Source organism: Actinokineospora baliensis, assembly GCF_016907695.1.
GTDB classification, from domain to species: Bacteria; Actinomycetota; Actinomycetes; order Mycobacteriales; family Pseudonocardiaceae; genus Actinokineospora; species Actinokineospora baliensis.
On sequence record NZ_JAFBCK010000001.1, the window covers coordinates 5,116,396 to 6,039,141 of the forward strand.

Annotated in this window: 719 protein-coding genes, 2 tRNA genes and 11 pseudogenes (2 of these 732 cut by a window edge); 382 read left to right on the forward strand and 350 right to left on the reverse strand. The window is 71.0% G+C overall.

The genetic code is table 11. From position 1 onward, the window contains the following. Window positions 1-204 carry the 3' portion of a VOC family protein gene (locus JOD54_RS23255; protein WP_204453103.1) on the forward strand. 177 nt of this gene lie to the left of the window's left edge, so 204 of the gene's 381 nt are visible here — the last part of the coding sequence; its start codon lies beyond the left edge, outside the window; it ends in the stop codon at window positions 202-204. A gap of 5 nt (window positions 205-209) precedes the next feature. On the opposite strand, the gene JOD54_RS23260 is transcribed toward JOD54_RS23255, so the two are convergent. Further along, the gene (locus JOD54_RS23260; protein WP_204453104.1) at window positions 210-2,234 is read right to left on the reverse strand and encodes a tetratricopeptide repeat protein; all 2,025 of its coding nucleotides are present in this window, start codon (window positions 2,232-2,234) and stop codon (window positions 210-212) included. A 75-nt stretch (window positions 2,235-2,309) separates the two neighbouring features. Continuing rightward, complete coding sequence (locus JOD54_RS23265; RefSeq protein WP_204453107.1) at window positions 2,310-3,638, reverse strand: hypothetical protein; 1,329 nt, start codon at window positions 3,636-3,638, stop codon at window positions 2,310-2,312. A 49-nt stretch (window positions 3,639-3,687) separates the two neighbouring features. On the opposite strand from JOD54_RS23265, the gene JOD54_RS23270 reads away from it, so the two are divergent. Further along, window positions 3,688-4,176: a MaoC family dehydratase gene (locus JOD54_RS23270; protein WP_204453109.1), complete on the forward strand. Its 489-nt coding sequence runs from the start codon at window positions 3,688-3,690 to the stop codon at window positions 4,174-4,176. Window position 4,177: 1 nt separating this feature from the next. On the opposite strand, the gene JOD54_RS23275 is transcribed toward JOD54_RS23270, so the two are convergent. The 7 genes from JOD54_RS23275 to JOD54_RS23305 are packed head-to-tail and all read right to left on the reverse strand — an operon-like array spanning window position 4,178 to window position 11,236. Continuing rightward, window positions 4,178-5,107, reverse strand: coding sequence for an ornithine cyclodeaminase family protein (locus JOD54_RS23275; RefSeq protein ID WP_204453111.1), 930 nt, complete (start codon window positions 5,105-5,107; stop codon window positions 4,178-4,180). Then, window positions 5,104-6,150, reverse strand: a complete 1,047-nt coding sequence (gene dmpG, locus JOD54_RS23280) for a 4-hydroxy-2-oxovalerate aldolase (protein WP_204453113.1) — start codon at window positions 6,148-6,150, stop codon at window positions 5,104-5,106. The genes JOD54_RS23275 and dmpG overlap by 4 nt, the downstream gene beginning before the upstream one ends. Then, window positions 6,147-7,058, reverse strand: a complete 912-nt coding sequence (locus JOD54_RS23285) for an acetaldehyde dehydrogenase (acetylating) (protein ID WP_204453115.1) — start codon at window positions 7,056-7,058, stop codon at window positions 6,147-6,149. Before JOD54_RS23285 ends, dmpG begins: the two co-directional genes overlap by 4 nt. Next, on the reverse strand, window positions 7,055-7,924 hold the full coding sequence (locus JOD54_RS23290; protein WP_204453117.1) for an HpcH/HpaI aldolase/citrate lyase family protein: 870 nt from the start codon (window positions 7,922-7,924) through the stop codon (window positions 7,055-7,057). The genes JOD54_RS23285 and JOD54_RS23290 overlap by 4 nt, the downstream gene beginning before the upstream one ends. Further along, on the reverse strand, window positions 7,921-9,171 hold the full coding sequence (locus tag JOD54_RS23295) for an 8-amino-7-oxononanoate synthase family protein (protein ID WP_204453119.1): 1,251 nt from the start codon (window positions 9,169-9,171) through the stop codon (window positions 7,921-7,923). Before JOD54_RS23295 ends, JOD54_RS23290 begins: the two co-directional genes overlap by 4 nt. Continuing rightward, window positions 9,168-10,022 carry a cupin-like domain-containing protein gene (locus JOD54_RS23300; protein ID WP_204453121.1) on the reverse strand — a complete coding sequence of 285 codons (855 nt, stop codon included), beginning with the start codon at window positions 10,020-10,022 and terminating at the stop codon, window positions 9,168-9,170. Before JOD54_RS23300 ends, JOD54_RS23295 begins: the two co-directional genes overlap by 4 nt. Window positions 10,023-10,030: 8 nt before the next feature. Further along, the gene (locus JOD54_RS23305) at window positions 10,031-11,236 is read right to left on the reverse strand and encodes an MFS transporter (protein WP_204453123.1); all 1,206 of its coding nucleotides are present in this window, start codon (window positions 11,234-11,236) and stop codon (window positions 10,031-10,033) included. A 712-nt stretch (window positions 11,237-11,948) separates the two neighbouring features. Between JOD54_RS23305 and JOD54_RS23310 the strand changes: the two genes are divergently transcribed. Together JOD54_RS23310 and JOD54_RS23315 are read left to right on the forward strand one after the other, a co-directional pair. Next, a tRNA-Arg gene (locus JOD54_RS23310) sits at window positions 11,949-12,021 on the forward strand. A 27-nt stretch (window positions 12,022-12,048) separates the two neighbouring features. Beyond that, window positions 12,049-14,181 (forward strand): TerD family protein, encoded by a 2,133-nt coding sequence (locus JOD54_RS23315; protein ID WP_204453125.1) that lies wholly within the window; start codon window positions 12,049-12,051, stop codon window positions 14,179-14,181. Window positions 14,182-14,351: 170 nt separating this feature from the next. On the opposite strand, the gene JOD54_RS23320 is transcribed toward JOD54_RS23315, so the two are convergent. Beyond that, complete coding sequence (locus tag JOD54_RS23320; RefSeq protein WP_204453127.1) at window positions 14,352-15,326, reverse strand: ketopantoate reductase family protein; 975 nt, start codon at window positions 15,324-15,326, stop codon at window positions 14,352-14,354. Between the two features lie 169 nt (window positions 15,327-15,495). Between JOD54_RS23320 and JOD54_RS23325 the strand changes: the two genes are divergently transcribed. Beyond that, window positions 15,496-16,293: an arylamine N-acetyltransferase family protein gene (locus JOD54_RS23325; protein ID WP_307860227.1), complete on the forward strand. Its 798-nt coding sequence runs from the start codon at window positions 15,496-15,498 to the stop codon at window positions 16,291-16,293. Window positions 16,294-16,374: 81 nt separating this feature from the next. Then, window positions 16,375-16,854 carry a hypothetical protein gene (locus JOD54_RS23330; protein WP_204453131.1) on the forward strand — a complete coding sequence of 160 codons (480 nt, stop codon included), beginning with the start codon at window positions 16,375-16,377 and terminating at the stop codon, window positions 16,852-16,854. 119 nt (window positions 16,855-16,973) lie between these two features. Here JOD54_RS23330 and JOD54_RS23335 read toward each other — a convergent pair whose 3' ends face one another. Continuing rightward, window positions 16,974-18,608, reverse strand: a complete 1,635-nt coding sequence (locus tag JOD54_RS23335; RefSeq protein ID WP_204453133.1) for an amidohydrolase — start codon at window positions 18,606-18,608, stop codon at window positions 16,974-16,976. A gap of 200 nt (window positions 18,609-18,808) precedes the next feature. Between JOD54_RS23335 and JOD54_RS23340 the strand changes: the two genes are divergently transcribed. Continuing rightward, window positions 18,809-20,296: a flavin-containing monooxygenase gene (locus JOD54_RS23340; protein WP_307860228.1), complete on the forward strand. Its 1,488-nt coding sequence runs from the start codon at window positions 18,809-18,811 to the stop codon at window positions 20,294-20,296. Here the strand turns inward: JOD54_RS23340 and JOD54_RS23345 are convergent. Together JOD54_RS23345 and JOD54_RS23350 are read right to left on the reverse strand one after the other, a co-directional pair. Continuing rightward, window positions 20,220-20,594 (reverse strand): MmcQ/YjbR family DNA-binding protein, encoded by a 375-nt coding sequence (locus JOD54_RS23345; protein WP_204453137.1) that lies wholly within the window; start codon window positions 20,592-20,594, stop codon window positions 20,220-20,222. The genes JOD54_RS23340 and JOD54_RS23345 overlap by 77 nt on opposite strands. Before the next feature lie 3 nt (window positions 20,595-20,597). Then, window positions 20,598-21,284, reverse strand: coding sequence for a TetR/AcrR family transcriptional regulator C-terminal domain-containing protein (locus JOD54_RS23350; RefSeq protein ID WP_307860229.1), 687 nt, complete (start codon window positions 21,282-21,284; stop codon window positions 20,598-20,600). A 66-nt stretch (window positions 21,285-21,350) separates the two neighbouring features. On the opposite strand from JOD54_RS23350, the gene JOD54_RS23355 reads away from it, so the two are divergent. From JOD54_RS23355 to JOD54_RS23375, 5 genes are all read left to right on the forward strand, one after another. Continuing rightward, window positions 21,351-22,313 carry an NAD(P)-dependent alcohol dehydrogenase gene (locus JOD54_RS23355; protein ID WP_204453139.1) on the forward strand — a complete coding sequence of 321 codons (963 nt, stop codon included), beginning with the start codon at window positions 21,351-21,353 and terminating at the stop codon, window positions 22,311-22,313. A gap of 56 nt (window positions 22,314-22,369) precedes the next feature. Next, on the forward strand, window positions 22,370-22,735 hold the full coding sequence (locus tag JOD54_RS23360; protein WP_204453142.1) for an ATP-binding protein: 366 nt from the start codon (window positions 22,370-22,372) through the stop codon (window positions 22,733-22,735). A gap of 519 nt (window positions 22,736-23,254) precedes the next feature. Continuing rightward, window positions 23,255-24,001, forward strand: a complete 747-nt coding sequence (locus JOD54_RS23365) for a tetratricopeptide repeat protein (RefSeq protein WP_204453144.1) — start codon at window positions 23,255-23,257, stop codon at window positions 23,999-24,001. Window positions 24,002-24,123: 122 nt separating this feature from the next. Further along, window positions 24,124-24,468 (forward strand): YciI family protein, encoded by a 345-nt coding sequence (locus JOD54_RS23370; RefSeq protein ID WP_204453146.1) that lies wholly within the window; start codon window positions 24,124-24,126, stop codon window positions 24,466-24,468. A 1-nt stretch (window position 24,469) separates the two neighbouring features. Then, window positions 24,470-25,696, forward strand: a complete 1,227-nt coding sequence (locus JOD54_RS23375) for an RNA polymerase sigma factor (protein WP_307860230.1) — start codon at window positions 24,470-24,472, stop codon at window positions 25,694-25,696. On the opposite strand, the gene JOD54_RS23380 is transcribed toward JOD54_RS23375, so the two are convergent. Next, a complete protein-coding gene (locus tag JOD54_RS23380) occupies window positions 25,686-29,960 on the reverse strand; it encodes a P-loop NTPase family protein (protein WP_204453150.1) in 4,275 nt (1,424 codons plus the stop codon). The genes JOD54_RS23375 and JOD54_RS23380 overlap by 11 nt on opposite strands. A 121-nt stretch (window positions 29,961-30,081) precedes the next feature. After that, window positions 30,082-32,295, reverse strand: coding sequence for an FG-GAP-like repeat-containing protein (locus JOD54_RS23385; RefSeq protein WP_204453152.1), 2,214 nt, complete (start codon window positions 32,293-32,295; stop codon window positions 30,082-30,084). Between the two features lie 222 nt (window positions 32,296-32,517). Here JOD54_RS23385 and JOD54_RS23390 point away from each other — a divergent pair, with 222 nt between their 5' ends. Both JOD54_RS23390 and JOD54_RS23395 read left to right on the forward strand, forming a co-directional pair. Continuing rightward, window positions 32,518-33,378, forward strand: coding sequence for a phosphotransferase (locus JOD54_RS23390; RefSeq protein ID WP_239575023.1), 861 nt, complete (start codon window positions 32,518-32,520; stop codon window positions 33,376-33,378). 52 nt (window positions 33,379-33,430) lie between these two features. After that, window positions 33,431-34,702, forward strand: coding sequence for a hypothetical protein (locus JOD54_RS23395; RefSeq protein WP_204453157.1), 1,272 nt, complete (start codon window positions 33,431-33,433; stop codon window positions 34,700-34,702). A gap of 3 nt (window positions 34,703-34,705) precedes the next feature. Here the strand turns inward: JOD54_RS23395 and JOD54_RS23400 are convergent, their stop codons facing one another. Continuing rightward, a complete protein-coding gene (locus tag JOD54_RS23400) occupies window positions 34,706-35,005 on the reverse strand; it encodes a hypothetical protein (RefSeq protein ID WP_204453159.1) in 300 nt (99 codons plus the stop codon). A gap of 224 nt (window positions 35,006-35,229) precedes the next feature. On the opposite strand from JOD54_RS23400, the gene JOD54_RS23405 reads away from it, so the two are divergent. Continuing rightward, window positions 35,230-38,136 carry an ATP-binding protein gene (locus tag JOD54_RS23405; RefSeq protein WP_239573482.1) on the forward strand — a complete coding sequence of 969 codons (2,907 nt, stop codon included), beginning with the start codon at window positions 35,230-35,232 and terminating at the stop codon, window positions 38,134-38,136. Window positions 38,137-38,294: 158 nt separating this feature from the next. Here JOD54_RS23405 and JOD54_RS23410 read toward each other — a convergent pair whose 3' ends face one another. Continuing rightward, complete coding sequence (locus JOD54_RS23410; RefSeq protein WP_204453162.1) at window positions 38,295-39,182, reverse strand: DNA-3-methyladenine glycosylase family protein; 888 nt, start codon at window positions 39,180-39,182, stop codon at window positions 38,295-38,297. A 59-nt stretch (window positions 39,183-39,241) separates the two neighbouring features. Beyond that, a complete protein-coding gene (locus JOD54_RS23415; protein ID WP_204453164.1) occupies window positions 39,242-40,528 on the reverse strand; it encodes a DUF11 domain-containing protein in 1,287 nt (428 codons plus the stop codon). A gap of 408 nt (window positions 40,529-40,936) precedes the next feature. Here JOD54_RS23415 and JOD54_RS23420 point away from each other — a divergent pair, with 408 nt between their 5' ends. Both JOD54_RS23420 and JOD54_RS23425 read left to right on the forward strand, forming a co-directional pair. Continuing rightward, the gene (locus tag JOD54_RS23420) at window positions 40,937-41,311 is read left to right on the forward strand and encodes a hypothetical protein (protein ID WP_204453166.1); all 375 of its coding nucleotides are present in this window, start codon (window positions 40,937-40,939) and stop codon (window positions 41,309-41,311) included. 210 nt (window positions 41,312-41,521) lie between these two features. Next, window positions 41,522-42,520 carry an SGNH/GDSL hydrolase family protein gene (locus tag JOD54_RS23425; protein WP_204453168.1) on the forward strand — a complete coding sequence of 333 codons (999 nt, stop codon included), beginning with the start codon at window positions 41,522-41,524 and terminating at the stop codon, window positions 42,518-42,520. 18 nt (window positions 42,521-42,538) lie between these two features. Here JOD54_RS23425 and JOD54_RS23430 read toward each other — a convergent pair whose 3' ends face one another. Then, complete coding sequence (locus JOD54_RS23430) at window positions 42,539-43,648, reverse strand: FAD-dependent oxidoreductase (RefSeq protein WP_204453170.1); 1,110 nt, start codon at window positions 43,646-43,648, stop codon at window positions 42,539-42,541. A 66-nt stretch (window positions 43,649-43,714) separates the two neighbouring features. On the opposite strand from JOD54_RS23430, the gene JOD54_RS23435 reads away from it, so the two are divergent. The 3 genes from JOD54_RS23435 to JOD54_RS23445 all read left to right on the forward strand — a co-directional run bounded on the left by JOD54_RS23435 (window position 43,715) and on the right by JOD54_RS23445 (window position 47,024). Next, window positions 43,715-44,404: a TetR/AcrR family transcriptional regulator gene (locus JOD54_RS23435; protein ID WP_204453172.1), complete on the forward strand. Its 690-nt coding sequence runs from the start codon at window positions 43,715-43,717 to the stop codon at window positions 44,402-44,404. A gap of 10 nt (window positions 44,405-44,414) precedes the next feature. Continuing rightward, complete coding sequence (locus tag JOD54_RS23440) at window positions 44,415-45,443, forward strand: glutathione S-transferase family protein (RefSeq protein ID WP_372440334.1); 1,029 nt, start codon at window positions 44,415-44,417, stop codon at window positions 45,441-45,443. Between the two features lie 105 nt (window positions 45,444-45,548). Beyond that, window positions 45,549-47,024: an amidase gene (locus tag JOD54_RS23445; protein WP_204453174.1), complete on the forward strand. Its 1,476-nt coding sequence runs from the start codon at window positions 45,549-45,551 to the stop codon at window positions 47,022-47,024. Here JOD54_RS23445 and JOD54_RS23450 read toward each other — a convergent pair. From JOD54_RS23450 to JOD54_RS23460, 3 genes are read right to left on the reverse strand one after another with little or no spacing between them, the layout of a single operon-like run. Next, entirely contained in the window at window positions 46,996-48,228 is a 1,233-nt protein-coding gene (locus JOD54_RS23450; protein WP_204453176.1) for an RNA polymerase sigma factor, read from the reverse strand. The genes JOD54_RS23445 and JOD54_RS23450 overlap by 29 nt on opposite strands. Next, window positions 48,225-48,548 (reverse strand): YciI family protein, encoded by a 324-nt coding sequence (locus tag JOD54_RS23455; RefSeq protein WP_204453178.1) that lies wholly within the window; start codon window positions 48,546-48,548, stop codon window positions 48,225-48,227. Before JOD54_RS23455 ends, JOD54_RS23450 begins: the two co-directional genes overlap by 4 nt. A gap of 35 nt (window positions 48,549-48,583) precedes the next feature. Further along, window positions 48,584-49,189: a dihydrofolate reductase family protein gene (locus tag JOD54_RS23460; RefSeq protein ID WP_204453180.1), complete on the reverse strand. Its 606-nt coding sequence runs from the start codon at window positions 49,187-49,189 to the stop codon at window positions 48,584-48,586. A gap of 292 nt (window positions 49,190-49,481) precedes the next feature. On the opposite strand from JOD54_RS23460, the gene JOD54_RS23465 reads away from it, so the two are divergent. Beyond that, window positions 49,482-50,306 carry a DUF4253 domain-containing protein gene (locus JOD54_RS23465; protein WP_307860231.1) on the forward strand — a complete coding sequence of 275 codons (825 nt, stop codon included), beginning with the start codon at window positions 49,482-49,484 and terminating at the stop codon, window positions 50,304-50,306. A 138-nt stretch (window positions 50,307-50,444) separates the two neighbouring features. On the opposite strand, the gene JOD54_RS23470 is transcribed toward JOD54_RS23465, so the two are convergent. Together JOD54_RS23470 and JOD54_RS23475 are read right to left on the reverse strand one after the other, a co-directional pair. Continuing rightward, window positions 50,445-50,879 (reverse strand): response regulator, encoded by a 435-nt coding sequence (locus tag JOD54_RS23470; protein WP_204453183.1) that lies wholly within the window; start codon window positions 50,877-50,879, stop codon window positions 50,445-50,447. Then, window positions 50,858-52,792, reverse strand: a complete 1,935-nt coding sequence (locus tag JOD54_RS23475) for a PP2C family protein-serine/threonine phosphatase (RefSeq protein WP_204453185.1) — start codon at window positions 52,790-52,792, stop codon at window positions 50,858-50,860. Before JOD54_RS23475 ends, JOD54_RS23470 begins: the two co-directional genes overlap by 22 nt. Before the next feature lie 81 nt (window positions 52,793-52,873). Here JOD54_RS23475 and JOD54_RS23480 point away from each other — a divergent pair, with 81 nt between their 5' ends. Next, the gene (locus tag JOD54_RS23480) at window positions 52,874-55,117 is read left to right on the forward strand and encodes an ATP-binding protein (protein ID WP_204453188.1); all 2,244 of its coding nucleotides are present in this window, start codon (window positions 52,874-52,876) and stop codon (window positions 55,115-55,117) included. Here the strand turns inward: JOD54_RS23480 and JOD54_RS23485 are convergent. Then, window positions 55,101-56,027, reverse strand: a complete 927-nt coding sequence (locus JOD54_RS23485; protein ID WP_204453190.1) for a LysR substrate-binding domain-containing protein — start codon at window positions 56,025-56,027, stop codon at window positions 55,101-55,103. The genes JOD54_RS23480 and JOD54_RS23485 overlap by 17 nt on opposite strands. 112 nt (window positions 56,028-56,139) lie before the next feature. On the opposite strand from JOD54_RS23485, the gene JOD54_RS23490 reads away from it, so the two are divergent. After that, entirely contained in the window at window positions 56,140-57,015 is an 876-nt protein-coding gene (locus JOD54_RS23490) for an NAD(P)H-binding protein (RefSeq protein ID WP_204453192.1), read from the forward strand. Window positions 57,016-57,020: 5 nt separating this feature from the next. On the opposite strand, the gene JOD54_RS23495 is transcribed toward JOD54_RS23490, so the two are convergent. Further along, window positions 57,021-58,004 (reverse strand): NAD-dependent epimerase/dehydratase family protein, encoded by a 984-nt coding sequence (locus JOD54_RS23495; protein ID WP_204453194.1) that lies wholly within the window; start codon window positions 58,002-58,004, stop codon window positions 57,021-57,023. A 172-nt stretch (window positions 58,005-58,176) separates the two neighbouring features. Between JOD54_RS23495 and JOD54_RS23500 the strand changes: the two genes are divergently transcribed. Continuing rightward, window positions 58,177-58,398, forward strand: coding sequence for a hypothetical protein (locus JOD54_RS23500; RefSeq protein ID WP_204453196.1), 222 nt, complete (start codon window positions 58,177-58,179; stop codon window positions 58,396-58,398). Window positions 58,399-58,507: 109 nt separating this feature from the next. Here JOD54_RS23500 and JOD54_RS35230 read toward each other — a convergent pair whose 3' ends face one another. Together JOD54_RS35230 and JOD54_RS23510 are read right to left on the reverse strand one after the other, a co-directional pair. Further along, window positions 58,508-59,824 carry a hypothetical protein gene (locus JOD54_RS35230; protein WP_204453199.1) on the reverse strand — a complete coding sequence of 439 codons (1,317 nt, stop codon included), beginning with the start codon at window positions 59,822-59,824 and terminating at the stop codon, window positions 58,508-58,510. A gap of 1,298 nt (window positions 59,825-61,122) precedes the next feature. Next, window positions 61,123-62,157, reverse strand: a complete 1,035-nt coding sequence (locus tag JOD54_RS23510; RefSeq protein ID WP_204453201.1) for a hypothetical protein — start codon at window positions 62,155-62,157, stop codon at window positions 61,123-61,125. Between the two features lie 104 nt (window positions 62,158-62,261). Here JOD54_RS23510 and JOD54_RS23515 point away from each other — a divergent pair, with 104 nt between their 5' ends. Together JOD54_RS23515 and rox are read left to right on the forward strand one after the other, a co-directional pair. Continuing rightward, complete coding sequence (locus JOD54_RS23515) at window positions 62,262-63,461, forward strand: tyrosine-type recombinase/integrase (protein ID WP_204453203.1); 1,200 nt, start codon at window positions 62,262-62,264, stop codon at window positions 63,459-63,461. A gap of 137 nt (window positions 63,462-63,598) precedes the next feature. Then, a complete protein-coding gene (rox, locus tag JOD54_RS23520) occupies window positions 63,599-65,020 on the forward strand; it encodes a rifampin monooxygenase (protein ID WP_204453205.1) in 1,422 nt (473 codons plus the stop codon). A gap of 899 nt (window positions 65,021-65,919) precedes the next feature. Here the strand turns inward: rox and JOD54_RS23525 are convergent. After that, on the reverse strand, window positions 65,920-66,627 hold the full coding sequence (locus JOD54_RS23525) for a class I SAM-dependent DNA methyltransferase (protein WP_204453207.1): 708 nt from the start codon (window positions 66,625-66,627) through the stop codon (window positions 65,920-65,922). Then, the gene (locus tag JOD54_RS23530) at window positions 66,627-67,190 is read right to left on the reverse strand and encodes a TetR/AcrR family transcriptional regulator (RefSeq protein WP_204453210.1); all 564 of its coding nucleotides are present in this window, start codon (window positions 67,188-67,190) and stop codon (window positions 66,627-66,629) included. The genes JOD54_RS23525 and JOD54_RS23530 overlap by 1 nt, the downstream gene beginning before the upstream one ends. Before the next feature lie 78 nt (window positions 67,191-67,268). Between JOD54_RS23530 and JOD54_RS23535 the strand changes: the two genes are divergently transcribed. The 4 genes from JOD54_RS23535 (at window position 67,269) to JOD54_RS23550 (ending at window position 71,702) form a co-directional block, all read left to right on the forward strand. Further along, on the forward strand, window positions 67,269-69,002 hold the full coding sequence (locus JOD54_RS23535) for an ABC transporter ATP-binding protein (protein ID WP_204453212.1): 1,734 nt from the start codon (window positions 67,269-67,271) through the stop codon (window positions 69,000-69,002). Between the two features lie 90 nt (window positions 69,003-69,092). Continuing rightward, window positions 69,093-69,986: an aminoglycoside phosphotransferase family protein gene (locus JOD54_RS23540; RefSeq protein WP_204453215.1), complete on the forward strand. Its 894-nt coding sequence runs from the start codon at window positions 69,093-69,095 to the stop codon at window positions 69,984-69,986. Next, the gene (locus JOD54_RS23545) at window positions 69,983-70,558 is read left to right on the forward strand and encodes a cadmium resistance transporter (RefSeq protein WP_204453217.1); all 576 of its coding nucleotides are present in this window, start codon (window positions 69,983-69,985) and stop codon (window positions 70,556-70,558) included. The genes JOD54_RS23540 and JOD54_RS23545 overlap by 4 nt, the downstream gene beginning before the upstream one ends. 709 nt (window positions 70,559-71,267) lie before the next feature. Further along, a complete protein-coding gene (locus JOD54_RS23550) occupies window positions 71,268-71,702 on the forward strand; it encodes an SRPBCC family protein (protein ID WP_204453219.1) in 435 nt (144 codons plus the stop codon). Here JOD54_RS23550 and JOD54_RS23555 read toward each other — a convergent pair. Next, window positions 71,699-72,337, reverse strand: a complete 639-nt coding sequence (locus tag JOD54_RS23555; protein WP_204453220.1) for a hypothetical protein — start codon at window positions 72,335-72,337, stop codon at window positions 71,699-71,701. The two genes, JOD54_RS23550 and JOD54_RS23555, sit on opposite strands and share 4 nt — an antisense overlap. 84 nt (window positions 72,338-72,421) lie before the next feature. On the opposite strand from JOD54_RS23555, the gene JOD54_RS23560 reads away from it, so the two are divergent. The 7 genes from JOD54_RS23560 to JOD54_RS34490 all read left to right on the forward strand — a co-directional run bounded on the left by JOD54_RS23560 (window position 72,422) and on the right by JOD54_RS34490 (window position 77,659). Beyond that, a complete protein-coding gene (locus JOD54_RS23560; protein ID WP_204453222.1) occupies window positions 72,422-73,354 on the forward strand; it encodes an anti-sigma factor RsbA family regulatory protein in 933 nt (310 codons plus the stop codon). 145 nt (window positions 73,355-73,499) lie between these two features. Continuing rightward, on the forward strand, window positions 73,500-74,273 hold the full coding sequence (locus tag JOD54_RS23565) for an amino acid ABC transporter permease (RefSeq protein WP_307860232.1): 774 nt from the start codon (window positions 73,500-73,502) through the stop codon (window positions 74,271-74,273). Then, window positions 74,255-75,061 (forward strand): amino acid ABC transporter ATP-binding protein, encoded by an 807-nt coding sequence (locus tag JOD54_RS23570; protein WP_275592681.1) that lies wholly within the window; start codon window positions 74,255-74,257, stop codon window positions 75,059-75,061. Before JOD54_RS23565 ends, JOD54_RS23570 begins: the two co-directional genes overlap by 19 nt. After that, the gene (locus JOD54_RS23575) at window positions 75,054-75,950 is read left to right on the forward strand and encodes a transporter substrate-binding domain-containing protein (protein ID WP_204453225.1); all 897 of its coding nucleotides are present in this window, start codon (window positions 75,054-75,056) and stop codon (window positions 75,948-75,950) included. The genes JOD54_RS23570 and JOD54_RS23575 overlap by 8 nt, the downstream gene beginning before the upstream one ends. Before the next feature lie 15 nt (window positions 75,951-75,965). Beyond that, window positions 75,966-76,835 (forward strand): helix-turn-helix domain-containing protein, encoded by an 870-nt coding sequence (locus JOD54_RS23580; RefSeq protein WP_204453226.1) that lies wholly within the window; start codon window positions 75,966-75,968, stop codon window positions 76,833-76,835. A gap of 63 nt (window positions 76,836-76,898) precedes the next feature. Beyond that, window positions 76,899-77,336, forward strand: a complete 438-nt coding sequence (locus JOD54_RS34485) for a cupin domain-containing protein (RefSeq protein ID WP_239573483.1) — start codon at window positions 76,899-76,901, stop codon at window positions 77,334-77,336. Further along, window positions 77,333-77,659 carry a helix-turn-helix domain-containing protein gene (locus JOD54_RS34490; RefSeq protein WP_307860233.1) on the forward strand — a complete coding sequence of 109 codons (327 nt, stop codon included), beginning with the start codon at window positions 77,333-77,335 and terminating at the stop codon, window positions 77,657-77,659. The genes JOD54_RS34485 and JOD54_RS34490 overlap by 4 nt, the downstream gene beginning before the upstream one ends. A gap of 71 nt (window positions 77,660-77,730) precedes the next feature. Here the strand turns inward: JOD54_RS34490 and JOD54_RS23590 are convergent, their stop codons facing one another. Both JOD54_RS23590 and JOD54_RS23595 read right to left on the reverse strand, forming a co-directional pair. After that, window positions 77,731-78,612, reverse strand: coding sequence for a dioxygenase family protein (locus JOD54_RS23590; RefSeq protein WP_204453227.1), 882 nt, complete (start codon window positions 78,610-78,612; stop codon window positions 77,731-77,733). Window positions 78,613-78,727: 115 nt separating this feature from the next. Beyond that, window positions 78,728-79,369: an AAA family ATPase gene (locus tag JOD54_RS23595; protein WP_204453229.1), complete on the reverse strand. Its 642-nt coding sequence runs from the start codon at window positions 79,367-79,369 to the stop codon at window positions 78,728-78,730. A 583-nt stretch (window positions 79,370-79,952) separates the two neighbouring features. On the opposite strand from JOD54_RS23595, the gene JOD54_RS23600 reads away from it, so the two are divergent. Next, complete coding sequence (locus JOD54_RS23600) at window positions 79,953-80,951, forward strand: tyrosine-type recombinase/integrase (RefSeq protein WP_239575033.1); 999 nt, start codon at window positions 79,953-79,955, stop codon at window positions 80,949-80,951. Window positions 80,952-81,004: 53 nt separating this feature from the next. After that, window positions 81,005-82,585 carry a methyl-accepting chemotaxis protein gene (locus JOD54_RS35235; protein WP_204453231.1) on the forward strand — a complete coding sequence of 527 codons (1,581 nt, stop codon included), beginning with the start codon at window positions 81,005-81,007 and terminating at the stop codon, window positions 82,583-82,585. A gap of 22 nt (window positions 82,586-82,607) precedes the next feature. Here the strand turns inward: JOD54_RS35235 and JOD54_RS23610 are convergent, their stop codons facing one another. Then, window positions 82,608-83,087 (reverse strand): hypothetical protein, encoded by a 480-nt coding sequence (locus JOD54_RS23610; RefSeq protein ID WP_204453233.1) that lies wholly within the window; start codon window positions 83,085-83,087, stop codon window positions 82,608-82,610. Window positions 83,088-83,389: 302 nt separating this feature from the next. Between JOD54_RS23610 and JOD54_RS23615 the strand changes: the two genes are divergently transcribed. Then, window positions 83,390-84,310: a pseudouridine synthase gene (locus JOD54_RS23615; protein ID WP_204453234.1), complete on the forward strand. Its 921-nt coding sequence runs from the start codon at window positions 83,390-83,392 to the stop codon at window positions 84,308-84,310. 725 nt (window positions 84,311-85,035) lie between these two features. On the opposite strand, the pseudogene JOD54_RS34505 reads toward JOD54_RS23615, so the two are convergent. Further along, window positions 85,036-85,152 (reverse strand): annotated as a pseudogene (locus JOD54_RS34505) (GtrA family protein); the annotation flags it as partial. A gap of 671 nt (window positions 85,153-85,823) precedes the next feature. Between JOD54_RS34505 and JOD54_RS23620 the strand changes: the two are divergent. Both JOD54_RS23620 and JOD54_RS23625 read left to right on the forward strand, forming a co-directional pair. Next, window positions 85,824-86,387: a GrpB family protein gene (locus JOD54_RS23620; protein WP_204453235.1), complete on the forward strand. Its 564-nt coding sequence runs from the start codon at window positions 85,824-85,826 to the stop codon at window positions 86,385-86,387. A 382-nt stretch (window positions 86,388-86,769) separates the two neighbouring features. Further along, window positions 86,770-86,961, forward strand: coding sequence for a hypothetical protein (locus tag JOD54_RS23625; protein WP_204453237.1), 192 nt, complete (start codon window positions 86,770-86,772; stop codon window positions 86,959-86,961). 66 nt (window positions 86,962-87,027) lie between these two features. Here the strand turns inward: JOD54_RS23625 and JOD54_RS35240 are convergent, their stop codons facing one another. The 7 genes from JOD54_RS35240 to JOD54_RS23660 form a co-directional block, all read right to left on the reverse strand. Further along, on the reverse strand, window positions 87,028-87,615 hold the full coding sequence (locus tag JOD54_RS35240; protein WP_275592682.1) for a MerR family transcriptional regulator: 588 nt from the start codon (window positions 87,613-87,615) through the stop codon (window positions 87,028-87,030). A 13-nt stretch (window positions 87,616-87,628) separates the two neighbouring features. Next, complete coding sequence (locus JOD54_RS23635; protein ID WP_307860234.1) at window positions 87,629-88,300, reverse strand: maleylpyruvate isomerase N-terminal domain-containing protein; 672 nt, start codon at window positions 88,298-88,300, stop codon at window positions 87,629-87,631. Window positions 88,301-88,394: 94 nt separating this feature from the next. Continuing rightward, on the reverse strand, window positions 88,395-89,930 hold the full coding sequence (locus JOD54_RS23640) for an acyl-CoA carboxylase subunit beta (protein ID WP_204456511.1): 1,536 nt from the start codon (window positions 89,928-89,930) through the stop codon (window positions 88,395-88,397). An 83-nt stretch (window positions 89,931-90,013) separates the two neighbouring features. Next, on the reverse strand, window positions 90,014-91,075 hold the full coding sequence (locus JOD54_RS23645) for an NAD-dependent epimerase/dehydratase family protein (RefSeq protein ID WP_204453238.1): 1,062 nt from the start codon (window positions 91,073-91,075) through the stop codon (window positions 90,014-90,016). Window positions 91,076-91,108: 33 nt separating this feature from the next. Continuing rightward, on the reverse strand, window positions 91,109-91,651 hold the full coding sequence (locus tag JOD54_RS23650) for a flavin reductase family protein (RefSeq protein ID WP_204453239.1): 543 nt from the start codon (window positions 91,649-91,651) through the stop codon (window positions 91,109-91,111). Window position 91,652: 1 nt separating this feature from the next. Beyond that, window positions 91,653-92,111 carry an acyl-CoA thioesterase gene (locus JOD54_RS23655; RefSeq protein WP_204453240.1) on the reverse strand — a complete coding sequence of 153 codons (459 nt, stop codon included), beginning with the start codon at window positions 92,109-92,111 and terminating at the stop codon, window positions 91,653-91,655. A gap of 1 nt (window position 92,112) precedes the next feature. Continuing rightward, on the reverse strand, window positions 92,113-97,947 hold the full coding sequence (locus JOD54_RS23660; protein ID WP_204453241.1) for a type I polyketide synthase: 5,835 nt from the start codon (window positions 97,945-97,947) through the stop codon (window positions 92,113-92,115). A 440-nt stretch (window positions 97,948-98,387) separates the two neighbouring features. Here JOD54_RS23660 and JOD54_RS23665 point away from each other — a divergent pair, with 440 nt between their 5' ends. Beyond that, window positions 98,388-99,320, forward strand: a complete 933-nt coding sequence (locus JOD54_RS23665) for a hypothetical protein (RefSeq protein ID WP_239573484.1) — start codon at window positions 98,388-98,390, stop codon at window positions 99,318-99,320. 88 nt (window positions 99,321-99,408) lie between these two features. Here the strand turns inward: JOD54_RS23665 and JOD54_RS23670 are convergent, their stop codons facing one another. Then, window positions 99,409-100,173 (reverse strand): helix-turn-helix domain-containing protein, encoded by a 765-nt coding sequence (locus tag JOD54_RS23670; RefSeq protein WP_239573485.1) that lies wholly within the window; start codon window positions 100,171-100,173, stop codon window positions 99,409-99,411. Between the two features lie 674 nt (window positions 100,174-100,847). Between JOD54_RS23670 and JOD54_RS23675 the strand changes: the two genes are divergently transcribed. The 12 genes from JOD54_RS23675 to JOD54_RS23730 all read left to right on the forward strand — a co-directional run bounded on the left by JOD54_RS23675 (window position 100,848) and on the right by JOD54_RS23730 (window position 114,244). Beyond that, the gene (locus JOD54_RS23675; RefSeq protein ID WP_204456513.1) at window positions 100,848-101,372 is read left to right on the forward strand and encodes a DUF5987 family protein; all 525 of its coding nucleotides are present in this window, start codon (window positions 100,848-100,850) and stop codon (window positions 101,370-101,372) included. Further along, complete coding sequence (locus tag JOD54_RS23680; RefSeq protein WP_204453243.1) at window positions 101,369-102,997, forward strand: FAD-dependent oxidoreductase; 1,629 nt, start codon at window positions 101,369-101,371, stop codon at window positions 102,995-102,997. The genes JOD54_RS23675 and JOD54_RS23680 overlap by 4 nt, the downstream gene beginning before the upstream one ends. An 18-nt stretch (window positions 102,998-103,015) precedes the next feature. After that, window positions 103,016-104,047 carry a carboxymuconolactone decarboxylase family protein gene (locus tag JOD54_RS23685; protein ID WP_204453244.1) on the forward strand — a complete coding sequence of 344 codons (1,032 nt, stop codon included), beginning with the start codon at window positions 103,016-103,018 and terminating at the stop codon, window positions 104,045-104,047. A 31-nt stretch (window positions 104,048-104,078) separates the two neighbouring features. Next, window positions 104,079-104,882 carry a TIGR03084 family metal-binding protein gene (locus tag JOD54_RS23690; RefSeq protein ID WP_204453246.1) on the forward strand — a complete coding sequence of 268 codons (804 nt, stop codon included), beginning with the start codon at window positions 104,079-104,081 and terminating at the stop codon, window positions 104,880-104,882. 150 nt (window positions 104,883-105,032) lie between these two features. Further along, on the forward strand, window positions 105,033-106,052 hold the full coding sequence (locus JOD54_RS23695; RefSeq protein WP_204453248.1) for a DUF1702 family protein: 1,020 nt from the start codon (window positions 105,033-105,035) through the stop codon (window positions 106,050-106,052). 116 nt (window positions 106,053-106,168) lie between these two features. Next, window positions 106,169-107,143, forward strand: coding sequence for a DUF1702 family protein (locus JOD54_RS23700; RefSeq protein WP_239573486.1), 975 nt, complete (start codon window positions 106,169-106,171; stop codon window positions 107,141-107,143). A gap of 3 nt (window positions 107,144-107,146) precedes the next feature. Then, window positions 107,147-109,111 carry a CRTAC1 family protein gene (locus tag JOD54_RS23705; RefSeq protein WP_204453251.1) on the forward strand — a complete coding sequence of 655 codons (1,965 nt, stop codon included), beginning with the start codon at window positions 107,147-107,149 and terminating at the stop codon, window positions 109,109-109,111. Window positions 109,112-109,113: 2 nt separating this feature from the next. After that, window positions 109,114-110,166, forward strand: a complete 1,053-nt coding sequence (locus tag JOD54_RS23710) for an enediyne biosynthesis protein (RefSeq protein WP_239573487.1) — start codon at window positions 109,114-109,116, stop codon at window positions 110,164-110,166. After that, window positions 110,163-111,536, forward strand: a complete 1,374-nt coding sequence (locus JOD54_RS23715) for a cytochrome P450 (protein WP_204453252.1) — start codon at window positions 110,163-110,165, stop codon at window positions 111,534-111,536. Before JOD54_RS23710 ends, JOD54_RS23715 begins: the two co-directional genes overlap by 4 nt. 157 nt (window positions 111,537-111,693) lie before the next feature. After that, window positions 111,694-112,566 carry a maleylpyruvate isomerase N-terminal domain-containing protein gene (locus JOD54_RS23720; RefSeq protein ID WP_204453253.1) on the forward strand — a complete coding sequence of 291 codons (873 nt, stop codon included), beginning with the start codon at window positions 111,694-111,696 and terminating at the stop codon, window positions 112,564-112,566. A 94-nt stretch (window positions 112,567-112,660) separates the two neighbouring features. Then, the gene (locus JOD54_RS23725; protein WP_204453254.1) at window positions 112,661-113,335 is read left to right on the forward strand and encodes a TetR/AcrR family transcriptional regulator; all 675 of its coding nucleotides are present in this window, start codon (window positions 112,661-112,663) and stop codon (window positions 113,333-113,335) included. 198 nt (window positions 113,336-113,533) lie between these two features. Beyond that, window positions 113,534-114,244, forward strand: a complete 711-nt coding sequence (locus tag JOD54_RS23730; protein ID WP_204453255.1) for a winged helix-turn-helix transcriptional regulator — start codon at window positions 113,534-113,536, stop codon at window positions 114,242-114,244. A gap of 1 nt (window position 114,245) precedes the next feature. On the opposite strand, the gene JOD54_RS23735 is transcribed toward JOD54_RS23730, so the two are convergent. The 4 genes from JOD54_RS23735 to JOD54_RS23750 form a co-directional block, all read right to left on the reverse strand. Then, window positions 114,246-115,820, reverse strand: coding sequence for a benzoate-CoA ligase family protein (locus JOD54_RS23735; protein ID WP_204453257.1), 1,575 nt, complete (start codon window positions 115,818-115,820; stop codon window positions 114,246-114,248). Between the two features lie 17 nt (window positions 115,821-115,837). Continuing rightward, window positions 115,838-116,980, reverse strand: a complete 1,143-nt coding sequence (locus JOD54_RS23740) for an acyl-CoA dehydrogenase family protein (protein WP_204453259.1) — start codon at window positions 116,978-116,980, stop codon at window positions 115,838-115,840. Between the two features lie 79 nt (window positions 116,981-117,059). Next, window positions 117,060-117,812 (reverse strand): SDR family NAD(P)-dependent oxidoreductase, encoded by a 753-nt coding sequence (locus tag JOD54_RS23745; protein ID WP_204453261.1) that lies wholly within the window; start codon window positions 117,810-117,812, stop codon window positions 117,060-117,062. 26 nt (window positions 117,813-117,838) lie between these two features. Next, on the reverse strand, window positions 117,839-119,377 hold the full coding sequence (locus tag JOD54_RS23750; protein WP_239573488.1) for a benzoate-CoA ligase family protein: 1,539 nt from the start codon (window positions 119,375-119,377) through the stop codon (window positions 117,839-117,841). 132 nt (window positions 119,378-119,509) lie between these two features. On the opposite strand from JOD54_RS23750, the gene JOD54_RS23755 reads away from it, so the two are divergent. The 9 genes from JOD54_RS23755 to JOD54_RS23795 all read left to right on the forward strand — a co-directional run bounded on the left by JOD54_RS23755 (window position 119,510) and on the right by JOD54_RS23795 (window position 127,702). After that, complete coding sequence (locus JOD54_RS23755) at window positions 119,510-120,304, forward strand: tryptophan 2,3-dioxygenase (RefSeq protein WP_372440415.1); 795 nt, start codon at window positions 119,510-119,512, stop codon at window positions 120,302-120,304. A gap of 227 nt (window positions 120,305-120,531) precedes the next feature. Further along, window positions 120,532-121,467, forward strand: a complete 936-nt coding sequence (gene paaA / locus JOD54_RS23760) for a 1,2-phenylacetyl-CoA epoxidase subunit PaaA (protein ID WP_204456516.1) — start codon at window positions 120,532-120,534, stop codon at window positions 121,465-121,467. Further along, entirely contained in the window at window positions 121,464-121,757 is a 294-nt protein-coding gene (gene paaB / locus JOD54_RS23765) for a 1,2-phenylacetyl-CoA epoxidase subunit PaaB (RefSeq protein WP_204453263.1), read from the forward strand. The genes paaA and paaB overlap by 4 nt, the downstream gene beginning before the upstream one ends. Continuing rightward, entirely contained in the window at window positions 121,754-122,476 is a 723-nt protein-coding gene (paaC, locus tag JOD54_RS23770) for a 1,2-phenylacetyl-CoA epoxidase subunit PaaC (RefSeq protein WP_204453266.1), read from the forward strand. The genes paaB and paaC overlap by 4 nt, the downstream gene beginning before the upstream one ends. Further along, a complete protein-coding gene (gene paaD, locus JOD54_RS23775) occupies window positions 122,473-122,976 on the forward strand; it encodes a 1,2-phenylacetyl-CoA epoxidase subunit PaaD (protein ID WP_307860236.1) in 504 nt (167 codons plus the stop codon). Before paaC ends, paaD begins: the two co-directional genes overlap by 4 nt. Before the next feature lie 28 nt (window positions 122,977-123,004). Further along, window positions 123,005-123,793 carry an arylamine N-acetyltransferase family protein gene (locus JOD54_RS23780; RefSeq protein WP_204453269.1) on the forward strand — a complete coding sequence of 263 codons (789 nt, stop codon included), beginning with the start codon at window positions 123,005-123,007 and terminating at the stop codon, window positions 123,791-123,793. Continuing rightward, complete coding sequence (locus tag JOD54_RS23785) at window positions 123,790-124,893, forward strand: 2Fe-2S iron-sulfur cluster-binding protein (protein WP_307860237.1); 1,104 nt, start codon at window positions 123,790-123,792, stop codon at window positions 124,891-124,893. The genes JOD54_RS23780 and JOD54_RS23785 overlap by 4 nt, the downstream gene beginning before the upstream one ends. Window positions 124,894-125,060: 167 nt before the next feature. Further along, the gene (locus tag JOD54_RS23790; RefSeq protein WP_204453271.1) at window positions 125,061-126,071 is read left to right on the forward strand and encodes a class I SAM-dependent methyltransferase; all 1,011 of its coding nucleotides are present in this window, start codon (window positions 125,061-125,063) and stop codon (window positions 126,069-126,071) included. Next, window positions 126,068-127,702 (forward strand): thiamine pyrophosphate-binding protein, encoded by a 1,635-nt coding sequence (locus JOD54_RS23795; protein WP_204453273.1) that lies wholly within the window; start codon window positions 126,068-126,070, stop codon window positions 127,700-127,702. The genes JOD54_RS23790 and JOD54_RS23795 overlap by 4 nt, the downstream gene beginning before the upstream one ends. A gap of 334 nt (window positions 127,703-128,036) precedes the next feature. Here JOD54_RS23795 and JOD54_RS23800 read toward each other — a convergent pair whose 3' ends face one another. After that, the gene (locus JOD54_RS23800; protein WP_204453274.1) at window positions 128,037-129,593 is read right to left on the reverse strand and encodes a 4-hydroxyphenylacetate 3-hydroxylase family protein; all 1,557 of its coding nucleotides are present in this window, start codon (window positions 129,591-129,593) and stop codon (window positions 128,037-128,039) included. A 268-nt stretch (window positions 129,594-129,861) separates the two neighbouring features. On the opposite strand from JOD54_RS23800, the gene JOD54_RS23805 reads away from it, so the two are divergent. The 5 genes from JOD54_RS23805 to JOD54_RS23825 all read left to right on the forward strand — a co-directional run bounded on the left by JOD54_RS23805 (window position 129,862) and on the right by JOD54_RS23825 (window position 134,940). Next, on the forward strand, window positions 129,862-131,043 hold the full coding sequence (locus JOD54_RS23805; protein ID WP_307860554.1) for an acyl-CoA dehydrogenase family protein: 1,182 nt from the start codon (window positions 129,862-129,864) through the stop codon (window positions 131,041-131,043). 10 nt (window positions 131,044-131,053) lie between these two features. Beyond that, window positions 131,054-131,473 carry an SgcJ/EcaC family oxidoreductase gene (locus JOD54_RS23810; RefSeq protein ID WP_204453276.1) on the forward strand — a complete coding sequence of 140 codons (420 nt, stop codon included), beginning with the start codon at window positions 131,054-131,056 and terminating at the stop codon, window positions 131,471-131,473. 21 nt (window positions 131,474-131,494) lie between these two features. Next, window positions 131,495-132,826 carry an FAD-dependent oxidoreductase gene (locus tag JOD54_RS23815; RefSeq protein WP_204453279.1) on the forward strand — a complete coding sequence of 444 codons (1,332 nt, stop codon included), beginning with the start codon at window positions 131,495-131,497 and terminating at the stop codon, window positions 132,824-132,826. Window positions 132,827-132,921: 95 nt separating this feature from the next. Continuing rightward, a complete protein-coding gene (locus JOD54_RS23820; protein ID WP_204453281.1) occupies window positions 132,922-133,425 on the forward strand; it encodes a carboxymuconolactone decarboxylase family protein in 504 nt (167 codons plus the stop codon). 180 nt (window positions 133,426-133,605) lie between these two features. Next, the gene (locus JOD54_RS23825) at window positions 133,606-134,940 is read left to right on the forward strand and encodes an FAD-dependent oxidoreductase (RefSeq protein ID WP_307860238.1); all 1,335 of its coding nucleotides are present in this window, start codon (window positions 133,606-133,608) and stop codon (window positions 134,938-134,940) included. 56 nt (window positions 134,941-134,996) lie between these two features. On the opposite strand, the gene JOD54_RS23830 is transcribed toward JOD54_RS23825, so the two are convergent. Both JOD54_RS23830 and JOD54_RS23835 read right to left on the reverse strand, forming a co-directional pair. Next, on the reverse strand, window positions 134,997-135,368 hold the full coding sequence (locus tag JOD54_RS23830; RefSeq protein WP_204456521.1) for a VOC family protein: 372 nt from the start codon (window positions 135,366-135,368) through the stop codon (window positions 134,997-134,999). Between the two features lie 13 nt (window positions 135,369-135,381). Next, window positions 135,382-135,750, reverse strand: a complete 369-nt coding sequence (locus JOD54_RS23835) for a VOC family protein (protein WP_204453283.1) — start codon at window positions 135,748-135,750, stop codon at window positions 135,382-135,384. 162 nt (window positions 135,751-135,912) lie between these two features. Here JOD54_RS23835 and JOD54_RS23840 point away from each other — a divergent pair, with 162 nt between their 5' ends. The 5 genes from JOD54_RS23840 to JOD54_RS23860 all read left to right on the forward strand — a co-directional run bounded on the left by JOD54_RS23840 (window position 135,913) and on the right by JOD54_RS23860 (window position 142,153). After that, complete coding sequence (locus tag JOD54_RS23840; protein WP_204453285.1) at window positions 135,913-137,709, forward strand: non-ribosomal peptide synthetase; 1,797 nt, start codon at window positions 135,913-135,915, stop codon at window positions 137,707-137,709. Further along, window positions 137,706-138,965: an acyl-CoA dehydrogenase family protein gene (locus tag JOD54_RS23845; RefSeq protein ID WP_204453287.1), complete on the forward strand. Its 1,260-nt coding sequence runs from the start codon at window positions 137,706-137,708 to the stop codon at window positions 138,963-138,965. The genes JOD54_RS23840 and JOD54_RS23845 overlap by 4 nt, the downstream gene beginning before the upstream one ends. A 25-nt stretch (window positions 138,966-138,990) precedes the next feature. Continuing rightward, complete coding sequence (locus JOD54_RS23850) at window positions 138,991-140,013, forward strand: alcohol dehydrogenase catalytic domain-containing protein (RefSeq protein WP_204453289.1); 1,023 nt, start codon at window positions 138,991-138,993, stop codon at window positions 140,011-140,013. A gap of 12 nt (window positions 140,014-140,025) precedes the next feature. After that, window positions 140,026-141,375 (forward strand): condensation domain-containing protein, encoded by a 1,350-nt coding sequence (locus tag JOD54_RS23855; protein WP_204453291.1) that lies wholly within the window; start codon window positions 140,026-140,028, stop codon window positions 141,373-141,375. Between the two features lie 61 nt (window positions 141,376-141,436). Further along, window positions 141,437-142,153 (forward strand): dienelactone hydrolase family protein, encoded by a 717-nt coding sequence (locus tag JOD54_RS23860; protein WP_204453293.1) that lies wholly within the window; start codon window positions 141,437-141,439, stop codon window positions 142,151-142,153. 48 nt (window positions 142,154-142,201) lie between these two features. Here JOD54_RS23860 and JOD54_RS23865 read toward each other — a convergent pair whose 3' ends face one another. The 4 genes from JOD54_RS23865 to JOD54_RS23880 form a co-directional block, all read right to left on the reverse strand. Beyond that, window positions 142,202-143,746 carry a GMC family oxidoreductase gene (locus tag JOD54_RS23865; RefSeq protein ID WP_239573489.1) on the reverse strand — a complete coding sequence of 515 codons (1,545 nt, stop codon included), beginning with the start codon at window positions 143,744-143,746 and terminating at the stop codon, window positions 142,202-142,204. Beyond that, window positions 143,743-145,116, reverse strand: a complete 1,374-nt coding sequence (locus JOD54_RS23870) for an aminotransferase family protein (RefSeq protein WP_307860239.1) — start codon at window positions 145,114-145,116, stop codon at window positions 143,743-143,745. The genes JOD54_RS23865 and JOD54_RS23870 overlap by 4 nt, the downstream gene beginning before the upstream one ends. 109 nt (window positions 145,117-145,225) lie before the next feature. Beyond that, window positions 145,226-146,863, reverse strand: a complete 1,638-nt coding sequence (locus JOD54_RS23875; protein ID WP_204453297.1) for a carboxylesterase/lipase family protein — start codon at window positions 146,861-146,863, stop codon at window positions 145,226-145,228. A gap of 22 nt (window positions 146,864-146,885) precedes the next feature. Further along, window positions 146,886-148,295 carry an extracellular solute-binding protein gene (locus JOD54_RS23880; RefSeq protein ID WP_204453299.1) on the reverse strand — a complete coding sequence of 470 codons (1,410 nt, stop codon included), beginning with the start codon at window positions 148,293-148,295 and terminating at the stop codon, window positions 146,886-146,888. A gap of 200 nt (window positions 148,296-148,495) precedes the next feature. Here JOD54_RS23880 and JOD54_RS23885 point away from each other — a divergent pair, with 200 nt between their 5' ends. After that, window positions 148,496-150,040 carry a class I SAM-dependent methyltransferase gene (locus JOD54_RS23885; protein ID WP_204453302.1) on the forward strand — a complete coding sequence of 515 codons (1,545 nt, stop codon included), beginning with the start codon at window positions 148,496-148,498 and terminating at the stop codon, window positions 150,038-150,040. 54 nt (window positions 150,041-150,094) lie between these two features. Here the strand turns inward: JOD54_RS23885 and JOD54_RS23890 are convergent, their stop codons facing one another. From JOD54_RS23890 to JOD54_RS23900, 3 genes are all read right to left on the reverse strand, one after another. Then, on the reverse strand, window positions 150,095-150,697 hold the full coding sequence (locus JOD54_RS23890) for a dihydrofolate reductase family protein (RefSeq protein WP_204453303.1): 603 nt from the start codon (window positions 150,695-150,697) through the stop codon (window positions 150,095-150,097). A gap of 79 nt (window positions 150,698-150,776) precedes the next feature. Further along, on the reverse strand, window positions 150,777-151,673 hold the full coding sequence (locus JOD54_RS23895) for an SRPBCC family protein (RefSeq protein WP_204453305.1): 897 nt from the start codon (window positions 151,671-151,673) through the stop codon (window positions 150,777-150,779). After that, a complete protein-coding gene (locus JOD54_RS23900; protein WP_204453307.1) occupies window positions 151,670-152,245 on the reverse strand; it encodes a winged helix-turn-helix domain-containing protein in 576 nt (191 codons plus the stop codon). The genes JOD54_RS23895 and JOD54_RS23900 overlap by 4 nt, the downstream gene beginning before the upstream one ends. Before the next feature lie 180 nt (window positions 152,246-152,425). On the opposite strand from JOD54_RS23900, the gene JOD54_RS23905 reads away from it, so the two are divergent. The 10 genes from JOD54_RS23905 (at window position 152,426) to JOD54_RS23950 (ending at window position 165,198) form a co-directional block, all read left to right on the forward strand. Next, on the forward strand, window positions 152,426-153,910 hold the full coding sequence (locus JOD54_RS23905; RefSeq protein ID WP_204453309.1) for an alpha/beta hydrolase: 1,485 nt from the start codon (window positions 152,426-152,428) through the stop codon (window positions 153,908-153,910). A 28-nt stretch (window positions 153,911-153,938) separates the two neighbouring features. After that, window positions 153,939-155,297 (forward strand): FAD-binding oxidoreductase, encoded by a 1,359-nt coding sequence (locus JOD54_RS23910; protein WP_204453311.1) that lies wholly within the window; start codon window positions 153,939-153,941, stop codon window positions 155,295-155,297. Window positions 155,298-155,441: 144 nt separating this feature from the next. Further along, window positions 155,442-156,599, forward strand: a complete 1,158-nt coding sequence (locus JOD54_RS23915; RefSeq protein WP_204453313.1) for an epoxide hydrolase family protein — start codon at window positions 155,442-155,444, stop codon at window positions 156,597-156,599. Between the two features lie 228 nt (window positions 156,600-156,827). Then, a complete protein-coding gene (locus JOD54_RS23920) occupies window positions 156,828-158,396 on the forward strand; it encodes an MFS transporter (protein ID WP_204453315.1) in 1,569 nt (522 codons plus the stop codon). 128 nt (window positions 158,397-158,524) lie between these two features. Beyond that, a complete protein-coding gene (locus JOD54_RS23925; protein WP_307860240.1) occupies window positions 158,525-159,181 on the forward strand; it encodes a helix-turn-helix transcriptional regulator in 657 nt (218 codons plus the stop codon). A gap of 137 nt (window positions 159,182-159,318) precedes the next feature. Further along, entirely contained in the window at window positions 159,319-160,125 is an 807-nt protein-coding gene (locus JOD54_RS34515; protein WP_204453317.1) for a DUF2306 domain-containing protein, read from the forward strand. A gap of 85 nt (window positions 160,126-160,210) precedes the next feature. Continuing rightward, window positions 160,211-161,737 carry an FAD-binding oxidoreductase gene (locus tag JOD54_RS23935; protein ID WP_204453319.1) on the forward strand — a complete coding sequence of 509 codons (1,527 nt, stop codon included), beginning with the start codon at window positions 160,211-160,213 and terminating at the stop codon, window positions 161,735-161,737. A 249-nt stretch (window positions 161,738-161,986) separates the two neighbouring features. Continuing rightward, the gene (locus JOD54_RS23940) at window positions 161,987-162,586 is read left to right on the forward strand and encodes a dihydrofolate reductase family protein (protein WP_204453321.1); all 600 of its coding nucleotides are present in this window, start codon (window positions 161,987-161,989) and stop codon (window positions 162,584-162,586) included. Window positions 162,587-162,778: 192 nt separating this feature from the next. Then, window positions 162,779-164,140, forward strand: a complete 1,362-nt coding sequence (locus JOD54_RS23945) for an acyltransferase family protein (protein WP_275592683.1) — start codon at window positions 162,779-162,781, stop codon at window positions 164,138-164,140. 227 nt (window positions 164,141-164,367) lie between these two features. Next, a complete protein-coding gene (locus JOD54_RS23950; RefSeq protein WP_204453325.1) occupies window positions 164,368-165,198 on the forward strand; it encodes an alpha/beta fold hydrolase in 831 nt (276 codons plus the stop codon). Window positions 165,199-165,325: 127 nt separating this feature from the next. On the opposite strand, the gene JOD54_RS23955 is transcribed toward JOD54_RS23950, so the two are convergent. Further along, window positions 165,326-166,030 (reverse strand): class I SAM-dependent methyltransferase, encoded by a 705-nt coding sequence (locus JOD54_RS23955; protein WP_204453327.1) that lies wholly within the window; start codon window positions 166,028-166,030, stop codon window positions 165,326-165,328. Between the two features lie 64 nt (window positions 166,031-166,094). Further along, on the reverse strand, window positions 166,095-166,493 hold the full coding sequence (locus JOD54_RS23960) for an STAS domain-containing protein (protein ID WP_204453329.1): 399 nt from the start codon (window positions 166,491-166,493) through the stop codon (window positions 166,095-166,097). Window positions 166,494-166,623: 130 nt separating this feature from the next. Between JOD54_RS23960 and add the strand changes: the two genes are divergently transcribed. Both add and JOD54_RS23970 read left to right on the forward strand, forming a co-directional pair. Further along, window positions 166,624-167,589 carry an adenosine deaminase gene (gene add / locus JOD54_RS23965; protein ID WP_204453331.1) on the forward strand — a complete coding sequence of 322 codons (966 nt, stop codon included), beginning with the start codon at window positions 166,624-166,626 and terminating at the stop codon, window positions 167,587-167,589. Between the two features lie 92 nt (window positions 167,590-167,681). Beyond that, the gene (locus tag JOD54_RS23970) at window positions 167,682-167,957 is read left to right on the forward strand and encodes a hypothetical protein (protein WP_204453333.1); all 276 of its coding nucleotides are present in this window, start codon (window positions 167,682-167,684) and stop codon (window positions 167,955-167,957) included. Here the strand turns inward: JOD54_RS23970 and JOD54_RS23975 are convergent. From JOD54_RS23975 to JOD54_RS23990, 4 genes are all read right to left on the reverse strand, one after another. Continuing rightward, complete coding sequence (locus JOD54_RS23975) at window positions 167,929-168,135, reverse strand: hypothetical protein (RefSeq protein WP_204453335.1); 207 nt, start codon at window positions 168,133-168,135, stop codon at window positions 167,929-167,931. The two genes, JOD54_RS23970 and JOD54_RS23975, sit on opposite strands and share 29 nt — an antisense overlap. 126 nt (window positions 168,136-168,261) lie before the next feature. Then, window positions 168,262-168,771, reverse strand: a complete 510-nt coding sequence (locus JOD54_RS23980; RefSeq protein WP_204453337.1) for a DinB family protein — start codon at window positions 168,769-168,771, stop codon at window positions 168,262-168,264. A gap of 10 nt (window positions 168,772-168,781) precedes the next feature. Then, the gene (locus JOD54_RS23985) at window positions 168,782-169,603 is read right to left on the reverse strand and encodes an SRPBCC domain-containing protein (RefSeq protein WP_204453340.1); all 822 of its coding nucleotides are present in this window, start codon (window positions 169,601-169,603) and stop codon (window positions 168,782-168,784) included. 32 nt (window positions 169,604-169,635) lie between these two features. After that, entirely contained in the window at window positions 169,636-170,736 is a 1,101-nt protein-coding gene (locus JOD54_RS23990) for a winged helix DNA-binding domain-containing protein (protein ID WP_204453343.1), read from the reverse strand. 225 nt (window positions 170,737-170,961) lie between these two features. Here JOD54_RS23990 and JOD54_RS23995 point away from each other — a divergent pair, with 225 nt between their 5' ends. The 3 genes from JOD54_RS23995 to JOD54_RS24005 all read left to right on the forward strand — a co-directional run bounded on the left by JOD54_RS23995 (window position 170,962) and on the right by JOD54_RS24005 (window position 173,984). Then, window positions 170,962-171,930, forward strand: coding sequence for a helix-turn-helix transcriptional regulator (locus JOD54_RS23995; protein ID WP_204453345.1), 969 nt, complete (start codon window positions 170,962-170,964; stop codon window positions 171,928-171,930). A 70-nt stretch (window positions 171,931-172,000) separates the two neighbouring features. Continuing rightward, window positions 172,001-172,915 carry a ferredoxin family protein gene (locus tag JOD54_RS35245; RefSeq protein WP_275592684.1) on the forward strand — a complete coding sequence of 305 codons (915 nt, stop codon included), beginning with the start codon at window positions 172,001-172,003 and terminating at the stop codon, window positions 172,913-172,915. Between the two features lies 1 nt (window position 172,916). Continuing rightward, window positions 172,917-173,984 (forward strand): DNA glycosylase AlkZ-like family protein, encoded by a 1,068-nt coding sequence (locus JOD54_RS24005; protein ID WP_204453349.1) that lies wholly within the window; start codon window positions 172,917-172,919, stop codon window positions 173,982-173,984. A 173-nt stretch (window positions 173,985-174,157) separates the two neighbouring features. Here the strand turns inward: JOD54_RS24005 and JOD54_RS24010 are convergent, their stop codons facing one another. Next, complete coding sequence (locus JOD54_RS24010; protein WP_204453351.1) at window positions 174,158-174,484, reverse strand: hypothetical protein; 327 nt, start codon at window positions 174,482-174,484, stop codon at window positions 174,158-174,160. A 53-nt stretch (window positions 174,485-174,537) separates the two neighbouring features. On the opposite strand from JOD54_RS24010, the gene JOD54_RS24015 reads away from it, so the two are divergent. Next, window positions 174,538-175,245, forward strand: a complete 708-nt coding sequence (locus JOD54_RS24015; protein ID WP_307860241.1) for a methyltransferase — start codon at window positions 174,538-174,540, stop codon at window positions 175,243-175,245. On the opposite strand, the gene JOD54_RS24020 is transcribed toward JOD54_RS24015, so the two are convergent. From JOD54_RS24020 to JOD54_RS24040, 5 genes and pseudogenes are all read right to left on the reverse strand, one after another. After that, window positions 175,227-175,664: a hypothetical protein gene (locus JOD54_RS24020; protein ID WP_204453352.1), complete on the reverse strand. Its 438-nt coding sequence runs from the start codon at window positions 175,662-175,664 to the stop codon at window positions 175,227-175,229. The two genes, JOD54_RS24015 and JOD54_RS24020, sit on opposite strands and share 19 nt — an antisense overlap. Continuing rightward, a complete protein-coding gene (locus JOD54_RS24025; RefSeq protein ID WP_204453354.1) occupies window positions 175,664-176,125 on the reverse strand; it encodes a hypothetical protein in 462 nt (153 codons plus the stop codon). Before JOD54_RS24025 ends, JOD54_RS24020 begins: the two co-directional genes overlap by 1 nt. A gap of 64 nt (window positions 176,126-176,189) precedes the next feature. Next, window positions 176,190-177,305 (reverse strand): annotated as a pseudogene (locus JOD54_RS24030) (SPFH domain-containing protein); the annotation flags it as partial. Between the two features lie 24 nt (window positions 177,306-177,329). Beyond that, window positions 177,330-177,755 carry an NfeD family protein gene (locus tag JOD54_RS24035; RefSeq protein WP_204453356.1) on the reverse strand — a complete coding sequence of 142 codons (426 nt, stop codon included), beginning with the start codon at window positions 177,753-177,755 and terminating at the stop codon, window positions 177,330-177,332. A 40-nt stretch (window positions 177,756-177,795) separates the two neighbouring features. Further along, window positions 177,796-178,614, reverse strand: coding sequence for a DUF3097 domain-containing protein (locus JOD54_RS24040; RefSeq protein WP_204453358.1), 819 nt, complete (start codon window positions 178,612-178,614; stop codon window positions 177,796-177,798). Between the two features lie 449 nt (window positions 178,615-179,063). On the opposite strand from JOD54_RS24040, the gene JOD54_RS24045 reads away from it, so the two are divergent. Next, a complete protein-coding gene (locus JOD54_RS24045; protein ID WP_204453360.1) occupies window positions 179,064-179,759 on the forward strand; it encodes a class I SAM-dependent methyltransferase in 696 nt (231 codons plus the stop codon). Window positions 179,760-179,904: 145 nt separating this feature from the next. Here JOD54_RS24045 and JOD54_RS24050 read toward each other — a convergent pair whose 3' ends face one another. After that, a complete protein-coding gene (locus tag JOD54_RS24050) occupies window positions 179,905-180,699 on the reverse strand; it encodes an SCO1664 family protein (RefSeq protein WP_204453362.1) in 795 nt (264 codons plus the stop codon). Window positions 180,700-180,706: 7 nt separating this feature from the next. Next, window positions 180,707-181,273, reverse strand: coding sequence for a DUF3090 domain-containing protein (locus JOD54_RS24055; RefSeq protein ID WP_204453364.1), 567 nt, complete (start codon window positions 181,271-181,273; stop codon window positions 180,707-180,709). A 112-nt stretch (window positions 181,274-181,385) separates the two neighbouring features. On the opposite strand from JOD54_RS24055, the gene JOD54_RS24060 reads away from it, so the two are divergent. Continuing rightward, window positions 181,386-183,296: a S9 family peptidase gene (locus JOD54_RS24060; protein WP_204453366.1), complete on the forward strand. Its 1,911-nt coding sequence runs from the start codon at window positions 181,386-181,388 to the stop codon at window positions 183,294-183,296. After that, window positions 183,293-184,210, forward strand: coding sequence for a S66 peptidase family protein (locus JOD54_RS24065; protein WP_307860243.1), 918 nt, complete (start codon window positions 183,293-183,295; stop codon window positions 184,208-184,210). The genes JOD54_RS24060 and JOD54_RS24065 overlap by 4 nt, the downstream gene beginning before the upstream one ends. A gap of 15 nt (window positions 184,211-184,225) precedes the next feature. On the opposite strand, the pseudogene JOD54_RS24070 reads toward JOD54_RS24065, so the two are convergent. The 4 genes and pseudogenes from JOD54_RS24070 to mptB form a co-directional block, all read right to left on the reverse strand. Then, window positions 184,226-185,494 (reverse strand): annotated as a pseudogene (locus JOD54_RS24070) (sugar efflux transporter); the annotation flags it as partial. Further along, entirely contained in the window at window positions 185,451-186,137 is a 687-nt protein-coding gene (locus tag JOD54_RS24075) for an MBL fold metallo-hydrolase (protein WP_204453370.1), read from the reverse strand. The gene JOD54_RS24075 and the pseudogene JOD54_RS24070, both read right to left, overlap by 44 nt. A 103-nt stretch (window positions 186,138-186,240) precedes the next feature. Beyond that, window positions 186,241-187,311 carry a glycosyltransferase family 9 protein gene (locus JOD54_RS24080; RefSeq protein WP_204453372.1) on the reverse strand — a complete coding sequence of 357 codons (1,071 nt, stop codon included), beginning with the start codon at window positions 187,309-187,311 and terminating at the stop codon, window positions 186,241-186,243. A 41-nt stretch (window positions 187,312-187,352) separates the two neighbouring features. Then, on the reverse strand, window positions 187,353-188,954 hold the full coding sequence (gene mptB / locus JOD54_RS24085; RefSeq protein ID WP_204453375.1) for a polyprenol phosphomannose-dependent alpha 1,6 mannosyltransferase MptB: 1,602 nt from the start codon (window positions 188,952-188,954) through the stop codon (window positions 187,353-187,355). Window positions 188,955-189,145: 191 nt separating this feature from the next. Between mptB and JOD54_RS24090 the strand changes: the two genes are divergently transcribed. Next, entirely contained in the window at window positions 189,146-190,447 is a 1,302-nt protein-coding gene (locus JOD54_RS24090) for a M20/M25/M40 family metallo-hydrolase (RefSeq protein ID WP_204453377.1), read from the forward strand. On the opposite strand, the gene JOD54_RS24095 is transcribed toward JOD54_RS24090, so the two are convergent. Both JOD54_RS24095 and JOD54_RS24100 read right to left on the reverse strand, forming a co-directional pair. Then, the gene (locus JOD54_RS24095; RefSeq protein ID WP_204453379.1) at window positions 190,444-190,869 is read right to left on the reverse strand and encodes a S8/S53 family peptidase; all 426 of its coding nucleotides are present in this window, start codon (window positions 190,867-190,869) and stop codon (window positions 190,444-190,446) included. The genes JOD54_RS24090 and JOD54_RS24095 overlap by 4 nt on opposite strands. Window positions 190,870-192,398: 1,529 nt before the next feature. Beyond that, complete coding sequence (locus tag JOD54_RS24100) at window positions 192,399-192,908, reverse strand: hypothetical protein (protein ID WP_204453381.1); 510 nt, start codon at window positions 192,906-192,908, stop codon at window positions 192,399-192,401. Between the two features lie 137 nt (window positions 192,909-193,045). Here JOD54_RS24100 and JOD54_RS24105 point away from each other — a divergent pair, with 137 nt between their 5' ends. From JOD54_RS24105 to JOD54_RS24115, 3 genes are read left to right on the forward strand one after another with little or no spacing between them, the layout of a single operon-like run. Further along, window positions 193,046-196,144, forward strand: coding sequence for a GH92 family glycosyl hydrolase (locus JOD54_RS24105; RefSeq protein WP_204453383.1), 3,099 nt, complete (start codon window positions 193,046-193,048; stop codon window positions 196,142-196,144). A 9-nt stretch (window positions 196,145-196,153) separates the two neighbouring features. After that, window positions 196,154-196,984 carry an ATP-binding cassette domain-containing protein gene (locus JOD54_RS24110; protein WP_204453385.1) on the forward strand — a complete coding sequence of 277 codons (831 nt, stop codon included), beginning with the start codon at window positions 196,154-196,156 and terminating at the stop codon, window positions 196,982-196,984. After that, window positions 196,981-197,634, forward strand: a complete 654-nt coding sequence (locus tag JOD54_RS24115) for a hypothetical protein (RefSeq protein ID WP_204453387.1) — start codon at window positions 196,981-196,983, stop codon at window positions 197,632-197,634. The genes JOD54_RS24110 and JOD54_RS24115 overlap by 4 nt, the downstream gene beginning before the upstream one ends. 3 nt (window positions 197,635-197,637) lie before the next feature. Here JOD54_RS24115 and JOD54_RS24120 read toward each other — a convergent pair whose 3' ends face one another. Next, on the reverse strand, window positions 197,638-198,264 hold the full coding sequence (locus JOD54_RS24120) for a LysR substrate-binding domain-containing protein (RefSeq protein ID WP_204453389.1): 627 nt from the start codon (window positions 198,262-198,264) through the stop codon (window positions 197,638-197,640). A 121-nt stretch (window positions 198,265-198,385) separates the two neighbouring features. Between JOD54_RS24120 and JOD54_RS24125 the strand changes: the two genes are divergently transcribed. Beyond that, window positions 198,386-198,802, forward strand: coding sequence for an SSI family serine proteinase inhibitor (locus tag JOD54_RS24125; RefSeq protein ID WP_204453391.1), 417 nt, complete (start codon window positions 198,386-198,388; stop codon window positions 198,800-198,802). Here JOD54_RS24125 and JOD54_RS24130 read toward each other — a convergent pair. The 3 genes from JOD54_RS24130 to JOD54_RS24140 are packed head-to-tail and all read right to left on the reverse strand — an operon-like array spanning window position 198,799 to window position 201,393. Then, entirely contained in the window at window positions 198,799-199,494 is a 696-nt protein-coding gene (locus tag JOD54_RS24130; protein WP_204453393.1) for a histidine phosphatase family protein, read from the reverse strand. The two genes, JOD54_RS24125 and JOD54_RS24130, sit on opposite strands and share 4 nt — an antisense overlap. Before the next feature lie 25 nt (window positions 199,495-199,519). Beyond that, entirely contained in the window at window positions 199,520-200,347 is an 828-nt protein-coding gene (locus JOD54_RS24135) for an undecaprenyl-diphosphate phosphatase (RefSeq protein WP_204453395.1), read from the reverse strand. Continuing rightward, window positions 200,344-201,393, reverse strand: coding sequence for an LLM class F420-dependent oxidoreductase (locus JOD54_RS24140; RefSeq protein WP_204453398.1), 1,050 nt, complete (start codon window positions 201,391-201,393; stop codon window positions 200,344-200,346). Before JOD54_RS24140 ends, JOD54_RS24135 begins: the two co-directional genes overlap by 4 nt. An 85-nt stretch (window positions 201,394-201,478) precedes the next feature. On the opposite strand from JOD54_RS24140, the gene JOD54_RS24145 reads away from it, so the two are divergent. Beyond that, the gene (locus JOD54_RS24145; protein ID WP_204453400.1) at window positions 201,479-202,450 is read left to right on the forward strand and encodes an aldo/keto reductase; all 972 of its coding nucleotides are present in this window, start codon (window positions 201,479-201,481) and stop codon (window positions 202,448-202,450) included. Here JOD54_RS24145 and JOD54_RS24150 read toward each other — a convergent pair. Beyond that, window positions 202,407-202,868 (reverse strand): hypothetical protein, encoded by a 462-nt coding sequence (locus JOD54_RS24150; protein ID WP_204453401.1) that lies wholly within the window; start codon window positions 202,866-202,868, stop codon window positions 202,407-202,409. The genes JOD54_RS24145 and JOD54_RS24150 overlap by 44 nt on opposite strands. A gap of 177 nt (window positions 202,869-203,045) precedes the next feature. Between JOD54_RS24150 and JOD54_RS24155 the strand changes: the two genes are divergently transcribed. The 6 genes from JOD54_RS24155 (at window position 203,046) to JOD54_RS24180 (ending at window position 208,478) form a co-directional block, all read left to right on the forward strand. Then, window positions 203,046-203,486, forward strand: a complete 441-nt coding sequence (locus JOD54_RS24155; protein WP_204453403.1) for a MarR family winged helix-turn-helix transcriptional regulator — start codon at window positions 203,046-203,048, stop codon at window positions 203,484-203,486. Then, on the forward strand, window positions 203,483-203,893 hold the full coding sequence (locus JOD54_RS24160) for a winged helix DNA-binding protein (RefSeq protein WP_204453405.1): 411 nt from the start codon (window positions 203,483-203,485) through the stop codon (window positions 203,891-203,893). Before JOD54_RS24155 ends, JOD54_RS24160 begins: the two co-directional genes overlap by 4 nt. A gap of 97 nt (window positions 203,894-203,990) precedes the next feature. Then, a complete protein-coding gene (locus tag JOD54_RS24165) occupies window positions 203,991-204,992 on the forward strand; it encodes a YncE family protein (protein ID WP_204453407.1) in 1,002 nt (333 codons plus the stop codon). Then, entirely contained in the window at window positions 204,989-205,189 is a 201-nt protein-coding gene (locus tag JOD54_RS24170) for a DUF5703 family protein (protein WP_204453409.1), read from the forward strand. Before JOD54_RS24165 ends, JOD54_RS24170 begins: the two co-directional genes overlap by 4 nt. A gap of 167 nt (window positions 205,190-205,356) precedes the next feature. Beyond that, a complete protein-coding gene (locus tag JOD54_RS24175; protein WP_204453411.1) occupies window positions 205,357-205,830 on the forward strand; it encodes a hypothetical protein in 474 nt (157 codons plus the stop codon). Then, window positions 205,827-208,478: a M48 family metalloprotease gene (locus JOD54_RS24180; protein ID WP_204453413.1), complete on the forward strand. Its 2,652-nt coding sequence runs from the start codon at window positions 205,827-205,829 to the stop codon at window positions 208,476-208,478. The genes JOD54_RS24175 and JOD54_RS24180 overlap by 4 nt, the downstream gene beginning before the upstream one ends. Before the next feature lie 27 nt (window positions 208,479-208,505). Here JOD54_RS24180 and JOD54_RS24185 read toward each other — a convergent pair whose 3' ends face one another. Next, entirely contained in the window at window positions 208,506-208,976 is a 471-nt protein-coding gene (locus JOD54_RS24185; protein WP_204453415.1) for a DUF2231 domain-containing protein, read from the reverse strand. 92 nt (window positions 208,977-209,068) lie between these two features. Between JOD54_RS24185 and JOD54_RS24190 the strand changes: the two genes are divergently transcribed. The 3 genes from JOD54_RS24190 to JOD54_RS24200 all read left to right on the forward strand — a co-directional run bounded on the left by JOD54_RS24190 (window position 209,069) and on the right by JOD54_RS24200 (window position 211,521). After that, entirely contained in the window at window positions 209,069-209,926 is an 858-nt protein-coding gene (locus tag JOD54_RS24190) for a nucleoside-diphosphate kinase (protein WP_204453417.1), read from the forward strand. Between the two features lie 272 nt (window positions 209,927-210,198). After that, on the forward strand, window positions 210,199-210,852 hold the full coding sequence (locus tag JOD54_RS24195) for a class I SAM-dependent methyltransferase (RefSeq protein WP_239573490.1): 654 nt from the start codon (window positions 210,199-210,201) through the stop codon (window positions 210,850-210,852). Window positions 210,853-211,023: 171 nt separating this feature from the next. Beyond that, window positions 211,024-211,521: an RICIN domain-containing protein gene (locus JOD54_RS24200; protein WP_204453420.1), complete on the forward strand. Its 498-nt coding sequence runs from the start codon at window positions 211,024-211,026 to the stop codon at window positions 211,519-211,521. Between the two features lie 60 nt (window positions 211,522-211,581). Here the strand turns inward: JOD54_RS24200 and JOD54_RS24205 are convergent, their stop codons facing one another. Further along, complete coding sequence (locus JOD54_RS24205; RefSeq protein ID WP_307860244.1) at window positions 211,582-212,928, reverse strand: M20/M25/M40 family metallo-hydrolase; 1,347 nt, start codon at window positions 212,926-212,928, stop codon at window positions 211,582-211,584. 104 nt (window positions 212,929-213,032) lie between these two features. Here JOD54_RS24205 and JOD54_RS24210 point away from each other — a divergent pair. Further along, window positions 213,033-213,116 (forward strand) — tRNA-Leu (locus JOD54_RS24210). Here the strand turns inward: JOD54_RS24210 and JOD54_RS24215 are convergent. Next, window positions 213,098-213,910, reverse strand: coding sequence for a recombinase zinc ribbon domain-containing protein (locus tag JOD54_RS24215; RefSeq protein ID WP_275592685.1), 813 nt, complete (start codon window positions 213,908-213,910; stop codon window positions 213,098-213,100). The genes JOD54_RS24210 and JOD54_RS24215 overlap by 19 nt on opposite strands. On the opposite strand from JOD54_RS24215, the gene JOD54_RS24220 reads away from it, so the two are divergent. Continuing rightward, on the forward strand, window positions 213,864-214,442 hold the full coding sequence (locus JOD54_RS24220) for a hypothetical protein (RefSeq protein ID WP_204453424.1): 579 nt from the start codon (window positions 213,864-213,866) through the stop codon (window positions 214,440-214,442). The genes JOD54_RS24215 and JOD54_RS24220 overlap by 47 nt on opposite strands. Window positions 214,443-214,578: 136 nt before the next feature. Here JOD54_RS24220 and JOD54_RS24225 read toward each other — a convergent pair whose 3' ends face one another. Then, window positions 214,579-215,244: a response regulator gene (locus JOD54_RS24225; RefSeq protein ID WP_204453426.1), complete on the reverse strand. Its 666-nt coding sequence runs from the start codon at window positions 215,242-215,244 to the stop codon at window positions 214,579-214,581. Further along, a complete protein-coding gene (locus tag JOD54_RS35740) occupies window positions 215,241-216,368 on the reverse strand; it encodes a sensor histidine kinase (RefSeq protein ID WP_204453428.1) in 1,128 nt (375 codons plus the stop codon). The genes JOD54_RS24225 and JOD54_RS35740 overlap by 4 nt, the downstream gene beginning before the upstream one ends. A gap of 228 nt (window positions 216,369-216,596) precedes the next feature. Between JOD54_RS35740 and JOD54_RS24235 the strand changes: the two genes are divergently transcribed. The 6 genes from JOD54_RS24235 to JOD54_RS24260 all read left to right on the forward strand — a co-directional run bounded on the left by JOD54_RS24235 (window position 216,597) and on the right by JOD54_RS24260 (window position 221,447). Beyond that, a complete protein-coding gene (locus JOD54_RS24235) occupies window positions 216,597-217,511 on the forward strand; it encodes an ABC transporter ATP-binding protein (protein WP_204453430.1) in 915 nt (304 codons plus the stop codon). Further along, window positions 217,508-218,269 (forward strand): ABC transporter permease, encoded by a 762-nt coding sequence (locus JOD54_RS24240; protein ID WP_204453432.1) that lies wholly within the window; start codon window positions 217,508-217,510, stop codon window positions 218,267-218,269. Before JOD54_RS24235 ends, JOD54_RS24240 begins: the two co-directional genes overlap by 4 nt. A gap of 77 nt (window positions 218,270-218,346) precedes the next feature. After that, window positions 218,347-218,739, forward strand: a complete 393-nt coding sequence (locus JOD54_RS24245) for a GntR family transcriptional regulator (RefSeq protein WP_307860245.1) — start codon at window positions 218,347-218,349, stop codon at window positions 218,737-218,739. Next, window positions 218,736-219,584, forward strand: coding sequence for an ABC transporter ATP-binding protein (locus JOD54_RS24250; protein WP_204453434.1), 849 nt, complete (start codon window positions 218,736-218,738; stop codon window positions 219,582-219,584). Before JOD54_RS24245 ends, JOD54_RS24250 begins: the two co-directional genes overlap by 4 nt. Window positions 219,585-219,587: 3 nt before the next feature. Next, complete coding sequence (locus JOD54_RS24255) at window positions 219,588-220,565, forward strand: ABC-2 membrane transporter-related protein (protein ID WP_204453436.1); 978 nt, start codon at window positions 219,588-219,590, stop codon at window positions 220,563-220,565. Between the two features lie 447 nt (window positions 220,566-221,012). Further along, window positions 221,013-221,447 (forward strand): RICIN domain-containing protein, encoded by a 435-nt coding sequence (locus JOD54_RS24260; protein WP_204453438.1) that lies wholly within the window; start codon window positions 221,013-221,015, stop codon window positions 221,445-221,447. 227 nt (window positions 221,448-221,674) lie between these two features. Here JOD54_RS24260 and JOD54_RS24265 read toward each other — a convergent pair whose 3' ends face one another. Then, window positions 221,675-222,088, reverse strand: coding sequence for a protein NO VEIN domain-containing protein (locus JOD54_RS24265; RefSeq protein ID WP_204453440.1), 414 nt, complete (start codon window positions 222,086-222,088; stop codon window positions 221,675-221,677). 172 nt (window positions 222,089-222,260) lie between these two features. Between JOD54_RS24265 and JOD54_RS24270 the strand changes: the two genes are divergently transcribed. After that, a complete protein-coding gene (locus tag JOD54_RS24270) occupies window positions 222,261-224,288 on the forward strand; it encodes a HelD family protein (RefSeq protein WP_204453442.1) in 2,028 nt (675 codons plus the stop codon). A 113-nt stretch (window positions 224,289-224,401) separates the two neighbouring features. Here JOD54_RS24270 and JOD54_RS24275 read toward each other — a convergent pair whose 3' ends face one another. The 4 genes from JOD54_RS24275 to JOD54_RS24290 all read right to left on the reverse strand — a co-directional run bounded on the left by JOD54_RS24275 (window position 224,402) and on the right by JOD54_RS24290 (window position 226,281). Beyond that, window positions 224,402-225,067 carry a DUF4386 domain-containing protein gene (locus JOD54_RS24275; RefSeq protein WP_239573493.1) on the reverse strand — a complete coding sequence of 222 codons (666 nt, stop codon included), beginning with the start codon at window positions 225,065-225,067 and terminating at the stop codon, window positions 224,402-224,404. A 75-nt stretch (window positions 225,068-225,142) separates the two neighbouring features. Continuing rightward, window positions 225,143-225,361: a helix-turn-helix transcriptional regulator gene (locus tag JOD54_RS24280; RefSeq protein ID WP_204453444.1), complete on the reverse strand. Its 219-nt coding sequence runs from the start codon at window positions 225,359-225,361 to the stop codon at window positions 225,143-225,145. After that, a complete protein-coding gene (locus JOD54_RS24285) occupies window positions 225,362-225,781 on the reverse strand; it encodes a hypothetical protein (RefSeq protein WP_204453446.1) in 420 nt (139 codons plus the stop codon). A gap of 86 nt (window positions 225,782-225,867) precedes the next feature. Beyond that, on the reverse strand, window positions 225,868-226,281 hold the full coding sequence (locus JOD54_RS24290) for a DUF3995 domain-containing protein (protein WP_204453448.1): 414 nt from the start codon (window positions 226,279-226,281) through the stop codon (window positions 225,868-225,870). Between the two features lie 194 nt (window positions 226,282-226,475). Here JOD54_RS24290 and JOD54_RS24295 point away from each other — a divergent pair, with 194 nt between their 5' ends. Continuing rightward, the gene (locus JOD54_RS24295; RefSeq protein ID WP_204453451.1) at window positions 226,476-226,835 is read left to right on the forward strand and encodes a YciI family protein; all 360 of its coding nucleotides are present in this window, start codon (window positions 226,476-226,478) and stop codon (window positions 226,833-226,835) included. Between the two features lie 4 nt (window positions 226,836-226,839). Here JOD54_RS24295 and JOD54_RS24300 read toward each other — a convergent pair whose 3' ends face one another. The 19 genes from JOD54_RS24300 to JOD54_RS24390 all read right to left on the reverse strand — a co-directional run bounded on the left by JOD54_RS24300 (window position 226,840) and on the right by JOD54_RS24390 (window position 247,556). After that, window positions 226,840-228,048 carry an RNA polymerase sigma factor gene (locus JOD54_RS24300; protein WP_204453453.1) on the reverse strand — a complete coding sequence of 403 codons (1,209 nt, stop codon included), beginning with the start codon at window positions 228,046-228,048 and terminating at the stop codon, window positions 226,840-226,842. A 673-nt stretch (window positions 228,049-228,721) separates the two neighbouring features. Further along, window positions 228,722-229,276, reverse strand: coding sequence for a GNAT family N-acetyltransferase (locus JOD54_RS24305; protein WP_239573494.1), 555 nt, complete (start codon window positions 229,274-229,276; stop codon window positions 228,722-228,724). Further along, on the reverse strand, window positions 229,273-230,874 hold the full coding sequence (locus JOD54_RS24310) for a S8 family serine peptidase (RefSeq protein WP_307860247.1): 1,602 nt from the start codon (window positions 230,872-230,874) through the stop codon (window positions 229,273-229,275). The genes JOD54_RS24305 and JOD54_RS24310 overlap by 4 nt, the downstream gene beginning before the upstream one ends. A 109-nt stretch (window positions 230,875-230,983) precedes the next feature. Then, entirely contained in the window at window positions 230,984-232,282 is a 1,299-nt protein-coding gene (locus tag JOD54_RS24315; RefSeq protein ID WP_204453457.1) for an MFS transporter, read from the reverse strand. Next, window positions 232,279-233,103, reverse strand: a complete 825-nt coding sequence (locus JOD54_RS24320) for a thioesterase domain-containing protein (RefSeq protein ID WP_204453459.1) — start codon at window positions 233,101-233,103, stop codon at window positions 232,279-232,281. Before JOD54_RS24320 ends, JOD54_RS24315 begins: the two co-directional genes overlap by 4 nt. After that, a complete protein-coding gene (locus tag JOD54_RS24325; RefSeq protein WP_204453461.1) occupies window positions 233,096-236,281 on the reverse strand; it encodes a non-ribosomal peptide synthetase in 3,186 nt (1,061 codons plus the stop codon). Before JOD54_RS24325 ends, JOD54_RS24320 begins: the two co-directional genes overlap by 8 nt. Next, window positions 236,278-237,408 carry a pyridoxal phosphate-dependent aminotransferase gene (locus JOD54_RS24330; protein ID WP_204453464.1) on the reverse strand — a complete coding sequence of 377 codons (1,131 nt, stop codon included), beginning with the start codon at window positions 237,406-237,408 and terminating at the stop codon, window positions 236,278-236,280. The genes JOD54_RS24325 and JOD54_RS24330 overlap by 4 nt, the downstream gene beginning before the upstream one ends. Continuing rightward, entirely contained in the window at window positions 237,405-238,292 is an 888-nt protein-coding gene (gene dapF, locus JOD54_RS24335; protein ID WP_204453466.1) for a diaminopimelate epimerase, read from the reverse strand. Before dapF ends, JOD54_RS24330 begins: the two co-directional genes overlap by 4 nt. A gap of 81 nt (window positions 238,293-238,373) precedes the next feature. Then, window positions 238,374-239,075 (reverse strand): 2OG-Fe dioxygenase family protein, encoded by a 702-nt coding sequence (locus tag JOD54_RS24340; RefSeq protein ID WP_204453469.1) that lies wholly within the window; start codon window positions 239,073-239,075, stop codon window positions 238,374-238,376. A 48-nt stretch (window positions 239,076-239,123) separates the two neighbouring features. Further along, window positions 239,124-240,116: an iron-containing redox enzyme family protein gene (locus JOD54_RS24345; RefSeq protein ID WP_204453471.1), complete on the reverse strand. Its 993-nt coding sequence runs from the start codon at window positions 240,114-240,116 to the stop codon at window positions 239,124-239,126. A 456-nt stretch (window positions 240,117-240,572) separates the two neighbouring features. Then, a complete protein-coding gene (locus JOD54_RS24350) occupies window positions 240,573-240,782 on the reverse strand; it encodes a tautomerase family protein (RefSeq protein WP_204453474.1) in 210 nt (69 codons plus the stop codon). Then, window positions 240,782-241,600, reverse strand: a complete 819-nt coding sequence (locus JOD54_RS24355) for a hypothetical protein (protein WP_204453476.1) — start codon at window positions 241,598-241,600, stop codon at window positions 240,782-240,784. The genes JOD54_RS24350 and JOD54_RS24355 overlap by 1 nt, the downstream gene beginning before the upstream one ends. Continuing rightward, window positions 241,600-242,205 carry a hypothetical protein gene (locus JOD54_RS24360; RefSeq protein ID WP_204453477.1) on the reverse strand — a complete coding sequence of 202 codons (606 nt, stop codon included), beginning with the start codon at window positions 242,203-242,205 and terminating at the stop codon, window positions 241,600-241,602. Before JOD54_RS24360 ends, JOD54_RS24355 begins: the two co-directional genes overlap by 1 nt. 26 nt (window positions 242,206-242,231) lie before the next feature. Next, on the reverse strand, window positions 242,232-243,278 hold the full coding sequence (locus JOD54_RS24365; protein WP_307860248.1) for a 3-oxoacyl-ACP synthase III family protein: 1,047 nt from the start codon (window positions 243,276-243,278) through the stop codon (window positions 242,232-242,234). Next, a complete protein-coding gene (locus JOD54_RS24370; protein ID WP_204453479.1) occupies window positions 243,275-243,943 on the reverse strand; it encodes an HAD family hydrolase in 669 nt (222 codons plus the stop codon). The genes JOD54_RS24365 and JOD54_RS24370 overlap by 4 nt, the downstream gene beginning before the upstream one ends. Window positions 243,944-243,946: 3 nt before the next feature. Then, the gene (locus JOD54_RS24375) at window positions 243,947-244,741 is read right to left on the reverse strand and encodes an AfsA-related hotdog domain-containing protein (RefSeq protein WP_204453480.1); all 795 of its coding nucleotides are present in this window, start codon (window positions 244,739-244,741) and stop codon (window positions 243,947-243,949) included. A 192-nt stretch (window positions 244,742-244,933) separates the two neighbouring features. Continuing rightward, window positions 244,934-246,151 (reverse strand): MFS transporter, encoded by a 1,218-nt coding sequence (locus tag JOD54_RS24380; RefSeq protein WP_204453482.1) that lies wholly within the window; start codon window positions 246,149-246,151, stop codon window positions 244,934-244,936. Continuing rightward, window positions 246,148-246,534 carry a carboxymuconolactone decarboxylase family protein gene (locus tag JOD54_RS24385; protein WP_204453483.1) on the reverse strand — a complete coding sequence of 129 codons (387 nt, stop codon included), beginning with the start codon at window positions 246,532-246,534 and terminating at the stop codon, window positions 246,148-246,150. Before JOD54_RS24385 ends, JOD54_RS24380 begins: the two co-directional genes overlap by 4 nt. Beyond that, a complete protein-coding gene (locus JOD54_RS24390) occupies window positions 246,531-247,556 on the reverse strand; it encodes an aldo/keto reductase (RefSeq protein WP_204453484.1) in 1,026 nt (341 codons plus the stop codon). Before JOD54_RS24390 ends, JOD54_RS24385 begins: the two co-directional genes overlap by 4 nt. Window positions 247,557-247,704: 148 nt before the next feature. On the opposite strand from JOD54_RS24390, the gene JOD54_RS24395 reads away from it, so the two are divergent. Continuing rightward, window positions 247,705-248,586: a helix-turn-helix transcriptional regulator gene (locus JOD54_RS24395; protein ID WP_204453485.1), complete on the forward strand. Its 882-nt coding sequence runs from the start codon at window positions 247,705-247,707 to the stop codon at window positions 248,584-248,586. 15 nt (window positions 248,587-248,601) lie between these two features. Here the strand turns inward: JOD54_RS24395 and JOD54_RS24400 are convergent, their stop codons facing one another. The 17 genes from JOD54_RS24400 to JOD54_RS24480 form a co-directional block, all read right to left on the reverse strand. Further along, entirely contained in the window at window positions 248,602-248,949 is a 348-nt protein-coding gene (locus JOD54_RS24400; protein ID WP_204453487.1) for a hypothetical protein, read from the reverse strand. A 73-nt stretch (window positions 248,950-249,022) separates the two neighbouring features. Next, window positions 249,023-250,075 (reverse strand): MupA/Atu3671 family FMN-dependent luciferase-like monooxygenase, encoded by a 1,053-nt coding sequence (locus tag JOD54_RS24405; protein ID WP_204453488.1) that lies wholly within the window; start codon window positions 250,073-250,075, stop codon window positions 249,023-249,025. A gap of 4 nt (window positions 250,076-250,079) precedes the next feature. Further along, window positions 250,080-250,895 (reverse strand): class I SAM-dependent methyltransferase, encoded by an 816-nt coding sequence (locus JOD54_RS24410; protein WP_204453489.1) that lies wholly within the window; start codon window positions 250,893-250,895, stop codon window positions 250,080-250,082. Continuing rightward, window positions 250,892-251,308, reverse strand: coding sequence for a PNPOx family protein (locus JOD54_RS24415; protein WP_204453490.1), 417 nt, complete (start codon window positions 251,306-251,308; stop codon window positions 250,892-250,894). Before JOD54_RS24415 ends, JOD54_RS24410 begins: the two co-directional genes overlap by 4 nt. Then, window positions 251,301-252,605, reverse strand: a complete 1,305-nt coding sequence (locus tag JOD54_RS24420) for an MFS transporter (protein ID WP_204453491.1) — start codon at window positions 252,603-252,605, stop codon at window positions 251,301-251,303. The genes JOD54_RS24415 and JOD54_RS24420 overlap by 8 nt, the downstream gene beginning before the upstream one ends. Further along, complete coding sequence (locus JOD54_RS24425) at window positions 252,599-255,901, reverse strand: beta-ketoacyl synthase N-terminal-like domain-containing protein (RefSeq protein WP_204453492.1); 3,303 nt, start codon at window positions 255,899-255,901, stop codon at window positions 252,599-252,601. The genes JOD54_RS24420 and JOD54_RS24425 overlap by 7 nt, the downstream gene beginning before the upstream one ends. Beyond that, a complete protein-coding gene (locus JOD54_RS24430; RefSeq protein WP_204453493.1) occupies window positions 255,891-257,636 on the reverse strand; it encodes a condensation domain-containing protein in 1,746 nt (581 codons plus the stop codon). The genes JOD54_RS24425 and JOD54_RS24430 overlap by 11 nt, the downstream gene beginning before the upstream one ends. After that, the gene (locus JOD54_RS35745; protein WP_204453494.1) at window positions 257,633-260,539 is read right to left on the reverse strand and encodes a type I polyketide synthase; all 2,907 of its coding nucleotides are present in this window, start codon (window positions 260,537-260,539) and stop codon (window positions 257,633-257,635) included. Before JOD54_RS35745 ends, JOD54_RS24430 begins: the two co-directional genes overlap by 4 nt. Continuing rightward, window positions 260,532-265,448: a non-ribosomal peptide synthetase gene (locus tag JOD54_RS24440; protein WP_204453495.1), complete on the reverse strand. Its 4,917-nt coding sequence runs from the start codon at window positions 265,446-265,448 to the stop codon at window positions 260,532-260,534. The genes JOD54_RS35745 and JOD54_RS24440 overlap by 8 nt, the downstream gene beginning before the upstream one ends. A gap of 381 nt (window positions 265,449-265,829) precedes the next feature. Further along, window positions 265,830-266,933: a glycosyltransferase 87 family protein gene (locus JOD54_RS24445; RefSeq protein WP_204453496.1), complete on the reverse strand. Its 1,104-nt coding sequence runs from the start codon at window positions 266,931-266,933 to the stop codon at window positions 265,830-265,832. Between the two features lie 83 nt (window positions 266,934-267,016). Beyond that, window positions 267,017-267,895: an SAM-dependent methyltransferase gene (locus tag JOD54_RS24450; protein ID WP_307860249.1), complete on the reverse strand. Its 879-nt coding sequence runs from the start codon at window positions 267,893-267,895 to the stop codon at window positions 267,017-267,019. After that, the gene (locus JOD54_RS24455; protein WP_204453498.1) at window positions 267,865-268,446 is read right to left on the reverse strand and encodes a cysteine hydrolase family protein; all 582 of its coding nucleotides are present in this window, start codon (window positions 268,444-268,446) and stop codon (window positions 267,865-267,867) included. The genes JOD54_RS24450 and JOD54_RS24455 overlap by 31 nt, the downstream gene beginning before the upstream one ends. Before the next feature lie 11 nt (window positions 268,447-268,457). Continuing rightward, window positions 268,458-269,444 carry an isocitrate/isopropylmalate family dehydrogenase gene (locus JOD54_RS24460; protein ID WP_307860250.1) on the reverse strand — a complete coding sequence of 329 codons (987 nt, stop codon included), beginning with the start codon at window positions 269,442-269,444 and terminating at the stop codon, window positions 268,458-268,460. Between the two features lie 88 nt (window positions 269,445-269,532). After that, entirely contained in the window at window positions 269,533-270,063 is a 531-nt protein-coding gene (locus JOD54_RS24465) for an EF-hand domain-containing protein (protein WP_204453499.1), read from the reverse strand. Window positions 270,064-270,205: 142 nt separating this feature from the next. Continuing rightward, window positions 270,206-270,964 carry an RCC1 domain-containing protein gene (locus JOD54_RS24470; protein ID WP_307860251.1) on the reverse strand — a complete coding sequence of 253 codons (759 nt, stop codon included), beginning with the start codon at window positions 270,962-270,964 and terminating at the stop codon, window positions 270,206-270,208. 68 nt (window positions 270,965-271,032) lie between these two features. Further along, window positions 271,033-271,509, reverse strand: coding sequence for a DinB family protein (locus tag JOD54_RS24475; RefSeq protein WP_204453504.1), 477 nt, complete (start codon window positions 271,507-271,509; stop codon window positions 271,033-271,035). 39 nt (window positions 271,510-271,548) lie between these two features. Beyond that, window positions 271,549-271,998 (reverse strand): winged helix-turn-helix transcriptional regulator, encoded by a 450-nt coding sequence (locus JOD54_RS24480; RefSeq protein WP_204453506.1) that lies wholly within the window; start codon window positions 271,996-271,998, stop codon window positions 271,549-271,551. A 90-nt stretch (window positions 271,999-272,088) separates the two neighbouring features. Here JOD54_RS24480 and JOD54_RS24485 point away from each other — a divergent pair, with 90 nt between their 5' ends. The 7 genes from JOD54_RS24485 to JOD54_RS24515 all read left to right on the forward strand — a co-directional run bounded on the left by JOD54_RS24485 (window position 272,089) and on the right by JOD54_RS24515 (window position 290,883). Beyond that, a complete protein-coding gene (locus JOD54_RS24485) occupies window positions 272,089-272,676 on the forward strand; it encodes a dihydrofolate reductase family protein (RefSeq protein ID WP_204453508.1) in 588 nt (195 codons plus the stop codon). A gap of 21 nt (window positions 272,677-272,697) precedes the next feature. Further along, window positions 272,698-273,081, forward strand: coding sequence for a PPOX class F420-dependent oxidoreductase (locus JOD54_RS24490; RefSeq protein ID WP_204453510.1), 384 nt, complete (start codon window positions 272,698-272,700; stop codon window positions 273,079-273,081). Window positions 273,082-273,229: 148 nt separating this feature from the next. Further along, a complete protein-coding gene (locus tag JOD54_RS24495; protein ID WP_204453512.1) occupies window positions 273,230-273,385 on the forward strand; it encodes a hypothetical protein in 156 nt (51 codons plus the stop codon). A 94-nt stretch (window positions 273,386-273,479) separates the two neighbouring features. After that, entirely contained in the window at window positions 273,480-285,785 is a 12,306-nt protein-coding gene (locus JOD54_RS24500; RefSeq protein WP_204453514.1) for a DNRLRE domain-containing protein, read from the forward strand. 12 nt (window positions 285,786-285,797) lie between these two features. After that, window positions 285,798-286,100 carry a hypothetical protein gene (locus JOD54_RS24505; protein WP_204453516.1) on the forward strand — a complete coding sequence of 101 codons (303 nt, stop codon included), beginning with the start codon at window positions 285,798-285,800 and terminating at the stop codon, window positions 286,098-286,100. 77 nt (window positions 286,101-286,177) lie between these two features. After that, window positions 286,178-289,906: a S8 family peptidase gene (locus tag JOD54_RS24510; RefSeq protein ID WP_204453518.1), complete on the forward strand. Its 3,729-nt coding sequence runs from the start codon at window positions 286,178-286,180 to the stop codon at window positions 289,904-289,906. Between the two features lie 95 nt (window positions 289,907-290,001). Continuing rightward, window positions 290,002-290,883, forward strand: a complete 882-nt coding sequence (locus JOD54_RS24515; protein WP_204453520.1) for a Dyp-type peroxidase — start codon at window positions 290,002-290,004, stop codon at window positions 290,881-290,883. A gap of 9 nt (window positions 290,884-290,892) precedes the next feature. Here JOD54_RS24515 and JOD54_RS24520 read toward each other — a convergent pair whose 3' ends face one another. Next, entirely contained in the window at window positions 290,893-291,837 is a 945-nt protein-coding gene (locus tag JOD54_RS24520; protein ID WP_204453521.1) for an XRE family transcriptional regulator, read from the reverse strand. Between the two features lie 186 nt (window positions 291,838-292,023). Here JOD54_RS24520 and JOD54_RS24525 point away from each other — a divergent pair, with 186 nt between their 5' ends. From JOD54_RS24525 to JOD54_RS24555, 7 genes are all read left to right on the forward strand, one after another. Next, entirely contained in the window at window positions 292,024-293,001 is a 978-nt protein-coding gene (locus JOD54_RS24525; protein ID WP_204453522.1) for a helix-turn-helix domain-containing protein, read from the forward strand. Further along, on the forward strand, window positions 292,995-293,363 hold the full coding sequence (locus tag JOD54_RS24530; protein ID WP_204453523.1) for a hypothetical protein: 369 nt from the start codon (window positions 292,995-292,997) through the stop codon (window positions 293,361-293,363). The genes JOD54_RS24525 and JOD54_RS24530 overlap by 7 nt, the downstream gene beginning before the upstream one ends. Before the next feature lie 207 nt (window positions 293,364-293,570). Further along, window positions 293,571-293,825: a ricin-type beta-trefoil lectin domain protein gene (locus JOD54_RS24535; RefSeq protein WP_204453525.1), complete on the forward strand. Its 255-nt coding sequence runs from the start codon at window positions 293,571-293,573 to the stop codon at window positions 293,823-293,825. Window positions 293,826-293,976: 151 nt separating this feature from the next. Further along, entirely contained in the window at window positions 293,977-294,435 is a 459-nt protein-coding gene (locus JOD54_RS24540; RefSeq protein WP_204453527.1) for a YbaB/EbfC family nucleoid-associated protein, read from the forward strand. 12 nt (window positions 294,436-294,447) lie between these two features. Then, on the forward strand, window positions 294,448-294,753 hold the full coding sequence (locus tag JOD54_RS24545; RefSeq protein WP_204453529.1) for a type VII secretion target: 306 nt from the start codon (window positions 294,448-294,450) through the stop codon (window positions 294,751-294,753). Continuing rightward, the gene (locus JOD54_RS24550; RefSeq protein WP_204453531.1) at window positions 294,750-296,555 is read left to right on the forward strand and encodes a YwqJ-related putative deaminase; all 1,806 of its coding nucleotides are present in this window, start codon (window positions 294,750-294,752) and stop codon (window positions 296,553-296,555) included. The genes JOD54_RS24545 and JOD54_RS24550 overlap by 4 nt, the downstream gene beginning before the upstream one ends. Next, entirely contained in the window at window positions 296,552-296,911 is a 360-nt protein-coding gene (locus tag JOD54_RS24555; RefSeq protein WP_204453533.1) for a toxin-antitoxin system YwqK family antitoxin, read from the forward strand. The genes JOD54_RS24550 and JOD54_RS24555 overlap by 4 nt, the downstream gene beginning before the upstream one ends. 5 nt (window positions 296,912-296,916) lie before the next feature. On the opposite strand, the gene JOD54_RS24560 is transcribed toward JOD54_RS24555, so the two are convergent. The 6 genes from JOD54_RS24560 to JOD54_RS24585 form a co-directional block, all read right to left on the reverse strand. After that, window positions 296,917-297,561 (reverse strand): MBL fold metallo-hydrolase, encoded by a 645-nt coding sequence (locus tag JOD54_RS24560; protein WP_204453535.1) that lies wholly within the window; start codon window positions 297,559-297,561, stop codon window positions 296,917-296,919. Between the two features lie 50 nt (window positions 297,562-297,611). Then, complete coding sequence (locus JOD54_RS24565; RefSeq protein WP_204453538.1) at window positions 297,612-298,082, reverse strand: hypothetical protein; 471 nt, start codon at window positions 298,080-298,082, stop codon at window positions 297,612-297,614. After that, window positions 298,079-304,954 (reverse strand): RHS repeat-associated core domain-containing protein, encoded by a 6,876-nt coding sequence (locus tag JOD54_RS24570; RefSeq protein WP_204453540.1) that lies wholly within the window; start codon window positions 304,952-304,954, stop codon window positions 298,079-298,081. Before JOD54_RS24570 ends, JOD54_RS24565 begins: the two co-directional genes overlap by 4 nt. 215 nt (window positions 304,955-305,169) lie before the next feature. Continuing rightward, window positions 305,170-307,194: a hypothetical protein gene (locus JOD54_RS24575; RefSeq protein WP_204453542.1), complete on the reverse strand. Its 2,025-nt coding sequence runs from the start codon at window positions 307,192-307,194 to the stop codon at window positions 305,170-305,172. After that, window positions 307,191-308,315, reverse strand: a complete 1,125-nt coding sequence (locus JOD54_RS24580; protein WP_204453544.1) for a 5'-methylthioadenosine/S-adenosylhomocysteine nucleosidase family protein — start codon at window positions 308,313-308,315, stop codon at window positions 307,191-307,193. The genes JOD54_RS24575 and JOD54_RS24580 overlap by 4 nt, the downstream gene beginning before the upstream one ends. Beyond that, entirely contained in the window at window positions 308,308-309,039 is a 732-nt protein-coding gene (locus tag JOD54_RS24585; protein ID WP_204453546.1) for an NUDIX hydrolase, read from the reverse strand. Before JOD54_RS24585 ends, JOD54_RS24580 begins: the two co-directional genes overlap by 8 nt. A gap of 317 nt (window positions 309,040-309,356) precedes the next feature. Here JOD54_RS24585 and JOD54_RS24590 point away from each other — a divergent pair, with 317 nt between their 5' ends. From JOD54_RS24590 to JOD54_RS24600, 3 genes are all read left to right on the forward strand, one after another. Further along, window positions 309,357-310,472, forward strand: a complete 1,116-nt coding sequence (locus tag JOD54_RS24590) for a right-handed parallel beta-helix repeat-containing protein (protein ID WP_204453548.1) — start codon at window positions 309,357-309,359, stop codon at window positions 310,470-310,472. A 194-nt stretch (window positions 310,473-310,666) separates the two neighbouring features. Then, window positions 310,667-311,284, forward strand: coding sequence for a DUF47 domain-containing protein (locus JOD54_RS24595; RefSeq protein WP_204453549.1), 618 nt, complete (start codon window positions 310,667-310,669; stop codon window positions 311,282-311,284). Window position 311,285: 1 nt separating this feature from the next. Continuing rightward, window positions 311,286-312,281: an inorganic phosphate transporter gene (locus JOD54_RS24600; protein ID WP_204453550.1), complete on the forward strand. Its 996-nt coding sequence runs from the start codon at window positions 311,286-311,288 to the stop codon at window positions 312,279-312,281. A 405-nt stretch (window positions 312,282-312,686) separates the two neighbouring features. Here JOD54_RS24600 and JOD54_RS24605 read toward each other — a convergent pair whose 3' ends face one another. Further along, complete coding sequence (locus tag JOD54_RS24605) at window positions 312,687-314,540, reverse strand: S8 family serine peptidase (RefSeq protein WP_204453551.1); 1,854 nt, start codon at window positions 314,538-314,540, stop codon at window positions 312,687-312,689. Between the two features lie 125 nt (window positions 314,541-314,665). Between JOD54_RS24605 and JOD54_RS24610 the strand changes: the two genes are divergently transcribed. After that, entirely contained in the window at window positions 314,666-315,034 is a 369-nt protein-coding gene (locus JOD54_RS24610; protein WP_204453552.1) for a nucleoside triphosphate pyrophosphohydrolase family protein, read from the forward strand. Here the strand turns inward: JOD54_RS24610 and JOD54_RS24615 are convergent. Further along, window positions 315,022-315,651: a C39 family peptidase gene (locus tag JOD54_RS24615; protein ID WP_204453553.1), complete on the reverse strand. Its 630-nt coding sequence runs from the start codon at window positions 315,649-315,651 to the stop codon at window positions 315,022-315,024. The genes JOD54_RS24610 and JOD54_RS24615 overlap by 13 nt on opposite strands. 130 nt (window positions 315,652-315,781) lie before the next feature. Here JOD54_RS24615 and JOD54_RS35750 point away from each other — a divergent pair, with 130 nt between their 5' ends. Next, on the forward strand, window positions 315,782-316,741 hold the full coding sequence (locus tag JOD54_RS35750; RefSeq protein ID WP_204453554.1) for an ArsR/SmtB family transcription factor: 960 nt from the start codon (window positions 315,782-315,784) through the stop codon (window positions 316,739-316,741). A gap of 721 nt (window positions 316,742-317,462) precedes the next feature. On the opposite strand, the gene JOD54_RS24625 is transcribed toward JOD54_RS35750, so the two are convergent. The 3 genes from JOD54_RS24625 to JOD54_RS24635 are packed head-to-tail and all read right to left on the reverse strand — an operon-like array spanning window position 317,463 to window position 321,473. Next, complete coding sequence (locus tag JOD54_RS24625; protein WP_307860252.1) at window positions 317,463-318,575, reverse strand: S-methyl thiohydantoin desulfurase family protein; 1,113 nt, start codon at window positions 318,573-318,575, stop codon at window positions 317,463-317,465. Then, complete coding sequence (locus JOD54_RS24630; RefSeq protein WP_204453557.1) at window positions 318,565-320,127, reverse strand: hydantoinase/oxoprolinase N-terminal domain-containing protein; 1,563 nt, start codon at window positions 320,125-320,127, stop codon at window positions 318,565-318,567. Before JOD54_RS24630 ends, JOD54_RS24625 begins: the two co-directional genes overlap by 11 nt. A 14-nt stretch (window positions 320,128-320,141) precedes the next feature. Continuing rightward, window positions 320,142-321,473, reverse strand: a complete 1,332-nt coding sequence (locus JOD54_RS24635; RefSeq protein WP_204453558.1) for a purine-cytosine permease family protein — start codon at window positions 321,471-321,473, stop codon at window positions 320,142-320,144. A gap of 155 nt (window positions 321,474-321,628) precedes the next feature. Between JOD54_RS24635 and JOD54_RS24640 the strand changes: the two genes are divergently transcribed. The 3 genes from JOD54_RS24640 (at window position 321,629) to JOD54_RS24650 (ending at window position 325,309) form a co-directional block, all read left to right on the forward strand. Continuing rightward, entirely contained in the window at window positions 321,629-322,657 is a 1,029-nt protein-coding gene (locus JOD54_RS24640; protein ID WP_204453559.1) for an S-methyl thiohydantoin desulfurase family protein, read from the forward strand. After that, on the forward strand, window positions 322,658-324,157 hold the full coding sequence (locus tag JOD54_RS24645) for a PucR family transcriptional regulator (protein ID WP_204453560.1): 1,500 nt from the start codon (window positions 322,658-322,660) through the stop codon (window positions 324,155-324,157). A 564-nt stretch (window positions 324,158-324,721) separates the two neighbouring features. Further along, complete coding sequence (locus tag JOD54_RS24650) at window positions 324,722-325,309, forward strand: helix-turn-helix domain-containing protein (RefSeq protein ID WP_204453562.1); 588 nt, start codon at window positions 324,722-324,724, stop codon at window positions 325,307-325,309. 7 nt (window positions 325,310-325,316) lie between these two features. Here JOD54_RS24650 and JOD54_RS24655 read toward each other — a convergent pair whose 3' ends face one another. Next, window positions 325,317-328,853 (reverse strand): AAA family ATPase, encoded by a 3,537-nt coding sequence (locus JOD54_RS24655; RefSeq protein ID WP_204453565.1) that lies wholly within the window; start codon window positions 328,851-328,853, stop codon window positions 325,317-325,319. 97 nt (window positions 328,854-328,950) lie between these two features. On the opposite strand from JOD54_RS24655, the gene JOD54_RS24660 reads away from it, so the two are divergent. Continuing rightward, a complete protein-coding gene (locus JOD54_RS24660) occupies window positions 328,951-329,442 on the forward strand; it encodes a hypothetical protein (RefSeq protein WP_204453567.1) in 492 nt (163 codons plus the stop codon). A gap of 24 nt (window positions 329,443-329,466) precedes the next feature. On the opposite strand, the pseudogene JOD54_RS34550 reads toward JOD54_RS24660, so the two are convergent. Then, window positions 329,467-329,680: pseudogene (locus JOD54_RS34550) on the reverse strand (TauD/TfdA family dioxygenase); the annotation flags it as partial. A 131-nt stretch (window positions 329,681-329,811) separates the two neighbouring features. On the opposite strand from JOD54_RS34550, the gene JOD54_RS36070 reads away from it, so the two are divergent. Together JOD54_RS36070 and JOD54_RS24675 are read left to right on the forward strand one after the other, a co-directional pair. Beyond that, window positions 329,812-329,919: a flavin reductase family protein gene (locus JOD54_RS36070; RefSeq protein WP_372440416.1), complete on the forward strand. Its 108-nt coding sequence runs from the start codon at window positions 329,812-329,814 to the stop codon at window positions 329,917-329,919. Between the two features lie 111 nt (window positions 329,920-330,030). Next, window positions 330,031-330,795 carry a serine protease gene (locus JOD54_RS24675; protein ID WP_204453571.1) on the forward strand — a complete coding sequence of 255 codons (765 nt, stop codon included), beginning with the start codon at window positions 330,031-330,033 and terminating at the stop codon, window positions 330,793-330,795. A 5-nt stretch (window positions 330,796-330,800) separates the two neighbouring features. On the opposite strand, the gene JOD54_RS24680 is transcribed toward JOD54_RS24675, so the two are convergent. The 7 genes from JOD54_RS24680 to JOD54_RS24710 all read right to left on the reverse strand — a co-directional run bounded on the left by JOD54_RS24680 (window position 330,801) and on the right by JOD54_RS24710 (window position 338,190). Beyond that, on the reverse strand, window positions 330,801-331,997 hold the full coding sequence (locus JOD54_RS24680; protein ID WP_239573496.1) for a vWA domain-containing protein: 1,197 nt from the start codon (window positions 331,995-331,997) through the stop codon (window positions 330,801-330,803). After that, window positions 331,994-333,208, reverse strand: a complete 1,215-nt coding sequence (locus JOD54_RS24685; protein WP_204453574.1) for an AAA family ATPase — start codon at window positions 333,206-333,208, stop codon at window positions 331,994-331,996. The genes JOD54_RS24680 and JOD54_RS24685 overlap by 4 nt, the downstream gene beginning before the upstream one ends. 761 nt (window positions 333,209-333,969) lie before the next feature. Beyond that, the gene (locus tag JOD54_RS24690; RefSeq protein WP_204453576.1) at window positions 333,970-335,259 is read right to left on the reverse strand and encodes a serine/threonine-protein kinase; all 1,290 of its coding nucleotides are present in this window, start codon (window positions 335,257-335,259) and stop codon (window positions 333,970-333,972) included. Between the two features lie 98 nt (window positions 335,260-335,357). Beyond that, window positions 335,358-335,885, reverse strand: a complete 528-nt coding sequence (locus JOD54_RS24695) for a hypothetical protein (protein WP_204453578.1) — start codon at window positions 335,883-335,885, stop codon at window positions 335,358-335,360. 5 nt (window positions 335,886-335,890) lie between these two features. Beyond that, on the reverse strand, window positions 335,891-336,133 hold the full coding sequence (locus JOD54_RS24700) for a hypothetical protein (RefSeq protein ID WP_204453580.1): 243 nt from the start codon (window positions 336,131-336,133) through the stop codon (window positions 335,891-335,893). A gap of 48 nt (window positions 336,134-336,181) precedes the next feature. Then, window positions 336,182-337,045 carry a carbohydrate-binding protein gene (locus JOD54_RS24705; protein WP_204453583.1) on the reverse strand — a complete coding sequence of 288 codons (864 nt, stop codon included), beginning with the start codon at window positions 337,043-337,045 and terminating at the stop codon, window positions 336,182-336,184. Window positions 337,046-337,251: 206 nt separating this feature from the next. Then, window positions 337,252-338,190 carry a helix-turn-helix domain-containing protein gene (locus JOD54_RS24710; protein WP_204453586.1) on the reverse strand — a complete coding sequence of 313 codons (939 nt, stop codon included), beginning with the start codon at window positions 338,188-338,190 and terminating at the stop codon, window positions 337,252-337,254. A 102-nt stretch (window positions 338,191-338,292) separates the two neighbouring features. Here JOD54_RS24710 and JOD54_RS35755 point away from each other — a divergent pair, with 102 nt between their 5' ends. The 4 genes from JOD54_RS35755 to JOD54_RS24730 all read left to right on the forward strand — a co-directional run bounded on the left by JOD54_RS35755 (window position 338,293) and on the right by JOD54_RS24730 (window position 342,726). Next, the gene (locus JOD54_RS35755; protein WP_204453588.1) at window positions 338,293-340,692 is read left to right on the forward strand and encodes a LuxR C-terminal-related transcriptional regulator; all 2,400 of its coding nucleotides are present in this window, start codon (window positions 338,293-338,295) and stop codon (window positions 340,690-340,692) included. An 84-nt stretch (window positions 340,693-340,776) separates the two neighbouring features. Next, window positions 340,777-341,604, forward strand: a complete 828-nt coding sequence (locus JOD54_RS24720; RefSeq protein ID WP_204453590.1) for an alpha/beta fold hydrolase — start codon at window positions 340,777-340,779, stop codon at window positions 341,602-341,604. Continuing rightward, entirely contained in the window at window positions 341,604-342,401 is a 798-nt protein-coding gene (locus tag JOD54_RS24725) for an alpha/beta hydrolase (protein WP_204453592.1), read from the forward strand. Before JOD54_RS24720 ends, JOD54_RS24725 begins: the two co-directional genes overlap by 1 nt. 22 nt (window positions 342,402-342,423) lie before the next feature. Further along, window positions 342,424-342,726 carry a DUF4286 family protein gene (locus tag JOD54_RS24730; protein WP_204453594.1) on the forward strand — a complete coding sequence of 101 codons (303 nt, stop codon included), beginning with the start codon at window positions 342,424-342,426 and terminating at the stop codon, window positions 342,724-342,726. Between the two features lie 29 nt (window positions 342,727-342,755). Here the strand turns inward: JOD54_RS24730 and JOD54_RS24735 are convergent, their stop codons facing one another. Together JOD54_RS24735 and JOD54_RS24740 are read right to left on the reverse strand one after the other, a co-directional pair. Then, window positions 342,756-346,499 (reverse strand): AAA family ATPase, encoded by a 3,744-nt coding sequence (locus tag JOD54_RS24735; RefSeq protein ID WP_204453596.1) that lies wholly within the window; start codon window positions 346,497-346,499, stop codon window positions 342,756-342,758. A 31-nt stretch (window positions 346,500-346,530) separates the two neighbouring features. Next, window positions 346,531-348,414 carry a thiamine pyrophosphate-binding protein gene (locus JOD54_RS24740; RefSeq protein ID WP_204453598.1) on the reverse strand — a complete coding sequence of 628 codons (1,884 nt, stop codon included), beginning with the start codon at window positions 348,412-348,414 and terminating at the stop codon, window positions 346,531-346,533. 79 nt (window positions 348,415-348,493) lie between these two features. On the opposite strand from JOD54_RS24740, the gene JOD54_RS24745 reads away from it, so the two are divergent. The 3 genes from JOD54_RS24745 (at window position 348,494) to JOD54_RS24755 (ending at window position 351,885) form a co-directional block, all read left to right on the forward strand. Further along, on the forward strand, window positions 348,494-349,288 hold the full coding sequence (locus JOD54_RS24745; protein WP_204453600.1) for a Crp/Fnr family transcriptional regulator: 795 nt from the start codon (window positions 348,494-348,496) through the stop codon (window positions 349,286-349,288). 167 nt (window positions 349,289-349,455) lie between these two features. Then, window positions 349,456-351,105, forward strand: a complete 1,650-nt coding sequence (locus tag JOD54_RS24750; protein WP_204453603.1) for a flavin monoamine oxidase family protein — start codon at window positions 349,456-349,458, stop codon at window positions 351,103-351,105. A gap of 9 nt (window positions 351,106-351,114) precedes the next feature. Continuing rightward, entirely contained in the window at window positions 351,115-351,885 is a 771-nt protein-coding gene (locus JOD54_RS24755; RefSeq protein WP_204453605.1) for an AfsR/SARP family transcriptional regulator, read from the forward strand. Window positions 351,886-352,115: 230 nt separating this feature from the next. Here the strand turns inward: JOD54_RS24755 and lanKC are convergent, their stop codons facing one another. The 3 genes from lanKC to JOD54_RS24770 form a co-directional block, all read right to left on the reverse strand. After that, a complete protein-coding gene (gene lanKC, locus JOD54_RS24760) occupies window positions 352,116-354,704 on the reverse strand; it encodes a class III lanthionine synthetase LanKC (protein WP_204453607.1) in 2,589 nt (862 codons plus the stop codon). A gap of 365 nt (window positions 354,705-355,069) precedes the next feature. Beyond that, a complete protein-coding gene (locus JOD54_RS24765; RefSeq protein WP_204453609.1) occupies window positions 355,070-355,615 on the reverse strand; it encodes a DUF6939 family protein in 546 nt (181 codons plus the stop codon). 83 nt (window positions 355,616-355,698) lie between these two features. Next, complete coding sequence (locus JOD54_RS24770) at window positions 355,699-357,369, reverse strand: hypothetical protein (protein WP_204453611.1); 1,671 nt, start codon at window positions 357,367-357,369, stop codon at window positions 355,699-355,701. A gap of 140 nt (window positions 357,370-357,509) precedes the next feature. Here JOD54_RS24770 and JOD54_RS24775 point away from each other — a divergent pair, with 140 nt between their 5' ends. Next, window positions 357,510-357,737, forward strand: coding sequence for a hypothetical protein (locus JOD54_RS24775; RefSeq protein WP_204453613.1), 228 nt, complete (start codon window positions 357,510-357,512; stop codon window positions 357,735-357,737). A gap of 37 nt (window positions 357,738-357,774) precedes the next feature. On the opposite strand, the gene JOD54_RS24780 is transcribed toward JOD54_RS24775, so the two are convergent. Continuing rightward, a complete protein-coding gene (locus JOD54_RS24780; protein ID WP_204453615.1) occupies window positions 357,775-358,929 on the reverse strand; it encodes an MFS transporter in 1,155 nt (384 codons plus the stop codon). 12 nt (window positions 358,930-358,941) lie between these two features. Further along, window positions 358,942-359,817, reverse strand: a complete 876-nt coding sequence (locus JOD54_RS24785) for a sigma-70 family RNA polymerase sigma factor (protein WP_204453618.1) — start codon at window positions 359,815-359,817, stop codon at window positions 358,942-358,944. A 129-nt stretch (window positions 359,818-359,946) separates the two neighbouring features. Between JOD54_RS24785 and JOD54_RS24790 the strand changes: the two genes are divergently transcribed. From JOD54_RS24790 to JOD54_RS35270, 4 genes are all read left to right on the forward strand, one after another. Further along, the gene (locus JOD54_RS24790) at window positions 359,947-361,080 is read left to right on the forward strand and encodes a serine hydrolase domain-containing protein (protein ID WP_204453620.1); all 1,134 of its coding nucleotides are present in this window, start codon (window positions 359,947-359,949) and stop codon (window positions 361,078-361,080) included. A 20-nt stretch (window positions 361,081-361,100) separates the two neighbouring features. Further along, entirely contained in the window at window positions 361,101-361,565 is a 465-nt protein-coding gene (locus JOD54_RS35265) for a carboxymuconolactone decarboxylase family protein (protein WP_204453622.1), read from the forward strand. Window positions 361,566-361,582: 17 nt separating this feature from the next. Then, window positions 361,583-362,032, forward strand: a complete 450-nt coding sequence (locus JOD54_RS24800) for a carboxymuconolactone decarboxylase family protein (RefSeq protein ID WP_239573497.1) — start codon at window positions 361,583-361,585, stop codon at window positions 362,030-362,032. A gap of 177 nt (window positions 362,033-362,209) precedes the next feature. Then, complete coding sequence (locus tag JOD54_RS35270) at window positions 362,210-364,204, forward strand: tetratricopeptide repeat protein (RefSeq protein ID WP_204453625.1); 1,995 nt, start codon at window positions 362,210-362,212, stop codon at window positions 364,202-364,204. Window positions 364,205-364,709: 505 nt separating this feature from the next. Here the strand turns inward: JOD54_RS35270 and JOD54_RS24810 are convergent. From JOD54_RS24810 to JOD54_RS24820, 3 genes are read right to left on the reverse strand one after another with little or no spacing between them, the layout of a single operon-like run. Further along, complete coding sequence (locus tag JOD54_RS24810) at window positions 364,710-370,946, reverse strand: FG-GAP-like repeat-containing protein (protein WP_204453627.1); 6,237 nt, start codon at window positions 370,944-370,946, stop codon at window positions 364,710-364,712. Beyond that, the gene (locus tag JOD54_RS24815; RefSeq protein ID WP_204453630.1) at window positions 370,943-371,545 is read right to left on the reverse strand and encodes a Vps62-related protein; all 603 of its coding nucleotides are present in this window, start codon (window positions 371,543-371,545) and stop codon (window positions 370,943-370,945) included. Before JOD54_RS24815 ends, JOD54_RS24810 begins: the two co-directional genes overlap by 4 nt. After that, complete coding sequence (locus JOD54_RS24820) at window positions 371,542-372,543, reverse strand: hypothetical protein (RefSeq protein ID WP_204453632.1); 1,002 nt, start codon at window positions 372,541-372,543, stop codon at window positions 371,542-371,544. The genes JOD54_RS24815 and JOD54_RS24820 overlap by 4 nt, the downstream gene beginning before the upstream one ends. Window positions 372,544-372,657: 114 nt before the next feature. Here JOD54_RS24820 and JOD54_RS24825 point away from each other — a divergent pair, with 114 nt between their 5' ends. Beyond that, complete coding sequence (locus JOD54_RS24825) at window positions 372,658-373,098, forward strand: hypothetical protein (protein ID WP_204453634.1); 441 nt, start codon at window positions 372,658-372,660, stop codon at window positions 373,096-373,098. A 50-nt stretch (window positions 373,099-373,148) separates the two neighbouring features. Here the strand turns inward: JOD54_RS24825 and JOD54_RS24830 are convergent, their stop codons facing one another. After that, on the reverse strand, window positions 373,149-373,601 hold the full coding sequence (locus tag JOD54_RS24830) for a hypothetical protein (protein WP_204453637.1): 453 nt from the start codon (window positions 373,599-373,601) through the stop codon (window positions 373,149-373,151). Between the two features lie 5 nt (window positions 373,602-373,606). Beyond that, entirely contained in the window at window positions 373,607-379,915 is a 6,309-nt protein-coding gene (locus tag JOD54_RS24835) for an RHS repeat-associated core domain-containing protein (RefSeq protein ID WP_204453639.1), read from the reverse strand. A 270-nt stretch (window positions 379,916-380,185) separates the two neighbouring features. Between JOD54_RS24835 and JOD54_RS24840 the strand changes: the two genes are divergently transcribed. Both JOD54_RS24840 and JOD54_RS24845 read left to right on the forward strand, forming a co-directional pair. Further along, a complete protein-coding gene (locus JOD54_RS24840) occupies window positions 380,186-380,710 on the forward strand; it encodes a GNAT family N-acetyltransferase (RefSeq protein WP_204453641.1) in 525 nt (174 codons plus the stop codon). Between the two features lie 71 nt (window positions 380,711-380,781). Further along, window positions 380,782-382,122 carry a caspase family protein gene (locus JOD54_RS24845; protein ID WP_204453643.1) on the forward strand — a complete coding sequence of 447 codons (1,341 nt, stop codon included), beginning with the start codon at window positions 380,782-380,784 and terminating at the stop codon, window positions 382,120-382,122. On the opposite strand, the gene JOD54_RS24850 is transcribed toward JOD54_RS24845, so the two are convergent. Further along, entirely contained in the window at window positions 382,079-383,236 is a 1,158-nt protein-coding gene (locus JOD54_RS24850; RefSeq protein ID WP_307860256.1) for an MFS transporter, read from the reverse strand. The two genes, JOD54_RS24845 and JOD54_RS24850, sit on opposite strands and share 44 nt — an antisense overlap. A 110-nt stretch (window positions 383,237-383,346) precedes the next feature. Between JOD54_RS24850 and JOD54_RS24855 the strand changes: the two genes are divergently transcribed. Next, the gene (locus JOD54_RS24855) at window positions 383,347-384,069 is read left to right on the forward strand and encodes an MFS transporter (protein ID WP_239573498.1); all 723 of its coding nucleotides are present in this window, start codon (window positions 383,347-383,349) and stop codon (window positions 384,067-384,069) included. A 277-nt stretch (window positions 384,070-384,346) separates the two neighbouring features. Here JOD54_RS24855 and JOD54_RS24860 read toward each other — a convergent pair whose 3' ends face one another. Beyond that, window positions 384,347-384,955: a class I SAM-dependent methyltransferase gene (locus JOD54_RS24860; RefSeq protein WP_204453645.1), complete on the reverse strand. Its 609-nt coding sequence runs from the start codon at window positions 384,953-384,955 to the stop codon at window positions 384,347-384,349. Window positions 384,956-385,041: 86 nt separating this feature from the next. Between JOD54_RS24860 and JOD54_RS24865 the strand changes: the two genes are divergently transcribed. Next, complete coding sequence (locus tag JOD54_RS24865) at window positions 385,042-385,647, forward strand: TetR/AcrR family transcriptional regulator (protein ID WP_307860257.1); 606 nt, start codon at window positions 385,042-385,044, stop codon at window positions 385,645-385,647. Window position 385,648: 1 nt separating this feature from the next. Here the strand turns inward: JOD54_RS24865 and JOD54_RS24870 are convergent, their stop codons facing one another. Further along, window positions 385,649-386,776, reverse strand: coding sequence for a Dyp-type peroxidase (locus tag JOD54_RS24870; RefSeq protein WP_307860258.1), 1,128 nt, complete (start codon window positions 386,774-386,776; stop codon window positions 385,649-385,651). 63 nt (window positions 386,777-386,839) lie between these two features. On the opposite strand from JOD54_RS24870, the gene JOD54_RS24875 reads away from it, so the two are divergent. After that, entirely contained in the window at window positions 386,840-388,159 is a 1,320-nt protein-coding gene (locus tag JOD54_RS24875; protein ID WP_204453649.1) for a right-handed parallel beta-helix repeat-containing protein, read from the forward strand. A gap of 62 nt (window positions 388,160-388,221) precedes the next feature. Here JOD54_RS24875 and JOD54_RS24880 read toward each other — a convergent pair whose 3' ends face one another. Next, window positions 388,222-388,776: a hypothetical protein gene (locus tag JOD54_RS24880; protein ID WP_307860259.1), complete on the reverse strand. Its 555-nt coding sequence runs from the start codon at window positions 388,774-388,776 to the stop codon at window positions 388,222-388,224. Window positions 388,777-389,121: 345 nt separating this feature from the next. Here JOD54_RS24880 and JOD54_RS24885 point away from each other — a divergent pair, with 345 nt between their 5' ends. Both JOD54_RS24885 and JOD54_RS24890 read left to right on the forward strand, forming a co-directional pair. After that, the gene (locus JOD54_RS24885; RefSeq protein ID WP_239573499.1) at window positions 389,122-391,611 is read left to right on the forward strand and encodes an SdrD B-like domain-containing protein; all 2,490 of its coding nucleotides are present in this window, start codon (window positions 389,122-389,124) and stop codon (window positions 391,609-391,611) included. A 293-nt stretch (window positions 391,612-391,904) separates the two neighbouring features. Next, complete coding sequence (locus JOD54_RS24890) at window positions 391,905-392,363, forward strand: hypothetical protein (protein WP_204453651.1); 459 nt, start codon at window positions 391,905-391,907, stop codon at window positions 392,361-392,363. Here the strand turns inward: JOD54_RS24890 and JOD54_RS24895 are convergent. Further along, on the reverse strand, window positions 392,360-392,908 hold the full coding sequence (locus tag JOD54_RS24895) for a GNAT family N-acetyltransferase (protein ID WP_204453654.1): 549 nt from the start codon (window positions 392,906-392,908) through the stop codon (window positions 392,360-392,362). The two genes, JOD54_RS24890 and JOD54_RS24895, sit on opposite strands and share 4 nt — an antisense overlap. A 362-nt stretch (window positions 392,909-393,270) precedes the next feature. Between JOD54_RS24895 and JOD54_RS24900 the strand changes: the two genes are divergently transcribed. Beyond that, window positions 393,271-394,449, forward strand: a complete 1,179-nt coding sequence (locus JOD54_RS24900; RefSeq protein ID WP_204453656.1) for a chymotrypsin family serine protease — start codon at window positions 393,271-393,273, stop codon at window positions 394,447-394,449. Window positions 394,450-394,536: 87 nt separating this feature from the next. Continuing rightward, a pseudogene (locus JOD54_RS24905) lies at window positions 394,537-395,110 on the forward strand (IS110 family transposase); the annotation flags it as partial. 312 nt (window positions 395,111-395,422) lie between these two features. Here JOD54_RS24905 and JOD54_RS24910 read toward each other — a convergent pair. Continuing rightward, window positions 395,423-396,220, reverse strand: a complete 798-nt coding sequence (locus JOD54_RS24910) for a TIGR02569 family protein (protein WP_307860260.1) — start codon at window positions 396,218-396,220, stop codon at window positions 395,423-395,425. Between the two features lie 317 nt (window positions 396,221-396,537). Here JOD54_RS24910 and JOD54_RS24915 point away from each other — a divergent pair, with 317 nt between their 5' ends. The 3 genes from JOD54_RS24915 to JOD54_RS24925 are packed head-to-tail and all read left to right on the forward strand — an operon-like array spanning window position 396,538 to window position 404,408. Continuing rightward, on the forward strand, window positions 396,538-402,927 hold the full coding sequence (locus tag JOD54_RS24915) for a golvesin C-terminal-like domain-containing protein (RefSeq protein WP_204453660.1): 6,390 nt from the start codon (window positions 396,538-396,540) through the stop codon (window positions 402,925-402,927). A gap of 7 nt (window positions 402,928-402,934) precedes the next feature. Further along, window positions 402,935-403,327 (forward strand): Imm1 family immunity protein, encoded by a 393-nt coding sequence (locus JOD54_RS24920; protein WP_204453662.1) that lies wholly within the window; start codon window positions 402,935-402,937, stop codon window positions 403,325-403,327. Between the two features lie 31 nt (window positions 403,328-403,358). Beyond that, window positions 403,359-404,408, forward strand: coding sequence for a YncE family protein (locus JOD54_RS24925; RefSeq protein WP_204453665.1), 1,050 nt, complete (start codon window positions 403,359-403,361; stop codon window positions 404,406-404,408). Window positions 404,409-404,481: 73 nt separating this feature from the next. Here JOD54_RS24925 and JOD54_RS24930 read toward each other — a convergent pair whose 3' ends face one another. Then, window positions 404,482-405,780, reverse strand: a complete 1,299-nt coding sequence (locus JOD54_RS24930; RefSeq protein WP_204453667.1) for a glycoside hydrolase family 18 protein — start codon at window positions 405,778-405,780, stop codon at window positions 404,482-404,484. A 179-nt stretch (window positions 405,781-405,959) separates the two neighbouring features. Between JOD54_RS24930 and JOD54_RS24935 the strand changes: the two genes are divergently transcribed. The 13 genes from JOD54_RS24935 (at window position 405,960) to JOD54_RS24995 (ending at window position 420,706) form a co-directional block, all read left to right on the forward strand. Next, window positions 405,960-406,679, forward strand: coding sequence for a VanZ family protein (locus JOD54_RS24935; protein WP_204453669.1), 720 nt, complete (start codon window positions 405,960-405,962; stop codon window positions 406,677-406,679). Then, window positions 406,666-407,439 (forward strand): class I SAM-dependent DNA methyltransferase, encoded by a 774-nt coding sequence (locus JOD54_RS24940; protein ID WP_372440417.1) that lies wholly within the window; start codon window positions 406,666-406,668, stop codon window positions 407,437-407,439. The genes JOD54_RS24935 and JOD54_RS24940 overlap by 14 nt, the downstream gene beginning before the upstream one ends. A 147-nt stretch (window positions 407,440-407,586) precedes the next feature. Next, window positions 407,587-408,945, forward strand: coding sequence for a KamA family radical SAM protein (locus JOD54_RS24945; RefSeq protein WP_204453674.1), 1,359 nt, complete (start codon window positions 407,587-407,589; stop codon window positions 408,943-408,945). Continuing rightward, window positions 408,945-410,258: a phenylacetate--CoA ligase family protein gene (locus JOD54_RS24950; protein WP_204453676.1), complete on the forward strand. Its 1,314-nt coding sequence runs from the start codon at window positions 408,945-408,947 to the stop codon at window positions 410,256-410,258. The genes JOD54_RS24945 and JOD54_RS24950 overlap by 1 nt, the downstream gene beginning before the upstream one ends. Further along, on the forward strand, window positions 410,255-411,961 hold the full coding sequence (locus JOD54_RS24955) for a prenyltransferase/squalene oxidase repeat-containing protein (protein ID WP_204453679.1): 1,707 nt from the start codon (window positions 410,255-410,257) through the stop codon (window positions 411,959-411,961). The genes JOD54_RS24950 and JOD54_RS24955 overlap by 4 nt, the downstream gene beginning before the upstream one ends. A gap of 8 nt (window positions 411,962-411,969) precedes the next feature. After that, window positions 411,970-412,404 (forward strand): hypothetical protein, encoded by a 435-nt coding sequence (locus tag JOD54_RS24960; RefSeq protein ID WP_204453681.1) that lies wholly within the window; start codon window positions 411,970-411,972, stop codon window positions 412,402-412,404. Further along, window positions 412,401-412,694 carry a hypothetical protein gene (locus JOD54_RS24965; protein WP_204453684.1) on the forward strand — a complete coding sequence of 98 codons (294 nt, stop codon included), beginning with the start codon at window positions 412,401-412,403 and terminating at the stop codon, window positions 412,692-412,694. The genes JOD54_RS24960 and JOD54_RS24965 overlap by 4 nt, the downstream gene beginning before the upstream one ends. After that, complete coding sequence (locus tag JOD54_RS24970; RefSeq protein WP_204453686.1) at window positions 412,691-414,052, forward strand: ATP-grasp domain-containing protein; 1,362 nt, start codon at window positions 412,691-412,693, stop codon at window positions 414,050-414,052. The genes JOD54_RS24965 and JOD54_RS24970 overlap by 4 nt, the downstream gene beginning before the upstream one ends. Beyond that, window positions 414,049-415,326 (forward strand): MFS transporter, encoded by a 1,278-nt coding sequence (locus JOD54_RS24975; protein ID WP_204453689.1) that lies wholly within the window; start codon window positions 414,049-414,051, stop codon window positions 415,324-415,326. Before JOD54_RS24970 ends, JOD54_RS24975 begins: the two co-directional genes overlap by 4 nt. Window position 415,327: 1 nt before the next feature. After that, the gene (locus JOD54_RS24980) at window positions 415,328-416,632 is read left to right on the forward strand and encodes an ATP-grasp domain-containing protein (protein ID WP_204453692.1); all 1,305 of its coding nucleotides are present in this window, start codon (window positions 415,328-415,330) and stop codon (window positions 416,630-416,632) included. Continuing rightward, window positions 416,629-417,816, forward strand: a complete 1,188-nt coding sequence (locus JOD54_RS35760) for a 3-deoxy-7-phosphoheptulonate synthase (protein ID WP_204453694.1) — start codon at window positions 416,629-416,631, stop codon at window positions 417,814-417,816. Before JOD54_RS24980 ends, JOD54_RS35760 begins: the two co-directional genes overlap by 4 nt. After that, window positions 417,813-419,399, forward strand: a complete 1,587-nt coding sequence (locus tag JOD54_RS24990; RefSeq protein ID WP_307860261.1) for an HAL/PAL/TAL family ammonia-lyase — start codon at window positions 417,813-417,815, stop codon at window positions 419,397-419,399. The genes JOD54_RS35760 and JOD54_RS24990 overlap by 4 nt, the downstream gene beginning before the upstream one ends. Then, window positions 419,396-420,706 (forward strand): amidase family protein, encoded by a 1,311-nt coding sequence (locus JOD54_RS24995; RefSeq protein ID WP_204453696.1) that lies wholly within the window; start codon window positions 419,396-419,398, stop codon window positions 420,704-420,706. The genes JOD54_RS24990 and JOD54_RS24995 overlap by 4 nt, the downstream gene beginning before the upstream one ends. Before the next feature lie 13 nt (window positions 420,707-420,719). On the opposite strand, the gene JOD54_RS35765 is transcribed toward JOD54_RS24995, so the two are convergent. From JOD54_RS35765 to JOD54_RS25015, 4 genes are all read right to left on the reverse strand, one after another. Further along, a complete protein-coding gene (locus tag JOD54_RS35765) occupies window positions 420,720-421,151 on the reverse strand; it encodes a LuxR C-terminal-related transcriptional regulator (protein ID WP_204453697.1) in 432 nt (143 codons plus the stop codon). Window positions 421,152-421,201: 50 nt separating this feature from the next. Beyond that, window positions 421,202-421,948, reverse strand: coding sequence for an SDR family NAD(P)-dependent oxidoreductase (locus JOD54_RS25005; RefSeq protein ID WP_307860262.1), 747 nt, complete (start codon window positions 421,946-421,948; stop codon window positions 421,202-421,204). 86 nt (window positions 421,949-422,034) lie between these two features. Then, on the reverse strand, window positions 422,035-423,219 hold the full coding sequence (locus JOD54_RS25010) for an AMP-binding protein (protein ID WP_204453699.1): 1,185 nt from the start codon (window positions 423,217-423,219) through the stop codon (window positions 422,035-422,037). Further along, window positions 423,216-424,160, reverse strand: coding sequence for an acyl-CoA synthetase family protein (locus JOD54_RS25015; protein WP_204453700.1), 945 nt, complete (start codon window positions 424,158-424,160; stop codon window positions 423,216-423,218). The genes JOD54_RS25010 and JOD54_RS25015 overlap by 4 nt, the downstream gene beginning before the upstream one ends. Window positions 424,161-424,379: 219 nt before the next feature. Between JOD54_RS25015 and JOD54_RS25020 the strand changes: the two genes are divergently transcribed. From JOD54_RS25020 to JOD54_RS25030, 3 genes are all read left to right on the forward strand, one after another. Beyond that, window positions 424,380-427,406, forward strand: a complete 3,027-nt coding sequence (locus JOD54_RS25020; protein WP_204453701.1) for a type 2 lanthipeptide synthetase LanM family protein — start codon at window positions 424,380-424,382, stop codon at window positions 427,404-427,406. A 68-nt stretch (window positions 427,407-427,474) separates the two neighbouring features. Then, window positions 427,475-427,681 (forward strand): hypothetical protein, encoded by a 207-nt coding sequence (locus JOD54_RS25025; RefSeq protein WP_204453702.1) that lies wholly within the window; start codon window positions 427,475-427,477, stop codon window positions 427,679-427,681. A gap of 37 nt (window positions 427,682-427,718) precedes the next feature. After that, the gene (locus JOD54_RS25030) at window positions 427,719-430,637 is read left to right on the forward strand and encodes a helix-turn-helix transcriptional regulator (protein ID WP_204453703.1); all 2,919 of its coding nucleotides are present in this window, start codon (window positions 427,719-427,721) and stop codon (window positions 430,635-430,637) included. On the opposite strand, the gene JOD54_RS25035 is transcribed toward JOD54_RS25030, so the two are convergent. Further along, a complete protein-coding gene (locus JOD54_RS25035) occupies window positions 430,634-431,830 on the reverse strand; it encodes an MFS transporter (RefSeq protein WP_204453705.1) in 1,197 nt (398 codons plus the stop codon). The genes JOD54_RS25030 and JOD54_RS25035 overlap by 4 nt on opposite strands. 798 nt (window positions 431,831-432,628) lie before the next feature. Between JOD54_RS25035 and JOD54_RS35290 the strand changes: the two genes are divergently transcribed. Together JOD54_RS35290 and JOD54_RS25045 are read left to right on the forward strand one after the other, a co-directional pair. Then, window positions 432,629-433,279 (forward strand): helix-turn-helix domain-containing protein, encoded by a 651-nt coding sequence (locus tag JOD54_RS35290; RefSeq protein WP_204453707.1) that lies wholly within the window; start codon window positions 432,629-432,631, stop codon window positions 433,277-433,279. Window positions 433,280-433,383: 104 nt separating this feature from the next. Continuing rightward, window positions 433,384-433,938, forward strand: coding sequence for a hypothetical protein (locus JOD54_RS25045; RefSeq protein ID WP_204453709.1), 555 nt, complete (start codon window positions 433,384-433,386; stop codon window positions 433,936-433,938). 352 nt (window positions 433,939-434,290) lie between these two features. On the opposite strand, the gene JOD54_RS35295 is transcribed toward JOD54_RS25045, so the two are convergent. Then, complete coding sequence (locus tag JOD54_RS35295; RefSeq protein ID WP_204453711.1) at window positions 434,291-434,896, reverse strand: TetR/AcrR family transcriptional regulator; 606 nt, start codon at window positions 434,894-434,896, stop codon at window positions 434,291-434,293. Window positions 434,897-434,987: 91 nt separating this feature from the next. Here JOD54_RS35295 and JOD54_RS25055 point away from each other — a divergent pair, with 91 nt between their 5' ends. Beyond that, the gene (locus JOD54_RS25055) at window positions 434,988-435,515 is read left to right on the forward strand and encodes an anthrone oxygenase family protein (protein WP_307860263.1); all 528 of its coding nucleotides are present in this window, start codon (window positions 434,988-434,990) and stop codon (window positions 435,513-435,515) included. A gap of 3 nt (window positions 435,516-435,518) precedes the next feature. Here the strand turns inward: JOD54_RS25055 and JOD54_RS25060 are convergent, their stop codons facing one another. Further along, a complete protein-coding gene (locus JOD54_RS25060; protein ID WP_204453713.1) occupies window positions 435,519-436,724 on the reverse strand; it encodes a M23 family metallopeptidase in 1,206 nt (401 codons plus the stop codon). A 323-nt stretch (window positions 436,725-437,047) separates the two neighbouring features. Between JOD54_RS25060 and JOD54_RS25065 the strand changes: the two genes are divergently transcribed. From JOD54_RS25065 to JOD54_RS25120, 12 genes are all read left to right on the forward strand, one after another. Then, window positions 437,048-437,719, forward strand: coding sequence for a DedA family protein (locus JOD54_RS25065; protein ID WP_204453716.1), 672 nt, complete (start codon window positions 437,048-437,050; stop codon window positions 437,717-437,719). A 588-nt stretch (window positions 437,720-438,307) separates the two neighbouring features. Beyond that, on the forward strand, window positions 438,308-439,564 hold the full coding sequence (locus JOD54_RS25070) for an NAD(P)/FAD-dependent oxidoreductase (protein WP_307860264.1): 1,257 nt from the start codon (window positions 438,308-438,310) through the stop codon (window positions 439,562-439,564). Between the two features lie 68 nt (window positions 439,565-439,632). Then, the gene (locus tag JOD54_RS25075; RefSeq protein ID WP_204453718.1) at window positions 439,633-440,826 is read left to right on the forward strand and encodes an aromatic ring-hydroxylating oxygenase subunit alpha; all 1,194 of its coding nucleotides are present in this window, start codon (window positions 439,633-439,635) and stop codon (window positions 440,824-440,826) included. Beyond that, a complete protein-coding gene (locus tag JOD54_RS25080; protein ID WP_204453720.1) occupies window positions 440,823-449,807 on the forward strand; it encodes a polyketide synthase in 8,985 nt (2,994 codons plus the stop codon). The genes JOD54_RS25075 and JOD54_RS25080 overlap by 4 nt, the downstream gene beginning before the upstream one ends. After that, complete coding sequence (locus JOD54_RS25085) at window positions 449,804-458,014, forward strand: SDR family NAD(P)-dependent oxidoreductase (protein WP_204453722.1); 8,211 nt, start codon at window positions 449,804-449,806, stop codon at window positions 458,012-458,014. The genes JOD54_RS25080 and JOD54_RS25085 overlap by 4 nt, the downstream gene beginning before the upstream one ends. After that, the gene (locus JOD54_RS25090) at window positions 458,011-463,875 is read left to right on the forward strand and encodes a type I polyketide synthase (protein WP_204453724.1); all 5,865 of its coding nucleotides are present in this window, start codon (window positions 458,011-458,013) and stop codon (window positions 463,873-463,875) included. The genes JOD54_RS25085 and JOD54_RS25090 overlap by 4 nt, the downstream gene beginning before the upstream one ends. After that, window positions 463,868-464,992 (forward strand): DNA alkylation repair protein, encoded by a 1,125-nt coding sequence (locus JOD54_RS25095; RefSeq protein WP_204453727.1) that lies wholly within the window; start codon window positions 463,868-463,870, stop codon window positions 464,990-464,992. Before JOD54_RS25090 ends, JOD54_RS25095 begins: the two co-directional genes overlap by 8 nt. Further along, window positions 464,989-468,813, forward strand: a complete 3,825-nt coding sequence (locus JOD54_RS35770) for a bifunctional SDR family oxidoreductase/pyridoxal phosphate-dependent aminotransferase family protein (RefSeq protein ID WP_204453729.1) — start codon at window positions 464,989-464,991, stop codon at window positions 468,811-468,813. Before JOD54_RS25095 ends, JOD54_RS35770 begins: the two co-directional genes overlap by 4 nt. Before the next feature lie 534 nt (window positions 468,814-469,347). Next, complete coding sequence (locus JOD54_RS25105) at window positions 469,348-469,647, forward strand: hypothetical protein (RefSeq protein ID WP_204453731.1); 300 nt, start codon at window positions 469,348-469,350, stop codon at window positions 469,645-469,647. Continuing rightward, window positions 469,640-470,743, forward strand: a complete 1,104-nt coding sequence (locus JOD54_RS25110) for an arginase family protein (RefSeq protein ID WP_204453734.1) — start codon at window positions 469,640-469,642, stop codon at window positions 470,741-470,743. The genes JOD54_RS25105 and JOD54_RS25110 overlap by 8 nt, the downstream gene beginning before the upstream one ends. Continuing rightward, window positions 470,740-471,585, forward strand: a complete 846-nt coding sequence (locus tag JOD54_RS25115) for a thioesterase II family protein (protein ID WP_204453736.1) — start codon at window positions 470,740-470,742, stop codon at window positions 471,583-471,585. Before JOD54_RS25110 ends, JOD54_RS25115 begins: the two co-directional genes overlap by 4 nt. After that, window positions 471,582-473,126, forward strand: a complete 1,545-nt coding sequence (locus tag JOD54_RS25120; RefSeq protein ID WP_307860265.1) for an MFS transporter — start codon at window positions 471,582-471,584, stop codon at window positions 473,124-473,126. The genes JOD54_RS25115 and JOD54_RS25120 overlap by 4 nt, the downstream gene beginning before the upstream one ends. Window positions 473,127-473,457: 331 nt before the next feature. Here JOD54_RS25120 and JOD54_RS25125 read toward each other — a convergent pair whose 3' ends face one another. The 3 genes from JOD54_RS25125 to JOD54_RS25135 form a co-directional block, all read right to left on the reverse strand. After that, complete coding sequence (locus JOD54_RS25125) at window positions 473,458-474,561, reverse strand: serine hydrolase domain-containing protein (RefSeq protein ID WP_204453738.1); 1,104 nt, start codon at window positions 474,559-474,561, stop codon at window positions 473,458-473,460. A 112-nt stretch (window positions 474,562-474,673) separates the two neighbouring features. Further along, a complete protein-coding gene (locus tag JOD54_RS25130) occupies window positions 474,674-475,342 on the reverse strand; it encodes a hypothetical protein (RefSeq protein WP_204453740.1) in 669 nt (222 codons plus the stop codon). After that, the gene (locus JOD54_RS25135) at window positions 475,339-475,845 is read right to left on the reverse strand and encodes a SigE family RNA polymerase sigma factor (protein ID WP_204453742.1); all 507 of its coding nucleotides are present in this window, start codon (window positions 475,843-475,845) and stop codon (window positions 475,339-475,341) included. The genes JOD54_RS25130 and JOD54_RS25135 overlap by 4 nt, the downstream gene beginning before the upstream one ends. Before the next feature lie 131 nt (window positions 475,846-475,976). Between JOD54_RS25135 and JOD54_RS25140 the strand changes: the two genes are divergently transcribed. Beyond that, the gene (locus tag JOD54_RS25140; protein ID WP_204453744.1) at window positions 475,977-476,399 is read left to right on the forward strand and encodes a hypothetical protein; all 423 of its coding nucleotides are present in this window, start codon (window positions 475,977-475,979) and stop codon (window positions 476,397-476,399) included. A 244-nt stretch (window positions 476,400-476,643) separates the two neighbouring features. Here JOD54_RS25140 and JOD54_RS25145 read toward each other — a convergent pair whose 3' ends face one another. After that, the gene (locus JOD54_RS25145; RefSeq protein ID WP_204453747.1) at window positions 476,644-478,731 is read right to left on the reverse strand and encodes an ATP-binding protein; all 2,088 of its coding nucleotides are present in this window, start codon (window positions 478,729-478,731) and stop codon (window positions 476,644-476,646) included. Between the two features lie 136 nt (window positions 478,732-478,867). Here JOD54_RS25145 and JOD54_RS25150 point away from each other — a divergent pair, with 136 nt between their 5' ends. Then, a complete protein-coding gene (locus JOD54_RS25150; protein WP_239573500.1) occupies window positions 478,868-479,323 on the forward strand; it encodes a VOC family protein in 456 nt (151 codons plus the stop codon). Window positions 479,324-479,343: 20 nt separating this feature from the next. Next, window positions 479,344-479,898 (forward strand): GNAT family N-acetyltransferase, encoded by a 555-nt coding sequence (locus tag JOD54_RS25155; RefSeq protein WP_204453751.1) that lies wholly within the window; start codon window positions 479,344-479,346, stop codon window positions 479,896-479,898. Window positions 479,899-480,212: 314 nt separating this feature from the next. On the opposite strand, the gene JOD54_RS25160 is transcribed toward JOD54_RS25155, so the two are convergent. Then, a complete protein-coding gene (locus JOD54_RS25160) occupies window positions 480,213-481,760 on the reverse strand; it encodes a M4 family metallopeptidase (protein ID WP_204453753.1) in 1,548 nt (515 codons plus the stop codon). 376 nt (window positions 481,761-482,136) lie between these two features. Beyond that, the gene (locus tag JOD54_RS25165) at window positions 482,137-482,829 is read right to left on the reverse strand and encodes a hypothetical protein (protein WP_204453755.1); all 693 of its coding nucleotides are present in this window, start codon (window positions 482,827-482,829) and stop codon (window positions 482,137-482,139) included. A 68-nt stretch (window positions 482,830-482,897) separates the two neighbouring features. On the opposite strand from JOD54_RS25165, the gene JOD54_RS25170 reads away from it, so the two are divergent. Continuing rightward, window positions 482,898-483,296 (forward strand): RidA family protein, encoded by a 399-nt coding sequence (locus JOD54_RS25170; RefSeq protein WP_307860266.1) that lies wholly within the window; start codon window positions 482,898-482,900, stop codon window positions 483,294-483,296. A gap of 40 nt (window positions 483,297-483,336) precedes the next feature. On the opposite strand, the gene JOD54_RS25175 is transcribed toward JOD54_RS25170, so the two are convergent. Together JOD54_RS25175 and JOD54_RS25180 are read right to left on the reverse strand one after the other, a co-directional pair. Then, the gene (locus JOD54_RS25175) at window positions 483,337-484,254 is read right to left on the reverse strand and encodes a CU044_5270 family protein (RefSeq protein WP_204453758.1); all 918 of its coding nucleotides are present in this window, start codon (window positions 484,252-484,254) and stop codon (window positions 483,337-483,339) included. Further along, window positions 484,251-484,778: an RNA polymerase sigma factor gene (locus JOD54_RS25180; RefSeq protein ID WP_204453760.1), complete on the reverse strand. Its 528-nt coding sequence runs from the start codon at window positions 484,776-484,778 to the stop codon at window positions 484,251-484,253. The genes JOD54_RS25175 and JOD54_RS25180 overlap by 4 nt, the downstream gene beginning before the upstream one ends. Window positions 484,779-484,921: 143 nt before the next feature. Between JOD54_RS25180 and JOD54_RS25185 the strand changes: the two genes are divergently transcribed. After that, entirely contained in the window at window positions 484,922-485,380 is a 459-nt protein-coding gene (locus JOD54_RS25185; protein ID WP_204453762.1) for a hypothetical protein, read from the forward strand. A gap of 8 nt (window positions 485,381-485,388) precedes the next feature. On the opposite strand, the gene JOD54_RS25190 is transcribed toward JOD54_RS25185, so the two are convergent. Then, window positions 485,389-486,702: an MATE family efflux transporter gene (locus JOD54_RS25190; RefSeq protein WP_204453764.1), complete on the reverse strand. Its 1,314-nt coding sequence runs from the start codon at window positions 486,700-486,702 to the stop codon at window positions 485,389-485,391. Further along, entirely contained in the window at window positions 486,699-492,761 is a 6,063-nt protein-coding gene (locus JOD54_RS25195) for a non-ribosomal peptide synthetase (protein ID WP_204453766.1), read from the reverse strand. Before JOD54_RS25195 ends, JOD54_RS25190 begins: the two co-directional genes overlap by 4 nt. A gap of 487 nt (window positions 492,762-493,248) precedes the next feature. Between JOD54_RS25195 and JOD54_RS25200 the strand changes: the two genes are divergently transcribed. The 9 genes from JOD54_RS25200 to JOD54_RS25240 all read left to right on the forward strand — a co-directional run bounded on the left by JOD54_RS25200 (window position 493,249) and on the right by JOD54_RS25240 (window position 515,732). Then, window positions 493,249-494,262: a quinone oxidoreductase family protein gene (locus JOD54_RS25200; protein ID WP_204453768.1), complete on the forward strand. Its 1,014-nt coding sequence runs from the start codon at window positions 493,249-493,251 to the stop codon at window positions 494,260-494,262. A gap of 27 nt (window positions 494,263-494,289) precedes the next feature. Further along, a complete protein-coding gene (locus tag JOD54_RS25205; protein ID WP_204453770.1) occupies window positions 494,290-495,189 on the forward strand; it encodes an HpcH/HpaI aldolase/citrate lyase family protein in 900 nt (299 codons plus the stop codon). Beyond that, on the forward strand, window positions 495,186-496,412 hold the full coding sequence (locus JOD54_RS25210; protein ID WP_204453772.1) for an aminotransferase class I/II-fold pyridoxal phosphate-dependent enzyme: 1,227 nt from the start codon (window positions 495,186-495,188) through the stop codon (window positions 496,410-496,412). Before JOD54_RS25205 ends, JOD54_RS25210 begins: the two co-directional genes overlap by 4 nt. 34 nt (window positions 496,413-496,446) lie before the next feature. Further along, window positions 496,447-496,977, forward strand: a complete 531-nt coding sequence (locus tag JOD54_RS25215) for a MaoC family dehydratase (RefSeq protein ID WP_204453774.1) — start codon at window positions 496,447-496,449, stop codon at window positions 496,975-496,977. A gap of 8 nt (window positions 496,978-496,985) precedes the next feature. After that, window positions 496,986-498,251: an MFS transporter gene (locus tag JOD54_RS25220; RefSeq protein WP_204453777.1), complete on the forward strand. Its 1,266-nt coding sequence runs from the start codon at window positions 496,986-496,988 to the stop codon at window positions 498,249-498,251. A gap of 1 nt (window position 498,252) precedes the next feature. Beyond that, window positions 498,253-511,539 (forward strand): non-ribosomal peptide synthetase/type I polyketide synthase, encoded by a 13,287-nt coding sequence (locus tag JOD54_RS25225; RefSeq protein ID WP_204453779.1) that lies wholly within the window; start codon window positions 498,253-498,255, stop codon window positions 511,537-511,539. Window positions 511,540-511,712: 173 nt separating this feature from the next. Next, the gene (locus JOD54_RS25230) at window positions 511,713-512,438 is read left to right on the forward strand and encodes a discoidin/SUN/FTP domain-containing protein (RefSeq protein WP_204453781.1); all 726 of its coding nucleotides are present in this window, start codon (window positions 511,713-511,715) and stop codon (window positions 512,436-512,438) included. Between the two features lie 195 nt (window positions 512,439-512,633). Then, entirely contained in the window at window positions 512,634-514,739 is a 2,106-nt protein-coding gene (locus JOD54_RS25235; protein WP_239573502.1) for a M6 family metalloprotease domain-containing protein, read from the forward strand. 90 nt (window positions 514,740-514,829) lie between these two features. Continuing rightward, window positions 514,830-515,732 carry a tetratricopeptide repeat protein gene (locus JOD54_RS25240; protein ID WP_204453783.1) on the forward strand — a complete coding sequence of 301 codons (903 nt, stop codon included), beginning with the start codon at window positions 514,830-514,832 and terminating at the stop codon, window positions 515,730-515,732. A 54-nt stretch (window positions 515,733-515,786) separates the two neighbouring features. Here the strand turns inward: JOD54_RS25240 and JOD54_RS25245 are convergent, their stop codons facing one another. Together JOD54_RS25245 and JOD54_RS25250 are read right to left on the reverse strand one after the other, a co-directional pair. Next, complete coding sequence (locus tag JOD54_RS25245) at window positions 515,787-519,374, reverse strand: BTAD domain-containing putative transcriptional regulator (RefSeq protein ID WP_204453785.1); 3,588 nt, start codon at window positions 519,372-519,374, stop codon at window positions 515,787-515,789. 93 nt (window positions 519,375-519,467) lie between these two features. Next, entirely contained in the window at window positions 519,468-521,192 is a 1,725-nt protein-coding gene (locus tag JOD54_RS25250) for an AfsR/SARP family transcriptional regulator (RefSeq protein WP_204453787.1), read from the reverse strand. A 190-nt stretch (window positions 521,193-521,382) separates the two neighbouring features. Here JOD54_RS25250 and JOD54_RS25255 point away from each other — a divergent pair, with 190 nt between their 5' ends. The 6 genes from JOD54_RS25255 to JOD54_RS25280 all read left to right on the forward strand — a co-directional run bounded on the left by JOD54_RS25255 (window position 521,383) and on the right by JOD54_RS25280 (window position 527,671). Next, on the forward strand, window positions 521,383-521,766 hold the full coding sequence (locus tag JOD54_RS25255; protein ID WP_204453789.1) for a hypothetical protein: 384 nt from the start codon (window positions 521,383-521,385) through the stop codon (window positions 521,764-521,766). Between the two features lie 81 nt (window positions 521,767-521,847). Further along, window positions 521,848-522,471, forward strand: coding sequence for a helix-turn-helix transcriptional regulator (locus JOD54_RS25260; protein WP_204453806.1), 624 nt, complete (start codon window positions 521,848-521,850; stop codon window positions 522,469-522,471). Between the two features lie 151 nt (window positions 522,472-522,622). Further along, window positions 522,623-523,885 (forward strand): ABC transporter substrate-binding protein, encoded by a 1,263-nt coding sequence (locus JOD54_RS25265; protein ID WP_204453808.1) that lies wholly within the window; start codon window positions 522,623-522,625, stop codon window positions 523,883-523,885. Window positions 523,886-524,585: 700 nt separating this feature from the next. Then, window positions 524,586-525,485: a carbohydrate ABC transporter permease gene (locus JOD54_RS25270; RefSeq protein ID WP_204453809.1), complete on the forward strand. Its 900-nt coding sequence runs from the start codon at window positions 524,586-524,588 to the stop codon at window positions 525,483-525,485. Continuing rightward, window positions 525,482-526,303, forward strand: coding sequence for a carbohydrate ABC transporter permease (locus JOD54_RS25275; RefSeq protein ID WP_204453810.1), 822 nt, complete (start codon window positions 525,482-525,484; stop codon window positions 526,301-526,303). Before JOD54_RS25270 ends, JOD54_RS25275 begins: the two co-directional genes overlap by 4 nt. 6 nt (window positions 526,304-526,309) lie before the next feature. Continuing rightward, a complete protein-coding gene (locus JOD54_RS25280) occupies window positions 526,310-527,671 on the forward strand; it encodes a GH1 family beta-glucosidase (RefSeq protein ID WP_204453811.1) in 1,362 nt (453 codons plus the stop codon). Between the two features lie 2 nt (window positions 527,672-527,673). Here the strand turns inward: JOD54_RS25280 and JOD54_RS25285 are convergent, their stop codons facing one another. After that, complete coding sequence (locus JOD54_RS25285; RefSeq protein WP_204453812.1) at window positions 527,674-528,942, reverse strand: COG1470 family protein; 1,269 nt, start codon at window positions 528,940-528,942, stop codon at window positions 527,674-527,676. 151 nt (window positions 528,943-529,093) lie between these two features. On the opposite strand from JOD54_RS25285, the gene JOD54_RS34615 reads away from it, so the two are divergent. The 27 genes from JOD54_RS34615 to JOD54_RS25420 all read left to right on the forward strand — a co-directional run bounded on the left by JOD54_RS34615 (window position 529,094) and on the right by JOD54_RS25420 (window position 571,853). Next, on the forward strand, window positions 529,094-529,717 hold the full coding sequence (locus JOD54_RS34615; protein WP_307860267.1) for a response regulator transcription factor: 624 nt from the start codon (window positions 529,094-529,096) through the stop codon (window positions 529,715-529,717). A gap of 137 nt (window positions 529,718-529,854) precedes the next feature. Then, window positions 529,855-532,848 (forward strand): DUF11 domain-containing protein, encoded by a 2,994-nt coding sequence (locus tag JOD54_RS25295; protein ID WP_204453815.1) that lies wholly within the window; start codon window positions 529,855-529,857, stop codon window positions 532,846-532,848. After that, on the forward strand, window positions 532,845-533,516 hold the full coding sequence (locus JOD54_RS25300) for a Pvc16 family protein (protein WP_204453817.1): 672 nt from the start codon (window positions 532,845-532,847) through the stop codon (window positions 533,514-533,516). The genes JOD54_RS25295 and JOD54_RS25300 overlap by 4 nt, the downstream gene beginning before the upstream one ends. A gap of 643 nt (window positions 533,517-534,159) precedes the next feature. Next, complete coding sequence (locus JOD54_RS25305) at window positions 534,160-536,142, forward strand: ATP-binding protein (RefSeq protein WP_239573503.1); 1,983 nt, start codon at window positions 534,160-534,162, stop codon at window positions 536,140-536,142. 17 nt (window positions 536,143-536,159) lie between these two features. Beyond that, window positions 536,160-537,755: an eCIS core domain-containing protein gene (locus JOD54_RS25310; protein WP_204453820.1), complete on the forward strand. Its 1,596-nt coding sequence runs from the start codon at window positions 536,160-536,162 to the stop codon at window positions 537,753-537,755. 110 nt (window positions 537,756-537,865) lie between these two features. Then, window positions 537,866-539,380: a phage tail sheath family protein gene (locus JOD54_RS25315; RefSeq protein ID WP_204453822.1), complete on the forward strand. Its 1,515-nt coding sequence runs from the start codon at window positions 537,866-537,868 to the stop codon at window positions 539,378-539,380. Window positions 539,381-539,393: 13 nt separating this feature from the next. Next, window positions 539,394-539,834 (forward strand): phage tail protein, encoded by a 441-nt coding sequence (locus JOD54_RS25320; protein ID WP_204453824.1) that lies wholly within the window; start codon window positions 539,394-539,396, stop codon window positions 539,832-539,834. Then, window positions 539,831-540,289: a phage tail assembly protein gene (locus tag JOD54_RS25325; protein WP_204453827.1), complete on the forward strand. Its 459-nt coding sequence runs from the start codon at window positions 539,831-539,833 to the stop codon at window positions 540,287-540,289. Before JOD54_RS25320 ends, JOD54_RS25325 begins: the two co-directional genes overlap by 4 nt. Then, window positions 540,286-540,444 carry a DUF6760 family protein gene (locus tag JOD54_RS25330; protein WP_204453829.1) on the forward strand — a complete coding sequence of 53 codons (159 nt, stop codon included), beginning with the start codon at window positions 540,286-540,288 and terminating at the stop codon, window positions 540,442-540,444. Before JOD54_RS25325 ends, JOD54_RS25330 begins: the two co-directional genes overlap by 4 nt. 2,309 nt (window positions 540,445-542,753) lie before the next feature. Beyond that, entirely contained in the window at window positions 542,754-543,233 is a 480-nt protein-coding gene (locus JOD54_RS25335; protein ID WP_204453831.1) for a hypothetical protein, read from the forward strand. A gap of 11 nt (window positions 543,234-543,244) precedes the next feature. After that, complete coding sequence (locus JOD54_RS25340) at window positions 543,245-543,670, forward strand: phage tail protein (RefSeq protein ID WP_204453833.1); 426 nt, start codon at window positions 543,245-543,247, stop codon at window positions 543,668-543,670. Window positions 543,671-543,694: 24 nt separating this feature from the next. After that, window positions 543,695-544,414: a CIS tube protein gene (locus JOD54_RS25345; RefSeq protein WP_204453835.1), complete on the forward strand. Its 720-nt coding sequence runs from the start codon at window positions 543,695-543,697 to the stop codon at window positions 544,412-544,414. Beyond that, a complete protein-coding gene (locus JOD54_RS25350; protein ID WP_204453837.1) occupies window positions 544,411-546,180 on the forward strand; it encodes a VgrG-related protein in 1,770 nt (589 codons plus the stop codon). The genes JOD54_RS25345 and JOD54_RS25350 overlap by 4 nt, the downstream gene beginning before the upstream one ends. 50 nt (window positions 546,181-546,230) lie before the next feature. Next, the gene (locus JOD54_RS25355; protein WP_204453839.1) at window positions 546,231-546,530 is read left to right on the forward strand and encodes a PAAR domain-containing protein; all 300 of its coding nucleotides are present in this window, start codon (window positions 546,231-546,233) and stop codon (window positions 546,528-546,530) included. Window positions 546,531-546,532: 2 nt separating this feature from the next. Next, complete coding sequence (locus tag JOD54_RS25360; protein WP_204456582.1) at window positions 546,533-546,952, forward strand: GPW/gp25 family protein; 420 nt, start codon at window positions 546,533-546,535, stop codon at window positions 546,950-546,952. Next, window positions 546,952-548,895: a putative baseplate assembly protein gene (locus tag JOD54_RS25365; RefSeq protein ID WP_204453841.1), complete on the forward strand. Its 1,944-nt coding sequence runs from the start codon at window positions 546,952-546,954 to the stop codon at window positions 548,893-548,895. Before JOD54_RS25360 ends, JOD54_RS25365 begins: the two co-directional genes overlap by 1 nt. 184 nt (window positions 548,896-549,079) lie before the next feature. Further along, on the forward strand, window positions 549,080-549,631 hold the full coding sequence (locus tag JOD54_RS35310; RefSeq protein WP_204453844.1) for a phage tail protein: 552 nt from the start codon (window positions 549,080-549,082) through the stop codon (window positions 549,629-549,631). After that, window positions 549,628-550,572, forward strand: a complete 945-nt coding sequence (locus JOD54_RS25375) for an NADase-type glycan-binding domain-containing protein (protein WP_204453846.1) — start codon at window positions 549,628-549,630, stop codon at window positions 550,570-550,572. The genes JOD54_RS35310 and JOD54_RS25375 overlap by 4 nt, the downstream gene beginning before the upstream one ends. A 150-nt stretch (window positions 550,573-550,722) precedes the next feature. Continuing rightward, window positions 550,723-551,442 (forward strand): alpha/beta hydrolase, encoded by a 720-nt coding sequence (locus tag JOD54_RS25380; RefSeq protein ID WP_204453848.1) that lies wholly within the window; start codon window positions 550,723-550,725, stop codon window positions 551,440-551,442. A gap of 258 nt (window positions 551,443-551,700) precedes the next feature. Further along, window positions 551,701-559,782 (forward strand): non-ribosomal peptide synthetase, encoded by an 8,082-nt coding sequence (locus JOD54_RS25385; protein ID WP_204453850.1) that lies wholly within the window; start codon window positions 551,701-551,703, stop codon window positions 559,780-559,782. Beyond that, window positions 559,779-561,479, forward strand: a complete 1,701-nt coding sequence (locus JOD54_RS25390) for a thioester reductase domain-containing protein (protein WP_204453852.1) — start codon at window positions 559,779-559,781, stop codon at window positions 561,477-561,479. Before JOD54_RS25385 ends, JOD54_RS25390 begins: the two co-directional genes overlap by 4 nt. Further along, window positions 561,476-562,663: a cytochrome P450 gene (locus JOD54_RS25395; protein ID WP_204453855.1), complete on the forward strand. Its 1,188-nt coding sequence runs from the start codon at window positions 561,476-561,478 to the stop codon at window positions 562,661-562,663. Before JOD54_RS25390 ends, JOD54_RS25395 begins: the two co-directional genes overlap by 4 nt. Then, the gene (locus JOD54_RS25400) at window positions 562,660-563,400 is read left to right on the forward strand and encodes a thioesterase II family protein (protein ID WP_204453857.1); all 741 of its coding nucleotides are present in this window, start codon (window positions 562,660-562,662) and stop codon (window positions 563,398-563,400) included. Before JOD54_RS25395 ends, JOD54_RS25400 begins: the two co-directional genes overlap by 4 nt. Window position 563,401: 1 nt before the next feature. Beyond that, on the forward strand, window positions 563,402-564,631 hold the full coding sequence (locus JOD54_RS25405; protein ID WP_204453859.1) for an acyltransferase domain-containing protein: 1,230 nt from the start codon (window positions 563,402-563,404) through the stop codon (window positions 564,629-564,631). Next, entirely contained in the window at window positions 564,628-569,679 is a 5,052-nt protein-coding gene (locus JOD54_RS25410; RefSeq protein ID WP_204453861.1) for an SDR family oxidoreductase, read from the forward strand. The genes JOD54_RS25405 and JOD54_RS25410 overlap by 4 nt, the downstream gene beginning before the upstream one ends. A gap of 78 nt (window positions 569,680-569,757) precedes the next feature. Beyond that, window positions 569,758-571,302 carry an MFS transporter gene (locus JOD54_RS25415; RefSeq protein ID WP_204453864.1) on the forward strand — a complete coding sequence of 515 codons (1,545 nt, stop codon included), beginning with the start codon at window positions 569,758-569,760 and terminating at the stop codon, window positions 571,300-571,302. Between the two features lie 5 nt (window positions 571,303-571,307). After that, window positions 571,308-571,853, forward strand: a complete 546-nt coding sequence (locus JOD54_RS25420) for an NADPH-dependent FMN reductase (protein WP_204453866.1) — start codon at window positions 571,308-571,310, stop codon at window positions 571,851-571,853. On the opposite strand, the gene JOD54_RS25425 is transcribed toward JOD54_RS25420, so the two are convergent. The 3 genes from JOD54_RS25425 to JOD54_RS25435 are packed head-to-tail and all read right to left on the reverse strand — an operon-like array spanning window position 571,815 to window position 574,314. Then, entirely contained in the window at window positions 571,815-573,452 is a 1,638-nt protein-coding gene (locus JOD54_RS25425; protein WP_204453869.1) for an AMP-binding protein, read from the reverse strand. The two genes, JOD54_RS25420 and JOD54_RS25425, sit on opposite strands and share 39 nt — an antisense overlap. A gap of 50 nt (window positions 573,453-573,502) precedes the next feature. Beyond that, window positions 573,503-573,862, reverse strand: a complete 360-nt coding sequence (locus tag JOD54_RS25430; RefSeq protein ID WP_204453871.1) for an MmcQ/YjbR family DNA-binding protein — start codon at window positions 573,860-573,862, stop codon at window positions 573,503-573,505. Between the two features lie 53 nt (window positions 573,863-573,915). Next, on the reverse strand, window positions 573,916-574,314 hold the full coding sequence (locus JOD54_RS25435; protein ID WP_307860269.1) for a VOC family protein: 399 nt from the start codon (window positions 574,312-574,314) through the stop codon (window positions 573,916-573,918). A gap of 648 nt (window positions 574,315-574,962) precedes the next feature. Here JOD54_RS25435 and JOD54_RS25440 point away from each other — a divergent pair. From JOD54_RS25440 to JOD54_RS25460, 5 genes are all read left to right on the forward strand, one after another. Beyond that, a complete protein-coding gene (locus JOD54_RS25440) occupies window positions 574,963-576,129 on the forward strand; it encodes a hypothetical protein (protein WP_204453874.1) in 1,167 nt (388 codons plus the stop codon). A gap of 16 nt (window positions 576,130-576,145) precedes the next feature. After that, window positions 576,146-578,212, forward strand: a complete 2,067-nt coding sequence (locus JOD54_RS25445) for a tetratricopeptide repeat protein (RefSeq protein WP_204453876.1) — start codon at window positions 576,146-576,148, stop codon at window positions 578,210-578,212. A 134-nt stretch (window positions 578,213-578,346) separates the two neighbouring features. Then, the gene (locus JOD54_RS25450) at window positions 578,347-579,024 is read left to right on the forward strand and encodes an arsenate reductase/protein-tyrosine-phosphatase family protein (RefSeq protein WP_204453878.1); all 678 of its coding nucleotides are present in this window, start codon (window positions 578,347-578,349) and stop codon (window positions 579,022-579,024) included. Further along, entirely contained in the window at window positions 579,021-579,689 is a 669-nt protein-coding gene (locus tag JOD54_RS25455; RefSeq protein WP_204453881.1) for an aquaporin, read from the forward strand. The genes JOD54_RS25450 and JOD54_RS25455 overlap by 4 nt, the downstream gene beginning before the upstream one ends. Before the next feature lie 7 nt (window positions 579,690-579,696). After that, window positions 579,697-580,125 (forward strand): arsenate reductase ArsC, encoded by a 429-nt coding sequence (locus JOD54_RS25460; RefSeq protein ID WP_204453883.1) that lies wholly within the window; start codon window positions 579,697-579,699, stop codon window positions 580,123-580,125. On the opposite strand, the gene JOD54_RS25465 is transcribed toward JOD54_RS25460, so the two are convergent. From JOD54_RS25465 to JOD54_RS25475, 3 genes are read right to left on the reverse strand one after another with little or no spacing between them, the layout of a single operon-like run. Further along, on the reverse strand, window positions 580,082-580,741 hold the full coding sequence (locus tag JOD54_RS25465; RefSeq protein WP_204453885.1) for a cation efflux transmembrane domain-containing protein: 660 nt from the start codon (window positions 580,739-580,741) through the stop codon (window positions 580,082-580,084). The two genes, JOD54_RS25460 and JOD54_RS25465, sit on opposite strands and share 44 nt — an antisense overlap. Then, window positions 580,738-581,067: a Cd(II)/Pb(II)-sensing metalloregulatory transcriptional regulator CmtR gene (gene cmtR / locus JOD54_RS25470; RefSeq protein WP_204453887.1), complete on the reverse strand. Its 330-nt coding sequence runs from the start codon at window positions 581,065-581,067 to the stop codon at window positions 580,738-580,740. Before cmtR ends, JOD54_RS25465 begins: the two co-directional genes overlap by 4 nt. Window positions 581,068-581,075: 8 nt before the next feature. Continuing rightward, window positions 581,076-582,380: an FAD-dependent oxidoreductase gene (locus JOD54_RS25475; protein WP_204453889.1), complete on the reverse strand. Its 1,305-nt coding sequence runs from the start codon at window positions 582,378-582,380 to the stop codon at window positions 581,076-581,078. Between the two features lie 62 nt (window positions 582,381-582,442). Between JOD54_RS25475 and JOD54_RS25480 the strand changes: the two genes are divergently transcribed. Then, a complete protein-coding gene (locus JOD54_RS25480) occupies window positions 582,443-583,321 on the forward strand; it encodes a helix-turn-helix domain-containing GNAT family N-acetyltransferase (protein WP_204453892.1) in 879 nt (292 codons plus the stop codon). 195 nt (window positions 583,322-583,516) lie between these two features. On the opposite strand, the gene JOD54_RS25485 is transcribed toward JOD54_RS25480, so the two are convergent. The 9 genes and pseudogenes from JOD54_RS25485 to JOD54_RS25525 form a co-directional block, all read right to left on the reverse strand. After that, on the reverse strand, window positions 583,517-584,806 hold the full coding sequence (locus JOD54_RS25485) for a leucyl aminopeptidase (protein WP_204453894.1): 1,290 nt from the start codon (window positions 584,804-584,806) through the stop codon (window positions 583,517-583,519). A gap of 62 nt (window positions 584,807-584,868) precedes the next feature. Continuing rightward, window positions 584,869-587,343: a tetratricopeptide repeat protein gene (locus tag JOD54_RS35315; protein ID WP_204453896.1), complete on the reverse strand. Its 2,475-nt coding sequence runs from the start codon at window positions 587,341-587,343 to the stop codon at window positions 584,869-584,871. Window positions 587,344-587,620: 277 nt separating this feature from the next. Beyond that, window positions 587,621-588,718, reverse strand: a complete 1,098-nt coding sequence (locus tag JOD54_RS25495; protein WP_204453898.1) for an aminotransferase class V-fold PLP-dependent enzyme — start codon at window positions 588,716-588,718, stop codon at window positions 587,621-587,623. Then, window positions 588,715-589,890 (reverse strand): MFS transporter, encoded by a 1,176-nt coding sequence (locus JOD54_RS25500; protein ID WP_204453900.1) that lies wholly within the window; start codon window positions 589,888-589,890, stop codon window positions 588,715-588,717. Before JOD54_RS25500 ends, JOD54_RS25495 begins: the two co-directional genes overlap by 4 nt. Before the next feature lie 168 nt (window positions 589,891-590,058). Then, the gene (locus JOD54_RS25505; protein WP_204453903.1) at window positions 590,059-593,196 is read right to left on the reverse strand and encodes a S8 family serine peptidase; all 3,138 of its coding nucleotides are present in this window, start codon (window positions 593,194-593,196) and stop codon (window positions 590,059-590,061) included. A 20-nt stretch (window positions 593,197-593,216) separates the two neighbouring features. Further along, a pseudogene (locus tag JOD54_RS35775) lies at window positions 593,217-597,053 on the reverse strand (type I polyketide synthase); the annotation flags it as partial. A 13-nt stretch (window positions 597,054-597,066) separates the two neighbouring features. Continuing rightward, window positions 597,067-597,702, reverse strand: coding sequence for a sulfotransferase family protein (locus tag JOD54_RS25515; protein WP_204453907.1), 636 nt, complete (start codon window positions 597,700-597,702; stop codon window positions 597,067-597,069). Further along, entirely contained in the window at window positions 597,699-598,967 is a 1,269-nt protein-coding gene (gene cysC, locus JOD54_RS35780; RefSeq protein ID WP_204453909.1) for an adenylyl-sulfate kinase, read from the reverse strand. The genes JOD54_RS25515 and cysC overlap by 4 nt, the downstream gene beginning before the upstream one ends. Then, the gene (locus JOD54_RS25525; RefSeq protein ID WP_204453912.1) at window positions 598,964-600,352 is read right to left on the reverse strand and encodes an arylsulfotransferase family protein; all 1,389 of its coding nucleotides are present in this window, start codon (window positions 600,350-600,352) and stop codon (window positions 598,964-598,966) included. Before JOD54_RS25525 ends, cysC begins: the two co-directional genes overlap by 4 nt. Before the next feature lie 301 nt (window positions 600,353-600,653). On the opposite strand from JOD54_RS25525, the gene JOD54_RS25530 reads away from it, so the two are divergent. Genes JOD54_RS25530 through JOD54_RS25545 form a run of 4 tightly spaced genes read left to right on the forward strand, consistent with a single transcriptional unit; the run spans window position 600,654 to window position 608,790 of the window. After that, on the forward strand, window positions 600,654-605,171 hold the full coding sequence (locus tag JOD54_RS25530; RefSeq protein ID WP_204453914.1) for an SDR family NAD(P)-dependent oxidoreductase: 4,518 nt from the start codon (window positions 600,654-600,656) through the stop codon (window positions 605,169-605,171). Further along, window positions 605,168-606,169, forward strand: coding sequence for an ATP-binding cassette domain-containing protein (locus JOD54_RS25535; protein WP_307860270.1), 1,002 nt, complete (start codon window positions 605,168-605,170; stop codon window positions 606,167-606,169). The genes JOD54_RS25530 and JOD54_RS25535 overlap by 4 nt, the downstream gene beginning before the upstream one ends. Further along, entirely contained in the window at window positions 606,145-606,981 is an 837-nt protein-coding gene (locus tag JOD54_RS25540; protein ID WP_372440340.1) for an ABC transporter permease, read from the forward strand. The genes JOD54_RS25535 and JOD54_RS25540 overlap by 25 nt, the downstream gene beginning before the upstream one ends. Window positions 606,982-606,993: 12 nt before the next feature. Beyond that, a complete protein-coding gene (locus JOD54_RS25545) occupies window positions 606,994-608,790 on the forward strand; it encodes an AfsR/SARP family transcriptional regulator (protein WP_204453921.1) in 1,797 nt (598 codons plus the stop codon). Between the two features lie 127 nt (window positions 608,791-608,917). On the opposite strand, the gene JOD54_RS25550 is transcribed toward JOD54_RS25545, so the two are convergent. From JOD54_RS25550 to JOD54_RS25570, 5 genes are all read right to left on the reverse strand, one after another. Next, entirely contained in the window at window positions 608,918-610,093 is a 1,176-nt protein-coding gene (locus JOD54_RS25550) for a glycosyltransferase (RefSeq protein WP_204453923.1), read from the reverse strand. Between the two features lie 354 nt (window positions 610,094-610,447). Further along, entirely contained in the window at window positions 610,448-611,254 is an 807-nt protein-coding gene (locus tag JOD54_RS25555) for an alpha/beta fold hydrolase (protein WP_204453925.1), read from the reverse strand. Between the two features lies 1 nt (window position 611,255). Further along, window positions 611,256-611,567, reverse strand: coding sequence for a phosphopantetheine-binding protein (locus tag JOD54_RS25560; protein ID WP_204453927.1), 312 nt, complete (start codon window positions 611,565-611,567; stop codon window positions 611,256-611,258). Continuing rightward, complete coding sequence (locus JOD54_RS25565; protein WP_204453930.1) at window positions 611,560-615,585, reverse strand: beta-ketoacyl synthase N-terminal-like domain-containing protein; 4,026 nt, start codon at window positions 615,583-615,585, stop codon at window positions 611,560-611,562. Before JOD54_RS25565 ends, JOD54_RS25560 begins: the two co-directional genes overlap by 8 nt. A gap of 5 nt (window positions 615,586-615,590) precedes the next feature. Next, window positions 615,591-622,085 (reverse strand): type I polyketide synthase, encoded by a 6,495-nt coding sequence (locus JOD54_RS25570; RefSeq protein ID WP_204453932.1) that lies wholly within the window; start codon window positions 622,083-622,085, stop codon window positions 615,591-615,593. Between the two features lie 266 nt (window positions 622,086-622,351). Here JOD54_RS25570 and JOD54_RS25575 point away from each other — a divergent pair, with 266 nt between their 5' ends. From JOD54_RS25575 to JOD54_RS25585, 3 genes are all read left to right on the forward strand, one after another. Next, complete coding sequence (locus JOD54_RS25575; RefSeq protein WP_204453934.1) at window positions 622,352-623,176, forward strand: SDR family oxidoreductase; 825 nt, start codon at window positions 622,352-622,354, stop codon at window positions 623,174-623,176. 2 nt (window positions 623,177-623,178) lie between these two features. Continuing rightward, window positions 623,179-624,180 (forward strand): aldo/keto reductase, encoded by a 1,002-nt coding sequence (locus JOD54_RS25580; protein ID WP_204456587.1) that lies wholly within the window; start codon window positions 623,179-623,181, stop codon window positions 624,178-624,180. Between the two features lie 191 nt (window positions 624,181-624,371). Next, on the forward strand, window positions 624,372-625,343 hold the full coding sequence (locus tag JOD54_RS25585) for a LysR family transcriptional regulator (RefSeq protein WP_204453936.1): 972 nt from the start codon (window positions 624,372-624,374) through the stop codon (window positions 625,341-625,343). A gap of 78 nt (window positions 625,344-625,421) precedes the next feature. Here JOD54_RS25585 and JOD54_RS25590 read toward each other — a convergent pair whose 3' ends face one another. The 3 genes and pseudogenes from JOD54_RS25590 to JOD54_RS36075 all read right to left on the reverse strand — a co-directional run. Then, entirely contained in the window at window positions 625,422-627,239 is a 1,818-nt protein-coding gene (locus JOD54_RS25590) for an FAD/NAD(P)-binding protein (protein ID WP_239573507.1), read from the reverse strand. Between the two features lie 311 nt (window positions 627,240-627,550). After that, window positions 627,551-628,510 (reverse strand): annotated as a pseudogene (locus tag JOD54_RS25595) (chitinase); the annotation flags it as partial. Window positions 628,511-628,690: 180 nt separating this feature from the next. After that, window positions 628,691-628,963: pseudogene (locus JOD54_RS36075) on the reverse strand (carbohydrate-binding protein); the annotation flags it as partial. A gap of 291 nt (window positions 628,964-629,254) precedes the next feature. On the opposite strand from JOD54_RS36075, the gene JOD54_RS25600 reads away from it, so the two are divergent. The 3 genes from JOD54_RS25600 to JOD54_RS25610 all read left to right on the forward strand — a co-directional run bounded on the left by JOD54_RS25600 (window position 629,255) and on the right by JOD54_RS25610 (window position 631,316). Beyond that, window positions 629,255-629,587 carry a PadR family transcriptional regulator gene (locus JOD54_RS25600; protein WP_239573508.1) on the forward strand — a complete coding sequence of 111 codons (333 nt, stop codon included), beginning with the start codon at window positions 629,255-629,257 and terminating at the stop codon, window positions 629,585-629,587. After that, window positions 629,584-630,267, forward strand: a complete 684-nt coding sequence (locus JOD54_RS25605) for a hypothetical protein (protein WP_204453938.1) — start codon at window positions 629,584-629,586, stop codon at window positions 630,265-630,267. Before JOD54_RS25600 ends, JOD54_RS25605 begins: the two co-directional genes overlap by 4 nt. Before the next feature lie 242 nt (window positions 630,268-630,509). Continuing rightward, window positions 630,510-631,316 (forward strand): hypothetical protein, encoded by an 807-nt coding sequence (locus tag JOD54_RS25610; protein ID WP_372440341.1) that lies wholly within the window; start codon window positions 630,510-630,512, stop codon window positions 631,314-631,316. A 15-nt stretch (window positions 631,317-631,331) separates the two neighbouring features. Here JOD54_RS25610 and JOD54_RS25615 read toward each other — a convergent pair whose 3' ends face one another. Further along, window positions 631,332-632,246: a phosphotransferase enzyme family protein gene (locus JOD54_RS25615; RefSeq protein WP_204453940.1), complete on the reverse strand. Its 915-nt coding sequence runs from the start codon at window positions 632,244-632,246 to the stop codon at window positions 631,332-631,334. A 230-nt stretch (window positions 632,247-632,476) separates the two neighbouring features. Next, a complete protein-coding gene (locus JOD54_RS25620) occupies window positions 632,477-633,442 on the reverse strand; it encodes a helix-turn-helix domain-containing protein (protein ID WP_204453942.1) in 966 nt (321 codons plus the stop codon). Window positions 633,443-633,564: 122 nt separating this feature from the next. Here JOD54_RS25620 and JOD54_RS25625 point away from each other — a divergent pair, with 122 nt between their 5' ends. Next, window positions 633,565-634,464 (forward strand): XRE family transcriptional regulator, encoded by a 900-nt coding sequence (locus JOD54_RS25625; protein ID WP_204453944.1) that lies wholly within the window; start codon window positions 633,565-633,567, stop codon window positions 634,462-634,464. Between the two features lie 189 nt (window positions 634,465-634,653). Here the strand turns inward: JOD54_RS25625 and JOD54_RS25630 are convergent, their stop codons facing one another. Then, on the reverse strand, window positions 634,654-637,530 hold the full coding sequence (locus tag JOD54_RS25630) for a S8 family serine peptidase (protein WP_204453946.1): 2,877 nt from the start codon (window positions 637,528-637,530) through the stop codon (window positions 634,654-634,656). 316 nt (window positions 637,531-637,846) lie between these two features. Between JOD54_RS25630 and JOD54_RS35785 the strand changes: the two genes are divergently transcribed. Continuing rightward, window positions 637,847-639,946, forward strand: coding sequence for an ATP-binding protein (locus tag JOD54_RS35785; protein ID WP_204453948.1), 2,100 nt, complete (start codon window positions 637,847-637,849; stop codon window positions 639,944-639,946). On the opposite strand, the gene JOD54_RS25640 is transcribed toward JOD54_RS35785, so the two are convergent. Next, window positions 639,856-640,920, reverse strand: a complete 1,065-nt coding sequence (locus tag JOD54_RS25640) for a HesA/MoeB/ThiF family protein (protein WP_204453950.1) — start codon at window positions 640,918-640,920, stop codon at window positions 639,856-639,858. The genes JOD54_RS35785 and JOD54_RS25640 overlap by 91 nt on opposite strands. Window positions 640,921-641,188: 268 nt before the next feature. Between JOD54_RS25640 and JOD54_RS25645 the strand changes: the two genes are divergently transcribed. From JOD54_RS25645 to JOD54_RS25655, 3 genes are all read left to right on the forward strand, one after another. Continuing rightward, the gene (locus JOD54_RS25645; protein ID WP_204453952.1) at window positions 641,189-645,436 is read left to right on the forward strand and encodes an nSTAND1 domain-containing NTPase; all 4,248 of its coding nucleotides are present in this window, start codon (window positions 641,189-641,191) and stop codon (window positions 645,434-645,436) included. Window positions 645,437-645,499: 63 nt separating this feature from the next. Continuing rightward, complete coding sequence (locus JOD54_RS25650; RefSeq protein ID WP_204453955.1) at window positions 645,500-646,126, forward strand: DUF998 domain-containing protein; 627 nt, start codon at window positions 645,500-645,502, stop codon at window positions 646,124-646,126. Window positions 646,127-646,150: 24 nt separating this feature from the next. Next, entirely contained in the window at window positions 646,151-646,501 is a 351-nt protein-coding gene (locus JOD54_RS25655; RefSeq protein ID WP_204453957.1) for a DUF1801 domain-containing protein, read from the forward strand. A gap of 54 nt (window positions 646,502-646,555) precedes the next feature. Here JOD54_RS25655 and JOD54_RS25660 read toward each other — a convergent pair whose 3' ends face one another. Continuing rightward, window positions 646,556-647,185, reverse strand: a complete 630-nt coding sequence (locus tag JOD54_RS25660) for a hypothetical protein (RefSeq protein ID WP_204453959.1) — start codon at window positions 647,183-647,185, stop codon at window positions 646,556-646,558. Window positions 647,186-647,415: 230 nt separating this feature from the next. Between JOD54_RS25660 and JOD54_RS25665 the strand changes: the two genes are divergently transcribed. Then, entirely contained in the window at window positions 647,416-648,108 is a 693-nt protein-coding gene (locus JOD54_RS25665) for a hypothetical protein (protein ID WP_204453961.1), read from the forward strand. 52 nt (window positions 648,109-648,160) lie between these two features. Here JOD54_RS25665 and JOD54_RS25670 read toward each other — a convergent pair whose 3' ends face one another. Further along, on the reverse strand, window positions 648,161-648,853 hold the full coding sequence (locus JOD54_RS25670; RefSeq protein WP_204453962.1) for a type 1 glutamine amidotransferase domain-containing protein: 693 nt from the start codon (window positions 648,851-648,853) through the stop codon (window positions 648,161-648,163). 114 nt (window positions 648,854-648,967) lie between these two features. Here JOD54_RS25670 and JOD54_RS25675 point away from each other — a divergent pair, with 114 nt between their 5' ends. From JOD54_RS25675 to JOD54_RS25700, 6 genes are all read left to right on the forward strand, one after another. Next, complete coding sequence (locus JOD54_RS25675) at window positions 648,968-649,549, forward strand: TetR/AcrR family transcriptional regulator (RefSeq protein WP_204453963.1); 582 nt, start codon at window positions 648,968-648,970, stop codon at window positions 649,547-649,549. A gap of 90 nt (window positions 649,550-649,639) precedes the next feature. Further along, entirely contained in the window at window positions 649,640-650,584 is a 945-nt protein-coding gene (locus JOD54_RS25680; protein WP_204453964.1) for an NAD-dependent epimerase/dehydratase family protein, read from the forward strand. A gap of 31 nt (window positions 650,585-650,615) precedes the next feature. Further along, a complete protein-coding gene (locus JOD54_RS25685; protein ID WP_204453965.1) occupies window positions 650,616-651,179 on the forward strand; it encodes a TetR/AcrR family transcriptional regulator in 564 nt (187 codons plus the stop codon). Between the two features lie 69 nt (window positions 651,180-651,248). Further along, window positions 651,249-651,869, forward strand: coding sequence for a VOC family protein (locus JOD54_RS25690; RefSeq protein WP_204453967.1), 621 nt, complete (start codon window positions 651,249-651,251; stop codon window positions 651,867-651,869). 220 nt (window positions 651,870-652,089) lie between these two features. Further along, window positions 652,090-653,052, forward strand: a complete 963-nt coding sequence (locus JOD54_RS25695; protein WP_204453969.1) for a GNAT family N-acetyltransferase — start codon at window positions 652,090-652,092, stop codon at window positions 653,050-653,052. Between the two features lie 257 nt (window positions 653,053-653,309). After that, complete coding sequence (locus tag JOD54_RS25700; RefSeq protein WP_204453971.1) at window positions 653,310-654,350, forward strand: hypothetical protein; 1,041 nt, start codon at window positions 653,310-653,312, stop codon at window positions 654,348-654,350. 82 nt (window positions 654,351-654,432) lie between these two features. Here JOD54_RS25700 and JOD54_RS25705 read toward each other — a convergent pair whose 3' ends face one another. Next, window positions 654,433-655,299: a LysR substrate-binding domain-containing protein gene (locus tag JOD54_RS25705; RefSeq protein ID WP_204453973.1), complete on the reverse strand. Its 867-nt coding sequence runs from the start codon at window positions 655,297-655,299 to the stop codon at window positions 654,433-654,435. Between the two features lie 320 nt (window positions 655,300-655,619). Between JOD54_RS25705 and JOD54_RS25710 the strand changes: the two genes are divergently transcribed. From JOD54_RS25710 to JOD54_RS25765, 12 genes are all read left to right on the forward strand, one after another. Next, entirely contained in the window at window positions 655,620-656,990 is a 1,371-nt protein-coding gene (locus JOD54_RS25710) for an LLM class flavin-dependent oxidoreductase (protein ID WP_204453975.1), read from the forward strand. A 41-nt stretch (window positions 656,991-657,031) separates the two neighbouring features. Continuing rightward, a complete protein-coding gene (locus JOD54_RS25715) occupies window positions 657,032-658,570 on the forward strand; it encodes an ABC transporter substrate-binding protein (protein WP_204453977.1) in 1,539 nt (512 codons plus the stop codon). Continuing rightward, window positions 658,560-659,588, forward strand: a complete 1,029-nt coding sequence (locus tag JOD54_RS25720) for an ABC transporter permease (protein ID WP_204453978.1) — start codon at window positions 658,560-658,562, stop codon at window positions 659,586-659,588. Before JOD54_RS25715 ends, JOD54_RS25720 begins: the two co-directional genes overlap by 11 nt. A gap of 3 nt (window positions 659,589-659,591) precedes the next feature. After that, window positions 659,592-660,464, forward strand: a complete 873-nt coding sequence (locus JOD54_RS25725) for an ABC transporter permease (RefSeq protein WP_204453980.1) — start codon at window positions 659,592-659,594, stop codon at window positions 660,462-660,464. After that, the gene (locus JOD54_RS25730) at window positions 660,461-661,312 is read left to right on the forward strand and encodes an ABC transporter ATP-binding protein (protein WP_204453982.1); all 852 of its coding nucleotides are present in this window, start codon (window positions 660,461-660,463) and stop codon (window positions 661,310-661,312) included. Before JOD54_RS25725 ends, JOD54_RS25730 begins: the two co-directional genes overlap by 4 nt. Then, the gene (locus JOD54_RS25735; RefSeq protein ID WP_204453984.1) at window positions 661,309-662,127 is read left to right on the forward strand and encodes an ABC transporter ATP-binding protein; all 819 of its coding nucleotides are present in this window, start codon (window positions 661,309-661,311) and stop codon (window positions 662,125-662,127) included. Before JOD54_RS25730 ends, JOD54_RS25735 begins: the two co-directional genes overlap by 4 nt. Window positions 662,128-662,141: 14 nt before the next feature. After that, entirely contained in the window at window positions 662,142-663,476 is a 1,335-nt protein-coding gene (locus JOD54_RS25740) for an NtaA/DmoA family FMN-dependent monooxygenase (protein WP_204453986.1), read from the forward strand. Next, window positions 663,476-665,167 (forward strand): FAD-dependent monooxygenase, encoded by a 1,692-nt coding sequence (locus JOD54_RS25745; RefSeq protein ID WP_204453988.1) that lies wholly within the window; start codon window positions 663,476-663,478, stop codon window positions 665,165-665,167. Before JOD54_RS25740 ends, JOD54_RS25745 begins: the two co-directional genes overlap by 1 nt. Then, complete coding sequence (locus JOD54_RS25750) at window positions 665,164-665,364, forward strand: hypothetical protein (RefSeq protein WP_204453991.1); 201 nt, start codon at window positions 665,164-665,166, stop codon at window positions 665,362-665,364. The genes JOD54_RS25745 and JOD54_RS25750 overlap by 4 nt, the downstream gene beginning before the upstream one ends. Then, window positions 665,361-666,374, forward strand: coding sequence for an LLM class flavin-dependent oxidoreductase (locus JOD54_RS25755; RefSeq protein ID WP_204453993.1), 1,014 nt, complete (start codon window positions 665,361-665,363; stop codon window positions 666,372-666,374). The genes JOD54_RS25750 and JOD54_RS25755 overlap by 4 nt, the downstream gene beginning before the upstream one ends. A gap of 1 nt (window position 666,375) precedes the next feature. Further along, window positions 666,376-667,125, forward strand: a complete 750-nt coding sequence (locus JOD54_RS25760) for an alpha/beta hydrolase (protein WP_204453995.1) — start codon at window positions 666,376-666,378, stop codon at window positions 667,123-667,125. 221 nt (window positions 667,126-667,346) lie between these two features. Further along, entirely contained in the window at window positions 667,347-667,994 is a 648-nt protein-coding gene (locus JOD54_RS25765; protein WP_204453998.1) for a S1 family peptidase, read from the forward strand. A gap of 39 nt (window positions 667,995-668,033) precedes the next feature. Here JOD54_RS25765 and JOD54_RS25770 read toward each other — a convergent pair whose 3' ends face one another. After that, the gene (locus JOD54_RS25770; protein WP_204454000.1) at window positions 668,034-668,912 is read right to left on the reverse strand and encodes an XRE family transcriptional regulator; all 879 of its coding nucleotides are present in this window, start codon (window positions 668,910-668,912) and stop codon (window positions 668,034-668,036) included. Between the two features lie 131 nt (window positions 668,913-669,043). Here JOD54_RS25770 and JOD54_RS25775 point away from each other — a divergent pair, with 131 nt between their 5' ends. Both JOD54_RS25775 and JOD54_RS25780 read left to right on the forward strand, forming a co-directional pair. After that, the gene (locus JOD54_RS25775) at window positions 669,044-670,663 is read left to right on the forward strand and encodes a hypothetical protein (protein ID WP_204454002.1); all 1,620 of its coding nucleotides are present in this window, start codon (window positions 669,044-669,046) and stop codon (window positions 670,661-670,663) included. Then, window positions 670,644-671,270: a hypothetical protein gene (locus JOD54_RS25780; RefSeq protein WP_204454004.1), complete on the forward strand. Its 627-nt coding sequence runs from the start codon at window positions 670,644-670,646 to the stop codon at window positions 671,268-671,270. The genes JOD54_RS25775 and JOD54_RS25780 overlap by 20 nt, the downstream gene beginning before the upstream one ends. Window positions 671,271-671,273: 3 nt before the next feature. On the opposite strand, the gene JOD54_RS25785 is transcribed toward JOD54_RS25780, so the two are convergent. The 6 genes from JOD54_RS25785 to JOD54_RS25810 are packed head-to-tail and all read right to left on the reverse strand — an operon-like array spanning window position 671,274 to window position 677,698. Further along, on the reverse strand, window positions 671,274-671,981 hold the full coding sequence (locus tag JOD54_RS25785; RefSeq protein WP_204454007.1) for an ABC transporter ATP-binding protein: 708 nt from the start codon (window positions 671,979-671,981) through the stop codon (window positions 671,274-671,276). Next, a complete protein-coding gene (locus JOD54_RS25790; protein ID WP_204454009.1) occupies window positions 671,978-672,820 on the reverse strand; it encodes an ABC transporter ATP-binding protein in 843 nt (280 codons plus the stop codon). The genes JOD54_RS25785 and JOD54_RS25790 overlap by 4 nt, the downstream gene beginning before the upstream one ends. Beyond that, window positions 672,817-674,637, reverse strand: coding sequence for an ABC transporter permease (locus JOD54_RS25795; RefSeq protein ID WP_204454011.1), 1,821 nt, complete (start codon window positions 674,635-674,637; stop codon window positions 672,817-672,819). The genes JOD54_RS25790 and JOD54_RS25795 overlap by 4 nt, the downstream gene beginning before the upstream one ends. Further along, window positions 674,638-675,798 (reverse strand): ABC transporter substrate-binding protein, encoded by a 1,161-nt coding sequence (locus tag JOD54_RS25800; RefSeq protein ID WP_204454013.1) that lies wholly within the window; start codon window positions 675,796-675,798, stop codon window positions 674,638-674,640. It lies immediately after the preceding gene. Beyond that, the gene (locus JOD54_RS25805) at window positions 675,795-676,334 is read right to left on the reverse strand and encodes an OsmC family protein (protein WP_204454016.1); all 540 of its coding nucleotides are present in this window, start codon (window positions 676,332-676,334) and stop codon (window positions 675,795-675,797) included. The genes JOD54_RS25800 and JOD54_RS25805 overlap by 4 nt, the downstream gene beginning before the upstream one ends. A gap of 14 nt (window positions 676,335-676,348) precedes the next feature. Then, a complete protein-coding gene (locus JOD54_RS25810) occupies window positions 676,349-677,698 on the reverse strand; it encodes an aminotransferase class I/II-fold pyridoxal phosphate-dependent enzyme (protein WP_204454018.1) in 1,350 nt (449 codons plus the stop codon). Window positions 677,699-677,881: 183 nt separating this feature from the next. Between JOD54_RS25810 and JOD54_RS25815 the strand changes: the two genes are divergently transcribed. Then, complete coding sequence (locus JOD54_RS25815; protein WP_307860274.1) at window positions 677,882-679,135, forward strand: MFS transporter; 1,254 nt, start codon at window positions 677,882-677,884, stop codon at window positions 679,133-679,135. Here JOD54_RS25815 and JOD54_RS35790 read toward each other — a convergent pair. Both JOD54_RS35790 and JOD54_RS25825 read right to left on the reverse strand, forming a co-directional pair. Then, window positions 679,095-679,889, reverse strand: a complete 795-nt coding sequence (locus JOD54_RS35790; RefSeq protein WP_204454020.1) for a protein NO VEIN domain-containing protein — start codon at window positions 679,887-679,889, stop codon at window positions 679,095-679,097. The genes JOD54_RS25815 and JOD54_RS35790 overlap by 41 nt on opposite strands. A gap of 19 nt (window positions 679,890-679,908) precedes the next feature. Next, window positions 679,909-680,487, reverse strand: coding sequence for a CGNR zinc finger domain-containing protein (locus JOD54_RS25825; protein ID WP_204454022.1), 579 nt, complete (start codon window positions 680,485-680,487; stop codon window positions 679,909-679,911). Between the two features lie 71 nt (window positions 680,488-680,558). On the opposite strand from JOD54_RS25825, the gene JOD54_RS25830 reads away from it, so the two are divergent. Continuing rightward, window positions 680,559-681,284 carry a class I SAM-dependent methyltransferase gene (locus tag JOD54_RS25830; protein ID WP_204454025.1) on the forward strand — a complete coding sequence of 242 codons (726 nt, stop codon included), beginning with the start codon at window positions 680,559-680,561 and terminating at the stop codon, window positions 681,282-681,284. Window positions 681,285-681,299: 15 nt separating this feature from the next. Here the strand turns inward: JOD54_RS25830 and JOD54_RS25835 are convergent, their stop codons facing one another. From JOD54_RS25835 to JOD54_RS35800, 7 genes are all read right to left on the reverse strand, one after another. After that, the gene (locus tag JOD54_RS25835; RefSeq protein WP_204454027.1) at window positions 681,300-682,271 is read right to left on the reverse strand and encodes an NAD(P)-dependent alcohol dehydrogenase; all 972 of its coding nucleotides are present in this window, start codon (window positions 682,269-682,271) and stop codon (window positions 681,300-681,302) included. A gap of 131 nt (window positions 682,272-682,402) precedes the next feature. Continuing rightward, complete coding sequence (locus JOD54_RS25840; RefSeq protein WP_204454029.1) at window positions 682,403-682,861, reverse strand: hypothetical protein; 459 nt, start codon at window positions 682,859-682,861, stop codon at window positions 682,403-682,405. A gap of 105 nt (window positions 682,862-682,966) precedes the next feature. Beyond that, complete coding sequence (locus JOD54_RS25845; RefSeq protein ID WP_204454031.1) at window positions 682,967-683,614, reverse strand: maleylpyruvate isomerase N-terminal domain-containing protein; 648 nt, start codon at window positions 683,612-683,614, stop codon at window positions 682,967-682,969. A gap of 9 nt (window positions 683,615-683,623) precedes the next feature. Next, window positions 683,624-684,247, reverse strand: a complete 624-nt coding sequence (locus JOD54_RS25850) for a response regulator (protein WP_204454033.1) — start codon at window positions 684,245-684,247, stop codon at window positions 683,624-683,626. After that, entirely contained in the window at window positions 684,244-685,437 is a 1,194-nt protein-coding gene (locus JOD54_RS35795) for a sensor histidine kinase (protein ID WP_204454035.1), read from the reverse strand. The genes JOD54_RS25850 and JOD54_RS35795 overlap by 4 nt, the downstream gene beginning before the upstream one ends. Further along, window positions 685,434-686,615 (reverse strand): DUF418 domain-containing protein, encoded by a 1,182-nt coding sequence (locus tag JOD54_RS25860; RefSeq protein ID WP_204454038.1) that lies wholly within the window; start codon window positions 686,613-686,615, stop codon window positions 685,434-685,436. The genes JOD54_RS35795 and JOD54_RS25860 overlap by 4 nt, the downstream gene beginning before the upstream one ends. 169 nt (window positions 686,616-686,784) lie before the next feature. Then, window positions 686,785-688,122 carry a fibronectin type III domain-containing protein gene (locus tag JOD54_RS35800; RefSeq protein ID WP_204454040.1) on the reverse strand — a complete coding sequence of 446 codons (1,338 nt, stop codon included), beginning with the start codon at window positions 688,120-688,122 and terminating at the stop codon, window positions 686,785-686,787. A gap of 408 nt (window positions 688,123-688,530) precedes the next feature. Between JOD54_RS35800 and JOD54_RS25870 the strand changes: the two genes are divergently transcribed. The 4 genes from JOD54_RS25870 (at window position 688,531) to JOD54_RS25885 (ending at window position 693,015) form a co-directional block, all read left to right on the forward strand. Next, entirely contained in the window at window positions 688,531-689,790 is a 1,260-nt protein-coding gene (locus tag JOD54_RS25870) for a hypothetical protein (protein WP_204454042.1), read from the forward strand. Window positions 689,791-689,867: 77 nt separating this feature from the next. After that, the gene (locus JOD54_RS25875) at window positions 689,868-690,020 is read left to right on the forward strand and encodes a hypothetical protein (RefSeq protein ID WP_204454044.1); all 153 of its coding nucleotides are present in this window, start codon (window positions 689,868-689,870) and stop codon (window positions 690,018-690,020) included. A 734-nt stretch (window positions 690,021-690,754) separates the two neighbouring features. Further along, entirely contained in the window at window positions 690,755-691,966 is a 1,212-nt protein-coding gene (locus JOD54_RS25880) for a S1 family peptidase (RefSeq protein ID WP_204454046.1), read from the forward strand. Between the two features lie 110 nt (window positions 691,967-692,076). After that, window positions 692,077-693,015, forward strand: coding sequence for a helix-turn-helix domain-containing protein (locus tag JOD54_RS25885; protein ID WP_204454048.1), 939 nt, complete (start codon window positions 692,077-692,079; stop codon window positions 693,013-693,015). Between the two features lie 4 nt (window positions 693,016-693,019). Here JOD54_RS25885 and JOD54_RS25890 read toward each other — a convergent pair whose 3' ends face one another. Then, window positions 693,020-693,355 carry a hypothetical protein gene (locus JOD54_RS25890; protein WP_204454051.1) on the reverse strand — a complete coding sequence of 112 codons (336 nt, stop codon included), beginning with the start codon at window positions 693,353-693,355 and terminating at the stop codon, window positions 693,020-693,022. A gap of 309 nt (window positions 693,356-693,664) precedes the next feature. Here JOD54_RS25890 and JOD54_RS25895 point away from each other — a divergent pair, with 309 nt between their 5' ends. Then, the gene (locus JOD54_RS25895) at window positions 693,665-694,831 is read left to right on the forward strand and encodes a S8 family peptidase (RefSeq protein ID WP_204454053.1); all 1,167 of its coding nucleotides are present in this window, start codon (window positions 693,665-693,667) and stop codon (window positions 694,829-694,831) included. A gap of 407 nt (window positions 694,832-695,238) precedes the next feature. Further along, a complete protein-coding gene (locus tag JOD54_RS25900) occupies window positions 695,239-696,174 on the forward strand; it encodes a WD40 repeat domain-containing protein (protein WP_204454055.1) in 936 nt (311 codons plus the stop codon). Window positions 696,175-696,182: 8 nt separating this feature from the next. On the opposite strand, the gene JOD54_RS25905 is transcribed toward JOD54_RS25900, so the two are convergent. Further along, on the reverse strand, window positions 696,183-696,401 hold the full coding sequence (locus JOD54_RS25905) for a DUF397 domain-containing protein (protein WP_307860276.1): 219 nt from the start codon (window positions 696,399-696,401) through the stop codon (window positions 696,183-696,185). A 267-nt stretch (window positions 696,402-696,668) separates the two neighbouring features. Between JOD54_RS25905 and JOD54_RS25910 the strand changes: the two genes are divergently transcribed. Together JOD54_RS25910 and JOD54_RS25915 are read left to right on the forward strand one after the other, a co-directional pair. After that, complete coding sequence (locus JOD54_RS25910) at window positions 696,669-697,556, forward strand: helix-turn-helix domain-containing protein (protein WP_204454058.1); 888 nt, start codon at window positions 696,669-696,671, stop codon at window positions 697,554-697,556. A 39-nt stretch (window positions 697,557-697,595) separates the two neighbouring features. After that, window positions 697,596-698,045 carry a hypothetical protein gene (locus JOD54_RS25915; RefSeq protein ID WP_204454060.1) on the forward strand — a complete coding sequence of 150 codons (450 nt, stop codon included), beginning with the start codon at window positions 697,596-697,598 and terminating at the stop codon, window positions 698,043-698,045. Window positions 698,046-698,275: 230 nt separating this feature from the next. Here the strand turns inward: JOD54_RS25915 and JOD54_RS25920 are convergent, their stop codons facing one another. After that, the gene (locus JOD54_RS25920) at window positions 698,276-698,536 is read right to left on the reverse strand and encodes a YceI family protein (protein ID WP_204454063.1); all 261 of its coding nucleotides are present in this window, start codon (window positions 698,534-698,536) and stop codon (window positions 698,276-698,278) included. 200 nt (window positions 698,537-698,736) lie between these two features. On the opposite strand from JOD54_RS25920, the gene JOD54_RS25925 reads away from it, so the two are divergent. After that, a complete protein-coding gene (locus tag JOD54_RS25925; protein ID WP_204454066.1) occupies window positions 698,737-699,462 on the forward strand; it encodes a galactose-binding domain-containing protein in 726 nt (241 codons plus the stop codon). On the opposite strand, the gene JOD54_RS34680 is transcribed toward JOD54_RS25925, so the two are convergent. Continuing rightward, the gene (locus JOD54_RS34680; RefSeq protein ID WP_239573509.1) at window positions 699,456-702,935 is read right to left on the reverse strand and encodes an NACHT domain-containing protein; all 3,480 of its coding nucleotides are present in this window, start codon (window positions 702,933-702,935) and stop codon (window positions 699,456-699,458) included. The genes JOD54_RS25925 and JOD54_RS34680 overlap by 7 nt on opposite strands. A 123-nt stretch (window positions 702,936-703,058) precedes the next feature. On the opposite strand from JOD54_RS34680, the gene JOD54_RS25935 reads away from it, so the two are divergent. Beyond that, window positions 703,059-704,408, forward strand: coding sequence for an FAD-dependent oxidoreductase (locus JOD54_RS25935; protein WP_204454068.1), 1,350 nt, complete (start codon window positions 703,059-703,061; stop codon window positions 704,406-704,408). 4 nt (window positions 704,409-704,412) lie between these two features. On the opposite strand, the gene JOD54_RS25940 is transcribed toward JOD54_RS25935, so the two are convergent. The 6 genes from JOD54_RS25940 to JOD54_RS25965 all read right to left on the reverse strand — a co-directional run bounded on the left by JOD54_RS25940 (window position 704,413) and on the right by JOD54_RS25965 (window position 708,977). After that, entirely contained in the window at window positions 704,413-705,171 is a 759-nt protein-coding gene (locus tag JOD54_RS25940; protein WP_204454071.1) for a carbohydrate ABC transporter permease, read from the reverse strand. Then, window positions 705,171-706,064: a carbohydrate ABC transporter permease gene (locus JOD54_RS25945; protein WP_204454073.1), complete on the reverse strand. Its 894-nt coding sequence runs from the start codon at window positions 706,062-706,064 to the stop codon at window positions 705,171-705,173. The genes JOD54_RS25940 and JOD54_RS25945 overlap by 1 nt, the downstream gene beginning before the upstream one ends. Beyond that, entirely contained in the window at window positions 706,061-707,299 is a 1,239-nt protein-coding gene (locus JOD54_RS25950; protein WP_204454075.1) for an ABC transporter substrate-binding protein, read from the reverse strand. Before JOD54_RS25950 ends, JOD54_RS25945 begins: the two co-directional genes overlap by 4 nt. 110 nt (window positions 707,300-707,409) lie before the next feature. Further along, window positions 707,410-707,547, reverse strand: coding sequence for a hypothetical protein (locus tag JOD54_RS25955; protein WP_204454077.1), 138 nt, complete (start codon window positions 707,545-707,547; stop codon window positions 707,410-707,412). 47 nt (window positions 707,548-707,594) lie between these two features. Continuing rightward, complete coding sequence (locus tag JOD54_RS25960) at window positions 707,595-707,852, reverse strand: DUF3040 domain-containing protein (RefSeq protein WP_204454079.1); 258 nt, start codon at window positions 707,850-707,852, stop codon at window positions 707,595-707,597. 90 nt (window positions 707,853-707,942) lie between these two features. Then, on the reverse strand, window positions 707,943-708,977 hold the full coding sequence (locus tag JOD54_RS25965; protein WP_204454081.1) for a DUF6081 family protein: 1,035 nt from the start codon (window positions 708,975-708,977) through the stop codon (window positions 707,943-707,945). 259 nt (window positions 708,978-709,236) lie between these two features. On the opposite strand from JOD54_RS25965, the gene JOD54_RS25970 reads away from it, so the two are divergent. Then, window positions 709,237-710,121, forward strand: coding sequence for a sugar ABC transporter substrate-binding protein (locus JOD54_RS25970; protein WP_204454083.1), 885 nt, complete (start codon window positions 709,237-709,239; stop codon window positions 710,119-710,121). A 1-nt stretch (window position 710,122) separates the two neighbouring features. Here JOD54_RS25970 and JOD54_RS25975 read toward each other — a convergent pair whose 3' ends face one another. After that, the gene (locus JOD54_RS25975) at window positions 710,123-710,989 is read right to left on the reverse strand and encodes a LysR family transcriptional regulator (protein WP_204454086.1); all 867 of its coding nucleotides are present in this window, start codon (window positions 710,987-710,989) and stop codon (window positions 710,123-710,125) included. An 89-nt stretch (window positions 710,990-711,078) separates the two neighbouring features. Here JOD54_RS25975 and JOD54_RS25980 point away from each other — a divergent pair, with 89 nt between their 5' ends. The 3 genes from JOD54_RS25980 to JOD54_RS25990 are packed head-to-tail and all read left to right on the forward strand — an operon-like array spanning window position 711,079 to window position 714,446. Continuing rightward, window positions 711,079-712,062, forward strand: a complete 984-nt coding sequence (locus tag JOD54_RS25980) for a pyridoxal-phosphate dependent enzyme (RefSeq protein ID WP_204454088.1) — start codon at window positions 711,079-711,081, stop codon at window positions 712,060-712,062. Beyond that, window positions 712,062-713,339, forward strand: a complete 1,278-nt coding sequence (locus JOD54_RS25985) for a M20 family metallo-hydrolase (RefSeq protein WP_204454090.1) — start codon at window positions 712,062-712,064, stop codon at window positions 713,337-713,339. The genes JOD54_RS25980 and JOD54_RS25985 overlap by 1 nt, the downstream gene beginning before the upstream one ends. Before the next feature lie 24 nt (window positions 713,340-713,363). Next, window positions 713,364-714,446, forward strand: a complete 1,083-nt coding sequence (locus tag JOD54_RS25990) for a hypothetical protein (protein WP_204454094.1) — start codon at window positions 713,364-713,366, stop codon at window positions 714,444-714,446. Window positions 714,447-714,449: 3 nt separating this feature from the next. Here the strand turns inward: JOD54_RS25990 and JOD54_RS25995 are convergent, their stop codons facing one another. Both JOD54_RS25995 and JOD54_RS26000 read right to left on the reverse strand, forming a co-directional pair. Further along, window positions 714,450-714,818 (reverse strand): tetratricopeptide repeat protein, encoded by a 369-nt coding sequence (locus JOD54_RS25995; RefSeq protein WP_204454098.1) that lies wholly within the window; start codon window positions 714,816-714,818, stop codon window positions 714,450-714,452. A gap of 76 nt (window positions 714,819-714,894) precedes the next feature. Beyond that, window positions 714,895-716,589 (reverse strand): choice-of-anchor P family protein, encoded by a 1,695-nt coding sequence (locus JOD54_RS26000; protein ID WP_204454104.1) that lies wholly within the window; start codon window positions 716,587-716,589, stop codon window positions 714,895-714,897. A 337-nt stretch (window positions 716,590-716,926) separates the two neighbouring features. Here JOD54_RS26000 and JOD54_RS26005 point away from each other — a divergent pair, with 337 nt between their 5' ends. Then, a complete protein-coding gene (locus JOD54_RS26005; RefSeq protein ID WP_204454114.1) occupies window positions 716,927-718,315 on the forward strand; it encodes a lamin tail domain-containing protein in 1,389 nt (462 codons plus the stop codon). Between the two features lie 144 nt (window positions 718,316-718,459). After that, window positions 718,460-718,843, forward strand: coding sequence for a nuclear transport factor 2 family protein (locus JOD54_RS26010; protein WP_307860277.1), 384 nt, complete (start codon window positions 718,460-718,462; stop codon window positions 718,841-718,843). Window positions 718,844-718,860: 17 nt separating this feature from the next. Here the strand turns inward: JOD54_RS26010 and JOD54_RS26015 are convergent, their stop codons facing one another. Then, complete coding sequence (locus JOD54_RS26015; protein ID WP_204454120.1) at window positions 718,861-719,658, reverse strand: helix-turn-helix domain-containing protein; 798 nt, start codon at window positions 719,656-719,658, stop codon at window positions 718,861-718,863. Between the two features lie 251 nt (window positions 719,659-719,909). On the opposite strand from JOD54_RS26015, the gene JOD54_RS26020 reads away from it, so the two are divergent. After that, window positions 719,910-720,407 carry a hypothetical protein gene (locus JOD54_RS26020; protein WP_204454123.1) on the forward strand — a complete coding sequence of 166 codons (498 nt, stop codon included), beginning with the start codon at window positions 719,910-719,912 and terminating at the stop codon, window positions 720,405-720,407. Window positions 720,408-720,931: 524 nt separating this feature from the next. Here the strand turns inward: JOD54_RS26020 and JOD54_RS26025 are convergent. Beyond that, entirely contained in the window at window positions 720,932-721,081 is a 150-nt protein-coding gene (locus JOD54_RS26025) for a hypothetical protein (protein WP_204454125.1), read from the reverse strand. A gap of 408 nt (window positions 721,082-721,489) precedes the next feature. Between JOD54_RS26025 and JOD54_RS26030 the strand changes: the two genes are divergently transcribed. After that, a complete protein-coding gene (locus JOD54_RS26030) occupies window positions 721,490-722,053 on the forward strand; it encodes a hypothetical protein (RefSeq protein WP_204454127.1) in 564 nt (187 codons plus the stop codon). Here JOD54_RS26030 and JOD54_RS26035 read toward each other — a convergent pair. From JOD54_RS26035 to JOD54_RS26060, 6 genes are all read right to left on the reverse strand, one after another. Then, window positions 722,010-725,372: a signal peptidase I gene (locus JOD54_RS26035; protein ID WP_204454130.1), complete on the reverse strand. Its 3,363-nt coding sequence runs from the start codon at window positions 725,370-725,372 to the stop codon at window positions 722,010-722,012. The genes JOD54_RS26030 and JOD54_RS26035 overlap by 44 nt on opposite strands. Before the next feature lie 39 nt (window positions 725,373-725,411). Further along, the gene (locus JOD54_RS26040) at window positions 725,412-725,576 is read right to left on the reverse strand and encodes a hypothetical protein (protein WP_204454132.1); all 165 of its coding nucleotides are present in this window, start codon (window positions 725,574-725,576) and stop codon (window positions 725,412-725,414) included. A gap of 122 nt (window positions 725,577-725,698) precedes the next feature. Beyond that, window positions 725,699-726,859 (reverse strand): actin cross-linking domain-containing toxin, encoded by a 1,161-nt coding sequence (locus JOD54_RS26045; RefSeq protein ID WP_204454134.1) that lies wholly within the window; start codon window positions 726,857-726,859, stop codon window positions 725,699-725,701. Window positions 726,860-727,087: 228 nt separating this feature from the next. After that, window positions 727,088-727,804, reverse strand: a complete 717-nt coding sequence (locus JOD54_RS35805; protein WP_204454137.1) for an aminoglycoside phosphotransferase family protein — start codon at window positions 727,802-727,804, stop codon at window positions 727,088-727,090. Continuing rightward, the gene (locus JOD54_RS35330) at window positions 727,801-729,810 is read right to left on the reverse strand and encodes a N,N-dimethylformamidase beta subunit family domain-containing protein (RefSeq protein WP_204454139.1); all 2,010 of its coding nucleotides are present in this window, start codon (window positions 729,808-729,810) and stop codon (window positions 727,801-727,803) included. Before JOD54_RS35330 ends, JOD54_RS35805 begins: the two co-directional genes overlap by 4 nt. Before the next feature lie 157 nt (window positions 729,811-729,967). Next, complete coding sequence (locus JOD54_RS26060) at window positions 729,968-730,756, reverse strand: CmcJ/NvfI family oxidoreductase (protein ID WP_204454141.1); 789 nt, start codon at window positions 730,754-730,756, stop codon at window positions 729,968-729,970. Between the two features lie 79 nt (window positions 730,757-730,835). Here JOD54_RS26060 and JOD54_RS26065 point away from each other — a divergent pair, with 79 nt between their 5' ends. Further along, window positions 730,836-732,002, forward strand: a complete 1,167-nt coding sequence (locus JOD54_RS26065) for a winged helix DNA-binding domain-containing protein (RefSeq protein WP_204454143.1) — start codon at window positions 730,836-730,838, stop codon at window positions 732,000-732,002. Here JOD54_RS26065 and JOD54_RS26070 read toward each other — a convergent pair. Next, window positions 731,999-733,381 carry a cytochrome P450 gene (locus JOD54_RS26070; protein ID WP_204454146.1) on the reverse strand — a complete coding sequence of 461 codons (1,383 nt, stop codon included), beginning with the start codon at window positions 733,379-733,381 and terminating at the stop codon, window positions 731,999-732,001. The two genes, JOD54_RS26065 and JOD54_RS26070, sit on opposite strands and share 4 nt — an antisense overlap. A 142-nt stretch (window positions 733,382-733,523) precedes the next feature. Beyond that, window positions 733,524-734,864, reverse strand: a complete 1,341-nt coding sequence (locus JOD54_RS26075) for an MFS transporter (RefSeq protein WP_204456607.1) — start codon at window positions 734,862-734,864, stop codon at window positions 733,524-733,526. Window positions 734,865-735,037: 173 nt separating this feature from the next. Here JOD54_RS26075 and JOD54_RS26080 point away from each other — a divergent pair, with 173 nt between their 5' ends. From JOD54_RS26080 to JOD54_RS26090, 3 genes are read left to right on the forward strand one after another with little or no spacing between them, the layout of a single operon-like run. Beyond that, window positions 735,038-735,418: a MarR family winged helix-turn-helix transcriptional regulator gene (locus JOD54_RS26080; protein ID WP_204454148.1), complete on the forward strand. Its 381-nt coding sequence runs from the start codon at window positions 735,038-735,040 to the stop codon at window positions 735,416-735,418. Between the two features lie 36 nt (window positions 735,419-735,454). Continuing rightward, window positions 735,455-736,885 carry a DUF7779 domain-containing protein gene (locus JOD54_RS26085; RefSeq protein ID WP_204454151.1) on the forward strand — a complete coding sequence of 477 codons (1,431 nt, stop codon included), beginning with the start codon at window positions 735,455-735,457 and terminating at the stop codon, window positions 736,883-736,885. After that, window positions 736,861-737,499, forward strand: coding sequence for a tetratricopeptide repeat protein (locus JOD54_RS26090; protein ID WP_204454153.1), 639 nt, complete (start codon window positions 736,861-736,863; stop codon window positions 737,497-737,499). Before JOD54_RS26085 ends, JOD54_RS26090 begins: the two co-directional genes overlap by 25 nt. Window positions 737,500-737,553: 54 nt before the next feature. Here JOD54_RS26090 and JOD54_RS26095 read toward each other — a convergent pair whose 3' ends face one another. Then, complete coding sequence (locus JOD54_RS26095; protein WP_372440342.1) at window positions 737,554-739,173, reverse strand: fibronectin type III domain-containing protein; 1,620 nt, start codon at window positions 739,171-739,173, stop codon at window positions 737,554-737,556. Between the two features lie 262 nt (window positions 739,174-739,435). Between JOD54_RS26095 and JOD54_RS26100 the strand changes: the two genes are divergently transcribed. From JOD54_RS26100 to JOD54_RS26115, 4 genes are all read left to right on the forward strand, one after another. Next, window positions 739,436-740,173, forward strand: coding sequence for a GON domain-containing protein (locus JOD54_RS26100; protein WP_204454158.1), 738 nt, complete (start codon window positions 739,436-739,438; stop codon window positions 740,171-740,173). Window positions 740,174-740,375: 202 nt separating this feature from the next. Further along, a complete protein-coding gene (locus JOD54_RS26105) occupies window positions 740,376-741,155 on the forward strand; it encodes a peptidase M10A (protein WP_204454161.1) in 780 nt (259 codons plus the stop codon). Between the two features lie 80 nt (window positions 741,156-741,235). Beyond that, window positions 741,236-741,583: a metalloregulator ArsR/SmtB family transcription factor gene (locus tag JOD54_RS26110; protein WP_307860282.1), complete on the forward strand. Its 348-nt coding sequence runs from the start codon at window positions 741,236-741,238 to the stop codon at window positions 741,581-741,583. Beyond that, the gene (locus JOD54_RS26115; protein WP_204454163.1) at window positions 741,580-742,068 is read left to right on the forward strand and encodes an SRPBCC family protein; all 489 of its coding nucleotides are present in this window, start codon (window positions 741,580-741,582) and stop codon (window positions 742,066-742,068) included. The genes JOD54_RS26110 and JOD54_RS26115 overlap by 4 nt, the downstream gene beginning before the upstream one ends. Window positions 742,069-743,152: 1,084 nt before the next feature. Here the strand turns inward: JOD54_RS26115 and JOD54_RS26120 are convergent. Then, window positions 743,153-744,070, reverse strand: coding sequence for a helix-turn-helix domain-containing protein (locus JOD54_RS26120; protein ID WP_204454165.1), 918 nt, complete (start codon window positions 744,068-744,070; stop codon window positions 743,153-743,155). 44 nt (window positions 744,071-744,114) lie between these two features. Here JOD54_RS26120 and JOD54_RS26125 point away from each other — a divergent pair, with 44 nt between their 5' ends. After that, a complete protein-coding gene (locus JOD54_RS26125; RefSeq protein ID WP_307860283.1) occupies window positions 744,115-744,876 on the forward strand; it encodes a maleylpyruvate isomerase family mycothiol-dependent enzyme in 762 nt (253 codons plus the stop codon). 458 nt (window positions 744,877-745,334) lie between these two features. On the opposite strand, the gene JOD54_RS26130 is transcribed toward JOD54_RS26125, so the two are convergent. The 5 genes from JOD54_RS26130 to JOD54_RS26150 all read right to left on the reverse strand — a co-directional run bounded on the left by JOD54_RS26130 (window position 745,335) and on the right by JOD54_RS26150 (window position 753,274). Continuing rightward, window positions 745,335-746,534 carry an MFS transporter gene (locus JOD54_RS26130; protein WP_204454167.1) on the reverse strand — a complete coding sequence of 400 codons (1,200 nt, stop codon included), beginning with the start codon at window positions 746,532-746,534 and terminating at the stop codon, window positions 745,335-745,337. Between the two features lie 60 nt (window positions 746,535-746,594). Beyond that, complete coding sequence (locus JOD54_RS26135; RefSeq protein ID WP_204454169.1) at window positions 746,595-750,683, reverse strand: amino acid adenylation domain-containing protein; 4,089 nt, start codon at window positions 750,681-750,683, stop codon at window positions 746,595-746,597. Window positions 750,684-750,705: 22 nt separating this feature from the next. Continuing rightward, entirely contained in the window at window positions 750,706-751,497 is a 792-nt protein-coding gene (locus tag JOD54_RS26140; protein WP_204454171.1) for a maleate cis-trans isomerase family protein, read from the reverse strand. Between the two features lie 306 nt (window positions 751,498-751,803). Further along, window positions 751,804-752,670, reverse strand: a complete 867-nt coding sequence (locus tag JOD54_RS26145; RefSeq protein ID WP_204454173.1) for an NAD(P)-dependent oxidoreductase — start codon at window positions 752,668-752,670, stop codon at window positions 751,804-751,806. Between the two features lie 28 nt (window positions 752,671-752,698). After that, the gene (locus JOD54_RS26150; RefSeq protein ID WP_204454176.1) at window positions 752,699-753,274 is read right to left on the reverse strand and encodes a TetR/AcrR family transcriptional regulator; all 576 of its coding nucleotides are present in this window, start codon (window positions 753,272-753,274) and stop codon (window positions 752,699-752,701) included. An 82-nt stretch (window positions 753,275-753,356) separates the two neighbouring features. Between JOD54_RS26150 and JOD54_RS26155 the strand changes: the two genes are divergently transcribed. The 4 genes from JOD54_RS26155 to JOD54_RS26170 all read left to right on the forward strand — a co-directional run bounded on the left by JOD54_RS26155 (window position 753,357) and on the right by JOD54_RS26170 (window position 758,008). Beyond that, the gene (locus tag JOD54_RS26155; protein WP_204454178.1) at window positions 753,357-754,832 is read left to right on the forward strand and encodes an FAD-dependent monooxygenase; all 1,476 of its coding nucleotides are present in this window, start codon (window positions 753,357-753,359) and stop codon (window positions 754,830-754,832) included. Beyond that, window positions 754,820-755,467, forward strand: a complete 648-nt coding sequence (locus JOD54_RS26160; protein WP_204454180.1) for a response regulator — start codon at window positions 754,820-754,822, stop codon at window positions 755,465-755,467. The genes JOD54_RS26155 and JOD54_RS26160 overlap by 13 nt, the downstream gene beginning before the upstream one ends. Before the next feature lie 170 nt (window positions 755,468-755,637). After that, window positions 755,638-757,143: an alpha/beta fold hydrolase gene (locus JOD54_RS26165; protein ID WP_307860284.1), complete on the forward strand. Its 1,506-nt coding sequence runs from the start codon at window positions 755,638-755,640 to the stop codon at window positions 757,141-757,143. A 61-nt stretch (window positions 757,144-757,204) separates the two neighbouring features. Next, on the forward strand, window positions 757,205-758,008 hold the full coding sequence (locus JOD54_RS26170) for a hypothetical protein (RefSeq protein WP_204454184.1): 804 nt from the start codon (window positions 757,205-757,207) through the stop codon (window positions 758,006-758,008). A 265-nt stretch (window positions 758,009-758,273) separates the two neighbouring features. Here JOD54_RS26170 and JOD54_RS26175 read toward each other — a convergent pair whose 3' ends face one another. Next, the gene (locus tag JOD54_RS26175; protein ID WP_204456614.1) at window positions 758,274-758,624 is read right to left on the reverse strand and encodes a DUF5997 family protein; all 351 of its coding nucleotides are present in this window, start codon (window positions 758,622-758,624) and stop codon (window positions 758,274-758,276) included. 75 nt (window positions 758,625-758,699) lie between these two features. On the opposite strand from JOD54_RS26175, the gene JOD54_RS26180 reads away from it, so the two are divergent. From JOD54_RS26180 to JOD54_RS26195, 4 genes are all read left to right on the forward strand, one after another. Beyond that, window positions 758,700-759,386: a LysR family substrate-binding domain-containing protein gene (locus tag JOD54_RS26180; RefSeq protein ID WP_307860285.1), complete on the forward strand. Its 687-nt coding sequence runs from the start codon at window positions 758,700-758,702 to the stop codon at window positions 759,384-759,386. A 1,056-nt stretch (window positions 759,387-760,442) separates the two neighbouring features. After that, entirely contained in the window at window positions 760,443-761,120 is a 678-nt protein-coding gene (locus tag JOD54_RS26185) for a vWA domain-containing protein (protein ID WP_204454186.1), read from the forward strand. 17 nt (window positions 761,121-761,137) lie between these two features. Further along, on the forward strand, window positions 761,138-761,983 hold the full coding sequence (locus JOD54_RS26190; protein WP_204454189.1) for a protein phosphatase 2C domain-containing protein: 846 nt from the start codon (window positions 761,138-761,140) through the stop codon (window positions 761,981-761,983). Then, window positions 761,980-763,515 carry a protein kinase family protein gene (locus tag JOD54_RS26195; protein ID WP_204454191.1) on the forward strand — a complete coding sequence of 512 codons (1,536 nt, stop codon included), beginning with the start codon at window positions 761,980-761,982 and terminating at the stop codon, window positions 763,513-763,515. Before JOD54_RS26190 ends, JOD54_RS26195 begins: the two co-directional genes overlap by 4 nt. On the opposite strand, the gene JOD54_RS26200 is transcribed toward JOD54_RS26195, so the two are convergent. Together JOD54_RS26200 and JOD54_RS26205 are read right to left on the reverse strand one after the other, a co-directional pair. Further along, a complete protein-coding gene (locus JOD54_RS26200) occupies window positions 763,476-764,372 on the reverse strand; it encodes a hypothetical protein (RefSeq protein ID WP_204454194.1) in 897 nt (298 codons plus the stop codon). The genes JOD54_RS26195 and JOD54_RS26200 overlap by 40 nt on opposite strands. Then, window positions 764,369-764,740 (reverse strand): hypothetical protein, encoded by a 372-nt coding sequence (locus JOD54_RS26205; protein WP_204454196.1) that lies wholly within the window; start codon window positions 764,738-764,740, stop codon window positions 764,369-764,371. Before JOD54_RS26205 ends, JOD54_RS26200 begins: the two co-directional genes overlap by 4 nt. A gap of 77 nt (window positions 764,741-764,817) precedes the next feature. Here JOD54_RS26205 and JOD54_RS26210 point away from each other — a divergent pair, with 77 nt between their 5' ends. Continuing rightward, complete coding sequence (locus tag JOD54_RS26210; RefSeq protein ID WP_204454198.1) at window positions 764,818-767,835, forward strand: CHAT domain-containing protein; 3,018 nt, start codon at window positions 764,818-764,820, stop codon at window positions 767,833-767,835. Between the two features lie 217 nt (window positions 767,836-768,052). Here JOD54_RS26210 and JOD54_RS26215 read toward each other — a convergent pair whose 3' ends face one another. Both JOD54_RS26215 and JOD54_RS26220 read right to left on the reverse strand, forming a co-directional pair. After that, window positions 768,053-768,532, reverse strand: coding sequence for a DoxX family membrane protein (locus tag JOD54_RS26215; protein ID WP_204454200.1), 480 nt, complete (start codon window positions 768,530-768,532; stop codon window positions 768,053-768,055). 127 nt (window positions 768,533-768,659) lie between these two features. Beyond that, the gene (locus tag JOD54_RS26220; RefSeq protein ID WP_204454202.1) at window positions 768,660-769,934 is read right to left on the reverse strand and encodes an amidase family protein; all 1,275 of its coding nucleotides are present in this window, start codon (window positions 769,932-769,934) and stop codon (window positions 768,660-768,662) included. A gap of 186 nt (window positions 769,935-770,120) precedes the next feature. Between JOD54_RS26220 and nagB the strand changes: the two genes are divergently transcribed. Further along, window positions 770,121-770,903 (forward strand): glucosamine-6-phosphate deaminase, encoded by a 783-nt coding sequence (gene nagB / locus JOD54_RS26225; RefSeq protein ID WP_204454204.1) that lies wholly within the window; start codon window positions 770,121-770,123, stop codon window positions 770,901-770,903. Between the two features lie 749 nt (window positions 770,904-771,652). On the opposite strand, the gene JOD54_RS26230 is transcribed toward nagB, so the two are convergent. The 9 genes from JOD54_RS26230 to JOD54_RS26270 form a co-directional block, all read right to left on the reverse strand. Continuing rightward, on the reverse strand, window positions 771,653-773,356 hold the full coding sequence (locus tag JOD54_RS26230; RefSeq protein ID WP_204454207.1) for an NlpC/P60 family protein: 1,704 nt from the start codon (window positions 773,354-773,356) through the stop codon (window positions 771,653-771,655). A gap of 23 nt (window positions 773,357-773,379) precedes the next feature. Next, complete coding sequence (locus JOD54_RS26235) at window positions 773,380-783,567, reverse strand: non-ribosomal peptide synthetase/type I polyketide synthase (RefSeq protein WP_204454209.1); 10,188 nt, start codon at window positions 783,565-783,567, stop codon at window positions 773,380-773,382. A gap of 36 nt (window positions 783,568-783,603) precedes the next feature. After that, a complete protein-coding gene (locus tag JOD54_RS26240; protein ID WP_204454211.1) occupies window positions 783,604-784,755 on the reverse strand; it encodes an MFS transporter in 1,152 nt (383 codons plus the stop codon). 512 nt (window positions 784,756-785,267) lie between these two features. Beyond that, window positions 785,268-786,953, reverse strand: a complete 1,686-nt coding sequence (locus JOD54_RS26245) for a hypothetical protein (RefSeq protein WP_204454213.1) — start codon at window positions 786,951-786,953, stop codon at window positions 785,268-785,270. Window positions 786,954-787,122: 169 nt separating this feature from the next. Next, window positions 787,123-787,878 carry a putative protein N(5)-glutamine methyltransferase gene (locus JOD54_RS26250; RefSeq protein WP_204454216.1) on the reverse strand — a complete coding sequence of 252 codons (756 nt, stop codon included), beginning with the start codon at window positions 787,876-787,878 and terminating at the stop codon, window positions 787,123-787,125. Window positions 787,879-787,890: 12 nt separating this feature from the next. Then, the gene (locus JOD54_RS26255) at window positions 787,891-789,093 is read right to left on the reverse strand and encodes an RNA polymerase sigma factor (protein WP_204454218.1); all 1,203 of its coding nucleotides are present in this window, start codon (window positions 789,091-789,093) and stop codon (window positions 787,891-787,893) included. A gap of 7 nt (window positions 789,094-789,100) precedes the next feature. After that, on the reverse strand, window positions 789,101-789,469 hold the full coding sequence (locus JOD54_RS26260; protein ID WP_204454220.1) for a YciI family protein: 369 nt from the start codon (window positions 789,467-789,469) through the stop codon (window positions 789,101-789,103). Between the two features lie 97 nt (window positions 789,470-789,566). Continuing rightward, complete coding sequence (locus JOD54_RS26265) at window positions 789,567-790,160, reverse strand: NIPSNAP family protein (protein ID WP_204454222.1); 594 nt, start codon at window positions 790,158-790,160, stop codon at window positions 789,567-789,569. Between the two features lie 164 nt (window positions 790,161-790,324). Continuing rightward, on the reverse strand, window positions 790,325-790,669 hold the full coding sequence (locus JOD54_RS26270; RefSeq protein ID WP_204454225.1) for an RNA polymerase-binding protein RbpA: 345 nt from the start codon (window positions 790,667-790,669) through the stop codon (window positions 790,325-790,327). A 495-nt stretch (window positions 790,670-791,164) separates the two neighbouring features. Here JOD54_RS26270 and JOD54_RS26275 point away from each other — a divergent pair, with 495 nt between their 5' ends. Genes JOD54_RS26275 through JOD54_RS34700 form a run of 3 tightly spaced genes read left to right on the forward strand, consistent with a single transcriptional unit; the run spans window position 791,165 to window position 792,264 of the window. Continuing rightward, a complete protein-coding gene (locus tag JOD54_RS26275; protein ID WP_204454227.1) occupies window positions 791,165-791,779 on the forward strand; it encodes a thymidine kinase in 615 nt (204 codons plus the stop codon). Between the two features lie 57 nt (window positions 791,780-791,836). Next, a complete protein-coding gene (locus JOD54_RS34695; protein WP_239573512.1) occupies window positions 791,837-792,064 on the forward strand; it encodes a TetR family transcriptional regulator in 228 nt (75 codons plus the stop codon). Continuing rightward, a complete protein-coding gene (locus JOD54_RS34700) occupies window positions 792,046-792,264 on the forward strand; it encodes a hypothetical protein (RefSeq protein ID WP_239573513.1) in 219 nt (72 codons plus the stop codon). Before JOD54_RS34695 ends, JOD54_RS34700 begins: the two co-directional genes overlap by 19 nt. Window positions 792,265-792,271: 7 nt before the next feature. Here the strand turns inward: JOD54_RS34700 and JOD54_RS26285 are convergent, their stop codons facing one another. From JOD54_RS26285 to JOD54_RS26295, 3 genes are all read right to left on the reverse strand, one after another. Further along, window positions 792,272-793,678: an MFS transporter gene (locus JOD54_RS26285; protein WP_204456617.1), complete on the reverse strand. Its 1,407-nt coding sequence runs from the start codon at window positions 793,676-793,678 to the stop codon at window positions 792,272-792,274. A 99-nt stretch (window positions 793,679-793,777) separates the two neighbouring features. Next, window positions 793,778-794,518 carry a methyltransferase domain-containing protein gene (locus JOD54_RS26290; RefSeq protein WP_204454230.1) on the reverse strand — a complete coding sequence of 247 codons (741 nt, stop codon included), beginning with the start codon at window positions 794,516-794,518 and terminating at the stop codon, window positions 793,778-793,780. A gap of 97 nt (window positions 794,519-794,615) precedes the next feature. Then, the gene (locus tag JOD54_RS26295; protein ID WP_307860286.1) at window positions 794,616-795,407 is read right to left on the reverse strand and encodes a glycerophosphodiester phosphodiesterase family protein; all 792 of its coding nucleotides are present in this window, start codon (window positions 795,405-795,407) and stop codon (window positions 794,616-794,618) included. 67 nt (window positions 795,408-795,474) lie between these two features. Here JOD54_RS26295 and JOD54_RS26300 point away from each other — a divergent pair, with 67 nt between their 5' ends. Both JOD54_RS26300 and JOD54_RS26305 read left to right on the forward strand, forming a co-directional pair. Then, a complete protein-coding gene (locus JOD54_RS26300) occupies window positions 795,475-795,849 on the forward strand; it encodes a hypothetical protein (RefSeq protein ID WP_204454234.1) in 375 nt (124 codons plus the stop codon). A 63-nt stretch (window positions 795,850-795,912) separates the two neighbouring features. Continuing rightward, window positions 795,913-797,805, forward strand: coding sequence for a putative bifunctional diguanylate cyclase/phosphodiesterase (locus tag JOD54_RS26305; protein WP_239573514.1), 1,893 nt, complete (start codon window positions 795,913-795,915; stop codon window positions 797,803-797,805). Window positions 797,806-797,851: 46 nt separating this feature from the next. Here JOD54_RS26305 and JOD54_RS26310 read toward each other — a convergent pair whose 3' ends face one another. Both JOD54_RS26310 and lnt read right to left on the reverse strand, forming a co-directional pair. Next, window positions 797,852-798,619: a polyprenol monophosphomannose synthase gene (locus JOD54_RS26310; RefSeq protein ID WP_204454236.1), complete on the reverse strand. Its 768-nt coding sequence runs from the start codon at window positions 798,617-798,619 to the stop codon at window positions 797,852-797,854. Between the two features lie 20 nt (window positions 798,620-798,639). Further along, window positions 798,640-800,202 (reverse strand): apolipoprotein N-acyltransferase, encoded by a 1,563-nt coding sequence (lnt, locus tag JOD54_RS26315; RefSeq protein WP_204454238.1) that lies wholly within the window; start codon window positions 800,200-800,202, stop codon window positions 798,640-798,642. Window positions 800,203-800,345: 143 nt separating this feature from the next. Between lnt and JOD54_RS26320 the strand changes: the two genes are divergently transcribed. Next, on the forward strand, window positions 800,346-801,239 hold the full coding sequence (locus JOD54_RS26320) for a cyclase family protein (RefSeq protein WP_204454240.1): 894 nt from the start codon (window positions 800,346-800,348) through the stop codon (window positions 801,237-801,239). Here the strand turns inward: JOD54_RS26320 and JOD54_RS26325 are convergent. Continuing rightward, window positions 801,224-801,607 carry a hypothetical protein gene (locus JOD54_RS26325; protein WP_204454242.1) on the reverse strand — a complete coding sequence of 128 codons (384 nt, stop codon included), beginning with the start codon at window positions 801,605-801,607 and terminating at the stop codon, window positions 801,224-801,226. The genes JOD54_RS26320 and JOD54_RS26325 overlap by 16 nt on opposite strands. Then, window positions 801,604-802,122 carry a PadR family transcriptional regulator gene (locus JOD54_RS26330; RefSeq protein ID WP_204454244.1) on the reverse strand — a complete coding sequence of 173 codons (519 nt, stop codon included), beginning with the start codon at window positions 802,120-802,122 and terminating at the stop codon, window positions 801,604-801,606. The genes JOD54_RS26325 and JOD54_RS26330 overlap by 4 nt, the downstream gene beginning before the upstream one ends. A 508-nt stretch (window positions 802,123-802,630) precedes the next feature. On the opposite strand from JOD54_RS26330, the gene JOD54_RS26335 reads away from it, so the two are divergent. Next, window positions 802,631-804,751: a tetratricopeptide repeat protein gene (locus JOD54_RS26335; RefSeq protein ID WP_204454246.1), complete on the forward strand. Its 2,121-nt coding sequence runs from the start codon at window positions 802,631-802,633 to the stop codon at window positions 804,749-804,751. On the opposite strand, the gene JOD54_RS26340 is transcribed toward JOD54_RS26335, so the two are convergent. Beyond that, a complete protein-coding gene (locus JOD54_RS26340) occupies window positions 804,711-806,306 on the reverse strand; it encodes a hypothetical protein (RefSeq protein ID WP_204454249.1) in 1,596 nt (531 codons plus the stop codon). The two genes, JOD54_RS26335 and JOD54_RS26340, sit on opposite strands and share 41 nt — an antisense overlap. Before the next feature lie 275 nt (window positions 806,307-806,581). On the opposite strand from JOD54_RS26340, the gene JOD54_RS26345 reads away from it, so the two are divergent. Beyond that, window positions 806,582-807,433, forward strand: a complete 852-nt coding sequence (locus JOD54_RS26345; RefSeq protein ID WP_204454251.1) for a helix-turn-helix domain-containing protein — start codon at window positions 806,582-806,584, stop codon at window positions 807,431-807,433. Window positions 807,434-807,604: 171 nt separating this feature from the next. Further along, the gene (locus JOD54_RS36080) at window positions 807,605-807,847 is read left to right on the forward strand and encodes a DUF397 domain-containing protein (RefSeq protein ID WP_204454253.1); all 243 of its coding nucleotides are present in this window, start codon (window positions 807,605-807,607) and stop codon (window positions 807,845-807,847) included. Here the strand turns inward: JOD54_RS36080 and JOD54_RS26355 are convergent. From JOD54_RS26355 to kdd, 6 genes are all read right to left on the reverse strand, one after another. Continuing rightward, a complete protein-coding gene (locus JOD54_RS26355; protein ID WP_204454255.1) occupies window positions 807,838-809,892 on the reverse strand; it encodes an AMP-binding protein in 2,055 nt (684 codons plus the stop codon). The genes JOD54_RS36080 and JOD54_RS26355 overlap by 10 nt on opposite strands. Window positions 809,893-810,056: 164 nt before the next feature. Continuing rightward, on the reverse strand, window positions 810,057-810,452 hold the full coding sequence (gene kal / locus JOD54_RS26360; protein WP_204454257.1) for a 3-aminobutyryl-CoA ammonia lyase: 396 nt from the start codon (window positions 810,450-810,452) through the stop codon (window positions 810,057-810,059). Continuing rightward, entirely contained in the window at window positions 810,449-811,189 is a 741-nt protein-coding gene (gene kamE / locus JOD54_RS26365; RefSeq protein ID WP_204454260.1) for a lysine 5,6-aminomutase subunit beta, read from the reverse strand. Before kamE ends, kal begins: the two co-directional genes overlap by 4 nt. Then, entirely contained in the window at window positions 811,186-812,778 is a 1,593-nt protein-coding gene (gene kamD, locus JOD54_RS26370; protein ID WP_204454262.1) for a lysine 5,6-aminomutase subunit alpha, read from the reverse strand. The genes kamE and kamD overlap by 4 nt, the downstream gene beginning before the upstream one ends. Before the next feature lie 119 nt (window positions 812,779-812,897). Then, a complete protein-coding gene (locus JOD54_RS26375; RefSeq protein WP_204454264.1) occupies window positions 812,898-814,556 on the reverse strand; it encodes an amidohydrolase in 1,659 nt (552 codons plus the stop codon). A 2-nt stretch (window positions 814,557-814,558) separates the two neighbouring features. Beyond that, window positions 814,559-815,596 carry an L-erythro-3,5-diaminohexanoate dehydrogenase gene (gene kdd / locus JOD54_RS26380; protein ID WP_204454266.1) on the reverse strand — a complete coding sequence of 346 codons (1,038 nt, stop codon included), beginning with the start codon at window positions 815,594-815,596 and terminating at the stop codon, window positions 814,559-814,561. A 104-nt stretch (window positions 815,597-815,700) separates the two neighbouring features. Between kdd and JOD54_RS26385 the strand changes: the two genes are divergently transcribed. Both JOD54_RS26385 and JOD54_RS26390 read left to right on the forward strand, forming a co-directional pair. Then, window positions 815,701-817,128 carry a KamA family radical SAM protein gene (locus JOD54_RS26385; protein ID WP_239573515.1) on the forward strand — a complete coding sequence of 476 codons (1,428 nt, stop codon included), beginning with the start codon at window positions 815,701-815,703 and terminating at the stop codon, window positions 817,126-817,128. Between the two features lie 207 nt (window positions 817,129-817,335). After that, the gene (locus JOD54_RS26390) at window positions 817,336-818,769 is read left to right on the forward strand and encodes a S28 family serine protease (RefSeq protein WP_307860289.1); all 1,434 of its coding nucleotides are present in this window, start codon (window positions 817,336-817,338) and stop codon (window positions 818,767-818,769) included. A gap of 80 nt (window positions 818,770-818,849) precedes the next feature. Here JOD54_RS26390 and JOD54_RS26395 read toward each other — a convergent pair whose 3' ends face one another. Then, entirely contained in the window at window positions 818,850-819,158 is a 309-nt protein-coding gene (locus tag JOD54_RS26395) for a hypothetical protein (RefSeq protein ID WP_307860290.1), read from the reverse strand. A gap of 614 nt (window positions 819,159-819,772) precedes the next feature. Between JOD54_RS26395 and JOD54_RS26400 the strand changes: the two genes are divergently transcribed. The 6 genes from JOD54_RS26400 to JOD54_RS26425 are packed head-to-tail and all read left to right on the forward strand — an operon-like array spanning window position 819,773 to window position 825,915. Continuing rightward, a complete protein-coding gene (locus tag JOD54_RS26400; RefSeq protein ID WP_204454271.1) occupies window positions 819,773-822,304 on the forward strand; it encodes an ABC transporter permease in 2,532 nt (843 codons plus the stop codon). Between the two features lie 4 nt (window positions 822,305-822,308). Beyond that, a complete protein-coding gene (locus JOD54_RS26405; RefSeq protein ID WP_204456623.1) occupies window positions 822,309-822,989 on the forward strand; it encodes an ABC transporter ATP-binding protein in 681 nt (226 codons plus the stop codon). Further along, on the forward strand, window positions 822,986-823,633 hold the full coding sequence (locus JOD54_RS26410) for an ABC transporter ATP-binding protein (protein ID WP_204454273.1): 648 nt from the start codon (window positions 822,986-822,988) through the stop codon (window positions 823,631-823,633). The genes JOD54_RS26405 and JOD54_RS26410 overlap by 4 nt, the downstream gene beginning before the upstream one ends. 60 nt (window positions 823,634-823,693) lie before the next feature. Continuing rightward, on the forward strand, window positions 823,694-824,527 hold the full coding sequence (locus JOD54_RS26415; RefSeq protein ID WP_239575281.1) for a DUF4429 domain-containing protein: 834 nt from the start codon (window positions 823,694-823,696) through the stop codon (window positions 824,525-824,527). A 24-nt stretch (window positions 824,528-824,551) separates the two neighbouring features. After that, window positions 824,552-825,607: a GDSL-type esterase/lipase family protein gene (locus tag JOD54_RS26420; RefSeq protein ID WP_204454277.1), complete on the forward strand. Its 1,056-nt coding sequence runs from the start codon at window positions 824,552-824,554 to the stop codon at window positions 825,605-825,607. A gap of 20 nt (window positions 825,608-825,627) precedes the next feature. Continuing rightward, window positions 825,628-825,915, forward strand: a complete 288-nt coding sequence (locus JOD54_RS26425) for a YkvA family protein (RefSeq protein WP_204454279.1) — start codon at window positions 825,628-825,630, stop codon at window positions 825,913-825,915. Here the strand turns inward: JOD54_RS26425 and JOD54_RS26430 are convergent. The 4 genes from JOD54_RS26430 to JOD54_RS26445 form a co-directional block, all read right to left on the reverse strand. Further along, window positions 825,888-826,337: an Lrp/AsnC family transcriptional regulator gene (locus tag JOD54_RS26430; protein WP_204454281.1), complete on the reverse strand. Its 450-nt coding sequence runs from the start codon at window positions 826,335-826,337 to the stop codon at window positions 825,888-825,890. The genes JOD54_RS26425 and JOD54_RS26430 overlap by 28 nt on opposite strands. Then, window positions 826,334-827,470: a M24 family metallopeptidase gene (locus JOD54_RS26435; protein WP_204454284.1), complete on the reverse strand. Its 1,137-nt coding sequence runs from the start codon at window positions 827,468-827,470 to the stop codon at window positions 826,334-826,336. The genes JOD54_RS26430 and JOD54_RS26435 overlap by 4 nt, the downstream gene beginning before the upstream one ends. A gap of 883 nt (window positions 827,471-828,353) precedes the next feature. After that, entirely contained in the window at window positions 828,354-829,619 is a 1,266-nt protein-coding gene (locus JOD54_RS26440) for an MFS transporter (protein ID WP_204454287.1), read from the reverse strand. Then, window positions 829,616-830,182 (reverse strand): ArsR/SmtB family transcription factor, encoded by a 567-nt coding sequence (locus JOD54_RS26445; protein ID WP_204454290.1) that lies wholly within the window; start codon window positions 830,180-830,182, stop codon window positions 829,616-829,618. Before JOD54_RS26445 ends, JOD54_RS26440 begins: the two co-directional genes overlap by 4 nt. Window positions 830,183-830,255: 73 nt before the next feature. Between JOD54_RS26445 and JOD54_RS26450 the strand changes: the two genes are divergently transcribed. After that, a complete protein-coding gene (locus JOD54_RS26450; RefSeq protein WP_204454292.1) occupies window positions 830,256-831,179 on the forward strand; it encodes a 5'-3' exonuclease in 924 nt (307 codons plus the stop codon). A gap of 94 nt (window positions 831,180-831,273) precedes the next feature. On the opposite strand, the pseudogene JOD54_RS26455 reads toward JOD54_RS26450, so the two are convergent. The 12 genes and pseudogenes from JOD54_RS26455 to pafA form a co-directional block, all read right to left on the reverse strand. Further along, window positions 831,274-831,876 (reverse strand): annotated as a pseudogene (locus JOD54_RS26455) (transposase); the annotation flags it as partial. A gap of 286 nt (window positions 831,877-832,162) precedes the next feature. Further along, entirely contained in the window at window positions 832,163-833,368 is a 1,206-nt protein-coding gene (locus JOD54_RS26460) for a GNAT family N-acetyltransferase (RefSeq protein ID WP_204454295.1), read from the reverse strand. Window positions 833,369-833,409: 41 nt separating this feature from the next. Then, complete coding sequence (locus JOD54_RS26465) at window positions 833,410-834,045, reverse strand: DUF4333 domain-containing protein (RefSeq protein ID WP_204454297.1); 636 nt, start codon at window positions 834,043-834,045, stop codon at window positions 833,410-833,412. Window positions 834,046-834,217: 172 nt separating this feature from the next. Continuing rightward, window positions 834,218-836,980, reverse strand: coding sequence for a DEAD/DEAH box helicase (locus JOD54_RS26470; RefSeq protein ID WP_204454299.1), 2,763 nt, complete (start codon window positions 836,978-836,980; stop codon window positions 834,218-834,220). Window positions 836,981-837,031: 51 nt separating this feature from the next. Continuing rightward, window positions 837,032-837,913, reverse strand: a complete 882-nt coding sequence (locus tag JOD54_RS26475; RefSeq protein WP_204454302.1) for a diacylglycerol/lipid kinase family protein — start codon at window positions 837,911-837,913, stop codon at window positions 837,032-837,034. 76 nt (window positions 837,914-837,989) lie between these two features. Further along, window positions 837,990-838,913, reverse strand: coding sequence for a twin-arginine translocase subunit TatC (gene tatC, locus JOD54_RS26480; RefSeq protein WP_204454304.1), 924 nt, complete (start codon window positions 838,911-838,913; stop codon window positions 837,990-837,992). Between the two features lie 104 nt (window positions 838,914-839,017). Then, complete coding sequence (gene tatA / locus JOD54_RS26485; protein WP_307860291.1) at window positions 839,018-839,320, reverse strand: Sec-independent protein translocase subunit TatA; 303 nt, start codon at window positions 839,318-839,320, stop codon at window positions 839,018-839,020. Next, the gene (locus JOD54_RS26490) at window positions 839,317-839,562 is read right to left on the reverse strand and encodes a bacteriophage holin (protein ID WP_204454309.1); all 246 of its coding nucleotides are present in this window, start codon (window positions 839,560-839,562) and stop codon (window positions 839,317-839,319) included. The genes tatA and JOD54_RS26490 overlap by 4 nt, the downstream gene beginning before the upstream one ends. Window positions 839,563-839,626: 64 nt before the next feature. Further along, on the reverse strand, window positions 839,627-840,601 hold the full coding sequence (locus tag JOD54_RS26495) for a helix-turn-helix transcriptional regulator (RefSeq protein ID WP_204454311.1): 975 nt from the start codon (window positions 840,599-840,601) through the stop codon (window positions 839,627-839,629). Then, window positions 840,598-841,575, reverse strand: coding sequence for a helix-turn-helix transcriptional regulator (locus JOD54_RS26500; protein ID WP_204454314.1), 978 nt, complete (start codon window positions 841,573-841,575; stop codon window positions 840,598-840,600). The genes JOD54_RS26495 and JOD54_RS26500 overlap by 4 nt, the downstream gene beginning before the upstream one ends. Window positions 841,576-841,748: 173 nt before the next feature. Then, on the reverse strand, window positions 841,749-842,315 hold the full coding sequence (locus tag JOD54_RS26505; RefSeq protein ID WP_204454317.1) for a GNAT family N-acetyltransferase: 567 nt from the start codon (window positions 842,313-842,315) through the stop codon (window positions 841,749-841,751). Between the two features lie 43 nt (window positions 842,316-842,358). Next, the gene (pafA, locus tag JOD54_RS26510; RefSeq protein WP_204454319.1) at window positions 842,359-843,717 is read right to left on the reverse strand and encodes a Pup--protein ligase; all 1,359 of its coding nucleotides are present in this window, start codon (window positions 843,715-843,717) and stop codon (window positions 842,359-842,361) included. Between the two features lie 145 nt (window positions 843,718-843,862). On the opposite strand from pafA, the gene JOD54_RS26515 reads away from it, so the two are divergent. After that, entirely contained in the window at window positions 843,863-845,371 is a 1,509-nt protein-coding gene (locus JOD54_RS26515) for a bifunctional phosphatase PAP2/diacylglycerol kinase family protein (RefSeq protein WP_204454322.1), read from the forward strand. On the opposite strand, the gene JOD54_RS26520 is transcribed toward JOD54_RS26515, so the two are convergent. The 5 genes from JOD54_RS26520 to dop form a co-directional block, all read right to left on the reverse strand. Further along, window positions 845,352-846,311 (reverse strand): LysR family transcriptional regulator, encoded by a 960-nt coding sequence (locus JOD54_RS26520; protein WP_204454325.1) that lies wholly within the window; start codon window positions 846,309-846,311, stop codon window positions 845,352-845,354. The two genes, JOD54_RS26515 and JOD54_RS26520, sit on opposite strands and share 20 nt — an antisense overlap. Before the next feature lie 277 nt (window positions 846,312-846,588). After that, window positions 846,589-847,371 (reverse strand): proteasome subunit alpha, encoded by a 783-nt coding sequence (prcA, locus tag JOD54_RS26525; protein WP_204454328.1) that lies wholly within the window; start codon window positions 847,369-847,371, stop codon window positions 846,589-846,591. A gap of 57 nt (window positions 847,372-847,428) precedes the next feature. Beyond that, entirely contained in the window at window positions 847,429-848,286 is an 858-nt protein-coding gene (gene prcB, locus JOD54_RS26530; protein WP_204454330.1) for a proteasome subunit beta, read from the reverse strand. A gap of 61 nt (window positions 848,287-848,347) precedes the next feature. Beyond that, window positions 848,348-848,542 carry a ubiquitin-like protein Pup gene (locus JOD54_RS26535; protein WP_092775401.1) on the reverse strand — a complete coding sequence of 65 codons (195 nt, stop codon included), beginning with the start codon at window positions 848,540-848,542 and terminating at the stop codon, window positions 848,348-848,350. 95 nt (window positions 848,543-848,637) lie between these two features. Further along, window positions 848,638-850,146 (reverse strand): depupylase/deamidase Dop, encoded by a 1,509-nt coding sequence (gene dop, locus JOD54_RS26540; protein ID WP_204454332.1) that lies wholly within the window; start codon window positions 850,144-850,146, stop codon window positions 848,638-848,640. Window positions 850,147-850,220: 74 nt separating this feature from the next. Between dop and JOD54_RS26545 the strand changes: the two genes are divergently transcribed. After that, a complete protein-coding gene (locus JOD54_RS26545; RefSeq protein ID WP_239575327.1) occupies window positions 850,221-850,721 on the forward strand; it encodes an NUDIX hydrolase in 501 nt (166 codons plus the stop codon). A 228-nt stretch (window positions 850,722-850,949) separates the two neighbouring features. Here the strand turns inward: JOD54_RS26545 and JOD54_RS26550 are convergent, their stop codons facing one another. Then, a complete protein-coding gene (locus JOD54_RS26550; RefSeq protein ID WP_204454335.1) occupies window positions 850,950-851,618 on the reverse strand; it encodes a hypothetical protein in 669 nt (222 codons plus the stop codon). 222 nt (window positions 851,619-851,840) lie between these two features. Then, window positions 851,841-853,661 (reverse strand): proteasome ATPase, encoded by a 1,821-nt coding sequence (gene arc / locus JOD54_RS26555; protein WP_204454337.1) that lies wholly within the window; start codon window positions 853,659-853,661, stop codon window positions 851,841-851,843. A 372-nt stretch (window positions 853,662-854,033) separates the two neighbouring features. Between arc and JOD54_RS26560 the strand changes: the two genes are divergently transcribed. From JOD54_RS26560 to JOD54_RS26570, 3 genes are all read left to right on the forward strand, one after another. Then, the gene (locus JOD54_RS26560) at window positions 854,034-854,843 is read left to right on the forward strand and encodes an Rv0361 family membrane protein (protein WP_204454339.1); all 810 of its coding nucleotides are present in this window, start codon (window positions 854,034-854,036) and stop codon (window positions 854,841-854,843) included. 211 nt (window positions 854,844-855,054) lie between these two features. Next, window positions 855,055-855,747: a hypothetical protein gene (locus tag JOD54_RS26565; protein ID WP_204454342.1), complete on the forward strand. Its 693-nt coding sequence runs from the start codon at window positions 855,055-855,057 to the stop codon at window positions 855,745-855,747. A gap of 64 nt (window positions 855,748-855,811) precedes the next feature. Next, window positions 855,812-856,567: a flagellar basal body-associated FliL family protein gene (locus JOD54_RS26570; RefSeq protein ID WP_204454344.1), complete on the forward strand. Its 756-nt coding sequence runs from the start codon at window positions 855,812-855,814 to the stop codon at window positions 856,565-856,567. Window positions 856,568-857,064: 497 nt separating this feature from the next. Here the strand turns inward: JOD54_RS26570 and JOD54_RS26575 are convergent, their stop codons facing one another. Both JOD54_RS26575 and JOD54_RS26580 read right to left on the reverse strand, forming a co-directional pair. Beyond that, window positions 857,065-857,898, reverse strand: a complete 834-nt coding sequence (locus tag JOD54_RS26575) for a tRNA (adenine-N1)-methyltransferase (RefSeq protein WP_204454347.1) — start codon at window positions 857,896-857,898, stop codon at window positions 857,065-857,067. 66 nt (window positions 857,899-857,964) lie between these two features. Beyond that, a complete protein-coding gene (locus tag JOD54_RS26580) occupies window positions 857,965-859,095 on the reverse strand; it encodes a site-2 protease family protein (RefSeq protein ID WP_204454349.1) in 1,131 nt (376 codons plus the stop codon). Between the two features lie 110 nt (window positions 859,096-859,205). On the opposite strand from JOD54_RS26580, the gene JOD54_RS26585 reads away from it, so the two are divergent. After that, on the forward strand, window positions 859,206-860,090 hold the full coding sequence (locus JOD54_RS26585; RefSeq protein WP_204454352.1) for a RecB family exonuclease: 885 nt from the start codon (window positions 859,206-859,208) through the stop codon (window positions 860,088-860,090). Between the two features lie 794 nt (window positions 860,091-860,884). On the opposite strand, the gene JOD54_RS26590 is transcribed toward JOD54_RS26585, so the two are convergent. Together JOD54_RS26590 and JOD54_RS26595 are read right to left on the reverse strand one after the other, a co-directional pair. Beyond that, window positions 860,885-861,148: a phosphoribosyl-ATP diphosphatase gene (locus JOD54_RS26590; RefSeq protein ID WP_204454354.1), complete on the reverse strand. Its 264-nt coding sequence runs from the start codon at window positions 861,146-861,148 to the stop codon at window positions 860,885-860,887. Then, window positions 861,145-861,852 (reverse strand): HAD family hydrolase, encoded by a 708-nt coding sequence (locus tag JOD54_RS26595; protein ID WP_307860293.1) that lies wholly within the window; start codon window positions 861,850-861,852, stop codon window positions 861,145-861,147. The genes JOD54_RS26590 and JOD54_RS26595 overlap by 4 nt, the downstream gene beginning before the upstream one ends. A gap of 148 nt (window positions 861,853-862,000) precedes the next feature. On the opposite strand from JOD54_RS26595, the gene JOD54_RS26600 reads away from it, so the two are divergent. Together JOD54_RS26600 and JOD54_RS26605 are read left to right on the forward strand one after the other, a co-directional pair. Beyond that, a complete protein-coding gene (locus JOD54_RS26600; RefSeq protein ID WP_204456630.1) occupies window positions 862,001-862,891 on the forward strand; it encodes a PAC2 family protein in 891 nt (296 codons plus the stop codon). Continuing rightward, window positions 862,888-864,009 carry an MFS transporter gene (locus tag JOD54_RS26605; protein ID WP_204454357.1) on the forward strand — a complete coding sequence of 374 codons (1,122 nt, stop codon included), beginning with the start codon at window positions 862,888-862,890 and terminating at the stop codon, window positions 864,007-864,009. Before JOD54_RS26600 ends, JOD54_RS26605 begins: the two co-directional genes overlap by 4 nt. Before the next feature lie 31 nt (window positions 864,010-864,040). On the opposite strand, the gene mshC is transcribed toward JOD54_RS26605, so the two are convergent. Then, a complete protein-coding gene (gene mshC / locus JOD54_RS26610) occupies window positions 864,041-865,267 on the reverse strand; it encodes a cysteine--1-D-myo-inosityl 2-amino-2-deoxy-alpha-D-glucopyranoside ligase (RefSeq protein WP_204454360.1) in 1,227 nt (408 codons plus the stop codon). A gap of 157 nt (window positions 865,268-865,424) precedes the next feature. Here mshC and JOD54_RS26615 point away from each other — a divergent pair, with 157 nt between their 5' ends. Together JOD54_RS26615 and JOD54_RS26620 are read left to right on the forward strand one after the other, a co-directional pair. Further along, window positions 865,425-866,612, forward strand: a complete 1,188-nt coding sequence (locus JOD54_RS26615; protein WP_204454362.1) for a S8 family serine peptidase — start codon at window positions 865,425-865,427, stop codon at window positions 866,610-866,612. Beyond that, a complete protein-coding gene (locus JOD54_RS26620; RefSeq protein WP_204454365.1) occupies window positions 866,609-866,848 on the forward strand; it encodes a hypothetical protein in 240 nt (79 codons plus the stop codon). The genes JOD54_RS26615 and JOD54_RS26620 overlap by 4 nt, the downstream gene beginning before the upstream one ends. A 6-nt stretch (window positions 866,849-866,854) precedes the next feature. Here the strand turns inward: JOD54_RS26620 and JOD54_RS26625 are convergent, their stop codons facing one another. Further along, on the reverse strand, window positions 866,855-867,961 hold the full coding sequence (locus JOD54_RS26625) for an aminotransferase class V-fold PLP-dependent enzyme (RefSeq protein WP_204454368.1): 1,107 nt from the start codon (window positions 867,959-867,961) through the stop codon (window positions 866,855-866,857). 19 nt (window positions 867,962-867,980) lie between these two features. Further along, window positions 867,981-868,751, reverse strand: a complete 771-nt coding sequence (locus tag JOD54_RS26630) for an ion transporter (RefSeq protein ID WP_204454370.1) — start codon at window positions 868,749-868,751, stop codon at window positions 867,981-867,983. A gap of 243 nt (window positions 868,752-868,994) precedes the next feature. On the opposite strand from JOD54_RS26630, the gene JOD54_RS26635 reads away from it, so the two are divergent. After that, the gene (locus JOD54_RS26635; RefSeq protein WP_204454372.1) at window positions 868,995-869,906 is read left to right on the forward strand and encodes an anti-sigma factor RsbA family regulatory protein; all 912 of its coding nucleotides are present in this window, start codon (window positions 868,995-868,997) and stop codon (window positions 869,904-869,906) included. A gap of 236 nt (window positions 869,907-870,142) precedes the next feature. Here the strand turns inward: JOD54_RS26635 and JOD54_RS26640 are convergent, their stop codons facing one another. The 5 genes and pseudogenes from JOD54_RS26640 to hrpA form a co-directional block, all read right to left on the reverse strand. Further along, on the reverse strand, window positions 870,143-870,676 hold the full coding sequence (locus JOD54_RS26640) for a flavoprotein (RefSeq protein ID WP_239573517.1): 534 nt from the start codon (window positions 870,674-870,676) through the stop codon (window positions 870,143-870,145). Then, window positions 870,669-871,343: a hypothetical protein gene (locus tag JOD54_RS34705; RefSeq protein ID WP_239573518.1), complete on the reverse strand. Its 675-nt coding sequence runs from the start codon at window positions 871,341-871,343 to the stop codon at window positions 870,669-870,671. The genes JOD54_RS26640 and JOD54_RS34705 overlap by 8 nt, the downstream gene beginning before the upstream one ends. Before the next feature lie 336 nt (window positions 871,344-871,679). Beyond that, window positions 871,680-871,862 (reverse strand): annotated as a pseudogene (locus JOD54_RS36085) (helix-turn-helix transcriptional regulator); the annotation flags it as partial. Window positions 871,863-872,745: 883 nt separating this feature from the next. After that, window positions 872,746-872,901, reverse strand: coding sequence for a hypothetical protein (locus tag JOD54_RS26650; RefSeq protein WP_204454376.1), 156 nt, complete (start codon window positions 872,899-872,901; stop codon window positions 872,746-872,748). Between the two features lie 72 nt (window positions 872,902-872,973). Further along, window positions 872,974-876,879, reverse strand: coding sequence for an ATP-dependent RNA helicase HrpA (gene hrpA / locus JOD54_RS26655; RefSeq protein ID WP_204454378.1), 3,906 nt, complete (start codon window positions 876,877-876,879; stop codon window positions 872,974-872,976). A 163-nt stretch (window positions 876,880-877,042) separates the two neighbouring features. Here hrpA and JOD54_RS26660 point away from each other — a divergent pair, with 163 nt between their 5' ends. The 4 genes and pseudogenes from JOD54_RS26660 to JOD54_RS26675 all read left to right on the forward strand — a co-directional run bounded on the left by JOD54_RS26660 (window position 877,043) and on the right by JOD54_RS26675 (window position 880,472). Next, window positions 877,043-877,729 (forward strand): response regulator transcription factor, encoded by a 687-nt coding sequence (locus JOD54_RS26660; protein WP_204454380.1) that lies wholly within the window; start codon window positions 877,043-877,045, stop codon window positions 877,727-877,729. Further along, window positions 877,726-878,757 carry a sensor histidine kinase gene (locus JOD54_RS26665; RefSeq protein ID WP_443601694.1) on the forward strand — a complete coding sequence of 344 codons (1,032 nt, stop codon included), beginning with the start codon at window positions 877,726-877,728 and terminating at the stop codon, window positions 878,755-878,757. Before JOD54_RS26660 ends, JOD54_RS26665 begins: the two co-directional genes overlap by 4 nt. A 30-nt stretch (window positions 878,758-878,787) precedes the next feature. Further along, window positions 878,788-880,032 (forward strand): annotated as a pseudogene (locus tag JOD54_RS26670) (FAD-dependent oxidoreductase); the annotation flags it as partial. A 53-nt stretch (window positions 880,033-880,085) separates the two neighbouring features. Continuing rightward, a complete protein-coding gene (locus tag JOD54_RS26675; RefSeq protein ID WP_204454385.1) occupies window positions 880,086-880,472 on the forward strand; it encodes a response regulator in 387 nt (128 codons plus the stop codon). Here the strand turns inward: JOD54_RS26675 and JOD54_RS26680 are convergent, their stop codons facing one another. After that, window positions 880,473-881,711, reverse strand: coding sequence for a GAF domain-containing sensor histidine kinase (locus JOD54_RS26680; protein WP_307860295.1), 1,239 nt, complete (start codon window positions 881,709-881,711; stop codon window positions 880,473-880,475). A gap of 165 nt (window positions 881,712-881,876) precedes the next feature. On the opposite strand from JOD54_RS26680, the gene JOD54_RS26685 reads away from it, so the two are divergent. After that, window positions 881,877-882,296: a DUF6319 family protein gene (locus tag JOD54_RS26685; protein ID WP_204454387.1), complete on the forward strand. Its 420-nt coding sequence runs from the start codon at window positions 881,877-881,879 to the stop codon at window positions 882,294-882,296. A gap of 52 nt (window positions 882,297-882,348) precedes the next feature. Here JOD54_RS26685 and JOD54_RS26690 read toward each other — a convergent pair whose 3' ends face one another. Further along, window positions 882,349-883,122 carry an enoyl-CoA hydratase/isomerase family protein gene (locus tag JOD54_RS26690; protein WP_204454389.1) on the reverse strand — a complete coding sequence of 258 codons (774 nt, stop codon included), beginning with the start codon at window positions 883,120-883,122 and terminating at the stop codon, window positions 882,349-882,351. A 139-nt stretch (window positions 883,123-883,261) separates the two neighbouring features. Between JOD54_RS26690 and JOD54_RS26695 the strand changes: the two genes are divergently transcribed. The 3 genes from JOD54_RS26695 to JOD54_RS26705 all read left to right on the forward strand — a co-directional run bounded on the left by JOD54_RS26695 (window position 883,262) and on the right by JOD54_RS26705 (window position 885,805). Further along, window positions 883,262-884,722 (forward strand): SDR family NAD(P)-dependent oxidoreductase, encoded by a 1,461-nt coding sequence (locus JOD54_RS26695; protein ID WP_204454391.1) that lies wholly within the window; start codon window positions 883,262-883,264, stop codon window positions 884,720-884,722. 136 nt (window positions 884,723-884,858) lie between these two features. Next, window positions 884,859-885,440, forward strand: a complete 582-nt coding sequence (locus JOD54_RS26700; protein ID WP_204454393.1) for a hypothetical protein — start codon at window positions 884,859-884,861, stop codon at window positions 885,438-885,440. A gap of 83 nt (window positions 885,441-885,523) precedes the next feature. Continuing rightward, window positions 885,524-885,805, forward strand: a complete 282-nt coding sequence (locus JOD54_RS26705; RefSeq protein WP_204454396.1) for a hypothetical protein — start codon at window positions 885,524-885,526, stop codon at window positions 885,803-885,805. 855 nt (window positions 885,806-886,660) lie between these two features. Here JOD54_RS26705 and JOD54_RS26710 read toward each other — a convergent pair. The 8 genes from JOD54_RS26710 to JOD54_RS26745 all read right to left on the reverse strand — a co-directional run bounded on the left by JOD54_RS26710 (window position 886,661) and on the right by JOD54_RS26745 (window position 892,838). Then, a complete protein-coding gene (locus JOD54_RS26710) occupies window positions 886,661-887,104 on the reverse strand; it encodes a response regulator (RefSeq protein ID WP_204454398.1) in 444 nt (147 codons plus the stop codon). Beyond that, on the reverse strand, window positions 887,101-888,738 hold the full coding sequence (locus JOD54_RS26715) for a sensor histidine kinase (protein WP_307860297.1): 1,638 nt from the start codon (window positions 888,736-888,738) through the stop codon (window positions 887,101-887,103). The genes JOD54_RS26710 and JOD54_RS26715 overlap by 4 nt, the downstream gene beginning before the upstream one ends. Then, window positions 888,735-889,904 (reverse strand): PP2C family protein-serine/threonine phosphatase, encoded by a 1,170-nt coding sequence (locus tag JOD54_RS26720; RefSeq protein WP_307860298.1) that lies wholly within the window; start codon window positions 889,902-889,904, stop codon window positions 888,735-888,737. The genes JOD54_RS26715 and JOD54_RS26720 overlap by 4 nt, the downstream gene beginning before the upstream one ends. 119 nt (window positions 889,905-890,023) lie before the next feature. After that, a complete protein-coding gene (locus JOD54_RS26725) occupies window positions 890,024-891,019 on the reverse strand; it encodes a 1-aminocyclopropane-1-carboxylate deaminase (RefSeq protein WP_204454403.1) in 996 nt (331 codons plus the stop codon). 36 nt (window positions 891,020-891,055) lie between these two features. Next, complete coding sequence (locus tag JOD54_RS26730) at window positions 891,056-891,358, reverse strand: hypothetical protein (protein ID WP_204454405.1); 303 nt, start codon at window positions 891,356-891,358, stop codon at window positions 891,056-891,058. Window positions 891,359-891,574: 216 nt separating this feature from the next. Continuing rightward, window positions 891,575-892,003, reverse strand: coding sequence for a hypothetical protein (locus JOD54_RS26735; RefSeq protein ID WP_204454406.1), 429 nt, complete (start codon window positions 892,001-892,003; stop codon window positions 891,575-891,577). Window positions 892,004-892,048: 45 nt separating this feature from the next. Further along, on the reverse strand, window positions 892,049-892,348 hold the full coding sequence (locus JOD54_RS26740) for a hypothetical protein (RefSeq protein WP_204454407.1): 300 nt from the start codon (window positions 892,346-892,348) through the stop codon (window positions 892,049-892,051). A 112-nt stretch (window positions 892,349-892,460) separates the two neighbouring features. Beyond that, window positions 892,461-892,838, reverse strand: a complete 378-nt coding sequence (locus JOD54_RS26745) for a hypothetical protein (RefSeq protein ID WP_204454408.1) — start codon at window positions 892,836-892,838, stop codon at window positions 892,461-892,463. A gap of 170 nt (window positions 892,839-893,008) precedes the next feature. Here JOD54_RS26745 and JOD54_RS26750 point away from each other — a divergent pair, with 170 nt between their 5' ends. Continuing rightward, a complete protein-coding gene (locus tag JOD54_RS26750) occupies window positions 893,009-893,608 on the forward strand; it encodes an alpha-ketoglutarate-dependent dioxygenase AlkB (protein WP_204454409.1) in 600 nt (199 codons plus the stop codon). Between the two features lie 512 nt (window positions 893,609-894,120). Then, window positions 894,121-894,408, forward strand: a complete 288-nt coding sequence (locus JOD54_RS26755) for a hypothetical protein (protein WP_204454415.1) — start codon at window positions 894,121-894,123, stop codon at window positions 894,406-894,408. A 22-nt stretch (window positions 894,409-894,430) separates the two neighbouring features. On the opposite strand, the gene JOD54_RS26760 is transcribed toward JOD54_RS26755, so the two are convergent. Beyond that, window positions 894,431-895,051, reverse strand: a complete 621-nt coding sequence (locus tag JOD54_RS26760) for a hypothetical protein (RefSeq protein WP_204454419.1) — start codon at window positions 895,049-895,051, stop codon at window positions 894,431-894,433. A 191-nt stretch (window positions 895,052-895,242) separates the two neighbouring features. On the opposite strand from JOD54_RS26760, the gene JOD54_RS26765 reads away from it, so the two are divergent. From JOD54_RS26765 to JOD54_RS26795, 7 genes are all read left to right on the forward strand, one after another. Then, window positions 895,243-895,977, forward strand: coding sequence for a response regulator transcription factor (locus JOD54_RS26765; protein WP_275592688.1), 735 nt, complete (start codon window positions 895,243-895,245; stop codon window positions 895,975-895,977). Further along, window positions 895,955-897,445, forward strand: coding sequence for a sensor histidine kinase (locus JOD54_RS26770; RefSeq protein ID WP_204454421.1), 1,491 nt, complete (start codon window positions 895,955-895,957; stop codon window positions 897,443-897,445). Before JOD54_RS26765 ends, JOD54_RS26770 begins: the two co-directional genes overlap by 23 nt. A 471-nt stretch (window positions 897,446-897,916) precedes the next feature. Further along, window positions 897,917-898,282, forward strand: coding sequence for a hypothetical protein (locus JOD54_RS26775; RefSeq protein WP_204454423.1), 366 nt, complete (start codon window positions 897,917-897,919; stop codon window positions 898,280-898,282). A gap of 81 nt (window positions 898,283-898,363) precedes the next feature. After that, window positions 898,364-900,205, forward strand: coding sequence for an ArnT family glycosyltransferase (locus JOD54_RS26780; RefSeq protein WP_204454426.1), 1,842 nt, complete (start codon window positions 898,364-898,366; stop codon window positions 900,203-900,205). Window positions 900,206-900,305: 100 nt separating this feature from the next. Beyond that, window positions 900,306-901,580, forward strand: coding sequence for a bifunctional glycosyltransferase family 2/GtrA family protein (locus JOD54_RS26785; RefSeq protein ID WP_204456643.1), 1,275 nt, complete (start codon window positions 900,306-900,308; stop codon window positions 901,578-901,580). Then, window positions 901,577-903,430: an ArnT family glycosyltransferase gene (locus tag JOD54_RS26790; RefSeq protein ID WP_372440344.1), complete on the forward strand. Its 1,854-nt coding sequence runs from the start codon at window positions 901,577-901,579 to the stop codon at window positions 903,428-903,430. Before JOD54_RS26785 ends, JOD54_RS26790 begins: the two co-directional genes overlap by 4 nt. A 133-nt stretch (window positions 903,431-903,563) precedes the next feature. Beyond that, a complete protein-coding gene (locus tag JOD54_RS26795; protein WP_204454428.1) occupies window positions 903,564-903,950 on the forward strand; it encodes an STAS domain-containing protein in 387 nt (128 codons plus the stop codon). A 7-nt stretch (window positions 903,951-903,957) separates the two neighbouring features. Here the strand turns inward: JOD54_RS26795 and JOD54_RS26800 are convergent, their stop codons facing one another. Then, on the reverse strand, window positions 903,958-904,602 hold the full coding sequence (locus JOD54_RS26800) for a phosphoribosyltransferase (RefSeq protein WP_204454431.1): 645 nt from the start codon (window positions 904,600-904,602) through the stop codon (window positions 903,958-903,960). Window positions 904,603-904,727: 125 nt separating this feature from the next. On the opposite strand from JOD54_RS26800, the gene JOD54_RS26805 reads away from it, so the two are divergent. Further along, window positions 904,728-905,003, forward strand: coding sequence for a GlsB/YeaQ/YmgE family stress response membrane protein (locus JOD54_RS26805; RefSeq protein WP_204454433.1), 276 nt, complete (start codon window positions 904,728-904,730; stop codon window positions 905,001-905,003). An 84-nt stretch (window positions 905,004-905,087) separates the two neighbouring features. Here JOD54_RS26805 and JOD54_RS26810 read toward each other — a convergent pair whose 3' ends face one another. Together JOD54_RS26810 and nudC are read right to left on the reverse strand one after the other, a co-directional pair. Then, on the reverse strand, window positions 905,088-907,304 hold the full coding sequence (locus JOD54_RS26810; protein WP_239573520.1) for an MMPL family transporter: 2,217 nt from the start codon (window positions 907,302-907,304) through the stop codon (window positions 905,088-905,090). Between the two features lie 154 nt (window positions 907,305-907,458). After that, complete coding sequence (nudC, locus tag JOD54_RS26815; protein WP_204454435.1) at window positions 907,459-908,301, reverse strand: NAD(+) diphosphatase; 843 nt, start codon at window positions 908,299-908,301, stop codon at window positions 907,459-907,461. Window positions 908,302-908,436: 135 nt separating this feature from the next. Between nudC and fabG the strand changes: the two genes are divergently transcribed. From fabG to JOD54_RS26835, 4 genes are read left to right on the forward strand one after another with little or no spacing between them, the layout of a single operon-like run. Beyond that, entirely contained in the window at window positions 908,437-909,189 is a 753-nt protein-coding gene (gene fabG, locus JOD54_RS26820) for a 3-oxoacyl-ACP reductase FabG (protein WP_307860301.1), read from the forward strand. 2 nt (window positions 909,190-909,191) lie between these two features. Next, a complete protein-coding gene (locus JOD54_RS26825) occupies window positions 909,192-910,361 on the forward strand; it encodes an acyl-CoA dehydrogenase family protein (protein WP_204454437.1) in 1,170 nt (389 codons plus the stop codon). Next, complete coding sequence (locus tag JOD54_RS26830) at window positions 910,358-911,362, forward strand: acyl-CoA dehydrogenase family protein (RefSeq protein WP_204454438.1); 1,005 nt, start codon at window positions 910,358-910,360, stop codon at window positions 911,360-911,362. The genes JOD54_RS26825 and JOD54_RS26830 overlap by 4 nt, the downstream gene beginning before the upstream one ends. Then, window positions 911,359-911,544 (forward strand): hypothetical protein, encoded by a 186-nt coding sequence (locus JOD54_RS26835; protein ID WP_204454439.1) that lies wholly within the window; start codon window positions 911,359-911,361, stop codon window positions 911,542-911,544. The genes JOD54_RS26830 and JOD54_RS26835 overlap by 4 nt, the downstream gene beginning before the upstream one ends. Window positions 911,545-911,796: 252 nt before the next feature. On the opposite strand, the gene JOD54_RS26840 is transcribed toward JOD54_RS26835, so the two are convergent. From JOD54_RS26840 to wrbA, 3 genes are read right to left on the reverse strand one after another with little or no spacing between them, the layout of a single operon-like run. Next, window positions 911,797-912,552, reverse strand: a complete 756-nt coding sequence (locus JOD54_RS26840) for a pirin family protein (protein ID WP_204454440.1) — start codon at window positions 912,550-912,552, stop codon at window positions 911,797-911,799. Beyond that, complete coding sequence (locus JOD54_RS26845; RefSeq protein WP_204454442.1) at window positions 912,549-913,052, reverse strand: VOC family protein; 504 nt, start codon at window positions 913,050-913,052, stop codon at window positions 912,549-912,551. The genes JOD54_RS26840 and JOD54_RS26845 overlap by 4 nt, the downstream gene beginning before the upstream one ends. 14 nt (window positions 913,053-913,066) lie before the next feature. After that, entirely contained in the window at window positions 913,067-913,678 is a 612-nt protein-coding gene (gene wrbA / locus JOD54_RS26850) for an NAD(P)H:quinone oxidoreductase (protein ID WP_307860302.1), read from the reverse strand. 95 nt (window positions 913,679-913,773) lie between these two features. On the opposite strand from wrbA, the gene JOD54_RS34710 reads away from it, so the two are divergent. Beyond that, window positions 913,774-914,217 (forward strand): MarR family winged helix-turn-helix transcriptional regulator, encoded by a 444-nt coding sequence (locus JOD54_RS34710; protein WP_204454449.1) that lies wholly within the window; start codon window positions 913,774-913,776, stop codon window positions 914,215-914,217. Between the two features lie 106 nt (window positions 914,218-914,323). Here the strand turns inward: JOD54_RS34710 and JOD54_RS26860 are convergent, their stop codons facing one another. Further along, window positions 914,324-915,106, reverse strand: coding sequence for a DeoR/GlpR family DNA-binding transcription regulator (locus JOD54_RS26860; protein WP_204454452.1), 783 nt, complete (start codon window positions 915,104-915,106; stop codon window positions 914,324-914,326). A gap of 181 nt (window positions 915,107-915,287) precedes the next feature. On the opposite strand from JOD54_RS26860, the gene JOD54_RS26865 reads away from it, so the two are divergent. Next, a complete protein-coding gene (locus tag JOD54_RS26865) occupies window positions 915,288-916,187 on the forward strand; it encodes an ROK family protein (RefSeq protein ID WP_204454455.1) in 900 nt (299 codons plus the stop codon). Between the two features lie 35 nt (window positions 916,188-916,222). On the opposite strand, the gene JOD54_RS26870 is transcribed toward JOD54_RS26865, so the two are convergent. The 4 genes from JOD54_RS26870 to JOD54_RS26885 all read right to left on the reverse strand — a co-directional run. Further along, entirely contained in the window at window positions 916,223-919,141 is a 2,919-nt protein-coding gene (locus JOD54_RS26870; RefSeq protein WP_204454457.1) for an NACHT domain-containing protein, read from the reverse strand. Window positions 919,142-919,216: 75 nt separating this feature from the next. Further along, the gene (locus JOD54_RS26875) at window positions 919,217-921,820 is read right to left on the reverse strand and encodes a bifunctional FO biosynthesis protein CofGH (RefSeq protein WP_239573521.1); all 2,604 of its coding nucleotides are present in this window, start codon (window positions 921,818-921,820) and stop codon (window positions 919,217-919,219) included. A 46-nt stretch (window positions 921,821-921,866) separates the two neighbouring features. Continuing rightward, the gene (locus tag JOD54_RS26880; protein WP_204454459.1) at window positions 921,867-922,400 is read right to left on the reverse strand and encodes a DoxX family protein; all 534 of its coding nucleotides are present in this window, start codon (window positions 922,398-922,400) and stop codon (window positions 921,867-921,869) included. 9 nt (window positions 922,401-922,409) lie between these two features. Next, on the reverse strand, window positions 922,410-922,746 hold the 3' portion of the coding sequence (locus JOD54_RS26885; protein WP_204454461.1) for a hemerythrin domain-containing protein. It continues 167 nt past the right edge of the window; the window shows 337 of its 504 coding nt (coding positions 168-504); the start codon falls outside the window, past its right edge; its stop codon occupies window positions 922,410-922,412.

Genomic DNA, 922,746 nt, shown 5'->3' on the forward strand with positions numbered 1-922,746 from the left:
CCCGAACCCAGGTCCGGCAAGTACCGCCTGCACCTCGACGTCAACCCCACCGACCGCGACCAGGACGCCGAACTCGCCCGATTGCTGCAGGTGGGCGCGACCCCCGCCGATGTCGGCCAAACGGGGGAGGAGGGCTGGCACGTGCTGGCCGACCCCGAGGGCAACGAGTTCTGCCTGCTGCGCAAACGGATTCCTGAGCTATAGGAGGCTCAGGGGGCGAGTAGGTGTCGGAGGCGGGCAGCGTCCGTGTCGCGACCTTGCTCTTCGAACATCTCAAGAGCTTCACGCCAGCTCGCACGAGCTCGATCCTGTTGGCCTAGAGCGGCATGGGGATGACCAAGGTTGCCTAGGGTGAAAGCGACAAAGTAGGTGTTGCCAGTGGCGCGGTACCGATCAAGGGCCCGGTTGTAGTAGGAGAGGGCTTGCCGGTGGTCGCCGGTAAGGTGGGCGATGAAGCCAAGGCTGTCCAGGATGGATGCCTCGCCATCGGGATCGTGCTGGTCTCGCTGCAGGGCGAGAGCGGCGCGGCAAAGGTCGAGCGCCGCGTCGAACTCGCCGAGGTGTGCGCTGTACCACCCTGCGGAGTTGAGAGCGTCGGCCTCCCACACCGGCCGGTTGAGGGTGCGGTAGAGGTCGAGGGAACGGTGGGCGTGGGCAAGGGCTTGCCGGTGGTCACCGAGGCGTCCCCAGAGGAAGGCGATCACCCGGTGGGTGTGGGCCTGCTCGGTGCGGTCGTGATGGCGCACGGCGAGGTCGAGGGCCTGGTTGAGGTGTTCGAGAGCGTGGGTGTGCCTGCTCAGGCGCGAGTACGCGCGGCCAAGGCACCGGTGGCTGCGGCTCAGCACAGCCGGTTCGCCCAGATGCGCGGCCGCGCCGAGGGCGGCTTGCCAGGACGTGAGGCTGTCGTAGAGGTGCCCGCACCGGAGGTGGAAGTTGTTCAGTGTCCACGCCAGGTCCCAGACGGCTTGGTGGCGGCCGAGTCGGGCGGCGGTGCGCTGGCAGGCGAGCAGCGTGGGGTGCTCCACCGCGAACCAGGTCGCGGCCGCCGCGGAGTCGGGTAATCGGAGTGGGGTGACGCCGGGTAGGGCCGGATCGGCGTGGAGGACGGGGCCGTGGGGGTTGAGGAGGCGGTCGGCTGTGTGGGCGCCGCGCACGTAGAAGTCGATCAACCTGCTCAGGGCCGCCCCTCGGCGCCCGGCGGTGACGGTCGTGGCGGCGTAGGAACGGACGAGGTCGTGCATCGAGTACCTGCCGTGATGCCGCTCGACCAGCGACGCCTCCTCCAGCGCCGCTAGGGCCCCGTGTACCCGAGCTGCGGGCAGGGCAACGAGGGAGATCACGGCGGTCGCGGTCGTGTCGGGTCCGGGGGCGACGCCCAGTAGGCCGAAGACGGTGCGCTGTTCGTCGGTGAGGCGGTGCAGGGACCACGACAGGACGGTCGGCAGACTGGCGGCGGGGTCGTCGTCGGCGAGGGCGTCCAGACCACGCGCGGTCAAGTCGTCGGCGAGGTCGGTTCGGTCAGCGCTGGTGCGGACGCGCGCGGCGATCAAGCCCAGCACCAGGGGAAACCCGCGGCACAGTCCGGTGAGGTCGGCGATGGCCTCGGGGGCGACCTGTGCCGAGGTGAGCAGTGTGCGGGCTTCGGCGTTGGTGAGCATGCCGACGCGCAGGGAGTGCGCGCCGTGGCGGGCGAGGAGGCCGGTGAGCCTGCCACGGCTGGTGATCACAACCGTGCAGGTGTCGCCCCCGGGCAGCAGGGGCGCGACTTGTCCTGCGGAGAAGGCGTTGTCCAGCAGGACGAGCATCGTCTTGCCCGCTGTGTGGGTGCGGTAGAGCGCGCCCCTGGCGTCGAGGTCGAGGGGGTTCGGGTCTATCCCGAGGGCGACCAGGAAGCAGCCAAGCACGTCGAAAGGGGCCTGGGGCTCGTCGGGGCTGAAGCCACGCAGGTCCACGGCGAGCTGGCCATCGGGGAACCGGTCGAGGTTGCGGTGCGCCCAGGTGACCGCGAGCCACGTCTTGCCTGCACCGCCCGCCGCGGAGATCACCACTATCCCGGTTCGCGCGTCGAGCTCGGCCAAGTGCTCGGCGCGGCCTATGAATCCCCGTGGCGCCATGGGCAACTGCCGTGGGATCGCGACTGGCGTGTGCTGGTGCAGGTGCACGGTGCCGATCGTGTGGGCTTGCACGGAGTTCGCCACCGTTGCCGCGTGCAGTTCGTTGCGCGCCTCGACCATCGCCCACCCCCACGCCGTACTTGATCGGCGAATGTAGCCCCGGGAACCGGACGACCGATCCGCGCCGGTGCGGGGTTAGACCCAGACCACGCAGTTGTCGGCGGCGTTGTTGCCCATGACGCTGACGATGCCCGCCTTCCCGTCGGCGAAGAAGCGGGCGAAGATGCCCGCTGGGCGGCCGCCGAAGAGGAGGGGGCCCAGGACGGGGGAGACGGGGACGTCGTGGGGGGTGGTGGCGTCTTCGGTGGTCATGGGGAGGTGGCAGGTGGCGGGGGAGACGAACTCCTGGACGATGCTGGTGCCGGTGTGGGCGGCCGCGTCCACTGCGGTGGACCACTCGGCGGCGGTGGTTTGTTCGCCGATGAGCACCTGCTTGCCGCTCATGCCGAGGCCTTCCTTCAGCACCAAGCGCTCCCGGTTGTCCACAGTGTACTGAAGTAGGTCCACGCCTTCACCGTTGACGGTGGTCTTGCGGGCGGACAGAACACGGGTCCAGGGCAGGTAGCGGTCGACGAGCGCCCGTTCGGCGGTGCTCATCCACGGGCGGCCCTCCGACAGCAGGCCCATGGTCAGCTTGCTCGCCAGGAACGTCGAGGTCTGGGTGCCCACCAGCAGCACCCCGTTGTCGAGGGCCTCCTGGACCGGCGCTGTGTCGATCCCCAGCTCGTCCCAGTCCGGAATGGTGAAGTTCCGCAGCCCCAACGGGTAGTGCACCGGGCCGTTCCAGGCCTCCGACAGGTCCTCGGGTTCGAAGAACCGCGCGTGCAACCCCCGCGCCGCATAATACTCGGCCTCGATGTCGAAGTACCGGGTCGACGCCACGCCCTGGTCGCGAGCGCTGCCGACCAAGGCCACCCGTGGCGCCACGCCGAGTTCGGCCGCGAGGTCGCGGAACATGCGCTCCCGCACGGCGAACGGCTCGTGGAACCCGAACGGCACCTTGCCGTCGGCGTCGCCGTGCAGCGCCCGCCACACCAGCAGCCTGCAGTGCGTCTCGACCGGGCCGCCCAGTGCGCCGCTGACGTTGAACTCCAGGAACCTCGGCCCGTCCGGCCCGATCACCACGTCCGGGCGCACCACGCAGTCGGCGTACCGCTCCTCGAGGAACTGGTCGGCCACGAACAGCTGGTTCTCGCTCTCGGGCATCCCGTACGCGGCCAACCGGCCCTCGGTCGTCGTCGCGGTCTCCAACGCGACGCGGCGCACCAGGTCCAGCAGCGCGATCGTGGCCCGGTAGAGCTCGGCGTACGAGGCGCGCGGGATGGCGATGGGGGCGGCGGGAAGCATGGGCTGGTGGGGCCAGCCGGTGTCGCGGATCTCGTGCCGCAGCATGTCGCGGATGGTGGCGGGCGCGGCGGCCGGGGCGATGACGTGCTCGCCGAACCAGGGGTGGTTACCGGACATCGAGGGTTCCTTCTACTGTGGACCAGGCAAACCAGGGAAGGGGACGCGGATGACGCTGCGGCAGGTCGGGGACAACGAGTTCGTCGAGGAGCACGGCGGGGACTACGAGGACTTCACCCCGGGCATGGTGATCCGGCACTGGCCGGGCCGCACCCTGTCCGAGGCCGACAACACCTGGCTGACCCTGCTCACCATGAACCAGCACCCGTTGCACTTCGACACCGCTTACGGCGCGGGCGCCGAGTACGGCCGGGTGCTGGTCAACAGCGGCATCACCCTGTGCCTGGTCGGCGGCATGACCGTGCAGGCGCTGTCGGCGCGCGCGGTGGCCAACCTGGGCTGGGACAAGGTGCGCCTCAAGGACCCGGTGTTCGTCGGCGACACGCTTTACGCCACGAGCCGGATCTTGGACAAGCGGCTGTCGAAGTCGCGGCCGGGCACCGGGATCGTGACCGTGGAGACGGTCGGCACCAAGTCCACCGGCGAGACCGTGATCACCTTCGAGCGGTCGTTCATGGTCCGCTGCCGCGACAGCTGACCTACACAAAGGCGGCCGCCGCGGCGGTGTCCTCGATCGCCATGCCGACGCCCCGGAATACCGTGGTGCGACCGTCGGGTGTGTACCCGGCGGTCACCACCGCGCCGAGTTCACGCAGGTCCTCGGCGGTGATTGATCCGGAAGCGATGGCCGCCCGGACCTCCGCGGCGTCTTCGACCGCCGCCGCGCGTTCCTCGACCAGGACGAAAGCCGAACCCAGCAACTCGGGCCCGACCTCGACGGCCTCCTCGTCGGTGCCGCCGATGATGTTGACGTGCGCGCCAGGAGCGATCCACTCCGCCGCCACCACCGGTTCGGGGCCGCTCGTCGATGTCGCCGTGCAGACCACCTGGGCGTCGGCCACGGCGTCCCGCGCGGTCCCGCACACCCGGACCTCGTGGCCGAACTCGGCGCGCACCCACTCGGCGAACCGCTCGGTGCGGTCACGGGTCCGGGAGAACACCCGCACGCTCCGGATCGGGCGTACCGCCGACACCGCCCGCACCAACGCCCGACCCTGCACACCCGCGCCGACGATCGCGAGATCGCTGACGTCTTCAGGCGCGCACAGCCGCGTGGCCAGGCCCGCGACCGCGCCCGTGCGCACCGCGGTCAGCTCGGCGCCGTCGAGCAGTGCCGTGATCTCCCCGGTCTCCAGGGAGGTCACCACGACGACGCCGTGGATCAGCGGCAGCCCGCGCTCCGGGTTGTCCGGGGTGAGCGTGGTGATCTTGACGCTGCCGACACCGCGCCGTTCCCAGGTCGCGGTCCCGGCGAGCAGTTGGCGCTGGGGGCCGTGTTCGACGATCGTGCGCGACGGCGACCGGGTCTTCCCTGCGGCCAGGTCCGCGAACACCTCGGCGAGCGCGTCGACCACCCGGACCACGGCCTCGGTCCCGGCCATCTGGTCGGCGCCGATGAAGCGGGTCAACTGGCCACCTGCCCCAGCTCCGCGACGACGTCCACGATCAGGTCTTCTTGGCCCGCGATCGCCTGGCGCCTGCCCAGCTCGAAGAACACGTCGCGCGGGTCGACCCCGCTGCGGCGGGAGGCGTCGAGGACCTGGTGCTTGAAGCCGGAGAACACGCCCGCGAGTCCGCTGACGATGCTGACCGTGTCGGTGACGGGGGGTGCGGGCATCAGTTCCCGCTCGGCGAAGTCGGCGGCGTCGAGGAGGCCGTAGAGGTCGATGCCGGTGCGGAAGCCGGTGCGCTCGAGCACCGGGACCAGCACCTCGAGTTGCGTGTTGCCCGCCCCGGCGCCGAACCCGCGCGCGCAACCGTCGATGATCGTCGCGCCCGCCTGGGCCGCGGCCACCGAGTTCGCCACCGCCATGCCGAGGTTGTTGTGCCCGTGGAAGATCACCGGGACGTCGACGGCCGCCGCGATCGCACCGATGCGATCCGAGACGTCCTGTGGCAGGAAGTTCCCCGCCGAGTCCATCAGCCCGACCGCCCGCGCACCGTAGCCAACGGCGGTCGCCGCGTGCTCGGCCAGCTGGGCGGCGGTGGCCATGTGGCTCATCATCAGCACGCAGTGCCCGTCCGCGCCCTGCTCGGCGAGGAAACCCAGGTGCCGCTCGGCCAGCGAAGGCTCGGTGCAGTGCACGCCGATGCGGATCACGTCCGCGCCGTGCGCGATCGCCTTGCGCAGATCGGCCGATGTACCCCAGCCGGGCAACATGAACACGCCCATCTTGCTGCGCCGCAACGCTTCCCGGACCGTCGCGAGCATGAGGTCGTCGCTGACCGCCGCCCGCCCGACCTGCATCGACGACGCGCCGAGCCCGTTGCCGTGGCCGACCTCGACCACCGGCACCCCCGCGGCGTCCGCGGCCTCGGCGTACCCGCGCAGCGCGGCCACCCCGAGCTGGTGCCGGACGGCGTGCTGACCATCGCGCAGGGTCGGGTCGTGCACTACGACGTCACGGGCCACCGCGTCATGCGCCACCGCGTCATGTGCCACCCCGGTCATGACCGGACCCCCGTCCCCGCGGCGCTGAGCCGGGCCGCGTGCTGCTCGGCGACCAGGATGGCCGCCGAGTTGATGATGTCGAGGTTGCCCGCGTAGTGCGGTAGCACGTCGCTGTCGGCGATGACCTCCACCGACACCACCACCCGCTCCCCGGTCACCGCGCAGGCGATCACCCGGTACCCGGGCGCGAACTCCCGCACCCGCGCGGCCACCGAGTCCACCACCGACCGGATGGCGTCCGGGTCGGCCCCCGGGATCACCGCGTGCACCGCGGTGCGGAACGTCGCGGGCGGCACGGCCGGGCTGATGTTGAGGATCGCCTTGGTCTCGGCGACGTCGGTGAACGTGGTCAGCGCGTGCTGGGTCGTGGCCACGTACTCGTCGAGGTTGAGCCGGGTCGCCCGGCCCGCGATGGTGCTGGCCACCGTGGACACGACCTCCAGGTACCGCACCGCGAACCGCTCGGCCAGCGCGTGCGCCACCGGGATCGACGCCTGCCCGCCGCAGCTGATCAGGCTCACGTCGCGCCCGGTCGAGCGGGCCGTGCCGGTCACCGTCGGCACCACCATCTGCCCGATCTTGCTCGGCGTCAGGTCCACCAGCAGCGTCGGCGTGTCCGCCAGCAGCCGCCAGTGCTCGACGTGCGCCGCGGCGCTGGTGGCGTCGAGCAGCACGTCGAACGGCTGGTCGGCGGCCAGCACCGCGTCGATGCCCCCGGCGCTGGTCGGGTAGCCGAGCCGGGCGGCGTGCGCGAGCCCGGCCGAGTCGGGGTTGCGGCCCACCACCAGGGCGCAGTCCAGCACGGGGGAGCGGTGGACCTTGCTGACCAGGTCCTGCCCGATCGCCCCGGTGCCGATCACCGCGACCCGGTTGCGGAGCCCGGTGGGCGTTGACTGGGTGACGGTCATGCTCTGCCCCCGTTGCCGAAGTTGCCGAACCGCTCGGTCCAGGCGTCGCCCTGGGCGACGGTCGCGCGGGCCAGGCGGGCGAACGGCGGACCCACCATGTTCCCGTCGAGCACCGCGATGCCCCCGCCCGCCGCGCCCACCGCCTCGGTGACCCGGCGGGCCTGCCGCACCCGCTCCTGGTCCGGCCGCAGCGCCGCGTTGATCGTGGCCAGCTCGCCGGGGTGCACCGTGGCCTTGCCGTGGAACCCCAGCTCCCGCACCCGCTCGATCTCCTCGACCAGCACCTCGGGTGCGCCGAGCCGGAAGTTCGCCGTGTCCACGCAGCCGCTGCCGTGCCGCGCGCAGGCCAGCGCCATCGCCTGGCGGGCGGCGAGCATCCCGGCCCAGGTGATCTCCACCCCCAGCGTCGCCGCCAGGTCGGCCGAGCCGAGCACCAGCCCGTCGGCCGCCGCCGCGATCGCGTCCATCTCTCGGATCGCCGCGACGGTCTCCACGGTGACGTAGACCTGCGGGTGCGCGCCCGCCTCCGCCAGCGTGGCCCGCAGCAGGTCCACCTCCACCGGCGACTCGACCATGGTCATCACCACGAACCCCGGCTTGACCGGCGACTCCGCCAGCGCGACCAGGTCGTGCACCGCGGCGAGGGTGCCCAGTTGGTTGACCCGCACCGCGACGTTGTCCGGGCAGGGCGCCTGCTCCAACGCCGCACGGCAGATCACCCGCGCCGCCGCCTTCTCCCGCGGCGGGACGGCGTCCTCCAGGTCGATCAGGTGCACGTCCGCGTCGTAGGACCAGGCCTTCACGACCCGCTCCAGCGACAGCGCGGGCGTGTAGAGGATGCTGCGGGGGATCGCGCGCGCACTCACGGCAAGGCCTTCGCCGGGGGCGCGCCGACCTCCGCCAACACCGAAGCCAGCGCCTTGATCTGCTCCACCGCCTGCCCCGCCCGCAGCATGACCCGCAGACCCGCGGTGCCGCGCGCGACGATCGGGAAGAACACCGGCGAGACGTAGAACCCGGCCTGGTAGACCCGCCGACCGGCGTCGATCACGCTCTCGTCGTCCATCGGCACCACCCGGATCGGGTAGCTGGACCCCGTCTGCTCGGTGTGGATCAGCGAGTCGAACAGCGCGATGTTGTCGTTGAGCCGACCCTGCAACGAGACCAGCTCCGGCCCGCGGTGGATCTCCGCCGACGCCAGCGACGCCCCGACCGCGGCGGTGTTCATCGGCTGCGAGTACGACAGCGCGCCCGCGAACCGCTCGATCACCCGCTGCGAGTGCTTGCCGTACCCGTCGAGCACGATCGCCGCGCCGCTGGTGCCGAACGCCTTGTTCAGGGTCGCGATGGTGATGGTCCGCTCGTCGCGGATCGGGTTGTTCGCCCGGATGTAGCCCATCCCGCGCTCACCGAAGGCCGACACCGAGTGCGAGTCGTCGTAGTAGACCAGCAGCCCGTACTTCTCCTGCAGCTGTGCCAACTGCTCGACCGGGGCGTACCCGCCGAGGCTGTCGGCGCCGTCGACGACGTAGCAGACCCGCTGGTACTGGCGGCAGAAGTCCTCCAGCTGGTCCATGTCGTGGTGCCCGGAGGTGACCACCTCGGTCTCGTCGGCGCACGCGGGCTTGGCACCGGCCATGGACACGTGGCAGTTCTTGTCGAAGACCATCAGCGGGCGGGTCCCGTTGCCCAGGTGCCCGGAGGCGATCAGCGGCAGCAGCCCGGCGCTGGCGACCCCGGCGGAGATCGCGGTGATCACGTCGGCGCCCCACAGCTCGCCGAGCGAGGACTCCAGCTCCAGCAGCGCGGGCAGCTGCACCCGGCTGCGCGGGATGCAGTGGTCGAGCACCCCGAACCGGCGCAGCGCGGTGATCGCGCCCTCGATGACCGCGGGGTGCGAGTCCAGGTCCAGGTAGGAGCAGCAGGTGAAGTTGACGAACTCGTGCCCGTCGGCGGTGCGCAGGACCCCGTTGTCGAGCTCCGCGACGATCCCGGCGACGCCCTCCTGCTCGGAGCGGTCCCAGAACGCGTTGCCGACGCCGACCGCCTTGTCGTTGTTGCGGTAGCGGTGCGGCGGGGTGATCACCTTGCGCTCGGTCAGCTCGGCGGTCATGACGCGCTCCCGGCGGCGGGCTGGTAGTTGTAGACACCCTTGAGCTTGCGGAACAGCATCGTGTACAGCGCGACGCCGAGCACGTACGGGCGGCGCAGGATCTTGGTGTCCTTGAGCCAGAAGTTCATGTTGATGTTCATGTCCTCCAGCGACTCCGCCTGGTGCCACCAGCCCAGCGGCAGGTACAGCATCTGCCCCGGCTCCAGGATCAGCTCCCGGCGCTCGGCGAGCTTGCCGACCAGCCGCGGGAACCGCGCGGCGTCGAAGTTGTCGAAGTCGAAGGCCTGCGACTTGTCGCCGAAGCCCTGGCGCACCGACCGCGGGTAGTACTCCCAGAACCCGGGCGGGGCCAACACGAACCGCTTGCGGCCCTGCAGGGCGATGTTGAAGTTCTCCAGCTCGTCGAAGTGGCTCTGGGTGAACACGCCCTTGTGGCTGATCCACAGGTTGGCCGCGTTGAGCGAGCGCCGGTAGTCGAACAGCTCCTCGGCGTCGAAGCCCAGGATGGCGTTGACGTCGGCCGGGCTGTCGCGGATGTTGGACACGATCCGGTTCCAGGTGCCCGGGTCGGTGAGGTAGCGCTCGTCGGCGAAGAACTCGCTGAGCTGGATCTCCTTGGTGGTCCAGCGCTGCGAGTTCTGCTTGTTGCTCGGCTCGGTGAACAGCGTCACCCGCATCTGGCCCAGCCGCTCGGCGACCCCGTCGCGGCCCAGGCCCCGGATCTCCTCCGGCAGGTTGATGATCACGGGGACGTCGGCGCGGATCAGCGCCTCCCGCCCGAAGGCCAGGAACTCGTCGAAGTCCATCCGGGGTACCGGCAGGCCCCCGAGCTCGACCGGGTGTGTGCTCACTGCATCCCTCACTGTTCTCGTGCCGCTCTGTCCAGCTCGACCGCTTCGACCACCTCGGGCTCACGCGCCCGCAGCGCGGGTTGCCCGAGGACGCTCAGCGCCACCGCGACCACCCCGCCACCCACCGCGGCCCACGCCGCCGCCGCGAACCCACCGGAGTCCGCCAGCCGTCCCCCCACCGCGGTGCCCAGAGCGATCCCCGACGCGCCCGCGCTGGAGAGCCAGGAGAACCCCTCCGACAGCGAGCCCTTGGGTGCCAGCGCCTCCAGCACCGTGCTGCCCGCGATCAGACCCGGCGCGATCGCCACCCCCGCCAGCACCGCGAACACCGCCATGACCAGCCCGGACCCGGCGAACGCCAACGGCACCGCGCCCAGGCACAGCAGCCCCGTCGTGGCCATCAGCAGCCGCTCCTGCGACTGCCGCCAGGCCACCGCCCCGTACACCGCGCCCGCGGCGAGGCTGCCGACCGCGGTCAGCGACAACAGCACCCCACCGAACCCCGGGCTGCCCTGCTCGCGGGCGAAGGCGACCATCGTGACGTCGACCGCGCCGAGCAAGAACCCCATGCCCGCGTACGCGACCATCAGCACCCGCACCCCGGGCACCGAGATCGCGCGCTTGCCGCCCCCGGCGTCGGCCGCCACCACGACCGGCTCCGACCGCTGGTGCAGCGCCACCGCGATCGACCCGACCGTGGTGAACGCGACGCACGCGATGAGCCCCGCCGCCGGGTGCACCGACGCGGCCAGCACGGTGACCAGCAGCGGCCCGAGCAGGAAGATCGTCTCGTCGAGCACCGACTCCAGCGCGTAGGCGGTGCGCAGCGACCCCTTGTCGACCAGCGCCGCCCACCTGGCCCGCATGAACGAGGTGAACGACACCGAAGCGCAGCCGGTGGCCACCGCGGCCACCAGCAGCAGCGGCAGCGGGGCGCCGAGTTGGATCGCGGCGATCAGGCTGGTCAGCGCGACCGCGTGCACCGCGCAGGTGACCAGCAGGACCCGCCGCTGCCCGACCCGGTCGGCCAACCGGCCCAGCACCGGGCTGGCCAGTCCCTGCGCGATCAGCATCGCCGCCGCCACGACCCCGGCGCCGCCCAGCGAGCCGCTCACCGCGGCCACCAGCATCAGGCAGCCCAGCGACCGCATGGCGATCGGGAACCGGCCGAGCACCCCGGACAGGCCCAGGGTGAGCGCGCCCGGCTGCCGCAACAGCCTCGGATACGCGCCGAACCCGGATTTAGCGCCCCCTGACACAATGCTCCCGTCGGTGTGAAAAGTGACCGTTGGCGGAATGACGCGGGTCCGGGAAATCGACCGATACATCGGTTCTGGCCGAATTACCCGCCGCTGTCGGTGTCACGATCCAGCCTTGGTCCGAGCGGCGATTGGCCATGTTAGGTGGGCCATCACCGGGTGTCAATTCCGCCGAACGCGACGACAAGCACGGCTGAATGGCCCAAGCCGACTCGCCCGAAGTAGGGATTTCGATACGTAGTGCGAATCGGATTTCCCCGGGAAATACACGTGGTGTCCATGCTCATTCCCTTTCCCAGTCGGCAGGCGCCCGCGCTCAGGGCGCCTGGGTGTCATCGCACCCACCGTGACGACCGTTAGGGGTGCGACCCCGGTCACAACCCGCTGGTGTGAGGTCCGCGCCACCACGTCCGATATCGGTTGACCGCCGGGCGGGCGCCGGGTGAGCATGTCCCCCGCACACCGCGAGCACGACAGGGGAGAGGAGCCGACCATGGGACGCAGTGGGTACCGCCACCACGGCATTCGGCCCCTGCCCGCGTACACGCGGCGACCCGGGTCGAGGTCGCGTGGACTCCCGGTGCTCGTGCCGCTCGCGTTGATCTAGCGCGGCGCGCCGCACAGGGAGCCACCCGTCGGGACACCGACCGGTGGCTTTTTCTTTTCCGCTCCCATGGCTCAACGGACAGAGCGCCGCGCTACGAACGCGGAGGTTCCAGGTTCGAATCCTGGTGGGAGCACTCTCCAACGATCAAGAGGACCCCCCGATGCTCATCAAGACCATCCAGCGCACGCTGCGCGTGCCGCGCTCCGACGGCCCGGCGGGCGACGGTTCCGCCGTCGCCCGCCAGCTCGACGCCGCCCTGGTCAGCGTCGGGTTCAAGGCGAGCCGGGACCTGTTCGAGCACCTCGGCGGCCTCACCACCGGCGCCGCGCTCGACCTGGCCGTCGACGTCGTCACCGCGGTGCGCGGCCTGGTCGGCGACCACGTCGAGCACAACCCGTACTTCCAGGACTTCCCTGCGGGCGTGCCCGACACCGTCGAGTTCTGGATAGGCATCCTGCGCGCGGCCGAGGCCAAGGACACCACCCTCGGCAGGCAGCGGGGCCCCATCAACCTGCTGAGCTCCCTGCGCTACGGCCGCGTCCAGCACAGCTACGCCGAGATGCTCGACCGCCACGACGCGCTGATCGACTCCATCAAGGACCGCGTCACCGTCGTGTACCTCGGCGGTACGGCGCACGAGGAGGTGAGCGCGCTCTACCGCTCGCTGGCGGGCGCGACGACGCCGTTGACGGGCGCCGATCTCACCCTCCTGGGCGAGCTCGCGGGGGAGTGCCTCGACCTCGAGCCCGGTCCCATGCCGGTGCGGGAGAACCGCGCCACGGTCAACGCCGCTCGGCTGCTCGCCGGTCGCCCGCTGCTGGCCGTGGACTCCGTCGTCGACGTGCTGCGGATCGCGTGCCAGCTCAGCGGCGGTGACGTGACCCTGGTCGAGTCGACCCGCTTCCGCCGCTTCCGCCGTGCGCACCGCCGGGCCCTGATGGCCGCGTTGGACGCCGCGGTCGCGGCCGAGGGCGGCAAGCTCGGCGACGTCAACCGCTACGCCGGTCGCTTCAAGCGCCTCGGCGAGTACCTGCACCCGCACGAGTACCCGGCGTTCCCGCACGCACAGGACGTGTTCGCCGTCGCCCGCGGCGACCTTGTCGTCCGGTCGCTGGCAGGCCGGGCCGAGGCGGCGTTCGCTCGTGGCGCGATCGGCGAAGCGGCGCGACTGCTCACGGAGTCGCCGGGCATGTTGCTGCGATCGCTCGACCGGTTGTTGCGCACCGCGGGCCCGGAGACCGAGGACGTGCTGGACGCGGTCGGTTCGGTGCTGGATCGGGTGTCGGGCCGCGTGTTGTGTTCGGTGCGCGAACACCTGGCGAACCGAACCGAGGCTGATCCGGCGCGGGTGTTCGTCAACCGCGCTGGTCGCCCCTGGGTCACCCGGGACGACCGCCCGCCGCTGTCGGCGGAGGTCGTGCACCGGGTGTGCGCGATGGTCGACGTGGAGCTGATGTCCCGCATGCCGGTCCACGAGCGACTCGTGATCGACCCGGACGTGCTGGCGGTGGCGTTGCCGCTGTCCGGCAAGGCGGTCGAGGACGGTTTCGCGGTGCTCCCGCGCGGCACCCGCACGCCGGTGGACGGTCGCATCCTGCGGTTCTTCACCTACTGGAAGCAGAAGAAGCAGCGCACGGACTACGACTTGTCCGCACTGCTGCTGGACGAGGACTTCCAGTACATCGGACACGTGTCGTGGACCGACTACCGCAACGACGGCGCCGTGTACTCCGGTGATCTCACCGAGGCGCCGCGCGGTGCCACCGAGTTCATCGACATCCAGTTGGGCCGGACCAGCGCCGCGCACGTGGTGCCGCAGGTCAGCATCTACACGGGCGAGGACTTCGACGTGGTCGACGAATCGATGTTCGGCTGGATGGTGCGCGAGTCCTCGCTCGACGGTGCCCCGTTCGAGGCGCGAACCGTCCGCACCCGCTCGGACCTGCGCGGTTCCGGTCGCGTCGCGCTGCCGATGATGTTCAGCCGCGACGGGGACGGCTGGACGGCGACGTGGTTGCACCTGTACCTGAAGGGAGCGCCCGGGTTCAACCGCGTGGAGGGCCACCACCTCAGCACGGCGATGATCACCAGGGCGATCGCCTCGCGTGCGCACCTGACCGTGGGGCACTTGCTGCGCTTGGTGGAGGCGCGAGCGGGCTCGACGGTCATGTGGGAGCCCGGCCTGCGGTTGACCGAGCCGGTGACCTTCGTCGGGGTGCACCGACCGGACGGCCTGCCGGAGGGCTCCACGGTGATCACGCTCGACCGGTTGTCCGAGCTCATCCCCCGGTAAACCGGTACTGGGCGGGTCGCTGCTTCAGGTAGACTGAGGACCAACGAGGCCACGCGCGGACTTCCTTCACCTGTCCCCTTTAGTCCGTGCACTTTCCTCAACCGCCAGGCCATCTCAGGGCTTCCTTCACTTCCTGATATGAAACTAGCCCCGAGTCTCTCCTGGCGGCCTCATTCCAGCAGTGCCAGCAGGTCCTCGGCCGTGACCTCACCAGGGGCGCGGCCGAGCCTCGCCGACTCCCGTGCCGCGTCCAGCAGGACCTCGTTCACCGGCGTCGGCACACCGTGCAGCCGCCCGAGCCGCACGATCTCGCCGTTGAGGTAGTCGACCTCCGTGGACCCGGTGCCGCGCACGATGCTCTGCCACGTCGAACTACCGCCCCGGCCGAGGTCGGGACTCGGGGTGACGCGGTTGGCCCGCAGGTCGTCGAACTCGGCATCCGAAGCGCTGTCGATGCCCGCCGCCGCCAGCGCGATCGACGCCTCGGTCACCGCTCGTAGCCGCAGGTCGTCCGAGCGCTCGCCGCAGACCGCGTCGATCGCGTTGGCCAGGTTCTGCCGCAGCTTCGCGTACTTCCACCGCATCACATCGGTCATCACCGGGGCGAGGAACCCGGCGTCCCTCAGGTCTATCGAGACCTGCTCGGCCGTGCTGTCGGTGCCGTGCGGGTAGCGGCCGATCGCCAGCAGCCCGGTGTACGGGGTGCCCGCGGCGGTGACCTCACCCGGTGTCAAGAAGGTCGACGGCAGGAGAACGCAGACGCCGTAGACGTTCCGGAACCGCCGCAGCGCCATCGGCTCACCCGCGACGCCGTTCTGCGCGCACAGCAACGGCAACCGGGCTCCCGCTGTCGCGCCGCCCGCGACCGGCCGGTCGCGCCAGGCTTCGAGCGCGGCCACGGCGTCCTGGGTCTTGACGGTCAGCACCAGCACGTCGTCACCGCGCAGGTCGACCTCGTCCGGTCCGCCGACCGCCGGGACCGGCAGCAGCCGCCGCTCACGCGGGGTGATCAACGTCAGGCCGCGCTCGCGCAGCACGGCCCCGTGCGCACCCCTGGCCACCAGCACGACCTCGTGCCCCGCCGCGTGCAGCGTGCCGCCGATCGCGCAGCCGACCGCGCCCGCGCCGATGATCACATACCGCACCGCTGGTCCTCCCGGGTCCGTTGCGCTGTGGTCCACCCTAGTCGGAATCCACTGTGGACGACGCGGAACTTCCGGTGTCGAACCGGGTTCACCTGGTGGGCGCCGTGCTAGCCTGGCTGGTCGCACGCCGCACACCTGGGGGACGGGTATGGGATCCAAGGATTCTACTGTGGACGAACTGCTGGACGCCGACACCGTCGCGGCCTACCTGCGGCGGATCGGGGTGGGCGCCCAGCGCGCCCCCGACGCGGCGTTCCTGCACGAACTGCAGGAGCAGCACCTGCTGAGCGTGCCGTTCGAGAACATCGACGTGCACCTGGGCGTGCCGATCGGGGTCGGCGCGGCCGCGGTGGCCAAGGTCGTGCACGGCAACCGGGGCGGCACCTGCCGCGAGCTCAACGGCTCGGCCATGCCCGCGCTGCTGGCCGCCCTCGGCTACCACGTCACCCTGCTCGGCAGCCAGGTGTTCGTCGACGGCGCGGTCAACTTCCCGCTGGCGCACACCGTGATCAGGGTGCACTGCCCCGACCCGTGGCTCGTCGACGTCGGCTTCGGCCGCGACGCGCCCCGCTTCCCGCTGCGGCTGGACCTGCGCGGCCCCCAAGCCGACCCCAACGGCGTCTACGAGTTCGTCGACGCCCCCCACGGCGACACCGACCTGCTGCGCGACGGGCAACCGCTGCTGCGCATCGACCCCCGCCCCCGCACCCTCGCCGACTTCCGCCCCGCCCTGTGGTGGTTCGAAACCTCCCCCGACTCCCCGTTCCGGCAGAACCTCTTCTGCACCCGCCTCACCGACGACGGCCGCGTAACCCTCCGCGGCAACCGCCTGACCTGGACCGACGGCGAACACCGCGAAGCCGTCGCCTTCGACACCGAAGCCCAGATCACCGCCGCCTACGCCGAACACTTCGGCATCACCCTCGACCGCCTCCCCGCCATCCCCAGCGGCACAGGGAACGCATAGCCAACGCCCAGGTCCCTCTTCTGTTTCGCCCCCGGTCCGCCGCCGAAGGTCGGGGTGACACCGAGACGGAAGGACCACCCCATGCAGACCCCCTCGCCGCAGCCCGAGCCGATCACGCCGACCGTTGAGACCCCTCAGTACGTGGCGCCCCCGGCGCCAGCCGTCACCCCGTGGTGGCGGGCCCGCCGGGTCGTGGTCGGCGCGGTGGCGGCCGGGATGCTGGTGGTCGGCGGCGCCGCCGGGTTCGCCATCGGCCACGGCGCCGCCGGGGACGGCCCCCGTGCCGCCATCGTCCAGCACGACCAACAGGGCCGCGGCGACGACATGCCCGAGCAGGGCCTCCGCGAGGGCACCCCGCCCCAGGGCGGCCAGCAGGGCAGGCGCGGCCAACGCGACAACAGCGGCTCGTCCCAGCAGGGCACCGGCAGGCAGGACGGACCACCGCAGGACAGCACTGACAAGGACAGCACTCAGCAGGACAGCACTCGGCAGGGCGACAACCAGCAGGGCGGCGCCCGGAAGGACAACACCCAGCGGGAGGCCAACCAGGGCGGCAACTGACCACGAGACCGGCTCTGCTCGCGAGCAGTGGGGATGGTCTTGGTCGTGGGCGAACCCGAGACCCACACATTCCTTGGCCACCCCACGTCATGGGGTGGCCAAGGTCGTTGCCCGCGCCGCTATCTGGCGAACACCTGCCGTCCGGCGAACCAGGTTTCGGTGACCGTGGTGGCGGCGAGGTCGGTGGTGGGGGACTGGAACGGGTCGCGGTCGAGGATGATGAAGTCGGCGGACTTGCCCGGTGTGAGGGAACCCGTGACGTCGTCGAGGCCCGTGGCTCGGGCGCTGGAGAGGGTGAAGGCCTCGATGGACTCGGTGAGGGTGATGGCCTGCTCCGGCCACAGCTCACCGGGGAACGCGCCGGTCGGGTCCTGCCGGGTGATCAGGCCCTGGATGCCCTCCCACGCGTTCGGCGACTCGCTGACCGGCCAGTCCGACCCGCCCGCGACCAGGGCGCCGCTGTCGAGCAGGGCCCGGTTGGGCTGCATCTTGGCGGCGCGCTCGGCGGGCAGGACGTTGGCGATGGCGGTCGGGATTACGCCAGGCACCCACAGGAACGGCGAGATGTCCGCCGCGACGCCGAGCGCGGCGAAGCGGGCCAGGTCGTCGGGGTGCACGAACTGGCCGTGCGCGACCTGGAACTTGGTGTCGGCGAAACCGTCAGCGCGTAGCTTGGCCACGGCGTCGAGGGTGGCGCGCACCGCGGCGTCCCCGGTGCAGTGGATCTTGGCGGACAGACCCGCCTCGGCCGCCGTGCGCAACCAGCCCTCGAGCTCGGCGGGCGGCATGGTCGTCGTGCCGTGGAAGCAGGCGCCGTGCGCCTCGTCGGGCAGGTAGGGCTCGATGAACGCCGCCGTCCGCGTGGGCGGCACCCCGTCGAGGAAGATCTTCACGAAGTCCGGCCGGTGGTGCTCGGTGCGGTAGCGCTCACCGACCTCGATCAGCTCCCGCCCGACCGGGTCGAACCCGAAGATGGTGTCGTTGATCAGCAGCGACGACACCACCCAGGCGTCGAGCTGGCCGGCGTCGTCGAGGGACTTGAGCGCGTCGAGGATGTCCACCGACACCCCGGCGTCCTGGAACGCGGTGACGCCGTAGCTGTGCAGGATGCCGATCCCGTGCCGCGACGCGCGCGCGTGCTGCTCGGCGGTCAGCGTGCGGCTGCTCTGCACCGCACGCTCGACCAGCACCCCCGCCGCCTCCAGCAGGACGCCGGTCAGCGCGCCGGTCGCCTGGTCGCGCACGATGACGCCGCCGTCGGGATCCGGGGTGTTCTCGGTGATCCCGGCGAGCTCCAGCGCGCGGGAGTTCACCCACTTGTTGTGCCTGCTGTCGTCCGACAGCGAGACCGGTCGCCCACCGGCGGCCTCGTCCAAGGCGTGCCTGGCCGACTCGCGCGACAGCGCGTCCACGAGCGTGGACGCCCACGCCCCGCCGACCACCCACTCGTCGGGACCCAGCCCCCGCGACCACCGGCGCACCGCGTCGAGGATGCCGTCGAACCCGATCTCGCCGCCGAAGGTCAGCTCGAACAGCTCCGCGCGGCCCGCCATCGCGTGGTGGTTGTGCACGTCGATCAGCCCGGGCATGACGAACGCGCCGCCCAGGTCGCGCACCTCGGTGTCCGGCCCGACCTGGCCCTGGGCGTCGTACCCGGTGACCTTTCCGCCCTCGACCACCAGCGAGGTGGCCCGGGGCACCGCCGAGTCGACCGTGTGGACCGTGGCGTTGGTGAGGATCAGATCAGCAGCCAAGGTGCGCTCACTCCCGGTGACCTCGCGGACGGCGACCCCTGCGGCGCCAACTCCCGGTCAGTTTCGGCGCGACCGCGCGCGCGGTGAACGGTCCCGCCCGCGTCGTGCCGCGCCGAACAAGAAGGGTGCGCTGGTGAGCAACTCCCCGCCAGCTGATCTCGACTGGCCCCGATCGGGCGCTGCGGGCAAGCTTGTCCGCCGTGGAGCAGCTGGATGTGGTGGTCGTCGGCGCGGGTCTGTCGGGGATCGGGATGGCCTGTCACCTGGAGCGGGAGCGGCCGGGGACCCGGTACGCGGTGCTGGAGGCGCGCGCGGAGATCGGCGGCACGTGGAGCCTGTTCCGCTATCCGGGGGTGCGGTCGGACTCGGACATGCACACCCTCGGCTACCGGTTCCGGCCGTGGACCAGGGCCGAGACCATGCCCGGTGGCGCGGCGATCCTGGACTACGTGCGGTCCACCGCCGTCGAGTACGGGGTGCTCGACCACGTGCGGCTGGGGCACCGGCTGATCGCGGCCGACTGGGACAGCGAGCGGGCGCGGTGGGTGCTGCGGGTCGCGCACGGCGGCGCCGAGGTCGAGATGGCGTGTTCCTTCCTGCTGATGTGCGGCGGGTACTACCGCTACGACGGCGGTCACCGGCCGGAGCTGCCGGGGCTGGCGGGGTTCAGCGGGCGGGTCGTGCACCCGCAGGACTGGCCAGACGACCTCGACCACGCGGGCAAGCGGGTCGCGGTGCTCGGCAGCGGCGCGACCGCGGTGACGCTGGTGCCCGCGCTGGCCCGCGACGCCGAGCACGTGACGATGGTGCAGCGCTCGCCGAGCTACGTGGTCTCGCTGCCGTCGGCGGACCGCCTCGCGCCCCGGTTGGCGCGGGTGCTGCCCGGCGACCTGGGGCACCGGCTGGTGCGGTGGCGCAACATCGCGCTGGCCATGGCGTTGTTCCAGCTCAGCCAGCGCAGGCCCCGGCTGATGCGTCGGTTCCTGCGGAAGGCGACCGCGGCCGCGTTGCCGCCGGGCTATCCGGTCGACACGCACTTCAACCCGACCTACGGGCCGTGGGACCAGCGGATGTGCATGGTGCCCGACGGCGACTTCTTCGCCGCGCTGCGCTCCGGCGCGGCCGAGGTGGTGACCGACACGATCGCCGGGTTCGACGGTGACGTGATCCACCTGGCCTCCGGTGGCACCGTCCGCGCCGACATCCTCGTCACCGCCACCGGGTTCAACCTGGGGCTCTTCGGCGGGGCGGAGATCTCCGTCGACGGCAGGCCGGTCCGCACGACGGAGACGATGACCTACCTGGGCATGATGCTGGCCGGGGTGCCGAACATGGTCTACGTCCTCGGCTACACCAACGCCACCTGGACGTTGAAGCTCGACCTCGTCGCGAGCTACCTGACCCGGCTGCTGCGGCACATGTCCGACCACGGGTACGACACCGCGACCCCGTCCGCGCCGCCGCCCGGGGTCACCGAGGAGCCGTTCACCAACCTGACCGCGGGCTACATCCGCCGCGGTCTCGACGAGCTGCCCAGGCAGTGCTCCCGGCTGCCGTGGCGGCCGACGATGAACTACGCGCTGGACACGATGACGCTGCGCCGCACGCCGATCACCCGCGAGATGGCGTTCGGCCGCGCCGGGTCGCCGGATCGGGCGCGGCCGCGACCAGTTCCTCCGGGGCGGTGAGCCGCCACGCCTCGAACACCAGCTCCCGCAGCTCCACCAGGTCGATGCCTGCCAGGTCGACCACCACCCAGCCGAACCCTCCTGCGGTGAACTGGACCTCGAACACCTCCGGCCGCTCGGCGACCAGCGCCAGCTGCTCGGACAGGGTCTGCTTGAGGCCGACCGTCTGGGTCTGCGGCCAGTGGTAGCCGAACTTGCGCCCGGCCACGCTGAACGAGCTGTAGGTCGGCCCCTCGCCCCTGATCACCTCGGGCAGCCCGCCCACGAACGTGAAGAAGTCCTTGCTGTGCACCGCCATGCCCTACTCCCTTGCCTCGCCGCCGGGAGTATAGGTAGGCCCACCGACAGCCAGGGCCCGCTCGAGCCCGTCGAGGATGAGGTCGAGTCCGTAGTCGAACTCCTGGGCGTAGGTGTAGTCGGTGTCCTGGACGTAGCGGGCGGTCATCTCGGCCAGGTACGGGAACTGGTCGGTGGGGAAGTGGGCGAGGATCTCCTGCGCCAGCTCCGTGGGCGACTCGCCGGAGTCGAAGGGCAGGCTCTGCTCCTGCGTGGCGAACCCGTAGATGTAGGCGTCGAGCAGGGAGAACGCGTGGGCGGCGAGCGCGAGGGAGAACCCGGCCCGGCGCAGGACGCCCAGGACGGCGTCGTGGTGGTGCATGGTGGCCAGGCCGGGGGCGGGGCGCGACCCCACGAGCCGCAGCGCCCACGGGTGGCGGGCCATGGCGGCGCGCACGGCGAACGCCCTGGTCCGCATCGCGTCGCGCCAGCCGGTGTCGGCGGGCGGGCCGATCTCGGCGTAGACCAGGTCGGTGATGCCGTCGAGCAGTTGGTCCTTGTTGGCGACGTGGTGGTAGAGCGACATCGCCTCGACGCCGAGCGCGCGGCCGAGCTTGCGCATCGTGAGGCCCTCGATGCCGTCGGCGTCGGCCAGGCGCACGGCGGCGGCGAGTACCTGGTCACGGGTGAGCCTGATGCGCTTCTCAGCCACGACTTGACATCCTTACGTTGTAAGTAACACTCTTACCGCGTAAGTTTACAACGTAAGGGAGCAGTTATGCGCGCGGTCGTCCAGGACGAGTACGGCGAGGCCCACGACGTCCTGCGGGTCGCCGAGATCGACCAGCCCGTCATCGCCGCCGACGAGGTGCTGGTGCGGGTGCACGCCGCGGGCGTCGACCGCGGCGCCTGGCACCTCATGGCGGGTATGCCGTACCCGGTCCGCATGGCGACCGGCCTCGGCAAGCCCAAGACCCCCGTCCGCGGCCGCGACCTCGCGGGCCGGGTCGAGGCCGTCGGCGCGGCGGTGACCACCCTGAGCCCGGGCGACGAGGTCTTCGGCATCGGCGAGGGCTCCTTCGCCGAGTTCGCCCGCGCCAAGGCGGCCAAGCTCGTCGCCCGCCCCGAGAACCTGACCCCGGTCCAGGCCGCCGCGCTCCCCATCTCGGGCCTGACCGCGCTGCAGTCGGTCCGCGACCGCGCGAAGGTCCAAGCGGGGCAGAAGGTCCTGGTCATCGGCGCCTCCGGCGGAGTAGGCGCCTTCGCCGTGCAGGTCGCCAAAGCCCGGGGCGCCCACGTCACCGGCCTGTGCTCCACGGCCAAGGTCGACCTGGTCCGATCCCTGGGCGCCGACGAGGTCCTCGACTACACCAAAGACCCCATCGGCGGCCCCTACGACGTCATCATCGACACCGGCGGCCACCGCACCCTCCGCACCCTCCGCCGAGCCCTCACCCCCCGCGGTCACGCCGTCATCGTCGGCAGCGAAACCGGCGGCCGCATCCTCGGCGGCTTCCAGCGAGCCCTCTGGGCACCCCTGATGTCCCTGTTCATCTCCCAGAAGCTCCTCGGCCAGGTCAGCGCGGAACGCCAGGAGGACCTCCAGGAACTCGCCACCCTGGCCGCCACGGGCACCATCTTCGCGCCGATCGACCGGACGTACCCACTGGAGGAAACAGCCGCGGCGATCCAGCAGATGCAGGACGGCAAGGTCCGCGGCAAGGTCGTGGTCGTGATCTAGGCGGGCAGGCGCGGTGGCTTGATCCTCTTCCCGAGAAGGGAGGAGATCATGGTCCGGTGACCGACTTCGTAGCCAACACCGCACGCGGACAGGTCAGCGGCGTGGTGGTCCAGGCGGCGACGATCACCGGAGGGGTGCACCACCACGGGTTGCGCTCCGGCGGCGTCGCGATCGTCACCGCGGTCCGCCCCGCCGAGGCCGCCGCCGGACTGGTCGGCCGCGACGAGGAGATCCGCCGTCTGCTCGACCTCCTCGATCCGGCCACACCCCCGGGCCCGGTGTTGCTGTCGGCTGTGGCCGGGATGGGTGGCATCGGCAAGGAGGTCCTGCACGAGTTGGACACCAGGGGCCAGGCGGTATGCCCCGGGTGGCGATCCCGCCCGGGACACCTTGAACCCCGCCCGGAGCCCACTCGATGTTAAAGACCCTGACGCCTCCGCTGTCCTGTTCAACCGGCCATCGCACGGGCCTGGTAGCGACGCTGGTCTGAATGAGCTGGGGTGGCCTACGGCTGGCGTACAGATCGCCGCCAGGCTCCTCACCCCGCCCGGGACCTGGCCGCCGAACTCGCTGGGCCGACAGCTCGGCATTCGCACACGGTGAAACCGCTCTGGCCACGGTGTTCGGCGCCTCGATCGACCGGCTGGTGGGCCGAAACTCGGATGCGGCATGGCTGTTGCACCTGCTCACCCGGGTCAACCGCCGCTGGCGTGCCCATGACCTGATCCGCAAGCACCTGCGCGCCTGGGACGGCGGCTACGTCCCCGCGTGGTTCGCGAACCGCGCGGAGGCACTGGCCTGGTTCGATGCCGAGCACGCGAACCTGGTTGCAGCAGTGGGGTGGGGCATCGGTGCTGGCCACACCGCGTTGGGTGTTCGCCTCGCCCAAGCTTTGACCACTTTCCTGTCGTGGCGTCGACACGTCGTCGATTGGGGTGCGGGTGGCCACCGTCGCGGCGCACGCCGCGGCGGACGTGCATCTCGGGCACCAGGCCCACTTGAACGCGGTGGCGGTGTACCGGGACATGGGGGAGTCCTCGCGGGAGAGCATGGTGTGGAGCAGCCTCGGGGTCACCCTGGCTCGTCTGCACGAGCTCGCCGAGGCGATCGCCACCCATGAACGTGCCCGTGCTTTGGCCCAACGCGCACGCGATCCGCACAGCGAGGCGATCGCGTGCAACAACCTCGGCCTCGCCCTGCGCGAGGGAGGTCGACCCTGCGACGCTGTCACCGCGCATCGACGGGCGGTCGTGCTGATGACCAGGCTGCGCGACCGCCGTGGCCTGGCCACCGCGTGCGACAACCTCGGCCTGGCCCTGCGTGCGGTGGGCGAGTTCGACCAGGCGGAGGTCGCCCACCGCACAGCCATCCGCCGCTACCGGGAGGTGGCCGACCCCCACGGCGAGGCGACCGCCACCAACAACCTGGGAACCGCGCTGCGCCGGGCCGGGAAGCTCAACGCGGCCATCACCGCTCACCGCCACGCCGTCGCCCAACGGCGGTGGTTGCGGGACCGAGCCCGCGAGGGCGTCGCCTGGGTGAACCTCGGTCTCGACCTCTGGCAGAGCCGCCGGGCCGACGATGCCCGCCGTTGCTGGGCGGAAGCGGCCGCTGCCTTCCGGGATGCCGACAACAGCGCCCTCCTGGTCCACCTCGAACGCCTGTCAGACCACGCGGATGGCACCTGAGCTGCACCGGGAAGACCCGAGAAGAAAGTTTCGGCCGGGTGTCCATCTGGCGGGGTCCCGCTCGTAGTGGTGTCGTCCGGTGATACTCACCGGGTGGGAGATGACGGTGGAGGAGTGCTCTGGTGAAGTACATGCTGCTGATCAACGCGGGTTCGGTCGACGCCAGTGGTGGGGCCGCGGAGTGCACTGTCGAGGACTGGATGGTCTACGACAAACAGGTCAAGGACGCGGGGATCTTCGTGTCGGGGGAGTCGTTGGCTGATCTGGTGACGGCCACGGCGGTGCGGGTCGGCGCGGACGGGACGAGGGTGGTGACGGACGGGCCGTTCGCGGAGACGCGGGAGGTGTTGGGCGGGTTCTACGTCATCGACGTGCCCGATCTGGATGTGGCGTTGGACTGGGCCGCGCGGTGCCCCGGGGCGCTCGGCAGCGGGTCGGTGGTGGTCCGGCCGATCGCCGAGTTCTGAGGTGGTCGACGAACGAGCGGCGGTGGCGGCCGTGTTCCGCGAGGAGCACGGCCGCTTGCTCGCCGCCCTCGCCCGCCGGTTCGGCGACTTGGACCTGGCCGAGGAGGCCGCCTCCGAGGCGGTCGAGGCGGCGCTGGCGCACTGGCCCGAGCACGGGGTGCCGCCGAACCCGGGCGCGTGGTTGATGACCACGGCCAGGCGCAAAGCGGTCGACCGCCTTCGCCGCGACCGGACCTACACCGCACGGCTGGCGGAGCTGAAGGTCGAGGCCGAGCGTGCCGAACCGCCAGCGCCCGCCCAGGGGATGCCCGACGACCGCCTCCAGCTCTTCTTCACCTGCGCGCACCCGGCGTTGGCCGAAGAGGACAGGGGTGCGTTGACGCTGCGCTGCCTGGCCGGGTTGACCACGCCCGAGGTGGCGCGGGCGTACCTGGTGCCGGTGGAGACGATGGCGAAGCGGATCACCCGGGCCAAGCGCAAGATCCGCGATGCCCGGATCCCCTTCCGGGTGCCCGACGCCGATGAACTCCCGGCTCGGCTGCCCGGGGTCCTGCAGGTGCTGTACTCGATCTTCACCGAGGGCTACGCGGCCAGCTCCGGCCCGCACCTGCAGCGCCTCGACCTGGCCGAAGAGGCCATCCGGCTGACCACGGTCCTGGCCCGCCTGCTCCCCGACCGGGAGGTCATCGGCCTGCGGGCGCTGATGCTGCTGGTGCACGCCAGGCGAGCCGCGCGGACCACACCAGAGGGCATGCCGGTCCTGCTCGAACACCAGGACCGGGGTGCCTGGGACCGCACCATGATCGAAGAGGGCCTCGCCCTGTTGCCCCAAGCTCTGTCAGGCCCGCCCGGCCGCTACGGCGTGCAAGCGGCCATCGCCGCCCTGCACGACGAAGCCGCCGACATCACCACCACCGACTGGCCCCAGATCGTCGCCCTCTACGACGTCCTCCACGTCCTGGTCCCGTCGCCGATCATCGCCATGAACCGCGCCGCCGCCATCGCCATGCGCGACGGTCCTGCGGAGGGCCTGTCCCTCCTCGACGACCTCGCGGGCGAGCCCCGCCTGCGTCACCACCACCCGTACCTGGCCGCCCGGGCCGACCTCCTGGCCCGCCTCGGCCGTCGCCACGAAGCCATCGCCGCCTATGAGCTCGCCCTCAACCACGCGGCGACCGAACCCGACCGCGCCCTCCTTCAGTCCCGTTTGGACGCCCTTAAGGACTGACCAGCGCCGCGCGACTGGTGTTGAGGTGTTCCAGCGCGAGGGCGGGGTCTGTCGAGAGGTGTGTCCGGCAGTCCGCCAGGTCGGCGATCGCGGCGGCGTCGGTGTCGCGGAGGGCAGCGGTGACCGAAGGCAGGTCCTCGGTGAACGCGCGCAGCAGGGTCGCGGTGTAGTGGAGGTACACCGAGGTCTGCTGGGCGAGGTGGAGCAGGTCGTCGTGGTGCGGGTTCGCCGGGTCGGGCAAGGGGACCGCGTTGGCGTGTGCGGTGAGCGCGGCCGAGGTCCGCTCGACCGAGAGACCGCGGGAGAGCCACTGCACCAGGGCGCCCGTGCCGGGGTCGACCCGGCCGCTGACCCGGGTGAGCTGGCCGCGCACGACGGTCCGCAGGTCGAGGTCGACCAAGGCGGTGGCCAGGTCCGGCAGCTGGTCCCCGGTCCCGGTGGACCGCAGGTCGTAGAGCTGGCGGACGGTGCGGTTGAGGTCGCGCGGAAGGCCACCGGAGAGGGCGTGGCACAACCAGACGTACGGTTCGGGCAGCCGCAGCACGCGCTGCACGAGCAGGCGCCTGGTGAAGTCCAGGCTGAACCGGTCGACGCGGATCACGGTCTCGAACGCCGAGTCGAAGGTCGTGCGCACAGCCAAGGCCCGCCGGTCGAACGAGGCCAGCGCGTCCTCGGAGACCGCGACGAGGAAGAAGCAGCCCTCCACCCCGAACACGGTCTTCAGGTCGTTGATGAACCGCTCTGCGTCGACGGCGGTGGCGATCTTGTCCAGTTCGTCCACGCAGATCACGATCCGGCTGTCGGCGCCATCGGGACCACCACGCAGCCGGAGCCCGACGTGACCGAGGAACGACCGGAACTCCGCGACCAGCTCCGGGTACGTCTTGGCCTGCGCGGCGCGCTGGCGGGTGTTCGCTCTGCTCAGCTCGACCCACGCAGGCGGCTTGACCGCGGCCGTGCGGGCGGTCGAGGTGGTTTCCAGGTAGCGCAGGCCCTCCAGGTGCACCCGCGCCCGCTGGACCACATCGGGCGGCCGCTTCGCGCGAGTCCACCGGACGCGCACCACCGCGAGGAACACCAGCGGCGCCACCACGATGAGACCGCCGACGATGATCACCGGCAGGCGCAGGTCGCCCACGAACCAGGTGACCCACTCCACCGGCTTGGGCCACAACAACGCCCCCGCGACTACCGCACCACCCAGCAGCAGGACGGCCAGCGACCACCACACCTGCCGCCGAGAGGGCCGCGACCGGCCGGTGTCGCGGTCAGGCCCGATCACCTCCTCGCATACCCGCGTGAACAGGTGCACCAGGAAGTCACGACTCTGGTAGTTGGTCGGGGCGTCCACCCGCAGCGACAGGGCGCGCGGGCCGGTCAGACTGCGCTCGCCGAGCATCCGCAACAGCGTGCTCTTCCCGACACCGCGACCCCCGCTGATGCCGATAGCCCCACTGGACATCGACGCCAGCATCCGCTCCAACCGCGCACTGGTCTCGGTCGGCACGAACTGCGCCCGTTCGGTGAGATCGCCGAGGTTGGCCACCGAAGCCGGTGGGAGCGCGGTGTCGTAGGACGGTTCGGACAACTGCGACAGCCGAGTCCGCACCAGCGGCAACACGCCTTGGTCGACCAGGGCCAGCTGCCACTCCTCGTACGCCACCACAGCGTCCCGCCGCGCACTGTCCCCAACCGCGGGCCAGTCAGCGGGCGAGTCCGAGCGCAGCGCGAACGACCGGTCTCGTTGCGACTTGGTTCCCCACCAGGCCAACCCGGCCACCAGCGCGACACCGCAAGCCACCAGCGCCGTCTGCCACCACGCCGTGGCGATCCCGGGCCAGATCGCTCGTACGGCGCTGAACGCCAGCACCACCAGGCTGGCCAGGAGCACCGACACCGCAGCCCACCCGACAGGGCTCAGCCGAGGGTAGTGCGGCAACCTCCGCAGCCCGCGCACCGATGCGGCGATCTGTCGGGGTACCGGTGCTCGGTCGAGTACGGAGAAGAGTCTGTTCGCGCCGGACGAGTGCTTCCCCAACGTGGTGATTCGGGCGAACCGCTCACCGAAGAGCGTCACAGCCCCGAGCGCGAGTCCCAACGCGCCCGCCTTCGCCAGCGGGTAGTCGACGCCGAGAACGGGGATCAGAAGCGCCACCGTGGCGACCGCCACGCTGATCGGCACCAGGATCGAGGTGACGCCGGAGAAGGCCACCACCGCAGGGAACACAACCCGCTTCCGGTAGCGGCCCTTCGCCTCGGTGAACCTCGAGCGCGATGCGGCAGTCGCGGTCGCGATGGCCTCGCGCTCGTTCGCGACGAGCGCGACTACCTCCTCCTCCAAGGCGGCGATGCCGGTGGAGTCGACGATAGCCCGCACATCCGCGCGTTCGAAGGCGCGCGCGGTCAACTGCTCGGCCTGGTCGGCGATGGCGTCTGTGGCCGCTGTGTCGGAGCGCTCGGTTGGCAGTGGATCACTGGCGCCGTGCGCGGCTGCCCGCTCCTGGAGCTCGGGGAAGCGGAACCGGCAGTTCGCACCTTTGTCGACCAAGAGCCCCTGGCGGACGAGCTTGTCCAGGAAATCGAATGGGTGCCACGGCATCCTGCTTCGTGCGCCGAGCGCGAATACGGCCAACACGTAGCGGAACACCAACGTTCGGGCGGTGGCCGCGACCGCGAAGGGGCACAGCAGCATCAACCACAACAAGTAGCTCTCGGCCCCGCCCCATAGGACGAACGTGACCAGCGATGCGGCGATGAGTCCGATCGCGGCGTTCGCTCCAGCCTCGAACACAGGGTTGCCCCTCTGGCGGGGCCAGAACAGAGTGATGCCCCACAGGAGCACCAGTGGCAGAAGACCTGTGACCGGGATGGTGTAGAGCAGGAACGAGGGGAACCTGCCTGGGCCTGCGAGGCCCAGCAGCGCTGTGGAAGCCAACTGCGTCCAGCCCAGGAGCAACAGGGCAGACGCTCCGGGTTCGCTGTTTTCGTCAGAGATCAGTCGAGGGCGCGTTCGCGCCGCGGCGGCGATAGTGCCTCCGACGACAACCACAGCGACGGTCACCAGCGAAAACCGGTAGGCACCTTCTGCCGCTGTGGTCGAGAGGGCGACTCCTAGGCCCGCGACAGCCGCCATGACCAGACCGATGAGGGCGTATGCCCAGCCGGATGCCGCGTTGAGGATGCGCCACGTCAAGTCGCGATGTCCCCGTGCCGCCGCCAGCCAGCTGATCCACTGCAACGCCAGCTCGTCGGGCACCGAGGGGCTGTCCGGCTGCCGGGGGACAGCGGCGAGGATGGTCTGGTCGAGCAGGTGCCGCAGTACCGCGGTCTCCGTGGGGAACCGCGTGGTGTCCAGCAACTCCGCAGGCACCGTGCCCGCCGCCGAATAGCGGGTCAAAGCGAGGTCCATGCCTGTCGGTGTGCGCAACACCTGGCCTGCTGGAGTGGACTCCAGAGCCGCGCGTACCTCGTCCCACCGCGGGTCGTCTTCTGTGTGCTCGCCGATGTGCCGGTCCGCGGTAGCGGCGGGCGCGGGAGCCACCTGCAGCCGGTGCGACTGCGACCTGTCCACAGTGGTCGGGTACAGGACCGCCGGGGTGGTCACGATCACCCGCAGTGGACCGCGGATCAGCGCGAGAGCCAGCGCGGCGTGGTGTTCAACGGGCAGGTCGTACAGGATCGGGATGACTCGGTTCTCGACGACCAACCGCTGTGCCATCGCTGCCGACAGCCGGGGCGTCGCTTCCACGAGTCGTTTGTGGAGCCACTCCGACAAGCCGGTCCGCGTGGGGTTCCACTCGGCCGCGGACACCGCGAAGGGGACCGGACCGGTGTCATCGCGCCCCTGTTCCAACGCTTCGGCGATGCGGTCTGCCGCCGAGACTGCTCCCACGCGGGAGGAGGTGGACACGACGACCAAGCGGTAAGTCTTGGTTGTCAGCACTTCGTCGAGCAGATCCGGGCTCGGGGTGTCGGTCGTCTGGTCGATGTAGTGCTGGGGGAGGGTGTCGCGCGCGGGCGGTGCGACCAAGTCCATGGCGGCCTCGAGGGTGAGGTCGTCAGAACTGGTCAACCAGGTGCGGAGGCGGCGCAGGAGGACGGCCACCGCGATGACCGCGAGCACGGCGAACACCGGGCCGGGCACGGGGGAGTCGGCGCGCATGAGCTCCGGCATGCTCAGGGTGCCGTTCTGGGCGACTCCCAGCAGGAACAGGCCGCCGGTCAGTACGACCGTCACTGTCGCGGCGAACAGCCAAGCTCGCATCGTGCCGGGTGTTCCTCTCGCCCGCTGGTCCCCGGTGTCGTATCCGATCTTGCCGTCCGGACGTTTCACCTAGTGCGGGCGGTGGGGCTGGGACCGGCGTGCGGTCCCAGCCCCTCAAGCACTACGCCACTTGCCCCTTCTTCCAGTCCCAGCCGCCCGCGCCGCTGAGCCACACGCGGTACGGCGAGCTCGCCGAGTCGCCCGTCGCGGTCGTGCCGGGAGCGATGAACAGGCCCGCGGTGGAGGCGCCGTAGTCGTAGAGCACGGCCACGTCGGCCTTGCGGTCGCCGGTGAAGTCACCTGAGGTGATCTTGGCGTTCGACCAGGTGAAGCCACCCGCGCCGCTGAGCCACACCCGGTACCCCGAGCTCGCGCTGCCACCGGTGCCGGGGAAGACGAACAGGCCCGACGTGGAGGCGCCGTAGTCGTAGAGCACCGTCACGTCCGACTTGCCGTCGCCGGTGAAGTCACCTGCGGCGATCTTCGAGTTCGACCAGGTGAAACCTCCCGTGCCGCTGAGCCACACGCGGTAGGGCTGCGACGCCGAGTCGCCGGTGGCCGCGGTGCCGGGGGCGATGAACAGACCCGTGGTGGAGGCGCCGTAGTCGTACAGGGCGGCCACGTCGGCCTTGCCGTCGCCGGTGAAGTCGCCGGTCGCGATCTTGGTGTTGGACCAGGTGAAGCCGCCTGCGCCGCTGAGCCACGCGCGGTACGGGCCGGTCGTGGAGCCGCTGGTGCCCGGGAAGATGAACAGACCGGTGGTGGAGGCGCCGTAGTCGTAGATCGCGGTCACGTCGGCCTTGCCGTCGCCGGTGAAGTCACCCGCCGAGATCTTGGTGTTCGCCCAGGTGAACGCGCCCGCGCCGCTGAGCCAGACCTGGTAGGGCGAGGTCGGGTTCTGCGCGGTCGCGCCGGGGAAGACCCAGAGGCCGGTGACGGAGTTGCCGTAGTCGTAGAGGGCGAGCAGATCGGTCTTGCCGTCACCGGTGAAGTCGCCCGTGGTGATCTTGCCGCGCGACGCCGTCCACCCGCCCGGGCCGCTGAGCCACGCGCGGTAGGGCGAGGCGGCCGTGTCGCCGCTGCCCGAGGTGCCCGGGAAGACCCACAGGCCGGTGGTCGAGTCGCCGTAGTCGTAGAGGGAGAGCACGTCGGCCTTGCCGTCACCGGTGAAGTCGCCGGTGACGCTGCCGCTGTCGGCGGGGGTGACGGGCGGCTGGGGCGGGCTGTCGACGGTGAGGGTCAGCCCGTAGCGCTGCAGGATCTCGTTGACCGGCTGGAAGTAGGTGGTGCCGCCGGACGAGCAGTTGCCCGACCCGCCGGAGGTGACCCCCTGGGCCTGGTCGCCGGTCAACCACGAGCCGCCGGAGTCGCCCGGCTCGGCGCAGGCGTTGGTCCTGGTGAGGCCCTGGACCGTGCCCTGCGGGTAGTTGACGGTCTCGTTCTTGGCCTGGATGGTGCCGCAGCGCCACCCAGTGGTCGAGCCGGAGCGGCACACCGACGCGCCGATGGCCGCCTCGGTGGAGCCGCGCACCGTGACCGTGCTGGATCCGCTCACGACCACCGGCCGCGGCGTCCAGTTCGCGTTGGTGCGCACCCAGCCCATGTCATCGCCGGGGAAGTTCGACCGCTCGACGGCGCCCTGCGCGACCTGGTTGAACCCGTTGGTCGCGGTTCCGGCCGTTCCGCAGTGGCCCGCGGTGACGTAGCCGCCCTGCACCGAGAACCCGATGGAGCAGCGGGACCCGCCGTTGAAGTAGTAGGGGTCGCCGCCGCGCACGTCGTGCAGGACCTGGGCGCGTTCCGCCGCGCGCACCACCCTGACCTGCGGCGCGGTCCCGGCGAACGCCCGCACGTCCGCGGCGCCCGGGGCGAGCGCGGTCACGACCACGCTGTTGCTCGACACGTCTACGTACCAGCCGGTCACCGCGTCCGGCACCGAGCGCTTCGCGTCCAACGCCCGTTTGACCGCCGCCAACTGGTCGGCACCCCAGCGCACGACCGTCGTCTTCGCACCGGCCAGTCGCGCGGTCCTCGCCGCGGCCTCGTCGGTCACCGCCACCACCAGCTCGGTGCTGGAGTCGAGCCAAGCACCCGCGAACGCGGCCCCGACCTCCTGGCGCACGCGCTGCTCGAGCCTGCCCCCGGCGGCCTCCTTGGCCAGCCGCGGCGCGACCCGCTCCGGGGTGACGCCCAGGTCTCGGCCCATCGCCGCGACCACCGGGTCGGACACCACCGGCTGGTCCCGGTGCACCGGGGCCGCCGAGGTCACGGCGGGCGCGCCGACCGTGATCGCGGCCGAGGCGACCAGCACCGGTAAGATTCTTCGCAGTCTCACAGAGGATTCCCTTCTCAGGATTCACCATGCGACGAGAAATGGATCGGCTGCGCGCGGTGGGAATGGCGAACAGCTACTCGATTATCAGGACCGGGCCCTCGCGGTAATAGCGCTGATCGGCCCGCAATGGCTGCGTCGGGCTACCTGGCCCACGTCGTCCCGCCGCCGCTGATCGGGTAGACTTCTCCGGTGGATCCCCTGCTCCTGGCTGATGTTCGGGCAATGGTCGGTGAGGTGATCGGACGTGACCCCGGTCCGTTGTCAACCGCCGCGAGTGGCTCGCACCTCGTATTCATCGGCGCGGATGTCGTAACGAAGGTAATCGACACCGGAAGACATTCTCGACTGGTGAGAGAAATCGCACTGGCCCCGCACCTGCCCGCTGGGCTGACGGCGCCTTTGCTGGCAAGTGGGATCCAGGAATTGGCGACGCGCGAAGTCCGGTTCGCGTGCTATGACCGGGTTCCCGGCACCCCGCCTGGCATGGGCCTACCCGACGTCGACGAGCCGACCGCACGCCGCCTGGTCCAACAGGCCGTCGACCGCCTGCTCACACTGCACGGGTGGGAGCCTGCCGACGCGGCGCGGGCGGTCCTGCTGGACGTGGACGACGACGGCGGCTTCACCGGCCGCGACACGCTCGTGGCCCGGATCGAGAAGCTGAAGGCCCACGAGCTCCCCCGCCCGGTACTGGACGGCCTGGCCGCGATCGCTGAGCGGGCCCCGGAGCACTCACCGAGGACAACGCCCCTGCACGCCGACTGCCACTGGTCCAACTGGCTCGCCCACAACGGCGACATCACCGCCCTGCTGGACTTCGAATGGGCCCGCCTCGGCGACCCCCTCGACGACTGGTTCTTCCTCATCCGCTTCAGCGGCCCCCACCTGACCCTCGCCCTGACCACCGTCAGCCAAGCCACCGGCATCCCCGCGGACGACCTCCGCACCCACTGCGAAACCCGCGAAGCCGCCTACCTCACCGCCGACGTCCTGACCGCACTCGAGAACTCAGGCCCCCAAGCGGCGGCAGGCCGCATCCAAGACCTCGAAACCCTGACGGTGCAACGCTTGTGGCACACCTGATCACCTGTAGGCCACTATGATCGATCCTCTGGGACGGGGTGGTGATCCGACGATGGTCGAGCCGGGACCCGAGGCCGTGCGGAACGTGGTGAACGCGGCGATGGCGACCGGTGTCGTGCAGGCCCACACCATCGTCGTCCACCAGCACCCCGCCCAGCGGCCCCCGGTGCCCCGGCAGCTGCCCGCGTTGCCGCCCGGTTTCACCGGGCGGGCCGACCAGCTCGCCGAACTCGACCACCGGGCGCCCGAAGGAGGGCAGGCGGTGATGATCACCGCGGTCGGGGGGATCGGGGGTATCGGCAAGACCTGGCTCGCCCTGCAATGGGCGCACCGCAACGTGGACCGGTTCCCCGACGGCCAACTCTTCGCCGACCTGCGCGGCTTCGGCCCGACCGGCGAAGCGGAGTCCGCCTTCGAGGTACTCGGGGACCTGCTCCAGGTGCTGGTCGACGCCTCACTGATCCGCCGTGACCCCGGGAACCGCTACCGGATGCACGACCTGGTGCGGAAGTACGCCGTCGAGGTGCTCAGCCCCGAGTTGGCTCCGGGCGTGGCGGACGCGGCCCTGCGGCGGGTGATTGGGTTCTACCTCGACACGGCTCGCCGCGCTGACCACCTCTTGAACGCCCACCGCGAGCCCCCGCGTCCGGCGAAGCCCGAGGGCGTTCGCGGCCGTGAGCTGCCGGACAGCACGGCTGCTCTGGAGTGGTTCGACGCGGAGCACAGGAACTTCCTGGCGGCGCAGGACATCGCCGCCGATCGCGACTGGCGGGTGCTGGTCGGCTACTACGACCGCAAGGGCCATCTCCACGTGCGCATCAAGGTGTGGCGGGCGGCCTTGGTCGCCGCCGACCATGTCGGGATTCGGGCCAAAGTCCGGGCGCATCGGCATCTCGCGCGTGCCAAGGTGGAGATCGGACTCGCGGTCGCCGGACTTGAGCACCTGCGGCAGGGGTTCGGGCTAGCCGAGGACTGCGGCGATGTCACGCGGCAGGTCCCCTCCTGTCGAGGACTCGCCTGGGCCTGCGGGCAAGGTGGGGATGACCAGCGGGTGTTCGAGAAGCGCCTCAACCGGGCCGGGTGGTGCGCCCTGCCGGGGTGGGATTCTCAATGTCGGTCGCCGCATTGTGGGGAGGCCCTCGCCCTGCGCCGCCAACGCGATGACACCTACCGCTGCGCCGACACCCTCGCTCGCCTCGGTGACGTGCTCGCCGACCTCAACGACGACCGGGCTCGCCCGGTCCGGCTGGAAGCCCTGCGGCTCTACGAAGAACAGGGCCGCGGCGAGGCCACCGAGCTTCGGCGGCGACTCGCACCGCTATAGGGCTCAGGCCGCGAGGGGCTCGTCGAAGGTTTCTTCGAGGAGGGCGCCGCCTTGGGCGGTGAGGGTGAGGAGGGCGTAGCCGTGCTGGTTGGTCGGCTCGATCGTGGCCACGTCGCGGCGGAGGAAAGCTTGGACGATCTCGGCCTGCCACCACGCGAGGTCGCCGCCGATTGTGCCCTTGGTCTCGACCCAGCAGAAGCCCAGCCGGTCGTGGAACGCGATCGCGCCGTCGGCGATGTCGATGATGGTCGCCACCAGCTCGTCGACCGTCGAATCCTGGCCCCGCACAATGCTCATCGTCATGGACCCATCCTGGGACCGGGCGCGGCCGCGCCGCTGGCCCAGCACCCACTCAGCTCCTGTCTCACACCCGACCCGCAACCGCCGCCGCGCTCAGCCTCGGTGGTGCGCCTGTGGGTGACCCGAGCGGGCGAGTACCCGCCTACTGACGTGCCCGCACCGGGCGCGGCCCCCTAGGCTCGGAGATCCCCGGCGGGCGGGGGCGGGTCGAGTGCGGGAGTGGGCGGATGACACGGGCGCAGAAGCCGAACGGGCGGCGGTCCGGCGGGTCGGCCCTGATGCGGACCAGTTCGCCGGTGCTGGTCGGCAGGCACGAGCAGCTCGCCGCCCTGCGCGCGGCTGTTCCGGCGCGGCCCGCGGTGGTGATGGTCGAGGGGGAGGCCGGGGTCGGCAAGAGCAGGCTGGTCCGCGAGCTGCTGACCACCGACCTGGGGACGACCCTGGTGCTCATCGGCAACTGCCAGCCGGTCGGTGAGCCGTTCCCGTACGGCGCGGTGCTCGAAGCGCTGCGCGCGGCCTCGGGTCCGCTCGCGGGCAGGCGCCCGAAGCTGAGTCCCGTCGTCGGGGTGGTGGGGCCGTTGCTCCCGGAGATCGCCGAGTACCTGCCCAGCCCGCCCGCCCCGACGGGTGATCCGCGCACCGAGCGCCACCGCCTGTTCCGCGGCCTGCGGGAGCTGCTCGGCGCGCTGGGTCCGGTGTTGCTGGTCGTGGAGGACCTGCACTGGGCCGACAGCGGTTCCCGGCAACTGCTGCGCTTCCTGATGGGCGACCCGCCGCCGAACCTGTCCATCGTGGTCACCTACCGCCGCGAGGACGTGCCGGGTGGGATGCCGCTGGGCACCGCCTACCGCCCGCCGACCGGCATCACCAGCGTGGTGCTGCGGCTCGCCCCGCTCGACGTCGGCGAGGTCCGGGCGTTGACCGCGGCCATCCTCGGTGAGGACGTGGTGTCCGCCGAGTTCGCCGCCAAGCTGCGTGAGCGGACCGCGGGTATCCCGTTCGTCGTCGAGGAGACACTGCGCGCGCTGCGCAACCCGGCGGGCGCCGTGCACGCGGACAGCACGACGGCGCGCAGGCTCCTGGAAGCCGTCGAGGTCCCGGTCCTGCTGCGCGACGCCATGGCCGAGCGCCTGGCCGCGCTACCGGTCACCGCGACCCGGCTCGCCCAGGCGGCGGCCGTGCTCGGCGCACCCGCACCGGCGGACCTGCTAGGCGAGGTCGCGGCGATCGGGGAGCAGCGGGTGCACGCCGCGCTCACGCACGCGCTCGAGGGCCAGGTCCTGCACGAAGTGGACACCGGCCGCTACGGGTTCCGGCACGCGCTCGCCCAACAGGCCGTGTACGACACGCTCAGCGGCCCGGACCGCCAGCAGTTGCACGACCGGGCGATCGAGGCCCTGCGGTCGGTCGAGCCGCGCCCGCTCATGCAGTTGGCCGAACACAGCCACCGCGCGGGCCGCACAGCGGCGTGGCTGGCCTATGGCGAGGCCGCGGCTGACCACGCCACGGAGATCGGCGACGCGGGCGCGGCCACGGCACTGCTGCGGCGGCTGTTGGCCGAGCCCACGGTGCCCGCGGGCGACGTCGACCGGCTCGCGGTCAAGCTCGGCCAGGTCGCCCACCTGGGCATCGACCAGATCGACCCGACCACCACCCTGGAGCGGCTGCTGGTCGACCGGCGGTTGTCCACCTCGGCGCGCGGCGAGGTGCGGCTCTACCGCGGTCTGCTGCTGATCCGGCAGGCCAGCGGCGCCGAGGAGGGGCGCTCGGAGATCGAGATGGCCATCGCCGACCTCGCCGAACGCCCCGACCTGGCCGCCAAAGGCACCTCGGTGCTGGGGCAGCCGTTCACCGGCATGACCCCGTTGGCCGACTTCGGCCTGTGGCTCGACCGCACCACGCACTACCGGGAGACCACCGAGGACCCGGAGCTGCGGCTGTCCCTGCTGGCCAACGAACTCGGGTCCAGGCTGCACACCGGCGACCCGAAGGTGCTCGGCATGCTCGACGACCTGCCGACCACCGCGGGCACGCCGGGGGAGCTGCGCCAGCTCGCCCGAGTCCACTGCAACCTGGCCGACGCGGGCACCTCCAGCGGCCACTTCCAACTCGCGGACGAGATGCTGCGCAGCGGGCTGCGCTACGCCGCCGAGAGCGGCGCGCCGTTCGTGGCCAGCACCGGCCAGGTCACCCGGACCCGCCTGGACTGGCTCACCGGCCGGTGGGACGGCCTCGCCGAGCGCGCGGTGCGGCTGCTCGACGAGTACCGGGACCTGTTCCCCAACTCCAGCGAGCTGAGCCTGATCCTGGGTTCCCTGGCGATGGCGCGCGGCGAGTGGGGCGAGGCGATCAGCTACCTCACCGAGACCGGCGCGTTCACCCCGGAGGAGGCGATCACGCCGGTGGCCATCGCCGGGTGCGCGGCGCTGGCCATGACCGCCCTCGCGCAGGACGACATCGTGCGGGCCTGTGTGGACGCCGACCGCGGTGTGCTGATCCTGCGGTCCAAGGGCGTGTGGGCGTGGTCGCCTGAGCTGGGTCCCGCCGCGGTCGCGACCTTCCTGGCCGCGGGCCGGGAACTGGACGCGGAGTCGTTCGTGGACGCCATGGCCGACGGGATCGCCGACCTCGACGTGCCGATGAGCGTGGCCGCCCTGGCCCGGTGCCGGGGCCTCTTGGCCGAAGCTCGCGGTGACCTCGACACCGCCGTCGCGCACTACCGGGACTCGATCGACCGCTACGAGCGGCTGCCTGCGCCGTACTACGCCGCACTGGTCGCCGAACGCGAGGCGATGTGCCTACTCGAGAGCGACGGCGAGAAGGCGGCGGACGCACTGTCCACTCTGATCGACACCTTCGACACGCTCGGCGCCACCCGCGACGCGGCCCGGTGCAGGCACCTGCTGCGCGGTGCTGGCGGCGCGAAACCCTCCCGTCGCGGCAGGCGCGGCTACGGCAACGAGCTGTCTCCCCGGGAACAGGAGGTGGCGCGGCTGTTGGCCGCGGGCCAGACCAACCGGGAGATCGCCGACGTCCTGTTCCTGTCCTCGCGGACGGTCGAGCAGCACGCGGCACGCGTCCTGCGCAAACTCGGCGTCTCCTCCCGCGCGGAGCTGCAAGGCGAAGACCTCTAGTGGCTCGACCCAGAAGGTTGGTGGGGTATCGGCCTGTCCACGGCGTTCCTGGCAAGGCGCCGGAACGGCCTCGTACTGGGTGTACTTGGTCGTTTCGGCAACGCAGCCAGGGACGTCGTGGGCGGGTCGAGACCCTGTCAACCTTCAGGGTCGGGCCACTAGCTGCCCACCCGGAGGTAGTGCCCCCAGTAGCCCTGGTGGGGGCCGTAGTGGTCGGCGAGTGCGGTGAACTCGGACTCGCTGATCGGCCGCCCGTACACCTTCGCGGCGGCGTGCAGGCCCTCCTTGTCCGGGGACATGCGCTCCATCCGGCCCAGGCCCCGGATCAGGATGAACGTGGCCGACCACGGGCCGACGCCGGGGAGGGCGAGGAGGCGTTCGCGGACCTCGTCGTAGTCGCCGGTGCGCAGGTCGTTCTCGTCGATCTCGGCCCAGGCGCGCAGGCCCCGGTAGAGGTAGCCCGCCTTGCGGGCGTTGCCGATGAGGCCGTGCAGGGTGGGTTCGTCGAGCGAGAGCAGTTGGTCCAGGTCGGGGAAGGCGGACAGGACCGCGCCGTCGAGGGTGACCGTGTTGGGGAAGTGGTCGACGATGGCGAGCTTCATCGCGCGGGCGACCGGCATCGGGACCCGCTGGCACAGCACGGCCCAGCAGAGCATCTCCAGCGGTGACGGGAACTTGACCTGGTGGTACCCGCGCAGCCGGTCGACGACCCGGGCGAACGGCGGGTCCTGCTCGGCCAGCGCGTAGAACGGCACCAGGTCGTCGTCGAGTCCTAGGTGGAACCCGAGCCGAGCCGCCACCGCCGTCACGGTCTCCTCGGTGATGGGCCCCGCCGACTCCAGCTCACACGCGAGTCCCCCGTCCGCCGCCGCCAGCCGAGCCCCGACGACCACCCCGTTCTCCCGCACCGCCTTGGTCAGCACGTCGGAACCCGCGCCCTGCTCGCCGACCATCGCCGGGAAGCCGCGGATGAAGCGCAGGCTCGCGCCGAAGTCGAACGGTGCGGTGGCGGGCAGCGTGGTGCGCACCAGGGTGTGCTGGGTCATGGTTCCTCCGCGGCAGTGGTGCCCACAGGATGACGGGGGACACCGACAGTCCAGGACCGTCAGCAGGTGATGATCAGCGCGGTCAGGGACGCGCAGGTCGCGGCTGCGGTGTCGTTGGCCGGGTTGGGGTCCTGGGGTGTTCCGGCCACTCGGGTGGCGCGGGCGTTGAGCTGACCGAGGACGAGGAGTCCGGCGTTCGCGCGGATGGCGCGTTGGGTGGACTTGCCCGGGTCCAGCGGGCCGATCACGCAGGTGACCTGGGCGCCGGCGGGGGTGCAGCCAGTGGGTGCCTGCGCGGGGATCGAGCCCGCAGGGAGCGTCAGCACGACCGTGGCCGAGGTCAGCGGCGCGGGGCCGTTGTTGGTGACGGTGAGCGTGTAGTCGATGCGGGCGCCGATCGGGGGCGCGGCGGCGGTGAGGGTGATCGCAGCGTCGGCGGTGGTGGCGACGGCCCAGTCGCCCGCCATGATCGTGGCGGTCGGGCCGCCGGGGGAGGCGGCGAGGCGGGTGCGGCCGGTGCCGTCGGGTTTGACCACGTCGAAGGCGCGGCCGAGCGCGGCGGTGACCAAGACCCGCGTACCGTCCGGCGACCACTGCGGCCCGTACTCGGTGGGCCCGCCGGTCAGCGTGGTCAGGCCGGTGCCGTCGGCGTTGACCACCGCGGTGCCCGAGGTGACCCGGCTGAACAGGGTGAAGGCGATGCGGGTGCCGTCGGGCGACCAGTCCGGGTGCCAGGCGCTGGTGTAGTCGGGGTTGTCGGTCAACCGGACGGGGTTGCCGCCGCCGGGATCCGACACCCACAGGTCGCCGCCGCCAATGGCCGACGACGGACGCACGTAGGCGATCCGGTCGCCCTTCGGGGACACGACCGGGTCCGCCCCTCGCACGCCGGTCGAGGCGTGGCCGGTGCCGTCGGCGTTCACCGAGACGATGACCTCGTCGCGGTTGGCGTAGAAGACCCGGCCGTCCGGCGACCAGGACAGCACCCACACCACGAATCCCCGGCCGACGACCCCGTCGCCGCTGACCCGGGTCTGGCCGCTGCCGTCGGCGTTCATCACCCAGACCTGCTCGTCGCCGGAGCGGGTGCTGATGAACGCGACTTTCCTGCCGTCCGGCGAGACGACCGGGGAGGTGTCCACCCCGGGGTCGGTGGTGAGCCTGCCGCGCTCGGTGCCGTCCGGGTTGACGGAGTACACGTCGACGTTGTCCCCGGTCCCGTCGTGGTAGTAGATCTTGCCGTTGAGCCCGGGGAACACCGCCGACGCCGGTACCGCCGCCGTGGTGAGGGTGAGCAGGGCGGCGGTGGCGACCGCGGCGCAGCGGGCGGTTGTGGCGCGTGGCATGGGATCCAGGGCTCCTCGCACGGCGGGCAGATATGTCCAAACTAGACACCGCGCTCGCGTCGGGGACATAACCCGATCGGTGCCGACGCGGGCGGGAACGGGCGAAACCAGCCTGATCGGGTGAGACCTCGGGTGTTCCTGGCCTGTTGTCGGCGCATCCGGTGAATGAGGCGCGCTAACGGCGGGTGTTGTCGGGGGTCTCTATCGTGGTGGAACCTGTTTGGTCCGTGTCACTCGCTTGGAGTCGTGCGCGGTGATCGCTCCGCGTCCTGGTCGTTATCCAGATCGGCGCCGTGCGCTGATCTGGTGGTGTCCGGCATTCACCGTCGCCAAATAGCGATCTGTGCTGTTGTATTTGCGACGTCGGAAAGCGTCCGGCGGAATCGAATGACAAGCAGGGGAGTGTTCGTGAAGAAGTTCGCTACGGCCGTTTGTGTGGCAGCTGCCTTTGTTTTCCTGGGTGCGGGCACGGCGCAGGCGACGAATCCGCCGCCGTCGGGCGGCGGGGTGGAGTGCACCAACAGCGGGGTGATCAACGCACCGGTCCTGTCCTGCAACAACGCCAGTGTCACCACGCCGCTGCACGTGGACTTCACCGTGGACCGGGTGCTCAGCGACAACGAGGTCGGCTCGGTCGAAACCGCACTCAAGAACATCACCTTCAACGCCGGGAACATCAAGAACGTCACCAAGACCGTCGTCGACGCGTGCGGCGCTTTCAGCCCCGCCGTCACCGTCGGAAAGGTCCTGTTCTGGGTCACCGGCGTGCCGATCACCGTCTAGCCCCGGCCGAACGGGGTCGACCCCGAATCGGGCATCGTCGAATACCACCCGGCCCGGTGGCGTGCTGACGGACGTGTGTTCGTCCGGAAACGGTTTCGCCGGGTCGGGTGGTTTGCCGCAGGAATGGGTGACCTGGCCGCGCGGATCGGCTGGCGCGGGGTGCCGCGGGGTACTTGTGGGCGACTGGGCCGACGAGCGAAGGAGTGTGCGATGGGTATCCGTGCGGTGGCGCTGGGATCCGCGGTGGCGGCGGCGATGGTGGTGGTGGCCCCGGTGGCCGCCGCGCAGCAGGCGGTACCGCTGCGCTGGGTGGCGATGGGTGACGCGTTCACCGCGGGCGGCATCGACGCGGCCGGGCAGGAGTTGCTCGTCGGCGGGAGACGGGACGGCTGCGGCAGAACCAGCGGCGCCTACCCGAAGCTGCTCGCCGACCGGCTGGTCGGCACGTACCAGGTGGTCGACGTCAGCTGCGCCGGTGCCTCGATCGCCAACGTCGTGCTCGACGCGCAGCGCCCGGTGGGTAGGCACGTGCCGTTCTTCGAGGTCTACGACCCGGACTTCCCGTTCCCCCTGGTACCGCGCCAGATCGACGCGGTCACCGCAAATACCGCTGTCGTCAGCGTCGGGGTCGGCGGCAACACGCTGGGATTCGTCGAGCTGGTGCAGACGTGCCTGCAGCTGGGGGAGTGGGCCGATCCCGACACCGACAGCCCGTGTGCCGACTTCTTCACCTACGGCGGCGACGGCGTGGTCACCATCGCCGAGCGGCTCGACGCCGTCGCCGACCAGTACGGCGCGATGCTCGACCAGATCCGCGCCGCGGCCCCGCGCGCCACCATCCTGGCCGTCGGCTACCCCACGATCTTCCCGACCGACCCCGCCACCTGCGCCTACGGGTACACCGCCGCGGGCATGCGCGCCTTCGCCGTCACCAGCAGGCCGGACATCGCGTGGTTGCGCACCCAGGTGGTGGAGCGGCTGAACCTGGTCATCTCCCAGCAGGCGCTGCTCCACGGCGCCCGCTACGTCGACGTCTACACCCCCACCGCCCGCCACGACGTGTGCAGGCCCGATGGCCTGAACTGGGTGGAGGGCATGGTCGACCGGCAGGGCAGGTGGGCTGTGGTCCGCCCCAACACCGCTGGTCACCTGGCCACGGCGAACGCGGTCCAGGCCGCCCTGCCCACCTCTCGGTCCGCGAAGGCATGAAGCGGCGCCGCGGTCCGGTCAGTCGCGTTGGAAGAACCTGAGCATCTGCTGGTCGGCGTCCGGCGCCATCAGCATCGCCTGGATCTTCGCCGACATCCGGGCCGCGGCGCTGGTGCGGGCGAACATCTCCTGCTCGTACTCGGCGATGGCGGTCGGGACGTCGTTCGGGTGGGCGACGAGGGCGAGGGCGAGGTTGGCCCCGTCGACCAGGGCCATGTTGGCGCCCTCGCCCACCGGGGGCATGAGGTGCGCGGCGTCGCCGACGAGGGTCGTGTTGGGGGAGGAGGGCCAGGTCAAGCCGACGGGGAGGGTGGTCATGGTCCACTGGCGGATGCTGTCGTCGCAGGCCGCGATGAGGGCCGTGATGCGCGGGTCCCAGCCCTCGAGTTCCTGGACGAGGCGGGCCTTGGTGGCGGCGGGGTCGTCGAGGGGGAACCCGGTGGTGGTGAGCCAGTCGTCCGGCGTGTTGTAAAAGCTGAGGCCGATGCGCACCCGACCGTCACCGTTGCGTTGCGCGGCCAGGGACTTGCCGTCGCCGAGGACCCAGTAGTTGCCGCGGCCGACCATGGTTGCCAGGTCGGGGTGCGTGCGGTCGATGTCGGGGATGCCGAGTTCGATGGCGCTTTGGCCGAGGTGGGTGGGGCGGGCGTCGGTGAGCAGCGGGCGAACCCGGGACTGGGCACCGTCGGCGCCGACCAGCAGGTCATAGGTCGCCGTAGTGCCGTCGGTGAAGCGCACTACGCCATCGGCGGCGGACTCGAAGGCGTGACCCCAGCGCACTGCGTGATCCGGGACGGAGTCCAGCAGAAGGGCGCGTAAGTCGGCGCGGTCGACTTCGGGGCGTGCGAGCGGGGCGTCGTCAGGCGTGTCGTGCTGCACGAGCAGCGTTCCGTCGGGTTTGAGCAGCTTCATGTCCTGGCCTTCGCGGCGGGCGATCGCTTCGAACCCCTTGGTCAGCCCCGCCTCGCGCAGCGCCTGCTGGCCAGAGTGGATGTCGAGCATGCCGCCCTGGTTCCTGGCGTCCCGGGCGGACTCCCGCTCGTACACGACGGACTCGATCCCGTGCACGTGCAGAACCCGGGCCAACGCCAGACCGCCCAGCCCGGCTCCCACGATGGCGATGCGCATGACTCCCCCTCGATTCGCCGCATCTCTCAATACACCGTATCACGAAGGTCGGTGTATCGTCGGCGCATGCTCGTGTGGGAGCGGCCGGAGCCGCCAGACCGTCCGACGCCCGCCCCGCTGAGCCGGGAACTGATCGTCGGCGCGGCGATCCGGTTGGCTGACGCGGACGGTTTGGACGCGGTGTCGCTGCGCAAGGTGGCCGCGGTGCTCGATGTCGGCCCGATGCGCCTCTACGGCTACCTCGCCACCAAAGAAGAACTGCTCGACCTGATGGTCGACGCCGTCCACGCCGAGGTCCGCCCGACCGGGCACGACTGGCGGACAGTCCTGCTGTCCCTCGCCCACGCCACCCGGCAGGCCGTCCACCGGCACGAATGGCTCGCCGACCTCCTCGGCGGCCGCCCCCAACTCGGCCCCAACACCCTGGCCTGCGGCGACGCCGTCCTAGCCGGGATGGCGGGCGTTGACCTCGACACCGTCGTCCCCGCCGTCGCCGCGGTCAACGCCTACGTGATCGGCGCGGTCCGCCGCGAGATCACCGAACGCCGCGCCGAACGGGCCTCCGGACTGGACAAGGACGAGTGGCAGACCACCCACGGCCCCTACCTGAAGCGGATCTTCGCCGATGGCCACTACCCCGCCCTGGCCAACCTCGTCCACAACGGACCACACCTCAACGCCGACCACACCTTCGAGGCGGGCCTCGCCCTTGTCCTCGACGGCATCGCGACGCGCGTGCGGGGCCGATCCGCGTAGGCTCGTCCACGTGACGAACCCCGAGCACAGCCAGGGTGGCAAGTACTCCGTCAAGGGCAAGGAGTTCACCCGCGACACCCGCTACATCACCACCCGGGTCACGCTCGACGGCGAGGACGGCTACCCCGTCGAGCCGGGCCGGTACCGGCTGGTCGCCGCGCGGGCCTGCCCGTGGGCGAACCGGGCGATCATCGTGCGGCGGCTGCTGGGGTTGGAGGACGCGCTCTCGCTCGGACTGCCCGGACCCACGCACGACGCGCGGTCGTGGACGTTCGACCTGGACCCCGACGGCCGCGACCCGGTCCTGGGCATCGAACGGCTGCAGGAGGCCTACTTCAAGCGGGACCCCGAGTACCCGCGCGGCATCACCGTCCCCGCGATCGTCGACACGACCACGGGTGCGGTGGCCACCAACGACTTCACGCAGATCACCCTCGACCTGTCGACGCAGTGGCGCGCCCACCACCGCGAGGGAGCGCCGGACCTGCTGCCCGAGGCGCACCTCGAGGAGATGGACGAGGTGAACCAGCGCGTGTTCACCGACATCAACAACGGCGTCTACCGCTGCGGGTTCGCGGGCAGCCAGCAGGCCTACGACGCCGCGTACGGCCGGTTGTGGGCGGCGATGGACTGGCTGGAGGAGCGGCTCACGACCCGCCGGTTCCTGGTCGGCGACACGATCACCGAAGCCGACGTGCGGCTGTTCACCACCCTGGTCCGCTGGGACCCGGTCTACCACGGCCACTTCAAGTGCAACCGCTCCCGGCTGACCGAGATGCCCGCGCTCTGGGCCTACGCGCGGGACCTGTTCCAGACCCCTGGCTTCGGCGACACGGTGGACTTCGCCCAGATCAAGGAGCACTACTACGTGGTGCACAAGGACATCAACCCCACCGGCATCATCCCCAAGGGCCCAGACCTCACCACCTGGCTGACCCCCCACGGCCGAGAATCCCTCGGCGGCCGCCCCTTCGGCGACGGCACCCCACCCGGCCCCGACCGTGAGCCCGTGGACCCGGCCCACACCCCGCTGTCCTGACGGCACTCAGCACGGTGGGCGCGAATCCCGAGCGGGAGTAGCCAAACCACCGTTGCGCGGTTCGGCGTTTTATGGCCTGCTCACAGGGTCGATACGGTCCGATCCATGGAGTGGAACCTGCTGTCGGCCGAGGAAATCCTTGCCGCACTGCGCGCCGGTGACGTGACGTCCGTGGAACTGACCGAGGCGGCGATCGCCTGTATCGAGCGGGATGACAAGGCGATCAACTCGATCTGCGTGCCGGACTTCGACCGCGCGCGGGCAGCCGCGCACACCGCCGACCAGGCGCGTGCCAGCGGCGAGGACCGACCGCTGCTCGGGGTGCCGGTAACGGTCAAGGAGTCCTACAACATGGTCGGGCTGCCCACGACCTGGGGCATGCCGCACCACCGGAACTACCTGCCCGCCGAAGACGCGGTGCAGGTGTCGCGGCTCAAAGACGCGGGCGCGGTGATCCTCGGCAAGACCAATGTCCCGCTCGGATTGCAGGACATGCAGAGCTTCAACGGGATCTACGGGACCACCAACAACCCGTGGGACCACGAGCGCACCGCGGGTGGATCCTCCGGCGGATCAGCCGCGGCTCTGGCGGCGGGGTTCGGCGCGTTGTCCATCGGCTCGGACCTCGCGAGTTCGCTGCGCACCCCAGCGCACTTCTGCGGCGTCTACGCGCACAAGCCGACACTCGGGCTGGCCGCTACCCGGGGCATGGTGGCGCCTCCCGCACCGCCGTTGCCGGTCGAGTTCAACCTCGCCGTCGTGGGTCCGATGGCGCGTACCGCCCGCGACCTCACGCTCCTGCTCGACGTCATGGCCGGGCCGGACCCGTTGACGCACGGGGTGGCGTACCAGGTGACCCTGCCGCCCGCGCGACACCAGCGGCTGAGCGACTTCCGGGTCCTGGTCATCGAGGAACACCCGCTCATCCCGACCGGGTCCGCTGTGCGGGCAGGCGTGAACCGCGTGGTCGACGCACTTGTGGACGGCGGCGCCCAGGTGGCGCGACACAGCGACCTGCTGCCCGACCTGGCCGAATCCGCGACGCTCTACATGCAACTGCTGGTCTCCGGCTCCACCGCGCGCTTCCCCACCGAATCACCAGAGCAGGTGCGAGCCCGCTTGGCCGGTGAGAGCGCGGACGACCACAGCCTCGACGCCGCGCGGTCGCGTGCCATGGTGTTCAGCCACCACGAATGGCTTGAGGTGAGCAACCGCCGCGAACTCCACCGCCACCAGTGGCGGCAGTTGTTCGCCGGGTTCGACGCCGTGGTGTGCCCGGTCACGCCGACGCCCGCTTTCCCGCACGACCACCACCCCGACCTGCTGGAACGCCGGATCGACATCGACGGGGTCGAGTACCCGTACTTCGACCAGTTCGTCTGGGCCGGGCTGGCCACCGCGTCAGGCCTGCCCGCCACGGCCATCCCCACGGGCCTGTCGCCGGAGGGCCTGCCGGTGGGGGTGCAGCTGATCGGTCCGATGTTCGAGGACCGCACCCCACTGCGGCTGGCCGAGCTGCTCGAGCAGAGGTTCGGCGGCTTCCAGGCGCCGGTCAACCGAGCTGGGACCTCCGGCGGATGAGGTGGGTGGACTCGGCTGTGTTGGCCGCCAGGTCGATAGCTCTGTCGTAGGCCTCGCGGGCGGCGTCGGTCTGGCCCAAGCGACGGAGCAGGTCGGCTCGGGCGGCGTGGAACGGGTGGTAGTTGGTCAACCGGGGCGCCAGTGAGTCGATAGCTGCGAGCGCCACGGCGGGGCCGTCGAGCTCGGCCAGGGCGATGGCCCGGTTGAGGGCGACGACGGGGGAGGGGTCGAGGTGGGTGAGCTGGGTGTAGAGCGCGAGGATCTGCGACCAGTCGGTGTCGCGGATGTCCGGGGCGCTGGTGTGGACGGCGTTGATGGCGGCGAGGACCTGGTAGCGGCCAGGTGCCTCGCCGGTGGCCAGGCGTTGGCGGATCAACCTGTGGCCTTCGGCGATGAGCGCCCGGTCCCAGGCGCCGCGGTTCTGCTCGTCCAGCGGGACCAGGTCGCCGGTGGCGGAGGTGCGGGCGGCGCGTCGGGCCTCGATGAGCAGCATCAGGGCCAGCAGACCGGTGACCTCGCCGTCGTCGGGCACGAGGGTGTGCAGTAGCCGGGCCAGCCGGATGGCCTCGGTGGTGAGGCCAGGGCGGATCGGGTCCGTGCTCGGCCCGGTCGCGAGGTAGCCCTCGTTGAACACCAGGTAGAGCACGGCGAGCACACCCGTGACCCGCGCGGGCAGGTCCTCGGCGGACGGGACCCGGTACGGGATGCGAGCCGCCTTGATCTTCGCCTTGGCGCGGGTGATGCGCTGGCCCATGGCGGTTTCCTGGACCAGGAAGGCGCGGGCGATCTCCGCGACGGTCAGGCCGCCGACCATGCGCAGCGTCAGCGCGACCCGGGTCTCCACGGCCAGCGCCGGGTGGCAACAGGTGAAGATGAGCCGCAGCCGGTCGTCGTCGATGGCGCCGAGGGGCTCGGGTGGGTCGTCGTCGTGCACCAGCCGAGCCTCCTTGTGCTTGTCGTCGCGTTTGGACTCGCGGCGGATCCGGTCGATGGCCTTGCGGCCCGCGGTGGTGGTCAACCACGCGCCGGGGTTGGGCGGTACGCCGTCGACCGGCCAGCGCTCGACGGCCGTCGCGAACGCCTCGGCGGCGGCCTCCTCGGCGATGTCGAGGTCGCCGAACTTGCGGGCCAGCGCGGCGACCACCCGCCCCCACTCGTGCCGGTGGGCTTGGGTGATCGCCACCCGCGCATCGCTGGGGGTCACAGGAACGGACGAACCTCGACCTTGCGGTTGCACGCCTTGGACCCCGCCGCGGCCAGCCGCAGCGCCACATCCAGGTCCGGCGCCTCCATCACCCAGAAGCCGATGATGTACTCCCGCGTCTCCACGAACGGCCCGTCGGTCACCACGCCCGCGTCCGCCCGGTTGTCCAGCACGGTCGCCGTGGCCGGGCCACCGAGCCCACCGGCGAACACCCAGTGCCCGTCGGCGACCAACTGCTCGTTGAACACGTCGATCGCGGCCTGCTCCTCGTCACTGGCCAGCAGGCTGTCGTCGTGGATGACCGAAACCAGGTACTGCATGTCGAAAGGTCCTCTCGTGTCGTCTGTGGTGCGGGTCAGCTGGTCGCGTACCGCGGCTTGCCGTTGGGCCGGAAGACCTGGACCATCGTGCCCCCGGGGAAGGTCCGCGCCTCGACCAGGTCCAGCCCGATGTCGCGGCCGTTCTCGGGGAACAGCCGGGTGCCCGCGCCGATGACCGCGGGCACGACGAACAGCGTGATCTCGTCGACCAGGTCGTTCTCGATCAGCCACCGGGCCAGCGCGCCGCTGCCGTGCACCTGCAGCTCACCCTCGCCGTGGGTCCTCAGGTCGCGGATGGCCGTCGCGAGGTCGCCCGACAGGACCATGGTGTCCGCCCACTCCGGCTCGGTGATCGTGTTGGACGCGACGAACTTGGGCCGCGAGTTCATGGCGTCGGAGAAGGGGCTGGCGCCGGGGGCCAGGGTGCCCCAGTAGCCCGCGAACAGCTCGTAGGTGCGGCGGCCGAACAGGAACGCGTCGGCCCGCTGGTAGACGCCGATGATCGTCGCCAGCGCCTCCTCGCTGAACGCCTGCCTGGCCCACCCGCCGCGGTCGAACCCGGGGTCGAGCTCCTCGTTGTTGCCGCCGTTGGCCTGCATGACACCGTCAACCGACACCTGGGTCACGATCGTCAGCTTCATCTTCTCGGGTCCTTCGCTTCCTCGGCGCGCCCCTCGTGGGCGGCTCTCACCCCACCCACGAACGCACCCACGCCAATCCGACAACCCCCGGCCAACTTCTTCTCGGAAGTGTCGACCCGCCTCCCCTACGGCTTGCGTTCTATTATCAGCTATTCACTATCAAGATAACGGACTATGGGTTGGGTAGTGGAATCCGGTCGAGCTGCGGGGTGAAGAGCTTTGAAAGCAGCACAGAGGAGAGGATCTCGGGTTTGGCGGACCTGTGTCGGGGTGTCGATCTAGGATCCGGCGCGTGACTTCTGACATGGGGTTAGGTGCCGACCTGCGGGGTTTGTTCGCTGATGGCGGGGTGGGGCGGACGCTGGGGGTGCCGTTGCCGTCGGGGCGGTGTGTGACGGGGGAGGGCGGGGTCGGTCCGGTGTTGTGGCTCAGCGACCAGGCCGCGCCGGAGGGGCTGTGGGCACGGCTGCGGGAGGAGCACGCGCGGTCGGGGTTGTGGCCGTTGCTGCTGGACTCCGCGGACGACGAGGCTGAGGACTACCCGCCGTGGGGGAGTGGGGAGCTGATGCCCGAGCCGCCGGGTGGGTACGACGCGGCCGTGCTGCTGGCCCAGTGGTGGGCCGAGTACACCGAACACAGCTCCGACGACAACCTGTCCCCGGCTGAGCGGGCAGCCGTCACCAGCCCCTACGCCCAGTGGCCCGGCCGCGCGGCGACGCCCACCATCACCGCAGACCCCGGCACCATCGCCGACGGACTGGCCTCGCACGCCCTCGCGGGCCACCCGTCGACCCGCATCGGCCTTGTCCCGGCCGCGCGGGGATCCGATGCCCTCGCCATCGCAGGGTGGCTGGGCGCGACCAACTACCAGAGCACCGGCGAGCTGGCCTCAGTACTGCGCGACTGGGAAGACCGCTTCGGCGCCCGAGTCGTAGCAGCCGGCTACGACACCCTCCTCCTCAGCGTCGCCGCACCCCCCACCACCCACGCCGACGCCCTGGCGGTCGCCGCAGAGCACTTCGCGTTCTGCCCGGACAACATCTGGCAGGGCAGCACCCTGTTCGCCTACGCCGAGCAGTTGGTCGGCGACCACTCGTGGACCTTCTGGTGGGACTGACCCTGAACTGCTGGACCATCAGCAGATGGGGGTGGGTTGACGGTGCGCCAGATCGCGGACCTCGTCTACCTGAGAACGGTCAGGTTCATCACCGGCATCGCAGGCGGCAGCCCGACCACCGGCTCCGCCGCAGTCGCGTCACCGGGGGCGGTCGGGGAGGTTGTGCCAGTAGTCGACGGCGCCTTGGAGGACGGTGCGGAAGAGGGCGAAGTTGACGGGTTTGTAGATGTAGCTGTCGGCGCCTGCGGCGTAGCAGCGTTCGATGTCGGCGGAGGTGGTGGAGGAGGTGAGGACGATGATGGTGAGGGTGGCGAAGTCGGGGTCGGCGCGGACGGCGGATAGGACGCCGTAGCCGTCTACGCCGGGCATGGACAGGTCGAGGAACATCAGGGCTGGGCGGGGGCGCGCGGTGTCGCGGAGGCGTTCTAGGACGGCGTCGCCGTTGGGGAGGAACTCCAGGCGCAGTTCGGGGTGGGAGCGGGAGAGGGCGCGGTCGATGGCTTCGCGGTCGACTTCGCTGTCTTCGACGACGAGGACGAGGTTGGCGTCGGTCAGGTGGTCAGTTCGGTCCACGTGGTTCCTCCGTTGGGTTCCACGGCGGTGAGTTCGACCCGCGCCCAGGTCGCGTCGCCTGCCACTGTGGCCTTGGTGCGGGTGGTGTGGTCCGTGGTGTGGCGGGCCAGGTGCTCGGGTAGCCGGTGGTGGGGTGAGAGCGCCTGGAGGGCTCGCTCGACGGCGCTGGTGAGGTCGGTGGGTGGGAGGACCTGGTCGAGGGTGGTGGTGCCGAGGTTGCGCACGGCGAGGACAGCGACGTCGTCGTTGACGTGGTAGCGGCCCGCTCCGGCGAGGAGGGCGTCGACGAGGGCGGTGAGGGGGAGGTCGCGGGTTCGGGTGAGGGTGTGGGCGAGTTCGGTGTCGCCGTAGAAGCCGCCGTCGGTGTCGCGGGCTTCGATGAGGCCGTCGGAGAACAGGATGAGCAGGTCGCCTGGCCGGAGGTCGTCGGTGGCGGGGTGCAGGTCGAGGTCGGGCAGGACGCCGACGAGGCGGCCCCGGCAGGCGGTGGGGTCGACGGTGCCGTCGCGGCGGACGATCAGGGGTGCCGGGTGTCCGGCGGAGTGGGTCTCGACCCGCTGTTGGCCGTGGGGTCCGGGGTGCAGGGTGACGGTGGCGATGGTGAGGAACCGGGTGATCCGGTCGCGCAGCATCTTGCGGTTGAGGATGTCGAGGGCGTGGGCGGCGGGGCCGCCTTCGGCGAGGACGGTTTCGAGGGTGTGCCTGGCGAGTCCGGTGAGGGCGGTGGCGGGGGCGCCGCGGCCGCAGACGTCGCCGACGAGGGCGACGACGGTGCCGTCGGGTTGGTCGACGACGCCGTAGAAGTCGCCGCCGACGTCGAGGGTGTGGTCGGCGGCGTTGTAGCCGGCGGCGATCTCGAGTCCGGGGACGGTGGGCAGCACCGCGGGCAGGAGGTGTTGTTGCAGTGAGCGGACGTCGTGGCGGCGTTGTTCGTAGAGGGTGGCGTTGTCGATGGCGAGCGCGGCGCGGCTGGCGAGGTCGTGCAGGAAGCGGGTGGTGACCCGCTTGTTGGGGGTGCCGCGGTGGAAGAAGGTGAGGAGGCCGACGTCGCGGCCGCGGGCGCGCAGGACGCCGAGGGTCATGGTGTCGAGGCCGACCTCGGTGGGCAGGCCCGCGGGCTGTGGTCCGTCGGTGGCGTGGCCGGTGTCGGTGATGACGGGTTCGCCTGCCCAGTGCCCGGCGCGGAGGTGGTCGGTGAGCAGGGTTTCGCGTCGGGCGTCGACGTGGGCGGCGGCGATGTGGACCATGCGGTCGTCGCGGCGGATGTGGACGGCGGCGCCGTCGGCGAGGGCGGGGACGACCATGCGCAGGACGGCGCGCAGGGTGTCGGTGATGTCGAGTGAGGCGTCCATCCGCAGGGACGCTTCGGCCAGTAGTGCGTCGATGGCTTGGTGGTCTTCGAGGGTGCGTTGTTCGCTGATGCGGTGGTCGGCGGCGACGACGACTTCGATGACCTGGGTGAGGGCGGTGGTCAGTTGGTGGGGGTCGCCTGCGGCGGTGGTGGTGGCCAGGCCGAACAGGCCGCGGCCGTGGTCGGCGATGTCGAAGGCGGTGAGCAGCATGGTGTCGGCGCCGGTTCGCGCGGCGCGGGCGGCGAGGCCGGGGGCGTGGTGGGCGAGTTCGGGCAGTGCGGTCGCGGTGGTGTCGCCGGGGAGGGGTGCGGCGATGAGGTCGGTGATGTCGTCGGCGAGTCCGTCGGGTGAGCTGTGCAGGCCGGTGGCGTCGGCCCAGCGGGTGACGGTGACGGTGGTGTCCGCGGCGAGGCGGGCGCCGAGGACGGCGTGGACGCCGGGGAGTTCGAGCAGTCCGGTGTAGAGCTCGTGGGCGAATTGTCGGGTGTTGACCGACACGAACGCCGACCGCCACAACCGGTGCAGTCGGTCCGGCCAGTGGTCTTGTCGGTTGGGGTGCACGCTTCCACTTCGCTCGGTCGGGGTCGCCGCCCCAACTGTAGGGTCCCCGGGGCGGGGTGACTGGACGAACGGGGTTCGGGCGTGGATGACGTGTGGCAGCCCGATGATCGGGCGCGGGCGGCTGAGGTGGAGTCGGGGACGCCGTTCGACCTGTCGGTGTGTTTGAACGAGCCGATCCACCGGTTGGGTGGGATCCAGTCGTACGGGGCTCTGGTGGCTTTCGGCGCGGATGGTGTGGTGGAGGTCGCGAGTTCGAATTGCGCCGCGTTGCTGGGGGTGGGCGCGGAGGTCGTGGTGGGGATGTCGGCTGAGGCGTTGTTGGGGGCCGAGTCGTTGGCGGCGGTGCGCGGCACGCTGGAGGCGCCGACGGGGGATCGCGGTGTGGTGGCGGTGACCGTGGGTGGGCGCGGGTTCGACGCGACGGTGTACCGGGCCGATGGGCGGGTGGTGGTCGAGTTGGAGCCCGCGGCGGGGGAGCGGCCGTTTGTGTTCTCGCAGTTCTTCCCGGCGGTGCGGGCGGCGTTGGTGAAGTTGCAGCACGGTCGGACGGTGGTGGACGTCTGTGCCGCGGCGGTGGCGGAGATCCGGGCGTTGACCGGGTACGACCGGGTGGTGGCGTACCGGTTCGAGGGTCCTGCGGGGCCGGGTGAGGTGATCGCGGAGTCGGTGGCGGTGGAGTTGGAGCCGTGGTTGGGGTTGTGGTTCCCGGCGACCGACATCCCGCCGCAGGCGCGCAGGTTGTACGAGCGCAACTGGATCCGGGTGATCCACGACGTCGATGACGACACGGCGGTGTTGTTGCCGCGGGTGTTGCCGGGGTCGGGTGATCCGTTGGACCTGTCGGACTCGACGTTGCGGACGGTGTCGGGGTTTCACCTGGAGTACCTGCGCAACATCGGTGTGCGGTCGTCGATGTCGGTGTCGTTGCTCGATGGTGGCCGGTTGTGGGGGTTGATCGCCTGTCACGGGTTGGCGCCTCGGCGGTTGGGTGCGGAGGTCAGGGCGGCGTGTGAGTTCTTCGGTGTGACGTTGTCGTTGCAGTTGGCGGCGGTGCAGGAGGCGGAGGCGAGCGCGGGCAGGCAGCGGGCCCGTGCGGCGTTGTTCGGGTTGGTGACCGATCCGCGGTCGGATGTGCCGGGGTCGTTGTTGGCTGATAGTGGCGTGTTGGGTGAGGTGATCGCGGCGGACGCGGTGGTGGTGCGGTTCGACGGGCGGACCACCGGTGGGCCGTTGGCGGAGGGTGTGCTCGCCGCGTTGTGGGGGCACCTGCCCGCGTTGGGGGCGGGTCAGGTGTGGAGTTGCGAGAGCCTCGCGGAGCTCGACCCGGTGTTCGCGCCGTACGCGGAGCAGGTGAGCGGGGTGTTGGTGCTGGCCTTGGACGGGGCCGGTGATGTGGTGGTGTGGGCGCGGCGGGAGCGGCGGGCGGCGCGGACGTGGGCGGCGGACCCGGATGAGCCGGTGCGGGTCGGTCCGCGCGGTCAGCGGTTGACCCCGCGCGGGTCGTCGGCGGTGTACCAGGCGGTGGTGCGGGGTCGGTGTGTGCCGTGGACGGCGGCGGACGAGGCGGTGGCGGAGGAGTTCGGGCACGCGGTGCGGGCGTCGGCGGTGCGGCGGGCGGTGCAGTTGGCGGCGGTGAACGACGAGCTGCGGCAGGCCAATGACGACCTGGACACCTTCACCCACGTCGCGGCGCACGAGATGAAGGAGCCGTTGCGGGGGATCGCGACCACGGCGGCGTTCATCACCGAGGACGCGCCGGAGTTGGACGAGACGACCGCGCGCAGGTTGGGCACCATCCAGAAGCTGGCCCAGCGGATGGACGAGCTGATCAACAGCCTGCTGCACTTCGCGCAGCTGGGTCAGGGCGCGTTGCACCGGGTGCCGGTGGACCTGCGGGAGGCGGCGGAGCGGGCGTTGGAGGTCGCGGGGATCCGGCTGGCCGAGCACGACGTGGCGGTGACGTTGCCCGAGCCCGGGGTGTTGGTCACCGCAGATGCGGAGCGGCTGCAGGAGATCTTGGTGAACCTGCTGGTCAACGCCGCGAAGTACGCGAACCCGGTGCCGCCGCGCACGGTGGCCGTCGGTGCGGTGCCGGGGGAGCCGCCGACGGTGTTCGTGCGCGACAACGGGATCGGTATCCCGCAGGCGCACCAGGAGGACGTGTTCCGGTTGTTCCGCCGCCTGCACCCGCGGGATTCGCACGGTGGCGGCCACGGGGCGGGGTTGGCGATCGTCGACCGGATCGTGCAGCGCCACGGCGGCCAGTTGCGGTTGGAGTCGACCCCGGCGGAGGGAACGACGGTCTGGTTCACCCTGGAGGGCTGAGGACGTGGCGGACGGCGTCGCGCAGCCACTGGTGGGCGCCGTCGGCGGCGTGGCGGGGGTGCCAGGCCATGCCGATGGTCAGTGGCGGCAGGGGTAGTGGGATGTCGAGCAGGCGCAGGCCCAGGGTGTGGGCCGCGGTGCTCAGCGGCGACGGCGGCTGGCCGGGTGGTGCGGTCGGCACGAGGCAGACCAGGTCGGTGGCGGCGGCCAGCGTCATGGCGGCGAGGTGTCCGGGCAGGACGGCGGTGACGCGTCGGGTGAGGCCGTGGTCGGCGAGGGCGGTGTCGAGGGGTCCGGTGAAGCGGCCTCGGCGGCTGACGGCGACGTGGTCGGCGGCGGCGAGTCGGGCGGGGGTCAGGGGCGCTTCGGTGAGCGGGTGCCCGGTGCGGACGGCGGCGGCCATGCGCAGGGTGGTGAGTTCGTCGACGCGGGTCTCGGGGTCGGTGTGGTCGATGGCCCCGATTTCGAGGTCGACGCGGCCTTCGCGCAGCGCGGGTCCGGCTTCCCACTCCTCGGCCAGCACCCGCAGCGACACACCGGGGGCGTGACGTCGGGCCAGGTCGAGCAGGCCGGGCGCGAGTGCGGCGCCGACGAGGTCGGCTGCTTGGACGGTGAAGGTGCGCCGCAGTGTCGCCGGGTCGATGCCGCCGCTGGGGGTGAGCAGGGCGGTCAGGTGGCGCACGACGGCGGCGGCTTCGGCGCGCAGGGCCTGGGCGCGGGGTGTGGGGACCATGGTTTGGCCTGCTCGGACGAGGAGCGGGTCGTGCAGTACCCGGCGTAGTCGGGCCAGGGTGCGGCTCATGGCGGCGGGGGAGGTGCGCAGGCGTTGCGCGGCGCGGGTGACGCTCTGCTCGGTGAGCAGGGCGTCGAGTGCGATGGCGAGGTTGGCGTCGAGGTTGGGGCTGCTCACCTGGGTTGTTCCGTTTCCGGCAAAGTGTGGGTGCTGGGATTCCCATTGTGGCAACGCGCGGCGGGTCCGCACGATGGCGGTACACCGATCCGCTCACCACCCGAGGATGTTCATGATCGTCATCACCGCCCCCACCGGGAACATCGGCAGGTCGCTGCTGCCCCTGCTCCTCGACGCCGGAGCGCCTGTCCGCGTCGTGGCCCGTGACCCCGCCCGGCTCCCGGAGGCCGTGCGCGACCGGGTCGAGGTGGTCACCGGCTCCCACGGCGACCCCGCGACCGTCGACCGGGCCTTCGCCGGGGCGCGGGCCGTGTTCTGGCTGGTGCCGCCGGACGCTTCCCGCACGCCCGAGCAGGCCTACCTCGACTTCACGCGCCCGGCCGCGCGGGCGTTCACCACCCACGGCGTCACCCACGTGGTCGGTGTCTCGGCCCTCGGGCGCGGCACCCCGCTGGCGGCCCGCGCTGGCCTGGTCACCACGTCCCTGGCCGTGGACGACCTCATCGCCGCCACCGGCGTCGCCTACCGCGCCCTGGCCAACCCGTCGTTCTTCGAGAACCTGCTCGACGACCTCGACTCGATCCGAGACCACGGTGTCCTCACCGACACCGCCCCCGCCGACCACCCCGTCCCCCTGGTCGCCACCGCCGACATCGCCACCGCGGCCGCCCACCTGCTGCTCACCCCCACCTGGACCGGCGTCGACACCGTCCCCGTGCCGGGCCCGGAGCTCCTCTCACCCCACGACCTGGCCCACCAGATGACCACCACCCTCGGCCGCCCGGTCCGCTACCACCGCGACTCCCTCGACGACCTGCGCACCACCCTGCTCACCCACGGCCTCAACCCGGCCTTCGTCGACGCCATGGTCGAGATGAAAGCCGCCAAATCCCACGGCCTCGACGCGGGCACCACCCCGTCGCCTTCGGGCACCACCTTCGCCCAGTGGTGCGCCGAGGTCCTCAAACCCGCCGTCGACGCCCGCTGACCAGGTCACTGGAGGAGCACGCGCTCGTCCTCGGCGGTCAGACCCGCGGCCAAAGGGTGGGTGGGGGCGTCGGCGAGGGCGGAGTGGAGGGTGTCGGTCAGGGTGCGGTGGGGGAGACCGGCGGCCAGGGCCGGGGCGGGGTCGTGGGTGACGAGGCCGTACATGGTGGTGGGGAGCCAGAACGGGAGTGAGCGGGGGCCTCCCCAGGGGGTGATGCCCGCCGCGAGGAGGGCGCTGGGGGCGACGGGGACCAGGCGCAGGTCGGGGGCGCCGACCAGGGCGGCGGCGTCGCGCAGGACGGTGGTGAAGTCGAGGACGGGGCCCACGGCATCGAAGGTGCCGGTGCGGTGGCGTTCGGCGGCGGTGACGATCCAGGCGGCCAGGTCGCGGACGTCGACGTGCTGGAGGGGGTGGTCGGTGACATCGGGGACGACGACGGGCCCGCCGCGGGCGAAGCGGGAGGCCCAGTAGCCGAAGCGGTGCATCTGGTCGCCGGGGCCGCTGATCACGCCGGGGCGGACGATGAACGCGCGGTCTTGGCCCACCCGCTCGCGCACGGCGTTCTCGCTGGCGACCTTGGTGCCGCCGTAGCGTTCGACGGTCAACTCGGCGAGCTCGAAGTGGCGGCGGTCGAGGACCGGCGCGCACAGCGGCGCGTCCGTGCCCTGCCCGACGGTCGCGGTGTCGGCATAGGCGTTGACGCTGGACACGAACGTCCAATGCCGCACCCGATCACCCAACACCTCGAGTGCGTCCAGAACCCACCCCAACGCCCCCGTCGCCACATCCACGACCGCGTCGAACCCGTACCCAGCCAGGACATCGACCGCCCCTGGCCGATCCCGGTCGACCACGACGAGCCTGGCCCCCTCCGGCACCGAACCGGACCGACCACGGGCCGCGCACACCACCTCGTGCCCACGCCCCACCGCGACACGGGCGATCCGCCAGGACAGGAACGAGGTGCCGCCGAGCACGAGGAGCCGCATACCCCCATGCTCGCGCCGCACCCCCACCCGGTCGAGCGCGGTTCACCACCAGCGATCACGCAGGCAGCGAACCGCCGCCCACAGGTGCTAGGCGCAGACCCGCGCCCCGTTGGAACTCGGCGATCTGCATGCCGCGAGCCTGCCGCGGGATCCGTACACGGCGGTGGCCACGGTGATCGGGCTCGCGCACCCGGCGGAGTCACCGTCGCCACCCCAGTCCGACGCGTGTGCCGGTGACGCACTGAAGACACTGACCGCGCTGGCGACCGAGATCGCGGTGCAGGACGCGACCAACGCCTTGGTGCGGTCGATGGAGAACTGGATCCCCGCAGGTGGACGGCGGGTGCCCGGGGTCAGCGGGTGGCCGACCAGTGGGTCTGGTCCGGGCCGGTGATGTGTTGGATGGACAGGGGGTGGCAGGAGGGGGCTGTGGCCAGGGTGTGGGCGAGGTTGTCCTTGCGGTGGCCGAGGGCTTGGAGGATCTCCTGCGGTGGGGTCGGTTCCTAGCCGCGGGTGTGTTGGGTGGTGTGCCAGCGGCCCAGGACTTCGAGGAGGAGGTCGACGACGGCTTGGGCGGCGTGGGTGGTGGCCAGGTCGAGGGGGCCTGCGAAACGGCCGTGGTGGAAGGCGGTGTTGCGGGTGGTGTAGAGCCAGTCGAGCAGGGCGTGGCAGGTGTCTTGCTTGTCCTGCAACCACTTGGCCAGCTGGGACGGGCGGGCGAGGCGGGCGCGCCACAGGGTGATGGTGTCCTCGGTGAGGCCCCCGGCGAAGGCGCTCAGTGCGGTGACGGCGTCGTGGGCGGCGGTCAGGGCGGGGCTGTCGGTGTCGCGGGCGGGCAGGAGCAGGTCGAGCCAGCGGTCGGGTTCGGTGAGCAGGGGCTTGTCGGTCGTCCGGGGGACGTGGGCGTCGACCAGGGCCATCAGCGCCGTGGTGTCGCCGAGGGCGCTCTGGTGCGCGGCGTCGTGGTCCAGCCAGGACTGGCGGGCCTGGGTGACGGCGTCGGCCCGCCGCAGCGTGTCCTGTGATTTCCGTGCCCGCAGTCCCAGGCGCCGTAGACGGTCGGTGACCATCAGCCGCAGCTGGGCGTGGGCGTCGACGATGTGCTGGCGCAGGGTCTGCAGCGCGAACGCGCGGGCCAGGCGGGCGGGCTTCTCGTCGACGCCGATCGACTCGAGGGCGCTCCAGCACAGGGCCGCGCTGGTCATCGGCGCCTCGACCCGCCGCGCGATGTGAGCGACGCGCAACGCGGGCCGCAGCCCATCCGACCACCACGACGACAACGGTGCCGCGCGCCGCACACCCGCCCGGGCGAGTTCACCCAGCACCCACCGGCCATCAGGCCCGGCAACCACCCACGCGTCGGCCAGGGTCAGATCGGCGATCCGGTTGCCCGCCACGTACTGGTCCAACGCCTCACTGACCACGCGCCTACCCCGCGCCCGGATCGGCCCCACCTTCGCCACCAACGCCGCGAGCTCAGCAGCCTTCGGCGGGTTCTGGCGCACCGTGACCGACAACTGCCGAGCCCCAGGCAACAGCACGTCAAGGTGATCCAACGACCGCGCGCCACTGACCATCACCGTGACGTGGTGCCGACGCGGCGGCGGCCACAACAGCGCCACGATGTCGTCGGCGGTGGGCCGCCCCCGGCTGAGCAACGTCGTCATGTCGCGTTTGAGCGCCTGGTGGTCACGCCCCCCGAGATAGACCGACACAGCGATCTCCCCAGCGGCCTTGGCGTCCCGGCCAGGGTTGCCAGCCGAGGCGTCCCACAGAGCTCGCATCTGCGCGGTGATCGCGTCGGCGACGGAAGTGATCATCGACCCCAGAGCACTCGCCCGAACCCTCTGGGCCTCCAGCTCCTGAAGGACGGGCCGAAGGACACCCTCAGGAAAGACCGGCAGAGCGTTGCGCACACACGCCGCGCTGGTGCGCAAAACCCGCACCAGCGTCCGCCCCTGCGGCTGCCCGTACTCATCATGATTCCTGACGGCATCGTGCGCCCTGATCAACGCGACCAACGCACTGTCACTGGTCGCCGCATGCACACCAGGCCCAGACCCGTCATCCAACGCCCGCAGGACGGTGTGCAACAACGCGCGCTGCCCCCGAGTCAGCCCCGCCGCCGCAAACGCATCCTGCACCCCGGCATCGCTGCTCGACCTCGCCACCGAAGCACCGTACCGGGACGGTCCCCACCACCGACGACGCGAGACGAGTGCGCCAGCGCCTCCTCTAGAGGCGGCGGAGTCCTGCGGGGGCGAATGCACGACGCGGCTGACCAGAACCCCAGGAACACGGTGACTCACGACGGTGCCCAGACCAGCCACCACGGCGACAGGCCACCGAGTCAGCCCTGCCAGCCCACCACCACTACCCGCCCACCAAAGCCGGCCATCGCTGGCAAAGCCATTGGCGCCACCCTGGCCACCCGACCCAGCCATTGCTCCCAGAAGCCGCGCGCGACCCCAGCCCGACCACCGCTCCCGGAAGCCGCTGGTGCCAGCCCAGCCGCCCGCCCCCCATTCGACTGATCTCCCCACCCCCACCCCTCCTCGGCGTGCCACTTCCTTCATCCACAACCCCCGCAACCATCCCCAACTTTTCGCCACCCCCCATCCCGCCCCCACCCCCGGATAGACTGGCCTCGGGGACGCCCCCCCAGAGGTGCGGTGGGGGATGTGGACTCGCGGGGAGGGTCTCCGAAAGGCGGCGGGGAGTGCGGGCGTGGGTGGGACCCCGGGGTGGGCCTACCTCCGAGTCGGCCCCGCCAGCCCAACCACCCGACTCCGACGGCATTGCCAGCCACTGGACACTCGGAGCAGGCGGCGCCATCCCAGCCGCCCTACCCCGACGCCTCAAGCGACCACTGGACACTCGGAGTCGCTGGTGCCAACTGCTCGATGGGGTGGACCTGTTTTGTGTGGGGGGACGATAGTCGTAGCGTCGCCTCGCTGCAGGGCCATGCTTTTCGGCCCCGGCTTTTGCGGTCCTGCCACGGCTGTCGTAGGGGCCCCGCACAAAACAGGTCCACCACATCGAGCCCGCACTCAAATCGCGGATCGACGGGCAACGTCGCCGCCAGGCGACGAGCCGCCCGATCCATCACCGTGACGGATCAGTGCGGCTGCGCAAGGAGATGGCGCAGTTGGTCAACCACCGCAGCCGGATCAGCATGCGCCAGGAGACGCACGAGATCGCCCCGCAGAGCCTCATGCGCCGCAGTAGCGGTGATCGCCGAAGTGATGTGGCGCTCCAACGCAACCGCATGGTCCCGATGCAGAACCTGACTCCGCGCCTCCGCGTGCCGTTGCGCTTCGGCCACCGCAGCATGGGTCTGAGCCTGAACCGCCGCAGCTTCGGCGCGTACGGCAGCCAGTTCCGCGCGGACCGCGTCGAGATGGGTTCGGGCCTGATCCAGATCGTCGCGGGACTGGCCGCGGACCCGGGCGGTGTCGCGTTCGGCGACCTCGGCGCGGGTGGTTTCGGTGGTGAGGCGGTACCAGAGGTCCCGGCGTTCGGCGGTGAGAGAGCGGACCCGCGCGGTCAAGCGGGTGGCGCGTTGATCTGCGGCCTCGGCGCGGGCTCGGTCCGCGGCCGCAGCGGTGTCCGCGCGGTCGGCTCGGGCTGACTCCAGACCGCGGGCTTCGGCGGCGGCGGCGAGGTCTCTGCGGGCTGCCGCGGCGTCGGTTTCGGCGGTGCGGCGGGCGGTGTGGGCTTCGGCGGCGGCCTGGTTGGCGGCGGTGGCCCTGGTGAGGGCGGTGTCGCGTTCGGCGGCCATGCGGGTGGCGTGGTCCCGGGCTTCGGCGGCGTCGGTTTCGGCTTGGTGGGCGCGGGCTTCGGCGTCGGCGATGCGGGCGGTGGCGGCGGTGTCGAGGTCGGCGAACCCGGCGACGACGGTGGACAGGGTCGCGGTGAGTTCGGTGGCGGCGGTGGTGATCTCGGTGGCGCGGGGGCGCAGCGCGGTGAGGGTGTCGTGGCCGAGTTGGCGCAGCGCGCCCAGGTAGTCCTCGACCCCCAGGTCTTCGACGGCGCGACGGCGGGTTCGGGCCTCGGTGGCGTGGTCGGGGGAGCAGAACCGCTGTCGGTTGCTGCGCGGGGTGAACCGGTTCTCGCAGCCCGTCAGGGCACACACCCGCTCGTCGACGTCCATTTCAACCCTTCTCTAAGTTAACCCGTTCAATATAGCAGCTAACTTGAACATGCCTAAGTTAGAGGTTGCCGACAGAACACTCCTTTTGTCGGTAACCTAGGCGCATGGAGATCGCAGGCCTCCCGGCACCCACCGACACCCCCAGCCCGTGGCCAGGAGTGGGGGACCCGGTGCGGCTGTTGGCCGAGGTCACCGGCTGGTTGCGGTCCTACGGCGCCGCCTCCACCCGCCGCACCTACGCCGGGGGACTGGGCCTGCCCACGAGCGTCCCCGAACTGCGGGACTGGCTCAGCCGCGCCGACCACACGTGGGTCACCGCACTGCGCGGCTACGCCGACACCCTCGACCTCACCGCCGCCCTGCACGCCGAGATCACCACGCCCCGCCTGAACCGCCCGCCGACCCGCGAGGGCCGCTTCCGGGCGCTGCACTGGTTCCGCTGGTGCGCCACCACCGGCACCGACCCCCTCGCCGCCCACACCACCGATGTCCTGACCTGGCACGACGCGCTTCGCGCCGCCGGGGCGGCACCCGCGACCCGGACCCGGATGCTCGCGACCGTCCGCACCCTCTACCAACACCTGGCCGCCGCTGGCCTGGTCGCGGGCAACCCCGCCGACCTCGACCGCCGCCGCCTCGGCCTGCGCGACCCCCAACCCGCCAAAGCGGTCCTGACCCTGACCACCGGCCAGGTCGCCGCCCTGCTCACCGCCGCCACCACGCGCCGCCCCGGCGCCTCACCCCGCGACCGTCTGCGCGCGCGGGCCGTGGTCGCCCTGTTCACCCTGGGCCTGCGGGTCTCGGAGCTGTGCGACCTGGACCACCCGGACCTGCACACCACCCGCGGTCGGCGGGCGCTGCGGGTCACCGGCAAGGGCGGCAAGGTCCGCACCGTGTACCTGTCCGACCTCGCCGAGGCCGCCTTGGCCGACTACCTCAACGCCGTGCCCGCCTCGCCGCACACCGCGGTCACCATCGGGTCACCCATCCCGGAGGCGCCGTTGCTGCTCAGCCGCGCCGGGACCCGGTGTGATCGCCGGGACGTGTGGAGCCTGCTGCGGCGGCTGGCGGTCGCTGCGGAGCTGCCGGAGTTGGCGGGGGCGATGCACCCGCACGCGCTGCGGCACTTCTACGTGACCACCGCGATGGAGCAGGGCGCGCGGGTCACCGATGTGCAGACCGATGTGGGGCACGCCCGGGTCGACACGACGCAGCGGGTCTACAACCACGCGGCTCCGCACCCGGATCGAAGCGCGGCGGCGGGGGTGGGTGCTGCGATCGCTCGGCACCTGCGGGAGGGATGAGTTCCTCTTCCCACTTCAACGTATAGCGCACTGGGGGGCTTGCGGCAAGACCCCGGTGACACCCCAGAATCTCCCGCCGTGGCCGGTCTCGGGCGTGAAGTGCGCGAGGCGAGCGGCTGACGTTGAATGGGGGATTCATGGGTGACGTGATCGTGGTCGGCGCCGGTCCGACCGGGTTGATGCTGGCCGCGGAGCTGCGGCTGCAGGGCGTGGACGTGCTCGTGCTGGAGCGCGAGCAGCGGCCGACCGACCACGTGCGGGCGTTGGGCCTGCACGCGCGCAGCATCGAGGTGATGGCCCAGCGGGGCCTGTTGCCGCGTTTCCTCGAGGAGGGCACCGAGTACCCGCTGCGGGGGTTCTTCGCGGGGATCACCGCGCCCGCGCCGCAGCGGCTGGACACCGCGCACGGCTACGTCCTGGGCATCCACCAGCCCGTGGTGGAGCGCCTGCTGACCGAGCACGCGCTCGAGGTCGGCGTGCGGATCCGCCGCGGTGTGGAGCTGGTCGGGGTGAGCCAGGACGACGACGGGGTGAGCGCGGAGCTGGCCGACGGCGCGCGGGAGCGGGCCCGGTACCTGGTGGGCTGCGACGGCGGGCGCAGCACGGTGCGCAAACTGCTCGGGGTGGGGTTCCCGGGTGAGCCCAGCCGGGTGGACACGCTGCTGGGGGAGATGCAGATCGGGGTCGCGCCCGAGGAGCTGACCGAGGTGATGACGCGGGTCCGCGAGACCGAGAAGCGCTTCGGCATCGGCCAGTTCGGCGAGTCCTACCGGGTGGTGGTGCCCGCCGCGGGCGTGGCGCCGGACCGTTCGGTGCCGCCGACGCTCGACGAGTTCAAGACACAGTTGCGGGCGTTGACCGGCACCGATTTCGGTGTGCACACCCCGCGCTGGCTGTCGCGCTTCGGCGACGCGACCCGACTGGCCGAGCGCTACCGCGTCGGCCGCGTCCTGCTGGCGGGCGACGCCGCGCACATCCACCCCCCGGTCGGCGGCCAGGGCCTGAACCTGGGCATCCAGGACGCCTTCAACCTGGGCTGGAAACTCGCCGCCGACCTCAACGGGTGGGCCCCCACGGACCTGCTCGACACCTACCACGCCGAACGGCACCCGGTGGCGGCGGCGGTGCTGGAGAACACGCGCGCGCAGATGATGTTGCTGTCCAACGAGCCGGGGCCGCGGGCGGTGCGGGGGCTACTGGCGGAACTGGTCGAGTTCGAGGAGGTCAACCGCCACCTGATCGAGAAGATCACCGCCATCGGCATCCGCTACGACCTCGGCGAGGGCCACGACCTGCTCGGCAAGCGCCTCCGCGACCTGCCCCTCAAACACGGCAGCCTCTACGACCTCACCCACACCGGCCGCGGCCTGCTCCTCGACCAAACCGGCGGCCTGTCGGTGGCGGGCTGGTCGGACCGCGTCGACCACGTGTCCGAGGTGAGCGAAGAACTGGACGTACCCGCGGTGCTGCTGCGCCCAGACGGCCACGTGGCCTGGGTCGGCGAGAACCAGGACGACCTCCGCGCCCACCTACCCCGCTGGTTCGGTGCGGCGAGCTGACCCAGGCGTTGACCGGGCTCGGCCAGCGCGACACCGCAGGCGCGAGGCCGGGCGCAAGGTGAGTAGCCGCGAGGAGCCACCCCAGGCGCCTGCTGGACGACCGCGCCCCAACCCGCTGCCACTGCGGCTGATGCGGGCCGTCGAGGCGAGTTGCGCTCGCTGCGGCGGTCCTCACGGGAGTGGACGGCGCTGCCCCCGCCAGCGCGGCGAGTGGCTGGGGGTGCGCCCGCTGCCACCCTCGACAGGATGGCAGCGGGCTGGCGGCGGTGGACGCCTGGTGCGCGATGGTTCCCGGCTGCTGTCTGCGGCCAGGGCAACGAGACCACCGGCCATCGCCGCGAGTTCGCCGAGGCCCAGCGCGTTGGCCAGGCTTGCGGCAGTTCCGGGAGGCGATCGGCTCGGTCGCGGTGTGCTCACCGCGCCGCTCTCGCGCAGGGCGGTGGCGCGGAGGACGCCGTGGCTGGGCGGCGTCGACCTCGGCGAGGACCGGAGCCGGCAACAGCCGCGAGGGGACTCGCCGGGTGTTGCCGGGCACCTGGTGCCGTTGGCCTGGGTGTGCGGCGGCTCAACTTGCCGATCATCGAGGCGCCGTTGCGGCCGCGCGGCGAGCTGACCCCAGCCACAGGAGAAGCTCCGGGCGGATCTTGGCGCGCACGGTGAGGAGATGGTGCCAGCGCGGCCGCCGGGACACCCATCGAACTGGGCAACGACCTGGTGGGGATCGCCGAGACCGACAACGTCGGTCAGGTGCTGGCCATCTGCCGGGGCTTCCGCGGCTGGGGAGGCGCCTGCGGGGGTTCTCGCGATGCCGCCCGCTGTCCTCCCGGTGGGGAGGACAGCGGGCGGGCGTGGCCAGCAGGGCGGTAGTCCCCCCGGACATCCATCTGGGTGCGGCGGGACTACCGGGCTTGGGCGATGACGACGAACTCCTTGTTGGGGCGGTCGGGGGCTTGGCGGATGTCGAGGACGTGGTAGCCGTGGGTGGTCAGGTCGTGTTGGAGGGTGGGGCGGTCTCGGTAGCGCAGGGTTGAGGTGGAGGTCAGGGTGGTGCCGTCGGGGAAGTGGTAGGTGCTGGTGAAGGTCACCAGGGGGAGGTGGACTTCGGTGACGGCTCGGTGGTGGTGGACGGGGCCGATGCCGGGGACGTCGCGGGTGGTGTGGGTGTTCCACTCCAGCCAGGCGCGGCGTTCGGGGCGGCGGGTTTCGAAGACGAGGTGGCCGCCGGGGCGCAAAGCCATCCGGGCGGCGGTCAGGGTGGCCGACCAGTCGGTGTCGGTGAGGAAGACCTGGGCGACGTTGCCGGTCATGATCACCAGGTCGGCGTCCAGGCCCGCCGCGGCCGTGGCGTCGCCGTGCAGCCACCGGGCGCCCGGGGTCCTGGCCTTGGCGACGTCCAGTGAGGCCGCGGCCGGGTCGACGCCGGTGACCTCGAGGCCGCGGGCGACGAGCAGGGCGCCGAGGTTGCCGGTGCCGCAGCCCAGGTCCAGGACGTGGCGGGCGCCCAGGTCGGCGATGATCGCCAGGTAGGCGTCGAGGTCGTCGCGGGGGCCGTCGAAGGTGTCGTAGACGGCGACGAGGCGGGGGTCGGCGAAGATCGGGTCGGGCATCAGGGGGTGATGAGCTTCCGCAGGGCGCGCAGGCACGCGTCGAGGGCGTCGTGGCGCGACACCTGGTCGGTGGTGGACTGCTGCCAGGCGGTGTAGAGCAGGGCCCAGAGCAGGTCGCGGACCCAGGCGGGGCTGAAGCCGGGGTCGATGGTGCCGTCGCTGTGGCCGCGGCCGATCAGGTCGAGGACGGCGAGGTCGGTGGGGCTGCACTCGTCCCAGACCTCGCTCTGGGCGGGGTCGTTGAACACCAGGGTGAGCACGGCGCCGAGGTCGAAGTACTCCTGGCACAGCCGCGCCAGGGCCTGGGCGGCGGTGTTCTCGCCGAGGCGGGCGCGGTAGGTGGCCTCGACGACCTGGTCCTGGACGTGGCGGCTGAGCGCGGTGAGCAGTTCGGCGCGTTCGGGGAAGTAGCGGTGCACGGTGGTGCGGCCGACCCCGGCGGCGGTGGCGACGTCGGCCAGCGGGGCGGTCGGGTCGGCGGTGAGCACGGTGACGGCGGCGTCGAGGATCGCCCGGCGGGTGCGGGCCCTGGTGCCGGTCTCGGCTGCGGTGTGCACGTCCACCGGTCCAGCCTAGGACCTGCGGGCCCGTTGCGGTATTCGGCTTGACCGGAGTGGAACATCGGTGTTCCACTAGCGGGCATGAGCGTTCCGAAAGGGGGGAGGCTTCGCCTCCTCTGGTCCTTCGCCCGTCCGCACCGCGCCCGACTCGCCCTCGGGCTGCTGCTCGCCCTCGCCGGGTCCGGCGTCGGCCTGGTCACCCCGCTGGCCACCAAGTGGGTCCTCGACTCGCTGAGCACCGACGCGGGCCTGCGCGGCCCGATCACGCTGATGCTGGTGCTGCTCGTGGTCGGCGCCTGCATGTGGGTGGCCCAGTGGATCCTGCTGGGCACCCTGGGCGAACGCGTCGTCCTCGACGCCCGCGAGTCCATGGTCGCCCGGTTCTTCCGCGCGACCGTCCCGGCCATCACCACCCGCCCGGTCGGCGAGCTGGTCACCCGGGTCACCTCCGACACCCTGCTGCTGCGCGAGGCGGCCACCTCCAGCGTCATCGGCCTGATCAACGGCGTGGTCATGCTGGTCGGCACCCTGGTGTTCATGGCGGCCCTGGACGTGGCGCTGTTCCTGACCACCATCGCCGCCGTGGTGGTGATCGCGGTCCTGTTCGGGCTGCTCATGCCCGCCATCGCCGTCGCCAAGGAGAAGGCCCAGGCGCACATCGGGGCGTTGGGCGGCACCCTGGAGGGCGCGTTGCACGCGGTGCGCACGGTCAAGGCCAGCCGCGCCGAGCAGCGCCAGAGCGGCCGGATCGTCACCGACGCCCGCGACGCGGCCCACCACGGGATCCGGGCGGTGCGGCGGGAGGCCACGGCGTGGGGGATCGCCTGGTCGGGCATCAACCTGGCGATCATCCTGATCCTGGGGCTCGGCGCGTGGCGGGTCGCCGAGGGCGAGTTGGCGGTGTCGACGCTGATCGCGTTCCTGCTCTACGCGTTCGGGCTGATGGACCCGGTGACGTCGCTGAGCCAGCACGTCACCGCCCTGCAGAACGGCATCGCCGCCGCCGGACGCATCCGCGACGTCGACGCCCTGCCTATAGAAGCGGGCGGAACCGCGGGGAACACCGTGGTGCCCACGGCGGGGCCGGTGCTGGAGCTGCGGGGGATCACCGCGGCCTACGGGCCCGACACCGCACCCGCAGTCCGGGGCATCGACCTCACCATCCCGCGCGTGGGGCACACCGCGATCGTCGGGCCCTCCGGGGCGGGCAAGACCACCCTGTTCTCGCTGATCCTGCGGTTCCTGGAGCCCCAAGAGGGCACGATGCGGGTCAACGGGATCCCCTACGCCGAGCTCACCCACGCCGACATCCGCGCGCACCTGGCCTACGTCGAGCAGGAAACCCCGGTCGTGCCGGGAACGATCCGCGACAACCTGCTGTTCTCCCACCCCGGCGCCAGCGACGAGCAGCTGCACCGGGCCCTGGCCGCGGTCCGGCTCGACACCCTCGCCGACGCGCTGCCCGACGGGCTCGACACCCCGCTGTCGGGCACCTCGGTCTCCGGCGGGCAACGCCAGCGGATCGCCCTGGCCCGCGCCATCCTGGCCGACCCCGACGTGCTGCTGCTCGACGAGGCCACCGCCCAGGTCGACGGCCTCACCGAAGCCGCCCTGCACGACGTCATCCGCGACCACGCCTCCCGCGCCGCCGTGGTCACCATCGCCCACCGGCTGTCCACCGTGGTCGACGCCGACACGATCATCGTCATGACCGACGGCCACATCCGCGCCCAAGGAACCCACCTGGAGCTGCTGGCCACCGACAGCCTCTATCGCGAATTGGTCGAATCGCTGCGCATCCCCGAACCCGTGTAGGCGGATAGGGTGGGGCCCATGCGACGTTGACCTCGGGCCCCACCCACCACTCCTTCGCACACCACGCCACTACGCGAAGGAGAACCAGCAGTGCCCATCACCGTGCCCGACGCGCTCGCCGCCTACTACGCCGTTCAAAGCCCCGAACACCTGCCGTGGCTATCCACGCTGCCGACTCTCGCGGCCGCGATGCTCGACCACTGGGACCTACGCCCCGACGGACCCGCCCGCCACGGAATGGTCGCCCTCGTCATCCCCGTCGTCCGCGTCGACGGAACCCCCGCGGCGCTCAAACTGCAGCCCAGCGACGACGAGAACGACGGCGAGCCCGTCGCACTACGCCACTGGTCCGGCCACGCCGCGGTACGGCTGCTCGAGCACCACGCACCCACCGGCGCCATGCTCCTCGAACGCCTCGATGCGACGCGCCCACTCAGCGCCCTACCCGCCGACACCGCGGTCACCGTCATCGCGGACCTCCTGTCGCGCCTGCACGTCCCCGCCCCACCCGGCATCCGCACCCTGACCGGCATCGGCGCCGCCATGCTCGCCGAACGCCCACTCCTGGACCGGCTCACCGCCCCCGACGACCGCGCCCTGGCCCACGCCTGCGCCCACGCCCTCGCCGCGGTCATCACCGAACCCGGCGACACCCTGCTGCACTGGGACCTGCACTACGACAACGTCCTCGCGGGGGAGCGCGCACCCTGGCTGGCGATCGACCCCAAACCCATCACCGGCCACCCCGGCTTCGACCTCATGCCCGCCCTCGACAACGCCTTCACCGACGTCACCGCACTGCGCTACCGCTTCGACCTGCTCACCGAAGCCCTCACCCTCGACCGCCCCACCGCCGCCGCCTGGACCCTGGCCCGAGCCCTGCAGAACACCCTGTGGTCCCTGCACGACGGCGACCGGGCCCTCGACTCCATCCAGGCGCTGATCGCCCACACCCTGCTGCCACTCTCGGGAGTCCTGCCGTGAACGTGGGCGTCATCGGCCAGGCTGTAGTCCTGTTCGCCGTCACCAACATCGACGACATCCTCATCCTGGCGCTGTTCTTCGCCCACGGCACCGGACGCCGCGCCACCCGCGACATCGCCCTCGGCCAATACCTCGGTTTCGCCGGGATCCTCGCCCTCGCCATCGCGGCCGCCCTGGGCGCCACCTTCCTGCCCGACGCGGCAATCCCCTACCTCGGCCTCCTACCCCTCGCCCTCGGTGTCAAAGCCGCCATCCAGTTGTGGCGGCACCGCGACGACACCCCCGCCGCCACCAGCCCGACCATCCTCGCCGTCGCCACAGTCACCTTCGCCAACGGCGGCGACAACATCGGCGTCTACGTCCCCGTCTTCGCCACCGCAGGCATGAGCACAGCCATCTACGTCGCCGTGTTCCTCGCCCTGGTCGCGGTGTGGGTAGCCGCGGGCCGCTACCTCGCGACCCGCCCGACGATCGCGAAGGGGTTGTCGCGGTGGGGACACATCCTGCTGCCGATCGTCCTGATCGCCCTCGGCCTGCTGATCCTCATCGAAGGCGGCGCCTTCGGCCTATAGGCGACACAGGGGAGTGGCGGCGTGGGGCGTGCGCGCCACCCGACATCGTCGGCCGCCTGGAGACGTGGGGCGTGGCGATGGTGGCCTCGCGGTCCACCGGCGGTTGCGCAGGCGCCGGACCACCCGGCTGACCACCGCCGCCGCCGCCGTGGTCGCCGTCGCCCTGGTCGGCGGGGTGATCGCCTTGCGGGACACCGCAGGCACCACGTCCACCCCGGCCGCGGGCGGTGCGCCGGTGTCCGCGGTCGGGGTGACCGGCACCTGGGAGCCGCTGTTCGTGGTCGGCGACTCCCAGGCGCTCCGCCGTGTGGGTGTCGGCCGGGCCGAGGCAGCATGCGGTGCCTATGTGGTCGTGGCGGCCGGGCGCCGAGAACATCAACGCCCCGCTCTGCGTGACCACGTCATCAGCGACCGGCCGTGGCGGCCTCGGAACCGGTGTTCGCCGGATTCGGCGGCATGCCCCTGCACCACCGAGCCGATGTCGCCCAGGTGCCCCTCGGCGACAGCACGGCCACCGCGCCGTCCTCGCCCACGGCTGGACCGACCTGGCCGCCACCGACGGCCCCGTTGTCGACGGCATCAACCACCGAGCGCTGCCCCCGCCGTCATCCACCACGGCGGCGCGGGAACCACCACTGCCGTCGATCTGCTGGTTTGGCCAGGCCACCTGTGAGGCATCCCGGGGCAACACAACCCCGACGGAGGCGACATGGTGGATGTCAAGCGCACCTTCACGGTCCGCGCGAGCCCGGACGCGGTGCTGGACTACCTGCGGGACTTCAGCCGCGCCGAGGAGTGGGACCCCGGCACCGTCTCCTGCAGGCGCCTCGATGACGGGCCCGTGCGGGTGGGCTCCACGTGGCACAACGTGTCGAAGTTCCTCGGGTCGGAGACCGAGCTCCGGTATGAGCTGACCGTCTCCGAGCCGGGCAGGCTCCAGTTCATCGGCCGCAACAACACCGCCACCTCCACCGACGACATCCGGGTCGGGCCTGGCGAACGGCCGGGGGAGAGCGCGCTGACCTACCACGCGCACGTCGAGTTCCACGGCGCCGCGAAGCTCGCGGCGCCCGTCGCCAAGGTCGCGTTGGAGAAGTTGGGCACCGAGACCGAGCAGAGCCTGACCCGGGTCTTCGGCGGCTAGCGCAGCAGGGGCAGACCCGCGAGCAGGCGCTCGTGCAGGGCGTCGCTGTCGACCTCGCCGTCCGGGGTGAGGACCTCGTCGACCAGCAGGTCGGTGATCGGGATGCCGGTGTTGTCGACCACGGCGGCCTCGAGGTCGCTGTAGCGGCCGTACGTCGGGTGCACCAGGGCGCCGGACGCGGTGCCGCCGATCTGGTCGGGGGCGCTCTCGGACAGCCACACCTGCACCGCGGCCCGCAGGTCGCCCTGGAACACCAGGTACTTGTCGGAGTACTCGCCGAAGATCACCTCGGCCGTGGTGTCGCCGGTGACGACGATCTTCGGGTCGCAGGTGGTGTGCAGCCCGGCCACCGTCAGGTTCCCCAGCACCACCAGCGCCGCGGCGCCGTCGTCCACGTCGTACAGGCCACCGGTCACGGTCAGGTCGCCGTCGACGATGTACCCGGTGTCCCAGTCGGCGACCTCGGCCCACGGGGCGTCGTCGCCGCTGTTGAGGGAGAAGTTCCCCTCGACCACGGCCGCGCCGCTGTGCAGGGCGTACTCGCCCTCGTACAAGTTCTGCCAGATCGACCGAGGGAGACCACGCTGCTCGAACAACGCGGTGGCCTCGGCCCAGGTGATGTGCCGGGTACTCACGGCGGCACCCTATCGGGCCCCACGGCGCGGCTGCGGGGCTGGTCAGGCGGCGCGTACAGTGCTGACCGTGCTGGAGCAGGTGGCATGAGCGGACGCGGCTACGACCACGTCGCGTTGTGCTACGCCGACGACCGCGAACTCCTCGCCTCCGCCGTGCCATTCCTCGCCGGGGGAGTGGACCGCGGCGACGCCGTCATGATCGCCCTGGACCCCGCCCGCACCGACCTGCTGCTCGACGCGCTGCCCCACCCCGACGCGGTCACCGTGCTGCAGATCGGCGCCCAGTACGCCCGACCCGCGGGCGCCATCAAGTCCTACAGCGACCTGTTCACCGCCCTCCTCGCCGACGGCGCCCCCGCGATCCGCGTCATCGGTGAACTCCCCGCGCCCGTCCTGACCACCGCGTGGGACGTGTGGTCGCGCTACGAAGCCGCCGTCAACCACGCCTTCGACCGGTTCCCCGTCAGCACCCTGTGCGCTTACGACACCCGCACCACCCCCGCCGCGGTCCTCGACGACGTCGCCCGCACCCACTCGCTGATCGCCCACCCCGACGGCACCCACACGGCCAACCCCGACTACGTCGACCCACCGACCTTCCTCACCCACACCGCGGCGCCCACACCGCACCCCACCCAGCTCCACCCGCCCGCGCTCGAGCTGCTCAACCCGTCACCCACCGACGCCCGCCACGCCGTCGCCGCCGCCAACGCCGACACCCTGCCCCCCGACACCCTCCACGACCTGCTCGTGTCGGTCAGCGAAGCCGTCACCAACGCCCTGAGCCACGGCACCGCCCCCACCCGCCTGCGGCTGTGGGTCGGCCACGACCACCTCGTCGTCACCGTCCACGACACCGGCCCCGGCCCCACGGACCCGTTCGCCGGTCTGCTCCCCGCCACCGGCACCACCAGCGGCGGGTACGGACTGTGGATCGCCCACCAGCTCTGCGACCACGTCACCCTCACCCGCGACACCACGGGTTTCACCGTCCGCCTCACCATGACCCACCCCTGACGGACCCTCACCCAGCGTGACCGCCCGCTGGCGCGGTGAGCTTGGCAGGCAGAGTCAAGAATCCACAGCCCCCTCGGCCTAGCGTCCTTCGCACCCGAACCGAGGGGGACGACGGATGCTCGACTCACTGCACACACTGGAAGTGGTGCGCCGCAAGACATGGCTGTCCCGGTGGGCCACCGGCGCCATCCTGCTCGCCGCCACCGGGTGGCTCGCGGTCACCGTCATCACCAGCCCCAACCTCGACTGGGTCGTGGTCGGCCAGTACTTCCTGTCCACCCCCATCATCGAAGGCGTCGGCACCACCCTGCTGCTCACCTTCGCCACGCTGGGTATCGGACTCGTCCTCGGCGCCGCCCTCGCCATGATGCGCCACGCGCACAACCCCGTCGCCCACGCCGCCGCCTCGGCCTACATCTGGTTCTTCCGCGGCGTCCCCCTGGTCGTCCAGATCGTCTTCTGGTTCAACCTCGCCCTGTTGTTCCCCACCCTCGGCTTCGCCGACACCAACACCGTCATCACCCCACTGCTGGCCGCCATGCTCGGCCTCGGCCTGCACGAAGCCGCCTACCTCGCCGAGATCATCCGCGGCGGCATCCTCGCCGTACCCCGAGGCCAAGTCGACGCCGCCCTCACCATCGGCATGACCCGCGCCCAAGCAACCAGGACCATCGTCCTGCCCCAATCCGTGCGGGTCATCCTCCCCGCCCTGGGCAACCAGTTCATCCTCATCCTCAAAGGCACCTCACTGGTCTCCGTCATCGGCGGCGGCGACCTCATGACCCGCGCCCAACAGGTCTACGGGCAGAACTACCAGGTCATCGCCCTGCTGCTGGTCGCGACCGGCTGGTACCTCATCCTCGTCACCGCCGCGGGCCTCGGACAACGCCACCTCGAACGATGGGCAGCGACCTCATGAGCGGCGGACTACGCCTGCGCGGACTGCGCAAATCCTACGGCGACCTGCACGTCCTGCGCGGCGTCGACCTCGACGTCGACCCCGGCGAAGTCGTCTGCGTCCTGGGCCCCTCCGGCAGCGGCAAGAGCACCCTGCTGCGCTGCGCCAACCACCTCGAACCCCTCGACGCCGGGTTCGTCCAGGTCGACGGCGTCCTCGTCGGCTACGAACCCCGCGACGGGCGCCTGCACGAGAGCAGCGAACGCGCCATCGCCGCCGCCCGCCTGCGCATGGGCATGGTCTTCCAGCAGTTCAACCTCTTCAGCCACCTCACCGCGCTGCGCAACATCACCCTCGGCCCCACCAAGGTCCTGAGCCGCGACCCCACCCAGGTCGACCGCGAAGCCCGCGACCTGCTCGCCCGCGTCGGCCTCGCCGACCACGCCGACAAACTCCCCGCCCAACTCTCCGGCGGCCAACAACAACGCGTCGCCATCGCCCGCGCACTGGCCATGAACCCCGCCGTCCTGCTCTTCGACGAACCCACCAGCGCACTCGACCCCGAACTCGTCGGCGAAGTCCTCACCGTCATGCGCGACCTCGCCGACCGCGGCATGACCATGGTCGTGGTCACCCACGAGATCGGCTTCGCCGCCGAGGTCGCCGACACCGTCGTCTTCATGGACAACGGCGTCGTCGTCGAAACCGGCCCCGCCCACCGCGTCCTGCGCCACCCCGAATCCGACCGCACCGCGACCTTCCTCGCCCACGTCCGCCGACACCCCGCCCAGGAGACCGACCATGCGTAGACCCCTCACCGTCCTGGCCGCCGCGGCCCTCGCCCTCGCAGGCTGCGGCGACCCCGGCGCCACCACCGCACCCAGCGCCGCCCCCACCGACACCGCCACCCCCACCAAAGACCAAGCCCTGCACGACATGCTCCCGCAACGCATCAAAGACGCGGGCAAACTCCACGTCGGCACCACCCTGCCCAACCTGCCCTACCTGCTCACCGACGCGAACAACACCATCACCGGCGGCATCACCCCCGACGTCGGCCGCGCCGTCGCCGCCAAACTCGGCCTCGGCTACGAGATCGAGAACATCGCCTGGGAAGCCCTCCTGCCCGGCCTCACCGCGGGCCGCTTCGACATGGCCGACGACGGCCTGTCCGACACCGCGGAACGCCAACGCGTCGGCGTCTTCGTCGACTACATGCAATCCGCCAGCGTCCTGGTCACCGCCAAAGCCAACGAGGGCAAATACAAGGGCGTCGACGACGCCTGCGGCAAACGCATCGCCACCATCCGCGGCACCACCGACGTCCAACACGCCGAAGAGATCTCCCAAGCCTGCGTCACCAAGGGCAAACCCGCCGCAGAAGCCCGCCAATACCCCACCGCCCAAGACGCCGACCTCGCCCTGCGCTCCGGCCAAGCCGACTTCCAGGTCGCCGTCACCGAACAGGCCAAATACGCCATCAGCACCCAGAACGCCCCCATCGTGATCGTCTCCGACGACTTCGCCCCCACCTACGTCGGCATGTACCTGCGCAAAGACGACACCCAACTCGCCCAAGCCCTGCTCGCCGCCCTCAAAGCCCTCAAAGCCGACGGCACGCTCGACCGCATCATCGGCCACTATGGACTCAAGGCGCTGCCCGAACCCGGCCTCAACCTGGCCACCGCGGGCGGCTGAACCCCGGGAGGTGGCATGGCCCGCGCGACCCCGCCGCTACCGCTGCACGAAATCGAAGTCCCGGTGCCGACCGGCCTCTCGCCCTTCGCCATCGGGACCTTCGACGAGATCGGCTCCTTCACCCGCGCCCGCTTCCCCCACCGCCACGACTTCTACGAGATCCTGCACCTCACCGGCGGCGGGGGAGTCCACGTCGTCGACTTCGAGCCCTACCCGATCGAACCGAACTCCCTCTACGTCCTGGCCCCCGGACAAGTCCACTTCTGGCAGGACACCGAACTCATCCGCGGCCGCGTCCTCGTCTTCGCCGAAGAGTTCCTCCTCGCCCACCCCGGCGGCCTGCTCCCCGCCCCCGGCGGCAGCCCCCTGCTGCGGCTCACCGGCGACCAGATCCCCCTCGTCGACGGCATCCTCGACGACATCGCCCACGAGTACCGCACCCGCGAACCCGGCTACGCCACCATGCTCCAAGCCCACCTGCACATCCTGCTCGTCCAGGTCCAACGCCTGCGCCGCACCCACCCCGACACCCCCACCACCTCAACACTGGTCTGGCGCTTCACCCGCCTGGCCACCAAACACGCCCTCACCGAACGCTCCGTCACCGCCTACGCCGACCGCCTCGGCATCACCGCCGGACACCTCACCGACCTCGTCCGCGCCGCCATGGGCACCACCCCCGGCGCCGTCATCCGCGCCGCCCTCGCCCTCGAAGCCAAACGCCTCCTCGCCCAAACCGACCTCAGCGTCGCCCAGATCGCCCACCGCCTCACCTTCGACGACCCCTCCTACTTCGGCCGCTTCTTCAAACGCGAAACCGGCGAGAGCCCCGGCGACTTCCGCCGCGAAATCCGCGAAAAGTACCAGATCACCCGAGACCGCTGACTGTCTCCCAGCACGACCGGTTCGTACCTTCGAAACACACCGGATCGAAGGGAAACCGTTGCCATGACAGGGAAGTACGAGAAGAACATCGTCCGCGCGATGGTCCGCGAGGAACTGCCGAACGAAGGCGTCCTCGCCTACGGCGAAACCGAGGGCGGCACCAGCGGCGCCCACGCCCTCATCAGCGGCTGGCAGGTCCCCGGCTGCCAGGTCCACATCGCCTACAGCTGGATCTACCAGGTCCCCACCCCCAACCCCTACGTCCTCGAACACACCCACGAGTACGACGAGGTCCTGCTCTGGATGGGCTCCAACCCCGACGACATCAACGACCTCGGCGCCGTCGCCGAACTCACCATCGACGGCGAGGTCTACGAGATCTCCACCAGCGCCTCGGTCTACATCCCCGCGGGCGTCCCCCACTGCCCGCTGGGCTACAAGAGCGTCGACCGCCCCTTCCAGTTCATCGCCCTGTCCCTGCACCCCGAATACAAGTCGTGACCCCGCTCCTACGCGACATCCACGACCTCATCGACGCCCGCCTCGCCGACCCAGACCTCACCCCAGCGGGCATCGCCGCCGCGGTCCACATCTCCACCAGGCAGCTCTACCGCCTCTTCGAATCCGAAGGCACCACCGTCGCCAAATGGATCCGCGACCGCCGCCTCGAACGCTGCCGAGCCGACCTCCTCACCGAACCAGCAGGCGTCAGCGCCGTAGGAGCCCGCTGGGGCATCCCCGACTCCTCCTACTTCAGCCGAGCCTTCCGCCAACGCTACGGCTGCGCCCCCCGCGACTACCGCCGCACCAGCGCAGCCGCCTGACCAGCAACACCGCTGTGGTGGGGTACCTGCCAAGCCCTCGCGGGCAGGTACCCCACCACCACTGGCTCGGACTACGTGGTCGTCGGTGGCGTGCTGGTGGGGGATGGGGGAGAGGTCGGGGGGATCGGGGGTTGGCCGGTCGGGCCCGGACCAGGGCCTGGTCCAGGGCCCGGACCGGGGCCCGGGCCTTGGCTGTCGTCGTCGCCGACGGTGGGGTCGGAGAGGTCTAGGGCGATGGCGAAGTTGGCGGTGAAGGCGTGGGGGGAGTGGCGGCGGGGGTGGAGCAGGAGCTGGTCGCCGCCTTGGCGGTAGATGAAATCGGTGGCGTTGGTGGTGTCGGGCTTGCCCTTCGCGTTGTACGGGGGCCGCGCCAGGTAAGCCGCGGTGAACTCGTCGGTGAAGTACAGCTGCGAGGTGAACTCGTACGGCTTCCCGTCGGTCCCGGTCGTGCGGACCTTGATGTGGATGTGCACCGTCCGCCCCCGGTACCAGCCGGGCAACACCGTCGTGAACCGCACCCGGCCACCCCGATCGGTGACCTGCAGACCCCGCAGGAACTTCTTGCCCGACGACCCCTCACTCGCGATGTCGGAGTACACCCCCGCCGCGTCGCAGTGCCAGACGTCGACCACCGCGTCCTTCAGCGGCACACACCGGCGGTCCCGGATCTGCAGCACCGACAGGCCCAACAGCAGCGGAACACCGGGGGAGAAGACCCCGGTCGCCGGATCTGACCTGATGTCGGACCGGTTCAACTCCTCGTCCACGAAGTACGGGCCCTCGACCTGCTCAGGCCGGGCCACGCAGTCCACGCAGTCGCCCCCGGCGGGCTCCGGAGCCGCCGTCGCGACCCCCGTCCCGACCACCGTCAACGCCGCGCCCGCGAACCCCAACAACGCCAACGCGTGGCGCCTGCCCAGGACGCGGCCGACCGGCTCATCGTCATCGTGCATGGTGACAACACCTCACTCACTGTGCCAGTTCGGATACCAGCGGTGAGCAAAGCTAGGGTCGAACCCTGGGCGCCCGGTGTGCGCGAGCTGTGAGGTCCCTATGTGAACGCCATCCTCACTTGCCAGTCAGAACCCGGATGTGCCGCACCCCGACCGCCGCCCGCCGCACCCGGGCCCGCAGCGGCGAATCCGTGTCCGGCGACAACTCCACCCCGATCGACGCCGCGATCAACTCCACCACCTCCCGCAGCGGCAGCTCATCGGTCCACACGTGCTGCCTGAAACCCGGCTCCCGCAACCGTTCCAGGCAAAGGTCCAGTTTGGACAACGCGAAAGTCTCCCGCCGTAGCGCCACGGACCGGCCAGCCACCCTGGCGAACGCGTGCCCCAACCCGCGCTCGGCCAACCGCCCCACGATCGTCTCCCGCTGCGCCAGCAACGCGAAGTGCCGCACATCGTGGCCCAGCGCCCGCAAACCGCCGACAATCTCCTCGAAGTACGCGGGCTCCACCAACGTCATCGGCGCAACGACCAGACCCTCATGCCGCCGCAACACCAGGTCCAACACCTCGACAACCCCGGACCGCCACGACCGCAGGTCCTGGAAGTCCTCCCGCAGCCACGGCGGCATCGCCCGGTGCAACCCGAACCCCACCAACTCCGGATCGCACAACACACTGCCCGCGACCCGCCGCCGCAACTCCCACGCCGTCTGCGTCTTGCCCACCCCGAACGGCCCGTTCACCCACACCAGCATGCCGCCGTTCTACCAGCTTTCACTTGATCAACATCTGGAGGAGTGGGCAAGAGGGGCAGCGCGTCAGGACTGGACCAATCACCGTCAGGGCGTCGCACACGACAAGGGGCCGCCGCGTCGGCGCCCCGGCAGCCCCGTAGCACCCCGGGTTGCCGTGTTCGGCGAGGCGCGGCGACGAGCCAGCCAGGGGGCAAGCGGCTCGGCGGGCGACATGTGAGAGGTGGGAGCCGCCCAGATCGGCACTACTTGACATAATGTAGATTATCAACCAAACGGCGACCTGGGCGAACGCGCGTCGAGAGGCCTGTCAGACAGCCCATATACGTCACTGTGACGTTTCGTGGGTGGTGCGCCCGGACGCCTGGCTTTGCCCTCTGCGGGCCGCCTCTTCGATGGATCACCGGCCACCGGGTGGCTTGAGCGGCGACGGCGGTGCGGCGGCGCGTGTTGGGCGCGGTTCAGCGCGATTCCCCCGGCGGTCGGGATCCGCTTCCCCGGGCTCTCGAACACCTGTTTGATGGATAACCGCGATTATGCATGCCGTGGCGAGACTGTCGGGGTGATCGGGTATCTACAGGGGGTGATGTTGATCGAGGCGCAGGACGCCTTCTTCCTCGCCAGGCGGTCCAGGAAGGACTCGCCGCACACGACGGCGGCCTACCGGCGGGATCTGGCCGGGGTGACGGCGCTGGTGGCCGAGGCGGTGGGCAAGGACACCGACCTGGTCGAGTTGGACGAGGTGAACGCGCGGGTGTTGCGGGAGGCGTTCGGGCGGTTCGCCGACACGCACGCGAAGAGTTCGGTGGCCAGGGCCTGGTCGACGTGGAACCAGTTCTTCCAGTTCTGCGTGGCCGACGAGGTGGTGTTCGGCAACCCGATGGGGGCGATCGGGCGGCCACGACCCGCTCCCCTGTCCCCCAAGCCGCTGCGCGGTGAGGGCACGCCGGAGGAGCTGCTGCGGGCGGTGGCCGGTGGGGCGCGGCGGGCGCGGGCGCCGTGGCCGGAGCGTGACCTGTTGGTGTTGGCGTTGGGGCTGGTGGCGGGGCTGCGGGCCTCGGAGATGCGGGCGCTCAAGCGGTCCTCGGTGGTGGGCCGCAGCGGTGAGCGCAGGCTGTTCGTGCACGGCAAGGCGAACCGGGAGCGGTCGATCCCGATCGAGGTGCCGTTGGAGCGGGTGATCGAGTCGTACTTGGCGTCGTGCGCGGTGCGGTTCCCGGTGGCGCGCTTCGCCGACGATTCGCCGCTGGTGTTGGGCAACGACGGCGCGGGTATCGGGCGGGGTGCGCTGGATTACCTGGTGAAGGCGTGTTTCCGGGCAGCGGGGATGCACGACCGGGTGCCTGCGGGGGCGAACCTGCACGCGTTGCGGCACACGTTCGCGACCCGGTTGGCCGAGGACGGGGCGAACGCGGTGGAGATCATGGTGCTGCTGGGGCACGCGAGCTTGAACACCAGCCAGAACTACATCGAGGCGACCGGGTCGCAGCGGCGGGCGGCGGCGGCGAGCAACCGCACGTACCGGGCGTTGGCCGGGCTGACCGATACCGGGGATGGCTCAGCTCCCCCGGTCCCCGGCCGATGAGGTGATCACTTGCCCACGTGGGTCGGTGGGACTTCTGATGGGCGGCGGCGGACATGCGGGTTCTGGAGAACCGATCGGTGCGGGCGAAGATCATGGCCGTGCTGGGGGTGGCCGCCGCGGGGATCGTGGCGGCCGCGGTCAGCTCACACGCGGCGCTGGCGACCATGGACGACCGGTCCGGCGCGCTGTACTCCGAGGGTGTGGCTGCTGGGCAGCACGAGTCGCTGGTGCACCAGCAGGAGATCAAGGTCCGGATGGACCTGATGGCGCACGTGGCCGCTCCCCCGGCCGAGCGGGCGCGGTGGGAGCAGGCGATCACCGAGGACGAGGCCGAGTTGGACGCCGCGGTGGCCGGCTACGCCGAGCTGGCGGGGTCGTCGGCGGATCTGCAGCCGTTCGTGGCGGCGTGGGCGCGGGTGCGCAGCCAGTACCAGCAGGTGTTGCTCCCGGCGGCGCGGGCGGGTGATGTGGCGGCGTGGTGGTCGGCGTATTCGGCCGATGTGGCGCCGACGATCAAGCAGGCGGCGTCGGCGTTGGACGAGTTGGAGGCGCGGCGGACCCAGCAGGGTGCGGCGTGGCGGGCTGAGGCCGAGTCGGCGTACGACACCGGTGGTTTGGTGATGTGGCTGGTGTTGGCGGCGTCGTTGCTGGCCGCTGGTGTGCTGGGGTTGGTGGTGACGCGGCGGATCGTGGGGCCGTTGGTGGCGATGGCGGGGGCGCTGCGGGGGTTCGCGCGCGGTGATCTGACGGCGCGGGTGTCGGTGTCGGGGCGCGATGAGCTGGGTCAGATGGCGGAGACGTTGAACGAGGCGGTGTCGACCGTCGGGGAGACGTTGGGTGAGATCGAGCGGTCGGCCGGTGAGTTGCGGGGTGCGTCTGGTCGGGTGGCGGCGGCGAGCGGTCGGATGGCGAAGGACGCGGAGACGGGTCGGGCGCGGTCGGGTGAGGTGACGGGGTCGGCGGCGTTGGTGACGGGGAACGTGGAGTCGGTGGCGGCGGGGTCGGAGCAGATGAGCATCGCGGTGGGGGCGATCGCGGAGAGCGCCGGGCACGCGGTGCGGGTGGTGGAGCGTGCTGTGGTGGCCGCGGCGGGGACGCGGGAGACGATCGACCGGTTGGGTGCGTCGAGCGTGGAGATCGGTGCGGTGGTGAAGGCGATCACGGCGATCGCGGGTCAGACGAACCTGTTGGCGTTGAACGCGACGATCGAGGCGGCGCGGGCGGGTGCGGCTGGTCGTGGGTTCGCGGTGGTGGCCGGTGAGGTGAAGGAGCTGGCGCAGGAGACGGCGCGGGCGACCGAGGACATCGCGCGGCGGGTGGAGACGATCCAGGCGGACACGGGTGCGGCTGTGGCGGCGATCGCGGAGATCAGCGAGATCATCGGCGAGGTGAACAGCCACCAGTTGACGATCGCGGCCGCGGTGGAGGAGCAGGAGGCGACGACCGGCGAGATGAACCGCAGCCTGGCCGCGGCGGCGTCGGGGTCGTCGGCGATCTCGGCGCATATCGGGGAGGTGGCGGCGGTGGCGGAGTCTGTTGCGGCGGGTGCCGGTGAGACGAAGTCGGCGGCGCGGGAGTTGTCGTTGTTGTCGGCGCGGTTGAACGGTTTGGTGTCGCGCTTCCGGGTGGAGTGATCGTCCTTCGACTGGACCGCGGTCAGTCTGTGGCCGCGATCCAGTCGTTGGTGTCGCGGTGGCGGCCGAGCCCGACTGCGTCGAACTCGTCGAAGTGCTCGCCCTTGACGGCTCCGAGTCGTCGGAGCGCTTGGGAGATCGGGCTGCCGGTGGCCGGGAATGGTTGGTCCTCAGGCAGGTGCAGAGGTCCGAGGATGACCTTCCCGTCGTTGTATACCTGTGCGGTCTGTGTGCCCTGTCCACCGAAGAGCTCGGCCTCGACGTAGGCCGTGGGGCCCTTCGATGAACACGCTGCCAGTGCGCTGCCGAAGCCGGGAGGGGCTTTCTGGAATCCGTCGAGCTCAGGAGCCCCGGGAACGGCGACCGCGTCGAAGAACGCGTCGGTCATGGGAAGCAGAGACAGGTGTTGTCCGAGGGGAACGATGCGCGCCTGCTCGATGGTGCCTGCCAGATCGCGTAGTACGGGTTCGCTGGCGATGACCGCCTGCAGGCTGTATCCCATGTCCACAGTGTCGTGTGGCCGGACGCGCGCGAGCAGGTGGGGTGCCGAGGGCGCCCAGCGCCCTGTGGATGGGTACCGCGCTCCCCCACGCCGCCGCGGCGCAGCCAGTCCCGCACACTCGCATCCCCCACCACACCTCTGGGGGGCGTCCCCGAGGCCAGTCTAGTCGGGGTGGGGGGTGGCGAGGGGGGTGGCGGGGATCTGTGGATGGTTGTGGGGGTTGTGGATGGGGAGAAACAGCAGGTGGGGGGTGGGGGGTGCGGGAAGTTCAGCCGGATGGGGGGCGCATCTAGGCTGCTGGGGTGCGGCGCAAACTGAGGTCACCTCTCCCCCAGCGGCATGGGCTTGACGCGGCGCGGTTGCGGTTTCCGGTGGTGGGGGCGTGGGCTACGGCGTTGGAGCACCTGGTGGAGCGGTTGCCTCGGGTGGAGCCGGGGCGGATCGAGGCGATGTTGCGGGAGGGGCGGATCGTCGGGGTTGATGGGCCGGTGGGGGTGGACGCGCCGTTCGTGCCGGGGGCGGTGGTGTGGTTCCACCGGGACCTGCCGGTGGAGGTGCCGGTGCCGTTCGAGTTGTCGGTGGTGTACCGCGACGAGGCGATCGTGGTGGTGGACAAGCCGCACTTCTTGGCGTCGATCCCGCGGGGCAAGCACGTGGTGGAGACGGCGTTGGTACGGCTGCGGCGGGAGTTGGGGATCCCGACACTGGCTCCGGCGCACCGGTTGGACCGGGTGACGGCGGGGTTGTTGATGTTCGTGGTGCGGCAGGAGGACCGGGGGCGGTACCAGACGTTGTTCCGGGACCGGTTGGTGGTCAAGGAGTACGAGGCGGTGGCGCCGGTGGGGGCCGGGGAGTTCCCGGTGGAGGTGCGGTCGCGGATCGTGAAGGAGCGGGGGGTGATCCGGGCGTTCGAGGTGGCTGGTGAGCCGAACGCGCAGACGCGGGTGGAGTTGGTGCAGACGCGGGGTGGGCTGGGGCGGTACCGGTTGGTGCCGTTGACGGGGCGGACGCACCAGCTGCGGCTGCACATGGCGGGGTTGGGGGTGCCGATCCTGGGGGACGACTTCTACCCGGAGTTGCGGGAGAAGGCGTTGGACGACTTCACGCGGCCGTTGCAGTTGTTGGCGCGGGTGTTGGAGTTCCCGGACCCGGTGTCGGGGGTGCGGCGGCGGTTCGAGAGCGGGTTGCGGTTGGCGGCGTGGGAGTCACCGGAGTCGTGGTAGGGCTGGTGGGTGGACATCCGGGTGGTGGGCGGGCTCGGCAACAACACAGCGGTGGGTGGGCTCGCCAACGACACAGTGGTGGGTGGGCTTGGCAAAGGCCCGGTGGTGGGCGGGGCTGGTGATCGCATAGCGGTGGTGCGAGCGCGACAGCGGTGTGGCAGTGGGCGAGCCCGGCGCAGGCAGGGTGGCGGGCTTGGCAACGGACACAGCGGTTGAAGGGCCCGGGAACGGCGCGGTACGACAGCCGAACGGCTGGGGGCGACCCCGGCGCGGGCAGAGTGGCGGGTGGGCGCGGCGCTGGCGGCGACGCGATAGTGGGCGGGTCCGGTAGGCGACTGGGTGCTGAGCAGGCGGGCGACACGGTGGTGGGCGGGCGCGGCGATGACGGCGGGCTTGCTGGCGAACAGCGGTGGCTGTGTGGCAGGCGGGCACGGCAACAGCGCGGTGGTGGGCAGGTGTTGGGCGCGCCTGGTGGGGAGCGGGTCGTGATCGGGCTTGGCCACTGACCGTGCTGTGCTCGACCAGCACGGCTGCCCACGGGCGGGCACGTCCACTTGGGCCTGGTGATGGGGGTGCGTGAGGGCATGCCGGGCGACGGTGGGTGGCAACCGCAACGCGGCTATGGCGGACGAGGCGCTGACACAGTGGCGGCGCTGGCAGCGGCCCAGAGGTGGTGAGCAGGCTCGGCGGTGCTGGACGGGCGGGGCACAGCGTGGGCGGGCGGAGGCGATCCCGCTGATCAGGAAGAACAGCGCGGCCTCGTGCGGGCGCTCGCGGCCACCGCGGTGCCGGAAGGACCACTCCCGGTTGAGGATGTACGACACGATCGTCGCGATGATGACAGGGCTCGTCAGCGGCGCGGGAGCGGGCGGGTGTGGCGTCACCGAAGCCGGTGATCCTGGTGCCGTCCTCGGTCGCGCCCCTGGTCAGCGCTTCGGCCAGCGCGGCGGCCGGGTCGTCGGTGGACAGGGCGACCGTGGCCAGGCCGCCGCCGGGTGGGTGTCGGCGCGCGCTGGTGACCGACGGGCCTGGCCACGGTGGAATGGTGGACGGGCCTTGTGGGTGCCCGAGTGGTGGGCCGACGCGGCCGCAGCACAGGAGGTGTTGGGCTTGGCCACGAGTGGTGGGTTTCGTGGCGATGGGCCGCAACACGGCGAGGGGCTGCTGCATGTCCGGGCAGGCCGCCTGCGGGAGCAGATGGGCTGGCGGGGATGCAGGGGTGCTCAGGCTTGGCGCAGGGAGAAAGGGGGCGGGCGCGGTGGGCGATCGGTTGGTGGTCGGTGTCGCTGATGCGGGCTGGGTGGCGGATCGGTTGGGGGTGCTTGATCGGGATCGGGTGACGCGGTTGGGGGATCCGCGGGGTGCGGCGTTCGTGGTTGCGGCGTCGGCGGTGCGTGAGGCGGATGTGGTGGTGGGGTCCGTCGTTGCGTTGGATGGGGTGTGGGTGCGTCGGGTGGAGCCGTTTGCGCGGAATGTGGCGGCGGGGCGGTTCGCGGGGGCGGTGGGGCCACCGATGTTGCGGGAGTGGTCACCGGGGTGGGTGGTGGCGGCGGAGCGGTTGTTGGGGAGGTTGCGGTTTGTGACCCGTGGGTTGGGTGAGGGGTTCACGTGGGATCACATCGGGTCGACGTCGGTGCCGGGGTTGGCGGCGAAGGATGTGGTGGACCTGCAGGTGGGGGTGCCGTCGCTCGATGATGTTGGGGGGTTGGCGGAGGCGGTGCTCGCGGCGGGGTTCGTGGATGTGGCATTGACGGTGCCGGGGTCGCCTGGGGTGGTGCGGGACGCGGTGCGTGGTCGGCGGCGTCGGGGGGTGCGGTGGGACAAGCGGTTGTTCGCGTCGGGGGATCCGGGGTGTCGGGCGATCTTGCACGTGCGGGAGATCGGGTCGCCGTGGTGGGGGTTCACGCGGGCGTTCCGGGATCTGTTGCGGGCGGACGCGGGTGTGCGGGGTGAGTACGAGCAGGTCAAGCGCGACTTGACCGGTGTTCACGCGGGCGATGTGGACAACGACCGGTACACGGTGGCGAAGTCGGTGTTCTTCGACCGGGTGCAGCACGTGCTCGACGAGGGGGCATGACGCGAGTTGGTGGCCGGGATGGGGTGTGCACCGTTGCCGGGGCGGCGGGTGGCACGGTGACCGGTTCCCAGGGGGGGCCCATGTGGTGGTAGGCGGTGTGCGGCCAGTGGTGTCGGTGGGGAGTAGTGCTCGGGGTGGGTGCGGAGGAGGTGGAGGGCTGTAGCGGCCGTTGTCGGTCGCAGGCCAGGTGAGTTCGGTGAGGCGGCGGCGGAGAGGGTGAGAGCGGGGCCGAGAGCGACGGCCGGTGGGAAGCAGCGCGGGCGGGGCAAGGCGAGTGGGAGGACACGGCGCGGGTCCCCTCCCCCGTGTCCGAGGAGGCGACCCGGCCGGTTTGGGCTTGTAGGTGGGTGACCAGGGTGGGTGTGCGCGGTCGCAGAGGTCGATGGGTGTGTTCGGAGAGGAACATGGCGCGGGCGGTGGCGGCCTGCTCACGCCAGGCGTCGGTGTCGACGAAGTGGTAGCCCTCGCGCGCGGAGACCTCGTCGACCCGGGTCTGGTAGGCCTTGATGACCTCGTCGGACGGCGGGTTGCGCGGGAGGTCGACCACGGGCCAGAGCGGGTGACGGCGGTCTAGCCGGGCGCGGATAGGCGCGGCGCGCGGGTCACGGGTGTGCAGGCCGTGGTCGCCTGCGCGGTGGCTTCACTGGGGTGTCGGTAGGCGACCGGGTTGGCGGTGGCGTAGGGCCACGGCTCGGAGGAGGGCCACGAGGGGGTCGCCGAGGGTGGTGATGAGGGCGGGGGCCCAGTGGGGGGTGTTGGGGTGGTGGAGGAGGTCGTGGTCGAGGGCGGCGAGGGCGTCGGCGAGGGTGGCGTAGGCGTCGACGGCGGTGGGGAGGCCAGTGTCGCGTAGTGCGCGCAGCAGGGTGACCAGTGCGGCGGTGTCGTCGGGGTCGAGGTGCCAGCCTCGGGTGTGGGCGAGGTGGTGGACTTGGGCGTGTGCCCAGGTGTCGTCGGGGGCGGGGGTGTGTGGGAAGCGGCGGTGGGTGGCGGTGAGGAGTCCGGGGAGGTCTTCTCGGCTGTCGACGGCGGTGAGGATGGTGCGGGTGTCGTCGATGGACAGGCCGCCGAGGTCGAGCATGGCGCGGACGAGGCGGAGCCGGTGCAGGTGGGTGGTGTCGTAGGTGGCTTGGTTGGGGGCGGTGCGGTGGCCGGGGGTGAGCAGGCCTTCGCGCAGGTAGTACTTGATGGTGGCGACGGGGACGCCGGATTGGTCGCTCAGTTCGCGCATCCGCACGGCGGGGTCACGACTCGGGGGCCGCGGTGGCGGGGTGGAACGGGCCCCAGGTGAACGCGGGGATCCAGCGGTGCGGGTCGCCGGTCCAGTCGAGGCGGGCCATCTGGGTGGGGGCGCGGCGGCCCGCGAGGGTGCGGTAGAGGGTGAGGCGGTCGGCGGTGAGGGTGGCGTCGGGGTCGCCCTCCCCCGCGATCCAGGTGTCGGTGGGGGTGACCAGGCGCAGCGCGGGCAGGTCGTGGGTGGTGATGGAGGCGGCGAGGCCGCTGATCACGACGTCGAAGGCGCGGGGGACGGCGGGGTGGGTGTCGATGGGCAGCGGCAGGCCCAGGGCGTAGCGCAGGTCGAGTTCGTGGGTGAAGGCGTCCATGACGCCGACGCGGCCGAGTCGGCCGCCGCCGTCGGCGAGGAGCCGGTCGGCTTGGTCGGCGCGGGCGTCCCAGGCGTCGGCGATCTGGTGGATGTCGAGGCCGCGGGCGGAGAACGGTTGGGGGATGCCGGTCATCTGGCCCATGGCGTGGGCGCAGACCTCGACGAGGTGTCCGAACAGGTCGCGGGCGGTCCAGCCGGGGCAGGCGGGGATGGGGGTGTCGGCGAGGTCGGGTTTGCCGGTGAGCAGGTCGGTCACGGTCTCGCGGACGTGGGCGTAGGCGATGTTGTTCGGCACCAGTTGCTGGGTCACCCGGGACACTCCCCTGCCGTGTGGTCGGACGCGACCCGACGGTAGTGGCGGGTCGGGTGCGTGGTCTTCTCCGAGGATGCGCAGCGCCGCGGGTTCACAGCGGGACGTTGCCGTGCTTGCGTTGGGGGGTGGTGCCGCGTTTGTCGCGGAGCATGGCGAGGGCTTTGGCGACGGCGGCGCGGGTGGCGGTGGGGTCGATGACGTCGTCGACGAGGCCGCGTTCGGGGGCGTAGTAGGGGTGTAGGAGGTCGGCGGTGTAGTCGGCGATGCGGGTGGCGCGGGCGGCGGTGGAGTCGGGGGCGGTGGCGAGTTCTTTGCCGAAGAGGACGTCGACGGCTCCTTCGGCGCCCATGACGGCGATCTCGTTGGTGGGCCAGGCCAGGGACAGGTCGGTGCCGATGGAGCGGGAGTCCATGACGATGTAGGCGCCGCCGTAGGCCTTGCGGAGGATCACTTGGACGCGGGGGACGGTGGCTTCGCAGTAGGCGTAGAGGAGTTTGGCGCCGTGGCGGATGACGCCGCCGTGTTCTTGGGTGGTGCCGGGGAGGAAGCCGGGGACGTCGACGAGGGTGAGCAGGGGGATGCCGAAGGCGTCGCAGAAGCGGACGAAGCGGGCGGCCTTTTGGGCGGCGGCGGCGTCGAGGACCCCGGCCAGGACCATCGGTTGGTTGCCGACGATGCCGACGACGGCGCCGTCGATGCGGCCGAGGGCGCAGACGACGTTGGCGGCCCAGCCCTGGTGGATCTCGAGGAAGTCCTCGTCGTCGAGGAGTTCGGCGAGGACGTCGCGGATGTCGTAGGGGCGGTTGGGTTCGGGTGGGACGATCTCGGCGAGGCGGGGTCGTTGCTGTTGGGTGGCGCCGGTGGGTGGGCCCGCGGGCGGTGGTTCGAGGTTGTTGGCGGGCAGTAGCGACAGCAGGTACCTGACGTCGTCCAGGCAGGACTGTTCGTCGTCGTGGACGAAGGTGGCGACCCCGGAGTGGGTGCCGTGGACGTCGGCGCCGCCGAGGTCGTCGTGGCCGACGCGTTCGCCGGTGACGGCGTGCACGACGTCGGGGCCGGTGAGGTAGAGCTGCGCGGTGTCGCGGACCATGAAGGTGAAGTCGGCGAGGGCGGGTGAGTAGGCCGCTCCCCCGGCGCAGGGTCCGAGCACGACGCTGATCTGGGGGATGATGCCGGAGGCGGCGACCTGCCTGCGGAAGATGCCGCCGTAGCCGTCGAGGGCGGGGACGCCTTCCTGGATGCGGGCGCCGCCGCTGTCGTTGAGGCCGATGACCGGGGAGCCGGTGGCCAGGGCGAGGTCGAGCACTTTGTGGATCTTGGCGGCGTGGGCGGCGCCGAGGGAGCCGCCGAGGATGGTGAAGTCCTGGGCGTAGGCGAACACGCGGCGGCCGTCGACGGTGCCGGATCCGGCGACGACGCCGTCGGTGTGCGGGCCGGGGCCGGGGGTTTTGAGGTTGCCGACGACGGTGCGGCGGAACGGTTCGACCTCGAGGAAGCTGCCGTCGTCGAGTAGCAGGTCGAGTCGTTCGCGGGCGGTGAGTTTGCCCAGGGCGCGTTGTCTGCGGGGGTCGCCGCCCGCGGTGGCCTCGGCGTGCAGGCGGTCGCGTTCGGCGCGCAGCCGGGACATGGTGCGCGCGGGGGTGCGGGGGGTGCCGCGTGGTATCGGCACCGGGGTGAAGTCGAGGTCGGTGCGGCTGATCGATTCGGTGCTCATCGCGGGGTCGCCTCCGTCTTCTCGCGGCTCACCGCGCCCGCTTGGCGGTCGGTGAGCAGGCCGTCGCGGTGCAGCCACCGGACCGTGTCGCGGAAGGTGTCGGTGACCGGTCGCGGGTGGACACCGGCGGTGTCGGCGGTGTCGGACACCGCCGTGGCGCACGCGCAGGTGTAGATGGCGCCGTATTCGGCCGGGATGTGCCAGGGCCACACGCGTTGGATGAGTCCGGTGAGGGCGCCCAGGGGCAGCATGGCCCGGGCGGGTAGCCGCACCGCGGGCAACGCGCGCCCGGTGATGTCCCGCAGGTGCGCCATGAAGTCGCGGGTGGACACGTAGTGGCCTGGTCCGAAGTAGCCGCGGCCTGGGGTGGGCAGCGACAGCAGGGTGGCGTGCAGGGCGGCGGTGTCGCGGACGTCGCCGATCGGGATGCCGCCGGTCGGCCAGATCGGCATCAGCCCGCGCAGCGCGTTGCGCAGCCGAGCGGTCTGGTCACCGACCCGCGGGTCGTGCGGGCCGAGCAGGGCCGACGGGTAGCTGATCACCACCGGCGCGCCGGTGGCCTGGTGCTCGCGGGCGATCGACTCGGCGGCCGCTTTGCTCGCCAGGTACCGCTCGCGGGGTGCGCCCACCGGTGAGTGCTGGTCGAGCACCCGCCCCGGCGCCGGGAGCAGTGCCCCGACGCTGGAGACGTGGATGGTCCGGCCGACACCGGCGGCCCGGGCGGCGGCCAGGACCACCTCGGTGCCGCGCACGTTGGTGCGCCGCACAGCAGCGTGGTCGCGGCTGTCGAAGGAGTACACCGACGCCGCGTGCAGGACGGCGTCGGCGCCGCGCACCAGCCCGGCCACCCGGCCCGGGTCGGTGACGTCCCCGGCGACGATCGACACCGCGCTCGGGTCGACCCCGAGCGGGTCCAACGCGGCGGCGACCCGCGCGTCCACCGCCGGGTGCCGGGCGCTCTCGCGCACCAGCACCCGGACCCGGTGGCCCGCCCCGACGATCGCCGCCACGGTGTGGGCGCCGACGAACCCGGTCGCCCCGGTCACGCTCACCAGCACCGCCGACTCCCCCCGCTCACCAGACAACACCCATCAGAGAACAGCGCCGACCTGGTGGAAGCCGCCGCCGAAGAACACCAGCGCCTGCCCGGCCTGCCCGCACCGCAGGTCCAGCACCCGGCCGAGGAACACGGTGTGGTCGCCGCCGTCGTGCGACTCGGTCAGTTCGCACTCCAGCCACGCCAGCGCCCCCGACAGCAGCGGCGCCCCGGTGTGCGGTCCCGGGACCCAGTCGACGGCGTCGAACTGGGCCATCCCGGCGGGGCGGCGGCGGTCGGCGAAGTAGGTGGCGATCTCGCGTTGGTCGGCGGCCAGCACCGACACCGCGAACCGCCCGGCGCCGACGATCGCGTCGTGCATGCGCGCGGTCTTGGTCACGCAGCACAGCACCAGCGGCGGGTCCAGCGACACCGAGGTGAACGCGTTGGCGGTCATGCCGTGGCCGTCGTCGCCGCCCGCGGTGAGCACGGTGACGCCGGTGGCGAAGCGCGACATCACCTCACGCAGCGACACCGGCGCCACGTCGGCGGCCAAGCCCACAGCGGACGGGGTGCGCGGTGCTCCGTTGGCGCTCATCTCAGCTCCCCGCCGTCGTGGCCACCCGGGCCCGGGACACCGCGTAAGGCGCCAGCGCCGCCCGCAGCTGCTCGGGCACGCGTGTAGGCACTGTGTCGGTGTTCGGGCCGCGCATGCACGCCACTCGCTGCCTGCCGCGCGCCACCAGCACCTCGACCCCTTCGCGCAGGTGCACGTAGTCGAAGGCGAACTGCACCTGTGTCTGCGTCAGCTCCTCCAGGCGCATCCGCACCGACAGTTCGTCGAAGGCGGTGATCTCGGCGAAGAACTCGCACTCCACGCGCAGGGTGAACAGCTTCAGGTCGGCGCGCAACTCCTCGAGGACCCCGGGGGCGTGCTCGCGCAGGAACAGCTCCCGGCAGCGGCCCTGCCAGCGCAGGTAGTTGACGTAGTAGACGTTGCCGACCAGGTTGGTCTCCTCGAAGCCGACGGTGTGGCGGATCTCGTAGAAGTCCGGCATGTCAGTGCTCCTTCCCGACCAGGACCGCGAAGACGACCGGGTCCGGTCCGCCCCGCACGGTCGTCACCCACGTTGCGATCAGCGCGTCGCCCGCCGAGAGCACCACCCACCCGGCGCCGTGGACGCGGTCCACGGTCAGTGCCTGCGTCGTGGCGCCGGACTTGCGCAGGCACTCCAGCGCGCACCACACCCGGGTGCTCGCCGTGGCGGTGTCTTCGCCCGCCTCGGCGGCGAGCAGGTCACGCACCGGTAGTTGCGCCGCACCCAGCAGGTCGGACCACGGTCGCTCGTGGACCGCCTCGACGTCGCAGGCGAGCCTGCCCGCGCCGACCACCGCGACGGTGAGGCCAGCGCCGTGGGAGGCCGACACGGTGAGGTCGCTGCGCTCGGCCAGTTCCGGTCGGCCGTCGGGCCGGTGCCGCACGGTCACCGGCTCCCCCAGCGCCCGACTCACCGCGAGCTGGGTCTTCTCCCGCCGGGCGCCGTCGGTGCCGTCGGGTTCCACCACGACCGCTCGGCTGCCGCCGATCACCCGCTCCAGCGCGCGCTCCACGATCGAGCCCAGCAGGAACGGCACCCATGGCCCGGCCGGGTCCCGGTGGCGCACCGCGCGCAGCACCAGCCCCTCCCAGCGCTCCACGAGCGTCCCGTCCGGGGCGCACAGGTCCAGGTCGTAGGTGTAGCTGTCGCCGTCCTGGGCGCGCTCCACCGCGTCGAGGACCACGTAGTCGACGTCCTGGGTGTCGCGGTGGGCCAGGTACAGGCGGTCCACGCGCTGCGGGAGCAGGGTCGCGTCGGGCACGCAGGCCTGGATGGCGTGCATGGCGGTGTCGCGGGTGCCCGGGTCGGCCAGGACCTGGGTCTGCGGCAGGAACGGGGCGAACCAGGACGGCTGGGTGCCCGCGGCGATCTCGGCGACCGCGCGGCGCGCCCCCGCCAGCCGGTAGGCCTGCAGCCGTTGGAACCGCTTGCCCTGGAACAGCAGCCCGCCGTAGAGCTCGGTGATCGGGTCGACCGGTATCACCGGCAACCCCGGCGCGCGCCTGTCGTCGATGATGTCGGGCTCTGGGCGGGGGTAGTGGAGGGTGGCGCGGAAGTGGTCGGCGCCGTAGCCGGTCTCCGCGCAGCGGATCACCACCTCCACCGTGCCCGGCCCGGTCACCAGGGCCGCGATCCGGATGGTGGTCGAGGACCCCGGGCGCACGGCGATCGGGCGGGCGAAGACCACGTCCCGCAGCAGCGGCGCGGTGTCGTGGCCGGTGAGGACCCCGGCGATCTGCGCCATGGCCTCCATGCCGAGCACCGCGGGCATCAGCAGGTCACCGTCGAGCAGGTGGTCGTCGAGGTAGGGGTCGCTGCCGGAGGCCAGGTCGGCCTCGGTGACCAGTTCGACGCCGGGGTAGTGGGCCAGGACCCGTTCGGCGAAGCGGCGCAGCGGCAGCTCCGGGCGCGGCAGCCGCAGGGTCGGCAGGCCCGCCATGCGCCCGCTGATCACCAGCACCGGGCCCGCGGCCGGGTCGGCGAGCACCCGGCGCAGCACGGCGATGCCGTTGTCCACCGAGATCGGGGTGATGCCCTCGCGCAGCAGCGCCTCCACCACCCCGAGCCGCTCCCCCATGCCCGCGCCCGACCACACCGACCACTCCAGGGCCAGGACCCTGGCGGCGGGGTGGGTGCGGCCGAACTCGACGGTGAGTTCGGTGAGCCAGTCGTTGGCGGTGGCGTAGTGAGCCTCCCCGCGCAGACCGGCGCGGCCGATGATGCTGCCGAAGGTCACCAGCAGCCGGATCCGGTCGGTGTCGAGGGCGTCCAGGACCGCGCGCAGCCCGTCGACCTTCGGCGCCAGGGCCCGCGCGAACGCGTCGTCGGTCAGGGACGCCAGCGCGGCGGGGTCGTTGCCGCCCGCGCCGTGCAGGACCGCGGTGACCGGGCCCAGGTCGGCGACCAGGGTGTCGACCGCGGCCGCGACCAGCGCCGGGTCGGTGACGTCGGCGCGGGCGTAGCGGACCTCGATGCCCGCCGCGGTCATCCGCGCCAGGTTCGCCGCGAGTTCGGTGTCGGTGGCCGGGTCGGCGCGGCCCAGCAGCGCCAGCCGCGCGCCGGAGTCGGCGGCCATGGCCAGGGCGCACTCGGCGGTGATGCCCTTGCCGCCGCCGGTCACCAGCACCACGTCGTCGGCGGTCAACGCGGGAACGCCGTCGGTGTGGGTGGTGGGCAGGGGTGCCATGGCCGGGACGGTGCGGGTGCCGTCGGTGGCGTAGTGGGCCTCGGTGTACCCGGTGGTGAGCGCGGTTTCCTCGACGACCCGGGTCACCGCGTCCCGCACCCCGGCCGCGGTGGCGGGTTCGGGGTCGGCCAGCTCGACGACGGTCACCGCGACCGCGGGTGCCTCCAGGTGCAGGGTCCTGGCCAGCCCGGCCGCGCCGTAGCGGCCGTGCGCGACCACCAGCCGGGCGCCCGCGAGCGCGGCCCGACCGGCGGCCAGGATCAGCTCCGGGTGCCGCTCTCCGCTGGCTGGCAGGCACAGCAGCACGCCGTCGCCCAGGTCCGACTCGGCGAGCGCTGCCCGCAGCGGCTCGGCCAGCGGGTGCCCGTCGGGCGCGAACACCGTCCACTGTGTACTTCCGGCGGTGACGACGACCTCGGGTCGCGGCTGCGGCTGCCGTGTCACGGCGAACGGGTGCACCCACGGCGCCACCCCCGGCACCTCGCCCGCCGGTTCCTGCTCGTGCGCGGTCTCGGCGAGCTCGTCGATCAGCTCCGCCAGCTCGCCCAGGCTGACCGTGGCGAAGTTCGGGGTGGCCACCAGCGGCGGCCTGCCCAGTTCCCGGGTCACCTCGTTGACGATCTGGCCCACCGTGATCGAGCTCAGGTGCAGGTCGTCGAGCGGGTGGGTCTGCGCGCGGACCGTGTCCAACGGCAGCTCCACCCGTTCGGCAGCCAGCCTGCGCAGCAGCTCCAACGTCGACTCCGCCGCCACCCCGGTGCGCTCGGCCACCGGCTCGGCGGTGACCGGTTCCTCGATGTACTCGAGTTCGGGCGCGGTCTCGCAGGGGTTGGCCAGGAACGTGAACCCGCCGTCGAGCGGCAGCGGCCGCAGCGCGCGACCAGCGAACAGCAGCGTCGTGTCCACCGGGGAGCCCACCGCGTAGGCGGCGGCGACCACCGACAGCAGCGGCACCAGGGAGGCGCTGTCGGTGTCGGTCGAGAGCACCGGCACCCCCGGCGCGATCTGCTCGACCAACCCCGCCAGCACCCGGCCGGGCCCCACCTCTACCGCCAGGTCCGCGCCGGTCACCGCGACCTGCGCCGCCTCGTGGAACCGGACCGGCCGCAGCACCTGCTCGCACAGCAACGCCCGCACATCGGTGTCCACGTCCAGCACGCCCGCGGTCACCGAGGACACCACGTCCCTGGTCAACGGCCGCGTCACCAACCCGGCCAGCTCCCGCTCCATCGCTTCGGCCGCGGGCCGCACCAGCGGCGAGTGGAAGGCGTGCGAGACGTTGATCCGCGTCGCGGTCACCCCGTCGGCGGCCGCCGCCGCGCACACCCGCTCCACCGCGTCGGCCAACCCGGCCACCACGGTCTGGGTCGGGCCGTTGAACCCGGCGATCACCACGTCCTCGCCGCCCACCAGGCGCCTGGTCCGCTCCGGGTCCGCGGCCAACCCGGCCATCGCGCCGCCGCCGCGGCTGGCCTCGGCCATGATCCGGCCCCGGGTCGCCGCCAACCGCAGCAACTCCCCGCCGTCCACCGCCCCCGCCCAGCCCAGCGCGGTCACCTCGCCGAGGCTGTGGCCGACGGCGACCGCCGCGTCCACCCCCAGCGCGCCCAGCACCCGCACCGCAGCCAGCGACCCGGCCACGATCCTGGGCTGCGCCACCTCCGTGGCCACCTGGTCACCGCCCAACGGCACCGGCACCGCCCCGAACACGTCCTCGGCCACGGTGAACCGGCGGCGCATCGCGCCCACCCCGCCGCGCCCGGACCCCTGACCGGGGAACAGGAACGCGATCCGCGGCGCCGCCTGCGCCACCCCCAGGAACACCCCGTCCTGCGGGACGAACAGCGACTCCTCGCCCGCGTCGAGCGCCTCCAGCAGGCGCAGCAGCTTGCGGTGCGCGTCCAGCGGCCCGGTCGCCACCACCGCCGCCCGATACCCGCGCCCGGACGCCTCGACCGCCAGTTCAGCGGCCAGGTCGGCCACCTCCGCCTGCGACAACCGCGGCGCCAACTCCGCCGCCCGCGCCACCGCGGCCCGAAGCCGCGCCGGGTCGTCACCGTCGAACAGCAGCAGCTCCGCGTCCTGGCGGCCGGTCACCAACGCCGTCGTCCGCCGCCCCACCGCGCTGCGCCGCTGCACCCCCGGCGCCTGCTCCACCGCCACGTGCGTGTTGATCCCGCCGAACCCCATCGCCGACACCCCCGCCCGCACCGGCTGGTCCGCGGGCCACAACTGCGCCACAGAAGGCACGTACAACGCCGCCGACTCCCCCAGCAGCCGCGGGTGCGGGTCGTGGTGCCCGGTACCCGGCGGGATCACCTGGTGGTGCACCGCCAACACCGCCTTGACCAACCCGGCCACCCCCGCCGCGGCCTTCGTGTGCCCGAAGTTGCCCTTCACCGTGCCCAACGCCGCCGGTCGCGCCCCCGGGTCGGCCGCCAGCCGCGCCGAGGACAACGCGTCGATCTCCGTCGCGTCCCCCAACGCCGTGCCCGTCCCGTGCCCCTCGAAGTAGGACACCGACTCCACCCCGTACCCCGCCCGCCGGTACGCCCGCTGCAACGCCAACCGGTGCCCACCGGCCTCCGGGCGGGTGATCCCGCCACGACCGTCCGACGACACCCCCCACCCGGTCACCGTCGCGTAGATCCGCCCACCCCTGGCCACCGCGTCCGCCTCGCGCATCAGCACGAGCACCCCGCAGCCCTCACCCGGCCAGAACCCGTTCGAATCGCGGTCGTAGACCTTCATCTCCCCGGTCGCCAACGCCCCCGTCTTGGCGAACCCGATCACCTCGAACGGGTCGATCGACAGGTCCACGCCACCGGCCACCGCCACGTCCAACTCGCCGTCCACCAGCGCCTTGGCCGCGGTGGCCACCGACAACAACGACGACGAACACGCCCCGTCCACCGTGTAGCCGCCGCCGCGCAGGTCGAAGTGGTTGCAGATCCGGCCCGCGATCGTGTTGGCCAACCCCCCGGCCAGCGAGTCCTCGTCGATCGGCGGGAACGGCGCCTTGTAGCGGCCCTCCACCTCCCGCAACAACGCCGCGGTGTCCTCCGCCGCCCAACCCCGCTCCGCCAACGCCGCCGCCACCGTGCGCCGCACGTACGGCCACCGCAGCCGCAGCACGTTCGCCCGGGAGAACTCCCCGGTCAGGCTGTTGCCGATCACCACACCCGTCGACGCCCTGGGCAGGCCCTCCCCGTCCGGGAACCCCGCGTCGGCCAACGCCCGCGCCGCGGTGTCCAACGCCAACCAGTGCGTCAGGTCCGTCGACCGGTACGTCGACCCCGCCACCTGGTAGCGCACCCGGTCGAACTCGAAGTCCCGCAGCACCGCCGCCGTCGCCGCGTAGAACCGGTCCGGCGCCGCCGGGTCCGGCGAGAAGTAGTCCGCGTGGCTCATCCGCTCCTCGGGCAGCCGCCGGAACGCCCGCCGCCCGGCCAACACCGTCTCCCACAACTGCGCCGGCGAGTCCGCGTCCGGATAACGCACACCGATGCCGACGACCGCGATCCGCGAGTCACGCCCGCCGGAGCACTCGACCTGTTCCACGGCCACTTTCCCCCGCTTCCACTCGTCCACACCAATTCCAACCCACATCGCCCAACGATAGGCAATCGTGCCGGAAACCCCTTTCGAACTCTTCTCGGATTGTGCCGTGCACCCGCCCCGACCAGCGGTGGTGCATAACAGCGTGATTTCACAACTCGGCGGCAATTCGATAGTGCCGTTATGGAAACAATCGCGAAATGCGCGGACGAGACGCCGTACGGTCGCGCGGGCCGTCCGGACGCCTGCGGAGAATGTCATCTCCGAGCGTGCTCTCCTTGCCCGTGACACGCCCGGGAGTCCACCCCCGACGCTTGTTAGCATCGGCTTACCGGGCCACCACGCCGAATGTTCGAACCACCCAGGGCCACCACCGCCGAAACGGTCACCGCGCGAATTACCGCCGACACCGTTTCACCCGGACGTCGCACTCCGGCCACCCATTCGCCCGGCCTTTCGCGCACCGGGCGCCACCACCGCACAGGAGTCCGATGGCGACCCAGAGGCAGACCGACGAGCCCACCACCACCGCGCCACGCCGCCGCGGCCTGGTCATCGCCCTGAGCGCGCTGGCCGGGTTCCTGCTCACCGTCGTCTGGTCCGCCGAGTTCGTCGACGCCACCATCGGCGACTCCGTGGCCAACACCCTGCTCGGCCACGACGCCAAGCAGACCCCCATCGCCGGGATCGCCGCGGGCATCGCCTTCGCGTTCGCCTCCGGCGTCGCGGGCACCTTCACCGCCTGCAACATCGCCGCCCTCGGCGCCGTCGCGCCCCTGCTCGGCACCCCGGGCAACCGCTGGTCGCGGCTGGGCCACGCGCTGCGGCCCCTGGGCTGGATGGCCGTCGGGATGACCGCGGTCTCCGCCGCCTACGGCGCGCTCGTGGGCATCGTCGGCACCGCCATGCCCCAGTTCGCCACCGCCACCGGCCCCGGCCTCGCACCGCGCGCCATCCAGTCGATGGTGGTCTTCGGCGTCATCGGCCTGGCCATGGTCTACCTCGGCCTCGCCGCCCTCGCCGTCGTGCCCGACCCGTTCGCCCGGATCAGCAGCCGCTTCCCGCACGCCCGCATGGTGTTCCTCGGCGCGCTCATCGGCGGGTTCCTCATCGGCCGCCCGTTCGCGCTGTTCCGGCAGATGTTCCGGCACGCCGCCGAGAGCCACGACCCGCTCTACGGCGCCGCCGCGTTCACCCTGCAGTCACTGGGCAACACCGTGGTCATGGCGGTGCTGTTCCTGCTGCTCGCGTTGGCAGGCGGCGGCCGCGTCGGCCGCTGGCTGGCCGCCGACCCCCGGCGCGCCGCGGTGCTCACCGCCGCCGCCCTGATCGCCGCGGGCGTGTTCACCGTCCTGTACTGGGACGTGCGGCTGCTGGCCCGCCGCGACATCCTGCCCTGGTACCCCACCGCGCCGTGGGCCTGACCCCGCGGACGCCGCGAACCGGCCGGTGGCCAGGTGGGGCATTCCCTGGCCACCGGCCGGTTCGCGTCACACGAGCGCCCCGGGGCGCTCAGCCCAGTTGGGCGTCCGCGGTCACCGGCTGCTGGTCGAGCACCGCCAGCAGCACCGGCGGGTCCAGCGCGTTGGCCGGGCGCAGCCGCAGGTCAACCGGCCTGGCGGGCATCTCCGCGCGCACCACCAGCGGCCCGTGCACCCCGACGAACCCGTCGTAGTCCTGCTCCGACTGGGCCGGGGCCGCCTCGAACCCGGCGTCGCCGTCGACCCCGCCGTACTCGTCGGCCTCCGACATCGCCGGGGAGTAGGCGAGCACGTGCCAGGTCCCCTGCGGCACCATCTCCAGCACGTAGGGCCCGGGGCCAGCCAGCACCGAGCAGCGCACCGGGTTGCCCTGCGGCAGCCGGTCGGGGAACAGGCCGATGAACACCAGCCCGGCCCGGCCCGCCAGCGGCGGCCGCACGTGGCCGCGGATGTCGACCTGCCGCGCCGCGCCAGCCGGTCTGCGGCCGTCCACGCAGATCCGCGAGGTGAACCCGCCCAGCCGCCGGTACATCGTCGGCGAGACGCCGACGCTCGCGCGGAAGCGGGAGCTGAAGGTGCCCACGCTGGAATACCCGACGCGGTGGCTGATGTCGGTCACGCTCAACGAGGTCGCCACCAGCAGCCGCTTCGCCTCCTGCAGCCGCATCGCGGACAGGAATCGACCGGGCGACACCCCGGTGACCCGCAGGAAGACCCGGGAGAAGTGGAACTTGCTGAACATCGCGGTGCGGGCCATGTCATCAATCGTGATGTGCTCGCCTAAATTCTCGCGCATGCACTCGATGACACGGCCTACAGCTTTCTCGATAAACTCCTCCATTTGCGCGTCCCATCATCACTCTCGACAGAGGGAAAGCCCGGTGCAACGACATTCCGACATTCGTCGGTGACTATTCGAGAATCGAAATAGTTCACCGTGGTGGCATGTCAGTGGAATGTGACGAAGCGCTGATGAGAGGATGTCCGCCGCAATGCCGCACCCCCAGTCACAGACCATGACTACGGTCTCAAGCTAGCAGTCCTTCACCAGGTGCGCAAGCAATCGGAAAACCACCCATACGGCGGTTAAGTCCACAGTGGACGATCGGCGACGGGGCGTCGACACGGGCATTGAATGCCCCGATAGGGGTGTCCGCGCTATCGCCGGGCGCACCCGTCGGGGGGCGGCGCGGCCCGTCGGGGAATTCGTTCGAGGAGACCGGTCGTGCTGCCTTGACGCCCAATCCGGAATACGACGGGCGGCCCAGTGCCACGCCGCCTTTCGGGCGAGACCCGCGCCGGGCGGGGACGGCAACCTTGAAGATGCGCCCGGGTGGGCGCCGACTCGACCATGGATTCCGCCTTGCGAACAGGAGGATCCCCGTGCCAGCGGACACGCCAGACCACGAACCGGCCCACCCCCGGGTCGAGCCGCAACCACCACCGGCCGACCCGCGCGAGACCAGCACGCTGGAGGCGTTCGCCGACACGATCATACCGGGGCAGAAGCGGTCACCGGACGATCGCGCGATCGCGGGCGCCGCCGAGGGCGGTGGTGCCGTCGCCGCGGGCGCGCTGGAGCTGCTGCGCACCCCCGCGACCGGCATCACCGCAGGTCTGGGACCGCTGGCCGCCGCGCTCAACGCCCACGCCGAGACCTACGCCGCCGAGCGCGGCCTCGACCTCGACACCGACGTCCCGGCGTTCGTCGCGCTGCCCTTCGAGCACCGCAGCGCGCTGGTCGCGGCGCTGACCACCCCGGGGCACCCGGAGAAGGACGGCTGGGTGCTGCTGGCGCTGTTCAGCAACATGGCCTACGACTCCGCGGCACACATGAGCACCGCCGACGCCCTCGACCAGGGGCACCCCGGGCTGCTGAGCATGGGGTTCGCCAAGCCCGACGGCGACGGGCTGTGGCGCTTCCCCCGGTACTCCTACGGCCGGGTACTGGCCCGCCCGCACCCGTCCACCACAGCATCGGGGAGCCCACGATGACGAGTTCACCCCGCACGGACGTCGTCGTCGTCGGCAGCGGCTTCGGCGGCGCGATCGCGGCCTACCACCTGGCCGCGGGCGGCGCGAAGGTCGAGGTCCTCGAGCGCGGCCCGTGGCTGCGCGGCACCGACTTCGACCACGACTACCTGCTCGGCAAGTCCTACACCCGGGTGTTCGACTTCGTCGCCGGTGACGGCATGAGCCTGCTCGGCGGCAACTGCGTCGGCGGCGGCAGCGTCGTCTACTTCGCCGCGCTGCCGCGCGCCCCGCGCTTCGCCTTCGAGCGCCACGGCAGCATCGGCAGGCGCATGTGGCCCGCGGCAATCAGCCGCGACACCCTCGACCCCTGGTACGACCGGGTCTCGCGGGTCATCCCGGTGCGCACCCAGGACTGGTCGGAGGTCACCTACTCCGGCGGGCTGTGGGCCGCGGCGTGCGACCACGCCGGGCGCACCGCCAACCCGGTCCCGGTGGGCATCGACGCCGCCAAGTGCACCAACTGCAACTGGATGATGGCGGGCTGCCGGTTCGACGCCAAGCGGTCGCTGCTGATGAACTACCTGCCGGGGGCGTTGGCGCACGGCGCCACCATCCGGCCGCTGCACGAGGTCCAGAAGATCACCCGCACCGACGACGGCGGCTACCGGGTGCACTACAACGAGGTCGACGAGGTCGACTACCGGGTGCACACCGGCGGCGGGACCATCGACGCCAAGATCGTGGTGCTCGCCGCGGGCGCCGGGGCGACCCCGATCATCCTGCGCCGCTCGGAGCCCGAGCTCGGCGCGATGCCCGAGGCGGTCGGCCGCTACTTCTCCGGCAACGGCGAGCGGCTCAACACCGCGGTGATCAACGAGGACCGGGTCCGCGAGGTGCTGGGCCTCGACCGCGGCGACGGCATCGCCTACGCGGCCAACCAGATCGGCAAGGGCCCGGTGGTGGCCAGCTGGGACCGCCTCGACGAGAACCTGCCCGAGTACTCGCGGTTCTCCCTCGAGCAGCTGTACTTCCCGCCCGGGCTGGGCACGATCCTGGCCCAGGCGGCCACCGCAGGCGGCCCGGCGTGGTTCGGGGTGGAGAAGAAGGAGATGCTCAGCCGCTGGCGGTCGTGGCTGACGATCTTCCAGATGACCGAGGACGACAACGAGGGCGTCTTCGGGCCGCCGCCGCCCACCGGCAACGCCTACCGCATCTCCCAGCAGATGCTCGGCCGCGGCCCGCTGCGCTACGACCCGACGCCCAACACGCTGCGCGGGTGGGCCGCCGCCGACGCCGAGGTACGCGACATCCTCGAACGCGACGGACTCGCGACCGTGCTGCCCTGGACCAACGACGTGGTCGGCGCCTACACGGTGCACCCGCTCTCGTCGTGCCGCATCGGTGACGACCCGGCCACCTCCGCCCTCGACGACCGGCACGAGCTGCGCGGACACCCGGGGATCTTCGTCACCGACGGCGCCGCCGTGCCCGGCGCGCTCACCGTCAACCCCGCGCTCACCATCGCCGCGCTGGCCGAACGGGCCATGCCCGGCATCGTCGCCGCCGCCCGCGCCCGCGGTGTCGACGTCCGCTACGGCGCCCCGCTGCCCGACGACGCGGCCAGCAGCCCGGTCACCGCCCGCTGAACCGAGGTGGTCAACGCCATGAGCGGTGGACTGGTGCGCAAAGCCCTGCGCAGATCCCTCAACCAGGTCCGGTACGTCACCCCGGTGCCGCCCGCGCGGGCACGGGGGGTGGTCGCCGAGGTCTACGCGGGTCTCGAACGGGACTTCGGGATGCTCGCGCCGCCGATCGCCCTGCACTCGCCCGCGCCCGAGGCGATGGCGGCGGGGTGGGCGATGCTGCGCGAGACGCTGGTGGCCCCGGGCAGGGTCGACCGGGCGGTCAAAGAGGCCGTCGCGATGGCGGTGTCGCAGGCCAACACCTGCCCGTACTGCGTCGACGTGCACGTCTCCTCGCTCGGCGCGCACTCCTCGCTGAACCCGACTGCCGAGGAACACGCCGCGCTGCGCACCGCGGTCGACTGGGCGCGCTCGACCGGGCGCGCCGACCCGCCGCCGCAGGGCTGGGCGCCGGAGATGGTCGGCACAGCGGTCACCTTCCACTACCTCAACCGGATGGTGAACCTGTTCCTGCCGGAGTCCCCCGTGCCCACCGGGTTGCCGCCCTCGGCGCGCACGACCGCGCTGCGGCTGCTCGGGCTGTTCACCCTCTCCGGTGGGCGGGCCGGGCCCGCACCCGCCGACCTGCTGCCCGCGGCGGACCTGCCGTCGGACCTGGCGTGGGCGCGGGGCAACACCGCCGTGGCGACGGCGTTCGCCCGCGCGGCCGCGGCCATCGACGCGGCGGGGCAGCGGTCGGTGCCTGCGTCGGCGCGCGAACTGGTGTGCGCGCGACTGTCCGACTGGCGCGGTGAACCACCAGGGCTCAGCCGGGCCTGGGCGCACGACGCGGTGGCCTCCCTGCCCGAGGAGGACCGGGCCGCCGGGCGGTTGGCGCTGCTGACGGCACTGGCGTCCTACCAGGTCGCCGACGCCGACATCGAGCAGTTGCGCGCCACCGGGGCCGACGACCGCGCGCTGGTCGAGCTCGCCGCGTGGGCGAGCCTGAGCGCTGCCCGCCGCGCCGGGCAGCGGTTGGTCGAGGGCTCGCACCCGACCGAAGTTCCCTTGTAGACAGTCGATCGCTGCAGAGAGGACCTTTCCCATGGCCGGACCGCCGTCTGTACTCGCCGCGCTGGAGCAGGAGGCCGACCAGGTCGACCGGCTGCTCGCCGGGCTGGAGGCGCCCAGGTGGGCGCTGCCGACCCCGGCGCCGGGGTGGACGATCAGCCACCAGGTCGCGCACCTGGCCGCCACCTTCCGGCTGGCGGGCCTGGCCGCGGCCGATCCCGCGGCCTTCACCGCGCTGGCCGCCACCCTGAGCCCCGACTTCGACGCCAACGTCGCCCACGCGATGCGGCCGTTCCTGGCCGACCCGCCGGAGGTGCTGCTGCAGCGTTGGCGCGAGGAGCGCGCCAACGCCGTCGTCGCGCTCGCCGCGGTGCCCGCCGACCAGGTCGTGCCGTGGCTGGTGCGGCCGCTGCCGCCGGGGGTGCTGGCCGCCGCCGGGATGATGGAGCTGTTCGGGCACGGGCAGGACATCGCCGACGCGCTCGGTGCCCGCCGCGAGGTCACCGACCGGCTCGGGCACCTGGTCGGGTTCGCCGTGCGCACCTGGGACTTCGGCTACCTCGCCCGCGGCGCCACCGCGCCGGACGAGCCGTTCCGCTTCGAGATCACCGGACCGTCAGGGGTCGTCTGGGACTTCGGCCCCGCCGACGCCGCCAACCGGATCACCGGCCCGGCCGAAGACTTCTGCCTGCTGGTCACCCGCCGCCGCCACCACAGCGACCTCGCCGTGCGCGCCGAGGGCGAGGCGGCCGTGCGGTGGCTGGAGATCGCGCAGGCCTACCGGGGGCCCGCGGGTCAGGGTCGCGCGCCCGGCCAGTTCACCCCGGCCCGCGCCTGACCGACCTTCCGGTTCGACAAAAGAAGTCCCTTATATAAAGACATAGCTCGGCAATGCGGGAGATGCCCACCACGGGCCCGCCGATAATCATGGGTACGCGCGTCCGGTCCGGGCGCGCGTACCCATTCGCGCACCCGGTGGGAGAAATAGATGCCGACCACCCTCGGTTCCCTTCGCCGACTTCTGCTCACCCCGTCACTGGCCGAGGTGACGTTCGCCGAACGCGGATTCCCGGCCACCCCGTCACCGGCCACCCGGCGGTTGGAGGCCATTCCGCAGGCGGTCATCTGCGGGTTCGAATGGGGAATCGACACCCGCGACCAGTGGGAGCTCGAGCGCAGGCTGGAGCTGGTCGAGCCCGAGCAGGTGGGGTTCGCGTTCGAGGGCGCCACCATGGCGTTCACCGTGCTCGACGCGATGTGCGGCGGCCGGGGGACGCGCACCAGGGACCTGCTCAACGGGCCCGGCCGCCCGCACGTGCCGCTGGCCTACATCGGGATCGGGTTCGCGATGGCCCGGCTGCCGCGCAAGCTGTGGCGGCGGGTGCTGCCCGAGATCACGGGCTCGCCGTTCCACCCCACGATGAGCTGGCTGGCCGTCGACGGCTACGGCTTCGACCGCGCCTACTTCGACACCAAGCGCTGGGTGCACCAGCAGCGCGAGACCAAGCCCTACCCGTGGCAGGACTGCCCGGCGTATTTCCCGCGCGCCTTCGACCAGGGTGTCGGGCGGGCGCTGTGGTTCATCCACGGCGCCCGCCCGCTCGAGGTGGCCGCGGCGGTGGACCGGTTCGAGCCGCGGCGGCGGGCTGACCTGTGGAGCGGGGTGGGGCTGGCGTCGACATTCGCGGGCGGCTGTCCCGCCGACGAGCTCGCGACCCTGCCCGACCTGGCCGGGCAACACCGGGCGCAGTTGGCGCTGGGCATGGTGTTCGCGGTCAAGGCCCGCGACTACGCCGGTTTCGTCCCCGCGCACACCGAGGCGGCGGCGTCGGCGCTGGGCGGGGTGGGCGTGGCCGAGGCGGTGGTCGTCGCCGACGAGACGGCCGTGCACGACGGTGGTTCGGACACCGAACCGCCCTACGAGCGGTGGCGGGCCCGGATCGCGTCCCGCTTCCAGGCAGGCGTCCCCCGGCTGCCCGCCGGAGCATTCGAAAAACGTAGTCGGTAATACCAAACGACAAGTTTTGAATGGTCACACAAGGCACACCAGGAGTAGCCGCCCATTACGGGTTCGAGGCAGATTTGATGCGTTGTCAAAGCCGGGCGCTAACGGAGGAGAACACCTTGGCGAATGTTTGGCGCGCGTTGAGACGTCGCGTCCTCACCCCGAATGTCTCGGCCACGCTGCTCGACACGCGTGGTTTCCACAAAAAGAGCCCGGCGGCGCAGCAGTTGCTCGAAAAGGTCGGCGAAATGTTCCTGACCGGGTACGCCCACGCCGCCGAGGCGCGCACCCCGGCCGAGGCCGAGGACCGGTTGGAGGCGCTGCCGACCCGGTTCCGCGGTTTCGCCTACGAAGGCGCGGCGATGGCGTTCACCATGCGCGACCGCCTCCCGCTCAGCGGCGGCGGGCACCTCGCCGGGTTCCTGGCCGGGCGCGGCGGCGCGCACAACTACATGGCCTACGTGGGGGTGGGTTGGGCGATGGCCCGGCTCCCCCGCTTCCGCTGGCCCGCCGCCGCGGGCACCGACCCGCTGCTGCGGTGGCTGGTGCTCGACGGCTACGGCTTCCACCAGGCCTACTTCCGCACCCAGCGCTACGTGCACGAGCAGTACCGGCAGGAGCACTTCCCCTGGCCGGGCCAGGACCCGAGCGGCTACGCCACCCGGGCCATCGACCAGGGCATCGGCCGCGCCATGTGGTTCGTGGCGGGCACCGACGTCCCCCTGGTCGTCTCGATGATCGAGAAGTTCGCCGAGTCCCGGCGCGCGGACCTCTACGCCGGGACCGGGTTGGCCGCCACCTACGCGGGCGGCGCCGACGAGGCGGAGCTGCGGCAGCTGTGGGAGCTCGCGGGTGAGCACCGCGCGCAGCTCGCGCAGGGCTCGGCGTTCGCCGCCGAGGCCAGGATCCGCGCCGACCTGCTCGTGCCGCACACCGGGCTGGCGACCAGGGTCTTCTGCTCGATGGACCCGCACGACGCCGCCAAGCTCACCCAGGACGTCCGGCCCGCGCGGCCGGTCGACGGGCAGGTCCCCGCCTACGAGAGCTGGCGGCAGCGCATCACCGGTGAGTTCGTGTCCCTTGGGAGGTGTTGATCGATGACCACGACGGTTGGTTGGTTGCGCAGGCAGCTGCCCGGCGTCATCGCGGTGGTGCTGGTGGTGGCCGCGTTCACCGTGGCCAGGCTGCCGACGTCCTCGGCGGCGGAGGTGGACCGGCTGGCGCAGGGCTACCGGTTCGCCCCGATGTCGGTGGCGATGCCCAGCGGGTTCCCGCAGCAGGAGATCCGCAAGGTCAACCGGGAGTACAAGGACATCGACGCGTGGATCTCGTCGGTGGGGGCCGCGGTCGCGCTCAACGACGTCGACGGCGACGGCCTGCCCAACGACCTGTGCGTCACCGACCCGCGCATCGACAAGGTGGTGGTGACCCCGGCGCCCGGCGCGGGCAGCGGCCGCTACGCCGCGTTCGCGCTGGACCCGGCGCCGCTGCCGATGAACCCCTACATCGCGCCGATGGGGTGCCTGCCCGGCGACTTCAACGAGGACGGCCGCATCGACCTGATGGTCTACTACTGGGGCCGCACCCCGATCCTGTTCCTCACCAAGGCCGACGCGACCGGGCTGGCCGAGGACACCTTCAAGCCGGTCGAGCTGGTCCCCGGCGGCGCGCCGGGCACCGCCTACCGCGGTCCGCAGTGGAACACCAACGCCGTGGCCTACGCCGACTTCGACGGTGACGGCCACGACGACATCCTCATCACCAACTACTTCCCGCACAGCCCGGTCCTCAACGACCAGCTCGACGGCGGCGTGGAGATGAACCGGTCGATGTCGGCGGCCACCAACGGCGGCGAGGACTACTTCTTCCTCTGCGAGGGCGCCACCTCCGGCAGCAACCCGACGGCGAAGTTCCGGATGGTGGAGGACGCGCTGCCGGTGGAGGTCTCGCGCGGCTGGGAGCTGTCCGCGGCGGCCAACGACCTCGACGGCGACGGCCTGCCCGAGCTGTACCTGGGCAACGACTTCGGCCCGGACCGGATGCTCTACAACCAGTCCATCCCCGGCAGGCTGCAGTTCAAGCTGGTCGAGGACAGCCGCTCGCCGGTGGTGCCCAAGTCCAAGCAGGTCGGCCTCGACTCGTTCAAGGGCATGGGCGTGGACTTCGGCGACCTCGACGGCGACGGCATGTACGACATGTTCGTCAGCAACATCACCACCTCGTGGGGCATCGAGGAGAGCAACTTCCACTACCTGTCCGCCGCGGCCGACCGGGCGCAGCTGCGCGACCGCTTCGCCGAGGGCGACGCGCCCTTCGACGAGCAGAGCGGGGTGCTGGGCACCGCGTGGTCGGGGTGGGGCTGGGACGTGAAGCTGGCCGACTTCAACAACAGCGGCCAGTTGGCCATCACCCAGGCCAACGGGTTCGTCAAGGGCGAGGTGAACCGGTGGCCGCAGCTGCAGGAACTGGCCACCGCCAACGACACCCTGCTCGACAGCCCGTACTTCTGGCCGAACGTGACCAAGGGCGACGACCTGGCTGGCAACCAGCGGCTGCACATGTTCGTCAAGACCGGGGACGGCCGCTACGCCGACATCGCCGGGAAGCTCGGCCTGGACGTGCCGGTGCCCACCAGGGGCATCGCCACCGGTGACGTCGACGGCGACGGCAAGCTCGACCTGGCCGTGGCCAGGCAGTGGGACCAGCCGGTCTTCTACTGCAACCTCACCGAGGACGCAGGCGCCTACCTCGCGCTGAAACTCACCCACGACACCCCGGCCGGGGCGGGCGCGTTCCCGGCGCCGGGTTCCCCGGTGGTCGGCGCCCAGGTCACCGTGACCACCCCCGACGGCCGCACCCTGCTGGGTCGGGTCGACGGCGGCGGCGGGCACTCGGGCAAGCGCAGCCAGGACGTCCACATCGGACTCGGCAAGGGCGTCACCGGCCCGCTGCAGGTGCACCTGCAGTGGCGCGACCGCTCCGGCGAACTCAGGGAACAGAACCTGCGGATGGAGCCGGGCAAGCACGAGCTGCGGCTCGGCACCCAGGCGAAGGAGAAGTGACCATGGCCGACACCCCCACCCCGACCGCGGCGAAGACCCCACCCAGGCACGACCCCAAGGTCACCATCGCGCTGCGCAACTTCGCCATCTCGATCACGGTGTTCAACATCGTCGGCTACACCGTGCTCGGCTTCGAGCAGCCGTGGCTGTGGCCGTTCGTGGCCGTCCTCACCGGCTACGCCGTCGAACTCGGCCTGGAGTGGGTCTCGGCCCGCTCCGAGCGCCGGACCCCGCGCTACGCCGGTGGCGGCGCCAAGGGCCTGCGGGAGTTCCTCTACCCCGCGCACATCACCAGCCTCGCGATGAACATGCTGATCTACGTCAACGACCGGATCTGGGTGCTGATCTTCGGGGTGATCGTCGCCGTCGGCGCCAAGTGGGTGCTGCGCGCCCCGGTGCGCGGGCGGCTGCGGCACTACATGAACCCGTCCAACTTCGGCATCACCGTGATCCTGCTGCTGTTCCCGTGGGCCAGCATCGCCCCGCCGTACCACTTCACCGAGCACATCAGCGGCTGGGTGGACTGGCTGATCCCGGCGATCATCGTGCTCGGCGGCACCATGATCAACGGCAAGCTGACCGGCCGGATGCCGCTGATCCTGGGCTGGGTCGGGGTGTTCGCGCTGCAGGCGATCGTGCGCGGCTGGCTGTTCGGCACCTCCATCCCGGCCGCGCTGGGCATGATGACCGGGGTCGCGTTCATCCTGTTCACCAACTACATGATCACCGACCCCGGCACCTCGCCGTCGAAACCGGCGGCGCAGTTCGCCTTCGGCGGCGGCGTGGCGCTGGTCTACGGCGTGCTGATGGTCGCCCACATCCCGTACGGGATCTTCCTGGCCACCGCGCTGGTCTGCCTCATCCGCGGCATGTTCCTGTGGGGCCTGCACTTCAGCGCCAAGGCCAAGGAGCGGTTCGAGGCCCAGCAGCGCACCGCGGCCCTGCTCAACGGCAACGGCCACGGCGGTGGCGACGGGGACGGCGACAACAACAACACCCCGGTGTCGCGGGTGCTCGAGCGCGCCGCCGAGGACAAGAAGGCCGTCCGGACATGAGCGAGAACGGCTGCGCACCCCGGACCCCGCCCGGCCCCCCGCGCCGGGCGACCCCCGGGCTGCTCCGCAAGCTCACCGGCGACCGGCTCGGGCTGATGGAGGCCGCGGCGCGCGACTACGGCGACGCGGTGCGGATGGCGATCGGCCCGAAGAAGCTGTACTTCTTCAACCACCCCGAGCACGCCAAGCACGTGCTGGCCGACAACGCGGCCAACTACCACAAGGGGATCGGCTACATCCAGGCGCGGCGGGCACTGGGCGACGGGCTGCTCACCAGCGAGGGCGAGCTGTGGCGCAAGCAGCGGCGCACGATCCAGCCGGTGTTCCAGCACAAGCGGATCGCCGCGCAGGCCGGGGTGGTCGCCGAGGAGGTGGGCGAGCTCGTCGGCCGGATCCGGGCGCACGAGGGCGGTGACCCGGTGGACGTGCTGCACGAGCTCACCGGGTTCACCCTCGGCGTGCTCGGCCGCACCCTGCTCGACGCCGACCTCGGCGCGTTCGACTCCATCGGGCACTCGTTCGAGGCCGTGCAGGACCAGGCCATGTTCGAGATGGAGACCATGAGCATGGTGCCGACCTGGCTGCCGCTGCCCAACCAGTTGCGGTTCCGCCGGGCCAGGCGCGACCTGGCCGGGATCGTCGACCGGCTGGTCGCCGGGCGGGTGGCCGACCCGAGGCCCGACGGCGACGACGTGCTCACCCGGCTGATCGACTCCACCAGCCGGGAGAGCGACCCCGAGGTGGCCACCCGGCGGATGCGCGACGAGCTGGTGACCCTGCTGCTGGCCGGGCACGAGACGACGGCCAGCACGCTGGGGTGGGCGCTGCGGCTGCTCGACGACGCCCCCGAGGTGCGGCGGCGGCTGCACGAGGAGGCGGTGCGGGTGCTCGGCGACCGGCCCCCGGTCTACGAGGACCTGCACGAGCTCACCTACACGAACATGGTGCTGCAGGAGGTGATGCGGCTCTACCCGCCGGTGTGGATCCTGCCGCGGCAGGCCCAGGCCGACGACGAGGTCGGCGGCTACCACGTGCCCGCCGGGTCCGACGTGCTGATCTGCCCGTACACGCTGCACCGGCACCCGGGGTTCTGGGACGACCCGACCCGGTTCGACCCGGAGCGCTTCGCCGAGGACCAGCTCGGCGGCAGGCCCAGGTACGCCTACATCCCGTTCGGCGCCGGGCCCAGGTTCTGCGTCGGCAGCCACCTCGGGATGCTGGAGGCCACGTTCGTGCTGGCGATGTTCGCCCGCGATCTCCGGCTGGAGATCGTCCCGGGCTACGAGGTGGTGGCCGAGCCGATGCTGTCGCTGCGGATCCGCGGTGGACTGCCGATGCGCGTGCGCTCCACCTCGCGGCAAACGGCCTGAGGTCGGGTGCGTCCGTTCCGCCTACCGTGGTGTGCCCCGGTTGCCCCCGGGGCGCACCACGGATCTTCTCGATTGCGGTCCTTAGCCTCTTTTCCCGGTGCGGCCAGGTGGCGCTGCTATAACGACGGCCACTGGGGCAGCGGTGAAGGGGTGTCGCGTGGTCGTCAGCGAGCAGCAGTGGACATCGGTGCGGAAGTCGTTGCGGGAGGCCGCGGCGCGCTTCGGCGAACTGGTGCGCGCCGCACCGGATCCGGCGGCGATGGCCACACCGGACTGGACGGTGGCCGACACCGCGGCGCACGTGGCGATGGTGGCGTGGCTCTACACGACACTGTTCGACACCGGCGGGGACCCGCTGCCGGTGCCCGACCTGCCCGCGCGGGTGCGGGCGATCACCGTCGACACCGTCGGCGAGTTCAACGAGGTCGCGTTGGCCACCGTGGCCGAACGCGACCCGGTGGCGCTGGCGGAGCTGCTGCGCACCGGTGTCGAGGAGATCTTGCGGGTCACCGAGGACCGCGACCCGGACAAGCCGATCGACTGGCTCGGCGAGGCGCGGTTGCCGCTGGCGGGGGCGTTGGCGCACCTGCTCAACGAGATCGTCGTGCACGGACACGACATCGCCAAGGTGACCGGCGCGCCGTGGGTGGTGCGCGACGAGGACGCTGCCCTGTTCTTCGAGCTGTTCTTCCTCGGCATGGTCGGCAACGGCGTCGGCCGCCTGCTCGACATCGACAAACCCGTGCTGCGGCGCCGGATCGTGGTGGAGTTCCGCTCCGCGCACACCGCGCCCGCCACGGTGCTGCTGCACCGCGGGCAGATCTCGATGGCCCCGCCCGGCACCACCGGTGTCGACGTCCGGGTGCGGTTCGAGCCGTCCACGATGGTCCTGGTGCTGTTCCACCGGGTCGGGCGGGTGCGGGCCGGGCTCACCGGGAAGCTGCGCGTGGGTGGGCCGCGGCCGTGGCTGCTGCTGCCGTTCCTGCGGTCGGTGCGCCTGCCCGACCGCTACATCGCGGGCCCCGGCTGAGTACCACCAGGGCACGGCCGGAGATGCGTCGGGAATCGGCCGAATGGGACCGTGCACGGATGGAAAAGCCCTTTCCTCGGGACCGGGAACCGGCATGAGCCCTCGGCGTTCCGATCCGAACACCCGAGCCGCCCTGGTCGAGATCACCGCCCGGCTGCTCGCCGAGAACGGGCCGCGCGCGCTGTCGGCGCGGCGCATCGCGGCCGAGGCGGGAACGTCCACAATGGCCGTCTACACGCATTTCGGCGGAATGCGCGGGCTGATCAGGGAAATAGTCCACGAGGGGTTCTCCCGGCTGCAGGACCACCTGCGGCAGATCGCCACCACCGACGACCCGGTGGTCGACATGGCCGCGCTCGGCCGCGCCTACCGGCACAACGCGGTGGCCAACCCGCACCTGTACGCGATCATGTTCGGGGCCGCCTCGCACGCCGGGTTCTCCCTGTCGCGCCAGGACCGCCAACACGGCCGCTACACCCTGGCCAACGTCGTGGCCTGCGCCGGGCGGTGCATCGCGGTCGGCCGCTTCCGCGAGGGCGACGCCGAGTTGGTGGCCCACCAGATGTGGATCGCCACGCACGGCCTGGTCACCCTGGAGCTGGGCGGCTACCTCGTCGAGCCGCACGACGCCGACCGGTGCTTCGAGGCGCAGCTGGTGGCGCTGATGGTCAGCGCGGGTGACGGGGTGGACACCGCGGCCGCGTCGGTGGCCCGCTCGGCCGGTCGGTTCCCGATCGCGGTCCCGCCGGGTGATGGCGCGCGACCATAAGTCCGTACGGTGTGCAGGCGCAAGTCCCCGCGCGAGATCCCGCGCGCGTGTTCGGCAGTCGCCCGTGCGCATTCACGGTCTCTTTTCCTACAAAGGACTTTGTAAATAGTCGTGCGGTTATCGCGGGGTTGTCCCGCCGTGCCCGGAAAGGCAGATCAGAAGAAGGTTCACCGGAATTCTGCGGTTACGCTCGCTGGCATGGCACCGAAACGCTCCTATGCCGACGGCTGCGCCACCGCGCACGCCCTCGACCTCGTCGGTGAGCGGTGGGCGCTGCTCGTGGTGCGCGAGCTGCTGCTGGGCCCCAAGCGGTTCACCGACCTGCGCGCGGGCCTGCCCGGCATCGGGCCCAACGTGCTCGCCCAACGGTTGCGCGAGCTCAACCAGGCGGGCGTGCTGCACCGCCGCGAACTGTCCTGGCCATCGGGTGTGCACATCTACGAGCTCACCGACTGGGGCCACGGCCTCGACGGGGTGATCTTCGCGCTCGGCAGGTGGGGCCTGCGCTCGCCCACCCTGCCACCGGAGGCCCCCGTCAGCACCGACGGTCACGTGCTGTCGCTGCGGCTGCTGTTCGACCGCAGCGCGGCCGCGGGCCTGGTGCTCACCCTGGGCCTGCACCTGGACCAGGACCCGTTCCGGGTGGAGATCGCCGACGGCACGCTCGCCCTGGCCAGGGGCGACACCGACAACCCGGACGCGGCGATCCACACCACCGTGACCACCTTCGACGCGCTGCTGCGCGACGGCGGCCACTTCGCCGAAGCGCTGCGCCGGGGCTGGCTCACCGTGCGAGGGGACCTGCGCACCGCCGCGCTGTTCCCGATCCTGTTCTCGGGCAAGGACGTCCGCCACGACGGCCTGCCACCCCCGCTGCCGCGGCTGCCGTCCCCGCGCCATGCCGGCTGAGTCAGGCACCCGCGCGCAGCGCCGCCCGGTCCACCTTGCCCGACGCGGTCTGCGGCAGCGACGCCACGAACCGCACCTCGTGCGGGCGCTTGTGCGGCGCCAACCGGGACCGGATGAACTCGCGCAGGTCGGCGACCTCCACGGGTCTGCGCAGCACCACGAACGCCAACGCGGCCACCAGCCCGTCGACCCGGTGCCCGACCACCGCGCAGCCGCTGACCGCCGGGTGCTCGGCGATGGAGTTCTCGATCTCGGTCGGGGCCACCCACACGCCGCGCACCTTGAGCATGTCGTCGGCGCGGCCCAGGTAGTAGAAGTAGCCGTCGGCGTCGCGGCGCACCAGGTCCCCCGAGCGCACGGTGTGCGCGGCGGGGAACACCGCCGCCGACTCCTCGGGGTGGCGCCAGTAGCCCAGCGCCGCGGTCTCCCCCACCACCTCCAGCCGACCGGGTCTGCCGTCCGGCACGTCCTGCCCCGCATCGTCGACCACCCGCACCCGGTACCCGGGCACCGCCTGGCCGAGGCTGCCGATGCGCACCCGACCCGGCCGGTTGGCCAGGAACCCGTGGTAGACCTCCGCCGAGCCGAACAGGTCCACCACCTCGACGCCGAAGGTGTCCAGCCAGCGCCGGTGCAGTTCCGGCGGCAGCGCCTCCCCCGCCGAGGTGCACATCCGCAGGCAGCTCAGGTCCCGCCCGGCGGCACCGGGGTGGGTGAGCATCGCGCGCATCATCGTCGGCACGTTCACCAGGATCGTCGGCTGGTAGCGCTCGATCAGCTCGAAGATCCGCTCCGGGGTGGTCCGCTCGCCGAACAGGATGCTGGCCGCGCCGACGCCGAACGGGTAGAGCGCCACCATGTCCCTGGCGTAGCCGAAGAACAGCTTGGGCACCGCCAGCACCACGTCGTCCGGTCTCAGGTCCAGCACGCCCCGGCCGACCCACTCGAAGCTCAGCGACGGTGCCCTGGCGGGCACCAGGCACGCCTTGGGTCTGCCGGTGCTGCCGGTGGTCAGCTTCCACATCACCTGCTCGTGCTCGGCCATCGGCACCGGCGGCAGCGTCGTGGGCTGGGCGGCGAGCAACGTGGCCAGGTGGTGCTCGCCCTCGACCAGCTCGCTGGGGTGCACCCCGGTGACCAGCAACCCCGTCACCCGGGCGGCGCGCAGCGCGTCGAGGGTCGCCGCGTCACCGACGACGATCTTCGGGTCGATGTAGTCGGCGTGGTAGCGGTAGTCGGCGGGCTTGAGGTGGCTGTAGAGCTCCACCACGATCGCGCCGATCTTCTGCGCCCCGTACCAGAGCGCGACGTACTCGACGCTGTCGCGCAGCGCGATCAGCACCCGGTCGCCCTTGCCGACACCGAGCGCGCGCAGGGCGTGCCCGACCCGCGAGGCCATGGCGGCGAGCTCGCCGTAGCTGGTGGTGCCGGTGGTGGTGACCAGCGCGGTCCGCTCCGGGGGCGCGGCGTCGAGGAAGCGGGCGGCGACGTTGAAGTCGGTGCCGCGCCACACCGCGGGTCGCGCGTCGGGCCCGGTGTCCCAGTCGTCGAACCCGGTGCGATCCCCGTCGTCCATGGCCCATCCCCTCCCGCTCACCGGTCGCGCTCCACCAGTGTGACCCCCAATGCGTCGTAGCTGACGTCGGCGACGAACTTGTGCTGCCCGGCGACCAGCAGGTCGCGGGTGATCCGCTGCAGCGGGTCGGCCAGCCGCACCGCCGGGGCCCCCGCGTACCGGTAGGCGGTGGTGGCCGCGTGCACCGCGGTGTCGGTGGCGTGGGTCTGGGCGGCGATGAGCTGCTGGATGAACTGCCGGTCCAGCCGCGTGGCCGAGCGCAGCCGGTCGCCGAGTTCGGTGACCAGCCGCGCGGCGTGGTCGCGGGCGGCGCTCAGTGCGGTGAACACCTGGCCGAGGTCGCGTTGGAACGCGCCGCGCTCGGCCAGGGCGGGGGTGGCGGCGGCGCGGCGGATGATCTCGTCGAGGGCGCGTTGCCCGGCGCCGAGGGCGACGCCGCAGTGCGCGGCGGCCACCTGGACCACGATCGGGACACCGAAGCGGGGACCGCCGCGCAGCGGGACGGGTTTGGCGGTGTTGAAGAAGTGGCCGTCGGGGACGAACAGGTCGGTGACGGCGAAGTCGACGCTGTTGGACCCGGCGATGCCCACCGCGTGCCAGTTGTCGAGCACCTCCACCTGGTCCTTGGGCACGATGAACGCCCACGTGCCCTCGGTGCCCGCGAGGGTGAACCCGCCCAGCACCCAGCTGGCGTGGCTCATGCCGCTGCCGAAGGTGTAGCGGCCGCTGACCCGCAGCCCGCCGGGCACCGCGGTGGCCCGGCCCTTGGGCGGGGCCTGCCCGGCGACCACGGCGGGCGCGCCGGAGTCGAACACGGCGGCGACCGCGTCGTCGGACAGGTAGGCCGCCGCCCACGAGGTGTAGACGCTGCCGGTGGTGACCACCCAGGCGGCGCTGGTGTTGATCCGGGCCAGCGCCTCGTACACCTGCAGCTCGGCGAGCGGGTCGGCGTCCCAGCCGCCCGCTTCCTTGGGGGTGGCCACGCCGAACAGGCCCGCCGAGTGCAGCGCAGCCACCGCCCGCTGCGGCAGCCTGCGCAGCCGCTCGGCCTCGAGTTCGGTCTCGGTGAGGACCGCGCGCACGGACTCCACGGCGGCGGCGTGCTCGGCGTCGACGCGGTAGGGCGGCCACCGCGTGGCGGCCGTGGCAGGTGACCCCATGTCCACTCCCCTCTTCCCACTGGCTGTGCTGTGTGTCCACCCGGCTCGAACATCCTTTATGGACGTCCCTAGTGGACGGTTATCCGACGCTGAGCATGCCGCCGTCGACGGTGACCGTGGAGCCGGTGAGGTACCCGGCGTCCTCGCCGACGAGGAACCGGACCGCGGCGGCGACGTCGGCCGGTTCGGCCAGCCGCCTGGCCGGGACCCGCCTGGCCAGCCGCTCGCGCACCGCGGCGACGTCGGCCGCCGCGGCCCGGTCGGCGACGATCTTGGCGAGCATCCGCGACCGCACCGGACCGGCGACGACCTCGTTGGCGGTGACCCCGGACCCCGGGTAGTCGGCGACCACGCTGCGGCACAACCCGTGCGTGGCGGCCTTGGCGATGTTGTAGGAGCTGTTGAGCGGCCCGGCGACCGTGCCGAACACGGAGTTGAGGTACACGATGCGGCCCCAGCCCGCCGCCAGCATCGTGGGCAGGCAGCGCTGGGTGAGCCGGAAGGCGCTCATCAGGTTCACGTTCAACGCGTGCCGCAGCACCGAGGGCGAGGTCTCGTGCACGGTCGCCGCGCTCGGGTTCATGCCCGCGCAGCACACCAGGATGTCGACCTCCAGCCCCGGCGGCAGCAGATTGGCCCCGACCAGGTCGTCCTCGCCGTAGTCGCCGTGCACCGGTGTCGCCCCGCTGCGCGCGGCCAGGTCGGCCGCGCGCTGCTCGGACGAGCCGTACTGGAACCAGACCTGGTGGCCCGCGGCGGCGAGGTCGGTGACCACGGCGGCGCCGAGGTCACCCGATCCGCCCGAGACGAACACCCGGCGCGCGGTTGCCATGGCTTCTCCGTTCGGGGTCCACGCGCTCACAACGCGCGCAGGGCTTGCCGGTCGACCTTGCCGGACGGGGTCAGCGGCAGCCGGGCCACGAACCGGACGTCGCGGGGGTACTTGTGCGGGGCGAGGGTGGAGCGGACGAAGTCCTTGAGCGCTTGGGCGGTCGTGGGGTCCGCGGTGACCGCGCTGTCGACGACGACGAACGCGCGGGTCTTGGTCAGCCCGTCGACCTCGTAGCCGACCACCGCGCACTGGCTCACGGCCGGGTGCCGCAGCAGGCACTCCTCGATCTCCGCCGGGGCCACCCACATGCCGCCGACCTTGAGCAGGTCGTCGGCGCGCCCGTGGTAGGTGAAGAACCCGTCGGGGGACCGGACCACGAGATCGCTGGAGCGCACGGTGTGCGGGTGCGGGAAGGTCTCGGCGGACTTCTCGGGCGCCTGCCAGTACTCCAGCGCCGCGGTCTCCCCGGTGATCTCCAGCCGCCCGACCTCGCCGTCGGGCACCGGGGTGCCGTCGTGGTCGACGACCCGTAATCGGTAGCCGGGCACCGCTTCGCCGAGGCTGCCCGGCTTCACCCGGCCCGGCCGGTTGCAGATGTAGCCGTGGAACGCCTCGGAGGAGCCGATGCCGTCGAGGACCTCCACGCCGAAGCGGTCCATCCACTCGGCACGCAGCGCCGCGGGCAGCACCTCGCCGCCGGAGACGCACACCCGCAGCGAGCTCAGGTCCTGGGCGGCGGCGTCGGGGTGGCGCACCATCGCGCTGATCATCGTGGGCACGTTCACCAGGATCGTGGGCCGGTGCCGCCGGACCAGGTCGAAGATCAGCTCCGGGGTGGCCCGCTCGGCGGAGATGATCCCCGTTCCGCCCGCGCCGAAGGGGAACAGCACCGTCATGTTGTTGGCGTAGCCGAAGAACAGCTTGGGCACCGAGAGGACCACGTCGTCGGGGCGCAGCCCGAGCGAGCCGAACGCGTACCACTCGGTGGCGAGCAGGGCGCTGCGCGCGGGCAGCACGCAGGCCTTGGGCGCGCCGGTGCTGCCGGTGGTGAACCGCCACATCGCCGGGTCGTCGCTGCGCGTGGGCGCCGCCTCCAGTGTGTCGGGTTGGGCGGCGACCGCGGTGTCGAAGTGGGACTCCCCGTCGAGCAGGTCGGCCTGGGGCACACCGACCACCAGCATCCGCGCCACCCCGGCCGCGCGCAGCCGCGGCAGGGTCGTGGCGTCGGCGACCACCACCGCGGGGGTGGCGTAGTCCACGAAGTACTTGTAGTCCTCGGCCTGCAGGAACGTGTAGACCTCCGCGGTGACCGCGCCGATCTTCTGCGCACCGAACCAGACCGCGACGAACTCCACGCTGTCGGCCAGCGCGAGCAGCACCCGGTCGCCGCGGCCGACACCCAGTGCGCGCAGCGCGCCGCCGACCCGGTTGACGAGGGCCTTGAGCTCGCCGTAGCCGACCGGGCCGCGTTCGGTGATCAGCGCGGTCCGCTCGTCGGCGTTGCGGTCGACGAAATGGCTGGCGATGTTGAACTCAGTGGGCACATCCTCGAACTTCATCGGCATCCGGACATTCTCGTGGGGGTCATGGGGGCCTGCTTCTCCAGGAATGCGGTCTTGCCGCGCTTTCGGCCGTCTGCTGCCAGACTAGCCTTTGCGGGCGTGGCTCGTTATCGTCATCACCCGGAGGGGATCGCCGTGACTGTCGATTACACAACCGTGTTGACGTATTCCTCGTATCTCGCCCTCGACGACATCCTGGCGGCGCAGCGGCCGACAACCGACGAACACGACGAGTTGCTGTTCATCATCGTGCACCAGGTCCACGAACTCTGGTTCAAGGAGTTGCTGCACGAGTTCACCAGATTGCAGCGGGAACTCGCCGCCGGGCAGACCACGCACGCCCTGCACGCGCTGCACCGCAGCCACGCCATCGTGCGCGCGGTGGTCGCGCAGATCGACGTCATCGAGACCATGACCCCGCGCCAGTTCCTCAGCTTCCGGGCCGGGCTGCGCTCGGGCAGCGGGTTCCAGTCGGCGCAGTTCCGCGAGGTGGAGGCGGCGCTGGGCGGCCGCGACGCCAGGGTGCTCGAGCGCTACCCGGCCGACGGCGCCGAGCACGGCCGCCTGCTGGCGGCGATGAACCGGCCGTGCATCTACGATTCATTCCTGCACTATCTGAGCGCCCGCGGATACGACATTCCCCAAGAGGGGTTGGACCGCGATGTCACCCAACCGCTCGAGCCGTCCCCGGAAATACAGAAGGTGCTGGCCCTGGTGTACGCCGATGACGGCGGCGCCGCGCAGGTGTGCGAACGGCTCGTGGACCTCGACCACGGAATTCAGGAATGGCGTTACCGGCACGTGAAGATGGTCGAACGCATGATAGGCGACAAACCGGGAACCGGGGGTTCCACCGGAGTGGCGTACCTGCGGGCGACGCTGTTCAAGCCGCTGTTCCCGGATCTGGCCGCCGTGCGGAGCACAATGTAGCCCGGCATTCGGCCCAACAATAGCGAAGTGCGCAATCGGGGAGAAGCGGCCACCGGAGGTCGCCACCATGCTGATCGGGGCCGCCGCCCCGGTCAGCGCAGCGAGGAGGGCACGTGGAGCACACCGACCTGGCCGCGCAGCGACCACCCGGCGGCGACTCGATCGCCGAGCAGATCGACGCCGCCGAGCGCGACCTGCTCGCCGCCGCCCGCCCGCAGCGGCGCGCGGTGGGCCCGCTGTCGTTCGACGCGCTGATCGCGGGCGAGCACAAGGTGGAGCCGACCGACTGGATGCCGGAGGGCTACCGCGCCAACCTGGTCCGCCAGATCGCCCAGCACGCGCACTCCGAGGTGGTCGGGATGCAGCCGGAGCGCAACTGGATCAGCCGGGCGCCGAGCCTGCGGCGCAAGGCGATCCTGCTGGCGAAGGTGCAGGACGAGGCCGGGCACGGGCTCTACCTCTACGCCGCGGCCGAGACGCTCGGGGTCAGTCGGGAGTGGATGCTCGACGCGCTGCACGAGGGCCGCCAGCGGTACCTGTCGTTCATCAACTACCCGACGCTCACCTGGGCCGACGTCGGCGCGCTGGCGTGGCTGACCGACGGTGCCGCGGTGGTCAACCAGGTCACGTTGTGCCGCTCGTCCTACGGCCCCTACGCCAGGGCGATGGTCCGGGTGTGCCGCGAGGAGTCCTTCCACCACCGGCAGGGTTTCGACGCGCTGCACGTGCTGGCGCGCGGGACCAGCGCGCAGCGGGACATGGCGCAGGACGCGGTGGACCGGTGGTGGTACCCGGCGCTGGCGATGTTCGGGCCGCCGCACACCCGCTCGACGCACTCGGACCGGTCGCTGGCGTGGAAGATCAAGCGGTTCACCAACGACGAACTGAGGCAGCGGTTCGTCGACATCTGCGTGCCACAGGCCAAGGTGCTCGGGCTGCAACTACCCGACCCGGACCTCAAGTGGAACGCCGAGCGCGGCCACCACGACTTCACCGAACCCGACTACGACGAACTCAAGCACGTGGTCGCCGGGTACGGGCCGTGCAACCGGCAGCGGGTGGAGCACCGCAGGCGGGTGCACGAGGACGGCGCGTGGGTCCGCGCGGCCGCCACCGCCTATGCCGCCAAGCACCAGGCAGCCGGGCAGGGGTTGCCCGCGTGAGCGCGGCACCGGCGGACTGGCCGCTGTGGGAGGTGTTCGTCCGGGCCCGGCGCGGTCTGACCCACCTGCACGTGGGCAGCGTGCACGCCCCGGACGCGGAACTGGCCCTGCACAACGCGCGTGACCTGCACACCCGCCGCGGCGAGGGCGCCTCGATCTGGGTCGTGCCCGCCGCGCACATCACCGCATCCGACCCCGACGACAAGGACGCCTACTTCGACCCCGCGCTGGACAAGGACTTCCGGCACCCCGCGCACTTCGAGCTGCCCGAGGGGGTCGAGCACCTGTGACCCGGTTCGAGTCGGTGCTGCGCCTGGGTGACGACGCCTTGGTCGCCGCGCAGCGGATGGCGCAGTGGTGCGCGTGCGCGCCGCAGTTGGAAGAGGACGTCGCGCTGGCCAACATCGCCTTGGACCTGTTGGGACAGGCGCGGGCGCTGCTGACCTACGCGGGTGAGCTCGAGGGGTTGGGCCGCGACGAGGACCAGTTGGCCTACCTGCGCGACGAACGCGAGTTCACCAACGCGGTGCTGGTCGAGCTGCCCGACGCCGATTTCGCCGTGGCCATCGTCAAGTCGTTGTTCTTCGCGACCTACCAGAACCTGCTGTACCGGCGGTTGACCGACGGTCCGGACGCCACACTGGCCGCGATCGCGGCCAAGGCGGTGAAGGAGACCAGGTACCACGTCGAGCACGCGACCCTGTGGACACTGCGCCTCGGGGACGGCACCTCGGAGTCGCGGCTGCGCGCCCAAGACGCTGTGGACCGGCTCTGGCCGTTCACCCACGAACTGTTCGAGGTGGACCCGGCAGCCCCGGTCGACCCGGCCGAGTTGCGCGGACCGTGGGCGGCTCAGGTGGAGCCGGTGCTGTCGCGGGCGACCCTGCTGGTGCCCGAGGACGACTGGCGTCCCGGCGGTGGCCGGGTGGGTTTGCACACCGAGGGCTTCGGCTACCTGCTGGCGGAGATGCAGAGCGTCCACCGGGCCCATCCGGGAGCGCGGTGGTGAGCGTCGATCTCGTCGAGTCGGTGCGGGCCGCGGTGGCCGAGGTGCCGGACCCGGAACTGCGGGTGTTGTCGTTGGCGGACCTGGGGATCGTGCGCGAGGTCCGCGCCCGCGACGACGGCACCGTGGTCGTCACGATCACCCCCACCTACCTGGGGTGCCCGGCGCTGGAGGTGATCCGCGCGGACGTGCTCGCCGCTGCCCGCGCGGCAGGCGCCCGGGATGTCGAGGTGGTGACGTCGTTGTCGCCGCCGTGGAGCACCGACTGGCTCAGCGACGCCGCCCGCGACAAGCTCGCAGCGGTCGGCATCGCCCCGCCACCGGCTCGGTCGCTCCCGCTGGTCTTCCTGCCGATGCCCGGTGTCGGTCCGCACCGGCCCGCATGCCCGCGGTGCCGGTCGGCCGACACGGAGGAGTTGGCGCGGTTCGGGTCGACCGCGTGCACCGCGCTGTGGCGTTGCACCGCGTGCCGGGAGCCGTTCGAGCACGTCAAAGCGCACTAGCCGGGGAGTCTTGAGCCAAGGAGCACTGATGAGCCTGTCCCACGCGGCGGTGGACGCCTACCTGGAGCGCATCGGCACCAAACGGCCCGCGCGGCCCACCAGCGCGGCGCTGCGGCACCTGCACGAGCGGCACGTGCTGACCGTGCCGTTCGAGAACATCGACTACATCCTGCGCAAGCCGGTCGAGATCGGCGCGGACGCCTACGCCAAGATCGTGGAGCGCCGTCGCGGCGGTGGCTGCTACGAACTCAACGGCGCCTTCGCCGCGCTGCTGGAGGCTCTGGGCTACGACGTGACCGTCTACGGTGGTCGCGCGGTCCTGGACGGCGTGCCCGGTCCGCTGATGGGGCACCTGGTGCTGCGGGTGCTCGCCGAGGACTCCCCCGACCCGTGGTTGGCCGATGTGGGGTTCGGCCGGGCCACCCGGTTCCCGATGGTGCTGGACTCCCGCGAGCCGCAGCCGGACCCGATGGGCACCTACCAGATCTCCGACGCGGGCGACGGCGACCTCGACGTGCACCGCAACGGCACCCACCAGTACCGGTTCGAGACCCACCCGCGCAGCACCGAGGACTTCCTGCCGATGGTGTGGTGGTTCCGGCACGCCGAGGACTCGCCGTTCCTCACCGACCTGTTCTGCTCCCGGCACACCCCGACCGGCAAGGTCACCCTGACCGGCACCACGCTGACCAGGCTGGAGGACGGGCAGCGGGTCAAGGAGACCCTCGTGGGCGACGACGCGGTGCGCGCCGCCTACCTGACCCACTTCGACCTCGACCTCGACGAACTGCCGGTCCCGCCGGGTGGTCGGGGGTGAGCCTGCGATTCCACCCTCTGGTCGTCGGCGCTCTCGACCAGGCGGCCGCCGACGGCAGCGCGGTGGCCCTCACCTGCCTCGTCCCCGCCGAGCTGCGCGGGGTGTTCGCGTTCAGCGCCGGTCAGCACATCACCCTGCGCGCCGTCGTGGACGGTGTCGAGCTGCGCCGCTCGTACTCGCTGTGCTCCACCCCGCAGGAGCTGGACCGGGCCGGGGTGCTGCGGATCGGGGTGCGGGCAGTGCCGGGTGGCCGGTTCTCCCGCCACCTCTCCGAGGTGCTGCGGCCGGGCGACCGGGTCGACGTGCTGCCCCCGGTCGGTAACTTCACCACCGCGTTCGACCCGGATCGCCGGGGGCATTACGCGGCGATCGCGGCTGGGTCGGGCATCACCCCGGTGTTGTCGCTGGCGGCGACGGCGTTGGCGGTGGAGCCGCGCAGCACCGTCACCCTGGTGCACGGCAGCCGCACCGTGGACTCGGCGATGTTCGTCGAGGAGCTCGCGGACCTGAAGAACCGGTACCCGGCGCGGCTGCGGCTGGTACCGGTGTTCTCCCGCGAGTCCGCCCGCTCCGGCCTGTCGCACGGGCGGCTCGACCACGCCACCCTCAGCCGCCACCTCGCCACCGCCCTGGCGCCGGGACGGGTCGGCGAGTGGTTCCTGTGCGGGCCGCCCGGGGTGGTGCTGGCCGTGCGGGAGACCCTGGCCGAGCACGGGGTGGACAGCGCCGACGACTCGATCGTGCACACCGAACTGTTCCAAGGCGACACCGAACCGCCCGTCCCTGGTTCATCCGTCGAACCGGCCCGGTCGCCGGGGCAGGACCACGAACTCGTGGTGGTGCTCGACGGCCGTACTTCCATCGTGCGGCACGCGCGCGGGCAGCGGCTGCTCGACGCGGCGATGACCGTGCGCCCGGAGTTGCCGTACTCCTGCCGGACGGGGGTGTGCGTCACCTGCCGCGCGAAGGTGGTCGAGGGCGAGGTGCGGATGGCCAGCACCGCGGCGCTGACCGAGCAGGAACTCGCGGCGGGCTACGTGCTGCCCTGCCAGGCGACCCCGGTCAGCGACCGGGTCACCCTCGACTTCGACGTGGTGTGACCGCCGCGATGGCCCGGCAGACCACAGTGGACACCGCCCAGTTTCGGCGTTTCTCCGGCCGTGCTCGATGCGCTGACCAGTGCGCAATCACGGAGATGTCGCCCAGGTTCCTCAGGCGAACCATGGAACAGGAGATCGGAACTCCTGTCGAAACGAGGTGCCCGCACATGACCGGCAACAGCACCGACCACCACCCGGCCGAGGACGTGGCCGAGATGTTCAACTCGGCGGTGGCCGCGTTCGCTCTGTCCGCCGCCTGGGAGCTGGGCGCGCTCGACGAGCTGCGCGCCACCGGCGACCTCGACGCCGCCGAGTTCGCCGCCGGTCGTGGCCTCGACACCGCGGGCACCCTGGGCATGTTCCGCGCGCTGGCCGCCGTGCGGGTGGTCGAGCGCGAGGGCACCACGGTCACCCCGGGTGCGCGCTTCGCCGAGGCGGTGCGCAACCGCTCGTTCTTCCACTGGCTGGCCCGCGGCAGCGCCGAGCTGTTCCGGCGGATGCCCTCGGTGCTGGTCACCGAGAACCGGGTCGGCGAGTTCTACCGGCGCGACCCGGCCGCGATCGCCCTGGCCTGCCGGGAGATCGACGAGCTCTGCTACTCGCCGACCTTCTGGGCCGCGGTGGACCGGATCGACTTCCCGTTCACCAGGGTGGTCGACCTCGGCTGCGGCAGCGGCGGTCGGCTGATCGACATCCTGCGCAGACACCCCGGCACCAGCGCGATCGGCATCGACATCGCGCGGCCGTCGCTGGAGGTCGCCCGCAAGGAGGTCGCCGACGCGGGCCTGGGCGACCGGGCGAGCTTCACCGAGGCCGACGTGCTCGCGCTGACCCCGAACCCGGACTACGCGGACGTGGAGCTGCTGGTGTGCTTCATGATGGGCCACGACTTCTGGCCCAGGGACAACTGCGTGGCGACGCTGCGCAGGCTGCGCGAGGTGTTCCCCGCCGCCCGCCGGTTCCTGCTCGGCGACGCCACCAGGACCGTCGGGATCGCCGACACCCGGCTGCCGGTGTTCACCCTGGGCTTCGAACTCGGCCACGACCTGATGGGCACCTTCATCCCGACCGTCGCCGACTGGGAGTCGGTGTTCGCCGAGGGCGGCTGGGACCTGCTGCGCACCAACCGCATCGATGTCGCCGTCGGCGAGGTCGTGTTCGAACTGGCGCCGCGGTGAGCACCCTCGCGGCCGCGGTCGCGGCGACCCTGGCCGAGCACGGGATCCGGCACGCGTTCGGGGTGGTGGGCGGCGGCAACATCATGACCGTCGCCGGGCTGACCGCCGCGGGCGTGCACTACGTCGCGGCCAGGCACGAGGGCGGCGCGGTGGCCATGGCCGACGCCTACCACCGCGCCACCGGCGAGGTCGCGGTGTGCACGACCAGCCACGGGCCCGGGGTCACCAACATCGCCACCGGGCTGGCCGAGGCGGTCAAGCACCGCAGCGGTCTGCTGGTGGTGTGCGGGGACGCGCCCACCGACCGGATGCGCCGCATCGACGTCGACCAGACCATGCTGGCCCGGTCGCTGGGCGCCGAGGTGGTCCGGCTCGACACGCCGGAGACCGCGCGTGCCGACACCGCTCGGGCGCTGCGGATCGCGCGGGAGCGGCACTGCCCGGTCGTGCTGTGCCTGCCCGGGGACCTGCTCACCGCCGAGATCCCCGACGTTGTGCAGACCGACCTCGACCAGCGGGTGCCTGTCGCGCCCGCCGAGCTGGTCGGGCTCGACGCGGCGTTGCGGGCGCTGGCGGGGGCTCGCAGGCCGCTGCTGCTCGCCGGGCTGGGCGCGTGGCGGTCCGGGGCGGCGAAACCGATCGCCGACCTCGGTGACCGGGTCGGCGCCCTGCTGGCCACCACGGCCATGGCGACCGGCCTGTTCGACGGCACCGACTGGTCGGTGGGCATCTGCGGCGGGTTCTCCTCCCCCGCCGCCGCCGACCTGATCCGCCAAGCCGACGTCGTGGTGGCCTTCGGCGCGAGCCTGGACCTGTTCACCCTGCACGGCGGCCGCCTGATCAGTCCACACGCGACGGTCATCCAGGTCGACCCGGCGGGGTCGACCGCCGACCGGGTCGACCTGCCGGTCACCGGCGACGCCTCCACCGCGGCATCAGCCCTGCTCGACGGCCTCGACAACCTCGGCGCCCCCGCCTCGACCTGGCGCGACGAGGTGGGCGACCTGAGCCGGGTCGGCTGGGCGCACCACGAGTTCGAGGACCGGGGCAGCACCGAGCGGATCGACCCGCGCACCCTGACCCGCGCCTTGGCCGACCTGCTGCCCGAGGACCGCACCCTGGTGCTCGACGGCGGGCACTTCATCACCTGGCCGATGATGTACTGGCCGGTGACCGACCCGTCAGCACTGGTGTTCATCGGCTCGGCGTTCCAGGTCATCGGCCTCGGCTTCGCAGGTGCCGTGGGGGCAGCCTGCGGCCGCGCCGACCGGACCACCGTCGTCGCGCTGGGCGACGGCGGGGCGCTGATGGGGATCTCGGAACTGGAAACCCTGATCCGCACAGCGCACTCCGCGATAGTGGTCGTCTACGACGACGCCGCCTACGGCTTCGAGGCCCACCTCTACGGCCCCAAAGGCGCCGACCTGACGACCGCGGTGTTCGACCAGACCGACTTCGCCGGGGTCGCCAGGGCCCTGGGCGCCCAGGCAGAGACTGTCCGCACGGTCGCCGACCTGGCCGCCCTGCGTACCTGGCTCGACGACGGTGCGGTGGGCACGATCGTCCTCGACTGCAAGGTCAACCCCGACGTGATCGCGGGCTTCCTCACTGACATGACCTCCGGACACTGACCCAAAGGAAGCGGCCTGGACAGTCCACTGGGGACTGGCCAGGCCGCTTCGCGTGCGAGCCAGCTGCTGGCCATCGACGAGACGGTGCCCGGAGCAACGGGCGGCGCTCGGCGAGTCGCCGAGCGGATGACGACTCATGGGCGCCGCGAGGCGTTCGTGCTGTGGCGTGCAAGGGCGTGCCCGGATGGCCGACCTGCTCGAACAAGACCGCGCGCTGCTGGTCAAGACCTAGCGCCACGCGGAACCGTGGCCGCCCGCTCGGCAGGCGCCCTGCCGCACGAACTCCACCGGTGCCGCGCAGGCACGTCGGGCACCGCCAGGCCACTTGGTCGTGTCAGCCCTGGAACAGGCCGTTGCGCAGGCCGCGCAGCTCAGGGAAGGACGACAGGTCCGGCACGGTCCAGCCGTCGAGGTCGTATTCGGCGAGGCATTCGTCCACGAACGCCTTGTGCCGGTCCAGGGTGCCGTCCGCCAGCTGGGCGTACATCAGCTCGACGCGGGTGTTCTCGTGGTTGCCCGCGTAGTTGCGCTCGTAGAGCTCGTGCCTGCCACCGAACTCCGAACCCACCGCGTCCCACAGCAGTTTCATCACCTTGACCCGCTCCACCGCGTCCGCCCCGCCCGACCCGCGCAGGTACTTGTCCAGATAGGGCCGGATGTCCGGGTTGTGGAAGTCCGCGGCGCCGGAGTTGACGTAGATCAGGCCGCTGGCGACGTCCTGCAGGATCACTTCACGCACGCGCGGGTAGCCGACCTGCATGAACCACCGGTAGGCCAGGCCGTAGGCCGGGTTGGGCAGCACGGCCCCGTTGCGCCAGGGCACCGGGTTGCGGGCGGCGGCGTCCGACAGGGACAGGAACAGGTTGCGCCAGGCCAGCACCTCCCCCAGCCTGGCCTGCACGCCGCGGAAGTTCGCCGTCCCCGTCAGTTCCAGCGCTTTGGCCAGCAGGCCCGCGATGAACTCCAGCTTCACCGTCAGCCGCACGCAGCCGTGGAAGGTGAACCGCTCGATGAACCCGGACTGGCCGGTGAACAGGCCCACCTTGGCCACATCCCCGTAGACGAACACGTTCTCCCACGGGATGAGGACCTTGTCGAGCACCAGGATCGTGTCGTTCTCGTCCAACCGCGACGACAGCGGGTAGTCGAACGGGCTGCCCATCGCCGCGGCGGTGGCCGAGTAGGACGGTCGGCAGATCAGCTTCATCCCCGGCGCGTTCATCGGCACAGTGGCCACCAGCGCGAACTCGCGTTTTTTGATCGGCAAGCCGTAGTGGGCGATGAAGTTGTAGTGCGTCAGCGCCGACCCGGTCGCCACGACCTTCGCGCCGCTGACCACCAGGCCGGAGTCGGTTTCCTTCTCCACGTGCACGAACACGTCGGCGACCTCGTCGGCCGGGCGGTCGCGGTCCACCGGCGGGTGCACGATGGCGTGGTTCCAGAACAGGACCTTCTCCTGCGATTCCCGGTACCAGCGTCGGGCGTTGTCGGCGAAGGGCTCGTAGAAGTCGGCGTTGGCGCCGAGGGTGCCCAGGAACGACGCCTTGTAGTCGGGGCTGCGGCCCATCCAGCCGTAGGTCATCCGCGCCCACGCGGCGATGGCGTCGCGGTCAGCGACCAGGTCCTCGGCCGAGCGCGGGGTGCGGAAGAAGCGGTGGGTGAAGCCGTCACCGCCGGTGTCGGTCGGCGCAGTCAGCACCGGCTGGTGGGCGGGGTCGTGCAGCGCGTCGTAGAGCCGCGCGGTCATCCGCACCGGGTTGTGGAACGCCGGGTGCGCGGTCACATCCTTGATCCGGTCGCCGTAGAGGTAGATCTCCCGGCCGTCGCGCAGGCTCTCGATGTACTCGGCACTCGTCAGCGGCCGCGTGGTGCGGCCAGTGTCCTCGCGCAACGGTGTCCTCCCGGAACTCGGTTGGCTTCGGCGGCGGGCAACCAAGGGTGTCAGCGGGGCGCGCGCGGGAGCTTCTCGGATCGTGCTGACGTCGGGGTTCGCGGTGATACCGGACGGGTCGGCGGCGACACAATTCCCCGATGTGGCAATGCGGGAGATGCCCGGGGCGCGCGGCGCGTGCGACGGTCGTGTCGCGGGCCTCGACCTGCGATCCCGGGGCACGGCCGGTCCTGGTTCCCCCGTCAGCCAACTGGTCCAGGAGGAAATGGTGCTGACCACCGAAGTCCCCACCCGCGCCCAGCTCGTCGCCGGGGTGGCGGAGCTGGCGCCGCTGCTGCGCGCGCACGCGCCGTGGTCGGAGGACAACCGGCGCGTGCACGACGAGGTCATCGCGGGCCTCGCCGACGCGGGCGTGTTCCGGCTGCGTGCCCCCCGCCACCACGGCGGCTACGAGAGCGACACCGCCACCCTGGTCGACGTGGCCGCCGAACTCGGCCGGGTCGACGGGTCGGCGGCGTGGACCGCGTCGGTGTACTGGATCCCGACCTGGATGGCGGGCATGTTCCCCGACGCCGTGCAGGACGAGGTGTTCGCCACCGACGACGTGCGGATCTGCGGCACGCTGAGCCCCGGCGGCATGGCCACCCCCACCCAGGGCGGTGTGGTCGTCAACGGCAAGTGGGGGTTCATCACCGGCGCGCACCACGCGCACTGGCAGGAGATCATCGCGATCCTGGCCGCCCCCGACGCCGAGCCGATGCCGATCCTCGCGCTGGTCCCGATGTCGGATCTGCAGGTCGTGGACGACTGGCACACCAGCGGTCTGCGCGGCACCGGCAGCGTCACCACCGTCGCCCAAGACCTGTTCATCCCGGCGGAGCGGGTGCTGCCGCTGCCGGTGGTGCTCGGCGGGCACACGGTGTCCGAACGGGCCAAGGGCGTGGCCATGTACCGGGCGCCGCTGCTGCCGGTCGCCTCGGCGTCCTCCGTCGGCACGACCCTCGGGCTGGCCAAGGGCGCCCAGGAGGCGTTCCTGGAGCGGCTGCCCTCCCGCAAGATCACCTACACCGGCTACGCCAGGCAGGCCGACGCGCCGCTGACCCACCAGCAGGTCGCCTCGGCCGCGCTCAAGATCGACCAGGCCGGGTTCCACGCGCGCAGGCTGGCGTCGCTGGTGGACAGCAAGTCCGCCGAGGGCGCCGAGTGGACCGTGCTGGAGCGGGCCGCCGCCCGCGCCGACATGGGCGCGGTGTGCGCGCTGGCCAAGGAGTCCGTCGACATCCACGCCACCGCCAGCGGTGGGTCCTCGATCTACACCGACGTGCCGGTCCAGCGGTTCCAGCGGGATGTGCACGCGGTCAACCTGCACGCGTTGATGCACCCGGACACCAACACCGAGCTCTACGGCCGGGTGCTCTGCGGCCTCGAACCCGACACCCTCTACCTGTAAAGGAACGCCGATGTCCACCAGCACAGCAGCGGGTCCCTCCGCCGGTGACCAGGCCGCGGTCGCGGCGATCCCCCAGCGCGTCGTGGCGGCCTGGGCGGCCCACGACGCCGAGGCGTTCGCGTCGGTGTTCACCGACGAGGGCACGATGATCCTGCCCGGCCTGCACCGCAAGGGCCGCTCGGTGATCGCCGAGCACATGGCCGCGGCGTTCCAGGCCGAGTACCGCGGCACCCGGGTGACCGGCAAACCGATCGGCGTGACCTTCCTCGGCCGCGACGCCGGGGTGTTGATCACCGAGGGCGGGGTGCTGCTCGAGGGCGAGACCGAGGTGCACCCCGACCGGGCCATCCGCGCGTCGTGGGTGGTGGTGCGCGAGCAGGACCAGTGGCGCCTGGCGGTGTACCAGAACAGCCCGCGTGACGCGGCCTGAGCGGCGGGGTCGGTGAGCGGGATGGGACACGACACGCGCGCCGTGGTGCTCGGCGCGGGCATGGCCGGCTTACTCGCGGCGCGGGTCCTCGCCGAGGTCCACGCGCAGGTCTTGATCGTCGACCGCGACCGGCTCACCGGGGTGGGCACCGCCCGCCGCGGTGTCCCGCAGGGGCGGCACGTGCACGGGCTGCTCGCCCGCGGCCAGCAGATCCTCGACGAGCTGTTCCCCGGGTTCACCGAGGCCATGGTCGCCGACGGGGTGCCAACAGCCGACCTCGGGGAGCTGCGCTGGTTCTTCAACGGCCGCAAGCTGGAGCCCGGCACGACCGGGTTGACCGCGGTCGCTGCCAGCAGGCCGACCCTGGAGCGGTACGTGCGCACCCGCGTCGCGGCGCTGCCCCAGGTGCGGTTCGTGGAGGAGACCGACATCGTCGGCCTCGTCACCACCGACGACCGGACCCGGGTGACCGGGGTGCGGGTGCAGGCCAAGGGCGGGCAGCCGGAGGTGCTCGACGCCGACCTGGTGGTCGACACCACCGGCCGCGGTTCGCGGACCCCGCTGTGGCTGGCCGAACTCGGTTACGAGCGGCCGGACGAGGAGCGGGTCAAGATCGACCTGACCTACACCACCCGCACCTACCGGCTGGCCGACCCGGCGCCGCTGCGCGCGGTCCAGTCGATCAACCCGGTGTCGGGTCCGGTGACCCCGCGCGGGGCGTTCCTCACCATCATCGAGAACGACCTGTGCGCGTTGTCGCTCACCGGTGTGCTCGGTGACGCCGCCCCGACCGACCCGGACGGGTTCCTGGAGTTCGCCAGGTCGCTGCCGGTGCCCGACGTCTACGACACGGTCAAGGACGCCGAGCCGCTCGACGACCCGGTCAGCCACCGCTACGTGGCCAGCCAGCGCCGCCGCTACGAGCGGCTCGACCGGTTCCCCGACCGGCTGCTGGTCCTCGGCGACGCGGCGTGCAGCTTCAACCCGGTCTACGGGCAGGGCATGACGGTGGCCGCGCAGCAGGCGTTGGTGCTGCGCGAGCACCTGGCGGGCGGGGTGGTCGACCCGCTGGCGTTCCTGCGGGACATCGCCGAGGTCGTCGAGGTGCCGTGGGGGATCTCCGCGGCGGGTGACCTCGCGTTCCCGGAGGTCGAGGGGCCGCGCCCGCAGGAGGTGCTGGAGATGAACGCCTTCATGGCGAAGCTGCAGTTGGCGGCGACCGTGGACGGCGCGGTCACCAGGTCGTTCATGCGGGTCGCCGGTCTCGTCGACCCGGTGAGCGAGCTGACCAGCCCGGAGATGGTGACCAGGGTGCTCGACGGCGCGGGGCGGGTGGCGGCCGTGCCCGCGTGAGAGCGGTCGAGCCCGAGCGGGGCGGTGGGTGGTCGTTGGCGGCCACCCACCGCCCCTTCAGCAGTTCCAGTCCGGAAACAGTGAAGGAGACACGGGTGGCACACATCGAGCTCGGCAACGACGACCCCGGCATCCGGGGCCTGATGCGGTACCGGCCGTTGACCGCGGGTCCGCTCTCGGACCTGGCCGAGACGCTGCTGCGCGCGGACAACTCGCTGACCAGGGGTGAGCGCGAGCTGATCGCGGCCACCGTCTCGCGCGGCAACGAGTGCACCTTCTGCGGGAACTTCCACGCCACGATCGCCGCGGTCGAGTTGGGTGTCGACGACCTGGCCGAGGCGCCGCGCTCGGCGAAGATGACCGCGCTGCTGGTGATCGCGGACAAGGTGCGGGTGAGCGGCCAGTCGGTGCTGGACGAGGACGTGGCGGCGGCGCGGGCGGCGGGCGCGACCGACGAGGAGATCCACGACACCGTGCTGATCGCCGCGGCGTTCTGCATGTACAACCGCTACGTCGACGGCCTGGGCACGTGGGCGAGCACCGATGTGGGCGACTACCTGCCCTCGGCCAAGCACATCAGCGTGGTCGGCTACCGCTGAGCACACCCCCGGCACCCGGCAGTCCACTGTGGATCGCCGGGTGCCGCCGGTTCCAGGATGGGCTCGGCGCGGGCCCGGTGGCCAGGGCAATCCGGAAGATGCGCGTGCACGGCCGCCGGTGCGACGGTGCCTGTGCGCGTTGGACGCCTCAGCGCGGTGGTGGAAGGAAGGGAGCGGCACGTGAGCGACGCGATCACGGGCAGGGCCATCGTGCTCGGGGCCAGCATGGCGGGACTGCTCGCCGCGCGGGCGTTGGCGGAGGTGTACCCGCAGGTGCTGGTGCTCGACCGGGACCGGGTGCTCGGCGTGCGCGAGTCGCGCGGCGGCGCACCGCACACCCGGCACGCGCACGGGCTGCACGGGCGCGGGCACCTGATCTTCGAGGAGTTCTTCCCCGGTCTCACCCAGGAACTCGTCGACGACGGCGTGCCGGTGGGCGACCTCGGCGAGATGCGGTGGTTCTTCAACGGCCGCAAGATCCTGCCCGCGCACACCGGGCTGCTGTCGGTCACCGCGCCGCGGCCGGTGCTCGAGCACCACGTGCGGACCAGGGTGGCCGCGCTGCCGAACGTGACCATCCAGGAGTGCTGCGCGGTCGCGACCCTGGTCGCCACCCCGGACCGCTCGCGCATCGTCGGGGTGCGGGCGCGCCTGGACGGGGCCGACGCCGATGAGGTGCTGGAGGCGAGCCTGGTGGTCGACACCACCGGCCGCGGCTCGCGGACCCCGGTGTGGCTCGAGGAACTCGGCTACGAGCGGCCCCCGGTGGAGCGGGTGAAGGTCGGGCTTGCCTACACGACGCGCTACTACCGGTCCAAGCCGGAGATGTTCGAGGGCGTCCAGTCGATCAACCCGGTCGCCTCGCCCGCGCACCCGCGCGGCGCGTTCCTCGGGCAGGTCGGCCCGGACATCTGCGTGCTGTCGCTGACCGGCATCCTGGGTGATCACCCGCCGACCGGGCCAGAGGCCTTCATGGACTTCGTGAAGTCCTTACCCGTGCCCGACGTCTACGACGCGGTGCGCGACGCCGAGCCGCTCGACGACGCCGTGTCGTTCGGGTTCCCGGCCAGCGTGCGCAGGCACTACGAGCGGCTGACCCGGTTCCCGATGGGCCTGCTGGTCCTGGGGGACGCGGTGTGCAGCTTCAACCCGGTGTACGGCCAGGGCATGAGCGTGGCCGCGATCGAGGCGAAGGCGCTGCGCGACCGGCTGCTGCGCGAGGGGACCGAACCGGACCCGAGGCGGTTCTTCGCCGAACTGTCCAAGGTGATCGACGTGCCGTGGGAGATCTCCGCGGGCGGCGACCTGGACTTCCCCGAGGTGCAGGGCAAGCGCACGCTCAAGGTGCGGATGGGCAACGCCTACATGGCCCGGTTGCAGTACGCCGCGACCCAGGACAGCGAGGTCACCAAGGGGTTCATGCGGGTCGCCGGGCTGATGGACCCGCCGCAGGCGCTGATGCGACCCTCGATGGTGCGCCGGGTCCTGCGCCACGCCACCCGCCGACCCTCCTGACGCGACGCGCCCCCACGCCGGGCAGGGCGTGGGGGCGCGTCGGCGTTTTCAGTGGATCAGCGTTCCTGCAGCACCGACAGGATGTTGCCCGCCGGGTCGGTGAACCAGGCGATGTAGGGGCCCTCCTCGCGGAAGATCCCCCGGTCGTCGCTGGGCATGCCCTCGTAGCGCTCGAACCGGACACCGCGCCCGACCAGGTCGTCGACCGCCGCGTCGATGTCCTCGACCTGGAAGTTGAGGATCGTGTACGAGGCGGGGACGTGGCCGGGTTTGGGGTAGACCAGCACCTCGGTGTCGTCGGACAGGTGCAGGTGCAGCATGCCGTGCTCCTCGGTGACCCGCAGGCCGAGGGCGTTCTCGTAGAACTCCCGCGCCGCGGGCACGTCGTCCACCGCGAAACCGCTGAACGCCCTGGTGTGTCGCACCATCTCCACTTGCCTCCTACCGGCGGGACGCGAGGTACGCCGCGCTCAGCTCGATGATCTGCAGGTAGTTGCCGTCCGGGTCGACCAGGGTCCCGAAGATACCGTCGGGGCGGCTCTGCGGCCGCACGAGCCAGGTGACGCCGAGGGTGTCGAGGTGCGCGGCGGTGGCCGCGGCGTCGTCGACGTGGAAGTTGAGGACGTAGCGGCCCGGTTGCGGGTTGGCCGCGGTGACGTCGTCGCGCGGGTCGATCAGGATCGCGGTCTCGCCGAAGTCGAGGAACCCGTGCTCGTCCTCGGCGGGGGCGAACGCGTCGCGGTACCACTGCCGCAGCCGGTCGGGGTCGGCGCTGCCGAGCAGGATGCTGCCGAGCCGCGGTGCTCCCATGGGGTTCTCCTCTCGACCGACCCGGCCACACTATCGCGCGCCCTCCCGCCACCGGCTACTCCGCACGTGCCCGGCCAGCGGGCGCGATCTGTCCTTTGTGGAGTGGATACCTCGCATTCCGGAAGATGCGCCCCGGGATCGGCGGCTGCGACGCTGCTGGTCATGGCTGCATGGCTGAACTCGCGGCGGGACGACTACACCGGCGTGCACGAGTGCTTCGCGGCGCAGGTCGCGCGGGTGCCCGACGAGGTCGCGGTCGCGCACGGCGCGGTCCGGCTGACCTACCGGGAGCTCGACGAGCGGGCCAACCGGCTCGCCCACCGGCTGCTCGAGCTCGGGGTCGGCCCGCAGGACCCGGTCGCGGTGCTGCTGAGCTGGTCACCCGAGGTGGTGGTGGCGTTCCTGGCGGTGCTCAAGGCGGGCGGGTGCTACCTGCCGCTGCACGAGGCGTACCCGCTGGAGCGCAAGCGGTGGATCGTCGACAACGTCACCACCGGGGACGGCGGACGCGGGGTGGGGGTGCTGCTGGCCGACCGCGCCACCGCCGACCGCGGCCTGCCCGACGCCCCGCACGTGCTGCTGCTCGACGACGACACGGCGCTGGGTTCAGCACCGGCCACCGACCCCGGCATCGCGGTCGACGGCGACCGACTGGCCTACGTCATGTACACCTCCGGGTCGACCGGTCACCCCAAAGGCGTGGAGGTCACCCACCGCGGCGTCCTGTGCCTGGCGCTGGACTCCTGCTGGGACAGCGGCAACCACGAGCGGACCGCGATGGTCGCCCCGTACGCGTTCGGCGTGTCCACCTACGAGGTGTGGGTACCGCTGCTGCACGGCGGCCGGATCGTGCTCAAACCCGCCGGTGACCTCGACGTGCGCTCGCTGGTCGCCGACGGCGCGGTCACCGGTCTGCACCTGACCGCGGGGCTGTTCCGGGTGCTGGCCGACGAGGACCCCGGCTGCCTGGCCGGGGTGCGCGAGGTGATGACCGGCGGCGACGTGATCTCCCCGACCGCGGTGCGCCGCGTCCTCGACGCCTGCCCCGGCCTGGTGGTGCGCGCCCTCTACGGCGGCACCGAGATGTCGTCGTTCGCGATCCACTCGCCGATGACCGCGCCCTACACGCCGGGCCGCTCGGTCCCGGTGGGCAGGCCGATGGACGAGGTGCGGCTCTACGTGCTCGACCCCGATTCCCAGCCGGTGCCCGACGGGGAAGTCGGCGAGCTGCACGTCGCCGGGCCTCGGCTGGCGCGCGGCTACGCGGGCCGCCCCGACCTGACCGCCGAGCGGTTCGTGCCCGACCCGTTCACCGGGGCTGAGGAACGCATGTACCGCACCGGCGACCTGGTCCGCCGCACCCCTGAGGGGTTGATCGAGTTCGTGGCGCGGGTGGGCGACCAGGTGAAGATCCGCGGTTACCTGGTGGAGTTGGGCGAGGTGGAGGCGGTGTTGGGCGCCATCCCCGGTCTGGCCAACGCCACGGTGATCGCGGGCGACACCGAGCTCGGTGACCAGCGCCTGATCGCCTACCTCGTACCGGAGACCGGCGGCGGGGTGGAGGTCGACCAGGTCCGGGAGCACGCCTTGTCGCTGTTGCCGGAGTACATGGTCCCCACCGCCTACGTCGTGCTCGACGCGCTCCCGTTGACCCCGAACGGCAAGCTCGACCGCAAGGCGCTGCCCGCCCCCGCGGTCACCGGCACCGCCACCTACCGCGCCCCCACCACCGACCGGCAGCGGACCCTGTGCCGGTTGTTCGGGGAGGTGCTGGAGGTCCCCGCGGTGGGGCTCGACGACAGCTTCTTCGACCTGGACGGCCAATCGCTGCTGGCGATGCGGCTGGTCGGCCGGATCCGGGCGGCCCTGGGCGGCGACCTGTCGATCAGCGACCTGTTCGACGCGCCCACACCCGCCGAGCTGGACAAGCGGTTCGACCAGGCCGAGGTGACCCGATGACCGCCAACGGCACACGGGCCCAAACCGCGCAGCTGCCCCCGGTGCCCGAGCCGGACCTGACCCCCGACCAGGTGATCGCCCGCGCCGAGGCATTGGCACTGACCTTGGTCGAGCGGCAGGCCGAGACCGAACAGGCCACCGGCTACGCCCAGGACACCCACGAGGCGTTCGCTCGGGCCGGTTTCTACCGGATCCTGGTGCCGCGCCGCTACGGCGGCTACGAGTTCGGCGCGGAGACCTTCATGCGGGTGTGCCTGGCGTTGGCCCGCGGCTGCCCGTCGACCGGGTGGATGTTCCTGTTCGGCGCCGCGCACGCGCTGCCGGTGGCGACGCTGTTCAGCGAGGACGCGCAGCGGGAGCTGTTCAGCGGCGGCGACTTCATCTGCCCTGCCACCGTCGCGCCCAACGGCACCGCCGAGCGCACCCCCGACGGCGACTGGATCCTCGACGGCACCTGGACCTACTGCTCCGGCGCGCCGTACGCCACCCACTTCCTCGGCCACTGCCTGGTCCAGCCCGACCCCGACGGCGAGCCGGAGCCGATGATGTTCATCGTGCCCCGGGCGCAGTGGCAGCGCCTCGACGACTGGGGCGACCAGCTGGGGCTCAAAGGCAGCGGATCACACGCCATCCAGATCCGGCGGCAGCTGATCCCGGCCAAGTACACCCTGCCCGCGCACCTGAGCAAGCTCAGCGTCACCGACGGCGCCCCCGGGCGGCTGCTGCACGGCCCCGAGTACGGCGGCGGCCCGCTCAGCTTCATGCTGCTGGAACTGGGCGTACTCGCCGCGGGCATGGCCCAGGGCGCGCTCGACGCCTACGAGGAGCTGATGCTCGCGAGGAACACGCTGTTCCCGCCGATCGTGCGGCGCGTGGAGGACCCCGACTACCAGTTCCGCTACGGCGAGGCCACCGGCATGATCAGCGCCGCGCGGGCCGCCGCGCTCGACGCGGTCCGCCAGTGGAGCCTGCTGTGCGAGCGGGGGCCTGCGGCGTTCACCCGCGAGGAGGAGCTGCGGTTGGCGCTGATCAGCCGCGAGGCGGTCCGGCTGAGCTGGCGGGCGGTGGAGACCCACCTGTTCCCGACCGCCGGGTCCAGCGCGGTCCGCCACGGCGAGCGCATCGAACGCGTCTGGCGGGACATGTCCACCCTGCACAGCCACGCGGGCCTCGGGGTGTTCCTGTCCACCCTGGCCAACCGCGAGCTGACCAGGGCCCGCTTCGACATCCCGGACGAGCGGCCAGCCGACCGGTGAACCCCGACCACAGAGGAGATCGCCCATGAAGGCCGCCGTCATCCCCGGGATCAACGCCGCGTGGGAGCTGCGCGAGGTGCCCACCCCGGTGCCCGGCCCCGGCGAGGTGCTGGTCCGGGTCGCCGCGTGCGGCATGTGCGTCAACGACGTCGACGCCACCCGCGGCTACATCCCGTTCCCCAGCTTCGAACCGGCCATCACCGGCCACGAGCCGGTCGGCACCGTCGTGGAACTGGGGCCGGGGGTCACCAGCAGGCAGGTCGGCGACGTCGTGGGCACCACCTGGATCCGCGGCACCTGCGGGCGCTGCGACTACTGCCGGTTGGAGCTGCCGCTGTCGGGGCAGGCCGCGTTCAACTGCGCCGCACCGACCTCCACCGGCTTCACCGTCCAAGGTGGACACGCCGAGTACCTCGCCGTCGCCGCCCGCGAAACCGTGCTGATCCCCGACGGCCTCGCCCCCGAACTGGCCGCGCCGGTGCTGTGCGCCGGGTACACCGCGCTCAGCGCGCTGCGCGCGGGTGAACCGGCACCGGGCGAGCGGGTCGCGGTGCTCGGCATCGGCGCGCTCGGCCACCTGGCGGTCCAGTTCGCCCGCGCCGCCGGGTTCGAGACCATCGCGATCACCAGCTCACCGGACAAACGCGACCTCGCGGTCGATCTGGGCGCCGCCCACGTCGTCGGCTCCGGCGCCGAACTGCGCGAGATCGGCGGCGCCGACGTCGTCCTGGTGACCGCGCCGTCCTACGCGGCGGCCAGCGAGTCCCTGCAGGGGCTGCGGGTCAACGGCAGGCTCGTGCTGGCCGGGATCGACGGAGCCGAGCCGTTCACCATCCCGCCCGCGGTCCAGTACCCGTTCTTCGCCCAGCGCAACCGGATCATCGGCGCCACCCACGACGACCCCCGGTACCTGCGCGAAGCGCTGGACCTGGTGGCGGCGGGCGCGGTCACCCCGATGGTCGAGGTGTTCCCCGCCGAGCAGGTCCAGGACGCCGTGGAGAAGGTCGGCAAGCGCGAGGTCCGCTTCCGCGCCGTCATCACCTACTAGAACGGGCGGGACATGACCGTTTCGGACGCGACGCGCACGCCGCTGTCGCTGCAGCAGGACTTCCTGTGCACCCTGGACAAAGGTGATGTGACCGGCGCGCTGGGCGCCAAGCACATCGTGTTGTCCGCGTGGCGGGTGCGCGGGCCGGTGGACGTGGACACGCTGCGGGCGGCGCTGCTGGACCTGGTGGAACGGCACGAGATGCTGCGCACGGAGATCGTGCGCGGTGACGAGCCGTTCCAGGTCGTCCACCCGGCAGGCCCGCCGCGGTTGGTGGTCGAGGACCTGTCCGGCGTCGGGGAGTCTGATCGCGATGCGCGGGCGGAGCTGTTCTACAGCGAGGTCGAGACGGCCGACTACCCGGTGCGCGAGTTGCCGCACCTGCGCGCCGCGCTGGGGCGTTTCGCCGCCGACGACTGGGTGTTGGCGCTGGTGGTGCACCACATCGCCGCGGACGGCTGGTCGATGCGGGTGCTCATCCGCGACCTGGCCAACCGGTACGCGGCCCGGCGCGGCCACCCGGTCGAGGACCTCCCACCGGTGCGGCAGTACCGGGAGTTCGTCGCCGAACAGCCCGCCACCCTCACCGGCCCCGAAGTGGACCGCGCCGCCGACTACTGGCGCGACAAGCTCGCGGGCGCCGAGATCACCACCGTGGCCACCGACCGTCCGCTGCGCGAAGACGTCCCCGCCATCTACGCCGACCACCGCTCCCTCATCTCCGCGGAGACGACCGCGGCGACCCTGCGGCTGGCCAAGGCGACGCACTGCTCGCCGTTCATGCTGTACCTCGGCGTGTTCTCCGTGCTGCTGGCCACCAAGTCCCACTCCCGAGACGTGGTGGTCGGCACCTTCAGCTCCGGCCGCGGCATCGGCCCGTATCAGGACACCATCGGCGCGTTCCTCAACTTCCTGCCGCTGCGCACCGACCTCACCGGCGCGGGCACCTTCCGCGACGTGCTCGAGCGGGTGCGCTCCACGTGCCTACAGGCCTACGTGCACGACATCCCGTTCCCCCTGATCGACCAGCAAGCCCCCGACCTGATCGTCCCGTCGGCGGACCGCGACATCATCGCCTTCGAGGTCCTGCAGTTCCCCGACGGCATCGACGGCACCCCCATCGGCGACCTGACCTACCTCGAACTCCGAGACCGCCGCGTCCCCCGCCCCGTGAGCTGCGACATCCCCGACGGCGCATTGTGGGCATTGGACGTGCTGCCGGGGGTGGGGACGGTCAGCAGCCTGAAGTTCAACACCCACCTGTACGACCCCGACACCATGTGGACCCTCGTCCAGGACTACGTCAACACCCTGACCCGCTGCGTCTCCTCCCCCGACACCCCTCTCTGGGGCGACGCCTAGCCGTTCTGCCAGCGGTGAACCCGGGCGCCATGGGACCCGACGGTCACTACCGTCGAGTCCCATGGCGACACGTGTAGTCGAATACCCGGCCGACGGCCTGACGATGGTCGGATATCTCGCGCTCCCGGCCGGTAGCGGCCGTGGGCCCGCGGTACTGCTCGGCCCCGAAGGCGTGGGCCTCAGCGACGTCGAACGCCGCCGCGCCGATGCATTGGCCGAACTGGGGTACGTGGCACTGGCCTTCGACCTGCACGGCGGGCGCTACCTGAGCGACCCCGAGGAGATGCTGGCCCGGTGCCTGCCGCTGCTCGCCGACCCCGACCGGATGCGGGCCATCGGCCACGCCGCACTGGACGTCCTGCGCGCCGAACCACGAACCGACCCCGACCACATAGCCGCCATCGGCTACGGCACCGGCGGCGCCATCTGCCTAGAACTAGGCCGCGACGGCGTAGACCTCCGCGCGATCGGCACGGTCAACGGACTCACCACAGGCCGACCAGGCGAAGCAACCAACATCCACTGCCCAGTCTGGGCAGCCGTCGGCTCAGAAGACCCCATCATGCCCCCCACCCAACGCGACGCCTTCACCACCGAAATGCAGTCCGCCAACACCGACTGGCGCCTAGTCACCTACGGCGGTGCCCTCCACGCCTTCCACCACCCGCCAGTCGACCACCCCACCGTTCCTGGAGTGGGCTACCACCCACAACACGCCCACCGAGCCTGGCAAGACATCCTCGCCCTACTCGCCGAGTGCCTCCCCGTGACGGAGTGACCTGGTGTGGAGTTCCCGGCCCGTGGTGGGCCGGGAACCCGCATCTCATCAGGCGGTGATCAGATCCACGGCTTTCTCCGCCATGGCGATGATCGGGGCGTTGGTGTTGCCCCGCACCAGGGTCGGCATAGCCGAGGCGTCCACCACACGCAGCCCCTCCACTCCCTGGACCCGAAGCTCCGCGTCCAGCACCGTCCCCATCGCGCAGGTGCCCGCCGGGTGGAACAGGGTCTGGGTGTTGCGCCGGGCGTACTCGCGCAGGTCCGCGTCAGAGTCCGACTCCGGCGGCTGGTGCAGTTTGCCCGTGTACGGCGACAAGGCTCGTTGCCGGGCGATCTCCAGCCCCACCCGCAAACCGGCGACCATCGTGCGCAGGTCGGCGTCGTCGGCGTAGTAGTTGTGGCGGATTCGGGGTTTCACGGTGGGGTCGGCCGAGGACAGCGTCACCGTGCCGCGGCTGCGGGTGGAGAGCACGCAGGGGCCGAACGAGATGGCGTGGTCGGTGGGGGCTTCCAGGCCGACCGCCAGGAGCATCAGCGGGGAGGCGTGGAACTGCACGTCCGGCACGGGTGATCCGTCGGTGGAGACGAAGCCGCCCGCTTCGGGGACGTTGGACGACAGGGGTCCGGTGCCGTGTTCGGCGTATTCGCGCTGGTACTTGGGGTCACCGGCGATGAGCAGGCTGATCGGGTGCGAGTGCGGGTACACCAGGTTCGCCGACGGGTGGTCTTGCAGGCCTCGGCCGACGGGGAGGTCGGCCACGACCGGGATGCCCAGGGCGGCCAGTTCGTCGGCCGGGCCGATGCCGGACAGCAGCAGCAGTTGCGGTGAGTTGTAGGCGCCCGCGCACACGATGACCTCGCGCTCGGCCCGGATCTCGATCTCCTCGTCGAGCCTGGCCCCGACGACCCCCACCGCGCGACCGCCTTCGACCAGGATCCGGTGGACCTGCACGTTGGTCTCGACGGTCAGGTTGGGCCGCCCGGCAGCGGGCGTCAGGTACGCGGTGGCGCTGCTGCACCGGCGGCCGTCGCGCTGGGTCAGTTGGTAGCGGCCGAATCCGTGCTGCTCGGCGCCGTTGAAGTCATCGTTGGCGGCGTAGCCCGCTTCGACCGCGGCCTCGACGAACGCGGTGGACATGGGGTTGTTCGACCGGCCCTCCGACACCGCCAGCGGGCCACCGGCGCCGTGGTAGCGCGAGGCGCCGCGTTCGTTGTCCTCGGACTTGATGAAGTACGGCAGCAGGTCCGCGAAGGTCCACCCGGGCAGGCCCCAGCCGTCGTAGTCGGCGGGGTTGCCGCGCATGTAGACCATGCCGTTCATCGAGCTGGTGCCGCCCAGCACCCGCCCGCGGGGCAGGTAGAGCCTGCGGCCGCCGAGGAACGGCTCGTCGTGGGTGTCGTAGTCCCAGTCCAGTGTGGACCGGAACAGGGCGCCCGCGCCGAGCGGCACGTGGATGTTCTCGTTGGTGTCGACCGGGCCCGCTTCGACCAGGGTCACCCGCACGTCGGGGTCCTGCGACAGCCGGCCCGCCAGCACGCAGCCCGCGGACCCGGCCCCGATGACCAGGTAGTCCGTCACCCGCGCGGTCATGCCCCGGTGACCTTTCCGTCGGTGCCCAGCCGCCCGAGGACCTCGGCGATGGCCGACACGGCGCGTTCGGCCTCGTCGCGGCGCAGCACCAGCGGCGGCGACAACACCAGCGTGGGCCCGTAGTCGCGCAGGATCACCCCGTGGGCCTCGCGCAGTTCGGTGGTGACCGCGCCCGCCATGATCGGCTCACGGGTCGCCTTGTCGGCCACCAGCTCGATGCCCGCGGTGGCGCCCTCGACCCGGATGTCGCCGACCACCGGCAGCTCCGCCAGCGGCGCCAGCAGCTCGGCGAACCACTCGCCGATCTCCTTGGCCCGCCCCAGCAGGCCGTCCTGTTCGATCAGGTCCAGGTTGGCCAGGGCGACCGCGCACGCGGTGGGGTGCGCGGAGTAGGTGTGGCCGTGGAAGAAGTACGCGCCCTCCCCCGCGACCGCCTCGCCGATGTCGTCGCGGATGAGCACCGCGCCGAGCGGGGCGTAGCCGCTGGTGAGGCCCTTGGCGGTGACGATCATGTCCGGGCGCATGCCGCGCGCGGCCGAGTCGAACCAGGTGCCGGTGCGGCCGAACGCGGTGACGACCTCGTCGGCGATCAGCAGGATGCCGTGCGCGCTGAGCAGTTCGCGCACCCGGGGCCAGTAGTCCGGCGGCGGGGTGAGGATGCCGCCGCCGCCCATGACCGGTTCGCCGATCATCGCGGCGATGTTGTCGGCGCCGAGCCGCTCGATGGTCTCGGCGAGCTCGGTGAGCAGGAACTCGGTGGTGTCCTGCCCGCCGTAGAAGTCGTCGGCGCGGTAGGGGTAGGGCGCGGACACCTTCTCCACGTGCGGCAGGTTCGGGCCGATGCCCACGTGCATGGGCGCGAACCCGGTCGCGGTGCCGCTGCCGTAGGTGGCGCCGTGGTAGGCCAGCTGCCGGGAGATGATCCACGTGCGGTCGGTGTCGCCGCGGCTGTGGTGGTAGAGCCGGGCGACCTTGATGGCGGTCTCGACGCCCTCGGAGCCGCCGCAGGTGAAGAACACCCGGGACAGGCCCTCGGGGGCGAGTTCGCTGAGCCGCACCGCCAGCCGGACCGCTTTGTCGTTGGTGAACCCGAAGAACCCGGAGAAGTACGCCAGTTGGCTGGCCTGCTCGGCCAGGGCGGTCACCAGTTCCTCGCGGCCGTGCCCGACCTGCGCGGCCCAGTTGCCGCCGCCGGAGACGTCGAGCAGTTCGGCGCCGCCCGCGTCCCACACGGTGCTGCCCGCGCCGCGCACGACCACCGTGCGCTGCGGGCTGGCGCCGCTCTGGTGGGGGTGGATGACGTGCCGCCGGTCGAGGTCCTCCCATTCCGCCACGGACACACCCGTGCTGTCGATCCCTGTCGTGGTCACGTTCCCACCCCTGCCCTCCGTCGGCTGCCGGGTCCCATCACGTGCTCTGAAGTGCTGTTGTCGAGAATCACCGCGCGGCGGCGCCCGCCGCATCTCCGGGAATGCGCGGTCAGTAGTCGATGGAGCGCCAGAAGTCGTAGCTGTGCCCGACGCGGAAGTTCCCCGGTCGCACCGCGCCCGGCTGCAGCACCTGGGCGAGGGCGGCGTCGCGGTTGGCGCTGGGCCAGTGCGGCAGGCCGCGGCCGTTGGGGTCGCCGGTGCGGGCGAAGCGGCTCCAGTAGTCGATCATCGTGTTCGACAGCGCCCGCTGCGCCGGGGTGAAGGTGCGGCCCGCGAAGTAGACGGTGGTGAACAGGTACTGCAGTTCGGCGTCCTGGTAGGCGCCGGTCGGGAACGACGGCAACGCCAGGTCCCCGTACCAGGGCGCGTCGCGGTCGGCGAACTCGTAGGCGTAGGTCGGCACGTGGCGGGCGAACAGGGCCGCGGTGTCGCTCTGCGGCCGCGACAGCAGCGCGTCAGTCGCCAACGCCGACCAGGCCAGGCTCGGGATGTTCTGGTAGGCCGACAACGGGTACCGGGCGAGCACCCGCTCGGCGTTCGCGGCGCCGACGAAGTTGCGCACCCGCAGCACGTAGCCTTCCGGTGTCAGCTTCGGGTAGCCCCACAGCTCCAGGTAGGCGTCGGAGGTGCGGTAGGCGTCGCGGTTGGACCCGAGCAGCACCGGCACCTTGTGGAAGCGGCCCGTGTCGAACGCGACCAGCGGGTCGAGCGGCAGCACACCCCCACCGCCGTAGACCGGGGTGAACATCAGGAACGGGGCCTTCTTCAGCAGGTCCATCGCCGGGACCGCGCGCAGGCACGCGGCCGCGGTGGCCGGGTCGGCGCACCCGACGTCCTTGGCCAGCGCGAGACCGTGCTTCTCGGCCGCGGCGCGCGAGCGGGGCAGCCCCAGCGGTTCGGGGTCCGGTGACCCGTCGCCCCTGGGCACGGTGTGCAGGGTGCACGGGTTGCTCATCGTGATGACCTTGTGGAACAGCCCGGCCGCCGACGGCGAGGTCATCTGCACGCACACGGCCTTGCCACCCGACCACTGGCCGGAGATGGTGACGTTGCCGGGGTCGCCGCCGAACGCGGCCGCGTTGCGCCGGATCCAGCGCAGCGCCTCCTGCTGGTCCTCCAGCCCGAAGTTGCCCGAGCGCTGCTTGGCCTCACCGCCGTCGAGCGCGGGGTGCGCCATGAACCCCAACGCCCCCAGGCGGTAGTTGACCGTCACCGCGACGACGTCACCGCGTGCGGCCAGTGTCGTGGGCAGCGTCTCGTGACTGGATCCGGCGCTGAACCCGCCGCCGTGGAAGAACACCAGCACGGGCAGCCGCCGATGGTCGGTGCGCCGCGGGGTCGTTACGTTGAGGTAGAGGCAGTCTTCGCTTTCGCTGTGCAGGTACGGGTGTAACTCCACTTGGGCGCAGCCGTTACCCGGTTTCGTCGCGGCCCGGGTTCCGTGCCAGGACTGTGCGGGTCGTGGTGAAGCCCACCGCAGCGGCCCGACCGGGGGCGCCGCGTACGGGATCCCTTGGAACTCGCGGTATTCCTGGGTCACGGTGCCGCGCACGGCGCCTTTGTCGGTGCGCACCAGGGCCGGGTTCCCGGTGGACTCGGTGGACTCGGTGGCTGAGGCGGGGGTGGCGAGGCCGAGCCCGAGGGCGGCCACCGCCACCAACGCGCGGGCGATCGGGGTGGGTCGCATGGCGATGTCTCCTCGGGGTGGGTCAGCGCTGGGTCCGCACGACCTCGTCGAGGTCGGCGCCGGAGTAGGTTCGTGCGTCGGTGAAGTACTCGACCCGCAGGGTTTCCGGGGCGCTGCCGGGTACCGGCGAGCGGCAGGTGGCGTTGTAGGCGTCGAGCAGCGCCTGCGCGTCCGCGCTGGCCTGGGCGAACCGCTCCACCGGGTCGGCGCCGTGGGCGAGGACGTCGCCCATCGCGTGGGTCATGATGTCCTGAGCGCGGGCGAACTCGCCGAACAGCGCGCCTTCCGAGGGCGGCCACACCCCTTTGGACCCGGCCCGGTCGGGGTAGGTGGCGAGTTGGTCGCTGGGCACCCGGTGGTAGGGGTGCGCGGCGAACCAGCCTTCCTCGTCGAGCAGGTCGTAGGCGGCGTGGGTCAGCGGCAGGAAGCTGTTGTCCTTGTGCCGGTCGGCGGCTTTGCGCGGGCTGTGGGTGAACTGCAGGAACGCCAACGCCCCGTCGCGGGTGGCCTCGTCCAGGCCGTCGGCCAACCACAGGGAGCTGCCCGCGATGGCGTTGCCCGCGTACGGGACCGCGCTGTTGTACGGCCAGGCCCCGACTTCGAGCCCGAACCCGGCGCCCGCGGCGGCCTGCACCATGTAGTTGACGTCGTTGGAGGAGCTGATCCGCAACCCCACCCGCTGCTCGGCGAAGGACTGGAAGGTGCCCTGCCAGTCGGGGATCGTGCCGGTGTACTCGTAGTGCCCCGCGGTGTGCAGGTCCCGCCACCACCGCACCCAGGCGAGCATCTGCGGGGAGGCGAGGTCGACCTTGGTGGCCCGCCCGGCGCGGCCGTTGCCGTTGTCGGCGAGCAGCCCGCCCTGGGAGGCGAGCGCCTGCTGGAAGAACATGCCGTGGTTGGCCCAGCCGATGGTGGGCCCGGGGCGGGTGTCGGCGAGCGCGGCGCAGGCGCGGTCGACCTCGGCCCAGGTGGCGGGCAGACCGTTGAGCCCGGCGGCGGCCATCTGCTCGGTGTTGGCGTAGAGGACGCTGGTCGTGCCGACCGACGGCATCGACATCAGGTCGCCGCCGACGGTGTAGTAGTCGCGCATCGCCGGGATGATGTCGTCGATCACGACCGGTTCGCCCAGGATCTCGGTGCGGTCGCCGATGGCCCGGCGCACCGAGGTGTAGCGCGGTCGCCCGTCGGGATCGGTGGTGTCCCTGGCGATCTGGCTCATGTAGAAGTAGTACTCGGCGACCGCGGGCCCCTTGCCCTCGGCGACGGCGGCCGAGATCTCCTGCGGCGCGGTGAAGAACCCCAGCGCCCGCAGTTCGACCCGGTACTCGGGGTGCGCGGCCTCGAACTCCGCCGCCTGCCGGTGCCACCAGTCCATGTAGCCGGGGAAGGTCAGGTCGGCCACCCAGATGTGCAGCGCGGTCGTGGTCGTCATGCGGTCTCCTGCCTGCTGTCGGGCGAACGCCCCGGGCGCAACCGCGACAGATGCTTCCCGCCCCGGCTCGGCGGGCGCATCTCCCGGATTGCTGTGGTTGCCGGGCGGGAGCGCATGGCCGAAGGTGCGGCGCCGGTGGCGCGGCGCCGATAGTGGGGGCCGGATCCGCCGCCTGATCACCGAGGGACACGCCCATGGTCATGCCCGAGAGCCCATCCACCGCGACCGAGCCCACCGGGCCGGTGACGGTCGCCGAGTTCGCCTCGGCGCCGCGCGAGCACCTCGACGCCGTCCACCGGTCGCTGATCGACGCCGTGTGGACCGACGGCCGGGCACGCGGTGCCGCGCTCGGCGTCGCCCGCGACCTGGTCGCCGTGTTCGCCGACCTCGACGCCGACCGGCAGGGGCGGGCCGCGGTCGTGCTCGGCCTGCTCGTCGACACCGAGTACCCGAGGTCCGAGAGGGAGCTGACCGCCGCGGTCCGCGCCGGGGTCGACACCTACTTGGCGGTGTGGCGGGCGACCACGAAGGACCAGCCGCTGTCGTTGGCGCTGCTGTACCTGCTCGGTCACTTCCCGGAGGCCCGTGACCGGATCCTGGACGTGGCCATCGACCTGGGTGTCGACGACGACGACCTGTCCAGGTTGGAGCGCGCGGTGTCGCGGCTGGACCCGGCCAACCCCGACCTGGGCCGCGCTTTCCCGTACCCGGCCGCGTGGGAGCTCGACGACACCGAACGCGACTTCGACCGGGCGTGGATCGCCGCGCTCACCCCGGAGCAGGTCCAGGCCCATTGGGACAACGACACCGAGACCGTGCTCGGCCACGCGGGCGCCAAGGCCTACTGGGCGGTGCGCAACGGGACCCCCACCCCCGTCGTGGTCGACTCGGTGCCCCCTCGCGCGCCCGGGCCGTTGCCGAACGACATCGCCGGTTTCCTGCGGCACGGCGCGGCGTTCCACTGCCCGAGCTGCGGTCGCGGTTTGGCGTTCGACGAGACGGCGGCCCGCTGCACGGGGTGCGCCAACGCCTACGCCATCGACGGCGGCATCGTCGACTTCACCACGACCATCGGCGACGGCCACGACCGCGGTTCGGACTTCCTGTTCAAGCTCGCCGAGATGCCGAGCATGGGCTTCTTCTACGAGGCCTACGCGCGGCCGAACTTCCTGCGGTTGTGCGGGTCCAATTGGGCCGCGCAGGTGCTGCCCTCGGATGAGGACGGCTACATCGCCGAGCACGTGCAACCAGTGGAGGGGCCGGTGCTCGACCTGGCGGCGGGGGCGGGTCGGTGGACCGCGGCGTTGGCCAAGGCGGTCGGTGTGCAGCGGGTGGTGGCCCTCGATCTGGGGTTGCCGATGCTGAGCACCCTGCGGTCGCGGCTGCCGGAGATCCCGGCCGTGCTCTCCAGCGGACGGTCACTGCCCTTCGCCGACGGGTCGTTGGGCGCGGTGCTGTGCTGGAACGCGCTGCAGGCCTTCCCCGACGACGCGCCCGCGGTGATCGCCGAGGTGGGCCGCTGCCTGCGGCCCGGCGGCACGTTCACGCTGCTGACGTTCCGGCAGGCACCGGACCCGGTGTACCGGCACTTCGTGTGGCGCCACCACTTCCCGCAGCACGCCGACGGGTTGCGGCTGTTCGACTACGCCGACCTGCGGGCGTGGTTGCGGGCGGCGGGCCTGCGGGTGCGGCACGAGTGGCGGCCCGGCACGTTCGTGGTGATCACCGCGGAGCGGGAGGCGTAGCAGACCCCCGGCCGTGCGGGTGTCGCTCCCCGCACGGCCGTGTCCCGCTCGGTGTCAGCCCTGCTCGAGGGCGAAGGAGCCGATCTTGACGTCGCCGTCGCGGACGTAGGTCGCGGCGATCACCCCGGTTTTGGTGATCATCGTGTTGACGAGCTTGAGACCGGCCGGGTGGGTGCCGTCGGCGAAGAGCTTCTTGCCGCTGCCGAGCAGCACCGGGAAGTGGGTGAGCCGGAACTCGTCGACGAGGTCGTTGGCCAGCAGCGTCTGGATCAGGTTGCCGCTGCCGGGGACGTGGATCTCGCCCTCGCGCTGCTTGAGGTCGGTGATCTCGGCGACCACGTCCCCGCTGAGCACGGTGGTGTTCTGCCAGTGCGGGTCGCGCAGGGTGGTGGACACGACGTACTTCTGCGTGTTGTTCATGATCTTGCCGATGGGGTCGTCGTCGGGGACCTTCGGCCAGAAGGCGGCGAAGATGTCGTAGGTCCGGCGACCGATCAGCAGCGCGCCGCTCTGCTCGAGGGCGGCCAGGCTCTCGTCGAAGTGCGGGACGAGCCAGCCGCCGAGTTCGAACCCGCCGCTGGTGTCCTCGTCCGGGATCCCGGGGGACTGCATGACGCCGTCGAGTGACAGCGAGGTGGTGACCACGAGCCTGCCCAACGCAGTGCCCTTTCTCGTCGGTGGATGTGTCGCGGTGGGGGTGGGGAGGTTCTCGGGGTGGGGTGGAGCGGGGTGCCGGTCAGCGGGCGCTGGCGGCCAGGACGTGCTGGGGGGTGCCGGGGATGCGGTGCTCGAACCAGATCGGGCGCCAGTCCGCCAGTTCGTGGAAGCGGCGCAGTTCGCTGACCCCGCCCAGCCAGCCCAGCCAGCCCGCGTGCGGCGGGTTGCGCTCGTCGAATCCGCTGTGGACGAAGGTGAGCCTGGTGCCGCCGTCGCTGTCGGCCAGCTCCCAGGTGCTGGTCATGTTGCCCCAGTCGAGGCCGACCCTGCGGTCGGGCACCAGATCGATGATGGTGGCCACGGAGTTGTCGACGTCCTTGTCCACGCCGAAGCCGCCCATCGCCCACCGGCCGCCCACGTGCGGTTCGACCTCCACGGTGGCGCCGAACCACTGGCCGAAGCGCTCGGGTTCCATCAGCGAGCGGAACACCGCCTCGGGGGCGGCGTCGATGACCACCGTGCCGCTGAGGCCCTCCGCGGCGAAGTCGCACTTGGGGGTGAGCTCGCGGCCCTCGACGTAGTCGACCAGGTTCGCGATCGACAGCGTCCAGAAGGTGGCCAGCACCGAGCGCGGGCCCTCCTCGGCGACCACCTGCGCCCAGTCCGGCACGTGGGTCTGGGTGACCGACACGATCGTGCTGCCGGGGCCCTCCTCGGCCAGCGACAGCTCCACGGTGGTGTCCTCGCCGCCCAGCGGCCACACGAACCGCAGCGTGTGCTCGTCGACGTAGACCGGGCGCTGGGTCGGTGTCGTGCCCTCGGGGGTGTAGCGGCCCCAGAAGGCGTACCGGCCGGGCAGGTCGACCTCGGCGTGCTCGGCCAACCAGGTGCGCAGCGCCTGCGCGTCGGTCAACGCGCGCCGCACCTGGGCGATCGGCGCGCCCGCGCGGGCGCGCAGGACCATCGGAGCGCTCACGGCGCCTCCTTCGGCAGCTGTGGGTAACAGGCCACGGCGAGCTTGAAGGCATCACCCTGCGCGCCGCCGTAGCGGGCGAACAGGTCTTGCAGGGTAGCGCGCAGTTCGGCCAGGAAGTCCTGCCGCCGCTCGGGCGGCACCCTGATCTGGCCGGACACCCCGAGCGAGGGCAGCTCGGGCAGCACCCCGGTGCCCGAGGTCTGCTCGAGCACCGCGATGTCGGTGAGCACCTCCTCCATCAGGTCGAGCACGAAGCCCAGGCTCAGCTCGTCCTGCTTGGCGCGCAGCCCGATCGGGCCGACCAGCTTGGGGGACAACCGGAACGAGCGGGCGCTGGCCTGGTAGACGCCTTCCTTGATGCCGCGCACGCTGCGCTCGGACACCCTGGCCACCAGACCGGCGTCGACCAGCCGCTGCACGTGGTAGTACACCCACTGCGGCGTCTGCCCGAGCCGGGCGCCGACCTCGGTGCACGAGCGCGGCGCGTCGAGCTGGCGGAGCACCTCCACGCGCTGCGGCTTGAGCAGCACCTCGGCCTGCTCGAACTGGTCCAGGTACAGCACGTCCCTCATGGGCACAGTCTTCTCCGTAAAAGGATCCCTTGTCAATCGAGCCGATCGCACCCCACCCGAACCGGGTGAGCGGCGCGCGCTTTTCTCCGATAATGCGGACCCGCCCGGGAAATGGTCCCCCGGCCGGTTCCGTGCAATAGCGTGGTCGCCAGTCGCCAGCGCGCACGAAAGAGTGGTCACATGCTGCCCGATCGCATTGTCTCGCGCTCGTCCCGCCGTCGCCCAGCGCTCACCCGCGCGTTGATCCCCGTCCTCGCCGCCGCCGCGCTGAGCGCCCCGACCGCCCAGGTCGCGCTGGCCTCCCCCGCTGTGACCGGCGGGAATCCCGCGTTGGTCTGGGGTCCGTGCCCCGATGTCACGCAGCCGTCGCTGGGTCTGGAATGCGCGGCGCTGCCGGTTCCGCTTGACTACTCGCGGCCGCACGCGGAGAAAATCTCGGTGGCCGTGTCCCGACTGCCGAGCACACGTCCGGAGAAGCGCCGCGGTGTGCTCGTGCTCAACCCGGGCGGCCAATTCGACTCCGAACTCGACCAGGCGCTGCGACTGGTGTCACTCGGTCTCCCGGCCGCGGTGCGCGAGTCCTACGACCTGGTCGCCTTCGACCCCAGGGGAATCGGCCGCAGCACCCCGGTGACCTGCGACCTGCGCCCCGGCCAGGACCTCAACGTGCCCGCCTCGCCCTACGCGGCGACCACGGCCGACCTGCTGCGCCAGTGGTCGCGGTTGCGGATCATCGCCGGGCAGTGCGCGCACTCGGCCACCGCGGGCCTGTTGCCGCACATGTCGACCGCGAACGTCGCCAGGGACCTCGACCGGATCCGGGCCGCGCTGGGCGAGCGGCGCGTCTCCTACCTGGGCTATTCCTACGGCACCTACCTGGGCGCGGTGTACGCGACGTTGTTCCCCGACCGCACCGACCGGGTCGTGCTCGACAGCGTCGTCGGCTCCGGCGGCATCGACTACACCTGGTCGCGCAGGCTCGGCGAAGGCGTGCAGGACACCTTCCCCGACTTCGCCGCCTGGGCCGCCGCCCGCGACGACACCTACCACCTGGGCGCCACCCCCGACCTGGTCCAGGCCAAGTACCACGCCCTGGCGCAGCGGCTCGACCGGCGACCGCTCGGGCACGTGACCGGCGCCGAGTTCCGGTACAGCACCTTCGGTTCGCTGTTCGCCGCCGCGGCCTACCCGTCGTTGGCCGAGTCCTGGCACCAGATCGACCAGGGGATCGTCCCGGGCGCGCCGCGACCGCAGGCCGACTTCTCCGGGTTCATGCACCTGGCCTGCAACAGCGGCCAGTGGCCGAAGGACTTCGACACCTACCGGCGCACCCTGGAGCGCGACCGGGCCCGGTTCCCGATGTTCGGCGGTTCCGGCGCGGGCCCGTGGTTGTGCCCGTTCCGGCCCCGGCCGGTGGAGGCCCCGGTGCGGATCTCCGACCGCGGCCCGTCGACCGTGCTCATGGTGTCGAACCTGCGCGACCCGGGGACCCCGTACGTCGGCGCCGTGGAGACCCGTCGGGCGTTGGGGCAGCGGGCGCGGCTGGTGTCGGTGGACGACAGCGGGCACCTCGTCTACCTGTACCACGGCAACCGGTGCGCCAACGACCTCGTGACCCGGTTCCTGGTGACCGGCGAGCGCCCCGCGACCGACCAGCGCTGCTGACCACCGACCCGAGTCCCGGGGGACCGCGATGACCAAGATCGGGCTGCCCGGCGAGGCGGCTTTCACCGAGGCCACCGAGGTGTTCAACCTCGCCGCTCCGGCCCGGCCCGCGGCGGCGATCACCGCCCGCACCGTCGACGACGTCCGCGCCGCCGTGCGCCACGCGGCCGCCGAGCGGCTTCCGGTGCGGGTGCACACCACCGGGCACGCCGCCGGTGGCGTCCGCCCGGTGGCGGGTGGCCTGTTGATCCGCACCCAGTTGGCGGGCGGCGTCGAGGTCGACGCGGCGCGGCGGATCGCGCGGATCCCGGCGGGCACCCGCTGGGGCGCGGTCGTCGAGGCGACCGCGCCGCACGGGCTGACCGCGGCGCACGGCTCGTCGGCCACCGTCGGCGTCGTCGGGTACCTGCTCGGCGGCGGGATGAGCTTCTACGGCAGGCGCCACGGGCTGGCCGTCAACACGGTGGTGGCGCTGGAGGTGGTCACCGCCGACGGTGAGCTGCGCCGGGTCGACGCGGCGTCGGACCCGGAGTTGTTCTGGGCGATGCGCGGCGGGGGCGGCGGTTTCGGGGTCGTCTCCGCCGTCGAGATCGCCCTGTTCCCGGTGACCTCGGTGATCACCGGCGCCGCCTACTGGCCGGCCGCACACGCCCGGCGGCTGTTTGAGACCTGGCGCGAGTGGACGGCCACCGCGCCGTGGGAGGTGACCACGACGGTGCGGGTGATGAACCTGCCACCCGTGCCCGACGTGCCACCGGAGCTCGCGACCGGTCCGATGCTGTGCGTCGACGGCGCCGTCCTGTCCGACACCGACGACCTGGCCACCGCGCTGCGCCATGCCGGCGACCTGCTCGGCCCGCTGCGCGAGATCGCCGCCCCGGTGCTCGACACCTGGCGGCCCGGCCCGGCCGCCGCGGTGCTCGACGCGCACATGGACCCGGCCCAGCCGATGCCGGTCATCGGTGATCACCTGCTGCTTGGCGAGCTCGACACCGACGGCGTCGACACGCTGCTGCGCGTGCTGGGCGACGGGTCACCGCTGATCGCCGCCGGTCTGCGCCAACTCGGTGGCGCCTACGCCGTGCCCGCCCCGGACGGCGGCGTCCTCACCCGGCTCGACGCCGCGTACTCCTACGCGGGATCCGGCGTACCGATGGGCCCGGTGTCCCCGGAGGCCCTGCGTGAGCACTGCACGCTGGTCCGAGAAGCGTTGGCGCCGTGGGACACTGGCAGCACCGTGCCCTGTTTCGTCGAGGACTCCACGCGCCCGCAGCGGCACCTGGACGCCGAGCAGGTCGACGCGGTCGACGCCGTGCGGGCCCGGGTCGACCCGACCGGCCTCTTCCACGGCGACACAGCCCCGCACGCGACTACCCGCCGAACCTGACCCGGGGATACGCGAACGTGCTCACCTGCGCGGTGAGCACTCCGGAAGATGTGGGCGCCGCGGCCGAGAACCCAGCATGTGCACTGCGGCGGCACCGGGACCCCGACACCGGTGCGCCGATCGCCCACAGGGATCGGAGCCAGGATGCAGCCCTTCCACATCGAGATTCCCCAGGCCGACCTCGACGACCTGCGCCACAGGCTGGCCACGACCCGCTGGCCCGCCGAGGCACCGGAGCCGGGCTGGCGCCGCGGCGTCCCGGTCGGCTACCTCAAGGAACTCGCCGAGCACTGGCGCGACGAGTTCGACTGGCGCGCCGCGGAGGCCCGGCTCAACCGCTACCCGCAGTTCCGCACCGAGATCGACGGCACCACCGTGCACCTGCTGCACGTGCGCTCACCGGAACCGAACGCGTTACCGCTGGTGCTCACGCACGGCTGGCCCGGCTCGATCGCGGAGTTCCTCGAGGTGATCGACCCGCTGACCAACCCGCGCGCGCACGGCGGTGACCCCGCTGACGCCTTCCACCTGGTCATCCCGTCGATCCCGGGGTTCGGGTTCTCCCCGCCGCCCACCGAGCCCGGCTGGAACGCCGCCCGCGTCGCCCGCGCGTGGGCGACGCTGATGCAGCGGCTGGGCTACGACCGCTACGCCGCCCAGGGCGGCGACGCCGGGTCGGTGATCACCCTGGAGCTGGCCAGGCACGCCCCGGAGCGGGTCGTGGGCGCGCACGTGAACATGCTGCTGACCTTCCCCTCCGGTGACCCGGCCGAGCTGGCCGACCTGAGCGAGGCCGACCAGGCCCGCCTGGGGCGCCTGGCGCACTTCGACACCGACCTGTCCGGGTACATGAAGCTGCAGTCGACCCGGCCGCAGACCCTGGCCTACGCCCTCACCGACTCCCCCGTCGGGCAGCTCGCCTGGGTCGTGGAGAAGTTCCACGACTGGACCGACTCGGCGAAGGCCCCCGAGGACGCGGTCGACCGCGACCACATGCTCACCAACGTGTCGCTGTACTGGTTCACCGCGACCGCGGGGTCCTCGGCGCAGCACTACTACGAGGGCGCCGACGCGCTGCGCCCGGCCGCGGCGGGCAGCGAGCCGCCGCCCCCGATCACCGTCCCGGTCGGGGTGACCGTGTTCCCCCACGACATCCTCGTCCCGCTGCGCCGCCTGGCCGACCGGGACCTGCCGACCATCACGCATTGGACCGAACAGGACCGCGGTGGCCACTTCGCCGCCATGGAACAGCCCGGTCTGCTCGTCGACGACATCCGCGCCTTCTTCGCCGCCCACCGCTAGCCCACGTCCCCCCGATCGTGTGACGCGTTCACACGGTCGGGTCGTGCCGCCGCCGTCGTGCGCACCGGCTCCGGGCGACCCGGGGCCGGTGTCGACTCCGGACGGCGGACACCGGGCCCGACCTGCGCACACACCCCCTCGCCCGTCCCGTGCGGGACCCGCCGCGCGGCATTGACAAAGATGTCCCTTTACGTACAAGATCCCTTGCATGACGAAGGAGTGCTGCCCATGAACGTCAGTGGTGGGACCGAGACCGACGTCCGGGCCGGGCGGCGGGAATGGATCGGCTTGGCCGTGCTCGGGTTGCCGACGATCCTCATCGCGCTCGACATGAGCGTGCTGTACCTGGCGCTGCCGCACGTCGCCAGCGACCTCGGCGCCAGCAGCGTCCAACAGCTGTGGATCACCGACATCTACGGGTTCCTGCTCGCGGGCCTGCTGGTGACCATGGGCACCGTCGGCGACCGCATCGGCCGCCGCAAGCTGCTGCTCATCGGCGGCGCCTGCTTCGCCGCGGCGTCCGTGCTGGCCGCCTACTCCCAGTCGCCGGAGATGCTGATCGCGACCCGGGCCCTGCTGGGCATCGCCGGGTCGACCGTGATGCCCTCCACGATGTCGCTGATCAGCAGCATGTTCACCAACCCCAAGCAGCACGCCACGGCGCTGTCGGTGTGGATGGTGTGCTTCATGGGCGGCGTCGCCCTCGGCCCGATCATCGGCGGCGCGCTGCTGGAGGCGTTCTGGTGGGGCGCGGCGTTCCTGCTCGGTGTCCCGGTGATGCTGGTGCTGCTGGTGCTGGCGCCCCGGTTCCTGCCCGAGTACCGCAACCCCGGCGCCGGGCGCATCGACCTGTTCAGCGTCGCCCTGTCACTGCTGGCGATCCTGCCGCTGGTCTACGGCCTCAAGCAGCTCACCCGCGGCGGCGGCACCGTCGTGGCCATCCTCGCGATCGCCGTCGGCCTCGCCGCGGGCATCACCTTCGTGCGCAGGCAGAACCGCCTCGAAAGCCCCCTGCTCGACCTCAAGCTGTTCCGCAACGGCACCTTCACCACCGCGCTGCTGCTGACCACCTTCGCCGGGCTGATCTCGGCCAACCAGCTGTTCGTCTCGCTCTACCTGCAGACCGTGCAGCAGCTGACCCCGGTGCAGACCGCGCTGTGGTTGCTGCCCGGCGCGATCAGCATGATCCTGCTCATCCAACTCGCCCCGGTGCTCATCCAGCGCATCAAACCCGCCTACGTCATCGCGGGCGGCTTGATCGTCGCCGCGGTCGGCTACCTGATGCTCACCCAGGTCGGCTCCAGCACCGACGACCTCGGCCTCACCATCACCGCGCTCGTGGTGGCCAATCTCGGCATCGGCCCCATGGCGGGCCTGTGCGCGGTGCTGGCCATGCAGTCCGCGCCACCGGAGCACATCGGCGCCGCCGCCTCGCTCACCGAGACCTCCGGCGAGTTCGGCCTGGCGATGGGCGTGGCCACGGTCGGCGTGGTCGGGTTCAGCCTCTACCGCTCCGCCGTCGAGATCCCCGCGTCCACCCCGGACACCGTGGCCGACGCCGCCCGCGAAAGCGCCGCGGGCGCCATCTCGGTGGCCGACCAACTGCCCCCAGCCGACGCGGCCAGCCTGCTCACCAGCGCCTACCAGGCGACCACCAGCAGCCTGCACATCAGCGCCGCGATCTGCGCGGGCCTGGTGGTGGTGTGCGCGGTCATGGTCAGCGTCGGCCTGCGCCGCATCCCGGCCGCCAACGCCGCCGCCACCCCCCAGGAGGCGAGCGAACCGGCGAGTTCCTGACACACCGGGTGGTGGTGCCCGCGCCCGCCGCGGACGAGCGCGGGCACCACCACCCAACCCCTCGCGCTTCACCAGTTCCAAACCGCGGCGACCAGCACACCGCCGCCAGCGACACCATGGGGGTAGGGGTGGACGACGTCTTCGGCAGCGCGGTCGACCGGGTCATCCGGCAGATGTACGACAACCTCGGCGCGCAGATCACGGTGGACGACCTCGCCAGGACCGCGCTCTACAGCAAGTTCCACTTCTCCCGCGCCTTCCAGCGGGTCACCGGCGTCCCACCCGGCCGGTTCCTCTCGGCCATGCGGCTGCTGGAGGCCAAACGGCTGCTGCTGTCGACCACGATCAGCGTCACCGAGATCGGCCAGCAGGTCGGCTACGCCAGCATCGGCACCTTCAGCTCCCGCTTCAGCGACAACGTCGGCGCACCACCCTCCCTCTACCGCGAACTCGGCCGCATCGGCACCGGCACCACCGCCCTGCTCGACGACGCCCCCGTCGCCCCGGCCCCGCTGTTCCGCTACACCGTCCTGGGCCGCCCCGCGCCCAGCGCGCTGCGCCGCCGCTGGCACCTGCTGGCCTACTCCGTCGCCGAAGGCGAAACCGACGGCCCGGTCGCCGCGCACGGCACCGTCACCGGCTCGATCGGACAGATCCCGATCCGACCCGACACCGTCACCAGCTTCACCGGCCTGTGCCTGCGCCCCAAACGCGGCCTGGACCCGCCCGTGTCGCTGGCGCTGCTGGAGCTGCGCCCGGAGGCCTGCGGCACCCATGCGCACTGACCAGCGCACCCGCGCGCGTGCCAAGTCCCGCATTCTCGGAGAAGCGGGCGGCATACCCGTGCACGAGCCTGTTAGCCACGACCGGCCGCCCCGGGCGTGCCTGCCGCGCAGGCTATCGCGGGAGAGGAACGACCACCGTGACCCAGCACCTCGACGATCCCGAGCAGGCCGACAACCCCGGTACGACCAGCCGGCGAGCGCCCGCCCCAGCCCGACCCGGCCGAGCGGGAGGGCGGGCCAGAGGCACCCGAAGCCGGTTATCGCTGCTGCTGTTATCGGCCACCGGCATCGCCTTCGTCGTCTACGTGATCCGGCCCTACCTGACCCTCGACCCCGCCCAGGCCCGGATCCCACCGCAGCACTGGCTGCACTACGCCTTCCTCGCCGGGCACGTCATCACCGGCTCGGTCGCCGTCCTCACCACACTGCTGCAGCTGTGGCCGTGGCTGCGCCGCGAACACCCCGCCGTGCACCGCGCGTCCGGCCGCGTGTACCTCCTCGCGGGCGCCATCCCCAGCGCCCTGCTCGCCCTGGCCATGTACCCGGTCGCGTTCACCCCCGGCAGCGTCGCCGTCCTCCTCGCCGCTCCACTGTGGACCATCTCGGCCGTGCTCGGCTGGGTCCGCGCCCGACAGCACCGCTACGCCGAACACCGCCGCTGGATGGTCTACAGCTTCGCCATCATGTGGGGCTTCGGCGTCTGGGGCTTCGTCATCGGCAACGTCGGCATGCACTGGCTGGGCATCAACCCGTTCATCGCCGTCGAAGCCGCGCGCTGGGTCGGCTGGGTCGGCACCCTGCTGATCGCGCACTGGTGGCTCGAGCGCCGCGCGGGCCGCAACCTCGGCGGGGTCAGCACCCGCGCCAAGAGGAACACCACCACCGCCGTGCACCCGCACGGCGGCTCCACACCCACCGTGCAGCTCACCGTCCCGGAGCTGTGAACACCGGATCGCCGCGCGCGGTCCGGGCCAACCACGACAGCGCGCGGCGACGCCGCGCACCGCGACCGAACTAAGGGGATCAACCATGCCCAGTCGCCGGGACTTCCTGCGCCTCGGGGTCGGGACCGGAGCCATCGCCGCGGTGGGGACCCTCGGGACCCTGCCCTCCTCCGCCGCCCCCGGCGGCGGCCGCACCAACTGGGACTCGCTGCGGCGCGCCCTGTCCGGCTCGCTCGTGCTGCCCACCGACACCGGCTACGACTTCGCCAGGCAGCTCGCCGTCCAGGAGTACGACGCGGTCCGCCCCAGGGCCGTCGCCTACTGCGCCTCCGCCCGCGACGTGCAGACCGTGATCAAGTTCGCCCAGGACAACCGGCTGCCCGCGGTCCCGCGCAGCGGCGGCCACAGCTTCGGCGGCTACTCCACCTCCCCCGGCATCGTCCTCGACGTCTCGCGCCTCAACCGGGTCGAGGTCACCGGCGCCACCGTCCGCATCGGACCGGGCAGCCAGCAGGTCGACGTGCTCAACACCCTGGCACCGCGCGGGCTGTCCATGGTCGGCGGCACCTGCGCCACCGTCTGCGCGGGCGGGTTCATCCAGGGCGGCGGCATCGGCTTCCAGACCCGCAAGTTCGGCCTGGCCGTCGACCGGCTGGTGTCGGCGACGGTGGTCCTCGCCGACGGCCGCCACGTCCGCGCCTCCGCCGCGGAGAACACCGACCTGTTCTGGGCGCTGCGCGGCAACGGCGGCGGCAACTACGGCGTGGTCACCGGCTACGAGGTCGCCCCGACCGACGTCCGCCGCATGGTCAACTTCAACATCGTGTTCGAGTGGGAGCACGCCAAGCGGGTCATCGCGGCGTTCCAGCCCTGGGCCTACGAGTCCTCCAACGACCTCGCCGCATCGGCGACGATCATCAACGAGGACGCGGGCTCCGGGAACCCGCCGATCGTGGCCATCGGCGGCGCCTGGCACGGCACGGTCGCCGAACTCGACGTGCTGCTCGACCAGCTCGTCGCCGACGCCGGGGTCCAGCCGGTGTTCCGCGCCGCGACCGACAAATCCTACTTCGACGCCATGATGGAGTGGTACGGCTGCGGCGAGTTCACCGTCGACCAGTGCCACCGCATCGGCTACTCCCCCGAGGCGCAGCTGTCGCGGATGCCCTACAACCGGATGCGCAACCGCATGTTCGCCGGGTACGTGCCCGAGGCCAACATCGACCGCATGCTCGCCGCCCTCGTCGCCGACGGCCGCGCGGGCCAGACCAGGCTGATCTACCTGGACACCTTCGGCGGCAAGGCCAACGAACCCGCCCGCACCGCCACCGCGTTCGTGCACCGCACCTCGAAGATGCTCGCCGGGTTCGTCTGCGGCCTCAACGACCCCGCCGCCACCACCGAGGACACCCAGGCCGCCACCGCCTGGCTCGCCTCCGCGTTCCCGACCCTGGAGCCGGGCTCGCAGGGCGAGAGCTACCAGAACTTCTTCGACCCGGCGCTGCCGGACTGGCGGCGCTCCTACTACGCGGAGAACTACGACCGGCTCGCCAGGATCAAGCGCAAGTACGACCCGCACCAGTTCTTCCGCTTCGCCCGCGCCATCGGCTGAGCGGACGCGCGTCGACCGGGTCGGGTGATTTCCCCGACCCGGTCTTCGGCGACTCCGCCGCCCATTCCGGCGAATGCCACCGGCGGCACCCCTGTCATTCTCCTCAGGCCCCTGGCCGGTAATGTCCCCGTCACACGACCGAGATGGTCGTTCCCCACCGGCGATGTCACCAGCAACGGCGCACGCACTCCGGCCACCCATCCCCGGAAAACGTGCACAGCCGCGAAGAACGCCTAGATCGGAGCAGGCATGGGAATAGTCAAGTTCTCGTTGTCGATGTCCCTCGACGGGTTCATCGCCGGTGTCGACGACCGGCCCGGCCAGGACATGGGTGAGGGCGGCGAGGCACTGCACCACTGGGTGCACGGCGGCGTGCCCGGCAGCTTCGGCTGCACCGGCGTCGACCGCGAGGTCCTCGAGGAACTGCACGAGGCCAACGGCGCGATGATCGTCGGCAGGCGCATGTTCGACATCGACGAGGCCTGGGGCGGCAACACCCCCGGCGGCGTCCCCTGCTTCGTCCTCACCCACAACCCGCCCGCCGAGTGGGTGCGCCCGGACTCCCCGTTCACCTTCGTCACCGACGGCATCCACAGCGCCCTGGCCAAGGCCAGGGCCGCCGCGGGCGACAAGGACGTCGAGGTCGCCAGCGCCAAGGTCGTGCAGCAGTTCCTGCGCGCCGACCTCATCGACGAGTTCACCCTGCACCTGGCGCCGATCCTGCTCGGCCGCGGCATCCGGCTGTTCGAACACCTCGACGACCTCAAGGTCACCACCGAGCGCACCCGGGTCCGCGAGTCGAACCACGCCACCCACATCACTTTCCGCGTGCTCAAAGAGAACGCCTAGCGAAATCGCCCTTATCGACCACGAAATCGCGGCCGATACGCCACCGGGGCCCGTGCTCCACTCGCCACTGCGCCGAGCGGAGCACGGGCCCTGACCTTTGCGTCACCACCGGTCACCGCATTCCAGAAGAAGCCAGACATCGCCGGTTCGAGAAAAATAGGCGATCGTCTCGACGGCGATCTGGAGGATCACATGGTGGCACCAGCGGCTGGCACCAGCGCCGCACCAAGCACCGAAAAACAACGGGTTCCCCGACTCGAGGGTATCCGCGGGATCTGCGCGTTGGGCGTGGTCATCACGCACACCGCGTTCATCTCCGGCCTCGTCGGCTCCTACGACTCCCCACCGACCAACATGTTCGCCGCGGCGCTGATGTCCGGCTTCACCGTCAGCCTCTCCCCCTTCTTCGTGCTCTCCGGGCTGCTGCTGTACCGGCCGTTCGCCAGGGCGTCGCTGTCGGACAAACCCGGCCCACCACTGGGCAAGTTCTTCACCCGCCGGGTGTTCCGGCTCTTACCCGCCTACTACGCCCTCACCCTGGTCTGCCTCTTCGCGCTCAACCTCGGCGCCGTCGACAGCGTCTGGTACGTGCTGCGCCCGCTGGTGCTGATGCAGAACTACGACGCGGTGTGGATGGCGGGCATGGACCCGACCTGGTCGGTGCCCACGGAGATGCAGTTCTACCTGGTGCTGCCGCTGCTGGCCTGGGTCATGGGCAAGCTCGGCCGCACCGGCAAGACCATGGACCAGCGGGTCCGCCGCATGATGATCGTCCCGGCGATCATGCTGGTGCTCAACTTCCCGTGGATCATCTACCTGCACTGGGGCCACCTCGGGCCCTACCCCAAGGAGTACTTCTGGCCGTTCGCGCAGCTGGGCGTGTTCGCCATCGGCATGGCGATGGCCGTCATCTCCGCCCGCGCGCAACTCGAACCCGACCGCGTCCCCGCCCTGCACCGCGTCGTCGCCGCCCACCCCAACGCCTTCTGGCTGGTCGCGCTCGCGCTGTTCGTGGTCAACTGCTTCTCCCCGTTCGCCAGGATCGGCTACTTCGACTTCCCCTACGCCGCCGCCGCGGTCGTGCAGCTGACCACCTTCCTGCTGTGGGGACCCGCGGTGGTGCTGCCGCTGTCGGTGCCCGGCGCCGCCTCGAAGTTCCAGGACGCGGTGCTGACCAACCCGCCGGTGCGCTACCTCGGCCGGGTGTCCTACGGCATCTACCTGTGGCACTTCGCGGTCATCTACTTCTGGTTCCAGAACGGCAGCATGTTCGGCAACGACCCGGTGGGTGTCACCGAGTTCCGCGGCCGCAACAGCTTCCTGGAACTGATCACCGTCGTCGTGCTCGCCTGCGTGATCATGGCGACCATCAGCTACTTCCTGGTGGAACGCCCGCTGCAGAACCTGTCGGACCGGTTCACCCGCCCCGCGCCCCCCGCACCGAAACCACCCGCGTCGGAACCCGCGGCAGGGGCCAAGACGGTCGGTTCCGTCGTCGTCCCCGGGTCGGTGCCGGGGCCGGTGTCGGCCACCCCCGGCAGCCAGCGCGAATGATCACCCGAACGGGGTGAAACGCCTGCCGCGCCTGGAATCCACGCCGCGCTGGTGCGCACGATGGAAGAACAGGCCGGTGGGCGCCGCTCCTACAATGACCACGCGGTGGACCGGCGCCGGGCGGCACGCACCCGCCCGGCGCGCGTCCCCCGCCCGCCGCGACCCGTCGTCCCGGCCACCGCCGACCACCGGCGGGGGTGTCGCACCTCCTCGACCGAAAGTGTGAGATGTCAGAATCAACTCGCGAAGCCAAACTCGACGTCCCCGGGGCGACGCTGCACTACGAGGTCGCCGGGTCCGGCCCGGTGCTGCTGCTGATCACCGGCGCGCCAGCCGACGCGACCTCCTTCGCGGGCATGGTGCCCGTCCTGGCGCGCAACTACACCGTCGTCACCTTCGACCCCCGCGGCTACACCCGCAGCAGCCTGCAGGGTGAGCCGGTCGAGCAGCACCTGGAAGACCACGCCGACGACGCGCACCGGCTGCTGGCCGAGGTCACCGACGAACCCGCCTACGTGCTGGGCACCAGCGGCGGCGCGCTCGTAGGCATCGAGCTCGCGATCCGCCACCCCGAGCAGGTCAAGGTCCTCGTCGCGCACGAGCCCGCGGCCATCGACGTGCTGCCCGACGGCGAGCAGTGGCGGGAGTACTTCGACGAGGTCGTCGACACCTTCCACAAGGAGGGTGCCTTCCCCGCGGTCGGCAAGTTCATCAAGATCGTCGGGGTCAACCCCGAGGACATGCCCGCCCAGCCCGAGCCCACCCCCGAGATGCTCGCGGGCATGGAGCAGATGCGGAAGAACTTCGAGCTGTTCTTCCCCTACCAGCTCCAGCAGTTCACCAAGGGCACCCCGGACATCGCCGCCCTCAAGGAGGCCTCGCCCCGCGTGGTGTGGGCCGGGGGCACCGGCTCCCGCGGCCTGCCCTGCTACGTCGCCACCGAGAAGCTCGCCGAGCTCTACGGCGAGGACCTCGTCGAGTTCCCCGGCGACCACCAGGGCCTCATGACCCACCCCCAGGAGTTCTCCGAGGCGCTGGAAACCGCGCTGCGCGACTGAGACCCACCCCGCCGCCGGGCAGGCAGTGGCCCACACACCCCCCGGCGGCACCGCAAGACGCGGGCGGGCGAAGGCGATCAACCCCCAGGATCCCTTCGCCCGCTTCCGCGCGTCCAGGGGCCTTCGCTCAGCCGCGGCGCAGGTGGTGGAAGTCCTGGGTGCAGGAGAATAGGTAGCCCCCGGCCGCCCGGAACCGCTGCTCCAGGTAGTCCTCGACGAGGTCGCGGGTCACCGGCAGCGGCGCGAGCCCGAGGATGAACGCCGCGACCTCCACCGCCGTCTCCAGGTCCGGGGCCTGCACGAACGAGGGAACCGTGTGCGTCTCGGCGTCGGCCACCCGCGACAGGTCGAACCTCGGGCCGCCGAACTCGCGCAGCATCACCATGCAGTCGCTGTTGGGGTTCTGCATCGCCACGACGCACTCCCCCTCCGGCGCGGTCCACGACGCGAGCGCCTCCAGGTGCGCTGGCCACAGGTCCTGGTCGACGTAGTAGAGGACGTGGCCGCAGAACACCAGGTCGGCCTCGGTGTCGGGCTCGGCGGCCAGGATGGGGACGTCGATGATCTCCGCGCCGGGCACCTTGCCCGCCAGTTGCGCCCGCAACCCCGCGTTGGGCTCGATCGCGATCACCCGCTCGAACCGGTCGGCCAGGTGCGCGGTGGTGTCCCCCGTGCCCGCCCCGGCGTCGAGCAGCACCGCGCGGCGCGGCAACCCCTCGGCGACCCGCTCGAGGTAGCGGGCCGCCTGCCGCTTCTGGTCCGTGTGCGCCAGGAACGTCGCGAACGGGCTCTCGTACTGGGCGCTGAGGGCGTCCAACCGGGGGAAGTCCACCGGCCCACAGTGCTGCGCCGCGCCCGGTCCTGCCACCCGGTGTTCACCGGATCGAGTGAAGCGGCTACGCGATCAGCCAACCGGTGGCGGCGCGCGGGCGGCTGACCCCGACCGGGCGCGGGCCGGGGGTGATGGTGATGTCCTCGTGCAGCCGGGTGAGATGCAGTCCGGTCAGGACCGGGCCGCTGGCGAGCACCCGCAGGGTCCGGCCGCGGCGCTGGCAGGCGCGGTGGGCGCGCACCAGCACGGCGGTGCTGGCCCAACTCAAGAACGTGACCCCGGTGAGGTCGACGGTGACCCGGGTGGTGTCGTCGGCGGCGGTGCAGGCCCGCATGACCTGCTCGTGCCACGGCGTCTCGGTGGCCAAGTCGATGCGCCCGGTGGCGGCGATGGTGACGTGGCGGCCGGTGCGCTCGACGGTGAGGGTGAGTCGGCGGTCGGGCTGGGCGACGGTCAGTGCCACGGTGGATCCGGCCCCTTTCGCTCGGATGTGCCTGTTCCACCCCCTTAGAGCGCCCGCCGCACCGGAAAGGTTGCCCCGGGACCGGGAAAACAGGCGGCGATCTCCCCCACCACCCTCCTAGCCTGGTGGGGTGCGGGACCTGATCACGTTGCCGAAAGCGCATTTGCACGTCCACCTGGAGAGCACCGCCCGGGCGGCGACGGTGGCGCACTGGGCCGCCCGCGACGGTGTCCCCGTTCCGCCGGGCGGCCCGTTCCCGGGGTTCCGCGCGTTCGCCGACCGCAACGCCCTCGTCCGCGGCCTGCTGCGGTCCCCGGAGGACTTCCACCGCCTGGCCGTGGAGTTCTGCGCCGACGAGGCGGCACAAGGCACCCGCTACGCGGAAGTCACCTTCACCGCCGCCTCCCACGGCGAACGCCTCAACGACCTCGACATGCCCTTGGCCGCGGTCGTCGAGGGCCTGCGCGAAGGCGCCCACGCCAACGACATCACCGTGCGGCTGCTACTGGACCACTCGCGACGGCAGTCGGTCGCCCGCCTGGAACGCACGGTCGAACTGGCGACCCGCTATCCCGAAGTGGTGGGAATCGGCCTGGCCGGGGACGAGGCGTACCCGCTGGCCCCCTTCGCCGAGGTCCTTCGCGCAGCAGGCGAAGCCGGACTCCACTTGGTCCACCACGCGGGCGAGTCAGCGGGCCCCGAGAGCGTGCGGGAGGCGGTGGAGATCGGCCGCGCCCAACGCATCGGCCACGGCTTCCAGGCACTCGCGGACCCGTCGGTGGTGGCCCTGCTGCGCGAACGCGGCGTGGCGGTGGAGATCTGCGTGTCGTCGAACGTGGTACTGGGCCTGGTGCCCACCGCCGCCGCACACCCGGTGCGCGCGCTGATCGAGGCGGGTGTGCCGGTCACGATCAACACCGACATCCCCGACGTGACCGGCCGCGCCTTGGCCGACGAGTACGCCCTCTGGCGCACGGCGTTGGGATTCACGGACGAGGAACTCGCCGAGGTCGCGATCGCGGCGGCGGAAGCGTCGTTCGCAACGGCACAGGTGCGGGACGGGTTGATAACGGGTGCCGTTCGGTGGCTGGGGTGAGGTAGGGGTGGTGCCCGCTTTCCTGGCGCGAGAACCTGCCGATAAGGCCTGTGATCGGTGCCACGACAAGTGGGGACCTGGGGAGGGCTGTGATGACGGAGAACGAGACACGAGCACTTCGGCACGCCGCTGACGGGTCGGTGCTGTTCCACTCGGGCCTGTGGGGCGCACCGATGAGCTTCCTGTGGGCCGGAGCCGATGGCGGCCCCGCCGGTCACGTGCCGCAGTGGGTGGCGGAGGCGTTGACGATGCTGGAACGGCGCGGGTTGGTGGTGTTCCGGGTCGTGCTGGGGACACGGGACGTGGCGGTGCGGGTGACCGAAGCGGGCCTGCGGCGGCTCACCCGAGCTCCCGGTCAAGTCGACTAGGCCAGTCCTCGTCCGCCAAGCTCGCTCCGACGAGCACATCACGCCAGTCCACAACGCTCAACGCGAGGGCGTCGCGCAACCGCGCCATGTCCCCGTCGGCGAGCAGAACGATCGCCGCCTGCACGCGTTCGGTGCCGAGGGTGTCGTCGCCGGTGCGGTGGGGAAGTTCCGCGAGCAACCGCAGAACCTCCGCGGCAGAACCGGGTTCGGGAAAGTCCCGTCGAACCCGCCGTCGCAGTCGTGTGTCGTCTGTGGCCACCGGGCGATCGTGCCATGGGGGCTCCGCACCGCCCGGCCTCCGGGCCTATTCGCCCGTGGTGCCGTCGAGGTGTTCTCGGAGGATGTCGAGGTGGCCCACGTGGCGGGCTGTTTCCTGGATGACGTGGGTGAGGACCCAGCGAACCGTGCGGTCGGGGTCGCGGCGGGTGTGGTCGCCCGGGGTGAGGCCCTCGATGGCCCGTTCCGCGATGGCCCACTCGGCGCGGTAAGCCGTGATCACCGCCGAAGGGGTATCTTCCGGGCGCAGCCGCCATTCGGCGTTGACGTCGTCGGGGGACCAGAGGGTGGGGGCGTCGGAGCCGCCCGCGGTGCGGGTGATCCAGTAGCGCTCGACGGCGGTGAGGTGTTTGAGCACGCCCAGCACGCTCATCACCGGGGACGTGGGCCACGGGGTCGCACTGGCCTGTGCCGGGGTGAGGCCGGTGGCCTTGATCAGCGCGGTGGCGCGCAGGAAGGTGAGGAACTCCCACTGCAGCCGGAGTTCGTCGTCGGCGTCGGTGCGGGGCCAGGTGCGGTCCGGCCCGGTGATCGACATGGGGTCGAGTCTAGGGGAGTTGGCCGCCGGTCGCGGTGCGGTAGCGGGATCCCAGGTCGGTCTCCGGGGTGGGGGTGGTGCCCATCAGGTCGGCGGCGAGGCCGTGGATCGCGGTGTGCCAGTGCACCAGGGTGGCGACGAGGTCCGGCTCGGCCAGGCCCGCGTGGGTCAGCCGCAGACGCGCGCCGCCGGGGCCCGGGGACAGGTCTATGTGGACGGTCTGGCCGTCGTGCTCGGCGCGCAGACCGGTGTCCGAGGTCGTGGCGGGCAACGGGGTGATGGCGGCCAACCGGGGAGCGACGGCCGCGGCCGGGGCGGTCAGTTGGCGTTCGAAGTGGACTCGCCAGGTGCCGTCGGGGTCGGGTTCGGCGGTGCCGCGCAGCAGGTCGAACCGAGCGGCGTAGCGCTCGTGGGCGGCGGCCCAGTCATGCACAGGAAGCGGAGAGCCGTCGAGGGTGTGGACGAGGGCGGCCAGGCAGCCGTCCCACCCGGCGGCGAAGGACGCGGCACCGGCGCGGTCGGCGAAGTGGTGGGTGAACACCAGCAGGGTGCCGGCGTCGGTGGGGGTAACCGTGAAGTCGAGGGTTTCCCCCTCCCAGACGAAGGTGAACCTCTGGTTGAGGGTGAGGGTTGTGACGGTGCCCGAGCTGGTGCTGCCATCGGGGAAGGTGAACGTCAACTCGACCCCGTCGACCGCCACGGCGGCCGGGAACCACGCCGACAGGCCCTCGGGCTCGGTGATCGCGCGCCACACCTTGTCGACCGGGTGGCTCAGGTGCCGCTCGAAGCGCAGCCTCGGGTGGCTGCCGTCGGTGCTCAGCGTGGCGTCCATACCGCGAACATATCCAGACCGGAATATGCCCGTCAAGGCATGTACTGCACCTCGACCGCGTCGGCGTCCGGGTCGGTGACCGCCAGCAGCCGCCGCGCCTCCGCCTCCACCGCCCGCCGGTCCTTCGCCGAGATCTTCACGAACGGCGTCACCGTCAGCACCACCGTCCGCTTCACCCGCTGCGTGCCCCACATACCGACCACCACCCCGTCGACGAGCACCGTCGGCCGCACATTGCCGTTACCGGTCCCCATCACCACCGTCTTGCGGTGGTCATCGGCGATCACCCGCGTCCGGTCCGCGTGCGAGAGGACCAGGTTGTCGAACGCGGCCACCAACCGCACCGGCGCGGGCGTGTCGGCCTCGGGGCGCGGCGCCTCCGGCAGGTCGTAGAGCACCCGATCGGCCTCGTCGCGGAACCGCACCAGGTCCGGCTGCCGCTCGAACACCTCCCGCAACCCGGTCAACCCCGACCACACCTGCGCGTCCGCGGGCGACGCGGGCCCGAACGCCGCCAGATACCGCCGGACCAGAACATCCACCGACATCGCCGCCGAGGAACCCTCCCCCAGCCACGCCCCCAGCGTCGTGTGCCGCGCCTGCCCCGACGACCCCCACAACCCCCGCGGCGGCACCTGCACCAACCCCACCCGCGTCCGCACCAACGCCGCCAACCGGTCCGGCTCGTGCCCCGGCCACCGCACCGCCAACCGCCGCCCCAACTCCGCCGCGGTCAACGGCTCCTCCGCCACGATCCGCGCCCCCACCTCGGCGATCTCCACGTGGTCCACGTCGTCGAACGCGCGACCCACCGTCGCCCGGAACCCGCGCTCGAGCACCGGCAGCAACAACCCCCGCAGCGGCTCCGCGTCCCCCGCGTCCACCAGGTGGATCGTCGACCGCAGCAACGCCACCCGCACCACCCGCCGCGACGACACCAACTCCGACAGATCCGCGAACTCGAACCCCGCCAACCGCGACCACAACCCGATGTACGGCGGGTTCGGCGCCTGCGCCTGCAACCCCACCAAGTGCCGCACCGCCTCCAACGGCGACACCGCCACCCGCTCCAGCAGGAACTGGCGGGCCAGCAGCGCACGGTTGAGGGCACGACGAGTCAACACCGGGGTCACCCGCGCAACGCTAGTGGTGCGACCCAGAACCTTGACCATGTCTCGGCCCGCCCACGACGCGCCTGGCTGCGTTGCCGAAACGACCGAGTACGCCCAGTACGAGGCCGTTCCGGCGCCTTGCCAGCCACGCCGTGGACGGGCCGATACACGGCCAACATCCTGGGTCGCACCACTGGGCCCCATTGCGGACCGCTGTGGTCCGCAATGGCTGCCACACTGGCCGACATGTTGGAGACCTCGGCGCGCCTGCTGCGACTGCTCTCGCTGCTGCAGACCCGCCGCGACTGGTCAGGCGCCGACCTGGCCGACCGCCTCGGCGTCACCGACCGCACCGTCCGCCGCGACGTCGACAAACTCCGCTCCCTCGGCTACCCCGTGCACGCCACCACCGGCACCACCGGCGGCTACCGACTCGGCGCCGGAGCCGCCCTCCCACCCCTGCTGCTCGACGACGAGGAAGCCGTCGCGGTCGCCATCGGCCTGCGCAGCGCCTCCGGCGGCACCGTCACCGGCATCGAGGAGACCTCCGTGCGGGCACTGGCTAAACTCGAACAGGTCCTGCCCGCCCGCCTGCGCAACCGGGTCAACGCCCTGCACTCCGCCATGGTCGCCCTCCCCGGTCGCGGCCCCACCGTCGACCCCGACACCCTCGCCACCATCGCCTCCGCCTGCCGAGACCACCAACGCCTGCGCTTCGACTACCAGCACCGCGACGGCGACCACAGCCTCCGCCAGGTCGAACCCCTGCGCCTCGTGCACACCGGCCGCCGCTGGTACCTCGTCGGCTTCGACCTCGACCGCGACGACTGGCGCACCTTCCGCGTCGACCGCCTCACCCCCCGCACCCCCACCGGCCCCCGCTTCACCCCCCGCGAACCACCCGCCGACGACATGGCCGCCTACACCGCCTACGGCCTGTCCAACGCCGCCTACCGCTACCAGGCCGTCATCACCCTGCACATGCCCATGGCCCAAGCCGCCGAACACATCACCGCCACCGCGGGCGTCCTCGAACCCCTCGACGACACCAGCTGCACCCTGCGCGCGGGCAGCAACTCCCTCGACGGCATCGCCATCTGGATCTCCCTCATCGGCTGCGACTTCCAAGTCCACTCCCCACCCGAACTCGTCGACCGCATCACCGGCGTCGCCGACCGCCTCAGCCGCGCCGCCCACCGCTCCACCGGCAGCTGACCCGCGAGTCACCCGGCAGGCACCCCGGGTGCACTCGAACGGCGGTATGTTCCGTGAGAGCCTTGTGCCGATGGCGACCACTCCCCCGGCGCTGCCCGCCACCGCGTGCTCCGCGGTGTCCCGCGCGCTCGACGAACCCTTCGCAGGCAGCGCCGCGACCGCCACCACCTGGCTGTGCGTCGAACAACCCGGCCCCTGGGGCCGCGACGCCCTCACCCAGAGCCACCTCGACCCCGGCGTCGCCACCGAACTCACCGCCCGCGCCAAAGGCACCGGCGTCCGCGTCGTCCTCATCCGCCGCCCAGGCCCCCACCCCGACCGCCACCGCCCCGCCCCCCGCCAGGTCTACCTCGCCCACACCACCCCCGGCCGCGCCTTCCTCCGCCGCGACACCTTCACCGACCCCAAACTCCTGCTCGACCTCGACTTCCCCGCCGTGGGCGCGGGCGACGTCGGCGACTTCGGCGAACCCGTCACCTGGCCAGTCCTGCTCGTGTGCACCAACGGCCGCCGCGACCTGTGCTGCGCCGTCGCGGGCCGCCCCATCGTCGCCGACCTCGCCACCACCCACGGCGAAGCCGTCTGGGAATGCACCCACATCGGCGGCCACCGCTTCGCCCCCACCGGACTCCTGCTGCCCACCGGCTACACCTACGGCGACCTCAACGCCGACCGCGCCCGCGCACTGCTCACCAGCACTACCGTCCGCACCGACCGCTGCCGAGGCCGCTCCACCTGGCACCCCGCGGGCCAAGCCGCCGAACTCGCCGTCCGCGACCTCACCAACACCACCCACCCCGACGTCCTGCGCGTGCGCGACCCCGAACCCGACGACAACGGCCACTGGCGCGTCGGCGTCACCCACGTCGACGGCCGGGGCTGGCGCGTCACCGTCGCCGAACACGCCACCGGCCCCGACCGCCCCGCCAGCTGCGGCGCCACCCCCGGCCCCGTCACCGCCCACCACGTGATCCGGATCGACTGACATGACCCCCACCCGCGACCAGATCCTCGCCTACCGCGTCGCCCGCCACGGCCTGCACCGCGACACCACCGACCCGGCCGCCCTCACCGTCTTCGACCTCGGCATCCAAGACGCGGGCAGCCGCTCACCCCACGTCGCCCTCGCAGCGCGCCTACCCGCACAAACCCAACTGGACGGGTTCACCACCACCTGGGCCCACCGCGGCGCCCCACACCTGCTCCGCACCACCGACATCCCCGCACTCGCCACCGCCCTGTGGCCCCGCACCGACGCCGACGCCGCGGCCCGCCTCAACGCCTGCGGAACCGCCCTCCGCCGCGCGGGCATCCCCGGACTCACCGCCTACACCACCGCCGCCACCGCCATGCGCGAAGTCGTCGACACCGAGAAACCCCGCGGCCAGGTCAGCACCGAGATCACCGCCAAGCTGCCAGCGCCCTACGCCTACGCCTGCCGGGTGTGCGCCGCCACCCACATCTGGGGCAGCCTCTTCCAGGTCATCGGCCTAGCCGCCGGTGTCACCGTGCACGCCGACACCCGCCCCACAGTCCTGCGGCCACTACCCGACCAGCACCCCATCCCCGAGGAATCCACCGGCGCGGGCCCGATCATCGACGCCTACCTGCGCCTGCACGGCCCCGCCACCCCCGCCGACCTCGCGAGCTTCCTCGACACCACCCAGGCCCAAGTCAAACCCGCGTGGCCCGACGGCCTGGTCGACCTCGGCGACGGCCGCTGGTTCCCCGAAACCGACCTCGACGACCTCCACAACCCCCCAGGCCCCGACGTGCTGCGCCTCCTGCCGCCACTGGACCCCTGGCTGCAAACCCGCGACCGCGCCCTCATCGTCCCCGACGAAGCCCACCGCAAACAGATCTGGCGCATGATCGGCAACCCCGGCGTCATCCTCGACCGCGGCGAGATCACCGGCACCTGGCGCACCAAGACCTCCGGCAAAACCCTCACCATCACCATCGACCCGTTCACCAAAACCCGCGACCTCACCACCGAAGCCGAACGAGTAGCCACCGCCCGAGGCTTCAACAACGTCCGCCTCACCACCGCCTGATCACAGCAGCGGCTCACCCTGCTCGCCACCGGCTCTCACGGACGCACCCGCCGCTCGCGCGGCGAACACCAGCCAACAACGCCGGTCCGTGGCAGCGACAACCGATCTGCCAGCGGCCGAACGCCTAGAACTCACCCGGCGTCTCCCCGACCTCCCCCCTCACCACCGCCTGATCACAGCAGCAGCTCGCTGTGGTGGTCCGGATCCCGCGGACACACCCACCGCACCCCGCACCCGACCACCCGCGGCGACAACGGGTGCTGGTGCCCGGGGCACAACGGCAGCGGCCGACCCCAGAACGCCTCCACCGCGTGGTCCTGCACCTGGTCGGCCATCGCCGCCACCGCCTGCGCCAGCGGCACGGTCAACGCCAGGTACACCCCCACCGACACCCGGTCGTCCCCCACGGTCACCAGCACCTCACCAGGCCCCGGCTCGACCGACAGCACCCGCCACCCGATGTCCAAGCGCGCCAACACCCGCGTGACGTACTCGATCACCCCACACAAATAGCACGCCGAAACCCGGGTGCGCGGCCGAATACGGTCAACACGTGGACCAAAGCCCGCAGCACGAACCCACCCTGTCCGACGACCACATCGCCCGCGTCCGCCGCTGGCACGACGAGGCCTACCGCGAATCCAGCGCCCGCCCCGACCTCACCACCGACCACCTCGGCCGCACCTTCCACATCCCCGCAGGCATCCACCCCATCACCCGCGTGTCCCACCTGCTCGGCCAAGCCGTCCTCGACGAAGTCCGCCCCACCGACCGCGTCCTGGACATGGGCACCGGCTGCGGCGTCAACGCCGTCCTCGCCGCCGCCACCGCCCGCGAAGTCCTGGCCGTCGACATCAACCCCGCCGCCATCACCGCCACCGAAGCCAACGCCGCCCGCAACGGCGTCACCCTCACCGCCCGGCACAGCGACGTCTTCAGCACCGTCGACGGCCGCTTCGACCTGATCGTCTTCGACCCGCCGTTCCGCTGGTTCGCCCCCCGCGACACCCTCGAAATGGCCAGCACCGACCACCACTACCGCGCCATGAACAGCTTCTTCGCCCACGTCGGCGCCCACATGACCGACACAGCCCGACTGCTGATCTTCTTCGGCACCTCGGGCGACCTCGACCACCTGCACACCCGAGCCGCGGCGGCGGGCCTCACCACCGAAACCCTCGCCACCGCACACCACACCCGCGACAACTGGACCGCCGACTACTTCACCTACCGCATGACCCGTCACCCGGCCATCGAGTAGAACAACACCTCATCGGCATCCCGAGCCGCCCTGGCCACCCGCACCAGCGCACCCACCCAGGCGACCACCGCGTCGACCTCGTCCAACTCCTCCTCGCGCGCCCACCGCCGCGCCACACCATCCACATCGGACAATAACGCCAGCGCGTCACGAGTCCCGGCATCCCACTCGTAGACGAATGGCCCCGTCAACCACGGATCACCCGCCGCCACCGGCCCATCCGGCTCCGGACCCGCAGGCCACACCCGCCGCTCCACGACCTCGTGCCCGGCCAACCCCACCAACCGGTCCACGGCACCATCCAACGCGAACCACTTCGCCGACACCCCGTCAAAAGCCGGGAACGCCGCACGATCCGACACCCCACGCAGCACCACCGCCACGTCAGGAGCCCGGAAGTAGTCGAAGTACACGCCCACTACAGCGACACCCAACAGAACAACGACTCACCGGCATCACGAGCCCGACGCGCCAACGCCACCAACTCCGCCACGAACGGCTCCCAGTCGGCGGCGTCGCCGTAAACCTCCTCGGCCTCCACCCACACCGCCGTCACCGCGGCCACATCGGACACCCCAGCCAACGCATCCCGCGCCGAAGCACCCACCTCAGACACCCACGGACCCTCAGCCCACGGATCGCCCTCCTCGGGAACATCCGTGGGCGCAGGCGTCGTCGGCCACACCGCCCGCGAATCCAAGTCCACGAACGACCCACCCGACGCCGCCGCCACCAACCGCCCCAACACGACGTCCGGATCCACCGACTTCGCCTGAACACCATCGAGCTCCCCGACCGGCGACGCCGCATCGGAGAGCTCGAGGTACTTCACGACAACACCGGCATCGGCGGCACGGAAATAGTCCGTCAGCACTCCCATACCCACAGTGAACCAGCGACCACCGACAATCCCGGGCACCACGCCGATCACACCGTCACAGCGACGGCGGCACCAACCCCGCCGCAGGCGGGTCGACCTCCTTGCGCGCGACCTCCTCAGCCGCCCGCACCGCCCGCGCGACCTCCGGATCGGTCGAGGTGTCGAACCACTCCGCCACCTCGTCCTCATCGGACTCCGGCCGCGACGACACCGGCTCCTCAGACGGCTCGTACCGGAACACCCCGTCGTCGGACTTGAGCCCGAACTGCCGCGCGAACCCCTCCAGCGCCTTCCCGAAGTCCGTCGGGATCATCCACACCTTGTTCGCGTCACCCTTGGCCATCTCCGGCAACGTCTGCAGGTACTGGTAAGTCAACACCTCCGGCGTCGGCCGCCCCGCCTTGATCGCCGCGAACACCTTCTCGATCGCCTTCGCCTGCCCCTGCGCCTGCAGGTACCGCGCCGCCCGCTCACCCTGCGCCCGCAGGATCCGCGACTGCCGCTCCGCCTCCGCCGCCATGATCGTCGCCTGCTTCGCGCCCTCGGCCGCCAGGATCTGGCTCTGCTTCTGGCCCTCCGCCGTCTTGATCGCCGCCTCCCGCTGCCCCTCCGCGGTCAAGATGATCGCGCGCTTCTCCCGGTCCGCGCGCATCTGCTTCTCCATCGAGTCCTGGATGGACGGCGGCGGGTCGATCGCCTTCAACTCCACCCGCGCCACCCGGATCCCCCACCGCCCGGTCTCCTCGTCGAGCACCCCGCGCAACTGCCCGTTGATGTGGTCGCGCGACGTCAGCGTCTCCTCCAGGCTCATCCCACCGACCACGTTGCGCAGCGTCGTCGTGGTCAACTGCTCCACCGCGATGATGTAGTTGGCGATCTCGTACACCGCCGCCCGCGAATCCGTCACCTGGAAGTACACCACCGTGTCGATCGACACCGTCAGGTTGTCCTGGGTGATCACCGGCTGCGGCGGGAACGACACCACCTGCTCCCGCAGGTCGATCCGCGCCCGGATCCGGTCCAGGAACGGCACCAGCACGTTGAGCCCCGGCTCGGCGACCGTGCGGAACCGCCCCAGCCGCTCGATCACCGCCGACTGCGCCTGCGGGATCACCTTGATCGACTTGATCAACGTCACCAGCACGAAGAGCACCACGACGGCACCCACGATCAGCGGCAGTTCCACAACACCCTCCAACCCGACCTACTGGTCAGCCCACACCACCGCGGTGGCCCCGGCGATCTCCATGACCGTCACCGGGGTTCCCGGCTCCAACACCTGCGTGGCGTCCAGGGAGCGCGCCGACCACTCCTGGCCGCGCAGCTTCACCCGCCCACCGTGCTCATCAACCCGCGCCACCACCACAGCGCGCTCACCCACCAACGCCGCCACGTTGTCCCGCACGTGCGCCCCACCGAGCCGCCGCCGCAACACCGGCCGCGCCAGCGTCGTCAACGCCAACGACGCGGCGGCGAACACCGCCACGCTCACCAGCGGCACCCCGAACAACGCCTCAGCACCCGCACCCGCCAACCCGGCCACGCCGAGCATCACCAGCACGAAGTCCCCGGAGAGGACCTCGGCCGCGATCAGCAGCACGCCAACCACGAGCCAGATCAGTGCCGCCATGCGGTCATCCTCGCAGATCGGACCCGACCCCGGGTCCGGATCACGCCGAACCGCTGTCCGGGTCGGTCACGAAGTCGATCAACCGCTCGACCGCGCCGACCAGCGGCGGCTCCAGGTCCCGGAACCCCGACACCGCCGCGCGCACCCGCCGCCACCCGTCCGCCGGGTCACCCCAGCCGAGCGCCGCGCACACGCCGTCCTTCCACGCTACGCCCCTGGGCACCACCGGCCAGGCCGCGATCCCCAACACCGACGGCTTCACCGCCTGCCAAATGTCCACATAGGGATGACCGGTCACCAGCACGTGCTCATCGCGCACCTCGGCGACGATCCGCGACTCCTTGCTCCCGGTCACCAGGTGGTCGACCAGCACACCCAACCGCCGCCCCGGCCCGGTCCCGAACTCCGTCACCCGCGCGGCGAGGTCGTCCACGCCGTCGAGTGGTTCGACCACCACACCCTCGACCCGCAGGTCGTGCCCCCACACCAACTCCACCAACTCGGCGTCGTGGATCCCCTCCACCCAGATCCGACTCGCCCTGGCCGTCTTCGCCCGCAACCCCTCAACCCGCGTCGACCCCGACGCCGACCGCTTCAGCGCGACAGGGGCCTTGGCAGGCATGGGCCGCACCAACGTCACCGGCCGACCGTCCACGAGAAACCCAGCGGGCGTCAACGGGAACAGCCGGTGCCGCCCGTTCCGGTCCTCCAACACGACGTTGCCGTACTCCCACCGAACGACCGCGCCGCAGAACCCACTGGCCGGGTCCTCCACGACAAGCCCGTCCTCGGCGACCACCTCCGGCACCTGCCGCCGCGGCCTGCCCGAAGTGATGTCCCCGTATCCCTGAGAGCGCACAGCCGCCACCGTAACGACCGCCTACCCCTCATCCACCAAGCCACGCCGAGGCCACTCCAACACCGCGAACACCCCGCAGACGCCCCTAGCCACCCCCACCGACATCCACGCCGCCCCGGTCACCGCCGCTGTGTGTACCCACTCGCCGCCCGAGCCAACAGCGCCGCGAACAGGAAACACCCCACTCCCCCAGCCACCCACCACCACGACGCGAGCACCCCAGCCACCACGTCCTACACCGAGTCCGCCAACAACACCCCACGCCCGGCCATACCCCCAGAGTGCCGCCTACTCCCAGGCCCCGCCCCAGAGCGAGCCCCTCCGTCGCGGCCGTCTTTGAAAACTCGCGCTTTCCGGCTTGCCCGGCTGCCCACCTGCCTTGCCCAATGTCCATTATCTTGATAGTTAATAGCTGATAAAATGTGGTGGGACCCAGTAAGATCGACACCATGCTGCTCAACGACTACGACGATTTCGCCGAGGCCTACACGGCCGACAACGAGGCGAACCTCATCAACGGCTACTACGCGCGGCCCGCGATCTTGAACCTCGCGGGTGAGGTCACCGGCAGGCGGATCCTCGACGTGGGCTGCGGTTCCGGCCCGATCTTCGCCGCACTACGCGACCGGGGCGCCACCGTCGTCGGCTTCGACCGCAGCGCCAAGATGGTGGAGTTGGCCCGCCAACGACTCGGCACCGACGCGGACCTCCGGGTCGGCGACATCGGGCACCCCCTGCCGTTCCCCGACGGCGAGTTCGACGACGTCATCGTCGCCCTGGTGCTGCACTACCTCGAGGACTGGACCGCGCCACTCGCCGAACTGCGGCGCGTCCTGCGCCCCGGCGGCAGGCTGATCCTGTCGGTCAACCACCCGTTCATCTACAAGCTGATCAACCCCGACTCCGACTACTTCGCGACCACCCAGTGGTCCGACGAGTTCACCCTCGGCGAGCAGAAAGTCGTGCTCACCTATTGGCACCGCCCCCTGCACGCCATGACGGACGCCTTCACCGCCGCGGGCTTCCGCACGGCCGTCATCAGCGAGCCCCACCCGGCCCCTGGCGCCCGCGAACTGTTCCCCGACGACCTCGCCGACCGCCAGGCCTTCATCTCCTTCCTGTTCTTCGTCCTCGAAGCCGCCTAACCCCTCCCCCGCGCTCTTCTCCTTCGAAACGCGCCCACCCACCGCAGCCACCCTCACGACCCACTATCGGTTACCTTGATAGTTAATAGCTGATAATTTGTACATGGGGGATAGGTGCAGCTGGAGCGGAACTAGACCGAATGGGCTAGAAGGCGGGCCAAGGGATGGGGCGGCCGTCCTCATCGGGGACCGGGTACACCGGCGCCGCCAGCAGCGCCTTGACCCGGGCGCTCAGGGCAGCGATCTCCGCCCTGGTGATGTGCTCGGACAGCTCGTCCGGCAGCGGGCCGCGCAGGGCGGCGTTGAGCGTGTGCAGCGCGTCGACCGCCTCGTCCGGCAGGGCCTCCCCCGACCAGCCCCACAGCACCGTCCGGAGCTTGTCCTCCCGGTGCAGGCAGATGCCGTGGTCGACCCCGTACACGCCGCCGTCGGTGCCGTGCAGGACGTGGCCGCCCTTGCGGTCGGCGTTGTTGAGCACGATGTCCAGCGCGGACAGCAGCGCCACCGGTAACGCGTCCGAGTGCGCCAGCACCGCCGGATCGCCGTGCCGGTCCTGGGCGTGCAGGATCGCCCGCCAGCCCTGGGGCACCTGGTCCGGCGGGAGGATGTCGACCAGGTCGTCACCCTCCTTGGTGTCGACCCACAGCTGCGCCATCCCCGGCCCGAACGGCCCGTCGCGCAGCACCGTGGGCGGGATCAGGGGCAGGCCCGCGGCGTGCGACACCAGGTACGCGGCCACCTCGCGGCCCGCGAGGGTCCCGTCCGGGAAGTCCCAGAGCGGGCGTTCACCGCGGATCGGCTTGTACACGCACTGCGCGGTGACGCCGTCGGCCTCGATGCCGCAGAACAGGGTCGCGTTGGACGCGTCGACCAGCCTGCCCTCGATCTCCAGGGAACCGCGCAGGAGGAACTCGCCGACGCCGGGGTCGGTGGGCAGCACGGGCGCCTCAGTCCTCGTCGCTGCGGCGGTACCCGTTCTGCCGGGGGCACACGTGACCGAGGGGGTCCAGCGGCTCCCCGCACAGCGGGCACGGCTTGCGCCCGGCGTTGACCACCCGGTCGGCCCGGTCGGCGAAGGCGCGGGCCTCGGTCGGGCTGAGGAACACCCGCACCGCGTCCGGCCCCTCCTCGGTGTCGTCGAGCACCACCGACTCGTCGACCTCGCCCTCGGTCGCGGCCAGCAGCTCGATCACCACCGCGCGGGTCTCGGCGTCCCAGCCCAGGCCCATGGTGCCGACCCGGAACTCCTCCTCGACCGGAACCTGCAGCGGCTCGGAGTCCAGGTCGGTGTCGGGGACCCCGTCGGGGACCTCGGCGCCGAAGCGGCGGTGGACCTCTTCGAGCAGCGAGCCGATGCGCTCGGCGAGCACCGCGACCTGCTGCTTCTCGATGGTCACGCTCACGGTGCGGGCGCTCTCGACGGCCTGCAGGTAGAACGTGCGGTCGCCGGGTTGCCCGACGGTACCCGCTACGAAGCGGTCGGGCTGACGGAAGACGTGGATGACACGGGCCATGGCACCTCCGACCTTATGGGACAACACGGCGGCGAGCAGGCCGTACCCGCCGCTGTCCCCGCACCGGTCCACCGTATCGGGCCACCACAGCGGGGTCTGTAGGGTCCTGCCTGTGGTGAAGATCGCTCCATACGGTACGTGGGTGTCCCCGCTCGGCGCGGCCGACGTGGCCAGGGCGGGCAGTGCGCCGTCCTGGGTGCGCCGGGTCGGCGACGAGGTGTTCTGGACGGAGGGCCAGCCGCTGGAAGGCGGCAGGTCAGCGCTGTTCCGGCACGACGGCGAGCGGGTCAGCAGGGTGTTGGCGGCGCCGTGGAACGTGCGCAACCGGGTGCACGAGTACGGCGGCACGCCCTACCTCGTGCTGGGCGCGCACGTCGTGTTCACCAACTGGGACGACCAGCGGGTGTACCTGACCGACCGCGAGGGCACCGACCCGAGGCCGATCTCGGCCGAGCCGCCGACGCCGCAGGGTTGGCGGTACACCGACCTGGTCGCCGGGCCGGACGGCACCGAGGTGTGGTGCGTGCGCGAGGACGCCTCGGACCACCGCGAGCTGGTGGCCCTGCCGTTGGACGGCGGCGAGGCGCGGGTGCTGGGACGCACCCACCACTTCATGTCGTCGCCGCGGCCGAGCCCGGACGGGCGCCACGCCGCGTGGTTGGGCTGGGAACACCCGAACATGCCGTGGGACGGCACCGAGCTGTGCGTCGCCGCGATCACCGCTGACGGCGTGCTGGGGCCGCACCGGGTCGTGGCGGGTGGGCCGCGGGAGGCGGTCTGCCAGGTCGAGTGGGAGGCGCCGGACTCGCTGCTGGCGATGACCGACCCCGACGGCTGGTGGAACCTGCACCGGATCGGCCTGGACGGCTCGGTGGTGAACCTGGCGGCGGGCGAGCACGAGCTGGGTGGGCCGCTGTGGCAGCTCGGCTACCGGTGGTTCGCGCAGCTGGGCCAGGGCCGGTTCGCGGTGCTGCGGACCAACCGCCTGGCCGTCCTCGACGAGCGCTCCGGCACCGTGACCGAGGTCGAGTCGGACCTGTCGGCCTGGTCGAACCTGGACGCGGGCACCGACGGGGTCGTGGTCGCTTCGGCGGCGGGTCCCCGGGCCGACTGGACCCCGGTGCGGCTGGACCTGTCGACCGGTGAGCTGACCGAGCTCGACTCCCCCGCGCCGCTGCCCGCGCTGGAGTACCTGCCGGTGCCGCAGGCCCGGGTGTTCGACTCGCCGGACGGGTACCGCGTCCCGGCGTACCTCTACCCGCCGACCAACCCGGACTTCGCCGGTCCGCCCGGGGAGACGCCGCCGCTGCTGGTGTACCCGCACAGCGGCCCGACGGCGCATTGCGTGCCCGCGCTCGAGGTGGACATCGCGTACTTCACGAGCCGGGGTTTCGCCGTGGTCACGGTCGACTACGCGGGCTCGACCGGGCACGGCAGGCACTTCCGGGAGCTGCTCAACGGGCAGTGGGGCGTGGCGGACGTGCGCGACTGCGCGACGGTGGCCACCGCGTTGATCAAGGAGGGCCTGGTCGACCCCGACCGGGTGGGTATCCGGGGCGGTAGTGCCGGTGGGTGGACCGCGGCGGCGGCGATGACGACTCTCGACCTGTTCCGGTGCGCGACCTTGAGCTACCCGATGTTGGACCTCTCGCCGTGGGCCGACGGCGGCGCCGAGAGCCACGACTTCGAGTCGCACTACCTGGAGAGCCTGGTCGGGCCGCTGCCCGAGCACCGAGACCTCTACGCGGAGCGCTCCCCCATCAACCACATCGACCGGTTGTCGGGTCCGGTGCTGCTGCTGCAGGGACTCGGGGACCGGGTGTGCCCGCCGGAGCAGGCGAACCGGTTCGTGGCGGCGCTGGACGGGACCGGGATCCCGCACGCGTACCTGACCTTCGAGGGCGAGCAGCACGGGTTCCGGGCCGCGGCGACCATCATCGCCGCGCACGAGGCGGAGCTGTCGTTCTACGGCCAGGTGTTCGGGTTCGAGACCGACGCGCCACCGGTGGAGCTGCACCGGTGAGGCGCGCTCGACCACCCAGGCTGCGGCGCGGGTCCACCGTGGCCGTGGTCGCCCCGTCCGGTCCGGTGGACGCGGCGCTGCTGGCCGAGGGCATCGCGGTGCTCGAGTCGTGGGACCTGACGGTGAAGGTCGGCGAGCACGTGCTGGACCGGCACCCGAAGCTGCCCTACCTGGCGGGCAGCGACTCGTGCCGGGCCGCCGACTTCGAGCGGGCCTGGTGCGACCCGGAGGTCGAGGCGGTCATCTGCGCGCGCGGCGGCTACGGCGGTCAGCGGGTGCTCGACCTGCTCGACTGGTCGGAGCTGGCCAAGGCGGGTCCGAAGATCTTCGCCGGGTCCAGCGACGCGACCTGCCTGCACGACGCGATCGGGACCCGGCTGGGCCTGGCCACCCTGTTCACGCCGATGATCGCGGGCACCCTGTTCGACACCGACGCGCGTCGGCACCTGCAGGACACGCTGTTCTACCCGGAGAGCGTGAAGCGGCTCATCGGCCCGTCGACGGCGACCGCCGGGCACGGGGTGGCGCGCGGGATCACCGTGGGCGGGAACCTGTCGCTGATCACCGCCGGGTTGGGGGTGGCCGACCACCACCCGCCGCCGGACGGCGCGATCCTGCTGCTGGAGGACGTCAACGAGGCGCCGTACCGGATCGACCGGATGCTGACCCAGCTGCTGCGCGCCGGGTGGTTCACCGGGGTGTCCGGGATCGCGTTGGGGTCGTGGGTCGGGTGCGGGTCGCTCGAAGAGATCTACACCGTCACCGAGGACCTACTCGGTGGCCTCGGGTTGCCGATGGTGTGGGAGTTGGGGTTCGGGCATTGCCCCGGTCAGCTCACCATCCCCCTCGGGGTCGAGGCGATTCTCGACGCCGACGACGGGACGCTCACCATCTGCGAGTCCGCTCTGAGCTGAGCGCTTCGGGGGCTTGGCCAGTGCGAGGAGCAGTAGGCCCAGTCCGGCCATAGAGAGGCACATCAGGTAGGCGTTGCGGTAGCCCAACTGCTGCGCGAGGCCTAAGAGGGGGCCTGCGATCATCGTGCCCGCGACGGTGGTGTTGCCGAAGAGGGCGGTGACGGCACCGGGTCTGCTCGGGTCGAGGGACTGGAAGTACGAGATCCCCACACCCATGACGGCCGCGATCACTACGGCGTTGAGGACCTGCGCGGCCGCGACCTGCCAGATCTGGGTCGTGGCCGCGACAACGGCGTGGTAGGCGACCGCGAAGGCCATGCCGATCAGCACAAGCCGGTGTTGGCTCATGCGCACCGCCAGCGCGCCGAACCCGAGCATCAGCGGGATCTCCAGGGCTGCGCACAACCCCATCACCAGCCCCGCGTCGGCCGCCCCTCCCCCTAGGTCCGCGGCGACGAACAGCGGCAACGTCATGATCCCCAGCGCACCGGCGGCCTGGATCAGCACGAACGCGGGCACGGCGAACAGCAGTCGGCGCTTGGTGCTCGGTGCGGCGCGTTCGGCGTGGCCCACGCGGTGGTCAGCCCCGGGTTCTGGCAGGCGGGTGGTGACGATGGCGACCACGGCGTAGCAGATGGCGACCACAGCGAACAGGCCGGTGAAGCCGGTGGTTGAGACCAGCAGGGCGGCCAGTGGTGGGCCCGCGACCCAGGACACCGACACGAGCATGCGCAGGGTGCTGATGATCAGAGGCGCCCTGGTGGAGCCGGACCGCTCGAGGACGAGTCCTGCGTAGGCGAACACCTGGGACATCAGCGACGCGCTCGCCGCGACGACGGTGACCGACAGGACGAGCAAGACCCAGTAGTCGTGGGTGACGGTATAGAGGCCATAGCCGAGCGCACCGGCCAAGCCCGCGCCGACCATAAGAGGTCTTCGGATCGCACGGGCGTCGGAGAGCCGCCCCAGCAAGCTGCTCACTAAGACGCTGGCTATCGGGCCTGCCAGCAGGAATCCGCCCAACGCGAACGGGTCGGCGGTGATCTCTTCGGTGAGGAACAGCGGTAGGAACGGCACAGCCAACGCGGAAGCGACCCCGACCGAGGCCGTAGTGGTCGCGAGGGGCAGCAGCGAAGGGGTTCGGACAGGGGCGGAGGGTGAAGCCACACCAGTCACCACCTCATCTTGACCAGCGGGTGGGGCCGGACGCGACCCCTTTTGGGAGCGTTCTCCGCCACAGTCACTCCAAACGGGACACCGCCGCCCGCAGAGCGGACGCCCCACCGGTCACCACCGGCGCGCCGTGTCCGAAGCACACCGTGTCGGCACCGAGGTCCGCCTGAACCCGCATCGACGCCGCCGCCAGCGCCGGATCGGTGTTGAACACACCGAGGATGACCTGGTCGTTGGCGTAGGCGATGGTGTCGCCGGTGAACAGGACACCGTGGGCGGGCAGGAACACCGCGACGCTGCCGTCGGTGTGGCCGGGCACCGGCACGATGTGCGCCCCGCCGCCGAAGTCGAGCACCTCTCCCCCAAGCAGCTCAACGTCCACTGGGCAGGGTGGAGCCGCGGGCACGGTCGGCACCACTTCCTCGAAGATCTCGCGTTCCCAGCCGGCCAACACCGGAATCCCGGGCATGGCCGAGCCGCGCACGATGTCGGCGTCGGCGCGGTGCGCCAACACCGGGGCGCCATGCCATCCCCGAACTTCCGCGGCGGCACCGAAGTGGTCGTTGTGCCCGTGGGTGATGACGATTCGCTCGACCGCCGCGGGATCGAGCCCCAGCTCGGCGATGGACGCGGCGATCTGCGCGCCAGACCCGGCTGTGCCCGTGTCGATGAGAGTCAGCGACTCACCGTCGCGCCACAGGTAGCCCTGTCCAACCGGGAAGGACAACATCGTCAACCGCTCGGAGATCCGCATGTGATCGACGCTAGGGCCGTTCCCGGTCCTATAGGCACCTAGTTCGCTTAGAGCAGGCGGGTTTCGCCGAGCGCGAATGCACTCTGCACCTTGCAGACGAAGATCACCGCAGGTGCACGCTGTCGATCGACCACGACACACCACCCACAACGGACATCCTCTTGAGATGGTCGGCGAAGGCCTGTGGGTACGGCAGTCGCCGCTCGACGAGCAAGCCCGCTGCTTCCACGATCTCGGGGAGGTCCTCGGTGATCCGCTGGTAGCTCATGCTGGGTGAGCGGGGTCCGTCGTCGTCCACCGGCTCGGGGTCCGGGCCCATCATCGTGTAGCAGGGGAACCGGGTGACGTCGGGCAGCACGGAGTAGAACGGGACGCCGTTGAAGAAGTACTCGGGCCACTTGTTGCCCGCGATCGTCAGCCAGGGCGTCCCCGCCGCGAGAGCCGCCATGCCGAACCCGGAGTGCGGCGAGATCAGCACATCGCAGGCGGCGACGGCGCGGAGTTGGTCGATGATCGGCGCGTCGACGACCGAGGTGACCCGGGGCAACGCGTCCTGGATGCGTTGGAGCTCGTCAGCGCTATAGGTCGTGGCTGTGCGTCCGTCCGCGGCGAGTTTGCCGACCACGAGGAACTCGGCGTCCGGGAACCGGTCTACGAGCGCGCCGGCTATGGCCTCCCACGACCGCACCGACGGGTAGAGCGAGCGGTCGGCACTACCTCCGGGGAGGATGGCGATCCGTGGTGCGCTGCCGCGTGGCAGTGGGCTGAGCGAGAGCCTTAGGTGCTCGTCGGGCGCGTAAGAGGGGCCTTTGTGGCCCGCGATCCCGAACTCGCCGGTGAAGTGGAGCTTCGAGGCGTCGTAGTACGCCGCCAAGCCCGGAAAGACCTCGCGTTGGTCGGGCAAGAAGCCGCGCACGTCGTTGAGGTAGTAGTCGAAGTCCGCGGGGATCGCTGAGAAGTCGAAGGTGGCGTCCCCGTCGAACACGTCCACCGGCACCGGGTAGACCTCGTCCACGAACGGGCACAGCGAGGCGAGCTCCACCGGGGAGGCCGCGTTCAACGCCACCGAGATCCGCGCGTCGGGGTTCGCGACGTGGTAGCCGTGCGCGTAGTGCAGCGCCTCCACGACGTGGCCGACCGGGTGGCAGTAGACGAAGTTGACCAGAAGTCGCACCGGGACACCCTGGCCTCAGGTGGGCCAGGGTGCAACCGGATTCAGACCCGGGCGGGGGCCTCGACGGTGACCAGTTCGTGGCGGTCGTTGAACAGCCGCAGCGGGTCGTGGCGGACCAGGGAGACCCCGGCGAGCACCGAGACGGCGAGCGCGGCGGCGATGAACGGCCAGTTGTAGAGCAGGTCCTCACCGGCGGGCGAGTACGTCAGCACCAGGAACACCGCGGCGCCGACCAGGATGGCCAGCTGCCTGCGCTGCCAGGGCAGAGCGGCGGCGATGACGAAACCCCAGGTCAGGTACCACGGCAGGGTCGCGGGCGAGAGCACTGCGACGGCGAACAGGACCAGCGCCATCCGGCGCACCGCGTCGGCGCCGCCGGTGCGGGCCAGCCACCACTGCCGGATCGCGATGGCGAAGAACAGCAGGCCGCCCAGAACCCGGGTGGTGTTGACGAACCAACTCTTGTTCGCGTCGAAGAAGATGTTGGCGATCGAGTGCACGACCTCGCCGACCGCGGTCGGGATCGACAGCCAGTTCACGATCATCGTCGGCGCCTGCAGCGCCTTGAACCAGCCCAGGTTCACCCCGGCCAGCAGCGTCGTCGCGGTGAACACGACCGCCGTCGTGGCGACGGCGGCGGCCACGGCGCGGGTGAAGTTCTTCCAGAAGGTCGACTTCAGGTGCCCGGCCCACACCCACACCAGGAACGGCAGCGCCAGCGCGGCGGTGGCCTTCACGGCGGCGCCCAGGGTGACCAGGGCGATGCCGAGCACGTGCTTGCGGTCCAGGACGCACAGCGTGCCCGCGGCGAGGAACCCGACCATGAGCAGGTCGTTGTGCGGTCCGCCGACCAGGTGCACCACGGTCATCGGACCCGCGACGGCCAGCCACAGCGTCGTCGGCAGGTGCCCGCCGAGGTGGCGGACCAGGCCGGGCAGCGCCCACAGCAGCATGAACAGGCCCGCGAGCAGCACGAAGCGCATCAGGATGACGCCGAGGATCATGTTCGTGCCGGTGACCCAGGCGACGCCCTTGGCGAGCAGGATGAACATCGGCCCGTACGGCGCCGGGGTGGTCTGCCAGAACGGGTGGACGTTCTGCACGACCTCCTGCAGCCCGAGCACGATCGGCCCGACCGCGTACGGGTCCTGCCCGTAGAGCGGCAGCGCGCCCTGCGCGATGTAGGAGAAGACGTCGCGGGTGAACACCGGCGGGGAGACCAGCAGCGGCCCCATCCAGGCGGCCGCCGCGATCAGCACAGGGCGGGACCCGACCCGGCCGGCCAGCACGTGCCTGCCCAGCCGCACCCACGCCCACACGACCAGGGCGAAGCCGACGTAGAGGGTGCCGGTGGCCAGCATGCGGCCGTGGCCGTAGCGGATCCACGACAGCGGCCCGTGCCCGAGCACGGGGTCGCTGATGAGCACCCCGGCCGCGCCGAACGCGCTGAGCAGGATCAGCAGGCTGCCCGCGGTGCCGAGCGCGATCGTGCGCACGGGCAGCGGGTTCGGCCGCCGGTCGACCTGGTCGTCGCGGCCGTCGGTGACGGTCGCGCCCTGGTCGGGCAGGGTTTTGGCGGTATCCGCGTTCTCAGCGCCCAAGGGGTTTTCCACGTGTGGGGACGGTTCTGTGCTGGTGGCCATCGGGAGAAGAGATTACACAGGTGGCGGTCGACATATCCGGGCGATGGTCGTTGTGGCGGCACGAGCGGCGTGCGGATGGTCACACCAGGTTGCCGCCGTTCGGCTCACGAGTCCTCGGTGTTCGCGTTGCGAACCTGGGGCGGATGTGACCAGGGTGGCCCCGGGGACCCACCGAGCGAGGAGGCCGACCGATGATCGAACCAGTGGAGCGGCTGTGCGCGCGGATGATCCGCTTCGACACCACCAACCGGGGGCACGGACAGGGCCGCGGCGAGCGTGACCTGGCCGAACTGGTCGCCGACCTGCTCACCGACGCGGGGCTCAAGCCGGTGCTGCTCGAGCGCGCTGCCCGCCGGACGAACGTGGTGGCGCGGGTGTCGGGGCAGCGCCCGGACCTGCCCGCGCTGCTGGTGCAGATGCACCTGGACGTCGTGCCCGCCGACCCCGACGAGTGGTCGGTGGATCCGTTCGGGGGTGAGATTCGCGACGGTTTCGTCTGGGGCCGGGGCGCGGTGGACATGAAGGACATGTGCGCCTCGGTGCTGACCGTGCTGGCGCGGTGGGCCGAGCAGGGGCGGGCGCCGCTGCGCGACATCGTGTTCGCGTTCGTGGCCGACGAGGAGGACACCGGCTGCTACGGGGCGCACTGGCTGGTCAAGGACCACCCGGAGCTGTTCGAGGGCTGCGTCGCCGCGATCGGCGAGTCCGGCGGCTACACGGTCCCGGTCCGGCGCGCCGACGGCACCCTGGCCCACCTGTACCCCGTGGGCACCGCCGAGCGCGGCACGGCCCACCTGCTGCTGACCGCGACGGGCAAGGCCGGACACGGGTCCCGCCGCAACGACGACAACGCCGTGGTGAAGCTGGTTGACGCGCTGCACAGGCTCTCCGCCCACCAGTGGCCCGTGGTGCTGACCCCGGCCGTTCGCGCGTTCATCGAGCAGACCGCAGCCACCCTGGACGTCCCGGTCGATTGGGACGATGTGGATGGGACCATCGCTCGGTTCGGGCCCGCGGTGAAGCTCGTCGAGAACACGGTCCGCAACAGCACGCGACCCACGGTGTTGTCGGCGGGCTACAAGGTCAACGTGGTGCCAGGGGTGGCTCAGGCGCAGGTGGACACCCGGGTGCTGCCGGGCACCGAGGAGTGGATGTTGTCCGACATCGACAACCTGCTCGGGCCGGGGATCCGCCGGGAGTTCATCGCGAACCAGCCACCGGTGCAGTCGGCCATCGACTCCCCCTGGTTCGACGCGATGGCGGACGCGATCCGCGCGAACGACCCGTCGGCGGTCGTGGTGCCGTACTGCATGGGCGGCGGGACGGACGCGAAGGCGTTCAGCAAGCTCGGCATCGAGTGCTACGGATTCGCGCCGCTGATGTTGCCGGAGGGGTTCGACTACCGGTCCATGGCGCACGGGGTGGATGAGCGCGTGCCGGTGGAGGGTCTGCGCTTCGGCGTAGAGGTACTCGACGGGTTCTTGTCGCGTTAGGTGGCGTAATGCGCGAGCTGCTCGTGGGCTCTCTCAGCATCTAAGAGCGGCGGCCCGCCGCGGCGGGTTGTGGTCCCGATCAGCAACGCGGAGCGCAACTGCGCCGCGGTCGCGCAAGGAAACATCGTCCATAACAGCGCCGCGGTGGCCGCCACGACCGCAGCAGCAACCCCGTTCCCCGTCGTCGCCCCCTGCGGCCCAGGAACCTCCTCCCCCGGCGCGAACAACCCCCGCGCCTCGGGATCGGCATCCACGAACCAACTAGGCCGCCCGGACGGCGTGCAGGACAGCACCGGAATCGACCACGGGTGATCAGCCACCCTCGTATCCCCCGCCGCAACGACCAAGACACCCCGCCCCGCCATGTCATCCAACGCCGCCCCCAGCGACTGCCCGTCCCCCTCCCCCACAGCCAGACTCACCAACGCAATCCTCGCCGTAACCCCCCGCAGAACTTCGGCCAACTCCTCCGGCCGCCGCCCCACCCCCAACGGCCGAGTCAACACCGGCGACAACGGATTGATCGACAGCCCCGAAGGCCCCCCAACCCCGCACAGGAACGGCGCATCAGCCTCAGCAGAAACCACCTCGACCGGCTCAGCCCCCTGCCCCCACCGCACCACCCGGTTCAACCGAACCAGACCGAGTAAGGGAGAACGTCGCCGCAGGTCCCCGTACAGCACGGTCGAACCACCCCCGCCAGTGCACGATCGAGTGACATCCGACCGCCGACTGTAGTCCGCCCGTGCAGATTCACGTGCAAGCCATCTGAGTGATCATCCCCCACACGAGCGGTAACCACCCTCGTGGTCACCCTCCGCCCCTAAACTCCCCCCGTGCCACCCAGCACGACCCACCTCAGGCACCGGCCACCCACTCCATAAGTGAACGAAAACCGCCGCCCAGACCCACAAACCCCCAGTTCACGAAGTGTCCTCCCCGCGCAAGCGGGGCTGTTCCCAGGTCGAGCTGGTCGCCCGCGTCGCTGGCGATGTCCTCCCCGCGCAAGCGGGGCTGTTCCTCCACTACGGACAACGTTTCAAGGCAGGATGACGTCCTCCCCGCGCAAGCGGGGCTGTTCCCGGAATCAGGACTGGCGTGCGGGTGCAGGTGGAGTCCTCCCCGCGCAAGCGGGGCTGTTCCCTTGCCCGCCGCCGAGGCCAGCCACTCCTGGTGGTCCTCCCCGCGCAAGCGGGGCTGTTCCCGGGTGGCCACTGGCCACCACGGTGGTCCGCCGGTCCTCCCCGCGCAAGCGGGGCTGTTCCGTTTGCCAGCCTCTGCCAGTCCTTGCCCATGCGGTCCTCCCCGCGCAAGCGGGGCTGTTCCCGAGTGCCCCATCCTGCGCGCGCTAGCCGCTGTGTCCTCCCCGCGCAAGCGGGGCTGTTACCGCATTGCACAGACCCCATGCAAATGTCTGCCCGTCTTCCCCGCGCAAGCGGGGCTGTTCCCCCGCGCCCCTCCAGCACGATCGCCAGCGCGCTGTCTTCCCCGCGCAAGCGGGGCTGTTCCCGCCTCCGGAAGGAACGGGGCTTGGCGACACGCGCCTTCCCCGCACAAGCGGGGCTGTTCCCCCGGTCCACATCACCAGCCCGCCACCCTCGCGGTCCTCCCCGCGCAAGCGGGGCTGTTCCGGACGCGGAGTGGATCGCCGGTCTGCAGTTGACGTCCTCCCCGCGTAAGCAGGGCTGTTCCGCGCTGGCGGTATGCGTTGGGCCTGACCCAGCGGTCCTCCCCGCGCAAGCGGGGCTGTTCCCGCCACCCTGCCGGGGACACGCCTGCGGGTGACGTCCTCCACGCGCACGCGGGGATGTTCCGGCCGACTACGTCAGCGTGACCGTCCGGTCCGTGTCCTCCCCGCGCAAGCGGGGCTGCTCCCTGCGGCGGCAGCCCGGTGTAGGACGCGACGTGATCGTCCCCGCGCATAGCGGGGCTGCTCCCTGCCCTCTAGCCGTCAATCGATCCGCAAGGAGTCCCGGGAGTAGGCGCGAAGTGCCGCCACGATGTCGTCGCGGGTTCGGGTGAAGAGGCGGGTGTCCAGCGGGAGGCCGGGGCCGGAGGCTATGGGCCAGGCGTCTCGGCGGTGGAGGCCGGTGACGCCGGGGGTGGTGGGGGTGACGCTGAGGCGGAGGCGGAAGCGGAGGGTTGGGCCGTCCACGCCCACCGAGCGGAGCGTGTCCCAGGGCAGGAAAGCCGGACCTTGGCCGGTGGGCAGCCGCACGCCGGTGAGGTCGATCATCAGGGGGCTGGAGCGGCGCTTGTGCCGAGCCGCGTACCCGCCGAGTTTCACCGCGGCCACCGCCACGCCCACAGCCAAGACCACCAGCCCGATCCAACCGACCAGCAGCAACCCAACTCCCGCGACCACCAGCACGCCAGCACCGACCAGCCACGGCACGAGCGGGCGGCGCCAGGCGTCCTGGTCGACCTCCGCGATGAACAGCTCCCCGACTCCCGGTGGCACCAGGTCCTCCTCCCTCGCCCTGCCGCGGACCCTACTGGGGTGATCCTCGGCGATTCGGGGGAAATGACCACCGTCACGATCGGCCATCCGGGCAGAAGATCACTTCGGTTGCCGCTCCCGGGCGTACCGTGTCCGGCATGCACGGGTTCCGCACCTCGTTCGAAGCGGCCGATCCGGTCCCCACCTGGACCGATACCGCCGAACTCGGTGCCACCGCCGCCGTCGTCCTGCGCACCCGGGTCGGCCCGGGACCCACCACGGCCCCCGCCGCCAAGCCGGGTGTCGGCTTCACCGGCTTGCGCGCGCTGCGTTACGAAGGAGAGGCGCCGTCACCCGGTGAAGCGGTGAACCGGCTGTTCTGGTCCGACCAGGAGGTCACCGAGGGCGACGAACTGTCCTATGTGGTGTTTCCCGACTTCGACCAGCATTACCTGGCCACGTACGTCTCCCTCGATCTGGTGTTCACCGACGGCACGCGGTTGTCCGAGCTCGGCGCCGTCGACCAGCTCGGCTACCCGATCACCGCGCGGGCGCAGGGCGAGTCCAACGCGCTGTTCCCCGACCAGTGGAACCACCGCGCGATCAGCCTCGACCGCGCCAAGAACAAGACCATCGCCCGAGTGCTGCTCGCCGTCGACATCCCGCAGGGGCCGGCGTCGTTCGGCGGTTGGATCGATGACCTCGCTATAGGCCCCGCCCGCGCGAGAGAGACCAGCCCGGTTGAGCGGATCGTCACCACTAGAGGCACGCATTCCACCGGCTCGTTCTCGCGCGGCAACACCATCCCCGCGACAGCCGTCCCACACGGGTTCAACTTCTGGATCCCGGTGACGAACGCGGCCGTGACGAACTGGTCATACGAGTACCACCGGGGCAACACGGCGACGAACCGGCCCGCGCTGCAGGCCATCGGCCTAAGCCACATGCCGAGCCCGTGGATGGGTGACCGCCACACGTTCCACTTCATGCCTACGACCGGTACCTCTGTCGGCAGGCGGGCGCGCGCCCTGACCTTTGACCACACCCGCGAGCACGCACACCCGTACCACTACGCCATCGACTTCGACCATGGCGTGCGAGCAGAGGTAGCACCCGCTGATCACGCTGCTGTGCTGCGGTTCTCGTACCCACCGGGTCCGGCGCACCTAGTGCTGGACAACGTCGGCCTAGGCGGCAGGGTCGACGTAGAGGGCGACACCATCACCGGCTACACAGATGTCCGTAGTGGACTATCAGTGGGCGCGGGCCGCATGTACATCCACGCCCGAGTCGACCAGCCGATCGCGCGCGCCGATCACCGGTGGCGCGGGCTGGCGCGGCAGCGGACGATGCTGCTGCGGTTCGCCGAGGGCACCCGGCAGGTGACCATGCGGGTCGCGACCTCGCTGATCAGCCCCGAGCAGGCGCGCCGCAACCTCGACGAGCGCGACTTCGACGAGGTCCGCGACGACGCCAAGGCGCGGTGGGCGGCGATCACCGACCGGATCGAGGTCGAGGGCGCCACCGATGACCAGCTCACGACCCTCTACTCGTGCCTGTACCGGTTGTTCCTCTACCCCAACTCCGGGTTCGAACCAACCGAGTCCGGCCCGCGCTATGCGAGCCCAGTGACCCCGCCTTCGGTGAAGGACGGGAAGGTCTACGTCAACAACGGCTTCTGGGACACCTATCGCACCTGTTGGCCCGCCTACGCACTGCTCGACCCAGCCCGGTGTCGTGAGCTCGTGGACGGTTTCGTGCAGCAGTACCGCGATGGTGGCTGGGTGTCGCGGTGGTCCTCCCCCGGCTACGCGAACCTGATGACCGGCACCAGCTCCGACGTGGCCTTCGCCGATGCCCACCTTAAAGGCGTGCCGGGGCTCCAAGAGGCCTACGACGCTGCGCTGCGCAACGCCACTGTTGTCGCGCCGGATGAGAGCGTCGGGCGTAAGGGGCTCGATCGGTCACAGTTCCTGCACTACACGCCTATAGGCGTCAACGAGGGTATGTCGTGGGCACTAGAAGGCTGCGTGAACGACTTCGGCATCGCGAACATGGCAAAGGCGCTCGGAGACGCCGCCAACCACGCGTACTTCCTCGACCGCGCTCGCCACTACGTGCACCACTTCGACCCCGCCGTGGGGTTCTTCCAAGGCCGCGACAAGACGTGGCGATGGCCCGCGGGCAAGTACGACCCCCGGGTGTGGGGCTACGACTACACGGAGACCAACGGGTGGACCGCCGCGTTCGCCGTCCCCCACGACCCGATCGGCCTGGCCGCACTGCACGGCGGGCCCGCCGCGTTGGCAGACCTGCTAGACGAGTACTTCGCGACACCGGAGACGGCGGCGTTCCCGGGCTCTTACGGCCGCGCGATCCATGAGATGACTGAGGCAAGAGACGTGCGGCTGGGGCAGTACGGGCACAGCAATCAGCCCGCCCACCACATCCCGTACCTCTACACGCAACTCGGCCGCCCTTGGCGCACGCAGGAGATCGTGCGGGACGTCTTGGCCCGGCTCTACCAGGGCAGCGAGATCGGCCAGGGCTACTGCGGCGACGAGGACAACGGCGAGATGTCCGCCTGGTACCTCTTCAGCGCGCTGGGCCTCTATCCGCTGCGCGTCGGATCGCCCCACTATGCGATCGGCTCCCCCTTGTTCAGTCGCGCCGTAGTGCACCTCGATGGCGGAGACCTGGAGGTGATCGCGCAAGGCAATAGCCACGACAACGTCTACGTGCAGAAGCTGCTGGTCAATGGCGAGCCGCACGACCACGCCTGGATCGAGCACGACGTCATTGCGGCCGGGGCGCGGTTGGAGTTCACGATGGGGCCGACCCCGTCGCTGTGGGGCGCTGAGCGGCTTCCTGAGTCGCTGGGGACCGGTATCCCACTCCGGGACCTCACTGCGGGCATGCCAGGCCCGCTGTTCGACGATACGGCCCGTACGGAGACCACTGTGGACGCGCCGGTGACGGTCGCCGCGGCGGGCAGGGTCGTGCTCTACACGCTGACCTCGGCGTCGAGCGGCCCGGACCCGACAGGATGGGTGCTGCAGGGGTCGCAGGACGGCCGGGAATGGCGCGACCTGGACCGGCAGGTCGAGCAGGTTTTCCGGTGGCGGCTGCAGACTCGCCCCTTCCAGGTCACAACACCCGAACACCACCGGCATTACCGTCTCGTTCTCGACGGTCCTACCCGACTCGCCCAGATCCAGCTGCTGGCCGACCACGAGGAGGACCCCGGCACGAGCTGAGGTGGCCGCATGCTGGGCGTGGAGGCAGTGAGCAAGCGCTACGGCGGTGGCAACTGGGTGCTGCGCGAGGTGGACCTGACGGTCGAACCCGGGGCTGTCGTGGCGGTCGTGGGTGGCAACGGTTCGGGTAAGTCGACGCTGCTGCGGCTCATGGTCGGGGTGTCGCGGCCGACGCTCGGGCAGGTGACGGGCCGCCCGGACGTGGTCGGTTATGTCCCTGAGCGGTTCCCGCCGAACGAGCGGCTGTCGGCGTTGGCGTATCTAGGGCACCTGGGTCGGATCCGCGGGATGACCGGCGCGGCCGCCTCTGAGCGAGCCGAGGAGCTGCTCGAGCGGCTGGACCTACAGGGCGGGTTCGACTCGCAGCTGCGGACGCTGTCTAAGGGCAACGCGCAGAAGGTGGCGTTGGCGCAGGCGCTGATGGTGCAGCCGGGCCTCTTAGTCCTAGACGAGCCGTGGTCGGGTCTGGACGTCGACGCACATGGCGTGTTGGCCACCATCATCGCCGAGGTCGCGGCGGCGGGCGGGGCCGTAGTGTTCACCGACCATAGAGAGTCCGTGACGAGAGCCAACGCGACCCGGATCCATCGCATCCACGACGGCAGGATCGCCGCAGCGACCGCCCCGGAGCGCGCGATCGTCGAAGTGGCCCTCTCGCGGCCGGACTCAGAGGCCGAGGACCCCGGCTGGGAGGACCTCGATGGCGTAGTCACCGCTGTCACCCACCAAGGGCAGCTGTTCGTCCGCGTAGACCGCACCCACTCCGACGCCCTCCTGACCGTCGCACTACGCCACGGCTGGTCCATCGACAGCCTCACCCCGGAGAAGGCGGCGTCATGATCGCTCTTATCCGCTACTCCCTGGCCACCACCGTGCATGCGCAGCGCTACCTAGCTCCGGTCCTGCTGTTCTGCGCGGGTGTAGGAATCTCATCCGGCAGCGACTCCGGCCCACTACCCGGCGTCTACGCGCTCAACGCCGGCATCTCACTGGTCTGCGTCACCTGGCTGACCATCGCCGTAATCAGCGTCGAGGACCCCGTGCACCGCGCGATCACCGTGGTGGCCGCCCGCAGCTCAATCCGAGTCCTGGCCGCGACGGTGCTCGTGAGTGCGCTCATCGCTCTGGGCCTGACCATCATCGGCCTCGGCATGCCCCTCCTGCTCCAACCGAGACCGGTGTCGGCCGCCGACCTCCCGGCTGGCGCCTTGGCCCACCTGCTCTGCGGATCCATCGGCATAGCGATCGGCATGGTCTGCTCCCGCCTGGTCTTCCGACGGCAGGGCTACGCGCTCCTGGTGGCCCTCGCACTCGTGACCACCGCGTTGCTGACCACAGGCTCCCCACCCAACACCCTCTTCAAGCGAATGGCCAACACCAACCACGCGGCCGACGCGCTACCGCTCGCAGCAGGCTTGCTGCCGATCGGCTTGGCGGTCCTGGCGTTGGCCGCGGTCATCACCCACGTCGTGTCGGTTCGACGAGACTGAGCCTCAGGAGAACGCGCCCAGGGCCGTGGGCAACGGGACGTCGTCGTGCGAGCGCAGCCACTGGCTGAAGGCGGGTGATTCGGCGGCGTGCCGGAGGTAGGCGTTCGTCGTTTCCTGGTAGACCGCGTCGACCTGGTCCCAGCCCGCTCGTTTCCGGTGCCAGGCGAGCACGATCCGCATACGCACCGGGGCGTCCTCGAGCGGCCGGATGACAACACCGGGAGTCTCCGGCGCGGTCGGCTCGACCAGTTGCACCGCGCGCCCGGCAGCGATCAGCTGACGCCCACCGCCGAGCGGGAACGTGTAGCGGACGCGGGGCGTGAAGCCCGCGCGGGCGGCGGCCGCGCGCAGGGACGCGAGAGACCCGTCCTCCGGGCCGGGCGGCCCGATCCAGTCCTCGTCGGCGAGGTCGGTCAGCGCGATCTCCGCACCAGTGGCCAGCGGGTGGTCGGCGGCCTCGGCGACGAAGACCGGCACCCACGGCAGCAGCACGCGGTGCGCGAGGTGCTTGGCGAGGGTGATCTCGTGGTCATCGGACATCGCGATGATGGCGATGTCGAGGTGCGCCCGGGCCAGGGCGTCGGCCAGGTCTCGCGACGCCGCGGGGCACCGACAATCGCGCGAGGCCATCGGCCGGGCCTATACCCGGCCGCACGATCGGGTGGTTCCCCGGGCAGGTCCGGGCGCGAACAACATCATCCGGGTACGCAGTAACGGTACGAACACAACCGAACCCGAGGAGTAACCCTCCATGCGTACCGTGCTCGCAGGCATAGCCCTGGCCAGCCTTGCACTGGGAGGTGGCACCGCCGCGGCGACGGCGGCGGGCGCGCCCGAGGAACCGCGAGCCGCTGTCGCTGATCCAGGCGCGGCGCTAACGCTGACGACGCAGTGGCTCAGTGATGGCCAGACGAAGGCGGCCATCCTCAACTGCGACCCGACAGACGGCAGCACGCACGCGGACCCACAGGCCGCGTGCGACGCCCTTAAGGCCGTCAACGCCGACTTCGACGCGCTTCAGGACACCTCTAGGCCGTGCCCGTACAACTACGACCCGGTCGTCGTCACGGTCAAGGGCGAGTGGTACGGCGACTACGTCTACTTCTCGCGCGAGTACTCGAACCAGTGCGTCGCGATTGTGAGCAGTAACGACGTCTTCGGCTTCTAGGCCTGTCCGGTCGAACCGCCCACGGTGGCGTCGCCGGTGTTCTCCTCCGGTTTGGGCTCCGGCGGCACCACCCCGGCGAACTCCTTGCCCGCGTCGTTCATGCGCAGCACGAACGGGCGGGTCTCGGTGTAGCGGATGACGCTGACCGACGCGGGGTCCACCACGATGCGCTGGAACGTGTCCAGGTGCTGGCCCAGCGCGTCGGACAGGATGGACTTGATGACGTCGCCGTGGCTGCACAGCAGCCACACCGCGCGGTCGCCGTACTTGGCGGTGATCCGCGCGTCGTGCGCACGCACCGCCTTCACCGCCCGCGCCTGGACGTCGGCCAAGCCCTCGCCGTCGGGGAACACCGCGGCGGACGGGTGCTGTTGCACGACCTTCCACAGCGGTTCGCCGAGCAGGTCCTTGATGGCCTTGCCGGTCCACGAGCCGTAGTCGACCTCGAGGAACGCGTCGTCGACGACGGGGTCGAGGTCGCGCGCGGCGGCCAGGGCGGAGACGGTCTGCTCGCAGCGCGGCAGCGGGGAGCGCACGATGTCGTGCAGGGTCACCTCGGCGAGCCGGTCGACCAGGTCGGCGGCTTGCCGTTGGCCGGTCGGGTCGAGGGTGACTCCCTCGCTGCGGCCCGCGAGCACACCGGAGCCGTTGGCGGTGGAACGGGCATGGCGGAGGAGGACGAGTGTTGCCACGGCCGAACAGCCTAAGCGGTCGCGATCACGTGGGTGTGACGACCCCGGTCACCAGCAGTCCACACAAGAGCGCGCCGACGGCGATCCGGTACCAGACGAACACCATGAAGTTGTTCTTGGACACGTAGCGCAGCAGCCAGGCGACGCAGGCGTAGCCGACCGCGAAGGACACCACTGTGGCCACGATCGTCTGGGGCACGCTGGCTTGAACGCCTGGTCCACCCCGGTCGAGGACGTCGGGGATGCTGAAGATGCCCGCGCCGAACACCGACGGGATGGCCAGCAGGAACGAGTACCGGGTGGCCGCTTCGCGCTTGAGGCCGAGGAACATGCCCGCGGTGAGCGTCCCACCCGAACGGGAGACGCCGGGGACCAGGGCCATGGCCTGGGCGAAGCCCATCACGATGCTGTCGCGCATGGTCAGCTTGTCGCGGGCCTGCTTGCCCACCTCGTCGGCGATGGCCAGGAACACCGCGAACACCATCAGCACGATGGCGGTGATCCACAGGTTGCGCAGGCCGGAGCGGATGGCGTCCTTGAACACCACGCCCAGGATGGCGATCGGCGCCGAACCGATGATCACGTACCAGGCCAGCTTGTAGTCCGGGTCGGTCCGCCCGGCGGCGGAGAACAGGCCGACGAACCAGGCGCGCAGCAGCCGCCAGATGTCCTTGGCGAAGTAGATGATCACCGCGGTCTCGGTGCCGAGCTGGATGACCGCGGTGAACGAGGCGCCCGCGTCCCCGCCGAACCACAGCTCGGAGACGATCCGGATGTGCGCCGACGAGGAGATCGGGAGGAACTCGGTCAGGCCCTGGACGATGCCGAGGACGATTGCTTGCAACCAGGTCAACTGCCGACTCCCGCGAGATCCAGAGCTTCCACGGCGACCCGCAGGGCCGCCTTGCTGCGCTCCAGATCTTGCAGGATCGGCGAAACGGTGAGGGTGGTGACCCCCGACTCGGCCAGTTCGCGCATCTTGTCCGCGATGCGCTCCTTGGGGCCGAGCAGCGAGGTCGAGTCGAGGAAGCCCAGCGGTACGGCCGCCGCGGCGCCCGCGTAGTCCTTGGCGAGGTAGCGGTCCTGGCACTCGGCGGCTTCGGCTTCGTAGCCCATGCGGCAGGCGAGGTTGTTGTAGAAGTTCTGCTCGCGACTGCCCATGCCCCCTACATAGAGGGCGGCGTAGGGGCGGACGGTGTCTGCGGCCTTACGCCAGTCGTCATCGACCACTAGGGGGCTGGTGGGGACTACATCGAAGCCTTCGAGGGTCTTACCCGCCTTCTCGCGGCCCTTGGCGATCAGGTCGAGCGACTCGCGACCGTGTTCGGGCGAATAGAAGATGGCGAGCCAGCCGTCGGCGATCTCGCCTGTGAGCTCGAGGTTCTTGGGGCCGATAGAGGCCAGGTAGATCGGGATGTGCTCGCGGACCGGGTGGACCGTGAGCTTAAGAGCCTTGCCGGGGCCGTCGGGCAGCGGTTGGACGAAGTGCTTGCCCTGGTAGTCGACGCGTTCACGGCGTAGTGCGGTGCGGACGATGTCGACGTACTCGCGCGTGCGGCCTAGAGGCTTGTCGAACTTGACCCCGTACCAGCCCTCGGAGACCTGCGGACCGGACACGCCGAGGCCGAGGCGGAAGCGGCCGCCGGAGAGGGTGTCGAGGGTCGCGGCGGTCATCGCGGCCATGGTGGGGCGGCGGGCCGGGATCTGCAGGATGGCGCTGCCGACGTCGATCTGGGTGGTCTGCGCGGCGACCCAGGCCAGCACGCTGGGGGCGTCGGAACCGTAGGCCTCGGCGACCCAGGCCACCGAGTAGCCCAGCCGGTCGGCCTCGCGCGCCAACTCCAGGTTGGCCGCGTCGTTGCCCGCACCCCAGTAGCCCATGTTCAGTCCGAGTCGCATGTTCGGCAGGTTACTCACCGGTAAGGCCGGTTGGCCAGTGGGCCTCCGGTGGCGCGAGCGGGGTGGCGGCCTAGGCTCGGTGATCGTGGAGCAACGACACCTCGGGCGCAGCGGGCTGCGGGTTTCCCGGTTGGGCCTGGGCACGCTGACCTGGGGCGGGGACACCGACGCCGACGAGGCGGCGGCCCAGTTGGCCGCGTTCACCGAGGCGGGCGGCACCCTGGTCGACACCGCGGACATCTACGCCGACGGGGAGGCCGAGCGGCTGCTGGGGTCGTTGCTGGGTGATCTGGTGCCGCGCGAGCGGGTGGTCCTGGCGACCAAGGCGGTCGCGCGGCGGCACGACGGGCCGTTCGGCGGGGGCGCGTCGAGGGGTGCGCTGCTGACGGCGCTGGAGGGGTCGCTCCGGCGGCTGCGCACCGATCACGTGGACCTGTGGCAGTTGCACGCGTGGGACGAGGCGGTGCCGCTGGAGGAGACCCTCGCGGCGGTCGACAGCGCGGTACGGGCGGGCAAGGTCCGGTACGCGGGGGTGTCGAACTACTCCGGCTGGCAGACCGCGACCGCGGCGTCCCGCCAGGCGTCGACGGGTCTGCCATTGGTGAGCACGCAAGTGGAGTACTCGCTGCTCGAGCGCGGGGTGGAGCGGGAGGTCGTCCCGGCGTGCCTGCACCACGGGCTGGGCGTGCTGCCGTGGGCGCCGCTGGGGCGTGGTGTGCTGACCGGCAAATACCGCACGAGCACGCCCGCGGACTCCCGGGGCGCGTCGCCGGTGTTCGCGCGGTACGTGGAGAGACATCGCACGGAACGGGCCGGGCGGATCGTGCAGGCGGTGGCGACCGCGGCGGACGGGCTGGGCACGTCGCCGTTGGCCGTGGCGTTGGCCTGGGTGCGGGACCGTCCGGGTGTTGTGGCACCGGTGGTGGGGGCTCGCGACACGACCCAGTTGAAGGGGTCGCTGGTCGCGGAGGAGTTGACGCTGCCCGCGGCGATCCGGTCGGCGCTCGACGACGTCAGCGCGGTGGAGTTCGGGTACCCGGAGCGGCGTCTGCACTAGGGCCGTAGTCGTCTTCGGTTTCGTCGTCGACGAGTCCGAAGTAGTCGCGCACGTCCGATCGGTACATCAGGTGTCCGGCGGCCAGGACGATCAGCGTCGACAAGACCAGCGCGGTCACACCCAGGACACCGTCCGCGACGCCCAGCATGAGCAACAGGGCGAGACCGGCGACCAGCAACGAGGCGACCCGGGCCCAGTCGCGGCCGCCGCGGATGCACAGCGCGAAGGCGACGGCCAGGCAGATCGGCAGCAGCGCCAGGGACACGTCGTGGTCGGTGCTGGCGGTGACGACGGCCAGGTGCGCGGCGGTCAGGGCGACGTTGAGCAGCAGCAGGACGCTCGCCGCGCGGACCGGCGCGGGCGGGTCGTTGGGCTCGACATCGCCGAATATCGGCAGGTGAGTGGGGTCGATCGCCATTGCTGCCTCCCTGCACTCGTGCCTGCTCCGTCGGCCGACCCACACCGGGTGTTACAAGTTGGTTTCGACATCACTCGCCCGGGGTAACAAGTTGCCGAATCCGGTGAACATGACCTGCTTGTTTCGTAGTGCAGCGAACGCTGTCCATGGCGATAGTATCCATGTACTGTAGCTGGCGTGAGCGAGACGAGCACCCCGGTGTCCGGCCTGGTCTGGCGGCTGTCGACCCGCTGGCGGGCGGCGATCGACAGGGCCGTGACGCCCTTCGGCGTGACCCACGCCCAGTACTCGGTCCTCGCGCCGCTGTCGACCCTGCAGCGGGCAGGCACCCGACCGAGCCAACGGCAACTGGCCGACTTCACCGGCCTTGAGCCGCTCTACGTGTCCAAGCTGGTCCGCTCCCTGGAGCAGGCCGGTCTGCTGACACGAACCCCAGACCCGGCTGATAGCCGGGCGATGCTGCTGTCACTCACCGATCACGGCAGCGAGGTCGCCGCACGGGCCACTACGGCCGTGCGGGCGCTCCAGGATGAGTTCACCGCGCCACTAGGCGGAGTCGACAGCGCACGCACCCAAGCCCTCATCGACGCACTACGCACATTGCTGGAGGACACATGAGCCACCCGTTCAACGGACTTGTCATCGGCCAGGCGGGTCGAGCCACCCGGGCCCTGCTAGACCGCTTACTCCAAGAGGCCAACACGGACTTCCCAACCTGGGTCGCCCTGGTCCTGCTCTCCGACACCGACATCCCCGAAGACGAACTCACCGACCGGCTCGCGACGCGCCTTAAGGTCGACCGAGCCGACGCAGCGCTAACCGTGACCGGGCTGGCCGAAGAGGGCCTAACAACCCCCGGCGCGACCTTGACCGAACAGGGCCGCGCCCGGTTCCAGCACATCAGCGACGGTGTCGACTCCATCGCTGCGCGCCTCTATGGCGACCTGAACGCGGACGAGAAGGACACCGCCGGGCGCGTACTGGCCCTGGTAACAGCCCGCGCGGAGGCGGAACTGGCCGCCTGAGGTCCGGTGGGCGGACACACCCCACCGGACGTGGCCTTCGTGTCCTCGTTGCGGGATGCTGGTGGGAACGCCTTGTCCCCACCGTCCGGAGGTCTGCTTGCCCCGCCTGGTCGTCCTGGTCGCTTCCACAACCCTGTGCGCCGCGTTCGTCGCGGGCTGCTCATCGGGTGACCAGCCTAGGGACGAGCTGATGGTCACCGACAACCCGGTGGCCGCCACCCCCGCCGTCTCCCCCGCGGCAGGCGCCACCCCGCCCGGCACCGTCCTGCCGCTGTCCGCGCAGGTCACCGCCGTGGCCACCGACCAGTCGACCCGCACCCTGGCCGTCGCCGCGGGCACCGACCTGCGCCTCTACGACCTCGACGCGCTCGACAAGGCCCCGCGCTCGCTCACCCTGCCCGGCACCGCCGACTCGCTGACCACCGCCGGTGACGGCGCGCTGCTGGTGACGGTGCCGGGCAAGGTCGTCCGCGTCGCGCTGCCCGGCGGCACCCTGGCCGAGTCCCCCGTGGACGGCTCCCCCGCAGCCGCGGCCGACTACCAGGGCGACACCCTCGTCGCCGTCCGCGACCGCAAGCAGGTCACCGTCCTGGGCGACGGCCAGGTGCGGCGGGTCATCACCGGCAGCCTGCTCAGCGCCGACCAGGTGTTCAGCACCGGCCAGGACGCCGTCGTCCTCGACCGCCTGCGTAACGCCGTCTTCCAGCTCAACGTCACCCAGGGCACCGTCGGCGAGGGCCTGCGCGCGGGCCAGGGCTCCACCAACGGCGTCACCGACCGCTGGGGCCGCGTCCTGGTCACCGACACCCGCGGCGGCGCCCTGCTGGCCTTCTCGATCAACCCCCTGCTGATGCGCCAGCGCTACCCCGTCCCCGGTTCCCCCTACGGCATCGCCTACGACACCAAGCGCGACCTGGCGTGGGTGACCCTCACCGAGACCAACGAGGTCGTCGCCTACCAGGTCGGCGGCGAGGAGCCCGTCGAACGACACCGTTTCCCCACGGTGGCTCAACCCAACTCGGTCACGGTCGATCCAGCGACCGGACGCGTGGTCGTCGCGTCCGCCAACGGAGGAGGTATCCAGGTGGTACAACCATGACAGAAGACGACTGGGAATACCTCCCCCTCCGCCTACCCCCCGGCGTCTCCCGCCTCACCGCGGCCACCCAACTCGCCATCCAGGCCGAGTTCAACGGCTGGGAACTCTCCCGAGTCCGCCTCTACGCCGACGGCACCCGCAAAGTCCTCCTCCGCCGCAAGATCCGCCGAGCTGGTGTACCCAGGGTCGCGATCTGAGCCGGACGGCCAACGCGGCACCGCCAGCCAGCCTCCGTGTACCCCCGCCTGCTCAACGTCGCTATCCAGCCGGTGGCGGCCAGATAGCGTAACGGGTCAGTCGCACACCGCGAGGGATCGATTACCAGGTGCCACGTAGGCATTCGGGAATCCCTTGGAGGAAGCGCGTGACCCAGTCCGTCGACCAGCAGATCGTCCGAGCATTCGCGCTGGAGATCATCACCCGGGTGGCGCCAGCCGAGCAGCACACCTTCGGCCCGCAAAGCGACGCCTACTTCGCCGACCCCCAGCGCGCACTCGCCGGCAAGGAACCCACCCGCGGCGACCGACTGGGCAGCGGCCTCACCGACTTTCTCGACACCGTCGTCCCCGTGGTCACCCCGATCGCGCTCGCGGTGGCCACCGACCTCATCAGCCGATCTCTGCAAGACAACGCAGGCCCTGGCCTCAAGCGCATCGGCACCGCCGTGGGCAAACTCCTCGGCCGCGGTAGATCCACACCAACCGAGCCCGTAGTGGACGTCCCCCTCCCCGACCGCTCTGACGCCTGGCGCGCCATCCACGACCTGGCCCTGCAACACGGAAAGGACGAATCCCTGGCCCGACGCATCGCCGACGCCATCACCGGCGAGGAGAGATGACCGCCCCCAGCACTGGCCCCAACCGTCCCGACGGAGTGCCCGCAGGCACCACCACCCTGTTCGTACTGCTCATCGCCGCGGTCCTGGCAACGACCTCGACGGTGTACTTCGGCTTCAACTTTGCAGTGCCGCAGGTCCCCTGGTCGGACACGAAGTGGATGACGCTCGGCTTGACGGTGGTCACCGGCATCGCGGGCGTGCACTACCTGCTTCACCCATGGTGGATGCGACGCCGTGCCGCACTAGTGAAGTTGACAAGCGAGGACTCCCACGAACTGATCGAAGAACTGGAAGAACTCTGCCGGGTCGCAAGCGTGCGAGCGCCCACCTTCCTCCTCGCCCCATATGCCACGGAGTCCTGCAACGGACAGGCATTCGGGCACGCTCGCGAGCGGATGGTCCGCCTCGACGCAGGGCTGGTAGCACTGCGTGGACCATCCCCAGCCTCATTTCGCGCGGTCGTACTGCACGAGCTTGCGCACTTGCGCAACCGAGACGTCGACCTGACGTACTTGACGGTCGCGATCTGGCGGTCGTTCATCGTGATCTCCGCACCGCTGATGGTGTGGCAGGTGCTGGCCAGCCGCGGATCGTGGTGGGGCGACGTCCTCACCGGGATGTCACTGACAGCGTTGACACTGGTGATCCTTCTTACCCGCAACGCGCTGCTCCGGTCCCGCGAGCTCTACGCCGACGCCCGCCTCACCGAATGGACCGACACCGAAGCCCGGCAGGCCCTTCACCGAGCGATCGCCCGGCAAGCGGAACGCAGCACTCCGGACCGCTTCCATCGCCGGGTGTGGGACGATCACCCACACCCCAGTCACAGACTCCACGCCGTCAACAACCAAGCGCTGTTGGCCCGGCCCCGTCTGTGGGAACTGTTCGCGGTCGGAATCGTCGCTTCGACGTTCTTGAACAACTTCTACCTGTACCTCGTGGCCGTGTTAGAGGCACGCCCGGGGATCGCACCGCTCCTGGTGATCATCCCGGCGTCGGTGGGGGTGGTCGGCGCACTGGTGCTGGCGGCGGCGCGGATCGGCAAGTCGTGGCGACTGCTGACCGCCCCCACCGTGCTGACCGCCGGTTACCTGGTGGGTGAATCCACATCGTTGGTGAATAGCGGGAGCGGGACCTGGGTTATCTTCGGGCAATGGGGAGCGGGCGGCTTCCAACTGTGGCCCGCCGTCGCCGCTGTCGGTGTCCTGTTCGTTGGAGTCGCCCTGCTGAGCGCGTGGTCGGTATCGGCGACGAAGGCGCTCACGGCCAGTGGACGGAGCGCACGGTTCGCGGTGAACGTGGTGTCGGCCGTGGGCGCGGCGGCGTTGACCCCGTGGTTGTTGGTCTGGTGGTCGTTGCAGTCGAACGCGACCGTGACCGTGTCGAGCGTCAGCAAGAACACTCCGCCAAGCCTGCCTGATGGGCTGCCTGACGCGTATGCGAACACCCTCAGAGCGATAGTGGACCTGCTGGCGTTGCCGCGCGACAGCGTGCTGCTGCGTGGCAGTGTGTTAGCACCTGGGTTGGTGCTGGGCGTAGTGCTGTTGTGGCTGGTACCGGTGGTGCTGGCGTCGCGTGCGCGTGCCAACCCGCTCGCCACGACGACCCGGCGGGATGCCAAGCGCGTGCTGGCGCTATCCGGCGCGGGGACCGCGCTGTTCCTCGTATTGCTCGGCGTTCACCTAGTGGTATCGCGGTCGGCTTATGACCGATCGGTCCATCGCGAGAAGATCGCCGAGTGGTCGGCCGCTGTGGCAGCTTCTCTCGACGCTGCGACTCTTGTGGCACAGGTGTTGGTCGCCGTCGCGGCAGCGCTCGTCGCCAAGCGACTCCGCCCCGCGTTCGCTCTGATGGCAATTGTGCTGGTTGCCATGGCCGCCGCACTCTTCCACTGGTCGGCGTTGCTGGCGGCGGGGTGCTACGCGACCGACGTACCACTCATCGACGACTGCTGGAAGTTCTCATCGCTGGCAACCGTCGGCGTGTCCTGGCACAACAAGATCGTGTTCGGGGCCGTCGCGGCGATCCCGGTGGTGCTCGTCATCCTCGCACTGAAGGCGATTGCCCGGCCCACAACCCACGCGGCCGTCGAAGACCTACCTCCCGCCCAACCGCTCAAGCCCGCCACGCTGGCAGGAGTGTCGGCCGCGGCCGCGTTCCTTGCGGTGGCATCAGCATTGCCAGGCGCGGGCCACTGGTACTCGTTCCAGGCGGTGACCACCGTGGACGAGTGCGTGGCGGGCACGTGGCGCGAGACGTCAGGCAGACGAACCCTCACCTTGAACGAGACCATCTCCATTCTGCTGACCACCGCTGGTGAGAGGTGGATCGTCAGCCCGGATGGCACCCTGCGCCGCGACTTCGGCGTGGGCACAGCGCATCGAGGGGAACACTCAGGCACCCCTGTCGTCATCACCTTCGTCGGCACCGCCGACTACCGCTACCACATCGAAGACGGGCTGATCCACCTAGCTGCCTTCGCCAGATCTGGCAGCCTTACCACCCGGGCAGGCGACATATCCATGCCTGCCCAGCAGCTCTCCGACGCGCTCTCACCCACTTCCACCGCCAAGATCACCTGCGAAGCCGACCAACTCACCGTTGACGACGGCAACTGGAGGCAGGCGTTCGAACGGGTCAAGGACTGACCGGATGCGACCAGCAACCTACGCGGCCTACCGGGCGGGTTGTTGGTCGATCCCGTCCCACACCGCGCGGGCACCCGCGTCACCCACCCGGTACACGTGCACCCCCGCGGCCACCCCCGTCCCGATGCTCAGCACCGCCAGCGCGATGACCACCGGCTTCGTCCACGTCTCCACAGGCCGCGAGCTCACCACCATCAGCGCCGTCACCGCGACCAGCAGCGCGAGCACGAACCAGATCATCAGGTCGCCGAGCTCCTCGTGCGCCTTGATCAGGTCGCTCTCCGGCAGCCGCTTCTCCAGGTCCTCGCCGCTGGAGGTCGCGATCGGCGTCAGCACCGTGGCGACCGCCGCGAACCCCACGACCAGCCACCCGAACCGCTGCCGGGCGGCAGGCCACAGCGCGATGACGATGGCGCCCAGCACCGACAGCGGCACCAGTACCACGACCGCGTGCACCACCAGCGCGTGCACCGGCAACCCGTCGATGAACTCCGGCATACCCACCTCCGACTAGGCGATACATCAGGTACGCGCCAAACCCGCGACCGGTTCAGTCAACCGCGCGCGCGACCGGTTGGCACAATCATGGTGTGCCGAGCTGTGAGTCCACTGAGGAACTGCGTGAGCTCACCGCGGACCCGCGCCGCTGGGCCGACCTCGCCCACGATGAGGGGTTCCAAGGCGGCCTCCGTCTGGCGACCCCGTACCTGCGCGGCCTCAGCCAGCACGCCCTGCTCGTCATCCAGCCGGACTGCATATCAGCAGGCCAGGCCCCAGCCTGCGTCGACTTCGTCCGCGCCCACGGCTTCGAGCCCGTCCACCACGTGCGCTTCCGCATGGCCCCTCACATCACTGCGGCCCTGTGGCACAGCCGGTCAACCACCTCAACCCCGGACTGCCTGGCCGTGACCGACGCCGTCTGCGGCCACGCCGACTCGGTGTTCGTCCTGCTGCGCGACACCACCCCCACCCACCTCCCGGCAAGCCTCCGCCTCACCCACCTCAAAGGCCCTGCCAAGCCAGCCAGACGCCGCCCCGGCCAACTCCGCGTCGCCCTCGGCTCCCCCAACCTCCTGCTCGCCTACGTCCACACCTCCGACGAGCCAGCCGACCTCCTCCGCGAGTCCCACCTCATGGGCGCCGACGTCACCACCTACGCCGCCATGACCGCCCAACTCGACCCCGCGGCCACCCCCCGTCTCCTCGCCGAACTCGAGTCCATGGCCACCGACCACAGCGACATGACCCCCACCGCCGCCCTGAACCGCCTGCTGGCCCTCACCCCACCCGACCACCCCGCCACCAAGGCCCTACTCGCGACCCGCGATGGCGCCTACCTCAACTGGCTCCAGTTCCGCGCCCACCTCATCGACTTGGGTATCAACCCGAACAGCTGGGACCCACTCCTGGTGGCCAGCCAGTACATCGTTTACGACTTGCCCGCATAGCCCCGGGCTCTTTGCCTGGTTCTGTTGTCGCCATCGGTCACCTACCCGGCCGATCTTCGCGGCGACCATGTGCCGACGTCATTGGTTCCGAGAATCCTGACGTTTCCTGCGCGTGCCGAACAGAAGTGGACAAACCGCAGGTGGGAGCGGGTGCGGAAATCGGCCCTTGCGCCGAAAGAGTGGAGTGACCGGCAGCGGGGGAACACGCAGAGGCAGCGCGGCGACGCTGTTGGTGACGACTGGGGCCCTTCATTACCGTGCAGGGGAATCACATGACACTGAGCCAGCAGATAAAGCGCAAGCTGAACAACCCGGACGACACCCGTTCGGTCTCCGGCTGGGCCCGCGCGAAGCGCTGGGAGAAACTGTTGCACAGTTTCCCGAAGCTCAGCGAAATGCGCGTCCTGGACCTCGGCGGTCTCCCCTCCTTCTGGCTCAACGCCTCCGTCCGCCCGGCCGAGGTCACCACCGTCAACCTGGTCGAGGCCGAGTCCCCCGGCCCGTGGCTGCGCCACCTCGTCGACGACGCCTGCGCGCCGACCACCCTGGGCGGCCAGGAGTTCGACCTCGTCGTCTCCAACAGCCTCATCGAACACGTAGGCGGCTACTCCGCCCGCTGCCGCCTCGCCGACGTCATCCGGTCCTCGGCCGATCAGCACTGGATGCAGACCCCGTACCGCTACTTCCCCATCGAGCCGCACTGGGTCTTCCCCGGCCTGCAGTTCCTCTCCCCGCATCTGCGCGCCAAGCTCCTGCCGCACTGGCCCTTCGGCCACGCCAAGCTGGACTACCGCGGCGCGCTCGACGCCGTGCTGGCCTGCGAGCTCGTCTCCATCTCCGAGATGCGCCTGCTGTTCCCGGACTCCACCATCTGGCACGAGAAGGTCGCGGGCCTGACCAAGTCAATTGTGGCAATCAAATCCTAAACTGCCGGAACTGCCGTACCCAAGTAATTCTTTGTTCTCCGTAACGCAATCCGATCACCCAATAGAACGCCAATGAAATCCCATTGGCGGATACGACAATCCGGCGACCGCTGGGAATCTTGTCGCGCACCCGCCCCACCAGGGGCGGACCTCAACAGAAGGAGGACGAACGTGCGCGCAACCCGCGTTTTCCGGGTAGTCCTGACAGCTCTGGCGGCAGTTTTCGCCTCGGTTGCCCTGGTACCCGCACAAGCGTCCGCTGTTCCGGCGAGCTACACACTGCAAAGCGGACTGAGCCCCTACCGCGTTCTCGACGCCAACCCGGCGACGGTGAACAACAACGGTGGGACCGTGTACCAGTGGGCCTACAACGGGGGCGTCCAGCAGTTCTGGTACCTCTACGCCGACGGCACCATCCGGCCCCAGGCGAACACCAACATGTGCCTGGACGCCAACCCGAACACCAACTGGGACGGCGGCACCGTCTACCTGTGGACGTGCAACGGCGGCAACCAGCAGAAGTGGACCTACCCCACCAACGGTGCGGGCTTCAGCATCAAGAACGTCCACTCCGGGCGCTGCCTGGACGTCAACCCGAACACCAACTACAACGGCGGGACCGTGTACCAGTGGTCCTGCAGCACCTCCCCGCAGCAGCGCTGGTTCTAGTCCGCTGATCCCGGGGTGAGCAGGCGAGTGGCGGCCCTACCGCCACTCGCCTGCTCGAGCTCAGCTGCTGCGCAGGAACCGGTCCAGCACCCGGGTCCCGAACTTGAGCGCGTCCACCGGCACCCGCTCGTCCACGCCGTGGAACAACGCCGAGAAGTCCAGGTCCGCGGGCAGCTTCAGCGGCGCGAACCCGAAGCACCGGATCCCCAGCGACTGGAACGCCTTCGCGTCCGTGCCGCCCGAGAGCATGTACGGCAGCGTCACCGCCCCCGGGTCCTCGGCGATCACCGACGCCGTCATCGCGTCCACCAGGGCCCCGTCGAAGGTCGTCTCCACCGGAGGCAGGTTGGTCACGTACTCGCGCTCGATGTCCGGCCCGAGGATCTCGTCGAGCTCGCGCTCGAACGCCTCCCGTCGCCCCGGCAGCACCCGGCAGTCCACCACGGCCTCGGCCACCGACGGGATCACGTTCGCCTTGTACCCGGCGTTGAGCATCGTCGGGTTCGCGGTGTCCCGCAGCGTCGCGCCGACCATCCGCGACACCGCGCCCAGCTTGGCCACCGACCCGTCGAGGTCGGCCTCGTCGAACTCCATCCCGGTCAACTCGGTGACCGCGGCCAGGAACTCCCGTACCGAGTCGGTCATGACCACCGGGAACTTGTGCGTCCCCAACCGCGCGACGGCCTGCGTCAGCTTGGTGACCGCGTTGTCCTCGTGCACCATCGACCCGTGACCGGCGCGCCCCCGGGCCCGCAGCCGCAACCAGGCGATGCCCTTCTCGGCGGTCTCGATCATGTAGGCCCGGACCCCGTCCTTGACGGTGATCGAGAACCCACCGACCTCGCTGATCGCCTCCGTGGCCCCCTCGAACAGGTCCGCCCGGTTCTCCACCAGCCACTGCGACCCGTACTCGCCCCCGGCCTCCTCGTCGGCCAAGAACGCGAAGATCAGATCCCGCGGCGGCACGATCCCGTCCCGCTTGAACCGCCTCGCGGTAGCCAGGGTCATCCCCAGCATGTCCTTCATGTCGACCGCGCCACGCCCCCACACGTAGTCGTCCTGCACAGCCCCCGAGAACGGGTGCACAGACCACTCCGACGGATCAGCAGGCACAACGTCCAGGTGGCCGTGCACCAGCAACGCCCCCCGCGAAGGATCCGCCCCCGCCAACCGCGCGATGACGTTCCCCCGCCCCTTCCCCCCCGACTCCACATAAGTGGTCTCGTACCCGACCTCAGCCAGCTTCTCGGCCACGTACTCAGCCGCCAGCCGCTCCCCCACCACCGTCGCCGGATCCCCGGTATTGGTCGTGTCGATCCGGATCAACTCGCTCGTAAGAGCGACCGCCTCCTCCTCAGCCACCGCGGTGTCATGGGCCTCGGCCAGCGCACTCTGCTGCTCACTCACCCCGCCTTCCTACCACCCCCCAGCCCCCCTGACAGCCCCGGTTTGGGACACGTCCACAGCATCGGATAAGGTATGCCCACACCACGCGGGGCCATCCCCCGCGAGTCCGGGTGGCGGAATGGCAGACGCGCTAGCTTGAGGTGCTAGTGCCCTTAACGGGCGTGGGGGTTCAAGTCCCCCCTCGGACACGCTTACTACCCCTACCTGCGGACCGGATGCTGACGTCAAGCATCCGGTCTTCTGCGTTGTAGAGCAGCTCCAGGTCAAGAGCGGTGTACAGCTCTTGCAGCCGCGCGGGGCTGGCGTCGTTGACCTGGCGGCCGATGGTGTCGAGGTAGTCGATCATGGCATTCGACCTCGGCAGCGCTGGTTGCCCGCCCGGCGGGCAGGGCGTCGAGTTCGATACGCGCCGCGTCCCGCTCAGCCTCCGCGCGGTTGAGCGCGTCGACCAGGGCGGTCGGGTTGGCGCCTGCTTCGATGGCGGCTTGGAGCTGCGTAGGCGGGTCTCGGCGTCCTTGATGCGTTGCCGCAGAGGTTCGGTGCGGGTGTTGGCTGTGGCGCCGGGCTGGGCGCCGATCGGGGCCGCCACGGTGGTGTCGCGGTTCTTGGGGGCGAGTAGGCCGCTGATCCAGTCGTTGAGGTGTGGGAGTACCGCGTTCTCGGGGAGATAGATGTTCTTCGGGTGGGTGGCGAGGATCGGTGATCCGGGGACGATGGATCGTGCGGCGCAGCGGTAGTAGATGCGGTTCTCTCGCGGGGTTCCTTCCATGCGGCGCTCGCAGTGACCACAGCGGACACGGCCACGCAGCGCATAGACCCGCTTGGTCGCCTTCGGTCGCGGACCGCGGAAGCAGTCCGCTCGTCGGCAGGCGCGCCCGCGACTTCGGAGGCGAGGAGTCGACCGCCGAGGTGCGCTTGCCGCGAATGGTGGTGAGATGGGGGATATGACGGAACCGGACCTGGTCGTGAACCGGCACACCATCGAGGACGTGCTCGCGCGGCTGGTGGACGAGACGCCGGGGTTTCCCCCGCACCTGGCCGAGGCCGTTCGGGACGACGCGGCCGTCCGGGAGCAGGAGATCGCGTTCGACTGGCTGACTTCCTGGCTCAGCAACGAGTACGTGCCGCTGGTGCCCTCGTACTTCCGGCGGTTGGCAGCCGTCGCGGACTACCTCGGCGACGAGCGCAGCTGGTACGCCGTGGCCTGGCTGCGCGGCCAGGTCCAGTGGGACGGCCCACCGCCGGAGCAGGCTGACCCACCGCTGGACGCCACCACCGCCCCGCGGGTCGTGCTGAGTCTGATCGCGGAGTGCCCGGAGCTGGAGGATGCGCTGCGCTATGCCCTCGAAGCCGTCGACGCCGGTGATCCGCGGGCGGGCTTGCAGGAACTGGTCACCTGGATCGAGGTGTTCGAGACCCCGCCAACCCCGTGGTTCCTGCGCAACGCCATCCGGGTGGCCGAGTTCTACCACGACAACGCCCTATCCGAACGGCTCGCCGCCCTGACCCGCTAGTACTGCAACGGCACTTAGGTGAGTAGATGCCCTGCAGCCGGGCAGGGCTGGCGTCGCGGGCCTGGCGGCCCACGTCCTCGAGGTAGTCGATCATGGTGTCATCGTGGCTACAAACGCTGTCTGCCACGGGCCGGGGTCAGGCGCCGCCTGCGGTGAGGAGGCCGGACTCGTAGGCGATGATGACCAGTTGGGTGCGGTCCCTGGCGTTGAGCTTGGCCAGCAGCCTGCCGATGTGGGTCTTGACCGTGGCTTGGGACAGGTGCAGGCGTTCGGCCAGTTCCGCGTTGGACAGACCGCGGGCGATCAGGGTGAGGACCTCGCGTTCGCGGTCGGTGAGGACCCACAGTTCGCGGGCGAGCCGGGTGGGTTGTCCGGGGTGGCGGGCGAACTCGGTGATCAGCCTGCGGGTGACGCCGGGGGCGAGGAGGCCGTCGCCGCTGGCGATTACGCGGATGGCGGCGCACAGTTCGGCGGGTTGGGCGTCCTTGAGCAGGAATCCGGCCGCGCCCGCGCGCAGGGCCGCGAACACGTGGTCGTCGAGGTCGAACATGGTCAGGATGAGCACGCGGACGGTCGCGGTCGCGGGGGCGGCGGTGATCCGCGCGGTGGCCTCGATGCCGTCCATCTCCGGCATCCGCACGTCCATCAGCACCACGTCCGGCACCTGTGCCGCCGCCAGCTGCACGGCCTCCGCCCCGGTCGCCGCCTCGCCGACGACCACCATGCCCGGTTCGTTGTCGATCAGTGCGCGGAAGCTGCCGCGCAGCAGCGCTTGGTCGTCGGCGACCAGCACCCGGATCACGTGTCCCCCTCCGCCAGGTACGGCAGGCTCGCCGACACCCGGAATCCGCCCTCCGGGCGCGGTCCGGCGGTGAACTCGCCGCCGTACATCGCCACCCGTTCCTTCATGCCGACCAGGCCGTGCCCGCCTGCGCGCGACCCGGCGGCCGGGCGAGACCCGTTGTCGGCGACCTCGATGCGCACCTCGGCGCCGTCGGCGATGACGCTGACCTGGCAGCGGGCGGGGGCGGCGTGCTTGACCACGTTTGTCAGCGCCTCCTGCACGATCCGGTAGGCGTTGAGCCCGACCGACTCCGGCACGCCCTCGGCGCTCACCGAGAGGTCGACCTCGACCTCGGCCATCGCCGCGCGCCCGGCCAGGTCGGCGAGCCGGTCGATGCCCGGCGCGGGGGTGAGGTCGGCGTCCTCGCGCAGCATGTGCAGCAGCCTGCGCATCTCGACGAGCGCGTGCTTGCTGGTCTCCTCGATCACCCGCACAGTCTCCCTGGCCTCGGCGGGCCAGGCTTGTGCGAGGTGCAGGGCCACCCCGGACCGGACCGCGATCAGGCCCATGCCGTGGGTCAGCACGTCGTGCACCTCACGGGCGATGCGCAGCCGCTCGTCGGCCAGGATCTGCTGCTCGCGCTGCTGCTCGAGCCGGTCGGTCTGCTCGCGGTGCGCGCGCACGGCTCGACCGGACACCCAGGCCACCGCCATCAGCGGCAAACCTCCGAGCGGGTAGAGCCACGCATGGCTGGAACCGCCGATCCATGCGAGCAGGAACCCGACGCAGACCGCACCAGCGGACGCCGCCACGGCCGCCATGCTCTGCAGCGGTGACACCACCTGCACAGCGGTGTACAGCGCCAAGGCCAACGCCAGGAACGGATCCCAGAACACGCCGAACGCGACCGCAGCCACCGATCCCGCGCCGACCACGACGAGCACCGACACCGGGAACCGCCTGCGCAGCACGAGCGCGACAGCGAGCGCACCCGCCACGGCGACTGAGGCAGGGAATCGCCACGCGATGAACGGTTCGTACCTGAGCTGGTTGCCCGCCAGGCCGGTCACCAGGATCATCAGGAACGCGCCTGCCACCACGTCGCCCGCGAGGGCACGACGGCTCCAGTGCGCGGTGACCACGAACCGACCCTACACGCGCCACGTCCGCTGAATCATCACACCGAGGGTTGTCATACCAGGGAATGACGCGGGCCCCACCGTCCACTCTGGCCACCTCCGCACAGCGGACCGTCATACCCCGGTACGACCGCGGGATCCCACCGGCGGCCGGGTACGACCGCAGGGGCAGCGCGAGGTTCGATCCCCGGTCCGATCCGCCGGGCGGCCTTGGGCGCCACGATTCCCCACATGATTGAGATCAGGGAGCTGAGCAAGCGCTACGGCGACACCCTTGCCGTGGACGGGCTGTCGTTCCAGGTCCGGCCCGGCCGCGTCACCGGCTTCCTCGGGCCCAACGGGGCGGGGAAGTCGACCACGATGCGGGCCGTCCTCGGCCTGGACACCCCGACCTCCGGGGCGGCGCTGGTCAACGGCAGGCACTACGCGACGATCCGCCGACCGATGACCGAGGTGGGTGCCCTGCTCGACGCGGGCGCCGTGCACGGTGGGCGCAGCGCGTTCAACCACCTCTACTGCCTGGCCCGCAGCAACGGCATCGGCAAGGCCAGGGTGCGCGCGGTGCTGGAGCGGGTGGGCCTGACCAGCGTCGCCACCAAGCGCATCGGCGGGTTCTCGCTGGGTATGAGGCAACGGCTGGGCATCGCGGGCGCCTTGCTGGGCGACCCGGGCACGTTTCTGTTCGACGAGCCGATCAACGGCCTGGATCCCGAGGGCATCCGGTGGATCCGCGACCTCATGCGGTCCCTGTCGGCCGAAGGGCGCACCGTGCTGGTGTCCAGCCACCTGATGAGCGAGATGGCGGTCACCGCAGACCACATCGTGGTCATCGGCCGGGGCAAGCTGATCACCGAGGCCTCCATCACCGACATCAACGCCCGATTCCAGCGCGACGTGCTGGTGCGCACCCCGCACCCGACCGAGCTGGCCCGAGCGCTCACGGCGGGCGGCGCCACGGTGACCCCGCAGGACGACGGCGGGCTCTCCGTCGGCGGGATGGACGCGGCCACCATCGGCGACATCGCGCTCGCCCACCAGATCGGCGTGCACGAGCTCACGCAGCGCAGCGACACCCTCGAGGACGCCTACCTCAAGCTCACCAACGACAGCGTCGAGTACCGCGCCAACGAGAGGGCAGCATCATGATGGACGTCATCGCCGCCGAGGCCGTCAAGGCGCGCTCGGTGCGCTCGACCACCGCGCTGGTCACGGTCTGCGTCGCCGCCGTCCCGATCGGGGCTCTGATGGCCCTGATCTCCGCCGGTGTGTGGGACTCGGCCACCGCTGTCGAACGGTCCCACTTCGAAGCCCTCGGCGACGGCACCGCGGTCCTGTTCGTGGTGCAGATGTGCCTGATGGCAGTGGGCATCCTCGCCGCGACCACCGAGTACACCTCAGGCATGATCCGCACCAGCCTCACCGCGGTCCCGCTGCGCCGGGAGTTCGCGCTGGCCAAGGCCTCGGTGGTGGGGGCGCTGACCCTGGTGGTCGGTACCGTCGTGTCGGTGCTGGTGCTGTTCGCCAGCCGGGCGATCATCGGCGACCGGCCGATCGGCGACCTGAGGTCGCTGGCCGAGGGCTTCCCGGTGGTCCTGGCCCAGGGGTTGGGGATGGCGGTGATCGCGCTCATCGGGCTCGGCCTGGGTCTGTACATCAAGTCGACCGCGGGAACCCTCGTCACGATGGCGGTGCTGCTGTTCGGCGTGCCGATCCTGCCGTGGGTGCTGCTGCCCAAACCGTGGAGCGGCCGAGTCGTCGCCGTGCTGCCCTCCCAGCTGCCGAACGAGCTGGGTGGAGCCGGGATCACGCACTTGTCCCCCGCCGGGGCACTGCTGGCCATGGCCCTGTGGGTCGTGCTCGCCCTGGCCATCGGCGTCTCCGCGGTCAAGCGCCGCGACGCCTGACCCCGCTGCCCGCCTGTGCTGGCCGAGACTGTGTACTATTCGACTAGTACAGTGATACACGGCGGTGGAGGTTGTGCGTGTTCGCGTTCCGAATGCTTGACCGGTCGGGGGTACCGGCCTACTTGCAACTGGTCGATCAGGTGCGCCGGGGCCTGTTGTTGGGGCATCTCCAGGGGGGCGACCAGTTGCCCACGGTGCGGGCGGTGGCGGCCGGGTTGGTGATCAATCCGAACACCGTGGCCAAGGCGTACCGCGAGCTGGAGCGCGCCGGGCTGGCTGTGGCGCGGGCGGGACTGGGCACCTTTGCCACCGACAGCATCGAGCAGGTGCCTGCCACGACGTACGCGCGGCTTTCGGGCAGGTTGCGGCAGTGGCTCGCTGACGCGAAGACGTCGGGCTTGGCGCCGGAGCAGGTGCGCGCGATGATCGACGCAGCGCTCGACGACGAGCAGCGCCGGGACACGGCATGAGCCCCGATGCCGCTGTCGAGATCGATCGCGTGGGCAAGCGCTATGGCCGTCAGTGGGCGCTGCGCGAGTGCACGTTGTCGCTACCCGCGGGCCGTATCATCGCCCTCGTCGGCGCCAACGGTGCCGGGAAGACGACCTTGCTGCACCTGGCCATAGGTCTGATCCGGCCCACTGAAGGCTCTGTGTCCCTGCTCGGCGAGCCCCTGCGGCCGGGAACCCTGTCCCAGGTCGGGTTCGTCGCCCAGGACCACCCCCTCTACCGCGGGTTCACCGTCGCCGAGATGCTGCGGTACGGCCGCGTGACGAACACGCGCTTCGACCAGGCGGGCGCTGAGCGCCGACTGCGGGAGCTCGACATCCCGCTCGAGCGCAAGACCGGCAGGCTCTCCGGTGGCCAGCAGGCGCAGGTCGCCCTCACCCTCGCCCTCGCCAAGCGGCCCCGCCTCCTGGTTCTGGACGAGCCCGTCGCCAGCCTGGACCCGCTGGCCCGCCGTGACTTCATGAAGACCCTCATCGATGCGGTGGCCGAAGTGGACGTCACCGTCCTGCTCTCCTCCCACGTGGTCACCGAGCTCGAGCGGATCTGCGACTACCTGGTCCTGTTGCGCGGCGGGCAGGTGCGCCTCGCCGACGACATCGATGGCCTGCTCGCCGGGCACCGCGTGCTGACCGGCCCCCGCGTCGACGAAGCGCCTCTCGACGGCCTGGTCGCCGCCACGCATGGCGACCGCAACAGCCACCTCCTGGTACGCCAGCCCGCCACCGCGCCCACCCACCCCAGATGGGAATCCCACCCCGTGAACCTGGAAGACCTCGTCATCGCATACCTCGAAGGGCAGGGCTGAGCGGTGATCTGGGTAACCTGGCGCCAGCACCGCGCCACCCTGCTGACAGCGGCTTTCCTGCTGGTCGCCATCGCCGTCCCCACGCTGATCAGCGGATTCGCCATGCACGAGCAGTTCCGCGCCGACGGCATCGCCGCCTGCGTGGCCGATCCCAGCGCACGCGCGGGATGCGCGCAGCTGGCCGGGCAGTTCGCCGCCCAGTACGGCGAATGGGAGAACCGGATGGTGTGGGTGGCCTTCCTGCCCGCGCTCATCGGTGTCTTCGTCGGCGCTCCCCTGCTGGCCAGGGAGTTCGAGCACGGTACCTGGCGATTCGCCTTCACCCAGGGCGTCTCCCGCACCAGATGGCTCGTCACCCAGTTGGCCGTGGTCGGCATCGGAGCGGCTGTGCTCGCGCTGGCCTGCTCCCTGCTGTTCAACTGGTGGCGCCAGCCCTTGGACGCCATGAGCAGCCCGATGCGCACTGCCGCGTTCACCGTGTCGCCCGCCCTGGCGGCACTGACCCTGTTCGCTCTGGCTCTCGGCGTGTTCGCCGGGGTCCTGCTTCGGCGGACCGTGATCGCCATGGGCCTCACCCTCGCCGTCTTCCTCACGGTGCGCATCACGCTGGAGGAAAAACTCCGGCCCCACTACCTGAGCCCCCTGGTCAGGACAGACGCACCGGGCGCCCCGAAGGCATCCGACGAGCTTCCTCCGACCGACTGGATCCTGGACGAAGGCCTGCTCAGCAGCGCGGGCCACAGGCTCTCGGACGGTGAGGAGAGGGCGGTCCTCAGACAGGTCTACGACGACGGCACGGTCCGCGAGGGTGGCGCCGCCCTTGAACGCTACCTGGCTGAACACGGCCTGCGGCACTACACCGAGTACCACCCAGCAGGCCGCTACCCCGCCATGCTGATGATCGAGTTCGGCCTCTACCTCGGGCTGGCCTTGGTGCTCTTCGCCGCTGCCGCCCACCTGGTGCGACGCCGAACCTCCTGACTGGCAAGCCGGCTTGGTCGACTGTCTACAGTGTCCAGCCGGCGATTTCGGAGATCGTGATCGTCTGGGGTCGGCTCGCGAGTCGATTTCGACAGAAATGGCGGGTCACCGGCCTTCGATCGGGGACGGCTACACGGCGGAGCCCTCGGTTCCGAGGTGGATCCGACAGTGGTCGTGGTGCTTTGGCTGTAGCCCTCTGCCACATCCTTCCGGGGCCACTACCCACGTTCGTCCGTTGTTCTGCACCTCCGGCCGAACACTGCCGCCACCGACCATGGCACGCTGCCGGTGAATCGTGCGGATCCAACCAGATGTCCCATGAAGGAGACAGGAATCGTGCGCACCGCCTCCAAGACGATAGTGGCGCTATTCGGAGCGCTGGCACTCGTGCTCAGTGCCACCTCCATCGCCACTGCCACGAATAACACGTCGGCGCGACCCGCGTCCGTGAGTGGTATCAACCCTATCAAGCAGGCCTACGGGCCGCCGAAGTGCGTGGGCTTGGCCAACAACGGGAGCACGGCCAACGGAACCGAACTGGTCATCTGGGACTGCCACTACGGGAATGACCAGTACTGGTACGACGGCGCCAACAGCTCCCTGAAGAGTTCCGCGTCCGGCTACCCGAACGGCAAGTGCGTCGGATTGGCCAACAACGGCAGCACAGTCAACGGAACACGGCTGGTCATCTGGGACTGCCACTACGGTCTCGACCAGCGATGGGCGTTCGTGTGGGAGTCGCAAACCGGTAAGTGGGCTTTCAAGAACACCCCGTCCAACAAGTGCGTTGGGCTGGCCGACAACGGTAGTATTGCCAACGGAACACGGCTGGTCATCTGGGACTGCCACCAGGGATCCGATCAGCAGTGGGTCCGGCCCTGACGCCCCACAAGCCGTACGTGCGGTGTGCCGCTGTCTGCCCGGCACGGACAGCGGCACACCCGTTCGGCGAGTCACGGCCCTTCGGCGGCATGGTGCGGAACTGCGGTAGGCGTGGTCGTGCGTCCGATCGGTGGCGTGGCGCTGGGCTGGACTTGGACCGCTCGGTCCTGGGGTTGTTCCTGGGTGGACGCTTCTTCGCAGCGGCTCCAACCATCCACTTGCGACGACTACAGCTCGTGATCAGGTTGCTGAGAGTCGACGTAGTAGGCGAACTTGGTCGCGTCCAAGGCCGAGTTCGCAGGGACCCACTTCTCCCAGACCCGCATAGTCCCGTCTCTCGCGTCGTATCCGCCATCGGGCCGGGCGGTGGCTGTGATCCCGTGCACGACAACCAGATCGTTTGCGTGGTTACGCGCGTTCTCAACCTCGTTGATCGTGAGTTCCACGGTTCGGGCGTCGGTCGTGGTGCCCTTGACCTCGACGCGGTGATCCGGCCGCAGCCCGATGACCAATAGCCAATACTGCTTGCCTGATCCGTTGCGCTGCAGGCAGTTGAGGTCGGTCCCCACGTCCGGACGGTCGGTGATCTCGAGCCAGTAGCGCTCGTCGGGGTCGCCATCCCACCAGGTGTTGATCTTCATAGTGCATACCTTGCCGAAATCGCTCGATCGGGTGGCCCACTTCGCGCATACGGGTCCAATGTCACCGCTCGAACGTCGCGGCTGAGGTGGCCGGGAAGTACAAGACTGTTCTTCCCGGGTGCGGCTGTGCATTCTCGGTGGCATCAATCGTCAACCCAGGGGGTCTGCGGGTATGGCCGGTAGTGATCTCGACCGTGAGATCGGCCTTGAGCAGGGGTATGTGGATGGCCTGTACGCGGAGGTGGACGCCATGCGCGCGGTGGCGGCCGCGAGGGGTGCCGAGGGGGATCCGGTCTGGCGGGCGGAGGTGGCCAGGCTGGACGCGGCGGAGGAGGGGTTGTGCTTCGGGCGGCTGGACATGGACGACGGGAGGCGGGTTTACGTCGGGAGGTTGGGGCTGTTCCGGGGCGAGGAGCCGTTGTTGGTCGACTGGCGGGCGCCGGTGGCCCAGGTCTTCTACACCGCGACCGCGGCCGCTCCGCAGGGTGTGCGGCGACGGCGGCGGATCACCACGCGGGGCAGGGTGGTGATCGCGCTCGACGACGAGTTGGTGAGCGGTGACGGTGATGACGGGCTGGTCGGGGAAGCGGCGTTGCTGGCGGCGGTCACCGCGGAGCGGACCGGGCGCATGCACGACGTCGTGGCCACGCTGCGGGCCGAGCAGGACCGGATCATCCGGCACGAGTCCAGCGGGTTGCTGGTGGTGCAGGGTGGCCCTGGTACCGGCAAGACAGTGGTCGCGTTGCACCGGGTCGCCTACTTGCTCTACACCCGTGCACACCTGCGCGTCCGCGGCGTCTTGGTCGTGGGGCCCAGCCGGATCTTCCTCGACTACATCGGCCAGGTCCTGCCGGGTCTGGGCGAGCACAGCGTGGTGACGACCACCATCGCCGACCTGTGGCCCGGCGTCGAGGCCCCGCGGGCGGAGCCTTCCGAGACCGCGGAGCTCAAAGGCCGGGCGGTCATGGCCGAACGGCTGGCGGACGCGGTGCGGTCGCGGGTTCGGGTGCCGGACGGCCCGGTCGAGGTCGACTTCGAGGGGCAGGTGTTGCGGCTCGACGACGGCGCTTGCGTCCGTGCGGTGCGGAAGGCCAGGCGGACCGGGCTCCCGCACAACCAGGCCAGGTTGGCCTTCCAGTCGGAGATCGTGGACGTACTCGCGGACCGCCTGATCGAGGACATGGAGGCGGTCGTGCTCACCGACTCCGGCGAGGCGATCGACGGGGGCAGCGCGGACGGCCGTCTCAGCGAGGCCGACCTGCGTGCGCTCGCCGCCGCGGGTGTCGTGCTCGGTCATGACGAAGACGACGGACCGAGATCCTTGCTGGACGAGACCGATCGGGCCAGCCTGCGGGACTCGCTGCTCGCCGACAAAGGTGTCCAGGCCGCGCTCGACGGGGTGTGGCCGCCGCTGACCCCGGAGCAGGTGGTGTCGGACCTCATCGGTGCGCCCGTCGACGACTGGAGCGCCGCGGATGTCCCGTTGCTGGACGAGGCCGCCGCCCTGATCGGCCAGGGCGGCGACCGCGCGGTGTTCGGGCACGTGGTCGTCGACGAGGCGCAGGAACTGTCCGAAATGGCCTGGCGGATGCTGATGCGCCGGTGCCCCACCAAGTCGATGACCGTCGTCGGGGACCTCGCCCAGACCGGCAGCCCCGCGGGCGCTTCCTCCTGGGACCGCGTGCTGCGGCCACACATGCAGGACCGCTGGCAGCTCGCGCAGCTCACGGTCAACTACCGCACCCCTGTGGAGATCATGGCCGCCGCCGCCGACCTGCTCGCCGCCCACCACCCCACGACGCCACCACCCCAGTCGGTCCGCTCGACCGGCGAGGCACCGTGGCGGATCCGCACCACCCGCGCCGACCTGCCCAGAGTCATCGCCGACCTCGCGGCGGCACACACTGAAGGCCAACTCGCGGTCATCGCGCCGGATGTCCACATCGGATCGCTCGCCGCCGCGCTGTCCCTTCCCCCGCGACCGGACCTGACCGACAAGGTCGTACTGCTCACCACCGACCAGGCCAAGGGGCTAGAGTTCGACTCGGTCCTGATTGCCGACCCCGGCACGATCCTCGGCGAACCGCTGGGCCACAACGACCTCTACGTCGCCATGACCAGAACTACCCGCCGACTGGGAATCGTGCACCCCGGCCCGCCACCAGCGGAGCTGTCAGCCGTGCGGGAACTCCACCCCTGATCCGGCTGCCGGAGCGGGGCCGAAGAGGGCCAGGGGGCGACTTCACCAAGCGGGCCAACCTCGACGCTTTTCTCAACGCGGAGTTCGGATCACTGCGGGCCGCTGGGCCCGCGTCATGCCCCCTGCGGTGTTCGCTGGCGGACGCCGAGGATGAGGAGGTGGCCTACCATCCAGAACTCGGCGATGGAGGCGGGGATGGCCATGAGTTCGAAGAGGGTCTTGGCGTTGGGGACTAGGTAGAGGACGAACGGGCTGAGCAGGTAGCAGACGCCGCCGATTAGGAGGGTCCAGGCTAGGGGGCGGGGCATCCAGCCTGAGCGCAGGACGCACCAGGCCATGGGGAGTAGCCAGAGGCCGAAGAACAGGGCGCCGACCTCCCACAGGGTGTAGCTGGTCACGTACAGGACCTGGACGGTGGCCGCGTCGGAGGGGAGGTGGACCGCGGTGGCGAGCAGGGCCGTGCTGAGGAGTGTCACCACCGTGTTGACCAGGCCGAAGGCGGCGATCCCGCTCGCGGCGAAGGAGTCGACGGGGCGGAACAGGCGGTAGAACCAGGCGGCGGAGAGGGCCTGGAACACGACCATGGCCATCTCTAGCGCGATTCCCACTCGGGCGAGGGAGTCGTGGGCGAGCAGGTTGGTCAGGGTCGCGGCGGGGTTGTCGGCCACGAAGACCTGCTGGCGGATGACGATGAAGCCGAGCGCGCCGGTGATGGCCAGGCCGAGGTAGAAGATCCCGGTCAGGCGTGCTGTGCGCATGGTGTCTTGAGTTGTGTGCATGGTCGCTCCCTGGTTGAGGGCATGGGGAATCGGGCCGCGATGCTGCTGCCTCGCGCGCCGTTGTGGTTGTGGGGCTTACTGTTCGGGGTAGCCGAAGACGTCGTCGAGGGGGACCTTGAAGACGCGGGCGATCTGGAAGGCCACTTCCAGCGATGGTGAGTAGCGGCCTTGTTCGATCGCGATGATGGTCTGGCGGGTCACGCCGATGCGGTCGGCCAGGTCAGCCTGGGTCATCTCCCCCGTGGCGAAGCGCAACGCGCGGATCGAGTTGGTGACCTTGGTGGGCTTGCCCATCTACCAGCCCCGCCGGTACGCGACGAGCTTCACGACGGTCGAGGCCAGCGCGGCGAGGACGAACGACACGTAGAGCGCGTTCGCGATCCAGAAGTGATCGGCCTTGACCATCGCCAGGACCAGCGGCCCGACCGCGCAGACGCTCATGACGTAGAACCCGACGTGCTCGCCGCGGCGGTTGATCTCCCGGTCGCGTTCGTCGGCCTTGCCCGCGTCCTTGGGCGAGACCACGGCGGCCACGACGGTCAGCACGATGTTCGCGACGATCCCGACGCCGATCGCGGTGAGCAGCGGTCGCACGTAGGCGATCTCCGCGACGTTGGCACCCGGCAGCTCGGACAGGATGCTGACCAGGTAGATGACCGGGACCACCACGCAGACCAGTGCGTAGATCCAGGCACGCTGCTCTTCGGACGACATGCGCCGCTCCCCGTGTACAGAATGTTTGACACGTCCAAGGTAAAGCGGCGTTGACATCGTGTCAAGGATATTTGACTATGCCCAGGTCAGGCGAGGGCCACCACGGCGGCGAGGGCGCTGAGGGCGAGCACGAACGGCGAGTACAGGCGGCGGTTCAGGCGGTTGTAGTCGGCGTTGGCCGTGCGCTGCGCGAGGGGCTCGAGCGCGCGGAGGAAGAACACGACCGCGATGCCCCAGATCGACCACTCGTAGACCCAGTCGGCGACGATCCGCAACGTGGGCCAGTGCAGCGCGAGGACCAGGTACGCGGCGAGGACCAGGAGCGCGCCCACCAGCGTGGTCAGCGGCCACGGCGGCAGGGCCTCGTGGTCGCCCATGGTCTTGCGGGCCGCCTCGCGTTCGGAGGCGAAGGGGAAGTAGACGCCCGCCGCCCAGGAGAGGTGGAGCACTCCGACGACGGTCAACGACAGGGCAAGCACGATGGCGATGATGCTGGTCACCAGTCCCCCAGACTGTTCGTGGTCATCCCCATTGTCGCGCGCGAGTCCGATGTGGATGTTGGAGGCGTGAGCGGTTTCACGAGCTCGGTCCTGCGGCGGTCAGGTCCGTCGAGAAGAATCTCGACGGAGCTGTCGAGAACCGGCGCTGCCGTTCGTCACCTGGGCGAGCAAGCCTTCGACGATGAGGAGCGAACGTGAAGTACGCGATGCTGATCTGCGGTGACGACCAGGAGTGGGCGGCATTGTCCCCTGAGGAGGAGGGGGCCGTGATGGAGCGGGTCTACGCGTGGTTCGAGCGGTGGCAGCCGTCCGGCAAGGTGGCGGAGGGCGGCATCGAGCTGCAGGCGCGGGAGACGGCGAAGACGGTTCGGGCAGGGGCGGGTGGTGAGCCGGTGATCACCGATGGGCCGTACGTCGAGCTCAAGGAGGTCGTCGGGTCGGTCATCGTGCTGGAGTGCGATGACATCGACGAGGCCGTGGGGATCGCCGCGACTTGGCCGCTCGCGCCTGGGGTGAGCGCGGTGGAGGTCCGTCCGGTGATGGTTCGCGAGTAGGGCGTCACCGCCCGCGTCCCAGCTCCCCAACCCGGCGCGACATCAGCTCGCGTTCGGCCGGGTTGGTCGCGAGGTCGAGCGCGCGCTGCGCGGACTCGAGCGCCTCGGTCGGGCGGTCGAGCGCGGCCAGCAGGGTGGACCGGGCGGCGTGCCAGAGGTGGTAGCCCGCAAGCCGGTCGCCGAGTGCCTCCACTTCGTCCAGTGCGGGCTCCGGACCGACGGCGAACTGGGTGGCGACTGCCCGGTTGAGCAGCACGACGGGCGAGGGATCCAGTGCGTATAGCCGGTCGTAGAGCGCGCGAACGTCGGTCCAGTTGGTGTCCTGGTAGGACGCGGCCAGCGCGTGCAGTGCGGCGATACCCGCCCGGGTCTGGTACGGCCCCGGCTTGCCGAGACGCACGGCGGACTTCAGCCGCAGGACAGCGCGGCCGATCGCCTCCCGGTCCCACAGCCGCCGGTCCTGTTGCTCGAGCAGGACGATCCGGCCCCAGGAGTCGAACCGCGCGGCCGCGCGGGCGTGGTGTAGCTCCACCAGCGCGGCGAGACCGGCGACCTCCGGCTCGCGGGGCAGCGCCGTGGCGAGTTGGCGAGCCAGCTCGACGCCCTCGCGGGCCAGCTCGCGTCGGTGGACCGACTGGCCGCTGGACAGGTAGCCCTCGTTGAACACCAGGTAGATCACCGCGAGTACGGCGGACAACCTGTCGCCGTACTCGTCGGTGCTCGGCACGGTGAACTCGACGCCGCGATCGCGCAGTTGGCGCTTGGCGCGGGAAAGCCGCTGCGCCATCGTCGGCACCGGGACCAGGAACGCCGCGGCGATCTCAGCGGTGCTCAGGCCGCTGGCGGCGTACAGCGTGAGCGCGACCCGTGCGGGCTCGGCGAGATCTGGGTGGCAGCAGGCGAAGATCGTGGCCAGCCGGTCGTCCGCGCCGGGCTCAGGCGGCGGTTCGGCGGCCACCCTGGCGGCCTTCTCCCGGCCGACGGCGTCGCGGCGCAGTCGGTCCAGCGCCTTGCGCCAGGCCGTGGTGACCAGCCACCCGGCCGGGCTGTCCGGTATGCCGTCGGCCTGCCAGTGGGTGATCGCCTCGGCCAGCGCGTCGGACAGGGCCTCCTCGGCCCGGTCGAAGTCGCCGAGCGTGCGGCTGAGCACGCCCAGCATGCCCGCCGCCTCCGTGCGCCAGATCCGACCGACCAGCTCAGCCACCTCGTCCACCGCCCCATGGTGCAGCACCGTCTGCTCGGCGGCCCGGCCTGCTATGCCGGGGGGCGGGCAAGGCGCTGGGTGTCGTGTCCTCGGCCACCGCACTCACGTCATCCACCAGGCGACGGAGGATCCTTGCCTCCCGCGCCGGAGGTGCATGTGGTGAGTCCTGGATGCGTGGTCGGCATGACTTCGTGTCTGGCGGACAACGGCGATCCGCCGGAAGTCGCCAGCGGGACAGTGGCACTGATCGCGGCCCTGTCCGTGCTGGGTCTTGCGTGTTGGCCGTCGTGGTGCGGGATGTGGTGCGCTAGGCCACTGTCGTGCAACCGGCGATAGCTAGGCGGCTAGCCGCGCCAGAGTTGGATGAGCCAACGCTCAACACCGGTCTCGAAGGCGGCTTCTTCCAGTTCAGCGGCTTCGTCCTGGTTGCTGACATGGACCCGGGCGTGGTGGCCGCCCGGGTGGGTGATCGCCAGCCTGTACTCGGAGTGTTCCGCCGCCAATGCCTGCAGCCAGACCGAGCCCCGTGACCATCACGGAACGACGCGTACGGTGTTGATCCTCGGGGTCGACGCCGTGGCCGCCACCGAGGCCGACGCCGGCCAGTTTCTGCTGCACCACAAGGGCCAAGAAGCCGTCGCCCGCCGCCGGGGCGTTTACTCCCGGCGGCGGGCGAGGGTGATCAAACGGCGGGTCGGGCTGGGCGTTCGTAGAGGTATTCCGTGTCGTCTTCGTCGTCTTGTTGTTCGCCTACGTGGGTGAAGCCGTAGCCGGCGATGGTGGCTAGTGAGGCTTTGTTGTCTGGGCGGATGGTGGCTCGGACCGTGAGTGCCGAGGGGTCTGCGGCGGCCCAGTCCAGCAGGGCGGCGACCATGGCTCGGGCGTAGCCGCGTCTGCGGTACGCCGGGTCTGTGGCGTAGCCCATTTCCACCACGCCTGCGGCGTTGGGGGGTCCGTGGAAGCCGCCGGTGCCCACCGGTATGCCGTCGGGCACTGTGACCGCCGCGCGGACGACCCAGTCTTCGGCGGTGGGGTCGGCGGTGATCTGGAGCAGTCGCATCCGCCAGAGCCAGTCGACCTCGTCGGAGAGGAACCAGTCCGAGAGCTCAACACCGGTCAGTGTCCTGGCGGTGGCCAGGTCGCCTGCGAGCAGCGCCTCGAAGACGGCCGGGCCCAGGCGGACGAAACGCACGGACGGGGGCGTCGGGTTGGGCATGCCGGAGATCACCCCTTTCATGGGCGTCGACGGGTGACCGCGGCATAGGCGTCGACGATGCCGTAGCCGTAGAAGCCGTTGTGCCACTTGGGGCCTTCGCAGTAGGCGTCGTACGTTGGCGGGCGGCCGATGTCGGCGTAGGACACCAGGCGTGGTGTCGGGCAAGCGTGTTGCCGGGCGCTGGTCAGCAGGATGTGCCGCACGCTGTCCGGGTTCATGCTGACCCGGCCACGACGCCGGTCGCCGTACTGGCTGATCACCAGGGCGGCCGTCCCGGAGACGTGCGGGGCGGCCCGGCTGGTGCTCTCGGCCCAGCGGAAGAACGAGCAGGTGCCATCCGGGGTGCAGTCCTTGAGCATCCCCTGCGCGTCGCCGAGCGGGGTGATGTCGCCCTCCGGGGTCAGCCAGGCCTTACCGGTGGCCGCGGCGCGCGAGTACGTCGACAGGATCTGGTTTTCCCTGGCGCCGGAGGATGGGGTGCCCAGCCCGTCTTTGCGGAAGCCGCCTGGGCCGCCGAGCTCGACCTCTGGGACACCGTAGTTGGAGTAGTCGGCTTTGCCCTCCGACGGTCCGAGGCCGCTGACGCCGATCACGTGGCGCCCTTCGATGGGCATGGCCGCACAGCTGGCGCCGTCGATCTGGCGCGTGTGGGCGGAGTTGGCCGGGAAGGTCGGGCTGAAGGTGTCCGGGTTGGGGCGCCCGAGGTCGTCGTGGGAGAAGCCGATCGGCGCGACCAGGGTGACGCCCTTGCGGTGCGCGTAGTCGAGCGCGCGGTTCACCGCCTCGATCGTGACGCGCTGCTCGAGCTGCTGCGCGGGTGTGTCGGCGGGGTTGTTCGGGCAGTTGTAGAGCCACGGGTCGATGTAGAACGGCAGGTTGATCACGTTGAGACCGATGTCCGCGCCGTAGGTCAGGGCGTCGAGGAAGGGCTGCAGGAACGTCCAGCCGCTGTCCTGGGTGGCCCTGATGTCCACGAGCGTGACACCGGGGGCCACGCCGGAGGTGCCGGACCCGTTGGCGGCGGCGGCGATCGTGCCCGCGACGTGGGTGCCGTGGCCGTAGTCGTCGTATCCAGGGGGATCAACGCAGCCCGCGAACTCGCACGGCCCGTCGATCACCACGCCGTTCACGTCGGTCGGGATGTCGACCACGAAGTTGCGCGACGCGGCCAGGTCGAGGTTCGGGGCCAGGTCGCGGTGGGTGGCGTCGATCCCGGAGTCGATCACACCGACCCGGACCCGGCGGTCGCCCCGCTGGCGCTCGCGGGCCTTGTCGGCGCGCACCATCCGCAGGCCCCAGAGCTTGGCGTCCAGCGGGTCCAGCCCCACCCCGGCGGCTCGGACCGGATCGGCTGGGCTGTGGCCGGTCACATCGGCGACCGTGGCCCCGGCGCCGAGGTCGCGGCCGACGCTGCCCCCGTTGCGACCGAGTGCCCGGCTGCGGGCCGCTCCGAGCACCCCCGGTCCCACTACGCGCTCGGCGAAATCAGCGGCCGAGCTTTCCGCGACGACCAGCCCGAGCGCGCGGTTCTCCCTCAACACAGTGCCCTGGGCCGCCCGGATGGCGGCCAGCGCGGCGTCGTGCCGAGCATCATCGGCGAGCAGAACGGTGTAGGCCACCGGCCCGGTGGTAGGTGCCGCAACTGCAGGTGTCGGGCCTGCCATCACCAGGCCCGACACCATCAACAGTGCTGCGGCGAGCACCCATAATCGTTGAACCATCGTCGAGTTACTCCCTTGTGTGCTCGGGGATCTGATCGAGTGGTGCTGGGGAATCGGTTTCCGGCATCGCCGCCAGTCGGCTGACCGGGGACAGCAGCACCGGCAGCAGCATCAGCACCGCGGCGGCGCCGATGGTCCACAACGCGGGGCGCAGGCCGACGGCGCCCGCCAGCAGGCCGCTCACCGGGCCGCCGAGAGCGCCGCCCGCGAACAGCAGGGTGCGGATGGCCGCGTTCATCCGGCCCATCAGGTGCGGCGGCGTCACCGTCTGCCGAAGGCTCATGATCAGCACGTTGGACACCGCGAGCCCGCCGTAGGCGGTGAAGAACGAGGCCACGAACAGAACGAGGACCAGCCAGTGCGGCCCGGCGGCCAGTGGGATCAGCACCGGGGCGGTGAACGTCGCGGCCAGCGCCCAGAAGTAGACCCGGCCGGGCGTGAAGCGGGCGAGCAGCCTGCCGGACACCAGGGAGCCGAGCAGCCCGCCGACCGCGCCGAGCGAGAAGACGAGGCCCAGTTGCGCCGGGGACAGGCCGCCCTCGCGAACCGCGTAGACGATGAACATCGTCGACGTGGCCATGGTGAAGAAGTTGCAGAAGGCGCCGACGAAGGCGATCGCCCGCAGGTAGCGGTGACCGAACACCCACCGCAGGCCGTCGGCCAGTTCGGCCAGCAGATGTCGCCGGGTCGCGGCCGGAGGGGGCGCGGGCTCCCTGGTGCGGATGGTGGCCAGCGACACCACCGACACCAGGTAGCTCACCGCGTCGACGACCATCGCCACCGGCGCGGTGAGCGCACTGATCAGCACGCCCGCCGCGCCCGGTCCCGCGGCATCCGCGGAACTGGCGGTGATCGACAACTTGGAGTTGGCCTCCACCAAGTACTTCTTGTCGCGGAGCAGACCGGGCAGGTAGGACATCCAGCTGACGTCGAACAGCACCGACGCCACGCCGATGCCGAACGCCAGCACCAGCAGCACCGGCAGCGTGAGACTGTCCATCGCGGCCAGCACCGGCACCAGCCCGATGAGCACGGCCCGCACCGAGTTGGCACCGAGCATCAACGGCCGCCGCCGCACCCGGTCCACCCACACCCCGAACAGCAGCGCGAAGAGCGGGTACGGGACGAGCTGCATGAAACGCAGGAACCCGACCTGCTCCGGACCGGCGTCGAAGACCAGCACCGCGGTCAGCGGCAGTGCCAGGGTGGTGATCTGCGTGCCGTAGAGCGACAGCGTCTCGCCAACCCAGAACTTGAGGAAGTCCGGGTTGCCCCACAGCGCGCCACGGGATCGCGCGGAGCTCATCGCTGCAGGTCCGCGACGATGCCCGCGATGCTGGACAGGCCGTTCCCGGTCCACATGGAATGGTGGTCGCCCTGGACGACGTACTCGCGCAGGGCTGGTGCCACCCGCTCCCACCGCATCTGGTCCCCGGCTGACGTGGCGGCCCTGATGTGGATCACCGGCCCGTGGTACGGGGTGCGCACCTCGAAGTCGAACAGCGCGGCCACGTGCGCCCGGAAGATGCGGTAGCGCTGCAGGAGCAGTTCGGCGTCCACCTCCTCGGGCAGGACTGCCGCGCGTTCGACCGCGTCGAAGACCGCCGCCGGGTCGGCGTCGGCGGGGTATGTCTCCACTATCGCGTCGAGCTTGTCGGCCAAGGAGGTCGGCGCGGCATCGGTCGAGGTGTGTGCCACCGCCGTCAGGTCGTGCAGGAACTTCACCAGCATCGCCTTCTCCGGCGGCAGCGGCGCCCGGTACGGCACCTTGACGTCGACCAGCACGAGGGCGGGCACGGCGACCCCGGCCGCGGCCAACCGCTGCGCCATGTCGTAGGCCACCACCCCGCCGAGCGACCAGCCGAGCAAGGTCACCGGCTGGTCGGGCCAGTGCGCGTCCAGCAGCGACACGTAGTACTCGGACAACTCCCCCAGGGTGCGGGCGGGCTGGCGGTCGTCGTCGTAGCCGGGCGCTTCGAAGCCGTACACCGGTTGGTCGTCGCCGAGCAGCCCGGCCAGCCCGAGGTAGGAGTACGCCGAGCCGGAAACGGGGTGCACGCAGAACAGCGGCGTGCGCGTACCCGTCTCCCGCATCGGCACGATCGTGTCCGGCAGCGGGTCAGGCACCGATCATCTCCTCGATCTTGGCGGCGATCGCGTTCACCGCAGCCCTGCCGTAGAGCAGCCGAATGTTGATCTTGACCTGGAACTTCTTGTTGATCCGGCTGACCGCTCGCATGGCCTGCAGCGAGTTGCCGCCGAGTTCGAAGAAGTTGTCCAGCGAACCCACTCGCGGCAGCGCCAGCACCTCGGCGAAGATCTCGCAGACGCCCACCTCGGTCGGGGTCTGGGGCGGCACGAACTCAGCCTCCGCTTGCTCGCCCTGCTCCACCGGTTCCGGGAGCGCCTTGCGGTCGACCTTGCGGGCCGCGGTCAGCGGGAACTCGTCGAGCACCACCCAGGCCGTGGGCACCATGTACTCCGGGAGCTGCTCGCCGAGGTGCCGCGTGAGTTCGGCGGTGCTCGGCGGGGGCTCGGACTCGGCGGTCACGTAGCCGACCAACTGCTTCTCGCCGCGCGAGTCGGACCGCAGCAGCACCACGGCCATCCGCACCTGCGGGTGCAGCTGCAGCGCCGACTCGATCTCGCCGAGCTCGATGCGCAGCCCGCGCAGCTTCACCTGGTGGTCGATGCGACCGAGGAATTCCAGCTCCAGGTCCGGCCGCCAGCGCACCAGGTCGCCGCTGCGGTACACCCGGCCTGCGGGTCGGAAGGGGTCGGGGATGAACGTCTGCGCGGTCAGTTCTGGCTGGTTGAGGTAGCCGCGGGCCAGGCCGTCGTCGCCGCCGATCAGCAGTTCGCCTGCGATGCCCGGCGGGGTGAGGTTGCCAGCCCGGTCCACGACGTACACCAGCCGGTTCTCCTCCGGGTGGCCGATCGGCGGCGGGGTGCGCCAGTCCACCTGCTCGCAGACGTACTCGGTGCACGCCACCGTGGCCTCGGTCGGGCCGTAGAGGTCCACGAACACCCGGCCGGGCAGGTTCCACTTGTTGACCATCTCGGCGGGCACCGCGTCGGCGCCGCTCATCACCCCGCGCAGGTCGGGGTACGGCTCGGCGTCGAGCACCGACAGGATGGCGGGCGACAGGCCCGCGTAGGTCACCCGCTGGTCGCGCATCAGCTTGCTCAGCGCGTCCGGTGCCAGCCCTTCCTCCGGCGACACCAGTACCAGCGTCGCGCCCGCGGTGAGGCCGGTGAAGATCTCGCCGATGGACATGTCGAAGGTCAGCGCGGGCAGTTGCAGCATCCGGGAGCCCACGCCGAAGTCGAACGTCCGCCGGTAGGCGCCCAGGAAGCACTGGAGATCGCGGTGATCGACCATGACGCCCTTGGGCTGGCCGGTCGAGCCGGAGGTGTAGATCACGTAGGCGAGCGATCGGCCGGTGGCCCACTCGGCCAGTGGCTGGTCCGCGGGGACGGCCTCGATGGAGTCCCACTCGGCGTCGAGCGGCACGACGGTCCAGCCGCCTGCCGAGGGGAGCTGCGGCAGGTGCCTGGTGCGGGTGAGCAGCAGCCGGGTGGCGGTGTCGCGCAGCATGTAGTCCAGCCGCTTGGCCGGGTGGCTCGGGTCGAGCATGGTGAACGCCGCACCGGCCTTGAGCACGCCGAGCATGGCGACCAGCGCGTCCAGGTCGCGGTCCATCGCGATGGCCACGATGTCCTCGTGCTCGATTCCGTGCGAGCGCACCAGCCGGGCCACCAGGTCGGCCCGCCGGTCCAACTCGGCATACGTCATCTCGACGTCGCGGCAGACCAGCGCCACCGCATCCGGGTTGGCCCTGGCCACCTCCGCGATGGTGACGTGCACGGCGTCGTGGGTGAACTCGACGACCTCACCGCGGCCCGCCGCCAGAACCCGGGACCGCTCGGATTCCGACAGCAACGGCACCTGCCACACCCGCAGCGACGGCTCGGCGGCGACCGCGCCGAGCACGGTCTGGATGTGGTCGGCCAGCCCGTCGATCCGCCAGCGGTCGAACAGGTCGGTGGCGTAGCCGATGTCGAGCCGCAGGCTGTCCGCCGACTCCCAGAAGTTGATCACCAGGTCGAACATGGCCAGCACCGACTCGATCGGCACCCGCTCCGACTCGACGCCGGGCAGCTGGAAGCCCGCCCCGGACATGCCGTCGCCGAGGACCTGCACCGACACCTGGAACAGCGGGTTGCGGCTGGGGTCGCGGATCGGCTGCACCCGCTGCACCACCATCTCCAGCGGGATCTCCTGGTGCTCGTAGAGGTCGAGGCTGGTGTCGGCGATGCGGTCCAAGAGCTCGGCGAAGGTCGGGTCGCCCGCCGTGCTGGTGCGCTGGACCACCATGTTGATGAACATGCCGACCACGTCTTCCAGGTCAGGGTCGACCCGGCCCAGCATCGGCACCCCGAGCGGGATGTCCTCCTCGCCGGAGTAGCGCGCCAACACGATGGTCACCGCGGCGGTGAGCACCATGAACAGCGACGCACCGTGCTGCTGGGCGAGTTCGCGCAGGCTGACCAGCAGCTGCGGGTCGCAGTCCACGCTGAGCATCTCGCCGCGACCGCTGGGCACCGTGGGGCGCAGCCGGTCGGTCGGCAGCTCCAGCACCGGCAGCCCGGCCAGCGACTGCTCCCAGTACCGCAGCTCCTCCTCCAGCGCCTCGCCGGAGAGCCGCTCGCGCTGCTGCGCGATGTGCTCGGCGTAGCTCATCACCGGCAGCGGCAGCTCGGGCTCGGCTCCGGCGAGCAGCGCCCGGTACGTGGCGGTCAGCTCGGCGATCACCGAACCCGACGACCAGCCGTCGATCACGATGTGGTGCCAGCCGAACCAGAACACGTGCTCGTCGCCGCCCAACCGCCAGAGCTTGAAGCGGTACAGCGGCCGCGTCAGGTCGAACGGGGTGCGGTTCTCGACCTCCAGCGCGTCCTGGAGCGCCTGCTCACGCTCGGCGGCGGGCAGGTCACCCAGGTCGATCTCGACCAGCTCGACCTCGCGGCACGGTCCGATCACCTGGTACGGGGTGCCGTCGTCGCTGCCGAACGTGGACCGCAGCATGTCGTGCCGGTTCACCACCCGGCTGAGGCTGGCGTGCAGCACGCCGACGTCCAGCGCCCCGCGCAGCCGGTAGGCGAAACCCAGGTTGTAGACGATCTCATCCGGACTCAGCTGGCGGAGGAACCACAGCTGCTCCTGCCCGAAGGACAGCGGGAGCCGGATCGGCTCGTCGGCCGCGGCTCGGTCGAGCGCCTGCGCTTCGTTGGTGGTTGTCATCTGCTCACGTGCTCCATTCGGCCGGGGCCGGGGTTCGGCGACACCGTCGTGAGGGGATCCCGGTTGTCCGGATCCGAGTGCAGTACGGCGTCGATGCGACGCAGCCCTTCGGCCAGTTCTCGCTGCTCACGGGCGAAGCACAGCCGCACACCGCCCTGGCCGCCGAGCGTCTCGGCGGGCATCAGCAGCACACCGGCGTCGAGCACCCGGCGGCAGAACGACAGGGCGGACTCCCCCGTGGTCAGGTGCAACCAGGCGAACGGGGTCCCGTCGGGCGGCAGGAGCCGCAGCTTGCCGGGGTGCCGCGCCACCCAGTCGCGCAGCAACCGCAGGCCACCGCCGGTCAGCCGGTGGTACTCGGCGGCGTAGAACTGGCGATCGGCGAGCACCTCGCACGCCAGCGCCTCGCACAGCACCGAGTTCGAGATGGACGTCAGGTGCTTGCGCTCGGCGCACGCGGCGACCACGGCGGGTGGCCCGTACAACCAGCCCACCCGCAGCCCCGGCAGGCCGTAGACCTTGGACACGCTCGACACCGAGAGCACCCGGTCGTCGCCGACCGCGGCCGAGGAAGCCAGGTCCAGCGAGTACTCCTCGTCCAGCAGCAGGTACCCACCGGTTTCACCGACCAGCTCGGCCAGACCGGCCAGCTCGTGCTGCCCGGCACGCCTCCCGGTCGGGTTGCACGGCGTGTTCACCACCACCAACCGCAGGTTGGGGCCTGCCGCGGCCCGCACCGCGTCCAGGTCGATGGTGAAGTCGTCGCTCAGGTCGAGCACGTCCACCTGGGCGGACAGCAGGGCGGGCACGGCCCAGGACTGCGGCCAGCCCGGCCGGAAGGTGATCACCTGGTCACCGGGCCGCAGCAGCACGTTGTACAGCAGGTACAGCGCCTCCTGCGCCCCGTGCGTCACCGCGACCGAGTCGGCCCCGTCGCCGTACTGCTCGGCGATCAGCTCGCGGAGGCGCTGGGTTCCGCGGTCCATGCCGTAGTTCAGCTCGATGTCGGCCGGGACGGCGAGCGACGTCAGCTGCCTGCACTGCACGTTGCTGTCGCCGAGGTCGATGTCATAGCGGCCCGCAGCGTCCTCGAACACCCACCGCCGCATCGGGTACTCGGTGCTCATGCCTTCACCACCTCGGCGTGGTTGCCGAGCCGGGCGTCCAGCGCGGCGGCCAGCGTGCCGCTCAGCACGTGCTCGGCACTGCCGATCATCGTCACCGCGCCGTCCGGTGCCACGGTCACGCCGATCTCCCCGCCCGCCATCCGCACGGTGATCTCGGCTCCGGTGTCGACCAAGCCGAGCCGGTGCGCCACGGCGGTCGCCGCGCAGCCGCTGCTGCCCGAGGCCAGCGTGTATCCGGCCCCGCGCTCCCAGACCTCGATCTGGATCGTCCGGCGGTCCAGCACCCGCGCGAACTGGACGTTGGTCCTCGTCGGGAAGCGCTCGTGCCCGGCGATCAGGGGGCCGAGCGCGTGGGCGAGTTCACGGGTCGGGTGCTCGGTGAACACCACGGTGTGCGGGTTGCCCAGGTTGACGGCGGTCACCGTCAACTCCTGGCCGTCGACGAGCAGCGGTTGCTCGACGGCCAACCCGGTGACGCCGAGCAACGGCACCGCCGCGGCGTCGAAGGTCGGCAGGCCCATGCCGACGCTGACGACGCCCGCCTGCTCGTCGACGATGCGCACCGACGAGTCGCCGCCCACCGTGCGCACGGTGAACTCCCGCACTCCCGGCAGGTGCCGCGCGGCCACGTGCAGCGCGAACATCCGGATGCCGTTGCCGCTCTTCTCGCACTCGCTGCCGTCGGAGTTGAAGATCCGCAGCCGCACCGGCCGGTCCGCGTGCACCGGGCCGATCGGGCCGAAGAGCACCCCGTCGGCGCCGATCCCGAAGTGCCGGTCGCACAGCAGCAGGGCGTCCTGCCCGGTCGGCTCGAAGGCGGCGTCCCCCGGGTCGATCACCACGTAGTCGTTGCCGAGGGCCTGGTACTTGGTGAAGTGAGTCATCTCCGCAACCCCTCATCACGGGCGGGCCCCACCGGCGGCACCTTCCACAAAGGACGGTGCCGCCCGCGGGGTCCGCGCTGCTCAACTGCCGGTGACCTCGGACTCGGCCAACGCCGCGCGGTCGTGCTCGTCGCCGTACCACCTCTCCTGCCAGCGGGAGAACGCCACGATCACGATGTCGCGGTGCGCCGGGCCGCCGTCCGCGGATTCGACGTCGGTCACGTCGTGCGCGATCGCCCGGTCGTCGAGCAGGACCGCCTGCCCGGCCTCGAGGGTCCCGCTCCAGAACGGCGCTTCGGCGCCGTCGTTCCACAGCCGGGTCTGGGCGCCCGCGACGTTGTGGCGCGCCAGCACGGCGATCATCACGAACTCGTGGCCGTCGCGGTGCACGCCCTCCGGGGTCAGCGGGCCCACCCGATCGCCCTCGGCCCGCGTCCGGTTCTGGTGCACGTTGATCTGCCAGCTCTCGCCGGTGTCGAGCGGGAAGGCCGCGGCGCCCGCGGCGATCATCCCGGTGAAGTCCACCTCGATCGGTTGGTAGATCCGGCGGATACCGCCCGCCACCGGGTTGAACTTGGTGTACGTGGTGTAGTCCCGGTGCGGCAGCAGTTCGAAGTCCCAACCCCGGTCCTGCTCCCAGTGCATCCGGTACTGGGAGAACCGCTTGTAGCGGGTGCCGTTGCCCATGTAGTCGTCGACCGGGCAGCGCTCGTAGCTGCCCAGGACGTCCGCCGGTGGCGACGGCAGGTCGATCACGGTGAAGCTCTGGTGGTTCAGCGGCATAGAACGTCTCGCCTTCCTGTGCGTTCTTGGCAGGCAGGTGCGCGGAAGTCAGCGGTAGGTGTTGGGCATCCGCTCGTCGAGGTAGCGGCACGAGGAGTTCAGCCGCCACAAGGCGCCGCGCATCATGCCGCGGCGCATGGCGGGCGAGGACGCGGCGGGGATCACCACGTTGTGGAACCAGCCCGCGGCGTGCTGCGCGTCGACCGTGATGTGCAGCCGGTGGTAGACGATGCCGACATCGGGCAGGCCGAGCCGCTCCCACGCCTTGACCACCTGCACGAACCGGTCGGGCACCAACCACTCGGTCATCCCGAGGAAGCCGACGGCCTCGGCGTAGTAGTTGCGGTAGCGGCTCAGCAGGACCGCCAGGTTGCCGCTGAGCAGGGCGTTCGCGCTCAGCCCCGCCTCCAGCTCAGCCGGGCTGATCTCGAACACCTCGAAGATCTTGTTGAACAGGTGGGTGTGCACCTCGGCCGGGTTGCCGTTGCCCATCTCGTCCCAGAAGTTGGTGGCGATCTCCATCTTGGCGCCGCCGCTGGTGCCCACCTGCATCATCGCCAGCAGGTCGTCGAAGCGACCGTCGACCACCGACTCCTGCATCACGTAGTTGCGCAGGTCGTCGACCGTCGCGTGGTCCTTGATGAAGTCCTGGTAGTACGGGTGCTTGAACACCCGGTGCGCGCGGGCGGTCGTCTTGAGCCAGGACAGGTACGCCTTCGGCTGGGCGGGCGCCTGCTCCAGGGTGCCCGGCTCGATCCAGCCGTCCTCGGCGGCCAGCGTCGCGGTCTCGAGCAGCCGCGTCACCTCGTGCACCACCACCGATCCCTCGGCGGTCGGCTGGTCGGGGATCTGCATGGTCAACTGGTAGATCCTGGCCAGCAGGAGTTGCTGGCAGTAGTGCGCGCGCTGCTCACCCGCGGCTGCGTCGGCGTTCATCACCGAAACAGCGATGCGTAACCGGTCCAGCTCGCCCGCGAACTCCCGGTCGACCTCCTCAGCGGGTCTGGACAGCCAGGCGGAGATTTCCTCGACAACGGCCATCGGATCAGATCCGATCGCATTGGCCCGGGCAGAAACATCAACAGTGGTGGACAATCCAACTACTCCCATCTCGATTGAAAAGATCAACCTCCCGTGGCAGGAGCGTGAACGATTCGTTTGGTTGCCATCTGCCCCCAATCCGCTTCAACCGCCACCCCAATTGTGGGTCGCTAGTCGTCGAGGTGGTGCTACTACGCCGACCGGGTGGACATGTCATCACCCGACTACCGCAACAACACGATCGGCAACCACACTCCGCCATCCTGCGGGATACGCCCATCAAAGATGGCAAATGGCAAACCTTTTCGCAGGCACTACGCGCGTTTACGAAATGGAGTATTGTATTCCGCCACTGCCGCCCGAAACCCATTGCAGGCGCATATGTGGCACAAATGGAGTGGACCCCGCCCCCCGGACAGGGGGCGGGGTCCACAGTCTTTTACCTGGGGCGGCCTCTTACTGGCGGCGGCTCAGGGTGGCGAAGTCCGGGTTGGTGCCCAGTACGCCGCCCTCGGCCCAGCGGTCGCGGGCGATCTCCTGGACGTGGACGGTGATCTTGTCCATGGGGGCGCCGGTGACCCGGTGCATGGTGGCGGTCAGTTCTTCGACCAGCTCGCGGACCTTGTCGTCCGGGGTTGGCCAGGTGGTGACGGACAGGATGGGCATCAGGGCTCCTGGGTGGTGCAGTGCTCGTAGAAGGACGGGACGGTCAGTTTGAGCTGGGCGTGGATGTCGCCGCCCAGGCCGTACTGGCCGATGGCGCCGCCGTAGCTGCGCTGGTAGCTCATCCAGAGCACGATGACGTTGATGATCCGGTTGCGGCCCGGCCGGTCGGTGGTGGGGAACGGGTCGGGCAGGGTGGCCGAGTACCTGGCCGCGCCGCAGCGGTCGGTGACGAACACGTTCGGCACGCCCAGCGGTCCCGGCCTGGTCGGCCCCGCGACCGGGTCGAGGTCGAGCTCGCGCAGCGACATCACCGTGTAGAGGCTGTTCGGGATGAGGTCGGCGAACTCGAAGTCGAACTCGGCGTGGTAGCGGTCCGGGCAGACCTTCACCGACACCTCGCCCTTGGCCCGCAGCCAGTGGCCGAGGGTGATCGGCTCGGTGACCTTGCGCCCGTCCTCGGCGCGCAGGTCCGGGATGGGCACCTCGTGCAGCGGGTAGCTGGGCAGGATCCTGGCCGCGGGCGGTTGGTCCGGCGAGAAGGTCATCGGGTAGTTGTTGCACGGCAACGGGGTCGGCAGCGTGTAGAGCACCATGTCGTCGTCGGCCGGGGTGATCTCGCGCAGGACGTCGTGCGGCAGGTGCCGCCCGAACTCGGGCACCGGGCTCTTGGCGCTGACGATCGCCGAACCCCACGGGGCGACCACGCCGTCGGGCGAGGTCCGGTTGACCCGTCCCACCACGACGAAGTCGCCGTCGGCGTTCATGATCTCGCTCGGCGGGTAGAGCGGTCCCTGGGTGGTGGGCGTTAAGGCGACCATCAGCCGGTGACGCGCTCGTAGATCGTGGTGAACAGCCCGCGCTCGCCACCGGCGATGTAGGCCGACCCGGCCTGCCGGACGATCTCCTGGTACTCGGCGCTGGAGAACACGGCCCCGTACCGCTCGGGGGTGGTGTCGAAGCCGGAGACGAACATGACGCCGGGTTCGGTGCTCAGCAGCGAGTGGTAGGCCAGGAACACCTCGACCTCCTCGGCGCGGCGCACCACGTCGAAGATGGTGCCCTCCCGCCACGTCCGGTAGTCGGCGAACACCGCGGGCGGCACCTCGATGTGCCGCAGCTGCACGTACCTGGTCTGCGGCACCGCGTCCTCTGTGGACTTCGGTGCCTCGACGAAGGTCAACACCTGGCGGCGGAAGTCACCGGCGACGTACGGGGCCAGCTCGGTGAACTCGCGCTCGAACAGCTCCGTCTCCCCCGCCAGCGCCTCGACACCGGTGAGCGCGGTGAGCCGCAGCAGCGTGGAACCCTCCAGCGAGCGGAACAGGTCGCCGCCGGGGCGGATCTCGGCCCACTGCTTGGCGGCGGCCTCCAGCGCACCGTCGGCGGTGGTGACCTCGGTGACCAACAACGTGGTCGCGGCCATGGGACTTTCCTTTCGTCGGAGGGGGTTCACCAGCGGATGAGGCACATGCCCATGGCCATGCCGCCGCCGAAGGCGGTGAGCAGGACCAGGTCGCCGTCGGCGATCTCGTGCTGGGCGGCGGCCAACGTGATGGGCACCGAGGCGGCGCCGGTGTTGCCGTAGCGCTCGAAGGTGAGGTGGGTGCGGGCGGTCGGGAAGGCCAGGTTGTGCTGCAGGTCGGCCAGCATGTGGCCGTTGGCCTGGTGCGGGACGAAGTGCGCGACGGTGTCGTCGGTGTACCCGGTGCTGGCCAGGAACCCGCGCACCGCGCCGGGGACCTCGCGGTCGACGAACTCGCGCACCGCGCGGCCGTTCATGGTGAAGTAGTGCGCGCCCGCGGCCAGCGACTCCTTCGTCGGCGGGACGCGGCTGCCGCCACCGGGGACGGCGATCAGGCTCGTGTGCTGCCCGTAGCTCGACAGCGCCGAGGCGACGATGCCCCGACCAGGCCGCGCCGGGCCGACCACCACCGCGCCCGCGCCGTCGCCGAAGAGCACGGCGGTGCGCCGGTCGGTGGGGTCGAGGATCCGCGAGTACACGTCCACCCCGACGACGAGCGCGTGCCCGCCGTCGGCGACGAGCCTGCGCGCGGTCTCCAGCGCGAACACGAAGCCGCTGCACACGGCGTTGACGTCGAACGCGGCGGCGTTGACCGCGCCCAGCTTGTCCTGCACCACGCACGCCGTGGCGGGCTGCGGCGAGTCCGGTGTCGACGTGGCGATGATGATCACGGACAGGTCGGTCGCGGCCAGCCCGGCCCGCTCGAGCGCCTCCCTGGCGGCGGGCACGGCCAGGTCCGAGGCGGCCTGCCACGGCGCGGCCCGGCGCCGGGCGAGGATGCCGGTCTTGCGCTCGATCCACGACTCCTCGACGCCGACCTCGGCGGCGACGACGTCGTTGCCGACCTCCTCGTCCGGCAGGTAGGCGCCGCAGCCGAGGATGCCGATGCCCGAGGTGGGCATGGGGCTCTGGTGCACGGCGGGGCCGTCGGTCGCCTCCGCCAGCGCGCACCCGCAGAAGCAGTCCTGGCTCACGCGGCCACCCCCGCGAGGCGCAACCACCGGTTGTTCTCGGCGTGCCTGCCCAGTTCCGGGTCGGTCCCGACCACGACCGGGTGGCCGACCTGGCGCAGCAGCGGCAGGTCGCTGACGTGGTCGCCGTAGCCGAAGCTCAGCGGCAGTGAGAGGTCGAACCGCTCGGCCACCTCGCGCATCGCGGCCGCCTTGACCGGGCCGATCACCGACCGGTCGACCTCACCGGTGAGCAGGCCGTCCGCGCCGACCTCCGGCCGGGTGCACAGCAGGTCGTGCGCGCCGAGGGCGTCGGCGAGCGGGGCGAGGCAGGCCGGGAACGACCCGCTCACCAACACCACCCGGTGACCGGCGAGCCGGTGCCGGACCAGCGCGCCGACCACGCGCGGGTTGATGAAACCCGGCGTTCGGCGGCACCGCTCGAACCACTCCCGGCCCTGCCGGTCCACCAGGTCGGCGGGCACGCCGCGGTAGATCCGGTAGTACTCGCGGTTGGCCTCGGCGCGGGGCAGCCCGCCGCCCGCCGCGGCCCGCTCGAACGCCGCGAACCGCTCGGCCTGACCGAGCCGGGGGCTGCGGTCGTCGGCGAGGTGGAATCGCAGGAAGTCGAACATGCTCTTACCGGCGATCAGCGTTTCGTCAATGTCGAAGAACGCGGCGACTCGCACCGTTCAGCACTCCTTCGCGGTGGAGCGACCGACCAGCGACTCGACCGCGCTCGTCGCGCGGCGCAGTTCCGAGCGCTTGATCCGGTGATCGTCGAAAGCGGCGAAACGGATATCGGCGTGCGCGGCGACCGCGCCGGACTGGGCGAGGTCCATCCGCACCCGGAATGTCATCCGCTCCGGGTCGTCCACAGTGGATTCGACGATCTCGCAGGTGAGCTGCGCGGGAAGCGGGAACAGGAACGATTCGAAGGTCAGATCGATCGAGTTCCACACCACGTAGTAGTGCCGGTCGGGGTACCGCACGCCGTGCTCGGCCTCGAACACGGCGATGAACATCTGCCGCATCGCCTCGGTGACGACCATGCCCTGCACGTGCTGGCCGGTCTGGTGGTCGAGCAGCAGCTCGTTCTCCCCGTGCACCACCAACCCGGCCTCCCAGCGACCTGCGGCGACCGGGCGCAGGTCGGACAACAGCACGTTCTGCTCGCGGTGCTTGTGCACCAACGACCTGGCCACCGGAGCGCCGCCCGGGCCGAGCACGACGGTCCCGTTGGCGTTGCCCCGCTTGGCGAGCACGCTGTGCAGGTAGTCGAGTTCGTACTCGCCGACGCCTTGGCCGACCACGATCGCGTCCGGCACCGGCCCGCCGCCGCGCAGGTCGGCGACGAGCTGACCAAGGGTGTGCACCCCCGGCACCGCCCGCATCCCGGCGAACCGGTCCCCCACCAGGCAGACCACCGTGGCGCCGACCTCGTCCTCACGTCTGGCTAAGCCGATCCCGCTGCTCGCGATGGACATGAAAAATACCCCCTCAGGTATCACGTGCGTTTTCGGTCGATGATTTCGATACACGCGTCTGAACAGATCCCTGTGACGCAGGAGCAATCCCCGAGGGGACGCGCCTGCGCATCCCCTACGAGTTCGAACCTAACACGTACTTCGTGACACGAGTTGTGTAGAGCGTCAGGATGTTGCCAAGCGCCTGCCGGGTCAGCCCCCGTTGTGACGGGATTTCCGGGAGACCAGCAGGACAATCAGCGCGGCGGCGACGAGAACGGCGCCGACCACCGTGACAGAACCGACTCCGGCGGACTCCACCGCGATACCGCCGCCCAGCGCGCCAAGGGCGATCGAGGCGTTGAACACCGCGACGTAGAGCGACGACGCGGCGTCGGTGGCCTCCGGCGCCGACCGCAGCACCAAGGTCTGCAGGCACACCGGCAGCGCCGCGTACGACAGGCCCCAGGCGACCAGCAGCACGACCGCGGCGGTGGTCGACGCGCCACCGGTCAGCGAGATCACCAGCAGGGACCCGGCCAGCAGGGCCACCGCGCTCACCAGGGCCCGGCGCAGCCCCTTGGCCACAGCGCCACCGGCGAGGAAGTTGCCCGCGATGCCCGCCGCGCCGAACACCAGCAGCAGCACGCTGACCATGCCGGGCGAGATGCCCACCACGTCCTCGAGGTAGGGCGTGACGTAGGTGTAGGCGAGGTAGTGGCCGATCATGGTGAGCGCCGCGACCGCGATGGCCACCAGGAACGGGCCGTTGCGCAGCAGCTGCGGGATCGCCGCGAGACCGCCGCTGTTGCGGGCCCGCATGGACGGCAACAGGACCAGCACCGCCACCAGCACCAGCAGACCGGCCCCGGCCGCCGCCAGGAACGCGACCCGCCAGTTCGTCGCCTGACCGATGGCCGTGCCCAGCGGCACCCCGACCACCGAGGCGACCGAGATCCCGCCCAGCACAACGGACAGGGCGCGCACCGCGTTCTTCGGTTCGACCAGGCGAGTGCCGACGGCCGGTGTGGTGGACCAGAACACGCCGTGGGCGAAGGCGATCACGACCCGGCCCAGCATCAGCACCAGGTAGTTCGGCGCGACCGCGGAAATGACGTTGCCCACGACCAGCAACCCCAGCAGCGACACCAACAGCGTGCGCCGGTCCATCCGCCGCACCCAGGAGGTCAGCGGCGCCGCGGTCAGCGCCGCGATACCGCCGTAGACGGACACGACGAGCCCGGCGATGCCGACGGGCACACCCACGCCCGCGCCGATGGACGGGAGCAGGCCCACCGGGAGCAGCTCGGTGGTGACGAACAGGAACGTGCCGAGGCCCAAGACCCAGACCGCGGGCCAGGAGCGGGTGTCGGTGTCCTCGACCGGGTCGGCGGCCTCGGGCGGGCGGGTCGTGTCTGGCTGGGCGGTCATGGTGTTCCCTCCTGGGAGTCGGCCGCCGCGAACAGCTTCTTCGCCTGGTACAGCGCGTTGAGCGAGCGGGGGATCCCGACGTACGGGGTGAGGTGGACGAACAGCGCGACGATCTCCGCGCGGGTGGCGCCCGCCCGCAGGGTCGCTGGGATGTGCGTGTCCAACTGCGGCTCGCAGCCGCCCTGCCCGGCCAGCAGCGCCAGGGTGACGAGCTGGCGGGTGCGCAGGTCGAGGCCGGGCCTGCTGACGATGTCGCCGAAGGCGTACTCGACGATCGTGGTGCCGAAGCGGTCGTCGAGCGGGGCGACCGACGCGATCACCGCGTCCGGGTCGATGCCCAGGCCCAGCATGACCTCCCGACCGACCTGCTCTCGCTCGCTCATGCCCGCTCCTCCTCGACGCCTGCCGGGCCGGTGGCGGGCAGGGTGGCGGCCGGGTAGCGCTGCCCGTGCACCTTGTCCGGGGCGAAGGCGGCGTCGAGCGCGGCCACCTCGGCGTCGGTGAGGGTGATCGCGGCGGCGGCCAGGTTCTCCCGCAGGTGGTCCAGGCGCCGGGTGCCCGGGATCGGGATGACGTCCTCGCCCTGCGCCAGCACCCAGGCGAGGGCGATCTGCGCGTGGCTCGCGCCGTGGCGCTCGGCGACCTGGTCGACCGCGCCCAGCAGCGGCAGGTTCGCGGCCAGGTTGGTCTCGGTGAAGCGCGGGTTGGTGAAGCGGAAGTCGTCCTCGGCGAGGCCGTCGCGGTCGCGCAGTGCGCCGGTGAGGAAGCCGCGGCCCAGCGGGGAGTACGCGACCAGGGCGGTGCCCTGCTCGCGGGCGGCGGCGAGGACGCCGTCGCTGACCACGTCCCTGGTCCACAGCGACAACTCGCTCTGCACCGCCGCGATGGGGTGCACGGCGTGCGCGCGGCGCAGCGTGGCGGCGTCGACCTCGGACAGGCCGATGTGGCGCACCTTGCCCGACTGGACGAGCTCGGAGAGCGCGCCGACGGTGTCCTCCACCGGCGTGGTGCCGTCGAGGCGGTGCGCGTAGTACAGGTCGATGGTGTCGACGCCGAGCCTGCGCAGGCTGGCGTCGCAGGCGGTGCGCAGGTAGCCGGGGCTGGAATCGTTCCACCGGCGCCCGCCGTCGCGGCGGATGCCGAACTTGGTGGCCACGAACGCGTGCCGGGTGCGCACCACGGCGCCGACGAGCCGCTCGTTGTGCCCGTCGCCGTACATGTCGGCGGTATCCAGCAGGGTCACGCCCGCGTCGATGGCCGCGTGCAGCACCTCGGTCGACCGCGCGTCGTCGTGCGCGCCGTAGAACTCGCTCATGCCCATGCAACCGAGGCCGAACAGGCCGACCGGGACCCCGCCGAGGAGCCTGGTCCGCCCCGCCTCCAGGGGTTGTGCTGTCTCGCTCATGGCACCAACCCTGCTGACCCGCGCGGCGCGGCGGCAGGACGCGGTCCACCCTGGGAGTCGGCTACCCGGGGTGCGCCGTCACTAGGAGTGCGCTGCCTGGGTGCCGCACACCCAGGCAGCGACCGGACACCCGTGGCAGCATGGGTCCATGGCGCAGCAAACGGACCTCAGCACCTTCCTGCGGTCGCGCCGGGCGAAGGTCCGGCCCGCCGACATCGGGCTGACCAACGGGCACACCGTCCGCCGCACGCAGGGCCTGCGGCGCGAGGAGGTCGCCGCAGCCGCCGGGGTCAGCGTGGACTACTACACGCGGCTGGAGCAGGGGCGCGAGCGCAACCCGAGCATCGCGGTGCTGGAATCGCTGGCCACGACCCTGCTGCTGGAAGGCGAGGAACGCGACCACCTGTTCCGACTCGCCGCGCACACGGGCAACCGCGCCCAAGCCGCACTGCCCGCCCCGCGCGCCGTGCGACCCGCCGTTCTCCAACTGCTCGACACCGTGACCCCGTCCCCCGCGTACGTGCTGAACCGGTGGAACGACATGCTCGCCGCCAACCCGGCCGGCCTGGCGCTGTTGGCGGGCCTGGACGAGTGGCCTGCCGCACGCCGCAACACGATCCGCTACATCTTCCTGCACCCGACCGCGGCGACGCTGTTCGAGGACTGGAGTTCGATCGCCCACAACGCCGTGGCGCACCTGCACGCGATGGAGGGCCTGCTACCGGGCGCCCCCGCGCTGAAGGCCCTCGTGGACGAGCTCAGCGAGCAGAGCCCAGAGTTCCGCACCCTCTGGCAACAACACGACGTCCGCAGCCTCTCCACCGGCCGCAAACTCCTCAACCACCCCAACGTCGGCCGCATGGCGCTGACCTACGAGGTCCTCGACGTCACCAACGACCACCAGCGCCTGGTCGTCTACCAAGCCCCCACGGGCACGGTCGACCACGACTCGATGATGCTGCTCAACCTGGTGAACCCCAGCGCGGAAACCACGGCCGAACGCCCCCGACGCCGGTCCGACCAGCGCTGACGCTCGGGCACTCCTCTAGTCGACCCAGGGGATCGGCCGGTGCTCCACGTTGTTGGGGCAGACCAGGATGTTCAGCGCACCCTCCCGGCCGAACTCCCAGCCCACAACGGTTTCGTCGGTCTCGCACGAGCAGCCGTCGCTGGCCGGGAAATCCCGGCGGTAGAACTGCGCGACCCCGACCAACGCCTGCCCGAACGAGCCGTCTGGTAGCGGATCCGCGCAGTACGGCCATGTTTCGTCGGCAGGCCAACGCATCGGACCACCGATGTGGCTGTCCGCCGAGGTAGGCGACCCCGCCGACGGGTGCAACCGGGTGGCCGTGCGGGCGTGGGCCCCGATGCCGGGAACAGGTGGTGTGCGCACGGTGGAATCGTAGTGCTCATGGGTGCCTGCACTTGGCGGCCCGCCGTTCATCTTGCCGGCGGGCCGCCAGGAGCTACGACCGGCGCACCGCCGCCAGTTCGCGCAGGGTGGCGAGGTGGGGCAGAGCGGCCAGGACGGTGTCCGCCGGTAGGCCGAAGTCGATCAGGCAGGCCAGTTCGTCCACTCCCATCGCCGCGTAGGTCGCGATCGCGGGGAGCAGTTTGGCGGGTGAGCCGAGCAGTGCCCCGTGGTCGTAGTAGCGGTCGAACGCGTTGTTGACGATGAAGTCGATGTCGTCGGGGTGCAGGGTGGTGGCGTCTATGCGGGGGCGGCCCGCGATCCTGGCTCCGAGGAACAGGTCCAGTGAACTGCGCAGGTAGGTCAGCATGGACGGGCGTACCGCCGCTCGGGCGGCGACCTCGTCCGGGTCGACGAACGCGTGCAGCATCAGGACCACGTGGCCGGGCCACCCGTCGCCGTGCTCGGCGGCGGTCTTGCGGTAGCGGGCGACCTTGGCCGCCAGTTCGTCGGGTTCCTGACCCAGCAGGTGGGTCAACAACCCGGCACCCGCTCTGCCCGCGTTCTCGAACGACTCGACCGAACCCGCACTGGTCAGCCACACCGGGAGTTCGCATTGCACGGGTGGCGGGTACACCCGCAGCTCACAGGCGTGCCCGGCCCCGTCGACCGCGTGCCGGGGTTCGCCGCGCCAGAGTGAGCGGACCTCCGCGAGCCGCGCCAGAGTGACCTCGCGCCGGTTGGCGTAGGTGTCCGGGCGCAGCGCGAAGTCGCTCGCGTGCCACCCGGAGGCGAAGGACACCCCCACCCGTCCGTTGGAGAGGTTGTCCACCACGGAGAAGTCCTCCGCCAGGCGCACCGGGTCGTGCAGCGGTGCCACGACGCTGCCCGCGCGGACCGCGACCCGGTTGGTGATCGCGGCGACCGCGGCGCTGGTGACCGCGGCGTTCGGGTAGAGACCGCCGAAGGGGTGGAAGTGCCGCTCGGGCGTCCACACCGCGCTGAACCCGTGCTCGTCGGCGAAGCGCGCGCCCGAGAGCAACAGCCGGTAGCGGTCGCCACCGGTCGCGCGGCTGTCGTCGGCGAAGTAGAACAGGCTGAAGTCCACGGCGTCACTTCCGCGCCACGCAGGTGACCGACAGCGGCAGCGGGTCGCCGGGCACCCGCCAGCTCCGCTCGCCGTCGGCGACCATCAGCGGGAGCCGCTGGCGGGCGTCGACCGGGACCTCGCGCAGCCGTTCGATTCTCAGCCCGGCGCCGAGCAGAGCGGTCACGAGATCGGCGACCGTCCACTGCCAGCTGTGCAGCGTGTGCGCGGGCACCGCCACCCGGTCGGCGAGCCGGTCGGCGTAGCTGGTGGTCATCTCCCGGCTCTCCTGCCGGTTCTCGAACAGCGACCTGGTGAGCTTGAGCTGGCCGTCGACCTCGTCGAACAGGGTGAGGACGGGGTGGATCTCCACGATCGTGACCGTCCCGCCCGGCTTGAGGAACCGCGCGACGACCCGCGCCCACCCGGCGAGGTCCGGCAGCCAGGTGAGCGTCCCGAAGCCGGTGAAGACCCGGTCGAACGTGTCGTCGAGGACCTCGGGGAGGTCGTACACGTTGGACAGCACGAACCGGGCGTCGACCCCCAACTCCTCGGCGAGTCCGCGCGCGGTGGCGATCGCGGTGGCGGAGATGTCCGCGCCGGTCACCCGGGCTCCCTTGCGCGCCAGGGAGATGGTGTTGGTCCCGATGTGGCACTGCAGGTGCAGCAGCGACTGCCCGTCGACGTCGCCGAGTTCCTCCTCCTCCAGCCCGCGCAGGGTGCTGCGCCCCTGCTTGAAGGTGTCCAACCCGTAGTAGGACGAGTCCAGGTGCGCCTGCGCGCGCAGGTTCCACCCCTGGCCGTTGGTCTCGATCTTCTCGCGGTCGCTGATCGCGGTCATGGCCGCACTCCTCGTGGTGTGCTGATCCGGACAGTCCTGTCGCGGGTGGACGGTGATCCGTCGAGCCCGCTGGTGGTGATCCGGTCGGGCCGGATCCTGATGAGGGCTCCCGCCCGCGTGCGCAGCGCCTCGGCGGCACCGCGGACCTGGAGCGTGCGCACCCGCCACGGCGGCGCGATGTCGTCGACGACGAAGGCCGCCTGCCCGGCGGAGTCGACGTGGGCGAAGGCCGGTGCCCCCGCCAACCCGCGCCACACGACGTCGATGGTGTGCAGGTCGGGGTTGCGGCGGTAGGCGACGGGTACGACGTGCGGCAGGCCCACCCGGTCGGTGGTGGCCAGGCGCCCGACGTCGTGTTCGTCGAGGAACCCCCGTTCCAACAGGGTGAACACCTCCGCGGCGGGGTCAGTCATCCTCGACCCTCCTGACCTTCCGGTTGAGGTACCCGACGACCGCCCCGACGAGCGGGAACAGCCCGCTCACCAGCAGCAGCAACGCGATGCCGCGGCCGTCACCCACGCCGAGCAGCCCGCCCGCACTGCCCGCGAGCGCGCCCGACTCGGCCATGGCGGGCTCGAACACGCGCTCCGCGAGGGGCCCGGCGACGGCGACCGTGCCGATCAGCGCGGTGTAGGAGATGGTGCGCAACGAGCCGAACACCCGGCCCTGCAGGTGGCCGGGCACCTTCTTGTGCCAGATCGCCATGCTGCTGATGACCCCGACCGACAGGCACACGTGCTGGACGAAGGTCCACACCGCCAACACCGGTACCGACGGGTTCACCGCGGGCAGCACCATCGCCAGTCCCATGACGATCCCGCCGCCGAGGACGCCGTGGATCCGGCGGCGCGGGCCGTCCCAGATGGTCAGCCACAACGCGCCCGAGATCAGCCCGACACCGCCCGCGCCGACCACCAGCCCGAGGTCCTGCGGGCTGTCGAGCTCCAGCACCAACGGGGTGGTCAGCGCCTGCGACGCACCGCCCGCGACGTTGAAGCAGGCGACGAACAGGAGCATGCCGCGCAGCCCCGGCTGGGACAGGATGTAGCGGAGGCCGTCGGCCACCTCGCGCAGGATGTGCCTGCGCGGGCCTCCCCCGCTCGGCCGCTCGAGCCGCAGCGGCAGCAGCGTCGCGATCGCGATCCCGAAGGTGATCATGTCCAGCACCGCGACCCCGCCGATGCCAATCGCGGTGACCAGGACGCCGCCGACCGCGGGCGAGGCCATCCTGGCGACCGAGGTGGCGAACTGCACCATGGCGTTGGCCCGGCCGAGCCGGTGCTCGGGGACCAGTTGCGGCACGGTGGCGAGGTAGGCGGGCACCAGCAGCGAGCTGAACGCCGCGAACGACAGGGCGATCGCGTACGCCGACCACACCTGCAGCGACCCGGTGCCCTGCAGCGCCAACAGCACCAGTGTGGTGCCCAGGCCGCCCGCGTTGGCCACCAGCATGATCGTCCGGCGGGAGTACCGATCGGCGAGCACCCCGCCGAAGGGCATCACCACGATCTGCGGCAGGAACACGAACAGGTTGAACAGGGCGAACTCGGTGACCGACCCGGTGCGCTGGAAGATCCAGACACCGAGCGCGAACTCGGTCAGCACCGAGCCGAGCAGCGACACGAGCTGCCCCGACCAGATCGTGCGGAAGGCGGCGGTCCCCTCCCCGGTCGGTCGGCGGTCCGACACCCCCGGCCCGGAGGTCACCACGCGCCCACCCCGTCGAGCAGCTCGGTGAGCCGGGCGCGCGGTCGGGCGGCGACGCGGCCGAGCACGGTGTCGATGTCCGCCCGCAACCCCGTGGCCGCCTCGGCCGTCCACCTGTCGACGTCGTAGTCCAGCGTCAAGGTCATCTCCTCGTCGTTCTCGATCATCTGCACCCCGATCTCGGCAAGGGTCCACCCCAACGGGAAGCGCACCAGCCGGGCCTCGAGCCCCCCGGTGGCGGCGGGCCAGCGCACCCCGAGGGCGCCGTCCCGGTGCAGGACCGCGACGGAGACCTGGTTCCCGGGGCCGACCGCACCGAACTCGTCCCAGCCGAGCCTGCCCAGCACGCCGATCGCGGGAGCCGCCTGCCTGCCCCGCGCCGCCCCCACCACCACCCGCGCTCGTTCCAGCAGTTCGCCGAACGCCGGGTCGCCGGTCCACGACAGCCGGGTCAGCATGGCCGTGGTGAAGTTGCCGACCAGGTCCTCCGCACCGTCCTCGCGGTTGACCACGTTGGTCGCCGCCACCACGTCCGTGGCACCCGCCCGTGCCGCCAACAGGGCGTCGAACGCCGTGAGAAGGCAGAGGTAGAGCGTGGTGCCGTTGCTCCGGCAGTACTCGCGCAGCCCGGCCGCGACCGGTGCGGGCACGGCGGACCGCAGTCGGGCGCCCTGGAACCGCCGAGGGGCCACCGAGGGGCCGGGCCGCCGCAGCGCGAGCGGGGCCCCGCCGCGCAGGGCGGTGGCGCCGTCGGTGAACGCCCGCGCGGCCTCAGGCGTTTCCAGCCATGCCCTGCGGCGTGCCACGAACCCGGCCAGCAGGTCGGCGGTGTCGGGCAGGTCGAGCGCGCTCCCCCGCGCCCCGGCGTCGTAGCGGGCCAGCCATTCCCGAGCGATGACCTCCCGGGACCGGCCGTCGCAGACCACCTCGTCCCAGCACGCGGCCATCAGGTGATCGCGCGGTCCGAGCGCGACGACGACCACTCGCCAGCGCGGGCCGCCTGCGTCGAACCCCGCTCGGAGGTGGTCGCGTACCAGTGCTCGGGCGTACTCAGCTCGGTCCGCTTCCGGTACGTGCTGGGCGTCAACCAGAGTCACGGGTGGTTGTGGGTCCGCCGCGATCCGGTGCACGGGCGCGCCCGCGACGATGTCGATCCCCGCGCGCAGCAGGGGGTGTCGCAGCGCCAGTCCGCGCCAGGCCTCGACCAGGACCTCCCAGCGCAGCTCACCGGTCAGCGACAGGACCAGTTCCAGGTTGCGCGCGCTCGCCGGTGCCGACTGGCAGCGCAGCCAGATCTCCTCCTGCTCCGGTGACAGCGGCCGCGTGTCCGGCCCAGCGGGCTTGGCGGCGGTTGCGGGGAGCACACCGACCAGCGCGCGGGTCATTCCGGCGATGGTGGGGTTGTCGTGCAGCAACGCGACCGGGACTCGGGTGCCTAGCCGGTCGCGCAACTCGGTCGCCATGGTGACCAGCAGCAGGGACCGGCCACCGAGCTGGTGGAAGTCCTCGTCCACGCCGATCTCGCGGTCCAACCCGAAGCCGCGCCGCCACACCTCGGCGACGACCTGCTCCACAGTGGACTCGGAGCGCGATGCTGCTCCGGCCACCGCCGGTTCGGGGTCGATCCAGCAGCGGATCCGCTCGAAGGGGTAGTGCGGCAGGCTCACCCGGCGGGCGCCGGGCGGGGTGACCGCGGTCCAGTCGACCGACCCGCCCCCCGACCACCGCTGGGCGAGCTCGGTCAGCACCGGCGGCGCACCCGCCGCTGGCGAGCCCGTCAGCGCGGCCGCGGCCTGGTCGTGGTCGTGGGCCACAACAGCCAGCCGGTGGGGCAGTTCGCGCCTGCCGGTCTGCAGGGTCCAGGCGATGTCGACGAGGTCCTGGTCCGGGTGCGCGCGCAGGTGCGTGGCGAGGTCGGCCGCCGCACGGGACAACGCGGCCGGGGTGGCGGCCGACACCGGCAGCACCACGGGACCGCTGCCACCACCCCGTTCGACCCGCGGCGCCTCCCGCAGCACGACGTGCACGTTGGTTCCCCCGATGCCGAACGCGCACACCCCGGCCGTGCGGGGTCCGTCCGAGGCCCACGGCCGCAGCCGGTCGTTGACGCGGAACGGGCCGCTCTCGAACTCGCACGCCGGGTTCGGCCGCTCGAAGTGCGGGGTCGGTGGCAGTTCGCGGTGCCGGAGGGCGAGCACCGTCTTGATCAACCCAGCGATCCCGGCCGCGGCGTCGAGGTGACCGATGGCGGACTTGACCGAGCCCAGCGCGCAGGACTCGGCGCCCGCGAACGCCCGGCTCAGCGCGCGCACCTCGATCGGGTCGCCCAGCGCCGTCCCGGTGCCGTTGGCCTCCACATAGGACACTTCGGCCGGATCGACCCCGGCGACCGCCTGCGCCTCGGCGACGACCTCGGTCTGCGCGCCGACACCGGGCGCGGTGAAGCTCGCCTTCTCCCGCCCGTCGTTGTTCATCGCCGACCCGAGCACCAGGGCGAGGACCTGGTCGCCGTCCCGACGCGCGTCGGCGAGCCGCTTGAGGGCCACCACCCCCGCCCCGCTGCCGGGTACCGTGCCCGCGGCCTTCGCGTCGAACGGTCGGCACACCCCGTCGGGGGCGAAGATCCCGCCCGGTTCGTAGCGGTAGCCCGCCCGTTGCGGGACGTGGATGGACGCACCGCCGACCAGGACCAGGTCGGACTGGTGCAGCAGCAGGGCCTGGCACGCCAGGTGCACGGCGGCCAGAGAGCTGGCGCAGGCCGCCTGCACGGTGATGCTCGGCCCGGTCAGCCCGAGGTGGTAGGACACCCTCGTGGCCAGGAAGTCCTTGTCGGTGCCCAGGGTCAGCTGCGACCGCGCGGCGGTGCGGACCGGACCGGGTGCCTGCGCGGCCAGGTTGCGCAGCCGGTAGGTGCTGGCGCTGACTCCCCCGATCACCCCGATCCGGCCCGCGAACCGGGCTGGGTCGCAGCCCGCGTCCTCCAACGCGGCCCACGCGCACTCGAGGAACAGCCGCTGCTGCGGGTCCACCAGCGCCGCCTCGCGGCGGGTCAGGCCGAAGAGCGTGACGTCGAACCCTTCGATGTCGTCGAGCAGCCCACCTGCACGCACGTGGTCGGGTTCCCGCAGAACGGCCTCGGGCACGCCTTCGGCGACCGCGTCCGCGATGGTGAACGAGCTGATCGAGTCGACGCCCCCGCGCAGGTTGCGCCAGAAGGCGGTGGTGTCCGGGGCGCCGGGGAGCCTGCAGGCCATGCCGACAACCGCGATGGCGGTGTCGTCGCGCTCGTCAGTGCTCACCCGCGCCTCCCCGTGTCCCGGCCACCCGCGACAGGGCGGCCAGACGCGCCGCGGCCACTTGGCGGGACTTGGTGACCCGCTGGGATGAGCGGTCCCCCTTGTCGAGGTGTGCGGCGAGCGCGGCGACGGTCGGGTGCGCGAACAGGTCAACGACCTCGACCGCGCGCCCGGTCGCGGCCCGCAGTGCGCTGTGGGCCTGGATGAGCCGCACCGAGTGCCCACCCAGCTCGAAGAACGTCTCGTCGAGCCCGACCCGGTCGACACCGAGGACGTGCGCCCAGACGCTCGCGATGGACTGCTCCAGTTCGGTCACCGGTGCCCGGTAGGGCGGGCGTGCCCTCGGCTCCACCCGCGTCGGGGCCGAGGGCCTCGGCGCGGTCGACCCCGGCAGCACCCGGTCGGGCGCTCGAACCATGGCCGCGAGAAGGTCCACCAACTCCTCGGCCATGCCCGACACGGTGTCCGGGTCGAACAGGTCGGTGCTGTAGTCGATCCGGCACACCCCGCGCGAGAACGCGAAGGACAGGTCGACCTGGGCACCGCCGGTGTCCAGGGTCGCGACGTCGAAGACGAGCCCGCCACGCAGGGCCACTGGTTCCGGGGGAGCGTCCTGAACGACGAGCTGCACCTGGAACAAGGGCGTCCTGGTCAGCTCCCTCGGCAGTCGGAGCTCCTCGACGACCCGGGCGAACGGCACCTCCGCGTGCTCGAACGCCGCCAGTGCGGTCGTGCGGACCCGGCCGAGCAGCTCCCGCGCGGTCGGCCCGCCGGAGAGGTCGACCCGCAGCACGACCGTGTTGGCGAAGAAGCCGATCAGCCCTTCCACATCGGGCGACCCGCGACCGGCGACCGGGGTGCCGACGGCGATGTCGGTCTCACCGGTGCGACCGCGCAGCAAGGTCGCCAGAGCGGCCAGGACCACCATGTAGAGCGTGGTGCCGGTCGCGCTCGCCAGGTCCTGGAGTCCGCCGAGCAGCGAGGGGGACAGCGTGTGCCGGTGGGTGGCGCCTGCCTGGGTCGGTGTCGCGGGGCGCGGGCGGTCCGCGGGCAGTTCCAGGGTGGGCACCCCGCTCAACGCCGCCCGCCAGTGCTCCAGCTGCCCCGCCATGCCGGGGCCCGCGAGCTGGTCGCGTTGCCACACGGCGAAGTCCGCGTACTGGATCGGTGGTTCGGGCAACGGTGTCGGGGCATCGTCGGCGTACGCCTCGTAGAGCGCTGCCAGCTCGCGCACCAGCACCCGTTGCGACCAGGCGTCCCCGACGATGTGGTGCGTGGTCACGGTCAGCAGGTGCTCGTCCTGCCCGGAGCGGGTCAGGTGCGCGCGCACCACCCTGCCCGCGGCCAGGTCGAACGGGGACTCGTCCGGCGTGTCCGCCAACTCCGGTTCCCAGGGCGGGTCGACGACCTGCGCCGCCCGCCCGCCCGGTGCCGGGAACCGGGTGCGCAGCACCTCGTGCCTGCGCACGACCTCGGCCAGTGCCCGGCGCAGCGGTTCGGGCTCCAGCGGACCGGACAACGTGAGCGCGGTGGGCAGCCAGTACGCGCGCGTGCCGGGCAGCAACTGCTCCAGGAACCACAGCCGCTCCTGGGCGAACGACAGCGGGGCGGGACCGTCGTCGCGGCGGCGCGGGATGGACCTGTGCCGCGCCCGCCCGGTGAGCCATTCGGCGAGCAGATCGCGTTTGGCCTGCGACAGCTGGGCCCGGCGCCTGTCCAGTTCGGACCGGTCACTCATGTCGGCTCCTCCGCGATGGCCTCGATCCGGTCCAGCAGCAGGCCCTCCACCCCTTCGGCCAGTGCGGCGAGGGTGGTCCGCTCGAAGATCATCGCGAGCGGCACGTCCACGTCGAACACGTCGCCGAGGCGGCCCGCGACCTGGGTCGCGACCAGGGAGCTGCCGCCCAGCTCGAAGAAGTCGTCCGCGGGGCCCGGCCGGTCCACCCCGATCACGTCCCGCCAGATCGCCGCGACCCTGGCCTGCACCGGGTCCTGCGGGCCAGCCGCACCTGTGGCCGTCGGCCCGCCGGTCGCCTGGTGCCTGATCTCCTCCCCGGCCCAGTACCGCCCGCGTTCGAACGGGTAGGTCGGCAACGGCACCTTGCGCCGCCGTTCCGACGCCGCGAACCCCCGCCAGTCGAGCGGGACACCCACCGCCCACAGCTTCGCCGTGGCCCTCAGCAGCACGGCCCGGTCGGGCGCGGTGTCCTCGGGACGGCGCATGGAGGACACCACGTGGTGCCCCGCCGCCTCGGTGTGCTGGCGCACCAGCGTGGTCAGCCCCGTGCCCGGCCCGACCTCCAGCACCGTCCACAGTCCCTCGGCCAGCACTCGACGCAGGGCGGCGGAGAACAGCACCGGGTCGCGCGCCTGCCTGCCCCAATGGGTCGGGTCGGTCGCCTGCTCCTGGGTGATCCAGTCGCCGGTGGCCGTGGACAGGTAGGGCCGCGTCGGCGGCCGCAGCCCGATGCCTGCGAGCAGGTCGACCAGCTTGGCGACGGCCGGTTCCTGTGACGCCGAGTGGAAAGCGTGGGCCGTGCGCAGCGGCCTGCAGGGGACGCCGTCACGGCTCAGCCGGTCTCGCAGCGCCGCGATGGCGTCTGGGCCACCCGTCGCCACGCTGTGCGCGGGCCCGTTGACCGAGGCGAGCTCAGCGCCCTCGGGCAGCAGCGGTACCAGGGCCTCGGCCGGGAGCCGGACACTGACCATGGTCCCCGGCGGGGTGTCGCCCATCAGTCGTCCCCGCGCGGCGACCAGGCGCAACGCGTCCGGCAGGTCGAACACACCGGCGAGGCAGGCCGCCACGTACTCGCCGAGGCTGTGCCCGATCATCGCCGCGGGGTCGACACCCCACGCCTGCCACAGCCGGACCAGCGCGTAGGTGGTCACGAAGATCGCGGGCTGGGCCAGCCAGGTGGGCTCCAGCGCCCGCACGTCACCTTCGAGCAGCGGCGGACGCAGGTCACGGCCCAGTTCGGGGACAAGCAGGTCGCAGCAGTGGTCAACCCAGTCGCGGAACACCGGTTCGGTCCGGTAGAGGCCCGCCGCCATTCCCGGGTGCTGCGCGCCCTGCCCTGGGAACAGCATCAGCACGGAACTGTCGCGGCGGCTGCCGGTCACCACCTCGTCGGCCCGACCGGGGAACCGCACGACCGCCTGCCGGTGGTCGAAGTGCTCGCGCCCCACCTGCAGCGTGTGCGCCACGTCGGCGATGTCCTGCACCGGGTCGGCGGCCAGGTGCGTCGTGAGCTCGTCGCAAGCACGCCGCAGCGCCGACGGTGTCTTCGCGGTGCTCACCAGCACAACGCCGGGCCTACCCGCTGATCCCGGCGCACGGGCGGGCGCTTCCCCCAGCACCAGGTGCGCGTTGGTGCCACCGATCCCGAACGCGCTCACCCCGGCGACGCGGGGGCGGTCACCGGCGGAGGCCCAGACCAGCGGCTCGGTGTTGACGTGGAACGGGCTCGTGGGCAACTCGCACGCCGGGTTCGGGAGCCGGAAGTGCGGCGTCGGGGGGATCAACCGGTGGCGCAGCGCGAGGGTCGCCTTGATCAGCCCGGCCATGCCCGCCGCGGCGTCGAGGTGGCCGGTGTTGGCCTTCACCGATCCCAGCGCGCAGAACCCGCGGTCGGCGGTGTCCGCGCGGAACGCCCTGGTCAGCGCCCGCACCTCGATCGGGTCGCCGAGCGCGGTACCGGTGCCGTGGCCCTCCACGTACTCGATGTCGCGCGGCTTCACCCCGGCCACCGCCTGCGCCTCCACGATGACCTCGGTCTGGCCGCGCGCACTGGGGGCGGTGAAACCGACCTTGCTCGAGCCGTCGTTGTTGACCGCGGAGCCGAGGACCACCGCGCGGATGTCGTCGCCGTCGGCGATGGCGTCCGCGAGCCGCTTGAGCACGACCACCCCGACCCCGTCACCACCGACGGTGCCGCCCGCGGCGGCGTCGAACGGGCGGCACCGCCCGTCCGCCGAGCCGATGCCGCCTTCCCGGTACCGGTACCCGACCTGGGGTAGCTGGATCGCCACACCACCGGCCAGCGCCGTGTCGCACTCGTGCCCCAGCAGGCTCTGGCACGCCATGTGGACCGCCACCAGCGAACTGGAGCAGGCGGTCTGCACCGACACGCTCGGCCCGCGCAGGTCCAGCTTGTAGGAGACCCGGGTGGCCAGGTAGTCGACCTCGCAGCCGAGGTCGGCCTGGATCACCCCGGTGGTCCTGGCCAGGTCCGCGTACCGATCCACAATGGACCTATAGGTGTTCGTGCTCGCCGCGCCGAACACTCCGACGAGCCCGCTGTGCCCGCTGTGCCCGCTCGGGTCGTGGCCCGCGTCTTCCAGGGCTGTCCAGGCGCATTCCAGGAACAGGCGGTGCTGCGGGTCCATGACCTGGGCCTCGCGCGGCGCGTAGCCGAAGAACTCCGCCGCGAAGTCCCCGACGTCGTCGAGCACACCGCGCCTGCGGACGTAGTCGCTGTGCGCCAGATCGGACTCCGGCACACCTGCGTCGAGCAGCTCCGCCTGGCCGAGGTCCCGGACCAGCTCCTCCCCCGCGCACAACGCTTCCCAGAACCGCTGCGCGGACGACGCGGCCCCGATGCGGCACGCCAAACCGATGATCGCGATGCCCTGATCAGCCACGGCGCTCTCCTCTCCGGCCACGCCCGGAGCTCGCGACCCTGCGGCCCGCTCGTTCGCGGCGCGCCCCCGTCGTGTCCGGCCCCTCGAGCCCGTCGAGCGCCGCGGCCATGTCGCGGACGGTCGGCCTGGCGAACAGGTCCAAGATGGACAGATCGGTCGGGAACGCCCTGCGCAACAGCCGGTGCAGGCGCAAGAGCAGGATCGAATGCCCGCCCGCGTCGAAGAAGTTCTCCGCGACGCCGACCTCGTCGCGGCCGAGGACCTCACACCACAAACCCGTGACCGCCAGCTCGATCGGGGAACGAGCGGTGTGGCCGCGGTGCTCGGGTGCCGTTGGGGCGCCCGACGGCACGGGCAACCCGGCGCGGTCGAGCTTGCCGTTGGGGTTGCGCGGCATGGCGTCCAGTGCGGTCAGCGTTGTCGGCACCATGTACTCGGGCAGCAGGGCCCGAACCGACGCGAGAACAGCCGCCGTCGTCGCACCCCGTCCAGGGAGCCACACGACGTACCCCGCGAGAACCGCCACCCCGGCGTCATCCCTGGCCACCACGACCGCGTCCGCCACCGCGGGGTGCGCGCACAGCGCCGCCTCGACCTCGGCGGGCTCGATCCGGAAACCGCGGACCTTGAGTTGGTGGTCGGCGCGACCGAGGTAGCGCAGCTTCCCGTCCCGCGCGCGGCGCACCAGATCGCCGGTGCGGTAGAGCCTGCCACCGTCGGAGAACGGGTCCGGGACGAACCTCTGCGCGGTCAGGTCCGGTCTGCCGAGGTACCCGCGGGCCAGGCCACCGCCACCGATGTACAGCTCGCCGACCACCCCGTCGGGCGCGGGGCGCAGCCTGTCGTCGAGGACTCGCAAGATCGTGTTGTCGAGCGGGTCGCCGATCGATGCACCGTCGTCGTCCACGAGCGTGGCCGTCGACCAGATGGTGGTCTCGGTGGGGCCGTACACGTTCCACAGCTCAGCCACCCGCGCCCGAAGCCCGGTCGCCAGGTCCGCGGGCAGGGCCTCGCCGCCGCACAGCGCGCGCAGCCCGGGGTGCCCCGGCCAACCGCTGTCGATGAGCAGTCGCCAAGTGATCGGGGTGGCCTGCAGCACGGTGATCCCGTCTCGGCGCACCCGGTCCGCCAGCGCCGTCGGGTCCAACGTCACCGCGCGCGGGTACACCACCACCGTCGCGCCCGCGACCAGCGGCAGGAACAGCTCCAGCAGTGCGATGTCGAAGGAGACCGGGGTGACCGCGCCCAGGGTGTCCGCGTCGCTGAACCCGATCCGCGCGCGCATCGCCAGCAGCAGGTTCGCCAACGCGCCGTGTTCGACGGCGACCCCCTTGGGAAGCCCGGTCGAGCCGGACGTGTAGAGCACATAGGCCAGGTGGTGCGCGGCGGGCGTGACCCACCTGGTCCCAGCCGGCCCGGTGGTGTCCAGGTCGATGACCGAGACACCCGCCGCCGGGACGCGGTCGCGCAGGTCGTCGGTGGTCACCACAGCCGCCACGCGCGCGTCGGCCGCAAGGTGGGCGATCCGCTCCCTCGGGTGGTCCGGGTCGACGGGCACGAACGCCGCGCCCGCCGCCAGTACCCCGAGCAACGCGACCACCAGGGCGGCCGACCGGCTCACGCAGACCGCCACCCGGTCTTCCGGTCCGACACCGGCCGAGATCAGCGCCGCCGCGACACCTCCGGCGCGGGCGACGAGGTCGCCGTAGGAGAGGTTCTCAGGTCCACACCGGACCGCCGTGGCACCTGGTGCGAGCCTGGCCCGCTCCGCGACCAACTCCACCAGCCCACGCCCGTCGCGCGCGACGTTGGCCCGCAGCGCCGCCGCGGAGATGGCATCGTGCTGCGCCTCGTCGAGCAGGTCGATGTCAGCCACCAGGGTCGTCGGGTGGCTGGCGAAGGCCGCAAGCACCCGCTCGAACGCCGCCGCCAACCCCTCCACGGTGCCCCGGTCGAACAGCGCGGTGCTGTACTCCCAGATCACCGTGATCTCCGCGCGCGGGATAACGGTGACGTTGAGGTCAAACTTCGCCGAACCGTTGTTGAGCGCCTCGGTCGTCCGCACCAGCAGACCAGGCACTGTCAGGTCCGGCAGCGGCGCGTCGTGGAACCCGCACATCACCTGGAACAGCGGGTTCCGGTTCGGTGAGCGCCGCGGTCGGACTGCTTCGACCACCTTCTCGAACGGCACGTCCTGGTGCTCCAAGGCCCCCAACACGACCTCGCGCACCCGCTCCAGCACCCGCGCGCAGCTCGGCTGCCCGGACAGGTCGACCCGCAGCGCGAGGGTGTTGAGCATCATCCCGATCAGCTGCTCGGTCTCCTTCCACCGCCGGTACGCCACCGACGAACCGACCACCACGTCGTCCGTGCCGGACCAGCGTCCGAACAGGCTGGACAGCGCGGCGACGAACACCAGGTACAGCGTCGCCGAGCTGTCGCGAGCCCTGGCGCGCAGCGCGCCGCTCAACTCGGCGGGCAGGGTCACCCGGATCGCGTCGCCCGCAAAGGTGGGGACCGAGGGGCGCGGGCGGTCCGTCGGCAGCTCCAGCGAGGTTGGCGCACCCGCCAGGGTCGCCCGCCACCAGTCCAGCTGTTCGACCGCGCGCGGGCTCCGCGCGAACCGCCGCTGCCACTCGGCGAAATCGCCGAACTGCAGTGCGGGCGGGTCCAGCTCGGCATCCCCACCCGCGCGGTAGCACGCCAGCAGCTCGGCGAGGAACACGGTGAACGACCAGCCGTCGTGGATGAAGTGGTGCTCGGCGTGCAACAGCACGTGCTCGTCCGGACCCAGCCGGTAGAGCGTCCACCGCGCCAGTGGGAGGCTCTCAGGGTCGAACGGCGTCCTGATCGCCGCGGCGACCAGCCCCTCCAGCTCATCCGCACCGACGTCCACCACGTCCAGCACCACCGGCCACGGCGGGTGCACCACTTGCACGGGACCGTCGTCGCGCTCGGCGAAGGTGGTGCGCAGGATCTCGTGCCTGCGCACCAGGTGCGCCAAGGATCGCCGCAGCACATCCACGTCGAGCGCGCCGTCGAGCCGGATCAGCGCCTGCGCCGAGTAGGCGGGGTTCCCGCCGGACACCTTCTCCAGGAACCAGACCCGTTCCTGGGCAGCCGACAGCGGCGCCGGTCCGGAACCGGGCGGCCTCGGGGTCGGCGGGTCGAGCGGCGGCGCGCCGGAGGGCAGCGCCTCGACAGCGGCGGCCACCCTGGCGACGGTGCGGTGCCGCAACAGCACCGTCTCCGGCACGTCCGCCGCCACCAGGGCCCGGAGCCGGGCGACCACCTTGGCCGCGAGCAGCGAGTGTCCACCGTGGACGAAGAAGTCGTGGTCGACGCCGAGGTCGGTGCGGCCGAGCGCCTCCTGCCACAGCTCAAGGAGCTGGGCCTGCAACGGGCTGCACGGCCCGCGCGCCGGTGGCGCCGATCCGTCGAGCGCCGCCAACGCCGCGCGGTCGACCTTCCCGTTGGGTGACAGCGGAAGCAGCGGGACCAAGACCAGTCGAGAGGGCAGCATAGTCGCTGGCAGTTCCTCGGCGAGGCGCTCGTGCAGCTCGCCGGGCGAGGTCGAGTCGGTGGCCGCGTAGGCGACGAGCACACCGTCGTGCGCGACCACCACGGCTTGCCGGATCCCCGGAAGGCGGAGCAGCGCCGCCTCCACCTCGCCCGGCTCGATCCGGACACCGCGGATCTTGAGTTGGCCATCGGCGCGGCCGAGGTAGCGCAGCCGCCCATCGGCGCCTCGCCGGACGAGGTCGCCCGTCCGGTAGAGGCGTTGCGCCGCGGGCGCGCCGCCCGAAGGTGGTGGGGCGAAGGGGTCCAGGACGAAGCGTTGAGCGGTGAGGTCCGGCTTGCCGAGGTAGCCGAGGGCGACGCCGGGGCCGCCGATGTAGAGCTCGCCGTCGTCGGTCGGCTGGAACTCGTCGTCCAAGACGTGGACGACGCAACCGGGGATCGGTTCGCCGAGGTCGGGTTCGCCGCCGTCGGGATGGCATTCGGCGACCATCGCCCAGATCGCCGCCTCGGTCGGGCCGTAGGAGTTGAGGAAGCGCCGCCCGGGCGCCCAGCGGCGAACCACCTCGGCGGAGCACGCCTCGCCCACCGAGGTCACCGATCGGAGGTGGCCCATGTCGGACGGGTCGGTCGCCGACAGCGCGGTGGGGGTGAGGATGGCGGCGGTCACGCCCATCGCCCGCATCGTCGCGCGCAGCGGCTCACCCGGTGTCAGCGCGGGCGCCGGGGCCAGGCACAGCGCGGCCCCGGCGCCCAGGGCGAGCACCAGTTCCGAGATGAAGGCGTCGAAGCTGGGGGCAGCCGCCTGCAGCACGCGGTCAGCCTCGGTGAGCTGGTGGACCACCCGGTGGGCCCGCGCCGTGTTCGCCAACCCCGCGTGCGAGACGAGGACCCCCTTGGGGCGACCGGTCGAACCCGACGTGTAGACCACGTAGGCCGGATCGCCCAGTCGTGCGGACACCGCAGGCGGGTCCGGCCGCCCACGCGGGCCGAAGTCGTCCTCGTCGAGCACGACGGAGGCTCCGCTGTCCTCGATCAGGTGCTCGACCCGGCGCGCGGGCAGCAGCGGATCGAGGAGGAGGAACGCCGCGCCCGCTTTGAGCACGCCGAGAACGCCGACCGCCGTGTCCGGTGAGCGATGTGCCACCACACCGACGACCACTCCCGGCCCCGCACCGCGGGACACGAGGTCGTGCGCGACGGCGTTGGCCCGGCGGTCGAGTTCCCGGTAGGTCAGCGTCGAGCCGACCGCACCGGGGTCCGTCCCAGCCGCTTCGACCACGGCCACCGCGCCGGGTAACCGGTCCACTTGGCGCTCGAACTCCCGGTGCCAGCAACCGGCGTCATCACCCGGGGTCGCCTGCCGGCCGGAATTGATTCTCTCGGTCAAGGATTCACGGTCAGATACGGCCACCGAACGCCTCCCCATCGCCGTTCCGCTCCCGGCCCGCCTCGCGCAACCAGAATCTGGCGTGACCATAGTGGCCGCAATTCGACGATGGAAAATGATTCATCCGATTACCCCACCAACAGCCCAATCGGCGGAGAAGAAGGCTACTGTCGGTGGCAGGACCAGGTGGGATGTCCTGGCCCCGCAGGGGGACAGGCACTCCCGAACGCCAGGGGACGATTCCGCTGACGTAGGTCCATGTGGCGTAGCTGAACTCCCTGAAAATATCGCGAAGCGTTCGACAGCGGATTGTCGCGGCACTCCGAGTAGCGGATCACGCCTATTTTGACATCGGCCAGGAGAACCACGCGACAGCGCGGGCTACCGATGGCTCTGAGCGTGTTCCACCGAGCGGGGCAACCGCGCCCCCGCGGGGTGGTGCAGGGTTACCGCGAGGAGGGTGGCGAGGAAGACGAATACGTACGTGTTGCTGAGGAGGAAGTGCAGCGGTCCGCCGGTGATCACTGGAGTGCCGACCAGGGGGTTGACCAGGGCCAGTACCGGTGGCGGGGTGGCCAGCAGGAACGGCACGGGAATGAGCCACGCCCAGTTGCGGGCAGCCAGTTCGCGGGCGATGACGGCGATGAGCGGGACCAGCCAGACCCAGTGGTGGCCCCAAGACCACGGGGAGACCGTGGCTCCCGCCATCCCGACGACGGCCACCGCCAGGGTGTGATCGGTTCCGGCGGCCACCACGAGCGCGGCGGCGACGACGACCACAGCCAGGGTGATCCACACTGCGGGGCTCTCGATACCCGCGCGGAGCAGCAGGCCCCGAAGCGACTGGTTGTGGGGCGAACCGGGCTCGGCGAAGACCCTTGTGGGGTCGGCGAAAGTGGCGTGCAGCCAGTAGGTGATCGAGTCGCTGGGCATGATCGCGAAGCCGAGTGCGACCGTTGCCGCGCTGACGCAGGTCGCGATCAGGGCGTCTTGGAATCGGCGGCGCGCGAGCAGGAGGCCGACGAAGATGATCGGGGTCAGTTTGATCCCCGCGGCCACCCCGGTTCCCCAGCGTGGAGCGAGTAGGACCAAGGCCAGGAGGAGCAGGTTGACCTGGCCGAGGTTCAGGCTGGTGTGCACGGCCTCGGTCAGCACCGCCGCTGCGGTGACGAGAGGCCACGGGGCGCCTGCGCAGCGATGGGCGACCAGGGCGAGCAGTAGGCCGTTGAGGACCACGACGACGACCTGGGCGGTCGGTAGGGCCAGGAAGGCCAGCGGGGTGAAGACGATGGCGGAAAATGGCGGATAAGTGAACAGGAGACCATTGTTGACCGGACCGCTGTAGAGTTCTCGGCCCGCCAGCAAGAACTCCGCACCACTGCGGTAAACAGCCAGGTCGACGGGGTCGGCCGTGGTGGCGATGACCAGGACCGCGCAGGTCAGGGCCATCGCGAGCACGCCGAAGAGGACAGAAAAGGACCGCACTGACTTCCCAACACGCGCAGGATCCCCAGGGTTCGGAGATCATCGCACGGATTCCCGCAACCACCTGGTCCGATTCCCGCGAACTAGGTCAATGCGCCAGCAGTCGTGGGCTTGTTGGCGAATACCCACCGGTTGCCTTCTAGGGCGTCGTCTGGTTCGGGGTGGGGGCCGCGGCCGTGGTGCTGGGTGAAGTGGAAGGGGGTGTGGGTGGTGGTGGACCAGCCGCGGGTGCGCAGGGCGGCGGCGGAGTCGGGGCGGGGGTCGAGGTTGAAGAGGGAGATGAGGTCGATACCGGTGTGGTGGTGGGTGGCGGTGTAGAGGTGGTTGGCGCGACCTTGCGGAGTGTCGAGGCCTAGTTTGATTTCGTAGGCGAAGTCGCTTCCCGGGGCGACTAGGGAGTCCACTGTGGATATCAGGTGTTGCTCGGCAGCGGCCGGGAGGTAGAGGAAGATGCCTTCGGCCAGCCAGGTGCTAGGGGCGGTGGGAGAGTAGCCGGCCGCTAGTAGGGCGGTGGCCCAGTCGCCGCGGAGGTCGGCGGGGATGGAGCGGCGGGTGGCGGGGGTTTCGCCGAGGACGGTGTCTTTGAAGGCCAGTACTTCGGCGCGGTCGATCTCGTAGACGACGGTGTCCTGGGGCCAGTCGAGGCGTAGGGCGCGGGAGTCGAGGCCCGCGGCCAGCAGGACGACTTGGCGGCTGCCCGCGCGGGTGGACTCGAGCAGGAAGTCGTCGAGAACCCTGGTGCGTAAACCGAAGTAGCGGCACAGACGGCCCCACAGCGGGTTCGCGTCGCCGTCGGGAACGTCGTCGATGGTGGTCGGCCAATCGGCTGACGCGTGGGCGGCGCGGACGAAGCGCTCGGCGTATTCGTCGCGGGCGAGGGAGTCGGGGCGGTGGGTTTCGATGGCTCTGCCCGCCGCGACCATCAGGGCGGTCAAGCCAACACCGTGTTCGACGCCTGCCACTGCTTCTCCTCCTCAGCCAGGGTGGTGACGCGCGCGCCGTACAGGGCGGTCATGAAGCCCAAGATCGTGTCGTTCGGCAGGCGCAGCGCGGTGGTGCAGTCCGCGAGGACCGTGATGTGAAAGCCTTTCTGGAACGCCGTTCGCGCGGTGGAGTCGACGCAGACATCGGTGTAAAGGCCCGCGAAGACGAGGCGGTCGAACGCGGCGACGTACGCGGCGAACTCCGGGGTGAGGAACGCATCGAAGCAGGCGCGCTTGGTGAAGACGCGTTCGTCGGGCGCCGGGGCGAGGTTGTGGAACTCAGCGCCCCATGAGCCAGTGAGGCACTTGGGCTGCTTTCCCCGGGCGGCATCGCGCTGGCGCCAACTCGGGCCCTGGTACGCGGCGTCGCCTTCGAACCGGACGAAGACGACTTCGATGTCGTGGGCCCGCGCCACGTCGACCGCCCGCGCCGCGCCCGCCGCTGCGGACTCCACCGCCGATGTGTCGCCGTTGAACTTCGCCGCGACCGCCGGGCCGGTGCAGAAGTCGTTCTGCACGTCGATGACCACCAGTGCGGTGTTCACCGGGCGGACTCGACGCGCTTGAGCAGGGCATCGACCACCGACGTGGTCGAATCGGCGCCGCCGAGGTCCGGTGTGGACACTCCTTGCTCAAGGGTGGCGGTGATCGCGTCCTCCATGGCGTCGATCGCGCCCACGCATCCGCCGTGCCGCTGTGCGATCGCCGCTGTCGCGCGCACTGTCGCCACCGGGTTGACGGTGTCGCGGCCCTCGAGGTCGTCGGCTGAGCCGTGGACGGTCTGGTACTCGAGCAGTCCGCGCACGCCGGGATCGAGGTGGGCGTTCTCGGTGAAGCGGTTTTCCTGCCGTTCTCGGCCGAAGCGGTCGAGCAGGAACGGGTGCATGACGTCAGCCCACTCGTTGCCGCCGATGATCATCATGCGCGGGGAGAGGCCGCGTTCGATCAGGTTGCGGTTGACCGTGTCCGGCTGGGCGAGGGTGATCTCCACGCCGAGGCGGGCGGCGCTCTCGGCCACCCACTCGCCGAGGGCGCCGTCGAGCAGGTGGAACTTGTAGGCCATGACGATCTGGTCGGCCCCGGTGTCCGGCCACTGCTGCCGTGCCCGGTCGACGGCGAAGGCGATGACCTGGTCGGTGATGTCCCGGCTGAACTCCGTCGTGCGGGACACCGCACCGGGCGAGTGCGCGTTCTCGCCGGTGTAGAACCCCTGTGCTTCGTCCCGCACCAGCAGCAGCGTCGCGCCGGTCGACTCGATGACGTCGACTTTCACCGCCCGCAAGCGCTGCCGGACCAGGTACAGCGACTGGGCGTTGATGGCGGTCCGGAAAACAGCGTGGATCCCGGCCGAGGCTTGGGTTCGACAGAATTCCGCATAATGTTTCGCGTCGGCCCGGGTGTATTCCCTGATCTGTTCAGGGCTGGCGCCCTTGAGCGATAAGTAGGAATGGTAGAGCCGGGGCGAGCGAACCACGGAGAACCGCGTTCCCCACATCTCGCCTAACGCGGTGAGCGTTCTCTCGAACACGCTCGCCAGTTCTGGCCCAGTGCCACGGCCCACGGCGAGTCCGACAACCGATTCCACCCGTGCCCCCTCCCGAGTGCGTTTCAGACGGTCAGGCCGACGTCGTGACCAACTGGTCGCCCGCGATTCCCGCCTTCTCCGGCTGGTAGTAGTCCTTGATGCCCTCGACCCAGGTGGCCACCCGGATCTGGTCGGCGTCCGACGGCCCGAACGCGTCGAACAGCGCGTGGATGTTCTCGCTGCGGAACCCGATGGCCGACATCAGCTCAGCGAACACCGGCCGCTCGATCAGGCCGTCCCCGTCCGGGTCGCCCAAGGCGCCCAACGCCTCGGCGAACTCCCCCACCGTCGCGTCGAACCGCTCCGGCGACAGCGTGCACGCGGAGAACTCCTCGAGGGACACCAGCCCGTTGCGGTCGGCGTCCAACTCCGCCTCCAGCGTTTCCCAGTACTTCTGGAAAGCGCTGATCATCCGCTCCTTGTCCGCCTGCGCCGATCCGCCCGCCACCGCGACGACTCGGCGCGCCATGAGGTCGAAGTCCCCGGAGTCGAGTTGGCCGCTGCCGTTCGCGTCGAAAAGCCGGAAGATGAGTTCGATCCGCTCGACTGCCTCGCTGCGCATAAATCCTCCGATTGCTCCGTTCGATACCCTTTCCACTATGTCAGAGCCGCGAGATATCTCCCGATCGCGAGTCGATATTCATCAGAAAGGATGAAATCGTCTCCGGTCGATCGCGCACGGTGATGGCGGCAGCGACTGAGCGCTACGCCATCCGGATGCCCGACCAGGAGTCGACGTCGCACTGGTGATGGGAGTTGTCTCCGGTGCTGACCACCGAGCCGTCGGCGCGCAGGCCCAGGGTGTGGGTGGAACCCGCGGCGATCGCGACGATGCCGTGCCACTGGCCGACGTCGCATTGCCCGTGGGTGTTGTCACCGGATGCGAGAACCTTTCCCTGCGCTATGAGGCCAAGAGTGTGGTAGCTGCCCGCGGCGATCGCGACCACGTCTTCCCACGGTTCGACGTCACACACTCCGGTCGCCAGCACACGCCCGTCGTTCTTGAGGGCCACCGTGTGCAGATACCCGGCCGCGACGGCGGTTACGTCTCGCCAACTGTCCACATCGCACTGCCCACGTCGGTTGTTCCCCACGGCCACCGCCGTTCCGCCCGCGCGGACACCGACCGAATGCCAGTCGCCGCAGGCCAGGTCCACGATCTCGCGCCAGGACCGCACGTCGCACTGGCCTTCCGCGTTCCGGCCTGCCGCAAGCACGGTGCCGTCGGCGAGGAGTCCCAGCGTGCGGCGCCACCCCGCGGCCACGGCCGCGACATCACGCCAGGCCGCGACATCGCACTGCCCGTCGCCGTTCCACCCGGCCGCGAGCACGGTGCCGTCTGACCGAAGGCCGACCGTGTGGGATTTGCCGGTGTTGGGCGCGGAATGAACATTGCCCGCCGCCACAGCGACAACGTCGCGCCAGTGCTGGACACGGCACTCCCCCGCGGCGTCATTCCCCACCGCGAGAACCGTTCCGTCCCCACGACGACCGACCGAATGACGCCTGCCTGCCGCCAGCGCAGGTGTGTTCACCGGGCGTCCGCGTCAATCTGCTCCCGGAGGATGTCGCCGTGACCCGCGTGGCGGGCGAACTCCTCGACCATCGCCAGCAGGGTCCACCGCATGCTCACCGTTCCTTCGCGGGGGTTGTCCTTGGTGTCGTCGAGGTGGAAGCGCGCGGCGATCTCGCGGGACCGTTGGCTGGCGCGGCGGAATTCGGCGATCACGTCGGCAAGGGACTCGTCGTCGGTGACGGTGAAGGTGCCTTCGTCGCGGTTGGAGTAACCGTCGCATTCGGACTCGTCGAGGTCGGCCCAGAAGCGTTGGAACCAGATCCGTTCGGCGGCCGCGGCGTGCTTGAGCAGGGAGATCGGCGTCGTCAGCGACGGGACCAAGCGGCGGCGGGCGTCGGTTTCGGAGAGGCCGCGGACGGTGTTGACCAGGGCTTCGCGGTTGCGGTCGAGCGTGTCCTCGAGGAGCTGCCGTTCGGTGCCGTTGGTGATCATGGTGCCGCTCCGTTCGTCGCGCGTGCCGTGGAAGGGGGTCTAGCCTGCGCCCGGACCTGGGAGCACGTCGATGTCGGTGGCGTGCATCGGGCTGCCGCAGTGGTCACACCGGAGGTCTACGCGGGTGATCTCGCCGCAGGCGTGGTGGCGGTACAGGGCCGGGGGGCCTGCCTCGCCCGCGCGCCACCTGTCCCCCCAGCCTGCCATGACCATGAGCAGGTCGACCAGCTCGGTGCCCTTGGTGGTCAGGACGTACTCGTAGCGGGGCCTGCGGTCGTAGGGCCTGCGCTCGAGGACGCCGTGCTCGACCAGGTGGTTGAGGCGTTCGGTGAGGACCTTGCGGGAGATGCCCAGGTCGGCCTGGATCTGCTCGAACCGCGAGAGCCCGACCCACACGTCCCGCAGGACCAATGGCGACCAGGGCTCCCCGATGACGTCGAGGGTACGCGCGATCGAGCAGGTCATCGCGCTGAAGTCGGTGCGCTGCACATCGCCAGTCTACTCGACGGGGTTCCCTCAGGAAACTCGACCTGCTACGGTTCCGAAGTCTCCTCAAGGAACCCCGAAAGGATCGCGGTCATGGTCATCAGCTGCCACTCCGTCTCCGTCGACGGCTACATCACCGGCCGGGGTCCCGTCGCCGGGCAGGGCCTCGGCGACGGGACCTCCCTGTTCGACTGGTACTTCAACGGCGACACCCCCAGCGGCGTGTTCGACGGTTTCCGGCTCAGCGCGGCCAGCGCGCCGCTGTTCGACGCCTTGGCCAACCGGGTGGGGGCGGTCGTGGCGGGTCGCCACACCTACGACGACTCGGACGGGTTCGACGGCGGCAGCCCGCACCCGGCGGCGCCGCTGTTCGTCGTGAGCCACCGCCCCGTACCCGGGATCAGCGACCGGCAGACCCTGGTGACCACGGGTGTTGAGGACGCGATCGCTGCGGCTCAGGCGGTCGCGGGCACCAAGGACGTCAGCCTGATGGGCGGCGGCGTGCTCGCCACGGCGTTACGGGCCGGGCTCGTCGACGAGGTCGTGCTGCACCAGGTGCCGGTGCTCCTCGGCGGCGGCAGGCCGTTCTTCCAGGAACTGCCTGAGCACGTGCGACTCCGCCTCATCGAATCCATCCCCGCCCCCGGCGTCACCCACCTGCACTACGCCGTCGAGCGCTGACCCTTTCAGGAGACCACGACCATGCTCACGCCCGATGTCCGCCGCGTCCTCGACAGCACCCCGACCGCCCACCTGGCCACCCTCCTGCCTGACGGCGCCCCGCACTCCGCCCCGGTCTGGATCGGCACCCACGCCGACCTGATCGTCATCTTCACCGGCCCGGGCACGCGCAAGGCCCGCAACCTGCGGCGCGACCCCCGCCTCGCCCTGTCGCTAACCCCGATCGACAACCCGTACCAGCCGATCACCATCCGGGGCCGGGTGGTCGAGTGGCTCGACGGGGACGCGGGCTGGGAGGTCATCGACCGGATCTCCCGCAAGTACACCGGCGAGCCGTACGGGCGTGACGAGCCACGGGAGGTCGCACTCATCGAACCCGTTCGACAGACCGCACTTCGGGCTTAGGCTGGCCGGTATGAGGGGATGGGGTGTGGTGGTTGTTGCGGTCCTCGTCGTGGGTTGTTCCGCGGGGGCGCCGGGGCGGGACGAGGTTGTCGGGAGGATCAAAGCCGACCCGCGGACGGCGGGGGCTCCGGATGCCGTGGTGGGGTGTGTGGCCGACTGGTACCTCAAGTACGCCAGCGCCGACGACGTCCGGGCGTTCGTCGAGGGGGCGGCGGATGCGCGGTCCCCCGAGGAGATCGCGCCTGATCAGGGGGCGGCCAACGAGATGGTGGAGTGCTTGAAGGGGGCGGCGGGAACCCAGTAGACCGGCAGGATGGTCTTGCGGACCTATGGCGCCGGGCGGCAACGGCTTACTGTGCTAGTCGGTGCGGGTTTTACACGGACTTGACTCGTTGGGGGTGCAGGTCGAACCCGCCGTTGATCTTGTGGGGGGATCAGTGCGCGCGCCGTCGCGGTTTGCTGTGCTGTCCAGGTTCCTGGTGTTGGCGCTGGTGTTGGTGGTCGCCGCCGTGGGATTGCCTGCTTCGTTGCCCTTCTTCGGCGAGAAGGAGGGCACGCGTTCCGAATCGGCCGGGCCACCGGTTCGGGTGCGGGAGCTGACCGAACTGCGGACGGCCGCTTCCCGGCGGTACGAGATGTCCAACGGGACGGTCGAGGCCGAGGTTTCCGCCCAGCCCCAGCACTTCCGGGCGGGTGACGGCTCCTGGCAGCCCATCGACACCACCGTCCGCGCAAGCGCCCAGGACGGTTACGTCTACGCCAATGAGACCAACGCGTTCGGCAGTTCGTTCGGCGACACGACCGATCGGCTGGCGCGGTTCTCCTGGAGCGACACCACGGTCGAGTTGGGTGTCGACGGGCAGGCACAACAGAAGCGGCCAGAGGTCGACCGCGACTCGGTGACCTACACCGACGCCTTCGACGGCGCTGATGTGCGGTACCGCGTCACCCCGGACGCCCTGAAGGAAGAGATCGTCCTCACGGCGCCCGCGAAGGAGCCGGTGTACCGGTTCGCTGTGCGGCTCAACGGAGTCGTTCCCCAGCAGCAAGCCGATGGTTCCATCGCGTTCTTCCGCGGCGGCGAGGGCGCGCCGGTCTACACCATGCCCGCGCCGTTCATGGTCGACTCGTCCAAGGACCCCAAGAAGGCGCGCAGCGACAAGGTTTCGCAGACCGTGGAGCAGCGCGACGGCCGGATCACCGTGACCGTGCGGGCGGACGCGGCGTGGCTTGCCGCGCCCGAGCGCCAGTACCCGGTGGTGATCGACCCCACGATCAAGATCGAGCCGACCTCCACCACCGGTCAGGACTCCCAGATCTGGTCCGACACGCCCGACCGCAACGACGGCGCGAGCTACCAGCTCTCGGTGGGCACGGACAACACCGGAATCGCCCGCAGCCTCGTCAAGTTCGACACGTCGGTGATCCCCGCGGGCGCGAGCGTGACCTCGGCCAAGCTGCGGATGTACTACGACAACGAGCTGTACACCGGCGCCAACGCCGTGGCGATGCAGGCGCACCGCGTGACCGCGGGGTGGTCGGAGAACGTGGTGACGTGGAACAACTTCCAGGCCGCGTTCGCCGAGGCCGGTGTCGCGGGCGCGGTCAAGCAGGCCAACGTGACCCAGGTCTGGTCCGAGTGGGACGTCCGCAACATCGCCCAGTCCTGGGTGTCGGGTTCCGCACCGAACCACGGTCTGCTGGTCAAGGCGACCGACGAGGCGCTCAACCGCGGTGGCGCGATCCACCACGGCGCCGAGTTCGTCTACAACGGTGACGTCCCGACCTTCCCCAAGCTGCTCATCACCTACGGCACCGCTGGCGCGGGTCTGCAGCCGATCACCAAGGCCTACGCCACCGGCGCCGAGCTGACCTGGACCCCGTACGCGGGCGACGACATCGTCGACTACCAGGTCCACCGCTCGGTGTCGCAGGTCTTCACCCCCTCAGCGTCCACTTTGGTCACCTCGGTCGGCCCGAACGCCACGCGGTTCATCGACACGACCGCGCCCGTCACCCCGGACAACGCGCCCGATCTGGGGTGGAACACCTACCACTACATGGTTGTGGTCAAGACCCGCGACGGACAGCTGATCCCCAGCGGCACGCAGACGACCCGCACGCCCAAGGCCGGGCAGGTGCGGCAGATCTTCCGCGGCGGCAGCGACACCACGCTCTCCGCGACGCAGCCCAACGCGAACCTCGACGTGCTGTCCGGGTCCCCGTGGACGCAGGTGGGCAACAACGGCGCCACGTTCGGCAAGACCCGCACGATCGTGAAGTTCGACGGCCTCAACGCCATCCCACCCGGCACCGTCGTCACCGACGCCGACCTCTCGCTGTGGTCGTTCTACTCCTTCGGTTCCGGCGCGACCTTCGACGGACACCCGCTGACCAGGGCGTTCGTGGAGAACCAGGCCACCTGGAACCGTGCGTCGACCGCGGCGGCGTGGACCACCCCCGGCGGTGACGTCGGCGCGCGGGCGGACTTCGTCTCCGGCGTCACCGACAAGCCGAACTGGCTGATCTGGGAGAACGCGGCGATGGTGCAGGGCTGGGTGGACAACCCGGCCACCAACCACGGCTTCCAGGTCAAGCTCCGCGACGAGAACGGGGCGCAGCAACGAGTTCTGCTGCTGTCCGACGAGGCGATCGAGCCGGGCCTGCGACCGAACCTCGCCGTGTCCTACCAAGGGACGCCGCCCGCTCCGCCCGCGGCACCGATCGTCTCCTCGACCGACTACCCGGCCGATGGCCAGCCGCACGGCGGCGCGGGTCAGGCGGGGGCGTTCACCCTCAGGCCGGGCAACGCCGTCGGGATCAGCAAGTTCGCCTACCAGCTCGACTCCGACGCTCGGCCCACCGAGGTCGCCGCGACCGGCCAGATCACGGTCAACCTGACGCCCGCCGCATCGGGCACCCGGACGTTGACCGTCCGCGCGCTCACCGCCACCGGTGTGTCGTCCACCGCGACCACGTACACGTTCGTCGTCGGCGAACCGCCGCGGCACAAGAAGACCAAGGCCGACTTCAACGGTGACGGCCGCGACGACGTGGTCACCTTCACGCGCGGCACCGACGCTGACGCCTACGTCGCGTTGTCCGATGGCGGCAAGTTCGTCGGTGACGGCGTGAAGTGGCACGACTCGATCGCCTCGCCGGACCAGATCCCGCTGACCGGTGACGTCAACGGTGACGGCAAGGCCGACCTGATCTCGTTCACCAGGGGCACCGACGCGGACGTGTTCGTCGCGTTGTCCGACGGTACGAAGTTCGCGCCGACACCGGTGAAGTGGCACGACGCCTTCGCGGGCGGCAGTGACATCCCGCTGGTCGGTGACTTCAACGGCGACGGACGCGAGGACATCGCCACCGCCACCAGGGGAACCGACGCGTCGGTGTACGTCGCGCTGTCGGACGGCACCAAGTTCGGCCCGACGCAGACCAAGTGGCACGCGAGCTTCGCAGCGGGCACCGCCATGCCCGCCGTCGGTGACGTCAACGGCGACCACAAGGACGACATCGTCGCCTTCACCGGCGGCGAGGCGGCCGACGTGTTCGTGGCGTTGTCCGACGGGACCACGTTCGGCCCGGCCGCCAAGTGGAACGACGCCTTCGCCCCGGACGCCAACCGCGCGGGTGTCGGCGACATCGACGGCGACGACAAGGCCGACGTCCTGGCCTTCTCGGGCGGCCAGGTCACCGCCGCCACCTCGACCGGCACCGCGTTCGGCACACCCCGCCAGTGGCACGCGAACTTCGCGCTGGAAGACCAACTGCCGGGTATCGGCGACTTCACCGGTGACGGCAAGCTCGACGTCGTCTCGTTCACCCGCGGCTCGACGGCACTGGCCTGGGTCGCGCCGTCCGATGGCGCGCGGTTCGGCACGAGTGCCCAGTGGCACAACCACTTCGCGGCGGGCACCGAGGTGCCCCGCCCGAGCTTGTTCGCCGCTGGTCCGGGCACCCCGGCGCCGGTCCCGCCCGCCGCTCCCCTGGTGTCCTCTGTGGACTACCCGGCCGACGGCCAGCCGCACGGCCTGCCTGGCAGGCCCGGATCGTTCGTGCTCAAGCCCGGTGACAGCGTGCCGGTCGCGAAGTTCGTCTACCAGCTGGACTCCGACACGCAGCCGACCGAGGTCGTGGCGAGCGGCGAGGTCAGCGTCACGATCACGCCGACGTCCGCGGGCAACCGGACCCTGACGGTCCGCGCCTACACCGCGGGTGGCCTCGCGTCACCTCCGAAGACGTACGCGTTCGTCGTCGCGGTACCGGCTCAGCCGCCCGCGGCACCGCAGGTCACCTCCACCGACTACCCCGCCGACGGCCAGCCCCACGGCCTGCCGGGGCAAGCGGGCACGTTCACCCTCAAGCCGGGCAGCCCCGTCCCGGTCACGGGCTACCGCTGGCAACTCGACGACGGCGGCTCCACCGACGTCGCGGGCACCGGCGACGTGTCGATCACGGCGACCCCGACCACCCCGGGCCAGCACACGCTGATCGTGCGGGCGCTCGGCACCGAGAACCTGATCTCCCCGCCGACGACCCACACCTTCATCGTCGGCGACCCGCCCGGCGGTCCGGGTGCCCCGCAGGTGGTCTCGCTGGACTACCCGTCCGGCGGCGCGCCGCACGGTGCCCCGGGCAAGGAGGGTTCGTTCACCTTCCGCCCGACCGGGTCGACCGCGATCGCGGGCTACCGCTGGCAGCTCAACGGCGGGCCGTCAACGGACGTCCCGGGTACCGGCAAGGTCAACGTCAAGATCACCCCGGCCACGGCGGGCACGCAGACACTGTCCGTGCGGACCTACACCAGCACCGGCGCGTCCTCGGCCCCAGCGAACTACGTCTTCGAGGTCGCCCAGCTCACCCCGCCGGACGCGCCTGCGGTGTCCTCTGTGGACTACCCGGCCGACGGGCAGCCGCACGGCGACGCGGGCAGGGAGGGAGCCTTCACCTTCCGCCCGACCGGCACCACGGCGATCTCCGGCTACCGCTGGAAGCTGGACGAGGCCACGACGGTAGACGTTCCCGGCTCCGGTGAGATCCCGGTCCGGATCACCCCGCCGACCGGTGGCACGCACACCCTCGTGGTGTGGGCGATCGGCGTCACGGGCAGCACGTCCGCCCCCACGACGTACTCCTTCCTCGTCGCGGGCGCCGCGCCCACCCCGTCCACTCCCCTGGTGTCGTCCACCGACTACCCGGCGGACGGCCAGCTGCACGGCAGCCTCGGCCAGGCGGGCGCGTTCACGTTGCGGTCGCAGGGCTCCGTCGCGGCCGACGCGTTCCGCTACCAGCTCGACACCGACGCCGCGGCCACGGAGGTCCCGGCCGGGACCGGGTCGGCGGCGGTCACCCTCACCCCGGTCCGCTCCGGCCAGCGGACGCTGACCGTGTGGGCCAAGGTCACCGCCACCGGCGTGCTCTCCACCCCGGCGAAGTACACCTTCGTGGTCGGAGCACCCTCCGGGCCTCGTGACTACTTCCACGACGCCGCCGGTCAGCTCGTCGGCGTCACCAACAACTCCGGTGAAGCGGCCGCCTACCGCTACGACGCCGCGGGCAACCTGGAGGCCACCGACCGCTACCGCACCGACGCGGTGTCGATCTTCGCGGTCGTCCCGGCGCGCGGCCCGGTCGGCAGCACGGTGGAGATCAGCGGCACCGGGTTCGCCACGACCGCCGCGGGCAATGCTGTGACGTTCGACGGCATCGCCGCTCAGGTCACCGCCGCGAGCGCGAACCGGCTCAGCGTCGTGGTGCCCGCGGGCACCGGCGCGGGCGCGGTGAAGGTCGCTGCTGGTGGCAAGTCGGCCGACAGCAGGACGCCGTTCACCGTCACGCGCGGTGTTCCAGCACCGGCGATCACGGGCGTGTCCACCGACCGCGCCAACCCCGGCGACACGATCACGATCACCGGCACCGGCTTCGACCCGGACCCGACCCGCGACGTGGTGCTGTTCCACCAGACCACCGCGCGCGTGAAGCAGGCCGGGCCGAACAGCCTGACTGTCGAGGTGCCCGCCGCCGCGTCGTCCGGCAAGATCAGCGTGCGGACACCGGGCGGGACCGCCACGGCCAGCGGCGACTTCCTGATCGCCCCGCGCGGGTTCGTGATGGCCAACCTGGTCAACGGCGGCCGGATCGAGCTCGGCAGACCGCTCGACCTGCAGATCCCCGCTGGCAAGGCCGCACTGGTGCTGGTGGAGGGCACCTTCGGCGAGCGCGTCCACCTGGACCTGGAGAACAACACGGTCCCGGTCCGCTCGGCGATGTGGATGTTCACCCCGCACGGCGGCGACTTCGCCCGCCGCACCATGGGCGACCCGCTGGACCTGTGGGCGGGCAGCACCCTGCGCCAGGACATCCCGATGTTCGCCGCGAACGGCACCTACACGATCGTCGTCGCCCCCGACGACAACGCCGCTGGCAGCGTCCGGATCACCGCCTCGCACACGCTGACCGGCGACAAGCTGACCCGCGACGGCACCGGTGTGCCGTTCACCGTGTCGGCGTCCGAGCAGAAGACCGAGATGCCGTTCACCGCGACCGAGGGCGAGTGGCTCAGCCTGGGTCTGACCGACCTGAGCATGCCGCAGCACACGTTCAACGTGACCATCACCCACCCCGACGGGTACTCCAACACCTGGAAGCACTCGCTCAAGCTCTACACGCCGACCATGGTGTTCCGGGCGCGCAAGACCGGCACCTACAAGCTGACCGTCACCTTCGGGGCGCAGGAACTCGGCTTCGGCAAGGTGTGGCTCTCCGGCGTGGTCGACGCGGGCAGGCTGGCCGTCGACGGGCCCGGCACCCTGATGAAGATCAACCGGCCCGGTCAGTCCGTGCGGATGCCGTTCACCGGCACCGCCAACCAGAACCTGCGCTTCTCCATCACCGAGAACACGCTGCGGGAGAACGGCAGGCCGGGCTACCCGGCGGGCATCCTGGTCGAGCCGGACGAGAACCAGGTGGAGCTGCGCACCGGGACTCAGGAGACCAAGCAGATCCCGGTCCGCAAGAACGGCGAGCACAACCTGTTCATGAGCGGCTGGGAGGCCGTCGGCACCGCCAAGGGCTGGCTGTCCACCGCGGTCGAGGGCGGCTCGTTCCCGGTCAACTCGACCAAGCGGATCACCTTCGACCGCCCCGGCCGCGAGGTGTGGCTGAACTACGACGGCGTGAAGGACCAGCCGCTGCGGCTGGTCGCACGGGAGAAGAGCCTCCCGGGCGCCCTGCGGATGCGGCTGTACCGGCCCAGCGACGGCCAGCAGGTCGCGACCACTTACGAGAACAAGCTCGACGTGGCGGCCCTGCCGGAAACCGGCCGGTACCGGATCTACCTCGCGCCTGAGTACGCCACGACCGGCCAGGTGACCATGGCCGCCTCCGTGCCGATCGACCTCGGGCTGATCTCCCCCGAGAGCGCGCCGATCACCCAGCAGATCACCGTGCCCGGTCAGACCGTGGCCGCGCGGTTCGCCGGGACGGCCGGGCAGCGGCTGAGCTTGGGCTTCAGCTCGCCGAACATCGGCTACCTCAAGTACCGGGTGTCGAAGCCGGACGGCAGCGCGCTCGACCAGGTCGGCCTCGGCTACTCGCTGCCCTACGGCTTCGACCTGACCACGCTGCCGGTCACCGGCGAGTACAAGGTCCTGCTCGAGCCGATGGACGAGATCAGCAACCCGACGACCGGCGAGCTGACCGTGGCGTTCTCCGGTGAGGCCGACGGCGGCAAGGCCGACATCGGCGGTCCGGCCAAGACCATCACCATCGGCAAGATCGCGCAGAACGGCAAGCTGACCTTCGACGGCTACCTCAACGACGTCCTGCAGCTCGACATCACGCGGGCCTTCCCGAACAACACCGGCGCGTACTACAGCCTGATCGCCCCGGACGGCACGATCTCGCCCCGGCACTCGTGGATGTCCTTCGACCGGTTCAAGATGCCCGCGCTCAAAGCCGACGGCACGTACACGCTGGTGTTCGACCCCGGCAACAACGTCACCGGGTCGATGACCGTGGCGATCTCCAAGCCCGCCACGGCGCTCGGTACCCAGGTGGGGCCACGGATCGACCCGGTCGCGCCGAAGACAACCAAGTGCGTGCCCGCCGACCCGGCGCCGCCGGTCGCGAAGCTCTCGCCAGGGCCAGAGGGATCGCAGCAGGCACAGCCCGCGCCGGAACCCCCGGCCCAGGTCACGCCCCCGTGCGACGCGCCGCCGGGTGGCTGGCAGCCCGACACCGCCAACCTCAACGGCACCGACTGGACCACCCGCTACGACCCGGCCCCGGCCCGTACCCGCCCGCTCGAGTTCGCCATCGGGTACACCGGCGTGGTCGGCGAGGTGAAGTCGACCAGCGGCCAGCCGCTGGCGGGCGTGCCGGTCAGCGTGGGCGGCAGCCGCGTCACCACCGACGACAAGGGCAAGTTCGCGCTGACCGGGCTGCCGAGCGGGCACGTCTCGCTGCGCGTAGACGGCCGCACGAACGCGCACAACCGCGAGTTCGGCGCCTTCGACATCGCCGTCGACCTCAAGGCCAAGCAGGTGCTCGTCCTGCCCCACACCGTGTTCCTGCCCGAGATCGACCAGGCGAGCAAGATCGCGGTGCCCAGCCCGACGACGGCCGAGACGGTCCTGACCACCAAGTCCATCCCCGGCCTCGAGGTCCGGCTGCCCGCGGGCACGGTCGTGCGCGACGCCCAGGGCAACGTCGCGCCCGAGCTGAGCCTGACGCCGATCCCGATCGACCGGCCGCCCTTCCCGCTGCCGCCGACGAAGGTCCCGGTGTACTTCACGGTCCAGCCCGGCGGCGGCTACCTCTTCCCCGAGGGCGCCACGATCGTCTACCCGAACTACACCAAGGAACCGCCCGGGACCCGCACCCAGTTCTGGAACTACGACCCGGACGGCCAGGGCTGGCACATCTACGGCTACGGCACGGTGTCGCCCAACGGCAAGCAGATCGTGCCCGACGCCAGTGTCCGGTTCTACCGGCTGACCGGGGCGATGACCGCGGTCCCCGGCATGAACCCGCCGCGCATTGCCCCGCGCCCCAACGGCGCGCGCGTCGGTGACCCGGTGGACCCGTCGACCGGCCTCATGGTCGACGAGGTCGTGGACATGGTTGTCGACGACATCGCGCCGATCGAGATCAAGCGCACCTACCAGCAGGGCGACACCGACATCCGGGCGTTCGGCGTTGGCGCGAGCTTCAACTACGGCGTCTACCCGTGGTCGCCCGGCCAGATCGGCAGCTTCGACTTCCAGGAGTTCGACCTGGTCCAGCCGGACGGCAGCAAGATCCACTACCGGCGGACGTCGCCGGGCAAGGACTACGCGGGCGCGGTGTTCGCCGCCGACCCGACGCCGACCCGCTTCGACGGCTCCACCGTGCGCTGGATCGACAGCGGGTGGGACGTGTTCCTGCGCGACGGCAGCGTGCTGACCATCGGCGAGGAAGCACCGATCCAGCAGGAACGGGACAAGTTCGGCAACACCACGACGGTCACCAGGGCCACCGCGCCGCCGGGTACCGACGGCAAGGTCCGCGCCAACGGCCCGATCACCCAGATCACCTCGCCCAGCGGCCGGTGGGTCCGGTTCACCTACGACGAGTCGAACCCGCCGCGGGTGAAGGCCATCGAGGACAACATCGGCAGGCGGGTGAGCTACACCTACGACGCGACCGGGCACCTGGAGACGGTCACCGACCTGCGCGGCGGGATCACCACCTACACCTGGGACGACAAGGGCCGCCTGAAGACCATCACCGACCCGCGCGGCACCCGGTACCTGCTCAACGAGTACGACGACAAGGGGCGCGTCAAGCAGCAGACCGCGGCCGACGGTGGGCTGACGAAGTTCGAGTACATCGAGTCGGGCGACGCGATCATCGAAACCCGGATGACCGACGCCCGCACCGCGGTGCGCCGCTTCACCTTCACCCCGGCGGGCTCGGTCCTGACCGACACCAAGGCGTTCGGCACCGCCCTCGCCCAGACCACCACCTACGAGTACGAGGCCGACGGCGTGCGGCGCAAGTCGATGACCGACGCGTTGCAGCGCAAGACGACCTACCTCTACTACGCCAACGGCCAACTCAAGGAGACGACCGAACTGGCGGGCACCGCCGAGGCGCGTACCGAGAAGTGGGAGCGCAACGGTCCGAACAGCGAGCTGACCAAGCACACCGACGCCTACGGCAAGGACACCGTCTACGCGCTGGACGCGCGTGGAGCCGTCGACTCGGTCACCGACACGGTGAACCGCAAGACGACCTACGTGACCAACAGCAGGGGCCTGATCACCAAGGTCACCAAGCCGAACGGCAAGTTCACGACCACCGATTACGCGGGCACGGACGCGGTCCGCGGCACCGACGAGCTGGGCAGGGTCGACACCACCGCGTTCGACTCGATCGGCCGGGTGAGCCAGACGACCGACGCGCGCGGCGCCACCACGTCGACGACGTACACGGCGGCCAACGACGTCGCGTCGATCACCGATCCGTTGGGCCGCACCACGTCGTACGACTACGACCCGAACGGCAACCAGAGCAAGGTGACCGATCCGCGCGGCGGTGAGACGGTCTTGGCCTACGACCGGATGGACCGCGTCGAGCGGATCACCGACCCGCTCGGCAACTTCGAGCAGGTGCGCTACGACGAGAACGGCAACGAGAAGCAGCACACCAGCCGCCGCGGCATCATCACCGAAAGCGACTACGACGAACTGGACCGGCGCAAGGAAAGCCGGTACGGCACCGAGAGCACGACCAAGTTCACCTACGACCTCGCGAACCGGCTCAAGCGGACCGAGGACACGGTCGCGGGCGTCGCCACGACCGACTACGACGGGCTCAACCGCGTCAAGACCGAGACCACCAAGCACGGAACCGTGTCGTACGACTACAGCCCGACCGTGCGCGATCGGACCATGACCGTGGCAGGACGCCCTGCTGTGCGGCACGTCTACAACGCCGCCGGTGAGCTGTCGGAGGTGCAGCAAGGCGGCACCGCGGTGACGACGGTCGGCCGCGACGCGAACGGGCGGCCGGAACGGGTCGGCGCGCCCGGCACGGGCGTGTCCCAGACCTTCGCCTACGACGACGCCGGGCAGGTCAAGTCGATCACCTACCGCTCGGGCACCACCGTCATCGGCGACCTCGCCTACACCTACGACGCGGCCGGGAACCCGATCAGGACAAGCGGCGCCTACTCGCGGGCGATGCTGCCCGAGCAATTCGGGCAGGCCAGCTACGACAAGGCGAACCGGCTGCGCACCCTCGGCGCGACCCCGGTCAGCTACGACCTGGACGGCAACCTCGTCTCCGACGGGGTGACGACCTACCAGTGGAACGCGCGAGGTCAGCTCGCCGGCCAAACCGGAGCGGGCGTGACGGCGAACTTCGCCTACGCGCCGGATGGCCGCAGGCTGGGCCGCACGGTCAACGGCGTCACCACCGACTACCTGTACGACGGCGACAACCCGGTGCAGGAGAAGGTGAACGGCACCGTCACAGCGACACTCACGTCCTCGGGAACGGACGGGTTCCAGTTGCGCGAGGCCGCGGGCGTCACCCGGCGGTACCTCACCGACGCCCAGGGCAGCACGCTGGGCTTGGTGGACAACGCCGGTGCGGGCGCGACCTACACCTACGAACCGTTCGGCCGGACGTACGTTTCCGGGCAGGACAACGGCAACGCGAACCGGTACACAGGCCGGGAAGACGACGGCACGGGCCTGTACTACAACCGCGCCCGCTACTACAGCCCAGTGCTGCAACGGTTCCTGACCGAGGACCCGATCGGGTTCGACGGCGGCACGAACCTGTACGGCTACGTCGGCAACAGGCCGACCTCGTACACCGACCCGCAGGGCACCAAACCGGCCAACAACTGCGTCACCAACAGCTTCACGCCCGACACGCTGGTCCGGATGGCCGACGGGAGCAGCAAACCGATCGCCGAGGTCGCGGTGGGTGAGCGGGTGCTGGCCACCGACGAGGTCACCGGCCGCACCGAGGAGCGGGTCGTCACCGACACGATCGTCGGCGATGGCGACAAGGACCTCGCCGACATCACGGTGGACACCGACGGCGACGGCGTGGGCGACAGCTCCATCACCGGCACCGCAGGGCACCCGTTCTGGGTCGCCGGTGAGTGGCGCGACGCCGAGGACCTGCGGCCCGGTGACCTGCTGCGCACCGCGACGGGCGCGTTCGTCACGGTCACCGCAGTCAGTGAGCGGACCGCTCAGCAGCGGGTGCACAACCTGACCGTCGACGGCGTGCACACCTTCTACGTGCTCGTCGGCGGTGTGCCGGTCCTGGTCCACAACGGAACCTGCAAGACCGTCACCGAGAACCAGGCCGGTCGCTTCGGCGACATGGACCCGGGTGTCCCCGGTGACGGGCTCACCCCGCACCACATGCCGCAGGCGGCGCTGAAGCACACGACCCGGCGCGACGGCGGCGCGATCGTGATGAAGCAGGCCGACCACGAGCTGACCCGCACGTACGGGCCGAAGGGGCGGGCGACCAAGCAGGCCGAGAGCGGGCTGCCGTTCCGCGACGTGCTGGCCCGCGACATCATGGACCTTCGCAAGATCGGGCAGCAGGTGTACGGCGATCCCACCTACTACAACCAGGGCATCAAGGACCTGCTCGCCTACTATCGCAGCATCGGAATGCTGTGAGAGGGGATCGGGATGACCTTGCGGCCGCAAGTCAGGGACCTGATCGACGCCGGTCCGTTCCCGGACGAGGACGCCGACGAGGAGAGCATCGAGCGCACCGAGCAACTGCTCGACCGGATCACCAAGCCGGTCACCGACGAGGAAGCCCAGGCGCTGGCCACGGTCTTCGGCCCGGACGACTGCTACGGGATGTCCTGGACGCTGCTGCACCTCATCGAGACCGCACCGGGCGCGCACACCGCGCGGTACCCGGCGCACCCGGCGAACCCGTGGCGCGAACTGCTCAACAACCGCGTCGCCGCCGGGGAGAACTGACGTGGAGAACTGATCGGAGCGGCCCGCGCGTGAGCGCCGACCGCCACAACTGGGGGGCCTGATCCATGGGTTGGCGGTTGTTCGCGACGGGTGTCGCGGTGGTCTGCCTGAGCGGCGTCGCGGTCACGCCCGCTCAGGCGCAGCAGGGGCAGGTGCACGCCGCGCCCGGCGCCGAAGTCGTGCCGGGCCAGTACATCGTGATGCTCAAACCCGACCAGGGCTCCGCCGCCAAAGCGGTGGTGAACAAGCACGGCGGCAAGATCGGGCGGGTCTTCCGATACGCGCTCAACGGGTTCACCCTGACCGCGACCGAGGAGCAGGCCAAGCGCCTCGCCGCTGATCCCCGCGTCGACCGGGTCGAGGCGGACGCTGTGGTGCACAACGAGAGCACGCAGACCACGCCGCCGTGGAACCTCGACCGGATCGACCAGCGCACAACGGTCCTGGACGACAACTACACCTACCAGGACGGCGCAGGCGTCGGGGTGACCGCGTACGTCATGGACACCGGTGTGCGCACCGCGCACGCGGAGTTCGAGGGTCGAGCCAGCGTGGGCTACGACGCGATCCGGGACGGCTGGAACGGCGAGGACTGCAGCACCAGCGGGCACGGCACGCACGTGGCAGGCACCATCGGCGGCGCGACCTACGGCGTGGCCAAGAAGGTCAAGCTGGTGTCGGTGCGGGTGCTCAGCTGCGAGAACAACGGGTCGATCAGCCAGATCATCGACGGCGTCGACTGGCTGACCGCCAACGCCACCAAGCCCGCCGTGGTCAACATGAGCCTCGGCGGCGGCCGGTCGGTCGCCGAGGAGACAGCCGTCAAGAACTCGATCAACTCGGGCTTGACCTACGTCGTGGCGGCGGGCAACGACAACAGGGACGCGTGCAACGCCAGCCCGGCCGCGCTGCCCGAGGCGATCACGGTCGGCGCCAGCAACCCGATCGACGAACGGGCCCGCGAGTGGACCGATCCGCCGAGCACGGTGGTCAACGGGTCGAACTGGGGCAGGTGCCTCGACCTGTTCGCGCCGGGCGAGTCGATCAAGTCCGCGCACAACGCGACCAACACCGCGACGGTGGTGCTGCGCGGCACGTCCATGGCGGCCCCGCACGTGGCGGGCGCGGTGGCGCTGCTGTTGTCCCAGTCGCCGAACCTGACGCCCGCGCAGGTGACCAGCACGATCCTCGGCCGCGCCACGGTCGGTGTGCTGCAGGCGAAGGACCTCGGCACGGACTCGCCGAACCGGCTGCTCTACACCGGAGTCCCTGCGCCCGCGGTGTGCACGTTCACCGACGACACCCGCCAGCCGATCCCGGACCAGGGCACGCTGACCAGGACCGCCGATGTGACGACGTGTGCGCGCAAGGTCGCTGACACGGCCCGGGTTCGTGTGCGCGCCGAGCACCCGTTCCGCGGCGACCTGTCCGTGGCGCTGATCGCTCCCAACGGCGTCGAGCGGGTGCTCAGGCAGGCCAATGGCGACGACGCCGCCACGAACCTCGACGAGACCTATCCGCTGACCGGGATGTCCTCAGTGGACGCGAACGGCAAGTGGAAGTTGGTGGTCAAGGACAACTACGGATTCGACGAGGGGGCGTTGCTCGGCTGGACGCTGACGCTGGCCGAGCCCGCGGTCGCCCAACCGGTGGTCACCTCGACGGCATACCCGGCCGATGGCCAGGCGCACGGCGGGGTCGGTGTAGCTGGGTCGTTCACCTTCAAGGCAGGCAGTTCTGTGCCGGTCGCCAAGTACTCCTACCGCCTTGACGGGGAAGCGCAACCCCGTGAGGCTATCGCGACCAACAGCGAGGCGACGGTGTCCATCACTCCGGCGACTGGCGGACCGAGGACGTTGACGGTGCGTGCGGTCAACGGTGTCGGCGAGCCTTCCGACGCGGTCGAGCACCTGTTCATCGTCGCCACCTCTCCGCCTCCCGCAGCTCCAGTTGTGTCCTCTTGGGACTACCCAGCTGATGGCCGCCCCAACGGCGGGGTCGGGTTGCCGGGCGTGTTCACGTTCAAGCCGGGCGGGGCGGAAACGGTTACCCAGTACTCCTACCAGCTCGACGGTGACGCGCAGCCGACTGTGGTGCCTGCAGGCGGCGAGGTCTCTGTTGGTGTCACGCCAGGTGCTGCCGGGCAACGGACGTTGACGGTCCGCGCGGTCAACGGTGGTGTCCAGTCCGCTGCGACCACGCACGCGTTCACCGTGTCGGCCGCGGGCGACATCGTTGACGGCACAGCGGTCTCGATCGACGGAGCTGTGGTCACCGCGTCCATCCCCGCGGACAAGGCGGTGCGGGTGAAGTTCGCTGGCACCGCGGGCGACAAGGTCGGGATCGGGGTGCCGACCAACGCAGTGTCGACCTTCGTGAAGCTGTGGGTGCTCGACCCTTCTGGTAGGTCGCTGAGCTTCGACAGGAACGGCGGCCCCGGGTACACGCCGGTGCGCGGCGGCCGCAGCATCGCGTTACCCACGTTGCCGTCGACCGGTCAGTACTCGATCATCCTCGATCCCGACGGCACCGGAACCGGCGACGCGGGCGTGCAGGTGTCCAGGTGTTCCAGCGCCACCACCGACACCGCGGCGGCGGGATCGCCGTACAACACCACGCGACCAGGGCAGTTCCTCGACCTGAGCTTCGACGGCGACCAAGACACCTGGTACGACTTCGGCGTCACGGACAAGTCGTCGTCGCTGTTCCTCTCAGTGGACGCGATCGACCCGGCGGGCGTGCGGATCGGCGCCACCCAGGTGCCTCTACCAGCAGGCAGGTTCCGCACTTCGGCGGCGGGCAAGTATCGCGTGGTCGTCGGCAACTACTTCGGCGAGGCAACGGGAGCCGCGAAGGTGTGGCTGTCCAAAGAGGTCTCCGCAGGAGACATCACGACCTCGGGCGCGGGCAAGGTCATGACCCTGACCAGACCGGGACAGCACGCGCGCCTGCGGTTCGACGGGACGACCGGGCAGCGGCTGGGTGTCGGGTACACGGACGTCACGCCTGCGAACACGGTGACGACATCCGTTGTGGGGCCTGATGGTTCCGTGGCCACTCCGACGAGCAGTTCCCTGGAGGCGAGCATCCCGGCGTTGAAGGCCACCGGTAGCCACGAACTCCTCGTACACCTCGGCACGGCGATCGGCTCACTCACGGCATCGCTGGCCGCGGACGTCTTGGCCGGTCCGATCGCCGTGGGTGGTGCCACCAAGCAGGTCAGCGTGTCCCGCGCGGGCCAGCACGCCAGGGTCACCTTCGACGGCGTCGCCGGGCAGCGGGTCAACCTCGGGCTCAACGGCGCGGCGGACCAGTTCGTCCGACTGGTCAAACCGGACGGCGCGGCGGTGAACTACGGCGATGTCCTGGGCACGGCGGACAGCGTCTCGTACGGCCCGCTGCCGTCGACGGGGACCTACGAGGTCGAGGTGAGTTCCGCGACCAACACCTCCGCGACAACGACCCTGACGTTGTCGGCCCCGGCCGACGCGGGCACGATCACTCCTGGTGGTGCGGCTGCTCTGGTCTCGGTGACCAGGTCTGGTCAAGATGGTCAAGTATCGTTCGCCGGGGTGTCCGGTGATCGGCTGCGGCTGACCTTCAGCGGCAGCACGTTCGCGCTCAAGACTTTCCTGCTCACAGTGTCCAAACCGGACGGGAGCAAGCTGGTCGACCGGGTGTACCGGACCGACCAGAGTCCGTACGATCTGCCGCAACTGCCCGCCGGGGGAACGTACGTGGTGACGGTCGACCCGTCTTCGGCGGGCACGGGTTCGATCTCCGTCGGCCTCGCCAGGGTGCCGTGACGCGCGTGGATCGACGCACCTTCCTCGCTGCGGTGGCGGTTTCCGGTATCGCGGGTTGCTCTGCCGCACCCCCGGTGTACCACCAGCGCGGTGTCGTGACACCTGCAGCACCTTCGACGGAACTGGTGGCCCTGGACCTCACCGCTCGATCTAGGGACGAGCTCGCCACCACCCTGCGCGCTTTGGGTCCAATCGGGACCATCGCGGTGGGGGCATCGTTGTTCGACGGCCGCTTCGGCATCCCGCGGCCTCGTGGACTGACACCGATGCCGTCGTTCCGCAGCGACGTCCTCGACCCCGCCTGGTGCCACGGCGATCTCCTCGTCCAGGTCGAGAACGGGGCGTTGACCGAGCAGATCCCGCACACCCGCCCCCGATGGCGGATCACCGGCCACCACCAGCAGCGCAACCTGTTCGGCTTCCGCGAGGGAGCGGGCAACCCCGACCCGAACGACCCGGACCTGATGGATCGGCACGTGTGGGTCCAGCCAGGTGCCGGTGAACCCGCGTGGTGCGTAGGCGGCACGTACCAGGTCGTCCGCCTGATCAGGCTGGCCATGCCCACCTGGGACCGAGAACCCGCGCACCTGCAGGAGAAGGTCTTCGGCCGCCACAAAGACTCCGGCGCCCCCCTCGGCGCCCCCGGCGAACAATCCGACCCCGCCTACCCCACCGACCCCGACGGCCACCGCATAGCCCTAGACGCCCACATCCGCCGCGCCAACCCCCGAACCCCCGAGTCCCAAGCCCACCAGATCCTCCGCCGCAGCCACACCTACCACCACTCCCCCGACGACACAGGCCAGATCTTCACCTGCTACCAAAACGACATCCCCAACGGCTTCGCCACGATCCAACAACGCCTAGCAGGCGAAGCCCTTGAGAAATACCTCCTCCCCTACGGTGGCGGCTACTACTTCGTCCTCCCCGCCCCCTCCCCCACCGACCCCCTCGGCCACTCCATGCTCACCGCCTAGCGGCTGGGCTCAGAACGGTGGTTGCACGAGCTCAACGGCGAAGCGTTGCGCCTGTGCGTGCGAGCAGGGCGCTTTCACCAGTGGCGTTCCCTCGGTCAGTGACTCGTCGCGCAGGGAAAGGCAGGTCTCAGTGCCGGTCACGTGCAAGCGGAAGATGCCCGGCGCCACCGGGTCGAGGGTGAACCGCTGCGACGCCTTGTCCCCGACGCAGTCGTCACGGGGTTCGACCAGGTCCTTGCCGTCGCCTTCGCCGATGACGGTCAGGCATCCGATGCCGTGCACGGGGTGATGCCACTGGAACTGCACGGTGGCGTCCCCCAGCGGCTCGACGAACGTGTGCGGCAGCGCTGTACACCGGCTCTGCACGGCGACTTCAGACCTGTAGTGGCCTGATTCGTCATGGCCCTCGGTGACGCACAAAGCCGGGCTGCGCGACGGGTGGATCAGCGCCCAGCTTCCGACCTCGTTGATCGCCAGGCCAGGGACCGGCGGTACTTCTGACGACGGTGGCGAAGTCCGCTGGTCCGAGCCGATCACCCTCGCTCCCAGCAGACCCAGCGCACCCACCAAGGCCAGCGCGCCTATGACGGCGAGCGCCAGGACGGTGCGCGTTGGCCGCTTCGGATCGAGATCAGGTGCCTCGGTCACCGCTGCCGCACCGGCCAGCCTCCGCCGGGCCTCGACCCAGCGGGCCGCGTGGTCGTCGGCGAGGCCGCAAGCACGAACGAACGACTCCACGAACAGCTCACGGGGCAGGGTCGACCGGCCGAGCGTGGACGCGGTGGTGCTCGGTGGCAGTACAGCGCCGTTCGCGGCGGCCTTGCCCTCCAGGTCCCGGTAGGTGAGCCCGGACCAGGCGCGCAAGCGGCGGAGGGCATCGACGAAGTCCGCGGCGGTGGACACGTCGGGATCGGGCATCGCCGACAACGGCTCCGACCGCGCAGATGGGGCCACGCCACCAGGATGGACCGGCCGCGGTACGGCGTCGAGCGACAGATCGTGGCCACGGTTGACGTTCGCCGCTGTCCGGGAGTGTTCCGAACGGCCTTTCCGCCGGTCCTGGCGCCGTGCCGTCGCCAGGATGGTGGCGGGCCCGCCAGGTGGCCCTCGCGACTCGATCATCGAGATTCTGGGGAACCGATGTTCACCACATTCACCACCGACCGCGTGGATCCGGCCGAGCGGTTCGAGAGCCGAGTCCTCGAACCACGTGACGTGCTGTTGTCGATGCTGAGCTTCCCGTCGGTTCGGGTCCAGCGACCGGAAGTGTTGATCCGCCGCTCGGCCCCGGAGGCGTACCAGGTCAACCTGGTGCTCGACGGTCGTGCTGTCGTCGCGCAGCACGGCAGGCAGGCTGTGCTGGAACCAGGCGACTTCTCCGTCTGCGACACCTCGAAGCCGATGCGCGGCAGGCGTGTCGCCACCACCGGCGCGCGGCTGGCACTCGTGCAGGTCCCGAAGGCACGGGTGCCACTGCCGGAATCCGGGCTGCGCGCGTTGATCGCCGTGCCATTCGACACCCGTAGCGGTGTGGGCGGCGTGTTCGCGCGGTGGGTCGTGGACGCCCTCGACCGCGCGGAGGAGTTCACTCCGGCCGACGCGGGTGTGTTGGCGTCAGTGACCACGGACCTGCTGACCGCGGTACTGGCCGAACGGCTGGGCGAGGCGAGACCCGAGGACGACGCGGGCATGCGCAGGCGCGTCCACGACTTCATCGACCAGGAGTTGGGTGACCCGTCGTTGACCCCGGCGTCGGTCGCGCGCGCCCACCACATCTCGCTACGACGCCTGCAGCGCTTGTTCGCCGAACAGGACACGGGTCCTGCCGGGTTCATCCGGTCCCGGCGGCTCGAGCGCTGCCGCCGCGACCTCGCGGACCCCCGGGCGGCCACCACTCCCGTGCACACCATCGGCACCCGCTGGGGATTCCCCGACGCCGCCCATTTCAGCAGGCTGTTCCGGAGCACATTCGGCCACTCACCCGGTGAATACCGCAGGCTGTCGCGGATGAGCAATGGCGGGGCGCATTTCGACAAAGCGCTCATCGCCTGTTCCACGAGAACCTGGGGGCAAGCGGCATTCGCCGCGGACAAATCGAGAGGGGAAGAGACATGGTGAAGAAGGCGATGGCCGGGCTGATCCTCGCCGCGGCCGCGATGGGTGTCGCGGGCACCGCATCGGCGACCACCACCACCGGCTCCGACGTGTTCGTCGTCCAGGGCAGCTGCGGGGACAAGCCGAAGAACCCGGTCACCACCGGGGGCGAAGCGGCCTGGACGATCACCTGCGGCGGCGGCAAGATCCGCGTGCAGGGCTGGGTGAAGGACACCAAGGCCGATGGCAAGGCCGCCGAGGTCTACGGCTCCTGGGGCGACGGCGCCAACTTCGGCACCGTCCACGCCGCCCCCGCGGGCACCCGCGTCGACTTCAACAAGCAACACGCGGGCACCTCGGTATACCTCTACCTGCGGGTCGTCTAGGAGCCACCTCGCGGACCCCTGTCAGTGGGGGGAGGGGTCCGCGAGGCGCCCGCCGCATTCGCCCGTTGTTCTGCACCAACGGCCGAGCACTACCGCCACCGGTCATGTCACGCTGCTCGTGAAGCATGCGGGCCCGCCCGGGTGTCTCGTCGTGTCCCTGGGACGGCAGAGCATGATCGTGCAGGAGTCGCGAGGAGAAGCATCGTCGTGCACACCACCTCCAAGAGAATGCTGGTGCTGTTCGGAGCGCTGACACTGGCGCTGAGTCTTACCTTGACCGCCAACGCCAAAGCACCGTCGGCGCGACCCGCTCCCACGAATGACATCAGTCTCATCAGGAACTACGCGACCCAGAATCCCAAGTGCGTCGGTTTGGCCAACAACGGCAGCACGGCCAACGGAACGCGCCTAGTCCTGTGGGACTGCCACCACGGCCTCGACCAGCAGTGGTCCAAGTCCTGACCCACACCCGACGCCGATCAGTCGAGGGAGTGTCGCCGTCCGCGAGATGTGGACAGCGACACTCCCTCGCCCCAAGGTCACGGCGATCCGAGTCGGGAGGAACCGGTGGTCCGCCGGTCGCGTCCTAGGGCGCGGCGACGGGAGAGGGAGCATGGCGGAACCGACCTTCGGGTTCGACGGGGCGCGGACCGAGGAGGAGATCCAGCGGTGGTCGGCGGGGATGGCCGCCAAGGCGGAGCGGTACCAGGTGATGCAGCAGCGGGTCACCGGCGTCACCTCGTCCGCCTCGTCCAGCGACGGTGTGGTCAGCGTGGTCGTGGACTCCGCGGGGGCCGTGCGGAGCCTGACCTTCACCGACGGTGTCCGCGCGTTCACCGGGGACGCGTTGACCAAGGCGGTCGCAGAGACGATGCGGCGGGCGCAGGCGGGGATCACCGGGCAGGTCGCCGAGATCATGCGGGAGACCGTGGGCGATGACCCGGCGACCGTCGAGGCCGTTGTGTCGAACTACCGGCAGCGGTTCCCCGAACCCGAACCGGAGGACGCGCCTCGGCGCACGCGGCGCGACGACCAGGACGACGACTTCGGCGATTACCCGTTCGGGCGATAGGAGGAGCGGGCGATGGACGGCTTCACCGTCTTGGACAACGAGCTGACGGCGCACATGAGCAGGCTCAACGCGCTGGGTGACCGGTTGGACACCGCGCTCGACGCCGCCAACCAGGTGACTCTGGGGACCGAGGCGTACGGGGTGATCTGCCAGTTCTTCGTGCCGGTGGTGCAGGCGGTCAGCCAGCCGGGCACCCAGGCCCTCGGTGACGCCGCTGCGGCCGTCGAGCAGATGGCGAGCGGGGTGCGCGACACCCTGACCGGCTACAACAACACCGACCGGGCCAACACCCGGCCCTTCACCGGGAACCTCACATGACCAATCCCCTGATCGCCGAGCGGCAGGACTCCACCACCGGCTACTCCGGCATAGGCATCGCCGAGTCCGCCGTCGACCTGTACAACGGCGTGCAGAACGGCTCCTGGGTGGAGGGCGGCCTCGGCTTCGCGGGCACCGGCCTGGAGATGCTGTCGCTGGCCATCGACCCGGTCGGGACGCTGCTGCAGTACGCGGTGTCGTGGCTCATGGAGCACGTCAAGCCGCTGTCGGACGCGCTGGACTGGCTGGCAGGCGACGGGGACCAGGTCGCCGCGTACGCCCAGACCTGGAAGAACGTCGCCAAGGCGACGGCCGCGGTCGCCGTGGACCTGGGTGCGGAGGTCGCCAACGGCACTGGCGGCTGGACCGGGCCCGCCGCCGACGCGTACCGGGCGTTCGCCAAGGACAAGCAGGACAAGATCACCGCGGCAGGCACGGGCGCCGAGACGATCGGCACGGTCGTCGAGGTCGTGGGCATGCTGGTGGCCGCGGTCCGCGAGATCGTCCGCGACCTGGTCGCCGAGTGCGTGGCCACGCTGATCGCCCGCATCCCGCAGTGGGTCGCCGAGATCGGCGGCACGCTGGGCATCGCCACCCCGCACGTGGTGGCCTCGGCGGTCGCGCTGATCAGCAAGTGGGTCGCCAGGATCGGCGACTTCATCACCAAGCTGACCCGCTCCCTGCAGAAGCTGCGCCCGATCATGAGCAAGCTGGGCGAGCTCTGGGACGCCATCCGCAAGGCCCTGCGCAAGGGTCCCGGCGGCGGCACCTCGACCCCGTCGTCCCCCGACGGCGTGAACCCGGTCCGCTCCATCCCCGACGCCCTCGACGGCTCCCCCAGCCCGGACCTCGGCACCACCACCCCGCCGAGCACGCCGTCGACCACGTCGTCCCCGCAGGGCTCCACCGCGCCGCCGACGACGAGCACCTCGCCGTCCACCACCACGCCGTCCTCGGTCGACGCCCCCACCGGCTCCGGTACCCCGTCGACGACGAGCACGACGCCGTCGTCGACCACCACCCCGTCCTCAGTCGACACCCCCGGTACCTCGACACCGCCCACCGACACCGGTGGTGGCACACCCCCGGGCGCCCCTCCCAAGGACCCGGAGACACCGTCTTCACCCTCGGAGCCGCCGCGGCCGATCCCGTCCGACCGCGCCCGCGGCCAGAGCATGGGACACCTCCAGGGCGAACTCACGCGCGACGCCAGCGGGCGCATCACCCACGTGGACGGCCAGCCGCTGTCCGAGCACCTGCGCGACCTGACCGACCGGCGCACCGACGAGATCCGCCGCATGAAGGACAACGGCGACATCTCGGCGAAGGAGCACGGCCCGGTCAACGCCCTCGCCGTCGACACCCGGACCGGCGAGGTGTTCGAGGGCGTCAACGGCAGGCCGCGCGAGGTCATCCCCGAGCAGGACCTGCACCCCGTGCTGCGCGAGCGACTGGAGCAGATGCGCGAGAACGGCCCGTACCAGCAGTACGACCGCGACACCGGCCAACCGATCATGCGCGACGGCCAGCCGTGGCAGACCGAGTTCCCGCACGGCGACAACCCGTTGCGGCACGCGGAGGTCAAGGCGGTCAACGAGATGCTGTGGGCGCGCGGCCCCGACGCCGACGCGAGCACCATGTCGGACTTCCGCGTCGACAACCGCTTCCCGTTCGGCAAGGACGGCCCCGGCTCGGCACCGTGCTGCGCCAACTGCCATAGGATGCTGGAGGGAACCCCCAGCAACGCGGGCCGCTTGACGTACGACCGCGGCCACCCCGACAGCCAGTTCATCCCGGAGTGAGCGCCATGCGAGTCGACTACGACGACGTCGTCTTCGAAGACGACCTCCGCGTCACCTACCAGGGCCGGGCCTTCACCGGCGAGGTGGTCGAACACGCCCCCAACGGCGCGGTCGTCGCCCTCACCACGTACTTCGAAGGCCTGGAGGACGGCCCTTCAGCGGAGTGGTACCCGACGGGCGAGCCGAAAGCAGAGGGCACGGTCCGCGCGGGCAGCGCGGTCGGCGTCCACAAGACCTGGCACCGCAACGGAACCATCGCCACCTACGACGAGTTCACCGACCGCGGCAAACTCACCCTCCGCCGCCGCTGGGACGAGTCCGGCACCGTCCTCGAAGACCGCTCCTTCTCCGCTTGAGCAGGTCACCAGCCGCGGGATCGCCACTCCGCCAGTGACGGACGCTCGGCGCCGAGGGTGGTGTCGCGGCCGTGGCCCGGGTACACCCAGGTCTCGTCCGGCAGTGCGTCGAAGAGCTTGGTGGTGACGTCGTGGTAGAGGGAGTCGAAGGCCGACGCGTCGCCGAAGGTGTTGCCCACGCCGCCGGGGAACAGGGAGTCGCCGGTGAACAGGTGCGGGTGTCCGTGGGGGTCTTGGTAGAGCAGGGCGACGCTGCCAGGGGTGTGGCCGGTCAGGCGGATGACGGTGAGGCTGAACCCGCCGCAGGTGATGACATCGCCGTCGCCCAGGCCGACGTCAGTGGGAACACCAATGGCAGGAGCGTCGGGGGCACCCGCATACGTGCGCGCACCCGTCGCGGCCACCACCTGCGGGAGAGCGTCACGCCAGTGGTCCCAGTGCTGGTGAGTGGTGACCACGATGTCGAGGCGGCCGCCGCACAGGTCAAGCAGCCGCTCGGGCTCGCTGGCGGCGGCGATCATGAGCTGCTGGCCGGTTGATCGGCAGCGCAGCAGGTAGCAGTTGTTGTCGCCCGCCCCGACCGAAACCTTCTCGATGACCACGTCGGGGAGCTCGCGAACTCCCGGCGCGGTTCCGTTGTAGAGATCCACTGGGCCACGATACCGGCGCTGGCCGCCAGGTATCGGCGAGAGCCCGTGCGTCACCCCGCGTGGGCACTGGGCTCGACGGCGGCCAAGCGGTTTCGCAACAGCGAGTAGTCGGCCGCGTTCCTCGGCGCGACCTCCGTCATGTCGGCGAAGAAGCGGTCTCCCGCGGCCTTCAGGGCACCAACGAACGCCACTCGCTCCACACTGGACCGTCGGACCCCCGCACCCGCTCGGCTGGTCACCTCGACCCGGCCGCGTCGGGCCTCGAAGGACAGCTCGACCGGTTGATCCGGGAAGTAGGTCGACACCCGCGGCGTCCTGGTGAACTCCTCCAGCATGTCGACGATGTAGGCCCACAGCTGATCAACATAGTCCCATGTGGACCGACCGATGATCTCCTCGCCGTTGAGCCGCAGTTCAACGGCGCCCTCGATGTGGGTCGGTACCGGCGGTGTCCAGGCGCACCCGGCTACCGGGCGGAACTCGCCGCCCGGTAGCCGGAGGTAGGATTCGACCTCGATCACGGTGGTGAGGCTACCGGGTAGAGCTGGCCGACCCTGCCGTTGTTGAGACCGACGACGTACTCCTTGCCGTTGACCGTGCCCCGAACCTGGTACATGCCCCGGGAGCCGCGGGTGGCCAGCGTGTCCCGGTTCTGCTTGAGCACGTCGCTGACGGTGTCCTGGACGTCGTTCACCGACATCCGCCGGTCGAAGAAGCTCTGCGTCGCCTTCACCGAGCCGTTCCAGTAGGTCGGGTGGTGGCGGGTGAGGATGTGGTCCATGCCCCGCTTGTCGAGCAGGAACGACTGGTTGCCGAACATGTACCGCTTGCTGGTCCAGTCGCGCAGGATCGTCAGGCAGTTGTGCACCAGGACCGGTGTGTCGCCCGCCAGCACGTGGTAGGTGTGCCGGGTGTCCACGGTCAGGTCGTAGGTGCGCGCCGCCATCGAGTGGACGCGGGTCGAGGTGACCTCCGCCCCACCACCGGGTGACTGGACGGGATCTCCCGCGACCAGTTCGTCCGCGCGCACCCAGATCCGCTTGGCCGTGTCGAACACGAGGTGGTGGTCGGTGACCACCACCTCACCGGTGCCGACACCCAACGTGACGTAGCGGGTGTCCTTGTCGGTGATGTGCAGCGCGGTGACCGCGTGCGACTCGAGCTCGCCACCCGGTGCCGCGCTGGCCACCACGTCGCCGACCTCGACGTACTCGATGGCCTTGGTGCCGCCGTCGGCCATCAGGACCCGGGTGCCGCCGACGAAGCTGTTGCACGCGGCCGGGATGATGTTCTTGCCGTAGCTCTCGGCGAGTTCCGAGAGCAGGGCGCGCTCGCCGGTGCGCACCAGGGACTTGGTGAGCTTGTTCAGCTTGCCGAACGGGATGAAGTCCAGCGGGGCGGTGAGGCAGGCGGCGCTGTCTTGGCCCGAGACGCACATGAAGGCGTCGTAGCCGGGCAGCAGTTGCAGCAGCACCGTGTTGTCGGCGTCGAGCAGGCCCTGTGCGTGGGCCTCGAGGCAGAACGCCTCGGGACCCGAGGTCATGCTGCCGCCGCCGCAGATCCGGTCCGCCCAGTGGTGGATGGCGATCCCGTACTCGTTCTCCAGGTAGTCGCGAAGCGGGTAGCGCTCCTTGAGCTCCTTGAAGGTCGGGACGACGACGTCGGCGATCTTGGGCTGCTTCGACCGGTCGGTGTTCCTGCCCGACAGGAACTCCTCGACCTCCTTCTCCTCGCGCCTTTCCGCCTCCGACGAGCACACGGCCCGCCCGGTCGAGCAGCCGACGCTGGTGTTGGCGGGCGAACCGGTGGCGCACCCGTCGCAGAACAGCCCCGTGGGGTCGGAGTGCGTCGTCGGGTTGTTGCTCGCGTACCCGTAGCCGGTCCAGGACTGCGGGTCCGCCGGGTCCAGCACCGGGTCGACCGAGGCGAAGCGGCCGAGCACCGGGTCGTACTGGCGGACGCCCACGTCGACCAGGCCGGTGGTGGCGTTGGTCGGCTTGTCCAGGAAGCCGCGGTTGTCCGCCCACGGGCCGCCCTGCACCACGCCGACCGGGTTGCCGTAGGGGTCCATCTCCCGGCGGGTCTCGGCGAAGCCCACGGCCGACACCGACACCTGGGCCGTACCGTGCTGGTCACCGTGCAGGTACTCCGGTGCGCCGCTGCCCACCCGGCGGGCGACCTTGGTGCCGTTGTGGGTGTAGTACCGCGTGCCGGTGATCGTTCCGGTCGCGGTGTCGCGGGCGAACTCCTGTCCCGGCAGGTACAGGATCACCTTGCCCGGTTCGCGTCGGACGAGCTGGTTGCCGTCGGCGTCGTAGGTGTAGGTGGTGTCGCCGGCGGGCGATTGGACCCGCTTGAGCCGGTTGTTCTCGGTCCAGGTCAAGGTGTGGACAGTGCCGTTGATGTCGCGGCTGGTGGTGTTGCCCGCGTTGTCGTAGGCGAAGCTGCTGCCCGTGTTCCCGCCGGGTCCAGTGGTCGAGGTCGAGGTCAACGCGTGCGGCCGGGCACCGGCCGCGGCCGGGTAGGTGTAGGTCGTGGTGGTGTCCGCTTGGCCGATGCCGTGCCGGGTCTGGCCGGTGCGCAGTCCGTTGGCCGTGAACGTCCACGACGTCCAGTACGGGTCCGGGCCACCGACGTTCGTCGCCCCCGGTGTGGTGCTCGGCTGGCCCGCGCACCCGTCGGTCGCCGTCCACGCCGTGGACAGCCGGTTCAAGGCGTCGTAGCCGAAGCACTGGGTGCGGGTGCTGCCCGACCGAGCGTTGACGATCTTGGTGAGGTTGCCCGCCGGGTCCCGGGTGTAGGTGAGGTCGTCCACCAGCGGGCTGGCCCGCTGCACCGAGAGGTTCGTGTGGTTGACCGCGTGCGTGCGCGGGTCGCGTTCGAAGGTCAGCGTGCCCGCGTTCGAGCCCGAGCTGAGCAGGTACTGGGACTCTTCGCCGACCGGGCTGTAGCTCGTGCCGGACACGTAGTCCCAGACGTTGCTGTAGGTCTCGGTCGGGCTCCCGTACCGGTTGAGCTTGATCGCCAGCGCCTCACCGGGGAGACCGCCCTTGGTCGGCAGGGAGATCCCGGTCAGTTGGCCGGTGCCCGTGTAGGAGTAGGTCGTGGTGTAGAGCCCGTTGAGGCCGGTTTCCTGCGACGGGACCGACACGATGTTGTTCTGCGGCAGCCCGAGCGCGTTGTAGCCGGTGACCCCGACCTGGTAGTTGCCGTCCGCGGTGAAGCGGGTGGTCGAGGCGAGTTGGCCCGTGCCGCCCGATGCCGTGTCGAACACCCACGACGCCAGTTTGGTCCTGGTGGCGGGCGCGGCCCCGCTGTACTCCGCCAGGCGCCTGCCCAGCGCGTCGTAGTCGTAGCTGAGCACCTGTCCGCGCCCGTCGGTGGCGGTGGTGACCTGGTCGGCCAGGTCGTAGGTGCGCGTCGAGTGGCCCGCGTCGGGGTCGACGACGCCGGTCTGCCTGCCCAGGTAGTCGTACTCGAACTCCCACTTGTTGCCCGCCGTGTCCGTGCTCCGGTCCAGCCGTCCCGCCGCGGTGAAGCGGAAGGTCGTGCTGACCGCGGTCCCGCCGGAGACCACGTTCCCCGTGACAGCGGGCTGGGTCTGGTAGCTGCGGGTTTCGACCTCGCGACCGCGCGAGTCGGTGATGCTGGTCTTGGTGACGCCGCCGGTGGGCGGGAACACCGTCACCCTGTCGCCACCGTGGACGGTGGTCGTGGTTGCCTTGAGCGTGGTGCCCTGGTAGTCGGCTGTCTGGGTGACCCGGCCCGCGGCGTCGTACGAGGTGACTGTCCGGTCGTCCACCGAGGCGTCGGGGACCGATACCAGCGCCGTGGCGGGTGCGCCGGTGGTGATGTACCGGTTCTGGCTGCGGATCACCTGGCCGTGCGAGTCGTAGCTGAGGTGGCTCACCACCCGGTTGCTCACGCCCGTCGGGTCGCTGAGGTCGTCGGCCTGGCTCTGCAGTTGCTGGCCGAACGCGTCGAAGAGGCTGATCTTGGTGATGTAGTTGGTTCCCGCGCCGTGGTCGACCAATCCCCGCGACGTCACCGCGAGCGGTCCGTCGGCGCGCAGCAGATAGCTGAACTCGCTGTTGGCGCTCTCTCCGCCCGCCTTGGAGCGGCCCGGTTTCCACACGGCCGTGACGCGGCCGAAACTGTCGTGCGTGGCATCGGTGCGCCTGCCCGCCACGTCCACCATCGCGGTGGTCGATCCGCGTGCGGGGTCGAGGGTGACGGTCGCGGTCTGGTTCTTCGCGTTCGTGGTGGTGTACTGGCTGAGGATGCCGCCCTCAACGGGGGTGTAGGCGGTGGTGGTCTCGCGCAGGAGCGCGTCCTTGCGGGAGACCACCCGTCCGGTGAGGTCGTAGGTCGCGGTGTCGGTGGTCTGGAAGTCGGTGGCGTTGGCGACAGCGGTTTCGGTCTTGGTGAGGTTGCCCCGACCGGCGACCACGCCGAGGGTGCCTTGGCCGTCGAAGTACTGCCGAGTCGCCTCGACGACCGGCGCGGGCGCGGTGACCGGACCGGTGGTGGGGCAGGCGGCGGTGGACTTCCAGCTCTGCGCCACACGATTGCGGATCCAGGCCGCGGTGTCGTCGGCATAGGCGAACGTCGCGCACTGGTCGGTGGTGGCGTCGGCTGCCGAGGTGGTGGCGACCAGTCGGCCGAGCGCGTCATAGCGGTGGATCTCCGACGTCGCGCGGACGCCCCCGGCCGCGAGGTTGGTGATCTCGCGGGTGCGGGCGGTCTGCACGATGTCGGCGGTCGCGGCGGCCAGCCCGGTTCGGGCGCGCGTGGCGGTGGTGGCGACCTTCACCGGTTCGGTGACGACTGTGCTCAGCTGGGCGCCACCCGAACCGAGGAAGGTCTGCTCCTCGTGCGCGACACCGACGAAGAGCGCGTCGTCGACGAAGGTCTCGCCGAGCGAGTTGGTGACCGATGCCGTCCGCTGCTGGTTGGCGGGCAGCGTGTCGCCGTGCATCCCGCGGAAGTAGGTCGTCCTCGTGAGCCGTTGCGCGTCCGGTGCCCCACTCCCGGTGAAGCCCGGGTCTCCGGTGCGGACCTCGACCTGTGCGTAACCGCGGAACTGCCCGTAGGTCCGGTGCGCGGGCTTGACCAGTTCGTTGTCGTCGAAGTGCCAGGCCGGGGTGCCGAGGTAGGTGTAGTCCGACCGCCGGGTGGGCGACAAGCCGTTGCCGTCCTGCACCAGGACCTGGCTCACCGGGTAGATGTGGAAGTAGTCCAGCACCGGGTTCGGGTTGAGCGGCAGGTGCCAGTACACGGGGTAGCAGCGCTTGGTGTTGGTCGCCGGGGCGGCGGGCACCGTGCTCGCCGTGCACTCGACCGGCAGGTACGAGACCAGGTAGTGGGCACCGGTCTCGGTGTTGATGCCGGTGAGCCGCCAGTGGGCCATGGCGGGCTGGTTGTTGTACCCGCTGACCCGGTTGTCCAGGAGCTGGCTGGTGAAGGTGACCGGCGCCATCGCGGTGCCCGCGCCCGCGCCGTCGTAGGCGGTGCGGACCAGTCCGTCCAGCCGCAGTTCAGGGTCACCCGTGCTCGGGAAGACCTGCGTGAGCGCGTAGCTGTCGACGGCCTTCGGCCCGGCACCGACGTCGTACTTCGTGGTGATGGTGGTCAGCCGCTTGGTGGACCAGAAGCTGGGTGCGTGGTTGTTACAGGTGGCACCGACCAGGCAGTGCTGGTCCTGCGGGGTGTCCGGCCACTTGCTCGCGTTCGCGGCGGTGAACTGCGCCGGGTCGCAGGTGAACCCACCCGCGGGCAGGCACCGCTCCGCGACATCGAAGACGACCTGAGCCGGGACCGCCCCGTAGACCGAACCCGAGACCTTGCGCATCCCGTAGTCGATGCGCTTGAGCACACCGCCACGGGTGTACTTCACCCCCGCGGTGCCCTTGTTGGCACCGTAGTAGTTGCTCTCCGGGGTGTAGTAGTACAAAGCCGCGTTGCCGTGGGGATCTTCGACGTAGTCCAGGTTCCAGCGCCAAGCCTGGTCGCACTTGGACTGCGCGAATCCCGCGGCGTTGTAGCACGGGTCCCCCGAGCGGGGACCGTGGACCGGAACCGTCCAGGTGGATCCGGTGGTGTCCTGGGTGGTGCGGCCGGGACCGGAGTCACGCCCGAAGTAGTACTGGACGCCATCGGTCGTGGTGACGCGCCAGTGCTCGCCGTTGCGCGCGCCGTTGGCCGCGCCGGTGAGCAGTTCGACCCGGGTCCCGTCATCCGAGGCAGGGCGCCAACTGCCGTCGGCGTCGTTGCGCACCAACGAGGTGGCGCGGCCGCTGAGGTTCATCGACACGATCTGCCCGGCCCAGCAGAGATCACCGGTCTGGCTGGCCTGCGGCAGGGTGGTGTCCTCGGCGCACTGGCGGTATGTCCGTTCGACGTACCCCGGGGAGTACGACCAACCCTGGCCGATCCAGGAACCCTGGTTGTTGGTCGCCGCGGTCCGGCCGTCGACGCTCGCCGAGCTGTACCCGAGGTTGATCGACGGCAGGACGGATGTGCCCGCGGCAATGGGCGGCACGGTGATCGGGTACGACCAAGTGAACCCACCAGTGCTCCCAGTGACCCCCCAGGTGTTGGCCAGGCTGAGCGAGCTGGCGCTGAACGCGCCGTTGCTGCCATCCGCGTCGGCGACCGCCGCCAAGACGGTCGCCGAGCGGTCACGGCCCTCGGCGGCTATCGGAAGCGTGGCCGTCACCGTCTGGTTGGCGACGTCGTTGCTGGAGGACACCGGCGTCCGGGTCTGGCACGCGGCGACCTGGGGTGTGCTCAACGCACAAGCGGGCAACCGGACCAGGCGCAGTCTGCTGCCCAGATCGGCCCCACCAGCATGGCGGAACGAAGCGTAGTCGAGTGAGACCGTCGCGGCGTCGATGTCCCCAGCCGACGGGAGTACTGAGAGGACTACGGCGGTCCCCGTGCGCTCGGCGACGGAGCGGGCAGCAACCTCCACGCGCACCGCGGGGTTCGGCGTCCTGACACTCGGCGCAGCAGCGACCCGGACCGGCAACACCCCAGCCCGGCGAGCGTTCCCAGCCGGAGCTGCCCGCTCGGCGGAGTTGCGGTTCTCACCGGCCGGGGCCGCCCGCTCGGCTCCCAAGGACACCTCGGCGCCCCCTGCGGCGGGCCACACCGTGGCGGAACGGGTGCTGGAGTCAACCGCCTGCACCGCGCGTACGGCCCCAACCGGTACGACCTGGTGCGCGACCACCTTCTCCCTTGGCGGCGCGGGCAACCTCGACTCAGTGGTGGCCGCCGACGGAGGAGGCGCGATCGCCGCCAACGCCGTGGTGACCATCGCGACCAACACCGCGATCAGCAGCAGTCGCGTAGGTGGAGAATGGACATGGCGAACGTGCAGTTTGTCTTGCATTCACACACCCCAGTGAGAGCCGCCGCGGACCATGGCAAACCGTGGGGAACTCAACCAGACGACAACGTTGTCGAAAATCCGCTAAATGGGCCTATGCGCCCCGAACGGGGAGCTCACCTCACCTCGAGATGGCGATTCTGCCGGTACTGCCGGTTGCCATTCCGGCCCGGGTGTGCGCAGGCTTCGCCTGGTCTTGTCGGTCGTCGAGATATCGGTCAGACCAGGCCGAAGTGGTCTGTGGGGCGGTTGGCTTGGGTTTCGTGGGCCATCCAGTGCCTACCTTCGGCGGCCATGCCCTCGAGGATGTGCAGGGTGTGGGCGAAGCCTGCGGAGTCGAGGTTGATCCTGGAGAAGGTGTCGGCGCTTTCGCCTTGGTCCAGGGTTCCGGTGTCGTTGTGGGTGACGGTGATCTCCTTGGGGTCGCCGTTCATCAGGGACAGTTCCAGGGAGTAGCCGTAGCGGCCGTCCTTGACTATGTCCACTGAGGACACGGCGTCGAAGCGGAAGTTGGTGCGGAGCAGGTCGGTGATCTGGATGTCCTGGAACGCCAGTTCGGCGGTGACCGCGCGGACACCCGCGTCCGTGACGAGGAACACGCGGACCTCGTAGCGCGAGTACCACCAGGGACCGTACTTGCGCCGGGCCCGGCGGTGGCCTTCGGCGGGTGTGCGCAGGAACGCGTACGCGACGACATTGCGCCAGGCCAGGCCGTAGTGGCGCAGGGCGTTGTTCAGCACCAGCGTCTTGTCGCAGTTCAGCCATGCCTCCATTTCCTCCTCCTCCGGCCGGGTCTCGTCCAGTCGCTGCTTCCACGCCTGGTACGCGTCGCGGCGCCAGGTGAGGTGATCGATGTACTCGGCCGTCTCGTCGAAGTACCTGCGCCGCTCGCTGGTGATCCGATACCACCCCCTGGTCGCGTACCACCCCGCTACCAGCAGCACCAGCGCCGCGATCACGGCGCGGACCGGCATCGTCGAGAAGCTCGCGACGACCACTACGACCGTAGACAAAGCCAGGGTCACGGCGGCCGCAGCGCACAGGACCTTGATCGGCCACCCCGTGCGCAGGTCCTCGCGGTAGTTCCACAGAACCTCGTCGTTCCACCGTTTGCGCATGTCAGCCACCAGGACCCTGATCAACCAGCGCACCCGGTCGGGAGCGATCTTGCTGCCCTTGTAGAGCTCGACGATCTCGTCGTGCAGCGTGGCGCGCAGCCCGGCGGTTTCCTGGAACCACCTCTTCCGAAGTTTCTTCTTCTCCTCCGGAGGTGCGTACTTGTTCATGTTGTGGGTGAACGAGCCGTTGACCTTCTTGGCGAAGCTGGAGTGGAACTCTCGGCGCCCGATGGGCACGGCGAAGTGAGCCCACTCCTTCGCGGCCAACCGCTCGGTCTTGTACCGCCAGATCCACCCGGTGCGCGCGGCCACCGCACCCGGAACCAGGACACCGAGGTACGCGATCACAGACCACAGATCACCGCCGTCGAGCACCGCCCACCCGAGTTGGGCGAGACCGGCGGTGAGCAGGATCGTCCACGCCCCGGCCTTGAAGGCGTCGACAGCGGTCGTGGACTCGACCTTCGGCGGCCGGGCCTTGGGCTCGGCGGGAATGGGGTGGAAGTACGCCCACACCCTGCCTTGCCGGTCGTTGGCGTAGCGACCTTGCTCGGCGGCTACGCGGGTGTCGCTCCAGAGCTGGTCCTTGTGCGTGCCCGCGATCACCAACTCCAGGTGATGGACGATCTTGGCGTTGAGATCGGGCGGCAGCGTGACGAGGGCCGCCATCGCGCGTGCTCCGTGCTGGCTGTCGGGTTCCGCACTGTGGTCGACGAAGCCGAAGATCGCTTCGAGGCCGCGGACCCAGTCGTCGACGCCGAAGCAGGCGACCGCCAGGCGGGCGCTGTCGAGCTCGTGGTGTTCAGCGGCGGTCAGGTCCCGCAACGCCCGCTTGCTGAGCATCGCCAACGTCCAGTGGAACCGGACCTCGGCAGTGTCGAACCCGTTCGCGATGGCCTCTCCGATCAAGCTCCGCGCCCGCAACGGAACACCCGAATCGAGGTACCGGATGCCGACGTCGTACTTGCGCTTGGGATCGGCGTTCGGTGCCACGGTGTAGACCGTCGAGTTGTGGTAAACGGTCGAGTTGTTCATCTCGCCGGTCTGGACACCGACCGTGGCGTTGGCCCCGGCGACGTTCGACGTGGTGTTGCCGACCGGGGGCGCTGTACCCACGCTGGTCACATCAGCTCCTTGGCCGCGGCGATCAGGGCGACGACCTTGGCGGCGATCTCCGCGACGTCGGCGACGAGTCCGCGCAGCCGCTTGAGCGCGAGGACGAAGGTGCTGGTGCCCTCCGCGGCCAGGGCATCGCTGGCGGTGTCCAACTCCAGGGACGCAGCCCGGTGAGTCTCGACGTCCATGCGGTCCTGCGCGCGCGCCCGGGTCACGAGATCGCGCAGCACGTCCAGTTCCGCCGCGAGGTCCACGGTGGTCAGCGTCCTGGGTGCCGCGGTCAGCCAGACTGTGCTCCCTGTGACGGTGCCAGCCTGGATCCCGACGATCCCGGAAGCGTTGCTGTTGTTGACGGTCCCCATCACCGCGTTCTCCTCACTGCGCGCACTGTGTTGCCTTCCCTTGACCAACTCGACCGCGAGGCGAACCGCGAAGGCAGCCGCGTTCTTCGCCGCGTTCGGTTGTGACACAACGTCTTCCGCACTCCGCTTGGTACCGTCCGCGAGATCGCTGATACCCCGCACGATGACCACGGGTGCCCCGCTCAGGTGCCCGGCCTGCGCTACGCCCGCCGCTTCCATCTCAACGGCGATCGCGTCGTTATAGTGCTGTCGGAGCCACCGGGCCTCCGCCGAGGTCCGGGAGTTCTGCACGACCTCCCCCGCCGCGATAGCACCGAAGTGCACCTTCGGGGCGGGGGTTTGACCATTCCAGTCGCCGCTGCGCCCCAGGTGGGCGGCGACTTGGAGGACGCCGTGCGCCGCCTCCCACACACGCGGACGGGCTTTCAGACCGTCGTCCTCGCTAGTGCCACCGTGGTAGGCGTACACGTGGGTCGCGACGACCACGTCGCCCAGCGCGGTGTTGTCCCACAGCGCGCCCGCCACCCCGACGAACATGACCGCGACCGGGGAAAACATGCTGACCGCGCGTTCAGCGAGTATCCCGGCGGCGTGGTTGCCCTTCCCGGTGAGCCCGAGCGCGACCCGGCACCCGGTGTCCGTCAGGGTGCCGACCTCGAACCGGGTGCCCGACGGGTGCGTTCGCACCGATGGCGCGACGAGCCGCTGTCTCACCTGCTCGTACTCGACGTTGATGGCGGTCAGCACCACCACGAGGTCATCAGCCATGGCCAGCCTCCTTCTCGCAGTTGTCGGGCCGAACCATCGGGGGGTGCAGCACCGTGCGCGGGCCTGCCCGGAACAAGCGGGCAGGTCGCCCCTTGGTCACCCGGCGACCGGTCCCGGCGGGCACGATGAACCCGTCGACCCCTTGCAGCTTCCGGTAGAAGTTCCGCGGATCCAGGGGGACACCCCACACGGTCTCGTAGACCTGCTGCAGTTCGGAGATCGTGAAAGTCGGTCCGCAGAAGGCGGTCGCCAGCGCGGTGTGCTCCAGCTTCGCCCTGGCCCGTTCAACGCCGTCGGCGAGGATCTTGCGGTGATCGAAAGCTAGCTCGATCACCCCGGACAGCGCGTCCTCCGCGCTGCGCCACGACGCCCCTGCCGCGTCCGTTCCCGCCACCGGCTCCGGGAGGCCGGGCGCGATGGCCAGGTAGGCGACCGACACGATCCGCCCCCTCGGGTCCCGATCCGGCGTGCCGTAGGTGCGCAACTGCTCCAGGTGCAGCTGGGTAGCGTCGAGATCGGCCTCCTCGCGCAACTCCCGGTGCGCGGCCGCCTCGACGTCTTCCTCCGTGTTGTTGAGGAACCCCCCGGGCAGCGCCTGCGCTCCCCGGTACGGGTCGACGCCGCGTTCGACGAGCAGCACCTGCAGGCGTGAGTCGCGCAGCGTGAGGATGACGAGGTCAACGGCCAGCAGGACGGTGGGTGGAGCCCAGTGTTGTTCGGACACGGGCCAACCGTAGCTTACTGTCGGATCGACAGGAAGTGGCCCGTTCGGGTGCTCGGCGACCCAACGTCAGGATGGTGGCGCGACCGACGGCCCGGCATTCGGTTTGTCGTCGAAAAGTCCGCGAACTGACGTGGTAGGCCAATCCCTGTCCACTGGGCGAAAGTGGGGCGTCTGTTGCGAACATTCCGTCAGAGCGGGTATCGGCCAGAGCCACCTCAGCGGTCGGTGCTCCGGTTACGGTCCTGACGGCAATGCCGTCGTCACTGCGAGGTGTTTCTGTGCGCGCATCTTCCCGATTCCGCCGCTGGTCCGTTTTCGTGGCACTCGCTGTTCTCGGCGTCGCTGTTCCGGCGCCCGCGAGTGCCGCGGTCACCCTCCAGTGCGGCGACATTGTGTATGCCAGTGTGGTCTTGGCGAACGACCTCGACTGCACGAACAGCGAAGCTCTCAGTGCTGGTGCTGACGGGGTCACCATCAGCTTGGCCGGACACACCGTGCACGGGCTCGTACACGACAGGGACCACGCCGGCTTCGCCGTGCGGGGTGGGACGGTCGACCTCATCTGGATCTTCGGGCCGAGCGGTGCGCGGATCACCGACGTCCGCACCTCGCTGATCCGCGTTGGCGGGGATGACACGAAGATCGTGCGGACCACCGTTGGCGACCTGCTCGTGCTCAACCCGCACTCCGACGTCGACATCGCCGATTCCACGATCACGGGCAGCTTCACCGCTAGCGGATCGGTGGGGCGCTCCGGCAGCCTCATCCGCAGCACGATCACCGGGGCTCGCGTCGACTTCTCCTCCGGGTGGAACGGGTTCCTGCTCCGCGACAACCGCTTCCAGTCCTCGACCGTGGACTTCAGCCAGTCCGACGGGGGTGTCCTCGTGGAGAACACCTTCACCGATTCCACGGTGACGATCTCCTCGAGCAACAACACCGACATCCGAAAGAACACCTTCCGCGGCTCCCAGACCGCTCTGCGCTTGGCGTCCGAACCGCAGCAGAACACCAACATCGCCTACAACACCTTCGAATCCAACGGCGTCGGCATCCGCGTCGTCGACAACTCCACCGCGCCCCTGCGCGGTACCTCCATCCGCGGCAACACCTTCACCGGCAACACGACCGCGGGCATCTGGGCGACCCTGCAAGCCGCCAGCACCGACCTCGTCACCATCGAGGCCAACACCCTCACCGGCAACGGCCACTCCCCCAATGGCACCGTCGACACCCAGGGCAGCCTGGTGAACGACGGCATCCACATCGACGCGGCCGCGGGCAACAACCTCCGCCTGACCCGCAACACCACCCGGGACAACGCCGACCACGGCATCGAGGCGACCCCGGGATCGGTGGTGGACGGCGGCGGCAACACCACCGCCAACAACCCGGCGGGCTGCCGTGGGGTTCTGTGCCGTCAGGTCGCGTAGGTGCGCCCGCAGGTCTGGTCGAGCGGTGAAGGTTGTCCTCAGTAGCCGCTGTCGCGACAGCAGGGCGCCTGGTGGCCACATGGGACGCCGACGGTAGCGGTACGCCACGGGCCAGTCGGACGATTTGTCCGATCCGGTCGGTGGTGGGTGCTCCCCCTGAGCGCGGCCGGGAAGCGGAAAGCTTAGGGTGCACCGTGCGGTTCAACTTCCTCCCAACGGACACGGCCTTCTACGACCTCTTCGCGAAGTCGGCCGACAACCTCGTCGAAGGGGCGCGGTTGCTCGCCGGGCTGCTCGAGCCCGGCAGCGACCGGGCCGAGGCCGCGGACCGGGTGAGAGCGGTCGAGCACCAGTGCGACGAGGTGACGCACGAGACGGTGCGCAGGCTGAACTCGACGTTCATCACGCCGTTCGACCGCGAGGACATCTACCGGCTGGCCGGGGCCCTCGACGACGTGATGGACGACATGGAGGCGGCCGCGGACTACGTCCACCTCTACCGGATCGAGGAGCTCCCGCCGGGGGTGCCCGAGCAGATCGAGCTGCTGGGGAAGGCGGCCGAGCTCACCGCGGCCGCCATGCCCCGGCTGCGGGAGATGCGCGGCCTCGACGAGTACTGGATCGAGGTCAACCGGCTGGAGAACCTCGGCGACGGCGTCTACCGCAAGAGCCTGGCGGCGCTGTTCTCCGGTGCCTACGACGCGCTGACGGTGATGCGCCTGCGCGACGTCGTGGAGCAGCTGGAGGCGGCGATCGACTCGTTCGAGAAGGTCGCCAACATCGTCGAGCAAATCGCCGTCAAGGAATCGTGACGTGGAGTTCGCACTGGTCATCGCGGTCGTGGTGATCGCACTGGCCTTCGACTACACCAACGGGTTCCACGACGCGGCCAACGCCATCGCGACGTCGATCTCCACCCGCGCGCTGACCCCCAAGGCCGCGCTGCTGCTGGCCGCGGTGATGAACCTGGTCGGCGCGCTGGTGTCGGAGGGCGTGGCGGGCACCATCGGCAGCGGCATCATCTCCCCACCCGGGGACTCCCAGGGGCTGGTGGTGGTGCTGGCCGGGCTCATCGGGGCGATCACCTGGAACCTGATCACCTGGTGGCGCGGCCTGCCCTCGTCGTCGTCGCACGCCCTGATCGGCGGGCTCATCGGCGCCGGGATCGCCGGGGCGGTGAGCGTGCACTGGACGGTGATCGTCGGCAAGGTGCTCATCCCGATGGTGCTGTCCCCCCTGATCGGGTTCTGCCTCGCCTACGCGGTGATGGTCGGCATCGCGTGGCTGTTCCGGCGCGGGTCGCCGAGCCGGGTCAATCGCGGCTTCCGCGCGGGTCAGCGCCTGTCGGCCGCCGCGCTTGCGTTCGGCCACGGCCTACAGGACGCGCAGAAGACCATGGGGGTCATCGTGCTGGCGTTGGCGACGGCGGGTCTGCACAGTGGGCACGACGTGCCGTTGTGGGTCAAGCTCGCCGCTGCTGGGGCCATCGCGTTGGGCACGTACGCGGGCGGGTGGCGCATTATGCGGACGCTCGGTAGGCGCGTCATCAAACTCGACCCAGCGCGTGGGGTCGCTGCGGATGTAACCGCCTCCAGCGTCCTTTACGTCATGGCGATCGGCCTGCACGCACCTGTTTCGACTACGCACACGATTAGTTCCGCGATCATGGGGGCGGGGGCTACTCGGGGGCTTTCGGCTGTTCGTTGGGGGGTGGCTCGGACGATCGTGTCGGCGTGGGTGTTGACGATTCCGATGTCGGCGCTGGTGGCGGGGGTGACGTATACGGTGCTGTCGCTGGTTCTTGTGTGATTGCCGGCTCGCCTTCGGCATTGCATCGGATCGGTCGGCTCGCCTTCGGCATTGCGCTGGATCCGGGGTGGTGCGGTGTGCTCGATGGGGCGAACTTGTTTTGCGCGGGGCCCCTGCACCAGCCGTGGCAGGACCGCAAAGCTGGGGCCGAAAAGCATGGCCCTGTCCGCGCAGAACGCTACAACTGCCGCTCCCCCACGCAAAACAAGTCCGCCCCATCGAGCATCTGGCACCGAAGAGTCCGAGTGTCCAGTGGTCGGCAACGCTGTCGGAGTCGGGTGGTTGGGCTGGCGGGGCTGGCTCGGGGGGCTGGGTGGGCTGGCTCGGGGGGTTGCCCTGGCACCTGAGGTCCGAGTGTCCAGTGGTGGGGTTGGTGGGCTGGCTCGGGGGGCTGAACGTGACTGCTCAGCGGGCGTTGAGGGCGAGGTCGTCGAGGACTATGGAGGAGGTGTTCTTGTAGTCGCCCCAGCCGGTGAACCAGAAGAGGACGGGTTGGCCTGCGTAGCGGGACAGGTCGAGGGTGTACTGGCGGTAGCCGGTGCCCATGGTGTTGCCCTTGAGGAGCAGCACGGGCTCGTCGTTGAGCAGGAGGCGCAGGGCGTCGTTGTCGTCGGTGACGCCTTGGTGGGGGACGAACTTGGCCCAGAAGGTCTGGGTGGTCCAGGCGCACTCGCGGGGGATCTCGACCCGTTGGCTGACGATGGTTCCGCCCGCTGACGTGGTCGCGAGGGCTGCGGCCCAGGTGCCGGTGCGCGGGGCCATCGCGCCGGTGTGCTTGTTGATGTTGTCGGTGTTCTCCCACCAGCTGGTGCCGCCGGATTCGAAGCCGGGGTTGGTGAACTTCTGGCCGCCGGACGGGCAGGTCCAGTCCGGGGGGACGACGGTGATCTCGAAGCTGGTCGGTGTGGTGCGGTTGGCCGCGTCCTTGGCCGACACGGTCACCGTCGCGTTGACCAGGGTTTGGGTTGGTGTGCCGGAGATGAGGCCGGTGGCGGGGTTGATGGTGACGCCCGTAGGCAGGCCCGTGGCGGACCAGGTGTACGGGGCGGTGCCGCCCTTGGCGGTCATCTGGATGGTCATGGGCGTGCCAGTGCGTTGCGCCTTGAAGCCGGGGTTGGAGACGATCGGGTACTCAGGACGGCTGCCCGTGCCGACGACCAGCAGTCGGTTCGGTGATCCGGTGCCCGCGTTGGGGATGGCGTTGGGTGTCGCGTCCAGCGCCAGGTGCGCGGAGATCTGCGCGGGCGTCGTGGCCGGGTCCACGGCGAGCAGCAGCGCGGCGGCGCCCGCGACGTGCGGGGAGGCCATGGAGGTTCCGCTGAGCGAGTTGCTGGAACTGCTCCAGGCGTTCCAGGCGGACGTGATCTGCGAGCCGGGGGCGAACAGGTCCACGCAGGTGCCGTGGTTGGAGAAGCCGGAACGGGTGTCGTCGGACTCGGTCGCGCCGACGGTGATCGCCTCGGGCACCCGGGCCGGTGACTTGTCGCAGGCGCTGGCGCCCTCGTTGCCCGCCGACACCACGGTGGTGACCCCGTCGGCGACGAGCCTGCTGATGGCCGCGTCGAGCACGGCGTCCGGGGACCCGCCGAGGCTCAGGTTGGCGACGGCGGGACCGGTGGTGTGGTGCGCGATCACCCAGTCGATGCCCGCGACCACGGACGCGACCGTCCCGAAGCCGTCGCACTTGAGCACCTTGACCCCGACCAGCTTCACCGCCTTGGCGACGCCGTAGCCGGTGCCGCCGATGGTCCCCGCCACGTGGGTGCCGTGGCCGTGGCAGTCGGCGTCCTGACCGTCTCCGGAGGTGTTGGCACCCCAGCTCGCCCGGCCGCCGAAGTCGCTGTGCGCGGTGTAGATCCCGGTGTCGATCACGTACGCGGTGACGTTCGCGGCCGTGGTGGTGTAGCTGTACGCGCTGTCGAGCCGCCGGGCCAGCTGGTCGACCCGGTCCAAGCCCCACGACGGCGGGTTCGACTGCGTTGTCGTCGTGCGGACCTGCCGATTCGGCTGCACCACCACGACAGCGGGATCGGCCGCCAGCCGCCGCGCGTCCCGGGCGGTCATGGTCGCGGCGAACCCGGACAGGGCGTACCGGAAGCGGTTCCCCACCTTGCCGTCGTACTTGTCGGCCAGCGTGGGCACGTCGGCGTTGGGGTCCTTGAGAACAACGAGGTAGCTGCTCGTGTTCGAGGCCTCGGCGATTGCCGGGGTGCTTGGCACGAGCACAGCGGCGAGCAACAGCGCGAACAACCTGACCACGTGACCTCCCGGGTCGCAGTCAGCCGCAGACTAGGGATCACGGAGGCGCGGTCCAGGCGGGTTCGGGTGATCTTCACCTGGTTGCCGCACAGGGGCCGGTGGGCGGCCGGACCTAGGCTGCTGCCATGGATTTGGCGCGGCTGAGCGATGACATCGAGGTGGTGTCGGACGGGTATGCGCGTGCGCACGGATTCACCAGGGACGACACCTGGTTCCTCCTCAAGCTCCAGGAGGAGGTCGGCGAGTTGACGCAGGCGTTCTTGATGCGGAGTGGCCAGGCCAGGGCCAAGGGCCACTCCAGGCGGGAACTGGAGGACAGGTTCGGCGCCGAGTTGGCCGATGTGTTGTGCCACGTGGTGCTGATGGCGCGGCACCACGGGGTCGACCTGGCGGAGCAGGTGGACCGGAAGTGGCTCGTGTGGCATCCCGACCGGGTGGCCGGGGGCGTTGACGACGCCACCGGCCACCCGGAGTCGGCGGATCAGGCGCTGTAGCCGCGGCCCGCGATCCAGTGGGCCAGCAGGTAGGTCTCCATCTTGTACTGGACGCCCTGGGCGGGGTCGAAGATGACGGAGACGTTGCCGCCCTGCTCGTAGCCGACGACGGTCAGGTAGTGGCCGCCGCTGTAGGAGTGGTAGCCGCCGTTGGTGTCGTAGGCGTAGCCGACGACGTTGGCGACGATCGGGAAGGCGTTGTTGATGTTGAGCCGGACATCGGCGATCAGCAGGTCGATCTGCCACTGGGCGGCGTAGGTGCCGCCGATGTACTTGGACTCGTACCAGCCGCCCACGTAGTTGCGCAGGACGCCGGTGACCAGACCGATGTGGTCGGTCCCGTTGACCGTCGTACCCAGGCTGGCGCCGAGCGAGCTCTGCGTGGGCACGTTGATCAGCCGGACCGACAGGGCGGCGCGGGTGGCGGCCGGGCCGCAGTAGTAGCCGTTGATCTGCTGCTGGCCGCTGTAGTTGAGGTACTTGCTCGAGCAGACGCCGTCCGGGCAGCCCGCCGCGGTCGCGGCGGCCGTCGCGGCCGAGGCGGAGGGCAGGGCGCTGAGCGAGACGCCCAGTGCCATCGCCACCACCAGAGCCACCTTCATGATCACCGATCTCATCGGGGTTCCTCCTGCTAGCGGAAAACTGACGGGCGTCAGCCTGGCCGCGGCGCCACCCCCGCCGCGACGCGCTGAAGCTGCCGCTTAAACCCCCTGGTAGATCGGTTCAGAAGGCGGCAGGATCGTTGCCGTGCACCGGCTCATCCTCAGCTCCGCCGACGTCGCCCGGGTCCGCCTGCTCCCGTCGCCGACGCCGGTGGCCGAGACGCTGTTCAGCCTCAACGCGCTGCGCGGCGGGGTGGACGGGGCGCACCTGGAGCCGTGGCGCGACCGGGTCCGGGTCGGGTTGGGACCGTGGTCGCGGATGCTCGCGGCGATCTCCCCGCGCGGGCCGCACTTCCTGGACCTGGTGGCGCTCATGGGCGCCGAGGTCGACGACGACGCCCTGCTCGCCAGCCCCCGGGCGCTAGTGCGGGCCGAACTCGACTGGTTCGCCCGCTGGTCGGGTCGGATGCCGTCGGTGCTGCGCGGCCTCGACGACGACCTGGCCGTCCGCCGCGACCTGCTTGCCGCCCTGCGCGCCTACCACCACCTGGCCATCCGCCCCGAGTGGGCGGCGGTGCAGGACACCTTCACCCTCGACCGCGCCGCCCGCGCCCGCGACCTCGCCGACGGCGGCGTCGACCGGCTCCTGGCGGGCCTGCACCCGCTGATCCGCTGGACCGGCTCCATCCTCGACGTCGGCTGCCCCTTCGAGGCCGAAACCACCCTCGACGGCCAAGGCCTGGACATCGTCCCGTCCTACTTCCAGCGCTCCCCCACCCTCCTGCAGAACGGCGACCGGATGCTGCTGATCTACCCCGCCGCCCGCACCGAACGCCCCCAGCCCCCCGCGGGCCTGGCCAAGCTGCTCGGCACCACCCGCGCCATCGTCCTCACCGCCATCGCCGAAGGCATCGCCACCACCACGACCCTCGCCCACCACGCAGGCACCTCGGCGGCCGCCATCAGCCAGCACACCGCGATCCTGCGCGAAGCAGGCCTGATCACCACCAGCCGCCACCACGGCACCGCCTGCCACACCCCCACCGCCACGGCCACCGCCCTGCTCACCCGAGCGAGCAAGCAGGCCCCAAACCCCCGACCCTGACCCGAATCGGTCGAGCCAACCCCGCCAGCCCGCCCCACCGAGCCAACCCCGCTAGCCGGCCATCGCTCCCGGAAGCCGCTGCCCCTAACTGCTCGATGGGGCGGACTTGTTTTGCGCGGGGCCCCTGCGCCAGCCGTGGCAGGACCGCAAAGCTGGGGCCGAAAAGCATGGCCCTGTCCGCGCACAACGCTACGACTGCCGCCACCCCACGCAAAACAAGTCCGCCCCATCGAGCCGCCGCACCCAGCCCCCCGAGCCAGCCCACCCAACCCAGCCCACCGAGCCAACCCCGCCAGCCCAACCACCCGATTCCGACCACCGACCCAACCCCGCCAGCCCAACCACCCGATTCCGACCACCGACCCAGCCACTGGACACTCGGAAGCCGCTGGTGCCACCTCAGCCACCGCCTTCCGCCCGCCCCGGCCGCATTGCCAACCACTGGACACTCGGAAGTCGCTGGTGCCATCTGCTCGATGGGGTGGACCTGTTTTGCGTGGGGGGACGGCAGCCGTAGCGTCGCCTCGCTGCAGGGCCATGCTTTTCGGCCCCTGCTTTGCGGTCCTGCCACGGCTGTCGTAGGGGCCCCACGCAAAACAGGTCCACCACATCGAGCCCGCACTCAAATCGCGGATCCACGCCGATGCCGCAGGCGAGGCGACGATCCGCTGCAATGCCGAAGGCGAGCCGAAGACCCTCCTCTCCACAAGCGACAGTCCCTCTAGGACTCGCTACCCACAGGCGCGAGCGCTTCGACCGGCGTCCACGCATCGTGGAGCCCAAAGGCTTGAGGGCCGAACACAGCGAGCGCCTCCGGGGAGCGCATGATCGACGGAGTCGACATGGCGAAGATCTTGACTCGGTGGCCGTAGTGCAGGGACTCGGTGGTGATGGGGGTCGCGGTTTGGGCGTCCAGCACGGAGATCAGGTCGGGGACGATGGCCAGTACGCGACCGTTGTGGTGGGCGACCAGGTGTTCGTTCTGGAAGGTCAGTACCACCTCCACACTCCCGTCGAACGAGCTCACGGTGGCCGTGCCGCGGACGAAGCCGTCGGTGCTCTGGCGTTCGATGTCGATGACCTTGCCCTCCAGCAGGACCCGGCCGTAGCCGTAGATCGACTGCTCACAGGCCGCGCCCAGCGCCTCGAACGGGTCCCGGTGCTGTTCCCTGGCCTCGCGGATGCACCGGCCGAGGGCCAGTGCCAGGCTCATCGTGCCGGGGATGGCGGTGCGCTTCACCTCGGCGCCGGTCATCGGGTACTCGGCGATGTAGGAGACGCCGCCCATGCGGATGGTGACGCCGCGGGCGAGCCATTCCATCTGCTTGTTGTCGGCGCCCGTGTCGATGACGGTGGTGTGGCCGTTGGAGTCGCAGATGGCGATCGGCGAACCCGACACCCCGTACACGCCGAAGGTCTCCATCTGCAGTTCCGGGAAGGCCCGGCCCATCCCGTCGCCGTCGATGATCGGGATGCCCGCTCGGGCGGCGACCAGCAGGGGGATCATGGAGTTGAGCCCGCCGCACTCCATCGGGATGATCGCGTCGGCCCTGCGCCCCAGGCGGTTCTCCAGCGTGCGCAGGGCGGTGACGGGTTCGTCGCCGGAGGGGATCTTCTCGACGACGACCGTGGGCGCTCCCATGAAGGCGCTGGCCACCACAAGATCCTCATCGGCGATCTCGTCCGGGGCGAGCAACGTGATGGTCTTGCCGCGGCGCAGTTCCTCGCTGACCAGGAGCAGGCCGATGTAGGGGTCTCCGCCGCCGCCCGTGCCGAGCAGCGCCGCGCCCCGCGCGAGGTCGGGCAGGTCGGTGAGCGTGATGTCAGTGGGCACTTCGGTCTCCTTGGTCGTCCCCGAACACGAGGTCTCCAACGGCTTTGACGCGGATGCGGGTGACATTGCCCGGCAGGTAGGCCAGGGGAACCTCCTCGACCTCGACGATCTGGACGGTCTGGGGGCGGGCGCCCGCGGCGACGGCCCGGTCGACCGCCTCCTGCTTCGCGGCGTCCAGAACCGCTTCTCGCGTACCGACGGCGACCGCGAACATCCGGTCGACCTCTCCCCCGACCTGGGCGATCGCCGCACCGATGGCGTTCGCGACGCCGGAGTGCTCTGGCCGGTGGACCTTCCCGGACCCGTCGAGCACCTCGGGGACCAGGATATTCCCGCCGCCCACAGCCACCACCGGCAGCGGAATCGAGCTGGTGCGCATGCGGTCGACTGCGGCGGCGATTTCCCGTGACATGTGATCGAGCACGGCGTTGACGAGCGACCGGTCGAGGTGGGCGACCAGGCCGGGGTCGCCGATCTCCGCGATCCCGGCGGCTACGGCGATGTCCGTAGCGGTGAGGGTGTCGCCGCCGAAGACCAGCCCCTCGCGGCGGATGCGATAGCCGACGCTGTCCGGGCCGACACCCGCACCGCGCACCCGGCTACCGCCGCCGATCCCGATGGACAGGACGTCGGGCATGCGGAAGTTGGTGCGGATCCCGCTCACGCTGACCTCGGTCGTGGCCTCCCGGGGGAAGCCGTTCTGCAGAATGCCGATGTCGCTGGTGGTTCCGCCGACGTCGATCACCGCGCAGTCACCGAGCCCGGACAGGAAAGCCGCGCCGCGCATGGAGTTCGTCGGTCCGGACGCGAAGGTGGCGACCGGGTAGCGCCTGGCGAAGTCCACGTCCATCAGCGTTCCGTCGTTCTGGCTCAGGAACAGCGGAGCGCGGATCCCCGCGTCGGTCAGCGCACCGGAGAGCCCGTCGCAGATGTGACCGGCGAGCTCGCGCAGGCAGGCGTTGATGACGGTCGCGTTCTCCCGTTCGAGCAACCCCATGCGGCCCAGCTCGTGCGACAGGCTCACCGCGACACCGGGGATGTGCTGGGACAGGATGTCGCCGACCTCGACCTCCAGCTCCGGGTTGGCCGGTGAGTACACAGAGGACACAGCGACGCTGCGGATCCCCTTGAGGGCTATGTCGTCGGCGACCCGCTTGATCTCGTCGCGGTCGAGGTGGCTGATCAGCCTGCCGTCGTACTCGTTGCCGCCGTGGCAGAGGTAGCCCTCGCCCCTGATCGCCGCCACCAGGTGCTCGGGCCAGCCGACCAGCGGCGGGAGGGCCCGGGTGGCGGGCAGGCCGAGGCGCAGGGCAGCCGTTGGCGCCAGCCGGTTCGCCTCGACGATCGCGTTGATGAAGTGCGTCGTGCCGATCATCACCGCCCGCACGTCCAGCGGGTCGAACGGCGACGCCGCCCGGAGTTCGGCGATGGCCGTGACGATGCCCGAGGTCACGTCGGGTGTGGTCGAGGTCTTCACCTCGGCCAGCACCCGGCGGGCGTCCATGAGCACGGCATCGGTGTTGGTGCCGCCGACGTCGATCCCGATTCGCATGGCAGTCCCCCGGTTCAGGCGTGCTGGTCGTCGACGAGGCGTGCCGGTTCGGTCCGCGATATCCCCAGTGGCCGCACCAGTCCCAGTTTCCCGGCGACGAGGTACAGCAGGAACGACGCGACGAGCGCGTTGATCGAGGCGATCCCGAACTCCACGTAGTACCCGACGGCCCAGGACAGGCCCCAGACGACCAGGGTGGTGGGCACCCAGGTGGGACAGCTGGCGGGTAAGGCGTCGCCGGACTCGTCGAGGTCTTTGCGCCACAGGCGGACGAAGAAGTACTCCGCGATGATGATCCCGGCCAGCGGCGGGAAGGCCACGCCGAGCACGATCAGGAAGTCGGTGAAGCTCTCCAGGATGCCCGCGGCGGCCAGGACGCTGCCGATCGCGCCGACGGTCAGCGTGACCAGCCCGCGGTGCAGCGTCACCCCGAAGACGGTCTTGCCGAAGTTGACCACGCCGAGCGAGGCGGAGTACAGGTTCCAGTCGTTGATCTTGACCGTGCTCGCCACGATGATCAGGGTGCCGAGCAGGCCCGCGCTCGAGGTGACGATGCCGATGATGTCGCTGGTGCCCACCGCGTGCGCGAGCAGCACCCCGACCAGCGCGATCACGTACTCGCCGACCGTCACCCCGACGAAGGTCTGCTTGACGACGTCCCCGGTGGAGCGGTTGAACCGGGTCATGTCCGGGGTCATCACCATGCCGACGATGAAGCCGCCCGCGACCAGTGTCGTGCCCGCGGCCAAGCTGATCTGCGGGCCGGGAGCGGGCGAGCTGACCAGGTCGGACAGTGCGTGCTTGGACAGTTCGGTGTAGATCGCGTAGCCCGCGAGCAGCAGGAACGCCGGGACCGTGATGTAGGCCGTCCACGCCATCGAGCCGAAGCCCCACACCACGATGCCGGTGACCGCCATGCCGAACACCAGCGCCCAGCCCCAGGTCGGCAGGACGCCGATCAACTCGGTGAGGCCGCGCGCGGAGATGGCGCTCTGCACGCCGAACCAGCCGATCAGGCTCAGCGCCACGGCCAGCCCGACCAGGCTCGACCCGTAGCGGCCGAAACCGGTCCACCTGGTCAGCACCGAGGTGGACAGGCCCTCGCGCTGACCGGCGATGCCGGTGAAGATCGCGACGACCTCCAGGATCACCGAGCCGAGGGTGATGGCCAGCACGGCCTGCCAGAACGACATCCCGAAGCCCAGCGTGGCCCCGATCAGGAACTGCGACAGGCAGGAGAGCTGACCGAAGCGCTGGACGCAGACCGACCACCACGAGTAGCGGGCCTTGGCGGGCACGCGCTCCAGTGCGTAGTCGTCGTGCCCGACTCCACGGGTGGCTGACATGGCTGACCTCCTCAACTCCGGGTCAGCCTGTGATGCGGCTCACCGAGGGCCCGAGACTAAGCCTCACCCGCCGCGCGACGCAGTGTGCACTGTGTCCGGTCCGATGGGACTGAGGAGTGCGAAGTGACCTCCTCGCTGCTAGCGTCACCACGACCATGTGGACGATCGACCGCGAGACGCTGCCCGCCCTCGAACTGGGCGCGGCCTTGCTGGGGTCCGGCGGCGGGGGCCAGACCACGCTGTTCCGGGTGCTCGCCGAGCGCGCGGTGCACGAGCACGGGCCGGTCACCGTGATCGACCCCGACGAGGCCCCGGACGACGTGACGGTGATCCACATCGGACTGGTCGGGGCGATCACCGCGTTCGCCGAGAAGCCGATGGGCGGTGGGGAGTTCACCCGGGCGTTCACCAGCCTCGTCCAGGCGGACGCGGGACCACACCTGGTCGCCGGGTACGAGGGGGCCGGGGCGAACGCCTTTGCCGGGATCCTCGTGGCGGCCGAAACCGGGACGCCGTTGCTCGACGTCAGCGGGATGGGGCGGGCACTGCCGCGGCTCGACCAGACGACCTACGCCGCGGCCGGGTTGAGCATGTCCCCGTTCGCGCTCCTCGACACCAGCGGGACCGTCGTCCGCATCGACACCGGCACCCCGGCGGAGGCCGAACGCCTGCTCCGGGCGAACACCGCGCTCCTCGGTGGGTGGGCGAGTTTCGCGGGCTACCGGCTTCCCATCGCCCATGTGCGCGACCACGGCGTCGCGGGCACGCTGCGGGCGGCGACCGATCTCGGTACCGCGCTGCTGGGCACGTCCGCGGCGATGCCGCTGGGGGCGCGGCACCTCGCGTCGGGTCGCGTGCTCGAGGTCGAGTGGCGGCACGGACCGTCGTTCGGCGCGGGCAGCCTGACGCTGCGCGCCGACGACGACCAGCGCGTGCTCAGGGTCGAGATGCAGAGCGAGTTCCTCGTGGTCATCGACGACGGCGTGCCGGTGGCGACCACGCCGGACATCATCTGCCTGCTCGACCAACGGTCATCGCGCCCGATCCAGGCCGAACGCGCCTCGGTCGGCAGCGAGGTCCACGTCCTGGCGCTGGCGGCACCTGCCCGGTGGCTCGAAGGCGACGCGCTCCCGCTGGTGAACCCGCGCGCGTTCGGCTACTCACTCGACTACGTGGGGCTGTAGATGGCCAGACCGTCCGTGCGTGACCTCCTCGCCGAAGAACCGCTCAAGTCCGCGACGGTGGTCGGGGGGTCGGCCAACCTCGACGCCGTTCCGTCGGAGGTGCTCGCGCACACCCCGGGGCGAACCGTCGATGTGCCGCGCGGGGCCGTCGTGGTCACCGGCGCGCTCGACGGGTACGAGCTCGAACTGCTCCTGCGCCGGGTGCACGACCGCGGAGCGAGCCTCGTCGTCACGGCGGTCGACCAGCCGCGTCGGCTCCTCTCCTCGACGAAGGTCTTGGCCGAGCGCCTGGCCCTGCCGTTGGCGCTGGTGGCGGCGGACCCGCTGGAGACGGCACGCAGGCTCTGGGTTCGGGTCCACCAGCCCGCGGCCGAGCACGGGCTCGTGTTGGCGCGGCTGGCTCGTCGGCTCCAGGGCGTAGGCGACGCTCGGAGCATCGTGAAGCTGCTGGACAGCGAACTCGGTGTGCGCAGCGCCCTGGTCGGCGCCGAGCACGTCGTCCTCGCGGGAACCGAACCCACCCGCCCGCTGCACCTCGACACCCGCACGAGGACCTGGCGTGACGGCGACGGCTTCACGTGCCTGGTCCCGATCAAGGTCGGTGACCGGGAACCGCCGCGGCTGTGGTTGGTCGCGGAGACCGGCGCGATCGGCGACGACACCGCGGTCAAGATCGAGAGCGGGCTGGACCTGGCGGCCTGTTCGGTCACCGCGTGGGCGGCGACCGAGCGGCTGCTGTCCGAGCGCGACGCGACGTTCCAGTCGACCGTCCTGGCGGAGCTGCTCAGCTCCGGGCCGCCGATCCCCCGGCGCGTCCTCGGCAGGGCGGTCGCGGCGGGGTGGCGGCTGGAGGGGTGGCACACCGGGGTGCACCTGCTGCTGGTCGGCGGTTCGACCCCCGAGGACGTGCGGTCGAGGACCCGCGACGTGCGAGACGCCCTGGCCGCCGAGAGCCTCACCGGCCCCCTGGTCGAACGCGGCGACGGCTGGTCGTCATGGATCACCGACAGCACCGAGGCCACACCGCAGCGCCGCCGCGACCTGGTCCGCACGCTCACCGCGCTCCTGCCGCTCGTCCCCGAGTCAACCCTGGTGGCCGGGGTCGGCCGCCCGCTGCTCGGCGCCCCCGGCCTGGTCGAAACCCTCGTCGAAGCCCAAGAACTCAGCCGGTTCGCAGGCTCCGCCCGAGGCCGCCAACTAGTCGTCTTCGCTGACGAAGCAGGCGTCCGCCGCCTCCTAGCCGCCGCCACCTCCGACGACGTCCGCGCCCGCTCCCAACGCCTCCTCGGCGCCCTGCTGTCCCCCGCCAACGCCGACCTCGCCAGGACCCTCGAGACCTACCTGGACCTCGAATCCTCCGCCACCTCCACAGCCGCCCGCCTCGGCATCCACCGCAACACCGTGGTGAAGCGGCTGAGCCGGATCGAGGAGCTGCTGGGGGCCAACCTCTCGGACCCCGAAGTCCGCCTGGCCCTGCACCTGGCCTGCCGGGCCAAGTAGACCCAGCCGCAGTGCGTTTTGCGGCAACGAACCGAGTAACACCGCCGCTGAGGTGCCGAGGCCACAGGGCTCAAGGCTTATGTACGTCCTGGTTCGCAACCACATGTCTGATGACTTCGACTGACACGCGCAGCTTCCTCCCGTCAAGACCGACCAGGCGCAGCTCGGCTTCGATTCTTGCCGGTCCAAAACTCTTCTCTCGGGACAGTCGGATGATCTCGCGAAGCACGTCCTCCTCAGGCAGACGCACTCTATCGATCCCCGCGGCCGGACGGTCCTCTGGACGGATCGGCGCCGACGGGTGGCTGCCGTTGTCATCGTCGTATACCACTGGCCCCCTTTCATCGCCGTACACCGAACGGCACAGGGAAGGCTAGGAAACAGCCCACACGCAGGTCCATGTCCGAGCACGGCAGAGACATGACGCGATGCGGCGTGTCCACGACCAACTACGACACCTGTCGACAGGAGCGGGGGATGATCTTCCACAAGGTTCGGGAAACGGAAGCACTCGCGTAGCACGGGACGCTCCGCACTTCGACGAAGGGGCCACCCGCACCGGTGATGATCCGCATCGCAGTCGTGGACCCCCTGCCTCTGTTCCAGCAGGGGGTCAGCGCGGTCCTGACGGCTGCGGGGCATGTTGTGGAAGCACCGGTCGACATCGTGACGTGGGCAGTGAAGGCCCCTTCCGCGGTCATCCTGTTGACCGTGCGGTTGGAGCAGGACTGGGACCTGTTGGCCGAGCTCCGGCGCATGGCAGCCGCACACGCCGTGGTCGCGGTCGTGGAGAGGCCGTCGAGCGCGACCGGCGTGCGGGCTGTCCGCGCGGGCGCCAGGTCGGTGCTGTTCCGCGACGCACCCGCCGAAGCGCTCCGCCACACGGTCGAGGCCACGATCAGCGGCCAAGCGGTGCTACCTCCGCAAGTCGTCACCGCGCTCGCGACCGCCGACGGCCAGGACACCGTCACTCCAGAGCAACTGACGTGGCTGCGCCAGCTGGCAACCGGGAGGACCGTCACCGAGGTCGCCGGGCACGCGGGCTACTCGGAGCGGGCGATGTATCGGCTGCTCAACGGCCTCTACCGGCACATGGGAGTGGGCTCCAGACTGGAAGCGATCATACGAGCGCGCGACGCTGGCTGGTTGTGACCTGGGGTCAGCTCGCATCGAGAGCATCAAGAACCTGGCTGAGACGCGCGGGTGCCTCCAGCTCGTCGAGCAAGAACCGCATCCTCGCGATCAGCACGCCCGCATTCCTGGTGTTCTCCCGTGCCCTGGTGAATGATTCAACCGCCTCGCGCAAGTCGCGGCCATCTCCGAGGTGTAGACCGCAGATCGCGTAACCGATGAAGTCGTGCGCGGCGAAGTCCTCGGCATCCTTCTTCACGCGGTTGGTCGCTTCCGCACGCAGACGTTCAAAGCGCTCATCCGCCGTCGCACGGTCGCCCTGCTGATGGGCCGCCAGTCCTGACAACGCCAAGACGAGCAGTGATCGCCCAGGGACTCGGTAGAACTCCGCAAGTTCGATCTCACGCCACGCGTCGGGGCGTGCCGACCGGTGCAAGTAGCAGAAGGCGAGCGTGGTCCGCGCTTGGATCAAGGTGACCTCATCGTGGTGCCGAATCGCCAGGTCGGCCGCCTCGTGGGCGAGTTCCTCGGCTCGGCCGACATCACCCCTGTCCAAGCTGAGGACCGCGAGCCCGTCGAGGTAGGCACTACGGAGGCGGTCATCGGACCCGGCTTCCACGGCGGCCCCGGCGCGGGCGACGAAGACCTCGGCATCAGCACCATGCCCGAGTTCACCGTGCCAACGGGCCACTTTGAGCGCGACGATGGTGTACCGCAGTAGCGCATCCCGCTTCGCATCCTGAAACTCGGAGAAGTCCGGGCGTCCGTACTGCGCGAGAGCGCGAACGCCCTCAACGATCGCGTCTTCATGTCTGCCCTTGCGGCGTAGGCAAACCGCGATGCCTTCCTGGGCGACGGCCAGCACCTCAGGGCTGTTTATGCGTCGAGCCTGGTCCCGCACCCACTCATACCTCGCCTGCGCCATGGTGGTGAAACCTTGGCGCCAGCACATCGAGGCGAAGGTGCTGTGCACCTTGATGGCTCGCACATCGTCCTCCTTTCCCACGACGAGGCTCATGGCCTCGCCGAGCACCTGATCGGCCTCGTCGAAATCGTGGTTGGACAGCAGGATGTCGGCCAAGGCGTTCAAGTTCTCCAGTTCGTCGTGCTCACCCCCAGTTCTGCCCTTGACCTCCCTTCGTGGCTCGAGCACCAGGCGGCGGCAGTTCCAGCGGACCAGATAGGGATCGACCTCATGGATGGTTTCGTATGCGGCTCCATACTCCCGAGCGCGCAGCAACGCCCAAAGCTCAGCGAGGCGAAGGCGGAGGTCGGCAACACTGCGTGGCTCAGGACGCACGATATCGCGCAACGCTCCCGCCACCGTGTAGTACAAAAGACGCTGTTCGGGTTCCGACACGGTGCTCATGACCGACCGGCTGTCGGCCGAGAGCAAGTAGAAGTTGTCCTCGACGCGATAGACGATGCGGTCCATGACCAGAGCTGACAGAGCGTTACCAACCCGGGCGTGCGCGTAGTTCCCGATCACCGCCGCTACCGCGCTGGCCGGGACGGGGGTGTCGAAGGCCGCGAGTGCGCGGAGCACCGCTCCCCTCACCTCGCTGATGCCCGTCAACAGCAAGTGCATGAGCTGGTCGGAAACATCCGGGGTGCGCTGTTCACCGAGCAGCGCCGCGAGTCTGGGAAGGTCGTACCCGGTGTCACCAACCACAACCGCGTGAACAAGTTCAGCGTGGCGCGGGTTGCCCTTCACCGCGTCGTACAGCGACGCCCGCAGCTCCCGGGTCAACAAGTCGGCGGTGAGACGTCCACGATGGTCCATGCCCGCGAGGTGGTCGAAGAAGTCGTCCTTGGGCAGGCGCCCCAGTTGGACGGAAGGTGCCACCGTATGCCAAGTATGCTGCCTGGAGTTCGGCTTGTCCTGCGAGACAAGGAGCACCGTGACCGCGTGCCGCTCCATGGTGGCGAGCATCTCGAATGCCCGGTCGAGTTGCGGGTCCGCGACCACCTCGTCACTGGTCAGCAGGTTCTCCGCGGAGTCGACCGCCACGACAACCGGAGAGTCGCCAAGCCGGACCAAGACGTCCTCCAGACGTGCCAAGGACGAGCGGCCGGTGCGCGAACCTGCGGCCGTGACACCACCGTCCAAGTGGTCGATCAGCGTTCCGAGGTCGAGCCCTGTCACGGTGTTCGCGTCATGACGCACGACCCGCATTGGAGCGCCGTCGGAGTCCAAGTCTTGGAGCACCACGTCCAGGAGTTTCGTCTTCCCAACACCGCGAATCCCGCTCAGGACCGAAATCCCTCGTCCCCCAGCTACCAGCCGGTTTCGCAGGTCCTGACGTTCAATCCTGCGATCCCTGATTCCGAACGAGTCCTCAGGAGCTGAGCGACGCACGGCCACTGGCGTGGCCGTGCGTTCCGCACGGCGCGGCCACCGCGCGAGCTCGCCGCGCAGTCGTTCCGCCGCGAGTGCGGCCAGTTGGAAGCACCACTTCTTGACTTCCAACTCGTTGTCGAGGCGTAGATCCCTCCCTAGGTGCACGAGGCCGGCGCCAACGAGGAACAGCAAGCACTGCCGCCCCCACTCGTCGCCCCAACCGGAGTCGCTCCCCGGAGCCGACCCAGCCCTTACTGCCTCGCTGAGGTCTCGGTATAGGCCCAGGTGAGCCGGAGAATCGCGCTCGTTCGGATACACCAGTGCCCGCGCAAGAGCGGCCCTCGAGTTAGGTCCGAAGTCGTGGAAGCGATCTAGGACCAGAGCCACTAGGAGATGCATTGGATCTCGCGCCAATGGAGCGTCCGGCTTGTAGCGGTCATAGTCGATAAGCACGTACGAAAGGGGGTCTATTCCGTTTCGCACCTTCAGGAGGATATTGCGACCGCTCAGATCCCCGTGAGCGTGACCAATCCGGAGATCTTGGACAATTCGATTGGCATTCGAACCCGCAAGAAGTGAGAACGGGTTGAAAGCCATGGTCATGTCGCCGAGTTTGACCGCACCTTCGTCGCCATCAACAGCAACCCCGGCCGTTCTCGCCCACTCGAGCGCTTTATCAAACCGCCGCCCTATGACACCTTTGAGCAACTCACCGATTGTTTGCGGCTTCCCAGGACGGCGCCACTTCGCGTCACGGTTCCAATCGCCGACAACCGAGTTCACAATTGATTGACAAACTTCCGGAAACCCGGCAGTTCCGGACAACTCCGTCAGTTGACCGACGTCCTCGATACCACCGCCCGCGACACGAAGGAACACCCCCATCCGACCGCCGTCGAGCCACATGCTATAAGCGAGGGGCTCAGCCAGATGAGCATCAAACCCGATCTTCCCGGCTCTAAACCATGCCATGCGGAGCGATTCCGCCCTTTTCGGAGCATCGTGGGTGAGGAACTTGAGGACCAACCGCTCGGAATCAGCCCGACCCGCAGCATGATCTGTGTAGACCACGGTGCCGACAGGCTCGCCACTACGGCCGTCGGTGAACCACTCACGGGACTCGACCGTGAACTCCTGCTCGCCCTGTTGCCACATCGCAACCGCGTCCCGCAGCTCGGGCGGTAACCGGTCGAAACCACCCATGCTCGGCCCACCCTCGACCATGCCCCCTCCTCGTCCTCGACCGGCCCAGTGTCGGCAATCTAGACTCCACGGATGATCCACCGAATCCACCTGGTGGGTACCAAGAGGGGGGATCATCGTGGGCGACGAGTTGTCCGACGAGGCCAAGGCCAGAAAAGAACTCCTTTGGGGGATGTACTCCGACCTGCGGACACATGCCCGGCACGCCGAGACCCTGCGCTCCAACGTGGTGAACGCGATGATAGTCGTCGCATCGGTTCTCATCGCCGTCGTGGCCAACGATGGCAACGTCACCCGAAAAGACCTGCCGCTGTGCCTGGCGCTTCTGGTAATAGGCCCACTCGGCCTTCTGTTCGCCGCGTCGTACACGGAGTTGTACGAGCGCAATCGGCGTCGCGCTGTTCTCATCAGGGACACGCTGGAGACTGAGTTCCTGGGCTCCGACGGGCCGACCATCACGGCGCTGCTCGACGACTCGGACGAACAGCACGAAGCCACCGCCCTCTATCGGTGGAGCAGGAGACTCACCGGAAGTACGCGCAGGTTCTGGTTCATCCTCCCTGGTCTGATCTTGCTGGCAGCCCTCATTCTGACCTTCGTCGCCTGGTAGCGCTTCGGATCACCTGAAATCCGGCTACGACTCGCCGCAGCCAGTCGGGTGGGCGATGCCGAAGGGGCGGTCGCCGCAGAGGGTGATTCTGTGCATTACTCGGGGGTGGTGCGCCGTAGTCGTCTGCGGCGTAGTGGGCGGTGCTGCGGTTGTCCCAGGCCACGACGTCGCCGGGGTTGACGAACAGGGCTCGTCTGCCGGTTTCCGGGTGCACGCGGACCACCGGGTGCGCCACGGGTCCAACGTGCGGACCTTCTTCCCCTCCCACGTGTTGCCCTCGCAGCCGAGGCGGTAGCGCAGGTATTCCTCGACGGCGCCGTCACGCTCGCCGACGGCGTCGCTTGGTTCGACACCGCCATCGAGCGGCACATCGAGGCAGGCGACCACACGATCGTCCTACTCCGACTGCACGCGGCGGCGCACACCGAGCGCGCGCCACCGCTCGTGTTCCACCGCAGCCGGTTCGGCCTGGGCTAAGCGCGTCCGAGCAGGGGGTGACCAGCGGGTACCCGATGGGTGGGTGAACTTCCTTGGTCTCCCCGGCGGGTCCGACGATCGTGGGTCACAACCACACCGGGGAGCGCCACCATGAGACCTCTGCTGTCTTGTACCGTCGCCGTCCTTCTTGTTGGGGCGCTGGGGCCGGTCGCCTTGGCGGAGGATCGGATCGTGGGTGGGGAACGCGTCAGCATCAACCAGGCGCCGTGGACGTTGAGCTTGCGGGACAACGGGAACCACATCTGCGGGGCCGCCCTGATCGCGCGGGACATCGCGCTCACGGCCGCGCACTGCGTCGGCGGTGATGACCTGAGCGTCCGGGCGGGCAGCACCAGCCGCGCCGAGGGCGGGGTCAAGGTTGAGGTGCGGGAGGTCGTCCGCTCTCCCAAGTACGACCCGGGCACGCAGGACTTCGACGTCGCGGTGCTCTACCTGGAGCGGGACCTCGACTTCAGCTCCAACATCCGCCCGATCCCCGTGGCCGAGCGGGAAGTCCAAGCGGGCACCCGCACGCTGGTGACGGGGTGGGGCGGTCTCAGCGAGGGTGGCTCCTCACCGGAGAACCTGCGTGGAGTCGTTGTCCCGACGGTGTCCCTGCGCACCTGTCGGGACTCGTACGGACAAGAGGCCGTGACGACTCGCATGCTGTGCGCGGGATTGCCGCAAGGCGGCAAGGATTCCTGCCAGGGCGACTCCGGCGGACCCCTGACGGACAAACCCTTCGGGTCGGAGTCGCGACTGGTGGGGCTGGTGTCGTGGGGCCGGGGCTGTGCGCGGCCGGGCTACTACGGCGTCTACACGAACGTCGCCCAAGAGGCTCTGCGCAGGTGGATCCGCGAAGAGACCGGGAAGTAGCGCGATCAGCCAATGGTGACCACCCGCGCCCAGTCGGGTGGCGAGCTCGGCACGTAGTCGTCCGGCTCGTGATGGCGCGGGAACAGGCCGACAACCGTGCGGCAGAGCGGTTTGGAGAGCGGCCAAGGGGTTTGACCGTCAGTCAGTGCGACGACCACATCGGGCCTGGTGCGCACTGCGGCGGCGAACCCGGTGCGCAAGTCTGTGCCGCCGCCACCGATGAACGGGATGTCGGCGGCGCGGCACAGTGGGCGGGTCAGGTGCGCGGCGGTGTCGCAGGAGAAGGCGGAGATGAGGTCTCGGCGGCCGCCCACAGTGCGGGTGATCGCGGCGATCTCGACGATCGCGCTGCCCAGTTCGGCGTCGCTCACCGAGCCGGACGTGTCCACAATGACGCACACTCGGGGCGGTCTGCGGCGCAGGCTGGGCAGGACGACACCGGGCAGACTGGCCGACCGGCGGGAAGGTCGACCGTAGGTGTAGTCCTCGCCCGCGCCGGAGGTGGAGATCGCGGAGCGGACCGCCGCGCCCAATAGATCCCGCCAGGGTTGCGGTGGTTGGAAAGCCTCTTCCGCCCACCGCTGCCATCCTCTTGAGACGTTGCCCGGAGCTCCCGTGATGCTCTGCGCCACCCGGAACCGCACGGCGTCCTGCTCCTGGGCGGTGAGCCCGTGCGCGCCGCTGGGGCCCATGTCCCATTCCCGGTCCATCCCGTCGGCACCGCTCCCGCAGTCCAGCCACGTGAACCCGTCGGTGTAGGGGCCGAGCCGGAACTGGCGCAGGTACTCCTCCATCAGCTTCCCTTCGGACAAGTGCAGCATCTCCGGGACCACAGCTCCTTCTGGTTTAGCCAACCCGTCGCCGAACACGTCGTCGTTGATCTCGAAGTCGGCGGCGATGTTCATCCGCAGCCGCTCACCGGGGCCGGTCAGCTCGTGCGCCACCGCGAACCTGTCACAGCGAGCGTGGTGGTCTCGCAGGAGGTGGGACGCCTCGTGCACCCAGACCCCCGCCAGTTCTTCCACCGGTGTTCTGTCCACGAACGACGGTGAGACGTAGCAGCGCCAATGCCGGTCGACGGCCATTGTCGGAACGCTGCGCGATTCCACCACGTGCAAGGCGAACAAGGCGGTTGCCAGGTAGGGCCTGCTCCGGACCGCGTGCAGCCGGGCGGCGAACAGCTTCTCCTCGTCCATGCTCATCGGCCCGCACCCACGCGCTGCGAGAGCGACACGACGTCAACCAACTGCTCGATCGTCGCTGGGACTTCCCAGTCCTCGCGGCGCAAGGCGGCGAGCGTGGAAGCTGGGACGACCACGAGGTCTGGAGGTCCGGTTTCCCAGGCACGCACCAGCAATGACCACGCCGCGTCCCAACGGGACTGTTCCGGTCGCGCGCGCACCGCCTCCACCACTCCGTCCAGCACCGCTTGGCGCAGGTCGCCGCGTTCGGGCAGGACGGCCACCGCTGGATCGGCGAGGAGCACCTCAGGGTCCGGCAAGTCCATGCGGTCCATACTGGCCAGCAGTTCCAGCCCTGGTCCGTCTCCCACCGTGCCCCGAACCACCATCGACAGCACGTCCCGGGAAGTCCCTGAAGCGACCGCGAAAGCTATGAGGCGCAACGTCATCTCCCAACTGCGCGGCGAAGGCCACGCACCGCCTCGGCGCACCTCGTTCTTGGGCAGCTGGTGCACGAGCGCCGGGCGAGCCACGAGGAGTCCGCACACCGCCCGACGGGCGAACATGACGGCGTCGGTCAACTTCTCCGGCATCAACCGCGGCAACACCGCCCTGGGCCACGTTCCACCCAGCCCCCGCACGACGACGTCGTGGTCGTAGCTCCACTGCAGGTGAACGAACCGGTTCGCCAACGGCGGACTCAACTCCCACCCGTCCGCGGCCGACGCCCGCGGATTGGCGGCGGCCACGATCCGAACCCCTGGCGGCAGCGTCAAAGCACCGATCCGACGTTCGAGCACGACACGCAGAAGTGCGGCCTGGACGGCAGGTGGTGCGGTGGAGAGCTCGTCCAAGAACAGCAACCCCTTGCCTGCCCGGACTAGTCGAACGGCCCAGTCCGGTGGAGCCATGGGAACACCTTGCACCGCCGGATCCTCGCCAATGACGGGGAGACCGGAGAAGTCGGACGGCTCGTGCACGCTCGCGATCACGGTCGTCAGCGGGAGGTCGAGGGCATCGGCGAGCTGGGTGAGGGCTGCGGTCTTGCCGATGCCCGGCTCACCCCAGAGCAGAACCGGCAGATCTGCGGACACGGCAAGGGTCAGGGCTTCCAGCTGGATGTCGGTCCGCGGCTCGGTGGCGGATTCGGCCAGCAGGGCAAGGAGATCGGTGGCGACGTCGAGCGGTGTGGCGTGGGCTGGTGGCTGCGGGGGCGGAGCGGAAATGGGCATGGGTGATCACCTGGGGGTTGAGTCGAGGGCCGGGTATCGGCCGGGGCGTGGTTCAGCGGATGCGACGAGAGGGACTGATCGGCGGCGGCCAAACGATTCAGCAGACGCAGCCGGGGCGAGGAGCCCAACTGGACGTCGAAGGCGGCCCGGGGTTAGAGCCGGCCAACGGGGCAAGGAGATCAGCGACGACACCGAGCGGTAGGGATGGACTGGAGGGCGACAAAGGGCATGGATGATCACCGGTGGTTGAGTCGAGGGCCGGGTGTCGGCCGAGGCGTGGTCTAGCGGATGCGACGAGAGGCACTGATCGGCGGCAGCCAAACGATTCAGCAGACGCGACCGGGGTCGAGGAGCCCAACTGGACGTCGAGGGCGGCCCGGGGATAGAGCCGGCCAACGGGGCAAGGAGATCAGCGACGACACCGAGCGGTAGGGATGGACTGGAGGGCGACAAGGGGCATGGATGATCACCGGTGGCTGAATCGGGGCCGGGTATCGGCCGAGGCGTGGTTCAGCGGATGCGACGAGAGGGAACTGATCGGCGGCGGCGAACGACTCAGCAGACACGGTCGAAGTCGAGGAGCCCAACTGGACGTCGGTGGCGGCCCGGGGGCCGAACCAGCCAACAGGGCGAAGAGATCAGCGACGACAGCGAGTGATAGGGATGGGCTGGAGGGCGACAAGGGGCATGGATGATCACCGGTGGTTGAGTCGAGGGCCGGGTGTCGGCCTTGAGGTGTGGTTCGACTGAGCCGTATCGGCTCAGGGGCGCGGTTGGCGCTTGCGGCTGCTCTTGCTGTCTCCAGTGGACTTGAGCGGTCCCTGGACGACGATCTCGGCGCGGTACCAGCCGTGGAGGACTTGGTGTCGTGCCGCACTTTCCAGGTCGTCGCGTAGTGGGCCGTCGCGCAGGGCGGCGTCCGGGCCGAGTAGGTGTTCGATGGCGGCGAAAGCTCCGGCGGTGTCGCCGTGGTCGAGTCGGGCGCGGATGTCGTCGAGACCGTCTGGGTGTCGGTGTGCCTCGTCGATCGCTTGGAGGCAGGGCAGCGGCGCACCGCCCAACGCCGCGAGCAACTCCTCGCGGCGCAACTCGTCGGGGCGGTGGTCCAACGCCGCCAGCACACCGTTCACCACGCCGATTCGGTGCTTGGCACCACGACACTCGACGACGCGACTCGGCGCGTTGTCCCGATTTGGCGACACAGCATGGTCTGGTACGAGCGCGGAAGCGACGAGTGGGTGCAGGCGGTCGGCATCGATCAGTCCGGTGTGGAGCAATTCGAGGTCGGGGAGGACCCAGGTCGCCGCGTCCGGGAGAACCGGGTGCGCACGGGTGTCGCCCCTTGCTCGGGCCGCTGCAATCCGGTTACCCAGCAACAGGTTCAGCACCAATCGACGCCGAGACCCGAGCCGCACGGCGACTGCCTGTCCCGCACGTTTGTCCGCGCGTAGCACCAATGCCGCCTCAGCTGCCCACCGGTGCACGGCATGGGGAGTTCCGCGCCACTGCTTCGCACCGGACCGCTCCCCCAGCTCACCCGCCCTGCGCACATCCCACAGGTGGCGGTGCAGGTCGAGGCGGAACCGCCGGTCCGGGTGCGGATGGGGGTGGTCGCCCACACCCGCCCTCGGTGTGGACGGCGACCACAGGGCGAGGCTGATCCGCTGACCAGCACCCGCCCACGCGGGCGGCGTACGCGCCACCAGGTGCACGGGATCGCCGGTCGGCGGCCGATATCGGGCCAGCGACACTGTGAGGCCCGACCGCAGCAAGCCATCCGGGCCTGCCCGTGGGTAGTGCCAACGCAGCAGGTCAGGCGCCAGATGGCGGAGATCGTCGCGGACCGCGCCTGCGAACTCCGCGCCACGATCACGGCGCACGGTTCTCAGGTTCAGATCCACGTCGACCCGCGCGGCAGCGCAGGCACCGGCCCAGTCACCCACCACCCGGCGGGCGGTCGCGACCTGGATCATGGACGGGGGCACGGCGAACTCACGCACGTGCGACCAGAGGGAAAGGCGGAGGTTCTCGTTCGCGCTCGAAGGGTGCATCAGCACTCACCTTCGGCGAACGGGACCCCCGATCTGCACGAGTAGGTACTCATCGCGGCGAAGCCTAGCAGAGCCGACGAGGATCCGTCACCGACCATTCAACAGCTCCACATCGGACAAGTCGCGGGGTTGGCCCTTCGGGGAGCCATGCGCATGACGCGGTCCAGGTCGACGTCGTAGCCGATCAACGGGTGGTCCGGGCCGTTCTCCGGGGTGAGCACCATGGGCTTGCCCAACCGGCGGCTGACGGCGCGGAGAAAGGCGCACACAGTGTTCAGGCGCTCTTGGCCCTGGAGTTCCTGGGGCGCGAAGTCGACCTCGATCTCGTCGGGGGTGAAGAAGTGGGTATTCACCAGGATCTGGGGAACGGGCCTGATCTGGAGCAGCACCCCCACCTCGGCCTGGCGCTCGAACGCGGCCTCGACCTGCTCGGGTAGCGGCTTGGGATGGCCGTCCTCCGAGTACCGGCACCACAACCCCCGCGACCGCACCAGGTCGACGAACACCTGCCAGTCACCGACGGTCGTGTCGAAGACATAGGCGTCCAGCAGCGACCCGTCGGGCACGAACAGGTCCGACACCTCGCTCCACACCAGGTCACCCACGGCGCCATCAGCTCCAGGCACGCCGCTCACCGCTTGTCGCGTCGGCGCAGGTATCGGTGCAGGAGGTTGAGGGCCAGGGCCACGGGGGTCAGGACGGCCGCGATCAGGATGCCCGCGAACATGCTGTAGCCGTGGGGGTCGGTGGAGAGGCCGACGGCGCTCAGGACGGCGAGGCCCAGGGGTACCGCGATTGCGACGAGGGTGCAGATGAGGGCGCCGAGGACGAGGTAGCGGAGCGCGGTGCGCAGGGGGCTGTTGGGCGTGTCCACCAGCCTGGACTGTACCTGGCGGCGGGCTGCCCCGCCGCCAGGTCCTGGCTAGACGGTGACGCGCCAGGCTGAGTTGGGGGTAGTCGCTTGGAACTTCAGGGTGGGGCAGTCGTAATCGGCGGGACGGGGGGTCGCGGTGGGGCGCAGCGGAGAGTTGGTGGCTGTGGCCGGGGTCCACTGGCCGTTGATGCGCAGTTGGATGGCGGTGGACTCGAAGACGGCGCCGCGGGCGTCGGTGCAGTAGTAGGCGCTGCCGGTGGCGTTGTTGTGGGTCGCGTAGATCTCGAAGATGTCCCAGCCCTCGTTGAGGGTGCTCTTGTCGGAGCCGCTCTGGGTGAACAGGGCGTCCCAGGCGCGGGTGGTGTTGTTGTAGAGCGACGCGGTCCAGGAGTTGGTGGACGCGTTGGTGCGCAGGACCTGGATCGTGTAGGCCTGACGCCCGTTCACCGTGGTCGTGTACTTGCTGAGGAACGCGGTGTCGATGGGGACGACCTTGGCCGGGGACACCGATTTGCACCAGTCCCACGCCCACAGCTGCGGGGCCTGGCCGAGGCCGTAGGCGGTGACGACCTCGATGCAGGAGTGGCTGGTCGGTTTCATCGTGGGCGCGTAGACGACGTCCGAGCGGTTGCTCAGGCGGAGGGTGGGGATCACGCTGTGGGTGGCGACCATGCCGTCGGCGTTGGTGGAGAGCTGGGGTTCAGGCCCCCAGAAGGTGTGCTTCTGCGCGGCGGCGTTGGCGACGCGCAACTGTCGGAACTTGTCAGCGGCGGGACCGGCGGCGGCGGTAGCGGCGGCACCGGTCAGACCGGGGACCTCGCTGGGGTGGGCCGCCGGGCCAGGGGACGCGACAGCGGCCGGACCCACGGCTATCGCGAGCGCGGCGGCGCACAATAATGGCAATAGGCGCATCTGGGATTCCTTGAGTTTGCAGGGGTAAGGAACACCCTCGATGTTAGGGCCCGATTTCTCACACGGGCAGACATTGCCTGCGGAAAACTGGAGTCACCCCAGCTCAGGCCAGGAATAGCATTTCTGGCCGTATACTGTTATGCCGGACATAACGGGAGGATTCGATTCCCAGATAACCGGACCACCTGTCCCACCTAAAGCCACGGCTACGGCAGAGGGGGCTGTTGAGACGCCTGGCGCCAGTCGTGGGGGGTTTGGCCGTAGCGGGTGCGGAAGCGGCGGGTGAAGTGGGTGGGGTCGCGGAAGCCCCAGCGGCGGGCGGTGGCCGCGATGGTGTGGTCGGTGTGGGTGAGCTCGGCGTGGGCGCCAGCTAGGCGTTCCTCGATGATCCACTGCTCGAGGCTGAAGCCCGCCTCGGCGCACAGCGCGTACAGCTGCCGTACCGAGATGTGGTGGGTGGCGGCGATCCGGGCTGGGGTCAGGTCGTGGTCGGTGAGGTGGTGGCGCACGTAGGCGCGGACCTGGGTGAGGACAGTGCTCTCCCGCACCGGCCTGCCTGCGGCGGAGAGCACCAACGCGCGGACGAGTTCGATGTTCGCGGTGCCGAGCGCGGGCGCCGCGGGGTCGGCGGCGAGGCGGTCGGCGTTGCGGACCTGGTGGGTGATGTGGGCGGTGACCAGCGGGTAGAGGGGGCTTGACCGCAGGTCCGCGATGGCGCGGCGGACGGTGTCGACGGGGAGGCCGAGGTGGTCGATGGGGATCTGGAGGCAGCCCGCGGCGCCCGGCCCGGACCAGGAGAAGTCGTACGCGGCGGAGAGGTCGACGGCCATCAGGTCGCCGGGGGCGATCACCCGTTGCCCGCCGAACTGCTCGTGCCGACCGGGCGCGTGTCCCTGGACCGACAGCGCCAGGACCGGCTGGGCGTCCCGCTTGGCCTGTTTCGCGGTGCGCAGCAGGCGGAGCCCGTTGGCGTGCGTGGTGAAGACGTTGGTGCTGCCTAGGTCCCACAGGCCGATGCGGACGGCGACGGCGTCGGGGCGCTCGAGGATGACGTGGCAGGGCGCGGAGGCGTGCGCCAGCGCCGCGTTGACCGCGTCGACCCGGTCCGGAGCCGGGAGGTCCGCGGTGTCGAACACATAAGCCATCGCCCCGACCTCCGCACGTGCCGCCGCACATTCTGCACGGCAGGCCGCCGCCCGTGCGGGCACAGCCGCCTCCGGTGATCGGTTCCCGCTTACCGTTCGGCTGTGCTCTGGGGCCGGGAGGAGGAGTGTTCGGCGCTCGACGCGATCGTGGCGGCGACCCGGGCCGGTCGGGGCGGGGTCCTGGTGTTGCGGGGCGACCCGGGTATCGGCAAGACGGCCCTGCTCGACCACGTGTCGGACGCCCGCACGCTGCGGCTGTCCGGGGTCAAGGCCGAGGTCGGGTTCCCTTTCGCGGGACTCCACCGACTGTTGGACGCTGTGGACTTCCCACCAGGCACCGACCGCTTCGTCGTCGGGCAGGCGGTGTTGGCGCGGTTCGCCTCGCTCGGGCCTGTGCTGTGCTGCGTGGACGACGCGCAGTGGCTCGACGAGGACTCCCTGGAGGTGCTGGCGTTCGTCGGGCGGCGGCTGCACGCCGAGGGCGTCGGGCTGGTTCTCGCGACACGCGACGAGGTTGCGGGTCTGCCCACGCTCGAGGTGCGTGGCTTGGCCGAGGCTGACGGTGTCGCGATGCTCCGGTCCGCGGCGGGTTCGGTGGACAACCAGGTGGCGGCACGGATCGTTAGGGCGGTTGAGGGCAACCCGCTGGCTTTGCGGGAGATGGCGCGCGAGTTGTCGCCGGATCAGCTCAACGGCCGGGCGTCGCTGCCCGAACCGCTCCCCCTGGGCGGACGGTTGGCCGATCACCACCTGCGTCACGTAACCCGGCTGCCCGAGCCCACCCAGCGGTGGCTGTTGCTCGCGGCGGCCGAACCCAGCGGTGACCTGGCGTACCTCACCGACGCGGCCAAGCTGCTGGGCCTGGACCCAACAGCGCCCGAACCAGCCGAGACCGAGCGCCTGGTGACCCTCGGGACCACCGCTCGCTTCCAGCGCCCGTTGCTCCGCTCAGCGATCTACGGCAGCGCGACCGGCGTCGAACGTCGACGGACCCACGCCGCGCTGGCGGCGGTGATGGACGCCGATCGGCGGGCGTGGCACCTGGCCGCCGCCTGCCTCGGCCCTGACGACGCCGTTGCCGCCGAGTTGCTGCGCACGACCGACCTGGCGACCGCGCGCGGTGGGTACTCGGCCAGGACCCGTTTCCTGCTCAGAGCGGCCGAGTTGACCAGATCGGACACTGCGCGGGTCGATCTGCGGCTGGCCGCTGCCAAAGCCGCCTTGACCGCCGGAGCACCGACGCAGGCCATGGCGCTCCTGGACGGCCTCCCCGACGACCGCACGCTGCTGGTACGAGCCGGTGCCAAAGTCGCCCTCGGTGGTCGACAGGCCTTCGCCGAGGCAGCGGCTCTGTGCCTGGAAGCCGCGCGAGCACCTGATTCGACCAGCGAGGCGGCACTGGCCGCGATCGAGAACGCCCTCCAAGCCGAGCACCTACTGGCCGATTCCACCGTCGTCGAGATCGCCAAGGTGGCCGCCTCGGTGGTGGCCGCGGACGATTCGTTGACGTCTTTGCTGGTGCGGGCGTTCGCGGTGTTGGTCGACGAGGGGTACGAGCAGGCGGTGCCGCACATCCGGCGAGCGGTCATGGCGCTGCTGGATCCGGACACATCAGCGGACGAGGTGCTGGGCGGCTCCCTGATCGGGGCGTCGCTGTGTGCGCTGCTGTGGGACGCCGCTCTGCACCGCGCGGTGGTCGGCAGGGCCATCGAGACAGCACACCGCACGGGCGCCCTGGGGCGGCTGGACACCGCGCTGCACTGCGCTGCCACGATCGAGATCCAGCTCGGCGAGTTGCCTGCCTGGCGTGCTGAAGGCGGTGACATGGAGGAGGCGTCGCTGGCCCTCGGTCAAGGTGACTACGCGCGGGCACGGGCCATCGCGCAGCCGATGGTCGACGCCGACGCGATGGGCGTGCACACGAGGTGGCTCCCAGACCTGGTGGAAGCCGCTGTCCGCAGTGGCGACCGGGTGCTGGCGGCATCAGCTCAGGCCAAGCTGGCGAGTCGGCTGACGGCCACCGGCACGGTCTGGGCGAGGGGCGTGTTGGCCAGGACGCAGGCCCTGTTGGCGCCGGTCGGCAGTGCGGAGCCCCTGTACCGCCGCGCGATCGCCCTCCTGTCCGACTCCCCCGCACGCGCTGACCTGGCCCGCGCGCACCTGCTGTACGGCGAGTGGCTGCGCAGGCGAAAACGCAGGCGAGACGCCCGTGACCAGCTGCGCCTGGCGTCGGAGCTGTTCGAGCGGATGGGCGCGGACGCGTTCGCCGGTCGGACGGCCCAGGAGTTGGCGGCCACCGGGGACACCCCGACGCACCAGACGACCGGGCTGACCCCGCGCGAGCTCGACATCGCCACGTTGGCCGCAGGTGGGGCCACGAACGCCGAAATCGCGGCGCGGCTGTTCATCAGCGCGAGCACAGTCGACTACCACCTGCGGAAGGTGTTCCGGAAGCTGGGCGTGACCTCCCGGCGGCGGCTGGCGCACGTGCTGGCCACCTGAGAGGACTACGCGTTTCGCATGATTCGGCCACGGCGGCGGCCGCGCGACGATCGGTGGGTCGACCCGATCGAGAGGACGGTTCACATGCCGTACGTGACGACCGCCGACGACGCGCGGATCTACTACAAGGACTGGGGCGAGGGCAGGCCGGTGGTGCTCAGCCACGGCTGGCCGCTGAGCTCCGACAGCTGGGAGGCGCAGCAGTTGGCCCTGGCCAGCGGCGGCTTCCGGGCCATCGCGCACGACCGCCGCGGCCACGGCCGGTCCACCCAGACCTGGCACGGCAACGACATGGACACCTACGCCGACGACCTCGCCACGCTCATCGACACCCTGGACCTGCGCGAGGTCACCCTCGTCGGGTTCTCCACCGGCGGCGGCGAGGTGGCCCGCTACATCGGCAGGCACGGCACCGCCCGCGTCGCCCAGGCGGTCCTGGTGTCCGCGGTCCCGCCGTTCATGCTCCAGACCGACGACAACCCCGGCGGCGTGCCGGTCGAGGTGTTCGACGGGTTGCGCGCGGGGTCGCTGGCCGACCGCTCGCAGCTCTACCGCGACCTCGCCGACGGCCCGTTCTTCGGCGAGAACCGGCCCGGCGCCGACGTGTCGCAGGGCATCCGCGACGCGTTCTGGCGGCAAGGGCTGCAGGCCGGGCACCACAACGCCTACGAGTGCATCGCCGGGTTCTCCGCCACGGACTTCCGCGCCGACCTCGACGCGTTCGACATCCCCACCCTGGTCATCCACGGCGACGACGACCAGGTCGTGCCGTTGCCGGTCGGCGGCCAGGCCTCGGCCGCGCGGATCAAGGGCGCCACGCTCACCGTCTACCCGGGCGCCCCGCACGGCATCACCGACACCCACAAGCAGCAGCTCGCCGACGACCTGCTCACCTTCCTCAGGAGCCACTGATGCCCGCACCGGACACGATCGTCCTGATCCACGGTTTCTGGGTCACCCCGCGCAGCTGGGAGCACTGGATCAGCCACTACGAGAGCAAGGGCTTCAAGGTCCTCGCCCCCGCCTACCCCGGCCTGGAGGTCGAGGTCGAGTCGCTGCGGGCCGACCCGACCCCGATCGCCGAGCTGACCGTTCCGAAGATCATCGACCACCTGGCGTCGGTGATCGCCGAGCTGGAGGCGCCGCCGATCCTGATCGGCCACTCCGCGGGCGGCGCGTTCACCCAACTCCTGCTCGACCGGGGCATCGGCGCGGTCGGTGTTGCCCTGAACTCGGCGCCCACCGAGGGCGTGCGGGTGGTGCCGCTGAGCCAGCTGAAGTCCACGTTCCCGGTGTTCAAGAACCCGGCCAACCGGCACCGGGCGGTCCCGATCGACTTCGAGCAGTGGAACTACGCGTTCACCAACACCTTCACCGAGGAGGAGTCCCGCGCGCTGTACGAGCGGTACGCGATCCCGGTCAACGGCGGCATCGTGTGGGGCGGCGTGCTGGCCAACTTCCAGCCCGGCCACCAGGACACCTGGGTCGACTACGACAACGACGACCGCGCCCCGCTGCTGTTCGTCTCCGGCGGCGAGGACCACATCATGCCGCCCGCGGTGCAGCACTCCAACGCCAAGCACTACAAGTCGAAGACGGTCACCGAGGTCAAGGACTACCCCGGCTTCGCGCACCTGCTCCCCGCCCAGGAGGGCTGGCAGCAGATCGCCGACGACGTCCTCGACTGGGCTCTGCGGCACGCCGGGTAGCCCCCTGCGGTAGAAAGTCGGCATGACCGTCATCTACGCCGTCCGAGTCGACTTCCCAGACCCCGCCGTCCGCGACGACTACCTCAAGTGGATCACCACCGGCCACGCCGCCGCGGTCGTCGCGGCCGGTGCGCTCTCCGCCGAAGTCCTCTCCCTGGCCGACGGCGCCCTGGAGATGCGGTACGCCTTCAGCGACCGCGCGGCCCTGGCTGCTTACGAGTCGGGGCCCGCGGTCGCCTTGCGCGCGGAAGTGGGCGAACTGTTCCCAGCGGGCTCGTTCACCGTCACCCGAAGCACCGGCGAAATAGTCGCCCGAATCGGCTGACGGCGTGCGCGGATCGGCCCACACAGAGCTCAGGGCGTAACCGACTGGAGGTCGGTCACCTTGGCCCATGCGCCCAGGCGCCGGTAGCAGGCGTGCGCCAGGTCCAGGTAGTGGGCGGCCTTCGGGTCCCCGACCGACGCGGGTGTCCGGCCCGCTAGTTCCCAGGCGAAAGCGGCGTGTTGGCGGTGTCCCGCGCGCATCGCGGACTCGGCGGCGGCCGCCCAGACCGCCTGTGCCTGGCGCGGTTGGCCCGCGAGTCGGCCTTCGACCAGGAGGGCTTTGTGTTCCAGGCGATCTGGGGCGTCTTGGCTCCACGAGCGCAGACGGGCGAGCAGGTCCGTGGCACTTTCGCGGTCGCCTTGGTGTCCTCGGCCCAGCAGCGCGAGCGCGTACCACAGGGTGAACTCAGATTCCTCGATCTGACCGGTGATCGCGGGCAGCAACGGCTCGGCTCGGCGCGCGCACGCCACGGCCTCGGCGTAGCGGCGGTAGTAGACGAGCAGCCGCGCCTTGGCCGTCCAGTAGTAGGCGATCTGGTTGTACAGGTCGGTTTCGACGATGGCCGCGATGTCGCCCACACCGTCGAACCCCGGTGGATCCGTCAACGACCAGGGCTCGGTGGTCTCCCCCGCGAGGGCGCGGGCCACCTGGATCTCCAGCACGCAGTGGAACGCCGACGCCGTCACCCGGCCCCCGACCAGCGCGGCACCCCGCCGCCCCGCCGCCAGCACCGTCGGCACCGACGCGCCCGCCCGCGCCAGCAGCACGACGTAGCCCGCGATGTTGAAGCAGCCCAACATGTCCTCGCCCCGGTCGAACCCGGACCTGGCGTCGCGCGCCATCGAGCGCAGGTTGGTGGCGATGGGCCGCAGCCAGTGGTGCACGAACACGCTGTGCACGAACCCGGTGTAGGAGACCAACGGGGAATCGGCCCGCGCGGCCATCCGCCTGGCGAGCGAGGTCAGCGCGAACGCCTCCGCCCGGCGCAGGGGCACCTGGTCCAGCACGGCGTAGACCGCGATGACCCCTGGCGTGTACTGGTCGGCCCCGTACCGCAGCGTGAGCCGCATGGCCCACAGGCCGATCAGGTTGTAGAGGTCGATCTGCTGGTTCATGAACACGGCGGGCTCGATGGCCAGCAGCAGACCGACCACAGTGGTCATGCGGGCGTTGGTCGAGGCGGGCAACGCCTCCAGGCGCCGCACCAGATCGCCGCCCGCCGCCGCGGCGATGGCGGCCTCGGCGACGCGGATCCCCTCGGCCACCCCGTCGCGGCGCGGTGCGACACCGAGCAGTTCGACCGCGCGGAGTCCGAAGTGGACGGCCTCGGCGCCCATCCCCTCGTTGACCGCGCGGATCGACGCCAACCGCAGGTGCGCGCTCGCCCGGTCGCGCGCGCCTGCCCGGTCCCAGTGGTGGCCGAGCAACGCGTGGTCGGCGACCCCGCCGGTCGCCCCGCGGTTCTCCAGCCACCCCGCGACCCTGCGGTGCAGGCCCCGGCGCTGGCGGGTGAGCATCCGGTGGTAGGCCACGTCCCTGGTGAGCGCGTGCCGGAACGCGAACCGGTCCGCCCCGGCGGGCACCAGCAGTTCGCGGCGCACCAGGTCGGCCAGCGCGACGTCGAGATCGGCCCGCTCGGCGCGCGCCGGGTGCACGGCGCCCAGCGCGGTGCGGTCGAAGGCCTGGCCCAGCACGCTGGCGACCTTGAGGACCAGGTCGGCGGTCGGTCCGAGACCGTTGATCCGGCTGCCCAGCACACCCTCGACGGTGTGCGGTACCGGTAGCGCGGCCAGCGCCGGGGTTTCGACCTCCACCCACCCGGCGGGCCCGACCCGCACCACACCCGCCTCCCGCAACGCGGCAAGCAACTCCTCGGCCAACAACGGGTTGCCGCCGGAGCGCTCGGCGATCGACGCGGCCAGCGGCGGCGGCACCTCGGGGGTGCCCAACCTGGCGCGGACCAGGGCGATGAGGTCCGGCGCCGCCAGTGGACCGAGCACGATCACCCTGGCCGCGGCCGCCACCCTGGCGTGGTCGGGCAACGTCCGCTCGACGGGTCGACCCGCGATCACCACCAGCAGCGGCACCGGCAGGCTCGACACCGCCCGCACCAGCGCCCACGACGCCGAATCCAGCCAGTGCACGTCGTCGAGCGCGACGACGAGCGGACCACGGGCGGCAGCGGCACGCACCAGATCGACCAGGAGCCGCCGGACCGCGTCCGTACGGCGCTCACCCCGCAGCGCCGCGGTCATGGGTGTTTCCGGCACGTCGCGGTCGAGCACGCCGTTGAGCAGCGGAGCCGAGTCGGCGGGTGCGGCGGCCGCGAGGTCCGCGAAGACCGACCGCCACCCCCGGTAGGGCGTGCCGCGCTCCAGGTGGTCCGCCGCGCCCGTGAGCAGCCGAGCGCCCCGGGCCGCGGCGATGGACGGCAACTCGGCGAGCAGCCGTGACTTGCCGATGCCCGGCTCGCCTTCGACCAGCACCACCCGCGCGGTCCCGGCCGCCGCGTCCGCCAGGGCGGCGGTCAACGCGCGGCGCGCCCGGTGGCGCCCCACGATCGGCAGGTTCGACCGGTCGATCGGCGCGGGCGGCGGCTGGTTCGGTTCGTAGGCCGGCAGGACGTCGCGTTTGCCCTTGACGCGCAGCGCGTGCGCCGCGCCGAACCCGTGCCGGTAGCGGGCGACCCGCTCGGTCTCGGCGTCGCAGAGCAGGCTCCCGTCGCCGGTCGCCCCGTGCTGCATCAGCCGGGCCGCGGTGTTCATCACGTCCCCGATCACCGTGTAGGTGGCCCGGTGGTCGCCGCCGACCGGCCCGCAGAACGCCCGCCCGGTGGCGATCCCGATGCTCGGCCGGGCGGCGACCGGTGTGATGGCCCCGGTCAACGCGCGGGCGGCGTCGATCGCGCGGGCAGCGTCCTCCCCGTGGGCGAACGGCGGCAGGCCCGCCACCGCGACCAGGCAGGTGCCGTGGTCGTCGACACTGACGTCCAGCAGGTCGATGTCCCTGCGGCCCAGGTGGTGCTGGCTGATCCGCACCACCTCGTGCGCGCGCCGCGTGTCCGCCACCGCGTCGAACCCCGGGACGTGCATGAACAGCGCGGTCACGGTGCGCAGTTCGGCCAGCCACGACCGCTGTCCGTGCGCCAGCCTGGCGAGCACGGTCGCGGGCAGGTACGGCCGGAGCACGTCGATCGGCGGCAACTCGGCGGGTACCACCGCGCCGGGCAACACCGCGGGTCGATCCGGCAGCTCGGCGAGCTCCGGGGCCAGCCCCACTCGCCCGACGCCTGCCAGCCTGCCCGCCACGGACGCCGCCGCCAGCGCGGCACCGTCGAGCACGCAGTGCCTGCGCCCCCCGACACCACCCAACTCGACCCCGCACAACTCCCCGGCGCCGATGCCGAACCGGGTGACCAGGCGAATCCGGCCGGTCGGCTTGCCCGCCGCCAACTCCGCGGCGCAGGCCTTCGCATTGTGGGCGGCGGCGGCGAGATCGCCCGCACCGGATTCCCACAGTGCCACCAGGGCGTCACCGGCGAAGTTCACCACCTCGCCGCCGTGGCGGCCGATGACGTCGATGAGCCGGGCGTAGTAGCGGTTCAGCGCGCGGCTGAGCACATCAACCCCGTCGGGCCCCCGCGCGGCCAACCGTTCGCAGAGCGCGGTGAACCCCGAAACGTCCGCCACCATGACCGCGCCGCGCAGCCGACGGGCAGCGGGGAGGTCCGGCAGTCCACTGCCGGAAAGCCGCCGAAGGACGTAGGGGGGCACGAATCCCGCGAGGCCCCCGACCTCCGGCACGTCAGGGCTTCAGGGGCACGAGCGGGGTGAGCGGGTACTCGTAGTAGGGCGGCACCGGCTTGGGATCGATGGCGACCACGACGACCCGCGGCTTCGTCCCCTTGGCGGTGAACGCCTCCGTCAGCGTCTTGGCGAGGTGTTCGGGCGCCGACACGGACCACGCGTCGGCGCCCAACGACCGCGCGTAGGCCACCAGGTCGGGCTTGCCGATGCTGTAGTACCCGGTCCAGTCCTGCCCGGGGTCGAACCTCGCCATCCCCTGATCGGCCATGACGTGGCTGTCGTCGTTGAGCACGACCCACACCGCGGCCACCTCGTTGTGCGCGGCCGTCGACACCTCACTGCCGTGCATCAGGAACGCCGCGTCCCCGGTGATGGCCACGCAGGTCTGGCGCGGCTGGGCCAACTTCGCCCCGACCACGGCGCTGACCGCGAACCCCATCGGCGCCATCGCCGGGGAGTTGTGCATCTCGGCGGGCGGATCGATCGTGAGGTAGTGCAAGGACCACCCGGCGCAGTTGCCGCTGTCGACGAACACGTGGGACTCGGCGGGGAGGGTGGCGTTGATCGCCGACATCAGGTCCGTTGGCGCGATCCCCCGGTCGACCGGGGCTGTTCCCGCGGTCGCCACGGCCGGGGGGAGGGTCGACGAGAACGTCCGCTTGATCTGGGCGATCCACTCCCGCCTGCCCTTGGCCGACCCGGGCACCTCGGCCACCATGCCCTTGGCGTAGAAGGTGCCGATGGTCCGGCCGATGTCGGCCACGATGCCCTGGGTGATGGGGAAGCTGCGGCCGATCACGGCGGGGTCGAGGTCGACCTGGATGAAGGGGCCGCGCGCCGGGACGAGCTGCCGGTCGAAGGTGTTGGCGGGCAGCAGGGTCGACGACGTCGCCGCTTGTCCGAGCTTCGACCCGAGCACCAGCAGCCCGTCGTAGTCCGGCAGGCCCTTCTGCGGCGTCACGTAGGTGAACGCCCACGGGCAGCCCGACACGCCGTAGTTGCGCAACGAGAGGTAGTGGCTCTCGGGGAACAGGCCCTTGGCCGCCGGGGTGGTCATGACCGGGATCTCGAAGCGCTCGACGAACCGCTGGAACCGGGTGGCCACCGACCGGTCGCGCAGGGCGTACCTGCACCCGTTGCCCAGCAGGATGAGCGGCCGTTCGGCCAGCAGCAGGCGGTGCAGGGCGAAGGAGACACCGGTCGTGTCGTCGTTGCTCGGGGTGACCCGGTAGCGGCCGGTCGACGTCGGGAACTGGACCCTGGGCAACACCTGCGCCGACACATCACTCGGCAGGCTGACGTGCACAGCGGCGCCGGGAACCGACCGCGCGTCGCGCAGCGCCTGCTGGAACAGGGTGGGGAAACTCCCGGCGTCGTCGACGAGCACGCTGTAGCCGTTGGCGGCCCGGTAGACGGCGTGGACGTCGAGTTCGCCGTCGACGCCCTCCTGCAGGAACCCCTTCCCGAAGTACACCCGCGGTGCCTCGCCCGCCAGGGTCAACAGCGGGGTCCCGTTGTTGTGCGCGTTCATCGCGCCGGTGAGGGCGTTCGTGGCGCCGGGGCCGGAGGTCACCAGGACCACGCCGAGCTCGCGCTCACCCACCCTGGCGTAGCCGTCGGCCATGTACGCCGCCCCGGACTCGTGCCGCGCGATGACGTAGCGGGGCCCGGACTCGCGGCGCAACTTGTCCAGGATGAGCACCAGCGAGGCACCGGGCACACCGAAGATCGTGGTGACCCCCTCCAACCTGAGGTACCTCAGCACCAACTCGGCGGGGGTGACGTCGCGGAGTTCCTCGTAGTGCGCGAGGTCGTCGATTTCCTGGAGGAAAAGCCCGTCGATGTCGGTGGACAATGGTGAATCGACAACGTCATCGGTCATGACCTCAGCCCATTCTCGTGCGTGTTCGCCACCGGGGTGCCACCATGTACCAGGTCCATCCGGACGGTAGCAGAGATCGATGGAGAAAATGGTCGAGCAGCGGGGGCACACCCACGACCGGTTGACCGACAAGGGGGAAGTCCGGCTGCCCGGCCCGGCCGTGCGGTCCACGGCGGACAGTCCACCGAGCGCGGCCACGGTGCGCGCGTTGGCCGCGGTGCCCGCGTTCGCCGATCTCGAGCCGTCGACGCTCGTGGAACTGGCGGCGGTGTGCGGGCACCGGTGCTACCCCAAGGGGCAGGTCATCTTCCACCGCGGCGACCCCGGCGACTACCTCTACGTCCTCGTGGAGGGTCGGGTGATGGTCGCGCTGTTCTCCGCCACCGGGGGGCGGATGGTGGTGGACACCTGCGCACCGCCCGCGGTGTTCGGCGAGGTCGCGCTGCTCGACGGCGGGGTGCGCACGGCGTCGGTGGAAACCTTGGCGCCCACCAGGGTGTTGACGGTGGGGCGGGCCGACTTCCTCGCCCTGGTGCGCGACCACCCGGCGCTGCTGGAGTCGCTGCTGCGGGTGGTGGGCCTGCTGTTGCGCCAGACCCTGGAGCGCAATAGCGATCTGATGTTCCTCGACCTGCAGGGGCGGGTCGCGAAGAACCTGGTCCAGTTGGCCACCAGCCGCGGCGTGGTCACCCCGGCGGGGGTGACGGTGGAGTTGGGCATCACGCAGGCGGCGTTCTCCGACATGGTCGGCGGTTCCCGGCCGATGGTGAACCAGATCCTGCGCGGCCTGGTCAACCGCGGGCTGCTGTCGCTGCACGGGCGCACCGTCACGGTGCACGACCTCCCGGGACTGCGGCACCGCGCCGGGCTGTAGCGGTTGTCAGATTTCGAACACCCCCGGCGTTAGCGAGCTGACTGCGCCGCGCGGCGGTCACGCGGGACCATTCCCGCGAATCCGCGAGACCCCGACCACACAATGTCAGCACCGAGGTTTCTCCCACCACTCAGCTGAGTGAACCAATACCAGAAGGATTACCCAGGATGGGCGATCAGGAAAAGCGTGACATCGCGATCGTCGGCGGTGGGGTGTCCGGCCTCTACGCCGCCTGGCGCATCCTGACCGACGCGCGCACCCGGCGCGGACCGCTACCGCGGGTGGTGGTCCACGAGTCGGCCGACCGGGTCGGCGGCCGCCTGCAGACCTGGCTGCCGCTCGGCCGCGACGGCGGGGTCCGGGCCGAGCTCGGCGGTATGCGGTTCCTCGACGCCCAACGCCTGCTGGTCGGCCTGCTGCCCCGGCTGGGCCTGCTCGACATCGAGCCGTTCCCCGTCGACGGGGACAACCTCCGGTTGCTGCTGCGCGGGCGCGCAACCCCGTTGACCACGCCGGACCCCACCGAGCGGTACGAGGTGTCCGCCTCGGTGCGCGGCAAGACCGCGGGCGCCGTGCTCGACGAACTGATCCTCGAGGTGCTGGGGACCGAGGCGAACCGGCGGGTGCTGCGGCAGCGGATCGGCAAGGACCTGCCGACCGACCGCCGCGAGTGGGACGAGGTGAAGAGCGGGCTGACCTGGCGCGGTCGCGGCCTGTGGGAGGTGGGGTTCTGGAACCTGATCAGCGACCTCCGCGACCCGGAGACCCACCAATACCTCTGCGACGCGTTCGGCTACTACAGCATGGCCGCCAACTGGAACTCGGCCGAGGTCATGCAGGAGACCCTGCTCGACTTCGGCGGCGGCTCGGCGTACCGCACCCTCGGCGCGGGCATGCAGGCCCTCCCGGACACCCTCGCCAGGCGGGTGCGCGAGCTCGGGGGCGAGATCGAGCTGGACACCCGGCTCGACTCCTTCGACCTCGGCCAGGACTCCCGCCCAGTCCTGCGCCTGGTCGGGCCGCACGGTGTGCGGACACGCGCGGTCGACGAACTGGTCCTAGGCCTGCCGCGGCGCGCGCTCGAACTGCTCGCCCCCAGCAAGGCGTTTGACCTGGTCGCCGACAGCACCCTGCGCGCACTGGTGCGGACGGTCGCGCCGGTCCCGATCTTCAAGCTCTTCCTCTGGTACCCCCAACGGTGGTGGGAGCGGTTCGGCATCACCCAGGGGCGCTCGGTGTCCGACCTGCCGATCCGGCAGACCTACTACTTCGCGCCCAGCGGGTCGTCGCCGACCCCGGCCGGGCTCCTGATGGCCTCCTACGACGACGCCAGGGCGGTGCAGTACTGGCAGGGGCTCATCCCCCGCGGCGAACGCGGTCCCGACGAGGTGCACGCGGCCATGCGCGGGCTCGCCGAGCGAGTGGGGTGGACGGAGGAGGTCCCGTACCCGCCACCGCACCTGCAGGTCGCGGGGGCCGACATGTGCAGGCACGCCAAGGCCCAACTCGCGCGGCTGCACGGCGTGCGGGAGGACGAGATCCCCGACCCGGAGGTCGGTGCCTTCGCGGACTGGACGCGCGACCCGTACGGCGGGGGCCGGCACTTCTGGGTACCCGGCGTGGACGTGCGGGGGGCGATGACGCGGATCAAGCAGCCGCTGGGCCCCCACGCGCACGTGTACGTGGTCGGGGAGGCCTACTCCGGTATGCAGGGGTGGATCGAAGGTGCGCTGACCGCCACGGAGGTGGCGTTGCAGCGGTACTTCGCGCTCGACCGCCCGCAGTGGCTGCCCGCCGACTACTACCTCGGCTGGTAGGCCGCCCCGATGAACGCGCCGCACATCTCGCTGACCGGTGACGTCCGCGTCGAACTACCCGGTCGTCCGATCGCCGGGGGAAGCCCCGCGCTGCGGTCGCTGCAGGCGCGGACCGTGCTGGCGGTGCTCGTCCTCGAACGACCGCGCCCGGTCCGACGCGACGAACTGGCCGAGGTGCTCTGGCCAGACGACCGCCCGGCTTCCTGGGAGTCGGTGCTGCGCACAGCCGTCGCGCGGGTGCGAACCGCCTTGGCCGAGGCCGGGCTGGACCCGCGCACGACCATCCGCGCCGCCTTCGGCTGCTACCAGATGCACCTGCCCGACGAGACTGTGGTGGACATCGAACGAGCGGCCACCGACGTCGAGTCCGCCGGGAACCTGCCCGTGACCGAGGCGGCCCGGCTGCTGGCGCGCGCTACCCGGGTCACCAGACTGCCGCTGCTGCCGGAATCCGACGGCGAGTGGGTGACCCGCCACCGGGCCGGGCTGCGCACGATCCACGCGCGGGGGCTGCGGGCTCTGTGCGCGGTGGAGATCGCCGCGGGCCGGATCGGTGAAGCCACCGCCGCGGCCGTCGAACTGGCCGACCTCGACCAGTTCGACGAATCAGCGCACCGCCTCCTGCTCACGACCCTCGCGGAGAACGGCAACCGCGCCCAGGCGCTGCTGACCTACGAACGCTTCCGCGTCCTGCTGGCCACCGAACTCGGCATCGCGCCCTCCCCCGAAACCCAGGCGGCGTACCTGGATCTGCTGAACCTCGAACAGGTCAGCGCCTGACCGCGACGGTGGCGAGCCGCGTGCGGGTCCCACACCGCGAGACCGACATGGCGGTGGTCCCGACCGGAATCCGGTCGGGACCACCGTGGCGATCCGCTAGGGCAAGACGATCACTCGCCGTTGCCCTCACCGTCGCTGCAACCGAGGCTCAGGGTGCTCCCGGTGTCGTCCACGCGCTCCGGTTCGGCCTGGGTCTGCAGCTTCAGCACCTCGTTCATCTCGATCTCCTCCTATGCCGTCGACACCGCGGTTCGGTGTCGCACGTGGGGTGGGGACGCCGACACAGCGGCGTCCAGGGTGAACAGCAGGTCGGTCTGGTTCGACAGCAACCGGTGCAAGGTGAGCAGGACGCCCGCCGCCCCGGTCCACAGGTCCGCGCTGAGGCGGGACCCGAGCCCACCCGACCAGCTGACCCCGGTCGGTCCGGGGGTCGCGTACTGAAACAGGGCGCGGCCGGAATCGGTCGCCGCGAGGGCCAGTTCTGGGCGGTCCAGCAGGTGGGCGAGGTCGGCCAGGACGAAGGCGAGGCCCGCTTGGCCCTGGAAGAGACCGCCGGTCGCGGTGAAGCGGACGGTGAGGGCGCGCAGGCAACCGTCGAGGGTTGGCGCCAGGTCCGGTTCCGGTCGGTGGCTGAGGTACCTGGCGAGCACGTGGGCGTACCCCGCGCTCCCGGTGTGGAGGTACGGCAGGTTGCGGTGGTCGGCGCGGGACGGGTGGAAGCCGATCGCGTCGGTCGGCCACGGCCTGGAGTGCGCCAGTTCCTCCCGCAGCAGGCGGAATCCGCGGTCGAGGTGCGCGCCATCACCGGTGAAACGGGCCAGGTAGTAGAGCGCGAGCGCGATCCCGGTGCGGCCGTTGGCGAGGCCGCTGGCGTCGTCCGCGCCCAGCCAGTCCACCAGTGGCTCGCCGTCCGGGACGCGTTCGAGGAGTTGGCTCGCCCGGTCGAGGTGGTTCGGGTCGGCGGTGCGGCCGTACGCGGCGAGTTCGGCCATGGCCACACCCGCCGCACCACCCCCGAGCGTGCCGGACCGCCGGACGAGCGGGTGCTCGTTGGCCGCGGCGAGCAGTCGAGCGGCCGCATCGTCCTCTCCGAGGTCGGCGAGCACCCACGCGACGCCTGCGGTGCCGAGGAACAGACCGGGCGGCAGGCTCTCGGCCAGTGCCTGATCTCTTACCCTGCCAACGATCCGCGGGTCGACGGGTTCACCCACAGCACGAAGTGCGTGCAGCACACCAGCTGTACCGTGCCCGACGCACACCGTGTTGGTGCGCAACCCATCCGGTGCGGGCGGGTAGGTCCACCGGCGCCGGTCGAGGTCGGCCGCGGCGGCCAGTGCCGCGGCGGTGCGCTCGCGGAGCCAACGCAGGTGCGATTCGGGATCGGCGACGACCGCCGCGGGGCTGGGCAACGCGCGGGCCGCCGTGCGCGGGTGGTGCCTGGTCACGGCCCGCCACAACCGGTCGGGCACCGGGGCGAACTCGGTCAACCCGGCCCGCAGGTGGTCGAGCACCTCCGGGCAACGCCGCGCGATCGGGTGCAGCGGGAAGACGAGCAGCTGAGCGATCGCGGCGAGCCCGTGGCGGTCGTAGTCGGTGGGCCCTGTGACGGTTGCCCGTGGTGGCAGGTAACCAGGGTCGCCGATCACGTGGAAGGGCTCGGCGAGGCTGCGCGCCGCTTCGAAGTCGACCAGGCGGACGTTGTCGTCGTCATCGACCATGATGTTGCCGGGCTGGAGGTCGACGAAGACGTACCCCAGTGCGTGGAGCCTGGTGATGGCGTTCTCGACCTGGTCCAGGATGGCCCGGCCGCGCCGGTAGTAGTCCGCGAACGCGGTCCTCGGCTGCGCGACCCGGATGGCGGGCGCGTGCTCGATGGTCCACGCCCGCAACGTCTTTCCCGGGATGTGCTCGGTGACCAGGTAGGTGTGTTCCCAATGGGTGAAGTGGTCAAGGGGCTGCGGGCACAACCCGGGTGCGGCGGCGTGCACTGCCCGCAGCACCAGGTATTCGTGCTCGAGTCGGGCCTGGGCGTCGCGCCCATCGCCGAGGTAGCCGTTGTGGGCTCTGGCTTCCTTGATGAACACCGCCTGCCCCGCCCCGGTGCGCGCCCGGTACGCCCCACCCGCGTTGCTGTGCTGCAACACGGCCTCGAACGTGTAGCCGCGGAAGGCGACGGGCTCGTCGTCGGCTACCCTCGCGGCTGGCGCGAACGGATCGACAACCCCGTGCGGCAGCCGGAACTCCGGGCGCCGCTCGTCGAGGACCACCAGCCCGTCGGGCGTGCGCGTGGTGTGGGTCCAGGTGCCATCGGCCTCAACCCGCCCCTGGTCGACAAAGGCACCGTACCGATAGGACACACACCGCGACTCGCCGAACCGGCGGTCGGTGAGCACGTACGGTCCCGCGACGCCTGCCAAGTCCCGCTCCAGGTCCACCATCAGCTCACGCGCGGCGTCGGCCGTGGCCGGGTAGGCGGCGCAGAACTTGCCGCTCTGGACCCGGTTGGCGTGCTTCCCGTGCGACCGCAGGAAGTGGTCGCGACCGGCCAGGTGCTTGAACGGCACGGCCAACCGCACGCACGCCGCGGTCACCACGTCCAACACGACTTGGGCGTTGGCCAGCGACGCGCTGACGTGCACCTTCCACCCCTGCGCGGGCAACACGACACCCGGCGGCTCCCAGCAGCTCCACACGTCACGGTCCCGACGCCGCCACCCGACCGGCGGCACCCCAGGCTCGAACCGGCGTCCCGGGTCGGCGTCGGCCAACGGCCCGAAGAGGTCCGGGTCGGCGAAGGTGTACTGCGCATCGGCGAACACTGTGCCGCTCCTCCGCTCGGTCGACGAGCACGGTCGGTGATTGCGTCAAAGCGAACCGTACGCAGCTCACGCAGACCGACCGCAGATCGAGCGCAGACCGCGTTCGACGACGAGGACTTCGGCGGCACAGACCCCAAGTACCTCCTCGTCAAACTCTGATCACGAAGCAGGGCAACACTTCCGTATCCCACCGCTCGTCGTCGTAAGATCAACGAGCCAGCCGCCCACCCCTGTCGAGAAAGGCCGCACCCATGCGCAAGTGGCTCCCCCTTGTCCTGACCGCCCTCACCTTCGCCACCCTCTCCCGGATCTCCGACGTCGCCCCAGTCCTCATCGGCGGCCTCTGACGCTTCTCCGCCCCGCAGCTACCCCAGCGCCTCGACGTGCCGCGCGACCAGTGCCGCGTGGGACAGGGGCGTGGACAGGTCCTCGACGTCGGGGTTGGTGGTGTAGTCGAGGACGACGATGTCCTGGGTGGCTGCGAGGTGGCGGAGTTCGGTGACCAGGTTGGCCACGCGATGGGTGAGGACCCAGGTGTAGGTCGGTAAGTAGATCTGCCGTCGGGCGTCCAGGTAGGTGAGGATGGTGTCGCTGGTCGGGCCCGCGCGGTGGCCGACGACCGGGCCGTAGCGGCGGGTGGTCCGCTTGATGCCTCGCATCGAGGTGATCCCGAGCTTGGCGAGGTCGACATCGTTGTGCTCGAACACCTTCAGGGCTTGCCAGACGCCTTCCACCGACTGGGCCGTCACGTCGGGCACCCTAGGAACCGGGATTCCGCCGTGCGGGTAGAACGGGCTGAACCGGACCCAGGGATCGGGGCCCTTCGACGTCACGTCCACCACCGCGGCGCCTGGCCAGCGGGTGGCGATGGCGCGGGGGGACAGTCTCCTGGTGGCGACGGTGATCGGCACGGTGTTCTCCAGCTACGGTGTTCTCCAGCACGAGCAGGATGTCGTGGTCCATTCACCGTAGAGCGCCGGTACGACACTTCCTTCTAGGTGAGCAGGGCCGTCAGTTCGGTCAGGCCGCGGTCCAGGCGGCGGAAGTAGGTGGCTCGGCTCAGGTGTAGGTCTGTGGCGACGCGGATGTGGTTTCGGTGGGATTGGGTGTAGTAGCCGTGGAGGGCGCGGCCCGCTTCTGCCGATATGGGGTCCTCGGAGGCGGTGAGGCGGTCGAGGGCGGCCATGACTCGCGTGCGTAAGGCGATCGGGCCGGAGTCGGCGAGGGGGTTGCGGGTGAGCGCAGTGTCGTCGCGGAGGTGTTCTAGGGCTTGTTTGACGTGGCGGCGGGGGTCGGTGGGGGTGGTGAGGCGGTCGAGCCAGGCGGGGACGGACGTCAGGTCGTGGTGGTAGATCTCCGAGTCCCGACCGCACGAGTACGGGTCGTGGCGGGCGTCGCCGACGTACTGGAAACCCAGGCCACGGGCCAGGTTCTGGTACTCGGGCCACGGCGTGGCCACGACGATCCGGCGGGCGCGCACGCCGGTGGCGACGATGTGGCGCAATAGGGCGGCATGGCGCACGGCGTCGTCGCACACGGCCATGCCGACGAACACCCCGCCGTCGTCGGTCAGGTCGTCGGTGTGCTGCTGCAGGAGCGGTTCGATGGCTGACACGGACTTCGCGTCGATGCGCGGGATATAGGCCATGCCGACAGCCCGGTCCCCGTCGCAGACCAGGTGGAAGCCGTCGGGGCTGTGGTCGAGCCACCCGCTGAGCAGCCGCTCGCAGTGGCGCGCGTCCAGGCCCCGGCGTTTGACCCAGCGGTGCACCAGCGCGGCGATGCGGTCGTGGTCACCGGGTTTCGCCGGACGCGGTCGGACGACGTCGTGGCCGCCGGGGAACAGCGTGCGGCGGATCATCGGGTCGTCGGTGAGGAACAGGCCGTGCTCGGCGAGCGAAGCGCGGTCGGCCTCCTCGCGGGCGGCGGCCAGCAGCTGTCGGGTGCGGGTGGCGGCCATCGTCAAGGCGGCTCGGCGCGCGACCGGGCGGCGCCACCGGGCGCGGAGGTCGAGCAGGGTGCGGAACGGTTCGGCCACGGCGAGTCCCCGGTCGGTGGCCTGCACCAGGTCGTTCTCGCCGATGGCGGTGAACAGGTCGTTGCCCTCGTCGGGGAAGAGGTCGGCCAGCAGTTCCTCGTCGCCGCGGCCCACGATCGCCAGGAGGTCCAGGGCGGCGGTGTCCCGGTGCCGGTTCGTGAGGCGGTCCAGGACATCGAGCAGGACGTGGTCGGCGAGGGCGCCGGTGACGTCGGCGGGGATCGTCAGCAGCGCCTGGCACAGTCCGCGCGCGACCAGGGGCAACCCGCCAGCCAACCGGACGACCAGGTCGACGTGCTCGTCCACCCCGCGCGCCACCGCCAACCGCTCGATCTCCTCGTCGCTCCAGCGGGGAACGCGCACCACCACGGCGTCGCCCAACGGCAGCGGCGCACGGCTGACGACGACCACCCTCGGCCCGAAGGGCGCGCGGCCGTCCGCGTAGTCGGCCCGCCCGGGGGCTTCGGCGGCGACCGCGGCGAGGACAGCCGACTTGCCCACCCCCAGCGGTCCGGTCAGGTTCACCACCAGGGGTCCGTCGGTGTCGAGCAGGGACACGACCCGCTCGACGACCGCGTGCTGCGACTCGCTGTGGACCCGGTCGCGCGTGGCGACGTTGGTGAGCATGACCAATCCCTTCCGAATTGCCTGGTAACGGTTCTACCCCAGGCGGCAGCCGCCCCGACGGGGTTGAGACGCGGGTGAGACTCCGCGCCGCCCGCGCGCACCTAGCGTCAGCGGCAGTGACCCGAGGAAAGGATCCCCTGGTGAAGAAGCTCGCAGGCGCCGTGGCAGCCGTGGCATTGACCGTCGGCGTGATGGTCGGCGCGGCCGGGACCGCCAGCGCCAAGCAGTGCACCCCGACCGACGTCGTCGTGGCGACCTACACCTTCGCGTACGTGCTGGAGGGCACGTCCGTCTACGTGTACGTGGACGGCGACGGGAACAAGTACTACTCCAGCAAGTGGAAGGGCCAGAGCTTCAACGAGTGCTGATCGGCGAGGGCGCCCTCACCCCCAGGAGAGGGCGCCCTCATTCCGACCGCACCCGGTCATGGCCGCGCACCGCGGGGGCGAGCGCGAACACGGCGGCGCAGAACAGCACGACGGCCAGCAACGCCCTGCTGAGGCCGAACGCGCCCGCCAGCCCGCCGATGAACACCGGTCCGACGAGGAACCCGAGGTACCCGCAAGCCGCGACGGCCGAGATCGCCTGCCCGGGTGACTCCGGGCAGGTCTTGGCCGCGGTGCTCCACGCGAGCGGGACGATGGCCGACACCCCCAGTCCGACCACCGCGAACCCGATGATGCCCAGCACCGGCTCCCCGGCGAGCACCGTCACCCCGAACCCGGTGGCGGCGACCACGGCCGCGACCCGCATCAGGACGACGGCTCCACTGACCCCGGCCACCCGGTCTGCGACCAGCCGCACGGCGATCATGGCTGTCGAGAACGCGAAGTAGCCCAGCGAGGCGATCCCAGACGGCGCACCGGTCACCTCGGTCAGGTAGACGGCGCTCCAGTCGTTGACCGTTCCCTCGGCCAGGAAGCCGCAGAAAGCGATCGCACCGAGCGGGACGAGGGCACGGCCGGGCAGCACCAGGGCGGCTCCTCCTTGGCCGTGGTCCGGGCCGGTGTAGAAGCCGGTCGTCACCGCGACGACGCCGATACCGCACAGCACCGCGCCCGCTACGGCGAAGTGCAGCGACACCGGTACCCGCAGCGCCGCCAAGGCAGCGGCGGCCCCGGCTCCGACCAGGCCCCCCACGTTCCAGAAGGCGTGGAACCCGGCGAACACCGCTCGGCCGTACGCCGCTTCGACCCGCGCGGCGTGCGCGTTCATCGACACGTCGAGCAGACTGTTCCCGGCGCCGAGGAGGAACAGAACGCAGGTCAGTGACGCAGGGCCCGCGGCGAACGCGGCCAATGGCAGACAGGCGCAGAGGAGCACGGCACCCGACAACGCCCCGGTCCTGCTGCCCACTTTGACGATCACCGACCCCGACAGGGCCAAGGCGACGACTGATCCCGCCGCCAGCCCGAACAGCGCGACGGCGAGTTGCCCGGTGTCCACCCCGGCCTGGCCTTGGACCTCTGGCACGCGCGCGGCCCAGGTCGCGAACGCGGCGCCGCACACCGCAAAGACGACCGAGACCCCGATCCGCGCCCGTTGATCGCGACGAGTCACCACCGCAGGTTCTCATCGCCGGTTCGCGGGCCACGGGGCTGGGAGGTCGAGGCGGGAGAGGCGGGTGGGGTCGGCGAGGATCGAGATCTCCAGGATCGCGGTGCTCGTGGTGGTGAAGCCCATGACCGACACCGGGTGGCCGTCGCGGGTGTTGAGGAGGCCGGGGGTGCCGTTGACCAGGGTGGGGTGGCTGGTGGTGGCGTTGGCCATGCGCTGGAAGTGGGACAGGTGACCGGCGACGGCTTCGGCGCCGCGTAGGACGAGCATGGGGCCCGGGGACGCGTCGGCGCGCAGGGTGACGTCGGGGTCGAGGATCTTGAGCAGGGCGGTGAGGTCGCCGCCCCTGGCCGCGGTCAGGAAGGCGTCGACGAGGCCGCGCTGGGTGGTCGGGTCGGTCGCGGTGGTGGGGGCGCCCTGGACGCGGCGGCGGGCGCGGCTGGCGAGTTTCCTGGCCGCGACCGGGGTGCGGTCCATGATCGGGGCGATCCGCTCGAACGGCAGGCCGAACAGGTCGTGCAGCACGAACGCCAGCCGCTCCGGCGGGCTCAGCGAGTCCAGCACCACCAGCAGCGCCAGCCCGACCGAGTCGGCGATCAGGGCCTGGTGCTCGGGGTCGCCGACGACCGGGTCCGGCAGGTGGGTGTGCGGCGGGTTCTCCTGGCGCAGCTTGCGGGCGCGCAGCATGTCCAGGCAGACCCGGCTGACGACCGTGGTCAGCCAGCCGCCGAGGTTGGCGATGTCGGCGGTGTCGGTGCGGGCCAGGCGCAGCCAGGTTTCCTGGACGGCGTCGTCGGTGTCGGTCAGGGAGCCCAGCATCCGGTGGGCCACCGCGGTGAGGTGCGAGCGGTGTTCCTCGAACCGGCGGGCCAGGAAGTCGTGGTCGTCCATGCGCTCGCTCTCGTGTCGGGGTTCACCCCCCTGACGAACCGGCGGGCTCCGATGTGACGGTCACATCCGCGTCGACCCGCGCGTCGAGGCTCCAGGGGATCGACAACGACGATCGGAGCGGCGCGAACGATGTTCGACGGAGATGTCCACGGGACGGTGGCCCCGGGGTTCGAGGCGGTGCGCGACGAGTTCGCCGCCGCCGGGGTTGGTGGGGCGGGCGCGCAGGTCGCCGTGTACCTACGCGGTGAGCAGGTTGTCGACCTGTGGGCCGGTGACATGACCGGCGAGGCGCTGACCGGCGTGTACTCGTCGACCAAAAGCATCACGGTCCTGGTGGCGGCGCTGCTGGTGCAGGACGGCCTGCTGGACCTGGACCGGCCCGTCGCCCACTACTGGCCCCGGTTCGCCGCGGCGGGCAAGGACCGGATCACGGTGCGCGACGTGCTCACCCACCGCAGCGGCGTGATCGGCGTCGACGGTGGCTTCACCGCCGACGAGCTCGCCGATGACCAGGTGATCGCGCAGCGGTTGGCCGACCAGCGCCCGTACTGGCGGCCGGGGTCGGCATACGGCTACAGCGGGTTCGTGTCGTTCGCGATCGTCGGCGAGGTCGTGCGCCGGGCGACCGGGTGGACGGTGCGGCACCACTTCGAGGAGCGGGTGCGCGCACCGCTCGGGCTGGACCTCTACCTCGGTCTGCCGTCAGCGCTGGAGGACCGCTACCTGGAGGTGCTGCCCGCGCCGCAGCGCCCGGATTGGGCGAGCGGCCCTGGGCCGCGGAGCATCACCGGCATCGGTTACGGCCTCGACTCGACACCGCCGCTGGATCAGGTGGCGTTTCTCAACACCCGTCGCGTGCGGGCTCTTGGGCCGGTGTCCGCCGGGGGTGTCGGCAACGCTCGAGGGCTGGCCGGGCTGTACGCGGCAGCGGCGTTCGGCGTCAACGGTCAGGCTCCGCTGCTCACGCCCGAGGTGCTCGGCGAGTTCTCGATGCTCCACTCGACCGGCCGGGACCTGGTTGTGGGAGACGCGGGCCAGTACGCCCTGGGGTTCCAGGCAAAGGGGCAACGCTACCCCTTCCTGGGCGCGAACGCGTTCGGCCACAACGGATCCGCGGGTTCGGAGGCGCTCGCCGACCCGCACAGCGGCATCGCTTTCGGCTACACCCGCCGCCGCTTCTCCCCCACCTGGTCCTACCCCGAACACGACCGACTCGTCGCCGCCGCGGTCACATCCGCCCTGCACGCCGCGTCAGTGCACTGACCGCCAACGGAAGGACCACCATGTCGCGCCTGCCCAACCCCGCCAAGCTCGTCCCCGAGCTCGGCAAGATCGCCGCCTCCCTGTTCGCCGCCACCGGAAACGGGTCGGTCCCGCAGACCACCATCAGCCTGCTGCAACTGCGGGCGGGCCAGATCGTCGGCAACACCTACCTGACCACCATGCACACCAACGCCCTCGTCGACGCGGACGACAACCGCCACACCGCCGTCGCGACCTGGCGCGACTCCCCCGACTTCACCGCCCCCGAACGCGTCGCCCTGGCCCTCGTCGAAGCCGTCCTCACCCCCAACCCCACCGGCGAACGAGTCCCCGACGCCCTCTACGACGAAGCGTCCTCCCACTACGACGACAAGGCGCTGACCACGCTGATCCTCGCGATCAGCCAGGTGTGCTTCTTCCTCCCCCTCGCCCTCATCGGCAAGCCGCTCCCCGGTGTCTCGCCCGCGCGGCAATGGCGGGACTGACCCTCGTGGAAGCGAGGATGACCAACCCCGCCCACGTGATTCCCGTTGCGGGGCAAGCGATCCAGACCTTGACCCAAGCCCTCCAGCAGGACATCGTCCCCCTCACCACCCTCATGCTGACCGCCGTCCGCGCCAGCCAGATCAACAGCGGCAGCGCCTGCCTGCACGCCGACATCACCGAAGCCAGGAAAGCGGGCGTCACCGAAGACCAACTGGCCACCGTCGCCGCCTGGCGAGACTCCCCCTTCTTCACCGAAGCCGAACGCGCCGCCCTAGCCCTGGCCGAAGCCGCCGCCCGCCAAAGCGACCGCTCAACCGACGCCGTCCCCGACGCCCTGTGGGACGACCTCGTGACCCACTACGACGTGTGGCAACGAGCGGTGCTGATCCTGTGGATAGCCACCAGCAACCTGTTCAACACCATCAACAACGTCATCAGAGAACCCGGCGGCACCACCTGGATCTGACCCCCATGCCCCGAGGGCCTGCGGTAACCCCCCACCGCAGGCCCTCGGCCCGTCCGTGGAACGTGAGGTCGGGTGGGACCGATGCACGGGAGTCACGGCCGACGACGGGCCGGAGTCGCCAACAACCCGTTCGCACCACTGGTCGAATGGGGCCATGCTGGGGTGGGGAGGTGGCGGGTGCGGCGGTTCTTCGAGCGGGACGGGGTCGTGCGGGGGTGTGTCAGCTTCGACGGGAAGCGGTTGCCGAGGGTTCGGGAGGTCGCTGATCCGGCCTGGGTGGGGGTGCACCGGACCGGGGCACGGGTGACCGCATACGTGGGGCGGGATGTGGACGAGGAGTTGGGGGGCCTCGTCGGGGGTGGGGGGTTTGTGCTGTTGGTGGGGGACTCGGCGGCGGGGAAAAGTCGAGCGGCGTTTGAGGCGGTGCGGGGGCAGCGGCCCGGGGATGAGTTGTTGGTGCCGCGGACGCGGGCGGATGTGGCGGCCGCGGCGGAGTATGCGATGCGGCGACGGGGGTGCGTGTTGTGGTTGGACGACCTGGAGCGGTTCGTGGGTGGGGCGGACGGGCTCAACGCGGCGCAGGTGGCGGGGCTGGTGGGCCGGGGGGCCGCGGTCTTGGTGTGCGCGACCTTGCGGGTGGAGGAGCGCGGTCGGTTGCTGGACGTGGGGCGCGGCGGGGATGAGTCGAACCGGGGCGGGGCCAGGGAGGTGGGGCACATCCTGCGGCTCGCCACGACCGTGCACCTCAACCGGCGGTTCTCCCCCGGCGAGCTGACCAGGGCAGAGTCGACAGCCGCGCGAGACCCGCGGGTCGGGGAAGCTCTGGCGCACGCCGATTGGTGCGGGGTCGCGGAGTACCTGGCGGCGGGTCCGCAACTGTTGGCGAAGTGGCATGACGGCTGGGCGCCCGGAGCCCAGCCACGCGGGGCCGCACTGGTGGCCGCCGCCGTTGACGCCCGGCGGGCCGGGTTCCTGCGGCCTGCGACCAGGGAACTGCTGGTACGGCTGCACGAGCTGTACCTGGAGGCGGCGGGCGGGACGCGGCTAAGGCCGGAGCCGCTGGAGGAGGCGTTCACCTGGGCGGAGGAAGTCCTGCACGCGACCGCGGCGTTGCTGCACGTGGATCACGCTGGCAGCTACGTCGTCTTCGACTACCTCGTCGACAACGCGCAGCGGCAGTCGACCGCGGATGACCACGTCCCGGCGGGGACGCTGCGCGTCCTGCTCGACTACAGCGACCCAGTCGACACCTTCGCGATCATCGACCTCGCCATCGACCGCGGCTGGTACGACCTCGCGGACACTGCCTCCGGCGTCCTCAACCGGCTGACCGCGGCGCTGCCCGGCGAGCACCCGGACGCCCTAGCTGCCGCGCACTACCGGGCACGCATCGCGATGTGGCAAGGCGACTACCAACTGGCCTGCGACACCTACCGCGACGTCCTCGGCAAGAGGACCGCGGTACTCGGCGACTCCCACCACAGCACCCTCGCGACGCGCCACGACTACGCGTGGACGCTGTCGGCCTGCGGTTCCCACGCCGCCGCCGAGCACGAGTTCACCGCCGTCGTCGAGCTGCGAACCTCGGTGCTCGGCGGGGAACACCGGTTGACCTTGAGTGCCCGGCACAACCTGGCGTGGGTGATCTTCCAAGCTGGGGACCCACCGCGGGCGAAGGCGCTGTACGAGGAGGTCCTGGCGTTGCGCACCAAGACCCTCGGGTACGACCACGAGGCCACGCTCACCACCCGCCACGACCTCGCCCGGGTAGCCGCCCGCCTCGGCGACCACGGCACCGCCGAAGCCGAGATCACCGCTGTCCTAACGGGGCGCCTGAGCTACCTCTCCCCTGACCACCCTTACGTGCTGACAGTGCGACACGACCTCGCCGCCCTTGCCTTGGCGGGTGGGCGGCTGGCGGACGCGGAGAAGCAGTTCGCGGCGGTTCTGGACGATCGGACACGGGTGCTCGGCTCCACGCACACCCACGTGGCCACGACGAGGCTCGAGCTCGCCCGGGTCACCGCCATGCGGGGCAACATCGCCGCAGCGCAGGTCTTGTACCGGAGCGCGCTTGACGCCATCCGGCGTGCTTTCGGTGCTGACAACCCGACTACCCTCGCGGCCACCGCCGAGCTCGCCGCGCTACCGGAGTCCCCGGAGTCCCGGTGACAGTGGCGAAGCGGCGCCACGGTCACCGAGATCAACCGGCTACGGCACCCGGTGCGAGAAGAACGCTGTTGCTGTCCAACTGAAAGCACGGTCCCTGCGCCGAAGCGCGCTCGACGACCTCCGCCGTGCCTCCGGCGCAGACAACCCGAGCGACCGCTGCCGAGCTCACCGCGTTGCGGGAGTCTCCGAAGTGACTGCCAGTGCCTCGACGACCGTGGCGAAGCGGTGCCACAGTCACCGAGATCAACCGGCTGCGGCACTCGGTGCAGGACCACCCGGCTGGGTCGCGGGCCTCGCTCGCCGAGCTTCGGGGTGCCTCCGGGCGCAGCCGACCCGGGCCGCCGCCGCGGTGCCGGGCCCCGGAGTGACTTCCGCTGTCTCGATCACCGTGACGACCCAGTGCCACGGTCACCGGGACCACCAGGGCCGGGGGCCCAAGAGAACCCGCCTTCGACCACCACCGCACCAGCGCGGCCAGGCCACACTCCGGTCACGGGCCGTCGGATCAACTGGTCATCATGGCCGCCAGTTTCTTGCCGGTGGCCTGGCCGATGAGGGTGCCGCCCTCGATCGCCTCCGGGATGCGTTCGCCCACTGCCTTCCACTCCGATCCGGTCAGGCGGCCCAACTTGGACGGGCCTACCAGTGGGGCCGACTCGCTGAGCGCGCCGAGGTGGTCGATCGCCGCGTTGGTGGCGGTTTTGCCCGCTGTCACGCCCACCGCCCCGAGGCCGCCCGCGAGGCTGCCGATCAGGGTGGCGCTCAGGACGCTGTCGAACAGGCCTACGTCGCGGCGGCCGACGATCGTGCGTTCGGCGAAGTTGTAGGCGAGTTGGCTGGTGCCGCCCGCCAGTGCCCCGGATCCCACGCCCAGTATCGAGTAGGCCCTCGCCCGGAGCGCGAAGCCCGCCCTCCAGCGGCCGGTGTTCGCCACGGCTTGGCGGGCCGCGGCCTCGATGCCCTCGGTGACGAACCCGCCGCCCGCACCACCCGCGGCGCCGAGGGCCGCGCCGATCGCCGAGTTGAACGCCCAGCCCTGCCAGAACTGCTTGGCGGGGGTGTTCCCGTGTTCGAACGAGTAGAACAGCCCGCTCGTGCCGCCGCCGAGCAGGGCGAGGCCCACCATGCCCAGCCCTGTCCCGCCGGTGAGCCCCAGGACCAGCGCGCCGCCGACGATGAAACCCACGCTCAGAAGTCCCCCGGTCCATGCGCTCGCGTGCGCCCGGTAGCCGGTCGGGTCGGTGGAGTTCACCGGGTCGTTGAGCTCGAACGCGAAGCGGTTGAGCAACCCGGGCCGGAGTTCGCCGTGCGCGCCGAGCCCGGGGTCCGGGGTCAGGAACTGGCCGTGGACCGGGTCGTAGTAGCGGCCGCCGAAGTCGTAGAGGCCGATCCGGGCGAGCCATTCGCGGTCTTCGAACAGCCGCCTGGGTGTGGTGGTGCCGGTGACCGTGCGCTGGTGCCCGAACGGGTCGTACGCGATCTGGTCGACCAGCGCGCCCCGCGCGTCGAAGGCGTGGGTGTTGCTGCCCTTCGTGTCCCTGCGGAAGTACGTGACGACGGTCTGGCCCGCGTGGCCGCTGACCACCGCGGCCGTGCCCGCGCCGTCGGCCAGGTACCGGTCGACGGTCTCCTGCCCGCTCGGGGTCCGGGTGATCCGGTAGCCCGAGCCGATGTGCAGCGTCACCGTGCCGTCGGCGGAAGTCCTGCGCAGCACCTGGCCCTCGTGGTCGGTCACCACGGCGGCGACGACCGCGCCGCCCGGTCCCCGGACGGAGGCGAGTGCTCCGAACCCGTCGTATGCGAAGGTCAGCGTCTCCCCGCCGGACGTGCGCGTCGCCGTTCGGCCGCAGGCGTCCTGGGTCGCCTGGTAGACGAACTGGCCGTCGGTGCTGCCGCCGCGGGCGAAGTGCGCCTCGTAGTCGTAGCTCACGCCGTCGCGGCCGCGCAGGTTGCCGGACCGGTCGTACTCGTAGCGGCTCGGCGCCGCGCTCCCCCGGGTCGCGCCGACCAAGCGGTGGCCGAGGTAGCTGAACGCGATCGACTCGGACGGGGTGACCTTGTCGTGGACCGCGGTGAGCCGGTTCCGCGGGTCGTGGTCGTAGGAGACGTCGACCGCGGTGACACCCGACGGCCCGATGACCTGCTCCGCGAGCCGTTGCCCGGTCGGGGCGCAGGTGTAGGTGGTGACCAACTGCTGGTTCTCCGCGCCGTACAACAACTTCAGCGGAGTCCCCCACGCGCTGTGCGCGTCGAGCGGCTGCGCCACCGCGGCCGCACCCAGTGTCCGGCTGATCAAGCGGCCGTACGAGTACGCGGTCTGTTCGACGGTCGCGTCCGGCAGGGTGCGGGTGATGACCCGCCGCTGCGGGTCACGGGTCACGGAGGTGGTGTACGGGTTCTCCCCCACCAGGGTGACCGTGGTCGCGCTGATCTCGCCCCAGGCGTCGTAGGTGTAGTCGTGCCGGGACTGCTCGACGCCCTTGTCGTCGCGGACCGCGACCCGGCAGACCCTGCCGAGCCCGTCCCCGTTCGCGGTCAGGTCGTAGGTGTAGGCGACCACCCGTTGGTCGGACAGGTGTTTCGCTGCGATCCGGCGCAGGTGGTCGTAGTCGTAGCCGGTGACACCGCCGCCCGCGTCGGTCTGCTTGGACAGCAACCCGGTCGCGGTGTCGTAGGTGTAGCGCATCGCGACCGTTCCCGGCGTCCCGTGCGGGTTCAGGTCGGGGCAGTCGCTGGTGGTCCGCCTGCCAAGGGAGTCGTAGGTGGTCGTGGTGCTGACCCCGGTCGGACTGCTGGTGGTCGGTGGATCGGTGGCCCGCACGAGCTTGCCGAGCGCGTCGTAGGCGAAGGTCGTGGTCTCGGCGTCCGCTTCTGGCGCGACGACCACCTCCCGGACCTGGTCCGCGCCGTCGTAGTGGTGGTGGGTGAACCGTCGGACCGCCGCCACCGCGGTGCCCGCGGCCACCGTCTCGGTCACGACCCCGGCCATCCCGTGGTGCCACGTCGTCACCTGCACCGAAGTGCCGTCCGCACCCGCGGGCGTGTGGTGCGAAATCGTCCTGCCCAGCACGTCGTAGGCGGTGGTGGACTTCAGCGTCGACGGTGTGTTCGCGAAGTGGGGCAGGGTTCGGCTCACCACCCGACCGTCGCCGTCGTACTCGACGAGCTCGACGACGTCGCCACCGGACTGGCCGGACTGCCGCCTTGACTCCCTGGTCAGCCCACGTCCGTCCACATAGGTCCGCGCGGTGAGCGTCGTCCTGGTGGTCCCGGTCGGGAACTCCTGCAGCGCCACGGTCGCCACGATCTGCCCGCCCGAGCCGTCGGACCAGCGGTCCACCCGCTCGACGGTGAGCACCGCGGCGGCGCGGAACCGGGAGACCAGCTCAGGCGTGCCGGTGACACACCCCGGCACGGTGTTGGTGTCGCACACCCCGGTGGGCGCGGCTCGCTGCACCGCGGTACTCCTACCGAACGGGTCGTGGGCCAGTACCCGGATCCGACCGTTGGCGTCGAGGTGCGCGACCTCAGTCCCGAACCGGGGGTCGTAGCCGTAGCAGTCCACCAGCCTGACTCCCTGGCCGTTGGCCGGGGAGGTGGTCCGCATCCGGTAGGTGTGGTGGACGGGGTCGAACTCGTGCGTCGTGGGCTCGCCCCCCGGCGGCGTCTCGGACACGCGGTTGCCGTATTCGTCGTACCCGTATGTCGTGGTGCGGAACGACCCCGCGGTGTCATCCCAATCCCGCGCGGTCAGCACGTCGAAGGTCTTGTCCGCGAAGGTGTTCTCGTGCAACGAGAAGTCGCCCGGGCGGAACGTCGTGACGTCGGTGTCGAGCCGGTTCCTGGTCACCTTCTCGTAGCGCGGGTACCCGTTCGCGGTGCCGTCGTTGTGGAAGACCCGGTGCCGGTAGACGACCTCCTCGGGGAACCTCGGCTCACCGGTGCTCGGGTCCACGTAGCCGAGGTAGGCGGCGAACTTCTGGTTCCCGTAGTCGTCGTAGGCGAACTCCCGCCGGATCGCGAAGTCGAACCGGGTCTCGCCGTAGTCGAAGTGCTTCTCCGTGGTCGCGGTGAGGAAGACCGACGCCACCGCGGCGTTCGTGCTGCTCGTGTAGGTGTTCTCCGTCGTCGTCATCAGCAGTGCGGCACTGCCCGCAGGCACACGCGGATCGGTACCGGGCAACGCGGCCGTGGACACCTTGGACGGCACCCCGATGAACGGGTAGTCCTGGTGGTACGAGGTCGTCGTGCGCCTGCCGGGCTGTGGTTCGACCACGACCACCTCCGCGAACCCGAGTGGCCCACGGCCCATCAGGTCCACTTTCCCGTCCCGGTAGGACAGTGCGTGCTCGACCTCGTACCCGAAGCGGTTGCGGACCGGGTCGGTGCCGCGCGTCCAGCCGGACACCACGTAAGCGGCGCCGCCGAGCACCGACCGCGCGGGCTCGACGGCGGGGGTCAGCCGCGCGGGGTAGCGCAGTGCGGACACGGCGGGGAAGGTCGATGGCGTCGTGCTCGTGTAGACCCCCGGGTCCGACAGCGGCGCGTAGCTGATCGAGACCCGGTCGCCGAGCGGGTCGGTGATCGTCTCGACCACGTCGAGGTGGCGCCCGGTCGACAGGTAGGGCGTCGCCCGCACCTGGTTGCCGCTGGAGACGATCCGGATGAGGTCCGCCTTGCCGTCGGCGTTGACGTCGCCGGGGACGAACCGGGTCCACTTGACGTCTTGGCCCGCCTGTTCACCGGCGAACGGCGGCAGCTTGCGGAACCCGCCGGAGGGCGAAGCGCGGAACGCGGTGAACATGATCCGGTCCGGGGTGCTCCACCAGCCCACGATCGCCGTCGACCCCGCGCCGTCGAGGTCCATCGGGACGACCCTGCCCGCGGTCAGGCGCTCACCGGGGAAGGTGCTGTCCTCGCCCCTGACGAACTCGCCCGCGCCGGTCGAGCGGAACGCGCACAGGTGCAGCGTCCGCTGGTGGTCGGCCCAGATCTGCACCAGGTCCTGGCTGCCGTCGGCGTTGACGTCGACCGGCAGGAACGCGATCTGGTCGGCGATGGCGAACGTGCCGAGGTCGCTGTGCACCGCAGTGAAGGAGACCTGGTCGATACCGCCGCTCGCGGCGAGGTAGGTCGCGACGGTGATCCGCCCGTCCGACCGCCGCCAGGCGCGCACCAGGTCCACCATCCCGTCGCCGGTGACGTCGAGCGGCCAGAACCCCAGTTCACCGTCGGGCTTCGCCGGGTCGTCGGTCAGCACGTCGACGGCGGGGGCGAACGTGCCGCCGGCGCCGTACTCCGACAGCAGCACCCGCAGGCCGAGCACATCGCCTTTGGCGGGGTCGCGCTTGCTGAACGCCTGCACGATGTCGGTCCTGCCGTCGCCGTTGACGTCCATGGCGAAGAACCGCAGGTGCTTGGCGTCCCACGTGCCGCCGGTGTCGATCAGGTCGCCGTCGGCCGCGAACCCCGTTCCGGTCGACCGGAACACGGCCAGCTTCAGCTTCCCGGCCGGACCGCTCGCGTAGGCCACCACCAGATCGGTGCGGCCGTCGCCATCGACGTCGGCTGGCAGCACTTCGTAGCGGTCGCCGAAGGTACCCAGGACGGTGGTCCCGCTGTGGGCGAACGTGGTGCCGGTGCCCGCGCCGGTCGCCAGGTAGGTGGTGGCGCGCAGTGCACCGTCGGTCCGGTTGGTCCAGAGGTGGACGAGGTCGGTGCGCCCCGAGCCGGTGACATCCATGGTCCGCACGTCGGGGCGCTCGGCGGAGACGGCGTCCAACTCCTTGGTCACGCCGACCTCGAAGGCGGGATCGCCGCCGTCCTGCCAGGTGAACACCGTCGCGGGCAGTTCGGGCGCGCCGTCGGCCGCCGCCCCGGACTCCACGACGGAGGCGATGGCGCTGCGCTTGGTCGCGACCGTCTCGCGGTAATTGATCTTGTAGCTCCGCACGACCTCGGTACCGACCGAGACGGTGACGCGGGCGAGCCGGGACTTCGTGCGCACCTGGTACCCGCCGCTCGCGGTGACGATCTCGTCGGGGCGGGGCTCGTGGGTGAAGTCGACGAACCGGGTCGCGACAACGGCGGGCGCGTGCGCGGTGTAGCTGATGCGCTTGATGTGGAGGGCCCCGTACTCCGCGGCTGTGCCGCCCGGCTCGGTCGTGTACTCGTAGGCGACGCGGTTGCCGTGCAGGTCCTCGGTCGCGCTCACCGCCCAGAGGCGCGCGTGCGCACCCACCAGCGGCCTGCTGTCGGCGGTGGTGCCGTACCAGGCCCTCGCACCGGACTTCGCGGTGACCTCGAAGCCCGCGAGCTCACCGCCGAGCGCCTTGACCTTCTGGTAGCTCTCCACCTCGGTGGCGTAGCGGGTATTGGCGCCGCCGTACTGGCCGTCGACGGCGATCAGCCGGTGGCCGTCGAGCGCGAAGCGGTCCTTCGGGCCGAAGGAAACAGCGCCGTTGAACCCGTCCACCGCGTAGGTCGCCTTCACCCGCGTGATGGCCGACAAGCCGTCGAGCCGCCACCCGACGCCGAGGTCGCCGTTGCCCTCGGCGTGGTCGTACACCAACGACAACTCGGGCCCCGTCCCGGCGATACCCGGTGGTACCCGCACCGCCATCCGGTAGGTGGCGTCCCCCCGCGGGCCGACCGCGAACACCCCGGCGGGCAGGCCTGCCGCGCACGTACCGCCCGGCCCGGCGGCGAGCGCCGCCGGGCCGGTGCCGCGGGACGGGCTCACAGGGTCTTCACCCGGAAGGCGCTGCCCGCCCAGGGCTCGAAGTTGCCCTGGGCGGCGAACACGGCCGCGACGCCGTTGACCGGGTACAGCGTCACGGAATCATCCGCGTCCGAGCCGGAGTCACTCCAGATCGACTTGCCCACCGAGGTCTCTTCGACCCAGTCCACCCGGATGCAGGCCAGGTGGTAGAGCCGTTCCGGCTTCTTGTACCCCCGGTTCACCACGCAGCCGATGCTGACGTAGCCGTCCGGCGGCACCGAGTACCAGATGGCACCGTCGTGGTCGCCGCCGGAGTCGCTGTCGCTCCAGACCTTGCGGTAGCCGATCGGGTTCTTCACCAACGGGTTCGACAAGTCGTCGTTGACCGGCTTGACGATGACGGCCGTGGTGTCCGGGGAGCCGTTGTGGTTGCCCTGCGCGTAGTCGCCGAGGTAGTAGAAGCCCTCCGGTGGCCGCGGCCGCCAGATCGTCACGCTGCGGTGCGCGCCCGAACCCGCGTCGCTCCACCGCCAGTTGAACTTGCTGGTGGTGCTCACCACCAGCGTGGGCTCACCGGTCGGGTCGGTCCGGTGGTCCGGGGTCTGTCGGATGTCGGTCATCGTTGTCCTCGTTCCTGTTCTGCCAACTGGTCCGACGACCACACCGGGCCGTCGGTGAAGACGTTCATCTCCAGTCCCACGAACGCGCTGCGGGAACTGCAGAAGATCTCGAGCGCCGAGTCCCCGGTGGCGGCGGCGCCCGCGCCGAACCGGAAGTGGGGCAGCAGCGGCCCCCAGCCCTCGGTGGTGAACTCCCTGGTGGCCACCAACTCGGCCTTGGGCCCGCGGGGATCGACATCGATGCGCCAGAGGTCGGCGTGGTCGTCGGTGTGCAGGCGGGGGTTCGTGTCGCCGCGCAGACCGACCATGAAGAGTTCCCCCGCGGTGCTGGTCAGCAGGGCGAGGTTGTCGTACCCGGTGCGCTTGCCGTTGACCTCGGCGCGGAACCCGAGGATGGGCTCCTCGGTGTCGAAGGTCAGGTCCGGGTCGCCGAGCGGGCGGCCGTCGGACCAGTAGAAGTAGGTCTTGCCGCACGGATCGCTGCCGTGCACGGCCAACACGTGCCGGTCGCCGAGGCGGGCGATCCCCACGGCGGCCGCACTGCGCCAGGCCGAAGTGATCCGAGGTCGCGGCAAGGGCTTGGGTCCGCCGCGCTCGATGTCGCGCAGGTCGTAGAAGCACACCAGCGACGGCAGTGCGTCCTCGGCGGTCGGCTCGACCCCGAGCACCAGGTAGTCCCCGATGACCTGCAGGCCGCCCGGGTGCTTCATCCCGTCCGGGGTCGGGATCGGGTGGACGGTCACCCCACCGGACGCGCTGTCCCACACGGTGAACCAGCCCGCGTCCCAGAGCCGGGTGCTGTGGGTCAGGACGACCCAGCGATCCCGGTACACCCCCATCCCCTGGTAGTGGCCGATCGGGTCCGAGTCAACCAGCGGCCGGTCGGCCCCGCACACCTTCCCCCGCCCCGGCACGGTCGCGAACGCGGCGGCCACGTCGACAAGGGGCGGGTTGCCGCCGTGCCCGAACTCCCGAGAACCGCCGCCCGTCGTGCCCATCCGCCCGCTCCTCCGCATCCGCACCGACGTGACCGACCGTACGAACGGGACGCAGACGGGCCGCAGATCCAGTGCAGATCGCACCGGCGCGGCCGAGCGGGCTAAGGTTCCCGGGTGAGCCTCCTGGACGACGTCGCCGAGCGCGACGGCTGGCGGTGCTGGGTGTGCGACGAGCCGGTCGACCCGGACATGTCGGTCAACGACCCCCGCGGCCCCAGCGTCGACAGCCGGACAGCCGACCGCAAGGCGAAGCTCGCCGAGCGGCTGGCGCACCGCGGCTGCAACACCCGCAAGGGCGCGGTCAAGGTCGTCATCCCCTGGCCGGACCGCCTGCACGTGGTCGAACCGGCACCGCTGATCACCGTCGCCGGGCGGCTCGAGCGCAAGGGCGGCCGCGAGATGGTCGGGCGGTGCCCGACCAAGCAGGACGCCCAGGAGACAGCGGAGTGGCTGGTGGACCGCTTCTCCCGCCTGGTGCCGGACTTGCCGGTGACCACAACGGTCGAGGCGGGTGGCGGCCAGTTCCTGGTGGTGCTGGTGGCGGGCAAGCGCTGAACTGATGCCTGTGGCCCCGGACAGACGATGTCCGGGGCCACAGGCGTCGGCTACGGCAGGTCGGGGTGGTCGACCGCTGCCAGGGCCTCGGGGATGAGCTCGGTCAACTGGGGACGCCAGCCGCGGAACAGGAAGTACTCGAACACCTCCACGCGGAACATGTTCTGGTACCAGTCCTCGTCCACGGTGAACACCCGCAGCATGACCACCCCGCACCGGCGGACCAGGTCGGTCCCGGCCGGGAGGTCACCCATCGCCTGGAGCATCAACTCCCCGATGTGGTTGGCGATCGGCGACTCGAGGACGACACCCAGGAAGGTGCCTTGCTCCAGGGCGGAATCCAACTCCTCCTTGGCGTGCCGCACGAGGAACGGTCGAGCCTCGGGCAGCACCATCCAGGTGAGGTCACCGAGCGCGCCCAGGCTCCAGCGCATCCGACCGGATTCCCACTGCCCGTGTTCGGCGGCATCGCCGCCGAACACCTCATCAGCACCGTTCCGCACGACCATCACGCTACCGTCGGCCCGGTGTAGGTCACGCAGACCATGCCCGTGACGTCGAACGCGATCAGCGGTCCGCACGGGTTGCCGTCGGAAAAGCCGCGGATGCCGTCGACGATGCCGGGCAGGATACCGACAACCCCCATGCCGCGCATGAACCCGCGGTAGGTGGGTTCCCTGACCTTGACCGGCGCCTGGGCGGGATGCGGCCGCTCGAACTTGGCGTCGGTGAACCTCTCGGAGACCGCGAAGCTGGTGATCTTCTTCTTGGTGCTCTCGAAGCTGGTCTTGCGCCCCTCGGACTCGTTGATCCACGCGGTCGAGGCGCCGTCGATGTCCTCCAACTGAAGGGTTTCGAGACCGCGCTTGACGACATCGCTGACCGCCGCCCGTTCCTCTGCGGAGTAGAACGGCTCCTTGCGGTCCAAGTCCAGGAAGGACATCAGCTTGTTCACCCGTTCCGCGGCTGCCATGGCGTGGTAGGAACCGTGCACCCTCTCGCCCGTGAGGAACTCATGTCGGACCGCGTCCCAGGTAGTCCCATCGCCCTTCCAGTCGGTTTGGGGACCATTGGGCAGGTAGATTTCGCTTAGAGCCTTCCTCGTGCCCTCGTGCCGGACATGCGGCTGCTGCGCGCGTTCCCCCTGCTTGATCCCCTGCTTACCCGCGGGTTGGTTGACGGGCGGGATGTAGGTCGGGTTGGTGCCACCCGGCTTCTTCGACAAGCGGACCGGCTCGTTGGGGCCGGACTGCAGGGGGATGCCCTCCTCACCCGGGTCGACCCGGGTGAGGCCGGTGGGGTCGCTGGAGGTGGTGGGGGCGTTGCCCGCGTAGGTGTAGGCCACCCAGGACTGGGGGTCGGCGCCGTCGAAGACCGGGTCGGCGCTGATGAACCGGCCGGTGGTGGCGTCGTAGCCGCGGGCGCCGACGTCGACCAGGGACGTGCTCGTGTTGGTCGGCATGTCGAGGAAGCCGTGGTTGTCCTGCCACGGTCCACCTTGGACGGTGCCGATCGGGTTGCCGTACGGGTCGAACTCGCGGCGGGTGACGCCGAAGCCGACGGCCGAGACCGACACCTGCGCGGTGCCGTGGTGGTCGGCGTGCAGGTAGACCGGCGACGCGGCACCGACCCGGCTGGCCACGACGGTGCCGTTGTGGGTGTAGTAGCGGGTGCCGACGACGGTGCCGGTGGCGCTGTCGCGGGCGAACTCCTGGCCGGGCAGGTACAGGATCGCCTTGCCCGGCTCCCGCCGCACCAGCTTGTTGCCGTCGGCGTCGTAGACGTAGGTGGTGTCACCCGCGGGTGACTGGACCTTCGCCAGCTTGTTGTTCTCGTTCCACGTCAGCGTGTGGGTCGCGCCCACGGTCCGCGTGGTGGTGTTGCCGGAGTTGTCGTAGGCGTACGAGGTGCTTGAGGACCCGCCGGGGCCGGTAGTCGCCGTCGAGGTGAGGGTGTGCGGTCGAGTACCACCGGCGGCCGGGTAGGTGTAGGTGGTCGTCGTGTCCGCTTGGCCGATGCCGTGCTTGACCTGCCCGGTGCGCAGACCGGTGGCGTCGAAGGTCCACGAGGTCCAGTACGGGTCGGGCCCGCCGACGGTGCTCGTGCCCGCCTGGGCCGCGCAGGCGTCGGTGGCGGTCCAGGCCTGGGTGAGGCGCCGGAGCGCGTCGTAGCCGAAGCACTGGGTGCGGGTGTTGGCCTGGCGGGCGTTGACGATCTTGGTGACGTTGCCAGCCGGGTCGTAGGTGTAGCGCAGGTCGTCCACCAGCGGCGTCGCGGCCTGCACGGACAGGTTGGTGCCGGTGAGCAGGTGGGTGCGGGCGTCGCGGTCGAAGCTCAGGGTTGCGGCGTTGTTGCCCGAGCTGAGCTGGTACTGCGTGACCTCCCCCGCCGCGTTGTAGGTGGACCCGGAGACGTAGTCCCACACACCGCTGTAGGTCTGGGACTGGTTGCCGTGCCGGTCGATGGTGGAGGTGAGCGCCTCGCCGGGCAGGCCGCCCTTGGTCGGCGGCACCATCCCGCTGCGCTGGCCGGTCGTGGTGTAGGAGAACGTCGTCGTGTAGGTGCCGTTGAGCCCGGTCTCCGCGGCGGGCACCTGCACGACGTTGTTGGTCGGCAGCCCCTGGGAGTTGTAGCCGCTCACGCCGACCAGGTAGTTGCCGGTCGCGGTGTAGCGGGTGGACGACTGGAGTTTGCCCACTCCCCCGGTGGCCGTGTCGTAGGTCCACGACGCGATCTTGGTCCGGCCCGCGCCGATGCCGTTGTACTCGGCGGTGCGCCTGCCGAGCACGTCGTAGTCGTAGCTCAGCGACTGGCCGCGGCCATCGGTGGTGGAGCCTGCCTGGCCTGCGAGGTCGAGCACCTGGGTCCAGTGCCCGGTGTCCGGGTCGGTGGTGCCGGTCTTGCGGCCGAGGAAGTCGTACTCGTAGTCCCAGTTGTTGCCCGCCGCGTCGGTGCGGCGGTCGACCTGACCCTGGGTGTTGTAGCGGTTGGTCGAGGTGCTGCTGGTGCCGCCGGAGACGACGTTGCCGGTGACGGTGGGCTGGGTCAGGTAGTCGCGCACCTCGGTTTCGCGGCTGAGGGCGTCGGTGACCGACATGCGGGTGGTGCCGCCGGTCGGGCCGAAGGTGGTGACCCGGTCGCCGCCGTGGACGGTCGTCGTGGTCGCCTTCGCGGTGAGGCCCTGGTAGGAGGCTGAGAGCACCTCGCGGCCGCTCGCGTCGTAGCCGGTGACGGTGCGGTCGTCCACGGACGCGTCCGGGACGGTGACCAGGGTCGTCGCGGGGACACCGGTGGTGACGTAGCGGTTGTGCGAGCCGGTCGACCAGCCGTGGGAGTCGTAGAAGGTCTCCGACACCACCCGCTTGGTCACCCCGGTGGGGTCGCTGACGTCGTCGGACTGGGTCTGCCGGAGCTGGCCGGTGGAGTCGAAGAGCTGGATCGAGGTGACGTAGTTGGTGCCGCTGCCGTAGTCGACCAGGGTCTTGGTGGTCACCGCGAGCGGCCCGTAGTTGCGGACCAGGTAGGCGAACTGCAGGTTCGCGGCGTCACCGGCGGACTTTGACCGACCCGGCTTCCACACCGCGGTGACCCGGCCGAAGCTGTCGTGCGCGGCCTCGGTGACCCGACCGCCGACGTCAACGGCCTTGATCGTGGTGCCGTGGGCGGGCTCGGTGGTGACCGACGACGTCTGGCTCTTGGGGTTGGTCATGTCCAGCTTGGACAGGACACCGCCGCCGCTGGGCGTGTAGGCCGTGGAGCTCTGCCTGCCGAGCGCGTCGGTCGTGGTCAGCGCGCGGCCGAGGGCGTCGAAGGTCGACGTCTCGGTGGTGGCGTAGGTCAGTGTGCCGCCGGTGTTGGCGGTAGCGGTGTCGGTCCTGGTCAGGTCACCCGCGCCGGGTACGGCGCCCAGGGTCGCCGACAGGTCGTAGTACTGGCGCTTGGCCGCGACGACCGGCGCGGGGGCGCTCACCTGGCCCGTGGTGGGGCAGGTGGCGGTGGACGAGAAGGTCTCGGCGATCCGGTCGCGGATCCACGAGGTCGTGTTGTCGGCGTAGACCAGCGTGGTGCACCGGTCGGCTATCCCGGTGGCGGAGTCCGTCGTGGACACCAGGCGGCCGGTGGCGTCGAACCGGTTCGTGGCCGAGGTCGAGCGGGTCCCGCCCGCGGCCAGGGCGGTGATCGTGCGGGTCTTGGTGGTCGCGACGATGTCCGCGGTGTCGGCGGGCAGGCCGGTGCGGGCCCTGGTCGCGGTGGTGGCGAGCTTGGTCGGCTCCGTGATCGACGAGGTGAGCTGGGCGCCGCCGGACCCGAGGAAGGTCTGGGTCTCGTGCGCGGTCCCGGCGAACACGTTGTCGTCGGCGCGGACCTCGCCGAGGGAGTTGGTGACGGTGGCGGAGCGCTGCTGGTTGCCCGGCAGGGTGTCGCCGTTCATGCCGCGGAAGTAGGTGGTCTTGGTGAGGGTCTGCGCGTCGGCGACGCCATTGACCACTCGGGTCGGGTCGCCGGTGCGGATCTCGACCTGGCTATATCCCCGGTACTGGCCATAGGTGCGGTTGGCGGGCTTGACGAGCTCGTTGTCGTCGTAGTGCCACGCCGGGCTGCCTAGGTAGCTGTAGTCCGTGCGTTGCGTCGGGGAAACCGCGTTGGCGTCTTGGACCAAGATCCGGCTGACCGGGTAGATGTGGAAGAAGTCCAGCGTGGGGTTCTGGTTGAGCGGCAGCGTCCAGTAGACCGGGAAGCAGCGCTTGGTGTTGTTGGGCAGATCGGTCGGGACCGTGCTCGAGGTGCACTCGGTCGGCAGGTAGGAGATCTGCACCTGGCTGCCGGTCTCGGTCGCGACGTTCGTCATCCGCCAGTGGGCCATGGCGGGCTGGCCGTTGTAGCCGCTGACCCGGTTGTCGAGCAGCTGGCTGGTGAAGGTGACCGGCGGTGAGGCGGTCCCCGTCCCAGCGGCGTCGTAGGCGGTGCGCACGATCTGGTCCAGCCGCAGCTCCGGGTCGCCGACCGTGGGGAACGACTGGGTCAGCGCGTAGGAGTCGACCTTCACCGGGCCGGAGCCCGCGTCGTACTTCGTGGTGATGGTGCTCAGCCGCTTGGTGGACCAGAAGCTGGGCGAGTGGTTGTTGCAGGTCGCGCCGGAGAGGCACTGCTGGTCCTGTGGGGTGTCCGGCCACGACGCGGCGTTCGCCGCGGTGAACTGGGCCGGGGCGCAGGTGATGGCACCGGATGGGGTGCAGCGCTCGGTGACGTCGAACACGACCTGACCGGGGGCGGTGCCGTAGACCGAGCCGCTGACCTTGCGCAGGCCGTACTGGATGTTCTTCAAGGTGCCGCCGCGGGTGTACTGCACGCCCGTGGTGCCCTTGTTGGCGCCGTAGAAGTTGGTCTCCGGCGCGTAGTGGTACAGGGCGGCGTTGCCGTGCGGGTCTTCGACGTAGTCGAGGTTCCAGCGCCACGCCTGGTCGCATTTGGACTGCGCGAACCCGGCGGCGTTGTAGCAGGGGTCCCCCGAACGCGGGCCGTAGACGGGCGCGGTCCAGGTCGAGTTGGTCGGGTCCTGGGTCGTGCGACCGGGTCCCTCGTTGCGGCCGAAGTAGAACTGGGCGCCGCTGGTGGTGGTGACGCGCCAGTACTCGCCGTTGCGGGCGCCGTTGGTGGCGCCGGTGAGCAGTTCGACCCGGCTGCCGTCGTCGGCTGCCGGGCGCCACGTGCCGTCGGCGTCGTTGCGGACCAGCGAGGTGGAGCGGCCCCCGAGGTGCATGGTCACGATGTGGCCCGCCCAGCACAGGTCACCGGTCTGCTGGGCCTGCGGCAGGGTCGTGTCGCTGGCGCAGGAGCGGTAGGTCCGCTCGACGAACCCCGGCGTGTAGCCCCAGCCCTGCCCGATCCAGGAGCTCTGGTTGTTCGTCGCCGACGTGCGGCCGTCGACGCTTGCCGAGCTGTAGCCGAGGGTGACCTTGGGGTTGGCCGCGGACCCGGCGGCGGCGGGCGGCAGCGCGATCGGGTAGGACCAGCTGAACCCACCGCTGTTGCCGGTCACGCTCCAGGCGGTCGCGGGGGTCAGCGAGCTGGCGGTGAAGGTGCCGCTGGGGCCTTCCGCGCCCGCGGCGGCGGCCAGGACGGTCGGGCCCGCTGCCCGCAGCGGCAGGTCGGCCGCGACGGACTGCGCGACGGCGTCGTTGCGCTGGGCCAAGGGGGTCTGAACCTGACATTCGGGCAGGTCAGGGGTGGTGAGGGCGCAGTCGGGCAGCCGCACGAGGCGCAGCCTGCTACCGAGGTCGGCGCCACCGGCGTGGCGGAAGGAGGCGTAGTCGACGTTCACCGTCGCCGAGGCGGGGTCACCGGCGGTCGGGCGCAGGGCCAGGACGACGCCGTTGACCTTCGCCCGCTCGGCGACCGAGCGGGCGGCGACCTCGACGTGCACGCCGGTCTTGCCCGTCCTCCCGGTGGCGACGCGGACGGGCAGGTCACCGGCCTTGCGCGCGGCGGACCCGCGCAGCGAACGGTCGGGAGCGTTGGCGGCCGCGGGGGCGGCGTCAAGTGCCACGTCCGCGGCACCCGCGGCGGGCCAGGTGCTGCCGGACCGAGGACCGGTGTCGCTCGGCGGCGCCGGTCGGGTGGACTTCAGGGCGACGTCCTGGTGCGGGATCACCTTGTCGCGCGACGCGGCGGGCAGCCGGGACGGCGCGGCCGACGCGGCGGGCGGGTTGATCACGGCGAGGCTGGTGGCGATCAGCGCGACGGCGATCACCAGCGCCCAGAGCAGCGGTCTGGCCCGGCGATTCCGGGCAGCGTCAAGTAAGCGGCGGTACGGCATGTGTCCTCACCCCAGTGCGAGTGCCACACCCCAGATGGGTGGCCGGGCGCTACTCAACCAGAGCGTGCACACGCTACGGAAGTCGCGAATCCGCCAATCCACCGATGTTCGACCGTTTGACCGCCTGCGACCCGGAACTATCGCACCGCCTGACCGCAATGCCGGTTTTGGACGTGAGCAAGACGACCAGAGGTCCAGACCAGATAACCCCTGTGGACGGTCGACGACCCAGGTCTACCGTGTCGGGCACCACACCCCCGGAAGGGACACATGCGCCTCATCGCCGAACGACTGGTCCTGCGCCCGTTCGAACCGGGGGACGCGCCCGCGTTGGCCGCGTACCGGTCGGACCCCGAGGTGGCCCGCTACCAGGCGTGGGAGTCGCCGTTGTCGGTGGGGCGGGCGGCGGAGGTGGTCGCGCGGTTCGGGGCGGACGCGCCCGGTGGGGTCGGGTGGTTCCAGTACGCGATCTCGCTGGAGGGGGCGCTGATCGGTGACCTCGGGGTGAACCTGCACGAGAACCGGATGCAGGCCGAGATCGGGTTCACCATCGCGGCCGCCGCGCAGGGGCGCGGGTACGGGACCGAGGCTGTGGCCCGGGTCCTGCGGCACCTGTTCGACGACCTGGGCCTGCACCGGGTGTCGGCGGAGTGCGATCCGCGCAACGAGGCGTCCGCTCGGCTGCTGGAGCGGGTCGGGTTCCAGCGCGAGGGCCTTCGGCGGGCCAACACCTGGCTGCGCGGCGAGTGGACCGACGACCTGCTGTTCGGGCTGCTGGCCACCGACCACCGCTGACACGATCGGGTGTTCGCGCCCTTCGCCGGGACCGGCCGAATACCCTCGGACGGGAAGCGGAGGAGGTGGGTGTGTTCGCCGATTCGCACGCCGTGTTGATCGGGGTGTCCGCCTACGAGTACACCGAGTTCCCGCCGGTCCGCGCGGCGCGCAACAGCGTCGAGGGGATGCGGGCGCTGTTGACCGACCCGGCGCTGTGCGGGTGGCCAGCGGACCGGGTCACGGTGATCCTCAACCCGACCTCGGTGGCGGACCTGGCGAGCCGCGTCGCCGACCTGGCCGAGGCGACCACCGGGGTCCTGCTGTTCTACTACGTCGGCCACGGGGTCCTGTCGTCCCGCGCGGAGCTCTGCCTGACCGTGACCTCGACCCGCCCGAACCGGCCGAGGATCAGCGGCCTGCCGTGGGACGTCGTGGCCGAGGTGCTGCGCGAGAGCCCGGCCCGGCTGCGGCTGGCCATCGTGGACTGCTGCTTCGCGGGCCAGGCGATCGAGGCCCTCGCCGCTGCCGACGGCCCGACCCTGGCCGACCTCGTCCACGTCGAGGGCACGTACACGCTGACCGCGACCACCCGCAACCGCGTCGCCCACGTGCCGCCGCCGGACCAGCAGGACTCGGCGTGCACGTCGTTCACCGGAGAGCTACTCGACCTCGTCCGCGCGGGAATCCCCGACAAACCCGCCCAGCTCTCCTTCGGCGACATCTATCCGCTTCTGCGCCAACGACTCCAGGCCAAAGGACTGCCCGCGCCCAACCAGCGCGGCACCGACACCGCGAGCCAGTTCCCCTTCGCCACCAACGCTGCGGTGTCCACTAGCGACCCGACGACCTGGGCCAGTGTTGACACCGATAAGACCCCGTTCACCGAAGATGCCTTGCTGCGACGCGAGTTCGCCACCGACAAGGGAATCCGCTTCACCCGAGTCGTCGCGGGGATCCAGCCCTCGGACCAGGCAGCGGCCGCCGCAGGCCCTTTCCCCGCTTCGGAAGTCGTCAACACACTCACCGACCAAGGCATCACCCAGGTGATGACCGCTGTCTACATGGAACAATCCTCGGACAACCCGCTCCTGGTCTCAGTGTCCATCTTCGCCTGCGGGAATACCGATGCCGCCCGCGCGCTGTACGACTACATCTCAAGCGGCGCGCGCTGGAACTTCACCGTCTGGCCCACACCGAGCGGGATCGGCAGCACCCACTGGACCCCGGACATGTACCCGGCGTTCCGCTACGCCCACCACCGCTACCGCCACCGCTACGTCATCTTCGCCGTCTCCCGCCGAGCGGACCTGACCCGGGACGGCAGCATCGAACCCCAGCTCGCCTCGGCCGCCCTCGCCGCCTGCGACGCGAGCGGCCCGCAGAACTTCAGCGGTTGGCCACCCGAGCGACCAGCGGACCAGCTGCGATGAGCACAGCCAAAGCCGCGTAGCCGAGGGTGAGCGTCGACACCGTGGCGACGGCGGCGACGAGGAGTGGGCCGCCCGCGTCCCCGAGTTCGCGGCCCAGTTCAGCTGATCCCATGGTCTGCCCCATCCGCTCCTCTGGGGTACTCGCGGCCAGGGCGGCGAAGCCCAGTGGGGTGATCAGTCCGGTGCCGGTACCGATGAGAGCCGCCGCGAGCAGGATTCCAACCACGCCGGGCAGCATTGCCGCCGCAAGACCGGCCGCGGTGATGAGGAGCCCGGTGAGCAATCCGGCGCGTGCGCTCAGACGTCCGGCATCGAGGGCACGTCCCGCTTTCGGCTGCACGACGGCGGCTGTGGCGGCGAGGACGGACACGGCGGCCCCGGTGGCCACGGTCCCGAGACCCGCCGCCGCGCCGGAGACGGGCAGGAAGCCAACGCCCACCGACAGCGCGGCTGTCGCGGCAGCAAGTGCGGCGGTCGGGCCAAGGAACGCGCGGTCGGACAACCTGCGGGCAAGGTCAGCGACGGTCTGCCTCTTACGCGGCAGCGGCGGCACTATAGGCACAGCGACAGCCGCCCACACCGCAACGGCCGCCGCGCATAGAGCCATCACGGTGAACAGCAGCCGCAAACCGCCCGCCCACACCAGGACGCCACCTAGGAGCGGGCCGAGGGTGTAGCCGATGGACTTGTAGAAGCCGTAGCCGCCGAACGCGCGACCCCGTTTGGCGGCCGGGTTGAGCCGCGCCACGAGAGCCGAGGCCGACGGTGAGAAGGCGGAAGCAGCGGCACCCTGGCCAAGCCGGGCGGCCCAGAGCCAGCCGGGACTGTCCGCCACCGCGTACAAGGCGGAGGCAGCAGCGAACGCAACTAGTCCGCCTAAGAGGACGGGTTTGCCGCCGATCCGGTCCGCGAGCGAGCCGAAGAGGGGCTTGAGCAGTACTTCCGCGCCGTCATAGAGGGCCAGAAGCCCGCCCAGCACTAAGAGGGACGTAACGGCGTCTTCGGAGAATCCACCGAGGTTGGCGGCGATGCCATGGGCCCCGAAGGCCGTAGTGAAACCAGCGGCATAGAGGGGCCACATGGCCTGCCTCGGGGCAGCGGGCCGCTCAGCCACACCAGCTCCCTTCACAGTCTCTTACCTGCAATTTCTTGGCTGTAGCACCGTCGACGCGAGCCTATGTGGGCCCCTATGGTCCTGGCGAAGAAGGGGGCACCATCGCGGCGTTGGGCGATCGCACCTATAGGCGGCTGTTCGTCGCACAGGTGGTAGCGCTGTTCGGGACGGGCCTGACCACCGTCGCCCTTGGGTTGTTGGCGTATGACCTGGCCGGGGTAGGTGCTGGGGCCGTGCTGGGTGGGATCCTGGCGGTCAAGATGGTGGCTAATGTGGTGGTCGCTCCGGTCGCTGCCGCGCTGGCTGACCGGCTGCCGCGGCGAACCTTGCTGGTTGGGTTGGATCTCGTGCGCTGTGCGGTGGTGCTGGTGCTGCCGTGGGTGACCCGGTGTGGCAGGTCGTCGCGTCAGCGATGTGACCGGGAGCTGGGTGCTGTCGCGCTGGGCGTGGCGTACTCGGCGGTGCTCACCCCGGTCGGCCGGGTGATCCGCGCTTCCGCCGCACCGAGCGGTCTGCCCGCGCTGTTCGCCGCGCAATACGCCCTCTCCCACGCCGAATGGCTGGTCACCTACCTGCTGGCAGGCCTGCTCGGCAGCGTCCTGTCCCCCGCAGCGACCCTGGCTTGCCTGGCCGCGGTCGCGATCGGCGGACTCGTGTTCGCCATCCGCACATGGCGACACGGCGACGAGGTCGAGCACACCCACGCCAACCTGCCCGAAGACGACCCGCACCTGGCCGACGCCACCCAGGCAACCGATGGATGGCGGCACAACCACCGCTACCTCATCGACCGCGCCCACCGCCACTGGCCGACCGCCGGTCAAGCGAGCTGAGCAGCCCCCGAATCAATCCTTCCAGGCTTGGCAGAGGGGGCGGGGGCGGCGATCCCGACTGTGGGCGCACAGCGGCGTTGTGGACAAGCTTGGGAAGACGGGTTCCGCGCGTCCCTGCCAGGGACTGACCGCCAGCCGGGGCATGACCGACCGGGCTGAGCAGCCCCCGAATCGATCCTTCCAGGCAAGGCAGCGGAATTGGGAGCGGCGATCCCGGCTGTGGATACTCAGAGGGGTTGTGGGTAGCCACGTCGACGCTTGTGGTGATTGAGGCGGGTTATGGCTTGTTCGCTTGCACGCAGTGCAGGAAGCCGACCTCGTGGGTTATGCAGTTCTCGAAGCCCGCGGCGGCCGCCATCGGTGCTATGCGGTCTACCGGGTTCTCGCTCATGGCCGTGCCTGCTGTGGCGGCGACGAGGTGGCGGAGTGTGCGGTTGCGAGGGGGGCGGAAGTCGGCGAGGAGGAGGCGGCCGCCTGGTTTCAGGATGCGGTGCATCTCGGTGAAAGCCGTCTCGCGGACGGCGGGTGGGATGTGGTGCACGGCGAGGGCGGACACGACCACGTCGACGGTGTTGTTGGCCATCGAGAGCGCCTCGGCGCGGCCTACCTCGAACTCCCGGTTCGGACCGCCGCGGCGGCGCTGGGCTTGGGCGATCATCTCCACCGAGGGGTCGACGCCGATCACCCGAGCGGCGACCAGGGCGGCTTGCTCGGCCAGGTAGCCGGGGCCGCAGCCGATGTCGACCACCAGGTCCGCTCGACGGATCCCGGCCAGCGCCACCAGCCTGCCGTAGGTCCGGCGTCGACTTCCCGCGAACACCAGCGAAGACAACGCCTCGTACGCCCTGGCGTGCCGCAGCACACCCGAGTCGTGGGACAGCTTCATCCGACCCCCAACTTAGTTGCGACTAAGAACTGGCGCCTAACTTAGTCATAACTAAGTCCGAGGGCAAGGTCGGCTACGATCAGCCGGTGACCGAGCAGGCCAAGCGGACCAGGATGTCCGCCGAGGACCGCCGCGCGTCCATCCTGGACGTCGCCGCGGCGTTGTTCGCCGAGGTCGGCTACCGGGCGGGCAAGGCGTCCGAGGTCGCGCGCCGGGTCGGCGTCAGCGAGCCGGTGGTGTTCCAGAACTTCGGCACCAAGGCGACCCTGTTCGCCGCCGTCATCGACCGGGCCGCCGACCAGGTCTGCGCTGTGCTGGTCGCGATGACGGCGGCCTCGACACCCGTTCCCGACCTGCTGCGCGGCCTGCTCGACCCCGGTCACCTCGTCGACATCCACGGCGCGGGCAGCATCGGCGCGATCTTCGCCGACGCGGCCGCGGTCACCGGTGAACCCGCGATCGAGGTCGCCGCCCGCGACTCCACCCGCCGGTTCGCCGCGGCGTTGACCGCCCTGCTGCACCGTGGTCAAGCCGACGGCGACCTGCGTCCCGACCTCGACGCCGAGGCAGCCGCGTGGTGGCTGCTTTCCCTCCTGGCGGCTCAGCGCTTCCGCCGCAGCACCGCGAGTGACCCGGACACCATCGAAGCCAAGGTCTCGAACGCCACGCTTGAGTTCCTGATCGCGCCCTGACCTACCCGAAGACCGTGCTCCCCAACGGATGTGCGTCGTCGAAGCCGGGGAGGACCAGGAAGGTCGCGCTGGCCGTGGTAGTGGTGAACGACAGCAGGGCGTCGCCGTTGGTCATGTGGGTGAGGGTCTTGGTGAAGGTCTGGATGTCGTTCTGGAAGCTGATGAACAGCAGTCCCGGCCCGGGTTCGCCGGTGCTGTAGGAGCGGCGCAGCATCAGACCGGCGCCGACGGCCGTCGGGTGAGCGCGGCGGACGTGGGCGTCCGCGGGGATCCGGTAGCGGCCGTCCGGGGTTTTCGCGTTGAGGTCCGGGTCGGAAGCGATGGTGCCGCCGGAGAGCGGGTCACCCGTCTGGCGGCGGCGACCGAAAACCGCTTCCTGCGCCGAGACCGGCAGGGCAGCGAATCGCGGCAGGTCCAGGCTCATCCGCCGGATCACGGCGATGGTTCCGTCCGCGACCGGCGACGGTCCTGGCAACCACAGGTCCTGCTCTTGCTGCGCGGAGGTGTGCGGTCCGACGATCCCGTCCGCGAAGCCGAAGAGGTTTCGCGGCGCGGTGCGGCCTTGATCCACCGCGGTGGTCGTGCCGCGAAATCCGTTCTGGCGCCAGCGTTCCCGCACACGATCACCCGCTTGGCCCAGCAACGCGGCGGCGGCGATCGGCGGGATCATCACGTCCGTGGCGCAGATCTGCACGAGCAGGTCGCCGCCGCGGTCGTTCGGCTCGATCTGCTCGCCCGCGAACTCCGGAAGGTCCGTCGCACCAGGTAGTGCGGGGTCGACCACGCGGACCAGTCGGGGCCCGATGCCGATCGTCACGGTGAGATCACCAGGCGCCGAGCCGAGAAGTCGCGCATCGGTCCCCGCGGTGAGTGCGCGGATCGTGTCTCCGAGTTCCACGAGCAAGGAACGGATGTCGGCTCCGTCAGCGAGGTCCACCACCACGGCCAGCAGGGTGGTTTGAGCCTCCGAAGGGGTGATGATCCCGGCCTGAAAACGCCCGGTCGGCGGTACCGGAACAACCGACGTGTCGATTCCCGGCAGCGGCTTCGATTCGCACGCGGCAGCCGCTCCCGCGGCGAGAACTGTTGCTGTGGCGCCGAAGAACGCGCGACGTGACGGTGGGACCACCGGTGGAGGGTGCCACATTCGCCCTGCGGTCGACGAATCCGGCGTCCGTGCCACACTACGCCCATGCGTCGTCGAGGTCTTGCCGCGGTCTTGGCGGTACTCGCTCTCGCGAGCTGCGGCTCGGAGGACAGCGGGCCGGGCACAGGCTCGCGACCGCCAGGCACCCAGGTGACGATCCGGGTTCCAGCCGACGCCCCGACCATCGCCGCCGGTGTTTCTCTTGCGCAGCCAGGAGATCTCGTGCTGGTCGCGCCCGGGGTGTACCACGAGTCGGTCAAGGTCGACACGGAACGGGTCACCCTGCGCGGCGAGTCCCGCGACGGGGTTGTCATCGACGGGCAGCTGCGGCGACCCAACGGGATCGTGGTCACCGCGTCGGGGGTGGCGGTGCAGAACCTCACCGTGCGGAACAACACGCAGAACGGCGTCCTGGTCACCGGTTCCGCCACAGCGGCGGCTGGCTCTCCTGGTCAAGGCGGCTACGACACCGGAGACGAACCGGTCGCCTTCCTGAAGTCGTTCCTGGTCTCCCACGTGACCGCCACCCGCAACGGGCTGTACGGGATCTACGCGTTCTCCGCCCAGAACGGCGTCATCGAGCACTCGTACGCCTCGGGCTCCCCCGACTCGGGAATCTACGTGGGACAGTGCAAACCCTGCCGGATCGTCGTTCGGGACAACATCGCCGAACTGAACGCGGTCGGCTACGAGGGCACCAACGCCAGCGGCGAGATGTACGTCGTCGGCAACCGCTTCGCCGGAAACCGAGTCGGGCTCACCACCAGCTCTGACCACCAGGAGAAGCTGCTCCCCCAACAGGACGCCACCATCGCGGGCAACCTGGTGGCGGGCAACCAGCAAACCCCGACACCGGAACAGGCCGACGGTGGCTGGGGCATCGGAATCGGCGTCGACGGCGGCAGCAGCAACCTGTTCGTGCGCAACAGGATCGCCGACAACGTGACTGCGGGCCTGGTGATCACCGCGACCTCGGACATCCCGGCCAACGGCAACCAGGTCGTGGCCAACACCTTCACCACCAACACCCTCGACGCCGGCTGGACCTTCCCCACCGCGACCCGAGGCGAAGGGAACTGCCTCCAGGGCAACGACATCACGACCACAGCACCCGCCGACCTGGCGGTATCCGCCGCTTGCCCCGCCACGGGCGCATCACCCTCGGCCACCTGGACCCGCCCGAAGCCCCCACCGGGAATCCCCTTCACCGACGTGGCAGCACCCCCGGCTCAGCCGCAGTTCCCCAACGCCACCACCGCCGGGCCAACAGTCGTCCCGGAGTTCCCGGAACTGCCGAACCCGGCCAACATCCCACTGCCTGCGGCTTCCCTGCTGGCCGACTACGCGCTGATTCACACCACCTGAGCAATAGCGCACGCCAGCCAGCCCGCATGGCTGACCGCACTGGCCGCGATCCGACCAATCGCTTACCGCCCGGTGGCCATACCGGGTACGGGCTGTACCGGTACATATCGCGGGTCCAGGTCGATCGCCACCGGTCGCGGTTCTGATGCAACGTCAGCCTCTACCCGGTGCAGGGTGCTGTCCGCGTCGACCCAGTAGCGGACGTTGCCTGCTGTGTCCGCTTTGCCGCGGGCCGCAGGCCCGGCCATGACGTCCACCTGGTGGCCGCGCACCTGCTCGCCGCGCAACCAGGTGGCCCCGTTCTGCGGCAACAGTTCCGCGTTGTCCGGGCGGTCGTTGCCCAGGCCGAGGGTGATCAGCAGTGCGCTGTCGAGCGCACTGCCCGAGCTGGTCAGCGGGCGGCTGTGCCAGCCGGTCGCGGGAGGGGTGTCCGGCGGGCGCGTGGGGGGATCGGCCATCGGGTGGACGAACACAGCGCTGGTGTTCCACTGGATCAGCCCATCGCTGGACGCGTCGCGGCCGATTCCGCGCACCACCGCGTAGCCCAGATGGGCGCGGTAGTCGACCGACCCGGTGATCACCAAGCCACCCGAGGTGGTCGGCACCGTGATGGTCACGGCGCGACCGCCCGCCTGGTAGTTGAGAAACCGCGTGGTCGCCAAACGATTCGCTTCCTCGGCCGTCAGGGGACGCGGACCTGTTGGTGCCGCAGGGGAACCGACGACCAAGAAGGTGGCAACACCGATGGCCGCGGCGGTCACCACAGCGGCGGCGACCACCATTCGGCGTCGCGCTGTCCACGAACGCCGCGAAGGGCGTTGTCGAGCTCGAATGTCCCGCACGCGGGGTGATCTTAACGGTGCCGCGGTTCACCCCCTCGATTCACCCGGTCGCCAGCACCCAGCGAGCCGCGGTTCTGGTTGTCTGTTGCGGTTCTTGACGACTTCCACGAGGGGACGGCGATGAGCCGGACAACCTGGCGATCCACGGGCGGGCGGGTGCGGGCCGGGTTGGCCGCCGCGGTGCTCGTGCCGAGCGCGATGATCGGCACGCCCGCCGGTGTCGCCGCGGCGGACGCGGCCGACGGTACCCTGACGGTCCAGGTATTACGAGACTTCTTCGGCACCGGGATCATCAACGCGACGATGGACGTGCCGCAGCGGGGCATCGCCGTCCAGGTCTCCGATCCCGAGGGCCACCAGGTCACCGGAACCACGGACGCCACCGGCAAGGTCGTGGTCCCGCCGTCGACCGTGCTGGCGGGCGGGCACTACCGGGTCGACGTGAAGATTCCGGCGCCTTACAGCGACTACTTACGCGCCGCGCCCGCCTCCACGGCGGCCAACCACTTCGACAGCTTCACCACCTTCGTCGACGTCGCGAACGGCAAGGCCGACTCCGTGGTCACCGGGGTATGGAACGCCAGCGACTACACCCTCCCGGACAACCGGTACTTCGTCCCAGTCCACAGTGGAGGCGTCGGGACCGACACCAGGGCACTGGTGGCGTTCGGGACGACCACGCGGGGCACGTGTCCCGACACGGTCGGCTGCCCGACGGTCCTCGCCACCCAGGCGCAGGTGGGCACGACCTTCGGCTTGGCGTACGACAAGAACCGCAAGCGGTTGTTCCAGAGCGCCTTCGCCCGGCGGCACACCCTCTACGGACCTGACGGTGGCAACGCCATCCACACGGTGCCCGCAGACGGCAGCAGCGCACCGACGCTGTTCGCCACGGTGCCCGGCGCCGCGGTGACCGCCCACGACACCGCCAACCTGGTCAAGGACGCCGGGTTCACCGAAGCGCCCACGAAGGAGAGCATCGGCGGCTTGGCGCTGTCGGAGGACGGTTCCACGCTGTACGCGGTGAACCTGCTGACGCGGGCGCTGGTCAGCTTCGACGCGACGGGTGCGACCGCCGCCTCTCCTGAGGCCACGGTGCCGATCCCCGACCCCGGCTGCGCCGCGGCCACTGACTGGCGACCGTTCTCCGTGTCCGTTCACGACAACAAGCTCTACGTCGGCGGGGTGTGCAGTGCGGAGAGCACGCAGAGCCGCTCGGACCTCAAGGCCGTGGTCTACGTCTACAACGGTAGCCAGTTCACCACGGTGCTGACCCAGGTCCTCGACTTCGAACGCGGCGAGATCCTCGTCAACGCGACCGGCAGCGCTCAGGGCAACCACTGGAACCCCTGGAACACCGCACTGTCCACCTGGGGCAAGCACGACGTGAACGGCGGCGGCGCGATGATCGACCCGCAGCCGCAGTTGGCCAGCCTGGCTTTCGCCCGCGACGGGTCGATGATCCTCGGTTTCCGCGACCGGTTCATGGACGTCGTGGCCTGGGGTGGGTTGGATCCCCGACCGGGCAACAACTCCGCCCAGAACGGGTTCTCCGGCGGCGACATCAACATGGCTTGCGCCAACCCCGCTGGCGGGTACTCGTGGGAAGGCACCGGGGCCTGTCCGGATCACGCGGCCACCACCAACGACGGCCAGCAGAGCGCGGGCGTGGTCGAGTACTTCTCCGGCGACTACTTCGCCCCGCAAGGGCCTGCAACGCGCGGTCCGCACCAGGAGTCCGCGCAGGGCGCTGTCGCGTACATCCCGCAGCAGCAGTGGGTGGTCAGCACGCAGATGGACCCGACGACCCGCGTCATCACCGGCGGGACCGGCTACTACGACATCACCACAGGTCAGGGGCCTGGCAACAACGCGAACGCCAACGCCTACGAGTTCGTCGGCCCGAACCAGAACGGGTTCGGCAAGGCGGGTGGCCTCGGCGCGATCGCCTACCAGGCGGCGAACGCGCCCGTCCAGATCGGCAACCTGGTGTGGTTCGACGGTGACCACAACGGCATCCAGGACCCGGCCGACGTCCGGCTACCTGGCGCGACGATCAACCTGCTGGACTCCACCGGGAAACAGGTCGCCACGACCAAGACCGACGCGGCGGGCGAGTACTACTTCGGCGGCGTGGGCGCGTCCTACGAGCTCACCCGGGGAGCCAAGTACACGGTCCAGTTCAACGTCTGCACCGCGAACACCGACAAGGTCCCCAACCGCCCACCCGCCACCGACCTCCGCTTCACCCTCCCCCTGGTCGGCACCGACCGCGTCCACGACTCCAACGTGACACCACCCACCTCCGGCCAGCTCTGCAACGGATCCGGCCCCGTCACGGCCCCCGACAACCCCGGCGAGGTGGACCACACCATCGACGCGGGCGTCTACATCCCCCCACCCCCGACGACGACAACGACGGTCCCGCCCACAACCACCTCGACCACCACCGCCGCTCCCGCTCCCCCGGCACCGAGCGGCTCACGTCCGCCTTTGGCTGAAACGGGAGTCTCGGGCATCCCGTGGCTGGTCGGGCTGGGCGTACTGGTCCTCGGAGCGGGCGCGGTGCTCGTCTACGCGGGCCGCAGGCGCCGAGCGAACCGGGACTGACCTGTGGTGTGCCCGCCCGTTTCGGCGGGCGGGCACACCGCAGGCCCACGGCGATAGCGTTGTCCGTCACACGGACGCCGGGAACGCGTGCCGTACCCCGACCGGTCGGTGCTTGCCGCTAGGGTGCTCAGCGGTATCGAGGAGCCCCGCGCGGGCCACCACCGAGGAGGACGCCCGCTATGCGGATCGCCGCTGTTTGCACCGTTGCCGTGCTGTCGTTAGTCGGCGCGTGCTCGTCGACTTCGGACAGTGGCGCACCTGCTGGTGGCACTCCCGCCGGTAGCGCGGCCCCGGTGAGCACGGCCGCTGCCGCCGCGTACCCAGCGGGCCAGGACGGTGCGGCGAAGCTCGTGGAGGACCTGCGCACCAGTACCGATCCGGCCGCGTTGGTGAAGTCCCTCGCCCCGACCAGCGCCGACTTCGACACCGTGTTCGAAGCGGAGTTCGCCAGGAAAGCCGAAGCCTTCTACGGCGCGTCCACCGCGGAGATCGGCGCGGTGGCCAAGCCGGAGCAAACCGAATCCAAGGTCTGGTCGGCCTCGAGCGAGGACCTCAAGGCCAACTCCGGTGAGGCGGCGCAGTTCCCCGGCGGCTACGCCAAGGTCGCCCCGCACCTCAAGCCCGGGCTGACGCTGTACCGGTGGAAGTACGTCAAGCCCGGCTCCGACACCGGTATGGCCTACGACGGCCTCGTCCACACCGGTACCCGCTGGGTGTGGTTCCCCAAGCCGTGGCGCGTTCTGGACGCCTAGCCCGCTTGTTCGTCGGCGATCAGGCGCAGTGTGGTGAACAGGGAGTTCCCGTGGACGTCGTCCACTTCCACCCTGTCGGTTTCGGTGAATCCGGCCTTGGCCAGTACACGTCGAGAAGCGGTGTTCCACTCGCGGACCGTGGCCCATAGGCGCGGGTAGCCGGATGATTTCGCCCAATCGACGACCGCCAACGATGCCTCGGTCGCGAATCCTTGGCGCCAGAATCGGCGCAGGAGTTCGAATGCGATCTCCGGTTCCTCCGGAGCGCCATAGGTGTTGTCGATAAGGCCGCAATAGCCGACGACGACGCCCGTGGTCTTCACCTCGATGGCCAGGAGCCCGAGGGAGCTCGGCCGGTTGGCGCGGATGGCGTCCTCGAGATCGGCGACGGTGGGGCGCCCGTCGGCGCCGATGCGGCGGTGGGCTGGCACCCGGGGGTCGCGTTCGATCCACAGCTCGCGCTGGACGGCGGCCTCCGCGACCCGCCAGGGCCGCAGCAGCAAGCGCGCCGTCTCCAGCGTGATCCCGTCACCCGCACCGGTCATGGTGGCAACTCTCCCACGACCGGGCGGTCGTCGCGCATAGACGCCTGGACCATCCACTGTTTCGCGTCGACACTCATCCCGACAGGGAATCACCACCTGAGTTCCGCTGATTTCACGGCGGGCTTTGACTTTCGGAAACACCGCCGTAATCGCCGACAAGGGTGCTAGATTCGTAGACCCATGATCGTCACGGTTATGGGGATGTTCGTAGCGTTCGTGTCCGTCGACAAGCGAGACGTACTGGGGCCGGCCATTAGGCCGGTCGGTGTCGGGACTTTCTGAAAGTTGTGGCTACGAAACTAGGGGTGCCAATGAAACACGCGTTACGAAGGACCCTTGCGATCGCGGGGGCTTTTGTCGTATTGCCGATCGCAGGGGTCTCGGCGCAGGCCGCGGGTCCGCGCGCGCTCACGGCCGATGTCGTCGCGTCGATGACGCCGGAGCAGCAGGGCAAGCTGCTTGAGCCGCTGCGGGTGGCGGCCGACGCGGTGGCCAAGGTGGGCCAAGGGGCCAGGTCGGACATCTACACGCAGGTCGAGATGGCCGCCGACTACCGGAAGATCAACGTCTACCTCACCGACGTGCGGCAGGGGCGGGACTTCATCGCCGCGGTGGGCAAGCTCGACCCGAAGGTGGACACCCGGCTGATCACCATCGTGCCGGGCAAACGGACCTGGCAGCAGGTCAGGCAGGACCTCCTCGACGTCTCCAGCCGCTCCGACCTGGGCTTCTCGGTCGTGCTGGCGGGCAGTTCGGTCGACGGCGGCACCGTGGAACTCGCGGTGGACAAGCCTGAGGCGGCGCGGGCGCACTTCGCCTCCACAGCGGTCGCACGGCAGCGCGGCGCGGCGGGCGCACCGGAGATCCGCGTCAGCCAGGCCCCCACGACCAAGCTGCTGACCCGCTGGAACGACACCGCGCCGTTCTACGCGGGTGCGGCGCTCGGCCCCGGGTCCGGTGGGCAGTCGTACTGCACCAGCGGCATCCCGGCCATCAGCACGTGGGACGGCCGCCAATGGCTGGTCACCGCGGCCCACTGCTACGGCGTCGGCGCCAACGTCTACACCGCGGGCGGCAACTTCATCGGCCAGGTCAAGTACACCCGCCCCGCCATCGACTCGGCGTTCATCGAGACCCGGACCAACCGCTACACCTGGGACGGCACCGACGCGACCGGCTACACCCGCTACCTCAACGGCGTGCGCAACGTGGCCGTCGGCGACTTCACCTGCCAGCTCGGCTACAACTCGAAGGTGATCTGCAACATCCGGACCACCCAGGCGGGCACCGCGAGCTGGTCGGCCAACGGCACCACCGTCCGCGGCAGCTGGGGCGTCCCCCACAACGGCGGCGTCGTCGGCCGCGGCGGCGACAGCGGCGGCCCGGTGATCTACATCAACGACCCCAACTCCCGACAGCTCAACGGCATCATCAGCGTCGGCTCCGGCTGCGACGCCAGCAAGGTCTGCTCCGGCGGCCTCGGCTGGGTCGACGTCTGGTCCATCTTCAACGACTTCGCCATCAAGCTGAACCCGTCCTAGTCCCGCACGCCGGGTCCCGCGAGCAGTGCCCGCGGGACCCGGTCATCTCACCACGTTGGTCGACAACGAGCGACCGCCCGGTCCGGCATGACTTACGCCCCCAGTCGCACTCATGATCCGGGGGTGGTGTCACCGGGCCTGGACGTGGGCAAGGGCAACCACCACGCTGTCGGCTTGGACGCGGCAGGCAAGCGACTGCACGACGGGCCACTGCCCAGCAGCGAGACCAAGCTGCGCACGCTGTTCGACAAGCTCGCCAAGCATGGCGCGCTGCTGGTGGTGGTCGATCAACCCGCGACGATCGGCGCTGCCGGTCGCGGTCGCCCGCGCCGCAGGCCACCAGGTCGCCTACCTCCCCGGCTTGGCCATGCGACGCATCGCCGACCTCTATCCCGGGCGGGCGAAGACCGACGCCAAGGACGCGTTCATCGTCACCGCGATCCTGACAGCGATGGACGAACAGGCGGTCACCGTCCCAGGCACCGCAGCAGCCGACACCGTGCTGCCCCGCCTGGCCGACAGCCTGAAAACCGTGCTCCAACAACGCAAACAGGTCGACGCCGAGGTCGAAGGGATACTCGATGCGCACCCTCTCGCCGGGGTCCTGACCTCGATGCCCGGCATCGGGGTCAGGACCGCCGCCCGGATCCTGCTGGAGATCGGCGACGTCTCCAGCTTCGCCTCCTCGGCCCACCTGGCCGCCTAGGCAGGCATCGCCCCGGTCACCAGCAGCTGGCCCGCCGCCGCTGCGACGTCCTGTTCGCCATGCTCCGCAACAAGACCTACTACAGGCCACCTGAGCCTGTTCCCGCCCTGGCCGCGACTTGACAACCCCATAGGGACCCCCGGTGAGGGTGGGGGCTGCGGTGGCGCGCGGGGCAGTGGCAGCGGCTTGGGCCCCAGGGGGCTTTGTCGGTGTCTGCGGGTAGCCAGCGGACTGGGCGATCGAGTGAGCGGGGGCATGTCGGGTGGGTCAGGTCACGAGGGGGATCACGGGTTCGTAGGCGGCCAGGTGGTCCGGGGTCCAGCTGGTGCAAGCCTGGTCGTGGGTGACCACGCGGTAGATCAGGGCGCGCAGGAGCAGTTGCGGCCACTCGGGGAGGTGCGCCCAGCGGGTCAGCAGGACGGGGTCGGCGTCGTACCAGCAGAGGGCGTCGGCGACGGCTATTGCGGCGGCCCAAGGGGCTGGGCGCCAGTACGGGGGCCAGTCGATGATGGCTGGAGGCTGACCTGGGGCGAAGAGGACGTTGCCCGGGAGGTCACCGTGGATCAGTTGGGGGGTAAGGGTTATCGGTCGGCGGGCGGCGATCAGGGGGGCGAGTAGGCGCGCGGCGGGTGGGGATGGCTGGTGGGATGACTCCTGCCAGGCGACCCGGTCGCCGTGGGACCAGGGGTCGGTGCGGTGGTCGAGGAACGCGGGACGGGGCAGGTGGGAGATCGCGGCGTGGAAGGCGATCCCGGCGCGCACCTCGTCGTCCGTGCGGGTGACGTCCGGTTCGCCTTCGACGAAACGACCCGCTTCCCACCCGTCGTGGATCCAGTGCCCCGTGATCGTCCGCAGCGGGCGGGCGATCCGGAAGTCGGGCGATTCGGCGAGACCGTGCAGCACCTCGGCGCGCCACAGCGTTTCGGCCGGGAACTCGACCGGTTTGAGGATCACGCCGCCCGCGCGCCACGTGCCCCCCTTGCCGCCGTCGAGCGGGAGCGGGTCGTCGCGCACGCCGAACGCGGCGAGTACGGAGTCCGGTGGCGCGTCGGCCTGCGAGGTCACGACGCGAAACCGTACTGTCGGATGATCATCACCGCGAGCGCCTTTTCCGCCGCGGCGCACTGGCCGTTCACCGCCACCGACGCGTTTCGTGACGATCTCACTCGATCGGGGCATTTTCAGTACATGATCGACGAGTAGTCTGGCGGCGCGGGGGATCGGGCTCTCCGACCCGAAGGGACGCGCACAGGCGCTGTCGGTTCCGCGCACCATCGAGTTCACGCACGGTCGACCCAGGTGCGCCGCGCAGTCAAGCGGCGTCCACACACGACAGTGCCATCACCCGCGGTCGCGGGCGGCGCGGACCAGGTTCAGGGGCCATGGCCAGGACAACAGCTCTCTTCGGCGTGCTCGCGGTGTCGGCGGTGTTGGCCGCCTCGGCGCAACCTGTCTACGCCGCACCCACCCCGACGGCGGCGGCCCAAGTGGAGCCGACGCGCAAGTCCACCCGGTGCCCCACGACCGCGACACCACCCCCGGCGGTCGACCGGTCGGAAGCGCCCGCGCCGCGGCAGTTCGCCTTCGCACGACAGAAGACCGCTGCGACCTACACCGCGCCGGACACTCCACTGAGGATGATCCCGGGTGACACCTACCCGGTCAAAGTGGAGCTGAGCAACACCACCACAACCACTTGGACCAAGGGTTCCCTCGCTCTGTCCTACCACTGGACCCTGGCGCCTGGCGACCAAGACGGGCGGACCGCGACCCCGCTGCCCTCGGACCTCACACCCGGACAGTCGGCGACCATCGAGGTTCCGGTCGTCGCCCCGATCGCGGCGGACATCGGCAACACGCGCGAGCAGTGGGTGTTGCGGTGGGACCTGCGCGACACCAAGACCCGCCGCTGGCTGTCGGACAACGGTGGCCCCGCCACGCTCGACCAGCCCACCACGGTGGAGAACCCGACCTCGGACCAGCTCGGACTGGAGAAGTACTTCCAGTTCACCGGCACGGCCACCGGCGGCGGCACCGCGGTCAGCGTCAACCAGTACAGCGGCAACGCGGTCCTGAGCCACAACATCCTCAACAACCCCAGCCGCGGTCTGTCCACTTTCGCCAGGATCACCTACAACAGCCTCGACGCCTCGAACTCCTACGCGGGCCGTGGTTGGTCGGTGACCGCATCGACCCTGCAGCGCCTCGGCACGCCGCTGCAGTTCGACGGTCTACTCGGGACGATCCTCACCGGACACCCCAGCAAGATCACCCTCGTCGACGGCGACGGCACTGGGCACACCTTCGAGCTTAACAAGCACGACACCGGTGACACGGCCCGCTGGACCTACGACCCGCCCGCCGGGTTCCACACCCTGCTGCGCCGCGACCCCGGCCGTGACGACAGCAAGCGCTGGGTGTTCACCGGGCCCGACCGGACCTCGATGTACTTCGACGCTGAGGGCTACCAGAGCGCGTCGGTCGACCGCAACGGCAACCAGATGACGTTCCACTACGAGCGGGGCGCCATCGGCAACCGCGGCGGCAAGCTGCTCACCCACCTGACCGACGCGGCGGGCAGGCGCACCCTCACCCTCGACTACTACCGCCCCGGTGACGACGCCACCGTGTTCCACGGCGACCGCCGCGCCACCGAGAAGGCGGGCCTGTCGCTGCTCAACCAGCTCCGGTCGATCACCGACGCCTCCGGCAGGGTGGTCACCTTCGCCTACACCGACAACGGGCAGCTGCGTGAGCTCGTCGACGGCGCGGGCACCCCCGACGCGAAGGTCTACGGGTTCCTGCACGACAGCGCGGGCGTGCTGGCCAGGGTGGTGGACCCCAACGGCGGCGCCAGCCAGGTCCAGTATTACGACCGCGGCGATCGTGAGCGCAAGGGCCGCGTGCGCGCAGCGGTCGACCGGGCAGGCGGGGTGCTTGGCTTCGACTACGCCGACCCCGACGGCGACAAGGGTTCGGCGATCGCCTCCCGCACCACCGACGCCAACGGGCACAGCACAGACTACGTCGTCGACGGCTACGGCCGGGTCGAGCGGATCAGCAATGCGAAGGGCGAGACCACCCAGCTCGCCTGGGACGCCGACAACAACGTCGTGCGGATCCGCGAGGACAACGGCGCCACCACCACGTGGCGGTACGACCCCAAGACCGGCTACCCGCTGGAGATCCGCGACGCCGAGAGTCACGCCCAGGGCTACCCGGGCACCGCGCTCACCTACCGCACCGAGCTCGACGGGTACGTCGCCGACCTGGTGGAACGCCGTTCCCCGGAGGGTCGCCGCTGGTTGTTCGTCCATGACGAGCGCGGCAACCTGGTGTCGATCACCGACCCCAAGGGCACCGCGACCCCGGACGAGGGCGACTACACCTCCCGCTACACCTACGACGAGCTCGGGCACCTCACCACCACGACCGACGCCAACGGCCACCGGACCACCTACGCCGACTACGACGCCAGCGGCTACCCGCGGCGGATCACCGACCCGCTCGACTGCTCGTCGTTGTTCGCCTACGACGAGGTCGGCAACGTGGTGTCCACACTGGACGCCAAGCGGCACACCAGCACGTTCGGCTACGACGTGTTCCGGCGACCGCTGGCGAGCCGGGTGCCCAAGGACGCCGCGGCGGGCGCCTACATCACCACGCCGGGCGCGGTCTACGACGGCAACGACAACGTGGTCAAGCTGGTCGCCGCCAACGGCGCGGTCACCAGCACCCAGTTCGACGCCCTGGACCGCCAGGTCGCGGTGACCTCGCCCCGCGACGACGGACCGGACGCACCGGTCAAGACGGCGACCTTCACCTACGACCCGGTCGGCAACCTGATCCGCCAGGTCGACCCCAAGGGCACCCTCACGCCCGACCCGGACGACTACGTGACCGCGTTCCGCTACGACGAGGTCGACCAGGTCGTCGAGGTCACCGACGCGGCGGGCAAGCGGATGACCGTCGGCTACGACCGGGTGGGCAACACCACCCAGGAGGCCGACCGGCGCAAGACCGCCACCGCCGACCCGGACGACTTCACCATCCGGCACCGCTACGACCTCAACCACCGGGTCGTCGAGAGCACCGACGCCACGGGGGCGACGACCAAGACCAAGTACTCCCCCGACGGCAACGTGGTGGAGACCGTCGACGAGGACGGCAACGCCACGACGACCACCTACGACGAGCGATCACTGCCCGTCGAGCTCAAGGAGCCGCACGACAAGGACGTCTACTTCACCACCCGCTACGAGTACGACCAGGTCGGCAACCGCACCAAGACCACCACCCCGCGCGGGGTGCGGACCGGTGACGACCCCGACGACTTCGTGCACGCGACGGTCTACGACGAGCTCAACCGGGTCGCCGAAGAGGTCCTGCCGTTCGACCGCGACGACAGCTCCGTCCCCGAGGCCGACCGGATCCTGAACTCCTACGACGAGCTGGGCAACCTCACCGAGGTCAGTTCCCCGCCGTCGAAGGGCCAGTCGGCGCGCAACAAGACCCGCTACACCTACTACGACAACAACTGGACCCGCACGTCCACGGACGCGTGGGGCATCAGCACGCTCTACGACTACAACGCCATCGGCCAGCAGACCAACCGCACCCGGCTCAGCGAGGGCGGCGGGTCCGCGCGGGTCCAGTCGTGGACCTACCACCCCGACGGCAAGAAGAAGACCCGCTCCGACGGTGGTGTCCCGGTCGGGCAGCACGTGGTCGTGGTCGACAACTCCGACGACGACACCGAGGTCACCGGCACGTGGGCGACCGTAGCCGACGAGGGCCAGTACGAGGGTTTCGACTACCGCACGCACCCGGCGGGCTCGGGCGACGACAAGGTCACCTGGAAGGCCGACATCCCCGCGTCGGGCACGTACGAGGTGGCGGTCCGCTACACCGGGGCCACCGCGAACGACGCCCGCTACACCGTCGAGCACAACGGCGGCACCGCCGAGGTGACGGTCGACCAGAGCAAGCGCCCCGGTGAGTGGGTCGCGCTGGGCAGCTACGAGTTCACCGAGGACGAGGTCAAGAAGATCACCCTCGGCACCTCGGCGACCGGCTCGGTCACCGCGGACGCGGTCCGGCTGGTGCGGGACAACCGCGGCGACACCGACGCCGAGGAGAAGCGGTTCGAGTACCGCTACGACGCCAACGACAACCAAGTCCTGTTGCGCGACAACAGCTCCGGGGCGCTGGTCGACGAGTACTCGATCCGCTACGACGTGCTCAACCGGGCCGACCTCGTCGAGGAGCGCGAGTCGGGCGCGGTCAAGCGCAAGACCGCGTTCTCCTTCAACGAGAACGGCAACGTCACCAAGGTCGAGCACGACGACCAGGTCGCCGTCTACGACTACGACGCCAGGGACCTGGTGACCAAGGCAGTCAACCGGCAGACCGGCGACGACGCCAGGGAGAAGACCACCACCTTCGCCTACACGGCGCGGGCGCACCTGGCCAAGCAGACCAAGCACAACGGCAACACCGTCGACTTCGAGTACTACCTCGACGGGCTGACCAAGCACCAGGTGGAGCGCAAGTCGGGCGGCGCGGTCGTCAACGAGCACCGGCTGGAGTACGACGACAACAAGAACCGCACCCGCGACGTGGCGAAGAAGCAGGACGCCGACAGCAAGGCGGTCAAGGACAACGACTTCCGGTACACCTTCGACCCGCGCGACCGGGTGCGCGAGGTCAAGAAGACCGGCGACTCGCCCTCGACCGAGACCTACGAGCACGACGCCAACAACAACGTCAGCAAGCAGACCGTCGGCGGCACGACCACGGAGTACGCCTACGACCGCGACCGGCTGCTGTCGGCGACCACCGCGGGGACCACCTCCACCTACGGCTACGACCCCTGGGGCAGGTTGCGCAAGGTCAGCTCGGCGGGCAGGCAGGTGGAGAAGTACGTCTACGACGGCTTCGACCACACCGCCGAGCACCGCGCGGGCTCCGGCGCCGCGCAACGCACCACCAAGTACGCCTACGACCCGCTCGACCGGACCGTGTCGGAGACCAGCACCGGTGGCGGCGCCAAGGACAAGAAGGTCGAGCTGCTCTACCTCGGCCTGTCCGAGCAGGTGCTCACCGAGAAGCTCAACGACAAGGTCAGCAAGTCCTACCAGTACTCCCCCGACGGCGAACTGCTCTCGCAGATCAACGTCAAGGACGACGGCGGCAAGGAGGACAAGTACTACGCCTTCAACCCGCACTCGGACGTCGAGTCGATGTCCGGGGAGTCCGGCGACGCCACCGCCACCTACGGCTACACCGCCTACGGGCAGGACGACCAAGCCGGGTTCTCGGGCGAGGACAAGCCGGGCGCGCAGGAACCGGGCGCGCAGCCCGCCAACTCGTACCGGTTCAACAGCAAGCGGTTCGACTCGTCGTCGGGCAACTACGACATGGGGTTCCGCGACTACAGCCCGAGCCAGAACCGGTTCCTCACCCTCGACCTGTACAACGGCGCCCTCGACGACCTCGGGTTGAGCACCAACCCGTTCACCGCCAACCGCTACAGCTTCGGCGGCGGCAACCCCATCTCCGCGGTGGAGATCGACGGACACCTGTTCGGGCTCTCCTTCAGCGACATCGGCCACGCGGCGCTGGACGTGGCGGGCTTGATCCCGGGCGTCGGGGAGATCGCCGACGTCGCCAACGGCATCTGGTACGCCGCCGAGGGCAACTACGCCGACGCGGCGCTGTCGTTCGCCTCGGCCGTGCCGCTGGCCGGGTACGGGGCCTCGGCGGTGAAGGCGGGCAAGTACGCCAAGAAGGGCGCCGACGCGGTCCAAGCGGGCGACAAGGTCAAGGACGCGGCGAAGACCGCGAGCAAGGTCGACCCGCCGCCCGCCGCGAAGGCCGCCGACCCGCCGCCCGCGGCCAAGCCGAAGGCCGACCCGCCGCCGACACCGAAGAAGGACGCCGCGCCCTCGTGCAAGGGCAACAGCTTCGCGGGCGACACCCCGGTGGTGATGGCCGACGGCAGCCGCAAGCCGATCTCGCGGGTCCGCGTGGGCGAGCTGGTGCTGGCCACCGACCCGGTGACCGGGGTCAGCGCGGCGGAGCCGGTCACGGAGGTGATCACCGGGTTCGGCGTCAAGGACCTGGTCGAGCTCACCGTCGGCGGCGGCACGGTGGTGGCGACCGCGGGGCACCCGTTCTGGGTGGCGGGCGAGCAGGACTGGCGGCCCGCGGGCCTGCTGCGGGTCGGCGACCAGGTCTCCGTCGGCGGCGAGACGGCCCGGATCACCGCCGTCCGCACGTGGACGTCGTACCTGCGGGTGCACAACCTGACCGTCGACGGGATCCACACCTTCCACGCGGGCGCCGCGGGTGTGGTCGTGCACAACGACGGCTGCGACCCCTTCAAGGACCTCGCCGACTACCGCGCCAGGGAGGGCATGCCCAAGGCGGGCGCGGCCGACGACGTGCACACCGCCGCCCGGCTCGACGTGGGCGGGCAGAGCTTCTACGGCCGCAACGCGCACGACCTGCCGGTGGACATGAAGGTCAACGCCCAGACCAGGACGCACGCCGAGGGGCACGCGTTCCAGCAGGCCAAGAACGCGGGCGCGACCGGGGAGCGGGCCACGCTCTACGTCGACCGCGACCTGTGCCGCTCGTGCGGCCGGTACGGGGGTCTCGGCTCCCTGATGCGGGCCACCGGCGTGTCCGAACTGGTGGTGCACTCCCCAGCCGGCAGGTTCCTGGTGACGGCCAGCAGGCCGTCGGTACCGCGACCGCTCGGAGGATGAGCCACCCGTGACCGTGCTGAGCATCCACTCCTGGACCGGCCAACGCGAGCAGTCCGAGGAGGTCACCGACCCCACCTGGGCCGACGCGGAGTCCGCGCTGCGCAGGCTGGACAACCGGGTGACCAGCCAGGTCGGTGTCGAGACCGACGCGGGCGACTACGTCTCCGTCGGCGGCGGCGACGGCCGCTACCACGTCGTGCTCGGCACCGCCGACGACGACCTGTTCACCCTGCGCGGGGGCGCGGGGGCCGAGGACGAGACCGCCCAACTGGTGGTCGGCGGGCAGCTCGGCAACTACCCGGCCGACCAGGTCGTCGACTTCGACCTGGCGGCCCGGGCGGTGCGCACGTTCCTCGCGGAGCACTCCGCCGACCCAGACCTGGACTGGCTGCGCGAGTAGCCGGTCCGCCGCGCGACAAGGAGGAAGCAGCATGAGGTTCACCAGGGCAGCGGTCCTGGCCGTGGTCGTGGTCGCCACGACCGCGGTCCCGGCGGTGGCGGGTGGTGGCACCGACCTGCCGCTGCCCGCGTTCGGCGACATCGCCGTCGACCAGGTCCACCAGCGGGTGTTCGTCAGCGGCGGGCCGACGGCGAACGGGATCGTGGTGACCGACCTGCGCGGCAAGGTGGTCAAGCGGCTCGACGGCCAGCCCGGCGCCACCGGTCTGGAGCTCAACGCCGACAGCACCCGGCTCTACGTGGCGCTGGCCGCCGGTGACGCCATCTCGGTCATCGACACCACGACGCTGGCCGAAACCGACCGCCACGCCACCGGTACCTCCAGCTGCCCCACCCACCTGGCCCGCACCGGCGCCCTGATCTGGTTCGGCTACGGCTGCGCCGCCGACTGGAACGCCAAGATCGGTCGCCTCGACCCCGCGGCAACACCCCCGGTCGACACCAGCAAGCCCTACGGCGGCGCCACCTACCAACGCGCTCCCCTGCTGTCGTCCACCGGGGCCGAGAACGGTCCGCTGGCCGCGGGGCAGCTGTCGCTGAGCCAGTCCACCATCCGCACCTACACCCGCTCCGGTTCCGACCTCACCGCCGCTGCCACCAGCGACACCGTCGGCGCGGGCCTGGTCGACCTGTCCACCACACCGGACGGGTCCACGCTCTACAGCGCCACGACGTCCCGCACGACGGTCGACGCCTACGCCCCCACCACCCTGGCCCGCCGCGGCGCCTTCACCACCGGCACCCGCCCGATCGCCGTGGCCGCCTCCCCCGACAACGCCTTCGTGGCCACGGCCGTCGCCACCAACGCCCCCGACGACGTCAAGGTGTACCGGGCGGGCGGCACCTCGCCGGTGGCGACCTTCGAGATCCCCCGCACCGAGGTGGCCGCCACCCGGGGCCTGGCCTGGACCCCCGACCTGTCCCGGCTGTACGTGATCACGCAGACGATCACCGACCCGGCACCCCACCTGCGGGTGATCACCGACCCGACGGACGACCCCTGCGTCCTGCTCTGCGACTAGCACTTCTCATGTAGCACCCACTTGCTTCGATGAACCGCCCCGCTCACCGGGTGGGTGAGCGGGGCGGGTGGGGTCAGCGGTGGTGCAGGCCAGCGGAGAGGCCCCGGATCAGTTCGCCCTGCGGGGTGTCGCCGTCCAGGGACCAGATCATGGCGCCGCCCAGGCCGCGGTCTCGGATGTAGCGGCCCTTGCGGGTGAGTTCCGTTGGGTCGTCGTAGGTCCAGAACGTGGTGCCGTTGAAGAGCCAGGCGTGGCCTGCTTTGTTGTCGCGGTGGAGTTTGTAGGTTCCGGCGGCGAGCAGGCCCTTGAGGATGCGGTAGTCGTCGTAGCCCGCTTCGTAGGTGCCGGGGGCGGGGCCGGTGGACTGTTGGAACAGGCCGTTGTTCTGGTTGGGCAGGCCGGTCCAGCCGCGGCCGTAGTAGGGGACGCCCAGGGTGATCTTGGCTCGGGGGGCGCCGCGGTCCAGGTAGGCGTTGACGACGATCTCGCCGCTGTCCTTGGGGGTGGTGGGGTCGCCGTCGGGAACGCGCAGGGCGGACTGCTGGTTCGCGGTCCGCTCCCAGGCGCCGTGGTAGTCGTAGCCCTGGATGGTGGCGAAGGTCAGGAGGCGGAACACCTCGGTGGTCTCGTAGCCGCGGTCGAGGGCCTCGCGGTTGGCGGGCAGGAACGCGGTCAGGTCGTAGCGCTTGTGCTCGGCGCGGCCCAGCCGGTCGAGTTGGGTGCGGTACTCGCGCAGCAGCGCGGTGAAGTTCTGCTTGTCCTCGGGGCGCACGACGTTGCCCGCGTTGCCTTCAGTGGCGGGCCATTCCCAGTCGAGGTCGATGCCGTCGAACACGCCCTTGGCGGCACCGGCGGGCGCGCCGGGCAGGTTTCCCTTGAGCCACAGGTCAATGCAGGACTTCACGTGCGCGGCACGCGACTGCGGGGTCAACGCGGCGTTGGAGAAGTAGGTGGAGCCGATCCAGCCGCCGAGGGAGATGTAGACGCGCAGCTTGGGGAACTTCTGCTTGAGTTGCTTGAGCTGGTTGAGGTTGCCCGCCAGCGGTTGCCCGGGCCGGTCAGCCTTGCCGTTGACGGAATCCCGAGCGGGGATCAGCCGCTGGTAGTCGGCCGCCGGGTCGGAACTGACGCACCCGCCGCGTTCGTCGAGCAGGCCGAAGGCGTAGTTGACGTGCGTGAGCTTCGCCGCCGTGCCGTTGTCCACGGTGTAGCGGACGGGGATGCCCCTGTCCTGGTAGCTCCACTGCGTGTAGTACCCCACCGTGCGCACCCCGGCGTCGCCACCGTGGGCCTGCGCGGGCGTCCCGCCCACCGCCAACCCCGCGGCCACGGCGCCGGCCGCGACCAGGGCGCCCCACCTCTTCCCGGACATGGTCCTCCCCAACACTCGGGTCATGGTCCAGACCAATCTAGGGGAAGATCGCGACCGGGCATACGCCCAGACGGGGCGATCCGGACATCCGGCCCGCCGCAGACGAGCACCACCACATATCGTCGCTGTATCGAAAACCGCATACGCCGTCGCAACGGGCCGCTGGGTTCACTGCGCGGGTGAACCGCACCCGCCGGACGCGCACGCTCGTGCTCATCTGCCTTGCCGTACTCACCCTGGTCGGCGCCTTGTTCCTGGTCCGGCGGCCGTTGTTGATGGCGGCTCCGGCGTGCTTCACGGGGCAGTGGCGGTGGTGTTTCGGCACGGAGAACGGCGTGGTGTTGATGACGCTGGTCGGGGTGCCGGTGGCCGGGCTGGTGGCGTGGGGCCTGGCCAGCCTCCGGCTCGCGGTGGGGGCCCCATCAGCGTGGCGGAGGTCCTTGGCCGAGGTGGGCATGGTCTACGGGACCGCGCCGTGGGTGTGGTTGACGTTGATGCCGGGGTCAGGCGCGGGGATCGTCCCCGGTCGGCTGAGCCTGGTTCCGCTGCGGGACCTGGTCACGATGGGGCCGTTGGGGATCGGCGGGAACCTGCTGGTGTTCGCGGCGCTCGGCTTCTTCGGACCGATGCGGTTCGCGGCGTTGGCGTCTCTCCCGCGGGTCCTGGCGCTCGGCGCGGGCTGCTCGGTGGTGATCGAGACCGCGCAGTACGCCTTCCAGTTGGACCGGGTGTCGTCGGTTGACGATGTGCTGGTCAACGCGGTGGGGGCCGCTCTGGCGGCGTTGGCGGCGCGGCGATGGTGGTGCGCCCCGAACAAGCTTCCGTTGCCAGGTCACCGGGTGTCCGAAAATGAGGTGAGAAGCGCACCGGGTGTGCGTAGCGTCGATCACCGTGCCTAGTGATGACCCGGCGGACGGGTGGTTCTCGGAAAGTGTGGCAGTCGACTACGACACTCCAGGAGGTGCGAACGCCGTTGAGGCGGTGACGCCAGTGGTGGAGGTGCTCGAGGAACTGGCAAGCGGTGGACCGGCGCTCGAGTTCGCCGTCGGCACCGGGCGGATCGCGGCACCGCTGGCCGACCGTGGCGTGCCGGTGAGCGGGATCGAGATGAGCCGGGCGATGGTGGCCAGACTCGCGGGCAAACCGGGCGGCGATGCGGTCGAGGTCACCATCGGGGACATGACCTCGACCCGCGTGAGCGGCGAGTTCGCACTGGTGTACCTGGTGTACAACACGATCAGCAATGTGACCACACAGGACGGTCAGGTCGAGGTCTTCCGCAACGCCGCCGCGCACCTGCGTCCGGGCGGGCTGTTCCTCATCGAGGTGGGCCTGCCCGACCTGCGCCGCCTGCCTCCGGGGCAGGACACTGTTCCGTTCGCGATCGCGCCCAACGGCGATCGGGCGGGCTATGTGGGATTCGACCAGTACAACGTGGCGACCCAGGAGTTCACGTCCAACCACGTCACGGTATCGCCGGACGGAACGGGCCGGTTCCTGCGCGTTCCGTTCCGGTACGCCTGGCCCGCGGAGATGGACCTGATGGCGCGGATCGCCGGGATGCGGCTGAAGCACCGCTGGGCGGACTGGGACCGGTCGGCGTTCACGGACGCGAGCACGAAACACGTGTCGATCTGGGAGAAGCTCCCAGCGGAGTAGTTCCGCGCTCACCACACACAACCCGCGCGAGGAATCGGCGTACGTACAACTGCGTATTGCCGCTGCCAGGCCACTCTTGATTTCGTTGTGCACGGTCGACGTCGACCGATTCAGGGGTGATCAGGCCGCTCCCGGTGGGGGGACAGTGTGGTTTACACGTATCTGCAACAGGATTTGGTCGAGCCGGACTGGCGCCGGTTCCCCGGCTGGCGGGACATCACCGCCGAGCAGTGGCGGGATGTGCAGTGGCAGCGATCCCACTGCGTCAAGACGCCGCGGCAGCTGCGGGAGGTGACCGGCGACCTGGTCGGCGACGGGTTCTTCGACGACGTGGTGCTCGACCAGAGCACCTCGGCGACGATGTCGATGTTGCTGACCCCGCAGCTGGTCAACACGATGGTGCCGCACGGACCGCCGGACGAGGACGGGCTGCGGGCGGATCCGGTGCGCCGCTACCTGCTGCCGATCGCCTCGGACCGGCGGGTGGATTGGCCGAGTCATCCGCACGCGAGCCGCGATTCGTTGCACGAGGCCGAGATGTGGGCGACCGAGGGCCTGACCCACCGGTACCCCACCAAGGTGCTGGCCGAGGTGGTGTCGACCTGCCCGCAGTACTGCGGGCACTGCACCAGGATGGACCTGGTCGGACCGTCCACCCCCGGGGTCGACAAGCTCCGGTTCGCGCTGCGGCCCGCCGACCGGCTCGACCGCATCCTGGCCTACCTGCGCGCCACCCCCGGTGTCCGCGATGTCGTGGTGTCCGGCGGCGATGTGGCGAACCTGCCGTGGCCGCGGCTGGAGGAGTTCGTCACCCACCTGCTGACCATCGAGTCCATCAGGGACATCCGGTTGGCCAGCAAGGCGCTGGTCGGATTGCCGCAGCACTGGCTGGTGCCCTCGACGGTGGCCGGGATCGAGCGCGTCTGCCGGATCGCCGCCCAGCGCGGGGTCAACATCGCGCTGCACACCCACGCCAACGCGGCGTGCCAGGTGACACCGCTGGTCGGCGAGGCGGCTCGAACGCTGCTGGGTGCCGGATTGCGTGACGTCCGCAACCAGGGGGTGCTGCTCGCCGGGGTGAACGACAGCCAGCGGGCCTTGCTGGACCTGTGCTTCGCGTTGCTCGACGGCGCGAGCATCACCCCCTACTACTTCTACATGTGCGACCTGATCCCGCAGGCCGAGCACTGGCGGCTGCCGCTGCACCAAGCCCAAGCGCTGCAGGACTCGCTCATGGGCTACCTGCCCGGTTTCGCCACCCCGCGCCTGGTCTGCGACGTGCCGTACGCGGGCAAGCGGTGGGTCCACCAGGTCGTGTCCTACGACCGGGTGCGCGGGATCTCCACGTGGGCCAACGACTTCAAGGGCCCGTTCGACCCCGTCGAGACCGCGGGGCGGCGCTACGAGTACGTCGACCCGATACACAGCCTGCCCGAGGAAGGTCAACGGTGGTGGGCCGAACAGGCTCGGCGGCACCCCGACCTCGCGCTGATCGGGGAACGCTGATGTGGTTCACCGACCCCGAGGCCCGGGCCACCCTGCGGGAGGCGCGCTCGCAGCAGGACCTGCTCGACGCCTGCGACTACCACGCCGACACCGTCGCCCGCGTCCAGCACGACAAGCTCGCCGGGCTGTGGGAGCGGGCATCGGGGGTGCCGGGTTTCGCCACCCTGCCCGGGTTCGCCGACCGCGACCTGTCCGCGCTGCCCGTGACCACAAAGGACCGGGTGAAGGACGATCCCGACGCCTTCACCCGGTTCGACCTCACCGGCGTCACCAGGTACTACGAGAGCTCCGGCTCGTCGGGACGCACCACGCCGACCCCGCGGACGGCGGCCGACCTGATCGGCAACACGCTGTCGGTCGCCGGGTTGTGGCGCAGGGCATTGGGGCCCGACCCGCTGCGCGTGGCGGTGATGCTGCCCTCGGACATCCTGCCCGCCGCCGATCTCGCGATCGGAACCTGCGAGTACCTCGGGCACACGACCCTGCGCTGCTACCCCTTCACCACCGGCGTCAGCGATTGGGACCGGTTGGTGGGCCTGTTCCGCCGCTACCGCCCGCAAGCCGTGTTCGCCGCGCCCGGGGTGTGGGCGCAGTGGACCCGGCTGCTCAAGCAACGCGGTGAACTCCCCGACCTCCGCACGAGCGTCACGACCGTGCTGCTCCTCGGGGAGGTCAGCCTCGCCGCCCAGCGGCGGAGACTGGGCGCCGACTGGGAAGCGGCCGTCCTGGACGCCTCGTACGGCAGCACCGAGACCGGCACCATCGCCGCCACCTGCGAGGCGGGCAGGCTGCACCTGCTCACCCCCGGCCACCTGGTCGAGATCCGGCAGGGCGAGGTGATCGGCCCGCCGCGGCCGGGCGCGACCGGCGAGCTGATCACCACGACCTTGAACAACCACGCCCGCCCGCTGCTGCGCTACGGCACCGGCGACATCGTGAGCGTCGGTGCCCAGCCGTGCCCCTGCGGACTGGCGCTGCCCACGATCGCCGTGCACGGGCGCGGCGACGACACCCTCACCTGGCGCGGCACCACGCTGTCCGAACACTCGCTCGGCAGCCTGGTGTACGAGGACTCCCGGGTGACCGGCTACCTCGTGCAGGTCGCCGAGGGCAACGCCAAAGCGCGGCTGGTGCTCGAACGCGACGTCGACGTTCCCGGCGATGCCGAGATCGCCGCGTCCGCGCGCGACCGGTGCACCGCGGCGGGCGTGGAGTGGGACGACGTCGTGGTCGTGTCGCAGCTGCCCGCGATCAGCAAGGCGGGTGCCAGCCAGAAGAGCTGGAAGCGGACCAGTATCGCGAGGATGGCATGACCGGCACGCGCACCGACGACGGCGGCGCACGCCAGCCGGACGCCGACCTGTGGTGCAGCTACGCCGCGGTGCGCGCGCTGCGCTGGATGGGCACCGCGCCCGCCGATCCGGACTCCGTGGCGGGCTTCCTGCTCGCCAGGCGCAACGACGACGGCGGGTTCGGCTGGCAGCGCGGCCTCCCGTCGGACGTGTGGGCCACCTACTACAGCGCGCAGGGCTTGGCCGACCTCGGCCGCGAGTGCCCGGAGCCGGACCGGCTGGCGAAGTGGCTCGCGTCGACCCGCACCCCCGACGGCGGGTTCGGGATGACACCGGGTCAGTCAGCCGACGTCTGGGCGACCTATTACGCCTGCAGGCTCACCCACGAGGTACTGGGCACCCCGGTCGAGCGGGGCGATGATCTCGCGGATTGGCTCGCGGCGCTGCAGACCGGCGGTGGTGGACTGAGCTGGGCACCCGGCGGGACGGCGACGGATGTCCGCGCGTGCTACTACGGTGCGCTCGCCTGGGAGTCCGCGGACACCGGTCCTCCCCCGTGGGACCGGGATCGGCTGGTCGGCTGGCTGCACGACCAGCAGCGCCCCGACGGCGGGTTCGGTTTCGCACCCGGCGAGGAGCCGTGCACCTGGGCGGCTTTCCGCGCCACAGGGGCGTTGCGCGCCCTCGGAGCCCGCCCGCTCGACACCCCGGGCCTGGTCGACTGGCTGTCCGCACGGGAGCTTCCCGGCGGCGGGTTCGAGCGCTGGCCGGGCTACGGGCAGGCGGACGTCTGGTCGGCGTTCACCGTTGTCGGCGCCTTGGCGCACCTGGGCTCGGAGCCGTCCGCCGACGCGGCAGGCCGGGTGTCCACTGTGGTCAGGTCGTACCAGTTGCCCGGGTCCGGTTTCACCTATCGGGCACCGGCGACGGCGGGCGACAGCCTGGCGACAGCGGCCTTCGTGCTGGAGCCGGGCAAAGCCCGCCCCGACGAGCTCGCCGCCGCGCGGGACTGGTTGCTCCGCGCGCAGACCCCGTACGAGGGCGGCGTGATGTACATGCCCGGTCGCGGCGCCGAAGTGCGGTGCACGCTGTGGGCCGCCTCCGCACTGCGGCGCACCGGTTCGGTGCTCGACGGTGACCGCCTTGGCCGGTGGCTGCGCGGCCTGCAGAACACCGATGGCGGGGTGGGCTACTGGGTCGGCCGCGGCTCCAACCTCACCTCGACCGCCTCGGCGGTGGAGTCAGCGGTGGTGTCGGGCCTCGACCCGGCCGCTGTCCTCGACACCGCGCGGGTGGCCGACTTCGTCCACCGGTGCCTGTCCGGCGCGTCGGCGGCGGACGTCCCCGGCGGCCCGTTGTCGCTGACCGCCACCGCCCACGCCGCCCGCACGCTGGACGCGATCGGCGCGGGCCCGCAGGCCCGCGCGGTGGCGAACACCATCGTGGCGCACGCCAGCCCGCTCGGCGGCTGGTCCGCGATCCCCCGGCACCTACCCGACCTGGCGTCCACCTACCAGGCCGTGCTGACCGCCCAAGTACTCGACCTGCCGTGGGACCGCGCGTCCGCGCGCAGGCTGCTCGACCGGCTGCGCACCGGTGACGGGTACGCGTGGAGCCCGCTCGGCCACCGCGGCGGCGGGCCGCTGGCGGACTGCCTCGGCGGACTGCTGGCGCTCGCGAGCACCGATGGCGGCACCGCCCGCCTGCCCCGCCTGAACCTGTGAGGACGGCCATGCCGACGACCATCATCGCCACCCCGGTCACCGATCCCGGCTTCCAGCGCCGGATCGCCAAACAGCTCACCTTCTGGTGGCGCGACCGCGGGGTCACCCCCGAGCACGTGGTGACCCGGTTCGCCGTCGAGCGCGGTGACCAGGTCTACCTGGGTCCCTACCCGCTCTCGATGCGCGACGAGCGGCCGTTCGCCTTCGCGCAGTGCGTCGTGTCGCACCACCGGGGGCCGGACTTCCGCGCCGCCTGCGCGGCCGAGATCCGCCGGGTCCTGAGCCCGGAGATCCCACCGGACCGCGTGTTCGTGGTGGTGCAGCCGACGGATCCGGCCGACCACCTCACCCCGCACGACCTCCGCCGAGCCGAGACCGGCACCACGAACGACACCGGCACCACGAACGACACCGCTACCACCGACAAGGACGGGACCCGATGACCGCCGACCCGACCCAAGACGAGATCCGCGAGCGGGTCCGGACGTTGGCGAGCGCCCTGCTCGGGACCGCCGTGACCGCCGACCAGGACGAGGTCGGGCTCGCCGACATCGGCCCCGACCGCTACGACAGCCTGGGCGTCCTCGATTGCGTTGCCACGGTGGAGCGCGAGTTCGAGGTCCAGGTCGACCTGGTGGACGACGACCTGCGCACCACCTTCCGCAGCGTCGCGTCGATCAGCGCGCTGGTCGGCCACAAGCTCACCGACGCCAGAGCGCTGGAGTGGCGATGACCACGCCGATCCCCGGCACGGCGCGGCCCGAGGCCTTCGTGGTCCTCGGCGCGATGTTCGCCTTCCGGTACCCGCACCTGCTGCCCGCCGCGACCGAGCGCGGGCTGGTGGTCTTGGCGGTCGAGAGCCCCACCCGGTTCGCGCGGCTGATCGACGGTGCGCGCCGGTCGGACCCGACCCACCCGCTCGCGGGCTACGCGGACCGGGTCTGGCTCGACGGCGACCAGCACGAGCGGGTGCTCGACCAGGTACTGCGCTGGGCCAAGACGCACCGGATCCGCGGTGTGCTCGCCCTGGAAGAGGCCTTCGTCGAGGTCACCGGCCTGGTCGCCGACGTGCTCGACCTGCCGTCGCCGGGGCTGCGAGCCACCCGCGTCTGCCGCGACAAGCACCTGCAGCGGCGGTACCTGCGGCGGTGGAGCCCGCGGTCGGCGCTGACCAAGACCGGGTCGGCGCTCGACTGGGCGACCTTCCCCGCCGTCGTCAAGCCGGTGGGCCGGGAGGCCAGTTCCGGGGTGCGCCGGGTCGAGGACCCGGCTGGGCTGACCGAACTCCTCGGCACCTACGACCCCGGCGAGGACCTGCTGGTCGAGGAACTCGTCGCCGGGCCGGAGGTCTCGGTCGAATCCCTGGTCCAAGGCGGCCGGACCGTGTTCGCCTCGGTGACCGGCAAGGTGACCACCGAGGCCGCTTCGGAGTACTTCGTCGAACTGGGCCACACCGTGCCCGACACCGACCTCGGCGCGCTGCGGCGGCGCGCGGTGCTCGACGCCAACGAGGCCGTGCTGCGGCGGCTCGAGTTCGCCGACGGGATCGCCCACGCCGAGTACCGGGTGCGCGCCGACGGCTCGGTGGTGCTGATGGAGATCGCGGCCAGGACCCCGGGCGACCAGATCGGCTTGCTGTACCACCTGGCCTGCGGCGAACCGCTGGAACGGGCAGTGCTGTCGGTCGCGCTCGGCGAGCCCGCGTCCTACCCGGATCCGGTCCGCTTCGCCCGCGGCGACTACCACCAGCACCCCGGCGGCGTTCTGCGCGATGTCCTCGTCGAGGGCGCCGACGTGCCGGTGACCTGGATCGCCGACCGCTGGTGCTGGCCGGACGTGCGGCCCGCCGCCGAGCCGGACGCGCCGGGGCGGCCGCGGATGGTCGTCGTCGGCCGCGCTCCCGGCCACCGGCTGACCCCGATCCGCCAGTCGGCCGACCGGGTGGTCATGTCGGTGGTGGACGCGCCGACCGCCGCCGAACTCGACGACCTGCGGGACCGGACCGCGCGGGCCGTGCGGATCGTCGCCGACCCGCCCGACCCAGGGCCCGCCCTCGACGCGGCCAGTGCCGGTGCGGGGGCCGGGGCATGAGCAACGCGCTGGTCACCGCGGTCCGCGAACGCCTGGAACCGCTGCGCCCGGTCGAGTACCGGCGGGTCGCCGGGGCGCTGATGATCACCAACATGGGCAACGGCATGCAGTTCATCGCCAACGTCTGGCTGATGCTGCAGCTCACCGACCACCCCTGGGGCGTCCCGCTGGTGCTGCTGGTCGGCGCGCTGCCGGGGCTCACCCTGGGGCCGCTGATCGGGATGGCGATGGACCGGTTCCCCCGACGGCGGCTGTTCGTGGTCACCGACCTGGTCGCGACCGCGGTGCTCGCCGTGGTGACGCTGCTGTCGGCGACCGGCGAGCTCCAGATGTGGCACCTGTTCGCCGTCGTGTTCTTCCTGGGCGGGGTGGAGTCCACCTCGGTGCCGACGGCGGGCGCGCTGGTCCGCGAGATCGTGCCGGAGGGCAAGCTGCTCGCCGCGAACGCCACCACCGGGGTGGCGATCCAGATCGGTCAGGTCCTCGGGTCGGCTGTCGCCGGGCTGATGATCGCCGCGACCTCGGTGACCTGGGTGCTGGTGCTCAACATGGTCACCTTCCTCGGCTCCGCGGCGCTGGTCGCGGGACTGCGGGCGGCGGGCCACAGCTACTCCGCGCCCGAGGGGCCGCGGGACTGGCGGACCAGGTACGCCTGGTCGCGGCAGGGGTTCACGTACCTGCGCGAGCACCCGCGGCTGCTGCCGTCCTACGTGATGCTCGTGGTGCTGTTCGGCGTGCTCTACCTGCTCAACACGCTGATCGCCCAGTACGCGGTCGAGGTGCTCGACGTCGGTTCCGGTGGGCTCGGGCTGATCGACGCGATGTTCGCCCTCGGCGCGGTGCTGGGCGGGATCGCGCTGCCGATGGTCACCGCCCGCGCCGACGAGAGCAAGCTGGCGGGAGCGGGCGTCATCGGGCTCGGCGCCGGTCTGGTCGGGATGGGCCTGGCGAGCGGGTTGCTGGTCCCGATGCTGATGTACGCCTCGATGGGGGTCACCTTCCAGGCCTTCTACGTCTTCCGCAGCCGCGTCCAGGAAGCCACCCCGGTCGACCTCCAGGGTCGGGTGATGTCACTGATGATCACCTCCGTCGGCCTCTGCCGCGTGCTCGTCTACCTGGTCCTGGCCGCCGCCGCGGGCGCGGTCGCGCTGCGCGCCGTCTACATCGGCGTCGGCGGCGTGGTGATCGTGCTCGGGCTGCTGGTCACCATCGCGGCCGTCCGCGGGCGGGGCGAGCCGCTCACCCACCCGACCACCTCCGCGAACGGAGCCTGAGATGACCCGTCCAGCGGTCGTTCTGCTCGGTGGCCTGGTCGCCACCTGGAACCACCGATTCCTGCGGGCCGCGCACGACCGGGACCTGCTGGTGTTGGTGGTGGACAGTCCGGAAACGGCACTCGGCGAGGCCGTCCGAACGGGTACCACGGCGGGCGGGGAGCACCCGTGGAGCCGGATCGCCGAACTCGGCGAGCACGCCCCGGACGCCACGGGCCGCGTCCTCGACACGTGCCTGGCGTGGGCCCAGCGCTACGACATCCGCGGTGTCTGCTGCCTGCGCGAGGAGTTCGTGACCGCGACCGCGCTCGTGGCCGACGTCCTCGACCTGCCCTCCCCCGGCAGGCGGGCCGCGCGGGTCTGCCGCAACAAGTACCTGCAGCGGCGCTACCTGGCCCGGTGGAGCCCGCGGGCCGACCTGGTCACGGCGGCCACGCTGGCGGAGGTGGTCGACGACTGGGAGAGCTTCCCGGCGGTGCTCAAGCCGGTCGGCAGGCACGCCAGCTCGGGCGTGCGGCTGGTGCGCGACGCCGAAGAGCTGCGGGCGAGCCTGCCGGGATACGCGGCCGACGAGGTGCTGCTCCTGGAGGAACGGGTCGAGGGCCGGGAGTACTCGGTCGAGTCCCTCAGCCACCACGGCACGCGCCGGTACGCCGGGATCACCGAGAAGCGCACCACCGAGGACGACGGCGAGCCGTACTTCGTCGAACTGGGGCACACCACCCCGGCACCGCTGCCCGATGACCTGCGCGACCGGCTGCTGGCCACCCACGACGACATCCTGCGCGGGCTCGACTTCGGCACCGGGATGGCGCACGGGGAGTACCGGATCGACGGCGGCGGCCGGATCAGCCTCACCGAGATCGCCGTGCGACCGCCGGGTGACGCGATCATGGAGTTGCACGCCCTGGCCACCGGCGGGTCGTTGGAGGACGCCGTCGTCGGCCTGGCCGTTGGTGAGGACCCGGCCGTGCCCACCGCGCCTGCCAGGTGGGCCCGCCAGGTGTTCCTCCCGCACGAGCCGGGAACGCTGACCGGGCTGGCCGTCGACCACCCGCTCGGTACCGGCGCCCACTGGTACGACCGGTCGGCGGCGCGGGATCTGGTGCCGGAGGCGAGCCGCCCGGACGATCCGCCGACCCTCCGGTGCCTGCTCGCCCTCAAGCCCGCCGGGACGCGGCTCTCGCCGCTGCGCCAGTCCGCCGATCGCGCGGCGACGTTCGTCATCGACGCCGCCACCCGATCCGAGCTGGACGACCTGGAACGTGCCGTCCGGTCCGCCGTGCGGCTGGAGGTGACCCCGTGACCGCGCTCGGGCAGGTCGCGGTCGCGTCGGCGCAGGCCGTGCCCTGGCCGTCCGCGGCCGCCGTCCACGCGGTGACCCGTGAGCTGCGCGACCGCCCTCCGCTGGTGGACCTGGCGTCCTGCACGGCGTTGCGCGCCCGCTTGGCGGATGCCGCTCGGGGCCGCGCACTCGTACTCCAAGCGGGCGACTGCGCGGAGATGTTCCACGAGGTGACGCCCCATGCCACCGAGCGCAAGTGCGCGCAGCTCGAGCTCCTCGGCCAGGCGATGACCGGGCGGACCGGGCTACCCGCTGTCCTCATCGGACGGATGGCGGGCCAGTTCGCGAAGCCGCGCAGCTACGCCACGGAGCCGGGGCCGGACGGGGTGCCGATCCCGGTGTACCGCGGGGACGCGGTGAACAGCGCGGCGCCCGACCCGCTGGCCCGCGTAGCCGACCCGCGCCGGATGCTCGCCGCGTACACGCACTCGGCGGCGGTCTTGGACCACCTGTCGGCGCGACGCGCGGCCGTCCCCGTCTGGGCCAGCCACGAGGCGCTACTGCCCGAGTACGAGGAACCGCTCGTCCGCCAGGAGCACGGCACGCGGTACGCCGCGTCCGGTCACCTGCTCTGGGTGGGTGAGCGGACCCGGTCGGTGCGGGGACCGCAAGTCCGACTGCTGGCGGACGTGGCGAACCCGGTCGGCGTGAAACTCGGCCCCGGTACCAGCGCCGCGGCGATCATCGAGCTGGTCGAGGCGCTCGACCCGCGGCGCGAACCGGAACGGCTCGTGCTCATCACCCGACTGGGCCGCGACCGGGTGCGCGAGGTCCTGCCGGGCCTCGCCGCGGCGGTGGCGGCCACCGGTGCCCGACCGGTCTGGCTGTGCGATCCGGTGCACGGCAACACGATCCGGCTGGCCGATGGCCGCAAGACCCGCGTGGTGCCCCACCTGGTCGCCGAGGTCCGCGACTTCGTCGCCGTGCTGACCGCGGCGGGTCTGCACCCGGCCGGTCTGCACCTGGAGAGCTCGCCGGACCAGGTGACCGAGTGCGTCGACGAGGTCGAGGACCTCTCCGGCGCCGGGCCCGTGCTGCCCTGGTACGCCTCCGCCTGCGACCCCAGGCTCAACCCCGGGCAGGCGGTGCGGGTCACCCGCGCCTTCCTGGACGCGTTCACCCGGCCCGCGGTGGTGCGCCCGTGAGCGGCCCGGTGCTCGGTGACGACTCCCTGCGGCCCGGCCAGGTCGCCGACCTCGCCCGATCCCCCGGTGCCCGGCCCGCCCTCTCGGCGCGCTCGCGTGCCGCGATGGCGGAATCGGTGCGGTTGCGCGACGCGGTGATCGCCTCCGGCAGGGCGGTCTACGGGGTCACCACCGGCTTCGGCGACAGCGGGAGCAACCAGTTGGCGCCCGCGCTCGCGGCGGACCTGCAGCGGTCGCTGATCCAGTACCACCTGGTGGGTTCTGGCCCGGCCGCCGCCGACGACACCGTGCGCGCGACGATGCTGATCCGGGCCAACTGCCTGGCCCGCGGCTACTCCGGCATCCGCGCCGAGGTGGTCGACCTGCTGCTCGACCTGCTCGCGCACGACCTCGTCCCGGTCGTGCCGGAACGCGGCTCGGTCGGCGCCAGCGGCGACCTGATCCCGCTGTGCTACATCGCCGACGTGCTGACCGGCGGCGGCGAGGTCCGCCACCGCGGCGAGCGGATGCCCGCCGCGGCCGCCATGCGGTCCCGCGGCCTGACACCGGCCCGGCTGGGACCCAAGGAAGCGCTGGCACTGATCAACGGCACCTCCTTCATGTCCGCCTTCGCCGTGTTGGCCGCCGCGGACGCCGAGGCGTTGGCGGTGATCGCCGAGGCGTGCACCGCGCTGGCCGTCGAGGCGGTGCGCGGCTACAGCGGCGCGTTCGCCCCGTTCCCGCACGACCACAAGCCGCACCCGGGCCAGCGGCGCAGCGCCGAGTCCGTCGCGGCGGCGCTCGCGGGCTCCGAACTGGTCACCGATGACGCCGGGGCCCCTGCGCCGAGCGGGAACGGGCGGTTGCCCAGACCCGTGCAGGACCGGTACTCGCTGCGCTGCGCGCCGCAGGTGATCGGCGTTCTGCGGGACACGCTCACCTGGGTCGACCAGTGGCTGCGCGTCGAGATCTGCTCCACCAACGACAACCCGCTGTTCGACCCGGCAGGCGCGGCGGTGCACAACGCCGGGAACTTCTACGGCGGTCACGTCGGCCTGGCCATGGACACCCTCAAGACCGCCGTCGCCAGTGTCGCCGACCTGCTCGACCGGCAACTCGCGTCGGTCGTGGACGAGCGGTACAGCAACGGGTTGCCCGCGAACCTGGCCCCCGTCGACCCCGCGGGCCCCTGGCTGGACCACGGGTTCAAGGGCGTGCAGATCGCCGCGTCCGCGCTGGCGGCCGAGGCGTTGAAGCTCGGCACGCCCGCCACCGCGTTCTCCCGGTCCACCGAGGCGCACAACCAGGACAAGGTGTCCATGGGCACCATCGCCGCCCGCGACGCCCGCACCGTCGTCGACCTGACCTTCGACCTGGCGGCGTTGCACCTGGCCGCGCTGTGCCAGGCGGTCGAGCTGCGCGGTCCCGCCCTGGCGGGCGCGGGCAGCCGCGCGGTCTTCGACGCCGTGCGGGGGCACGTCGGGTTCCTGTCCCGCGATCGGCGGCTCGACACCGAACTGGCCGCCCTCACCGAAGCGTTGCGCGACGGGCTGATCACCAAGGCCCTCGCGCCACTCCAACCCCACCCGGAGGCCCACGCATGACCACCACGACCAGTCCCGCGGCCGAGGCGGACGCGCCGCGCCCGGTGCCACCGCTGGTGACCGAGCCGCTGCGCGAGCGGCTGCGCCGAGCCGACGCGGGCGACTTCCCGGCGGCCGCGTGGCGCGACGAGCTGACCGGGTGGAGCCGCGAGGCGGACGCCAGGTACCGCGCCTGCGTGTACCTGCGGCCGGTCCCGGAGAGCCCGCTACCGATCGCGGTCGGCGTCAAGGACACCTTCGACGTCGCTGGCATGCCCACCACCTGGGGCATGCGCCGCTACCGCCACCACCCGAGGACCTCGGCCGCCGCGCTCGACGGCCTCGCCGCGGCGGCGGTGACCGCCAAGCTGGTCACCACTGAGATCAACATCGGTATCGGCTCCGGCTGCGTCAACCCGTACCTGCCCGACATCGACCCGACCGGCTCCAGCACCGGGCCCGCCGTGGCCGTGGCGGCCGGGATCTGCGACCTCGGCCTCGGCAGCGACGTGATCGGCTCGATCCGGGCGCCCGCGGGCCGGTGCGGGCTGGTCGGCCTGCGCACCACGCACGACCCGGCCCGCCTCGTCGGTCTGCTCCCGTTGGCGCCGACCATGGACACCGTGGGCTGGATCACCAGGACCGCCGACGACCTGGCGGTGCTGTGGAACCGACTGGGGCTGGGACCGGGTGTGGTCGGCGACGGGCGCACCCGGCGCCGGATCGGGATCGTCGCCGACGGGCAGCCCGCCCCGGCCGTCGCGGCCTCGGTGGCGCACACCGCGGGGGTCTTGCGGGAGGCGGGCCACGAGACCGTCGCGGTCGACCTGGGCGACCTGTGGCGGTGGCGCGGCGCGGCGTGGGAGCTGTGCGCCCGCTCCGCGCACGACCTCCTGCGGGAGATCACCGGCGAGGTCCTCGACCCGTTGACGCTCAACAGCATCGAGTTCGGCGCGGGCGTGGCGCGGGAGCGGGCCGACGAGGTCCTGGCCGCCCAGCCCCGGCTGCGGGCCCTCGCCGCGGACCTGTTCGCCGCTGCCGGGGTGGACGCGTGGCTGATGCCGCTCGACGCCGATCTCCCCCGCAGGCGCGGCAAGCCGCCGACACAGGTGTTCCCCTCGCCCGACCTGCCCGACTTCGACCACGAGATCGGCTACAACCCGGTGGCCAGCATCGCGGGCCTGCCCGCCATGGCCTGCCCGGTCGGCATCACCGACGACGGCATCCCGCTGTCGGTGCAACTGGTCGGCCCGCGCAACAGCGACGCGGTCCTCATCGAACTCGGCCGCGAGCTGGCCCCGCTGCGGCCCGCGTACCACCCGCGCTGAGCGGGGGCGGTGATCACCGCGCGCCGGGGACGAGTCCGAGCCGCTGGGCGCGCAGGACCGCGCCCAGCCGGTCGGACGTGCCCAACTTCCGGTACAGGCGCTCCTGGTGCTTGGTCACCGTCCGCGGCGAGAGCCCCAACCGCCTGGCCATCCCGGTCGCGCTGTGCCCGGCGCACAGCAGGTCGAGCACCTCCTGCTCGCGCGGGGTGAGGCGCACCGGGTCGGCGGTCTCGACCAGCATCCTGGTCAGCACACCGTCCAGTTCGGACACCGACCTGGCCAGGGTCTCCAGTGCGCGCAGCACCGTGGGGACCGGCATGAGCCGCGCCTCGACGGCCCCGGTCAGCCTGGCGACCATCACCTCGACCGCTTCCCCCAGCGCCGAGACGCCCTCCTCCACCGGCTCCTCGCACCGCGGCGCGCACGACGAACGCTCGACTGGCACGCACACCTCCCCGCGTCGTCCCCGGTGTCCCCCGACACCGGGGTCCGGCCCTACCGGCCGAACAGCCACCCACCGTTGACGTGCAGCACGTGCCCGCTGATGAACGACGCCTGCGCGCTCGCCAGGAACTCGACCGCGTGCGCGACGTCGTCCACGTGGCCCGCGCGGCCGACGACGGTCTGCTCGGCGAGCCACCGCTGCCGCTCGGCCGGGAAGTCCGTCGTGAAACCGGTGTCGGCGATGAACCCCGGGGCGACCACGTTCACCGTGATCCCCAGCGGGCCCAGCTCGCGGGCCATGCCGAAGGACAGCCCGGTGAGGCCCGCCTTGGCGGCGGCGTAGGCCTGCGCGGCACCCGCGCCGCTGCCACCGGAGTACCCGGCGATCGAGCTGATGTTCACCACCCGGCCGCCCGGGCTGCTCAGCAGGTCCCGCAGGGCCGCGGTGAGCAGGTAGGCGCCCTTGAGGTTGGCGCCGAGCACCTCGTCCAGGTTGGCCTCGCCCGCCTCGATGTCGGCCAGCGTCACCGGGAGCAGGTACCCGGCGTTGTTGAGCACCACGTCCACCCGCCCGTGCTCGGCGCGCAGCCACTCGGCGAACGCCACCACCGCGTCCTTGGCCGACACGTCGACTTGGCGCGCGTGCACACGGGGCCCCAGTTCGGCCGCGGCCTCGGCCAGCACATCGGCGCGGCGGCCGAGGATGACCACCTCGTTGGCGAGGGCGAGCCGGGCGGCGATCGCCTTCCCGATGCCGGTACCTCCGCCGCTGACCACGGCTACCGTCGGTTCGGACACCGTCTTCCTCCATCCGTCGAACCCCCGGGCGCCACTCGCCCGGGGGGCGTTCACCATCTCCGGTCATCGGCGCCGCGCAGCGACCACTACGCCAGGTCACCCGACCGCAGGAGCACCGGCGTCTTGGCTGTGCGCTCGTTCACCCGCAGCCGGTCCACCACCACGACCTGGAAGCCGTCGTCGTCGCCGCGCAGCGCGAAACGCAGGTCGATCTGGGAGTCCACCAGCGCGGCGCGCAACGCCGCTGTGTCCACATCGGACCCCGGGGTCGGCACGACCCGGATCTCCAGCCGCTCCGGCTCACCGTCGAAGCAGACGGCCTGCGCCGCGGCGACCGACGGCTCCAGGAGCGCGAGCTCGACCAACTCCTGCGGGCTGACCAGGGTACCCGCGAACTTGATCAGCACGCCCTCCCTGCCGTGCACGGCGAGAGCCTGCTGCGCGGCACCGCACGGGCACTTCGCCCAGCTCACCAGGTCACCGACCCGGTAGCGGAGCACCGGGGCGACCGCGTCGGGGTGCGTCGTGGTGATCAGCGCCGCGCCGTCGACGACCTCAACGTGCTGGTGCGGCAACGGGTGGAACGTCCTGGGGTGGCAGGTCGGGCCGTTGTGCCCGATCACCCAGGTCTCGGTCGAGCCGTAGTTGCCCCACAGCCCGATGCCCAGCTCACGGCAGAGGCCTGCGAGCGCGTCCGGGCAGGGTTCACCGAAGAACACCGCGGTGCGCAACCGGTCGAGGATCGGGTGGCCGGTCGCCACCGCCAGGTCGAGCACCTGCCGGAGCGTGGACGGCGTACCGGTGAGTGCCGTCGTGCCGTGCCGGTGCAGGAAGTCCAGCCAGTGCGGCCACTCCTCGGCCTCGACGTGGCCGAGGCCGATCACGTCGGCCCCGCAGTGCCGCGCGAGGGCGTTGTAGAAGTAGTGGGCCGACCAGAGGCGACCCGGCATCGCGAGGTTGGCCAGCACGTCGTCGGACCGCAGTGGCCGCCAGTGCGCCGCGATCGCGGCGGTGTGCATCTCGATCGGGATCCAGGCGATCTTCGGTGCCGCGGTGCTGCCACCGCTGGTGAACAGGTAGGCCCCCGACCTGCCTCCGTCCCCGGCGACCGGGGTCATGGCCGCGGTGATGTCCTCGCGGGTCATCTCCGGCAGGTCGGTGAACGCGAAGTCGCCGCTGAGGTCGAGTCCGGCGTACTTGTCGGCGAAGAAGGGCAGGGCGGCCGCCCGCCGCGCGATGGCGCGCAGCACGGCTTCCTGGTCGTCGGTCATCGGGTCCTCGGTTCCTCGTCGGTGCGCACCCGGTCCGCGCGCGCCGCGGGGACCGGGTTGATGGACCTGGGGCGTTGCCAGGCGGGAAGTTCGGCGACCGCGGCGGCGAGGGAGCGAAGCGTCCGCGGGTCGGCGCGGTCCACCGTCACGGTGAACCACTCGCCGCGCACCGGATCGGGTTCCGGGACGCACCGCAGCACGGCGCCCGGCACCGCCGCGGCCAGGGTGGCGCGGACGGCGTCCAGGCTCAGCCGCCTGCCGTTGATCTTGACCAGCCCGGCCGCCCGGCCGTGCCACCGGAAGGAGCGCGCACCCACGACGGTGATGTCGTCGTCGAGGGTGATCTCCGCCGGTGGCGGCGAGCCGTCGCGGGCCGCGATCCGGGGACTGCGCAGTGCCAGGCGCCCGGAGCCCGCGGCGAGCAAGCCAGGCGCGAACCGGACATCCGGCGCGAGTTCCCAGTCCGCGCCGCCGGGGAACACCCTGGTGGCGACCAGTCCGGTCTCGGTCGACCCGAACAGCTCCACCAGCCGGGCGCGGTCGCCGAGCGCCGTGACGACGGTGTGCGCGAGCGGCGGGATCCGGGCGCTGCTGAACACGAGCGTCACCCGGTCGCAGCCGTCGAGCGCGGGCAAGGACCGGGCCAGCACCGAGAACGAGGCGGGCAGGGTGACCAGCAGCGGGGAGCCGGACGCGGCGAACGGCCGGGTGATCGGCACGTGCCGCACCCCGACGCCGAGCAGAGCGGGCAACCGGACCCCGAGCAGGTGCCCGTAGAGGTGCTCGACCGGTGCGTGCGTGTGGACGGCGTCGACGGCGTCGCCGCCGAGCAGGGTGGCGAGCAGCCGCGTCTCGGCGGCCAACTGGTCCTCGTCGCGCGACCACCGCACCGGTGGCCCGGTCGAGCCGGAGGTGGCGAACCGGACGGGCGCGGCGCTCACGGGCGCCTCGCCGGTGCCGCCGAATGGTTGAACCACATGTCCCCGCCCACCAGATCGCCCTACCCCGAATCGACCACGCAGATGCTCACAGAGCCACCGAAACGCGGACATGGGTAGCCGGTACCCAGATTCGCCGCGCCCGCACGCGCGTTGCGGACCGCTTCTCAGCACCCGGAACGTCGTTCACCGGGCGGGCACGCGCTTTGGCACGATGTCGCGGTGACTTCGTCCTGGTGGGCCGCGGGGCTCAACCTGCGGGAGCGACTGGCCACCGCCCCCGGTGCGGTCGCCGGGTCCACCGAGCACGCCGCCGAGGCGCTCGCCAGGTGGCGCGAAGCGCACGGTCTGGCCGAGTCGGGCCAATTCGCCGTCCGGCTGGCGGACGCGGGGATCACGCAAGCCCACCTGCTCGCGCTGTTGGCCGAGCAGCCCGCGGCCTTGGCCGGGCGCACGGACATCCCGGCGTGGGCCCAAGCGGTGGCGGCGGCCGTCGCGGCCGCACCCGTTGCCCCGGTGTGGGAGCGGGAGGCGCCAGAGGCGTTCGCCGTGCCGTTGCGACCGTTCCTCGACGCGGCGCGGACCCGGCTCGCCTCCGCCCGACTCCCGCCCTCCGTGGACGAGCGACGGGTGCTCGCCGGGTTCACCGACGCCCTCGCCGCCAAGCTCGCCCGCCTCGTCGCACGGACCGCGGTCCTCGAACTGCACCGGGCGCGCGAAGCGGGCCGCCTCACCGGCGACACGCCCGCCGACCGGTTCGCCGACTTCCTCGCCCACCTCGGCACGACAACCGGGTTGCGCGCCCTGTTCACCGAGTACCCGGTACTCGGCAGGCTGCTGGCGCGGACCTGCGACCAGGCGGTCCAGACCACCCTGGAACTGCTCGACCGGTTCACCGCCGACCGGCGGGCGATCGTCACCGATCTGCTGGGCGGCACCGATCCCGGGCCGCTGACCGCCATCGACTCCGGGGCCGGTGACCGGCACCAGGGTGGCCGGGCCGTGGCGATGCTGCGCTTCGCGTCCGGGGCGACGGTCGTCTACAAGCCGCGGTCGGTGTCGCTGCACGCCCACTTCGGCGAGCTGGTCACCTGGTTGAACGCCAGGGTGCCCGCGCTCGGTCTGCGCGCGGCGGCCGCGATCGCGCGGCCGGGCTACGGTTGGGTCGAGTTCATCGCGCACCGCGAGTGCGCGGACGACGCGGGGGTCGCCAGGTTCTACCGCGCGCAGGGCGCGTTGCTCGCCCTGCTCTACGCCGTGGACGGAACCGACATCCACTTCGAGAACCTGGTCGCACACGGCGACACCCCCGTGCTGGTGGACGTGGAAACCCTGTTCCACCCGACATTGCCCCTTCGCGCGCTGGCGGGCGAGGACCCGGCGGTCGCCGCGTTCGCCGCCTCGGTGCACCGGGTCGCGCTCCTGCCGCACCTGGTGCTCGGGGAGCACGGCGCGCTCGACATCTCCGGTCTCGGCGGGGACAAGGGCGGTCAGTACCCGATCGACGGGGTCGCCTGGGAGGGCGCGGGCACCGACCGGATGCGCCTGGTGCGGCGAACGGCCGAGTTCGTCGGCGCGGCGAACCGCCCGGCGCTCAACGGGACCCACGCGGACCCGGCCGCGTTCCAGACCGCGCTGCTGGGGGGCTTCCGCGCGGGCTACGACGCCATCGTCGCGGGTCGCGACGAGCTGCGGCGGGCGCTGGACCGCTTCGCGGGCGACGAGATCCGGATCGTGGCACGGGCGACCAGGTCGTACTCCACGGTGCTCGACGAGTCGACGCACCCCGATGTCCTGCGCGACGGCCTGGACCGGGACCGGCTCTTCGACGTGCTGTGGGCCGAATCGGCGCACGACCCGGTCCGCGCCCGGCTGGTCCGGCACGAGCAGGCCGACCTGTGGGCGGGCGACATCCCCTTGTTCACCGGGCGGGCGGACAGCCGGGACGTGTGGACCTCCACCGGGACCCGGTTGCCCGATCTGCTCGACGGTTCGGGCCTGGTCGCCTCGGTCGCCAAGCTCGCCAGGATGGGTGCGGACGACCGGCGGGCCCAGGAATGGCTGATCAACGCGGCGCTCGCCACCAGGACAGCGCGCCCAGACCACGAGGGGCGCGAGGCGCTTGCCAGCCGCGCGGCACCCGCCGCGGACCAGCGGCGGCTGCTCGCGGCCGCGTGCGGCATCGCCGACCACCTCGTGGCCACCGCGGCGCGGGACGACCGCCGCGCCAACTGGCTGGGGTTGGAGGCGATCGAGGGCGAGCACTGGTCGGTGCTCCCGCTGGGCGCGGGACTCGCCGACGGCTATGTCGGCGTCGCGCTGTTCCTGGCCCAACTCGGCGCGCTGACCGGGATCGCCTGTTACACCGACCTCGCGGCGCGGGCGTTGCCCGCGCTGCCACCGCTGATCGGGGCGTTGGCCGAGACACCGGAACTCGTCGAGGCCGTCGGTCCCGGTGGGCTGCGCGGCTTCGGCGGCATCAGCTACGCCGTGGCCCGGCTGGCCCGCCTGCTCGACTCGACCGAGCTCGCCGAGTGCTTGCCGGTCGCCGTGGAACTCGTCGGCCGCGGTGACAACGGCCGCGCCGGGTTCGCCGACGGGCGCGCGGGGGCGGTGGCCGCGCTGCTCGCCGTGCACGCCGAGACCGGGCTGGCGCGAGCGGCCGCGCTGGCGGGCGGGTTCGCCGACCTGCTCGTCGACGGGATCCAGGACGGATCCGTGGCGGGCGGGTTCGCCGACGGCTCGGCGGGGATCGGGTACGCGCTGTCGCGGTACGCGGCGATCGGCGGTGAGCGCTACGCCGTGGCCGGGCTCGCGGAGCTGCGCCGCGCACCCGGTCAGGACCTCGACGATCCACGCGGCGTGAACCACGCTTGGTGCACGGGCATGGCGGGCACGGTGCTGGCGCACGCCGCGTCGGATGACTCCGGCCTGGTGGACCGCTGGGTGGCCGCACTCGGCGACCAGGGTCCGCTGCGGGACAACAGTCTCTGCCACGGAGAACTCGGCGTGCTCGAGGCACTGACCGCACTGGCCCACCGCGGCCACGAAGCGGCACAGGTCGTCCAGTCGCGCCGCGCAGGCCAACTGCTCGACGCGCTGGAACGGCACGGTCCGCGCTGCGGTACACCCGCCGCTGTGCCCGCACCCGGCTTGTTGTCCGGTTTAGCCGGAATCGGCATCGGTCTGCTGCGCCTGGGTTTCCCGGAATCAGTGCCACCGGTGCTCTTGTTGGCCCCGGGGAACTAACGTTTGTGGATCACGCGACGACTACAGCAGTAGGCAGACACACACACCGCCGATCGTGGGGAGATTACGTGCGGGACGACGAGGTGCCAGTGGACGAGACCGTCGACGGCGCCGCCACACCGGAGGGCGGCGAGCCGCACCCGGCAGGCCGGATCCGGCTCTCGCCCGGCCGGGCGATCGGCATGCGGGTCAGCGCGCTCGGCGGGCTGGCCATCGGCGCCATGGCGGTGACCGCGCCCGCCTTCTCGTTGGTCCACCCCACCAGCGGGCCGTGAGCGGGGCGGGCAGAGCCGCCTCGACGGGGATCCGTTCATGCACAACCACGCGCCCGTGGTCGGCCGCGACGCCGAACTGGCGCGACTGCGGCACGCCCTCGCCCAGGCCAAGGCGGGCCGCGGCGGCGCCGTCTTCCTGACCGGGGAGCCGGGGATCGGCAAGTCGCGGCTCGCCATCGAGGCGACCGGCCTGGCGACCAGCGCGGGCATGCGCGTGGTGCGCGGCCGTACCAGTGGTATCGGTCCCGCCGTGCCGTTCCGGCCGCTGTCGGAGGCGCTGATGTCGTTGCCGCGCGGTGCGAACCCGCCGCCGGTCGACGCGCTCGGCCCGTACCGCCCGGTGCTCGGCAGGCTCGTCCCCGACTGGGGTGACCCCGGCGACGACGGGGGCGACGGCTCCCTGGTCGTGCTCGCCGAAGCGGTGCTGCGGCTGCTCTCCGTGCTCGGTCACGGCCGCGGCTGCCTGATCGTCCTCGAGGACCTGCACGACGCGGACGTGGAGACCCTGGCGGTCGTCGAGTACGTGGTCGACAACCTCGACGAGCTGCCCGCTGTCCTGCTGGCCACCTTCCGCAGCGGCCCGTGCGACGCCGCGGAGCTGGCGCAGTCCGCCCTCCAGCGCCGCACGGGCACCGTCCACGAGCTCACCAGGCTCGCGTTCCCGCAGGTGCGCGAGCTCATCGCGGCCTGCCTGGCGACCGGTGTCGACGAGGTGCCCGACGGGGTGGCCGAGCACTTGTGGGCCGACAGCGGCGGCAGCCCGTTCATGGTGGAGGAGCTGCTGCACGGGCTGGTGGACAACGGACAGCTCGTACCGAGCGACCTGGGGTGGCTGGTGACCGGTCGGATCCGCACCGAGGTCCCGACGAGCCTGATGCGCACCGTCCGCGACCGCACCGACCGGCTGGACCCGCAGGGGCGTCGGATGCTCTCGGTGGCGGCCGTGCTCGGGCACCGGTTCCCGCTGTCGGTCGTGCACCGGGCCACCGGCCTCAGCCACGCGGAGCTGCTGGCGCACCTGCACGCGGGGGTGGCCGCCCGGCTGGTGGTCAAGGACGAACCCGCCCCGGACTGGTACGCCTTCCAGCACCCGCTCACCGGGGAGGCACTGCTCGCCCAGCTCACGCCCACCGAACAGGCCGGGTTGTCGGCGCGGGCGGCTGCCGCCGTCGAGGCGATCCACCCGGGGTTGCCCGGCGAGTGGTGCCAGCTCGTGGCCGCGCTGCACCTGCGGGCGGGGGACAACACCCGCGCGGCCGAGCTGTTCGCCGACGCGGGCCGCAGGGCACTGGCCGACGGCGCGGCAGGCTCGGCGGTCACGCTGCTGGAGCAGGCCGAGCGGCTGCTCAGCCTGCTCGGGGACGCGCGGAGCCGGGCCGATGTCGTCGAGGCGCTGCTGTACGCCCTGGCCGAGGCGGGCGAGTTCGAGCGGGCGTTCCAGCTCGCGGACACGCTCGACGACCTCGGCAACGCGGGGCTGCCCGCCACGCGCAGGGCGGCGCTGCACGTGCGGCTGGCGTGGGTCGCGCACATCGCGGGCCGCTGGTCGGACGGGCTCGCGCAGGTGGCCATCGCCCGCGCGCTGCTCGGCCGGGACGCGGCCGACGAGGACACCGCACCGCTGGACGCCGTCGACGCCGACCTGGCGCTCGAGGCGCCTGGCATGCGGCGCAAGCAGGAGGCCGAACTCCTCGCCCGACGCGCGGTGGCCGCCGCCGAGCGGGCGTCACTGCCCACCATCGCCTGCCAGGCGTGGCTGGTGATCGGCGCGGTGGCCCGCGAACGCGACGTGGCCGAGTCCACCGCCTGCTACGAGCGGGTGCTCGACATCGCCACCCAGCACAGGCTACCGATGTGGCGAGTGCACGGTCTGGTCCGCGCCGCGGGCAACGCCTGGATCGCCGAGAGCGACCAGGAAGGACTGCTGCGGGCCGGGCGGGAGGCCCAACGGGTCGGCGCGATCGCCACGGAGCAGATCGTCAACGCCACCATCGCGCTGCACCTGGTGCTGTGCGGCGATTTCACCGCCGCGGTCGGGGTGATCGACGAGTGCCTGGCCGCGGCCAAGCGGATGCAGCTCGAACTCGTCGGCAGGCACCTGCTGATGTCGAAGGCCACGCTCGCCGCGCACCAGGGACGGCGCCGCGACATGGAAGCGGCTCTGCTGGACTTCAAGCGCCTCGACGGTGAGCGGTCCCAAGAGCAACCAATGGCCCTCGGCATGGCCCGCGCGTTCTGCGCGTTGTTGGAGGAGAACCGGGCCCTCGCGCGCGAAGACCTGGCCGCTGCTCTGGCGAGCGACGACGTGGATCCGACGACGTTCAGCCTCTACGGCAGACACGGCGTGAGTCTGCTGTTGGAGGTTCTCGCCGGGGACGCGGGGTGGGAGCGGTACGAGGAGGTCCGCGCGACCGCACAGGGCGCGATGCGGTGGAACCGCCAGTTCGTCGAACTCGCCCACGCGGTCCTGTTAGGACGATGCGGTCGTGGAACCGAAGCGGTCTCGGCGGTCGCGGCGGCGCAGCGCAGCGCGCAGCCCTACGCCATGGCCCGGCACCTCGGCCTCCGGTTGGTCGCCGAAGCCGCCGCCGAAGACGGCTGGGGCGACCCGGCGGGGTGGTTGCGCGCGGCGGAGGAGTACTTCCACAACGCGGGGGCACCCGCCGTCGCGAGCGCGTGCCGAAGCCTGCTGCGGCAACTCGGCGTGTCCGTGCAACAACGCCGCACGGGCAGCGAGCGCGTACCAAGACGTCTGCGCTCCCTGGGAGTCACCCTGCGGGAGTTCGAGGTCCTGGAACTGCTCATCGAACGACTCGACACCAAGACCATCGGCGAACGCCTCCACATCTCACCCAGAACCGTCGAGAAACACGCCTCCAGCCTCCTCGCCAAGACCGACACCCCCGACCGCCACGCACTGGCCAAGCGCGCCAACGCCCTGTTGTCCGATCCTTAGCCCGCCGCGGGAAGGTCACGCGTCGCGCGCAGTGGCGACAGGAACACCCAGCCAACCGCGAGCCAGGCACCCAAGGCGGACACCAGGAGCAGCGGCCGCAGACCTGTGGCGTCGCCGAGCAAGCCAGCCAGGAGAGCGCCTAACGGGATCACGCTGCGGATGGTCCAGCGGATGGCGGCGTTCATCCGGCCTCGGAGGTCGGGCGGGCAGACGGACTGGCGATAGGTGATCTGCAGGACGTTGTAGAGGACAACGCAGAAGCTGTTCGCGAACAGTCCTATGGAGACCATCGCGGCGCTGGAAGCGAACGGGATCAACGCGGTCAACCAGCCGACGGAGAGCTTGCCGAGCCAGAGCATGCGGGACTCCCCCAGCCGCGTGGCCAGCGGGCGCACGAGCAGTCCGCCGACCACACCCCCGGCTCCACCGATGCCGAGCACGATGCCCGCCGTCGCGCTGGAGGTACCGAGGTCCCGGACCAGGAAGACGACCACCAGCGTGGTGGTGATCGCGTCGAAGAAGTTCGCAGTCGCGCTGCAGGCCACAACTCGGCGCAGGATCGGGTGGTTCCAGGCGAACTTGAGCCCCTCCAGCAGTTGTGGCTTGCTCGCAGACGCGGGCCGGTCTTGTGCGCGGATGAACGCCAGTGTCGCGGCGCTGACCGCGAACGACGCGGCGTCGATGAGGAGCACGTTCGCTGGTGGGACAAGCAGGATGGCGAGACCGGCCAGGCTGGGGCCCAGGACGGTGGCGATCGCGTTGGTGGTCGCGAAGCGGCTGATGCCGTCGGTGAGGCGGTGTGCGGGGAGGAGTTCGGGGAGGTAGCTCTGCCAGGAGACCTCGAAGAGGACCGCGAACGTGCCGAGTAGGAAGGCTGCGGCCAGGAGGTGGGCGATGTGCAGGTCTCCCAGGGTTGCAGTTAGGGGGATCGCGGCGGCTACGAGGCAGCGGGTGATGTCGCAGAGCAGCATCAGGCGTCGTTTTGGTACTCGATCGACGATGACGCCTGCGGGGAGGGGGATGAGGAACCAGGCGATGGTGGCGGCGGCGCTGAGGAGGCCGACCTCGGTGGTGGACGCGTCCAGCGCGGTCACCGCGATCAACGGCAGCACCAGGACTGCTGTGGCCGACCCGAGATCGCTGACGGTCTGACCGGTCCATAGCAGCCTGAAGTCGCGGTCACGCCAGAGCAACGGCTCTCCCCCGTCCTGTTGATCATTGCCAGTGTGGGGGGTGGTGGTGGGCGGATGGGGGCGAGATTGGTCACTGGGTCGGCTCGTCGCTTCGCGCCTTGCATCGGATCGTCGGCTCGCCTGCGGCATCGCGCGCCGATCCGCGATTTACGTGCGGGCTCGATGTGGTGGACCTGTTTTGCGTGGGGCCCCTACGACAGCCGTGGCAGGACCGCAAAGCAGGGGCCGAAAAGCATGGCCCTGTCCGCGCAGGAACGCTACGACTGCCGCCACCCCACACAAAACAGGTCCACCCCATCGAGCAGATGGCACCAGCGACTTCCGGGAGCGGTGGCGGGGTTGGCTCGGTGGGTTGGGTTTGGGTGGGCCGACTCGGTGGGCTGGGCTGGCACCAGCGACTTCCGGGAGCGGTGGCGGGGCTGGCGGGGTTGGCTCGGTGGGTTGGGTTTGGGTGGGCCGACTCGGTGGGCTGGGCTGGCACCTGCGGCTTCTGGGAGCGGTGGTGGGGCTGGCGGGGTTGGCTCGGTGGGCCCGGTGGGTTGGGCTGGCGGGGTGGGCCCGGCGGGCCGGGTTGGGGGTGGTCTGGCACGATCAGGTCCATTGAGGACTGGTTGTGGCGAAGGATCAGGTCGTCGTAAGACCAAGGGGCGCAGGCCACTTACGCGTGAGCAAGTGCCATCAGCCCGCGCTGATGGCGATTGGCTATGTGCGCAGGTACGGCCGAAAGTCCGCCCTTGTGGGCCTCGGTTTCAGGTCACCATGGGGCAAGCGATCTCTAGGGCGGCGGGGGTAAGGGCGATGGGCGGGGAACAAGCGGGTGGGCGGAAGGTGCTGGAGGGCGCTTTCGCGTTGGTTGAGGCGTTGAGCGAGGACGGGGAGGCTGGGCTGACTCGGTTGGCGGAGGCAACGGGTTTGCCGAAGGCGACGGCGTACCGGTTGTTGGAGCAGTTGACGGGGTTGGGGGCGGTGGCGAAGGTCCGGGGGCGGTACCGGGTCGGGCCGCGGATCGGTGTGTGGGGGCAGACGTGGTTGCCGGGGCAGGGGTTGGTGCGGGCGGCCAGGGGGCCGATGCGGGCGCTCGCCCGGGCCACGGCGACCACGATCGGCGTCGTCGTGCCCGCGGGGGAACGGGCGGTCCTGATCGGCGGCGTGGCGGGTAGACCGAACCGGCTCGTGCGGCTGGACGCGGGAACCGCGTGGTCTCGGGCCACGGCGGCGGGGAAGGCGTTGGTGGGACCGGTGGTGCTGGGGCCGGGCGGGGTGGGGGCGCCGGTGTTCGACCGGGAGGAGAACATGCGCGGCATCTGCTGCGCCGCCGTGCCGTTCGACGGTGGCGCGGAGGTGCCGGTGGCCGCCTTGGTCGCCATCACCGACCCGACGGTGCCCCTCCCCCAACTGGCCGCCGCCCTCGCCCGCACGGCGACCGCGATCCAGGGCGAGTGGAGCTGATGGTCCACTCAGCGGACCGGCACGCGACACCGGCGGACCGCTGTCGCCAGGATGAGCCGGACTTCATCCACCGCCGCGGTCGCGGCACAGCGAGGGCGGATCGCATGCGCGCACTCCGAGCGATACCGGCGGTCATCGCGGCGCTCCTGATCACCACCCTGGCCCCCGCGGCGGCCAACGCCGCGCCGCGGGCGGGCTGCCAGGAGATCTTCCCCCCTTTCGCCCAGCGGTGGAACGAGAAGCCGTGGGCCTACGGCTGCGCGATAGCCCCCGTCGCCGCCACGGCGGACGGGTCGTACCAGAACTTCGAGCGCGGGCAGATGGTGTCGTCGCCGCGCCACGGCCTGGTCATCTCCGGCTTCTGGTCGCACTACTGGGACAGCAGCGGCATGCACTACCGGATCGACTTCCAGTGGGGGCACCGCTACCGGTACGACCTCTGGCAGATCCAACTGCACCGGGACAACACCTCCTACCAGGGGCAGTGGGAGTGCTTCCCGAACGACGGCCTGTGCAGCTCGACGGGCGGGATCTTCGGCTTCTACTACCTCATCGAACCCGGGCACTCGTACCAGTTCCGGGTCAGGGGTTGCTACCCGCTGCCCAGCGGCCGGCACTGCCCGGAGGGCTTGACGATCCCGGTCTGGCTCTGGTTCTGACCACCCCGAACCGCGGCGAGCCAGTCACAGCAGGGGGACGGGCTCGTTGCGGACCCGCCGCCCGTGTGGCACGACCGTTGCACTCTGTCGACCCGCAACGGGGAGCCGGTGCCACACGGGCGGCGGGGCGGGCAGAACCACACGGCGGCGGGGCGGGCCGAGCCGTGCGGGAGCGGGCTCGGGGGTGGGAGCAAGATCGAATCGGGATGAGCAGCCCCCGATATACAGCCTACCGGGGGGCACCGACAAGGACCGGTGGACGACGGGGCGGCTGTGGATAGACGGGGCGGCTGTGGACAACTGGGGGGCGCCCGCAGCGGTTGGACAGTGGCGGCAGGAGTTGGGCTGGGGATCAGTGATCGGGGGCTACGAGGGCGAGGAAGTGGTCGACGGCGGCTTGGGCTTGGCGGCGGAGGTCCGGTGGGGGTGGGGGGTGTTCTCCCAGGAGGGCCCGGATCTGGTGGTCGCGGACCAGTAGGCCGTAGAGGAGGCGGAAGGACTCGGGTGGGTTGGGGACGTCGTTGGCGGCCAGGTAGGTCTCGATGAAGGGGCCGGTCGTGCGGCGGCCGTGGTGGAGGAGGAGGGCGGCCAGGTCGGGGTCGGCGATGGCGGCTCGGTTGATGGCCAGGGAGGGCGGGCTCAGGAGTAGGTGCAGGAGGCTTTCGGCGATGGCGGTCAGGCGGGGGCGGAAGGGGCCGGGGGTTTCCAGGGCGGCGGTGACCGCGGCGGCGACGGCGGCTGCTTGGCGGTGGATGAGTTCGGTGAGCAGGCCGGTGCGGTTGCCGAACCAGCTGTAGAGGCTCTCCTTGGACGAACCGGCTCTGGTCGCGACCGCTTGCATGGTCAGACCGTCGGAGCCGACCTCGACCAGGAGGGACAGGGCGGCGTCCAGGGCTGCTTCGCGGCGGGCGGCTTGTTCGCCCGCGCGGGGCCTGCCGCGGCGGGGGTGGTCGGTCATGGGTGGTCTCCTGCTGGGGGGTGACACAAATCCGAACCGGAGGGTACGGTTAAATCCGAACTCAACGGTTCGATTATAGGGGGAACCCACCGTGTTCGACCGACTCTGCCTGTGGCTGGCCACCACCCTGATGGCCCTGATCGCGGGCTTCTTCTACGCCTACGCCTGCTCGGTGATGCCCGGCCTGGCGACCGTCGACGACCGGACGTTCGTCGAGGCCATGCGGGGGATCAACGCGGTGGTCCGCAACGTCGCCTTCGCGCCGAGCTTCTTCGGGGCGTTGCTGGTGACCGGCATCGCCGTCGCGCTGCAACTGCGCCTGCGCCGGGTCCTACCCTGGACCGCGGCGGCCCTGGTGCTCTACGCGGCGGCGTTCGTGCTCACGCTGGCGGTGAATGTGCCGCTCAACGAGTGGTTGGCGACGGCGGACCTCGCCGATCCGGCGGCGGTGCGCGCGAGGTACGAGGGGCCCTGGATCACCTGGAACATCATCCGCACCGCACTGGCCACCCTGGCGGTGGTGTGCCTCGTCGTCGTCGTCGCGCGGCGCGGGGCGGGCGCGTTGTCCGAAGTGGACCGATCGAGGCGCCCGGGTGTACCGGGCGCCTCGACGGGGTGAACGTCAGCAGTTCGGGATGGTGGCGGTGGTGCTGATCAGGCCCGCAGCGACGTAGTCGGCGTCGGTGAGGCGGTACCAGACGTTGCTGTTGTTGACGGTGCTGCCGGTGGTCTTGCAGGAGATGGCCAGTGCGCGGCCGTTGGGGGCGGTGTACATCACCGAGCTCGCGGCGGAGTTGGTGTTGCTGCGGACGTTGGCGCCGTTGGCGGAGTTGACGGTGCCCGCGTACGGCCCGCTGCCGGTGTAGCGGCCGTAGTTGTAGAGGGTGCCGCCGTCCTGGACCTTGGAGGTGCCGTGGGTGGCGAAGCCGTCGTAGTTGGAACCGTTGGTGTGGAAGGTCCAGCCGCCGATGGTCTTGCCGATGACGGACTCGAAGGCGAGGTTGTTGCGGTCGCCGGACCGGAGGGTGAAGTGGACGTGGGCGCCGTTGGCGCTGCCGCCGCACACGGTGTTGGTGCCCGCGGTCCCCAACTCGTACCCCTGGTCCACCGACGTGCCGTCCGCCGGGAAGCCGCTGCGCTGGTTCAGGTGGTAGTAACCCGTCGTGTACCCGTTGGCGTGCACGATGAGGATCAACGCCGTCTGGGTCGAGTTGGCGTCGACGCAGGCGCGGTAGATCCTGCCAGCGGCCGCGGCGCGGACCTGGGTACCGCTGCCGCCGAAGTCGAGCGAGCTGTAGAGCGACCCCTGACCGTCGTTGGCGTGTGGACCGCCGCCCCAGCCGACGTTGCTGGAGGCGTTGACCGGTAGCGCCAGCCCGGTGTCGACCGAGCGCGCGGCGGCACCGGCGGCGGCGCGGTTCTGCTGGAACAGCCCCTTCTCCTCAGCGCTGACAACGGAGTTGGGCGCCTGGCGGGTCAAGGCGACGAAGGTCTCACTCCCGAGAACGCCGACCTGCCAGCGCCCGGCGACCCGGTGCGCTACGTAGAGGCTGGCGTCCGGCGCGTGGTCGCTCGCGTCGCCGGGGATCGTCGCGGCGCCGAAGGACCAGTCGCCGGTCGAGCGGCGGGACTCGACCACGGCGTGGCGCGCCAGGGCCGAGACGCCCCGCTGGGCGGCGACGGCGGGCCCGCGCTCGGCGAGCAGGGTGTCGGTCACGCTCTCGACGAGGCTGGGGCCTTGGGCGGCCTCGGCGGACCAGGGGATGAACGCGGCGAACGCCGTGGCGGCGACGATCGCGACGGCGGTGTGGCGGCGGGGACGTTTCATGTCGGGACTCCGGCTGGACGCAGGGCAAGACACGGGCACCGAGCACGGGACCCGCTCGGGGCTCGTTCTTGTTGTCGGGGTTGTGGAGGCCCGAAAGCTACCCAGCGGCCCAGCCGACCTCCAGGGGTTTGTTACGCGTCGACCCGCGCACCCGTTCCCAACCGAACGCGCAGGTCAGGGGGTGTTGTTGGAAACAGATTTCCACTGCCGACCGATACCGCGTGAGGATCTCCCGTGATCAACGGCGGAGATCCCGGCCACGGTTCGAGTCGATCCGCGGCCGGATCCGGCAGGGTTCGGGGTGTCGACGAGGGGGGCGGACGATGGCCGACGGGGCGTTGATCGACGCGGTGCTGCCGGATGTGGCCGGGTTGCCGCCCGCGGCGGTGCTGGCCACCGTGTTCGTCGTGGCGTTCGCGGAGACGACGCTGGTGGTCGGGGTGCTGTTGCCCGGCGAGGTGCTGATCGCGGCGTGCATCGGCGTGCTCGGCACGGCGTGGACGCCGCTGGCGGGGGCGGCCGCGGCGCTGGGGTGCCTGAGCGGTCAGCTCACCGGCTACGCCATCGGCCGGGCGCTGGGGCCGCGGCTGCGGGAGAGCTGGATCGGGCGCCGCACCGGCCGGGCCCGCTGGAACCGGGCCGAGTCGGTGGTGCGCCGCTCCGGCGGGTGGCTGCTGGTCACCGCCCGGTTCGTCGCCGTCCTGCACACGCTGGCACCGGCGCTGGCCGGGGTGTTGCGGATGCCCGCGCGCCGCTTCGCGTTGTTCGCCGCCCTCTCCTCGACCGCGTGGGCAGTGCTGTGGGCGACCGTCGGGGCCGCGATCGGGAGCCTCGTCGACGCGCAGGACCGGGGGTTGGTCACCTCGCTGCTGGTGGTCGCGGGCATCGCGATCGCGGCCGTGGTCGTCGGTTCGGCCGCGCGGATGAAGCTGGACGAGCCCGACGCCACCGCGTCCGAAGAGGACGATCGCGATATCGGGGCCACTGAGGACTGATCAGTACCACTGTTCGCCCCGGTCCGGCGACTGGTGTGAACCCCTATCGATGACCCCAGTTGTCCAACGGCCATTCACCGGGTGGATAGGGGCAGGCGCGCACAACGTGAATCGGTACCGCATACGTTGAGGACTGTCCAACCAGAACCCCTCTTGACCGCCAGAGACGTTGGCACTAAAGCGATCCGCGGTCAACCCGCCCGTTGCGCCGGTCGGTGGACAACAGGGTTCCTGGGACGCCGGGAGCGGCCGAACGAACACCGTGCTCCCTTCGGCCCAATTTGCCCACAATAGGTGCATTGGGTGCGCGGCTCGTGGTTCACTCGAATCGCACGATCGGGAGTGAACGGACACACCGCCCACACCAACTGGGCTACCCCCGAGCACCCCGGCGGGCGCGCCACTCACCCAGCGCGACGGTGGTTTCCCGGTCATCCCAGGCAATCCCGTCGTTCACGGGTTCGACATCGACGTCGACCCTGGCTGTCATCCCCCGTACGACCCACCCGCACATCACACTCGCGAGCACCGCGCGGTGTGGCGCTTTGTGGCGCCCTCCGGCGGTGCCGCCCCCCATCCCTCGGAGAGGTGGACCTCGCCTTGTACGACGTCATCATCGTCGGTGCCCGGGTCGCCGGTGCGCCCACGGCCATGCTGCTGGCCAAGCACGGGCACCGCGTGCTGGTGCTGGACCGGGGCTCCTTCCCCAGCGACGCGGTCTCGACGCACTACATCCACCAAGCGGGCCTTGTGCAGCTGCAGAAGTGGGGGCTGCTCGACGAGGTGGTCGCCGCGGGAACGCCCGCCATCCGGCTGATGAACTACCGGCACGGCGACATCGACCTGATCGGGTTCGCCGACCCCATCGAGGGCATCGACGCCGTCTACTGCCCGCGCCGCACGGTGCTCGACGAGATCCTGGTCAACGCCGCGCGCCGCGCCGGGGCCGAGGTCGTGGAGCAGTTCACCGTGACCGACCTGGTGTTCGGCGAGTCCGGCGAGGTGCTCGGCGTGCGCGGCCGCGAGGGCGACGGCGAGGTGCGGGAGCTGCGGGCCAGGCTGGTGATCGGCGCCGACGGCACGCACTCGCAGGTGGCCAAGCGGGTGGGCGCCGAGCTCTACAACGTGCGGCCCGCCGCCGGGTTCATCTACTACTCGTACTTCTCCGGCGTCGACGACTGGGGCCTGCACCACAAGACCGGGTTCAACCACCGCTGGTTCGGCTCGTGGCCGACCAACGACGGGGTGACCATGGTCGCCACGATCTGCGCGCTCGACCAGCTCAAGGACTTCCGCTCCGACCCCGAGACCGCCTTCCAGGCCGTCATCGACGACGTCGAGCCCGCCATGGGCGCCCAGTTCCGCGACGCCGCGCGCCGGGCGGAACCGCTGCGGCCCATGCGCTACCCGGACAACTACTACCGCCGCGCGCACGGCCCCGGCTGGGCGCTGGTCGGCGACGCCGGCTACCACAAGGACCCGATCACCGGCTGGGGCATCACCGACGCGTTCCTGCACGCCGAGTTGCTGGCCGACCGGGCGCACGAGGGCCTGGCGGGCGAGCGCGCGATGGCCGACGCGCTGGAGGAGTACGTCAAGATCCGCGACGAGATCAGCGCGGGCGTCTACGACTTCACCACGGTCATGGCCTCGATGGAGCTGCCGCCGTTCTTCGACGCGGTGCTGCGCGCCATCGGCAAGACCCCGCACTGGACCAACAAGATGCTCGGCCTGATCGCGGGCGGCGTCGAGGACCACGAGATCTTCTCGCCGGACAACCTCGAGCGCATCTACCAGGACGCGGGCTTCCCCGAGGACAAGCGGATCTACGACCCGTCGGCCTGACCCGTCGCGGCCGACCCACCCCCCGTCGACCCCCTCCTGACCGCGGTGCCACGAGGAGCCCAGCGCAGATGACCAACAGCATGTTCGACCTGATCAGCGAGCAGGACGAGAACCGCCCGTACTTCGCCACCGGGGGTCGGGGCCGCACGCACGCGTTCTACACCGGCGAGGAGCAGTTCCGGCTGGAGATGGAGCAGGTGTACGGCAAGAAGTGGCTGCCGGTGGACCACGTGTCCCGCTTCCAGGAGAAGGGGTCCTACGCGACCCTCAACATCGGCAGCGGGTCGATCCTGCTCATCAACGGGGACAACGGGATCCAGGCCTACCACAACTACTGCCGCCACCGCGGCTACAAGCTGGTGGAGGAGCCCGCTGGCAAGCGGCAGAGCATCGTGTGCATCTACCACTGCTGGGTCTACGACCGCAACGGCAAGCTGAAGAGCCTCAACGGGACCTACTTCGACCACTTCTTCGACAAGGAGAAGAACGGGTTGCTGCCGGTGCGCACCGAGGTGCGCTTCGGGGTGGTGTTCGTCGCGTTCTCCGACGAGGCGGGCGACCTGGACGAGGCGCTCGGCGAGTTCGGCACCTTCGCCGCCGCCTACGACCTGGAGTCGCTGGTCTGCGCGCAGGCCAAGGACTACCCGGTGGCGTCGAACTGGAAGCTGGTGGCGCACAACGTCAACGAGAGCCTGCACTTCCCCACCGCGCACAAGGACCTGCACAAGATCACCGACTTCGACGACTCGGGCACCTACGAGCTGCGCGGCGACATCGTCGGCGCGTGGCAGGTGATCAGGTCGAAGTACAACTCGGTGTCGATGACCGGCCGCAGCGACCGGGCACCGATGCCCAACGTGCCGCCCGGCGACCTGCACAAGATCAACTGGATCACCATCCTGCCGAACCTGCTGTTCGGGTTCACCGCCGACTACGTGATGATGCAGTGGGTCTGGCCGGAGAGCCCCGGCACCTGCACGGTGCGGCACTTCTGGCTGTTCCACCCGACCGAGACGGCCAAGCCGGACTTCTCGCACGAGGCCGTGTTCGCGTTGTGGGACAAGGCGAACTACGAGGACTGGGAGCTCTGCGAGCGCACCCACCGCGGCCTGTCGAACCCGATGTGGTCGCCAGGGCAGCTCTCGCTCGACGAGGAGGTCGTCTCCCAGATCGACCAGTGGGTGGCACAGCTGACCGAACCGGCCAGAACCGGCAACGGTGGCGGCGCGGAGAACAACGGCGCTGGGGCGGCTCGGTCATGACCGACTGCGTTGTCCTCGGCGGCACTCGTGTGGCGCTGCGGGTCACCGCCCGGCTGGTCGAGGCCGGGGTGCGGGTCCGCGCGGTGCTGACCGACGACCCCGTGTTCGCGGCGTGGCTGGCCGAGCGGGACATCCCGGTGCTGGCCCCGACCGCGGACCTGGTCGGCCCGCTCGCCGGGAACCCGGTGGACTACCTGATCAGCGTCGTCAACTTCCGGCTGCTCACCGCCGAGGAGCTCGCGCTGCCGCGGGTGGCGGCGATCAACTTCCACGACGGGCCGCTGCCGCGCTACGGCGGCAGCAATGTCGCGGCGTGGGCGATCTACGAGGGCGCGGCCCGGCACGCGGCGACCTGGCACGCGATGGTGCCCGCGGTGGACGCGGGCCCGGTGCTGGCCGAGCGGTGGTTCCCGGTCCGGGAACACTCCACCGCGCTGTCGCTGACCTACGAGGCCGCCGAGGTCGGGATCGCGCTGTTCGAGGAGCTGGTGCCGCACGTGGTGGCGGGCACGCTGCCCGAGCCGGTGGACACCGGTGACCGGGAGCGGCGGTTCTACCGGCGTTCGCACCGGGTGCCGGGACTCATCCACGCGGGCACCAACGCCGTCGAGGCCGAGCGCATCAGCAAGGCCATGGACTTCGGGTCCTTCCCCAACCCGCTGGGCATCCCCGCAGTGGTGACCCCGCGCGGTGCGGTGTTCACCCAGCAGGTGCGGCGGATCGCGCGGGAGGACGAGAGCATCGGGTTGGTGGCCGCGGCGGCGACCGAGTCGGCGTTGAAGCTGTCCGCGCCCAACGCCGACCTGGTGATCAGCGACCTGACCGCGGTCGACGGCACCGCGCTGACCGGCCGGGCCGCGGCCCAGCGCCTGGGGCTCACCCCCGGCGCGGCCGTCCCGGCGGCCGACCCCGAACTGCTCGCGGCCGTCGCAGGCGCCCTGGCCCCGTTGCGCCGCCACGAGCCGTGGTGGCGGGAGCGGTTGGCCGGTCTGCGCCCGGCGCCGGTGCCCGCCGCGGACTTCTCCGCCGCGACCGCGCACTACCACCGCTGCGAACTGGCGTACGTGCCGACCGACCAGGACGAGACCCGGGCGTTCGCCGGGGCGTTCCTGGCGGTGCTGGCCGAGCACATGGGTGAGCCGCGGTTCGACTTCTCCTGGACGACCTCGGCGTTGCTGCGGCGGTCGGACACCGCTCTCGGCCTGGCGTCGCCGCGGGTGCCGGTCCGGTTCGACGCCGAGGCGCCCGAGGACCTGGCCGTCCGGTTCGACGAGGCGACCGGGAAGCTCGGCTACGCCACGGACCTGGAGCTGCGGCTGGGCCTGCTGCGCCGCACGCACGGGGCGGATGGACCCACGTTCACCCGGATCGTCCTGCTGGAGCGCGAGGACGAGGAAGAGGCCTCGGTCGACGCCGACACCGAGTTCGCGCTGCTGTGCCGCGGCGGGCTGCCGCCGACGCTGTTCGTGCGCGAGACGGCGATGACGCAGGACGCGGTGTTCGACCTGGTCGACCGCATTGAAGAGCTCGCCCTGACCGGCCTGGTCCTGGGCGGCGGTTCGACCAACGCGCAGGTCGTCCCCCTGCCCGAACCCACCGTCGAGGCGGTGGTCCCCGTCGAGATCGCTGACCCGACGGTCTTGGACCTGATCGCGGCGGCTGCGGCGGCCCGCCCGGACGCCGTGGCGGTTCGGTCCTCGCGTGGCGAGATCACTTACGCGCAGCTGGACTCGTGGTCGGACTCGATCGCCGTTCGCCTGCACGACGAGGGCATCGACGGCGACAGCGTCGTCGGTGTGCTGACCGAGCGCGGCCTGGAGTTGCTGCCCGCGATGCTGGGCGTGCTCAAGGTCGGCGCCGCGATGCTCCCGCTCGACCCCGGGTTCCCCGCTGAGCGGTTGGCCCGCTACACCCAGGTCGCGGGCTGTGACCTGGTGCTCGCCGACGGCTGGACCCAGGCGGTGGCCGAACCGCTCGGCGCCGCCGACATCGGCGTCGACGACGGGTCCGCGCTGGCGATCCCGCCCACCGTGGGCGGCGACGACCTGGCGTACGTGCTGTTCACCAGCGGGTCGACCGGCGAGCCCAAGGGCGTGGAGGTCCAGCACACCGCGCTGGCGAACTTCCTGGTCGGCATGGCCGAGCGACTCGGGATCACCGAGGACGACCGCGTCCTGGCGCACACCACCACCGCCTTCGACATCTCCCTCATGGAGCTCCTGCTCCCGCTGACCGTCGGTGCGACCGTCGTCCTGGCCACGCGGTCCGAGACCGCGGACCCGGCCAAGCTGGTCGAGCTGGTGTCGGGGGTGTCGATCGCGCAGGCCACGCCGAGCCTGTGGCGGCTGCTGCTCGACCTGGAGTGGGAGCCGCACCCGGGTCTCACCGTCTGCTCAGGCGGCGAAGCCCTACCGCCCGCCCTGGCTCGACGACTGGGTACGGGCGCGGCGTTGTGGAACCTCTACGGGCCAACCGAAGCAACGATCTGGGTCACCGCGCAGCGGGTCGAGTCCGTGGGGTCGTTCCTCCCGCTGGGCGCGCCGCTGCCCGGGGTGGGTCTGCACGTGCTTGACCACGACGGTCAGCCCTGTGTGGAGGGTGAACTGCACCTGTCCGGCGAGCAGTTGGCCCGCGGGTACCGCAACCGACCGGAGCGCACGGCCGAGGCATTCGTGACCCGCGGCGGGCAGCGCCTGTACCGCACCGGTGACCTGGTCCGCGCGCACGACAAGGGCACCATCGAGTGGCTGGGCCGCCTCGACGGGCAGGTCAAGGTGCGCGGCAACCGGGTCGAGACCGGCGAGGTCGAGTCGGTGCTGGCCGAGGTGCCGGGTGTGGTGGCAGCGGCGGTCGTGGCGGTGCCGTTCGAGGGCACGGGCGAGCCGAGGTTGACCGCCTACCTGGTCGGTGCGGTGCCGGGCAAGACCGAGCTGGACGCGTTCGTCTCGGCGCGGCTGCCCGAGTACATGGTGCCGGGGTCGTACGTGGTGTTGTCCGCGCTCCCGTTGACCGACAACGGGAAGGTGGCCCGCAAGCTGCTACCCGCGCCGACGCGCGACACGGTTCTGCGCACAGAGCAGCCCCCTGTTCCCGATCCGACCACAGTTGCAGAGCCGGCCGCGGTTGCAGAGCCGGTCGCGGTTGCAGAGCAGGCCGTGATCCCCGAGCCCGTCGCACCCCCCGCGCCGGAAACATCCACTGTGGACTTTGCGGCAGTGGTGGCCGAGGTGTTCGCCTCTGTCCTCGGGCACCGCGAGTTCGGCGTGCACGACAACTTCTTCGACCTCGGCGGCGACTCCGCGTCCGCACCGGTCGCCGCCATCGCCCTGAGCAAGCGGCTGGGCACCGAGATCACCCCGCCCGCCCTGTTCGCCACCGGCACCCCCACCAAGCTCGCTCACCTCCTCGGTGGCACGCCCGAACCCACCGCCCCCGTAGAGCCGGTGCGAGTCCCGGCCGAAGTGGCGGTGCCTCGGGTCGCTGAGCCGCGCGACGATGACCTGGCGATCATCGGGATGGCGTGCCGGTTCCCCGGGGCGGCGACCCCGGATGAGTTCTGGGCGAATCTGGCGGGTGGCCTGTCGTCGGTGGGGTCCGCACCGGAGGGCCACCGCGGGTGGGCGCACCTGTGGACCAACGAGGACGAGGTGCCGACCGGCTGGGTGGAGCGGGTCGAGTGGTTCGACCCGGCCCGGTTCGGGTTGACCGCCCGGGAGGCACGCAGGCTGGACCCGGCGCAGCGGCTGTTGTTGAGCGTCACCGCCGAGGCCCTTGAGGGTGCCGGGCACGACGCCCGGTCGCTCGGGGCGGGTACCGGGGTGTTCTTCGGCACGATCTCCAGCGATTTCCCCGAGTTGGTGGCGGGCAGCATCGGGTCGGCCGACCCGCACGTGGCCACCGGCACGGCGCTGTCGATGCTGGCCAACCGGGTTTCGCACGTGTTCGGTTGGTCGGGCACGAGCGTCGCGGTGGACACGGCGTGCTCGTCGTCGCTGGTGGCGCTGCACATGGCGGCGCTGCACCTGCGCACCGGTGAGCTGGACGCGGCTGTGGTGGGCGCGGCGAACCTGGTGCTGACGCCGACCAAGACGCGGTCGTTCGCCCGCAACGGCATGCTCTCCCCCACCGGCCAGTGCCGGGCGTTCGACGAGGCCGCCGACGGGTACGTGCGCGGTGAGGGCGCCGGTGTGCTGGTGCTCAAGCGGCTCAGCGACGCTCTCGCGGCCAACGACCCCGTGCTCGCGGTGGTCCGCGGCACAGCGGTCAACCACGTCGGCGGCGGTGGGTTCCTCACCGCGCCCAGTGCGACAGCCCAGGAAGCGGTCATCCGGCGGGCGCACGCCGTCGCCGGGATCGACGGCTCCGGCATCGGGTACGTCGAGGCGCACGGCACCGGGACCCGACTCGGCGACCAGATCGAACTCGAGGCGCTGCGGTCCGCGTTGACCGGGGCGGCGCCGGGTTCGGTGCCGGTCGGCTCGGTGAAGACGAACGTCGGGCACCTGGAGCCCGCGGCGGGTGTGGCCGGGTTGATCAAGGCCGTGCTCGCGGTGCAGGCGGGGCAGGTGCCGCCGTCGGCGAACCTGAGCGCGCCGACCTCGGCGTTCGCGTTCGAGGACTCGCCGTTGTTCGTGCCGGACCGGCTGGTGCCGTGGACCGGGCCGAGGGTGGCCGGGGTGAGCAGCTTCGGCTTCGGCGGCTCCAACGCCCACGCCGTGCTGGCCGCGGCCCCGGACCGCCCGCTCGCCGACACCCCCGGCCCGCACCTGGTGGTGCTGTCCGCGGCGTCCGCCCCGGCCCTGCGGACCCTGGCCGACCGGCTGGTGCGGATGCTGCGCGCCCCGTACTGCCCGCCGCTGGCCTCGCTGGCTGCGGCGAGCCGGGAACGGGCACCGCTGGCGCACCGGCTCGCCTGTGTCGTGGATTCCGCCGAGCAACTCGAAGACAAGTTGATGCTGTTCCTGGCCGATGTCGTGGGCGCTCGCCTGCACATGGGTGTGGCCGCGGAAGCCCGCTCGGCGATCGCCGAGCCCACCGGTGACCGCAAGGCGCTGGAGCAGGCCGCGAGCGCGTTCGCGGCGGGCGGTGACCTGCCGGTGCGCCCACGTGGCGCGGCGGTGCGGTTCCCCACGGCACCGCACGAGGAGCAGCACCTGTGGCTGATGCCGCGGGTGGTCGAGCAGCAGCCGGTCGAACGGACCCGCACCTGGGCGGACCTTGCCGAGGCGGTCGAGCACGTCGTCCGCGGGGTCCCGACCCTGCCGGGCGCGGCGTACCCGGGCAAGGTGGCCGAACTGGTCGGGCGGACCCGCTTCGGGCTGCGCGACCTCACGCTGCGCGACACCGTCCGCTCCCCCGGTTCGCTGACCGGCCGGGTCGACGGCGACGCGGTCGTTTTCCGCGACAGCGCGGGCACAACTGTGTGCGACGCGCGGATCGAGGAGCCGTCGGCCGAACCGCCGACCATCCCCGACTCCGCGACAGCACCGGTTGACCTGGCGCGGTTCTACCAGGACTTCGCCGAGGCGGGCCTGGGCTACGGTCCCGGGTACCGCTGCCTGACCGCACTGTCCACAGGGGACGGCTTCGCGATCGGCACCGTGCGGGTCGACTCGACGAGCGGACCGGTGGACGCCCGGCTGCTCGACGGCGCGTTCCAGGTCGCCTTGGCGGCGTGCGGTGCTCGTGGTCTGCACGTGCCGTTCGCGCTGGGGCGGTTGTCGGTGCTGGGCCCGGTGCCCGCGACGGCCAGGGTCGAGGCGGTGCGTGACCGCGCGGGATCGGGTCTGCTGACCGCCAGCCTGGTGATCTTCGACGGGACCACCCCCGTGCTGGTCGCTCGCGGTGTGACGTGGAAGCGCCTCGACACCCCCGCTCCCGTCGTCCAGCCCGCTCCCGCCGCCGCGCCGGTCGCCCCGGTGGTCCGGGTGGGCGGGGCGCTGGCCGCGGCTGTGACCCAGTGGGTCGCCGACGCGCTGGAGACCGACGCCGCCGCGTTGGAACGGGACAGACCCCTGGAGGAACAGGGCCTGGACTCGATGGTCGCCGTGTCACTGGCGCAGGACCTGCGCGCCCGGCTCGGCGTGGACATCCCGGTCACCCTGGTCCTGGAGGTCGGCACGGTCGACGCCCTGGTCGCCGAGCTGCGCGACGGGTACGGCGTCGCCGATGTGCCCGCCGGGGTCCCCGCGCTGAACGGAGCGGGCTCGGACCCTTCGGTGGCGGAGGTCGCCCAGCCCTCGACCTCCGCCGTTGACCGACCCCTGGGCACGACCACCAACCCCGCAGCCATCAACCCGGAGAGCACCGACATCGCGGTGATCGGTTTCGACGGGGTCTTCCCCCACGCCGCCGACCCCCAGGAGCTCTGGCGGGTGCTGACCGGGGCGCAGGACTGCCTCACCGAGGTGCCGCGGTCCCGATGGGACCTCGACGCCTACTACGCCGAGGACTCCGGCCCCGGCACCGTGTACCTGCGGCGCGCCGGGTTCGTCGACGAGCTCACCGGGTTCGACGCGGGCTTCTTCCGCATCGCCCCGACCGAGGCGCGCTGGATCGACCCGCAGCAGCGGCACCTCCTGCGCGTCGTGTGGCGGGCCATGGAGGACGCGGGCATCTCGGGGCGGTCCGGCCGCTCGGTGGGGATGTTCGTCGGCGCCAGCTACCAGCACTACCGCGACCAGGTCGTCGGCGACGTCGTGCAGACCGCAGCGGGGTTGGGCAACCACAACGCCATCCTGGCCAACCGGGTCAGCCACTTCCTGGACCTGACCGGCCCGAGCATGACCATCGACACCCTGTGCTCGTCGTCGCTGGTCGCCCTGCACACGGCCGTCCGGGGCATCCTCGACGGCGAGTGCGAGCAGGCCGTGGTCGCTGGCGTGCACTTGGCGCTCTCGCCGCACTACTTCCAACTCGGGTCGCGGCTGCGGTCGTTCTCCCGCACCGGCGCGTCACGGGCGTTCGACGTGGACGCCGACGGGTTCGTCCCCGGTGAGGGCGTGGTCGCGGTGGTGCTCAAGCCGCTGGCCGCGGCTCTGCGCGACGGTGACCGGGTGCGCGGTGTCATCAAGGGCACCGCGGTCAACCACGGCGGCCGCACGAGCGGGCTGACCGTGCCCAGCAGCACCGCCCAGCACGAGGTGATCTCCGCCGCGCTGGCCCGTTCCGGCGTCAACCCGGAGACCATCGGGATGCTGGAGGCGCACGGGACCGGCACGAGCCTCGGCGACCCGATCGAGGTCGAGGGCCTGACCAAGGCGTGGCGCAAGCACACCGACCGCACGCAGTTCTGCGCGATCGGCTCGCTGAAGTCCAACATCGGTCACCTCGAGCCCGCGGCCGGGCTGGCCGGGCTGGTGAAGGTCCTGCTGGCGATGGAGCACGGCAAGATCCCGCCGACGCTGCACGTGAACCGGCCCAACGACCACATCCGGTTCGAGGACACGCCCTTCTACATCGCCGACCGGCTGCACGAGTGGACCTCGGACACGCCCCGGCGGGCCGCTGTCTCCGCGTTCGGCATGGGCGGCGTCAACGCCCACGTCGTCCTGGAAGAGGCACCGCCGCAGCACAGTCGCGATCTGTCCACTCAGGACAACACGCTGGTCAGGATCAGTGGCGCGACTGAGAACGCGGTGCGCGCACTGGCCACCGACTACGCCGAACACCTCGACCGGCACCCCGGTACCGAACTGGTCGACTTCGCGCACACCGCCAACGCGGGCCGCGCCGAGCACCGGTACCGAGCAGCGGTCCTGGCCACCGACCGCGCCGACCTCGCCGCGCAACTGCGGGCAGTGGGTGGCGGTGACCGGCCTGTGGTCCGGTCTGGGGCAAAGGCACCGCTGGCGTTCCTGTTCACCGGCCAGGGGTCGCAGTACCCGGGTATGGCGCGTGGGCTCTACGACAGCGAGCCGGTGTTCCGTACCGCGTTCGACGAGTGCGCTGACCTGGCGGAACCGTTGCTGGGCCGGGACTTGCGGGGATTGGTGTTCGGCGCGGACGAGGCCGAGCTGACCAGCACCGAGCACGCCCAGGTCGCGATCGTCGCGGTCCAGGCCGCGCTGGTGCGGCTGCTGGCGGGTTGGGGCGTCGTTCCCGACGTCGTCGCTGGTCACAGCGTTGGTGAGCTCGCAGCCGCACATGCTGCCGGAGCGCTGTCCCTCGCGGACCTCATCGGGTTGACGGTTCGCCGGGGTGCCGCCATGGCCGCGCAACCCACGGGTGGCGGGATGGCGGTGGTGCACGCTGACGCCTCGACCGTGCTGGCGGAGCTGGCCGGGCACCCCGAGGTCGAGGTGGCGGCGCTCAACTCGCCCACCAACACCACCGTGTCCGGGCCGCGTCCGGCGCTGGAGCGGTACCTGGCCACCACGGCGCACCGGCACACGGTGCTGACCGTGAGCCACGCGTTCCACTCGGCGATGATGTCCGGCGCGGTGCCGGTGTTCGCCGAAGCCGTGCGCTCGACCAGGTTCACCGACGCCACCGTCCCGTTCGTGTCCACCCGCACGGGTACCTGGCACACGGCCGAGTCGCTGCGCGAACCGGCGGGCTGGGCGGCGGCGATCCGCGAACCAGTCCGGTTCTCCGACGCCGTGACCGCGGTGCACGAAGCCGGGGCTCGGGTGTTCGTCGAGATCGGCCCCGAGCAGGTGCTGCTCCCGCTGGCGCGGGCAGTGCTGCCCGAGGGCGCTGGCCGGTTCCTGCCGACGCTGCGCAAGCGGGTCGGCAACCAGACCACCTTGCTGACCGCGCTCGCCGAGCTCTACCGGGACGAGGGCGTCGCCGTGGACTGGACGGCCGTGCACGCGGGCCGGGGTGGGCGGACCACGACGATCCCGGCGTACCCGTTCGAGCTCAGCCCGCTGGCCGCCCCGGCCGTGCAGGAGAGCGTGGCCACCGTGCCGCCCCGGGCCACTCCCCCGGCGCACCCGCTGTTCGACAACCACTACGAGCGTTCGAGCGAGGACCAGTGACGCGCACCGGCCGGATCGCCGAGACGTACGAGAAGTCCTTCCCCGCCCACGAGCCGTTGATCGCGCAGCACCGCTCCGGCGGCACCGGGCTGCTGCCCGCCGCCGTGCAGCTGGAGATGGCGGTGCTGGCGGTGGCCAAGCGCGCGGCGTTCACCCCGGTCGAGCTGACCGGGGTGGCGTTCCGCCGCCCGGTCGCGGTGCCCGACGGGGGCCGGGCGGACCTGCGCTTGGAGGTGGTGTCCGGGCCGACCACCGGGTTCGAACTGGTGACCGCCGAGGGCGCCGTGGTGTCGTCGGGTTCCGGACGGGTTGTCGCCGCGGGTGACCAGGTCCGCGCGTGGGCGGTGGCCTGTCCGACCAGCGTCGACCCGGCCGGGATCTACGCGGGGTGGGCGGCGGCGGGGCTTGAGTACGGCCCGCTGTTCCGCACCATGTCCGCGCTCGCGGTTGGCGATGGGACAGCTGAGGCGGTGCTGCGGACCGAGATGACCAGCGCGCCGTGGTACGCGCACCCGCTGCTGGTCGACGGCGTGTTCCAGGTGGCGAGCCGGGCGATCCAAGGCTCGAGCCCGCTGCCGGTGTTGCCGATCGGCGTTGACCGGGTGGTGCTGCACGGGCAGTTGTCCGGGGCGGTCACCGAGGTCTCCGTCCGGGTGCGCCGCATGTCGGTGGAGGGCGCGTACTCGGTCGCGGACGCTCTGGTGCTTGACGCGTCCGGGGTGGTGTTGGCCGAGTTCAGCGGCATCCGGATGCGCGCCCTGCCCGGGCGGGAGAACCCGCTGATCACCCGCATCGCGTGGGAGCCGACCGGTGCGCCGTCGCCGCGTGGTCGCGCGAGCGGGACGTGGGTGGCGGCCGACCCGGGCGTGGCCGCGGCGCTGCGTGCTGAAGGTGCGAAGGTCGTGGGCTCGCTAGAGGAGACTCCCGACAAGGTCGAGGGTGTGGTGGTGGTCCTCGGCGACGAGCTGCGGGACGCCGTGCACGGGACTGTCGCGCTGCTCAAGGCGTTGGGGTCTCGGCAGCGGCAGGGCAGGTTGTTCGTCGTCACCGAGAACGGTCAGGCGGTACTGGACTCGGATCGTCCGGTGCCCGCCAAGGCGGCCGCGTGGGGGTTGTTGCGCAGCGCGGCCATCGAGTACCCGGGTCTGCGGCCCCGGCTGATCGACGTCGACGCGGCTTCGGTGGGTTCGCTGGTTGGTGAGCTCGGCGATGGGCCGGTCGAGATCGCGTACCGGGCTGGTGTGCGGTACGCACCGCAGCGGGTCACCGCGTCGCTGACCACCGACCGCCCTGGGGTGCGTTCGGGTGGCCGGTACCTCATTCTTGGCGGGCATGGTGGGCTTGGAGTCGTTGTCGCCCAACGGTTCGCTGCCGCCGGGGCGTCGGTCATCGCTCTGGTGAGCCGCTCGGGTAGGGCGAACCCAGCTGCGATCGCGGCCATCGAGGCGCACGGTTGCCGCGTTGTGTCGTACGCCGCCGATGTGGCGGTCCCGGGGGCGCTGACCGAGATGGTGGCCGCCTTCCGCAGGGACCACGGTGACCTGCACGGAGTCGTGCACGCCGCGGGAACCCTGTCGGACGGGCTCATCCGCTCCATCACCGAGGACGACCTCGACCGCGTCCTCCGGCCCAAAGTGGACGGTGCAACGGCACTCGGGGCTGCCCTTGATGGGCTGGACTTGGACTTCGTGGCACTGTTCGCCTCGGTGTCGGGCACGTTCGGCAACCTGGGGCAGGGCGGGTACGCCGCTGCCAACGCCTACCTGGACGCCGTGGCGCACTCAGCTGGGGCGCCGTGGGTGGCTATCGACTGGGGGCTGTGGGGCGAGACCGGCATGGGCGTGGCGGTCGCCGATCAGTTGCGCGCCCGAGGGGTGCGGCCACTGGGGACCGAGGAGGCACTGCGGGCGCTGCTGGACACCCTCCGTGCCGACGTCCGCCAGGTCGTCATCGCCCACCGAGACACCTCCGACCCGTCGTTCGTCGCTGGGACTCCTGTCGAGGCGGCTGCCACTGAGGGGAACGAGGACCAGGTCCTGGCCGCCTTGAGCGAGTTCGTCGCCGACTGGCTGGGACTGCCGGAGCTGGACCCGTCGGCGGCGCTGACCGACCACGGCATGAGCTCGATCATGAGCGTGGACCTGGCCGAGGAGTTGACCCGCCGCTGGGGCAAGGCCGTTCCGGCCACCCTGTTCCTGGAGTACCCAGACCTGCGCTCCGTGGCCAAGGCCTTGGCCGAGCGACACGGCGTGACGCCGCCGGGCGCTGCTACCGAGCCCGAGCCGGCGCCCGTCGCAGCGGTCGTGGAGCGGCCGGGATCGAGGGCTGGTGGGCCGATCGTGGTGGCAGTGTCCGCGGATCTGCCCGATGCGCGCACCCTCGACACGTTCGCGGACACCCGCGGCACCACTGGCCCCCGCGCCAAGGCCCATGCACCCGGAGCGACTGCACCACACGGCATCACGCCCCCTAGCACTCCCGCCGAGCCGAAGCCGACGCCCGCTGTGGCAGCCGATCGTCACGAGTCATCCCTTGCTGGGGCGATCGCCGTGGTGGCGGTGTCGGCGGATTTGCCTGGGGCGCACACCCTGGACGAGTTCTGGGCCATGCTGCGCGCCGGTGACCATGCGTTCACCGAGGTGCCGGGGCAGCGGTGGTCGATCGACGAGCACCACCGGCCTCGGTCGCCGGGGATGGAGGGTACCTACTGCCGGATCGGCGCGTTCCTGTCCGATGTGGACCGGTTGGAGCCCGCGTTCTTCGGGATCTCGGTGCGCGAGTCGGAGGAGCTCGATCCGCAGCAGAAGCTGTTGCTGGAGCACGCCTGGTCGGTCCTCGACGAGGGTGGGATGGCTGGGCGCCGCGACATCGGTGTGTTCGTTGGGGCTACGTACACCCATTTCCGCGATGCGCGCGGGCTTGAGCAGGTCGGCCCGCACACCGCGCTCGGGTCCATGAACGCGTTGCTGGCCAACCGGGTGTCGTTCGCACTCGATCTCACCGGGCCGTCGCAGACTGTGGACACGCTGTGTTCGTCGTCGTTGGTGGCGGTGCAGCAGGCGGTGACCAGTTTGCGGGCTGGACAATGTTCGGCCGCGGTGGTCGCGGCGTGCCATGTCGGCCTAACCCCTTGGTACTACCGGAGTCTGAGCCAACTCGGCGCTCTGTCGGAGGAGCGGCCGCGGCCGTTCGACGACCGTGCGGCGGGGTTCGTGCCCGGCGAGGGCGCGGTGGCAGTGTTGCTCAAGCGGCTGGCGGACGCCGAGCGCGACGGTGACCACATTTGGGGTGTGATCCGTGGGGCCGCGGTGAACCACGGCGGCCGGGGCAGTGGGCTGTCGGTGCCGCGTGGTGAGGCGCAGAGCGCGGTGATCCGCGCTGCCCTGGCGGACGCGCGGGTGAAGCCGTCGGAGGTGTCGCTGGTCGAGGCGCATGGCACGGCGACGCGGCTGGGCGATCCCATCGAGGTGGCGGCGCTGAACGAGGCGTTCGCGGGCAACGAGCGGCCGGTCGCCGTCGGGTCGGTGAAGGCGAACATCGGGCACCTGGAGCCTGCCGCGGGGTTGGCGGGCCTGGTGAAGGTGCTGCTGTGCTTGGCACACGGGGAGATCCCGCCGCTGGCCGGATTCGCGACCCCCGGCGCACACCTGGACCTGTCGGCGGGCCTGCTCGACCTGCCCACCGAAGTCACGCCGTGGACCGGTGCCCGGGTGGCCGGGATCAGCGCCTTCGGCATGGGCGGGACGAACGCGCACGTCGTCGTCGAGGCGCACCGGTCGTCGAGGCAGCAGCGGCCGAGCACCGGCGAGCAGGTGGTCCCGGTCTCCGCGCACACCCCGGAGGCGCTGGCCAGGCGGGCCGAGGCGTTGGCCCGGTTCCTCGACTCGGTCCCGGTCGACGCGGGGACGGTGGCGTTCTCGGCGGCGGTGGGTCGGGCGCACCTCGCGCACCGGATCGCCGTGCTCGGCCACACCCCGGCTGAACTGGCGGAGGGTTTGCGAGCGGCCGCCCACTCCCCCGGCACGGTGTGGCGCGGGAGCTCGGTCGTGAACGCGGCGCCGGAGGTCGCAGCCCGGTTCGTCGCGGGCAAGGATGTCGATTGGCGGGCTCTGCACCCGTTCACGCCGGATCGTGTGGTGCTACCGCCGTACCCCTTCCGTCGCGAAGAAGACCACTCCGCGCTCCTTTCGGCGCACCGGATCTTCGGCGAAGCAACCGTCCCGGCGGCGCTCCTGCTGGACCTGGCCTTTGCCACATCCCCAGCGCTGACCAAGGTTCAGCTGACGGCGCTGGGCACCGGCGATGGTCCGGTCAGCCTGGAAATGACCGGTGACGAGGTGGCGTTCCGCTTCGGACAGCGTGTGATCGGACGAGCCGAGAGTGCCATGCCCGGCACCCGGCCCGCTGCGGTGTCGTTGGTCGATCTGCGTGACTTGTGCCCTCGAACCCTTGCTCCTGAAGGCTTGTACGCGTGGTTCGCGGCGAAGGCGATGGAGCTCGCGCCTCCGCTGACTCCCATCACCGAGATCCGGTTCGGCACCCAGGACGCACTCGTGCGGCTCGCCACGGCAGGCGACCGAGTGGCAGCTCTGGACGGCGCGCTGCAGAGCATGGCCGTGTTGACCCTGGCCGACCCGACCGCTGACCACGGCACCTACCTGCCGGTGTCCCTGGGCCTCGTGACCCGCTGGGCCGACCCGGCGCAGGCTACGTACGCCCACCTCCGCCTGCTACCGAGCAACGGTGTCGAGCGACGCGGCACGGTGACTTTGCTCGACGACGCCGGGCAGGTGCTGGTCTCACTGGAGGATGTGGTGTACCGCCCGGTCGCCGCACCTCGGGCTCGCCGGGCGACGCAGTCGGAACCGTTGCAGCACTTGGACACCGTGGTCGACGTAGTGCGTTCAGTGCTCCACGACCCATCGGTGACGGCCACCACCGGCCTGGTGTCGGCGGGCATGGACTCCATGCTGGCCACCCTGATCGGCGTCGAACTCCAGCACAGGATCGGGGTCGAGCTGACCCCGGTGGACATCCTCGATGCCCGCGACTGCCACACCCTGGCAACCACTGTCGCCGACGTGGGCCTAGCCAACCCGGTAGCGGTACCAACTCCGGCAGCAGCTGCGGAGCCTGTTGTGGCCGTGCGGGCGGAAGACGTTGCGGTGATCGGGTTGTCGTGTGCTTTGCCGGGGGCGGTGGGGCCTGAGGCGCTGTGGGAGTTGCTTTCCGGTGGTCGGGCCGAGGTCAACCGCGCGCCTCGGGGGCGGTGGGTGGGGGCTGAGGGGGCTCTCGGCGGGTTCCTGGAGGAGGCCGACGAGTTTGATGCGGGGTTGTTTGGGTTCTTCCCGAAGCAGGCGGAAGTCCTGGACCCGCAGGTGCGGTGGTTGCTGCGCGGGGTGTGGGAAGCGTGGGAGTCGGCGGGGATCGGGCCGCTGTCGGCGCCTCGGGCTACTGGGGTGTTCGTGGGGGCCAGCTACCAGCACTACAAGGACCACAACATCGACCCGGAGTTGGACGCGCACGCCGGGCTCGGCAACCACAACGCGTTCCTGGCGAACAGGATCAGCCACTTCCTGGACCTGACCGGCCCGAGCATGACCCTCGACACGCTGTGCTCGTCGTCGCTGGTGGCCCTGCACACCGCTGTGCGCAGCCTGCACGACGGCGAGTGCGAGCAGGCCGTGGTGGCGGGCGTGCGGTTGGCGCTGTCGCCGCTGCACTACACGGCGATGCGGAACCTTCGGGCGCTGTCGCCGACCGGGCGGTCGCGGGCGTTCGACGCCGGTGCTGACGGGTTCGTCCCCGGCGAGGGCGTGGTCATGGTGCTGCTCAAGCCGCTGGCAGCGGCCCTACGCGACGGCGATCCGGTGCGCGGTGTCATCAAGGGCACCGCGGTCAACCACGGCGGCCGCACCAGCGGGCTGACCGTGCCCAGCAGCACCGCCCAGCACCAGGTGATCACGGCGGCTCTGGCGCGCGCAGGGGTCGCCCCGGAAACCATCGGGTTGTTGGAGGCGCACGGCACAGGTACCGAACTGGGGGACCCGATCGAGGTCGAGGGCCTGACCAAGGCCTGGCGCGAGCACACCGAACGCACCCAGTTCTGCGCGATCGGTTCCCTGAAGTCCAACGTGGGCCACCTTGAGCCCGCCGCGGGTCTGGCAGGCATGGTGAAGGCACTGCTGGCGATGGAGCACGGCAAGATCCCACCGACCCTGCACGTGACCAGGCCCAATGACCACATCCGGTTCGAGGGCAGCCCGTTCTACGTCGCCGACCGGCTGCACGACTGGCCCGTCGCCGGACCTCGACGGGCAGCGGTGTCCGCGTTCGGCATGGGCGGCGTCAACGCCCACGTCGTGCTGGAAGCGGCGCCGAGCCGAGTCGCTGAACCATCCACAGTGGACCACTACACGGTCCGCGTCACCGCGGCCACCGAGAACGCGTTGCGAGATCTCGCTTCCCGCTACGCCGACCGGTTCGAGCGGGCGACCGACGCCGAGCTGGTTGACCTGTGCCACACCGCCAACACGGGTCGGTCCACATTGGAGTACAGCGCGGTGGTGCGCGGGCACACGCCGCAGGAGCTGGTGTTGGCGCTGCGTTCGGTGTCCGAGGTCACGCGTGGGCCGGTCGAGGCACCCGTGGTCCCCGGCAGGCGGGTCGCCGATCTGCCGACATACCCGTTCGCCCGTGACCGGTACTGGCACCACCACCGCGCCCCGGCTCCCACACCGAACGCCCTGCGGACCCGCTGGATCGCCGATCCGAGCACTCCCAAGCCGGTCACTGGCCCGGTACAGGTGTTCACAGCCGACAGGGACCTGGTCGCCGCGCTTCGGGACAGGAGCACCAACGCGAACGCTGTGGAGGCGGGACCGGAGCACTTCTGGAACCGGCTGCGCGAACTGCCCACCGACGCGCGGGTGGTCTGGGTTGAGCACGGCGCGGGTGACCCCGCGGCCGCCGCGCGTCTGCACGCGGTGCAGGCGGCAGCGGCGGAGAACGGCGTCGAGGTGGCCACCATCGACCTCGACCCGCGCGACACCGCGGCGACGAGGGCCGAGCAGGTGCTGACCGAACTCGGCGCCGAGTCGACCGTCGTCTACCGCGGTGGCGTGCGGTTCACCGCCGTGACCGAACCGGCCGCTCCCGGCCAGGTCGACCTCTCAGGTGACGGCTTCGTCCTGGTGACCGGCGGGCTGGGTGCGGTCGGCCAGCTGCTGCTCGGCCGCCTGGTCGAGCTCGGGGCTCGGCGCGTGGGCATCGTCGGGCGGTCGGCCGCGGTTGCGCCCACCCTCGACGCCGACCTCGAGTACGTGCGGTGCGACGTGGCCGATCCCGAAGCGCTCAGCGCCGCGGTCGAGCACTTCTCCCGGAACTGGGGTCGGCTGCGCGGCATCGTCCACGCATCAGGCGGCGTCAACCCGATCGGTGCGGTGCGTCGGCGCGACTGGGCCACGGCGGCCACGGTGACTGCGCCCAAGGTCCAGGGCACGGACGCGGTACTGCGGGTGGCGGTCGAGCGTGACGCACGATTCGTGGTCCTGGTGTCTTCGCTGGCGGGGTCCATGCCCGAGGCGGGTCGCGGGGTGGTCGACTACGCCCTGGCCAACGCCTACCAACTCGCCGCCGCCGATTCCTGGCAGGCAGGTCCTGTCGTCACCTCGCACGCTTGGCCCGACTGGACCAACGTCGGAATGGCACCCGACCCGACCTTCGCCGCGCGGCACTCGCTGGCCCCGGCCGAGGCGCTCGACCTGTTCGCCGCCCACCTGACCACCGGCGGCGCCGTGATCTTCCCCGGCGCAGCCGCCGCGGAACCAGTCGCGGTGAAGCAGGCCCCAGTGGTCGAAGCCAGCCCGGTTCTGGTCGAGGTGGTCGAGCAGGTCTTCCTCGACGTGCTCGGCAGTCATCCCGGTGATCGGAAGCTGGCCGACCTCGGTCTGGACTCGATCACCATCGCGGAGCTGACCTCGGCCATCGAGCGCCGGGTCGGCCGGACCATCGACCCGGGTGCGCTGCTGCGCGCCCGCACTGTCGCCGACTTGGCCGCGGAGATCAGCCCTGCCCCAGTGCCCTCCCCTCGTCCACACCCTGTCGTGAACGAGGTCACGGACACGGCCCTCGGCGCGCTGCTGCGCGGTCTCCTCACCACCACCAACGGCAACGCACCGGCGGGCCTGACGGGAGAACTGCGATGACCGACCGGCGGATCGCGGTGATCGGGTTGGCCGTGCGGCTGCCCGGGGCCGAGGACAGCACTGACCTGGGGGCGCTGCTGCGCACCGACACCGTCGAGGTCGGTCCGGTGCCGCCCGCCCGGTGGGCCAGGGACCGCTACGTGGGCGACGGGCCGCACCGGGGGACGCACGAGCGGGGCGCGTTCCTGCCCGACCCGTTCGCTTTCGACCACGCGGCGTTCAACCTGGCCGAGGGCGATGCGCGCCTGCTGGACCCGCAGCAGCGGGTGATGCTGGAGGTGGGTGCCGCGGCGCTGGAGGACTCGGGGTACCTGGGTGTTCGGCGCAGGCTGGCCGCCGGGGTGTACATCGGCGCCAGGATGAACTCTTACGGGTTCGACCACGGGCGCGGCCTGGGCGCCGAGCCGGGCGAGGACCCGGTGGCCGCCGCGCTGTGGGGGCGGTCGCAGAACTTCGCGGCGGCGTGGCTGTCGGATCGGCTCGACCTGTCGGGGCCGAGCCTGGTGGTGGACACGGCGTGTTCGTCGTCGCTGACGGCGGTGTGGCTGGCGTGCCAAGGGTTGCTCGCCGGGTCCGCGGAGCTGGCCGTGGTCGGCGCGGTCGACCTGCTCATCGACCCGCTCACCTATGTCCTGCTCTCCCGCACCGGCGCGCTGTCAGCGGCGGGCCTGTGCCGGACGTTCGACGAGCGCGCGGACGGGTATGTGCCCGGTGAAGGCGCGGCGGCGCTGGTGCTCAAGCCGCTGGCTGCCGCCGAGCGCGACGGCGATCGGGTGCTGGCCGCGATCACCGGGTGGGGCGCGAACAACGACGGCGCGACGATGGGGGTGACCACCCCGAACCTCGACGCCCAGATCGAACTGCTGCGGTCGGTGTACTCCACTGTGGACCCTTCGACGGTCCAGTACATCGAGGCGCACGGCACCGGTACCGCGATCGGTGACCCGATCGAAGTCCGGGCGCTGACCGAGGTCTTCGGCGAGCACGGCGTTGCGACCGGATCCGTGGCGCTCGGGTCGCTCAAGCGGCGCATCGGGCACCTGCACTCCGCGGCGGGCATGGCAGGCCTGGCGAAGTTGGTGCTGTCGCTGAACCAGCGCCGGCGGCCCGCTACCGCCGTCGAGCGACCCAATCCGCGGCTGCGCCTGGCCACCAGCCCGTTCCACCTGCCGACCGAGCACGGCCCGTGGCCTGAGGTGCCGGTCCGCCGAGCTGGGATCAGCGGGTTCGGCTTCGGTGGCACGAACGTCCACTTGGTACTCGAAGGGATCGACCACCAGATCGCGGGGACAAGCCGGGCGGTCGAAGTCCTGCCCCTCTCGGCACACACCCCGGAAGCGCTACGCGAACTCGCCGCACAGTGGACTTCCTTCCTGACCACGAACACCGACCTCGCCAACATCTGCGCGACAGCGCGCCTGGGTCGCCCTCAGCGGGCCGAGAGCATCGCTGTGTCCGGTGTGGACGCTGCGGAGCTGTCGGCGGGACTTCGGTCCTGGCTGCTCGGGAAGCCCGTCGCCAGCGGACCGATCGTGGTGCGCGAGCCGAACGCTGCGGCACCGCCCGCCTGGTTGGTCGAGCTGGACCGAACTGTCCCCGAGGTAGCCGCCGTCCTGGACCGCTTCGAGGCCGCCATCGGTCTCCCCCTCGACCGCTTCACCGATCCGCTGGTCGCCGTCAGCGCCATGATCGCCCAGCTCGTCGCCCTGCGCGCCAACGGGATTCCCGAGCAGGCACTGGACGTACCGAGCCGCTGGGGCTCGGTCGCCGCCGCCTGCTACGACCGAGGCGACCTGGAGCAGGCGCTCGCCGAGGCCTTGGCGGGAACCAATGGCCACGCCACTACCACTCCTGACGGGTTCAGCCTGACCACGCGCCTGCAGGAGGACGGGGTGGCCGCGCTGGCCGCCGCGGTCGCTCACGCGCACAACACCGGTCACACCATCGACTGGACCGCCTTCCAAGGCGGCCAACCGTGGCACAAGCACGCGCTGCCCACCGCGCAGGCCACTGGCCGGTCGCTCAACCTGGCCGAACCGCGCCGCTCCGCCGAACCCGGCGGCCCACTCACGGTCGAGGCAGGACCCGACGGCTACACCTTCTCCCGAGTCTTCGGGCCAGCTGAAACCCCCATCGCGCAGCACTCGGTGTACCGGACGGCGATGCTGCCCGGGGTCGGGTGGTTCGACTTCCTGCGCCAAGGCGTGGAAGCGGCCGGCGAGTTCTTCTACGGTGTCGACGACCTGCTGTTCCACCGGCCGCTGATCCCCGAGGAGCCGAGCCTGGTCGTGTGCCGGGTCGAGCGGGACGGCACCTTCACCGTCGCCGACGACACCGGCGCGGCCTACGTGACCGGATCCTTGGCCGCCGAGGCGGCCCCCGAGCCGACCCCGGTACCGGTCGGCAACCTGCTGACCCAGTGCGGTCCGCTGCACGCCGGGTCGTGGCTCTACCGCTGGCTGCGGCGCATCGGCTACACGCACGGCCGCTACTACCGCAACATCTCCTGGGTCGCGGGCGTCCCGGGCGGCGGCACGCTCGCCCGCATCGAGGGCAGCAGGCAGCGGGCCCTCAACCCCGACGAGGTCGCACTGTTCCCCGGGCTGCTCGACAGCGTGACTATCGCTGCGATCGACCCGGACAACCCGGTGTTCGGCGCCGACGACGCGTCCGCGTTCATCCCGCTGTCGGTGGGCCGCACCCGCTGGCACGGGTCGCTGGACCAGGCCGCGTACGTGCGGACCGAGGTGGCGTTCTGGAACCACGAGGCCTGCCGAGTCACCCAGTGGGTCACCGACTCCGACGGCCGGGTGCTGCTGGAGTTCGGCGACATCTCCTCCAAACGCGTCCCCCTGCGCGCCTTCAGCACCGATGGCGAACTGCCTGCCCCGCCACCGGTCGAGGCGGTGGCGCGGGTTGAAGCGCCGAAGTCCATAGTGGAGCGTCCGGTGGTCAGGGACGCGTTGTCGTGGTTCCTGGCGGAGTCGGGCATCGACGGTGCGCACGCCGACACCGAGTTCCTGGCCGCGGGGTTCGACTCGGTCGGCCTGGTGGAGCTGAGCGACCGGCTCTCCCGCGACCACGGGCTCTCGTTGTACCCCACGGTGTTCTTCGAGTACCCGACCCCGCGCGGCTTCGCGGAGTTCCTCGACGCGGAGTCGTTCACCGTCCCCCACTCCGCTCCCGAGCCGACCCCGGCCGCGCCGACGATCGCTGAACCGGTCGCGGAGGCACCCGAGCCGAGGGAGCGCGACATCGCCGTCGTCGGCGCCGCCATCCGCGTCCCGACCGCGCACGGCCTCGACGAGTTCTGGGACCTCCTGCGCTCCGGCCGCGACACCGTGGGCCAGGTCCCCGCCGACCGGCGCGGTCCGAAGCCGGACGGGCACGCGTCCTTCCTGGACCAGGTCGACCTGTTCGACCCGGCCCCGTTCCGCATCTCCGCGCGGGAGGCCCCGCTGATCGACCCGCAGGCCAGAGTGGTCTACGAGACGATCTGGGAGGCGCTGGAGCACGGTGGGCGGATGGGCCAGCGGGCCAGGTCGAGCCGGACCGGGCTGTGGATCGGCTACAGCCACGACCACTACCACGAGGAGCGGGCCCGCCACGGCGTCGCGGCCGGTCGGGGGCTCGGCCTGGAGGCGATGATCCCGAACCGGCTGTCGTACCTGATGGACTGGCACGGGCCGAGCGTCCTGGTGAACACGCTGTGCTCCTCGACCCTGGTCGCGTTGCACACCGCGGTCCAGCACCTGCGCTCCGGGGACGTCGACACCGCCGTCGTCGCTGGTGTGCACGCCGCGATCAGCCCCGAGTACTTCGAGTCGATGCGCGAGCTGGCGGCGCTCTCGCCGGGCGCGCGGTGTCGGGCGTTCGACGCCGCCGCGGACGGCTTCGCCCCCGGTGAGGGCGCGGTGGCGGTGGTGCTGCGCAGGCACACCGACGCCGTCGAGGCAGGCGACTCGGTGTTGGGCCTGGTCAAGGGCATCGCGGTCAACCACGGCGGCCGCACCACGCGCTACTCCGCGCCCAGCCCCCGCGCCCAGCGCGAAGTGATCACCGCCGCGCTCGCCGACGCCGGGGTGGCCGCGGAGAGCATCGGGCTGCTGGAGGCGCACGGCACCGGGACCGCGCTCGGCGACCCCATCGAGGTCGAGGGGGCGACGGCGGCGTGGCGCGCGCAGACCGAGCGTGCGCAGTTCTGCGCGCTGGGATCGGTCAAGTCCAACATCGGGCACCTGGAGCCAGCGGCCGGGCTGGCCGGGGTGCTGAAGGTGCTGCTGGCCATGCGGCACGGCCAGGTCCCGCCGACCCTGCACGTGACCAGGCCCAACGACCACATCCGGTTCGAGGGCACCCCGTTCTACGTCGCCGACCGCGCCCACGACTGGTCGCGCGGGCAGCAGCCCAGGCGGGGCGCGGTGTCGGCGTTCGGGATGGGCGGGGTCAACGCCCACGTCATCCTGGAGGAGGCCCCGGGTACACCCGCAGCACCACAGCTGCCGCGCACCAGCCACGTCGTGCGGGTCAGCGGGGCGTCCGAGCGGTCGGTCCGCGACCTGGCGGCCCGCTACGCGGCGGACCTCGGACCAGGCACGCCGCTGGTCGACTTCGCGCACACCGCCAACACCGGCCGGGCCGAGCACCGGTTCCGGGTGGCCGTGCGCGGCGCCGACGCCGGTGAGCTGGCCACCGCGTTGACCTCCGTGGCCACCGGCGCCACCCCGATCGCCCGGCTCACCACCGCCAGTCCACCGGTCGCGTTCCTGTTCACCGGGCAGGGCTCGCAGTACGCGGGCATGGGTCGCGAGCTCTACGACGCCGAGCCGGTGTTCCGCGACGCCATCGACGAGTGCGCCGACCTGCTGTCCATCCCGTTGCTCGACCTGCTGGCCAGCGAGCGGCTGACCGACACCGCGAACACGCAGGTCGGGATCGTGTCGACGCAGGTCGCGCTGCTGCGGCTGCTGGCGGCGTGGGGCATCCGGCCCGATCTGGTGGCCGGGCACAGCGTCGGTGAACTGACCGCCGTGCACGCCGCGGGCGCGATAGGGCTGCCGGACCTGATGCGGCTCACCGCGCGGCGCGGGGAACTCATGCAGGCGCAGCCCACCACCGGCGGCATGGCGGTCGTGCACGCCGACCCGAACGAGGTGCACAGCGCGCTGTTCGGCCACCCCGAGGTCGAGGTCGCCGCGTACAACTCGCCGACCAACACCACCGTGGCGGGGCCGCACGCCGCGCTGGAGGCCTTCCGTGCCGCCTGCGCGCACCGGACGACCCCGTTGACGGTCAGCCACGCGTTCCACTCGGTGGCGATGGCGGGCGCGGTGGCCGCGTTCGTCGAGGCGGTCTCCGGCACGCGGATCACCGAACCGACCATCCCCGTGGTGTCCACGCTCAGCGGCGACTGGCACACCGCGACCACCCTGGCCGACCCCGGCGCGTGGGCTCGGGCGATCACCTCACCGGTGCGGTGGAGCGACGCGGTCGCCCGGCTGCACACGGCGGGCGCGGGCACGTACTGGGAGGTCGGACCCGCTCCGGTGCTGGTCGCGCTGGCCAAAGCGAACCTGCCGGGTGTGGACAACCGCTACGAGCACGTGCTGCGCCGCGGCCAGGACCCGGTCGCGCGGCTGCACGCCGCCGTCGTCGACCGCTACGGCAGCGGCGACCCCGTCGACTGGACGGCCACTACCCCCGGGCGGGTGACCCCGGTGCCGACCTACGCGTTCGACCGGGCCGCGCACTGGGTCACGGTGCCCGATTCGTCCCGGAAGCCCGCCGAATACGATCCGCCCCAGTTGATCGACGGCGCGCCCGCGACGGGCACGGGGATGGGGAGGAACGGCCATGGCTAGCCAGGAGTACGGGCTGAAGCGGCACTTCAACGAGGACGCCGCGGTGCTGATCGGGACGAAGGTGCTCGCGGTGCACCCCGGGTTCGACGTGGACGGCTACGCCGAGGAGGTCGCGGCCCGCATTCCGGGCAAGGAGCTCAAGGACCGGGTGCTGGTGCTCACCGAGGGCCTGCGCGACCGGCTGCCCGCCGACTACCCGGCCGCGGTCGAGGTCCTGCTGGCGATCCTGGGCGCCGAACTGGCCGAGGGCGAGGGCATGTTCAACGAGTCCTGGTTCCTCATGCCCGTGGCGCGGTTCGTCGAGGAGTACGGCCACGACCACCCCGAGGTGTCGCTGCGCGCGCTCGAGGAGATCACCCGCAGGCACACCGCCGAGTACGCGGTCCGCCCGTACATCGAGAAGCACTACGAGCTGACCATGGCCACCCTCGCGAAGTGGACGGCGTCGCCGAGCCACAACGTGCGCCGGGCGGCCAGCGAAGGCTGCCGATCCCGCCTGCCGTGGGCGAAGACGCTCACCCGGTTCGTCAAGGACCCTCGCCCCGTGCTGGAGATCCTGGAACCGCTGCGCTCCGACACCTCGGAGTACGTGCGCAAGTCGGTGGCCAACAACCTCAACGACATCACCAAGGACGACAGGGAGCTAGCGCTGGCCACCGCCACCCGCTGGCTCGCCGAGAGCACCACCCCGGAAACGGCGTGGATCGTCAAGCACGGCCTGCGCACCCTGGTGAAGAAGGGCGACCAGGACGCGCTGCGGCTGCTCGGGGCCACCGGCGGCGAGCACATCGAGGTCCCGTCCGTGCGGATCGCGCCGACCGCGATCTGGCTCGGCGAATCGGTGACCATCCGCGTGGACCTGGTCAACGGCGACAGCACCCCGCACTCGGTCACGGTCGACTACGTCGTGCACCACGTCCGCCAGGGCGGCAAGGCCATCCCCAAGGTGTTCAAGTTCGCCACGGTCGACCTGGGCGCGGGCGAACGCCGGACCCTGGAGAAGGTGCACAAGGTCCGGGAGATCCAAACCCGCCGCTACTACCCCGGCGACCACCTGGTCGACATCCAGGTCAACGGAACCGTCCTCGCCAGCGACAGATTCGAGCTGAGGCTGTGAACACCACTCTCGCACCAGCGGACCCGGTCGTGGCGCACCACCTCGTGGGTGGGTCGCCGGTGCTCCCGGCCGCCGCGCAGGTAGACCTGCTGCTCACCACACTGGACGCCCGGCGGCCGGACCGCACCTGGCAATTGGACCAGGTGTCGTTCCTGGCGCCGGTGCGGGTGGTGGACCCGGTCGAGCTGCGCGTTGTCGAGGACGACCGCGTAACGGCGTTGGCATCCGGCGCGGTGCGGCACTGCCAGGCGGTTGTGGCCGACCGACCGCTACCACCACCGACCTATGTGGACACCGCGGAGATGCGTGCCGGATGCTCGGAGGCGGTGCCGCTGGCGGAGTTGGCGGCATGGCGGGCGAGCAGCGGGATCGAGTACGGCTCGACGTACCAGGCGATCCGGTCGCTGCACCGGGGTACGGACCGGGTGCTGGCGCTGGTCAGCTCCGGTGACGCCCCTGGTGGTTTCATCCCCGCCGCGGTGCTCGACAGCGCGTTCCAGTGCCTGGGGCTGCTCGACGGCGGAGCATCGGGGGCGTGTCTGCCGTGGGTAGTCGGTCGGATCTCGGCGCGGCGGCACGTGCGCGGGACAGTGCTGGTCCTGGTGGAGCGCACCGGTTCCCGGGCTGGGCTGGTGCGTGGGCGCGCGACGGTGTGCAACCTGCAGGGCGAGGTGCTCGTCACGCTGGAGCGGATCACACTGAAGGGCGCGCCAGGAAGCCCCGGGCGGATCGCGACGACCCGGTGGTCGACGGTGGTTCCGATGCCGTCCGAGGGCGAGCCGGTAGTGGTGACGCCGGAGGAGTCGGTGCAGGCCTTGTTCGCGCGGGTGCGGGAACTGGCCGTCCAGCGACCGATGCCGGACCTGGTGTTCGTGACCCAACGCGGGCAGGACGTGTTCGGCGAGGACATCGACCCGGTGCACGCGGCGGCGTGGGGGCTGGTGCGCACGTTGCGATTGGAGCACCCGCGGACGCGGATCCGGTTGGTGGACGGACCGATCGACGGCGCTGTGTGGTTCGACGAGCCAGAACTGGCCTACCGCGACGGGCAGTGGTTCGCGCCCTCCCACGAGCCGGTCGCCGTTGCCTCGGCTCGCCGGTCGTACACCGGTGGACGGTTCCTGATCACCGGTGGCATGGGCGGACTGGGGCTGCTGGTGGCCGAGGCGTTGGCCGCCGCCGGTGCCGCACACCTGACGCTGGTCGGACGGCGGGTGCCGGAGGAGCCTCGGCTGGACCGGTTGGCCACGCGGTGCGATGTGCGGACACTGGCGGTCGACGTGCGCTCACTGCCGGACCTCGGTCCGTTCGACGGGATCTTCCACGCGGCCGGGGTCCTGCGGGACGGCTTGGCGCGTACCTTGACGTCGGAGCGGATCGCGGAAGTGTTGGCTCCCAAGGTCGATGGTGTTCACGCCTTAGGCCGGGCCAGCGACTTCGTCGCACTCTTCTCCTCCATCTCGGCGGTTCACGGCAATCTGGGCCAGAGCTCCTACGCCGCAGCCAATGCCTACCTCGACGGGTACGCAGCTTCTCGACGTGCGCGCGGAGAACCCTGGTACAGCCTCAACTGGGGGCTGTGGGCCGCGGGCATGGGCTCGCATGTCGCCGAAGGAGCCGCTCGGCGCGGCATTCCCGCACTGACCGCGGAAGACGGAATCGCCTTGCTGCACAACGCCTTGGCCCTGCCGCCGGGCAACTACAGCCTCACCGCACGAGAACCAGCCACCACAGAACCGAGGGAAGAGACGATGACGACCACACCCATCGCGCCGTCGAGCACCAGCGGCCTGTGGCCCGCGCTGTCGGCGATCATGTGCCGCACACTGCACGTGGACAGCATCACCCCCGAGGACGACCTGCTGGAACTCGGTCTGGACTCGATGATGGCGGTAGAGGTAGCCGCAGCCCTGGCCGGTGAGGGCGTCGAACTCGACCCCGCCACCCTGTTCGACCACACCAACGTCGGCGCCCTGCTGGCCCACCTGACCGAGCTCGCCCCGGCGCACGCCGCACTTCCGCCGGTGCTCACGCCCCCGGCTACGCTGCCGCTCCCAGCCGCCGCAGCAGCGCCTGCCTACGCCGCCAACGGGGTGACATCGCCGCCGGTGCAGGCACCCCCCACCCCTCCTTTCCCAGTCCTACCAGCCGCCGCAGCCAGGCCGGTGCTCACGACCACTCAGGCCGCCACCTCCCCTGCGCAGGCGCCCTCGGTCACGCCTGCCACCGCAGCCGCACCGATCTACGTCACCACCGAGATGACAGCGCCGCCGGTCTTCACCTCCCCGCCGCAGGCACCCCCGACCACGCCACCGCTCCCCGCCACACCAGCCGCGCCTGCCTACATCACCAACGACGTGACACCGTCCGTGCTCACGTCCGTCCCCGGGGCCACCTCCCCTGCGCAGGCGCTCCTGGTCACGCCTGCTGCCGCGGCCGCGCCGGTCCACATCACCGCCGAGGTGACGCCGCCTGCCGCGTTCGTGCCGGATTGGGACCGGTTCCGCGACACGTCCGCACCGGTCCCGACTGTTCCGGCGCCCCGCACCCACGCCGCCGAGCCGCGCCCGGCGGCCCGGACCACCGCCACCCCGCGGCGAACACTGCCGACCCGCTTGTCCGACGTGCCGGGGGGTTCTTTCCTCGACCGGCGCATCGACGCGCTCTCGGTGGACGACCGCGCCATCGTGGCCCGCGGTGACTACTTCTACGAGCCGGTGATCGAGGCGGCCGAGGGGTCCCAGATCAAGGTGGAAGGCCGCTGGCTGCTGAACTTCGCCTCCTACAGCTACCTCGGGCTGATCCGCCACGCCTACGTCGACCAGGCCGCCGAGCGCGCGGTCCGCGACCACGGCACCGGCGCGCACGGCGTCCGGCTGCTCGCGGGCACCCTGCACCTGCACCGCGAACTGGAGCTGACCATCGCGCGGTTCCTCGGCACCGAGGACGCGGTGATCTACACCAGCGGCTACATGTCCAATGTGGCCACTGTCGCGGCACTCGTCGGCCCCGGCGACCACGTGATCGGCGACGTGCACAACCACGCCAGCATCCTCGACGGCTACCGGCTCTCCGGCGCGAACGTCACTTCCTACGCGCACAACGACTTGGCGGACCTGGAGCGGGCATTGCGCAAGGCGGGCACCGCGGGCAAGCTCGTCATCACCGACGCGGTGTTCAGCATGGACGGCGACGTCGCCGACATCCCTGGTATCAGCGACCTGTGCCACCGCTACGACGCCGCCCTGATGGTCGACGAGGCGCACTCGATCGGCGTACTCGGCAACACCGGCCGCGGCGTCGTCGAACACTTCGGACTGGACCCGGCCGCCGTACCGATCCGGATGGGCACCCTGTCGAAGACCATCCCCAGCACCGGCGGCTACGTCGCGGGCTCCGCCGACCTGGTGTTCGCCCTGAAGAACAACGCCCGCGGCTGGATGTTCTCAGCAGCGGGCACCCCACCCCAGGTCGCCGCCGCAAAGGCAGCGTTCGAGGTCATCGAAACCGCGCCCGAGTTGGTATCGGCACTGCGGACCCGCACCGACCGCTACCGCTCAGCGTTGCGCGAGTTGGGTTTCGACACCATGGGCAGCACCACCCCAGTCGTCCCGATCCGCTGCCGAGACACCACCCAAGCCCACGAAATGGCCCGCCTCTCCCAACGCAACGGCGTGTTCACCCAACCCATCACCTACCCCACCGTCCCCAAAACCCTCCCCCGCCTCCGCACCATAGTCACCCTCAACCACACCGACGCCGAACTGGACCAGGCCATCGCCGTCCTAGCCGCCGCAGGCCGCACCGTGGGCCTCATCTAAGCCACCGGCACCAGAACACACACACCGAGCCACACACCCAACCAGGACCACCGAGCCAGCCCCGCCAACCCGACCACTGGACACTCGGAACAGCCGGTGCCACCCCAACAACCCGACCCCGACGCCAGAAGCAACCACTGGACACTCGGAAGCCGCCCACCCAACTGCTCGATGGGGCGGACTTGTTTTGCGTGGGGTGGCGGCAGTCGTAGCCTTGCCTCGCTGCAGGGCCACGCTTTTCGGCCCCAGCTTTGCGGTCCTGCCACGGCTGGTGCAGGGGCCCCGCGCAAAACAAGTTCGCCCCATCGAGCACACCCACACCCCGCGATCCAGCGCAATGCCGAAGGCGAGCCGACCGGCCCCATCAAGCACTCTGCTCCACCACGGGTCCACGTCCCACCCCCCGCGCACCCCGCACCACCCCAGATCCAGCGCAATACCGCAGGCGAGCCGACCCACCGCGCACACCGCACCACAACGACCCGGCCCCGATGCCGCAGGCGAAGCGGCCACCCCAACCACAAGGAGAAGGACATGAGCGCTATCGACACCCGAGCGTTCTTCAGCGCAGTCCTCAAAGCGATCGCCTGCACCCGCAACCACAACCCCGACCAATCCACCTACACCGACGGCGTCCTAACCCCCGCCGCAGCCATCCGCGCCTTCGAAAAAGACCTCGGCGACCGCGCACTCACCCGCCCCGAAGCCGAGCACGTCCTAGCGCAACTGGAGTCCGTGTTCCGCACCAAGCTGACCCCCGCCGAGGAGCGCGAGCACTACCTCGGTCGGATCGCCGAGCTGTCCGGGTTGAGCGTGGTGCGCACCGGTGCCTGAACCAGCCTGGTACAGCCACGAGCTGTGCCACTGGCACGACCCCGGCGCCGGGTCGGGGTACGTGCCGGTGGGTCCCGGCGTCGAACCGCTGCGCCAGTTCGCGGTGGACCCCGACCTGCGCCGCGCGGAGGGCTTGGTGCGCGCCAGCGGGGTGATCGACCTGTTCACCCAGGTCACCCCCACCCCGGCGACCGATGAGGACTTGCTGCTGGTGCACAGCCGCGCGCACATCGACCGGGTAGAAGCCACGTCGGCGCTCGGCGCGGGCGACGCCGGGGTGTACGCGCACGTGAACCACCACAGCGCGCGGGCGGCACGGCTGGCGGCAGGCGCATGTGTGCAGGCGGCGGAGGCAGTTCTGGCGGACCGGTTCGCCCGCGCGTATTGCCTGGTCCGCCCGCCGGGGCACCACGCGGAACCGGACCGCGCGATGGCGTTGTGCTTGTACAACAACGTGGCGATCGCCGCGCGGGCGGCTCAACGGGCCGGGGCCGAGCGGATCCTGGTGCTGGACTGGGATGTCCACCACGGCAACGGGATCCAGCGCGCGTTCTACGACGCTCCGGACGTGCTGTACGTGTCGATCCACCAGGACGGGCTGTTCCCGCCTGCGTCCGGCTCGGTGCGGGAAACCGGCACCGGCGCGGGCCTGGGCACCACCCTCAACATCCCCCTGCCGTCCGGCTCCGGCCACGAGGCCTACCTGGCGGCGGTCCACCAGGTCGTCGATCCCGCCGCCCGCGCGTACAAACCGGACTTGATCCTGGTGGCGGCCGGTGTGGACGCGGGCGGTCACGACCCCATGGGTCGGATGATGTGCACCAGCCGAACCCTGCACGCGATGACCACCCACCTGTGCGCCCTGGCCGAAGACCTCACCGGCGGCCGCATAGTCTTCGCCCACGAGGGCGGCTACTCGGCCTGGTACCAACCCACCCTCGTCCTCGCGACTGCCGCCGCCATCGCAGGCCTGCCCGCGCCGGAGGACCCGTTCCTGCACTCCCTGGAACACCTACCCGGCCAGCGCGCACTCCCCCACCAGACCCGGGTGCTGGACCACCTCCGCACCCACCACCCCCTCCTGGCGACGCCATGACGTGGTTGGTGGAGTTGCGGGGCAGCGAGGTCCGGGAGCCTCGAGCGCGGGTCATCGCGTTGGCACACGCGGGTGGGTGGCCGACGGCGTTTCGGGGGTGGCGGGAGGTGTTGCCGCCGGACGTTGCCTTGGTGGCGGCGCAGTTGCCGGGGCGGGCTACTCGGGCGGGGGAGGCTGGGGTTGACCGGGTAGAGCCGTTGGCGGGGGCGTTGACGGAGGCTGTTCTGGACCTGGAGCCGCTGCCGTTCGTTGTTGTGGGGCACAGTTTTGGGAGCGTGCTCGGCTACGAGATGACCAAATCGCTCGAGGTGGCTGGGCGGCCGCCCGAGTTGCTCGTGGTCTCCGGTCGACAGGCTCCTTGCCTGCCGAGCGAACCGCCTTTCCTGCACCAGGGCAGCGACGCGGATCTGTTGGCGCACCTGGATCTCATCGGCGGCATCCCCGAGGGACTGTTGCGGCGCGAGGACTTCGTACAGGCCACGCTCAACGCGATCCGCGCCGACCTCGCCGCGCTGGAGACCTATCGCAGGCCGGTGTCGGGTACGGACGTTGACGTGCTCGCGGTCGGCGCCGCCGACGATCCCATCGTGAACTCGGCCCGGCTGCACCTGTGGTCACTGGAAACGTCCGGGGCGTTCGCTTGCCGTCTGTTCACCGGCGGGCACTTCTTCCTTTACCAGCCGGACGCCGCCGCGGCCGTCGCGCGCGAGGTGGTGCGGGCCCTGGGACCGACATCCCCTAAGTTTGTCCGAAATGTCGGACCGATGCGGCACACTCCGGTCGCACCACCCCGAGACCGCCACCCGGTCTCGGCCACCTCCGCAGGAAGGGATTTACCGTGAACTCCTCCGCACCCGCGCGAGCGGGGACCCGGCAGTGGCTGGGCCTTGCGGTGCTCGCGCTGCCGACGCTGCTGGTCGCCATGGACGTCAGCGTGCTCCACCTCGCGGTCCCGGAGATCAGCTCCGGTCTGGGTGCCAGTGCGCAAGAGATGCTGTGGATCGTCGACATCTACGGCTTCATGATCGCCGGGTTCCTGGTCACCATGGGCACCCTGGGCGACCGCGTTGGCAGGCGCAAGGTCCTGCTGATCGGTGGCGCCGCGTTCGCCGTCGCCTCCGTGCTCGCCGCCTACGCGTCCGACCCGGTGCTACTGATCGCCGCGCGCGCCCTGCTCGGTGTCGCGGGCGCGACGTTGATGCCCTCGACGCTGTCGCTGATCGTGAACATGTTCACCGACGACCGCGAGCGCGGGATGGCGATCGCGGTGTGGGTGACGATGTTCTCGGTCGGCACCGCGCTCGGCCCGGTGATCGGCGGCCTGATCCTGCAGTGGTTCTGGTGGGGCGCGGTGTTCCTCATCGCCGTGCCGATCATGGTGGTGCTGCTCGTGGTCGGCCCGGTCCTGCTGCCGGAGTACCGAGACCCCGACGGCGGCAAGCTGGACCCGGTGAGCGTCGCGCTGTCGCTGGTGGCCATCCTGCCGATCATCTTCGGCCTCAAGGAACTGGCCACCGACGGCTCCCCCGCCCTCGCGGCGGCCGCCATCGTCGTGGGCGCCGCCTTCGGCTACCTGTTCGTCCGCAGGCAGCGCACCTCGGCCAGCCCGCTGCTGGACCTGCGCCTGTTCACTCGCCGCGCCTTCGCCGTGGCGGCCTCCGCGCTCCTGCTGACCATGTTCGTCGCGGGCGGCACATACCTGTTCATCACCCAGTTCCTGCAGCTGGTCGCCGGTCGCTCCCCGCTCACCGCGGGCCTCTGGCTCCTCCCGGCGGCCTTCGCCCTGATCGTCACCTCGATGTCCTCCCCCGGCCTGGCGGGCCGCTTCGGCCCCGCCCCCGTCGTGGCCGCCGGTCTGGCCGTGTCCGGCATCGGCCACCTGCTGTTGCTGCTGGTCACCCCCGGCGAGGACATCACCCTGCTGGTCACCGCCTTCGCCATCCTCTACGCGGGCGGCGGCCCGGTCGTCGCCCTGGGCACCGACCTGATCGTCGGCTCCGCACCCCCGCAGATGGCGGGCTCGGCGTCCGCGGTCTCTGAGACCAGCACCGAACTCGGCATGGCCCTCGGCGTCGCCATCCTGGGCAGCCTCGGCACAGCCCTCTACCGCGCCGAAGTGACCGTCCCCCCGGGCACCCCCACCGACACCGCCGTGGCAATCCAAGACAACCTCGCCAACGGCGTCTCCGCGACCAGCTCACTCCCCGCGGAAACAGCCAACACCCTGCTCGCCTCCGCGCGCGAGGCGTTCACGTCGGGGTTGTCGGGGATCGCGCTCACGAGCGCTGTGCTGTCCTTCGCGTTGGCGGGGTTGGTGCTGTGGGGAATCCGCGCTGGGGCGGAGGAAGAGGCCACCGCCGAACCGGTGCCCGAATCCGCCTGAGGCACTGTGGCCGCGCCCCTGGCCAGGGGCGCGGCCACAGTGACCAGGTGCTAGCCCTACTTTCCCAGCATCTGGCAGACCATGGTGCCGAGACTTGCCGAACAGGAATCCGGGAATCCAGACCATGGCCAACATGCGGCCGCGCGGCGCAATTCCTGGACCGAACCCGTGGGCGGCAGGGCGCCCGCACAGCGCCAGCTGGGGCGGTCGCGAAGGGCGATGGCTGGGCCGCACCGGGCTTGCCTAGACAGCCACTGTGGCCGCGCCCCTGGATTCGGGCGCGGCCACAGTGATCCGATCTAGCCTCGCTGGCCGTTGCCCGGCAGGCTGGCTATCCCTGCTTGCCCAGCATCTGGCACACCATGGTGTTGACCGTCTTGTCGAACAGGGATCCGGTTTCCTGGTCCAGATCCGTGGCCACCATCAGCGTCGCGCTACGACGACCAGCGCGGTCCTGATACGCGATCGTGTGGTAGCCGGGGAAATCGCCCGCGTGGCCCCAGACTCGGCCGCAGGGGGTGTCGGTGTAGTAGATGCCGAGGCCGTAGCCGCCGTGGCGTTCGGGGACTTCGACGGTGGTGAGCATGTCGTTGAGGCGGGCTTGGGTGAGCAGGCCACCCGAGAGCAGGACGCTGTAGAAGCGGGCGACCTCCTGTGGGGTGGACACGACCGCGCCCGCCGCCCCGGCCATGGTCGGCGACCACGACGTGGTGTCGGTGTAGGTGCCGTCCGGGTTGGGGAGGTAGCCGTGGATGTGGCCCGGGCGGACCCGCGCGTCGGTCGCCAGGTAGGTCTCACGCAGCCCGAGCGGACCGGTGATCCGGTCGGCGATCAGCCGCGGTAGCGCCCGGCCGGTCGCCTTCTCCGCGATCATCCCAGCCAGGATGTAGTTCGTGTTGCTGTACGACCACCGCGCACCCGGCGGGAACACCGGCGGGTTGGCGGCCGCCACCGCCACCAGTTCCCGCGCCGACCAGCTCCGCGTCGGGTTGGACAGCGCTGTCTCCCGCCACTGCTCGTCGTCGGTGTAGTTGAAGACACCGCTGGTGTGGTTGAGCAGCTGCCGCACGGAGATCTTGTCCCCGCCGGGCACCGCCCCCGGCAGCCAGCGCTCCAGCGAGTCCGTGAGCCGCACCTTCCGCTCGTCCACCAACTGCAGCACCACCGTCGCCACGAACGACTTGGTGACGCTGGCGATCCGGAACCCGCCCGAGGTCCCGATCGGCCGCGGCGGCTCGACCGTGGTCACCCCCCTGCCGAGGGTCCGCACCCGCTTCCCGTCGTCCACCCGCACGACCACGCCGGTCGCACCGGAAGCCACCAACGCCTCCAGCGACTCCCGCAACGCCCCGTCCGTGCGGGTCTCCGCCGTGGCCGTCCCCGAGGGCACCGCGACCAACACCGCCGCGATCCCCGCTGCTATCCACCTGCGCACTCTGATCCCTCCCGGTTCGACTTGCTGTGCCACAAGCACACCGGAAGATCGGTACGGCCCGCTTCGGGGAATCCGCCGGAGATCTCCCGTAGTCCCCTGGCGTACCCCCGGGTCAGGTCGGCGGTGCGACGCTGCCGCCCGAGGCGCTGTAGAGGGTGGTGAAGGCCTTGATGGCCTTGCTGACGTTGCCGTGGCGGATGACGTCGCCGCCGGTGACGGTGCCGCAGTTCATGTCGAACACCACCGACCACTGGCCGCCGGTGGGGTAGTCGAAGATCATCTGGTACTGGCGGAACAGTGCCGCGGTGCAGGCGAGTTCGACGCCGGGGTTGTCGTGGCGGTACTCGTCGGGGTCCTGGAAGCCGTTGAGGGTGTCGATCAGCGGGGTGAGGTCGCCGCCCGCGGTGGCGGTCGAGGTGGTCCACTCCACCTTGGCGGTCACGGAGTCGGGGGTGTAGGTGCACAGCGTGACCCGGGTAGCGCCTTCGGGGACCACCTGTCCCCTCCCGCCCGGGTCGGTCAGGCCGAAGGTGTTGTCGGGCGGCACGCACGTCTTGGGGCGGCCAGGTGCGGGCATGGGCGCCGCAGGTTCGCTGGTCTTGGTCGACGGGATCGTGGCGATCACGACGAGCACCAGCACGACAGCGGTCGCCGCCGCCGCGGCGATCCGACCGCCCCGCACGCGCGCGGCCCGGCGGCGCACCCGGTCAACGGGGTCGGGTGGATCCGGCAGGTCGGGGACGGCCCTGTTCAGCAGGGCGCGGACGTCGTCTTCGGTCATCGGTCGCCTCCTCGGGCCAGGTCGCGGAGGGAGTCGTCGGCGCGCAGCGCGGCCAGTGCGCGGCTGGTGTGGGTCTTGACCGCACCGGTCGAACACCCCAGCACGAAAGCCGTCTCCGTGACGGTGAAGTCCTCGAAGTAGCGCAGCACGAGCACCGCGCGCTGCCGCTTGCTCAGCCGCGCCAGCCCCGCGTCCACCACCAACCGCCGCGACACCTCCTCGGCGTGGTCGGTCGGCCCGGTGACCTCCGGCAGGTCCTCGCTGGGCTGCTCGAACCGCCAGCGCCGCCGCCACCAGGTGATGTAGGTCGTGTACAGCGCCCGCCGCGCGTACGCGTCGAGGTCCCCGACCGCCGGGCGGCGCACCCACAGCCGGGCGAGCACGGTCTGGACCAGGTCTTCGGCCTTGCCCCGGTCCCCGGTCAGCAACCAGGCCGACCGCACCAGCGAACCCCACCTGGCCGCGACGAACGGCGCCAGGTCGTCTTCCAGGTCTGCGCGCATGACACCTCCACCCCCAAGACGACCTGACCCCCACGCCACGTTGACAGGTGCGGCGAAATCGGTTCTCAGTGTCCACTGAGGAGCAACTGAGATCGTGACCGTTCACCGGACAAGGGGGTGGCCGCTGTGGGATGGTCACGGGGGACTTCATGGGGGGCATGATGGCGCGCAATCGGTGGGCGGTCGGGGCCGCTTCGTTGTACGTGGTGTGGGGGTTGCTGCACGCGGGGCTCGGCATCTCGATGGTGGTCGGGGACCTCGCGGACGGGGCACCCTCGGGGGAGGTGGCGGCGGAGAGCTTGATGTTCTTCATCTGCGCGGCCGTGTTCGGGGCGCAGGCGATCTTCGTGGCGCTGGTGCTGAACCGGGTCAACAGCCGGGTGGGGGTGTGGCTCAACGGGGCCGTGCTCGGCGTGGTGGACGTGGCGTTCCTGGTGGTCCTGGCGATTCCCGGCCACGTGGACCCGATCGGCGGGGCCTCGGGACCGGTGGTGTGGCTACTGGCCACGGCGTGCGCCGTGATCGGCCTCCGCCGGGAACCGGTCACCGGCTAGGATCCAGCTCTGCGGGCTGGACTTCAGGCGCTGGGAGCCATCGGCCCGGCTCTCGAATCGAGGCCAGGTCAGCGACGGTGGTACGTCGGGCACGCGATGTGGTTGCCTGCCAGGGCATGCGCCGCGATCAGCCGACTGTCTGCGGCGTGATGGCCTCGGTCGCCGCGGCGTCTCGCGCCTGCGGAGACACCGGCAGGCGACGTGTATGCCAGCCAGGGCATACGCCGCGCGGGCAGGCCACGACCTAGCCCTCCAGCGCGGTGAGTTGCGCCTCTAGCCGCCGGGCGTCCTCAGCTCGGCCCTGTTCCCGGTACAGCTTCAGGGCTTCGTGCCACACCTCGCGCGCTTCCTCATGCCTGCCAAGGGCGACGTAAGGGTGGCCGAGTTTGTCCAGGATCGGGCCGATGTCGTAGGTGTCGCCCAGGGCTCGATACAGGGCGAGGGCCTGCAGGTAGTGGTCGACGGCCGCGGTGTGGCCGCCGGATTGGTGGGCCAGATAGGCGAGACCGCAGTGGATGTCTGCCTCGCCGCTGGGGTTGGGGGTGGCGCGGTGCAGGGTGAGGGCGGCTCGGTAGTGGGATCGGGCTTGGTCGTGGTCGCCGAGTCGAGCGGTGCAGTCGCCGACCATGGTTCGGGTGATCGCCTCCCACGAGGTGGTGCCGAGCGCCTGGAACAACCGCAGGGCTTGCGTCGCGTGCTCCAGCGCCTGCCGGTCATCACCCCGTCGTTCCCAGGCGGTGGCGATGGCTTGGTGGGTGTAGGCGAGGCCGAGGTCGTCGGTGTGCTGGAGCGCGTGGTTCAGGTGGGCGAGGGCCTCGTCGTACCGTCCGAGGCGGGTGCACGCCCTGCCCAGCTGCCGGTGGGCGTGGGTGAGGATCGCGGGGTCGCCGAGGCGCTCGGCCGCGGCGAGGCCGGACCGCCAGAGGGCGAGGTGGTCGCGGAGGTGACCGCGCCGGTAGTGGAAGGTGTTCAGGCTCCAGGCCAGGTGCCACACCTCCTTGTGCCAGCCGCGCTCGGCCGCGACCCGGTACGCCGCCAGCAGGCAGGCGTGCTCTGCCTCGAACCACTCGAGCGCGGCGGCCCGGTCGGTGAGCGGGATCGGCTCGCAGCCGGGCGGGTCCAGGTCGATCGGCCGGCGGTGCGGGGAGAGGCAGAGGTCGCCGCCGTGGGCGGTGTGCAGGTAGAAGTCGAACACGCGGCGCAGCGCCGATTCCCGGGCGTCCTCGGTCAGCGGGATGGTGGTCGCGTGGCCGCGGATCAGGTCGTGTATGCCGTAGCGCGAGTTCGGCTGCCGGGTCAGCAGGGACGCCTCTTCCAAGGCGCGCAAGCAGGCCCGGATCCTGGGGAGCGGCATGGCGGTGAGAGCGGCCGCGGCGTGCGGGCTGATGTCGGGTCCTGGGGCGATGGCCAGCAGTGCGAACACCGTGCGCAGCTCGTCGGTCAACCCGAGCACGGACAGGGACAGCACCGCGGGCAGGCTGGCCGTCGGATCGTCGTCGTCGAGCGCGTCCACGCCGAACTCCCGCAACTCCGCCGCGAACTCCGTCAACGGCACCTGTGGCTGACTATGCGCCCGCGCCGCGACCAAGCCCAGCGCCAACGCCGAACCGCCGCACAGCGCGATCACTTCGGCCGCCGCGTCCGCGACCCGGTGGCTGCCCAACCGCGTGCTCAGCAGCGCGTGCGCTTCATCGTCGTTGAGCGGCCCCAGCCGCAGGGCGTGCGCGCCGAACCGGCTGATCACCCCGGCCAGCCCTGCGCGAGTGGTCACCACAACGGCGCACGAGCCGCCCCCGGGCAACAGCTGAGCCACCTGCGCCGCGCTGGCCGCGTTGTCCAGGACGATCAGCATCCGCCTGCCCGCGACCAGGCTCCGGTACAGCCCGGCCTGAGCCGCGAGCCCGTCCGGGATCCGCCCCGCCTCGACCCCGAGCGCGTCGAGGAAACCGCGCACCGCGACCGCGGCGGCCATCGGCCGCTCCACCGGGCTGAACCCGTGCAGGTCGACGAACAGCTGCCCGTCCGGGTAGCGCCGCAGCTGCCGGTGCGCCCACGCCAGCGCCAACCAGGTCTTGCCGATCCCCCCGGCCCCGACGATCACGACCACCCGCCCGCCCGCCGCCCGGTCGAGTTCCGCGAGTTCGCCCACCCGGCCCGCGAACATCCCCGAAGCGGCGGGCAGCTGCCGCGGCACCACCGCGACCGGCTCGTGCAGGTGCACTCCCCCGTGCACCACGCCGGCCTGGACCACCGGCCCCACCGCCCCGGCGATCACCTCGTTGCGCACCCCTGGCGTCTCCACCCCGGACACCTCCACGAGCGCGGTGGACAACCGTGACCGCCAGCCTCCTCCCAGTCGGTCCGGCCAACGGCCCACTCCCGCGCGCATTCACCCGTTCGATCCCCCTCGGCGCCCGGCTGCTCGGCCTGGGAAGCTGGTCGGGCCACGAACCCGAATGGAGATCACCATGACCGACACCCGGCGCGGCTCGATCCAGCGGCTGGACAACATCGCCGTCGTCGTCGACGACTTCGAGGCGGCCAAGGCGTTCTTCGGGGAGCTCGGGTTGGAGTTGGAGGGCGAGGCGACCGTGGCCGGGGACTCGGTCGACCGGCTGATCGGGCTCACCGGGGTCCGGTCGGACATCGCGATGATGCGGACGCCGGATGGCCACGCGCGGCTGGAGCTCACCAAGTACCACTCGCCGTCGCCACTGGCCGGGGACCCGCAGGCGCCGCCGAACGTGCTCGGGGCACACCGGGTCATGTTCGCCGTCAAGGACATCGACGACATCGTGGAGCGCCTGCGGCCGCACGGGGCCGAACTCCTCGGCGAGGTCGTCCAGCACGAGAACAGCTACCGCCTCTGCTACCTGCGCGGCCCGGCGGGCATCCTCGTCGCGCTGGCCGAACAGCTCGGCTGACCCCGGCGGTAGGGTGCGGCATGACCGATCTTGGTGGCGTCGACTGGCCGCCCGCCCCGATCAGGACCGAACGGTTGGTGCTGCGCGAAACCGAAGCCCGTGATCGGGCCGCGTTCATCGACCTGTTCGCCTCACCACAGGTGTACGCCTACCTCGGTGGACCCACCGCACGCGAGGATCTGGAACGGACGACCGCGGCGATTCCCGGGCGCAGGCCCGGTTTCTTCGCGATCGAACTCGACGGCGCGCTGATCGGCATAGTGACGCTGGACCGCCGCGACGCGGACCGACCGGGGCACCTCCAGGACGGTGTCGAGGAAGCGGAAATCGGCTACCTGCTCCAGCCCCGGGCTTGGGGTCTCGGCTACGCCACCGAAGCCTGCACGGCGGCCCTGGCCTGGTTCGCCGAGGCGGTGCCAGGGGAGCCGGTGGTGCTGTGCACGCAGACCGCCAACGAGCGCTCGGTGCGGCTGGCGACCAAGCTGGGGTTCACGGAGGTGGCCCGCTTCGAGGAATTCGGCGCCGAACAGTGGTTCGGCGTCCACTACGGGCCGAGCGACCAGGGCGGGCAGTAGGCAGCGCTCCCACCGCCAATGATCAGCCGGACACTGGTGGGCACCGGCGGCGCCCCGTGCCCGACAGGCAACCAGCGATCGCCGTTCGGCCACCGAGCCAAGGTGCATCGCGCCGAGGCTGTTCGGCGAGCGCACTCGAGCCCACCGCGGTCGCCGCGATTTCGGCCACCGAGCCGAAGTTCCCGCGCCGAGCCAGCCGAGAAGCTCGGCCCGAGCGAAGGTCGGCGTCCACTACGGACACAGCTGACCCATGCTCCACAACGGACAGAGCGGGGTGGGACCAGGATCCCACCCCGCTCTGGCTCACCTGAGCACTAGGCCGTGCAGGAGGGCTCGCCCGCCTGGGCGGGCAGGGAGATCGCGTTCCACGCGGCCTTGGTCTTGTTGTACAGGTTGCAGGTCGCGTCGAGGTTCTTCGCGGCGGTGAGGGTGGTGACCCGGTACTTCTTGTAGGTCATGCCGCTGGTCTTGAGCAGCATGCCGCCGTAGAAGATGCGGCCCGCGTCCTTGGCGCCGACGCCGGTGACGGTGGTGTTGTTGCAGGTGGGGCTGGTCGGCTTGCCGCCGCCGGGGTTGGAGCCCTCGGCGAGCAGGTAGAACCAGTGGTTGAGCGGGCCGGCCGCCTTGTGCACCTCGGTGCTGGGGATCGAGGAGCTGTAGCAGTTCGGGTCGTTGTTGACCAGAGACGGGTTGTACATGTTGCGGATCGGGCCGCGGCCCTGCAGGTCCACCGTCTCGCCGACCAGGTAGTCGGCCTTGTCCTTGCCGTTGTTGGCGTAGGCCTCGGTCAGCGCGCCGAAGATGTCACCGGTGCCCTCGCCGAGCCCGGCCTCGCGGGAGGTGCCGCCGGGGGTGTTCTGGTCGAGGCCGTGGCCGTACTCGTGGCCGACGACGTCCATCGAGGCGATCCACTTGCCAGCCGAGTTCTTGCCGATGGTGACCGTCGAGCCGTCCCAGTAGGCGTTGAGCTGGTTCAGGCCGACCTTGGCTGGCCAGCTGCGACCGGAGCCGGTGTGGCCGTTGCGACCCAACCAGTCCTTGAGCATGTTCCACTCCTGCTGCGCGGCGTAGAGCACGTCGCCGCAGCCGGTCTCCTTGCTGGTGCCGTTGCCGGTGCCCCAGGAGTCGGTCGACTTCGAGAAGACGGTGTTGGTGCTGTAGTCCGAGCACTGCAGGCCAGGACGGGTGGTGTCGACGAGCCGGTAGGTGCTCCCGGACTTCGAGGTGGTGATGGTGACCTGGCCGTTCCACTCGCTGTTGAGCGAGCCAGCCGCGGCGTCCTCGACCTGGTCGAGGACCGCGCCGGTGGTGGCGTCCACCCACACGGTCAGGTGGCTGGGGCTGCCGTCCTTCTTGGTGCCGACCAGCAGCTGCTCCCAGGCCAGCGCGGACTTGTCGTCGGTGACCTTGACGACCAGCCTGCTCGGCTGGGCCTTGCTGGTGGTGGCCTGCGCGGCGCGCGCGGTCCGCTCGGCGGCGGCCTTGGTGACCTTGGCGGTGGTGGACGGGACCGCCACCGACGCCTTGGTGCCCGCGACCGTGGCCCGGACCTGGCCCTGGCCGTCGACCAGCACGGTCGCGTCGCCGCCGACGACCGGGACGCCGCGCCAGCTGCGCTGGTAGCTGACCGAGTACAGGTCGTTGACGTACGGGGTGACCATGTCCCTGGCGTAGGCCTCGTCCGGCCCCTTGGCCAGCGCGTCCAGGCCCGCGGCCGCGGCGCGGTCGGCGGCCGAGACCGCCACCGCCTGCCGGTCCGGGGCCTGGTCCTGGCCTGCGAATGCCGATGGGGCCGCCAGGGCGACCACACCACTGGCGAGAACGGCCGCGGCGACCGCGGCCGTCATCGTCGTGCGCTTCATGAGCTCTCCTCGTGGGCAGGGTCGCGCCCCAGGTACCGCTCGCCGTTGCCTCACGGCAGCGGCACTGGCGACGCGGAGGTGCTCGTTCGTCACCGAACGCAACGAGCATTCAGAGCCCGTGACAGCGCAGTCAACGACGCCGTGGGTGGGAATGCCTGTTTGTCAACATCCGGCAAATCCGTTCCGCACGGCGATTTCAGTGAATCACCAGGTAAGAGCCGCTGTGTGGATGACCCCGTTTCCCAACGGTGTAAATCTGTTATCGCGAGGTCTGATGTCGGGCCGACCGGTGATATGTACCCGAATGGCCCGGAACACATAGCGGAACCACCGGGGAAATGGCAACTGTTAACAGTGCATTAGCACTGAAGAATCCTCATGAACCGGCGAGGGTGACGTCCACGGTGCTCGCCAGGAGTTCGGTGGCGGTGAGGTCGGCGTCGAGGCCGAGGATCGCGAGCAGCGCCGCGTCGGGGGCCAGGCCGCGGACCAGCTCGACATCGATGTCGAGGGTGGCGTCGGCGGCGGTGCCGGTGCTCAAGGAGGTGCCGAGGGCGTCGTTGACCGCGGCGGCGAAGTCGTCGTCGAGGGTGATGCCGTTCTCGGCGAGTTTGAAGGTGACGGTGGTCGACCGCGCGGGCTTGACCGCCCTGATGCCCGCCGGGGTGACCTGACCGACGCGGACGCCGACCTGGCCGCCGACCTTGGCGGTGATCACCCCGGTCGCGATGGTGACCGACATGCCGGAGATGAGCACGGTGTCGGTCGCGGTGGTGAGCCGAACACCGCCGAGCAGCAGGACCCGGCCACCGGTCAGCTCGCTGCCGTAGGTCAGCGAACTGCCCTTGGCGACCTTCAGGTTGACATCCCCGTCGACGTGCCCGGACCCGCCGATGGTGCTCTCCGCGACCCCTTGCGCGGCGAGGTCCAACGCGGTGTAGAAGTCCACGGTCAGGCCCGCGCCGGTGATCGGCGCACTCGCCGCGACCGCGGCTGGCGCGGCAGGCGCCGGGACCACCAGGAACAAGACCGCCAGCAACGCCGCTTTCCGGATCCACTGAGCACGCATGGTCTGTTGCTACCAGCCCACCCAGCCCCCCACGACCGCTCTCACACGATCGCGTACAGACTGGTTCCGTGCAGCACACTGACGGCGTGCAGCACACGAACCCGGCGGGCCTGCCCCGCCCCAATGGCTACTCGCACGTCGTCGAGGTCACCGGCCGCCTGCTCTACATCTCCGGCCAGGTCCCCCTCACCGCCGACGGCACCCTCGCGGGCACCGACATCGAGTCCCAGACCCGACAGGTGTTCCGCAACATCGACACCGCCCTCGCCTCGGCGGGCGCGTCCATGCGCCAGGTCGCCAAACTCACCTATTTCATCACCGACACCGCGGACGTCCCCGCCATCCGCAAGGTCCGCGACGAGTTCATCGACACCGCCGCCCCGCCCGCCAGTTCCCTCGTCCAGGTAGTCGCCCTGGTCGACCCCCACTTCCTCGTCGAAATCGAAGCCATCGCCGAACTGCCCTGACAAGCGGCCGGAATCCGCGAGCGAAACGGGCCATTCCAGGTCAGCGGAAATCGGCTCGCACGTAGGACTCGTACTCGATCACCGCGGGGACGGCGACGTTGAGCGCGCCGGCCGATGTGGTCAGGGTTTCCTCGTTGCCGAGGAACAGCCCCGAGTCCGGTGCCACCAGGAGGGTGTAGCGGGCGGGCAGACCTCCGTAGGCGGAGTCCAGCGAAAAGGCCTCGGCCGGGCGGCCGACCCGGTCGGTGGTGTGGCCCTGGTAGGTGATGCCGGGGAGTTGAGCGAGCAGGTCGAGGGCGGCGGCGCGTTCGGCCGGGGTCAGGACCCGTTCTCTGAGCAGGTCGTTGAGCGCGACCACGGTCTTGATCGGGCCGATGTCGTCGGGCGGGTTCGGCCGGTGGAGGAAGTGGGCCATGGCCGCGGCTGTCGTCGGGGGGCGGTTGAGGGGGAAGGCGAAGGCCCTGCCTCCTGACGACCAGGTTTCGGTGCCTGCCGAGTCCTGCTCGAGGCGACCAGAACCGTCGGGGAACAGCCAGGTGCGCGACGCCTGCGGCACTACCTCGGACACCGTCGTCCCGCCGGAGACCTGGCTGTTGAGGTACCAGGCGCGCAGTTCCACGTACTCGGTGCTGCCCTGGGGCCGTGGGACGCCGGAAGCTCGCGCCAGTTCGGCCAACGCCAGCAGGCGCTGGCCCGCGGGGGTCGGCAGCGCTGGTGCGGTGATCACCAACGGGTCGGGTGTGGCTGCCGTGCCCCTTGGGGCTGTTGGGCCCGCCGCCTGCCACAGCAACAGGCCGATGACGACGGCCACCGCGGTGGCGCCTGCCAGCGCCATGCGGTTGACCACGGGCAGTCGCACGCGCTCGAACGCGGGGCGGTCGGGGAGCGGTGGCGGCGGCACGACGGGCTCGTCGCGCACGGGGTCGAGTGGACCGAGGAGGTCCCGGATTCTCGTCAACGCGCTACCTCCTTCTCCTTCTCGGATTCGGCGAGGTCGGCCAACGCCCGGAACAGGCGTCGACCGGCCCGGGACACGCGCATGGCGGCGGTCGTGCGCCCGCATCCGAGGACCACAGCGATCTCGGCCGAGGTCAACTGCTCCCAGGCGACCAGCCGCAGGACCTCCTGGTCCCGCTCGGACAGCGCGTCGAACGCCGCGGCCAGGACCAGCCGGTCCACCACCGCGCTCGACCCGTCAACCAACGGCTCCCCCGCGAGCCCGCCCACCCGTGAAACGAGCCGGTCGGCGCGGCGGGCCCGGCGGAACTCGTTGGCCAGCACCAGCCGCGCGACCCCGTACAGCCACGGCAGCACCCGGTCGTCGGCAGGCAGCTCGGCGAACCGCCGCCACGCCACCACGAACACCTCTGCCGTCGCGTCGTCCACCTCGGCCGCCGCCAACCGGCGACCCAGGAACCGGCGAACGGCATCGTGGTGGCGCCGATAGACCCGGTCGAACGCGTCGTGCGGTTTCTCGGCCATGTCACCCCCTGTCCACAGACCTCATGTCCGGCACCCCGAGGACTGTCACACCACGAACCCACCCGCTCTCACACGAACGGGAATCCACCTGACACCCCCGGGGCCGCCGTGCGAGGATCCCGGCCAACCAGAGAGGAGCACCAGTGCGGCACGTCAAGTTCATCGACGCCAACGGGGACAGGTTCATCGACCCCGTTGGCTACCTGGACGCGTTGCCGACCTTCGTGGACGATCTTCCGCCGGGTGCCCGCGCTTTCGCCGCTGACCCGGAGCACTACAACTTCCACGGCAAGCGGTGCGTCAAGGACCTCAACCCCGACTCGGTCCAGCGCGGTGAGACCGGTGGTGAACCGTGGCTGACCTTGGGTTTCCGCCACAACTGCTGGAAGCACGACGAAGACCTCACGATCCACTACCCCGGTGTCGCTACCCCTGACCTGCCCGACTGGACGAACTTCAACTCGCTCGTCCTCGACGAGGTCCTCCCCCACGCCCACGGCTGCAGCCACGAGTTCCGGTTCCTCAAAGGCTCCCTCACCGTCATCAGCCGCGACCTCATCGCCACCTGGACCAGGGCCGACTGCCCGGACATGCCTGCCTGACCCCGCCGTCAGGCTCGTGACCTCGTGCTCCACACGAGCACAATCACGGCTCCTGCTGCCAGGTCGGCGAGCAGTTGGCCGGTGGGGATGCCGGAGGCGCCGGACAGGGCTGTTGTCGCGGTGATGGCGGGGACGAGGAGGAGGCCGTTGCGCAGGAGGGTTGTGCCCAGGGCGGGGCGGGGGCGGCCTTGGGCCTGGAACAACGTGGTCGCCACGATCACCAGGCCGACGGCGGGTAGGCCCGTGAAGACGACGGGGAGGGCGTCTGCGATGAGGGTGCGGACGGGGCCGGGGGCGGCGAAGAGGGCGGCCACGGGGGTGGAGAACAACCAGGCCAGCGCGGCGAGGACGGCGGCGACGGCGAGAACGTAGAGGGTGAGGACGCGGGTCACGGCCTGCAGTCGGTGGTGGTCGCTGCGGCCCGCGGTGTAGCCGAGGAGACCTTGCGAGCCCATGCAGAAGCCGGTGACCGCGAGGATACCCAGCAGGTACAACCGCAGGACGACGCCGATGGCGGCAAGGTGGTCGGCGGAGTAGCTCGCGGCGACGCCGTTGACGTAGTTGAGGGTGACGCTGCTGAGGAGTAGGCCGATGGTCGTGGGGGCGCCGACGGCCAGGGCAGGTCGGAGACTGGCCAGTCGTGTCCTGGCTGTGGTGGGGCGGAGAGTGCCCGGGCCGGAGCGGAAGTACCAGAAGTATGCCCCCGCGGCGGCGGCCTGGGCGAGGAACGTCGCGATGCCCGCACCCGCTACGCCGAGGTCCAGGCCGAAGATGAGCAGCGGGTCGAGGACCAGGTTGGTGAGGAACGCGATGAGCTGGGTGCGCATCGAGAACCGCGTGTTCCCCTCAGCCCGAGCCAAGAACCCGCACAAGATGTTGACCGTCATCACGACATACCCGGCCAACGTCGGCACCGCATAAGCAACCGCGAGATCCCGGACGTCCTGTGGGACACCGAGCAGACTCACACCCCCGAGCGCCAACCCCGCACCCAGCACGGCGGCCAACACGCCACCTCCGAGCACACCGATGACAAGCCCGGACCTGGCGGCCACGTTCGCGGTGTCGTGGTCGTCCGCGCCCATTGCCCGTGACACCACAGAGGACAGTCCCTGCCCCAACCCAGACGCGGCCGCCGTGACCACCAACGTCACCGGAAACACCACGACGACAGCGGCAACCGCCGCCACACCGATCTGGGCGACGAAGAACGTGTTCATGAACTGATAAGCGACACTGGCCAGCAATCCCACCACAGTGGGGATGGCCAGCGCGGGCACAAGCCGCGCGGGAGAACCGGTGCGAAACCGCTCAGCACTCATGCGAAGCCCTGTAGCCGGGTGGTGAGGCGGGTGGCGAAGGTGCGGCTGGCTGGGTGGGTCATGCGGGAGTACTGGACGAAGAGGCGGAGGGCACCGTCTGCGAAGTCGACGTGGGTGCGGAGCCAGTGTTGTTGGTTGGGGGGCATGGGGTCGCCCACGAAGATGTTGGCTTGGGTCGCGCCGGTGAGGGTTCGGGAGCGCATGGCGCCTAGCGGGGCGCGGTGGTTGAGGACGACCCTGGGGGCGGGGAAGGCTCGGAACGTCTCTCTGTGTGCGGCCAAGCCGGGGAGTTCGCGCATGGCTCGGAAGCTGATGCCCGCCAATGGTGCGGTGTGGCGGTGGTGTGCGACCAAAGCGACTTGTTCATCTACAGTGGACTCTGCGTCTACTATGCAGGGGAAGGGCACCAGTTCGGCGGTGAAGGCCAGTGCGCTGGACAGGTCCACGCCCGGTAGGACCGGGGTGCGGCCCATCATCAGGCTGTCCACCCACAGGGCCCTCCTCCGCTCCCCCGCGCCGAGCTCCAACGTCAGTGCCACCATCAGCGCGTCGTGCAGGCCGACGGGGCCGAAGCGGGCCAGCAGGCGGTCTGTTGTGGGCTGGTCGAGGTGTACGTAGCGCACGGATAGGCGGTCGCAGAGGTCTTCGAAGTCTGGGCCACGGGTCCCGGCAGCCAGCATCTCCCGCACTTGGGCACCCGCCGACGGGTCCACCGGTGCGGGCGCAGGTGCCACCCACGTCAGGCGCGAGGGGTCCAGCTCGTCCCAGGGCAGGCCGGACCAGCACGCCGTGATCTCCTCGGCGTGCTCGGTGCACGCCCGCTCCAACCCACTGGTCCACGCGCGCATGACGGCACCGTCGTCGTGGGTTGGGAGGGCGGTCGGGTCGGCGAGGAAGCGTTCGAGGTCGGTGATCAGCAGGCGGTAGGCGTAGCCGTCGAGGAGGAAGTGGTGGACCAGCAGGAGTACCCAGGTGCGCTCGCCCGCGTCGAAGCGGATCAGGCGGATCAGCGGGGATTCACCGTCGAAGCGGAACTCGTGTTGGGCCGCTCGGGCGATCTCGCCGACCACGGCGGACGGGTCGACGGCAGCGGTCAGGTCATGTTCTTCGAGGTGCAACTGAGAGTTGAAAGGCACTCTCAGGGCGAGATCTGGCGTCATGGCCGCAGCAAGGGAGGGGTAGGCGGCGACCAGCCTGCCCAACGCGGAACTCAGGGCCGCGCCAGAGGGGCCGTCCTGGCCGAACTCCCAGCAGTCGCACATGTTGTAGTGCTCGGCGAACCCCTGCAGCCGGTGCATGCTGAGCGCCGTCGGGGACAAACCGATCTCGCCAGGCGCGATCACCGACCGCAGTTCGGCGCGGTTGACCGCCTGCGCCAGATCACGCAGCACCGGGGCGTCGTGGAGATCGGCGACCCGCACCTGGAGCCCAGCGTGGCGCAACCGCGTCACGCACCGGACGCTCATCATCGAGTCGCCACCCGCAGCGAAGAAGTCGGTCCCGCGCGTGACCTCGATCCGCAGCAGGTCCACCCAGACCGCGGCGATGGTCCGCTCCGCGTCTCCAACCGGTGGATCATCCACATCGGACACTGAGGCGACGGGCAACGGTAATCGCGACCGGTCGAGCTTGCCCGCCGACCCTCGCGGCAACGCGGGCAGCGTGACGATCCGGGCGGGAACCATGTACGCGGGCAATGTCGACGCCACGGCGGCACGCACTCCCTCGGCACCCGCAGTCACGTAGCCCACCAGGAGTTCCTCGCCAGGCCACCAGTGCGCCGCAGCATCGGATCCACTGTGGAGGGACAACGCACGGGCTACCTCGTCGAGTTCCACCCGGTAGCCGCGGATCTTCACCTGGTGGTCCGCACGCCCGGCGAACTCCAGCTCACCCCGGGCGTTGATCCGGCCACGGTCACCGGTCCGGTACAGCCGCGCGCCGCCCAGCTCCCCGAAGTGCCGCGCGGTCAACGCATCGTCGTGCCAGTACCCGGAGGCAAGGCAGGCTCCGAGCACACCGATCTCCCCGACCGCACCGGCAGGCACTGGCGCTCCATGCTCGTCCAGCACGACCAGGGTCACGTTGTCGACCGCCTGACCCAACGGAATCGACTCGTACACGCGATCACGATCGACCTCGTGCCACGCGGCGTTCGAGCTGCATTCCGTTGAGCCGTAGAGGTTGTAGAGAGTCGTGTCCGGGTAGTCGCGATACCACCGCGCGGCCAACGCGGGCGGCAACTCTTCGGTACTCGACGTGACCACTCGCAAGTCCCGGGCACGGCCCGGTCGCCCGGCCTCCAGAAGTCCGGACAGCACCGGCGGCGATGCGAGCAACCGGGTCACACGATGGCACTCCAAGAGTCCAAGGAAGCGATCCGGGTCGCGCAACTCATCGCCAGAAACGAGCACGGTCGGCACGCCTCGAAGGAGGCCGCCGAACAGTTCCCACGTGCTTGCGACCAGACTGAGCGACTTCTGCAGCACGACGACCTCCCCGTCCGCGAACGGCAGGGCACGCCACATCCACTCCAACCGGTTGAGCACCGCACTCTCCGGCACCACAACGCCTTTGGGCGCGCCGGTCGACCCTGACGTGTACACCACGTGCAGCACGTCTGCCAGATCCGCCCCTCTGGAACCACCAAGTACACGCACCTGCCCGCTCTCGACCACCGCGGACGGACCAAGATGAGCAGTGATCTCGGCGGCGCGTGCAGGCGGACAGTGCTCTGGTAACACGGCATAGGTCCGTCCAGCGAGCACGCAGGCCAGGACGGCGACCACACCGGCGCGGAGCCGGTCGTCAGCGACCAGAACCGGTTGATCACCGTCAAGGCCCCGCAACGTCTCGGCCAACACCATCACCTCAGCGTGGAGATCGGCGAAGGTGACCGAACCCGCGGACCCCAGCAACGCGACAGCGTCCGGAGTCTCACGCGCCTGCGCGGTGAACAGCGCGGCGAGCCCCTCCGACCTAAGCGGCCTCGACACCCCAGCGATCTGCGCGGTGGGCAGAGGGAGTTCGCCGACCTGCGTGGAAGGTATGGCCTGGAGCGCTTCCGCCAAGGCGGCCAGAACCGAAGCACCAAGGCCCTCTGGGAGGACGCCAATGCGCCAAGAAGCCTGGAGGTAGATGCCGTCGGCTTCCTCTTGGGCGTAGATGGTGAGGTCGTACTTGGTGTGCCCGGTTTCCAGTTCCCGCACACGTACCCGCAGGTCGCCCTCGACGACCGGCTCGGCCTTCTCCGAGTACACGTTGACCATCACCTGGAACACCGGGGAGCTCGCTGCTCCCCGGTCGACGCGCGCGTCCGCCACCATGGCGCTGAACGGGTACCGGGCATGGGACAACGCTTGACGGACGGTCTCCCGCACGCGCCCGTGGAGGTCGACCATGGAGTCCTCGGTACGAACACTTGCCCGGATCGGCAGCATGTTCAGGAAGAAGCCCAGCAGGTCTTCGGTTCCGGGCTCTTCGCGCACCACGTGCGGTGACCCGATGATGAGGTCTTCCTGGCCGGTGTACCGGTGGAGCACAGCCAGGACCCCGGTGACAAGTACACTGTAGAGGGTTCCGTTCGCGGCAGCCGCCACGTCACGTAATCGCCTGGCGGCAAGGGAATCCAGCCACACACCCGCGGAGGTTCCAGCGCTGTCGGCCTTGCGCGCGCCTCGGCAGTGGGGCAGGCGGGTCGGGATCAGATCACCTTTGAGCTGTGTCGCCCAGTAGTCACGGTCGATTGAGGCGGGTTCGGGTTCATACGCGGCATAGTCACGAAGACCGATAGCCGGAGGCGGGAGCGGCACGGTACCCCCGGTGAGCGAGGCGTAGATCGACCGCAGGTGGCGGGTCAAGACCGACAGCGACCAGGCATCCATCACGATCTCGTGCGTGGTGAGCAGGAGCGTGTGCCGGACGGCTGAGTGCCGGAACAAGACCAGCCGGAACAGGCGGCCCCTCTCCAGGTCGAACCCGAATGCGAGCTCCTCCGCCCGCCGTTGCGGCAGAGGGGAATCCGAGACCTCCACGTCCGGCGCGAACGGATCGTCGACGACCAGCAGCGGACGGCCATCACGGGCCGGGAACCTCGCACGCAACGTGTCGAACCGCCGCACCAGCTCGGTCCACGTCTCGCGCATCGCGTCGTAGTCCAACGGGCCGTCGATCTCCACGGCGGCCTGCAGGACGTAGTCGCAGCTACTCGGGTCGAGTTGCCAGAGGAACCACAACTGCCGTTGGAGCGACGTGGGCGGTACCTCGGCGTCCGCGGGAACCGGTGCACGATGCTCCTGCGGCGGCACACCGCCGACGCGCTCTGCCAACGACTCCAGGTCCGAGTCGAACAGGTCGCCCACCGACACGGCGGTGCCCTGGGCGCGCAGCCGGTTCACGACGCGGATCGCGGTCAGGGAGTCGCCGCCCAGTTCCACGAACCGGTCGTGGCGGCCGATCAGACCCACACCGAGGACCTCGGCCCAGATGTCGCGCACCAGGGTTTGCGGTCCGGGCAACGGTTCGACGAAACGGGGTGCGCCGAAGGGCCGCTGCAGTTCGGGTGCGGGCAACGCGGCGTGGTCGAGCTTTCCGTTGGCGGATAGCGGAAAACTGTCCACCTCGACCAGCCACTCGGGGATCATGTGGTCCGGCAGCAGGCGGGCAGCGTGGGCGTGCAGGTCGGCACGGGTGGCGGGTACGTCGTGCCACTGGAGGTAGCCGACCAACCTGGCCGGAGGCTCTTCGGCGGCTACGAGTGTCTCGCGGGCGGTCAGCTTCTCCGCTGTGCCCGTGCGGAGCACGACCGCGGCGGCGCGGACAGCGGGGTGCTGTTCGAGGACGGTCTCGATCTCGGCGAGTTCGATCCGGTGACCTCGGACCTTGACCTGGCGGTCCAGCCTGCCGTGGCACTCGAGCAGGCCGTCCGACCGCAGCCGGGCGAGGTCGCCGGTGCGGTAGGCGCGGCCGGGACCGAACGGGTTCGCCACGAAGCCGCCCGCGACTCCGGCCTCACCCGCGTAGCGGCCGACGCCCGCCCCCACGACGAGCAGCTCACCGACTTCGCCCACCGCCACCTCGTCGTCCGTGCCGGGGGCGACGACGTGCGTGGTCAGGCCAGGGATCGGGCGGCCGATGGGAGTCCACCGCTCGTCGGGCGAGAGCGGTTCGGTGAGCAGGTGGTGGGTGACGCCGTCCGCGCACTCGGTGGGGCCGTAGTGGTTGAGCAGGGGGACGCCCGGATACCGCTCGAACCAACGGGCCACCGTGTCCGGCGGCAGCTGCTCGCCGACCGTGGCGATCACCCGCAGGTCGGGCAACGGCTCGCGGGGACCACCGAGGAACACCCGCAGCAGCGAGGGCACGAACTGCGCCACGGTCACCCCGCACCGGCGCAGGTGCGCCGAAAGGACGCCGGGATCCCGCTGGGTGGCCGAATCGACGATTGTTACAGAGGCGCCCGCGCAGATCGGCGCGAGGAACTGCCACAGCGAGATGTCGAAGCACTGCGACGCCGTCTGGGCCACCACGTCCGAGGGCGCCAGCGACAAGTCGGCGATCTTCGCCCGCAGGTGCCCGACCAGTCCGGCGTGGTCGATCAGCACCCCCTTCGGCCTGCCCGTGGTGCCGCTGGTGAAGATCACGTAGGCGGTGTCCCCCGGCTCGGCCTCCTGGACCGGGTGGGGTGCGACGGTCGCGAGGTCGTCCAGGTCGACGACCAACTCCGAGCCGTCCGACGCGTGGTCGGTCAGCACCAGCCGGGCTCCGGAGCGGTCCAGCACGTAGCGCTCGCGCTCCCGCGGGTGCGCCGGGTCGAGCGGCAGGTACGCCGCCCGCAGGCGCAACAGCGCGAGGATGGCCACCAGGGTCAGCGGCTGCCGGTCCAGTCGAACCCCCACGACGTCCCCGGCCACGACCCCGGCCTCGGCCAGCCGGGCCGCCAACGCCGCGGCCGCCGCGTCCACTTGGCCGTACGTGAGCGACCGGCCGCCGCCGGACACCGCGATCCGGTCCCCGTCCGCCGCCGCCGCGGCCAGAAATCCGCCCAATACGGATCGCACCCGAAACCCCTCCCGCCGAAACGAGCGCCACAATAGCCACCACCACCCCGGATTCCCCGTTTCCGCCGATATCCGGACCCACATCACGCACCCCACCGGCCCGCCTGACCCGAATGGCCGCCACGGCGGCACCGACTGGCCCAATCCCCGCCGCCGCGCGGCATTCGTCCGAATGGCGGTTCCGCGGTCGCCGAAATCGGGCAGACCAGGCACCTACCAGCGCGGCGCCACCGCGCAGAACCGCTGATCGGTCCACGCGAACACGTCGCGATCGGGGGTTGTTCAGCCATGCGGCTGCGGAAAAGGAGCCGAACGGCGTCTTATCCCGCCGTTCGACACACCTTTGGATATGGGTGGGCAGGCGAGGCGTGGAGGGGGACCTGGGGGCTTGCCCGCGAGCATTTCGCGCAATTGCGAGCTCCGCACCGCGTGGCTCGCGTCGAGCGATTCCGCCCATAGCCGTTTCACCGACGCTAGGACCGAGCTGATGCCCCGAACCGCACCACCGGAGCAGACCGTGACCGCGACCGACCTGATGCGCGCCGCGGTGCTGCGCCGCGTCGGGGGCCCGGACGTCCTGGCCGTCGAGCGGGTGCCGGTGCCCGTCGCCGGGGACGGGCAGAGCCTGGTCGACGTCGCGTTGGCCGGGATCAACTTCGACGACCTGGAGCGCCGGGCCGGTGACACGCCCCCGCCGCCGCTGCCCGCCGTGCTCGGGGTGGACGTGGTCGGCCGCAGGCGCCGGGACGGGCAGCGGGTCGCGGTGCTGATGCGCGGCGGCGGCGGGTACGCCCAGGTCGTCGCCGCGACCGACGCGTACTCGGTCGAGCTGCCCGACGACATCTCCGACGAGCAGGCCCTGGGGATCTTCGAGCAGGGCGCCACCGCCTACGGCGCGCTCTCGCTGGCAGGCAGGCTCAAGTCCGGTGACTCGGTCGCGGTGTCAGCGGCGGCGGGCGGCGTGGGCCACCTCGCGGTGCAGCTGGCCGTCGCGCTCGGCGCCCGGCAGGTCATCGGGATCGCCTCGACCGAGGCCAAGCGGGAGCTGGTCACCGAGCTCGGCGCCCACGACGTGCTGGGGCCCGACGACCTCGACGGCCGGCTGCGCGAGGTCACCGGTGGTCGCGGCGTCGACCTGGTCGTCGACGCGACCGGGGGCGAGCAGACCAGGGCGCTGCTGCGCGGACTGGCCCCGTTCGGCCGGTTGGTCAGCTACGGCTGGCGCTCGGCCGAGGAGGACCGGGGCGCGGTCTCGGTGTCCACGGAGGAGCTCACCGACGGGTCGATCGGGTGCGCCGGGTTCTGGATGCGCCACGTCGTCGACGACCGGCCGCTGCTGACCGCGATCGTCCAGGAGCTGTTCCGGCTCGCGGGCCAGGGCCGGTTGCGCGCCCACATCGACCGGGTGGTGCCGCTCACCGGGGTCGGCGCGGCGCACGCCGCGATCGCCGCCAGGGCCACCTCGGGCAAGGTGCTCATCGACGTGAACCGGGAGAGCTGAGGCGTGTTCTCCCGATACTGCCGCTGCGTGCTCAGCGTCCCGGCCACCGCCCCGGAGCGGTTCACCTCCTGCCACGCTTCCGGCGCCGACGTGTGCGTGGTCGACCTGGAGGACTCCGTTCCCGCGCACCGCAAGGAAGAGGCCCGCCAGAGCGCCGCGGGGTTCTTCAAGGACCCCGCGGCGCCGCGGTGCGGCATCCGGGTCAACGCGGTCACCGAGCCGGACGGCCTGCGCGACCTGCTGGCGCTGCCGCACTACCCGGTGCGGCCGACCATCGTGCACCTGCCGAAGGTCGAATCGCCGCGCGACGTGGAGATCGTCGACCAGGTGCTCGGCGCGGCCGATCACCCGCTGGAGCTGTTCGCGGTCGTGGAGACCCCGCGCGGCGTGCAGAACCTGGCCGAGATCGCCACCGCGTCGCCGAGCCTGCGCGGCCTGATCTTCGGGGCCGCCGACTACGCCGCCGCGCTGGGCATCGGCCTGGACTGGGAGCCGCTGGCGGCGGTGCGGGCGATGGTGGTCAACGCGGCGCGCGCCGCGGGCCTGCACGCGATCGACGCGCCCACCTTCGAACTGGTGGACATGGCGCTGGTGCGGGCCGAGTCGATCCAGGCCAGGCGGCTGGGCTTCAGCGGCAAGATCGCGCTGCACCCCAGGCAGGTGCCGGTGATCACCGAGGTCTTCTCCCCCGACCCCGAGCAGCTCGCGCACGCGGGCCGGATCGTGGCCGCCGCCAGGCGCAGCGGCCAAGGGGTCGCCACCGTCGACGGCCGGATGGTCGGCAGGCCGTTCTTCGAGGAGTCCCGGCGCCTGCTCGACGAGTTCGGCCCCGCGCCCGAACCCAGCACCACCCCGCCCGCTCCCCCGCTGCCCGAGCACGACCCCCCGCTCCCGCTGCTGCCCAACCCCCATGGAGGACTCCGATGACCGAGACCGACGTCCGGGAGATCACCGGTCCGCGGAACTTCCGCAACAGCACCGCGCTGGTGGACAACGCCGACCCGGTGTGGCAGGCCGCCGCCGACAACGGGCTGATCGGCATCACCGTCGACCACGAGTCCAACAACCGGCTGGTCGTGCCCGAGACCGGGCACGCGTTCGCGAACATGTGCTCGTGCTCCTACCTGGGCCTCAACCGGCACCCGGCGGTGCTCGACGGCGTGGTCGACGCCGTGCGCGAGACCGGCACGATCGAGCTGATGACCTCCACGACCCGCATCCGGCCGACCATCCAGCTGCGGCTGGAGGAGGAGCTCGGTGACCTGTTCGGCGCGCGGATCCTGCTCAGCACCACGTGCAGCACGGTGACCGCTGGTCTGCTGCCGCTGCTGGCCTCCGGGCACCTGGCCGAGGGCGGCCCGCGGGTGATGATCTTCGACAGGTACGCGCACTTCTCGATGTCCTACGTGAAGGCCACCTGCGCCCAGGAGAGCCTGGTGCTCACCAGCGGGCACAACGACATCGACTTCATCGCCGACGCCTGCCGCAAGTACCCCAGCGTGGCCTACATCGCCGACGGGGCCTACTCGATGGGCGGGTCCGCCGCGCTGGAGCAGCTGCTGGAGCTGCAGGACCGCTACGGCCTGTACCTGTACTTCGACGACTCGCACTCGCTGTCGATCATGGGTGAGCGGGGCGAGGGTTTCGTCCGCTCGCACACCGCGCCCGGCCCGCTGACCACGATCGTGGCCAGCCTGGGCAAGGGGTTCGGCAGCGGCGGCGGGTTGGCGATGCTGCACAGCTCCAAGCAGGTGGAGTTCCTGGCCAGGCACGGCGGCCCGCTGGGCTGGTCGCAGAACCTGTCGGTGCCCACCATCGGCGCGGCGCTGGGCAGCGCGGCGATCCACCGCAGCGCCGAGCTGGGGAAGCTGCAGGGCGAGCTGGCGGCGAACCTGGCCCGCTTCGACGAGCTGCTGCCCACGCCGCTGGCGGGCAACGGGCTGCCGGTGCGGCGCATCGACGTCGGCGAGGCGGACCGGGCGGTGCGGCTCTCGACCGAGCTCTACCAGCGCGGCTACTACAGCTCCGCGGTGTTCTTCCCGATCGTGCCGCGCGGGCAGGCCGGGCTGCGCGTCATGATCCGGTCGGACATGGAGCACGCCGACCTGACCGCGTTCGCCGGTCACGTCACCGAACTGCTTTCGAGCTGACCCACCATCCACAGTGGACCACCAGGAGAACCCCGTGCACGAGCAGCACCCGGTCGGGTACCGCAAGGTCGGCGAGAACCGGTTCCGGGAGGTCGTCGGCTTCTGCTACGAGGACCTCATCGTCGGCGCGGTGATCGAGCACCGGCCGGGGCGCACCGTGACCGAGATGGACAACGTGCTGATGTCGGTGCTCAGCATGAACGACGCGCCGCTGCACATCGACGCCGCCTACAGCGAGAAGGGGATGTGGGGCAGGCCGCTGGTGTCGAGCCTGGTGACGTTGAGCATCGTCGCCGGGATGGCCGCCCGCAGCACCAGCGGCCGGGCGCTGGCCAACCTCGGCTGGGAGAACATCCGGCTGCCCGCGCCGGTGTTCGTCGGCGACACCCTCTACGCCGAGAGCGAGATCACCGGCAAGCGGTTGTCCAAGAGCAGGCCGGGGGAAGGCATCGCGCACTGCCGCACGATCGGGAAGAACGCCTCCGGTGAGGTGGTGCTCAGCTTCGAGCGCAGTTTCCTGGTGGCGCTGCGCGACAACGACGGCGCCGACGCGTCGGGGTACTGAGCCGCTCGATGACGACCGACGCGCCCGTGGCGGCGCCGAAGACAGCGGACATGCGGCGGTTCCAGGTGCTGGTCGCCGGGAACGCCGCGTCGTCGTTCGGCAGCTTCTTGAACATGGTCGCGCTGCACCTGTTCGTCTACGAGGCGACCGGCAGCGCGTTCGCGACCGGTGTGTTCCTCATGGTGCGGATGGCCTGCGGGTTCGTGGCGGGCCTGCTCGGCGGCGTCGTGGCCACCCGGCTGCCGCGCAAGGCGGTGATGATCACCTGTGACGTGCTGCAGGCGGTCGTGCTGGTCGTGTTCGCGCTGCTGCCCTCGTCGGCCAGGGTGCACATGCTGCCGGTGGTGGCGGTGTCCATCGGGTTGCTGACCACGACCAGCGGTGTCGTGCTGCGCAGCAGCGTCCCCGATCTGGTCGGGCCGGACAACCGTTTGCGCGCCAACGGGTTGCTGGTGACCGGGCGGGCCGCCTCGATGGCGGTCGGGTTCGCCTGCGGTGCCGTGCTGGTGTCCGCGGTCGGCTACCAGGTGGCGTTCCTCATCGATGCGGGGACGTTCCTGGTGTCGGCCGCGGTGCTCGTCTGCACGCCGCTGCGGTTCCCGGCGCGCGGTGGCTCGGCGCGGACCACCGGCGGCGGGTTCCGGTCGCGGCGGCGCGCCGTGGTGGCGGCGCTGGTCGCGGCGCCCGCGGTGCTGGTCATCGTATCGATCCGGGCGGTTGACGCGTTCGGCTCGGCGTCGCACCAGGTCGGGGTGCCCGTGCACGCGACGCAGGTGTCGCCGGATGACCCGGCGAGTTTCGTGGGCGGGTTCTGGGCGGCGTGGGCGGTCGGGCTGTTCGCGGCGCACCAGGTCGCGTCCCGCTTCTACCGCGGCGACCAGCGCCGCGTGGAGTGGGCGTTCGCGGTGGGCACGGCCACGATGTCGCTGGCCTTCATCGCCGCGTTCACCGACATCGGCTACCTGTGGGTGCTGCTGGTCCTGCTGGTGGCCGGGATGGCCGACGGGTTCACCGAGATCAGCTACACGACCCGGGTGCAGGCCGAGCCGGAACCCGCTCGCGGGCACTTCTTCGGCCTGACCGCGATGGCCGAGAACGCCGGGTTCGGCGTCGGCGTGCTGGTGGCGGGCGGGTTGCTGGAGGTGTGGCGGCCGTTCGCCGTCGTCGCCCTGCTGCACGGGGTCGTCGTCGTGATCGCTCTGACCTACCTCGTCGTCGCCGTGGCCCGCAGCCCCCGGTCGACCGGCGAACCGATTCCCAGTTCGAGGAGTTGACTTGTCCGAGGCACCGCCGCTGGCCATCACCCGTCATCCGCTGGTCGCCGACGCCGCTGTCTTACCGCGCGTCGCCGAGGACGGCCGCGAGTTCCGGGTCGTCTACGCGGTGCCCGCTCCGGGGGCCGACGCGGCGCGGGTGCGGGCGGTGGTGGCGGCGCTCGCCGTCTCGGGCCGTGACGAGGCCCCGGTGCTGGTGTCGACGGTGACGGTGATCCCGCGTGACGGGCGGGGCGATCCGGACGCGGCCGCGCTGGCCTTGCTGCCGGTGCCGGAGTCGGTCGTCTCGCAACCGGTCCCGCTGCCCGATCCCCAGCCCGGCCGCCGCCACCTCGGGGACCTGGTCGACCTCCCGCCGCAGTGGGCGGTGGGCCCGGTCGCGGCGCTGGCGGACCCAACGTCTTCCCCGACCTCCGGCCCGCCCGCACGCGGCAGGGGTGACGAGCCGCGCTTCCGCGATGATGACCCGACGACCCTGGTCGAAGCCCTGATCGCCTCGGCGCGCTCGTTCCCCGACCGGGGGATCCACCTGGAGCGCGACGGGCAGACCACCGTGCTCACCTACCCCGATCTGCTCCAAGGCGCTCGCCGTGTCCTGACCGGGCTCCGCGCGGCGGGTCTCCAGCCGGGAGACGCGGCGATCCTGCACACGCCGTCGTTGATCGAGCACTTCGTCGCTCTCTGGGCATGCATGATCGGTGGGATCCAGCCGCTCGCGGTGGCCCAGTCGGCGACTTACGACACCCGCACGGCCGTCCTGGACAAGCTTGAGAACGCCTGGCTGGACCTGTCCCGCCCGGTCGTCCTGGCAGGTGGGGACACCGTCGCCGGACTGCGCGGGTACGGGGAGCGGTCCGGGTGGACCGGTCTGCGGGTGCTCGACCTGGCCGAGTGCGCCGTCGCCGAGACCTCGGAGGACACGTACCGGCCCGCCCCGGGGGACGTGGCCGCGTTGCAGCTGTCGTCGGGCAGCACGGGCAAGTCGAAGGTCATCCAGATGACCCACCACGGGCTGGTCCGGTACGCGCAGGGGGCGCGGCAGGACAGCCGCATGGACACCGGGGACGTGTTCGTCAACTGGCTGCCGCTCGACCACGTCGGTGCGCTGATCCTGTCGCACCTGGGTCCGATCGTGCTCGGCTGCGACCAGGTGCACGCGCCGACCACGCAGGTGCTGGCGGATCCGCTGTCGTGGCTGGACCTGTTGCACCGCTACCGCGCCCAGCACAGCTGGTCGCCGAACTTCGGGTACGGACTGGTCTCCGACGCTCTGGCCGGACGGACGGCGCGAAGCTGGGACCTCAGCTGCGTGAAGTCGCTGATCAGTTCGGGTGAGCAGAACACCGAGCCGGTCCTGCGACGGTTCCTCGACTCCATGCGGCCTTACGGCGTCGAGGAGCACACGTTGCTGCTCGCGTGGGGCATGGCCGAGACGTGCACGGTGATCGCCTACCAGCCGTTCGGCCCGATCGCGGTGCAGCACGTGCGGCAGTCGGCGTCGGGTGGCGCGCTCGAGCTGCGCCCCACGGCCGAGCCGGGGACGACGACGTTCCTCAGCGTGGGCAAGCCCGCGCCGGGATCAGAGTGGCGGGTCACCGGGCCGGACAGCCGGACCGAGCTGCCTGAGCTCCACATCGGACGGTTGCAGGGCCGGTCGGAGCGGATGACACCGGGCTACCTCAACAACCCGGAGGCCAACGCCGAGGCGTTCCCGGGTGACGGGTGGTTCGACACCGGGGACCTGGCCTACCTCGTCGACGGGCGGGTGACGATCACCTCGCGCGCCAAGGAGATCATCATCATCACCGGCACGCACTACTACTGCCACGAGATCGAGGACCTCGTCGGCGCGCTGGACGGGATCGCGCCGAGCTTCGTCGCCGCGTTCGCGGTCCCGGGGCCGGACGGGGTCGAGCGGCTGGGCGTGGTGTTCGTGCCCGAGGGCGGGGCCGACCTCGGGGCCACCGTCGGCGCGGTCCGCGGGCGGTTGAACGCGCGGCTGGGGCTCGCGTCGGTCCTGCTGGTGGCGGTGGACCGGGATTCGTTCGACAAGACCACAAGCGGCAAGATCCAGCGGACCGCCATGCGCGCGCGGCTGCTGTCCGGCGAACTGGACCAGCGGCTGCGGGCCGTCGAGCTGGCCGAAGCGGGCCCGCGCACGATTCCGGACGTAGTCCACCGGCCTGAGTGGGTTCCTCGGACGATGACGACTCGCCCGAGGCCTGGTCGCGTGCTGGTGCTCACCGATGAGCCTTCGCTGGCCGGGGAGTTGCCCGACGCGGTGGTGGCCGGTTTCGGAGATGCTTGGCAGGCCTCAGAACTGGTCGTCATCTCGTCCACTGTGGATACTGACGCGCTGGCGGCGGTCAAGGTGCTGGCCGCCCAGGGGTGGACGGGCGAGCTGGTCACGGTCAGCCGGGGTCAGCACGTGATCACCGGGACCGAGCCGGACGGGTCCGCGGGCGCCCTGGTCGCCACGATCGGCGAGGCGTTCGCGTTGGAAAACCCCGGAGTGCGGGCGTGGCACTTGGATCTGCCCGGGGATGAACGGGATGCCCAGGTGTTGACCGAAGCGCTCACCTGGTCGCACCGGGAGCCGGTGGTGGCCTGGCGCGGGGGTCCACTGGTGCGCAGGCTGCGGCGGGTCGATCTCAGCCCCGGCCCGGACGCGCCGGAGCCCGGGTCGTGTTGGCTGGTCACCGGGGGTCTCGGCGCTGTGGGCCGAGCGATCCTGCCGGGGCTGGGGTTGCGACTGCTGGTGGTGGGGCGAGGCCCTGAGTCCGATGTGGACAAACTGGGTGCGGATGTCCGGTACGCGAGGGTCGATGTCGCCGACGGTGCGGCGCTTGAGGCCGCTGTCGCCGAGGCCGAGCAGACTTGGGGAGCCCCACTGGCAGGCGTGCTGCACCTTGCGGGGGTCTTCGAGCGCGCACCGATCGCCGAGATGTCCGCGGTGCGTTGGCAGGAGCTGACACGGGCGAAGGTCGCGGGTTCGTTGGCGGTCGCGGAGGTGCTGCGGCGCAGGCCCAGAAGCAGGCTGGTGGCGTTCTCGTCGCTGCTCCCTCCCGAGGCGGGCTCGGGCGCGTACGCTGCGGGCAACCGGTTCCTTGAGGCGCTGTGCGAGCACCTCGGGCGGGACATCCCCCTGCACTGCCTGACGTGGGGGCCATGGCGTGGTCTGGGAATCAGTGCGGAGCACGAGCAGACGGACATCGCGGCCTTCTCGCAGGCGGAGGGCCGTGCTCTCCTGACTGTCGCGCTCCGGCAGCCACCGGGGGCACTGCTGGTGGGCACACCGCCCACCGCGGTGGCGCTTCCCGCTCAGACACTCGAAGGGGCGGCCGAACCGGCGCGGGACGTGTTTGGCGTCGCTGTGCCGAAGGGCCTGGCACGTGCTGGCAGCGTCACCGCTCGCGCGTCGGGACCGGGCAACGTGACTCGGATCGTCCGCGACACCCTGCGCCAAGTCCTGCCAGGTGGAGTCCCGGCCGACACCCCCTTCTACGAGGCGGGCATCGGCTCCCTCGAACTGCTGCGCCTGCACACCCTCCTGCAGGACGCCCTGGGTCGCGAGTTCCCGCTGACGATGATGTTCGCCCACGGAACCGAAGCGGCCCTGACCCGCCACCTCACCGCGGCCGGTGACCACAGCCAGGTCGCGCGGCCACGGGAGCGGCGGGATCGGCGGATCGCGATCATCGGCATCGCCTTCCGGTTCCCCGGCGCGGACACCCTCGACGAGTACTGGCGCAACCTGCTGTCCGGCACGGTGAGCACCCGCCGGTCCACAAGGGACGAACTCGTCGCCGACGGCCTGCCGGAGTCCCTCGTGGACGACCCGGACTTCGTGCCGGTGACCGGCGCGCTCGACGACATCGCCGGGTTCGACGCCGCGCTGTTCGGGATCAGCCCGGCCGAGGCGGTCCTGATGGACCCGCAGCAGCGGCTGTTCCTGCAGATCTGCCACGAGGCGCTCGAACACGGCGGCTACGCAGGCGCGCCGGGGCGGGTCGGGGTGTACGCGGGCAGCGGCATGAACCTGTACTCGCTGCGTACCTACCTGCGCGAACGCCTCGGCGACACCGACGCGGGCGACCAGTTGAGCGCACTGCAGGTGACCCTCGGCAACGAGCCGGACTTCCTGCCGTCCCGCGTGTCCTACCGGCTGGGCCTCACCGGGCCCGCGGTGTCGGTGAAGTCGGCCTGCTCGACCTCGCTGGTCGCGATCCACACCGCCGTGACCGCACTGCTGGCGGGCGACGCCGACCTGGCACTCGCGGGCGCGGCCGCCGTGCACGTCCCCCGCTTGGCGGGTTACCGGTACCAAGAGGGCTCGATCCTGTCCCGCCAGGGGGAATGCCGGGCGTTCGACGCGGACGCCGACGGCACGGTCGGCGGCAACGGGGTGGCCGCGGTCCTGCTCAAGCCCCTTGAGGCCGCACTCGCCGATGGCGACACGGTCCACGCGGTCATCGTCGGCTCCGCGATCAACAACGACGGGTCCGGCAAGGTCGGCTACACGGCGCCGGGTCTGGCGGGCCAGACAGCGGTCCTGCGCGACGCCCTCGCCTCGGCCGAGCTCACCCCAGCCGACATCGGGTACGTCGAGGCGCATGGCACAGGAACCGCGCTGGGCGACCCGATCGAGGTCGAAGCACTGCGCACCGTGTTCGAGGAGCGCACGGATCCGCTGCTGCTCGGGTCGGTGAAGGCGAACATCGGGCACCTGGACAGCTGCGCGGGCATGGCGGGCGTGATCAAGGCCGTGCTGGCGCTGCGCCACGCCACCGTGCCGCCGCAACCGAACCTGCGCTCGCCCAACCCAGCGCTGCGTCTGGACGGCGGCCCGATCGAACTGCCCACGGGGGCCCGGTCGTGGCCGGTGGCCGGGGTCCGCCGGGCCGGGGTGACGGCGCTCGGGGTCGGCGGCACCAACGCCCACGTGATCTTGGAGCAAGCACCCGAGGTCACCCGGCCCGCACCGGAGCCGGTGCCGTGGGTGGTCCCGCTGTCGGCGCGCAGCGAGACCGCGTTGGCGGAACTGGCCAACCAGATGGCCACCGTCGTCGAGTCCGGCACAGCGTCCGCCGCCGACGTGCTGACCACCCTCGGTTCAGGCCGACGCCGACTCCCATACCGCCTCGTGGCCTGGGGCGACGAGGCTCCGGCCGCCCTGCGGTCCGGCGGATCGGCGACGGGCGTGGCAGGTGACCCCGGTCCCCTGGTCTTCGCCTTCACCGGCCAGGGCATCGACTGCACCGGCGCGGCCCGCCCCCTGATGGCCCACTCGGTGGCCGCGTCGGTCCTGCGCCGCTGCGCCGACCACCACCGCGCGACCTGGGGCACCGACCTGCTGGAGCTCCTGCTCGCCGACGAGTACGAGTGGACCACCGCGATCCTTCAACCCGCGCTCCTGGCGCTGCAACTGGCCCAGGTCGCGCTCCTCGACCACCTCGGCGTACGCCCTGACCTGGTCATCGGTCACAGCGCGGGCGAGTACGCGGCACTCTGCGCCGCGGGCGCGTTGTCGATCGAGGACGCGGTCCACTTGGCGGCCGTGCGGGGCGCGTTGCTGCAGGACATCCCCGAGGGCGCCATGCTGGCGGTGTTCGCGGACATCGACGAGCTGCCGGGACTGGAGCTCGCGGTGCGCAACACCGCGGGTCACAACGTTTTCGGCGGGTCGGCCAGCGCTGTGAACACCGCAGCGGCGACTTTGAGCGCTCGGGGCGTGGAGTGCAGGCGGGTGCCTGGGGATCGGGCGTTCCACACGTCCATGGTCGAACCGGTGCTCGACGAGCTGCACCGGCAGTCGGCGAGGGTCGACTGGCGGCCGACGCGGATCCCGGTCGTGTCCGGCCTCGGTGGTGCGCTCCTGCCGCCGGGGACGATCGTCGGCGCGGACCACGTGCGGGCGCACACCCGGGCCGCGGTCGACTACCGGGCGGGCATCGACCGGCTGGTCGCCGACGGTGCCAGCACGTTCATCGAGGTGGGTCCGTCGGGGTTGCTCAGCGGTCTGGGGCGGCAATGGCCGGGGACGACATGGTCGCCGGTGTCGCGGCGGGCGGCCGACAGCGTGGTCCCCGGGCTCGCCGGGATGTTCTGCCACGGCGTCGAGGTGGACTGGGCCGCGCTGCACCCCGGTCGGCGGGTGCCGCTGCCCACGTACCCGTTCCAGCTGGTCAGGTACTGGGCCGAGCCGGTGGAGCCGGTCAGCGAGGAGGCCGACGGGGCGGTGCAGCTGCGGGACGTGGTCCTGCGGATGGTGCGGGAGCTGACCGCGCACTACCTCGGCGACAAGCCGGACCGCATCGGCGTGGACGCGACCTTCTTCGAGCTGGGCGCCGATTCGCTGCTGATGGTCAACATGGTGCGGGAGCTGCACGCGGCGTTCGGGGTGCGGGTCGCCATGCGGGAGTTGTTCGGCGACGCCGACACCCCCGACAAGGTGACCGCGGTGATCGTGGACCGGATGACCACCGAGCAGCGAACGGCCTTGGTGCCCGTTGCCCTCCCCGAGACCATAGTGGAGCCCCCAGCGCCGGTAGCGGCCGTGGCGCCGCCCGTCGCGGCACCGCTGGCGACAGCACCGCAGATCGGGGTGTCGGCGGGCGGCCACGAGGCGATCGTGCGTGGGCAGCTCGACATCATGGAGCGGTTCGCGATGATCATGTCCGACCAGGTCGCCCTGCTCGCGGGCACACCCGCCACCGCGCCTCCTCCGCCACCGGTCCGCCAAACGCCCGCCCCGCAGGTCCCACCGGCACCCCTCGACGACCGCCAGCGCGCCCACGTGGCCGATCTGCGACGCCGCTACACCGAACGCACAGCGCGGTCGGGCGAGATCTCACGCCGCCACAACGGGCCAGACGACTACCCCATCGCGGTGCGCCAAGCCCGGGGCGCCCACCTGGAGGACGTCGACGGCAACACCTACGTCGACATCGCCCTAGGTGCGGGCAGCCTCCTCTTCGGCCACGAGCCCGCCTTCCTCACCAACGGAACTCCTTCCGGCGAGGACGCCTGGCAGGCCACCGCTCTGCTGTGCGAGCTGACCGGACACGAGAAAGCCGTGTTCACCGCCGAAGCCACCGCGATCCGGTTGGCCCGCACCCACACCGGTCGCCACCAGGTGGTCACCTTCGACGACCACCCACTCACTCCCGACGCCTTGGTGCTGCCCTTCGACGGCACGGGCCTGGACGCGATCCGGTCACGCGCCGGGGACATCGCGGCCGTCCTGCTCCAAGCCGTACCCGGCAGGCCGGTGGAGGTCACCCACGCCCTCCGTCAACTGTGTGACCAGCACGGGATCCTGCTCATCGTCGACGAGGTCCTGACCGGCTTCCGCGCCCACCTCCAAGGGGCGCAAGGCATCTTCGGTGTTCAAGCAGACCTCGCCTTCCACGGCGGCGTCCTCGGCGGCGGCTACCCCGTCACCGCGGTCGCCGGGCGCGCGGACATCCTGGCCGGGGTGCGCCACGAGGGTCACCCGGTTTCGTTGGCAGCGGCCAAGTCCGTGCTGACCTGGTTGCGCGACCAAGGCCCGAGCCTGCAGAACAGGCTCACCGAGCGCACGACGGGTTTGGCGACCACCCTGGACGAGTTCTTCCGCGTCGAGGCGTTCCCGCTGTCGGTGCGGCAATTCGGTTCCCAGTTCCGGTTCACCAACGACGTGGACGCGCTGTACCAGCACCTCGCGTTGGAAGGCGTGCACGTCGGTGACCAGCGCGACTTCTTCCTGTCCACCGCGCACACCGCCCACGACGTCGAGTTCATCGCCAACGCCGTCCGCAACTCCCTGTACGACCTGCGGCGTGGCGGCTTCTTCCCCGGCGGACGCGTACCCCGCTCCGCGCCGCGCGAGCCGCTCCCCCGCATCCAGGTCGCCGCCGCGGTCACCGAACCCGACGCGGTTGAGGTCCCAGCGACCACGCCGGAGTTCAGCCTCTACTTCTTCGGCGACTACCCGCACGACGCCTCGGGCGACAAGTACGCCGCGATCCTCGCCGCCGCCCGGTACGCCGACCGCGCGGGGATGCACGCGGTGTGGTTGCCGGAACGGCACTTCGACTCCTTCGGCGGCGTGTTCCCCAACCCCTCGGTGCTCGCCGCCGCCATCGCCGCGCAGACCGAACGGGTGCGCATCCACTCCGGCAGTGTCGTCCTGCCGCTGCACGACCCGATCCGGGTCGCAGAAGAGTGGTCGGTCGTGGACAACCTGTCCGGTGGCCGCGTCTCCATCGGCGTCGCCTGTGGTTGGCACGCAAGGGACTTCGTGCTCGCACCCGAGACCTACGGGCGCCACCGGGAGGCCATGTACGAGGGCGTCGAGACGATCCGCACGCTGTGGCGGGGTGAGCCGATCACCCGCACCGCGGGCAACGGTGAGCCCGTCGACGTGCGCCTCTTCCCGCGCCCTGTGCAGGGCGAACTCGACTTCTACACCGCGATCGTCGGCAACCCGGACAGCTACCGGCAGGCCGCGGCAGGCGGCTACGGCGTGATCACGAACCTGATGGCGCAGAGCGTTGACGAACTGGCGGCCAACGTCGCGCTCTACCGCGAGACCCGCGCCGCGCACGGTCTCGACCCGGCGGCCGGGCGGGTGGTGGTGCTGATGCACACCTACCTGGGTGAGGACACCGCGCAGGTCCGCGCCGAGGCGTACCGGCCGTTCTGCGACTACCTGCGGTCCTCGCTGGCGCTGTTCAGCCAGCTCACCAACAGCCTGGGCTTCTCGATCGACCTCGAGAACACCCCCGCCGACGACCTCGACTTCCTGCTCTCGCGCGCCTACGACCGCTACTGCGCGGACCGGGCGCTGATCGGCAGTCCGGCCGACGTGGAACCGATCGCGCGGGCACTGGCCGCGCTGGGCGTCGACGAGATCGCCTGCTTCGTCGACTTCGGCCTGCCACCGGCCCGCATCACCGCCGCCCTGCCCGCCATCGGCACCCTTCGATCGGCGTTCCTCTCCCCCGCCCAACCCGCTGTTGCCGAGGTGGTCGAGCGCGCGCCGGAGATCCAGGAGATGACGATCGCCGAACGGCAGATCTGGTACCTGGAGCAGGCCTTCCCCAACCGGCCGACGCACAACGAGACGCTGATCGTGCGGCTCGACGGGGACCTCGACGTCGCCGCGCTGCGGTCCGCCATGTCCGCCGTCGCCGCCAGGCACCCGTCGCTGCGCGCGGTGTTCGGTGAGGTCGACGGTGAACCGCGGCGGATTGTGGCCTCTTCGCGGCAGATCGACCTCCCGGTGGTCGACGACCTCGGCGCCGACGCGACGATCGCGGCGAACCGGATAGCGGCCGTGGAGACCGAGCGGGCGTTCGACCTGGCCGCGGGCCCGCTGTTCGAGCCGCGGCTGGTGCGGCTCGGCGCGCGCCAGCACCTGCTGGTGCTCCGCATCCATCACCTGGTGATCGACACGTGGTCCGCGACCATCCTGTCGACCGAGATCGCCGCCTGCTACCGCGCCGCCGTGGCAGGCGCCGAACCGGAACTACCCGAGCCCAGCGCGCGGCGGACGCTGCCGCGGGTGCCGTCCGAGTCACTCGCCTACTGGACACGGCTCCTCTCCGACGCGCCCTCCGGACTGGCGCTGCCCACCGATCGGCCACGGCGGGCCCAGCCGTCAGGGCGTGGTGCGACCGTCGGGGTCGACCTGGGTGCCGCGACGACATCGGCGGTTCGCGCTCTCGCCCGGGAAATCCGCGCCACGCCGTTCATGGTTGTGCTGGCTGGTTTCGCCTTGGCGCTGCGCAAGCTGAGCGGCGAGAAGGACATGATGGTCGGCACCCCCATCGCGCACCGGCCGGAGGGCACGGAGAAGACCGTCGGGTTCTTCGTGCACACGTTGCCGCTGCGTCTGCGCGCGTCCGACGAGGAGACTCTCGCGGACCTGGTTCGGGTGGTGCGCGAGCAGGTGCTGGGGGCGCAGGACCACCGGGCGGTGCCACTGCCGGAGATCGTCCGTGCGCTCGGCGGCTCGTCGGACCCGCTGCGGAACCCGCTGTTCGACGTGGTGGTGCGGATCAACGGCGACGCGCCCTTCGAGCTGGACCTGCCTGATGTGGTGGCCACGCTGCAGGACGCCGCGATCGACCGGGCGCCGGTGGACCTGGCGCTGCTGCTGACCATCCAGGGCGACACGATCCGCGGCAAGCTGAACTACGCGGTCGACCTGTTCGACGCGCCCACTGCCGAGCGGGTGGCCGCGACCTTCCACTCGGTGCTGGCCGCCGGGTTGGCCGGTCCCGAGCGCGTGCTCGGCGACCTGGTCGCCCCCACTGGCGCCGAAGCGCGGGAGCTCACGGACTGGCAGGACGGCGGTGAACGTGTGCGGCCGCCGTCGCTGCTGCACCACGGTCTGTCCGAAGTGGATGGCCTCGCGGTTGTTGACGAGACCGGCGAGGTGAGCCGGTCTGAGCTGCTGCGCAGGGCAGCGGCGGTGAGCGCGGCGGTTGAAGGTGTTCCCCCAGGGCCGATTGGCGTGCATCTGCCTCGGAGTGCTGACGCGGTCGCGGCGTTGGTCGGTGTGTTGCGGGCCGGGCGGTCGTTCGTGCCCCTGGATCCGGCACAGCCCTCGGGTCGACTCGCGATCATGCTCGCCGAGGCCGAGGTCGCTGCCGTGGTGACCCGGTCGGCGCTGGTCGGCGCGCTGCCGGACGGACTGCCGTTCGTGCTGGTGGACGACCTGCCAGACGGCAGGCCCGGCGAGGTCGTGGCGCGCACACCGGAGGATGTCGCGTACGTGCTGTTCACCTCGGGGTCGACCGGGGTGCCGAAGGGCTGCGTGGTCGAGCACCGGGCGATCACCAACACACTGGACTGGCTGGGCCGCGACCTGGGGATCACCTCGGCCGACCGGCTGTGCTGGTTCTCCAGTCCCGGGTTCGACGCCTCGGCCATCGAGGTGTGGCCCGCGTTGCGCGCGGGTGCGTCCTTGCACGTCGTCCCGCCGGAACTGCGACTGGACCCGGTGGGGTTGCGGGACTGGTTGGTCCGTACCGGGATCACCGTGGCTTTCGTCCCCACGCCGGTGTGTGAGCTCCTGCTCGACCTCGACTGGCCCGCGACCGCTCTGCGGCACCTGCTGACCGGCGGTGACCGGCTGCGACGCCGCCCCGCCGAATCGGTGCCGTTCACGGTGTGGAACGTCTACGGGCCAACGGAAGCCGCGGTCGTGTCGACGTGGACACGGGTGTCGCCAGGAGATGACACACCGCCGACGATCGGGCACCCGGTGCCCGGCACGTGGGTGCGGGTGCTGGACGACCAGGGCAAACAGGTCCCAGCAGGCGTCTCCGGGGAGTTGTACCTAGGCGGCGAGCAGTTGGCGCGGCGCTACGTGTCCCCCGAGGAGACCGCCGCCCGGTTCGTCCAACACCCCGAGCACGGGCGGCTCTACCGCACGGGCGACGTTGTGCGCTGGCGGTTCGACGGTCAGTTGGAGTTCCTGCACCGCAACGACTCCCAAGTGCAGATCCGCGGATACCGCGTCGAACCTGGCGAGGTCGAGCACCAGTTGCGGACCCTGCCGGGAGTGCGCGAGGCCGCGGTCCGGGTGGTGGGCGATTCCCTCGCCGCATACGTGGTGACAGATTCCACTGTGGACTCACTGCGCGCCGGACTCGCCACCAGGTTGCCGGACTACATGGTGCCCGCCGCGTGGATGGCGCTACCCGCCTTGCCGCTGAACACCAGCGGCAAGCTCGACCGGAACGCATTGCCGGAGATCACCGGCGGTGAGGTCACCACCCCGGTGACGGCGCTCGAACGACGGCTGCACGAGGTGTGGTGCGCCGAGCTGGGTGTGGAGTCCGCGAGCGTGACGGCGACGTTCTTCGAGTTGGGCGGCCACTCGCTGACCGCCATCCGAATGGTGAACCGGCTGCGGGCCGAGTTCGGACCGGTGCTCGGAGTGCTGGACTTCCTGCGCACACCCACCATCCGCGGACTCGCCGAGAAGGTGGCGCCCCAGCACGAAATCGAGCGAACGGCGCCCGCGAGTCTCGGGCAGTTGCACGGGTACCGGTTGATGCGCACCAGCGACACACCGAGCGTCCTGACGATCGCGATGCGGTTCGCACTGCGCGGCGCGGTTGACGTGACTGCGCTGGAGACCGCGCTGACCGCGCTCGTGGTCCGACACCCGGCGCTACGCACGAGGTACCGCTACGACGGTGTGGACCTGTGGCAAGAAGTACTTGTCGCACAGCCGGTTCCGTTGCCTGTCGTCCCCGTGACCCCGGAGACGCTCAACGACGTGGTGACGGACTGGGCCGCGCGACCGTTCGACCTCGACGGTGCGCCCGCGTTCCGACCGGTGCTGTTCCCGGTGTCGGCCGAGCACTCCGAGCTGCTGCTGGCCGTGCACCACTCGTTCAGCGACGGCTGGTCGATGGGGATCATGATCACCGAACTCACTGCGCTGTACCGGGCCGCGGTGACCGGCACCGCAGCGGAGTTGGCGGACCTGACCGCCGACTACCTCGACTTCACCACCTGGGAACGGTCCTACTTGGACTCGTCCAGGACGCGGGAGATGATCGCGGGATGGGTCGCGCAGGTCAGGGCGGCCGGGACGGGGCCCCTGCTGCTGCCCGCGGACCGGCCCCGCGGTGAGCGGCTGACCGGGGTCGGCGACTCCGTCACCGCGGCGCTGTCGCCGGAACTGGTCGCCAGGGTGAACACGGCGGCGGTGGACGCGGGGACGACGCCGTTCGCGGTGCTGCTGGCCGCGTTCGCCGCGCTGGGCCACGAGCTGACGGGTGCGTCTGTGATCGCCGCGCACAGCAGTGCCGCGAACCGGCCCGAGGCGGCGTTCGAAGACGTTGTCGGCGTGTTCACGCACACGTCGTGGCTGATGGTGCCGGTCGCGGGCGCACGGTCGTTCCACGACCTGATCATCCGCGCGACCGAAGCCCTGTGGCAGCGATTGGACCTGCAGTCGGTGCCCGCCGCGGTGCTGAACGAGGAACTCGGTGGTCCGTTCGGCGGAAGGCCGCCGCGGGTGCTGTTCGGCCTCTACAACTCGCCACTGCCGGACCTCGAACTCGTCGGCACCACACCCGCGCACCCGGAGGACGTCACATTCCCCGTGGCGCGGGCGGAACAGGGGTGGGCGCTGGCACCGACGGCGGACGGCGGTCTGCTGCTCTACGTGGAGTACTCGACCGACCTGTTCGACGCCGCCACCGTCGCGGGCTGGACCGAGCGCTTCGTCGACCTGCTCGAACGCGGCCTCACAACACCGGACGCGCGCACCTGGGAATAGCGTTCACCGACAGTGGGAATCTCGATGATCGTGTTTGTGGACGGCGAATTGTTTCCCACACAAATCCTTTTCGCGTGTACGACATTTCGGTAATCTGGCGGCGCCGTCCCATTCAGCTCCTTCCCGCGGTGTCCCCCGCGGTCCCCCGCACCCTGATTCGAGAGGAACCACCGGTGCGCCTCCTCGCACGCACGCACGTCCTGCCAGCCTCCCTGGCACTGGCGAGCATCGCCCTCGTCGGCGTCCTCGTCCCGGCCGCCTCAGCCGGTCCGCGGGCCGAGGGCGACTCGAGCTACCTGCTCACCACCACCCCGCCCAGCTCGCCGCCGTCGACCACCGGCACCTGGGACCCCTGCTACCAGGGCCCGCCCTCGAGCCCGCCATCGGGCACGACCTTCCTGGCCACCCCCACGCAGACCAGCAACACCATGCCGACCAGCGTGCCGACCACCCCCCGGCCACCGCTGCCCGGTGAGAACTTCGCCCTCTCGGGCGTCGCCAGGTCCTCCTCGAACCTGACGGCCCACTACCTGCCGTCGAAGGTCAACGACGGCAACACCGGTACCGCCGCCAACTGCAATTACGCCTGGGTCAGCGCCAACCGCGGCCTGGACAACATCGAGTGGGTGTCGGTCACCTGGCCCATCACCCGCAGCGTCAGCCACGTCGTCGTGCACAACACGCTCGGCCTGGAGACCCGCGACTTCGACATCCAGCTGCTCAACGAGAACGGCCGGGTCTGGGACACCGTCGCCACCTACAACAACAACACGGCGACCGTCGTCAAGTCGTGGTTCGGCGCCCGCAACACCCGCGGCGTCCGCATCCTGGTGAAGGTGGGCACCACCGCGAGCCCGACCATCGCCCGCGTCAACGAGATCCAGGCGTTCGCCTACTGATACCGCCGATCGGGGTGGGCGCGACCGCGCCCACCCCGATCGGGCCAGGTGGGGGCGCTGGAGTCCACATGTACCACGACACCCGGCGCGTCCACTTGGGCTATCAGCTCGGATACGCTGATTTCCGTTAACTGGCAACGGTTTCACCCGGAGTTCCGGCCGCTAGCATGAGCGGACCGACACTTCGGAGGCTGCATGTACCTCAGGCGGGTTCGTCGACGGAGTCCTGTTCTCCTGGGCGCCGCGCTCTTATCGGTTGGCGCGCTGATAGCGGGCAGCACCGGCGCGGTGGCCGCGCCCCCACCGGAAGGGCCCGAACACCAGTGGCAGTACGACCACTGGCCCCAGCAGCAACCGTGGCAGCAGACGCGCGACGAGGTCAGGGTGGCGGCGCTGGGCGGGTTCCCCGGCCCGGTCGACCCGCAGAACTGGGTGAACCCCGACCACATGACCTGGGAACGGGACTACCGCAAGGTCCCCGGCACCAACTGGGCTGACCCGGCGGTCAAGGGGTCGACGCGCACCTTCAAGGGCGCGCTGGTGCTGGTGGACTACTCCAACCAGCCGTTCGTCGTGACCCAGCCAGCGCACTCGACCGTGTTCGGCAACCCCAGCACCGAGGCCAACGGCATCCCGCGTGCGCAGGTCGGGCAGTACTACCAGGACTTCCTCAACAAGCCGGGCAAGCTCAACCGCGGCCACACCGTGCACGAGTACTGGATGGAGAACTCCGGTGGGCGCTACGGCGTCGACCTGAAGGCGTTCGGCCCGTACACGATGCCGGGCAAGGACCACGAGTACGGCATGGAGTTCCAGGCGGGCACCGGCTGCCCGGCCGGGGACACCTGCACCCGCGACCTGCGCACCGACGGCCGCGCCGCCTGGGTGGCCGACGTCGGCGCCCAGGTGCCCGCCGGGTTCGACTTCGTCTACTTCCTGTCCGCGGGCCAGGACGAGACGAGCACCTGGCAGGAGTTCGGCACGATGAAGTTCCCGGCCAAGGAGGACGTGACCGACGCGTTCGGGCCGCCGGACGAGGCGCTGCCCAACTGGTCGCGCACCCGCTACGTGGACTGGACCTCCTGGGCGTCGGGTTCCACCTTGTGGCCCAACGCCGGTGGCGGGTCGTCGACGCAGGCGGAGAGCTCGGGGCAGGGCGTGTACGCGCACGAGCTGAGCCACCTGCTCGGCATCGGCGACAACTACAACAACCCCTTCGGCACCCCGCCGCGCCGCGACTACTCCGGCATCTGGGACATGCTCTCCCGCGGGTCGTTCAACGGACCGGGCGGGCCGCACTCGCGCTGGGTCATCCCGGCCACCGGCGGCGCGTCGATGGGCGCGCAGCACATCCTGCGCAACAAGATCAAGCTCGGGATCGTCGACGAGCGCAACGTGCTGCGGCTCTCCCGCGAGGCACTGGCCGACTCCGGCGTGGTGGTCGCGCAGGTCACCGCGCGCACGGTGCAGCCGGGCCGCGACGGGCTCTCCGGGGTCAACATCGCCTTCACCGGCGGCGACCACACCCCGGCGTGCGACATCACCACCAACCCGTACTGCGACGGCGGCGGCTACGAGAACTACACCGTCGAGGTCGTCGACCGGATGGGCTCGGACTCGTTCACGCCGGACTCCGGTGTGCTGCTGGCCAAGACCAAGAACGAGGACCGCGCCCCGTTCGCCTGGGTGATCGACGCCAACCCGCAGGACATCGGCATGACCGACTACGTCCTGCCCGACGGCCGCAAGGTCCCCATCACCCTCGGCGACTACCGCCAGCTCTCCGACGCCCTGTTCCACGCGGGCACGGGATCAGGCAGCGAGTACGAGTTCGTCGACCAGGCCAACCGCCTGCACTTCTACGTCCTCGACGTCAAACGCGACCGCAAGGGCATCCTGTCCTACACGATCGCGATCCGCTCCCTCGACGGCGCAGGCCCCCAACGCCGCGGCGTCCGCCTCCAGCCCACAGTGGCCCGGGCGAACCACGGCCTGGCGACCTGCCAGATCCCCCTCCTCAACACCGGCCGCGCCACCAAACCCGCAGGCCAACACCCCGAAGACGTCAGCACCTACCTCAACAACGACGTCTACCGCATCACCGCCAAGACCACCGACCGCGGCTGGACGGTCCAGGTACCAAACGCCTTGGCCACGGCCAAGTTCGGCCACCAGGTCCAGATCCCGATCAACGTCAAGCGCGACAGCGGCCCCCCGGTCACCAAGGTGACCCTGACCGCCACCTCCGAGAGCAACCCATCGGCGACCGCCACCACCACGTGCGTGGTGCTCGGCCGGTGAGTTACCGGGAGCGGGCACAACCGCGTGCCCGCTCCCGGGCTCGGATCCGCATCTCGCGACGTCGTGTTAGCACTGTGTCACCATGTGACGATGTCGATCGCGTCGTTGCAGCCCTATCTGACGGCCATCGCCGCGGTGGTCAGCCTGACCACGCTTGCCATGATCCTGCGCCTGTCCGTCTCGTTCCGCCAAGCGGCTCGGGACCGTGCCGAGGTTCTAGAGGAAAAGAACAAGTACCTCCAAGAGCAGCTGGCCGCGTCGGAATCGATGTCCAAACGCGTAGATGAGTTCCGCGCACTGGAAAACGGACAGCTCAAGGAACAGTTGCGAGCGCTGCTCGATGACACTGGCGCCACCCTTGACGCGCTTGTCGTCGGCAAAGTCACCGACAGCCTCGAGGCGGGCATCAGGAACTCCATCGAGTCCTTGGTCCGTCGGATGGAGACCAGGCAGGACGAGATCGCAGATCCTGCCTGGCACCTCGAGCTCGCGAAGGGGCACATGGTCGGGCACGACTGGCTCCAGGCGGCGGTGCACTTCGGCGAGTACCTGAAGGTCCATTCGGACGATCCGGTTGTGCACTTCTCGCGAGGAGTCGCCTTCACCAATGCCCGCGCAGGCCGTTCGACCGATCTGGCCGCGATGCTGTCCTACAGCCAAGCTGTCGCTCACACAGCCGACAACGACATCGCGCTCAGGGCGCTGTGCCTCTCGCGACGCGGAGCGATGCTCAAACGTCTCAGCCGCCTTGACGAGGCTGAGGCCGACCTCCGCCTTGCCCTGCGCTGGAACTCGGACAGGGCGACGTTCAAGGACATCTGGTACAACCTCGCCTGCGTGCACGCCATGCGAGGAGAACGCGACCAACTGCTCGCGATGGTGGACAAGCTAAAGGGAAGCCACCTCGAGATCAGCAGGATCCGAGACCACCTTGGCACCTACTTCGCCGGATTCGCCGAGGATGAAGAGTTCTCGCGGGCGATCGGCGTGTAGCTGCGGTGATGGCTGCGACGCGGTACCCGCTCCCGCGCTCGGCAGGTGCTGGGGTTAGGGCAGGTGGGTGGTGAGGGCGGAACGGGAGGTGGAGCCGAGTTTGGCCAGGATGGTGGCCACGTGGGATTGGATGGTTCGGCGGGGTAGGGACAGGGCTGTGCCGATCTCCGGGTTGGACATGCCGTGGGTTACGAGTTCGGCGATGCGTTTCTCCAGGGGGGACAGGGCTTCGGCGGCGGGGTACTGGGTCGGGCGGGGGTGGCCCAGGGTCTGCATGCGGGTATCGAGCCTGTGGAGGTCCCAGTGGGCGGAGCGGGCTGTGAACAGGGCCGTCGCTTCGGTGCGGGTGGCGGTGGCGGCTTCTACGTCGCCTTGGGTGGCTAAAGCTATGGTGGCGTCGGCGAGGGCTGTTGCCAGTTCTACTGGGCGGCCGACTTCGCGGTAGTGGGTGGCGGCGCTCAGGGCTGGGGCTGGGTCGCCGGTGATGAGGGTTTGGCAGTGGGCAAGGGCGGCCGCGGCGCGGGCCGGGGTGACTTCCTTTGAAGCCTCCTCGATGGACACCGCCAGGGCCTGTTCGGCTACAGATGTAGACCCCGCGGCCAGGGCGAGGCGGATGACGTCGGGGAGCCATTGGTGGCGGAGCATGAGGCGGGCGTAGTCGGGGCGTAAGACCGGTTCCAGGAGGCGGAGGGCCTCGGGCAGGTCGCCGCGTTGTTCGGCGGCCAGGGCGGTCGCGGCGAGGTGGAAGTCGTAGCTCTCGCGTTCGGAGTCGGTGCTCGGCTGGTGCGCTCGAGCGGCGTCGAGGTGCGCGGCGGCCTGGGCCCGGTCGCCTCTGCGGCCCGCGATGAGGGCGGCGACGCCGTGCAGCAGCAGGGCCGCGGAACCGGGCTCGCGCATGCCGTAGAACGTGATCGCCGGGCCGTCCTCGGTGACGGTCTCCAGTTCGGCGAGGGCCTCGTCCCACCGGCCGGTCCAGTAGTGGTGCACCGCCGCCGACACCTGCATCCCGGCAGGCAGGCTGTGCCGGGCCGCGACGGCCCTGGCCGTGCGCAGCGAGTCCTCCGCCTCGTCGAGCCGGTCCAGGTTCTGCAGGGTGAACATCCGGTTGTCCAGCAGGTCGAAGCGCAGCTCCGCGTGCGCCCCCACCTCGGTGATCGCCCGGTCGACCCACCCCAGCGCGCGCTCGTGGTCGCGGCGGATGGAGTGCACCAGCCACAGGGTCTGCGCCGCGTGCGCCTTGGGGTACGGGGCGAGCGCCTCGGCGTGGGCGTCCACAGCGGACAGTTCGGCGGCCGACAGGTCCGCCAGGTCGCCCCGGCGGAAGTTGGCCAGCAGCGACTGGTGCCGCACCCGCCACAGCTCCGGTACGTCCTCGACCGCCAAAGCCGCGCGCAGCCGGGTGATCGCCTCCTCCCCCGCCCCCGCGCGGTGACAGGCCGCCGCCAGCAGGTGCCGCATCTCCGCGGCCTGAGCCGGATCGGGGTCCAGGTCCAGCCCAGCGGTAGCGGCGCTGGACGGGTCGCGGCCGAGTCGGAACTGGGCGCGGGCGAGCGCCGCGTGCAGTGACGCCACCCGTGCGCCCGTGTCCACCGCCCGCTCCAACACCGCGACAGCGACCAGTGGCGCGCGGTTTCCGATCGTGGCGTGGTGCGCGACCAACCACCCGGTCACCCACGGATCGGCCGGGACCTCCCCCGCGGCGAGTTGCTCCGCGACCCGCTCGACCGACGCGCCCACCCGCGTCAACGCCGCCGCAGCCGCCCGGTGCGCAACGGTGCGCTCCCCCGCCGACATGCTCTCGTACACCGCTTGGCGCAGCAACGAATGCCGGAACGCGAGCCGATCCCCGGCTTCCACCACAACCGATGCGGTCAACGCCTCGTCAAGTCGCACAACGAGCTCGGCAACGGCAAGGCCAGCCACCTCGGCCAGTTCCTCCACACCGAACTCGACCCCCAGCAACGCGGCCGAGCGCAGCAGCGCACGAGTGTCCGGCGAGAGCAGTTCGACCGTCTGGTGCACCGCCGACAGCAACGACCGGGGCGCGAGCGCAACAGTGCTCGGCGCGACCTCGGCGATCCCGTCGGTGACCTCGACGGCGCCGGTGCGGGTCAACGCGTGCGCCATCTCGCGCAGGTACAGCGGGTTGCCCGCGGCCCGCGCCGCCATGGTCCGCAGCCGCGGCCCCGGCCCGGCACCGACCAGCCCACCGAGCAGCGACTCGGCGTCGGCCGTGGCCAGCAGGTCGAGGGTGAGCACGTGCCCGCCCCTGGACAGCACCCCGCGCCTGGCCCTGCCGACTTCGGCGCTGCCTGGGGCCGGGCGGGTCGCCGCGACCAGCAGCAGCGGGAGCTGGCGGGTCGCGGCGGTGAGCCGGTGCCAGACGAGGACGCTGGCCGGGTCGGCGCGGTGCAGGTCGTCGAGCACCAGGACCAGCGGTGCCGCGGCGCAGACCCGGTCGACCAGGTCGAGCAGCCGGTCGACGGCGGCCGGGGTCGGGTCGGCGGGTCCCCAGCCGTGGTGGTCGGGGTCGCGGGTGAGCTGGGCCGCCAGGTCGGCGCGGCGCGGATCCGACGAACCGACGTCGACGGCGAGGCAGCGCAGGATGACCTGCAGCGGTGCGCGCTGGTCGGTGGGGCTGGCCCAGCCGAGCTGGCAACCCTGGTCCGCGGCGTCGGCGAGCGCGGCGGCCAGCAGCGCGGACTTGCCCAGGCCGGGCTCGCCCTCCACCCACACGGCGTTGCCCCGCCCGGCGGCCGCTTCGGCGACCAGGCCGCGCAGGGTGGACACCTCGGTCGACCGGCCGAGCAGGTCGGACCGGGTCACCGTCGCGGGCAGGACCAGCAGGCGCCGCGGTGCCCGGTCGGCCGCGTGGTGCAGGGACGGGTCACGCGTGACGATCCGCTCGTGCAGTGCCCGCAACGCCGGGCCGGGTTCGATGCCGAGCTCGTCGGCGAGGGCCCGCCGGGTGTCGTCGTAGACGGCCAGCGCGTCGGTGCGCCTGCCCGATCTGTGCAGGGCGAGCATCAGGTGTTCGCGCAGCCGCTCGTCGCGGGGGTCGCGGGCGACCAACTCGGTCAGCTCCGCGACCGCTTCGCTGTGCGCGCCGAGTTCCATCACCGCGCGCACCCGCAGTTCCAGCGCCCGAGCCCGGGATTCGGTCAACCGGTGCCGTTCCAGCTCGGCGGACGGTCCGGGGACCCCGGCGTAGGCGTCGCCGTGCCAGAGGGTCAGCGCGTCGTCGAGGCGCTGGCGGGCACCGCGCCAGTCACCGTCTTCGCCCTGTTGGGCCGCCGTGGTGCGGGCGAGGTCGAACGCGGTGGCGTCCACGGCGGCCGGGTCCACGCGTAGGCGGTATCCGGCGGTGGTCGACTCAAGCAGGGCACGGGCGTCACCGAGCGCGCGGCGCAGGCCGGACACGTAGGTGTGCAGGCTGCCGCGGGCGCTGGCGGGTGGGTCGTCGCCCCAGATTCCGTCGACCAGGTCCGCGGTCGGCACCGCGATCCCGGCTCTGGCTGCGAGCATGCCGAGGACCGCGCGCTGCCTGGCCGGTCCCAGCGCGAGTTCGGTGTCGCCGCGCCACGCCCGCATCGGCCCGAGCACGCGCACCCGGACCGGCTCCGCCGTCAAGACGTCTCCCATCGCTGCCACCCTCCCGTCACGAGCGGGGTGCGCGGGAGGTTCACCGCCATTTCATCCCCTGTTCGGCGATCGGTGTTCGCCCGGCAGGAGCAATCAGGCTTCCACCCGCGCGGACTCCGGTGTATCACCTGGCAGCAGCAGTCGGACGAGGGAGGCCGTGAGTTCGGTGCGCGCCGGGGCGGGCAGGTCGTCCTGGGCGATGGCGTGGCGCAAGGCCCGCACGGCCAGGGCTGGGGTGAGCACGTCGACGTTGTTCGCCAACCAGTCAGCCGCCCACCCGTGCATGGGTGCGGCCCCTTCCAACAGGTGCGTCACGACCAGGTCTGCCGAGATGTGGGCAGCGGCGAGGTCCTTGGCCAACTCGCGGTGCAACACGACCCGCACCGCGCGCGGCAGGCCTTCCACCAGAACCCGCCTGACCGAGGGCTGGGCGAACCGCACCCGCCCTTCGGCCTCTCGTAGGACATCAGAGGCCAGCGCCTCGGCGAACCACTCCGTCCCCGGGTGTGCCGCCCTCACCTCAGTAGGCGCCCGATCCGTCCCTAGCAACGCGACCCGGCGCAGTGGCTCGACCAGCACCGCGGGCAACATCCCAACCCGGGCTTGAACGACGCGATCAACGTCGCCTGCTGCGTCGATCAACGCTGCCGCGAACCCGGGATTCCCGCCGGACTCCCGCACGACCGCGAGGTCACCACCCGCCAGAGCGGCGATGTCCTGGTCGGCGAGCGGCCCCAGGGTGATCACCAGTGTCGCGTGGTCGCGCAGGGCGGCCAGGTCGGACCTGGGTCGCGTCGCGACGATCAGCGGGGTTCCCCCCGCGAGCCACCGCACGCACCGACGGAGGGCGGCCTCCCCGGCCCACTGCAGGTCATCGAAGACGACCAAACCAGCGCCCACAGGCTCAGGCAGGTCACCCGTCCGCTCCGAGACCTCGTAGCAGCTGTGTGTCACGCCTGTCAGCGCCTCTCGCAGCAACGCTGACTTCCCTGCGCCTATAGGCCCCTCAATCCACACGAGGCCGCTGGGCCTGGCAGCGACCGCACGCAGCGCTGCGACCTCAGCAGTGCGACCCACGTATCCGCTGGCCACGCGCGCGGGCTGGGTGCCGGTGAGGATGCGCTCGTGCAGTGCCCGCAACCCCGGCCCGGGTCGACCGCCCTCGTGGAACACCTCGATGGCCCGCGCGGGGCGCCCGCTGGCGGCCAGTGCGGTCATCAACAGCGACCGCAGGCTGTCGCGGTCCGGGTGCTCGGCGGCGAGCACGGTCAGTTCGGCCGCGGCGTCACCGGCCCTGCCCGCGTCGAGCAGCAGCCGGGTCCGCCGCTCCAACAGGGTCAGCCTGATCTCGGCGAGCCGGGTCCGCTGGCCCTCGGCAAACGGGCCCGTCACCCCGGACAACGGCTCACCACGCCACAACGCCAACGCGGCGTCCACGGCGGCGATGTCGGTCGTGCGGGCCAAGAGGCGGTCGAGGTCCCGCACGTCGAGGCCGTCGTCGGGCAGGTCGAGCAGGTACCCGGACTCTGTGGTGCGCAGCACCTGTCCGGAGGTCCACCTGGCCCGGCTCGGTTCGAGGGCCCGCCTCAGGTCGCCGACGTAGGTCTGGATGATCCGCGCGGCGCTGGCGGGCGGCCGGTCCCACAGCCCGTCCTCCAGCCTGCTCCGGGACACCACCTGACCCGCGCCCATGGCGAGGAGGGCGAACACCGCCTGTCTCCCCGCCGACCCGAGCGGCAGCACGAGCCCGCCGCGGCGCGCCTCGACCGGTCCCAGCAGCCCGGCCCACAACGGCCCCGCGTCGCCCTCCGCCGTCATCAACCCCCGCCATCACCCTGCGCGACTCCCCAGTCACCACGACGGTAGGGCGGTCGCCGGTGCCGCCGCAACCAACCCCCGACCCCGGTCCCGGCGGGCACACCCGGCGGTGTGGCCGGGCAGAGCGGGGCGCACGTGCTTCCGCCGGTGCCTCCGCACGTGGTGCGCTGGGCGCGTCTGCGGAGGTGTGATGGACATCTGGTCCGGGGAAGAGTCCGACGAGCGGGGCGGGCCCGAGGACGGCGAGGGCTTCGCGGGTGAGTTGTTCCTCCAGCTCGCCGACAGCGGCTGGCTGGTGGTGGAACCCGAGGTGGGGCTGCGGGTGATCGCGCAGCTTCGGCAGACGCTGGAGGTGGTGCGCGGCCGGGTGCGGCTCGCCGAGCTCTCCCGCAGGCTGCGCGACACCGCGGGTGACGACCTGGAGCCGGAGGTCGACCAGGCCGCCGTGGACTCGGTGTTCGCCGAGCAGATCACCGCGGGCCGGTGGGAGCAGGCGCTGGTGGAGCTGCCCAAGTACATCGAGGCGTTCCGGCGCGCGGCCGGGCTGCCTGAGCAGCGGGAACCCGAGCGGTAGCGCCCCGGGCGCGGACGTGAAGGATTCGTTGAGTCAGGCCCGACAGGCTGGTGGCACACGAGTGTCGGGGAGGGGAACGCGATGGTGCGAGTCCACGTCGTGGTCCGGTCGGCGGACCCGCTGACGCTGGCCGGGCTGGTCGGGCAGCTGGGGGCGCAGCCGAGGATCCAGGTCAGCACCGGTGGTCAGACCGCGGCGACCGAGGTGGTCGTGGTCGGTGCCGACCGGCTGACCCAGGAGCTGGTCGGCGAGCTGCGCGCCGCGGCCGCGGAGTTCGGCGCGCCGGTGGTGCTGGTCGCCGACGGGGTGACCGAAGGGGAACTGCTCGCGGCCGTGGAGTGCCGGGTCGTCGCGGTGGTGCCGCGGGCGTCGGCGACCGGGGGGCGGTTGGCGCACGCGGTGCTCACGGCGGCGGAGGGCGGCGGGGTGCTGGGGCCGGAGCTGGTCGGGGGCCTGCTCAAGCACCTCGACCGCATCCAGCGCGACCTGCTCGCCCCGCGCGGGCTGACCGCGTCCGGGCTGACCACGCGGGAGATCCACGTGCTGCGGCTGATGGCCGACGGGCACGACACCGCCGAGATCGGCGTCCAGCTGTGCTACTCGGAACGCATGATCAAGAACGTCATCCACGGCCTGACCCGGCGGCTGAACCTGCGCAACCGGTCCCACGCGGTGGCCTACGCGCTGCGGGCGGGTGTGATCTAGGTCCGGTGATCGATTGGGCACTGACCGTGGGTGGGTAAGGGCAACGCGGGCGCCGCGGCGCTGCGGGGGCCGAGCCCGTGCGAGCACCGTGGTGCCGACAACGCGACGTCCGCAGGGGGTCGTCGCGCGGGGTCGGCGAGGGAGGACGCGGATGCGGCGGGGACGGGTGGCATGGCTGCTGGCGGTGGTCGCGCTGGGGGCGCAGGCGGTGGCCGGGTGTTCGGCGAGTGCCGAGCAGGGGAAGGTGCGGATCACCGTGGCGACCTTCGGCGAGTTCGGCTACGAGCCGCTGTTCGCCGAGTACGAGCGGCTCAACCCGGGGATCGACCTGGTCGGCCGGGTCACCGACTTCGACTCGCACCACAAGGGGCTGATCACCGCGCTGGCCGCCGGTCGGGGCGCGGCGGACGTGGTGGCCGTCGAGGAGCAGTACCTGCCCGCGCTGCGCCGCTCGCGCGACAAGCTGGTGGACCTGTCCCGCTTCGGGGCCCGGGAGCTGCGGGACCGGTGGACGCCGTGGAAGTGGGAGCAGGGCGTCGTCGGGGACGCGGTGCTCGGGCTCGGGACCGACATGGGCGGCCTGGCCATGTGCTACCGAACCGACCTGGTCGCGCGCGCGGGCCTGCCGACCGACAGGGACGCCCTCGCCGCGCTATGGCCGACCTGGGAGGCCTACGCCGAGGTCGCCGACCGGTTCGCCGCGCGGGTGCCCGACGCCAAGTTCACCGACTCGGCGGGCACGGTCTACACGGCGATGCTCAACCAGGCGCAGGAGAACTACTTCCGCACCGCCGACGACGCGTTCATCGGCGACAGCAACCCGGCGGTGACCCACGCGTTCACCCTCGCGGGGTCGATCGGCGCCAAACACCAGACCGCCGCCCTCACCACCTTCACCCAACCGTGGAACGTCGGCATCAACCAGGGCGCGTTCGCCACGATGACCTGCCCCGCGTGGATGCTGGCCCAGATCAAACAAGCCGGTGGCCCCGGCGGCGCCGGAACCTGGGACGTGACCACCGTCCCCGGCGGCGCGGGCAACTGGGGCGGCTCGTACCTGGTGGTCCCCGCACAGGGCGAACACATCGAAGCCGCCTACGCCGCAGCGAAGTGGCTGACCGCGCCGGAACAGCAGAAACGCCTCTTCGAGACCGACAACATCCTGCCCAGCCAACCCAGCGTGTACCGCGACCCGACGGTGCTGTCGCAGACCGACCCGTACTTCCGAGGAGCACCGATCGGACGGATCTACGCGGCCTCGTCAGATGCGGTGCGGCCCAATCACCGGGGCGTGCGAGACGCGGACGTCCGCCCGATCTTCGGCCGCGCCCTCGGCCGCATCGAAGACGGCAAGCAAACCGTCGACCAAGCATGGCGACAAGCCGTCGACGAGGCCCACACGGTCCTCCGGTGAGGCGGAAAATCGAGCCCGGTGTGTCCATCGCGGAGGCGGCGCGCCAGTTGGGCCTGGTCAAGCAGACTCTGAGGAACTGGGGCGCGTGGCGGCGTTGTGTCCGATGTGGATGGTCGGACCCCGGTGGTGGGTCTGTACGCGAGGTGTTCGCCGAGCCGCGCCGCACCCTGGATACCGTCGTATCCACGCCGAGCTCGCACGCCGAGCCGTGACCTGCGGGTCGGAACTCATGCGAGCGCTTAAGCGTGAGCTGGGACGGTTCCCGGTCGGGCCACGACGTCAGCCGGTCATGACCATCCAGGTGCCGGAAGTCCACGCCACACCCGGCCTCCTCCGCCGCCGTGATGTCACCGCCGACCGCCCCGGACGGGAACTAGTGGGAGACATCACCCATATCCCCGCCAGGCAAGGATGGCTCTATGACCTCCACTCGCGCCACACTCACCCCATACACTGCCTTTCAGGGAATTGCCGCCTACATCGAACTCTTCTGCAGCCACACCCGAATCCACTCCACCCTCGGCTTCATCACCCCAATGAAGCCGAAAACCACTACCACGCAACATCATCAGCAGCCTGAAACCCACATAGCTACTGTCCGAGAACCCCATGGCAGCCCACCCGGGCCGCCCACACAGAGCGTATCGGGTTTCGGGCCCTGTCAAGAGGGTTCGGCCGGGGCTGTGGACAGGTGAGGCCGTTGTGGACAACGAGGGTCCGAGCTCCCGGGGCGCGAGCGGTCGCGCCGTACCTGCTCGTAGCGCCGTTCTTCCTCGTCTTCGGGGCCTTCGGGGTGTTCCCGTTGGTGCGCACGGCATGGGTGTCGGTGCACCGGTGGCACCTCATCGGGGGCGACGAGGGCTTCCGAGGATTGGACAACTTCCGCCACCTGCTCGGGGATCCGCTGTTCTACAACGCCCTGGGCAACACCGTGAGCATCTTCCTGCTGGCGACCGTCCCCCAACTCGCACTGGCCCTATGCATCGCAACGTTGTTGGCGCGGCGCAGGCCCGCTTGGCAGGTGTTGGTGCTCGTCCCGAACGTGGTGCCGGTGGTGGCGGTCGCATTGGTGTTCGGGCAGTTGCTGGGCCGCGACTACGGCATAGTCAACTTCCTGCTCGGGCAGGTGGGGGTCGGCCCGATCTCGTGGCAGGCCGAGACGTGGGCGGCGCACCTGGGTGTCGCGGTGATGGTGATGTGGCGGTGGACCGGGTACACCGCACTGCTGTACCTCGCCGCGATGCGATCCGTGCCGCGCGAGCTCTACGAGGCCGCCGCGTTGGACGGGGCCGGTGGGTGGCAGCGGTTCCGCGTGGTCACGCTGCCCGGGATCCGCCCCACGGTGCTGTTCACCGTGGTCGCCTCGGCCATCGGTGGGGTTCAGATGTTCACCGAACCCCAACTGTTCGACGGTTCCGGGCTCGCGGGCGCGGGTGGCAGCGACCGCCAGTTCCAGACCGTGGCGATGTACCTGTACGAGGTGGGCTTCGGGCGGTTCGACGCCGGGTACGCGGCCGCGATGACCTGGGTCCTCTTCCTTTTCTGCGCTGCTTTCGCCGCCACAGCGGTCGTTCTCGTGCGCCGACTGGTCAGCCGATGACCGTCCGCGTCCGGCACCTGGCCGCGCTGGCCGCTTTGGTGGTGTTCTCGCTCTTCCCGCTCTACTCGACCGTCGTGGTGGCCTCGCACGACAACGCGGACCTGGCGAGGGCGACTCCCCCGCTGCTGCCGGGTGGGCGGTTGCTCGACCACGTCAGCGAACTCCTCGACCGGGTGGACCTCGGCCAGGCGATGGTCAACTCGGCGGTGATCGCGGGCACGGTAGCCGTCGCGAACGCGTTGTTCTGCACGGTGGCGGGGTTCGCGTTCGCGCGGTTGCGGTTCCGCGGCAGGGAAGCGCTGTTCGCCGTGGTGCTGGGATCGGCGATGGTGCCGACCCAGCTCGGCATCGTGCCGGTGTTCATGGTGGTCGACGCGCTGGGGTGGTACGACACGTTCGCGGCGGCGATCGTGCCCGGGCTGGTCAGCGCGTTCGGGGTGTTCTGGATGCGGCAAGCCTGCCTGGAAGCGGTGTCGGACGAGCTGGTGGACGCCGCGAAGGTCGACGGGTGTTCGCTGGCGCGGGTCTACTGGCACGTGGCGCTCCCGGCACTGCGCGGTCCTGCGGCGGTCCTTGCGATGCTCTCGTTCGCCACGTCCTGGAACGAGTTCAGCTGGCCGCTGGTCGCGCTCGACCCGAACGACACCCCCACCGCGCAGGTCGTGCTGTCGCGGTTGGCGGGCGGCTACTACACCGACTACCCGCTCGTGCTGACCGGGGTGCTCGTGAGCATCGTGCCGGTCCTGCTGCTGTTCGTCCTGTTCGCCAGGAAGGTCGTGGCCGTGCTCGCGCGCGGCGCGGCCGAGACCGGGAGGTGATGTGCTGTGGCAGGGGATCGGGTCTTCCCGCCGGGGTTCCTGTGGGGTGCCGCGACAGCGGCGTACCAGATCGAGGGCGCGGCGGCGGAGGACGGGCGCGGACCGTCCATCTGGGACACTTTCGCGACCGTGCCGGGAGCGGTCGAGGGTGGTGCCAGCGGCGCCACGGCGTGCGACCACTACCACCGCTTCCGCGAGGACGTCGCGCTGCTCGGCGAACTCGGCCTCGGCGCGTACCGCTTCTCCACCGCGTGGCCGAGGGTCATGCCCGACGGCCGCACCCCGAACCCGGCGGGCATCGCGTTCTACGACCGGCTCGTCGACGCGCTCCTCGAACGCGACATCACCCCCGTACTCACCCTCTACCACTGGGACCTGCCGCAAGCGCTGCAAGACCGCGGCGGCTGGCTCGAACGCGACATCGCTTCCTGGTTCACCGAGTACGCGACAACAGTCCACAACAGACTGGGAGACCGCGTCACGCAGTGGACCACGCTCAACGAACCCTTCTGCTCGGCGTTCCTCGGCTACGGAACAGGCGTCCACGCCCCAGGTCTGCGCGATCCGAAGGGTGCGCTGCGAGCGGCCCACCACCACCTGCTGGCCCACGGCCACGCGGCCCGCGCGCTGCGAGCGGCGGGCGCGACCAGCGTCTCCATCGCGCTGAACTTCTCCCCCGCGCTGCCCAACAGCCCCGATGACCACGACGCGGTCCGCCGGTTCGACGCCGTGCACAACCGGTTCTTCCTCGACCCCGTCCTCGGCCGGGGCTACCCGGCCGACCTGCTCGACGACGTGGCCCACCTCGACGGCTTGCACCCCGCCATCCACGACGGCGACCTCGACGTCATCGCCGCGCCGCTGGACTGGATCGGCGTCAACTACTACGCGCCGACCAGGGTGACCTCGTTGCCCGACCCGACCCAGCCCAGCAACTGCCCGCTGCCCGGTCTGCGCGGCATGTCCGTGACACCGCCCCGGGAACCGGTGACCGTGACCGGCTGGGAGCAGCACCCCGAATCGCTGACCGACTTGCTGGTGCGGCTCGGGCGCTGCGGGATTCCCTTGGTGGTGGCCGAGAACGGGTCGGCGTTCCCCGATGTGGTCGACCCGGATGGCCGGGTGCGCGACAGCGACCGGGTCCGCTACCTCGCCGAGCACCTGCGGGCCGTGCACGCCGCGATCGAGGCAGGCGCCGATGTCCGCGGGTACCTGGCGTGGTCGCTGCTGGACAACTTCGAGTGGGCTTGCGGCTACGGTCCCCGCTTCGGCGTGGTGCACGTGGACTTCACCAGCCAGCGGCGGGTGGTCAAGGACAGCGGGTGGTTCCTGTCCCGGGTGGCCACCCGCAACGCCGTCCCGGACTGAGGTCACTGCAGGTCGGCGAGCTCGCCGCTGACGTTGAGCATCTCGAAGCAGTTGCGGGCTTGCCGACCCGTCGCCGGTGTGCCGGGCTTGGCGCAGGTGACGTTCACCGTGACCGCGGCGCCCGCGGGGATATCGATCGGGGTCACCCAGTGGTAGTCCTGGTTGCGGAAGGTCTCCAGGGCGATGGTGGTGACGGTGCGCTCGCCGAAGACGATCGTCAGCACGCCCTCGTCGCCCTGGTGGTTGCCGACCAGGATGTCGGTCACGCGGAACACCTTGCCCTCGGGCACCACGTACGTACCCGTGCCGAGGCCGCCGGTGTTGGTGCGCACCTCGATCGTGCTCGAGCTCTGCGTGCCCGCCCCGCCCGCGCTGTTGCCGTCGGCGCCGGGCTCACCGACCTCGTCGCCCCCACCGGGCTCGGGCGCGGTTGTCGTGGGCGGCGGAGGCGGCGGCACCGGGGTCTGCCCTTGGGTCTGCCCGGCCTCGGCGATCTCCTCGGCCCGGTCGTCGACGGCCTCACGCGCGGCGCTGCGCACCGCGGGTCGCACCAGCAGGAGCCAGGCCAGGAGCAGCGCGAGCAGCAGACCGAGCAGTGCCAGCAACCACCGGGGGAACACCGGCAGCTGGATGAACTCGCCCGCCAGCTCGTGTTCGCGCGGTTCGGGTTCCTCGGCGACGCCGCCCAGCCGGATCGGCCAGGTGACCGGTTTGCCGAACCACAGGACCTTGCCGACCCGGACCCGCACCGGGATCTCGGCTTCGGCACCGGGTTCGACCGGTGTCGGCGCGTCGGTGGTGGTGTAGCGGAGCCGGTCGTCGACCTCGATGGCGGCCAGCTCCAGCGCCACCGGCGTGTTGCCGTCGTTGTGCGCGAGGACGCGGTAGCGGGCCGACCGCCACGCCCTGCGCCGCTCGGGCACCAACTCCAGGCGCTGCTCGGCGAACGGGGCGATGTCCACCACCGTCTCCGACACCACCACCGAGTCCGGCCGCTCCACGGGCAGCACCCGGATCCCCAGCGGGGTCTCACCCGCGCGGACCGAGGGTGAGCGCGGTGGTCGCAACCGGACCAGGACCGGCTGCGAGGTGCCCGGGTAGAGCGACAGCCGGGCCGGTTCCACCTCGGTCCACGGCGCGCACTCCCCCACCACCTCGAACCCGTAGGCCTCGACGATGTCGCTGTCGTTGCGCACCGTCAGCGTCGTGGTGGTCTCCGCGCCGGGGACGACCCGCACCGTGCGCCGCTCGAAGTCGGTCGATGTGCTCACCCGGGTGACGCTAGCCACGGCCGAACGTGCTGCGGCAGGGGGAAAAGGGCAGTCGGTGGGCACCTCTCGTGCACAGCCCGGCCGCGGTCGCTGCCCGCCGCCGGTGCCGCGGCGCAGGATCGGGGCAGTCACCCGGCGTCAGGAGGACAGCGTGAACAGAATCCCGGTAGCGGTCTACGCGGACGACCCGATCCTGCGCGGCGGCACCGTCCACCTGCTGCGGTCGCGGCCCGAGGTGGAGCTGCTCGGGCCGGACGAGGAGGCCACGGCGACCGTGTCGCTGGTGGTGGTCGACACCGTGGACGACGAGACGGCCCGGTTGCTGCGCGGCCTGCGCCGGGGCGGGGCGACCAGGACCGGGCTGGTGGTGGGCCGGTTCGACCAGAACTCGTTGCGCACCACCATCGAGTGCGGGGTGGCCGCGGTCGTGCGCCGCGCCGAGGCCACCCAGGACCGGCTGGTCGGGGCGATCACCGCGATCGCGGGCGGGGAGGCGGTGCTGCCCGGCGACCTCCTGGAGACCCTGCTCGCGCACGTCGGCAGGCTGCAGCGCGGCGTGCTCGACCCGAACGCCCCCACACTGTCCACTTTGTCCTCCCGGGAGTCCGACATCCTGCGGCTGGTGGCCGACGGCCTGGACACCGCCGAGATCGCGCTGAAGATGTCGTACTCGGAGCGGACGGTGAAGAACGTGCTGCACGAGGTCTCCACCCGGCTGAACCTGCGCAACCGCGCGCACGCCGTCGGCTACGTCATGCGGCACGGCCTGATCTGACGGCTCCGCCCCGGTCGGGCAGCGGCACCGGCCCGCGCGGGCACGGGGTGCGCCGCGACGGTGCCCGCCGGGACCTCGGCCCCACCGCGCCACCGGGTGACGATCACCGCGTGGCCCAACACCGCGAGAGGACACCCGTGTCCAGAACGCTCGTCGTGCTCACCGTCCTGGTGTCGCTGAGCACGGTGGTGACAGCGGCGGCACCGACCGTCGCCCAGCCGCCGAGGGATCCGGTCCCGACCAGGATCGCCTTCGCGGGCACCGGCCACCGCAGCATCGGCACCGTCGACAACCCGGTGCCCGATCGGCTGGACCCGACGGAGCCGCTGTTCGGGCCCGGGGTGGCGCACTACGACGACGACGTGTTCGCCCGCGGCGACCTGGTCGTGTTCACCAGCAGGCGCGACAGCGCGCGGCCGCAGGTCTACGTGGCTGAGGCGGACGGCGCGGTGCGCGCGCTGACGACCGAGCGGGACGCGGCGCGGCCCGTACTGTCACCCGACCTGCGGACCGTGGTGTTCGACTCCGCCGAGGGCGGTCAGCGCGACCTGTGGGCCGTCGGGGTCGACGGCACCGGTGAACGCAGGCTCACCAGGACACCGCAGGACGAGACGGCGCCGAGCTTTTCGCCCGACGGGTCCGAGATCGCGTTCGCCAGGTCCGGCGAGATCCTCGCCCAGCCCCTCGCGGGTGGCCCGGCCGTGCGGCTGACCGACGAGCCGGTTGGCCAGGCGAGCCAGCCCGCGTGGAACCCGCGCGACGGGCGGATCGCCTACACCGTGGACTTCGGCGCGACGGGAACCCGGATCCACGTCATCTCGGGCGGGGCCAGGGCCGCCCAGGGCACTCCCCTGCTCGGCGGCGGGCAAGCCGACTGGAGCATCCACTCACCGCGCTGGAAACCCGACGGGGTGAACCTGCTGTTCCTGACCAAGGACCAGGACTGCACCTGCACGGCGGACCCGGCCGTGCTGAAGGTGTACTGCATCGACACCGGGACGCTGCCCGCCCCGCAACTCCCGGATCTCCTCCTGGCCGAGAACCGCTCGGTCTCGTCACCCACCTGGCAGGTGCTGGGCGGCACCCAGCGGTTGCTGGTGGCCCGAACGAGCGCGCCGACGGCGAACACCGCGACGTTGCAGGACATCCAGCCGAACGGGGTCGACCCGCGTGACCTCGGTGTTCCGGTGCTGCGGGAGGACCCGGAGGCGGTGAACGACCCGAACCTCCTGTTCCACCCCCGCGCGACCTACGACCCGTGGACGCAGCGGCAGTCCTACTCCCCCGACGGGCGCCAGATCGTGCTGAGCCGGTTCGAGGACGAGGTGGGCAGGCGGGTGCAACGGCTGTGGCTGGTCGACGCCGACGGGGCCAACCCGCGGCGGATCCCGGTGGCCGACCGCCAGCCGACGGACTGGGAGTTCGACCCGGCCTGGTCACCCGACGGCCGCTCGATCGTGTTCGCCAGGCGCTCCCCCGGCGGGATCCGGCCAAACGGGGGTCCCAGCCGGATCGTGGTGATCGACGCGGAGTCCGGGGCGGTGCGCGGGCGGCTGCTCCCGCCGCCCGAGGTCGCCGACCAAGAGGACACCCAGCCCGCGTGGTCACCGGACGGCCGGACGCTGTCGTTCACCCGGGGTCTGGTGACCGACGGGCCCACCGGCGAGGTCAGGGACAACCACGTGTGGGTGGCCCGCGCGGACACCCTCGGTGCGCAGCGGGACCTGAGCGCGGCGGTGTGCGGGTTCGACTGCGCGGTCACCGACGACGGCTCGGCGTTCAGCCCGGACAGCCGCGTGCTCGCCTTCAACCGGGAGAACGACGGCGTGCTGCTGGTGTCGCTGACCGGGGACGACTGCCGGGTGGTGCTGCCCGCGGGCGGCTCGTCCTGCTCGACCCCGATCACCAGCGCGACCGGCCCGTTCCAGCCGCGTGACGTGGCGTTCTCGGCCGAGGGCGACCGGCTGGTGCTCACGACCCGCCGCGAAGGCGACGCCCGGTCACCGGAAGCGCTGGCGGTGCTCGACCTGACCACCGGTGAGCTGACCCGGCTCGACTGGGACCTGCCGGGGCGGCAGAAGGAGCCGACCTGGCAGCAACCGGTCAACCTCGCGGTGGTGGCACCGCCCCGCCTGGTCGGCACGGTCGGCGAGCGGGTGGAGGTGCCGGTGGACGTGGTCAACCACGGGCCCGCCGACACGCCGAGCGCCGTCGTGACCGGATCCGTGCCCGAAGGGCTGCGACTCGACGAGCTGCGGGTGCCCCGGGGGCGGTGCGAGGTGGTGGAGCGGCGCTGCGTGTTCGACGAGCTGCCTCCGGGCGCGTTGGTGCGGGTCACGGCGGTGTTCACGGCGGTCGTGGCCGGGCGGTGGACGGTCCAGTGGACGGTGGCCGGGCCGATCCTGGACTCGACGCCCGCCGACAACGGGACCGCGACGGTGGTCGAGGTCGACTCCCCAGCACCCCCCGATCCGCCGCCACCGCCACCCGCCGGACCGGCGCTGACCGTGGCCGTCACCCCGAATCCCTCCTATGTGGACGGACGGGCGATCGTCACCTACACCGCGCGCAACGGCGGCCCCAGCCTGGCCACCGGGTTGCGCCTCGACTTCACCCTGCCCGCGGGAATGCCGGTGGCCGCCCTGCCGCCGGGCTGCACGGCGACCGGTTGTGCGTTGCCCGACCTGTGGCCGGGGATGACAGCCTTGGTGCAGGTGGTCCTGGCACCCCAGGCGCCGGTGGTCACCGAGGTGCGCGGCCTGTTGCGCACCTCCGGCACCGACAACGACCTGGCCGACAACACGGCCACCGCCCCGATGCGGGTGCTACTGCCGAAGATCGTCGCGGTCCCCGACATCGGCGAACCCCGGTTCGTCACCTCGGTGCGCGGCATCGACTTCCCGCCCGGCGCCCCCGTAGCGTTGACCTGGTCACCCGGCATCACAGCGGCCGCGTCCCCCACATTCCCCGGCGGCGACGGCAAGTTCATCGCGCAGCTGCTGATCCTGGCCAAGGACCAGACCGGCCCGCGCACGATCACAGCGAGTGGGGTGGGATTCCGCCCGGCGACGACACCGTTCCTGGTGGTACCGGGGTCCATCGCCCCGCCCGACATGGTGGGGCGCCGGTGATCCACGAAGTGGACGAGGCCCTGCGGGCCCTGCTGGCCGACGGCGGCGTCCCCGGAGGAGGAGGCGAGCTCGCGTTCGAGGCCCCCACCACGGAGTGGACCGCCCGGCGCACGGTGCCCACGGTGAACGTGTTCCTCTACGACATCCGCGAAGACCGGGCGCGGCGCGGCACCGGGACCATCGAGGAGCTCGACGAGACCGGCACAGTCACCGGCTGGCGCGACCCACCCCGCTGGTTCCGCCTGTCCTACCTGGTGACGGCGTGGACGAACCGCCCGCAAGACGAACACCGGCTGCTGTCACAAGCGCTGACCTGCCTCATCCGGCGGGAACGAGTGGACGACCGCTGGCTGACCGGGACCTTGGCCGAGCTGGGCCTGTCGGTCACCCTGGAGGCAGCTGGGCCCGTATCGCAAGGCAGTGCGGCGACCGACATCTGGTCAGCCCTCGGCGGGGAACTCAAACCCGCCATCGACGTGCTGGTCATCGCGCCGCTCATCGGCACGCACACGGCAGCGGGGCCGCCGGTCACCGAGGGCATCGTCCTGCGCACCCCGGACGAACCCGGCCACCACCTCCGATACGAAGACACCAGGGCAACGGGCGACGGCTTCGCGGTGTCCCGCCCCCGGCCGACCCGCCGCAAACGCGGAGGCCCGATCCGATGAGCTCCCACCTGGCCGACCTGGCCCAACCGGAGAACCGAACGCAGGCCGCCATCGACGACCGGCAACTCCAGCCATTGCCTCCGATGCAAGGACACCGAAGCGACCGGCAACAGGTTCGCGATGTCGCCGCCCGGCCGACCCGCCGCAAGCGCGGGGGCCGATCCGATGAGCCCCCTCCAGAGCCACCTGGCCCAACCCGAGAACCGAGCACAATCGGCCACCGGCAACAGTTCCGCGGCGCCGCGGCCCCACCCCACCCACCACAAGCGCGGTGCGCCAATCCCATGAACCCCCTCCCGGCTCACCTGTTGGCCCAACCCAAAAGCCGGATGCAGACCGCCATCTGCGACCGACGACCCGGCCACCACCACCGATGCAAGGGCACCGAGACCCCCGGCAACAGGGGCACGGCCCCACCCCACCCACCACAAGCGCGGGAGCCCCATCGCATGAACCCCCTCCCGCACCTGTTGGCCCGACTCGAGAACCGGGTCCAAGCCGCCAACCCCGCTGTCGCCTTGCGGACACCGCACCTGGACGAACCCGGCCACCACCTCCGATGCAGCGGCACCAAGGCCACAGGCGACGGATTCGCGGTGCCACGCCCCCGGCCCACCCGGCGCAAACGCGGAGGCCCGATCCGATGAACTCCGCCAACGACCCCGATATCACCTTGCGGACACCGCACCCAGACGAACCGATGAACCCCCTCCTGTCCCACCTGGCCCAACTCGAGAGCCGGATACAGACCGCCATCGGTGACCGAGCGGCCGTCGACCGCGGGTTCGCTGATCCGCGGCGGGCGCTCTACCTCACCCGAGCCGATGCGCAGCGCATCCTGGACACCCCACTGGAGCCCATGCCAACAGCCCCCCAAGTGCCGTCCGGGGGAAGGCTGGCGGAGGTCGTGCAGCGGTTCGGGCTGGACGACACAGACCTTGGCCTTCTGGTCGTGGCGATGGCGCCGGATATCGATGCGCGGTTCGAGCAGCTCTACGGGTACCTCAACGACGACATCACGCGGCGGCGGCCGACGGTGGGGCTGGCGTTGCGGTTGTGCGGGTTGCCGCAGGCCGGGGTGGGGCGGTTTCGGCTGGGGCCGTTGGTGGCGAGCGGGTTGGTGGAGATCGGGGACGCCGGGGCGGCGGCGTTGTCGCGGACGTTGCGGGTGCCTGATCGGGTCGTCGGGCACCTGCTTGGTTACGACAGCCCGGATCCGGCGCTGAACTGCCGGGTGCACACCGGCCAGCAGGCGTCCGGTTGGTTCGCCGAGCGGGTGCGGGCCGCGACCGCGACTGGGCCGGTCCACCTCCAGGACACCACCGGGGAAGCGCACCGCACAGCGATCGAGGCGTTGGGCACGGCTGTCGTCGTGGAGCCTGGCGAGCTGAGCGAATCGACGGTCACCGCGTTGCTGCGGGAAGCGCGGCTGCGGGGCGCGGGCATCGTCATGGGCCTGCCGGAGACGGCCCCCGAGGGGCTTCGGGAGCTGCTCGCCCGCGCTGACGTGCCGGTTGTCCTGCACAGCGCGCTCACCTGGGACGCGAACTGGTCGACCCGCACAGTCCTGTCCCTGACGACCTCGGGCGATTCGCCGAGCACGTGGGCGGAGGCGATCGAGACCGCCACCGGCTCACCCGCCGCAGCCGACGTGGTGGCCGCGGCAGGCGCCTACCGGGTCGGCAGGGCCCAGGTGGAGCGGATCGTGGCGGTCGCGGCCCGGCACGCCGCGCTCGACGGGAGTCCACTGGGGACAGAGCACCTGCGGGCGGGGGTCCGGGCGGCCAACGGCTCCGGGCTGCGCAGGCTCGCCCGCCGGATCACCCCGTCCGTGGGCTGGGACGACCTCGTGCTCCCGGACAGCACCCGCGCGCAACTGGTCGAACTCGCCCGGCGGGCGCGGCTGCGCGACCGGGTCCTCGGCGAATGGCGGATGCGCCCCGGCGGCGGTCGCGGCCACGGTGTCGTCGCGCTGTTCGCGGGCGAGTCGGGCACCGGCAAGACGATGTCCGCCGAGGTCGTGGCCGCCGCCATCGGCATGGACCTGTACGTGGTCAACCTGGCCACGGTGGTCGACAAGTACCTCGGCGAGACGGAGAAGAACCTGGAGCGGATCTTCACCGAGGCCGAGCGGGTCCAGGGCGTCCTGCTCTTCGACGAGGCCGACGCCGTGTTCGGCAAGCGGTCCAAGATCTCCGACGCCAGGGACCGCTACGCCAACCTGGAGTCGGCGTACCTGTTGTCCCGGCTGGAGTCCTTCGGCGGCGTCGCGGTGCTCACCACCAACCTGCGGTCCAATGTGGACGACGCCTTCACCAGGCGGCTGGACGTGATCGCGGAGTTCGCGATGCCCGACGCCGCGCAGCGCGCCGCGCTGTGGGACCGCTGCCTGGGCACGGCCATGCCCAGGGACGACGACATCGACCTGCGCGGGTGCGCGGCGCGGTTCGAGCTGGCGGGCGGGTCGATCCGGGCCTGCGCGATCAGCGCCGCCTACGCCGCCGCCGCCGAAGACCGGCCGGTGGCGATGACCGATCTCGTCGACGCCGTGCGGCTGGAGTACCGCAAGCTCGGCAGGCTCGTGGTCGACGACGAGTTCGACGCCCCGATCGCGCGATCCGCTTGACCGGCAGAGGAGGCACCATGCACGACCACGAGCACGACCGGCCCGAGCGGCGGGCGGCACCGCGCCGCGCGGCCCAACCCGACGAGACCGGACCAGCGGCGCGAACAACGCGACAGCTGCAACGGTCGATGGGCAACGCCGCTGTGGCGCGACTGCTGTCAGAGTCCGAAGAGGACACAGCAGAGCCCAACACCGTGCACGACGTGCTCGGCGGCTCCGGCCGCCCGCTCGACGCCGGGAAGCGCGCCGACATGGAATCCCGGCTAGGCGCCGACTTCTCCTCCGTCCGCGTGCACAACGACACCGCCGCCGCCCGCTCGGCCGACGAGATCGGGGCCCGCGCCTACACCTCCGGCGAACACGTCGTCCTCGGCCGGGGCGGGTCGGACGACCACACCCTCGCGCACGAGCTGTGGCACGTGGTGCAGCAGCGCGAAGGGCCGGTCTCGGCGACCGACACCGGCACCGGCGTTGCCCTCAGCGACCCTGGCGACCGGTTCGAACGGGCAGCCGAAGCGGTCGCCACCCAGGCCATGTCCGGCCCTGCGCCCGAGCACTCGGACCACTCAGGCCACGACCACGCAGGCCACGATCACGCAGCGCACGGACAGGCGGCCGCCGGACCGGTGCAGCGGTCACCGCGCGACTGGCGGCACTCCGACTCCGTCCGCGACGCGCTCACCACCGAGGCGGGCATGGGCCTGCGCTCTTACTGGCCGCCGATCGTCCAGGCCGTGCGCCTGTACATCTCCATCCTCGACGACACCCAGGTCGACCAGCGCGCCCAGGTCCTGGACCGGCTCGACGCCACCCTCAACGCCTGGGAGGACAACCAGGGTGCGGCGACCACCATCAACCTCACCGGTCAGGCCCGCAACAAACGCGCCATCGTCGCCGCGCTGCGGCAGCTGATCACCACGGAGCGCAGCGAGATCCGCACTCTGCGGCAGGGCCCGGTCGCCGCGCCGACCCCCGCCGCGCCGATCCCGATGGCCGTACCCATGGCCATCGGGGGCGCCTCCCGGCAGCCGCAAGGTGAGGAGTCCGAGGACAGCAGCCCCGAGACCCAGGTGCCGCTGTCCACCCTGCGCGGCCGGTTCCAGTCGGCGGGCGCGCTGCCCACCGGCATCGACATCCACCTGCACATGACCAGCGGGCGCAACATCCCCGGCATCCACGACCAGGGCGTGCGGCCCGGCGCCGGGCGGGGCATCGGACTGCCCGACACCGAAGGCGAGCCCGACAACAACTTCATCTACCTGCTGTCCAGCTCCCCCAACGCCAAGACGTTCGTCGGTCAGGAATCCGGCGGCCGCGCGGTCGGTGTGATCAGCTCCGGCGTCGCGTACGGACCGGACAGCAACTACGACGGCGGCGCCTACCAGCACCACGGCGCCGCCCCACCGGCCAGGGGCGCGGCCCAGGGCGACGGCCCGTTCTCGTTCACCCTGCCCGCCACGCCGAGGACCAGGGCGGGCCTGCGCGACTTCGTCAACGGGCACCTCGACAACGGGCAGCAGCCGATGTCGGAGAACGAGGCCGTGCAACGCGTGCTCGCCGCGCTGTGGAACGAGTTCGGCCTGCTCGTGGCCAGGGATCTCTCCCGCACCTGACCGCGAGGGCAGACGCTGTGCCCCGCGCGGGAGTCCGGCGGACCTGCCGCACCACCCGGCACCCGCGCCACTGTTGTTCCCAGGCACCAGATCCGAGATGAGGAGCGACCATGCCGCAGTACCTCTCCCCAGGCGTGTACGTGGAGGAGGTCCAGTCCGGTGCGCGACCGATCGAGGGCGTCGGCACCGCGGTCGCCGCCTTCGTCGGTTTCGCCGAGCGGGGCCCCTTCCACCGGCCAACCCTGGTGACGAGCTGGAACCAGTACGCGCAGCTGTTCGGCGGCTTCGCCGAGGGCGCCTACCTCCCGCACGCCGTCTACGGCTACTTCACCAACGGCGGCGGCTCGGCCTACGTCGTGCGCGTCGGCGGGCCCGCCCCCGACGCCGTGCCGCCCGCGCCGATCCCGGTCACCCTCGGTGGTCTGCTCGTGGCGCCCAAGGCCGACGCCGGGCCCGACATCTCGGTCGAGATCGTCGACGCCGACGGGGAGAACCCGCCGGAGGACCGGTTCAAGCTGCTGGTGCGCCAGGGCACCAGGGTCGCCGAGACCTACGACGTGTCGACCCGCAAGAACGTCAAGAACTACGTCGTCACCCAGGTCGGCGAGCGGTCCAAGCTGATCACCGTCACCGAGCAGCCGGGCACCTCGCTGAGCAAGCCCGACCGGCAGTCGATCACCCTGGCCGCGCCGGACAAGCCCGCGGAGTCGACCGCTGTCGACGCTGGCGAGTACATCGGCGACGCCGAGGCGCGCACCGGGTTCGGCGGCCTGGAGTCGATCGACGAGGTCACCATGGTGGCCGTGCCCGACCTGATGGGCGCCTACCAGCGCGGCACCATCGACCTGGAGGGCGTCAAGACGGTGCAGCTCGCGGTGATCTCGCACTGCGAGCAGATGGGCGACCGGGTCGCGGTGCTCGACACCCCGCCCGGCCTGTCCGCGCAGCAGGTCCGCGGCTGGCGCCAGGAGACGGCGGGCTACGACTCCAAGCACGCCGCCCTGTACTACCCGTGGATCAAGGTGTTCGACCCCGCCGCGGGCCGCAACACCATCGTGCCGCCGTCCGGCCACATCTCGGGGGTCTGGGCGCGCAACGACGTCGAACGCGGCGTGCACAAGGCACCGGCGAACGAGGTCATCCGCGGCGCCGTCGACCTGGAGCTGTCGCTGAGCAAGGGCGAGCAGGACCTGCTCAACCCGGTCGGCGTCAACTGCGTGCGCGCCTTCCCCGGGCGCGGCATCCGGATCTGGGGCGCCCGCACCCTCTCGTCGGACCCGGCGTGGCGCTACCTCAACGTGCGCAGGCTGTTCAACTACCTGGAGGAGTCGATCCTGCTCGGCACCCAGTGGGTGGTGTTCGAGCCCAACGACGACCGGCTCTGGTCGAGCATCCGGCGCAACATCACGGCGTTCCTCACCGAGCAGTGGCGCCGGGGCGCGCTGTTCGGGCGGACCGCGGAGGAGGCGTTCTACGTCAAGTGCGACCGGGACAACAACCCCCAGGAGTCCATCGACCTCGGGCAGGTCGTGTGCGAGATCGGTGTCGCACCGGTGAAACCGGCGGAGTTCGTGGTGTTCCGGCTGGCGCAGTTCTCCGACAGCACCAGTCTCGTCAGCGAATAGGGAGGGCTAGGACATGGCAGAGGGCGACGCGCTGTCCACACACGTCTTCGGCGTGCAGTTGGGCGGGTACGAGGTCGAGTCGCTGCAGGAGGTGAGCGGCCTGGTCGTCGAGGAGGACGTCGTCGAGGTGTCCCAGGTGACCCCGCAGGGCAAACCGCTGCTGCGCAAGCAACCCGGCGCGCGCAAGGGCGGCGAGATCACGCTGACCCGCGGCTTGGACCAGTCCAGCGAGTTCACCAAGTGGCTCAAGGAGACGCTCAACAAGGGCGCGGTGGCCTCGGCGCGGCAGAACATCACCATCGAGGTCAAGGACAGCGAGGGCACCACGGTGCGCCGGATGCAGCTGATGAACGGGTGGGCCAGCAAGTGGGAGGGCCCCTCGCTCAAGGCGGGCGAGTCCACCGCCGCGGTGGAGAAGGTCACCATCACCTTCGAGGACATCGAGGTCGAATGAGGCGCCGCACGGTCAGCCTCGGTGACCTCGACGAGCTGGTCGAGGTCACCGGGAAGAAGGGCAAGGCCCGGTCGGCGGACCCGTCGGCGCACACCGAGTTCGCCTTCGAACTGCCCCGCGGCTACGTCGACCAGAACGGCGCCACCCACCGCGAGGGCCGGATGCGGCTGGCCACCGCCCGCGACGAGCTGCGGCCGCTGATCGACCTGCGGGTCAAGGAGAACCCGGCGTACCTGAGCGTGGTGCTGCTCAGCCAGGTGATCACCGAACTCGGCTCGGTGTCGGACGTGCACGCGGGCGTGGTGGAGCAGATGTACGCCACCGACATCGCGTTCCTGCAGGACTTCTACCGCCGGATCAACAGCGAGGGCCACACCAGGGCCGGCGTGGCCTGCCCCACCTGCGGCAGCACCTTCGACGTCGACCTCGCGGGTGGGCGCCTGGGGGAATCGTGACGTACGCGCCCGACCGGCTGCTCGAAGAGGTCGCGTACGTGGCCTACCACTTCCACTGGCCGCGCGGGGAAATCCTCGACCTGACCCACGCCGAGCGTTCGGGCTGGGTGCGCGAGATCAGCCGGATCAACACCAGGATCAACGAAGGGGGGTGAGCGGGGTGTCCATCTGGGACCGTTTCCGCAGGCCCCAGCCCAAGACCACCCGCCCCGCGTGGGACGGCGGCTGGCGGGCGGTCGCCCCGCTCACCCCGGTGTCGACCCGAGACGACATCGCGGTCTCGGACGGCCTGGCCTTCAGATCAACCCTCTCGTCCTGGCACGACCCGTCCCAGGTGGGCGAAATGGCGCACTCGGTATCGGCATCGGCCCCCTCGGGTGTGGTGCACGGGGTCGTCCGGCCACCACGACCGGAAACCACCGCCCCCGGCCCACTCCTGCGCGCCACACCAACGGAACCTGCGGTACAGCGGGCACCCACCATTGCCACTCACCGCCCAGGAACCAGCGACGCCTCCCAGCGCACCAACCCACAGCTCGCCTCGACCGGGACCGTGGTTCACCAGTCATCGGCACTCGGCACCTCCGCAGACCACTCGCGGAGCCCAGCACTCCCGCGCACCTCAGACACCGACGAGTCCCACACCGCCTCCCCGCCAAACGCCACGCTCCTCCAGCCGCCCACACCCACCTCGGCTATCGACACCCCAGCGCCCAACGCGGCACCCGCCACGAAACCGGCGCCCAAGCGCACCCTGGCTCAACGCCGTACCGCTCCGGCTGCCACACCCCCGGCCGCCACCGCTCCACACACCACCACGTCCCCGCTCACCCCACCTCCGACCGCCGTCGCGGCGTTCAAGCCTCCCAACGCCGTCCCTTCCCCGGCGGCCACTCCCCTTCCCCCGGCCACAACCCCACCTCCGGCCACCACGGCCACCGCCCCCACGGCCACAGCTGCTTCGTCGGTAGCCACCCCGCCTACGGCACCCCCATTCACCACCCCCACTTCCCCGGCCACCACCAGTCGCGCCGCCACTAGGCCGATCACCGGCGGCCTGGCCGCTCCCGCTCCCTCGACAGCGACCCCAGCCGCCGCCACCCCGGCGACTGCCGTGGCTCGGGCCACCGCCCCGTCCCCCACTCCCCTCGCCGCCCCTCCATCCGCCGCGCTCCCAATCACCACCCCGCCGCTGGGTGCCACCCCTGCACTCACCACCCCCACCGCTTCTCTAGCCACACCTACGACCGCCACCCCGGCGGCCGCCGTAGCTCGGGCCACTGCCCCCACCCCCCTCACCGCCCCTCCGTCCGCCATGCCCCGCACCACCCCCACCGCTTCTCCAGTCAGCCCCCCGACCGCCACCCGGACCACCGCGCCCAACGTCACCCCACGGCCAGCTGGCACCACTTCCCCGGCTACTCCCGCAAGCACCATCCCGGCCCGGACCACTACGCCAGCCCCCGCCACCCGGGCCACGCCCCCAATCACCACCCCCGCCCGGGCCACCACGCCCAAGGCCACTCCGCAGCACGCCGCCACCGCTGCACTCACCACCGCCCCCACAGCTCCTCCGGCCGCAGCACCCAACGCCACCACCGCACTCGCCACCACCCCGATCGCACCCGCGATCGCCAACCCGGCTCAAGTCGCCACCCCGCCAACCCCTGTCGCCCGGGCAACGGCCCCCGCCACTCCGGCGGTCACCACCCCCGGCCGGGTCGCCGCACCTGGCGCCACCACCGCACTCGTGACCGCCCTCGCAGCCCCGGCTTCCCAGACCACCACCCCACTGTCGGCCGCCACCGCTGCACTCATCGCCACTCCCACTGCCATCACTCCCCCCATCGCCGCCGCCTCCCCCATCACCCCTGCTCCGGCAAGCACCCCTCTGGTCGCCCACACCACTACCCCCGCACAACCTCCCACCGCCCCCGCTCCAGTCGCTCAAGCTCCGCTCATCACCAACTCCGCAGCCCCAACCACCGCTCCCGCAGCACCTCCCACCACCCCCACTCGAACCGCCACTCCTCGGCCCGCTCAAGCTCCGCTCATCACCAACTCGACAGCCCCAACCACCACGCCCACAACACCTCTCACGACCTCCGCTCAAGCCGCCACCCCTCGGCCCGCCCACAGTTCGCACATCCCCAACTCCATGGCCCACACCACCCCCGCAGCTCCCCCCACCCCTGCTCAAGCCGCCACTCCTCAGCCAGCCGCGCTCGCCACCGACTCCGCAGCCCCAACCACCCCCACTCGAGCCACCACCTCTCAGCCCGCCCAAGCCCCGCTCATCACCAACTCGGCCGCCGCTCCCTCTCGACCCGCCATCGGCCCGCCCACCTCCACATCCGCACAGGCCGCCACCGCCCTGCCTGCCCCCAGCCCGCGCGCGACCCGCCCTCACCTCGGCCCCCCGCGCCCCGGACCCTCCCCGAACGCCCCGGTCCAGCGGCTCCCTGTGGCGACTCCCCTCCTCGGCGCGTCAAGCCACCCCGCCGACACCGAGGCCAGTGAGCCTCCGCCCAAGAGCTTGCTGCGGGTCCGCGTGCAGCCATTGGCGCCGCAGATCCAGCGCGCGGGTAAGCCGACTCTCGGGCGGGAGAGTCGGTTGGTCCAGCCGGTGATCCAGGCGCCTCCCAGTGCGGTTGAGCGGCCTGCGGTTGTCCAGCAGGTCAAGGCGGAGCAACCCGCGGTTCGGCGCAACCCCGTGCCGACGGCTCGTGCCTCCGCACCGGAGAAGCCGCCGCCTGCCCCAGCCAAGCCCGCGCCGGTCCAGCGTCGTTCGGTCCCGGCCAAGAAGCCCCGGGCGGACCGGACGCCCCAGCAGGACCTGGAAGAGGTGGCCCGTGGCCTCCTCGACCCGCTCTTGCGGCTGATGCGCGCTGAGTTGCGCCACGGCCGGGAGCGGGCCGGGCGCCGCAACGACCACCGCCGCTGAGAGGAAAACCCATGACCAGCACCGTTTTCGCGACCACCGTGTTCTTCCAGCTGACCATCGGCGGCAACGACCTCGGGGCGTTCCACACCTGCCAGGGGTTGGGCGCGCAGATGGAGGTCGAGCAGTTCACCGAGGGCGGCAACAACGGGTTCACCTGGCAGCTGCCCTCGCGGATCACCTGGTCGAACATCACCATGACCCGGCCGGTGACGGCGGATTCGGCGAAGGTGGTGCGCTGGCTCAACGAGGTGGTGCGCCGGGTGGAGCGCAAGAGCGGGGAGATCGTGGCGCTGGCGCCGGACGGGACGCCGATCACGCGGTGGCAGGTGCAGGGGATCGTGCCGGTGCGGTGGGCGGGGCCGTCGTTCGACCCGGCGGATTCGCAGGCCGCGGTGGAGACGCTCGAGTTCGCGCACGAGGGGCTGCTCGCCTCCTGAGGCGGGCGACGAGGAGGGGTCGAGATGGCGAAGCAGAGCCTGGCCAGGGCCCGGCTGGTGATCATGGAGCCGCCCGCGAAGGTGGGCGCGAAGCCGGGGGCGCGGCTGGCCAGCGTGCCGTTCCAGTTCAACCCCAACACCCTGGCGCTGGCCAAGAGCATCGAGTGGCGGCGCAAGCCGTCGCGGATGGCCGGGCAGGCGTCGTTGCCGGAGTTCGTGGGCAGCGGGCCGAGGACGCTGTCGGTGGAGATCTTCCTGGACTCGACCGCCACGCACGACAACTCGGTGGAGGACCGGGTGGAGAAGCTGATGGTCGCGTGCGTGCCGACCAAGCAGAGCCTGGCCCGCAAGAAGCCCGCCAGCCCGTGGGTGCGGTTCGAGTGGGGCACGGCGAAGACGACCGCGTTCGACGGTGTGCTGGCGAACCTGTCGGTCGACTACGCCCTGTTCGACGTGGACGGCAAGCCGCTGCGGGCCACCTGCGCGCTCTCGATCGAGGAGGCCGGGGTGGACACCCCGGGGCAGAACCCGACCTCGGGGTCGCCGGGGGCGCGCCGGTCGCACCGGGTGGTCGCCGGGGACAGCCTGCCGCAGTTGGCGTGGCAGGAGTACGGGGACGCGACGCTGTGGCGGCCGATCGCCGAGGCCAACGACATCGACGACCCGATGGTGCTGCCGGTCGGGCGGGAGTTGCTGCTGCCCGGGGCGGCCGAGGTGACCGGGGACCTGGAGGTGCTCGCGTGAGCAGTCGATCTTTCGCCGCCGACCCGATCGTGGCCGCGCCGGGGCCGCTGCCGCCGGTGTGGGACCGGCAGCTGGTCAGCTGCGTGGTGGACGAGAGCGTCGGCCTGCCCGACGCGGCCGTGCTGACCTACCGCGACGGCGACCACGAGTTCCTCACCGCCACGGGCATCACGATCGGCACCCCGCTGCGGGTGTCGGTGGCCACCGCGCGCGGCACCGCCCAGGAGTTGCTGTTCATCGGCGAGGTGACCGCGCTGGAACTCGACGCCGACTCGACCGGCTCGTTCACCGTGGTCCACGCGATGAGCAAGGCGCACCGGCTGTTCCGGGGCCGCAAGGTCGAGGCGTTCCGCAACATGACCGCCGCCGACATCGTGCGGAAGGTGGCCAAGGCGGCGGGTTTGACCGTGGGTCGGGTCGAGCTGTCGCCGGTCACCTACCCGCAGCTCAGCCAGGCCGGGGTGTCCGATTGGGACTTCCTCTCGCAGCTGGCTTACGACCACGGCGTTGTGCTGCAGGTCGACGACAAGGGCGTGCTGCAGCTGACGAAACCCGAGCCTGCGAGCAAAGCGCCCGCGCCGAGCACGCCAGCGTCGCGCGACCCGCTGGTGCTGCAGCACGGCGCCAACCTGATGGCCCTGCACGCGACTCTGACCAGCGCCGAGCAGGTCAGCGCGGTCGAGGTGCGGGCGTGGGACGTCAAGACGAAGAAGGCACTGGTGGCGGTGGAGCCCGCGGTGACGAGCCGGACTGTGGCACCGGGGCTGGCCCCGTCGCTGAAGTTCGGGCCCAGGGCACGGCTGCTGGTCGCCGACACCCCGTACGGGACGCAGGCGGAGACCGCTGCCGTCGCGCGCGGGGTCGCTGCCTCGACCGCTGCGGGCTTCGGGGAGATCGAGGCGGTCGCCGAGGGCAACCCCAAGCTGCGGGCCGGGGTGCCGGTGGCGCTGGGCAGCGCGGGCCCGGCCTTCACCGGCCGGTACACCGCCACCGCCGTGCGCCACGTTCTGGAGCCGGGGACCGGCTACCGCACCACGGTCACGGTCAGCGCCTCGGCCGACCGGTCGCTGTCGGGGCTGGTGGCGGGGGCGAACGCGCCCGCGCGCTCGCCGAGGATGCCTGGGTTGGCGATCGGGGTGGTCACCGACATCAAGGACCCGACCGAGCGCGGCGGGGTGCGGCTGAAGTTCCCGTGGCTCGACGACAACTACGTCACCGACTGGGTGCGGACCGTGCAGCTGGGCGGGATCCGCGGCGGTGGCGTGTTCAGCCCGGAGGTCAACGACGAGGTGCTGGTCGGGTTCGAGCAGGGCAGCCTCGACCGGCCATACGTGCTGGGCGGGCTCTACAACGGGGTGGACAAGCCGTCCCCGCACGACGTGCCGCTGGTCGACCGCAAGACCGGCAAGCTCAACCGGCGGTCTTTGGTCTCGCGCACCGGCAACCGGCTGGAACTGCTCGACGGCACCGCCCGCTCGGGGGTGCGGATCGCCAGTGGCGACAAGCGCTTGGAGGTCGTGCTGGACGAGAAGACCGGCCGGATCGACGTGCGGGTCCGCGGTCGCGGGGGCGGTCGGATCCTCAGCTCGCTGCGCCTGGACGACCGGGGCATCACCGTCGACGCCAAACGCGGCGCCTTGGTCCTCAAAGGACGGACGGTGTCGGTCGACGCCACGACGTCCGCCACGGTCACCGGCGGCACCTCGGCGTCGGTCAGCGGCGGCACGGAAGCCGTGCTCAAGGGCCTCACGGTCCGGATCAACTAGAAGCGGCGCACCAGCCGTACCCACACCGGCTCTACCGAAGGAAGAATCCGATGTTGTTCGCCGCTCGCCTGGGGGACAAGACCAGCCACGGTGGCACGGTCGGTCCGCCGCCGCCGATGGCCGCGGCCAGGGTCGCGACCGTGTTGATCGAGGGCAAGCCCGCCGCGGTCATCGGGAGCACGCACGTGTGCGTGATCCCGCCGCACATCGCGCTCGGACCGGCGAACGTGATCCAGCCGAGGCTGGGTCGGGTGCTCATCGGCGGGCTGGTGGCGGCCAGGGTCGGCGACAAGACCGCGTGCGGGGCGAACATCGTCTCCGGCGCGCTGACCGTCCGAATCGGAGGGTGAAGGTGCGCGCGGACTTCATCGGCCGCGGCTGGGGCTTCCCGATGCGGGTCGGCCCGACCGGCGGGATCGGCATGGTCGAACGCGACCAGGAGGTCGAGGAGGCCATCTGGCTGGTCCTGGGCACCGCGCCCGGGGAGCGGCCGATGCGCCCCGAGTTCGGCTGCGGCATCCACGACCACGTGTTCGCCTCGACCGACGGGGCGACCGCGGGCCACATCGCCCGCGAGGTGCGCGTCGCGCTCGACCGGTGGGAACCCAGGATCGAGGTCACGGCGGTCGACGTCGACTTCGACCCGGTCGAAGCGGGCACCCTGCACATCTCGATCCACTACACCCTGCGCGCCACCAACGACCAGCGCAACCTGGTGTTCCCCTTCTACACGATCCCCTCCGACGGCGAACCAGACGGCGAGGCGGACTGATGGCGCTGCCCGCACCCAACCTGGACGACCGCCGGTTCCAGCAGCTCGTCGACGAGGCGAAGCGGTACGTGCACAGCCGGTGTCCCGAGTGGACAGACCACAACGTCTCCGACCCCGGGGTCACGCTGATCGAAACCTTCGCGCAGATGGTCGACCAGCTCGTCTACCGGCTCAACCGGGTCCCCGAGCGCAACTACCTGGCGTTCCTCGACCTGCTCGACGTGCGCCTGTTCCCGCCGACCGCGGCCACGGCGGCGGTGACGTTCTGGTTGTCGGCGCCGCAGGAGGAGGTGGTGCTGCTGCCTACAGGGACCGAGGTGGCGACAGCGCGCGCGGAAACCACCGAGGCCGTGGTGTTCGCCACGACCGAGCCGCTGCCGATCGTGCCGTGCGAGCTGACCGCGCTGGTCACCCGCACCGCGGCGGGCGAGCACGCCGACCGCAGCAAGGACATCGCCGCCGGTCAGGACGTGCCGTGCTTCCAGGCGACCCCGGTGGTGGGCGACGCGACCCTGTTCGGGCTTTCGGCGGCGGCGCCGAGGTGCGTGGTGGTGCTGCGGCTGGACAGCCGGGTCGAGGGCATCGGCGTGGACCCGCGCCAACCGCCGCTGGTGTGGGAGGCGTGGGACGGGCACGGGTGGACCGCGTGCGAGACGGATGAGGACAGCACCGGCGGCCTCAACCGTCCCGGTGAGGTCGTGCTGCACCTACCCGCGTCGCACACGGAGTCGGTGGTGTCGAGCAGGCGGGCGGGGTGGGTGCGCTGCCGCGTGACCGAACCCGAGCACGGGCAGCCGTTCTACGCCGAGTCGCCCACGGTGCGCGTCGCCGAGGCCTTCACCATCGGCGGCACGACCATCGTCGAACACGCCGAGGCTGTGCCTGATGTGCCGCTCGGGCAGTCCCAAGGTGTTCCCGGCCAACGGTTCACGCTGCCGAGAACCCCGGTGCTGACCGACGGCGACCCCATCACGGTGCTCGTCTCCGACGGCGACGGCTGGCAGCGGTGGACCGTGGTCGACCACTTCGGCGCCTCTCAACCGGATGATCGTCACGTCACGCTCGACGCGACGCTCGGCGAAGTGCGGTTCCCGCCCGCCGTCCGCGAACCCGACGGCGGCCTGCGCCACTACGGCGCCGTGCCGCCCAAGGGTTCCGCGATCCTGGTGGAGCGGTACCGCACCGGCGGTGGCCGCGCGGGCAACGTGGCTCGCGGCTCGATCACGGTGCTGCGCAGTTCGGTGCCCTACATCTCGTCGGTGGTGAACCGGGAAGCGGCCCGAGGCGGCGTTGACGGCGAGACCGTGGCCGAGGCCAGGGAACGTGCCCCACACCAACTCCGCGTCCAGGACCGAGCCGTGACCGCGTCCGACTACGAACGCATCGCCCACCAGGCGGCGCCGTCCTTGGCCCGAGTGCGGTGCCTGCCCTCCGCCGACGAACCCGGCGCGGCCCGAATCCTCATCGTCCCCTCAGCCACCACTGGCCACGGCGAACACCTGCGGATCGAACAATTGATCCCTACCGACGAAGTACTGTCCACAGTGGCCCGAGGACTCGACTCCCGACGCCTACTGGGCACCAGAGCGATCGTCACCCCACCCCGCTACCAGGGCGTCACCGTCGTGGCCCGCTTGATCGCGGCCGACGCCGACGTCGACCGCGTGCGGATCGCCGCGCAGGATGCCTTGCACGGATACCTCAACCCGCTGACGGGCGGGGCGGAGGGTGTTGGGTGGGAGTTCGGGCGGGCGGTGCAGTACGGGGAGGTTTTCGCTGTGCTGCAGAGGGTTGCGGGGGTGGGTGTGGTGGAGGAGATCCTGCTGTTCCCGGCGAATCCGCTGACCGGGGCCCGGGGTGGGCGCGTGGAACGGGTGGAGCTCACGCCGGACGCGCTGGTGTTCTCCCACCAGCACCAGGTGACGGTGGTGGGCGCACCGTGAGCCGGGAGGCGTTGCCGAACGCCCAACTCACCACCATGGAGAGTGGGCCGGGAGTGGACACGGTGGAGGGCGCCCTGCGGTTCACCGCCAACCCAGCGACCGGGGCCCCTCGCGGTCGGATCGAACGAGCCAACCGCGCGGTCCCGTTCTCCCACCAGCACCAAGTGACCGTGGTGGGTGCGCCGTGAGCCGGGCGGCGTTGCCGCAGGTGCCCAGTACTCATCCCATCGGTGAGCTGCTCCCTGCCTTGTACGCGGCCGATGACTTCGCTCAGCGGTTCACTTCCGGGCTCGACGACGTGCTGTCCTCGGTTCTGTCCACCTTGGACAACCTGGCCGAGTACCTCGATCCGGCCCTGACCCCCGAGGACTTTCTCGTCTGGCTGTCGTCCTGGGTGGCGGAGCGGACGGACCCCAGGTGGCCGGAGGCGGTTCGGCGGGAGCTGGTGCGGCGGGCGGTGGGACTGCACAGGGACCGGGGTACGGCTGCGGGGCTGGCCAGCAGGTTGCGGTTGGCGTTGGGCGTCGGGGTGGCGATCGAGGACGGGCCCGGGGTGGCCTGGTCGGTCGAGCCGGACGCGGGGCTTCCCGGGGCGGCGCCGGAGTTGGTGGTGCGGGTGTGGCCGGATCGGGGGCCGGTGGACGGTGACCAGGTCGCCGCTGTGGTCGCGGCGCATTGCCCGTTGCACCTCACACCGCGGGTTGACGTCCTCGCTGAGCCTCCGGACTCGCGATGAGCACCCGTCCCTGCCCGGTGTGCGGGACCACCGCCAACGACACCGACGACTTCTGCGGCAACTGCGGCACCTACCTCGGGTGGTCAGCCCAACAGGCACCCAGCCCACCAGAACCCGCTGAACCAGCACCCGAACCCGCCCTGGAGGAGCCCGATCCGCCCGCGGAGGAACCCCGGTCGGTGGACACAGCGCCGGTGCTGCCCGCCAGGCCCGTAGCCCCCCGCCCCACCGCGACCGCCGTCTCCGCCGACACCGTGGACGGTCCGCCCTGCCCCCACTGCGGGACGCCGAACCCGCCCGACCGCCGGTTCTGCCGCCGCTGCGCCACTGCCCTGTCCCCCGGCGCCGCTGCTGCCACCGAAGCCAAGCGCCGCCGCTGGTCCTGGCACGGAGATCGGTCCAGGTGGTTGCGCGCCCTAGTCGCCCTGCTGGTGATCATCGCGCTGGTGGTCGTCGGCATCGTCCTGTACCCCAAGCTCGACGAGGCCATCCAGGACATCCGGGACCGCATGGCGACACCGGCGCCCATCGCACCGCGCGCCGTCACCGCGACAGCCGAACTCCCCGACCACCCCGCCAAGTCCGCCGCCGACGGCCTCTCCAACCGCTACTGGGGCACCCCCGCACCCGGCGCCAAGGCGACCTTCACCTTCGCCGAACCGTTCCGCCTGCTCTCGGTCGTGATCCACACCGGTCCCACCGCCGAGCGGGACCGCTTCGCCGAGCAGGCCCGCCCCACCGCGTTGACCCTCACCACCACCGGCTCCGACGGCTCGACCACCACCAGGTCCATCACCCTGGCCGACGAACCGGGCCCCCAGCGCACCGACCTCGGCGTCTCCGACGTCGTCGAGGTCAGCCTGGAGATCCGCGCCGCGAGCGGCCTCGGCGGCGGCAACCACATCGCCCTCGGCGAGATCGAATTCTTCCGCCGCCGGTGATCGGCGGCACTGTCCCATGAACTCCCCAAGAGATGTTCTCGAAAAGGTCTGTTTGCCGGTCGCGCATTGTTCGACAACCCGCGAAATGGGCGGGCGGATCGCACGAGAAGCGGATTGACACCACCGCGCGCCGGCGGAAAGTTCCTGACGATGAGAGACGTGGTTCTGGTACACGGGGGCTGGGGTGGCGCGTGGTGCTGGACGTCGGTCGTGGCGCACCTGCACCGAGCTCGACCGGGTTCGCGGGTCTTCACGCCCACCCTCGCGGGCTTGGGTGAGCGCGCTCACGAGCCACCCGAGGACATCACCATGGGTACCCACATCGACGACCTGGTCCGCCTCTTGGACGATCACGACCTGCGCGACGCGGTCCTGCTCGGCCACTCCTACGGCGGCCTGCCCATCACCGGCGCCGCGAACCGGCGACCGGAGCGGGTCGGCGACCTGGTCTACCTCGACGCCCTGGTCCCCGAGCACGGCCAGAGCTGCGCCGACGTGCTCGGACCCGGCTTCGTCGCGGCCGCCGCGGCGGCCATGACCAGGGCGAACACCCCGCACTCGATCCCGTGGCTGTTCACCCCCGATGACCTGCTCGGTCCGGGCAGCCCGCTCGCCGGGGAGGTGGCCGAGCGGATGACGGCCCACCCGGCGGGCACCCTGCACGACCCGGTCGACGCCGATCGGATCCGGGCGCGCAGGCACTACGTGTACTGCACCGGCAGCGCCTCGCTCGGCCTGACCGGGGGGTTCGCCGCGGCCGCCAGGGACTCCGCCGCGTGGCGGTACTCCGAGCTCGACGCGCCGCACGACGCGCCGCACGCGTGCCCCGACCAGGTGGCCCAGGTCGTGGCTCGGATCTCGTCACGGTGAGCCACGACAGCACCTGACGAAGCTGCCGGTGGCGCCGCGAACAGACGCGACAAATCACCCAAACAGGTGGACCGCCCGACGGAAAATACCCAAACGGCCGACGCGTGCCCCCTCGGGTCGAGTATTGTTCGAAGCACCGAGGGGGCTCGGGGTGGCATCGCATAGACATTTCCGGTTCGCGTGCTGCCCATTTCCCGTGGGTACCCCTTGGTCATTTGTCATCACCTTTTCCGGTGTGCTCGAGGGGGACTACAGCGGATGACGTTGACCGATGACGTGCGCCCGTCGACCGCCCAGGCCGAGGTCTGGACCGCGCACGAGGTGGACCCGGGCAACCCGGCCTACACCTGCGCAGGCTACCTGGACCTGACCGGGCCGCTGCGCCCCGACCTGCTCGACCGGGCGGTCGAACTGGTCGGCGCCGAGTGCGAGGCGCTGCTGGTGCGGCCGGAACCGTTGCGCGACGGCGGTCGCGCGGCGGTGACCGCGACCCTGGACCGGGCGGCGGCGCCCACCGTCGAGCACGTGGACCTGCGTTCCGCCGCGACAGTGGCGGACGGACTGTCCCTGGCGGGCACGTGGATGGCGCGCGACGCGTCCGCACCGCTGCGGTTGGGGGTGGACCGGTTGGTGCGGGTCGCGCTGCTGCGGTTGGCCGCCGAACGGCACCTGTTCTACTTCCGGTACCACCACTTCCTGCTCGACGGCTACGGGCAGATCCTGTTCTGGCGGCGGCTGTCGCGGGTGTACTCGGCGCTGGTCGCGGGTGCCGAACCGCCGCCGTGCCCGTTCGGCGAGCTGGCCGAGCTGGGCGAGCAGGAGCGGGAGTACGCGCTCTCGGCCGAGCACGACGCGGACCGGGTGTACTGGTTGGACCGGATGGCCGAGGCGCCCGGCCCGCTCGGCCTGGCAGACGGCGGTGAACGCCACCAGGAGCCCTCGCGCACACTGGCCGACACCACGACCACGATGCGCGAGGTGCACCGCGCCGCGGCCGAGCGCGGCTCGCACTGGTCGGCCCCGATCATCGCCGGTCTGGCCGCCTACCTGCGCGGGATGACCGGGCGCGAGGACCTGGTGATCGGCTTCCCGGTCCGGGCCCGCACCGGCAAGGCGGCGCTGACCACGCCGTCGATGCTGTCCAACGAGGTGCCGCTGCGGCTGGCGGTGCCACCGACCGCGACGGTGGCCGAGTTGATCGCCCACGTGGACGGCGCGGTCGCCGGTGCCGTGCGGCACCAGCGCTTCCGCGGCGAGGACTTGCACCGGGCGCTGCGCTCGGGTGCGGGCGGGGCCGCGTTGCCCGAGGTGGTGGCGAACGTGATCGGGTTCGACGGGGCCCTGCGGTTCGGGGAGTGCGCGGCGACCGTGCGGCAACTGTCCTCCGGTCCGGTTCGGACGCTCTCCCTGGACTTCTACAGCGGTGCCGCTGACGGCCCGCTGGCGCTGGGGATCGGTACCGCGACCTTGGGCGCCGCCGAGGTCGACGCGCACCGGGAGCGGTTCGGCGAGTTCCTGGCAAGGTTCATCGCCGCGCCCGCGGACACGCCGATCGGCTCGTTGCCGCTGCTCGCCGACGCCGAACGGGCGGCGGTGGAGACCTTCAACGACACGGCCCGCGACTACGACCTGTCGGGCACGCTGCCCGACCTGATCACCGAACAGGTGGCTCGGACACCGGACGCGGTGGCGGTGGTGGCGGGCACCAGGGAACTGACCTATGCCCAGCTCTACGACCAGGCGGATCGCTTGGCCGCGTACCTCATCGGGCGGGGTGTCCGGCCGGGTGACGTGGTGGGTGTGCACGCGCACCGCTCGCCCGAGCTGGTGGTGTCGCTGTACGCGGTACTGATCGCGGGCGCGGCGTACCTGCCGCTGGACCCGGAGTCCCCGCCCGCGCGACTGGCGTTCCAGGTCGCCGACGCCCGGGTCCGCTTGGTGCTCACCCGGTCCGGTCTGCCCGCGCCCGTCGCCGCCGAGCTCGTCGAGGTCGACGTCCTGCTGCCGACCCTGCCCGACACCGACACCCCGGACGTGCGGTTGGGGCCGGAGGACGCCGCGTACGTCATCCACACCTCGGGGTCGACCGGCAAGCCCAAGGGCGTGGTGGTGCCGCACCGCGGGATCGTCAACCGGCTGACCTGGATGCGCGACGACTACGGCATCCACGCCGGGGACCGGGTCCTGCAGAAGACCAGCGCCGGGTTCGACGTGTCGGTGTGGGAGTTCTTCCTGCCGTTGATCACCGGAGCCCGGCTGGTGCTGCTGGAGCCGGGGGCGCAGCGCGACCCGCACCTGGTGGCCGCAGCGGTCGACCGGCACGGGATCACGGTGCTGCACTTCGTGCCGTCGATGCTCGACCTGTTCCTGGTCGACGGTCCCGGCGAGCTCACGAGCCTGCGCCACGTGTTCTGCAGCGGTGAGGCGCTGCGCCCGGCCACGGTGGCGGCCTTCTTCGACCGGCTGGGCGGTGCCGGGCGGGCGGGCGGCGTCCGGCTGCACAACCTGTACGGCCCGACGGAGGCCTCGGTCGACGTCACCGCGTGGGAGTGCCTGCCCGGCCGCGACCGCGCGTCGGTGCCCATCGGCAGGCCGGTGGCCAACACCAGCGTCCACATCCTCGACCCGGACGGGGTCCCGGTGCCGATCGGGGTCGCCGGTGAGCTGCACATCGGCGGCGCCCAGGTCGCGACCGGCTACCTGCACCAGCCCGAGCTGACCGCGCGGCGGTTCGTCAGCGGAGGCGACGGCGAGCGGTGGTACCGCACCGGGGACCTCGCCAGGTGGCGGGCGGACGGTGTGGTGGAGTTCCTGGGCCGCAACGACCACCAGGTCAAGGTGCGCGGCTACCGGATCGAACCGGGCGAGGTGGAAGCGGCGCTGCTGGAGCACCCGGCGGTACGCCAGAGCGTCGTCGTCGCCGCGGGCGCGGAAGGGGCGCTGCGGCTCATCGGGTACGTGGTGTCCGGCGGAGCCTTCGACCGGGACGCGGTGCGGGCGCACCTGGCGCGGCGGTTGCCCGCGTACATGGTCCCGGCCGTCCTGGTCGAACTGGACGCGATCCCGCTGCTGCCCAACGGGAAGGTCGACCGCGCCGCCCTTCCCGAGGTGGACTCGGCGCCTGTGTCGACCACCGCGGTCGCACCGTCCACACCGGACGAGGAGCTGCTGGCCGCCGTGTGGGGGCGGCTGCTCGGGTCGGACGGGTTCGGCGTCACCGATTCCTTCCTCGCGCTCGGCGGCGATTCCATGCTCGCCATCCGGGCCCGTGTGGCCGTCGAACGCGACCACGGGCGCACCTTCACCGTCGCGCAGCTGTTCGCCAACCCCACGATCCGCGAACTGGCGCCGCTGCTGCGGGCGACCACCGGGGACGCGGCAACGAGCGAGCCGTTCAGCCTGCTCGACCCCACCGACCGCACGCTGCTGCCCGAGGGGCTCGACGACGCCTACCCGCTGACGTCGATGCAGGCCGCGATGCTCTACCACGTCTCCTACCAGGAGAACTCCTCGGTGTACCGGGTGGTCACCAGCGTGGCGGTGCCCACCGCGCTCGACCTGGACGCGCTGCGCGCGGCCTGCGCGGACACCGTGGCCCGACACCCGCAGCTGCGGGTGTCGGTCGAGCTGGGTCGGTTCTCCGAGCCGCTGCAACTGGTGCACTCGCACGTCGAGGTCCCGGTCGAGCTGGGGGCGGACCTGGGGGACCTCGACGCCGACGCAAGGAACCGTGCGGTGGCGGAGTTCGTCGACCGGGCGAAGCACACCGTGTTCGACCTGGCCGCCCCGCCGCTGCTGCGGTTCGTGGCGCACCCGTGCGGGGCGGCGGGTTTCCAGCTGACCGTCATCGAGCACCACGTCCTGCTCGACGGCTGGTCCGACGTGCTGATGCTCGAAGAGGTCATCGACCGCTACCGCGGCACGTCGCGCGGACAACCGGAGCCGCGCTCGACCTACCGCGACTTCGTCGCCGCCGAGCTGGCCGCACTCGCCGACCCGGACGCCAAGCGGTTCTGGTCGTCGGCGTTGCGCGGCGCGACACCGACGACGTTGTTCGGGGTGGACACCGAGCGCGGGTTCGCCACCTCGGAGATCCGCCGGTTCACCCTCGACTTACCCGCGGACCTGGTGCCGCGGTTGCGGGCGGTGGCCGCGGCGCGCGGGTTGCCGCTGAAGTCGTTGCTGGTGGCCGCCCACGCGATGGCGTTGGCCACCGCGAGCGGCCAGGACGAGGTGCTCACGGGGCTGGTCGGCAACTCGCGGTTGGAGGAGCCGGGCGGCGACGAGGTGATCGGTGTCTTCCTCAACACCCTGCCGCTGCCGCTCGACCTCACCGGGGCGAGCCCGGTGGAGGTGGCCAGGCGGGTATCGGCGTGGGAGAGCGCGTGCGCGCCGCACCGCAGGTACCCCTTCGGCCAGATCCAGCGCGACCTCGGCGAGGCGTCGCCGTTGGGCGGGTTGGCCAGCTACGTGAACTTCATGGACTTCCACCGCGGCCGCTACCGCGACGAGTCGGTCTTGGGCGCGAGCACCGGGGTCGCGGACACGAACTACCCGGTGGCGGTCGACTTCCTCGTCGAGCCGGGCGGGGGCGAACTGCAGGGCTGGCTCGACTGCGACGTGGCGGCGCTGCCCGCGCCGTTGTGCCAACGCCTTGCCCGCTACCACGAGCGGGCGCTGGCGGCGATCGCCGCCGACCCGGACCGGCCGGTGTCGACGCTGGACCTGCTCGGCGCGGACGAGCACCGGGAACTCGCCGCGTGGGACGGCCCGGTGACCGCCTATGACACTAACGCGACGCTGCACGGGCTGTTCGAGAACCAGGTGGCGCTCACGCCGAACGCGACGGCCGCGACGCACCGCTGGGACTCGGTGACCTACGCCGAACTCGACGCGGCCGCCAACCGGGTCGCGCACCGGCTGCTCGGCGCGGGTGTGCGCCCCGGTGACCTGGTCGGGGTGAGCGTGCACCGCGGCACGGGGTTGTTGGCCGCACTGCTCGGCACGCTCAAGGCGGGCGCCGCCTACGTTCCGCTCGACCCCACCTTCCCACTGCCGCGCCTGCGCGGTATCGCCGCCGACGCGGGCATCTCCTGCCTGCTCACCTCGAGCGGCACCCCCGCCGAGCTGTCGCGGGACCTGTCCTGCCCCGTGATCGAGATCGGCACCGGCACCGCGGTACCCGACACCGCACCCGCCGTGCCCGTCGGCGGCGAGGACCTGGTGTACGTCATGTACACCTCCGGCTCGACCGGCGCGCCCAAGGGTGCCCGGCTCGCCCACCGCAACGTGATCAACTTCTTCGCCGGGATGGACCAGCGGGTCGGGTGCGGCGGCGAGGACGTGGTGCTGGCGGTGACCAGCGCGTCGTTCGATATCTCGGTGCTGGAGCTGCTGTGGCCGCTGACCAGGGGCGCGCACGTGGTGGTCGCCGACGACGGGATCGGGCGCAACCTGGTGCGGCCGGACCTGGTCGACGACACCGAGCGCGCGCTGGGGTTCAGCCTGTTCTTCTTCGCCGCCGCGGCGGGCGAACAGGGTGCCCGCGAGGGCTACCGGCTGGTGCTGGACGCGGCGCGGTTCGCCGACGCGCACGGGTTCCGGGCGATCTGGACCCCGGAGCGGCACGGGCACGAGTTCGGTGGCCTGTACCCGAACCCGTCGGTCATGGCCGCCGCGCTGGCCACGGTGACCGAGCGGATCGGGTTGCGCAGCGGCAGCGCCGTGGCCCCGCTGCACGACCCGGTGCGGCTGGCCGAGGAGTGGTCCCTCGTGGACAACCTCTCCGGTGGCCGGGTGGGGTTGGCGTTCGCGTCCGGCTGGAACTCCAACGACTTCGTGTTCTTCCCCGAGAACTTCCCCGACCGCAAGCGGGTGATGACCGAGCACATCGACCAGTTCCGCGCGCTGTGGCGGGGTGATCCGGTGACGCGGACCGGGGGCAGCGGCGAGCAGGTACCGGTGCGGGTGTTCCCGCGCCCGGTGCAGGCCGAGCCGCCGATCTGGCTGACCTCGGTGGGCACCGTCGCGACGTTCGAGAAGGCGGGGGCCAGCGGCGCCAACCTGCTGACGCACCTGCTGGGACAGCGACCGGACGCGTTGGCGGAGAAGATCGCGGCCTACCGGGCGGCGCGCGCCGCTGCCGGGCACGAGGGGCCCGGCGAGGTGACGCTGATGGTGCACACGTTCATGTCCGACGACCCGGCCGGGGCCAGGGCCCAGGCGCGGGAGCCGTTCCGGGCGTACCTGCGCAGCTCGACCGAGCTGTGGCGCACGATGTTCGCCAGCACCGGCCAGGACTTCCCCGAGCGGGACGCCGAGTCCTATGTGGACGCGGTGATCGACCAGGCCATCGACCGCTACTTCGAGACCTCCGGGCTGTTCGGCTCACCGAGCACGTGCGCGCCGCTGCTGCGCGAGCTGGCCGCCGCCGGGGTGGACGAGGTCGCCTGCCTGATCGACTTCGGGGTGCCGACCGACGCCGCGCTGGAAAGCCTGCGCTGGGTGGACCGGCTGCGCCGCGACCACGAGGACGAGGTGGCCCGCGCGCCGCACTCGCTGCGGGACCTGTGCCTGCGCCACGGCGTGACGCTGGTGCAGGGCACGCCGTCGTTGCTCTCGGCCGTGGCCGCCGAGCCCGGCGCGCTCGAAGCGCTCGGCTCGGCGCGGGCGCTGCTGGTCGGCGGTGAGGCGTTCCCGTCCGGGCTGGCGCGCAAGCTGCTCGACGCGCTGCCCAGGGTGCGGGTGCTCAACATGTACGGACCGACCGAGACCACGATCTGGTCGACGGTGCACGAGCTGGACCCGGCCGCCGACGGCGCGGTGCCGATCGGCACCCCGATCGCCAACACCGCGGTGCGGGTGGTCGACGCGCACGACCGGGACGTGCCGGTGGGGGTGGGTGGTGAGCTGCTGATCGGTGGCGACGGCGTGGCCCAGGGGTACCTCGACCGCCCGGAGCTGACCGAGCAGCGGTTCGCCGGGTTGCGCGGTCGCCGCTTCTACCGCACCGGCGACCGGGTGCGCCGCGGCGCTGGTGGGGTGCTGGAGTTCCTCGGCCGGGTGGACCGGCAGGTCAAGATCCACGGCCACCGGGTGGAGCCGGACGAGGTGGAGAGCGTGCTCTCGCGCCACCCCGACGTCGAGGCGGTCGCGGTGGTCGCGGTGGCGGGCAATTCCGGCACGGAACTGGTCGCCTACCTCACCCCCGCAGGCGCGGGTGCCGACCCCGGCGCCGAGCAGGCGCACGTGCGCCGGTGGGCCGAGGTGTGGCAGCAGACCTACCGGCCCGACGGCGACGAGTTCGCGGGCTGGACCAGCAGCTACACCGGCGACCCGATCCCGGCCGAGCAGATGCGCGAGTGGCTCGGGCACACCGTGGCGCGCGTCGCCGCGCACTCCCCCGCCGCGGTCGCCGACATCGGCGTCGGGGTCGGGCTGGTGCTGCGCGGCCTGGTCGAGCGGACCGCCGAGTACCACGGGGTCGACATCTCCCCCGCCGCGCTCGAGGCCGCCGCCCACTGCCTCGGCGACCGGCCGCTGCCCGAGCACGTCCGCTTGGTGCACGGCGGCCCGGAGTACCTGGCGGGGTTGCCGACCGACAGCCTCGACGCGGTGGTCATCAACTCGGTGGCGCAGTACTTCCCCGGTCCCGCCTACCTGGCGCGGGTGCTCACCGAGGCGGCGCGCGTGGTGCGGCCCGGCGGGGCGGTCCACGTGGGCGACGTGCGCAGCGTGCGGGCCCTGCCCGAGTTCCACACCGCTGTCGCGCTGCACCGGGCGCCGGTGCTGCAGCCGGTCGCGGAGCTGCGGTCGGCCACCGCCCGTCAGGTGCGCGACGAGCCGGAGCTGTGCCTGGCCCCCGCTTTCTTCGAGCGGGTGGCGCGCGGGTGCGCGGACATCGGCGCGGTCAGCGCGGAGCTCAAGCGCGGCCGGGCGGACAACGAGCTGACCGCGTTCCGCTTCGACGTGACCCTCCACATCGGACCAGCACCCGCCGCCGAGCACGCCGGGGTGGTGCCGTGGACCGAGGTCGACGACCTCGCCGCCGCGCTCGCCGGGCCAGGCGCGCTGGTGGTCACCGGCATCCCGAACCGGCGACTGGTCCGCCCCGCCGCCGCGGTGCGGTTGCTGGCCGGACTGCCAGACGGGGCGACGGCCTGGGACCTGCAGCGGGAGCTGTGGTCGGTCGCGGACGACGCGGTCCCGCACCCGGAGGACCTGGTGGACATCGCCGCCCAGGCGGGCCGCTCGGTCCGGCTGGCGGTCGCACCGGACGGGGCGCTGCACACGATCGACGCCCACTTCACCGCGCCCCACCGGAAGGAGGCCCGAGCATGAGCGGTGCCGACAGCGCGCTCGGCAACGACCCGCTGGCGACGTCGTGGGAGACCGCGCTGCGCGGCGACCTGCGCGGGTTCGCCCGCGCGACGCTGCCGGAGGCGATGGTGCCCACCCGGTTCGTGGTGCTGCCGGAGCTGCCGACGTTGCCCAACGGGAAGGTCGACCGCAAGAGCCTGCCACCGCTGGAACCCGAGCGGCCAGAGACCGACACCTACCTGGCACCCAGGAGCGCGGTCGAGTCCCGGGTCGCGCAGGTCTGGGCGGACATGCTCGGCGTCGGCCGGGTGGGGGTGCGCACCGACTTCTTCACCCTGGGCGGGAACTCGCTGCTGGTCATGCGGATGGCGGCGGCGGTGCGGGAAGCCTTCGACGTGCGCGTCGACCTGCGCCGCTTCCTGGAGGAGCCCACGGTCGAACGGCTGGCCAGGATGGTCGGCGCCACCGGCGACCCCGCCTTGACCGGTGGCGGCGCACGGGGGGTCACGCCGGAGGAACTACGGCTGGAAGCGGTGCTGCCCGAGGACGTGCGGCCCGAGCCGGGCGCGGCACCGCCAGCGGTGGGTCCGTTCCGGACGGTCCTGGTCACCGGCGCCACCGGCTACACCGGCGCCTACCTGGTGCGAGAACTGCTCGACCGCAGCGACGCCGACCTGCTCGTGCTCGCCCGCGGCCGCGATCCCGAGGACGTCGTGGCCCGGGTCCGGGCGAACCTGGAGCACTACGGCATCTGGCACCAGGGCGACGAAACCCGGCTGCGCGGGGTCGTGGGCGACACGGGCAAGCCGTACCTGGGGATGGACCGCGCGGCGTACCACGCGGTGGCGGCGGACGCGGAGATGATCGTGCACAACGCCGCCGACTCGCGGTGGACGATCCCCTACCAGCAGGCCAAACCGGTCAACGTGCTCGGCACGGTCGAGGTGCTGCGGCTGGCCTGCCGCACGAGGGTCAAGCCGGTGCACTACGTGTGCTCGACCGGTGCCTTCCCCGGTGCCCCCGGCGAGGTCACCTGGACCGAGGGGCCGCTGCCGGAGCCCGAGGGCGTGGTCGGTGGCTACCGGCAGACCAAGTGGGTCGCCGACACCCTGGTGCACACCGCCCGCGAGCGCGGGGTTCCCGCGTCGGTGTACCGGCCGGGCGCGCTGACCGGCGCGCAGGACACCGGCGCCTGCGCGACCGACACCTTCATCAACCACCTGATCCGCGGCTGGGTGCAGCTGGGCGCCGCGATGCGCTACGACTTCCGGCTGGAACTGGTGCCGGTCGACTACTGCGCCAAGGCGATCGCGCACATCGCGCTCTCCGGCGCCGCCCCCGCCACCTACCACCTGCCCGGTGCGCGCACGGTCGACATGGACGAGGTGGTCGACCACATCATCGCGCTGGGCTACCCGCTGCGGACGCTGCCCTACCGGCGGTGGCGCGAGGAGCTGGTGGCGGCTGTGGAGGGCGGCGCGGACAACGAGCTCGCCCCGTACATCCCGCTGCTCGACCAGGACCGGCCCGCCGAGGAGATCGGCCTGGCGGGCAGCCGCCCGGTGTTCGACAACGCCCGGCTCGCCGCGGCACTGGCCGGGTCCGGGATCACCGCGCGGCCGGTCGACCGCGACCTGATGGACCTCTACCTGCGCTACTTCGTGGCGATCGGCTACCTGCCCGCGCCGCCGCGACCCGAGAACGGGAGTGACCGATGACCTCCGTGGTGCCCGATTTCCCGATGGCCCGCAGCCACCCGCTCGACCCGCCGCCGAAGTACCGGTCGCTGAGCCGGGACCAGCCGGTCGTCCAGGTCTCCACCCCGCGCGGCCTGGCGTGGCTGGTGACCCGGCACGAGGACTGCACCGCGGTCCTGACCAACCCGACGTTCAGCTCCGACCCGCGCACCCCCGGGTTCCCCAGCTACATGGCGGGCGACGTGCCACCGCCGCCCGGGTTCTTCCTGCAGCTCGACCCGCCGGACCAGTCCCGGCTGCGCCGCCTGGTCACCCGGGAGTTCCTGGTGGGCAGGATGGAGGCGCTGCGGCCCAGGATGCGCGAGGTCCTCGACGAGCTCATCGACGCGATGCTCGCCCGCGGCAGCACCGCGGAACTGGTCGCCGACCTGGCCTACCCGATGGCGGCCACGATGATCTGCGAGCTGCTCGACGTGCCGACCGCCGACCAGGAGATCTTCGTCGGCCTCACCGACACCATCCTGGACCGCTCCACCAGCCCCGAGGAGACCACCCGGGCCGCCGAGGAGCTGATGGCCTACTTCGACCGGATGGTCACCGAGAAGAAGTCGGACCCCAAGGACGACCTGTTCGGCAGGCTCGTGCGCCACGAACTCGACGGGCTGATCAGCCACGAGGAACTGGTCGGGCTCGCGGCGCTGCTGCTGCTGTCGGGCTACGACACCATGGCCCAGATGATCGGCCTCGGCGTGCTGACCCTGCTCGAGCACCCGGAGCAGCTGGCCGAGCTGCGCGCCGACCCCGACCTGATGCCCGCCGCGGTCGAGGAGATGATGCGCTACCTGTCGATCAACCACGCCGGGCTGCCCAGGGCCGCCACCGTGGACGTGGTCGTCGGCGGCCAGGAGATCAAGGCGGGCGAGGGTGTGCTGGTCATGCTCAACGCCGCCAACCGCGACGCGGCGGTCTTCGCCGACCCCGACGTGTTCGACATCCACCGCCCGTCGGTGAACCGGCACATCGGGTTCGGGCACGGGTTCCACAAGTGCATCGGGCTGACCCTCGCCCGCGTCGAGCTGACCACGGTGTTCACCGGCCTGTTCGACCGGATCCCCGGGCTGCGGGTGCCCACCGCCATCGACGAGCTGCCGTTCCGGCACGACATGGTGCTCTACGGCGTGCGCGAGCTGCCGGTCGAGTGGTGACCGGCACCCCGGTCCGGCTGGTCCTGACCCACCACGCGGGCGGGTCCCGGCTGGCCTACCGCGGCTGGGACCGGCACCTGCCCGCCGACTGGGAGGTGCTGGCGCTCGACGCCCCCGGCCGCGGCCTGGCGCACCGGCAGCCGCTGCTCGACCGGGTCGAGGACATCGCCGACGCGCTGCTCGACCGCGCCGTCGACGGGCTCGACCGGCCGCTCGCGCTGTTCGGGCACAGCATGGGCGCGGCGGTGGCGGCCAGGATGGCCGGGCGGCTGCGCGCGGGTGCGGGTCCTGCCCCGGTGTGGCTGGGCCTGTCGGGGTGGACGGCCCGTCCTGGCCGAGGGCGGGCGGCGGCCGACGCGATGACCGACGACGAGGTCCTCGACCTGGTCGACAGCCTGGGCGGGACGTCGCGGGACCTGCTGCGCGACCCGCTGTCGCGGCGGATGCTGCTTCCCGCGCTGCGGGCCGACCTGACCGCCACGGCCCGCTTCGACCCGATGGCCGACCCCGGCTGGCTCGACGTGCCGCTGTCGGTGTTCGGCGGCCGGGACGACCCCGCGGTCAGCCAGGCCAGGTTGGCCGCGCTCGGCGCTGCGGCCAAGCGGCTGGTCGGGGTGCACGTGCACCCCGGTGGCCACTTCTACCTCGCCGAGCGGCCCGCGGAGCTGGCGGGGCAGATCACCGACGACATCGGGCGCGCGCTGCGGCGCACCGAACTCAGCACGAGGGGGACCTGACATGTCCAAGACGGCGTTTCTGCTCGCGGGCCAAGGGGCCTTCCGACCGGGGATGTTCGCCGCCGAGTCGGCCGCGACGGACCTGGGTGATCTGCTCGACGCCGCCGACGCGGTCGCGGCGTCCTTCGGCGCACCACCGGTCAGGCGGCACCTGCTCGACCCGGCCGGGCCGACCGCGGCGGAGTTGGCGAGCGCGGACCCGTTCGCGCTGCAGTTGGTGGTGTTCGTGGCCGCGCTGGGCGAGTACCGGCTGGCGAGTCGCACCGAGGAGCCCGATGTGCTGGTCGGGCACAGCCTCGGCGAGCTGGCGGCGCTGACGGCGGCGGGGGCGTTCGAGCTGTCCGACGCGCTGCGGGTGGTGTGCCACCGGTCGGCCGCGCTGGCCGGGGCGGTGACCGAGCCGGGCGGGATGCTGTCGGTGGGGATGTCCGCGGCCCGCACCGCGCACGTGGTCGCGGCGGTCGACGACCCGCGGGCGGCGATCGCGGTGCGCAACGCGCCCACGCGGACCGTCGTCGCGGGACCCGACGCAGCGTTGGAGTCGGTGCGGGCGGTGGCCACGGCGCTGGGCGCGGCCACCGTGCGGCTGCCCGCGCCGTACGCCTACCACTCCCCCGGGCTGGCGCTGGCCGCGGAGCGGTTCGCCGAGTCGCTCGCGGGTGTGCGGCAACGGCCGTTGCGCGCGCGGGTGTACTCCCCACTCCTCGGCCGGTACGTCGCTGACACCGACGACCTCGCCGCTGTGCTGGTTCGGCACCTGTGCTCGCCGGTCGACTTCGTCGCCGCGGTGCGCGACCTGCACGCCGAGGGGTTGGCCGCGGTGGTCGAGTGCGGTGGCGGCGGGCTGGGCAAGCTGATCACCGCCACCGTTCCCGGCGTGTCGGTCGGTGGTGCCCCGGCCGTTGTCCCGGCACCCGAGGCCGCGGCGGTGGTCGAGGTGGTCGAGGCCGCGCCGGTCACCGGTCCGGACGTGGGTGAGGTGACCGAGCGGCTGCGCGTGCTCTACGCGACCGCGCTGCACTACCCGCTGGAGGCCGTGGATCCCGAGGCGGACCTGGAGGCCGAGCTCGGGATCGACTCGCTCAAGCGGGCGGAGATGCTGGGCAAGGTCGGCAGCGAGTTCCGGTTGCCCGCCTCGGTCAACGACGGCCGGTTCCTCGCGCACGCGACGTTGGCCGAGCTGGCGGACATGGTCGCGGGGACCCTCGCCGCTGAGGGCGCCGCCCGATGACCGCGCCCCGGGTGAGCGTCCTCGGATCCGGGCCGCTGGCGTCGGCCATCGCGGGCGCCTGCGGGCCCGCTCCGTCCACAGTGGAGTCCGGGGCGGGCGTGGTGGTGCACGTCGTCGGGGACGACCACCCGATCGGCCAGGTGTTCGGCGAGGTCGCGGCCGGTACCGCGCCGGTCGCGGTGGTGGTCGTCGACGCGCGGGTGGACAACGCCGGGCAGTGGCCGCCGCACGGCGGTCCGGCCGCGGTGCGGGCGGCCGTTCAGGGGCTGACCGGTGGCACCACCAGGGTCAACGCGGTGGTCGTCACCGGTCCCCGCGACCGACCGGTCGACGCCGAGACCGCGGCCGCGGTGCTGTTCCTGGCCGGGGCCGACCTGCTCGCGGGCCAGTGCGTCGAGGTCGACGCCTCCCGCGCCGAAGTGGACAGTCAGTCCGCAATGGACTCGTTGTGCGACAACGAGGATCCCGATTCCGTCGTCGTGGTCGGGATGGGCATTGTGTTGCCGGGCGCGGACTCGCCGGACCGGTTCTGGGAGCTGCTGCACGGCGAGGACACCGTGTTCGGCGAGCCCGGGGACCGGATCGCCCTGGACCACATCTTCTCCGGCGACCCCACCGAGGCCGACCGCACCTACTCCCGGGTGTCCGGTTTCATGGCACCGGACCCGCGCGCCGACGCGGCGACCGACTTCACCGAGGGCTGGCTGCGCCGCGGCATCGCCCAGGCCATGGCGACCGTCACCACCACCGGGACCGACCGGCACCTGTTCGCCGTCGGCCTCACCGCGGACGGCAGCCACCACCTCGAGCAGAGCCTGGTGGCGCGGGAGGTGCGCCGCCTGCTCGGCGACCGGCTCGACGCAGGCACCGACCAGCGGCTGCGGGAGCTCTACCCGCTCGCGGTCGACGCACCCGAGGAGATGCTGCCGTACCGCATCGCGCGCCGCGCCGCGGTCGACCTCCCCGGCGACACCGAGGTCGTCGTGGTGGACACCGCCTGTTCGTCGTCGCTGTACAGCATCGACATCGGTGCGCGGGCGCTGCGCGCGGGCGAGGCGGACGTGGCGGTGTGCGGTGGCGCCTTCGCGGTCGGCGTGCAGAACCTCGTGCTGTTCTCGAAGCTGCGCGGCCTGTCGCGCTCCGGCGCGGTCCGGCCGTTGGATGCGAGCGCGGACGGCGTGCTGTTCACCGATGGCGCCGCTGTGCTGGCGCTCAAGACCCTCGCCAGGGCACGCGCCGACGGCGACACCGTGCTCGCGCACGTGGCGGGTTTCGGCGGCTCGTCGGACGGCAGGGGCAAGGCGATCTACGCGCCGAACCCGGTCGGGCAGCGGATCGCGCTGCGCCGCGCCTGGGCGGCGGCGGGCGTGGACGCGGGCGACATCGACTGGGTCATCGCGCACGCCACCGGGACCCCCGCCGGGGATCGCGCGGAGCTGACCGTGCTCGGCGAGCTCGGCGGACCGACCGGGTGGACGGTGTCGTCGAACAAGTCGACCGTCGGGCACACCGGGTGGGCGGCGGGCGCGGTGTCGGCCGTGCACGCCGTCCTCGCGTTGCGCCACGGCCGGATCCCGGCACAACGGCACTTCACCGGGCTGCCCCGCGATGTCGACGGAGCCGTGCCGATCACGGTGCCGACCACCGACCTCGCGTGGCAGGCGGGTGACCGCGCGCGGACGGTGGCCATCTCGGCCATGGGGTTCGGCGGGACCAACGGGCACCTGCTGCTCACCGACACCGCGGCGAGGGCACCCGAACGCCCGGCCACCGCGCCGGTCGACGATGTCGTGGTGGCGGGGTGGGCGGCTCATCTGCCCGGCGACCCGAGCCGCGACCGGGTCACCGCGTGGCTGCGCGGCGACGCCGCCGACTGGCCGACCAGGTTCCCAGACGACTACCCGCTGCCGACCCCGGTGCAGATGCGACTCGCCCCGTCGGCGATCGCGGCGATGGACCGCAGCCAGCTGATCGCGGTGCGGTGCGCCGACGAGCTGGCCGGGGACTGGTTCGCCCGCACCGGGTTGGCCGACCGGACCGGGGTGTACGTGGGGCACAGCGGGCCGACGACGGCCGCCGTGCGCCACGACACCCGCGCCTACTTGGCCGACCTGGCCGCCCGCGGCGGGATCGACGGGTTCGCCGACCTGGTCGCCGGGCCCGCGTCGGCCGCCGTGCCCGCCGCGACGGAGGACTCGTACCCGGGGCTGATGCCGAACATCATCCCGGCGCGGATCGCGCAGCGGCTGGACCTGCACGGCCCGAACATGGCGCTGGACGCGGGGTTGGACTCGTTCACCTCCGCGCTGGCCACCGCGGCCAGGGCGGTGCGCGACGGCGAGGTCGACCTGGCCTTCGTCATCGGAGTGGCCGCCGCCGCAGACCAGGTCGCGCCCCGCGACGGTCGCGAGCCCGCCGAAGCGGCCATCGGTGTCGTGCTGACCAGCGGTGCCACCGCCGCCGAGCACGGGCTCGACCGGCTGGGCGTGGTCGAGGTGGGCACGACGCCCGCCGCCACGGCGACCCCGAGCGGTGATCGGGTCCACCACGGCGCCGAAGCAGCGGTGCAACTGCTCAGGCTGCTGCACACGGCCACAGGTCGCACGGTGCTCGCCGCGCAGGAGGACACCCGCACACCCCAGGTGACCGTGACCCCGGCGGTCCGCGAGCCCGGCCTCCGGGACATCCTCACCCGCCACGCCCTGGAGTTGTGGCCGACGCCCGCGCGAGCGCACCGCGCGCAACTGCCCGCCATCCCGCCGGATTGTGTTGTCATCACGGACAACCCCGGCGTCTTCAGCACCCAAGCGGCCGTCGTGCTCGGTCTGGACACCGACCCGGAGACCGTCACCGCGCGCGTGGCGGGGGCCAGGCACGTGCGGACCGTCCTCACCAGTGGCGGGTCGTTCGAGGACGCGTTGGCCGCCAACGACCTCACCTTCGCCGCCGTGCGGGCGCTGGTGGTCCCGCTCGCGGCGGGCGGCAGCGTCGGCGCGGTCCTGCTCGACGGTTTCGACGGGTCCGGCGTTCCCCGCCCGGACACCGGGTTGACCACGGGCCTGGTGCGCAGCGTGGAGTCGGAACTGCCCGGCTGCCTCGTGTTCGCCGTCATCACCGACTCACCGGACCCGCACGAGGGGCTGGCGGCCCTGGCCGCGGAGAGCGGGAACCACCGCCACCTGCCGGTCGCCTACCTGCGGGCGGGCCGCCGCTGGGAACTGGTGCCCCGCCCGCTGCCGGCGCCCCCGGCGGACGCGCCGGCACGCGTGGTCGCCGACCCGGTGGTGCTGGCCACGGGCGGCGCCAGGGGCATCACCGCGCGGTTGGTACGGGAATTGCTGCGGGACAGCACACCGCGGTCGGTGTGGCTGGTGGGTACCGCGCCCGAGCCGGACCCGGCGACGCCACCGCTGCTCCCGGACAAGTCGACCGCGTTGCGCGAACTGATGGCCCGTTTCCCCGGCGAGAACCTCGCCTCGCTCAACCGCCGCCACACCGAGGCGGTGCGCGACGCCGAACGGGCCACCGCGATCCGGCTGCTGCGCGAGCGGCTCGGCGACGACCGGGTGCACTACCGGCGCTGCGACGTGCGCGACGCGCAGCGGGTGGCCGCGCTGGTCGCGGAGATCACCGGGGTCGACGGCGGCGTGGACGTCGTCGTGCACGGTGCCGGTCTGGTCCGCAGCACCGCGTTGGCCCGCAAGGACCTCACCGACTACCGGCTCGTGCGCGACGTGAAAGTCCGCGGCGACCACAACCTGCGTGCCGCGCTGGCCGCCGACCCGCCCGCGCTGTGGTGCTCGCTGAGCTCGGTCGGCGCGTTCATCGGGATGCGCGGGGAGGCCGACTACCAGGCGGGCAACGAGTACCTGCTGCTGTCCGCGGCGGCGGCCAGGGCAGCGGGCCGCGACGAGGTCGCCATCGTGTCCGGGCTCTGGGTGGAGTCCGGCATGGCGGCCGGGTACGCCACCGGCACCCCGTTCACGTCGGGGCTCGCCGATTTCACCCAGCTGTCGGACGGGCAGGGCTTGGAGTTCTTCCGCGCCGAGCTCGCGGGCCGGGCGGATCCGGTCGGCGCGCTCGGGTCGACCTGGCTCGGCGAGGCCGAGTGGTCGACCCTGCACCGCGCCGCCCCGGGACTGCGCGACCGCTCGGCGAACCGCCCACCGGTCTTCCTGACCGACCCCGGCGTCGCCGACGGCCCGAGCACGACGTGGCGGTGCTCGATCGACCTGGCCGAACACCCGTGGCTGCTCGACCACACCGTCGACGGGCGCCCGACCGTGCCAGCGACCGTCGTCCTGCAGATCGCCGCGGAGGCCGCGCGGGTTCCGGGGAAGGTCGCGGCGCGGTTCACCGACATCGTGTTGTCGAGCTTCATCCGGGCACCCGTGGCGAACTGGCCACGGCACCTGCTGGTCACCGCGACAGCGGACGGCGACCAGGTGCAGGTGCGGGTGGCGAGCGCGCCGTCGGGCCCGGTGCCCTCGCGCGAACACGCCAGGATGACGGTCCACCTGGCGGGCGAGCACCCGTCGGTTCCGGCCTCGCCCCCACCGCCACCGCGGGGGATCCCCGTCCCGGACGTCTACCAACTCGGCGGCTCGGTCCATCTGAGCGGGGTCTTCAGCGGCCTCACCGACGCCCGCCTCGGCCGGGCGGGGGTCGGTGGGTCGGCGCGGTTCGGGATGCGACCGAGGGGCACCGCGTTGGACCGGTTCACCGTGCCCAGCGCCACCCTCGACGCCCTGCTGCGCAGCTCGGTGCTCGATGTCGGCGATTCGGGCGCGATTCCGGTGATCGTGCCGACCGCCATTGCCGCGATCGAGCTGTACGCGCCGGGAAACGACAGCGAGTGGGACATCCGATGTTCCGGGGAAATCACGCTGCGGTACCGTACGAACACGCGGAGCGGCACGGGGGAATACGTGGCCACAGCACCGGATGGCGCCGTCCTGGCCACACTGCACGGCATTTCGTCCGTTTCCCGGGAATTGCACGAAATCCCCGCGGTGAATGGCTCGGCGACCGCGGTGGCCGTGCCGTGACCGTCCCGTGGGCTCGATTCGACCGCACCCGTCCCGGGCACAGGTGCCCGGTGCCACCGCGAGCAGAAGGAGAACCCCATGTCGGCTGAGGCCCCGCCCCCCGCTGACCCGGACGTCTCGACCCCGGGGTCCACCGCGCGCTGGTGGACCCTCGGCGTGGCCTGCGTCGCGACGTTCATGCTGATGCTCGACGTCACCGTGGTCAACGTCGCGCTGCCCGACATCCGCGTCGACCTGCGCGCCGACCTGTCGGCCCAGCAGTGGGTGATCGACGCCTACACCCTGGCCCTCGCGGCGTTCCTGCTGACCAGCGGCTCGCTGGCCGACCGGCTCGGCCGCAGGCGGGTGTTCGCCGCCGGGCTGGTGGTGTTCACCCTCGCCTCGCTGGCCGCGGGCCTGTCGCAGGGCATGGTCGCGCTCAACGTGGCCCGCGGCGTGCAGGGCACGGGGGCCGCGGTGCTGTTCGCGGTCGGCCCGGCGCTGATCGCCCAGGAGTTCACCGGCGCCGAGCGCGGCAAGGCGTTCGGCCTCTTCGGCGCGGTCGCCGGTCTGGCGCTGGCGTTCGGGCCCGCCCTCGGCGGTCTGCTCGCCGAGGGCGACTGGCGGTGGATCTTCCTGGTGAACCTGCCGGTCGGCGCGGTGCTGCTGGTGCTGACCCTGCTGAAGCTGCGCGAGCAGCGACCGGGCGGGGCGCCGGGGGTGGACTGGCCGGGACTGGTGGTCTTCAGCGCCGCGCTGGTGCTGCTGGTACTCGGGTTCCTGCGCGGTGAGGCGCTGGGCTGGACCAGCCCCGCGGTGCTGGGCATGTTCGTCGGCGGGGTGGTGCTGCTGGCGGTGTTCGTGCTGGTGGAGCGCCGCCGCGGCGGCGCGGCCATGCTGGACCTCGGGCTGTTCGGCAACCGCACGTTCCTCGGCCTGTCGCTGGCGACGCTGCTGTCCAACGCGACGAGCCTCGCCGCGATCTTCCTCGAGGTGTCCTACCTGCAGAACGTGCTCGGCTACTCCGCGCTGGAAGCGGGCCTGCGGCTGCTGCCGCTGACCCTGGTGCTGTTCGTGGTCGCCGCGGTGACCGGCGGGGTGGTGTCGAAGTTCGCCCCCGGCGCGCTGATCGGCACCTCGATCCTGCTCATCGCGGTCGGCATGGGTCTGATCGCGCTGGTCGACCCGGGCGACTCGTGGCTGTCGCTGCTGCCGAGCATGCTGGTGATGGGCGTCGGCATGGGCATGTTCAACCCGCCGCGCTCGGTGGTCTCGGTCGGGGTGGTCGCGCCGGAGAAGGCGGGCATGGCCACCGGCATCGGGGAGACGTTCCAGCAGGTCGGCGTCGCGGTCGGGGTGGCGGCGTTCGGCGCGCTGTTCCAGGCGAAGGTGATCGCCGCGGTCGGCGGGTCCGGCCTGGCGACCGGGTCGGAGGGCACCGACCGCGAGGTCGGCCGCGCGGTGGCCTCGGGGGCGGGCGGCGACCTCGGCGGTGGCGCGGACCTCGCCAGGGCGCTGTTCGTCGACTCGTTCGGGTCGGTCATGGTGGTCTGCGCGGTCATCTGCGCCGTGGGGGCGGTCATCGCCTATACCTTCATCAGGGGACGCGATCTGCACGAGTCGGCCACCGCGGGAACGGAGTGAGGACGATGACCGAGATTTCCGACATCCTGCTGATTTCCGGCAGCCTCCGGGACGGGTCGAGCAACTCGGCGCTGCTGCGCACGGCGGCCGCGCTGGTGCCCGCGGGATTCCGGGCGGTGACCTACGCCGGAATGGCCGACCTGCCGCATTTCAACCCCGATGACGACCACGACCCGCTGCCCGAGTCGGTCATCGAGATGCGGACGAGGATCGAGCGCGCCGCCGCGGTGTTGATCTGCACCCCCGAATACGCGGGCGCGCTGCCGGGCTCGTTCAAGAACCTGCTGGACTGGACGGTCGGCGGGGTCGAGATCTGCGACAAGCCGACCGCGTGGATCAACGTGTCCGGCAACTCCACGAAGGCGGCCAACGCGCACGCCTCCCTGCGCCTGGTCCTGAACTACACCGGGGCGGCCATCGTGGAGGAGGCCTGCGTGCACCTGCCGGTCTCCCCGTCGATGATCGACGACGGCGTGGTGGTCGACGAGGACGTGCGCACGGGCGTCGCCGCGTCACTGGCCGGGCTCACCGCCGCTGTCGTCCCGGTCTGAGCCGGGCGGGACCGGCGGCTCGGCGAGCAGCCGGTCCCGCAGCAGCACCCGGGACACCTTGCCCGACCCGGTGGTCGGCATCCGGTCGACGAACCGCCACACCCGCGGCACCTTCTGCCGCGCCAGGTGCTCGCGGCCGTAGGCGACCAACTCGTCCTCGGTCGGTGCCGCGCCGGGGTGCGCCCGCACGAACGCGGCGGGCTGCTCGCCCCAGTGCTCGTCCGGCACACCGACGACCACCACCTCGGCCACCCCCGGGTGCCGCGCGAGCGCGTCCTCGATCTCGCGGGGGAACAAGTTCTCCCCACCCCTGATGATCATCTCCTTGAGCCTGCCCACGATCCGGCAGTACCCGCGTGCGTCCATCGCGGCGAGGTCCCCGGTGTGCAGCCACCCCTGGTCGTCGATCGCCCGCGCGGTCTGCTCCGGCGGACCCAGGTACCCGCTCATCACGTGGTAGCCGCGCGTGCAGAGCTCGCCCGCCTCCCCCACGGTCACGGTCCGCCCGTCCGCCTTGATGGCCACCTCGACGCCAGCGACCGGGCGCCCCACCGTGGTGGCGCGGTCCTCGGCGGAATCGGCGAACGGGTCGGTCATCGTGATCGCCGGTGACGCCTCGGTCTGGGCGTAGATGACCGCCATCGGCACCCCCAGCGCCGCCTCGACCCGGTGCACCAGGTCCGGCGGCACCACCGCGCCCCCGGACAGCGCGCACCGCAGCGACGAGGTGTCGGTGCGGGGCAGGTCCGGGTGGTCGAGCACCGCACGCAGCATCGTCGGCACGCCGGTGAGGACAACGGAACGCTCCTGCTCGACCAGGCGCAGGACGAGGTCCGGGGCGAAGTGCGGCACCAGGACGTGGGTGCTGGCCGTCGCGATCGCCGACAGCGTCGCCAGGGCGGACCCGGCCGTGTGGAACAGCGGCATGGCGTTGAGCACCGGATCGGCCCTGCGGAACCGCAGCAACCGCGCGTAGGACAGGCGAGCGCTGTTCACCAGGCCGTTGTGGTGCAGCACAACACCCTTGGGCAAGCCGGTGGTGCCGGAGGTGAACTGGATCTGCGCCGTGTCCCCCGGTTGGACCACCGGCAACCGCGTTGGCGGGCCTTGGACGTCGTGCCACCTGTCGAAGAACACGACCTCGCGCAGCCCTGGCAGCTCCCGCCGCACCTCCCGCACCGTCTCGGCCATGAGGTTGTCCCGGTACCGGCGCTTGAGGAAGATCCCCGCCGCCCCGGACGTCCGCAGCACGTGCCGCAGCTCATCGGCCCGCAGCGCGGGGTCGACGGTGACCAGCGGCATCCCGGCGACCGCCGCCGCCAGTTGCAGGATCGTCCACTCCGGAATGTTGTTCGCCCAGACCGCCACCCGCTCCCCCGGCTGGAACCTCGCCAGCAACCCCCAGGCGACCCGTTCGACGTCCTCCCACAGCCGCGCGTAGCTCCACCGCCGCCGCTCCCCCGCCTCGGCGACCCCCTCGACGAGCGCACACACCTCCGGAGCCACCTCGACGGCGCCCCGCAACAACTCCCCCACCGTCCCGGGCCGCACCAACTCCGCCCCCACGGCCCCTTGGTACGACACCTCGGAAGTAGCCATGCCTCCCAGTCAACGCCCGGTCACCGTTGGGGGGTAAGGGCCAAACCGGGTCAACCCTTGCGCGGGGTGATGTTCGCCCGGACGGCTTTCGGGAGCCCGGCCACAACCAGGTCGTAGGAGTGCTCGACCATGTCGCGCAACTCCTCCTCGGGCACCCTGCCGTCGAGCAGGACGGTGTTCCAGTGCCGCTTGTTCATGTGGTAGCCCGCGATGACCGCGTCGAACTGGGCGCGCAACTCCAGCGCCCAACCGGGTTCGCACTTGAGCGTCACCTGCGCCGGGTTGTCGCCCTGCAGGATCGCGAAGACCTTGCCGGCGACCTTGTAGACCAACACCCCCGGCCTGAACGGCTCCTCCAGGGTCACCAACGGCCAGTCGCCGATGACCGCCGTGAAATCGCTGCTTCCCACGAGGTCCAGGCTATCGCGGCGTCAGGTCGGGGTGGACACCGCACCCGGCGCGTTCACGCGCTCGGGAGGGGGGCGCAGAGTTCGACGTGATTGCCGTCTGGGTCTTGCACGATGGCGTAGCGCTGGCCCCAGAACGCGTCCCACGGCGCCTTGTACTGCGTGTAGCCCGCGGCGCCGAACGCGGCGTAGCCCGCGTCGACGGCGGCCGGGTCGGGCAGGCCGAACGCGATGGCCACCCGGTGCCCGCCGGTGGGCGGTGTCCAGTCCGGGTCGAAGGACTTGATGGTCCCGACGGTGTCCCACACCAGCTTCACCCCACCGAGGTCGGCCTCCACGTGCGGCTCCTGGTCGGCCTCGGCGGGCAAGTCGAGGCCCGCCAAGCGGTAGAACGCCAGCGAACGGGCCATGTCCTCGACCACGAGGCCGAAGAAGGCGATACGAGCGTCGGTCACGGCGGAAGTGTCCTTTCCCTTCGCGAGAACGTGCCAGGAGGGTAGCAACAGCGAATTGCCCCGGCGACCCGTCCATCGGGCAATCGGGTTACCCACCTCCCCCAACGGCGCAAGGCCGCTGACACTGCGCCACCAGCTGATCGGAGTCGGCCGAGGGGACGCCAACCATTCGTCGCAGCGCGGTGGTCACGACCGGAGCAGCTGTTTGCTCCGCGTGCCCGCCACCCCGTCGCACCGGGTGGCGCAGTGCCGCTGTTGGTCATTCCCCGACCGGCCCCAATCCGTCCACAGCGGACCTTTCGGCCCACTGCCCGCGTGCGGTCGCCACGAAATCGGGCGTTCATCCGGCGGACACCTGACCGGACCCTTGACCGGCGCGACCGCTGGGACCGAGAGTTGTCCAAGTCCGCCTGAGGGAGGGCGGATCCCTTTCGCGGCAACGGTTCTGGCCATCGTCACCAGCCGGTCCGGTGTCGCGACACGACAGGAGGCACACATGAAGAAGATCAAGGTGCGCAAGGCGGGCTCGGTTCGGCTGACCACCGCGGCCACCCTCTACTCCGGCGGTTGCGGTCCGATCTACGTCTGATGCGACCTGGGCGCCCCGGCTCGCACCGGGGCGCCCCCGGACCACACCGTGAGGCCGCCATGACCGCACCCGCGCTCGACCTCGACCGACCGCTCGCGCTGCACCCGTTGACCTTCCACGCCGACGGCGACGAGGTGACCGTCGGTCGGGCGGACATCGGGCTGTTCGGTGTGTTCCCCCCGGACGGGGCTGAGCTGCTGCGCAAGTTGACCGACGGGGTGCCGCCGAACGCGGCGGCGGCCTGGTACGCCGACGAGTACGGCGAGACCGTGGACATCGCCGAGTTCCTGGAGATCCTCGTCGAGTACGAGATGCTCGTCGGCGACGGGGAGAGCGCCGCGGCGGTGGGACCGGTGCGGTGGCGGCGGCTCGGCGAGGCGCTGTTCTCCTGGTGGGCGTTGGCGGTCTACGCGCTCGTCCTCCTCGGCGGGGTCGTGGCGATGATCACCGTCCCCGGGATGGCGCCGCACGCGCGGAACATGTTCTTCACCGAATCGCTCGTGGTGGTGCAGCTCGCGCTCTTCTTCGGACAGGTGCCGCTGATCCTGGTGCACGAGTCGTTCCACGCCCTCGCCGGGCGCAGGCTCGGCATCAACTCGTCGCTGTCGATCGGCCGCCGGTTCTACTTCCTGGTCTTCGAGACCAGGATGGACGGTCTGGTCGCGGTACCGCGCAAGCAGCGCTACGTACCGATCCTCGCGGGCTTGTTGGCCGACGCCTTGGTGCTCGGCCTATGCGCACTGCTCGCGGCCGCCGTCGGCGTGGGACACCCGGTTGGCCGGATCGCGCTCGCGTTCGCCTTCGTCACCCTGCTGCGGGTGGTGTGGCAGTTCTACTTCTTCCTGCGCACCGACCTGTACTACCTGGTGTGCACCGTTTTGGGCTGCAACGACTTGCACGTCGTGGCTAGCCAGATGCTGCACCAGAGACTGAACTCCCTGTTGCGGCGCAGGGGAACCCCGGTCGACGAGTCGTCCTGGCACCCGCGCGACCGCGAAGTGGCCCGCTGGTACATGTGGCTGTTGCTCGTCGGCTACGTGTTCCTCACGCTCAGCCTCCTGTTCGCGATCGTCCCCGCCATCGCCCACGTCGTGCAGGTCATCGCCACCAGGCTCCAAGGTGACCCCACGGCCCTCGGTCTGCTCGACGCCACCGTCTTCCTCGTCCTGACGATCGGCCCGGTCATCGCCGCGGCGGTGCTGGCCGCCCGGTCCCGCCGCGCCTGACCCCTCGGAGGCCACGATGTCCGCTCCTCGCCACCAGTGGGTCCGGCTCTCGCGCCGGGTCGAGCCCGCCGACCTGCCCGGCCTGCTCGCCACGCACCTCCCGGCTCTGCCGCCTGCGCTGACCGACCCCGTGGACGCGCACCGCCGCCTGCGCGGCCCATACACGGCAACGGGTACCGTGCTGCGGGCCATCGTCCCGCAGGCCGATCCGAACCTGGTGCGCAGGCACGAGATCGAGCTGTTCTCGGCGGCGCCGGAACTGCGCGAGACCGTCGACGGCGCCCGGGAAACCCTCACCTCGCTCGCCGTCCCCAAGGAGCGCACCAGGTTCTACTCGCGGGTGCGCACGCAGCGGATGGCGCACGGGATCGTCGAGTTCCTGCACGCGCACCTGGCGAGCTCCGGCCCCAGGTCGCTGGTCGTGCTCGTCGCCGAGGCGGACCGAACCGATCTCGAGTTCCTGTCAGCTCTCCTGCGCCGCACCGATCCCGCCGAGTTGACCGTCGTCGTGTGCGACACCGGGGAGACGCCCGGCGAACCGCTCGCCGCGGACTTGGCCGAACACACCACTTTTCGACAGGTGACGACTCCACCACGCAGGTCCGATATAGACGTTGAGCGGTACGTCGCGGCGGATTGCCTGTCAGACGACCCCGCAACGATGGCCGCCTACGAGCGGCTAACGCCTGCGGAGCGCGCTGCGCTGCACGACCGGCGAGCTGAGGGTCTGGCGTCGCTCGGAGAGTTCTCGCTGACTCTCGGTGCGATCGCCTACCACCGCGAACACGGCTCCGACCCGGCCGTCACCGGTGCCGACGCATTGGCGCAAGCGCTGAACCACTGCCTGGACATGGGCTACTACCACGCGACTGTCGAGTTGGGACAGCGCGGCCGAGCCGTCGTCGACATCTCCGACCTGGCCCGCTGGTGGGTCTTCACCACCAAGATGACCACCTCACTGGCCGCGCTCAACCGCCCGCACGAGGCCGAAGCGCTCTACGCCGAGATCCTCGCCGCCACCCAGGACCCGGGCGTCCACCTGCAAGCCTGCTACGCGGTCGGGATGCTCTACACCCGCCACCACGCCGAGGCCGACCGGGATCACGTACGCGCCAAGGGTTTGATGAACCAAGCCGTCGCCCTGGCGCGGTTGTGCTACACCGGCACCGAGCGCGTGTTCCACACCGTGTTCCAGCGCAACGGCCTCGCCCTCGTCGAGGCGCACCTGGGCAATCCGCACGAGGCGTTGCGGTTGGTGGCCGAAGGCATCGCGGAGATGGACGCCCAACTCGGCGCGGACGAGCACGCCCTGCACCGGTCGGTCCTGGTGCACAACCGGGCACAGGTGCTCACCGGTCTCGGCCGCCTGGAGGAGGCCCTGGCCTGCTACGACGACGTCATCTCCCGCGACCCCAACTACCCCGACTACCACTTCGACCGCGGCAACCTCAACCAGCGCCTGGGTCGCACCGACGAAGCCCTGGCCGACTACGAGACCGCCATCCGCCTCGGCCCCCCGTTCCCCGAGGCCCAGTACAACCGCGCCGAACTCCTCCTGCGCCAAGGCGACGACGAGGCCGCCCTGGCAGGCCTCACCTACGCCCTCACCCTAGAACCCGACATGGTCGACGCCTTGGTGAACCGCGCGGGCCTCTACCTCGACGCCGGTGACCTGACCGCCGCCCGCGCCGACGCCGAGGAGGGACTGCGCCACTCCCCGGACAACGCCCACCTCCACGCCGTCCTGGGCCAGATCCACAGCACCCTGGAGGAGCACTTCCAGGCCAAGGCCGCCTTCGACCACGCCCTGGCCATCGACCCCACCCTCATCCCCGCCCTGGCAGGCCGCGCCGCCACCACCCACGCCCTGGGCGACCCCGACCAGGCTTTGGCCGACCTCAACACCGCCCTCACCCTCACCCCCGACGACCCGGCGCTGCGCTTCAACCGCGCCTTCCTCCACGAGTCCGCCAACCGCCCCGCCCTGGCGATCGCCGACCTGGTCGCGGCCCACGAAGCCGACCCCGAGGACGAGGACATCGCCGAGGCCCTGGCCCGCTGCCAGGCCCTCACCCCGGCCTGACCGCCCGGCATTGACACCGCTGGCCACTCCGCCTGAAGGGCTCAAGAACACCAAGCGGTCTCCGAGCCCGGCCGCCAAGCGCGAGTGCCATAGGGCTTTGACACCGAGCCATTCACTCAGTCATCATTGACTCAATGAACACTGAGTGGTCTTCCGAGCTGGTGGCGCGGGCGCGGCTGCACGCCGCGTTGGGCGAGCCCGCCCGGTTGGCGGTCGTGGACCGGCTGCTGCTGGGTGACGCGTCGCCCGGGGAGTTGGGGCGGGAGTTGGGGTTGCCGAGCAATCTGCTCACCCATCACCTCAAGCTGCTCGACCAGGCGGGCCTGACGGAGCGGTCCAGGTCGGAGGGCGATGCCCGTCGGACCTACCTCCGGTTGCGGCCCGCCGCGCTGGCCGGGCTGGTGCCGTTGGGGGCGCGGCAGGCGCGGCGGGTGGTGTTCGTGTGTTCGCGGAACTCGGCGCGTTCGCAACTGGCGGCGGCCTTGTGGGCCGAGCGCGGTGCCGTGCCGTCGGCGTCGGCGGGTACCCGGCCTGCAGAGCGGATCCACCCCCTAGCGGCCACCACGGCCAAAGCGCACGGGCTGTCGCTGGCCAACGCCCGTACCCATCACGTCGACGAGGTCGTTCGGCCCGACGACCTGGTGGTGGCCGTGTGCGACAACGCCCACGAGGAACTCCCACTCACCGACCGGTTGCACTGGTCAGTCCCCGACCCCGCCGCGGCGAACACCCCCGCGGCGTTCGACACCGCTTTCCAGGACCTCGCCAACCGGGTCGACCGCCTGGTCCCGGCCGTCCACACCCCGCGATGACGCGCGCACTGGTCGCGGAGTTCGTCGGCAGCCTGCTGCTCGCCGCCGTGGTGATCGGCTCCGGTATCGCCGCGCAACACCTGTCCCCCAACGACATCGGCCTCCAACTGCTGGAGAACGCCGCCGCCACCGCGGTTGGGCTGTTCGCGCTGATCCTCGTCTTCGGCCCGGTCAGCGGCGCCCACTTCAACCCCGTTGTGTCGCTTGTGGACGCTGTGTTCGGGAACCTGCCGTGGCGGCACTTCTTCCGGTACGTCCCCGCACAGGTGATCGGGTGCGCGTCAGGCGCGGTCGTGGCCAACACCATGTTTGATGCGGCTCCGATCAGCATCGCCACGACCGACCGTGCCACCTGGCCGCACGCCCTCTCCGAGGTCGTCGCCACCCTCGGCCTGCTGCTGGTGATCTTCTCCCTCGCCCGCACCAACCGCGCCGACAAGTCCGCAGCGGCGGTCGGTGCCTATATCGGTGCGGCCTACTGGTTCACCAGCTCGACCAGCTTCGCCAACCCCGCGATCACGCTAGGCCGCACCCTCAGCGACAGCTTCGCCGGTATCGCCCCCTCTTCCGCACCCGCTTACATCACCGCACAGCTCGTCGCCGCAGTGATCGCCGTGCCGCTACTACGCCTGCTCTACCCGGTTGCGCCGCAACACGAACACTAGGATCGCCATGCCCACAAGCGTGCTGTTCGTCTGCGTTCACAACGCAGGCCGCTCCCAGATGGCCGCCGCCTGGCTGGCGCACCTGGCTGGCGAGGACGTCGAAGTCCGTTCCGCGGGCTCCACCCCCGCCGACGAGGTCAACCCGGCGGTGGTGGCGGCGATGCGGGAGGTGGGCATCGACATCGCCGTCGAGACCCCCAAGGTCCTCACCCACGACGCGGTAGCGGCCTCCGACATCTGCATCACCATGGGCTGCGGCGACGCCTGCCCGGTCTTCCCCGGCAAGCGCTACCTGGACTGGAAGCTCCCCGACCCCGCGGGCCAGGGCATCGACGCGGTACGCCCGATCCGCGACGAGATCAAGGCGCTGGTCGAGTCCCTGATCGCCGAGATCAGCAGCAGTGGCGCCCCCGCCACGCGTCCCGGCCCTCCTTGACCGCCACAGCGGCGATGACCAACCCGACAACCGGATCGGCCCAGTACCAGCCGAACAGCGAGTTGAGCAGCAACCCGACCAGCAAGACCCCGGACAAGTAGGTGCACAGCAAGGTCTGCTTGGAGTCCGCCACCGCACTCGCCGACCCCAGTGCCCGCCCGGCCCGGCGCTGCGCGGTGGACAGGAACGGCATCACCACCAACGACACCGCAGCCAACACGATCCCCACAGTCGAGTGGTCCGCGGTGTCGCCGCCGAACAGCGCGCGCCCGGACTCGACGGTGACATAAGCGGCCAAAGCGAAGAACGACACCGCGATGACCTTCAACGCCGTCCGCTCCCGTGCCCGGGGATCGGCGCCGGAGAACTGCCATGCCACCGCCGCCGCGGAAGCCACCTCGATGATCGAGTCCAACCCAAACCCGAGCAACGCCGTAGACGACGCCACAGCCCCCGCCGAAAGCGCGACAACCGCCTCCACCACGTTGTAAGCGATCGTCGCGGCCACCAACCCCCGCACCCGCCGCGTCAACACCGCCCGCTTGCCGTCGTCAACCGCAGCACAACACCCGTCTGAACACACGGACGTCGCAGCGCGACCGGGTTCAGCACTCACTGGATCACCCCGTCGTTGAGACACGGACGCCCGGTGTCGACGGCAAGCACCACCTGCGCCAACTCGCCCAGCGCCCGCGCCAAGTGCTCGTCGGCGAGCGCGTAGCGGACCTGCCGCCCTTCATAAGTGGCCACGACCAGGCCGCAGCCGCGTAAGCAGGACAGGTGGTTGGACACGTTGGACCGGGTGAGTCCCAGGTGCTCAGCGAGCTGGGCCGGGTAACTGACCCCCTCGAGCAGCTTGACCAGGATCCGGCACCTCGTCGGGTCGGCCAGCGCCCTACCCACCCGCGCCAACGCTTCTTCTCGCGTCTCACAGGTCACCATGGGAGCAACTATACAGCTCTGACTGAATCAAATTCGATCGAGCGGCCTTCCCCGGCCACCGGTGCGCCGCAGCACCCACCACCCTGGTCGGCATCCGGTGCGTCGAACACGCCCGAGCCGCCGCACACGCCGGTGTCCGGCAAGGTCAGCTCGACCTTCGCGGCGGCGGCGTGGTCTCCGGCGATCTCGGCGACGACGCTGCGGACCTGTTCGTGGCCGGTCATCGCCAGGAAGGTGGGGGCGCGGCCGTAGCTCTTCATCCCGACGAGGTAGACGCCGGGTTCGGGGTGGCGGAGCTCGGCGGCACCATGGGGGTAGACCGTGCCGCAGGAGTGGGCGTTCGGGTCGATCAGCGGCGCCAGCGCGGTCGGCGCCCCCAGCACCGGGTCGAGGTCGAGGCGGACCTCGGAGAGCCAGGACAGGTCGGGGCGGAAACCGGTCAGCACCACGACCTCGTCCACGGGGTCCAGCCGCCCAGCTCGGGAGACCAGCACGATCCGGTCGCCATCCCGCTCGACCGACTCGGTGCGGAACCCGGTGACGACCTCGACGTGACCGGCCCGGACGGCCGCGAGCGCCTTGAGCCCGAGCGCACCCCGAGCGGGGAGCTGGTCAGCGTCCCCACCACCGAACACCGCCGCGCCCCGGCGCAACAGCCAGGTGATGTGCGTACCCGGGTGCCGCTCCGCCAACCCCGCGAGAGCGACCAGCGCGGTCAACGCAGAGTGGCCACTGCCCGCGACCACGATCCGCTTGCCCGCGTACCGCTCCGCCTCGCTCGCCAGGTCCGGGACCCGATAGCTGATCCGCTCACCCGCCGCTCGCTCCCCGATCGCGGGCAGACCATCGCCACCGAGGGGGTTCGGCGTCCCCCAGGTGCCGGACGCGTCGATGACCGCGCGGGCGGTGATCCGCTCCTCGCCGACATGCACCGTCAGCGGCTCGGTGTCCCGTCCGGCGTCGACCACCCGGTCCCGGCCGCGCCGCGCGACCCCGGTCACCCTGGCGCCGAACCGCACCCGGTTGCCGAGCGCGGCGGCCAGCGGCGCGAGGTACCCCGCCGCCCACTCCGCCCCCGTTGGATACCCCTCCGGCGGCACCCAGCCCCGTGCGGCCAGCAGCCGTCGGGCAGCCGGGTCCACCAGCTCCGACCAGCTCGAGAACAACCGCACGTGGTTCCACTGCGCCACCGCCGCGCCCGCCACCGGTCCGGCCTCCAGCACCAGCACGGGCAACCCCCGTTCCACCAGGTGCGCCGCGGCGGCCAACCCCACCGGCCCCGCACCGACCACGACCACCGGCAACTCGTTCATCTCGCCCTACCTCCATCGAGGATCGTCTATTGAAGCTGCCGGGACAGTATCGAGCACCGTCGATGAATGCAACCATCGACGGCGGTCTATACACTGAGCTGGTGACCTCCACCGGTATCCACGACCAGGACGCGCGGACCTACGCCCAGTGGTTCGCCAGCCTGGCCGACCCCACCCGCGTCACCCTGCTGCACACCGTCGCCGTCGGCCCCGGTGAGATCACCGTCGGCGCCCTGGCCGAGGCGGTCGGCATCACCCAGCCCACCGCGTCGCACCACGTCCGCAAACTCGCCGACGTCGGGTTCGTCCGCCTCCGCAAGGAGGGCACCGCCACCCTGGTGTCGATCAACCCCGCCTGCTGCACCGGCCTCCCCCACGCCGCCGACGCCGTCATGGGCACCATCGTCACCCGCCCCTGCTGCCCCACCGACCTCCCGACAGGGGTCACCGTCCGCCCCATGACCGACGCCGACTGGCCGGACGTGCGCCGCATCTACACCGAGGGCATCGCCACCGGCAACGCCACCTTCGAAACCGAAACCCCTACCCGCCGCACCCTCGACACCAAGTGGCTACCCGACCACCGCTGGACAGCTGTGCGCGACGGCGTCGTCGCGGGCTGGGCCGCCGCCACCCCGGTGTCCACACGCGACTGCTACGCGGGCGTCGCCGAAACCTCGGTCTACGTAGCCGAATCCCACCGAGGCCAAGGCGTCGGCAAAGCACTGCTGCACAAGCAAGTCACCGCCGCCGACGAGGCCGGGATCTGGACCCTGCAAACCAGCATCTTCCCCGAGAACCGCGCCAGCATCTCCCTGCACCACTCCGCGGGCTTCCGCACCGTGGGCGTCCGCGAACGCATAGCCCAACACCACGGAACCTGGCGCGACACCGTGCTCCTCGAACGCCGCTCCCAGACCACGGCAGACTGCCCCTGCTGAACCTTTCGTCACCAGCGCCGCACCCAACACACACGGCAGCGGACACTGCCACGATCGCCCTTGGAACGCGGCTCACACCACCACGACCGGGACTTCTCCCGGGCGTGCCCGTCTGAGCCCCTCACGCCATCATGTGGCGCCACGCCACCTCAAACCCCCGCACACCAGCGCGACTGCTCTTCCTGACCCTCCACCTCACGCGTGGCGGACGTACTCCAGGAGGGTGCGGACGGCCACGCCGGTTGGGCCCGCGGGGTGTTCGCCGTAGGGCTGGTCGGCGAGGGCGGTGCCTTGGATGTCGAGGTGGGCCCACGGTGTGGCGTTCGGGACGAAGTGGTTGAGGAAGAGGGCGGCCATCAGGGCGGTGCCGTGGCGGAGGCCGGTGGTGTAGTTGACGAGGTCGGCCGTTGTCGATGCCAGGAGGGGACGGTATCGGGCGGGCAGCGGCATGGGCCAGAACGGCTCCCCCGCGCGGGCGGCCGCAGCGAGCAGATCATCAGACAACGGCTGGTGGTTGGTAACAACCGGGGTGATCTGGCGACCGAGAGCGATGGCGGCAGCGTCGGTGAGCGTAGCGACGTCGATTATCGCGGCTGGTTCGGTTTCGGCGGCCAACACCAAGGCGTCGGCGAGGATGAGACGGCCCTCGGCGTCGGCGTTGCGGATCTCGACGGTGGTGCCGTTGCGGATCCGGAGGATGTCGCCGATGCGGATGGGGTCGACGGTGGCCATGTTCTCGGTGAGGGGTAGCCAGGCGTCGACCGGGTTCGGGCACTCGAGCGCGGACAGGGCGGACATGACGCCGAGAACCGTTGCGGCGCCAGCCATGTCGGCCTTCATGTCGATCATCTGCGCGGTCGGTTTGAGCGAGATCCCGCCCGCGTCGAACGTGACACCCTTGCCGACCAGGGCGATGGGCGCCCCCGAACCCGGCTTGTACCGCAGCCGGAGCAACCGGGGTGGGTTGCGGGACCCACGAGCCACCCCGAGCAGTCCACCCAGGCGTTCAGCCGCGATGCGGTCTTCGTCCCACACCTCGCACTCGAGCCCAGAAGCCAAAGCCACCGCGCGATCGGCGAACGCCCGCGGCGTCAGCACATCACCCGGTTCGGCCACCAGATCACGGGCCAGGTTCACCGCGTCAGCGACCACCCGCGCCTGCTCGACGTCATCCGAGTCGATCAGGTCGACCCGCTCGACGCCCACCGCACCCGGGTCGCTCTGGTACCGGGTGAACCGGTACCCGCCCAGCGTGAACCCCTCGACGAACGCTCCCGCGAACCCAGCCGGAACCTCAGCCGCCAGGTGTCGATGGCCGCGCACCGACCGAGCCAGCTCACCTGCCGCGTATCGAACGGCGTCAGCGTCCAAGCCCCCAGAATCACCAAGTCCATAAAGGACCCGTCCAGGTATCTGCACCACCTGTCCCACCGCACCCGAGAACCCCACCGCGGCGAGGAAGTCGGCGGGAACACCCTCAGCCACCCGGTTCGAGAATGCGGGCGACACCACCGTGTCCGCAGTAGACGGACCAACAACCCACTCGATCATCGCGCCCGACGCTCCGCACCCCAAGACTCCAGACCGCGAGTGTACTCCCCGGCCACCTCCGTCAGCGCGCCACTGGCCACCCGAGCCCACCCCCGCGCCGCCGACACGGCGTGCGGGTCCACCCGCAACGCCTGGACGAAGCAGTCCTCCGCCAGCACCGGCAACCCGGCCCGGTCGAAGCACTCCCCAGCCAAGGCGTACCCCCGTGCGGTCCCGATCGGGCCGAGGCGGGCTGTGCGCAGGTACGCCTCCCCCGCCTCACGTTCCCGCCCCTCGGCCAGCAGCACCTCAGCCAACTCCATGTGCGTCTTGGGCTCGTACGGGTCGATGGTCAGCACCTCCTCGACCAACTGCCTGCCGCGCTCGTGTTCGCCGAACCCGAACGCCTCCTTCGACCGGCTCTCCAGGCACGCCCGCAGGTTCTCCCGCGCCAGGAACTCCTCGTACGGGGTCTGGAACGGCATCGACCGCGCCAGCTCCTCAGCCCGGTCCATCTCCCGCTCGAGCTGAGCCCGGTCCCGCCGCATGAACGGCACATACGTGACGCTGCGATAGAAACGGCTCTCCATCATCGCCTTCTCGAACGGCGTGTAGGTGTCGCCGGTCAACAACAGGTCCAGGCTTTCCTGCGCCTTCGACCGCCACAGCTCAGCGGCCTCCAGCGACTTGGTCTCGCGCGCGTGGTAGATCACCGCGAACACCGAGATCACGAACCGCAGGTGCGTCGGGCAGGCCGGGTGGTCGGCGACCTCGAACGACGCTGTCGGTTCGGCCACTGCGGCCGATCCCACCGACCCCACGTAGCCCACCACGTCCCGCCAGTGCCGCAACCGCAGCTCAGCCACCGTCATCGACGGGTTGACCGGACGCGCGGGCAGCAGGTCGAGCACCAGCGAGCCGAAACCCAGCCGGAACAGCACGATCGCGGTCAGGTACTGCCGTTCGGCATCGGCTTCGGGGAACTCCTCGATCCACGTGCACAACTGGTCCCACGCGGGTGTCCGCAGCGACTCGGGGAGGTCGGCGGGGTGGCGGACCGCGAACTCGACCAGACCGGACTCCCGCACCAGGTTCGCCCGGAACGCGGGCGGCATCAGCCGCTGCCAGTTGACCTCCGGCGGCGCGCCCGACTCGGCGAACTCGTACGCCCACGTGGGCAACGACGCGTAGAGACAAGGCGACTGGGAGGTGCCGAGGTTGAAGTACGCCGCGTACATCCGGTAGTGCCAGTTGTGCTCGTACCCCTTTTCCGCGGGCGAGCGCACCATGTCGGCCAGCGGCGGATCGGACAGTTCCGCAAGGGTTTCCCGAGTGCGCGCGGACCGGGGCGCTGTGCGGTGTGCGCGTTCGGCCAGCACGCGCGCGAACTCGTCGTGGCCCAGGGCCGTAGCGCAGCGGACGGCGGCGAGGAGCGCGAACGCCGTCCCGAACGGACCCAAGCGAGCCGTCTCCAGATATCCCGCGAGTGCGGCGTCGTTGTCCCCGCGCCGTTCGGCCGCCTGTGCCGCCTGCATGCGGGCCTTCACGTCATACGGGTCGAGCGCCAACGCCTCTGCGACCCAGAGCTCCTCCGCCGCCGCATCACCGCGGCGCACGGCGATGTCGACCCGCCGGTCCGCGATCCGGCGCCGCATCTCCACGACCAGCGCCTCTTCGTCGGCATCGGCGGGCGGGCGCACGAGTTCAGCGGCTTCGTCGAGCAGTTCCCAAGCGTGGTCGAAAGCCTGTTGCCGCTCCGCGTGCATCACCCGGCGCAGGAGGAGCCGGGCCTCCAGGAGCGAGCGGTCGAAATCGGCGAGTTCGAGTCCTTTGAGGACCTCCTCGGCGCGCGCGAAGTGCACCGGCGCGATGGAGTCGTCCTCGGCGTGGCGGGTGACGAGATATCCCCACGCGGCGCATGCCTGGGCGTGGGCCACTGTCGAGGCCGGGTTCTCCACAAGCGGTGAATAGGCCGCTCGGGTTCGATCCGAAAGGCCTTCTACAGCGAACAAGGCATTCGCCCGAGCCCATTGCCCGACCGCGCGCACGGGGTCTGCGCATTCCTCTTCACCGAGGTCCCGGGGCACAACGTCGAGCACAGCACCCGGCAAGCACACAGCCAGCAGCCACTGCGCCAAGCCCGCGCGGTCCACCTCGTCCAACTCGGTCCGCCGCGAGAACGCCGAGGCCATCCGCAGCCAGGTGGGCGACGCGAGCGCCGGGTCGAGCCCAGCGGGGTCGGCCACCCGGTACGGGCCCAGCCGCGACTCCTCGTCCAGCAGCGACCGGTAGCTGGCGGGCATGGTCATGCCGAAGCGCAGGGCGGTGGGCTCGCGCCGCTCGAACCGGCGGGCCGCCAGCAGGCTTCCCCTGGCGTGCACCACGGTCAGCGGCGAGTCGGCGCCGTCGAGGTAGGGCCGGTGGACCTCGAAGGTGAGCCAGCTCGGCGCGTTCGCCCCGGTGCGGCCGTGCGCCAGTTCCCAGCGGTCCATCGACTCGGGGCTCCTCTCAGCGGAAGGAGGCGAACCCCGCGGCGGAAGGGCCGCGGGGTTCGCCGGTTGCGTGGATCAGGCGTCCATCAGGCAGACCCAGCAGTCCGCCGCGCCGGTGCTGATCTCGACCTCGTCGGTGAGGGATTCCCAAGTCTCGTAGGCCATTTCGGAGCTCCTTCGTTCGGGGGGACCGGTTGATCGGAACATAGCAAGCGGTGTCGCGGCCGAACAAGAGCATCGTCAACAATGCCGCAACAGGCACGCAACACCGTTGCTGTCAACGAATACGAAGGGTGATCTCGGCCAGGAACGAGTCCACCTCGGTCTCTTCGGTCCAGTGGTGCGGGGCCACTCGGACCAACCCGTCGGGGTGCGACACGTGGTATCCGGCGGCCACCAGCTCCCGCGCGAGCTCGACGGATTCCCTTGCCGGGTGGGTGAACCCGATGATCCCGGACCAGTCGTCGCCCTCGGTGCTCGCGGAAATGGCGCAGCCCGCGCTGCGCAGTCCGTCGCACAGCCGCTGTGTCAAATGGCGCACCCGGTCGGCGATCGCCGAGATGCCCACTTCGGACAGTTCGGCCAGGGTCTCGGCCAGACCCACCATGCCGAGCAGGTTGTACATGCCGCCCTCGGCCCGCGCGGCGGTCGGCAGCGGTGACAGGTCGTAGCGGAAGTGACCGGCGCCCTTGTTGAGCATGTCGTTGGCGCCCTCGAACCCGAACCACCCGCCGGGTAATCGCAGGTCCGGCAGGTGGTCGCGGCGGAGGAAGGCGATCCCGGTGCCACCCGGACCGCAGAGCCACTTGTGCGCGCCCGCGGCGAGGAAGTCGACCGGGGTGTCGGTCATCGACAGCGGCAGCACGCCGAGGCTCTGCACGGCGTCGACGCTGACCAGCGCGCCGACCCGGTGCGCGAGGGCGCACACCGCGTCGAGATCGATCCGGAAACCGGTCGCGAAGTTGACGTGGCTGACCGCGACCAGCCGGGTCGCTGGTCCGATCGCCGCGGCGACGTCCTCCATCCGGTACCCGCCGTCGCGCATCGGCACCCACACCAGCCGCACGTCGTGCGCCCGCCACGGGTGGACGTTGGCCGGGAAGTCCCGGTCGAACACGACGACCTCGTCACCTGGGCGCCAGTCGAGACCGTCGGCGACCAGGTGCAGACCGGCCGACGTGCTGGTGACGAAGGCGATCTCGTCGGTCGAGCAGTCCAGCAGCTCGGCGGCCAGCGCGCGGGCGCGGCGGCGGGCGGGGAAGATCTGGCCGACCTCGGCGCTGCCGTGGGGCAGGATGTCGAGCGCGGCCCGCATGGCGGCGGTGGCCCGGGGGCGCAGCCTGCCCATACCCGCGTAGTCGAGGTAGGCGCTCACCTGGCACGCACCTTGGCGATTGCCGCGATCGCGACCAGCATCGGGACACCGTGCAGCAGCAAGACCCATTCGGGCACGAAGTCGGGGGTCAGCAGGAGGCTGGTGGCGACCAATCCGGCCATGAACCCGCTGTTGACCACGACCTGCGACAGGCCGAACGCGGGGCCGCGCTGCTGGTCGGGCAGCCGCTGCACGGCCTGCTTGAAGGCGACCTCGCTGAACGCGTCGCCGATCCCGGCCACGGCGGCGCTGGCCAACCGCAGCGGCCAGTCGTCGAACCAGAAGATCCCGATGAAACCGAGTGACATCAGGACCGTGGCCAGGCAGAACACCACTCCGGGGGCGTGCGCGATGACCTTCGTCGCCAGCGGCCGGAACACGAACCCGGCGGCGAGCAGGCCCGCCGCCCACACCCCCCAGATCAGCCCCGCCGCCGTGGTCGGCGCGTCCGGGTTCAGCTGGCTGCCCAGCACGGGGATGCCGACGTGCTGCGACGAACTGCCGAACGCGTCCAGGCAGCGGACCACGAACAGCGGCACCAACCCGGCGGCCACGACCAGCGGCCAGAGCAGCTTCTTGCTGTCGGCGGCCTCGACCGGCGCGCCGTCGCGGAACGGGACCCGGATGGCGAGCAGCACCAGCGCGGACAACGCGTAGCTGGCGGCGTCGAGGGCGAACACCCCCTGGAACCCGATCACCGGCACGGCGACCGCGGACAGGCTCATGCCCGCCATGAACCCGATCCCCTTGATGCCCGCCAATACACTGTTGACGAACTGCGCCCGCTCCCCCGCCAACACCGGCGTCGCCGCGCTCAACGTCCCCTCGAACACCGACCGCCCCACGCCCACCAGGAACACCGCGACGTAGAGCTGCACCTGCCCCGGCGCCACGGCCAGGGTGAGGAGCACCGCCATCCGCACCAGGTCCGCGACGATCATCACGCTCCGGCGGTCCCACCTCGCCCCGTACGCGTGCCCCAGCCTCCCCCCGAGGATCTGCCCCGCGTACAGGGCCACGCTAACAACCCCCGTAGCCAACGTAGACCGCGTCGCCTCCCACACGAAGATCGACAGGCACACGAAGTCCAACGCGTACCCAACATCCGACACGGCCTTGGCGCCGAGAAGCAACCCCAGCTGCCCCCGCACCCCACCCTTGCTCTCCGCCACCGCCCCATCCAACCCCCACGGTCAACGGGGTGGCGGATGGGGCGGTGGTGTCCTACCCGGAGGAGGGGCCCGGGAGCCCGCGGTGATCTTCTCCACAACCTCAGACTCCGCGGCCGATCTCTCGAACATCTGTGCCCGTACCCGGCACGGCAGCCGGGTACCCCCCCGCTAGTGGAGTGTGTAGGCGTCGATGATGGTCAGTTCCACCGATCGGTCGGCTGTCCTGGCGCGCAGGGAGACCGTGCCCGCCGTTGGCGGGTGGCACAGGATGGCGGCGCCGCCGAGGACGGGGGCTTTCTGCCAGGTCTTCCCGCTGTCGTAGGACACGTCGACTGCTCCCGATAGCGGTCGAGTCGCCGTGCTGCCCTGTGCTTGCAGGGAAACCGGGACCACGAACAAGCGTCCCTTGGCGGCGGAGTTGTTGTCGTCGAGTCGAGGTGTGAAGCGGATGGTCGACACCGGGATGGCGGCGGGGGTCTCGGCGTGCGTCGACTGGAAGGTCCACGAAGCCGTGATCCGGGTGGAAAGTGGCACGCCCGGCGCCCGGGTCGCCTCGGTGACGAGTTGGTACTTACCGGCCTCCGCGGGGACGGGGAACATCGCGGGCCCGGTCAAGTCCGTGGACTCGCCGATCTTGGTGCCGTCGCGGTAGAGCGTTGTGGTGCGGCTGGCGAGGGTCACGTCGCCCGCGTTGCCGTTGGCGTCTCCGTAGAGGGACATGGCGGCTCGCACCGTGTCCCCGGCCCGGCTGACGAACGACTGGTTCTTGGGCAGTGGCGGGAAGACCGGTCCGAAGACACCCCGGTTGAAGGTTTCGGTGTAGTCGTGGCCCGCCCGGTAGGCCCGAAGCGGGCTCAGCGAGGTCGCCTCCAGCACACCAGCCGGGGAGAGCTGGGCCAGCAGTGAGTTCCACAACGCCCCGTCCGACGATGTCGTGTAGTACTCATCCCGCACCCGCGGCAGGGCCGCGACGTCATAGCCAGGACTGGAATCGAGGACTTCACCCACCACCGGGTACGGCGCCGCGGCCCGAGCACCGATACTGCCGGGGGTTGTCGTGTTGAGGTTGGCGCGGACGTGGGCGAGGTCGCGTTTGGACGGTCGTTTCACCATGCCGTCCGGCAGGCCACCGCGGCCGAAGTAGGCCAGGCCGTAGAAGTCACCGTTGTCCGCGACCCACTGCGTGTGGACCTTCGTGGTCACGGCATCGCCAGGAACCCGAGGACCTGCCGTACCGGTGGTCGTTCTGGTGATGTCGGTTCCCGCTATACCTGTCTGGTAGTCGCCATAGGACAGAGTGACATCCGCGAACCGGCTGGTCGCGCGGGCCGGTGGCCTGATGCTCAGCGGCTTGGTCAACCGGTAGTCGACAACCACCTCCATGTTGCCCGACACCGTGAGCGACGGCTGGAACAGCCAGTTCAGGTTGTCCCCGACCAGCAGCGCGTCAACCGAGTACTCCCCCTTCGGCAACCGGATCCGGCCGGTCGCGGGAACCTGGTACTGGCGGGCACCCGCCGCCTTCGACACGATCCGCGCGTACCCGGCGATGGCCGGTGATCCATCGAGCCCGATTTGCCGCACTTTCACCTCGTAGGTCTGCTCCGAGCGGACGAACACGACCGGCGTGCGCATCGAACCGGCCAGCACCACCCCGCCGTAGATCCCCTGCGCCGCACCAGTGGGCGGCGTGATCGTGTAGGTCGCGGTCGCGGTACCGCCCGCAGGGATCGTGAGCCGAGCAGGCGACACGGTCAGCATGGTGACCGGTTTCCCGTCCGGCGCGATCAGCACCGTCTTCAGGTCCAGCGTCGACTCGGTCACCCCGGTGTTGCGGTAGGTGACGGTGCGCGAGAACGCGCTCCCTTCGTTGTCAGGCAACTTCTGGATGCCCAGGTGCACCGAGGCGGGTTCGGAGGACAGCGTCTGACCGATCGCCGCCGCCACATCGACCCGACCGGTTCCCTCCTGGAAGATCGTCTGTCCAGCACCGGGTTTGGCGCTGGCCATGAGCACGTCCTTGAGCCGTTCGCCCGACCAGTCCGGGTGCTGCTGGGCGAGCACCGCGGCGGCACCCGACACGTGCGCGGCCGCCATGGAGGTGCCGAAGTCGGCGACATACGGCCCGTCGCCGGGCGAATCCGACGACCGGGCGGCGACAATGGCCATCCCGGGCGCGGTGATATCCGGTTTGACGGCACCGTCGCCAACCCGCGGTCCACGGCTGGAGAACGAGAGGATCTTGTCGGTCCGGTCCACGGCGCCAACGGTGAGCGCCGCGTCCGCGCTGCCGGGCGAGCCGACCGTCCCGCCGGTGGGACCGGAGTTGCCCGCCGACACCACGAACAGCGTGCCGTGCTGCGCCGACAGCGTGTTGACCGCGTCCTCCAGCGGGTCGGGGTCGGTCTGGTCGGGTGCGGCCAAGCTCAGGTTGACCACCTTGGCGCCCGACTCCGCCGCCCACTGCATCCCCGCGATGATCCACGAGTCCCTGGCGGAACCGCTATCGTCGAACACCTTCCCGTCCAGCAGCTGCGCACCGGAGGCGATCCCGCGGTACTTGGCGCCGGTACCGGCGATGATCGACGCGATGTGGGTGCCGTGCCCGATCCGGTCGAGCCCGTCCGGTGCGTCGGAGAACGTGCGCGCCTGCACGACCCGCGTCGCCAGGTCGGGGTGCTTCTTGTCGATTCCGCTGTCGAGCACGGCGACCTTGACCCCGGTGCCGGTGTACCCGGCCTGCCAGGCGACCGGCGCACCGATCTGGGCGGCGCTCTTGTCCAGCTGCGGTTTGCGCACCCCGTCGAGCCAGATCTTGCGCACGCCCGGGCTATCCAAGCTGCGCCACACCGCGCCATCCGGGCGGGCAGCGACCGCGAACCCGTTGACAGCGGGCAGCTTCGCCGCCCCCACGGGCTGCACCGGGGCGAGCCCCGGCCGGTAGGTGACGATCACCGGAACGTCGGAACCGTCGTATCCCGCCTCGAGAAGGGCGTCGATGTCGAAGAGGCGTTCGTCAAGCCGGTCGTCGGCCAGTGATCGCAATGCGTCGACCGGCACGATGAAGTGGTGCCCGTCCTTCTCGTAGTAGGAGAAGGACGCCTTCTCACGGTTGGGCCCTGGGTGGATCGTCCGGTGCCCCAGGGCATCGACCTCCACCCGGTCGCCGGTCAGCAGGGTGACCGAGCGGGATCCGAGGAGTGTGGGCTCCGCGGCCGCGGCATGTGTGAGGTGGGTGCCGCTGAGCACCACACCGGCCACGACCGCGGCGACGGCGGCCAGCCGGGGCCACCTGGTTGTACGCATGGTTCCTCCGAACCGTTCGGCTAAGCGAGTTCCGCGCGGAGGCAGTCGGCCACGGCAGCGGGGGTGGGATGGTCGAACACGAGCGTTGGCGGCAACGCGACTCCGGTCGCGACGCTGAGCCGGTTGCGCAGCTCCACAGCGGTGAGCGAGTCGAACCCGAGGTCACGCAAAGGCGTTCCCGCCTGCACGGGACCCCGGTGCCCCAGGACGGCCGCGACGTGACCCAATACCAGGTCCAGCAGGTTCTCGGCACGCACTTCGGCCCCCTCGCTCGGGACCATGTGCCGCAACGGGACCGGTACCGTCGGCCAGACCCGCAACGCGGCGGTGTCCAGCTCGACCGCGACCTGGACCGGTTCACCGGCCCGCAGAGCGGCCGCGACCAGAACCAGCTTGTCCTCAGTGGACAACCTGGCGACGCCGAGGTGACCGTCCTCATCCGGCGCCCAGGCCAACGACAGGGCAGGCAGGCCCCTGGCGGCACGCCTGCGAGCCAAGGCGTCGAACGCGGCCGCGGGAACCGCGCCCGGTCCGCCGAGCACGCCGGTCACCGAACCGGACAGCACGAACACCGCGACGTCGCCTGCGAGTTCGTGCAGCGCCAACGCCTCGTCGTACCGATCACCGGCATAGACGACACCAGCCAGGGGATAAGCCTCCGCCACCGCGCGCGGGATGTCCAAGTCGGTGAACTGCACAGCGGGGAGGTCGGCCAGATCCGGCAGTGGATCGCCGAGGACGAGGACGACCTTGGCACCCAGGTCGACCATGGCACGGGTGAACAGCGAACGGACCTCGTCGTTGCCACCGGCGACCAAGACCGTGCCCGCGCCGAGGCTTGGTGCCTGAACGGTCCCCTCAACCGGAACCAATCGCGGCTCGTACACACCGTCGGGGCGGACCAGCACCTGGTAGCCGCTACCCGCGGCTGTCTCCACGGAGTCGTCGGTTGCGAGGTGGATCAACCGGATCTGGTCCGGGTGCGCCAGTTGCGCCGAGCGCACGTAGCCCCACACGGCGGCGCATGCCGGGTCGTCCGGTGAATCGCCGCGCGTGACGATCACTGGCCGGGCGCTCTTCCACCCCGGGTCGGTCCGCCACCGGGCAAGGAAGTCCGATACCTCGCGCAGCGCGGATGTGGTCTCGTAGGACGAGACCTCAATGGCGAGAAGGCCCTTTGGCGTCGCACTGGTCAGATCGTGCAGCCAGGTCACGTCCGCTGGAACTCGTGCGACCTTGTGCCACTGCGGGGTCAGCAGCGCACCCCTGGCCCGCCTTTCGGTCGGAATCCAGTACCGCGTTCGAGCGAACGGGTAGCCGGGTACGGGTGCGGGATCGTCGGGCAGGTCCGCGAGCAGCGCGGGCCAGTCGACGCCGATGCCGTGGACGTGGGCCACAGCCAGATTCCTGAGTAGACGCTCCGGAGAGCCGTCGTCGCGCTGGATGCTGGGTACCACGGCATGTGGCCCGGTCCCGTAGAGGTTCTGGTGCAGGGCTGAGGTGAGGATCGGGTGCGGGCTGCAGTCGACGAACTTGTTGTGGCCGCGGTCGAGCAGGGCGGAGATGGCTCGGTCGAGGCGAACGGGGGCACGGAGGTTGCGGTACCAATAGGTCGGGTCAAGAGCCTCTACCTCGCGCCCGGTGACAGTGGAGATCATCGGGATGTGCGGTGTCCTCGGGGTGATGTCCCGCAGCAGCTCCAGCAGCTCGGTCTCGACGCCGTCCACGTACGGGCTGTGCGAGGCGTAGCCGATGGGGGTGCGGCCCGCACGCACGCCGTGCAGATCGCAGTGCACCAACAGTTCCTCGATGACCGATGGCGAACCGGACACGACGACAGACTCCGGTGCGTTGACCGCCGCCAACCACAAACCGGACTCCGCGCACCCGTCAGGTGCGCACTCCCGATCGTGGACCGAGGCATGCACCCACGACCAAGGAGCGTGGACCCACGCCATCGCGCCACCCGAGAGCCCGGCGACCAGCCGAGATCGGGCCACGACCACGCGCGCCGCGTCGGCGAGGGACAACGCCCCCGCGACACAAGCAGCGGCCACCTCACCCTGCGACTGCCCCGCGACCGCGTCCACGCGTACCCCGCACGCCTGCCACAACGCGGCCAGCGAGACCATCACCGCGAACAGCGCGGGTTGCACGACATCGACTCGCCGCAACGCGTCCGGGTCGGACAACACGTCACGGACATCCCAGCCGACCATGGGCGACAGCTCGTCAGCGCACTCGGCCATCCTGTCGGCGAACACACGGGAAGCGTCAAGCAGCTCCTCCCCCATGCCCACCCACTCCGAGCCCTGACCGCCGAACACCAGCACGACGCCTGCGCGACCGCGCCCAACATCCCCCGGGCCGGAAACAACTCCCGGACCGGCTAAGGACGCCAGGTCGTCCACTGCGGACTCGATCGAGTCCGCGAGCACTACAGCACGGTGCCCCAACGTCACCCCGCGTGAAAGCGACGTGGCACTACCACCAACACTGGTCAAGGTTTCCGCGAGCTGGCCTGCCCGCACGCGTAAGGATTCCGCCGACGCCGCGGAGAGCAGCAACGGAACTGTTGAGCCCACCACACCCAGGCCACGATCCGTCCGCGGTGCGCGCGAGCGAGTCGAGGGCGCTTGCTCCAGAACCACATGGGCATTGGTCCCGCTGATCCCGAACGCCGACACCCCTACGCGGCGGGGATGCCCCGTGTCCGGCCAGGCCACGGACTCCCGCAGCACTGACACCGGTCCCCACGCGACGCCGCCACACAGCTCATCAACGTGCAGCGTCCTTGGCAGCACGCCACGACGCAGCGAAGCGACCGCCTTGATCACGCCTGCGACACCTGCGGCGGCCTGGGTGTGCCCGATGTTCGACTTCACCGAGCCCAACCACAGCGGCCGATCCCGGCCCGTCCCGTAGGCAGCGACCAGAGCCCGCACCTCCACCGGATCACCCAGCTTCGTCCCGGTTCCGTGCGCCTCGACAGCGTCCACATCGGACGGATCAAGGTCAGCGTCGGCGAGGGCCTCGGTGATGACCTCGGTCTGCGCGGTGCTGTTCGGCGCAGTAAGCCAACCAGAAGCCCCATCGGAGTTCACCGCGCTGCCGCGCACGAGCGCGAGCACCCGATGACCGAGGCGCTTGGCCCTGGACAACCGCTCCAGCACCAGCACGCCCGCGCCCTCCGACGGGCCGAACCCGTCGGCCCCGGCACCGAAAGCCCGGCACCGCCCGTCCGCCGACAACGCGCCCAAGCGGGCGAACTCGGTGAACGTGGTCGTCGTCGACATCACCGTCACCCCGCCCGCCAACGCCAACTCCGACTCACCGCCGCGCAACGACCGCACAGCCAGGTGCAGCGCCACCAGCGACGACGAACAGGCCGTGTCGACGGTCATCGCGGGTCCGGTGAGCCCGAAGGTGTGCGCGACCCGGCCGGACAGCACGCTGGTGGCGCTGCCCAGCCCGAGGTGCCCGGCGACCTCCGGGGGCACCTCGCGCAGCCGGGTCGCGTGGTCGTGGTGCGCCACACCGACGAACACGCCGACCCGCCCACCCGGTGCGATGCCCGCGTCTTCGAAAGCCGACCAGCACACCTCCAGCAGCACCCGCTGTTGCGGGTCCATCCCCAGCGCCGCGCGCGGGCTCACCCCGAACAGCGCGGCGTCGAAGTCCAGCGCGTGCCGGAGGAACCCGCCGCCGGTGAGGCCGGTGAGGTCCCAGCCCCGGTCGGTCGGCGGCCCGGTGACCAGGTCGGCACCGGCGGCCACCGCCTCCCACAACTCGTCGGCCGAGGCGACGCCACCGGCGAACCGGCAGCCGACCCCCACGACCGCGATCGGATCTTCCACGGTTCCCCCCTGCTCAGGCCGACAGCATCCGCTCGACCACGGACTGGAACGAGGCGGTGTCGTTGAGGTGCGGGAACGGCTCGTCCGGCACCGGGACGCCGAGGAACCCGCACAGCGGCTCCCAGCCCTGCCCGACCGTGTAGACCAGCAGCCGGTCGGCCGGGACACCCGCGCGGACCTCGGCGTTGTGCGCCTCGAACGCGGCCAGCAGGTGGTCGCGGTCGTCGGTGCGGCCCGCGAAGGAGTGCTGGGCGATGGCGGTGACCAGGTGCCCGTACCACTCGTAGCCCGCAGCCCCGGCCCGCGCCGGGTCCGCCGCCATCCGCCACACGGGCAGCAGGGTGCGCGCCATGCTGGCGTACCAGCTCTCCGGGTCGCGCACGGTCAGTACGACCTTGGCGTCCGGGTACTCCTTGACCAGCTCCGGCCAGCACGAGCAGGCAGGCCAGTCCATTGTGGAGTTGAAGCCCGCGAAGAGCCGCGCCCAGTCGACGGGTTCGCCCGCCAGCGCGGCCAACCACAGCTGACCGTGTTCGGGGCGCGTGGTGACCTCGAACATGTGGTAGCACGGGCCGAAGCCCAGCCGTTCCAGCGCGGCCTTCACCGATGCGGTGCCCGTGCGGCCCAGTCCGGCGCCGATGACCTTCATGCCTGTTCCTCCTCGAGAGCGGACACCGCGCGGACGGCGGCGAGTACCTGGTCGACGTCGTCGGGCCTGCAGACCAGCAGGTCCGGGAGCCACGCGTCGGGTTGGCCGTAGACCAGGGGGGAGCCGTCGAGCCTGCTGGCGTGCAGTCCCGCGGCGAGGGCGACCGCGACGGGCGCGGCGGAATCCCACTCGTACTGACCGCCGCCGTGCACGTAGAGGTCGGTGTCGCCGAGCAGCACCGAGACGATCTTGACCCCGGCGGAGCCCATCGGCACCAGGTCCGCGTCCAGTTCGACGGCAAGCGCCTCGGCCAGGGCGGGTGGTCGGGTGCGGCTGACCGCGATCCGGAACCGACCTGGTGAGCGCGGCCGGGCGACCGCGTCCCGGGTGGTCAGGAGCAGGTCACGCGCGGGTAGGGCCACCGCTCCCGCCGCGAGCGCGCCGTCGCGCCACAGCGCCACGTGCACGGCCCAGTCGGTGCGGTCGGGTTCGCCGAACTCGCGGGTCCCGTCCAGCGGGTCGACGATCCACAGCCGGGCGCCGGTGCCGTCGCCCGGGGATTCCTCGGACCGGAGCCGGTCGCCGGGGCGGTGTTCGGCGATGCGGTCGGCCAAGAACGTGTGGGCCTGCTTGTCGCCCGCGTCGCGCAGGTCGTCCGGGGCGGAGAAGCCCTGCTCGGCCCGCAGGTCGAGCAGGCGCCTGCCCGCCGCGGCGGCGAGGTCGCCCGCCAGGATGTCGTCGCTGTCGGAGCTCTGGCGCAGCAGCGCGAGGATCTGGGCGGTCGCGCTGTCGGGGGTGCACAGGTCGGTGTCGATGACCAACTCGGGGTGCAGCGGCGGCTCGTAGGGGTCGCTGATGCCGGTGAACCCGCTGATCTCACCCGCCAGTGCACGCCTATAGAGGCCCTTGGGGTCACGGGTGATCAGTTCGTCCAGCGGCGCCCGGATGTGCACCTCCAGGAACGGCCCCAGGGTCGCGCGCACCGCGTCACGCGCTTCCCGGTACGGCGAGATGAGGGCGACGATGACGGTGACCCCGTGCCGGGCGAGGAGCTTGGCCAGGTAGCCGACGCGGCGGACCTGGGTGTCGCGGTCGCGTTTGGCGAAGCCGAGCTCGGTCGAGAGCGCGGCGCGAACCTCGTCGCCGTCGAGGACCTCGGTGGGGGTGCCCGCGCGGCCGAGTTCGGCGGCGAGCAGCTTGGCGATGGTCGACTTCCCGGCGCCGGAGAGGCCGGTGAGCCAGATGACTGTCCCGGGGGCCGTCATCCGACACGCACCGCGGGTGAGGTCCCCAGGGCCGCGCCGGTGGCCGACAGAGCCCGGACTGCCACGTACCCGGCGTCGCCCGGCGCGGTCAGCACCGTCTCGAACCCGGAGCGGGCCGCCTCGCCGACTACCTTGAGGTGCGCCTTGTCGGGTCCGGCGAGCAGCTGCCAGCGGCGGACCTCCGTGGCGCCGTTCCAGCTGGCGTAGGCGGTGATGCCGTCGGACGAGCGGCGGGCGAACACGGCGGGCGGCTCGGTCGGGGTGGCGTGCCAGTCGACCCGGTTGGCGACGTAGGTGTCGATGGTGGGCGCGGTGAAGTGCGCGTCGTAGATCATCGCGCCGGTGGCGTCGAACTCGCTGAACCGGCCGCGGTCGCCCCAGCTGACGAAGGCGTGCCCGTCGGGCAGGACCTGGTTGCTGCCCTGGGCCCCGGTACCGAGGCCGTCCGGGGTGCTCAGGGACCGGGTCATGGTCGCGGTCTTGGCGGTGTTGTCCAGGTGCAGCACGATCGCCCGCGACGCGGGGCGGGTCGGCGGCGTCGGCGGGAACGTGGCGCCTTGCTCGTTGTCGAACATGCTGATGTCGCCGTTGGGCAACGCGCGCACGTTGTGCTGCCAGGCGAACACTGCGTCCGCGGGCATCGCGTAGTCGGAGCGCTTGCCGCCTAGGCGCGACAGAACTCGCCCAGTGCCGCGCTCGAGGGTGTAGACGGTGTGGGTGTTGCGGCCGCTGACGACGATGTTGCCCGCGGTGTCCAGGTCGACGGCGTTGATGTGCAGGTAGTCCCAGGCGACGATGTCGTTGGAGCGCAGGTAGGACTCCGACACCGGGATGTGGTCCAGGCTCGACCAGGTCATCAGCACCCGGCCGCTGGCGATGTCGATCTCGCGCAGCACGTTCTCCACCACCGGCCGCAGGGTGACCTGCCCGGGGACCGCGGTGGTGGTGCGGTAGTCGACGACGATCATGGTGTTCTGCGGGGTGATCCGGATGGCGTGCAGGTCGACGCTGCGGTCGAGGCCGACCTGGGCCACGGTGCGGTAGTTCTGGTCGACGATGGTCGCGGTGCCCTGCCCCCAGCCCAGCGGGACGAACGAGCCCTCCCACCAGACCAGCACCGGCTTGCCCCGGTAGGTCTGGGTCTGGGCGTTCATCACCAGCCGCGTCTTGTCGCCGCGCGGGGCGAACCAGATGGGGCTGCCCGCGTCGTCGACCAGCAGCGGACCCATCTGCTCGTCGACGGCGTTCTTCGGGGTCAGCAGGATGGCACCGGGCGAGGTGGGCGCGGTGGCGGCGGTCACGGTGATCGCCGGGGGCACCAGGTCGGGGCGGGACAGGTAGCGCGTGACCGCCTGCGTCGCCGCCGGTGCCGCGGCGGCGGACATACCCGAGAAAGCGACGGCAATAACGGCGAAAAAGCCGCCCGCCGCCCGGGTAAACCGTGAACGCGCGAGGGTGTTTGTGAATTCTCTCATCTGGGGCATTCCGACATCCATACGGCCGGGGGTGGCCGCCGATGGCGCCACCGCTGATACGGAATCCCAGCCAGGATGGCACATTGGCTGGCCGGGGCCAAGGTTGGGACATTCCCGGTACACATTAACAGCGGACGTTATAGCTATTTCTTATAACGTCATGTTGACGACAGGGTGGCCCTTTGCCGCGGACGCGGCTTATGGTCGGTCGGTGGACACCGAAACCCCGCCTGTCGACCTGATCGCGGTGATCGGCATCGGCTGCCGCTACCCCGGCGGCGTCACCTCGGCGACCGGTCTGTGGTCGTTGGTGGCCGAGGGCGGCGACGGCATCGGGCCGTTCCCGCGCGACCGCGGCTGGGACCTCGCCGGGCTGCACGACCCGCGCCCCCGGCGGGTCGGGCGGACCTACACCCGCGACGCGGGGTTCCTCTATGACCTCCCGCTGTTCGACGCCGACCGGTTCGGCATCAGCCCGCGCGAAGCGTTGGCGATGGACCCGCAGCAGCGGTTGTCACTGGAGGTCAGCTGGTCGGCGCTAAGACACGCCGGTATCGATCCTCGGTCCTTGCACGGCAGCGAGACCGGGGTGTTCGTAGGCGTCGCGTACCAGGACTACGGGATGCCGCTGCACCTGAGCCCGGAGTCGGTGCGGGGTAAGAGGATCACAGGCAGCGTGAGCAGTGTGCTGTCCGGGCGCGTCGCCTACACGCTAGGGCTCAACGGGCCCGCGATAACGGTGGACACCGCGTGCTCGTCATCGCTGGTTGCACTACACCTCGCGTGTCAGTCACTACGCGCTGGCGAGTCGGACCTGGCGTTGGCGGGCGGCGTAAGTGCGATGTGCACCCCCGGGGCGATCGTCGACTTCGCGCAGCTGCGGGGTTTGGCTCCAGACGGACGGTGCAAGGCGTTCGACAGCCGCGCCGACGGCACGGTGTGGGCGGAAGGCGCCGGTGTGCTCGTCCTCCGGCGGCTGACTGACGCACGCCGCGACGGCGACCGGGTACTGGCGGTCGTGCGCGGTAGTGCGGTGAACTCCGATGGCGCCACCGAAGGGCTGCGGACGCCTAGTGGCCCAGCACAAGAACGGGTCATCGGGCGGGCCCTGGCCCAGGCGCGACTCACGCCGGACGAGGTCGACCTAGTGGAAGCGCACGGGACCGGAACCCCGGTCGGCGACCAGGTGGAGGGCCGGGCCGTGGTGGCCGCGTACGGGCGGGCGCGGACCGGCCCGTTGTGGCTGGGGTCGGTGAAGTCCAACATCGGCCACTCCGGTGCCGCCGCCGGGGTCACGGGGATGATCAAGGTGATCGCGGCGATGGCGCACGGTGTGCTGCCACGCAGCCTCCACGTCGCCGACGTGTGCGACGACGTGGACTGGCGGGCGGGGCAGGTGGAGGTGCTGCGCGACAACCTCCCGTGGCCGGACCGGGGTCGACCGCGCCGCGCGGGGGTCTCTGCGTTCGGGATCAGCGGGACCAACGCGCACGTCGTGCTGGAACAGGGCGACGCGGCGTGGCCCGCCGAACCCCCGGAGGAGGACAGCGTCCGGAGCCGGTACTGGTTGCCCGACCACACACCGCTCGGCCACCCGCTGCTGGGGATCGCCACCGAGGGTCAGAACGGGGAGGTCACGTTCACGGCGTCGCTGCGGGCGCATCCGTGGCTGGCCGAACACCAGGTGGCGGGTACCCCGATTCTGCCCGCGGCGGCGCTGGTGGAGTGCGCACTGCACGTGGGGCGGCACACAGGCTGTCCTGTGGTCGCTGAGCTCGTCCTGCACGCACCGATCCCGGCTGACAGCGACATCCGGCTGACCGCGGGGGCTGCCGTCGACGGTTCGCGGACGCTCAAGGTCGAAGCCGGTGGACCGGATTGGGCGGTTCACGCGACAGGCGTGCTGTCGGCGGAGGAACCCGATGAGGCTGCCTGGGCCACCCACTGGCCACCGCGTGGCCGTCCGGTTGATCTCGACCGGCTGTACGGCTCGCTGGAGGACCGCGGCTACCACTACGGCCCGGCTTGGCGGGTCTTGCGTCGCGCTTGGCACGGCGCCGACGGCTTCCTGTACGCGGAGACCACCATGGCCGAGGACACGAACTTCGTGGTCCACCCGGCTTTGCTCGATGCCGCGCTGCACGTGCTGGGGGATGTCGACGCGGTCGACGGGTTGCCGCATTCGTTCACCCAGGTGCGGTGTCCACGGCCGGGTGCGCGCAAGCTGCGGGTGCGGATCGCGGTGCGGTCCGGAATCGAGGTCGTGGCGGCCGACAGCGAGGGCCGGACGGCGCTGGTGATCGGTTCGCTGGGTCTTCGCGGACCGCAGGCGGCGCTGTCGCCTGACGCTGGCCTCTTCCGGCTCGATTGGACGCCGAGTTCGCCGTTGGCGTCACCGGGCCGAGTTGCCGCTATAGGCGATTCGCCTTGGGTTGGTGATCCGCGCGTCTTGTTCCCGGATCTGGCGACACTGGCCAGGGCTGGTGTTCCGGTGCCAGATCTCGTGTTGGTTGAGCGCGGTGGGTCGACTACGTCCGAGGCTGTGGCTTGGGCGCTGCAGACGATCCGCGCATGGCTCGCCGACCCGCGATGGCAGCGGAGCACTCTCGTCGTAGTGACGCGCAGCGCGGAGATGGACCTACCGGGGGCTGCCGTGTGGGGTTTGCTGCGTTCTGCGCGTGCCGAGCACCCAGGTCGATTCGCTTTGGTGGACCGCGACGGTCCTCTAGACGTGGCTGCGGTTGCCGCTGCGGCCGTGGGTGAGTCGGCGTCCCGTGGCGACGCGGTTGAGGTCGCTGAGCTTCGGCCACATGTGCCGCGCGGGTTCGCACTACCGCGCGGACCGTGGCGGTTGGTGCCGGGTGTGCTGGGGTCGGTGGACGACGTTGCGCCGTGGCCGGTCGACGATCCTGAACCCGGGGCGGGGCAGGTGGAGATCGAGATACGTGCCGCAGGGGTCAACTTCCGGGACGTGCTGCTGGCGCTTGGCAGCTACCCGGAGCCGGGCCTGATGGGTGCCGAGGCTGCGGGCGTAGTCCGTCGGATCGGCCCGGGTGTAACCGGGTTGGCGCCGGGCGATCGAGTGTTTGGTTTGGTGCCAGGGGCGTTCGGGCCGCGCGTGGTGACCGACCATCGGTTCTTGGCGCCTATCCCCCCGGGCTGGTCGTTCGCTGTGGCGGCATCAGTGCCGGTCGCGTACCTGACCGCCTGGCACGGGCTGTTCGACCTGGGCGGGCTGCGCGCTGGTGAAACGGTGGTGGTGCACGCGGCGGCAGGTGGGGTCGGCCAAGCCGCGGTGCAACTCGCCCGTCGTGCTGGCGCTCGGGTGTTCGCTACAGCTTCCCCGGAGAAGCAGGCACTGGTGCGGTCCTTGGGCGTGGAGGCGGTCGCCTCTTCGCGCGATAGAGGGTTCGCCGAACTGTTCCGCGGCGCCGACCTAGTGCTCAACTGCCTCACTGGACCGTTGCTGGATGCCTCCATAGAGCTGCTCTCCCCCGGCGGCAGGCTCATCGACTTGGGCAAACTCGACATGCGCGACCCGCATCAGGTCGCACACTCGCATGGCGTCACCTATAGGGCGTTCGACCTGGTGGAATCAGCGGGACCGGACCGGATCGCCGAGTTGCTCGCGGAGGCAAGCCAGTTTGAGCCGCCCACTCCGCGAGTGTGGGACATACGCCGCATCGCGGAGCCGTTGCGGGAGATGCGCGCGGGTACGCACACCGGAAAGCTGGTGCTCACTGTCCCCGCCGACCGGCGTGGGACCGTGCTGATCACGGGTGGAACAGGCGCGTTGGGCGGACTCCTCGCCCGGCACCTGGTTCGTGCGCACGGAGTCCGCGAGCTGGTGTTGCTCAGCCGCCAGGGCCGTGATGACGGCCCGCTGGTGGATGATCTGCGCGCTCTTGGCGCCGAAGTCGTCGTGCGTGCCTGCGACGTCGCCGACCACGACGCGCTGCGTGAGGTGATCGCCGAGATCGGCTCCCGGCTGACCGGCGTCGTGCATGCGGCAGGTGAACGCAGCGACGGCACAGTGAAGACGCTGACCGCGGAACAGGTGGAGCGAGTGCTGCGGCCGAAGGTGGTCGGGGCGTGGAACCTGCACGAGTTGACCGCCGCGCTCGACCTCGATCTGTTCGTGCTGTTCTCCTCCGCGGCCGGGGTACTCGGTGCAGCAGGCCAAGGCAACTACGCGGCGGCCAACGCCTCCCTCGACGCGCTTGCTCGTCATCGCCAAGCCCTAGGGCTTCCGGCGACCTCGTTGGCGTGGGGTGTGTGGGCACATAGAGGTGCGATGACCGCCGACCTCGACTCGGCGGACCTGGCCAGAATCGCCCGCTCCGGGGTCGCACCACTGTCCACCGCCGATGCTCTAGCGCTCTTCGATCAAGCGTTAGGCGACCCCGCACCCGTACTAGTACCGCTGCGAAGGGCTGTAGTGCCAGCAGCTGAACCGGTCGTGGAAGGTGTGCTGGCGTTGGTCCGTCGGGAAGTGGCCACGGTTCTTGGGCACCGCGACGCCGACGCCGTCGACCTTGCCCGCCCGTTCCGGGATCTGGGGTTCGATTCGCTGTCGGCTGTGGAGCTTCGCAACCGCCTGAGTGCCGCGACCGGTCGCGCGCTGCCGCCGACGCTGGTGTTCGACCATCCCAGCCCCGCTGCGCTGGCCCACTTCCTCGACGCAGAACCAGCGGATGTCACCAGCGGATGGGACTACCCCGTCCCGTGACCCACCAGGACCAGAGAGGCGCCTACACCGAGCGACCGCCTACGGCACCGTCGCGCGTGGAGGTCGTCGACCTCGGCAAGACCTACGACGAGGTCACCGCGCTCAACGGCGTGAACCTACGCGTCGACGCGGGGACCATAGTGTCGGTGCTCGGCCACAACGGCGCCGGAAAGACCACGCTGGTCGACATCCTCGCGACCCGCGTCAAACCAACCACCGGGACCGCGCGGGTGTGCGGGTTCGACGTGCGCGAGTCTGGTCACGAGGTCCGCAGGCGGATCGCCCTCACCGGCCAAACCGCCGCCGTCGACCAAACACTCACCGGGCGGGGAAACCTCGTCCTCGTCGCCCGCCTACTGGGTGCCCCAGCGCGCGCTGCCCGCGCCCGCGCCGACGACCTCATCGAACTCTTCGACCTGACCGAAGCAGCGGACCGGCTGGCCATGACCTACTCCGGCGGCATGCGTCGCCGCCTCGACCTCGCCGCCTGCCTGGTCGGCGCCCCACAGGTCCTCTTCCTCGACGAACCCACCACCGGCCTGGACCCCGTGAGCCGAACCGGCCTCTGGGCCACCGTCCGCCACCTGGCCCACGGAGGAACCACCGTCGTGCTGACCACCCAGTACCTCGAGGAAGCCGATCAGCTCTCCGACCGCATCGTCGTCCTCGCGGGCGGCTCAGTAGTCGCCCAAGGCACCCCGGCGGAGCTGAAGGCCCAGGTCGGCGCGCGAACCGCGACCGTGACCTTTCCCGACCCCGTAGCGGCCCGGTTGGCAGCGACCGAACTCCGCCGCATGGGTCTTACCCCCACCCAACTGGCCAACACGGTTACCACCCCTATGCCGAGAGCGGCCGTCGTAGTGCCTCTCATCCGCGCCTTAGACCGCCGAGGCCTGACCATCCTCGACCTCAAGGTCACCGAACCCACCCTCGACGAGGTCTACCTAGCCCTCCACAACACCGGTTGGGCCGCATGGGGTTCGGGGGCCAACACATGAGCCGCCACCGGCGTGCCGCCGACCGTGCCCAATGGTCCGGCAGCACGGTGCCCATGCAGGTATGGGTGCTGACCACAAGGTCACTAAGAGCCGCGTTCGGCAACTACCGGCTCGTCTTCTTCGGACTACTACAACCCGTCGTCCTCCTCTTGCTGTTCAGCCAGGTCTTCGCGGGTGTAACCGCGCTACCAGGCATGGGAAGCTACGCCGGGTACGTCAACTACCTCATGCCCGCCACCCTGGTGAACATCGCCATGATCACCGCGATGGGCGCGGGCGCGGGACTGGTCGCCGAGACCTACACCGGGGTCATCGGACGGCTGCGCACCCTGCCGATCAGCCCGGTGTCGGTACTGGTCGCGCGCACGGTGGCCGACACCGCCCGGCTGGCGGTGCAACTCGCCACCATCGTCGTGGCCGCGGTCCTGTTCCTCGGGTTCGACCCCGACGGAGGGGTGCTCGGGCTGGCCGCGGCGGTGCTGCTGACACTGGTGGTGGGCTGGGGCTTGAGCTGGGTGTTCGTGGCCATCGCCACCTGGCAGCGCAACATCGAGGTGATGCAGGCGGTGTCCTTCATCGCCATGTACCCGCTGATGTTCTCCAGCAGCGCCTACATGCCGCTGGAGAACATGCCGCCGTGGGTGCGCGCGGTGGCCACCGCCAACCCGCTCACCTACGCGATCGACGCCACCCGCGCCCTCGCACTGGGCAGGTCACCGGGCTGGGCGCTGCCATGGGCGGTGCTGCTGGCCGCGGTCGCCGCGCTCGGTGGGGCCGCCGTCGCCGCCCGGAACTTCCGCCGCTCGGCTTGAACGAGGAACACCATGACCATCCGGATAGAGATCGTCGGCGCACTACGCGCCAGCCTGCACGGCACCCCGGTGACCCCGTCGCAGCCCAAGCTGCGCGGACTGCTGGCACTGATGGCGGCCAACCCGGGCACCGTGGTGCGCCACGAAACGATCACCGACGAACTGTGGTCGGAACCGCTGTCGACCAAGCGCGCGCGGATCGTGCAGACCTACGTGTCCCAACTGCGCAAACTGCTCGGTGCCGCGGAGGTGTGCGCACACACGCCGAAGGTCGGCTACCGGCTCGACCTGGGCGCCGCCGACTACCTCGACGCCGAGCACCTACAGCGTCTGCGCGATACCGCGGAGGCGCACCTGCGGGTCGGCGAACAGGCCGCGGCCGCTGACGTACTCGGGTTGGCGGTGGACCTGTGCCGGGGCGAAGTGCTCTCTGACGTATCGCTAGGACCAGTGCTGCGGCTGGCGAAGGCCAGGCTTGACCTGGTGCGCGTAGGGGTACTGGAGCGGTACCTACGGGTGCAACTCGACCTAGGGCGGCCGGACGCGGTCCTCGCACAGGTGGACCGCGTAGTGCGAGAGGATCCCCGGCACGAGCAGCTCTATGCATCGCTACTGCTGGGGTTCGCGGTCGCTGGGCAACGCGCGCGGGCAACAGACCTGTTCCACGACGTGCGAGCGCGGTTGGCCAGGGAGTCCGGGCTTGAACCGGGGTTGGCACTGCGGTCTGCCTTCGAGCGAGCGTTGCAGGATGAGCCGCCACGGGCGGTAGCCGAAGTACGACAGCTGCGCGGCCCTCGCCACGACCGCCCCGAGCAGGTACTGCCGGTCGGCGATGTCGTAGGGCACGGCACGCAACTGGAGTTCGCGAGAGTGGAACTGACTGGGGCATCTCGCTCGGCACCTGTGGTGGCCGTCGTGGGGGCGCCGGGTGTAGGCACAACGACGTTTTGCGCGCGAGTGGCCGAAGAGACTCGCGCAGCGTTTCCCGACGGCCGATTGCTGGGCGACCTAGGGGCACACAACTCGGCTGAGGTACTCGCTGGTTTCCTACGCGCACTGCGGCCGGGAGGGACGGTTCCTGACGGCTTGGCAGCGAGGTCACGGTTGTTCCACCGCTACACCCGGGATGCTCGGCTTCTCGTCGTACTGGACAACGTGAGCGAGATGGACCTGCCCGCGCTTACACCCGCTTCGCCTGGAAGCGCTGTGTTGCTGGGGTGTGCTTCGCGGGACCTTACGCCGGTGGCGGTCGAACTGCCTCGGTTGCCTATAGAGGACTTGGTGACCGTGTTCGCCTCCCGGGTGGGTCGTCCAAGAGTCGATCGTGAGCCTGCGGCGACAGAAGCTTTGGTTGCGCGATGCGGCGGACTTCCGCTGGTCGCGGCGATCCTGGGTGAAGTGGTCCGGTTCCGCCCCCACTGGTCGCTGGCGCGGTTGGCGCAGCGGATGGGCGCTGATCTTCCTGTCACAGCAGGGCAGTTGGACCTGACCGCGAGCGTGTTCCGCGCGGTCGAGGGGATGAACCGGTCGCAGTGGGCGACCTTGGCGCGTTTGGCGCACAGGGAAGACCGGCCCGACGCGATCTCGGCAGAGTGGGTCAGCCGAGTTCTGTCACTGCCGCTGGCGGACGCGGTGGCCTTGCTCGAGCAGCTAACGCGGGTTCGCCTAGCCGACCACGCGCCGCGTTCCCGGCCGGACTCACCGCTCCGATACCGGGTGGAACCGCTGTACCTGCGGGCCGTTCGGACCTTGGCGGCCCGTTCCGCCTGCGGGGACACCCAGGAGCCCCGGCGGGCGGCGTCGACCTGATTCCGTTCGCCTAGCGGGAATCCGCTCATCCGTCAAACGGCCATCCCCACGCCATCGTGTAGATGACGCCGCCGCCGCGCGCCCTTACTTTGGACAGTGACAGCTTGACCTTGAACCGGAGGAACCGTTATGCACCAGCATTTTCCCGCACCGATGTCAACTCTTCCAGGTGGGCGACCACAGCATCGGCGCCGCCCGCGCGCTCGAACGAACCCCGCACCCGACGCGCCGCGTCGGCGAAGACAGGTTCGGTGACGACCGTGCGCACGGCAGCGGCGATGTCCGCCGCTCTGGCGTGGTCGAACCGCAACCGCACTCCCGCGCCCGCCGTGACGACCTGGTCGGCCAGCACCGGTTGATCATCGCGGATCGGGGCGACCACCAGCGGCACGCCATGGGCCAGCGCCTCGCACACGGTGTTGTGCCCGCCGTGGCAGATCACCGCGGCCGCGTGCGGGAGGAGGTCCAGCACCGGAGCCGAGGCGACCACGATGAGGTCGCGGGAGGGCGACACGCACCCGCCGGGGTCGACCACGACGCCCTGCAGGTCCTGCGGTCCGTTCTCGGACGGGCAGGCGAGGCTGGACAGGGCCAGCGCGCACTCGGCGAGGAAACGGCCACCCGCTTCGGAGTTCGTGGTGCCCAAGGTCACGAGCACGATCCGGGCGTTCGGGCGCAGCCGCGCCCAGGGGAACTCCACCGGTCGGCGCGCGGCCAGCGCCGGACCCACGTACCGCGGATCGGCCACCGCGACAGCGGGCTCGCCCGCCAGTTCGACGGTGCTGAACACAACAACCGAATACGGCGAGAACCGCAGGTCGTCATCGCCTTCGACGCCATGGCGCACCCGCAACCCGCGCTGCTGCTCCCGCACCCACTCCGCGACGCGCGGCAACCCGGCCAGCGGATCAGCCAACTCGGCCGACGTGCTGGCCGAGGTGATCCACGGCAGCCCAACCTCCTGCGCCACAAGCGCACCCGCGAACGCCTGCTGATCAACCACGAGAAGATCGGGATCGAAGTCCGCCACCGCCGCCCGCACCCCCGGCACCATCGCGTCCGCGAGCGGCACCAGGAACTCGGCCCACAGGAACCGCAACGCCGCATAGGCCCGCAACCCGGCGGGCCGCCGCTCGACGTAGTACCCCGCCGGATAGACCCGCTCCCCCACCAGATCCCGCACAACCGGACAAGGCCCCACCCATGCGACCTCGTGCCCCCGCGCCCCCGCTGCCGCCGCCACACCAGCCAACGGCCCCACATGCCCCACCAACGGCGGCACCACGAACAACAACCGGCTCATCCGCCCACCCTCCCCAACCCTCTCCCCTCACCGTCCACAACCAACCACCTCCACATCTCGCTGACCCTTCACGCCCACCTGGCCCAAGGCAGGCGTCCCACCACCTGGTCACCTCCCAGCGCACCGCGCAGGAGCCCGCCAACAACTGCTCCACGACCCGCGCCTCGACACAGTCGAAACCAGCTACTTGGTCGCCATTCCCCTCCACCCCCAAACGTCCCTACCTTCCACAACCGCGAGGAACCATGCTCTTCACATCTCTTCAGCCACGCTGGCCATCGTGCGGACGACGCCTTCCCTTCGCGGGGACTCTCCCCCGGGCGCTCCAGGTCGTAGGGCGTCGGACACCGCCGATCACCCGGTCGCCGCGCCGTGTTTGCGGATCCAGTCGACGAGTAGGCCGCGGACCGCCCGGTGGCGTTCGACCAGGACCGAGTGGCCTTGGTCGTCGAACACGTGCACCTCGGCGCGCGGCATCAGCGCGGTCACCGCGTCCAGGTCGTCGGACTGGTAGCCGTGGCGGCCCAGGATCGACAGGACCGGGCAGGTGATCGCGGCGACGTCGGTGGCTGTCATCATGGTGCCGGTGGCGACCTCGTCGGCCATGGTGGTCGAGGTGAAGCGGGTGGCGGCGAGGCGGGCGAGCCTGCGGTGGTGGGCGCCGAAGGTGGCCTCGATCCACTCGTAGTTCTCCTCGACCTCCAACATCTGGGTGGTGGCGGTCAGGATCCCCGCCATCTTCGTGGCCCAGACGTCGGTCGGGGGTTCGGATTCGATCGACACCACGCTGCGCACCCGGGTCGGGTGGGCCGCCGCGAAGCGGTAGGCGATGGTGCCGCCGAAGCTGTTGCCCACCAGGTGCACCGGGTGGGTCGCGGTGAGCGCCCGCAGCAGCTCGTCGAGGTCGGTGACGAAGTCGGTCAGGGTGTAGCCGCTGACCGGGCGCTCGGAGCGGCCGTGGCCGCGCAGGTCGTAGCTGATCACGTCGATGCCCGCGGCGGCGACCGGCGGGGCCAGGGTCAGGTAGAAGCTGGCGAGGCTGTCGGTGCCCATCCCGTGGATGAACACCACCGTCTCGTTCGCCCGCCACGGGTCCGGCCCGCCCGCGCCGGGCAGCACCTGGTAGTTGGTGCGCAACCCGTTGACCTTCAGCTCCGGCATCTCATGCCTCCGCGAGGCGGTCGGTGACGTAGTCGGCGATCTGGCCGACGGTCAGGCCGATCACGTCGTCGAGGTCGAACTCGGCCAGGTGCTCGGCCAGGTTCACCCGGGGGCCGAACCGCTCGGCCAGCAGGGTGCCCAGGGTGACCAGGTCGACGCTCTCCAATCCCAAGTCCTCGTGAAAGGCGGTGTCCCCACGCACCTCAACACCCAGGATGTCCAGGTCGTCACCGACCAGGCCGCCGATGAGCTCGACGACGTCGTCGAACACGGCGACGGGGTCGACGACGGGCGGGGTGGTCGTGTCAGGCATCTCCGGTGGTCCTCTCCACTCGGGCGGACACCGCGGCGGCGGTGCCGGGCGCGAGCGCGACGCGCAGTTCGGGCAGTGGTCGTCCGTGGTGTCCGCGCACCACGGGGCGGTCGCCGTCCCCGGTGACCAGGATCTCGGCGGGGAACAGCCGGTCGCCGCCCCGCTCGGACAGCCAGGCGCGCACGGCGTCCTTGACCGCTATCCGGCCGAGCAGCCAGGTCCGCTGCTCGCGGGGTGGCACCGCGTAGTACTCGGCCCGTTCGGGGGCGTTGAGGTACACCCCGACGAAGACCTCCCGGGCGGCCAGGGTCCGCCACCGGTCTTCGGCGACCCACCAACCGTCGGCCTGCTCGCGCGACAGGTAGTTGTCCTGCGGGAAGGCGTAGACCTCGCGGTCGGTGTGGTCGCAGTCGAGGCGGATGTCCTGCCAGCCGGTGATCCGGGCCCACACCCGGTCGCCGTGGCGGATCTCGGCGTCCATGGCGAGCGCGGTGTCGTCGGGGACCCTGGCGTCGACGAGGCAGTCGACCTGGGCACCCAGCGGGGCCGGTGGACCGTGGAAGGTGATGGCGTCGATCCGGACCGGGAACGCGAGGACGCCGCGGTCGACGCGGGTCTGCAGCCAGCAGGCCAGCACCTGGCCGACGTTGTCCAACACGAATCCGGGCGCGGGCAGGACGGTGATCCGGCCGGACACCCGATCGCCCGCGTGCGGGACGATCTCGGTCACGCCCTGGAACTGTGGGCCGTGGAACATCTGCCTGGCGCCGTAGACGTCCCGCGGTGTCAGCGCCGGGCCGACGGCCGGACCTGGGTCCGGTGCGCGCTCGGGGGCAGGCGGGTAGGTGGCGGCCAGCTCGACGGTCATCGCCGCGCAGTCGCCGATGTGTACCGAGACCCCGGCCTCGGTGCGCTCGAGGCGGATCTCCACCTCCTGCACGGGAGCGGCGATCAGCCACCGGCTGAACCGTGCGTCACGCACGGCGACAGCCACCTCGCCGGGCCACGCCCGTTCGGCGGCGTGGCACGCCCACTCCACCAAAGTGGTGGCGGGGACGACGGGTCGGTAGTCGGTCTCATCCGGCCAGTCGGCGCGCTGTCTGAAGAAGCGGTGCCCGCGGAGATAGGGCATCTCCTCGACCGAGATCCGCATTGTGCTTGTTCGTACACCAGGAAAGGAGGTCACCTCAGAAGCAGCAACACCCCGCGCAGGCGGTCGGGCCATGGCCGCGGCAACTGCCCGCACGGCGTCGTCGGTCTCGCCGATCAGCGCGGACAACTCGGCGGCGATCTCCGCGGGCAGGCCGTCGGGAAGTTCACGAACCGCGACCCGCCGGTCGACCAAACCACGGGCCGACTCCCCCACCCTCAAGGTGGGGGTGGCCACCCGCACCTCCACCTCGGATCGGACGGGAACCCGGGTTCGAGTCGGGGTCACGGGCTTGGCGGGGGTGAGTGCCGCCAGGTCGGGGTTGGCGCCGTGGGTCCAGAGGGCGGTGGCCACCCGGCGGAGCTGGGCCAGGCCTGGGCGGACCGAGGAGGCGGCGTTGATGACCAGGTGTGGGTGGCCGGTCAGGGTGTCGGCGACGAAGGAGCCGAGTTGGCCTGGTCCCATGTGGACGAACACGCGGTGGCCGTCGGCGTACATGCGCTCGACCAGTTCGCGGAAGCGGACGGGGCGGAGCAGGAAGTCGGTGGCGAGCGCGAACAGGGCGGCCGGGTCGTCGGGGTAGCGGTCGACGGTGGTGGCGGACCAGACCGGCACCGGACCGGGCCGGGTCTCGGACGCGGCGAACGCGGCCAGGTACGGCGCTAGGTGCGGGCGCATCATCGGGGTGTGGAACCCGGTCTGGAACGGCAGCGGGCGGGCGATCACCCCGGCCGCGCGGAACCGGGCGGCCGAGCGCTCGATGGCCGGGCGGGGGCCGCAGACCACCGTCTGGCGGGGGGCGTTGTCGTGGGAGACCACGACCTCGGGTTCGTCGGCGATGCCCGCGGTGGCGTCGGCGACCGAGCACCCGAGGGCGAGGTAGTCCACGTCCGGCATCGGGAATCCGGGCAGGCCGATGGCGGGGCGGTCGCCGGTGACCGTGCCGGTGGCGGCCGCGGCGGTCCACTCGCCGATGCTGTGGCCTGCGACGCCGTCCGGGTGGACGCCCATCGCGGCGAGCGCCCGGTGCAACAGCAGGGCGACGTCGGCGACGCCCGCGACGTGGGCTGGGACCGAGGTGGTGTCGGTCAGCGGGGGCCGGGCTCCGAGCAGGGTGGCGACGTCGTCGACCCTGGGGGTGAACTCGGCTTCCAGGCCGGGGAACACGAACGCCGTCTTGGCGTCCGGGTCCCGCAGCAGGGGTGCGCCGGTGAACCACACGTCGCCCGATGACCAGGTCCAGCCGGGGTGGGCGGCGCGGTCCAGGACGCGGTGGGCGATGGTCAGGCGGCGTTCGGTGGGGTCGACGACGCCCAGGCGGAAGCGGCCGTCGGGGTGAGCGGGTGGCTCGTCGACCAGTGCTCGGTCCAGGCGCCGCCGCAACTCGCGGGGGTCGTCGGCGGCCAGCCACAGGAGCCGCTCCGCCTCTGCCACCCGGGTGCGGGACGGGGACCGGCGGACCGGGGCGGTGGTGTCCTGTTCGACGACCACGTGGGCGTTGATGCCGCCGAAGCCGAAGGCGTTGACCGCGGCTCGGCGGGGGCCGACCCCTTCCCAGGGTTTGGCGGTGTCGAGGGTGTGGAAGCGGGTGCGCTCCAGCAGTGGGTTCGGCTCGGCGCAGTGCAGGGTGGGCAGCAGGACGCCGTGGTAGATGGCCAGGACCGACTTGATCAGGCCCGCGATGCCCGCGGCGGGCATGGTGTGACCGATCATCGATTTGACCGAGCCGATCACCGCCGAGGCACCGGGCGGGTTGCCGAAGACGTCGGCGAGGGCGGTCAGTTCGGCGGCGTCGCCGACCGGGGTGCCGGTGCTGTGCGCCTCGACCAGGCCGACGGCGTCCGGGGCGGTCGGGTCCAGCCCGGCCGCGGACCAGGCGCGGACGAGGGCCGCGCGTTGGCCAGCGGTGTCGGGGTTGAACAGGCTCTGCGTGCGGCCGTCGCTGGCCGAGCCGGTGCCGCGGATGACGGCGTAGACGCGGTTGCCGTCGCGGTGGGCGTCGGCGAGTCGGCGGAGGGCGATGATGCCCGCGCCTTCGCCGATGAGCAGGCCGTCGGCGGCGGCGGACAGCGGGCGGATCTGCTGGGTGGGCGACAGGGCGCGCAGTTGGCTGAACACCGACCAGAAAGCGTCGTCGTGGCCGTGGTAGACGCCGCCGGTGAGGACGGTGTCGCAGCGGCGCGCGGACAGTTCACCCACCGCTTGGTCGACGGCCAGCAGGGACGACGCGCAGGCGGCGTCGATCGTGTAGGCCGGTCCGCGCAGGTCGAGCCGGTTGGCCACGCGGGAGGCGGTCAGGTTCGGCACCAGGTTGATCGTCGACTCCGGCTGCATGGGCCCCATTGGTTCCAGCAGCGCCGCGCGCACCTCGGCCAACTCGTCCGCGCCAAGGCCGGGGCTCAGTTCGGCGAGCACGCGCAGGACCGAGCGCACGGTACGGACCCGCTGTTCGAAGCCGACCATGCGCGGCCCGGCGTACCCGCCGCGGCCGAGGATGACGCCGATGCGGCTCGGGTCGCCGAGACCGGGCAGCCCGCCCGCGTCGGCGATCGCCTCGGCGGCCACCTTCAGGGTCAGCAGCTGCTCCGGTTCCACCGTGCCGACCGCGTTGGGCATGATCCCCAGCCCAGCGGCGTCCACTGTGAACGGTGCGAGGAACCCGCCGCGGTGGCAGTAGGTGCGGTCCGGTGGAACGGGCTGCATCGGGTCTTCCACGCCTGCGTGGAACTCGGGGTCGCGGCGGTCGGGCGGGAACTCGGTGATGGCGTCGTGGCCGGTGCGCAGGTTGTGCCAGTAGGTGTCGAGGTCGGGCGCGCCGGGCAGCATCACCGCCATCCCGACGACCGCGATCGGGTCACGCGCGCTCATCGCCGTCACACCCAGGCCGTGTAGACGACCGCCCGCGAGTCCTGGCCGCCGTCGGCCAGCTCCCGCACCAGGCTCTCGGCGCCCGCGTCCGGGTCGATCAGGCCGATGCCGCGCCGGTCGAGGTCGCGGGCGAGCTCGGCGGACACCATGCCCGCGTGCTCGCCGACCGGCGCCCACGGTCCCCAGTGGACGGTCAGCACCCGGCAGCCGGAGCTCGCGGCGAAGGCCGTGCCCAGGGTCTCCAGCGCGTCGTTGCCCGCCGCGTAGTCGACCTGCCCGCGGTTGCCGAACACCCCGGAGACGCTGCCGAACAGCACCGTGACGCCGGGGCGGATCCCCGTCTCGGCGAGCGCGTCGAGCAGGGCCCGCGCACCGTCCACCTTGGTCGAGAACACCCGGTGGAACGACGCGTCGTCCTTCTGCAGCATGAGGCGGTCGTCGAGGATCCCGGCGGCGTAGACGACGCCGTCGAGCCTGCCGTGCCTGGCGTGCACGTCCTTGACGAGTTGCCGCACCGCCGCGCCGTCGCGCACGTCCACCGACCGGTAGTCGACGCGCCCGCCCACCGCGCGGACCTGGGCGACGGTCGCCGTGACCTCGCGCTGGGCCAGGAACTGCCTGACCGCGCGGTCGACCTCGGCGAGCGGACGGCCCTCGGCGGCGAAGGCGGCGCGCAGCGCGACCTCGTCGGCGGTGGCCAGTTCCGGCGGCGGTGCGGACTCCGGCGGCCACGGCGTGCGGCCCGCCAGTTCGAGGTGGCACCCGGTGGCGGCGGCCAGCGCGGCGCAGCACCGCGCGGTGATGCCCCGGGCGCCGCCGATGACCAGGACCACGGAGTCGCGGTCGAACCCCAGGGCGCTCTCGCCCCCTGCCAGTTGCGCCTCGACGACGTCGAAGGCGTACCGCTGCCCGTCCACGTGCCGGACCACGGGGAGTTCCGCGTGGTCCGCCAACTCGGCCGCGAGCACCTGGGCCAGCGCGGCGGGGGGCATGCCCGGCGTGATCTCGACCAGGCGGACCAGCAGCGCCGGGTGTTCCTGGTGGACGGATCGGACCAGGCCGCGCAGACCGGCGGCGTGCGCGGGTGCCTGACCGTCTTCGTGCGGCGACACCACCAGCACCGTGTCCGCCCCGCCTGCCACGGCGTCGCGGACGGTCGCGAACACCTTTGGCGCCACCGGGTCGTCGGCGGGGGTGAGCGGGGTGAGCACGACGACGATGTCGCCGCCGTCGTGGACCTGGCCGCCGTGGTCGGCCACCATCGCGGCCACCGCCTCGGCGTACTCGCCGTCGGCGAGCTCGTGCACGACGCGCACGCGCCTGCTGGTGAGGTCTGGTGCCAGTGCGCGCTGGGCGGCCGGGATCGCGCGGGGCAGGAACCGCCGTGGCGGCACACCCGCGACCGCCCCGATCTGGGGCAGGGTCGCCTCGACCAGCCCCAGCCGCTCGTTGAGCCAGTCGGCCATGGACTGGGCGCTGCGCCTGCGGTGCAGTTCGTCGTGCACCGAGCCCTCGGCGTCCACGCCGAGCTTGGCGATCAGCGTCCCGGCGATCTCGGTGCGCTTGATCGAGTCGATGGACAGGTCGGCCTCCAGGTCGAGGTCGCCGTCGATCATCTCCGGCGGGTACCCGGTGCGGGCGCTGATCACGTCGACCACCGCGGCCAGCACATCCGTGGGCACCTCGACCGCGGCCGCCGGTTCCGGGGTCGGTTCGGCGATCGCGGGGGCCGCTGGGACCACCAGCACCGGGGCGGGCGCGAGGGCGGGCGGCGCCATCGCGACGACCGGTGCGGCGGGCGCCGCATAGCCCAGGTAGCCCAGCAGCACGTCCCGCTGCGCGGAGACGATCTCGCGATTGGTCCGCAGGAAGGAGGTGACGACCTCCTCGCGCGGGTCGCGCGCGATCGCGGGGGTGTCCGGTGACATGAGGGACCTCGTGATTCGTTCGGCGGGGACCAGCGCCCCGGTGGGGATGGTGCCGTCGGCCCGGCGGACGAGTTGGCCGTCGACCGTCCACGGCGCGGGCGGCCGCGGGGCACGCCCCCGGCCACGCACCAGCCAGTCGGTGTCGACCGGCACCCCGGCGACGGCCAGGCGGGCGAGCGCGGTGAGCACGCCGCGCAGTCCAGGGGCGCCGGGGTCGCAGGCCACCGCGGTGTGCGACTCCTCGGCCAGGATCGCGCCGACCAGGCCGGTGAGCACCGAGCCGGGGCCGACCTCGACGAAGGTCCTGGCCCCCGCGGCGTGCATGGCGCGCACCTGCTCGACGAACCGGACCGGGGCGGCGACCTGGGCGGCCAACTCGGCCCGGACGTCCGAAGTGGACGAATACGCGGCGGCGGTCCGGTTGGCGTACACCGGCAGCCCCGGCGGCCGGATCTCCTCGTCGGCGAGCGCGGTGGCGAACAGATCGGCGGCGGGCGCGACAACGGCGCTGTGGAACGCGCAGGCCACCGGGATGCGCTTGGCCGACAGACCCGCCGCGCGTAGCCGGTCCACCGCGTCGACGACGCGCTCGGTGGGCCCGGACAGCACGACCTGCTCAGGCCCGTTGTGGTTGGCCACCACCACGTCACCGTCGAGACCCCACTCGCCCAGCAGCGCCGCCACGTCCGCGAGCGGTGCCCGGACCGCGGCCATCGTGCCCGGCTCGTCCCGCGCCACGGTCATGATCGCCTCGGCGCGGCGGGCGCTGAGCCGCAGCAATGCCGCGCGGTCGAACGATCCGGCCACTGACAGCGCGACCAGCTCGCCGTAGCTGTGGCCGCCGAGCAGATCCGGGCGGACGCCGACCCGGTCCAGCAGTTCCGCGACCGCGACCGCGGCGAGACCGAGGGCGGGCTGGGCGACCCGGGTGTCGCGCAGCGCCGCGTCTTGGGCCACGACGGCGTCCGGGTCGAAAGCGGCAGGCGGGAACGCTGTAGCCGCGACCGGCGAGTCCAAGCCCGCCTTGAGATCAGGAAAGGCGACGAACAGACCGGAGAGCATCCCTGTGCGCTGGCTGCCCTGGCCGGGAACGAGGAACGCGATCTTGCCGGGGTCGGCGTCCGCCAACGCGGTGACCAGCGCCCGATGCGCTCGACCGTCGAGCGCGGCGCGCAGGGCATCGGCGAGTTCTGCGGTGTCCCGGGCGACCACCGCGTGCTGGACCGGCGTCGCCCGCGACCACCCGGACACCTCGACGGCCAGGTCGGCGAGCGTGGTGTCGTCGGTGATCAGCGCCAGCAGGTCCCGCGCGGCCTCCGTGGAGCGCAGCAAGAACAGCTCGGCATCCCAGTCGCGCAGCGCGTGCCGCTGCAACGGCCCACCGGCACCCGTCGTCAGCACGGCGTGGAAGTTGGTGCCACCGAAGCCGAACGCGCTGACCCCGGCCACGCGGTCACCCCGCGCGGTGAGCCAGGGCCGGGCCGCGGTGTCGAAGGTGAACGGGCTGCGCTGCCGGTCCCAGCCCGCGATCGGCTCGGACAGGTGCAGCGTCGGCGGGAGGACCCCGTGCCACAGCGACAGCGCCGCCTTGATCACCCCCGCGAGCCCAGCCGCGCACTTCGCGTGCCCGATCTGGCTCTTCACCGAACCCAGCCCGCACGTCCCCGGCTGGGCGCCCGCCGCGACGAAGAAGTCGGTGAGGCTGGTCAGCTCCGTGCTGTCACCCACGACCGTGCCGGTGCCGTGCGCCTCGACGAGCCCGACAGCCGCCGGGGACACCCCCGCCGCCTCGTAGGCCCGGGTGAGCGCGTTGCGCTGCCCTTCCGGCCGGGGCGCGGTGAGCCCCAACGAGCGGCCGTCACTGGCCGAACCGACCGCGCGGACCACCGCGTAGACCCGGTCGCCGTCGCGCTCGGCGTCGGCGAGGCGTTTGAGCACCAGGCAGGCCACGCCCTCACCGAGGGCGATCCCGTCGCTGTCGCGGGCGAAGGGCCTGCACCGGCCGGTCGGCGAGAGCGCGCCCGCCGAGGTGAACATGAGGTAGTCGTTGATGCCGTTGTGCAGGTCGACCGCGCCGCACAGCATCATGTCGGCGCCGCCGTGCGCCAGGTCGCGGCAGGCCAGGTCGAGCGCGGCCAGCGACGACGCGCAGGCCGCGTCGACGGTGTAGTTGGCGCCGCCGAGGTCGAGCCGGTTGGCGACGCGGCCGGAGATGACGTTGGTGAGCGTGCCGGGGAAGGAGTCCTCGGTCAGCGTCGGCAGCAGGGCGGCCAGTTCCTCGGGCAACTCCCCCAGCCACGACGGCAGGACCCCGCGCACCACGGTCGCGCTGGACAGGTCACCGCCCGCCTCGGCGCCGAAGATCACGCCGGTGCGCTCGCGGGGGAACGGGCGGTCGAGGTAGCCCGCGTCGGCCAGTGCCCGGCGGGAGACCTCCAGCGACAGCAGTTGGGCGGGGTCGATGCTGCCCATCGAGGCGGGCGGGATGCCGAAGGACATCGGGTCGAACGGGACCTGGGGCAGGAACCCGCCCCACTTCGACGGTGTGGTGCCGGGCTCGCCGCCACCCTCGCGGAAGAACAGCTCGGTGTCCCACCGGTGCGGCGGCACCTCGGTCACGTCGTCGCGGCCGCGCAGGATGCCGGACCAGAACCCGTCCAGGTCGGTGGAACCGGGGAACACGCAGGCCATGCCCACGATCGCGACGTCGAGCGGCTTCGGCTCGGTCCGGGTCTCGACACGCGCCGGACGTCGACGGGCTCCGAGCAGAGCGGCCGCGCCGTCGGTGACCGCCCGGTGCAGAGCGGCGATGTCTGTGCGTTCACCGCGCAACACGGCGGCCTGGCCGACCATGTACATGCCCTCGGCGAACTGCCCGTCGTCGTCGACGTCCACCAGGTCAGCGCCTTCGCGGCGCAGCCCCTTGCTGGCGATGCGCAGCCTGCCGACGTTGAGCTCCTCCAGCACCTGCCAGCGCTCCCGGACCCCGACGCCGCGTGCGGCCAGGTCCTCGGCAGTGGTCTCGAAATGCGAAACGAACGGGGTGGGCAGGCATCGGGTCTCGTGGCCCGGGGCGGTGCGGACGGTGACGGTGCGGTCCGCGGCCATGACCTCGCGCTGGTACCGGTCGGTGATCGCACCGTGCCGCACGGCCTCATCGGTGAACAGGTACGCCGTGCCCATCAGCACGCCAACACCCACACCGCGCCGGGCCTGCGGAGCCGCCATCGCCGCGACGGCGGCCGCGGAGATCTCGTCGTGCACGCCACCGGCGAACAGGACCTCCACACCCTCGACGTCCGCGCGCGCGGCGAGCACGCCCAGTTGCGCCTCCCAGAGGGAAAAGCTGCTGCGCGGCCCGATGTGACCACCACACTCGGTGCCTTCGAAGACAAACCGACGGGCGCCTTGGTCGAGGTACTGGTCAAGCAGCGTCGGGGACGGCACGTGCACATAGGTGGCGATGCCGTCGGCCTCTAGGGCGGCTGCCTGTGCGGGAGTTCCGCCCGCGATGAGAACGCTGCGGGGGCGGACCGCGCGTACGGCAGCGAGTTGAGCGGCGCGCAGTTCGTCGGGAACGAAGCCGAGGATGCCCGCACCCCACGGCCGGTCGCCGAGCTGAGCGGCGGTGCGCCGCAGCAGGTCCTCGGTGCGCGGGCCATCGGCGAGAGCCACCGCGACGTACGGCATAGCGCCCTGCTCAGCCACCGCCAGCGCGAACCCCGGCTGGTCACTGACCCGGGTCATGGGCCCTTGGACGATCGCGTGCCTAACGCCGAGAGTGCGGCACAGTGGCTCGCCTTGCGCGCGGGGGTCAACATCCACGCCTGCGGAATCGAGGTCGCGGACCATGCCGCGCATCAACGCCTCCGCGGTCGGGTATCGCTGCGCCAGCGAGGTGGCCAGGTGGGCGTCCTCACCGAGCGGGAGTTCAGTCCCCCGCAGGAGCCGCCGCCCATCAACAGGTCCGGTCTCCGAACCATCGGCCGTGGCCAGGCGCGATCTCACGGCGGCCGGGAGATCGCACTCGGGGAACAGACCGAGCTGGCTGTCGAGCACCACCCCTGCCGCGCCCGCGGCGATCGCGCCGAGCGCGGTGTGCGGGCCGATCCCGCCGCGGACCCACACCGGCGCGCCCAGCGGGAGCAGGCGCTGCAGCAGGACGAATGAGGTGAGCTCACCGATCGTGCCCGCCGCCTCGCTACCGACGGCCACGACCCCGAGCGCACCCGCGTCCAGCGCGGCGCGGGCCTGGTCAACGTCGGTCACCTCGACCAGCACCGGCAGGTGCGCGGCCAACTCCGCCACCGGCGCGCCTTGGCCGACGATCGCCAGTTCCACCCCGCGCGCGGCCAACTCGGCCGGGCGCACCGGGCAGTCCGAGCCCACCCAGGCGCCGAACCGGTCGGTCAACGCCGTGGCACGGGTCAGGACCGCGTCGGCGTCCACGCCGAGTTCGAGGACCCCCGTCCCGCCGCCCTGGCTCACCGCGGCCGCCAACCGCGGGTCGGGCAGGCCGAACGGACCTCGACCCAGCACCCGCCACCGGGCACCGACCTGCGCGTCGGACATCGCTCCTCCTGAAATCCTGGGACTGGGCGCGCCATTTCCGGGAAAATGTGAACGCCCCGTCAGCCGCTCGGTGCGACAATGCCCGCGCCGACACCACGTCCACCAGATTCACTGAATCGGTTTGAGTGCGGCTTGAGCAAGATTTCAGCACCCGGTTGGGTATGTCGCGACCGTGTTAGCGTCCAGCGGTGGACGCGATTTCCGCGGGTGTATTCCCACCTGCGAGCGGGGCGTCATCGCAGGTGGAACGCGAAGGGGAGAAACTCATGGAGCTGACCGGCCGCGTCGCCGTGCTCACCGGGGCCGGGCACGGCATGGGCGCGGCGATGGCCGCCAGGTTCGCGGCGGCGGGCGCGCGCGGGGTCGTGGTGTCCGACCTCGACGGCGCCGCCGCGGCCGACGTGGCGGCGGCGATCACCCGTGCTGGCGGCAGAGCTGTTGGCAGACAAGCGGATGCGGCGTCGCGCACCGATCTGCGCGCGCTCGTCGAGGTGGCGCTCGACGAGTACGGCCGCCTGGATGTCTTCTGCTCCAACGCGGGCGTGGTGTTCGGCACCGGGGTGCACGCCTCCGACGAGCACTGGCGCCGTTCCTTCGAACTCAACGTGCTGCAACACGTCTACGCCGCGCAGGCGGCGCTTCCCGCGATGCTGGCCGCCCGCGACGGATATCTCGTGATCACCGCTTCCGGCGCGGGCCTGTTGACGTTGCCCGGTGACGCGCCCTACTCGGTCACCAAGCACGCCGCGGTGGCGCTGGCGGAATGGCTCGCGATGACATACCGGACGCGGGGAATCCGCGTCAGCGCACTGTGCCCCCTTGGCGTGCGAACCCCTTTCCTCATCGACGGCGTGCGCGCCGACCACCCGGCGGCCAACGCGGTGCTGGCCATGGGGCCGCTGATCGAACCCGAGGAAGTCGCCGACGCCGTCCTGGCCGCCATGGCGAAGGAAGAACTGCTGATCCTGCCGCACCCAGAGGCGGGCGAGGCGTACGCGCGCAAGGCGGCCGACCCCGACGAGTGGCTGCGCGAGACCGCGGCGACGGTGGCGAACGCGCGCTCGTCGGCACCGTCGAACGGGAAGGGCTGACCGTGCGCTACCGCAACCTGGGCGACAGCGGCCTGGTGGTCAGCGAGATCGGGTACGGCAACTGGCTCACCCACGGCCCCGACGGGGAGATGTGCGTGCACGCCGCGGTCGAGGAAGGGGTGACGCTGTTCCACACCGCCGCCGCGTGGGGGCGGGGCGCGGCGGAGGAGTCGCTCGCCCGCGGCCTGACGGGCACACCGCGCGACGACGTCGTCATCAGCACCGGCGTGTTCTGGCCCGAGGAGGGCGGCCCGTCGCGGGGCGGGCTCAGCCGCAAGAGCCTGTTCGCGTCCCTGCACGGGTCGCTGCGCAGGCTCAACACCGACCACGTCGACCTGTACCACCTGCTGCGCTTCGACTACCAGACGCCGCTGGAGGAGACGTTCACCGCGCTGTCGGACCTGGTGCGGCAGGGGAAGGTGCACTACGTCGCGACCTCCGAGTGGACCGCGGCGCAGATCCAGCAGGCGGCGGGACTGGCCGAGCGGCACCGGGTTCCGCTGGTGGGCAACCAGCCGCAGTACTCGATGCTGTGGCGGGTACCGGAGTCCCAGGTGATCCCGGCGTGCGAGCGGTTGGGGATCGGGCAACTGGCAACGGTGTCGCTGGCGCAGGGTGTGCTCGCGGGCCGCTACACCGGCGGGACGGTCCCGGCGGACTCCCGCGCGGCGGGCGGCGACCTGGCCAGGGCGCTGGTGTGGCCGCTGCTGCACGAGGACCTGCTCTCCAGGATCGAGCCGCTGCGCGGGGTCGCGGGCGCGCGCGGGCTGACCATGGCACAACTCGCACTGGCCTGGGTGCTGCAGAACCCGCTGGTGGCCACCGTCGTCGTGGGCGCGTCGCGGCCCGAGCAGGTGCGCGAGAACGTGGCCGCCGCGGGCGTCCGGCTCGACCTCGACGTGCTCGGCCAGGTCGACCAACTATTGGGAAGTTTCGTGCAAACTGACCCAAGGCTGACATTCACGCCGCCGCAATACCGCACGACAGATGTCGTGGGCCTATAGCGGACCGCTATGAAAAATTGGGATAGACCACGGCGCGGGAAGCAGCCCTATAGTGGACCGGCGGTCCGACCGACCGCTATTTCTTCCTGCGAGCGGCGATTCCGCCCCGGGGCGGGCCGCCGGTCCTCCACGGGCGCGTCGTGCCGACCCGGCGCGATCGGCGTGCCCCCGCCCTGCGGACGGAGAAACACATGGAGGTCGAGATCCGCCACCTGCGCGTGATCGTGGCCATCGCCGAATCCGGCAGCCTCAACCGCGCGTCGAAGGTCCTCGGACTGTCCCAACCCGGGCTCACCAGCCAACTCCAGCGGATCGAGAACAGCCTGGGCGGTCAGCTGTTCTTCCGCGCCGAGGGCGGCTCGAGCCCCACCCCGTACGGCCACAACGTGCTCGCCGAGGCCCGCGCGGTGCTGCGCGGCCTGCAGGGCATCCGCAGCCGGGCCGAGTCCCAGGCCAGGCACGCCACCGCGGCGCCGACCAGGGTGGGCGGCAACGCCGGGTTCCTGCACCTGGCGCTGAGCCGCTGGCTGGCCGGGCGCCCGTGGGTGTGCGGGATGCGGCTGACGGAGGAGAACGACCCGCGCACCAGCATCGATATGGTCACCAACGGGGTGCTGGACCTGGCGGTCGTCTACGAGTGGCCCGGCTTCACCCAGGCGCTGGGCGACAGCGTGCGCGGCCAGGTGATCGTGCGCGACGAGCCGGTGCTGGTGATGGTGTCGCCCGACCACCCGCTCGCGGGTGAGCGCACCGTGCGACTGGACGCGGTGGCCGAGTTCCCGTGGGTGGACGAGCCGCCGGAGATGAGCCAGTGGCCGGTGTACCTGCGCCAGGTCTGCCACCGCTACGGGGTGTCGATGGACCAGCAGCACGAGGTCCTGTTCCCACCCACAGCGCACGAGCTGGTCGCCACGCGCGCGGCCATCGCCCCGGCGCTGATCACCACCCAGGACATCGCGGGCCGCATCCGCCTGCGCGGCCTCGACGGCAGCCCGCTGCGGCAGCGGCTGCGCGTGGTCTACCGGCCGGACACCCCCGCGGGCGCGCACATCGAGGAGATCTGCGCCGAGCTGATCGCGATCTACCACCGGCAGGGCTCCCGCAACGACTACTTCCGCACGTGGTGGGCCGACGAGGGCAGACACGGGGCACTGGCACTTTAAGTCCACTGTGGACTCCAAGGCCGCTCGCACCCCGGCGCACCCGTCACCCTCCGTGGTCCGACCGGGTTGTGCGGAGAGTCACCGAGGGCTGCTGTCCAGGGCGAGTCTGGTCCGCAACTGCCGGGGCGTCACGGACACGTCGCTCAAGCGCTCGACGGCGGCCTGGTTGACGCGCGCGGCCCACCGCCGGTCGGCGGCCGGGCCGAGCGCGTCGGCCAGTTCGGCCTCCAACCGCCCGAGGAGCTCGGTCCGGCTCGAGCGGTCCCTGGTCGCGAGGCGGCGGACCTCCAAGTCCACCAGGGTCGACCACCGGCGGGCCAGCGGCGCGGGCGGCTCACCCTCCGCCGCCTCGCCCCGGTACCGGTTCTCCAGATCGCGCAGCACGGCGGCGGCGACACCGGTGGAGTGGTTCTTGATGGCGGCCAGGTTGAAGCCGAAGGCGCCCGTGCGGCCGAAGCGGACGATCTCGTCGCCCTCGCGGGGAGCGCCCACCACGTAGATCGGGCCGGGGCGGGCGCCGGAGGCGAGCAGAGCGCCGTCGCCGGTGATCTCCACGCCCCGGTGGGTCCTGTGGTGCGGCGTGGCCAGCCCCTGGGCCAGCAGGCGCCGCCAGAGCGGGTTGTCGGACTGCTCGTAGTCCGACAACCGCCCGAAGTTCGAGATGACCAGATCGGCGCCCAACTCGCGCTCCACCTGCCCGTCGACCACCCGGACGGCCAGGCGGGGGCCGTCGGCGCGCAGACCCATCACCCTCCCCCGGTCCAACCGCACCTGGCCGGCCAGCCTGGCCGTGTCGACGATCTCCGTGGTGTAGGGCATGGCACTGACGCGCAGGGTCGCGATGAGACTGCCGTAGCGGTCCAGCACCGCGCGCAGGTCGTGGTCGGGCAGGCGCTCGAGGATCGCGGGGAGGTGCTCCTCCCAGGCCTTGGCCACGCGCTCGGAGATCACCGAGGGGTGCTCGTCGGCGTACTTCACGGCCACGAACCGGCACGCCTTGTTCCACTGCACGGCCAACTGCCGCACCAGGTCCGCACCACCGCGCGTCGGATCGATGACCGGCGGCGGCACGTGGAACACCCGGTGCTTGTGATCGACGGGATAGGGCTTCGGCGTCAGGCGCGACTGGGAGATCAGGTGGACGGCGCCCCGGTGACCGCGGCGCAACAGCATCGCCGCCATGTCATATGCACTCAGTAGACTACCGACAACCGCGACTGTGGCATCCGGACGCAGCGCGTTGATCCGATCGACAGCGTCCTGACTGTACGGGTGGCGTACATAGGCGGGGTGGCCGAGAACGGCGTCCGCGTAGTGCGGGTGGCGCAACTCGGGACCGGTCGCCAGCACCACGCAGTCCGCTTCGAGCACACCCCCGCTGTCGGATCGGCTGCCGAGCCAGGAGAACACGGCGGTGGTCCGCTCCCCCGGGACCACGTCGACGACCTCACCGTCGACTTCCCGCAGCACAACACCACTGACCGCGTCGGCCGCGGCTTCCCGCAGCCGTTGGGCGAGGTAGTCGGCGAATATCCCGCGCGGGGCGGGGCCGGATTCGGTGAAGGCGAACCCCCGCCATTCCGGCGGCCACGCGCTCCGATCGGCCTCATGGCCGCACCAGGCCAGGAAATCGTCCACGTCCTCGCGGAAAACAGACATCCGCCCGGCTTGGATGTTGAAAACGTGGTGCCAGGGGTTGCCGGTGGGGTAATAGGCGGGACCGGCGTTGCGGTGCGCGGGTTCCCGGTCCACCAGCACGACCTCCACCGGTTCGGTGGCGAACCGGAGCAGGCGGATGGCGGTCGCGGTACCCGCCAAACCGGCCCCCACCACCAGGATCCGGCGGTGCGGGGCGTGCTCGTGCGTGCTCGGAATACTGGCATCCTCGGTGCGCAAGGCGTTCTCCGGCGGTAAAGGCGGCGCGGTGGACTGGGCGTCAGAGTGAGGTGGTGGTCGAAACCCGTTGGTGACCACACGGCACAACAAAGACTCTCAACGCCCCACCACATTTGGCAAGTCCTCCCGCGATGAGCGCACCTGCCGGAGTTTCTCCTGTTGCGGCGCCGCTCACCCTGAGCGACGAACACCGGCCCACCCGCCGCGGCCGATGATCACTGACAGTTCACCGGTGCCGGGAAACACGGAGCCCGTCCGGCCACTGCGGTGGGGCCGGACGGGCTCAGGGGATCGGCACTGTGTCTAGCGGTTCAGCGGCCCTGCAACGCCTTGACGTTGTCGCCGAAGCTCCAACTCTTCGAGCCGTCCCAGTTGAGGGACCAGGTCATGAGCCCCTTCAGGTTGCCGCTGAAGCTGTTCCAGGACTGCGAGACCAGCGACGGCGTCATGTAGCCGCCACCGGCGCCCGGCTGCGCGGGCAGACCGGGGACCTGCTTGTCGTAGGGGACCTTGATCGTGGTGCCCTGGATGACCAGGCCCTGGTTGAGGCACTCGGTCTGCTTGACGAAGCCCTGGACGGTACCGGCCTGGTACGAGTCACCGGCGCAGCCGTACATGCTCCCGTTGTAGTACTGCATGTTCAGCCACCACAACCGGCCGTTGTCCGCGTACTTCTTGATGATCGGCAGGTAGGCGCCCCAGATCGAACCGTAGGTGACGCTGCCGCCGGTGACGTAGGCGGTTTCCGGCGCCATTGTCAGACCGAAGTTCGACGGCATCTGCGCCAGCACACCGTCGATGATGCGGATCAGGTTCGACTGCGAAGCCGACAACTGGTTGATGTTGCCAGCACCGGAAAGACCGGTCTCGATGTCGATGTCGATCCCGTCGAAGTTGTACTTCTTGAGAATCGGCACGACAGTGGCGACGAACTTGTCCGCGACCGTGCTCGAGTTCAGGTCGATGCCCGCGGTGGCGCCACCGATCGACATGAGGATCGTCTGGCCCTGCGCCTTGGCCTGGCACATCTCCGCCGGGGTGGACACCTTGACGGTGCTGTCCATCCCGTCCTCCCACAGCACCGTGCCGTCGGAGCGGATCACCGGGAACGCGGCGTTGAGCACGTTGTAGCCGTGCTGGCGGATCACCGGGTTGGCGATGGAGGTCCAGCCGAAGGGCGGGTGCACCCCGTTGGAGGCGCCGTCCCAGTTCTCCCAGTAGCCGACGAGGACCTTGCCCGCGGGCTTGGACTTCACCGCGCAGGTCTCACCACCGGGGTCGGTGGTGGTGGTCGTCGTCGGGGTCGTGGTGGTGGTAGTCGGCGTCGTGGTGGTCGTGGTCGTTGTTGTCGTGGTGGTGGTCGTGGTGGTCGTCGTCGGCCGCGTGGTCGTGGTCGTCGTGGTGGTGGTCGGGTTGCCGTCGCAGGCGCCCAGGTCCGTCCACAGTGACTTGCTCGCCGCAGGGTTCCACCCGGCGCCCGGCCACGCGGTGTGCGCGACCCGGGCGCTGTAGAGCCTGCTCTGGTAGGACACCCTGGCCCCGGTGGCGTAACTGGTGCCCTCAGCCCACGCGGGCGCGTCACACGGCGCCGCCACCGCGGGCGCCGCCTGCCCGTTCCCCGTCACCGCGAGCGTCGTCGTCACGACAACGGCAAAACTGGTAACGACCGCGATCACCAATCTCTTGGATCTCACAAATCTCGACGATAAAGAAAAGTTCCACATACAGTGATTATCATGAAAAACTCAAGGCCCTGTCCATAGGCGCCCGCCCACGACTCTTCGCCACGCCCAACAGGAAGTGTGAACGCCCCATTTCGCCGCCACTCCCACCCAGCCCCGGCCGCCGCCATGGTACGACTTTCCCCACCCCCCAGCGACCACTCCACCCCCCAACAACTTGACGAATATTGCCGAATCGCACGCCAACTAATGCGACCATCGAGATACTCGGCGCACGATGGAACGCCCCAGCTGGGTTGAACTCAACCTAGGGGGCTAGGTAGAGTTCTACCCATGCCCGGTCCACGGATGACCCTGCCCACCCAACTGGTCCTGCGCGAGCTCATGGCCGACCCGACCCGCGAGCGGTACGGGCTGGAACTGTGCGCGGCGGCGGGCCTGCCCAGCGGCACGATCCACCCGATCTTGGCCCGCCTGGAGCGCGTCGGGTGGCTGCGCAGCAGCTGGGAGGACGTCGACCCCTCAGCCCAAGGCCGCCCCCGCCGCCGCTACTACCGGCTCGACCCCAACAGCATCGCCCTGGTCCAGGCCGCGCTCACCCGCGCGGAGGCCTCCACAGCCGCCCTTGCGCGCCTGCGCCCCGGCCTGGCCGGAGGCGCCCAGTGAGCTACCCACTAGGCGAGCAGGCAGCTGTCGGCACTTTGATCGGCCTGCTCTGGGAGATGCACAGCCACATAGAAACCGTTATCGAAGACCTCGAACCAGTGGTTCCCGTGGGCGCGGCCTTGGCTGACGCGATCGCGGGCGACCAGGACAAGCTGCGCTGTGCCAATACCGCACTCTCCGACCTGATAGATCAGGTCATCGCACACCGACACAACCAATCGGTGGTAGCGAAGATCGTCGTGGACAACTTCGGACCCAACGAGCAAAGCCCCAAACCCGTGCTGCAGGAGCCCCGCAACCACCTCCAGGTGGAGCTATTCCGAGCGATCAGGGTCACCGAGGTCGAGCTTGAAGCGCATTTGTGGTCCCTGGAACGCTGTTTCCAGATCGCCCGCTCGTGGGCAGGCAAGCTGCTCGATCGCGAGGAGCCCCAGGCCATTGATCCCCAGATACGGGTAACCGCAACCTGTGCCCGGCTGACCTCGTGGGCGGCTCGCCTTCTGCCCCGAGCCGAGCGTGCCGACTACCAAGAGCTTTTCCAGGCGGAGCTGTTCGAGATCGCCGAGACCGGGTCATGGCGAACTCAGCTGAGCTACGCGGTTCGGGTCTTGCTGCACGCCGTGGCGTTGCGGCGGGAGCTCCAGAAGGCGCCTACCCGGGCTGGTGAGCGGGTGTGGTGACTCGCGCGCACCCCCACGGCCTGGTCGGGTACGTCGTGGACGACCCTGGGCGCACCGACCGCGCGCTCCGGTTGCTGCGTTGGGCGGCGGCGATCGCCGTCCTGATGGTGGCGGCGGTGGTGGGGGTCGTGCTCACGCTGGGCGCTTCGGTCGGGGTCGCCACTGTAGGTGCGATCGCGGCAGGGATCTGGACGCGTCGTCGCGGGAGGCGGGTCAGGCGGTCTGCGGCCTAGAGTCGGGGGGTGGTGGACACGGCTCTGGTCTCCTGGCTGCTCGACTCCGATCCGGCGTTGCGGTGGCAGGTCGAGCGCGATCTGCTGGATGCGCCACCGGCCGCCTGGCGGGCGACGCGGACGCGGGTTTCGACCGAGGGGTTCGGGGCTCGGCTGCTCGCGCTGCAGGACGACGACGGGCAGTGGGCGGGTGGGGCGTACTTCCCGGCGGGCAGTTCGGGTGCTACTGCCGAGGGCCAGCCGTGGACGGCTACCACGTGGGCGCTGGATTCCTTGCGGGAATGGGGGGTGGACGCCAGCGCGCTGGGGGGTACGGCAGAGTTGCTCGCCGAGAACTGCCGTTGGGAGTACGACGATCTTCCCTATTGGGGTGGGGAAGTCGACTGTTGCATCAACGGGCTCAGGCTCGCGAACGGGGTGTGGCTCGGGGTTGATGTCTCTGGGTTGGTGGACTCGTTCCGCGAGCACCAACTGCCTGACGGCGGGTGGAACTGCGAGTGGGTCGAGGGTTCGCAGCGGTCGTCGTTCCATTCGACGGTGAATGCGTTGAAGGGGTTGTTGGCCGCGGGCGACGGCACGCGCGAAATGAGACGAGCCGGGGAGGAGTACCTGCTGCGGCGCGGGCTGTTCCGCAGGCTGTCGACCGGCGAGGCGATCGTGCGGGCGGCTCGGCGACCGGACGGGACGTGGGTGCAGGCTCGGCGGCACCCGGGGCAGGTGTGGTTCGAGGTCGACGTCGCGGCGGGTGAGGCGTCGAAGTGGTTGACGTTGTACGGGACCCGGGTGCTGCGGTGGTGGGACGGCCCGAACGGGTAAGTGCGGTGGCCGCTGTCACGCGCCCAAGAGGCGCATCACCGCGCGGATGTCGTTGAGGCGACCGGCCACTTGGTGGTACGGACCGGTGCCGTGGAGGTAGCGGGCGCCGTGGTGGGCGATGGCTTCGAAGAGAACCATGATCACGCCGACGAGGGTGGCGTCGACGGTCAGCGGCGTCCACCCGGCGGAGCGGTAGGCGTCGAGGAGGTGGTCGAGGGTGGCGCGTGGGTCGGGGGCGCTGGACCTGAACACGACTGTGTGGGCCATGGTGGCGACATCGGACAGGGGGTGGTCCTCGCGGGCGTTGTCCCAGTCGATAGCACCGGTGAGGCGGGTGGGTGCGTCGGCGATGAGGAGGTTCGGGTTGGACGGGTCGCCGTGGGTCAAGAGCAGGGGCGTTCGGATGGTCGGCAAGGCGGCCGAGGCGATGTCGAGCGCGGCTTGAGCGGTGCGCAGGTCCTCGGGGCTGAAGTCGAGGCGGGCGGCCAAGGCGGCGCCGTCCAGGCACAGCTGCGCCAAGGAATCGCCCGACGTGGCCAGGCTCGGCGGGATCGCGGCCAGTCCACTGTGCAGGGTCCCCAGGCCGGTGGCGACGGCGGTCATGTCGGCCAGGTTCGACGGATCGGGGTGGCGGCCGCCGATGTGGCGGGTCAGCCACCAGAGGCGGTCTCCTAGTTCCACAACGGGTCCGTCGGTGGACCGCACGAACTCGGGTACCGCGATCTCCAGGTCCCGGGAGAGCCGGGCCAGCAAGGTCGCGAGGCGGGTCACCCGGTCACGGGCACTCGCGTGTTCGCTCGACAGCCAGTACTCCCCCACCCGCCAGGTCGCCTTGTTCACCCCCAGAACCACCCGCTCCGGCACGGCGTTCACCCGCCAAGCGCGCAGCACGCGCCACGCCAACTCGTCCAGGTCCGGTCCGCGATTCAACTGCGGGCTCGATGCGGTGGACCTGTTTTGCGTGGGGCCCCTACGACAGCCGTGGCAGGACCGCAAAGCAGGGGCCGAAAAGCATGGCCCTGTCCGCGCAGGAACGCTACGACTGCCGCACCCCCACACAAAACAGGTCCACCCCATCGAGCAGATGGCACCAGCGACTCCCGGGAGCGGTGGCCAGCTTGGGTGGGCTGACTCGGTGGGTCGGTTTGGTTCGGCACCGGTCAGACCAGGCCTCGGCGGGAGGCTTGGATCCCGGCTTGGAACCGCGTGGTGGCGTCGAGTTCGGCCAAGAGCGCGGTCATGCGGCGGGTCATGGTGCGTTGGGTGATGTTGAGCGAGCGCATGATCGCGGCGTCCTTGCGGCCCGCGGCGAGCAGGGCCAGCATCTCCTTGTCGCGGTGGGTGCCGCGCAGGGCGGTGCCGATGGGGGTGGCCCGTTCCCACAGCAGGTCGAAGCAGGCGACCAGGGCGACCAGCAGCGGCGACCGGTGCACGACGATGCGGGCACCGGTTTCGGATTCCTCGAAGCTGAGCGGGAGCAGGGCGACCCGGCGGTCGGCGATCATCATCTTCAGCCGGACTTCCGGTAGGGCCCTGGCCTGCTCACCCGCCTCGGTGTAGGTGGTGACCTCGGCGAGGCGGACGGGGTCGTCGAGGACCGGCAGGTGGTAGATCGTGCGGTACGCGACGCCGCGGCGTAGGCCCTGGAGTTCGGTGATGTTGAGTTCGGGGGCGCCGCCGAGGTAGGGCGGGCAGTCGACGATCAGGACCTCTTCCTGGGCGGCGAGCTGCAGCTGGGCGATGTGGTGGCGGACGGCGGGGCCGCCCTCGATCAGTTCGACGAGATCCCCCGGCGCGCCTCGGGGGGCCTGTTCGTAGGTGCTGGCCAGCACTCGGGCAGTCGCTCGGAGCCGGTCGAGCTCCTCGGCGCGGCGCAGGGCCAAGGCGTCGAGGGCAACCTGCGGGGGCGCGGGCACGTACCGGGCGGGGCGGCAGGCGAGGCGGGCGACGAGACCGGCGTCGACCAGGTTCGCCAGTGCGCGGGCCAGGCCACTGCTGGACATGTCCAGTTCGGCGGCGAGGTGGCGGGCGTCGGACCGGGGGTGGCTCAGCAGCTCCAGGTAGACGGCGCCCTCCGCGGGGCCGAGGCCGATCGGCTCCAGGAAGTCGACGTCGAGGGGGTCCACGGGGTCAGTCTAGGTCGGGTGGCCACATCTGGCCTATGGCCGGCGGTGCCCTTCTCGCGGGGTCGCCGGGCGTCTACCTTGGTGGCCTTCCCGTGCCGGAGCAGGCCGAGTGGGAGTGGGCGATGAACACCGACGTACGACGGGTGCTGCGGACCGGACCGTTCGAAGTGGCGCTCGACGCCGCCATCGAGGCGTCCGGGCTGACCCTGGAACGGTTGTGCGGCAGGCTGTCCGACCGCGGCATCACGGTGAGCCGCACCGCGATCTCGTACTGGCGCAGCGGCCGCAGCAGACCGGAGCGGGCCGAGTCGCTGGTGGCGCTGGGCGCGCTGGAGGAGGTCCTCGGTCTGCCGTCGGCTTCCCTGGTCGCCCTGCTCGGCGGCCGCAAACCCCGGGGCCGCGGTGTCCGGGCGCCCGGCACGCTGTCGCGGCGCGAGCTGTGGCCGTCGTGCGGGGGGCTGCTGACCGGCCTGGAGTCCGCGCCCGACGGGCAGGTCGACTACCTGGGCGTGAGCGACGCGCTGGTGGTCGACGAGCGGACCGGGGAACGCAGGCAGCGGACCAGGTTGGTCATCCGGGCCGCCGCCGACCGGGTGGACCGCTGCGTGGTCTGCCACGAGACCGACGACCCCGTCTTCGAGGCCCCTGAGCTGCTCGGCGTCGCCTTCGCGCGCCTGGGTCGCGTGCGCCGGGCCCCCGAGACCCGGTCGATGGTGGCCGAGTTCCTCTTCGACCGCCCGCTCAACCGCGGCGAGGACACGGTGATCGAGTACGACCTCCGGTTACCCGCGGGGCAACCGCTGGACCACGTCTACCGCCGCTTCCCGCGCCCGGTCGGCCTGTACACGGTGCAACTGCGCTTCGTCGGCACCCCGCCGGGCCGGGTCCGCCGCTACGACCGGGCGGGTCTGCGCGGCCCGGAGCAGCACGTCGAGGACCTGTGGTTGGGCGCAGCCGGAACCACTTCACTGGTCGCCCCCTCCGTGCGCCCGGGGACGGTGGGCGTGCGCTGGGAACGGTGAAACGGGCGGGCACCCGAGGTCTTCGGGTACCCGCCCGCCATTCCCGAAGCGCGAACCGGTGGCTGCCCGCAGTCCCTGCCACTGCTGCGACACCCGTCACCGCACAGCGCGACGCGGTGGGCCGATCCGCGGCCGGAAGCCGCGGCGGTCGGGGTGTGGCCGGGATCGTCCGACCACACCCCGGATCCGCTAGTTGGGGAAGATGAACCAGTAGAACGTGGCGCTCGCCTTGGCCCCGGAGCTGTCGGTCACCGTCACCGTCGGGTGGTAGTTCGCCCAGGTGGTCGGCGCACCGGAGATCAACCCGGTGGTGGCGTTGATGCTCAGCCCGGCGGGCAGGCCGGTGGCGGTGAAGCGGTTGCCGCCCTTGCCGCCGCTGGCGTTGATCTGCAGGCTGACCGCCTTGCCCTTCACGCTGGTCTGCGTGTTGGGGTTGGCCACGGTGAGCGGGGTGTTGCCGTCACCGGTGACGGTCAGGGTGTAGACCGTCGTGCGGGTCACCCCGGACCGCGTGCCGCTGACCGTGATCCGGTACTCACCGGCGGCCGTGGACGCGGACGTGCTGACCGAGAGGGTGGCGTTGCCGCCCACGCCGATCGTGGTGGGGTTGAACGAGGCCGTGGCCCCCGAGGGCAGCCCGCTGGCCGAGAGCGCGATGTCGCCGGTCGGCGGGTTCGGGGTGTCACCGATCTGCTGGTTGGCCCAGTCGCCCATGACGCCCCACAGCTTGCCGTGGGCGTTGTAGGACGCGCAGTCGGTGCGCAGCCAGGAGAACACGCCCCAGATCTTGCCGTTGAGGAAGTACGGGCCACCGGAGTCGCCCTGGCACAGGCCGGTGCTGCCGTTGCCGAACCCGTCGCAGAACATGTAGCGGGCGTCGAACTGCGAGTTGATGTTCGCGCAGTTCTGGTCGGCCACCGTCGGCAGCACGGTCTCGCGCAGCAGCGCGTTCTTGTTGGCGTCGTTGGCGTCGGTCTTGCCGTAGCCGATCGCGGTGCCCTTGCTGCCCAGCGGCAGGCTGTCACCGGACTTGGCGATCGCCGGGAACTGGTAGCCCGCCGGGACCGGGATGTCGGACTTGGTGAAGATGACCGCGACGTCGAAGCCGGTGCGCCACCCGTCGTTGGCGTCGTAGTTGGGGTGGGTGCGGTACTCCTCGATCTCGACGCGGGTACCGGTGTTGGTGGCGTTGAGGTCGTCGCGCCCGTAGATCAGGTACTTCGGGTCGCCCTGGGAGAACTTGCAGTGCGCGGCGATCAGCACGGCCCGCTTGGCCACGACCGACCCGGTGCAGGACTGCTCCTGCGGCCGGACGCCGCCGGTGCGGTGCTGGGAGATGATGAACGGGTACTTGGCGACCGTGGTCGGGCTCCCGTTCACCACGCCGGGTCCGGCCGCGGTGCCGGAGGTGCCGTCGGTGAGGCCGTCGTTGCGGTTGCCGCCGACCGCGGTGGCGCTGATGGTGGTCGACGCCGTCGAACCGGCCGCGACCGACCCGCTGCTCGGGCCGGCCGAGAGGCTGAAGTCGTTCGGGACAGTCCCGTTCACCGTCAGCGAGACGTCCGCGGTGTGCGTCGCGTCGGTGCTCTTGCCGGTCACGGTGACCTTGTAGGTGCCGGGGGTGGCGCTCGAGGACACCGACAGGGTCAGCTTCGACGAGTTGCCCGCGGTCACCGAGGTCGGGTCGAGCGCCGCGGTGACGCCCGAGGGCAGACCGCTGGCCGACAGCGCCACGGTCTGGGCGGAGCCGCGCACGACCGAGGTGGAGATCGTGCTGGTCGCGGCCGCGCCCGGGTTGGCGTTGACCGAGGCCGGGCTCGCCGCGATCGCGAAGTCGTTGGCCGACGGCGGCGCGCTCGGGATGTAGAGCAACCGGTTGGGTGTGCCCGCCCGGATGTTGGTCATCTTGCCGGTGGTGGCGTTGTCGACGATCCACTTCTTCAGGTCCGCGGGCGTCGAGGACGGCGCCTCGGCCAACCGCAGCGCCAGCGCACCGGTCACGTGCGGGGCGGCCATCGAGGTGCCGGACTTCTGCCCGTAGGAGGTGTCCGAGGTGTTGACCGACGAGTCGATGTTGCTGCCCGGCGCGAAGACGTCCATGCAGGCGCCGTCGTTGGAGTCACCGGCGCGCTGGTCCGAGGAGGTCGAGTTGCCGGTGCGCACCCCGGTCTCGACCCGGCTGCCGGGGCCGTAGTCGCAGGAGTTGCCGCCGTTGTTGCCGGTGATCAGTCCCCATTGGACACCCGCGGCGATCGACCCCTTGATGGCGTCGACACCGATGGTGGGGTCGTCGGCGTAGACGCTCATGTTGGCCACCGCGGGCTTGACCGCGTTCTTGGCCAGCCACTCGGCCGCGACGACGATGTCGGTGTCCTTGCCGGACGACTGGCAGCCCAGGATGCGGACCGCCCACAGGTTCGCCTTCTTCGCCACACCACGGGTCTTGCCGCCGACGATGCCCGCCACGTGCGTGCCGTGACCCGCCTTGGCCGAGTCGCAGTCGTTGCCGTTGGTGGGCGGCTGCACGAAGTCCGCGGCGAACTTGGCGCGGCCCTCGAACTCGGTGTGCGTGTAGCGGATGCCGGTGTCGACGATGTAGACGTTGACCCCCGCGCCCGCGGTGTCGGAGTAGGTGTACTTCTTGTCCAGCGGCAGGTCCCGCTGGTCGACGCGGTCGAGGCCCCAGTTGGCCGGGTTGGTCTGGGTCTCGGCGGCGTAGGAGGTGCCGGACTGGGTGACCGACTCGACCTCCGGGCTGGCGGCAAGGCGGCGGGCCGCGGCGCTGTCGAGGTTCTCCGCGACGTAACCGCGCATGACCCGGTCGAGCACGTGGGTCGCGGTACCGCCGAAGCGCTCGGTCAGCGCCTGCGCGCGACTACCCGACGACGCGGCACCGGCGTAGTCCTTCAGCTTGACCAAGTACACCCCCGGGACGGGGTTCTTGGCCGCCACCCGAACCGCACCCTCCGGTTCAGCGGCGAAGGCCATCGGCGTGATCACCACCGCCGCGGCCACCGCGACCAGCGCCGTGGCGGCCGCCAGTAACGACTTCGGTTTGCAGGGCATTGCGTACTCCTCTTCGTGTGGAGCTTGGAATCCGGAAATTAGCCGGAAAGCCCAACCCACTTGAAGAGTTCTGTTCCCCGTCCCTGCCCCTTCGTTTTCCCGCTGCGGATCAGCAGGTCAGGACCACATTCCCGAAACAGATTTCCACCGGGAACAGCACCTGGGCCGAATCCGGTCATGGTGGGCGAAAAGTGGACAGGGCCACGACTACCGCCGGTATCGCCTACTTCCCCCATGGCGTGGTTCCCTTGCGCTGACCGGGTGGTGGTCGGGTTCGGGGCGGCTGCTACCGCGCGCGGGGCACAAGACTGTGCCGGTGGGAGCGCGCAACGAGATCAGCGGCGGCGTGACGGGTTCGGTGGTGCAGGCGACCACGGTCCACCAGGTCGTGCTCGGCGGCGCCGCAGATCTGCCGCTGCCCCGCCAGGCGCCCGCCCGGGTTCGGGATTTCGTCGGCAGGGCACAGGAGTTGACCACGCTCGACGGCCTCTTGGGCGACACGACGGTGGTCACCATCGACGGGACCGCTGGGGTCGGCAAGACGACCCTCGTGGTGTGGTGGGCGCACAGGGTCGAGGACCGGTTCCCCGATGGGACGCTGTTCGCAAACCTCCGCGGCCACGGGCCCAGCGACCCGCTACCGGCGGGGCTCGTGCTCTCGTCATTCCTCTACGCACTGGGCATTCCGGACGATCGGATCCCGGCCGAGGTGGACACCCAGGTCGCCCTCTACCGCTCACTGCTGGCCGGGCGGCGGGTGCTCGTGCTGCTGGACAACGCGGTGAGTCCGGAGCAGGTCCGCCCCCTGCTCCCGGTCACGCCGGGCTCGCTCGCGCTGGTGACGAGCAGGCGGGCCATGACCGGGCTGGTGGTCACCGAGGCCGCGCGCCGGATCCCGCTCGGGTTGTTCACCGACGACGAGTCCGCGGCGTTCGTCCAGGGCATCGTCGGGACCAGGTCGGCGGAGCTGGTCCGGGCCTGTGCCCGGTTGCCGCTCGCGCTGCGGGTCGCGGCGACCCAACTGGCGTCCCGACCGGACCTGCGGGTCGCCGACGTCATCGCGGAGATCACCGCGCACCCGGACGAGGTGATCGGCTTCGGGGACGACCTCAGCGAGATCCGCACGGTCTTCACCTGGTCCTACACCTCGCTCCCCCCGCCTCTGGCGCGCACGTTCCGCAGGCTGGGCCTGCACCCCAACACCGAGGTCAGCGTCCCCGCGGTCGCGGCGCTCACCGGACTCTGTGCCGCACAAGCGAACCGGCACCTGGCCGCGTTGTCCGACCTGCACCTCGTCGAATCCATCGGATGCGACGAGTACCAGTTGCACGACCTCATGCACGCCTTCGCGGCGCACTGCGCGGAACGCGATGAGACCGCTGAGGACCGCCGGGAGGCGACGATCGCAGTGCTCGCCTGGTACGCCAGAACCGCTTCCGCCGCTGACCGGATGATGTTCCCCGGCAACGCCTCCCTGGTGGTTCCGCTCGATGAGGTCGACGAACCCGCGGTGGTGCGCGAGGCGTACTTGTGGCTCAACTCCGAACTGGACGCGCTGCGGACCGCCCTGCGGCTCAGTGAGGAGCTCGGAACACACGAACTCACCATGGCGATCGCCGCCGCCATGCGGTTCCTGGGATTCGGGTCGCGGGCCGCGTTGCGGGTGCGCGCAGCGGCGGAAACCGCGGGTATCGCCGCCGCACGGGCTCGTGGCGCGACCGCGATCGAGATCGCGTTCCTCATCCGGCGAGGCGACACCCACCAGGACTTGGCGGCGTGGACCGATTCGGACGCCGACCACCGCAAGGCCTACGCACTGGCCGAACACCTGGGCGACGCGGTCCTGCGCGGTGAAGCGTTGTGCGCGCTCGGGCACACAGCAATCCTCCAGGAGCGGTACGCCGATGCTGAACCGTTCTACCGGCAGGCCCTTCCGCTGCTGCGCGATGTCCGCGGCGGTTCGGTGGAAGCAGTCGTGCACACCAACCTCAGCATGATCACCAACAGCCTCGGCCGGTACGCGGAGGCCCTCGACCACGCGGCGCACGAGCTCGAGTTCCGGCTGGCCATCGGGTCCCCGCTCGGCGTCGCGCACGCCCAGCACACCATCGCGGTCGCATTGCGCGGCCTCGATGAACCCTACCGGGCTCTCGACCTGTGCAAGGCGGCCGAATCCTGCTACCGCGCCGACATGGCGTGGGAGCAGGAGTTGGCGCGAGTCCTGAAGACGATGGCCCTCTTGTACTGGCACCTGAGCGATCGCAGCGAGGCAGCGCGTTGCTTCGCCGAGGCCACGGAGATCCTCTCCGAGTTCGACCAGACCTTTCAGGCCTTCCTCATGGCCGACTGGGAGGCAGCGCAATGCGGGCCCGATGCGTCGAGTCCACGAACCTCCCAGCCCCCGAGGAGGTTGTGACCGTAGTGGCAATTCGTCCGGATCGCGGGGACACCGGTGATGAGTGCCCGCACCGCGTCCGCCGCCATGAGTCCGGTGATGCCCGTGCTGATCGCGTTCGCCGAGTGCGGCACCGGAACACCGGCGCCGGGCGACCAGGGCACCTCGGGGACCGCGGTGTCCTGCTCAGCGTGGAGGCAACTGTGGCACGGTCCCGCCCCCGGCCGGAAGACGCCGACGCTGAGCTGGGGACCGTGGTACCCGCCGCGCACCCACGCGGTCCCGGTCTCCAGGCACACCTCGTTCACCCAGTCGACGATCTCCCCCGGTGTGTCCGCCGCCAGCACCACGACGTCAAAGCGCGTGGCCAACGCCCGCACGGCCGCCGGACCGTCGATTCGCCTGGCCTCACCGGTCACCTCGATGTCGGTGTTGCGGGCACGCAGCCGCTCCACGGCGACCTCGACCTTCAACCGACCGAGGTCCGACTCGGTGTAGAGCAGTTGCCGGTTGAGGTTGGACAACGCCACCACGTCGTGGTCGACGCAGTGCACGTGGCCCACCCCCGATGCCGCCAGCGCCCAGGCGACCGTGCCGCCGACACCACCGACGCCGAGCACCACGACCCGGGATTGCTTGAGCAGCAGCTGAGCCGCCCACCGGCTGGTTCGCGGTTGGTCGTCGACCCAGTCGGTGAACGACGCCCCGGCCTTGTACCGCTCCAGCTCACCTGGCGTGAGCTCCGGCGGCGTCGGTGCGTCGGCGTCGAGCAGGTGACCACGCGCCCACAGCTCGCTCACCGCGGCCCGCACCGCGCTCTCGGGCCTGTCCCCCAACTCGACGGCGATCTCACCCACCGTCCGGGTCCCGTCCAGCAGTTCCAGCAGCGCCCACACCCACCCCTCGGGATCAGCGACAGCGGCCACCGTCCCCAGGTGCACGACGTCCGCGCCGAGGCGCACCGGTCGGTGCTCAATCTTGATCTTGGGTCGCACCCGTGGTCCTCCGGTTCAGGCCTGGGTCTTGCGCGGGCAGAAGGTCGTCCCCGGCTCGATCGGCCGGATGTCGAGCACCGGAGCCGAACCCACCTGGTCCGCGCCGTCCTGGTCAGCCATGTCCCACTCCTCGTCCCGGCGGCGGTCGAGCCCACCGCGTCGGCAGCCAGAGTCGGGGTCCTACCTGGCGCGAAGGTGGGCACCAGGGTGGGCGCGAACCGGGAATCAGCAGGTCAAGGCAGCCGAAACTCGTACCAAGGAGGGCTTGATGACCACCGGGGTTGAGATCGGACTGGTGGAGGTCCGGCTGCTGGGTGAGGTGCGGCTGCGGTCGGTGGCCACGGGTGAGGACTTCGGGATCGCCGGGAGCAAGGTGCGGGAGATGCTGGCCGTGCTGGCGTGGAACGCGGGGAACTTGGTGACCAACCCTGCACTCACCGAGTTGGTCTGGGACGGCGTCACCCCCGTCGCGGCCACGGTGAAGAGCTACGTGAGCGACCTCCGCGGCGCCCTCGTCCGCGCGGGCGGCAGCAAGGACCAGCTCACCACCGCACGCGACCTGGGCCACACGCTGCACATCAGCAGCGACCTGGTCGACTACCACCGGGTCGCCGACCTCTTCGCCTGCGCCCGGGATCTCCCACCCGCTGACGCCGCGCGGGCTTGTCGCGAAGCACTCGACCTGGTCACCGGGCGACCGCTGACCGGCTTGGACTCGATGTGGGCCGAACGGACCCGCCAAGCCATCCGCGGCGAACTCAACAAGGTCATCACCTTCTACTGCGATCGGCTCCTGCTCCTCGACAACCCCACCTCAGCGGCTGAGGCCGCCACCGCCGTGCAGCACTGGATCACGCGCGAGGTACCAACGGACGAGCTGGCGCTGCTGGGGGCACATGCCCTGATCCGCTCGGGTCAGCACGCTGAGGTTCGGGGCTTCGTCGACACCGTGACCAAGCAGGTGGGTCCCGACGCCGAGTTGGTGTCGGACACCCGTGGCCACCTGATGCGACTCGTGGCCGACCCGAGGGCCACCTACTCGATCCTGCCGTTGCCGCGCGCGACCGCACCCGTCGTGCTCCCCGTCCCGCGGTGCCCGTACCTGGGGTTGTCGACGTTCCACACCGAGGACGCCGATCGGTTCTTCGGCCGTGACGCCGAGACCGGGGCACTGATCGGGCTGCTCAACCACCGGCTGGCGAACCCGGCGCCGCTGTTCGTGATCGCCGAGTCCGGCGCGGGCAAGTCGTCACTGCTGCGCGCGGGCCTGCTCCCCGCCCTGGCCGACAACCGCCTGGTCGACCGGGGACGGCCCCAGGCGTGCCGCGCGGTCGTGTTCACCCCGACGGCGAACCCCGGCGAGCAGCTCTCGACACACCTCGCCCGGTTGGCGTTGGACCCGGGTGAGGTGCGGGTCGTCGTGGTCGACCAGTTCGAGGAGACCTTCACCCTGTGCACCGACGAGCAGGAGCGGCGCGAGTTCATCCAGGCGCTGGCTGCCCTGCCGCACGGCGACCACCCGACGCTCGTCGTCATCGGCATGCGCGCGGACTTCTTCCAGCACTGCGTGCCGCACCCGGAACTCACGACGGCGCTGCAGAGCACCTACATCCTGCCGAGGATGACCGTCGACCAGCTGCGCAAGGTCATCGAGGCGCCCGCGAGGGACATGGAGATCGAGCCGGGGCTGGTCGAGTCGATCCTGCACGACCTGGGTGTCCGGGACCTCGCCGCGACCGGGCGCACCGACACCGGCGGGCAACTGCCGCTGCTGTCCTACGCGCTGGAAGCCACCTGGCGCAACCAGACCGACAACACGCTGACCCGCCAGGGATACCTGGCCGCGGGCGGCATCGGCGCCATCAAGGACCAGGCGAACCGCACCTACGACGACCTCGATGACGCGGGCCGGGAAGCCGCCAAGCGCCTGCTGCTGGCCATGGTCGTCATCGGCGACGGCAGCGACGACACCCGCCGCCGGGTACCGCTCGACGACTTCGACGACCGCGCGAAGCTGGTGTTGCGCGAGCTCACCCGGGCCCGGCTGGTCACCGTGGACGGCAACACCGTCGAGCTCACCCACGAGGTGCTGATCCGGGAGTGGCCGCTACTGCGGTCGTGGATCGACGAGGACCGCGAACGGCTGCTGTCCCGCCAACGGCTCGTGGAGGCCGCCCAGACGTGGGACCGCGACGGCAGGCACCCGCACGACCTGTACCGACCCGCCAAGCTCGCCGGGGTGGTGGCGTGGGCCGACACCGAACAGGAGCGCGGTGTCCTGCCGCAGGTAGCGCTGGACTTCCTGGACCACTCGATCCAGCACGAACGCGACCGGGTCGCGTCCGCCAAGCGCAAGGTGCGCCGTCGCCGCCAACTCGTCGCCCTGGTCACCGCGCTCGCCCTGGTCGCCATCGGCGGCACCGCCTACACGATCAAGATCCGGGTGATCTCGGCGCAGACGCACGCCGAGACCGTGTCCCGGGAATCGGCGGCCTACTCGGCGGACCTGGCGAACTCGGACTCGGCAGCGGGCGCCCAGGTTGCGCTCGCCGGGTACCGCACGCACCCGACCATGGAGGCGCGCGGCGCGGTGATGGCCGCCCTGCAGAACACCTACAACACAGCCCTTCCCGGACACACCGAGACAGCGAACGCGGTCGCCTACAGCCGCGACGGCAAGTTCCTGGCCACCGGCGGCGACGACCGGACCGTCCTGCTGTGGAACGTGTCCGAGCCTCGCCCGCCGGTGTTCATCAGCCGGATGGTCGGCGGCGGCCCGATCACCTCCGTGGCTTTCAGCCACGACGGGCGGGTCCTCGCTGCGGGCAGCACAGACCAGACCGTGCTGCTGTGGGACACAGGCGACCTTCAGCGGCAGCCGCGCAAGGTGACCGGCCACGGCGAAGCGGTCACCTCCGTCGCCTTCGACCGGGGTGGACGGTTGGTCACCGGCAGCCTCGACCACTGGGTCCGCGTCTGGGACATCACCGGGGCACCGGCCAAGCAGCGGCAGATCGACACCGGCGCCGGGGTCACCTCGGTGGCGCTGGGCCAGGAAGACCGGGTCCTGGCCGCCGCGGGCGACGACGGGAACGTGCGGCTCTACGCGATGGCGGGTCCCGATACGGCTGTCGTGGCCGATGGCAACCTCGATGTCGCCACGTCAGTCGCCTTCAGCCAGGACGGCGGCATGCTGGCGGCGGGCGGCTACGACGCGACCGCCCACCTGTGGGACGTCACGGACTTCACCCACCCGCAGAACCTGTCGACCAGCGTGAACGAGTGGCAGCGCGTTCGGTCGGTCGCGATCAGCCACGACGGGAAGCTGCTCGCGACCGCGGGCAACGACAACGTCGTGCTGGTGCGCGACATCACCGACCGGCGAGCGCCGTCCGCACCCGCCTTCGTGACCAGGTTCAACGGCGTGGCGAACGCGGTGGCGTTCAGCCCAACCAGCCCGACCGTGGCGAGCGCGGGCATTGGCGGCGACGCCAGGATCTCGGGACTGGAGCGGACAGGGATGGCGGTGCACCCCGGGGCGGTCGACGACATCGCCTACAGCGCGGACGGCACTCTCCTCGCGACGGCCAGCTTCGACCGCACCGTCGGGCTGTGGGACACCCGCGACCCGCACCACCTCCGGCGGTACCCGACCCGGATCCACCACGACCACAACGTGTCCTCGGTGGCGTTGAACCAGGACGCGACCTTGCTCGCGACCGGGTCGTGGGACCGGACCCTGCGGATCTGGAACGTCCGCGACCCGGCCGACCCCGTGCTGCTGCACACGCTCACCGAACATCCCAGCCACGTCACGGCGCTGGCCTTCACCCGCGACGGGACGATGCTGGCTTCCGGCAGCGGCGACGAACGCGTCATCCTGTGGGACGTCCCGTCGTTCCGGGTCCGCGCAGTCCTCACCGGACACACAGCGCAAGTGACCTCGGTGGCGTTCAGCCCGGACGGCAAGTCTCTGGCGTCAGCCGGGATGGACTCGAAGGTCCTCCTTTGGGACGTGGCTAACCCGCGATCGCCCCGCAAGACGCTGCGCGGGCACCTCGACGCGGTGAACGAGGTCGCGTTCAGCGGCGACGGGACGCTGCTCGCGTCGGCCAGCACCGACTTCACCATCCGGCTGTGGGACCCCGCCACCGGCGCGCAGATCGGCCACATCGGCAACGGTGATTCGGTGTGGACGCTGACGTTCAACCCGGCCAACCCGCGCCAACTGGCGGGCGGTGGGCAGGACAAGGGGGTCTTCCTGTTCGACGTGTCCGATCCGAGCGCCCCCACGATCACCGCAGCCCTGCGCGGCAACGGCGGCCCGGTGTCAGCGCTGTCGTTCCGCGAAGACGGCCGGGTGCTGGCCTCCGGTAGCCACGACAACAGCGCCCGGATGTGGGGTGTCGACCTCGATATGGCGATCAAACGGGTCTGCACCGAGACGGCCGGGCTCGACGGGAGCGGGCAGTGGCGGGCGCGATTCCCGGACGAGCCGTTCGAGCTCGGGTGTTGAGGACGTTCCCTGTCACATCGGGGTGGGCGACGGGTGGGTAGGACATCGTCGAAAGGGCACACCATGACCGCCATCCAGGCTCCCGCGTTCCGCACGACCACCCGTGGACTGCTCACCTGCGGTGCCATCGCCGCGCCGTTGTGGGCGGTTGTCTCGCTGGCGCAGGCCGCGACTCGTGAGGGGTTCGACCTGATGAGGCATCCGCTGAGCATGTTGTCCACCGGTGACCTCGGCTGGCTGCAGATCCTGAACTTCGTGGCCGCAGGGGTCTTGACGGTGCTCGGCGCGAACGGGTTGGCCAGGGTGTTGCCCAGTGTGTGGGCGCCGCGGCTGGTCCGGGTGAACGGGGTCGGGATGATCGCGGCCGGGGTGTTCGTGATGAGCCCGGGCAGCGGCTTCCCGGTCGGGGCGCCTGCCGGGCCGGGTGAGATGACGTGGCACGACCTCGGGCACATGGTCGCCGGGTCGGTCGCGTTCATCTCGCTCATCGCGGCCTGCTACGTCCTCGCCCGGTCGTTCGCCAGGGCGGGCCGTCGTGGTCGAGCCGTGGTGTCGGTGGTCGCGGGCACTGCTCTGCTCGTGGGGGACCTGTGGGCGATGGCCGGGGGCGCGGCCGGCAGTCTCACCCTTGCCGTCGGCGCGATCACCGCCATGGCTTGGGTTTCCGCCGTCGCCGCCCAGCAGCGCTGACCACACTCGAAGGGACACCTGATCATGACCACCGTGGCCGAGTACAACGCCACCCTCTCGGCAGAGCACCAGGAGATCGCCGGGGCGCTCGCGGAGTTGATCGAGACCGTCGTGCCGGGGACCGGAGCCGTGTGGCACGGGCACCCGGTGTGGAGCCTGGGCGCGGCACCGGGCAAGCAGCCGGTCTGCCTGGTCAAGGCCTACACCAAGTACGTCACCTTCGGCCTCTGGCGCGGCCAGGAGGTCACCGACCCGTCCGGTCGGCTCGTCGCCGGGGCGCAGGGGATGGCGTCGGTGAAGATCGCGGCGGTCGACGAGATCGACGAGGCCCAGTTCGCGGACTGGCTGCGCCAGGTCAAAGAATTGCAAAGCTGAAAGCGCGGTGGTTCGGCAAGCCCATTTCCAGGGCTTGCCGAACCACCATTCACGCTAAAGACAGGGCGGCTGGTAGCCGTTCACCTGAAGACCTTCGAACTTCAGCTTGTTGGGCGTCTTGCCGACGAAGACGAACCCGCGGGCCTCGCTCAGCGCCGAGGCGAACGTGTGCGACGGCTTCCCCAACTCCGGCAGCCACGTCCACTTGTCCGGCGTGAACGGGAAGAACTTCCGCACCACCTTCCCCCGCGTCGAGGGCACCAGCGTCAGCCACTTGTCGCCGCCGCTCCACTGGGAAGCGGGCCGCAACTGCAGGTACAGGTCGTCGGTGGCGCTGTAGGTCAACCAGAACCCGGACGACCTGGTCAGGTCCACCTGGGCCTCGAACTTGTTGCCCAGCCAGACCACGAACACGTGCCACTCGGCGTTGCGGAACTCGATCCTGGCGACGTGCTCCCGCCCCTCCCGCACGAGCAGGCTCCCCGTGGCGGGCACCGTCGTCCCCTCCCCCGAGGCCAACCACTGCTGATACCGGTCAATGGAAGGCGTCGAGCACTCACACCCCCGCCCACCCACGCCCGCTTGGGCCACCCCGGGTGCCCCCACGAGGGAAAGCACCAACAACACCACGAGCGTTCCGCCAAATGCGGACCTCAGGCGATTCAATAGCGTACCTTTGCGCATTCTGCGGAAGGTAGCACAATCCGAGAACCGGAAGATCTCCCCATTATCGACATTCTTGCCCGTCAACAGTCTCCACCGCGCCAACGATCCCGGCTGGCGAATGTCCAGAATAGCCATTTCTGAATAGATTCACTCGTGGCCGGGATCACCGTGACACTCCGCGCCCGGGCGTAATCTTTCCGTTTCACCGCGCGAAGATCGTGGCAACCGCCCACACATCTGGAGTGGACATGGTCGATCCCGACCCCTCCCCGTCCGGCACGGGCCGCGCGGCGGAGGCGCACGAGGCCACGATCAAGAGCTGGCGGATCAGCCGGTGGATGATCGGCGTCGCCGTCTTCGCCGCGGTCTGCACCGCCATCGGCCTGATCATCGCCTTCTACCCCGACCACCAAGCACAAGGCGTCGCCCAGGGCGACAGCGCCGTCAACAGCGGCGGGACCGGCAACAACCCCAGCCAGTGCGGCGTCGTCGGGGCCCACGCCTCCTGCCAGATCCTCCAACAGGCCAAAGCCCAAGGCGACACGGCCACCACCGACGACACGGCCATCAGAGCCCAACTCCGCGCCCGCCCCGAAGCCACCCACCCCCCGACCACCCCCGGCCCCTGGCCCTACGCCGTCCTCGACACCGGCGCCCTCGGTCTGTTCGCCCGCACCACCGCCACCGCCGAAGCCACCCGGGTCGGCAACGCCGGGAACCTCGACATCATCTGGGCCGACTGCCTCGCCACCACCGACTTCACCCCCCAAGGCCTGCGCGAGCACCTCGACGTCGGCCCCCAATGGATCAAAGCCCGCTGGAAACACCTCGACCAGGGCACCACCCGAGGACTCTCCGAACCGACCCAACCCACCACCGCCTACTTCTACCTCGGCTACCTCGAACCCCTCGGCCACAACGGCGACATCCCCGCCTGCTGAACCACGGCGGCGAGCCGGTCGTCGAGGGCCGACCGGCCCGCCTGGGGGGTGGTCAGGAGAGGTTGTCGACCAGGGCCTTGGCGATCACGGGGGCGCTGGCGGGGTTCTGGCCGGTGATCAACGGGCCGTCCTGCTCGACGTTGGGCAGCCAGTTGCTGGCCGACCGGGTGAAGGTCGCGCCACGGAGGCGGAGTTCGTCCTCCAGCGAGAAGAGCAGGTGCCGGGAGAGGTCCAGTTCGTCATCCTCGGCGTTGGCGAAGCCGGTGACCGTGCGGCCCTGGACGTACGGGCGGCCGTCGGGGGTCTTGACGTCGCGCAGGATGCCGGGGGCGTGGCAGACCATGGCGACCGCCTTGTCCGCGGCCAGGGCGCGCTCGACCATCCGGATGACCCGGGAGTTCGAGGCCAGGTCCCACAGCAGGCCGTAGCCGCCGGGGAAGAAGAGGGCGTCGAAGTCGTCGTGGTCGAGGTCGGCCAGGACGTTGGTCTCCCGGATGGCGCGCAGACCGGCCTCGTCCTCGAGGAACCGGTCGGTGTTGGTCGTGGTGAACGGCGACCGCAGGCTCAGGTGGTCGATGGGGGCCTCGCCGCCGCGCGGGGAGGCGAAGACGACCTGGAAACCGGCCTCGGTGAACACGTAGTACGGGGTGGCGACCTCCTCGAACCAGGTGCCGGTCTTCTTGCCGCTGACCCCGAGGTCGGCGTGCGAGGACATCGTGATGAGGACGCGCTTGGGGCGGGGCATGCTGCACTCCTTGGTTGCTCTACCTACTAGTAGATAGGCTGGCCGTTCCGCCACGACGCGTCAAAGGACTGAGAGCACGGTCACGCCTACCTATCGACAGGTAGGCTCCGGGGCATGGACCGTCCCGACACCCGAGGCGCCCTGCTGGACCACGCGACGCGGCTGGTCCGGTCCCGGGGGTACTCCGCGTTCAGCTACGCCGACCTCGCGACCGCGGTCGGCATCCGCAAACCCAGCGTCCACCACCACTTCCCCACCAAGGAAGAACTCGGCGTCGCCCTCGTGGCCCGCTACACCGAGCGGTTCCTCGCCCGGCTCGCCGAGATCGACCGGCTCGACACCGGGCCGGTCGACGCGCTCGAGCGGTACGCGGCGCTGCACCGGGAGGGTCTGGTCGACGGCGAGGCGTGCCTGTGCGGGGTGATCGCGGCCGAGACCGGCGCCGTGCCCGCGGCCGTCGCCGAGGGTGTCGCGGAGTTCTTCCGCGTCAACCAGGCGTGGTTGACCGACCGGATCGAGCGCGGCCAGCGGTCCGGCGAACTCCGCCCATCGCTCGACGCGGGCGACAGCGCGGCGACACTGCTTGCCGCCCTCGAAGGGGCCGCCCTGGTGGCCCGTTCGCACAACGACGTCGCCGCCTTCGACCGGGTCGCCACCACCTCGATCGCCGTCCTCAAGGGCTACACCCCCGCGTAGTCATCCCGGCCGGTTCCCATCGGGGTTGACACCGGCAAAGTGTGAGTGGTTAATTACTCCTGTCACCGCACCTCGCTGGAAGGACAGGCCATGACCACGCAGAAGACGCACGTCGTGTTCGGCACCGGGCCCGCCGGGCTGACCCTGATCGACGAACTGCTGGCACGGGGACACCGGGTTCGGGCGGTCAACCGCAGCGGGGCCGCGGCGGTCACGCCGGGGACCGAGGTCGTCGCGGCGGACGCGACCGATGTCGACGCCATGCGCGCGGTGTGCGCCGACGCCGAGGTCATCTACCACTGCGCGCACGCGCCGTACGAGCTCTGGGATGAGCTGCTCCCCAAGCTGCAGGAGGGTTTCCTCGCCGGGGCGGAGAGCAGCGGCGCGCGGCTCGTCGTCACTGACACGCTCTACATGTACGGCCCGACAGGGGGTTTGCCGATGGCGGAGGAAACGCCCCAACGACCCACTGCCCACAAGGGACAGTTGCGTGCCCGGATCGCCGACCGCTACCTGCAAGCGCACGCGGACGGGAAGATCCAGGTGACCATCGGCCGCTCGGCGGACTTCTACGGACCGCGGGTGATCAACTCGGCGCTCGGTGGCGCGGTGTTCTTCCCCGCGCTGCAAGGACAACCGGTCTACGCGCTCGGCGACGTCGACCTGCCGCACGCCTACAGCTACATCGGTGACGTGGCGGTCGCGCTGGCCACGCTCGGGGAGCGGCCGGAGGCGCTCGGCCGGGTCTGGCACGTTCCCACCACGTCCGACCACACGACCCGCGAGGTGCACGAGCTCATCGGCAAGGAGCTCGGCCGCGAGCTCACCCGCACCGTCCTGGCCACGCCGGTCGAGCAGGCGTGGGGGCCGTTCGACGAGACGATCATGCGGGAGTACGCGGAGCTGTTCTACCAGTACCTCGAGCCCCAGGTGCTCGACTGCCGGGCCATCGAGGCCGCGTTCGGTCTGCGGCCGACGCCGATCGGGACGGCGCTGGGGACCACGGTCGACTGGTACCGGGGGCTCGTCGCTTGACATGACCTGGGGTGAGTGAATGATTAGTCACATGGCACGGACAACGGGTAGGCAGCTCTCCACGGCGGGCGAGCGGCGCGAGGTGGTGCTGCGGACCGCCATCGGGACGTTCGCCGCCCGGGGGTACTACGGCACGACGACCGCGGAGGTCGCCAAAGCCGCGGGGATCTCGCAGGCCTACGTGTACCGGCTGTTCCCGGACAAGGAAGCCCTGTTCGTGGCCGTGATCGAGTACTGCTCGCTGCGCATGCGAGAGGCGTTCGCGGACGCCGCGGCCAAGGCGACGAGCAGCGAACCGGCGGCGGTACTAGAGGCGCTCGGCGAGGCCTACGCGCGACTGATCGTCGACCGTGACCTGCTGCTGGTCCTCATGCAAGCCACCTGCGCGGCCAGCGAGCCCGCCATCCGCGACGCGATCCGCGCCTCTTACGCCCGCGAGGTCGAGTACGTGCGGGCGGTGTCCGGCGCGTCCGACGAGGCCATCCAGGACTTCGTCGCCAAGGGGTTCCTGTGCAACACGCTCACCGCGATCCGGGCCGACGAGGTCGACGCGCCGTGGGCCCGGATCCTGATGACCGGCATCCGGCACTACTGACCGGCACGCCCCGAGACCGGTCACGAATGGAGAAGCGCTGGTCAGCGGCCCGGATCTAGCGTTGTCGGCATGACCTCACTGGACAGCATCACCCTCGAGGTGGCCGACACCGCAGCCGCCGAGCGCTTTTACACCGAGGCTTTCGGCCTCGGTGACCGCCTGCGGCTGCGGGCCTCGCAGGAGCCGACCACCGGCTTCCGCGGGTTCACCCTCTCGCTGATCGTGGCCCAACCCGCCGACGTCCACGCGCTGGTCGACTCCGCCGTCGCGGCCGGGGCGACCGTGCTCAAGCCCGCCGCCAAGTCCCTGTGGGGCTACGGCGGGGTCGTCCAAGTGCCGGACGGCACAATCTGGAAGGTCACCACCTCGGCGAAGAAGGACACCGGACCGGCTACCGGTCGGGTGGAGAGCATCGTCCTGCTGCTGGGCGTCGCGGACATCATCGCGAGCAAGCGGTTCTACCTGGACCAGGACCTCGCGGTGGCGAAGAGCTTCGCCCGGGTGTACGTCGAGTTCGACACCGGGGAGAGCCCGGTCAAGTTGGCGCTGTACCGGCGCAAGGCGCTCGCCAAGGACGCGGGCGTCACCCACGACGGCACTGGCTCGCACCGGATCACCCTCGGCGGCGGCACCTTCACCGACCGGGACGGCTTCGCGTGGGAAACCTCGGCGATGACTGCGCGGTCCTGATGTGCCTTTCCCCCAACCCCGGCATCGCCGCTGCCATCGCCCGCGAGGACACCCCGCCTAATCCGGTTGCGGGGCGGGGGGCGTGCCCGGTAGACCTGGCACCCCAACCTACGAGGAAGGAGGGCGCAGCCATGTACACCGTCACCGCGCTCGTGCCCCTCCGGGACGGCCAGTCGAGCTGAACCGGAGCGGCAGGGCGCACTCCCCGTGGAGATCCGCCTTGACTTCGCACCACCCTGATCTGATCCTGCGCCCGATCACCGGGCCCGACGAACTCGACCTGTTCACCACCTTCCCCTACGCCCTCAACGACGAGATCCGCAACGACCTGGCAGCGCGGCGGCGGCGGCCGGAGTGGTTGTGGGTGGCCCTGCGCGGTGGTCGCGTGGTGGCCAGGGCGGGCTGGTGGTCGCGCCCCGGTGACCAGCACCCGCTGCTGATGGACTTCTTCGACGTCGAGGACGACGAGGACGGCCTGCGGTTGCTGGCAACCGCGCTCCCCACCGTCGTCCCGCCAGGTGCCACGCCACCCGAGTACAGCCGCAGACTCCCCGCGAGTTGGCGCGACTACCCACTCACCCGGCAGGCAGTCGAGGCCAGGACCGCTGTCCTGGAACGCGCGGGCGCCGCCCTCTTCGTCGAACGCCTACGCCTTGAATGGCGCCCCGGCACACCCATCGCCCCGTCCAGCGGCCGCCTCGCGTTCCGACCGGTCGGTCACCCGGACGAGCTGATCGACCTCATGACCCTGGTCATGGACGGCACCCTCGACGCCCACAGCCGTGAGGACCTCACCCGCATGACCGCCCGCGAAGCCGCGCAGGAGCAGTACGAGGACGAACTGCTCCGCTACCCCAGCCCCCACGAGTGGTGGCGAATCGCCACCCTCCCCACGGGCGACCCGGTCGGCTTCGTCATCCCAGCCCACAACGGCTACAACCCGATCATCGCCTACATCGGCGTAGCCCCGGCCCACCGCGGCCACGGCTACATCCACGACCTGCTCACCACGGGCACCCGCCTACTCGCCGCCCAGAACGTCCCCCGCATCCGAGCCTCCACCGACCTCGGCAACACCCCCATGGCCGCCTCCTTCGCCAAAGCGGGCTATGTCACCTTCGAACACCAACTAGACATGAGATGGCCAACGTCCACTCAGGACAAAACCGCCGAGGCGGGCTAGCGACCACCGCCGAATGGCAGGGCCGATCTCCCCTGCCATTCGGCGTTCGTCCACTGCTGGACACGACCAGCGTGGTGTTCCATCCGGCGCATCACGTCCGGTTGGATCATCCGACCGCACGGCGGGGGTGAGCGGGCGGGATAGGTCCGAACGGGTTCTGCCAGCTGTATGGCTGCACGACCGGGCGAGGACGATCGCACTCGTGCCCACCCGGAAGCCTCTGTCGTCCGGGAAAGTATCCGGGCAGGTTCACAGCCATGCTCGGACATGATCAACGCCCGCGCGTGCCGCCGTCCGCGCAGCCTGTCCGGACGCGCTCCGCCGGTCCGGTGAGCGGTCCCCCGCACCTGATCGCATTACAACGGCAGGCGGGCAATCAAGCTGTCAGTGGGCTGGTCGGGTCCGTACAGCGGCAACCGCAACAACTGGCTATGGCCGGAGGCGCCACCATCATGGGGTTCCTCGGTGCGGCAGAAGGCGGTGGACTGCTCGCCACGATCGCGATCGGCAGCACGGTCACGGTCGGGATCGCGGTGGTCGCCGTCGTCGCGGTGGGTGCGCTCGCCTACTACGTGTACGTGAACGCCTCGGACGCGAGTGCGACCGATCTCGCCCCCGTCTCGCCGCCGCCGACGGTGACCGTGCCGACGCATACGCCGATCGGTGATGTGGTTGGCGCGTTCCCCGCGGTGCTGGCATCGAACGTGCAAGCGCCCGCGACGCCCCGCGCCCGTGAGGCAGGCAGGGATGACACACGCCGACGCGACTGCCAGGCTCCCGATGTCGGCAACCTCAGGATGTTGGTGCACGACCTGATGCTCGCCAACCTTCCGGAGAACGCACGGCGCTTCTTCGCGCACCGCCCTCCGGCGGCACTGCCGAAGGTGAACAGCCAGCGCTTCGGGTTCTTCAAAGCGGTCATCCAACAGACGAAGAACGCGGTGATGACGCTGACCGACTGCGAGGGCGCCGTGTACGGCTTCGCCACGGGGAACAAGCACATCGACGATGTGCCGCATGCGGAGCAGGAAGCTCTCGCGGTCCTGGAGGCCGAGGCCTTGGCGCTGCCCGCCGCGGCCAGGGACGGCGCGGGCTTGGTGGTCGTGTGCCAGAGCGCGCCGTGTCAGGCCATCTGCGAACCGATGCTCCGCGGTTGGGTGGCGACGCATCTGGTTGGGGGGCAACTGATCGAGGAGTCGGCGCCGTGGCCGCGCGACCTGTTCTGGATCTGCCGGGGCGTCTACAACTCGGCGTGGGAACAGGCGAGGGGGATGTCGATGCCACTGCGCTACCGCTGAGGCGCCGGTTCGTGGCTGTGCCGCGACACCACCAGCCGGGTCCTGCGTCTGCGCAGAGCGCGGCCCGTCAGTACGACAGGGTTCAGGCGCCTCGGGCCAGTTGGGGTGGGGGTTGGAGGAGTTGGCGGGTGGAGGCTATGGCGTGGGTGGTGACTTCTTGGGGTAGGCCGTGGCGGTGCCAGAGGTAGAGCGGGAGGGGAGCTAGAGGGGGTAGGTCGGTGCGGGGGGTGAGGCCTTCGGGGGTGCTGCCCAGGGTGGCCAGGACCGCCACGCCCAGGCCCGCGGTGGTGGCGGCGTGGACGCCTGCCAGTTGGGTGGCTTCGGCGCCTATCTCGGCGGGGATGTCGTGGGCGGCGAGGGTGTCGAGGGCGCTGGTGCGCAGCGCGCAGGGGCTGTCGAAGGCGACCAGGGGGACTCGGCCGGTGGGACGGGTCCAGGTGGGGGCTGAGTACCAGGTGAGTTCCAGCTCACCGACCGGGGTGGCGCGGGGGTCGTCCGTCGCGCCGAGCAGGAGAGCCAGGTCCAGGCGGCCCGCGGCGAGGGCTTCGCGAAGGGCGGTACCGCGGTCGAGGCGGAAGCGGACCCGGTGGTCGGGCAGGCACGCCTCGAGCGCGGCGGTCAGCGGCGGCAGCAGTTGCGCGGCGGCGTGTTCGGTCGAGCCGATCGCCACTGTGGCCTCGGTCTCGACGCCGAAACCGCGGAGGGATTCGTCGTGCAGGGCGAGAATCTGGCGGGCGTAGCCGAGCAGGTGGTTGCCGTCTGCGGTGAGGCGGGAGCGCCTGCCGACCCGCTCCACCAAGCGCCTGCCGGTGGCGGCCTCCAGCCTGCGCACGTGCTGGCTGACCGCGGCCTGGCTCAGGTGCAGGTGCGTGGCGGCGCGCTGGAAGCCGCCGCGGTCGGCCACCGCGACCAGGCTGCGCAGCGGGACGATGTCCATGACGTTCGCCATGCTCTGGAAGCTACCCGAGCACCTATCACCGATCGCGATGTATCCGCATCATGAAACATCGTTGGACACCCTTGCGCGCAGCGGTCATGCTCGGAGCCATGAACCAGCCGACCGCCGCGATGAGCCCCCTGCTCACCTGCCGCCGTTGGCTGGACAACGCCCGTTGTGGCACCGCGATCTGTTCGCCCACCCGCTAGATCGCCCCATCTCCCGCGGCCGCAGCCCGCCCCGCCGCCCTGATCAGGGCCGCGCCCCCCGCTCCGCCACGCCCCCGACCCGTGGGCGTGCGGTCACGCCTGCCCACACGAGAACGGATCACCATGTCCCGTCGCACCCTGAAACTGGGCGCCGTACTCCTCGGGGTCGGCGGCCCCGGCCAGCACAACACCTGGCTCAACCCCGAGATCCCCGCCGACGCCAGTGTGGACATCGACTGGTACATCGCCCGCGCCAAGGAGGCCGAGGCGGCCAAGTTCGACCTGGTGTTCATCGTGGACAGCCAGTTCATCACCGAGAACTCCCCGCACCACTACCTCAGCCGCCTTGAACCGCTGACCCTGCTGTCCGCGCTCGCCGTCCACACGCGACACATCGGTCTGGTGGGAACGGCCACCACCTCCTACAACGAGCCGTTCAACCTGGCGCGCCGCCTCTACTCCCTCGACCACATCAGCCGCGGCCGCGCGGGCTGGAACGTGGTGACCAGTGGCGACGCGGGCACCGCCGGTAACTACAGCCGCGACGAGCACTACGACTACGCCACCCGCTACGGCCGCGCGCACGAGCACGTGCGGGTCGCCCAGGGCCTGTGGGACTCCTACGAGGCCGACGCCTTCCCCCGCGACCGGGAGTCGAACACCTTTTTCGACCCGAGCAAGCAGCACGCGCTCAACCACAAGGGCGAGCACTTCTCCGTCGTCGGTCCGCTGAACCTGGAGCGCTCACCGCAGGGCCAGCCGGTCATCTTCCAGGCTGGCGACTCCGAGGAGGGCCGCGACCTGGGTGCCGCCATCGCCGAGGTGATCTTCACGCACGCGCCGACCCTGGAGAAGGCGCAGGCGTTCCGCACGGAGCTGCGCGAGCGCGCCGCGGCGAAGGGCCGCGACCCCGAGCACGTGCTGATCCTGCCCGGCATCGGCCTGATCATCGCCGACACCGACGAGGAGGCCAGGGCCAAGGAGGACGCCCGCCTCGGCGCCAAGAGCTTCGACCGAGCCCTCAAGGAACTCGGCCGCCCCTTCGGCTGGCACGACTTCACCCAGTACGACCTCGACGCCCCGTTCCCCGATGTCGCCCACCTCGGTGAGCGCAGCTTCCGCACGCAGGCCGAGGGCATCACGAAGCTGGCGAAGGACAACGCTTTCACGCTGCGCCAGGTCGTCGAGCACCTCAGCGCGGCGGGCCGCTCACCGTTCGTCGGCTCGCCGGAGACCGTCGCCGACACGATCCAGCTCTGGTTCGAGCAGGGCGGCCTCGACGGGCTCAACGTGATGGTCAACGCGCCCAGCGAGTTCGCCCTGTTCACCGAGAAGGTGCTGCCCATCCTGCGCGAGCGCGGCGTGGTCCGCAGCGAGTACGAGTCGACCACCCTGCGCGGCAACCTCGGGCTGCCGATCCCGGCCAACCGCCACACCGCCGCCCGCGAGCACGCGGTCCAGGCCGACGAACCCACCCCCGCCCTCGTCCCGTGATCCCCACACCCAGCCCTGACTCCCGAAGAGAAAGACAGGACATGTCCGTGCGCACCACCGCCCGCCGTTTGCGCGGCGCCACCCTCGCTCTCGCCATCGCGGCGACCTTGGCGTCCACCCTCACCGCGTGCGGCAGCGGCGGCGCGTCCGCGGCCGCGTCCGGTCCGACGACGCTCAAGTGGGCCTCGTCGTACTTCCCGACGCACTGGGATCCCGTGGTCAGCGGCAGCGGCGCCCAGTTCAGATTGTTGTCCCTGGTCTACGCGTCGCTGACGAGAACGGACGAGACCGGCAAGGCGGTGCCCGACCTCGCCGAGAAGTGGGAGTACAACACCGCGGGCGACCAGGTCACCTTCCACCTGCGCGCGGGCCTGAAGTTCAGCGACGGCGAGCCGGTCGACGGCGCCGCGATCAAGGCGGCCATCGAGCGGGCCAAGACGCAGAAGAACTCGGCGCTCTTCGGCGATCTCACCTCCATCAAGGAGGTCACCGCCAGCGGCCAGGACGTCGTGGTGACGCTGACCCAGGTCGACCACCAGATCCCGCAGCTGCTCGGCCAGCGGGTGCTGCAGGTGGCCAGCCCGAAGGCGGCCCAGGACCCGGCGAAGCTCGACCAGACCCCGGTCGGCGCGGGCCCGTTCGTGGTCACGCAACTGGTGCCGGGCACCAAGGTGGTGCTGAAGAAGAACCCGGACTACTGGGACGCGGCCAACATCCACATCGACACCGTGGAGCTGGTCTCCGCCCCGGACGCCTCGACGGTGGTCTCCGGGCTGCAGACCGGCGTCTACAACTTCGCCGACCTGGCCCCCGCGCAGGCGGACGCGGCCAAGAAAGCCGGGCTCGACGTGTTCGTGCAGCCGGGCTTCAACGCGGCCAACATCAGCCTCAACGTCAACAAGCCGCCGTTCAACAACCCCAAGGTCGTCGACGCGGTGCGGCACGCGGTCAACCGCAAGGAGTTCGTCGACAAGCTGACCTTCGGCCTCGGCGAGGCGACCGACCAGCCGTTCCCGGAGAAGTACATCGCCTACGACCCCACCTCGAAGAACCGCTGGCCCTACGACCAGGAGAAGGCCAAGCAGCTGCTGGCCGAGGCCGGGTTCAAGCCGGGTGACATCAAGCTCGACCTGGTGATCCCGGACGCCACGCCCGCGGCGGAGATCATCCAGTCGCAGCTGGCCGCGGTCGGCATCACCCTCACCATCAAGGTCGACAAGAACTGGTCGAAGCCGTTCTTCGCCAAGGAGCTCACGGTGTCGGTCTACGGCACCACCGGCCGCGATTCCGCCGTGCAGACGCTGACCGCGCACTTCGGCCCCAACGGCCCGCTGAACCTCAGCACGCCCTACGAGCCCGAGGGCTTCGAGGCCGCCGTCGCGAAGGTGCGGCAGACACCGCTGGACTCGCCGGAGTACCCCGAGGCGCTGCGGGCCGCGACCCGCGCGGGCTTGGAGAGCCGGGCGCTGGTGTTCACCTACTCGGCGCCCAACCTGCTCGCCAAGAGCAAGTCGATCTCGGCGCTACCCGCCAACCCGGCGCACATCGACTGGACGGGCGTGCGGATCAATGGCCGCTGACCTGGCATTACCGGCCCCTGGTCGCGCGGCGGTCCGCGCGGCCAGGGCCCGCCGGGGCACCGTGCGGGTGCTGGGCGTCCTCGGCCGGTCCGTCGCGATCTTCATCCCGGTGTTCTTCGTGGCGACCTTCGTGACCTTCGCGCTGCGCGCCCTCAGCGGGCTCTCGCCTGCGCGGATCCAGCTCGGCGAGAGCGCCACCCCCGAGGCGATCCACAACATCGAGAGCCAGTGGGGCCTGGACCGGCCGTTCCTGGTGCAGTACTGGGACTGGTTCAGCGGCGTGCTGCACGGGCAGTTGGGCACGAGTTGGGTCAACGGCGCCGACATCTCCACCCTGATCGGTCTCGGCCTCGGGGTCAGCCTGTCGGTGGCGGTCCTGGCCCTGGTGCTGGGCACCCTGATCGGGTTCGGGCTCGGGACGCTCGCGGCGCTGCGGCCGGGCACGCTGCTCGACCGGGCGATCACCGGGTTCGTCACGGTGATCTCGGTGATGCCCGCGTTCGTCGTCGGCATCGTGCTGGTGGAGATCTTCGCGGTCGGGCTGGACCTGCTGCCCTCCGGCGGGTACGTGCCGCTGGCGGAGGGCGGGGTCGGCCCCTGGCTGGCGCACGTGATCCTGCCCGCGCTGGCGCTGAGCTTCGACGTGGTCGCCGACGTCGCCAGGCAGTTGCGCACCGGGCTGGTCTCGGCCTACCGGGAGAACTACGTGGTCGGGGCGCTGGTGCGCGGCCTGAGCCCGCGCCGGATCTTCTTCCGGCACGTGCTGCGCAACGGCACCGGCCCGGCGCTGGCCACGCTCGGCATCAAGTTCCCGTCGCTGGTCGGCGCCGCCGTGGTCACCGAGTGGGTCTTCGGGCTGCAGGGCTTCGGCCGCTTCGCCAACGACTCGGCCCAGGCGGGCGACGTGCCCGCCGTGCAGGGGGTGCTCGTGGTGTCGGTCGCCATGGTCGTGACCTTCAACCTGCTCATCAACATCGTGCTCGGCCGGGTCACCCCGGCCTCGCAGCGGGGGGTGTGAGGCGTGGTCCGCCGTGTGCTGTCCCTCGTGTCCGGCCGGATCTCGGTAGGGATCCTGCTCGCGATCGCGCTGCTGGCCGTCTTCGGCCCGCTGCTCGCCCCGCAGGACCCGCTGGCCACCAGCGACAACACCCTCGCCGGGACGTCGGCCGCGCACTGGCTGGGCACCGACTACCTGGGCCGCGACGTGTTCAGCAGGCTGCTGGACGGGTCGCGGGTGAGCGTGGTCGGCGCTCTGGAGGTCACCCTGGTGGCACTGGTCGTCGGCGCCATCCCGGGGATCCTGTCGGTGTACCTCGGGCGGGTGTTCGAGTGGTTGACCCTGCGGGTGGCCGACACCCTCATCGCGTTGCCGTTCCTGCTGTTCGCGGTGGCCGTGACGGCGCTGCTCGGCAACGGGATCACGCAGGCGATGCTGGTGACCGGGGTGCTCGTCTCACCGCTGTTCTACCGGGTGTCGCGGGCGGCGACGCTGGCGGTGGCGCGGTCGCAGTACGTCGAGGCGGCGCTGATCTCCGGCGCCTCGCTCGGGTGGGTCGTGCGCAGGCACGTGTGGGCGAAGGTGCTGCCGCCGATCGCGGTCGCGCTCGCCCAGACGCTCGGCGTCGGGTTCATCATCGTCTCCAGCCTGTCGTTCCTGGGCATCGGCGTGCAGCCACCGGAGCCGACCTGGGGCGGGCTGCTGGCCTCCGACCTCGGCTACCTCGACTACCGGCCGTCCGCGCCGTTCGTGCCAGCGCTGCTGATCATGGCGACGGTGTGGGCCAGCAACCTGCTCGCCGACGCCATCCGCGACGTCTCCGGCGAGGCGGGACGCGCCCTCGTCAACTCCCGCAAGGCAAAGGCCAACCAGCTCGCCGCCGGAGGTACACCATGACCACGCTCACCGAGACCCCCGTCCGGCCCACCACCACCGATCCCGTACTGGCGGTGCGCGATGTGCGGATCCGCGACCAGGTGAGCGGTCGCGAGATCGTCAAGGGGGTCAGCTTCTCGCTCACCCCGGGCAAGGTCGTCGGCATCGTCGGCGAGTCCGGCAGCGGCAAGACGCTGACCTGCCGGGCGGTGCTGGGCATCCTGCCGGAGCACATCGAGGTCGCCGGCGGCGCCATCCACGTCGCGGGCGAGGACGTCGCGGCGCTGTCCCCGGCGGGCCTGACGGCGCTGCGCGGCTCGACGATCAGCGCGGTGTTCCAGGACCCGGCGTCCTACCTGAACCCGTCGATCAAAGTCGGGCCGCAGATCGCCGAGGTCGTGCGGGTGAAGAAGGGGCTCGGGCGCCGCGCGGCCAAGCGGCGGGCGATCGAGCTGATCGCCGCTGTGCACCTGCGCGACCCGGAGCTGGTCTACGGCCAGTACGCCCACGAGCTCTCCGGCGGGATGCTGCAGCGGGTGCTGATCGCCACCGCGATCGCGGCCGATCCCCGGGTGCTCATCGCCGACGAGGCCACCACCGCGCTGGACGTGACCGTGCAGGCGGAGATCCTCGACCTGTTGGCCGACCTGCGCGACACCGCAGGCCTGGCACTGGTGGTCGTCTCGCACGACTTGGCCGTGGTCGCGCAGCTGTGCGACGAGGTTCTGGTGATGCGCGAGGGCGAGGTCGTCGAACAGGGCCCGACCGAACGTGTGCTCTACCACCCCCAGCACGACTACACCCGGCTGCTCATCGACGAACACGAGCAATATGGGTTGGACAGATTCCTCGCGCGGGAGGGATCATGACGGTCATGGAGGTCAGCGGCCTCAGTGTCCACTATGGACGTCGAGGGCAACACCGCCAAGCACTCTCCGGCGCCTCCCTGTCGGTCGCCAGGGGCGAGGTCGTCGGGTTGATCGGGGAAACCGGCTCCGGCAAGTCCACCCTCGCGCGCGCCGTGCTCGGGCTGGTGCGGCCGTCGGCGGGCCGGGTGGTCATCGACGGCGAGGACGTCACCGGGTACGGCAACCGGCAGTGGCGGTCGCTGCGGCGCCGGGGCGTGGTCCAGTACGTGTTCCAGGACCCGTTGCGCAGCCTGGACCCCGATCTGCCCATTGTGGACTCGGTGGTGGAACCGCTGCTGGTCAAGGGGATCAGCCGCGAGGAAGCCGTCGTCAAGGCAAGGGAGTACCTGGTCAAGGTCCGCCTGACCGAGGACCTGCTCCCCCGGCTGCCCAGCGAGCTCTCCGGCGGGCAGCGGCAACGCGTCGCCGTCGCCAGGGCGCTGATCACCGAACCGAAGCTGGTGATCCTCGACGAACCGGTGAGCGCGCTCGACGCCGCGAACCGGGTGCAGGTCCTGGAACTGCTCAAGGACCTGCGCGCCGAGGGCATCGCGCTCGTGTTCATCTCCCACGACCTCGGCTCCGTCGCCGGGATCGCCGACCGGATCGCCGTGCTCTACCAGGGCGAACTGGTCGAGGTCGGCACCGCCCGCGACATCATCGCGGCACCGGAGCACCCGTACACCCGCCTGCTCATCAGCTCCGCGCCCACGCTGCGCACCGCCTCCGCCGGTCGTGCGCAGCGGGCGGCACTGCGCGCGCTGCTCACCGCGTGAAAGGAAGACCCAAGATGACCCGCAAGATCCACCTCGCGCTGCACCCCTACGGGGTGGGCGGTCCCGGCCACCACGGCCTGTGGAAGGACCCCAGCATCGCGAAGAACGCCAGCATCGACATCAACTACTACATCCAGCAGGCCCAGGCGGCCGAGTGGGCGCTGTTCGACGCGCTGTTCATCGTGGACAGCCAGTTCATCAACCACACCTACCCCTCGCACTACCTCAACCGGCTGGAACCGCTGACCCTGCTGTCGGCGGTGGCCACCCACACCAAGTACATCGGCCTGGTCGGCACCGCGAGCTCCACCTACAACTCGCCGTTCAACCTCGCCCGCCGGTTCGGGTCGCTCGACCACATCAGCGGCGGCCGCGCCGGGTGGAACGTGGTCACCAGCTTCGACACCGGGACCAGCCGCAACTACGGACTGGAGGAGCACCTCGACTACGCGACCCGCTACGGCCGCGCGCTGGAGGCGGTCCAGGTCATCCGGGGCCTGTGGGACTCCTACGAGGACGACGCATTCCCCGCCGACGTCGAGGCCAACGTGTTCCTCGACCCGACGAAGCTGCACGCGCTCAACCACGTCGGCGAACACTTCCGCGTCGACGGGCCGTTGAACCTGTCCCGGTCGCCGCAGGGCCAGCCGGTGATCTTCCAGGCCGGGGTGTCCGAGGAGGGCCGCAACCTCGCCGCGCAGGTCGCCGAGGGCATCTACGCGCCGGGCGGGTCCATTGAGGACGCTCAGGCGTACTACGCCGACATCAAGCGCCGCACCGCCGAGGCAGGGCGCGACCCCGACCACATCAAGATCTTCATCCACGGCGGTCCCATCGTCGGCGGTACCGACGAGGCGGCGCGGCGGCGCGAGCGGGAGATCGTGGCCGAGGACAACGACTTCGACCGCAACGTCGGCCTACTCGGCCGGGCGTTCGGCGCGCACGACTTCAGCCAGTACGACCCGGACGCGCCCTTCCCCGACGTGGCGCACCTGGCCGAGCGCGGCGGGCGGACCGGGGCGGCGCGGATCATCGCCAGGGCCGAGGCGGGCGGGTTGACGCTGCGCCAGGTCGTGGAGACGTTCAACGAGCACCGAAAGTCGCCGTTCGTCGGCGCGCCAGCCACCGTCGCCGACGCCATCGAGCACTGGTTCGCCGCGGGCACCTTCGACGGCATCAACCTGGCTTTCCGCAACAACGACGACCTGGCCGCGTTCGTCGACGGGGTCGTGCCGCTGCTGCAGGCGCGCGGCCTGTACCGCACCGAGTACGAGGCGGACACGCTGCGCGGCAACCTCGGCCTGCCGATCCCGGCCAACCGGCACACGCAGGCCCTGGTGGACGCCTGATGTCGGCCGACTCCCCCACCGGCGGGCGCGACGTGCACACCGTGCGCTTCCCGGTCGCCACACCGCCGGAGCGGGTCGACGTGCTGGTGGTCGGCGCGGGCCCGGTCGGACTCTCGGCGGCGCTCGAGTTGAGCGGTCGCGGTGTCGAGGTGGCCGTGGTCGACCGGGCCGAGGGCGCGACGCTGGTCCGCGCGGGTGCCATGGGGCACACGCCCCGCGTGGTCGAGCACTTCCGCCGCTGGGGCGTGCTGCAGTCGATCCGCGACGAGTGGACCTTCCCGCCCGAGTGGAACCGGGGCATCCGGCTGGTCACCTCGCTGGTGGGCCACGAACTGGTGCCCAACCGGCGCCCGGAGTTCACCGGCGCGTCCCGGCACTCGGCGGAAGAGGCGTTGCGCCGACCGCAAAGCGCGCTGCAGCAGGTGTTCCTGCGCCACCTCGCGCACCAGGGGGTGAGCGTGGCGGGCGGGGTACCGCTGACCGAACTGCGCCAAGACGCCGACGGTGTGGACGCGGTGGTCGGCGGTCGGCGGATCCGGGCGAAGTACGTGATCGGCGCGGACGGCGGCAGCAGCACCGTGCGGGCGCTCGCGGGCATCGCCCGCGAAGGGGAACGCGCCACGGAGAAGCGGTTGCGGCTGATCGTGCGCACCGGCGACATCTCGGAGCGGGTCGGCCCGGCACCCAGCGGCACCAACATCGTGTTCAACCAGCACGCGGACGGTTTCCTGGCGGCGGTCAGCACCCGCGAGTGGCGGGTGTACGCGGGACCATTCCCGCTGGACCACGAACCGTCGGAAGCGGAACTGCTGGCCACGGCCCAAGCGGCGTTCGGGTTCGACCTCGACCTGGAACTGCGGTCCGCGACCACCTTCTACCACGCGACCCGGATCGCCGAGACCTTCCGGGCCGGGCGGGTTCTGCTCGCGGGCGACGCCGCCCACGTGCGCACCCCCGGCGGGAACCTGGGTGAGGGCTTCGGCGATGTGGTCAACCTGGGCTGGAAACTCGCCGCCGTGCTGGCGGGTCAAGCCTCGGAGTCCATCTTGGACTCCTACGACCAGGAGCGGCGCAAGCACAACTGGCGCATCGCCGACCACGCACTCGACCGGTCGCGGCGCGGTCAAGCGACATTGGCTCGGGTAAGGGAAATCGGCGTCCCCGACGACACCGACAACAGTGCCGACGCCCAACGGCGCCGCTCCGAGATCGGCGCCCTCATCGCGGCGGGGCGCATCGGCGCGGACGGAGTCACCTTCGACGAGCGCTACGACGACTCCTCGGTGATCTGGTACGAAGACGGCCAACTAGCCGCCGAACCCCCCTGGCAACCAGACATCTACACCGACGACCCCCGCCCAGGCCACCGCGCACCCAACGGCCAAGTAGACCCCTACGGCGGCACCCTCTACGACAGGATCGGCAACGCCTTCGCCCTAATCGTGCTAACCGAAGACCGAACCGTCGAGCAAGCATTCGTGGCCCAAGCCGCCCTGCGGTCACTGCCCTTCACCGTCGTCCACCTGACCGACCCAGCGGCCCGGAACCTCTACGGGACCACCAACGTCCTCATCCGCCCCGACCAACACGTCGCCTGGCGAGGCACAGACCTGCCCGACGGCGGCGCGGCCGCGGTCCTCGACCGAACCCTGGGCGTACACGTCGCCGAGCTGGTCGGGAGCCCAGTATGACCATCAGACTCGCATTCCTGCCCCAAGTCCAGAGCCGGGGCCCCGCGGCACAAGCGGCCTGCCAACCGCAGCCGTTCAACACCACGATCCGCACCGACCAACACGTCGCCCGGCAGGACACGGCCCTGCCCAACCGCAGCACGGCCCTCGACCTCGTCCGGGGCGTGCGGGTCATCGGAGTCGGGAGCCCGGCATGAGTTTCCGACTCGGATTCCTGTCCCACGTCCAAGGCCGCGATCACGATGCCGCACGGACCTACCGCAATGCCCAGGAACTGTTCGTCGTCGCCGATGAGCTCGGGTTCGACGTCGGGTGGGTGGCTCAGCACCACGTTCCCGGCGGGGGCGGTGGGCTGCCGTCGCCGTGGCCGTTCTTGGCGCATGCGGCGGCCAACACCAAACGGATCCGGTTGGGCACGGCCATCACGATCTTGCCGTTGGAGGATCCGGTTCGGCTCGCGGAGGATGTGTCCGTTGTGGACACGCTCAGCGGTGGGCGGGTCGAGCTCGGTGTCGGCAGTGGCGGCAGCGACGTGGAGTACGCGGCGTTCGGTCGTGACGTCGAGCGCAGGCGTGAGTTGACGACCGAGAACCTGGCGGTGCTGCGCGCGGCCTTGGCCAACCAGGAGGTCGGCGCGCCCGGCTTCACCATCCAACCGCCCGCTGCCGACTTCACCGACCGGATCTGGCAGGGCGTGTTCAGCGGCCCTGGAGCCGAGTACGCGGCGGCGGCCGGGTCGAACCTGTTGCTCAACCGCGCCGCGTACGGCTACGACGAGCCCACCGACGAGGTCCAGCGGCCGTGGGCCGACGCGTACCTGGCCGCGTGGACAGCACCGCGAACGCCCCGCATCGGGTTGTCCCGGTTCGTCTTCCCCGCCAAGGACCGGCGCACCGCGCTGGAGCAGATCGGCGACGACGTGCACCGGGCCGCCCTGCGCTTCGGTGAGCGCGGCGGTTTCCCCGCGGGCCTCGGTGTCGAGGAGGCGCTGCGCCGGTTCCACTCGTTCTACGGGCACCCCGACGAGATCATCTCGGAGCTGCGCCAGGAACGGGTGCTGCCGGTGGCGACCGACCTGATCACGCAGTTCAACCCCGCCATCCCGGATCAGGACGCGGCGATCCGGGCCCTGGAACTCATCGCGACCGAGGTCGCCCCGGCCCTGGGCTGGAAGCCCGCGGCCGCACCCGAGCTGGAAGGAGTGTGAGGTGAGTCGGTACACCGACTTCCCAGGACCCGAGGGGCCGCGCACGCGCGGCACCGTCGTGGTCGTGCCCGGTCGAGGCGAGACCAGGGCGAGCTACTCGCGGCTCGGCGCGCGCCTGGCCGCCGAGGCTTACCGCGTGCGCGTGGTCGACGGCCCCCTGATCGACCCGGCCGATGTCGCCGGTTCGCTGGACCGCTTCGCCGCCGAGCTGGCCGACTCGTTGCCCGAGCTCGTCCGGCCGCTGGTGCTCCTCGGCGCCGACACGGGCGCGGCGGTGGTCGAGGCGCTGCTGGAGCGGCACGACACGACCGCTGCCTGGTGGCCGGAGGCCGCCGTGCTGGCCGGGCTCCCCGGGCACGGCGCCGCCGCCACGGGCAGCTGGGACGAGGAGTTGGACGTGCGGACGTCCTGCCCCGTGCACCGCAACGTGCTCAGCGGCGACTCGGGTGTCCAGCGCGGCGCTCTCGCAGAAGCGCTGCCCGAGGAGTTGACCGACCTCGCCTCGGGCGCTGCCGTGGAGGTCCCCCGGCTCGTGCTGGTCGGCGACGAGGACCCGCTGGCCGACCGCGCGGCGCTGGCCGCCGCGGTGAAGGCGTGGCCGAGGGCCCGGCTCTCGGTCGTGCGCGGCGCGCACCACGACGTGCTCAACGATCGCCAGCACCGCTCGGTCGCCGCGGAGGTGGTGAGCTTCCTGGAGCTGTTGGGCAACGAGCTGGTCCCGGTGATCTCGGTGGAGTCCAGCACCTGGTGATCAGCTCCGCCAAAGGCCGCGCTCCCTCGGGGGCGCGGCCTTTTACTTTATACGGATTGCCCCGGAAATGCGCTGGTCACCGATTCCCCCGGCCCAACTGTGCTTTTCCCAGTCTTGAGCGGCTGTTCTCGCCGTGCTTACAGTCGTTGGCACGCCCCGTTCCCGGGCGCGATTTCATCGAGTCACCCTGCGATTTCCACTCTGACTCCGAGGAGAATCCGTTGCGTGTCAAGAAGTTACTGCTCGGCGTGGTCGCCCTCGCGCTGACCGGTGCGGCGGTCCCGGCCGCCGCCCAGCCCGCGATCATCGGCGGCGGGTACGCCCAGACCGGCCCGTGGGCGGTCGCGATCATGGTCAACGGCCAGCAGAACTGCTCCGGGTCGATCATCGCCGCCCGGTGGGTGATCACCGCGAAGCACTGCGCCAACAGCGCGAACCGGTTCCACATCGGCAACATCGACCGCAACGCGGGTCAGCAGCGCACCGCGGTCCGGTCGATCTCGCACCCGTCGGCCGACATCATCCTGTACCAGCTCAACAGCCCGGTGACCACGACCTACGCGTCGCTGACCACCACCCAGCCGTCCACGGGCAGCTCCGAGCAGGTCTACGGGTTCGGGCGCACCGAGTCGGCGCGCGACTCGCGGTACCTCAAGGTCGCGACGATGCGGATCACCCGCGTCAGCAGCGGCTTCATCGATGCCACCCAGGGCAACGGCTACACCGGTCCCGGCGATTCCGGCGGTCCGGTGTTCCAGAACGGCAAGCTCATCGGTGTGCACTCCTACGGTGACACCAACGCGGGCACGTCCGGCCACGTGAACGTGTACACCTACCGCCAGTGGATCCTGTCGAACGCCACTGGCTGATCTCCAGCCCGGGGGGCGCCGCGGCGTCCCCCGGGCCGGTCACCAGTCCCAGTGCACGGCGTAGGTTCCGGGCTCGGCACCGGACACGGCGAACTGCGCGGTGTTGGCGTTGTCCAACCGCAACCCACCGCCGCGCGCGACCCCGGCACCGTCCACGATGCGCCACCGGCACCGGCTCGGCACCAACTCGGCGGCGAAGGCGACCTCCACGAAGTACTCCCGCACCGGGAACCGCAGCTTGCGCTCCGACCGCACCGACGGCGGCGCCCCGACCGGGTTGACCACCTCGTACTCGACCATGATCACCTCACCCCGGTCGAGCTCCCGGTCGAACACCAGCGACGCCACCAGGCACCCGGACTCCGGCAGGTACCGCGTCTCCCCCACCGCGCAGTGCCTCACCGGCCGAACCCACTGCCCAGTCGGATGCGGCCCGTCGAGCACCGACACCACTGGCAGCCGCGACACCCCCGACCGCGCCGCGCGGACCACCAACCGCACCACCATGGACACCTCGGCCCCGTCGGCCCCCATCCGCACCACGTCCTGGTGGCTCAGCCGCACCAAGAACTCGTCCTCCCCATCAACCTCCCCCAACAACGGCAACACCTGGGGCTCCCCCGGCCACACCACATCAGCTGCCACCCGCCGCTGCTGCCGCGGCCCCCTCAGCCGAGGCGGCCCCAACGCTGCCGCCAGGGTCCCCTCGGGAACGGAGAGCACCTCCTCCAGCAACACCACCGCGTGCAACGACCCCTGGCGCTCGGGCTTGCGCCTCCCGGACTGCCAGTGGCTCAACGTGGCCACACTGACCCGGCACCCGCGCTGCAGCAGGTGGTACCGGACGCGCTCCAACCCCAGCCCGCTGCGCTCGATCGCCGCCCGCAACACGTGGTGGAAGTCGCTACCCGAGATCACCCCGACACCCTGCCACCCGCTCCCACCTCGAACAATCCTCGCACCTGCCCGGCTGTAACGCGGCGGGTTCCCCCGGTGATGATGTTGGTGCCGGACCCACGCGGGTCACCTCGTCCAGCGGGAGCGATCGGATGCGCGACGAACGCTGCCTGGGCTGGTACAACCTGCAGGGCACGGCGTTCGTGTCGTTGGACGTGGTCCAGGACCCGACAACGCTGCTGACCGTGCTCAACCACGAGAAGACCCACTTCACCCTCGCGACCACGACGCCCTACGGCTTGCTCCAGCAGGCGATCGAGACGCACCTGCACCTCCCGTGGGACACGGAGGGGAACCCGCACCTGCCGATCTGCCGCACCCTCCTGTTCGACGCGAGTCGGCTCGTGCAGGAGGCGGCCGCCACGAGCTGCGGGTTGGCGGGACTGGAAGGTGAGCAGCTCAAGGCCGCCGAGAAGTCGCTCCCCGCCTTCTACCAGGAGGCCTACCGGATCTTCGAGGCCCTGCTCCCCCGGCGGGACATCGAGGCGCGCGTGCGGACCCAGGCGATACGGGCGGTCGCCGCACGGGCGTTGCAGACGGGCATCCTCCAGGACTGGCCCACCTTCGCGCTGCACAACCCCGGCATGCTCTACGACTACCTGTCGGATCCGGGGAACGCGCCGGACGGGCGTCTGCGGACCATCGTCGAAGCGTTCGCGGCATCCTCCCCCGACGCGGTCGTGGCCTGGGCTGGCCGCCACCTGCTGGTCGACGGGGACGCGCGGATCAGGCCTGCACTCCCCCCGCCGCTGGCCGGACTCGCTTTCGTCGACCTGCCCGCGGCGGACGCGCTCGAGCAGTGCGTGGCCGAGGCCATCCGCACGCTGTCCACGAGCGTCACCCGAGAGACCCTTCACGTGGCGCTCGGCGGATTCAGCGGGGTCGCGATCCGACCCGCCGTCACCGGATCCCGGCGCCTCCCCTTCGCCGAGGTGGACGCCGACTCGTGCCCCGGTGTGGACTTCATCCTGGTCGACAAGAACACCTTCGACGGCCCCGTCGAACTCCGCGGCGGCGACGGTGACATCACCACGCCCGCGCGCAGCTTCCGGATACTGGCCTACCGCCCGGACTCACGCGTCCCCGTGGAGTTCACCGGCCCGATCGACCGGCTCGCCTCAGCCCTGGACGCCGTTGACCCCGACCGGTCGGCGACCGTGTCCGTCGACGGCGGGCCGAGCCTGCTGCCCACGGACACCGACCGGGACGGCGCCGCGACACCGCTCGGCGACGTGATCACGGCCGAGCTGGACCGCTGGGCGAGCGGTCGCGTCGTGCTCGTGTGCACGCTGGGCAGTCTCGAAAGCTTGCTCGTCTGCCTGCGCCTGCTGACCAAGCGGTCTGACCAGGTGCTCAACCACGCGTTGCTGATGGGCGAGGAGTGGGGGCTCGTCCTCTTCCGCAGCGCCGACGGCAACGGACCGGTGATCGTCCACCCGACCCTGCTCGTCGAGTGGCAGTCGCACTTCCCCGTCATCAGCGCGGACCCGAAGATCATGTTCAACGTCCCGGCAGCGGACTTCTTCCCGGATCACCGCGATGTCCTGCCGGTGCTGAGGTTCGCGCGCGCGTTCGCGGGCGAAGCCCATGCACAGCACCGTTGGGACGAGTATTGGGTGATGGCCGCGAGCATGGTCTCGGGAGCAGAGCAGTACACCGTGACCTCACAGTTACACAGAAGCGGATACGAGCGTGAGCATCAAGAAGGTTGACCTGTCCGGCCTGCTCGACTACTGGGCCGAGCAACGGGAACGGTACAAGCCTGGCGCGTACGTGTTGGTGTTGTGCGGCAACGCCACGGAGTTGGACCGCGCCACAGCCGCGTTCGTTCGCGACAACCCCGCGATGCTCGACGACATGAGCGGGCCGTACACGTCGGTCACCCTCGTGGCGTGGCGTGCCGACGACCCGGCTGCCCCCGACACCCACGACGGGTTGAGCTACCTGCACACCCCGCACGCCGAGCGGTTGGGTGCCGCGAACGCCTACAGCCTGGCCAACTCGCTCCAACTCCCGCTCGACCGGTTCCCCCTCGTCCTCGTGTCGGCGGATCCGTGGGAGAAGGACCGGACTGCCGTCTTCTCCCTGCGGGACCTCCCCGACGGGGACGACAGCGAGCGCCTGGCGAAGTTCTTCGCCGCGCTGCTCACGGCGTGCACGGCGGCCACACCGCACCAGGCGGACAAAAGGCTGCGGCAGATCCGCAAGCACGTCGAGTCACACCTCAAGGACGGCAAGGGCGCACTGAACGCCATCTCGGAGAGCGGCATCCTCGCCCAGGTCATCGAAGGGCTCCTCAAAGGCCTTGGCGGCGGGTAGCCGTCACGCCCCGAGGTAGGCGGTGCGGATGGCGGGGTTGTCGATGAGGGAGGGGGCTGGACCGTCGAGGACCAGGTGGCCGGTGTTGAGGACGTAGCCGCGGTGGGCGATGGAGAGGGCCAGTTCGGCGTTCTGCTCCACCATGAGGACCGCCAGACCGCGGTCCCGGTTGAGGGCGGCGATCAGGTCGAGCACCCGGTCCACGAAGATCGGGGCCAGGCCCATGGTCGGCTCGTCCATGCAGATCAGGGTGGGTGCGCTCATCAGGGCCCGACCGAACGCCAGCATCTGCTGTTCGCCGCCGGACAGGGTGCCCGCGGGTTGGCGCTTGCGTTCGGCCAGCCGCGGGAACGCGTCGTAGACCGAGGCGAGTTCGGCGCGGACGCCGGTGCGGCGGGTGAAGGCGCCGGTCAAGAGGTTGTCCTCGACGGACATCTCGGGGAAGACCCGGCGGGCTTCCGGCACCGATGCCAGGCCTCGGCGGATGCGGGCGGCGGGAGTTGAGCGGGTCACCCGTTCACCCGCGAGCCGGATCTCGCCGGAGCGCGGGGTGATGAGGCCGAGGATCGTCTTCATCGTGGTCGACTTGCCCGAGGCGTTCCCGCCGAGCAGGCAGACGATCTCCCCCGGCTCGACGACCAGGCTGATCTCGTGCAGCGCCTGGGTTTGGCCGTAGAACACCGACACCGAGTCCAGTTCCAGCAGGCTCACGGGCGCACCGCCGTCCGGCGCTTGCCCAGGTACGCCTCGATGACCCGGGGATCGGCCCGCACCTGCTCCGGCGGGCCGGACGCGATCACCGAGCCCGCGTCGAGCACCAGCACCCGGTCCGAGAGCCGCATGACCAGGTCGATCTTGTGCTCCACCAGCAGCACGGTCTGCCCGGCGGCCTTGAGCTCGAGCAACTGCTCCAGCACCTCCCCGGTCTCAGCCGGGTTCATCCCGGCCGTCGGTTCGTCCAGCACCAGCAGCGCGGGCCCCGATGCCAACGCCCGGGCGATCTCGGTGCGCCGCCGGTTCGCGTACGACAGCGTGTGCGCGGGGACGTCGGCCCGCGGGGTCAGGCGGTCGCCGAAGCGCTCCAGCTGTTCGGATACCCGGGCTTGCCGGTCGGTGAGTTCGCGGCGGGTGGCGGGCGGGTCCACCAGCGCGACAGCCGTCTCGGCGAGCAGCGAGAGCCACCGCAGGACGGGCACGTTCCGCCACCGGGCCAGCGGCCTGGCGGCGACCAGCGTCGGGGTCAGTCCTATCAGGACGTTCTCCGCGACCGTCAGGTTGCCGAACACCCGCCCGTTCTGGAAGGTGCGCGACAGACCGGCCTGCGCCAACCGCTCCGGCCGCCAGCCCGTCACATCACGCCCTTGGAAGCGGACCTGACCGGCGTCGGGCCGCAGCACCCCGCTGACCAGGTTCAGCGCTGTCGTCTTGCCGGAGCCGTTCGGGCCGATGATGCTCACCACCTCCCCCGGCTCGACGGTGAACGACACCCCGTCGACCGCCCGCAGACCGGCGAAGGAGCGGCGCAGACCGCTGACCTCCAGGACCGTCATCGCGCCACCTTCCCCATCAGCCCCTGCGGGCGCAACAGCACGACCGCGAGAAGGAGCACCCCGTACGCCAGCATCCGGGTCTCCTGCAGCATCCGCAGCGCCTCGGGCAACCCGACCAGAACGATCGCGCCCACCACCGCGCCCAACGGCGAGTTGAGTCCGCCGAGCACCACGATCGTCAACGCCAGCAGTGACACCGAGATGCCGAACACGCTCGGATCGATGTAGCTGTACTGCTGGGCGAACAGCGCGCCGCCGATCCCCGCGACGAACCCCCCGATGCCGAACGCCAGCGACTTGTAGTCCGCCACGGCGATCCCGCTCGACCGCGCGGCGACCTCGTCCTCGCGCACGGCCGACCAGATCCTGCCCAATGTGGACCGTCGCAACCGGACAACCAGGAGCAGGACGACCAACAGGATCGTCAGGTCCAGGAAGTAGACCGCCAGTGGCGCGCTCACCGGAGCCCCGAACAGCGTGGGCGGCGGGATGGCCGCCACCCCGGACGGTCCGTTGGTCAGCCAGTCGAAGTTCACCGCGGCAGCCGCCACGAGCAGCCCGGTCGCAAGGGTCGCGATGGACACGTAGTGCCCGCGCAGCCGCCACGACGGCGACACCAGAACCACGCTCAACACCGCGGCCACAACACCGGCTATCGGCAGGCTCAGCCAGAAGTCGAGTCCGGTGGACGTCGTCAGCAGCGCCGAGGTGTAGGCGCCGATCGCCAGCGGCGCCGCCTGCCCCAAGGAGATCTGCCCGGCCTGGCCGGAGACCAGCGTCAACGACAGCGCCAGGATGGCGTACACGACCACCTGAACACCGATCTGCACGGTGTAGTCGTCCAACGCCACCGCGGGCACCACGTAAGCCGCCACCGCCGCGACAGCGACCTGCCACGGCCGCAGCTGGATGGTCCGCGCAGCACCGAAGAACGTGCCCGTCATGGGTTCCGCCGCCAGCGGCGCCCGCTTGCCGAACAGCCCGGAAGGCCGTACCCACAACACGATCAGCAACACGGCGAAGGTGATCAGCGTGCGGGCGTTGCCGCCCCACCACGACACCCCGAACGCCTCGACCACACCCAGCAGCAACCCTCCCGCGACCGCGCCGGGCAAACTGCCCAACCCGCCCAGCGTCGCCGCGGCGAAGGCCGACATGCCCACGGTCGACCCGACGGTCGGCGAGATGTTGTTCAGGTACATCCCGCCGAGCACGCCTGCGACGCCACCGAGCACCGAAGCGACAACAAACGCCAGGTTCTGCACGCGCGCCAACGGGATGCCCATCTGCGCCGCCGCGTCCCGGTCCTGGGCCACCGCGCGGATCGCCCGCCCGTAGCGACTGGACCGCAGGAACCAGCCCAGCAGCAACATCAACCCGACGGCCACCACCAGGATCGTGACGTCGAGCGTGCCGAAGCGCAGCCCACCGAGGCCGAGGTTGTCCGTGGCCAGCAAGGCGGGGAACCGCCGTGTTTCCGGGCCGAACACCAACTGGGCACCGTTGTCCACCACCACCGAGACCGCGAACGTCGACAGCAGCGCTGCGATCGGCGGCGCCTTCGCCAACGGGGTCACCGCGACCACGTTGATCACCAGCCCGAGCAGGCCGGTGACCACCGCGACCCCGAGGACGACCGCCCACAGCGGCCACCCGAGGTCGACGGCGAACCACCAGCCGGACATGGCGCCGACCGCGAACACCGAGGCGTGCGCGAAGTTGATGACGTTCGCCACGCCGAAGATCAGCGACAGCCCGAGCGCCAGCAGCGCGTACGAGCTGCCGTTGACCAGGCCCGCCAGGGCGGTGTCGAGCACCTACGCCCCCACGAGCGTGAAGGCGCCGCCCTTGACCACGAGGCGGGTTGACGGCGGGACCTTGACCCGGCGGTCCTCGCGGAAGGCGAACGGCCCGTAGAGCAGGCTCGGGATGTCCTTGCCCTCGGCCAGGGCCTTCCGCACGCCCTCACGGGTCCCGTCGCTCTGCCCGACAGCCCAGGCCAGGATCTTGAGCGCGTCGTAGGCGCCCGCGCCGAAGTCGTCGGGCTGCTTGCCGTACCGGTCCTGGTACTTCTTCACGAAGTCGCGCACCTCGGGCCGCGGGTCACCGGGGTGGAAGCGGACGATCACCTGCGCGCCCTCGGTCGCCTCGCCGCCGAGCGCGAGGTACTGCGGGGAGTACGCCGAACTGGGCAGCGCGATCTTGGTCTGCGTGAGGCCGACGTTCTTCGCCTGCTGCGTCAGCAATGCGGCGGCCTGGTAGTAGGCGATGAACACGAGCACGTCCGCGCCCGCGTCCCGGCCCTTGATCAAGCTGGGCCGGAAGTCGGCTCCGTCGGCCTGCACGGCCTCGCTGTGCACGATCTGGAAGCCCGCCTTCTTCGCGTGCTCCTCGTAGAGCTTCCAGGTCGTCTTGCCCCAGTCGGTGTTGATGTAGTACACCGCGTGCTTCTTGCCCAGCGAGTTCGCGAGCTCGGCGAGCTCGGGCGCGTGGTCCTGCTGTGTGGTCGAGGTGCTCCACATGTACTCGCCGCCCTTGGTGAAGTCCGGGTGGGAGTTGGTGAAGCCGAACTGCACCAGGTGCGCCTTCTCGTACACCGGCGAGGCGGCCATCGACGCGGGGCTGGCGAAGTCACCGAGCTCGGCGAGGACGCGGCTGTCACCGGCGAACTTCTGCGCCACCGGGACCGACTGCTTCTGGTCGGACTGCGTGTCCTCCCAGAGCAGCTCGACCTTGCGGCCCTTGACCCCGCCCGCGCCGTTGATCTCGTCGAGGGCCAGGTCGAAACCGGTCCGCCAGATCTTGCCGTACTCGGCCGAGGATCCCGACAGCGGCGCCGAAACGCCGAAAAAGATCGGCCCCTCAGCTGGGGCGGCAGCGGCCGTCGTCTGCTCGCCGGAGAGCCTGCCGCAACTGGCGAGCACGGCGGTGGCGCCCGCCCCGGCCGCGGCGACGAACAACCCACGTCTGCTGATCATGCTCTTTCCTCACTGTCTTCTGGCACCCGGACAACGGATCCGGTGATGGTCTGCGGGTTGGTCAACAGGGACAGGATCGGGCAGGCCCGCTCCACCGAGGCGAACAGCGCGTCGAGCTCGGCGTCGGTGGCGGGTGATCCGATGTGGACGGTGTAGCTGATGCCCTGCGGCGACGGCGGGACGTCCTCGAAGCCGGGGGTGCCCGCCTTCGGGTCGATGGTGGCGGTGACCTCGACCTCGATGGAGTCCAGGACGACCTCGGTTGCCGCCGCCTGGATCAGGAAGATGTGCGTGACGCAGCTGCCGAGCACGCCCAGCTGCAGCTCCGGGGAGCTGGGTCCGAGGTCGTAGCCCGCGTAGTCCGGCGCGCTGTCGCTGAGCACCTGGTGGTCGCGGATCCGGATGCGGCGCACCCCGCTGCGCCCCTCGGCGGTGACCCTGGCGGTCGGGGTGAGGACGTCCGCCGTGGCGATCGTGTCCTGTTTGGACAGCCAGGCGCGGCGCTTCTGGACGAGGTAGTCCCGCAGTGAGCTCATGGTTCCTCCGTGGGTCAGTCGAACTCGTCGCGCGGGGCCGTGGCCGCCGCGCGGGCGACGAGGTCGGCGAGCTCCGCGATGCGCGCCGGGTCGTCGGGCAGGTGGCTGGTGGCGATCCGGATGTGGTGTTCGGCGGGCGGGTCGATGTAGCAGCGGCTGCCCGCCGCGACCGACACCCCGAACCCGGCCAGCGCGACCATGGCCCTGGTCTCATCGGGGACCGGCACCCACAGCACGAGCCCATCTCGAGCACGCACGTCGACCCCGCGGTCGCGCAGCGCCTCCGCGAGGGTGGTGCGGCGGTGGGCGTAGCGTTCCCTCGCCTGCCGCAGCAGGACGCCGGTCGCGGGGTCGTTGATGAGGTACGCCTGCGCGTCCTGCAGGATCCGACTCGCCCATACCAGGCCGAAGCCACGCTTGTGCCGCACCTGCTCCACCAGGTGCTGGGCGCCCGCGACCACGCAGCTGCGCAGTTCGAGGCCGTACGCCTTGCAGTAGGAGCGAACCAGCAGCAACCGCTCCGGCAGATGCGCACCGATGCTGGCGACCGGCGCGGAAGCCAGCGGCCCGAGGTTGTCATCCTCCACGATGGACATACCGGGTCGCCCCTCGAGGACGTCGGCGAGCTCGGCGGCGCGGGTGGCGGAAACGGTGTGCCCGAAGGGGATGTGGGCGCGCGGCTGGTACACGAACGCCACGGGGTCGTGCTCCAGCGCCTCCGCGAGAGCGGCCGGGATCGGCCCTTCGTCGTCGCACCGCACACCGATCAACCGGATCCCGGACCGGCGCAACGTGTCCAGCACCCGCGGCGCGGTCGGCTCCTCCACGGCGACCAGCTCACCCGGCCCCGCGACGGCCTGGCAGGCCAACAACGTTCCCTCGTACCCACCCGCGACGACCGTCCACGCCTCAGGGGTGAACGGCCACGTCGTCGCCACCGCACCGCGCAGCCGCGGGGTGATGTAGTCGTGCTCGAACCCGTTGAGCCGCTCGGTCCGCACCCCGGCCGCCACCGCGTCTTCCAAGGGCGGCAACAGAACCGGGTCGGGCAACCCCTGTTCGAGGTCGATCGCCGCCCACCCGGGGAAGCAGTCCCGCCGCCGGGAGTCCGGCGGCGCGAGCGTCGTGGTACCCCGCCTGCGATCGGTGTCGATCAGCTGTTCAGCCCGCAACCGCCCCCACGAGTCAGCCACCGTCGCCGGGCTCACGGCGAGTTCACCGGCCAACGCCCGCACGGTCGGCAACCTCGTCCCTGGCGGCAACTCGCCGTCCCTGATCAGTTCCCCGACAGCCACCGCGATCCCCTTGGCCGTCCGGTCCCGGATTCGCCCCACGAGCCAGTGCACCGGTGTGGTGTGGCTCATCCCTGGGCTCCCCGGTGATCACTGTGTGCGGACAAACACGAACCGTAGCCGGCCCCCACCCCCGGTCAAGGCCGTTTCACCTGGTGGCCGAACTGAACAAAAACCGCACAAACCGGCACATCCGACGGCTGGAGTCCACACTGGTCCCACTCAGCGACCCGGCCACCCGGGCACCATGGGTGGGTGAAGATCATCAGGGGGTTGTTCCGGGACCACGACTTCCGGCGGTTCTGGCTGGCGGACACGCTCAGCCAGGTCGGCACCAGGGTCAGCGCGTTGGCGCTGCCGCTGCTCGCGGTGCTGGTGCTGGACGCGTCGGCGTTCGAGGTGTCCTTGCTCAAAACGCTGCAGACCGTGGCGTTCCTGCTGGTGGGGCTGCAGGTCGGGGCGTGGTGCGACCGGTGGCGGTGCCGCCCGGTGATGGTGGTGGCCGACCTGGGCCGGGCGGTGGCGCTCGGCTCGATCCCGCTGGCGGCCGTGTTCGGCGTCCTGACCATGGCGCACCTGTTCGCGGCCGTGTTCACCGCCGGGGTGTTCACCGTGTTCTTCGACGTGGCGCACCAGTCCTACCTGCCGCGGTTGGTGGACAAGGAGCACCTGGTCGAGGGCAACGCGAAACTGCGCGCCAGCATGTCCGCCGCGGCGATCGCGGCACCGGGGCTGGCGGGCGGGCTCGTGCAGTGGGTCGGCGCGCCGGTGGCCGTGTTGCTGGACGCGCTGAGCTACCTGTGGTCGGCGATCTGGCTCCGGTCGATCAAGCGGGTGGAACCACCGCCGCCCCCGGGCCGCACCATGCGCGCGGACATCGCGGAGGGCCTGCGGTTCGTCCTGCGGCACCCGGTCCTGCGCGCCACCAGCGCCGCGAACGCGACCCTGGGCCTGTTCCAGTCCGCCCACCTGGCCATCGTCGTGGTCTTCCTGGTCCGCGACGTCGGCCTGTCAGCCGGGCTGATCGGCCTGCTCAGCACCCTGGGCGTCGTCGGCGCCCTCGCGGCGGCCCTGGTCGCCCGCAAGGCCGCGGACCGGATCGGAGCCGCCCGCCTGCTCTGGATCTCCGCCGTGGCCAACGGCTGCTTCCAACTCCTGTTCCCCCTGACCGGCCCCGGCTGGCGCCTCACGTTCTATCTGGTAGCCCTCTTCGGCACCGCCGTCGCCATCACCCTCTACACGGTCATGCACGCCAGCGTGCAACAAGCCCTCTGCCCCACTCCCCTGCTGGGCCGGATGAACGCCACCTCCAACTTCCTCTTCTGGGGCGCCGCCGCCCTCGGCAGCACCCTGGCAGGCATCACCGCCACCCTCCTCGGCCTCCGCCCCACCCTCTGGCTAGCCGCCACCGGCGTCCTCCTCTCCGCCACCTGGCTCGTCCTCTCCCCCCTCCGCACCCTCCGCGCCATCACCCCTCCGGAGTCCGATACCGAAACGCCATCGGCCTGAGCCGGTCGTCCCGCACCTCCCAGGGGTGGAAGACCTTCCGGGTACCGCCACTCGCCCGCGGCTCGTCACCGGTGCGGTCGAGGTGGATGCCGTGGACGACGATCAGCATGGTGTGCGGGTAGTTCTCCCTCATCAGGTCGACCTCGTTCTTGGTGAGGATGACCTCGGCCCCGTCTGTCGTGGTGCCCTTGACCTCGACGTAGAGGTGTTCGCCGGGACGGGTCGCGTCGATGTCGTAGGAGCAAGTCGCACCCACGTCCTCGACGACCCAGCCAAGGGTCGTGAGGTACTCGGAAGCCAGGTCCATCGCGTGACGTTCGACGACGACCTTCTCCGGCTGGGGCAGACCACGGCCGGTCCGGCGGGTGCGGCCCGCGGCACGCTCGGTCTCGACCATGGCGTCCGCCAGTTCTGGCGTCATGTCGTCAGCGAGAATCACGTGGACCGGCGTGGCGGTGAAGGAGGTGCCGGGCGGGGTCGCGAGGACCGCGCCGACGAAGGTGCTGCGGTGCTTGAGGACCTTGGGTTCGATCCGGACCGAGCGGTGGGCGAACAGCAGGTCAAGACCGCGTTGCACATCCTCGACCGGCACGAAGGTGCCCTTCGGTGACGAATCCGTGCCGACCAGCACGCGGTCCCCGCGCAACGCCAGAACGGTGTTCGTCAGCCCGGTGGACGTCCGGACCGTCTTCCCCACCAGTCCGCTCAACAGCGTGGCGGCGTCGGGCACGGGTAAGTCGTCGTTGTTGCGCACCTGGCAAGGTTCGCACGCCTTACGCGGTGGAACGGGCGCGATAGGCGGCCGTTTTGACGCGGTTCTGGCAGGGGGTGGAGCAGAAGCGGCGGGTGCCGTTGTGGGAGGTGTCTATGTAGACCCGGTCGCAGTGGGGGGCGGTGCAGAGGCCTAGGCGGGTGGCGGCGGGGCTGCCGATCACCACGGAGAGGGCCGCGGCGCAGGTTCCGGCCCATTGGCCCGCGAGACCGCCCACGGTGCCGAGTTGGTGGATGTGCCAGGTGGGGTCGTCGTCGTGGCGGAGGAGGATTGGGCGGACTTCGTGTTCGGCCATGGCCTCGTTGACCAACCGCACGGCGTCTTCCAGGCCACCGGAGGCGACCGCGGTGAAGACGCCGCGCAAGGTGGTCGCGGCCTCGACCAGGCCCTGGGCAGTGGCGGAGGTGACCACGCCGAGGTCAGCGGCGCCCGCCGATCGCAGCGCCTCGGTGACCGCCTCGCGCAGCGCGAGCCCGCTGAGCGGCTCGTACACCCGCCCGCGTGCCTCGCCGGGCGTCGCCGCGTTCACCAGGAGGGCGGCAGCTCGGACCGTGCCGTCATCGTGACTGTCGAATCTCACTTGACCAGTGACACCCCTTCGGCGAGAGTGGTGACTGTCATCGTAGACCACAGCAGTCACGGAGGTACTCGGTGCGCGAACACGCCCAGTCTTGGATCGCCCGCTGGGACGCCCAGCAGCAGTTCTACGTCCCCCACCGCGAAGCCCTGTTCAGCACCATCATCACCGCCGTCCAGGAGATCACCGGCAAGCCGGACCCGGTAGTGGTCGACCTGGGCTGCGGCCCCGGCTCCCTGTCCGTCCGCCTGCGCGACCGCATCCCCGGCGCCAAGGTCGTCGGCATCGACACCAACCCGCTGCTGCTCGCCCTGGCCCAGGCCGCCCACCCCGAGACCCCCGGGCTCCGCTTCGTCTCCGCGGACCTCAGCGAACCCGGCTGGTCCGACGTCCTCGACGGCCCCGTGGACGCGGCGGTCAGCACCACCGCCCTGCACTGGCTCCCCGAACCGCGCCTGCACGCCGCCTACGCCGAACTGCACGCCAAACTGGCCCCCGGCGCGATCCTCCTCGACGGCGACCACCTCACCGCCGAGGACACCGCGCCCACCCTCGCCCGCGTCCACCGGGCCCTCGGCCGCTCCACCACCACCCCCGACGACACCTGGGAGCAGTGGTGGGACGCCATCGCCAAGGACCCCACCTTCGGCCACCACGTCGTCCCCCGCGCGGGCCACGACCCGCACACCGAGACCCAAGCCCTCTCCACCCACGTCAAAGCCCTGACCTCAGCGGGCTTCACCGAGATCGACACCATCTGGCAACACGGCGACAGCCGCGTCCTCGCCGCCATCCGCTGACGACGCGCGGCCGCCTCAGGCCGGGGAGCCCACCGTGATCACCACGTTGCCGCGCTTGTGGCCGGTGTCGACGTGCCGGTACGCGTCGGCGATCTGGTCCAGTGGGTAGGTGCGGTCGATGACGACGCGCAGGGTGCCGGACTCGAGGAGGTCCTTGATGACCGGCAGTGTGCCGTTCTTGTTCACCGACATGCCGATCACCACCTTCGGGCCGCCGCGCACCATCGTCCACAGTGCCCAGAAGTTGTTGTCGAAACCCGTTGTGGGGACGTACTTCCCGCCCGGCCGAAGCGCGCGGCGGGACTTCGGGAAGGAACTCTTGGCCACCGCGTCGAAGATGACGTCGTAGCGGCCGTGGTCGGCGGTGAAGTCCCGTTCGGTGTAGTCGATCACCTCGTCGGCGCCGAGGGACTTCACCAGCTCGACGTTGTTCGGCCCGCACACCCCCACCACCTCCGCGCCGAGGTGCTTGGCCAACTGGACCGCGTACGTACCAATACTTCCCGACGCGCCGTTGATGAGCACCCGCTGCCCAGGTCGCACCCCAACCTTGTCCCGCAGGAAGAACAGCGCCGTCGTGGCACCGTCCACAGCGGCCGCCGCCTGCTCGAAGCTCAGCCCGACCGGCTTGGGCGCCAGCGATCCGGTCGCGGGCATCCGCAGGTATTCGGCGTGCCCACCGACCGCGAACCCGGTGAACCCGAACACCTCGTCCCCAGGCGCGAACCGCTGAACCCCCGCCCCCACCGCCTCAACCACCCCGGCGACCTCCAACCCCAGCGTCCGCAACCTCTTGCGCGGCCTGCGGAACCCCAGGATCACCCGCCCCCACACCGGCTTCCCCTGCCGCATATTGCACTCGGCCGACGTCACCGTCGTCGCCAACACCTTGATCAACACGTCGTTGACCCCCGGCACCGGGACCGGCACCTCAACGACCCCGACAACCCCAGGCGGCCCGAACCGTTCGTGCACAGCGGCTTTCATGGCCAGGAACGTACCGACCCGAACCCCCGCCGACCTCGGTGTCCAGCGGAGTTCAGGGACAAAGCAGGGTGATCACCTAGGTGGATCCCCCGAGCGGGAGCGCGCAGCGGGAAGCCGCGCGCTCCCAAGGGTTATCGCGGGATGGTGATGAACAGCATCGACAGGAACGGGGCGCCGCGGTGTTCGGCGCGGGGGAAGACGACCTTGGCGATGCCCTGGCAGGTTGAGTTGGGGTAGAGCAGGGCGATGCGGTTGGTGTCGTTGACCGCGCTCGTGGCCGGTGCGCCGTTGTTCGTGGTGACGCACTGGCGGTCGGGGATGGCGTTGACCCGGTGGGTTCCGGTGGCGCTGGTGTACCGGAACGCGGGGTCGTCCACCTTGGCGCGCGTGTTCTCGGCGCAGCCGGTGCCGGTGCCCTCGGGCAGGCTGGTTCTGTGGGTGGTGACCCATCCCGAGCGGTCACACGACTCGCGGGTGTTGGTGATCTCGCCGGACATCGGGCCGTCCTCAGCCGCGGCCGCGGGTGCGACGATCCCGGTCGCGGTGGCTGCCAGTGCCGCGCCGACGAGGGCGCGCGATAGGCGGTTCATGGGATGTTCCTCCTCTGGTTCCGCTACCTGTTCGGACACCAGAGGAGTTGCACGACACGCCGAACATCGACCAACTCCTACCCGATCGTGTAGCCGACCGGCGGCTCAGCCGAGGACCAGCGGGAGCCGCGCGGCGAGGTCACCCAGCGCGGCTTTCTCCTGGTCGGTAGCGGCCCGACGCCCCGTGCCGACGAGCAGCGCGTCCTTGTCCGACATCGAAGCGGGCAAGGGGACGCCCGCGATCCGCTCCAGTGCCAACCGGGCGGGCATCAAGGCTGGCGGGTCCACGGACGAAGGCAGGTGGGCGGTCAGGTCGAGGTGGTGCAGGGTCCACTCGAGCACGTACGCGGCCAGGTAGTCGTTGACCGTCAGCACTTCACCGCGGGTGCTGACGAGATCGGTGCGGTCGGCGAACTCGGCGGCGCGGCCCGCGGCGGAGCCGATGTCGTCGAGGTGGAACTTGAGCAGTGCGGGGTCGCCGTACGCCGCCGCGAGCCTGGGGATCAACGCGTCGAGCGGGTCGTCGCCGGTCGGTGGGTCGACCAGGCGCCAGTAGCTGGTCGCGTCCACGGTCGGTTCGGTCTCGGCCGGGGTGACCAGGGTGATCAGGACGTCCTGCGCGTCGAGGACCAGATGACACACCAGGTCACGCACCAGCCAGCCGCGACACCCGGACGGGCGGGCGAAGTCCTCATCCGAGAGGTCGGCGACTGCTTTGCGCAACGCTGTCCACGACAATGCGAAGAGAGCCACAACCCCACGCTACTTCAAGATCCCCCGCCTATAGGCAGCAGCGACCGCCGACGCACGGTCCGGGACCTCCAGCTTCGCGTAGATGTGCAGCAGGTGAGTCTTAACGGTCGCCTCACTGATGTGCAGCAAGGCGGCCGCTTCACGGTTGGTCTTCCCCTCAGCGATCAGCGCCAACACCTCCCGCTCACGCGCGCTGAGTTGCGCGGCAAGAGGACGCTGGGGCCGAACCCGGCTCAACAGCAAGGCCGCGACAGAGGGCGCGAGCACGGTCTCTCCGCGCGCGGCAGCACGAACTGCACGGAACAACTCCTCGCGCGGGGCGTCTTTAAGCAGATATCCCACGGCCCCTGCCTCGATAGCAGGCAGCACGTCCGAGTCGGTGTCGTGCGTAGTGAGCACAAGGACCTTCGTCTCCGGTGCAATGAGCCTGATCAGTGCAGCGCCGCTGGGCTCGGGCATGCGCAAATCCGTTAGCACTACGTCAGGGCGGCTCGCTCTTACGACAGCGAGCGCCTCGGTGCCACCGGCAGCTTCACCGACTACGTCGAAGTCCGGCTGAGTACCGAGCATGCCGCGTAGGCCATCGCGGACGACAGGGTGGTCGTCGACGACCACCAGCCGCAGGGGCGTCACTGCTCCGCCTCGATCACCGGCACAGTGACGCTGACAGCGGTACCCCCGCCGGGGGCGGACTCTATGTCCACCGACCCCGACAACGCCCGCACGCGCTGTCGCAGCGCAGTGAGACCGAACCCGCCAGAGGCAGCGACGTCAAACCCGATCCCGTCATCGCGCACGTCCAGGATGATCACGTCCTCCATGTAGGACAGTGTGACGTCTACACGGGTAGCCGCGGCATGCCTACCCACATTCGACAACGCCTCTTGCGCCGCTCTCAGCACAGTCACCTCCACCTCCGAGTGCACCGGCAGCGGTGTGCCGGTGACGGTGAAAGCCGCGGCGATGTCGTACTGCTCCTGCCACGCCCCCACGGTGTCACGGATCGCGTCGCCCAGTCGGGCGTCCTGCAGCGGACCGGGCCGGAGCGCCTCGATCGACCGCCGGACCTCGGTGAGGCTGCTCCGCGCCAGATCCCGGGCCACCACGAGCCTCCCGCGCACGGGCAGCGGAACCCGGTCGTCAACGGCCTCCAGCTGCGTGACGATGCCCGTGAGCCCCTGCGCGACCGTGTCGTGGATCTCGCGCGCCAACCGGGCCCGCTCTTCGGCGATCCCGGTCTCCCTCGCCTGCCGGACCAGCAGCGCGTGCAGCCGGGCGTTCTCCTCGGCCATCGCGACGAGTTCGCGGTTGGTCTCGCGGCGCCGGACCGCCTCCCGCTCCATCGCCCGGATCATGCCCCCGGTCAGCGCGACCAGCGGGGTCACCATCGCCAGGCTCAGCAGGGTCGCCCGCGTGTCGCCGCCCTGCGCCAGCAGCCACGGGACGTTCGCGGCGACCACCCCGAGGTAGGCGGGCCAGCCGGGCAGCGCGACGAACGCGAGCAGGTAGCACCCGGGCACGAACAGCTGGAACGCGTCGCTGCGCAGCACCAGGACCGCGGTCAGCGCGAGCAGCCCAGCGAAGTACACCGCCATCGCCCACCGCCGCTCCCCCAACCGGTCGTGGGCGGCGATGAACAACGCGTGCCAGCCGCCGAGCACCGCGGCGATACCCAGAGTGACCAGCCGGTGCTGCCAGCCCACGTGGTCGAACACGGCCGAGGCGCCGCACGCGAGCACGAGCAGGCCGTAGGGGGCCAGTACCCACACCAGGTCCCACCGCTGCTCCCTGCGCAGCCCGAGCTGGTCATCCACCGAGGTCACCCGCCCATTGTCCGGCTCGGGTAGGTCAGCCGTCGCAGCAGCACCTCGGCGGGTCCGCGCTTGCGCGCGCGGCGCAGCAGGTCGGCCAGCAGCACCGACACCAGCCAGGTGCCCAGGGCCACCACAGCGACCTCAGCGCTACCCAGCGTCGCGCCGAGCCCCAGGGTGTAGGGCACCAGCAGCGCCACGAAGACGATCGACTGGAACAGGTAGCAGCTCAGCGACCGCTCCCCGCAGGCGGCGAGGGCTCGGACCACCGAACCCCGCCGATCACCGATCCGGCTCGCGGCGAGCCCGATCAGCGCCGCGTAGCCGAGCCCACCGGCGATGCCGCTGACCGCGTGCAGCGCGGAGATCGCCCACAGCGTGCCCAGCCCGGTCGGCTCCCAGAAGTGGCCGACCGCGAGGGCGACCGGGAGACCACCCGCGAGCGCGGTGGCCAACCCGATCACCGCGGTGCGCACGAGCAGCGTGCGGTGCCGGGCGGGGTCGGCGAGCACCCCGCGCCGCGCGGCCCACGTGCCGACCAGCGCGGCGGCACCGACACCCACCATGCCGACGGGCACCATGAGCCACTCGATGGGGCGCATGACCAGTGCCTCCACGGGGTTCTCGATCTCGAAGGAGAAGAAGAACTCCCGGTCCCCGGTGACGGGCAACATGTTCGCCGCGCCCTGCACCACGGCCACCACCAGCAGCCACGCACCCGCGGCGACCAGCAACGTGCGGTCCTTCACCCTGGTCAGGCCGACCAGCACGAACCCGAGCACCCCGTAGAGGCCGAGCACGTCACCGGGGAACAGCAGCAGGGCGTGCACGAACCCGAACATGATCAGCCACCGGCTCCGGCGCCGCAGCAGCCGCTTGGCCTCGCGCTCGGGCACACCGGCGTCGCGGTGCCGCTGGAACACCTGCACGACCCCATAGGCGAACAGGGCGGCGAACATCGGGTAAGCGCGCGCGTCGACCAGAGCCACGTCGATGACGCTGACGATCCGGTCGAGCATCCCGGTTTCCACGATGTGCTGGCGGATGCCGTAGGGCCGGTCGTGCAGGTAGTACACGGAGTTGGCCAACGCGATCAGGGCGAGCATCAGACCGCGGGCGAGGTCCGGGGCGAGCGAACGGTCCCGACCGGACACCGGCCGCACCCGCGCGGTGGCTTCGTTGAGCGACATGGTGCCAGCGTGCTGCCCGAACGCGGGGTCGCGGATCGGCGGTTCGACCGAAAGCCGGGGTCCACCGCTCGGTGCACGGCATCAACCACCTGGCTGATGCGCGGTTCCGTGAGCATGTTCATCTGGCCGGGCTGTGGTGGCGCTCGGGATGAGCGCCACCACACCGGTTCTAGTCCGCGTAGGTGGTGAGGTCGAACTCCGCGGTGCTGGTGCCCGACACCCACTGGTTGAGCGTGCTGGTGACCTGGCCGCAGTTGCGGAACGGCGGGATGGTGAGGCTGCCGTTGAGCCGGTTGGGCGTTCCGTTGAACTTGAAGTCCGGCCCGGAGGTCAGCGGCAGGGACACCACCGTCGAGCAGTTCGGCGTGAGGTAGGTGCGGTTGCCGATGGTGATCCGCGGGACGGTGACCTTCTGGCGGGTCGTCACCGTGAAGACGCCCGCCTGGTAGGTGCCGGTGGCGGGTGCGACCGGGGTGAACTCGACGCGCGCGCTGCCGTACGTGCCGAGGCGGGCCTGGGTGGGCGCGAAAGTCAGGTTCGAGGTGTGCGTGGAAGGTGCCAACTCGAGCTTGGTCGTCTGCTCACCCAAGATGTCGACGTGCGTGCCTCTAATGCCGATCGCGCCGCTGACGTCGAAGTAGTGGTAGGCGAAGAAGTCCTTGGTGCGGATCGGGAAGACCTCACTGCGCCGCTCACCACCCATGTCGATGGCCTTCACGCGCACGTAGTAGGTCGTGTTGGGCTTGAGGCCGGTGATGGTGCCCGTGGTGTTCGACGGGCCGATGACCCGGACGGTGGCGACCTCGTCGACCAGGATGTCATACCCCAGGGGCGGGCCCATCAGACCGCGGGTGGGATCCCACGACACGGTGATGCTGTCGGTGGTGACGTTGGTGAACTTCAAGTTGCGCGGCGCCGGGTGGTATTCGGCGATGATGCTGTCGGTGCGGATGGTCATCCAGCGGCGCGGCTCGGCCAGCGTGCACTGGGTGTTGAGACCTCCCCGGACGACCTGGGAGGTGTCGGCGCGGCGCGCCGAGAGGTTGAGCGACAGGCCGGTGACGTCGACGTAGTTGGTGCCGACGAGGTAGCTGGAGTACACCGGGGCGGTGTACCCGACGACGGGGAGGGTCAGGTCCTGGCCAGGGACCAGCGGGGCCTTGGTCATGTGCAGCGTGTTGACCCCCTGGACGCTGTAGGTGCCGGTGACCGCGACCTTCAGGCTCACCTGCCCCTCGATCGTGGTGGCACCACGCGCGATCAACGCGTCAACCGCCGCGGCGGGCAGGGTCGCGGCACCGGTGATCCGCCGCATCTCCGCCCCGGGGCTGATCAGCGCCGGGTTCTCCACATCGGCGCTCGCGGCCACCCGCACCGACCCCACCACAGGATCGGCGCACTGCCCGGTCACCTCCACCGACATCACCTGGGCGACCGCCGGGACCGCGGTCACCACCGCCACACCAACCGCCACCACCACAGCGGCGGCCATTCTCCTTGTGCGCACGGGCCATCCATTCGCTAGGGAAGCAGGGTGATCCCAATGCTAGGGTCGCTTTCTTTACCTGCCAAAGGGATTGCGCCGAATGCAGGCCAATGCTTCTTTCCTCGAACAGTTGACCCAACGCACAATTCGATCGCCGTGAGCCGCTGGGCAGTTCTCGCTGGCGTGCCGCTGGGTGCGCTCATCCGGGGGGTGCGGTGCTGGGTGGCCGTCGGGCTGGGTGGGGCGGACCGAGTACGGCGACCAGTTGGCCGCGCTGACCTGACGCGGCCCCTGCTGAGGCAGTCGGGGCCGGGGCGGGCGGCGTCAGCGGGGTCCGGTCGGGACGGCGGAAAGGTGCTGGTCGGAAACGGGCCGCGCGCGGGGGTCGATCTCCACCTGGCAGGTGTGGACCGGCGGTGGGGAGTGCGGATGAAGATCGGCTGGGTCAAGTGGGTCAAGGTGTTCGACGCCGATGAGGACAAGGCGGAGATCGCGCGGCTGCGGGAGTTGCTCAACACCGAGGACGAGGTGTGGGACGCCATCCAGGGTGCGCTGGTGCCCGACACGAAGTTGACGACCAGTGAGCTGAGCCTGCCCGAGCTGCGGGAGGTGCACGAACTGCTCAAGGACCGGGTCAAGTCGCCGTTCCTGGAGGCGACGGAGGTGGCGGCGCTCGCCGAGGAGATCAAGCTCCGGTCGGATCCGCGGTGGATCGAGGAGCAGGTGCGCAAGGCCGCCGAGCGCAAGGAGGCCCAGCGGTTGACCGAGGCGCGGGTGCTGCGCGAGGGGCTGACCGCGCTCGGCGGCACCGGCACCAAGTGGAGCGACCGCGCCGACGAGATCGCCGCGTGGTGGAAGGCGGTGAAGGAGGCCGAGGCGAAGGAGACCTGGGCCGGGGCGTTCGCGGCCAACCGGATCTCCGCCAGGCAGGTCAACACCGCGGGCCGGGGCGGCAGCTTCTCGGTGGTCAACCTGCACGAGCGCAAGAACACCGACAAGCGGCGCGAGATCGTGCTCGACCGCACCGTCGAGGGCGTGCTGGAGCGGCTCAAGCCCGGCAACTTCCGCGACCCGATCACCAGCGCGAACTCCAAGGTGCGGCTGGGTTTGCACGACCTGAGCGCCTCGCTGCTTGACTCCGGCGAAGGCAAGCCGACGCTGGACAAGCAGCTGAAGTTCTACAAGGACGCCACCCTGGTGCTGATGCCGGTGCCGACCGAGCGGGACTCGAAGATCTTCCACGCGATCTGCTCGCTGACCGAACCGGACGCCGACGCCCTGCGCGCCATGCGCAACCGCTTCACCAGGATCCGCCTGGCCCAGGGCAGCGACATGCACACCATCTTCGTCGACGACTCCACCGGCGCGCCCGCCCAACCCCAGTTCCGCTACGGCGTCACCGGCCGCGTCCACCTCCGCAACGGCGACGTGGTCGGCGCCGACGCCGACTACCTGGCCGCCCGCCGCACCAACGCCCTCGAGCACAGCGCCATCCTCGGCGACGGCGCCACCCAACCGGTCAACGAGATCGTCATGGTCTACCGAGAGCACGCCTCCGAGGTCTTCCCCCTGTTCGTGAAGTGGGACGAGGACAACAAGCGCTTCAACGTCCTCAAGCGAACCAACCTCAAGGAAACCACCGGCGACCACATCGACAACAAGGGTGCCTGGCACGACGCCGAGAAGTAGCGCGCCCCGGGTGTGATCGTCCGGCTCCGGTGGTACGTGAAGGGTGATCGCGTACGGACAACGGGTTGGGAGTGGCCATGCCTAGGGTTCAACAGCACCGCCGTCGACTGCCGGGCAGCTGGTTCCGCACGACATCGGTGCAGAGCCACTACCGCAGGTCACCGGCCCTGATCCCGACCATCGTGGCGGTGGCGTTGGCGCTGATCCTGCTGGCGGTGTTGGTGTTCTGAGGTGTGCTTGGAGGGGGCCGTCCGGGTGGGCGGCCCCCTTTGGCGTGTTCGGGGCGGCTTCCGGGGTCGGCTCGCCTTCGGCATTGCGCTGGATCCGTGGGTGGTGCGGTGTGCTCGATGGGGCGAACTTGTTTTGCGCGGGGCCCCTGCGCCAGCCGTGGCAGGACCGCAAAGCTGGGGCCGAAAAGCATGGCCCTGTCCGCGCAGGAACGCTACGACTGCCGCCACCCCACGCAAAACAAGTCCGCCCCATCGAGCATTGGGTGGGCGGCTTCCTAGGAGCGGTGGTCGGCTTGGGTGGTCGGAGTCGGGTGGTTGAGGTGGCACTGGCTGTTCCGAGTGTCCAGTGGCCGGGCTGGCGGGGCTGACTCGGCGGGCCGGGTTGGCATCGGCGGCTTCCTGGAGCGTGGCTAATTCCTGTTCACACCCGAGTCCCTGTTCTGGTAATCGCCTGATTTCCGGGGTGAATCGGCTTCGGATCGTGTGTCCTGGCCGCCCCACCTGCACTGGCTGGTAGTCGGATCCGAGGGTCCAGTCGAGGTTTCAAGGAATGGGGTCAAGTCTGTGAAAAGTGGCCCCACGACTGTCCCTTGTCTGTCAGGTGTGTGAGGTAGGAGAGTCTTTGCTCAGCGACCGGAAGTCCCACCGGTCGCCAGGGATTGGTGTTCGGAGAGTGTGGGTTGTCCATTCTCCAATCCTGCGTGCGCCGACCCTGGTCAGGAAAGGCTTGGATCATGTCGTTCAGCGTGAAGAAATCGCTCATCGCCGCTGCGGCGGCTTCGGCGTTGGTTCCGTTGGGGTTCGCGGTGAGCGGGTCGGCGACGGCGGCGCAAGAGCAGCAGCCTAGGTACCAGCCGGAGATGGTTTCGGTGTTGGCGAAGACGTTGGGGGTGGATGAGAAGGGGGCGGTCGCTCGGTTGGACAAGGAGGCCGACCAGCAGCAGCGGCTCGACGGGTTGACCCGGAGTGGTGTGCGGGTTGACGGCGCTTTTGTGGACGGGAACGGGAACCTGACCGTCAACACCGCGGACGCGGGGGTGGCGGCGAAGGTCAGGCAGGCCGGGTTGACCGTGCGCACGCCCGCTCGGGGCGAGGCCGCGCTGAACAAGGTCCAGGCGCAGCTCGACCAGATCGCGTCGCGGCAGGTGCCCAGCGGTGTCGCGGCGTGGAGCGTCGACCTGGCGGGTGACGTGGTGAAGGTGGAGGTGACCAACGCGGCGAGCCCGCAGGCCAAGGCGTTCCTGGCCGAGGCGGCCCGGTTCGGGTCGGCGGTGCGGGTGGAGAACACCGCGACGACCCTGCAGGCGCAGGCGACGGTGTACCCGGGCAGCAAGATGAACATCAACGGCGGCAGCGGCTACTGCTCGGTGGGCTTCGGCGCGCGCAACTCCTCCGGGGTGCAGTACCTGGTCACCGCGGGCCACTGCGTCGCGGGTCTGCCGTCTCTGCACTTCAACGGCGCCGCGTTCGCGAAGGGCACCAACACCCGCTACGCGCTCGGCAGCAACAGCGTGGACATGGGTGTCGCCAAGATCAACTCGGGCAACTCCATCGCGACGCAGGTCGGCACCTGGGGCGCCCAGGGCACCATCGCGGTGCGCGGCGGCACCAAGGCGGCCGTCGGCGCCTCGATCTGCAAGTCCGGCGCCACCACCGGCTGGACCTGCGGCACCATCAAGGCCTACAACGTCACGGTCACCTACACCGACCCCAACGGCGGCCCGAACACCGTGGTCCGCGGCCTGGGCAGCTCCACGGTCTGCACCATGGGCGGTGACAGCGGCGGCGCCTACATCTCCGGCAACCAGGCCCAGGGCATGACCTCCGGCGGCCCCACCGGCCAGCAGTGCACCTTCAACGGCGGCAACCAGAGCGGCAAGTCCTCGTACTTCCAGCCGCTGAGCGACGCCCTGTCCTACTACGGCCTCACCCTCAACGTCGGCTGATCCCGACTGGTCACGCACCGTCGCTGTCACCCACACAGGGGTGGCAGCGACGGTGTCGTTCGGGTGATACTGCCCGCTCGCCATCCGACACATCCCGCACGAGGAGGGCCGTGACCCGGTTCCCGCCCCCCGAGAGCACCGAGGACCGCCGCCGACCAGGTCGGGACGAGGAGACCTTCGGTGCGGCGCTGCGGGCCGCGATCACCCGGCGGGACCTGACCCTCGACCGGATCCGCAGCAGGCTGGCCGCGCGCGGCGTCGACATCAGCCTCGCCACCCTCAGCTACTGGCAGCAGGGCCGCAGCCGCCCGGAGCGGCCCAAGTCGCTGCGCGCGCTGCGGGAGTTGGAAACGATCCTCAACCTGCGGCCGAACGCGCTGTTCGACCTGCTCGACCCGCCCAAGCCGCGCGGTCGCCCGCTGACCGCGGGCAAGGTCACTGGCCGTCACCTCTACGGCGAGGACTCACCCATGCGGCGGCTGCTGGGTACCTCGTTCGAGCAGTTCAACGAGGGCATCGTCGTGCTGACCATGACCGAGACCTGCACCGTCGACGCGACCAGGTCGCTGCGTCGCATCTCCACCACACAGGTGCTGCGCGCGGTGCAGGACGACCAGGACCGGTTCCTGTACGTGCACGGCGTCGACGAGGGCGACGTCATGCCCTCGGAGGTCCGGGTGCACTCGGGCAGGCTCGGCGACGTCCGGGTCGACCACGAGGCGGGCTTCCTCGCCGCGGAGATCCGCTTCGACCGGGCCCTGGCCAAGAACGAGACGGTGGTCGTCGAGTACGACACCGTCCTCGGTGAGAGCGCGGTCCCCTCCCGGGCGCACGAGCACCGCTTCCGCACCCCCGTGCACGCGTTCCTGCTGCGCGTCCGGTTCGACCCCACCGACCCACCCACCCGCTGCGTCGGCTTCTACCGCCCCACCGTCCCCGCCGCCGCCAAACAACGCCAGCGCCTGCTCCCCGACGCCACCCACACCGTGCACACCTTCATCCCCAAGTGCGCCCCCGGCGTCTACGGGATGTCCTGGCGCTGGGAGTGAAGCCCTAGTCGGCGAACCCGTACCGGTGCGCCCACTGGTCGACCATGGCGATCAGTTCCCGCACCTCGGCCTGGCCCCCCGGGCTGTGCGCGAAGGCCTCGTCCACGCCCGCGGGCATGTCGTGGAGGATCACGCGGACGATCGCGCGCACCTGCTCATCGGTGTAGGCGTACAGCATCAGGTACTGGATCTCGACGGCGAGTTCGGCGGCGAGGTCCGGGTCGTCGACGCGTTCGGCGATGAACGCGCGGATCCAGTAGACCACCCCGGTGGTGCAACTCCAGTGCACCTCGTCGGCACTGGGGCCGCGGGTGCGGCTGAGGATCACGTCACCGGACATCCAAATCTCCACTGAGGACACTTGCAGGCACCGTACCCACCCGGCGCCGGTGCCTGCCACCGGATTCGCGATGACCGACGGTGCGACGGGTGTCCGGTCGCGACTCCGAACGGGTGATCTCAGCGCGTGGAACGGATTCCGGCGCCGATTCGGTGACTTTCCGGCAATGGTCGCGCCATAGCCGCAGGGTGCACCCGGGGCGCGTGTTACACAATGGGAAGTGGGAACGGTGTTGGGCGAACTCCACCCGTTTTCCTGCGAAGCTTTTCCCAGGCCCCACTCGGAGGGCCAGTGAGGGAAGGCGCATCAATGTCCATTTATTTCCGCGCGAAACTCGCCACCGCCGCGGTCGCCGCCGCGGCGGTCACCACAGCGCTCGCGTCACCGGCGCAGGCGGCAGAAGGCCAGGTCAGGGCCGCGTCCGGCACCGCGGTGACCGGCTCGTACGTCGTGGTGTTCAAGGACGGCACCGTGCACGCGGCGGCCGCTGACCACGCCACGCGCTACGGCGGAACCGTGACCCACACCTATTCCACGGTGTTGTCCGGGTACTCCGCGAAGCTGTCCGATCGGGCCGCGCGCCGAATCGCCGCCGACCCATCGGTGGCTTATGTCGCGCAGGACGAGGTGGTCGGCATCCAGGGCACCCAGGCCAACCCGCCGTGGGGCCTCGACCGCATCGACCAGCGGAACCTACCGCTGAGCAAGTCCTACACCTACCCGGACAACGGCGGCAGCGGCGTCACCGCGTACGTCGTGGACACCGGTGTGCGGATCAGCCACTCCGAGTTCGGCGGACGGGCGCGCAACGGGTTCGACGCGGTCGACAACGACACCGTCGCGCAGGACGGCCACGGGCACGGCACGCACGTGGCGGGCATCGTCGGCGGCCGCACCTACGGCGTGGCCAAGCAGGTCAGCATCGTCGCGGTGCGGGTGCTCGGCAACAACGGCAGCGGCAACATCTCCGGTGTCGTCGCGGGCATCGACTGGGTCGCCAAGGACGCGGCGGGCAAGAAGGCCGTGGCGAACCTGAGCCTCGGCGGCGGCACCAACGCCACCGTCGACACCGCGGTGCAGAAGGCGATCCGAGCGGGCGTCACCTTCGTCGTCGCCGCGGGCAACTCCAACGCCGACGCCGCAGGCTTCTCCCCCGCCCGGGTCCCGGAAGCGATCACCGTCGCCGCCTCCGACAACACCGACCGCCGGGCGTCCTTCTCCAACTACGGCAACGGCGTAGACCTCTTCGGCCCCGGCGTCGACATCAAGTCGGCCTGGCGCACCTCCGACACCGCCACCGACACGGTCAGCGGCACCTCCCAGGCCACCCCCCACGTAGCGGGCGCCGCCGCCCTCTACCTGACCGGCCGCACCGCCACCCCCGCCCAAGTCCGCGACGCCCTGGTCGCCGCGGCCACGAAGAACAAGATCACCGACCCGCGCAGCCCCAACAACCTCGTCTACACCGGGGCCTGACACCCGCGAGCCCGTGCCCGCCCCGGACAGGCACCGGGGCGGGCACGCTCTGTCGTGGCTCGATCGGCTCGCCTGCGGCATTGCGCTGGATCGTGGTGGTCCGGTGTGCTCGATGGGGCGAACTTGTTTTGCGCGGGGCCCCTGCGCCAGCCGTGGCAGGACCGCAAAGCTGGGGCCGAAGAGCATGGCCCTGCAGCGCACAACGCTACGACTGCCGCCACCCCACGCAAAACAAGTCCGCCCCATTGAGCAGTTGGCACCGGAGGTTCCGAGTGTCCAGTGGCAGGGCTGGGTGGGACGACTCGGGGAGTGTTCTGGCACCAGTGACTTTCGAGTGTCCTGTGGCTGGCAGGGGTGTGGGCATTGTGGACGCGGCCTGGTCGCCAGGAGGCGGCATACTCGGCGGCGTGAGTGATGACTTGGGCGGGAGTTGGGCGGAGTACGAGTGCCCTGACGTTCCCTCGAACGATCGGTGTGTGGCGGCGCTGGGGTCGGGGTGGCTGGTCGCGGGGGACGTCGGGTTGGTGGAGATCGGCGACTCCGGAGTTCGACGGGTGCGGGGAAGGGTGGAGCTGCAGCCGAAAGGATCTCGGGAGCGGTTGGCGTTGCACACGTCGGCCGATGGGCGGTTCGCGGGGGTGGTGGTGGATTACGGGGACACCGGGGTGGTGGTTGACCTGTCCACCGGCTTGACGACGCTTGAGGTGGGGCGGGGGGACTATTGCTCTGGGGTGACGCCGTTTCCGTTCGGGTTTGTGGGGGCGGGGGAGGACACCGCGGTGGTGGCGGCCAGTCGGTGGAACCGGTTGGACGTGTACGACGCGGGGAGTGGGCGGTTGTTGACGGGGCGGGAGTTCGACGATGACAACGAGTTGGACTACTTTCACGGGGCGTTGGCGGTCAGCCCGTCGGGGCGGTGGGTGCTCGTCGACGGGTGGGTGTGGCAGCCAGCGGCGGCGCAGGTGGTGATCGACCTGGCGGCGTGGCGGGCCGGGGCGGTGTACGCGGCCGAGGCCGACGCGGGCGTCGGCTACCCCGACAACTGGGACCGGCCGGTGGCGTGGGTCGACAACGACACCGTCGCGGTACAGGGGTACGGCGGCACCAGGGCGGTGGAGATCCCCAGCGGGCGTGTCAAGTGGACGATCGACGGCGCCGAAGGTCCTCTGTGGTCAGATGGAGCCCTGCTCTACGCCGCCGCGCCGGGGGGCCTTCAGGTGTGGTCGACCGAGACGCGGGAGCGGGTTGGGGTGCTCGCCGGGTACCGGCCCGTGGCGCGGAACCCGGCGACGGGGGCGTTCGCCGAGTTCCGCGACGGCGCGCTGCGGTGCTGGCGGCCCTGACGGCGGATTTACGCGACTCCGCACCCGAGGTGGTGGAGAAAGAATTCCGCCGGGGGTGCGGGAATGTCCAGTATTTGTCGTGGATTCTTCGAGTCGCGTACCAGGACTCGATTGGTCGCGCGCGCGATTTCGACGCAGTTCCCGCCCAGAGAACGCGTGCTGCGCCGCCAGGATGACATCTCTCGCATGGTTGTTCCCCTTCGGTGTCCCCTTTTCCCGGGACCCATTATCGGGAGCCGGGAATGCCTTCGAATCCGCCGAGCGGGTGTGCCGGGGGCCACGGACGACACACCTCGCGATCGGCGACTCTGAGTAGTCGCACGTGCACCTGCGGGTGCGATCAAGGGTGAACCGATCGGCGCAGTAGCCGCCTGTCAACCCTGTTGCGCTCGTGATAACGTGCGAACACGTGGCCCAAGTGGCCGATAAGCCGATTGCGGGTCGGCCACTCCGCCCCCCAACGGAGGACCCCGATCGGGTGACAAGGAGTGATCATGACCGACGGCCGGGCCGAGCTCCGGCCGCTGGTGCTGCGGCACTGGCTGGCGGAGTACCTGGGTGCGGCGCGGACCACGGCCGGGATGAACCAGGCCGCGGCCGCCGCCGCGCTTGGCTGGTCGGTGAGCAAGCTCAACCGGGTCGAAACCGCCGCCGTCGGCATCCAGATGACCGACGCCAAAGCGCTGCTGGACCTCTACGGCGTCACCGACCCCGACACCGTCGAACGCGTGCTGGCGATGGCCCGCCGGGCCAGGCGGCGCGATCCGTTCGCGCCCTACCGCAAGCACTTCAGCGAGGCCTACGACCTGCTCACCGCCTACGAGGCCTCGGCGTCGGAGATCTGGTCGGTGGACACCGTGGTGCTGCCCGGCCTGCTGCAGACCCACGGCTACGCGCACGCCCTGCTCTCGGTCCGGCACTCCGACGAGCCGTTCGACGCCCTGCTGCGCGCGCGCATGGTGCGCCAGCGGCTGCTCGACGACGGCCCGAAGTCGACCTTCGTGCTGGACGAGGCGCTGCTGCACCGCCGGATCGGCGGGCCCCAGGTGTTCCTGGCGCAGTTGGAGCGGCTGCACGAACTGGCCAGCAGGCCGGACCTGGACGTGCTGGTGTTGCCGTTCACCGCCAGCGCGCACCTGGGCCTGTGGGAGCCGTTCATGGTGATCGAGATCCCCGGCTCGCCGCTGGCGGAGGAGCCCAACGAGGTCGTGGTCTACCGCGAGTCCGGCGACAGCGAGCACCTGCTGCGCGGCCCCGACCAACAGATCAAGACCTACCGCGACGGCTACACCGCGGCCGCGGCGCAGTCGTTGGGCGCGGTGGAGTCGCTGGCGCTGATCGCCGAACTGCGCGACCGACTGGCTGTCGAACTCGCCAGGTGAGTACCCCCTCCCCCACCCCAGATCTCCCGGAGCACCGCCATGGGCGACCACGCGCGCGAGAAACCACCTGACGCACCCGCCCCGGCCGCGGGAGAGCGGCTCGCCGTGCTCAACTGGGTCAGCGACACGGCGGGCCGGACGATGCGGACGCTGCAGAGGTGGCTCGAGAGCGACTCGGAACTGGTGCGCGGCTTCGGCATGGTGCTGTGCGCCATGTTCTTCATCGTGGCGCCCTTGGTGGTGGCGTCCTTCTGGGTGCCGCCGGTGCCGTTGGCCCTGCTGGCGTTGTCAGTCGCCGGTATCAGTGGCACCTGGCTGCTCAGCACGTTCGTACGCGGCCGTCGCGAGGTCAAGGCCGACGCCGACCGACAGCGCGACGACAGCACCGGCCGACAGGGCCAGCGGCAGGTTGCCGGTGGCGTGGTCGAGCGCCAGGGCGGCTCCGGTGGCGACCACGCCCCCGGCGACCGTCAGGACCAGCTTGGGTAGCAGTCGGACACGGCGGGTGGGCATCGTCGGCGGTCACTCCACTCACATCGACCCGGCTGCGGTGATCATGATCTTCCCATGGCCGCCAGCGGCCACACCCCCGCGTCGGGGTGTGCGCACGGGGCGTTACACGGCCCCGCGGACAGCGGCCCGGGAATGGCGGCCGTTGCGGGCGTTGACCACCCGCGTCGCGGCTTTCTGCCACTTTTCTCCGCGGACGCGGAATTCGGTCAGTCGCGAACCGTGGTCACCTCGAGGGTGAAGTGCAGAACGCGGCCGGTCATGCCGGGCAAGGCGGTCACACCGAAGTCGAACCGGTTGACCGTGGCGGTGGAGCCCGCGGCGGACTCGGCGACGGTGACGCGGCCCTCGGTGAGCGGGAAGGACCCGGTGACCGGCAACAGGCCGAAGACGTGCCTGGTGCGGAACCGGACCGCGGATCGGCTCGGGTCGATGGCGTAGGTCCCCGGCGGGATTCCGTGGCCGGTCATGCTGTCCCCCAGTGTGCGGCGTGACGTGGTGCCGCCGCAGTGTAGTGCGGCGCGCCGACAGGTGTCTCGCGCACGGGAAGTGTTGGTGGTCAAGCGAAACCGGGCCGTACGGGTGGTTGGGAAACGGTAACCGCGCCCAGGGGTGATCTTGTCCGCTAGATTCCGCTCACCGCCGGTTCCCTGACCCGAGAGGTTGATCCGTGCGATTCCCCGCGAAGAGACACATCCCGGCCGCGCTCGCGCTCGCCGGTCTCACCCTGCTCGCGGTGCTGACCCCGTCCGCGACCGCCACCCCAGACCCGACGACCTCCGGCGCCGCGCGCGCCTCCGGGACCACGACGCCCACGACACCGAGCCCGCGCCCGCCCTGCCCCTCGACCAGCACGACGTACACCACCTACACCACCACTCCAACACCAACCACCCCAACGACCGCGCCGCCGTCACCGATGCTGACGAGCTGGCCGACGTTCCCCTCCCAGCCGCCGCGGCCGGGGGTGAACTTCGCCCTGGAGGGCTGGGCGCAGAGTTCGTCCGCCTCCCCCGGGTACGAGGCGGGCAGGGTGAACGACAACAACACCAGCTCCGAGTTCGGTTGTGCGCACAGCTGGACCAACGACCAGGGCCGCTCGCCCACCACGAACCCCGAGTGGGTGCAGGTCCGCTGGGCGCTACCGCAGCAGGTCAGCCGGGTCGTTGTGATCACCACCGACGGGTACCAGCTGCGGGACTTCGACGTGCAGGTGCTCAACCAGAACGAGCAGTGGTGGGACACCGTCGCGTCCGTCAACTACAACACGCAGAGCACGGTCACCGCGTGGTTCCCCACCAGGCCCACCCGGGGCGTGCGGGTCCTGGCCAAGGTCGGTCCGTCGCACGCTCCGCAGTACACCAGGGTGAACGAACTCCAGGTGTTCCTCTACTGATCCGCCCGGCCCCGGGTGGGTTCTCCCCCACCCGGGTCCTGCGCGGTAGCGGCTACCCACGCCCGCACCGCGCCCAACCGCGTCCGTGCAGCAGCGGAGAACCCGCCCTGCGCCAACATGTCCGCGAGCGCTTCATCCACTGTGGACCTATGCCCGGTACGCACAAGCAGTTCGGCGGCGGCGATGCCCGATCCCGCCTGGTGACCGTGGTGCACGGCGATGTCGGTCCAGAGCCGCACCGCCTGCGGTAGCAGGCCGAACTCGGCGACCTGTCGCGCGACATCGAGCCGGAGTTGGGCGGGGAGGTCTCGCTTGAGCACCTCGACCACGAGCTCGTCGGCGCCGCGCACGCCATAGACCTCCAGCCAGGACTCGGCGATGTCGGCCAGCGCGCTGTCCTCGATGTTCATGGCGTAGCCGAGCGCCTTGCGGAAAACGCCCGCCGCCTCGTCGTGCCGCCCGTCTTCGTGCAGGCCCGCCGCCAGCTTCCGAAGTTCGTCGCAGGAACAGAGGTGCAGCTGAGCGAGTACCGCGTCAAGCAGGTCCGCCCTCGTGCGCTCAGGCGCGTCCGACCCGAAGTCCAGGTGCGCCTCCAGGAGAACACGCGGCTCGGGCTTGCCGTCGACCACGCGCCGAACCAGGTCTGCCGCCTGGTCGGACATACCTTCGCGGTGCAGCAAAGGCGCCGCCTGCGCGATGAGGGCGGGTGACCTGCCCAGGGCGTCCTCCAGCACGATCGCCCGGTCGGACTCGTCGCCGACCTTCAGCAGCGTGCGCACCGCCCACCAGTAGTCGTACTTCGTCATCGACGGCTCTGCGATCAGATCGCGCAAGAACGGACGGGCCAGGGCGGCCTGTCCGCGCGTGGCGAGGGCATCGCCGAAGAACATGCGGTGTTCAAGCGAGAGGGGCCACGCGAGCACCTCTGCCACAAGCGATTCCGGTGCTGTCCCGGCCGCAAGGACGAGGGCGACCGCCTGCCTCATCTCCGCCACGTCCACCGAGTGGTTGAGGCAGGACCTGGCCAGTGCCGCGGCGTCTTCGGGGCTGTGCTCGCGGATCGCTTCGGCGCAGCCAAGTACGTGGGCAGCCGGACGTGTCGCGGCGGACTCGACCAAGAGGGCGACCGCGTCGCGCCCTTGCGCAGCCAGCAGGACTCTCGCCGCCTCGGCGAACTCGTCCGCCGTGCTGTCGACGGCCAGTGCGTTGCGCGCGGCCCACGCGGCGTCCTCGCTCAGGCCGACCCGGCCCAGCAGTTCGGCGAGCCCCGCCCAGGTGTGCGTGCCGGTGTCGATGACCCAGTCCGCCCAGGAATCGCGGAACCGCAGCACTCCCGGCTCCGCCGAACTGCGGCGCGGGACCACATCGGGATCGGCGGCGGTGCGCGGATCCGCGCGGATCGCCGCGACGAGCTCGGTGGCCAACTCGGCGGCCGCGGCCGTCCTTTCGGCGTCGGCGAGCATCGCGATGTGCGCCATGGTGACCACGTAGTCCGGTGCCGAGCCGCTGGCCAGCCGGGTCACCAGCCGTTCGATCCTGGGTCCGCTGTCGGCCTCCAGCGCTTCGATCCCGGCGCAGATGTGCAGCAGGACATCGGGTTCGGCCCCGATGGCTTGATCTTCGAGCCAGGCGAGTGCGGCATCCCGGTCGTCGAGCACGCCCACCGCGACCACGGCTTCGATCCGGATGTAGGGCACCAGGTCGGTGTTCTCCCGCACCCGACGCAACCGTTGCACGACAACGTCTTGGTGGACCCCGATCGCGGCCAGCACACCGCGGAGCTTGGCCATCAACCGTTGCGGGTCCTCAGCCAGGCGCGAGAGCAGCAGCGCGTCGACGAGGCGGTCGACGATCTCGGTGGTGATGTCCCGGTCGACCGGGAGGTCGCCGGTCAGCAGCTTGCCCGCGAGGACGACGTGGTCGGTTCCCTTGGCGAGCAGCTCGCGCAGCACCAGGGTGAGGTCGTTGCCCTGGCTTCCCCACAGCACGAACGTGAACAGCGCGTAGTCCTGTGTGGACGGGCGCAGGCCGCGCTCGATCCAATCGTCCATCGCGGTGAAAGCGGGGTCGATGGCGCGGGCGTGGTTGCGGGCGGCGATGAACTCGGCGAAGGACTGGTGGGAGAAGCGCAGTGTGTCCTCGGTGCGGACGAACACGCCGCTGCTGGCCAGGACCGCGCGCATGTCCTCCTCCCAGTCCGCGGGCGGCCGCGGCACGGCGGTCTGGTTGGCGAGGACCCAGTCGCGGGCCGCGTCCCACAGCGGGGTGTCGGTGTCCAGGCGCACCACGGCCAAGGCCTCGATGAGGTCGACGCGGTGGTCGTCCATCCAGATGGCGAGGGCGAGCCGGTCCGGGGTGTGTTCGAGGGTGCGGCGCAACTCGTCGCGGGTGCGTCGCCCGCTGGTCTCGTCGGTGAGCAGGTAGTCCATGAAGCGCTGGTAGAGGCTGGCGGTGCTGCGCGGCAGTTCCCGGTGGGGTTCGAGGGTGTGCGCGATGGCGGTGATGGTGGCCAGCAACGGGTTGCGCACCAGCTCGCGCAGCCTGCCGCCGCTCACCTGGCTGACGAACGCCTCGGCGCGGGCGCGGGCGGTCAGCGCGCTCTGCGCCCGGAACCAGGCGTTGGCGAACTCGGCCAGCTCCAGCGCACCGAACGGCTGGATGGTGTACGAGTCGGCGCCGACCTGGTCGAAGGGGGCCATCTCGGCGTCGGGCAGCGGGCGGGTGGTGACCACGATCCGGTAGTGCTCGGAGCGGCGCATGCGGGCGGTGATGGCGCGCACGACCTGCTCCCGGGTGGCGCGGTCGGCGATCTCGTCCAGCCCGTCGATGAACACCAGCCAGCGGGCGCCGAACGCGCGCTTGGCGAACAGGGCCGGGTCCGGCGCGCTGGTGAGCAACCGCCCGACGGCGTCCTCGACCCCGGCGGCGAGCAGGTCGCTCCACGACCGGTCCTCGGCCAGGACGCGGGCCGGGATCCGCAGCGGCAGCACCGGTTCGCTCAGCGGCGGCTGCGCGCCCTCCACGCCGAGCCAGCAGTCGCAGATCTGCTGCACGTACATGTTGCCCAGCGTCGACTTGCCCGCGCCGGGTTCGCCGGTGATGACCAGGTGGCCGCCGCGGTCGAGCGCCTCGCCCGCGGACACGGGCCGCTCGGTGCCGTCCCCGGACGCGGCGGGATAGCCCCGGCCGGTGGTGTCGGGTTCTTCGCGGACCCGGATGCGCTGCTGCACGTACACCTTCGCCAACTCGGGGCGGCGCACCCCGAGCAGCCGGTACGGCAAGGTGTCGACGGCCTCGCGCTGGGCTTCGAGCAGGTCGACCAGGGCGGGCGTGATCTCCGGCAGGGGATCCCACCCGCGCAGTGGCGGGTGGTCGACCGGCTCGCCGCCGAAGACGACCTTGTCGATCCGGCCTGCCTGCACGACCGGTCCGGTGAAGTGGCCACCGGTGATCTCGTTGCGCGCGTCCGCCATCAGACCCCCTGGTGGACCCACCCTAGCGAACCCGCCGGGGCGAGTAGCGGGGGTCACATCGAACTTAGGTAAGCCTTCCCTTACTGTGAGGCGGTACCGTGTCGCCGGAGTGGGGAGTTGTTGGTGAGTCGTCCGCTGCGCATCGCTGTGGTCGGTGCGGGTCCCGCCGGGATCTACACCGTCGACGCGCTCATCAAGTCCGGCGCGCACGTCAGCGTGGACCTCTTCGAGCGGATGCCCGCGCCGTTCGGCCTGATCCGCTACGGGGTCGCGCCGGACCACCCGCGGATCAAGGGCATCGTGGACGCGCTGCACCGGGTGCTGGACAAGCCGGGGGTGCGGCTGTTCGGCAACGTCGACTACGGCACCGACCTCAAGCTCGACGAGCTGCGCCAGTTCTACGACGCCGTGGTGTTCGCCACGGGAGCGGTGGCCGACCGGCCGCTGCAGGTGCCGGGGGTGGATCTGGACGGCAGCCACGGTGCCGCCGACTTCGTGTCCTGGTACGACGGGCACCCGGACGTCGCCCGCACCTGGCCGCTGACCGCGCGGTCGGTGGCCGTCCTCGGCGCCGGGAACGTGGCGCTGGACGTGGCCAGGGTGCTGGCGAAGTCGGCCGAGGAGATGCTGGTCACCGAGATCCCGGACAACGTGCACGCGGGCCTGGCCGCCAGCGCGGTCACCGACGTGCACGTGTTCGGCAGGCGCGGCCCGGCGCAGGCCAAGTTCACCCCGCTGGAACTGCGGGAGCTGGACCACTCGCCGACCGTCGAGGTGGTCGTCGACCCCGAGGACATCGAGTTCGACGCGGGCTCCATGGCCGCGATCCGCGCGTCCAAGCAGGTCGACATGGTGGTCAAGACGTTGCAGGAGTGGGCGATCCGCGATGTCGGGACCCGCCCGCGCAGGCTGCACCTGCACTTCTTCCACTCCCCCGCCGAGATCCTCGGTGCCGACGGCAAGGTCACCGGCCTGCGCACGGAGCGCACCGAGCTCACCGGCGACGGCACCGTCCGCGGCACCGGCGTCTTCCACGACTGGGACGTGCAGGCGGTGTACCGGGCGGTCGGGTACCTGTCCTCGCACCTGGCCGACCTGCCGTTCGACCACGTGTCCGGCACCGTTCCGCACAGCCAGGGCCGGGTGCTGGACATGGACGACGACCTGGTGCCCGGCGCCTACGTCTCGGGCTGGATCAAGCGCGGCCCGATCGGCCTGATCGGGCACACCAAGGGCTGCTCGTCGGAGACCGTGGCCTCGCTGCTGGCCGACGCGCCCACACTGCGCCCGGCGCAGCACCCGGATCCGCGCGCGGTCGTGGCGTTCCTCAACGAGCGCGGCATCGAGTTCACCACCTGGCAGGGCTGGAAGAACCTCGACGCCTACGAGCGGGCGCTTGGCGCGCCGCACGGCCGGGAGCGGATCAAGGTCGTGTCCCGGTCGGAGATGCTGCGGGCCTCCCACCAAGGGTGAGCGGTCACCGGCCGGACAGGCCGGTTTCCGCGACACCGCGCACGAGGTAGCGCTGCAGCACGACGAAGACCAGCACGATCGGCAGCAGCGACACCGCGGCGGCGGCGAACAGCAGCGGGATCCTCGGGTTCTGGGCGGTGAGCAGGCTCGACAGGGCGACCTGCACGGTCCACGTCGAGGAGTCCTGGGCGATCACCAGCGGCCACAGGAACTGGTTCCAGCTGCCGATGAAGTCGATCACCGCGATCGCCGCGAGCGGACCGGTCGAGTTCGGGACCACGACGCGCCAGTAGACGCCCCAGCGGGAGAGCCCGTCGAGCCGCCCGGCTTCCTCGAGCGGCACCGGGAAGTCAAGGAAGTACTGGCGGAACAGGAAGACGTTCACCGCGCTGAACAACCCGGGGACCACCAAGCCGCGCAGGTCCGAGAGCCAGCCCAGGCTCGACACGACCACGAAGGCCGGCACGAACGTGACCGCGGCGGGCACCAACAACGTGGCGACGACCGCGTAGAGGACCTTGGGCGCGTGCCGGTACGGGATCCGCGCGAGGCCGTACCCCGCCAGCGAGCACAGAACCACCTGCCCGACCGTCTGGGCCACGGCGACAACCGTGGAGTTCAGCAGGCTGAGGACGAACGGGACATCCCGGTCGTCGAACACCTGCCCCAGCGCCGACCACCCCTCGCGCAAGAGCACCGCGAACGGCAGCAGGAACAGCACTGCCGTCACAGCCACAGCCGTCCAGCGCGCGACCGACCGCATCAGTTCGCCCTCCGCAACAGCCGACCGGACAGCAGCGTCGCCAGCGCGATCACCAAGGCGAGCACGATCGCGCCCGCACTGCCCCGACCCAGATCCTGGCCCCCGGAACCGAGCGAGGTGTAGTACAGGTACACCAAGGGCGGTCGGGCGAACGGCGGGTAGCCGCGCGAGTCGCCGAGGATGTTGTAGAACTCGTCGAACGCCTGGTAAGCGTTGATCAGGTTCAACGTGAGCACGGCGATCAACGCGCCCCGCAGGCCGGGCAGCGTGATGTGCCGGAAGGTCTGCCACCCCGGCGCCGCACCGTCGATCCACGCGGCTTCGTACAGGTGCTCCGGGATCCGTTGCAGCGCGGCGAGGAACAGGATCATGTAGAACCCCAGCTGCAGCCACAGCCGGGCGGTGATCAGCACGACCCAGTACAGCGGCGGGTCAACCGTTCCGATCCACGCCTGGGATTCCCCGCCGAACCACCCGAGCACGGTGTTCGCGACCCCACTGTCCACTCCGGAGAACAGCGACATCTTCCACACCAGCGACGCGACCACGTAAGAGCAGGCGAACGGCAGGAAGTACACCGACCGGAAGAACGCGCGCGCGACCCGGATCTGGTTGACCAGCAAGGCGAGCGTGAGCGAGAGGGCGACGGTGGTCGGGATGATGAACGCAGCGAAGACGGTGAACGTGCCGATGCTGTCGAGGAACGCGCGATCGGTGAGCACATCCAAGTAGTTCGCGACGCCGACGAACTCCGTTGGTGTGACGGTGTCGCGCGCGTCGAAGAAGCTGAGGTAGGCGCTCCAGACGATCGGGACATAGGTGAAAGCCAGCAGCCCCAGGGCGAACGGTCCGACGAACAGCCAGAACGTGAGCGCGGTGCGGCGCCGGGTCACCGGTCCAACCGGGCGATCTCGTCCCGCGCCACCTCCAGCGCCGCCCGCAACTCCCCCGCCGGATCCGCGCCCTGCCTGGCGATCCGCGACACCGCGTCGGACAGGGCGGTGTTGGCGCGCGACGACCAGCGGGCGGGGCTGGCGATGCGGCCGCTGCGGGTGACGAACTCGACGATCTCCTTGCCAGGGCCATCACGCAACGGTTCGGCTTGGGCGGCAAGGGACTTGCGGGCAGGCAGGTGCGCACCGAAGGCGGTGGCGAACTCGGTTTGGTGGTCGGCCTTGTCGACCCACAACCACTTCACGTACGCCTTGGCCGCGACGACATCGGCGCTGCGCGCGTTCACCATCGCGCTGTAGGCGCCGACCGGCACCGACTCGGCGCCCGAGGCGTCCAGACGCGGGAACGGCAGCACACCCACGTCGTCTCCGTGCGCGGCGACGATCTTCGGCAGGTTCCACAGCCCGGTCCACTGCATCGCGGCGAGACCGTCGACGAACGCGCCGGGATCGGACCAGTCGGTGGGTGCGCCGAGCAGCAGGCTGGAGTTGAGGTCGCGCAGCTTGCCGAACGCGGTGGCCGCGCGCGGGTCGTCGAAACCGGGCGCTTTGCCGTCCTGGGACAGGAAATCCAGGCCCGCCGACCACAGCAGCGGCGCGGTCAGCACCCCGACACCGCCGTCGTTGCCCGCGAACAGGCCTTTCACGCCGCTCGCCGTGAGGCGCTTGGTCGCGTCGACCAACTCGTCCACGGTGCGCGGCGGGGCGATGCCCGCCTTTTCCAGCAGGCTCCGCCGGTAGTAGAGGACCTGGGTGTCGATGGCCTGCGGGATGCCGTAGAGCGCGCCGTCGACGGTCTGGGAGTCCAGCAAGGTTCGCACGAAGTCGTCGCGGGTGTCCCCGAGCAGGTCGTCGAGCGGCACGACCTGCTTCTGCCGCACCCAGTCGACCTTGACCTGCGCCTCGAAGATGTCCGGCACGGCGCCTGCGCGCAGCGCGGTGACGATCTTCGAGTCGTAGTCGCCGGGGTTCCACTGCACCTCGACCTTCGCCCCCGGATAGGCGGCGGCGTAACGGCGAACGGCGTCTTGGACGCCGTCTTCCCCGTACGCGTGGTACCAGTGCCGAAGTGGGCCGTCAGCGGCTCCGCCCCTGCCGGTGTCGGACCCGCACCCGGCCAGCCCCAACAACCCCGCCGCCACCAGGAACGACCGGCGATCGACCCGCGCGCCCATGGCACCCTCCCCAGACTCGTCCTGAGGAAGATTGTCGAACCCCGGTGATCTTCTGTCGACTTTTCCCACCAGGAGGACCCCCGAGGTCCCTCCCGGCGGAAAAGGGGTACTCAGCCCTGCCCGGAGACCTCCGGTGCCGCGGTGTCGGTCGCGGTGTCGGGGGTCTGCGGGGCGGGCTCAGGCGCGTGGTCGGCCTGCAGGTCGATGAGACGGGTACGGCGCGGGTTGGCAACACCAGTGAAAGACATGTGCCTGATGTACCAAGGGGCACCGGTACCCCAAACGTTGACCCCGGTCACTTTTGATCTTGGTCACGTCCCGGGGCGAGCAGGAACAGCACCGACCCGGCCATCGCGCAGATCACCAGCAGCGGCACCCCGATCAGCAGCCCGACCGGCGCCAGGAACGCCGCGGCCGCGGCGAACCCGCGCCTGCCCCGGATCCCGCGCGGCGACCGGTTCGCGGCCCGCCGGAACTTGCCCACGATGTCCGGGTCGTCCTGACCCAGGCGCTGCTCGATCGCGGCCAACTGGCGCTGTTCGTAGTCGCTCAACCCCCGAGGACCCATCACTCCACCACCCTCACCGGCTCGTGCAGCAGAGGTGCCCCGGGTTCGCGGTGGTGAAACCCGCCGCACCCGCGCCTACTTCGGCGTGGACAGCACCACCACGCTGTCGACCTTCAGCTGAGCACCCTGCCCCCACAGCCGGTTCGACGGCAGACTGGCGTTGTCCAGGAAGGTCTGCGGGGTCGGCGCGCCCTTGAGGGTGTTGAAGTACTTGTTGGGGGCGTCGGAGATCCGGACCAGCCCCGGGCTGCCCTTCACGGACCCGGCGAGGAAGGTGAACATGCCCAACCCGCAGGCCAACTGCCGGGGGTGGACGTGCTCCTCGCGCCCGCCGAGGTCCATCAGCAGGTACTTGCGGTCGAGCACCCGGTGCCCGATCTTGTCCACCCGCAGCGCGCTGCGCCGGTCAACGCGCCATTCCACCGCGCCAGCGGCGTTGTCCAGCACGGTCTCCAGGACGTGGACCTGATCCGGCCGCCTGCTCGCCACGGGGACGGCGTAGGTGAAGGCGGCGTGGTCCTTGCCCGCGACGGGGAGCCGCTCGTAGATGGCGTAGATCGTGTTGTTGGTGAGCACGAAGTCGGCCACCACCTGAGTCTCGGTGTCGATCGTCGCGGTCGAGGTCGCCGCCAGCCGCAGATCCCCGTCCGGGTTGGCCACCGCAGCGCCGAAGGGGTGCTCCCGCACCCCGAACGTGCGCCCGGCAAGCGTGGTGCGACAGGTCAGCAGATGCCCGGGAGTGGCGTCGAACCCGGGGAACCCGCTGCTGGCGGTGTGGTTGACGGTGGTGATCCACTTCAACTGGTCGAGATCACCGCCGCCGCCCCGGCTCTCTGGAGCTGTGGTGAACCGGAACGCGGGCTCCCCGGTCCTCGGGTTGGTCCCGGTCGGCACGACGGTGAGCACCCCGTTGGCCGTGGTCGGCCTGGCGTCCCCGGTCGGGAAGCCCTCAGCGGGCCACGGAGCCCACTTCGCACTGCTGAACCCGTCGTCGAAGTCGTCCCAGACGAGCGTGAACCCACCGGTAGCGGCGGCGGTGGCCGGGACGGTGGCCGCCAGCGCCATGGCGAGGACGACCGAGGTGAGCTTTGCCGTTGAGCGGAGGGACACCTGGTACCACCTTCCCCTTAGCGGAACCCATTCCGTTTCTGCACCCACGATAGCCCAGAGACGCGCCCCCCTGGCAAGGGCCAAGATCGCGATTGCCGCCGTCTCCCGGAGTTGTCCACACCCCCAACCCGCGACAACCACACCCGACCAGCACTCCCCACTACACTGGATTCGGGGGCGACTCAGGCCGGTTCGATCTTGAACTCCTGGCCACCCCGAACCCGCCCCCTCTCAAGGCGGGCGCGGGCATACTCTCCTGATGATCGGTGGACCGCGGCGGGCGTTCCTCGTGGTGTCCGCCCTCCGCGACAAGGCGTGGTTGTGGACGCTCATCGGGCACCTGCACGATGTGCTCGACCGGGACGGCGTCGACCTGGTCTTCAAGGCACCGCACCGCGACTACGACGTGCTGGGGACCCGGCGGTTGTTGCGCGGCATCACGCAGCGGGGGGACGACCGGTGCGGGTTCGTGATGGTGACCGATCCCGCGCGGCTCGGGGCGGCGCTGCACGAGTTCAGCGCGGAGCTCGGCGGGCCGGTGGTGTACGTCGACGTTGAGCCGTTCACGCGCGAGGAGGACTACCCGGCGGTGACCGCGTTCGTGGGCTACTCGGCGCGGGAGATCGGAGTGACGGCGGGACGCTGGGTCGGGCGGGTACTGCCCGGGCCGGAGTCGGCGGTGCACATCGTGGCCAGTCGCGAGCACGCGGGACGGCAGGACGGGTTCGTGGAGGCGCTGCGGGCCGCACTGCCGGGGACGCGGGTCTCGGTGGACGACACCTGTGCGTTCACCAGGGCGCTCGCCCAGGACTCCGTGCGGGCCCGGCTCCGGCGCGGCCCGCTCGACGCGGTGTTCGGCACCAACGACGAGATGGCGCTCGGGGCGGTGGACGCGCTGCGGTGGGCTGATCGGGAGGATGTTTTCGTCGTCGGGGTCGATGGGGCGGCTGACGCGCTGGCGCTGATCGACGCGGGGGACAGTCCGTTGCGGGCCACGGTCGTGCAGGACTCGTACGCCATCGCCGAGGCGGCGGTCGACCTGATGCACCGGCTCCTCGGTGGTCGGCCGGTGCGGACGCGGACCTTCCTGGAGCCGGTCGTCCACCTCAACCGCACCCGCGAATCGACCTCGACGGGCCGTTGAGTCACCTGAGGGCGGCCGTGAACGCCTGGATCTTGGGGTGGTTCCCCGCGCTGCGGCGGGTGGTGGTGAAGAGGGTGCGGGCGGGGGCGCCGGGGAGGCGGCGGGTGGTGGTCGCGGGGTGGTCGGAGGCGCCGGAGAGGGCGGGCAGTAGGGCGGCGGCCAGGCCGTGTTCGACGAACCGCAGGTGGATCCGCAGGTCGGTCGAGGTGTAGCGGACGTCGGGTTCGAAGCCGGCTCGGCGGCACTCTGCGGTTGACCACTCCCGTGCGGTGGTGCCGTCGGGCTCCATCACGAACGGCCGCGCCGCCAGGCGGGGCAGTGAGCGCTCGCGCCACGCGGACGGGACCACCAACCGGAGCTCGTCGGCGAACAGGTCCTGGCGTTCGGTTTCCCGCAGCCGGGGCAGCGGGTGCCCGGGGTACTCCTCACCGAGCACGACGTCGAACTCGCCCGCGATCAGCGCCGGGAGGGCCACCTCGGACTCCAGTTCGGTCACCTCGACGCGCAGCCCGGGGTGCTGCCGCAGCAACCGGGTGAGCGCGGTGGGCACGAGGGTGAGCACGGCGGTCTGGAACGCGGCGACCCGCAGCGTGCCGACGGTTTCGTGCTGGGACCGCGCGAGCGCCGCCTCAGCCCGCTCCACTTCCTCGAGCAACACCTCCGCGTGCGCCACGAGGACCTCCGCCTGCGCGGTCAGCCGAACCCGGCGACCCACCGGCTCGAGCAGCTGGACCCCGGCCTCCTTCTCCAAAGTGGACAGCTGTTGCGACACCGCGGAAGCGCTGTAGGACAGGGCTTCCGCGACGGCAGCGATGGTGCCGCGGCGGGCGAGTTCGCGCAGCAACCGCAGACGTCGGAGATCGAGCACAGCACCTCCCAAACCATCGGATCTGCTTAGCATTATCGGCCATCTATCCGCACTGGACCTGTTGTGTCCACCGGACGACGATGGACGCCATGACGTCCTACTACTCACCAGCCGCTCGGGACTGGATCGGCCCGGTTGTGTCCACAGCGGCGGGCGCCTTCCACCGGTCGCTACCGGGGTACGCCCCCACGCCGTTGGTCAGCGTCCCCGAGATCGCGGCCGAGCTCGGTGTCGCGCGGGTGCTGGTGAAGGACGAGTCGTCGCGGTTGGGGTTGCCCGCGTTCAAGGTGCTCGGCGCGTCCTGGGCGTGCGCGCAGGTCCTCCGGCAGCACCCCGGCGCCGAGTTGGTGACCGCGACCGACGGCAACCACGGCCGCGCGGTCGCCCGTATGGCGACTCACTTCGGTGTCGGGGCAACGGTGTTCGTCCCCGATGTGATGCTCCAGCAGACCGCCGACCGCATCGCCACCGAAGGCGCGCGAGTCCTGCGGGTCGGTGGTGACTACGACGCGGCGGTGAAAGAAGCCGCCGAGTTCGCCGACGCGCGGGCGGACCGGGCGTTGGTGCAGGACATGGCCTGGGACGGGTACGAGCAAGTGCCGGGGTGGATCGTCGAGGGCTACGAGACGTTGCTCCGCGAGATCGACGCCGAGGTGACGCCGGACCTGGTGGTCGTCCCGGTCGGTGTCGGGTCGCTGGCCGAAGCCGTTGTGCGGCACTACCGGCAGCCGGGCGTCCCGCACGCCAGCGTCCTGTCCGTCGAGCCCGACACCGCCGCGTGCCTGCTCGCGAGCCTGACCGCCGATGAGCCGGTCACCGTGCCCACGGGGGCGACGGTGATGGCGGGACTCAACTGCGGCACCGTGTCCAGCGCGGCGTGGCCGGTGTTGCGCGCGGGATGTGACAGGGCCACGGTCGTCAGCGACGCCGAAGCGCTGCGCGCCGTCGGCGATCTCCGCGAGCTCGGCATCTCTTCCGGCCCCAGCGGTGCGGCGACCCTCGCGGGTGCCCGGCGGATCGACCTCCCAGCGGACGCCGTTGTCGTCCTGCTCAGCACGGAAGGACGCGGCTGATGACCGTCCGGATCAACAGGGACCGGCTGTGGTCCACCCTGGTGGAGCTCAAGGAGATCGGCGCCTACGACGACGCGGCCACCGGGCTGCGCGGGGTGCGCCGCCTCGCCCTGACCGACGCGGACGCCGAGGCGCGCCGCCGGTGCGTGGCGTGGATGGTCGAGGCCGGGTTGCGGGTGCGGGTCGACCGGATCGGCAACGTCTACGCGACCCGACCGGGGCGGGACCCGTCGCTGCCGTGCGTGCTGATGGGGTCCCACATCGACACGGTGGCCACCGGTGGCGCGTTCGACGGCACCCTCGGCGTCCTCGGTGGCATCGAGGTGATGCGCACCCTCAACGACGCGGGAATCGAGACCCTGCGCGACATCGAGGTCGGGTTCTTCACGGAAGAGGAGGGCGTCCGGTTCGGCACCGACATGCTCGGGTCCGCGGTGACCGCCGGGCGCATCCCGCTCGACCACGCCCACAAGCTCACCGACGCCGACGGCAAGACGGTGGCCGACGAACTCGTCCGCATCGGGTTCGACGGCGACGCCCACGAACGGCGTCCCGTGCCCCACGCCTACATCGAATGCCACATCGAGCAGGGCCCGATCCTGGCCGACGCGGGCGTCGACATCGGCATCGTCGAGGGCGTGCAGTCCATCTCGTGGCAGCGCCTCACCCTGCGCGGCGAGGCGGCCCACGCGGGCACCACCCCGATCTCCGCGCGCCATGACGCGGGCCTGGTCGCCGCACTGGTCGTGGTCGAGGCCCGCCGGATGTGCGACAGCGGCGAGTTCGGCCAACTGCGCGCCACCGTCGGCAACTTCACCCTCGGCGAGGGCCAGACCAACGTCGTCCCGCACGAAGCGACCATCACCCTCGACCTGCGCAACCCCGACGACGCCCTGATGACCGCCGCCGAACAACACATCGCCGCATACGTCGCTTCGACCGCCACCCACCACGGCGTCACGGCAGCTTGGGAACGCATGGCCAAGACCGCGGTCGTCCCGTTCGACACAGGAATCCAGGACCTCTTGGCCGCCACCGCAGAAGACCTCGGCCTGCCCTACGTCCGAGCGATGTCGGGAGCAGGCCACGACGCCCAGGAAATCGCCGCGATCTGCCCCACCGCGATGGTGTTCGTCGCAGGCGAAAACGGTGGAATCAGCCACACCCCGCGCGAGTACTCCACCCCCACGGCCTGCGCCAACGGCACAGACGTCCTGGCCAACGCCGTACTCCGCCTGGCCAACCAACCTCAAAGCGGGGCAGGTGCGATCATCTAGGGATCTCGGGGTTGGAGGTTCCTGGTGGCAGCTCGGAAGACGAGGAACAGCGTGTCGGGGCGGGTCGACGGGCAGGTGGTGCAGGCCGGGACGATCACCGGGCCGGTGACGATGCACTCGAGCGGGATCGCTCTGCCGGTGTGGGCGCGAGTGGCGCTGATCGGTGTGGCGGCGGCTGTCGTGGCACTGACCGTGGTTGTGCTGACGCGGTCCGAGCCCGAACCGGAGTTGCGTGCGGTGGTCGCGGTGGGGCCTGGCAGGTGCGCGGGCGGTTGGGTGGTGCCGCCGCCCGCAGGGCCTGTGACGGTGGTCGACCGGCCGGAGGGATCCGTGCAGGCCGACCAGGGGCAGGTCGCGGTGACGCTGCAGGGGTCGACATCGGCCGCGGTCGTGCTGCAGTCGATGCGGGTAGAAGTGGTGTCACGGCGACCTGCGATGAGCGGGGTGTGGTTGCAAACGCCATGCGAGGGTGACGTCAAGCCACGCAGTTTCGGAGTGGACCTGAACAAGCCCACCGCGGCGGCGATCGGCCTGCCCGGGCGCAGCAGCGGCGAGAAGGTGCCCGCGCCGAGTTTCCCGTTCCAGGTCAACGAGTCCGAGGTCGAGCAGTTCCTGATCACCCCGAACGTCTCGACCGACGACGTCGAGTGGCGCCTGCGCGTCACCTGGACCTCCGGCGACCGCCGCGGCGAAACGGTGGTCGACGACAACGGCCGCCCGTTCCGCACCACCGCCACCACCGGCGTCAGCGCGTCCTACTGCGCCGATCTGGCCAGCTCGACCTGGCACCCGTCGACCCCGAGCGCGCGGTGCGCCACCCTGCGCTCCCCCGCCGAGGCCAGCCTGGTCGGCACGTGGCGAGGAGCGGGAACCCTGACCATCGCCCAGGACGGCACCGCCACCTGGACCACCGGCTCCGGCACGGCGACGATCCGCCTGCTGTCCATACTGGACCAGAAGGCCACCGCGGACGTCGTTGCCAGCACTACCCCCGAGATCGCCGCGGGCGAACGCCTGTCCCTGGTCTACTTCTCCGACGGCATCACCGCCTACACCCAACTCGGCGCCGAGCTCTCCTGGTGCCGCCCCGACATCGCCTGCCGGTAGCGGTCAGTGGCCGAGGGTCCGGAGCGCGGCCAGGTTGTCGACCGCGTGCGGATCACCGGCCGCGGCGCCCGCCTCGTACCAGCGCAGCGCCTCATCGCCGTCACCCAGGAAGTCGTGGATGTCACCGAGCAGGTTCATCGAGTCCCCCTCCCCAGCCTCAGCCGCCCGCACCAACCACGGCCGGGCGTCGTCTTCATCCCCGCGAACGTGCCACAGGAACGCCCCCAACTCCGCCATGGCCCGAACGTGCCCCTGCTTAGCCGCGGCCCGCAGCAGGGTCTCGACCAGCTGCTCGATCGCGCTCTCGTCCTCGTAACCGGTGAGCGTGTCCGCCAATCGCAACGCCTCGGCTAGCTGGTCTTCAGCCATCATGCGGGGAGCCTAACCTCCGCCCCACCGGTCCCCTCTGGACGTGGCCAGCCGTGTCGGCTGGCCACGTCCAGGGGCGTCAGGTCCCGCAGGGCGGGCCCAAGGCGGCGCGGGCGTGGCCGACGATGATGTCGGTGCCTGCTAGCAGTCTGATGTGGAGGGCGTTCACCGTGATTCCGTTGGGGCGCCTGATCTGCTCGTTGGTCGTGACGGTGCCTACCAGCGGGATGCTGATGTTGATCGATGTCGTCGGCACGATCAGTCGGCCCGCGATGCGGAGGTTGGACAGGGTGCTGGTGCCGGTCACGGCGATCGCCCCGGTCGGGGTGGTGGTCGCCACCGCTTCTGAGCGGAGTTCGTCGGCGGTGATCAGGCCGCCGAGGAGGTTGGCGGCGGCTGTGTGCGTTGTAGCGCGGGCGGTGCGCAGGCCATTGGCGTCAACCGTGGCGACCGCGTCGTCGGCGATCACGGCGGAGGTGCCGATCGGCGGGAGCGGCGCGTCGGCGAGGGTGTCACTGTCGGAGCCGGGTGTGGTGGTGCAGGTCAGGTCGGCGGGTGCGATGGGCGGCAGGGGGCCGAGCAGGGTCGACACGCGGGCCGCGTGGGCGTGCGCGTCGAAGGTGTACGCCGGGCCGACGACGCGCAGGGTGGAGCACGAAGGCGGGTCCAGACCAACTAGAGAGGTCACATCACCGGCGCAAGTCCTATATGTACCAACGGTTTCCGGTCGAACCGGGATGGTGACCGTGCACGACGCCGCGCCTGCGGGCAACGTGGCCGTGGTGTGGAGGTTGGTCGAGCCGCTGGTCCCGAACACCGGGTCGGCGCACGTCGTGTCGGTGGCCGTCGTGGCGGCGCCCAAGCCCGGTGGGAGGTTCACCCGGAACGACCAGCCCGCCTTGGTGCTCAACTCACTCGTGTTGGTCACGGTGAGCGTCAGCGCCGTGGTGGTCCCGACCTCCACCGGCTCCGCCGCGTACGCCACGTCCAGCCGCGGCGTCACGTCCAGCACCCTCAGGTTGTCGAACGCGCCGTCGTTGCCGTTGCCGCTTGCCTGGTCGTTCACCAGTCGCACCCCGACCGACGTGCCGGAGAACAGCACCGGGGCGTCGCTGTGGAACGTGCCCAGCGATGTCCCGTTGACCACCGTGGTCGCGTCGACGCAGGGCACGATCGGCCGCTGGAACGCGGGGACCGCCGTGCCGCCGTCGAGCAGGTAGAAGGCGTACCTGGCGTTGGCGCCGTGGCAGTTCTGCTCGGCGACGTCCACGGAGAACGACACGAACCGGTTCGCCGCCGACAACGGGATCGGCGCGACGGTCTGCAGTTGGACCTTCCCGGCGCCCGGGTCCTGGTGCGTGTAGGCCGTGACCGCGTGGTTGGTCGCGCCGGTGCCGTCCGCCCAGTCCCCCAAATCCCCGGCCAGGTCCTTCACCCTCGGCCACCACCCGAAGCACCCGGCGCCCGGCGGGTCGTTCGCCTGGTTCAGCCGGGACGCGACGATGCCGTTGCACGCGGTCAACCACGCGGGGTCCGCCGTGTACGTCTGCGCCAGCGGCCCAGGCCCGGTGTAGTCGTCGACCCAGGTGACCGCGGCGCCTTGGCCGTTCTCGAAATTCTCCTCGAACACCACGGTCGGCGCCGACGGAACCCCCGGCTGCGCCGCGGGCGCCGCGACGGCGGGTGTGGCCAGGGCGACCACACCGGGCAGGCTCACCAGAGCCACCGCGACCGCCGCACCCCACCTGCGGCCCGAACGACGAGAGACGTCCACGGCAGAACCTCCCAAAGCGTCGGAAACGGACCAGCCGAACCGGTCCGAGGGAGTTCATCGCGCCGCGCCGGACGCTGGTTGCACCAGGTGGACAGTGCTCACCCCACCGGGGACCACGTTCACCCGGGACCACCCGCCACGGGCACAGCGGCGGTGGCGGACGCCGGTCGCGTTGCTCTCTTCGAGGACCCGGTCGGGTGGCGCTCGGCGAGCGGGTGACCGCCGCCGGGCCCGTTCGCGGACCGTTCACACGAAGATCATGTCCGGGAGGCGGCCCGTTGGGTCGGTGTCGGGAAGGTCGAGTGGCCCTGCCGGATCGACCTCGAGGACGGATCTCGTGACTCACGCACGCGTTTCCCGGCTACGCCCGCGGGCCATCGCCGTCGGACTCAGCCCCGTGGTGCTCGGCGCGCTGGTGCTCGGCGCGCCCCAGGCGCACGCCGCCCCCGCCGACGACGTCCGGATCAACGAGGTGGTGACCACCGGCGGCGTCAACGACTCGATCGAGCTCTACAACAAGGGCACCACGACCGCCGACATCTCCGGCTGGGTCCTCAAGGACGACAACAACAGCTCGTCCTTCACGATCCCGGCGGGCACCGCGCTCGCCCCCGGCGCGGCGCGGGCCTTCGACGTGCACGACAAGTTCGGCCTCGGCTCCGACGACGACGCGCGGCTCTACCTCGCCAACGGCACCACCCTCGTCGACAGCGTCAGCTGGACCAGCCACTCCGACCCGTCCTGGTCCCGCTGCGCCGACGGCACCGGCGCCCTCCGCGAGGCGGCCCTGACCCTCGGCGCGCTCAACGACTGCGTCGCCGCCACGGCGTGGCCGGGCAGCGGCTCGGTGTCCAACGCCGATGCCTCCGGCGTGTTCGGCTCCGACCTCAGCGGCCTGTACTTGGAGGGCGGTGTGCTGTGGGGCGCGCAGAACTCCGGCAAGCTGTGGCGGCTGGTCCCCAACGGGACCGGCGGCTGGAAGCCGGACACCGGGTGGCTCTCCGGTAAGGCGCTGCGGTTCCCCGGCGGGACCGGCGCCCCCGACAGCGAGGGTGTGACGGTCACCGGCTCGGGCTCCTCGGCCGGGGTGTTCGTGGCCAGCGAGCGCAACGGGTCGGGCTCGAGCAGGCTGTCGGTGCTCAAGTACGACGTCAGCGGGTCCGGCGGCACGCTGACCGCCACCAAGGAGTGGAACCTGACCTCCGGTCTGCCGTCGGTCGGCGGCAACCTCGGCTTCGAGGCGATCACCTGGGTCCCCGACTCCGCCCTCACCGCCGCCGGTTTCCGAGACGAGTCCACCGGCGCCGCCTACAACCCGAGCCTCTACGGCGCGCACACCGCGGGCGTGTTCTTCCTCGGCGTCGAGGGCACGGCCACGGTGTACGGCTACGTCCTGCAGGACTCCGGCACCGCCACCCGGATCGCGTCGATCGCCAGCGGCCTCGACGGGGTCATGGAACTGCAGTGGGAGCCCCAGGCCAGCCGCCTCTGGGTGGTCTGCGACGACACCTGCGACGGTGAGCACCGCACCTTCCGGATCAACTCCTCCGGTGTCTTCGCCGCGACCGCCGCCTACAACCGCCCCAGCGGCATGGCGAACCTGAACAACGAGGGCTTCGCCGTGGCGAGCGCCGCCGAGTGCGTTGGTGGCTCGAAGCCGGTCTACTGGGCCGACGACAGCAACACCAGCAGCCACGCGCTGCGCAAGGGCACCATCAACTGCTGATCACCCGGCCCGGCGCGCGGTGGATTCCGATTCGCCGCACGCCGGGAAATTACCTCCGGGGTAATCGACACGGGACGCCCATTCCACAAGACTCGGCGACAACACCGGCACCGGGCCGGAGAACAACGTCAGGAGAATTGTTCCGTGAGCGAAATCAACACCGTGGTCGACGCGCACCTCGTGGTCGACGCCTACCTCGCCGTGTGGAACCGGACCGACGCGACCTCTCGCCGGGAAATGGTCGAGGACCTCTGGGCCGAGGACGGCGGGTACACCGACCCGCTGGTCACCGCGACGGGGTGGGAGAAGATCGACCAGGTCATCGCGCACGCCCAGGCCCAGTTCACCGGGATGCGCTTCGTCCGCGGCGCCGTCTTCGACGCCCACCACAACATCGCCAGGTTCACCTGGGAACTGGTGCCGACCGCGGGCGCGGAGCCGCTGGTGGTCGGGTTCGACGTGGTCGCGCTGAACGCCGACGGCCGGATCCAGAGCGTGTTCGGCTTCCTCGACAAGGTCCCCGCCTGACCTGTTCCCGCCCGGGCTCAGCGCCGCAGGTACTTCTCCGTGGTCTCGTCCGCCGGGTAGAAGTTCTCGACGTGCACCTCGTCCACGGTGATGTCGCGCGGCGTGCCGAACGTCGTGACCGTGCTGAAGAACGACAACTCCACGCCCTCGTGCAGCAGTCTCAGCGGCACGAAAACATCGGTGGACTCATCCGGCTCCGACTCCCCGAGCTGATTGGTGTCCGGAAAGGCGAGCAGCTCCCGGTGCAGGGCGGCCAATTCGCCGTTTCCGGTGGCGCCGACCTTCAATTGCCGTTCGACCGTGGTGAGCACGTGCTTTCGCCATTGCGCCAGGTTCAGCATTCGAGCGGCCAGCCCCCTCGGGTGCAGGCTGTACCGCAACACGTTGAACGGTTCCGCCAGCAGCTCCGGCGGAGCCCCCCGGGTGAGCAACGCGACGCTCGCGTTGGCGTCGACCAGGTTCCAGCAGGCGTCCACGGCGAACGCCGGGAACGGGTCGTGGCTGTCGAGGACCCTGCGAATGGCGGCGCGCACCACCCGCAGGCGGGCGGTGTCGAGCGGGGTCTCGGTGTAGGCGGGCGCGTAGCCCGCCGCCAGGAGCAAGCGGTTGCGGTCCCGCAACGGGACGTCGAGGTGCTCGGCCAGCCGCAGCACCATGTCGCGGCTGGGCGCGGACCGCCCGGTCTCGACGAAGCTGAGGTGGCGGGTCGACACGCCCGCCTCGGCGGCCAGGTCGAGCTGGCTGACGTTGCGATCTCTGCGCCACTGCCGGATGAGGTCCCCGATGGCCGAACCCCGCGTCGCTGACTGGGTCATCACCCCCGATCCTACGTCGCCCCCGCCCCTCCAGGTGCCTTGCGGGGGCACGTCCCCAACCGGCGGATCCCCCCACAACCCCACCCCCGAACCACGCCGTCCTCCGCACCCTTCCGCCCCCAGCCCACACCCCGACCCTTCCCCCACGCCCACTAGCCATTATCTTGATAGCTCATAGCGTATAGCGGGTCCAAAAGAGCACGAAATGGTAGGCGGCTGCCTGCGAGAGGGCAGCGAACTAGCCTGGTGCGGTGATCGAGAACGACGTGCCCGCCGACGAGCGGGCGGCGCAACTCAAAGAACGCGTGTACCTGACGTTCACCGCGTTGGCCGTGGTGCTGGCACTGCGCTCGCACGCCGAGTCCGCGGGCGACGCCGCCGTGGTGCTGCTGATCACGGTGCTCGGCACGCTGCTCGCGGTCCTGGTGGCCGATGTCGTGTCGCACATCGCGGTGCACGCCGCGCTGCCGGACCGGGGGCAACTCGGCCGGATGGTGCGGATCAGCGTGGGTGCGCTCGGCGCGGTCACCCTGCCGTTCGTGTTCCTCGGCCTGGCCGCGCTCGGGGTCTGGCAGGTCGAGGCGGCGCTGCGGGCCTCGACCATCGCGCTGGTGGTGTCGCTGGCGGCCATCGGCTACCTCGCGGCCAGGCGGGTCCGACTCCCCGCGTGGCAGCGGCTGATCGTGCTGTTCGCCGAACTCGCCCTGGGCGCCGTGGTCGTGGGCCTGGAACTACTCGCCCACGGCTGACAGGCCCGCTCAGGTCGAGGCGCTCCAAGGCGGGGAGGTCGACCTCGTCGGCGAGCAGGGTCGCCCCGCGCTCGTCGAGGTGGTTGCGGCTCAGGTCGAGGTGGCGCAGCCGGGGGAACGCGCCCGCGGCGGTGAACGTCCGCAGTCCGGTGCGTGGCGACGAGATCCGCGAGCGTCAGGTTCTCGATGCGTTCGTGGTCGAGGGCCCCGACCACCTCGGCGATGGTCGCGTCGCCGATGGGCAGGAGTTCGAGCGTCAACGCGGTCAGCCTGCTGAGCACCCCGCTGGCGAGGACGGCCTCGACCCCGCGGGCGCCGATGCCGTGCCGACCGAGGAGCAGCTCGGTGCCGCACAGGGTCAGCTCACGCAAGCCGGAGAGGTCGGCGCGGGCGAAGAACGCCGCGCACGCGTCGTTGTCTTCCTCGATGACGTTGCCCGCGAACGGCTCCCACAGCGGGCACTGCCCGTTGAACCCGCAGCGGAACCCGATCCCGAGCCGCTCCAGTCGGGCGAGCTCCGGCGGTCACCGCGCTGTGCCGCAGCCGCCAAGGCCGTCCCGCGCGGGGGCGGAACGCGGGGGGTGATCGGAGTACGGGCCTGGCGTGCCGAGCCGGACCAGGGACAACGACTCGATCCTGCGGGCCGCCTCGTGGTCGGCGAACTTGGCGAGCACCCTCGGCTGAGGCCCTCGGCGCGGACGGTGCGCAGGTCCGGCCAGTGCGCCAAGGAGTCGGTGAGAGCGCCCAAGGTGTTGCCGATGTCCGGCATCCACTGGACGACCAAGGCGCCTTCCGCACCGAATCCGGCCACGCGGCAAGCCCTCGCGCGCACCTGGCGATCAGTTCCGGCGGGTCGTCCGCGCGGTCGATCGCCGCGCAGAGCGCGCGGAAGGCGAGCTCGCTCGGCGGTCCGGCGAGGATCAGGTCGATGCCGTGGTCGTCCACGGGCGGAGTCCAACCACAGGTCCCTTGTGGACAGACCCGGTCATCGCCGACCACCCCCGGTCGCGGGCGCCGCGGTCGCGGGAATCAGCCGGTTGACGGCTTGACCTCTACCTTGGTGGAGAGTTCAGGGTGGGGGCATGACAGAAGCGAGCATCAACAGCTGGTGGCGGCTGCCGACCGCGGCGGACGCGGCGGCGGCGGCGCGAGGGGCGCTTTCGGCCATGCCGCGCGTCGAGGGTCTGATCCGGTTCGCCGTGCTGCGCTCCCCCACCGAACCGGTGCTGTTCCTGCAGTCCCTGTGGGCCAGCCGCACCGCCCGCGACCACTATGTGGACACCATCGCGAGCACCGCCCGCGCCGCCGTGGACACCCTCGTCCCCACCATCGAACGCGACCGGTCCCTGACGGAGATCCGCCACACCATCACCCACACCGACCGGGCGGCGAGGTCGTGGACAGCGCACCGCCTCCCGGTCCTGGACCTGGTCGCCGCGCACGGCCTGGCGCGGCGGGAAAGCCTGCGCCTGCGCACCACCCCGCCCCCTGGCCTGGCCAGGGCCACGATCGGCGTCACCGATGATGACACCCCGGAGGTCGTCGTGGTCGAGGAGTGGGCGGACACGCTGCCCACCGACGCCTACCTGCCCTTCGGGGTGATCAGTGGTTGGCGTGGTAGTGGCGGCGGACCTGGGCGTCGGTGAGCTGGCTGCCGAACACCGCGTACTCGTCGATGGTGCCGACCAGGTAGTCGCTGAGCGGGCGGTTGGGGTAGTTGGGCAGCCCGCCGCCGCCCCAGCGCCAGTAGCCGGTGAAGTTCTGGGCGGTCGTGGTGGTGGCGTCCTGGGCCACCAGGTTGCCGTCGACGTAGAGCTTCATGCCCCCGGAGCCGAGGCTGGCGGCCACGTGGTGCCAGGTCCCGTCGTTGTAGGACGAGGTCGAGGTGATCGACTTGATCGTGGACGGGTTGACCGCGAACACGAGCTTGCCGTTCTTGTCCAGGTAGACCACCCGGTCGCGGCTGGTGCTGCTCGTGCTGACCGTGTTGTAGAAACCCGCGATGAGACCGCCCCACGGGCTCGAGGTCTTGAACCAGGTCTCCACGGTGAACGACGACGGGTTGCTGAAGCTGGTCAGGTTGGCCGCGTTGGACGTGCCGTTGAACGCGACCGCGGTGCTCGAGGTCTGCCCCTGCTGGGCACCCTGCAGCGCTCCCGGCTGCCCCGCCGTCATCGGGGACAGCGCACCGGCGACCGGCAGGGTGGGCGGCGGCGGGGAACCCTCGCTGTAGAGGTCCTGGACCTGGGCGGTGGACAGTGCCGCCTGGATGGTGCGGACCTTGTCGAGGTAGCCGTAGAAGTAGTCCATCTGCGAACCGCTGCGCAGCGCGCGTCCGACCTGGACGGTTCCGGTGGCGTTCCACGGCGTGCCACCGCGTGTGGCGCTGTCCTGCAGGACAGCGTTGACGTACAGGCGCAAGGTCTCCGCGCCCGCCTGGTACACGCCGACGATGTGGTACCACCCGTTCTGCTGGGCGATGGCCTGGCTGTAGACGGCGTCGTAGGTCGGGGAGTTCGCGTCCGTGCGGGGGATGCGGAAGCACCACCTCGTCGAGGCGATGTCGGCGCCGAGCAGGTAGCCGCTGCCGACGGAACCCTGCTGCGCGACGATGCTGCGGTCGCCGTTGGGGGTGGTCAGGTAGGCCCACCCGGACACGGTGAAGCTCTCGTCGGTGCGCAGCGACGCCGCCTGGCTGACCGTCCAGCTGCTCGACCCGTCGAAGTAGCCGGACGTACCGGAGACCGAGGTGTCGGACCACTGGACGTTGTTCATGGTGCCGTAGTTGCCGTTGCCGGAGGAGTCGGACACGGTGGTGGCCAGGTTGTCGTCGTACTGCCAGTCCATGCTGGGCCGGGTGTAGATGTCGTCGACCTCGGCCGCGGTCAGCACCCGGTTGTAGAGCTGCACCTCGTCGATCCGCCCCGGCCAGTACTGCACGCCCGCGCTGCCGCTGTAGCCGCGGCCGATCGACAACTGCCCGGTGCCGTTCCAGCCGCCGCTGCGGCTGGTCGTGCCCTCGAGCGCGCCGTTGAGGTAGATCTTCATCTGCCCGTTGACCGCGTCCCAGACCCCCACCACGTAGGTCCACGCGTTGGCGATGGCACTCGAACTGGACGACACCCGGACCGTGGACGCTCCGGTCGTGTCGGAAGCGGGCATGGTGAAGGCGTACTTGGTCGTGGCGGGGATGTAGGACAGCGCGAACGCGTTCACGTTCGTGCCGTCCTTGGCCAGCAGCGTCCGGTCCACACCGCCCGCGCTGCTGATGTAGACCCAGGCCGCCGCGGTGAAGCTGGTGTCGGTGCGCACGGTGAAGGTGGACGCGCTGACGTAGTCGTCGACGCCGTCGAGGGTGAGCGAGCGCCCGGTGCGGCCGGTGGTGTTCCAGGTCGCGCCGTTCTGCAGGGTGCCGTTGTAGCCGTAAGGCCCGCTGTCGGTGGCGGAGGTGCCGGACTGCTCCAGGTTGTACTGGGCGTTCGGGGCGGACGCGGCGTCGTAGATGCCGCTGATCTCGCTGGCGCCCAGGGCACGCTGGTAGATCCGGGCGTCGTCGAGCTGACCCGACCACGGGTAGAGCCAGCTGCCGCCCCGGTAGATGCCGCCCGCGACCAACGAGCTCGTCGCCTTCCACTCGTACGAGTCGGAGCGGGTCGTCGAGGTCTCCAGGGAGCCGTTGACGTAGATCCGGATCGCGTTGCCCGGGTCGTCGTAGACGCCGACGAGGTGCACCCAGGTGCTGGCGGCGGTCGAGGTGGTCGACTGCGCGTAGTCCTCGGTGCCGCTGGAGGCGTCGCTGCGGGGCAGGCCGAAGCGCCACTTGCCGCCCTGCTGGTAGAGGTACCAGGCACCGGTGTTGGCGCCCTGCTGGGTGAAGGCGACCGCGGTCCCGCTCGCCGAGGTGGTCTTGACCCAGATCGACGCGGAGAAGCTGGTGTCGGTCGCGACCGGCGAGTTGGTCGTGCTGATGACGCGGTCGTTGACCCCGTCCATGGTCACGGCGGCGCCCATCACCCCGGTCGACCAGGTCGGCCCGTTGGTGAGCACGCCGGTGTTGACCCCGCCGGAGGAGTCACCCGCGTTGGTGCCCGTCCCCTCGTCGAAGCGCCAGTGCGTGTAGGGGCCGTTCGTGGGCATGTTGTACTGCCCCGGCCTGCTGTTGCCCGAGGAGTCGGCCGCGGTGCTGGTCGCCGACGACGAGGCGGCGTCGTCCGACCGGTGGTACAGCAGTGGGCTGTCACCGGTGACCGACGCCGAGTAGGTGGGGAACGTCGCCGACGACCCCAGGGCGTTGCCCGAGGTCGTTGTGGAGGTCGCCCAACCGGCGAAGCCGCCGTTCGTCGAAACGAACAGCAGCATGCCCACGGCTGAGACGGTGATGATCCGGCGCGCGGTCGAGCCACGGCCCACCGCGTGCCGGGGTCCCCGCGGCGGCGGCCGCCGGGGTGGTTGTTGGCCCGGCCGCCACCACGCGAGAGCGGCGAGCCCGACGAGGACCAGCACGGCCAACCCGAGCGACAGCCAGTCCCCGACCCGCGCCCAGTGCGCGGGCAGGCCGACCCAGGGCACCCGCAGGCGCCCCTGGCCGTGCACCGACTCGACGCTGACCGGGGTGCTGTCGGCGTCGGCGTTGGCGTCGCCCTTGGTGATGAGGGTGGAGTCGTCGTTGACCTTGAGGACCCGGTGCATCAGCACCTTGCCGTGCCGGGCGGGGTCGTCGAACGCGATGACCGCGCCCGGCACGGGGTGGTCGGTGAGCAGGTCGCCCACCACGACGACGTCGCCGGTGCGGATGGCGGGGGCCATCGACCCGGACAGCACGACGTAGGAGTGCCAGGACAGGACCGAGGGCAGCACGCACCAGGCGACCAGCCAGAACAGGCCGGAGAGCACCGAGCCCGCGAGGTAGCCGGGCAGGGCCTTGGCCCAACCCCACCGTCGTCGACGCACGTTCTCCCGGCTCATCACGACACCACGGATCCCACCCGAGACGGGCCGAGCCCGTCAGGAGCCCGGCGCTTCCCAGCCGAAGCCGACGTAGGTGGTGGAGCCCTGGGGCGTGGCGGAGGCCGCTTCGGTGCTGCCGACCAGCACGAGCAGGCCGCCGGTGACCAGTCCCAGCACGATCACCGCGGCGGAGGTGAGGGAAAGCCGCCTCTTGGTCCGCATCAGGTCACCTCGTTCCGTCCGGTCGTGCCGCCTATACCAACACCGGACTGAATCGGACGTGACCGAAGCAACACGAGGAGGGACACGGGTGCGGTTCGAGTGCGGACCGGGTGAGCGCCGGGTCAGTCGGACGACTCGTCCTCCTCGTCGTCGGAGTCGTCCGAGCCCGGCGGGCGCAGCGCCTTGATCTTGGACTGCAGGTCGTCGCTGAGCGGCTTCTTGTCGCCCTTGGCCTCTTGGACCTCACCGGCGAAGCCACCGGCCTCGCCCTCCACGAGCACGAACGCGTGCTTGAAGTCGACCGGGATGCCGGACCGGAACTCGAAGAGGGTGCCGGGCCTGCCCGTGGCGTAGGTCGGCTGCGCGGGCGTGTGACCCGCCAGGGTCAGGCTCTGGAAGATGTGCCAGACCACTGCGGTCCATACCTGGGTGTCGGTCACCCTGCTGGGGCGGGCGCGTAGTGCGGTCTTCACCCGCTCTTGGTCGGCTTGCGGCAAGAGGCCAATGGCGAGCAGAGGCGCGGTCCTGGGCAGAGTGCCCCAGGAGTTCTTGACGGAGCTGTCATAGAGGTTGCCGGTGTAGCCCCTTAGCTCGCCGAGGTTGTGGACGGCCAGGGAGTGCTTGGTGGTCAACGCGGCGAGCTGGACGAGCACCGACCGCAGGTAGTTGTAGGTGGCGAGGGCGCGGTCGCGGGCGACCCAGGGGCCGGTGATGAGGTCGAACTCCTCCGACCAGTCCAGGTACCAGTGGGCCTTCTGGACCAACTGCGCGCCCGCCGAGGTCGTCCCCAGGTCGGCGAAGGGCAGCCCGTAGGTGGCGTGCCTGCTGCTGCCGCTCACGCCGCTCGACCAGGAGTCGGTCTTGTAGACCACGTGCTCGGTGTTGTGCACGACCAGGTCGAAGTCCTCGAGCTTGCCGCTGCTGAACGCCCGCGTGTCCGAACCGGACTTCACCATGGACCCGATGGCCTTCACCACCGCCCTGATCGCGGCCGTCCGCGCCGCCCACCCGTCCTCGTCGGCCACCTCGGTCGGACTGGTCTTGAGCTCCATCGTGTACCCGAGGTACCCCTCCGGAGCGTCCTCCCCACCCCCGATGTCCGTCGTGACCTGAACCAACAACCGCCCGTCCGCGACCACCTCCGCGATCAACGACCCACCCGAGCCCGCCTTGCCGAGGCGAACCCCCAGGAACTCCTGCTCGGTCCCGACCGAAGGGCCGGTGAAAGTGGTCCGGTAGTCCAACGGCGACGGACGAGACCCGGTCGACAACGAAGACGTCATGGGCGGCGCTCCACAGGTGAAAGGGGTACGGCACCCTCCCGATCGCCCAGAACCCCACGGGTATGTCGGGCCGCCGTAGTTGATCACTCGAATGGACGCTCCACAGCGGTTCACCCGGCCGCGGCCCAGCTCTCGGCGGCTGGCCGATTCGGCGCCGATCAGGTCGCATTGCGCCATCCTCGGCCGAATGCCGTCGCGCGAGCCAGCAGTGGGGCGCCACCGTGTGGCTCAACTCAAGGCGGCGAGGAACCGGGTGCTGTGGTCGGCGGTCATGGCGCGGGAGGACTCGGCCCAGGTGATGGCTCGGCGGGCGTGGGCGCGGCGGGTCGGGCTCAGGGTGGGCTCGTGGAGGTTCGCGGTCTCGGCGTCCACGATGTGGCTCTGGCTGGCCAGCATGGCGGCGAGCAGGTCGTCCGGGGCGACCTCGCCGTAGCCGTCGCGGAGCTCTCGCAGGTGGGCGGCTTGGTCGGCGATGGGGACGTTGCCGACGGCTTGGACGCACCAGGTCCAGGCCAGGTAGCCGAGGTCGTCCAGTGGCGCGCCGGGGGCGCAGCCGGTCCAGTCGATGAAGGCGATGGGCAGGCCGTCGCGGACGATGGTGTTGAAGGGGCCCGGGTCGCCGTGCAGGACGCAGGGGTGGTCGCGGGCGAGGGGGTGGTTGGCCGTCACCTCGTGGAGTTGGCGGAGCATCATCCCGGCACGCGCGTAGGCACCCGGCGCCCGCTGCGAGGGGTGGTCGGTGGTCTCGCCGGGGATGTAGCTGAGGACGTCCCGTCCTTGATCGTCGACACCGAGGTGGCGCGGGGCGTACTCGTAGCCGACGGATTCCAGGTGGCGCAACACTTCGGCGGCGTAGTCGGACCTGGGAGCGCGGTGGACCGCGTCCCCGATCCGGACCACCTCGTGCGCGTTGTTGCCCCCCGTGAGCGGTTCGGGAACGGTCACAGGCCCAGGCTCTCGTCGAGGACGTTGCGGACGATGCGTTGCAGTGCCGGGTCCACCGCGAGGCTTCCGCCGAAGCTCAGGGAGCCCGCGCAGAACACGATGCCGCCCGCGGGGGTGTCGCGGAAGGTCATGTCCGCGCCGTAGCCGGGGTTGGTGCCGCGGGCCAGGACCACGGTGCCGCTGGGGGGTGCGCCGCGGTCGTCGGCCTGGGAGGCGGCGAAGACCGTGACGCCGTCGGGGGCGGTGCCTGCGATCGCGGTGTCCATCTCCCACCCGCTCGCCGGTCCGTTGTGGCCGGTCTGGCCGATGAGGGCGCCCCTGGCGAGTCCGGTGCCGCGCAGCGCCCGGTGCGCGGGTTCGAGCACCTCGTACGGCGCGAAGGTCATGTAGTTGTCGAACCGGTACCCCACGCCGAGTACCGCGCGTTCGGGGCGCGGCGGGGTCAGGTTGCGCAGGTAGGACTGCTGCCTCGGGTTGTTCGCGTTGCCGCCGAGGACGGTCATGGTGGTGCCGGTGGAATCGAGGGTGACGGCCTCGAAGACACCGTTGCCACCGAGGTAGAGCACGCTGCCGCCGCCCGCGATGTAGGTGACGAGGCGGTCGAGCATCGTGGTCGTCCAGTACTCGGGGTGCGTGTTGAGCACCACCACCGGGTACTTCGCGAAGTCCGGGATCCCGCGGTGGAAGTCGGCGTCGGAGTAGAAGTCCAGCGGGTAACTCGCCGATTCCAGCCAGGCGGTGACCCACAGCTCGGCCCGGGTGAGGTGGTTGAGCTCGCCGTCGTCCACAGGGGACGTCCACGGGTTCGGCCGTTCGGCGCTGAGCCGGGGGCCCGGCGGGGTCGAGTACTTGGACCGACCACCCCAGTCGTTGTAGGCGTTCCAGGTGTTGGTGCTCGCCAACACCGCCACCCGACCCGTGCGGGCGACCCGCGGGCGGACCACGAACACCAGGTGACTGTCCACACCGGACGCGTCGCGGCAGCGGGCCGAGTAGATGCCCGACGTCCAGGTCGTCGGCACCGTGAGGGCGAACGACGGCTGCCAACCGCACCCGTCACCCCAGGCGTCCGCGCGGGGGACCTGCACCTGCCCGCGCACGGCCTTGAGCTCGCCGACCACCTTGCCGTCGCCCTGACCGAGCCGCAGGTAGGTCACGTCGTAGTCGACCCGGCTGGAGACGTGGAACTGGACCCGCTCCCCCGGCGCGACCGACAAAGGCCTCGGGTAGCCCTGGGTGGTGAGCGCGGCCCCGGTGAGCAACCACCCGGCGCCGATGGAACTGCCGATGCCATTGTTGGCCCACTGCATGCTGCCATCGCGCGCCAAATCCTTGTAGAACAACAGGAACCCGTCCGGCGTGATCGCGTAGATCACACCGCCCCCGCCGCCAACGGCGAGCGCGAAGCTCGACCAGCCCTGACCGATGGTGCTGCCCGCGCCACCGCGGTCGACCGCGGGCGTGCCGTCGCGGAACTGGTCGCGGAAGAACAGGAGCGCACCGGTGTTGGTCAACCCGTAGATGACCCCGTCACCGCCGTCGATCACCCTGCGGACCGCACCCCACCCGGTCCGGATCTTCTGCCCGGTCAACGCCCACGACACCCCGCCGGTCCGGTCGGCGTCCCGGTAGATCAGGACATCCCCCGCGTCCGTCAGCGCGTAGAGGATCCCACCCCCACCCCCCACGACGTCCCGGAACCCCTGCCACGCGGTCGAGATCTGCCGCCCGACCCCACTATTGGCCCACCGCGCCGTGCCGTCGCGGGCGAGGTCCCGGTAGAACCACAGCCCCCCGTCCTCGGTGATCCCGTAGAGCACGCCGTCGCCACCGTTGACGATCTTCGTGAACCGACCCCAGCCGGTCCCGATCAGCTTGCCCACTCCCCCATTGGCCCAACGGGGAGTGCCGGTCCGGTCCAGATCGCGGTAGAACAGCAGGTCACCCGTATCAGTGACCGCATACAGAACCCCGTCGCCGCCGGGAACAACGCAGGTGAACCCCATCGCAGCACTGTGACACCAGGCCAACAACCGCCACAAGGCATACCCAGCGTGATCACTCCAACGGCTCAACGCCCGTTAGTGGGTCACTCGAATGCACTACTTCCGGCGGCGTTTTCGCGCCAGGTCGCCATAGCGGACATTCGGTCCATTTCGGACTTCATGAGTGGAAGGCGCACAGCCAGCGGACCTCGATACTGCGCCGAAGCGGGGTCATCGGAGCGACCGGCGTCGTGATGGCGGAGTGCAGGCAGGTGGGCGTGTGCCCTGGCCTGGTGTCCAGTTGCTTGAACAGGACCAGTTCGTCAGTCGGCAGGTCGGGGAAGTAGTAGAAGCGGTGCGCTCGGGAGTGCGACGGGACGGTCTCTTGGTGCTGTTCGCCCGCGCCGTCGTAGGTGTAGGGGTGGAGGTCGGTGGGGGCGACTGTCCGGGCGTCGATGAAGGTGAGGGGGTCGCGGGTCGCGGGGTGGTCGATGGGCTGCCAGGTGTTGTACCAGGCGAAGTCCCACGTGCGGGCGCGGTCGAGGGGGACGTCCAGGTGGTCCACCCTGGCCCAGGAGTAGGCGGCGGGGTCGGCGAGGGGTTTGTCGCCGTGGAGGAAGGGGGCGTAGCCGGCTTCGAAGTCGCCGGGGTCGCCCCAGCGGGCGAAGTGGTGGGTGGCTATGACGTGGTCTGCGCCGGTGTGGCGTTGGACGACGTCGGCCACCTCGGGCAAGTAGCTGTGCTCGACGGCGGCGGGATCGCGGAAGTCGGTCGTGGTGGTGTGCGGTAGGCGTTGGAACCCGGTCGTTTCCACGTCGCACTCGGTCTGGTGGGCGTCGTGCACCGGGACCATGTGCTCGACGGTGTTGGCGGTCAGCGTCGCCCAGTCCGCGATGACCGGGATCTCGTCGGTGTACCGCCAGGTCGGCGCGAGGTAGCGCACGGTGGCGGCGATCGTGTGCGTCATGTCGAACCCCCTCCTTCCTCTCTACGCGCCTCACCCCACCGGGGCAACCCTCCCCCACCCGACCTGCGACGATGGCCGGATGCAGCACGTTTCCGACGACCAGCGCCGCGCCCGGCTGGGCACCCGCCACGCCCTGGCGTCGCGGGTGGGCTCCCCGGAGGCCGTCACCGGGGCGATGGGGGTGTTGCACGCCACCGAGCCCGCGACCGTCTACCTGACCTGCTGGGCCCGCATGACCTCGGCGGAGGTCGCCGACGTCGATCGCGCCCTCTACGCCGACCGCGGCCTCGTCAAGCAGTTGGCCATGCGCCGCACCCTGTTCGTCTTCCCGCGCGACCTCCTCCCCGCCGCCTGGTCCAGCGCCTCGGCGCGCGTCGCGGGCACCGAACGCGCGCGCTTGGCGAAGGACGTCGTCGCCACCGGGCTCACCGCTGATGGGAACGCCTGGCTCGACCAGGCCCGCGCGGAGGTCCTCGCGGTGCTGGCGGACGCGCCCGAGGGCAGCACCGCCCTTGAGATACGTCAAGCCTTGCCCACGATCGACGTCAAGATGGCGGAGGGCGGGATGTCGTCGGCATCGAGGGTGCTCACCCACTTGGGCGCCACCGCGGACATCGTGCGCGGGGCGAACACCGGCCCGTGGAAGACCTCACGTCCGAAGTGGACGCTCATGCGGCACTGGCTCGGGGACACCCCCGAACCCCTGAGTGCCGCCGAGGGGTACCGGGAGCTCGTGCACCGCTGGCTGCGGACGTTCGGCCCTGGCACCGAGGACGACATCGTGTGGTGGCTGGGTTCGACGAAAGCCGCTGTGCGGGCAGCACTTTCGGCGCTCGACGCGGTGGCGGTGTCGCTCGACGGCGGCGCGGTCGGCTGGCTGTTGCCCGATGACCTGGCGGAGGTCCCCGATCCCGGGCCCTGGGTGGCGCTGCTACCGGTGCTGGACCCGACGGTGATGGGCTGGCGGGGGCGGGACTTCTACCTCGGCGAGCACCGGCAGCACCTGTTCGACACCCGGGGCAACGCCGGGACGACCGCGTGGGTCGACGGCCGCATCGTGGGTTGCTGGGTGCAGGACGATGCGGGAACCGTGTCGGTCCTGCTGCTGGAACCTGTTTCCCCACAGGCGAAACGCGCCTTGGACAACGAGGCTGAACGACTCACCGCGTGGCTGGGCAGCCGACGAGTGGAGACCGGCTACGTCTCCCCCGCCGTGCGTTCGAAGCTGGGCCCACGCACCGGCTAGGGGCTGTTCGGCTCCACGACCGGCGAGTCGGCCTGGCGTTGCGCGGGAAGCGCGGTCGAGGCCGACCGGGACGTGATCCGGAGCTTGAGCCCGCGGGGCCGCAGCGTCGCGGCCGGGGTCACGCGGATCTCGCTGCCGGGCAAGGGGTCCAGTCGCCACTGGGAGACTATGGTGGCCAACGCGATCGAGATCTCCGTGAGCGCGTACTGGTTTCCCACGCACTTGCGCGGTCCGGCACTGAACGGCAGGTACGGCGTCCGGTGGGTCGGCTCGACCAGCCAGCGGTCGGCGTCAAACTCCTCCGGGTGCGGGTAGAGGTCGGGGCGGTGGTGGATCAGCTGGGGGCTCAGGATCACCGCCGTGTCCGCGGGGATGTGGTGGCCCGCCAGCTCGGTGTCCATGGTCGTGGTGCGGGTGAACATCCAGACCGGCGGCCACCGGCGCAGCGACTCGGTGATCACGCGGCCGGTGAGCGTGTCGACCCCGGCCGCGCCTTGGGCCGCCAACACGCCCTTGGCCTCGGCGTGGACCTGGTCCTGCAGGTCGGGCTCGGCGGCGAGCAGGTTCAGCGTCCAGGACAGGCAACTGGCGGCGGTCTCGGAACCCGCGATGAAGAACGTGATGAGCTGGTCGGTCAGCTCCGCGTCCGTTGAGCCGCCCCGGGTCTGGGGATCCTGGGCGGCCAGCAGCGCCGACAGCAGGTCACCGTGGTCGACCCGATGTGCGCGGCGGTCCACGACGATGCGGTACAGGGTTTCGCGCAGCCGCAACGTTGAGCGGCGATAGGCGCGATTGCCCGGCGTGGGGAGCTTGTCGAGCACCGGTGGCGTCATCATCCGCCGGTAGAGGCCGGTCATCAGCACTGTGGTGTCGTCGAGAGCTTGGGCGAACTCGGCTTCCGGCAAAGCATCCGAGAACATCGTCACCGCAACGATGCGGGATGTCAGGTCCAGCATGCGCGGCAACACATCCAGCACCGCACCGTCCTGCCACGCCCGCATCGTCGCCGTCGACTCCCGCGCCATCACGGCCGCGTACGCGGGCAACCGGCCTGCGTGGAAAGCGGGCTGCACCAAGCGGCGCTGACGGCGGTGCAGGTGGTGCGGGCACGAGGAGAGGCCGTCGCCAGCGAACTCGCGGACGCGGTCCCAGAACGGGCCGCCCTTGTCGAAGACGTGGTCGTCGCGCAACACCGCCGCGGTCAACTCGGCCGTGCACACCACGACCGCGCGCATCGGGCCGAGCCGGACCCGCACCAGATCACCGTGCGCGGGCAGGGATTCGAGGAAGGCCAGCGGATCGCGCATCAGCCCCGGCGCGTGGCCCACCAGGGGCAGCGCGCCGGGAGCCGAGGGGATCGCGGTGAACGGGGTCGCCATGGGCTGCCTTCGGTCCGAGGGAAACCGCGCGGTCGGTTCGAGTCGCGACCACGCTAGGCGGGACCAAGAGCAACTTCCAAGGCCGATCACCCGACCTGGTGAACCCGGACCACCCCCCGCGCGGCCCGGGTCCACCAGGTGATCATCCCCGCCGCACGCGGCGGGCCAGCGGGACGAGGTTGAGCACCAACCCCGCCACAGCGACCGCGGTGACGAAGTTCAGGCCGGGCCGGAAACCGCTGAGGTCCACCGTGACCGACCCCGCGAGCACCGCCGTCACCACGGCCAGCACCAAGGCGGACCCGACCTGACCCGACGTCTGCAGCAGCCCGGCGGCCAAACCCTGTTCGGCGTCGTCGATGCCGTCGGTGCCCTGCGCCATGATCGCGCTGAACCCGAAACCGAAACCGCCGCCGAGCAGCAGCATCGCGGGCAACAGCGACAGCGGGTAGTCCGGCGTGGTGCCCGCGGTGGCCAGGAACCACAGGTACCCCAGGCTCAACGACACCATCGACGCCAAGATCAGCCGTTCGGTGCCGTAGCGGTCGATGAGCTTGCCGACCAGCGGTGACCCGACGACCACCACGATCCCCGCGGGCAGCAACGCCAACGCCAGCGTCATCGGCGACCAGCCGAGCACGTTCTGCAGGTACAGGGTCATGATGAATTGGAAGCTGATGTAGGAACCCATCAGCGCGACGACGCTCAGGTTGGCGCGCACGACGGTGCCGACGCGCAGGATCCCCAGCCGGATCAACGGGTGCGCGATGCGGTTCTCGATCAGCACGAACGCGGTCAGCAGCCCCACGACCACGACCGCGGACACCAGCGTCAGCGGATCCAGCCAGCCGCGTTCCGGCGCGGTGACGACGGTGTAGACGGCCAGCAGCATGCCGCCGGTGAGGGTGACCGCGCCCCAGATGTCGTGCCCGCCCTCGGCGCGGGCGCTGTCGCGGGGGATCAGCTTGATGCCGACCAGGAGGGCGGCGATGGCGATGGGGACCGGGGTCAGGAAGGTCCAGCGCCAGCCCGCGCTGGTGAGCAGGCCGCCGAGGACGAGGCCGGAGGAGTACCCGCTGGCGCCGAACACGGTGAAGATCGACAGCGCCCGGTTGCGGGCCGGGCCCTCGGCGAAGGTCGTGGTGAGGATGGACATGGCGGTCGGGGCGGTGAACGCGGCGGCGAGGCCCTTGACGAACCGGGTGAGCACGAGCAGCACGCCGTCGTCGACCAGCCCGCCGACCAGCGAGGCGGCGGCGAACGCGCCGAGGGCGATGAGGAAGACCCGGCGGCGGCCGAGCAGGTCGGCGGTGCGCCCGCCCAGCAGCAGCAGGCCGCCGTAGCCGAGCACGTAGCCGTTGACCAGCCACTGCAGCGAGGACTCCGACATGCCCAGTTCGGCGCCGATCGAGGGCAGGGCCACGCCGACCATCGACACGTCCATGCCGTCGAGGAAGAGCACGACGCACAGCACGGCCAGCACCCCCCAGAGCCGGCCGGACCAGGCGGGAGCGCGCGGCGGAGCGGGCGCCAGTGGCGTTTCGGTGAGAGACACGTCGGTGAAACTACATGCGCTCGCATCTAATGCGCCAACATAATATGCCGCTACATAAGATGCTTTGACATTAGATGTGCGTGCATGATAGGGTGCCCGCCATGCCCCGGCAGACGCCTCTCGTGGACCAGTGGCGGTCGTTGACGCTGCGCTACAACGAGATCGCGTGCAGGCTCGACCGCGAACTCGGCGACGCGCACGGCATCAGCATGAACGAGTTCGAAACCCTCGACCGGCTCGTCGCGCACGAGTGCGAGAGCCTGCGCATGCTCGACCTGGCCGCCGCCATGTACCTGAGCCAGAGCGCCCTCTCCCGCACCGTGGCCCGCCTGGAGAAGGCGGGCCTGGTCACCCGGGCCCTCTGCGAAGCCGACCGCCGCGGCGTCTTCGTCCACCTCACCCCCACCGGCCGAACCCGCCACACCGAGGCGTCCCGCACCCACCTGGCCATCCTCACCGAACACCTCACCACCGCGGACTGAGCACGCGGGAGTACCGCGTACGCCAGAATGGTGCCCATGAACGAACCCGGGGACGTGCGGTCCACAGCGGGTGACATCTCGGGGACCGTGGTCCAAGCCGGAGCGATACACGGCGACGTGCACTTCGGCGCCGCGCATCCTCGGGGGAGACTGCCCTACCGATCCCGGACGGTGCCGGAGGTGGTGAACGGCTTCCAGCGGCGGGTAGTGCCGGATCTGGACGGGTTGACCGCGGGCGCAGTGGTGCTGTCCGGCCTGGGCGGGGTGGGCAAGACCCAGGCAGCGGCTGACTACGTGGAGCGGATCTGGCGGTCCGGTGATGCGCAACTCGTCGGGTGGGTGACCGCGACCGAGCGGACCGCCGTGGTCACGAGCTTGACCGAACTGGGCGAGGTCGTCACAGGCGAGCCGGTGCGGGACGAGACCCGTTTCCTGGACTGGTGCGCGACCACAACCACCCCTTGGCTCCTTGTGTACGACGACGTGGACGACCCGGCGGAGCTGACCGGGCTGTGGCCGCACACCGGCACCTCCGGTCGGCTGGTCGTGACCACCCGACGCAATGAGCCGCGGCTGCGGACCTCGACCCGGCGATTGGTGCCGCTGGGCGAGTTCAGCGCGAACGAGTCGATCGCGTACCTACACGAGGTCTTGGGCGATGCCGAAGGCTTGGCGGACTTGAGTTCTCTCCTAGGACACCTGCCACTCGCCCTGGGCCAAGCCGCCGCCTACATCACGATGATCCCCGGCATGACCTGCGAGTCCTACGTCCAGAAGTGGCGCGACCAACGCACCGCCCTGGCCCGGATGTTCCCCGAGGACTGGGACGAGACAGTAGCCACCACCTGGTCGATCTCCATAGACGCCGCCGACCGGCTCGCTCCCCAGGGCTTGGCTCGCCCCATGCTCGAGCTACTGTCCCTATTGGACCCCAATGGCATTCCGCTGCAATTGCTCACTTCCCCGCCGGTATGCCACTACCTCTCCGCCGACAGCGACACCGCCGCCCGAGCCCTCGGTTGCCTGCAGCGATTCAACCTGATCGCCACGGACGACTCAGACCTCGTGCGCGTGCACGCCCTGGTCCAGCACGCCACCCGCGAACAACTGCCCGATGACCGCCTCGCCGCACTTGCCGCCGTGGCCGCGAACGCGTTGCTGTCGAACTGGTTCGACTCGTCGGAGGGCGTCCGATTCGAGTCTCGCCTGCGAGTCACGCAGCGAGTTTGGCTGATCATGCGGAGACGCACCTGTGGCAACACGGCGGCTATCTGGTCCTGTTCAAGCTCGCCAGCAGCCTCGGCGATGTGGGACAGGTGCACGCGGCCATTGACCACTACGACAAGCTCTGCGCGGCTGCCTCCCACCACCTCGGCCTCACTCATCGGCACACCCTGGGCGCCTTTCACAACCGGGCTTCCTGGCGGGGACAGGCGGGGCAAGTGGCCCAAGCGGTTGGGGAACTGACCGAACAGCTCCCTGAGGTCACTCGGATACTCGGTCCTGATCACCCTGACACGCTGGTCAACCGGGGCAACCTGGCCCAATGGCTGGGAGTGCTCGGGGACGCCACCCAGGCCGTGCGAATGCTCACCGAATCGGTCGCCAGCTTCGCGCGGGTAGAGGGGCCAGAGAGCCGCAGGACCCTCGCTGCCCGCGGCGCTCTGGCTTACTGGCAGGGACACGCCGGGAATGCCCCCGAGTCCGCCCGTGCGTTCCAAGATCTACTCGTCGACTGCCGCCGTGTGCTCGGCCCCAACCACCCGGAGACACTCAGGACTCGGATCGACCTGACCTACCTACAGGGACAGGCAGGTGATACGGCAGGTGCGGTCAAGGCGTGCGAAGAGCTCATGGTCGACCTCGTGCGGGTATTGGGCCCCGACCACCCGGACACGCTTGTCAACCGGAGAACTCTGGCTTTCCTCCAGGGGGAAGCCGGTGATCCAGCCCGTGCGGCTGAGGCATACGCGGACATACTCGCCGACGCTCTCCGAGTGCTCGGACCCGAACACCTGGAGACCCGAACTGCCCGCCGCAACCTGGCTTACTGGCTCGAACGTGCTGGGATCGCCGACTAGAACGACGCTGCCCGGACCCGTGATGAGCGGGTCCGGGCAGCGTCAGCGGCTACCTCAGCCGGTGAAGCCCGCGGTGATGGCGGTGAACTCCCAGTTGGGGCGGTCGCGGTTGACGGCCCAGAAGGAGAAGCGGCCGATGTGGTTGGCGTTGGACCAGTCGCGGATTCGGGTCCAGATCTGGGGGGTGGTGTTCTCCCCGGCGTCGCTGGCGTTGTTCATGCCGGAGATGCCGACGTGGGCGAAGGCTTCGGCGTCGGTCCAGCCGAAGGTGGACTTGAGCTTGTTCTTCAGGCCGGTGGTCGAGTTCACCGTCGCCGCGTACATGTCGGCGGCGCCGCCGAAGTTGAAGGGCATGATGGTGAAGTTGTCGATGTTGGCGTTGAGGGCCTTGGCCTGCTCGATGAGGCGGTTGCCCCAGGAGTTGGGGCCGGTGTTGAGGGTGGGGAAGGTCAGGATCGTGCGCAGGCCGGGGTTGTTGGCCTTGACGATCTTCAGCGCGGTGAGGATGCGGTCCTGCACGGCCGCGCTCTCGAACTCGTCGGTGTTCTCGATGTCGACGTCGATGGCCTTGAGGCCGTAGGCGTCGATCACCTTCTGGTACGCGCCAGCCAGCAGTTCCGCGGTGGCGCAGTTCGGGCCGAGCTTGTTGCCGCTCCACCCGCCGATCGACGGGACGATGTCACCGCCCGCCGCGCGGATCGCCTTGACGTTGTTCTCGTCGACGCCGCCCTTGAGCGGGCGCTGGCTGTCCCAGGTCGGGTTGCAGCCGTTCTGGGCGAGGATGAACGCCATGGTGAACCACTTGACGCCGGTGGCGCGCATGACGTCGGCCGCCGCGGGCGGGTTGCCCCAGCCGAGGTAGAGGTACGGCGCGGCCTGGATGAACCGGGGGCCGGGGTTGCCGTCGTCCTTGGCGGTGGTCGCGGTCACCGGGACCGAGGCGGGCGAGGTGTTGCCCGCGGCGTCCTTGGCCCGCACGGTGAAGGTGTACTGGGTGCTGGCGGCCAGGCCGCTGACCGTGGCGCTGGTGCCGGTCGCCTGCGTGACCTGGCCGTCGCGCACGACCTCGTAGCCGGTGACGCCGACGTTGTCGGTCGAGGCGTCCCAGGTCAGCGAGACGCTGTTGGCGGTGACGCCGGTGGCCCTGGGGTTGCCGGGGGTGGTCGGCGCCTGGGTGTCGTTGCCGCCGCCACCGGGTCCGTCGAGGCTGATGTCGTCGGCGTTGTAGGTGCCCTGGCCGTACCACCCGTGCAGGTACACCTCGGCACTGGTCTGGCTCGCGCCGGTGGTGAAGGTGACGGTGAGCAGGCTGTAGCCGGAGGTGGAGCTGGTCCACCTGGCGGTGCCGCCGGTGACGCCGAGGTGGACGTAGCTGCCGCGCACCCAGCCGGTCAGGGTGTAGGCGGTGCTCGGCTTGACGGCCACGGTCTGGGCGCAGCGGGCGTTGTCGCTGCCGGTCGCGGCACCGGCGAGGGCCTTGCTGCCGCCGTGCACGGGGCTGCCGACCACGGACCCGGTGCCGCCGGAGCAGGTCCAGCCGGACAGCGACCCGGTCTCGAAACCGGGGTTGGACAACAGGTTGGCGGCGTTGGCGACCATCGGCGAGAGCGCCAGGCCCGCGCCGGTGAGCACGACCGCGCTCAGGCCTGCGAGCAGGCGGTGTCGGGTACGCACGGGACCTCCCGGGTGAGGTGCGGCCAGGACCCGATTGGTCTGGACCATAGGTCGGATTGAAGTGCCTCGCGGCGGGCGGAGTCAATACCGCGCGGTCAAGAATTCCCGTCATCGAGCAACACATCGCCACTTGTTCCCAGTTGTGCGGCAGGTGTACCCGACCGGGGCCGGTGGCCACCCGACCGGGTAATGGGAACACCTCAAGATCCACTGCTAGCGTCCGAAACGCTCCATCAGCGCAATAGTGGAATGCGAGTTGGACATGACGAAGAATGGTAAGAGATTCCTCGCGACCTGCGTGACCACCCTGGCGGCGGTGAGCATCGGCGCGAGTCCGGCATCAGCGAAACCCGTTGCTGTACAAGGGCTTCTCGACAGCTGCGCGGCACTGCGGGCCGCGGTCCCGGTGGCCGCGGACGGGAACTACACCTTGGCCACCGACCGGAATCTCGTCGGCGTTTACTGCCACGACATGGCCGGAAATCCCCGGGAGTACCTGAACCTCGCCTTTACCGGATCAGCGGCGAATTTCTCCCAGTACACCGCGGGCGGCGCGTCGCCGGGGTCGAACGTGCGGACCTCGTTCACCAAGCTGCGGCTGGACCCGAAGACGCTGACCGTCGACATCAACGACACGACCTTCGCCGGCTCCACCGGCGCGCTCACCCACGGCTCGGACCGGGTCACCTCGGTCGCCTATGCCGTGGCGATGGCCTGCGGCGCTGGGAGCACCACCGGGCAGGGCAACATCGACCTGCGCGGCACCGCGTTCACGGTCGCGAGCACGTTCGCGCCCGGCGGCTCCGCGCCGTTCGGCACGGCGACACCCAGCTCCGACGGCCAAGTCGTGGGCCTCACCGGCGGCGGCTACTGCGGGTGGAACGCGCCGTCGGCGGGCGTCTACAACCCGTACAACCCGCAAGGCCCGAAGTACATCCTCAAGCTCAGCTGCGCGAAGGACGGCCTGTTCCGGCCGCAGCTCTGCCTCAGCCTGTCCTGAACCAACGCCTCCCCGGGGCCCGGTCACCACGTGACCGGGCCCCGGTGCTGTCCGCACCTTCCTCAGCAGGCCCGGCCAGCGGCCGAATGACTCCCGGAACCCCCTGGAGCGGCCGCACCCGAAACACACTCGAACGGCGAACCGTTGCGCTCCCCCCACGGCTGAACCTTGTCTCAACCAGCCAGGACCGAAGGGGAAGCACATGCGCCGCAACGGGATCACCGCTCTCATCGCCACCGTCGTCGCCGCCAGCGCGGTCGTCGTGGCGGAGCTGCCGGTCTCGGTCACGGCCACCCCCGCCGAGCAGCTGTACGTGGTCGCCGAGGCGTTCACCTTCGACGAGCCCGCCGGTGACGCGAACACCTCGGCCGCGACCGCCGCCGCGGCCGACACCTCCTGCTCCGACGGCACCTACGCGCTGAAGTCCTGGAAGGTCGGCACGCTGACCTGGCTCTACAACGGCGCGGGCGTCCCGGCCACCATCGCCTCCACCGCCCTGGGCGCCATCACCACCTCGACCAACACCGTCGCCAAGGGCACCAACCGCTGCGGCCAGGCGAACCTGACCACCTCGACCTACACCTACGGCGGCACCACCACCGTCAAGCCGCAGGTCAGCTCGACCGGCACCTGCACGGGCAACGACGGCAAGTCGGTCACCGGCTGGGGCGCCCTTCCGACCAAGGTCCTGGCCTACACCTGCACCTTCTACAACGCCCGCGGCGTGGTCGTGGCCTCCGACACCCTGATCGACAACGTCGCGTACACCTGGTTCACCACCAAGCCCGCCAACTGCTCCGGCCAGTACGACCTGGAGACCACCCTGACCCACGAGCGCCTGCACACCGCGGGCCTGGGCCACGTCGACCAGGCGAAGAACGCCGCGCAGACCATGACCCCGGCCAGCTCCCCCTGCGACACCTCCCGCCGCCTGCTCGGCGCCGGTGACTACGCGGGCCTCAAGGCGCTGGCCACCAAGTAAGCCCTCCCTCCCCCGGCCGACGGCCCCCGTGTCCTGGACACGGGGGCCTGACGCGTAACACATCAGTTACACTTCCAGCCGTGGACGAGGTGGCGGCCGCGATCGCGGACCCGGTGCGGCGGGAAATCCTGCTGCTCCTGCGCGACGGCAGGCTGCCAGCGGGCGCGATCGCCGGGCGGTTCGAGATCAGCCGACCGGCGGTGAGCAGGCACCTGCGGGTGCTGCGGACCGCGGGCCTCGTGCACGACGAGGTGGTGGGCAGGCAGCGGCTGTACGAGCTGCGGACCGCCCCGTTGGACGAGTTGACCCGCTGGTTGCGCGGGTTCGACCAGGACTCGGGCTGGGCGGCGCGGATGGCGGCGCTGGACACCGAGGTGCGCAGGGCCAGGCGGGACCGCCAGGCCAGGAGGACGGAGGACACGGCGTGAGTGGTCAGTTGTTCCGGACCGCGGCGGGCACCGACCTGGTGCTCGGGCGGACCTTCCGGGGTACCCCGGAGGACGTGTGGGCCAGCGTGACGGAGCCGGAGCGCACCGCCAGGTGGTTCGGCCGCTGGGAGGGCACAGGTGCCCCCGGGGAGACGATCCGCGTGCAGATGGCGTTCGAGGAAGGCGCCCCCTGGTTCGACGCCAGGATCGAGGTCTGCGAGCCCCACCGCCGCCTGGGCCTGACCACCTCGGACGAGGCCGGGAAGTGGCACCTGGAACTCCTGCTGTCCGAGGTCGCCGACGGCACCCTGCTCCGCCTGGTGCACCACCTCACGACAACCCTCGGCGTCGGCGACGTCGGCCCGGGCTGGGAGTACTACCTGGACCTCCTGGTAGCCGCCCGCGCCGACCAGCCCCCGGTGGCGTGGGACGACTACATCCCCCGCTTCAAGGCCTACTACGAAGGCCTCATCCCCATCGACTGAACCAGGGAGCCCGCAGCCTCCGCCGCCAAGGTCGGGTGGCGAAGTGAGCACCGCCAGTGGGCGCAGGCCGCCTCCCCGCTCTGGGTCTTGTCGCCATCGGCAGCAAGCCCCCCCAGCCCACCTGGAAACCAACCCACCGAGCCAGCCCACCCAAAGCAACCACTGGACACTCGGAAGCCGCCCACCCAACTGCTCGATGGGGCGGACTTGTTTTGCGTGGGGTGGCGGCAGTCGTAGCGTTCTGCGCGGACAGGGCCATGCTTTTCGGCCCCAGCTTTGCGGTCCTGCCACGACTGGCGCAGGGGCCCCGCGCAAAACAAGTTCGCCCCATCGAGCACACCCACACCCCACGGACCGGGTCGAAATGCCGAAGGCGAGCCGACCCCGAAGCCGCAGGTGCTACCTCAGCCCACCGAGCCAGCCCCGCCAGCCCAACCACCGCTCCCAGAAGTCGCTGGTGCCAACTGCTCGATGGGGTGGACCTGTTTTGTGTGGGGGACGGCAGTCGTAGCCTTGCCTCGCTGCAGGGCCACGCTCTTCGGCCCCGGCTTTTGCGGTCCTGCCACGACTGGCGCAGGGGCCCCGCGCAAAACAAGTTCGCCCCATCGAGCACTCCCAGCCACCACGGACCGGGTCGCGATGCCGCAGGCGAGCCGACCCAGAAGCCGCTGGTGCCACCCCAGCCCCCGAGCCAGCCCCGCCAGCCCGACCACTGGACACTCGGAAGCCGCCCACCCAACTGCTCGATGGGGCGGACTTGTTTTGCGTGGGGTGGCGGCAGTCGTAGCGTTCTGCGCGGACAGGGCCATGCTTTTCGGCCCCAGCTTTGCGGTCCTGCCACGACTGGCGCAGGGGCCCCGCGCAAAACAAGTTCGCCCCATCGAGCACACCCAACCCACCACGGACCGGGCTTCGCCGCTGCCGGGCCACCCGCGTCCCAGACACTCACGACCGTGCCCCGGGCGCGCGGCGGCCAGCTACCCGCCCTGCCAATCGTCGCGAATCCGCAGCTCATCTGCGCCATCGATGCTGCTGCGCCGACCGCGCCCCAGGCGCGTAGGCCCCCTGTGCCCTGCGTCGCGGCCTACGAGGGCAACGCCTCGAGCGACTGGGCCAGGGAGTCCAGCAACCAGGTGTGCGACTCCCCCAGTGACACCGGCTCGGCGGTCACGACGCGCACGCCCGACCAGTAGCGCCGCATCCGGGGGTCGCGGTCCACGGCCACGTCCGCGAGCAGTTCCCGGCGGAACTCGGGCGTGTCGAGTCGGTGGCGGACGGCGGCGTGGGTGGCGATGAACAGGTCGAGTTCGGGGCTGGAACCGGGGGGCTGACCGGCGGCCACCCGGGCTCGGGCGGCGGCGCACGCGGCACCCACGCCTTCCTGCAGGGCGGCTTCGTCGGTGATGACGCGGCGGTTGGTGTGGGCGCTGGCGACCAGGGCCGCGGCGAGGTGGGGGTCGCTGACCAGGGCGACCAGCTCGGCGTAGGCGACGACCTGGTCGGGGCTCGGGTCGGGGGGCGGTGGGGGTGCGCTGGCTTCGAGGAACATGTCCAGCGTGTCGGCGGGCACGGGGGCGGGGAACCGGGCCCGCCAGAACGCGGTGAGCACGCCGTGCGCGGCGCGGCCGTCGTGCGCGGCGGCCAGCAGGTCCAGGCGGGCGGCCCTGTCGGCCGGGGTCGCGTGCTCCACCGCCCGCAGGGCCGCCCGGCGCCAGGCCAGCGCGGACAGTTCGACGTCGAGGGCCGCTCGTTCGGCGGCGACGGCCTCGCCGACCGAGCGGTCGCCGGTCAGCACGGAGGTGATGGCGGAGAGCCCGAGGCCGAGGGCGCGCAGCCTGCGGACCAGGTCGAGCCGGTCGGTGGCGGAGGGGTCGAAGCGGCGGTGGCCGCCCGCGCTGCGCAGCGGGGTGAGCAGGCCCTCGTCGCAGTAGAACCGGATGGTGCGCACGGGCACCCCGGTCCGCCGCGCGAGGTCGCCGATGCCGAGCGTGTCGCCGGTCACAGTCCGTGGAACCTCCAGCCGGGTGGAGTTCCTACGGTACGGGGGTGACCCCGCACAGGAGCGCCCTGCACATCGACGAGCTCGCCGCCGCACTGCGCGAGCAGACCGCCGCCTTCGCCGCCGCGGCCGGAGCCGACCCCGAGACCCCGGTGCCGACCTGCCCGCAGTGGGTGCTGCGGACCCTGGTCGGGCACATCGGCCAAGCCCACCGCTGGTCCGCGGCGATAGCCCGGTCCGGCCAGCCCAGCCCCGTGCCCGACCCGCTCACCGCCGACCCGGGCTCCCCCGACGCGTGGCCGGGGTGGTTGCGCGAAGGCGCGGAGGACCTGATCGACGCGGTCGGCGACGGAACCCGACCCGTCTGGACGTTCTTCGGCGAGAGCCCCGCGCGCTTCTGGCTGCGCCGGATGCTCGCCGACACCACCATCCACCGCGCCGACGCCGCCATCACCACCGGCCGCCCACACGACATCCCCGCGGACCTGGCCGCGGAGATCATCACCGAGGGCCTGGAACTGCTCACCTCACCCGCGGCCCCCCAGGTCCGGGAGTCCTTGGCCGCCCTGCGCGGCACCGGCGAGACAATCCTGCTGCGCGCCACCGACGGCCCCAGCTGGTTGATCACCCGAGCCCCCACCGGCCCCACGTTCACCAGCGAAGACACCACAGCGACGGTCACCGCGACCGCCACCACCCAGGACCTGCTGTGGCTGTTCACCCGCAGACTGGACCTCTCGGACCCCCGCATCACCACCACCGGCGATGTCACTCCGCTCGACGACTGGCTGGCCCGCACAGCGCTGTGACCAGGAGCGGTGATCGGGCACGCGGTCGGCGAGGCGGCGGGCGGGCCGTCCGAGCCCGGCGGTGCCCGGCTGGTGCCGCCTGCCGGGCGCCACTGCGCCGGGTCGCGGGCAAGGTCGTCATGGTGACGGTCGACCGCCCGTTCGACGCAGCGCCGCACCCGGAGCCGCAACGCTGCTCAGGCCCCGGGCACTCCGTCGGCGAGACCGCCCTGCGGCGAGAGCAGGGGTGGCGCCGGAGTCCGACGGTGTCGATGCGCCGCAGCCGCTGCCGCGTCGCGTCGCGCGGAGGACGCCCGGTCGTTGAGGCGCCGCACCTGAGCCGAGGTGCGGCTGATGTCCCGGGCAGGCGCTGCTACACCGCATTGCGCGAAAGGAGCCCGGTTGACGCGGCTCCGCACCGGGAGTTGAGGCTGGGCTCGTGCCCCGGGCGCGGAGTCCCCGGGGCACGAGCCGATCGGTCAGGCGACCCGGCGTCCTGAGCGGAAACCGTGCGCCTTCGCCGACCACACGACCGCCAGGGCGGCTACCGCGAGGACCAGTTGCGACCACGGGAACGAGTCCGGGCCGAACCACTCCAGGAGGACGCCGCCGATCGCGCCGCCGCCTGCGACCGCCAGGTTGAACACCGTCACCAGCATCGACTGGGCCACGTCGGCCGAGTCTCCCGCGGAGTCGGCGATGGCGGTTTGCAGCAGGGTCGGGGCGCCGCCGAAGGTGAGGCCCCACAGGAGGACGCCCGCGTAGATCAGGGGGGTCGCCTGGGTGCCGACCGCCAGGGCCGCCGCGGCTACGGCGAAGCCCAGCAGCGACAGCAGCGTCACCTGCCGCAGGTGCCCGTCGACGAGGGCACCGGCGAACCAGATGCCGACGACCGCGGCCGCGCCGAACAGCAGCAGCATCAGCGGCACCTGGTCGCCGAGGCCGTGCTCGGCGACGAACGGCGCGATGTAGGTGTAGAGGATGTTGTGGGCGAGGATCCACAGCAGGATGACCCACAGGATCGACCGGATGCCGGGCGTGCGCAGGACCGCGCCGATCGGCATCCGCTCGCTCTTGCCCTGGCCGGGGAAGTCCGGCACCGCGGCCACGATCCACAGCAGCAGCACCAGGGCGATCGCCGACATGATCCAGAACACCCCGCGCCACTCGGCGAGGGTGCCCAGCCACGCGCCGAGCGGGACCCCGAGCGAGAGCGCGATGGGCTGGCCGACGCCCACGATGGCCACCGCCTTGCCCTGCACCTCGGGTGCCACCATCCGGCGCGCGTACCCCGCGAGCAGGCCCCACACCACACCGGCGGCCATGCCCGCGACGAACCGCGCGGCCAGGGTCACCACGTAGTCACCCGAGAGCGCGGTGATCGCGTTGAACACCAGCAGCGCGGCGATCGCCAGCAGCAGCAGCGGCCGCCGGTTCCAGCCCCTGGTCGCGGCGATGACCGGGACGGCGGCCACGACCGACCCGATCGCGTACAGGGTGAGCAGCTGGCCCGCCAGCCCCTCCGAGACACCGAGTCCGGCGCTGATCTGCGGCAGCAGCCCGGCCGGGATCGTCTCGGTCATGATCGCGATGAACCCGGACAGCGTGAACGCGAGCAGACCGAACACGGGCAGGCTCACCCGCACCCGTCCCCGCTGCTCCTCGGCCGTGTCGACCATCGGTATTCCTCCACTCTCTCCTCAGGACCGCTCGGCCGGGTGTCGGCCGACGCGTCGTGGTCAGTAGTTGGGCGTTTTCGCCAGCAGGTGCCCGCGCCGCTCGATCTCGGGCTCGTACACCGAGGCGTGCCAGTCCTGCGGCGTGATCGGCTCCAGCGCGATGGACACCGCGTCGTCGCTGACGCCCATCGCCTCGGTGATCGCCTTGCTGATCGCGGTGACCAGCTCGCCCTGTTGCCGGGTGCTCAGCTGGACCGGGAAGTGCTTGATGTTGACGTGCGGCATGTGGACCAGGCCTCCTCGGCCTCGCTGGACGGTGTCGCGGATGGTGGCGGCCAGCCGGGTGACGTCCGGGGCGCGCAGCACGCTGTAGTGGTCGACGTCGAGGTCGAGCACCGCCGGTGGGCGCACCAGCGCGCCGACCGCCTCCTCGACGAAGGAGTAGTCGTCGCCGCGCACCTTGAGGATGGTGATCGGGGCGGTGACCCGGCGGTGCAGCATCTCCTCGAAGGTGTAGCGGAAGCTGTAGGAGGCGCGGACGATCGCGACCACCCGGCGGATGGTCGCCACGTCCAGCCTCGGCTGGCGGGCGGCGACGAACGCGACGAAGCTCGCCTCGTCGGTGGTCGCCGCGACGCACTCGTCGACGTCCGGACCGGTGATCCGGCCCGCGAACACCGAGTACAGCAGTGTCACGAACGCGGGGTCCCCGTAGAGCCCACCGGCACCCGGGTCGACCGCGGCCCGGCGGATCGGCGATCCCGGCGCGATCAGCACCAGCTGGTCGACGACCTCGCCCGCCTGCTCCAGCTGGTGCGCCGCCTCGAACGCGACGCGGGCACCGAAGGAGTAGCCCCACAGCGTGTACGGGCCGCGCGGCTGGACCTGGCGGATCAGGTCCACGTCGTGGCGGGCCATCTCGGCGACGGTCTGGTGCGGGGTCTCGCCGTCGTTGATGCCCGCGGCCTGCACGCCGAGGAACGGCCGGTCCTGCCCCATGGCCAGAGCGAGCGGCTTGAGGTTCATCGGGTAGCCGCCCAGGCCGGGCCAGCAGACAACGGGCCTGCCGGATCCCTTGGGCTGCAGGGTGATCAGCCGCGAGACGGCCTCGTGCGTCCGCTCGTCCACCCGCCTGGCCAGGCCCTCGACCGTGGGCTCGTCGAAGATCAGCTGCACCGGCAGGGTCGTGTTGACCGCCCGGTTGACCTCCTGGATGAGCAGCACGGCCAGCAGCGAGTTCCCGCCCACCACGAAGAAGTCGTCGCGCACCGAGATGTCGTCGGTCTTCATGACCTTCGCCCACGCAGCCGCGATCTTGCGCTCGGTCCCAGTGCGCGGTGCGATGACCTCACGGGTCCGCTCGGCCGCCGCCAACGCCTCGGAGTGCTCCAGCGCGCGGACGTCGACCTTGCCGTTGGCGGTGTAGGGCATCTCGTCGACGATCACGACCCGCGCCGGGATCATGTACTGGGGCAGGAATCCCGCGATGTCCTTCTTGATCATCTCGGCGGGCCCCTGGGTGTGGACGGCGTCCTCCTTCATGCCCTCGCCCGCGATCTGCTCGGCGCTGACCCGGCCGCCGAGCGCGAAGTAGGACGGTCCACCCGGGAACCCGGCCTCGCGCAGGATCGAACCCATCCTGCGGGCCGAGGGCAGGTCGTTGCCGGTCTCGGAGCTGTACCCCGAGGACATGAACCCGATGCCGAAGGGGTTCATCTGCAGCACCTGCAGCCGTCTACCGAGGTCGACGTACCCGGCGTCGCGGTCAGCGGAGCGGCTGATCAGCGAGACGCCGAGGTCGGCGCGCTCGTAGACCCCCTGGTTGATGGCGATCACGTGCTTGCGCAGCACCAGCGTGTCGGAGATCCGCCGCAGTTCGCCGTCGGCGTAGCGGTACTGACCCGCGTCGATGTCCGCCACCCGGCCCGGGTGGACCTGCACGTAGGTGTCGACCGGTCCACTCGGGACACGCCGCGCCGACGGAACGATGTCGTACCCGCCCAGGTACACGTGGTCGTCGTCGGCACCGAGGACCTCGGCCGCCGCCGGGTCGAGCGATCCGGCACCGACGCCGAGGCCGTACTCGGGCAGCACCTCGTCGAACAGGCCCAGCATGTGACCGGCCTCGAACCGCAGGACCTCGAGGACGTTGTTGCGGTACACCGACTCGATGGCCGACTTGCGGCCCAACAGGTGGATCCGCAACCCAGCCGTGCCGCTGGCCGCACCGACGCGGACGAGCTCGTGGTTGATCGGGTGGTAGTAGTACCACCCGTCCGGCGCCGCCGGGAGGCCAACGATCTCCAGGTGCAACTGGGTCGCGTAGAGCGCGCCCGGTGAGGCGTAGGCGTACTTGGGCAGGATCCGGTCCTGGCTGTGGAACTGGCCGAAGTTGCGCAGCAGGGAACCGAGGCTGGCCAGGTCGAACTGCTCCAGGGGTACCGACTCGGCGTCGGCGGCCCCGTCGTGGCCCAGCAGTAGCAAGATGTCCGCAATGGACAGTCCAGTCCCCTCGAAGAACCGGTAGGTCTTGCGCGCGAACGCCCGCTGCCGCTGCCGAGCGGTCTCGGCCTTTCCGGGCAGCGCCAGCGAAGGACCGCCGTCGGAGCGCACACCCAGGTTGCCCAGCTGGGCGCGGACCTGCACCCTGCCCTGCTTGGACTGGTGGTGCGAACCGTGGTTGCCCTGGTCCATCAGCGCCGCCTCGCGCGGGTTCAGCTCGACGCAGGCCACCAGGTTCCTGGCCCCGGTGCGCTCGTCGTCGCGGACCAGCACGGCGGCGTTGCGCACCCAGTCGTGGTTCTCGATGGCGACCCGGACCTCGTCGAGCTCGATCCGGTGCCCGCGCAGCTTGACCTGGTTGTCCACCCGGCCGACGAAGTGGTACCCGCCGTCGGAGTCGCGACTGACCAGGTCACCGGTGCGGTAGAGCCGCGTGGGGATCCCGTTCGGCCCGACCGGGACGGTGACGAACCGGCGAGCCGTCTCCTCGTCGCGGTTGAGGTAGCCCCTCGCGAGCTGCGCGCCGCCGATGTAGAGCTCACCGGGCTCGCCCACCTCGACCGCGACCCCGCGCTCGTCGAGCACGTGGAAGTCGGTGGCGCGAACAGGTTCGCCGATGGACACGGTGTTCTCCGCACCCGCGGACCCACCCGCGGGGATGATGTGCGCGGAGGCGTTGATGGTGGTCTCGGTGGGCCCGTAGAGGTTCACCAGGTCGCTGTCGGGCAGGACCTCGGCGAACCGCGTCGCCAACCTGCGCGACAAGGCCTCGCCGCCGCTGAACACGGCTGTCAGGGTGGTGCAGCGGGCGAACAGGTCGTCGTCGACGAGCGCCTGCAGCAGAGTGGGAACGCACTGCAGCAACGTCACGTCGTTGGCGATGATCGTCTCGATGAGTCCGGACGGGTCGCGGTGCGCCCCGGGCGGGGCCACCACAACCCTGGTCCCCACCGCGAGGGCGAGGACCTCCCACTGCGCGGCGTCGAAGCTGATCGGCGTCTTGCGCACGATCGACTGGGTCTCGTCCAAGCCGACCGCGTCGCGCAGCCACGCCATTTGGTTGGCGATCGCGCCGTGCTCGACGACCACGCCCTTCGGCCGTCCGGTGGTGCCGGACGTGTAGATCACGTATGCCGCGTCGCGCGAGCGGGTCACGTTGCCGTACCCGAACCCTTGTCCCAGTGGGCTCCCACCAATGGAGTCCACTGTGATCACAGGCAGGTCGGCGCGCAGCAACTCGGTGAGGTCGGCGCGCGGCGCGGTCGCGGTGACGACCATGGCGAGCCCGGAGTCCTCGATCATGTACGAGACGCGGTCCTGCGGGTAGTCGGTGGCCAGCGGCAGGTACGCCGCCCCGGCCAGCAGAACACCCCAGGTGGCTACGACGAGTTCGGCGGACGGCTCCAGGTAGAGGCCGACGATGGTGTCCGGCCCGGCACCCTCGGCGCGCAGCCGAGCGGCGACCGCGCCCGCCCGGTCGACCAGGTCCGCGAAGGTCAGGCTGCGGTCGCCGTCCACCACGGCGATCGCGTGGGGTCGTGCGGCGGCCTGGCCCAGCAGGAGCTCCGGGAGCAGCGGTGCGGCGGGTAACTGTTGAGCTCGGCTGTTCATCGACGCGGATGAGGTGGCTATCCCTTTGGTACTCATGGTTCTCTTCCCCCCGTTTGTGTCAGAGCGCGTTCAGCGCTGGAACCCTGCTGCTGGGCAGGGTCAGGTGGTTGGCGAGCAGCTCGCCGTGGCCGTGCACCGCGTCCTGGATCCCCCCGGAGCGCAGCGCGTGCCAGTACAGGACGACGTTGTTGGAGATGACCGGCTTGCCGAGCCACGCCTCGGCTTGCGCGGCCACCCGCGCCATCGCCACGTTCGTGCCGACCTGGACGATCGCCTGCACGTCCGGCCCGTCGACCTCGCGGACCGCGGCGCGCAGCCGGTCCTCGGACACGTGCGCGATCTTCGCCGGGCTCGCGCAGCCCAACCCCAGCACCCGCACCAGGTCGTACCCGGCGTCGGTGAAGAACCGCGACACGGAGTCGTCGCCGACGGGCAGGTACGGCGTGATCACCGCGACCCTGGTGAGGTCGCCGTGGCTGGCCAGGGCGGCGCGGATGGCGTCCGGGCTCGTGGTGACCGGGCGCCCGCCGCTGATCTCGCGCATCGACGCCAGCACGCGGCCGTGGTGCACGGCGCCCTCCCAGTAGCTCTCCGGGGACACGGCCACCACGACGTGGTCGGGGTCGCAGGTCAGCACGCCGCGGATGGCCGGTTCCGTCGACGAGCGGATGCTGTGCATGACGTGGTCGAAGCCCGGTCGCTCCACCATGGAGTCGTCGTTGATGACCATGCGGGCGATGTGGTTGGTGACACCGGGCGGCCGGAGCCGGTCCACCTCGGGCTGGGCCGAGGTGTTGGTGGACGGCACGACCACCGCGATCTTGTAGCGGTATCCCAGGGAGTCGGGCACGGCTGTCTCCTCGTTCTCACTCGGGTCGGTCCTACGACGGGCGAGCCACAGTCCGAAGTGGAATTCGTGAGCGCTCTCCCCCAACGCGGACAACAGTCGCGCATTCGCCGGGGGGTGGACAAGCGGATTCCGCGAGAAATGTTCACCGGCACGGGTGGTATCCAGCGGCCGATCAGCGCCACTGGCGAGATCATCGAAGTGGTCACCGGGAGAAAAGGGCGAGCGGTATCGCCACGCATTCCGCTTCGCGCGGGCGTGGTCCATTCCGAACAGCCGTGGGAGCGCCGCGCCCCCGGTCATCGCCCCCTATTCGAAGCTGGCGAAATAGGTGGCGGCCATGTCCTGACCGCCGTGCCCGAGCGCGGACGCCCGCGCGAACCGGTCCGCGCCCGCGCGCACCGCGTCCAGCCGGACCCCGGCCCGCTCGGCCGCGGCGAGCACCAGCCTGGCGTCCTTCTCCGCGTTGTCCACGGTGAACGCCGGGGTGAAGTCGCCGGACCGGATGGCGGCGGACTTGCCCTGGAAGTAGCCGTTGTCCATCGGGCCACCGCTGACCACGTCGACGAAGTGCGCCGGGTCGACCCCGATGCCCTCAGCCAGCGCCATCGCCTCGGCGACGCCGCTGGTCAGCGCGATCACCCAGGTGTTGAGCACCAACTTGAGCCTGCTGGCCGCCCCGGCCTCCGCGGCGACCCACACGGTCTTGCGGCCGATGGTGTCGAACACCGGGGCCAGCGCCGCGCGCGCCGGTTCCGGCCCCGCGGCCAAGACCACCAACTGGCCCTGCTCGGCCGGTTGGCGGGTGCCTTGCACCGGCGCGTCGACGAAGGAGATCCCGCGCTCGGCCGCCCAGGCCGCCAGGTCGTCGATGTCCTCCCCGACGGTCGACAACTGCGCCCACACCGCGTCGGCACCCAATTCCGGCGCCGCCACGGCCATGGTTTCCCGCACCGCCTGCCCGTCTTTGAGAACGGTCAGCACAATGTCGGCACCTTTAACGGCGGCATTGGGACTCGCGGCCACGACGACGCCGTCAGGCACCAACTCGTCGGCTTTTTCCCGGGTGCGGTTCCACACCCGGACCTCGAATCCCGTCTTGGCCAGGTTCCGCGCCACCGGCGCACCGATGGTTCCCGTCCCGAGCACCGCGACGGTCGGCCGAGTCGAACTCATGGTGAATCACTCCCCGATTGGTCGCCGACTACAGCGCGCGCAGGGTCATCTCGACCACGCCGACCAGAGACTCCCTGGGCATCGTCTTGCCCAGGACCCGCAGGCCGTACATCGAGTTGAGCACGTACAGCGCCACCGCTTCCGGCTCGTCGTCCCCGGCCAGTTCCCCGCTCGCCCTGCCTTCGCGCACGGCGTTGGTCAGCGCCGCGGCCATCCGGTCGAACACGGCGGCGACCAGCGCGCGGACCTCCGGGTCCTGGTCGGCCAACTCCAGTGCGGTGTTCACCGCGAAGCAACCGCGCGGACCGTCCTCGGCGCACTCCTCGTCGACCACGGTCATCAACAGACCGCGGATCCGGTCGCGCACCGCCGCACCGCCCGCCAGGAACTCCTCCTGCCGGGCCGCCCACACGTCGTTGTAGCAGCGGAGGGTGTGGTGGAACAGGTCCTTCTTGCCCGTGTACGCGTTGTACAGGCTGCCGCGCCCCAGACCGGTGGAGTCCACCAGGTCCGAGGCCGAGGTCGCGAGGTACCCCTTGGACCAGAACGCCTGCATGGCGCTCTCGAGCACCCGCTCCGGGTCGTACGCCTTGGGTCGTGCCATGACGGGGACACTAGCAGTTGTGTAACATCCGTTCAAGTATTCGGTCCGGTGCGCTCGGTGAGCGCGGGCGACGGGGGTCCAGGTGCGCGGTGTGGTTGTCGTCGGCGGTGGTCCTGTGGGCATGCTGATGGCCGCTGAGCTGGCGATCCGCGGTGTGGCGACGACCGTCGTGGAGTCGCGGTCGGCCACGCACGACGAGCCGCGCGCGGGCACGCTGCACGCGCGCACGGTGCAGTCCTTGACCAGGCGTGGCTACCTGAGCGCGCCGGACGCGGCAACGGCACGGTCCCGGCGCACCGTCACCGTGCCGTTCCACTTCGCCGGCCGGCCGATCCTCACGTTGGAGTCGCCCGCCGCGGAGGGGCCGCCGATGGTCGGGCGGTCGCAAGCGGACTTGGAGCGGTTCTTCGAGGCACGGGCGCGGGCAGCGGGCGCTGTTGTCCGACGCGGGGAGACCGTGGTGGACGTGCGCTCCGGTCCTGACCGGGTCGAGGTGGAACTCGACGGCGGCGAGGTGCTCGTCGGCGCCTATGCCGTGGGGTGCGACGGGGCGCGCAGCACGGTTCGTGAGCGGCTCGGGTTCACCTCGACCACCACCCCGCCCACGTTCGCCGGGATCCTCGGTCTGGTCCGCCTGGACAACCCCGCGGTCGTGCCGAGTGGGTGGGCACACGGCCCTGTGGGGTCGACGCTGGCCAACGTGAGCCCACTGGGGTTGAGCCGGATCGTCGCGCACGAGTTCGGCGACCTGCCGGATCGCGGCAGCCCGGTCACGCTGGACGAGCTGCGGGGCGTCACGTCCCGCGTCCTGCAACGGGACGTACGGATGTCGCGACCCGCGTACCTCGGCCGGTTCAGCGACTTCACCCGGCTCGCCGACACCTATCGCATCGGCCGGGTGCTGCTGGCCGGTGACGCGGCCCACGTGCACGCGCCGCTGGGCGGCCAGGGGCTCAACACGGGCCTGCAGGACGCGATCAACCTGGGGTGGAAGCTGGCAATGGTGGTCGCGGGACGCGCCCCGGAGCGGCTGCTCGACACCTACGACAGCGAGCGGCGGCCGGTCGCGGCGGCGGTGATCGCCAACACCCGGGTGCAGGGGGCACTGATGCGGCCGGACGCGGAGCCGGTGCGTGGGTTCGTCGCCGGGCTGATGTCGTTGCCGGACAACAACTCCGGGATCAGTGACTTGATCAGCGGCCAGGGCGTGCGCTACACCGACGGGCCGGGGCTGACCGGGGCGTTCCTGCCCAACGCGCCGATCGGCGAGTCCTCGGTGGTCGAACTGCTCGTGCCGGGTGAGCCGGTGCTCCTGCTCTCCGGCGACGTCCTGGAGGCGGCGCCGTGGGCGGACCGGGTGCGGATGGTCACAGTGGACGGTTCCCCGTTCGCCGACCCGGCGATCCTGCTGCGGCCGGACGGGTACGTCGCCTGGTCAGGGGCCACGGGGGTCTCGGCCGCGTTGACCTCGTGGTTCGGCGAGCCCGGCGCGGCGTTGGGGCATACTGGCCGCACTGGTCGGGCGGAACTCTGTGGGGGTCGGGCGTGCGGGTCGTGATCGCCGAGGACGACGCGCTGCTGCGCGAGGGCCTGGTCCTGCTGCTGAGCACGGCCGGTGTCGACGTGCGGGCGGCCGTGGACAACGCGACCGACTTCCTCGCCGCGGTCACCGCCGACCGGCCCGACGCGGTCGTCGTGGACGTGCGGTTGCCGCCGACGTTCACCGACGACGGCCTGCGCGCCGCGGTCGAGGCCCGCCGGGTGCACCCCGGCCTGCCGGTGCTGGTCCTGTCGGCGTTCGTGGAGAACAGCTACGCGGCCGAACTGCTCGCCGACGGCGGTGGCGGGGTGGGGTACCTGCTCAAGGAGCGCGTCGGCCGGGTCGAGCAGTTCCTCGACGCACTGCACCGGGTCGCGGGCGGCGGCACGGCGATGGACCCCGAGGTGATCGCGCAGTTGCTGGTCCGGCACCGGGCCGACGACCCGCTGGAGACCCTGACCGGCCGCGAGCGCGAGGTGCTCGCGCTGATGGCGGAGGGGCACAACAACTCCACGATCGCCTCGATGCTGGTCATCAGCGACGGCGCGGTGCACAAGCACATCCGCAACATCTTCAGCAAGCTCAACCTGCCCAGCGACGAGGCGGGCCACCGCCGCGTCCTGGCCGTCCTGGCGTACCTCAACGCCTCGTGACTGGGCCGTTCGCGCGATCGCGGTAGCCCTGGCACCACCCCCTCCCGTACCGGCAGCGGGATCCGCAAGACGGGTGCTCGCGCCATCGGAACGCGGCCCTGCGGCTTGTAGCTTGGGATTCACCGGACGATCCGGTTCCAATGAGGGGAATCCCAGTGCTGGCAAGGAAAGTGAAGCGATTCGGCGCGCTCGTGGCGGCCGCGACCATGGGAGTCGGCGTGCTGGCCGGTTCCGCGGCCGCGACATCCACAGAGTCCACTGCGGACACACTCGCGCTCTACCACAAGCAGAGGCTGACCTGGAAGCCTTGTGACCACGAGGTTCTGGACAAGGCGGGCGCCCAGTGCGCGGACGTCACGGTGCCGATGGACTACTCGCGGCCCCGCGGCCGGACCATCACCGTGGCGATCTCGCGGCTGAAGGCGACCGACGCCAAGCAGCGGCGCGGCGTCATGCTGTCCAACCCGGGCGGGCCGGGCGGTCAGGGGCTGGACATGATGGTGGGGGTCCGCGAGCGGATGTCGGCCGACGTGCGGGCCAGGTACGACCTGATCGGCATGGACCCGCGCGGGATCGGCCGCTCCACCCCGGTGGACTGCGGCTGGCCGATCGGCAACATGCTGCGGTCGGGCGGGGAGAACTGGGCCGCGTTCGAGGCGAACACGGCGCTGCTCGCCGATCTCGCCCGCCGCCGCTGCTCGGCAACCGAGGGTGAATACCTGCGGCACACCACAACCCGCAACACCGCGCGGGACATGGACGTGGTCCGCGGTGCGCTCGGCGAGCCGCGGATCAGCTACTTCGGCTGGTCGTACGGCACCTACCTCGGCGCGGTGTACACCCAGATGTTCCCGGGGCGCAGCGACCGGTTCGTCCTCGACAGCGCGATCAACCCCCGCGACTACGGCCTGCCGATGATGCAGGCGATGGGCGAGGTCAACGAAGCCGCTCTCGACGACTGGGCGCGGTGGACCGCGGCCCGCGACGCCCAGTACCACCTGGGGACCACACCGCGGCAGGTGCGTGCGGCAGTCGAGGACCTGCTACGACGAGCAGCGCACAAACCGATCCCGCTGGGCACGACCACGATCAACCAGCACGAACTCCCGGTGGTCCTGTTCGTGCACCTGGCCGACGTCCGCAGCAACCCCACCCTCGCCGCCGACGTCCGCCTCCTGGTCGACGCCGCAGCAGGCAAGCCCGTCACCCCGAGCCCGGAGCTGCTCACCATCCTGCGCCTGTTCCAGAACCCGACCCTGCAGACCCAGGGCTCAGGCCAAGCCGCCGTCCTGTGCGGTGACGCCCCCATGCCCCGGGACCCCCGCACCTATTGGCGAACGATCCAGCGCATCCGCCCCACCCAACCGGTCTTCGGCGCTCTGACCCACAACATCAGCGCCTGCGCCTTCTGGCGCGCACCCGCCGAACCCCTCACCACGATCCACAACTCCACCCCCGCCCTCATCGTCCAGGCCACCGCCGACACCCGCACCCCCTACACCAGCGGCGTCGGCCTACACCGAGCACTCCCCGCCTCCCGGCTCGTCACTCTCCAGGACGTGCGCATCCACGCCATCTTCGGCCACTACCCCAACACCTGCGTGGAAACCACCATCAACACCTACCTCCGCGACGGCACCCTCCCCCGCACCAACCCCACCTGCCACAACGACTAGCGCCCCGGGGGCGGGCCGCCTCCGGCCCGCCCCTTTGTCCCATCTGCTCTACATTGAGCCGGTGTCTGCTCTGTTGCTGGTCACCGACCTGACCTACCCCGCTCGTGGTCGTCGCTACGGCGATGAGGACGCGTACCTGTCGGCTCGGTTGCGGGAGTCGTTCGAGGTGGGGTTGTGCCACCCGTTGGACGCGGCCGCGTTGATGGATCGGTTTGATGTGGTGATGGTGCGCAACAGCGGGCCGGTGATGAACTACCCGGCCGAGTACGCGGCGTTCCGGGCGCGGGCGTTGGAGCGCGGGACTGTCGTCTACAACCCGTTGGGCGGGCGGGGAGACATGGCGGGCAAGCAGTACCTTGTGGACTTGACGACGGCTGGATTCCCCGTGATTCCCACCGTGGACAAGGCCGACGATGTCGACCGGCTGCCTGAAGTCGAGACCTATGTGGTCAAGCCAAAGGCGGGTGCCGATTCGGCAGGGCTCGTCTTCACCACGCGCGACGGGATCGACGCTGGCGGTGATGTGCTGGTCCAGCCGCGGGTCGACTTCCAGTACGAGGTGTCGTTCTACTTCGTCGACCACCGGTTCCACTACGCCCTCTACGCGCCCGACCCCGAGCGGCGCTGGGAGCTGACCGAGTACCGGCCGACCGGCGAGGACCTGGCCTTCGCCCAGCGGTTCATCGAGTGGAACACCCTCACGCACGGCATCCAGCGGGTCGACGCCTGCCGGACCGCCGACGGGTTGTTCCTGGTCGAACTGGAGGACCTCAACCCGTACCTGTCGCTCGACCTCGTGCCCGAGTCCACCCGCGACACCTTCGTCGACGCCGTCGCGGCGTCTGTGCGGTCACTGCTCGGCTAAGACAAGAGGCGCGATCCCGGCCCTGGATACACCGGTCCCCCGCCGGGACCCGATACGCGACTTCGGGGTGGTCCTCGGTCGCGCTGGCGAAGTGTCCCGCCGAGCCGGTTCACCCCGCCAGGGACTGGGAAACCGGTCGCCGATGTCCTTACGATTACCCGTGTTCGAAGCCGACGCGACTGTCCTCACCGGAGGGTCGACCGTCACCACGAGCGCGGGTCTCCTCATCGGACGCCAGGTCCGGTGAGGGGGCCCGCACCACTTCTCAGGACCGGGGCCGCGCCGACTTGAGCCGCTCGGACTCCTTGCGGAACTCCGCCTGGGTCTCCCGCTCGCGGCGCAGCCAGTCCGGGTCCTCCGCCTTGATCGCCTCGATCTCCGCCGTGGTCAGCGCCCCGGTCACCCCGGCCCGGGCGAGCCCGCCGATGGACACCTTCAGCTTGGCCGCCACCACCTGCCGCGGGTGCGGACCGTCGCGGCGCAGGTCCCGCAGCCAGGTGGGCGGGTCGGCCTGCAGGGCGTTGAGCTCGTCGCGGGTGACGGTGCCCTCTTGGAACTCGGCGGGCGTGGCCTCCAGGTAAACGCCCAGTTTCTTCGCCGCGGTGGCGGGCTTCATCGTTTGGGGGGTCTTGCTCGCCGAGGTCATGGGGGCAAGCGTAGCGGGGGCGTTCACGGGCGGTAGTCTGACCTGGTGACAGGGTCGGCCGTGGGTACACCGTTCCGGCTCGCGTACGTGCCGGGGGTGACGCCCGCCAAGTGGGTCCGGATCTGGACCGAGCGCCTCCCCGAGTCCCCCCTGGACCTGTCCCACCTGACCTCCGCCGACGCCGCCACCGCCGTCCGCGACCGCCAGGTCGACGCCGCCCTGCTCCGCATGCCCGCCGACCGCACCGGCCTGCACGCGATCCCCCTGTACACCGAAACCACGGTGGTGGTCATCCCCAAAGACCACCTCCTCACCGCGGCCGACACCCTCACCCCCGCGGACCTGGCGGACGAACTCCTCCTCCACCCCCTCGACGACACCCTACCCTGGCCCCACCCCCCCGGCCGCCCGGCCAAAGACCGCCCCACCACCACCCCCGACGCGGTTGAGTTGGTCGCCGCAGGCATCGGCCTCCTCGTCGTCCCCCAGTCCCTGGCCCGCCTCCACCACCGCCGGGACCTGACCTACCGCCCCCTCGAGGACGCCCCCCAGTCCCAGGTGGCACTGGCCTGGCTGGAGAACGAGACCACCGACCCCATCGACACCTTCATCGGCATCATCCGCGGCCGAACCCCCAACAGCACCCGAGGCCGCGCCCCCGCCGCGACACCCCCCAAGCCCCGCGCCAAACCCACCCCCACTCCCCCACGCCGAAAGCAACGCCGCCGCTAACCCTCCACAGAGGACACCCTCGCGCCCACCGCTGGCGGCTGCCCTCAGTCATGGCAGGGGAAATCTGGGACATCGTTTCAGGGTGAGGTGCGCCAGAAGCCCCCCGCCAGCCACCGCTCCCGGATGCTGCTGGGGCCAACTCAGCCGCTGGACACCCAGAAGCCACTGGTGCCAGCCCACCGAGCCACCCGCGCAAACCAAGTCCGCCCCATCGAGCCGCCACGCCCAGCCCCCGAGCTGGCCCACCTATCCCAGCCTCCGAGCTAGCCCCGCGAGCCTCGCCGCTGCTCCTGGAAGCCGCTGCCCCTAACTGCTCGATGGGGCGAACTTGTTTTGCGCGGGGCCCCTGCGCCAGTCGTGGCAGGACCGCAAAGCTGGGGCCGAAGAGCATGGCCCTGTCCGCGCAGAACGCTACGACTGCCGCCACCCCACGCAAAACAAGTCCGCCCCATCGAGCCGCCGCACCCGCCCCCCCGAGCCAGCCCACCCAACCCAACCACCCGAGCCCACCCCGCCAGCCCGGCCACCGCTCCTCGGAGGCCGCCCGCATGCTCTGCTCGATGGGGTGGACCTGTTTTGTGTGGGGGTGCGGCACCCGTAGCCTGACCGGCGGCTGGCTGGGCCGTCCCTTTGGCCCCCAGCTTTTCAGGCCCAGCACGGGTGTCGCAGGGGCCCCGCACAAAACAGGTCCACCCCATCGAGCCCACCCAACCCAGCCCGCCGAGTCAGCCCCGCCAGCCCAACCCACCGGGTCAGCCCACCGAACCCGACCACCGCTCCGAGGAGTCGCTGGTGCCAACTGCTCGATGGGGTGGACCTGTTTTGTGTGGGGGGACGGCAGCCGTAGCGTCGCCTCGCTGCAGGGCCATGCTTTTCGGCCCCTGCTTTGCGGTCCTGCCACGGCTGTCGTAGGGGCCCCGCACAAAACAGGTCCACCACATCGAGCCCTTCACCAAAATCGCGGATCCAGCCGATGGCGCAGCCGAGGCGATCAATCCACCCCCCGCCCCACCACTCCCCATGCCATAGTGGCCTTCCACCCCGAGGAGTGCGCACATGGCAGAAAACCAGGGGAACGTGCTCCCCGTCTACGTAGTAGCCGACGAGTCCGCCTCCATGGCCCCCGTAGTCGGCGAACTCAACGCAGGCCTCTCCGAGCTCCACCGCGCCCTCCTGCGCGAACCCATGGCAGCCGCGAAAGTCCGGTTCACCATCCTGGGCTTCTCCGACGACGTCCAGACCCGGCTCTCCCTGGCCGACCTGCGCACCGAGGCGGCCTTGCCCGTCCTCACCACCAGGTCCTCCACCAGCTACGGCGTCGCGTTCGACGCCCTCGCCGCGCGGATCCCGGCGGATGTCAACACCTTGAAGGGTTCGGGTTTTGCGGTGTACCGGCCCGCCGTCTTCTTCCTCACTGACGGGCAGCCGACCGATGAGCCCACTTGGCGGGAGTCGTACCGCCGTTTGGTGGACAAGGAGACCACGGCCGCCGCGCCGAACATCATCGCGTGCGGGATCGGGGAGGCCAGGGCGCGCACGATCCTGGACGTGGCGACGCGGCCGGAGTTCGCGTTCGTGGCGACGCCGGGGGTGGAGTTGGGGTTGGCGATCGCGGAGTTCAGCGTGGCGCTGACCAAGAGCATCGTGGCTTCGGCGCGGGCGGCGGCTGCTGACCGGACCGAGTTGGTGGTCCAGCGGCCGGACAGCTTCGTCATGGCCGTGGACGTCGTCTGAGGTCGGGGGTGGCGGAGTTGAGCGGGCCGTTGGTGATCGGGACGCCCGTGGTGGCGTTCGAGCCGCGGCCGCCGTCGCGGACCGGGTATCGGCCGGACACGGCGGTGGACGGGTGGGCCAGCGCGGGGTTCACCGTGCGCGGCGCTTCGGTGCGCGGTTACCAGCACCGGCACGACGGGACGCCGCGCCAGGACGACTTCGCCGTGGCGTGGCACGAAGGGTCCGGGGCTGTGGTCGCCGCGGTGGCCGACGGGGTGTCGAGTGTGCCGCTGGCGCACCTGGGTGCGACGCTGGCCTGCCGCGCCGCCACGGACCGGCTGTTGCGCCACTTGGACGCCGACGAACGTCCGGATTGGCCGGAGTTGTTCCGGTGCGCCAGTTGGGCGCTGGTCGAGTTCGCTAAGGGCCAGCCGGGCGACGACGACCCGATCGCCCGCGCGGAACGGCTCCTGTCGACAACGCTGCTGGTCGCGCTGGTCGTCCCGCTGCCGGACGGTTCCGCGCGCGCCGAGGTGTGCCGGGTCGGCGACTCGGCCGCCTGGGTGCTCGACGACGCGCGGTGGCTGCACCTGTCCGACAGCACCCCCGATCTGACCGAGGTCGCGACCGTCGCCCTCCCGCACCAGCCCAGCGACCTGAGCGCGGAATCCGTCGACCTGCCCGCCGGGTCGGTGCTGCTGCTGGGCACCGATGGCGTCAGCGCGGCACTGGGCGACGGAGCGGGCCAAGTCGGTGCCGCGTTCGCCGACGCGCTCGGCACCGCTCCCCCGCCACTGGAGTTCGCGCGCCTGCTGGACTTCTCGCGGGAGACCTTCGACGACGACCGGACCCTGCTGGGGGTGTGGCCGGGGAGTGTGCGGTGATCGACATCCCGGAGGCGGACGCCCGCGAGCTCGGCCGGATGCGGCTGCTCGGGTCCGGTGGCCAGGGCAGGGTGCTGCGGCTGGTCGACCACCCCGACGGCCCGGACGCGGTGGTGTACAAGGAGTACAGCCCGCGCGTGGTCGACGAGGTGGACGTCGACGCGTTGCGGAGGTTCGTCGGGTTCGCCGCCGACCTGGACGGCACGACCCGCTCGCGCCTGCTGTCGCGGGCGGCCTGGCCGGAGGTCGTGGTGCGCAAGGACGGCGTGGTCGTCGGGTTCCTGATGCGCAAGGCCCCGGTCGCCTACTCGACGACCATGCGCTTCGGTGAGGAGACGACCACCGAGCTCGCCCTGGTGCAGTACCTGCTCAACCCGCCCGGTTACCTCGCCGACCGCGGTCTGGAGTTGAGTCCGCGGTTCCGCTACGAGTTGCTGCACGACACGGCCGAGGCGTTGGCGCTGATGCACCGGTTGGGGATCAGCGTCGGGGACCTGTCGCCGAACAACCTGCTGTTCAGCCTGACCGCCCGCCCGCGCGGCTTCTTCATCGACTGCGACGCGATGCGGCTCGACGGGCAGAGCGTGTTGCCGCAGGTGGAGACCCCGGACTGGCGGATCAGCGACCTGGGTGCCGAGGAGCAGGCCACCCCGGCCAGCGACAGCTACAAGCTCGGCCTGCTCGCGATCCGGCTCTTCGCCAACGACCAGCAGAGCACCAACCCGAAGCTCGCGCCGGACCGGTTGCGCGGCAAGGTGACCGCGAGCCTCAACGAGAACCCCGCCAAGCGCCCCACGGCCCAGTCGTGGATCGGGCCGCTCGCCGCTGCCGCGAGCGAGGCAGCGGAGGAGTCCGACACTCCCCCGGCGACCCCTCGGCCGCGCACGATCCGGTTGCGTGAGCCGCGTCAGCGCCGTGTCGCCCAGCAGCGCCGATACCCGCTGGGCTGGCGGTGGGCCGCGGTGCCCGCGTTCCTGCTGGCGGTGTTCTACTTCGTCATCCAGGTGGTCCAGGCGGGCGGGCCCAACACCCCGTCCTCGTCGTCCGGCGGGCCGGGGTTGGCCGACCTGACCACCGCCAGACTGCCCAGGTTGCCCGACCTGACCGCCGCCGGACTGCCGACCTTGGACCTCCCAAGACCCACTTTTACGCTCCCCACCGGCGCCGGGAGGCTTGCCCTGCCCACGCAGAGCGAAGCGGACCTCCGCGCGGAACTGCAGTGCAGGCTCTACGACACCGCGGCACCCGATGTACGCGGCGGCGACGGCCTGGTCACGGCGCGGGAAGTGCTCACCCAAGTGTGCGATCTCGGCCGCGAGGACTGGTTCCAGCCCATCGCCAAACCGCTGGTGCCACTGAGCGATCATGCGCCCTTCACCCAAGCCACCATCGTGGGTTACTGGGGTGAGGGCACCGCTTCGCCGCGCGTCACCGCGGACCTGATCAAGACGGCTGGTGGCTGTGTGCGGGCGTCGATCCGGTTCACCGCCGACTACGTGGTGTCCTCGTCCGCTGTCCTGGGCACCTGCTGAGGGATGACGACCGGTCCGGCAATGACCTGGGGTGTGGCGCCCTTGTGCAACTGGTCGTTGATCGCGTCCGCCACACTAGGCGTCAGCGCATGTTCAACCTTGTGCCCCAACGCTTCCGCCAAGCCAAGCACCCCCAGATCCACAGTGGACTCCACCGCGCCGCCGAACACCTCGGCCGCCAACCGTCCGCGGCGCGCGCCCACCACCGCGAGCCCGACGGCGATCACGGCGCTCGGCCACCACGCCCACGCGAGCGCGAGGTAGAGAACTCCCCACCCCACGAGGGTCGCGGCCAGGTCGAGCCGTCCCCGGGCGTGCGCGACCACCGCTCGGGTCTCGGCGTCGAGCCGGTGCCACAACCGGGGCCAGATGAGGGCGAGCACCAGGCCGTACTGGGCGTCCACCCGAGCGTCGACCAGGCGCAACCGGTCGCCGATCCAGGTGGGCAGTGCGGGTAAGTACCGCTCGGGCAACCGGGTTCCAGCCTTGTCCAGCACACGCTTGGCGCGGCGCTTGCGCAGCCGGGTCACAAGCCGGGCGACCCAGGCGAGGGGGCCGCGCCACCGGCCCCACCACAGCGATCGGACCGCACCGCCAAGGCCGCGCGCGATCGTGCTGGCCAGCACCGCGCCGCCCACTGCAAACCCGCCCCAGGCCAGGGCTTCGGTCGGGCGGTCGCGGACCAGGGTGCCGATGGCCTTGGCGGTGTCGGTGACCACCTGCGGGCTGAACGGGTGGGCGTGCCCCTGGCGGACGGCGATGCCGAACACGGTCAGCCACACCAAACCTGGCAGTAGAGTGCCCACCAGCCACCGGTCCGGCAGCCGCTTGGTCACCTCACCGATGAGCGCGGTCACGGGGATCGGCGCTCGAAGCGCATCTGCTCGTCGAACACCGCGCAGCGCGGTGGTCTGGCCTGGTCGTCGCGGTCGGCGCGCCTGGCGCACCGGCGTCCGGGGCAGTGGTAGTCGCCGACCAGGGTGGGCGGCGGCAGCCAGTCCGTGCGGGCGCCAGCGTCGTCCTTGTCCCCGCGCACGGAGTCGCGGGCCCGGTCGATGTCGAGTTCGCGGCAGGCCGACACCGCGGACCCGCCCGCGGCGACCTCGGCCGCGTGCATCTCGAGAGTGTCCTCCCAGAACCCGCGGACCGCCAGCACCCGCAACCGGGGCAGCGCGGCGCAGAACACCGCCAGCGCCGACCGTTCCGCTTCGTCCGCTGCGGGCACGTGCCGCCCCTTCCCGGTCCCGGCCCGCGCGGGCTACCGTGGTGAAGATCGACTCTACCCGAGGGGGTGGCCCGGGGATGGCCGATCCGCCGAGCGCGGCGCTCGCCGACCTCGATGCCCGGATCACCCGTTTCGACCAGGGCGGCGACCGGGCGGCGGTCCTCGACGCCGCGGCGCACCAGGCCGCGCTCGACCTGTACGGGGAGGTCGTGGCGGACCGGGTCGGCGGGGCCGGGGTCGTGCGGGTGCTCGGCCAGTGGTTCCTGCGACACCACGAGGCCCACCAGCCGGGGTCCGCGGCGTCGTCGCTGCGGGCGGCGCGGATGTGCGCTGGGCTGTTGCGCGACCTCGACGCCTCGGCGGTTCCCCCCGACCTGCATGAACTGCTCAACGGGCAACCCGATCGGGCAGCGGCGGCGCACGCCACGGCGGTGAGCCTGTTGGAGCAGTTCGAGGAGACCGGCGACCCGAGCCGGGTGGTCGCCGCGGGTGAGCTCCTGCGGTCGGTGCACGCGGATCTGCCCGACGACCACCGGCTGACCGAGGCCGCGGTCCAACTGTCGTCCGCACTGCTGACGGTAAACGCCGACCCGGCCGACGCCGACGTGCTCGTGAACGCGGGGCGGGCCGCGTTGCGCGCGGATCCCGGGTCCACGGACACGGTGAACGCGCTGGCCTGGGCGTTGCTCGTGCGCTACCAACTGGCAGGTGCCGCCGACGACCTGCGGGAGGCGCTCGAGCTGACCCAGCGGTACCTGCGGGACGAGCGCGGCGGGCTGGTGGCGCACGTGGCTGTGCAGCGCGCCGAGGCGTTGCGGATGCGGTACGAGAGCACGCACGTGACCGCGGACCTGGACCAGGCCGTCGAGCTGGCCAGGGCGGCGGTCGAGCTCACCCCGGACGGGCACCGGATCGCCGACCCGGTGCGCCAGGTCCTGGCGACCTGCCTGGTCCGCCGGATCGAGCACCTGGACCGGGCCGACGACTTGACCGAGGCGATCGCGCTGTGCGCCGCGATCCGACCCAGGACCGCCAAAGCCGGGCCGACCAAGGCGATGTGGCTGGCGACCGAGTCGGCGCTGTTGACCAGGCGCGGTCAGCGGTCCGGCGATCTGTCCGATGTGGACATCGCGGTGGCACTGGCCGAGGAGGCGCTCGCGCTGGGCGCGGAACTCATTGGTGTGCGGCCGATCGCGTTGACGAACCTGGGCAGCGCTCTGGCGTTGCGCTACATCCTGCGCGGTGACAGCACGGATCTGCCCCTGGCCATCAGCCGGGTGCGGGAGGCGATCGCGGCCACCCGGTCCGGGGACACGCGGCTGGCCGCCCTGCACGCCCAGCTGACGACGTTGAGTTCACTGGCCGCGGCGGACGGGCACCGCGGTACCGGCCTCGACGAGGCCATCCGACACGGTGAGCAGGCTCTGGCCCGGTTCGAACCCGGTCACGCGCAACGGATCACGGCGCTCAACGCGCTCGGCCAAGCGCACCGGCAGCGGTTCATGGCCGAGGGCACGACACCGGACCTGCTCAAGGCGATCGCACTGTGGCGGGAGGCCGCCGCGACGTCCACCGGGAACGCGGGAGCGCGGCTGGCGGCGGCGCGGGCGTGGCTGGGGTCGGCTTTGCGGCTGCGGGACCTGCCCGGGGCGAGCGAGGCGGCGACGGCGGCGATCCGGCTGCTGCCGATCGTGGCGGAGCGGGGTCTGGACCGGGCCGGGCAGGAGCGTCGACTGGCAGGCGTCGCCGGGCTGGCCGGTGAGGCGGCGGCCCTTGCGGTGCACATCGGGCGACCGGAGCACGCGGTCGAACTGGCCGAACAGGGGCGGACCGTGCTGTGGCGGCACGTGGTGCAGACCCGAGGTGATCTTTCGCCGTTGCGGGCGGTCGCCCCGGACCTGGCGGACCGGATGGAAGGCACCCGGCGGGCGCTGACGGCCGCTGCCGACGACCCGGGGGCGGCTGAGCGGCACCGCAGGCTGGCCGAGCGGTGGGGGCAGCTGCTGGCCGACGCGCGGCGGTTGCCCGGGTTGGGCACGTTCCTCGGGACGTCGTCGTTCGACGAGCTGCGGCTGGCGGCGACCGGCGGGACGGTGGTGCTGGTGAACCTCAGCCCCGCCCGGTGCGACGCGCTGCTGGTGCGGCCGGACGGCGTCCGGGTGGTGCCGTTGCCGTGGCTACGGCACGAAGATGCGCGCCGCAGGGCCGACGCGCTGCTCGGGGCGACGGTCGACCTGCGCCCGGCGCTCGTGTCGATGCTGCGGTGGTTGTGGGACACGACAGCGGGCCCGGTCGTCGCGGCACTCGACGAGCTGGACGGTCCGGTGCGGCACCGGGTGTGGTGGTGCCCGACCGGTCCGATGGCGATGCTGCCGCTGCACGCGGCTGGCCGGTACTCGACGTCGCAACGGGTCGCCCGGCGAACGGTGCCCGACCGGACCCTGTCGTCGTACACCACGGACCTGGGGGCGCTGATCCGCAGCCGACGCGCGCGTCCCCCGGTCTCCCCCCGCCTCCTGACCGTCGGCGTCGCGTCGCGCCCGGGCCGGGCGCCGTTGCCCGCGGTGCTAGACGAAGTGCGCCGGATCTCGGCGACGGTGCCCGGCACGACGACGCTCCTCGGCCCCGCGGCCACGCCCGAGGTGGTGCTGGCTGAATTGCCCGCGCACCCATGGGTCCACTTCGCCTGCCACGCGACGCAGAACCTCGACCACCCCGGGGAAAGCGCCCTGCACCTGCACAACGGCGACCTGACAGTGCTGCGGCTGGCCGCACACGACCTGACCAACGCCGAACTCGCCTACCTGTCGGCGTGTGACACCGCCGCGGGCGCGCTGACCTTGGCCGACGAGACGGTGCACCTGGCGGCGGCCCTGCAACTGGCGGGCTTCCGACACGTGATCGCCACCCAGTGGCCGGTGTCGGACACCGTGGCGGCCTCGGTCGCCGACTCGGTGTACCGGCGATTGCTGGTGAACGGCGGCCTTCGGGCGTCGGACGCCGCGCACGCCTTGGCGGAGACAACGGCCGAGCTGCGGGCCAAGTACCCGGACCAACCGGACACCTGGGCACCGTTCGTGCACATTGGTCCTTAGTAGACGGATACGGACGCGTGCGCCTCGACGAGTCGGTCGATGGTGAACCGGCGCTGCGGCATGAGCGGCCGCTCGGCGGCCCGGTCGAGGAGCCGCCCCTTGTCCACAACCACCCGCCCTGTCCACAGCCTCCAGCCTTAAGTTCCCGCCCCACCTCCGCCCGCCCGTAGGCTGTGCATTCGGGGGGACCTTCATCCGGTTTGATCTTGCCCGGCCGCTAGGCGGTGTGGACGGGTGCGCGCACCAACTCCTCGCCCGCGCTCGGTTGGCGGGTCCTACCAGGGGATTCCAGGGCGAAGATGGCCAGGGCGGCGCAGATCAGGACCAGGTTCTTGAGCACGAACTCGCCGGTGGTGGTGAGCAGGAGCGGGTTGTTGTCGTGGATGGCCATGGTCGGCGCCTGGATGAACACCAGGAACGTGCCGGTCAGGTGGGCGGCGACGGCGATGGGGGCCAGGCGGCGCGGGGTGCCCAGCAGGAGCAGCAGGCCCAGGGCGATCTCGGCCCACCCCAGCGCGGGGATCAGCCACGGCCCGTGGACCCACGGCATCGTCGCCCGGACCAGGTCGGCCACCGGGGACTGGCCGATGACCTTGAGGACGCCGAACCACAGGTAGACCAGGGCGAGGGAGATCCGCAGCGCGGGCAGCGCGAGACGTCCGGGGGACTCGGTTAAGCGGGTGAGGAGTGTCTTCATCGCGTTCCCCCTGTGGTCGGCCGGGCAGGTCGGTCCAGGGTAGGCGCTGGCGCGAGAGTTGGTCTAGACCATTGATCTTGTCGCGCGTTCACACTTCCACCGTCGAGATGGTGACCACAGTGGACAGTCAGGCGACGGCGGCGGCGATCTGGAGCAGGGCGGCGTCGCCGTGGGCACGGGCTTCCAGGCAGACGCCGACGGGGAGTCCGTCGGGGGTCGTGCCCGCGGGCAGGGAGATCATCGGGACGCCTGCGACCGTGCCGGGGGTGACGGTGCGGGTGACCGTCGGGAAGGTCGCGACCAGACGCCCGTTGAGGCTGATCAGGTCGTCGGCACCCAGCAGCGGGGGCGGGACCGGCGAGGTGGGCGAGAGGACGACGTCGACGCGGGTGAACACGTCGGCGTAGCGGCGGCGGAGGGTCCAGCGGTCGGCCCGCGCGGCCAGGTAGGCGTCCGCTGGCACCGGCGTGGCCATCTGTTCGACGAGCGAGCGGACGTCAGGCGAGGCGATGTGGTGGTGCCACAACTCGACGGGGTGGTCGATGCGCGATGCCAGCAGGCGCGGAGCCTCGTGGAAGACAAGGGTGTTTCCGTTGTGCGCCAAGGAGTCGAGGTCGGACAGGTCGAGGTCGACCAGCACGGCGCCCTTCTGTTCCACAGTGGATACGAACCGGGCGACGGCGTCCGCGATGTCCGGGTTGAGGTCGTCGAAGCGGTTGCGGGGCAGGCCGATGCGCAGCCCGGCGAGCCCGACCGGCGGGGTGGCCGGTTCACCGGTGATGAGCTCGTCGAGGAATTGGACGTCCTGCGGCGTGCGGGCGTGGATGCCGATGGTGTCGCGGGTGCTGGAGAGAGTGACGACGCCGTCGCCCGGGTACCGGCCGGTGGTGGGGCGGAATCCGACGACGCCGCAGAAGGACGCCGGGATCGTGACGGACCCGCCGGTGTCGGTGCCGAGCGCGAACGGCACCGCGCCCGAGGCGACGCTCGCCGCGCTGCCACCGCTGGAGCCACCAGCCGACCTGGTCGGATCGGCGGGGTTGCGGACGGGGCCGAAGGCGGCGTTGTTGCTCGTGATCCCGAAGGCCAACTCGTGCAGGTTGGTCTTGCCCAGGACGACAGCGCCCGCGTCGCGCAGGACGTCGACGACGGTGGCATCCACGTCGGCGGGAGTCGCGCGCAGGAGCCGACTACCAGCGGTTGTCGAGAACCCCAGGACGTCGATGTTGTCCTTCACCGAGAAGGGGATTCCCGCCAGCGGCCCACCACCGTGGGTGATGTCGGCGGCCACGGTGATCCAGGCGCCGTGGGCGGACCGCTCGGCGTCGGCACGGGTTTCGCGCAGGTGGTGGGCCCGGTCAGACGGGGTGAGCGCGAGCCAGTCGGTCAGTGTGGTGGGCACCTCGGCGAGTCCCTTCCCGGCGCGGGTCGAGGTGGCACCGTAAGTTCGGTGGGCGGACGGGTCAATGACCGTGCGCGAACACCGCTGTGCGGCCCGTGCACGTGGTCGGGCGGACACCCGGGGTGTCCGCTTGCTATTATTGGTCTATACCAAACCGGTCGCGGGTGGCTCGAGGACAGGACGCACATGGAGATCGTGATCGTTGCCGACCGCGACGCGGTCGGCGAGGTGGCCGCCGGGGCGATCGCCGACCTGGTCAGCGCCAAGCCCGACGCCCTGGTCGGGGTGGCGACCGGGTCCAGCCCGCTGCCGGTCTACGCCTCCCTCGCCCGCCGCGTGGCCGCCGGTGAGCTGGACGTGAGCCGGACCCGGGTCTGCCAGCTCGACGAGTACGTCGGCCTGCCCACCGGACACCCGGAGAGCTACCGCGCGGTCATCGAGCGGGAGGTGCTGACCCCGCTGGGCCTGACCACGGACTCCTTCCTCGGCCCGGACGGCGCCGCCGACGACCTGCCCGCCGCGTGCGCGGACTACGAGCGGGTGCTGCGGGAGGCGGGTGGGGTGGACCTGCAACTGCTGGGGATCGGGTCGGACGGGCACATCGGCTTCAACGAGCCGTGCTCGTCGTTCAGCTCGCGCACCAGGGTCAAGACCCTCACCCAGCGCACCCGCCTGGACAACGCCCGCTTCTTCGGCAGCCTCGACGAGGTGCCGTGGCACGTGGTGACGCAGGGCATCGCCACCATCAGCGACGCCCGCCACCTGGTCCTGGTGGCGACCGGCGAGTCCAAGGCAGAAGCCATCGCCCTGACCGTCGAGGGCCCCCTGGCCGCCGTCACCCCCGCCTCGGCCCTCCAACTCCACCCCCACGCGACCGTCATCGTCGACGAAGCGGCCGCCTCCCGCCTCAAGCACGCCGACTACTTCCGCTCCACCTTCGCCGCCAAGCCCACCTGGCAGAAGCTTTAACCCGAGAGCACCGCTCTCTTCCAAGAGCACCGCTCTCGCGGAGCGCTGGCCGCGAACGAGAGCAGTGCTCTCGATTCAGAGCACCGTTCACACCCCCGCAAGCCAGAGAGCGTCGTTCACAAACGAGAGCAGTGCTCTCGTTTGTGAGCGACGCTCTCTTCGTCGGCGATACGGGGGCGATGTGGCGCTCTCTATTCAGAGCATCGCTCTCTTTCGAGAGCAGTGCTCTGCGAGAGCGGTGCTCTCGAATGCGAGCGGCGGCTCCCGCGAAGCGCCGCTCTCCTTTGTGAGGTGGCTGGGTGGGCTCGATGGGGCGAACTTGTTTTGCGCGGGGCCCCTGCGCCAGTCGTGGCAGGACCGCAAAGCTGGGGCCGAAAAGCATGGCCCTGTCCGCGCAGAACGCTACGACTGCCGCCACCCCACGCAAAACAAGTCCGCCCCATCGAGCAGTTGGGTGGGCGGCTTCCGAGTGTCCAGTGGTTGCTTTGGGTGGGCTGGCTCGGTGGGCTGGGTTGGCGAGGCTAGCTCGGTGGGTCGGGCTGGCGGGGCTGGCTCGGTGGGCTGGGTTGGCGAGGCTAACTCGGTGGGTCGGGCTGGCGGGGTTGGCGGGGTTGACTCGGGGGGCTGAGGGAGAATCGGTGGCTTCCGGGAGCGGTGATGGGCCTCCGTGGGTGCTCTCCGAAGGAAGGAGGCTGCACATCGCTCCTTTGGAGAGCAGTGCTCTCGTTTGTGAGCAGTGATCTGGGCAGCTAGAAGCGGCGGATGATGCGCAGCGAGGTGGCGTAGGTGCCGGGTCCGTCCAGGGTGGAGGCTCCGCCGAGGTCGGAGAGGGTGGGGCCGTTGACCGTCTTTCTACTGGAGATGAAGCGGGGGTGGCCGTTGTCGTCTTGGCCCAGGTAGATGCCTACGTGGTCCAACTCGGCGGCGGGGTCTGGGTCGGCGTCGAAGCAGACGATGTCGCCGGGGGCGATGTTGGGGTGGGGCGGGGGTGCGGTGTCGTCGCGGTGGATCACGACGCCGGGGCCGGTGGGGCCGATGTCGCGGGAGCGGCGGGGCAGGGTCAGGCCGGTGAAGGTGGCGGGGTTGTCGTAGACCGCGGGGATGCCCAGGTGGTAGCCGAAGACCATGCGCACCATGCCCGAGCAGTCCAGCGTGCGCGCCCACTCCGGGCCGGGCGCGGGCTTGACCTCGCCGCTGGGGAAGGTCCACCCGATGCCCATGTACTCGTGGAAGTCCGCCCCCTCCACCCGCGTCCCGTCCGGGTTCAGCGGCCCGTAGCCCGACTCCCCCAGCACCTGCGCCCCGCCCTGCGCGGGCGAGTGGTACGCCGCCGCGCCCGTTTGGAGCATCGCGGCCAGGGCGAGCGCGTCCGGTGAGATGTCGGTCGGCCACGCCCGGACCCGTTGTTCCACATCCGGCGTCCAGGTCCCGCTGAAGGGCGCGGGCAGCAATCGCACCCACGTGTCGTGCGTGACGACCGGCGGCGCCGCCCAGAGCCCGCTGCCCGCGAACTCGTGCACGAACACCCGGCTCGGCACCGCCGTGCTGTTCTTCGACGCGATCGCGCGGACGCCCACCTTGCCCGCACCGAAAGTCGAGTCGTCCACGACGTGCGTCCACGTACCCGGCTCGGCCAGGTCGGACCGCCAGGCCCGCGTGCGCAGGGTGATCCCGGTCCGCTCCACCCGGATCCGCCACCGCTGACCAGCCGCGTACCCGGTGCCGACCTGAACCGCGGCGGCCAACGTGGTGACGACGTCGGCCTGCTCCTTCTCCACGCTCAGCCGCACTAGCCCGGCGGGGGTCACCGCGAGCCGGGCGCGGTAGTGGTTGTCGTACCCCTGGTAGGCGAAGGTCAGCGAGACCGAGGTGTCCGCACCCGCGGGCACCACCTCAAGGCTAACCAGCGCGGTCGCGGAGAAATCGGCGATGTCGGGGTCGTTGAGCGTAGCGAAGTAGCTGGAGTTGTTCTGCGACAACAGGATCACGCCGCTACTAGGCTCCGTGTGGTAGTTCGCCGGGGCGCCGTTGGCCGTGGTCCAGTTGCCGCCGCCGGGCGACATCCCCCAGTCGCCGGTGCGGGTTCGGGCGAAGGGGTCGACGAAGGGGCGCTTCTGCTCGGTGAACGAGCGGCGCGGGCCGCGAACGGTCACCGTCCGCGCGCCCGTGGTCAGGACCGCGAGAACCCCACGCGAGTCCGAAACCTGGGTGCGGGCAGGACTTCCCGGCAGGGCCTGGACCGTGAGCGCTTCCCGGACCGCGTCGGGGAACCAACCAGGGTCCCCGAACGCGATCAACCCCGGGATCCGCTCACGTGCGAACTCCACCCCGGTCGCGGCGGCAGCGGTGCCCGCCGTGGCAGCCGCCGCGCAGGCGGGTGCCGCACCGACCAACGGTACGGCGGCGGTCGTCGCGAGCGCGGCCAGCACGGATCTGCGGTTGAACGAAGGCATGGCGAACTCCCCAGTGAGTGGTGTCAGGCGGGCAACTCCCGCAGGGTCGATTCCAAGCGGGCCAACCACCCCGTGATCGTCGACTCGTCGAACAGGTCCGTCGAGTACTCCACGACCACCGACAGCGAGTCCTGCCCCGGCACGAGCACCACGTACAGCTCCGTCCTGGCCATCCCCGGGTGGGCGAGCGCGCGGATCGTGCACGAGGCGCCTGCGAGTGGCAGCGCGGCAGGCGGGGTGGTGACGATGGTGAAGTAGACGTCGGGGTGGGGGGTTTCGATGGTGATGGTGGGGTCGACCAGGCGCGAGACCTCCACCAGGGGCAGGTCTTGGTGGTCGAGGGCTCGGTAGATCGCGTCGCCGACGGTGGTGACGAGGGTGGCGAAGTCCGGGGTCAGCCGCGCGCGCAGCAGAACGCCCTCGCCGACGGAGCCGATCACCGGGTCGAGGTCGGGGTGCAGGCGGTTGGTGCTCGACGTGGCCATGACGATGTCGGTGCGGGCGGCGAGTTCGCCGATCCAGACGGCCACAGCGCTCGCCAGGACCACCGCCGGGGTGCTGCCGTGCGCGGTCGCGCGGTCACGCACAAAGGGCATGACGTCGTCGATGTCCACATGGGAGAGACCACCACGGCCGGACAAGGTGCCGCTGCGCGGGCGGTCGGTCGGCAAGCCGACGCGCAGCGGGACATCGGCCAACTCCGTGCGCCAGAAGCGTTCCAGCTCGTTTCGCCGACGATCCGCGTCGGCCTGCCTCGCCGCCATCACCTCCAGGTACGCGGGCGCCGGGTCCAACGACTCCCCCGCGTACAGCGCCGCGAGCTCACGCCACATCACGCCGTGCGACCAGGCGTCGCTGATGCAGTGGTGCACGGCGACCATCAGCGTCCACCGATCGGCCAGCCTGCCGAGGCCGAACCGGAACAGCGGCGCCGACATCAGGTCGAACGAGGTGTCGGCGACCTCGCGGCACCACCGGTCGAGGTCGTCCGAGGAGTCGAACTCGAGCACGGGTACCGCGACCGGCACCGCGTCGAGCACCACGACCTCCCCGCCCGCGACCGGCCGCAGCCGGAACGCCTGGTGCCGGGCGACCACCTCTTCGATGGCTCTGATCAGCGCGGGAACGTCCAGGTGGCCGGTGATGTCGACGCGGGAGGCGATGGTGAACACCGCCGGGTTCCCCACCACCTGGCCCTTGCGCCACATCCGCCACATCGGCGCTGGCATCGGCCGGGTGTCCACACGCGACAGCAGGCCCGCCACAGCGCGGATGGTCGGGTTGCGGAAGAACTCGGTCATCGACAGCCGGACGTCGTGGTCGCGGGCGAGCCGGTTGACCAGCCGGACCGCGCCGAGCGAGTGGCCGCCGAGCTCGAAGAACGACCGCGTGACCGGCACCGCCGACACGCCGAGCTCGGCGCACCAGGCGTCGTGCAGCGACCGCTCCAGCTCGGTCTCCGGGGTGTCGGCGGCCACCGCCTCGGTCGAGGGGGCGGGTAGCCGCGCGTGGTCGAGTTTGCCGTTCACCGTGAACGGCAACCGGTCCAGCCGCACCCACTGGCGCGGAACGAGGTACTCGGGCAGCGACTCGCCCAGTCGGCTCTCCAGTTCCTTGATGGACAGTGTCGTCGGGACCACGTACGCGACGAGTTCCCGCTCCCCGTGCGCGTCCCGCCGGACCACCACCGCGGCGTCGCGCACCCCGGACAGGCCCGCCAGCACCACTTCCACCTCCGCGGGCTCCACCCGGTGCCCGCGGATCTTCACCTGCCCGTCGCGCCTGCCGACGTACTCGACCACCCCGTCCGACCGCCACCGGCCCAGGTCGCCGGTCCGGTACGCACCCTCCACAAAGGCCGGTGAGTCGACCCCGAGGTACCCGTCGGCCACCGCGAACCCGCCGACTTCGAGCTCCCCGACCGCCCCCACCGGCACGTCGTGCCCGCGCGGGTCGACCACGCGGATCCGCACCCCGGGGATCGGCCCGCCGATCGCGGGCCGGGCCGGGCCCGCGATGTCCACCCGGTGCGAGGTGACGATGATCGAGGTCTCTGTCGGCCCGTACTGGTTGTACAGCAAGCGATCCGACCGCTCGCCAAAGAACTCGCGCAGGGCCGGGGTCAGCACCAACTGCTCCCCCGCCGAGAACACCTCGCGCAGCGACGGCAGCGACGGCCCGGATTCCACCAGGTACTTCAACGGCGTGTACGGCAGGAAGAGCCGCTCGACCGCGTGCTCGGCGACCACAGCGGCCAAGTCGTGCCGGTCCTGCTCGTCCACCAGGACCAGCGCGGCACCAGAAGCGAGCGTGGTGAACACCTCCTGCACGCTGACGTCGAATGACAGCGACGTCCACTGCGCGGTCCTCGCGGGCTTGAACGTCTCCAGGTGCCACCGGATCAGGTTCACCGGTCCGCGGTGCGGCACGACCACGCCCTTGGGCCGCCCGGACGACCCGGAGGTGTAGATGCAGTACGCCGGATCCAGCGGGCTGACAACGGGCAGCTCGCCGACCGGTCCGTCCACAATGTCCTCGACGAACACCACCCGCTCTGCGGCCAACCCGGGGTGCGCCGCCAGCGTGGTCCGGTCGGTGACCAGCACCAGCGCTCCGCTGTCGGCGACGAGCATGCTCAACCGCGCGGTCGGCAGGGCAGGATCCAGCGGCAGGTAGGCCGATCCGCTCTTGAGCACACCCAACACCGCCGAGATCAGCTCGGGCCCCCTGGGCAGCAGCACCGCCACGAACCGGCCGCTCACCCGGTGCGCCACCTGCGCGGCCCGCGTGTCCAGCTCCCGGTAGGTGATCTCGCGGTCGCCCGCCACCAACGCCACCGCGCCCGGTGTCCGCGCGACCTGCCGCTCCACCAACTGGTGCAGGCACAGATCCGGCTCCGGCGCCCACGCGCCCTGCCACCGCTCGACCAGCGCTTGGTCACTGGGCACCATCGAGGTGAGCGCGGAAACGGCCGCGTCGGAGTCGCGGATCGCCGCTCGCAGGACCTGTTCGAGGTAGCCGAGCAGCCGCGCGACGGTCGACTCGTCGAACAGCGCGGTGTCGTACTCGACCATGCAGCGCAGCCCGTCGCGGTGCTGGGTGAAGTACAGGGTCAGGTCGAATGGTGCGCGGTCGCTGGGCACGTCCAGCAGCCGGGCGGTCAGCTCCGGCGGCGCGAACTGCACCCCCGCCTCGTTCTCGAACTCCACCATCACCTGGAACAGCGGGTTCGCGCCGGGGTCGCGGTCGGGGTTGATCGCGGCGACCAGCTCGTCGAACTGCGCGGCCCGGTGGTCGTACGCATCTGCCGTCCGGGTCCTGACCTGCTGCAACAAGGATCCGAACGACGGGTCGCCGGACAGGTCGGTGCGCAGCACGACGGTGTCGAGGAACAGGCCGACCTCGTTCTCGGCGCCGAGCGGTCGGTTGGCCACCGGGGTGCCGACGACGACGTCGGTCTGACCGCCGAAGCGCCCCAGCACCACCGCCACCGCGCCGAGGACGGCCATGAACGGCGTGGCCCGGTGCCGGGCGCCGACCTCGCCGAGCCCGGTGCGCACGTCACCGCCGAACTCCCAGGTCAGCGACGCGCCCTCGCCGGTACGGGTCGCCGGACGGGGCCGGTCGCCCAGCAGCGGGGCCTGCGGCAGGTCCGCGAGTTCACCGCGCCAGAACTCCAGGTCCCGCTCGACCGCCTCCTGGTCGACGACCTCGGGTTCGCGGATCCGCAGCGGCGGCAACGCGGGCGGGTGCGGCCAGGACCGGTAGGCGGCGGCGATGTCCTGGACCAGCACAGCGGTCGACGACGAGTCGAAGACGATGTGGTGGGCCAGCATGAAAAGCAGGTGCCGGTCGTCCCCGAGCCGGGCGAGGCGGGCGGTCACCAGCGGGGCCTCGGTGAGGTCGAAGGTCTGTTCGGTCGCACCGGCGAGCAGTTCCTGGATGACCGCGTGCGGGTCGCCGCCGATCCGGTCCACCACAGGGCAGTCGAGGTCGACCGACGCGAGCGGGACGCGCCGGGGCTGCCCGTCGCGTTCCTCGAACACGACCCGCAGCTCGGGTTGCCGGTTGACCGCCCACCGCAGCGCACCGGTGAACGCGGCCACGTCGAGCGGACCTTCGAGGAGTATGCCCTTCGGTTCGTGGTAGGTGGTTTGCCCCGGGTGCAGGCGTTCCAGCAACCAGATCCGCAACTGCGCGGGCGACAGCGGCAGGTCCCGCTCCTGGTAGCGCTGGCGGAGTCCATTGAGGAGCGGGAGGGAGTCGAGCACGCGGTCAGCGGGTACGCCGAAGTCGACGAACGCCGCGATCTCGTCAGCGCCCGCGGCCACCAGCCGGTCGACGACGCCTGCGGCGGTGGCGGGACTTCCGATGAGCGCACGGGATTCGCAGTAGCGGCGGTACGCCTGTTCCAGCATGAACTCGACGTCGTCAGCCGGTGTGTTGTCCAGGTCGATGTCCAGCCCGAGGCTGTTGGTCACCTGGTCGAACAGCGACAGCGACGACCGCAGGTAATCGTTGAACGGCTGGTACGCCTCGGCGCGGGCTTGGTCGGCGTCGGCACCCAGGTAGGTGTGCACCAGGACCACGACGCGACCAGCCGCGGGGTCGAGGCCGTGCTCGGCGCGGGTCCGCCGGTAGAGCGCGATGTTCTCGGCGAGCTGGTCCAGGCTCTGCGCCATCAGGTTGGTGACCACCCCCAGACCTTCTCGGGCGGCGCGCCGGTAGCTCTCCGGGTTGCCGACCACCGCGACGTACAGCGGCGGCATGGGCTGGATCGGCCTGGGGTGTAGACGTACCTCTATCGCGTCGCCGGATCCGGAGGTCGCCTTGACCGCGGCCCCGGTCCACAGTTGACGGACGGTCTCCAGCTGGTCGTACACGAGTTCGCGGTGGCGGCCGAAGTTCTCCGGTGCCAAAGCGAAATCACCGGCGTGCCACCCGCTCGCCACGCACAGACCCACTCGACCACCCGAGATGTTGTCCACAACGGACCATTCCTCGGCGACCCGGATCGGGTTGTGCAGCGGCAGCACGACGGATCCCGCGTGCAGGCGGATGCTGGTGGTGCGCGCGGCGAGGGAGGCGGCGAGGACCGACGGGTTGGGGAACAGCGCGCCGAAGGAGTGGAAGTGCCGCTCGGGCAACCACACCGCGTGGAAGCCGTGCTCGTCGCCGAACTCCGTGGCGGCGTTGATCAGCCGGTACTTGTCGGCGCTCTGGTTCTCGGGGTAGTCACCGAAGAAGTAGAGGCTGAAGTCGCAGCGCGCGGTCGACGGGAGAACCGGCTGCGGCGCGGGCCGAACAGCAGCGGTGGTCGGCTCCTGAACCGGCACCGCGGCCCGAACCGGGGCAGTGAGCTGCGGTGGCGTGAGAGGCTGCGGTGCCGCGACGGGCTGGGGAGCGCCGGACAGCAGCGCGAACTGGCGCTCCATCAGATCGACGAGGCGCTCGCTCACCCGCAACTGGTGGCTCACCACCTCCCGCAGCCCCTCCGGCACCTCGACAGTCGACACCGGAGCAGCGACGGGGGGAACCACAGCGGCGACAGGTACCTGCTTGGGTGTGACGAGCGCGGCCAGCTTGCCGGGGGTGTCCACGTCGGCGAACAGGTCGCGGACGGGCACGCGCAAGTCGAACACCCGCTCGAGCTCCCTGGTCAACCCCATGAGCGACAACGAGTCGGCGCCCATCTCCAGGAAGGAGCGGTCCGGCGACACCGCGTCCGGTTCGACTCCGAGGGCCTTCGCCACGAGGTCACGAACCCCGCTGAGCGCCGCGGGCGCCCCCTGCTGGACCACGGGCAAGGGAACCTCCTGCACGGTGTCGACCAGGATCACGGTGTCGACCGGAACCGGGGCACCAACCGGGAAAACGGTTCGGGCGAACGGGTACCCGGGCAACGGAACCCGCTGGCCGTCGGTGATCGGGCGCCAGTCGATGTCCACTCCTCTGAGGTAGAGCGCGCCGACGGCCTCGCACAGCGCGGTGATCGGGTCGACCCCGTGCCGCTGGGTCGGCAGCCACCTGCCATGCGCGGCCGTGGCGGCGAGGACTCCGCCGGGGCCGACCTCCAGCCAGTCCCGACCGGGCTGGTCGGACACGACGAGGTCGAACCGGACCGCTTCCCTGGCCTGGCGCACCAGGTAGTCGGCGTCCGGCCGCCAGCTGCGTGGCCGCGACCGCCCGTCGAGCCCGCTCAGCAGCGGTGTGCGGATCGGGTGCGTCGGGGTGGGGGCGGCGAGCTCGCGCAACGCCTCCAGCGCCGGGTCCAGCGCACTGGTGTGAAACGCCCGGTCGACGGCGAGCCTGCGGTGGCGAACGCCGCTGAGCAACTGCTCAGCCCGCTCCAACCCGGCCACCGAGCCCGCGAGGACAACGGAATCGGGTGCGTTGATCGCCGCGACCTCGACGCCCGCCGCTTCCGCAAGCCGCTGCGCCGCCTCAAGGTCCATGCGCACGGCGAGCATTCCGCCCTCGGGCAGCCGCGCGAACTCACGCCCACGCGCCGCGGTGAGCCGCACCCCGTCCGCGAGGTCGATTCCGCCCGCGACGCAGAGCGCCGCGTACTCGCCGAGACTGTGCCCCGCGACGATGTCGGGGTGCACGCCCAGGCTCTCCCACAGGCGCGCTAGGGCAACCTCGAACACGAACAGGGCGGGTTGCGCCAGTTCCGTCGGCCACACCTCGGTGCCATTGCCGGTGAGCATCGGGGCGACCACACCCGGTTCGACCTGTTCGCACTCGTCGAGCACGTCACGGAAGACGCGGAAGGCGTGGTAGAGGTCGCGGGCCATGCCTCTACGGGCGCTGCCCTGGCCGGAGAACGCGAACACCAACTCCGTCCCCGGTGTCGCGTCCGCCGGTTCGCGCGACGCCGCCAACTCGGCTGCGGTTGAGCCGATCAGGACGGCTCGGTGGCTGTGGTGGCCGCGGCCGATCGCCATGGTGGCCGCGACGTCGTCCGCCCGCAGGTCGGGGTTGGCCGCGAGATGCGCCCGCAATCGCTGCAGCGCCTCGTCGAGCCCGCGCTGGTCACGCCCTGAGACGGGGACCACGACAGACCGGTCACCGCTCGGTCGCGAGAGCCCCACGGGTGCCTCTTCGAGGATGACGTGGGCGTTGGTGCCACCGACGCCGAGCGCGCTCACCCCAGCCCGCAACGGTCCGTCCGCGGTCAACGGGCGCACGGAGGTGGCCAGCTCGAACGGGCTGCCGTCGAGCGGCAGGGCCGGGTTCGGGGTGGTAAGACCGGCGGTGGGGACGACCTCCCGGTGCCGCAGCACCAGGACGGTCTTGATCAGGCCTGCCATACCCGCGCAGCTGTCGAGGTGACCGACGTTGCCCTTCACCGAACCCAAGGCGCACCCGCTGGCGCCGTCGGCACCCAGGGCCCGGGACAGCGCGGTGAACTCGACCGGGTCGCCCAGTTCGGTCCCGGTGCCATGTGCCTCCACATAGGACAGGGACGATCCTGGCACACCTGCCTTGCGCAGGGCTCGGCGAATGACGTCGACCTGGCCCGTGACGCTGGGAGCGGCGAAGCCGACCTTGCCCGCGCCGTCGTTGTTGATGGCGGAGCCGAGGATCACCGCGTGCACGGTGTCGCCGTCGGCCAGGGCCCGGTCCAGCCGCTTGAGCAGCACGGCGGCGACCCCGTTGCCGCCGACGGTGCCGTCGGCCTTGGCGTCGAACGGGAGGCAGTTGCCGGTCGCGGACAGGATGGATCCCCTCTGGTGCAGGTATCCCGCCTCCTGGTGCGGGAACACCGCCGCGGCTCCCGCCAGCGCGAGGTCGGTCTCACCCGCGAGAAGCGCCTGGGACGCCAGGTGGATGGCGACCAGGGAGGTCGAACACGCGGTCTGCACGGCGATCGCCGGTCCGGTGAGACCAAGTCGGTAGGCGACGCGGGTGGCCAGGAAATCCGGCTGCGACCCCAGCGTGGCCTGCATGGCATCGTCCGGGTGGACGGCGGCGGGACCGCTTTGGTGGCCGTAGAGGTTCATGCCGGAGCCCGCGTACACGCCCACCGCCGTGCCGGGTTCGGTCGTCGCGTAGCCACCGTCTTCAAGGGCGTGGTAGCAGCACTGGAGGAACAGACGTTGCGCCGGATCGGTGAGCCGAGCCTCTTGGGGCGTCATCCCGAAGAACTCGGCGTCGAACGCGTCGAGGTCGTCGATCGCACCGATGGCGGGCACCCGGGTCGGGTCGGCGATCCGCTGCGGTGCGACACCGGCCGCTGCCGCCTCGGCGTCGGTGAACCGGCGGATGGCGCTGGTGCCCGACCTCAGCACCTGCCAGAACTCCTCGGGCGTTGCCGCGCCGGGGAAGCGCAGTGCCATCCCGACGACGGCAATCCGGTTGTCCTCAGCGGGCGCGGTGGCCTGCGGCGGGACCACAGTGGACTCACCTGCGGTCAGGTGCTCGACGAGCGCGGCGGTGGACGGGTACTCGAAGAACACCGTGTGCGGGATCGTCCGCCCGAGTTCGCGTTCGAGCCGGGTCCGCAACCGCACGACGGCGACCGAGGTCAAACCCGCTTCGTAGAAGGGCTTCTCGTCGGGCACCGGGTGCCCGACGACCTCGGCGACAGCCCGGGCGACGACCGCAGCGACGTCAAGTGGGGTGTCGAGCGCGGCGATCAGCCGATCGCGCAGTTCGCCGCGGCGGACCTTGCCCGACGGGGTGCGCGGGAAGTCCTCAGCTGCCATCGGCACGATGTGGCCCGCGGTGAGGTGGAGTCCACTGTAGAGCGCCTTGCGGATCGCGCCCTCAACGCCCGCCCCGCCGGTGTGGAACACGGCCAGGGTCTCGGTTCCGGTCGCGGCGTCGGGGATCCCGCAGACGGCGACGGCACCGGCGCCGGGCACCGCGAGGACCGCCTCCTCGATGACGTGCGCGAAGTGGTTGGCCCCGTTGAGGACGATGACGTCCTGGGTGCGGCCGGTGATCACCAGTTGGCCGTGGGCGAGGAACGCCATGTCGCCGGTGTCGAACCAGCCGTCGGCGTCGACCACCGGAGCCGGATCGCCGTGGTAGCCCGGGGTGATCCGGGGTGACCGGATCCGCAGCCGCCCGATCCGGTCGACGACGGGGGTTCCGTCGTGGTCGACGACCAGCAGTTCGGTCTCCGGCGCGGGCGGCCCGACGGCGACGAAGGTGACGCTGTCCTCGGCGGTCGTCGCGGGCACGAGGTCGCCGCCGAGGCTGGACTTGGCGATGTGGTGCACCGAGCCGGGGTCCGTCCACCGGCCGAAGGTGATGGCCGTGACGGTCTCGGCCATCCCCCACGACGGGCGCACCGCCGCGGGCTCGATCCCGGTGGCGTCGAGGAAGCTCTCCACGACCGGCACGGTGACCTGCTCACCGCCGCACAGCACGGTCCGCACCGCGGAGAAGTCCCTGCTCCCCCGAGGCGCGTCGGCGGCGAGCCGGAAGCCGAACGTGGGCGACCAGGTGTGGTTGACCTGGTGCGACTCCAGCAGGTCCAGCCACCGGCCCGGCTCGTCGACGACGTACCCGGTCGGCGCGTGGACGTTGGTGAGGCCCGCGAACACCGGCAGCCAGTGGTAGATCAGCAGCGCTCCGCTGTGGTCGACGGGCAGCCAGTTCAGGCACACCTCGTCCGGGCGGAAGTCCAGGATCCGCTGGGAACTCGTGGCGAACTTGAGCAGTCCGCGCCCGGTCAACCGGGCGGCCTTGGGCGCGCCGGTGCTCCCCGACGACAGCATGAGCAGCACGTCGCCGTCCGCCGCCGCGACCAGTTCGTCCGGTTCCCCAGTGCTCAACTGCTCCACAGTGGACACCCGCGCGCCCGCCATGGCCGGGATCGGTCCGGCGGCGACGACGAGGGGTTCACCGAGCAGCCGCCAGGTGTGCCGGAGCCGGTCGAGCGCCCCGGACTCCGGCGGTTCGGCGATGGCCGCCGGGACGATGCCGCCCAACACGCAGGCCCACAGCGCCGGGAAGAAGTCCTGCAGGGGCAACCCGCACAGCACGACGTGATCACCCTGACCGACACCACGGGCGCGCAGGCCACCGAGCAGGACCTGGGCCCGGCGCAGCAGCTCCGGGTAGGTGGTCAGCGCACTGGACCCGTCCGGCCGCACGGTCACCACACCGGCGTGCGGCCAGGTCCGCGCGGCCCGCAGCAGCGCCCCCGCGACCGTGGTCGGCTCGGCGTCGCCCGCCCGCTCAGGCTGGTCCCCCATGTCTGCCCCTCCACCCGTGTGTGCCCGACCCGCCGACTACCGGCGGGCGACCGCGAAAACCAGGAACGCCAGTGCCGCGGCGACCGCGAGGCCGTGGAAGGCGGCGACGACCACCGCGGGCGCGGCGACCTCCAGCGCCGCGGCGCTGGCGACCATGCCCAGCGCGAACCCCGAGGTCTCGGCGGTGGCGGACAACCCGAACAGCCGCCCGCGCAGGTGGTCGGGCTCGGCCTGCAGCCGCGCGGTGTAGGTGATCTCGGCGAAGCCCTCGGCCAGCCCGGCCACCAGCGCCGACGCGCACACCAGCACCAGGGTGGTGTCGACGAAGGCCAGCGCGAACGACACCGACATGACGCAGGTCCCGATGGCGAACGCCCGGGCTCCCGGCTCGATCCGCCGCCACCTGGTCAGCACCAGGTGCGCGAGCACGATGCCCAGCGCCCACGCCGACCAGAACAGCGCCATGACCGTCGCGGGCCTGGCCGGATCGGCCGAGGCGGCGAACACCGGCAGCGCGATGTTGTGCGAGGACGAACTCAGCGCGTCGACCCCGCGCACGACCACCATGGCCAGCACCGCGGGCGCCACGACCCCCAGCAGCCGGATCCGGGTGCCCGGCGCGGCGTCCACTGCCGCTCCCCCGGGCGCACCCCGGTCGGCGATGACCCGCCCGAGCAGCACCAGCGCGACCGCGGAGGCGACGAAGCTGGCCGCGTTGAGCAGGAACGCCACCTCGAACCCGCCGGTGCCGATCACGATGCCCGCCGAGGCGAACCCGCCCACCGCGGCCAGCGAGCGCACCGTGACCAGCAGGCCGGTGACCCGCACCCGCTCGTCCTGGCCGAACAACTGGGGTACCGCGGTGCGCATCGCCACCAGGAAGGTGGTGTTGCCCGCACCGAGCACGACGACGACGCACGCCAGCAGCACCACCGACCGCGCCGCGGCGCCGACCGCCAGCACCACCATCGCGGCCAACTGGGCGAAGTCGGCGGCCAGCATCATCCGCCGCCGGTCGAGGCGACCGGCCAGCCTGCCCGCGATCGGCGCCGCGCAGACCCCGGCCGCCAAGCGCAACGACATGACCAGGCCGATGCCGATGGGGCTGCGGGTGACCTCGTAGGTGAAAAGGCTCAGCGCGATGATGTTCAGGTAGTTGCCGTACGAGGAGATGGCGTATCCGCTCACCAGCAGCGGGATTCCACCGGCACGCCGGGTCGCGATCCGCGCGTTCACCATGAGACCGCCATCGCTAACACCAGAAGCCCCCAAAGCGGCGCCGACCGCGGTCAATGTAACAGCGCCGTCATCGGCTGTCGACATCGGCGAACGTGTGACGATGCCCGCCGCGAAACTGCCGCGAGAACGGACAACGCCGCCAAGTGGACCATCCCGATGGGAAGTTTCGCCGACTATCGCGTGCGCCCGGCGGTTATCCGTGGTATCCCGACCGACGTCGATCGGACGCCATTGTTTCACCCATTCAGGCGCACCGGTCCGACACGGCCTCGGCATTCGCGGGCATTGAGCCGAATGCGGTTCGTCGAATCGGCCGCGCGCACCGGGCGAGTACGGTCGAAATGCACTCGGCGGACAACTCCGGTGGACATTTCACCGACTCGGGATTCACCACCGGTGCCGGTTTTCCGGGTAACGACAACGCGCACCGCCCCGCACCAGCACGGGGCGGTGCGCTCGGGTCACAGCCGCGTGGCGCGCAGGGTCAGCGTACCGGTGAGACCGCCGACCGCGTCGAGCGTGATCTTGTAGGTGCCGGTCTGCGGCAAGGAGAAGTCGGTGGTCCAGTCGACCCACTGGTTGCTATCGAGCTGGGTCCCGTTGGGGGCGAACACCCGCCACAGCAGGCCCGCGCGCTGGAACTGCGGGGACGCGTCGCTGCTGGCGATGCGCACCCGGCTGCCAGCGGTGCCGGAGAAGGTGAGGAAGGCGTTGCGGCCCGGCTCGGTCAGGGTGATCACCTTGGCGGTGCCGTCGACCGGCAGGACCCCGAGGTCGAGGTCGGTGGCGGCCACGGTCCACGCCTGCACGGTGATGGACCCGACCCGGGTGTCCTGCGGGTCGAACTCCACCCGGTAGGTGCCGGTCTGCGGAACCCTCAGCTGGATGTTCGCCCCGTTGTGGCGGGCCCAGTCCAACGGGCGCGACCCGTCCGGAGCGACCAGCCGCCACCGCACGAAGCAGCAGCCGTAGCTGGCCGACACCTGGCTGGTCTCGATCAGGATGTGCTGGCCCGCGGTGGCGGCGAGGGTGGTGTACCCGTTCTGGCCCGGACCGGTGAAGGTCAGCGTGCGCGGGGCGCCGGTGAGGACGTGAGCGCCCGCGTTGAGGTCGGCGGGCACGACCCAGCCGCGCAGGGTGAGGGCGCCGGTGCGGTCGGCGTCCGGGTCGAACACGACCTTGTAGGTGCCGCTCGTGGCCAGCGTCAGTTCGGGCACGTCGTCGCCGATGTGCTGGCTGACCACGGACCCGTCGGGGCCGAAGATCGTCCAGTACAGCCAGCAGCAGCCGAAGACCGCCTCGCCGCCCGAGGCCTCCAGGATCAGCCGCTGCCCGGCGGTGCCGGTGACCGTGATGGCGGTCGTGCCGCCCGGCCTGCCGATGGTGACCGTCTTCGCGGTGCCGCCGAGGGTCAGCGGCCCCGCGTCCACCTGCGGCTGCTCGTCCCACGCGGCCAGGGTGAGCGACCCGGTCAACACGCGCTGCGGGTCGACGACGACCTTGTAGGTGCCGGTCGCGGGCAGGACCAACTCCAGCACGGTCGTCTCGTGCATCGTCCCGCCGATCTGGACACCGGTCGGGCTGTAGAGCCGCCACTCCACGTTGACGATCGCCGTGGTCGCCTTGAACAGCACGCGCCGGTTGGCGGTGCCCGCGAAGCTGACGAAGGCGTTGCGGCCCGGTTGGGTGATGGTGACGGTCTTCTGGGCGCCGGTGAGCGCGAGCGCCCCGGCGTCCAGATCGGCGGGCACGGTCCACGCCCGCAAGGTGATCGACCCGGTCAGCGTGCCGTCCGGATCGATCACCACCTTGTAGGCGCCCGCGGCGGGCAAGGTCGTCTCGACCGCGGCGGTTGCCCAGCCGTTCGAACTCACCCGCGTGCCGTCGGCCTTGGCGACCCACCAGCTGACGGCACAACAGCCGAAGACCGGCGAGGCGTCGCTCGCCTGGATGATCAGCCGCTGGTTGGCCGACCCGGTGAACGTCGTGTAGGCGGTGTTGCCCGCCGTGGCGATGGTGACGACCTTCGCGGTGCCGTCCAACGGCTGGACACCGGCGTTGACGTCGGCGGCGGGCGCGGCCGCCGCCGGGAGGACGGACAGGAGCAAGGCGATGGTCGCGGTGGCCGAGAACAGGAATCTGCGCACCAAGGAACTCCTCGTTCGGGGGAGCCGGTGATCGCGCCCCGGCCGGGGGACTCGATCGGTCAGCGCATTCCTATCGCGCGCCGCGAACCCGCGGAACCCGGGTCATCCCAATGGCCGCAACCGAAATCCGTTAGGGGGCCGCCCGCTGTTCGACCGATAGCCGCGCCCCTCAGCCCGCCAGCACACCCACCACAACCGTCGAGTCCCGCTCGTCGCACACCCGCACTTCGGCCGCGAAACCCGCACCCGCGAACACATCCACCGACACCGGAGACTGCCGCTCACTCGTCTCCACCAGCAACGACCCACCCGGCCGCAACCACTCCGCCGCTCCCCCGGCGAGCAAGCGCTGGAACCGCAGGCCATCCGCGCCACCGTCCAAAGCAGACAGTGGTTCGTGCAGCCGGGCTTCCACCGGCATCCAATCGATCTCGTCGGTCGGTACATAGGGGACATTGGCGACGACCACGTCGAACGCGCCGCGCAGTGACCGGGGTAGCGGCTCGAACAGGTCTCCCTCGTACACCTCAGCCGCGGGCAGGTTGCGCCGTGCGCACGCCACCGCGGCCGGGTCCACATCCGAGGCGTGCAGCGCTATTCCGGGGACCGCGGCGGATATGGCGGCGCCGATCGCACCGCAGCCGCAGCACAGGTCCAGGACTACCGAGCCCGGTTGGCACAGTGCGGCCGCTTGCTCGGCGAGGAACTCCGTGCGGCGCCTCGGCACGAACACCCCGGGTGTCACCGCGACCCGCAGTCCCGCGAACTCGGCCCAGCCCAACAGGTGCTCCAGCGGCTCCCCGGCGACCCTGGCTGCGACCAGTTCGTCCAGTTCGGCCGGGGATCCGGCGGCCTCGGTCAGCAACCGGGCCTCGTCTTCGGCGAAAACACAACCGGCGGCCCGCAGCCGACGCACAACGTCCATGGTGGGCCGATCCTACTGCCCGACCCGGTCCGCCCGGGCCTCCAGGTAGCGCCGCTCGGGCAAGCTTGCCGTGCCGCGGGCGGCGAGGCGGTAGGACTCCCTGGCGCCGTCGAGGTCGCCGTCGAGTTCCAGCAGGTGCGCGCGGACGGCGGCGAGCCGGTGGTGGCCGTCGACGCGTTTGTCGCCCGCCAGCGAGTCCAGGACCGCCAGCCCGGCGCGCGGGCCGGACACCTGTGCGAGCGCCACCGCCCGGTTCACCGTGACCATCGGGTTCGGCGCGATGCGGTCGAGGATGTCGTAGAGCACCAGGATCTGCGCCCAGTCGGTCGAGTCGGTGTCGGCGGCCTCGGCGTGGACCGCGGCGATGGCCGACTGGAGCTGGTAGGGCCCCAGCGGCGCCCGCGACAGGGTGTCGGTCACCAGCGCGACCCCCTCGGTGATCGCGGCGCGGTCCCACAGCGAGCGGTCCTGCTCGGCCAGCGGCACCATCGCGCCGTCCGCAGTCGTGCGGGCCGCGCGGCGGGACTCGGTGAGCACCATCAGCGCCAGCAGACCGGTGACCTCGCCGTCGTCGGGCAGGAGCCCGTGCACGAGGCGGGTCAACCTGATGGCCTCCGCAGTGAGGTCGGCGCGGTTGAGGTCCGGACCGGACGAGGCCGTGTGCCCCTCGGTGAAGATCAGGTACAGGACGTGCAGCACCGCGCCGAGGCGGGCGCGGTCACCGCCGCGCGGGAACGCCTCCCCGCGCAGGCGGGTCTTCGCGCGGGAGATCCGCTGCGCCATCGTCGCTTCCGGGACCAGGAACGACGCCGCGATCTGCGCGGTGGTGAGCCCGCCGACCGCGCGCAGCGTCAACGCGATCTGCGAGGGGGTGCTCAGGTCGGGGTGGCAGCAGAGGAAGAACAACTCCAGCGTGTCGTCCTCGGCCGCGGCCAGGGGAACCAGCAGCTCGGCCTGCGCGGCGACGACGTCCTCGCGGCGACGCCTGGCGTTCTCGGACCGCCAGTGGTCGGTGAGCTTGCGGCCCGCCGCGGTGACCAGCCAGCCGGTCGGGTTGTCCGGCACCCCGTCGCGCGGCCAAGCGGTGACCGCGGCCAGCAGGGCCTCCTGCACCGCGTCCTCGCAGGCGTCGAACCGCCCGTGGTGGCGCACGAGCACGCCGAGGACCCGCGGCGCGCACTCGCGCAGCAGGTCCTCGACCGCGCTCGGGGTCACCAGCACCTCACATCTCGAAGCCGCTGGAGAACATCACCGGCCGCACCTCCACCGCGAGGCCGTCGATCCGCGCGTCGGGGATCATCCCGGCCAACTCGACGGCGCGCTCCTTGCTCTCGCAGTCGACCAGGTAGTAGCCGCCCATGTACTCCTTGGCCTCCACGAACGGCCCGTCGGTCACCACGGTCTCCCCGCCGCGGCCCGCCACCGTGACGCTGGTGCTCGGGTCGCCGAGCGCCTGGGTGCCGATCATCTCCCCGGACTCCTGCAGGGCCTTGATGAACGCCTGGTGGCCGGTCATCACGGCCTCGCGCTCCTGCTCGGTGAGCGCGTCCAGGATGGCGTTGTTGATCTGCATGATGAGCAGGAACTTCACAGTGGACTCCGGTGTGCTCCGGCGCGGCGCCGTCGGCCGCGCTCGCCCCCATGACGTGGCCGCGGGCGGGATCTCTACATCCCCGGGCGGATCGATTTCAGCACAGCCGCGAGGTGGGCGTCGGGTCGAGCAGCAGGTGCTCCGGTTCCCGGACCGCGCGCTCGCGCCAGGTGGGCGGGGTGGCCGGGACGGCGGTGTCCAGGGAGACCGTGACGAGCACGTGCTCACCCTCGCGGACCGGCAGGGCGGGGAACTCGTTCGGGCCGGGGTGGGTGGCCAGGACCAGCGGGTCCCGGCTCTGGTCGGCGAGGTCGTCGGCCGGGGCGTCGAAGTGGTGGACGCTGATCCGCACCGGCCCCGGTTCGGCGCGCGGCCCGGGGAACCCGCCGCGCACCGGCCGCAGCAGCAGGACGTCGTCGGAATCGATCATGGTGGCGTTGGCGGCGTCGCGGTGCGCGGCCCAGACCGGTCCTGAGTAGAACGCGGTCAGCGACGGCGCCCGGCCCGCCAGGTCGGCGAAGCCGCGCAGCCAGGTGAACCGGTCCGGTTCGGACGGTTGGCGGAAGGTGCCCAGGACCGGCATCCCGACGGCGGCCTGCGGCTCGACGAACTCCCGCTCGAAGAGCTCGATCAGCTCATCGCGCCTGCCCGGGTGCAGGGTGTAGCGGCGCAGTTCGACGATCTCCAGCACGGGTGACCTCCCCGGTCGTCGGGGTCGACATGATCAACCGCGTTGAGCAGCCCCCGGATCGAGCCTAGCGAGGGCCACCGACAGAACCGGGCGCGCGGACGGCTCGGGACAGGGGACGGCCGCCCGGCTGGGGGTCCCGGGCGGCCGTCGATTCGGGTGGTCGGTCAGGCGGTGCGGCTGCGGCGACCGCGCAGCTCGGTGAGGCGCTCGGTGAGCAGGTCCTCCAACTCCGCGATGGTGCGCCGCTCGAGGAGCATGTCCCAGTGGGTGCGCGGCGGCTTGATCTTCTTGGGCTCGGGGTCGGACCCGTCGATCATCTTGGATTCGGCGCCGTGCAGCCTGCACTCCCAGATCGAGGGGACCTCGGCGTCGTCGCTGAACGGCACCTCGAAGTCGTGACCCTTCGGGCACGCGTACCGGACCGTACGACGGGGGGCCAGGTCGTGGTTGCGGTCAGTCTCGTAGCTGACCGCACCTAGCCTGCTACCACGGAGAACACGGTCGGCCATAGCGGTGTCCTTTCACTGGGCCCGCCGGGACGGGCCAGGGTGTTGCTTACCCAGAGCAACGAGTGGATCGAGAAAATGATTCCCGTTCCGCCCGTCGCGATCGCTCAGGGTGACATGCTTCACCCGTCAACAACAGCATCCTCCTAAGAGATGCCACGTCTCCGGGATTGTGACGCGCGATCGCGGGAACGGCGCCAACATCTCACCCACTCGGGGGATGCTATCCACACCGGGGCGGATCAGGCGAACGCGAGTTGCCCTTGCACATCAGCGGTGGTCCGGGGGCCCGCGGGGCGGATGTGGCGCCCACCGCACCCCCGATAACGGACCGTAGCCCCTACGGTTCCCGAGCCACTGACGAATCGTCACCCTCCGTCGCCCCTTGAGCGGTCTCCGTATCGGCCGCACCGCGGGTGCTCACGCCCGGCCCGGGGTGGGCGATACTCCTCGGCGGGCCACGACCATGATCGGCCGTGGCCGGGGAGAGGAGCTCAGGTGGCGAAGTTGTACTTCTACTACTCGGCCATGAACGCCGGTAAGACCACCACGCTGCTGCAGAGCGCCCACAACTACCACGAGCGGTCCATGCGGACGCTGATCCTCACGCCGCGGGTCAACGACCGCAACGGCCACGGGGTGGTCGCTTCCCGCATCGGCCTGACCGCGCCCGGCCGGGCGTTCGGACCGGACGAGGACCTCTTCGAGGTGGTCACCGCGCAGGAGCCGCCGCATTGCGTGCTGGTGGACGAGGCCCAGTTCCTGACCAAGCGGCAGGTCTGGCAACTGACCGACGTGGTCGACCGGTTGGAGATCCCGGTGCTGGCCTACGGCCTGCGGACCGACTTCCGGGGCGAGCTGTTCGAGGGCTCGCAGTACCTGCTGGCCTGGGCCGACTCCCTCGAGGAGATCAAGACCATCTGCCACACCGGCAAGAAGGCCACCATGGTGGTCCGCACCGCCGCCGACGGCACCCCGGTCACCGGCGGCCCCCAGATCGAGATCGGCGGCAACGACCGCTACATGTCGGTGACCCGCAGCGAGTACAAGCGCATCACCGGCGGCGCCCATGCGCGCCCTGCGGACGCCACCACCTCGCCAGCCTCCCCCTGACATTCGGTCATCGAGCGGTCTGCGGGTAACGAGTTGAACGAACCAGGGATGCCCGGCATGGCCGACAAGCCGGGCGCGGTGTGGCTGCGCGAGAAAACGGACCGGCAGACCGGCGCCGAGGGGCTGACGATGCGCCGCTTGGCGCAGCGGCTCGGGGTCACCTCGACCGCGCTCTACTGGCACGTGGCGACGAAGGACGATGTCCAAGACCTGGCCGTGGGCCAGGTCTTGGTGCCACCGGCGTTCGGCTCGCCGTCCTCACCCGGGTGCTGGCCAACTACGTGATCGGGGCCGCGCTCACCGAAGCCACGTGGCGCCGGTCCGACGATCCGGGCGCGCGAGCCGAGGCCCGCAGGCACATCGCCGCGGACCAGGCCGCCTACCCGACCCTGGTCGCCTCCGGACACCTCGACGAGCGGTGGGACGACGACGACCTGTTCGACCGCGGTCTCGACGCCGTCCTCGCGACCGCGCTACCGGTGTGACCGCTGGCTACAGCAGGGCGGGCTCGGGGTTGCCCGCCGCCCGGATGGCTTTGCGGACCGGGACGAAGTACATGAGGACCAGGCCGATGGCGAAGAACACGACCAGCGAGATGATCGCGTAGCGGTAGGAGCCGGTGGTGCTGGCCATGACGGCGAACAGGAGGGGGCCCAGCCAGGAGGTCGCCCGCTCGCCCATCTCGTACACCGAGAAGTACTGCGCCTCCTTGCCCGCGGGCACCAGCTGGCTGAACAGCGACCGCGACAGCGCGTTCGTGCCGCCCAGCACCAGGCCGATGCCGCCCGCCAGCAGGTAGAACTGCAGCGCCTGCCCGGCCTGAACGAAGTACGCGGCGCCGATCACCACGACCCACACGGCCAGGCTCGCCATGATCGTCTTCTTGGCGCCGACCCTGCGGGCGAGCAGGCCGTGCAGCACGCCGCCGAAGAAGGCCACGAACTGCACGATCAGGATCGTGGTGATCAGCACGTCCGGCTCGAACTTGAGCTCTTCGCGGCCGTACTGGGCGGAGACGTTGGCGACGGTGGCGATGCCGTCGGTGTAGATCAGGTACGTACCGAGGAAGGCCAGGGTCAGCGGGTACGCGCGCGCCTCGCGCAGGGTGGTGCGCAGCTCGCGGAAGCCCGCGGTCAGCACGGACCCCTCGACGCCGGTGCCCTGCGGGCGTTCGTGGTGCCCGCGCAGCCGCCGCAGCGGGATCAGCGTGAACAGCGCCCACCAGATGCCCGAGAGCACGAACGCGATCTGCGCGGCGTTGCCCGCTGTGATGCCGATCGACTCCCGGAACAGGTAGATGACCAGCTGGATCGCCAGCGCCAGCCCGGACCCCAGGTACCCGAACGCCCAGCCGCGCGAGGACAGGCCGTCGCGCTCGTCGGCCGTGGCGATCTCCGGCAGGAACGAGTAGTAGATCACCACCGAGGTGCCGTAGCCGATGTTGCCGAGGATGAACAGCACCACCCCCAGCCCCCAGTTCGAGCCGCTGACCAGCGCCATCGCCATGGTGGCCAGCGAGCCGCCGAAGGCGAACGCGGCCATCATCGGCTTCTTGTTGCTCGACCGGTCGGCGATGGCGCCCATCAGCGGCACGATCAGCACCTGGATGACGGTGGCGATCGAGAGCAGGTACCCCCACAGCGAGCCAGCCGGGAAGTCCAGGCCGAACAGGCTGATGTCGCAGTCCCGCAGCTTGTCGGTGTTGCCCGCGCCGTCGGCCGGGCACGGGTTGGGCCCGTTGCGGGCGGTGTCGGCGATCGCGGCGGAGGCGGCGACCTCGGTGAGGTAGAGCGAGCCGAACACGGTGGTGACCGAGGTGGGGAACACCGAGTTCGCCCAGTCGTACCAGCACCAGCCCCGCTGCTCCCGCTTCCGGGCCTTCGGGCTGTCGTCCACCATGCTCAAAGCCGCCTCCGTGCGGTACGCGGGGTAACGCCGATCACGCAGGCGGGAGCGTACTGGCCGGGGCCGGTCAGTGGACGGGTCGAGTCCAAACAGTCACTTGGCGGATTCGCCAGCGGCGACGGTGCCGGTCGCGACCCCGGTGAGGGTGGACAGCGTGAACCCGCCGTGCTCGGCGACCGCGTCGCGCACCCGGCTCTCCACCACCGAAGCGAGCAGGTCCCAGGTGACCCCGGCGCCCTCCGGTCGCTGGTCGCGAAGCAGCGCGAGCGCCCGCGCGGTGTCCAGAGTGGTCGTGCCGCGCACGGGGGTGAGCGAGACGTCGGTGAGGTGCCTGCGCAGCCAGGCCTCGGCGTGGTCGAGGGAGAACCGCTCGTCGCCGTCGAGGAACGCGGGCGGGTCCACCACCCCGCAGTCGCGGGCCGCGGTCGTCCACAGCCCGCGCAGTTCCCTGCGGTGCGCCAGCGCGTTCGCCGAGATCACCACCCGGCCGCCGGGGCCGACGACCCTGGCGAACTCGGCCAGCGCGGCGTCGACGTCCTCGACCTCGGGCAGCGCGTGCAGCGCCACCACCGCCGCGGCCGACCCCGAGTGCAGCGGCAAGGCGTGCACCTCGGCCAGCAGGTCCGCCCCGACCGCGACGACCGCACCACGGGCCCGCAGCGCGGTCAGGATCCCGGGATCGGCCCCGATGACGACGGTCGGCCCGTCGCCGGGGTCACCGAGGGCGGCCACGACCGCCCCAAGCAGGTCCACCGCGTGGTGACCCCGCTCGCCCGCCCGCGTGTCGCCTGGTCGGGTGGTACCGGTCGCCGAGGGGGCCGATGGGGTGGTCACCGGAAAAGGATGCCCGCTCCGTGCCCGTTTCGGGAGCACCACGGGGGGATCTTCCCGCGTGTTGGGGTGATCCGCGCCGCACCCGGTTGTCCAGACCTCACGCGTGCTGCCAGAGCCCGCGCTCGACGAACACGTCCTTGAGCACCTGCGGCCGGTCGGTCATCAGCCCGTCGACGCCGAGGTCGAGCAGCTCGGTCATCTGCGCGGCCTCGTCGATGGTCCACACGTGGACCTCGGCCGCGCGGCGCTTGGCGGCGGCGATGAGGGCGGCGTCGACCACCCGCAGCGGCCCGTGCCGCACCGGGACCTGGGCGACCAGGGGTCGAGGACCGGGCCGCAGGACCGCGGCGGGCAGCCGCCGCGAGGCCCAGAAGGCGACCATGGCCCGCATCCCCATCGAGGTCAGCACCCCCGGTCCCGCCAGCTTGCGGATGCGGGCCAGCCGCGCCTCGGAGAACGACGCCAGGCACACCCGGTCGGCCGCGCCGGTCGCCCGCAGGACCTCCAGCACCGGCCCGATCGCCGCCTCGGACTTCACGTCGATGTTGATCCGCGCGTCCGGCAGCTCCTCCAGCAGGTCGGTCAGCCTGCTGACCGGCTCCCGCCCGCCGATCCTGGCCTGCGAGACCACCCGCCACGGCAGGGCCGCGACGCTGCCGGTGGCGTCGGTGGTGCGCTCCAGCGTGCTGTCGTGGTGCACGACGACGACACCGTCGCTGGTCGCGTGGACGTCGGTCTCCAGGTACCGGTAGCCGTGCTCGACCGCGCGGCGGAAGGCCGCGAGGGAGTTCTCCATGCCCGCCAGGTCGCCGTCGTGCCAGCCGCGGTGCACGAACGCGCGCGGGTGGGGGCCGTCGAAGAACCCGTGGCGGGCTGGTGAGGCGGGCACTCCCCGAGTGTGCCCCAACGGCGTGGCGCTGCGGTGCACTCCGGGTGTCGGACTAGCGTCACCGCCCATGTCCTCGACCACACCGCCCGCCGCCGCGCCCGCGACCGGTCGACGCCGCCCCGGTCGGGCGAACCCGTGCGGGTGGTGCGGCGCCCAGTTGCCGGACGAGGCGGGCACCGGGCGCAGGCGGCGCTACTGCGCCCAGTCGTGCAGGCAGCGCGCCTACGAGCGGCGGACGGCGGTGCAGCGCGGCGGCCTCCCGGAAGACGCCGTGGTGCTGTCCACGGCCGAGTTCGCCGACCTGCAGGACCGGCTGTTCCAGCTGCGCTGCGCCGCGGAGGACGTGCTGACCGCGGCCGAGGACGGCGCCACCCCCGCTGAGCTGGGCGAACTCGCCGAGCTCGTTCGCCTCGGCGCGAAAGACCTCGAGCGCCTGCGCTGAACATCACCAGTCCACTACGCTTCGTGCTCGTGTCCCCACGAGAACGGGTGAGGGGTTGGGGTGATGAGCGACACCGAGTGTGAGACCACGACACAGCCGGTGACCGAGCAGCCGGTCGACGGGGACGGTGCCGTCCCCACCGCCGCGGAGGACACCGCCGAGCAGGCTCCGGAGGACGTCGAGCCCGCGGGCGGTACCGACGCCGCGGCCGTGACCCGGCTCAGCCTCGTCCCCACCGGGACCGCCGCACCCGCGACCCCGGTCGTCGACGCCGCGGCCGTGCTGGCGACCACCGACACCGCGTTCGCGCTCACCGACCACCGCGGTCACATCGGCTGGGTCAACCCGGCCATGTCCGCGCTGCTGGGGCTGACCGCCGAGCAGAGCGTGGGCCGCGCGCTGACCGCCCTGCTGGCGGGCGCGCCGGACGGCCCGCGCGGCACCGACGTGGTCGTGTCCATCCCGCTGCCCGGTGGCGGTGGCCACCGCTGGCTGGAGATCCGCTGCACCCAGGCCCGGCACGGGCAACTGCTCTACCGGGTTTCCGACGTGTCCCGCTGGCGCGCCCGCGAGCTCGACGCCGCGGGCCTCGCGGGCCACCAGGACGAACTGCTGCGGATGGTCGACGAGGACCCGCTGACCGGCCTGCCCAACCGGCGCGCGCTGACCAGGGAGCTCGAGCGGCAGCTGGCGCTGGGGGCGCGCGGGGCGTTCCTGCTGCTGGACCTCGACCACTTCAAGGACATCAACGACCTGCACGGCCACCCCACCGGTGACCGCGTCATGTGCACCCTGGCCTCGCTCTTACGCGACCGCCTCGGCGGAGTGCAGGGTCAGGTGCTGGGCAGGCTCTCCGGCGACGAGTTCGCCGCGGTGCTGGCCGACACCGACGAGCGCGAGGCCGTGGCGGTCGCCGACCGGTTGCGCAACGCCATCGCCGCGATCCCGATGAGCGGGGTCGCCGGGGCCAGCCGGATCACCATCAGCGTGGGCATCGCGACCTTCGACACCGGCGTCGGCTGGCAGGAGGTCCTGGCCAACGCGGACATGGCGCTCTACGCGTCGAAGGCGGCGGGCCGCAACCGGGTCACCGTCTACGAGCAGGGCCACTACAAGGACACCGCGCTGCGGGTGACCGTGATCGAACGGGTCCGCGCGGCGCTCAAGCACGGCGGGTTCGTGCTCAACGCGATGCCGATGGTCAAGCTGGGCAGCGGCCGGGTGATCGGCCACGAGCTGCTGCTGCGGCTGGAGGACGGCCGCGAGCCCCGGCTGGGCCCCGGGGAGTTCCTGCTGGCCGCCGAGCGCAGCGACCTGGTCTTCGAGATCGACCGCTGGGTGGCCGACAAGGCGATCGAGGCGCTGGTCGAGCACCCGTACCCCGGCCTGCGGTTCAACGTCAACGTCTCCGGCCGCACCCTGGAGGACGAGGACTTCGGCGGGTTCGTGCTCGACCGGCTGACCGCGGCGGGCGTGGCCCCCGGCAGGCTGGGGTTCGAGATCACCGAGACCGCCGCGGTGACCAACCTCGACGCCGCGCGCAGCCTCGCCCAGCAGCTGCGGGCCAGCGGCTGCCGGATCACCCTGGACGACTTCGGGTCCGGTTTCGGCTCGTTCGTGCACCTCAAGCAGCTGCCGATCACCGGTCTCAAGATCGACGGCGAGTTCATCCACGGCATCGACTACGGCAGCCGCGACACCGTGCTGGTGCAGGGCATCGTCGACATCGCCCGGGGCCTGGGCCTGTCGGTCGTGGCCGAGTGGGTCGAGCGCGCGACCCAGGTCGAGGCGCTCTCGCGGCTGGGCGTGCGGGTCGCGCAGGGCTTCCACCTCGGCGAACCCGAACCGCTGGACGCACTGCTCGCCCGCCCGCACGGCGCCTGGATGCGGCGGCCCACCCTCATGTCCGACGCGCCCCTGGCCGCCCAGGCCAGGACCGGGCCGAGCCCCACCTAGTCCGGAACGCGGCTGGTCGGTGTGACCAGCCGCGCGGTGGACCTGGTCAGCGCTTGCGGGTGAACAGCGACTTGAGCTGGGTGCCGCGGCGGCGCAGGCCCCACTTGGTGACCCGCAGGTACGCCTCGCGGACGATGTTGCCGCTCATCTTCGACTCGCCGCGCTCGCGCTCGGCGAAGGTGATGGGCACCTCGCGGACGGTGAAGCCCGCCTCGATGGTGCGCCAGGCCAGGTCGATCTGGAAGCAGTAGCCCTGGGAGGCGACGGTGTTGAGCTTGAGCTTCTCCAGGACCTCGCGGCGGAACGCGCGGTAGCCGCCGGTGATGTCCTTGGGCTTGGCGCCCAGGGCGAGGCGGGCGTAGAGGTTGCCGCCGCGGGAGAGGAACTCCCGGTGCCACGGCCAGTTCACCACCTTGCCGCCGGGGACGTAGCGCGACCCCAGGACCAGATCGGCGTCGGGGAGGGCGGCCAGCAGCCGCGGCAGGTCCTCGGGGGCGTGCGAGCCGTCGGCGTCCATCTCGACGACGACCGCGTAGTCGCGCTCCAGGGCCCACCCGAACCCGGCGATGTAGGCGGCACCCAGGCCCGCCTTCTCGGTGCGGTGCAGCACGTGCACCCGCTCGTCGGCGGCGGCGAGCTCGTCGGCGAGGTCGCCGGTGCCGTCGGGGCTGCCGTCGTCGACGACCAGGGTGTGGGCGTCGGGCAGCACCGCGTGCAGGCGCCGAACGATGGGCTCGAGGTTCTCCCGCTCGTTGTAGGTCGGGATCACCACCAGCACCGGTTCGAGCTGCCCCTGGCCCTGCGGCTGGTCCATCCGTTCGTTCCTCTCCGGCATCACTGCACCCGGCCCCGCCTGGCCCGCACCGCGGTGAACACCAGGGCGGCGAGCGCGACGGCGACCATGACCCGTTCGGGCCAGGCTCCCAATCGGTCCGCAATGGTAGTGGCCGTGCGCAGCGGCACGCGTTCGACCAGCGCTGCGGGGGTGAACAGGTCCGTGCGCTGGCTCACCGAGCCGTCCGGCCGCACGATCGCCGACACCCCGCTGGTGGCCGCGACGACCACCGCGCGGCCGTGTTCGACGGCGCGGACGCGGTCCATCGCCAGCTGCTGGTAGGTCATCTCGCTGCGGCCGAAGGTGGCGTTGTTGGTCGGCACCGCCAGCAGGTTGGACCCGTTGAGCACCGAGTCGCGCACGACACCGTCGAAGGCGACCTCGTAGCAGGTGACCAGGGCGACCCTGGCGTCGGCCATGGCGAACACGGTCGCCTCGGTGCCGGGGACGAAGTTGCCTGCGCGCTCGACGGCGCTGCTGAAGATCTTGAAGAACGAGCGCATCGGCATGGTCTCGCCGAAGGGCTGCAGCTGGCGCTTGGTGTAGAAGTCGACGGGGCCGCGCTCAGGGTCCCAGAGGATCACCGTGTTGCGCGGCAGCTTGTCGTCGCCGACCACCACCGCGCCCAGGGCGATCGGGACGCCGACGTCCTTGGCCGCCTGGTCGATGAGCTGGTAGGCGTCGGCGTTGCGCAGCGGGTCGATGTCGGAGGCGTTCTCCGGCCAGATCACCAGGTCCGGCTGGGCGGCCTTGCCGGAGCGGATGTCGGCGGCGAGCTGCTCGGTGCGGCGGACGTGGTTGTCGAGCACGGCGCGGCGCTGGGCGTTGAAGTCCAGACCGGCGCGCGGCACGTTGCCCTGGACGGCGGCGACGGTCACCTCGCCCGCGTCGGCGTCGGTGCCCACCAGCGGCCCCGTGGCGATCGCGGCGGCCAGTGGGACGACCACGGCCAGGGCGGGGACGGCCAGCGCCCGGACCTCGCGCGCGGCGACCCGGCGGACGGCCTCGCCGAGGCCGAACCCGGTGAGCGTCACCGCGAACGCGATAAGCGGGGTGCCGCCGAGCGCGGCGAGGTACAGGTACGGGCCCTCGGGCTGGCTGAAGGCGATCCGCGCCCAGGGGAACCCGCCGAAGGGGAACAACGACCGCAGGTACTCCCCCGCGACCCAGATCAGCGCCGCGAACACGACACCGCCGGGCAGCCGCATGACAACGGGCACGGCCATGCAGGCGACGGCCACCAGCAACGCCTCCAGCGCGCTGAGCGGCAGCCAGGCGACCGGACCGACGAAGATCCCCGTCCAGGCCAGCAGCGGTGTCATGAAGCCGAGTCCGAAGAGGAACCCGTAGCCGAGCGCGGCCTTGAGGCGGCGGCCGTGCAGGACCAGGCCGAGGACGGCGAAGCCCAGCGGCGCCAGCCACCAGAGGGTGCGCGGCGGGACGCTCAGGTAGACCAGCCCGCCGCCCGCGAGCGCGGAGAGGGCACGGGCCAGGATCCAGGCCTTCGGCCGGGCTGGTGAGCCGGTGACCTCGGGCTCTGGGGTGACGGCGGGGGCGACCACCCGGTCAGCGTACGGGCCGCCGCCTGAGGCCCCGGTGTGGGGACGCACCGCAGGTCGGAGGCAACTCTCAAGGTGAACTAGAGGGTGAGGGTGGCGCAAAACTCAGTCTCAAGTAGAGGGTTGGAGCGACTACGGTCTGAACCGTGGCAGAACAGTGGCGCGTCGAGTTCGACGCCGAGGTGACCTTTCGCAACGGTGGCTCGCTGAGCGTGCGCGGCTTCCGGTTGGACTCCCCCACCGCGGAGCTGTCCGACGCCGAGACCGGCGAGTCGTTGGTGCGCCACCTCGGCCTGCTGATGGTCGGCTCGGTGGCGGTGACCAACCGGCGGATGATCGCCGAGCCGCACAAGGGCTCGCGCGGTGTCGAGGTCAGCAGGCCCGCGACCCGGCTGGTCGACCTGAGCCACCCGATCCGCGAGGGCATGATCACCTACCCCGGTGTCCCCGGCCCCGAGTTCGGCGACCACCTGACCCGCGAGGCGTCCCGGTCGGTCTACGGTCCGGGCACCGAGTTCCACATCGGCAAGATCTCGCTGGTCGCGAACACCGGCACCTACGTGGACAGCCCGTTCCACCGCTACCCCGACGGCACCGACCTGGCCGGGTTGCCGCTGGAGCGGCTGGCCGACCTCGACGCCGTCGTGGTGCGGGTCGCCGGTGACGGCCTGCGGGCGGTGGACCGGGCGGCGCTGCTGCCCTTCGACGTGACCGGGCGGGCCGTGCTGGTGCACACCGGGTTCGCCGCGAACTGGGGCACCGACGGGTACTTCACCGACCACCCGCACCTGACCGCCGACGCCGCGGACTGGCTCGTCGAGCAGGGTGCCGCGCTGGTCGGGATCGACAGCCTGAACATCGACTCCACCGACGGGCCGCACCGCCCGGTGCACACGGCGCTGCTCGCGGCGGGCATCCCGGTGGTCGAGCACCTGCGCGGCCTGGAACAGCTCCCGGCGTCGGGGTTCCGGTTTCACGCGGTGCCCGCCCCGGTGGTGGAGTTCGGCACCTTCCCGGTGCGCGCCTACGCCGTCTTGTGACGGGCGAGGCGCACGGTCAGCACCAGGTGGACGAGGATGAGCGGCGCCCACCCGTAGCGCTCCCACGGGCTCGGTGACGCGGCGTTCATCAGGAGCCCCGCGGCGAGCAGGGCCACGATGACCCAGGTGCCGATCCTGGCCACCTTCGTCGACACCGGGACCTCGAACCCGCCGCGGCGCAGCAGCACAACCGCCGCCACCGCCCACAGGAGCACGGCGACACCGCTGGCCACTCGCAGCCCGGTCGGCAGTTCGGCCGCCTGACCACCCCACGCCGCCCGTCCCCACGGCGCGCCCGCCGCGAGCGCGATCTGGAACGCCGAAACGACCCCGCAGATCGCGGCGGCGGCGACACTGGTCTTCCTCATGACTCCCCCAATTCGGCCAGGGACTCTTCCGCCCAGGCGATGGCTGCGCGCGCGGTGTGCTCCCCCGCGGCGATCGTGATCAACGCGTAGGGCGCATCGGCCCCACCTTCAGCGGACACCGCGGCCCGCGGCGCGGCGTACTCGGACAACTGCCGCCGCGCGTCCCCCAAGGCATCGCGCAACAACGCCCGACAAGCCTCCGGCCCGAGTTGGCGGCCGAAGAAGAGCCGCAACATCAGCCCGTTGCGCGGCGGCACCCGCTGCGCGGGCTCGGCCAGCAACTCCTTGAGCCGAGCCTCCCCCACCCCCGTCAACTCGTACGGCGCCGCCTTGTCCACCCGGCGCACGTACCCCTCCCCCTCCAGCGCCGCCAGGGTCGGGTAGATCTGCCCGAAGCTCTCACTCCAGAAGTGCCCGAGCACGTCCCGGATCGCCTCCCGGACCGCGTACCCGGTCATCGGCGCCACGCTCAACGCCCCCAGCACCGCCACCTCCGTCTGACTCCTGCGCGCCATGCCACCCCTCTCTGTCAGATATATCTAACAGATACCACGCCGCGTCCACCCCCGTCCACCTCCCCGCCCCGACCCACCGCGGCGGTTCCGCCGCCCGAAGCCCGCGCGGTTCCGGGAAAACAGCGGACAATCCGACCGGAATGGTGGGCCGATCACGAACCCCAACAAGTACCGAAACCGGACTGAGCGCAATTCCCGCGCGTGAGCACCGCGTCCACAGCAGACGCCGTTCACCTCAGCCGCAACCACCCCTCTGGAACGATACAGCGCCTGGTTGGACCAACCGAGAACACGGCTGGTGACCGGATCGGTTCAGGCAGGACGGACGTGCCGACAAACCCCACGACACCCGGTCACACTTTTGCCAAGTGTGGGCCGGAACCGTCTGCCGGAACCGCCGGTAACGCACCCGCTCGATAGCGGTCGTCGGTAGCCTGGTATTCACGCGATTGAACTGGGAGACTGGTTTTCTCTCTCTCGAGGAACCCGACACGTCCGGGGGAACGGCATGTCCATCGAGCCGATCGGACCCGCGGGAGCGGCCCGCCCCGAGCCACAGCACCACGCGCGGTCGCGGCCGACCAACCAGGTCCCCGGCACCGTGCTGGGCACCCTGATCCAGGCCGACCGCGTCGACACGCTCCTCGTATCGGTGTCCAGCCCCACCCCGAGGATGCCGCCACCGCGGCAGATCCTCGCGCCGCTGCGCGCGGTCTTGGCGCGCGAAGACGAACTCCGTGTGCTCGACGAGCTCGCGGGGCCCGCGCACCGGCCGAAGGTGGTCGTGGTGAGCGGGATGAGCGGCGTGGGCAAGACGGCGGTCGCCACCCAGTGGGCGTGGGCGAACCGGGCGCGGTTCACCGGGGGCCAGTTCTTCGCCGACCTGGCCGACCACCGGGGCCGCGGCGCGGTGGCCGCGGTGGACGTGCTCGGCGGGTTCCTGGGGGCGCTCGGGCTGCACGAGCAGCTCATCCCGGCCGACCTCGCCGGGCGCGCGGCGCTGCTGCGGAGCCGGACCGCGGACGCGCCCGTGCTGGTGGTGCTCGAGGACGCCGACCAGGCCGCCCAGGTGCGGCCGTTCGTGCCCGCCTCGCCGGGCAGCGTGGTGCTGGTGACCAGCAGGCACCGGCTCAGCGGTCTGGTCGTGGAGGGAGCCAGCTCGCTGCCGCTGCGCCCGCTCGACCCCGACGGCAGTTCCCAGGTCCTGCTCGACCGCGTCCCGACCGACGTCCGCGCCTCGGTGCCGCGCCCCGAGGTCGACGCCCTGATCGACCTGTGCGGCGGTCTGCCGCTCGCGCTGCGCATCGCGGGCGCCCGGCTGGCCGAGGTGAGCAGGTGGCCCGCGCGCGGCCTGCGCGAACACCTGTCCGATGAGCAGCACCGACTCCGCCGCCTCGCCCTGGGAGGGCACACCGTGGGCCACGTCTTCGACACCACCGTCGACAACCTCCGACCACCGCTGCGCACGCTCTACCGAAGACTCGGGCTGCACCCGGGTCCAGAGTTCAGCGTGGCCGCCGCGGCCACCGTCTCCGGCCTGTCCGAGACCGACACGGCCGACGCCCTGGACCACCTCTTCGAGGCCAACCTGGTGGAAGGGGTCCGCCCCGACCGGTTCCGCTTCCACGACCTGGTGCGCCTGCACGCCAAGGCGGTGGCAACCCAAGACGAGCCGCGGGCGGAGCGGGACAGCATCCTCGACCGGATCACCTCCTGGTACCTCGCGGGCGCCAGCGCGGCGGACCTGGCCGTGGCGGGCACCGCCCGGTGGCGCTCCCACGGATCACCCGCCCCCGCCTGGGCAGGCCCCGCCTTCACCAGGGCGACCGCCGTGCGGTGGTGGGACACCGAGCGGCGCAACCTGCTGGAGACCGTCCGCCTCGCCGAGCACCGCGGCGACGACAACGCGGTGTTGGCGCTGTGCGAGGCGCTGTGGCCGTACTACCAGGGCTGGCGGCACCACGCGGACTGGATCGAGGCGCACCTCATGGGTGTCCGCTGCGCCCTGCGCCTCGGCGACGACATCGCCGAGACGCGGATGCGCAACCAACTGGCGCGCGCCTACCTGGACCAGCGCCAGTTCGACCTGGCGGACGAACAACTCGATGCGGCACTGTCCTCGGCGCGGCGCTCGGCAGAACCCCGGGCGATCGCCGTCGTGCGGGAGTCGCTCGGGGTCGGCCACCGCGAGCGCGGGAACTGGTCGCGCGCGGAGGCGGAGTTCGCGGTGTCGCTGCGGATCAACGAGCAGATCGCCGACGAACGCGGCATCGCCCTGCAGCTGTACCACCTGGCGGACGTCCTGGTCCGAGCGGGCGAGGCAACACGGGCGATCGACCTGCTCACCAGGGCCGCACACATCGCCGAAGCCCTCGACGACGACATGACCACAACCCGGGTGGACCTCGTACTCGGCGCCGCGTACCAACAACTCGGCCAGCACGCCTCCGCCCGCCCCCACCTCGAACGCGCCGCGGCGACAGCGCGCGAGCGCGGCCAACACGCCAAGGAGGTCGAAGCCCTCCGGCGCCTGGTGGCGGTGCTGGGCGAAGACGCGCCTGCGGAACTCACCGAGCGGTTGGCCCTGCTCACCAGTTCGGCGCAACCGGAGCCGCCCGCCTGCGGGTGATCGCCACGGTCGTGCTCGTGGCACCGAGCTCAACCTCCACTGTGGACTCCTCGGCACCTGGGCGGCCGCGGTCCACCTCGACGACGCGGTGGTAGACCGCGCAGGCGGCAACGGCCGGGTCAAGGGGAACGCCCGCCACGCGCGTAACCACCCACCGGCCGCCCGACCGGCTACCCACCAGCACCCGGGAGCCGTTGACGCCCACGGCGAGGAAGCACTGCGAGTGCAGCAAGGTGCTGGTGATCCGCGCCCACACCGTGGCGGCGTCGTTGTGGTCGCCGCGCACGCGGATCTCCGCCGTGTCCTTCAGATCCTGGTTGGTTTCGTGTTCGTCGACCACGAGCACGGCCGGTCCCGCCTCCGAGGACCGGTAGGCCGCAAGCGAAGCCGGGAAGCGCTCGACCACGATACCGTTGCCCGGCCGATCGGTTATCGCGCAGTGGAAGGCGGTCACCCCTCGTTCGTCGCGCACCACCTTGAGGGGGCCGTAGCGCCTGGGGTGCGGGACGTCGGGGGGTCGGTCCAGGGCCATCAGGTCGTAGAACTTCTCTTGTAACAAGCGTAAAGAACGACCTTGGTTGCCCATTGCGTTGCGCGCGACCTCGGCGACACCTGAACCGGCGTAGGTGCGCATGATCTCGACCACCTGCTCCCGCGGATCCCGCCCGGGGCTGAACTTCCCGGCCGCGCGGACGAACTCCACCGTCGTCGACCCCTTCACCAGGTCGTCGTCGCCACGACCGGCGAACAGGAACGGCCTGCCGAGCGCGGCGGCGTACACCGAGACGGATCCGTGGTCGCCGATGAAGGCGTCCACCGCGATGAGCGGCGCGGGCCAGTCCGTGGTGGGGCGGACGACGACCAGACCCGCCTCCACCGCGTCGCCGAGCATCCCGAGCACCCCGAACCCGCTGTGGTGGGCCCAGACGTTCGGGTGCAGGATCAGCACGACCCGGTACTCATCGCGCGGCAGCGCGGCCAGCACCCGGTTGACCAGCACCCGGTCCACCCCCAGCGTGGAGTCCGGGCCCCAGGTGGAGCTGATCCCCACCAGCCGCTGGCGCGGGCCGACCCGCAGTTCGCGGCGGAACCGGTCCCGCATGTCCCCGTTGGCGACCATGCGGTCCCAGGTCGGATCCCCCATCTGGAAGGCACGCGGCGCGGCGAGCGGATTCGCCCGGAACAACTGCTCACCCTGCGCCTCACAGGACAACCCGATCGCCGCGGCGACAACCTCCCCGTCCCGCAACAACTCCCGGGCCGACAACCCGACCGGGGCGTCCGGATCCATTGTCCGCCACAAAACCCGGCGGTTGTAACCGCACCCGTGCGCCATTGTCGCCAACGGCCCGGAGAGCTCCCCCAACACCTCGTCGGTGTGCGCGGCGACGATCAGGTCGAAGGTCATCGCCCGGGCCTCGCGCCACTCGATCAGGCGAACTTCCAGGCGCAGCAACCGCTCCCGAAGCCCACCCGCGAACGTCGACCCCTCGTTGATGGTCCAGGAGAACTCCAACCGCGGATCACCGTCCACCGCCCGGAGAACGTCCAGCACCCGGCTGAGATCGGTGCAGGTCCGGACAACAACGCACACGCGCCGGGATCGCTCCCAGGTCGCTCGCAGGTCTTCCCGCATCGGCCCCCTACACGACAGGCTGACGACCCAGCCCTGACTGAGCGCCGCCGAGTGGCCGTGCGGTAGCTTGCCGCTACCAGCCCTTTGGCGATCAGCCAATTGGCTGTCATGCTCTCTGCTGTACATCGGGAGAGCATTACTCACCTTGATATGTAGCAGTGTGACACGCCGTACGGCGTTTTGGGAGGTCGCAGGTGTCCGACAACAGGGGTTCGGGACCCCAGCAGCGCAAACTCCGCCTCGAACTCCGCCATCTCCGCAAGAATGCGGGGTTGTCCCAACGGCAAGTGGCCGATTCCCTGGAGTGGTCCCTTTCGAAGGTCGTGCGCATCGAGCAGGGCGCGGTAGGTGTGTCCATCACCGATTTGCGCGCGCTGCTGCACCACTACGACGTGACCGACAAGGCGATTGTCGAGGAGTTGCTCGACCTGGCCCGCAGGCGGTCCGAGAGCCGGTGGTGGGAGGCCTACACAAAAGACGTCCTCCCGGTCGTGTCCCAACTCGTGGAACTGGAGGACGTGGCGACCCAGATCCGGCAGTTCCAGGCGAACATCGTGCCCGGCCTGCTGCAGACCGAGGATGTCGCCCGCACGGTGATCGCGATGTACCAATCGGACGAGAGCCTGGTCGACAGGTGGGTCCGACTGCGGCTTGGCAGGCAACGGATCTTGGCTGACGAGAACCGGGAGTTCATCTTCATCCTGGACGAGGCGGTGACACACCGGCACATCGGGTCGGCCGAGGTGATGGCGGCGCAGATGCGGCACCTCCTGGAAGTCAACGAGCGGCCGAACATCTCCATCTCGGTGATCCCGTTCACCCACGGAACGCACCAGGCCATGCAGGGCTCCTACACGGTGATCGAGACGCCCGTCGGGTACACCGAGGAGCAGGTGGATTCCGTGGTGGTATTGCAGGGGCCGTTTAGGGACTCCATTATCCGCCGGGACGCCGACCACATCAGCGACTACGCGGAAGCGTTCGCCAAGCTCGAGGATATGGCGGTCCCGCTGGACAAGTGGGAAGGGGCCAGCAAGTTCCGATGAGTGGGCGACCGCCCCGGTTGGCCTGCTTTTGTCACTCCTGTGATCGGGTTAGCTCTGTCGGCTCTAGCTCGCGGTGGCCCGTGCGACCTAACCTCGCCACGTACGGCTCAGTCGGGGGCCGCTGGGCACGGGCGGGTGCCGGGTACCTCCGTCGGGAGGGAGGCATCAGCGATGGACGCGGCGAGCAGGCCCAGGTTGCTGGAGGTCGACTCATTCAGTAAGCAGTGGGCGAAAAGCTCCAGGAGCGATACAAGCGGTGGTAGTTGTGTCGAGGTCGCGAGCCATATAGAAGAGGTACATATTCGCTCGTCCCGCAACCGGCTTGGCCGAACCATCACGGTCCCCATCGCCGCGTGGCCGCTCTTCCTGGACTTGGCGACGGGCAGGGCGCTGGGGAGTCGCGGTCAGTCCTGATCGGCCAGGAGGCGTTTGACTACCTTGCCGGTGGCGTTGCGGGGGACGGTGGGGACGAAGATGACGTCTCGGGGGACGGAGAAGCGTTCGAGGTGGTCGTGGACGTACTCGCGGATGGCGGTGGCGCCGAGGCGGGTGCCGGGTTTGAGGGCCACGTAAGCCGCGAAGCGCTGGCCGTATTCGCGGTCCGGGACGCCGACGACGGCGGCGTCGGCTACGGCTTCGAGGGAGAGCAGGAGTTCCTCGACCGGGCGGGGGAAGACGTTCTCGCCGCCGGAGACGATCATGTCGTCGTCGCGGCCGGAGACGAAGAGGCGGCCGTCGGCGTCGAGGTAGCCGCGGTCGCCGGTGACCATGAGGTCGTCGTGCATCTCGTTGCTGGTGCCGTTGGTGTAGCCCTCGAACAGCATCTCGTTGCCCACGCAGATCCGGCCGACCGAGCCGGGGCCGACCGGGGCGCCGTCGGCGTCGAGGATCCCGACCCTGGTGCCGACCGGGCAGCGGCCCGCGGTGGTCGGCGCGGCCCGCAGGTCCACCGGGTCCGCGATGCTGGCCCAGGACACTTCCGTTGAGCCGTAGAGGTTGTAGAGAACATCGCCGTACGCGTTCATGAACGACGTGACCAGCTGGCGCGACAGCGCCGAGCCGCTGGAGGCGACCACGCGCAGGCTGGAGGTGTCGTAGCGGGCGCGCACCCGCTCGGGCAGCGCCATGATCCGCTGCAGCATCACCGGCACCGCGATCAACGTCGTGCACCGCAGCTCGGCGATCGCGGCCAGGGTCGCTTCGGCGTCGAAACGGCGTTGCAGCACGAGGGAAGCGTGCAGCGGCATGCCCAACTGCATGGCGGCGAGGCCCCAGGTGTGGAACAGCGGCGCGGCGACCAGCATCCGGTCGCCCGCCCGCAGCGGTATCCGCGACAGCACCGCCGCCGCCGAGCCGAGCCCCGGCGGGTTGCGCCTGCGCGCGCCCTTGGGCGTGCCGGTGGTCCCCGAGGTCAGCACGATGATCTTGCCTGCCCGCGCGGGCGGCCGGACCGGGGTGGCCATGGCCGAGGCGATGACACCGTCGACGGTCAGCTCGCCGGGACCGGCCGACCAGGTGGAGATCCACGGCAGCGACGGCGGCAGGTTGTGGAACAGCGGCGCGAACTCGTCGTCGGCCAGCAGCGCGATCGGCCGGTGCGCCTCGATGAGGTCGGCGACCTGGTCGGCGGACAAGCCGGTGTTGAGCAGCAGCACGTCCGCGCCGAGCTTGCCGCAGGCGATGGTCGACTCGACCAGACCGGCGTGGTTGCGGCACATCACCGCGACCCGCCGCCCGGCCCGCACCCCGTGCGCGGCCAGCCCGTTGGCCAGCCGGGTGGTCCGCAGGTCGATCTCGTCGAAGGTCAGCTTGCCCCGTTCGTCGATCACCGCGACGGCGTCGGGTACCCGCGCCGCCGCGGCCCGGTACCCGCCGACGAGGGTGGCGCCCCACCTGGCGAGAGCGCCCAGTTGCCGCGCGATCTTGTCGGGGCGACCGGGGCTGAGCACGCCAGCGCGCGCCAGCGTCCTGGCGACGGTGATCGTGGACTGCCCGCGCGCGGTCTGGTCGATGCGGGTGGGCGAACTGGTGATCGCCCGCCCCGACAGGTGGTCGTCGACCCGCCCCAGGGCCTTGCGGATGCGTTTGCGCAGCCACGGGGCGGTCAGGGCGGTCCCGGCCGTGATCCCCTCCGGCAGTGACAGCACCACCTCGACGAGCGTGTCGTCGCCGCTGGCCGCCAACCGGATGGACAGGTGGCCGCCGTCCCAGGCCGGGCCGATCAGCACCAGGTGCTCGCCGGGCCGGTTGACCAGCACCTCGACCCGGTCCTGGACCGGGTCACCGCCCGCGACGCTGAACCGGACCCGGTAGCGGGGCCGCCCGGTGGCGGGTTCGCGCTCCGCGCAGGCGATCTCGCGGACGAACCGCGGGTAGAGGCCGGGTTCCCCGAGGACGTCCCAGACCTTCCCCGGCGCGTGCGCGAGGCGGTGCTGCACCTCGACGAGCTCGGTCGGCATGGTCCTCCGTTGACAGACAGCCGCCGGGAGACCGCTCACCGCCCCGACAGCGTTGTTCACACGTGGTTCCGGTTGTTATCAGCGAAGGGCTGACCGGCGCAAGCAGTGTGTCCGCCGAACGGAGCAATCAAGACCAATATCACTCACTCGGCGCAGCCGCCCGCCTACGCGGTCCCCTTCGCCGGGACGACGACCGTGCCGGTGGCCCGGGTGATGGTGATCGGGGGGTCCAGCACGTCGGCGGCGGAGGGGCCCCGGTCGGGGGCGGCCCGGCAGACCACGCGGGATTCGAAGTCGATGGTTCGGGAGCGGGTGCCGACCCTGGTCACGGTGGCGGTCGCCTCGATCACGTCGCCCGCCAGCAGGGGGGCCAGGAACTCGACCTTGTCGTAGCCCGCGAAGAGGCCTTCGTCGGCGTCGGTGTGGATGCACAGCTCGGTGGCCACGTCACCGAAGAGGGCCAAGGAGTAGGCGCCGTCGACCAGGTTGCCGCCGTAGTGGGAGTGCGAGTGCGGGATGTAGCGGCGGTGGGTGACGGTGAAGCCGGGTTCGGCGGTCATGCTGGCTCCTTGCGCTTGGCGAGGGCGTGGACGAGGTAGCTGGCGACTTCGCCGGGGGTGGTGCCGCGGCTGAAGACCCGGTCGACGCCGAGGTCGGTGGCCATCCGGGGGTCGAAGCGGGGGCCGCCCGCGATGAGCAGCGGGCGGCGGCCGCCCATGGCCTCGCGGAAGGCCGCCGACATCTCCTGGGTGTTGAGGATGTGCGCGTCGCGCTGGGTGACGACCTGCGAGACCAGGACCGCGTCGGCCTTCTCGGTGCGGGCGCGTTTGACCAACTCGGGCACGGTGACCTGGGCGCCGAGGTTGACCACCCGCAGCTCCCGGTAGTACTCGAGGCCCTTCTCGCCCGCGAAGCCCTTGATGTTGAGGATCGCGTCGATGCCCACGGTGTGCGCGTCGGTGCCGATGCAGGCGCCGACCACGACGAGCTTGCGCCGCAGCGACCGCTTGATCGCGGTGTTGACCTCGCTCGGCGGCAGCAGCGGGTACTCGCGCTCGACCACCTCGACCTCGTCCAGGTCGATGATGTGGCGCACCGAGCCGTAGACGACGAAGAAGGTGAAGTCGGGGCCGATGGGGTTGGCGTGCACCACCATCGCGGGCTCCAGGCCCATCTTCTGCGCCAGCAGCAGCGCGGCGCCCTCGGCGCGCGGACCGTGCGGGACGGGCAGGGTGAACGAGGTCTGCACCATGCCGTCGCCGCTGGTGTCGCCGTAGGGGCGGACGTGCCTGCTCATCGGGTCGCCCCCTCGTCGAGCAGATCGGTGGCCGGGTTGCGGTAGTCGTCGGACTTGGCGACCACGCCCGCGGCGCCCTTGCCCTGGTCCGGCGGGCGCTTCATCAGGCCGAAGGTGCCCTCGGCGATGGCGTTGAGCAGGCCGTCGTCGACGATCCGGCCGAGCAGGTCGACGGCCTCGCCGAGGACCTGGTGGGCGCGCTTGGCGATGAACCCGTCCGGGGCCGGGCGGAAGTCCTCGACCAGCCCCCCTGCGGCGTCGAGCACGTAGCGGACGTTGGCCAGCGCCAGGTCGCGGTCGGACAGGAACGGCGTGACCACGGCCTCGGTCATCATGCCGACCAGCAGGATCGACTGGCCGGTGAGCGCGCCTGCGAGGTTGAAGAACCCGTCGAGCAGGTAGCCGTTGAACACGTCGCCGGTCATGTGCTTGGTCGGCGGCATCCACTTCAGCGGCGCGTCCGGGAACAGCTCGCGGGCCAGCAGCGCGTGCGCCAGTTCCAGCCGGAACGACTCGGGCACCTTCGGGTTGATCTCGAAGGCGTGCCCGAGGCCGAGCAGCTCGTCCGGCAGCCCGGCCTCGTGCGCGAAGTGCTCGTTGAGCAACTGCGACACGGTCACGGTGTGCGCGGCGTCGACGGCGTCGGCGGTGGTGAGGTAGTTGTCCTCGCCGGTGTTGATGATGATGCCCGCGCGGGCGTGCACCTGGCGGGAGAACCGCTGGTCGACGAAGGTGCGGATCGGGTTGATGTCGCGGAACAGGATGCCGTACATGGAGTCGTTGAGCATCATGTCCAGCCGCTGCATCCCGGCCAGGACCGCGATCTCGGGCATGCACAGCCCGGACGCGTAGTTGGTGACCCTGACGTAGCGACCGACCTCTTTGGACACCTCGTCCATCGCGGCCCGCATGATCCGGAAGTTCTCCTGCGTGGCGTAGGTGCCCGCGAACCCGTGGTGGGTGGCGCCTTCCGGCACGTAGTCCAAAAGGGACTGACCGGTGGACCGGATCACGGCGATGATGTCGGCCCCGGCGCGCGCGGCGTTGGCGGCCTGCACCACGTCCTCGTCGATGTCCCCGGTGGCCACGATCAGGTAGATCCACGGACGGCGGGGCGGGTCGCCGAGGCGGGCGATCATCTTGTCGCGCTGGGCGCGGTTGCGGTCGACGAGCCGGAGCCCCTTGGCCACAGCGGTCCGAGCGGCCTTCGCCGCCCGCGTCGCGTCCCGACCGGTCGGCACGCGGTAGGAGACCTGCCCGGCGGCGGTGGCTTCGGCGAGTTCGGTGAGGCTGCCGAGGTTGTGCTCGGCCAGGGCGTGGAACACCGGCCCGCACACACCGTCCTGCAGACCGCAGTGCTCGGCAACGGTGTCGACCACCCGGTTGACCCACGGCACATCCCCGGCGCGGTGGGTGCTGTCGGCGCCGGTGATGCCCGCCAACCGCAAGGTGGCCCGCTCAACGGAGACCGTGGTGTGCGACCGCGCGATCTCCACCACCGGAGCCGCCGCCTTGGCCGCCAAGTGCCTGGCGGTGTCAACAACGGCAGGATCCAGATCAAGAAGCGGCGCGCTGCTACGGAGCGACACTGCGGCTCCCTCCACGGTCGTGACTCGTACTGGTGCTGGTGGCGCTGGTATAGATGCCACGGCCGCACGAAACGGCCCGCAGGCGGGTAGGCCGCAACGCGGCTGCAAGCTGCACGCCGTTACGTGGTGGCACTGCGGCTCCCTCCACCGTCGTGACTCGTGCGGTCGTGGCTGGTGCTGGTGGCGCTGTCGAAGATGGTGCGGCCGCGCAGAACCGTGCGCAGGCAGGTGGGTTGGGGGGTGTCGGGGTCCATGGGCGGAAGACCCGGGACTCGGGAGCGCGGGTCGGTCGACCAGCGGCGTACTCGGTCGTCCGGGACGGCGACCACCAACTCCGGGGCGTCCCAGATGGCGAAGGTGGCGGGGGCGCCGGGGACGAGGGTGCCGGTGAGGCCGTCGTCGACGCCCGCGGCTCGCCAGCCGCCGCGGGTGTGGGCGGTGAAGGCGGCTCGGGGGGACAGCCCGGATCCGCTGGTGCGGTGGTTGACCGCCGCGCGCACGCTGGCCCACGGGTCGACCCTGGTCACGGGGGCGTCCGAGCCGAGGGCGAGCACCACCCCGGCGGCGACGAGTTGGGCGTACGGGTTGAGCGAGGTGCCCCGGTCGACGCCGAGGCGAGTCGCGTACATGCCGTCCGGGCCACCCCAGGTGGCGTCGAACTGGGGTTGCACGGAGGCGACCACACCCCACTGGCCCAGCTGCTGGGCCTGTTCGGGGGTGACCATCTCCAGGTGTTCGAGCCGGTGGCGGGACCCGGCGAGGGCGGGCAGGCCGACCCGCTTCTCGGCGAGGGCGAACCCGGCGACCACCTCGGCGGTCGCGGCGTCGCCGATGACGTGGAACCCGGCCTGGATCCCGGCTTCGGTGCACACGACCAGGTGCTCGGCGATGGTCGCCGCGTCGAGGTAGAGGGCGCCGCTGGTGTCGGCGTCGGCGTACGGGGAGCACAGGGCGGCGGTGCGGGAGCCGAGGGCGCCGTCGACGAACAGGTCGCCTGCCAGGCCGCGGACGCGGTGCCGGACGGCGAGGTCGGCGGGGCCGATCTCGCCCCAGTAGCCGACGACCTCGGGCAGGTCGCCGCCCGCGCGGGCCAGCAGCGCGGTCAGGTCGTCGGCGCCGGAGATGTCGGGTCCGGCGCACTCGTGCACGCAGGCGATGCCCTGCGCGGCGGCGTGGTGCAGGAACTCCAGTTGCGCCTCGTCGCGCTGCGCGGGGGTGATGGCGTCCTGGGCGGCGCGGCGGACCCGGTGGTGCGCGTCGCGGGTCAGCGGGCCGTGCGGGTGGTACCCGTCGGCGCCGGTCACGCCGTCGGCGCGGTCGAGCAGCGCGGTCGACACCAGGGCGGAGTGCACGTCGACCCGGGACAGGTAGACCGCCGCTCCCCCGGCGGCGGCGTCGACCTCGGCGCGGGTGGGCGGACGGTTCTCCGGCCAGGTCGTCTCGTCCCAGCCGTGCCCCCAGACCAGCGGGTGCCCGGTCGCGCGGACGTGCGCGGCGACCATGGCCAGGCACTCGGCCAGGTCCCCGGCGCCGGTCAGGTCGAGGCCGACGCGCAGCAGCCCGGCGGAGGAGGCGTGCACGTGGGCGTCGACGAAGGCGGGCGCGACGAACGCGCCGTCGAGGTCGACGACGTCACCGCCGCCGTGCAGGGAGCGGCCGACCGAGTCCTGCCCCAGCCAGACGACCACACCGTCCTGGACGGCGATGGCGGTCGCGGAGGGGTCCGCCGGGGAGTGCACCCGGCCCCCGGTGAACAGGGTCGTTGCTGTGGTGGTCACGGCTACTGAGTCTCGCGGGCGGCGAACAGCGCGCGCACCCCGGGCTCGGCGCGCAGCAGGTCCATGGCGAACTCGGCGTGCCCGGGGACGTAGCCGTTGCCGACCAGCATCCGGACGTCGGCGGCCAGCCCCTCGGCGCCGAGCGCGGCGGCGGAGAACGAGGTGGCCATGGAGAAGAAGATGACGGTGCCGCCGTCGGCCGTGGCCATGATCGCGCCGTGCTCGCAGCCGGGGACGTCGACGCACACCACGGTCACGTCGACCGGCGTCCCGACGGCGGCGTGCACGGCCAGCGGGTCGCGCGCGTCGGCGATGACGACCTCGTCGGCGATGCCCGCGGCGCGAACCGCGTCCGCCTCGGCATCTGTGGGCACCAGGGCGACCAGCCGGGTCGCACCCGCGCGTCGGGCCGCGGCCAGCGACAACGAGCCGGACTTACCGCCCCCGCCGAGGACCAGCACGGACGCACCGGCACCCGCCTGCCGCACCACTCGGTCGGTGAGGGCGGGGGCACCGCAGACGTCCATGACCGACAGGGCGATCCCGTCGGGCAGGTCGTCGGGCAGCACGGCGGCGATGGAGCGGCCGAAGAGGACGGCGGTGCCCCGGCAAGGGACCTGTTCGCTGAGCCCGTCCCAGTCGGCGAGGCCGTCGGTGATGCGCAGCGGGGTGAGGGTGAGCGAGACCAGCGACGCGACCCGGTCGCCCACCTTGAGGCCCAGCGGGGAATCGGGTCCGACCGCGCGAACGGTGCCCAGCAGCATGCCGCCGGAGCCGGTGACCGGGTTCTGCATCTTGCCGCGCTCGGCGACGATCCCCAGCACCGCGGCGCGGACGGTGGCGCCGTCGCCGTGCTGCTCGCGCAGTTGCCGGTAGGAGGCCGCGTCCAGGTTGAGCCGGTCGACGTCGAGGACGACCTCGTCGGCGTAGGGCTCGGGGTCGTCGTCGAGCCGGTGCGCCCGCTGGGGCAGCACCCCGGCGGGCTCGAGCACCCGGTGCAGCCCGAAGGGCGACCCGACCCGTGCGACCTGTGCGTTCATCCCGCGCCTTCCCATGTCATCCTGGCGATATGTGCTGTAGATTTTACGGAGTACTAGCGCTCTGGCAGCATATCTTCACGCCACCCTAGCGGCTAGGAGCACATATGACTGCGTTGCACGACCTGCAGCAGGCCGACACGTCCGTGTCCGCCGCGGTCGGGAAGGCGGGCCACCAGCCCTACGAGTACGTCCGGCGCGAGCTGGTCGAACCCGACTGGCGGCGCTTCCCGGGCTGGGCGGCGGTCACCGAGGCGCAGTGGCGCGACGCGCAGTGGCAGCGGGTGAACTGCGTGAAGAACGAGCGCCAGCTGCGCAAGGTCGTCGGCGACATGCTCGACGAGTCGTTCTACGCGGAACTGGCCGCCGACCAGCGCGACCTGGCGACGATGTCGATGTTGCTGCCGCCGCAGATGCTCAACACCATGGCGCCGACGGCGACCGCGGCCGAGTTCACCGACGCGTTCTTCGCCGACCCGGTCCGCCGCTACATGCTCCCGGTCCGCTCCGACCGCGACCCCGAGTGGCCCAGCCACCCGCACTCGACCCGCGACTCGCTGCACGAGGCGGAGATGTGGGTGGTGGAGGGCCTGACCCACCGCTACCCGACCAAGGTGCTCGCCGAGCTGCTGTCCACCTGCCCCCAGTACTGCGGGCACTGCACCCGGATGGACCTGGTCGGCAACTCGACCCCGCAGGTCGACAAGCACAAGCTCACCCTCAAGCCGGTCGACCGGCAGGACCAGATGATCGACTACCTCTCGCGCACCCCGGGTGTGCGCGATGTCGTGGTCTCCGGCGGCGATGTGGCGAACGTGCCGTGGAAGCAGCTGGAGTCGTTCCTGATGCGGCTGCTCGACATCGAGACGGTGCGCGACATCCGGCTGGCCACCAAGGCGCTGGCCGGGCTGCCCCAGCACTGGCTGCAGCCGTCGGTCGTGGAGGGCCTCGAGCGGGTCGCCCGCACCGCCGCCCGCCGCGGGGTGAACCTGGCGATCCACACCCACGTCAACCACGCGCAGTCGGTGACCCCGCTGGTCGCCGAGGCGGCGCGGACGGCGCTGGAGGTGGGGGTGCGCGACGTGCGCAACCAGGGCGTGCTGATGCGCGGGGTCAACGCGACCCCGGAAGCGCTGCTGGACCTGTGCTTCGCGCTGCAGGGCGAGGCGAACGTGCTGCCCTACTACTTCTACATGTGCGACATGATCCCCAACGCCGAGCACTGGCGGGTCGCGGTGTGGGAGGCGCAGGAGCTGCAGCACGCGATCATGGGCTACCTGCCCGGGTACGCGACACCGCGGATCATCTGCGACGTGCCGTACGTGGGGAAGCGGTGGGTGCACCAGATCGCCGAGTACGACCGCGAACTCGGGGTGTCGTACTGGACGAAGAACTACCGGGCGGGCACCGAGCGCGAAGAGGACTCGGACGCCGAGGCGATCTTGAGCAGGCGGTACCCGTACTACGACCCGATCTCCACGCTGCCCGCGAGCGGCCAGCGGCGGTGGCGGGAGAACCCGGCTTACGAGGGGTGAGACCCCCGGCGGCCGCCCAGGTGCGCGAGGGCCATGTGGGCGGCCGCCGATCCCGCGCCGAGTGGTCCGATGACCGGACCCGAGCGGCCCCCGACACCCGTCGTGGGGCGATTGTCAGCGCCTTTCGGACAGCACGGCGGATGCGCAAGACTCTGCCCACTCCTCTGCCCACCCAGCAGGGAGATCCCCGAGACCAAGGAGTTGGGCGTGCTCATCCGCACCAGACGGGCGCTCGCGGCGGGACTGGCGGTCGCCGCCGCGGTGGGGTTGGCCGGGGTGGTCACCCCCGCGCAGGCCGCACCCGCCATCACAGCCGCACCGAGCGCCACCTCGGCCGACATCCTCGACCAGCTCAAGGCGGTTCCCGGGCTGACCGTGGTGTCCGAGTCGGCGACCCCGCCCGCGGGGTACCGGTTCTTCCTCCTGACCTTCACCCAGCCGGTCGACCACCACAAGTCGCGCGGGGCCACCTTCCAGCAGCGGTTCCAGTTGCTGCACAAGGACACCGCGCGGCCGATGGTGCTGCACACCACCGGCTACAACATGAGCACCAACGCGTTCCGCTCGGAACCGACCCGGCTCGTCGACGGCAACCAGATCTCGGTGGAGCAGCGGTTCTTCACCCCGTCGCGGCCCGCCAACGCCGACTGGGACGACCTCGACATCTGGCAGGCCGCCACCGACCACCACCGGATCGTCGGCGCGCTGAAGCGGATCTACGGCGCCAAGTGGATCTCCACCGGTGCCAGCAAGGGCGGCATGACCTCGGTCTACCACCGCCGGTTCTACCCGCACGACGTCGACGGCGTGGTGGCCTACGTGGCGCCCAACGACGCGGTCAACGACTCCGACCGGGCCTACGACCGGTTCTTCCAGACCGTCGGCAACGACCCGGCCTGCCGCACCAAGCTCGAGGACGTGCAGAAGGAAGCCCTCAAGCGGCGGACCGCGCTGGTCGCGAAGTACCAGGCGGCGGCGACCGCGGCCGGGTGGACCTTCACCGGGGTGCTCGGGTCGATCGACAAGGCCTACGAGATGACCGTGCTGGACACCGTGTGGGCGTTCTGGCAGTACTCCACCCAGGCCGACTGCGCGACCGTCCCGGCCAAGACCGCGACCGACGACCAGCTGTACGCGTTCATCGACGGCGTCGCCGGGTTCGCCTTCTACGCCGACCAGGGCATCACCCCGTACGCGCCGTACTTCTACCAGGCCGCGACCCAGCTGGGCTGGCCGCAGCCGAAGTTCGAGCACCTGCGCGGGCTGACCAAGTACCCGAACCTGTACCAGGCGAACTCCAGCCTGCCGCAGGACCTTCGGCGCAGGCACGACCCCAAGCCGATGCTGGACGTGGACCGCTGGGTGCGTAGCCGCGGCTCGGAGTTCCTGTTCGTCTACGGCGCCAACGACCCGTGGGGTGCCGAGCAGTTCGTGCCCAGCCGCCGCGACTCGCACGTCTACACGGCACCGGGCGCCAACCACGGGGCCAACATCGCCGCCCTCTCCCCCACCGACGCAGCCGCCGCCACCGCGACCCTGCGCCGCTGGGCCAACGTGACAGCCCCGACCTTCGCCGAGAAGGCCGGGGACGGCATCACCGACCTGGACCGCGCAGAGCCGCCGCGCAAGCGCCCGTTCTGACCCGAAACACCCGGGGGCGGGGAGCCGATGGCTCCCCGCCCCCGCTGTTGCCACTGGCGCACCTCTGTCACTGGCGCACCTCACAACCGAGCACCCGGCTGGCACCACCCGACGAGCCGGTCCATGAGGTCGAGCACGTGGTCCTCCGCGATGTCCTCGAAGTCCCGCTCCACCCCCGCGGCCGTCCGGATCTCCAACCGCGCCGCGTCACAGGCCCGGATGATGTCCCCCCGGCCCACCCCAGCCGCCAACGCGGCCTTGGCGACCTTCTCCAAGCCACCGTGGGCACCCTCAGCCCGCGCGGCACCGACGAGCGCCCGGGTCAACTCCGGCTCCGCTCCTCGCGCTGCCGCCCGCAGGGCATCGGCCAGCGAGTCCACTTCGTCCACAACAGCGAGTATGCCGGGTGCCGACGCAGGTGCACTCCGGCGGAAGTATGCACACCTACTCCGGAACCGTCGCCACAGCAGGAAAGCAGCGGCGGGCTCGACCAGTCCGGCTGCCAGCGCCTTGGCCCCAATAGCCGATCCCACCGCACTCCATCCACAACCCCGACTCTGCCCACAACGCCCCGCCAGTTCCCACCCGCATCCACAACTCCCGCCTGTCCCCAATGCGGCAGCACTCCACAACCTCCGCATCCACAACACCCCCAGCGGCCCACAACACCCAGCCGATTCACAACGCCGAACCTGTCCACAACCCCAGCGGTCCACAACGCGGTGCCTGTCCACAACCCGCGAGCCATCCACAACACCCACCCCCATCCACAACGCCGATCTTGTCCACAACACGGCCACTCGCCCACAAGTCGACGCCGCGCACAGTGCCGATCCGCTCACCGCCCGAAGTCATCCACAGCCCCACCACGAGCCCCCCGTCCCGCCCTCCCCGCCACTAGACTGGATTCGGGGGCTGCTCACCCCGACTCGATCATGAGCGCAGGTCTCGAATGCGTCGCGTTCGGACGTACCCGGGGGCGTGGCCGGTAGCGTGCCGGTCCATGCAGTTGCCCTGGAGTGCCGCCCCGCGCGCGGCGGTGTCCAGCCCGTTGACGGTGTTGGTGGCCTTTGTGGCGGCGCTGTTGCTGAGCTTCGTCGGCGCGGCGGCGGTGTTGCACGCTGATTCGGCGGGGTCGGCGGCTGTGGCGTACCAGGCCGGGCGGTTGTGCGGGCAGACCGTGCCGCCGGTGGTGGACGGGAATCGGGTGAGTGTGGCCGACGCCAACACCGTCGCGCGGGTGGCCCTCGACCAGGGGCGGCGGGCCGGGTTCGACACCGCTGTCACCGCCGTGTACTCGCCGGTGCGGCAGTGGGACTTCAACGGGCCGCACCCGTGGTCGCAGTTCGGCTACCGCGACGGCGCCATGGACAACCTGCGAGTCCTGGAAGGCGGCGACCGCACCGGGGTCTGGGTACCGCGGAGCATCGCCGACGACGCCGGGATCAAACTCGGCGACCGCGGGCTCAACGGCACACTACCGCCAGTGACCGCGATCTACGCCGACATCACCGACCCGGTACCCGCGTACTGGTGCTCCGAACAGCAGCGCATCGTGCCCAACCCCCTCGCCACCGAAGGCGCCACCGCAGCGGTCATCTGGTTCCCCACCCTGGAAGGGTTCACCACCGCCATGGGCCCGCTCAGCGGCAACGCCGCCGCGGTCACCGTGCGGTTCCCCGCCCCCCTGCCCACCACGACCGACGAGGCCGCAGCACTCGTCGCCAGGGGCAAGTCCGTGGTCGACGGGATCACCGCGCAGCTGAGGTCGCAGGACAAGGCCCGTCTGGTGATCGCGTCGAACTACTTCGCCAAGCCCGCGGAGGTGGCCAGGTCCGCCGGGTCGACGGTGCTGGGCGCGGTGCTGCCGTTGACGGTGATCAGCCTGCTGGTCGGCTTGGCCGGGGTCGGCGCGGTGACCGTGCAGTGGGTGCAGCGGCGGCACGCCGAGTTGCGGTTGTTGTGGGCGCGCGGCGCCGGTCCGCGCGCGCTGGGCTGGCGGGCGGTGTTGGAGTTGGCGGCGCCGCTGCTGGCCGGTGCGGTTGCTGGGTTGATCGCCGCGCGAATGACCCTGTCCTGGTACGCGCCGTCGACCGCGTTGACCGACGGGACCATGGCGCGAGCCGCACTGGTCGCCGTCGGGGTGCTGGTGGCGGCGCTGGTCGTGGTCGGCGCGGTCACGGCGCTGCGGACGCACCGGGAGTTCCAAGCGGTAGGCCCGCGCCGGACGTCGCGGGTGTGGCGCTACGTGCCGTGGGAAGTGATCACCGCGACCGCCGCGTACCTGGCGTGGGCGCGCCTGGACAGCACACCGACGAAGCTCCAATTCGGACAGCCGTTGCCGCAGACGGCGGACGCGGTCGGGTTGGCCTTCCCGCTGCTGGTCGTGCTCACCGTCGCGCTCGTCACCGTCCGCCTGACCCGCTGGGGCCTCAAAGCCGCGCACCGGGCGAACCTGTGGCGACTGCCCGCCGCACACCTGGCGCTACGCCGACTCGCCGCCGCGGCCGGGTCCGCGGTGGGCATCCTGCTGGTCGGCACGCTCGCGGTGGGCACGTTGACCGTGGGTGTCGGGGTCGCGGACGCGCAGAGCGAGGCGCTGGACACCAAATCCGGTCTGTTCGTCGGTGCGGAGTCGACCGCGCAGATCCCGGGTCGGGTCGCGCTGGCCGGCCTGCCGCCCGCGCTCGCCGAACACGCGACGGTCGTGGGCGTGGTGAAGACGGGCCAGAGCATCGTCCTCGCGGTGGACCCGGCGACGTTCAGCCGCTCGGCCTGGCTCGGCGACCGCGACCCGGCCGACGTCGCCAACCAACTGTCCACACTGGCCAGTCCGGGTGCCGCGCTGCGTGTTGGCTCCACTTCGGACAGACCAGCTGAAGTGCCCCGGGTCGGAACTGTGCGACCAGTCGCGCAAGTCCCGTCGTTCCCGCTGATCGGCACCGGCCCCGGCTACGTCGTGTCCCGCGACGCCCTGGCCGACCCCGAGGACATCGACGTCTGGCAGGTGTGGTCGACCAAGCCGATCGCGGAGCTGGTCGCCGACCTCGACGCGGCCGGGATCCACCACCTGCACTCGCGGTCCAAGGCGCTGGCGCTCGACGGCCTGCCGTTCCTGACCGTCACCTGGACCTTCGACTTCGTCACCGCGCTCGGCGTTGTCCTCGCGATCGTCGCCGCGGCAGCGCTGGTGCTGGCGGTGGAGGTGCGGCGCAGGCAGAACGCCGTGGCGGGCGCGCTGGCGACCCGGATGGGCCTGCGGCAGCGGACATTAGTGGCCAGTCACCTGACCGAACTGGGCTCGCTGGCAGGCGTGTCCGTGGCGGCGGGCAGCGCGGCCGGTGCGGTGTGCGCGGCGGTGTCGGCGCCGATGCTGGACCCGTCGCCGTGGTTGCGGCCAGTGGCGGGCGCACCGGACCTGGTGCCGCTGGTCTCGACCACGACCTTGGTCGCCGCCGCCGTGGTGGCGCTGGTCTGCTGGTCGGCGGTGCGCTCGGTGACCACCGCCCGCGTGGGGGAGCTGATCCGTGGCTGAGCCGATGTTCGACGAAACCCCGCCGCTCTACGAACTCCGCGACGTCCACGTCCGTTACCGCACGCCAACGGGCCTGGTCACGGCGGTCGGCGGAGTCACGTTCGACGTGCTGCCCGGTGGCATCACCGTCCTGGCAGGCCCTTCCGGCTCCGGCAAGTCCACCCTGCTGCGGGTGCTGGGCCTGATCGACCGGCACACCAGCGGATCCGTCGCCTGGCAGGGCCGCGACGTCGGCAGGCTCACCCACCGGGCTCGGCGCGCCGTGCGCCGCGACCGGATCGCGGTCGTCTTCCAGGCGCCACCGGACAACCTGATCGGCCACCTGACCGTCGCACAGAACCTGCGCGCCGCCGCCCAGTCCGCCGGGCACCCGGACGCCGACCCCGAGATCCTCGACTGGCTCGGCATCCCCGGCACCGGCGGGTGGCGGATCGGCGCGCTGTCGGGCGGTCAGCAGCAGCGCCTGGCCTTCGGCTGCGCGCTGGCCAGGAAACCGACCGTCGTGCTGGCCGACGAACCCACTTCGCAGCTCGACGCCGCGTCGGCCGCGCTGGTGCTCGACGTGCTGCGCCGCCTGGCCGGGCGCGGTGTCGCCGTGGTCGCAGCCTCCCACGACCCGGACCTGGTGGACCTGGGCGAACGGGTCGTGCGGCTGCGCGAGGGCTTGATCGAGGAGGCGGCGTGACCGCGTTGCTGGCCCGCGGGGTGACTCGCGGTTTCGACCACCCGGACGGCCGGATCGAGGTGCTGCGCGGAGTCGACCTGGACATCGCCGCCGGTGAGGTCGTCACCGTGTCGGGGCGGTCCGGGTCGGGCAAGAGCGCGCTGTTCGCGCTGCTGTGCGGGTTCGACAGGCCCGACTCCGGCACGGTCGAGCTGTGCGGGGCGCCGCTGCCCGCGGTCCCGGCGTGGGAGGACTGCGCGGTGCTCCCCCAGGCGCTCGGTCTGGCGCAAGAGTTGACCCTCGCGGAGAACATCGCGCTGCCATTGCGTTTGTCGGGCAGGCGCGGCGAAGTCGCCGACCGCGTGCGGGAGCTGATGGTCGAACTCGGCATTGATGCGCTCGCCGACCGGTACCCGCCGGAGGTTTCCTATGGTCAGCAGCAACGCGCCGCTTTGGCCCGCGCGGTTGCGATCCGCCCTCGGGTGTTGCTGGCCGACGAGCCGACCGCGCATCTGGACCACGACAGTGTGCAAGCGGTGCTCGGCTTGGTGCGCAGGACCGCGAGCGAGGGCGCCGCTGTCCTCGTCGCCACCCACCACGACGAGGTGCACCGTGTCGCGGATCGCGGCCTGACGTTGGCGAACGGCCGGATCGCCGCGACCTGAGCCGGTACGGTGTTCGTGACGAATCGGGCGGGGACGAGGAGCGGGGGCGCCGTGCTGGGGATGACCGAGGTGACCGGCCGCGAAGGCACCTGGGTGTTCGACTACGACGCGGTGCGGCTGGCCCCCGCCAAGGGCGCGCACCCGCTGCGGCTGGCGGTCGGCGAGCTGAGCGTGCCGCTGGCGGCGATCGGCGGGCTCCGGTTCGAGAACGACCGCAAGGGCGGGCACCTGCGGTTGCGGCCCCGCGCGGGCGCCGACCCGCTGACCCACGCCACCCGGGGCGCGCTGCCGGAGATCGCCGACCCGTACCGGCTGACCATCGACCCCAAGGCCGCTGCGTCCGCCGAGTACTTCGCCGATGGGGTCCGCGACGCGATGCTGGTCGCCCAGGTGCCCGACGGACCGGCCGAGCAGTGGTTGCTGGCCGGGCCGGACGTGCCGCTGTCGACCACCGGTGAGGACGGGATCGCCTCGTTCGACGGTGAGCGGGTGCGGTTCGAGTGGGGCTGGGCCGCGGAGTCGTCGAAGCGCTCCGGCGGCAACCGCGAGGTCGACGTCAGCGAACTGGTCGGCATCGAGTGGACGCAGAAGGCGGTGCGGCTGCGCCCGGTCGGCCCGCACGGCTCCCAGGCGGCGTCGCACGACCCGAACTGCTTCCGGTTGTGGGGCTTCAAGAAGGACATCGCCGCGTCGGCGCTGCTGGCGGCCGCGGTAACGGCCCGGCTGCCGCACCCATCGGCGGGCCCGAGCACCTCGGTGTCCACAAGCGACAGTCCACTCGATCAGGACACGGTGCTGCGCCGCCTGCGCGAACTGGGCGAGCTGCGCCGCGACGGGATCCTGACCGAAGAGGAGTTCAGCGCGGCCAAGCAGGCGCTGCTGCGCAAGCTGTAGCCACACCGCCTAGACTGGGCGGCGATGCTGCGACGGTACCGATTCCACGCCGCTGTCCTGTTGCTGGTGCTCGTGCTGGCGAGCGCCATCCTGATCGTCCTGCCCGGACCCGCGCCAGCGCCGTCCCCGCCGACCGGCGTGCCCAGGGTGCTGGTGGCCATGGGCGACTCCACCATCTCGGGTGAGGCGGCAGGCGACTACGAAGCGGGCACCGACGGCACCAACGGCAACTGGTGCCACCGCTCTCGCGCCGCGTCGATCCACCACACAGGACTGCGCTCGATCGACGAGACGATCAACCTGGCGTGCTCCGGTGCCCCGTCCGCCCAGGTGGGCCTGGGTGACGCGGTGCAGTACACCGAGGGGTCGCAGGCCGCCCGGCTCGGGGCGCTGGCCCGCCAGAAACGGGTCGTGGCGATCCTGGTCGCGGCGGGCGCCAACGACGACCCGGCCTTCTCGCACGTGCTCGACAGTTGCGTGCAGGCGTGGCTGGACCAGGCGAAACCGGCGTGCTCGGAGTCGGTGGGCGGGCAGTGGCAGGAACGGGTCGACAAGATGGTGCCCAAGGTGGTCCGCGCCCTGACCGACATCCGCTCGGTCATGTCCGACGCGGGCTACCAGCCCACCGACTACCACCTGGTGCTGCAGTCCTACGCGGCCCCGATCAGCCCGGACGTGCGCCCCGGCCTGCGCAACCTCAACGGCTGCCCGTTCCGCGAGGCCGACCTGCGCTGGGTCCGCGCCGAGGCCGTCCCCCGGATCACCGAGGGCGTCCGCCAAGCCGCCCGCACCACCGGCGCCCGCCTGCTCGACGTCTCCCGCTCCGGCGTCGGCCGCGAGGCCTGCTCCCGCGACGACCCCGCCCAGGAGTGGTTCAGCCGCCTGTCGGTCCGCTGGAACGACCTCGGCAGCGACGACCGCGCGTCCCACGCCCTGCAGGAGTCGTTTCATCCCAACGCGGCTGGGCACCTTCAATTGGGCCGCTGCTTCGGCGAGTTCCTGGTGACCGACGCCCGCGCCGCGGCGTGCCTGCCGGGCGCGGACGGGGAACTGCACGCGGCCACGACGATCGGGCCGTGATGACGTGGTGAGGGGGCGGGGTGGACTCGTTATGGACCGGGCTGGGCGTTCTGCTGGCCGTGCTGGTGCTGATCGCGGTGGTGCTCGTGGTCGTACTGGTCCGCAAGCACCGCCGAGTGCACCGGCCGGACACGCCGGTGCCGACGAAGGTGGCGTACTGGCTGTCGCTGGCGTACACGGCATTCCCGATCGACGTACTGCCCGACCCGGTGTACTTCGACGACATCGTGGTCCTGACCAGCGGCCTGATCTACGTGAGCACCTCGCTGCGCCGGAAAGATCAGAGCGCTGGGGAGCGGCCCTCGTAAGGGGTCGACAGCACGACCGTTGTCCGGGTGGAGACCTTCGCCGATTCGCGGATCTTGCGGAGGAGGTCTTCCAGATCCGCTGGCGACGCGACCCTGACCAGCAGCACGTACGACTCGTCGCCCGCCACCGAGTAGCACGACTCGATCTCGCTGATGTGCTGCAGCCGTTGCGGATAGTCATCAGGAGCGGCCGGGTCGATCGGGGTGAGGGAGATCAACGCCGTCAAGGGCAGGCCGATGGCTTCGGCGTCCAAGCGGGCCGAGTAGCCGCGGATCACCTCGCGTTGCTCCAGGCGGCGAACGCGTTGGTGGACAGCGGAAACGCTGAGGCCCACGCGTTCGGCGAGGTCGGTGAAGCTGCGTCTGCCGTCGGCGGCGAGTTCCCGGACTATGGCCTTGTCGATGGGTTCCAGTTCGCTCATCCGGGCAGCACCACGAGCTCGTGCGGCTGGTTGTTGACCGACTCGACGCCGTCCTCGGTGACCACGACGATGTCCTCGATGCGGGCGCCCCAGCGGTCGGGCAGGTAGATGCCCGGCTCGACGCTGAAGGCCATGCCCGGCTCCAGCACCAGGTCGTTGCCCGCCACGATGTACGGGTGCTCGTGCACGTCGAGGCCGATGCCGTGGCCGGTGCGGTGGATGAAGTACTCGCCGAAGCCCGCGTCGGCGATGACCTGGCGGGCGGCGGCGTCGACGGACTCGGCGGTGACGCCGGGGCGGACGGACTCGACCGAGGCGCGCTGGGCGGCGGCCAGGACCGCGTAGGTCTCGGCGACATCGGCGTCACGGGGGTCGCCGACGGAGTAGACGCGGGTGCTGTCGGAGTTGTAGCCGTCCGCGGTGGAACCGCCGATGTCGATCACCACGACGTCACCGGCGGTGATGACCCGGTCGGACAGGCTGTGGTGCGGGCTGGCGCCGTTGGGACCGGACCCGACGATGACGAACTCGACCTTGGCGTGCCCCTCGGCCACGATCGCGGCGGCGATGTCGGCGCCCACCTCGGCCTCGGTGCGGCCCGCGCGCAGCCACTCCCCCATCCGGGCGTGCACGCGATCGATCGCGGCACCTGCGACGCGCAACGCCTCGACCTCGGCCGCATCTTTGCGCATCCGCAGCTCGCGCAGCACCGGACCGGCGAGGACGTGCTCGGCACCGGGCAGCGCCGCACGCAGCGGGAACGCGTGCAACGCGGGCAGCACATCCCCCACCGCCACGACCGACGGCGACCCCAGCGCACCGGCGACTAGCGCGTACGGGTCCTCCCCGTCGACCCAGGTCGCCAGCCGGACACCCAGCGCCTCCAGCGGCACACCCGCGTACCCGGGGGCCTCGAGCTTGGGCACGACCAGCAAGGCCTCGTCGCCCGCAGCGGGCACGACCAGGGCGGTGAGCCGCTCGAACGACGACCCGGACCCACCGATCAGGTACCGCAGATCCGATCCCGGCGCGATCACCAGGGCGTCAGCGCCCTGCGCGGTGGCGGCGTGCCTGGCGCGCTGGAGCCGGGCGCGCAGCAGATCGGGGTCGGCGGAGGTGACGGTGGTCGACATACCCCGCAGCCTAGCGCCGATGTCGGACCGATTCAGGCGGCCTCCGACACTGGGGTCCAACGGCCCCCGCTTCAAGATCACATCGAGCTGAGCAGCCCCCGTTTCCAGCCTGCCAGAGGGCACCGACAGGAAGGGGCGCCGCCCGGTGGGCCTGTGGGCAACTCGGCGGGGCGTGTCGGTTGTGGACCAGTTCGGGGTTGTGGACGGCTCAGCGGTTGTGGACCGGCCCGGTGTTGTGGACCAACCGGGGGGTTGTGGACGGCGCACGGGTTGTGGACGGGCCCGGAGGTTGTGGACACGCAGCGGGTTGTGGACCGATTCGAGGGTTGTGGATCAGTCCGGCGTTGGGGACCGGTTCGGGGTTGTGTACCAACCGGGGGGTTGTGGACGGCGCATGGGGTGTGGACGGGCCCCGAGGTTGTGAATCGGCTGGGGGGTTGTGGACCGACTCGCGGGTTGTGGGCAGGTCTGGCGTTGGGGACGGCTTCAGGGGTTGTGGACGGCTCGGGATGGACCGGCAGGAAGTGGTGGATCGGCAGCAGGCTGTGGATCGGTTCCGGGTTGTGGACCAGCCGAGGGGTTGTGTACGGGCTCGGAGGTTGTGGACGGCTCGGAGGTCGACCGGCAGCACGTTGTCGACCGGCAGCAGGCTGTGGATCGGATCCGGGGTTGTGGATCGGCTCGGGGGTTGTGGATCAGTCCGGCGTTGTGGACCAGTCGAAGGGTTGTGGACAGGCGGCGGGTTGTGGATCGGCTCGCGGGTTGTGGACCGGCAGCAGGTTGTGGACACCTCGGGGGTTGTGGATCAGTCCGGCGTTGTGGATCAGCCGGGGGGTTGTGGACGGGTTGGGCGGTTGTGGACGAGTGCGGCGTTGGGGAGGGGTCAGGTGGTCGCGGGGATGCGGTGGTCCATCTGGCGCCAGGTCGGGAACAGCAGGGGGCACAGGGTGGCGCCGAGGTAGACGACGGCGCCCGCCCACAGGGTGGCGACCAGGCCGAAGCCCTCGACCGACAAGCCCGCCAGGGCCGTCCCCAGCGGCATGCCGCAGTAGGCGCCCGCGTACATCACGCCGAAGACCATCGGGAGCACCGACTCGGGCACCCGCTCGTACTGGGTCACGCCCAGCACCGGGTTGATCGCGCCGACCCCGAGTCCCAGCACCGCCCACAACACCAGCACCACCGGTAGCGGCGCGCCCAGCGCCAGCACCACGAACCGGGGAGCGCCGCTGAGCAGGAAGGCGAACGCGAAGGTCAGCCTGCGGGGCAACCGCGGTCCCGCCCAGGCGAAGGCGAGCGAGCCGGTCAGGGCGGCGGCGTTGAACACGCCGGACATCAGGCCGAGCGCGATGCTGCTGTGCAGGACGTCCTTGGCGAAGACCGGCATCAGGACGGAGAAGAACGCCGCGTCGAGCAGGTTGGTCACCGAGATCATCAGCACGATCCCGCCCATCAGCCGGTCCTGCCGCAGATACGCCAGGCCGCGCCGCAGACGGGTCAGGTACCGCCCCGGCTCGGTCTCGGCGGCGCCGCCGACCACGGGCACGAACGCGCGGATCAGCAGCGCCGACACCAGGAACGTGCCCGCGTCCACCAGCAGCACCGACTGCGGCCCGATCACCGCGATCAGCACACCGGCCAGGGGCGCGCCCAGCATCCGCGCGCCCCTGGACACCCCGTCGTAGCCGCTGGCGGCCCGTTCGCCGCTCACTCCGGTCACCGCGATCAGGCCGGGCATCATCGACTTCCGCGCGGTCTCCCCCGGCGCCACCGCCATGCCCAATGCCACCGCGAGGACGAGGAGCGCGCCGAAGGGCAAACCCACCGTGGCGTGCAGCAGCGGGATGGTGGCCACGACCGCCGCGGCCGCCAAGTCCGAAGTCACGCTGACCGCGCGGCGGCCGAAGCGGTCGACCACCGGCCCTGCCAGCAGCGCCGCGACCACCGTGCCAACCACCTCGGCGCCCGCGGTCAACCCCGTCTTGGCGGCGCTACCCGTGGTGGCGAGCACGAACCACGGGACCGCCAGCACGGTCATGATCGACCCGCAGGCCGAGAACGCGTTCGCGGTCAACAGCGCGATCAACGGCAGCCGACGCGAGATCCCCCGTGACCGGCGCTCGGGGTCGACCGCGGTCGGGGCACTCACGTGTTCTCCCCGGAGGGGAACATCTGCACCTGGATGGTGACGATCTCGTCGCCATCGGCGGGTTCCCGGTGGTAGCGCTCGACGAGCTCGTTGACCTCGACCGCGAGTTGCCGCAGTTCGCCGGGGGTCAGCGACATCCGCCAGTCCGACAGATCCGACACGTGACGCCAGTCGTCGGGCAGGGCGTGGCGGGTGCGGACGTAGCGGGCGGCGCGTTCGTAGCCGAGGTCGATCAGCGCGGTGAGGAACGTGCCATAGGCGTCCTGGGTCTCGGGGTCGTCGGGCATGGCGTGCGAGACGACCTGGGTGACCTCCTGGGCGGCCCGCCACCAGCGCTCCCGGCGGTTGCCGCGCTCGGTGTCCTCCTCGATGAACCCGGCGTCGGCGAGTTGGCGCAGGTGCCAACTGGTCGTTCCGGAGCTCTCGCCTAGGCGAGCGGCCAGACCTGTCGCTGTGTTGGGGCCGTGTGCCCGCAGCACGCCCAGCATCCGCATCCGCAACGGGTGCGCGATGACCTTGAGCGTGTCCGCACCGACCCGGTTGTACCGCCGTGGCTCCGCCATGGTCGCGACCGTACAACCGCAGAGGGAAATTTGCAAAGGACTCTCTGCGGTTAGGTGTGGCAGGCTCACCCCCGTGAGCGGACCTCTCGTGCTGTTGGACTCGGCGAGCCTGTACTTCCGGTCGTTCTTCGCGCTGCCGGAGTCGATGACCTCGCCGGACGGTGTCCCGGTCAACGCGGTGCGCGGGTTCGCCGGGATGATCGCCCAGATCCTCACCGACCGGCACCCGTCGCGGCTGGTGGCCTGCCTGGACGCCGATTGGCGGCCCGCGTTCCGGGTCGAGGCGATCCCCAGCTACAAGGCGCAGCGGGTGGCCGACCCGGCGGTCAACGCCGAGGAGGTGCCGGACACGCTGACCCCGCAGGTGCCGATCATCATCGACCTGCTCGACGCCCTGGGCATCGCGACCGCCGAAGCCGCGGGCTACGAGGCCGACGACGTCATCGGCACCCTGGCGCACCGCGAGTCCGCCGCACCGGTGGAGATCATCACCGGCGACCGCGACCTGTTCCAGTGCGTGCGCGACGAGCCGACCCCGGTGCGGGTGGTGTACGTGGGTCGGGGCTGGTCCAAGGCCGAGGAGATCGGCCCCCAGGAACTCGCCACCCGCTACGGCCTGCCCGCCGAGGGCCTCGCCTACGCCGACATGGCCGTCCTGCGCGGCGACCCCTCCGACGGCCTGCCCGGCATCACCGGCATCGGCGAGAAGACGGCGGCGAAGCTGATCACCAAGTTCGGCTCCCTCGCCGCCCTGGTCGACGCCGCCGCCGCGGGCTCCAAGGACGTCCCCCTCAAGGTCCGCGAAGCCTTCACCCACGACGCCGACTACCTGGCCAAAGCCCCCCTGGTCGTCCGAGTCGCCACCGACGTCCCCATCGAAGCCACCGGCACCCCCGAAGTCCCCCACCCCGTCGACGTGAACCGCGTCCGCGAACTCCAAACCCGCTGGTCCCTAGGCTCCTCCGTCGACCGCCTCCTCAAGGCCCTAGCCCCCTAGCCCCACCGCGCGCATCGCCACACCAGCACCCAGTCGATCGCCGAGGCCCATCCGTGACGGTGAGTCCGGGTGCGCGGCGGCGACCAAGACCACGAGCGTAGGCGGCCAGACGGCCGGAGCACGCGAAGTGTGGAGGCGTCGCCGACCTCGATCAGGATGCGGGCGGCGGCCCTGACTTCGATGCCGGGTATCGAGGTCAGGACCCCGGCACAAGGGTGCGCATCAAGTTCCCCTCGACCTGCTCGATGATCTGTTTCCGTTGCTGGAGGACGGTTTTCAGGCTGCCCACCAGCCGCGGCAAGACCGCGTCAGCGGCGGCGGCTGGGACGACGGCGGTCTGCTCGCCCAGCGCCGTCATGATCGCCTCGACCAGATTGTCGCCAATGTGGGGCCATGGACCTTGGCAATCGCGGTGAGTTTGCGGCGGCCCGCCTTGGGCGATGCCGGTCGAGCCGCCGCGGCGAGGCAGGATTTCCAGCACCGCCGGTGGCCGGCCTTGGCACCGATGGCGTGTTCGAGGGCGGGATGGATGCCGGTGACCAGGCCCCGTATCCGATTGCCGAGGCGGATGGCTTCGCCAGCCAGGTCGCCGTCGAACCCGATCAGCACCCGGTTCGGCCAGTGCGTCGTCACCGACATCGACCGGCAGCGGAGTGCGAGGCAGGGACCGGGCCGCGACGGCGAGTACGAGGTGGTCGTGCGTGGCAACGGCCAACCACGAGGAGCGGATCGCACTGCTCCGGGCCGAACATGGCCTTCGCGGCAAGAACGTCCGCCCTCAATCGCCACGCGCCGCCGCCGAGCAGGCCAGCCGTCACACAAGATCGTTTTGCCCACACCGAGCGACGCACAGCCCCCACCCTCCCTGGGGGGCGTCCCTGTTCCAGTGTACCGGGCCGCACCGACAGTTGATCTTGAGAGGCCGGTGCGGAGATCGACATGTGGATAGATCTTGTCGCTCGGGTGGGTGAAGTTTCTGGGGGCTAGAAGAAGGTGCCGCACCAGGAGGACTCGGGGACGGCGAATGCTGTGTCGGCGCGGGCGGCGCCGCCGGGGGTGTGTTCTTGTAGGCGGCCGATGGTGGCCAAGGGGCGGGGGCGCCAGGTGCCCAGGTAGAGCATGGCCAGCACGGAGACATCCAGGGACAACTCCGCTGGGGCGGTTGTGCGGGTGGCTCCGTCTGGGGTGAGGCGGTAGTGGCCGGAGTTGGCGGGCAGCACGGGGTCGTCTACGGCGATGACCACGGTGGCGGAGCCGTAGGGGCGGGCCGCCAGGGCTTTGGGGACGTCTACCAGGCGCAGCCACAGGTCTGAGCGGGCTTCGCGGGCGGTGACCGGCCGGGGGTCGAGCAGGGCCTCTTCGACCGGTTCGTCGGTTGGGCGGGTCCAGACGGTGATCTCGTCTACCAGGTCGATGCCGAGGAGGAACCGCCAGAGCCCGTAGAGGGCGTCGGGGGTGCTCGCCACGAAGTCCTCTACCGCCAGGGTCGCGTTCGTCCCGGGCAGCGCGCCCTGCGTCGGCCGGTACATGAGGTACCCGTCGTCGCCGTCGGGTCCAGTGTGGACGGCCAGCACGATGTGCTCGCCCGCCGCGAAAGCACGCTCGTAGAAGACCGTCCACCAGTACCCCGGCCGGGCGATCGCGCCGGGCCTGGTCCGGCCGACGCGCTCGTAGATCCCCGGCAGCACCGCGAGCGCCTCGTCCGTCGACACCAGCCGCACCCGGCCGCCCGCGGGGGCTCCGGGTCGGAACTCGACGTTCTTGGGGGACACGGTCAGCTTGGCGCCCTGGGTGGCCATGCCGTAGCCGAAGCGGCCGTAGATCACCGGTTCGGTGGGGCGCAGCGCGGCGAACACCTCGCCGCGCGCAGCGATGTCGGACAGCTGGTGGTGCATCAGTTCGCGCAGGACACCCCGGCGGCGCTGGTCCGATCGGACACCGACCCGGGTCACCGCCGCCATCGGCAGCACGCCGCCGCCGGGCACGACGAGATCCGACGACCACGCGAACGCCGTGCCCGCCAACGCATCGCCGCGGAAGGCGCCCAGTGTGCGGCCGGGCTCATAGGACCTGCGGCCGACAGCCCACTGCTCGTCGGTCACCGGCAGGGCGTGCAGGGCAGCGCGGAACAACCCCAGCGACTCGCGCCACTGGGCCTCGTCAAGGGTGCGGATCTCGATGTCGGACACACGCCGCATCCTGCCCGGGGACGCGGCCGAAAGCGAGGCGGTTACTTGTCGGCGGGCGGGGCCACTTCGTACTCGCCGTTGGTGTTGCGGACGGTGATGGTGACCGTCTTCTTCTCCCCGCCGATCGTGACCTCGCAGGAGAACTGGTTGTCCTTCTTGACTTCCTGGTCCGACGGGCAGGTCACCGACTCGACGCCCTCGATCCGGTACTTGTCGGTGAGGATCATCTTCACGCCGTCCTGCACGGCGCTGACCTCGAAGACCTTCTTGGTGAACCAGCCGGGCGTGATGAACCCCAGCACCGCCACCGCGCCCGCGATGACCACCACCGCGGCCACCAGCACCCAGATCCAGGCGCCGCCCTTCTTCTCCTGCGGCGGCATCCCCGGGTACTGCTGGTACTGCCCGAACTGCTGCGCCTGCTGCCCGCCGTACCCCGGGTACCCCTGCTGCTGGGGCTGCTGGCCGTAGCCGTACTGCTGCTGGTTCGGGTCGCCGTAGCCGGGCTGCGGCTGCTGCTGCCCGTACCCGGGATACCCCTGCTGCGGCTGCGGCTGCGGGTACCCCTGCGCGGGGAACCCACCGGACGGGGGACCGGGGGGCTGTCCGTAAGGCTGCTGCTGACCCCACTGCTGCGGGTCCTGCTGCCCACCGGACGGCCCGTAGGGGCTGCTCATCACTCGCCTCCGCCAGATCTGTGGCCCGTCGACGCCCCGCGCGCCGCCGCTGCTGGGAGTTCACGCTGCACACCGCTTGCGGGCGATCAAACCACAGTGATCCCCCACCGACACACCCAGCCCGGGTGGTGAACCGAAAACATCCGGCGCGCCACCCGGGCTCCGCGACCCGTCACGCGGTCGCCAGGGCGATGACACCCCGGCGGATGCCGCGGACCGCCTCCGCGGCCGCCTTGCCCACCGGGTCCTCGGCCCCGACCACGTCCCTGATCTGGTCGAGCAGGTCGATCACCTGCCTGCACCAGCGCACGAAGTCGCCAGCGGAGAGCTCCTGGCCTGCCGAGTCGGCCGCGGTGATCACCTTCTCCAGCGACTCGCCGCGCACCCACCGGTAGACCGTCCAGGCGAACCCGGCGTCGGGCTGGCGGGTGCGGTCGAGACGGTGGTGGCGCTCGTCGGCCTCCAGCTCCGCCCACAGCCTGGCGGTCGCGGTCATCGCGTCCGTCACCGCGCCACCGGGAACCCGCGCCTCGACCGCCCCGTCCCGACGCGCCTCGTACACCAGCGACGACACCACCGCCGCCAGCTCCGCGGCACCCAGGCCCCGCCACACGCCGTGCCGCAGGCACTCCGCGGCCAGCAGGTCGGACTCGCTGTAGAGCCGCGCCAACCGGCGGCCGTGCTCGGTCACCACCTGCTCGCCGTCCTCCCCCGGCGCCAGGTAGCCCCGGGCGGCCAGCAGGCCGCGGATGCGGTCGAACGCCCTGGCCAGCGAGTGCGTCGTCGCGGCGACCTTGCGCTCGACCTGCTCGGTCTCCGACAGCAGGCGGTGGTAGCGCTCGGCCCACCGGGCGTGCGCCTCCCGGTCCTGGCAGCCGTGGCACGGGTGCGCCCGCATCGCCCGGCGCAGCGCCGCCAACTCGGCGTCGTCGTCGGAGCCCGACCGGCGCCGCACCCGCGCGGGCGCCTCGATCCCGGCGGCCCGCACCGTCGCGGCCAGGTCCCGGCGCGACTTCGGCGACCGGATGTCGACCTGCTTGGGCAGCCGCACCCGGCCGAGCGCTTCCACCGGTGCCGGGAAGTCCGACACCGACAGCCGACCGGCCCACCGGTCCTCGGTGACCACGAGCGGCCGCGGCTCCCCCATCGGGTCCACGCCCGGGTCGATCACCACGGCCAGCCCGGAGCGGCGCCCGGCGGGCACCGCGATGACGTCGCCGCGGTGCAACTGCTCCAGCGAGTGCGCGGTCTCGGCCCGGCGCTGGGCGCTGTTCTGCCGCGACAGCGCCTTCTCCCGGTCGCCGATCTTGCGCCGCAGCTCGGCGTACTCGGTGAAGTCGCCCAGGTGGCAGGTCATCGACTCGGCGTACCCGGTCAGCGCCTCGTGGTTGCGGTCGAGCTTGCGGGACAGGCCCACGACCGACCGGTCCGCCTGGAACTGCGCGAACGACTGCTCCAGGATCTCCCGCGCCTGCCGCGCGCCGAGCCGCTCCACCAGGTTGACGGCCATGTTGTAGCCGGGCCGGAACGACGAGCGCAGCGGGTAGGTGCGGGTCGAGGCCAGCCCGGCGACCTGCTTGGGGTCCACCCCCGGCTGCCACAGCACCACCGCGTGGCCCTCGACGTCGATCCCGCGCCGCCCGGCGCGCCCGGTCAGCTGGGTGTACTCCCCCGGCGTCAGCTCGACGTGCGCCTCGCCGTTGTACTTGACCAGCCGCTCCAGCACGACGGTGCGGGCGGGCATGTTGATGCCCAGCGCCAGCGTCTCGGTGGCGAACACCGCCTTGACCAGGCCGCGGACGAACAGCTCCTCCACGGTCTCCTTGAACGCGGGCAGCAGCCCGGCGTGGTGCCCGGCGAACCCGCGCTCCAGCGCGTCCTTCCACTCCCAGAACCCCAGCACCGCCAGGTCGGCGTCGGGCAGGTCCTTGGTCTTGGCGTCGACGATCCGCCGCACCTCGGCGACCTCGTCCTCGGTGTTGAGCCGCAGCCCGGACCGCACGCACTGCGTCACCGCGGCCTCGCAGCCCGCCCGGCTGAACACGAACACGATCGCGGGCAGCAGCTGGGCGGCCTCCAGCCGCTGGATGACCTCGATCCGCGACGGCGGCTTGAACCTCGGCCCGCGCGCGCCAGCCGCCCGTCCGCCCTTGGCCCTCGGGTTGTGCCACGGCGCGTGGACCCGCCCGACCTCCTCGGTGCGGCGCACCAGGTGCGGGTTGATCCTGGCCTCGCCGTCGGGCCCCTCGCCGACGAACAGGTCCAGCAACCGACCGCCGACCAGCATGTGCTGCCACAGCGGGACCGGCCGGTGCTCGTCGACCACGATGGAGGTGTCGCCGCGCACCTCGACCAGCCACTCGCCGAACTCCTCGGCGTTGCTGACCGTGGCCGACAGGCTCACCAGGTTCACCCACTCCGGCAGGTGCAGGATCACCTCTTCCCACACCGGGCCGCGGAAGCGGTCGGCGAGGTAGTGCACCTCGTCCATGACCACGTACCCGAGCCCTTCGAGCGCGGGCGACCGCGCGTAGAGCATGTTGCGCAGCACCTCGGTGGTCATCACCACGACCGGGGCGCTGCCGTTGATCACGGTGTCCCCGGTGAGCAGGCCGACCGACTTGGGCCCGTAGCGGGCGGTCAGGTCGGCGAACTTCTGGTTGGACAACGCCTTGATCGGGGTGGTGTAGAAGCACTTGCGGCCCTCACCGAGGGCCAGGTGCACGGCGAACTCGCCGACCACCGTCTTGCCTGCCCCGGTCGGCGCGCACACCAGCACGCCGTGGCCCTCCTCCAAGGCCGCGCACGCCCGCTGCTGGAACGGGTCGAGGTCGAACGACAGCTCGGCGGCGAACTCCGCCAGCTTGGGATTTCTGCTGCGCGCCCGGGCCGCGGAATACGCCTGCGCCGGAGAGCGGGATGAACTGGCGGACACGGCACCAAGACTTCCACATCAGACCGACACTCGTCGCGCGAACTTTCCGGGTCAGCCCACGACGGTCAGGGCGCCGGGCACGCAGTCCACCGCCACCGGCAGCGGACCCAACCGCTCACCGTCGGCGTAGGACACCCAGCCGTTGTCCGGTCCGAGCTCCACCCGCCGCGTGCGCAGGGTCCGGACGAACGGGTGCCGCACGTGGTCCCCGGTGCGCAAGGTCGGCAGGATCCGCAGCAGGTCCAGCCTGCTCGCCCGGCCGACGACCGTCACGTCCAGCAGTCCGTCGGCGGGGTCGGCGCCGGGGCAGACCGGGATCCCGCCGCCGTAGTACCCGGTGTTGCCGACCGCCACCATGGTCGCCTCGAGCTCGACCCGCTCGTCCTCGGTGATCACGACCAGCCGCTGGTGGCGCAGCGCTGCCAGCTCCGCCACGATCGCCAGGTCGTAGCGGCGCCGACCGTGCGGCCAGCGCATCCGGTTGACCCGCTCGTTGACCGCCGAGTCGAACCCGGCGCACAGCACGCTGCCGAAGTAGGGCCCGCCGTCGAGTTTGCCCAGGTCGATGCGCCGCCGGGTGCCGTTGACCAGCGCCTTTGCCACCGCGTCGGCCGCCGGGACCGGGTCACCGGGCAGTCCGAGCGCGCGGGCGAGGTCGTTGCCGGTGCCCGCGGGGACAATGGCGAGGTCCACGTCGTGCTCGGCGCAGAACTGCACGCCCTGGTGCACCGACCCGTCCCCGCCGAGCACGACCAGCACGTCCAGACCTGCGTCTTTGGCCTGGACCATCAGCGCCCGGGACTGCTCAACGGTGTCAGCCGACACCACGGTCAGCTCGTCGACCACAGGCCGGATCCGCGCCACCACAGCGTCCAACGCCCGCCCCGCTGCGCCATGCCCAGAACCCGGATGTACCGCAAGCGCCACCCGCATTGCCGCGAAACCTCCCGAAGACGACCATGCCCGGCACTCCACAAGGGAGTGCCGGGCATGGTACCGACCGGGGTGATCAGGTCACGTCGTCGTAGCCGCTGGGTTTGCGGGGTTCGGCGGGCGGGGTCTGACTGGTCTGGGCCACCGGCTCGGCGGGCGGTTCAGCCGCGGCGACGGGGCCGGTGTCGAAGGACATCGGGGTGGCCTCGTCGTCGGACAGGCCCGCGTTCGGGTCCTCCAACGCCTCCCGGCGCTCCTTGCGGCGGTCGTGGATCCGCGACACCTGGATCGCGAGCTCCACCAGGATCGCCATCGCCACGGCGAGCACCACCATGGAGATCGGGTCGGTGCCCGGCGTGGCGAACGCCGCGAAGACGAAGACGCCGAAGATGATGCCGCGCCGCCACTTGCTCAGGTTCTCGTAGCGCAGCACGCCGACCCGGTTCAGCATGATGATCAGCAGTGGCACCTCGAAGCTCACGCCGAAGATCAGCAGCATCACCAGCACGAACGACACGTACGCCGAGCCGTTGAGCGCGGTGATGAACGCGTCGCCACCGAAGGACACCAGCACGCTGAGGCCCTGCGGGATCACGAAGAACGCCAGCACACCACCTGCGGCGAACAGGATCGACGCGAGGAAGACGAACACCGTGGCGAACCGGCGTTCCTTCGCGTAGAGGCCCGGGGTGATGAACGCCCAGAGCTGGTAGAGCCACAACGGGGCGGTCAGCACCATGCCCGCGGCGATGCCGACCTTGAACTGGATCATGAAGGCTTCGAACGGCTGGGTCTGCAGCAGTTGGCAGGTGCCGTTCGGGGACAGGCGCACCGAGGGGGGCAGCGCGCAGTACGGGTCGATCAGGACCTGGCTCAACGAGGGAACCGGGCCCAAACGGACCTCGAACCAGATGAAGCCGAAGACTCCACCGAGCAGGATGAACAGGACAGCCCAACCGAGTCTGGTGCGCAGCTCGTACAGGTGATCCTTCAGGGACATCGTTCCGTCGGGATTGTGCCTGCGACTGCGCAGCTTGCGCTTCTCGCGACGGCTTGGCACCCGGCGGAGCGACTCGTCGCTCGCCACCGTGGGGACCGGCTCTCTCAGCCCGCGTTCTTCTGGGTCGGCTGTTGGCTCAGCTTGCGCTGCAGCTCATCGATCTCCGCGCGCATCTGCTCCGGCGACTGCTCCGGCTTCGCGGCGGGCAGCGCTGCGGCGGGCTGGACCGCCCCCGGCTTGTCGGTGGCCTTGTCGTCCTCGTCGTCGGCGCGCATGCCCTTGGTCTCGGCCTTCAAGATGCGCATCGACTGCCCGAGGGAGCGCGCCATCGCGGGCATCTTGCGCGCCCCGAACAGCAGCACGATCACCACCGCGATGATCAGGATTTCCCAGGGTCCCAGGTTCACGACCGTCCTCCAGTCTCGCCTCGCCCCGCCCATGCTACGCGAGACGAGCGCCTACGTTGAGCCACCGCGACCCGCAGACCCGCGGTCCGCGCGCGCAGCAGTCCGGTTTCGTCACCGAATGTCGCCTTCGCCGCAGTGAGGACGGCCCGGGTCCTGCCCAGCACGCGAACCACGCGCACCAGCAGGAGACCCAGCAGCGCGAACCCGATCACGAGCAGCGCCGCACTCGGCAGGAAAGGCACGGCTCGCACTCTACCGCCAGGCGGGTTGCTTTCCGCACACCGCCGAACGTGCGCGACGCGAGGTTCAGGTGGCCGAGAGGTGACGATCCAGCCGCGCCACGGCGGCGGCCGCCTGCGCCAGCACCGCTTCGGCCAGCTCAGCCGGTTCCTCGACCACGACCTCGCCGCCCTGACCCAGCACCAGCCGCACGAGCCACGAGCTGTCGGAGTAGCGCATCCGCACCCGCAACCTGCCGCCGTCGAGCTCCTCGACGTCCTCCACCGGGTAGTACTCGGAGATCCACCGGGCGTCCGGGCGCAGCACCAGCCGGGCCGAGCGCTGGTCGGGGGCGGCCCGGAACAGGCCCTCGGAGGTGTCGGTCGGCTCGGCGTAGGGCGGCGGCGCGGCGGGCTCGTCGAGCACGACCACCTCGTCGACCCGGTCCAGCCGGAACAGCCGGACCCCCTCGGCGCGGCGGCACCACGCCTCCAGGTAGCCGCGGCCGTCGACGATCAGCACCCGCATCGGGTCCACGGTCCGCTCGGTCATCTCGTCCTTGGACGCGGTGTAGTACGAGATCCGCAGTGCCCGCCCCGCGCGCAGCGCCGACTGCACCACCTCGCGCGCCTCGGCGGTCTCCGCGGCCTCGCGGACCCCGAGGCCGACCTCGACCCCGCCCGGCCTGGCCTGGCCTGCGGCCGACTCGATCTTGGCGACCGCGCGGCGGATGGCGTCCGCCTCGGCCACCCCAGGGGTGTCGAGCAGGGCGCGCAGCGCGACCAGCAGCGCGGTGGCCTCGGCGCCGGTGAGCCGCAGCGGCCTGCGCATCCCGGCGTCGAAGGCGACGGTGACGGTGTCCTCGTCGAAGGAGATGTCGATCAGGTCGCCGGGGCCGTAGCCGGGCAGACCGCACATCCACAGCAGCTCGAGGTCCTTGCGCAGCTGCTTGGCCGACACGCCGAAGTCGGCGGCGGCCTCGTCGATCAGGATCCCCGGCCTGGCCAGCAGGTAGGGCACCAGCGCCAACAACCTCGGCAGCCGCTCCTGGGCAGCGGTCACATCGGCCCCCTCGCCGCGGCCAGCAGCCGCTCCCGCACCGACTTCGCCAGCACCTCCGGCTCCAGCACCAGCACGTCCGCGCCGTACCCGGCGATCCAGCCCGCCGCGGTGTCCGGGTACAGCAGGTCCAGCTCGACCAGGTCGCCCGCGATCCCGTCGACCTCCCGCTCCCCCACGACCCGCGCCCGCCGTCGCAACCCGGCACCGCGCCCGGCGGCGATCCACAGCGACGCGGTGGCCGACTGCGGCGGCTCGGCGTTGTTCGTGTTGGCCACGAAGGCCATCAGGTTCACGTCGTCGGGCCTGCGCACCGCACCGGGCTTGCCGACCTTGCGCACCTCCCCGACGATCCGCGACAGCCGGAAGCAGCGCGGCGCACCGCGGTCGCGGTCGTGGCCCACCACGTACCAGCGGCTGCGCCAGGAGACGACACCCCACGGTTCGAGCTGGCGCTGCCGCAGCTCCGCGGGCGAGGGGCGGCGGTAGTCGAAGGCGACGGCCTGGCCCGCCTGGACGGCCGCGAGCAGCGGACCGAACGCGGGCTCGGTGGTCCGGACCTTCGACTCGACAACGGTCGGCGCGCTCTGATCCACGTCGACCCCGGCGGCGCGCAGCTTCAGCAGGGCACCGTGCGCCGCACCGGTGAGCTCCGGGGAGTCCCACAGCCGCACCGCGAGCGCGACCGCGGCCGCCTCGTCTGGCTCCAGGTCGATCTCGCCGAGCTCGTAGTCCCGGCGGGCGATCCGGTACCCGTCGACGGTGTCGACGACCTTGGTGCGGCCGACCTCCAGCGGGATCCCCAGCTCCCGCAGCTCGGTCTTGTCCCGCTCGAAGGTCCGGAAGAACGCCTCGTCACTGGGCGCGTCGGAGTACCCGGGCACGATTCCCCGGATCTTCTCGGCGCTGAGGTACTGGCGGGTGGACAGCAGGCACAGCACCAGGTTCACCAGGCGTTCGGCGCGTGCGACAGACACCAGCGAACCATAACGCCCCTGCTCCCGGCGGCGGCAGCCGCCACACCCGAACACGCGTTCTAGTCCCCGACCACTCCGCTGCGCGGTCACCCGCATTACACTCGGTAGCCAACCCCAACACCCCTCAGCGCACTCCTCCCCCTCAAGAACATTATCTAGATAGAAGATAGCTGCTACCCAAGTCCAGACGCCAGGAAGTCAGTTCGGGTGAGCCGCCAGCGGACGTCGACCCCGTCCTCCCCCGGCGTGATCGGCTCCTGCGGCGGCGACACCCTGGCCACCTCCCGGAACCCCAGCCGCCGCGGTATCGCCCCGCTGCGCGGGTTCGCCGTGTCGTGCACGATCTCCACCCAGTCGACGTCCGGCAGCGCGAACACGGCAACCAGCATCGCCTCCGTCGCGGCGGTGGCGATCCCCCGGCCGACAGCGTCCGGGTGCAGCCAGTACCCCATCTCCACGCCACGGGTGCCCGCCAGGAACCGCGTCCCGCACCGCCCGACGATGCGTGAGTCGACGGTGATCGCGTAGGCGAAGTCCACGCCGCGATCCCAGTCGTCGTCGCAGCGGGCGATGTGGGCGCGGACCGACTCCGCGGTGGGGTCCTCGGCGGCCCAGGCCATCCAGGGGCGCAGGTGCTCGACCGACTCCTCGATCACCAGCAGCATCTCGTCGACGTCAACCGCGGTGGTCCTGCGCAACACGACCGGCGGCTTGCTCAAGACAGCGGGAAGGCGGGCCATGCCGGAAGATCCTCCCGGCCCGACCCGCCTCCCGGCAACGCGGTTACAGCGAAGCGATCAGCCGTTCCACCCGCTCGTCGACCGCGCGGAACGGGTCCTTGCACAGCACGGTGCGCTGGGCCTGGTCGTTGAGCTTGAGGTGCACCCAGTCGACGGTGAAGTCCCGGCCCGCCTGCTGGGCGGCGGCGATGAAGTCGCCGCGCAGCTTGGCCCTGGTGGTCTGCGGCGGGGTGTCCTTGGCCGCCTCGATCTCGCCGTCGTCGGTGACCCTGGCGACCAGGTCCTTGCGCTGCAGCAGGTCGAAGATGCCCCGGCCGCGGCGGATGTCGTGGTAGGCCAGGTCGAGCTGCGCGATCCGCGGGCTGGACAGGTCCAGGTCGTGCTTGGCCCGGTAGCGCTCGATCAGCCGGTGCTTGATGGCCCAGTCGATCTCGCGGTCGATGCGGGTCATGTCCTGGGCCTCGACCGCGTCGAGCACCTTCCCCCACAGCTCGACCACCCGTTCGCCGAGCGGGTCGGGCGAGCGGCGGGACACGTGCTCGACGGCCTTGGCGTAGTACTCGCGCTGGATGTCGAGCGCCGAGGCCTCCCGGCCGCCCGCCAGCCGGACCGGCTTGCGCCCGGTGAGGTCGTGGCTGATCTCGCGGATGGCGCGGATCGGGTTGTCCAGCGAGAAGTCGCGGAACTGGACGCCGTCCTCGATCATCTCCAGCACCAGGTTGGCGGTGCCGACCTTGAGCAGGGTGGTGGTCTCGGACATGTTCGAGTCGCCGACGATCACGTGCAGCCGCCGGTAGCGCTCGGCGTCGGCGTGCGGCTCGTCGCGGGTGTTGATGATCGGCCGGGACCGGGTGGTGGCGCTGGAGACGCCCTCCCAGATGTGCTCGGCGCGCTGCGAGAGGCAGAACACCGCCCCGCGCGGGGTCTGCAGCACCTTGCCCGCCCCGCAGATGAGCTGGCGGGTGACCAGGAACGGCAGCAGCACGTCGGCGATCCGCGAGAACTCCCCGGCCCTGGTGACCAGGAAGTTCTCGTGGCAGCCGTAGGAGTTGCCCGCCGAGTCGGTGTTGTTCTTGAACAGGAAGATGTCGCCGCCGATGCCCTCGTCGGCCAGCCGCCGCTCGGCGTCGACGAGCAGGTCCTCCAGGATCCGCTCGCCCGCCTTGTCGTGGGTCACCAGTTGGACGAGGTCGTCACACTCCGCGGTCGCGTACTCCGGGTGTGAGCCGACGTCGAGGTAGAGGCGTGAACCGTTGCGCAGGAACACGTTCGAGGAACGCCCCCACGACACCACCCGCCGGAACAGGTACCGCGCGACCTCGTCCGGCGACAGCCTGCGCTGCCCGTGGAACGTACAGGTCACGCCGAACTCGGTCTCGATGCCGAAGATCCGCCGCTGCATCCTCTAAGCGTAGGCGCAAAGCGGGCACCGGACCGTGCGCCGTTCGGGGTGGTCCACATTCTGTTATCGAGCGCACGGTAACCGGTTGTTCACCGGGCCGGGGTCGGACGGCGGCGGGGGCCAGCGTCGGGTTGAATCTACGATCATGTTCGGACAAGTCCGGCGGACCGGGCGCCAGGTGGGCCGCGTCGACCAGCGGCTGATGCAGCGCAGCGCCGCCCTGCCCCGCTCCCGCGCCGATGACGCGCTCAAGGCGCTGTCGCGCTCGGCCAACAAGGGCAGGCTGTGGTTCGCCCTGGCCGCTCTGCTGGCCGCCCGCAAGGGCTCGACCAGGCGCGCGGCGCTGCGTGGAGTCGCCGCGATCGGGTTCGCCAGCGCCTCGGCGAACCTGGTGGGCAAGAACCTGTTCCCGCGCAGGCGGCCCGCGGCGGAGCTGCTCCCCGAGCACCGGCGGCTGACCAAGCGGCCGACCAGCTCGTCGTTCCCGTCCGGGCACTCGGCCTCCGCGGTGGCGTTCACCACGGCGGTCGCGATGGAGAACCCGGGTGCGGCCATCGCTCTGGCGCCGGTCGCGGCGGCGGTGGCGTACTCGCGGATGCACACCGGCGTGCACTGGCCGACCGACATCGCCGCGGGCGCGGCCATCGGGGTCGGCGCGGCGTACGCGACCCGGCACTGGTGGCCCAAGACGCACGAGGGTCCCGCGCACGTGACCGAGACCGTGCGGCTGGCGGCGCTGGAGGACGGCGACGGGCTGTTGGTGCTGGTCAACCCGAACTCCGGCGCGGCGGGGGTGGACCCGACCGACGAGATCAAGTCGTACTGGCCGCTGGCCACGGTGGTGCACCCGGAGCCGGGCCGCGACCTGGTGGAGCAGCTGTCGCAGGAGCTGGGGACCCCGCCGCGCGACATCACCGCGATCGGGGTGGCGGGCGGTGACGGCACGGTGGCCGCTGTGTCCACGGTCGCCGCCGAGTTCGACCTTCCGCTGGTGCTGATCCCGGCCGGGACGCTCAACCACTTCGCCCGCGACGTCGGCGTGGAGTCGACCGCCGAGTCGGTGGAGGCGGTGCACTCGGGTACCGGGGTGCGCATCGACCTGGGGTTCGTCGACATCTCCGGCTCGGAGGGCCGCACCCACCGGTGGTTCGTCAACACCGCGAGCCTAGGCGGCTACCCGGAGATGGTGCGGCTGCGGGAGCGGCTGGAGGGCCGTAACTGGCCCAAGTGGCCCGCGGGCGCGATCGCGCTGATCCGCACGCTGCGCCGGGCCCAGCCGATCCGGCTGGAGCTCAACGGCAAGTCGCACCTGGTGTGGATGCTCTTCGTCGGCAACGGCACCTACTCCCCCAAGGGCTTCGGCCCGACGCGGCGGCCCGCGCTGGACACCGGGCTGCTCGACCTGCGGTACCTGCGCGCGGACGTGCCGTACTCGCGGGCCAGGTTCGTGCTGGCCACGCTGGCCGGGACGCTGGTCACCAGCCACGTGTACCGGCAGCGCGACGTGCGGTCGGTGCGGGTGCGGCTGCTCGACGAGCACCGCAGGATCGCCACCGACGGCGAGGTGGGTCCGCTGGCCGACGAGTTCGAGTTCAGCGCCCGCCCCGGGGCGCTGGCGATCTACCGCGGCGACCTCACGCCTGGTCCGCGGTGAACCGCGCCCACCAGTCGGCGAACAGCGGGTTGGTGTCCACGAGCTGGGCGTAGGCCTCCAGCAGGGCTTTGGGGGCCTGGTCGGCGGCACCGGCCAGCGCGCTCTCCTCGTGCCAGACCAGCACGATCTCCTGGCGCATCGGGTTGCCCGCGATGGCCCGGATGACGATGCCGCTGCCCTGCCTGGCGACCGGCTTGGCCAGGGTCACCGCGCCCGCCTGGACCAGGGCGCGGGTGGTGGTCGAGTCGGTCAGCTGGTGCTTGATGATCGGGGTGAACCCGGCCTGCGCGCAGACCCTGGTGAAGGCGAGCTGCTCGGTGCCCTCGGCGACCGGGGGCATCACCCAGCTCTCCCCCGCCAGCTCGGCCAGGTCGATCTCGTCGCGGTCGGCCAGCGGGTGGTCCACGGCCAGGGCCAGGAACAGCGGGGCGCGGAACATGATCCGGCTCAGCAGCCGGGGCGGCAGGCTGGTGCGGAAGCCCGGGTTCTCCTCGAGCACGGCGAAGTCGACCTTGTGGTCGAGGACCTTGCGGACCAGCTCGGCCGGGTGCATGTCGATGTCGATGGTGGCCTCGGCGCCGCCGAGCCTGCCCGCGATGGCGGTGGCGAACAGCGGCACGATCAGCCCGGGCGGGCCGCCGACGCGGACCTGGCCGGTGTGGGTGGCCAACTGGGTGCGCTGGCGGATGCCCGCCATCAGCTCGTCGACGTCGTTGAGCAGGGCGCGCGCCGAGGACAGCACGTAGCTGCCGAGGTCGGTGGGGACGACGCCGGTGCCGGTCCTGGCGAACAACAGGCCACCGACGCGGCGTTCGAGGCGCTGCAACTGGGCGGTCAGAGCGGGTTGGGACACCCCGAGCTGGACGGCCGCCTTGGACAGGCTGCCCGCGTCGGCGACCGCGCGGATGACGCGCAGATGACGGAGTTCCAACTCGCTCACACCAAAGTTATGCCCGCCGCGCGGACATTATGCAAACCTCCCGACGCTCCCTGGGAATATCCGCACATTTTCCCTGGGCGGCGTGTGAAACCAGCGAGTAGTGCATCCATGTGCACATCAGTCAGCGCGGTGACGATCCGCAACCGGCACTCACGCGACGTGGTCGCCGCCGGTTGTCGGGACCACCCGCCGCAGGGTCGGGATCGCTCCCACCGGTGATCGACGAAGGCCGTGCGCGGGTCGGCCACTATTCGCCGACCGCGCACGGCCTCGGCTGCTACTCGGGGGCGTCCTCGGACGGCAGTTCGACGTCCTCGACCGGGCGGGCCGGGGACTCCGGCTCGGCCGCCGGGGGCGCCTCGGCGGGCAGGACCGCGGTCAGCGCGGCGCCCTGGATGCGGCGGAAGGCTCGCAGTGGGCGGTGCCGCTCCAGGACCGCGACCTCCAGCTTGTCCGGGGTCGGCCCCGCCTCGGTCGCGCCGTTGCCGGTGGCCCCGGCGCCGAACGCCTTGAGCGCGACCCGGATGGCGTCGGGGAGCGCGAGGCCGTCGCCGAAGTTCTCCTTCAGCGACGTCAGCAGCGGCTCTGTCTGCCCGCCCATGACCAGGAACTGCGGCTCGTCGACGATGGAGCCGTCGTAGGTGAGCCGGTAGAGCTGGTCCTGCGCGGGCGTGGCACCGACCTCGGCCACGCAGATCTCCACCTCGAGCGGCTTGACCTGCTCGGTGAAGAACGTGCCCAGGGTCTGGGCGTACACGTTGGCCAACTGCCGCGCGGACACGTCGCGGCGGTCGTAGGAGTAGCCCCACAGGTCGACGTGCCGGATGCCGCCGCGGCGCAGGCTCTCGTACTCGCTGTAGCGGCCCGCGGCCGCGAACCCGATCCGGTCGTGGATCTCCGACACCTTGTGCAGCGTCGCCGAGGGGTTCTCGGCGACGAACAGCACGCCGTCGGCGTACTTGAGCGCGATGACGCTGCGGCCCCGGGCGATGCCCTTGCGGGCGTACTCCGAGCGATCGCGCATCAACTGCTCGGGCGAGGCGTACAACGGCATCGTCACGGGGCGGGCTCCTTCTCGACCGGGGTAGGCGTGCTGGCTGGTCTGGTCGCGGGCACGTCAGCCGCGGGGGTGCGCGGAGCGCTGGGCGACCACGGCGGCGGCCACCGAGGCGGCCTCCTCCTCGGTCACCCGCACCGCGCCGGTGTCGGCGGTGATGGTCGCGATGCTCGGGTAGATGCCGCGGCCCATGTCGGGTCCACCGGTGGCCGAGTCGTCGTCGGCGGCGTCGTAGAGCGCCTCCACCGCCGCGCGCAGCGCCGCGTCCCGGTCGCCGTCGGGCTGGTAGAGCTTCTTGAGCGCGGAACGGGCGAACACCGAGCCCGACCCGATGGCGTGGAACCCGGCGCGCTCCTCGTAGCGGCCACCGGTGATGTCGTACGACACGATCCGCCCGGCCCGCGCGGGGTCCTCGGCGTCGATGTCGTAGCCGACGAACAGCGGCAGCACGGCCAGCCCGGCGAGCGCGACGTCGAGGTTGCCGCGCACCATGCTGGCCAGCTTGTTGGCCTTGCCGTCGAGCGAGAGCTGGACGCCCTCGATCTTCTCGTAGTGGCGCAGTTCCACCGCGTACAGCCGGACCATCTCCACGGCCAAGCCCGCGGTGCCCGCGATGCCCACCGAGGAGTAGTCGTCGGTGACGAAGACCTTCTCGATGTCGCGCTGGGCGATGATGTTGCCCGCCGTCGCCCGCCGGTCACCGGCGATCAGCACACCGCCGGAGAAGGTCAGCGCGACGATCGTGGTGCCGTGCGGGGCGGCGTCGACCGGCGCGACCCGCTCCCCCGCGCCGCGGCCGCCCGGCAGCAGCTCGGGGGCCTGCGACCGCAGGAAGTCGGTGAACGACGAGGTGCCTGCCGACAGGTAGGCGGCCGGGAGCGCGGCGCCCAACTGCCCTCGGGACGAGGTGTGTTCCATGCCTTCTTTCAATCCTGTCGCTGGACGGGGTGGGAGCGGGCTGCCCTGGGCGGGCAGCCGCTCACTCGCCGCCCTTCTGCACGTAGGCGCGGACGAAGTCCTCGGCGTTCTCCTCGAGCACGTCGTCGATCTCGTCGAGGATGGCGTCGGTGTCGTCGCCGAGCTTCTCCCGGCGCTCCTGCCCGGCCGCGGTGGTGTCGTCGACGCCGTCGTCGCCGTCTCCGCCGCCCTGGCGCTGCGTCTGCTCCTGGGACATGTCGCCTCCCGGTGTGGACTGGGGCCCTGTACTCGAACACTACCCAGGTGCGGCCCCTTTCGTCGTGGGCCGCGCCGGTCACATGATCGACCGGATCAGCGCTTGGCCGCCCCGGTGAGCGCGTCGACGAGCTCCTCGGCGGTGTTCGCGGCGTCGAGCAGCGCCCCGACGTGCGCTTTCGTCCCGCGCAGCGGCTCGAGGGTGGGGATGCGCACCAGCGACTCGCGGCCGAGGTCGAAGATCACCGAATCCCACGAGGCAGCCGCGATGGCGCTCGGGTAGCGCTCCAGGCAGCGGCCGCGGAAGTAGGCCCTGGTGTCCTGCGGCGGGGTGGTGATGGCCGCTCGCACCTCGTCCTCGGTCACCAGCCGCCGCATCGAGCCCCTGGCGACCAGCCGGTTGTAGAGGCCCTTGTCCAGCCGCACGTCGGAGTACTGCAGGTCCACCAGCTGCAGCCGCGGCGACGACCAGGCGAGGCCGTCGCGGGCCCGGAAGCCCTCCAGCAGCCGCAGCTTGGCGGGCCAGTCCAGCCGGTCGGCGCACTCCATCGGGTCGCGGCGCAGCGCGTCGAGCACCTCGCCCCAGGTGCGCAGCACGTCGCGCCCCACCCGGTCCACCTCGGTGCGGTCGGCGTGCTCGGCGACCAGCTCGTGGTAGGCCTGCTGGATGTCGATGCCGGTGAACCGGCGGCCGTTGGCGAGCTCGACGGTGGCCCGCAGCGTCGGGTCGTGGCTGAGCACGTGCACCGCGCGGACCGGGTCGGCCAGCTTGAGGTGGTCGAACCGGATCCCGGCCTCGATCAGGTCCAGCACCAGCGCGGTGGTGCCGACCTTGAGGTAGGTGGCGGTCTCGGCCAGGTTCGCGTCGCCGATGATCACGTGCAGCCGCCGGTACTTGTCGGCGTCGGCGTGCGGCTCGTCGCGGGTGTTGATGATGCCGCGCTTGAGGGTGGTCTCCAGGCCGACCTCGACCTCGATGTAGTCGGCGCGCTGGGACAGCTGGAAGCCCGCGCCGTCGCCGGAGGCGCCGAGGCCGACCCGGCCGGAGCCGCAGATGACCTGGCGGGAGGCGAAGAACGGGGTGAGGCCGCCGATCACCGACACGAACGGGGTGGAGCGGGCCATCAGGTAGTTCTCGTGGGTGCCGTAGCTGGCGCCCTTGTTGTCGATGTTGTTCTTGTAGAGCTGCAGCCGGGGCTGGCCGGGGACGGTGGCCGCGCGCAGCGCCGCCTCCTCCATCACCCGCTCCCCCGCCTTGTCCCAGATGACCGCGTCGCGCGCGTTGGTGACCTCGGGCGCGGAGTACTCCGGGTGCGCGTGGTCGACGTAGAGCCGGGCCCCATTGGTGAGGATGACGTTGGCCGCCCCCAGGTCCTCCACGTCCGGGTCCGTCGGCGCCATGCCGGGCACACCCAGGTCGAACCCCCTGGCGTCGCGCAACGGCGACTCCACCTCGTAGTCCCACCTGGCCCGCCGCGCGCGCGGGATGTCCGCCGCCGCGGCGTAGGCCAGCACGACCTGGGTCGATGTCAACACCGGGTTCGCCGTCGCGTCGCCCGGCACCGCGATGCCGTACTCGACCTCGGTTCCCATGATCCGCCGCATACGGCAAGCCTACGGGTCCTGCCCCGCCGGTTCGCCGTGAGACGTGCCGCCGCGGATATGTTGACCGCGTGGAGATGGGTGTGGAGATGGTCGCGCACTACGACGCGGACGGGTCGGTGGTGGGAGCGGTCCCGCGGTCGCGGATGCGGGCGGAGGGCCTGTGGCACGCCTGCACCTCGGTCCTGGTGCGCTCCGGCGACCGGGTCTACGTCCACCGCCGCACCGACACCAAAGACGTCTTCCCCGGCGCGCACGACTGCTGGGCGGGAGGCGTGGTCGCGGCCGGCGAACCGGTCGACGAGTGCGCCGTGCGGGAGCTGGCAGAAGAACTCGGGGTCACCGGCGTCCCGCTGACCCCGCTGTTCACCCTCCGCCTGGAAGTCGCCGGGGTCCGCGAGCACCTGCACGCCTACGAAACCCACTGGGACGGCCCGATCACCCACCAACCGTCCGAGGTGGCCGACGGCTGGTGGATGACCATCGACGACCTCCGGACCCGCCTGGCCGACCCCACCTGGCCCTTCGTCCCAGACGGGCGGCTAGCGGCCCTGGAGTGGCTCAAGCGCCTCGACTGAGCGCTTGCGGCAGCGACATCCGGGCGCCCCCGGCGCCCGAGGCCCACAACCACACCGACGGACGGCCGCCCTGGAATGGCCTCGAGCACCACCGCCTGACCGCCACCGACGGCGACATCTAGGCGCCCCGCGCTGGCAGACCACGCCCGCACCACAAGTCGCGGACGGCCCTCCTCGCAGGCCCTAGCCGCCCTCGTCCCAGACAGTTGACGGCCGCCGTGGAGTGGCTCAAGCGCCTCGGCTGAGCGCCGCAGCGGCGGTCGGTGACACTCGGGTGATGGCGGCCTTGGCGCGGGTCGCGGTGCTGGCTTCGACCGTCACGACTGTGGCCAGGGGGCCTGCGGCCAGGGCGACCGTGCAGGAGGACTTGGCTGTGCCGGTAGCGCACCAGGCGAACTTGGCGTCGGTGCCGGGGAGGGCTGGCAGGGGCACCGCCTTGTCCACCTGGAAGGTCGTTCCGCCGACCTTGAAGGTGGTGCAGTCCAGCCCGGCGCGGACGGTCTCGACGAACTCGGTGGCGTCTTCGGCGTAGAGCACGACCTGGCGGAGTTTGGCGCCGCTGGGGTAGGTCCAGGCACCTTGGCGGGAGGGGCCGGTGCCCAGGTCGATGCCGCAGTCGGGCAAGGCAGTCACGCGGGGGGCGGAGGGGTCGCCGGTGACTTCCTCGGCCACCAGGTCGCTCGCGCGCAGCACCCCGAGCGCGACGACCTGTTCCGGCTGCGGCTTGGCGCTGGTCGTGGTGGTGACGGGGGCTGCGGTGGTGGTCGGCGTGCTGCTGGTGGACGTCCCGGTGGTGGGGTCGTCGTAGTACGTGTAGAGGTCGTTGGGGCGGTTCGAGCAGGCCGCGAGCGCGGCGAGCGGGAGCGCGACGGCGGCGAGGGCGCGGGCCCGGGGCAACGGTCGTCCCTTCGGGGGAGGCTGGTTGATCACCCGGACGGTATCGGGTCCACCGCCGCCCGGTGCGGGCGGTCGACCGACGGCCGTGGCGGCCGGTTCACCTCGCGTTGGCGCGCCGGTCGCCGCCGGGTGCCATGGTGTCGCCTGGGGAGGTCTCGACGCGACGTGGGCCCCGACCAGGTGCCTGGTCGGGGCCCACGCGGCGTTCGCGGTCCAAGAGTCCTAGAGGTACTGACCGGTGTTGGTGGCGGTGTCTATCGCCCGACCGGACTCCTGGTTCTTGCCGGTGACCAGTGTCCTTATGTAGACGATGCGCTCACCCTTCTTGCCGGAGATGCGCGCCCAGTCGTCCGGGTTGGTCGTGTTGGGCAGGTCCTCGTTCTCGGCGAACTCGTCCACAATGGCGTCCAGCAGGTGCTGCACCCGCAGACCGGGCTGGCGGGTCTCCAGCACGGACTTGATGGCCGCCTTCTTCGCCCGGTCCACGATGTTCTGGATCATCGCGCCGGAGTTGAAGTCGCGGAAGTACAGGACCTCCTTGTCCCCGTTGGCGTAGGTCACCTCCAGGAACCGGTTGTCCTCGGTCTCCTCGTACATCCGCTCGACGGTGTGCTGGATCATCGCGTCGATGCACACCCGCTTGTCGCCGCCGAACTCGGCGAGGTCGTCGGCGTGGATGGGCAGGTTGGTGGTGAGGTACTTGGAGAAGATGTCGCGGGCCGCCTCGGCGTCCGGCCGCTCGATCTTGATCTTCACGTCCAGCCTGCCCGGTCGCAGGATGGCCGGGTCGATCATGTCCTCGCGGTTGGAGGCGCCGATGACGATGACGTTCTCCAGGCCCTCGACGCCGTCGATCTCGCTGAGCAGCTGCGGGACGATGGTGGTCTCCACATCGGAGGACACACCGGACCCGCGGGTGCGGAAGATCGAGTCCATCTCGTCGAAGAACACGATCACCGGGGTGCCCTCGGACGCCTTCTCCCGCGCCCGCTGGAAGATCAGCCGGATGTGCCGCTCGGTCTCGCCGACGAACTTGTTGAGCAGCTCGGGGCCCTTGATGTTGAGGAAGTACGACTTGGCGTCCTTGGGCGCCTGGTCGCCGCGCGCCGCGGCCACCTTCTTGGCCAGGGAGTTGGCCACCGCCTTGGCGATCAGCGTCTTGCCGCAGCCGGGCGGGCCGTAGAGGAGAACGCCCTTGGGCGGGCGCAGCTCGTACTCGGCGAACAGGTCCTTGTGCAGGAACGGCAGCTCCACGGCGTCGCGGATCTGCTCGATCTGGCGGAACAGGCCACCGATGTCGGCGTAGTCGACATCGGGCACCTCCTCCAGCACCAGGTCCTCGACCTCGGCCTTGGGCACCCGCTCGTAGGCGTAGCCGGACTTGGCGTCCACCAGCAGAGAGTCACCCGGCTTGAGCGGCGCCTCGGTCAGCGGGTCGGCCAACCACACCACCCGCTCCTCGTCGGCGTGCCCGATTACCAGCGCGCGGGTGGCGACCTCCTCACCGTCGACGGCGAGCAGTTCGCGCAACGTGGACACCTCGCCGATGCGCTCGAAACCACCGCCCTCCACCACGGTGAGCGCCTCGTTGAGCCGCACCGACTGGCCCCTGCGCAGCTCGGAGCCGTCCACAGCGGGCGACACCGAGACCCGCATCCTGCGGCCCGCGGTGAACACGTCCACAGTGCCGTCGTCGTGACCTTGCAGGAACACCCCGTAGCCGCTGGGCGGCTGGGCGAGGCGGTCGACCTCTTCGCGCAGCGCGAGCAGCTGGCTCCTGGCCTCCCGCAACGTGTCGACCAGCTTGGTGTTCCGCTCGGTGAGCTGGTTCACCCGCTCGGTCGCCTCCGCGAGCCGCTGCTCGAGCAGCCGCGAATGCCGTGGCGATTCCGTCAGTTTCCGGCGAAGCAGAGCGACTTCCTCTTCGAGGAAGCGGATCTGCGCGGCCTCGGACACCTCGGGGCGCTCGCGCCCTGGGTCCACCGCGCCTCCGTGCTCACCGTCGGCGTTGTCTGGCCGACTGCCGGGACGATCGTGCTGCATGTCGGCACCTCCTCCCGAACTCGTACCCCTACGGTACCGGCGATCACCGACAAGGACAGAGCATCGACATGTCGGAACTTGCGTGTCACCCGCGGGCGGCACCCGCTTGGCCGCACCGGGTCCGCCATCCCGGTACTCGCGGGAACCGGCCAGGCGTTACCGTGCGTCCGTGCACTAGGCCGACCGCGTGTGTAGTCCGGAGTGTCGCGGCAGCACAGGTTGTGTTACCGAGCCCGCACCGCTGCCTGGTCGGCGCGGGGTGCCGTGACACGATCTACCGCCACCGCGCGATCACCCCGCCAGAGGACGCGCGCTCACCGCAGCACCAGCAGCCAGGCCACCAGCGACAGCCAGCACGAGAGCCCGGGGACGATGACACAACCGCCGCACGACCCGTACGCAGGACAGCCGCAGCCGGGCGGGCAGCAGCCTGACCAGGGCGGATACCCGCAGGCGTTCCCCCAGCAGACCCAGTTCCTGCCCTCGGGCAGCTTCCCCACCCAGGACCCGTCGGCCCAGCAGTACCCGCCGCAGCAGCAGCCCCAGCAGCCGGTCCAGCCGGAGTACGGGCAGTACCCGGGCGCGCAACCGGGTGCTCACCCGGCGCAACCGGTGCCCCCGCAGCCGGGCTTCCCACAATCCGGGCACTACCCGCCGGGCCAGTACCCGGGCGGCGAGCAGTTCGCCCCCGGCGGCTACGCGCCGCAACCGGGCCAGTTCCCCCAGGCGGGTGGGTATCCGGGTGTTCCCGGCCAGCAGCCGACCGGGTATCCGCACGGCAACCCGTACGGCCCGCCGCGGCGCAACAACCTGCCGTTGCTGCTCGCGGGCGGCGGCCTGCTGGTGATCGGGATCGTGGTCACGCTGATCCTGGTGCTCAGCGGCGGCGGCACCGGGTCGCCGCGCGGGGCGGCCGAGGAGTTCATCGACGCGGTGGTCGGCCGCGACGCCGCGGCGTTCAACAAGGTGATGTGCGACGAGGACGACCACACCACCCAGGAGAAGATCGACAAGGACAAGGACTTCACGGTGACCGACACCGAGATCACCAACGTCACCGAGAACGGCGACATGGCGCTGGTCGAGTTCACCGCGACGGTCAGCGGTCGCAAGACCACCGTGCAACTGCGGCTGAGCAAGAAGGCCGACCAGTGGTGCGTGCAGCGGATCAGCGGGGCCTGAGCCGGGTCGTGCCCGTTTCGTCACCCGATCGAGGCCGGTCGGCGAGGTGGGCCGGGCGTGTCGGACCCCGGGCGGCCAATACCATGTGTCCCCGGCGACGGGATACGGTCGGCGGTGGAACGCGGCGGTGGCCCCAGCCGTCTACCCCGCATGAGCCGCCCGGCGCGGCAGCGAGCAGCACCCCGCAGTCCACACGGCAGTCAGGACGACGATGACCTACCCACCGCAGCAGCCAGGGCCCTACGGCCAGCAGCCGCAGCAGCCCGGCGGCTACGGGAACCAGCCGCAGCAACCGGGGCCGTACGGGCCGCCGACCAGCCAGTTCCCCCAGCAGGGGCCCTACCAGGGGCTGGGGAACTTCCCGGGTGGGCAGCCGCCCAAGCAGAGCAACACCGGCAAGGTCGTGGCGATCGTGATCATCGCCGTGCTGGTGCTCGGCGGTGCGGGTGTCGGGGTGTACTTCCTGACCAAGAACAGCAAGAACGAGTCGGGCGGCGGGGGCGGCACGACCACCAGCAGCGCGCCGAAGACGACGGGCAAGAAGTCCGGCACCGACGAGCCGACCACGACCACCAAGGCCGCGCCGGACACCTCCGGCCCGCAGGAGGTCGTGGACGCCTACGTGGAGGCCTACGAGGGCAAGAGCTTCACCTCGGTCACCTCGAACGCCTGCGAGGCGTACAAGAACAAGTACGGGACCGACACCTCGACCCTGGAGAAGGAGCTGGCGGACTTCGACATCACCGCCACCGCCAAGGGCGAGCCGACGGTCTCCGGCAACTCGGCGACCGCGCTGATCGACCTGACCCTGGCCAAGGGCGGGACGAGCAAGGACGCCAGCATCAAGATCAAGATCGTCAAGGAGAGCGGCGAGTGGCGGTTCTGCGGCGAGGAGGAGGCCTGAGCACCACCGCACCGACCGAGACCGCAGCCACCGATACCGCACCAGCACGAGCCGGGGACCACACATGACCTACCCACCGCAGCAGCCGGGACCCTACGGGCAGCAGCCCGATCCGTACGGCCAGCAGCAGCCGCAGCAGCCCTACCAGCAGCCCGACCCCTACGCCCAGCAGCAGCCGCAGCAGGACCCGTACGGCCAGCAGCAGTACTACGGGCAGCAGCAGCAGTTCGGCCAGGACCCGTACGGCCAGCAGCAGCAGCCCTACGGCTACGGCCAGCCCATGGGCGGCCCGCCGAAGAAGAACAACACCGGCATGATCATCGCCATCGTGGTGATCGCCGTCCTCCTCGTCGGCGGCGGCATCGGCGCGTACTTCCTGCTCAAGGACGACAGCCCGTCGAGCGCCACCCCCGGTGGCACCTCGCAGTCCACCACCAAGAAGGCCCCGACGACCACCGAGGAGCCGGAGGAGACGACCACCACCAAGAAGTCGACTCCGACCAAGACCACCGAGTCCACCGGCGGCGGCGAAACCGGCGGCGGCGGCGAAGACCTCAAGGCGGCAGGCGCCAAGTACGCCGACGCCGTGAACGCCAAGGACGAGGCCACCGCGAAGTCGCTCACCTGCAACGGCGAGGCGGGCATCATGTACACCAGCGTCGCCCCCAACGGCGGCAAGGTGACGGTGGTGGGTGAGCCGGAGACCTACGGCGACAGCAACGGGAAGGTCGACACCCAGGTGACGGTGGCGGGTTCGGCGCCGATCGACTTCCCGATCGTGTTCGAGAAGAAGTCCAAGGGTTGGTGCGTGTCGCTGTAATCGCAGATTTGTGAAGGGCCGGTGGCGGGGACGCTACCGGCCCTTTGCGTTTTCGGCTCGCCTTTCGGCATTGCATCGGATCGTCGGCTCGTCGCTTCGCGACCTTGCGCTGGATCCGCGATTTGAGTGCAGGCTCGATGCGGTGGACCTGTTTTGTGCGGGGCCCCTACGACAGCCGTGGCAGGACCGCAAAGCAGGGGCCGAAAAGCATGGCCCTGCAGCGAGGCGACGCTACGACTGCCGCCACCCCACACAAAACAGGTCCACCCCATCGAGCAGATGGCACCAGCGACTCCGAGTGTCCAGTGGTTGCTTCTGGCGTCGGGGTAGGGCGGCTGGGATGGCACCGCCTGCTCCGAGTGTCCAGTGGCTGGGCTGGCGGGGCTGGCTCGGTGGGCTGGGTTGGGTGGTCGGAGTCGGGCGGCTGGGATGGCACCGCCTGTTCGAGCGTCCAGCGGCTGGCAATGCTGTCGGAGGCAGGGCGAGGGCGGGAGCCGTCAGCCCTTGCTGGGGCGGCGTTGGGGGCGGGGGGTCACCACGCCGTCGGCTAGGCGGCGGGCGGTGATGAGGAAGGCGGTGTGGGCGATCATGCGGTGTTCGGGGCGGACGGCGAGGCCCACGGAGTGCCAGGGGCGGACGAGGGTTTCCCAGGCGTAGGGCTCGGTCCAGCAAGTCTGTTCGCGCAGTGCTTCCGCGACCCGGGAGAGTTGGGTGGTGGTGGCGACGTAGACGACCAGGACGCCGCCGGGGATGAGGTTGGTGGCCACTGTGGGCAGGACGTCCCAGGGGGCCAGCATGTCGAGGATGACGCGGTCCACCTCACCGGTGTGGTCGGCCATGTCGCCGACGGTGAGGGTCCAGTTGGCGGGGTGTTCGCCGTAGAACTGGATGACGTTGCGTTCGGCGTGCTCGGCGTGGTCGGCGCGGATCTCGTGGGAGGTCACGGTGCCGGTGGGGCCGACGGCGCGCAGCAGGGAGCAGGTGAGGGCGCCGGACCCGGCCCCGGCCTCCAGGACGCGGGCGCCGGGGAAGATGTCGCCGTGCATGATGATCTGGGCGGCGTCCTTGGGGTAGATCACCTGGGCGCCGCGCGGCATCGACAGCACGTAGTCGGCCAGCAGCGGGCGTAGCGCCAGGTAGGCGGTGCCCGCGACCGAGCTGACGATGGAGCCCTCGGGTTGGCCGATGATGTCGTCGTGGGCCAGCGCGCCGCGGTGGGTGTGGTACTTCTCGCCCGGTTCGAGGATGAGCGTGTAGTGCCTGCCCTTGGGGTCGGTGAGCTGCACCCGGTCCCCCGCCTCGAACGGACCGCTGACCTTGCGTGCCGACACCCGGACCTCGCCCTCCCGCCATCTGAACCAGTCGGGAGATGGTCGCAGAGCCGTGCGGCGGTCCGCTCAGGCGGGTCCGTGCTCGCGCAGCGCGGCGTGCAGGTCCTCGCGGCGCAGCACCCCGCACGGCCGCCCCTCGTCGTCGACGACCACGAACTGCCAGGCCGGGGTCTCCAGCACCCGCTCGGCGATCTCCTCGCCCGGTTCGGACGCCAGCAGCACCGACTCCGGTCGGATCGGCTCGGCGGCGTGCTCGGCGGGCGAGAACGGCGCGGTGGCGGCCAACTCGCGGGCGGCGACCTCGTCGAGCAACCCCGCGGCGACCCCGTCCGCGCGCACCAGCACCACACCCCGCCCGGCCGCGGCGGCCAGCGCGTCGGCGACCGGGCTCTCGGCGGGCAGTTGCAGCACCGGTCGCACGACGTCGGCCAGGGCGAGGCCTTCCGGCCAGCCGCGGCGCTGTTCGGCGGCCAGTTCCCCGCTCGCGCCCGCGACGACGAACCAGGCCGTGAGCACGCAGACCCCCAACCGCAGCCACCGGTCCGGGCTCTGTTCGGCCATCCCCCACAGCGCCCACGCGACCAGCAGCCCGGCGACCGCCCACCCGCCGACGACCGCGGCCCGGGTGCCCGTGCCGCGTCGACCGGTCAGTGCCCACACCCCGGCACGCAGCATCCGACCACCGTCGAGCGGAAGCCCGGGCAGCAGGTTGAACACGGCGACGGCGGTGTTGGCGAAGGCGCACTCGAGGACCAGCAGCCACACCGGCCCGCCCGCGGGGATGGCCAGCAGCGCGAGTCCGCAGCCACCGGCGAGCGCGATGGACACCGCCGGTCCGGCAGCAGCGACGACGCCCTCGTGACCGGGTCTGCGCGGGGTGCGAGCGATCTCGGAGAGGCCGCCGAGGAGGAACAGGCGGAGCCTGCGCACCGGGAGACCCAACCGCAGGGCGACGACGCAGTGGCCGAGTTCGTGGGCGAGGACCGAGACGCCCAGCAGGACGGCGAACGCAGCGGCCAGCAGGACCGAGGTGACCGTGTCCGCGCCGGGCATCAGCGAGCCGACCAGCGGCGCGTAGAAGACGACGACGGCGAGGGCACCGAGCCACCAGGACGGCGCGAGCACGACGGGCACGCCGCTGTAGCGGAACAGCAGCAGTCCGCCACCCGGGGCGGGGAGGTGTGTGGTGCCCGACACCCCGCACAGCGTAACCGGCCTGGTGTGGGACGCGGGTGATCCGCGGTGGTGGCCGGACACGGGCGGTGCGGTGCCGGGGGCTGTCGGTGGTCGACACTAGGGTTTGCGCCATGGCGACCGACACCGAACCCATCCCGGTACCGGCGGCGGGCCGCACGTCCCGGCGACGGCCAGCGCTGTCGCCGTCGCGGGCAGGTGACTTCAAACAGTGCCCGCTGCTGTACCGCTTCCGCGCCGTCGACCGGCTCCCGGAGACCCCGACCAAGGCCCAGGTCCGCGGCACCGTCGTGCACGCCGTGCTGGAGCGCCTCTACGGCCTGCCCGCCGCCGAGCGGCTGCCCGACGCCGCGCACGGCCTGCTGGAACCGACCTGGACGGACCTGCTGGCCGCCGAACCCGGCCTCGCCGCGATCTTCGAGGAGGGCGAGGACCCGGCCGACTGGCTGGCCACGGCCAACGGCCTGATCGACGGCTACTTCGCCCTCGAAGACCCCCGCCGCCTCCAGCCCGACGCCTGCGAACTCCTCGTCGAAACCGAACTCCCCTCCGGCGTCCTACTCCGCGGCTACATCGACCGCCTCGACGTCGCCCCCACCGGCGAAATCAGGGTGGTCGACTACAAGACCGGCACCGCCCCCCGCGAGATCGGCGAGGCCAAAGCCCTCTTCCAGATGAAGTTCTACGCCCTCGCCATCTGGCGCCTACGCGGCGAAGTCCCCCGCCAACTCCGCCTCATGTACCTGTCGGACCGCCAATCCCTTGCCTACACGCCGGACGAGGCGGAACTGGCCCGATTCGAACGCACCCTGGACGCCATCTGGACGGCGATCCTGCGCGCGGGCAAGACCGGGGACTTTCGTCCGAACAAGTCGAAGCTATGCGGCTGGTGTTCGCACCAGGCGCTTTGTCCTGAATTCGGGGGCACGCCGCCGCCCTATCCGGGCTGGCCGGAGCCGGACCCCGGTGAGGAATCCGCCCTGGACAGGGCAGATTAGGAAGACGGACGAGCCAGCCCACCCAAAGCTGGCCACCCGAGACAGCCCCGCCAGCCCAGCCACTGGACACTCGGAAGCCGAGGTGCCAGATGCTCGATGGGGCGGACCTGTTGTGCGTGGGGTGGCGGTGTCCGTAGCGTTGTGCGCTGCAGGGCCATGCTTTTCGGCCCCAGCTTTGCGGTCCTGCCACGGGCAGCGCAGGGGCCCCGCGCACAACAGGTTCGCCCCATCGAGCCCACCGCACCACAACGGAATCGGGCCCGATGCCGCAGGCGAGGCGCACGACAAGACCAGCTCGTCGCCTGGCGGCGACATTGCCCGCCGATCCGCGATTTAACTGCCAGCTCGATGTGGTGGACCTGTTTTGCGTGGGGCCCCTACGACAGCCGTGGCAGGACCGCAAAGCAGGGGCCGAAAAGCATGGCCCTGCAGCGAAGCGACGCTACGACTATCGTCCCCCCACACAAAACAGGTCCACCCCATCGAGCAGATGGCACCAGCGACTCCGAGTGTCCAGTGGCTGGCAATGCTGTCGGAGTCGGGTGGTTGGGCTGGCGGGGCTGGCTCGGCGGGCTGGGCTGACACCAGCGGCTTCCGGGGAGCGGCGGTGGGGCTGACAGGGCCGACTCGGGGGCTGGGTTGGGTGGGCTGACTCGGCGGGTTGAGGTGGCACCAGCAGCTTCCGGGGAGCGGTGGCCGAGTTGGCGGGGTCGACTCGGTGGGTTGGGCTGGCACCAGAGACTCCCGGGAGCCATGGCCGGGCTGGCGGGGTTGGCTCGGGGTCTGGGGCGGGCTTAGAGGTAGCGGTACACGTCTTCCAGCGACAGGCCGCGGCCCAGCATCAGGACCTGCACTCGGTAGAGCAGCTGTGAGATCTCTTCGGCCAGTTCCTCATCGCTCTGGTACTCGGCCGCGATCCAGACTTCGCCTGCTTCTTCGATGACCTTCTTGCCCTGTGCGTGGACGCCGTCGTCGAGGGCTTTTACTGTGCCGGAGCCTTCTGGGCGGGTCTTGGCGCGGTCGCTGAGTTCGGCGAACAGCTGGTCGAAGGTCTTCACGCCGGACGATCCTGCCATCCGGTGGTGGTGACCGCGCGCAGCAGGTCCTCGTCGAGGCCGACCAGGGAGTCGCGGAAGACGCGGCGGGGGCCTGGGGGGACCGGGACCTCGCAGGGGATCACCAGGACGACGCAGCCTGCCGCGGCGGCTGAGGTGGTGCCGGTGGGTGAGTCCTCGATCGCCAGGCACCTGGTGACGTCGACGCCCAGGGTGGCGGCGGCGAGTTGGTAGGGGTCGGGGAGGGGTTTGTTGCGGCCCGCGACCTCGTCGCCGCAGAGGGTGGTGTCGAAGTGGTGGCGGCCGAGGGTGTCGAGGGCCACCTCGGTGAGGGCGCGTTCGGTGGAGGTGACCAGGGCGACCGGCAGGCCGGTGGCCCGGACGGCGCGCAGGGCCTCGCGCGCGCCGGGGCGGAAGGTGAGGCGGGTGGCGAACAGCTCGCGCATCCTGGCCCCGATCCAGTCCATCGCCTCCCGGACGTCGGCCTCGGTGGGCACCCGGCCGACCCCGCCGAAGAGCAGGCCCATGCTGGTCGGGACGTTGCTGCCGACCATGGCCGCCCTGATCTCGGGGGTCAGCGGGGCGCCCAGCTTGAGCGAGTACTCGCTCAGCGGGATGTCCCACAGCTTCTCCGAGTCCAGCAGCGTGCCGTCCATGTCCCACAGCACCGCGGCCGGTAACCCCTCCACAGTGGACGGTCTCGTCACGGGGGCGTCCTCCACTCGCACGACGTCGCTGACCACCGGGCGCGCGCCCGGCCGGGCCGCGGCGTCGCGGCACGTCCCCAGCCTACGATCTCCCCCGCCGGGCGCGTAGCCGTAGGCTGACCCGGTGACCGACCCGGACCACCCGAACATGGCTGCCGACCGCGAGCCCTCGGCTCGGCAGGAGCTCGTCGACCCCGTCTTGGTGGCGGCGTTCGAGGGCTGGAACGACGCGGGCGACGCGGCGAGCACCGCGATCGAGCACCTGCAGCTGACCTGGGACGCCAGCCCGCTGCTGGAGATCGATCCGGACGACTACTACGACTTCCAGGTGACCAGACCGACCGTGCGCATGGTGGACGGTGTCACCAGGAGGGTCGAGTGGCCGACCACGCGGCTGTACCTGTGCAGGCCGCCCGGGTCCAACCGGGACGTCGTGCTGGTGCACGGCATCGAGCCCAACATGCGGTGGCGCAAGTTCTGCGCGGAGCTGCTCGGGCACATCGAGGAGCTCAACATCACCACCGTGGTGACGCTGGGCGCGCTGCTGGCCGACACCCCGCACACCCGCCCGGTCCCGGTGACCGGCACCGCCTACGACGCGACCTCGGCGGCCCGTTTCGGCCTGGAGCGCTCCCGCTACGAGGGGCCGACGGGCATCGTCGGGGTGCTGCAGGACGCCTGCGTGCGCGCCGGGGTGCCCGCGATCTCGATCTGGGCCGCGGTGCCGCACTACGTGTCGCAGCCGCCCTCGCCGAAGGCGACGCTGGCGCTGCTGCACCGGGTGGAGGAGGTGCTGGACGTGGAGGTGCCGCTGGGCACCCTGCCCGACCAGGCCGAGGAGTGGCAGCAGACGGTCAGCGAGATGGCCGAGGAGGACGAGGACGTGCGCAACTACGTGCGCGCCCTCGAGGAGCGCGGCGACGCGGAGGACACGCTCAACGAGACCAGCGGTGACGTGATCGCCGCGGAGTTCGAGCGGTACCTGCGCAGGCGCCGACCCGGCCGCGGCGGTTCCGGGCCCGGCCCCACCGGCGTGTGAACCGCGGCGCGACCGTCGTCGCGCTGTACGCGGGCGGGTTCCTGGGCCCGTTCGCCGGGGGCGTCGTCACCTCGATGCTGCCGGAGCTGGGTGCGGACTTCGGCGTGTCCACGCAGGTCGCGTCGTACTCGCTGACGGCCTACCTGGTGCCGTTCGCGGCGCTGATGCTGTTCTCCGGCACCTTGGGGGCGCGTTGGGGTGCCGCGCGCAGCGTGCGGGTCGCCTACCTGGTGTACGTGGCGTCGTCGGTGCTGTGCGTGCTGGCTTCGACGTACCCGGTCTTCCTGGCCGCGCGGGCGGTGCAGGGTGGGGCGAACGCGTTCACCACTCCCCTGCTGCTGGCCGCGATCGCGACGGTGACGCCGCCGGAGCGGCTGGGGCGTTCGCTCGGCCTGTTCGCGTCGCTGCAGGCCGCGGGGCAGACGAGCGCGCCGCTGCTCGGCGGGTTGGCGGCGGAGGTGAACTGGCGGCTGGCGTTCCTCGGGGTGGCCGCGGTGGCGGGGGTGCTGGCGTTCGCGGGGCTGCCGGAGCGGATGCGCGAGCGGCAGCGGACACACGCGACACTGCGATCGGCCTGGCGGCCTTCGGTGCTCAAGGCGGGGTGGCTCGCCCTGGCCGGTTGGGCATGTTTGGGCGGTATGTCGGTGTTGCTCGCGGTGCGCGCCGAGGACGCGTTCGGGTTGAGCGCGGCGGAGCGGGGCTTGGTGCTGACCGGTTTCGGCGTGGTCGGGCTGCTCTCGGCGCGGCCGGTGGGGCGGGCGATCGACCGGATCGGGGCGCGGCGGGCGGTGCTGATCGGGTCGGTCGCGGGCGCGGTACCGGTGGCGCTGGTGGGGACCTTGACCTGGTTGCCCGCGGTGGTGGTGCTGTGGGCCTCGACCGGGGTGGCGGCGCAGTTGGTGCTGACCGGGGTCAACGCGCTGGTGTTGGGAGGGGACGGTCCCAACCGGGCGGGCGCGGTGTCGGTCGTGCAGTCGTTGCGGTTCACCGGGGCCGCGGTGTCCCCTTTGGCCTTCACCCCGCTGTACCAGGTGACGCCGTGGCTGGGGTTCGTCGTGCCCGCGGTCCTGGTGACCGTGTCGGCGGTACTGCTGCTCGGCCGCCGCGAGGTCCCCTGACGCGCCCGCGAGCGGTCAGGGGACCTGGTCGCTACAGCTCGACGCCGAGCAGCGCGTCCACCGCGGCCTTGACCGCACCCGGTGCCGTCGGGTCCGCGCCGCCCTGGCCTGCCCACGCGTCGATCGCGGCGAGGGCGTTGGGGGTGTCCAGGTCGTTGGCCAGGTGGTCGCGCAGCCGGGCGATGACGTCCTGCGCCGGGGCGCCCGCCTCGGCGCTCACCGCGCCCCGCCAGCGCGCCAGCCGAGCCTGCCCCTCCGCGAGCACGTCGCCGGTCCAGGACCGGTCCGAGCGGTAGTGGCCCGACAGCAGCCCGAGCCGGATCGCCATGGGGTCGACCTTGTCGGCGCGCAGCCGGGACACGAAGACGAGGTTGCCGCGCGACTTGGACATCTTCTCGCCGTCGAGGGCGATCATCCCGGCGTGCGTGTAGTGCCGGGCGAACGGGTGCTGCCCGGTCAGCGCCTCGGCGTGCGCGGCGCTGTACTCGTGGTGCGGGAAGATCAGGTCCGACCCGCCGCCCTGCACGTCGATGCCGATCCCGAGCCGGTTGAGGGCGATGACGCTGCACTCGATGTGCCAGCCGGGGCGGCCGGGGCCGAGGTCGCTGTCCCAACTGGGCTCGCCGGGGCGGGCGGCGCGCCACAGCAGCGCATCGAGCGGGTGCCGCTTGCCCGCGCGGTCGGGGTCGCCGCCGCGTTCGGCGAAGAACCGGTTCATCGTCGGCTCGTCGTAGTTGGACTCGCCGCCGAAGCGGCCCGTGGCGGTGTGGTCGAAGTAGACGTCCGGGAACTCGGGGTCCTCGACCCGGTAGGCGGACCCGTCGGCGAGCAGCTTGCCGACCGAGGTGACGATCTCCGGGATGGACTCCACGGCGCCGATGTACTCGCGCGGCGGCAGCACCCGCAGCGCGACCATGTCCTCGCGGAAGAGCGCGGTCTCGCGCATGCCGAGGACCACCCAGTCGTCCTGGTCGCGCTCGGCGCGCTCGAGCAGCGGGTCGTCGATGTCGGTGACGTTCTGCACGTAGTGCACCTCGTGGCCGTTGTCGAGCCACTGCCGGTGCACCAGGTCGAAGGCCAGGTAGGTGGCCGCGTGCCCGAGGTGCGTCGCGTCGTAGGGGGTGATCCCGCAGACGTACATCGTCGCGGTCGGCCCGGGGGCGGTGGGTCGGACCTGTCCGGCGGCGGTGTCGAACAGCCGAAGCGGCCGAGGCGTGCCAGCGACCCGCGGCACCGGGTGGGATTGCCAAGTCTGCATGCTCCGACAGTAAACGCCCGGCGGGCCCCGGCAGGTGTGTGCCACGGGGTGGACGGTCGGTGGCCCGGCCCACCCTGCGCCATTGGTGTGACCCCCGTTACACCCGACCGGTGTGGGCGATCACCCTGGAAGGGGGCACGCGGCGGAAGGGGCGGACATGACCAATCCCGAGGAGACCAATTCCGAGGAGACGACCGGGCGGTTCCTGGTCCTGCTGGAGGACGGCGCGATCGAGGCGGGCACCCGGGCGCTGAACCAGATCGCGGGGGTGCGCACGGTCAGCACGGCCGAGGCGGCGGGCGCGGAGTTCCCCGGACCGGACGGGCTGGTGTTCGACCGGCTGGGGGTCGCGGTGATCGACGCCGACCCCGACCAGCTGACCGCGCTGGGCCTGGCGGTGGACCAGCCGGGCCCGATCGCGGCGCTGGAGCCGGAGCGGCGGGTGTACGCGATCGCCGCGCCCGCCGAGGAGGCGCCGCCCGCGGTCCAGGTGGACGAGTCGGTGTTCACCTGGGGGCTGCAGGCGGTCGGCGCGCACAAGAGCGCGGCGACCGGCAAGGGCGTGCGGCTCGCGGTGCTCGACACCGGGTTCGACGTCGAGCACCCGGAGTTCGCCGGGCGGGCGGTGACCACGGCGTCGTTCATCAACGGTGAGACGGTCGCCGACGGACACGGGCACGGCACGCACTGCATCGGTACCGCGGTCGGTCCGCGGACGCCGGGCGGCGGCGCGGGCTACGGGGTCGCCTACGAGGCGGACATCTTCGCGGGCAAGGTCCTGAGCAACGCCGGGTCCGGGTCCGACGGCGGCATCCTGGCGGGCATCGCGTGGGCGGTGTCGAACAACTGCCAGGTGGTGTCGATGTCGCTGGGCGCGGCGGTGCGGCCGGGGACCCCGTACTCGCAGACCTACGAGAAGGTGGCGAGCCGGGCGCTGGCGCAGGGCACGCTGATCGTGGCCGCGGCGGGCAACGAGTCGCGGCGGCAGGACGGCAAGATCAACCCGGTCGGGCACCCGGCGAACTGCCCGTCGGTGCTGGCCGTCGGCGCGATCGACGTGGCGACCGCGCTGGCCTGGTTCTCCTGCGGCACGGTCGACCTGGTCGGCGCGGTGGACGTGGTGGCGCCCGGGGTGGACGTGTACTCGTCGTGGCCCAGGCCGAAGAACCACAACCGGATCAGCGGGACCAGCATGGCGACCCCGCACGTGGCCGGGATCGCGGCGCTGATCTCGCAGGCGACCGGGGCCACCGGCTGGGAGCTGTGGGCGCGCCTGCACCAGTCCGGGCGCAGGCTGCCGCTACCCTCGGTCGACGTGGGTGCTGGTCTGGTGCAGGCTCCGTGAGCGTTCCGGTCCTCGTGACCGTCGACGACGACGCGCTCGGCGCGCTCGCGGCGGTGGTGGCGGCTTTGAAGTCCGCCGGGATGCGGGTCGACCGCGTCCTGCCGGAGATCGCCACCATCACCGGGGCGGCCGAGCCCGCCGTCTTCGCCGCGTTGCGCGCGGTGTCCGGTGTGGACGGTGTGGAGCGCGCGGGGCCGGGGTTCACCATCCCGCACCCGGGCAAGGGCGTGCAGTAGGTCGGGTCAGCGGCCCGCGCTGACGGCGTCGGCGAGGGCCGCGAACCCCGCTTCGGTCACCGTGATCGTCGCGCCGAGGCGGAGGTAGCCCCGACCGCCGTAGTAGTGCACCGCGGTTTCGATGCGGTGTTGGGTGCTGAGTTCGTCGTAGTAGCGATAGGCGTCTTCCGCGCTGGTGACCAGCCCAGGTGGCAGTGCGACCAAGCGCATCAGGGGTGCGTGGTGCGGGCTCGCTTGACCGTCCGCACCGACGGCGTCCGCGACGATCCGGACGCCTTTGTCCAGAAGCCGCGCGCTGGCCGCCACCGCGTCCCAGCCGCCGATCTCGTGCCAGAACGCCAGTCCGTCCGGCAGCGCCATCCAGGCCGTGTAGTCGGCGGTTCCCGCGTGGTCGAACCAGTCGGGGAAGCGCAGCGGGTGGTTGAAGGAGGGCACCAGCGGTCGGATCCGGTCGCGCCACGGTTCGGCGATGTGCAGGCCCGCGGTCGCCCTGGGCACGTAGGCCCACTTGTGGAAGTTGCCGACCCAGAAGTCCGCGCCGGTGTCGGCGGGGCGCTGGTCGAGGTGCCCGGGCACGTGCGCGGCGTCGACGAACACCGGCACGCCGTGTTCGTGGGCGAGGGCGACGACCCGCTCGACCGGGAGCACGAGCGCGGTGATCGAGGTGATGGCGTCGACGACGACCAGGCGGGTGGTCGGCCGCAGCCCCTCGGCGAACGCGGCCACGACCTCGTCGGCGGTGGCGTCGACCGGGAACGACACCTGGCGGACGCGCGCGCGGTCCTGGCAGGCGATCAGCACGGCCTGGTAGCCGTGGTCGGACACCAGGATCTCGTCGCCGTCGGCGAACGGGATCGAGGCCAGCGCGGTCGCCACCGCCTCGGTGACGTTGCGCACCAGGACCAGGCCGTCGGACCCGAGGAACTCCGCACCCGCGGCCCGCGCCCGCGCGACGAGCGGGATCGCCTCGACGCGGTGGAAGCGCATCGGGTTGGTCTCGGCGCGCTGGGCGAACCCGGCCCGCGCCTGGCGTACCGCGCGGGGAACCACGCCGACGCTGCCGGGGTTGAGGTGGTGGACGGCGGGATCGAGGTCGAAGCGCGCGTCGGTCACCCGGCCATCATGGCAGCGATCACCGGTCGGGCGGGTCGGGCTCCGGCAGGTTCTTGTGCGCGTCGGCGCGCACCGCGGCCCGGATCTGCTCGATGTTCTCCCGCAGCAGGTCCGAGATGAGCTCGTCGGTGCGCGGGTCGGCCAGCATCTCCAGGACCACGCGCACGGTGGCGTCGGTGACGGTGCCGACGACCTCGTCGTGGAACGGCATCCGCCGGAACAGGCCAGCCTGCGGGTCCTGCCGGATCTTCTCCAGCACCATCGCGCGGATCTCGGCGCGGTTCTCCTCCAGCGCGCTGGCCAGGTTGCGCGCGTAGTGCCCGGTCCGCAGAACGGACACAACCTCCTCCAGCACCGCCACCGTCAGCGGCTTCTTCACCACGTCGATCAGGACGCCGCCGAAGCGCGCCATCGCCCGGTGCGCCAACTCCTCGCCGACCGACCGGTCGACCGGTCGCCGCAGCCGGGTCAACTGGACGCCGATGCGCACCACGCGCAACAACCGGAAAGCCCGGAACCACAGGCTGGCGACCGGCACCATGCCGACCAGGTCGTACCAGTTGACCAGCACGAACCGGCGGGTGAAGCCCGCCGACCACCAGCGCGCGAGGAACTCGACGGCGAACACCGCGCACAGGCCGCGGTCGACCCAGGTGATCAGCCGGGCCCGGTCGGCTGGTGGGTGCCAGAACTTGAGGTAGACCAGCAGGCCCACCGCGAACAGGGCCAACAGGAGCATCACCCAGTCGTCCAGCGAGACGCGGTGCTTGCGCGGCGGGCTGATGACCATGGTGGAAACCTTTCACGCCGCCCCGCGCGCGGCCACTCGCGGGTGCTTTTCCACCCCGCCTTTCAGTGTCCATAAAGGACTCGACTCGTTACTCCCCCACCACAACGGCCGTCGATCGGTTGCCCGGTACCAGCGGTTCGGTCGCCGCGGTGGCACCGCCCGGGTAGGATTCGGCCGAACTCCGACTCCCCCTTTGGGCGATGGGCACCCGGTCCCCAGCCCCCGGTTCGAGGACGTGACCGCATGAGCGCACCGGGTTTCGCCCACGAGGCACTGGTCTACCGCGACGAACCGGGCTACCTGGACGCCGCGGCGGGCTTCGCGCGGGAGGGGCTGCTGGCGGGTGAAGCGGTGTTCGCGGTGCTGCCGCCGCAGGGCGACAAGCTGCTGCGCGAGGCGCTGGGCGCCCGCGCCGACGAGGTCACCTTCATCGACGCCCGCGAGGTCGGCCGCAACCCGGCGCGGCTGATCCCCACCATCCGCGCGCACGTCACCGACCGCCCGGCCCGCGGCGTCGCCGAGTCCGCGTGGACCGGTCGCGCCGAGGCCGAGTACGCCGAGGTGATCCTGCACGAGGCGCTGATCAACCTGGCCTTCGAGGAGGCCGCGACGCTGCGGCTGGGCTGCCTGTTCGACGGCACCGCGCTGCCCGCGGCCGTGCTCGACGCCGTCGCCCACACCCACCCGGTGGTCGTCGACGGCGCCCGCGCGGTGAGCCCGGTGTTCGACCACGGCTACGCCCACCACCACTTCGCCGCCGACCTGCCCGCGCCCGCCGAGGTGACCGACATGGTCCACTTCTGCCTCGACGACCTGCCCGAACTGCGCGACCTGGTCGGCGTGCGCGCCAAGCAGTTCGGCATCCCCCGGGCCAGGGCGCTCGACCTCACCCTGGCCACCAACGAGATGGTCACCAACAGCATCTGCCACGGCGGCGAACGCGGCACCCTGCGCCTGTGGACCGACGCCGACACCCTGGTCTGCGAGATCACCGACAGCGGCCACATCGCCAACCCCCTGGTCGGCAGGATCGCCCCCCTGGCCTCCATCCAGGGCGGCCGGGGGGTGTGGCTGGCCAACCAGCTGTGCGACCTGGTGACCATCCGCTCCCGCGAAACCCAGGGCACCACCGTCCGCCTCCACGTCCGCCGCTAGCCCGCTGATGGCCTCGATCGCCCCATGCACGTCAAGCATGGGACCGCTGGTCCGTGGATGCGTGAACGGGACTTCAACGGCAACTTGGTAGCCATCCAACTGGGGCCAATCGCTCTGCGGCTTTCGCTGTACTTTCAGCCACTGCGGCCGATGTTTGGCGCGTTTTAGAGCTCGTGAATACCGTAGCTCGAAGGCTGGCCAATCCGACTGCGCCAGTCACCACGACACTCACCCGGTCAGCCAGGCCTAACTCCCTTTAGGTAGAAATCCACTGCACTGGTCACCCGTTCCCACAAGAACGATTTTCCCGCCTCCTCTGGCCGCACCAACTCATTCTCCAGCACGGTCACACCCCACTGCTCCAATTTGGCCAAACTCTCCCCAAAGGCCGGATGGGCTGCCAGGGTTGACTTGACGTAAGGTGCAAGGTAGGTAGGAATCCGGAAGCTGAGAGCTTCGTTGAGCACTCCCAGGGCGAAGTTGTCAGAGATGCCCGCTGCCCATTTGTTCACCGTGTTAAAGGTTGCAGGACAGACCAGCGCAGCATCAGCTTTCGGGAGTGATCGGGAATCGTCAGGGTGACGTGGTGTGCTCTGTACCGGGAAGCCGGTCTGTGCGGCCAAGGCTTGCAGATCGATCCACTCGGCAGCTGTCGGCGTGGGGATCACGCAGACCCGCCAACCGAGAGGCTGAACGAGAGCAATGAGGCTGCCCAGGTCGCGGATAGGTGGTGCGGCACAGCCGACCAGGTACAGCACCGGATCAGACATGGACACCTGCCCGCTGGGCGAGTGCCCGCAGCCCCGGAGTGCTGTTGCGCTGCTCCCGACCGAGCAATGTCCGGATGACTTCGTGGGCTCCTACGTTGCGAGAGACGGCTTGCTTGGCGACCCGTTCCGCTTCGAGTAGGTGCAGTACGGCTAGGCCGTCATCCTGTCTGTTGGTAGCGGCGCGGCTGAGATCCAGGTGTACCTGGGAGCGGCGGCCGATGAGCACCAGGGGCAAGCGGTCGGTGTCCAGTGCTGCGCTGAGCTCTTGAGCTTGGTCATCGTCACCGAGCTGTACGGCAACAGTCAGCTCGTGGATGGCCACGTTGGTACGGCCGAAGCCGGTCCACAACCAATTGCCGTCACCACCGAGGTCATCGGCCAGCTGGTGGGCCTGGGTCAGCAGTTCCCGAGCGCTCCGGCGTTGCTCACTGCGGGCGGCCATTACTGCCGACAGCAGGAGGAGCGAACCGCGAGCCGAGACGATCAGCCGACCGTCTTCCTGCTGCCGCGCAGAAGCCAACTCATCCGCAGCGCTGGCAGCAGTGTCCTGGGCATCGGCGAGATGGCCGCTGCGCAGCTGGGCACAGGCCACCTGGTAGCGGGCTGCGGCGATCAGAGCCGGGGCATCGGCTTCCCGGGCGGCTCGTTGTGCCCGGTCAGCGGTCACCCATGCCGTGTGCACATCCCCGAGCTTGGTGGCCAACTTGGCAGCCGCGATGTAGCTGCTAGCAGTCCGCACGGCCGCAGTACGGCTCGCAGTCTGGTTGTCCAGCTGGAGCAGTAGCGGGGGTAGGAGTCGGGCTGTGGCCTCGTAGTCAGCGTGCTGGTAAAGCTGGTGCGCCTGGTTGACGAGCGGGGCTAGCGCCACCCCATCTGGCAAGTGGTCGGTCTGCCCACCTGCCAGCATCCGGCGCAGAGGACCGAGTACCGGTGGCGACTGCGATGGATGAGCCACGGGGGACGGACTGCTGCGAACCCGGGACGACCCGAACAACGCCTGTAGCTCACTTCGGTCCATTCCGAGCAGCGCGGCTAGCTTGGGCCACAAGTAAGGCTGGGGCTCGTTGCGTCCGGCTTCCCAGCGGTAGACGGTTATGCGGTCGATGTGCAGTTTCGCGGCCAAGCTCTCCTGGGTGTAACCCGCTGCCTTACGCAGCCGGGCCAGAGGGGAACGGGGCGGTGCCATGCCCTTCAGTGTCCCACACGGTCAGTAGGCAGTCGTTTACGCAGTTCATAGGTGGTTGTGCATAGTTCGTGTCGCCGGAATGCCGCTCAAGTGCGCTGTATCCAGCCCGCGCGAACCGCAATGGTCAAAACCAAGACACCCGGTACTAGTTGAGCCCCCTCCCGTACAGGACGACTGAGCCACGTCCATGACCCCGGTGTGCGGGGGTGTGGTCGCTAGTGCCGGGTGTCGCCGACCTGCTGACTGAGCCTTGCGGGAGCCGCACCATGTCTGGATCGGGCATCACCGTTGCCGATGCACTGCTCAGGTATCCCGAGTTGTCTGACCTGGTACTGGTCCAAGATGCCGGGTGGGGGTTCCGGTTGTTGGTCGATCCGGACGGCGCTCTGGTGGGTCTGGTGGGCACTCGCCATGTCCGGCGCTACACCGATGCCCTGTGGATCTGTTGTCCTCCTCGAGAGTGGACACCTGTCACCCAGGGCCGAGGTAGCTCGGGAACTCACCCGGCAGCTGCGGCGCACTTGCGATCATGGCCACCGGTGAGCAGTTGGCTACAAGACATTGCGGGCCGCAGAACAAGATGACTCGGAGCCCGTGACGCGGAAGACGTTTCGGGAGCAACAGTCCCGTCCACGGGACGGAGGGCAGTCCCCGGCAGGGTGACCTACCTCTGTGGCTCACGGAGCCACAGGACATGCCCCAGACAGCAGGAAGCCCCGGCCTCCTGACGGAGACCGGGGCAACCGGTGTGACCTGAACTGACCTGCTTGACCTTGTCCCTAGAGACGATTGTTCGAGTAGGGGCGGTCCTGGTCGGGCTTGTCGGATTCGAACCCCAGGGCCGCAGCGGGCCTGCCGCGAAGCGGATGTCGCAGCCTCTCGATCACCCACCAGCGCACCCCGGCGCTTCCCCTGCCGCGCCGACCAGCCGTCCCGCGCCAACCCCGCACGCCAACCGGGCAGCCTCACGGATGCGTCCATCCGACACCAGCCCCGGCGTGCCGAAGGACAGGGCGAAGTAGCCCAACTCCTCGACCATCCACCGGATCTCCGCACCCCCGGCGCTTCTGGGGGCGCGCAGTCCAGTCCGCACCGCGCTAGACCCGCCCGCTCACCCGGAGATGGCCTCGATCGCCTTGAGGATGCGCTTGTCCGACACGGGCCCCGGTGTGCCGAGGGTCTGGGCGAAGTAGCTCACCCGCAGCTCCTCGATCATCCACCAGATCTCCCGCACCTCCGGTGCTTCCCTGGCGCTGGGCCGCAGCCGCTCGACGGCCTCGTGGTAGGCGTCTTCGAGGTCTTGGACGGTGTGCATCCAGGTCCGGTCGCGGTCTGGGCGTTCGGGGAGTTTGTCCAGTCTGCGGTCCATCGCGCGCAGGTAGCGTTCCAGGTCGGGCAGGCGGGTGAGGCCGGTGGCGGTGGCGAAGCCGGGGAAGACCAGGCCCGCTAGTTGTTCGCGCAGGTCGCGCAGGGGCTCGACGAAGATCGGGCCCTTGGTGCGGTCCAGTCGGGCTTGGACCTCGTTCCAGGCGATGACGACCTTGCGGACCCGGTCGAGCACTTCGACGGTGGTTTCGTTGAGGCCGCGTCGGACGTGCTCGCGCAGGGTGGTGAAGGCCGCTTCGGTCCAGGCCGGGCCGCCCGCAGTGGTCATCAGGTGGTCGACGGCGGCGTCGACGCAGTCGGCCAGCAGGGCTGGGACGCCGCCGTGCGGGTTGTGCGAGAGGGCGAGTTTCGCCTGGTTGGACAGCGACCGGATGACGTACTTGGTGGGGGCGGGGACGGTGAGCAGCAGCAGTCTGCGGGTGCCCTGCCACATCGCGGCCCGCTGGTCGGCCACCGTGTCGAGCATGCGGACCGCCACCGTCGCGCCCTCGTCGACCAGCGCCGGGTACGCGGTGACGACGAGCCCGTTCTGCTGGGTGCGGGCGACCTTCGGCAGCGCGCCGATCGTCCACGTGGTCAGGCCGCGCTTCTCCAGGTCCACCGTGGCTTCGGCCAGCGACGCGCGAAGTTGGGTCTTGAGCTGGTCTTTGAGCGCGGTCAGGTCCTTGCCCTGCGCCAGGGTCTTCTCGCCGTCGACGATCTGGAAGGTGGTGCGCAGGTGGTCGGGCACGGCGGAGAGCTGCCAGGCGTCGCGGGGGATCACGACGCCGGTGAGCGCGCGCAGTTCGCGGCCGATCGCCTCGGGCAGGGACTCCTCGTCGGCGCGCAGGCGGGCGACGACGGCTTTCGCGAAGTCCGGCACGGGGACGAAGTTGCGGCGCAGGGGTTTGGGCAGCGAGCGGATCAACGCGGTGACGACCTCTTCGCGTTGACCGGGGACCTGCAGCGAGAACCCGTCGCCTGCGAGCTGGTTGAGCACCGCGATCGGGACCTTCGCGGTGACGCCGTCGTCGGCGCGGCCCGGCTCGAAGCGGTAGGTCAGCGGTAAGGTCAACCCCTGTTGGCGCAACGCGTCGGGGAAGTCCTGCTCGCTGATGTCGCCCGTGGTGTCGTTGACCAGCATGGACTTGGAGAAGGTGAGCAGGTCCGGGGCCTCGTGGCGGGCCTTCTTCCACCAGGTGTCGAAGTGCCTGGCGGAGACGACGTCAGCCGGGACGCGCTGGTCGTAGAACTGGAACAGGGTCTCGTCGTCGACCAGGATGTCGCGGCGGCGGGCCCGGTGCTCGAGTTCCTCCACCTCGCGCAGCAATGCGCGGTTGTCGCGGAAGAAGTGGTGGCGGGTCTGCCAGTCCCCCTCGACCAAGGCGTTGCGCAGGAACAGGTCCCGCGACATCTCCGGGTCAATCTGTCCGTAGTGGACTTTGCGGTCGACCACGATCGGCAGCCCGTAGAGGGTCACCCGCTCGGTGGCCACGACCGAGCCCTGCTTGGCCTCCCAGTGCGGTTCGCTGTAGGTGCGCTTGAGCAGGTGCCCGGCGAGCGGCTCGACCCACTCCGGCTCGATCCTGGCGCAGATCCGGCCCCACAGCCTGGTCGTCTCCACCAGTTCCGCCGACATCACCCAGCGCGGGGGTTTCTTGAACAGCGCCGAACCGGGGAAGATGGCGAACTTCGCGTTGCGGGCGCCGACGTACTCCTTGCCTGCCGGGTCGCGGAACCCGATGTGCGACAACAACCCCGACAGCAGTGCTATGTGGACGTTCTGCGGCGCCGCGGGCACCTCGTTGGCGGTGACGCCGAGCTGGCGGGCGACCTGGCGCAGCTGGGAGTGGATGTCCTGCCACTCGCGGATCCGCAGGTAGTTCAGGAACTCCGCCTTGCACTGCTTGCGGAACCTGTTGCCGGACAGCTCTTTCTGCTGTTCGCGCACGTACTGCCACAGGTTCAGGTAGCTGACGAAGTCCGAGTCCGGGTCGGCGAAGCGGGCGTGCTTCTCCGCCGCCGCTTGCTGTTTCTCCTGCGGCCGCTCGCGCGGGTCCTGGATGGACAGCGCGGCCGCGATGACCATGACCTCGGTGACGCACCCGGCCTGGTCGGCCTCGATCACCATGCGCGCCAACCGCGGGTCCACCGGCAGCTGGGCGAGCTTGCGGCCCAGCGCGGTGAGCCGCTTGGCCGGGTCCTTCTCCGCCGGGTCCAGCGCGCCCAGTTCCTGCAGCAACTGCACCCCGTCGGCGATGTGGCGGCGGTCCGGCGGGTCGATGAACGGGAAGTCCGCCATCTCACCCAGGTCGGCGGCGCTCATCTGCAGGATGACCGAGGCCAGGTTGGTGCGCAGGATCTCCGGGTCGGTGAACTCGGGCCGGGCCAGGAAGTCGTCCTCGGCGTACAACCGGACGCAGATGCCGTCCGAGGTGCGCCCGCAGCGGCCCTTGCGCTGGTTGGCCGAGGCCTGCGAGACCGGTTCGATCGGCAGCCGCTGCACCTTGAGCCGGTTGCTGTAGCGGGAGATGCGCGCGGTACCGGGGTCGACGACGTACTTGATGCCCGGCACGGTCAGCGAGGTCTCGGCGACGTTGGTGGCCAGCACGACCCGGCGACCGCTGTGCGGCTGGAAGACCTTGTGCTGCTCGCCGCTGGAGAGCCGCGCGTACAGCGGCAGGATCTCGGTGCCGCGCAGGTTCCGACCCGCGAGCGCCTCGGCCGTGTCGCGGATCTCGCGCTCGCCGGAGAGGAACACCAGGATGTCGCCCGGCCCCTCCGCGCAGAGCTCGTCGACGGCGTCGAGGATGCCCTGGGTCTGGTCGCGGTCCGGGTCGGCGTCGGGGTCCTCCGGGTCGACCAGCGGCCGGTAGCGGACCTCCACCGGGTAGGTGCGGCCGGACACCTCCACGATCGGGGCGTCGCCGAAGTGCCGGGAGAACCGCTCCGGGTCGATCGTCGCCGAGGTGATCACGACCTTGAGGTCCGGTCGCCTCGGCAGCAGCCTGGCCAGGTAGCCGAGCAGGAAGTCGATGTTGAGGCTGCGCTCGTGCGCCTCGTCGATGATGATCGTGTCGTAGGCCGAGAGCAGCCGGTCGTTCTGGATCTCGGCCAGCAGGATGCCGTCGGTCATCAGCTTGACCAGGGTGCGGTCGCCGACCTGGTCGGTGAACCGGACCTTCCAGCCGACCGTCTCCCCCAGCGGTGTGCCGACCTCCTCGGCGACCCGCTCGGCGACGGTGCGCGCGGCGATCCGGCGCGGCTGGGTGTGCCCGATGAACCCGCGCACCCCGCGCCCGAGCTCCAGGCAGATCTTGGGCAGCTGGGTGGTCTTCCCGGACCCGGTCTCCCCGGCGACGATGACGACCTGGTTGTCGCGGATGGCGACGAGGATGTCGTCGCGGCGCTGGCTGACCGGCAGCTCCGCCGGGTACTTCAGCGCGGGTACCGAGGTGCGGCGGCGCTCGACGCGCGCGCGGGCAGCTTCGACCTCTTCGGCCACCTTGCCGAGGGTGGCCTGCCTGCGCTGCGGGTCCCTGGTCTTGCGCAGCCCGTCGAGCCTGCGCGCCAGCCGCCGCTCGTCCTTGAGCATGAGCTCGGGCAGGGCGGCGCGCAGGTCGGCGAGACCCACCGTGGTGTCGGTACTCATTTGCCCCCAAGCCTAGGCAATGCCCCGGGTCGGGTTCACCTCGGTTTATCCGGTGCGGCGGCTCACCCGGTCCTGGCGGCTCACCCGGTCCCGGCGGCTCACCTGCACACAACCTCCACAAGCCGCGCGGGACTGGCGCACACGCGGTGCTTACAGTCACCCCATGGGGAACAAGCGCCGGGTCCTGGTGGTCGAGGACGAGCTCACCATCGCCGAGTCGGTCGCGGCCAGGCTGCGCGCCGAGGGCTTCGAGGTGGACCTGGCCCACGACGGCCCGGCCGGGGTCGAGACCGCCGAGCGGGCGCGGCCGGACCTGGTGGTGCTCGACGTGATGCTGCCGGGGTTCGACGGGCTGGAGGTGTGCCGCCGGGTGCAGGCGCGCCGCCCGGTCCCGGTGCTCATGCTCACCGCCCGCGACGACGAGACCGACCTGCTGGTCGGGCTCGGCGTGGGCGCCGACGACTACATGACCAAGCCGTTCTCGCCGCGGGAGCTGGTGGCCAGGGTGCACGCGCTGCTGCGCCGGGTGGAGCGGGCCGCGCAGGCGGACCCGGACCAGGCGATGACCGTGGTCGGCGACCTGGAGGTCGACCCGGTGCAGCGGCGGGTCCGCCGGGCCGGGGTGGCCGCGCACCTGACCCCGATCGAGTTCGACCTCCTGGCCTACCTGGCCGCCCGGCCGCGTGCGGTGCAGCCCAGGGAGCGGCTGCTCGCCGAGATCTGGGGCTGGGGTGACGCGGCGGGCACCCGGACCGTGGACAGCCACGTCAAGGCGCTGCGCCGCAAGCTGGGCGCCGACCTGATCCGGACCGTGCACGGGGTGGGGTACGCGCTGGAGGTGGCCGGGTGAGCACGCTGCGCGGCCGGGCGCTGACGGTGCTGGAGCTGCTGCCCCGCCCGCTGGACCCGGTCCGCTCGATGAAGTTGAAGATCTGCATCCTGCTGGTCGCCTCCGGCACCGTCGGCCTGGCCTACTTCTGGCTGGACGTGGGCTGGATCCCGGCGACGAACTCGGTCATCGCGATCGTCGGCGCGGTGGTGGTGTCGCAGGTGCTGGCGCACGGGATGACCAGGCCGCTGCGCGACATGACCTCCGCGGCCAAGGCGATGGCCAGGGGCGATTACTCGCGCCGGATCCGGGTCACCGCCCGCGACGAGGTCGGCGAGCTGGGCCGGGCGTTCAACCAGATGAGTGCCGACCTGGAGGCGGCCGACCGCAACCGGCGCGAGCTGATCGCCAACGTCTCGCACGAGCTGCGCACCCCGATCGCGGCGCTGCGGGCGGTGCTGGAGAACGTGGTGGACGGGGTGAGCGAGCCGAACCCGGCGACCATGCGCACCGCGCTCGCCCAGGCGGAGCGGCTGAGCAGGCTGGTGACCGAGCTGCTCGACCTGTCCCGGATCGACGCGGGCGCGCACCCGCTGCCCCGCGAGGACGTCGAGGTCGAGCCGCTGCTGGCCGAGGTGGTCGCCGAGGCCGAGGTCAACGCGGCCGCGGTTGGCCGCTCGATCCGGTTCACCACCACCGTCGCCCCCGACGCGCACACGGTGGCCGCCGACCGCGAGCGGCTGCACCAGGTGCTGGTCAACCTGCTCGACAACGCCGTCCGGCACGGGCCTGCCGACGGCCGGGTCTGGGTCAGCGCGGCCCGCTCGACGGCTGGCGTGCTGCTGGAGGTCCGCGACGAGGGGCCCGGCATCGCCGTCGCCGAACGCGACCTGGTGTTCCGCCGCTTCACCCGGGGTGAGAAGGCCCGCGGCGGCGGCACCGGGCTCGGCCTGTCCATCGCCCGCTGGGTGGTGGAGCTGCACGGCGGCACGATCGCGGTCGTCGACTCCACCCGGGGTTGCCGCATCCGGATCACCCTGCCCGGCTAGCGAGTCCGTGTCGGACGGTCCGGCCGCCCGGTTCCCCTCGGTACGGTGGCGGGCGTGGCAACGGAGACCGACATCGTCGTAGTGGGCGCGGGACTGGCCGGGCTGGCTGCGGCCAAGACGCTCACCGCGGCGGGCCGCGAGGTCGTGGTGGTCGACGCGGACGAGGCCCCCGGTGGCCGGGTGCGGACCGACCGGGTGCGCGGGTTGCTGCTCGACCGCGGCTTCCAGGTCCTCAACGCCGGTTACCCCGCCGTCCGCGAACTGCTCGACGTGGACGCGCTCGACCTGCGCCCGTTCCTCCCCGCGGCGATGGTCAGCGACGCTGCGGGACTGCACCTGCTCGCGGACCCGGTCCGCGAGCCGAGCCGGTTGCGCGACACGCTGCGTGCCCCTGTCGGCTCGCTCACCCGCAAGATGATGCTCGGCGCCTACGCGGCAGCTCTCGCCGCGGCCCCGGCCAAGACACTGCGCGATCGCGACGACCGCCCGTTCCGAGTCCGGCTGGCCGACTACGGCATCACAGGCCCGCTCTATGAACGATTTGTCCGCCCGTTCCTCGCGGGAGTCTTCCTCGACCCGGACCTCACCGTCCCTAGTCGCTTCGCCGAGTTCGTGGTCCGTTCGTTCGCGCGCGGCCCTATAGGCGTACCGGCAGCTGGTATGCGCGCCATCCCGGACCAACTCGCGGCGGGACTACCGCTGGACGCCATCAAGTACAGCTACCCGATCCGCGAGGTCGAACCCGGCCGCGTCACAGGGGATTTCGGCACCATCACCGCCCGCCACGTGGTCGTCGCGGTGAACGGGACGGCGGCACACCGGCTCTTGGGCGACCGCGTCCCGGCCCCCGCAACCCGTGGGTGCCTCACCTACTACCACTTGGCGGACTTCCCCCCGATCCCCGAAGCCGCGATCACCATCGACGGAGATCACCGCGGCCCGGTCATCAACACGATCGTGTTGACCAACGCCGCACCCGAATACGCCCCTGGTGCCACTTTGGTCTCCTCGACCGTCTTGGGCATAGAGGACCCGGGTGAGGCCGCGGTGCGCGCACACCTCGCGGCGATCTACCACCAGGACACCACAGCGTGGGAACACGTTCGCACTTACCGGATCCCGGAAGCGCTGCCTGTCCACACTGGCCCCTTGCGCCGGGCCACCGCCCTGGGCGACAACCTCCACGTGTGTGGCGACCACCGGGACACCCCGTCCATCCAGGGCGCGTTGGTCTCGGGCCGCCGCACCGCCAAGGCGATCCTGGACGGCTATTAAGGCCGCCGATCGAAAGCGCTGCCGTTTCCCGAGCTTGCCCCCACAATGTGGGGATGGTGGCACCTGAGCGGGCAATGCGCGTCCTCGTCGTGGACGACGACGAGGACTTGGTCGACCTCATGGAGATGTGTCTGACCACCTATCAAGGCTGGGACGTCCAAGCGGTCACCTCGGGCATCGAGGCCCTGGAGCGCTGCAGGATGGATGCCCCGGACGCCGTCCTGCTCGATGTGGACATGCCGGTCCTCGACGGCCCCGGCGTCCTCGCCGCGCTGCGCGCCGACCCCAGCACCTGTGCCGTACCGGTCGTGTTCGTGACCGGCGCGGCCGAGCCGGACCTCAACCAGCGGCTCTGCGCCCTGGGCGCCGCCGCGGTCCTGTCCAAGCCCTTCGACCCGCGCCGGATCGGCGCCGAGGTCGCGCTGATCCTCGGCTGGTAGTCACCACCAGGGCCGGTCTTCGTCCTCTGGCCCGTCCGCGGGCAACCGCACCTCGAACACGCTGCCGCCGCCGTCCGCGGGGAACGCCCGAATCGACCCGCCGTGCGCCTCCACGATCCCCCTGGTGATCGCCAGCCCCAGCCCAGCGCTGCCCGCCTGCCGCTGCTTGGGCACCTCGAACTGCACGAACGGCTCGAAGATCGCCTCGAGGTGCTCGGCGGGCACCCCCGGTCCCCGGTCTCGCACGGTCACCGTGGTCCAGTTGCCCCGGTGGTCGGCCGCCACCTCCACCTTCGTACCCGGCTCCGACACGCGCACCGCGTTGGCCAGCAGGTTGGTCAGCACCTGCACCAGGCGGTCGGCGTCGCCCCGCAGGTGCAGGGCGGGGCAGGTGACGGCGATCGGGACCTTCCCCGTGCGGCTGGCGTGGTCCACCGAGTGCACCGCCTGGTCGACCACCTCGGCCAGCGACACCGCGGCGAAGCTCAACCGCAGGTCGCCGCGGCGCATCCGGTGCAGGTCGAGGACATCGGTGGACATCCGGACCAGGCGGTCGGCGTTGCGGGCGGCCATGGTCACGAGCCTGCGGTGCGGTGGCGCGAGGTCGCCGAAGTCGCCGGAGAGGGCCAGCTCCAGGGAGCCGCGGATGGAGGTCAGCGGGGTGCGCAGCTCGTGGCTGAGCACCGAGACGAAGTCGGTGCGGGCGCGGACGGCCTCGTGCTCCCACTGGGAGGCCTGCACGACCGCGCACTCCAGTTCCACCCAGGCCGCGAGGTCGCGCAGGAGCTCGCGCTCGGCGTCGTCGAGCCTGCGGGGCGCCATGTCGACCACGCACAGCGTGCCGACCAGGTGGCCGGAGGGCCCGGCGATGGGCTGACCGGCGTAGAAGCGGATGTGCGGGTCGCCGACGACGTGCGGGTTGTCGGCGAAGCGCGGGTCAGCGGTGGCGTCCGGGATCTCCATCATGGTCGGCTCGGTGATGGCGTGCGAGCAGAAGGAGACGCTGCGGTGGGTCTGCTCGGCGTCGAGGCCCACGCAGGACTTGAACCACTGGCGGTCCACGTCGACCAGGCTGACCAGGGCGATCGGCACGCCGAGCAGGCGCTGGGTGAGCCGGGTGATCCGGTCGAAGCGCTCCTCGCGCGGGGTGTCGAGCAGGCGCAGCGCCTTGACCGCGGCCAGCCGCTGGATCTCGGAGTCCCACCCGGCACCGGACACCCGGCCCCCTCCCCTCGCCACCGATCTCCCCACCGAGTATCGAGGCGCTGACCTGGCCGTTCACCCCCGGACCGGAGGTACGCCCGATCGAGTGACACCGGCGGGAAGCCGACCCGGCGATCTCGAACAGGCGAACGAGTGTTCTAATTCACCGGATTCACCAGGCGTCGTGAGAGGGAGTGGATCTTGTCCACCGAGACCGAGATCGAGCAGGCGGAGACCGTGGCGACCGACGAGTCGTCGACCCCCGCCGCAGCGCCCGAGCAGGTGGCCGTCGCGGAGCAACCCGCGAAGAAGCCGAGGGCGCCGCGCGCCCAGAGCACCGCGAAGAAGACCCGCACGGTGGAGTTGACCCTCACCGTCACCGGCACCGCCGAGGGCGAGTGGCAGGCCGAGCTCAGCCAGGCGGGCAAGCGCGTGCTGCAGGGCCTCAGCGTCCCCGCGGCCGCCGTGTCGCGGGCCGCCGCCGAACTGCACGAGGACATCTCCAAGGCCATCGAGACGGTGATCGACGCCGCGCGTGAGCAGCACCGCGCGCGGATGGAGGAGCTCGAGGCGGAGCTGTCCAAGGTCAAGGCAGCGCTGGCCGACCTGCAAGAGGGCTGAGTCCGATCACGAGGAGGGCCGTCCACCCGAGGGTGGGCGGCCCTCTTGCCGTCTACCGGCCCGTGAACTTGGCCCGTCCAGCGCCCTCGGCGAGGAACGAGCGGACACCTTCGCGCAGGTCGTCGGTGTCGAAGAAGGCTGAGGCGATCGCAGTGGTGTTGGCGTTCGCTTCAGGGAGCCCGCCGGTCTCGTAGTGGCGCAGGATCTGCTTGGTGGCCGCGTGTGCACAGGTCGGCCCCTCGGCGAGCAGCGTCGTGTACGAGAGCGCGGCCTCCTCGAACTCCTCTTCGGGGAAGACCTCGTTGACGACGTTCCAGGCGTTCAAGGTCTCGGCGTCGTACTTGTCGCCGGTGAGCACCATCTCCTTGGCCCTGGCGACGCCCGCGCGAGCGGCGAGCCGCTGGGTGCCGCCCATCGTCGGGGTCACGCCGATGACGCTCTCCACCAGGCCGAACCGGGCGTGCTGCACGGCCAACAGCAGGTCGCACGCCAACGCCACCTCGAACGCCCAGGTCAGGCAGAGCCCGTGGGCGGCGAACACGGTCGGGCAGTCGAGCGCGGCGATGCGCTCGGGAAGCTCCCGCATCACGTCGAACAGCGCCTTCGCCTCGTCCGCCGAACGCTGCGCCGCGAACAGGGCCACGTCGACGCCCCCGCTGACGATCTCGCCGGTCGCCCGGATGAGCACCGCTCGCGGCGGGTTCGCCTCGATGTCGTCGAGCGCGGCGGCGAACCCCTCGTGCAGCGCGACGGTGTAGAGGTTCAACGGCGGGTCGTCGACCGTGAGCACCGCGACCGCACCGACCCGCTCCAACACCACACCCACGGCGTTCCTCCTCGTGTCCGACCTGGCTCATGGCTATCACGCCGACCACCGGCCCGCCGATCACGCGGCTGCTCGGACCGGGTCGCCGGGGTGTCGGTGCGCGCTTCTACAGTGGTGGCTCACCGAGGTGGGGATGGGCATGACGGCGACTCAGGACGCGACGACGCGGGACGGCCTTGGCGACGGGATCGACCCGGCGCGGCTGCGCGAGTGCCTGGCCGTGCTCGCCGAGGTCGAGTTACTGCCGCCGGAGCACCCGGACGCGGTCGCGGTGCGGCGGGCCACGGCGGGGGTGTTCAAGGAGGTCCGCAGGCGGCGCAAGGCGGAGCGGCGCGCGGCGGTCACCGAGGCGGACCGGGCGGTCACCGCGGCGACCGCGACCGGCGCGCCGAACCGGATCGACGACGAGACCCAGGGCATCCCGCTGGTGTCGAGCACCCCGGGCGCCTCGGCGGGCACCCTCCTGCGCGCCCGTTCCTGCTACACCTGCAAGCAGCGCTACCACCAGGTCGACGCGTTCTACCACCAGCTGTGCCCGAGCTGCGCGGAGCTCAACCGGGACAAGCGCGACGCGCGCACCGACCTCACCGGCCGCACCGCGCTGCTCACCGGCGGCCGCGCCAAGATCGGCATGTACATCGCGCTGCGGCTGCTGCGCGACGGCGCGCACACCACGATCACCACCCGGTTCCCGCGCGACGCGGTCCGCCGCTTCGCCGCGATGCCCGACGCCGGGGACTGGCTGCACCGGCTGCGCGTGGTCGGCATCGACCTGCGCGACCCGGCGCAGGTCGTCGAACTGGCCGACGCGGTGGCCGCGCGCGGGCCGCTGGACATCCTGATCAACAACGCCGCGCAGACCGTGCGCCGCTCCCCCGGGTCCTACGCGCCGCTGGCGGCCGCCGAGTCCGACCCGCTGCCCGCGGGCGCGCTGCCCGAGATGATCACGCTGGGTGATTCCGGCGCGGCGCACCCGGCCGCGCTGATCGGCGGCGAGCACACCCCGCACGAGGTGCACCCGCTGACCGCGCTGGCGCTGACGGCGGGGTCGGCGACCCCGGAGCGGATCGCCGCGAACACCGCCATCGACGCTGGCGGACTGGTGCCGGACCTGCATGCGGTGAACAGCTGGACGCAGCGCGTGCACGAGGTCGACCCGCTGGAGCTGCTCGAGGTGCAGCTGTGCAACCAGACGGCGCCGTTCATCCTGGTGAGCAGACTGCGCCCGGCGATGGCCGCCGCGGCGGCGCGGCGCAAGTACGTGGTCAACGTCTCGGCGATGGAGGGCCAGTTCAGCCGGGCGTACAAGGGACCGGGGCACCCGCACACGAACATGGCGAAGGCGGCGCTGAACATGCTGACCCGCACCAGTTCGGTGGAGATGCTCACCGACGGGATCCTGATGACCGCTGTGGACACCGGGTGGATCACCGACGAACGTCCACACCCGACCAAAATCCGGTTGGCCGACGAGGGTTTCCACGCGCCACTGGACTTGGTGGACGGTGCGGCCCGGGTGTACGACCCGATCGTGCGCGGCGAGGCGGGCGAGGACATCCACGGCTGCTTCTTGAAGGACTACGCGCCCGCGCCCTGGTGATCGCGCCTTGGTGATCGCGCCTTGGTGATCGCGCCTTGGTGATCGCGCCTTGGTGAGGTGTCGCAACCTCCCTTGCGCCAACGCGTCTTTGTCGATGTAAGACGGAGAGAACGCGATCGGAACAGGGGTGGGGACGATGAAGGCAGTGGGCGGTTTGGTTTTAGGCGCGGCGTTGGCTTTCGGCGCTGTGGGGTGCACCACGGTCCAGGCGGCCGATGCGGCCAACCAGCCCACCCTGGGCACGACGACCCAGGCCAAGCCGACCGACGACTCGTCGTCGACCCCCGAGTCCGAGGCGTCGTCGGCCACCCGCAAGGTGCCCACGACCGGCAAGGCCACCACGACCACGACCACCCCGCACCGGGTCACCACGACGACGTCCCGACCGGTCGCCACCGCGGCGAAGATCGTCAGCTTCACGGTGGTCAGCAAGCCCGCGTGCCCGGTGCTGGCCAAACCGGGCGCTCCGTTCTCCTCCCCCGGCGCGCCGGTGGTCATCGCCTGGAAGATCACCGGTGCCGAGGGCGCCGCGATCTCGGTCGACAGCCCCACCATGTACGGCTCCTACGGCACCGACTACGCGGCGTCGGGCCAACTGGAGCTGTCGTTCCCGTGCGACACCACGCCCGGCAAGACCACGCACACCTACACCGTGTGGCCCAAGGGCCTGAAGTCGGTCTCGCAGTCGCTGACCGTCACCGCCACCAACAACACATGAGCACCGTCTACAGTGGACCCAAATCCGCACGGGTGAACCGCGGTGGAACGGGTACTTCACGGGCAAGGACTACCGAGAGGCCCGTGGTCACCGTGCGCAAGTACTTCCTGGAAGCCTTCCTCGCCGCCGCGGGCGCCACCGCCTGCGCCGCCCTCGCCATCCACTCCGCCTCGACCACCTGGTCGGTCATCGCCATGCTGCTGGGCGGGGTCGCCATCGCCGCGTTCGCCGCGAGCCTGCGCCCCCGCATCCCCCCGGCCACCGTGCCCAAGCGCCGCCGGGGCCCCCGCAAACTGGGCACCCGCCACCTGTTCACCAGCAGCCCCACCACCAGCGTCACCCCGGCCCCGCGCCCCCCGCACTGACCCCCGCCCCCGCTTCGGAGACCCTCCCCGCGCACTCCCTCCCCCACCACACCTCTGGGGGGCGTCCCCGGTGCCAGTCTATCCGGGCTGGCACCGGCGAAGGGGTCAGGAGAGAACCTGTGGATGACCAGCAGGGTTGTGGACAACCGCGACCAGGAGAATGGGCCCGGCAGGGACAAGTTCACCCTGGTGGGCGGCCGTGCCAAGCTGGCCAGAGAATGCTGTCGCGAGTGATCTCACTGCGGCCCGGAGCCCCAGCCAGTCAAGCGGCCTCGACCCGATCGACGGGTGCGCAACGCGATTCCCCGTCGACCGTCTCCCCAGGGACGTCCTCTCCGCCCTGTTCAAGAAGTGATCGGGGCGCCCTAGCGAGCAGGCGGCCGGCCTGAACGGCGCGACACCACCACATCGAGATCTACCCAGCGCATCTCAACCCCCACCGCACCTCTGGGGGGACGTCCCCGGTGCCAGTGTATCCGGACTGGCACCCGCGAAAGGGGGAGGCGAGAAGCTGTGGATGGCCAGCGGGGTTGTGGACAAGGGCGACCAGAGAGAACGAGGCCAGCGCGGGAAAGTTCACCACATTGGTCACCAAGCAGGCGGGCAGGCCGCGCGGGAGGACTCGGCCGATCGGTGTGGCCGTGGGGCGTCGATTCGGCTGGGCCAGCAGGCCGCCACGCCCGAGCGTTCACCGGTCGGCGTTGGACTCCACGTTCGACCCCGCGGCACCGTTGGATGCTCAAACGGAACAGGGACGGAACAGAACGGACGTGCTGCACGCGTCCGACAACTCGTTGATCAACGCTTTCCGGTGACCAGCGAGAACCCTGCCAACCTGACCTTCGCAGGGCATCGCTAGCGGGGCAGCTTCACCACGGTCACGAAGAACTCGTCGATTTTGCGGATGATCTCGATGAAGCGGTCGAAGTCGACCGGTTTGGTGACGTAGGCGTTGGCGTGGAGTTGGTAGCTGCGCAGGATGTCCTCCTCCGCCTCCGAGGTGGTCAGCACGACGACCGGGATCATGCGGAGTTCGGCGTCGGCCTTGATCTCGGCGAGGACCTGCCTGCCGTCGAAGCGGGGGAGGTTGAGGTCGAGCAGGATCAGGTCGGGGCGGGGGGCGTCGGTGTACTGGCCCTCGCGGCGCAGGAAGCTGACGGCCTGTTCGCCGTCGCGGACCACGTGCAGCTGGTTGCGGATCTTGTAGTGCTCGAACGCCTCCCGGGTCATCAGCACGTCGCCGTCGTCGTCCTCGACCAGCAGGACGTCGATGACCTTGATGTCGGTGGAGTCGTTCATGGGTGCGCCTTCTCCGAGGGGGTTTCGTCGAGGGTACCGACCGCGCCGGTGGCGGTGTCGGCGACCGGGAGGGTGAACCGGAACCGGGTGCCCGGCCCGGTGGACGGCTCGATCCAGATCCGGCCGCCGTGGTATTCGATGATCTTGCGGCACAGCGCGAGGCCGATGCCGGTCCCGGGGTAGGCGTCCTTGCCGTGCAGCCGCTGGAAGATCACGAAGACCCGTTCGGCGAACTCCGGCTCGATGCCGATCCCGTTGTCGCGCACCGAGAACAGCCACTGCTCGCCGTCGCGCTCGGCGTCGAGGTGGACCACGGGGGCGTCCTCGCCGCGGAACTTGATGGCGTTGCCGATCAGGTTCTGGAACACCGCGGTCAGCAGCGGCGCCTCGCCCAGGACGGTCGGCAGCTCGCCGACCTCGACGACCGCGTCCGCGTCGATGATCGCCTCGCCGAGGTTGGCGGTGGCCTGGTCGACGAGCTCGCCGCAGTCGAGCGGGACCCGGTCGCGGGCGTGCCGACCGACCCTGCTGAACGCGAGCAGGTCGTTGATCAGCACCTGCATCCGCTTCGCGCCGTCGACGGCGAACCCGATGTACTGGTCGGCGCGCTCGTCGAGCTGCCCCTTGTACCGGCGTTCGAGCAGCTGGCAGAAGCTGGCGACCTTGCGCAGCGGCTCCTGCAGGTCGTGCGAGGCGACGTAGGCGAACTGCTCGAGCTCGGCGTTGGACCGCTTGAGGTCCTCGGTGCGCGAGTCGAGCTCGGCGTTGACCTGCCGCTGCACCGCGACCTCGTCGAGGATCCGCACCCGCATCGAGTCGACGTCGCCCGCGAGTTCGGTGACCTCGCGGGGGCCGTTGACCCGCAGTTCGTGCTGGAAGTCCCCGTCGGCGACCCGGCGCACGCCACCGGCGAGCTGGGCGAGCGGACCGGCGACGGCCGCCCGCAGCGCGATGGTGACCAGCAGGAACACCAGCAACAGCACGAGGGCGATCGCGACGCACACGGTGACCAGCAGGTTCGCCGCGTCCGCGAGCGCCACCCGGCCGCGCTCGCGCGCCAGGTCGAGCTCGCGCTGCAACCCGGTCACCGCGGCGCGCACCGAGTCGAAGCGCTGCTTGCCCTCCTCGGTCTGCACGTCGCCGCCGACCCCGGACGCCTTGATGCGCTCGATGGTCGGCTGGGCGTAGTCGGCGCGCCAGCGCTCGACGTCGACCTCGATGCCGCGGATGCGGTCCAACAGGTCGGTGCGGATGACGATGATCTCGCGCAGCCTGCTGATCGCGCGGCGCTGCCGCTCGATCCCGGTGTCGTAGGGCTGCAGGAACTCGGGTTTGGCGGTCAGCGCGTACCCGCGCAGGCCGGTCTCCTGGTCGACGAGCGCGGTGTCGAGCCGCAGCGCCTCCTGCACGGCGGGGTCGACCCGGTCGACGATGGTGGTGCGCGCGTCGGTCAGGTTCACGATGGCCAGCCCGCCCGCGATCACCGCGCCGACGAACACCAGCACCAGCACGCCGATCGCCAGGCTCAGCCAGCGCCGCAGCGGCCAGCGCCCGCCACCTCGCCGCTCGCGCGGCAAGCGCGGGCCGATCTCCACGGTCCCGGTGCCTTCGGCGCCCGAGGTCACCGGCGTCACCGGGCGATCCTGGTCAGCAGCATGGCGGCCACGTCGTCGACCAGATCTCCCTCGTTGAGCACGCACACCTCGCGGATCAGCTCGTCGAGCACGCCCAGGCGCCACCCAGGGCCGCGGCTGGCCAGCGCGCCGACCAGCCCGGCGAGTCTGGCGACCCCCAGCCGCTCCGCGGTGTCCTCTGCTCCGGTCCGCCCCTCCACCAGGCCGTCGGTGTACATCAGGACCGACCACCGCTCGCCGAGCTCGACCGCCGCCGAGGGCCACGTCGCCTTGTCCAACACCCCGAGCGGCACCCCGACCGGCGCCCGCAGCAGGCTCACCGCGCCGTCGGCCGCGACCAGCACCGGCGGCGGGTGACCGGCCAGCCGCAGCCTGCCGCCACGCCGGTCCGGGTCCACCGAGAGCATGCAGACGGTGGCGAACAGGCCGTCCAGGTGGCGCTCGTGCACCAAGACCCGCTGCATGGTCGCCAGGACCTCGTCGACCGGGCGCCCGGCCAGCACCAGGGCGCGCCAGGCGACCCGCAGGTACACCCCGAGCGCGGCCTCGTCCGGGCCGTGGCCGCAGACGTCGCCGATCACCGCGTGCACGGTGCCGTCGTCGGTCTCGACGAGGTCGTAGAAGTCGCCGCCGAGCAGCATCCGCTGGCGGCCGGGCTGGTAAGTGAAGTCGCGGTCGAGCCGGGGGTCCGACAGCACCGGGGTGGGCAGCAGGCCGCGTTCGAGGCGCGCCTTCTCCTTGGCGTAGAGCCGTTCCTCGCGCAGTTGGCGCTGGATCTCCTCGCTGCGCACGCGTTCCACGGCGTAGCGGATGACCCGGCTCAGCAGGTCGCCGTCGACCTGGCCCTTGACCAGGTAGTCCTGCGCGCCCGCGGCCACCGCGGCGACCCCCTGCTGCTCGTCGGCCAACCCGGTGAGCACGACGACGGCGACCCCGCCGCCCGCCTCCTCGAACCGGCGCAGCGCCTGCAGCCCGGACGCGTCGGGCAGGCCGAGGTCGAGCAGCACGCAGTCCTGGCCCGCGAGCAGGGGCTGGGCCTCGGCCAGCGAGTGCGCCCTGGTCAGCCGGATGGGGGCGTTGACGTCGGCGAGCAACTCCTCGACCAGCAGCGCGTCACCGGCGTCGTCTTCGACGAGCAGGACGCGGACCACGTCCCGCGACGCCACCACAGCATCCATACACACCGGCTCCAGGCACTGGGCGTCAGGTCAGTCGCCAGATCGTAGCCGTGGGCCGGTCCGGTCCCCGCCAGGCGCGTCCCAAACGTGAACCACGCGACGGCGCCTCAGACCACGGCGCTGTAGCCGTTGATCGCGGGCTGGCCGCCGAGGTGGGCGAACAGCACGGTGTCGGCGCGGCCGATCTCGCCGGTGGCGACGAGGTCGATCAGCGCGGCCATCGACTTGCCCTCGTACACCGGGTCGGTGATCATCGCCTCGGTGCGGGCGGCCAGCCGCATCGCCGAGAGCGTCTCCTCGTCCGGGATGCCGTAGGTGCCCGCGTGGTAGCGCTCGTCGAGGACGACCTCGTCGGTGAACTCGGTGTCCAGCAGCACCGCGGTGCGCCGGGCGATCCGCTCGACCGCGGCCCGCGTCTCGGCCGGTTTCGCGGTGATGTCCACGCCGATCACCCGCCGCCGCTGCCCCAGCGCAGCGAACCCGGCCAGCATCCCCGCCTGCGTGCTCCCGGTACCCGTCGCGACGACGATCGTGTCGAAGCGGACCCCCGCGGCGAGCTCCTGCTCGACCAGTTCCGCCGCCCAGCGCGCGAACCCGAGCCCGCCGAGCGGGTGGTCCGACGCCCCCGCCGGGATCGCGTACGGCTTGCCGCCGCGCAGGTCGACCTCGGTCAGCGCCTGCTGGTAGCTCTCCTTGATCCCGATCCCGAACCCGGCCCCCACGAACCGCGACGTCGCCCCGAGCAGCCTGCTGAGCTGCACGTTGCCGACCTTGTCGTACACCGAGTCCGGCCAGTCCACCCAGGACTCCTGGACCAGCTCGCAGCGCAGCCCGAGGTAGGCGGCGACCGCGGCGACCGACCGGGTGTGGTTGGACTGCACCCCGCCGATCGACACCAGCGTGTCGCACCCCGACGCCACGGCGTCGGCGGCCAGGTACTCGAGTTTGCGGATCTTGTTGCCACCGAACGCGAGACCACTGTTGCAGTCCTCCCGCTTGGCCCAGATCCGCGCCCCGCCGAGGTGCTCGGTCAGCCGGGTCAACGGGTGCAGCGGGGAAGGACCGAAGGTGAGCGGGATCCGCTCGTGGTCAGCCAGCGCCATACCGGCGACCGTACCCCTACCCGCGCCGGTGCGGAGTCACTCGTTCTTGGCCGCACGGCGGTAGATGTCGGTGATGAGCTCGGCGAGGCCTTCGGGGAGGACGTTGACCGCGTCGGTGGCGCCGGGGAGGCGGAGGGTGTCGCCGGGGTTGATGACGCGGTCGCGTTCGGCGGCCGGGTAGCGCCAGGACTCGGCGTGGCCCGCGGGGCAGGGCAGTTCCATGACCGCCAGCTCCGTCCCACCCCGACCGTCGGGGCGGGGCTGGTGCCAGCGGATCATGCCGTCCTGGTCGCAGTGGTGGGCGCAGTCCCGCTCGCCGTCGGGGGGGTCAGGCGGCACGTGGGACCTGGCCTATCCCCCCGCAGCGCGGGCAGAAGTCCTTGCGGTTGGGCGCCAGGCCGGAACCGAGGCACTCCGGGCATTCACCCGTGCGCACCTGCGGGTGGGGGTGGGCGTGCATCGTCGCGTGTGGCCGCGTGTGTGTCCGCATGGTCACCAGGATTCCGTACCCCGTCCGGTCGTGCCAAGCTCCCCCGGCCGCCCGGATGGCCGGGCTCACGGACGGGCCTCGTGGCCCTCGGCGCCTCGGGTGCGCCTGGCCTCCTTCATCTCCGCCTCGTACACGTGCCGCCTGCCCCGCAGCAGCTCGTCGCGCACGGCCTTCTCGGCGACGCGGAAGTGGGCGGCGTAGTCGTCGTCGTACTCCTCGACGACCTGGAAGGTCCAGCGGCCGTGCAGCACGTTGCGGCCGACCAGGTCGGTGCGCAGGCGTTCGGCGATGGCGGTGTGGCCCGCCCGCTCCAGCAGATCGGCCGCCTCGCCGAGCTGGAGGTCGGCGGACCCGGTGAGCTGGTGGAACGAGTACAGGTGCCCGCGGGCGCGTTCCATTGTCTCCAGAGCTTCGCTGAGCTTGCCGACCGCCTCGACGGTGGCGTCGTCGACACCATCGGGGCGGCCGTGCTCGCGATCGGGGTGGGGGTTCACGGAGAGGTCAGTACCCGGTTCGCGCCGGGGATACGCGCGCGCCGGTCACCGGCGGTCGAGCAGGCCGCGGGCGCGCACCAGGGCGGCGCGGGCTTCGATCTCGCGGTTGGCCATCAGGTGGCCCCGCGCCAGGCCGACGGCCTCGGCCGCGGCGAGCACCAGGCAGGTGTCGCCGGTGGCCGCGGTGCGCGCGAGCGCCCCGAGCAGGTCGTCGGCCAACGACCTGGCCGCCGCGGCCGTCGGCGGTGTGATCATCGCGGCGAGGGCGGTGTCGACCGCGCGGCGCAGGTCGAGACCGGGTGATGGGGTTCCGGGGAAGGGCAGTGCGTCCAGTTGCCGTGTCATCGAGTGCTCCCAGGGGTCCGGCGCTTCGTTGAGCCAGTCAGCTGAGATTGCCCGCTGGAGCGCCGGGGGCTGAACTCGGAGCGGCAGGGTCCACTCGTCCGGGTGAAAGGCGTTAGATCGAACGGCGCCAGGAACCGGGTGCGGGCCGGGGTACCGGGAGCACCGGCGCGTCCCGCAGACCGGCGAGGGCGTGCTCGAGCGCGACCCGGGCGGCGGCCGGGTCGGGGGCGGAGATGGCGGCCCGGACGTCGTCCACCGGACGGGTGATGAGGCAGGTCTCCCCCGCCGCGGCGGTCCAGGCGAGCCCGGCCCGCAGTTCGGCCACCGCGCTCGACCCGGCCGGGTCGGCGAGCACCCGCTCGACGGCGGCGCGCAGGTGCGTGCCGAGTCTGGTCGGGGCGGCGGGCTGGACGAGCGGGCGGGACAGGCGGCCACGCGGCGGGCTGTCGACGAGCGGGGTGGCGTGCGGTGCGGTGACGGGTGTGGCCATGGGCGTACCTCGATCTTGTGGGGGCGGACGCGGCTGGGCGACTCGGGGTACCCCGATCGCGGCGGTGCGAAACCCGCGTGCCTGGTGAACGCACGACGTCGCCGCGAGCCAGTGTGCCAGACCAGCGGCGATCCGGCGGAGGTGAACACGCGTTCGACTAGGGTGGTGGCATGTTCCAGACCTCGTTGCTGGAGCCCACTCCCGGCGTGGGCCCGTTGAGCACCGCGCACCGCGTCCCGCTCGGCGGCGGGGCGTGGGTGGACGTGCTGCCCGGGTGGTTGCACGGCGCGGACGGGCTGTTCGCGACGCTGACCGATGACGTGCCGTGGGTGGCCGAGCAGCGCCAGATGTACGACTCGGTGGTGGATGTGCCGCGGCTGCTCGCCTTCTACAAGGAGGGGGCGGCGCTGCCGGACCCGCTGTTGGACGAGGCGCGCGACGCGCTGTCGGCCCACTACGAGAACCGGTTCGTGACCGCGGGCCTGTGCCTCTACCGCGACGGCCGCGACAGCGTCGCGTGGCACGGCGACCGCATCGGCCGGGGGTCCTATGAGGACACCCACGTCGCCATCGTCTCCCTCGGCGCGACCCGCTCCCTGCTGCTGCGCCCCCGCGCCGGCGGACCCTCCCGGCGGTTTCCGCTGGCGCACGGGGACCTGCTGGTGATGGGCGGTTCGTGCCAGCGGACCTGGGACCACGCCATCCCCAAGACAACCCGGCCGACGGGGCCGCGGATCAGCGTGCAATTCCGGCCGCGGGACGTCCTGTGAGCCGGGTCCCGAACTGAGCAGCCCCCGATATACAGCTTACCGGGCAACGCCGACAGGAGAGGGCGAGCGGCGGCGGGGCTGTGGACAACTCGGGGTCGCGCGGGACGGAGGCTCCGGCGGCGCGGGAACCCGCCGGCGGCGCGGGAACCCGCCGGCGGCGCGGGCAGACAACTCCAGACAGCGGGGCGGGGATCCTTTCGCGGAACGGATTCACCGGGGACCCGGGGCGCGCGGGCGGACAACCGCGTGCTGAGCGGAGCGGGAATCGCCGGGACTCGGAGCGGCGGGCACACGCTGGGCTGGCGCCTGCGCCGAGACCGGTGCCGGGTGCCGGGTGCCGGGTGCCGGGTGCCGGGTGCCGGGTGCCGGGTGCCGGGTGCCGGGACAACGGTCCGCGACGGCCTCGACACAGAGCGCTCGACACCGCCCGCCCACCGCCGGTATCTTGATAGCGGATACTGGCTACGACGGAGCTGGACCGAGCTACTGGACCGAGCGAGGAGTGCGCGGGCATGGACGCTGGCGATGTCGGGCGGTTGTTGTTCGGGCGGCCGAGCAGGTTGCGGTTGGCGCTGTGGATCCACACCCACGCCGGGCCCCGGTTCTTCCAGTCGGAGCCGCCGAAGACGGTGATCGCGCAGAGCGCGTGCGGGGTCGAGCTGACCAGGTTGGTGGACCTGGGGATGCTGACCGAGCACCGGGAACCGGCGAACCGGCGGGTGTACTACGAGCGGACCCGCAGTCCACTGTGGACCATCATCACCGCGGCGGCCAAGGTGGTGGACCCGGTCGACAAGTAGCCGGGTCCACCGCGGCCGGGCATCACTGGGTCGGCGGGGCTCCTTCCGGCGCGCCGCCGTCGGTGCTGTCCTCGCGGCGGGGCGGGACGCCCTGCTGGCCGTCGGTGCCGCCCTGGCCCATGCCGGGGCCGCCGGTGGTGCCGCGTTCGGTGATCGCGGTGGCCGTGGCGGTGTCGCCGGACTCGGTCGCGATGATGGTGACCGTGTCGCCCTGCTCGATGGCCTGGCGGACGGTGTTGGCGTCGATCGTGTAGGTCTTGGTGTAGCCGTCGGTGCTCTTGGCGGTGACGGAGGCGTCGTCGATGGCGGTGACTTCCCCGACCTGCAGGAGCCGGGTGCCGTACTTCCCGTCGCTCTCGGACACGGTGAACTCGCCGTGCAGCGCGTTGCCCAGGGCGCTCGCTCCCCCGCCGCGGCCGCCCATGCCGCCACCGCCCATGCCCCCGCCGGGACCGCCCCGGCCGCCGCCGGTGGCGTTGTCGGCGGTGGCCCCGCTGGCGGCGTACACCGCGAACCCGCCCGCGGTGGCGATGCCGACGGCCACCACACCCGCCGCGGCGGTCTTCTTCCACGACCAACGCGGTTGCGCGCGCTCGGCCACCGGGGCGCCCCAGGTGGGCTCGGGGGTCGGCTGCTCGGTCATGCTGTCCTCCTGGATCCCTCCGCGGTCGGCTGACCGGCGGTAGCACCAACGATCGCGATCAACCCTGTGCGCGCGCTGTGCGGCGGGTGGGCGTGACCTATGACCCGCGGCTCGTCGAGAGGGAAACGGACACAGCTGGTACACAGGGTGGGCACAGCCTCAGCCCATCCCCAGCCCGCACGATCGGGGGCATGACCGTGAACACCACGTCCCGTCCGGAACTGCGCAGGCCAGACGGAGCGCCTGTGCGGGTGCTCGTCGTGGACGACGAGCCGACGCTGGCGGAGCTGGTGACGCTGGCGCTGCGCTACGAGGGCTGGGACGTGCGCAGCGCGCTGGACGGCTCCAGCGCGGTGCGGGTGGCCAGGGAGTTCAAGCCGGACGCCGTGGTGCTCGACGTGATGCTGCCCGACTTCGACGGCCTCGAGGTGCTGCGCCGGATGCGCGCGGAGGTCGACTCGCTGCCGGTGCTGTTCCTGACCGCGAAGGACTCGGTGGAGGACCGCATCGCCGGGCTCACCGCGGGCGGCGACGACTACGTGACCAAGCCGTTCAGCGTCGAGGAGGTCGTGCTGCGGCTGCGCGCGCTGATGCGCCGCACCGGGGTGACCGAGGCGGGCGGCGGGTCGGCGCTGGTGGTCGGTGACCTGACCCTGGACGAGGACACCCGCGAGGTGTTCCGCGGCGGCGAGGCGGTGCTGCTGACCGCGACCGAGTTCGAGCTGCTGCGGTTCCTGATGCGCAACCCGCGCCGGGTGCTGAGCAAGACGCAGATCCTCGACCGGGTGTGGAACTACGACTTCGGCGGCCAGGCCAACATCGTCGAGCTCTACATCTCGTACCTGCGCAAGAAGATCGACGCGGGGCGCGAGCCGATGATCCACACGATGCGGGGCGCGGGTTATGTCCTCAAGCCCGCGGGATAAGCCGCGCTGGACGATGTCCCTGCGCGCCAGGCTGATCGCCGAGCAGTTGGTGCTGCTGGGCTTGATGCTGGTGATCGCGGGCGTGGTCACGGTGTTCGGCCTGCGCGCGTACCTGGTCGGCCAGCTCGACACCCGGCTGGCCGACTCCAGCCAGCGCGCCGCCGACTTCCTCGGCGGGGGCGGTCCGCCGCCCAACATGCGCGACCGGGCACCGGACGACAACCGGAAGGGGCCGTTCCAGGACTCGGGGACGATCAACGCCGCCCTCGCCAACGGCGTGGTGCTCTCCGCGGAGCGGCAGACCACCGCGGGTCGGGTGGCGGTCTCGACCTCCCTCGACTCGACCCTGGTCGCCCTGCCCGTGGACGGGACCCCGCGCGACCGCGACCTCGGCGAGCTGGGCCGGTACCGGTTGGTGGCGGTGAACACCAAGAGCGGTGTGGTGGCGGTGATCGGGCTGCCGCTGGCGGCGGTCGAGGAGACGCTGTGGACGACGGGGCTGGTGCTCGGCGGGGTCTCGTTGATCGGGCTCACCATCGCGGGCGTGGTCGGGGTGCTGATCGTGCGCCGGACGTTGCGGCCGTTGGACCGGATGGCGGCGACCGCGCGCCGGGTCGCGGAGTTGCCGCTGGACCGGGGTGAGGTGGCGCTGTCGGTGCGGGTCCCGGCGGCGGACACCGATCCGCGCACCGAGGTCGGGCAGGTCGGGTCGGCGCTCAACCGGATGCTCGGGCACATCGGCGCCGCGCTGAGCGCCCGGCACGCCAGCGAGACCAGGGTGCGCCAGTTCGTCGCCGACGCCAGCCACGAACTGCGCACCCCGCTGGCCGCGATCCGCGGCTACGCCGAACTGGCCCGCCGCCGCGGCGACGAGGTGCCGCCGGACGTGGCGCACGCGGTGTCGCGGGTGGAGTCCGAGGCGCGGCGGATGACGACGCTGGTCGAGGACCTGCTGTTGTTGGCCCGCCTGGACTCCGGCCGTCCGTTGCTCTATGAAACGGTCGACCTGTCCCGGCTGGTGCTGGACACGGTGGGCGACAACAAGGTCGCGGGCCCCCAGCACAACTGGCGGCTGGAACTGCCAGAGGAACCGGTGCTCGCGGTCGGCGACCAGGCGCGGCTGCACCAGGTCCTGGCGAACCTGCTGGCCAACGGCCGCACCCACACCCCGGCAGGCACCACGATCACGGTGTCCCTGCGGGTCGACGGCCCGGAAGCCGTCCTGTCGGTCGCCGACGACGGCCCCGGCATCCCGGCCGACCTGCTCCCCGAGGTCTTCGAACGGTTCGCCCGCGGCGACGAGTCGCGCTCACGCGCCCAGGGCAGCACCGGCTTGGGCCTGGCCATCGTGTCGGCCGTGGTCGCCGCGCACCACGGAACGGTTGACGTGCACAGCCAACCGGGCCGAACGGTGTTCACCGTGAAGATCCCCGCCGCCCGCGCCACCGGGGACGCCGACCAGGGCTGATCACCGACTGCCGCAGGGCCCGACACCGGAGGCGTTCGGACGACGCACCACGGGACAGATGAGAAGGCAAACCCAGCCGAACGGTGTTCACGTGAAGATCCCCGGCTGCCCGCGCCACCGGGGATGTCGACCACGGGTGATCACCCCTCCGGCAGACAACCGGCTTCCGAGGTGCTCGAACAGCCTGCGGCGAACAACGTTGCGCGTACAACGCAACACCGCGGTGGGCCGACCGAGTTGTGCGGGCGCCCGGGGTGGGCGTGCCGATCGCCGGTGATCACCCGCGAACCCATGGCGTTGACAATCGGCTCCGGGCCGGGGTTCCTGAGGTGTTCGAGTTCCTTTCCTGCAGCGACAATTTGGGCTTGCAGGAAAGGACACGGGTGATCAACCCGATCGGGTGCCTTTCCACCGATCACCCCGCCGCTCCGTCAACATTTCCGGGGAGTTGTTCTGGCGGAAGGAGTGGTGGTGAAGGGTTTTCACCAGATGGCGGCGGCCGTGGTGGTCGCCGGGATGGCGATGGTCTCGGTGGTTCCCGAGGCGGCGGCGGCGACCGGGATCTTCCTGTACTACGAGCCCGACGGCGGCCTGGGGATCGTGGACCCCGATGACGACTGGTGCTATCCGCTCGGGTTCACCGTGCGGCACCTGGACAACGACACCAACCGCACGGCTCTGCTGTTCGACAACAACGACTGCCTCGGCCTGCCGTCGGCGACGATGCGGCCGCGCACCATGCGGGACTCCCCCGGGTACGTGTCGGTGGTGTTCCACCGCACCTCCAACACCCGTTGCGTCACGGTGAAGGACGACGGCGACCGGCACTGCAACTGACGCGGGCGCCCACCGGCACGGCACAGCTGACGCACAGGTGCCGCACATGGTGGCCCCAGTGCGCTCCCCGACCGTGGGGGCATGACTCTCGTCGCTGACCGACCGGTGGCCGTCACCGCCCCGGGCACCACGGGTTCTCCGTGGCCGCGAAGGATTTCCATCGCCGCATTGCTCTTGGGCACTGCTGTGCTCTACCTGTGGGACCTGGGTGCTTCCGGCTGGGCCAACGCGTACTACTCGGCGGCCGCGCAGGCGGGTGGGCAGAGCTGGTCGGCGTGGTTCTTCGCGGCCACGGACAGCGCGGGCGGGATCACGGTCGACAAGACCCCGGCCGCGGTGTGGGTGATGGGCTTGTCGGTGCGGGTGTTCGGGCTCAGCTCGTGGAGCGTGCTCGTCCCGCAGGCGTTGGCCGGTGTCGGCTCCGTGTGGCTGCTGTACGCGGCGGTGAAGCGGTGGTCGGGGCACCACGCGGGGCTGATCTCCGGGGCCGCGTTGGCGCTGACTCCCGTGGCGGCGTTGATGTTCCGGTTCAACAACCCGGACGCCCTGCTCGTGCTCCTGCTCACCGCGGCCGCTTACGCCACCGTGCGGGCGATCGAGAAGGCCAGCGTTCGGTGGCTGGTGTTCGCCGGTGCGTTGGTCGGCTTCGGTTTCCTCACCAAGATGTTGCAGGCGTTCCTCGTCCTGCCCGCGTTCGGCTTGGCCTACCTGATCGCCGCACCGACTTCGGTGAAACGGCGGATCGCCCACCTTTTCGCCGCTGTCGCCGCCGTTGCGGTGGCGGGTGGTTGGTGGGTGGCGGTCGTGGAACTGATCCCGTCCGGCAGCAGGCCCTACATCGGTGGTTCGCAGAACGACAGCGTCCTCGAACTCACCTTGGGCTACAACGGTTTGGGCAGGTTGACCGGCGACGAGGTGGGCAGTGTCGGCGGCGGCGCCGGGTGGGGTTCGTCGGGCTGGTCGCGGCTGTTCGGCAGTGAGATGGGCAGTGAGGTGGCGTGGTTGCTGCCCGCCGCGCTGCTGGCGCTGGTCGCGGTCGTCTGGTTCACCCGCCGCGCCAATCGGACCGACCGGACGAGGGCCGCGGCGCTGGTGTGGGGTCTGTGGCTGGTCGTCACGGGTGTGGTGTTCAGCCTGATGGACGGGATCATCCACCCGTACTACGCCGTCGCCCTCGCGCCTGCTGCAGGTGCGCTGTTCGGGATCGGAGCGGTGACCGCGTGGCGGAACCGGACCGATCCCGTGGCGATAGGGCTGTTGGCATCGGGGATAGCGGTGACAACGGTGGAGGCGTGGCTGTTGTTGTCGCGGGAGAGCGACGACTGGCTGCCGTGGCTGCGGCCGCTGGTGCTCGTCGGTGGGCTCGCCGCTGCCGTCGCCGTGGTGTTCGTCCCCGCGCTGCCGCGGGCCGCAGGGCGCGCCATCGCCGTGTTCGCACTGGTGGTCACCCTGATCGCGCCAGGGATGTATTCCGTGGCAACGGCAGCGCAATCGCATTCCGGCGCACTGCCTTCGGTGGGTCCGTCGACGCAAGGCGGACCAGGTGGGCGTGGCGGTGGCGGCATGGGTGGCCTGCTCGGCGCGCCCACCCCGAGCACCGAGCTGGCAAGCCTGCTGGCCGCCGACGCGCAGGACTACACCTGGGCCGCGGCGGTCGTGGGCTCCAACAACGCGGCCGGGTACCAGTTGGGCTCCGGGGTGCCCGTGCTCGCAGTGGGCGGGTTCAACGGCACGGATCCCGCTCCTACCCTGGCCGAGTTCCAGCGGCTGGTCGCAGGCGGTGAAATCCACTGGTTCATCGGCGCGACGCTGATGCGCGGTGAGTCCGGCAGCGATGACGCCCACCGGATCGCCGAGTGGGTGGCGCAGAACTACACCGCCACCTCGGTCGGCGGGGTCACCGTCTACGACGTGAGCCGTTGAGATGCCGACCACTCCCGCTGTTCGCACAGCCACGGCACAGGGTCGGCACACCGCCCACCCAGCACCGCGCCCGATCGTCAACGGTATGACCCCCACTGAGATGGCGGCCCGCGACCTCGACGTCGACTCGGCCATTCCGCAGCAGGCAGGCCGCGCCCCGGTGCGCACCTCAGGACCGGCCCCGGTGCTCGACGTCGTCGTCCCGGTGCACAACGAGGAGCGCGACCTGGAGCCGTGCGTGCGCAGGCTGCACGCGCATCTGCGCGCGCACTTCCCGTACCGGTTCCGGATCACCGTGGCCGACAACGCCAGCACCGACGGCACGTGGGCGGTGGCCGAGTCCCTCGCGGGCGCGCTGCCGGGGGTGCGCGCGGTGCGGCTGGAGCAGAAGGGCCGCGGCCGGGCGCTGCACACGACCTGGCTGGGGTCGGACGCCGAGGTGCTCGCCTACATGGACGTGGACCTGTCCACCGACCTCAACGCGCTCTCGCCGCTGGTGGCCCCGCTCATCTCCGGGCACTCGGACGTGGCGATCGGTTCCCGGCTCGCCCGCGGCGCCCGGGTGGTGCGCGGCCCGAAGCGCGAGCTGATCTCCCGCGCCTACAACCTGCTGCTGCGCGGCACCCTCGCGGTGCGCTTCTCCGATGCCCAGTGCGGGTTCAAGGCCATCCGCGCGGACGTCGCCAGGGCCGTGCTGCCGCACGTGGCCGACACCGGGTGGTTCTTCGACACGGAACTGCTGGTGCTGTCGCAGCGGGCCGGTCTGCGCATCCACGAGGTCCCGGTCGACTGGGTCGACGACCCGGACAGCCGCGTCGACATCGTGGCCACCGCGCTGGCCGACCTGCGCGGCATCGCCCGCCTCGGCCGCGGCCTGGCCACCGGGAGCCTGCCGGTCGCCAGGCTGCGCGCCGAGCTCGGCCGCGGCGCGATCAGCACCGACCCGCCGGGTGTCCCGCGTGGACTGTTGCGCCAGGTGGTGCGCTTCGCCGCCGTCGGGGTGGTCAGCACGCTGGCCTACCTGGTGCTGTACCTGCTGATGCGCGGTCAGGTCGGTCCGCAGGCGGCGAACCTGGTGGCGTTGCTGCTGACCGCGGTCGGCAACACGGCGGCCAACCGGCGGCTGACGTTCGGCGTGCGCGGGTCCAGTGGTGTTGCGCGGCACCAGTTCCAGGGTCTGGTCGTGTTCGCGCTCGGGCTCGGCCTGACCAGCGGCGCGTTGGCGCTGCTGCACGGGTTGACCGCGCCGAGCAGGCTCACGGAGGTGACCGTGCTGGTCGCGGCGAACCTCCTGGCCACCGTGCTGCGGTTCCTGTTGTTGCGCGGCTGGGTCTTCCGCCGCCCCGTCGAGCCCGTCCTGGAAGGCACCCTGTGAGCACCGCAACCGCGACCGCGATCGCCACCCCGACCACGAACCCGACCACCGCGACAGCAACGCGACAGCGCCCCAGGTGGGAACTTCCCTCCTCCCTGGCACTTCTCGTCGCCACCGCCGTGCTGTACCTGTGGGACCTCAGCGCCTCCGGTATGGGCAACCAGTTCTACGCGGCCGCCGCGCAGGCGGGGACGCAGGACTGGAAGGCGTTGTTCTTCGGCTCGCTCGACGCGGGCAACGCGATCACCGTCGACAAGCCCCCGGCGGCGCTGTGGCTGATGGGGCTTTCCGGAAGGCTTTTCGGGTTCTCGTCGTTCAGCATGCTGTTGCCGCAAGCGTTGGCGGGCATCGCGTCGGTGTGGTTGCTCTACCGCGCGGTGCGCCGCTGGTCGGGACCGGGCGCTGGACTGCTGGCGGGTGCGGGACTCGCGTTGACCCCGGTCGCGGCACTGATGTTCAAGTTCAACAACCCGGACGCTTTGCTGGTCCTGCTGCTGGTCGCGGGCGCGTACTGCACCGTGCGCGCGGTGGAGAAGGCCGGTGTGACGTGGCTGGTGCTGGCCGGATCCGCGATCGGTTTCGGCTTTCTCACCAAGATGCTGCAGGCTTTCCTGGTCCTGCCCGCGTTCGCGCTCGTCTACCTGCTCGCCGCGCCGACGAGCCCGCTGCGCCGCTGGTTGCACCTGCTGGCCGCGAGTGTGGCCGTGGTGGTCTCCGCCGGGTGGTACGTGCTGGTCGCCGACCTCTGGCCCGCGGCTTCGCGGCCCTACATCGGCGGGTCCACCGACAACACGGTGCTGGACCTGGCCCTGGGCTACAACGGTCTCGGTCGGATCTTCGGCGGTGACGGCAACGGCGGTGGTGGTGGCGGGGGCGGCGGCAACACCGGCTTCGGCGGTGAGACCGGACTGTTGCGGATGTTCGGCGCCGCGTTCGGCCCCGAGGTGTCGTGGCTGCTGCCCGCCGCGTTGATCGGTCTGGTCGCCGGGCTGTGGTTCACCCGCCGGGCGCCGCGCACCGACCGGACCAGGGCCGGGTTGCTGCTGTGGGGCGGCTGGACGGTGGTGACCGCGCTGGTGTTCAGCTACATGCAGGGCACCGTCCACCCCTACTACGCGATCGCCCTCGCACCGGGCATCGTCGGCACCGCGGCGATCGCGGCGCGCGAGTTGTGGCGCGGCAAGGGCCACCTGCCCGCGCGAATCGTCCTCGCGTCCATGGTCGCCGTCACCGCGGGCTGGTCGTTCGTGCTGTTGGGCTGGGACAGCTCGTGGTTGCCTTGGCTGCGCTGGGTCGTCGCGATCACCGGCGTGCTGGCGGCCGCGGCGATCGCGGTCGGCGCGCACGCCTTCCGCAAGGCCGCTGTGCCGGTGGCGGTCCTGGCGCTGGTCGCGAGTCTGGGTGCGACGGCGATGTACACGGTGGCCACCGCCGCGACCGCGCACACCGGGTCGATCCCGCTGTCGGGCCCGTCTTCGCAGAGCAGCGGCATGGGCGGCGGGATGGGCGGTGGCGGCACGGTCAGCGATGAGTTGGTCGCCGCCCTGCAAGCCACGTCCGGGCGTTGGGCGGCGGCGAGCACGGGGTCGCAGGGCGCGGCGCGGCTGCAGTTGGCCAGCGGGCGGCCGGTGATGGCGATCGGCGGGTTCACCGGGAGCGACCCGGCGCCCACGCTCGCGCAGTTCCAGGCGTACGTCGAGTCCGGACAGGTCCGGTACTACATCGGCGAGAGCGGCGGCATGGGCGGCGGTCGGGGCGGCGGCGAGATCGCGACTTGGGTACAGGAGAACTTCGCCCAGGTCACGATTGGCGGTCAGACGGTGTACGACCTCGCGTCGCCGCTGTCCTGACCCCGGCTGGGGTCTTTGGACCTGGGACAGCGACGACGAGCCCGCGTAGGCTCGGCGTCCACTCGGTTCCGATGCCACGGGGAGGGGTTTGCCGTGCTCGCGCAGACGAGCCCCTCCCAGCACCGGCGAGGCGGTGGCGGCCATCACTGACCACGCCGTACCGCCCAGCACCGACCGGCAGCCCAGCCGCGACGGGGTGGTCCCGCGCCAGGGCGGCCCCGCCCGGCTCAGCGGTCACGCGGACCTGCGCAGCCGCCCCGACTTCGAGCAGCTGCTCGTGGCGCTGTGCAGGCAGGCCACCGGCGATGTCCACTTGGACCTCGCCGAACTGGACTTCATCGACGTGTCCGGTGTGATCACCCTGCTGCGGGTGGCCGACACCCTGCCGGGGCCCAGCAGGCTGATCCTGCGCAACCCCCCCGCATCCATGCGCCGAATCCTGCAACTGCTCGGCCCCGCCGTCACCAAAGCAGGCATCATCGTCGACAGCCCCGACCTCGAACGCCCCGGGCCACGCTGAAGCCGGATCAGGCGCCTGCGAGGAGGTGGCGAACCTCGGCGTCGTCGACCTGGGTGAAGTCGGTGTACCAGCGGCCGACGGAGGTGAGGTCGTCCGGGGTCAGCGGGCAGACGACGTCGTCGGCGATGTCGGTGAGGCGGTCGAGGACGGCGGCGGGGGCGACCGGGACGGCGAGGACGACCTCGTCGGCGCCGAGGTCGCGGACCACGCGGACGGCGGCCTCGACGGTCGAGCCGGTGGCGACGCCGTCGTCGACGACCACGGCGGTGCGGCCGCGCAGGGAGCGGGGTTCGGTGCCGCCGCGCAGGCGCCGGGACCGGTCGGCCAGTTCGGTCTTGACCTCGGCGACGGTGTCGGCGACGTCCGACCAGGACAGTTCCAGCAGGGCCAGTACCGGCTCCGCGCGGACCTCGACCCAGTCCGCGCCCTGCCTGCCCTCGCCCACCGCGCCGACGGCCAGCTCGGTGGCACCCGGCGCGCCCACCTTCCCGACCAGGACAACGTCGAGCTCGGCGCCGAGCAGCGCGGCGACCTCCGCGGCCACCGGCACACCGCCGCGCGGCAGGCCGAGGACGACCGGGTTGCGGTCCCGCAGGTGTTCGAGTTGCGCGCCGAGCACCTGCCCGGCGTGTGCGCGGTCGGCGTAATGCATACGACCAGTGTGCGACACGCCACGTCAGCTCGCCGGACGACGACTTTCGGCCGGGCGTGAATGACTCGCGCCCGGGGCGGGTACTTCACCGGCAAGACCCCACCGAGCGAGTCAAGGGAGCGGACATGACGGTCACCGGCATCTTCACCGCGCTGATCATCGGTTTGATCATCGGCGCACTGGGGCGCTTGGTGGTTCCCGGCAAGCAGTCGATCCCGATCTGGCTGACCATCGTGGTCGGTATCGCCGCTGCCTTCCTGGGCACCGCGCTGGCCAACGCGGTCGGCGTCGGCACCACCGCTGGCGTGGACTGGATCGAGATCATCTTCCAGATCGGCCTCGCCGCGATCGGGGTCGCGCTGGTGTCCGGGTTCTACGGGCGCAGTCACGTGCACCGCTAAGACCGGTGGCGTGACGGGCAGGGATGCACAGGGGAAGGCCCCCGACCGGGCGACCGGTCGGGGGCCTTTGTGCCTCTGCCGGGGTCAGCCGACCGGGTCGAGCTGGCGGGTCTGCTCGGCGTCGGTCTCGGCGGGGACCGGGCGGCGCGAGCGCAGCATCGCGGGCACCCACCAGTTGCGCTCACCGAGCACGCCCATCAGCGCGGGCAGCACGACCGCCCGGATGATGGTGGCGTCGAGCAGGATGGCGGTGGCCAGGCCGACGCCCATCTGCTTCATGTCGATCGTGCTCAGCGTGGCGAAGATGGAGAACACGCCGACCATGACCGCCGCGGCGCTGGTGACCACGCCCGCCGAGGACGTGATGCCCTTGGCGATCGCCGCCCGGGTGTCCAAACCGGACTCCTTCGCCTCGCGGATGCGGCTGACGACGAACACGTGGTAGTCCATCGACAGTCCGAACAGGACGACGAAGAGCATCAGCGGCAGCCAGGCGACGATGCCGCCGGTGGAGGTGAACCCGAGCAGGCCCTCGGCCCAGGTGCTCTGGAACACCAGCACCAGCACGCCGTAGGCGGCCCCGGCGGAGAGCATGTTGAGCGCGATGGACGACAGCGCGATCAGCGGGGCGCGGAAGGTCCAGGTCATGATGATGAAGGTCAGCAGCAGCACGATCGCGATGACCCAGGGCAGCGACTCGTTCATCGAGTCGACGAAGTCGTTCTCCCCCGCGGTCTGCCCGCTGACGGCGAACTCGGCGCCTGAGACGGAGCCGACGGTCTGCGGCAGGGCCACCGTGCGCAGCCAGGTCAGCGAGGCGTCGGCCTCCTGGCTGGCCGCCGAGGACGAGATGGGGGCGCTGAGCAGGAACACCCGGCCGTCGGCGGAGCGCATGACCTCGATGTCGCGCTCGTGGGCGAAGCCGGGGTCGGCCTTGATCCGGTCGGTGAGCGCGGTGACCGCGGTGGCGGTCTGCTCGACCTTGTCCGCCGGTGCCCGCACGCCGACCGCGTGGGTGGCCCCGGTGCTGGGGAACGCGGCGGTCATCCGGTCGTAGGACTGCATGATCGGGATGCTGCGGGGCAGGTCGGCGTCCGACGGCGAGTTCAGCTTCATGCCCAGCGCCGGGATGGCCAGCGCGACCAGGGCGAGACCGGCGACGGTGAGGGTGATGGCCGGGCGGCGCAGCGAGGGCCGCAGGATGGCCTTCCAGACCCGGGGCTCGCCGCCGCGGGCGGAGAGCCGCCACACGAACGGGACCCGGGGCTTGTCGATCCAGCGGCCCAGCTTGGCCAGCATCGCGGGCAGCACGGTGATGGACCCGATGACCGCGGCCAGCACCACCAGGATCGAGCCGATGGCCATCGAGGTGAAGATGGCGTCGTTGGCGACGAACATGCCCGCCATGGCGACCACGACGGCGAACCCGGAGACCACGATGGCGTGCCCGGAGGTGGCCGCGGCCATCTCCACGGCGTCGAGGTGGGTGCGGCCCTTGGCGCGTTCCTCCCGTTCGCGCCGGACGTAGAACAGCGAGTAGTCGACGCCGACGGCCATGCCGATCAGCAGGATCATGCTCGAGGTGTTGTCCGAGGCCGGGATCAGCTGCGAGGCCAGCGCGGACAGGCCCATCGCGGCGCCGACGGCCGAGAGCGCCAGCAGCACCGGGATGCCCGCGGCGATGACCGCGCCGAAGGCCACCAGCATGATGATCAGGGTCACCGGGATGCTGATCAGCTCGGCCTTGGCGAAGTCGTCGCCGAGCGCGGTCGAGAGCGCCTTGTTCAGCGACTCGCCGCCGACCTGCTCGACCCGCAGGTCGGGGTGGGCCGCCTGCACCGCGGCGGTGGCGTCGAGCAGCGGCTGGAGGCGCTCGTCGGCGGTCTTGCGGTCACCGGCGATGTCGATGCTGACCAGGACCGCGTCCCCCTTGGGCGACGGGAACGGCTCGGCGACGTCACCGACCTCCTTGAGCCCGGACATCCTGGTCCGCACCTCGTCGGCCACCTCCGTCGCGGCGGCCTGGTCGAGGGCGCCGGAGCGGGCCGTGATCAGCACGTTCTCGGTCGCCGGGCGGGTGAAGCCCGCGTCGTCGACCATCTTCTGGTAGACGGCGAGCTCGCCCTTGGCGTTGTCGTCGAAGTCGGTGGTCTTGGTGCCGACCAGGTTGCCGACGCCGATGCACACCGCGACGAACACCACCCACGCGGTGATCGCCCGCCACGGGTGCTCGGCGCTCCACCGCGCGATCCGCACCGTCGCCATCGGTCTTGCCTGCTTGTCCCCTGCCGTGCTGGCCATGCTCGAGATCCCCCCGCTTACCGGAATGGAGTCCTGCTTCGTTGGGCAGAACAGTGTCAGCGCGGGGAGCGCGGCGAATCAGGAGTCGTCCCGGATCTTGTCCCCCGGAAGCACCCCTAGGGGTGACCGGGGTCACCGGGAAGCGTTGCGCCGGTTAGGAACCGACCAGCCAGCGGTCCACAAGGTACGACTCCACCGAGTCGGGCCGCCGGTCACCGAGCGCGGCCACCTCGGCACGGGTGAACCAGCGCGCCTCGTCGAGTTCGTCGCGGTCGACGGCGATGTCCGGCGACAGCGCGACCGCGCGGAAACCGAGCATCAGTCCGGATGGGAACGGCCAGGCCTGCGACGCGAGGTAGTGCACGGCCCCGACGGCGACCCCGGACTCCTCGGCGACCTCGCGGCGCACCGCGTCCTCCAGGCTCTCGCCGACCTCGACGAACCCGGCCAGGGTGGAGAACCCGCTGGCGCCGCGGTGGCGGCCGAGCAGGCAGCAGTCACCGTGCTCGACCAGGACGATGATCGCCGGTTCGATGCGCGGGAACAGGAGTTTGCCGCAGCCGGTGCACTCGCGGACGTGGCCACCGTTCGTGTCGCGCGCCTGCGCGCCGCAAGCGCCGCAGAACCGCTGGTTGCGCCGCCAGTGCAGCAGCCCGCGGGCGTAGGCGAGGCGGGTGGCGTCCTCTGGGCCGAGGTCGGCGAACAGCGCGCGGGTGTCGGCGGTGCCGTCGGCGGAGACAGCGGCGACGGCGACCGATTCGTCCATTTCGGACAGGTCCTGCGCGAAGAAGCCGGTGTCGCCGTCGAGGCCGAGGAAGACTGCGTCGGCGGCGGGTGGGGCGTGCAGCGGTCGGCCGTCGCGGACCAGGATCCGGTCGCGCCAGAACACCAGCGCGGCGCCTGCCGGTCGCAGACCGTCGAGCCACGCGGCGTCACCGCGTCGCGCACCAGCCCGGTCCAAGGTCAAGCCGCTATAAGGCAGGACAGAGTTCTCCACGTTGAGCCTCCATCGGTGGTTCTCCCCCCACCCTGTCACGCTCGCGCGGCGCGGGCCAGGGAGATGGTGGACACCTCTGGTGACCCGGTAGTAACTTCCGGTTCGGCGCTTTCCCACCGACCAGCGGAGGACCCAGTGACCCAGCGGATCGCCATCGTGACCGGCGCGGCGCGCGGCATCGGCGCCGCGATCGCCACCCGGTTGGCGCGCGACGGGTTCGCCGTGGCGGTGCTCGACCTGGACGCCGCAGCGGCATCCGGGACCGTCGAGGCGATCACCTCGGCGGGCGGGACCGCGCTGGCGGTCGGCGCGGACGTCAGCGCGACCGAGCAGGTCGAGGCGGCCGTGGCGGAGGTGGCCGAGGAGCTGGGGCCGCCGACGGTGCTGGTCAACAACGCCGGGATCCTGCGCGACAACCTGCTGTTCAAGATGGGCGACGACGACTGGGACGCGGTCATCGGGGTGCACCTGCGCGGCGCGTTCCTGATGAGCCGCGCGGTGCAGCGCTACCAGGTCGAGCAGCGGTACGGCCGGGTGGTGAACCTGTCGAGCACGTCCGCGCTGGGCAACCGGGGCCAGGCGAACTACGCGACCGCCAAGGCGGGGTTGCAGGGCTTCACCAAGACGCTGGCGCTCGAACTGGGCCGGTTCGGGGTCACGGCGAACGCGATCGCGCCGGGGTTCATCGAGACCGACATGACCGCGGCCACCGCGGCGCGACTCGGGATGTCGTTCGAGGACTTCAAAGCCGGTGTCGCGCAGGCGATCCCGGTCGGCCGGATCGGGCAACCGGAGGACATCGCCGCCACAGCGGCGTTCCTGGTCAGCGAAGAGGCCGGATTCGTGTCGGGGCAAGTCATCTACGTCGCGGGCGGACCGAAGGACTGAGGATGGGCGAAGCACAGGAGCGGGTCGCGGCGTTGTTGGCCGAGCACGACCCGACGACGACCGACCGGCTGGAGTTCCTGCGGGCGCGGTTCGACGCGGGTCTGGCGTGGGTGCACTTCCCGGTGGGGCTGGGCGGTTTGAGCGCGCCGAGGGCCATGCAGCAGGAGGTCGACGAGGCGTTGACCGCCGCGGGCGCGCCGGACAACAACCCGCGCCGGATCGGGATCGGCCTCGGCATGGCGGCGCCGACGATCCTGGCGTACGGCACCGGGGAGCAACACCGGCTGTTGCGTCCACTGTGGACCGGCGAAGAGGTGTGGTGCCAGCTCTTCAGCGAGCCCGGCGCGGGATCGGACCTGGCCGCGCTGGCGACGAGGGCGCGCCGCGACGGGGACGACTGGGTGGTGACCGGGCAGAAGGTGTGGACTTCGAGCGCGCACAACGCCCGGTGGGCCATCCTGGTCGCCCGCACCGATCCGGACGTGCCCAAGCACGCCGGGCTGACCTACTTCGTCTGCGACATGACCGCTCCGGGCGTGGAAGTGCGGCCGCTGCGGCAGATCACCGGTGAGGCCGAGTTCAACGAGGTGTTCCTGACCGACGTGCGCATCCCGGACTCGGCCCGGTTGGGCGAGATCGGCGACGGGTGGCGGGTCGCGCAGACGACGCTGATGAACGAGCGGGTCGCCATCGGGTCGCGGTCTTCGGCGCGCGAGGCCGGGATGGTCGGTGTCGTCGCCGAGACGTGGCGGGCGCACCCGGATCGCCGCACGGCGGCGGCGCACGACCAGTTGCTCGGCCTGTGGGTCGAGGCGGAAGCGTTGCGGCTGGCCGGGGTCCGGTTGCGCCAGCAGTTGGCGGCGGGCGCACCGGGGCCGGAGGGATCGGCGATGAAGCTGGGTTTCGCCCGGCTGTCGCAGGCGTTGTCCGGGTTCGAGGTGGAGTTCTTGGCCGAGGACGGGTTGCGCTACGACGACTGGACGTTGCGCCGCCCCGAACTGGTGGACTTCACCGGCCGCGGCCCCGGGTACCGGTACCTGCGGGCGAAGGGCAACTCGATCGAGGGCGGCACCTCCGAGGTGCTGCGCAACATCATCGCCGAACGGGTGCTCGGCCTGCCCGCGGAGCCCAGGGTCGACAAGGACGTCCCGTGGAAGGACCTCCCCCGATGAACCTGCTGTACACCGACGTCGAGACCGACCTGCGCGCCAGCGTGGCGGACCTGCTCGGCACGCACTCGACGGACCTGTGGCCCAGGTTGGCGGCGGTCGGCGTGAGCGGGCTCGCCGTGCCGGAGGAGTTGGGCGGGCAGGGCGCGAGCTACCGGGAACTGGCGGTGGTCGCGGAGGAGCTGGGGCGTTCCGTCGCGCCGGTTCCGTTCTTGACCAGCGCAGTGCTGGCGACCACGGCGTTGTTGGAACTGTCCGAGGACGCGAGCGCCCGGTCGCTGCTCTCCCGGTTGTCGAGCGGCGCGGCGACCGCGGCGCTGGTCGTGCCGCTGTCGTCGTGGGAGTCGTGGCCGGATGGGCGTGGCCTGGTCCGCAGCGTGGCCGACGCGGGTTCCGCCGACGTGCTGCTGGTGCCGATCGAGGGCCGGTTGCACCTGGTTGACGCCGCGGACGTGACCCCAGTGGTCGCACTCGACGAAACCCGCCCCTTGGCCGACGTCGCGATCACCGCCACCACTCCCCTGGCAGGCCCCGGGGACGACGCCGTCCGCGCGGCTCTGGTCGCGGGCGCCGGGATCCTGGCGTCCGAGCAGGTCGGCATCGCCACCTGGTGCCTCGAGACCACGGTCGCGTACCTGAAGGAACGCCACCAGTTCGGCCGCCCCCTCGGCTCCTTCCAGGCACTGAAGCACCGGGTCGCCGACCTCTGGCAATCCCTCGTGCTGGCCAGGGCCGCCGCCCGCCACGCCGCCGACGCCCTGACCACCGGGGTCGACGTACCGATCGCGGTCTCGGTAGCCCAGTCCCTCTGCTCGACCGTGGCGGTCCGAGCGGCCGAAGAATGCCTCCAACTCCACGGCGGCATCGGCATGACCTGGGAACACCCGGTGCACAGGTACCTGAAGCGGGCCAAGGCCAACGAGATCGCCCTGGGCACCCCCACCCGGCACCGCGCCACTTTGGCACCCCTGGTGGACCTGGCCGGCCCTACAGTGGGCGCATGACCTCCTTCGGCGAGCTCATCCCCGGCCCCAAACTCCGCAAAGAGTCCCCGGACGACGCGGGCAACGGCCAGGACCCCGCCCTGGACCCCACCACGGGCCCCCTCGACCTGGACGCCGGGGTGATCTACATCCGCAGGCCGGTGCGGGACACGGGTGAGAACCCGCGCCCCGCGAGCGACTAGACAGCACGGTTCGGCGAGCTGATCGACCAGATAGGCCCGGTCGTGCACTGCTTGGGCCGGGCGGCCCGGTGGTGGCCCAGGTCGCCTGGACCGGCGACCTGGGACGTAGGCCAGCTCGCCGTGGCCGTGTGTAGATCACCGAGGCGCACGGCCACCCACGAGTTGCGCACGCCCTGCTCGCAAGGCGTGGGCCGGGTCCGTTCCTCCGGGTGGCGCGCTGCGGTGAACGTGGCCCGGCTGCCAGCCCCGCTGCTAGCCCATTCGCACGGTGGCGTGCATTTCCCAGACCAGGATCTCGGCGCCGTCCGGGCCCGCGGTGACGCGTTGGCCGCCTGTGGTGATGCGGGCGGCGTCACCGGTGGCCAGGTCGCCGGACCGCTCCAGGGACACTGTGCCGATCGGGACGAACAGGTGGACGAAGGGGGCTTCCGGGAGGGTCACCGCCGCTCCGGGGGCCAGGCGGGCGGCGTAGAGGGCCGCGTGCTTCTGGCCGATCCGGATGGCGGAGGCGCCCTCGTGTTCTGGCATGCCGGAGGCCACGGGGACGAGGCCGCCGGAGAGCAGTTCGTCGGCGATCTCCAACTGCTCGTAGCCCGGCGCCTTGCCCGCCTCGTCCGGCAGCACCCACATCTGCACGAAGTGCACCGGGTCGGCGTGCCGCGGGCCGCCCGAGAGCCGCCAGGAGTCGTTCTTCTCCGAGTGCAGGATGCCGCTGCCCGCGCTCATCCGCTGCGCCAGCCCCGGGTAGATGATCCCGCTGTGCCCCTCGGAGTCCTGGTGCACCAGCGCGCCGCGCAGCACCCAGGTGACGATCTCCATGTCCCGGTGCGGGTGCGTGTCGAAGCCGCTGCCGGGGGTGACGACGTCGTCGTTGTTGACCAGCAGGAGGCCGAAGTGGGTGTTGCGCGGGTCGTGGTGGTGGCCGAAGGAGAACGAGTGCTTCGAGTCCAGCCAGCCGATCGTGGTCTTGAACCGGTCGTCGGCGCGCCGGATGTCCACTGTGGTCATACCACTGCCTCCCCGTACATCTCGCCGAGCGGGTCGGCGATGAGTTCGACGCGGGCGCCGTCGGGGTCGGTGAAGTAGACCGACGTGCCGCTTTCCTCTACATAGGACACCCCGGCGGCGTCCATGCGCGACCGCGCCGCCCGCCACTGCTCGGGCTCCATCGAGATCGCCAGGTGGTGCAGCCCGCCGAGGACCTCCGCGTACGGGCCGAGGTCGAGGCCGGGCAGGTCGAAGAACGCGACCGCGTTGCCGTTGCCCACGTCGAAGAAGAAGTGGGTGGAGCCGGGGTAGTCGCGGTTCTCGAACATCTCGGTCAGCGGGAACCCGAGCACGTCCTGGTAGAACTCGACCGTCCGGCGCACGTCTCCGGAGATGAGCGCGGTGTGGTGGATGCCCCTGGCGCTGCTCGGCGGGCGCTGCGCGCGCTCGCGCAGCAATTCCGCCCGCAGCCGGTCGCGTTCGGCGGCCAGTTCGGCCACCCGGGTCTCTGGAAGTGACATCGGGTCCTCCTGGCTCACGCGCCGCGCTTCAAGCGACCGGCGACCTGCACCGCGCGCCGGGCCTGGAAGGCGACCGAGGCGAGCTCGACCTCCCCCGGCGGGGTCGCGCCGTTGTTCGAGATGTGGCTGGCGCCGTAGGGGTTGCCCGCCTGGAACTGGATCGGGTCGGCGTAGCCGGGGGCCACGATGATCGCGCCCCAGTGGTAGAAGGTGTTGTTGATCGCGGTGATCGTCGTCTCCTGGCCGCCGTGCGCGGTGCCGGTGGAGGTGAACGACGAGGCGACCTTGTCGACCAGCTTGCCCTGGCCCCACAACGGGCCTGCCTGGTCGATGAACTGCTTGATCTGCGCGGCGGGCAGGCCGAACCGGGTCGGGCTGCCGATCAGCACGACGTCGGCCCAGTCCAGGTCGTCCGTCGTCGCCTCGGGCACCGACTGGGTCTCGGCGGCGTGCGCGGCCCAGCCCTCGTTGGACGCGATCGCCTCGGCAGGCGCCAACTCCTTGGCCTTGACCAGGCGCACCTCGGCGCCTTCCTTCTCCGCCGCCTCGGCCGCGGCCTTGGCCAGCGCGTACACGCTGCCGGTCGCCGAGTAGTACACGATCGCGACCTTGACCTGCTCGGTCACCGTTTCCTCCATGTAGTTAACGCCTTAACTACTCCGACTGTAGGCCGAGCTAGTTGTCATGTCAACAAGTGGACCCCGGTGCCTAGACTGGACCGGTGACGCCCTGGCTGGACGCGACCCAACTGCGGTCCTGGCGCGCCCTGGTCGAGGGCGCGGGCCTGCTGCTGGCCAGGGTCGACAAGCACCTGCGCGACACCCACGGGCTCACGCTCGCCGAGTACGAGATCCTGGTGCACCTGTCCGAGAGCCACCTGCACATGTCGGAGCTGGCCAGCCAGGTCAGCCACTCCAGGGCCAGGGTCACCCAGACCGTCGACCGGCTGGTGCGCGCGGGCCTGGTCGAGCGCTCCCCCTGCCCGCAGGACCGCCGCGGCGTGCACGCGGCGCTGACCGACACCGGCCGAGCCCGGCTGGAGGCCGCCGCGCGCGACCACGTGCTGGAGGTGCGCAGGCTGGCCGTCGACGTCCTGGACCCCGACGAGCTCACCGCCGTCGGCTCCGCCATGGCCAAGATCCGAGCGGCCGCAGGAGGCGACTAGTGCCACGACCGCCACGTGCATGGACGCGACGACGCTGATGGGGCGACTGGCGCGCCGGAGCCGGGGACCGTGCCGGGCGGGGAAGAGGGAGCGGGTGGCGGGAGATCTATACCGTGAGCACCTCGACGCCCGCGTCCTGGAAGGCGGCGACCGCGTCCGCGGGGGCGGCGGCGTCGGTGACCAGCAGGCGCATGGCCGACACCGGGCAGATCTGGGCGAAGGCGTGCCTGCCCAGCTTGGAGCTGTCGGCGATGACGACGACCTTGCGGGCGCGCTCGGCCATCAACCGGTTGATGCTGGCCTCGCCCTCGTGGTGGGCGTAGGCGCCGTGCACCGGGTCGACCGCGTCCACGCCCAGGAACACCACGTCCAGGGTGATCTCGTCGAGGATGCGGGTGGCCAGCGGGCCGCTGAGCTCGAAGGACTGCGGCCTGGCGACGCCGCCGGTGACCACGATCTTGACGTGCGGGCGCACGGCGAGCTCGTTGGCGATGTTGAGCGCGTTGGTGACCACGGTCAGCGCCGGTTCGTCGGCCTGGTTGAAGTCCGGGCGGATGGCCAGCGCGCGGGCGATCTCGGTGGTCGTGGTGCCGCCGTTGAGGCCGACCACGGTGCCGCGGCCGACCATGGCGGCCGCGGCTTTGCCGATGCGCTCCTTCTCCGAGGCGTGCCGGGCGGTCTTGTAGCGCAGCGGCAGGTCGTAGGCGACGTTGTTGGCGACCGCGCCGCCCCTGGTTCGGGTGAGCAGCTGCTGCTCGGCGAGGTGGTCGAGGTCGCGGCGGATGGTGGCCGCGCTCACCGCGAGCTCGTCGGCGAGGTCGTCGACGTCGACCTTGCCGCGCTGCCCGAGCATGTCCAGCAGCGTGCTGAGCCGCTCGTACCTGTCCACCCCTACCCACCTCCCTGCCGCGCCGCGCTCACCCGCGGTGCTGCAAAGTATCGCCCCGTGAACCCACATTCAACGTCCGAAACGCTTGGCATCGGCTGACCGATCACGCAGTATTCGTGGCGCGTGCGAGCAGCTTCGAGCGCTCGTCGCGGGTGGACTGACGCCAAGGGGAAGGAAGCGCATGGCAGCGGAGCAGCACGTGGTCGCCGTCGACGTAGGGGGTACCTCGATCAAGGCAGCCTTGGTCGACCGGGACCTGCGCGCCGTGGCGACCCTGCGCGAGCCGACCAGGCGCGACGGCGAGGTGGCCGACGTCGGCCAGATCGCCGAGCTGGTCGACCGGCTCGCCGCCGGGCACGACGTGGTGGGCGCGGGCGTCGCCGTCCCCGGCATCGTCGACGACGGGTTGGGCCTGGTCAGGGCCGCGGTGAACCTCGGCTGGGTGGACGTGGCGCTGCGCGACCGGCTCACCGCCCAGACCGACGTCCCGCTGCTGGTGCGCCACGACGTGCGCACCGGCGGCCTGGCCGAGTTCACCGTCGGCGCGGGCAAGGGCGCCGACGACGCCCTGTTCATCTCCGTGGGCACCGGCATCGCGGCGGCGGTCCAGGTGGACGGCCGCACGCTAGGCGCCTCGGGCTACGCGGGCGAGATAGGTCACGTCGTGGTCGACCCGGGCGGCGCGGTGTGCGGCTGCGGCACCCAGGGCTGCCTGGAGACCCTCGCCGCCGCCCCCGCCTTCGCCCGCCGCTACGAACAGCGCACCGGCCGCACCATCTCCGACGCCGCCGGGGTAGCGGGCCTGCTCGCCACCGACCCCGACGCCCAAGCGGTCTGGCAAGACGCCGTCAACGCCCTCGCCACCGCCCTGCTCGACGCCGTGACCCTCTTCGGCCCCGCCATCATCATCATCGGCGGCGGCGTCGCCGAAGCGGGCGAGACCCTGGTCGGCCCGGTCCGCGAGGAGCTCTACAGCAGGCTCAAGTTCCAACGCCGCCCAGAGGTCGTCCGAGCCGCCCTCGGCCAAGACGCGGGCCGCGTGGGCGCCGCCCTGCTGGGCTGGCAAGCCGCGAAGAGCTGACCAACCACCGCGCCGCCCTCGTCCAGCGGCGCGGTTCAGCCCGAGATGATCGAAGCCGGATTCTCCACCCGGTTGACCTCGGCCTCATAACACCGCCGGAACGGGTTGTCCCGAACCCGGTCCCACGCCCGCGCGACCAGCGCGCACCCGGCGGCTACCAGCGAGATCGCCACAAGAACGGCTACCCCGGTAAGCCACAGAGCCGTGTAGATGGTCGCCGCTCCCATAACAATGGCCGACAAGAATACACATGCTGCGAGAAGCCCAGAGAAACCGATAAGGGTCTCCTTAGGCCCTTTTTCTAGCGTGCCGGAAGAAGCCACCACTAACAGGACAAAACCCACCACCACGGCCGACAGAAACGCAATACTTGCCCAGCGCGGGCCAAGTGGAGCCGTACCGATGGCGGTGAGGATGTGTCGACCAACACCGGTGAGCGACAGCAGCCAGACAAGCGAGAGCAAAAGCCAGCGACTGAGCCGCCAGAGGTGCTTGGCCTGACGCTGGATAGCCCCAATGTTCGCCCAGTCATCGTATCGAATCCGCCTCTCCGCAGAGCCATCTCTCTCCAGCAAAACGCTGTACAGCACCAACTGAACCGACCCGCCGAGAAGGTCGATCAGTTGTCGCCGCACGCCGATAAGCCCGGAGCGCTCGACAATCATCGAGCCAGCCAGCACTGCATGCTCGTCATCCGGGGGCGCCTCCAGTAGGAACTGCTTGACCGCAGCTCGTTGGTTGCCCAGACCCACGCCGGGGAGCCGTCGTGCGATCGAGTAGATTTCGGTATCGCCCAGAGGAGACGCTTCGCCAAGGCTTCGCACGGCTAAAGGAATGGCTATTCGGCGATCGATCGTCGTAATGCCATCAGGCGGCGTACCAGCATAGATCAACTCCGCGACACGACCGCAGATTGCTCGCAATGGATCGTCTCTGCCTTCGGCAAACGGTGCCCACACCCAGTCGAACTCGCGAGTTTCCTCATCGGGCGGGACCACCCGACGCACCTGATCCTCCACCCCAGGGCTCGGCAAGAGTTGGGCGAGTCGCCACGCAACGTGGGTGGCGACCCGCACAGGCTGCCAAAGCAGACCAGCCAATGCCTCGGCAGCGGCAGGTGTGCCCACCGCGGCGATGTCATCGATAGCCCACAGAGCATCGGCCTTGGCCTGGGCTACCAGCGTAGGCAACGCCGCCTCCCCCATGCTCCGCAGCGCGGCCCGTGCGACTCGCGCGACTATACGGCTGGCCATAGCAGCCAAGACGTGCGCGGCCTCGGCTCTACCGGATGCCGAAAGTGCGAACAGGGCATCCACTGCGGCGCTGTCCACGCCCCTGGCGATGTCACACAATGCGGCGAACACGCGGACGCCGCGCGGCCTACTGTCGGATGCGACCGTTCCCAACGCAGTGATGACTGCGTCACGGACGGGGTCATCCGTGCCCAAGCGAGCGAGGAAGTGTTGAATGACGATCTCGGCGAACTCGTTGTCGACGCGGGTGGCTTCCGCGAGGCACTCCAGCGCCAGGACCCGGTGGTGGTCGGCGGCGCTGAAGATGTCCGAGATGACCTTGGTGCAGTCGCGGGTGGTGGCGCCGCACCAGAGTTTGACCGTCTCGCGCCAGGCGGCGGGGTCGGCGTGGTAGCGGCGCAGCAGGCCATCCGGGTCGTCGGCCAGCTCGACGGCGGCCAGGTATTCCTGCAGGGTCAGGTGGCGGAAGGTGAAGGCGGTGCGGGCCTTGTCGGTGGCGACCAGGAGTTGGCTGCGGTCGATGATCTCGTCGAGCAGGTCCTTGACGTGGGTCTGGTCGAGGTTGAGGTCGGGCAGCAGGTCCTTGGTGGTCGACTCCAGGGCGCGCCGGGACAGGGTGAGGCGGTCGTCGCCGGTGGATTCCATGGAGCGCAGGGCTACCTGTTGCAGGACGGCCAGTTTCTCGCCTGCCTGGTATACCGATCGAGCCCGGCCGAGGTCGGGGTCGCGGTTGAGCAGGTGGGTGATCGCCTCCCGGTAGAAGGCGGTGCGCGAGGTCGGGAGGCGTCTGCCGGACCGGGTCAGGACCTCGGTGTGCAGATAGGCGATCATCGTCAGCAGCAGTGGGCTGCGGGCCAGCCGCATCAGCGCGGGGTTGTCGCGCAGGCCGACGAACAGCTCGGCGGCGTCGGTGAGGCCGGGCCAGTGGCTGAGGAACCGCACCACCGCGGCGTCGTCGAACTCGGCCACCCGCACGATGTGAGCGAACGCGGGACCCAGCGGTTGTCCCTGGTAGACCACGTCGCGGCAGGTGACGATGTACTGGCAGTCGGGGTATTCGCGGGATAAGTCGCGCAGGGCCTCGTAGACGCGCTGTTGATCGTCGCGGCCTACCTCGTCGAGGCCGTCGAGCAGCAGGGTGAAAGCACCGTCGCGCAGACCGCGCAAGGTCAGGTCGTGGATGCGGCCGTCGCGGTCGAGGCGGGAGCGGCCCAACTCGGCCACGATCAAGTCGATCAGGGTCGCGGTGGAACCGTTGCAGCGGTGCAGCTCGATGAACACGGGGACGCGAGCCGGGCTCGGGTTCTTGGCCCACAGGAGCATGGAGTTCTTGAGCAGCATCGACTTGCCCGCCCCCGCGGGGCCGACGACGACCGTGCGGGACTGGGCGCGGACGTTGTCGTAGATGTCCTCGCGCCTGCCACCGCGTTCGTACTGCAGCGGGACGTACACCTCGGTGATGTCGATGGTGCCGTCGGTGACGAAGCCCATGGCGTGGGTGGTGAAGTCCTCCCGGACCGCCTCGGCGTAGCGGCGGACCAGGCGGCGGCCGAACTTGGCGCGGCGGGAGTACCAGCGGGCGGTGCGGTCGAACGCGGTGGCGCCGGAGCGCTTGAGGTATTCGCCGAGGAATTGCTTGGCGATGAAGGCGCCGACCACACCGAGGACGACGATCACGCTGGCTAGGACGGCGCCGGTCATGCCCTCATGATCGCGCAGGCGCCGTACAGCGTTCCGCTCCGGTCCCGCGACCGTGGTCGCGGGACCGGGGTGGGGTCAGACCAGGGGGAGCAGGTTGGGGCGCCAGACGCCGTCGGCGGTGAGGGCGGTGGTGCGGCGTTCGGCTGGGACCTCGCCGTAGGTGGTGGTGCGTTGGCGGGCGGGGCGGCCCGCGGCGGTGGCCAGGGCTTCGAGGTCGGCGATGGTCTTGTAGCTGCCGTTGTCGCTGCCTGCCATGCGGCTGATGGTTTCCTCCATGAGGGTGCCGCCGAGGTCGTTGACGCCACCGCGCAGGACGTCGACGACGCCCTCGTCGCCCAGTTTGACCCAGCTGGTCTGGATGTTGTGGATCCGGCCGTGCAGCAGGATCCTGGCGAGGGCGTGCACGGCGCGGTTCTCCAGGTGCGTGGGGCCGGGCCTGGCGATGCCCGCCAGGTACAGCGGGGCGTTGGTGTGCACGAACGGCAGCAGCACGAACTCGCTGAAACCCCCGGTCTCCGCTTGGATCGCGGCGATCAGCTTCAGGTGCGCGACCCAGTGCTTGGGGGTGTCGACGTGGCCGTACATCATGGTCGAGGTGGTCGGGATGCCGAGGCGGTGGGCGGTGGTGACCACCTCGATCCAGTTGGCGGTCGGCAGTTTCCCCTTGGTGAGCACCCACCGCACGTCGTCGTCGAGGATCTCGGCCGCGGTGCCGGGCAGTGAGTCCACACCGGACTCCCGGGCCGCCGTCAACCAGTCCTCAATGGACAGATTGGACCTGGTGGCGCCGTTGACGACCTCCATCGGGGAGAACGCGTGCACGTGCAGGCCCGGCGCGCGCTTGCGCACCTCGGCGGCGATGTCGAAGTACGCGGTGCCCGGCAGGTCCGGGTGGATGCCGCCCTGCATGCACACCTCCGTCGCCCCCACCTCCCACGCCTGCTCGGCGCGGACGCCGACCTGCTCGAGCGAGAGGGTGTACGCGTCGGCGTCGGTGCGGCGTTGGGCGAAGGCGCAGAACCGGCACCCGGTGTAGCAGACGTTGGTGAAGTTGATGTTCCGGGTGACCACGTAGGTCACGTCGTCGCCGACAGCGTCCTTGCGCAGCGCGTCGGCCAGCGCGGCCAGCGCCTCGATCTCCGCACCCGGACCGGCCGACAGCAGCACCAAAGCGTCCGAATCGGACAGACCACCCGGATCCCTTTCGGCGTGGCGCAAGGCAGTGGCGAACTCGGGTCGAACCGCTCCCCCACCACCGACGAGCCGCTGGGCGTGCACCACCTGTTCCCGCAAGGAATCCCAGTCGCCGTACACGGAGTCGAAGTCGTCGCGGCGGTCACCCGTGCGGCCGGTGGTGTCGATCGTGGCGTTGAGGTCGGTGCGGCCGGAGTCGACCAGCGCGACTTCCGGTTCCTGCCAAGGCCTGCCCACCAGGGGCGCGTCCTCGACGGCCAGCCCGGTGTCCGGGTCGGACAGGGCGGCGACGTGCGCCGCCAGCCGCGGGTCCAGCCAGGGTTCGCCGCGCTTGAGGTACTCCGGGTAGATGGTCAGCCGCTCGGCGAGCCGGAACCCGGCGGCCGCAGTGCGCTCGGCCAGGGTGTCGATCTGCGGCCAGGGGCGTTCCGGGTTGACGTGGTCGGGGGTCAGCGGCGACACCCCGCCCCAGTCGTCGATCCCGGCGCGCAGCAGCAGTTCGAACTCGCCGCCGATGAGGTTCGGCGGGGCCTGGATGCGCGCCTTCGGGCCGAGCACGACCCTGGCGACCGCGACCGTGGCGGCCAGTTCCTCGGCCTCCGCGTCGGGCATCCCCCGCATCGCGGTGTCCGGTTTCGCCCGGAAGTTCTGGATGATGACCTCTTGGACGCCCCCGTAGCGGCGGGCGACCCGGCGGATCGCGAACAGCGACTCCACCCGGTCGGCCAGGGTCTCACCGATGCCGATCAGCACACCGGTGGTGAACGGCACCGCCGAACGCCCGGCGTCCTCCAGCACCCTCAGCCGCACCGCCGGTTCCTTGTCCGGCGACCCGTAGTGCGGCCCGCCCGGTTCCGCCCACAGCTTCTCCGAGGTGGTCTCCAGCATCATCCCCATCGACGGGGCGACCGGCTTGAGCCGCTGGAAGTCGGTCCAGCCCAGCACCCCGGGGTTGAGGTGCGGCAGCAGCCCGGTCTCCTCCAGCACCCGGATCGCCATGGCCCGCACGTACGACAGGGTGTCGGGGTACCCGGCCGCCTCCAGCCACTCAGCGGCGGCGGTCCACCGGTCCTCTGGGCGGTCACCGAGGGTGAACAGGGCCTCCTTGCAGCCCATCGCGGCGCCGCGCCTGGCGATGTCGAGGACCTCGTCCGGGCTCAGGAACGGGGCCGGGAGCCTGTGCGGGACGGTCGCGAAGGTGCAGTAGTGGCACCGGTCGCGGCAGAGCCGGGTGAGCGGGATGAACACCTTGCGCGAGTAGGTGATCACCCCGGACCTGCCCACCTCGGCCAGCCCGGCGTCGCGCACCCTCGACGCCGTGTCGAACAGGTCGACCAGGTGCGCACCGCGGGCGTGCAGCAGGATCTCGGCCTCGGTCTGGTCCACCGCCACGCCGTCACGTGCGCGGCGCAGGGCGCGCCGGAGCGCTGAGTCGGTGGGCACGGGCACGGTCACGGACACCTCCAGGAAAGCGGCTTCGTCCAACCTATCCACCGTTATGGACGAAATCGCGGCCCTGGTGATTCCGGACTCAGCCGGGCAAGACCCCCGCGACGGCCTTCTTGGCCTTGCGCGGCGCGCTCGCGACGGCGCTGCCGACGCTGTCGCTGGTGTCGGCGATCCAGTCGCCCAGGTCGTGCGTGGCGCGCTTGGCCCGCCACGCGACCGAGGGCTTGCCGTGCGTGTCGGCCGTGGCCAGCAGCAGGCCGCCGAGCAGGCCGATGTTCTTGAGGAAGTGGGTCAGCTGCTGCTTGCGCTCGGCCGGGTCCTTCTCCTCCCAGAACGGGTGCGCCGCGACAGTGGTCGGCACCACACTGGCCGACAGCAGCAGCGCGGCCAGGCGCGGCACCTTGCCCAGCGCCAGCGCCACCCCGGCGGCGACCTTGACGGCGCCGTCGATGCGCACCAGGGTCACCGGGTCGGCGTTGTCCGGCAGTTTGTCGCCCGCCTTGGCCAGCAGTGGTTTCGCGGCCTCGGCGTGCGCCTCGGGGGCGCGCAGCGCGTTGATCCCGCCGCTGATGAAGACGGCGGCGAGCATCGGTCGGGCCAGCCTGCGCAGGATCATGTCTTCTCCTCAGTCCACCCGGTGCTTGGTCCGCTCGACCAGGTCGCGCACGTGCGAGATGTCCCCGCACCCGGCCGCCACACTGGCCGCCCGCGCCTCGACGAACTTGTCGCCCAACTCCACGCGCCGCTGCTCGGGCACCGTGTCGCGCGCGGAGTTGAGGATCGTCCGCTCCTCCTCGTCGAGGTGGTGGTTGATGGCCTTGACGAGGTCCTCGAGCTTCTCGTCCCACTCCTGGGCCTCGGGGTCGCCGACCTCCATCAGCGCCAGCAGCGCCTGGTGCCCCTCGGCGTGCTCCTCGGCCCCGTGCTCGACCTCGTGGTCGTCGATGTCGGAGAACCGCCGC

Excerpts from the sequence above, each read along its gene's own strand:
- JOD54_RS23260 (WP_204453104.1), bottom strand. The coding sequence starts at position 2,234 with ATGGTCGAGGCGCGCAACGAACTGCACGCGGCAACGGTGGCGAACTCC.
- JOD54_RS23265 (WP_204453107.1), bottom strand. The coding sequence starts at position 3,638 with ATGTCCGGTAACCACCCCTGGTTCGGCGAGCACGTCATCGCCCCGGCC.
- JOD54_RS23270 (WP_204453109.1), top strand. The coding sequence starts at position 3,688 with ATGACGCTGCGGCAGGTCGGGGACAACGAGTTCGTCGAGGAGCACGGC.
- dmpG (WP_204453113.1), bottom strand. The coding sequence starts at position 6,150 with ATGACCGGGGTGGCACATGACGCGGTGGCGCATGACGCGGTGGCCCGT.
- JOD54_RS23285 (WP_204453115.1), bottom strand. The coding sequence starts at position 7,058 with ATGACCGTCACCCAGTCAACGCCCACCGGGCTCCGCAACCGGGTCGCG.
- JOD54_RS23295 (WP_204453119.1), bottom strand. The coding sequence starts at position 9,171 with ATGACCGCCGAGCTGACCGAGCGCAAGGTGATCACCCCGCCGCACCGC.
- JOD54_RS23315 (WP_204453125.1), top strand. The coding sequence starts at position 12,049 with ATGCTCATCAAGACCATCCAGCGCACGCTGCGCGTGCCGCGCTCCGAC.
- JOD54_RS23330 (WP_204453131.1), top strand. The coding sequence starts at position 16,375 with ATGCAGACCCCCTCGCCGCAGCCCGAGCCGATCACGCCGACCGTTGAG.
- JOD54_RS23345 (WP_204453137.1), bottom strand. The coding sequence starts at position 20,594 with ATGGCGGTGCACAGCAAGGACTTCTTCACGTTCGTGGGCGGGCTGCCC.
- JOD54_RS23355 (WP_204453139.1), top strand. The coding sequence starts at position 21,351 with ATGCGCGCGGTCGTCCAGGACGAGTACGGCGAGGCCCACGACGTCCTG.
- JOD54_RS23380 (WP_204453150.1), bottom strand. The coding sequence starts at position 29,960 with ATGCGAGCTTGGCTGTTCGCCGCGACAGTGACGGTCGTACTGACCGGC.
- JOD54_RS23390 (WP_239575023.1), top strand. The coding sequence starts at position 32,518 with ATGGTCGGTGAGGTGATCGGACGTGACCCCGGTCCGTTGTCAACCGCC.
- JOD54_RS23395 (WP_204453157.1), top strand. The coding sequence starts at position 33,431 with ATGGTCGAGCCGGGACCCGAGGCCGTGCGGAACGTGGTGAACGCGGCG.
- JOD54_RS23400 (WP_204453159.1), bottom strand. The coding sequence starts at position 35,005 with ATGACGATGAGCATTGTGCGGGGCCAGGATTCGACGGTCGACGAGCTG.
- JOD54_RS23405 (WP_239573482.1), top strand. The coding sequence starts at position 35,230 with ATGACACGGGCGCAGAAGCCGAACGGGCGGCGGTCCGGCGGGTCGGCC.
- JOD54_RS23410 (WP_204453162.1), bottom strand. The coding sequence starts at position 39,182 with ATGACCCAGCACACCCTGGTGCGCACCACGCTGCCCGCCACCGCACCG.
- JOD54_RS23415 (WP_204453164.1), bottom strand. The coding sequence starts at position 40,528 with ATGCCACGCGCCACAACCGCCCGCTGCGCCGCGGTCGCCACCGCCGCC.
- JOD54_RS23425 (WP_204453168.1), top strand. The coding sequence starts at position 41,522 with ATGGGTATCCGTGCGGTGGCGCTGGGATCCGCGGTGGCGGCGGCGATG.
- JOD54_RS23430 (WP_204453170.1), bottom strand. The coding sequence starts at position 43,648 with ATGCGCATCGCCATCGTGGGAGCCGGGCTGGGCGGTCTGGCGTTGGCC.
- JOD54_RS23435 (WP_204453172.1), top strand. The coding sequence starts at position 43,715 with ATGCTCGTGTGGGAGCGGCCGGAGCCGCCAGACCGTCCGACGCCCGCC.
- JOD54_RS23445 (WP_204453174.1), top strand. The coding sequence starts at position 45,549 with ATGGAGTGGAACCTGCTGTCGGCCGAGGAAATCCTTGCCGCACTGCGC.
- JOD54_RS23455 (WP_204453178.1), bottom strand. The coding sequence starts at position 48,548 with ATGCAGTACCTGGTTTCGGTCATCCACGACGACAGCCTGCTGGCCAGT.
- JOD54_RS23460 (WP_204453180.1), bottom strand. The coding sequence starts at position 49,189 with ATGAAGCTGACGATCGTGACCCAGGTGTCGGTTGACGGTGTCATGCAG.
- JOD54_RS23490 (WP_204453192.1), top strand. The coding sequence starts at position 56,140 with ATGATCGTCATCACCGCCCCCACCGGGAACATCGGCAGGTCGCTGCTG.
- JOD54_RS23495 (WP_204453194.1), bottom strand. The coding sequence starts at position 58,004 with ATGCGGCTCCTCGTGCTCGGCGGCACCTCGTTCCTGTCCTGGCGGATC.
- JOD54_RS35230 (WP_204453199.1), bottom strand. The coding sequence starts at position 59,824 with ATGATCACTTCCGTCGCCGACGCGATCACCGCGCAGATGCGAGCTCTG.
- JOD54_RS23510 (WP_204453201.1), bottom strand. The coding sequence starts at position 62,157 with ATGGACGTCGACGAGCGGGTGTGTGCCCTGACGGGCTGCGAGAACCGG.
- JOD54_RS23515 (WP_204453203.1), top strand. The coding sequence starts at position 62,262 with ATGGAGATCGCAGGCCTCCCGGCACCCACCGACACCCCCAGCCCGTGG.
- rox (WP_204453205.1), top strand. The coding sequence starts at position 63,599 with ATGGGTGACGTGATCGTGGTCGGCGCCGGTCCGACCGGGTTGATGCTG.
- JOD54_RS23525 (WP_204453207.1), bottom strand. The coding sequence starts at position 66,627 with ATGCCCGACCCGATCTTCGCCGACCCCCGCCTCGTCGCCGTCTACGAC.
- JOD54_RS23535 (WP_204453212.1), top strand. The coding sequence starts at position 67,269 with ATGAGCGTTCCGAAAGGGGGGAGGCTTCGCCTCCTCTGGTCCTTCGCC.
- JOD54_RS23550 (WP_204453219.1), top strand. The coding sequence starts at position 71,268 with ATGGTGGATGTCAAGCGCACCTTCACGGTCCGCGCGAGCCCGGACGCG.
- JOD54_RS23560 (WP_204453222.1), top strand. The coding sequence starts at position 72,422 with ATGAGCGGACGCGGCTACGACCACGTCGCGTTGTGCTACGCCGACGAC.
- JOD54_RS23570 (WP_275592681.1), top strand. The coding sequence starts at position 74,255 with ATGGGCAGCGACCTCATGAGCGGCGGACTACGCCTGCGCGGACTGCGC.
- JOD54_RS23575 (WP_204453225.1), top strand. The coding sequence starts at position 75,054 with ATGCGTAGACCCCTCACCGTCCTGGCCGCCGCGGCCCTCGCCCTCGCA.
- JOD54_RS23580 (WP_204453226.1), top strand. The coding sequence starts at position 75,966 with ATGGCCCGCGCGACCCCGCCGCTACCGCTGCACGAAATCGAAGTCCCG.
- JOD54_RS34485 (WP_239573483.1), top strand. The coding sequence starts at position 76,899 with ATGACAGGGAAGTACGAGAAGAACATCGTCCGCGCGATGGTCCGCGAG.
- JOD54_RS23590 (WP_204453227.1), bottom strand. The coding sequence starts at position 78,612 with ATGCACGATGACGATGAGCCGGTCGGCCGCGTCCTGGGCAGGCGCCAC.
- JOD54_RS23595 (WP_204453229.1), bottom strand. The coding sequence starts at position 79,369 with ATGCTGGTGTGGGTGAACGGGCCGTTCGGGGTGGGCAAGACGCAGACG.
- JOD54_RS23600 (WP_239575033.1), top strand. The coding sequence starts at position 79,953 with ATGTTGATCGAGGCGCAGGACGCCTTCTTCCTCGCCAGGCGGTCCAGG.
- JOD54_RS35235 (WP_204453231.1), top strand. The coding sequence starts at position 81,005 with ATGCGGGTTCTGGAGAACCGATCGGTGCGGGCGAAGATCATGGCCGTG.
- JOD54_RS23610 (WP_204453233.1), bottom strand. The coding sequence starts at position 83,087 with ATGGGATACAGCCTGCAGGCGGTCATCGCCAGCGAACCCGTACTACGC.
- JOD54_RS23620 (WP_204453235.1), top strand. The coding sequence starts at position 85,824 with ATGTTGCGGGAGTGGTCACCGGGGTGGGTGGTGGCGGCGGAGCGGTTG.
- JOD54_RS23625 (WP_204453237.1), top strand. The coding sequence starts at position 86,770 with ATGGGTGTGTTCGGAGAGGAACATGGCGCGGGCGGTGGCGGCCTGCTC.
- JOD54_RS35240 (WP_275592682.1), bottom strand. The coding sequence starts at position 87,615 with ATGCGCGAACTGAGCGACCAATCCGGCGTCCCCGTCGCCACCATCAAG.
- JOD54_RS23640 (WP_204456511.1), bottom strand. The coding sequence starts at position 89,930 with ATGTCCCGGCTGCGCGCCGAACGCGACCGCCTGCACGCCGAGGCCACC.
- JOD54_RS23650 (WP_204453239.1), bottom strand. The coding sequence starts at position 91,651 with ATGAGCGCCAACGGAGCACCGCGCACCCCGTCCGCTGTGGGCTTGGCC.
- JOD54_RS23655 (WP_204453240.1), bottom strand. The coding sequence starts at position 92,111 with ATGCCGGACTTCTACGAGATCCGCCACACCGTCGGCTTCGAGGAGACC.
- JOD54_RS23660 (WP_204453241.1), bottom strand. The coding sequence starts at position 97,947 with ATGTGGGTTGGAATTGGTGTGGACGAGTGGAAGCGGGGGAAAGTGGCC.
- JOD54_RS23665 (WP_239573484.1), top strand. The coding sequence starts at position 98,388 with ATGGCGACCCAGAGGCAGACCGACGAGCCCACCACCACCGCGCCACGC.
- JOD54_RS23670 (WP_239573485.1), bottom strand. The coding sequence starts at position 100,173 with ATGCGCGAGAATTTAGGCGAGCACATCACGATTGATGACATGGCCCGC.
- JOD54_RS23680 (WP_204453243.1), top strand. The coding sequence starts at position 101,369 with ATGACGAGTTCACCCCGCACGGACGTCGTCGTCGTCGGCAGCGGCTTC.
- JOD54_RS23685 (WP_204453244.1), top strand. The coding sequence starts at position 103,016 with ATGAGCGGTGGACTGGTGCGCAAAGCCCTGCGCAGATCCCTCAACCAG.
- JOD54_RS23690 (WP_204453246.1), top strand. The coding sequence starts at position 104,079 with ATGGCCGGACCGCCGTCTGTACTCGCCGCGCTGGAGCAGGAGGCCGAC.
- JOD54_RS23695 (WP_204453248.1), top strand. The coding sequence starts at position 105,033 with ATGCCGACCACCCTCGGTTCCCTTCGCCGACTTCTGCTCACCCCGTCA.
- JOD54_RS23705 (WP_204453251.1), top strand. The coding sequence starts at position 107,147 with ATGACCACGACGGTTGGTTGGTTGCGCAGGCAGCTGCCCGGCGTCATC.
- JOD54_RS23710 (WP_239573487.1), top strand. The coding sequence starts at position 109,114 with ATGGCCGACACCCCCACCCCGACCGCGGCGAAGACCCCACCCAGGCAC.
- JOD54_RS23715 (WP_204453252.1), top strand. The coding sequence starts at position 110,163 with ATGAGCGAGAACGGCTGCGCACCCCGGACCCCGCCCGGCCCCCCGCGC.
- JOD54_RS23725 (WP_204453254.1), top strand. The coding sequence starts at position 112,661 with ATGAGCCCTCGGCGTTCCGATCCGAACACCCGAGCCGCCCTGGTCGAG.
- JOD54_RS23730 (WP_204453255.1), top strand. The coding sequence starts at position 113,534 with ATGGCACCGAAACGCTCCTATGCCGACGGCTGCGCCACCGCGCACGCC.
- JOD54_RS23735 (WP_204453257.1), bottom strand. The coding sequence starts at position 115,820 with ATGGACGACGGGGATCGCACCGGGTTCGACGACTGGGACACCGGGCCC.
- JOD54_RS23740 (WP_204453259.1), bottom strand. The coding sequence starts at position 116,980 with ATGGGGTCACCTGCCACGGCCGCCACGCGGTGGCCGCCCTACCGCGTC.
- JOD54_RS23745 (WP_204453261.1), bottom strand. The coding sequence starts at position 117,812 with ATGGCAACCGCGCGCCGGGTGTTCGTCTCGGGCGGATCGGGTGACCTC.
- JOD54_RS23750 (WP_239573488.1), bottom strand. The coding sequence starts at position 119,377 with ATGCCGATGAAGTTCGAGGATGTGCCCACTGAGTTCAACATCGCCAGC.
- JOD54_RS23780 (WP_204453269.1), top strand. The coding sequence starts at position 123,005 with ATGAGCCTGTCCCACGCGGCGGTGGACGCCTACCTGGAGCGCATCGGC.
- JOD54_RS23790 (WP_204453271.1), top strand. The coding sequence starts at position 125,061 with ATGACCGGCAACAGCACCGACCACCACCCGGCCGAGGACGTGGCCGAG.
- JOD54_RS23810 (WP_204453276.1), top strand. The coding sequence starts at position 131,054 with ATGTCCACCAGCACAGCAGCGGGTCCCTCCGCCGGTGACCAGGCCGCG.
- JOD54_RS23815 (WP_204453279.1), top strand. The coding sequence starts at position 131,495 with ATGGGACACGACACGCGCGCCGTGGTGCTCGGCGCGGGCATGGCCGGC.
- JOD54_RS23830 (WP_204456521.1), bottom strand. The coding sequence starts at position 135,368 with ATGGTGCGACACACCAGGGCGTTCAGCGGTTTCGCGGTGGACGACGTG.
- JOD54_RS23835 (WP_204453283.1), bottom strand. The coding sequence starts at position 135,750 with ATGGGAGCACCGCGGCTCGGCAGCATCCTGCTCGGCAGCGCCGACCCC.
- JOD54_RS23840 (WP_204453285.1), top strand. The coding sequence starts at position 135,913 with ATGGCTGCATGGCTGAACTCGCGGCGGGACGACTACACCGGCGTGCAC.
- JOD54_RS23845 (WP_204453287.1), top strand. The coding sequence starts at position 137,706 with ATGACCGCCAACGGCACACGGGCCCAAACCGCGCAGCTGCCCCCGGTG.
- JOD54_RS23850 (WP_204453289.1), top strand. The coding sequence starts at position 138,991 with ATGAAGGCCGCCGTCATCCCCGGGATCAACGCCGCGTGGGAGCTGCGC.
- JOD54_RS23855 (WP_204453291.1), top strand. The coding sequence starts at position 140,026 with ATGACCGTTTCGGACGCGACGCGCACGCCGCTGTCGCTGCAGCAGGAC.
- JOD54_RS23860 (WP_204453293.1), top strand. The coding sequence starts at position 141,437 with ATGGCGACACGTGTAGTCGAATACCCGGCCGACGGCCTGACGATGGTC.
- JOD54_RS23865 (WP_239573489.1), bottom strand. The coding sequence starts at position 143,746 with ATGACCGCGCGGGTGACGGACTACCTGGTCATCGGGGCCGGGTCCGCG.
- JOD54_RS23875 (WP_204453297.1), bottom strand. The coding sequence starts at position 146,863 with ATGCGACCCACCCCGATCGCCCGCGCGTTGGTGGCGGTGGCCGCCCTC.
- JOD54_RS23880 (WP_204453299.1), bottom strand. The coding sequence starts at position 148,295 with ATGACGACCACGACCGCGCTGCACATCTGGGTGGCCGACCTGACCTTC.
- JOD54_RS23885 (WP_204453302.1), top strand. The coding sequence starts at position 148,496 with ATGCCCGAGAGCCCATCCACCGCGACCGAGCCCACCGGGCCGGTGACG.
- JOD54_RS23900 (WP_204453307.1), bottom strand. The coding sequence starts at position 152,245 with ATGAGGGACGTGCTGTACCTGGACCAGTTCGAGCAGGCCGAGGTGCTG.
- JOD54_RS23905 (WP_204453309.1), top strand. The coding sequence starts at position 152,426 with ATGCTGCCCGATCGCATTGTCTCGCGCTCGTCCCGCCGTCGCCCAGCG.
- JOD54_RS23910 (WP_204453311.1), top strand. The coding sequence starts at position 153,939 with ATGACCAAGATCGGGCTGCCCGGCGAGGCGGCTTTCACCGAGGCCACC.
- JOD54_RS23915 (WP_204453313.1), top strand. The coding sequence starts at position 155,442 with ATGCAGCCCTTCCACATCGAGATTCCCCAGGCCGACCTCGACGACCTG.
- JOD54_RS23920 (WP_204453315.1), top strand. The coding sequence starts at position 156,828 with ATGAACGTCAGTGGTGGGACCGAGACCGACGTCCGGGCCGGGCGGCGG.
- JOD54_RS23935 (WP_204453319.1), top strand. The coding sequence starts at position 160,211 with ATGCCCAGTCGCCGGGACTTCCTGCGCCTCGGGGTCGGGACCGGAGCC.
- JOD54_RS23940 (WP_204453321.1), top strand. The coding sequence starts at position 161,987 with ATGGGAATAGTCAAGTTCTCGTTGTCGATGTCCCTCGACGGGTTCATC.
- JOD54_RS23945 (WP_275592683.1), top strand. The coding sequence starts at position 162,779 with ATGGTGGCACCAGCGGCTGGCACCAGCGCCGCACCAAGCACCGAAAAA.
- JOD54_RS23950 (WP_204453325.1), top strand. The coding sequence starts at position 164,368 with ATGTCAGAATCAACTCGCGAAGCCAAACTCGACGTCCCCGGGGCGACG.
- JOD54_RS23970 (WP_204453333.1), top strand. The coding sequence starts at position 167,682 with ATGACGGAGAACGAGACACGAGCACTTCGGCACGCCGCTGACGGGTCG.
- JOD54_RS23980 (WP_204453337.1), bottom strand. The coding sequence starts at position 168,771 with ATGTCGATCACCGGGCCGGACCGCACCTGGCCCCGCACCGACGCCGAC.
- JOD54_RS23985 (WP_204453340.1), bottom strand. The coding sequence starts at position 169,603 with ATGGACGCCACGCTGAGCACCGACGGCAGCCACCCGAGGCTGCGCTTC.
- JOD54_RS23995 (WP_204453345.1), top strand. The coding sequence starts at position 170,962 with ATGTTGGAGACCTCGGCGCGCCTGCTGCGACTGCTCTCGCTGCTGCAG.
- JOD54_RS35245 (WP_275592684.1), top strand. The coding sequence starts at position 172,001 with ATGGCGACCACTCCCCCGGCGCTGCCCGCCACCGCGTGCTCCGCGGTG.
- JOD54_RS24005 (WP_204453349.1), top strand. The coding sequence starts at position 172,917 with ATGACCCCCACCCGCGACCAGATCCTCGCCTACCGCGTCGCCCGCCAC.
- JOD54_RS24025 (WP_204453354.1), bottom strand. The coding sequence starts at position 176,125 with ATGGGAGTGCTGACGGACTATTTCCGTGCCGCCGATGCCGGTGTTGTC.
- JOD54_RS24035 (WP_204453356.1), bottom strand. The coding sequence starts at position 177,755 with ATGGCGGCACTGATCTGGCTCGTGGTTGGCGTGCTGCTGATCGCGGCC.
- JOD54_RS24045 (WP_204453360.1), top strand. The coding sequence starts at position 179,064 with ATGCTGCTCAACGACTACGACGATTTCGCCGAGGCCTACACGGCCGAC.
- JOD54_RS24055 (WP_204453364.1), bottom strand. The coding sequence starts at position 181,273 with ATGGCCCGTGTCATCCACGTCTTCCGTCAGCCCGACCGCTTCGTAGCG.
- JOD54_RS24075 (WP_204453370.1), bottom strand. The coding sequence starts at position 186,137 with ATGCGGATCTCCGAGCGGTTGACGATGTTGTCCTTCCCGGTTGGACAG.
- mptB (WP_204453375.1), bottom strand. The coding sequence starts at position 188,954 with ATGGCCACCAGCACAGAACCGTCCCCACACGTGGAAAACCCCTTGGGC.
- JOD54_RS24090 (WP_204453377.1), top strand. The coding sequence starts at position 189,146 with ATGATCGAACCAGTGGAGCGGCTGTGCGCGCGGATGATCCGCTTCGAC.
- JOD54_RS24105 (WP_204453383.1), top strand. The coding sequence starts at position 193,046 with ATGCACGGGTTCCGCACCTCGTTCGAAGCGGCCGATCCGGTCCCCACC.
- JOD54_RS24110 (WP_204453385.1), top strand. The coding sequence starts at position 196,154 with ATGCTGGGCGTGGAGGCAGTGAGCAAGCGCTACGGCGGTGGCAACTGG.
- JOD54_RS24115 (WP_204453387.1), top strand. The coding sequence starts at position 196,981 with ATGATCGCTCTTATCCGCTACTCCCTGGCCACCACCGTGCATGCGCAG.
- JOD54_RS24120 (WP_204453389.1), bottom strand. The coding sequence starts at position 198,264 with ATGGCCTCGCGCGATTGTCGGTGCCCCGCGGCGTCGCGAGACCTGGCC.
- JOD54_RS24125 (WP_204453391.1), top strand. The coding sequence starts at position 198,386 with ATGCGTACCGTGCTCGCAGGCATAGCCCTGGCCAGCCTTGCACTGGGA.
- JOD54_RS24140 (WP_204453398.1), bottom strand. The coding sequence starts at position 201,393 with ATGCGACTCGGACTGAACATGGGCTACTGGGGTGCGGGCAACGACGCG.
- JOD54_RS24150 (WP_204453401.1), bottom strand. The coding sequence starts at position 202,868 with ATGGCGATCGACCCCACTCACCTGCCGATATTCGGCGATGTCGAGCCC.
- JOD54_RS24160 (WP_204453405.1), top strand. The coding sequence starts at position 203,483 with ATGAGCCACCCGTTCAACGGACTTGTCATCGGCCAGGCGGGTCGAGCC.
- JOD54_RS24170 (WP_204453409.1), top strand. The coding sequence starts at position 204,989 with ATGACAGAAGACGACTGGGAATACCTCCCCCTCCGCCTACCCCCCGGC.
- JOD54_RS24180 (WP_204453413.1), top strand. The coding sequence starts at position 205,827 with ATGACCGCCCCCAGCACTGGCCCCAACCGTCCCGACGGAGTGCCCGCA.
- JOD54_RS24185 (WP_204453415.1), bottom strand. The coding sequence starts at position 208,976 with ATGCCGGAGTTCATCGACGGGTTGCCGGTGCACGCGCTGGTGGTGCAC.
- JOD54_RS24195 (WP_239573490.1), top strand. The coding sequence starts at position 210,199 with ATGACACTGAGCCAGCAGATAAAGCGCAAGCTGAACAACCCGGACGAC.
- JOD54_RS24220 (WP_204453424.1), top strand. The coding sequence starts at position 213,864 with ATGGGGGATATGACGGAACCGGACCTGGTCGTGAACCGGCACACCATC.
- JOD54_RS24215 (WP_275592685.1), bottom strand. The coding sequence starts at position 213,910 with ATGGTGTGCCGGTTCACGACCAGGTCCGGTTCCGTCATATCCCCCATC.
- JOD54_RS24235 (WP_204453430.1), top strand. The coding sequence starts at position 216,597 with ATGATTGAGATCAGGGAGCTGAGCAAGCGCTACGGCGACACCCTTGCC.
- JOD54_RS24240 (WP_204453432.1), top strand. The coding sequence starts at position 217,508 with ATGATGGACGTCATCGCCGCCGAGGCCGTCAAGGCGCGCTCGGTGCGC.
- JOD54_RS24250 (WP_204453434.1), top strand. The coding sequence starts at position 218,736 with ATGAGCCCCGATGCCGCTGTCGAGATCGATCGCGTGGGCAAGCGCTAT.
- JOD54_RS24265 (WP_204453440.1), bottom strand. The coding sequence starts at position 222,088 with ATGAAGATCAACACCTGGTGGGATGGCGACCCCGACGAGCGCTACTGG.
- JOD54_RS24270 (WP_204453442.1), top strand. The coding sequence starts at position 222,261 with ATGGCCGGTAGTGATCTCGACCGTGAGATCGGCCTTGAGCAGGGGTAT.
- JOD54_RS24275 (WP_239573493.1), bottom strand. The coding sequence starts at position 225,067 with ATGCACACAACTCAAGACACCATGCGCACAGCACGCCTGACCGGGATC.
- JOD54_RS24280 (WP_204453444.1), bottom strand. The coding sequence starts at position 225,361 with ATGGGCAAGCCCACCAAGGTCACCAACTCGATCCGCGCGTTGCGCTTC.
- JOD54_RS24285 (WP_204453446.1), bottom strand. The coding sequence starts at position 225,781 with ATGTCGTCCGAAGAGCAGCGTGCCTGGATCTACGCACTGGTCTGCGTG.
- JOD54_RS24305 (WP_239573494.1), bottom strand. The coding sequence starts at position 229,276 with ATGAAAGGGGTGATCTCCGGCATGCCCAACCCGACGCCCCCGTCCGTG.
- JOD54_RS24315 (WP_204453457.1), bottom strand. The coding sequence starts at position 232,282 with ATGAGCTCCGCGCGATCCCGTGGCGCGCTGTGGGGCAACCCGGACTTC.
- JOD54_RS24325 (WP_204453461.1), bottom strand. The coding sequence starts at position 236,281 with ATGACAACCACCAACGAAGCGCAGGCGCTCGACCGAGCCGCGGCCGAC.
- JOD54_RS24330 (WP_204453464.1), bottom strand. The coding sequence starts at position 237,408 with ATGAGCACCGAGTACCCGATGCGGCGGTGGGTGTTCGAGGACGCTGCG.
- dapF (WP_204453466.1), bottom strand. The coding sequence starts at position 238,292 with ATGACTCACTTCACCAAGTACCAGGCCCTCGGCAACGACTACGTGGTG.
- JOD54_RS24340 (WP_204453469.1), bottom strand. The coding sequence starts at position 239,075 with ATGCCGCTGAACCACCAGAGCTTCACCGTGATCGACCTGCCGTCGCCA.
- JOD54_RS24345 (WP_204453471.1), bottom strand. The coding sequence starts at position 240,116 with ATGGCCGTTGTCGAGGAAATCTCCGCCTGGCTGTCCAGACCCGCTGAG.
- JOD54_RS24350 (WP_204453474.1), bottom strand. The coding sequence starts at position 240,782 with ATGCCCATCCTGTCCGTCACCACCTGGCCAACCCCGGACGACAAGGTC.
- JOD54_RS24355 (WP_204453476.1), bottom strand. The coding sequence starts at position 241,600 with ATGGTCGCCTTAACGCCCACCACCCAGGGACCGCTCTACCCGCCGAGC.
- JOD54_RS24360 (WP_204453477.1), bottom strand. The coding sequence starts at position 242,205 with ATGGCCGCGACCACGTTGTTGGTCACCGAGGTCACCACCGCCGACGGT.
- JOD54_RS24375 (WP_204453480.1), bottom strand. The coding sequence starts at position 244,741 with ATGTCCATCGCGAGCAGCGGGATCGGCTTAGCCAGACGTGAGGACGAG.
- JOD54_RS24380 (WP_204453482.1), bottom strand. The coding sequence starts at position 246,151 with ATGACCGCCCAGCCAGACACGACCCGCCCGCCCGAGGCCGCCGACCCG.
- JOD54_RS24385 (WP_204453483.1), bottom strand. The coding sequence starts at position 246,534 with ATGAGCGAGCGAGAGCAGGTCGGTCGGGAGGTCATGCTGGGCCTGGGC.
- JOD54_RS24390 (WP_204453484.1), bottom strand. The coding sequence starts at position 247,556 with ATGAGCGAGACAGCACAACCCCTGGAGGCGGGGCGGACCAGGCTCCTC.
- JOD54_RS24395 (WP_204453485.1), top strand. The coding sequence starts at position 247,705 with ATGGCGCAGCAAACGGACCTCAGCACCTTCCTGCGGTCGCGCCGGGCG.
- JOD54_RS24410 (WP_204453489.1), bottom strand. The coding sequence starts at position 250,895 with ATGACCGCGATCAGCGACCGCGAGAAGATCGAGACCAACGGCCAGGGG.
- JOD54_RS24415 (WP_204453490.1), bottom strand. The coding sequence starts at position 251,308 with ATGACTGACCCCGCCGCGGAGGTGTTCACCCTGTTGGAACGGGGGTTC.
- JOD54_RS24430 (WP_204453493.1), bottom strand. The coding sequence starts at position 257,636 with ATGAGTGACCGGTCCGAACTGGACAGGCGCCGGGCCCAGCTGTCGCAG.
- JOD54_RS24465 (WP_204453499.1), bottom strand. The coding sequence starts at position 270,063 with ATGCGCAGCGAGGCAGTCGAGCGGATCGAACTCATCTTCCGGCTTTTC.
- JOD54_RS24475 (WP_204453504.1), bottom strand. The coding sequence starts at position 271,509 with ATGATCACCAACGGCACCGAACGGCAGCTCCTCGAGGACACGCTCGAC.
- JOD54_RS24485 (WP_204453508.1), top strand. The coding sequence starts at position 272,089 with ATGGTCATCAGCTGCCACTCCGTCTCCGTCGACGGCTACATCACCGGC.
- JOD54_RS24490 (WP_204453510.1), top strand. The coding sequence starts at position 272,698 with ATGCTCACGCCCGATGTCCGCCGCGTCCTCGACAGCACCCCGACCGCC.
- JOD54_RS24505 (WP_204453516.1), top strand. The coding sequence starts at position 285,798 with ATGACCTTGCGGCCGCAAGTCAGGGACCTGATCGACGCCGGTCCGTTC.
- JOD54_RS24525 (WP_204453522.1), top strand. The coding sequence starts at position 292,024 with ATGTTCACCACATTCACCACCGACCGCGTGGATCCGGCCGAGCGGTTC.
- JOD54_RS24530 (WP_204453523.1), top strand. The coding sequence starts at position 292,995 with ATGGTGAAGAAGGCGATGGCCGGGCTGATCCTCGCCGCGGCCGCGATG.
- JOD54_RS24540 (WP_204453527.1), top strand. The coding sequence starts at position 293,977 with ATGGCGGAACCGACCTTCGGGTTCGACGGGGCGCGGACCGAGGAGGAG.
- JOD54_RS24545 (WP_204453529.1), top strand. The coding sequence starts at position 294,448 with ATGGACGGCTTCACCGTCTTGGACAACGAGCTGACGGCGCACATGAGC.
- JOD54_RS24550 (WP_204453531.1), top strand. The coding sequence starts at position 294,750 with ATGACCAATCCCCTGATCGCCGAGCGGCAGGACTCCACCACCGGCTAC.
- JOD54_RS24570 (WP_204453540.1), bottom strand. The coding sequence starts at position 304,954 with ATGCAAGACAAACTGCACGTTCGCCATGTCCATTCTCCACCTACGCGA.
- JOD54_RS24580 (WP_204453544.1), bottom strand. The coding sequence starts at position 308,315 with ATGGCTGATGACCTCGTGGTGGTGCTGACCGCCATCAACGTCGAGTAC.
- JOD54_RS24610 (WP_204453552.1), top strand. The coding sequence starts at position 314,666 with ATGGATTTGGCGCGGCTGAGCGATGACATCGAGGTGGTGTCGGACGGG.
- JOD54_RS24615 (WP_204453553.1), bottom strand. The coding sequence starts at position 315,651 with ATGAGATCGGTGATCATGAAGGTGGCTCTGGTGGTGGCGATGGCACTG.
- JOD54_RS24630 (WP_204453557.1), bottom strand. The coding sequence starts at position 320,127 with ATGCGAATCGGGATCGACGTCGGCGGCACCAACACCGATGCCGTGCTC.
- JOD54_RS24635 (WP_204453558.1), bottom strand. The coding sequence starts at position 321,473 with ATGTCAGCCACCCGTGGAGTCGGGCACGACGACTACGCACTGGAGCGC.
- JOD54_RS24640 (WP_204453559.1), top strand. The coding sequence starts at position 321,629 with ATGTGGACGATCGACCGCGAGACGCTGCCCGCCCTCGAACTGGGCGCG.
- JOD54_RS24645 (WP_204453560.1), top strand. The coding sequence starts at position 322,658 with ATGGCCAGACCGTCCGTGCGTGACCTCCTCGCCGAAGAACCGCTCAAG.
- JOD54_RS24650 (WP_204453562.1), top strand. The coding sequence starts at position 324,722 with ATGATCCGCATCGCAGTCGTGGACCCCCTGCCTCTGTTCCAGCAGGGG.
- JOD54_RS24655 (WP_204453565.1), bottom strand. The coding sequence starts at position 328,853 with ATGGTCGAGGGTGGGCCGAGCATGGGTGGTTTCGACCGGTTACCGCCC.
- JOD54_RS24675 (WP_204453571.1), top strand. The coding sequence starts at position 330,031 with ATGAGACCTCTGCTGTCTTGTACCGTCGCCGTCCTTCTTGTTGGGGCG.
- JOD54_RS24680 (WP_239573496.1), bottom strand. The coding sequence starts at position 331,997 with ATGAGCATGGACGAGGAGAAGCTGTTCGCCGCCCGGCTGCACGCGGTC.
- JOD54_RS24685 (WP_204453574.1), bottom strand. The coding sequence starts at position 333,208 with ATGCCCATTTCCGCTCCGCCCCCGCAGCCACCAGCCCACGCCACACCG.
- JOD54_RS24690 (WP_204453576.1), bottom strand. The coding sequence starts at position 335,259 with ATGCACCCTTCGAGCGCGAACGAGAACCTCCGCCTTTCCCTCTGGTCG.
- JOD54_RS24705 (WP_204453583.1), bottom strand. The coding sequence starts at position 337,045 with ATGCGCCTATTGCCATTATTGTGCGCCGCCGCGCTCGCGATAGCCGTG.
- JOD54_RS24710 (WP_204453586.1), bottom strand. The coding sequence starts at position 338,190 with ATGGCTTATGTGTTCGACACCGCGGACCTCCCGGCTCCGGACCGGGTC.
- JOD54_RS24720 (WP_204453590.1), top strand. The coding sequence starts at position 340,777 with ATGCCGTACGTGACGACCGCCGACGACGCGCGGATCTACTACAAGGAC.
- JOD54_RS24725 (WP_204453592.1), top strand. The coding sequence starts at position 341,604 with ATGCCCGCACCGGACACGATCGTCCTGATCCACGGTTTCTGGGTCACC.
- JOD54_RS24730 (WP_204453594.1), top strand. The coding sequence starts at position 342,424 with ATGACCGTCATCTACGCCGTCCGAGTCGACTTCCCAGACCCCGCCGTC.
- JOD54_RS24740 (WP_204453598.1), bottom strand. The coding sequence starts at position 348,414 with ATGACCGATGACGTTGTCGATTCACCATTGTCCACCGACATCGACGGG.
- JOD54_RS24745 (WP_204453600.1), top strand. The coding sequence starts at position 348,494 with ATGGAGAAAATGGTCGAGCAGCGGGGGCACACCCACGACCGGTTGACC.
- JOD54_RS24750 (WP_204453603.1), top strand. The coding sequence starts at position 349,456 with ATGGGCGATCAGGAAAAGCGTGACATCGCGATCGTCGGCGGTGGGGTG.
- JOD54_RS24755 (WP_204453605.1), top strand. The coding sequence starts at position 351,115 with ATGAACGCGCCGCACATCTCGCTGACCGGTGACGTCCGCGTCGAACTA.
- JOD54_RS24770 (WP_204453611.1), bottom strand. The coding sequence starts at position 357,369 with ATGCTCACCAACGTCGCCACGCGCGACCGGGTCCACAGCGAGTCGCAG.
- JOD54_RS24785 (WP_204453618.1), bottom strand. The coding sequence starts at position 359,817 with ATGGACGACCACGACTTCCTGGCCCGCCGGTTCGAGGAACACCGCTCG.
- JOD54_RS24790 (WP_204453620.1), top strand. The coding sequence starts at position 359,947 with ATGTTCGACGGAGATGTCCACGGGACGGTGGCCCCGGGGTTCGAGGCG.
- JOD54_RS35265 (WP_204453622.1), top strand. The coding sequence starts at position 361,101 with ATGTCGCGCCTGCCCAACCCCGCCAAGCTCGTCCCCGAGCTCGGCAAG.
- JOD54_RS24800 (WP_239573497.1), top strand. The coding sequence starts at position 361,583 with ATGACCAACCCCGCCCACGTGATTCCCGTTGCGGGGCAAGCGATCCAG.
- JOD54_RS24815 (WP_204453630.1), bottom strand. The coding sequence starts at position 371,545 with ATGACCGACATCCGACAGACCCCGGACCACCGGACCGACCCGACCGGT.
- JOD54_RS24820 (WP_204453632.1), bottom strand. The coding sequence starts at position 372,543 with ATGGGCACGACGGGCGGCGGTTCTCGGGAGTTCGGGCACGGCGGCAAC.
- JOD54_RS24835 (WP_204453639.1), bottom strand. The coding sequence starts at position 379,915 with ATGCCGTACCGCCGCTTACTTGACGCTGCCCGGAATCGCCGGGCCAGA.
- JOD54_RS24840 (WP_204453641.1), top strand. The coding sequence starts at position 380,186 with ATGCGCCTCATCGCCGAACGACTGGTCCTGCGCCCGTTCGAACCGGGG.
- JOD54_RS24860 (WP_204453645.1), bottom strand. The coding sequence starts at position 384,955 with ATGAAGCTGTCCCACGACTCGGGTGTGCTGCGGCACGCCAGGGCGTAC.
- JOD54_RS24875 (WP_204453649.1), top strand. The coding sequence starts at position 386,840 with ATGCGTCGTCGAGGTCTTGCCGCGGTCTTGGCGGTACTCGCTCTCGCG.
- JOD54_RS24885 (WP_239573499.1), top strand. The coding sequence starts at position 389,122 with ATGAGCCGGACAACCTGGCGATCCACGGGCGGGCGGGTGCGGGCCGGG.
- JOD54_RS24895 (WP_204453654.1), bottom strand. The coding sequence starts at position 392,908 with ATGACCGGTGCGGGTGACGGGATCACGCTGGAGACGGCGCGCTTGCTG.
- JOD54_RS24915 (WP_204453660.1), top strand. The coding sequence starts at position 396,538 with ATGGCCAGGACAACAGCTCTCTTCGGCGTGCTCGCGGTGTCGGCGGTG.
- JOD54_RS24925 (WP_204453665.1), top strand. The coding sequence starts at position 403,359 with ATGAGGTTCACCAGGGCAGCGGTCCTGGCCGTGGTCGTGGTCGCCACG.
- JOD54_RS24930 (WP_204453667.1), bottom strand. The coding sequence starts at position 405,780 with ATGTCCGGGAAGAGGTGGGGCGCCCTGGTCGCGGCCGGCGCCGTGGCC.
- JOD54_RS24950 (WP_204453676.1), top strand. The coding sequence starts at position 408,945 with ATGTGGTTCACCGACCCCGAGGCCCGGGCCACCCTGCGGGAGGCGCGC.
- JOD54_RS24955 (WP_204453679.1), top strand. The coding sequence starts at position 410,255 with ATGACCGGCACGCGCACCGACGACGGCGGCGCACGCCAGCCGGACGCC.
- JOD54_RS24960 (WP_204453681.1), top strand. The coding sequence starts at position 411,970 with ATGCCGACGACCATCATCGCCACCCCGGTCACCGATCCCGGCTTCCAG.
- JOD54_RS24965 (WP_204453684.1), top strand. The coding sequence starts at position 412,401 with ATGACCGCCGACCCGACCCAAGACGAGATCCGCGAGCGGGTCCGGACG.
- JOD54_RS24970 (WP_204453686.1), top strand. The coding sequence starts at position 412,691 with ATGACCACGCCGATCCCCGGCACGGCGCGGCCCGAGGCCTTCGTGGTC.
- JOD54_RS24975 (WP_204453689.1), top strand. The coding sequence starts at position 414,049 with ATGAGCAACGCGCTGGTCACCGCGGTCCGCGAACGCCTGGAACCGCTG.
- JOD54_RS24980 (WP_204453692.1), top strand. The coding sequence starts at position 415,328 with ATGACCCGTCCAGCGGTCGTTCTGCTCGGTGGCCTGGTCGCCACCTGG.
- JOD54_RS24995 (WP_204453696.1), top strand. The coding sequence starts at position 419,396 with ATGACCACCACGACCAGTCCCGCGGCCGAGGCGGACGCGCCGCGCCCG.
- JOD54_RS25010 (WP_204453699.1), bottom strand. The coding sequence starts at position 423,219 with ATGACCGACGACCAGGAAGCCGTGCTGCGCGCCATCGCGCGGCGGGCG.
- JOD54_RS25030 (WP_204453703.1), top strand. The coding sequence starts at position 427,719 with ATGCACAACCACGCGCCCGTGGTCGGCCGCGACGCCGAACTGGCGCGA.
- JOD54_RS35290 (WP_204453707.1), top strand. The coding sequence starts at position 432,629 with ATGGGCGGGGAACAAGCGGGTGGGCGGAAGGTGCTGGAGGGCGCTTTC.
- JOD54_RS25045 (WP_204453709.1), top strand. The coding sequence starts at position 433,384 with ATGCGCGCACTCCGAGCGATACCGGCGGTCATCGCGGCGCTCCTGATC.
- JOD54_RS35295 (WP_204453711.1), bottom strand. The coding sequence starts at position 434,896 with ATGACCGACCACCCCCGCCGCGGCAGGCCCCGCGCGGGCGAACAAGCC.
- JOD54_RS25060 (WP_204453713.1), bottom strand. The coding sequence starts at position 436,724 with ATGAAACGTCCCCGCCGCCACACCGCCGTCGCGATCGTCGCCGCCACG.
- JOD54_RS25065 (WP_204453716.1), top strand. The coding sequence starts at position 437,048 with ATGGCCGACGGGGCGTTGATCGACGCGGTGCTGCCGGATGTGGCCGGG.
- JOD54_RS25075 (WP_204453718.1), top strand. The coding sequence starts at position 439,633 with ATGACCAACAGCATGTTCGACCTGATCAGCGAGCAGGACGAGAACCGC.
- JOD54_RS25080 (WP_204453720.1), top strand. The coding sequence starts at position 440,823 with ATGACCGACTGCGTTGTCCTCGGCGGCACTCGTGTGGCGCTGCGGGTC.
- JOD54_RS25090 (WP_204453724.1), top strand. The coding sequence starts at position 458,011 with ATGACCGACCGGCGGATCGCGGTGATCGGGTTGGCCGTGCGGCTGCCC.
- JOD54_RS25095 (WP_204453727.1), top strand. The coding sequence starts at position 463,868 with ATGGCTAGCCAGGAGTACGGGCTGAAGCGGCACTTCAACGAGGACGCC.
- JOD54_RS25105 (WP_204453731.1), top strand. The coding sequence starts at position 469,348 with ATGAGCGCTATCGACACCCGAGCGTTCTTCAGCGCAGTCCTCAAAGCG.
- JOD54_RS25115 (WP_204453736.1), top strand. The coding sequence starts at position 470,740 with ATGACGTGGTTGGTGGAGTTGCGGGGCAGCGAGGTCCGGGAGCCTCGA.
- JOD54_RS25130 (WP_204453740.1), bottom strand. The coding sequence starts at position 475,342 with ATGACCGAAGACGACGTCCGCGCCCTGCTGAACAGGGCCGTCCCCGAC.
- JOD54_RS25135 (WP_204453742.1), bottom strand. The coding sequence starts at position 475,845 with ATGCGCGCAGACCTGGAAGACGACCTGGCGCCGTTCGTCGCGGCCAGG.
- JOD54_RS25140 (WP_204453744.1), top strand. The coding sequence starts at position 475,977 with ATGGTCACGGGGGACTTCATGGGGGGCATGATGGCGCGCAATCGGTGG.
- JOD54_RS25150 (WP_239573500.1), top strand. The coding sequence starts at position 478,868 with ATGACCGACACCCGGCGCGGCTCGATCCAGCGGCTGGACAACATCGCC.
- JOD54_RS25155 (WP_204453751.1), top strand. The coding sequence starts at position 479,344 with ATGACCGATCTTGGTGGCGTCGACTGGCCGCCCGCCCCGATCAGGACC.
- JOD54_RS25160 (WP_204453753.1), bottom strand. The coding sequence starts at position 481,760 with ATGAAGCGCACGACGATGACGGCCGCGGTCGCCGCGGCCGTTCTCGCC.
- JOD54_RS25165 (WP_204453755.1), bottom strand. The coding sequence starts at position 482,829 with ATGCGTGCTCAGTGGATCCGGAAAGCGGCGTTGCTGGCGGTCTTGTTC.
- JOD54_RS25180 (WP_204453760.1), bottom strand. The coding sequence starts at position 484,778 with ATGGCCGAGAAACCGCACGACGCGTTCGACCGGGTCTATCGGCGCCAC.
- JOD54_RS25190 (WP_204453764.1), bottom strand. The coding sequence starts at position 486,702 with ATGAGTGCTGAGCGGTTTCGCACCGGTTCTCCCGCGCGGCTTGTGCCC.
- JOD54_RS25200 (WP_204453768.1), top strand. The coding sequence starts at position 493,249 with ATGCCCCGAACCGCACCACCGGAGCAGACCGTGACCGCGACCGACCTG.
- JOD54_RS25210 (WP_204453772.1), top strand. The coding sequence starts at position 495,186 with ATGACCGAGACCGACGTCCGGGAGATCACCGGTCCGCGGAACTTCCGC.
- JOD54_RS25220 (WP_204453777.1), top strand. The coding sequence starts at position 496,986 with ATGACGACCGACGCGCCCGTGGCGGCGCCGAAGACAGCGGACATGCGG.
- JOD54_RS25235 (WP_239573502.1), top strand. The coding sequence starts at position 512,634 with ATGTACCTCAGGCGGGTTCGTCGACGGAGTCCTGTTCTCCTGGGCGCC.
- JOD54_RS25240 (WP_204453783.1), top strand. The coding sequence starts at position 514,830 with ATGTCGATCGCGTCGTTGCAGCCCTATCTGACGGCCATCGCCGCGGTG.
- JOD54_RS25245 (WP_204453785.1), bottom strand. The coding sequence starts at position 519,374 with ATGGGAGACGTCTTGACGGCGGAGCCGGTCCGGGTGCGCGTGCTCGGG.
- JOD54_RS25250 (WP_204453787.1), bottom strand. The coding sequence starts at position 521,192 with ATGACGGCGGAGGGCGACGCGGGGCCGTTGTGGGCCGGGCTGCTGGGA.
- JOD54_RS25255 (WP_204453789.1), top strand. The coding sequence starts at position 521,383 with ATGGACATCTGGTCCGGGGAAGAGTCCGACGAGCGGGGCGGGCCCGAG.
- JOD54_RS25260 (WP_204453806.1), top strand. The coding sequence starts at position 521,848 with ATGGTGCGAGTCCACGTCGTGGTCCGGTCGGCGGACCCGCTGACGCTG.
- JOD54_RS25265 (WP_204453808.1), top strand. The coding sequence starts at position 522,623 with ATGCGGCGGGGACGGGTGGCATGGCTGCTGGCGGTGGTCGCGCTGGGG.
- JOD54_RS25275 (WP_204453810.1), top strand. The coding sequence starts at position 525,482 with ATGACCGTCCGCGTCCGGCACCTGGCCGCGCTGGCCGCTTTGGTGGTG.
- JOD54_RS25305 (WP_239573503.1), top strand. The coding sequence starts at position 534,160 with ATGAACTCCGCCAACGACCCCGATATCACCTTGCGGACACCGCACCCA.
- JOD54_RS25310 (WP_204453820.1), top strand. The coding sequence starts at position 536,160 with ATGCACGACCACGAGCACGACCGGCCCGAGCGGCGGGCGGCACCGCGC.
- JOD54_RS25315 (WP_204453822.1), top strand. The coding sequence starts at position 537,866 with ATGCCGCAGTACCTCTCCCCAGGCGTGTACGTGGAGGAGGTCCAGTCC.
- JOD54_RS25320 (WP_204453824.1), top strand. The coding sequence starts at position 539,394 with ATGGCAGAGGGCGACGCGCTGTCCACACACGTCTTCGGCGTGCAGTTG.
- JOD54_RS25325 (WP_204453827.1), top strand. The coding sequence starts at position 539,831 with ATGAGGCGCCGCACGGTCAGCCTCGGTGACCTCGACGAGCTGGTCGAG.
- JOD54_RS25340 (WP_204453833.1), top strand. The coding sequence starts at position 543,245 with ATGACCAGCACCGTTTTCGCGACCACCGTGTTCTTCCAGCTGACCATC.
- JOD54_RS25345 (WP_204453835.1), top strand. The coding sequence starts at position 543,695 with ATGGCGAAGCAGAGCCTGGCCAGGGCCCGGCTGGTGATCATGGAGCCG.
- JOD54_RS25355 (WP_204453839.1), top strand. The coding sequence starts at position 546,231 with ATGTTGTTCGCCGCTCGCCTGGGGGACAAGACCAGCCACGGTGGCACG.
- JOD54_RS25365 (WP_204453841.1), top strand. The coding sequence starts at position 546,952 with ATGGCGCTGCCCGCACCCAACCTGGACGACCGCCGGTTCCAGCAGCTC.
- JOD54_RS25375 (WP_204453846.1), top strand. The coding sequence starts at position 549,628 with ATGAGCACCCGTCCCTGCCCGGTGTGCGGGACCACCGCCAACGACACC.
- JOD54_RS25380 (WP_204453848.1), top strand. The coding sequence starts at position 550,723 with ATGAGAGACGTGGTTCTGGTACACGGGGGCTGGGGTGGCGCGTGGTGC.
- JOD54_RS25385 (WP_204453850.1), top strand. The coding sequence starts at position 551,701 with ATGACGTTGACCGATGACGTGCGCCCGTCGACCGCCCAGGCCGAGGTC.
- JOD54_RS25390 (WP_204453852.1), top strand. The coding sequence starts at position 559,779 with ATGAGCGGTGCCGACAGCGCGCTCGGCAACGACCCGCTGGCGACGTCG.
- JOD54_RS25395 (WP_204453855.1), top strand. The coding sequence starts at position 561,476 with ATGACCTCCGTGGTGCCCGATTTCCCGATGGCCCGCAGCCACCCGCTC.
- JOD54_RS25405 (WP_204453859.1), top strand. The coding sequence starts at position 563,402 with ATGTCCAAGACGGCGTTTCTGCTCGCGGGCCAAGGGGCCTTCCGACCG.
- JOD54_RS25410 (WP_204453861.1), top strand. The coding sequence starts at position 564,628 with ATGACCGCGCCCCGGGTGAGCGTCCTCGGATCCGGGCCGCTGGCGTCG.
- JOD54_RS25415 (WP_204453864.1), top strand. The coding sequence starts at position 569,758 with ATGTCGGCTGAGGCCCCGCCCCCCGCTGACCCGGACGTCTCGACCCCG.
- JOD54_RS25420 (WP_204453866.1), top strand. The coding sequence starts at position 571,308 with ATGACCGAGATTTCCGACATCCTGCTGATTTCCGGCAGCCTCCGGGAC.
- JOD54_RS25425 (WP_204453869.1), bottom strand. The coding sequence starts at position 573,452 with ATGGCTACTTCCGAGGTGTCGTACCAAGGGGCCGTGGGGGCGGAGTTG.
- JOD54_RS25440 (WP_204453874.1), top strand. The coding sequence starts at position 574,963 with ATGACCGCACCCGCGCTCGACCTCGACCGACCGCTCGCGCTGCACCCG.
- JOD54_RS25445 (WP_204453876.1), top strand. The coding sequence starts at position 576,146 with ATGTCCGCTCCTCGCCACCAGTGGGTCCGGCTCTCGCGCCGGGTCGAG.
- JOD54_RS25450 (WP_204453878.1), top strand. The coding sequence starts at position 578,347 with ATGAACACTGAGTGGTCTTCCGAGCTGGTGGCGCGGGCGCGGCTGCAC.
- JOD54_RS25455 (WP_204453881.1), top strand. The coding sequence starts at position 579,021 with ATGACGCGCGCACTGGTCGCGGAGTTCGTCGGCAGCCTGCTGCTCGCC.
- JOD54_RS25460 (WP_204453883.1), top strand. The coding sequence starts at position 579,697 with ATGCCCACAAGCGTGCTGTTCGTCTGCGTTCACAACGCAGGCCGCTCC.
- cmtR (WP_204453887.1), bottom strand. The coding sequence starts at position 581,067 with ATGGTGACCTGTGAGACGCGAGAAGAAGCGTTGGCGCGGGTGGGTAGG.
- JOD54_RS25475 (WP_204453889.1), bottom strand. The coding sequence starts at position 582,380 with ATGAACGAGTTGCCGGTGGTCGTGGTCGGTGCGGGGCCGGTGGGGTTG.
- JOD54_RS25480 (WP_204453892.1), top strand. The coding sequence starts at position 582,443 with ATGAATGCAACCATCGACGGCGGTCTATACACTGAGCTGGTGACCTCC.
- JOD54_RS35315 (WP_204453896.1), bottom strand. The coding sequence starts at position 587,343 with ATGGACCGCTGGGAACTGGCGCACGGCCGCACCGGGGCGAACGCGCCG.
- JOD54_RS25505 (WP_204453903.1), bottom strand. The coding sequence starts at position 593,196 with ATGCGTACAACCAGGTGGCCCCGGCTGGCCGCCGTCGCCGCGGTCGTG.
- JOD54_RS25515 (WP_204453907.1), bottom strand. The coding sequence starts at position 597,702 with ATGAAGGTCATCGGCGCCGGACTGGGCCGCACGGGCACCGCATCGGTG.
- cysC (WP_204453909.1), bottom strand. The coding sequence starts at position 598,967 with ATGACGGCCCCCGGGACAGTCATCTGGCTCACCGGCCTCTCCGGCGCC.
- JOD54_RS25525 (WP_204453912.1), bottom strand. The coding sequence starts at position 600,352 with ATGTCCGCCGCCGCGGCACCGGCGGCGACGCAGGCGGTCACGCGCTAC.
- JOD54_RS25540 (WP_372440340.1), top strand. The coding sequence starts at position 606,145 with ATGGGGTTCGGGGGCCAACACATGAGCCGCCACCGGCGTGCCGCCGAC.
- JOD54_RS25545 (WP_204453921.1), top strand. The coding sequence starts at position 606,994 with ATGACCATCCGGATAGAGATCGTCGGCGCACTACGCGCCAGCCTGCAC.
- JOD54_RS25550 (WP_204453923.1), bottom strand. The coding sequence starts at position 610,093 with ATGAGCCGGTTGTTGTTCGTGGTGCCGCCGTTGGTGGGGCATGTGGGG.
- JOD54_RS25555 (WP_204453925.1), bottom strand. The coding sequence starts at position 611,254 with ATGCCGGAGCTGAAGGTCAACGGGTTGCGCACCAACTACCAGGTGCTG.
- JOD54_RS25560 (WP_204453927.1), bottom strand. The coding sequence starts at position 611,567 with ATGCCTGACACGACCACCCCGCCCGTCGTCGACCCCGTCGCCGTGTTC.
- JOD54_RS25565 (WP_204453930.1), bottom strand. The coding sequence starts at position 615,585 with ATGAGCGCGCGTGACCCGATCGCGGTCGTCGGGATGGCGGTGATGCTG.
- JOD54_RS25570 (WP_204453932.1), bottom strand. The coding sequence starts at position 622,085 with ATGTCCGACGCGCAGGTCGGTGCCCGGTGGCGGGTGCTGGGTCGAGGT.
- JOD54_RS25575 (WP_204453934.1), top strand. The coding sequence starts at position 622,352 with ATGGAGCTGACCGGCCGCGTCGCCGTGCTCACCGGGGCCGGGCACGGC.
- JOD54_RS25585 (WP_204453936.1), top strand. The coding sequence starts at position 624,372 with ATGGAGGTCGAGATCCGCCACCTGCGCGTGATCGTGGCCATCGCCGAA.
- JOD54_RS25600 (WP_239573508.1), top strand. The coding sequence starts at position 629,255 with ATGCCCGGTCCACGGATGACCCTGCCCACCCAACTGGTCCTGCGCGAG.
- JOD54_RS25625 (WP_204453944.1), top strand. The coding sequence starts at position 633,565 with ATGAACACCGACGTACGACGGGTGCTGCGGACCGGACCGTTCGAAGTG.
- JOD54_RS25630 (WP_204453946.1), bottom strand. The coding sequence starts at position 637,530 with ATGCCCTGCAAACCGAAGTCGTTACTGGCGGCCGCCACGGCGCTGGTC.
- JOD54_RS25645 (WP_204453952.1), top strand. The coding sequence starts at position 641,189 with ATGACCACCGGGGTTGAGATCGGACTGGTGGAGGTCCGGCTGCTGGGT.
- JOD54_RS25650 (WP_204453955.1), top strand. The coding sequence starts at position 645,500 with ATGACCGCCATCCAGGCTCCCGCGTTCCGCACGACCACCCGTGGACTG.
- JOD54_RS25655 (WP_204453957.1), top strand. The coding sequence starts at position 646,151 with ATGACCACCGTGGCCGAGTACAACGCCACCCTCTCGGCAGAGCACCAG.
- JOD54_RS25660 (WP_204453959.1), bottom strand. The coding sequence starts at position 647,185 with ATGCGCAAAGGTACGCTATTGAATCGCCTGAGGTCCGCATTTGGCGGA.
- JOD54_RS25665 (WP_204453961.1), top strand. The coding sequence starts at position 647,416 with ATGGTCGATCCCGACCCCTCCCCGTCCGGCACGGGCCGCGCGGCGGAG.
- JOD54_RS25670 (WP_204453962.1), bottom strand. The coding sequence starts at position 648,853 with ATGCCCCGCCCCAAGCGCGTCCTCATCACGATGTCCTCGCACGCCGAC.
- JOD54_RS25675 (WP_204453963.1), top strand. The coding sequence starts at position 648,968 with ATGGACCGTCCCGACACCCGAGGCGCCCTGCTGGACCACGCGACGCGG.
- JOD54_RS25680 (WP_204453964.1), top strand. The coding sequence starts at position 649,640 with ATGACCACGCAGAAGACGCACGTCGTGTTCGGCACCGGGCCCGCCGGG.
- JOD54_RS25685 (WP_204453965.1), top strand. The coding sequence starts at position 650,616 with ATGGCACGGACAACGGGTAGGCAGCTCTCCACGGCGGGCGAGCGGCGC.
- JOD54_RS25690 (WP_204453967.1), top strand. The coding sequence starts at position 651,249 with ATGACCTCACTGGACAGCATCACCCTCGAGGTGGCCGACACCGCAGCC.
- JOD54_RS25700 (WP_204453971.1), top strand. The coding sequence starts at position 653,310 with ATGCTCGGACATGATCAACGCCCGCGCGTGCCGCCGTCCGCGCAGCCT.
- JOD54_RS25705 (WP_204453973.1), bottom strand. The coding sequence starts at position 655,299 with ATGGCGAACGTCATGGACATCGTCCCGCTGCGCAGCCTGGTCGCGGTG.
- JOD54_RS25710 (WP_204453975.1), top strand. The coding sequence starts at position 655,620 with ATGTCCCGTCGCACCCTGAAACTGGGCGCCGTACTCCTCGGGGTCGGC.
- JOD54_RS25715 (WP_204453977.1), top strand. The coding sequence starts at position 657,032 with ATGTCCGTGCGCACCACCGCCCGCCGTTTGCGCGGCGCCACCCTCGCT.
- JOD54_RS25720 (WP_204453978.1), top strand. The coding sequence starts at position 658,560 with ATGGCCGCTGACCTGGCATTACCGGCCCCTGGTCGCGCGGCGGTCCGC.
- JOD54_RS25730 (WP_204453982.1), top strand. The coding sequence starts at position 660,461 with ATGACCACGCTCACCGAGACCCCCGTCCGGCCCACCACCACCGATCCC.
- JOD54_RS25735 (WP_204453984.1), top strand. The coding sequence starts at position 661,309 with ATGACGGTCATGGAGGTCAGCGGCCTCAGTGTCCACTATGGACGTCGA.
- JOD54_RS25740 (WP_204453986.1), top strand. The coding sequence starts at position 662,142 with ATGACCCGCAAGATCCACCTCGCGCTGCACCCCTACGGGGTGGGCGGT.
- JOD54_RS25745 (WP_204453988.1), top strand. The coding sequence starts at position 663,476 with ATGTCGGCCGACTCCCCCACCGGCGGGCGCGACGTGCACACCGTGCGC.
- JOD54_RS25750 (WP_204453991.1), top strand. The coding sequence starts at position 665,164 with ATGACCATCAGACTCGCATTCCTGCCCCAAGTCCAGAGCCGGGGCCCC.
- JOD54_RS25755 (WP_204453993.1), top strand. The coding sequence starts at position 665,361 with ATGAGTTTCCGACTCGGATTCCTGTCCCACGTCCAAGGCCGCGATCAC.
- JOD54_RS25775 (WP_204454002.1), top strand. The coding sequence starts at position 669,044 with ATGCGCGACGAACGCTGCCTGGGCTGGTACAACCTGCAGGGCACGGCG.
- JOD54_RS25790 (WP_204454009.1), bottom strand. The coding sequence starts at position 672,820 with ATGACGGTCCTGGAGGTCAGCGGTCTGCGCCGCTCCTTCGCCGGTCTG.
- JOD54_RS25800 (WP_204454013.1), bottom strand. The coding sequence starts at position 675,798 with ATGATCAGCAGACGTGGGTTGTTCGTCGCCGCGGCCGGGGCGGGCGCC.
- JOD54_RS25805 (WP_204454016.1), bottom strand. The coding sequence starts at position 676,334 with ATGAGCTCACTGCGGGACTACCTCGTCCAGAAGCGCCGCGCCTGGCTG.
- JOD54_RS25810 (WP_204454018.1), bottom strand. The coding sequence starts at position 677,698 with ATGAGCCACACCACACCGGTGCACTGGCTCGTGGGGCGAATCCGGGAC.
- JOD54_RS25835 (WP_204454027.1), bottom strand. The coding sequence starts at position 682,271 with ATGAAAGCCGCTGTGCACGAACGGTTCGGGCCGCCTGGGGTTGTCGGG.
- JOD54_RS25840 (WP_204454029.1), bottom strand. The coding sequence starts at position 682,861 with ATGAACCGCCTATCGCGCGCCCTCGTCGGCGCGGCACTGGCAGCCACC.
- JOD54_RS25860 (WP_204454038.1), bottom strand. The coding sequence starts at position 686,615 with ATGTCGCTCAACGAAGCCACCGCGCGGGTGCGGCCGGTGTCCGGTCGG.
- JOD54_RS25870 (WP_204454042.1), top strand. The coding sequence starts at position 688,531 with ATGAAGATCGGCTGGGTCAAGTGGGTCAAGGTGTTCGACGCCGATGAG.
- JOD54_RS25875 (WP_204454044.1), top strand. The coding sequence starts at position 689,868 with ATGCCTAGGGTTCAACAGCACCGCCGTCGACTGCCGGGCAGCTGGTTC.
- JOD54_RS25880 (WP_204454046.1), top strand. The coding sequence starts at position 690,755 with ATGTCGTTCAGCGTGAAGAAATCGCTCATCGCCGCTGCGGCGGCTTCG.
- JOD54_RS25890 (WP_204454051.1), bottom strand. The coding sequence starts at position 693,355 with ATGTCCGGTGACGTGATCCTCAGCCGCACCCGCGGCCCCAGTGCCGAC.
- JOD54_RS25895 (WP_204454053.1), top strand. The coding sequence starts at position 693,665 with ATGTCCATTTATTTCCGCGCGAAACTCGCCACCGCCGCGGTCGCCGCC.
- JOD54_RS25905 (WP_307860276.1), bottom strand. The coding sequence starts at position 696,401 with ATGGGTCCCGGGAAAAGGGGACACCGAAGGGGAACAACCATGCGAGAG.
- JOD54_RS25910 (WP_204454058.1), top strand. The coding sequence starts at position 696,669 with ATGACCGACGGCCGGGCCGAGCTCCGGCCGCTGGTGCTGCGGCACTGG.
- JOD54_RS25915 (WP_204454060.1), top strand. The coding sequence starts at position 697,596 with ATGGGCGACCACGCGCGCGAGAAACCACCTGACGCACCCGCCCCGGCC.
- JOD54_RS25920 (WP_204454063.1), bottom strand. The coding sequence starts at position 698,536 with ATGACCGGCCACGGAATCCCGCCGGGGACCTACGCCATCGACCCGAGC.
- JOD54_RS34680 (WP_239573509.1), bottom strand. The coding sequence starts at position 702,935 with ATGGCGGACGCGCGCAACGAGATCACCGGTGGCCACTTCACCGGACCG.
- JOD54_RS25940 (WP_204454071.1), bottom strand. The coding sequence starts at position 705,171 with ATGCGGTCGGTCGCGCGCTGGACGGCTGTGGCTGTGACGGCAGTGCTG.
- JOD54_RS25950 (WP_204454075.1), bottom strand. The coding sequence starts at position 707,299 with ATGGGCGCGCGGGTCGATCGCCGGTCGTTCCTGGTGGCGGCGGGGTTG.
- JOD54_RS25955 (WP_204454077.1), bottom strand. The coding sequence starts at position 707,547 with ATGTCTTTCACTGGTGTTGCCAACCCGCGCCGTACCCGTCTCATCGAC.
- JOD54_RS25970 (WP_204454083.1), top strand. The coding sequence starts at position 709,237 with ATGATCGGTGGACCGCGGCGGGCGTTCCTCGTGGTGTCCGCCCTCCGC.
- JOD54_RS25980 (WP_204454088.1), top strand. The coding sequence starts at position 711,079 with ATGACGTCCTACTACTCACCAGCCGCTCGGGACTGGATCGGCCCGGTT.
- JOD54_RS25985 (WP_204454090.1), top strand. The coding sequence starts at position 712,062 with ATGACCGTCCGGATCAACAGGGACCGGCTGTGGTCCACCCTGGTGGAG.
- JOD54_RS25995 (WP_204454098.1), bottom strand. The coding sequence starts at position 714,818 with ATGATGGCTGAAGACCAGCTAGCCGAGGCGTTGCGATTGGCGGACACG.
- JOD54_RS26015 (WP_204454120.1), bottom strand. The coding sequence starts at position 719,658 with ATGACCCAGTCAGCGACGCGGGGTTCGGCCATCGGGGACCTCATCCGG.
- JOD54_RS26030 (WP_204454127.1), top strand. The coding sequence starts at position 721,490 with ATGACAGAAGCGAGCATCAACAGCTGGTGGCGGCTGCCGACCGCGGCG.
- JOD54_RS26035 (WP_204454130.1), bottom strand. The coding sequence starts at position 725,372 with ATGAGCCGGGAGAACGTGCGTCGACGACGGTGGGGTTGGGCCAAGGCC.
- JOD54_RS26040 (WP_204454132.1), bottom strand. The coding sequence starts at position 725,576 with ATGCGGACCAAGAGGCGGCTTTCCCTCACCTCCGCCGCGGTGATCGTG.
- JOD54_RS26045 (WP_204454134.1), bottom strand. The coding sequence starts at position 726,859 with ATGACGTCTTCGTTGTCGACCGGGTCTCGTCCGTCGCCGTTGGACTAC.
- JOD54_RS35330 (WP_204454139.1), bottom strand. The coding sequence starts at position 729,810 with ATGGGGTTCACCTGCGTTGTTCCCGGCGGCGACGGGGTTCTGTATGCG.
- JOD54_RS26060 (WP_204454141.1), bottom strand. The coding sequence starts at position 730,756 with ATGACGCACACGATCGCCGCCACCGTGCGCTACCTCGCGCCGACCTGG.
- JOD54_RS26065 (WP_204454143.1), top strand. The coding sequence starts at position 730,836 with ATGCAGCACGTTTCCGACGACCAGCGCCGCGCCCGGCTGGGCACCCGC.
- JOD54_RS26070 (WP_204454146.1), bottom strand. The coding sequence starts at position 733,381 with ATGGCGACCCCGTTCACCGCGATCCCCTCGGCTCCCGGCGCGCTGCCC.
- JOD54_RS26080 (WP_204454148.1), top strand. The coding sequence starts at position 735,038 with ATGCCCCGGCAGACGCCTCTCGTGGACCAGTGGCGGTCGTTGACGCTG.
- JOD54_RS26085 (WP_204454151.1), top strand. The coding sequence starts at position 735,455 with ATGAACGAACCCGGGGACGTGCGGTCCACAGCGGGTGACATCTCGGGG.
- JOD54_RS26100 (WP_204454158.1), top strand. The coding sequence starts at position 739,436 with ATGACGAAGAATGGTAAGAGATTCCTCGCGACCTGCGTGACCACCCTG.
- JOD54_RS26105 (WP_204454161.1), top strand. The coding sequence starts at position 740,376 with ATGCGCCGCAACGGGATCACCGCTCTCATCGCCACCGTCGTCGCCGCC.
- JOD54_RS26130 (WP_204454167.1), bottom strand. The coding sequence starts at position 746,534 with ATGGTCGACACGGCCGAGGAGCAGCGGGGACGGGTGCGGGTGAGCCTG.
- JOD54_RS26135 (WP_204454169.1), bottom strand. The coding sequence starts at position 750,683 with ATGAGTACCAAAGGGATAGCCACCTCATCCGCGTCGATGAACAGCCGA.
- JOD54_RS26145 (WP_204454173.1), bottom strand. The coding sequence starts at position 752,670 with ATGAGTTCGACTCGGCCGACCGTCGCGGTGCTCGGGACGGGAACCATC.
- JOD54_RS26150 (WP_204454176.1), bottom strand. The coding sequence starts at position 753,274 with ATGGCACGACCCAAGGCGTACGACCCGGAGCGGGTGCTCGAGAGCGCC.
- JOD54_RS26175 (WP_204456614.1), bottom strand. The coding sequence starts at position 758,624 with ATGAAGCCCGCCACCGCGGCGAAGAAACTGGGCGTTTACCTGGAGGCC.
- JOD54_RS26185 (WP_204454186.1), top strand. The coding sequence starts at position 760,443 with ATGGCAGAAAACCAGGGGAACGTGCTCCCCGTCTACGTAGTAGCCGAC.
- JOD54_RS26210 (WP_204454198.1), top strand. The coding sequence starts at position 764,818 with ATGGCCGATCCGCCGAGCGCGGCGCTCGCCGACCTCGATGCCCGGATC.
- JOD54_RS26215 (WP_204454200.1), bottom strand. The coding sequence starts at position 768,532 with ATGAAGACACTCCTCACCCGCTTAACCGAGTCCCCCGGACGTCTCGCG.
- nagB (WP_204454204.1), top strand. The coding sequence starts at position 770,121 with ATGGAGATCGTGATCGTTGCCGACCGCGACGCGGTCGGCGAGGTGGCC.
- JOD54_RS26230 (WP_204454207.1), bottom strand. The coding sequence starts at position 773,356 with ATGCCTTCGTTCAACCGCAGATCCGTGCTGGCCGCGCTCGCGACGACC.
- JOD54_RS26235 (WP_204454209.1), bottom strand. The coding sequence starts at position 783,567 with ATGGGGGACCAGCCTGAGCGGGCGGGCGACGCCGAGCCGACCACGGTC.
- JOD54_RS26250 (WP_204454216.1), bottom strand. The coding sequence starts at position 787,878 with ATGGACGTTGTGCGTCGGCTGCGGGCCGCCGGTTGTGTTTTCGCCGAA.
- JOD54_RS26270 (WP_204454225.1), bottom strand. The coding sequence starts at position 790,669 with ATGGCCGACCGTGTTCTCCGTGGTAGCAGGCTAGGTGCGGTCAGCTAC.
- JOD54_RS34695 (WP_239573512.1), top strand. The coding sequence starts at position 791,837 with ATGGCCGACAAGCCGGGCGCGGTGTGGCTGCGCGAGAAAACGGACCGG.
- JOD54_RS26285 (WP_204456617.1), bottom strand. The coding sequence starts at position 793,678 with ATGGTGGACGACAGCCCGAAGGCCCGGAAGCGGGAGCAGCGGGGCTGG.
- JOD54_RS26300 (WP_204454234.1), top strand. The coding sequence starts at position 795,475 with ATGTCCTCGACCACACCGCCCGCCGCCGCGCCCGCGACCGGTCGACGC.
- JOD54_RS26305 (WP_239573514.1), top strand. The coding sequence starts at position 795,913 with ATGAGCGACACCGAGTGTGAGACCACGACACAGCCGGTGACCGAGCAG.
- JOD54_RS26310 (WP_204454236.1), bottom strand. The coding sequence starts at position 798,619 with ATGGACCAGCCGCAGGGCCAGGGGCAGCTCGAACCGGTGCTGGTGGTG.
- JOD54_RS26325 (WP_204454242.1), bottom strand. The coding sequence starts at position 801,607 with ATGAGGAAGACCAGTGTCGCCGCCGCCGCGATCTGCGGGGTCGTTTCG.
- JOD54_RS26330 (WP_204454244.1), bottom strand. The coding sequence starts at position 802,122 with ATGGCGCGCAGGAGTCAGACGGAGGTGGCGGTGCTGGGGGCGTTGAGC.
- JOD54_RS26335 (WP_204454246.1), top strand. The coding sequence starts at position 802,631 with ATGTCCATCGAGCCGATCGGACCCGCGGGAGCGGCCCGCCCCGAGCCA.
- JOD54_RS36080 (WP_204454253.1), top strand. The coding sequence starts at position 807,605 with ATGGACGCGGCGAGCAGGCCCAGGTTGCTGGAGGTCGACTCATTCAGT.
- JOD54_RS26355 (WP_204454255.1), bottom strand. The coding sequence starts at position 809,892 with ATGCCGACCGAGCTCGTCGAGGTGCAGCACCGCCTCGCGCACGCGCCG.
- kal (WP_204454257.1), bottom strand. The coding sequence starts at position 810,452 with ATGACCGCCGAACCCGGCTTCACCGTCACCCACCGCCGCTACATCCCG.
- kamE (WP_204454260.1), bottom strand. The coding sequence starts at position 811,189 with ATGAGCAGGCACGTCCGCCCCTACGGCGACACCAGCGGCGACGGCATG.
- kdd (WP_204454266.1), bottom strand. The coding sequence starts at position 815,596 with ATGAACGCACAGGTCGCACGGGTCGGGTCGCCCTTCGGGCTGCACCGG.
- JOD54_RS26385 (WP_239573515.1), top strand. The coding sequence starts at position 815,701 with ATGACTGCGTTGCACGACCTGCAGCAGGCCGACACGTCCGTGTCCGCC.
- JOD54_RS26400 (WP_204454271.1), top strand. The coding sequence starts at position 819,773 with ATGCAGTTGCCCTGGAGTGCCGCCCCGCGCGCGGCGGTGTCCAGCCCG.
- JOD54_RS26405 (WP_204456623.1), top strand. The coding sequence starts at position 822,309 with ATGTTCGACGAAACCCCGCCGCTCTACGAACTCCGCGACGTCCACGTC.
- JOD54_RS26415 (WP_239575281.1), top strand. The coding sequence starts at position 823,694 with ATGACCGAGGTGACCGGCCGCGAAGGCACCTGGGTGTTCGACTACGAC.
- JOD54_RS26420 (WP_204454277.1), top strand. The coding sequence starts at position 824,552 with ATGCTGCGACGGTACCGATTCCACGCCGCTGTCCTGTTGCTGGTGCTC.
- JOD54_RS26430 (WP_204454281.1), bottom strand. The coding sequence starts at position 826,337 with ATGAGCGAACTGGAACCCATCGACAAGGCCATAGTCCGGGAACTCGCC.
- JOD54_RS26435 (WP_204454284.1), bottom strand. The coding sequence starts at position 827,470 with ATGTCGACCACCGTCACCTCCGCCGACCCCGATCTGCTGCGCGCCCGG.
- JOD54_RS26445 (WP_204454290.1), bottom strand. The coding sequence starts at position 830,182 with ATGGCGGAGCCACGGCGGTACAACCGGGTCGGTGCGGACACGCTCAAG.
- JOD54_RS26465 (WP_204454297.1), bottom strand. The coding sequence starts at position 834,045 with ATGAGCAGCCCCTACGGGCCGTCCGGTGGGCAGCAGGACCCGCAGCAG.
- JOD54_RS26475 (WP_204454302.1), bottom strand. The coding sequence starts at position 837,913 with ATGCGGGTGGCGCTTGCGGTACATCCGGGTTCTGGGCATGGCGCAGCG.
- tatC (WP_204454304.1), bottom strand. The coding sequence starts at position 838,913 with ATGTCCCTGAAGGATCACCTGTACGAGCTGCGCACCAGACTCGGTTGG.
- JOD54_RS26505 (WP_204454317.1), bottom strand. The coding sequence starts at position 842,315 with ATGGCCCGCCTTCCCGCTGTCTTGAGCAAGCCGCCGGTCGTGTTGCGC.
- pafA (WP_204454319.1), bottom strand. The coding sequence starts at position 843,717 with ATGCAGCGGCGGATCTTCGGCATCGAGACCGAGTTCGGCGTGACCTGT.
- JOD54_RS26515 (WP_204454322.1), top strand. The coding sequence starts at position 843,863 with ATGTTCGGACAAGTCCGGCGGACCGGGCGCCAGGTGGGCCGCGTCGAC.
- prcB (WP_204454330.1), bottom strand. The coding sequence starts at position 848,286 with ATGGAACACACCTCGTCCCGAGGGCAGTTGGGCGCCGCGCTCCCGGCC.
- JOD54_RS26535 (WP_092775401.1), bottom strand. The coding sequence starts at position 848,542 with ATGTCCCAGGAGCAGACGCAGCGCCAGGGCGGCGGAGACGGCGACGAC.
- dop (WP_204454332.1), bottom strand. The coding sequence starts at position 850,146 with ATGCGGCGGATCATGGGAACCGAGGTCGAGTACGGCATCGCGGTGCCG.
- JOD54_RS26545 (WP_239575327.1), top strand. The coding sequence starts at position 850,221 with ATGGGTGTGGAGATGGTCGCGCACTACGACGCGGACGGGTCGGTGGTG.
- arc (WP_204454337.1), bottom strand. The coding sequence starts at position 853,661 with ATGCAGCACGATCGTCCCGGCAGTCGGCCAGACAACGCCGACGGTGAG.
- JOD54_RS26560 (WP_204454339.1), top strand. The coding sequence starts at position 854,034 with ATGACACAACCGCCGCACGACCCGTACGCAGGACAGCCGCAGCCGGGC.
- JOD54_RS26565 (WP_204454342.1), top strand. The coding sequence starts at position 855,055 with ATGACCTACCCACCGCAGCAGCCAGGGCCCTACGGCCAGCAGCCGCAG.
- JOD54_RS26570 (WP_204454344.1), top strand. The coding sequence starts at position 855,812 with ATGACCTACCCACCGCAGCAGCCGGGACCCTACGGGCAGCAGCCCGAT.
- JOD54_RS26585 (WP_204454352.1), top strand. The coding sequence starts at position 859,206 with ATGGCGACCGACACCGAACCCATCCCGGTACCGGCGGCGGGCCGCACG.
- JOD54_RS26600 (WP_204456630.1), top strand. The coding sequence starts at position 862,001 with ATGGCTGCCGACCGCGAGCCCTCGGCTCGGCAGGAGCTCGTCGACCCC.
- mshC (WP_204454360.1), bottom strand. The coding sequence starts at position 865,267 with ATGCAGACTTGGCAATCCCACCCGGTGCCGCGGGTCGCTGGCACGCCT.
- JOD54_RS26615 (WP_204454362.1), top strand. The coding sequence starts at position 865,425 with ATGACCAATCCCGAGGAGACCAATTCCGAGGAGACGACCGGGCGGTTC.
- JOD54_RS26630 (WP_204454370.1), bottom strand. The coding sequence starts at position 868,751 with ATGGTCATCAGCCCGCCGCGCAAGCACCGCGTCTCGCTGGACGACTGG.
- JOD54_RS26635 (WP_204454372.1), top strand. The coding sequence starts at position 868,995 with ATGAGCGCACCGGGTTTCGCCCACGAGGCACTGGTCTACCGCGACGAA.
- JOD54_RS26640 (WP_239573517.1), bottom strand. The coding sequence starts at position 870,676 with ATGTCTGATCCGGTGCTGTACCTGGTCGGCTGTGCCGCACCACCTATC.
- JOD54_RS26650 (WP_204454376.1), bottom strand. The coding sequence starts at position 872,901 with ATGGTCGAGGAGTTGGGCTACTTCGCCCTGTCCTTCGGCACGCCGGGG.
- hrpA (WP_204454378.1), bottom strand. The coding sequence starts at position 876,879 with ATGAGTACCGACACCACGGTGGGTCTCGCCGACCTGCGCGCCGCCCTG.
- JOD54_RS26660 (WP_204454380.1), top strand. The coding sequence starts at position 877,043 with ATGGGGAACAAGCGCCGGGTCCTGGTGGTCGAGGACGAGCTCACCATC.
- JOD54_RS26675 (WP_204454385.1), top strand. The coding sequence starts at position 880,086 with ATGGTGGCACCTGAGCGGGCAATGCGCGTCCTCGTCGTGGACGACGAC.
- JOD54_RS26695 (WP_204454391.1), top strand. The coding sequence starts at position 883,262 with ATGACGGCGACTCAGGACGCGACGACGCGGGACGGCCTTGGCGACGGG.
- JOD54_RS26700 (WP_204454393.1), top strand. The coding sequence starts at position 884,859 with ATGAAGGCAGTGGGCGGTTTGGTTTTAGGCGCGGCGTTGGCTTTCGGC.
- JOD54_RS26710 (WP_204454398.1), bottom strand. The coding sequence starts at position 887,104 with ATGAACGACTCCACCGACATCAAGGTCATCGACGTCCTGCTGGTCGAG.
- JOD54_RS26725 (WP_204454403.1), bottom strand. The coding sequence starts at position 891,019 with ATGGCGCTGGCTGACCACGAGCGGATCCCGCTCACCTTCGGTCCTTCC.
- JOD54_RS26740 (WP_204454407.1), bottom strand. The coding sequence starts at position 892,348 with ATGACACGGCAACTGGACGCACTGCCCTTCCCCGGAACCCCATCACCC.
- JOD54_RS26745 (WP_204454408.1), bottom strand. The coding sequence starts at position 892,838 with ATGGCCACACCCGTCACCGCACCGCACGCCACCCCGCTCGTCGACAGC.
- JOD54_RS26750 (WP_204454409.1), top strand. The coding sequence starts at position 893,009 with ATGTTCCAGACCTCGTTGCTGGAGCCCACTCCCGGCGTGGGCCCGTTG.
- JOD54_RS26755 (WP_204454415.1), top strand. The coding sequence starts at position 894,121 with ATGGACGCTGGCGATGTCGGGCGGTTGTTGTTCGGGCGGCCGAGCAGG.
- JOD54_RS26760 (WP_204454419.1), bottom strand. The coding sequence starts at position 895,051 with ATGACCGAGCAGCCGACCCCCGAGCCCACCTGGGGCGCCCCGGTGGCC.
- JOD54_RS26765 (WP_275592688.1), top strand. The coding sequence starts at position 895,243 with ATGACCGTGAACACCACGTCCCGTCCGGAACTGCGCAGGCCAGACGGA.
- JOD54_RS26770 (WP_204454421.1), top strand. The coding sequence starts at position 895,955 with ATGTCCTCAAGCCCGCGGGATAAGCCGCGCTGGACGATGTCCCTGCGC.
- JOD54_RS26780 (WP_204454426.1), top strand. The coding sequence starts at position 898,364 with ATGACTCTCGTCGCTGACCGACCGGTGGCCGTCACCGCCCCGGGCACC.
- JOD54_RS26785 (WP_204456643.1), top strand. The coding sequence starts at position 900,306 with ATGGCGGCCCGCGACCTCGACGTCGACTCGGCCATTCCGCAGCAGGCA.
- JOD54_RS26800 (WP_204454431.1), bottom strand. The coding sequence starts at position 904,602 with ATGCATTACGCCGACCGCGCACACGCCGGGCAGGTGCTCGGCGCGCAA.
- JOD54_RS26805 (WP_204454433.1), top strand. The coding sequence starts at position 904,728 with ATGACGGTCACCGGCATCTTCACCGCGCTGATCATCGGTTTGATCATC.
- JOD54_RS26810 (WP_239573520.1), bottom strand. The coding sequence starts at position 907,304 with ATGGCCAGCACGGCAGGGGACAAGCAGGCAAGACCGATGGCGACGGTG.
- JOD54_RS26825 (WP_204454437.1), top strand. The coding sequence starts at position 909,192 with ATGGGCGAAGCACAGGAGCGGGTCGCGGCGTTGTTGGCCGAGCACGAC.
- JOD54_RS26830 (WP_204454438.1), top strand. The coding sequence starts at position 910,358 with ATGAACCTGCTGTACACCGACGTCGAGACCGACCTGCGCGCCAGCGTG.
- JOD54_RS26835 (WP_204454439.1), top strand. The coding sequence starts at position 911,359 with ATGACCTCCTTCGGCGAGCTCATCCCCGGCCCCAAACTCCGCAAAGAG.
- JOD54_RS26840 (WP_204454440.1), bottom strand. The coding sequence starts at position 912,552 with ATGACCACAGTGGACATCCGGCGCGCCGACGACCGGTTCAAGACCACG.
- JOD54_RS26845 (WP_204454442.1), bottom strand. The coding sequence starts at position 913,052 with ATGTCACTTCCAGAGACCCGGGTGGCCGAACTGGCCGCCGAACGCGAC.
- JOD54_RS26865 (WP_204454455.1), top strand. The coding sequence starts at position 915,288 with ATGGCAGCGGAGCAGCACGTGGTCGCCGTCGACGTAGGGGGTACCTCG.
- JOD54_RS26870 (WP_204454457.1), bottom strand. The coding sequence starts at position 919,141 with ATGACCGGCGCCGTCCTAGCCAGCGTGATCGTCGTCCTCGGTGTGGTC.
- JOD54_RS26880 (WP_204454459.1), bottom strand. The coding sequence starts at position 922,400 with ATGATCCTGCGCAGGCTGGCCCGACCGATGCTCGCCGCCGTCTTCATC.